Genomic DNA, 915,552 nt, shown 5'->3' with positions numbered 1-915,552 from the left:
TACGCAGATGGGGATTTTGTTTGTGCGCTCGAAAAATATTCTTGATCCAAACAGCTGAATCTTTGCGTTGTCATCGGCGTATATGGAAGCACTAGAGGCTCCCACTTTATTTAACTAATTCATAGGCACCGATGCCGCAACAGTCTCCTAATTTCAAGCGTTAGCTGCGTCGATATCGGTCAAGCGCCACCTAATGTTGGAAAGTGTAATCCAGCGCTTTTCTATGCACTGACGCTGTCCGTCGTTATCATGCATACCTGATTGCGAGGCGATACGTGCATGCTGACGTTGTTGAAGCTCCTTAAAGATGGTCGTTTTCATTCTGGACAAGCTCTAGGTGCCGCGCTAGGTATCAGCCGCAGTGCCGTATGGAAGCAGCTCCAGAAGTTAGAGGTCGAATTGAACCTGCCTATTCATAAAGTTCGTGGTCGTGGCTATCAATTGGCTGCGCCGCTTGAGCTTATAGATCAAGGGACATTGGCGGATTCTCACTATCCTATATCGCTATATGAGTCACTGGACTCCACCAACGCAGAGGCATTGCGTGGGGTTTCTGCGGGGAGGGCGGCGCCCTTTGCTGTCGTGGCTGAGCAACAAAGTGCAGGTCGTGGGCGACGCGGTCGCAAGTGGGTTAGTCCTTTTGCCCAAAATATTTACTACAGCTTGGTGCTTAGGATGGACGGAGGCATGCATCAGCTGGAAGGGTTGAGTTTAGTTGTAGGCCTGGCTGTAATGAGTGTTTTGCGCAGCTATGACTGTTTAAGTGTGGGGCTTAAGTGGCCAAACGATTTGTTGGTTGGTAATAAAAAGATCGCGGGTATTCTGTTGGAGTTGGTGGGTGATCCAGCAGATGTCTGTCATGTGGTCATCGGTATTGGTATCAACGTTAATATGAAGGCGACAAACGACGTTGACCAAGCGTGGACATCAATGCGATTGGAGACGGGTAAGGAGGTGAATCGTAATCTTGTTATTTTGACGCTGAGTGAGACCTTGCAGATGTACCTTGAGCGTCACGCTGAGCTAGGTTTTTCTGCAGTTCAGGCTGAGTGGGAGTCAAATCATCTGTGGGCTGGCCGTGAGGTTTCACTAATTGCCGGTGTGAACCAGGTAAATGGAACTGTCATCGGTATAGATCCGCAGGGCGCATTGCGCTTGAGGGTGGAAGGTCAGGAGAAAGTGTTCAGTGGCGGTGAGCTGAGCTTGAGGCTGCGCAATGATTCTTGAAATGGATTGTGGCAATAGTTTTATCAAGTGGCGGGTCCTGGATCGCGAGGCAGTATTAGGTTCGGGTATAGCTGACTCAGCAACTGAATTGATAGCCGTCGTGTCAGATAACCATGATTTAAAGATTACTCATTGCCGTATGGTTAGCGTGCGCAGTGATGAGGAGACTGCGTGTTTGGTTGCTGTGCTGAGAGCTGAATTTTCTGTTGCTGTGATGTGTGCAAGCCCTGTCCGAGCCGTGGCAGGTGTCACGAATGGTTATGAGGACTTCGAGCGTCTAGGGCTAGATCGCTGGTTGGCAGTAGTGGGCGCGTTTGAGCTGTCCAAAGGTGCGTGTTTGATTTTGGACCTAGGTACGGCAGTGACCGCAGATTTTGTTGCGGCAAATGGGCAGCATCTGGGTGGATTCATTTGCCCTGGTCTCCCGCTTATGCGAGATCAGCTACGTACGCATACGCGACGGATAAAATATGACGATCATTCTGCTGAGCAGGCTTTGCTGAGCAGCACTCCAGGTCGTACCACTGTTGAGGCGGTTGAGAGGGGCTGCTTACTGATGCTTCGCGGATTTGTCCAGACTCAACTCCAATTGGCCCATGAGTATTGGGGGGAGGAATTCGAGGTATTCCTTACTGGTGGGGATGCGGATTTGGTGATGTCTGCACTACCCCAGGCGCGCCTGGTAAAAGATCTTGTTTTTGTCGGCTTGGCTACAGCTTGTCCCTTGTCTTGAGGTTTCTATGCGTTGGCTGTTCCTACTACTGGTGGTGCTCAATATTTTCTACTATGTGTGGCGTCAGCAAGAGGCGCCTCCTAGGGTTAAGGAGGTCGCCTCCCTGGCGTTGTACAAAGGCAGCAAACAAGATATTCAATTGCTTAAGGAGGTCCGACCGATAGCGCCAGGAGGGGAGGTCGTTGCGCCGCTAAGCACGTGCTTCCACCTGACTCTTCCAATCGATGGAGCTTCGCTGAGTATCATTCGCCAGAGGCTCGCAGATACAGATGTTGCAAGCGAATTAACCGTTGATGGAGATGTGGGCGCGCCAAACTATCTGTTCAAGATCGGTGAGCAGAACGATGAAAAAAAGCCTGAAGTTCTTTTGCAGAATCTTGCTAATGAATTCAATGACTTCAAATACGAAAAAAAGGACTGCGGGGGGTTGCAGCTGCCTGATAGTTTGCATAGAATGGCGCCCGCTCCACAGTGAACACCTAAAAGGGTATTTGATGTGAAGTATGTAAGTCGCCTAAGTTGATGATTTAGTTAATAAAAGCGGTTGACATAAGGTTGAGATGCTGTAGAATTTCGACCAGCTCAGGAGGGGTTCCCGAGCGGCCAAAGGGATCAGACTGTAAATCTGACGTCTACGACTTCGAAGGTTCGAATCCTTCCCCCTCCACCATATTTATATCGGTCAGCATGTTTTGCGGGTGTAGTTTAGTGGTAGAACCTCAGCCTTCCAAGCTGATGATGCGGGTTCGATTCCCGCCACCCGCTCCATAACATGCTGGTTTAGAGAAGGTTTTGCTCTTGTAGCTCAGTTGGTAGAGCACACCCTTGGTAAGGGTGAGGTCAGCGGTTCAAATCCGCTCAAGAGCTCCATATAACAAGGCAGATATGAAAATATCTGCCTTTGTTTTAGCGGGCTGAATAGCTTGCCTGGAGTGTTTGCTGGTGGGCTGTTGCTTGGGTCTGCTGCTCTGGTTGGTGATTGCTTTTGTGGGTGGCACGCATTCTGCTGCTAGCAAGGTTTTCAGGTTGTCTTATGATCTGATTGCAAAAGTATTCGCATTGTTTGTTGAAAAGTCTCTCTCGGGTCGGCATAATCGGCGGCTCGATAATGTTTTAGGTCAGTAGCTCAATTGGCAGAGCGACGGTCTCCAAAACCGTAGGTTGGGGGTTCGATTCCCTCCTGACCTGCCAGATTCGTAAAATGCATCTGGCTTTCTTTTCACAGGATCCTCTTTGATGACTCCCAAGGCTGAAGTTCAAGGCTCTCGCTTCGATCTCCTCAAGTGGCTAGTAGTGGTTGCGCTTGTGGTGGTTGGCGTTGTTGGGAATCAGTATTATTCTGGTTCGCCGATCCTGTATCGCGTCATCGCACTTCTTGTGATTGCTGCTGTTGCTGCCTATGTGGGTTTGCAGACTGCAAAAGGCAAGTCGTTTGCTGTCCTGGTAAAGGAAGCTCGTGCTGAAATTCGTAAAGTCGTATGGCCAACTCGCCAAGAAACTACGCAGACTACGTTGATCGTGGTGGCTGTTGTTCTTGTTATGGCGTTGCTGTTGTGGGGTTTGGATTCCCTGCTCGGCTGGCTCGTTTCCTTGATTGTTGGCTAAGGGTGTCCCGTGGCTAAGCGTTGGTACGTAGTGCATGCTTATTCGGGTTACGAAAAGCATGTTATGCGCTCTTTGATTGAGCGTATTAAGCTGGCAGGCATGGAAGAAGGCTTCGGCGAAATTCTGGTTCCCACTGAAGAAGTGGTTGAAATGCGTAATGGCCAGAAACGCAAAAGTGAGCGCAAGTTCTTCCCTGGTTATGTGTTGGTCCAAATGGACATGAACGAAGGTACTTGGCACTTGGTCAAGGATACACCTCGTGTCATGGGCTTTATTGGCGGCACCGCTGACAAGCCAGCACCGATCACAGACAAAGAAGCAGAAGCGATTCTGCGACGTGTTGCTGATGGCAGTGATAAGCCTAAGCCGAAAACACTGTTCGAGCCGGGTGAGGTTGTTCGTGTGACCGACGGCCCGTTTGCTGATTTCAATGGCACGGTAGAAGAAGTTAACTACGAAAAGAGTCGCATCCAAGTGGCTGTGCTCATTTTCGGTCGTTCCACTCCGGTGGAGCTAGAGTTTAGCCAGGTCGAAAAGGTCTAGCTGAATACGCATCCCAACCCCATGGCTTAGGCTGTGGGGTTTTGTCGTCACTGGGATAAACACGCAAGTAACCGGGGAGCCTTTTAATTTAGGCGTCTGAACCCGTAATTGGAGTGCCTCATGGCCAAGAAAATTACCGCTTACATCAAGCTGCAAGTGAAGGCCGCTCAGGCTAACCCAAGCCCACCTGTTGGTCCGGCTCTGGGTCAGCACGGTGTGAACATCATGGAATTCTGCAAGGCTTTCAACGCCCGTACTCAGGGTATTGAGCCAGGCCTGCCGACTCCAGTGATCATCACTGTATACAGCGACCGTAGCTTCACATTCGAAACTAAGTCGACTCCTGCTTCGGTTCTGCTGAAGAAAGCGGCTGGTTTGACTAGCGGTTCTGCTCGTCCAAACACCGTTAAGGTTGGCACTGTTACCCGTGCTCAGCTGGAAGAAATCGCGAAAACCAAAAACGCGGATCTGACTGCAGCTGATCTGGATGCAGCCGTGCGTACCATCGCCGGCTCTGCTCGTAGCATGGGCCTTAACGTGGAGGGTGTGTAATGGCTAAGCTGACTAAGCGTCAAAAGGCAATCGCCGGTAAAATCGAAGCTGGCAAGTCCTACAACTTTGTAGACGCTGCCGCTCTTCTGGCTGAACTGTCGACTGTTAAGTTCAGCGAGTCTTTTGACATCGCTGTTAACTTGGGCGTAGACCCACGTAAATCTGACCAGGTTGTTCGTAGCGCAACTGTGCTGCCACACGGCACTGGCAAGACTGTACGTGTAGCTGTGTTCACACAGGGTCCAGCTGCTGAAGCTGCACTGGCGGCCGGCGCTGATCGCGTTGGTATGGACGATCTGGCTGCTGAAATGAAAGGCGGCGACCTGAACTATGACGTAGTAATTGCATCCCCGGACGCAATGCGTGTTGTAGGTCAGTTGGGTCAAATCCTGGGCCCACGTGGTCTGATGCCTAACCCTAAGGTTGGTACTGTAACTCCAGACGTTGCTACCGCGGTTAAAAACGCCAAAGCTGGTCAGGTTCGTTATCGCACCGACAAAAACGGTATCATCCACACTTCCGTTGGCAAGGTCGGCTTTGATGCTGTCCAGCTGAAGGAAAACGTTGAAGCCCTGATCGCTGATTTGAAGCGTATCAAGCCTGCTTCCTCGAAAGGTATTTACGTTAAGCGCGTTACCCTGAGCACCACTATGGGCCCAGGCTTGGTCATCGACCAAGGTTCTCTGGACGCGTAAGACACCGTTGGCGCAGTTAAATGTGCCAATTGAAAATTGGGGTCCCTGCCTGGCGGGGGCTATCCAAGACCGTAGGCGGTGAAAGCCTTAAACCTCAAGCCTACGCAGATGGTGCTCCCGGTTCCTTACCGAATCAGACACCAAAACGACATTCAGCCTCGGCTGAATGAAACGGTAACAAGCAGGAGTTAAACCCGTGGCAATTAAACTCGAAGACAAGAAGGCCATCGTCGCTGAAGTCAACGAGGCTGCCAAAGTTGCCCTGTCTGCTGTTGTGGCTGATGCCCGCGGTGTGACAGTAAGCGCTATGACCGGACTCCGTAAAGAGGCTCGTGAAGCAGGCGTTTACGTACGTGTTGTACGTAACACTCTGCTCAAGCGCGCAGTTGCTGACACTGACTACAGTGTTCTCAACGACGTGTTCACTGGCCCGACCTTGATTGCATTCTCCAACGAACATCCTGGCGCTGCTGCCCGTTTGTTCAAAGAGTTCGCTAAAGGTCAGGATAAGTTCGAGATTAAGGCAGCTGCGTTCGAGGGCAAGTTCCTCGCAGCTAACCAAATCGACGTACTGGCAACACTGCCGACCCGTAACGAAGCTATTTCGCAGCTGATGAGCGTGATTCAAGGCGCTACCAGCAAGCTGGCTCGTACTCTGGCTGCAGTTCGCGAGCAAAAAGAAGCTGCTGCAGCCTAAGGCTGAGCATTTTCTCTCGCGTATTTTTGTTTATTTCGATGGCCGCGTAGGCCGTCCCCCAATTCAGGAAATACAGCAATGTCTATCTCCCAAGACGATATCCTCAACGCCGTAGCTGAAATGTCGGTTCTGCAGGTTGTTGAGCTGATCAAAGCTTTCGAAGAAAAATTCGGCGTTTCGGCTGCCGCTGCTTCTGCTGGTCCAGCTGCTGCTGCCGCTGTTGTTGAAGAGCAAACTGAATTCAACGTCATGCTGCTGGAAGCTGGCGAGAAGAAAGTTAACGTGATCAAGGCTGTTCGTGAACTGACTGGTCTGGGCTTGAAAGAAGCCAAGGCAGTAGTTGACGGCGCTCCAGCTATGGTATTGGAAGCTGTTGCTAAAGACGCAGCTGACAAAGCCAAGGCTACCTTGGAAGAAGCAGGCGCTAAAGTCGAGCTGAAATAAGCATCGACCTTGCGTATCCAGCCCAGGCGTTAAGCTGAGGCTGATGGCTGGTGGCTCATGCCACCGGCCTTTTTCCGTTATTGGCTGCCGACTGGGTCGGCGTCTCTAACGTGCTGTAACCACCCTGTGCGGTGGAGCAAACCAAGGGGTTTGCACGATTTTCTGGCTGCTCCCGTCGGGAGAGGCCAAACAAGCAGGTGACCAAGCTGGGGAACGCTGATGGCTTACTCATATACTGAGAAAAAACGTATCCGCAAGGACTTTAGCAAGTTGCCGGACGTCATGGATGTGCCGTATCTCTTGGCAATCCAGCTGGATTCGTATCGTGAATTCTTGCAGGCGGGAGCGACTAAAGATCAGTTCCGCGACGTGGGCCTGCATGCGGCCTTCAAATCCGTTTTCCCGATCATCAGCTACTCCGGCAATGCTGCGCTGGAGTATGTCGGTTATCGCTTGGGCGAACCGGCGTTTGATGTCAAAGAATGCGTGTTGCGCGGTGTAACGTACGCCGTACCTTTGCGGGTAAAAGTTCGCTTGATTATTTTCGACAAAGAATCGTCGAATAAAGCAATCAAGGACATCAAAGAGCAAGAAGTCTACATGGGTGAAATCCCCCTGATGACTGAAAACGGTACCTTTGTAATCAACGGTACTGAGCGTGTAATTGTTTCCCAACTGCACCGTTCCCCGGGCGTGTTCTTTGACCACGACCGCGGCAAGACGCACAGCTCCGGTAAACTGCTTTATTCCGCTCGCATCATCCCGTACCGCGGTTCTTGGTTGGATTTCGAGTTCGACCCTAAAGACTGCGTGTTCGTGCGTATTGACCGTCGTCGCAAGCTGCCTGCATCGGTATTGCTGCGCGCGCTGGGCTACACCACTGAGCAAGTGCTGGACGCGTTTTACACCACCAACGTTTTCCACGTTCAAGGTGAAAGCATCAGCCTGGAGCTGGTTCCTCAGCGCCTGCGCGGTGAAATTGCGGCCATCGATATTACCGATGACAAAGGCAAGGTGATTGTTGAGCAGGGTCGTCGTATTACTGCTCGTCACATCAACCAGCTGGAAAAAGCCGGTATCAAAGAGCTCGTTATGCCTCTGGACTACGTCCTGGGTCGCACAACGGCCAAGGCTATCGTGCATCCGGCAACTGGCGAAATCATTGCTGAGTGCAACACCGAACTGACCACTGAGATTCTGGCTAAAATTGCCAAGAGCCAGGTTGTTCGTATTGAAACGTTGTACACCAACGATATCGACTGCGGTCCGTTCGTCTCCGACACTCTGAAGATCGACTCCACCAGCAACCAATTGGAAGCCCTGGTCGAGATCTATCGCATGATGCGTCCCGGCGAGCCGCCAACCAAAGACGCTGCCGAAACCTTGTTCAACAACCTGTTCTTCAGCCCTGAGCGTTATGACCTGTCTGCGGTCGGCCGGATGAAGTTCAACCGTCGTATCGGTCGTACCGAAATCGAAGGTTCGGGCGTGTTGTGCAAAGAAGATATCGTCGCGGTACTGAAGACTTTGGTCGACATCCGTAACGGTAAAGGCATCGTCGATGACATCGACCACCTGGGTAACCGTCGTGTTCGCTGTGTAGGCGAAATGGCAGAAAACCAGTTCCGCGTTGGCTTGGTACGTGTTGAGCGTGCGGTCAAAGAGCGTCTGTCGATGGCTGAAAGCGAAGGCCTGATGCCGCAAGACCTGATCAACGCGAAGCCAGTCGCTGCCGCGGTGAAAGAGTTCTTCGGTTCCAGCCAGCTTTCCCAGTTCATGGACCAGAACAACCCGCTGTCCGAGATCACCCACAAGCGCCGTGTTTCTGCACTGGGCCCGGGCGGTTTGACGCGTGAGCGTGCCGGCTTTGAGGTTCGTGACGTACACCCGACTCACTACGGTCGTGTTTGCCCTATTGAGACTCCGGAAGGTCCGAACATTGGTCTGATCAACTCCTTGGCTGCCTATGCGCGCACCAACCAGTACGGCTTCCTTGAGAGCCCGTACCGCGTGGTGAAAGACGCTCTGGTGACCGACGAGATCGTTTTCCTGTCCGCCATCGAAGAAGCTGATCACGTGATCGCTCAGGCTTCGGCCACGATGAACGACAAGAAAGTGCTGGTCGATGAATTGGTAGCTGTCCGCCACTTGAACGAATTCACCGTTAAGGCGCCGGAAGACGTCACCTTGATGGACGTATCGCCCAAGCAGGTAGTGTCGGTTGCAGCGTCGCTGATCCCGTTCCTGGAGCACGATGACGCCAACCGTGCGTTGATGGGTTCCAACATGCAGCGTCAAGCTGTACCGACCCTGCGCGCTGACAAGCCGCTGGTAGGTACCGGCATGGAGCGTAACGTAGCTCGTGACTCCGGCGTTTGCGTCGTGGCTCGTCGTGGCGGCGTAATCGACTCTGTTGATGCAAGCCGTATCGTGGTTCGTGTTGCTGATGACGAAGTTGAGACTGGCGAAGCCGGTGTCGACATCTACAACCTGACCAAATACACCCGATCCAACCAGAACACGTGCATCAACCAGCGTCCGCTGGTTCGCAAGGGTGATCGTGTTCAGCGTAGCGACATTATGGCTGACGGCCCGTCCACCGATATGGGTGAACTGGCATTGGGTCAGAACATGCGCATCGCGTTCATGGCCTGGAACGGTTACAACTTCGAAGACTCCATCTGCTTGTCGGAACGAGTTGTTCAAGAAGATCGCTTTACCACGATCCACATCCAGGAACTGACCTGTGTGGCGCGTGATACCAAGCTTGGGCCTGAAGAGATCACTGCGGACATCCCTAACGTGGGTGAAGCTGCACTGAACAAACTGGACGAAGCCGGTATTGTTTACGTAGGTGCTGAAGTTGGCGCTGGCGACATTCTGGTGGGTAAGGTCACTCCGAAAGGCGAGACCCAGCTGACACCTGAAGAGAAGCTGTTGCGTGCCATCTTCGGTGAAAAAGCCAGCGACGTTAAAGACACTTCCCTGCGTGTACCTACCGGTACCAAAGGTACGGTAATTGACGTTCAGGTTTTCACTCGTGACGGCGTTGAGCGTGATGCTCGTGCCCTGTCGATCGAGAAAACCCAGCTGGACGAGATCCGCAAGGATTTGAACGAAGAGTTCCGTATCGTTGAAGGCGCCACTTTCGAACGTCTGCGCTCTGCACTGGTTGGCCGTATCGCCGAAGGTGGAGCTGGTCTGAAGAAAGGTCAGGAAATCACCCATGAAATCCTGGACGGTCTTGAGCATGGTCAGTGGTTCAAACTGCGCATGGCTGAAGATGCTCTGAACGAGCAGCTTGAAAAGGCTCAGGCTTACATCATCGATCGCCGTCGTCTGCTGGACGACAAGTTCGAAGACAAGAAGCGCAAACTGCAGCAAGGCGATGACCTGGCTCCAGGCGTGCTGAAAATCGTCAAGGTTTACCTGGCAATCCGTCGTCGCATCCAGCCGGGTGACAAGATGGCTGGTCGTCACGGTAACAAAGGTGTGGTCTCCGTGATCATGCCGGTTGAAGACATGCCGTACGATGCCAATGGCACCCCGGTCGATGTTGTTCTCAACCCGTTGGGCGTACCTTCGCGTATGAACGTTGGTCAGATTCTCGAAACTCACCTGGGCCTCGCTGCCAAAGGTTTGGGCGAGAAGATCAACCTCATGATTGAAGAGCAACGCAAGGTCGCTGACCTGCGTAAGTTCTTGCATGAGATCTACAACGAAATTGGCGGTCGTCAAGAAAGCCTGGATGACTTCTCCGATCAGGAAATCCTGGATCTGGCGAAGAACCTTCGTGGCGGTGTGCCGATGGCCACCCCGGTGTTTGACGGTGCAAAAGAAAGCGAAATCAAGGCAATGCTACGTCTGGCAGACTTGCCAGACAGCGGCCAGATGGTGCTGACAGATGGTCGTACCGGCAACAAGTTCGAGCGTCCGGTTACCGTTGGCTACATGTACATGCTGAAGCTGAACCACTTGGTGGACGACAAGATGCACGCTCGTTCTACCGGTTCTTACAGCCTGGTTACCCAGCAGCCGCTGGGTGGTAAGGCACAGTTCGGTGGTCAGCGTTTCGGGGAGATGGAGGTCTGGGCGCTGGAAGCCTACGGCGCGGCATACACTCTGCAAGAAATGCTCACAGTGAAGTCGGACGATGTGAACGGTCGTACCAAGATGTACAAAAACATCGTGGACGGCGATCACCGTATGGAGCCGGGCATGCCCGAGTCCTTCAACGTGTTGATCAAAGAAATTCGTTCCCTCGGCATCGATATCGATCTGGAAACCGAATAACACGTGACGCGAATCGAGAGCGGGGCTGTGATGCCCGCTCTCTGCTCCGCCAGGAGGAAAGGCCTTGAAAGACCTACTGAATTTGCTGAAAAACCAGGGTCAAGTCGAAGAGTTCGACGCCATCCGTATTGGATTGGCATCGCCTGAGATGATCCGTTCGTGGTCGTTCGGTGAAGTTAAAAAGCCGGAAACCATCAATTACCGTACGTTCAAACCTGAGCGTGACGGCCTGTTCTGCGCCAAAATCTTTGGTCCGGTCAAGGATTACGAGTGCCTGTGCGGTAAGTACAAGCGCTTGAAGCACCGCGGTGTGATCTGTGAGAAGTGTGGCGTTGAAGTCGCACTGGCCAAGGTCCGTCGCGAGCGCATGGCTCACATCGAGCTGGCTTCGCCAGTGGCTCACATCTGGTTCCTGAAATCGCTGCCGTCCCGTATCGGCTTGCTGATGGACATGACCCTGCGTGATATCGAACGCGTTCTCTACTTCGAGAGCTATGTCGTTATCGATCCGGGCATGACCACTCTGGAAAAAGGTCAGCTGCTGAACGATGAGCAGTATTTTGAAGCGCTGGAAGAGTTCGGCGACGACTTCGATGCCCGCATGGGTGCTGAAGCTGTTCGTGAACTGCTGCACGCTATCGACCTAGAGCACGAGATTGGCCGTCTGCGCGAAGAAATTCCGCAAACCAACTCCGAAACCAAAATCAAGAAGCTGTCCAAGCGCCTGAAGTTGATGGAAGCCTTCCTGGGTTCCGGCAACCTTCCTGAGTGGATGGTGCTGACCGTTCTGCCGGTTCTGCCGCCAGATCTGCGTCCTTTGGTGCCGCTGGATGGTGGTCGTTTCGCGACTTCCGACCTCAACGATCTGTATCGTCGAGTGATCAACCGTAACAACCGCTTGAAGCGCCTGCTTGATCTGTCCGCTCCGGACATCATCGTGCGTAACGAAAAGCGTATGTTGCAAGAAGCGGTCGACGCCTTGCTCGACAACGGCCGTCGTGGTCGCGCTATTACTGGTTCGAACAAGCGTCCTCTGAAATCCTTGGCTGACATGATCAAGGGTAAGCAAGGTCGTTTCCGTCAGAACTTGCTCGGTAAGCGTGTTGACTACTCGGGTCGTTCGGTAATTACCGTAGGTCCGACCCTGCGTCTGCACCAGTGCGGTCTGCCTAAGAAGATGGCTCTGGAGCTGTTCAAGCCGTTCATCTTCGGTAAGCTGGAAATGCGTGGTCTGGCGACTACCATCAAAGCAGCCAAGAAGATGGTTGAGCGCGAGCTGCCAGAGGTTTGGGACGTTCTCGCTGAGGTTATTCGCGAACACCCGGTACTTCTCAACCGTGCACCGACCCTTCACCGTCTGGGTATCCAGGCGTTTGAACCGGTACTGATCGAAGGTAAGGCTATCCAGCTGCACCCGCTGGTCTGTGCTGCGTACAACGCCGACTTCGACGGCGACCAAATGGCCGTGCACGTACCGCTGACACTGGAAGCCCAGCTGGAAGCGCGTGCGTTGATGATGTCGACCAACAACATTCTGTCGCCAGCCAACGGTGAGCCAATCATCGTTCCGTCGCAGGACGTTGTATTGGGTCTGTACTACATGACGCGTGAAGCGATCAACGCTAAAGGCGAAGGTCGTGTGTTCGCTGACTTGCAAGAAGTTGACCGTGTATTCCGTGCTGGCGAAGCCGCATTGCATGCCAAGGTTAAAGTTCGCATCAGCGAAACCGTCAATGACCGCGATGGCGGCAGCGTGAGCAACACCCGTATCGTCGACACCACTGTCGGCCGTGCGCTGTTGTTCCAGGTTGTGCCAAAAGGTCTGTCGTACGACGTCGTCAACTTGCCGATGAAGAAAAAAGCGATCTCCAAACTGATCAACCAGTGCTACCGCGTGGTTGGTTTGAAAGAGACTGTGATCTTCGCCGACCAGTTGATGTACACAGGTTTTGCTTACTCGACCATTTCTGGCGTTTCCATCGGTGTTAACGACTTCGTTATCCCGGATGAAAAAGCGCGCATCATCGCGGCTGCAACCGATGAAGTGAAAGAAATCGAAAGTCAGTACGCCTCCGGCCTGGTAACCCAGGGCGAGAAGTACAACAAAGTAATCGACCTTTGGTCGAAAGCGAACGACGAAGTCTCCAAGGCAATGATGTCCAACCTCTCGAAAGAGAAGGTTATCGATCGTCACGGCGTTGAAGTTGAGCAAGAGTCGTTCAACTCGATGTACATGATGGCCGACTCCGGTGCTCGAGGTTCTGCTGCGCAGATCCGTCAGCTGGCCGGTATGCGTGGTCTGATGGCCAAGCCGGACGGCTCCATCATCGAAACGCCAATTACTGCGAACTTCCGTGAAGGTTTGAGCGTACTTCAGTACTTCATCTCCACTCACGGTGCTCGTAAGGGTCTTGCGGATACGGCCTTGAAAACGGCTAACTCCGGTTACCTGACGCGTCGTCTGGTAGACGTAGCTCAAGACTTGGTTGTGACTGAGGTTGACTGCGGTACCGAACACGGTCTGCTGATGACTCCGCACATCGAAGGCGGCGACGTTGTGGAGCCGTTGGGTGAGCGCGTTCTGGGTCGAGTTATCGCCCGTGACGTATTCAAGCCGGGCACCGAAGAAGTTATCGTTCCTGCGGGCACTCTGGTAGACGAGAAGTGGGTTGAGTTCATCGAGCTGAACAGCATCGATGAAGTGATCGTGCGCTCGCCAATCAGCTGTGAAACGCGCTTCGGTATCTGTGCCAAGTGCTACGGCCGTGACTTGGCTCGTGGTCACCAGGTGAACATCGGTGAAGCTGTCGGCGTAATCGCTGCTCAGTCGATCGGTGAGCCGGGTACACAGCTGACAATGCGTACGTTCCACATCGGTGGTGCGGCAAGCCGGACCTCTGCTGCTGACAGCGTCCAGGTCAAAAATGGCGGTACTGTCCGTCTGCATAACCTGAAGCATGTTGAGCGAGTAGACGGTTGCCTGGTTGCTGTTTCCCGTTCCGGTGAGCTGGCCATCGCTGATGACTTCGGTCGTGAGCGTGAGCGTTACAAGCTGCCGTACGGTGCCGTAATTTCGGTTAAAGAAGGTGACAAGGTTGACGCTGGCTCTATCGTAGCCAAGTGGGATCCGCACACTCACCCAATCGTTACCGAAATGAAAGGTACTGTGACCTACGTAGGCATGGAAGAAGGCATCACGATCAAGCGTCAGACTGACGAATTGACCGGTATGACCAACATCGAAGTGCTTGATGCCAAAGACCGTCCAGCTGCCGGCAAAGACATTCGTCCAGCCGTCAAGATGGTGGGTGTCGATGGTAAAGATCTGCTGTTGCCAGGTACTGACGTGCCGGCTCAGTACTTCTTGCCAGCCAACGCCTTGGTCGGTGTAGCGGATGGTGCGGAAATCGCGATCGGTGACGTTATCGCTCGTATTCCGCAAGAAACTTCGAAAACTCGAGACATCACCGGTGGTCTGCCACGCGTTGCTGACTTGTTCGAAGCGCGTCGTCCGAAAGAAGCCTCTATTTTGGCTGAAGTCAGCGGCACCATCGCGTTCGGTAAAGAAACCAAAGGCAAGCGCCGTCTGGTTATTACCCCGAACGACGGTACTGATCCGTACGAAGAGCTGATTCCGAAGTGGCGTCACCTGAACGTCTTCGAAGGCGAGCAAGTGAACCGCGGCGAAGTTATCTCCGACGGTCCTAGCGATCCACATGACATCCTGCGTCTGCTGGGTGTGAGTGCGTTGGCCAAGTACATCGTTAACGAGATCCAGGACGTTTACCGTCTGCAAGGTGTAAAAATCAACGATAAGCACATCGAGACCATTCTGCGTCAGATGCTGCGTAAAGTTGAGATTGCCGAGTCGGGTGATTCCACCTTCATCAAGGGCGACCAGATGGAGTTGACTCAGGTGTTGACCGAGAACGAGCGTTTGGGTGGCGAAGACAAATTCGTATCCAAGTTCACTCGCGTTCTGCTGGGTATCACCAAGGCATCGTTGTCGACTGAGTCGTTCATCTCTGCAGCCTCTTTCCAAGAGACCACACGAGTACTGACCGAAGCAGCGGTAACCGGCAAGCGCGATTATCTGCGTGGCCTGAAAGAAAACGTTGTCGTGGGTCGATTGATCCCGGCAGGTACCGGTTTGGCATACCACAGCGAGCGTAAGCGTCGTCGTGAAGCTGACAAACCGTTGCGCGTAAGCGCCAGTGAAGTGGAAGCTGCACTGACCGAAGCGCTGAACTCGAGCGGTAACTGAGTTCTGCGGTAAATGAAGGTAGGCCCCGGCTCTTCCGTTCATCGAATCGAGGTCATTAACCTCGGTTTGATGTGGCGTAAGGTCGGGGCCTTGCCTTGACTGGGGACAAGATCCTCTTTAGACTCTTGTACCCCTAAATTTGGCGGGAATTCGTTCCTGCCATTTTGCTTTTCTTGCAAGACAATAGCGTCGCAAGACAACAGTGGAGCTAGTAGATGGCAACTATCAACCAGCTGGTACGTCAGCCGCGTAAGCGTATCGTCGAGAAATCCGACGTGCCTGCGCTGCAAAACTGCCCGCAACGTCGTGGCGTATGCACCCGTGTGTATACAACTACGCCGAAAAAACCTAACTCGGCACTGCGTAAAGTATGCCGTGTGCGCCTGACCAACGGTTTCGAGGTTTCCTCGTACATCGGTGGTGAAGGTCACAACCTGCAAGAGCACAGCGTGGTACTGATTCGTGGCGGTCGTGTAAAAGACTTGCCAGGTGTTCGTTATCACACCGTTCGCGGCTCTTTGGATACTTCCGGCGTTAAAGGTCGTAACCAAGGTCGTTCGAAGTACGGTACCAAGAAGCCGAAGTAGTATTCGGTTGCTGGTAAATAATGCAGATTTCTTTTTTTCTGAGTCGATAAGAGTAAGGTCGGGCGTGCATCCACTGGGTGTAATGGTTCCGAGCTAACCTGAAGACCGTTTGAGGGCTTATCCATGCCAAGAAGACGCGTAGCAGCCAAGCGCGATGTGCTTGACGATCCAAAATACGGAAGCCAAATCCTGGCCAAGTTCATGAACCACGTGATGGAAAGCGGCAAAAAAGCCGTTGCCGAGCGTATCGTTTATGGCGCGCTGGAAAAGGTTAAAGAACGCAAGAACAGCGATCCCCTGGAAATCTTCGAGAAAGCTCTCGACGCCATCGCTCCGCTGGTCGAAGTGAAGTCGCGCCGTGTAGGCGGTGCTACTTACCAGGTTCCGGTCGAAGTTCGCCCGTCCCGTCGTAACGCCCTGGCAATGCGCTGGTTGGTAGACTTCGCCCGCAAGCGCGGCGAGAAGTCTATGGCTCTGCGCTTGGCTGGCGAACTGCTGGATGCTGCCGAAGGCAAGGGCGCAGCAGTTAAGAAGCGTGAAGACGTGCACCGTATGGCTGAAGCTAACAAGGCTTTCTCGCACTACCGCTTCTAATTTCAGCGCTACTCATTTTGCGAGGGCTTTATGGCTCGTACTACTCCGATTAATCGCTACCGTAACATCGGTATCGTTGCTCACGTGGATGCTGGTAAAACCACCACCACCGAGCGCGTCCTTTTTTACACTGGCAAAAGTCACAAAATGGGCGAGGTGCATGATGGCGCCGCGACCACAGACTGGATGGTTCAGGAGCAGGAGCGTGGTATTACCATTACTTCTGCCGCTATTACCGCCTTCTGGAAAGGTTCTGCCAAGCAGTACAAGGACGAGCACCGCTTCAACGTAATCGATACTCCGGGTCACGTGGACTTCACTATTGAAGTTGAGCGTTCCCTGCGTGTACTCGATGGTGCAGTTGTTGTTTTCTGCGGCACGTCGGGTGTTGAGCCTCAGTCGGAAACCGTATGGCGTCAAGCCAACAAATACGGTGTTCCGCGTCTTGTTTACGTAAACAAGATGGACCGCGCAGGTGCAAACTTCCTGCGTGTGATCGAGCAGATCAAAAAGCGTCTGGGTCACACTCCGGTGCCTATCCAGCTCGCTATCGGTTCTGAAGACAACTTCCAGGGTCAGATCGATCTGATCAACATGGAAGCTGTGTACTGGAACGATGCTGACAAAGGTATGGTTCCTGTTCGTAAGCCTATCCCTGCTGAACTGCAGGAACTGGCTGACGAATGGCGCGACAACATGGTCCAGGCTGCTGCCGAAGCCAATGAAGAGCTGATGAACAAGTACCTCGAAGGTGAAGAATTCACCATCGAAGAAATCAAGGCGGCTCTGCGTCAGCGTACTATCGCTGGTGAGATCGTCTTGGCTGTTTGCGGTTCTTCCTTCAAGAACAAGGGTGTTCCCCTGGTTCTCGACGCCGTTATCGACTTCTTGCCTGCGCCAACCGATATTCCTGCTATCAAGGGTACTGACCCGGATGACGAGACTATCGAGCTGGAGCGTCATGCAGACGACAACGAGCCGTTCTCGGCATTGGCGTTCAAGATCGCGACTGACCCATTCGTGGGTACTTTGACCTTTGTTCGAGTTTACTCGGGCGTGTTGAACTCCGGTGACGGCGTAATCAACTCGGTTAAAGGCAAGAAAGAGCGTGTGGGTCGTATGGTGCAAATGCACGCAAACGCCCGTGAAGAAATCAAGGAAGTACGCGCTGGTGACATCGCGGCCTTGATCGGCATGAAGGACGTCACCACGGGTGAGACTTTGTGCAACGCTGACAAGCCAATCATTCTGGTTCGTATGGACTTCCCGGAGCCGGTTATTTCGGTTGCCGTTGAGCCGAAGACCAAGGATGACCAGGAAAAAATGGGTGTCGCTCTGGGCAAGCTTGCTCAGGAAGATCCATCTTTCCGCGTAAAAACTGATGAAGAAACTGGTCAAACGATCATTTCTGGCATGGGCGAGCTGCACTTGGACATCCTGGTTGACCGGATGCGCCGTGAGTTCAACGTCGAAGCTAACATCGGTAAGCCTCAGGTTTCGTATCGTGAGCGCATCACGAAGAGCTGTGAGATCGAAGGCAAGTTCGTTCGCCAGTCCGGCGGTCGTGGCCAGTTTGGTCACTGCTGGATCCGTTTTGCTCCTGCTGACGAAGGTCAGGAAGGTCTGCAATTCGTGAACGAAGTGGTAGGTGGTGTGGTTCCTAAGGAATACATCCCGGCTATCCAGAAGGGTATCGAAGAGCAGATGAAGAACGGTGTTGTTGCCGGTTATCCGCTGATCGGCCTGAAGGCTACCGTGTTTGATGGTTCTTACCACGACGTCGACTCCAACGAGATGGCGTTTAAGGTGGCTGCTTCCATGGCTACCAAGCAATTGGCCTCCAAAGGTGGCGGTGAGTTGCTTGAGCCGATCATGGCGGTAGAGGTTGTTACACCTGAAGACTATATGGGTGACGTGATGGGCGACTTGAATCGTCGTCGCGGCATGATCCAGGGTATGGAAGATACGGTCTCCGGCAAAGTAATTCGTGCTGAAGTGCCGTTGGGTGAAATGTTCGGTTATGCGACCGACGTTCGTTCCATGTCTCAGGGTCGCGCAAGCTACTCTATGGAATTCAAAAAATACGATACAGCGCCGTCGCACATCGTCGAAGCTGTTACTAAAAAACAAGGCTGATTTAGTTCAGTCCTTTAGGCAAGGAGTTAATTGTCGTGGCTAAAGAAAAATTTGATCGTTCCCTACCGCACGTCAACGTTGGCACTATCGGTCACGTTGACCATGGTAAAACCACGCTGACTGCAGCTCTGACTCGTGTTTGCTCCGAAGTTTTCGGTTCTGCAATCGTTGACTTCGATAAAATCGACAGCGCGCCAGAAGAAAAAGCTCGTGGTATCACCATCAACACTGCGCACGTTGAATACAACTCGCTGATCCGTCACTACGCTCACGTTGACTGCCCAGGTCACGCTGACTATGTGAAGAACATGATCACCGGTGCTGCACAGATGGACGGCGCTATCCTGGTTTGTTCGGCCGCTGATGGTCCGATGCCACAAACCCGTGAGCACATCCTGCTGTCCCGTCAGGTTGGCGTTCCGTACATCGTGGTTTTCCTGAACAAGGCTGACCTGGTAGACGACGCTGAGCTGCTGGAACTGGTTGAGATGGAAGTTCGTGACCTGCTGTCGACTTACGACTTCCCGGGCGACGATACTCCGATCATCATCGGTTCTGCTCGTATGGCGCTGGAAGGCAAAGACGACAACGAAATGGGCACCACTGCCGTTCGTAAACTGGTAGAGGTTCTGGATTCTTACATTCCAGATCCAGTTCGCGTTATCGACAAGCCGTTCCTGATGCCAATCGAAGACGTATTCTCGATCTCTGGTCGCGGTACTGTTGTGACTGGTCGTATCGAGCGCGGTATCGTTCGCGTTCAAGATCCGCTGGAAATCGTTGGTCTGCGTGACACGACTGTTACCACTTGCACCGGCGTTGAAATGTTCCGCAAGCTGCTTGACGAAGGTCGTGCAGGCGAGAACTGCGGCGTTCTGTTGCGTGGCACCAAGCGTGACGACGTTGAGCGTGGCCAGGTTCTGGTTAAGCCAGGTTCGGTTAAGCCGCACACCAAGTTCGAAGCAGAAGTTTATGTTTTGAGCAAGGAAGAAGGCGGTCGTCACACTCCGTTCTTCAAAGGCTACCGTCCTCAGTTCTACTTCCGTACAACTGACGTAACTGGTAACTGCGAACTGCCGGAAGGCGTTGAGATGGTAATGCCAGGCGACAACATCAAAATGGTTGTCACCCTGATCAAAACTATCGCAATGGAAGACGGTCTGCGTTTCGCAATCCGTGAAGGCGGTCGTACTGTAGGCGCTGGCGTTGTAGCCAAAATCATCGAGTAATCGATGATCGCTTAAAAAGGCCCCCGCTCAGCGGGGGCTTTTTTTATTGAGTTGACACCCTGTTGGGCCGTCTATAGAATTGCGCCTCCTTTTAACGGGCGTATTGCGCTCGGTGGGAATAGCAATCGGAGTCTGAAATCCAATGCAAAATCAGCAAATCCGTATCAGGTTGAAGGCTTTTGACCATCGCCTGATCGACCAATCAACCCAGGAAATCGTGGAAACCGCGAAACGTACTGGTGCTCAGGTTCGTGGTCCAATTCCACTGCCTACTCGTAAAGAGCGGTTCACCGTTCTGGTCTCTCCGCACGTTAACAAAGACGCGCGTGACCAGTACGAGATCCGTACTCATAAGCGCGTACTGGACATCGTCCAGCCAACGGATAAAACCGTTGACGCTCTTATGAAGCTAGATCTGGCGGCCGGTGTGGAAGTACAGATCAGCCTCGGCTAAGACTTGGGTCTTAGTCGTGTAACGCTCTGAAATGGGCGGCCATAGCGGGTGAAAGCCCCGTACACTCATGAGGTTTACAACATGACTATTGGTGTAGTCGGTCGTAAATGCGGTATGACCCGTATTTTCACCGAAGAAGGTGTCTCCATTCCGGTCACGGTCATTGAGATCGAGCCGAATCGCGTCACCCAGTTCAAAACTGAAGAAACCGATGGCTATCGTGCAGTGCAAGTCACTGTCGGCGAGCGTCGCGCTTCGCGTGTAACTGCTGCTCAGGCGGGTCACTTCGCTAAAGCAAACGTTGCAGCCGGTCGTACCGTAATGGAATTCCGTCTTGAAGAAGGCGAGTACCAGGCAGGCGATCTGATCAACGCTGAAATCTTCACCGCAGGTCAGATGGTCGATGTGACCGGTCAGTCCAAAGGTAAAGGCTTCCAGGGTACGATCAAGCGTTGGAATTTCCGTGGCCAAGATAACACTCACGGTAACTCCGTTTCCCACCGCGTCCCGGGCTCTATTGGCCAGTGCCAGACTCCTGGTCGTGTATTCAAGGGCAAAAAAATGTCCGGTCATATGGGCGCTGAGCGCGTGACCGTGCAGTCCCTCGAAGTAGTGCGCGTCGACGCTGAACGCAATCTGTTGTTGGTCAAGGGTGCTGTTCCTGGCGCTACTGGCGGCAACCTGGTTGTACGTCCAGCGGCCAAGGCTCGCGGTTAAGGGGAAGCTGACATGCAATTAAATGTAAATGACGCTCAGGCGATCGAAGTTTCCGAACTGACGTTCGGCGGCGAGTTCAATGAGACGCTGGTTCACCAAGCAGTCGTGGCCTACATGGCCGGCGGCCGTCAAGGTAGCAAACAGCAAAAGACCCGTTCCGACGTTCGTGGTGGCGGTAAGCGCCCTTGGCGTCAGAAAGGTACTGGCCGTGCTCGTGCCGGTACTATCCGTAGCCCTATCTGGCGTGGCGGTGGTACCACTTTCGCAGCTCGCCCACAGGATCACTCTCAGAAGCTGAACAAGAAGATGTACCGCGCAGCAATGCGCTCCATCCTTGCTGAGCTGGTGCGTACTGATCGTCTGGTCGTGGTTCAGGACTTCGCTGTTGAAGCGCCGAAAACCAAAGATCTGCTGAACAAACTGAATGGCATGGGTCTGACTGATGTCCTGATCGTGTCTGAGGTTGTTGATCAGAACCTGTACCTGGCTGCTCGTAACCTGCCACACGTTGATGTTCGTGACGTGCAAGGTTCCGATCCAGTTAGTCTGATCGCATACGACAAGGTGTTGATCACCGTGTCGGCCGTGAAGAAATTCGAGGAGCTGCTGGGATGAACCAGGAACGCGTATTTAAAGTTCTGCTTGGCCCGCACGTTTCCGAGAAGGCTACGGTTCTGGCAGACAAGAAAGGCCAGTTCGTTTTCAAGGTTGCTACTGATGCAACCAAGCTGGAAATCAAGAAGGCCGTCGAAAGCCTGTTCAGCGTGAAAGTTGAGCGTGTTACTACCCTGAATGTTCTGGGTAAGAGCAAGCGCACCGCTCGCGGCGTGGGCAAGCGTAATGACTGGAAGAAGGCAGTAATCTCCCTTCAGCCAGGCCAAGATCTCGATTTCAGCAGCAGTGCTGAGTAAGGAAGGGGTGCATCATGGCAATCGTTAAATGCAAACCGACTTCCCCTGGCCGCCGTCATGTGGTCAAGGTGGTCAACCAGGAGCTGCATAAAGGCGCTCCTCACGCACCGCTGCTCGAGAAAAAATCGAAGTCTGGTGGTCGTAACAATAATGGCCGTATTACCACGCGTCACATTGGTGGTGGTCATAAGCAGCATTACCGTATGGTCGACTTCCGTCGCAACGACAAAGATGGCATCCCAGCCACTGTTGAGCGTATCGAATACGATCCAAACCGTACTGCTCACATTGCTCTTATGTTGTACGCAGACGGCGAACGCCGTTACATCATCGCCCCTAAAGGCGTGAGCGCTGGCGACCAGCTGATTTCGGGTGCTTTGGCTCCGATCAAGCCAGGTAACCAGCTGCAACTGCGCAGCATTCCAGTTGGTAGCACCGTACACGGCATCGAATTGAAGCCGGGCAAAGGCGCACAGATCGCACGTTCCGCTGGTGCTTCGGCTCAGCTGGTCGCTCGTGATGGTGTCTACGTGACCCTGCGTCTGCGTTCCGGTGAAATGCGTAAAGTATTGGCTGAATGCCGTGCAACGCTGGGCGAAGTCTCGAACTCCGAGCACAGCCTGCGTTCGCTGGGTAAAGCTGGTGCCAAACGCTGGCGTGGCGTTCGCCCAACCGTTCGTGGTGTTGCCATGAACCCGGTTGACCACCCACATGGTGGTGGTGAAGGTCGTACCTCTGGTGGTCGTCATCCGGTATCGCCATGGGGCTTCCCGACTAAGGGCGCGAAGACTCGTGGTAATAAGCGTACCGACAAAATGATCGTCCGTCGTCGCAAGTAAATAGAGGGATACGACAGTGCCACGTTCTCTGAAAAAAGGTCCTTTTATTGATCTTCACCTACTGAAGAAGATCGAAGTGGCGGCGGAAAAGAATGATCGCAAACCGGTGAAAACCTGGTCGCGTCGTTCGATGATCCTGCCGCAAATGGTCGGTCTGACCATCGCTGTGCATAACGGTCGTCTTCATGTCCCAGTTCTTGTGAACGAAGACATGGTTGGCCATAAACTAGGCGAGTTTGCCGGTACCCGCACTTATCGTGGGCACGTGGCAGACAAGAAAGCCAAGCGTTAAGGGGTAAGGAACGATGGAAGTAGCCGCTAAGTTGTCGGGCGCTCGAATCTCCGCCCAGAAAGCCCGCTTGGTCGCCGACCAGATCCGCGGGAAGAAGGTGGGCGAAGCGCTCAACCTGTTGGCTTTCAGCAACAAGAAAGCCGCCGAGATCATCAAGAAAGTGCTGGAGTCGGCCGTAGCCAACGCCGAGCATAACGAAGGCGCAGACGTTGACGACTTGAAAGTCGCCACCGTTTTCGTCAACGAAGGGCGTTCGCTGAAGCGCATCATGCCGCGTGCCAAAGGCCGCGCTGATCGCATCGTCAAGCGGTCTTGCCATATCACTGTCAAGGTTGCTGACAAGTAACGGAGTCGAAGAGATGGGTCAGAAAGTACATCCCATTGGCATTCGCCTGGGAATCGTCAAGGAGCACACCTCCGTCTGGTACGCAGACGGCCGGACTTATGCGGACTATTTGTTCGCTGATCTGAAGGTGCGTGAATACCTCCAAGACAAACTAAAAAGCGCGTCCGTAAGCCGTATCGATATCCATCGTCCGGCCCAAACTGCACGTATCACCATCCACACTGCTCGTCCAGGTATCGTTATCGGGAAGAAAGGTGAAGATGTTGAGAAACTGCGTCAGGACCTGACCAAGCAAATGGGTGTGCCTGTGCACATCAATATCGAAGAGATCCGCAAGCCGGAACTTGACGGTATGCTGGTTGCGCAGAGCGTAGCTCAGCAGCTGGAGCGTCGTGTAATGTTCCGTCGCGCGATGAAACGCGCTGTACAGAACGCTATGCGCATTGGTGCCAAAGGCATCAAAATCCAAGTGAGCGGTCGTCTCGGCGGTGCTGAAATCGCACGTACTGAATGGTATCGCGAAGGTCGTGTGCCATTGCACACCCTGCGTGCCGACATCGACTATGCCAACTACGAAGCTCACACCACTTATGGTGTGATCGGTGTAAAGGTTTGGATCTTCAAAGGCGAAGTAATTGGTGGTCGCCAAGAAGAGCTGAAGCCACAAGCACCAGCGCCTCGTAAAAAAGCTGCTAAGTAAGGGGTACGCCAAATGTTACAACCTAAGCGTACGAAGTTCCGCAAGCAGATGACAGGCCACAACCGTGGCTTGGCATTGCGCGGTAGCAAAGTCAGCTTCGGCGAGTTCGCGCTGAAGTCTGTTGCTCGTGGTCGTCTCACCGCTCGTCAGATCGAATCAGCGCGTCGTGCACTGACCCGTCACGTTAAGCGTGGCGGTAAGATCTGGATCCGTGTATTCCCGGACAAGCCAGTTACCAAAAAGCCACTCGAAGTTCGAATGGGTAAAGGTAAGGGTAACGTGGAATATTGGGTTGCCCAGATTCAGCCAGGCAAAGTCCTGTATGAAATCGAGGGTGTTACTGAAGAGCTGGCGCGTGAGGCTTTCGCCCTGGCTGCTGCAAAGCTGCCGCTCGCCACCTCCTTTGTTAAACGGACGGTGATGTGATGAAAGCGAATGAACTTCGTGAAAAATCCGCACAGCAGCTGAACGAGCAATTGCTCGGCTTGCTGCGCGACCAGTTCAATCTGCGCATGCAGAAAGCAACTGGCCAGTTGGGGCAGTCGCATCTGCTCTCGCAAGTTAAGCGTGACATCGCTCGCGTGAAGACTGTGCTCAACCAGCAGGCAGGTAAGTAATCATGGCTGAAGCCGAAAAAACTGTCCGTACGCTGACTGGCCGTGTTGTCAGCGACAAGATGGACAAGACCATCACCGTTCTGATCGAGCGTCGCGTTAAGCACCCGATCTACGGTAAATACGTTAAGCGTTCGACTAAGCTGCACGCGCACGACGAAACCAATCAGTGCCACATCGGCGACAAAGTCACTATTCGTGAAACTCGTCCGCTTGCCAAGACTAAGTCTTGGGCATTGGTTGATGTTCTCGAACGCGCTGTGGAAGTCTAAGGACTAGGGGTCGGAGAAATTATATGATTCAGACTCAATCCATGCTCGATGTGGCCGATAACAGCGGCGCACGCCGTGTTATGTGCATCAAGGTGCTGGGTGGCTCCCATCGTCGTTACGCTGGTATCGGTGACATCATCAAAGTTACCGTGAAGGAAGCAATTCCTCGCGGTAAAGTGAAAAAAGGCCAAGTGATGACTGCTGTTGTAGTCCGCACTCGTCACGGCGTACGTCGTGCAGATGGCTCCATTATCCGCTTTGATGGCAACGCTGCTGTTCTTCTGAACAACAAGCAAGAGCCGATCGGCACCCGTATCTTTGGGCCAGTGACCCGTGAGCTTCGTACTGAGAAGTTCATGAAGATCGTCTCGCTCGCCCCAGAAGTGCTGTAAGGAGATCCGACATGCAAAAGATTCGTCGTGACGACGAGATCATCGTGATCGCCGGCAAAGACAAAGGTAAGCGCGGTAAGGTGCTTAAGGTTCTCGCTAATAACCGTCTGGTTATTGGTGGTCTGAACCTGGTTAAGCGTCATACCAAGCCTAACCCGATGTCGGGCGTGCAGGGCGGTATCGTCGAGAAAGAAGCTCCACTGGACGCTTCTAACGTCGCCATCTTCAACGGCGAAACCAACAAGGCTGACCGCGTTGGTTTCAAAGTAGAAGAAGGCAAAAAAATTCGTGTCTTCAAGTCGACCCAAAAAGCGGTTGATGCTTGAACACTGCTAGGTAGATAAGACCATGGCACGACTAAAAGAGATTTACCGGAAGGAAATCGCTCCGAAACTTAAGGAAGAACTTAAGCTTTCGAACGTGATGGAAGTTCCGCGCGTTACCAAAATCACCCTGAACATGGGTTTGGGCGAAGCGATCGGTGATAAAAAAATCATCGAGCACGCTGTAGCTGATTTGGAAAAGATCACGGGTCAAAAAGTTGTTGTGACCTACGCTCGCAAGTCCATCGCAGGCTTTAAAGTTCGCGAAGGCTGGCCGATCGGCGTCAAAGTAACTCTGCGCCGTGAGCGTATGTACGAATTCCTGGATCGTCTGCTGTCGATCTCCCTGCCTCGGGTACGCGACTTCCGCGGCCTGAATGCCAAGTCCTTCGATGGTCGTGGTAACTACAGCATGGGCGTAAAAGAGCAGATCATTTTCCCGGAAATCGACTACGACAAAATCGATGCTCTCCGCGGTCTGGACATTACCCTGACCACCACTGCTCGAACGGATGATGAAGGTCGCGCCCTGTTGCGTGCTTTCAAATTCCCGTTCCGCAACTGATTGGAGTAGACCATGGCTAAGATGAGCATGAAAAACCGCGAGCTGAAGCGTCAGCTCACGGTTGCTAAGTTCGCCAAGAAGCGTGCTGAGCTGAAAGCTATCATCGTGGATCTGAACGCAAGTCCAGAAGCACGTTGGGAAGCTCAAGTTGCTCTGCAGAAGCAGCCACGTGATGCAAGCGCTGCGCGCATGCGTAACCGCTGCCGCTTGACTGGTCGTCCGCATGGTGTTTACCGCAAGTTCGGCCTGGGCCGTAACAAATTGCGTGAAGCAGCAATGCGTGGCGACGTACCAGGTCTGGTTAAAGCCAGCTGGTAAGGCGAAACGGCAAAGTCGTCATTGTCAGGGTCGCAAGATCCTGACAGTCGGTGACCTTGAACATGAATCAAGCCCCTATTGGGGCTTGATTCATTTCTGGTGTATGTCTAGAATGACCGGCTCGCCTGAGCCCGTGCTTTTTAGTTGCGTGTCACTCGGCGATAGTTGTAGCCGCAAGGCTAATTATTTTTGTAACAGGAGCGTCTAGCCCATGAGTATGCAGGACCCGTTAGCGGACATGCTAACTCGAATCCGTAATGCCCAGATGGCTGAAAAGTCCGTCGTAAGCATGCCATCTTCTACGTTGAAGGTAGCTGTAGCTAAAGTCCTGAAGGACGAAGGTTACATCGCGGATTATCAGATCAGCAGCGAAATCAAACCACTGCTGTCTATCGAGCTGAAGTACTTCGAAGGCCGTCCAGTCATCGAAGAAGTTAAGCGCGTTAGCCGTCCAGGCCTGCGTCAGTACAAGTCCTCCGATGATCTGCCAAAAGTTCGTGGCGGTCTCGGTGTGTCTATCGTCTCCACCAACAAAGGTGTGATGACGGATCGTGCTGCGCGCGCTGCCGGTGTCGGCGGCGAAGTTCTTTGCACTGTGTTCTAAGGGGGGATAAGCATGTCACGCGTCGCTAAGAACCCCGTTAAGCTGCCAGCTGGTGTCGAAGTAAAATTCGCCGGCCAACAGCTTTCGGTGAAGGGTGCCAAGGGCACTCTAGAACTGAACATCCATTCGTCCGTTGAGATCGTTGAAGAAGCCGGTGAGTTGCGTTTCGCTGCTCGCAATGGCGATCAACAAACTCGCGCAATGGCTGGTACCACTCGTGCGTTGGTAAACAACATGGTCCAAGGCGTAAGCCAAGGCTTCGAGCGCAAGCTCCAGCTGGTCGGTGTTGGTTACAAAGCGCAAGCAAAAGGCACAGTGCTGAACCTGGCTCTTGGCTTCTCGCACCCAGTGGATTACGAATTGCCGGAAGGCATCACCGCTGAGACACCAAGCCAAACCGACATCCTGATCAAGGGTATCGATAAGCAACTGGTAGGTCAGGTCGCCGCTGAGATCCGCGGTTTCCGTCCACCAGAACCTTATAAAGGTAAGGGTGTACGTTACGCGGACGAAGTCGTCCGTCGTAAAGAAGCCAAGAAGAAGTAGGGCATAGCAAATGACCGACAAAAAAGTTACTCGACTGCGTCGCGCTCGCAAAGCACGTCTGAAAATGCACGAACTCGAAGTCGTGCGTCTCTGCGTGTTCCGCTCGTCTCAGCATATATACGCCCAGGTCATCTCGGCCGACGGCAGCAAAGTCCTGGCAAGCGCCTCGACTTTGGACAAAGAACTGCGTGATGCTGCTACTGGCAACATCGACGCGGCCACAAAGGTTGGCCAGCTGGTCGCTACGCGTGCAAAAGCCGCTGGCGTCTCGCAGGTGGCTTTCGACCGCTCTGGCTTCAAGTACCACGGCCGCGTGAAAGCGCTGGCTGAGGCTGCTCGTGAAGCTGGGCTGGAGTTCTAAGTTATGTCAAATAACGACCAAAAGCGCGACGAAGGCTACATTGAGAAGCTGGTTCAAGTTAACCGCGTAGCCAAAACCGTTAAAGGCGGCCGTATCTTCACTTTCACCGCGTTGACCGTGGTAGGTGATGGTAAAGGGCGTGTTGGCTTCGGCCGTGGCAAGTCACGTGAAGTGCCTGCTGCGATCCAGAAGGCAATGGAAGCTGCTCGCCGCAACATGATCCAAGTTGACCTGAACGGTACAACTCTGCAGTACGCAATGAAGTCAGCTCATGGCGCTTCGAAGGTGTACATGCAGCCTGCTTCTGAAGGTACCGGTATCATCGCTGGCGGCGCTATGCGTGCTGTCCTCGAAGTTGCTGGCGTTCAGAACGTACTGGCCAAGTGCTACGGCTCGACTAACCCGGTAAACGTGGTTCACGCCACTTTCAAAGGTTTGAAAGCTATGCAATCTCCTGAATCCATTGCTGCCAAGCGCGGCAAAAGTGTCAAGGAGATCTTCTGATCATGGCTACCGTAAAAGTAACGCTGATCAAAAGCATGACCGGCCGCATCCCTAATCACAAATTGTGCATTAAGGGTCTGGGTCTGCGTCGCATCGGTCACACTGTAGAAGTACTTGATACTCCCGAGAATCGCGGGATGATCAACAAGGCTTACTACATGCTGCGTGTAGAGGGTTAATCGATGAAACTCAATGATCTGAGTCCAGCGCCGGGTTCCCGTCGCGAAAAGCATCGTCCGGGCCGTGGTATCGGTAGTGGTTTGGGTAAGACTGGTGGCCGTGGTCACAAAGGTCAGTCCTCCCGCTCCGGTGGCACAATTGCTCCAGGCTTTGAAGGCGGTCAACAGCCGCTGCATCGCCGTCTGCCTAAGTTCGGTTTCGTTTCCCTGAAAGCTATGGATCGCGCAGAAGTGCGTTTGTCCGAGCTGGCTAAAGTGGACGGCGACATCGTTACTCTGCAGACCCTGAAAGATGCCAACGTGATCAACGTCAACGTACTGCGTGTGAAAATCATGCTGTCCGGTGAAGTGACTCGCGCTGTCACAATCGGCAAGGGAATCGGCGCCACCAAAGGTGCGCGTTCGGCTATCGAAGCAGCTGGCGGCAAGTTCGAGGAATAAATGGCTAAGCAAGGTGCTCTCTCAGCGCTCAGCAAAGGCGGGTTATCCGAGCTCTGGGCTCGTCTGCGTTTTCTATTCCTGGCGATTATCGTCTACCGAATAGGCGCACACATCCCAGTTCCAGGTATCAACCCGGACCGGCTAGCGGACCTGTTTCGACAGAATGAGGGGACCATTCTTAGCTTGTTCAACATGTTTTCCGGCGGTGCGCTGGAGCGGATGAGTATTTTTGCGCTGGGGATCATGCCGTATATTTCGGCATCGATCATCATGCAGCTTATGTCCGCTGTCAGCCCACAGTTGGAGCAGTTGAAGAAGGAAGGTGAAGCTGGTCGTCGCAAGATAAGCCAGTACACCCGCTACCTCACTGTCGCTCTTGCTCTCGTTCAGGCTATTGGCATGTCCATAGGTCTGGCGGGGCAAGGCGTAGCGTTCACTGGTGACCTAGGCTTCCATTTCGTTGCAGTAACCACGTTTGTGGCGGGTGCAATGTTCATGATGTGGCTGGGTGAGCAGATTACAGAGCGTGGTGTTGGCAACGGTATCTCGATGTTGATTTTTTCGGGTATCGTCGCCGGTCTTCCGAGAGCAATTGGGCAGTCTTTCGAGTCTGCGCGTCAGGGCGATATCAATATCTTCGCCCTGGTTGCTATCGGTTTGCTGGCAGTAGCGATTATCGGTTTTGTGGTGTTCATTGAGCGTGGTCAGCGTCGTATTGCTGTTCACTACGCCAAGCGTCAGCAGGGCCGCAAGGTTTTTGCTGCACAGACAAGCCACTTGCCGCTAAAAGTGAATATGGCCGGCGTTATCCCGGCTATTTTCGCGAGCAGCATTTTGCTGTTCCCGGCTTCGCTGGGTGCCTGGTTTGGTCAGTCTGAAGGTATGGGCTGGTTGCAGGACATCTCGCAGTCGATCGCTCCTGGTCAGCCGTTGAATATTCTGCTGTTTAGTGCAGGGATTATTTTCTTCTGCTTCTTCTATACGGCGTTGATGTTCAATCCGAAAGACGTAGCGGAAAACCTGAAGAAGTCCGGTGCCTTTATTCCGGGTATCCGTCCAGGTGAGCAGTCGGCACGCTATATTGATGGCGTTTTGACTCGTTTGACTCTGTTCGGTGCTCTTTATATGACGGCCGTGTGCCTGTTGCCCCAGTTCCTGGTGGTTGCGGCAAACGTTCCGTTCTACCTTGGCGGGACCTCGTTGCTGATCGTTGTTGTGGTTGTTATGGACTTCATGTCCCAAGTACAATCGCACCTCGTTTCGCACCAGTACGAATCCCTGATGAAGAAAGCCAACCTGAAGGGCTACGGCAGCGGCATGCTCCGCTGAAGTACTACCCCGTAAGGTGAGAGGAGTTGGTGATGAAAGTTCGTGCATCGGTGAAAAAGCTGTGCCGTAACTGCAAGATTATTCGCCGCGAAGGTGTTGTTCGGGTAATTTGCAGCGCGGAACCACGTCACAAACAGCGCCAAGGCTGAGTGTGATCTGTTTGAAGCCCAGCAGCTAGTGCGCTGCTGGGTTGATTATTTGTTATTACAGCGATATTATCTCGCGCCCTATTTCTTGGCTTCCGGGGCGTAGGTAGCTGTCAATTGGAGTCCCACTGAATGGCCCGTATTGCAGGCGTTAACATTCCAGATAACAAGCACACTGTTATCTCGCTGACCTACATCTATGGTGTTGGTCGCACTACCTCACAGAAAATCTGTGCGGATGCTGGTGTAAACCCAGCCGCTAAGATCAAGGATCTGAGCGACGAGCAGATTGAGTTGCTGCGTGGCGAAGTGGCAAAGTTCACCACTGAAGGTGATCTGCGTCGTGAAGTCAACATGAAAATCAAACGCTTGATGGACTTGGGCTGCTACCGCGGTCTGCGCCATCGTCGTGGTCTTCCAGTGCGCGGTCAGCGTACCAAGACCAACGCGCGTACTCGCAAAGGTCCGCGTAAGCCGATCCGCAAGTAATCGCACCAGCGAATCGACAGGAATTTAGTCATGGCAAAACCTGCTGCTCGTCCTCGTAAAAAGATTAAAAAGACAGTGGTTGATGGCATCGCCCACATCCACGCGTCTTTCAACAACACCATCGTGACCATCACCGACCGTCAGGGTAATGCGCTTTCTTGGGCTACCTCCGGTGGTTCGGGTTTCCGCGGTTCTCGCAAGTCCACGCCGTTTGCTGCTCAAGTAGCTGCTGAACGTGCTGGTCAAGCTGCGCTGGAATATGGCCTGAAAAACCTTGACGTTAACGTTAAGGGCCCAGGTCCAGGTCGTGAGTCCGCTGTCCGTGCTTTGAACGGCTGTGGCTATAAGATCGCCAGCATCACCGACGTGACGCCAATCCCGCACAACGGGTGCCGTCCGCCGAAGAAGCGCCGCGTGTAATCCAGGAGACTGTAAAGAATGGCTCGTTACATTGGTCCAAAATGCAAACTGGCACGTCGTGAAGGCACCGATCTCTTCCTGAAGAGTGGTGTGCGCGCTATCGAATCGAAGTGCAATATTGAAGCTGCTCCAGGCATCCACGGCCAACGCCGCGGTCGCCAATCCGACTACGGCACCCAACTGCGTGAAAAGCAGAAGGTCCGTCGTATCTACGGCGTTCTCGAGCGTCAGTTCAGCGGCTACTACAAACAAGCTGCTGGCAAAAAAGGTGCAACCGGTGAAAACCTGCTGCAACTGCTCGAATGCCGTCTGGATAACGTCGTATACCGTATGGGTTTCGGTTCTACTCGTGCCGAATCTCGTCAGTTGGTATCGCACAAGTCGATCAGCGTAAACGGTCAGACCGTTAACGTACCGTCGTTCCAGGTTCGTGCTGGTGACGTGGTCGCTATCCGCGAGAAAGCAAAGAACCAGCTTCGCATTGTCCAAGCTCTCGATCTGTGTGCCCAACGTGGCCGCGTAGAATGGGTAGAAGTAGACACTGAGAAGAAGTCGGGCGTTTTCAAGAACGTTCCTGCTCGCAGTGATCTGTCCGCCGACATCAACGAAAGCCTGATTGTCGAGCTCTACTCCAAGTAAGGGCTAGAAAATAGGTGCATCCATGCAGATTTCGGTAAATGAGTTCCTGACACCTCGCCATATTGATGTGCAAGTTGTCAGTCCAACCCGCGCTAAAATCACTCTCGAGCCTCTCGAGCGTGGTTTTGGCCACACCCTGGGCAACGCGCTGCGCCGCATCCTGTTGTCCTCAATGCCAGGCTGTGCAGTAGTCGAGGCCGAGATTGATGGTGTGCTCCACGAGTACAGCGCCATCGAAGGTGTACAGGAAGACGTAATTGAAATCCTGTTGAACCTTAAAGGTCTGGCTATCAAGCTGCACGGCCGTGACGAAGTTACGCTGACCTTGTCGAAGAAGGGTTCGGGGGTGGTTACCGCTGCCGATATTCAGCTGGATCATGATGTCGAGATCGTTAATCCCGATCACGTAATCGCCAACCTGGCGTCTAACGGCGCCTTGAACATGAAGCTCACTGTAGCTCGTGGTCGTGGTTATGAACCAGCCGACTCGCGTCAGAGCGATGAAGACGAAAGCCGCAGCATTGGTCGCTTGCAGCTTGATTCTTCGTTCAGCCCGGTTCGCCGTATCGCATACGTGGTGGAAAACGCCCGTGTCGAGCAGCGCACCAACCTGGACAAACTGGTTATTGATCTGGAGACCAACGGTACCCTGGATCCTGAAGAGGCCATTCGTCGTGCTGCAACCATCCTGCAACAGCAGTTGGCTGCATTCGTCGACCTCAAAGGTGACAGCGAGCCAGTGGTTATCGAACAGGAAGACGAGATCGATCCGATCCTGCTTCGTCCGGTTGACGATCTGGAACTGACCGTGCGTTCGGCCAACTGCCTTAAGGCGGAGAACATTTACTACATCGGTGACCTGATTCAGCGCACCGAAGTAGAACTGTTGAAGACTCCGAACCTGGGCAAGAAATCCTTGACTGAAATCAAGGACGTTCTGGCCTCCCGTGGTCTGTCCCTCGGCATGCGCCTCGACAACTGGCCGCCTGCAAGTCTTAAGAAGGACGACAAGGCGACTGCCTGATCGTCGTAATCACCGAACGTTGTGTTTGGTAAGGAATGAACCATGCGTCATCGTAAAAGTGGTCGTCACCTGAGCCGCACTAGCTCGCACCGCAAGGCTATGTTTCAAAACATGGCAGTGTCGTTGTTCGAGCACGAGCTGATCAAAACGACTCTGCCGAAAGCCAAAGAACTGCGTCGTGTTGCTGAGCCGCTGATTACTCTGGCCAAGATTGATTCTGTTGCTAACCGCCGTCTGGCATTCGACCGTACTCGTTCGAAAGCCATGGTTGGTAAGCTGTTCAACGATCTGGGCAAGCGTTATGCAACTCGTGAGGGTGGCTACCTGCGCATCCTCAAGTGCGGTTTCCGCGCTGGCGACAACGCGCCTATGGCGTACGTCGAGTTGGTTGATCGTCCAGTTGGCGGTGAAGCTGTATCCGCTGAGTAAGACGTCAGTCTCTACAAAGAACCGGGCCTAGTGCCCGGTTTTTTGTGCGCCTTGAATTAAGTTTTTCTATTGTTGTGCATCATTTAATGCATTTGCCCATGTTAAATACATGGTCAATACTCCCCCTCAGCCGATTAGCCGGCAGCACCAAGACTGACTGAGGAAGTAAACGCATGAGCCAGACCAAAACGCTTACCACCGCCAGCGGCGCCCCAGTAGCTGATAACCAGAATTCTCGTTCTGCCGGTCCTCGCGGCCCCTTGTTGCTCGATGACTTCCATTTGATTGAGAAGCTCGCGCATTTCAACCGCGAAAATATTCCAGAGCGTCGTGTACACGCTAAAGGTTCAGGTGCGCACGGTACGTTCACCCTGACCCGTGATATGACCCAGTTCAGCAGCGCCAAACTGTTCGATACCCTTGGCAAGCAAACGCCGACATTCATGCGCTTCTCTACCGTGGGTGGTGAACGCGGTTCTGCCGACACCGAGCGCGACCCGCGCGGCTTTGCCATCAAGTTCTATACCGAAGAAGGTAACTGGGACATTGTGGGCAACAACACACCTGTGTTTTTCATCCGTGATCCACTGAAGTTTCCTGACTTCATTCACACGCAAAAGCGTCTGCCGCAGAGCAATCTGAAAAGCGCACAAATGATGTGGGACTTCTGGTCGCACTCACCTGAGTCTCTGCATCAGGTCACGATCTTGTTTTCTGACCGAGGCATTCCTGATGGCTATCGCCACATGCACGGTTTCGGCAGCCACACTTACAGCTTGATCAACGCTGCGGGTGAGCGTCATTGGGTTAAATGGCATTACAAAACCAAGCAAGGGATCAAAAACCTGCCACCGGCAGAAGCTGCACGTTTGGCAGGCACTGATCCTGACTACGCTCAGCGTGATCTGTTTGGTGCCATTGAGCGTGGCAACTTCCCGAAATGGCGCGTTTGCATGCAGGTAATGACCGAAGCGCAGGCCGCTGCACATTACGAAAACCCGTTTGATGTGACTAAAACCTGGTCGCAAAAAGAGTTTCCATTGATAGAAATTGGCGAGTTGGAGTTGAACCGCAACCCGCTCAACTATTTCGCAGAAGTCGAACAAGCCGCTTTTGGGCCTAGCAACATGATTCCGGGCGTAGGCCTGTCTCCTGATCGCATGCTGCAAGGTCGTGTGTTCGCTTACGCTGATGCGCATCGCTATCGTGTAGGTACTAACCACCAACACCTGCCGATTAATTCGCCTCGTGTACCCGTTCACACGTACCAGCGTGATGGCTCGATGGCATATGGCAACAATGGGGGGGCAGCGCCGAACTACGAGCCTAATAGCTACGCAGACGCTCCTAAGCAGGCGCCGCAGTACGCTGAGCCGCCTTTGGCGTTGAGCGGCGCAGCGGACCGATACGATCACCGTGAAGACAGCGACTACTACAGCCATGCCGGCGCTTTGTTTCGCTTGATGAATGAGGAGCAGAAAGCCTTGCTCATCAACAATATTGCAGGCGCCATGGCCGGCGTATCGGACGACGTGGTAGAGCGTCAGCTTCAGCATTTCTACAATGCCGATCAGGCGTATGGTGACGGTGTTGCAAATGCGCTGGGTGTACAGCGTAACTAACTCTAAGTGAGAAGCAGAACCGCCCTCAATTGGGCGGTTTTTGCGTTTTTTAACCTGTTTTTCTCGTCATAAGAGGGTATTTATTGCGATTGAGCCGTGACCTCTGGGTCGGCTTGGTTCAAACTACAGCCTTTCAAGCAGGGAGATGTGGGCCGATGCTAGGGCACCCGGAAGTAATCGATTACCTCAACACGTTGCTGACCGGCGAGCTGGCTGCACGTGACCAATATTTCGTCCATTCCCGCATGTATGAGGATTGGGGTTTCACAAAGTTGTACGAACGTATCAACCACGAGATGGAAGAAGAGGCACAACACGCAGATGCGTTGATGCGCCGGATTCTGATGCTTGAAGGTACGCCGCGTATGCGCCCGGATGACTTGGATGTGGGTACTTCTGTACCGGACATGTTCGCCGCAGATTTACGCCTTGAGTACAAAGTACGTGCTGCACTGTGCAAGGGTATTGAGTTGTGCGAGCTACACAAGGATTACGTCAGCCGCGACATGCTGCGTATTCAGTTGGCTGATACCGAAGAAGATCACACCTACTGGCTGGAAAAACAGCTGGGCCTGATCAAGTCAATCGGCCTTCAGAACTACCTGCAATCGCAGTTCTGATGGCTCAGTAAAAAGCCCCTGTCATCATTACGATGACAGGGGCTTTTTCATACGTTGCGGTTAAGCTTTATCGCGGATCAGTAACGGCTTCAGATAGAAGCCTGTGTGTGACTGCTTCATTTCAGCGACGTCTTCAGGCGTGCCGGTGGCAATGATCTGCCCACCTTTGGAGCCGCCTTCAGGACCGAGGTCCACCAGCCAGTCGGCTGTTTTAATCACGTCCAGGTTGTGCTCGATGACCACCACGGTGTTGCCGTGATCGCGCAGACGATGCAGCACATCCAGCAACTGTTGAATATCCGCAAAGTGCAGGCCCGTTGTTGGCTCGTCGAGGATATACAGGGTTTTACCGGTGTCACGCTTGGACAGCTCGCGGGAGAGCTTCACCCGCTGCGCTTCACCGCCTGACAGTGTCGTGGCAGATTGTCCGAGCTTGATGTATGACAAGCCTACGTCCATCAACGTTTGCAGCTTACGCGCCAAGGCAGGCACCGCATCGAAGAACACACGGGCTTCTTCGATGGTCATCTCCAGCACTTCGTGGATGCTCTTGCCCTTGTATTTGATCTCAAGGGTTTCGCGGTTATAGCGCTTGCTTTTGCACACGTCGCACGGCACGTAGATGTCAGGCAGAAAGTGCATCTCTACCTTGATCAAGCCATCACCTTGGCACGCCTCGCAGCGACCACCTTTCACGTTGAACGAGAAACGCCCTGGACCATAACCCCGGGAGCGGGATTCAGGCACGCCAGAAAACAGTTCGCGAATGGGGGTAAACAGCCCGGTGTACGTCGCCGGGTTGGAACGCGGCGTGCGGCCGATCGGGCTTTGGTCGATGTCTACGACTTTATCCAGGTGCTCCAGACCTTTAATGCTGTCGTGAGCGGCGGCTTCCAGCGTGGTAGCACCGTTCAAGGCCGTTGCGCTGAGCGGGTAGAGTGTGTTGTTGATCAGCGTCGACTTGCCTGACCCTGAAACACCGGTCACACACGTCAGCAAACCAATCGGGATCTCAAGGTCGACATTGCGCAAATTGTTGCCGCGCGCGCCTTTGAGCGACAGGGTCAGCTTCTTGTTGCGCGGTGTGCGTTTGGCAGGGACTGCGATCTTCACCCGGCCCGACAAGTATTTGCCCGTCAGCGAGTCAGGGTGGGCCATGACTTCGGCAGGCGTGCCTTGTGCAACGATATGGCCACCATGTACGCCCGCGCCCGGCCCGATGTCCACCACATAGTCCGCCAGCCGGATGGCATCTTCATCGTGCTCGACGACAATTACCGTATTGCCAATGTCGCGCAGGTGCTTGAGCGTGCCCAGCAAGCGATCGTTATCGCGCTGATGCAAACCGATAGACGGCTCGTCGAGGATATACAGCACGCCCACCAAGCCCGCACCAATCTGGCTGGCCAAGCGAATGCGCTGCGCTTCGCCGCCGGATAATGTGTCGGCGCTACGGTCCAGAGACAAGTAATCCAGGCCCACATTCACTAGGAACTGTAAGCGCTCGCGAATCTCTTTAAGAATCTTGTCCGCAATCTCGCCACGGCGGCCGGTCAGGCTCAGCGTGCTGAAATACTCTGTTGCATCGCCAATCGGCATATTGGTTACGGCAGGCAGGGTTTTCTCGCCTACCCACACGTGGCGCGCTTCGCGGCGCAAACGCGTGCCCCTGCAGTCAGGGCAAGCCTGCGTGCTGAGAAACTTGGCCAGCTCTTCGCGCACGGTCGCCGACTCGGTTTCACGATAGCGACGTTCAAGATTCGGCACGATGCCTTCGAACGGGTGCGCGCGTTTAACGATGTCGCCGCGATCATTCAAATAACGGAAGTCAACGTTCTGGGTACCGCTGCCATACAGAATGACTTTCTGTTTGTCGGCAGGCAGCTCGCTGAACGGCACTTCGAGGCTGAAATCGTAATGCTTGGCCAGCGCACCGAGCATCTGGAAGTAATAGACGTTACGCCTGTCCCATCCACGGATGGCGCCTTCGGCCAAGGTTAAATCGCCGTTGACCAGGCGCTTGATGTCGAAAAACTGCTTCACGCCCAAACCATCGCACGTCGGGCAAGCGCCCGCCGGGTTGTTGAAGGAAAACAGTTTGGGTTCCAGTTCGCTGATGGCATGCCCGCAAATAGGGCAGGCAAAGCGCGCCGAGAAAATCATTTCTTCGCCAGGCTCGTCGTCCATTGGCGCGACCAAGGCGATACCATCGGCCAGTTTCAGGGCTGTTTCAAACGACTCGGCCAAACGTTGTTGCAGGTCCGCACGTACTTTGAAGCGGTCAACCACCACATCGATGGTGTGTTTTTTCTGCTTGTCCAGCTTCGGCAGTTCATCCAGCTCGCAGAGTTTGCCGTTAACCCGCGCACGCACAAATCCTTGCGCTCGCAGCTCTTCAAACACTGACAAATGCTCGCCCTTGCGCTCACGAATCACCGGCGCCAGCAACATCAGCTTGCTGCCTTCGGGTTGTGCCAGCACCAAGTCGACCATCTGGCTGACGGTCTGTGCTTCCAGGGGAATATCGTGATCCGGGCAACGCGGAATACCTACACGGGCATACAGCAAACGCAGGTAGTCGTAAATTTCAGTGATGGTGCCGACAGTTGATCGCGGGTTGTGCGAGGTTGATTTCTGCTCGATGGAGATTGCTGGCGACAGACCTTCGATGGTGTCGACGTCAGGTTTTTCCATCATTGACAGAAACTGCCGCGCATAGGCTGACAGTGACTCGACATAACGCCGCTGGCCTTCGGCATACAACGTGTCAAACGCCAGGGATGATTTGCCGGAGCCAGACAGTCCGGTGATGACGATCAGTTTGTCCCGTGGCAGGGTCAGGTCGATGTTCTTCAGGTTGTGGGTTCGTGCCCCACGTATCAGGATCTTGTCCACTGCGGCCTCGCTTGGCGGGCATTACGTAAACGAATGAGTATACGGCGCTGTGCGAAAGCTGTGCAGGCCCTTAATGGCACGATGTCATTAAGCAGCCTTTATAACTTTTACGTGACAAAGCGTCGCGCATCGCTCGTGTGTGTGCTGTTACACGATGGGACTGGTAGAATCGCCGCCGGTTCACACGAGGTTTTTCCATGCACGATCCCCATAGCGAACGCATGAGTGGTAGCGAGACCCGCGCAGCAAGCGGTCTGGCCCTTGTGTTTGCCTTCCGTATGCTTGGTATGTTCATGGTGTTGCCCGTATTGGCGACCTATGGGATGGACCTCGCAGGTGCTACACCGGCCTTGATTGGCCTGGCCATTGGCGCCTATGGCCTGACTCAGGCGCTTTTTCAAATTCCGTTCGGGGTTATTTCTGACCGTATAGGTCGGCGCCCGGTGATCTACCTCGGGTTAATTGTCTTCGCCTTGGGCAGCGTACTGGCTGCGAACTCGGATTCAATTTGGGGCGTGATTGCAGGACGAGTCCTTCAAGGCGCCGGTGCCATTTCTGCTGCCGTCATGGCTCTGCTTTCTGATCTGACTCGCGAACAACACCGCACCAAAGCCATGGCCATGATCGGCATGACCATTGGGTTGTCGTTTGCCGTGGCAATGGTCGTAGGCCCGTTGTTAACCCGCGCATTCGGTTTGTCGGGTTTGTTTTTAGCCACCGGCGCGATGGCTCTGGTGGGGATTGTGATCGTCATGTTCATGGTGCCGCGCTCAACCGGTACGTTGCAGCACCGTGAATCCGGCGTGGCCAGGCAGGCTTTGATACCGACGTTGCGCCATCCAGACTTGCTGCGCCTGGACCTCGGCATTTTTGTGTTGCACGCCATGTTGATGTCCAGTTTCATAGCCTTGCCGCTGGCGCTGGTTGAAAAAGCCGGTTTGCCCAAGGAACAACACTGGTGGGTCTACCTGACTGCCTTGCTTATTTCTTTCTTCGCCATGATCCCGTTCATCATCTACGGCGAGAAAAAACGCAAAATGAAACGAGTTTTACTCGGCGCCGTCGCGACGTTGATGCTCACTGAGCTATTCTTCTGGCAGTTCGGCGACAGCTTGCGCGCTTTAGTGATCGGCACGGTGGTGTTTTTCACCGCGTTCAATCTGCTAGAGGCGTCATTGCCTTCGCTGATCAGCAAAGTGTCACCAGCGGGCGGCAAGGGCACGGCGATGGGGGTTTATTCCACCAGCCAATTCCTCGGTTCAGCACTGGGCGGCATACTCGGTGGCTGGTTATTTCAGCATGGCGGTCTGTCGGTTGTGTTCCTTGGATGCGCAGGTCTGGCTGCCCTCTGGCTCGCCTTTGCTGTTACCATGCGCGAACCTCCGTATGTGACAAGCGTGCGCTTGCCGTTATCGCCTGAGGCGCTTCGCGAAGCAGGCCTGAGCGAGCGTTTGAAGGCTGTTGCTGGAGTCACTGATGCAGTGGTGGTAGCCGAAGAGGCTGCCATTTATATCAAATTGGACACCGAACTATTGGATCGCGCGACACTCGAGCAGTTGGTTAACCCAGCGCCGACGTGCGAAGCCTAGGAGAACGTTATGGCCCGTGGGGTTAACAAAGTTATATTGGTCGGCACGTGCGGCCAGGATCCCGAAGTTCGCTACTTGCCTAACGGTAATGCCGTGACCAACCTGAGTCTGGCAACCAGCGAACAGTGGACTGACAAGCAAACTGGCCAGAAAGTCGAAAAGACTGAATGGCACCGTGTCTCGATGTTCGGCAAAGTGGCTGAAATCGCCGGCGAATACCTGCGTAAAGGTTCGCAAGTCTACATCGAAGGCAAGCTGCAAACCCGTGAGTGGGAAAAAGACGGTATCAAGCGTTACACCACTGAAATCGTGGTCGACATGCAGGGCACCATGCAGCTGCTGGGTGGCCGTTCTCAGGGCGACCAACAAAACCAGGGTGGTGGCAATAACTACCAACAGCAGCAGTCTGCCCCGCGTCAGCAGGCTCAACGCCCAGCGCCGCAACAGCAACAGCAGCAGCCACAGCGCGATTCGCGCCCAGCGCCGCAACAGCAGGCACCGCAACCTGCTCCGGATTTCGACAGCTTTGATGACGATATCCCGTTCTGAGCCCCACTAGGCACGTGCTTAGTCGCAGAACTCACGCACGCTGAACGCTTAAAAGGCCGGTCACTTTCTCAGTGACCGGCCTTTTTATTTGCGCGGTTTATGAGCGTCGCATCAACAGCAAGGCCAAGCCTATAGCCGTCGCGGCAATGCCTGCTGAGATCATGCCCAGCGATTGGAGCCCATAGTGCTGAATCCCGAGGCCTCCCACGATTGCGCCCAAACCGATACCCGCATTGGCTGCCGAAATGTTCAAGGATGCAGCTAAGGCTTGAGCCTTGGCGCCCGCGCGCATGACGCGAACCTGGCAGATCGGGAACAGGGCCGTGTAGGCGATGCCCCACACCACCAGCGCAACAATCAGCCCCGTGTGCTGTGACGCGAGAGGAGTGGCTGCCAGCATGCCGGCCGCCAGTAATGTCAGAAACAACACACTGGACCCCAGCGGGCTGCGATCAACAAGACGCCCGCCGATCTGGTTACCCAGCATGCCTACAGCACCAAAGCCCATGAGCCACCAACCCACGTGACGGGGCGCAATGCCAGCCAGGCTCTCAAGGGTGTCTGCCAGGTAGGTATAAGCGGTAAACATCGCTGTAAAGGTCAGTATTGAGAGTGCGACGTGGCCGATAAAGCGCGGGTCTTTGAGGATCAGTGTTTGTTTGTTTGCCGTGGTGCGTTTTGGCGCAGAAGGCAGTGTCGGCATGCAGGTGAGCATCAGTCCTGCGATCAACAGGCACAGCGCCGCCAAGATCCAAAAACTGCCACGCCATCCGACAGCATCTGCGGCCAGCGTGCCCAACGGAATGCCAAATACCAGCGCTGCCGAAATACCCATGTACACATTGGCGATGGCCTTGCCGGCATGCGCCGGGCCGGCCAGTTGCCCAGCAGTTTCGCTGGCGGTGCCCCAAAACACGGGCAACAGCAGCGCGGGAATAAAACGGGCTATCGCCATGACCCAGATATTGACCGACACGGCTGCCAATGCATTGGATGCCGCAAACACCAGCACGATGAAAGTGAACAGCTTGCGCCGATCAATGTGCGCTAGCCGCGCTGTCAAAATGGGACCAAACAGCATCACCGTGAAGGCAAATAACGTGACTAACTGTCCCGCCAGAGTCACGGAAATGGCCAGGTCACGAGCCAGCGCGGGCAGTAGGCCGATGATCAAAAATTCGGTTGTCACAATCACAAAGGCAGCAATCGCCATGATTGCAATCTGTACCCCGGTTCGAGGTTGAGATGGACTGTGGACCGCAGCAGGGGTCTGTGAAGAAGGCATGTTGCATCGCTCTATTGAAATCAGGGCGACAGCTTATTGGAGAAATTTATTCTTATTGCGGCTATAAAATACCCAATCGTGTGAATTTAATTACCCAATGGAGAGGTGTCATGTTTTCTTCTGAGCGGTTGAAAGGTCTGGATGTGTTTGTCTGCGTGGCTGAAACCGGCAGTTTCACGACGGCGGCCGAGCGTCTGAACGTGACTCGCTCAGCCATCAGTAAAGCCATTACCCGTCTGGAAGCGCGGTTGGACACCCGGCTGTTTAATCGAACTACCCGCAGGCTGGCCCTGACCGATGCGGGCGTCAGGTTCTATCGCACCTGCACCAACGTGCTGGGTGAACTGGAGGAGGCCGAGCTGTCACTTCATGCCCACAACACTGAACCCATGGGGCGAGTGCGCATCGACCTGCCGGCGGCCTACGGGCGCCTGCATGCGCTCGGGGTTATTTTGCGCTGCGTTGAAGCGCATGAACTGTTAGTGCCGCACATCTCGTTTTCTGATCGTTATGTGGACCCGGTTGAAGAGGATATCGACATCGTGGTGCGCATTGGTGGCTCAAACATATGGCCGCCCACCTTGGGGCGGCGCTATTTGGGGACCGAACGGCTGGTTTTTTGCGCCTCCCCCGCGTATGTGCTCAAGCATGGAGCACCCAAGACTGCGCATGATCTGGAGCACCACCGCTGCGTGATGTATGGCCGTGCAGATGGCCAGGTCAACCCTTGGTATTTTGCGGGGCCGCAAGGTGGCAGCGAGCGCCGGCTGTTGCTTGCCCACCTCACAGTGGGTGACGGAGAAGGGCAGGTAGCCGCCGTGTTGGCAGGTCATGGCATTGCTCAATTGCCGACCTGGCTGGTTAAGCAGCCACTGGCAGAGGGCAAACTGGTGGAGGTATTGGCGCACTTGGCTACCGAAGGGTCGCCGGTGAATCTGGTGTGGCTCAAGCGCCGAGAGGCCCAGCCTAAAGTGAGCGTTCTACTTGAGGCGCTGGGGGCTGCGCTGGCGCCTTGAGGTACAGGCAGATACCCCGACCTATGCGGCTTTTATCTGTATCCAGCGTGAGATGCTTTTGCGCCTTATGTGCGAACACTTCCTGGTGATTGACTACGCTGTACTCAGAAAAATAGATATGGCGGCTGAAATTCGAACTTCGCTGGCGCATTTCGATCAGTTGATAACAGACTTTCAGGAGGTTCCCCCGGTTTTGTCTTCTCTTAAAACAGTATGTTTGCTGGTCATCCTGCTGCTGACCGGCAATGGCTTTTTGCAGGCAGCGCCCACGCTGGCCTCCGTAATCAAGGCTGAAGAGTCTGATGGAAAGCCTCCGGTGCTGGTTGACGGCGGTTTGCTCGCAGCCTTGGGCGCGGGCATGGATGAGATGCAAGAAAAACTGGGCATGAGCGTGCACCTGCTCGATGCGTGGCGTTTGCGCACGGATCGAGCGGCGGACGAAGTCGGTGTTTTGGTTGAACAGGTCGCGTCGCATCCGTCCTGGAGTGGTGTAGGCGACTTCTTGGTGCTGTCCGCTGTCTGGCTGGCTGTGTTTGCCGCTGCGGTCATGGGAGGGCGGGTATTGGCTCGCCATGCATGTAATAGCCGTGGGCTCAGGCCACGGCCGCGTGTGCAAACATTGACGCGTAACACGCTTTCTTACCTGCTGCCCGCTTTGATCGCCTTGCCGCTGACCTTATATGCCAGTCGCATGCTGCAAGACTCCATTGGCCGCTCGTTGGCCCTCAGCCTCTCGTATGCCAGCAGTGCGGGCGTGTTCTGTACCGCGTTAGTGCTGTCCTTGAGTGCGATGTTTTATGTAGGGCACAAGCGACACGCGGTAGAGATTATTCGTCGATATTCTGTACGGCCCTTATTCTTGATCGGTTTTTTTGCCGCCTTCAGCGACGCCATGAATAGCCCGCAAATGGCTCGACAAATCGGCGGCAACATTGCGAGTTGCTTGTCGGTGCTGACGGGATTACTGGCGTGCGCAGTGTTTGCTTTTTTAGCCGTTAAATTGCGTCGCCCTGTGGCACACCTGATTCGCGACCGGGCGTTGGCGCAGCGTGTGGGCCAGCCCGCGCTACAAGAGTCATTGCGTATTTTTTCGGTGCTGTGGTACTGGCCGATCCTGCTGATGCTGTTGGTGTCGGCGCTTGACTTGTTGGGCGTGGGGGAGGGCAGTGAGCGCACGATGCGCAATGCATTGCTGACGTGCGGCTTGTTGATCGCCACCGTGTTCATGAGCACGATTTTGCATCACGGCTTCCACACCGAGGTAAAACGCAGTGGCGCGTATAAAGAGCGTTTGATGACCGTGCTGTATGCGCTATTGCGCATCGCTCTGGCGGTCACCTTTATCGAATTGCTGGCGCAAATCTGGGGCTTTTCTCTGCTGGCGTTTGCCTCGGACAGCAACACCGGCAGGGTGATCAGCGATTCACTGGGGCATATCCTGCTGATTTTATTAGTCACCTGGCTGACCTGGGTGGTGCTGGACACCGCCATCCAGCAAGCGCTGCAACCTACTACCAATCGTCGCGGCGCCCGTGAGCCGAGTACGCGGATCAAAACCATCCTGCCGCTGATGCGCAATGCAACCAAAGTGATACTGGTGGTGGTCTGCACCATTACCACGATGGCCAATTTAGGGGTCAACGTTGCGCCTTTCCTGGCGGGTGCCGGGGTGATTGGCCTGGCGATCGGTTTTGGTTCTCAGCAGTTGGTGCAAGACGTCATTACCGGGCTTTTCATCATCATCGAAGACACCATTTCAGTGGGCGATTGGGTCGTGGTAGACGCCAACCACGCGGGTACGGTCGAGGGTTTGACCATTCGCACCTTGCGTCTGCGCGACAGCCGCGGCTTTGTGCACTCGGTGCCCTTCGGTCAGATAAAGGCAGTCATCAATCACTCCAGGCAATTTGCCTACGCCTTCTTCTCGGTGCAGTTCACTTATGCCACGGACATCGACCAAGCCACCGACCTGATTCGCGACGCTGGCCGACAAATCAGCGATGACCCGTTGCTCAGTCTTAGCTTGCAAGGTTCATTGACCGTCTTTGGCGTCGATAGCATGAACCTGGATGGTGTCACCGTGACGGCCCAATTTCGGACCATGTCCGGTGCGCAAAGCACCATTACCCGTGCGTTCAATGACCGGCTCAAAAAGCTTGTGGATAAGTCTGATGACGTTAATTTTGCGCAAACCTATCCACAGGCCCTGCTGGCCCCCGTCAGTGCAGTGACGCAATCTGCGGCGCCAGACGGGGCGCCACATCGGTCTACGCTATTGCTGACCGATATGCCGCCATCGTCGCAATGATCCGCTGCGAGCCTGAGGAGCAGTTTGTCAGTGACGACAGGCTGATAAACCCGCAAAATGCGGGAGTCTTGATCATGGCCAACGGCTTGCACGGTTGGTTTTCTGGTATACATCACCGTTCTGAATAGACTGAGCCTGCACACTCTATGCGAATGCGCCTTATGTTATTGGGCGGCGGAAATGCTCTCGGGCAGGCGCTGATTCGTCTGGGTGCCGAGGAAGACATCCACTTCCTGGCCCCGCGTCCGCCGCAAGACGGCTGGGACGCTGCGAGTCTCACGCAACTGCTCGACGACACCCGACCGGACGCCGTTATCAACCTTGCGTACTACTTCGACTGGTTCCAGGCGCAGTCAGTCAGCGAAACCCGCTTGGCTGCCCAGGAACATGCCGTCGAACGGTTGGCCGAACTGTGCCAGCATCACAGCATCACCTTGCTCCAACCTTCCAGTTATCGCGTCTTCGACGGTTCGCGGGCCACGGCCTACAGCGAAAAAGACGAACCCGTGCCCTTGGGGTTGCGGGGTCAGGCGCTGTGGCGGATCGAGCAGAGTGTGCGGGCCATTTGTCCGCAGCACGTGCTGCTGCGTTTCGGCTGGCTGCTCGATGACAGCCCGGATGGTACCCTGGGGCGTTTTCTGGCTCAGGCTGAAAAAACCGGTGAGTTGCTGATGGCCGATGATCGCCGCGGCAATCCTACGCCGGTCGATGATGCGGCGCGGGTAATCATTTCGGTGCTCAAGCAGCTGGATTGTTCGGCACCCTTGTGGGGCACCTACCACTACGCCGGGCATGAGGCCACTACTCCGCTGGCGCTTGGTCAGGCGATTTTGGCCGAGGCGCGGAACCTGCATCCGCTGGCAATCGAAGCGCCTACACCACAAGCGCACGCCGCACGGCCGGATGCCGCAGAAGAACCACAGCACGCGGTGCTGGCATGTAAAAAAATCCTACACACCTTCGGGATCAAACCTCGCGCCTGGCGTGCCGGTCTCCCGATCCTACTGGACAGGTTTTATCGTCATGGCTGATGCCCCGATCCTCGTCACCGGCGGCGCCGGGTTTATAGGTTCCAATCTGGTTGACGCGTTGCTGGCCAAGGGCTACGCAGTGCGAATCCTGGATGACATGTCCACAGGCAAACGCAGCAACCTGCCCCTGGACAATCCCAACGTAGAACTGATTGAAGGTGATGTGGCAGATGCCGCGCTGGTCGCCGGCGTCATGGCCGGGTGCCGTGCCGTTGTGCATCTGGCCGCCGTGGCTTCAGTACAAGCCTCGGTAGACGACCCGGTACGCACTCACCAAAGCAACTTCGTCGGCACCTTGAACGTGTGCGAAGCCATGCGTGAATCAGGTGTAAAACGCGTGGTATTTGCCTCCAGTGCTGCGGTTTACGGCAACAACGGTGAAGGCGAGTCGATTGTCGAAGACACGCCTAAAGCACCGCTCACGCCCTATGCATCCGACAAGCTGGCCAGCGAATACTATTTGGATTTCTACCGTCGCCAGCACGGCCTGGAACCTGTGATCTTTCGCTTCTTCAACGTCTTTGGGCCACGCCAAGACCCGTCTTCGCCGTACTCGGGCGTGATCAGCATCTTCAGTGAACGCGCTGAAAAAGGCCTGCCCATCACCCTTTTTGGCGATGGCGAACAAACCCGCGATTTCGTCTACGTGGGCGACCTGGTCAACATTTTGGTGCAGGCCGTCGAGGCTGAACACGTTGAAGAGGGCGCGGTTAACGTGGGCCTGAACAAAGCCACCACCCTCAAGCAAATGCTCACCGCACTGAGCGACGTTGTCGGCCAGTTGCCGCCGATCAGCTACGGCCCGCCGCGTTCCGGCGACATCCGCCATTCGCGTGCCGACAACAGCCGTTTATTGCAGCGATTTACCTTGGGCGAAATCACGCCGATGAGTGAAGGGCTGGCGCGCTTGTTGGGGCGTTAACAAACACTGCATCTGAAAAAGGCGCCTTAAAAGGCGCCTTTTTTTGTGTGCGGCGGTAGCTTAGAACTTGTAACCCAGGCCCACCATGTAAACCCATGGATCTACATCAACGTTGACCTTGGCTCGCGTGCCCGGTGCAACGCCGTTGTTTTCAACGGTGGCGCGGGTATCGATGTCGATGTAACGCGCCTGGGCGTTGATCATGATGTTGTCGGTCAGCATGTAGTCAGCACCGATCTGCCACGCCATGCCCCACGAGTTTTTCGCTTTGAAGTTGTCGAAGCCTGCTGCATTGGCGCGGCTGCCGACGTGTTCGTCATAGATCCAGGTGTAGTTGATACCGGCACCCACGTACGGTTGGAACGCCGATTTGGAGTCCAGCGGGTAGTACACAACGCTCAAGGTTGGCGGCAAGTGCTTCAGGGAACCGAGTTTGCCGTTGGCGGCATCAAGGCCGGTGCCTTTGAGTTTCACGTCATGCTCAAACGGCGTCGCCGCCAACAATTCGATACCAATGTTGTTGGTGACCATGTACGCAAAGTTGAGACCCAATTGGGTGTCGCTGCTCATCGTTGCTTTGCCGCCCAGATCGTAACCCGACAATGGACCTTGATCCACTTTAACGCTGGAGCTGTCGGCTTTCGGGTTAACCGTGATTGCACCGGCACGGACGATGATGTCGCCTTCAGTGTGCGCGTGAGCAAGCGGGGCAACGACGGCGAGGGCGAGGGCCGCTACGCTGAGCAAAGACTTGTGCATGGGAGCTCCAATTGGATATTTAAAATTTATATAACCAATGGTAATGAGCGCCCTGCGCACCTCTGTTGACCCAGCTCAATGAAACGGTGAAGACCGACAAAATTGTGAAAATTTCGTGAACCAACACGCAAACGTTCACTCTGTAGCCAGCCACGCAGTGCTGACATACCCCCTGCTGCCAAGTCTTTAACGGGGGCTTGAGCGACGCCGCAGTCTTCGGGTTTACGATCCCTTGGCCATTGAACCTCGCCGTCGGCAACGGCGACGAGGGACTATTCCGGCAGTTCGTAGACGTAGATTTTCTGCGCATCCATCTGGTAACCGGCATCAGCCAGTTCGCTGGTGCTGGGCTTGACCTGCATCGCGCCTTCGATCCAGTACGGTTGGTACAGCTCATCGAGCTTGACCCCGACTTTGCTGGTGACATGCACGATCTGATTCGACGGCGGCGGCGGGACATGAATGCAGGCGCCGTAGTACGGCACCAGCAAAAAGTCCGTGGTGCGTCCTTCTTCACTCACCTCAAGCGGCACGATATAGCCCGGCAGGCGGATGTGCTGACCGTCCAGCGCAGGCACCACCGGGGCATTGGGCGTGCCCTGTTTGGCCGCGGGTGCTGCCTCCGGATCAAGGTTGCCCAGTTGCGACAGGTCGTGCATCGGCGCCATGTCCGCCACTTCGGGCGGTGCATCCGGCGGGATCATCTCAGACCAGGTCAATTCCTTCGGTTCAGCCGCCCACAGTGGAGCGGACACCAGCAGCAACAGTGCGAGCAGCGCGCGCGGCAATACAGAGCGATTCATAGGCACAGGCTCATAAGCGAATGGACAGACCATCGGCCAGCGATTGTCGGTAAGCGCGCCAGGCGGGCACGCAGCCCATCAACAGGGCGGCTGCCAGAATACCTGCGAGCAAGGTCCATTCATATTCACTCGGCCAGGCCAACGGCAAATACAGCCCGTAGTTCGACTGCACGTAGCCTTGGGCCACGGCGATGCTCACATACAACAACGCCACACCTGCAACCACGCCAGCCAATGCCAACGCCAGCGCTTCAAACACCAGCAAAGTGGCAATGTGCCAAGGGCGGGCACCCACTGAGCGCAAAATCGCCATCTCGCGGCGTCGCTCGTTGAGGCTGGTCAAAATGGCGGTGAGCATGCCAATCAACCCGGTCAGCACCACAAACAACGAGACCACAAACAGGGCCTTTTCAGCGGTACTCATCAAGCTCCAGAGTTCTTGCAGGGCCACGCCGGGCAAAATCGCCATCATCGGTTCTCCGCGAAATTCATTGATTTCACGTTGCAGGGCAAAGGTCGAAATCTTGCTGTTCAACCCCAGCATAAAGGCGGTAATGGCCTGCGGCGTGAGGTCCATGTTGCGGGCCTGATCGGCCGTAATGCGGCCTGCGCCGCGAGCAGGCACGCCGTTATGCCAGTCGATGTGAATGGCTTCCATGCCGCCGAGGCTGATGTGCAGCGTGCGGTCGACCGGGGTGCCGGTGCGCTTGAGAATGCCGACCACGGTGAACGGTTTATCGTCGTGCTTGACCAGGCTCACGGCGGCGACGCCATGCGCCAACACCAGTTTGTCGCCTAATTTATAGTGCAACGCCTGCGCGACCTCAGCCCCCAGTACCACTTCAAACGGATCGGTCGCAAAGGCGCGGCCAGTAGCCAGTTCAAGGTTTTGCCGATGGCCGTACTGATAATGCTCAAAGTACGCCTCGCTGGTGCCCATCACCCGGTAGCCGCGGTGGGAGTCACCCAACGACATGGGAATTGCCCACTTCACCTTCGGGTTATTGGCGAAGTGTTCAAAGCTGTCCCAGCGGATGTTGTTGGTGGCATTGCCGATGCGAAACACCGAATACAGCAGCAAATTGACCGACCCCGAACGTGCGCCGACGATCAGGTCCGTGCCGCTGATGGTGCTGGCAAAACTGCTGCGGGCCTCCGTTCGAACCCGCTCCACGGCCAGCAACAAACACACAGACAGGGCAATCGCGAATGCTGTCAGTAACGCGGTAAAACGGCGGTTAGCCAGGCTGGCCAGCGCAAGACGAAACAAATACATCTCAGACCTCTGCCGTCGTGGCGGCACGATTGAGTTCAGACAGCGACAGGTTGCGATCAAACAGCGGGGCCAGGCTCTGGTCGTGACTGACAAACAGCAAGCTGGCCCCGGCCTCGCGGCATTCGGCGAACAACAATTGGATAAACGCTTCGCGGGCATCGGCATCAAGGGCCGAGGTGGGCTCATCGGCGATCACCAGCTCGGGTTGGCCGATCAGGGCACGGGCGGCGGCGACCCGTTGTTGCTGGCCGATGGACAGCGAGTCGGCGCGCCGCTCCAGCAACGCGGGGTCTTTAAGGCCCAAATGGGCGAGCAAGGTTTGCGCCGCTTTATCAACGCTACCGTGGCGTTGGGTGGCACGGCTGGCGCGCAGTTTGGAAAAGTGACACGGCAACTCAACGTTTTCGCGCACTGACAAAAAGGGCAGCAAATTGAATTGCTGAAAAATATAACCGGTGTGATCGACGCGAAACCGGTCCCGTGCGCCCGCCCCGAGTTCGCTGAGTGCTTGGCCCAGTAAACGGATCGTCCCCCTATTGGCTTTTTGCACACCGCCGAGCAAGCCCAGTAACGTGGTTTTACCACTGCCGCTGGGGCCTTTGAGGAACAGGGTTTCGCCCGCTTGCAGGCGGAACTGAGGAATATCCAGCAGCACGGGGTGGCCCGGCCAATTAAAACTCAGGTCGCTCAGTTCGATGAGTGCATGGGTCATGGGGAGTCAGGGTCGCCTGCAATGTGATGGAAGGGCCTAGAGGCGCAAGGCAAGCTCGCGCCTGTACCCGTTTAGAACGTGAGCGTCGCTGCTTTGGCCGTCACTTGCACGGCCTGCTGACCGCTTGGGCCGATCAGTTGTACCTTGAATGTGTGGGTGGCGGGGAATGTCTTGAAAAACTGCGCCAGATCCAGGGTTTTCAGGGCTTCAGGATGGCTGCACGTGAACGCGTAGTGAGCTTCGATATCGCTGTGGTGATGCTCTGTTTTACTCACGCGCTCTTCAGGGGCCGGCTCGAATAACGGGCTGTTGAGTTCCTGTTCATCGACCGTGCAACCGGCTGTTTTCGGCACGCTGAACAGCACTAATGGATTGGCCAGTTGGGTGCGGGCGGCAGCGACCTTGGCTTTGTCAGCGTCAGTATTGGCAAGGTGCTCGAACCCCACCAGATTCATGGCCGGGCCGTCGAGGTCCAGTTCCAGTGTTTGACCATCAAGCGCCACGTTCAAGCTGGCAACGCCGTGTTCATGCGGCGCCAGGCTGCCGTGTTCGTGATCGTGGTCCTCAGCATGCGCCACAGCCAGCGGCAACAGGGCAAACGGCAAAGCAAGCAGCAAACGGCGCATAGCATGACTCCAGCTAGGAAGAGGGAATGGCTTGTTATGTGATCTTATAACAATGTTGCGAGAGTTTGCCCGTGTGCTTGGCGTTACGCAAGACGCGTGGGAGCATGCCTTCATGAAACTTCAGGAGCAGGGTGATGGTGCGTATTCGCGGAACAATTGGCGACTGGCCAGTGGATTTGACGGTAGAGCTGGATGAGGCGGAGTGGGCGCAGCTGGGCGGGCAGTTAAACGTTAACGCACCGGCCCCGGTTGCAGTTGCCAACAAACCTGCGAATCAAGACGATGCCGTGTGGGAAGCGACCAAGGATTTGTTGCGTCAGGCGGGTCAGATGACCGGCCCGCAACTGCTCGCCCAACTGCAAGCGCTGGCCGGCAGTACAGGTGCCGGGAAGCGCTTGCTGGTGCGATTGCGCCACAGCAGCGAGGTGAAAGTGGTCAGCGGCACTGACTCACCGGTTTACAGCTGGGTTGAATAAATCAGCAGGATGCACGCCCGACTTGGCGTAGGCGCTGGCTGCGATCTTTTTTAAGATCAAGCGATCGCAGCCTGCGTGTTGATGTGCGGATTTAGTACAGCGCTGCAAACAATTTGCGGCGGTAAGTGGTCACCAGTGGGTGATCGTTGCCCAGCAGGTCGAACACTTGCAGCAAAGTTGTGTGCGTAATGCCTTCGTTGTAGCTGCGATTGCGCACAAAGAGCTTTAGCAAACCTTCGAGCGCGCCTTCATATTGCTGGCGGGCCAATTGCTGAATGGCCAGTTGGTAGGCGGCTTCATCGTCCTGCGGGTTTTGCGCCACGCGGGTTTTCAAGTCCGCGACATCGGGCAGGTCTTTGGCTTGGCTCAAAAAGGTCAATTGCGCCTTGGCGCCCGCCAGTTCGGCTTTGTGTTCATCGCTTTTTACAGCATCGAGCACGGCTTGCGCTTCTGCCAGCTCGCCACGCTCAGCCAGGCAGCGACCATACAAAATCAGCGCCTTGGCGTGGGTGTTGTCTTCGGTCAGGACCTGTTTGAGTAGCGCCTCGGCTTCGGCAAAACGGCTTTCGGCAAACAGCGCCTGAGCCTGAACCATCGGGTCTTCGGCGGCCGGAGCAGGCATTTCGACATGTAGCTCAAGCATGGCGCGAATAGCGGACTCCGGCTGTGCTTCCTGAAACCCGTCGACGACTTTGCCTTCCTTGAACAGCACCACCGTCGGCAGGGTCTGGATACCGATGCGCCCCACGATGTCCTGTTCAATGTCGCAATTGACTTTGGCCAGCAGCAGCTCGCCTTGGTAGTCCTCGGCAATGTGTTCCAGGATCGGCAGCATCACTTTGCACGGTGCGCACCATTCGGCCCAGAAATCGACTAACACCGGCTGCTCGAAAGAGGCTTCGATCACGCGTTTATCGAAGTCTGCTGAGGTCACATCGAAGCTGAAAGTCGTCGTTGGCTGATTCATTACGGGTCTCGAAACAGGTAAATGAGGGCAACTATAAAGGCTGTGCGGGCACGCTGAAAGCCGTACTGCGGCGCTGCGCATGATATAGGCTCACTTGGCGAAACTCATGGGGTTCGGCCAAGTCGGGCAAGGTCAATGCCCTGAGCGTTGCCAGTTGCCGGTACAGCGGATGTTTAAAGTCGCGCACCCGCGAATCAGCCACCAATGCCTGCTGCCCTCGAGTCAAAAATTGATCCAGTAGCGGCAGGTTTTCCCGGTCGTAGAGCACATCGGCCACCAGAATCAGATCAAAGCGGTCCGCCTCGGCAAAAAAGTCGCTGGAATAACTCAGTTGCACATTATTCAGTTCAGCGTTGGCTCGACAGGCAGCCAGCGCCAATGGGTCCAGATCACACGCCAGCACTTGCAGCGCGCCGGCCTTGGCCGCGGCAATGGCCGCCACCCCCGAACCGGCGCCAAAATCCAGTACGCGCTTGCCTTTGACCCACTGCGGGTGTTCGGCCAGATACCGCGCCAATGCCAGGCCGCTGGCCCAGCAAAAGGCCCAGTAGGGCGGCTCGTAGAGAATGCGCCGGGTTTCGTCCGGGGTGAAGGCGCGGTCCATGTTGTGCGCGTCGATCAACCACAGTTTGAGGGAGGTGCCAGGCAGATCGGTGGCCACCAGCCGCGCATCACCCAGCAGCTCACTTAATGACTGTTGCAGGTCGAACGGTATGTTCATGGCGCTTTGACGAGTGCCAGGGTGCCCATTGCCTGGGTCGCGGGTTGGCCGATGATGCGCGACGGCAGGTGCAGAATCAGTTGCCCGGACTGACTGGCGCGCCCGCGCAGTTCCACCCGTGCCCCGGCCGGAAACGCTTGCGGGTTGAATCGCAGCTTGAACGGCAGTGGCTGGCTATTGCCGATGATCTTGCTGCTGGCCATCAGCCCTTGAGGGCGTCCGCGTTCATCCACGATCAGCATTGCCAACTCGACTTCTGCGCCAGCCGGTACGCCGGTCAGCACGCCACTCAATTCACGCTGATAGGCGGGCAGGGGGCCAAGATCGGCCGGGGCATCGGTTTTTGGCTGCGCCAGCACTTGGGGTTGTGCCGACTTTGGCGGCTCACTGCTACAGGCGACCAGCAAACTGGCGAGGCACAGCAAAACAAGCGTTCGTAGCGACATAGTGGGCTCCAGCGGCAGGTCAGTCGTTGTATCAGATTGTGTAAAACGTAGTAGGCGGACTGTATACCGTAAAGCCTATGGCTTGTCTTGCCAGTGGGATGCGCTAACATGGCGCTCCCCATTTTTTGTTGCCTGCCACCATGCACTGTCCCTTCTGCGGTGCCAACGACACTAAAGTCATCGACTCGCGTCTGGTCGCCGAGGGCGATCAGGTGCGCCGCCGGCGTGAATGCCTGGCCTGTGGTGAGCGTTTCACCACCTTTGAAACAGCTGAGTTGGTCTTACCCCGCCTTATCAAGCAAGACGGCAGTCGTCAGCCGTTCGACGAAGAAAAACTGCGCGCCGGCATGCAGCGTGCGCTGGAAAAGCGCCCGGTGAGTGTCGAGCGCCTTGAAGCGGCGCTGGCCCATATCAAAAGCAGGCTGCGCGCCACCGGCGAACGCGAAGTCAAATCGCTGGTCGTGGGTGAGCTGGTCATGGGCGAGCTGCAAAAGCTCGATGAAGTGGCCTACATCCGTTTTGCCTCTGTTTATCGACGCTTCCAGGACCTCAATGAGTTCCGCGAAGAGATCGACCGCCTTGCCCGTGAGCCTTCAAAGGAGTGATTGTGTCCACTGAGCAACTGGTTTTAGACGCCCATTACATGGCGCGTGCCATCGAGTTGGCCCGTAAGGGGCTGTACACCACCCACCCCAACCCTCGTGTGGGTTGCGTCATCGTGCGTGACGGCCAGATCGTCGGCGAAGGCTGGCATGTGCGTGCGGGTGAGCCGCACGCCGAGGTCCACGCCTTGCGGGCCGCCGGTGCACTGGCTCGCGGGGCGACGGCCTACGTCACCCTTGAGCCGTGCAGTCATCACGGGCGCACCCCGCCGTGCGCCGAAGGCTTGGTCAATGCCGGGGTCGCCCGCGTGGTGGCCGCCATGCAAGACCCCAACCCGGAAGTCGCAGGGCGTGGCCTCAAGCGTTTGGCCGATGCTGGCATTGAGGTGCGGTGCGGCGTGCTGGAATCTCAAGCGCGTGCCTTGAACCAGGGCTTTCTCAAGCGCATGGAGCATGGCCTGCCGTTTGTGCGGGTCAAGCTGGCAATGAGCCTGGACGGGCGCACCGCGATGGCCAGTGGTGAGAGCCAATGGATCACCGGGCCTGCCGCACGTTCTGCGGTGCAGCGCTTGCGCGCGCAAGCCAGCGTGGTGATAACCGGTGCCGACACGGTACTGGCCGATGGCGCCCGTTTAACGGTGCGTGCCGATGAATTGGGGCTGGACGCCGAGCAGACCGCGCAGGCCATGAGTCGTGCGCCGCTGCGCGTGTTGATCGACGGGCGCTTGCGCGTGCCGCTGGATGCACCGTTCTTCAAGGCAGGCCCCGCGCTGGTCGCCACCTGTGTGCCGCCTGCCGAACAATACCGCACAGGCCCCGAATGCCTGGTGATTCCGGGTGAGAACGGTCAGATCGATCTGCGCCAGTTACTGCGGGCGCTGGCCGCCCGCGATGTCAACGAAGTGCTGGTTGAAGCCGGTCCTCGTCTGGCGGGTGCATTTGCCGAACAGGGCCTGGTGGACGAGTATCAGATTTTCATCGCAGCCAAGTTTTTGGGCTCTACGGCCCGTCCCTTGCTGGAGCTGCCGTTGACCCGCATGAGCGAAGCGAGCGAGCTCAAGATCATCGAAATGCGCGCGGTGGGGGATGACTGGCGAGTCACTGCCATACCTGTGCCATCAGCGAGCGTATAATTCTCAGCCTCCGTTTTACGCAGGCTTGGTTCTCAAGGGGAACGCCATGTTTACCGGCATTATCGAATCCATCGGCAACATCCGTGCACTGACCCCAAAAGGTGGCGATGTACGGGTTTATGTAGACACCGGCAAGCTCGACCTGAGCGACGTCAAGCTGGGCGACAGCATCGCGATCAACGGCGTGTGCCTGACCGCGGTTGAGTTGCCGGGCAATGGTTTTATGGCCGATGTCAGTCGCGAAACGTTGGACTGCACCGCGTTCAATGATTTGAAAACGGGCAGCCGGGTCAACCTGGAAAAGGCCCTGACCCCGACCACACGTCTGGGTGGCCATTTGGTAAGCGGCCACGTGGACGGCGTGGGCGAGGTGATCTTCCGTGAGGAGAACGCCCGCGCCATTGAGTTCCGTATCCGCGCACCCAAAGCGCTGGCCAAGTACATCGCCCATAAAGGCTCGATCACGGTAGACGGCACCAGCCTGACCGTGAACTCGGTCAATGGCGCCGAATTCTCGCTGACCATCATCCCGCATACCCTGACTGAAACCATCATGGGCGACTACCGCCCTGGCCGCCGGGTAAACCTTGAAGTTGACCTGCTGGCGCGTTACCTGGAGCGTTTGTTGCTGGGCGACAAAGCCGCCGAGCCGACCCAGGGCAGCACCATCAGCGAAAGTTTTCTGGCCGCCAACGGCTACCTCAAATCCTGACTTAAGGGGGTGCCGCGTGGCGCTCAACAGCATCGAAGAACTGGTTGAAGACATCCGCCAAGGCAAGATGGTCATCCTCATGGATGACGAAGACCGCGAAAACGAAGGCGACCTGATCATGGCCGCCGAGTGCTGCAAGGCTGAGCACATCAACTTCATGGCGCGCTTCGCCCGTGGCTTGATCTGTATGCCGATGACCCGCGAGCGCTGCGAGCTGCTCAAATTGCCCTTGATGGCACCGCGCAACGGTTCGGGTTTTGGCACCAAGTTCACTGTTTCCATTGAAGCGGCGACGGGCGTCACCACGGGCATTTCTGCCGCTGACCGCGCCCGCACCGTGCAAGCGGCCTCTGCCAAAGATGCCAAGGCCGAAGACATCGTCAGCCCCGGCCACATCTTCCCGCTGATGGCCCAGGCGGGAGGCACTCTGGCTCGCGCCGGTCACACCGAAGCCGCCTGCGACCTGGCGCGCATGGCTGGTTTCGAACCCAGCGGCGTGATCTGCGAAGTGATGAACGACGACGGCACCATGTCCCGTCGCCCGCAGCTTGAAACATTTGCTGCCGAACATGGCATAAAAATCGGCACCATTGCTGACCTGATCCACTACCGCATGATCCACGAACGTACCGTTCAGCGGATTGCCGAGCAGCCATTGGACAGCGAACTGGGCCAATTCAATTTGGTGACCTATCGTGATTCAGTCGAAGGTGATGTGCACATGGCGCTGACCCTGGGCAAGATCTGCGCTGACGAACCGACGCTGGTACGGGTGCACAACATGGACCCGCTGCGCGATCTGCTGATGGTCAAGCAGCCCGGCCGCTGGAGCCTGCGCGCCGCCATGAGTGCCGTGGCACAGGCCGGTAGCGGGGTTGTATTGCTGCTGGGTCATCCGCTGGACGGTGACGTACTGCTGGCGCATATCCGCGAAACTGCCGACGCTGCGCCAGTGAAAAAACCGACCACTTACAGCATCGTGGGTGCCGGTTCGCAGATCCTGCGTGACCTTGGTGTGCGCAAAATGCGCCTCATGAGTTCACCAATGAAGTTCAACGCCATATCCGGTTTCGATCTGGAAGTTGTAGAATACGTGCCCTCCGAATAAAGACCGGGTGTTTCCCGTCTGAAATTCGTGGCCCAAACTCCTTAAAGAACGCACGCGAGTGCGTTCTGGCTCTTTAATACGAGACATACCGAATGACCCTGAAGACCATCGAAGGTACCTTCATTGCCCCCAAAGGTCGCTACGCACTTGTAGTTGGCCGTTTCAACAGCTTTGTTGTCGAAAGCCTGGTGAGTGGTGCCGTTGATGCCCTGGTTCGCCACGGTGTGAACGAAAGCGACATCACCATCATTCGTGCGCCGGGTGCGTTCGAAATCCCGTTGGTTGCGCAGAAGGTTGCCCAGCGCAACGAATTCGCCGCCATCATCGCCCTGGGCGCTGTGATTCGTGGCGGTACGCCGCACTTCGAATACGTTGCTGGCGAGTGCACCAAAGGCTTGGCCCAGGTGTCCATGCAGTTCGGCGTACCGGTTGCATTCGGCGTGCTGACCGTTGACTCCATCGAGCAAGCCATCGAGCGTTCCGGCACCAAAGCCGGTAACAAAGGCGCAGAAGCTGCCTTGTCCGCCCTCGAAATGGTCAGCCTGTTGGCGCAGTTGGAGGCCAAGTGATTTCCGACGAAAGCGATCGTTTCAACCCGCGCGATCCAAAACCTGCGGACGCTGGCAAGCCCTCTAAAAGTGCTAAACGTCGCGAAGCGCGTCAGCTCGCGACCCAGGCGCTGTACCAGTGGCACATGGCCAAGCATTCGTTGAACGAAATCGAAGCGCAGTTTCGCGTTGATAACGACTTCACTGACGTTGATGCGGCTTATTTCCGTGAAATCCTGCACGGCGTGCCTGCACACCGTGGCGAAATCGATGCTGCCCTGACCCCGTGTCTGGACATCACCATCGAAGAGCTGGACCCGGTTGAGCTGGCTGTACTGCGCCTGTCCACCTGGGAGCTGATCAAACGTGTCGACGTGCCTTACCGCGTTGTGATCAACGAAGGCATCGAGCTGGCCAAAGTGTACGGTTCCACCGACGGCCACAAGTTCGTCAACGGTGTACTCGACAAATTGGCGCCACGCTTGCGTGAAGCCGAAGTTAAAGCGTTCAAGCGCTAAACAGCGCTGCGTGCCATGGGCGAGTTTGAGCTGATCCGCACCGTCTTCGCTGCCGCGCCTTGTGCGCAAGGCGGCGAGGGCGTTGCGCTGGGTATTGGCGACGACTGCGCCCTGCTGGATGTTCCCTTCGGGGAACAACTGGCCATCTCTACCGACACGCTGGTGGCAGGCGTGCACTTCGCAGATCCTTGCGACCCTTTCTTGCTCGGTCAGCGTTCGCTGGCAGTGGCGGCCAGTGATTTGGCGGCCATGGGCGCAACCCCCCTCGCGTTTACCCTTGCCCTGACCTTGCCGACGGTTAACGCCGATTGGCTGCAAGCGTTCGCCCGGGGTTTGAATCAAATGGCTGTGGCGTGCAATCTGCGCCTGATCGGTGGCGACACCACGCGTGGGCCGCTGTGCCTGACGCTCACGGTGTTCGGCCGCGTGCCCAGCGGGTGTGCCCTGACCCGCAGCGGTGCGCAGCCGGGTGATGTGCTGTGTGTGGGCGGTGAGTTGGGCAATGCCGCCGGGGCCTTGCCCTTGGTGTTGGGCCAGCGCAGTGCCGAATCGTTTGTTGCGCAACCTTTGCTGGCGCATTACTGGTCGCCGCAGCCGCAACTGGCGTTGGGTCAGGCGCTGCGCGGCAAAGCCACCTGCGCGCTGGATATCTCCGACGGCTTGTTGGCCGATTGCGGGCACCTCGCGCTGGCGTCACAGGTGCGGCTGCTGATCGACAGTGATCGCGTGCCGGTCTCATTGGCCCTGGAAGAATTTCTGGGCAGCGCGGGCGCGCAGCAAGCGGCCTTGAGCGGCGGCGACGACTACGTACTGGCGTTTACCTTGCCTGAGCGCGATGTGCCGATCCTGCTGGCGGACGGCTGGCCGATCCACGTTATTGGGCGTGTGGTTGAAGGGCAGGGCGTCAGTCTGATCGACGAGCACGGCCAAGACATCACCCCGGCAATCTGCGGCTACCAGCACTTTCCAGGCTGACGCCCTCAGTGGTCGCAGTCTTCGGCAGCGACTACAGAGGGGGGTGTTGCTGCGAAAAGCCATCAAACTTTTTGATCGTTATCTCCGATAATTCAGCCTAAGCGTCTGTAGGAACGTCCTGTTACAATGCGCCTCTGCGAATCTCCAGTCCTCATTTGATCAGGAGCACACGGTGCCCGTCGCTTTTGTTGCAGCTTGCAAACTCCCTACTCCCTTTGCCGAATTCACCATGCATGGCTTCCTTGAGAAAGCCACGGGTCGTGAACACGTTGTGCTCAGTTTGGGCGACGTAGCGGATGGCGCGCCCGTGTTGGGTCGGGTGCATTCTGAATGCCTGACCGGCGATGCACTGTTCAGCCAGCGCTGTGACTGTGGTTCACAGCTCGAAGCGGCCTTGCAAGCCATCGCCCGCGAAGGCCGCGGCGTGTTGCTGTACTTGCGTCAGGAAGGCCGCGGCATTGGCCTGCTGAACAAGATCCGTGCCTATGAGTTGCAGGACGGCGGCGCTGACACCGTTGAGGCCAACGAACGTCTGGGCTTTGCGGCCGATCAGCGTGATTACGCAATCTGCCTGCCGATGCTTGAGCACATGAGCGTCAAGTCCCTGCGCTTGATGACCAACAACCCGCGCAAGGTCAAAGCCTTGACCGATATGGGCATCACCGTCGCTGAGCGTGTGCCGCTGCACACCGGCCACAACCCGCACAACAAGCTGTACCTGGCGACCAAGGCCAATAAACTCGGGCACATGATGGGCAATCAACACCAGAACGAGGCTGATCCGGCGTGACCCGGGGCCAGCGTCGTCGGCGTTTGAGTTTCAGTTGGTGGCAACAGTTGGTACTGACCCTGCTGCCGCTGGCATTGGCCAACTGGTTTTTCGGTAAGTCCGAACCCTTGCTGCCTGGGCTGACAATGCCTTTCTTTATTGCCGGGGTGGCGTCGATGTTTGTCACCCTGCGCACGTTCAGCCCCTACAAACATGGCCTGATCAACCTGCAAAAAGCCCTCGATACCGCGCAAGAGTCTGCTGCCTGGGCTCATCTGGCGCAGGTCCGGCGGCGTGCTTTGCTGGCCGCCGGGCTGCCTGCCTGGATCGCCGCGCTGGCGGTATTTGTCGGGCTTGAAGGTGTGCCGCTGTTGTTACTGGCGTTGTCGACGCTGGTGCTGTTTTACCTCTATCGCATTCCTCGTCAGGTCGGTTGATGCGCCTGTGGCTGGCGCTTGCGTTGCTGGCCGTGGGCGTACCCGGCATGGCCGCCACGCGGGTGGTCAGCCTGGCACCGTCGCTGTCTGAAATGGTGGTAGAGCTGGGCGCCAGCGACCTGCTGGTCGGGCGTCTGGACGCAGGCGAACCCGTGCCGGAACTGGCCCATGTCCCTTCAGTGGGCGGCTATGGCCAGTTGGACATGGAGCGCGTGGTCAGCCTGCAACCGGACTTGCTCTTGCTATGGCCGGGCAGTGTCGGCGTTGCGCAACGCGAACAACTGCGCCGGTTGAACATCCCGACCTACAGTGCTGAACCCAAAAGTCTGAGTGAATTGGCCGATCAGGTCCAAGCCCTGGCCGTTGCCTTGAATCGCCCCGAGCGCGGCCTTGAACTGGCCACGCAGTGGCGGGCGCGGCTGGCTGAGCTGCGTGCGCAGTATCACCGTGATACGCCGTTGCGGGTGTTTTACCAAGTGTGGGATCAACCGCTGTACACCGTAGGTGGCGGGCAAATCATCAGCGATGCGCTGGCGGTATGCGGCGCCAGCAATGTGTTTGCGGACCTTCATCTGCCTGCACCGCAGGTCAGCATCGAGTCTGTGTTGCAGCGCAACCCTGAGGTGATCATTGCAGGCACCCAGGCGCAGTTGACTGCTTGGAAAGCCTGGCCGCAGATCGACGCGGTAAAGCACGGGCGATTACTTTTATTGAGCGACAAAGGTCTTGAACGGCCGAGCGGGCAGATGATCGAAGCAACAGCCAAGCTCTGTCAGCAACTGTCGATAACCCCGTAGACGCTGGCGAAGGCTGCGAGCGGTTGATCTAAAAAAACACAGCCGTCGGGGTTATAAGGGGGGCGTCCAGGTCACGCCAAATTGCAGGCTGCGCCGCTCTTCGCGATAGCCGTAATACTGCCCTTCATAGCCGTATAGCGCGCGGGTGAAGGTTTTATCCAGCAGGTTGTCGACTTTCACCTCCAGGCGCACTTCTGAACTGGCTTGCCAGTTGCCCCGCAGCCCTAACAGTCCATAGCCGCCAATCGGCTGTTGATTGGCTTCGTCGTTATAGCTGCTGCTCACCGCTTGCCAACTGGCGCCGACGCCAAGGCGATCAAACTGACGATCCAGATCCAGGCTCAACGTGCGCCGCGCACGACGGCTCAGGGTTTTGCCCGTGTCACGGTCGCGCGGGTCGATGATTGCGACGCCCAGGCTACTTTGCCAGCCGAACCACTCTTGGTGCAGGGCGCTTTCAAAACCGGTTATGCGGGCTGAGCCGATGTTTTGCTGAATCCAGTCGGCATCCGCCACGATTGCGTCGCGAATGTCTGTGCGATACAGCGATGTCTCCAGTCGGCTTGTGTCGCTTAACTGACTGCGCCATTGCAGCTCGTAGCTTTTGGAGTGCTCGGGTTTGAGTGACGGGTTGCCAAACTGCGGGTAGTACAAATCGTTAAACGTTGGCGCACGAAAGCCCTCGCTGTAGGACAACAGCACATCGTTGTCCGCATTCAACGGCACCGTCAGGCTGCCACTCCAGGTGTTGTTGCTACCAAATTGTTGGTTTTTGTCGTGACGCAGCCCCAGCTCCGTCGAAAAGTACTCACCCTCAAAGCGATGCTGAACAAACGCTGCGCGGTTCCAGCGGCTGTCTTGCTCAAAGTCAGTGCTGCTGCGTACCCGGTCTTCATACGTATCAAGGCCAAGCATCAGGCTGTTTTGATCGTCCAGCGTCAGGGTGTTCTGCCAATTCAACGCGTCGCGATAGGTGTTGAAGCTGTAAAGGGCAGGGCTGAGCTTGTCCCGGGTCTTCTCGCGGTTCTCGCTATGGCCCAGCTCAAGGCGTGAGTTCCAGCGCTCTGAGAGCTGCGCATCGATAAAACTGCCCACGCTGCTGATGTCGAAATCGCTGTAGCCCTGTTGGCCGAACATGGCATCCAGTTCGGTTTTGCCGGTGCTCTTGATGGCACTGATCCCGACTTCCAGTGTGTCGCTCAGGCTGTGGTTCAGGTTCAGGCTGACGGATTTGTTGCGGTAAGCGTCGTGATCGTTATCGACCGGGTAGGACACGGTGGTGCGATTAATACCCGCCGTTTCCTCCAGCGCCCCGCTGAGGTTGAAGCGTGTTTGCGCATCCCCGCCAGAAACCCCCACGCTGTTTTGCGAGCTGCCATACCTGCCTGTCGCACTGTGCAGGCGCAGTTGCGGCGCTTGATGGGCGCCACGTCGGGTGAAAATCTGAATCACTCCGCCAATGGCATCGCTGCCATAAATCACCGAGCGCGAGCCGCGCAGCACTTCTACGCGCTCGATCTGGTCAATGTTCAGGTATTGCAGGTTGCTGTCGGCCGACGTGGCATTGGCCATGCGCTGGCCGTCGACCAGAACCAGGCTTTGCGCTGACTTGGTGCCGCGAATATAGATGCCCGGTAACGCCCCGCGCCCACCACTGCGTGCGACTTGTACGCCGGGCACGCGCCCCAGCAGGTCGCTCAGGCTGGTGGGTTGCAGGCGGTCGATGTCGGCGCGGGTAAACACTGTATTGGCGCTGCTGCTGTCCGAGCGCGCCTCTACCTGGCGATTGCCGGTGATCAGTGTTTGCGGGAGCTTGAGCGCGTCGTCACGTTCAATGGCGTCGGCCATCAGCGAGCTGGCAGGGATAAAGCTGAGGAATAAGGCTGTGCGCAGATGTTTCATGGAATCCGGATTCTGTAGTCGCCGCCGCAGGCTGCGATAAGGGCCCAAGGCCTTCAAGAAAAAGGTCCGTCGCCACGACGCACCCCCAACCCTTCGCAGCCTGCGGCAGCGACTACAGAGTGTTTTTCAAAGCCCCAGCAGTGCCATGCGCTGGCGCACCGAGGCTTCAATGCCTGGCGCATCCAGACCGCATTCGGCCAGCATCTGGCTCGGTTTGGCGTGCTCGACGTACACGTCCGGCAAGCCCAGGTGAAGCATGGGCTTAAGCAGGTTTTCGCGGGCCATGAACTCACTGACCGCTGAGCCTGCGCCGCCCATGATGGCGTTTTCTTCGACGGTCACCAACAGGTCGTGGCTGTTGGCAATTTCTCGCACCAGCGCTTCATCCATCGGTTTAACGAAACGCATGTCGACCACAGTGGCGTCGAGTGTTTCGGCCACTTGCAGGGCTTGGGCCAGTTGCACGCCGAACACCAGCATCGCCACTTTCGACCCTTTGCGACGGATCACGCCTTTGCCGATCTCGATCGGTTCCAGTGTTTTCTCGATAGGCGTATTGGGCCCCGTACCGCGTGGGTAACGCACCGCCGCCGGGCCGTTATACAGATGGCCGGTGGTGAGCATTTTGCGCAATTGGTTTTCGTCACTCGGGGTCATGATGACCATGCCCGGAATGCAGCGCAGGTAAGACAGGTCGAAGCTGCCGGCATGGGTTGGCCCGTCTTCACCCACCAGGCCCGCACGGTCGATGGCAAACAGCACGTCCAGGTTTTGCACGGCCACGTCGTGCACCAACTGGTCATAACCGCGTTGCAGGAACGTCGAATAAATGGCCACCACTGGCTTGGCGCCTTCACAGGCCATGCCCGCGGCAAAGGTTACGGCGTGTTGTTCAGCAATGGCCACGTCGAAATAACGCAACGGGAAGCGCTCGCTGAACGCGATCAGATCCGACCCCTCTTTCATCGCCGGGGTAATGCCCACCAGGCGCTGGTCGGCGGCGGCCATGTCGCACAACCACTCGCCAAACACGGCGGAATACTTAGGCCCGCTCGCGGCTTTGGGTGCGGCTTTTGGCGCGTCCAGCGGTTCAAGTTTGGTGATGGCGTGGTAACCGATCGGGTCGACTTCTGCCGGGGCGAAGCCCTTGCCCTTTTTGGTGACGATGTGCAGGAACTGCGGGCCTTTGAGGTCACGCATGTTGCGCAGCGTCGCGATCAGCGTGGGCAGGTCATGGCCGTCAATCGGGCCGATGTAGTTCCAGCCCAGTTCTTCAAACAACGTGCCGGGCACCAACATGCCTTTGGCATATTCTTCGGTACGGCGGGCGATTTCCCAGGCGCCAGGCAAGCGCGACAGCACTTTCTTGCTGCCTTCGCGCATGCTGGCGTAGGTGCGGCTCGACAGAATTTTGGCCAGGTAGTTGGACAGCCCGCCCACATTGCGCGAGATCGACATGTCGTTGTCGTTGAGGATCACCAGCATGTTGGCGTTGACCTCCGGCGCATGGTTCAACGCTTCAAACGCCATGCCAGCGGTCAAGGCGCCATCACCGATCACCGCAATGGCCTTGCGGTCGCTGTTTTGCAAACGGGCGGCAATTGCCATGCCCAGCGCAGCGCTGATCGAGGTGCTGGAGTGACCGACGCCAAAGGTGTCGTACTCGCTCTCTGAGCGACGCGGGAAGGCGGCAACGCCGTCCTTCTGGCGCAAGGTCGCCATTTGCTCGCGACGGCCGGTGAGGATTTTGTGCGGATACGCCTGATGACCCACGTCCCACACCACGCGGTCGTCCGGGGTGTCAAACACGTAGTGCAACGCGATGGTCAGCTCGATGACGCCTAAGCCTGCACCAAAATGCCCGCCCGTCTGGCCGACGGTGTAGAGCAGTTCCTGGCGCAACTCATCGGCCAAAGGTTCCAGCTCGGCTTCGGCTAACCGGCGCAGGCCCGCAGGCGTGCCGGCTCGGTCGAGCAGGGGCGTGGTCGGGCGCTTGCGGGGAAACTCATGAAACGTCGTTGGCATCAGGCGAATCGTTATAGGTATAAGAAGAGGCGGCAGTTTACCTTATGCAACGTAAGCTGCCCACGGAGTCTGGTATTCGTTAGTCAGACCTTGGCATTAGAGCGTGTCTGAAATATCGGGATAGCGCCGCTTTTAGTGGCGGCGCTCTACGATATAGCGCGCCAGTTCACGCAATGGCTCTGCCGCTGCATCAAAAGGTCGCAGGGCGTCAATGGCCTGATCGCGCAGCTCAAGTGCATAGGCTTTGGCGGCGTTCAGGCCCATCAAAGACGGATACGTAGGCTTGTCACGGGCCGCATCGGCGCCCGACTGTTTGCCCAGAGTGGCGGTATCGCCTTCCACATCAAGGATGTCGTCCTGCACTTGAAACGCCAAACCAATGGCCCGCGCGTACACCTTCAGTGCCTGCAAATCACTGGGCTGGGCACGGCCGCTGGCCAATGCGCCCAGTTGCACACTGGCTTCGATCAGGGCGCCGGTCTTGTGCCGGTGCATGTATTCCAGAGCGTTTTGATCAAGCTTGATACCGACTGAGCCGAGGTCGATGGCTTGACCGCCTACCATGCCTGCCGGGCCTGCGGCCAATGCCAAGTCAGACACCATCTGTAAACGCGTCTGGGCATCCAGTGTGCTCATGTGCGTGTCGAGCAGGGCGCTGAACGCCAGGCTTTGCAAACCGTCACCGGCCAGAATTGCGCAGGCTTCATCGAAGGCTTTGTGCGTAGTGGGCTGGCCACGGCGCAGGTCGTCGTCGTCCATCGCGGGCAAATCATCGTGTACCAGCGAGTAGGCATGAATAAGCTCTACCGCGCAGGCTGCGCCGTTGGCGTGCTCGGGTGGGCAGCCCAAGGCTTGGCAAGCGGCATACGCCAGCAGCGGGCGAACCCGCTTGCCTCCATTCATGACGCTATAGCGCATGGCCTCATATAGACGGGCCAATTGCGGCGACGGCGCGACAAACAAGCGTTCAAGGGCCGCATTGACGCGGGCCTGGCTGCTGGCCTGGTAGGCATCAATCATTCGGGCTGTTCCGCATCAAAGGGTTCTTGCGCCAGTTCGCCATCACGCTCAAGCAAGATCTGCACTTTTTGCTCGGCTTGAGTGAGTGCGCCCTGGCAATCACGGGTCAGGCGAATGCCTTGTTCGAAGGCTGTCAGCGAGTCTTCCAGCGACAGCTCGCCGTTTTCCAGGCGCTCGACCAGTGTTTGCAGCTCTGCGAGGGACTGCTCGAAATCCGGGGAAGTTTTTTTGCGGGCCATGGCGGCGCTCTCGGTAGGCGTTAAAACCGGCCGACACTAGCAGACGCTGAGTTTTGGGGCAAATCCGGCGGCGGGTGCGGGTGCTCAATGCGCTTGTGCATTCACTGGGCGGGGGATTGAGCCACCGTGTCTATTTGTCTTTGGGCGCCGTAGGAATGGGGCTGTAAATGCTAGCGATTATGCTCCTAAAAGATGGTTATGAAGATTTTTTAGCTCCGAGACGCTTCCTTTAGAATTACGGAAAATTCCGACATTTTTTACTTTTCCTTTCCAATACTGTCTCGCCACTTGAACGGAATCGGTAGTGGCCAATGGCAACTTTTTCTTATTTTTGGACAGCATTCGGAGCGCGTTCTTCTTTGATTGGCGGCAGGCCATGACCTAAGCCAACAAGCTGTATGCGCGGGTTATCAGTTTGGCCAAATCGCCGGTATTCAAAGACAGCTTTGCGGGCAGCGACGTGCGTTTCTCTCATGAGTTCGAGGCCCTGGAGCGTGAGCGGGGCAAGGCTCAATCGTTGTATGAAAACGTCCCGATCGACTGGCTGGCCGTAGATCCGCGGAAAATCCCGTTCACGCCGACAAAACCTATTTCATCCTCGAACTCAATGCCGACGATCTGGCGCAAATGCAGCGCTCAGGCGGCTTTGCCTTCCATGTGTCGGGTGAGTTCTCTGAGCTTGAACTGAAATTTTGGGCTATCAGGAACTGACCCTCATGAAAACAGATATTCAACCGCCTCAAGGCAGTAAAACCGTGTTGGTAGACCGCTACGGCAGAGCGCCGCAACAGGTTGCGCTGACCGATGCCGAACACGCTCCACGCATTGAAAACATCGGCGCGCTAAGGGTGTTCAACGCCCGGCTGGCACCTGACGAAACAATCAGTATCAGCCTTAACCCTTTAGTGGCTGCGGCCAGTGATGTGTTGTCGTTTGTGGTCGGGATTGAACGCAACGTCCAGCAGCACACGCGAGACACCCTGAGCGCTCACCTGACCAAAGCCATAAAAGCATTCGAAGCCACGGCACTGCGCAACGGGGTTGAAAGCACTCAGGTGATGAGTGCTCGGTATGTGCTTTGTACGGTGGTGGACGAAGCCATCGCCACTACGGCATGGGGCAATGAAAGTGACTGGCCGCAAAAGAGTTTGCTGGGCAGTTTTCACAACGAAACGTTTGGTGGCACCAAAGTCTTTCAATTCATTGAGCAGGTCTCCAGGGACCCTGTGCGCAACCTGTATTTGCTGGAGCTGCTGTACGTGTGTTTGTCGCTGGGCTTTGAGGGCAAATTCCGCATAGAAACCCGTGGCGCGCTGGAGCTGGACTCCATTCGCGACAGCCTGTATCGGCAAATCCGCCACCTGCGCGGTGATGCCATTCGCGAAGTGTCCCCTCATTGGCAGGGCTTGGGCCTGCGGCGTAACAGCGTGGTACGCATCGTGGCACGTTGGGTCCTCGTGGCTCTGACCCTGGGCTGGGCGGGCGTCATGTACGCAGGGTTTGCCTGGGTCTTGGACGAGCAACGTGAAGCGGTCATGCAACCTTATCAACAGCACGCTGCTCTGGTTGTAAGGGCCGCAGTTGTAAACAGGAATTGATGATGAAGAGTTTCTTGAAAGCGAGCATGGCGCTGCTGCGTCATACATGGCTCTGGACCCTGATACTGGTGTTAGGTTTCGCGCTGTTGGTGTGGTGGGTGGGGCCATTACTGGCGGTCGATGATTACAAGTTTTGGGCAGACCCCATCGCCAGGCTTTTAAGCATCAGCGCCTTGTTGCTGATCTGGGGGCTGGCGATGGTGTATGTCAGTTGGCGCACCGGTGTGCGTAAAAAAGTGCTGGCAGACAGCGACGCGGGCAAAGCACACGAGCGTCAGGAGCAAGAGATTGAAGCGTCGCGCAAAAACCTGCGCAAACGCTTTAAAGCCGCGTTGCACATCTTGAAAAACACCAGCATTTACAAAGGCCGGAGTGAGCGCTGGCGCGACGAGTTGCCCTGGTACGTGTTGCTGGGCCCCCAAGGCGCTGGCAAAACCAGCTTGCTGGACTTTTCGGGGCTGGAGTTTCCGCTTAACAAACTTGACCGCACCCTGACCCGCGATTTGCGTAGTACGTCTGATTGCGAGTGGTACTTTGCCGAGCACGGGGTGCTGATAGACACCGCGGGGCGGTTTTTGACACAGGGTAATGAGCGCGTAGATGCCAGTGGCTGGAACACCTTGCTCGGATTGTTGCGCAAACGCAGGCGTGAACGACCTTTGAATGGCGTGCTGGTGACTGTGCCGGTGGACCTGCTGAGCCAAGGCGATCAACCCGCGTTGTCGCAATTGTCAGATCAGATTCGGGCGCGCCTGCAAGACATCCATCGTGTCCTGCGCATTGAGCTGCCGGTGTACCTGGTGCTGAGCAAGACGGACAGCGTGCCAGGGTTTGATGCTTTTTTTGAACAACTGACCCGCGATGAGCGTGCTCAGGTATTTGGCGCCAGTTTTGATAACAACCAAGGCGCAACGGCGCTGCTGCGCGCAGAGCTTGAGGCGCTGCTGGTGCGTCTCAACAGCCAGATCATCACGCGCATGCACCAGGAGCGAGATCCGCAACGCCGCGGCCTTATTCTGGATTTCCCCCATCAGTTGAGCCAGATCGCCGCGCAACTGTGCGTCTTTAGCGACATGACGTTTACGGGTAATCGCTACCCGCGCGCCAGCCCGCTACGGGGCGTTTATTTGACCAGCGCGCCCCATGTCATGGCCAGCCCACCTACGCAAAATCCGGAAGCGCACAGCGTCGAGACAGCCCAAAAACCGCAATCGCCATTTCTGCACACAGGTCGCGCTTACTTTATTAACCATCTGTTGAGCCGCGTGATTTTCCCGCAAGCGCAACTGGCAGGGCTGGACAAGCGTGAGCAGCGCCGTATTCATTGGGGGCAGCGGTTTCAGTACCTGCTCGCGATGGCTGTGTTGGGTGGGTTAGGGGTGCTGTGGGCAAGCAGTTTTTCATCCAACCATGAGCGCCTGGAACAACTGCGTCATTTGGCTCAGCAAGGGGTTCAACAACGTGCGCAATTGAGTCCGCGCGATGATGCCCAGGCTGCGCTCCAGACCCTGGGCACGTATTACGCGGCAACTCAGGTGTTCCCGTCCATGACGCAGGTTGCGTTGTATGAGCGCAGCGGTCTGTATCAGGGCGCTGCCGTTAAGCGGGCGCTCACCCAGGCTTACCAAAACGAACTGCACACGCAGTTATTGCCGCGTGTCATGCAGCAACTCGAACAGCAGATCCGCGCCAACCTTAACAATCGCGAGCGTTTGCTCAATAGTTTGCGTGCCTACCTGATGTTAGACGCCGTTGAACAACGCGATAACGCCTGGCTCAAGGCTTGGGTTGCCCGCGACTGGTCGCTGCGTTACCCGGGGCTGACAGAGGTGCAAAACGGTCTTAATCAGCATTTCGAACGCTTATTGGGAACCGCCTTCAAGGCCCCGCTCGATGAAGGGCTGATAGCACAGGCGCGACAGGTGTTGCGCAGTGAGTCATTGGCCACGGTGGTGTATCGCACATTACGTGAGCAGGCCCACTCATTGGCGCCTTACAGCCTCAGCCAGCATCTCGGGCCACAGGGCCATTTGTTCAGCGGTGCGGATTACAGCATTCCGGGCTTCTATACCCAGCAAGGTTATCAACAGTTTTTTTCGATCCAGGGCGTGAGCCTGGTGCGTGACATTCTGCGTGATAACTGGGTGTTGGGCGAGGGCAGCAGCAACAGTGCGATGGACATGCGCAAACTCATGGTTGCACTGGAGCAACTGTATTTTCGTGACTACGCCGACCATTGGGCTGAAGCGGTTGGGCGCCTGGCGTTGCAGCCGATGAGCGACGCCCGTGAAGGTGCCGAGCAGATGGCAGGCCTGACGTCTGCCAACTCACCGCTCTTGCAGCTGTTGGTCGCCGTGCGTGAGAACACGCGCTTGATCAGCATTGCCGATGAGTTGCCTTCTGTAACGACTACCGTTGGCACGCAGGGCGGCACACTCACGGCTGTTGCCGGGGCGGTTGTCGCCAAAGGCACTGAAGTCTTGGCGAGCACTGTGCCGGACACCTCAAAGAAAGCCTTGCAGCGCCAGTTTGAGCCGTTACACCGTTTACTGGATGACAAGGATGCGCCGACGGCGAGCCTGACACCGTTATTGGTCGGCCTCACGGATGTGCAATTACAAATGGCAGGGCTGGCTCGCGCCAGTGCGCCGGATCAAGCCGCTTATGAGATGGCCAGGCTGCGCATAAGTGGGCAGCGTGATGCGCTGAGCCATTTACGCCAAGCCGCCCAACGCTTGCCGCGTCCCCTCAACGGCTGGTTCAACACCCTGACCGAGGACACATGGGGGCTGGTGCTTAACGATTCGTATCAATTTTTAAATAAACGCTACCAGCACGAGCTGTACCGGTTTTATGCCCGAGCGCTCAAGCAGCGCTACCCTTTTGATGCACACAGCAGCAGCGATGTGGCTTTGAACGACTTCCGTGAGTTTTTTAAAGCGCAGGGGCTTGCTGATCAATTCTTCGACACCTGGATGAAACCTTTTGTCAGTCGGGACGCGGGCAGTTATCGCTTGCGCAGCATGGACGGTAAAAGTTTGCCGATGTCACGGGTGTATGTTGAGCAAATGGCCACGGCTCAAGTTATTCGTCAGGGCTTTTTTGCGCAAAATCCATCCGAGCCGCAGGTGCAATTCACCCTCGAGCCTTACAGCCTGGACACCAGCGTAAGCCGTTCGCAGTTGCGCTTCGGTGATCAAATGATCGAATACCGACACGGTCCCACCGTACCGATGAATTTCCAGTGGCCGACTCTGGCCGACAATGGGCGTACCAGCCTGATCCTGGAAAAAAATGTCGGACGTCCCATCGGCATCGAAAAAAACACAGGGCCGTGGTCACTGTTTCGAGTATTGGACTTGATGCAAATCGACTACCTGAGTGGGCGCGACGTCATGTTGCTTAAGGCCGATGTGGGCGGGCTGCGGGCCAACTATGTGCTTATGAGTCAGCGCACACCGAACCCGTTTGACCTGCAAACGCTGCGCAGCTTTCGTTTACCTGCCCAGCTGTGAAACGCGTGAGCGCGCAATGGCAAACAATTGTGGTTTCGTGACCACCTCATGATTCGCCAGCGCTTGGCCTGAACGTAGACCTTCCCAAGCCCCAGCTTGTCGAGCGACATAATACCGTCGATACCGGCGTCACCAGGGCCGCCTTGACCAATCGCCAAGGAAGCAATCACCATGTTTTCAATTTCGCTGATGAAAATTCCCAAGGACTCACAACTTGCCTATCAAAACGGATGTCTGGACCGTCGGCCTTGCACCGAACAAGCTGCGCCAAAGTCGATTGGCCAGCGAGCAGCTGCTGGAAGAGATGATCATCAGCTCGCCAAGCATTCTCTCGGATGAGTGGATGCTTATAGGTAGGCAAGAAAGCACTGGTATGGGGGGGCGCATTGATTTATTGGCCATTGCTCCTGATGGAAATCTGGTACTAATTGAGCTCAAACGAGACCGCACGCCCCGTGAAGTCGTTGCTCAGACCCTCGATTACGCCGTGTGGGTCGAGAGTCTGCGTGAGAACGAAATCGCGGCGATTTACCAACGGTTCCGCCCCGGAAGCAGCTTGTATGCAGATTTTCTAGCGCGCTTTGGTCGTGTGCTAGACGACGATGATTTGAATAAAAGCCACCAACTGATCATCGTCGCCACGGAGTTGGATGTCAGCAGCGAGCGAATCGTTGAGTACCTCAGCAAGCGAGATATTCCGATCAACGTGCTCTGTTTTCAAATTTTCCAGGTGGGCGATCAACAGCTACTGAGTCGATCCTGGTTACTCGATCCTGTTCAGACTCAAGTGAACGCAGCGTCGACGAGCGAAGGGCATACCGAGCCTTGGAACGGCGAGTTCTACTGTTCCTTCGGCGATTCTGCCTCGCGCTCATGGGCCGATGCTGTGGAGTTCGGTTTTATTTCCGGCGGTGGAGGCGCGTGGTATAGCAAGACCCTGCAGCTCCTCTCTCCGGGAGATCGGATCTGGGTAAACATTCCGCAGCAAGGCTATGTCGGCGTAGGACGCGTTCTTGGCACGTCCACACCTGCGAACGAGTTCACAGTGATGCAAGACGGCGAGGAGCGGCCGGTGCTAGAGGTCGCAACGCGCGCCCACTATCATGCAGAATTTGCTGACGATCTGGAGCGCTGCGACTATTTTGTTCCGATCCAATGGCTGCAAAGCGTACCGGTGAGCCAGGCAGTACGAGAGATTGGGATGTTTGGGAATCAGAATACGGTTTGCCGCCCAACTACGCCGAAGTGGCGGTGGACGATTGATCGATTAAAGCAGCGATTTCCGCGTTTCGATGAAGTCGTAGCTACTGAGGTCGCGAGCGTTCCTGGCAGTTGATAAATTGGACAGCTGCCTGCTGCCCAATTACTTGTTCAGTAGCACTTACAGTCAGTATCTCTTTTCTAGTCTGGAGAAAGTCCCACCTGCGGTGGGACATGCAATTACTTAAAGGGAGTGATGTTTCCTAGCTAAAACCTGCGCGCGATGTAGCTGGGCGCAGGTTATTTGTTTATTCATTTAACAGGCTCGGTACTGATGGCCTGCGTGTGTTGAGTGTCGACCACCAAAAAACCCAGCCCAAAATACGTATGTCCAGGGTTCGGATGTGTTCGGCACTGAAGACTTCGTCCGGGTATTCCTTGCCGTTGTGGCTACGCAAACGCAAACCGTCTTTGGGCTGGCGGTAGACGTATTTGATACGCAGCATGCCGTCCTGTTCCAGGGCATAAATTTCGCCGTCCACGATGTGAGTCAAGCTGCGATCAATAGCAATCGTCGAGCCGCTCTGGATCTTGTGCGACATGCTATGGCCAATCATAGGCACGCAAATGGCGTTCTCGGCGCTGACGTCTGCGGCATGCATGATCGAGCAGTCGAGGCGAACCCGCTTACCGGGAATTTCAACGACACGGGTTTTTTTTGTCCCGCATGGGCTGAGCACTTCGTTGTAAAACGGAATGTGGATGTCGTTTTTATCAGTGATCAATTTAGTGTTTAGGTTGGGGGGAGAACCCACCTCGCAGGAGGGTGAAGACGTCGTAGGGTTGGAGATCGGTACCGTTGGATGTTTAACCCCTTCACCCGTGCGCAGCCATCGGCTGTTAACACATAGGAGCTCAGAGATTTCGTCCAGGCGGGCCATCGGGATACCCCGCTTGAACCAGTTGTTGACGTGCTGCGGCGTAACGCGCCGATTGGCAGCGAAGTCCGAAGCAGATAAATGGCACTCCCTTAAAAGGAGTCTTAGACGATCACCGGATGTATTCATGCTGGCGGATTTTACGGAGAAGAGATCACTGTTTAAATAAACTAAACGTTCAAAAAACGCTCAAAAAAAAAGACTTCTCCTGCTTTCGCAGGGTTATTTCCTACGCTTGCTGTGTGCCTTATTTGGTGGGTGTGAACAGGTTGTTTCCTTGCGTTTATGCAGGCATAAAAAAAACCCGGGAACCGGGGTTTTTATGTAGGAACTTGCCGAAGCCAGTTCACCCACATTTAGCCTTTGTAGGCGGCAACTGACTTGGTGATCTCGGTGCGGGCAGCTTCTGCGTCGCCCCAACCTTCGATTTTCACCCATTTGCCTTTTTCGAGATCTTTGTAGTTCTCGAAGAAGTGCTGGATCTGCTGAATCAGCAGGGGTGGCAGGTCGGTGTACTCTTTGACGTCTACGTACAGCTGGGACAGCTTGTCGTGAGGCACTGCTACTACCTTGGCATCGCCGCCGCCGTCGTCAGTCATGTGCAGAATGCCCACGGGACGCGCGCGAATAACCGAACCTGGCGCAACCGGGTAAGGGGTCACGACCAGCACGTCGAGGGGATCACCGTCGTCAGCCAGGGTGTTGGGGATGAAGCCGTAGTTGGCCGGGTAGAACATCGGGGTGGCCATGAAGCGGTCAACGAACAGGCAATCGCTGTCTTTGTCGATTTCATATTTGATCGGCGCGTGGTTAGCCGGAATCTCGATAGCGACGTAGATGTCATTCGGCAGGTCTTTGCCAGCCGGAATTTTGCTGTAGCTCATTGGGCGGTGCCCCCGTTAGTAGGCCAGTTTACTTGGCCGATTTGGCCAAAAAGTGGCGGCGATTATAGGCGTATTCCTGCAACGACGTCACGCTTGGGCGATCAGTGCGGTGCGCGGTATTGGGGGTGTTCGCTTTGTAGCTTTTGCAGGCGGGCCAGCGGATCTTGACGGTAAAACAGGCAAAGCTGCTGATAAACCTGCGCATAGGCATGGTTGAGCAGGTCAGGGGCCGTGAAAAAGTATTCACTGATGACTGCAAAAAACTCCGCCGGGTTCTCGGCTGCATACGGGTCGATGGGCGCGTGATCGGGGTCATGGTGGTCGAGGTAATGGTTGAGGTGGTCGTACGCCTCTTGCATGGCGTGGGACCAGTCGCTGACGTTCATGCCGGGATGCAATGGCGGCATGCCATTAGCTTCACCGTTGAGCATGTCGAGCTTGTGCGCCAACTCGTGGATCACCAGGTTGCTGGCGTCCCAGCCTCCACCCGCCAACACGCCAGGCCAAGCCAGCACGACCGGTCCGTGTTGCCACGCTTCACCACTGTGATGACCTTCCCATTCGTGCTCCACGCCACTGGCGTCGAGATGACGCTGTGGACTGACGAAGTCGTTGGGGTAGAGCACGATCTCGTGAAAGCCCTTATACCAGTCCAGATCGCCCAGGTTCAGCAGCGGTAATTGCGCCTGAGCCGCCAGCAGCAACCGGCTTTCATCGTTCAGTTCTACGCCGGGCATCGGCGTCAGGTGCTTGTCCTGCAAAAACAGCACGCTGTGTTCGCGTAGCCACCGGTCTTGTTCGTCATCCAGACCATCAAGGATGCTCAGTCGCTGGCGCACGTCATGCCACGTATCGGGCGCCACCGGGTGCTGGGCAAGAATCCTCTGGCGTCTCCATTCGCTCAGTGACCACATGTCGGTTTATCTCGTTCAGGCTTTAGAGGGGCTGCGACCGAACCGGCTGCGAACCACACCAATAATCATCGGTATCAGCGATAGCAGAATGATGCCCACCACCAGCAACGACAGGTTTTTCTTGATGAACGGCACGTTGCCGAAGAAGTATCCCAAGGTCACCAGGCCGCCGACCCACAGCACGGTGCCGAATACGCTGAACATAAAGAAGCGCGGGTAAAACATGCGCGCCACGCCTGCGACAAACGGCGCGAAGGTACGGAAAATCGGCAGAAAACGCGCCATGGTCACTGTTTTGCCGCCATGACGTTCGTAGAAGTCATGGGTTTTTTGCAGGTAATCGCGGCGGAAAATTTTCGAGTCAGGGTTGCTGAATAACCGCTCCCCGACCGTTCGTCCTATCACGTAGTTGGTGCTGTCACCCATGATTGCTGCCAGCATCAGCAAGCCGCCTAATAACACGGGGTCCATACCGCCACCGGCAGCTACAGCGCCTGCGATGAACAGCAGTGAGTCACCGGGCAAGAACGGCATGACCACTAGGCCGGTTTCGCAAAAGATCACCAGGAACAGGATGGCGTAGATCCATGGCCCGTAATTGTTTACCAGCATGTCGAGGTACACATCGAGGTGCAAGATAATGTCGACCGGGTTGAAATCCATGTAAAGCACCTGTGTGGATGACCCGGCTCAGCAGGTCTGTGCGGGGAAAAGGCAGTTAACTACAGCGTATGTAGTGTTTTCGTACATTTTGAACGGAGAGGATTATACGGATTGACGCAAATTCTGCTTCCAGAGTTTGTAGCGAAGCATGTATTGATGAATGCCGATCCGTCATCACCCCAGCCTGTGACGGTCGTCATGGTAATACATGCCGTACCTTTGCAGCGGTTACGTGTTTTTACTCGCCCTTGAGCAGGAAGTTTTCGCGGGGAGCGCCTGCGTCCAGCGTCTGCACCTGGGCTTCGTCTTTGAGATTGACCCCCGACAATTGTCGACGGCAGGCCTCGCGCATCAAATACGCCAGCCGATGGGCGGCCATGCCATAGCTCAATCCCTCAAGCCGCACGTTGGAAATACAGTTGCGAAAGGCATCGGTCAGCCCCACTTTCGGCGCATAGGTGAAATACAGTCCCAGGCTGTCGGGTGAACTCAGGCCGGGCCGCTCGCCAATCATCATCACCACCATTTTTGCCCCGAGCAGCTCACCAATTTCATCGGCGACCGCGACGCGGCCTTGCTCCACCAGCATCACTGGCGACAGCGACCAGCCCTCAGCGGCGATGTGCTCTTCCATGCGCGCCAAAAAGGGCACGGTATGACGATGAACCGCCAGCGCCGACAAACCATCGGCCACGACCACGGCCACATCGACCCCGCCGGGGTGGGCCTGCGCATATTCGCGCAAGTGCTGTGCCGAGTCTGCGTGTAACTGTCGGCCAAGATCAGGACGTTGCAGGTAGCTGTGGCGATCAGCGGCGGCGCTGTGCAGCAACAAGCTGTCACGGCCTCGCTCGTGAAGTTCTGCGCTCAAGGCGGCGTGATCGAAGGGCAGATGCACCGCATCGCGTGCCTGCGCATGGGCGAATTGAAAGTCCAACTGCGCATGGGTCGGCAAACTGGTACCGGTGCGGCCCAGCGCAATGCGCGCCGGGGTCAGCGTGCGCAGTTGCAGCCATGGGTTGTGGCTGTCGGTTGGGGTATGGGCCATGTTCAACGTCCTCCCAAGTGGGTCAGCGCCTGACGAAACAGCGGCGGTAGTTGATGACCAAATTCTATGCGGCCGTCGTTTTGGGTAAAAATGCCGACCTTGCTCAGCCACTGTTCAAACTCGGGGGCGGGTTTAAGGCCCAAGGTTTTGCGCGCATATAACGCATCGTGAAAGGACGTGGTCTGGTAATTGAGCATGATGTCGTCCGACCCCGGAATACCCATGATGAAATTGATCCCGGCCACGCCGAGTAACGTCAGCAAGGTGTCCATGTCGTCCTGATCGGCTTCGGCGTGGTTGGTGTAGCAGATGTCGCAGCCCATCGGCACCCCCAGTAACTTGCCGCAAAAATGGTCTTCAAGCCCGGCACGGATGATCTGTTTGCCGTTGTACAGATACTCGGGGCCGATAAAGCCGACTACGGTGTTGACCAAAAACGGCTTGAAATGCCGCGCCACCGCATAGGCGCGCGTCTCACAGGTTTGCTGATCGACACCAAAGTGCGCATTAGCCGACAACGCACTGCCTTGGCCTGTCTCGAAATACATCAAGTTGTTGCCCAGTGTGCCGCGATTGAGGCTTAAACCGGCGTCGTAACCTTCTTGCAATACATTCAGATTAATCCCGAAACTGGCGTTTGCCGCTTCAGTGCCCGCAATTGACTGAAACACCAGGTCCAACGGCACACCCCGATTGATCGCTTCAATTGAGGTTGTGACGTGGGTCAGCACGCACGATTGCGTAGGGATCTCATAGCGCTGAATGATCGCGTCGAGCATGTTCAGCAAATCGCAGATCGAGGCAATGCTGTCAGTGGCCGGGTTGATGCCAATCATGGCGTCGCCGTTGCCGTAGAGCAGGCCGTCGAGAATGCTCGCGGCAATCCCGGCCGGGTCATCGGTGGGATGGTTGGGTTGCAGGCGCGTTGACAGTCGCCCACGCAGGCCAACGGTGCCGCGAAACTGCGTGACCACACGGATTTTTTGCGCCACCAGAATCAGGTCTTGCACGCGCATGATTTTTGACACGGCGGCTGCCATTTCAGGCGTAAGCCCTGGCGCCAGTGCGCGCAAGCTGTGTTCATCGGCGGCATCACTGAGCAGCCAGTCACGAAAGCCCCCCACTGTCAGGTGGCTGACGGCGCCAAACGCCTGAGCGTCATGGCTGTCGATGATCAGGCGCGTGACTTCATCGGCCTCGTAAGGAATCAGCGCTTCTTGCAGGAAGTGCGAGAGCGGGATGTCAGCCAGCGCCATTTGCGCGGCCACACGTTCGCCATCGTTGTGCGCGGCTACACCGGCCAAAAAGTCCCCGGAGCGTGCGGGGCTGGCTTTGGCCATCAGCTCTTTGAGGCTGTCGAAACGGTAAGTCTGAGTGCCCACCGCGTGAGAAAACGTTGCCATACAGGGTGCTCCTTGACGCCAGACGCAGGGCGTCTGGCGGGATTCTCAGCGATCAGTGCAAGGTTTGTTCGGCCTGTTGAATCGCCGCAAATTCTTCTTCAGGCGTACCGGCTACCAAGTGATGCCGACTGTAGAAAGCAAAGTAAGCAATTAATACTCCATAGATCACCGCCGCACCAATCACCACCCGTGGGTCGACCAGGAAACCGGCCACGACCGCGACGCAGGCGAGCACCAAGGCGATGCCAGAGGTGAAAATACCGCCCGGTGTGCGATATGGACGCTCCATTTTGGGGCGACGAATGCGCAGGGTGATGTGCGCGGCCATCATCAGTACGTAGGAAATGGTCGCACCAAACACCGCCACCAGAATCAGCAAGTCACCTTGCCCGGTCAGCGACAGGCCAAAACCGATGATGCCGGGGATGATCAACGCCAGTACCGGCGCTTTACTCTTGTTGGTTTCGGACAGCTTGCGAGGCAAATAACCTGCACGAGACAGGGCGAAGATCTGACGCGAGTAGGCATAAATGATCGAGAAGAAGCTGGCGATCAAACCGGCCAAGCCGACCAGATTGACGAAGCCGCCCATCCAGGTAGAGCCGCCATACGCTTTGCTCAGCGCTTCCACCAACGGGTTACCCGAGGCCATTAAGTGATGTGCCCCCGCGCCGCCGGGGCCAATCACCAAGATCAGCAGGGCGAAGGTCACGAGCACCAGCATGGCGCCAATCAAACCGCGCGGCAGGTCCCGCTTGGGGTTTTTGGTTTCTTCGGCGGCCAGCGGCACGCCTTCTACGGCGAGGAAAAACCAGATGGCATAAGGGATGGCCGCCCACACGCCGACATAGCCGAACGGCAGGAACGGGCTGGCGCCCTTGGCGTTGCTCACCGGGATGTCCAGCAGGTTGGCGACGTTGAAGTGCGGCACCATGGCGACTAAAAACACGCCCAAGGCAATGGCGGCCACGGCGGTGATGATGAACATCAATTTAAGGGCTTCACCGACACCGAAAATGTGGATGCCGATAAAGATGATGTAGAACGCCAGGTAGATCATCCAGCCACCAATCCCGAATAACGACTCGCAGTACGCGCCGATAAACACAGCGATGGCGGCGGGGGCGATGGCGTATTCGATCAGGATCGCGGTACCGGTCAAAAAACCGCCCCAGGGGCCAAAGGCGCTGCGGGCAAAGCCATAGCCGCCGCCCGCTGTCGGGATCATCGAGGACAATTCGGCCAGCGAGAAGCACATGCACAGGTACATGGTGGCCATCAGCAAGGTTGCGAGAAACATTCCGCCCCAGCCGCCTTGAGCCAGCCCGAAGTTCCACCCGGCGTAGTCACCGGAAATCACATAAGCAACGCCCAGCCCTACGAGCAGGACCCAACCGGCGGCGCCTTTTTTCAGTTCACGTTGTTGAAAGTACTCGGAGCCGACTTTTTCAAAGTCGACCGAAGAGGGGGCCGCAGTAGCGGCATTCGGTTCGCTAGGCATGTGATTTCACCTGTTCTTTTATAGTTAGGAAATTTGACAGGGTGTAAAGCAAGAGCCGGGCCATAGGCCCTGAGGTAGAGCTGTGTAGACCTGTAGCTGACGCCGGCTGCGATCTTTTAAAGATCAAAGATCGCACCCAGCGGGGGATTTTTTAGAAGAAACCCAGCGGGTTGATGTCGTAGCTGACCAGCAGGTTTTTGGTCTGCTGATAGTGGTCGAGCATCATCTTGTGGGTTTCACGGCCGACACCGGACTTTTTGTAGCCGCCGAACGCCGCGTGTGCGGGGTACAGGTGATAGCAGTTGGTCCACACGCGACCGGCCTTGATTGCGCGGCCCATGCGGTAAGCGCGGTTGATGTCGCGGGTCCACAAACCGGCACCCAGACCGAATTCAGTGTCATTGGCGATGGCCAGCGCTTCGGCTTCGTCTTTGAACGTGGTGATGCTGACCACCGGGCCAAAGATTTCTTCCTGGAACACGCGCATTTTGTTGGTGCCCTTGAGCAGCGTCGGCTGGATGTAATAGCCGGTTGCCAGGTCGCCTTCGAGCTTGGCCACTTGGCCGCCCGTCAGCAACTGCGCACCTTCTGCCTTGGCAATTTCCAGGTAGGACAGGATCTTGTCGAACTGCTGTTCGGAGGCCTGAGCACCGACCATCGTGTCGGTGTCCAGCGGGTCGCCACGTTTGATCGACTCCACCTTCTTCATCACCACTTTCATGAAATCGTCGTAGATCGACTCCTGAATCAGCGCGCGCGAGGGGCAAGTGCAGACTTCGCCCTGGTTGAAGAACGCCAGCACCAGGCCCTCAGCGGCTTTCTCAATGAAGCTTGGTTCGGCTTGCATGATGTCGGCGAAGAAGATGTTGGGCGACTTGCCACCCAGCTCCACGGTGGAGGGAATGATGTTCTCAGCGGCACATTTCATGATGTGCGAGCCGACCGGGGTTGAGCCGGTGAAGGCGATTTTGGCAATGCGCTTGCTGGTCGCCAGGGCTTCGCCTGCTTCTTTGCCGAAGCCTTGCACCACGTTCAGCACGCCCGGTGGCAGCAAATCGCCGATTAACTCCATCAGCACCGTGATGCTCAACGGCGTTTGTTCGGCCGGTTTGAGCACGATGCAGTTACCGGCGGCCAGCGCTGGCGCGAGTTTCCAGGCGGCCATCAGCAGGGGGAAGTTCCACGGGATGATTTGCCCGACCACGCCCAGCGGTTCGTGGATGTGATACGCAACCGTGTTGCCGTCAATTTCGGCGGCGCTGCCTTCCTGAGCGCGGATGCAACCGGCGTAGTAACGGAAGTGATCGGCGGCCAATGGCACGTCGGCGTTCAGGGTTTCGCGCACTGCTTTGCCGTTGTCCCACGTTTCGGTCACGGCCAGCAGTTCAAGGTTTTGTTCGATGCGATCCGCGATTTTCAGCAGCACCAGCGAGCGCGCCTGCACTGAGGTTGCACCCCAGGCATCGGCGGCGGCGTGAGCTGCGTCGAGGGCTTTTTCGATGTCTTGCGCCGTCGAACGAGGAAATTGAGCGATGGGCTTGCCGTTGACCGGCGAGGTGTTGGTGAAGTATTGGCCGTTGACCGGCGCCACGAATTCGCCGCCGATGTAGTTACCGTATTGGCTCTTGAACGAGACGATCGAGCCTTCAGTACCGGGTTGTGCGTAACGCATGGTGAGTGTCTCCTGGCTTTATTGTGCTTATGGGAGGACGCGCGGTGGCGTTGCCCCAAGCAGGAGCAAAGGTCGGGCCAAATTGTCGTGAGCGCTCTAAAGCGGAGCTTTCAGGCGTTGGAGCGAGGTGCGTCAGCGAAACGATGTGTCACGGTCGACACAGTGGCGGTGACACTTTGTGCCAAAAGCGGTACAGCGTGTGACCAGTCAGTCAGATGACGATTGCAATGCCAGCAGTGCAAGAGGATGCTGATGGCTCGGTTTGGACTGGTTCTTAGGGGTTGCTCGCGGGTCATTTTCCCCGTGCACGCTAAGACCGCCGAGACAGAGCGGAGAACAATAAAAATGCGCAGTGCAGATATCAGTCGGCACGCCCGACAAGTCATCGACGTCACCCAGGGCCATCCTCAAGGATGCGACCCGTCTATCGTTCGCTCCTGGCAACGCTGCCTAGAGGATTACCACCTCGATCCCGCGCAAAACATCGCCCCTACGGTGCTTGAACATGGGCGCATTCTTGAAGGCCGCGAGCGTCTGCAACAGGTGTTGCACATTGCCGGTCATGAAATGAACAGCCTGCATCAACAGCTTTCGGGGGCCGGTCATGCGGTGCTTTTGACCGATGCGCGGGGCGTGATTCTTAACTGTGTGACCGCACCTGCCGAGCGCAAAGTGTTTGAACACGCAGGTTTGTGGCTGGGGGCGGACTGGAGCGAGGCCCGTGAAGGCACCAATGGCATCGGCACCTGCATGGTTGAGCGCCAGGCGCTGACCATCCATCAGGACGAACACTTTCGTGGCCGTCATACCGGCCTGACCTGCTCGGCAAGCCCGGTGTTCGACCCGCAGGGCGAACTGCTGGCAGTGCTGGATGTGTCTTCGGCGCGCCATGAAGTGTCGCGCCAGAGCCAGTTTCATACGATGGCGCTGGTCAACCTCTCTGCCAAAATCATCGAAAGCAGCTACTTCCTGCATCACTTTGAAGGCCTATGGCTGCTGCGTTTTCATCTGCAAGCTCAGTCACTCGGGCTGTTTAGCGAAGGCATGCTGGCGTTTGATGGCGACGGGGTGATCTGCGCGGTGAATCAAAGCGCGCTCAACCTGCTGGGCAAAGCCCGTGACGGGCTGGTGGGGCACAACATCGATGGCCTGTTCGACAGTTCGGGCGATGAGCTGTTTGCCCGTGCGACCCCGCAAGCCAGTGCCAGTTGGCCATTGTGCACCCGTGACGGCCGTTATTTATTTGCCGCATTGCGTGGTCCGGCGCGCACGGTGCCCAGCCCTGTTCGTGTTCAGCCTGAGCCGGTGCGCGCGCAAACAAGCAGTATTTGTTTGGGCGATGACGCGTTGCAAAACGACTTTCGGCGGGCCTTGCGGGTGTTTGAGCGCGACGTGCCGTTGCTCATCAATGGCGAAACCGGCTCGGGTAAAGAAGCCTTTGCCAAGGCCGTGCACCAGGCCAGCTTGCGCACTGGGCAGCCGTTCGTAGCGCTCAACTGCGCCGCGATCCCCGAAAGCCTGATTGAAAGCGAATTGTTTGGCTACCGCGGTGGCAGCTTTACGGGCGCGCGCAAAGAAGGGATGCAAGGCAAGTTGCAGCAGGCTGACGGCGGCACCTTGTTTCTGGACGAAATCGGCGACATGCCACTGGCCATGCAAACGCGGCTGTTAAGAGTGCTGGAGGACCGCTTGGTGGTGCCGATTGGCGGTGAGCCACAAGCGGTCAACGTGCGCATCATCAGTGCGACTCACCGCAACCTGTTGGAGCGGGTGGCCGAGGGCAGTTTTCGCGAAGATCTGTTTTACCGGTTGAACGGGCTGGAAATCGCCTTGCCTGCCTTGCGTGATCGCAGTGACAAGTCGCAGTTGCTGGATTTTCTGCTGGCCGAAGAAGCAGGGCAGGAGCCGCTGGTCATCCAGCACGAGGCGCGAGACGCCTTGCTGAACTTTGCCTGGCCGGGCAACGTGCGGCAAATGCGCAACGTGCTGCGCACTTTGGCGGCGTTGTGTGAGGGTGGCGAGATCAAGCTTCAGGATCTGCCTGCCAACATGCGGACAGCGCCTGTCGGGGTGGTTGCGCCTTCAGAGCAGCCGCTGGAAGAGGCCGAGAAAATGGCCTTGCTGATGGCGCTGCAATTGCATCGCTGGCACATGACCCACACCGCGCTGCAACTGGGGGTTAGCCGCAATACGCTGTATCGCAAGCTGCGCAAACATGGGATCGAGCGTTAAGGCTGGCCCTCACTCTGACCCTCTCCCTGCATCAGAGCGCCAGGGTGAGGGTCAGGGGCTAACGTCCCCCGAATCATCAGGTGCGAAAAAAAGCCTCCTACGCTACCCTTCGCCGATGATTTACGAGGTCGACTATGCACATTCATATTCTTGGTATTTGCGGCACTTTCATGGGGTCGCTGGCGGTATTGGCCAAAGAGCTGGGCCATCACGTCACAGGCTCCGATGCGAACGTCTATCCGCCAATGAGCACCCAGTTGCAAGCTCAAGGCATTGAGTTGACTCAAGGCTACGACCCTGCCCAGCTCGACCCCGCGCCTGACCTGGTGGTCATTGGCAACGCACTGTCGCGCGGCAATCCGGCGGTCGAGTACGTACTGAACAAGGGCCTGCCTTATGTGTCTGGCCCGCAGTGGCTGGCTGACCATGTACTCCAAGGTCGCTGGGTGCTGGCCGTGGCCGGGACCCATGGCAAAACCACGACCAGCAGCATGCTGGCCTGGGTGCTTGAGCATGCGGGCATGGCGCCGGGCTTCCTGATCGGTGGTGTACCGCAAAACTTTGCGGTCTCGGCCCGTTTGGGCGACACGCCTTTTTTTGTGGTCGAGGCCGATGAGTACGACAGCGCCTTCTTCGACAAACGCTCAAAGTTTGTGCATTACCGCCCGCGTACCGCGATTTTGAACAACCTTGAGTTCGATCACGCTGATATCTTCCCGGATCTCCCCTCGATTGAGCGTCAATTCCACCATTTGGTCCGCACGATCCCGAGTGAAGGACTGGTGATTCACCCCACCACCGAACCTGCGTTGCAGCGGGTCATCGAGATGGGGTGCTGGACGCCGGTGCAAACCACGGGCGAGGGCGGTCAATGGCAGGCGCGCTTGCTCAGTGCCGACGGTTCGCGCTTTGAGGTGCTGTTTGACGGCGCCGTTCAAGGCACCGTCGAGTGGGACATGACCGGGCAGCATAACGTCGCTAACGCCTTGGCAACCTTGGCCGCTGCGCGCCATGTGGGCGTGGTGCCGAGCATGGCCATTGACGGCTTGAGTGCGTTTAAAAGTGTGAAACGGCGGATGGAAAAAGTCGCCGAGGTCAATGGCATCACACTGTATGACGACTTTGCGCATCACCCAACGGCCATTGCCACCACGCTGGACGGCCTGCGCAAACGCATTGGCGATGCGCCGCTCATCGCCGTCATCGAGCCGCGCTCCAACTCCATGAAGCTGGGCGCCCACCGCGACGGTTTGCCGGGCAGTGTGGTGCAAGCCGATCACGTGGTCTGGTATGCCCCGGCCAATCTGGGGTGGGATCTGGCGGCTACCGTCGCCTCCAGCCCCGTGTCCACACAGGTGTGCGATTCGCTGGAGGCGATCATTACGGACGTCAAAACCCACGTTAAACCGGGCGCGCATGTGGTGATCATGAGCAACGGCGGTTTCGGCGGGTTGCACGGCAAATTAGCGGATGCATTGCGATGACCGGCCCGGAACGCATCACGCTGGCCGTGACGGGCGCCTCGGGCATGCAATATGCGTTGCGCCTGCTCGATTGCCTGGTGCGCGAAGACCGCGAAGTGCATTTTTTGATCTCCAAGGCCGCGCAATTGGTGATGGCGACCGAAACCGACGTCAACCTGCCGCCTAAACCACAAGCCATGCAGACCTTTCTGACCGAATACACCGGTGCGGCAGCCGGGCAGATTCGCGTCTACGGCAAAGAAGACTGGATGTCGCCCGTGGCTTCCGGCTCTGGCGCGCCTGCTGCGATGGTGGTGGTGCCGTGCTCCACGGGCACGCTGTCGGCCATTGCCACCGGGGCTTGCAACAACTTGGTCGAGCGTGCGGCGGACGTGACCCTCAAAGAGCGGCGCCAGTTGATTCTGGTGCCGCGAGAGGCGCCGTACTCCAGCATCCATCTGGAGAACATGCTCAAGCTGTCGAACATGGGCGCCGTGATTTTACCCGCCTCGCCGGGTTTCTATCACCAGCCGCAAACCATCGATGACTTGGTCGACTTTGTAGTGGCGCGGATTCTCAATCTGCTTAACATCCCGCAGGACATGCTTCCGCGTTGGGGCGAGCACCATGTGGGCGGCGATGAGTAAAGCGCTGCTGGCCTTGCTGGCGGTGATGCACATCGGGGGCTGCGCCAGCGTGCGTACGCTGGACGCGGCCAAGCCGGGCGCGCCGGTGGTGTACGCGGGCACGCGGCTGGATTGGTATGCAATGCAGGGTGGTTGTTGTGCGCTGGACCGGTTTGGCGCGCAAGCCCCGCGCTACCCGGGGCTGGATCTACCGGCCAGCGCGTTGCTCGATACGGTGTTGTTGCCGCTGTCGGTGCTAACCGTTCTGGGCGTCGGGTTTCAGGCCAGCGGCGGGCTGTAGCCAGTGGGGTTACTTGCCCAACTTTCTCAGCTCGTCCGACTCAACCACTCGCACACCGTTTTGCTCTTCCAGTGCCAATCGCCACAGAGCACGGGCAAGCTCGCAGGCTTCAATGCCGCGGTACTTGCCGGGCACCAGCTTGGACAGTGTGGCCGCAATTTTTTCCACTGGCCGCTCTTCCAGGCGCTCACCAATCAGCACCGAGGGGCGTGCAAGGGTCAGTTGCGGCCAGCCTTGAGCGCGTAAAGATTGCTCCATCTCGCCTTTGACCCGGTTATAGAACACGGAAGATTTGGGGTCAGCCCCGATGGCGCTGACGACGATCAAGTGCCGTGCCCCCATCTCCCGCGCACGCTTGCCAAATGCCACGACCATGTCGTGATCCACAGCGCGAAACGCTTGTTCCGAGCCTGCCTGTTTGATCGTGGTGCCCAAACAGCAGAAGGCCACCTCGACCGGGCCGCTGAGCTGAGGTAAAAACACCGCAGGCTCACCCACCGGGTTGTCCAGGTGCGGGTGTTCGGCCAATGGCTTGCGCGAGGGTGCGAGCACGCGTTCGATGGTGGGCTCGTTAAGCAAACGGTCGAGCAAAAGTTCACCGGTCAGGCCGGTGGCACCAGCAAGCAAGATGTGCTTAGGCGTCAGGTACATGCGAGTTCTCCCTTAATACAGTCAGCTTAGTCACTCTGGGGGTGCATGCTGTTCAATCGGTTTAGTGCAGCGCCTGCCGGGCCTGGTGCTCGCGCAAGCGTTGCCAGCGGCTCAATACACCTTTAGGCGCCCAGATTTGTGGCTCAGAAGGCTCGAAGTTATCGGTTTTTTCGCGTTCGGCGACGTACTGCCTGGCCAGCGCGAAAGCTTTTTGCAGGTCGTCAGTCTGGTTCAGGGCTTGGGCAAACAGGGCATTGCCGAAGTAAGTGAAGTCGGCTTCTTCCGAGCAGCCAAACGACACTTTGTTGGCCTCGGACGCGGTCATGATCAAGGTTCTTTCATCCTTGAGTGCCGGTATGAAACCGCCGGAGTAGCAGGCGGAAATCACAATGACTTTGTTGCGATGCTTGAGGGGGGCAAGAGCGGCTGCCAAATCTTCGGCAGGCAGGTCGGCCAGTTCAAGGCGAGGCTGGTCCAGCACCAGTTCGTGATCGTGGGTGCCGTGGCTGGTCAGGTAAATGAAGACCAAATCTTCCGGGCCGGTGCGCTCGGCCAGGGTTTTGGCGGCGCGGTGCAGGTTTTCGCGGGTGGCCATAGGGCGATCCATCAAGTGATCGCGATGGTTGACCAGTCTGATCTGGCCGCGGCTGCCGAAACGGCTGGCGAGCATGTCGCCGACGTAGTCGGCTTCACGCAAGAACACGCTTTGCTTGCCGTCGCCCCCCAGTACCAGGCTGTACAGCTCAATGGCCGGGGTGGACTGCGGCACCGCTTTGAGGGCCTTGTCCAGTAGCTTGCCCTGGTTGATTAAACCCAGCTCCAGCGGGTCGGGCAACAGGTTGCCTTTATCGTCGCGTACCCGCAGGCCGTTGATCCAGTAGCCCTTTTCGACCGAGCCGTCGCTCAGCGTCAAGGTGCCGTAGCCCTGATAGGTGTCGTTGGCAAAGTCTCCGACGTAGGTACTGCCGTCTGCAAGGCTGAGTTCGCCCGGGCCATTAAACCGCCATTCACTGAACTGGCCGCGATAATGACTGCCGTCGATGCCAATGAACTCGCCTTTGCCAGTGAGGGCGCCATCCTTGAACTCGCCGATCCACACATCGCCGTCTGCGTTTTCGTAGCGGCCTTTGCCATTGAGCTGGTTGTCTTTGAATTCGCCTTCGTACTGATCGCCTTCGGCACTGTTGAAAATGCCGCTGCCTTCAAGTTGACCGTTCACAAAGGTGCCTGTGAACTCATTGCCGCTGGCATCGCTGCGTTTGCCCTGGCCGTGGGGTTTGCCGCGCGCGAACTGGCCCTCATATTGGCTGCCGTCATCGAGTTCAAGGTGGCCGTTGCCCCAGAACTGGTCATCTTTGAACTCGCCGCGATAACTCATGCCGCCTTCTTTAAGCGTGCCTTCACCTTCGCGCCGGCCCTGCTTGAAGCCGCCCATGTAATCGCTGTCGTGGGTGATCAGGCTGCCCTGGCCGCTGTATAAACCTTGCTCAAACGCGCCACGGTACACATCGCCATTGCTGGCGTGCCATTCGCCCTGGCCCTGGAACACCCCATTGCTGAAATTACCTGCGTACCAACTGCCATTCGGGTAGTCGATGCGACCCGGGCCTTGCAGCAACCCATTGACCACTTCACCGCGATAGCGTCCGCCATCGGGCAGGCGCGCGTCCGGCGGCAATAGCGATTCACCGTCGCCACAGGCCGTCAGCAGCAGGGTCAAAGCGAGGGGGGCAAATGGGCGCATGGCAGGATCCGCAAAGTTAGGCCACCGAGTATGCCGCAGCTAAGGAAGCCGCTCTATAGGGTCACATGAAACATCCTGAGATATTCACCGGCCGATCATGGCGTTAGCCATGCCAGCGGGCGGGGAGCGTGCCTATAATGCGCCGCAAAAAAGATCGCTGGAGATGTGAAATGTTGTTACGCGGCCTGACCTGGCTGGTGCTGTTTCAATTGCTCGGCACCGCCCTCAATCATGTGTTCATCCCCGTTTTGCCCGGCCCCATTATCGGGTTGCTGCTGCTATTGGCGTTTCTGGTGGTGCGCGGCGAAGTCTCCGAGCCGTTAAGTCAGGCCGCCAGTGGTCTGCTGCGCTACTTGCCCTTGCTGTTAGTGCCGCCCGCCGTGGGGGTGATGGTTTACGCGCGCGATATCGCGGCAGATTTTTGGGCCATTGTCGGGGCATTGGTACTGTCGCTTTTAATCTCGATGGCCTTCGTCGGTGTGTTGATGCAGCGTTTGCTCAAACGTCATCAGCACCCTGAGGAACGGTCATGACCCTGGAATGGCAAGGTGCCTGGTACGCCGTGATTCATCACCCGCTGTTTGGTATCGGCATCACTCTGGGTGCTTATCAACTGGTGCTCGCAGCGTTTGAGAAAACCCGCTGGATCTTTCTACAGCCCGTGCTGGCCTCGATGTTGTTGGTGATTGGCGTGCTGCTCAGTTGCGGCCTGAGCTACGACGAGTACCGCAATAGCACTGACATTCTGAGCATTCTGCTGGGGCCTGCCACGGTAGCGTTAGCGGTGCCGTTGTACTTGAACCTGCGGCGAATCCGGCAACTGTTTTGGCCCATCTTTACTACGCTGGTGATTGGCGGGGTATTTGCGACCGGTCTCGTGGTGCTGTTGGGCGCCTGGTTCGGGACGGAGCACAGAGTGCTGATGACGTTGGCGCCCAAGTCGGTCACTTCACCGATTGCCATGCTGGTGGCAGAGCAAATTGGCGGCGTGGCGGCGTTGGCGGCAGTGTTTGTACTGATTACCGGGGTCATTGGTGCGATCGTCGGCCCCAGCCTGCTGAGTCTGTTGCGCGTTCACAGCACCGAGGCGCGCGGCATGGCATTGGGGATGACGGCGCATGCGGTGGGCACATCGGTGGCCTTGCAAGAAAGCGAAGAGTGCGGCGCCTTTGCGGCGTTGGCGATGAGTTTAATGGGCGTGGGTACGGCGGTATTTTTACCGCTGGCCGTCAGCCTCGTGGTGTAAGGACGTAGACATGACATTGCCGTTGTTTCCCCTCAGTACCGTGCTGTTTCCGGGGTGTGTGCTGGACCTGCAAATCTTTGAAGCGCGCTACCTCGATATGATCGCCCGCTGCATGAAGCAGGGCTCCGGCTTTGGTGTGGTGTGCATTCTTGAGGGCAGCGAAGTGGGCGACGCCCCGCAAGACATCGCCCTGATCGGGTGTGAGGCACTGATCCGAGACTTCAAGCAGCAGGACAACGGGCTGCTGGGCATTCGTGTCGAAGGCGGGCGGCGCTTTCAGGTCTTGAGCACGCAGGCGCAACCCAATCAGTCATTGCTGGCCGAGATTGAATGGATGGATGAAGTTGCCGAGCAACCGCTGGGTGAAGAAGATCAAGACCTGCTGGCGTTACTCAAAGCGTTGGCAGAGCATCCCATGGTGGCGGCTCTGGAGATGAACACCGAGGTGTCGGGGCAGCAGTCACTGGGCAATCAGCTGGCGTATTTGTTGCCTTTTGCCGAAGAGGACAAGCTCGAACTGCTGCAAGTCGATGACCCGCAGCAGCGCCTTGATGGTATTCAAGTGTTGCTCGACGAGATGCAGGCTGAAGCCCTTAATTGAACCGTCGCTGTTTTGGCGTGGCTGACGGGTCATGAGAGGCTGCGTCTGAACGCAGCCCCGTACCTCGGCAGCTCCTGCAAAATGAGCTGCGTTTTTGGCTATCAATAGGCGTAGCGCAGCAGCTCTTTGGACAGGTGCCCGAGCATAAAAAAGCCGTACAGCGCGGTGCCCGCGGGCAAAATCACCCACCAGACTTTTTGCGGAACCGGGCTGAGCGGCATAAAGCGTTGGCTCAGGGCGAGTGCAAACGCATTGACTGTAATCGCCAGTAATGCGCCGGCCATGATGTCTGTTGGCCAATGAGCGCCCAGGTAAACCCGTGACATGGCGACCGTGATCGCCAGCAGGCACCCCAGCAACACCCACGTCACGCGCATGCGTTGCGGTTGCTCGCGTCCGGCCAGAATCGCCAGCGCCACAAAAAATGCAAACGCCCCCGAACTGTGCCCGCTGGGCATGCTGTAACTGGTGAGCGGGTCGACCAATACGTCAGGGCGCATCCGTGCAAAGAAGTGTTTGGTCGTGGTGTTGGTCACTGCGGTAAACAGCGTGACTCCACCGAAAAAGAACAGGGCGCGCCATTGGCGGGTTAACAGCAAAATGACGCAGACCACGGCGGCAGCCAGGAACTGGGTGCGGAAGTTGCCAATTTGCGTCACCAGGACCGCGGCCATGTCCATCGCACTGCTGCGATGTTCTTGCACCAGTGCCGAGATGCCCCGGTCCAGAGCGCTGAGGTAGGGGTAGCCGACGAACACTGCCAGCAGCAGGCTCAGGCTCAGGGCACCGATCAGCACCGTCGCCCCGGATTGGCGCCGGATGCTGGCATTGATGCTCAGGCCCAACAGCGCGGCCAGGCCGACCGCAACCATCGCGGCTTGCGGCCAGAACCCTTCGGGCAAGGGCAGGCGGATGGCGGCCCCGGTCGCCCAACCGGGCAGCAAGTACGCCACTGCCCAACCCATGCCGGCCAGCAGGCTGACACCAATAAAGCGCGGGATGGGCATGTCGCACATGCCCGCCACCATCGGCAGCATCGGGCGCAGCGGGCCGATAAAGCGGCCAATCAGCAAGCTGACAATGCCGTACTTGTGAAAGTAGCTCTCGGCGCCGTTCATCCATTGAGGATGCGTGCGTAATAGCGGTAATCGCCGAATGTTTTGGTGGAAGCGTCTGCCCAGTGCGTAAGACACCACGTCACCGAGCAGGCCGCCGAGAAAGCCCAGTAACAAGGTTTCACCCAATGACAGGGCGCCGCTGCCGGCCATGACGGCAATCGCAAACAGCAAAACGGTGCCGGGCACGATGATCCCGGCAATTGCCAGACACTCCACGCACGCCACAATAAATACCGCGAGGCCCAGCCACTGCGGGTTGGCTGTTAGCCAGCCAGTTACGCTATCGAGCCATGGGCCCATGTTTCAACTTCCTTTTGATCGTTATTTAATCGGCGGTGCAGGTGTGTTGCAGCGTCACATAGTCCCGGCCTTCAACCTGCCCGCGGCGTAGCGGGTTACGTGTGCAGTGCGCGGCATAGTCGGCATCGACAAAGCGGTACATCAGGTGCTCGTCACGTCCGCGAGGGATGCCCAAACGCGTGGTTTGAAGGATGTGCGAGGGTTGTTGTGCGACGTCATCGACGCGTAAACGTTCAAGGTCGAAACATTTTGCATCCCATTCGCGCACTTTCAGCCCCAAGGCTTTACACAGCAGCGTTTGCCCGGCGCAGAGCCTGGCCGCGGGGCGCGGATTGCCGTGTGTGTCCGGATTGTTGCGTTGCATCTGCGCCAGGCTGTCAGGGCCTGAGAGCGCGTCAACCCACGGGTACGCCGACTTGATCAGTACCGCATTGCCGGGGCCGTGGGCGCTAAAGTTCAATGAATCACCGCCGCGAGCGTAGTACATGTAAATGTGCCCGCCATCCATAAACAGCGCTTTGCGTTTTTCGGTATAGCCCAATGACGCGTGGCTGCCCTTATCGACGCAGTAATAGGCTTCGGTTTCGATAATGCGCGCGCTCAGCCACAGCCCGTTGACTCGATGGCGGATGACTTTGCCCAGCAGTTCGCGGGCGACGCGCTGGGCGTCACGGTCAAAAAATGAATCCGGCAGTACGTTCGGCATCTTCGGATCGATTAATGGATGGCTGAAAAGGGGCAGATCATAGCAAGACCTGCTTAATTGGGGCTGAACGCAGTGTATTTACAGCCCATTTCGACCATCCGCCTGCCACCGCTGTGCGTGAGGCGGCGGGACCGCTATAATCGGCCGCTTTCCTCCCTGCCAAGACCATTGAGACCATGACTGAGTCCGTTCTTGACTACATGACCCGCCTGGGTCGCGCCGCTCGCCAAGCGTCCCGTGTGATTGGCCGTGCCAGCACCGGGCAAAAAAACCGTGCCCTGCTGGCGGCTGCGGCGGCATTGGATGCTGCCCGTCCCGAACTCACCGCTGCCAACGAGCAGGATCTGGCGGCGGGGCGTGCCAATGGTCTGGAGCCCGCGATGTTGGAGCGTCTGGCGCTGACCCCTGCGCGCATCGACGGCATGATCGTCGGTTTGCGGCAGGTGGCCAGCTTGCCGGACCCGATCGGCGCGATTCGCGACATGAGCTACCGGCCTTCGGGCATTCAGGTGGGCAAAATGCGCGTGCCGCTGGGCGTGGTTGGCATTATTTATGAGTCGCGCCCCAATGTGACCATCGATGCTGCGAGCCTGTGCTTGAAGTCGGGCAACGCGACTATTTTGCGCGGTGGCTCCGAGGCCATTCATTCCAACCGTGCGATTGCCGCCTGTATCCAGCGAGGCCTGGCTGAGGCCGGTCTGCCGGCGGCAGTGGTGCAAGTGGTTGAAGTCACGGACCGTGCCGCCGTCGGTGCATTGATCACCATGCCCGAGTATGTGGACGTGATCGTGCCGCGCGGTGGCAAAGGTTTGATCGAGCGCGTGAGCCGTGACGCCCGTGTTCCGGTCATCAAGCACCTGGACGGCATCTGCCATGTATACGTGAGTGCCCAGGCGGATCTGACAAAAGCGCAGCGTATTGCGTTCAATGCCAAAACCTACCGTTATGGCATTTGCGGGGCGATGGAAACCTTGCTGGTCGATCAGGCGGTGGCGGCGCAGTTCTTGCCGGCAATGGCCGAAGAGTTTCGTGCCAAAGGCGTCGAGCTGCGCGGTTGTGAGCGCACGCAGGCACTGATTGACGTGGTGGCTGCCACTGAAGACGACTGGCACACCGAGTACCTGGACGCGATTTTGTCGATCCGTGTTGTCGACGGTCTGGACCAGGCGATTGAACACATCAATCACTACGGCTCCCATCACACCGACTCGATCGTGACCGAACACCAGGGCGACGCACGGCGTTTTATGGCCGAAGTAGACTCCAGTTCGGTGATGCTCAACACCCCAACCTGCTTCGCCGATGGATTTGAATACGGATTGGGTGCGGAGATTGGCATTTCTACTGATAAGCTGCACGCCCGCGGCCCGGTGGGTCTCGAAGGTTTGACCTGCGAGAAGTACATTGTGGTCGGTGATGGGCAGCTGCGCGGTCAGGAGCCTGCTTGAGTTGGCCGACCTTGACGCGCCAATGATGGCACCGCTGAACGACGCGTTACCCCGGCGCATTGGCGTGTTGGGTGGAACCTTCGATCCGGTGCACATCGGGCATTTGCGCGGTGGGCTGGAAGTGGCGGAAATGATGGCGCTCGACGAGCTGCGTCTGACCCCCAACGCCAGGCCACCCCACCGCGACACCCCGCAAGTGTCTGCGCACGACCGTTTGGCGATGGTTGAGTGCGCCGTCGCCGGAGTGGCTACGCTGGTGGTTGACGCCCGGGAACTGCAACGGGACAAGCCGTCCTACACAATCGACACCCTGGAACTGATGCGGGCCGAGTTGGCCGCCGACGACCAGTTGTTTTTATTGCTGGGTTGGGACGCGTTTTGCGGCCTGCCCACGTGGCATCGCTGGGAAGAGTTGCTCCAGCATTGCCATATCCTGGTGCTACAGCGCCCGGATGCCGACAGCGAACCGCCGGATGCCTTGCGCAACCTGTTGGCGGCGCGCTCGGTAAGCGACCCGCTGGCCCTGAAAGGGTCGAGCGGACAGATTGCATTCGTCTGGCAGACACCGCTCGCGGTATCCGCCACCCAGATCCGTCAACTGCTGGCCAGCGGTAAGTCGGTACGTTATCTGGTGCCCGACGCGGTCCTGGCCTACATCGATGCGCACGGGCTTTACCGTGCGTCGAACTGAAAAAGGCGTGGTTCAAGGCACGATTTGACGTGTATTGAACCCCCCGAACATACGAGCAAAACGAGTTTTATATGACCAACAAAGATGTAAGCAAAGTAAAACGCAAAGGCACATTCAAGAGCGCTCCGCTGCCAGAAAAAACCTTTAGCGCCGAGCCGCTCAAAGGCGACGAGCTAGTCAAGGTTGCTGTTGCCGCGCTGGAAGACGTCAAAGCCCAGGACATTCAGGTAATTGATGTGCGCGACAAGCACAGCATCACCGATTACATGATCATTGCCACTGGTACCTCGAACCGTCAGATCGGCGCAATGCTCGACAAAATCCGTGAAGCGGTGAAAGCCCTGGGCGTCAAGCCATTGGGTGAAGAAGGCAAGGGCGACAGCGATTGGGTTCTGCTGGACATGGACGACGTGATCGTTCACATGATGACCGCCAGCGCCCGTCAGTTCTACGACCTGGAGCGTCTGTGGGCCGGTGCCGAGCAAAGCCGTGCAGGCAGCGCTGCTCACCACAGCCCTGAAAACACCCATGAGCATTTCCTCAAGCTCAACAAAGACCAGGAATAAGGGTTCGCTGTGCGCCTGCGTTTGATCGCTGTCGGTTCGCGTATGCCCAAGTGGGTGGAAGAAGGCTGGCATGAATATGCCAAGCGTCTGCCATCCGAGCTGGCGCTCGAACTGGTAGAAATACCGCTCAATACCCGTGGCAAGAATGCCGACGTGGCCCGTTTTATCCGTCAGGAAGGCGAGGCCATGCTGGCCAAAGTCGGCCCGGGCGAGCGGATTGTCACGCTGGAAGTGCACGGTAAGCCCTGGAGTACCGAGCAACTGGCGGTCGAACTCGACCGCTGGCGCCTGGACTCGCGCACGGTCAACTTCATGGTGGGCGGGCCTGAAGGGCTGGCACCCGAAGTGTGCGCGCGTGCCGATCAACGCTGGTCGTTGTCGCCGTTGACGTTGCCACACCCGTTGGTAAGGATTCTGATTGGTGAGCAGTTGTATCGCGCCTGGACGGTTCTGTCCGGGCACCCTTATCACAAATAGTCAGCGTCCTGAATGTCTCAGCCGATTCGCCTCAAAGACCACGAGAAAGACGCACGCCTTGTGCGCAGCCGCGTCGTGGTCGGCGCCTGTGTCGTGGTGGCGCTCATTTGTGCGCTGATCGTGCGCCTGTACTACTTGCAAGTGGTGCAGTACGAGTACCACTCGACATTGTCGGAAAACAACCGGGTGCACGTGCAGCCGATTCCCCCCACCCGTGGCCTGATTTTTGACCGCAATGGGGTGGTGATCGCCGACAACCGGCCAAGCTTCAGCCTGAGCATGACCCGCGAGCGCTCCGGTGACTGGCAACAAGTGCTCGACGTGATTGTTGAGGTGTTGCAACTCACCCCGCAAGACCGCGCACTGTTTGAAAAGCGCATGAAACAGGGGCGGCGGCCGTTTGAGCCGGTGCCCATCCTGTTTGAGCTGAACGAAGAGCAGATCGCCCGCATTGCCGTTAATCAGTTCCGCCTGCCAGGGGTGGAAGTGGTTGCGCAGTTGGTGCGCCACTACCCGCAAGGCGCGCACTTTGCGCACTCGGTGGGGTACATGGGGCGGATCAACGAAAAAGAGCTTAAAACCCTCGACCCGGTCAATTACAGCGGCACCCATCACATCGGTAAAACCGGCATCGAGCGCTTCTATGAAGCCGAGCTGCACGGGCAGGTGGGTTACGAAGAAGTTGAAACCAACGCCCGTGGCCGGGTGTTGCGCGTGCTTAAACGCACCGACCCGATCCCCGGCAAAGACATCGTGCTCAGCCTCGATATCAAGTTGCAGGAAGCCGCCGAGGAGGCGCTGGCCGGGCGCCGTGGCGCAGTTGTCGCTCTGAACCCGATGACGGGCGAGGTGCTGGCAATGGTCAGTCAACCCAGTTTTGACCCCAACCTGTTTGTGACCGGCATCAGCTTCAAGGCTTACGCCGAGTTACGCGACTCCATTGATCGCCCGCTGTTTAACCGGATTTTGCGCGGCCTGTACCCGCCGGGTTCGACCATCAAGCCTGCGGTGGCGATTGCCGGTCTCGACAGCGGCGTGATCACCGGTGCCTCGCGGGTCTACGACCCCGGTTATTACCAGTTGCCCAATTACGATCACAAATACCGTAACTGGAACCGCAGCGGTGATGGCTATGTGGATTTGGACACGGCGATCATGCGTTCCAATGACACCTACTTCTACGACTTGGCCCACAAGCTGGGCATTGACCGGCTGTCGACCTATATGAACCAGTTCGGCATTGGCCAGAAAGTCTCCCTCGACATGTTTGAAGAGTCGGCGGGGCTGATGCCGTCGCGCGAGTGGAAGCGCGCCACCCGACGTCAGGCCTGGTTTCCGGGTGAAACCCTGATTTTGGGGATCGGTCAGGGCTACATGCAGTCCACGCCTTTGCAACTGGCGCAAGCCACGGCGCTGATTGCCAGCAAGGGCAAGTGGATTCGTCCGCATCTGGCCAAGACCATTGAAGGCGTACCGCCCGTGGACCCGAATCCGATGCCTGATATCGTGCTGCGCGACCCGTCCAACTGGGCCAAGGTCAGCCACGGCATGCAGCAAGTGGTGCATGGCGCACGCGGTACGGCACGGGTCGCCGGGGTTGGCGCGCAATACCTGATTGCCGGCAAAAGTGGTACTGCGCAGGTGGTGGCCATCAAGCAAGGCGAAAAATATGACCGCTCCAAGGTTCAGGAACGCCACCGCGACCACGCCTTGTTCGTCGGTTTTGCGCCGGCCAATAACCCGCAAATTACGGTCTCGGTGATGATTGAAAACGGCGAGGCGGGCAGCCGCGTCGCCTCGCCAGTGGTGCGCAAGGTCATGGATGCCTGGTTACTGGATGCAGACGGCAAGCTCAAACCTGAGTACGCCAGCCCTTCAAAGGCGGAGGTTTCGGCCAGTGATGAGTAATTTTGATCGCATGCTCTCCAGTGAGGATGTGATGCGTCGGCGTGCCTCGCTGCTTCAGCGCTTGCACATTGATGGCCCGCTGCTGATTTTGCTGCTGACCCTGGCAGCAGGCAGTTTGTTTGTGTTGTATTCGGCCAGCGGTAAAAGCTGGGACCTGCTGAGCAAGCAGGCGACCTCGTTCGGTATCGGTCTGGTGTCGATGTTTATCATTGCCCAGCTTGAACCCCGCTTTATGGCGCGCTGGGTGCCCATCGGCTACCTGGTCGGTGTGTTGTTGCTGGTGGTGGTGGACGTGATGGGCCACAACGCGATGGGCGCCACGCGCTGGATCAACATACCGGGGGTGATTCGTTTCCAGCCTTCGGAGTTCATGAAGATTTTGATGCCGGCGACCATCGCCTGGTATCTCTCCAAGCGCACCTTGCCCCCGCAGCTCAAGCACGTCGCTATCAGTTTGATGCTGATCGGCGTGCCGTTTGCGCTGATTGTGCGCCAGCCCGACCTTGGCACCGCGTTGCTGGTGCTGGCGGGCGGAGCGTTTGTGCTGTTTATGGGCGGTTTGCGCTGGCGCTGGATCCTCAGCGTATTGGCGGCCACCATCCCGGTGGCGGTGGCCATGTGGTTTTTCGTGATGCACGACTACCAGAAGCAGCGGGTACTGACCTTTCTCGACCCTGAAAGCGACCCGTTGGGCACCGGCTGGAACATCATTCAGTCCAAGGCGGCTATCGGTTCTGGCGGGGTGTTTGGCAAAGGCTGGCTGTTGGGCACCCAGTCGCATCTGGACTTTCTGCCCGAAAGCCACACCGACTTCATCATCGCGGTGATGGGCGAAGAATTCGGCCTGGTAGGGATTTGCGCATTGCTGCTGATCTACCTGCTGTTGATTGGTCGCGGCCTGGTGATTACGGCCCAGGCCCAGACGCTGTTCGGCAAATTGCTGGCCGGCAGCCTGACCATGACGTTTTTTGTTTATGTTTTCGTCAACATCGGTATGGTCAGTGGCCTGTTGCCGGTGGTGGGCGTGCCATTGCCGTTTATTAGCTACGGCGGAACTTCGCTCGTCACGCTGCTGTCAGCGTTTGGGGTTTTGATGTCGATCCACACGCATCGCAAGTGGATCGCGCAAGTTTGATTAAGGTGAATTATTCAATGCAAGTAATGCGTGGCTGGGCCGCTCGATACGCGTCATGGGTAGGCCTGTTGGGTCTGTTCGGGGCGGCGCAAGGCGCGGTGGCCGGCGACTACGAAGGCTCACCCCAAGTGGCTGAGTTTGTCGGTGAAATGACCCGCGACTACGGGTTTGCCGGCGAACAGCTGATGGACGTGTTTCGCCAGGCTCAGCGCAAGCAGAGCATTCTCGACGCTATTTCGCGTCCTGCCGAGCGCGTCAAGCAGTGGAAAGAATACCGCCCCATCTTTATTTCTGATGCCCGTGTTGCCCGCGGTGTCGATTTTTGGCGCGAGCACGAAGCCGTACTGGCCCGTGCCGAGCAGGAATACGGTGTTCCGGCACAGGTGATTGTGTCGATCATCGGCGTTGAAACCTTCTACGGTCGCAACACCGGCAATTATCGGGTGATCGACGCGTTGTCGACCCTGGGCTTTGATTACCCGCCACGGGCCGAGTTCTTCCGCAAGGAGCTGCGTGAGTTCCTGTTGTTGGCCCGTGAAGAGCAGGTCGACCCGTTGACCCTTAAAGGCTCGTACGCGGGTGCGATGGGCTTGCCGCAATTTATGCCGAGCAGCTTTCGCGCTTACGCCGTGGACTTTGACGGCGACGGCCACATCAACATCTGGAGCAACCCGGACGACGCGATTGGCAGCGCTGCCAGCTACTTCAAGCGTCATGGCTGGGTGGCCGGTGAGCCGGTGGTGATTCGCGCCGACGTACAGGGCGAGCGGGTCGACGAAGGCTTGACCCAAGGCATCGAGCCGGTGAAAACCGTCGGGGAGTTGCGAGCGCTGGGGTGGTCGAGTCATGATGCGCTGCCTGACGACATGCCGGTCACCGCGTTCCGTCTCGAAGGCGAAAACGGCCCTGAATACTGGATGGGCCTGAAGAATTTTTACGCGATCACGCGCTACAACCGTAGCGTGATGTACGCCATGGCAGTGCACCAACTGTCCGACCTGCTGGTTCAAGCACGGGGCACTAAGTAATGCCGTTTCTAGCGATCCGCACACCTCTTAAAGTCGCTGCCTGCGCCGCCCTTGCGTTGCTGGTGGTGAGCTGCTCCAGCAGCCGCACCGCCGCGCCCCAAAAGTCGACCGCCGTTGTTCGCGCCACGCCGGGGCTGGACATCAACCGCGCGCACAAAGACGGCGCGCCGTGGTGGGACGTGGACGTCTCGCGCATCCCCGATGCCACCCCGACCCTGCACACCGGGCCCTACAAGGCCAACCCGTACACCGTGCTGGGTAAAACCTACTTCCCGATTCAAGAGTCCAAGACCTATGTCGCATCGGGTACTGCCTCTTGGTACGGCACCAAGTTTCATGGTCAAAACACCGCCAATGGCGAGGTGTATGACCTGTACGGCATGAGCGCCGCGCACAAAACCCTGCCACTGCCCAGCTACGTCAAAGTGACCAACCTGGACAACGGTAAAGCTGTTGTGCTGCGGGTCAATGACCGTGGCCCGTTCTACTCGGACCGCATCATTGACTTGTCTTATGCGGCGGCCAAAAAACTTGGCTATGCCGAAACCGGTACGGCGCGGGTCAAGGTTGAAGGCATTGACCCGCAAGCGTGGTGGGCGCAGCGTGGTCGCCCGGCGCCGTTGATGCTCAATGAGCCAAAAATGGCTCAGAATGCCCCCGGCCCTACGGTGTCGACCGGCAAGGTTGAACAATGGACGCCACCTGCGCAGCAGCACGCGAGTGATGTTGTACCGGTGCCAGGCATGGCCAGTGGCCACGGCACGTACTTGCAGGTCGGCGCATTTGCCAACCCGGACGCGGCAGAGTTGCTTCGCTCCAAGCTCAGTGGCATGGTCAGCGCTCCGGTGTTCATCAGTTCAATTGTGCGCAATCAACAAACCTTGCACCGTGTACGACTGGGGCCAATCGCCTCGGCCGGTGAAGTACAGCAAGCGCAAAACAGCGTGCGTCTGGCCAACTTGGGCCAGCCAAGCGTTGTGACATCGGATCAGTAACACTGATTAACGCGTTGGGCCTTGAACCTTCGAGGCTCAAACGCAGTTGTGGCGGCGAAGAATAAAAGCCCTGTGAGGGCCACGCTGCAACTGAATACGCGACAGCCCGTCAAACGGCTGTCACAACAGTTTTGCCCGCGAGGGTAAGTTTCCATTAACAATTTCGAGAGACGGATGAACATCACCACCTTTGCCAAACGCCTGTGCCTGCTTGTCCCGCTGATCATTACGCCTGCTGCCTTTGCAGCCGAAATGATGCCGTCGCCGCCGCAGCTTGCCGCCAAGTCCTACGTGCTCATGGATGCCAGCAGCGGTAACGTGCTGGTTGAGAACAATGGCGATCAACGCCTGCCGCCTGCCAGCCTGACCAAGCTGATGACCGCGTACATTGCGACCCTGGAAATCCGTCGTGGCCAGATCGGTGAAAACGATCCGGTCACCGTCAGCGAAAATGCCTGGCGTACCGGTGGTTCGCGGATGTTCATCAAAGTCGGTTCCCAGGTATCGGTCAGCGACTTGCTGCACGGGATCATCATTCAGTCGGGTAACGACGCCAGCGTTGCGCTGTCCGAACACATTGCCGGCAGTGAAGACGCGTTCGCCGACCTGATGAACAAAACCGCGGGCGAGTTGGGCATGACCAACAGCCACTTCATGAACCCGACCGGTCTGCCAAACCCGGATCACTACTCGTCGGCGCACGACATGTCGTTGCTGGCACGCGCGATCATCCACGAAGACCCGACTCACTATGCGATCTACTCGCAGAAGGAGTTCTTTTGGAACGGCATCAAGCAGCCTAACCGCAACCTGCTGCTGTGGCGCGACAAAACCGTTGATGGCCTGAAAACCGGTCATACCGATGAAGCAGGCTACTGCATGGTGTCGTCGGCTGTGCGTGATGGCATGCGTTTGATCGCGGTGGTGTTCGGCACCAACAGCGAGGCGGCCCGTGCTGCCGAGACGCAAAAGCTGCTGACCTACGGTTTCCGTTTCTTCGAAACCCAGACCTTCTACCAGAAGGGCACTGAGCTGGCGCAAGCACCGGTCTGGAAAGGCATCACCAACCAGGTTAAAGCCGGTCTGGCCGATGATCTGACCCTGACCCTGCCTAAAGGCCAGTTGAAAAAGCTCGCGGCCAGCATGACCATGAACCCGCAACTGATGGCGCCGATCGCCAAAGGTGACGTGATCGGCAAGGTTGAAGTCAAACTCGACGATAAAGTTGTTCACAGTGCCGACTTGATCGCACTTGAACCCGTTGAGGAAGGTGGAATTTTCCGACGCGTGTGGGATAGCATCCGTCTATTCTTCTACGGGTTGTTCAACTGATTGCACCCACCTGTGTGACCCCTTGCCTACCCGGCACGGGGTCATGTCTGTAGTTCCGGGCTTACGAGGCCAATACGCCATGAGCGATACCGAAGTAAAGGCGCCAAAGATCGAATTCCCTAACGTGGATTACCCGGTTAAGGTGATCAGCGACACGGGTGTGGGCAACAAAGACAAAATCATCGACATCGTGAAGAAACACGCGAAGGTCAACGATGAGCGTGTCGACGAACGTCAAAGCACCAATGGCAAGTACACAACGATCCAGTTGCACATCGTGGCAACGGATCAGGATCAGCTCTACAACATCAACAGCGAACTGCGGGCTACCGGCTTCGTGCACATGGTGTTGTGATGCCGCAGGTCTTGGGTATTCGCGAGCTGGGTCAGCTTGACTACGAGCGCACCTGGCTGGCGATGCAACGCTTCACCGAAGCACGCAAGCAACAACCGGACACCCAAGATGAAGTCTGGCTGGTGCAGCATCCGCCGGTGTTTACCCAAGGTCAGGCAGGCAAGGCCGAGCACCTGCTGTTGCCGGGTGATATCCCGGTGGTCAAATCGGACCGCGGCGGGCAGGTGACGTACCACGGGCCCGGTCAGATGGTCGCTTATCTGTTGCTGGACGTTCGCCGGTTAGGGTTTGGCGTACGTGAGCTGGTCAGCCGGATGGAGCGCTGCCTGATCGAGCTGCTCGCCAGCTATGGCGTGAACGCCCAGGCCAAAGAGGATGCGCCGGGTGTCTATGTCGACGGCGCCAAAATCGCCTCACTGGGCCTGCGGATTCGCAATGGCTGCTCTTTCCACGGTCTGGCCCTGAATGTGGACATGGATCTGGAACCGTTTCGACGGATTAACCCCTGTGGTTATGCGGGGCTGGCGATGACCCAGTTGCGTGACCATGCAGGCCCGATTGAATTTGCCGAGGTGAGTGCCCGATTGCGTGCGCAACTCGTCAAACACCTCGACTATGCTGAGCAGACGACCCTCACGGGCGGAATCGATTGATATGACTACTGCGCAAGACGCTGTTCAAACCCTGATCCCTACGCTGGACATCTCCGAACGTGCAGCCCGCGCCAGCGAGGCCCGTTCCAAGGTTGAGACCGGCGTTAAATTGCGCGGTGCCGAGAAGGTTGCGCGTATCCCGGTCAAGATCATTCCGACCACCGAGTTGCCGAAGAAGCCTGACTGGATTCGTGTGCGCATCCCGGTATCGCCTGAAGTCGACCGTATCAAAGCGTTGCTGCGCAAGCACAAGCTGCACAGCGTGTGCGAAGAGGCCTCCTGCCCGAACCTGGGCGAATGCTTCTCCGGCGGTACGGCGACGTTCATGATCATGGGCGACATCTGCACCCGTCGCTGCCCGTTCTGCGACGTGGGCCATGGACGACCGAAGCCACTGGACGTCAATGAGCCAGAAAGCCTGGCGGTCGCCATTGCTGACTTGCGTTTGAAGTACGTGGTGATCACCTCGGTCGACCGTGATGACCTGCGTGACGGTGGTGCGCAGCACTTTGCCGATTGCATCCGTGAAATCCGCAAATTGTCGCCGAACGTGCTGCTCGAAACGCTGGTGCCCGACTACCGTGGGCGCATGGACGTCGCGTTGGAAATCACCGCTGCCGAGCCGCCTGACGTGTTCAACCACAACCTCGAAACCGTGCCGCGCCTCTACAAGGCTGCGCGTCCGGGTTCCGACTACCAGTGGTCGTTGACCTTGCTGCAACGCTTCAAGCAAATGATGCCGCACATCCCGACCAAGTCCGGCTTGATGCTGGGCCTGGGTGAAACGGACGAAGAAGTCATTGAAGTGATGAAGCGCATGCGTGAGCACGACATCGACATGCTGACGTTGGGCCAATACCTGCAACCGTCGCGCAGCCACTTGCCGGTGCAGCGTTTTGTTCACCCGGACGTCTTCGCCTGGTTCGCCGAGGAAGGCTACAAAATGGGCTTCAAAAACGTCGCCTCGGGCCCCTTGGTGCGTTCTTCGTACCATGCCGATGAGCAGGCCAAGCTGGTTAAAACCATGTTGATTGGTGAGTGAACGCATGAATAGCCGGCTTATCGCGCAGGTGTCCTACAAGGCCCACAGCGCGGTGCCCGCGCTACCCGCTGGCGGGGTGATCGGCCTGATCGCCCCGGCAGGCCCCGCCGAACTTGACCTGACCCTTGCGACCCAATGGATACAAGCGCGCGGCTATCAACTGCGTGTGTTTCCTGGCGTCTGGGAAAAGGACGGTTATCTGGCAGGCGCTGATGCAACTCGCTTGCGCGATCTGCACGACGCGTTTGAGGATGACAGCATTGACGCCATTTTGTGCATGCGCGGCGGCTATGGCAGCCCTCGCTTGCTCGACGGCATCGATTTTGAGCGACTTAAACGTCATCCAAAACCGTTCATCGGTTATAGCGACATCACCGCGCTGCACTTGGCGATCACCCGTTATGCAGGCTTTGTGACCTTTCACGGGCCGATGCTTAACGCTGACTTGCTGGGTGACAAGCAGGCGCCCACCGAATCTTCTTTGCTGGACATGCTCAGCGGCCGTCAAGGGCCACAGTTGGCCCACCCGGCTGCCTTTCCCTTGACCACCGTGGCACCGGGCGTTGCCTGTGGTCGTTTACTGGGCGGCAATCTGGCGATGATCTGCGCCATGATGGGCACAGCGTTCGAACTGGATGCGGACGACATCATTCTGTTTATCGAAGACGTCAACGAGCCGCTGTACCGGATAGACCGCTTCTTGACGCAGTTGCGCCTGGCGGGCAAGTTTGCCGGGTTGCGCGGGGTCTTGGTGGGGGATGTGGCGGGTGTTGACCACGAGGCGTTGATCCGACTGGTGGGGCAGACGTTTGAGCCTTTGGGCATTCCCGTGCTGGCAGGTTGGCGGAGTGGGCATTGCGACCCGAACCTTACGTTGCCGATGGGCGCTTTGGTGAGTCTGGATGCTGATCGCCAGCAGTTGGTGCTAGAGCAGTGCGTGGTTTCGATCAACAACCATAAGGCTTGAAGCCCCTCACCCCAACCTCTCCAGGGAAACGGTTGGGGTGAGGACGATGCCTACGGGTTACGCAAGCTTTCGAGCAGCTTATGGGATGGATAGCCATCTGCTGGCCAGCCCAAGGCTTGCTGCGCGCTACGGATCGCCTTACGGGTATTCGCCCCGATAATCCCGTCCGCTTTGCCCGCATCGTAATGGCGGTTGCTGAGCAGGGTTTGCAGTTCGACACGCTCTGAGCGGCTTAGTGGTCGCTCATCCTTGGGCCAGTCCCCTTTGATCGTCCCTTGGCCTGCGAATCGCTCAGACAACAAACCCACGGCCAGTGCATAGGACGATGAGTTGTTGTATCGAAGGATGGCGCGGAAGTTATCCAGCACCAAAAATGCCGGGCCACGGTACCCGGCCGGTAACAACAAGGTGGCGCTCAATTGATCAGCTCCCGCCGCGTTGGCTGGCAAAATGACACCGATCTTTTGCCACTCGCCAACAGATTTGCGTACCGCGCCGTCAGCCAGTGCATAGTCGAAACCGCCTGGCAGGTTCACTTCAAAGCCCCACGGCTGACCTTGCTTCCAGCCGGAGCTTTGCAGGTAGTGCGCAGTTGAGGCCAGGGCGTCGGCCGAGCTGTTCCAGATATCGCGGCGACCATCGCCATCGAAATCGACCGCATGGGTTTCATAGGTGGTGGGGATGAACTGGGTTTGCCCCATCGCACCCGCCCATGAACCGAGCATTTTCTCGGGCGAAATGTCGCCCTCCTGAATGATTTTCAGCGCGGCGATCAGTTGGCTCTGGGCAAACTCCGGGCGGCGACCTTCATAGGCGAGGGTGGCCAGTGAACGAATCACCGACTTGTTGCCCTGAAACGTACCGAAGTTGCTTTCCATGCCCCACACCGACACCAAAGCCTGGCGGTCAACGCCATAGCGCTGTTCGATGCGGCTCAGCAATTGGGCATTCTGCTCCAGCAGGCGTTGACCGTTACGCACGCGCAAAGGGGAGAGGGCACCGTCAAGGTACTCCCACACCGGGCGGCTGAATTCAGGTTGGCTGCGGTCGGCCTTGATCACGCCCATGTCCGGGGTGATGTCTTTGAAGGCGTTATCAAACACCAGCGGGTTGATCCCGGCTTTAAGGGCTTGAACGCGGAAATTGGCTTGCCACTCGCTGAAGCTTTGAGCGGGCTGTATGTCGAGGTTATCTGCAGCAGGCGCCGAGATCACCGCAGGTGCGGCAGGCGTCACAGGCAGGGGTTGAGCATCGGCTGCGGTGGGTTTCTCTGCGCAGGCGACTAAAAGGATGACGCTAGAAGCAGCGATCAGTTGGCGCATCGGCCAACGGCGTGTATGACTTGAGGGCATGCGCAGGTCCAGGTAATGCGAATCAGAGGCAGACCTTAACATTCCCGTCGTCAGGCAGCTAGAAGGTAAAAAGCCTCCCGGTCTCTCGACTGGAAGGCTTCGCGGCGGTAGCTGCCTTTGCCTTTGGCGGGGCGTTCCTGGCGGCTGCGGAACAAGGGTTGGGCGACAATGGATTTGGCCTTGTTGGGGCGCTTGCTCATGGCATTGACTCTCGCTGGATTAAACACGGCCAAATCATCGGCCAGTTTTTCAGCGTTGTCCAGAGGGCATGCTGCACCCCAAGTTCCTACGGGGCGAGGTGTTTACTCCGCAGGCAGATTCAGACGTTGCCCACACATCAGCAGCGTTAATCGACTCAAGCTGCTCCAGGCAGAACCCGCCGCCTGGCCTTTTATTTGTGCATCAATACGTTGCGCGTCCATCAACAGGTGCGCCCAGCGTTGTGCGGAATAACGTTGCAAGGCTTTGCTCATCAGGGGTTTGCGTTTATCCCACACCGGTGGCCGGGCTTGGCTGAAGGCTTTGTCCAGTGGGGTGCCCTGGCTGTATTGCAATGCAATGTTGGCCAGCACCCGCAGTTCGCGCGCCAGTGCCCACAAAATCACAGGCGGCTCGACACCTTCGCCGCGCAAGCCTTCGAGCATGCGCAGCGCATGGGTGGCCTCGCCATTGAGTACCGCGTCGACCAGCCCGAACACATCAAAACGCGCGCTGTCCGCTACGGCCGCTTGCACGGTCTCGACGGTGATCTGGCCTTCTTCAGCCATCAGTTTGAGCTTTTCGATTTCTTGGGCGGCGGCCAGTAAGTTGCCTTCGACCCGAGCCGCGATCAGTTCGACAGCTTCATGCGTTGCTGAAAGACCGGCCTGAGACAAACGCTGACGAATCCATTGCGGCAATTGATTGGCATCGACCGGCCAGATTTGCACGAACTGAGTGTGCGCACCTTCAACCAGTGCCTTGCCCCACTTGGTTTTCTGCGCGCTGCCATCGAGTTTGGGCAAGCTGATCAACAGCACTGTGTCTTCGGCGGGGCGGGCGCAATACTCGATCAGTGCAGCAGCCCCTTTATCGCCCGGTTTGCCGGAAGGCAGGCGCAGTTCCAGCAGTCGCTTTTCAGCAAACAGTGACATGCTGGCGCCCGCTTGCAGCAGTGAACCCCAGTCAAAACTGGCGTCAGCGCTGAATACCTGGCGTTCGTCGTAACCTTGTTGGCGGGCGGTACTGCGAATGGCGTCTGCGGCTTCCTGGCACAGCAACGGGTCATCACCGCTGATGATATAGACCGGCGACAGGTTGCCTTGCAGGTGTTTGGCAAGTTGAGCGGGGGCGAGTTTCATAGGACTTGATAGATGACGGGGCGCCTGAGCGCCCCGTATGCCTTACTGATTGGGTACTTCGAGTGGCGACTGTTGCGGGGTCGCCTCTTGCGCTTTGCGCGCAGCTTCGAGAGCGTCGGCTTCAGCCTTTGCCTTCTCGTCAGCCACTTGTTGCAATTTGGCCAACTGCTCAGGCGTGAGCTGCTCCAGGCGTAGCACCATCTGTTGCACCAGCTCACGACGCATTTCGCCGCGAATCATGGTGGCTTCCTGGCCAGAGCCAGTGATGTTGCTGCTGTCCTGCAAGTAGACCTTGTGCACTTCAATCTTGTTGTCTAGCAACGGCAGATTGTGGTCGCCACGGATCTCGTAGTTCAGCACGTTGGTCAATTCGTACTCTACCGTGCCGCCATTGCCCGCATAGCTGGCAGCGCGCTGGGTTTCTTGCTCGTTGGTCAGGATCAGGTGATACGGCGCGCCGGCAGAGATTTTTACGCCGCTGTTTTCCAGTACCTGACGCAGTTGACGCACGGTATCGCCATAGGCATTACGCGCGGTCACATCGAGTTCAGTAATGGACAACTGATTGGTGCCGGTGCCACGCAGCTGGAATCCGCAGGCGCTCAGCAGTACCGCGAGGCCCATCACCAGCAAATTGCGTTTGATCATGTGTTGCTCCCCTTGAAACCAGATAGGCCGACTGAGCGGCCCGGAAGGTTTTATTGGGCGCCCGCACGTAGGGTGGGGCGCCTGTTCCAATTTAGCTGGCGACGATGTTGACCAGTTTGCCCGGCACAACGATGACCTTGCGGATCGTCAGGCCTTCGGTGAAGCGCAACACGTTTTCGTTGATACGGGCAGCCGCTTCAATGTCTTCGCGGCTGGCAGCGGCGGGCATGTCAATTTGCCCGCGCAGCTTGCCGTTGACCTGGATCACCAGTTGCAGCGTGTCTTGCACCAACGCGCTTTCGTCCAGTGTTGGCCACGGCGCGTCGATGATGGCGTCGATGTGACCCAGCTGATTCCACAGCTCATGGCTGATGTGCGGGGTGATCGGTGCCAACAGCAGCGCCACGGTTTCCAGGCCCTCTTGCAGCAGGGCGCGGTCTTGTTCGGTGGTTTGCGGCGCTTTTTCCAGCACGTTCATCACGGTCATCACTTGCGCGACGGCGGTGTTGAATTTGTGATGCTGGCCGACGTCCTGGCTCGCTTGTTTGATGGCGTGGTGAATGGCGCGGCGAATGACTTTTTGCTCGTCGTTCAGGGTGCCGATGTCCAGCGGGCCAGGCAGGCCCTGGCCAACGTGGGCATGGGCCAGACGCCATACACGCTTGAGGAAGCGGTGCGAACCTTCAACACCTGCGTCCGACCATTCGAGGCTGGCATCGGGTGGCGAAGCAAACATCATGAACAGGCGGCAGGTATCGGCGCCGTATTGTTCGATCATCGATTGCGGGTCAACGCCGTTGTTCAGCGACTTGGACATTTTTTGCGTGCCGCCGATTTCAACCGGCAGGCCGTCCGACTTCAGCGTAGCGCCGATGATCTTGGCCTTCGCGTCACGCACGACGTCTACGTCGTCCGGGTTGAAGTAGTCCTTGCCACCGTTGTCCAGCGTACGGAAATAGGTGTCGGCAATCACCATGCCTTGGGTCAGCAGGTTCTTGAACGGCTCGTTGGAGCCGACCAGACCCTCGTCGCGCATCAATTTGTGGAAGAAGCGCGCGTACAGCAGGTGCAAGATCGCGTGTTCGATGCCGCCGATGTACTGATCGACAGGCAGCCAGTGGTCAGCCGCAGCCTTTTCGACCAGGCCACCTTCATAGTGCGGTGAGGCGTAGCGGGCGTAGTACCACGACGACTCGACGAAGGTGTCCATCGTGTCGGTTTCACGCTTGGCCGGTGCGCCGCATTTCGGGCAGCTGCACTCATAGAACTCAGGCATGCGCGCCAATGGCGAACCGGCGCCATCGGGTACGACGTCTTCTGGCAACACAACAGGCAGTTGGTCTTCAGGGACTGGCACATCGCCGCAGGTGTCGCAATGCACGATAGGAATCGGGCAGCCCCAGTAGCGTTGACGGCTCACGCCCCAGTCGCGCAGACGGAATTGAGTGCGCGATTGACCCAGGCCTTTGGCTGTCAAGGCCGCTTCCATCGCAGCAAAGGCGGCGTCGAAGTCCAGGCCATCGAACTCGCCGGAATTGATCAGCGTGCCGTGTTCGTTGTACGCGTCCTGCCAAGGTGAAGGCGAGGCATCGCCCGCGCTGGTGCGTACGACCGATTTGATCGGCAGGTTGTATTGGGTGGCGAATTCGAAATCGCGTTCGTCGTGTGCCGGCACGGCCATCACTGCGCCATCGCCGTAGTGCATCAACACATAGTTGGCGACCCACACCGGGAGCTTTTCACCGGTCAGTGGATGCTCGACGAACAGCGAAGTCGGCAGGCCCTTTTTCTCTTGGGTGGCCATGTCGGCTTCAGCGACACTGCCGCCTTTGCATTCGGCGATGAAGGCTTGCAGCTCAGGATTGCCTTGCGCGGCCTGGGTGGCCAGCGGGTGTTCAGCGGCAACGGCCACATAGGTGGCGCCCATCAGGGTGTCAGGGCGGGTAGTAAAGACTTTGAGCGTGCCCGCTTCGCCGATGGAATCGACGTTATACGGGAACTGCACTTCCATGCCGCGGGATTTGCCAATCCAGTTGCGCTGCATGGTTTTGACCTGCTCGGGCCAGCCCGGCATGTCGTCCAGGCCCTCAAGCAGTTCATCGGCGTAAGCGGTGATCTTGAAGTAGTACATCGGGATTTCGCGTTTTTCGATCACCGCGCCCGAACGCCAGCCGCGGCCGTCGATCACTTGCTCGTTGGCCAGAACGGTCTGGTCGACCGGGTCCCAGTTCACGGTGCCGTTTTTGCGGTAGATCACCCCTTTTTCGAACAGGCGGGTAAACAGCCATTGTTCCCAGCGGTAGTAATCAGGCTTGCAGGTGGTGATTTCGCGCGACCAGTCGACGGCCAAACCCAGGCTGCACAGCTGGGTTTTCATGTAGGCGATGTTGTCGTAGGTCCATTTGGCCGGTGCGACCTTGTTTTTCATCGCGGCGTTTTCGGCTGGCATGCCGAACGCGTCCCAACCCATGGGTTGCAACACGTTTTTACCGAGCATGCGCTGGTAACGGGAGATCACGTCGCCAATGGTGTAGTTGCGCACGTGCCCCATGTGTAGCTTGCCGCTTGGGTACGGGAACATCGATAGGCAGTAGAACGTTTCCTTGCCTAGATCTTCGCTGACTTCGAAGGACTTTTGGGTGTCCCAGAATGATTGGGCGGCGGCTTCTATTTCACGGGGCTGATAATGTTCGTGCATGGCTACTTGTACTAATAAAGGGTGGCCTAATCCTCTTCAACCTATGGCCGGCTATTGTGTTGCCCGGTCATGTTGGAGTAGGGGTTACAGGAAGTTCCGTAGCATACATGACCCCACTCTATCGAGGGAAACCCTGATTGCCTCTGCCTTCCGTTGGTCGCTGCAATGCACCGGCTTTGCGAGCGCAGCTAAGCTTGATCTCGGGGGTGATCTATTTCCTTCGATGAGGTGAACGGATGGCAGAAACGCAACGCACAGCAATAACGTCGCAGGTGTATGAGCGGCTGATTAACCGTTTGGGCGTGGCCCTTGATTCAGCAAAAACGGCAGTGCAGTTACGTGATGAGCGCCCTGCCGAACTGGAATTGCGAGGCTTGAGTCGTGCCGAGCTGGAGTTGATCAACGCATATTTGAACCGGAGCGAGCGCGAGGCCGATGGCCGTTCGCAAGGCAGCAGTAATGTGCAGCATGCGCCCCCGACAGCCAAGGTCATCTGGCTCAAGGACAGGGTTAAGGGAGCAAAGGGGTAGCACGGCCATTCACGCTGTGCTCGTGAGTCATGGTTTGATGCAGTACGTGTCCCAGGGTTGATGAAGCAGGCTTTTTTATTCAGTCACTCACGTTGCCTGTTGTTGCATCGGTTCAACCCCCTTAGGCTTCGGGCATCTTTGGAGATGCTCGATGCCTATTCGATATTTCGTTAAACAACTTCTTTTACCGCCCGGCATTCTGCTGCTGATTTTGGTGCTTGCCTGGTGGTTGCGTCGTTCCCGTCCACGCTTGGCAGGCGCTCTATTTGCCGTGGGTGTGGCTGGCTTTTGGTTGATGAGCTTGCCGGTTGTGGTGGAGTGGAGTGCGCGTGCACTGGAGCGTGAACCGGCTTTGGCCCAAAGCGAATGGTCGACTTTGGCACAGCGCGCCGACGCGATCGTGGTATTGGGGTCGGGCCGTGAGCGGGGCGATCCGGCGTGGGGCAGTGACCAGCCAACGGGCACCGGATTAGAGCGCCAGCGTTATGCGGCGCGGTTGGCTAAAGCATCGGGTTTGCCGCTGCTGACCACCGGCGGCTTGCACTACGGTACGCCGCCCAGTGAGGCTCAGTTAATGGCTGACTCGCTGCGCGATGACTTTGGCGTGCAGGTGCGCTGGAAGGAAGAACAAAGCCGTACCACTTGGGAAAACGCCCAAATGACCGCCGATATTTTGTTGCCGCAAGGCATCAAGCGCGTGGTCGTAGTGACGCAGGCCTGGCACATGCCGCGTTCGGTCTGGAGCTTTGAGCAAGCCGGTTTCGACGTGGTGCCCGCGCCCGTCGGGTTTCTGGGGCGAGACAACGCCCGGCCTTTGGGCGGCTGGATGCCAGAATTCAAGTCGATCTGGCAGTCGGGGCAATTGCTGAACGAAGCCGCAGGGCAAGTGGCGTATCCGCTGTTTTACCGCTGATACGCACCCGCCATTACAGCGATGACTTTGCCAGGCGCTGCCCAGGTATGAGGCCGTGCTCAAGCCCCCAGTACCCGTAAATCCGCTCAACGCGCGGTAGTCGCTGACGAGGTGCGAGGTTGCGATCAGGGGCGCAGCAGCCGTCAATTCAAACTCTGCGATAGGCCTGGGGGTGCGGGCTGAATGCCTTGGCGACGGCTACGCCGCCCGCCGCAACCGCGCAGTGTGCTTTCAAGCCTGATCGATCTCAGAGGCTCGACAGGGCGCTTGCTACACCGTTTTGGCAATCCGGCTGGTGATCAACGCCCAGCCAATCAGCAGGCCACACAGAATGACCAACGGCCACGAGCGCCATTGCAGGTAAGGCGTGAGGTTGTGCATCGGCACCACTTCGCCGTACAAAATCCCGCGCTCGAATTGCGGGATCTGCGCGGTGATTTGGCCATACGGGTTAATCAACCCGGTGACGCCATTGTTAGTCGCGCGAATCATCCAGCGGCCCGCCTCCAGTGCGCGCATCTGCGCCATCTGCAAGTGTTGCAACGGGCCAATCGAGGTGCCGAACCAGGTGTCGTTGCTGATGGTCAGCAAAATGTCGCTCTTGGCCGCCAGGCTGGCCGCGAAATCCGGGTACACCACTTCGTAGCAAATAAACGGCGCGATCTGATAACCCTTGGCTTGCAGCAGCGCCTGCTCGGCCGGGCCGCGTGCGAAGTCGGACATCGGCAGGTCGAAGAAGGCAATCAGTCCGCGCAACACATCTTGCAACGGCACGTACTCGCCAAACGGCACCAGTTTTTGTTTCAGGTAGGTGCCGTCCGCTTCGCCTACGGCCGTGATGCCGTTGAAAAAACGCGGTTCATGGCGTACTTCCTGTCGAATCGGTACACCGGTAATCAAGGCCGAATGCCGCTCGGCGGCGAAGCGGCCCATCATGCTCAGGTAGCCTTCAGCGTTTTCCTTGAGCACGGGAATCGCTGTTTCGGGCCAGATAATCAGGTCTGCGCGTTTGGAACTGAAGGTCATGTCACGGTACAAGGCCAACTGCGCATTCAGCTGTTCAGGGTCCCACTTCATGCTTTGTTCGATATTGCCCTGAATCGCCGCCACGCTCAGCGGGTCGCCCGAAGGGCTGGTCCAGGCGTGGTGTTTGAGGGCGAGGCCGATGCACCACGGGCCGATCAGCAGTACGCAGCCTGCGCCGATAAACGCCGTGCGTTTGGCCTTGATCAAGCGCGGCAGGTTGCACAGCAGGGCCGCGGTCAGTGCCAGAGTGAAGGAAATCAGCCACATGCCACCCAGCGGAGCAAGCCCGGCCAATGGGCCGTCGAGCTGGCTGTAACCCGAATACAGCCACGGGAAACCGGTGAGGAACCAGCCGCGAAAGGCCTCTTGCGCAACCCACAGCGCAGCGAACGCCAGCGCGTCTGCCAGCGGGGCTTCATTGCGACGAATCCAGCGTGCCCACAACCAGGCGGGCAGGGCGAAAAACCACGCAATGGCCGCCGTGAACGCCAGCATTAACAACCCGGCCAGCAACACAGACGCGCCACCGAAGTTGTGGATGCTGTAGTAAATCCAGCTGGTGCCCGCGCCAAACAGGCCAAAGCCGAAACACCAGCCACGGCCCAGCGCCTGTTTGGGCGACAGGTCACGCAGGCCGAGGTAGAACATGGCCAGGGCAACCAGCGCCAGCGGCCAGATGTCGAAAGGTGCCAACGCCAAGGTTGTCAGTGCGCCGGCCACCACGGCCAGCAAGTTACCGGGCCAGCCGGGGGAGGTTATCCAGCGCATTTCAATCCTTGGTGTGGGAGGTTTAGCGGGCGATAGGCGTCAGGCGAATCAAGTGAATTCGGCGGCTGTCAGCATTCAGGATGCGGAAGCGGTAGGGGCCGATTTCAGTGATTTCATTGCGTTTTGGCAAGTGCCCGAACGCACTCATGACCAAGCCGCCGACGGTGTCGAACTCATCGTCGGAGAAGTCACTGTCGAAGAACTCGTTGAAGTTTTCGATAGGGGTCAGGGCTTTGATCAGGAAGTCGCCGCTGGGCAGCGGCTTGATGTAGCTGTCTTCTTCGACATCATGTTCGTCTTCGATATCGCCGACGATCTGTTCGAGAACGTCTTCAATCGTCACCAAACCCGCCACGCCGCCGTATTCGTCGATCACGATGGCCATGTGGTTGTGGTTGGCCCGGAACTCACGCAGCAACACGTTCAGGCGCTTGGACTCGGGGACAAACGTCGCCGGACGCAGCAAATCCTTGATGTTGTACTTGTCGCCGTTCTCTTGAAGGATCAGCGGCAGCAGGTCTTTGGCCAGCAGCACGCCAAGTACCTCGTCGTGGCTGTCGCCGATCACCGGATAGCGCGAGTGGGCTGCGTCAATGATCGCCGGGAGAAATTCGCGGGGTGTCTGGGTCGCCTTGATGCTGATCATCTGCGAACGCGGCACCATGATGTCGCGGACTTGCAGGTCAGCCACTTGAATGGCGCCTTCGACGATGGCCAGCGCTTCGCTGTCCAACAACTTGTTTTGATGGGCTTCGCGCAGCAGCTCAAGCAGCTCCTGGCGGTTTTTCGGCTCATGGGCAAAGGCCTGGGTCAGCTTACCCAACCATGACTTTTGCCCGTTGCTCGATCGGTCTTCGCTCATAGCGATTTACTCGTATCCCTTGGTAATTTCAGTGGTGTTGATCAGTTTTCGTCGTCTGCGTACGGGTCCGGATGGCCCAGTTCAGCAAGCAACGTTCGTTCCAGTGCTTCCATTTCTTCGGCTTCTTCGTCTTCTATATGGTCGTAACCCAGAAGATGCAAGCAGCCGTGAATCACCAGATGAGCCCAGTGGGCGTCAAGTGCCTTGCCTTGCTCGGCGGCTTCGCGTTCAACCACGGCGATACAAATCACCAGGTCGCCCAGTAGCGGGATATCGAGGAATTCATCGGGCACGTCGGCCGGAAAGGACAGCACGTTGGTCGCGTAGTCTTTCTGGCGCCACGTGTGATTCAGTTCGCGGGCTTCAGGCTCGTCGACCAGGCGGATGGTCATTTCCGAATCGGCGCTGCGCTGGCGCAACGCCAGTTCGCACCATTGGCGGAACTGGGCTTCAGAAGGCGCGCCTGCTTCGCTCGCCCGTTGCAGGTCAAGCTCAAGCATCGTGGCGGTAATCCTTGGCAGCTGGCAGGGCGGCCAGTTTGTCGGCAGCGTCCTGCTCATAGCGGCCATAGGCCTCTACGATGCGTTGCACCAGCGGATGGCGCACGACGTCTTTGGACTGGAAGTGCGTAAAGCTGATGCCCGGCACATCCTTGAGCACTTCGATGACATGGTTAAGCCCTGACTTGGTGCCTTTAGGCAGGTCGATCTGGGTGATGTCACCGGTGATCACGGCAGTGGAGCCGAAACCGATACGGGTCAGGAACATCTTCATTTGCTCGACGGTGGTGTTCTGGCTTTCGTCGAGAATGATGAAGCTGTTGTTGAGCGTGCGACCGCGCATGTAGGCCAGCGGTGCGACTTCGATCACCTGGCGCTCGATCAGCTTGGCCACGTATTCAAAACCGAGCATCTCGTACAGGGCGTCGTACAGCGGGCGCAGGTACGGGTCGATTTTCTGCGACAGATCGCCGGGCAGGAACCCCAGTTTTTCGCCGGCCTCAACCGCCGGGCGCACCAGCAGGATGCGACGGATCTGCTCGCGCTCAAGGGCATCTACTGCGCAGGCCACGGCCAGATAGGTTTTACCCGTACCCGCCGGGCCAATGCCGAAGTTGATGTCGTTGCCCAGGATTTCTTTGACGTAGCGCTGCTGATTGATGCCGCGCGGGCGAATCATGCCCTTTTTGGTGCGCAACGAAACACTGGCTTCGGCCACGGGGTCGTTGGCGAGGTCCTGTACTGCGGATTCCTGCAAGAACAGGTGCACCATGTCTGGCGAAAGCTCGGTGGCTTTGGCCTCGCGGTACAGACGGCGCAGCAGGTTTTCTGCGGAGGACGTGATTTTTGGGTCGCCGATCAGTTCGAACTGATTGCCGCGATTGCGGATTTCGATCGCCAAGCGTTGTTCGATCAAGCGCAAATGCTCGTCCAACAGCCCGCACAGATTGGCGAAACGGCGAGCCTCAAAAGGCTCGAGGAGAAAACGATGTGGTTCGATGGGTGCGTTCAAAGTCGTTTTTAGCCGCCCTGAGGCAAATAAGAGGGTTTGAAGGATAACGCTAGCAGGTCATGGGCGAAAGGACTTCGCTGCAAATCAACTGTAGCCGCTGCCCAAGGCTGCGGCTACGTGAGGCACGGGTCAGTTCAACAACGAACCTCGCAGCGAATGCGGCTGGGCGGCATCGATGTGCACATCGGCAAACTGACCAATCAACTGCGGGTTGTCGCAGCGGAAGTTGACGATGCGGTTGTTCTCGGTACGGCCTTGCAGTTCGCCGGGGTCTTTTTTCGAGTAGTCAGTGACCAAAATTCGCTGGGTTGAGCCCACCATTTGTCGGCTGATTTCGAAACCTTGCTGGTTCAGTCGATGCTGCAAGGCGTTGAGGCGTTCCTTCTTGCGCTCTTCTGGGGTGTCGTCTGTCAGGTCGGCGGCTGGAGTGCCGGGGCGCTGGCTGTACACAAACGAATACGAGAAGTCGAAGCCGACGTCTTCGATCAGCTTCATGGTTTGCTCGAAGTCTTTTTCGGTCTCGCCGGGGAAGCCCACGATAAAGTCCGAACTGATGCAAATGCCCGGTACGGCAGCACGCAGTTTGCGCAGTTTGGACTTGTACTCCAGCGCCGTGTGGTTGCGTTTCATGGCCGACAAAATGCGGTCAGAGCCCGATTGCACCGGCAAATGCAGGTGCTTCACCAGCTCCGGCACTTCGGCATGCGCCTGGATCAGGCTGTCCGAGAACTCCAGCGGGTGAGAGGTGGTGTACCGGATACGTTCGATCCCGTCGATGGCGGCCACCACGCGGATCAGCTCCGCCAGGTCAGCCAGGCGGCCGTCTTCGGTCAGGCCGCGATAGCCGTTGACGTTCTGCCCGAGCAGGGTGACTTCGCGCACACCGTTTTCAGCCAGGTGAATGACCTCGCCGAGTACGTCGTCGAACGGACGGCTGACTTCTTCGCCGCGGGTGTAAGGCACCACGCAGAAGGTGCAGTACTTACTGCACCCTTCCATGACCGAGACGTAGGCGCTCGGGCCGTCGATGCGTGGCTCGGGCAAGTGGTCGAATTTTTCGATTTCGGGGAATGACACATCGACCTGCGGCAGCTTGGTGATGCGCGCAGCGTCAATCATTTCAGGCAGGCGGTGCAGGGTCTGCGGGCCAAATACCACGTCAACGTAGGGCGCACGATCACGGATGGCGGCACCTTCCTGGCTGGCCACACATCCCCCGACGGCAATCACCATGTCCGGGTTGGCCAGTTTCAGCTCGCGCCAGCGGCCCAATTGCGAGTAAACGCGGTCTTGGGCGCGCTCACGAATCGAGCAGGTATTGAGCAGGATGACATCAGCGTCTTCAGCGCGCGCCGTGACTTCCAGGGCCTGATGTTCACCCAGCAGATCGACCATGCGTGAGCTGTCGTACTCATTCATCTGGCAACCGTGGGTTTCGATGTAAAGCTTCTTGGCCATGGGTGTTCATCAAGTGGTTCAAAGAACCGCGCATTATAGGGGGCATAGCCGTTGCTTCCTAGCGCTGTGCGTCTGATGGCTATGCTATAGTTCGCGCCCTCTTTTATACCTTCAGATGTTTACCCGCCCACCATGACCAAACGTGAAGCTCCAATCTACAAGGTGATTTTCCTTAACCAGGGACAGGTGTTCGAAATGTACGCCAAGCAGATCTATCAAAGTGATCTGTGGGGTTTCCTGGAAGTAGAAGAATTCGTCTTCGGTGAGCGCACGCAAATGGTCGTTGATCCGAGCGAAGAAAAGCTCAAGGCTCAATTTGAAGGCGTGGTGCGCAGCTTTGTGCCGATGCATTCGATTGTGCGCATCGACGAGGTGGAGCGCCTGGGGACGCCAAAAATCAGCGAAGCCCGTGGCGTGAGCAATGTGATGCCGTTTCCGTTTCCGATGCCGGAGAAGTAGGGCTCAACCCCAGAGTTCTACCCGCTGGCTGGCGCTTGTGGTCGGGCGGTCAGTCAAGGCAGCGGCGAAAACGGCGAGCGGGCGTCCGTCGATTGCAGTTCCATCAGGTATTTGCGGAATATCTGCCCCAGCACCTGGGTCGCGGTTTCGAGTTGGTCACGGGGCATTTGCTCGGCCACTTCGTCGGCGGTGTCCAGTGCATCTTCAGCGCCGTTCACGGCCGCCATCTTCAACACGATATACGCCTGAATGTTATTGGCCGGTACGCCTTCGCCCTTGAAGAACATGGTGCCCAGTTTGAACTGGGCCATGGCGTGGCCTTGCAGCGACGCTTGTTCGAAATAGCTAAGGGCTTGATTGAGGTCGCGCTTGGGGTTGTTAACGTCGTAGTAGAACTCGCCTAACTCGTATTCGGCTTCTGCATCCCCCTCTTTTGCTGCTTGCACGCACGCGGCAAGCGCCTCTTCCAGATTTTCTGGCTGAGTATTGAGGGTGCAGCGACCCATCGCCGGGATCAACAACGAGTTACCGCCTGCCTGAGCAAGCAGCGGTTGTAGGAGCAACAGGCAGCCCAGTGCAAGGGCGCGGCCGGTGCGGTTCATGGGAATCGACGTACCTCTGGAAAGACGGGCAAGCCCGACCAAGGGATGTATAGGCGCGCATTATGAAATAAGCAGAGGCAACCTTACAAAGTCTTTACTCGTTTTTCTGCGCTACTAGTGTGATATCGGTTGATTTAAGACGATTTTGGACGAGCGGGTTAAAAGAACGGCTCATTACGGGCATAAAAACGGCAAGGGTCCTCACCCTTGCCGTTTTTTGTGGATTACTTCAGGGCGGCAAATGCGCGCTCGGCAGCGTCCAGCGTCAGTTTCAATTCGTCATCGCCATGGGCAATCGAGGTGAAACCTGCTTCGAAAGCACTCGGGGCCAGGTAAACGCCGCCTTCGAGCATCAAGTGGAAGAAGCGCTTGAACAGGTCCGCATCACTGGCCATGACGTCGTCGAAGGTAACGATGTCATCGGCGTTGCTGAAGTACAGGCCGAACATGCCGCCTGCTTGGGTCGTGACGAACGGGATACCGGCCGCATCAGCGCGTTGCTGCAAGCCATCGAGCAAGCGCGTGGTGTAATCGCTCAGTTCGGCGTGGAAGCCGGGGCGGCTGATCAGGCGCAATGTGGTCAAGCCTGCCGCCATCGCCAGCGGGTTGCCCGACAACGTACCGGCTTGATACACCGGGCCCAGTGGCGCAATGCATTCCATGATCTCGCGCTTGCCGCCGAAGCAGCCTACCGGCATGCCGCCACCGATGATTTTGCCGAATGTGCTCAGGTCCGGGGTCACGCCGTAGTGCGCTTGAGCACCGCCGAGGGCGACGCGGAAACCGGTCATCACTTCGTCAAAAATCAGCACCACGCCGTGCTTGTCACACAGGTTGCGCAGGCCCTGCAAGAAACCGGGGGCCGGTGGCACGCAGTTCATGTTGCCCGCTACCGGCTCAACGATGATGCAGGCCACGGTGTCACCGACCTCGGCCAGCAGCTTCTCAACGGCGTCGATGTCGTTGAAGGTCGTGGTCAGGGTGTGTTTGGCAAAATCAGCCGGCACGCCGCCCGAGCTGGGTACACCCTGGGTCAGCAAGCCGGAACCGGCTTTCACCAGCAGGCTGTCGGAGTGGCCGTGATAGCAGCCTTCGAACTTGAGAATGTTGTCGCGACCGGTGAAACCACGCGCCAGACGAATCGCGCTCATGGTCGCCTCAGTGCCGGAGCTGACCATACGCACCATTTCCATCGATGGCACGATGGCGCACACCAGGTCTGCCATTTCGGTTTCCATGGCCGTTGGCGCCCCGTACGACAGGCCGTGCTCCAGCTGTGCGCGCACGGCATCCAGCACGTCCGGGTGGCTGTGGCCCAAAATCATCGGGCCCCACGAACCGACGTAATCGACATAACGCTTGTCGTCTTCGTCAGTCACGTAGGCGCCTTCGGCGTGCTTGAAGAACAACGGCGTGCCGCCCACGCTTTTGAAGGCACGAACCGGCGAATTCACGCCGCCGGGAATGTGTTTTTGAGCGTTGGCAAATAGGGTTTCGGAACGAGACATGAAGGGCTCTCTCTGAATCAGGAATCGGTATTTAAAGTGACATCAAAGCGTTGAACGCACGGGCGCGGCGGGTAACTTCTTGTGGGCTCTCGGCGCCAAACAGGCCGTGCACCACCGCCAGTAAATCAGCACCGTGGTCGACCAGCGGAGCCGCGTTGTCCAGAGTAATGCCGCCAATCACACAGATCGGCAGTTTGATCCGCGCGCGGGCTTGATCGAGTACATCCAGAGTCGCAGTCGGTGCGCCGGGTTTGGTACTGGAGTTGAAGAAGCGGCCAAAGGCGACATAACTCGCGCCTTCTTTGGCCGCTTGTTCGCCCAGCTCAATTTGACTGTGGCAGGTCGAACCTATGATCGCCTGGCGACCCAGCAGAGCGCGGGCAGGCGTTAACGGGCCATCGGTTTGCCCCAAGTGCACGCCTACCCCTAACCGGGCCGCCAGTTCGGCATCGTCATTGATGATCAAGTGTGCGTTGTAGCGTGCACACAAGTCGCGCAATGCCTCGGCTTCGCGCAGGCGTCGGGCCTCGTCACTGCTTTTGTCGCGGTATTGCAGCAGGGTCAGGCCGCCATCAAGGGCTGCCTCGATATACGGCACCCACTTGCCGGCCAGCAATTGGCTGTCAGTGATTGCGTAAAGACCACGCAGTTTCATAAGTCGAGCCTCATGGGTTACGAGCAGAAGTCTAGCGGCAAGCGGCGCGGTACAAATTGCCCTTGGCCCAGTTGCTCGGCATCACGCAAGGTGCGCCATGTGTAATTGAGTGCCGTTTCAACCGCGCTGACCATGTGTTCGCCAATGGCCAGGCGGCCGGCCAAGGTACTGGCCAGCGTGCAGCCTGAGCCGTGATAGCTGCCAGGCAGGCGGTAGCAGGTGAAGGTATGACGGCTGCCGTCGCGGCTGTACAGGCGGTTATGAACTTCGTGCTCATCGCCGTGACCGCCGGTGATGAGCAAATGCTTGCAATATGGCAGGAGTTTTTCTGCGCATTCATCGGCACTGCCTTCAGGCAACTCAGCCAGAATGCGGGCTTCGGGCAGGTTGGGCGTAGCGATGGTGGCCAAAGGCAGCAGGCGCTCGCGCATGGCATAACCCACTTCGTCCTTGCCCAGCCGTCCGCCACCGCCTGCGCGCAGTACCGGGTCGCAGACCATTGGCAAGTGCGGGTGGGCTTGAAGCAGTTCGACCACTGTGTCGACCATCGCAAGCGAGCCGAGCATACCCAGCTTGAAAGCCGAAACGGGCGAGTCGCTGAGCACGGCATCGGCTTGAGCCAGCACCCACTCACGGTCCAGCACACGAAAATCGCGGACATTAACGGTGTTCTGCACAGTCAGGGCGGTGACCACCGGAGCGGCGTGACAACCTTGAGCCAGCAGGGCTTCGATATCTGCCTGCAAGCCGGCGCCACCACTGGGGTCATGGCCGGAGAGACAGAGGACAACAGGGCGAGAGCTGTAGATATTCATGGTGCGCGAGCTTACCACCAATCAGTTTTTACGGGCGGTTAGGACGCTGTGGAATTTTCTTTCGGATAATTCTGGAAAAAACGCTGACTCACCTCGTACTTAAAGTGCACTGAAAGTCGCTGTAATGCTCGATCTAGACGCTTCGCTTTGAATATTTAGGTGATGTGTATTTGCCATTAACGCCTGTGCTAGAGTGACCGCCAAACGAATAACAGGTAATGCTGGTTTACGTCGTCTCAAAAGGAAAGGAGGCTTACAGACGCAATCAGGCAGGCCATTTTGGGGCTGTATGCGCTATTTTTTTATTGTTCTGATGGGCTGGCTGCCAATGCTGGCCTGCGCAGTCGCCTTTGATGAGACCACTCAGCGCTTGCCGTTGGGCCGCGAGATGCACGTCTATGAAGACGTCGCAGGCCAGTCGACGATGGCCGACGTCATCGCCCACCCCGAACGGCTCAAACCCCATGACAAGGCCACGCTCAATGCGGGGTACTCGCATTCGGTGTTTTGGCTCAAAGTCGACCTCAGCTACCTGCCATTAGACCCGAGCGCCAATACCTCCTGGTTACTGGAGCTGGCGTACCCGCCGCTGGACCGTATTGACCTCTACCAGCAAAACGCCAGCGGTGAGTTTGAACTGACCCAGCGCACCGGTGATGGCCTGCCGTTCGACAGTCGCCCGGTGAAAGAAAACAACTACCTGTTCGAGTTGAATTTCACCCCCGGACAAACCCAGACCGTGTATTTACGCCTGGCCAGCGAAGGCTCTATCCAGGCACCGCTGACACTGTGGTCAACCAAGGCGTATCTGGAAGATCAGCCCGTTCGTATTTACATCCTCGGTCTGATTTACGGCGTATTGCTGGGCATGCTGGTCTACAACTTGTTTATCTATGTGAGCGTGCGCGACACCAGTTACCTCTATTACATCTTCTATATTGCCTCGTTCGGCCTGTACCAGCTGTCAGTCAACGGTGCAGCCGTGCAGTATTTCTGGCCCAACAACCCGTGGTGGGGCAACGCCGCCACCCCATTTTTGATTGGCAGCGCCGCCTTCTTCGGCTGCCAGTTCGCCCGCACCTTTCTGCACACCGCCACCCACAGCCGCTGGCTCGACCGGGCGCTGATGGTGTTGATGGCGGTCGGTGTGCTGGTGATGGTGCTGGCGCTGACCACCAGTTACGCGACGTCGCTGCGTTTGGCCACGGGGCTGGCGCTGGCGTTTATCTTTACCATTTTCATTGCCGGCATCGTGGCCTGGTGCCGTGGCCTGCGGGTGGCGCGTTATTTTGTCATCGCCTGGACCGCCTTTTTGCTCGGCGGGCTGGTTAACACACTGATGGTGCTGGGCTATTTGCCGAATGTATTCCTGACCATGTACGCCAGCCAGATTGGTTCGGCCATTGAGGTGGGGCTGCTGTCGCTGGCGCTGGCGGACCGGATCAACGCCATGCGCGATCTGCAAGCCAGGACGCTGCAAGAGTCCGGGCAAAAACTGGCGGCAATGAACCAGCAACTGGCCCGCACCAACCAGCTCAAAGATGAGTTTCTGGCCACGGTGACCCATGAGTTGCGCACGCCCATGAACGGGGTGATTGGCTCGCTGGAGTTGATCAAGACCCTGGACATGACGCCTGAACTTGAGCAGTACACCCACACCGGCGAGGGGTCTGCCAAAGCCATGATGGGCATGGTCAATGGCATCCTGACCCTGACCGAGCTGCAGGCCGGGCGCTTGGAGGCCCGTGCCCGGCCTTTCAGTCTCAACGAGATGATGCACGGTTTGCGCGAGCAATTTGGACCAAGAGCTGAAAGCCAGCGCCTGGCGTTCTCGTATGAAGTGGCGCGTGGCTTGCCGGATCAATGGATCGGGAATGCCGAGAAAATTCGCCAGTGCCTGGAATGTTTGCTGGATAACGCCATTAAGTTCACCCGCGAAGGTGGGGTGATTCTGCGCGTCACCGGCAAAACGGCCAGCCCCGGCCGTTGGACGTTGGCGTTCAATGTGATCGACAGCGGCATTGGCTTTGTTCATCAGGAAGATGCCGAGTTGTATCAGCACTTCTTTCAGGTGGATGGCTCCATGACCCGTGAATATGGCGGCTTGGGCATCGGGCTGTCGATTTGCCGACGTCTGGTTGAACTGCTCGGCGGGCGCCTGACTCATCATTCGCAGCCGGGGCAGGGGTCACAGTTTCAGCTCACCCTTGAACTGGAATCGCCCCCTGAGTCGGCGATGGTCCCACAGCCTGTGGTGCGAACGCCTGAGCAATGCGTCGTTTTGTTGGTGGAAGACAACAACGCCAACTCGCCGTTACTGCGGGGTATGTTGCTCAAGTTGGGCTATCGCGTGTTGAGTGCCGAAAGTGGTCAGGTGGCCATTGAAACGCTACGTCGCGAGCGCGTGGATGCCGTGTTGTTGGCGTGCCCGTTCAGCCATGTGTCGGGCGACTCAATGGGCAGTCAATTGCTGACGTTGGCGGCGTGTGCACGGTTGCCTGTGGTGGCGTTGTTCGAGTCAGAACCTGCGGCCAGCACCGCGCGTTCTCAGGTCGACGCAATTACCGACTGCCTGATCAAACCGCTGCGTTTTGAAGACCTGCAACAGGTCCTGGCGCAACGCTTGTTGCGTGACGGTGAGGGCATAAGCGTCGAGCTTTAGGCGGTTATGCCACTTGTGAAGACCGCGATGCGTGCTTCACTGGCTTCATTGGCATGACCCACAGGAGCCCGCGCAATGAACCTGCATCAATACGCCGAAACCCACGCTGTGACCAATCAGCCGCCCTCACTGGACGGCGTTAACCTGTACCGCATCGACCTGCCCTTGCAGCAGTGGGGGCAGCGGTTTGGCGCGGGGTGGGCACAATCGCGGATTGATGCGTATGGCGCGCTGGCCGGTGGCCCGTTGATGGCGGCGGGCTTTTTGGCCAATGAAAACAAACCGGTATTCGTCAGCCACGACCGCTTTGGTCATCGGATTGATCAGGTCGACTTTCACCCTGCCTACCATGAGCTGATGCGCACCGCGATTGAACACGGCCTGCCGTCTTTACCCTGGACCCATCCGCAACCCGGCGCCCACGTGGCTCGCGCCTCAATGACCTACTTGCACACCCAGGCAGAAGCGGGGAGTGGCTGCCCCCTGACCATGACGTTTGCCAGTGTGCCGGCGCTGCGTGTGCAGCCTGACGTTGCACAGGTCTGGCTGCCCAAGGTGCTCGCCACCGTGTACGACCCGCGTAATGTCGACATCAGTCAAAAGGGCGGTGTGACGCTGGGCATGGCCATGACCGAAAAGCAGGGCGGCACCGACGTGCGGGCCAATACCACGCGGGCTTACCCGGTCGGCGCACCGGGGCCGGGGCAGGCCTATGAACTGCTGGGCCATAAATGGTTTTGCTCGGCCCCCATGTGCGACGGCTTTCTGACCCTGGCCCAGACCGACAAGGGGCTGAGTTGCTTTTTGCTGCCGCGCCACCGTCCGGATGGCAGTCGTAATGAGTTCTATATCCAGCGTCTGAAAAACAAACTGGGCAACAGCTCCAATGCCTCCAGCGAAGTGGAATTTCGAGGGGCGCTGGCCTGGATGCTGGGTGAAGAAGGGCGTGGGGTACCGACGATTATTGAAATGGTCGCCATGACGCGTTTTGACTGCATGGTGGGGTCTAGCGCGTTGATGCGTCAGGCGCTGACCCAAGCCACTCATCATTGCGCTCACCGTTTGGTCGGTGGCAGGGTGCTGGCCGAGCAACCGTTGATGCAAAACGTGCTCGCGGATCTGGCGCTTGAAAGCGAAGCCGCGCTGGCCTTGAGTTTGCGCATGGGACAAGCGCTGGACCACCTGGACGATCCGCAGCAGGCCAAGTTCTCGCGACTGGTAACCGCCGTGGGCAAATATTGGATCTGCAAACGGGCGCCCGCGATGATCAATGAAGCGGCCGAGTGCATGGGCGGCGCAGGGTATGTCGAAGACAGTATTTTGCCGCGCCTGTACCGCGAAGCGCCGGTCAACTCTACTTGGGAAGGCTCGGGCAACGTGCAATGCCTTGATGTGCTGCGAGCACTGTCCAAAGAGCCGGGCGTGCTGGAGGCGTTGTTTATCGAGCTGGGTGACGGGCATGGCCATACAGGCTTGGCTCAGCACATTGCACAGCTTAAAACGGCGTTTAAAGACACCGACGACATTCAGTACCGCGCCCGGCAACTGAGCGAAGACATCGCCCTTGGTCTACAGGCCAAACTGTTGCTGGAGGCAGGAAACAGCGACGTGAGCGACGCCTTTATTGCCAGCCGCTTACAAGGCAGTGGCCGGGTGTACGGCACGTTGCCACGCGGTCTGAACGTGGCCGCCCTCGTCGCGCGCTCAACCCCGCCAGTGACCTGAGTCAGTGGCAGGTTTGACGGCCGCTACGCGACCGAATGCAGTCTCGCATGACGCGTCATCAGCCAGGGGAATGGCGGGATTGGCTAGTGCCTTTGGCCAACGATGCAGGCAAGATAAGCGCCTGCCCGTTCAGAACAGAGGATGCTCATCGTGACCGAAGCTTTCATTGTCGTTTCAACCGCTGAAGAGGCCGTTGATCGCCTCGCCGCCCTGCACGAACGCGCAACCACGGCCTTGAGCCAGGCCCTCAAACGTTACCTCAAAGACCGCATCGAACCTTCGGCAGAGGAGCGTGCGCTGTTTCGCTACCCAGAGCTGCGCTTGACCAACACCATTGATGGTGAAATTCCGACCCTGACCCGCGCCTACGCCAAGGTTCAATTGCCCGGCACCTACAGCGTGACCGTGACCCATCCTGCGGCGTTTCGTAACTACCTGCTGGAGCAGTTGGTGCCGCTGATGCGTGACTTCACCGTTGAAGTCGAAGTGGGTCTCAGCCAGCAGAATATTCCTTACCCGTACGTGGTTGAGCAGGGCGACGAACTTGCTGGCTCCGGCGTGACGGCGGCGGCGCTGGCGCGGGTGTTCCCCAGCACCGACCTGTCGGCGGCCACCGACGGTATTGCCGACGGCCTCTACGACTGGGCCAACACCGACCCGCTGCCGCTGGCACTGTTTGACGCCGCGCGCGTGGACTTCTCACTGCGTCGTCTGGTGCATTACACCGGTAGCGACTGGCGTCATGTGCAACCGTGGATTCTGCTGACCAACTATCACCGGTATGTTGACCAGTTCATCCTCCACGGCCTGGAACAACTGCGTGATAACCCGCGTTTTATACGCATGGTGCTGCCCGGCAATGTGCTGATCGAAAAGAGTATGGACTACGGTGAAGCGCAGGCGATTGCGGCGGGCGTGGTGTGGCACCGCTATCAAATGCCGGCGTACCACTTGCAGGCTAACGATGGCCACGGCGTGACCTTGGTGAACATTGGCGTCGGTCCCTCCAATGCCAAAAACATCACCGACCACCTGGCGGTGCTGCGTCCGCACTGCTGGTTGATGATTGGTCACTGTGGCGGCCTGCGGCAGTCGCAAACCATTGGCGACTACGTATTGGCCCACGCCTATATGCGCCGTGACGGAATACTCGACCGGGTTGTACCCCCCAACATTCCGATCCCGGCCCTGGCCGAGGTGCAGCTGGCGCTTCAGGAAGCGGCAGCGCAAGTCACCGGTGAGCGTGGTGAGGAGCTGAAAAAACGCCTGCGCACCGGCACCGTCCTGACGTATGACGATCGCAACTGGGAATTGCGCTGGGCACAGGAGCGCCCGCTGATCAACCTGTCGCGCGCCGTGGCCGTGGACATGGAAAGCGGCACCATCGCCGCGCAGGGTTATCGCTTGCGGGTGCCGTACGGCACGTTGCTGTGTGTGTCTGATAAACCCCTGCACAGCGAAATCAAACTGCCAGGCTCGGCTAACGCGTTTTATGAGCGCGCGGTGAGTCAGCATTTGAAAATCGGTATCGCGGCCGTGGACTTGATGCGCAGCCAGCTCAACTCATTGCACTCGCGCAAACTGCGCAGCTTTGACGAACCGCCATTCCGTTGATGGGACGTGGCATTTAGCGATCAGGCAGTAGGGGCGCTTGCACTTAAATGGCAACAGCCCCTAGCATTGCCGCCCTTGATCGCTAGATGTCCGGTTTGCCATGTCCCGTCCTGTTCGTCCCGCCCCACGCCGTCCGGCGTCCAACCCCACCTCCACTCAAGCGGCCAGTCGGCGCGTGGCCAAAGCCCCACCGGCAGAGCCAAAGCTGTATCTGTTCAATAAACCGTTTGATGTGCTGACCCAGTTCAGCGATGAAGGCGGGCGGGCGACGCTCAAGGACTTCATTCCGATTCCTGGTATTTACCCGGCCGGGCGCTTGGATCGCGACAGTGAAGGGTTGTTGCTATTGACCAACGATGGCCAGTTGCAGGCGCGAATTGCAGACCCCAAGCACAAGTTGCCCAAAACTTATTGGGTGCAAGTGGAAGGTGAGCCGACTGAGGCGCAATTGCAGCAATTGCGCAAGGGCGTGGAACTCAACGATGGCAAGACCCTGCCGGCCGAGGCGCGCGCCCTTGACGAGCCGCATTTGTGGCCGCGTACCCCGCCGGTGCGTTTTCGCAAAAGCATACCCACGGCCTGGCTGGAACTGGTGATTCGCGAAGGGCGAAACCGTCAGGTCAGACGCATGACCGCTGCCGTGGGGTTGCCGACCTTGCGTCTGGTGCGAGTACGCATCGGTGACTGGAGCATTGAAGGGCTGGAACAGGGGCACTACAGGGAAGTGCCGGCGCGGTTATAGCGCGCCCGACTCTATCAGGCCGATGACCACGCTTTTGATAATGAAAGCGGCCACGCCCAGGCCCAGCACAAAAAACAGAATGAACGAGCCGAAACGTCCGGCCTTGGACTTCTTCGCCAGATCCCAGACGATAAAAGCCATGAAAATGATCAGGATGCTGACCAGGATCGTCATCATCCACTCTTCAAGTAAGGCAGGATCCATCGGTGTTCTCCAGCGTGATCGGGGATTAAAAACCGGGGGAGTATACGCCAGAGCGTGCGCGTGGTTGTTGATTTGGGTGGTGTACACCCACAGCGTACTCATGGCCGAAGGCAGCGAAGGGTTGCACCGCAACCCGTTTTCTTGAGTTCACCACAGCCCCTTCGCAGCCTGCTTATGTCCGCAGATGAGTCAGCGGCAACTCAGTGCTGTTGAGCACCTGATTAAGCACGAAGCTGGAACGCACGCTGGTCACCCCGTCAATACGGGTCAAATGGCCCAATAACAATTGTTGATAGTGGTCCATGTCCGGCACCACTACTTTCAATTGGTAATCGGCGTCCACCCCCGTCACCAGGCTGCACTCCAGCACTTGCGGCAGGCTGCGAATGGCCGCTTCGAAGTTCTCAAAGCGCTCAGGCGTGTGACGGTCCATGCCGATCAATACGTAGGCGGTGAGGGTTAATCCCAGTTTTTTACGGTCCAGCAGTGCCACTTGGCGCGAAATGTAGCCGTCGTCTTCAAGCTGTTTGACGCGCCTTGAGCAGGGCGAAGGCGACAAGCCAATGCGTTCGGCCAGCTCCTGATTGGAGATGCGTGCATCACGCTGCAATTCCGCCAAAATACTCAAGTCGTATCGGTCGAGTTTGCTCACGAAGTAACCCTTTGTAATAACTATTGCGTGAAAGTATCCACCTTAAGGCAAAAATTGCGCAAGTACTGTTTTATTGAGCAATCTTCGCAATCGCCTGCCGCACGCAAACGCCTATTCTTACTCCCAGAATCACTGCCCGGACATAGAGTCCACTGCGGCCCGCCGAATCAGGCCAGCCGCGACCGCCAACCCCACAGGGTTGCCCCGGTCCCCGGGCTACGCACTGTCCAGAAGACGGCGCGAGGTGAGCCAACACCACACGTGTTGAGCCAGGACGAAAAATTCTAAGGGCGGCCGACGGGTCGCCCTTTTTTATTGGCCGAAAATAAGCACCGTAACTGCTAACCTGCCGCCGAACCGGTTCTCGGATTTCCAGTCTTATATGTACGCCCCAACCCGCAGTGAGGAACATCATGAAATCGCGTCTTTGGCGTTTGGCTGCCGTTAGCGTGCTCAGTGTAAGTATCAGCGGTCAGTTATTGGCCGATGAACGAGGTGATGGTAACCCTCAGCAAGGTCGCCCCAATGGTGGTGAACATCGGCCGCAAGGGCAGGGCGCGAATAATCAACCGCGCCCGGACAATCAGGGTCATCAAGCCCGGCCTCCGTCATTTGAGGGCCAGGGTCGGCCGCAAGGCGGGCAATGGCAAGCCCGCCCTCAGGGCGAGGGCAACCTTCAAAATCGTCCGGCGCAACCGGCTAATCACCTGAGCATCCAGCCACGTCCCGATTCGGTGCAGCAAACTCAGCCGCCACGCCGTGGTTACTATCAGGATATTCCCCGACGTCCCGGCGACTATTCGCACTGGCAAGGCAATTCCAGGCCCGACTATGGCCGCAATCCCGGTTTTAATAATGGCCGCCCCTATGACAATCGCTGGCAAGGTCGCCCGAGCGGGCAGGGCAATGGCTGGGGGCCGGGTCCGCAATACCGGCCCGGTTATGTGGTTGACCGGTTTCCCGGTCAGCATTGGCAAGTGCCCTATCGCGGGCAGAACTACTTCTTTTCCGGTGGTTATTGGTATCGCCCGCAAGGTCCGCGTTACGTCGTGGTGCAGCCACCCTACGGGATTCGCGTAGGTTACTTGCCCGATTACGCGCGGGAAGTGTGGATCGGCAGTTCGTTGATGTTCCTGGCAGCGGGTGCGTACTACGCCTATCAGCCCGCTACGCAGGACTACATCGTGGTCCAGCCACCGGCGCCTGTTCCCGTGGCTGCGCCGCAACCGGTGAGCAACGGCTATGACGTCGTGGCCTACCCGGCGAATGGTCAGACGCCTGCGCAGATTAATCAGGACCGCTACGATTGCTATCGCTGGGCCATCGAGCAAAGCGGTTTTGACCCTGCTAAAGCCACCTACGCGCCGTCGCCTGCCGTGGTGCAAACCTACCGGCAAGCGCAGGGCAACTGCCTCAGCAGCCGGGGTTATCAGGTCACCTATTAATAAGCCTTGGGTTTGACCACTTCCTGGGGGTCGGCGTGCACCAGCACTTCGGCGCGCGGGTAGGCTTTTTCAATCGCCTCGGCGGCTCGGTCGCTGAGGGCGTGGGCGACTGACAGCGTCAGTTCGCCGGGCAACTCCAAGTGCAATTGCACATACCAGATGTTGCCCGAAATGCGTGTACGCAAATCATGGGCGCCCAGTACGCCGGGTACGCTACAGGCCAATTCCAGCATGTGCTGACTGACCTCGGTGGGTAACTCTTCGTCCATCAACACCGAAAAGCCCTCACGGGCGATCTGGATCGCGCTCCACAGGATGTAACCCGCAATTCCCAAGCCAAACCAGGCATCCAGTTGCGGCCAGCCGAAGCTGGCCAGTACCAGCGCAACCAAAATGCTGCCATTGAGCAACAAATCGGAGCGGTAGTGCAGCGAGTCCGCCCGCACCGCGTTGGAGCCGGTGGCTTTGATCACGCGGTGTTGCAGCATCAGCAGGGCGACGGTCATCACCAGCGAGAACACAATCACGCCAATGCCGATCCACGGCGCACCGACCGGCTCGGGGTTTTTCAGGCGTTCAATGGCCTGGAATGCAATCAATACGGCACTCACGGCGATAAACAGCGCCTGCGCCATGCCTGCCAACGACTCCGCCTTGCCGTGCCCGTAACGATGATCGTCATCGGCAGGGCGCAAGGCGTAATGCACGGCCAGTAAGTTCAGAAACGAAGTCACACCATCGAGCAGCGAGTCGGTCAACCCGGCCAACATACTGATCGACCCGCTGAGCCACCAGGCGATGGCCTTGGTCACAATCAAAAGGCTTGCCACTGCCACCGATGCGCGGGTGGCCAGGCGTAACAGACGTGCGTGTTCCGGGCTGCTGCTCATGACACTTCCTTGTCTCAGGCGGCGGGTACAAGGCCGTACAACGCCAATTGCTGCACGCTGCCCTTGTGTTGGATCAGGCGCGGGTCGTTCAGCGGGAAACTGCCACCCAGTTCGCTTTCAAGAATCGCTTGCAGCTTGCTGTTATCTACCCTGCCGTTAGCACCGAGGGCTTCTTGCAATTTTTGTGGGTCGATGTGTGCGGTTTTACCAGGCGGGAAATAAATAGCACCGGTGGCGAAGTCGACACCAAACGCAATCAGCCCCGGAATCACATAAAACAGCAGCCCCACGGCATCCAGTACGGCAATCATCGGATCGATTTTGCCGTCGATCTGACCCCGGCGATCCGGGAAGAAAATACTGCCGCAGGCAGTCAGTTGGGTGAACAGGGCAGCAACCACAATGCCGCCAATGACGCGCGAAGACCTACGCATACCAAAACCTCATAAACGCTTGAAGGGCCAAACCAAACATTAAGACCGCGCTTAATGCCGAACTGTTCGCCGTTATACTCGCCGCACAGTTCTGGAGCCACCATGATTTCTTTGCCGATTGATGAAGTTTTACCTGCGCTGCGATGCGCCTTGGCTGAACGGCACGAAGCCGTGCTCGAAGCGCCGCCTGGCGCCGGTAAAACCACCCGTGTGCCGCTGGCCTTGCTCAATGAGCCGTGGCTTGCCGGACAGACCATTGTGATGCTCGAACCGCGGCGCCTGGCCGCCCGCGCGGCGGCGGAGCGGTTGGCCAGTGAGCTGGGAGAAAAAGTCGGAGAAACCGTCGGCTATCGGATCAGACTCGATAGCAAAATCGGACCCAACACGCGTATCGAAGTCGTCACCGAAGGCATCCTCACTCGGCGCCTGCAGCAAGACCCGGCGCTCGAAGGCGTAGGGCTGCTGATCTTCGATGAGTTCCATGAGCGCAGTCTGGACGCGGATCTGGCACTGGCATTGAGCCTCAATGGGCGTGAGTTGTTTCGCGACGAGCAGCCGCTGAAAATTTTGCTGATGTCCGCCACCCTTGAAGGTGAGCGTTTGGCCAGCGTGCTCGACGATGCCCCGGTGTTGCGCAGCGAAGGGCGCATGTACCCGGTGGCCATGCGTTGGGGGCGGCCGTTTGTCCCCGGTGAGTTTGTTGAACCACGGGTGGTGAACACCGTGCTGGAGGCGATCAACGATGAGACGGGCAGCGTGTTGGTATTCCTGCCCGGTCAGGCAGAAATCCGACGCGTTAATCAACAGTTGGCTGACGCGCTGGGCTCGCGCACAGACATCCTGTTGTGCCCGCTGCACGGCGAGCTGGAGTTGAGCGCACAACGGGCCGCCATCGAACCTGCGCCCAAGGGCCTGCGCAAAGTGGTGCTGGCCACCAACATTGCCGAAACCAGCCTGACCATTGATGGCGTGCGCGTGGTGATTGATGCCGGTCTGGCACGGGTGCCACGCTTTGATCCGGGCAGCGCCATGACGCGCCTCGACACCCAGCGCATCTCCCGGGCCAGCGCCACCCAGCGTGCAGGCCGCGCCGGGCGGCTGGAACCTGGCGTGTGTTATCGGCTGTGGTCAGAAGACCAGCACGCGCAACTGGCCGCCTATGGCAGCGCTGAAATCCTGCAAGCAGATCTGGCAGGGCTGGCGCTGCAATTAGCGCGTTGGGGGGTGACCCCGAACGAGCTGATCTGGCTTGATCCTCCGCCAGCGGCAAGTTATGCACAGGCCCAGCAGTTGCTGGAGCGTTTGGGTGCACTGCGCAAGCAAGTGGACGGCGGCTGGAAACTCACCGCGCATGGCGAAGCGATGGCTCAGTTGCCCGCACACCCTCGTATCGCGCACCTGTTGTTGCGCGGGCATGACGTGGGCCTGACTGAGATGGCCTGTGATGTCGCCGCGCTGTTGGGGGAGCGCGATATTGTGCGCGGCGCCGGGGCCGACGTTCACAGCCGCCTGGCGTTGTTATCGGGCGATACCCGTGCCGCGCGGGGCGGGCAGGGCGGCGTACAGCGCGCCAAACAACTGGCTCGCCAATACCGCTCTAACCTGCGGGGTAAGCCGACTCAAGCCGTCGCCGACCCTGATCACCCGCGTTGGCTGGGCGCCTTGCTGGCGCTGGCGTATCCGGATCGTATCGCGCAGCAGCGCAAGCCAGGTGGCGCCGAGTATCGCCTGGCGAACGGGCGGGCAGCGTTGTTCAGCGACGTGGATGCGCTGATGAAACATCCCTGGCTGGTGATCGCCGACTTGGGCAGCCGCCAGGGCCAGCGTGAAGAGCGCATTTATCTGGCGGCAGAGTTCGATCCCGGGTTGCTCGACGGGGTGTTGAGCGAGCAGGTCAGCGTGGTGGATCAACTGGATTGGGACGAGCGCGAAGGGGTGTTGCGTGCCGAGCGCCAGCGCAAAGTCGGCGAACTGGTGTTGAGCCGTGAACCGCTGACAGGTCTCGATGAAGGGGCCCGCACTCAGGCGCTGATCAATCTGGTGCGGCGCAAAGGCCTGGAACTGTTGCCGTGGACGCCTGAACTGCGTCAGTGGCAAGCGCGGGTGGCGTTACTGCGTCAGCTGGATCTTGACGCGCACGGCCAGAGCGAATGGCCGGATGTCACTGATGCAGCGTTACTCAATGGGCTTGAGCAATGGCTGGCGCCTTACTTGGGGCGGGTCTCGCGGCTCAGCCATTTTGCCAGCCTCGACCTGTCGAGCATTGTGCATAACTTATTGCCCTGGCCTTTGCCGCAGCGTCTGGAAGAGCTGGCGCCCCATCACATCAAAGTGCCGTCGGGTTCTTCGGTGCGTGTGGATTACAGTGAGCACCCGCCGATTTTGGCCGTTCGCCTGCAAGAGCTGTTCGGTTTGGCCGACACCCCGCGCATTGCGGGCGGCCGCCAAGTGGTCAAATTGCACCTGCTGTCGCCCGCGCGGCGCCCGGTGCAAGTGACGCAGGATCTGGCCAACTTTTGGCGCAGCACCTACGGCGAAGTGAAAAAAGACCTCAAAGGCCGTTACCCCAAACACTACTGGCCAGACGACCCGCTGGTGGCCGAAGCCACCGCACGGATCAAACCCCGAAAGCCTGCCTCTTCGTAGTCGCTGCCAAAGGCTGCGAAGGGTTGCGCAGCCACCCGTTTCATTAAACGCCCACGCACCCATGGCCCGTTTCGCAGCCTGCGGCAGCGACTCCTGCAAGGCGAGTCAATCCAGCGGCAATAAAAACCGGCCCACCACGGGTAAATGATCGGAAATGGTCAGGGTGTCTTCCTGACGTACATAGCCCTCGATACGTTTGAGCTTTGGGCTGTAAAACAAGTAGTCGAGGGTACGGTCGGGTTCTTCGACACGCGGGTCGTTGGGGAAGTGGGTGAGCCACAATTCGCGGTCGATGCCTGTGGCTTCAGGGTTGCTGGGGATCATTGGGTACTTCTCCCACAGCTGATGCAGCTCGCTGTCAGGCGAATAACCTGCTCGCTGCTCGGCGGGCAGGCGCAGATACTGGCCAATCGGCAACAGATTGAAATCGCCGCCGATCAGCCACGGGGTGCCGTAACTTTCAAATGTATTCAGCGCCGCCGCGGTGGCCTGCATTTGTTGGCGCAGGTTGCTGTTGTCCTGTGTGGGGCTATCAAGCTGAGTGTTGATGGCCACGAATTGCCCACCGTCATTGAGCGGCAGGTAACTGACCAGCAACGCAGGCTTGGGTGCAAACTGACGGCTGATCAGGTTGGCCTCGGCCACGGGCAGTTGCAGGCGCTCGGCGTGCTCGATCTGGAAGCGGCTGAGGGTCACCAAGGTGCGGCCCACACTGCCGAAAATGTGACGGTCGGGCACAAAGTCGGCCTGCCAGGTGACCGCCTGCGCGCTGCACGGGTAGAGGTCGACCAGCCGCTCTTGCAACAGCTTGAGCTGATCCTGATAGCCACTGGCCTTGGCGTTTTTATCGACTTCCTGCAACAGCACCAGGTCCGGTTGCTCGTCGCGAATCACCCGCGTCACCTGATCCAGGCTGAACGCCATGTCCTCTGCGGTCGGGCGTGTATCAGGCCCGCTGCCATCAGCCAGGTTGTACCAGAACACATAACGCTTGCCCGCCAGGTATTGCACGTTCCAGGTCATGACCTTGAGCGCCTGCCCCGGCACCAGCACAGGGGCGGTGGTAGGGCAACTGACGGTCAGCACTTCTTTGGCTTCAGGGCGCCACGTCAGGCTATAAATCAGGCTCGCCAACAGCGCGGCGGTCAGCAGCAAACCCAATACGGTGTTACGCAAAAGACGTGGCATGGCGTCGGCTTATAAAGTTTCAAGATTTAAGCGAGCATACGCGACCGCTGCCTGGCATCCCAATGGGTGATACGTAGGAAGGCGTTTTATCGGCTGTCAGACTCGTCGCTAATCAGCATGAATAAACGGAATAGAACTACAGACAAGAACAACTGCAAGAAGCTGTTGATACTTTCCAGCGCTAACGAAAGCAGGGGGTTTTCAGCTTTTGGGTACACCGAAAAGCTTAATTCCTTGAGCAGCATGAGCGGCCCCAGCACCGCCAAGATGCACACGAAAATACGCCAGAAGTGGCTCTTGCTCAGTCCAAAACTTGACTTCAGCGCGGCCAATGGCGCCTCGCCGCGCAGCACTAATCGGTACTCAGCAAATGCGAACACGACGGTCAGGTAAATACCCGGCACAAAGAACATCGACAGCCCGAGCACAATCAGCAGCGTGCTGATGGCGGCCAGCAGCGCAAATCGCGGCCACAGGTACAGGGCGCGGGCCAGCAGGTCACGGTTGCGCGGGCTTTCGCCCCGGCTGCGGGCGTCGAGAAACAGAATCAGAGCCGCGGTGTAAATCGGGTACACCAGCAACCCGACGATCAAACTGTAGCCGGGCGACGCATCCGGGCCCGTGGCATTGTTGACCAGTTGTTGCAGCACAGCCTCAAGAATCACCAATGGCAGGCACAGCGCCACAATCTGGCCCAGGTTGCGCTGGAAGAAGTACAGGGAGTCGCGAATAACAGTCAGCGGGTTCATGGTTCGGTATCAACAGTCAAAAGCGGTGCGCCACTTTAACCGATCAAACCCTGCATCAAGCAAATGTCCGTGTTGAACTGGGTGTGTGCTCGCGCGTTGGGCGGTTAATCCGCGCAAAGTCTCAGCAGGCTGGCATACTGCGGCCTTGTTTTCAGTTGCGTGCCCGCTTGATTGGGCGCCTTGAGGTCTCCCGGTGAAAAGAATTGCGGTCTTCGCGGATGTGCAGAACCTCTACTACACGGTTCGCCAGGCTTATGGCTGCCATTTTAATTACGCTGCGCTGTGGGCGGATATCAGCCAGCGCGGTGAGATTGTCGAGGCGTACGCGTATGCCATCGACCGGGGCGACAGCAAGCAACAGCAGTTTCAGCAGATCCTGCGCAACCTCGGTTTCACCGTAAAACTCAAGCCGTACATCCAGCGCAGTGATGGCTCGGCCAAGGGCGACTGGGACGTGGGCATCACCATCGACATTATGGACGCTGCCGCCAATGTGGACGAAGTGGTGCTGGCCTCGGGCGATGGCGACTTTGACCTGTTGCTCGAACGCATCGCCAGCAAGCACGGGGTACAAACCGTGGCTTACGGCGTGCCCGGCCTCACGGCCAACTCGTTGATTCGCGCGGCGACCCGTTATGTGCCGATTGAAGGCAGTCTGCTACTCAAGTAACGCTCACTTTTTTACAGGATTGACCTCGTTTGGAACGTATCGCCGTCATCGACTTTGAAACCACAGGCATCTCCCCGAGCAGCACCTGCCGGGCCACCGAAATCGCGGTGGTGATTCTGGAGCAAGGGCGCATCGTTGAACGCTATCAAAGCCTGATGAACGCGGGCGTACGCATACCGGGCTTTATCGAGCAGTTGACGGGTATCAGCAACGCCATGTTGCGCACCGCGCCCTCGGCAGAGCAGGTGATGAACGAGGTTAACGAGTTTGTCGGTATCACCCCTTTGCTCGCGCACAATGCAGCGTTTGACCAAAAGTTCTGGGATTTCGAGATGGGCCGCATCAAGCGCACCCGTTTGCAGAACTTCGCCTGTTCGCTGTTACTGGCGCGCCGTTTGATGCCCCAGGCACCTAACCACAAGCTGGGGACGCTCACCACATTTGCCGACTTGCCCCACACCGGTAAGGCTCACCGGGCGATGGCCGATGCCGAGATGGCAGCTAACCTGACCACACACTTGGCTCAGCAACTGCGCCAGCAGCACGGGTTGCGCGAGCTGAACCACGACCTGTTGCGCAGCTTGCAAAAAGTGCCTGCGGCCAAAATCAACGAGCACCTCAAGCGCTATCGCGGGTTTTAAACACCCTGCCTGCCTGTAAGAGCCGTCAAAGTGTACGGCCACTTTTGGTGCGTTCTGTTACTTCTGCTGATAGCGACTCTTGTCTACACTTACCGGTCCCCTGCCTCTGCCTTTGAGCTGAACCATGCCTGCCGCACGTCGTTTCCCGCTGCAACTGATCGGTGCTTTTTTTGCCTTGTACGTGATTTGGGGGTCGACCTACCTGGTGATCCGCATCGGTATTGAGTCGTGGCCGCCGCTGATGATGGCCGGGGTGCGCTTCCTCGTGGCGGGCAGTTTGATGTATGCCTTTATGCGCTGGCGCGGTTCACCTGCACCGACGTGGGTGCAATGGCGTTCGGCAGCAATGATCGGTTTTCTGCTGTTGGCGTGTGGCAATGGCGGCGTGACCCTGGCCGAGCATTCGGGCGTTGCCTCGGGGGTCGCGGCACTGGCCGTGGCCACGGTGCCGCTATTTACCTTGTTGTTCGGTTACTTCTGGGGCGCGCGTAACACGCGTCTGGAATGGGCGGGCATCCTGCTCGGTTTGATCGGCATCGGCATGCTCAACCTTGGCTCCAATCTGCAAGCCAGCCCCGTGGGCGCCGCGATGATCCTGTTTGCGGCGGCGGCCTGGGCTTTTGGTTCGGTGTGGAGCCGCCACCTGCCGTTGCCAGCAGGGCCGATGGCCAGTGCGGCCGAAATGCTCACCGCCGGGGTCGTGCTGTTGGTCGGTAGCCTGTTGAGCGGTGAGCGCATGACGCACATGCCCACCGCCGCGGGTTGGGGCGCCTTACTCTATCTGGTGTTCTTTGGCTCGATCATCGCCTTCAGCGCCTACATGTACTTGCTCAAAAACGTACGTCCGGCAGCGGCCACCAGTTATGCCTACGTCAACCCCGCCGTGGCGGTGATGCTGGGCATCGCGTTTGCGGGTGAGACCATTGGCGTGGAGGAGTGCCTGGCGATGGCGGTCATTATCAGCGCCGTGGTGTTGATCGGTTTGCCGCAGTGGCGTAAGCAGAAACCCGTCTGAATTAGGGTAAACTGCGCGCCATTGCAACCTATGCACCCACGCGCTGACCTTTTTCGACGGTATCCCCATGACATTCGCCACCCTTGGCCTGATCGAACCCTTGCTGCGCGCCCTAGAGACGCTCGGTTACCAGACGCCCACCCCGGTTCAGGCCCAAGCGATCCCCGCAGTGCTGGCGGGCCGCGACCTGATGGCCGCCGCCCAGACCGGCACCGGCAAAACCGGTGGCTTTGCTCTGCCGCTCCTGCAATTGCTGACAATGGAAGGCCCGAAAGTGGCCAGCAACTCTGTGCGCGCCCTGGTGCTGGTGCCCACCCGTGAGCTGGCTGAACAGGTTCACGAAAGCATTCGCCAGTACGCCGAACACCTGCCTTTGAGCACCTACGCGGTGTACGGCGGTGTGAGCATCAACCCGCAGATGATGAAAATGCGCAAAGGCGTCGATGTACTGGTCGCCACGCCGGGGCGTCTGCTCGACCTGTATCGTCAAAAGGCGATCAAGTTCAACCAGCTGCAAACCCTGATTCTCGATGAAGCCGATCGCATGCTCGATCTGGGTTTCAGCGAAGAGCTGCGTGACATCTATCGCGCGCTGCCTAAAAAGCGTCAAACCTTGCTGTTCTCGGCCACCTTCTCGGATGCCATTCGCACGCTGGGCGAGCAAATGCTCGACAACCCGCTGAGCATTGAAGTCAGCCCGCGCAACGTCGCGGCCAGCAGCGTTAAACAGTGGGTCATCCCGGTCGACAAAAAGCGCAAACCCGAGCTGTTTCTGCACTTGCTGCGTACCCAGCACTGGAAGCAGGTGCTGGTGTTCGCTAAAACCCGTAATGGCGTCGACGAGCTGGTGGGCAAATTACAGGGCTTGGGCATCAACGCTGACGGCATTCATGGCGACAAGCCACAAGCCACGCGTCAACGTGCGTTGGACCGTTTCAAGGCCAGCGACGTGCAGATTCTGGTGGCCACTGACGTCGCAGCCCGTGGTCTGGACATCGAAGACTTACCGTTAGTGGTTAACTTTGACCTGCCGATCGTGGCTGAAGACTACATCCACCGTATTGGCCGTACCGGCCGTGCCGGGCAAAAGGGTGAAGCGATTTCGCTGGTGTGTGCCGATGAAGTGAACATGCTCTCGGCCATCGAGATGTTGACCCGCCAAACGTTGCCACGCCACGAAGAGCAAGACTTCGAGCCAGAGCACCGTGTGCCTGAAACCGACGCCTCTGGCCAAGTGATCAAAAAACCGAAAAAGCCGAAAAAGCCGAAAACGTCGGGCGGTGGCGGCAAACGCAACTTGGGTAAGTGGGTCGACAGCGGCGAAGCGGCCCCGGCCGAACCTTCGGTGAAACCTGTGCGTAAAGTGCCCGTGTTCAACACTGGCCCGCGTAAGCGCAAACCTTAAGGTTTGAGCGAGTGTCGTAGCAACTTACGAAGGCTGCGTGCGGCGACGCAGCCTTCGTAAAGCCAGAACGTGCGGTCTGCCACCAAGCCCCTGCGTTCAAGCGTTACGACCCGGGGTTAAGGTTTGACTTTCAACCAGCGTAAAACCCCCAACCCGGCGGCACGTCCACTGGCAAAGCAGCCCGTGAGCAAGTAGCCGCCGGTGGGGGCTTCCCAATCCAGCATCTCCCCCGCGCAGAACACGCCTGGCAATTGCTTGAGCATCAAGTGTTCGTCCAGCGCTTCAAACGCCACGCCACCGGCACTGCTGATGGCTTCGTCCAACGGGCGAGCCTTGACCAGTTTCAGCGGTAACGCCTTGATCGCCGCGGCCAATCGCGCCGGGTCATTGAACGCGTCAGCGGGTGCCAACTCGCGTAACAGCGCCGCTTTGACGCCATCCAGACCCAACTGGCTGTGCAAATGTTTGCTCATCGAGCGTGAGCCGCGCGGCTTGGCCAAGGCGGTTGCCACTTTATCCACAGGCTTACCCGGCAACAGGTCAATTAGCAGTGTGGCAACCCCGTGTTGGTTGATTGCTTCGCGGATGGGCGCGGACCACGCGTAAATCAAACTGCCTTCAATCCCGGTGGCCGTGAGCACGCACTCGCCCAAGCGCGGGCTGTGATGCTCCAGGGCAATGGCAATGTTCTTGAGCGGTGCGCCAGCAAATTTGCTGCGCAGCACCTCGCTCCAGCCCGTTACATCGAAACCGCAGTTGCTGGGTTGTAACGGCGCCAGCGCTACACCGCGCTCGGCCAGCCACGGCATCCACGCCCCATCCGAGCCCAGGCGGGCCCAGCTGCCGCCGCCCAAGGCCAGTAATACGGCATCAGGCCTGAGCTGTTTTTCACCTTCCGGGCTGGCGATACGCAATGCGCCATCTGCCTGCCAACCCAGCCAGCGATGGCGGGTGTGGATAACCGCACCGCACTCGCGCAAACGCTTGAGCCAGGCGCGTAGCAGGGGGGCTGCTTTCATGTCGGTGGGGAAGACTCGGCCCGAGCTGCCGATAAAGGTCTCGATGCCCAAATCATGGATCCATTGACGCAAGGCTTGGGCATCGAATGCCTGTAATAGTGGTGCCATCTGGGGCGAACGCTCAGCGTAGCGCGATAAAAACGCGGACCAGGCTTCGGAGTGAGTGATGTTCATGCCGCCCACTCCGGCGAGCAGAAACTTGCGGCCTACAGAGGGCATCGCGTCGTACACATCCACCCGCACGCCAGCCTGACTCAGCACTTCAGCGGCCATCAGCCCGGCCGGGCCACCGCCAATGATGGCGACATGAGAGGGAAGGGGCGTGTTGGCGTCAGTCATGGCAAGCTGCAAATCGGCGAAATAAGCGCTGCATTCTACCTGACCATGCTTCATATCTCCCCTAGCCGCTGGCGCAGGCGGCTATGCAGCGTCAGGTATGAGCTGTACGAAAAACATACAGTGCTCTACACGCCTTGTTTCATATGGCCTGCAAAGGCTTTCGCTCAGGTTATCCACAGGCAGTTCCACAGGCATTGTGGGTAACAATCACAGATTAATGACAACCGGATGACACCCAGACGTGTTGTGCGCTGTGATGCAAAATCCCGTGCCGTCGCGCCAACGCCTGGCGGTCTTTGCTGTAACCGCCGCCAATCACCCCGACCACCGGTATATCGCGGCCCAGACAATGGCGCATCACCGCCACATCCCGCGCGGCGACACCGGCGTCGGTCAGCTTCAAATAACCCAGCGCGTCATCTTGATGCACGTCGACCCCGGCGTCATACAGCACCAGGTCTGGTTGATACAGCGGCAACAGGTAATTGAGCGCTTCGTCGACCACTTGTAAGTACGCCGCATCACCCATGCCCATCGGCAACCCAATGTCCCAATCACTTTGCGCCTTGCGCGCCGGAAAATTCTTTTCACAGTGCAGGGAAACGGTAATCGCATCAGGCGTATGTTCAAGAATTCGGGCGGTGCCATCACCTTGATGCACATCGCAGTCAAAAATCAGTACCCGATTGACGCGCCCGCTTTCCAGCAGGTAACGGCTGATGACCGCTAAATCGTTAAAGATGCAAAAGCCCGCGGGGTGATCGTAATGCGCATGATGAGTACCGCCGGCCAAATGGCAGGCCAACCCATGCTCCAGTGCCTGCTCGGCGGCAAGCAGGGAGCCGCCCACGGCGCGAATCGTCCTGCGCGCCAAGGCTTCGCTCCACGGCAAGCCCAGCCGCCGCTGGTCTTCGTGGGCCAGTTCACCAGCCATGTAACGCGCGATATACGCCGGATCATGGGCCAGCGCGAGGATATCCACAGGGCACAACGAGGGGCGTAGCAGGTCTGCATCACAGGTCAGCCCGGTTGCAACCAGGTGATCACGCAACAAGCGGAATTTATCCATCGGGAAGCGATGCTCAGCCGGGAACGGCGGGCTGTAATCATCGTGATAAATCAGCGGTAAAGGCATAGGGATTTCATGTAGGAGCGAGCGCCGGATCTTAACAGCGCGGTACACTGCCCGACAGATGAAAAGCCGTGTAACAAATCGGAGGAGACAGATGGAGCAAATTCAGGAACTCGAAAGCGCTCGTCTGCGTCTGCGTCCCTGGCGTGACACCGATTTGGCGGAGTTCGCTGCCATGTGCGCCGATCCGCAGGTCATGCGCTTTTTCCCCAAGCCTCTGAACCGTCTTGAGAGCGCCTCGGTGATTGGTCGTTTTCGTGGTCATTTTGCCGAATACGGCTACGGGTTCTGGGCGTTGGAACGCAAAGATACGGGTGCGTTTATTGGCTTCACTGGCCTGGCGCAGATCGGTTTCAAAGCGCCTTTCGCCCCGGCTGTCGAGATCGGCTGGCGCCTGGCCCCCGAGCATTGGGGGCTGGGTTACGCCAGTGAGGCGGCGTGGGCGGCATTGCGTTGTGCGTTTGACCGGTTGGCGCTGGATCAAGTGGTTTCATTCACCACGGAGGCCAACGTGCCATCACAGAAAGTGATGCAAGCCATCGGCATGCAGCGCGATATGGCCGGTGATTTTGAACATCCGGGGTTGGAACCGGGTCATCCGTTAAGCAAGCATGTGCTATATCGGATCAGCCGCGCTCAATGGTTGGAAACACTGCACGGATAAGCAGGCAAATAACTTTCAAGTTGTAGGTTAAGTGGCAAGTGCCAAATTTTTGTTGGCCGTCGCAACGTAGAGTGCGCCGGCAATGCTCTGTGTGAGGAAAATCTGAATGAGCCAAGTGTTGGATGATCTGGTCAACCTGCTGACCCTGGAACCGATTGAAGAGAACCTCTTTCGCGGCCGCAGTCAGGATTTGGGCTTTCGCCAGCTGTTCGGCGGTCAGGTGCTGGGCCAATCGCTGTCCGCCATGAGCCAGACGGTTGAAGACGCGCGGCATGTGCACTCGATGCACGGTTACTTCTTGCGCCCCGGGGATGCGGGACTGGCGGTGGTGTATCAGGTTGACCGTGTGCGCGATGGCGGCAGTTTCAGCACGCGTCGAGTGACGGCGATCCAGAAGGGCCAGCCGATTTTCACCTGTAGCGCTTCGTTTCAGTACGACGAAGGCGGCTTTGAGCACCAAACCACCATGCCCGACGTGGTCGGCCCGGAGAACTTGCCTTCCGAGCTTGAGATCACGCGCCAGCGCGCGCATTTGATCCCCGAAGCCATGCGCGAAAAACTGCTGTGTGCCAAGCCCATCGAGTTTCGTCCGGTGGTCGGTGAAGACCCGTTCAACCCCAAGGTCAGCGACCCGGTCAAATACGTGTGGTTTCGCGCCGATGGCGCATTGGCCGACACGCCAGCGCTGCACAAATATCTGCTAGCCTACGCCTCGGACTTCGGTTTACTGACCACCTCGCTGCTGCCGCACGGCAAAGGCGTTTGGCAAAAAGACATGCAAGTGGCCAGCCTCGACCACGCGCTGTGGTTTCATGCGGACCTGCGTGCCGATGACTGGTTGCTCTACGCAATGGACAGCCCGTGGGCGGGCAACTCGCGCGGGTTCTCCCGTGGTAGCGTGTACAACCGGGCTGGCCAGCTGGTTGCGTCAGTGACACAAGAAGGTTTGATTCGCCATCGCAAGGACTGGGCATGACGCTTAAGCACATAAAACACTGGGTATTCGACATGGACGGCACGCTGACGGTGGCTGTGCATGACTTCAAGCTGATTCACCGTGAGCTGTGCATTCCGGACGACGAAGACATTCTTACCCACCTCGCGGGCTTACCGCCTGCTGAGTCGGCCGAGAAGCACGCCTGGCTGCTCGAACACGAGCGTGAACTGGCGCTTGCCTCCACGCCTGCGCCTGGCGCGGTGGAGCTGGTTCTTGATTTGCATGAGCGTGGTGTGCGCTTAGGGGTGTTGACCCGCAATGCCCAAGAGCTGGCGCGCATCACCCTTAAGGCGATTGGCCTGGAGCAATGCTTTGCGGCGCAAGACGTTTTGGGGCGCGACAACGCTGCGCACAAGCCCGACCCGGACGGCTTGCTGCAACTGGCCAACGCGTGGGGCGTAACGCCTGCACAGATGGTCATGGTGGGGGATTATCGCTTCGATCTTGAGTGTGGTCGTGCAGCGGGAGCCCGGACAGTGCTGGTCAACGTGCCGCAAAACCCGTGGCCCGAGCTGACCGACTGGCACGCCAGAGACTGCTTTGAGCTACGGCGCTTATTGGCCTGACAGACTGGGAGCTTTTGATCTTGAAAGCTCACAGCCTGCGGGACTGTCCTACTGCCCAAACAATGCTTTTTGCCCCTCGGGCGAGGTGAACATCTGATCGCCGTTGTGCCCAATCCCCGGCACTTCAACCAAACGCTGGTTCAGCCCCTGCGGATGGCGCTGCGTTAAAGACGCGAAATAATGCTTGCCGCGGACCAGCCTGAAAGCCCCTTGAGCCTCTGCCTCGCAGCTTTTATCGAGCGCAGGGTGATGGGGGGCTGCCCGCTCATCCAGTCGTTCCCTTGCCAGCGCAACACCGCGTCCGGCAAGCGATGCTGCGTGTTATCGCGCTCATTTAAAAACTGTGGGGCGATGATCAGGGTGGTGGACAGCACCCCGGCTTGCGCCGCCGCTTGCTGCGCACTGTGCAAATACGTCTGGGCGTTGCGTAAACGTCCGTGAAGCACAATCACTGCACGTTGCACCTCAGGCAGAGGGTGCTACTAGTCTTGACTTAAGCCAATGCTCAACTCGCCGGGGTTGAGCGCAAGGCGCTCAGGGCTAAGCGCTTTCACCCCGTGTTCAGCGGCCTGCGCCGTGGTGCAGGCGGCCAGTAACACGATCTATGACACCAAACCCCGTGCACCCATTTACAACCTTGCTGCCGAAAAGGTGTCGCATTGGTTGATGTTGCCCTGCGCAAAGCCGGTCTTGAACCATTTAACCCGTTGCGCCGAGGTGCCGTGGGTGAACGAGTCCGGCACCACACGGCCTTGCCCTTGTTGCTGCAAGCGATCATCGCCGATGGCGTTGGCCGCATTCAAGGCTGACTCGATATCCCCCGGTTCCAGCCAGTTCAAACGCTTTTGCGCCAAATTGGCCCACACCCCTGCCAGGCAGTCGGCTTGCAGCTCCTGACGTACCAGCAGGCCGCCGTCACCTTCCATGCGTTTACCTTGCTGACGGGCCATCTGCATCTTGGATGACACGCCCAGCAGGGTTTGCACGTGATGGCCCACTTCATGCGCGATCACATACGCCTGCGCGAACTCGCCGGCGGCTTGAAAGCGTTGAGCCATTTCCTGGAAGAAACTCATGTCCAGATAGACCTTTTGGTCGGCCGGGCAATAGAACGGACCGCTGGCCGATGATGCGAAGCCGCACGCGGAGTTGATCTGGCCGCGAAACAGCACCAGCGTCGGGTCTTTGTAGGTTCGACCGGCCTGTTGAAACACCTGGCGCCAGGTGTCTTCGGTGTCGCCCAGCACGGCGCGCACAAACTCGGCTTGTTGGTCGTTGGCGGGGGGCGCGTGCCCGGCTTGCTGAGTGACTTGCGGGGAGGATTGCTCGCCCAGCTGCCCGCTCAGTTGCCCGAGGATTTGCATCGGGTCCTGTCCGGTCAGCAGACCGAAGCCCACGATCACGACGACGGCGATCAAACTCAAGCCCTTGCCACCACCGATGCGCATCCCGCCGCCTCCGGTGCTTTGATCGCGCACGTCTTCCACGTTGTCGCTACGTCGGCCTTTTTTCCAAAGCATGGAGGTTTCCTCTGTAAATCTTGTTGGTAAGTGTTGTTGCTGAGTCGGAGCTGCGCCAGCCCGGTCGTCAGACGTTCTTCCAGTGACCGCAAAGTATGGCACTTAGTGCGCAGCCGTCGCAGAACTGAGTGGGCCTGCCTGCGCACGGGGCGCTAATTTCAATTGAAAATCATTCTCGACAAAAAGTAAGATGGCGCCCCCTTCCTTCATGCGCCAGGGAGTCAGTTTGTCGGATATGGACCTCAAGGGCTTGTTCATCAAGCATGCCAGCACCCTGCGCGGGTATTTGGCGCGCAAGGTACGAGACCCGCAACTGGCTGCCGATCTGGTTCAGGAAAGTTTCCTGCGCATGGCCGAGCATGGGCGCAAACACACCATCGACAACTCCCCCGGCTACCTCTACCGCACGGCGCGCAACCTGCTGGTGGATCACATTCGTCAGGAAACCCGACGCAAAACAGACTCAGTGACCCATGAGGCATTGGCTCAAATCGAGGATGAACTGGCAGGGCTGGAGGCCCAGGCGATGGCTGAACAACAGCGCATGGCGTTAAAACAGGCAGTGGCGGAGTTGCCTGAACGCACCCGGGAGATATTTAGGCTCAACCGGATTGAAGGCATGACCCACGCGGAAGTGGCGCGCCACCTTGAAATTTCTGACAGCTCAGTGCAAAAGCATCTGTCGAAAGCATTGGCTTATGTCATGCAGCGTTTGCAGTCGCCGAAGTCATAACTTTCCTACATGTCGACGAATGGTTTACTGAGAATCTTCAGGCAAGACGTCACTGCTTATACATAACGAGAAATTGAGATTCACACGTGAATAGCCAAGGCCCCGAACAGCAGACCATTACTGAGGCGGCCGCCGAGTGGGCGGTGCGCTTGCACGCGGGTGCGTTGAGTGAAGAGGCGCAGGTGCAACTGAACCGCTGGCTGGCGGGCGATGAGCGCCATGCGCCAGCCTTGCACTTCGCACAACAGACGTGGGCCGCATTGGGCGAGTTGGCGCTAGAGCCTGACGGGGAGCAGACCGTGGCCCATCGTTTGCGTCCTGAATCGCCCCGCACGGTGCCCGCGCCAGTGGCTCGGCGGCGTCGACCGTTGCGCAAGGTAGGGCGCGCTGTCGCGCTGTCAGTCGTCATCGCTGTAGCGTGGGTCAGTGGCCCGGGCTTGCTGGTGCACATGCAGGCTGACTATCAAACCGGCACCGGCGAGTTGCGCACGGTGCAACTGGATGACGGCAGCTCGGTTGAGCTGGATGCCTCCAGTGCAATCCGCATCGACTATGACACGCAGCAGCGGCGTATCAGCCTGTTGGCGGGGTCCGCCGTGTTTGATGTGGCGCCCATGGGCGAGGCCGAAAACCGGCCCTTTGTCGTGCAAAGCGCAGGAGGCCAAACCCAAGCCCTGGGCACACAGTTTGTAGTGGGGCGCGAGAGCGGCAATCAGGCATGGGTTGGTGTGTTGCAACACAGTGTGGCTGTCAGCCTGCAAACACCTCCCGCCAACGGCGCAGCGAAATACGTGCTCAAAGAGGGGCAAAGCGCCCGTTACAGCCAGGCCGACGGTATACAGCCGTTGCCGGAGTTCGACCTGAGTGCTGCCACTGGTTGGCGACGTGGCGTGTTGGTTTTTGACCGCCAGCCGTTGGCGCAAGTCATTGGGCAACTCAACCGCTATCGCCCCGGCCAGATCGTATTGGCCAATCCCTCCTTGGCCAATCGGCAGGTTAGCGGGGTCTTCCGCCTTGAAATGCTCGACAGCGCGCTGCATACACTCACCCGTGAACTGCACGTAAAACGCGTCGAAGTGGCGGGCCTCAGCCTGATTTATTGATCACCGTGCAGGCTGCGATTTTGTGGTTCTTAAAGGCCGCAGCCTGCCTGTTTCGCCCATTTGAAAATTAATCGCAAAAACCGTTACTGACTTTTCCCCCGTTGTTCGTCTTGCTATTGAGATTCATTCGCAAAGCAAATCGTGCACGCTTGGGGATAACAATAATGGTGTTCAATCAGCGCAAAGGTATCGGGGCCGTAAGCCGGTTAGCCTTTGCAGTTCATGTCGGTGTGTTCGCATTGTTAGCAGTGCAAGCGCCGCTACAGGCCGCTGAAACGGTCAGCAGTGCGGTCCAGCAAGCGTTTATTGCCTTCCATATCCCGGCGCAGCCGCTGGACAAAGCGGTACTGCAATTCGCCGAACAGGCGGGTTTGCAGGTGCTGTTCGACACCCAGATGTTGCAAGGCCTGCATGCTCAAGCGCTCAAAGGCGACTTCGGGGTTCAGGAAGGTCTGGCGCGACTGGTGGGCAGTAACCCGATTGAATACCGTTTTACCGGTGAGCGCCAAGTCACCCTGACCCGTGTGAGCGGCGACCTAAAAGGCGCGCTGGCACTGGGCACCACGTCAATTTCTGCCAGTGAGGCCGAAGGCAATAGCGCGGACTGGGTGTACCAGACCCCCGAAGCGGTGTCGGTGATTACCAGCGAGCAAATCAACAAGCGCGCGCCACGCCACACGTCTGACATGCTGGAAGAAACCCCGGGCGTGTACACCGCCGTGGATCAGCGTGACCCTGGGCTGTCAGTCAATATTCGCGGTTTGCAGGACTATGGCCGGGTCAACATGAACGTGGATGGCATGCGCCAGAACTTCAACGTTAACGGCCATCAGCATCGCAATGGCGTAATGCTGATCGATCCGGAAATGATCTCCAGCATCGAAATCGAAAAGGGCTCTCAGTCCGGGATGGGCGGTGCGGCGGTACTGGGCGGGATCGCCACCTTTAAAACCCTCGAAGCCAGTGAGTTCCTCAAAGACGGCAAGGAGTTTGGTGGTCGTATTCGTGCGGGCAGCGGCATTGGTGAAATGGGCAACGGCACCTACTTCAACGGCAGTGGAGTCTTTGCCTTCGGTAACGACATCGGTGACGCCCTGTTTGCCTACAGTGAGCGTCACTTCGGTAACTACCGCAGCGGTCGGCAGAACGCCGATAACCTGGGGCGTGAAATCAGGGTCAAGCAATCACGTCGTGAAGCCTGGAATGACTGGCTGAAAAGTGAAGTGGGGGATGCCGGCAGCGTGACGCGCTCGCAGATGGCCAAGTTCGGGCTCAACCTGGCGAACGATCAGCGCGTGCAATTCACTTACTTGAACACCGACAGCGACAGCAATGACTCGTGGACTTACGCCACCTCTGACCAGAAGGGTTACGACTATGTGCGCCACAGCAAAAACAATTTGGGCACCGTCAACTACGCCGTTGACTACAGCTTTAACCCGGACAACGAGCTGATTGATTTCAAGAGCAAGCTGTATTTCGTCAGCACGGAGCTTGTTCGTGCCAACGCCCGGCATAACGCCACGCCCGATAACGCCTTTGGTGCTTACAAGGATCGGTTTCGTACCGACACCTGGGGCCTGCAAGCCCAGAATACGTCACTGTTCAACTTCGACACCTTCGGGCAGTTGAACTGGACCTATGGCTTGGAAATGTATCAGGACACCTTCAAGCCCAAGACCGGCAAAGTCGCCGCTAAAAATGAAGTCACCCTGCCTTATATCGTGGGTGCTGACCCTGCGGGCAAGCGGGGCATGGCCAGCCTGTTCAGCAACCTTCAATACGACTATGACGGTTGGCTGACCGTCAGCGGTGGTCTGCGTTATGACCGTTACAGGCTTGAAGGCGAAACGGGCATGACCCAGTACCGCAAAAAAGTCATCCGCCACCAAAACGGCGTGGAAGTGATCGGCAGTGGTCCGGCCGTGCGGACTGAAAACGTCTATGACATAGATCGTACTCAAGGTCAGTTTTCCCCCACCTTTGGCCTGGCAATCAAGCCGGGCGTGGACTGGTTGCAGCTCTACACTCACTGGGGCAAGGGCTGGCGCCCGCCCGCCGTGACAGAAGTGTTCATGACCGGTCGCCCCCATGGCGGTAATGCGCCTGAGCGGGTATTCCCCAACCCGTTTCTTAAGCCTGAAGAGTCCCGCGACTGGGAAGTTGGTTTTAATATTTTTAAAGAGTCTTTGTTTTTCAATAATGACCGGTTAGGCATGAAAGTGTCGTACTTCGATAGCCGCGTCAAAAACTTTTCGTTTATGCAATACGGCATCATGCTGCCCGAAGAAACGGCATCGGGTAATTTTGGGGACCTGGCCTACGTTAATAGTTTGAGTGACACAAACTTTCGAGGGGTTGAGTATCAACTCAACTATGACATGGGGCGTATGTATACCAGTCTCAGTTATACGCACATGATCGGGAGTAACGATTTCTGTTCTAAAAACTACTTCATGGGCGGCGCCAAGAAATTCGGTAAAAAATTAAAGAGTGGTGTTGAACGTTTTCAATTGCCCAACGGCCGCTGGAGCATCCGGCCTGTGCATGAAACCGAGTGGCTGGATGATGATGAGCGCAACAATAAGGTCAGTTGCGGCGGTGTGATGGGGGCTGCTGCCTACATGCCGGCAGACCGTGGTTCATTGACCGTAGGTGCTCGGTTCCTTGAGCGACGTCTGGATACGGGAGTTCGTTTGCGTTACAGCCCCGGTAATGGCTCGGATATAAATACCCATAACTATGCCAACCTCGAGCAAGCGACGTGGCCCAAGTACAGCGTATATGACCTGTATGCCAGCTACTGGGCAACCGATGCCTTGAACCTTACGCTGGTGTTGGAAAACGCCACGGACGAGGCCTATTTCGTGGCCATGGGCGATGCCAATAACTTGAGTTTGGCGCGTGGCCGCACCCTGAGTGGCATGCTGGAATATAAGTTCTAATGTCGCAGACACGATTAAAAAGTTTTTGTTCATGTCGAGCAAAAGGCGCACTTGAGTGCGTGGTATTACTAACTCTCCAAGGAAAAGGTTTAGGTATGACTATTTCGATTACTTACAATTCTGATTTTGGTGCGCTCTCGGTTAATGAGGCATTGAGTGTATGGTCGACCGGGTTCAATACTGCCGGTCATGGCGCAGGTAATACCGGGGGATTTAATACCGGCGGGCGTGCAATGAGCGGTGAACAATATGCCACCCACGGTGCCAATAGCTCGGACTATGCATTTATTGCCGGCAGCGACACCGATAACGGCCTCAATTATGTATTCAACCCGAAAGTCTCCCCTGGCGACAACATGAACCACTACCTATGGGGCGAGTTGGATACCGTCACATTGGGCACAGGTCTGACCGGTGGAGATGGCAGTGATTTTGGTTTGGGCCAATATATCGCTTCCTTCAACGGCCTCGACCTCTCCGCCGCCAGCGACGCAGGCCGTGCAGGCAACGCCGTACAGGACGTGATCTACGGCTTGATGAAAGGCAACGTTGCGGGTCTGGAAGGTGCCCTCAACAACCTGCTGAGCGAGTTTGGCCTGTCTACCGAATCCACCTTCGACGATTTGGCAGCGGCTGGCCTGGCTCACGCCGATGCATCGCTGGCGGCCGACATCGGTCTGGTGGGTGTGCAAGACGTGGCCCAAGACTGGGCGTTGGCGGCGTAACACCCGCCTGGTTCTTGTCGTTGCTGCCCAACGCTGAAGGCGCCATACGCTGGAGCGACCTTCGCGCCTGACGCAGCCACTGCAAGAGCACCGTTATGCCGCGCACGCTCCCCCCGGTGTGCGCGGTTTTGTTGGTTCTTCGCTCACGGAATACCTTCATGACCCGGCCCAAAGCCCACGTCGCCAATGAGATGCTGGCTGCCTTGACGGCCTACAAGCGTGCATTTTTCAACATCGGGCTGTTTTCGGCCGTGATCAACTTACTGATGCTGGCACCGGCGCTGTACATGTTGCAGGTGTACGACCGGGTGCTGGCGTCGGGCAATCAAATGACCCTGTTGATGCTGACGCTGATGATCCTCGGCCTGTTTGGCCTGATGGGGGCGTTGGAATGGGTGCGTAGCCAGGTGGTGATCCGCCTCGGCACGCAAATGGACATGCGCCTGAATCAACGGGTGTACGACGCGGCCTTTGAAGCGCAGTTACGCACCGGTAGCCCGGCCGCCGGGCAGGCACTGAACGACCTGACGAGCTTGCGCCAGTTTGCCACCGGTAATGCGTTGTTCGCTTTTTTCGATGCGCCGTGGTTCCCGGCGTATCTGCTCGTGATTTTCATGTTCAGCCCCTGGCTCGGGTTACTGGCGCTGGGTGGCGCCGTGGTGCTGATGGCGCTGGCGTGGATCAATCAGCGGGTGTCGCGAGGTCCGTTGAAAGCCGCCAGTGAACTCTCTGTCGAGGCGACGCAGCAGGCCAGCGCGCACCTGCGCAACGCCGAGGCGATAGAGGCAATGGGCATGCTCGACACGTTGCGCGCGCGTTGGCTGGCGCAGCACACCGCATTTCTGGCGCAGCAGAACCTGGCCAGCGAAAAGACCGCGACCGTCACGGCCTGGTCTAAAGGTGTGCGACTGGCCCTGCAATCGCTGGTGCTCGGGCTGGGTGCATGGCTGGCGGTGCAAGGGCAAATCACGGCGGGGATGATGATTGCGGGTTCCATCCTCATGGGCCGGGTGCTTGGCCCTATCGACCAATTGATTGGTGTCTGGAAGCAATGGACCTGCGCCCGTCTGGCCTATCAACGCCTCGAAGCCCTGCTGCATGCCCATCCCCCGCGGGCCGCGCGCATGGCATTGCCTGCGCCACGCGGTGAATTGTCTGTCGAGCACTTGGGGGCCAGTGCGCCGGGTACGCGCCGCGCCACGCTGGCCAACCTGAGCTTTACCCTGCCGGCCGGGCACGTGCTGGGGATCATTGGGCCTTCGGGCTGCGGTAAATCCACGCTGGCGCGGTTACTGGTGGGTGTCTGGCAACCGCTGAGCGGCAAAGTCCGACTGGATGGCGCCGATCTAGCGCAATGGGACAAGCACCAACTCGGGCCGTATCTGGGCTATTTACCCCAGGACATCCAGCTGTTTGCCGGGACCATCGCACAAAACATCGCACGCTTCGCAGAGGTGGACGCCGACAAGGTGTTGGCCGCGGCGCAAATGGCCGGGGTGCATGCGCTGATTCTGCAACTGCCCGAAGGGTACGAAACCCGCCTCGGCGAGGGGGGTGCCGGGTTATCGGGGGGGCAGAAACAACGTATCGGTCTGGCACGTGCCCTGTATGGCTTGCCCGCGGTAATCGTGCTCGATGAGCCTAATTCCAACCTGGATGAAGCGGGGGAACAGGCGTTGTTGCAGGCCATTACCCACCTCAAAACCCTTAAGCGAACGTTGATTTTGATTACTCACAAACCCAATGTGCTGACCCTCACGGACCAACTGTTGATCCTGCGCGACGGGCAACTGCAAGCTTTTGGTCCAACAGCCAAGGTGCTCGGTGCACCCGCACCGGTCAAAGCTGCGGCGCCGAAACCGGCGATGAATGTGAGTTACCGCCTTGGCACGGTGGAGGCGGGCAAAGCATGAGCCGTTCAAACGTAAAGCCGGTGGACAGCAACGTGTTGCAACTGGACGACACCCGTTATTCGCGCCTGGGTTGGCTGCTGATGATTGGGGGATTTGTCGGGTTTTTAGGGTGGGCGGCCTTCGCCCCTTTGGACAAAGGCGTCGCCGTTTCAGGCAAAGTCATGGTCTCGGGCCACCGCAAAGTGGTGCAACACCCCACGGGCGGGATCGTTGAACGAATTGATGTGCGCGATGGCGACAAGGTCACGGTCGGGCAGGTACTGATCCGCCTTAAGGAGACGCCGCTGCTGGGGCAGGCGCAATCATTGCGCAGCCAGTTTTATGGCTCGCTGGCCAGTGAGGCACGACTCAATGCCGAGGGCGATGGTGCTGCGAATGTGACCTTTCAACCTCAGTTGCTGACGCTCAAGGACGACCCTGAAATTGCGTCAAACCTGACGTTGCAACGACAGTTGTTCAGCAGTCGGCGTCAGGCGTTACTGCTCGATCAGCAGGGTATAGGTGAAAGCATTGCGGGTGCAGAGGCGCAATTGCGTGGGGTGCGAGATTCACAGGCCAATAAAGTGCTGCAACGCAGCGCCCTCACCGAGCAATTGGAGGGTCTGCGCGAACTGGCCCGTGATGGCTACATCCCGCGCAACCGCCTGCTAGACAGTGAGCGCGTGTATGCGCAAGTGCTGGGTTCGATCAGCGAAGACTACGGCCGTATCGGGCAATTACAGCGTCAAGTTCAGGAAATGCGTCTCAAAATTCGTCAACTGGCCGAGGAGTACCAGAAAGAGGTGCGTACGCAATTGGCTGAGACCCGTGTACGTACCGAAGACCTGCGTAACCGGCTGGCCTCGGCAGAGTTTGAACTGGCCAACAGCCAACTGCGCGCCCCGGTATCCGGCATCGTTGTGGGGCTGGACGTGTTTACCGAAGGCGGCGTGATCAAACCTGGCCAGGCATTAATGGAAATCGTGCCCCAAGGCGAACCTTTGCTGGTCGAAGCACGGGTGCCGGTTGAGCTGGCAGACAAGGTTCACGCAGGGTTGCCGGTTGAGCTGATGTTCTCTGCTTTCAGCCAAAGCACCACACCGCGGGTGGCGGGCGACGTCACGCTGGTGTCGGCGGACCGTCAAGTGGATGAACGCACCGACGAGCCGTATTACACCTTGCGTGCCCAAGTCAGCGAAGCCGGTATGGCGCAACTGGCCGGGTTGCAGATTCGCCCCGGCATGCCGGTAGAGGCCTTTGTCCGTACAGGCGAGCGCTCGATGCTCAATTACTTGTTCAAACCGTTGCTCGACCGTACGCACATGGCGATGGTGGAGGAATGAGCACGTGTCGATTGAGTGCTGCCTTATTGATCGTCTGCGTGATCTCGACGGGATCGGCTCACGCATTGGGTTTACTGCAAGCGTACGACTTGGCTGTGCATAACGATCCGACCTTTCAAGCCGCGATCGAAGAACGGGCGGCAGGGGAGGAGAACCGCGCCCTCGGTCGTTCCGCGTTGTTACCTACGTTGACGTGGAACTACACCAACTCGCGTAACGACTCTGAAGTGACCCAGGCCAGCACCCGTACAGACCGCGATTACCGCAGCTACGCTTCGACTCTGACCTTGCAACAACCGCTACTGGACTACGAAGCCTATGCCCGCTTGCGACAAGGTGCGGCGCAGGCATTGTTTGCCGATGAGCGTTTTCGCAGTAAAAGCCAATACCTGTTGGTGCGGGTATTGAGTGCCTACAGCCAGGCGTTGTTGGCGCAGGAGCGCATTGAACTGAGTCGGGCGCAGAAGCGGGCCTTTGCCGAGCGCTTGCAACTCAATCAGCGCTTGCTCAAAGGTGGCGAAGGCACGCGCACCGATGTGCTGGAAACCCAGGCACGCCTGAGCATGGCCGTGGCACAAGAGATCGAGGCGCAAGACGACCAGGACGTTGCCTTGCGTGAGTTGGAGGCGATGCTCGGTGAGCCGTTGCAAGTGGATCAACTTGATCCGTTGGTGGCGCATTTCAATATTCAGCCGCTGGAGCCTCAGCGGTTTGAAAACTGGCGCGAACTGGCACTGGCCAATAACCCTGAACTGGCGTCGCAGCATCACGCACTGAGTTCGGCGGAGTACGAAGTGGAGCGTAAGCGTGCCGGGCATTTTCCTAAACTCAGCCTGTACGCCAGCAGCCGACAGACTAGCTCGGATTCTGAAAGCACCTACAACCAGAAGTACGACACCAACAGCGTGGGCATTCAACTGAGCGTGCCGTTATTTGCGGGTGGCTCGGTATCAGCATCGACGCGTCAGGCGGCGCGGCAATTGTCCCAGGCGCAGTACGAATTAGACGCGCAGACGGCGACAACATTGGTAGACCTGCGCAAGCAGTTCAATCTCAGCAGCAGTGCGGCGGCCAAAGTCCGGGCTTATGAAATGGCAGTGGAGTCAGCGAGTGCGCTCGTGCAAGCAACGTACAAAAGCGTACGCGGTGGTGAGCGGGTCAACCTGGATGTGCTGGATGCCGAGCAACAGTTGTTCAGTGCCAAACGCGACTTGGCCGAGGCGCGGTATGCCTACTTGCTGGCGCGTGTACAACTCAGGTACTACGCGGGGTTATTGAACGAAGGAGATTTGCAGCAAATGGCGGGCTATTTTCAACCATCTTGAGGGGGGTAGGGCGCTTGCGTGAAACATGTAGGAACTGACGAGTACGGTGAGGCTGTGATCGGCGGCAGAGCCGCCGTAAAACCTGACGGTCACGATGTGCCAGAGGTGGCGCAGCGGTCAGATATACGACCGCTACGCGCTCGATCGCAGCCTCGTGCCTCGGCAGCTGCTACAAGACGCCCCGCGCTTATCAGCCTCGCGAAGCGTTTACCGGCGAACCAACAACACACCCGATTCCATGTGGTGCGTCCACGGGAATTGGTCAAACACGGCACAACGCTCAATGCGGTGAGTGTCATGCAGTTGAGCGATGTTTTCGGCCAGGGTCAGCGGGTTGCATGAGATGTACAGGATATTGTCGAAGCGACGGGTCAGCTCGCAGGTGTCCGGGTCCATGCCTGCGCGCGGCGGGTCAACAAAGACGCTCCCGAAGTCGTAGCTTTTCAGGTCAATGCCTTGCAAGCGGCGGAACGGACGTACTTCATTCAGGGCTTCGGTCAACTCTTCGGCCGACAAGCGCACCAAGGTGACGTTATCCACAGCGTTGTCGCTAAGGTTGTTCAGTGCGGCATATACCGAGGTCTTGCTGATTTCGGTGGCTAGCACTTTGCGCACGCGGGTGGCCAACGGCAAGGTGAAGTTGCCGTTGCCGCAATACAACTCCAGCAGGTCATCCGCCCGTTCGCCCAAAGCGTCGTACGCCCAATTGAGCATCTTCTGGTTGACCGTGCCATTAGGCTGAGTGAAGGCGCCTTCCGGTTGTTGATAACTGAAGACACGGCCAGCGACTTCGAGCTTTTCTACGACGTGATCGCGACCAATGACGATACGCTTGCCCTTCGAGCGGCCAATGACACTGATGTCGAGGTCTTTGGCCAGTTGCTCGGCGGCCGTTTGCCAGTGCTCGTCCAGCGGGCGGTGATAGCACAAGGTGACCATCGCATCGCCCGCCAGCGTGGTTTGGAACTCGACCTGAAACAGCTTGTGGCTCAGGGCCGAACTGGCTTTCCAGGCGGCCTTGAGCTGTGGCATCAGTTGATTGATGCGCAGGCTGGCAATCGGGAAGTCTTCGATCAGGATTGGCGTACGTTTATCTTCAGGGGCAAACATCGCGTAGTGACGCTCGCCACCTTCGCGCCACAAGCGGAACTCGGCGCGCAGGCGGAAGTTTTTCAATGGCGAATCGAAAACTTGAGGTTCTGGGGCATCGAACGGCGCCAGCAACTCGCGCAGACGGTTGGCCTTGGCCTCCAGTTCTACGGCGTAAGTAGCAGAATCAAACGGCAAGGCACTCATGCGTTAAACCAACCCAACTTGACCACGAACAGAACCGACAGAATGATCAGCGGCGCGTTCAGCTCGCGTGCGCGGCCCGACAGCAACTTGATCACGGTCCAGGAAATAAAGCCGAAGGCGATGCCGTTGGCGATGGAGTATGTAAACGGCATTGCCAGAGCGGTGATGACCACCGGCGCGGCGACGGTCACGTCATCCCATTCGATTTCAGCCAGGCCACTCATCATCAATACGGCCACGAACATCAGGGCAGGCGCGGTGGCGAATGCCGGTACGCTGGCCGCCAGTGGCGAGAAGAACAGTGCGAGCAAGAACATGATGCCGACCACGATGGCAGTTAAGCCGGTACGGCCACCGGCGCTCACGCCCGCTGCCGACTCGATGTAGCTGGTGGTGGTCGAGGTGCCGAGCAGTGAACCGGCCATGGCCGCGGTGCTGTCAGCGATCAGGGCGCGGCCCATTTTCGGCATGTGGCCGTCTTTGCCCATCAGGCCCGCGCGCTTGGCAACCCCGATCAGGGTGCCGGAGTTGTCGAACAGGTCGACGAACAGGAAGGCGAAAATGACGCTGATCAGCCCGATGTCCAGCGCACCCTTGATGTCCAGTTGCAGGAAGGTGGGGGCCAGCGAAGGCGGCATCGACATCACGCCACCGAACTCGGTCACGCCCATGACGATGGAGGCCACGGTCACGCCCAGAATGCCGATCAGCACGGCGCCGCGTACCTTCATGGCTTCAAGTGCCACGATCAGGGCAAAGCCCAGCGAGGCGAGAATGACTTTGGGTTGGGTCAAGTCGCCCATGCCAACCAGCGTGGCCTTGTTGGCCACCACGATGCCGGCGTTACCCAGTGCGATCAACGCCAGGAACAAGCCGATACCGGCAGCAATCGCTGAGCGCAGGGGCAGCGGAATGCTGTTAATGATCCATTCGCGGATGCGGAAGATCGACAACAGAAAGAACAGCACAGCAGAAATGAAGACCGCACCCAGCGCCACTTGCCAGGTGTGGCCCATATGCAGCACCACGGTATAAGTGAAGAAGGCGTTCAGGCCCATGCCCGGTGCCAATGCAATCGGGTAGTTGGCGATGATGCCCATGATTGCTGAGCCGATGGCGGCCGCCAGACAGGTCGCGACAAACACCGCGCCTTTATCCATGCCGGTTTCGCCCAGAATGCTCGGGTTGACGAACAGGATGTAGGCCATTGCCAGAAACGTGGTGATACCCGCAAGAATCTCGGTACGCACGTTGGTGTTGTGTGCCTTGAGTTGAAACAGCCTTTCCAGCATGCCAGTCCCCGTGGCGCCCCAGGCGCCGTAATTAAATCGTGTTCAACAGCAAAGCACAGACCTTGAACGCCTGAAGATTTTCTGTCTGTCGGAAAAAGCCGCGCATCATACCAGCAGCTTCGACGTATGGCTGCTTTGGTTTTGGTGTGGGCCGATGTTTTGTAACGCGCAGGTGACAGGCATACTGTGTGCCAGTTTTTCGGGGGACTTATGACGCGCACATTTAAATCTGTTTTAGCTTGTTTCAGCCTGTTTATGAGTGTGGGTTTAAGCGCTGCGCCAGCGACCCGGCTGGACAGCATTGAAATCCTCCAGGTGACGTCTGTTACGGGCGCTGACGAGGAGGTAGGCAGCAAGACGCGTACTGTGCGCGAGCACCACGGTACAAAGGTGCGCGTCTATGTATTGGAACGCGGCTATGGCAACCCTCAGCCCAATGTCACGTTCAACGGCCAAAGGTTGAAAGGCGAAAGCGCCCCGCTATGCAACCAGGCCGAAGGTTTAGTGGTATGCAATGGTGCAGGAAGCACCGTTGGTTACCTTCACACCTTCACGTTCAGTAACACCGATGGCGGCAGGTTTGAGTTCAGTAACGTTTCGTTGGTGCCCCCGCATGACCGGCTCAGCGCCAGCCTCGATATACGGTAGTCGCTGCCGCAGGCTGCGAAGCAACGCTTTTTTCCAACACGGCGCGATCTCTTAAAGTCCCCTCTATCCGTCATTAACCCATGCGCAGCCAGCGCATACGGGGATTACGGATTTTTGTCTTCGACCATCCGGTCGCGATTAGCCAGCCCGGGGAACAGTTTTATCCACAGCCCGGTCACCACCAATGTGCCGATGCCGCCCAGCACCACGGCCGGCACGGTACCCAACCAGTGGGCGGTGGCCCCTGACTCAAACTCACCGAGCTGATTCGAGGCGCCGATAAACAGGCCATTGACTGCGCTCACGCGGCCACGCATTTCATCCGGGGTTTCGAGCTGCACAAACGAGGCGCGGATAACCATGCTGATCATGTCCGCTGCACCCAGCACTACCAGCACCGCTATTGAAAACCAGAATGAGGTCGACAACCCGAACGCGATGGTTGCGACCCCAAATACACCGACAGCCGTGAACATGATGCGCCCGACCTTGCGCTCCACGGGGAACCGCGCAAGCCACAACGACATTAACAGCGCGCCCACGGCAGGGGCTGAGCGCAACATGCCCAGGCCCCAAGGCCCAGTGAGCAGAATGTCTTTGGCAAATACCGGCAACAGCGCCGTTGCCCCGCCCAGTAGCACGGCAAACAAGTCCAGAGAGATGGCGCCGAGCACATCAGGGCGACTGCGGATGAAACGAATCCCCCCCAGTAATGAGTCCAGCGTGGCTTTGCCTTTATTAAGAGGGGCCTGACGGGCTGGCAGGTTGCTCATCAGCAATGCGGCAATCAGGTACAGCGCCACCGAAGGGCCATATACCCACACACTGCCAAAGGCGTACAGCAACCCGCCAAACGCCGGGGCAATAATGGTTGCCGATTGTTGTGCTGCCTGCGCGGCAGCGACCGCCCGTGGAAACAGGCTCACCGGTACGATGGAAGGCAAGAGTGCTTGTGTGCTCGGCATCTCGAATGAACGTGCACTGCCCAGCAAAAACGCCAGGATGAAGATCATTTCCCGCGTGACATGGCCCGTAGCGCTGCTGATGGCCAGCGTCAGCGCAATCATGCCTTGTAGGGTTTGGCATAACGCTGCCACCTTGCGCCGGTCATAGCGATCCGCCACATGCCCGGTGTGCAGCATAAACATGACGCGCGGGGCGAACTCGATCAGCCCGACCCAGCCAAGGTCCATCACATTGCCGGTGAGTTGATAGAGGTTCCAGCCAATGGCCACAGTCAGCATCTGAAACGCACTGGCAGTGAAAATACGCGCAAACCAAAAGGCGATGAACGGTCGGTGATGGCGAAGCAACAAGGGCGGGGAGGTCATCTAAAAGCCGTGAGTGCTGGCAAGGGAGATCGCGAGATTATCATTAATCTGTAACAAATAATGACGCGCAGAGGGTGTCTAAAAGCTGACAAACGGTACGGCGCCAATGAGTCTTTATTGATTACCTATCGTTCCTGCAAAGGTCTATTCCGGGGCCTGGGACAACCTGTCACGCGACAACAAACCACATTAGCCGCCTGCCCGGAATGGACTACTCTTTCAGCAATGCTTGATCCAGATCAAAACGTCTCGTGTTTTGTCTGGAATGGCCAGCCGGCCAGATCCCCTTTGCGCTGTGGTTAAAAGAGCGAACGCTGATTCGCTGTGGCCAGAGCCTGCGGGACAGTTGGATACAGGCCCGTGCCCGTGTCCTGAACGACCTGATACCTGATAGAGGAAGGCTTATGTTCGGTTTGGAGGCTTTAGATCTCGCCCGAATTCAGTTCGCGTTTACCGTTTCGTTTCACATCATTTTCCCCGCCATTACTATCGGTCTCGCCAGTTACCTCATGGTGCTCGAAGGGATGTGGCTGAAAACCCGTGACGACACGTACCGCGATCTGTATCACTTTTGGTCGAAAATTTTCGCTGTCAATTTTGGTATGGGCGTGGTTTCCGGTCTGGTCATGGCTTATCAGTTCGGTACCAACTGGTCACAATTTTCCGACTTTGCAGGGGCGGTGACCGGGCCGCTGTTGACCTACGAAGTGCTCACGGCCTTCTTCCTTGAAGCCGGTTTCCTGGGCGTCATGCTCTTTGGCTGGAACCGCGTGGGCCGAGGGATGCACTTCTTCTCGACTGCGATGGTGGCCTTGGGCACATTGGTCTCCACGTTCTGGATTTTGGCGTCCAACAGCTGGATGCAGACCCCGCAAGGTTTTGAAATCATCGATGGCCGTGTGATCCCGGTGGATTGGCTGGCGGTGATCTTCAACCCTTCGTTCCCGTACCGTTTGGCGCACATGGCGACCGCTGCCTTTGTCGCGACAGCGTTTTTTGTCGGTGCATCCGGTGCGTGGCACTTGCTGCGAGGCCGCAATACGCCCGCCATTCGTCGTATGTTTTCCATGGCGATGTGGATGGCCCTGGTGGTTGCGCCGGTTCAGGCGTTTATCGGTGATGCTCACGGTCTGAATACGCTTGAGTATCAACCGGTCAAAATCGCGGCTATTGAAGGCCACTGGGAAAACAAGCCCGGCGAGCCTACGCCGCTGATCCTGTTTGGCATCCCGAACATGAAAACCGAAACCACCGATTACAAGGTTGAAATTCCTTACCTCGGCAGCCTGATCCTGACCCACAGCCTGGACAAACAAATCCCGGCGATGAAGGACTACCCGGCCGCCGACCGTCCCAACTCGACCATCGTGTTCTTTACCTTCCGCATCATGGTTGCGCTGGGCATGATCATGATCTTCATCGGACTGTGGAGTGTGTGGCTGCGCAAGCGTGGCACGTTGTACGAGAACCGTTGGTTCTTGCGCCTGGTGTTGTGGATGGGGCCGTCGGGGCTGATCGCGATTCTGGCGGGCTGGTTCACCACTGAGGTAGGTCGCCAACCGTGGGTGGTGTACGGTTTGATGCGCACCGCAGATGCCTCGTCTAACCACAGCGTGGCGCAGATGAGCATCACCTTGATCCTGTTTGTAGTGGTCTACTTCTCACTGTTTGGTGTAGGGCTGGGTTACATGATGCGCTTGGTGCGCAAAGGCCCGATCACCCATGAAGGTGATGAGCACCCCTCCGGTGGTCCAGGCCAGCAACGCACGCCTGCCCGTCCTTTGTCTGCTGCCCACGAGGGTACAGAAGAAGGCCACAGCGACAGCCTGAATAAGGGGAATTGAGTCATGGGTATTGATCTGCCACTTATCTGGGCAATCATCATCATCTTCGGGATCATGATGTACGTGGTGATGGATGGTTTCGATCTCGGGATCGGCATCCTCTTTCCGTTCATCAAGGGCGAGCAAGATCGCGACGTGATGATGAATACCGTTGCCCCCGTTTGGGACGGTAACGAAACCTGGCTGGTATTGGGGGGCGCGGCGTTGTTTGGCGCCTTCCCACTGGCCTATTCGGTAGTGTTGTCAGCGTTGTATCTGCCATTGATGTTGATGCTGATTGGCTTGATCTTCCGCGGCGTGGCTTTTGAGTTCCGCTTCAAGGCCCGTGCCGAGAAGCGTCATATCTGGGACAAGGCGTTCATCGGCGGCTCGGTGGCGGCGACTTTTTTCCAAGGGGTGGCGCTGGGTGCCTTCATTGACGGCATCCCGGTGGTCAATCGCCAGTATGCCGGCGGTGGACTGGACTGGCTGTCGCCCTTCACTGTGTTTTGCGGGATTGCGCTGATCGTGGCGTACGCTTTGCTGGGCTGCACATGGCTGATCATGAAAACCGAGGGCCACCTGCAAGCGCGCATGCACAAACTGGGTCGCCCGCTGGCACTGGCTGTGCTGGTCTTGATGGGCGTTGTCAGCCTGTGGACACCGTTGGCGCATTCAGACATCGCCGCGCGCTGGTTTACCTTGCCGAACCTGTTCTGGTTCTTGCCGGTGCCGATTCTGGTGTTGGTGACGATGTATGGCCTGCTTAAAGCGATTGCCCGCAATGCCCATTACACGCCGTTTCTGTTGACCCTGGTGCTGATCTTTTTGGGTTACAGCGGTTTGGGCATCAGCTTGTGGCCGAACATCATCCCCCCCTCGATTTCAATCTGGGACGCGGCCGCGCCGCCGCAAAGCCAGGGTTTCATGCTGGTGGGGACCTTGTTCATCATTCCGTTCATTCTGGGTTACACCTTCTGGAGCTACTACGTGTTCCGCGGCAAGGTGACCCACGAAGACGGCTACCACTAGACGTGCCTGCTGCGGCCTGAGGGCCGCAGCCATTTCCTTCAGAGGAGTGCCTGAACATGGCCGGAAAAGATTATCTAAACGACGTGCAAGAGTGCGAGAAAAAGCCGCTGTGGCAACGCATTGGCTGGTTGCTGGTGATCTGGACCGCCAGCGTGGCGAGCCTGGCGGTGTTTGCCATGCTGGTCCGTTTGTTCATGTCGGCGGCGGGTATGAAAACCCACTGATCAGGCAGCAACCGACTTCCCATCCCGTTGCCTTGCAGCACGGATTTATAACCCGCTTCGGCGGGTTTTTTTTGCTTGGCTGCCGGCAACGCCGTAGTCGCTGTACGAGGCGAAGGCTGCGATGGGTCACAACCTTACTTCGCATGGGCAGCCACTAAAGGGGTCAGCGTTTATTTGCGCGCTTTTAGAATCACAAACTTGGGCGTGGCGGCCACTTGTTCTACGCCGCGAAACAGCTTGGCCAGCTTGCTGTGGTAGCCCAAATGGCGGTTGCCGACGATATACAGCGCGCCACCAACCACCAACGCATCGCGGGCTTGGTGGAACATGCGCCACGCCAGAAAGTCGCCCACTACTTGCTGCTGATGAAACGGCGGGTTGCACAGCACCACGTCCAGAGACTGGGGTTCCTGGCCTGCCAAACCGTCATCAGCCCGCACGATCACGTCACGATCGCCCAATGCCGCCTGCCAGTTTTCACGGGCAGATTGCACTGCCATAAACGACTCATCGACCAGTGTGTAATGAGCATCCGGGTTGTTCAGTGCGCTGGCGATGGCTAATACGCCATTGCCACAGCCCAAATCGGCCACTCGCGCTGCACCCAGGTTTTTTGGCAGATGCGGGAGGAAAGCGCGCGTGCCGATGTCCAGGTCTTCCCGGCAGAACACGTTGGCATGATTGAGCAGTTCAATGGCCGGTTCATCCAGGCGATAACGCGTCGGATAAGGCGATATGAAAAGGGGCTTGGCTTGCGCCTGCGCGCTCAGCAAGCGTGCTTTCTTCACGGCCAGAGAGGCCTGAACCGGGCCGATGTAGCGCTCCAGAAGATCCCCCGCAGCACGTGGCAAGTGTTTGACCATGGCACCAGCGATCACCGGGGTGCCGGGCCCCAATTGACCTTGTAAACGAATCAGTTGCTCTTCAAGCAGTGCGAGTGTCTTGGGGACTTTGATCAACACGCAGTCGAAAGGCCCCACCATAGGTTCGCTGGCGGGCGTGACCTTGACCGCATCAAACGCGAGGTGATTACGCGACAGATTTTTTTCCAGGGCTTGAATGGCGAGGCATGAGTCGCTGCTGCTGGTAACGTCCATCGTGCTAACCAGGCTGATAGCCAGTGCACCAAAACTGTCATTGAGCACCAGAACGCGGCTGCCAGAAGGCAGCCCCTGTTCGGCAAGGTGGTTAAGCAAATATTCATCCGCCGCATCAAAAGCCTGTAAAGGCTCATTCTGTTGTTCTGGCTGGCGGATCAACTGGAGTTGGGCGAAAGGGGTTTCGAGCACAGGCATTTGGACAAACTCTGAGGAATCGCAGCGGCGTGCGTGCCGTGGGGGGCAGGTAGCAACGCTGGAGTCCGTGGGTTTTACAGGTGTGCGCGATTTTACTTTTTTTCGCAGGAGATTACCTGATGCGTTTATCAGGTGAATGCTGGAGGGCGGCAATGCCGCCCGTTTATAACAGGCCGGACTTGGTCGCGATGACGACGGCGGAGGTTTTATTGTTCGCCCCCATTTTTCGGATGGCACTGCTGATATGGAAATTCACCGTACGGGTGGTCAGGCTAAGAATCATGCCAATGTCGAAAGCCGTTTTTCCTTCAGCGGTCCATTTCAGTACCTCTGACTCTCGCGCTGAAAGTCGGTGGGGTTGGGCCTGTTCCACGTGGCGTGGCAAGTACCGGGTTGTCATGGAGGTGTGTAATTGGTTGCACAACCACAACACACCGGCGGCCTTGTCTTCAAACTCATCTTCAGTGAGAGGGGGGCAAGACCTGGCCAGGCTCAAAATACTGACCACCCCCTTTGTGTCATGCACCGACTGCGACCACCCGTAATTCAAACCGTGCGCTTGATTGCCGGCCCAAATTTCGGGTGTGTCACGAAACAGCTCTTCATCCCAAATAATGGGTGAGATAGAGAGTTGGCAGTGAATAACAATAGGGTTTTTTTGTACGAAGTGGCTTTTTTCATACAACTCCATAAATCCATTTGGATAGTTTGTAATGATTTTGCTATGCGTTGAGATGCTTCCAAAGCGTGGAATTAATCTGAACAAAAAGAAGTTAAATCCATATGTTTCAATCTTTTTGAGTGTGTATTCTGCAAGCTGAGACTCGGTTTTATGGGTAATGCATTGATTTTCATAGAAGGTATTGTGAGTTTTCATGAGGAGATCCCTTGCCCCTAAAGATGTGATCCAATTTGCATGACGACCTCCATAGTAGTTTAGATTTGTAGGACGTTTCAAAATCATTAAATTTATTTTGAGTTTTGGTTGTTTACAGCAGATTGGTGTGATTGCTCTAATATCGATATTCGATAAGGGCGAATTGCATGGTGAGTGTCATGGCAACATATATAAGAGGCGTATATTTTGACGCCAGTGTTTAGTGTTTATAGGGCGGGGGTAATAGGTTTAAAACCATTTTAGGAGTGTGGGTATATAGGCTATGTCAATAGACTATTAAGCGATTGGAAGTTGCCATTGGTTCCGCCGCGCTGTGAACACAATGCCATCACAAATCGTCGGTGTTCCTCACCGCTGCTTTGCGCGACACTAGGCGCACTAGCCAATGGAGTGCCCCATGACTGCCAGTGCAGAAAAATTCACCCGTCAAACCCTCCTTGATGTCACCCCGTTGACCCCCAGTCTCTTCACCCTGCGCACCACGCGTGATCAGGGGTTCCGGTTTACGGCCGGTCAATTTGCCCGACTGGGTGTGACCAAGGCCGATGGCAGCACGGTCTGGCGCGCGTACTCAATGGTCTCTTCACCTCATGATGAGTTTCTGGAATTTTTCTCGATTGTTGTGCCCGGAGGAGAATTTACCAGTGAACTCAGCCGCTTGCAGGTGGGTGATAGCGTGCTGGTTGACCGTCAGGCCTTCGGTTATTTGACGCTTGACCGTTTTGTGGATGGTCGTGATCTGTGGTTGCTATCGACGGGCACGGGTGTCGCGCCGTTTCTGTCGATTCTGCAAGACTTTGAGGTGTGGGAAAAATTTGAGCGCATTATTCTGGTGTACAGCGCCAGGGAACAAAAAGAGTTGGCGTATCAGGATTTGATCCATCAGTTAACGACGCGTGAGTATCTCGCCCAGCATGCGCACAAGTTTACCTATGTGCCGATTGTTACTCGGGAGGTAATACCGGGTGAACTGCATGGCCGAATAACCACACTTATTGAGAGGGGTGAACTTGAGGCGAGGGTGGGCGCTCAGTTAACTGCAGAACATTCGCGGGTCATGTTGTGTGGTAATCCTCAGATGATTGACGATTCACGTAAGTTATTGAAAGAACGAAATATGCAACTAAGTTTGACGCGTCGACCCGGGCAAGTCGCAGTTGAGAACTACTGGTAGCTGTTTGTTTATAAACATAACGAATAAAAAACGGCGCCTTCAGGCGCCGTTTTTTCATTGATCATTCAGGTCGATTGTTCTGGACCTTAAGCAGATCACGAATCTCGCCCAGCAACTCTTCTTCTTTTGACGGAAGGGGTGGTGCGCTCGGTGCAACGGCTTCTTCACGTTTCAGACGGTTGATCGCCTTGACACCCATAAAGATTGCAAAGGCGACGATGATGAAATCAATCACGCTCTGGATGAATTTACCGTAAGCCAGCACCACGGCAGGCGCATCGCCTACGGCAGCTTTAAGGGTAATGGCCAGGTCACTGAAATCCACACCGCCGATCAGCAATCCCAGGGGGGGCATGATGACATCGCCGACGAAGGACGACACGATCTTGCCAAACGCCGCGCCGATGATGATGCCCACGGCCATATCGACCACGTTCCCTTTGACCGCGAAGGCCTTGAACTCACTTATCACGCCCATAGGTTATTCCTTGTTACAGATGAGATTGGTAAAGGCAGTGTAAATCAGCATTGGAGATATTGCCTGATCGGTTGACTGCCTCTATGCGCAGGTTATCGACCTGCTGAACCGTCATAAGTTTTCACCCGTTAGCCAAGGGGGCGCCAATTACTCGATTAAATTGCCCTGTACCAGCTTTTTTTCTTAATGGCTGACTTGAGACCTTTCTATTTAGGATTCGCGGCGCGGACCTCTAGCCTTTGCTCAGTGCATGTTGATGCGCACCCAATAATTAGAGGATCTACACATGGCCACCCCCCTTGGCTTCGGATTGCTTTCACAGCGTCGCCTGCTGTGTATTTTGAGCGCAAGCTTGCTGTCGGCGTCTGTTCAGGCCGCTACATTGACACGCGACAACGGCGCGGCTGTTGGTGATAACCAAAACTCTCAAACGGCTGGAGCCAACGGTCCAGTGCTGCTGCAAGACGTGCAATTGTTGCAAAAACTGCAACGTTTCGACCGCGAGCGTATCCCTGAGCGCGTTGTACATGCTCGCGGTACGGGCGCTCACGGCACGTTCACCGTGACCAATGGTTTGAGCGACCTGACCAAAGCCAAGGTATTTGCAGCGGGTGAAGTCACGCCGGTATTTGTGCGTTTCTCGGCCGTGGTGCATGGCAACCATTCGCCTGAAACCCTGCGTGACCCGCGTGGTTTTGCTACCAAGTTCTATACCGCAGAGGGTAACTGGGACCTGGTAGGTAACAACTTCCCCACGTTCTTTATTCGGGACGCGATCAAGTTCCCGGACATGGTTCACGCCTTCAAGCCCGATCCGCGCACCAATCTGGACGATGACTCACGCCGCTTCGACTTTTTCTCCCACGTTCCAGAAGCGACCCGCACGCTGACCGAGCTGTACTCCAACGCGGGTACGCCCGCCAGCTACCGTGAAATGGACGGCAACGGTGTGCACGCCTACAAATTGGTTAACGCCAAGGGCGACGTGCGCTACGTCAAGTTTCATTGGAAAAGCCTGCAAGGCTTGAAGAACCTTGATCCAAAACAAGTGACTGAGGTTCAGGGCAAAGACTACAGCCACATGAGCAACGATCTGGTCACTCACATCAAAAACGGCGACTTCCCCAAGTGGGACTTGTACGTGCAGGTGCTCAAGCCTGAAGACCTGAAGACCTTTGATTTCGACCCGTTGGACGCGACCAAAATCTGGCCGAATGTGCCTGAGCGTAAAGTCGGCCAGATGGTGCTTAACCGCAACCCGGCGAATGTATTCCAGGAGACCGAGCAGGTCGCCATGGCCCCGGCCAACCTGGTACCGGGTATCGAACCGTCAGAAGACCGTTTGCTGCAAGGGCGTGTCTTCTCGTACGCCGACACCCAGATGTACCGTCTGGGCGCTAACGCAATGCAACTGCCGATCAACGCGCCACGGGTTTCGGTGAACAATGGCAATCAGGACGGCGCGATGAACCTGGGTCACACCAGCAGTGGTGTGAACTATCAGCCTAGCCGTCTGGAGCCGCGCGCAGAACCACAGTCCGCGCGTTACAGCGAAATGACGCTGTCGGGTACGACCCAGCAAGCGAAGATCACGCGTGAGCAAAACTTCAAACAGGCCGGTGATTTGTACCGCTCATTCAACAAGAAAGAGCGTAACGATCTGATTGAAAGCTTCGGCGGGTCGCTGGCCACAACAGATGATGAAAGCAAGCACATCATCTTGTCGTTCCTCTACAAAGCTGATCCTGAGTACGGCACAGGCGTGACAAAAGTCGCCAAAGGTGACTTGGCACGGGTCAAGGCTCTGGCAGCCAAACTGGTTGATTAACCGCTAGACCTCACCCCAACCCTCTCCCGGAGGGAGAAGGAGCTGACGTGTAATGTTCTTGAATGCGCACGCGGTCAGTTCCTTCTCCCTTTGGGAGAGGGCCAGGGTGAGGGGCTTTTGATTCAAACGCGTCATTGCAGGTAATTCACTATGCGAGTTTTTATTTCCTTGGCTTTGCTGCTTGTCAGCGGTATCTGTGCCGCCGCAGAACCCGATGTGCGCGTTCAGCTTCAGGACTATTACTTTGATGCCGCACGCCGCGGTGATGTGGCGATGCTCGACACCTTCATCGAGTCCGGTTATTCGCTCGACACGCAAGACAGCAAAGGCTACAGCGCGTTGATTCTGGCCGCGTATCACGGCCAGTCCGAAGCCGTGGAGCACTTGCTCGCCGCGGGAGCCAATGCGTGTGTGCAAGACAAACGCGGTAACACAGCCCTGATGGGCGCGATTTTCAAAGGCGAACTCAAGATCGCTCGCAGGCTTTTGGCCACCGACTGCAATCCTGACCAGCGCAACGGCGCAGGCCAGACCGCCGCGATGTACGCGGGCCTGTTCAAACGGATTGATCTGCTCAACGACTTATCGGGTAAAGGGGCCGATCTGAACGCCGAAGACCCCTTGGGCAACAGTGCCGCTCGGCTGGCCAACGGTGAAATCCGCATGCCGGTGTCGCACTGATCCGGGCCGGGTGGGCTATCATCGCGGTTTTTCCGTGGAGTTCTGATGGCTAAGCCCAAGCGCATTTTCGGCTGCACCGAGTGTGGTGCAACCTTTCCCAAGTGGTCAGGGCAGTGCGCCGAGTGCGGTGTGTGGAACACCTTGGTCGAAACCATCGTCGAAAGTGGCGCAGCCGCTCCACCCAGCGGTCGTAGCGGCTGGACGGGTCAACAAGCCCAGCTCAAAACCCTGGCAGAAGTCAGTATTGAAGAGATTCCGCGTTTCTCTACGGCTTCCGGTGAGTTGGACCGGGTGCTTGGCGGCGGTCTGGTAGATGGCTCCGTGGTGTTGATCGGTGGCGACCCCGGCATCGGCAAGTCCACCATCCTGCTGCAAACCTTGTGTCACATGGCGACGCGCATGCCCGCGCTGTATGTGACCGGCGAGGAGTCACAGCAGCAAGTGGCCATGCGCGCACGTCGTCTGGGCTTGCCGCAGGATCAACTGAAGGTGATGACCGAGACCTGCATCGAAAACATCATTGCCACTGCCAAGCTCGAAAAACCCAAGGTGATGGTGATCGACTCGATCCAGACCATCTTCACTGAGCAGTTGCAGTCGGCGCCAGGCGGGGTCTCGCAGGTGCGCGAGAGCGCTGCGTTGTTGGTGCGCTATGCAAAATCCAGCGGCACGGCGATCTTCCTCGTTGGCCACGTGACCAAAGAGGGCGCGCTCGCGGGCCCGCGCGTGTTGGAACACATGGTCGACACCGTGTTGTATTTCGAGGGCGAGTCCGACGGGCGTCTGCGTTTACTGCGTGCAGTAAAAAACCGTTTCGGCGCGGTCAACGAACTGGGTGTATTCGGCATGACCGACAAGGGCTTGAAAGAAGTCTCCAACCCTTCGGCGATTTTCCTGACGCGAGCACAAGAAGAAGTCCCTGGTAGCGTGGTCATGGCGACGTGGGAGGGCACGCGGCCGATGCTGGTCGAAGTGCAAGCGCTGGTGGATGACAGCCATATGTCCAACCCGCGGCGCGTAACGCTGGGACTGGATCAAAACCGACTGGCGATGCTGCTCGCGGTGTTGCACCGTCATGGCGGCATTCCAACCCACGATCAGGATGTGTTTCTCAACGTGGTGGGCGGGGTCAAAGTACTGGAAACCGCATCTGACCTCGCGTTGATGGCGGCCGTGATGTCCAGCCTGCGTAATCGGCCGTTGCCTCACGACTTGCTGGTGTTCGGCGAAGTCGGGTTGTCAGGTGAAGTACGGCCGGTGCCCAGTGGTCAGGAGCGGCTAAAAGAGGCCGCCAAACATGGTTTTAAACGCGCCATCGTGCCCAAGGGCAATGCCCCGAAAGAGTCGCCACCGGGGCTGCAGATTATCGGCGTGACCCGTCTGGAGCAGGCGCTGGATGCTTTATTCGAGGAATAAGTTACTGCGTGCTGATCAGCGCCCGTAACTCTCGCTCCAGTAATTGTTCATCGCCCATATTCAATTCGACCAGCCGCCGCAGGTGGCTGATCGAGTCCAGGCCGATGTGTGTGCACTCAAAGCCCAAGTACTGGTCATCTACATGGGCTAAGCGCACGTCCATGATGATGTGCGTCTCATCGCTGAGATGGATATTGGCGGTAAATGTCTGCTCTGTGACGGGGTGCCAATTCAGCGGCTTTTCGACCAGCAACCCTTTAAGTGACACATCCAGCAGTTTGACCGACCAATGAAGTGGCCCCTGACTGATTTTTGTCTGGGCATCGAAGTGGATACGGGTAAAACGCCGACGTTCTGCGGGGTGCTGGTGCATGTTCAAACCCTCCGGGTATGCCTGAACTATAGACGTACAACGGCAAAAGTCAGCCGTGCAAAAAAACCTGAAAGAAGGCTCTAGACCAACGTCAGGGGCTGGTCTTTAGTGCTGGGGACGCTAAACTCCGGGGGCAGTCCTTCTTGTCCAACTGGCCGGAATATAAAAATGAATAATAAAAATAGCCTGCTACGCCACATTCCGTGGTTAGTGCTGGCGATTGTAGGAGCTTGCGCCTTGGGCGTAGTGGCCTTGCGCCGAGGCGAGGCGATCAACGCTTTGTGGATCGTAGTGGCAGCAGTTGCCATCTATCTGGTCGCTTATCGTTATTACAGTTTGTTCATCGCCACCAAGGTGATGCAGCTGGACCCATTGCGCGCCACGCCCGCGGTGGTCAACAACGATGGTCTGGACTATGTGCCGACCAACAAACACATTCTTTTCGGTCACCACTTTGCTGCCATTGCCGGTGCCGGACCTTTGGTCGGCCCGGTACTGGCTGCGCAGATGGGTTACCTGCCGGGCACACTTTGGCTGATTGCCGGTGTGGTGCTGGCCGGTGCGGTGCAGGACTTCATGGTCCTGTTCATGTCAACCCGCCGCAACGGTCGCTCACTGGGCGACATGGTGCGCGAGGAGATGGGCAAAATACCGGGCACCATCGCGCTGTTTGGCTGCTTCCTGATCATGATCATCATCCTCGCGGTGCTGGCGCTGATCGTGGTCAAAGCTCTGGCCGAGAGCCCGTGGGGCATGTTTACGGTGATGGCCACCATCCCGATTGCGATGTTCATGGGCATTTACATGCGCTACATCCGCCCGGGACGCATCGGTGAAATCTCCGTGATGGGCGTGCTGTTGTTGCTGGGTTCCATTTGGCTGGGGGGCCAGATTGCGGCAAGCCCTGAGTGGGCGCCGGTGTTCACCTTCACCGGTACGCAAATTACCTGGATGCTGATCGGTTACGGCTTTGTCGCGGCGGTATTGCCGGTGTGGCTGGTACTGGCACCGCGTGATTACCTGTCGACGTTCCTTAAAATCGGCACCATCGTCGCATTGGCCATCGGGATTCTGGTCACCATGCCCGAGCTGAAAATGCCGGCGGTCACTCAGTTCATCGACGGTAACGGTCCGGTCTGGAAGGGCGGCCTGTTCCCATTCTTGTTCATCACCATTGCGTGCGGCGCGGTATCGGGTTTCCACGCACTGATTGCCTCGGGTACTACCCCCAAACTGCTGGATAACGAAAGCAACGCCCGTTACATCGGTTACGGCGGCATGTTGATGGAGTCGTTCGTCGCCATCATGGCAATGGTTGCCGCTTCGGTGATTGAGCCTGGTGTGTACTTCGCCATGAACAGCCCCGCCGCAATTGTGGGCGGCGATGTGGTGAGCGTGGCGCAAACCGTAAGCAGCTGGGGCTTTGCAATTACCCCTGACGCCCTGACAGCGCTGGCCCATGACATCGGTGAAACCACCGTTCTGGCCCGTGCTGGCGGCGCGCCTACGCTGGCGGTCGGTATCGCGCAGATCCTGCACAACGTGTTGCCCGGCGAAAACACTATGGCGTTTTGGTACCACTTCGCCATTTTGTTTGAAGCCTTGTTCATTTTGACCGCGGTAGATGCCGGTACCCGTGCTGGCCGCTTCATGCTGCAAGACTTGCTTGGCAGCTTCGTACCCGCGCTCAAACGCACCGAGTCGTGGGGCGCCAACTTGCTGGCCACTGGCCTGTGTGTGGCGATGTGGGGCTACCTGCTGTACCAGGGCGTTATCGACCCTCTGGGCGGGATCAACACCTTGTGGCCGCTGTTCGGTATCTCTAACCAGATGCTGGCGGGTATCGCGCTGATGCTGGCCACCGTTGTGCTGATCAAAATGAAACGTCAGCGTTACATTTGGGTGACCATGCTGCCAGCCGTGTGGTTGCTGATTTGCACCACCACTGCGGGCTTCATCAAGTTGTTCGATGCCAACCCGGCTGTCGGTTTTCTGGCCCTGGCCAACAAATACAGCACGGCGCTGGACGCGGGCCAAGTGATTGCACCGGCCAAAAACATCGATCAGATGCAGCACGTAATTATCAACGCCTACACCAATGCCGGTTTGACCGTGCTGTTCCTGTTCGTGGTGTTCAGCATCCTCTTCTTTGCGATCAAAGTGGGCATCGCGGCTTGGGGTTCTAAAGAACGTACGGATAAAGAGTCGCCGTACCACTCCGTTCCTGACGCCTGATAGAGGGTTGCACGCATGTTCAATGACCTGAGTCGCCTCGGTAAATACCTCGGTCAGGCCGCGCGCCTGATGGTCGGCATGCCTGACTACGACAACTACGTCGAGCATATGCAAACCAAGCACCCGGACAAACCGGTGATGAGCTACGAGGCGTTCTTTCGTGAACGCCAAGAGGCCCGTTATGGCGGCAAGGGCGGCCCCAAGTGCTGCTGACCCGCTAACGCCTGTGTAGGTGCGAGCGCGCTTGCGAAGGCTTTATGTCTGTCAACGATGTTGTTGAGTGGCCTGATGCTTTCGCCAGTGCGTTCGCGCCTGCATTTTTTTGCGGCCTCAATTTTTCAGGAGACTGTTGATGTCCTCTCCCATCCCCGTCACCATCCTTAGCGGCTTTTTAGGGGCCGGCAAAACCACTTTGCTGCGTTACTTGCTCAAGGCCGAGCACGGGCTGAAAATCGCCGTGATCGAAAACGAATTCAGCGACGCCGGGATCGACACCCAACTGTTGGGTGAGGAGCCGGTGCAAGTGATGACCCTGGCCAACGGTTGCGTGTGCTGCACCATCCACACCGACCTGACCAAAGCGCTGTACTTGCTGCTTGAGCGGCTAGACAGTGGCGAAATTGCCTTCGACCGACTGGTGATCGAATGCACCGGGCTGGCCGATCCGGCACCTGTGGCGCAAACCTTTTTTATCGATGAAGAGCTGCGTGAGCGTTATCTGCTGGACGGCATCATTACCTTGGTCGATGCGGCTCACGCCGATGTCCACCTGACACAAACCATCGCCCAGGCACAGATCGGCTTTGCTGACCGGCTGCTGGTGAGCAAGCGCGACCTGGTGGACGATGCCACCTTCGATGCCTTGTGCGAGCGCCTGACCCGCATTAACCGCCGTGCGCCGGTCCGTGTGGTCGAGCATGGCAAAATCGACCTGGCCGAGCTGCTCGATGTGCGTGGCTTTAACCTCAATGCCGACCTGGGTGGCGGCCTGAACCTGCGTCCGGTGCAGCCAGCGGCCACGGTTGATCGCATCTCAAGTCTGGTACTGCGTACAGACAAACCGCTGGATATCGACAGTCTGAGCGCGTTCATGAATGAACTGCTCGAAGACCACGGCAAGCAATTGCTGCGTTACAAAGGCGTGTTAAACATTGCGGGTGAAGACCGGCGCTTAGTGTTTCAGGGCGTACTGAAATTGTATGGTTTTGACTGGGACACCGAATGGCGCGCTGACGAAGCGCGTGAAAGCGTGATGGTATTTATTGCCGATGATTTACCCGAGGCCAAGATCCGCGAGGGATTTGCCCAACTCACCTGACCTCTTCCTGTAGGCGCTGCCAAAGGCTGCGATCGTCTAAAAGATCAAACGCTTGCAGTCTTCGCCAGCGCCTGCGCAAGGATTCACAGCCACAAAAAAGCCCGGCTCAAGAGCCGGGCTTTTGTTCAACTATTTACACTCAGTTGCCGTAAACCGGCAGCTTCTTGCAAATGGCTTTTACTTTCTCGCGTACGGCATCAATCACGGCTTCGTTATTGATGTCGTCCAGGATGTCGCAGATCCAGGTCGCCAGCTCACGGCATTCTTCAACTTTGAAACCGCGCGTGGTAACGGCGGGTGTACCGAAACGCAGACCCGAGGTCACGAACGGCGAACGCGGGTCGTTAGGTACGGAGTTTTTGTTCACGGTGATGAAGGCTTTACCCAAAGCGGCGTCAGCATCTTTACCCGAGATGTCTTGCTTGATCAGCGACAGCAGGAACAAGTGGTTTTCAGTACCGCCCGATACCACGTCAAAACCGCGCTCGATGAACACCGAAGCCATCGCTTGGGCGTTTTTCACCACTTGCTGCTGGTAAACCTTGAACTCAGGTTGCAGCGCTTCTTTAAAGCAAACGGCCTTGCCTGCGATCACGTGTTCCAGTGGGCCGCCTTGCGAACCCGGGAAAACAGCCGAGTTCAGCTTTTTCTCGATGTCGGCGTTGGCTTTGGCCAGGATCAGGCCGCCACGTGGGCCACGCAGGGTTTTGTGCGTGGTGGTGGTGACTACGTCAGCAAACGGAACCGGGTTCGGGTAAACGCCCGCCGCCACCAGACCGGCTACGTGAGCCATGTCGACGAACAGGTACGCGCCAACTTTGTCTGCGATTTCGCGAAAGCGTGGGAAGTCGAGGATCTGCGAGTAGGCAGAGAAACCGGCCACGATCATTTTTGGCTTGTGTTCAACCGCCAGGCGTTCAACTTCGTCGTAGTCGATCAGGCCGTTGGCGTCGATGCCGTACTGCACAGCGTTGTACAGCTTGCCCGAGGACGAAACGCTGGCGCCGTGGGTCAAGTGACCGCCGTGGGCCAGGCTCATGCCCAGAATGGTGTCACCGGCCGACAGCAGGGCCAGGTAAACCGCGCTGTTGGCTTGCGAGCCTGCGTGCGGTTGAACGTTGGCGTAATCGGCGCCGAACAGTTCTTTTGCACGGTCGATTGCCAGTTGCTCAACCACGTCGACGTATTCGCAACCGCCGTAGTAACGCTTGCCCGGGTAACCTTCGGCGTATTTGTTGGTGAGCACCGAGCCTTGAGCTTCCATCACCGCTGGGCTGGTGTAGTTTTCCGAAGCGATCAGCTCAATGTGTTCTTCCTGGCGCTGAGCTTCTTGCTCCATGGCGGCAAAAAGGTCGGCGTCGAACTTGGCAAGTGTCAAATCACGGCTGAACATGGCGGTCCTCAAGGATCGGGGGCAGAAAAGAAGCGCATTCTAACTCAATGGGTTTTATCTGGCATATGAAAGGCAATCATGTGGCAGACAAGTGGCTTTCAGGTGATGTCTTTTTGATAGCCTTTAGGCGCTTATTCAAAGACCGGCAGGGATTCGGGGCTGAACCGTGCTTCAAATTGTCGCGCGGGCATCGGGCGGCCGAACAGGTAGCCCTGCACTTCATCGCAGCCGTGCTCGCGCAGAAAGTCCAGTTGCTCGTGGGTCTCGACGCCTTCGGCGATCACGGCCAGATTCAGGCTATGCGCCATCGCAATAATGGCACGGGCAATTTGCGCATCTTGCTCGCCTTCCGGCAGACCGTCGACAAAGGTGCGGTCAATTTTCAGCACGTCGATGGGGAATTGCTTGAGGTAGTTGAGCGATGAGTACCCCGTGCCAAAGTCATCCACGGCAATGCTCAGGCCCAGGTTCTTCAAGCTGGCGAGAATTTGCAGGGCTTCGCTGACTTCTCGCATCAGGATGCTTTCGGTCAGTTCCAGCTCAAGGCACGCGGGGGGCAAGCCGGTTTCTTTGAGGATAGTGGCGATACGCGTGCCCAATTGGCCATCAGAGAACTGACGCGCCGAGATGTTGACCGAGACCTTGGGGACCCGCACTTTGGCCTGATGCCAATGTTTGAGCTGGCGGCACGACTCGGCCAGCACCCAGTCGCCGACGTCCACCACCAAACCGAGTTCTTCGAGCACCGGGATAAAGTCCCCCGGCGGCACTAACCCGCGGCGCGGGTGGTTCCAGCGCAACAGGGCTTCGGCCCCTGTCAGGCGTTTGCCGTCGCCACTGAATTGCGGCTGGTAATAGAGGATGAATTCTTGTTGTTCCAGTGCGTGGCGCAGGTCGCTTTCGAGTTCGAGACGTTCCAGGGCGCTGGCGTTCATGTCCGCCTGATAGAACTGGAAGTTGTTTTTGCCGCGCTCCTTGGCGTGATACATCGCCGTGTCGGCGTTTTTCATCAACTGGCTGAGTTCATTGCCGTCTTGGGGGCTCAAGGCGATGCCGATACTGGCGGTCACGAAAAACTCGCGGCTTTCGAGCACAAACGGTTGCACCAGGCTGGCGAGGATCTGTTCAGCCACGCTGATTGCGCGGTTGAGCGCCATGTCACGGGTGGCTCGCGGTTGCAGCAGCAGGGTGAATTCGTCACCGCCCATGCGCGCCACTGTGTCGTCATTGTCCACACAGGCCAGCAGGCGGATGGCCATGTCTTTGAGCATGCGGTCGCCTGCGGCGTGGCCCAATGAGTCATTGATCGGTTTGAAGCGGTCGAGGTCGAGGAACATCAGCACCACCCACGACTTGTTGCGCTCGGCCTGTTGCAACGCGGTGTGCAGGCGGTCCTGGAACAGGGTGCGGTTGGGCAGGTGGGTCAGGGCGTCGTAATAGGCCAGGCGGTGAATCCGCTGCTCACTGGCCTTGCGCTCGCTGATGTCGCTGAAGAAGCACACGTAACTGGCGAGGTCGCCTTCATCGTCAAACACCGCCGTGATGCCGACCCATGCCGGGTAATGCTCGCCATTGAGGCGCTTGAGCCACACTTCACCTTCCCAGGTGTTGTGCTGGTGCAATTGCTTGAGCACGTATTGCAGGTGCGCTTGCTGCTGTTCATCGACGGTGAGCATGCTCGGCAATTGATCGAGCACCTGTGACACCGCGTAGCCACTGACCCGGCTGAACGCTTCGTTGGCCTGCACGATGTAGCCCGCAGGGTCAGTGATGAGGATGGCTGAGGTGGAATGCTCAAACACCGTAGCGGCCATGCGCAGGTCTTTTTCAGCACGCCGTTGCTGACTGATATCACGGCCCACACCGAGGATGCCTTCAAAGGCGTCGTTTTCATCCCACACCAACACCAGACGCAGCTCGATAGGGATTTTGCGCCCGTCGGCGCGCAGGCAATCGAACACAAACAGTTGGGTGTCCAGTTGGGTGCGCAGGGCCGACAGTTGCTCGGGGTTGTCGAGGGCGTTGCTGACCCGCTCCATCAGGCTGTAAACGCCTGCCAACTGCTGCGGGTTGGCAATGGTCGATTGCCAGCCGTTCTTGAACACCCATGCGGCATCAAAGCCCAATACGCTTTGTACAGAGGGGCTGACGTAGTTCAGTTTCAAGGTATTGTTGGTGGAGAAAATCACGTCGCTGATGCTTTCCGCCAGCATCCGATAGCGCTGCTCACTGTCGCGCAGGGACTCGCTGGCTTCGATCTGATCGGTGATGTCTTTGGCCACCCCGACAATGCGCGTGACTTGATCATAGGCATCGCGAGCCAGGGCTTGCTCGCGAATGTCAAAGCGGCGCCACACGCCATTGCTGTGACGGAAGCGCAGTTGGCATTGCAGTAAGTGCGCATAGCCGCCATGGCGCTGTTGCTGACGCGAGCGGTGGTACTGCTCGGCGTCTTCAGGATGAAGCAGCAGCTCCCAGAAGTAAGCGCCCATTTGTTGCAGTTCGGTGGCGTTGTACCCCAAGGTGTGGCCCAAATGGTGGTTGCTGAAAATCATCCGCTGGCTGATCACATCCTGCACATACAGGTGGTCAGGCACGGTGCGCACCACATCGGACCAGAAGCTTTCGCGCTCTTGCAGCGACAACTCAATCAGCTTGCGGCTGGTGATGTCACTGATGCTCAAAATGACCGCGTGATATTCGCAGCGGTTATCGGGCAGGCGCAGAACCAACCATAAGTGCTGATCCTGGCCATTGGCATCTACCAGCGTGATTTCCAGCTCAAGCTGCTGCTGATGGTTGAGGACGGCTTCGATCACTTGATAGCTGATGGCCGACGTGTTGGTCGGGCAGCCGCTGATCAGCTTCATCCACGCGCCAGCGCCTGAGTCCACGTCCAGCAAGTGCAACGCCACCTGATTGACTTCAGTGATGCGTAACTGCTCGCACAGCTGGCGACGCTGTTCGGGGTTGTGATTCATCCATTGCTTGAGCGCGTTGCTGTCATAAAGCTGTTCGCGCTCCAAAAACCCTGGCAGGCCGGACAGGTCCATCACACACAGCGCCACGCCGGTGCCTTCAAAAATGTCGTAATAGCGGCGACGGCCTTCATGCACCTGGCGTTGGCGACGGCGCATGTTGACCAGTGCGACCACTGGCAACAGGGCAAACAGCAGCCCCAGCAGGCATTTGCCGATCAGTCCGGGCAGCAAGTGGGCCACGACTTCATCGGCATCGAACAGGCCGCGCAATTGCCAGTCACTGTGGCTCAACGGGGTGAGCAGCACGGTGTTGGTCTCGTCTTGCGGGCTGAGGGGGGCCGCCGAAGCCATCGTAGCTGCGCTGTGGCCCAGCACGGTGCGGGTCTGCGTGTTTTCGATCCGCCATTGTAGGCGGTCGGCAAGGGTGTTTTGACGCGTCAGGTTGTGCAGCAGGTCCGGGCTCATGCGCAGCAGCCAGTAACCCTGCGGGTCGTGGCCCAGTTTATTCAGCAACAGGTACGCCGTGCCGGCATCGCTGCTATTGCTGAAGTAGTAACCGTCAGTGCGTTTGCGGGCGCGGTTGTGTTTGATCCAGTCACGCAGGTAGGCCGCGTCCGGGCTGATACCGCCGCTGTCGATCAACACTTCGCCATTTGGGTTGAGCAAGGCCACGCTTTGCAGCGAAGGCAGCGACTGGCGCATTTGATGGACCAGCGCTTGCAACTGTTGCCGGTTAGCGAGGGGGGCATGAGCGGGCAACAGATTGAGCGCCACTTCGGCGCGCAGGGCCATGCTCAGGCTGATGTGATCGGCCAGATCGGCACTGTAATTGATGCTGTATTGGCGTTTGTGCGCGAGGGTTTCGCGAAACTGTTCAATCAACAACCAGAACAGCATCGCCAACAACAGCAAGACCAGCGTCGCCAATGCGCCTTTTAACGTGCCGCGCACAGGTGTGCCAAGCCATTGGCCTGGAGCGCGCGCGGAGGCGGAGTTGGGCGGTGTGACATTGGGCAAGCTGTGATCCTGCGATTTGGCTGCTAAGGTGCGAGGCGCACTATAAGCGGGACGCCCAAAGGGCGGCTAGCATGCCTTGGACTGTGGCAAAGTGCCAGCCCTCTGCTCTGCGCTGGTTTGCCCTGCACTGCGCATTCAGGTAGCTTTGCCGGTTACGCGGGGGCATAAGAGCTCCTACACTCAGGCTTTTTACATGAGCAGGCATTGACCCAGATCAATCCCTGACCGTCTGCTATGGCCTGAGCCGTGCATTGCTCGCGCCTTATTCATCAGTCACTGACGCTAGGTTCACCATGGCTCAATACGTTTTCACCATGCATCGGCTGAGCAAAGTTGTTCCGCCGAAGCGGGAAATCCTGAAAAACATCTCCCTGTCGTTTTTCCCGGGCGCCAAGATCGGCGTGCTCGGTTTGAACGGTTCGGGTAAATCCACCCTGTTGAAAATCATGGCTGGCGTCGACCCCGAGTTCGACGGCGAAGCCCGTCCGATGCCGGACTTGAACATCGGCTACCTGCCGCAAGAGCCGCAACTGGACCCGACCAAAACCGTTCGCGAAGTGGTTGAAGAAGCCGTCAGCGTGATCAAGGACGCTCAGGCGCGCCTGGATCAGGTTTACGCCGAATACGCCGAGCCGGATGCCGACTTCGACAAACTGGCGGCCGAACAGGCCAAGCTCGAAGCCATCTTGCAAGCGGGCGACGGCCACAACCTTGAGCGCCAGCTTGAAGTTGCGGCCGATGCACTGCGTCTGCCGGCCTGGGATGCCAAAATCGAACACCTGTCGGGTGGTGAGAAACGCCGTGTGGCCCTGTGCCGCCTGCTGCTCTCAGCCCCGGACATGCTGCTGCTCGACGAACCTACCAACCACTTGGACGCCGACTCGGTGGCCTGGCTGGAACACTTCCTGCACGACTTCCCGGGTACCGTGGTTGCGATCACGCACGACCGTTACTTCCTGGACAACGTGGCGGGCTGGATTCTGGAACTCGACCGCGGCGCCGGTATCCCTTACGAGGGCAACTACTCGGGTTGGCTTGAAGCCAAGTCCGACCGTCTGGCGGCCGAATCCAAACAGCAGTCGGCCCATGAAAAGGCCATGAAAGACGAGCTGGAATGGGTGCGTAAAGGCGCCAAGGCGCGTCAGTCCAAATCCAAGGCCCGTCTGCAACGCTTCGAAGAACTGCAATCGCAGGAATTCCAGAAGCGCAGCGAGACCAACGAAATCTACATCCCGGCCGGTCCGCGCCTGGGTGACAAAGTGATCGAGTTCAAAAACGTCTCCAAAGGCTACGGTGATCGCGTGCTGATCGACAACTTGTCGTTCGCCATGCCTAAAGGCGCCATCGTGGGCGTGATCGGCGGTAACGGTGCCGGTAAATCGACCCTGTTCCGCATGCTGATGGGCAAAGAACAGCCGGATTCGGGCAGCATCGAAATCGGTGACACTGTGCAGTTGGCGTGTGTTGACCAGAGCCGTGACGACCTGGATGGCAGCAAAACGGTGTTCCAGGCCATTTCTGACGGTTCCGATGTGATCCGCATCGGCAACTACGAAATCCCGTCGCGTACCTACGTGGGGCGTTTCAACTTCAAGGGTGGCGATCAGCAGAAATTCGTCAAGGACCTGTCCGGTGGTGAGCGTGGTCGCTTGCACCTGGCCCTGACCTTGAAAGAGGGCGCCAACGTGCTGCTGCTCGACGAACCGTCCAACGACCTTGACGTCGAGACCCTGCGTTCGCTCGAAGAAGCGTTGCTGGACTTCCCTGGCGCCGCCATTGTGATCTCTCACGACCGGTGGTTCCTTGACCGCGTCGCGACGCACATTCTGGCGTACGAAGACGACTCGCAAGCGGTCTTCTTTGAAGGCAACTACACCGAGTACGAAGCTGACCGTAAAAAGCGCCTCGGCGAAGCGGCCACCCAGCCGCACCGTGTGCGTCACAAAAAACTGGCCCAATAAACGGCCGTTTGCTGCAAAACAACGGCGCCTTCGGGCGCCGTTTTTTTGCAGGCTGCACGGCACCTCTTTGCTAAGGGGGGCTTTTTATTGGGGCAAAAGTGGGTACAGGTTTCACTTTTTTGGTGCGCAAAGCGCCGTAAAATCAGCGTTATTTATATAAAAGCACCATTTAAATTCAAAACTGCGACATTTTGCGCTGTCGCGGTGCGACATGAATTGATAAAGTTCTGGCCAATCTCCGTTTAACGACAATAAATTTGCCGAGACTTATCCATGATCGAATCCGTCGACCACTTCCTTGCCCGCCTGAAAAAACGTGACCCGGACCAACCAGAATTCCACCAGGCTGTGGAAGAAGTCCTGCGCAGTCTGTGGCCCTTTCTCGAAGCTAATCCGCATTACCTGACCTCCGGAATTCTTGAACGCATTTGCGAACCTGAGCGTGCGATTGTGTTCCGTGTGTCGTGGGTCGATGACGAAGGCAAAGTGCGGGTTAACCGTGGTTTCCGTATTCAGATGAACAGCGCCATTGGCCCGTACAAAGGCGGCCTGCGCTTCCACCCTTCGGTGAACCTGGGTGTACTCAAGTTCCTGGCCTTTGAACAAACCTTCAAAAACTCCCTGACTTCACTGCCGATGGGCGGCGGCAAGGGCGGTTCGGACTTCAATCCCAAGGGCAAGAGCGATGCAGAAGTGATGCGCTTTTGTCAGGCCTTTATGAGCGAGCTGTACCGCCATATCGGTTCGGACGTGGATGTGCCTGCGGGGGATATCGGCGTTGGTGCACGTGAAATCGGTTTCCTGTTTGGCCAGTACAAACGCCTGAGCAACCAGTTCACCTCCGTACTGACCGGCAAAGGCATGAGCTACGGCGGCAGCTTGATTCGCCCGGAAGCTACAGGCTTTGGCTGCGTTTACTTTGCCCAGGAAATGCTCAAGCGCAGCGGCCAGCGCATCGACGGCAAACGTGTTGCGATCTCCGGTTCTGGCAACGTGGCGCAATACGCCGCGCGTAAGGTCATGGATCTGGGCGGCAAGGTCATTTCTCTGTCGGACTCAGAAGGCACGCTGTACTGCGAAGCCGGATTGGATGACGCGCAGTGGGAAGCCTTGATGGAACTGAAAAACGTCAAGCGTGGGCGTATCAGCGAAATGGCGACGCAGTTTGGCCTGGAGTTTTTGGCCGGTCAGCATCCTTGGCACCTGGCGTGTGACATTGCCCTGCCGTGCGCGACGCAGAACGAGCTGGACGCAGACGCGGCACGTACGTTGCTGAGCAATGGCTGCGTGTGCGTGGCCGAAGGCGCCAACATGCCGACCACGCTGGAAGCTGTCGATGTGTTTGTCGAGGCTGGCATTCTGTTCGCACCGGGCAAGGCTTCCAATGCCGGTGGTGTGGCGGTGAGCGGGCTGGAAATGTCGCAAAACGCCATGCGCTTGCTGTGGACGGCGGGTGAGGTGGACAGCAAGTTGCACAACATCATGCAGTCGATCCACCACGCGTGTGTTCACTACGGCGAAGAAAACGGACGTATCAACTACGTCAAAGGCGCCAACATCGCAGGCTTCGTTAAAGTGGCCGATGCCATGCTGGCGCAGGGCGTGGTTTAAGCCGGTTTTATGGCGACGATTTCAACCTGCAAATCCCCGGCAGGTCGAAGCCACAGCACTTCATCGCCCAGCTGTGCGCCCAACAGCGCACGGCCCAGCGGCGATCCCCAATTGATCAAGCCCTGAGCGGCATCGGCCTGGTCCTCACCGACCAACTGCACCCGTTGTTCATTGCCGTGTTCATCGGTAAATGTCACCCAACTGCCGATCTGCACCTTATCTGACGAGGTTGCCGGGGCGGCGACCTGCGCACTCAGCAAACGCTGATTGAAATAGCGCAAATCTCGCTCAAGGTCGGCCAAGCGCTGTTTGTCGGCGTCATCGCCCTTTGCGCTCTCTTGACTGTGTTGCGCCTGAAGCGCGCTGACTTTGGCGTGCAATAACCCATGACCCTCGGCGGTCACGTAATTGGGCTGGTTGCTGACGTGCCGCTCAATAGGGGTATTGGCGTGGTCGGCGGCGCTGTCTTCGTTTACAAATGCGCGGCTCATGGCAGGTGTCCCTTGTGGCTATAGGCTTGAGAGCCTGCGGGTAGATCAGGGTTCAAATTATTGCGAGCGATAGGCGCGGGCGGCGTCCACATCCTTTTCGTGCTGCCAGTCGCGTTCGCGCTGATCCCAATGCCGCTCCTGGTACTCCTCGCGGTCCTGACTTTCGCGCATGGCCTGACACTGGCGAAAGCCATCGTCCCAGCCTTGGGCGTAGGTCGAATCTTTCAGGTAGCGCGCAACGTCTTTCTTGTACTCGCCAGTGATAGCCCCTGCGGCTTGCCGGCCACTGCTACAGCCCTCAGCAAAACCGTCCGCAAAGGCGGGCGGATAACCCTTCGCCAACAGCTCATCGTGGGTGGTTTGACACCCGCTCAGCACTGCACTCAACAGCCCGATACACACAGCGCCGCGCCACATAATCCACCTCAATGCACCGATCAACGGCCGATGAGGTGGAGTGTAGGCCGGGATCTGTGATTGGGCTGTGAAGCGCGTGTCAACGTGATGTCAGCTGTCGGCGGGTGTTTGCAGCGCCTGCACGCCCGCGAACAACTGGCCAGTGCTGGCATCGAGGTGCAGCTCATGTAAGGCCCTGGACTGACGCTTCATTTTGGCCTTGGCGTTATAGAACGTGTGCAGGCCTTCGTGGGGTGGGGCGCCAGGCGTTAATCGTTCGTCTGACGTTGCAGGTTGAGCGCGGGTTCGGTCTGAGGGGGCTGGCGGCGCAAGCTCCCAGGACAGGTCTTGCAGGTTAAGATCGCTGCGCAGTTGATCGCAACCTGCCCAGCGACTTCACGGCTCAGCCGTTCAGGAAAGCGCCGAGTGTTCAGCCAGCTCTTGCTGGATAAACGCCGCGATCATGGCGCGGTACACCTGTTCGGTGACGTGCGGGTTGGCACCCAGCTCGTCGGCCAAGGCCCTGACCTTGGCGAACACGTGCTCAACCCGCTGCGGCGACTTGACGGCATGACTGTCTTTTTTAAAACGCGCAGCCTGCGACACATAGCGCCCGCGCTGTGCAATGAGGCCGACGATCTGGCGATCCAGTTGGTCAATGTGTTCGCGGACTTCGTCCAGGGTTTGGCAGTGGGCAGCCATGTCGTGTAACTCCATTCAGTAGTGATACCACTTCACTTCCAGCATCACTTCGTTGACCGGCGAGCTCAGGTGGCTGAACTCTCGTTGGGCGGTCAGGCGCAGGCCGAGGTTGCGGGATATTTCCCACTGCTGGTTCAGGCTTAGCGTGCGGCGGATTTCACCGTTGGTGAAGTAATCCCCCTTGGCTTCCAGGCTCAGATTGCCCAGCGGATTACGCCACAGCAACCCGGTGTTGTAGCCCGCAGCCGGAGCGACGAAGGCGGCGAAGTCGTTGTTGTGTTCCACGCGCACCGTGCCGAGGGCGAAACCCAGCAGGCCGTCGGCCAGTTGCCAGGTGCCGCCTGCGCCGCCATTGACGTGGCTGACGAGGTTTTCGTCGCCATGCTTGCCCAGCACGCGCTCAAGGCCGCCGCCCACTTGCCAGGACCACGGCTGGAGCAGGTCATTGCGCGGTGTCAGCGAGCGGATGTTGGCCAGATCAAGTTGCTGGATTTGCCAGTGGTTGCCTTCGTACTGGCGCAATTTGAGTTGCAGGATTTCAATCTGCGCCCCCAGCGGAAAGCCCGGCGCGTTGTCGTTCAGGTCGTGGTAAGCCATGCGCAGGCCGTACTCGGCAAAGGCCTTGTCGTCGCGGCTGCCCGCGCCCAATTGCCAGGTGCGCGACTCGTGGCCGTTCTCCGGCAGTTCGGGTTTTTCGACGTGCAGCGCCGGTGCCGGGTTTTGGTTGATTGCGCGCAGCAGTTCAAAGCTGCGTTGCGAGCGCTCGGTATCACGCTCCAGGCCGTTGGCGCGGTAGCGTTCAAGGCGATAAGCGGCGTCGATGATCAACGCTTGCCGGGCTTTGGGCAGGGCTTTGAATTCAGGGTTTTGCAGTTGCTGTTGATTGGCGCTGACCTGTAGCACCCATTGCTGCTCTTCGGGGTCGAGGACCTTGGCGCGGTCCAGCAACTCGCGCTCGCGTGACGGGCGGTATTCGATGCTTTCGACCAGACCGGCTTCTTTGACCGCTTTTACAGTGTCGGTGGGTATCGCGGTCAACGGGAATTGGGTGGTCAGCTTCAAGCCCGGACGGGCCACTTGCAGCAGTTCAAGCAGGCGATACGAGCAGTTTTCGTCGAAGAAGAAGTAGTCGAACTGGATCTGTTTCAGCTCCCACACATGCTCAACCATCCGTTGGGTTTCTTCGGGCGTCAGGTTGAGGCGGTATTCCCACAGGTCGCGGTTTTCGAGGCTGCGATACTCCGAGAGTTTTTCCTGGTAGGGCACCAGTGCGAACAGGCCGGGATAACCGCCAGCCAGGCCTTTCCACGCATACAGAATGCTGTTGTCGGAACCTTCGATGTAGGCGCCGAAGTTGATCGCGTAGCTGAGCAGCGCGGTCTTGTTGCTTTGCACGTCAGCCTGGTCGATGCGCAGTAAGGTGTGACCAAACATCGAGGACGGGCTGTTGAGGTACGCCGCCGGGAAAATCATCACCGTGCTGTGCGGGGCCACGTCTGTGAACCATTGCGTGAACTCGGCGCACGGCGCCTGGGGCAAGTCGTTCAGATTCAGTTGCGCCTTGAGCCAGCGGGTGCGGGCCGGGTACACGCATTGCGGGTGTTTGTCGCCCTGGCTTAAGGGCGAATACAGCGCCTCGACGGTGGCGCGCAATTCAGCGTCCGGGTGGTGAGCGCCGTCGGGGGCGATGAAGAATTTGTCGTCGCTGACATAACTGCGCCAGCCGCCGAGCTTGCGGGCTTCGTAATGCCCCAGGGAGAGCCAGAACGGGTCGTTGGCCAACTGCTGCACACGTTGATTGTCGATAGAGGGCGCGGCATATAACGGGGCGCAGGCACAGAGCGCCAAATAGGCAAGGCGTTTGAGCATGGTCGGCAACTGTTGTCAGACGAATAGAAATGAAGCAGAAGGATACCCGCTCCGAAAGGAGCGGGCAGGTCTCATTTACGCAGCGGTTGCGTACTTGGACAGGCGAGCGTCACTTTTCAGGACGGCCAGGGTGTTGGTGTGAACATCATCCGCGGTCACGTCAGCCTTGCTGAAGATTTGCTGGAAGTGTTCGTGGGTGACCGCTGCAAAATGCTCACGGTCTTCAGGGGCGACACCCAGTACCACCGCGTAGGTGGTCAGCGCTTCGCCATTGCCTTTAGCCATGTCTTCGGACAGCTCGTTCATCATGCCATTCATGGCAATCCACGATTTGCCGCCGTAGGTCAGCGAGTCTTTGGTGGTGCAACCGTTGGTACCGGAAGTCATACCAAAGGTGGCGTTGCCGGACGTGCCGTTGGTGGTGGAGGCCAGGAAGTGGGCCGGAGTGCCGCGTTGGCCTTCAAACAGCATGTTGCCCCAACCGCAGTTCGGGCCGCCTGGTGCTTGAGCCATAGCATTGAGGGAAACAACAGTGAAGAGAGTACCGAGAAGAATCCGTTTCATAGCTTTGTTCTCTATGTGTGTGCAACCAATGGACAAGGGTGTCTGGCCCCGAAGCGCCAGTACGGGCCAGTTATGCCTTCCGGCCGCGTAACATCTTGGAGTCTAGGCATGATCTGTGGGTTCCGTTATTTTTTGTAAAACAATCATTGATCGAGCACAGTTTTAACCCGCAAATGCAGGGCCGCGGGATTTCGCGCATCGTGCGCCTTGCCAGTGGCGTACGGCCAGCGCCAGAATGCGGGCATCTGCCCCGCCCGATGTAAGGAAGCCCGATGCCTGATCCTGTTGCTGCCAGCTTGCGTCTCGCGCCTGACGCGCTGACCCGTCCGTTTTCCGCTGAACAGTTCAGCTTCTCTACCACCAATGATCTGGAGCCTTTTCGCGGCATTCTCGGCCAGGAACGTGCGGTCGAAGCCTTGCAATTTGGCGTGGCCATGCCACGTCCGGGTTACAACGTATTTGTGATGGGCGAACCCGGTACCGGGCGTTTTTCGTTCGTCAAACGCTACCTCAAAGCTGAAGGCAAGCGCCTGAAGTCGCCGAGTGACTGGGTGTATGTCAATAACTTCGATGACCCGCGCGAGCCACGGGCGCTGGAGCTGCCCGCCAGCAGCGCCTCGGCGTTCATCGCTGACATCAATGGTTTGATCGACAACCTGCTGGCGACCTTTCCGGCGGTCTTTGAGCACCCGACCTATCAACAGCGTAAAAGCGCCATCGACCGGGGCTTTAATCAACGGTATGACCGCGCGCTGGATGTGATCGAGCGTTTGGCGCTGGAAAAAGGCGTGGCCTTGTACCGCGACAGCAGCAACGTCGCCTTTACGCCGATGAGCGACGGCAAGGCACTGGATGAAGCCGAGTTTTCGCAGTTGCCCGAAGAGGAGCGCGAGCGTTTTCACGAGGATATTTCGCAGCTCGAAGAGCGTCTCAACGAAGAACTGGCGAGCCTGCCGCAGTGGAAGCGCGAGTCCAATAACCAACTGCGTCATTTGAACGAAGAAACCATCACCCTGGCGCTGCAACCGTTGCTGGCGCCGCTGTCGCAAAAGTACGCCGAGAACGGCGCTGTGTGCGGCTACTTGCAGGCCGTGCAGGTGTACTTGCTCAAGACCGTGGTCGAGCAACTGGTCGACGACAGCAAGACCGATGCCCAGGCGCGCAAGTTGCTCGAAGAGCAGTACCTGCCCAGCCTGGTGGTCGGCCAGCCCATGAGCGGCGGTGCACCGGTGGTGTTTGAACCGCATCCCACCTACGACAACCTGTTTGGCCGTATTGAGTACAGCACCGATCAGGGGGCGCTCTACACCACCTATCGTCAGTTGCGTGCGGGCGCTTTGCACCGCGCCAACGGCGGCTTTTTGATTCTCGAAGCCGAGAAAATGCTCAGCGAGCCGTTTGTATGGGACGCGCTCAAACGCGCACTGCAATCGCGCAAATTGAAAATGGAGTCGCCACTGGGCGAGATGGGGCGCTTGGCCACCGTGACCCTCAGCCCGCAAGTGATCCCGTTGCAGGTCAAAGTCATCATCATTGGTGCCCGCCAGCTGTATTACACGTTGCAAGACCTGGACCCGGACTTCCAAGAGATGTTCCGTGTGCTGGTGGACTTCGACGAAGACATTCCCATGGTCGACGAGAGCCTTGAGCAGTTTGCCCAGTTGCTGACCACGCGCACTTCTGAGGAAGGCATGGCGCCGCTGACAGCCGATGCGGTAGCGCGACTGGCGACGTACAGCGCCCGTTTGGCCGAGCATCAAGGGCGCTTGTCGGCGCGTATCGGCGATCTGTTCCAGCTGGTCAGCGAGGCGGATTTCATTCGCCATCTGGCCAACGATGAAATGACCGATGCGGGCCATATCGAGCGCGCGCTGAAAGCCAAGGCCACGCGCACCGGTCGAGTGTCGGCACGGATTCTTGACGACATGTTGGCCGGGATCATTCTGATCGACACCGACGGTGCGGCGGTCGGCAAGTGCAACGGCCTGACGGTGCTCGAAGTGGGCGATTCAGCCTTCGGCGTGCCAGCCCGTATTTCAGCCACGGTGTATCCGGGTGGCAGCGGTATCGTCGACATTGAGCGCGAAGTTAACCTAGGCCAACCGATTCACTCCAAAGGCGTGATGATTTTGACCGGGTACCTGGGCAGCCGTTATGCGCAGGAGTTCCCGCTGGCGATCTCGGCCAGCATCGCGCTGGAGCAGTCTTACGGCTATGTGGATGGCGACAGTGCGTCACTGGGCGAGGCTTGCACGCTGATTTCAGCGCTGTCGAAAACGCCACTCAAGCAGTGTTTTGCAATCACCGGCTCCATCAACCAGTTCGGCGAAGTGCAGGCTGTGGGTGGCGTCAACGAGAAAATCGAAGGCTTCTTCCGCCTGTGCGAAGCTCGCGGGTTGACGGGTGAGCAAGGGGCAATCATTCCTCAGGCCAACGTAGCGACGTTGATGCTGGATGAGAAAGTGTTGCAGGCGGTGCGCGAGGGCAAGTTTCACGTCTACGCGGTGCGCCAGGCGGACGAAGCCTTGAGCTTGTTGGTGGGTGAGCCTGCGGGCGAGCCGGACGCTGAAGGTCTGTTCCCGGAAGGCAGCGTCAATGCGCGGGTGGTTGAGCGGTTACGGGTCATCGCTGAAATGATCAGCGATGAAGACCTCAAAGAGGCTGAAAAGGAGTTGATCGCCGAAACCCTGGCCGCTAAAAAATCGGTTTAAAACCTACCCCGTAGGAGCTGGCGCAGGCTGCGAGCTGTTGATCATTGCGCTAAAGCTCGTAGCCTGCGCCAGCTCCATCGGGATGATTGCCAATGCGTGAACCTTTCCGTTGGTCACGGCGCCTTGGCGAGCGCTGTTTTTCTTCTATTCTCAGCACAAGGACCTCCACTGTCGTCACTGGAACGATGCAGCCCGTTGTGTGCGGCTGAATACAGGATCTACCGAGGGTCGCCGCCATGACGCGCAACCTTTGCCTTACCCGCCAATGCCTGGGGTTGGAAACACGGATCGAATGCAGCGTGCGCCCGCTCGCAGGTGGTACAGGCATGTGGACGCTGTTGTTTGCCGCAGGGCTTGCCGGCGAGCAGCCGACCACGATCAAGTCCCAAGGCCCGTTCCCTGGCCCGTTCGCGGCTGAAACCATTCTTGAATCAATCGTTGAAAGCCTGACGCTGCACGGCTATCAGTTGGCGGATGATCCGCAGATCTGGTGCCTGCATGTGCAGGCCCAGTTGCGGCAGATCAACGGCACGCGCAGTCACGCGTCTCGTTGAGGGACAGCAATCAATGCGGCGGGCTGACCTCGGGCACTTTGTCCAGTTTGACCTCAAAGCCATATTCCACCGGTGTCAGGTCGGTGCGGGCATAGCTTTCAAGGTGCGTCGGCTGGCCATAAAAGTAATGCACGTCAAAGGTGGGCGGGCCATCCGCCTCGCGACTGTGGCTCACTGCTAGCACTTCTTTCAGATAATTACCGGTCTTGTCCTTGGCGTAAAAGCGCCAGGCGTCAGACGGGAACCGCGTTTGATCAACGATCAACGCATTGCCCTTAAGCTCCAGACCCTTGGGTAAATGGGCAACGTCCAGGGATTGTTGGTCGACGTTGGCGATGTACATCGGGATTGAGCCAATCGCGAAAGCGGGTGTTTCCGGGAACAAATTGAGGTCATAGGTGATGACGCCGGTGTGCGGGTCAACATCGAAGGCTTCGGCGGGCAATTCCAGGGGTTCACTGCGATTGCCATTATCGTCTTCGGCAAAGAAGGTCACCGGCGCGTCGGACGAGTCAGGCAGCACGCCCAGCAACTCGTCATTGAAGGTGGCCGGGTGGCTGAACTCCAGGGTCGCGGCGCTGGCGTCGTCAATCGACTGGCTGATGGTGACATTCTTTTTAAACTGCTCAGGGTCGAGGTTGGCGTTCTTCAGGTACGCAGGTGCCTGGTCGTCATAGACCACCACGGCCAGGGGCAAGGGCTGTATGTCTTTGTTCACCACGTTTTTGTCGAGCCTGTGTACGGGCAGATCGAGTTCTTTACGCGTGACCGTCGCGGTCGAGAAGTCGAGCACGCTGATGTCGACATGTTCGACCGTGCCGTTGAAGTAGACCTTGCTGTAGTGATTGGGGTGTTTTTTATCAAAGTCTGCTTGTTCGTTCTTCAACTGTTGCTCAAAGGCCTCGCTCCACGCGGTTTGTTTGAGCATTTCGGCCAGTTGTTGTTGATAAAACGCCAGTTGCTCGGCGTTTTCGTTGATCGAGCCTGCCCGTGAGAGAAATTGCCCGGACAGGTCGTGCGCCTGGATGATCAGCGGGTTTAGCTCGATGTCGCGCACAGGCTCGGCCAGCGCTGCGCTGTTACGAATATCGACCTCTGCAAAGTTTTTGCCCAGCGCCAACAGGGTCACGCTGATGCTGCCCTCGGTGCGGGTCTGGCCAACGTCATTGGCGCTCAGCTTGAAGTTGACCACTTTGCCCGGTGCAATGACTTCGACCTTGCCGTGCAGCATCAGTGGCTGGGGTTGCTGGATGTTCTCAGTTTCAATCCCGTCGATGTAGGGGTAGGTGACGGTCAGGTCGTCCGGGTTGCTCAGGTTGGCGCTGGAGGGGCTCAACTGGATGCCGGGGTCGGTCTCGGACCATTCGGCCTGGAAGGGCACCACCTGTTTGTTGCTCAGGGTGACGGACTGCCATTCCAGCACATGCGGGAACGGGAACTGCGAGGCGCTGTTGAGCGGGAACGGGAACACCGGCTCCAGATCGGTCAGGTAGTCAGAGCTGGCGTGTTTGCGCAGCACAAACAAGCCATTGATGTAGGTGTCAGTCAGTGCCTGGGTGGTGGGGTAGTGCTTGAGCAGTGCCAGATCGTCGGTGGTGTATTGGGTCTCAATCGGCTTGTCTTGCAACTTGATACGCGCACGTTCAAGCAACAACAAAGAGCCACCGAGGTCGGCAACGGCATCCTTGAGTGGCTGGTCTTTGATGGTGTCCAGGTTCTGTTCGAACTGCGCGGTCCTTTCTTCCAGGCTGGCGAGCGGGTGTTTCTCATCCGGTGAACAGCCTCCTGTGGCGAGCAGCGCCAATGAGAGTCCGAGACCAGCCAAGGGGAGTCGCAGATCCATTCTTCAGTTTTCCTGTCCGTAAACGATGCTGAGTAGGAGGACACTAGCAGAAAAAGTTTTTACAGACTGTGTCTGGGGCTTCATGCCAGCTGTTTTCTCACTGATATACTCGCGCCCATTTTTCTACATCCTGTGAGATTCAATGGAACGCTTTATCGAAAATGCAATGTACGCTTCGCGCTGGATTCTAGCGCCGATCTATTTTGGTTTGTCCTTGGGGCTGCTGGCGCTGGCCTTGAAATTCTTTCAGGAAGTGTTTCACGTAATCCCTAACGTGTTTGCGCTATCTGAGTCGGACTTGATCCTGGTCATACTGTCGCTGATCGACATGGCGCTGGTCGGCGGCTTGCTGGTGATGGTGATGATCTCGGGCTACGAGAACTTCGTTTCGCAACTGGACATCGACGAGCACAAAGAGAAGCTCAGCTGGCTGGGTACGATGGACTCCACGTCGCTGAAAATGAAAGTGGCCGCCTCGATTGTTGCGATCTCTTCGATCCACCTGCTGCGGGTATTTATGGATGCGCGCAACATCGAGCCTCAGTACCTGATGTGGTACGTGATCATTCATATGACGTTCGTGATCTCGGCGTTTGCGATGGGTTATCTGGACAAACTCACCAAGCATTGATGCCCCATGCAGCTCGCGGCGCATCACCCGGGCTGCGAAGGCTTTGGGGGCTGTGGTAGTCTGCTCGCCCTTTTTTGGTTCAGGGCGTTTGGGGTCAGCGGTTACGACTGGCTGGCCAGGAACGTCCCACAGCGGAGCAGTGTTATGTCCGAAGTAAATCTGTCGACCGACGAAACCCGCGTTAGCTATGGCATTGGCCGTCAGTTGGGCGACCAACTGCGTGACAACCCACCACCGGGCGTGAGCCTGGATGCAATCCTGGCGGGCCTGACTGATGCGTTCGCCGGTAAAGAAAGCCGCGTAGGTCAGGAAGAAATGTCGGCCAGCTTTAAAGTGATCCGCGAGATCATGCAAGCTGAAGCGGCTGCCAAGGCAGAAGCGGCTGCTGGCGAAGGCAAGGCTTTCCTGGCTGAAAACGCCCAGAAAGACGGCATCACCACCCTGGCATCGGGTCTGCAATTTGAAGTAGTGACGGCCGGTGAAGGCGCTAAGCCATCGCGCGAAGACACTGTTCGCGTTCACTATCACGGCACCCTGATCGACGGCACTGTGTTCGACAGTTCCTACGAGCGCGGTGAACCCGCTGAGTTTCCAGTGGGCGGTGTGATTGCCGGCTGGACTGAGGCACTGCAATTGATGAATGCCGGCAGCAAATGGCGCATCTACGTGCCGAGCGAATTGGCTTACGGCGCACAAGGCGTTGGCAGCATCGCTCCACACAGCGTGTTGGTATTCGACGTTGAGCTGCTGGACGTTCTGTAAGAACCCAGTGTTTTAACGGCAGTGGCGGGTTTGCTGGTAAGCCCGCCACTGCGCAAGACGCATCATATTTCTATTTTGGCGTGATGCTCATGGGTGTCAGTCGAGCCGACAGGGCGCAATGCCCGGGCGTAGCAAAATAGAAACAGATTGCGCACTAACTCCTTGAGCACCACCGGCTCGCTGGAGTTAAGCCCCGAGAAATCCAGATCTCCCTGATCGTGCAGTTCGTTCAGCGCTTCTTCTTCCAGTACCGCACAGACTTCCCCGGTTTCCCGATGCAGGATTCGCAGATAGGGGTGCGGACGGTCCAGCCAGGCATCGATTAAATAAGTCATGGGCGTCTCCTTGATGAATATCAATGAGAATAATTCTTATTCAATTAATAGCAAGTGCCTATTGGCGCAATTGTGTTTTTTTTGCGCAGAAATTGCTGTCGGTCAAAGTGACTGGCTTTTTGATATTGCGCATCAGTAGCGGCGGGATTGGAGCGGGGAGGGCGACACCTTCCTGCGCAGGGCGCAGGAAGGAATGCAGCAGAATCAGACTTTACGCACGAACTCGGACTTGAGCTTCATGGGGCCGATGCCGTCGATTTTGCAGTCGATATCGTGGTCGCCGTCGCACAGGCGGATGTTTTTGACCTTGGTGCCAACTTTGACCACCAGCGAGGTGCCTTTGATTTTCAGGTCTTTGATAACGGTGATTGTGTCGCCGTCGGTCAGAACGGTGCCCGACGCATCTTTGTAGACTTTTACATCGCTGGTGTCTTCAGCCTCGCCATTGGCGGACCACTCATGGGCGCATTCCGGGCAGATCAGCTGTGCGCCGTCTTCGTAGGTGTATTCGGAATTGCATTTTGGGCAGGGTGGCAAAGTGCTCACTTGCGCTCCTTAAAAGTCAGGATGGCTAAAAGGCACGCATTGTATAGGGTTTTGTTGGCGGGCGGGGAAGTGCGGGGTGGTGCGCGCTTATCGCTTGTGCCGAAGGTTGCGAGGAGAGCTTTGGTAGAACGGGGGGATATGCCCCCCGTTTGCAGCCTGCTACAGCGACGACCAGGTGTGAGGTTCAGTGCGTACGTGCGACCGCAAATTCGCTCAACTCCACCAGCGCGTCGCGGTATTCGCTCGGCGGCAGGGCTTCAAGGCAAACAATGGCCTTGGCCACATAGTCGCGTGCCAGTTGGGCGGTGTATTCCAGCGAGCCGGAAGCCTCGACAGCCGCGCGGATGCTTTCCAGGTCTTCAATGCCACCTTTCTGGATCGCCTGGCGAACCAGGGCAGCTTGCTCCGGCGTGCCTTCGCGCATGGTGTAGATCAGCGGCAGGGTCGGCTTGCCTTCGGCCAGGTCGTCACCCACGTTTTTACCCAGGGTCTCGGCATCGCCACGGTAGTCGAGCAAGTCGTCCACCAGTTGGAACGCCACGCCCAGGTGATCGCCAAACGTGCGCAGGGCTTCGCTTTGCTCGGGCGTTGCCCCGGCCAGCGCCGCAGCACTGTGGGTCGAGGCCTCAAAGAGCATGGCGGTTTTGCCACGGATGACTTCCATGTAGGTTTCTTCGGTGGTGCTGGCGTCGCGCACTTTGGACAGTTGCAGCACTTCGCCTTCAGCAATGATGCGCGTGGCTTGCGACAGGATTTTCATCACTGGCATCGAGCCCAGCTCCACCATCATTTCGAAGGAGCGCGAGTACAGGAAGTCGCCCACCAATACGCTCGGCGCGTTGCCCCATGTGGCATTGGCGGTCTTGCGGCCGCGGCGCATGCCGGACATGTCGACTACGTCGTCGTGCAACAGGGTGGCGGTGTGCAGGAACTCAATGGTGGCGGCCAGCAGGCGCAAGTCGTCGCCTTCACGGCCCAGAGCCTTGCCACACAGCAACACTAATAAAGGACGAAGGCGTTTGCCGCCGGCCGACGTAATGTAGTCGCCGATTTTTGAGACCAGCGGTACGCGTGAGGTCAGCTGCTTCTTGATGATGCCGTCGACGGCGCTAAAATCGTCCGCAACCGTGCGGTAGAAAGCTTGGGGTTGCATCAGCGACAGGTGCTCCAGAAGGGTTGCGCGGCATGCTAGGTCGGGGGGGATGGCCTGTCAAGGCGCGATGGGCGGCCTCTTGCAACGTGCTGTTGCCTTGCGTACAATCGCGCACCCTGAACTTCCTGGGCAGCACCTGCCTTACGCAATTGCACTTGGGCCGTTCCAGCCCCATGCAGCCATGCCAGCCAATACCTTTACTTATAAAGCGCTGGGTGAGCAGGATTATCGGAGAAATACCATGTCGTACGCAGTAATCGTTACTGGTGGCAAGCAGTACAAAGTAGCTCCAGGTGAATACCTGAAGATCGAAAAACTGGAAATCGCTACCGGCGAATCCGTAACTTTTGATCGCGTTCTGTTGGTTGCCAATGGCGACGACGTGAACATCGGCGCTCCAGTTGTTCCTGGCGCCACTGTTGTTGCTGAAGTGATCTCCCAAGGTCGTCACGATAAAATCCGCATCATCAAGTTCCGTCGTCGTAAGCACCACATGAAGCGTATGGGCCACCGCCAGTGGTACACCGAGATCAAAATCACCGGTATTCAGGCTTAATTTCAGCCTAATTCCTCACTAGGAGAATTGACTCATGGCACACAAAAAAGCTGGTGGTAGTACCCGTAACGGTCGCGACTCAGAAGCCAAACGCCTTGGCGTGAAGATGTATGGCGGCCAGGCTATCATTCCGGGCAACATCATCGTGCGTCAGCGCGGCACCCAATTCCACGCTGGCTACGGCGTTGGTATGGGCAAAGATCACACCCTGTTCGCGAAAGTGGAAGGCGTGATCAAGTTCCAAGTTAAAGGCGCCTTCGGTCGTCGCTATGTAAGCATCGTTCCGAAGACTGCAGTCGTCGCGGCGTAATAGCTTGGTAGCTGGAAGAGCCCTGTCTTGCGACGGGGCTTTTTCGTTTGTGGGATGAGTCTCTTGCAAAACTGTTTGTATGGGCTGCCAGCGCTGGATTTAACGGCCGTTGATTGAGGTCGCTGCGCTCATTTTTGCAAGAGTCTTATGTCTTATGTTTATCGGCTCGTCCTGATGACGAGAGGCGTTTTGTTATGAAGTTTGTTGATGAAGTATCGATCAAGGTAAAAGCGGGCGACGGTGGTAACGGTTGCATGAGTTTCCGTCGCGAGAAGTTCATCGAAAATGGCGGCCCTAACGGCGGTGATGGTGGTGATGGCGGCTCGATCTTCATGGTCGCCGACGAAAACCTCAACACGCTGGTTGACTACCGTTACACCCGTCACTTTGACGCTGAGCGCGGTTCGAACGGCGGCAGCGCTGATTGCACTGGCCGCAAGGGCGAGGACCTGATCCTGCGCGTGCCGGTCGGCACCACGGTGATCGATGCAGGTACGCAGGAAGTCATTGGCGACCTGACCAAGGCGGGTCAGAAGTTGATGGTGGTGCAGGGTGGCTGGCACGGTCTGGGTAACACCCGATTCAAGTCCAGTACCAACCGTGCGCCGCGCCAAACCACGCCGGGTAAACCGGGTGAGTTACGTGACCTGAAACTGGAACTCAAAGTGCTGGCTGACGTTGGTCTGCTGGGCTTGCCGAACGCCGGTAAAAGTACCTTTATTCGTTCGGTGTCCGCAGCCAAGCCAAAAGTGGCGGATTATCCGTTCACTACTCTGGTGCCTAACCTGGGCGTGGTCAGCGTTGATCGCTGGAAGAGCTTCGTCATTGCTGACATCCCTGGTTTGATCGAAGGGGCTTCGGATGGTGCGGGCCTGGGGATTCGCTTCCTCAAGCACTTGGCACGTACTCGCCTGTTGCTGCACCTCGTCGACATGGCGCCGGTTGAGGGCACTGACAGCGCTGCTGATACTGCTGAAGTCATCGTTAACGAGCTGACCAAGTTCAGCCCGTCGCTGGCTGAGCGTGATCGTTGGCTGGTGCTGAACAAGTGTGATTCGTTGCCGCAAGATGAGCACGATGCACGCGTTAAAGAAGTGGTGGATCGTCTTGAGTGGACAGGCCCTGTGTATGTGATTTCGGCCATTGCCAAAATCGGTACCGACAAGCTGTGCCACGACATCATGCGCTACCTCGAAGATCGTGCTGACCGTCTGGCCAATGACCCTGCTTATAAAGCAGAGCTGGCTGAGCTGGATCAGCGCATCGAAGACGAAGCACGTGCGCAGTTGCAAGCGCTTGATGACAAGCGTGCTCTGCGTCGCAGTGGCGTGAAGAGCGTCCATGACATCGGTGAAGATGACTGGGACGAAGAAGATGTTGATGACGAAGATGGTCCGGAAATCATTTACGTCCGCGACTGATTTGTTGCAGTAAACTACAGCGCCGCTCAATTGAGCGGCGTTTTAGCATCTACGAAACGGTAATCAAAAAATTTCCATGGGTGGCGCTCGGTCGCGCTGCTCTCAGGCATAGGTTGGATGATGATGCGGAGTAAGGTGACGGGTGCCCAGCGTTGGGTTGTGAAGATCGGCAGCGCATTGCTGACAGCTGATGGCAAAGGCCTGGATCGTGCGGCAATGGGTGTTTGGGTTGAGCAAATGGTCGCCCTGCACGAAGCGGGTGTTGAGTTGGTGCTGGTGTCTTCAGGCGCGGTTGCGGCTGGCATGAGTCGTCTGGGCTGGACCGTGCGCCCAAGTGCCATGCACGAGCTGCAGGCCGCTGCAGCGATCGGGCAAATGGGTTTGGTGCAGGCGTGGGAGTCGAGCTTTGCGGAACATTCCCGTCACACAGCGCAAATTCTGCTGACGCATGACGATTTGTCTGACCGAAAGCGCTATCTAAATGCCCGCAGCACTTTGCGTGCGTTAGTTGAGCTGGGTGTTATCCCGGTCATCAATGAAAACGACACCGTGGTGACCGATGAGATCCGCTTTGGTGATAACGACACCTTGGCGGCGCTGGTGGCCAACCTCGTCGAAGCTGATCTGCTGGTGATTCTGACGGACCGCGACGGCATGTTTGACGCCGATCCGCGAAACAACCCTGATGCCAAAATGATTTACGAAGCCCGTGCTGATGATCCAGCGCTGGATGCGGTAGCAGGGGGCACGGGTGGAGCGCTGGGGCGCGGTGGCATGCAAACCAAGTTGCGTGCTGCGCGACTGGCTGCGCGCTCCGGGGCGCATACGATTATCGTGGGTGGGCGTCTGGAGCGCGTGTTGGACCGTTTGAAGGCAGGTGAGCGCCTGGGCACATTGCTGTCACCTGAGCGCGGACTGCTCGCAGCGCGTAAGCAGTGGCTGGCGGGGCATCTCCAGACGCGCGGCACGCTAGTGCTGGATGAGGGTGCGGTTGCGGCCTTGTTGCAGGGTCATAAAAGTCTGCTGCCTGTGGGCGTGAAAGCAGTGCAAGGCGGTTTTCGCCGCGGTGAAATGGTGGTGTGCGTGGCGCCGGACGGGCGAGAAATTGCGCGCGGCCTCGCTAACTACAGTGCGGCGGAAGCGCAAAAAATTATCGGGCAGTCGTCAGATGCGATTGTCAGCGTGTTGGGTTATATGGCGGAACCAGAGCTGGTTCATCGCGATAATCTGATTTTGGTCTGAATGTGGGGTGTGTATGCGTTTGATCAAGGGGTTGTTGGGGGTGATGCTAGCAATGCCGTTGCTGGCATCGGCGGAGGAGATTGGCACGGTGTCGACCGTATTCAAGCTGGTGGGTCCAAATGATCGCATCGTGGTCGAAGCGTTCGATGATCCTAAGGTTGAAGGCGTTACCTGCTACTTGTCTCGCGCTAAAACGGGCGGTATGAAAGGTGGTTTGGGTTTGGCGGAAGATCGCGCAGAGGCGTCGATTGCATGCCGTCAGACCGGTCCGATCAGCTTTAAGGGTGAGTTGAAAGACGGCGATGAAGTGTTCAAGGAGCGCACCTCGTTGGTATTCAAGACCATGCAGGTGGTGCGTTTCCTCGACAAAAAGCGCAATACGCTGGTGTACCTGGTGTACAGCGATCGTCTGATCGAAGGCAGTCCGCAGAACGCGGTCACAGCAATCCCGATCCTGCCGTGGCCTCACGGCTAGCGGCGGTTAGTAAAAAAGCTGCGACAGGGCGCACTCTGATCGCAGCTTTTTTATGCCTGTCGATAATGTGAATCAGCGCCTGCTTTTTTACGGACAATAAAAAACCGACCCTGAGGTCGGTTTTTTAAAAAGCTTATCGCTTAAGCGGCAGTCGCAAGGTTCAACGCCTTGACGTGGCCATTCAGGCGGCTCTTATGGCGAGCAGCTTTGTTCTTGTGGATGATGCCTTTATCGGCCATACGGTCGATAACAGGAACAGCCAGAACATAAGCAGCTTGCGCTTTAGCGGCGTCTTTTGCGTCGATGGCTTTAACTACATTCTTGATGTAGGTACGAACCATGGAACGCAGGCTGGCGTTGTGGCTGCGACGCTTCTCAGCCTGTTTTGCACGTTTTTTGGCGGAAGGTGTGTTGGCCACCGTCGAGCTCCTCGAAAGACTTTTAGGAAATAACAAACAAAATAGGCCGCGAATCATGCCGATGACGTGAAGGCTTGTCAAGGGCGATTGATACGATCCGCTGAGTGGTGGATCGAGGGAGACGGGAGATTTATTTCCGGCGCTTGACCTGTAAACTCGCGAGCTTGGCTCTGTGCTGTTGCGGCGCGCAGTATCGCATAAGTGGACGCTTTGTTCGCCTGCTCTTTCTTTAATAGGCAAAAACTCTTTCAATGAATTTGCTCAAATCGTTGGCTGCCGTCAGCTCAATCACCATGATTTCAAGGGTTTTGGGCTTTGTTCGAGACACGATCATTGCACGCACCTTTGGCGCCGGAATGGCCACGGATGCGTTCTTTATCGCCTTTAAACTGCCTAATCTGCTGCGTCGGATCTTCGCCGAGGGCGCATTTTCGCAAGCTTTTGTACCGATTTTGGCGGAGTACAAAAGCCAGCAGGGCGAGGAGGCGACACGCACCTTCGTGGCTTATGTGGCCGGTTTGCTGACCCTGGTACTGGCAATTGTCACTGCGTTAGGCATGATTGCTGCGCCTTGGGTGATCTGGGCGACGGCTCCGGGCTTTGCCACCACCCCAGAGAAATTCCAGCTCACCAGTGACATGCTGCGTGTCACCTTCCCTTATATATTGCTGATTTCGCTGTCTTCGCTGGCGGGTGCGATCCTCAACACGTGGAACCGTTTTTCGGTCCCGGCCTTCGTGCCGACCCTGCTCAACGTCAGCATGATTATTTTCGCGCTGTTCCTGACGCCTTATTTTGATCCGCCCGTGATGGCCTTGGGCTGGGCAGTATTGGCCGGTGGTTTGGCACAGTTGCTGTTCCAGTTACCGCACCTGAAAAAAATCGGCATGTTGGTGTTGCCGCGCCTGAACCTGCGCGATACCGGTGTCTGGCGGGTCATGAAACAGATGTTGCCCGCCATTCTGGGGGTTTCGGTCAGCCAGATTTCATTGATCATCAACACTATTTTTGCTTCGTTTCTGGTCGCAGGCTCGGTGTCCTGGATGTACTACGCCGATCGCCTGATGGAATTGCCTTCCGGTGTTTTGGGCGTCGCGCTGGGTACGATCCTGTTACCAACCCTGTCCAAAACCTATGCCAATAAAGACCGTCAAGAGTATTCGCGAATTCTCGATTGGGGCCTGCGTCTGTGTTTTGTGCTGGTTTTGCCGTGTTCGCTGGCATTGGCGATTCTGGCTGAGCCGCTGACGGTTTCGCTGTTCCAGTACGGCGAGTTCAGTGCGCTGGATGCGGCAATGACCCAGCGCGCCCTGATGGCGTATTCGGTCGGTTTGCTGGGCATTATCTTGATTAAGGTGTTGGCCCCCGGCTTTTACGCTCAACAAAATATTCGTACGCCGGTGAAAATTGCGGTGTTTACCTTGATCGTCACCCAATTGCTGAACCTGGTGTTCATCGTGCCGTTGCAGCACGCAGGCCTGGCGCTGGCAATCAGTGTGGGGGCGTGTATCAATGCGGGCCTGTTGTTTTGGCAGTTACGCAAACAGCAGCTATTTGTGGTCCAGCCTGGCTGGACCCGATACCTGTGCAAGCTGTTACTGGCCGTGGCCGTGATGTCGGGCGTTTTGATTGGGCTTATGCACGTGATGCCGGCGTGGGACCACGGTCATATGCTGGAGCGCTTCCTGCGTTTGGGCGGGTTAGTGGTCGCGGGCGTGCTGGCTTATTTCGGTATGTTGTTGTTGCTTGGCTTGCGTTTGAAGGATTTCGCCCGCAAGTCGCTTATGTAGGGTAATGGTCGGTCAGGCGACTATTTTGTCGCATTGACTGAATTTGCCGTGCGCTGTTGCCTGTTGTAGCGGGCTGGGTGTGGTTATAATCGGCCACTTTATGAGCAAGAAGCGCGTTATGCAGCTGGTTCGAGGCCTTCACAATCTGCGGCCCCAACATCGGGGCTGTGTCGCCACTATTGGCAACTTTGACGGTGTACACCGTGGTCACCAGGCAATCCTGGGTCGGCTGCGTGAACGTGCACTGGAGTTGGGTGTGCCCAGCTGCGTGGTGATTTTTGAACCGCAGCCGCGCGAATTTTTTGCCCCCGAAACCGCTCCAGCCCGCTTGGCACGCTTGCGTGACAAGTTGCAGTTGCTGGCTGACGAAGGCGTTGATCGCGTACTGTGCCTGGCGTTCAACCAGCGTTTAAGCAAGCTCAGCGCCGCTGAGTTTGTGGACACGATTCTGGTGGACGGCTTGGGTGTGCAGCACCTGGAGGTCGGTGACGACTTCCGTTTTGGCTGCGACCGGGTGGGCGATTTTGACTTCCTGCAACAGGCAGGCGCCCTGCAGGGCTTTACTGTTGAAGCGGCGCAAACCGTTGAACTGGATGGCCTGCGAGTCAGCAGCACCAAGGTGCGTGACGCGTTGGCCAATGCCGACTTCACCCTTGCAGAGCGTCTGTTGGGGCGTCCTTTTCAGATTGCCGGACGCGTGTTGCATGGGCAAAAACTGGCGCGCCAATTGGGCACGCCAACGGCCAATATTCAGTTAAAGCGTCGTCGTGTGCCGCTCACCGGGGTGTATCTGGTCAGTGTTGAGATCGACGGAAAAACGTGGCCCGGTGTCGCCAATATTGGCGTACGGCCATCAGTTGCAGGGGATGGCAGTGCCCATCTCGAAGTACATCTATTGGATTTCGCTGGCGATTTGTATGGCCAGCGTCTGACCGTGGCATTCCACCACAAGCTGCGTGATGAGCAGCGTTTTGCCTCTCTGGAGGCGCTCAAGACGGCGATCAATGCGGACGTCGCCGCCGCCCGAGCCTATTGGCTGGGTCAACCGCTTAAAAAGAGCCTGAAATGACCGACTACAAAGCCACGCTAAACCTTCCGGACACAGCCTTCCCAATGAAGGCCGGCCTGCCACAGCGCGAACCGCAAATTTTGCAGCGCTGGGACAGCATTGGCCTGTACGGGAAGTTGCGCGAGATTGGCAAGGATCGTCCGAAGTTCGTACTTCACGACGGTCCTCCCTACGCCAACGGCACGATTCACATCGGTCATGCGCTGAACAAAATCCTCAAGGACATGATCATCCGTTCCAAAACCCTCTCGGGTTTTGATGCGCCGTACGTGCCGGGCTGGGATTGCCACGGTTTGCCGATTGAGCACAAAGTTGAAGTGACTCACGGTAAAAACCTGCCCGCGGATAAAACCCGCGAGCTGTGCCGTGCCTACGCCACTGAGCAGATCGAAGGACAAAAAACCGAGTTTATCCGTTTGGGTGTACTGGGCGACTTCGCTAACCCGTACAAAACCATGGACTTCAAGAACGAAGCCGGTGAAATCCGCGCCCTGGCCGAAATCGTCAAGGCGGGCTTCGTGTTCAAGGGCCTCAAGCCTGTGAACTGGTGTTTTGACTGTGGCTCGGCGCTGGCTGAAGCCGAAGTCGAATATCAGGACAAAAAATCCGCTGCCATCGACGTAGCCTTCCAGGTTGCCGACGAGGCCAAACTGGCTGAAGCCTTTGGTTTGGCAGCCCTGAGCAAGCCGACGTCGATTGTGATCTGGACCACCACCCCGTGGACCATCCCGGCCAACCAGGCGCTCAACGTTCACCCCGAATTCACCTACGCGCTGGTCGATGTGGGTGACAAGTTCCTGGTTCTGGCTGAAGAGTTGGTTGAGTCGAGCCTGGCGCGCTACAACCTGCAAGGTTCGGTGATCGCCACCACCACCGGTTCTGCGCTGGAGCTGATTAATTTCCGTCATCCGTTCTACGACCGTCTGTCGCCTGTTTACCTGGCCGAGTACGTTGAGCTGGGCGCGGGCACCGGCGTGGTTCACTCCGCACCGGCTTACGGTGTAGACGACTTCGTGACCTGCAAAGCGTATGGCATGGTCAATGACGACATCATCAACCCGGTTCAGAGCAACGGCGTTTATGTACCGTCGCTGGAGTTCTTCGGTGGCCAGTTCATCTGGAAGGCTAACCAGAACATCATCGACAAGCTGACTGAAGTCGGCTCGCTGATGTTTACCGAAACCATCAGCCACAGCTACATGCACTGCTGGCGTCACAAGACCCCGCTGATCTACCGCGCCACCGCGCAATGGTTCATCGGCATGGACAAAGAGCCGGTTGCCGGCGACACCCTGCGCACCCGTGCGTTGCAGGCCATTGAAGACACCCAGTTCGTTCCGGCCTGGGGCCAGGCGCGCCTGCATTCGATGATCGCCAACCGCCCCGACTGGTGCATCTCGCGTCAGCGCAACTGGGGCGTACCGATCCCGTTCTTCCTGAACAAGGAAAGCGGCGAGCTGCACCCGCGTACCGTCGAAATGATGGAAGAAGTGGCCAAGCGCGTTGAGCTGGAAGGCATTGAAGCCTGGTTCAAGATGGACGCTGCCGAGCTGCTGGGCGACGAAGCACCGCTGTACGACAAAATCTGCGACACGCTGGACGTGTGGTTCGATTCGGGCACCACGCACTGGCACGTCCTGCGCGGTTCGCACCCAATGGGCCATGAAACCGGTCCGCGTGCCGATCTCTACCTTGAAGGTTCCGACCAGCACCGTGGCTGGTTCCACTCCTCCTTGCTGACCGGTTGCGCCATCGACAACCACGCGCCGTACCGCGAACTGCTGACCCACGGCTTCACCGTGGACGAAGCCGGTCGCAAGATGTCCAAGTCGTTGGGCAACGTGATTGCACCGCAGAAAGTCAACGATACCCTGGGCGCTGACATCATGCGTCTGTGGGTGGCATCGACCGACTACTCGGGCGAGATCGCTGTGTCCGACCAGATCCTGCAACGTAGCGCGGATGCCTACCGCCGTATCCGTAACACCGCACGCTTCCTGCTGTCGAACCTGACTGGTTTCAACCCGGCCACTGACATCTTGCCGGCTGAAGAAATGCTGGCACTGGATCGTTGGGCGGTTGACCGCGCACTCTTGCTGCAACGCGAGCTGGAACTTCACTACGGTGAATACCGCTTCTGGAACGTGTACTCCAAAGTGCACAACTTCTGCGTGCAAGAGCTGGGCGGTTTCTACCTCGACATCATCAAGGACCGTCAATACACCACGGGCGCCAACAGCAAGGCCCGTCGTTCGTGCCAGACCGCACTGTTCCACATCTCTGAAGCGCTGGTGCGCTGGATCGCTCCGATCCTGGCCTTCACCGCCGACGAGTTGTGGCAATACCTGCCGGGCGAGCGCAACGAATCCGTAATGCTCAATACCTGGTACCAGGGCCTGAGCGAAATGCCAGAAGGCACTGAGTTGGGCCGTGCCTACTGGGAACGGATCATGGCAGTCAAAGTGGCGGTCAACAAAGAGATGGAAAACCTGCGCGCGGCCAAAGCCATTGGCGGCAACTTGCAGGCTGAAGTCACCTTGTTCGCCGAAGATGAATTGGCCGCCGACCTGACCAAACTGAGCAACGAACTGCGCTTCGTGCTGATCACCTCCACGGCCAGTGTCGCGCCGTTTGCATCGGCTCCGGCAGATGCAGTGATCACTGAAGTGGCGGGCCTCAAGCTCAAAGTGGTCAAGTCCGCTCACGCCAAGTGCGCGCGTTGCTGGCATTGCCGTGAAGACGTGGGTATTGATCCACAGCACCCGGAAATCTGCGGTCGTTGCGTAGACAACATCAGCGGCGCGGGCGAGGTACGTCACTATGCCTAACACCCGCACTGCCGGGCGCTTCGGGCGCCTGGGCTGGCTGTGGTTGACCCTGCTGGTTCTGGTCATTGACCAGGCCAGCAAGGTCTATTTCGACGGCGCATTACAGATGTACCAACAGATCGTCATCATCCCTGACTACTTCAGTTGGACTTTGGCCTACAACACTGGCGCCGCTTTCAGCTTTCTGGCTGACAGCGCAGGCTGGCAGCGTTGGCTGTTTGCCCTGATCGCCGTCGTGGTCAGTGCCGTGCTGGTGGTCTGGCTCAAGCGTCTGGGGCGTGATGACACGTGGCTAGCCATTGCGCTGGCCCTGATTCTGGGCGGCGCGTTGGGTAACTTGTATGACCGCATTGCTTACGGCCATGTGATCGATTTCATTCTGGTGCACTGGCAAAATCGCTGGTACTTCCCTGCATTCAACTTCGCTGACAGTGCGATTTGTGTAGGCGCCGTGATGCTGGCACTGGATATGTTCAAAAGTAAAAAGTCCGGAGAACCCGTTCATGACTGAGCCTCGTATTGGCCAGAACACGGAAGTCACCCTGCATTTCGCTTTACGCCTGGAGAATGGCGACACCGTCGACAGTACGTTCGACAAATCCCCTGCAACCTTCAAGGTCGGTGATGGCAACCTGTTGCCAGGTTTTGAGGCCGCTATTTTCGGCTTCAAGGCCGGTGACGTACGCACCCTGGAGATCCTTCCAGAGAACGCGTTCGGCCAGCCCAACCCGCAAAACGTGCAAATCATCCCGCGATCGCAGTTCAAGGACATGGAGCTGTCCGAAGGTTTGCTGGTGATTTTTAACGATGCGGCTAACACCGAGTTGCCCGGCGTGGTCAAAGCCTTTGACGACGAGCAGGTCACCATTGATTTCAACCACCCGCTGGCAGGTAAAACCCTGACTTTCGAAGTGGATATCAAAGACGTCAAAGCGCTGTAAATCCAGTGCCCGGCTGCGGCCGGGCCTGTTTGGCATTATTTTTCTGCGCGTCCCACGAGGCCTAGCATGCACATCAAACTCGCCAACCCCCGTGGTTTTTGCGCCGGGGTGGACCGAGCGATTGAGATCGTCAATCGCGCTCTGGAAGTTTTCGGTCCGCCTATCTACGTACGCCACGAAGTGGTGCACAACAAATTTGTGGTCGAAGACCTGCGCTCCCGTGGCGCGATCTTCGTCGAAGAGCTGGACCAAGTGCCAGACGACGTGATTGTGATTTTCAGTGCACACGGCGTTTCCCAGGCTGTACGCACCGAAGCCGCAGGGCGTGGCCTTAAAGTGTTCGACGCGACCTGCCCGTTGGTCACCAAGGTACATATCGAGGTGGCGCGCTACAGCCGCGACGGCCGCGAATGCATCCTGATCGGGCATGCCGGGCACCCTGAAGTTGAAGGCACGATGGGGCAGTACGACGCCAGCAATGGCGGTGCGATCTATCTGGTTGAAGACGAAAAAGACGTGGCCGAGCTGCAGGTGCATAACCCGGAAAAACTGGCGTTCGTGACCCAGACCACTTTGTCGATGGACGATACCAGTCGTGTGATCGATGCCTTGCGTACACGCTTCCCGGCCATCGGCGGCCCGCGTAAGGATGACATTTGCTACGCCACGCAAAACCGTCAGGACGCTGTAAAGCAGTTGGCAGATGAATGCGACGTGGTGTTGGTGGTGGGCAGCCCGAACAGCTCCAACTCCAACCGCCTGCGTGAACTGGCTGAGCGCATGGCCACGCCGGCCTATCTGATCGACGGCGCCGAAGACCTGAAAAAAAGCTGGTTCGATGGCGTCCAGCGCATTGGCATCACCGCAGGCGCCTCGGCGCCCGAAGTGTTGGTACGCGGGGTAATTCAACAATTGCACGCTTGGGGTGCGACCGGCGCCGATGAGTTGGCTGGGCGCGAAGAGAACATTACGTTCTCCATGCCCAAAGAGCTGCGGGTTCGCTCCATCACTTAAGCCTCTTCGCACAATGCTTGCGCCGCCATCTGGTTGCGCAGGCTGATTCTCCCGCTTTTCGCGAGCACTATCTGATAGTGGCTCAGCGCCTCTTTTGTGTGACACACATGCAGTGTCCCCGCTTGAAATGCCCCGGCATTCAGCACGGGCTCGCCGAGCGGGTTAAACCGCACGTAGTGTTTGACGGGTGAATTCCCGGCTATCAGAACGTGCAGGCCGGTGTGTCTTTCGGTGAGCACTGGATTGTTTACATCGGTATGCCCTTGACCGCTGACGTCCAGAACCACTCTCCAGCCCTTGCTCCAATTCTCGTCCAGTGCATGGATCACTACAGATTGATGGCGTATTAACGCTTCACTGCGGGCTTTGCGCAGGCTGCTGGTCAGCTCTTGCGCAAGGGTTTGGCGTCGTTGCTGCTCTATGAGTGTGTTGTAGGCCGGACTGGCAAATTGGGCCGTAATGGCCAATATCGACAACGTAAGCAGCAACTGAATCAGGCTCATGCCTTGTTGGTACACGTTTACCCTCCCTGAAACTCAATGCCCTGATCAGTCCTAGGTATAGCTGGGTGTCTGGCTGCCTCCGGTCTTTTTGCCGGTGCCAATCATTGCGCCATGTTTAGGGCTTTTAGCGTGGCTGCGGCTTACGTATTGCAGCGAAAAAGCCTTCATCAGCTTCAGTCGTGTCCCGTCTGTGTGCTGTGAACTCAAGGCTAGGCTTTTGGCATGACGACACAGGACGTGTCGCCTCGGTCAATCCTCAAGGATGAATGTGATGCGGCGTTGTAACAAACACCCACAAGCGGGCATGACCTTGATTGAAGTCTTGATTGCCACGCTGATTTTAAGTGTTGGTCTTTTAGGGGCGGCAGGCGCTCAAATCAAAGCGTTGAAATACGTCGACAGCGCGCTGATGAGCACTCAGGCCAGTTTTATCGCGTATGACATGTTGGACCGCATACGGGCCAATTCGGCGGGTGATTATCGTACCTCGGCGTTGACGGCCACCAATCACGGCATCAGTGCCACCAACGTCGCGGGACAGGATCTGAATGAGTTCAAGCGCAACATCCGTCAATTTGCGGGTGACAGTGCGCGGGGCGCTATTTCGGTCAGCGAGCAGCAAGTGACCATTCACCTGGAATGGGATGATTCGCGTGCAGAAGGGCTGGATGGCGCTTTTCAGTCATTCACCCTGCGCAGCCAGTTGCTGCTTCAGCATTCGGTGCCAAGCCATGAGCAAGTCTGACGCAGGCTTCGGCTTGATCGAGCTGACGGTCGCGATGGCGTTGGGCTTGCTGCTGGTGTTGGGCATGACTCAGATATTTTTGAGCGCCCGTGGGAGCTATTTAGCACAAGGTGCATCCGCCCAATTACAGGAAGACGCCCGGTATGTATTGAGCAAAATTGCTCAGGAAGTCCGTATGGCCGGCATGTTCGGTTGCCTGCCGAGCGAGCGGATTATCGATGCGCCTTTAGCGTTTAAAACGCCGATCTTCTGGAGCGGAACTGTGAGGGCAGGTGCGCTGCATATGATCAGCGCGGATGTGGGGCTTACTTCCGGCAAGCCTGACTGGACCGTCGTTACAGATTGTAAAAACCGCGCTCAGGCATTTTCGGGTGCGCAATTGGCCTTAGCCCCAGGGGAAATTGGCCTCCCTATACGTCAGGTTGTTTACCTGTTTGAACAAGGCCAATTGAAAACCGGGCTTACCAAGTCAGTACTTTTGGACAATGTAGCGGCGTTCGATGTGAGTTTTGGTATGTCCAGCTCCAGAGAGACGCAGCCCGTTGTGCACTACGAGTCCAGCCCTGCGGACCCTTCACGTATTCGCAGTGTGCGTATCGCGCTGACAATGAGAGACCCCAAGTTGCGTGTCAAAGACCAGGCTTACCATGTGGTGGTCGCCATACGTAATCGACTGGGATAGGGCAGGGGTATGGCGCTGGGCTCACGTACACAAAAAGGCATGGCCTTATTGGTCAGTCTGATTTTTTTGATGCTGCTTAGCCTGATGGGGCTTGGCGCACTCGAAAATGCCGGGCAGCAGGAAAAAATGGCAGGCAGTGTGCGGCTCGCTCATCAATCTTTTCAGGTCGCTGAAAGTGCATTGCGCACCGGGGAATCGTGGCTTCACATGCAGTGGGCCGAGATGGCCGAATGCGTTTCGATAGCGCACTGCGCTCCGCCTTCTGAGGTGAAAACACGCCTCTCGCCCGGTATTGATGCGCAATCGGGGGTGAATTGGGTGCGCGTGGCCGATGGTTTGTATGGCATCCAATTCCTGGGGCGTAGCAGCGAAGCGCTGGGTTCATCAGCGGGAGGCTCTACCCATCTGTACCGCGTTAGCGGGATTGGATTGCGAGGTCAGTCGCGCACAGTGCTAGAAACTATTTACGCCCGTTATCAAACCTCGGACGAAGGCGTTGGAATGCCTGCACTTCAGAGCTTTCGCCGGAGCATGTGGCGACAGATTCAATAGGAAATGCGCAATGTTTAGACCTGATGCAGGTTTCACCTTGATCGAATTGATGATCGCGGTGACGATCATCGGTATCCTTGGAGCTTTCGTTTACCCGCTCTACAACGATTATGTGAAGCGCGCGTATCGCGCTCAAATTGTCGTACTCCTGTCAGAGCAAGCCCAAAGTCTAGAGCGTTTTTATACGAAAAACGGGTTATATAGCGGCATGCAAGCACTCAGTGAGGGCAATGAGCACTACAACATTGCGTCGAATCTTGCTGATCACGGGTTTGTGTTGAGCGCTATACGTAAGCAAGGTTTTGCGATGGCAACCGACCCGTGTGGAGATTTCACGCTGACGCATACCGGTTTAACCTCGATAACCCAGGCCGCCCCGAACCTCACACCGCAGCAGTGTTGGGGGCGCTGACACTTTATTTTGATGATGGGCTGGATGGATAGATGGGTAGGCAGAAACGGGTGGTGATTGTTGGAGGCGGGGTGATAGGCCTGTTAACGGCGTTTAATCTGGCCGCCGACGTTGAACAGGTGACTTTGTTGGACCGCAACACCGTTGGGCAGGAGTCTTCATGGGCGGGCGGGGGCATTGTTTCGCCGCTTTACCCTTGGCGCTACACCCCAGCGGTCACGGCGTTGGCTCACTGGTCGCAAGATTTTTATCCTCGTTTGGCTGAGCGCTTGTTTGCCTCTACTGGCGTCGATCCTGAAGTTCATACAACGGGTTTGTACTGGCTGGACCTGGATGATGAAGCGCAGGCGTTGGCATGGGCTGAGCGTGAAGGCAGGCCGCTGAGTGCGGTGGATATTTCATCGGTTGAAAGTCGTGTGCCTGTGTTGGGTCGTGGTTTTTCTCGCGCCATCTATATGAAAGACGTGGCTAATGTGCGTAACCCGCGTCTTGTTAAGTCGCTTAAGGCAGCGCTGCTGGCGATGCCCAATGTGACCATTCATGAGCAGTGTGAGGTACAGGGTTTTATTCTTGATGGCACAACCATCAAAGGGGTCGACACGGCTCAAGGTCCGATTCTTGGCGATGAAGTGGTATTGGCCGCAGGTGCCTGGAGTGGCGAACTTCTCAAAATCTTGAATCTTGAGTTGCCCGTAGAACCTGTGAAAGGTCAGATGATTTTGTACAAATGCTCGTCTGATTTCTTGTCGTGCATGGTGTTGGCCAAAGGGCGCTATGCAATACCGCGTCGTGACGGACATATTTTGATTGGTAGCACCTTGGAGCACGAAGGCTTTGATAAAACGCCTACCGAGTCGGCACTTGAAAGCCTGAAAGCATCGGCCGTGGAGCTGATCCCTGCGTTGGCCGATGCCCAGCCTGTGGCGCATTGGGCCGGCTTGCGGCCAGGTTCGCCCGAAGGCATACCCTATATTGGCCGGCTACCAGGCTTTGAAGGCTTGTGGTTGAATTGCGGGCACTACCGAAACGGGCTGGTATTGGCACCGGCTTCTTGCCAGTTATTTGCCGACTTGTTATTGGGGCGAACCCCCATCATCGACCCTGCCCCGTACGCACCTCAGGGGCGAGTTTAATCGTGTGGGCGCTGTCGATGCACGAGGCAGCGCTCGTAAACCCGATGACTGCGATATGTCTGAATCACCGGGTTGAATGGCTTCACGACGACGTTGCCGCCGATCACAGCCTCGTGCGACTCGTCAGCGGCTACACCTTGGCGTTTTTTGTAGTCGCTGCCGAGGTACGAGGCTGCGATCGAGTGCGCAGCGCTCGTAAACCCGATGACTGCGATATGTCTGAATCGCCGGGTTGAATGGCTTCACGAGGACGTTGCCGCCGATCACAGCCTCGTGTTACTCGTCAGCACCTACAGGGTTTGGCTGCGCCAGGCGAAACCAATCAGCGCTTGCCCGGGCCTTGTTCCAGATGGCTTTGGGTGCAATACCACTCTTGCTGCTGACTCAAGGCGCGGTCACGTGGCAAGTGCACGCCGCAATGAGCGCAACGCACCATTGGCATAGCGCCAGGATCGACAGGCTTTTTAGTGGCTGCGAGGCTGGCCTTGTATTTACGCCAGAACCACACGCCCGCAGCAATCAGAGCCGCCCAGAACAGTAAACGAAACATGGTTATTCGCTATTCGAGAAAAGATGCGCCAGTTTAGCCAAGGACCGGGTAAGCGCCCAGCATCAAATGCAGCGCAAAAAAAAGAGTCCCGAAGGACTCTTTTTGGATGCATTGACGATCAGTCGAAAAGACCAAGGGTCATGTAGCTGAACCACGAACGGCTGTTAGTTTCCGTTTCTGGCTCTTCGATGATGTTGCCATCAGCATCTTTTGGTTTCAGTTCAGCAGGGATTGCATCTTTTGCATCCTGAAACTGTTTCTGCACGTCTTGGTTGGCGCGGGTTTCACCCGGTGGCAGTGGTGTGCTGGACTCGATCAGCCCAAGCGTCGCCTTGCTCAACCACGAACGGTTGTCCGACTCGGACACTTGCGGTACGAACTGACCGTCAACCAGGCTTGCGTGGTTCGGGTAGTTGTCCTTGAGCACTTCAAGGCTGGTGTCCGCCAGCTTGTCGAGGTGCAGACGCTGATAAGACTCAACCATTACCGCCAGGCCGTCAGCCACCGAAGGGGTTTCCTGGAAGTTCTCAACCACATAACGGCCACGGTTAGCCGAGGCTACATACGCCTGACGCGTCAGGTAGTAGTGAGCTACGTGGATTTCGTACGCTGCCAGCAGGTTACGCAGATAAATCATGCGCTGCTTGGCGTCTGGCGCGTAACGGCTGTTGGGAAAACGGCTGGTGAGCTGGGCGAACTCGTTATAAGAGTCGCGGGCAGCACCCGGGTCACGCTTGGTCATGTCCAGCGGCAGAAAGCGTGCCAGCAGGCCAACGTCCTGGTCAAACGAGGTCAAGCCTTTAAGGTAATAGGCGTAATCAACGTTCGGATGCTGGGGGTGCAGACGAATAAAACGCTCTGCGGCAGACTTTGCAGCTTCCGGTTCGGAGTTTTTATAGTAGGCATAGATCAGTTCAAGCTGAGCCTGGTCGGCGTAACGTCCGAACGGGTAGCGTGACTCAAGCGCCTTCAGTTTGGCGGTTGCACTGGTATAGCTGTGGTTGTCCAGATCGGCCTGTGCCTGCTGGTACAGCTCGACTTCGCTGAGGTTTTCGTCAACGACTTCCTTTGTCGACGAGCAAGCGGCGGTCAGTGCGAGGATGGCGATCAGCAGCAGGTGTCTCACTTGCATGGCGGCTTGCGTCCCTATGACGGCCGCTGTCTTGGGCGAGGCCGTCCTGTTATGATGAGCGCCCCGTGAAAAGCCTCGGGGCAAAAGACGCCGTATTTAACCACAAGCGCGCAGCCGAAACCAAAGGCTTGGCGCCGTCCTGATGAGCATGTCCGAGAAAATACTACTTCGCGCAGAGGTGCCGTCCGAATTGGGCGGCCAACGCCTCGATCAAGTCGCCGCACAATTATTCGCTGAGCACTCGCGCTCGCGCCTTTCCGCCTGGATCAAGGACGGCCGCCTCACTGTGGACGGAGGCGTCATACGTCCCCGTGACATCGTGCACGGTGGTGCCATCCTGGAGCTGACTGCCGAGCAGGAAGCCCAGGGTGAGTGGGTCGCCCAAGACATCCCCCTGGACATCGTTTACGAAGACGATGAAATCCTGGTCATCAACAAGCCTGCGGGCCTGGTGGTGCACCCGGCTGCCGGGCATGCCGATGGCACTTTGCTCAATGCGTTGCTCCATCACGTACCGGACATTGTCAATGTGCCGCGTGCGGGGATCGTGCACCGTCTGGACAAAGACACCACCGGTCTGATGGTGGTCGCCAAGACCATCCAGGCGCAGACGCAGCTGGTCACCCAGTTGCAAAGCCGCAGTGTCAGCCGGATCTATGAGTGCATTGTTATCGGTGTCGTCACCGCCGGGGGCAAGATCGACGCGCCCATCGGCCGTCACGGGCAGCAACGCCAGCGCATGGCGGTAATGGAAGGCGGTAAACAGGCGGTGAGTCATTACCGCGTGCTTGAGCGCTTCCGTTCCCACACGCATGTGCGGGTCAAGCTGGAAACCGGGCGTACGCACCAGATTCGTGTGCATATGTCTCACATTAACTTCCCGTTGGTCGGAGACCCTGCCTACGGCGGTCGCTTCCGCATCCCGCCGGCAGCCAGTGTGACCATGGTCGAGTCGCTGAAAAACTTTCCGCGCCAAGCCCTGCACGCACGCTTCCTTGAGTTGGATCATCCGACGACCGGTAAGCGCATGAGCTGGGAATCACCATTGCCAGACGACTTTGTCTGGTTGCTGACCCTGCTCAAGCAAGACCGCGAGGCGTTCATCGGATGAACACCTTCCTGATTCCTGACTGGCCAGCGCCGGCAGGCATCAGGGCCTGCGTGACCACCCGTGCGAACGGTGTCAGTGTGGCGCCGTTCGACAGCTTCAATCTGGGCGATCATGTTGGCGACGACCCCGTTGCCGTCGCACATAACCGCCAGCGCCTGACCCAAATTTTCGATGTGCAGCCCGCTTGGCTCAGCCAGGTTCACGGGGTTGTCGTCGCGCCTGCCGATCCGCAGCAGATTGTCGAGGCTGACGCCAGCTGGACGGCTATGCCAGGTATCGCCTGTACGGTGATGACCGCCGACTGTTTGCCTGCACTGTTCTGCGACCGTGCCGGCACCCGCGTGGCGGCCGCGCATGCGGGGTGGCGGGGGTTGGCCGCAGGTGTCCTTGAAGCCGCAGCTTTAAGCCTCAATGTTGAACCTTGTGACATATTGGTCTGGCTGGGGCCTGCCATCGGCCCGAGAGCCTTTGAAGTCGGTGCCGAGGTGCGTGACGTCTTTATAGAGGACATGCCTCACGCTGGCACAGCGTTTGTACCCAGCATCAACGCCGGGCGCTTTATGGCTGACATTTACGCGCTGGCGCGCCTGCGGTTGGCACGCTGCGGTATCACTGCGGTCTATGGTGGCGGCTTTTGTACGGTCACCGACCCACGCTTTTATTCCTACCGGCGCAGTCCTCGTACTGGCCGTTTCGCATCACTGGTCTGGATCGAATCATCCCCACGCTGATCTGCGTCATTCGTCTTACGCTTGAAACTCCCAGAATTGCCCGCATCTACTAAGGTATCTGGCAGGTTTCTTCATTCAGGAGTTTCCATCCCTCCGGCCTGCTCATAAGGAAGGTGACGAATGCGTATAGATAGATTAACCAGCAAGTTGCAATTGGCGTTGTCCGATGCTCAGTCATTGGCTGTTGGCCATGACCATCCGGCGATTGAGCCCGCGCACTTGATGCAGGCATTGCTGGAACAGCAGGGCGGCTCAATCAAGCCTTTGCTGATGCAAGTCGGTTTTGATGTAAACAGCCTGCGTAAAGAGCTGACCAAAGAGCTCGATCAACTGCCAAAAATTCAGAATCCTACCGGCGACGTAAACATGTCGCAGGATTTGGCACGATTGCTGAACCAGGCCGACCGTCTGGCGCAACAGAAAGGCGACCAGTACATCACCAGCGAAATCGTATTGCTGGCGGCGATGGACGATAACAGCAAGCTGGGCAAGCTGTTGCTGGGGCAGGGCGTGAGCAAAAAAGCCCTGGAAAACGCCATCAACAACCTGCGCGGCGGCGAAGCTGTCAATGACCCGAACGCTGAAGAGTCGCGCCAGGCGCTGGATAAATACACCATCGACCTGACCAAGCGTGCCGAAGAAGGCAAGCTCGACCCGGTGATTGGCCGTGACGATGAAATTCGTCGCACCATTCAAGTGTTGCAGCGTCGGACTAAAAACAACCCGGTGCTGATCGGTGAGCCTGGCGTGGGTAAAACCGCCATCGCCGAAGGTTTGGCTCAACGGATCATCAACGGTGAAGTGCCTGACGGCTTGAAAGGCAAACGCCTGTTGTCGCTGGACATTGGTGCGCTGATTGCGGGTGCCAAGTTCCGTGGCGAGTTCGAAGAGCGCCTGAAATCATTGCTCAACGAGCTGTCGAAACAGGAAGGGCAAATCATCCTGTTTATCGACGAGTTGCATGTCATGGTCGGTGCCGGTAAAGGCGAAGGCGCGATGGACGCGGGCAACATGCTCAAGCCTGCGTTGGCTCGGGGTGAATTGCACTGCGTGGGTGCTACCACCCTCAACGAGTACCGCCAATACATTGAAAAAGACGCAGCACTTGAGCGTCGTTTCCAAAAAGTACTGGTGGATGAGCCGAGCGAAGAAGACACCATCGCCATCCTGCGTGGCCTGAAAGAGCGTTATGAGGTTCACCACAAGGTTGCGATTACGGACGGTGCGATCATTGCGGCGGCCAAACTCAGCCATCGCTATATCACCGATCGCCAGTTGCCTGACAAGGCGATTGATCTGATCGACGAAGCGGCCAGCCGTATTCGTATGGAAATCGACTCCAAGCCCGAAGTGCTGGACCGCTTGGAGCGCCGCCTGATTCAACTGAAAGTTGAAGCCCAGGCGTTGAAGAAAGAAGAAGACGAGGCAGCGAAAAAACGTCTCGAAAAACTGCAGGAAGAAATCGAGCGCCTTGAGCGTGAGTATTCCGACCTGGAAGAAATCTGGACTTCGGAAAAAGCCGAAGTGCAGGGCTCTGCCCAGATCCAGCAAAAGATCGAGCAAGCGCGTCAGGAACTGGAAGTCGCACGCCGCAGCGGTAACCTGAACCGCATGGCCGAGTTGCAGTACGGGATCATTCCTGACCTGGAACGCAGCCTGCAAATGGTCGACGAGCACAGCAAAACTGAGAACCAGTTGTTGCGTAGCAAAGTGACTGAAGAGGAAATCGCTGAAGTCGTCTCGAAATGGACCGGTATTCCCGTGTCCAAAATGCTCGAAGGCGAGCGCGACAAGCTGATGAAGATGGAAAGCTTGCTGCACCAACGTGTGATTGGTCAGGACGAGGCGGTTGTAGCCGTGTCCAATGCGGTACGTCGTTCGCGTGCAGGGTTGAGTGACCCGAACCGTCCTAGCGGCTCGTTTATGTTCCTTGGCCCAACCGGTGTCGGTAAAACCGAGTTGTGCAAGGCGCTGGCCGAGTTCCTCTTTGATACTGAAGAGGCGATGGTGCGCATCGACATGTCCGAGTTCATGGAGAAACATTCCGTGGCTCGTCTGATTGGTGCACCACCAGGCTATGTGGGCTACGAAGAGGGTGGCTACCTGACCGAAGCTGTGCGCCGCAAGCCTTACTCGGTGATTCTGCTGGACGAAGTCGAGAAGGCGCATCCGGACGTGTTCAACGTGCTGCTGCAAGTGCTTGAGGACGGTCGACTGACAGACAGTCACGGTCGTACAGTCGATTTCCGCAACACGGTGATCGTGATGACCTCCAACCTGGGGTCTGCACAGATCCAGGAGCTGGTCGGTGATCGCGAAGCGCAACGGGCGGCGGTGATGGATGCGGTGAGTACGCACTTCCGGCCGGAGTTTGTGAACCGGATCGACGAAGTGGTGATCTTCGAGCCTCTTGCCCGTGATCAGATCGCCGGTATCGCGGAGATCCAGTTGGGTCGCCTGCGCAGTCGTCTGGTTGAGCGTGACCTGAGGCTGGAATTGAGCCAGGAGGCTTTGGACAAGTTGATTGCGGTAGGTTACGACCCGGTATATGGCGCACGGCCTCTGAAACGTGCGATCCAGCGCTGGATCGAAAACCCGCTGGCTCAACTGATTCTGTCCGGTCAGTTCCTGCCAGGCTCGACGGTCGTGGCTACGGTGAAAGACGACGAAATCGTCTTCGCCTAACGCTCTACAGCGGTGTTTTGAAGAAGGCCTCGCACTGCGAGGCCTTTTTTTAGTTTTTTTCGTTAGGGTGTTGATCCGTAAGGAAAACACTTGTAAGATGCGCCCCGCAGTAAGTCACCCGCAACGGCAGCTTGGCCCAAACCAAGATGCTCGCTAGAAGAGCTAACACATTGTCTTCTAACGAAAAATAAGGGTTGACAAGGGTTTGAAAGGTTGTAGAATGGCCCGCCTCAGAGACGTCAACGTAGCGATACGCTGAAGTCAACGAGAGTTGCAAAGAGTTACAATGTTGTAGATTGAAATATGTAGTTCCGCGATAGCTCAGTTGGTAGAGCAAATGACTGTTAATCATTGGGTCCCTGGTTCGAGTCCAGGTCGTGGAGCCATTTTCAAGCCGGGGTATAGCGCAGTCCGGTAGCGCGCCTGCTTTGGGAGCAGGATGTCAGGAGTTCGAATCCCCTTACCCCGACCATTTTTGGGTCGTTAGCTCAGTTGGTAGAGCAGTTGGCTTTTAACCAATTGGTCGTAGGTTCGAATCCCACACGACCCACCATTTTTGGCTCCAGTTCACTGGGGTTAGATCTTAAGGTCAGAGGCCAAAAGCACTGATCGTAGAAGGCGCCTCTTTGAAGGTGCCTTTTTTTTACCGGGGTATAGCGCAGTCCGGTAGCGCGCCTGCTTTGGGAGCAGGATGTCAGGAGTTCGAATCCCCTTACCCCGACCATTTTCTGCCCGGCAGTAATGGGTGTAGAAAATCAGGCTCTGACGCCAATCGCGTCAAAAGCCATTAAAAAAAGCGTCCTGCGGGACGCTTTTTTTATGCCTGTAGAAAAGTCATTTGAAGCCATGTAGCCGTTGACGGGTTCCGCGCGGCTACGTCTGGCAGCGCAGCGGTTGTAAATCAGCTGTCGCGACCGCTCAAAAGGTCGTGGACTCAGGATTTACAATCACCGCGCATTCGCATGTAGCCTGCGGCAACTGCTACGGGAGCCAGGTGTGCCTGCGACGGTTCAAGCTTTGGCCGCCTTATCATCCGCGTCCTGAAGATCCTGCAACGCAGCTGAATATTGATCGGCTTCCGCCTTCGGCACCATCTGCCATGACGGTTTGCGCACCGCATAGAAGATAAAAGGCGGCACGCCAGCAATCACCAGGCCAATTAGCAAGATCCCCGCATATTCGAAAAACGGCATATGGCTGAAGTTGTTGGGCGGAATAAACCCAAAGATCAGTGCCACGCACGTCGAGAACAGCCCCAAGTAACACCAGCCATGCAGTCCTTTGAGGACAAAGCCGCGTTTAACCGTAGGTTGAGTTTTACGTAGCTTCATGGCCGCCAAAAACATAAACACATAAATAATCAGATACATCAGTGCCGCCATGGCGCTGATCATCCAAAACGCGTCGGACACGTTGTCGATAAAGATGTAAATGGTCGACAGCAAGGTCACGATGACCGCTTGCAGATACAAAATATTTTTTTGTACCCCCTTCGCGTTCACTTTTTGCAGGCTGGGCGGCAGCATCCCCGCTTTACCGACAAATAACAGGCCTGTCGACGGTCCGCCTGTCCAGGCCAACACGCCACCCAAAGCACCAATAATCAACAATACAGCCATGATTTTGGTTGCCCACGGCATGCCAAAGCCCTCGAAGAACGCGGCATACGCTTGAATCACACCAGCGGTGAGGCTGGTTGAATCGGCGGGCACGACCAGTGAAATCGCCACGGTAGGCGGGATAAACACCAGCATGATCAACACAAACGCTAGCAAGATAGCCCGCGGCATTTCTTTTTGCGGATTACGCAGCTCGCGGGCGTGAATGGCGTTCATTTCGATACCGGCAAATGCCAGAAAGTTACCCACAATCAACACAAGCCCCGAGATGGAACCGGTGAACTCGCGCCACAGATCGCCGTGCAAATTATGCGCACCGGACTTCACGGTTTGGTGGGTGTCAAAAATGGTAGGGATCAAGGCATCCCAGGTCAGTGGGGTCGCCGATTTATGCCCCAATACCAACCACGCAACGCCTAATATCACCAGCAACGCGGCGGGGAGTGCAGTACCCAGTAGCATGAACCACGACGTCAGCTTGGACAGCGTGGTCATACCGTTTAGCGTGATAAACGTCGACATCCAATACAGCACGATGATCACCGTGGCGGTAAAAACGCCACTTTTGGCCAACTCAGGATTAATGAGATAGGCCATGGTGCTCGCGCCGAACCCCAGCACGATGGGATACCACACCACCACTTGAATCCACATGAACCACATGATGAAAAAGCCGGGCCTATCGCCATATGCCTGGCGTACCCAGCCATAAATTCCGCCGTTCCAGCCCGTGCCCAGTTCAGAGGCGACCAGCGATACGGGGATGAAGAACAACAGCGCCGGGATGATGTACAAAAAAACCGAACCCAGGCCATACACCGCCATGCTCGGCAGTGAACGGATACTGGCAACTGCGGCGACCATCATGAAGCAGATCGTCAGCCATGAGATGTAAGTTTTAGCCTTGCTGGTGGTCGCCATAACGTCACCCTCCATGTCGCGTGATTAATCCAGCAGGCTCAAATTGAGCGTGCGGCTGAGGTGCTCGGCGGCCAGTTGGCCGCGCACGCTGTTGCCCGCTACATCCAGTGGTGGCGCAAACGCCGCGATTGCACAGACACCCGGCACCACGGCCAGAATCCCGCCGCCCACCCCGCTTTTGCCAGGCAGGCCGACTTTGTAATACCAGTCGCCCGTGGTGTCATACAGGCCATTCAAGGTCATTTCGGCCAGTATGGGGGCAACGTTTTTGGCCTCGACCACGCGTTGTTGCGTCATCGGGTTAACCCCGCCATTGGCAAGCGTTACGCCCATCGTCACCAAATCGCGGCAGGTGATCGCCACTGAGCATTGACGCGTATATACGTCGCACACTTGCATCGGATCGGCATGCATGTAGCCGTAGCTCTGAAGCAGCCAGGCAATCCCCCGGTTGTGCTGATTGCTCGACGCTTCGGACGTATACACCTCTTCGTTTACCGCCAGTTCGTGTCCGGCAAACGCGTTGTAGGTCGCGTGAATTTTCTCCCAGCGCTCTTTTGCCGTCTGTGCCTTGAGCAGGCTCACTGTGGCCATTGCCCCGGCGTTGACGAATGGGTTGAGCGGTCGCCCCTTATGCAGCTCCAGCGCTACCACCGAGTTGAAAGGTTCGCCCGTGGGGTCACAGCCAATCTTGCTGCGCAAGGTCTGCGGCCCAATGTCATCCAGTACATGGGCCAGGGTAAATACCTTGGAAATCGACTCGATGGCAAAGGCGTAATCGGTGTCACCGACCTCGGCATGGGTGCCATCACAAAACATGATGCTGATGCCGAACAGGTTGGCCGGGACTGAAGCCAGGTACGGGATGTAGCTGGCATTTTTACCGTGGTGGTTGCTGGCAAAGCGTTGATGGGCTGTTTGCAGTGCGTGAGTCACTGAATCGTCAACCGTGGTGGGTTGTATTTTCATTGCGCTCGCTCCGTGCGGACGATGGGTCGCGAGGAACTATAGGACGGAATTCGGGGGCATGCCCGCAGGCAGGGCAAAGCCGAAATGCTTGTCTATGCTGTTAGCCCAACGCTGAGCCAGTGAGAGGAGGTCGGCCCAGCCACTGTCGATTACACAAGGAGAGTTCACATGGCGCTGCACCGAATCAAACGTCATCGCGACACCGACCCCGTTTTTGGCTCATCGGCACTGGCCCATGCCGCAGCAACCAAATTGTTCCCCGAGGCAGAGCAATCTGCGCGTGAGGTTTACCAATTGGTTCATGACGAGTTGTACCTGGACGGTAACGCTCGCCAGAACCTCGCGACTTTCTGCCAGACCTGGGAAGAAGACGAAGTTCACAAACTCATGGACCTGTCGATCGACAAGAACATGATCGACAAGGACGAGTACCCGCAGTCCGCCGAGCTTGAAAGTCGTTGTATCCACATGCTTGCCGACTTATGGCATTCGCCTGCTGCCGCGACCACCATCGGCACGTCCACGGTAGGTTCCAGCGAAGCGTGCATGCTCGGTGGCCTGGCCGCCCTGTGGCGTTGGCGTGCAGCCCGCAAAACCGCAGGCAAACCGACCACCACACCGAACATGGTCTGCGGACCGGTTCAAGTGTGCTGGCATAAATTTGCGCGTTATTGGGACGTTGAAATTCGCGAAGTGCCCATGTCAGAAGGGCAATGGTTCATGACCCCGCAAGACATGCTCGAACGAGTCGATGAAAACACCATCGTGGTGGTCCCGACCTTTGGCCAAACCTTTACGGGCCTGTATGAAACGGTGAAGCCGCTTTCTGATGCGCTGGATGATCTTGAAAAGCGCAACGGTCTGAACGTGGCAATTCACGTCGACGGGGCAAGTGGCGCAATGCTGGCCCCGTTCTGCGCGCCGGACATTGAGTGGGACTTCCGCCTGTCGCGGGTCAAGTCCATCAGCACCTCAGGGCATAAGTTCGGTTTGGCTCCGCTGGGTGCAGGCTGGGTGGTATGGCGCGATGCGCAGGACTTACCTGAGGGTCTGATTTTTCATGTGAATTATCTGGGCGGAGACATGCCGACATTCGCTCTGAACTTTTCGCGTCCGGCGGGGCAGATCATTGCGCAGTACTACAACTTTTTGCGTTTAGGCCGTGAAGGGTATGAGCGCATTCACTCGGCGTGCTACGAAACTGCGCAGTTTTTAGCGCGCGAACTGGTCAAAATCGGGCCGTTTGAAATGCTCTATAACGGTGATCCGCAGTTGGGGATTCCGGCGTTGACCTGGCGACTGAAGCAGGGCGCTAACGCCAATTTTTCGCTGTACGACTTGGCAGACCGTTTGCGCATACGCGGATGGCTCGTCCCGGCCTATAGCCTGCCGGCAAACGTTGAAAATGTAGTCGTGCAAAGGATTTTGGTGCGTCAGGGCTTGTCAATCGACATGGCCAAGCTGTTGCTGGCGGACTTTGAGCGGGACATTAAATTCTTTGAGGAGCATCAGCCTCACGGCTTTAAAGGCCGTGAAGCTGAAGCGGGCAATCACGCAGGGCGTTAATACCTCTGCACTGTAGTCGCTGGCAAAGGCTGCGAGTTTTTAACCTTCGCAGCCTCCGGCAGCGACTACAGATTTAGCATTAATGCAGTTTCAGGCGCGGTTCGGTGCCGCGCCCGATTCGGCTACCCAGCATCAGCATCAAGGTGCGGAAGGTGCCGTACAGCGCCATTTGGTGCATGCGATACAGCGAGATATAGAACATCCGTGCCAGCCAGCCTTCGAGCATGACAGTGCCCATCAAGCTGCCCATCAAGTTACCCACAGCCGAAAAGCTCGACAGCGAAATCAGCGAGCCGTAATCGCGGTAGTGGTAATCCGGCAGGCTGGATTTGCCTTCCAGTCGCAATTTCAACGATTTAGCCAGCAGCGATGCTTGTTGGTGCGCCGCTTGAGCGCGAGGCGGCACCATCCGGTCTGTGCCGGGTTGCGGGCATGCCGCGCAGTCACCAAAGGCGAAAATATTGTCATCGCGGGTGGTTTGCAGGGTCGGGCGCACCACCAATTGGTTGATGCGGTTGGTTTCCAGCCCGGCAATGTCTTTCAAAAAGCCCGGTGCACGAATGCCGGCGGCCCATACCTTCAGGCTTGCAGGAATGACCTGGCCGTCTTTGGTGATCAGGCTATCGGCCGTCACTTCGCTCACGGCTGAGTTGGTCAGCACCGTGACCCCGAGTTTTTCCAGCGTCTTGTGCACAGGCCCGCCGATGCGCTCCGGCAGCGCGGGCAATACCCGCGGCCCGGCTTCGATCACGGTGATGTGCATGTTTTCGGGTTTGATTCGGTCCAGCCCATAAGCCGCCAGCTCGTGTGCGGCATTGTGCAACTCGGCCGCCAATTCAACGCCGGTAGCGCCCGCACCCACGATGGCAACGCTGATGTTTTCAATGGCGTCGGTTTGGCCTGCGTGTGCGCGCAGGTAATGGTTAAGCAACTGTTGATGGAATTTTTCGGCTTGTTTGCGCGTATCCAAAAACAGGCAATGCTCAGCGGCGCCCAAGGTGCCGAAATCGTTGGTGGTACTGCCCACCGCAATCACCAGCGTGTCATAGCTCAGCTCGCGTGCGGGGACCAGTTCTTCGCCGTTTTCATCGAGGGTTGCCGACAATGAGATCTTTTTCGCCTCGCGATCCAAACCACTCATGCGCCCCAGCTGAAACTCGAAATGGTTCCATTTGGCTTGAGCGACGTAGTTGAGTTCATCTTCGGAGGAGTTCAGCGACCCCGCAGCGACTTCATGCAGCAAGGGTTTCCAGATGTGGGTCAGGTTGGCGTCGACCAGCGTAACGCGGGCTTTGCCGCGTTTACCCAGAGTTTTGCCCAGGCGGGTCGCCAACTCCAGGCCGCCGGCGCCGCCGCCGACAATCACAATACGATGGGTCATAGGTATCACTCTCAAGGCTTGAAAAACAATTCTGTGCTGGAGTCAGTTGGGCGAGCGCCATGCAGCTCATAGCGCCAAATAACTCAGGAGGCGGCTCAAAAAGCCCATGCTGATGACCACGATCAGTACCACCCCAAGGAGCAGCCACGGCCTGAAGGGCCGGCGCTCAACCTGATGCTGTGGCAGTTTCAGATACTCTTCGACACGTTGTTGGTCATCTGGGTTCAAGCGACTGGACATAGCATTTGCCTCGTCAGATAGACGTTGCGGGATGTGTAAAAGCTACAGCTTTGATTCAGCCGGGATGAAAAGAAGCATAGCCGCTGGGGCCTAAAGGCTCGACCCGCAGTTCGTCGTCTAGACGAATGATTCCACTTTCTATAACCCTGGCCGTAATCCCTCCGTGGCCGCGCACGGCTTGAAACGTGCCAGCGCCCAGCCGCTGTTCAAGTCGCGCGCACGGTTGGCACCAGCCCGTGGTCTCAAACATCGCCCCGCCAATGCTGAAGCGCCGCCCTTTGAGGCTGAACAAATTGATACCGCTGACCACAATGTTGCGTCGCAAATCTTGAGGTAACACGGGGTTGTCAGCAGGTCGGCCCAGCAGCGAATTAATCACCGCCAAGTGCTCCCATTGAATCAACGTGACTTGTCGCGCATTGCGTGCACCGGGGCGCGCATGATCGCCAGTCAATCCGGCTTCGCGGCGTGCTTCTACCGCGCCAAGCTCCAACAGGTCGGCGCGCGAGGCGGGGCGCACGCCGATCCAGCGCACGCGCCCCGTTTGCGGGACGTGGGCGATCAGTTCTTGTAATGGGCTCACAGACTGATTCCGACATCAAAAATAATGCTGCGCCCCAAATTACTGCGCAGGAAGTCTGGCGCATCCGGTTGCGCAAACAGCACCCTGGCGAACGTTGGCCCCACCAGCGACAGCGAGCGCCACCCCATGCGCAAATATTCGGTGGGCGGCGGGAAGTGGCTGTTGAGGTCCAGCACCTCACGTTTGAGGCTGGAAAACGCAATGATGTCCAACTGCCCCAAGTCGATATCGCGCTCGCGGTAATTGGTGGCCTTTTTGTGCAGTGTGGGGCCGAGCCGTTGCAGCAACTTGCTGGCGGGTATGCGTTTGGGCCGGGCTTCGCGGCGTACCAATTGGCTCAATGAGTAAGCGTTGCGACGACGTTGCAGCTCGTCGCGCCATTCATCGCTCAGGCGCCGGCCTTCATCAAGGACAAAGAACACCTCAAACCGCGCATCGCGAAACAAAACGTCCGGTGGCTCGTGATCGGGCTGGGTGAAGTCTTGTGTGTGATAGCCAATATTCAAGCCTTGTAGCAGGCGCTGGCAGACCCAACGCTCACGCTCCCATTTGCGGGCATTGGACAAAAAGGCATTGGCTTGCTCCGCCTGAATGGTTAACAGGCGTAAATAATCAGAGTCATCCATGCGCGCAGCTTAGCCTCCAAACGCGTGTGACTCCAAGTGCGCGGTGTAGACTGAGCCGTATTATCCACACAGGCTTTAAACAGGGAGGATTGAGCGGTGTGCTTGAGCAAGGTTAAGTGGGGGGCACGCGTATGATTGCCGCCGAGGTGTTATCTGCCCAAACGATGGTGATCGGTTGGCTGTTGTATGTGCCCGTTGTGCTGTGGGCAGTGGCGCGAGCGCCGTGGGTAGAACTATTTAGCGACACCCGGCGTCAGCATTTGCTGTTTGGTACTGTGTTTGCCCTGTTTTTGTTGTGGCTGGTGCGGCGCGACTTTGACACCGGAGTGTCCTATCACTTCATTGGGCTGACCGTCGTTACGTTGCTGCTGGATTGGCCGTTGGCGATAGTCGGCGCGCTGATGGCGCAAACAGGGTTGGTGTTGTTGGGGCGACAGGATCTGGCCGCAATGGGCCTCAATGGGGTGTTGCTGATTGTCTTGCCGATCGCGGTGACTGAAACCTGTGCTCGTCTGGTTGAGCGTGCGCAACCACGCAATCCGTTTGTGTATATCTTTTGTTCCGGTTTTTTTGCTGCGGCCTTGGCGGCGCTGCTGTGTTTGCTGGTGGGGTTGGGGGTGTTGTGGCTGGACGGGTTGTTTGTAATGCCCGAGTGGCTGGAAGACTTTATCGGTTATTTGTGGCTGATCATCTTCCCGGAAGCGTTCATCAACGGGATGTTGGTCACGGCGCTGGTGGTGTTTTGCCCTGAGTGGCTGGAAACATTCAATCGAACCCGCTACCTGGCGGCGCCTTGGAAGGACGATGGTCCCTCGTAAGTCCCGTAGTCGCTGCCGGAGGCTGCGAGCTTTTGACATTTATCTGGAAAAGCTCGCAGCCTTTGGTAACAACTACGGTGATGAAGGGGGTATGGATCAGTGAGTGCGCGGCTCCAGATCTTGCGAAAACATGTCATCTTCCGCATCCGGGCTGACCGGGATTTTGTGTTCTTCGCTGGCCCAGGCGCCCAGGTCGATCAGTTTGCAACGGTCAGAGCAGAAAGGCCTGAAGGCGTTGGCAGCGTTCCATTGCACGGCAGTGCCGCAGGTTGGGCAGTCTACGGTCATCGGTTTGGTCATGATTGGCCTCCACTCAGGGTTAAATAAGTTTGATGCAGGCGCTCGACTTGGGTGTGTAGCGCCTTCAGGTCTTTGTCGTTGACCAGCACATCATCGGCAAAACTCAAGCGTTCTTCGCGGCTGGCTTGGGCTTTGAGGATGGCCTGAATTTGCTCTTCGCTGGTGTTGTCACGTAATAGCGTGCGCTGGATTTGCAGCGCTTGCGGCGCATCGATCACCAGCACCCGCTGTGTTGTGGCGTGCTGCCCGGACTCGACCAACAGTGGCGATACCAAAATCGCATACGGTGACTGCGCCTTGGCCAGGTTGAGTGCGATCTCTTCACGAATCAGCGGGTGCAACAGCGACTCCAGCCAAAGGCGTTGCTGCGGGTCGGCAAAAATCAGGCTGCGCAAGGCACCACGGTTAAGTTGGCCATCAGCCTGCAGCACGTCAGCGCCGAAATGCTCAACTATTTTTGCCAAGGCCGCACGCCCCGGTTCAACCACCCAGCGCGCGGCGTGATCGGCGTCCACCACATGAACGCCGAGCGCAGCAAAGTGCTCAGCAGCGGCACTTTTACCACTGCCAATCCCGCCGGTCAGGCCAAGAATCCAGGGTTTCGAAGAGGCGGTATTCATGTCAGGTCGCAAGTTGCCAATAGAAAGCGCTCATTTGACCACCCCAGAGCAATGCAATCCACCCGGCAATCGCCAGATACGGCGCAAAAGGGATAGCCGTTGCCCTATGAGCACGGCGCAAGCCCATCAACCCCAGGCCAACAGCCGCGGCGACCAGTGACGAGAGCAAAAGGGTCAGCGGCAATACGGCTACGCCGCCCCACGCGCCAAACAAGGCCAGTAGTTTGAAGTCGCCATGCCCCATGCCGTCCTTGCCGGTGATCAGTTTGAACAGCCAGAAAACCACCCACAAGCTCATATAGCCGATGGCGGCGCCCCAGACCGCCAGCGATAGCGTGGTGAACATCTCGAACGTGTTGAGCAGCAAGCCCAGCCATAGCAGCGGCAGCACGATCACATCGGGCACGATGCGGTGTTTGGCATCTATGAGGCAAATGGCGATCAGCCCCCATGTCAATAACAGCACCCAGCCGGTTTGCGCGTTGATCCCCAGGTGCCAGGCGATGAAAGCGCAGATGAGTGCACAGGCCAGTTCGGTCAGGGGATAGCGCGGGCTGATGGTTTTTTTGCAGTGTGAGCATTTGCCGCCCAGCAGCCCATAACTGAGCAGCGGGATGTTTTCCCATGCCTTTAAGCGATGCTGGCACTGTGGGCAGTGAGACGCGGGTAAAAGCAGGTTATAGGTCGGATTCTTGGCTGGCGCGGGCTGCTCGAGCAGTTCGCGCGCCTGGGTTTGCCAATCGTGCTCAAGCATCTTGGGCAGGCGCCAGACCAGTACATTTATAAAGCTGCCGACCAGCAGACCGAGCACTAAAACGCACGCGACAAAGGCATCAGGATGACGGCTAAAGAAATCGATCATGCTCAAATCACTTGGCCCAAGGTAAAAATCGGTAAATACATGGCGATCACCAGACCGCCCACCACGACACCCAATACCACCATGATTGAGGGCTCCATTAACGTTGTCAGGGTGTCGACGAGGTGATCGACCTCGCTCTCATAATAGGTCGCTACATGATTGAGCATGCCGTCCAATGTGCCAGATTCTTCGCCTATGGCTGTCATTTGAATCGCCATGCCTGGAAAGACGCGAGTATTGCTCATGGCCACATGGATCTGTGTGCCTGTGGCGACCTGATATTTGAGCCGCAGTACGGCCTCTTTGATCACGCAATTACCGGTAGCCCCTGCCACTGAATCCAGTGCCTCAAGCAAAGGTACACCCGCCGCCAGGGTGGTGGACAACGTGCGGGAAAACCGGGCAATCGCCGAGATATGTTGCAGGTGCCCCAGCACGGGCAGCTTCAGCAGCCAGCCGTCCAGGCGCTGGCGCCAAGATGGCGAGTGCTTATAGCAATGACGAAGAGTGCCCAGTGCGCCCGCTGTCGCGATTAATAACCAGACGCCATGGTCTTGTAGCGCTTGCGACACGCCGATAACCCACAGGGTGAAGGCGGGCAACTGTGCATTGAACGATGCAAATATGCTCTGAAACTGCGGCACCACTTTGATCAACAGAATGGCGCTTACCAGTAGCGCTACCAGCAATATGGCGATGGGATAGGTCATGGCCTTTTTGATTTTTTGTGCCAGCGCCTCACGCTTTTCCCGGTCGCTGGCGATGCGTTGCAGCAACACATCCAGAGCGCCTGCCTGTTCCCCGGCTTCCACCAGATGGCAAAACATGGCATCGAAGTGGGCCGGTTTTTTACGCAGTGCGGCACTCAGGCTGGTGCCTGCGGCGATGTCGAGTGTGAGATCGGTCACCAGTTGACGGGTGGCCGGTTGTTCGAAACCTTTGGCGATGACCTCCAGCGCTTGCAGCAGCGGTATTCCAGCGTTGATCAGCGTTGCCAATTGGCGGCTGAAGAGCGTGATGTCTGACGAATTTACGGCGCGATTTATGAATGACTGAGCGTTGCCCAGGCGTCGAACTTTAGCTGCGTTGACACCTTGGCGCCGCAGTTGGGCGCGGATCATTGCGAGGCTGTTAGCCCTGATTTCGCCCTGGCGTCGCTCACCGTTTACGTCTGTGCCCTCCCAGCGATACAGGTGGGTATTGATTGCCAGCGTTGACATGCATTCGTCCTTGAAATGCAGCGCGATAAGCCGCGTTGTGTAGGTCCAAGCCTAGACAGGCTAAAAGCGACGTGCCGACAGGAGTATGCCTAAAGGTGTCGAACGCGGTTGTTCAGAAGCTTCTGACAACGATCCTTGATAGCCTGTGCGCACTTTTTGCCAGCTCAGCATGGGCATTGGCCCATATTCGCTGAGCCGCGTCTTATTTTTGGAGGCCACACATGAAACAACAACAGGGCATTACCTTGATTGAGCTGATGATCGTGGTCGCGATCATTGGTCTGATCGCTTCTTTCGCTTTACCGGCTTACAACGACCACACCATGAAGGCGCGGTTTGCCGAAGTGAACACCCTCAGCAACACCTATAAGACGGCCGTCGCCTTGTGCTACAGCGAAACCAACGATCTGGCGGCGTGCGACGCCGGCACCCACGGCATTCCTGGCCCGGCTGACGCGACCGACAATCTGGCCGCGGGTATGACCGTTATCGACGGCGTGATCACCATGACCGGCACCAAAGCGGCGGGTGGCTGGACCAGTGTGATGGTTCCGGCCTTGAGCAGCGCGGGTAATGCGCTGGTGTGGACGCAAAGCGGTACGTGCCTGGCCAGCGGTGCCTGCAAATAGCCACGAATTGCCCGGTGGTGCGAGCGGTGTTAGTTTTGCAGGCACCGCCGGTGTAGCTCAGTCGGTAGAGCAGCGCACTCGTAACGCGAAGGTCGCAGGTTCGATTCCTGTCTCCGGCACCATTTAAATAAACGCCCTGCCTGTGTTCAGGGCGTTTTTTATGGTGCCTCTGATGCTGGTGACGGGCTGTTCACCTTTGCTGCAAACCTGTGGCAATTTCGATAAAGGCCTTGGTCGCCGGGGAGGCGTGTCCTTCATTCAGTACCGCCAGGCCCACGCTGCGTTTGACCGGCGGGTCCAGCGGTTTTGTGACGTAGCTGCCAGCCTGTCGTAAAGGGCGCTCCGGCAGGGCCTGTTCGGCCAGTATGCTGACGCCGTAGCCCATCTCGACCATCGCCAGGGTGCTGATCAACTGCGCGCTGCGATGCAGTACGTTGGGCACTCGTTTTTGCGCAGAGAACAACCGTTCCAGCAATGGCCCGGACCCGGCCTCGGTCATGATGAACGGTTCGCGGCACAAGGCTTCAAGGCTCACGCTGGAGGCTGTGGCCAGGGCATGGTTGGCGGGCAAAATCGCTACCATCTGGTCCTCACACAGGGTGAAAGTGTCGAGCTTGTCTTCGGGTAGCACCACAAATCCGACATCTACTCGCCGCTCTTGAAGCCAGCTCACGACCTCCTGATCGGTGCCTTCATCGATGCGGATCTCAATATTGGGATAGCGCTGGCGATAGCGCTCCAGAATGCGCGGCAACAATCTCATCGACGACGATGGCCCAAAAGAGCCGATGCGCAGTGTGCCGCGCTTCATGCCACGGGCATCGGCTGCTTCCTGACGCATGGTTTCTGCAAGACCGAGAATCTCCCTTGCCCGCAGTAACAACTGTGCGCCGATGTCCGTCAGTTCGATGGCTGCTTGATGACGATGAATCAGCTCGACGCCCATTTCCTGCTCCAGCGCTTTGATCGCATGGGAGACGGCCGACTGGCTGATATGGAGTCGCGTGGCCGCCAGCGTGAAGCCGCGCAGTTCGGCAACTCGGGCAAACACTTCAAGTTGGGTGAGGGTCATCGTGGGTGTCTCATGAGCTTTTGCTAATTTCCGTATGAGCTAGCTTCTGCGCGAGTATAGGCGTGCAACCGGACATACCGGAATACAGCGGTGCAGGAAAGGTGACTGACCCTGACGCTTGAAGGGATTCGTAAAACATTATTCTGGATAACCGGACTATTTACGCATGAGCAACAGTGAATATGCTTCGCGCGCAGACGGCTGCTGTCGTCTCTGGCCTGACGTTAATACGCATTTTTTGTCGTTAAAGGGGCTACCGCCCGATGCGGTCCCTCGCACGGCGGCGCAACAGGTGTTGCACCCGTTGCTGGTCGGGTTTGATGCTATTGCCGGCTGCGAACTCAAAGAGTTTTATCGCTTCAAGATGCACTTGCAGAGACTGCCCGAGGCACCCGTTGCTTGCCCTGAACTGGTACAGGTGGTGGCTGCATTTCGCTGCTGGGTCGACTTTGACTACAGCGGCGCGCGTGCACTGTTTATAGCGCACTTGCATGAGTATCCCGGCGATGTGCTGACGGTGTTTTTTGTGCATATGCTGGATTTTTGCACCGGCAAGACCTGCGACCTGGTCGATGTGTTTGACATCTGCGACCCCTGTGTCGACGCGACGCACCCACTGTCTTCGTTCTATTTGGGGATCAAGTCGTTTGTGTTGTGCGAACGGTCAGAGTTCGAACAGGCGCGGGTGCTGGGGCTACAAGCCGTGGCGCAACGGCCCGATAACATTTACGCCATTCACGGTGTGGTGCATGCCCTGCACGAACAACAGCAATGGGCAGCGCTGTGCGAGTTCCTTGAGGGCTGCAAAGACAATTGGGCTTTCAATCCAGGCATGCGCATGCATATTTATTGGCATCTGGCGATTGCCTATTTGATGAGCAGTCAGTACGAACGTTCAACGGCCACGTTCCGAGAATTCTACGCGCTCAAGGATTTTCGCTATGCCAAACAAGACCTCGATGCGGTCGGTTTTTTATGGCGCCTGAAGTTGCAAAACCTGGAAGACCGTCAATTCGATGAGTTGTGGCAAGACTTGTCGATTTTGTGGTCTGGCAGCATTGGCACCTCCACATCGCACTTTCACAACATGCATGCCGCGTTTGCATTTGCCGCCGCTGATCGGCCGTTATTGATTGATAAGTTGATCGCGGAAAGTGACGGTTTCGGCATCGAACCTGCGACCCAGCAAGTGGGTGTCGACGTGCTCAATGCCATCGCGTTTTTTGCCCGGGGTGCCTACGCCGAGTGCTATCAAATCCTGGCCGCCTCGCAGTCAGTGTGGTTGCGTCTGGGCGGCAGCCGGGCACAGCGCGAACTGTTGATGAAAACCATGAACATGGCCCAAAAAATGATGCCCTCGCATCAACCCCGAGCACGGCTCGTCAACGCGCTATAGGCCAAACCCTGATGAACAATGCTGTCGCATGTGCGCCGTTACACACCGGGTATACGGTGTATGCCAAGCTGGTTGCCGTGTCGTGTTTGTGGGGCGGCACTTTCGTGGCCGGGCGTTATTTGTCCGCGGATGTGGCGCCACTGCTGTCGGCCAGCGTGCGTTTCGTGCTGGCGAGCCTGACGCTGTTATTGGTGTTGAGCCTCAAGGGCCAATTGGTGCGCCAGGTGACAGCATCGCAAGCCCTGCAACTGGTGCTGCTCGGCTTTTTTGGGGTGTTTGCCTACAACTTGTTTTTCTTTTATGGGTTGCACTACATCAGCTCATCCCGCGCGTCTTTGATCGTGGCGCTGAATCCGGCGCTGATTGCGCTGACGGCGTTTGCTTTCGGGCGTGAGCGCCTGAGCCGAATCAACGTGGCGGGCATCGCGCTGTGCATCATTGGCGCGATGACCGTCATCGTCAGCAAAAATACGGTGTCGTTGACCTCAGTGGTGGCGGGTGCCTGGCGCGGTGACCTGTTGATTTTGGGGTGCGTCATGAGCTGGGTGATTTACAGCGTTTTTGCCCGGGGCCTGGTCAGGGATATCGGTCCGCTGCACACCGTGACCTATTCCGTGCTCGCGGGCACCCTGATGTTGCTGGCAGCGGCACTGGCGCAGGGTGAGTTGAGCGCCCACGCGCTGGCCGCCGTCAACAGCACCCAGTGGCTGAGCCTGATATACCTCGGTGTGCTGGGGTCGGCGCTGGCTTATATCTGGTATTACGATGGCATCCAGAAAATCGGTGTAACCCAATCCGGGGTGTTTATTGCCCTCAATCCATTGTCGGCGGTGGTGCTGGGGATGCTGATTTTGGGGGAGCGCCTGAGCATGCCCATGTTGTTGGGCGGTCTGCTGGCCATCAGTGGCATCGTGCTGTGCAATCGTAAGGCCAAAATAACCTGATCAATGGTCAACATTGACGTCCGAAAATGGCGAGAACCGTTAAAAGCCCGGTGCTATTGTGCGGGCCATGAACACACACGACGCCTCACTCACTCCTTCTATTGCCGCGTGCGAAATCGCACGGCTGAGCCGTGATGCGCGCTTTGACGGGGTGTTTTTTACTGCCGTCCTGACCACGCGAATCTATTGCCGCCCGGTATGCCCGGCGCGCGCGCCCAAAGCGTCGAACGTTGTGTATTACCCCAGCGCGGCGGCGGCACAAGCACAGGGGTTTCGCCCTTGCTTGCGCTGTCGGCCCGAGCTGGCACCCGGTAATCAGCTGTGGTTGCAGGGTGAGCATTTAGTGACGCGGGCCTTGAAGGTGATCAACGAAGGTTTTTTGGCGGATAACTCGCTTGAGGCGTTGGCCCTGCGCCTGAATGTGGGGGCGCGTCAGTTACGACGCGTGTTTGTTAAGTATTTGGGGGCACCGCCGATGGCCGTGCACGCCACTCAACGCCTGTTGTTTGCCAAGCAACTGCTGACAGAAACGCATTTATCGATCACTGAAGTGGCGTTGGCGTCGGGTTTTGGCAGTGTCAGGCGCTTCAATTCAGCGTTTGCCGAAGCCAACCATGCCGAACCACGGGCCTTCAGGCGCAGTCCAAAAACACGCGCTGGCACTGCACTGGTCCTGCGCTTGGGTTACCGCCCGCCCTACGACTTCAATGCTGTACTCGGATTTTTACAACAGCGCGCCTTGCCCGGTATCGAACAGGTTGACGCGTTCAGTTATCAGCGGGTGTTTGGCCGTGCGCAATCGCCCGGCTGGCTGCGGGTTAGCGCGTGGCCCGCGGGGCAACACGCCCTGCAATTGGAGCTGTTGAACGTTGCCCCGGCACACATGCTCACTGTGGTGACACGCATTCGGCGTATGTTCGATCTGGACGCCGATCCGCAGGCCATCGCCCATACCCTGGGTGTCAGCCCCCAGTTGGCGCCCCTGATCGAGCGCTATCCGGGCTTGCGTTTACCGGGGGGCTGGGATGGTTTCGAAGTGGCTGTGCGTGCGGTGTTAGGCCAGCAAGTGAGTGTGGCAGCGGCGCGCACCCTGGCCAGCCGCATCGTGCAGCGCTATGGCACACCGATTGAAGTGCCGGGTACATCGGGGCTGGATCGCTTGTTCCCCGACGCTCAGCAATTGGCAGCCGCTAACCTGGACCAAATGGGCATCACCCAGGCACGTATCAATACCCTTCACGGCATTGCTCAGGCGTTGATTGAAGGGCGGGTTGATTTTGGCACGGAGCAAGCGCTCGACACCTTTGTTCAGCGTTGGGTACAACTGCCGGGGATCGGCGAATGGACCGCGCATTACATTGCCATGCGCGTCCTCAAACACCCGGATGCCTTCCCGGCCGCAGACTTGATCCTGCGGCGCGAGGCCAACCCTGATGGCCCGCCGCTGAGCACAAAAGCGATGCAAACGCTGGCCGAGAGCTGGCGCCCGTGGCGCGCCTACAGCGTCCTGTATTTATGGCGCGCAGCCACCGATGCCGCTGCGCTCAAGAGGATTTGACCATGTCTCAGATTTACTACGCGCAGATGCCATCGCCGATTGGTCCACTGTTTTTGGTGGCCGACGACGAAGGCTTGCGTGAGGTTCGATTTGAATGCGAGCGCAGAGCACATACCGCTCAAGACAGTTGGCTGCATGCGCCGCAAAAACTGGCTGAGGTCATACGCCAGCTAGAGGCGTACTTTGCGGGCGAGCGATACACCTTTGATGTACCGCTTAAACCCGGGGGCACCGAGTTTCAGCAAACGGTATGGCGGGCGCTGACCACCATCCCCTATGCCGTGACCACCAGTTATGGCCAACTGTCGCAGCAGATCCAGCGCCCGACCGCATCACGGGCTGTGGGGGCCGCCAATGGGCGCAACCCGATCCCGATCATCATCCCGTGCCACCGGGTAATCGGCAGCAATGGCACGTTGACCGGCTTTGCCGGTGGTCTGGCAGCCAAGCAATGGTTGCTGGCGCATGAAGCCAAGTGTCGAGGTTTTGTGCTGTCCTGACACCCGGCACCGGGTTAAGAGCGTGGCGCTTACAAACTCAGGCGCATCGACAAATCCACAGCCTTTACGTCTTTGGTCATGGCGCCAATCGAAATGTAGTCCACGCCCGTTTGTGCGATAGGCAGCAGCGTGCTTTCGTTGATACCGCCGCTGGCTTCCAGCTTGGCTTTACCCGCATTCAGACGCACGGCTTCACGCATGTCATCCATGCTCAGTTCGTCGAGCATGATGATGTCTGCACCTGCCGCCAGCGCTTCTTTGAGTTCTGCCAGGCTTTCGACTTCGATCTCTACCGGTTTGCCCGGCGCGATTTTATGCGCAGCGCTGATCGCCTGGGCGATGCCGCCGCAGGCTGCGATGTGGTTTTCCTTGATCAAAAACGCGTCGTACAAACCAATGCGGTGGTTATGACAGCCCCCACAGGTGACGGCGTACTTTTGCGCCAGGCGCAAGCCCGGCAGGGTTTTGCGGGTGTCCAGCAACTTGACTTGCGTCTGCGCGACCTGGTCCGCCAACTGTTGGGCATGGGTCGCAACCCCCGACAACATTTGCAGAAAGTTCAGCGCACTGCGCTCACCACTGAGCAGCGAGCGGGCAGGGCCCTCAAGGTGAAACAACACTTGATTGGGGCTGACGCGCTCGCCATCGGCCACCTGCCAATGCACGGCGACGCGCGGGTCCAGTTGGCGAAAAACCGCGTCCACCCATGCGGTGCCGCTGATCACAGCGTTGTCGCGCGTAATGATCGTGGCCTTGGCCAGGCGTTCTGCCGGGATCAACCGTGCAGTGATGTCGCCGCTGCCAATGTCTTCGGCAAGCGCACGGCGTACGTTGGCTTCAATCTCGGCGGTGAGATCGGCCAGATGTAAATTCGGCATAACCAGCTCCACAAACAAAGTGCGCCGATTATAGGGCCATGCCGGGAGCGAACCCAAGGCGCGCGGCTGCGCCGTAGGCAAATGCCTGTAACTGTGTTGTTTGGGCCGCATCCCGGCATTTATTTGACCGTTCAGTAAATGAATCGCGCTGTTTAGTAGCACAAGGCTCGCCTTTTGCAAGATAATCAGCGCCTTGTAATTGGCGTCATAGCTTTGACATGCCATTAAAGTCCTAATTCAGATACACCGGCGAGTGCGATATGCACTGGCCGGTTTCTGTTTGCGAGCGTCAAAAGTGGCCTGTGCCACCTGTGCGTCATTCGCAAGCGAACACCGTTCCAGGAGGCTTGGATGCAAAATGACGGGAAAGTGGGACCTGCCCACTGGGCCACGGCAGAGCTGGCGATGCGTTCGCCACTTGCGCGCCTGCCTGTCATTTTGTTGCAGGTTCACGATAAAGCCGCGCAGCAGCTCAAAAACGGGTTGCAAGTGCTGTTTGACAGTGCCGATGAAACGCTGTTCGAGATGGCGGATAAAGCCCGGAGTGACGTCGAACAAAGCTTGTTTTTTGAAGCCATGCGCGACGTCAGGCTCAAGCGTAAATACATCGAGCGCGGCTTTCTTGACCGGTTTTTTGACGCTTTCAGTCAGTTGGCGCTCGCCGACCCCAGCGAGCGCACGTTGCAGGGTGCAGCCCCCGCAGGCGGGTCTTTTTCGCTGATGACCCATGACCTTGAGCGCGCTCAAGTGATCAATGCGATGGTGGGCCACGTCATGACGCGCGACCAGTTGGCGCTGTGCCAATTGACCACACGTCTCGCAACGCTCAGTTGCACGCCGCTGGATGATCACAACAACCCGTTGGGGCCGGGCATGTTGTGCGAATATTTTTTGCTGGCTGAGCGTGATCAGGGCATGGACATCAAGGTCAAGCTGATCATGTTGCAACTGTTCGAAAAGTACCTGCTCAGCCACACCACGCAGTTGTACGCCGATGCCAACCAATTACTGATTGCCACCGGTGTATTGCCAACGCTGAGCGAGAACGATGGCTGCTGCGGGGATAAAGCAAGGGGCACAGAAACGGCGGCCGTGGCTGAGGAGGCGAGCAACCTGGTCGGGTTGCTGTTTGAGTACATCGCCAAAGATCGCAATGTGCCGCCTGCGCTGAAATCGCTGATTGCCCAGTTGCAGGAGCCGATGCTGAAGATCGCGCAACGCGATCAAAACTTTTTCAGCTGTGACACCCACCCCGCCCGACGCCTCTTGAACGTGATTGCGGCGGCGGCCATCGGCTGGGACGTCAGCACGGATGAGAGCAGCGATCCGTTGTTCCGACAGATTGAATGTGTGGTGCAACAATTGGCGACGTACGCGGGCGACAATCGCACGCTGCTCGAAGCCCTGCTGCATGAGTTTTTGGTCTTTACCCACGGTGAGCGTTGTCGCATCGAACTGCTCGAGCAACGCACTCGCGAGGCAGAGCAGGCGCGTCTGAAACATCCACTCAAGGCGAGTGAGCGGGCTGCGCATGCGCCACCCGCAGTGGATGAGCAGGACCACTTGGGTTTATTGCTGGTCAGCCAACTGCGCCTGGGCACCTGGATTGAGTTACAGGAAGACGAAGAGTTTCGCCTGCGATGCAAGCTGATCGCCATTCTGGAGCCGGGCGGCAAGCATATTTTCGTCAACCGCACGGGCATGAAAGTGCTGGAGCAAAGCCGCACCGACCTGATCGCTCAACTGCGCAATGGCAAAGTATTGCTACTGGATGACCGTTTACTGTTCGACCGGGCGCTGGAGTCGGTGATTGGTAGCTTGTACCAACGTAACGCGCAGTGACTGGCCTGCGGCTTTGGCGTCACAGATAGCTGCCAATTGAGCTGCACATCGCGGCATACTGCGCCTTTGGTTTTGCACGTTGAAGGAGTCTGTATGCAGCTGGACCCCACGAGCGGTTGGTGCCATGACGTGCGCCATTGCCCGTCGCCCAACTTCAATGAACGCCCGCGCGGCGAAATCTCCTTGTTGGTTATCCACAACATCAGCTTGCCGCCGGGGCAGTTTGCCACCGGTCAAGTCCAGACGTTTTTCCAAAATCAACTGGACCCCGATGAGCATCCTTTTTTTGAAACCATCAAGGAGCTGCGAGTCAGTGCGCATTTTCTGATTGAGCGCGACGGTCAGGTTACGCAGTTTGTCTCGTGTCTGGACCGTGCCTGGCATGCGGGTATTTCCAGTTTCGAGGGCCGCGAGACTTGTAACGATTTTTCGATAGGCATCGAACTTGAAGGCACCGATGATCAGCCGTTCTGCGACGCCCAGTATCAGGCGCTGATTGCTCTGACGCGGGAGCTGCAAACCCACTATGGCGACATTACCCTTCAACGAATATGTGGCCACAGTGACGTGGCACCGGGGCGCAAGACAGATCCAGGCCCCCATTTCGACTGGACGCGCTATCGCAGCGCGTTGCAGCACAGAGGAGACAATCAATGAGTTTTGTGGTGCTACTGCTGGCGATTCTGGTCGAAAAATTCTCGGCCTTGCGCCAGCGCCTTCAATGCGACGGCGGCTGGGTACGCGAGCTGAACAAGCTCGAAGCCTCGCCCAAACTGGCGAAAAACCCGTGGTGGGTGTTGATCATCCTGATTCTGCTGCCGGTCATGTTACTGGGGTTGTTGCTGGTGGTGCTCGACCCGGTGGCTTATGGCCTGCTGGCGTTACCGGTGCATCTGGTGGTGTTGATCTTCAGCTTGGGCCGGGGTGACTTGCTGGCAGATCTGGGGCCATTTCGTGATGCCTGGCGTCGGGGTGATCTGCAAGCAGCTGCCCATGTGGCCGAACGTGACATTAGCGTGCGGGCCGAGAATGGTGAGCAACTGCTGGAACACGTTCAGGCGCACTTGCTGTGGCAAGCCTACCAAAGCTTTTTTGCGGTGATTTTCTGGTACTTCCTGTTGGGGCCGGTGGCGGCGCTCAGTTATCGCTTGCTGGCGCTGGCGGTCGAGCACGGCAAGAACCCCGAACTGGTCGAGCACGCTCAACAAATGCGTCATGCGTTTGACTGGCTGCCGGTGCGATTGCTGGCGGCCAGTTTTGCATTGGTCGGCAACTTCGCCGCGGTCAGCCGCGTGATGTTGCACGAACTGCTGAGCTGGGAAATCAGTGCAGAACAGTTGATCAATAAAGTCGGGTGTGCGGCGGCTGAACTTGCGCCACCGCAGACCGGCCCGGAAGGCGTTTCCAGCCTTGATGCCTTGTGGGAACTGCTGCTGCGTGCTGCCGTGGTGTGGTACGCCGGTTTTGCCGTGTGGACGTTGCTACTTTAAGACACAGGCCCAGCGCTCGCTAAACCCGTCAACGTGGCGCTTCAGAGGCACCACATTCACCGGGTTTACGATCGCTGCGCAATTGGACGTCGTCTTCGGCAACTGCTATGAGAACCTCGATCATGGCCCTGTCGCCGCTGACGAGTAATGCGAGGCTGCGTCCGGGCGCGCAGCGGTCGTGATTGCGGTCTTTAGCGGCTTATCGTGCCCAGTTAAACAGCGCGCACGCATTGGCCGTGGTGGCGTCGGCCAATTGCTCGGGGCTGATGTTCAACACCTCGGCCAGTGCCTGGCAAATGTTGGGCAGATGCAGCGGGCTGTTGCGCTGGTGGGGGAACATGGCTGGCGCCATGTCGGGCGCGTCGGTTTCGAGCACGAGGGCGTCCAGCGGCAAATCAGCCAGCACTTTGCGCAAGCGTAACGCTTGCGGCCAGGTTGCGGCACCGCCCACGCCCAGCTTGAAACCCAGCTTGATGTATTCGCGCGCTTCCTCGCGGCTGCCCGCAAACGCATGAATGATCCCGCCGCGCTTGAGCTTGAAACGCTTGAGTGTGGCAATTACCTGCGCATGGCTGCGGCGCACGTGCAGCAGTGCCGGCAGATTAAAGTCTGCGGCCAACTGCAATTGACCTTCAAACAACCGCTGTTGAGCGTCGCGGTCCAGTTGCGGGAGAAAGTAATCGAGGCCGATTTCACCCACCGCACACAGCTGCGCATGCCCGTCCAGCCGGGTCAGCCATGCCCTCAGCTCAGTGAGGTGCTCAGGGCGATGCTCATACAGATACACCGGGTGCAAGCCAAACGCGGCATACAAATGAGGGTCGGTTTGCACCAGGTCCCACACCCGTTGCCAGTGACGCTGATCGACCCCCAGCACCACCATGCGCTCCACCCCCAATGCCCGACTGCGCGCCAGCAGCCGCGTACGGTCGGCGTCAAAGTCGGGGAAGTCGAGGTGGGTGTGGGTGTCGATCAGTTGCATGCTTAAACCTGATCAATACGCTGTTTGAAATTACGTGCAATGGCGTGGATGCCGGGTGCGTAACGTTGTTCTTCAATGGCGGCCAGAGCGAGATTGAGTGCCGTTTCGGCGATCAACTGATGCTGTTGGCCCATGGCATTCACCGGTAAGGGCAAGAAGTCCAGCAACTGCGTGTCGCCGAAGGTGGCGAGACGCGTAGGTGCTTTGTGCTCCGGGTGATCGAGCAAGGCATCAAACATCCCTTGCAGCAGCACGTAAGAGGTTGTGACCAGCGCTTCAGGAAAATGCCCCAGGCGTGCCAGCAAATCATCAATCATGCGTCGCCCGCATTCGCGGCTGAACGCGGTGCCATGCTCAATCAGTACGTCGCCTTCAAAACCTTCCAGCGCCTGCTTGAAACCCGCCGCCCGTGCCTGACTCACGCTCAGTTCCGGGCGCGCGCCGATCAGGGCGATTTGCCGTGGCATGGGCTTTAACACACTACGGGTCAGCTGCAGGCTGGCTTCACAGTCATCACTGATCACCGAGCAAAACCGTTCGGGCTGCATCGTGCGGTCAATCGCGATAATGGGCATGCCCAGGTCTTGCAGTTGACGGTAACTGTCGTCTTCTGCTGGCAGGCAACTGGCCACAAACAAGGCGTCGCATCGTCGGGCGCGGAACAGCTTGAGCAGTTGGCGTTCGCTGTCGGGAGCGTCGTCGGAGCTGGCGATCAGCAATTGATACCCACGGGCGCGGGCACCTTGTTCGAGTTGCTTGGCAATGCGCGCGTAACTGGGGTTTTCAAGGTCGGGCAGGATAAAACCCAGTGTGCGGGTATGCCGGCTGCGCAAACCTGCGGCCTGCGGGTTAGGGGTGAAACCATGCGCCTCGACCACCGCGCGTACGCGCTCCACCGTCGTGCTGCTGATGCGTTGCTGTTCAGCTTTGCCATTGATGACATAGCTGGCGGTGGTCACGGAAACACCTGCCAGTTGAGCGATATCGCTGAGCTTCACGCCGATAATTCCTTATTTTTTATAGTACATGTCGACATTCTGGCCAATCCTACCCGATAAAGGCAGCCGACCATCGTCTGCCTTATTGCTACTGTATTTTTTTGCAGCGTCGTCCACATGACGCTGATCAATGCGACAGGTTGGGCTTCAAGCGCGAGCGATTATGCAGTAACGTGCCGCACATTCATGATTAAACGTTTCAGCAAGCGTGTTTTGTAGCCGTAAGCCCCTGTATGGATGTGCTTGCCACACATCGGGTGACCTAGTGAGGGGCGGGCGGCCTAAGCTGATTAAATTCAAAACAATACCGGGTGCCACGGAGCGCCGGATAAGGAGAACGCATGCTTGAGCTCACCATAGAGCAGATATCCATGGGCCAATCGGCTGTGGATAAGTCTGCTGCGTTGCAATTACTCGCCGATAAGCTGGTCGCCGACGGGTTGGTGGCCGAGGGCTATCTGGACGGTTTGCGAGCGCGTGAGGCTCAAGGTTCGACTTTTCTGGGGCAGGGCATTGCCATCCCTCATGGCACCCCCGACACCCGCGACCTGGTGTTCACCACCGGTGTGCGTTTGTTGCAGTTTCCCGAAGGTGTGGACTGGGGCGATGGGCAAATGGTCTATCTGGCGATTGGCATTGCCGCCAAGTCCGATGAACACCTGCGTTTATTGCAACTGTTGACCCGTGCCTTGGGTGAAACCGATCTGGGCGAAGCCCTGCGTCGCGCCAGTTCCGCTGAAGCCTTGCTCAAACTGTTGCAAGGCGCACCGCAAGAGCTGGCGCTCGATGCGCAAATGATTGGCCTGGGTGTGTCGGCAGATGACTTTGAAGAGTTGGTGTGGCGCGGTGCCCGTTTATTGCGCCAGGCCGATTGCGTAAGCAATGGCTTTGCCGCCGTATTGCAACAAGTTGAAGCGCTGCCGCTGGGCGACGGCCTGTGGTGGTTGCACAGCGAGCAAACGGTCAAGCGTCCGGGGTTGGCGTTCGTCACGCCCGATAAACCGATCCGCTACCTGGGCAAACCGCTCAGTGGCCTATTCTGCCTGGCCAGTCTGGGTGAGGCGCATCAGGCACTGCTTGAACGCTTGTGCGCCTTGCTGATTGAGGGGCGCGGTCACGAACTGGGCAGTGCCACCAGTCGGCGTGCCGTGCTTGAAGTGTTGGGCGGCGAACTGCCCGCTGACTGGCCAAGTGCCCGCATCACCTTGGCCAACGCCCACGGGCTGCATGCGCGCCCGGCAAAAATCCTTGCGCAGTTGGCCAAGCGTTTTGACGGTGACATTCGCGTCAGCATCGTCGGCGGCCATGAGTCGCCAGTATCGGCCAAGAGCTTGAGCAAACTGCTGAGCCTGGGCGCTCGGCGTGGGCAAGTGCTCGAATTTGTGGCCGAACCGAGCGTGGCCGACGACGCGTTACCGGCGATTTTAGCGGCGATAGAAGAGGGTCTGGGCGAAGACGTTGAACCGTTGCCTGCGGTCAGCGAAGCGGCCCCGACCGTTGCCGACATTGCGCAAGTCATCAGCGCCCCGGCGGCTGGCAGCGTCATTCACGCCATCGCGGCAGCACCTGGCATCGCCGTGGGGCCAGCGCATATCCAGGTGTTACAAACCTTCGACTACCCGCTGCGCGGCGAGTCATCAGTGGTGGAGCGCGAGCGCTTGCACAACGCATTGGCTCAGGTGCGACAGGACATTGAAGGTCTGATTCAACGCAGCCCGTCCAAAGCCATCCGCGAGATTTTTATTACCCATCAGGAAATGCTCGACGATCCCGAGCTGAGCGATGAAGTCGACAACCGTTTGAAGCAAGGCGAAAGCGCAGAAGCGGCGTGGATGTCGGTGATCGAAGCGGCGGCGCGTCAACAGGAGTCGTTGCAGGATGCGTTGCTGGCCGAGCGTGCCGCCGATTTACGCGACATCGGCCGCCGTGTGCTGGCCCAACTGTGTGGCATCGAAACGCCAGCCGAACCCGAGCAGCCTTATGTGCTGGTGATGGATGAGGTGGGTCCCTCTGATGTGGCGCGCCTTGATCCAGCCCGGGTCGCGGGTATTTTGACCGCCCGCGGCGGGGCCACGGCCCACAGCGCCATTGTCGCCCGTGCCTTGGGCATCCCGGCGCTGGTCGGTGCGGGGGACGCGGTGCTGTTGCTCGCGCCAGGCACCCAGCTACTGATAGATGGCCAGCGTGGCCGCCTGCACGTTGCCCCGGACGCCGACGCGTTACAGCGCGCCACGCAAGAGCGTGACAGCCGCGAACAACGCTTGCAGGCCGCCAGTGCATTGCGTCACGCGCCTGCGGTGACCCGCGACGGTCATGCGGTCGAGGTGTTTGCCAACATCGGCGAGAGCAAGGGCGTGGCCAATGCCGTCGAGCAGGGCGCCGAAGGCATCGGTTTGCTGCGCACCGAACTGATTTTCATGGCCCATTCCCAAGCGCCGGATGAAGCCACGCAAGAGGCCGAATATCGCCGCGTGCTCGACGGTCTCGACGGTCGCCCTTTGGTGGTGCGCACTCTGGACGTGGGCGGTGACAAGCCGCTGCCGTACTGGCCGATTGATAAAGAAGAAAACCCGTTTTTGGGCGTGCGTGGTATTCGCCTCACGCTGCAACGCCCGCAGGTGATGGAAGGCCAGTTGCGTGCCTTGCTGCGTTCGGCAGACAACCGCCCGCTGCGCATCATGTTCCCGATGGTCGGCAGCGTCGCAGAATGGCGTGCAGCGCGGGACATGACCGAACGTCTGCGCCAGGAAATCCCCGTGGCCGACTTGCAGCTGGGGATCATGATCGAGGTGCCTTCGGCCGCGTTGCTGGCTCCGGTGCTGGCCAAAGAGGTGGATTTTTTCAGCGTCGGCACCAACGACCTGACGCAATACACCCTGGCCATCGACCGTGGTCACCCGACCCTGTCGGCGCAGGCCGATGGCTTGCACCCGGCGGTGTTGCAACTGATCGACATCACCGTGCGTGCGGCCCATGCCCACGGTAAATGGGTGGGGGTGTGTGGCGAGTTGGCGGCAGACCCGCTGGCCGTTCCCGTGCTGGTGGGGTTGGGCGTGGATGAATTGAGCGTCTCGGCCCGCAGCATCCCGGAAGTCAAAGCGCGGGTGCGAGAGTTGAGCATGGATCGCCTTAAAACCCTGGCCGCCGACGCGTTAAGTGTGGGCAGCCCGGATGAAGTTCGTGCATTGGTGGAAGCGCTCTAATGGCCAAAATTCTGACCCTTACGCTGAACCCGGCGCTGGATTTGACCGTGCGTGTGGCGCAGTTGCAGCCCGGCGAAGTCAACCGCAGCCAGGCCCTGTTGACCCACGCGGCGGGCAAGGGCATCAACGTCGCGCAAGTGCTGGCCGATCTTGGCCACACGCTGACCGTCAGCGGCTTTCTCGGCGAGGATAATCAACAGCCTTTCAACGCCCTGTTTGCCCGTCGAGGGTTTGTCGACGCCTTCATTCGGGTGCCGGGTGAAATCCGCAGCAACATCAAACTGGCCGAAGACGATGGTCGCGTCACTGACGTGAACGGCCCAGGCCCGCTGGTCAGTGAATTCGCCCAGCAAGCGCTGATCGACAAAATCGACCAGATCGCTGCCAGTCATGACGCGGTGGTGGTGGCGGGCAGTTTGCCGCGAGGTGTCAGTGCGCAGTGGTTGCATCACTTGCTGCTGCGGCTCAAGGCGATGGGCTTGAAAGTGATTCTGGACACCAGCGGCGAAGCCTTGAAACAAGGCTTGAGCGCAGGGCCGTGGCTGATCAAGCCCAACACCGAAGAACTCAGCGATGCCCTGGGCTGTGACATCAGCAGCCTTGAATCCCAAGTGGCCGCCGCTGCGCGTTTGCAAGCGCAAGGCGTTGAGCATGTGGTGATTTCCCAGGGGGCTGACGGTGTGAACTGGTTTAGCCACGGTCAGGCACTTCACGCCTTGCCGCCCAAGGTCAGCGTCGCCAGCACCGTGGGCGCCGGTGACTCACTGTTGGCGGGCATGCTGCATGGCCTGCTCAGCGGGCATACCCCGGAACAGACCGTGCGCACCGCCACGGCGATTGCGGCCATGGCGGTCACCCAGATTGGTTTTGGTATCAGCGATGCGGCGCACTTGGCGACGCTCGAAAGCGGCGTGCGCGTGCGCTCCCTGACAGAAGAATAAGAGGCAAGGACATGAAATTAGCCATTGTGACGGGCTGCCCCAACGGCATGGTGACCAGCGTGCTGTGTGCCCGGTTGCTTGACGCTGCTGCGCAACGTCAAGGTTGGAGCACCAGCGTTGAAGTGCATGACCCCAAGCACCCTGAGCGCCAATTATCGGCAGCGGTGATCGATGAAGCCGAGTGGGTACTGGTGGTGAGCAGTACGCCGCTGGACATGCAGCGCTTTATCGGTAAACGCGTCTTTCAAAGCACCCCGGCCCAGGCCCTGCAAGATGTAGAGGGGGTATTGCGCCGGGGCGTGGAAGAAGCCCAGGTGTACGCCGCTGCTGACGCGGTGGTCGAGGACGCGGCGCCTGCCCGCGCGCCCAAAATTGTCGCGGTCACGGCGTGTCCCACGGGCGTGGCGCATACCTTCATGGCCGCCGAAGCCTTGCAACAAACGGCCAAGCGCCTGGGCTATGACTTGCAAGTCGAAACCCAGGGTTCGGTGGGCGCACGTAACCCGCTGAGCGCCCAGGCCATCAGCGAGGCTGACGTGGTGTTGCTGGCGGCGGACATTGAAGTGCCGACCGAGCGTTTTGCCGGCAAGAAGATCTATCGCTGTGGCACTGGTATCGCGCTCAAGCAATCGGAAGCCACGCTGAAAAAAGCCCTCAGCGAGGGGCAGCAAGAATCGGCTGCCACGGGGGCTTCGGGCACGGTCAAATCTGAGAAGACAGGTGTGTATAAGCACCTGCTGACTGGCGTGTCGTTCATGTTGCCGATGGTGGTGGCGGGTGGGCTGCTGATCGCGTTGTCATTTGTGTTTGGTATCACGGCGTATAAAGAGCCCGGCACTTTGGCGGCAGCGTTAATGCAGATCGGCGGCGATGCGGCATTCAAACTGATGGTGCCGTTGCTCGCGGGATACATCGCCTACTCGATTGCTGACCGTCCGGGCCTTGCGCCGGGGATGATTGGCGGCCTGCTGGCCAGCACCTTGGGCGCGGGTTTTATTGGCGGGATCATTGCCGGTTTTATCGCCGGTTATTGCGCCAAAGCGATCAACCGTTATGCGCGCTTGCCGCAAAGTCTTGAGGCATTAAAACCGATTCTGATCATCCCGCTGTTCGCCAGCCTGTTTACGGGCTTGGTGATGATCTACGTGGTGGGTAAACCGGTGGCGGGCATGCTTGAAGGGCTGACCCACTTTCTGGACAGCATGGGCACCACCAACGCTATTTTGTTGGGCGTGCTGCTGGGCGCGATGATGTGCGTCGACTTGGGCGGGCCGATTAACAAAGCGGCGTATGCGTTTTCAGTGGGGCTGTTGGCGTCGCAAAGTTATGCACCGATGGCGGCGACAATGGCCGCGGGCATGGTGCCGCCGATTGGTTTGGGCATTGCCACATTGATCGCCCGGCGTAAATTTGCGCAAACCGAGCGGGAGGCGGGTAAAGCGGCGATGGTGCTGGGGTTGTGCTTTATCTCTGAAGGCGCGATCCCGTTTGCAGCCAAAGACCCGTTGCGGGTGATCCCGGCCAGTGTGGTGGGCGGTGCATTGACCGGTGCGTTGTCGATGTACTTCGGCTGCAAATTAATGGCGCCGCACGGCGGATTGTTTGTGATGTTGATCCCCAATGCAATTAACCATGCGTTGTTGTATTTACTGGCCATTGTGGCGGGCAGTGTGCTGACGGCGGTGGTGTATGCCGTGATTAAACGGCCTGAACCGGCGGATATCGCACTGGAGACGGCCAAGGCTTGAACCGCTTGCCCTCACCCCAACCCTCTCCCGGAGGGAGAGGGGGCTTGAGATGTATTGAGGCTTGAAATGTATGCATTCAGTGCTGACGCCCACCAACGCCGACTCTCTGTGGAAGGGGCCAGGATGAGCGAAGGCTAGCACCGAGATCTCAAGCCCACCCCAATCAAGCCCCATGAACCCTGGAGATTTCACTCCCGGCCCCAATCAAGCCCCATGAACACTGGAGATTTCAAGCCCACCCCCAATCAAGTCCCCTCTCCCTTTGGGAGAGGGTTAGGGTGAGGGTCTTGGAGCCTGCGCTGAACCTCCAGAAATATGACGTGCAAAACACCCTCCATCTCGTCAATCACTTGCAGATTGTCAAACCTCAGCACAGTGATCCCCAGACTCTGCAAATACCGGCTGCGGCGCAGGTCATAAGTCACTGCCTCAGGCAGCAGATGCTGACTGCCATCCAGCTCAATGGCCAGTTGCAGTTGCACACAATAAAAGTCGAGCACATAAGGCGGGCAAGGATGCTGACGGCGAAACTTCACGTCCAGCAGTTGCCTGGCCCGCAGTTGTTGCCAGAGGCGCAATTCGCAATCGGTTTGATCGCCGCGCAAGCGTCTGGCCAGTTGACGTTGCTTAGAGGTAGGGCGGGGCAGCGTCATGCTTCACGTCCGTGTGAAGGTGGATGTCTGACTCAGCCTAGAACGGCGACCAACCCGCGTTGGCCTCAATGATTAACCGATGTTGCCAGCACGTATCAGTACACATCCCGACGATAACGCCCTTGTTCAATCAGGTGCTCCAGCGCCTCGGCACCCAGTATGTCGATCAACGCCTGATCCACACCCGCTGCCATGCCTTGCAAGCTGCCGCAGATATAAATAGCTGCGCCCTGCGCCAGCCAGCGCCGCACTTCATCCGCCGATTCGCGCAGACGGTCTTGTACATACACTTTGTGCGCTTGATCACGCGAAAAGGCCAAGTCCAGCCGCGCCAGATCCCCGTTGGCCAGCCAGCCTTGCAACTCTTCGCGGCAATAGAAATCATGGGCAGCGTTGCGCTCGCCGAAGAACAGCCAGTTGTCCTGTATCCCTTCGCTAATCCGTGCCTTTAACAGACTGCGCAACCCGGCCAGTCCGGTGCCATTGCCCAGCAAAATCAGGGGGCACGATTGCTCGGGCAAGTGGAAGCCACTGTTGCGCCGCAGTCGCAAATGGATGCTTGAACCCACGGGTGCATGTTCGGTCAGCCAACCCGAGCCAATGCCCAGGCTGCCATCGGCATGCCGCTCTTGGCGCACGATCAATTGCAGCACTCCGTCTTCAGGAATCGACGCAATGGAGTATTCGCGCATGCTCAAGGGGATGAGCGCATCGACCAATGCCTGGGCGTGCAGGCCCACCAAATGCCCACGGTTCTCGGGCAGTTGGCGACTGGCGAGTGCTTGTGCCAGGGTTTCACGCAGCCCGTCGAGTTGCACCATGCTGTGCGGCTCAAGGCCCAGGCCGTCGAGAAAGTGCTCTACCGCCCAGGCGCATTGGCGTGGCAGGACTTCGACCAAATCACCCGCCTGCCACGTGTGGCTGTTGTCGGGTGTGCTAAGCCCCAGCAGGTACGCGCTGGAACCGAGGCTGCCGGGGTTGAGCCGATCTCGCTGTTCCAGCGTCCAGTTGCTGTAACGCGGGGCCTGCCATGGCGTGCTGGGCGCGCCACCGGTGAGCTGGCTCAGTTGCTGCTGCCATTGTTGCAGTGCCAAGGTATCGCCGTTGTCGACGTGCACCGGGCTGAACAAAGACTGTGCGCCGCGCTCGTTTAGCCACTGTTCTATACGGGTGGCAAAACCGCAGAAGTCGGGGTATTGGCGATCCCCCAAGGCCAGTACGCCATAAGTGAGGCCATTTAAGGCCAAGGGTTGGCCCACAACCTTGCGCTCAAATCCGCGGGCGCTGTCCGGCGCTTCCCCGTCGCCAAAAGTGCTGACCACAAACAGCGCGTTGCTGGCGTTTTGCACGTCATCTTCAGTCAACGCTGACAGCGGCTGCACCCGAACAGGCAAGCCGGATGCCTGCAATTGCCCGGCGGTTTGCCAGGCCAGTTGCTCGGCAAAGCCGCTCTGGCTGGCGAAGCCGATCAACCATGAAGGCGCATCGCTGCGCAGCTCTGTAAAACCTTGGCGCGCCTGTTTGACGTGACGCTTTTTGCGACGACGGTCCAGGTACAGTAACCAGCCGGTAATAAAGAACAGCGGCATGGTCAGGCTGGCGGCGGTGACCAGAATGCGCCCGGTCAGGCCCCAGTAACTGCCCACGTGCAGGGCGTAAATGCTGGTCAGCAACTGCGCCTTGTAGCTTTTGTCATCGTAGCGCTCATGTTTTTTGACCACGCCGGTCGCGGGGTCGAGCACGATCTGGTTGAAGGCCCGCTCATGGGGTGAGTCTGTGCGCAGGTAGAAAACCGTCGCGGGCTGGCCTGCCGCTGGCGGCATGCGCACGTTGTACAGGCTCAGCTCGGGGCCTGCGGCTTTTTGGATGCTGGCCCAGATCGCAGCGTAATCGGCGATGGGCGCGGGGCCCGCCGGGCCGGGTTGGCCGCGACCGCCTTTGCGTTGCTCACCGTGGGGGGCGTCTGAAAACAGCCGTTGCAGGCCTTTGTTGTACCACTCGTAGGACCATGACAGGCCGGTGAGTGCCGCCAGCAGGTAAAAGATCAGGCACCAGGTGCCCGCCACCGCGTGCAAATCCCAGTTGAAACTGCGGCCTTTTTTCGCCCAGTCCAGTGTGAGCCACGCGCGCCAGTTCAGCGCCTGACGCGGCCAGCGCAGGTACAAGCCCGAGAGGCAGAAGAAAATCAGCATCAAGGTGCACGCGCCTGTGATCTGGCGACCGGTTTGGCCGATGGCCAGAAAACGGTGCAATTGCAGCATCAGGCCGAAGAAATCCTGGCCTGTGGCATCGCCTTGATAGGCGCCGGTGTAGGGGTCGACATAGCGCAGTTGGCCGCGCCGCTCGCCCGGTGGAGGGGTGAAGAACACGCGGGCGGCACTGTCGCTGTCAACGCCCACCCACAGCATCGACACGTGCTTGCCTTCGCGGGCTTCGACTCTGCGTACCAGTTCGGCGGGCGGCAATACGCCGCTGTTGAGCTTTTGGACCTTGAGTACCGAGGGGTTGAGCAGGTTCAGCAGCTCGTCCTGAAACGACACGGTCGCACCGGTGATGCCCATCAGGGCCAGCACTAGCCCGGCGGTTATCCCGAAAAACCAGTGCAACTGAAACAGTGTTTTCTTGAACACAACGGCCGCCTTGCTTGTTCAATTGAATGCGTGTTTTACGCCACAGGCCTGACGTCATCAACGTCAAGCCCTGAGGCTTTCACACAAAAGCCCCGGCCATTGGATGGGCGGGGCTTTGTGTGTCTAACGTGTACTTAGAAGTGGAAGCTGGTGGTCAACAAGGCGGTACGGCCCGGCGCTTGGTTAGCGAAGTGAGTCGAGAAAGCTTTGTCGTAGTACGTCTTGTCGGTCAGGTTTTGCACGTTCAGTTGCAGGTCGACGTTTTTGGTCAGCTTGTAACTGGCCATTGCGTCGTAGCGGGTATAGGACGGTACGTATGTCGAGTTGGCAGTGCTACCGAAAACTTCATCCACGTAGAATGCTCCGCCACCAATGGTCAATTTTGGCGTGACAGCGTAAGTGGTCCACAGGCTGGCGCTGTTGCGTGGGGTGTTAGGCAACTTGTTGCCATCATTGGCCTTGTTCAACGGGCCTCCATCCTGCTGTTTGGCATCCAGGTAGCTGTAGCCTGCGAAAACTTGCCATTGTTCGGTGATCTTGCCACTTGCCGACAACTCAAGACCGTCAACACGGGTTTTACCGGCGTTTTCATATGATGTGGTATCGACTTGAACGCGGGTGTTCTCTTTCTCGGTGCGGAAAATCGCAGCGGTCAGAGACAGGCGGTCGTTGAGGATGTCCCACTTAGTGCCAATTTCGTAATTTGTAGTTTCCTCGGGTTCCAGATCGCTGCTGGCGAACGCGCCGCTGCGCTCGGGCGATCCAGTCAGTGAGTTGCTTTCCATCCCTTCACCTAACATCGAGCCTGGCGGTGTGGCCGATGTAGCGTAAGAAACGTAGATGCTGCCATTAGGCTGCACCTTCCACACTAAGCCCAACTGGCCGGAGAAGAAGTCGCTGGTATCTGCGCCTTTGTAGGTCACGGGCGCCTTGGTTTTGGAATCGACTCCGTGAGTTTTGTACTTCGTCTCAAAATGGTCGTATCGCAGGCCCATGTTGAGCAGCCACTCAGGCGACAGTTCAAGTGTGTTCATCGCATAAATGGCACGAGTGGTGCTTGAGGTGTTGGTGCCGTCGTAGTTACGCGAGATGGCACCGTTCCATGGGTCATTCGGTGTTGGGTTGCCTAGGGATGTGCAGTTGTAACCGCTAGGAGATCCGATCAAGGCTGGATTACAGGTAGTGGCGTTTGCGCCTTTGGTATTGGTATCAACGCTATAGGTCGATCTTTCACTCGTTTCGCGGCTCAGTTCCACGCCAGTGGAAAAACTGTTCTTGAAGCCTGCGATATACACATCACCGAACAGGTCAGTCTGATTGGTGGTGGTGGCCGTATTACCCACGCGGGTATTGGCCCGACGCCACACACTGCCATTGTTGACGTTGCCCTTGCTGTCATCCGGCTGAGTAAGAATGTAGTCCTGCATGCTGTTGCCGTGACGCAGTGTGTTCTTGACGGTCAGGCTGTCATTGAAATCATGTTCAAAGGCAATCGTAGATATATCGGTGCGTGTTTTGCGGAAATCACGATCAGTCAAACCGTAGAAGTTGGTGCTGTCACCCCCGTTGTTCGGTTTATCCGGGCTGGCTGCTGTATGGCTTTTACCTACGGAGTAACCATAAGGAATGCCCGAGTCCGGCAGGTCGTTACTTTCCATGTGGTAGTAGTCAACGTTGACGCGGGTGTCGGTGCCCAAGCCGAAGGCCAGCGACGGTGCGATACCCCAGCGGTCATAGTTGACGTTGTCACGACCGGCAACGTTGCTTTCGTGGCTCATCAAGTTCAAACGCCCGGCCACGGTGTCGCTGAATTGGTAGTTACCGTCCAGGGTATAGCGTTGAGTCTGATCTGAGCCCCAGGTGTAACCGGCATCGAACGAGTTACCCAGGTGGGCTTTTTTGCTCACCATATTGATGGTGCCGCCGGCTGCGCCGCGACCACCGAAGGCCGAGTTAGGGCCTTTAGCGACTTCAATGTTCTCAACGGCGAAAATTTCGCGACTCTGCGCGCCGGTGTCACGCACGCCATCGAGGTAGGTGTCGCCCTGGGCGTCAAAACCGCGAATGAACGGACGGTCGCCCTGCGGGTTGCCGCCTTCGCCTGCGCCGAAGGTCACGCCCGGTACAGTGCGTAAGGCATCTTGCAGCGACGTGGCGGCTGTATCTTTAATCAACTGTTGAGGGATCACGGTGATCGAACGCGGGGTGTCGATCAGCGGAGCGGTGTACTTAGGTGAATTGGCTTTTTCAACCTGATACGACTGTGCTTGCTGCTCACCCGTCACCGTGGTCGCGCCCAGGGAAATACTGTTGCTCTGTGTTTTGCTTTCGGTGCTTTCAGCCGCCTGTGCCATGTGTGCAGCAGAGGTTGCGGTGATTGCTACACCGATGGCCGACGCCAGTAAGCGCGGTGAGCTGACAGGTATTTTTATTGGTTGGCGCGACATGTGAAGATCCCTTCCCCCAGAATTTGAGCCGCGAAATATAGTGCAAACAATTCCTTGTATCAATTGAGAGCAATTACTATTAGCGCGAAATTTACATTCTTTACAGTTTTGCTTTACGGTTTTTTCACACTCGTTCGTCAGTAGGTCCGATCAGGGTTTTACACGATCAATAAGAATCAATACCATTGCCATCCCTTTGCTATCAGGTACTGCGCCATGCTGCTGCATATTCCCGGCTTGTTCTCCCGTGAAGAAGTACTGCGCATACGTGAGGCGCTGGCGCAGGCCGATTGGGCTGACGGCAAAATCACCGCCGGGTTTCAGTCGGCCAAAGTCAAACACAACCTGCAATTGCCCGAAGGCCATCCGCTGGCCAAAGAAATCGGCGCCGCCATGATTGACCGGCTGTGGCAGAACCCGCAGTTCATGTCCGCTGCGTTGCCGCACAAAGTGTTTCCGCCGTTGCTCAATTGCTACACGGCGGGCGGCAGTTTCGACTTTCATATCGACAATGCCGTGCGCCAGCCCAAGGGCAACCCGGAACGGGTGCGCACCGACCTGTCGGCGACGCTGTTCTTCAGTGACCCCGAAGATTACGACGGCGGCGAACTGGTGATTCAGGACACTTACGGCGTGCGTCAGGTGAAACTCCCGGCGGGCGATATGGTGCTGTACCCCGGCACGAGCCTGCACAAGGTCAACGCGGTCACGCGCGGGACGCGCTTTGCGTCGTTTTTCTGGACCCAGAGCCTGGTGCGCGAAGACAGTCAGCGCACCCTGCTGTATGAAATGGACGGCGCGATTCAGCAACTGACCCGTGACGTGCCCGACCACCCCTCACTGATCCAGCTCACCGGCACTTACCACAACCTGCTGCGCCGCTGGGTTGAGGTGTAAGTCATGCCTTTCCAATTGCGCCGCGAAGAAGTGCTCGATGGCGAGCAGCTGCGCGCCATGCTCACTGAAAACCCGGCTCGCGCGGCGCAGGCGATTCTGATCGCCGCCAAACAAGGCATCGTCGATGGTCAAGCCTTGTTGGGCCAGATCTTGCTCGACGGGCAAGGGATTGAGCGCGACGCGGTGCTGGCCAAACGCTGGTTTCAAATTGCCGCCAACGGAGGTCACCTGATGGCGCGCAACATGCTGGGTCGTTGCTGGGAACTGGGTTGGGGCGGGCCGGTTGATTGGGCGTTGGCCAGCCTTGAATACCGCCAGGCGGCCGAAGCCGGGCTGGATTGGGCGATGTACAACTACGCCAATTTGTTGGCCACCGGGCGCGGGGTGATCGAGAACCAGCCCGCCGCGCTGGCGCTCTACCGGCAGGCGGCAGAGCGGGGGCATGCCAAGTCGATGAACCTGGTGGGGCGGTATCTGGAGGACGGACAGTTTTGTGCCCAGGATCTGGATGCGGCGCGGCACTGGTACAAATGCTCGGCCCAAGGTGGGGATTTTCGCGGGCAGTTCAGTCATGCGTCGGTGCTGGCCGAGGCTGGCCAGATAGACGAAGCGCTGGTGTGGTTCGAGCGGGCGTTGGCGGGCGGTAATAGCAAGTTTCTTGCCGTGGCGCATCAGACCCTGGCCAGCGCCCCCGATCCCAGAATCCGTGCCTTGGCGCAGCCTTAGGCGTTTTGAGCGTTTTGAGCGTTTTGAGCGTTTTGAGCTTGAACGCCCCTGTGCCATTGAGCACAGGGCGCAGGTATAAAAAAACCCATGACGTGTCATGGGTTTTTTAAGCGTTGAGGCTTACAGGTAGTACGACTTCAGCGGCGGGAAGCCATTGAATTCAACAGCGCTGTAACTGGTGGTGTAAGCACCGGTCGACAACCAGTACAGCCGGTCACCAATGGCCAGGTTCAACGGCAGGCCGTATTTGTAGTTCTCGTACATGATGTCGGCGCTGTCGCACGTTGGCCCGGCGATCACGACTTCTTCCATTTCGCCTTTCTTCTCAGTCCAGATCGGAAACTTGATGGCTTCGTCCATGGTTTCGATCAGGCCCGAAAATTTACCGACATCGGTGTACACCCAACGCTCGACGGCGGTGCGCGATTTGCGTGCCACCAGCACCACTTCGCTGACCAGAATGCCCGCGTTGGCGATCAGCGAACGACCCGGCTCCAGAATGATTTCTGGCAGGTCGTCGCCGAAGTCTTCTTTGAGGAAGCGAATGATTTCTTCGGCGTAGGTTTCCAGGCTGTTGGTGCGGGTGATGTAGTTGGCCGGGAAGCCACCGCCCATGTTGATCAGCTTGAGCACGATGCCGTCTTCTTCTTTCAGGCGCTCGAAGATCACTTTGACCTTGGCAATGGCAGCGTCCCACACACTGATGTCGCGCTGTTGCGACCCCACGTGGAACGAAATGCCGTAAGGCACCAGGCCCAGGTCACGGGCCAGAATCAGCAAGTCCATGGCCATGTCGGTCTGGCAGCCAAACTTGCGTGACAAAGGCCAGTCAGCCGTGGTCGAGCCTTCGGTCAGGATGCGCACATACACCTTTGAACCGGGGGCGGCTTTGGCAATGTTGCGCAAGTCGGCTTCGGAGTCGGTGGAGAACAGGCGCACGCCTTTGTCGTAGAAGTAACGAATGTCTTTGGATTTTTTGATCGTGTTGCCGTAGCTGATGCGCTCGGGGCCGACGCCTTGGGCCATGACTTTATCCAGCTCGTAGATCGACGCGATGTCGAAGTTAGACCCCTTGTCGCGCAGCAAATCAATGATTTCGACGGCCGGGTTGGCCTTAACGGCGTAGTACACCTTGGCGAACTCAAAGCCAGCCCGCAGATCGTCATAGGCTTTGCTGATCATCGCGGTGTCGATCACCACGAACGGGGTTTCCTGGGTGTCAGCGAACGCCTTCATTTTTTGGAAGGTTTCGCGCGCGTAATAGTCTTCGACCTGAATCGACATGCTGTGGGACTCCTAGTGGCAAACGTCATCAATCAAGGGGTGCAACTGAACATCCTCCGTATCCCCACTTTGGTTCGCCTACTTCCCAAGGCATGTCCGCCGAAAGCAAAAAAGGTAAATGAACCTTGCTGTCTCGTCGTCAGTACTTGAGCCGGATGGATCGTTTCCAGCATGGATGTTCGGCGCGAACTGTAGGGGGTGATTGCGCATTGAGCAACAACAAATGTCGCGTTTATGTACGCGTTCGTCGCGGGTTCAATGACAGCTATTTAACTAACCGACATTGATGACGTAGGGATGTTCCATCAACAGGCATTTGTGGCGGGATATCAGCTGTAGGCGCGAGCGTGCTCGCCCCTACAGTGATCAGGCTATGGCGCTTAAGCCAGTGCGGTTTCGGCGGGTGACACGATGCTGGTTTTAGCCCCGCGTGAACGGCCCGAACTCAGGTACGCCGCAATGGATTCCTGGGTCACTTCACCCTGGAACACACAGTCGGTGTCCATCACCGGCAACCACGAGCGGTTGAATTCGTACATGCGCGACAGCAGGATGCGCAGGTGTTCTTCGGAGGCCGCCGTCGCGGTGAACTGGCGCAGGTATTGGCCGCAGGTGCCGGTCTGGCGATGCAGGTCGCGGCGACGTACATAACCCAGTGCTTTGTTGTCGGCACAGGTGACCACGACGTACCGACGGTCGAGTTCGTCCATCAGCTCCAGTGCTTCGCCCACGGGCGTCTCGGGGCTGACCGATGGCGCGTTGTCGGCCGCATCTTCGGCCTTGACCAGCAGCAGGCGTTTAAGCGTGCTGTCTTGCCCCACGAAGTTGCTGACAAATTCGTCGGCCGGGTGGGCCAGCAAAGTGTCCGGGTGGTCCATCTGCAACAGTTTGCCGCCCCGGAAGATGGCAATTTTGTCGCCCAGCTTGATCGCTTCGTCGATGTCGTGGCTGACCATGATCACGGTCTTGTTCAGCGCCCGTTGCATCTCGAAGAACTCGTTCTGGATCATCTCGCGGTTGATCGGGTCAACCGCACCGAACGGTTCGTCCATCAGCAGCAGCGGTGCATCCGCCGCCAAGGCTCGGATCACGCCGATACGCTGCTGTTGGCCGCCCGACAATTCACGCGGGTAGCGATGCAGGTATTGCTTGGGTTCGAGCTTGATCATGCTCATCAGCTCGCGTGCCCGTTCGTGGCACTTTTGCTTGTCCCAGCCCAGCAGGCGCGGGACCACGGTGATGTTCTCTTCGATGGTCATGTTGGGAAACAGACCGATCTGCTGGATCACGTAGCCGATGTTGCGGCGCAAGGTCACCGGGTCGAGGTCGGTGGTGTCTTCGCCGTTGATCAAAATCTTGCCCGAGGTGGGCTTGATCAGGCGGTTGATCATTTTCAGTGTGGTGCTCTTGCCGCAACCCGAAGGCCCGAGGAACACGCAGATTTCGCCTTCGTTGACGGTCAGGTTTACCGAGTCCACGGCTTTGACGTCTTTGCCGTTGCTTTGGAAGGTTTTGCTGAGGTTTTGAAGTTCGATCATTTGAGCAGTCCTTTTGGAGTCAGCGAGCGTTGCAGCCATTGCAAAAGCAGGTCGGCGATGATGGCCAGCACACTGACCAATACCGCGCCGACAATGAGCATCGACATGTCGCTACGGCTGATTGCAGCAAGAATAAGTACACCCAGGCCACCGGCACCGATGGTGGCAGCGATGGTCATGACACCAATGTTCATGACCACGGCGGTGCGTACACCGGCCAGAATCACGGGCACCGCGATCGGCAGTTCAACCATGCGCAGGCGCTGGCCGAAGGTCATGCCGATGCCACGGGCGGCTTCACGAATACCCGGTTCCACACCCGTCAGGGCGAGGAAGGTGTTGCGCATGATGGGCAACAGCGAATATAGGAACACGGCGGTGATGGCCGGCATCGGCCCAAGGCCCTGGCCAAACTTGGAGTAGAACGGCAGCAGCAGGCCAAACAGGGCAATGGAGGGGATGGTCAGCAGCACGGTGGCGCTGGCTTGCAGGGGGCCGGCCAGTGTCGGGAAGCGCGTCATCAGCACCCCCAGTGGCACACCGACAACAATGGCCAAGGTCACGGCGATGCCGACCAAGGTGATGTGCTGCCAGGTCAGATGCAGTACGAGCGACCAATCCATGTGGGAAAAGGCGTTTAGAAATTCCATGTCTTCTCCTCAGTTCAGTGGATGTTGGCGCAGAAACTCTGCGGCGACTTTGGACGGGCTTTCGTGATCGACGTCGACCTTGGCGTTGAGCTGGCGCATGGTTTCGTCGTCAAACAGATCCGCCAGCGGCTTGAGCAGCCCTTCCAGGTCCGGGTGCGCGTCGAGGTAGGCTTTGCTCACCACCGGCGCTGCGGTGTAGTCGGGGAAGTAATGCAGGTCGTCGTCCAGCAACTTGAGGTTGAAGGCGCTCAACCGGCCGTCGGTGGTGTAGACCAGACCGGCAAACACCTGGCCGTTTTTCAGCGCGGTGTAGACCAGGCCCGCGTCCATCTGACGGATGTTGCGGCGGGTCAGGTCCATGCCGTACAGCTTGACCATGCCCAGCAAACCGTCAGAGCGGTTGGCGAACTCGGTGTCCAGCGCCACCAGTGCCTCTTTGTTTTGCGGCTCACGCAGGGCCTTGTTCAGGTCGCTGACGGTGTTGATCTGCGGGAAGGCTTCGGCCACTTTTTGCGGCAGGGCCAAGGCGTAGGTGTTGCTGAACTTGGAGGGGTGCAGCCAGATCAGACCTTTTTTGGCGTCGAGTTCTTTAACGCGGTCGTAGGATTGCTGGCTGTCGAGTTTGTCGGTGATGTGGTTGTAGGCCACCAGCGACACACCGGTGTATTCCCACACCATGTCCAGCTGCCCGGATTCATGGGCCGAGCGCGCCAGGCTGCTGCCCAGACCGCCCGTCACTTGGGCGTTGTAGCCTTTGCTGTTGAGGTATTGCGAGGTGATTTCAGCGAGCAGGGTTTGCTCGGTAAACACTCGCGCCCCGATGCGAATCAACGGTTTTTCTGCGGCTTGGACCATTCCTGCGAACAGCAGGATGCAGCCTAAAAACAAGCTTATTTTTTTCATGGTTTTTCCTTTGCTCAGCCAGACCTTAAGCAGGTCGTAGGCCGCGTTCCAACCAAAGGCGGCTGATGAGGATCACCAGGCCGTCGAGCAGCAGTGCCAGCAGTGCAGTGCAGGCGGCGCCGAGGATCAGTTGCGGTTGGTTGTTCAAGGCAATGCCCGGGAAAATCAGGCTGCCCAGGCTGTTGGCACCGATCAGGAACGCCAAGGGCGCGGTGCCGACGTTGATCGCCAGCGCCACCCGGATGCCACCCATGATGATGGGCACGGCATTGGGCAATTCGACCCGCCATAGCACTTGGCGCGGGGTCATGCCGATGCCGACGGCGGCTTCTTTGAGTGAACCCTGTACGTTTTTCAGGCCTTCGTAGGTGTTGCGCACAATGGGCAGCAACGAGGCGAGAAACAGGGCGAAGATGGCAGGGCCGCTACCGATCCCTAAAAAGCCCAGCGCAATGGCCAAAACGGCCAGCGGTGGCACGGTGTTACCAATGTTGAAGACTTGCATGAAGCGTTCCGCACGTCCGGCCATTGAAGGTCGGCTGAGGAAAATGCCAGCGGGTATCCCTACGAGGAGGGCGGCGAGCATTGAAGCGAGTACGAGGTACAGATGGGCTTGCAGGTAGAACAACAAATCATCTTGATAGTGTTCGATAGTGCTGATGCCGATCCAATGGACCAACAGGGCCAGGAGGGCGACAACTGCCACGCATCCTATAAGCCCTTTTCCATAGCGATTAGCCACAGGCGGACTCCTTTTTATTTCAGTCGGCGGACACATTCTCGTGTGGCAAGGCCATTCCTGGCTGCCGACAATGGGTTCGCGAAGAGCAACAGGCGGGGGCAGAGTAAACGCCGGCGTCGCCTGTCATTAGCGCAGCCTCGTCAGGCTAACTTGCTGATATTTCAGCCCCTGACGCGATGTCGTATCAGGAGAGTGGACGCCTCCACCGTTTAAAAGGTTCACATTATTTACGGCATATTGCCACCCTTGTGATCACATCCAGGGTACCAACGGTGGCTGTTGATGCCTGATTTGAGCTATAATCCGCGCCCTTTTTTGAATCAATCGTCAGGCGATTTCCCATGACCAACCAGGCCGCCGAAGTCGCGAAACGCCGCACTTTCGCCATCATTTCCCACCCCGATGCGGGTAAGACCACCATCACCGAGAAACTCTTGCTGATGGGCAAGGCCATTGCTGTGGCCGGTACGGTGAAATCGCGAAAGTCCGACCGCCATGCCACCTCCGACTGGATGGAAATGGAGAAGCAACGGGGTATTTCGATTACCACGTCGGTCATGCAGTTCCCGTATCGCGACCACATGATCAACCTGCTCGATACCCCGGGCCACGAAGACTTCTCGGAAGACACCTACCGCACGTTGACCGCTGTTGACTCGGCGCTGATGGTGCTCGATGGCGGTAAAGGGGTTGAGCCGCGCACCATTGCCCTGATGGACGTGTGCCGCCTGCGTGACACGCCGATTGTCAGCTTCATCAACAAATTGGACCGCGACATTCGCGACCCGATCGAGCTGTTGGATGAGATCGAAGCCGTACTGAAAATCAAAGCTGCGCCGATCACCTGGCCGATTGGCTGCTACCGCGATTTCAAAGGCGTGTACCACCTGGCAGACGACTACATCATCGTTTACACCGCCGGTCACGGCCACGAGCGCACCGAAGTCAAAATCATCGAGAAACTCGACTCTGACGAAGCCCGCGCCCACTTGGGTGATGAGTACCAGCGCTTTGTCGATCAGCTGGAACTGGTTCAGGGCGCGTGCCATGAGTTCAACCAGCAAGAATTCCTCGATGGCCAACTGACACCGGTGTTCTTCGGTACGGCGTTGGGCAACTTCGGTGTCGATCACGTGCTCGACGCTGTGGTCAATTGGGCCCCAGAGCCGCTGCCGCGTGTGGCCAACGAGCGCACAGTGGAGCCGACCGAAGAGAAGTTCAGCGGCTTCGTGTTCAAGATCCAGGCAAACATGGACCCTAAACACCGTGACCGTATCGCCTTTATGCGTATTTGCTCAGGCAAGTACGAAAAGGGCATGAAAATGCGCCACGTACGGACCGGCAAAGACATCCGCATTGGCGATGCACTGACGTTCTTCTCCTCTGAGCGTGAACAGCTCGAAGAAGCCTACGCGGGCGACATCATCGGCCTGCATAACCACGGCACCATTCAGATCGGCGACACCTTCACCGAAGGCGAAGTGCTGGGCTTTACCGGCATCCCGCACTTTGCGCCGGAACTGTTCCGTCGTGTGCGTCTGCGCGACCCTCTCAAATCCAAGCAACTGCGTCAGGGCTTGCAGCAACTGGCCGAAGAGGGCGCCACGCAGGTGTTCTTCCCGGAGCGCAGCAACGACATCATCTTGGGTGCCGTCGGTGTACTGCAATTCGACGTGGTGGCCAGCCGTCTGAAAGGCGAATACAAAGTGGAATGCTCCTACGAGCCGATCACCGTGTACTCGGCGCGCTGGATTGAGTGCAGCGATAAGAAGAAGCTTGAAGAGTTCCAGATCAAAGCGGTCGAAAACCTCGCGATTGATGGCGGTGGTCACCTGACGTACCTGGCGCCGACCCGCGTCAACCTGGCGCTGATGGAAGAACGCTGGCCTGATGTGAAGTTCCGCGCAACGCGTGAGCACCACTAAGGCCTGCGAGCCTGTTTGAAAAAAGCGAAGCCTTTTGGCTTCGTTTTTTTATGGGCGCCAGGCATGGCGCGTTGCGCGAAGCGCCGAGCAATTGGCGGACTACACGAAATACTATTGGCCGATACCCAAGGCTCGTGTGCTGAGCAGCGTGCTTGGGCGGATAACTTCTAGCTTAGTCTGAGCAGGAAACCTCTCGATGAGAACAGGTTTTGTTGGTCATTCCAGTTGTCTTTGTCGACTTCCAAAACGGCTTCGCCCGCTGCCTTGGCAATTTGCTCTCCGGTCACGGTGGTGTTGAGGCTGGTTTGCAGGGCCTTTAGCGGTGCCTGATCGGCAATTAGCAGGCTTTGATTGGCTTTCTGTACCCCCCGATGCGCGGCCAGCGGTACTGTTTGATGGATCTGCGCGGCCAAGTCGCGTTGTTGTTGTTGTTGTTGTTGTTGTTGTTGTTGTTGTTGTTGTTGTTGTTGCAGCAAGGCCTGTGCGGCGACGGCATCGCCGGCGGGTGTTTGTGGGTCGATGGCATAGGTGCTGAGCAGCAAACCTTTGGCTGCACGCATCGAACCGTAGGCATCGGTGCGCAGCTCAAACCCCAGGCCACGAAAGCTGCCTCGGTAGTTACCCGCTTGATGAATCAGGTGGCCCAAGTTGAGTTGGGTATGCGCTTGGGTGGTGGCCATTTGCACACGGCCTTGCTGGTCACTGTCGTCGAACACCAATTGGTTATGGCCATTACCGTCAAAGCCCTGGGTTTTAAACCCGGACAACGCGGCCGCATTGCGATGCAAATTGTCGCCTGCACCGCCACCGTGCCAGGCAGGGCTATTACCACCGGCGAGATTGGCTTCGGCGCTGGGGCGTTGGCCGCCGGCGTGTTTATTGACGCCCAAATTGCTTTCACCCGGTTCACCACCCAGCGTGGGTGCCACGCTGCCTTCTCCGCGACCGTTGTACAGCGCCTTGGAAATGATCGGGCGATCCATGTTGCCGATGATGAGTTGCCTCAACGCCATGGGGTCAATACGAGGTCGACTGATATTTTTCGCGCGCATGCACACTCAACGTCGCTTGATCGACGCAGCGATGGTATCGGCCATTTTCTTTAATTCGTCTTTGCCAATGGTTGGCTTGCCGTCAGGCGCGTCCTTGGAGTTTTGCATGACGTAGAGCAGCAGGTTCGGGGTGTCTTCCTTGGCATCAGGGTCGCCTTTGACGTAGGCGATGTAGCCGTAGTCCTGTGTTTGCGGTAAGCATCCCGCCTGTTTTTTTTCGGCTTTGGAGAAATATTCATCTTCCCAAGAGCACTGGCCTTTGGAGGAGCGTGTGGGGCGGGTTATTTCGACAAAAGTGGATTGCCCTCGGTAGCCACCCATTTGGACTGAGGGGAATTTACGTAAGCCCAGGGCTTGGTATTTCACGCCGCCCCAATTGGCGCGCTCCCAAAACGCACGCAGTTCCTGTTCGACACTCGCGTTTTCTTCTTTTTTAAAGTTTTCATCGAATGAAGCACTTTGATCGCGGAAAAGGATTCTGACGTCAGGATGGTCTTTCAACCGCATGATGGTGCCCATGCTGCGCTTTTGTGGGCTGTCGTCCTTAACGAAACCGTAGGGCATGCAAAATCCTTTTTCCTGTGGCACTTCGTAGAGGGTGCGGGCGCGAAAGTTTTGCAGGAAGTGAGTTTGAGCGGATTTGACCTTGGCTTCTGCCTCAGCCGCTGGCAACTCGTCTTCTGAGGTACGAAAGAAATAGATCCGACCCGCTTGATAGATAAATATTGAACCATAGACCTTTTGCTTGCTAGTGAAAAAGTACAGAACAGAGCTTTCAACTGGCTCATACGAGAATATCTTTATAGAGTCGTCAGTTTTCATGCGCTGCTTTAAATCTTCCATCTTATCCGCTGCTTCATCTTTTACTCTTGAAAAACTGCTTTCCGGGAGTAGCGTCGAAGTTCTAATTGCCCCGTCCAAGTATGCTGAGTCCGCAAAGAACTGATTGCCCCTCCTGAGAAGGTTATGGCTGCCCTTGCTTGGGTCTGGATCATCTCGCACAACACCTATTTCGACTTCCCCAGGGAGACTAATCTGAAAATACCCCACACATTCAGTCTTCCAATCAGAAGGAATGGCTTGCGTCTTTGCTTGAAGGGCAAAAGAAATACTTGCCATGAAACAGGCCAGCGAAACTTTTTTGACAAGCTTCATCCGCGAGACTCCGGGTTATTTTTTGAAAGAGCCGCGATTTGCTTTTCAGTCTGCAGAGCATCCAGCGATTCGCTCGCTGCGGGCTCCACAGGTGTAGTCTGAGTCATCAAGGCATGGTGGAACTTCATGTTGTTATCCTCATGTTCTGTCCATCTAACTGGATAGGCAGTGATAAAGCCGCATATCTGATTTAGTCGCGCGAGGGCGTCAACCTCATACTGCGGTGCCTTCCAGAACTCTGCCTCAAAGGGCATCAAGTCTTTTTTTGCCTTATTCAAGTCGATTGGAGAAAGCACGCCAAGTTTCTGACCAGGTTTCGTGTTGATAACAGGCCATATAGAAGCGCGATACACTCCGTCATCGTCCTTGGAATGGATATTTCTAGGAACAAACTTAAACACTGCCTCATAATGTTCAGCATTACGCTTGGCCACAGCCTGTATTGCCCTCCAGCTATCTGGATGCCCAGGTTTATCAATGGCATGCTTCAACTCGTCAGCGGGTCTGACGCCACTGCTGATACCCAATAACTTGTTCCAGATTCCTTTGCGTAGCTCATGAGCAAACGTCCTTGTCGGCTGAGGCTTGCCGTTACCCAGAAAGTCCTTGCGCACCACCTCCAAATCCATCACCAATACCGCCAATTCCGAATCGCGACCACCCAGCAGGCTACGGTCATTGATATTGGCACTGCCAATCAGGGCATAGCGGTCATCAACAATCATCAATTTGCTGTGTACGTAAATTTGCTCGGTGACGTAGCGGTCGTCTAATTTCGTCCAGTTGCGCAAATTGAGTAACGTTACGTATTCGAAACACTCTTCGTCAGTACCCATTGGCACTTTTTCGAATTGCACCTGCTCCACAAATTGTTGAATCTGCGCAACCGTCTTTTCCATCACCGAGGCGCACACTGATTGGGTAATCAGGTCGGCCTCATACAACCGCCCCAGCTTCAAATAAGCCTTAATACCGTTGAACAAACTCTGCGTACCAAACGCAATGGTCTGTTGCGTGAAATGCACCTGCGTCACAATCGCCGCGTTATCTAATCCACCCCCTTCAGGATGAACAGGCAGCACGATATAGGCGTGAAACAGCGTCTTGGTCATGATCGCCTTACCGATCCGGTGGATCAGGCGCTTGCTCACAACGTTTTCGATCTTCGCCTTGCTGTTCCCCGCAAAGGCACGAGTTACCTTGGGGCCCATACCTGCGCTTTTCAGGATGGTCAGTGAAGGCTCGAACTGTTTGCCTGTCACCTCCTCACCAAAATCACTGACAAAAAACTGCTGCTCGATATAAACGTAATGCTTGGCCTTTTCGATCAGGTGGCACAGGGTTCGGTAGATATCGTGCTGTGCTTCTATCGGCGCATCATCTTTAGGCAACAGCGCATGTTCTTTTTGCAGCATTGTTAGTGACGCACTGCGCAGTACCTGAATGTCGCACGTACCCATGTTCGGGAAGGCTTCAGGCGCGGGTGGAAATGGCAGTCGCGGCGCGCCGGAACGCAAGCGTGTTTTCTGGGTGTTCCAGCGCAGCACAAAGTTGCGCAGCAGATCCGATACCGCAGGCCCCTCGATGCGCAGGTGCATGTCTTGCCAGGGCATGCGCGGTTGGCGAGAGGCGTCCACGCCCGCTGCGCTGGGTGTGAGCGCGCTTATTCTTGTGGGGGCGTCTTCTTTGTAGGGTGTTTGGTACTTATGAGGCGCAATCCTGGCGCTTTTATCGTCGGGGTTGACCAAGTTCTCCTCGCCCAGATGGCCCAACTGAGGTACGCAACCGTTGTAGCGATTCATACCCTGGCGCCCATCGGCATCGGCGCGCAGTTCAAAGCTGTCGTCATCGTAGCGCCCGTAGGCCAAGTCCAAGCCGCCGACAAACCCGATGCGCTGGTCAATCACCACCTGTTTCTGGTGATGGCTGTAGAACGAGGTGTTCTGGTCCGGGTGGGGCTTGGCCAAGGTCACGAATACCCGTTGCTGACCTACGATGCGATTGATGCCGAGCACCACGCTCCGGGTTTGAGTATCGTAGGTTTGTATCGGCGCAGCATCGTCCCAAGGCATGACAAAAATCTTCACCTCGCGCTGGGCCGCTGCGAGCAGGCAATCGTAGAGGCGCACGCCGGGGGCCATTTGCGCGTCCCAATTGACTTGCCAGCCGGCGATATAGATTGATTCTTTGGCAGCAGCAAACGCGTTGATCAACTCGGCAAAATACGCCTTGGCGTTGAAGTAGGGTTTGACGGCATTGCCTTTGGTTGGCTGGGCAAACATTCGCGTGAGCGTCCAAAGCGGTTCGGTCGCGACCGCTCGATAGGGGTTGCCCTCGCAATCAACAATTTGATGAACCGTGCGCCGCACTATGCAGTTCTCGGGAAGACTCATCTCACTTCTCCTTCAGATTGTTGATCAGCGTTTGAGGGTTGCCTGTACGGGCGTCCTTGCGTGCGAGTGTGGCGTGTCGCTCATCCGCGTTTTCGGTGCCGACTTGGAACTGGCTATCGCTGTAGCCCATGGCGTTCAAGGCATTGAACAGGTTTAGCTGGTGGTTCCAGTTGTCTTTGTCGATTTCCAAAACGACTTCCCGCGCTTGATCGTCGTAAACCAGCCAGAGTTGATTGGGTGTTTGGTCATAGCGAGTTTTAAGTGTTTGATTCTGTTCGTCGGTTAACTCAGCTTTGCCCTGAGCATTGCTTTCGCCTTGCAGAATGCTGTCTTTGGCGATGAGCGCGCCGCTGGCGTTATCAGCCTGAACGATTCGCCATGGCGCCTGAGGTGTAGCGGCGCCATCGGGCCCCGGCGTATCCATCAGTTGCAGGTTAAATTTGGCAGCGACATCGGGTAATGGATTACGTGGGAACTGCGGCAGCGGGAAAAATTTCTCATGCGGCCCGTTAAAGCTTTTTTTGCTGGCATGCACCTTGATCGTCCCCGGACAGGCGAAGGTGATATTGCCGCCCTCCATCGTCAGGCTGGCACCGCCGTCGACCGCCAGATGCAGCGTGGTGCCCGCAGCCATTTGCGCTTGGGCATTGATCGAGATGATCTTCAGTTCGTCTTGGGCGCTGAGGTTGATATCGCCTTGTTGCGCTTGCACATCCACCGCCCCGGCGCTGGCGATCATCGCCAGCCCAATCCCCTGCGTCTTTTGTGCTCCAGCGAGGTAGCCGATGGCTTGGCCGCTGTGCATGCGAAAACTGCCCCCGGTGGCCATGTGGGTGTCGTAGCCACTGCCGAGGGTGAGGGTTTCTCCGGCTGTCCATTGCAGGGATTGACCGGCGATTTTGGCGATGCTGTCGCGTGCGCTCAGGGTCAGCAGCACATCGCCGCAGTGAGGCACGGCGTGCTGGCTTTCGCGCTGCAAGGCTTCGCCCGCTGCCTTGGCAATTTGCTCTCCGGTCACGGTGGTGTTGAGGCTGGTTTGCAGGGCCTTTAGCGGTGCCTGATCGGCAATTAGCAGGCTTTGATTGGCTTTCTGTACCCCCCGATGCGCGGCCAGCGGTACTGTTTGATGGATCTGCGCGGCCAAGTCGAAACGTTCGGCCAAGTCGCGTTGTTGTTGCAGCAATGCCTGTGCGGCGACGGCATCGCCGGCGGGTGTTTGTGGGTCGATGGCATAGGTGCTGAGCAGCAAACCTTTGGCTGCACGCATCGAACCGTAGGCATCGGTGCGCAGCTCAAACCCCAGGCCACGAAAGCTGCCTCGGTAGTTACCCGCTTGATGAATCAGGTGGCCCAAGTTGAGTTGGGTATGCGCTTGGGTGGTGGTCATTTGCACACGGCCTTGCTGGTCACTGTCGTCGAACACCAATTGGTTATGGCCATTACCGTCAAAGCCCTGGGTTTTAAACCCGGACAACGCGGCCGAATTGCGATGCAAATTGTCGCCTGCACCGCCACCGTGCCAGGCAGGGCTATTACCACCGGCGAGATTGGCTTCGGCGCTGGGGTGTTGGTCGCCGGCGTGCTTATAGACGGCCAAATTGCTTTCACCCGGTTCACCACCCGGCGTGGGTGCCACGCCGCCTTCGCCGCGACCGTTGTACAGTGCCTTGGAAATGATCGGGCGATCCATGTTGCCGTTGACGAAATGCACCAGGACCTCCTGACCAATGCGCGGCAGAAACTGTGCGCCGAAGCCTTTGCCGGCGAATGCTTGACCGACGCGGATCCAGCAGGCACCGAGATCATCGTCGGCTTGCCAGTGAAAACGCACGCGCACGCGGCCCATGGCATCGCAATGCACAGGGCTGCCATTGCCTGGGCACGTTTGGCCGTCTGGGCCCACCACTGTCGCGGTTTGCGGGCCATGGGCGGTAGGCACGGGATTGAGCCGTTGGCCGGTGCCATTGGCCAGCGTCGGGCGCCACGGTTGGCTGTACAGCACGGCGTTGAACTGTTGGCCAAAACCACTGCGCTGGGCTTCGGCCAACACCATCGGACCGAGTCCGTCGAGTTGCAGCCGCGTTGCCAGATCGGCATCAAGCAGCGGCGCGCCGCTTTCCAGGTTGTTGATGCCGTAGCTTTGCACGCGTGTGAAGAGGAATGTGTCTTGCCCGCGCAACCGCTCGGTATTGGCCCAAGTCGCCTGCAATAGTTGGAAGCGTGTCCCGACGCGGGCGCTGCGCACGGTGCCGCGCCCCTGCCAGAACGATTTCTCGACGTTCAATGCGTCGATGTGCAAACGCACGTAATGCTCGGCTTCGCTGAGGTTGGCAAAGGCGTATTCGCCAACCGGGTCGTAGCTTTCCAAGCCCTCGCGCTCCGGGCCGACGGAGCGTGAGGCGCTGATGGCCTGGCGGGTTTTGTAATCGGAACTCAGCAGCGTCACACGCCGACTGCCCAACTGCTCAACGCGGCCCATGAACTGCACGGTGTCTTGTTCTTCCAACGCATCGGCCCGGTGGTAACGCAGGCCGGTATCGCTGGTTGAGATGATGTCTTCGGGCAGCGCGGTGCTGTCGCCAAAGATCACCATGCAATGGCCCGCAGGCGCTTGTTGATCCTCAATAAAGCAGTAGCCCAGGCCTTCTTCTGCGAGTAGGCGTTGCACAAAATCGAAATCGCTTTCGCGGTACTGCACGCAATAACTGCGTGGCCGCACGTTGTCGAGCAAGCGGTTGGCGTCACCGGTAAAGCGCCAACTGGCGTAAACCTCATAGCGGGTGAAGACCTCGCCGATGATCGCCTGCACGGTTTTGTCCTGGTACACGCGGGAGTGAAAACCTTGGGTCAGCGTCCATAGCCAGGGCACCAGTGTCAGGTGGTAGCGGGTCAAGGAACCCTCGCTGCCGAGTCGAGTCGCGTTGCTGACCAAGCCACTGCGTCGGCTATGACTGCCATCGGCCAATGTGGTCAGTACGGTGATTTTTTCGCCGAGCATGGGGTTGAGCGGGATGTTGTGATCGGCGCTGAGTGCCAGTACATCCCAGCGGTAGAGGTCGGATAACACCTCAGTTCCGACCCAGCGCTCTACGTGGAGGCGCTGGTCCAAGGGAAAGGGCGCTTCAAGGGAATGGAGGCGGGTTTGGCTGGAGAGGATTGAAGCAAGTGAACTCATCGCAGTGATATCCGTATTCAATAGTGCTGTTAGTCAGCAAGTTGAAAGCTCGCAGTTAAGCCAGCCGGACATAACCTGCCCAAGGTACATAAGCGCGGGCGATATTGTGCCTAGGTGCGGGGGAGGATTGGCGGGGGTAAAGCATTTAAATATGAGGATTACAATAACTAAGGAGAAGGCCTACACAGACTTGCGTGCTTATTGTGTAACAGGCTGTTGGCAAGGCCGAGATGGACGTAACATTTACTCCGCAAGCTGTTCATTCTCCAAGGTTTAGCTGCCTAATTTCTGTACGAAAGCCTTTGAAATCTGGATGCCTGTAAAATCCGTTGCCATCAATGGGTGGAGCATTCGATGGCAAAGCGATACGAACTTCCTGATGAGTCTTGGGAGCTGATTGCAGATATCTTTATCGAAATACGCTGTGTTGGCCGGCCGCGAACAGATGATCGTTTGATGCTTAATGGCGTTCTCTGGGTACTCTGTTCAGGCGCTGCCTGGCGCGATATGCCAGAGCGTTTTCGCTTAGATGCTCAAACGGCTCCATATCCGCTTGAACGAAAAAGGGCTGATCGATTTGGACACTTGGGTGATCGACTCCACCGCCGTACGTGCTACCCGGGCATCCTCCGGTGCAGGACAAAAAGGGGGCCGAATAACCGAAGGACCACGCGCTCGGGCGAAGCCGGGCTGGCTTGACGACCAAAATTCATATGCTGTGCGATGGCAATGGCGTACCGCTGCGCTTTTGACTGTCAGGTGGACATGCCAGCGATATTACTTATGCTCAACCGTGCCTGTTTGAAAAAAGCGAAGCCTTTGGGTTTTGCTGATCTATCAAGGGACATGTCACTGCAATCGGTAGGCGCAAGTTTGCGCCTACCGATTGCAGTCGCCTTGAGCCGATCAGCATGATCCGGGGGGCTTCGCTTTTTTTATGGACGCTCGCTTGGCGAAGGCGAGCAAGACGGACTAGCGTTACAGGACGTTTCTCACCCTAGGATGGAATTCCCCATGAAGCTTTATCAACGCGCTGTGTTGTTGCTCAAGGTGCTGGTGTTTATAACGATCAGCAGTTCGCTAGCCTGGGCGAGCAATCCACTGACCCATCCGGCTGCTGGCGTTTCAGCGAACGGTGTTGCAGGCCCTACATTGCACGCCATCTTTAAATCGGAGTCTGAACCTGGAGACCAGGGTCAGGGCGGCAGCTCCGGGGATGATGATCAGGTTGATGGTGATGACGACTCGGCCGACAGCGCCACGAATGACAGAGACGGCAAGACCGATCGTCAGGACGACGACAGTGTTGATCACGGCAAAGCCAGCGAAGGTCAGTACTGAGCCGAATCAAATTCACACGAGGCTCTCGACGGCCATGCCGTCGTGTAACCCAATAAGCCGAATACCGAAGGCTGCGCATTCGATCGCAGCCTTCGGCAGCGCCTTCGAAAAACGCTTAGCTCTGTAGGAATTGTTCGGCGTGATGGCACGCCACTTGGCGGTTATCCAGCAGCCGTAACTCCGGCTCATGGGTGCTGCAAAAGTCGGTCGCATACGGGCAGCGCTTGTGGAAGGCGCAACCCGAGGGTGGGTTCAAAGGGTTGGGCAGTTCACCCACAATTTTGATTTTCGGCTTCAGCGGGTCCGGGTGGATGGTCGGGGTCGCCGACAGCAGCGCCTGGGTGTAAGGGTGCAGGGGGCGGGTGTAGATTTCTTCTTTTGGCCCCATCTCCACTGGGCGACCGAGGTACATCACCAAAACCGTGTCCGCCACGTGCCGCACCACCGCCAGGTTGTGCGAGATGAACACGTAAGCGGTGTTGAACTCCTGCTGCAAGTCCATGAACAGGTTGAGCACTTGGGCCTGAATCGACACGTCGAGGGCGGAAGTCGGTTCGTCGGCCACCAGCACTTTGGGTTGCAGCATCATGGCGCGCGCCAGGGCGATACGCTGCCGTTGGCCACCCGAGAACATGTGCGGGTAGCGCTGGTAATGCTCAGGGCGCAACCCCACTTGCTTCATCATGGCCTGCACTTTTTCCCGGCGCTCGCTGGCGCTGAGTTGGGTATTGATCAGCAGCGGCTCAGCCAGTTGATCACCGACTTTCTGGCGCGGGTTCAACGAGGCGTAAGGGCTTTGAAACACCATCTGCACGTCTTTGCGCAGTTGCTTGCGCTCGGCCTTGTTGGCGCCTGCCACCTCTTGACCAGCGATTTTCAGCGAGCCGGAGGACGGTTCTTCAATCAGCGTCAGCGCGCGGGCGAGGGTGGACTTGCCGCACCCCGACTCGCCGACCACGGCCAGGGTTTTACCGGCTTCAAGTTCAAACGACACGCCATTGAGGGCACGCACCAGGGCGTGGCCTTTGAACATGCCACGGGACACTTCGTAATGGCGGGTTAGGTCACGGGCAGTAAGAACGACAGTCATTACGCCACCTCCTGATTCAAGGGGAAGAAGCAGCGCACCTGGCTGTGAGCTTTAGGCTCCAGCGCAGGGCGTTGTTGGCGGCATGTGTCTTGTACATACGGGCAGCGCGGCGACAGCAGGCAGCCTTGCGGGCGGTCGTAACGCCCCGGCACGATGCCGGGCAACGTCGCCAGGCGCGCAGCACCCATGCTGTGTTCCGGGATGGCTGCCAGCAAGGCTTCGCTGTACGGGTGTGCGGGCATATCAAACAGCCCCGGCACCTGACCGACTTCCACGGCTTGCCCGGCGTACATCACGCACACGCGCTGGGCGGTTTCGGCCACCACGGCCAAGTCGTGAGTGATCAGCACCAGGCCCATGTTCTGTTCGCGTTGCAGGTTAAGCAGCAAGTCCATGATCTGGGCTTGAATGGTCACATCGAGCGCGGTGGTCGGTTCGTCCGCGATCAGCAGTTTTGGCTCTCCGGCAATAGCCATTGCGATGGCCACGCGCTGGCTCATGCCACCGGACAGTTGGTGCGGGTAGGCGTCCATGCGGCTGGCGGCGCCGGGTATTTCGACTTTTTCCAATAGCTCGATGGCGCGCTTGCGTGCGGCTTTGCCGGACATTTTCAGGTGCAGGCGCAGCACTTCTTCAATTTGAAAGCCCACGGTGTAACTGGGGTTGAGCGCGGTCATCGGGTCCTGAAAGACCATCGCCATGTCTTTGCCGACGATTTTGCGGCGTTGACGGGCGCTGAGGCTCAGCATGTTTTGGCCGTCGAAGTTCAGCGCGTCGGCGGTGACGATGCCGGGGTGCTCGATCAGCCCCATCAGCGCCATCATGGTCACGGATTTGCCCGATCCCGACTCGCCAACGATGGCCAATACTTCGCCTTTATCCACCGACACACTCAAGCCGTCGACCACCGGCACCGCGTTGGCGTCGCCAAAACGGACGTTGAGATTCTTGATTTCTAACAGTGACATGTGAATCTCCTCAGGCGGCGTTCTTGAGTTTCGGGTCCAGCGCATCGCGCAGGCCGTCGCCCATCAGGTTGATTGCCAGCACGCTGAGCAAAATGGTCAAACCGGGCAGGCTGACGACCCACCACGCACGCTCGATGTAGTCGCGAGCCGAGGCCAGCATCGTGCCCCACTCCGGCGTCGGCGGTTGTACGCCAAGGCCCAGGAAGCCCAGGGCTGCGGCATCGAGGATCGCCGAGGAGAAGCTCAACGTGGCCTGAACGATCAGTGGCGCCATGCAGTTGGGCAGCACGGTGATGAACATCAGGCGTGGCAAGCTGGCACCGGCCAGACGCGCAGCGGTCACGTAGTCGCGGTTCAGTTCGCCCATCACCGCCGCCCGGGTCAGGCGCACATAAGAGGGCAGAGAGACCACGGCAATCGCGATCACGGTGTTGATCAGGCCAGGGCCGAGGATGGCGACAATTGCCACCGCCAGCAGCAAGGAGGGCAGGGCCAGCATGATGTCCATCAAGCGCATGATGCCGGGGCCGAGGAAGCGCGGGAAAAACCCGGCAAACAGGCCCAGGATCACGCCCGGAATCAGCGAGATCACCACCGATGACAAGCCGATCAGCAAGGACAGGCGCGAGCCTTCGATCAGTCGGGACAGCAGGTCACGGCCCAGCTCGTCAGTGCCGAGCAAAAACTGCATCTGCCCGCCTTCAAGCCACGCCGGTGGCGTCAGCAGGAAGTCCCGGTATTGCTCGCTGGGGTTGTGCGGGGCAACCCACGGCGCAAACAGCGCGCAGAACACGATGATGCTCATGAAAATCAGCCCGGCCACGGCGCCCTTGTTGCGTGAAAACGCGTGCCAGAATTCTTTGTAAGGCGAGGGATAAAGCAGGCTTTGATCCACCGCAGTCGCGGGTGTAGGTGTGGTAGTCATGGTCAGGATCTCAGCGCTGGTGGCGGATGCGTGGGTTGGCAAAGCCGTAGAGGATGTCCACCACGAAGTTGACCAGAATCACCAGGCAGGCGATTAACAGGATGCCGTTTTGCACCACGGGATAGTCGCGGGCGCCAATGGCTTCGATCAGCCATTTACCGATGCCGGGCCACGAGAAGATGGTTTCGGTCAGTACGGCGCCGGCCAGCAGGGTGCCGACTTGCAGGCCGACCACGGTAAGCACCGGGATCAGGGCATTGCGCAGGCCGTGCACAAACACCACGCGTGCGGGCGACAGGCCTTTGGCGCGGGCGGTGCGAATGTAATCTTCGCGCAGCACTTCGAGCATCGAAGAGCGGGTCATGCGCGCAATCACTGCCAGCGGGATGGTGCCGAGCACAATCGCAGGCAGGATCATGTGGTGCAGCGCGTCCCAGAAGGCTTCGGGTTCGTCGCTGAGCAGGGTGTCGATGAGCATGAAGCCGGTCTTGGGCTCGATGTCATACAGCAGGTCGATGCGTCCTGACACGGGGGTCCAGCCCAGGCTCACCGAGAAGAACATGATGAGAATCAACCCCCACCAGAAAATCGGCATGGAGTAACCCGCCAGGGAGATGCCCATCACCCCGTGGTCAAACAGTGAGCCTCGCTTCAAGGCGGCGATGACCCCGGCCAGCAGTCCGAGAATGCCTGCAAACAACAGGGCGGCCATCGACAGTTCCAGGGTGGCGGGGAACAGCGCAGAAAATTCGGTCCACACGCTTTCACGGGTTCTCAACGATTCGCCCAAATCGCCATGGGCGAGTTTGGTCACGTAGTCGAAATACTGTTCGTAGAGTGGCTTGTTCAGGCCCAAACGCTCCATGGCCTGTGCATGCATCTCTGGATCGACCCGACGTTCACCCATCATGACTTCGACCGGGTCGCCGGGGATCATGCGGATCAGGGCGAAGGTCAGCAAGGTGATGCCGAAGAACGTAGGGATCAATAGCCCTATTCGGCGGGCAATAAAACTAAACATCGTGTGGTGTACCTCATCAGCCGGTTAGGCAGGACCGCCAGGGTTCGGGTGAACGCTGGCGGGTGTTTTATTGTTCTACTTCACCTGGGTGGTGGCAAAGTTGTTATTGGTCAGCGGGCTAAGGATGTAGCCCTCGACGTTGCTGCGTCTGGCAGTAAAGAGCATGGGGTGTACGACGTTGATCCAGGGTTGGTCCTGGTTGAAGAGCACCTGTGCCTGTTCATAGAGTGCCGCTCTTTCGGCGGGTTCAGTGATGTTACGGGCTTTGGTGATCAGCGCCTCGAAGTCTTTGTTGCACCAGCGCGCGTAGTTTTCACCATTTTTGGCGGCATCGCAGCTGAGCAGCGGGGTTAGGAAGTTGTCCGGGTCGCCGTTGTCGCCGCCCCAGCCGGTGGACACCAGATCATGTTCGCCATTTTTGGCGCGCTTGAGCATCTCACCCCATTCCATGACCCGAATGTCCAGTTTGAGGCCGATCTTCGCCAGGTCTGATTGCAGCAACTGCGCGCCGAGCATCGGGTTGGGGTTAGTCGGCCCGCCGCCGTTACGGGTAAACAGGGTAAAAACCTGACCTTCGGGTACTCCGGCTTCTTTGAGCAGGGCACGGGCTTTGTCGAGGTCGCGGGGCGGGCTTTTGATCGAGGTGTTAAACCCCAGCATCGTCGGCGGGTACGGGTTGACGGCGGTGATCGCGTTGCCTTTACCGTGAACGGTATTGAGGTAGGTTTCTTTGTCGAAGGCCATGTCGATGGCTTTGCGCACGCGCACATCGTCCAGGTATTTGTGGCGGGTGTTCATGGCGATGTAGCTGGTCATCAGCGCCGCCATCTCGTCGACTTTCAGGTTCGGGTCTTTCTTGATGTTGTTGACTTCATCGGGCTTGGGGTACAGCGCAATCTGGCATTCGTTGGCCTTGAGTTTTTGCAGGCGCACGTTGCTGTCGGTGGTCACCGCGAAGATCAGCACATCACTCGCCGGCTTGCCCCGGAAGTATTCGGGGTTGGCCTTGAAGCGCACCTGCGCATCCTTGTTGTAGCGCACAAAAATAAACGGGCCGGTGCCGATCGGCTTGCTGTTCAGTTCGCTGGTTTTACCCGACCTGAGCAACTGGTCGGCGTATTCGGCGGAATAGATGGAGTTGAACGGCATGGCGATGTCCCGCAGAAACGGCGACTCGGCATGGTTGAGCGTGATTTTCACGGTCATGTCGTCAACTTTCTCCACACTCTTGAGCAGGTTTTTAAAGCCCATGCTTTCAAAGTAGGGATAGCCGACCAGCGATTTGTCGTGCCAGGGGTGGTTTGGGTCCAGCTGGCGCTGAAAACTCCAGATCACGTCATCGGCGTTCAGGGTGCGGGTCGGTTTGAAGTAGTCGGTGGTGTGAAACTTGACGCCGGGGCGCAGGTAAAAGATGTATTCAAGCCCGTCGGGGCTGATGTCCCAGCGCTCGGCAAGGGCAGGCTCAACGTCTGTAGTGCCGGGTTTGAAATCGGCCAGGCGATTGAGGATGGTTTCAGCCGAGGCATCGGCGGTCACGGCGGTGGTGTATTGAACGATGTCGAAGCCTTCAGGGCTGGCTTCGGTGCACACCACCAACGACTTGGCGCAAACACTGACAGCGGTGCTGAGCAATGCCACGGCAAGGGCAGTGCGTAGTGGAAGTCGTTTCATGGCTACCCTCTCCAATCGGTTGAATTTGCGTTGCGCCAATGCCTGTGTGCGAGCAACAGGCATTGGCGCGGCAGGGTTAAAGGATGTTGAACGGAATGGTGGTGACCACACGGAACTCGTTGATGTTGCCGTCAGACTGGAATTTGCTGGCGCGGTGCGTGGTGTAGGTGGCGCGAATCGCGGTGGCTTTCAGTGGACCGCTTTGAATTGCATAGGACGTGCCAATGCTGTACTCGGAGTGGTCTTCGCCGTCCATTTTCTTCACGTCGTAGGCGGTGCCTTTGTATTTGGTGCCGTCAATGTCAAAGCCACGCGCATGGTAGGCGTTGAATTTCAGGCCCGGCACGCCGTACTGCGCCATGTTGATGCTGTACGCCAACTGCACCGATTTTTCGTTCGGGCCGTTGAAGTCAGACAACAGGGAGTTGGCCAGGTAAATACCGTTGGTTTCGTGCAGGTAGTCGAAGTACTCGTCACCGATCACTTGCTGGTACGACAGGGTGACGGTGTGCGCCTGGTGAGTCAGGCCGAAGGCCAGGCTGAAGGTATCGTTGTTGATATCCCCCATGGCCTTGCTGCCGGTGTCGATGGTTTTGTAGTAGTTGAGGTTGGTGTTGAGCCCCAGTACCGCGTTGTCGCCCAGATCGTGCACCGCGCCAAAGTAGTACTGGTTCCAGAAGTCTTCAACGTGGGTGGCATAGAGCGAGGTTTTCAGGCTCTTGAACGGCTGGTAGTTGAGGCCGGCCACGCTGGCGCGGTCAGTGGTGACCTTGGCGCTGTCGCTGTATTCCGAGCGAAACTTCTTCAGGCCTTGCTCGGTGCGCGGCGATACGCGGTCGAAGGAGCCAGCGTCGAACGACAGGTTGTTGAACTCTTCACTGTGCAGCCCTACCCCCTGGAAGCTGGAAGGCAGTGCGCGGTTTCCGATCACATCGATGGTTGGGCTGCTGAAGTTCTGTCGGCCCACCACCAGTGTGGTGTTGGACACGCGTGCCTGAAGGTTCGCCAGGCCCAGCTTGCTCCACTGGCCAACGGCATCGCCATCACTGTGGGTCAGGGTGCGGTTGTTTTTACCGGCGATGTCACCGACATCACGGTCCAGCGCAATGGCGTTGTAGGCCGCCACTTGGGTTTTGAAACCCACGGTGCCCTGGGTGAAGCCCGAGCTGTAATCAATGATGGTGCCTTGCACCCAGTTGATCCGGCGCGGTGTGGTTTTTTCCACGCCGTGGTCGTTGTAGGTGAAACGGCCGTTGTTGCGCTTCAGTTCGTTGGCGTACCAGTTGCGCGTTGTACCGCCCAGGCTTTGGCCTTCAACGAAGCCGCTGGCTTCGCTTTGGCTGCTGGCACCGGTTTTGACTTCGGTGGGCACAAACGCCTGGCTCATCTCTTCTGCTTGTGCCATCGCCGCAAGGCTGCTGATGGATAAAGCGAGTAACGCGCTGCTTGTGACTCTCATGGTTGAGGCTCCTCTGCTTCTTTTTTATTGCCGCTCTTTATGTGTTGAGCTGGCTGTTGTGGAACGAGTTTGAGCACTGCAAACGTTTGCTTGCGACCACTTGGCCGCAATGTTCAACAGGCCGCCCCATGCGGCCTGATGACACGGACAAACGCGGGATAAGGGTTAGTCGTCGATACTCACGCCGGAGAAGGCGTTACGGCCAAACGGGCTCACGGTAAAACCCTGCACTTTGGCACTCAGCGGCTGGTTAACCGTGGAGTGGGCAATGGGTGTGATCGGCACTTGTTGCTTGAGCAGCTGCTGGGCTTGCTTGTAGAGCACCGTGCGCTGATCGCGGTCGGTCACGATCTTGGCGTTCTTGACCAGGGTGTCGTACTCCTTGTTGCACCACATGGAGTAGTTGTTGCCGCCAATCGCGTCGCAGTTGTAGAGCGTGCCGAGCCAGTTGTCCGGGTCACCGTTGTCACCGGTCCAGCCAATCAGGCTGATGTCATGTTCGCCATTTTTGGTGCGTTTGATGTACTCGCCCCATTCGTAGCTGACGATCTTGACCTTAAGCCCGATCTTGCCCCAGTCCGATTGCAGCATTTCGGCCATCAGCTTGGCATTGGGGTTGTATGGACGCTGTACGGGCATGGCCCACAGGGTAATTTCTGTGCCTTCCTTGACCCCGGCAGCCTTGAGCATCTCTTTGGCTTTTTCGGGGTTGTAGGGCGCGTCTTTGATGGTGTCGTCATACGACCACTGGGTGGGCGGCATGGCATTGACTGCTTTCTGCCCCGCGCCCTGATACACGGCGGTCAGGATGCTGTCTTTGTTGACGGCCATGTCCAGTGCTTGACGCACCTGAAGCTGGTCGAAGGGTTTATGCCGCACGTTGTAGGCGATGTAACCGAGGTTGAAACCGGGCTTTTCGATGACCTGAAGTTTGGGGTCTTGCTTGAGGCTGGCAACGTCGGCCGGACGTGGGTTGAGCGAGACCTGGCACTCGTTTTTACGCAGCTTTTGCATGCGTGCCGAGGCGTCGGTGTTGATCGAGAAAATCAGGTTGTCGAGTTTGACCTGGCTCGGGTCCCAATAGTCCTTGTTGGCCGCGTAGCGGATGTTCGAGTCTTTTTGATAACGCTGAAACACGTAAGGCCCGGTGCCCACCGGCTTTTGGTTGATGTCGCTGGGCTTGCCTTCCTTGAGCAACTGGTCGGCGTATTCGGCCGACAAAATCGAGGCAAAGCTCATGGCGATGTTCTGGATGAACGCGGCGTCGACCGAGTTGAGCGTGATGACAACCGTCATCGGGTCGGTTTTTTCAACGCGCGCGATGTTTTTGTCCAGGCTCATGCTGCTGAAGTAGGGGAACTCGGTGGGGTACGCCTTACGAAACGGGTGGTCACGATTGAGCATGCGGTTGTAGGTAAACAGCACGTCATCGGCGTTGAAATCGCGGGTCGGGGTAAACCATTTAGTGGTGTGAAACTTCACTCCGGGACGCAGATGGAAGGTGTAGGTCAGGCCGTCTTCGGAAATGTCCCAGCGGGTGGCCAGTGCCGGCCCTGCTGCGGTGCCGCCTTTTTCAAACTCGGCGAGGCGGTTGTAAATCGGTTCGGCCGCATCGTTATCGGTGGCGGTGGTGTATTGCGCGGTGTCAAAGCCTGCCGGGCTGCCTTCGGAGCAGAACACCAGGCTGTTGGCGGCATGGGCCAAGGGGCTGCCGGCAAGGACGCCAGCGCTGAGCAGAACCGATAAAACCAGAGGATTACGCATAGCGTTCCGAGTCCTTTTTCTTGTTTTTGTGTCCTGAGTGCTGCACGTACGGGCCAACACACTCAAGGCGTCGATACCATCCACTACGGTTTGACTCCCGGCGCTGTTCGCAGGTGGCTCAAAGACGTTAAGAGGTCAAAGAGCCGCCGTAAATGCGTCGGGCCTGACAGGTGCGTAGGAAATGTCTCGGCGTCCTATAGCTTTATCTGTAGTACAGAGTGGCTTAAGGATGAAGGGGATTTCCGCCGTCCTGGCAGATAAGTGAATGCGGCATACAGGCCGCATTCACCGGTCCTTTTTACTTGCTGATGCCAACGCCGTAGAAGGACGTCAGACCGAGTGGGCTGATTTTGAAGTCCTGTACGTTACTGCGCATCGGCTGATACACCGTCGAGTGTGCGATAGGTGTCATCGGAACCTGATCTTTGAGCAGGTGTTGCGCCTGTTTGTAGAGCTTGGTGCGTTCGGCCACGTCGGTGGTGGCTTTGGCCGCCTTGATCAGCGCGTCAAACTGGGGGTTACACCACTTGGAGAAGTTGTTGCCATTGATGGCGTCGCAACCGAACAGGGTGCCGAGCCAGTTGTCCGGGTCACCGTTGTCACCGCTCCAGCCGATCAACATCGCGCCGTTTTCCCCGCCTTTGGAACGCTTGATGTACTCGCCCCATTCGTAGGTGACGATCTTGGCCTTGATGCCGATCTTGTCCCAGTCCGATTGCAGCATTTCGGCCATCAGCTTGGCGTTGGGGTTGTACGGGCGTTGTACCGGCATGGCCCACAGGGTGATTTCTGTGCCGGGCTTGATGCCTGCTTCTTTGAGCAGCTCTTTGGCTTTTTCAGGGTTGTAGGGTGCATCTTTGATGGTGTCGTCGTAGGACCATTGCGTTGGCGGCATGCCGTTGACGGCCAGTTGGCCAGCGCCCTGGTACACCGAATCAATGATTTGCTGTTTGTTGACGGCCATGTCCAGTGCCTGGCGCACCTTGAGCTGGGCCATCGGGTTAGGCTCGTTGCTGCCCTTGACCTTGTCCATCACGTTGTAAGCGATGTAACCCACGTTGAAGCCCGGTTTATCAGGCATCTGCAGGGCTTTATCGGCTTTCAGGGCGGCGAGGTCAGCAGGGCGCGGGTAAATCGTGACCTGGCATTCGTTCTTTTTCAGCTTTTGGATGCGCACCGACGGATCGGTGGTGATGGCGAAAATCAGGTTGTCGATTTTGACGTCTTCGGGCTTCCAGTAATCTTTGTTACCGGTGTAACGGATGTTGGAGTCTTTCTGATAGCTCTTGAAGACAAACGGCCCGGTGCCAATCGGCTTTTGGTTGATGTCAGCCGGTCGGCCTTCCTTGAGCAATTTATCGGCGTATTCAGCCGACTCGATAGACGCGAAGTGCATGGCCATGTTCTGGATGAACGCAGCATCAACGGTGTTCAGGGTGAACTTGACGGTTTTGTCGTCAAGTTTTTCCACCTTGGCGATGTTTTTATCCATGCCCATGTCGGTGAAATAAGGGAATTCGGTGGGGTAAGCCTTACGGAACGGCATGTCTTTATCGAGCATGCGGTTGAAGGTAAACAGCACGTCATCTGCGTTGAAATCGCGTGTAGGCGTGAAGTACGGCGTGGTGTGGAATTTGACCCCGTCACGTAGGTGAAAGGTGTAGGTCAAGTTGTCTGGGGAGATATCCCAGCTCGTCGCCAAGCCAGGCTCAACCTGCGTGCTGCCACGTTCGAACTGGCTCAGGCGGTTGTAAATGGTTTCGGCCGACGCATCGAAGTCGGTACCGGTGGTGTATTGGCCCGGGTCAAAACCGGCTGGGCTGCCTTCAGAGCAAAACACCAGGTTGGTCGCTGCGTGAGCGAAAGGTGCACTTGCCAGCAGGCTGGCACCCACTAAAAACGGAATGACCGCGTGTTTGAACATGGTGGCCTCATGATTTTTGTCATTTTTGGTGTGAGGGCGACCTTGTGAGTCGACCCGGCGATACTTATGCACGGCCTATACCCAATGCAAGATGTGTTGGCCGTTGAACGCAATTTTCGTGGAACGATCGTACAGGAATGTCGCATTTATGTAATTTATGACGCATTTGATCGTTTGCGCGCCGATTTTTGAAGCATTTCGTTACAGCTTTTACCGCTATGGAGTCACCGGTTGCACTGTTTTAGGTCAGAGGTGTTACTTATCTAGACTCTCGCCTTGAAAAGATGTCAGCTGATAGAGATTCACCGTGTAAGTCATATCTTTATATTGCTTCAGACGCGTCTTAGGCCTTTTTCGCCTACGAAAAAGCCCCTGGAGCGCTGCCGCTTCAGGGGCTTGTTCAAGGGGGGGAAGGGCGTTATTGCATTTGCACTTCAATCACACCGTCAGCGCTCATGCTGACTTCGCTGGTGCCCGCCTCAACGTCTGGGGTGGGTGCCGCCGCCATGTCAGCAGAAGCGGCTTTCATCATCATCTCGCTGCGCATGTAGGGTTGCGGATAACCGTTGCTGTTGAGGTTCAGGTTGACGATTTTGTAACCCTTGCCGCCCAGCGCATCGGTGGCCAGTTGTGCGCGGGCCTTGAACGCATTCACGGCATCTTTGAGCAGGGTGTCTTCACTGGTTTTGCGCGCAGCGTTACCGACCGCGAACTGCATGTTGCCCATTTTCAGGGTTTGCATCAGGTCGCCGGTGAGCTTGGACAGGGCTGCGAAGTCTGCACTTTCCAGGCGCAGTTCGGCGCGTTCACGCCAGCCCGTGATCTTTTGGGTTTTGTTGTCGTAGATCGGGTAGCTGTTACGGCTGCCCTGGCGCAACGTCACGTCTTTAACCTGCTTGGCCTGGCCAATCGCCTTGTTCATGGCGGTGGTGATTTCTGCGGCCAGCTTGGCGGCGTCGGTGTTTTGCGCTTCGGTGTACAAGGTCACGATCATTAGGTCGCGTGGCACTTCCTGGCTGGCTTCGGCGCGCAACGAGATCTGGTTGTAATGCAGGTCATCGGCGGCCAGCGCGGGCAGACTGGCCAGTGCGCCAATGCTCAGGGTCAGAAGGGCGGCAGTGCGAGGGAACATAGACATGAAGGCTCCTTGGGTGAGGTACGCAGGTGTGGTCATGCAGGCCTGCGTCTGAGCAATAAGACTCTAATACATGGGTTTCAGTTCGCCCGATTACATTTTTGATACATATACCCAGGTGTCAAGGCGCCAGGGTTCGTGAAGGCATGGACGGGGTTGTCCGCTCACATCAGGCGCGTGAGTAGCCGTATTCTGTAAAAAAACACTGTGGCTCATTGCCGCACGTTTGCCTGTGGTGCCATCAGCTTGGTTATACTCCCGGCGATCCGCCTGGAGCGCTCATCAGGAGAGCTCATGCTCGCCCCCGTACAGTTAATGTCTGCGACACGTCAGAACCTCTGGCGCCTTACGCTTATCCGCACCTTGGTGCTCGCTGCTCAAGCGGGTTCGGTGGGGATCGCCTACCTGTTTGATTTGTTGCCGCTGCCCTGGTTTCAGCTCTGCGTGACCCTCGGCTGCTCGATGCTGTTGTGTGCTTTTACCGCGATCCGGTTGCGTACCACGTGGCCGGTGACCGAGTTGGAATACGCGTTGCAACTGGCCTGTGATCTGTTTATCCACAGTGCCTTGCTGTATTTTTCGGGCGGCTCCACCAACCCGTTTGTTTCGTATTACCTGGTGCCGCTGACCATTGCAGCGGTCACGCTGCCGTGGCGGTTTTCGGTGGTGCTGTCCGGGATCGCGCTGGCGCTGTACACCTTGCTGCTGGTGCAGTCCTATCCCCTGGACACCGTTGCGTTTTTCCGCGAAAAACTACAGATCTACGGCATGTGGCTGAGTTTTGCCTTGTCGGCTGCCGTGATCACGTTCTTCGCCGCCAAAATGGCCGAAGAGCTGCGTCGTCAAGAGGAGCTGCGAGCCTTGCGCCGTGAAGAAGGTCTGCGAGACAAGCAACTTTTGGCCGTGGCCACCCAAGCCGCTGGCGCTGCTCACGAGCTGGGTACACCGTTGTCGACCATGAGTGTGCTGATCAAAGAGATGCGCCGCGAACACCCTGATCCAGACTTGCAAGACGACCTGAGCGTGCTGCAAGACCAGGTCCAGCTGTGCAAGCAAACCTTGCAACAATTGGTGCGCGCAGCCGAAGCCAATCGTCGTCTGGCGGTTGAGGTGCAGGACGTCACTCAATGGCTGGATGAAGCACTCAATCGCTGGCATTTGATGCGGCCCGAAGCGACGTATCGCTTTCAGTGCCTGGGCCATGCGCCGATCCCGCGTCTGGCACCGCCGCCCGATTTAACCCAGGCGCTGCTTAACCTGCTCAATAACGCGGCGGATGCCTGCCCGGAAGGGCTTGAAGTGACCGTGGATTGGGACGCCGTGGATTTGACCATCAGTATTCGTGACCACGGTGCAGGTGTTCCGTTGGCCATCGCCGAACAAATTGGCAAACCCTTTTTTACCACCAAGGGCAAAGGTTTCGGCCTGGGCCTATTCTTGAGCAAAGCCAGCGTGACACGCGCCGGTGGCTCGGTAAAACTCTACAGTCATGAGGAAGGCGGCACGCTCACCGAGCTGCGCCTGCCCCGTGTCGCCCGAGGAAACGAAAATGAGTGAAGAAATTCTGGTCGAAGGCGAAGAGCTGCCGCATTTGCTGCTGGTTGACGACGACGCCACGTTCACCCGCGTGATGGCACGCGCCATGAGCCGACGCGGTTTTCGCGTGAGCACCGCAGGCTCTGCCGAAGAAGGGCTGACTCTGGCCCAGCAAGACATTCCTGACTATGCCGCGCTGGACCTGAAAATGGACGGCGATTCGGGCTTGGTTTTGCTGCCGAAATTGCTGGAACTTGACCCGGAAATGCGCGTGGTGATCCTCACCGGTTATTCGAGCATCGCCACCGCTGTTGAGGCCATCAAGCGCGGCGCCTGCAACTACCTGTGCAAACCTGCCGACGCTGATGACGTGCTCGCGGCACTGCTGAGCCAGCACGCCGATCTGGATGCGCTGGTGCCGGACAACCCCATGTCGGTTGACCGCTTGCAGTGGGAACACATCCAGCGCGTACTGGGTGAGCATGAAGGCAATATCTCCGCCACTGCCCGCGCATTGGGCATGCACCGCCGGACCTTGCAACGCAAATTGCAAAAGCGCCCCGTGCGCCGCTGAGTCAACCTGCACTCAGGTTGTACGCCTCTGTGAAACCGGTCGCGCTGACCGGTTTACAGGCGCGAGCCCATGCTAGAGTGCTGGCTTCGTCTCTCGGAGCTGGTCATGAGCCGTTTAACCCGTTGTGTTGCCTCGTTTGTGTTGGTGGCCAGTCTGCCTTTGGCGGCCGCACCCGTCAGCACTTCGCCTTTGCATGCGCAGTTTTTGCCTGCCGATGACCTGCAATTGCGCACCGAGAAACCCGAGCAGCAACAGCTGATGCTGGTCACCTCTTATTCCGTGGTGGTGGGCAGCCAGCGCCAGTCCAATCAACAGCCGATTCCGGTGACGTCGCCACTGTGGGTGCGCTTGAAAGGCAAGCCGATGAGTCAGGGCGCCACAGTGCGTGAAGTGTTGATCTCGTTCGATGGTGAAAGTAAAAGCCTGAAAAAACCCGCCTTCGACAGTAAGACCAAAACCCTGACGCTGTCGTACCCGGTCGCCCAGTATCGGGTGGTCATGGACTTGCTGCGTAACGACACGCTCTATTGCCAGTTTCTGACGTACGCCAATGGTCATATCTGGGCCGACTTGCACACCGCCAGCGTGCGCGCGCGCTGAGCCTTGGGTAAACTGCGTGCCCCGTGAAGTATCAGCAAGCTGGAGTCGGACATGCGTAAAGATAAGAAGCAGTTGATTGGTGATGAGATTGGCGATGAACAGATCAAGCTGTTCCTCGACTTCGAGCCTGTGGACGCCACTTCACCTTCGCTGCATAAGCTGGTCAAAGCGTACCGTGGTTTGCGTATTGATGATTTCGAGCGTTTCCTGACCTTTTTCAAAGAAGCGGGCTACGACCTGGATGGCAAAGACGAACACGGCCAAACCTTCGTCGACATCATCAAGGACCAGCGCAACGCGGCCGACTATATCCAACTGATCGAGACTGCTCGCAACGCGTAGCCGTTGCCTAAGGCGACATCCGATTGCACAGCCATCGTCAACTTCACCTGCGTGTTTTTTCAGCATGCGTGACTTGATTTGACGGCGGCGTTGCCGCCGGATGCCTCCGCGCTTATTCCCTCTAGTGTTTAAAGACCCATCCCACGTCGCTTGCACCGTTTGCGGCGGGGTGCTTTTGCGTGGGCGAACAATACTCAAATCGACAGTTAGCCTGTTAACCGCTCATCAGGACGATGAGCCCCTCTACTGAAAAGGACTTCTACCATGAAACGATTCCCGGATTTTTTGGCCCGCCTTTTTTTGGGTCTGCTGCTTGGCGGGCTGGGTTCGGCCGCGCTGGCCATTGACGAAATACTGGAGGTCGAGATTCATAATGCGACGTCCGCAGCGATCTCACCGGGCAAAGATTTCTCGTGGCTCGACAACACGCAGGCGACGGGACATGACTTTGTGATTGAGCCGGGGCACAGCCAGGAGTTGACCTATTACCTGCCGCAGTCGCGGGGCAATGAATCGTTTAGCTATCAACAAGGGGAGCGCGTGTGCGGGTTCAGCTTCAGTCACCTTGTGTCGGGAAGCGCCCACCTAAATCGTCGGGTTCATGCCAAGTCTATGGGTCAGGTTGCGAGCGTGTGTGAGGCCGATTTGATCGCAATCACAGACGACGATGACTTTGTCAGTAATGGCGGCAGCCGGGTGTTGTTCACCATGAAATAGGCGTTGCGCCTGTCATGCGCTTTTGCGGTGCAAAAAAAGCCCTCGCTCCAAAAAGGGGCGAGGGCTTTGTGGGCTGCTTACATCAAGCGGCCTTATGCGATGCTGTTGCTCGGTTCAACCAGCTCAAGCAGTTGCGAATTACGTGTGCTGATTTCGCGGTACAGCTCGGCGTTTGTCTCCAGGGTTTTTTCCCGTGCCGGGAAAATCTCCTTGAGCTTGGTGGCCCATTCGCCTGTAGCTCGTTGCGCGAAGCAGCGTTCAATGAGGTCAAGCATGATCGAAACCGTCACCGAGGCGCCGGGGGAGGCGCCCAGCAGCGCGGCCAGCGAGCCGTCTTTGGCCGCCACCAGCTCAGTACCAAATTGCAGCACACCGCCTTTTTTCGGGTCCTTTTTGATGATCTGAACCCGTTGGCCCGCAATCTCAAGACGCCAGTCTTCGGCTTTGGCCTGTGGATAAAAGCGACGCAGGGATTCGAGGCGCTGTTCCATCGATTGGCGCACTTCGCTAACCAGGTACTTGGTCAGGTCCATGTTGTCGCGAGCGACGGCGAGCATGGGGCCGATGTTGCCCAAACGGATCGACATCGGCAGGTCAAGGAAGGAGCCGTGCTTGAGGAACTTGGTGGTGAAACCGGCATACGGCCCGAACAGCAGCGACTTTTTGCCATCCACCACACGGGTGTCCAGGTGCGGCACTGACATCGGTGGCGAACCCACAGCGGCCTGGCTGTAAACCTTGGCCTGGTGAAGCTTGACCACCTGCGGATTGTCGCAACGCAGCCATTGGCCACTGACCGGGAAGCCGCCGTAACCTTTGCTTTCTTCGATGCCCGAGGCTTGCAGCAGCGGCAAGGCCGCGCCACCGGCGCCCAAGAACACAAACTTGGCATCAATGTGGCGCGTATTGCCGCTGTTGATGTCTTTGATGCTCACGGTCCAGCCGCTGCCATTGCGCTTGAGGCCGGTGACTTTCTTGCTGTATTTGATCTGGGTGTCGGGAGCGCTGGCCAGATGCTTGAGCAATTGCTTGGTCAGGGCGCCGAAATTGACATCGGTGCCGTGCATCACACGGGTCGCCGAGATGACTTCGTCCGCAGGGCGGCCCGGCATCATCAGCGGCATCCATTCGGCCATTTTGGCTTTGTCTTCGGTGTATTCCATGTCGGCAAACGCATGGTGCTTGCTCAGCACTTCAAAACGTTTTTTCAGGAAGGACACACCTTTTTCGCCTTGCACGTAGCTCAGGTGAGGCACTGGGCTAATGAAGGATTTGCACGAACCGAACGTCCCTTGTTGCGCCAAATAGGCCCAAAACTGTTTCGAGACTTCGAACTGTGCATTGATATGCACCGCTTTTTTGATGTCGATCGAACCGTCAGCCGCTTGCGGCGTGTAGTTCAATTCGCACAGTCCGGCATGGCCGGTGCCAGCGTTGTTCCACGGGTTGGAACTCTCCGCAGCGCCTGAGTCCATTTGCTCTACTACTTCCAGCGACATGCCGGGGTCGAGCTCTTTGAGCAGTACGGCGAGGGTGGCACTCATGATGCCCGCTCCAACCAGTACTACATCGACTGCTTCGTTATGCGCCATTAACGCGTCTCCAAAATCTACGGCACCAAATTGACGGCATAGCTGCCAGGTGTTCCGAGGCGTGGATCAGATAGAGCCTCAGGTCACGCGTGGCCAGGATCGCCATGTCCGATTCATCGCAATTGCTTGCTGCTTCAGCGGACGCCACCAACCGGGCCTTGAAGGTTCATATGAACGCATTTCAGGGTGCCGGAGGCAATTCGACTTAAGGTCAAGAGCGTCCGTTTGTGCAACCAAATCCGTAAGGCGGACAGGTTTCAGTCTTGTGCGGTAAAGCTGACTTCGAACCTGCTGGATGGGGCAGTAACAGACGCTAATGGTGCATGTTCAGACGCAAAACTTTTCATTTGCTCGCCACACTCTTGTGAAGTTGTGAAAACCCGTTTTTTTCACGCTCTTTTGAAGACGTGAACCTCAAAAAAGGGCTGCCGCATGCCTGGCACCAAACCCGTGAACGACCTGCAATACAGGTGCGGCAAAACGGGCGAACGCAGTGGCCGAGCAGCATGGCAGCTCTACAGATTGTTTAGAGGGGTGTGCACGATCAACAGCAAGCGCGCCGGCTCTACACAATCTGTGTGGGCGGCTCTCTGTGGGCGGTTTGGGGTGCCAATACACGCGTATTAGCGGTGTTGCGAGGCCCGATCAGGAGACGTCCTTATAATCGGGGGGAGATTGTAGCGAAGAAACGCGGGCAATTGATCCTGTTAAATGACTTTTATTGGTGTTTGAGTCAAACACCTAACAGCGGTCGCACCCTTGAGCGCGTTGCAGGCGGGGCCACGCGGGCGTTAGCGGGTAATACCTGGTGCAACCAATTGAGGCGAACTTCTTCAATTTCGACCCAGTTGTCGCCAGCCGGAGGCTTTATGCAGTGTTTAAAGGCCTGGCAGCGGCCTGATGCATCCAGACGTACAAAGCAGCGATGTGGTCGAGTAACGCTCAGCAACAACCCTAGCCAGCTCATGGCAAGTACCTCTTGAGTGAATGTGTAGAACAGTGCCACGCAGACGTGACGCACTGATGTATCGGCCATGACAGACCCGTGACAGCAAGCGGCTGGTTCACAGGTGCGCAGCACCGCTATACTGGCGGCCGGTTTTACCCAGTCCTGGAGAGATGAGCATGTTGCAACGCCTGTTGTTCGGTTTGATCACTGTGACCAGTTTGACCCTGGTCGGCTGCGCCCACAGCCCGCAACAACTTAGCCCGCAACCAAAACTGACCACGCAGCTCGCACCTGTCGGTCGCGGTCAGCCTGTGGTTGTGCGTGTGGTGGATGGGCGTCCATCCCCAACCTTGGGCACGCGCGGTGGCATGTACCCTGAGACCAGCGCCATCAGTGTCAGCAGTGCGGACCTGCTCCCAAAACTGCAAGCCCAGGCTGAAGCCGCTGTGCGTTTGTTGGGCTACACCCCGACGGCCAATGCGATGAATGCCCCGCAACTGACCGTGACCCTGGCTGAGCTGAAGTATCAGTCGCCAAAGGACTCGATGTACGTGACTGAAGCGACCATTGGCGCAACCTTCCGTTCTGACGTGAAGAATGGCGGCCGCACCTACAGTGGTCGTTATGGCGCGTCCCTGGACCAGCGCTTCGGTATGGCTCCGAATCAGGAAACCAATACCAAACTGGTGAGCGATGTACTGAGCGATGCCCTGACCCGCGTGTTTAAAGACCCGTCGGTAGGTCGTCTGCTGGGCGAGTAACCGTTCAACAGCAAAAAGCCCGAACTCGCCGAGTTCGGGCTTTTTTGTGCGCGCAGGGTTCAGGCAGCTTGCGCATACAACTCAAGTTGACTGACGCCGGTGAGCATATCCAGTTCGGGCAGGTCCGCATGGGTGTGCCCACTCAGCGCGCAATACACCAGCCAGTGACGATCCTGAACGTTGAACGCTAAACCTTCGATCAGCGCCTGCTGTTCATCGTTGGGCGTAATGCGATAAAGGTGGTCCTGGTTTTCGGCGTGCAGCATGACAAGCTCCGTGTCGGTCTAGAGGGGCCACAGAGTGACCTCTCTAGATGACGATACGGTGACAGCACACTTTAAGGGGGGGAGATTAAAGCACCAGACCAGCCTTGATGCGGTATTGGTTGCGTACCGGCATTGCATATTGCAGCACCAGGTATGGGCGGTGTTCTACGGGGCAGGCGTCCAGGCGGCGTTGCCATTCCTGTTGGGCCTTGGCCAACTCATCGGCGGGGAACACGTCGCTCGCCACAGGCACCTGCAATTGCGGGTCAGCCTCAGCCCATTGCGCGTAGGCCAGGTAATGCGCCGGGAACAGTCGGTATCCCGTCAGGATCTGACAATCCATTTCGGCGGCCAGCAGTTTGCTGTCTTCGAAAACATCAGTGATCGGCGCTGCGAAGTTTATGTGTACCCGGCCTTTGTAGCCGGTGATGCCGTTGGCGATGCTAGTGTCGTCTTCGCCCGGTGCCTTGCTGTACGTGCCGGTTGTGGCGCGGATGTACAGTTCACGCGCTTTGGCCTGATCACACGGGTCGTATTCATAGCTAATCGACACCGGGGTCATGTTCAGTGATTGAATGACCTCGCCGAAGGGTTCGCTTTTACGGCTCATGTGAAACATCTTGAGGATTGCCGAGTCTGTGCGGTCGTCACCGTCCTTTGCACGGCCTTCGGCTTGAGCAATCCAGATGGACACACCATCGTTGCGGATCGAATGGTTGATGTACGCCGACAGCAATTGGTAAGCCGCGAGTTTTTCGCGGCGACCGGTGATCGAGCGGTGCACGATGAAGCTCTTGTTCAGGCGCATCAGGTCGCTGACAAAGGGTTTTTGCAGCAAGTTATCGCCGATGGCGATGCGCGGCGTCGGCAGGCCCGCGTGGTACACCGCGTAGTTGACGAATGCCGGGTCCATCACGATGTCGCGGTGGTTGGCCAAAAACAGATAGGCGGTGCCCGACTTCAAGTTTTCAACGCCGCTATAGGTCACACCGTCGGTTGCGTGTTCAATCGTGCGATCGACGTAGACCGCGACCTTGTCTTGTAACGAGGCGACAGAGTTAATCCTTGCGAACTCTTTTTGCAGTCGATGCGCTATAAGAGGTTTTAACAGCCAGCCGAAAGCGCCAGCCAGACGCGGGAAGCGAAAGTGGGTAAGGATATCTAGAAACGCCTTGTCGCTGAGCAGCCGGGCCAGCACTGCTGGGACTTCGGCGTCGTCGTAAGGTCGGATGGTATCGAATTGGCCCATCATGCTCTCTTGTTGGAAACGGCTAAGGTAAGTAAACAAGGCAGGCCAAAAATAATAGCCCTGCAAATAGACCGGCGATTATACGCACAAGTTACTTTGGAGACCGCGATGCTTGAAACCGAACACTACAACTGCCCTTATTGCGGTGAGCCGGTAGAAGCGGTGCTTGATCTGTCCGGTGGTGATCAAACCTACTTTGAAGACTGCCCTGTGTGTTGTCGGCCAATCCTCTTCACGCTTCAGATTCACGATGGTGAGTGGATGCTCGATGTGCGCACTGAGAACGAGTAACGGCCATGCAGCGCATTTATGAGCCGCAAAGCTTGATGGAAGCCGAGCTGTTGTCGGGCATGCTCGCCAGTGAAGGCGTGTCTGCCAGCATTCAGGGAAGTGATCTGGTGGGCGGGATGGGCGAGTTGCCGGCGTTGGGGCTGCTGGGCTTGGCGGTGGCCGACGATCAAGCGCTTTACGCGCGCGAGCTGATCGATGCGTACAATGCGGCCTCACCCGTAGCGGACGACGAACCCGAGAGTTTTCCGGATGTGCTGGTCTGTTAAAAGACCGCTTTTTCACCGCTATCTATATAGAAGAGTTGTGCTGGCCCATGTGTGGACGTTTTGCTCTGTTTCGTTGGAATCCTGCATTTGCAGCTTTGCCCGGTTTTCCGACGGATCAGCAAGCGCAGTGGAATATTTCGCCCAATGACTCGGTATTGATCCTGCGGGCGGGGGTGCAGCCGGATCAGCGCACGTTGGCCCGCGCGCGTTGGGGCCTGACCCCGGCCTGGCTGACCGACCTGTCCCGCACGCCTGCGCATGCGCGCGCGGAGACCCTGGTCGAACAACCCATGTTTCGCGATGCCTTTCGTCAGCGTCGCTGTCTGCTGCCGGCCAACGGCTTTTATGAGTGGCGCGGTACCACGCGTAAGCGTCCGTATTGGCTGACACCGGGTGAAGGTGCATCGCTGTTTTTTGCGGCGATTTGGGAAGCCTATCCGGTGGAAGGTCACGAGTGGTTGAGCACCGCGGTCATCACTCAGGCGGCCGCCAGTCAGCGGCGGCCGTTGATTCTGGACGAAGACGGCCAGCGTGCGTGGCTGGACCCCGAAACCCCGCTGCATGTGTTGCAAGCCCTGCTGGCCAGCCCGCAATCGGCGCTGCGTGAGCGGCCGTTGGCCAACCTGGTCAATGATCCCAAGCTCAATGCACCGGAATGTCTGACGCCGGGTTGACGGGTGTGTCTGCTACGATACGCGCCATCTTTATGGAGAGTCGTGATGGGTAAGTTAGCGGTAGTGTGCGTGATCGGCGCAGGGCTGTTGCTCGGCGGGTGTCAGGCGGTCAATACGACCAAGGCGGGTGCGGTCGGGGTTGAGCGCAAGCAATACATGTTCAGCATGCTCTCCAGCCAGCAGGTCGATCAGATGTACGCGCAGTCGTACCAGCAAACGGTCAGCGAGGCGAACACCAAAGGCGCATTGGACAAAACCGGCGCCAACGCTAAACGCTTGCAAGCCATCGCTAACCGACTGATTGCCCAGGCACCGGCGTTTCGCCCGGATGCTGCGCAATGGGATTGGGAGGTCAACCTGATCAAGAGTGATGAACTCAACGCCAACTGCGGCCCTGGCGGCAAAATCATCTTTTATAGCGGGATCATTGATCAGCTCAAGCTGAGCGACGATGAAATCGCCGCGATCATGGGTCATGAGATTGCTCACGCCTTGCGCGAACACGGTCGCGAGTCCATGTCCAAAGCCTATGGTATTGAAATCGCCAAGCAGGGGGCGGGCGCGTTGTTGGGCTTGGGGCAAGACAGCATGCAATTAGCCGATACCGTGGTGAATTACAGCCTGACCTTGCCTAACAGCCGCAGCAACGAAAACGAGGCGGATCTGATCGGTCTTGAGTTGGCGGCTCGTGCGGGCTACAACCCGAACGCTGCGATCACCTTGTGGCAGAAAATGGCGCAGGAGTCGCAGAACGCGCCCCCTGAATTCATGAGCACTCACCCGGCGTCCAGCAGCCGGATTGCAGCATTGGAAGCGGCGATTCCCAAGGTGATGCCGCTTTATCAACAGGCGCCGAAAACCCAGTAACGGCTGGGGTGAGGGGTGTTTGAAACTGTGGATTACGCAACGTTTGTCGCCCGCTGAAGATTTGAAACACCCCCAATCAGTCCCCTCTCCTTTTGGGAGAGGGGTAGGGTGAGGGCTGATTTCACGTCGGGCGCTTAAACCCAGCCACTGATCACCATGGCCTTGTACACCGCCACGGCAGCCAAGACGACAAACGCACCCGCCGCCAGGCGACGGATCAGGGTCAGCGGCAGTTTGTCGGCCGCAAAATTACCCGCCAATACCACTGGCACGTTGGCAATCAGCATGCCCAGCGTGGTGCCGATAATCACCAGCCACAAATCGGGGTACTGCGCCGCAAGCATGACGGTTGCCACTTGGGTTTTGTCGCCGATTTCAGCAATGAAGAAAGTGATCAGGGTGGTCACGAAAGGGCCGTACTTGCGTGCAGTACTGGCTTCGTCGTCGTCCATCTTGTCCGGCACCAACGTCCACAAGGCGGTGGCGGTAAAGCTCGCCGCAAGAATCCAGTGCAGCATTGCATCGCTGAAGAAGGTGCTGAACCAGGCGCCAACAGCACCCGCCGCCGCATGGTTGGCCAGGGTCGCGACCACGATGCCAGCAATAATGGGCCAGGGCTTGCGAAAGCGCGCAGCGAGAATGAGTGCGAGCAGTTGCGTCTTGTCGCCGATTTCGGCCAAGGCAACGATTGCAGTTGGAACAAGTAAGGAGTCGAGCATCATCAGGTGGTTTCCAGGGGCGGGTCGACACGGCTATGACACGTACAGCCTTCCCGCCCCGGGTAAGGTGTTCGTGTCATAGGTCTTGTCAAACCCCGGTCCGTCTGTGCGGACACCTGGGTCGCATACGCCATGGTCTGTTGACCAAGTATGTTGACGTATGCCGGATGAGCGTGAAGCTCAGAGGAGACTACTCCCCTAGGACGGAGCGGATTCTGCCTATGCAAATCCGATCCGGCAAGCCTTGTTTTTCAAATCGTCTTATCGACGCTTTGCGCTGTAAATCCGAAATCCCTGGCCTTGGGCCTTGACCGCGCAGGCGCCAAAATGCTCTTCGATCAGGGGCTGGTAGCGCAGGAAGCTGTTGGCAACAATCCGAAGTTCGCCACCTGATTTCAGATGTTTGACCGCTTTTTTCAGCAAGTTTTCGGTGGCGTGGTAGTCCGTGTGGACGCCGACATGGAACGGTGGGTTGCTCAAAATTGAGTTCAAACCCATCGGCGCCGCATCGATACCGTCGCCGGTAATCACTTCGGCTTCCAGGCCATTGGCGGCCAATGTCAAACGGCTGCTGGCGGTGGCGAATGCATCCACGTCGAGCAGCGTGACAGTGTTGTGCGGATAGCGACGTTTGACGGCGGCGCCTAGCACACCCGCGCCGCAGCCGAAGTCCAGCACATGGCCGCTGGGCAGTTTGTCGAGGTTTTCGAGCAGCAAAGCACTGCCACGGTCCAGACGGCCGTGGCTGAACACGCCCGGCAAGCTGACGACGTTGAGCGGACCTTCGGCCAGCGGCAGCTCGTAATGTTGCGCCAGTTGGGCCAGTACAGGAGCGGCGGGTGCGGTGTCCACGGTGACTTGCCACAGTTGGCAATGCCGTGCGCTGTCGAGTTTGCGCGGCTTGCCGAACGCTGCCAGCTGTTTGGAGGCGCCTTCAATGCCCCCTTTCTTTTCACCCACCAAAAACACATCGGCATTGGGCAAACGGGCGGCCACGGCGTTAAGGACGTAGTCGCTCAGTTCTTTGGACTTGGGCAAAAACACCACGGCGGTGTCAAATGAGCGCTCGGCTAATTCAACCCCGAAGTGCACGCGCCCGGCAAAGCGGGCGTCCAGTGCGGTTTGATCGCCTGCGTGCCAGCACCAACCGTGAGCATTGGGCAGCTGGCCCAGCAAATCGTCCGGCGGCAGGCCGACTAACAGCACCTCACCTTGAAAGTATTCGGGCTGGCGAAGCAGTACTTCACTGCGCGGATCCATAATCTGCTCCTCAAAAAGGGGCGCAGTTTATCAACTGACGACCCGCAGCGCTGTACCGTTGAAGAACGCTTGGGCGTTTTCGCTTAATTGCCCCACGATTCGCTGTCGGGCTTCGCGGCTGCCCCAGGCGCTGTGCGGAGTAATGATCAGGCGCGGGATGTCAGCCGCCAGCAACGGGTTGCCGTCGCGTGGTGGTTCAACACTCAACACGTCGGTGGCAGCGCCGCCTAAATGGCCACTGCGCAAGGCATCGGCCAGGGCCTGTTCGTCGATCATGCCGCCGCGCGCCGTGTTGATGACGAAGGCGCCGGGCTTGAGCAATGCCAACTGCGGGGCGCCGATAAAGTGACGCGTGTGCTCATTGAGCGGGCAGTGAAAGGTCACGGCATCGACCTGAGGCAGCAATTCGTTCAGCGCCAGACGATCGGGGCGAGCAGGGCGGCCCGGGATCTGCCCGAGCAAAACCCGCATGCCAAAGGCTTCGGCCAGTTTTGCCACGGCGCTGCCCAGCTCCCCATGACCGAACAGGCCGAGGGTTTTACCTTCTAGTTCAACAATCGGGAAGTCCAGCAGGCAGAATTGTTTGGCGGTTTGCCACTCACCTGCGGACACGGCTTTTTGGTAGTCGATGACGCGCGTGGCCAGTGCCAGCAGCAACATCAAGGTGTGCTGTGCCACAGAGGGCGTGCCGTAACCCTGGCAGTTGGCGACAACCATGCCGTGCGCCCGGGCCGCCTCAAGGTCTACGTTGTTGGTGCCCGTGGCGGCGACCAAAATCAGCTTCAGGTCCGGACACTGGGCGAGGGTGTCGGCGTTCAGCAGGATTTTATTGCTGATGACGACGCTGGCACCTTGCAAGCGTTCGACCACGTTGGCTGGCGTCGTATCGGTGTACAACTGCAACGTATTGAAACACTGGCGCAGGGGGCTGAGGTCAAGATCACCCAGGTCCAGTGAGGGGTGATCGAGGAATACGGCGCGGTGAGTGTTCGTCATCAACTGTACCTTTTGTACTGTGAAATGAAGGCGTAATGTGGCGAGACTATCAGAAGAAACAATTTGTAATGGAGCCGTGCATGTATTGGACAGAATTCTTGACCGTCGCCCTGATTCACCTGTTGGCGGTGGCCAGCCCAGGGCCGGATTTTGCCGTAGTCGTGCGTGAAAGTGTGACCCACGGTCGTCGCGCGGGCATGTTTACGGCGTTCGGAGTGGGCACGGCGATTTTTGTCCATGTGGGGTACTCGCTGCTGGGTATCGGCATCATTGTGTCGCAGTCGATTGTGTTGTTTAACGCCTTGAAATGGCTGGCAGCCGCTTACCTGCTGTACATCGGTATCAAGGCACTGCGGGCCAAACCGGCCGACCCGGCGGCGCTGGCCACGGCCCTGCCGGTGGGTGAGCGCACCGCACGCGGCGCCTTTACCTCGGGCTTTGTGACCAATGGTTTGAACCCCAAGGCCACATTGTTCTTCCTGTCGTTGTTCACCGTGGTCATCAACCCGCACACGCCGTTGTCGATTCAGGCGGGGTACGGCGTGTATCTGGCAGTTGCCACAGGGCTGTGGTTTTGCATGGTGGCAATGCTGTTTAGCCATCAGCGCGTGCGCACCGGTTTTGCACGTATGGGGCATTGGTTTGACCGCACCATGGGCGCAGTGCTGGTCGCGCTGGGCGTGAAACTGGCCTTTACCGAAATGAACTGACGTGTTTTGAAACCCAATCACGGTTGTGAATGATTGGGTTTTTTTCGCGAGCGACTAGAGTTATCCCCAAGACGACGTTGATCGTTCACTCATTGGGGGGCATTCATGTTGCAGACTCGCGTTATTGCGCCTACGCCAGCGGCGTATGCAGCTCCTCTACTGATCAAGCAATTGTTGTGGTCGGGGCGCCGCTACGAAGCCTCGCGTGAAATCGTTTATCGCGACCAGCGCCGTTACTCCTACGGCACGCTCAACGAACGCATTGCCCGGTTGGCCAATGTACTGACCCGCGCCGGGGTCAAGGCGGGCGACACGGTGGCGGTCATGGATTGGGACAGCCATCGCTACCTTGAGTGCATGTTTGCTATCCCGATGCTTGGCGCGGTGGTCCACACCATTAACGTACGTTTATCGCCCGAACAAATCCTCTACACGATGAACCACGCGCAAGACCGCTTTGTGCTGGTCAACAGTGATTTCGTCGCGCTGTATCAGTCCATCGCCCCGCAATTATTGACCGTCGAGAAAACCCTGCTGTTGACCGACACCCCGCAGATGGTGGCTCAGTTGCCTGATTGCGTTGGCGAATACGAGCAACTGTTGGCAGCGGCCAGCCCTGACTATGCCTTCGAAGACTTCGACGAGAACTCGGTAGCCACGACCTTTTACACCACCGGCACGACTGGCAATCCCAAGGGGGTGTATTTCACTCATCGCCAGTTAGTGCTGCACACCCTGGGTGTTTCGACGATCCTGGGCAGCGTGCCTGCTGAGCGTCTGTTGGGTAGCAGCGATGTGTACATGCCGATCACCCCGATGTTCCATGTGCATGCGTGGGGCATGCCGTATCTGGCGACAATGTTGGGGCTTAAACAGGTGTATCCGGGGCGTTACGAACCTGAACAGTTGCTTGCATTGTGGCGTCGCGAGCAGGTGACGTTTTCTCATTGCGTGCCCACCATTTTGCAAATGTTGCTTAACGCCCAAGGCGCGCAGGGCACCGACTTCAAGGGGTGGAAAATTATTGTCGGCGGCAGTGCTTTGAGTCGCACCCTGTACCGCGCGGCCAAGGCTCGCGGCATCGAGTTGACCGGGGCTTATGGCATGTCCGAATCCGGGCCGCTGGTGTCTTGCGCGCACCTGGACGACGCGGCTTGGGCCGGTTCAACCGAAGAGCGCATTAGCCACCGAATACGTGCCGGGGTGCCCGGGCCATTGGTGCAAGTGGGCATCGTTGATGAGCAGGGGCGGTTTCTCCCGCACGATGGCGAAACTCAAGGTGAATTGGTGCTGCGCGCACCCTGGTTAACCGGCAGCTATTTGCATGAACCCGAGAAAGGCGCGCAATTGTGGGCGCAAGGCTGGCTGCACACCGGCGACGTGGCGACCCTCGACAGTCGGGGCGAAATCGACATCCGTGACCGGATCAAAGACGTCATAAAAAGCGGCGGCGAATGGGTGTCATCGCTTGAGCTGGAAGACCTGATCAGCCGTCACCCGGCCGTGCGTGAAGTGGCTGTGGTCGGGGTGCCGGATGCGCAGTGGGGCGAGCGACCGGTGGCGATGCTGGTCGTGGCCGCCAAAGCTGATTTCGACGCGGCGATGCTCAAAGTGCACCTCCAGCCCTTTGTTGACGAAGGTACGATCCGCCCGTGGGCGATTCCGGCCAGCCTGGCGCTGGTCGATGAAATCCCTAAAACCAGCGTCGGCAAGCTGGATAAAAAACGTATTCGGGGGCAATTGACCTCGTTTGCCTAGCCGCTGCGTGCTGCGTCACCGTTGATCTTGTCAAAATCTGGTTTTCCTTCATCCTTGCGGGCTTATTGCGACGTACCCACGGAGAAGTATCAATGCCCTCAGTCCACCGGTTCTGGCGCCGAGCCCAACTGCCACTGGCAGTCAGTTTCGCCGCGACGCTCGCCGGGCCTGCCTGGGGCGTGAGTTTCAATGTGGGCGATGTCGAGGTTCAGCTGGATTCCGAGTTGTCGATCGGCGCCAGTTGGTCCACTGCCAAGGCCGATCATTCGCTGATCGGCGCCAACAACGGTGGCACCGGTCATTCGCAGATCTCGGACGATGGCCGTCTTAATTTCCATCGCGGCGAAACCTTCTCCAAAGTGTTGATGGGTGTTCACGGCCTGGAGTTGAAGTACGGCGACAGCGGTCTTTATGTTCGCGGCAAGTATTGGTACGACTTCGAACTGCAAGATGACAGCCGCCCATTCAAAGACATCAGTGACAGGGGGCGCAAGGCATCAGCGCAGTCGGCTGGCGCGCAGTGGCTCGACGCGTTCGTGTACCACAACTATGTCATTGCCGATCAGCCAGGCGCCGTGCGTTTGGGTAAGCAAGTGGTCAACTGGGGTGAAGGCGCGTTTATCGGCGGCGGTATAAATGCTATCAACCCGACGCAGATGGCGGCCTATCGTCGGCCGGGGACTGAATACAAAGACGGTCTGGTGCCGGTCAATCTTTTTTACCTCTCGCAGAACCTCACGGACAGACTGTCGGTTGAGGGGTTCTATCAACTGGATTGGGAGCAGTCGGAGGTCGACAACTGCGGCACGTTTTTCTCTCAGTCGGACGTGATCGCTGATGGTTGCAGCGCTAATTACCGGGTAATGAGCAAGCGCTCGGCTTTGGATGTGGCTGATTTGGCGGCGCTGACGTCGGTGGGTGTCGATGTCAACGGCGAAGGCGTACTGGTGCGCCGCGACGCTGATCGCAATGCACGCAACAGTGGCCAGTTCGGTCTGGCCCTGCACTACCTGGTTGACCCGTTGGACACCGAGTTCGGCGCCTTCTTCATGAACTATCACAGCCGCGACCCGATCATCAGCGGGCGTGCAGCCCCTCAGTCGGTTTACAACGCCGCGACAGCTGCGGGTGGTTTAGCACCGATGGTCGTGGCGGGCAACGCCCGTTACTACGTTGAGTACCCTGAAGACATCCGCTTGTACGGCGTGAGTTTCGCCACCACCTTATCCACAGGCACGGCCTGGAAAGGTGAGTTGAGCTATCGCCCCAACGCGCCTGTGCAACTCAATACCGACGATTTGTTGTACGCCAACGTGACGCTGCTCCCAGGCTTGGCGGATGCATCGCCCCTGAGCGTGACAGCGGGAGGTGATACGGCGGGCTATCGGCGTAAAGAGATCACCCAGTTTCAGACATCGCTGACCCATATTCTGGACAATGCGATGGGTGCCAATCGGCTGATTCTGATTGGCGAAGTCGGTATCACCCACGTTGGCGGGCTCGAAAGCCGCTCAGACGCGCGCTACGGCCGCGATCCGGTGTTCGGGCAGGCGGGTGACGATGGTTTTACCACCGCCAACGCATGGGGCTATCGCGCACGGGCTGTGTGGGAATACAACAGCGTGTTGCCGGGCATTAATCTCAAGCCGAACGTGGCGTGGTCCCACGATGTGAGCGGCTACTCGCCCGGACCGTCTGCTACCTTCGAAGAGGGTCGTAAAGCGGTGAGTGTGGGCGTTGATGCGCAATACCAGAACACCTACACCAGCAGCCTCTCGTACACTAATTTCTTTGGCGGGCGCTACAACACGTTGAGCGACCGCGACTTCATGGCATTGAGTGTCGGGGTGAAGTTTTGAACCGTTTTAATCTGCTGTGGATATGTGAATCATGAATGCTGCGACTGCCCTGATCCGCGACACCTTCCCCGTCGGCCCGTTGCAGTGCAACTGCACGATCATCGGCGATCCGCTGACTAAAAAGGCAATTGTGATCGATCCGGGTGGCGATCATGAATTGATCTTGGCGCGGCTTGAGAAACACGGGTTGAAGGTGGTCAGCATCATTCACACGCACGCGCATCTGGATCATTTTCTGGCGTCTGGCCAGCTTAAGGAGAAGACCGGCGCGACGTTGCACCTGCACAAGGACGACCAGTTTTTGTGGGACAACCTAAAGATGCAGTGCGAGTTGTTTCGCGTTCCCTACACGCCGGTACCCGCGCCGGATCGCTGGCTTTCAGACGATGAAGAATTGGCTTGCGGCTGTGGTGTCGCACTGCACACACCGGGACATACGCCCGGCTCCATGAGCTTTTGGTTTGCCGATGCGAAATTGCTGATTGCGGGCGATACGTTATTTCGGCGTGGGGTAGGGCGAACCGATTTGTGGGGTGGCGATCAGGCAACTATCGTACGTTCCATCAAGCAACGTCTGTACACGTTGGACGAAGACGCCACAGTGATTACAGGCCATGGCCCCGACACTCGCCTGGGCGATGAAATGCGCGACAACCCGTTTGTACGCGCTTGAGAAATAGATGGAATTTTTACCGTTGGTCGTGTTCAAACGCCAACAGAGTTCCATTGCCAACGGCCTTTGCCTCCAGAAAGTATTGAGTAGGAGCTTCACCATGTTTATTTCGCGTCGTTTGATTGTGGCCGCAAGTGCTGTTGCGTTGCTGGCTGGCTGCGCCTCGCCTAACCCGTATGACAATCAAGGTCAGGCGTCTTCTGGTATGAGCAAAACTGCCAAATACGGTGGTCTGGGGGCATTGGCCGGTGCTGTCGCGGGTGCGGCCATCGACCACAACAACCGTGGCAAGGGGGCTTTGATCGGTGCTGCGGTGGCGGGCCTGGGGGCTGCCGGTTATGGCTACTACGCTGACAAGCAAGAAGCCGCATTGCGCGCAAGCATGGCCAATACCGGGGTTGAGGTGCAGCGCCAAGGTGACAACATCACCTTGGTAATGCCGGGCAATATCACCTTTGCGACCAGTTCTGCGAACATCTCGCCAAGCTTTTATCAGCCACTCAATAGCCTGGCCAACTCGCTCAAGCAGCTCAACAACCAGCAACAGATTCAGATTGTGGGTTACACCGACAGCACGGGTAACTACAACTTCAACATGCAGTTGTCTCAGCAGCGTGCGCAAAGCGTAGCGACCTACCTGACGTCTCAGGGTGTCAGCGGTCAGTACCTGTCAGTTACGGGTAAAGGTCCGGCGGACCCGATTGCCAGCAACGCCACACCGGATGGCCGCGCGCAAAACCGTCGGGTGCAGATCACCCTGGCGCCGATTCCAGGCATGAACTACCAGCAGCAGGGTCAAGTCCAGCAGTACCCATAAGGTTCGTGCTTTGTAGCCGCTGCCTGAGGCTGCGGCCACAAAAAGTGAACAACAAAAAGCCCCGCGATCTTTATGAGGTCGCGGGGCTTTTTGTTGAACGCTTTGCCGGATGAATTACTTCTTCAGGCCGTAATGCTCGTCGAGCATGCCGGGGGCGTTCGGGGTTTTTGGTGCGTAATCCAACGGCGGCTCTGAGCTGTGCGGCGGGGTAAGACGCTCGCGGTGCGGTTGAGGCGCTTCGGAGTGCAGTGCGGCCAGCAGGCGTTGGCGAGTCTGCTCGTCCAGGGCCAAGCGGTTGGCGCCCTCGGCGAGGTGGTCTTGCACTTCCTGATAGCTCTGCGTGAGTTTTTTCACCAGATTGGCGGTGCTGTTGAAGTGGGTAACCACTTCACTTTGATAACTGTCAAAACGTTCCTGGATGTCATCTAGCTGGCGCTGCGTGCGGTTAGGCGCGGCATTGGGCAGCAAACGAGCGACCAGAAAACCTATGGCGACACCTGCAACCAAGGCGAGAGTCGGCAACAACCAAATCAAGAGCGAGTGTTCCACGAGTCCTTCCTCTATAAACGGCTTTGCTTTACGTTAACGGCTCGGACCTGCGCTGTATACCGCGATGCACTCGCAAATATGTCAGACAGAATCTATCAGCTAGACGAGTCGACCCAATTTGAGGTCACGGAGTTCCTTCTTGCTTACCCGCGAAACCCCCGTTGTGATTGACGGCCCTGTTGGCCAATTGGAAGCTTTATACCTTGATTGTGAAGAGCCACGCGGCCTTGCGTTGCTGTGCCACCCTAATCCGGTACAGGGCGGGACGATGTTGAATAAAGTCGTTTCAACCCTTCAGCGCACGGCGCGCGATGCTGGCCTTGTGACCTTACGGTTTAATTACCGGGGTACAGGCGCCAGTGCCGGTAGTCATGACATGGGCACCGGCGAAGTGGATGACGCGCTCGCAGCCGCCCAGTGGCTACGCGCCAAACACCCAGACTTGCCGATGACGTTGCTGGGGTTTTCGTTCGGCGGCTTTGTGGTAGCCAGTCTGGGCGGGCGACTTGAAGCCCAGGGCGAAACACTCAAGCACGTATTTATGATTGCCCCGGCGGTGATGCGTTTGCGTGACGAAGAGGCCTTGCCTCATAACGGCTCGTTGACCGTGATCCAGCCCGAAACCGACGAAGTGATCGATCCGCAGCGGGTGTATGACTGGTCCCAACAGCTCTCGCGCCCCCATGAGCTGCTGAAAGTGGCAGAATGCGGGCACTTTTTTCACGGCAAGCTGACGGATCTTAAGGATTTGGTGCTGCCACGCCTTTCGAATTGATTGCAGTCTGATAAGCGATTACCTATGACCACTCGTACTCGAATCCTCACCGGTATCACCACCACTGGTACGCCGCACCTGGGCAACTATGCCGGTGCCATTCGCCCGGCCATCGTGGCCAGCCGTGACAGCAATGCCGACTCGTTTTACTTTCTGGCTGACTATCACGCCCTGATCAAATGCGACGACCCGCAGCGTATTCAACGCTCGCGTCAGGAAATCGCGGCAACCTGGCTGGCCTCCGGTCTGGATGTCGAGCGCGTGACGTTTTATCGCCAGTCCGATATCCCGGAAATCCCTGAGCTGGCCTGGCTGCTGACGTGTGTGGCGGCCAAAGGCTTGCTCAACCGTGCGCACGCCTACAAGGCATCGGTAGACAAAAATCTGGAAAATGGTGAAGACCCGGATGCCGGTATCACCATGGGCCTGTACAGCTACCCGGTATTGATGGCTGCCGACATCCTGATGTTCAACGCCAACAAGGTGCCGGTTGGTCGTGACCAGATCCAGCACGTTGAGATGGCCCGCGACATTGGTCAGCGCTTCAATCATCTGTTTGGCAATGGCAAAGAGTTTTTCGCCATGCCTGAAGCCCTGATCGAAGAAAGTGTCGCGACCTTGCCGGGTCTCGACGGTCGCAAAATGTCCAAAAGCTACGACAACACCATTCCGTTGTTTACCAGCGCGAAGGACATGAAGAGCGCGATTTCGCGCATCGTCACCGACTCCAAGGCGCCGGGTGAAGCCAAAGACCCTGATAACTCGCACCTGTTTACCTTGTATCAGGCGTTCTCCACCCCTGAGCAGTCCGCCGAGTTCCGCAGTGAGTTGTTGCAGGGGCTGGGTTGGGGAGAGGCCAAAGAGCGCCTGTTCAAGCTGCTGGACGCCGAATTGGGTGAATCGCGCGAGCGTTATCACGACCTGATGTCGCGCCCATCCGACATGGAAGACATTTTGCTAGCGGGCGCGCAGAAGGCTCGCAAAACTGCAACCCCGTTCCTGGCGCAACTGCGTGAGGCGGTTGGTCTGCGTTCGTTTGTCAGTGCCGCGCAAAACACCACGGCCGCCAAGAAAAAAGCCGTAAAAGGCCCGCGTTTTGTCAGCTTTCGTGATGAAGACGCCAGCTTCCGTTTCCGTTTGCTGACGGCGGACGGTGAGCAATTGTTGCTCTCGCGCAGCTTTGTCGATGGCAAAACTGCCGGTCAGATCACCAAGCAGCTGCAATCGGGTGAGCCGCTGGATGTGCGTCATGAAGACTTGGGCTTCAGCGTTTGGCTGGACGGCGAGTGTGTTGCGCACAGTCCTGCTTTTGCTGACAGTGCCACCCGTGACCTCGCTATCGACGCCTTGCGTTTGGCGCTGGTGCCTGTCCAAGACTAAGAAAGTGCGGCGTTTTGCCTCAGGTTTAATTGCCATTCCTCAGGGCCGTCGCTACAGTGACGGCCCGTTTTTGTTACCTTGCTAACGAATTATGACGCCTCTAGAACGATATCAAGCTGATCTGAAACGCCCGGACTTCTTCCATGACGCCGCGCAGGAAAACGCTGTACGCCACTTGCAGCGTCTGTACGACGATCTGGTTGCCTCTTCACAGAGCAAGCCGGGTCTGTTCGGCAAGCTGTTCGGTAAAAAAGAACAGACGCCGGTCAAGGGCCTGTATTTCTGGGGCGGAGTAGGCCGGGGCAAGACTTACCTGGTCGATACGTTCTTCGATGCCCTGCCGTTCAAAGAGAAAGTACGGACGCACTTCCACCGCTTCATGAAGCGTGTGCACGAAGAAATGCGCACGTTGAATGGCGAAAAGAACCCGCTGACGATCATCGCCAAACGCTTTTCAGATGAGGCGCGGGTAATTTGTTTCGACGAGTTCTTTGTGTCGGATATTACCGATGCCATGATTCTGGGCACGTTGATGGAAGAGCTGTTCAAAAACGGCGTCACCCTGGTGGCGACCTCAAACATCGTGCCTGATGGTCTGTACAAGGACGGTTTGCAGCGTGCGCGCTTCTTGCCAGCGATTGCGCTGATCAAGCAGAACACCGATATCGTCAACGTCGACAGTGGCGTGGACTACCGTTTGCGTCATTTGGAGCAGGCCGAACTGTTCCACTTCCCGCTGAACGAAGCTTCTGAGAAGTGCTTGCGCGAAAGCTTCAAGGCGCTGACGCACAACTCGACACGCGCGGTGGAAAATGATGACCTGGTTATCGAAAACCGCACCATTCGTGCCCTGCGCACCTGTGATGACGTGGCCTGGTTTGACTTCCGTGAGTTGTGCGATGGCCCGCGCAGCCAGAACGATTACATCGAGCTGGGTAAAATCTTCAACGCTGTAATTCTCAGCGGTGTTGAGCAGATGGACGTTAAGACGGACGACATCGCGCGTCGTTTCATCAACATGGTCGATGAGTTCTATGACCGTAACGTCAAGCTGATCATATCGGCCGAGGTTGAGTTGAAAGACCTCTACTTGGGCGGGCGTTTGAACTTCGAGTTCCAGCGTACGCTGAGCCGTTTGCTGGAAATGCAGTCCCATGAATACCTGACGCGGGCACATAAGCCTTAGTCGGACACCGCATCAAAAAAAGGCCTGCATTGCAGGCCTTTTTGGTTTTTCGCCAACGGATATTTTTATGCCGCTTGCTGAAACTGCTGCCGATATTGATTGGGCGACAGTTCGGTGTGCTGGCGAAACAGCCGCGCAAAGAAACTGGCGTCGTCGTAACCCACGTCGTAGCTGATAGTCTTGATGCTCTTGCGGGTCGCGGAGAGCAGCCCTTTGGCGGTCTCTATGCGCAGGCGTTGCAAGTAGTGCAAGGGTTTATCGCCGGTGGCCATTTGGAAGCGGCGCATAAAATTGCGAATACTCATGCCGTGTTCGCGGGCGACGTCTTCAAAGCGGAACTTGTCAGCGAAGTGCTCTTCGAGCCAGTGCTGGATTTGCAGAATGATGACGTCTTGATGCAGTTTTTGCCCGCCAAAACCAATACGGCCCGGCGCGTAGTTGCGCTGCACTTCGTACAGAATGTCGCGCGCTACCGCCTGGGCTATGTTGGCGCCGCAGAAACGTTCGATCAGGTAAATGTACAGATCGCACGCCGAGGTCGGGCCACCTGCGCAGTACAGGTTGTCGGCGTCGGTCAGGTGCTTGTCTTGATTGAGATGTACGTGTGGGAAGCGTTCGGCGAAGGTGCTGAAAAAACGCCAATAGGTGGTCGCCTCTTTGCCATCCAGCAGCCCGGCTTCGGCCAGCCAAAACACCCCGGTGGCCTCGGCACACAAGACGGCGCCGCGGGCGTGTTGCGCACGCAGCCAGGGAAGAATTTGCGGGTAGCGCTGGCAGAGTGTGTCGAAATCGTCCCAGAAGGCGGGCAGTACGATGATGTCGGAGTCTTCGAGGGCGCCGTCGACCGGCAGCATCACATTGCTGAAGCTTGAGACGGGAAGGCCGTCAGGGCTGACGAGGCGCGTTTCGAACGTTGCATTGAGGCCCTGGCCCAGTTGTTTACCGTGACGCAGGCTGGCGAGGTGGAAAAAATCCTTGGCTTGCATCAGGGTCGAGGCGAAGACCCGATCGATGGCCAATATGCTGACGCGCCGCAAGGGCGTGGAGAGATGACTAGACATGATTTGATTATTCTTATAGGTGAAATTGGTCAACTTACGGCTGGATCGTCTTATTTTCTGCTGGGCATGTCTAGTAGGAGTTGGCGCAGGCCGCGATCTTTTGATTTTCGATGGAAAAAGATCGCAGCCTACGCCAGCGGCGTGGAGTGTTATTACGGTGCAGGGTTAGGCTGGGCGTTGTGAATCGCTTCGATGCCGGCGAGCACATCCTCAGACAGCGTCACGTTGACGCTGGCAATGTTGCTTGTAAGTTGTTCCATCGTGGTGGCGCCAATGATGTTGCTGGTGACAAAGGGTTGTTGTGTCACGTAGGCCAGCGCCATTTGAGCCGGGTCCAGGCCGTGTTCGCGTGCCAATGCGACGTAACGCTCGCTGGCAGCCACCGCTTGCGGGTTGGAATAGCGCGAGAAGCGGCTGTAAAGGCTCAGGCGGCCTTTAGGCGGCCGTGCCCCGCCGCTGTACTTGCCTGAGAGCATGCCGAACGCCAGGGGCGAGTAGGCGAGGAGGCCGCATTGTTCGCGAAGGGCGATTTCTGCCAGGCCCACTTCAAACGTGCGGTTGAGCAGGTTGTAGGGGTTCTGGATTGAAACTGCGCGGGGCCAGCCTCGGCTTTCGGCCAGTTGCAGGAACTTCATCGTGGCCCACGGGGTTTCGTTGGACAGGCCGATGTGGCGGATCTTGCCGGCTTTGACTTGTTCGTCGAGCGCTTCGAGGGTGTCTTCGAGCGGCGTGAACGTCTCGTCAGCGTGGTGCGTGTAGCCCAACTGGCCGAAGAAGTTGGTGCTGCGTTCAGGCCAGTGCAGCTGGTAGAGGTCGATCCAGTCGGTTTGCAGGCGTTTGAGGCTGGCGTCCAGCGCTTGCACGATGTGGTTGCGGTTGTGCTTGAGCTGACCGTCGCGGATGTAGTCAATGCCATTGCCCGGGCCTGCAATCTTGCTGGCGAGTACCCAGTCAGCGCGATCGCCGCGGCTCTTGAACCAGTTACCGATATAGCGCTCGGTGCTGGCGTAGGTTTCAGCTTTGGGAGGGACCGGGTACATTTCAGCGGTGTCGATGAAATTGATGCCGGCGTTTTTGGCGTGTTCTATCTGAGCGAAGGCTTCATCCTGCGTGTTCTGCTCGCCCCAGGTCATGGTTCCAAGGCCAATTGCGCTCACGTTCAGGTCGGTTCGGCCTAGCTGGCGGTAGTCCATACGGTGCTCCTTCGGGGAAAGAATCATAAAAGCAGGTTGTAATTTTTTTCGCAATCTGGATAATTGCCGACCTCTTTCTGCAGTGGAAGTGATGCGCCGCCTGCCGAAGAATCTTGCCGTTGAACGGACGCGCTGACCCGAGCCCCCGATAGCGTCTGTACCCGGCTGCCTTTGACTTGTCAAAGTACGCACTATTCAGTAAGATCCGCCGTCTAATTTACAGGGCGGCCCCTGAGGCTATAAAGAATGAAAACTTTTACTGCTAAACCAGAAACAGTAAAGCACGACTGGTTTGTCGTCGACGCTGCTGGCCAGACCCTGGGTCGTCTGGCTACCGAGATCGCGAGCCGTCTGCGTGGTAAGCACAAGCCGGAATACACTCCGCACGTTGACACCGGTGACTACATCGTTGTTATCAATGCTGAGCAGATCCGTGTCACTGGTGCAAAAACCTCTGACAAAATGTACTACTCTCACTCCGGTTTCCCGGGCGGGATTAAGTCGATCAACTTCGAAAAGCTGATCGCCAAAGCTCCTGAGCGCGTGATCGAGACCGCGGTTAAAGGCATGCTGCCTAAAAACCCACTGGGTCGCGACATGTACCGTAAGCTGAAAGTCTATGCGGGCGCTGTTCACCCTCATACTGCTCAGCAGCCCCAAGAACTGAAGTTTTAACGGAATAGTTCATTATGTCGGCGACTCAAAACTACGGCACTGGCCGTCGTAAAACCGCAACCGCTCGCGTTTTCCTGCGTCCGGGTACCGGTAACATCTCGATCAACAACCGCACTCTGGAGAATTTCTTCGGTCGCGAAACTGCCCGCATGGTAGTTCGTCAGCCGCTGGAACTGACTGAGACTGTCGAGAAATTCGACATCTACGTCACCGTGATCGGTGGTGGTGTAAGTGGTCAAGCTGGCGCAATCCGCCACGGTATCACTCGCGCACTGATGCAGTACGACGAAACTCTGCGTGGCGCTCTGCGCAAAGCAGGCTTCGTAACTCGCGATGCTCGTGAAGTTGAACGTAAGAAAGTCGGTCTGCGTAAAGCGCGTAAGCGTCCGCAGTACTCGAAGCGTTAATTCGCAGCTTCGTTCAAAAGCGCCCAGTCTCCTTCGGAGCTGGGCGTTTTTTATGGGTGATGATTTATTGGTGTGACAACTTGCCACATCCAGCAAATGCCTATACTACAAGGCTTGTAGCCGCCCGAGAGCGGTAATTACCTTGTCAGAGTAGGGGCTTTTCATTACCATTCTGCAAAATTTTTATAAGTTCAGATTTTTACTTAGTAGATGCCTGATTTAACAGGCCACAAAGCTGATGGGAGAGGACTGAATGAGCAATGACGGCGTAAATGTCGGCCGGCGTCGCTTCCTCGTAGCAGCCACATCCGTGGTGGGTGCTGCAGGAGCGGTGGGGGCGGCAGTCCCGTTTGTGGGGTCGTGGTTCCCCAGTGCCAAGGCGAAAGCCGCTGGCGCACCGGTCAAGATCAATATTGCAAAGGTTGAGCCAGGTCAGCAGATGATTGCTGAGTGGCGTGGTCAACCGGTTTTCATTGTCCGGCGCACCGAGGAGATTCTGTCGAATCTCAAGAAGGTTGAGGGGCAGCTCGCTGACCCGAATTCCGCACAGTCTGATCAGCCCGAGAATGCCAAGAACGAATACCGCTCTATCAAACCAGAAATTCTGGTGTTGGTAGGCCTGTGTACTCACTTGGGTTGTTCGCCGACGTTCCGCCCCGAGGTTGCACCTGTTGATCTTGGCAAGGATTGGGTCGGTGGCTATTTCTGCCCATGTCATGGTTCGCACTATGATTTGGCTGGTCGCGTTTACAAGTCTCAACCCGCCCCGCTGAACCTGCCGGTGCCGCCTTATCAGTATCTCGATGACAGCACTATTCTCGTTGGCGTCGCTGAAGGGGAAGCGTAATGAGTAAGTTCATGGATTGGGTGGATGCCCGCTTCCCTGCCACAAAAATGTGGGAAGACCATCTCAGCAAGTATTACGCCCCGAAGAACTTCAACTTCTTCTACTTTTTCGGCTCCCTCGCGTTACTGGTTCTGGTCAACCAGATCGTAACCGGTGTGTGGCTGACGATGAGTTACACGCCGTCGGCGGAAGAGGCTTTTGCTTCTGTCGAATACATCATGCGTGACGTCGAATACGGCTCCATCTTGCGCTATCTGCACTCAACCGGTGCGTCGGCGTTCTTTGTTGTGGTGTATTTGCACATGTTCCGTGGCTTGCTTTACGGTTCGTACCAGAAGCCGCGTGAGCTGGTCTGGCTGTTCGGCATGATGATTTACCTGGCGCTGATGGCTGAGGCCTTCATGGGTTACTTGCTGCCTTGGGGGCAAATGTCCTACTGGGGTGCGCAGGTGATCATTTCGCTGTTTGGCGCGATTCCAGTGATCGGTAACGACCTGACTCAGTGGATCCGTGGTGATTACCTGATCTCCGGCATTACCCTGAACCGCTTCTTTGCCTTGCACGTTGTGGCCTTGCCAATCGTGATTCTGGGTCTGGTGGTGTTGCACATTCTCGCCTTGCACGAAGTCGGGTCCAACAACCCGGATGGCGTGGACATCAAGAAACACAAAGACGAAAACGGTATCCCGCTGGATGGCATTCCTTTCCATCCGTACTACACCGTTAAAGATATTGTCGGCGTAGTGGTGTTCCTGTTTGTTTTCTGCTCGATTGTGTTCTTCTTCCCGGAAATGGGTGGTTACTTCCTGGAAAAACCGAACTTTGAACAGGCTAACGCCTTCAAAACGCCGGAACACATTGCGCCTGTGTGGTACTTCACGCCGTTCTACGCGATCTTGCGTGCGATCCCTGACAAGCTGATGGGCGTTATTGCCATGGGCGCAGCGATTGCCGTGCTGTTCGTGTTGCCGTGGCTGGACCGCAGTCCTGTCAAATCCATGCGTTACAAAGGCTGGATGAGCAAAATTTGGCTGTGGGTGTTCTGCATCTGCTTCGTGATTCTGGGTGTGTTGGGTGTATTGGCACCGACCCCGGGCCGCACGTTGCTGTCGCAGGTGTGTACGTTCCTGTACTTCGCCTACTTCATTCTGATGCCGTTCTACACCAGGCTTGAGAAGACCAAACCGGTTCCGGAAAGGGTGACTGGCTGATGAAAAAGCTATTTGCTGTATTGATGCTTGCTGTGATGCCTGCACTGTCTTTCGCTGCGGAGCAGGGTGTTCAGCTCGACAAAGTCGATATCGATGTGTCTGACAAAGCTGCCATGCAGGACGGTGCGCGTACGTTCGCCAACTACTGCATGGGCTGTCACAGTGCCAAGTTCCAGCGTTACGAGCGTGTTGCAGACGACTTGGGCATCCCCCACGACGTCATGCTCGATAACTTGGTGCTGACGGGCGCCAAGATTGGCGATCACATGAACATCGGCATGACGCCTGAAGATGCCAAGGCCTGGTTCGGGGCTGCACCGCCTGACCTGACATTGGTAGCTCGCGTTCGTGGTACCGATTGGTTATACAGCTACCTGCGTTCTTTCTATGAAGACCCGTCGCGCCCTTGGGGTGTGAACAACAAGGTCTTCCCGAACGTGGGCATGCCTAACGTCCTTGCGCCGCTGCAAGGTCGTCAGGTCATTGGCTGCAAGCAAGTTCAGATCGTCGAAGACGGCAAGAAGCAGTATGATCCGCTCACCGGCACGCCTTTGACACATGAAGCGTGCGACCAGCTGACAGTGTTGCCAAAAACTGGCGCCCTGACTGAGGAGCAGTTCGATGAGAAGATCAAGAACCTTGTGACCTTCCTGGCCTATTCGGCCAACCCGGTGAAGCTTGAACATCAGCGCATCGGTACTTACGTACTGCTCTATCTGGCCTTCTTCTTTGTATTCGCCTATCTGCTGAAGCGTGAATACTGGAAAGACGTGCACTGATATCGTTACACGCATTGCTGTTAAACGTGCGCGCCCGAGGGTGTCTCTGAATAGGTAACAGTGCAGGATGGGTGGCAAGTGAGGTCTTACGACATTGCTTGCCACGGTTCTGCGGTTACTGGAGGCTCACCTCGGGCGCTTTCGTTTTTCTGCTTCTGACCATTTCAACAAGCGAGGAGGACCGCCATGGGCGTGACCAATCGGTTGGCCTGTTACTCCGACCCCGCCGACCACTATTCCCATCGAGTACGCATTGTGCTCGCCGAGAAAGGTGTCAGCGCCGAGATCATTAGTGTGGAGGCGGGTCGTCAACCGCCCAAATTGATCGAAGTGAACCCCTACGGCAGCCTGCCAACACTGGTCGATCGCGACCTGGCGTTGTGGGAGTCGACGGTGGTAATGGAATACCTGGATGAGCGTTATCCACACCCCCCTTTGCTGCCGGTTTATCCGGTGGCGCGTGCCAATAGCCGCCTGTTGATTCATCGCATTCAGCGTGACTGGTGCGCCTTGGTCGATTTGATTCTCGACACACGCACCAAAGAGCCTGCACGGGTGCAGGCGCGTAAAGAGTTGCGCGAGAGCCTCACAGGTGTATCGGCTTTATTTGCAGACAAGCCTTTTTTCCTCAGTGATGAGCAAAGTCTGGTTGATTGCTGTCTATTGCCGATACTCTGGCGTTTGCCAATTTTGGGTATTGAACTGCCGCGGCCTGCCAAGCCGCTGCTTGATTATATGGAGCGCCAGTTTGCGCGTGAGGCTTTCCAGGCAAGCTTGTCTGGTGTCGAACGCGACATGCGCTAAGGCTTTAGGAGTCCTTTATGAATTCAAGTCGACCTTATTTGGTGCGTGCGCTCTATGAGTGGATTGTGGACAACGATTGCACGCCGCACATGTTGGTTAATTCCAATTACCCGAAGGTACAAGTGCCTCAGGGTTTTGCCAGTGACGGGCAGATTGTACTGAACGTATCGCCCGTTGCTGTGCGCAACATGCACATGGACAACGAAGCTGTCAGCTTCGAAGGTCGCTTTGGCGGTGTGCCACATACGCTGTACGTGCCTATTGAGGCTATTTTGGGGGTTTACGCCCGTGAGAATGGTCAGGGTATGGTGTTTGACCTTGAAGAGTCTCTTGAGGTTGATGACGAGGTTGAGGTGGATGACGAGCTGTCGCCTCCAGGCTCCGAGCCGCCGCGTCCTAGCGGTCGTCCAAGCCTGAAAGTGGTGAAGTAATAAAAAGGCGACCTGAGAAGGTCGCCTTTTTTGTACGTGCGGTGCAGGCATGAGCGCGCTTGCGATGATAGTGGCGCGGTTTATTGCAAAAATCGGGCGCGCATCGCAATCAGTCGATGTATTCAAATAATTTGACGATTTTTTGTACGCCCGACACGCTCTGCACCAGGTTGGTGGCGCGGGTGGCTTCTTGCTTGGTGACGAGGCCGAGCATGTACACAATGCCGTTTTCCGTCACAACTTTGATGCGAGAGCCCGGAATGGCGCTGTCGGTCAGCATTTGCGATTTGATCTTAGTGGTCAGCCAGGCGTCATTGTTGCGGGCCAGGATTGAAGACGGCGCCATGACTTGCAGTTCATTGTTGACCTTCTTTACGCGCTGTACCGACGCGGCGGCTTGTTCGGCCATGGCTTTAAGGTCGGCACGCGGGGTTTGTCCGGCCAGCAGCACAATGCCGTTATAGCTGGTGACGACGATATGTGAGCCGTTGTCCAGATCAGGGCTGGCCTTGGCGACGTTGACGGCCACTTTGGTCTCGATCAGAGAGTCGTCAATCTTGCTGCCGAAGGTGCGGGTGCCGCGGTCATCTTCAATCGGCGTGTCGCGGGTAGCCGTCAGGACTGAGCTGCAACCGGCAGTCAAGCCCAGGCACAAGGTCAGAGCTACTAAGCCAAGGCGATTAAAAGTCATTCTTCACTCCCGAACAGTTGGCTGTCGATCAGATCGCACAGGCAGTGGATCGCCAGCAGGTGGACTTCTTGGATGCGTGCGGTAACAAGGGCGGGAACGCGAATTTCCACGTCCTCTGGCAGTAGCAGGGAGGCCATGCCGCCACCATCCCGTCCGGTCAGAGCGACCACGGTCATCTCGCGGTCGTGGGCCGCCTGAATGGCCTGAATAATATTGGCCGAGTTACCGCTGGTTGAAATTGCCAGCAGCACGTCACCGGGTTGACCCAGGGCGCGAATTTGCTTGGAGAAGATTTCGTTGAAGCTGTAATCGTTGGCAATCGAGGTCAGCGTCGAGCTGTCGGTTGTCAGGGCGATGGCCGGCAAGCTAGGGCGCTCGCGCTCGAAGCGATTGAGCAACTCGGAGGAGAAGTGCTGCGCATCGCCTGCCGAGCCGCCGTTGCCGCACGAAAGCATTTTGCCCTCGTTGAGCAGGGCATTGACCATCACTTGGCTGGCTAGCTCAATGTGGGGTGCAAGCACTTCCATCGCCTGCTGTTTGGTGTCGATGCTGGCCTGAAAAAGCTGGCGAATCCGGGATTGCATGTCCATCTATGTGACCTTAAGTAGGGCGGCTGGTCGGGCGTGATTCAGGTGTTCCTGAGTGACTTCCCGGCACAAAAAAATGTGCGGCCCGCAAAGCAAAGCAAAATCGTTAATAAAAGGGGGCTGGAGTCGGTTCGCCAGCGTTTAGCTGTCGAAGGCATTCCGTAGCCAGTTCAAATGGGGTGTGGAGCTGTCGATGGCGACGACATCGAATCTGCACGGGTGATTGGCCCAGCGGGTTTCACGCTGTAAAAAGTACTCGGCAGCCAACACCAGCTTTCGGCACTTGCTGGCATCAATGCTGGCCAGTGCACCACCCCATTGCGCGTGCGTGCGGTAACGAACTTCGACGAATACTACTGTATCGCCGTCGAGCATGACCAGATCCAGCTCGCCGCGCTTGCACAGCCAATTCTGAGCCAGCAAGCGCAACCCGTGTTGCTCAAGGTGCCGGAGCGCCAGGTGCTCGGCATCCTTGCCGGATTGTTGGCGTGAGCGGTCGGGCATCAGTTGCGCGTGTCCGGGAGGTTTTGAACCTGGCCGTTGACGAACTCGGCCCACGGCAATTGACGCTCGATGCGCTGGCTTTGGCTCATGCTCAAGCTGCCGGACAGGCCGTCAATGCGGCTGTCAGGTAGCGCCTTTAGCTGCCCCAGGCTTGGCGTCAGGCGATAGGCGTCTACACCCATCGCGTAGAGACGGCCCAGGCTGCCGTTCGCTTGTGGCCATTGCGCAGACACTTGTTGGCGCAATGGGTTTGACGGGGTGAGCAGCCACGGGGTTTCGCAGAAACGGATGCCGTTCATGTCGTTGTATTGGTTTTGGTCGCCGCTGGCACTGAATACGTGGGACGTTGCGTAAACCGGCAAATCACCAGCGTATTGGTAGTTAAGGGTCGGTTTGATCTGTTGGGCTTGCTGCGGGGTCGCGGCGAGGAAGATGAACTGCATGTCCTGGCGACGCGAAGGCTCGCTTGAGTTGCCGCCTTTGCGCAATTGCACCAGATCGGCCACTTGCTGGGCCAGTGTCACCGGTTTGTCGATGTGCTCGACCCCAACGAGGGTACCGCCATTGGCTTCCCACTCCTGACGGAAGGCGTTGAGCACGCGATTGCCCCATTCACCTTGCGGAACCATTGCGCCAGCGCGGGTCAGGCCGTCAGCGCGAGCGCGGCGGGCAACTTCACGGGCTTCGTCTTCGGCAGCCAGGCCAAACTGGAACAGCTGTGCCGGGCCTTGTGCACCCTCGCTGTAGTTCAGCGCCAGTGTGGTAATGGGCAGTTGCGCGCGCGCATTGAGCTGTTTGACCAGTGGCTTCTCCAATGGGCCTACCACCAGTTGCACGCCGTCCGCCTGCGCTTTGCGATAGAAGTCGTCAAGCGAAGTCAGGCGCGAGCTGTCATAGAACAAAATTTGCGGCGGGTTTTGACCGGCCTGCTGAGCCTGGTAGTGGGCGGCCATGAAGCCGTCACGCAAGGCTTTGCTGACTGACGCCAGTTGGCCGTCCTGAGGCAGCAACAGGGCAATTTTAGTCAAGGGTTGGTTGGCCAGTGCCTTGAGCTTGATCAGGGGTGTCGGGAGCTGAACGGCGGCCGGATGGGCGGGGTTCTGCGCGCGCCACTGGTCGATCGCGTTTTGCTGATCTGCGAGCGTGCCGGCGCTTTTGACCGCCAGTGCGAGGGACATCCAGCCGCCCAGTGCGTCATTGCTTTGAGCTTTCAGTTGATCGACTGGCAACGCGGCGACCAAAGACCAGAGGGCATCATTGTTGCTGGTGGCGGCGTCGCCGGTCAGCAGGGTGTTCATGGCTGCGCGTTCACGGGCTGCCGCGAGTGTCTGGCCATCGGCTTCAAGGGCGCGTGCGTGAATGGTATGGGTGCGCACTTGCAAGTCGGCTGGCATCTCGTTGATGCGAGCAATGCTGGGGTGGCTCAAGGCAACCAGCGCTTCTTTGGTCTGATTGCGGCTCATGGCCAGCTCGGCTGACAAAGTGCTGGCAAACGCTTGTTGAGCCGGTTTGAGCTGATCCATCGGGATGAGCGCCAGAATTTGCGTCGCGCGATCAACATTGTGCTGTTTGTAGGCCAAGTCGGCAGCAGACAGTCGTAGCAGGGCTGCCTCATCTGGTTTTTGGCTCTGGGCGGCCTGCTGGAGCAACTGCTCTAGGCTGGCGTCCGGGGTTCTAGGGAGTTCGCCAAGGCTGGACGAGGGCGAGCTGGCGCAAGCCGCCAAAAGGGCAGCGAGGCAGAGGGCAGTGAACAGCCGCAGGCAAGCGATCATGTAGTGTTCCTGATACTCGATCAAATAAGGGGGGGAAGTGTACCCAAGCGCTGGCCGGGGTGCGATGTTACTGGTGATAAAGCCTAAATTTAGATGACTTCAGGCGTCTGTGACGGACAATCTTTTCCTTAATATCTCTTTTGTGTCGCGCCTCAGGGTGCTGTGAGTGAGGTTCTACGCGCTACAATGGCGCCTTTCACTCTTTTGAGGTACGTGTTTTGACTGCTCCAGGTGCTCTGAATTCCGTTGTTGGCTCGCTTTATGTGGTGGCCACGCCCATCGGTAACCTGGACGACATCAGTGCGCGTGCGCTCAAGGTGTTGCGTGATGTTGCACTCATTGCGGCCGAAGACACCCGGCATTCGCTGCGACTGATGCAGCACTTTGGTATCTCTACGCCGCTGGGTGCGTGTCACGAACATAACGAACGTGATGAAGGTAATCGTTTCATTCAGCGTTTGCTCGCGGGTGAAGACGTTGCCTTGATCTCTGATGCAGGCACTCCGCTGATTTCCGATCCGGGCTATCACTTGGTGCGTCAGGCACGAGCGGCAGGCGTGCCAGTTGTGCCGGTGCCGGGTGCGTGCGCTTTGATTGCTGCGCTGTCGGCCGCGGGACTGCCTTCTGATCGTTTTATTTTCGAAGGGTTCCTCCCCGCCAAAGCAGTTGGTCGCCGTTCGCGGCTGGAGTTGCTCAAAGAGGAGCCGCGCACACTGATCTTTTATGAAGCGCCGCACCGCATTCTTGAGTGCCTGCAAGACATGGAACTGGTGTTTGGCGCGCAGCGCCCGGCCTTGCTGGCAAGGGAGCTGACCAAGACGTTCGAAACGCTCAAGGGGTTGCCACTGGCTGAGTTGCGGGCTTTTGTCGAGGGCGACAGTAATCAGCAGCGCGGTGAATGTGTGGTGTTGGTGTCCGGTTGGACCGCACCTGAAACCGACGAAGTCGTCAGCAGCGAAGCGATGCGCATTCTGGATTTGCTGCTCAAGGAAATGCCGCTTAAGCGTGCCGCTGCCTTGGCTGCCGAGATCACCGGTGAGCGCAAAAACGTGCTGTATCAGGTGGCGCTTGAAAAGCAAAAAACCGATCAGTAATCGTCGAGCTGCTGGCCATTGGCTGCTTTTGAGCCGTTTTAGTGTCTGATGTGAGCCTTTCAGATAAGGGTTTCAAGGCGTTGTGCGGCTTTTAAAGCTTGTCCTATACGCATTGTGCCGTTAATCTTCGCGCCGGAGAGTCGATTGGACAGTCGCTGCCCTCTATGAAAATTAGGGGGGGGAGGAAAGTCCGGGCTCCATAGGGCGAAGTGCCAGGTAATGCCTGGGAGGCGTGAGCCTACGGAAAGTGCCACAGAAAATAACCGCCTAAGCGCGCAAGCGCCGGTAAGGGTGAAAAGGTGCGGTAAGAGCGCACCGCACGACTGGCAACAGTTCGTGGCTAGGTAAACCCCACTTGGAGCAAGACCAAATAGGGTTCCAAGGCGTGGCCCGCGCTGGAACCGGGTAGGTTGCTAAAGATGTCCAGTGATGGCCATCGTAGACGAATGACTGTTCACGACAGAACCCGGCTTACAGATCGACTCTCCACCTTTTTATCTTCTGCTTGCGCTGTGAGCAGTTGGCACGATGAACACGCGCTTGACCCCCTCGCTTTAATAGCCAGAAAAAAACTCAATGTAATGCCAAAAAGTTCTTACTCTTAATAAATCACTTTAAGTTTGAGCTTCAGGGCTCTGAGTTTGCTGCGCATCCCTCGTCAAAAAATCTTATCTCCTCCTGCTGTACGTCTATTTACCTAGCTAAATCTCCGTTATGTAAGGGTTTTCCTTCGGGCCGCGCCTTGACGGTGTGGTGGGCGCATTCCTATAGTGTGCGCAAGTGGCGAAAAGTGGCATAAAGTGGGTTTTCTAGACGTAAAACGCTAACATTTGGAGAAACGCAGCCGTGTTTCGTGGAGCCAACGCTATCAGTCTCGATGCCAAGGGTCGTCTCGCAATGCCGAGCCGGTACCGTGACGAGCTGATTTCGCGCAGTTCCGGGCAGCTGATTGTGACCATTGATGCGGTAGATCCCTGCTTATGTGTGTACCCGCTCGATGAGTGGGAGCTGATTGAAACCAAGCTGCGGGCGTTGCCTTCATTGCGTGAAGAGAACCGCCGTTTGCAACGTCTGTTGATTGGGAATGCTGTCGACCTTGAACTCGATGGCAGTGGTCGTTTTCTGGTGCCGCCGCGTTTGCGTGAATATGCCAAGTTGGAGAAGCGCGCAATGTTGGTGGGCCAACTGAACAAGTTTCAACTGTGGGACGAGGATGCATGGGAAGCCGTTTCGGCCGCCGACCTTGCAGCCATTCAACAACCGGGCGCGATGCCTGACGAACTGCGTGATTTAATTCTGTGACTATAGATAGCGGCTTCAACCACATCACCGTACTGCTCGACGAAGCCGTAGAGGCTCTCGCCGTACGTCCTGATGGATGCTATCTGGATGGCACCTTCGGTCGCGGCGGACATAGCCGCCTGATACTCCAGAAGCTCGGCCCGCAAGGGCAACTGCTCGGGTTTGATAAAGATCCACAAGCGATTGCCACCGGGCAAGCGCTAGCGGCCGAAGACGGCCGCTTTGTCATTGTGCAACGCAGCTTTGCCGAAATGGGTTCAGAGGTTGCAGCGCGCGGCTTGGCCGGCAAGGTCAGCGGTGTGTTGCTCGATCTGGGCGTGTCCTCGCCGCAACTCGATGACCCTGAGCGCGGTTTCAGTTTCATGAACGATGGCCCGCTGGACATGCGCATGAATCCGGACAGCGGCATCAGCGCTGCCGAATTTGTGAACAGCGCTTCCCAGGAAGAAATCGCCCGCGTGTTCAAAGAGTACGGCGAAGAGCGTTTTTCTGGCCGTATGGCGCGTGCGGTTGTCGAGCGGCGTGACATTCAGCCGTTCGAACGTACGGCTGACCTGGCAGAAGTGTTGAAAGTCGCTAACCCAGCTTGGGAGAAGGGCAAGCACCCGGCAACCCGCACCTTCCAGGGCCTGCGCATTCACGTTAACAATGAATTGGGCGATCTTGAGGCGGGCCTTGAGGCTGCGCTGGAGTCGCTGGAAATCGGCGGCCGGCTGGTGGTAATCAGCTTTCACTCCCTTGAAGACCGTATCGTCAAATTGTTCATGCGCAAGCTGGTCAAAGGCGAGCCGGACAACTTGCCGCGTGGCTTGCCGGTTCAGCACGTTGCCTTTGTTCCAAAAATTAAAATTCACGGCAAGGCGCAGACAGCCTGCGAAGCAGAAATCAAAGCCAATCCGCGCTCGCGCAGCGCTGTCATGCGCGTTGCGGAGAAGCTTCGTTGAACAAGCTCTTCGCCAAACCACTTCCCGGCGGAAGCTTTTTCATGCTGCTGTTGTTTATTGGCGTGCTGGTATCGGCTGTGGGCGTTTCTTACAGTGCCCACTGGAACCGTCAACTGCTCAACACCCTGTACGGGGAGTTGAGTGTGCGTGACAAGGCGCAGGCCGAATGGGGCCGCTTGATCCTTGAGCAAAGCACCTGGACCGCCCACAGCCGCATCGAAACGCTGGCCAGTGAACAGCTGAAAATGCGCATCCCCGGCGCCGCAGAAGTGCGGATGGTGGCGCCATGATCAAACTCGAAGGCGCGCTTTACCCGTGGCGTTTTCGTGTAGTGCTGGCCTTGCTGGCACTGCTGGTAGGCGCTATTGCCTGCCAAATCATTTACCTGCAAGTGATCGACCATGACTTCCTCAAGGGGCAGGGCGATGCGCGTAGCGTGCGGCACATTCCGATTCCGGCGCACCGCGGCCTGATCACCGACCGTAATGGCGAGCCTTTGGCGGTCAGTACCCCGGTGACCACGTTGTGGGCCAATGCCAAGGAAATGCAGGTAGCCAAAGACCGCTGGCCAGCCTTGGCGCAGGCGCTTGGGCAAGACCCCAAAGTGCTGACGGCGCGTCTTGAACAGCAAGCCAACAAAGAATTTATCTATCTGGTGCGTGGCCTCACGCCTGAGCAAGGGCAGGTCGTGCTCGATCTAAAAGTGCCTGGCGTGTATGGCATTGAGGAATTCCGCCGCTTCTACCCGGCTGGTGAAGTGACCGCGCACATGGTTGGCTTTACCGATATTGACGACAAGGGTCGCGAAGGTGTCGAGCTGGCTTACGACGAGTGGCTGGCAGGGGTTGCGGGCAAGCGACAGGTCATCAAGGACCGACGCGGGCGTCTGATCAAAGACGTGCAAGTGACTAAAAACGCCAAGGCAGGGAAGACCTTGGCGTTGTCGATTGACCTGCGCCTGCAATACCTGGCCAACCGCGAACTGCGCAACGCGCTGGTTGAAAATGGCGCCAAGGCGGGCAGCCTGGTGATCATGGATGTGAAGACCGGCGAGATCCTGGCCATGGTCAACCAGCCCACCTATAACCCGAACAACCGTCGTAACCTGCAACCGGCAATGATGCGTAACCGCGCCATGATCGACGTGTTCGAGCCGGGTTCGACGGTCAAACCGATCTCGATGAGTGCCGCACTGGAAACCGGTCGCTGGAAGCCCACTGACAAGGTTGAGGTGTATCCGGGCACGTTGCAGTTGGGCAAATACACCATTCGCGACGTGTCGCGTACCGAAGGCCCGATCCTCGACCTGACCGGTATTTTGATCAACTCCAGTAACGTGGGCATGAGCAAGGTGGCCTTCGATATTGGCGGCGAAGCGATTTTCCGTCAGATGGCGAAAATGGGCTTGGGTCAGGACACGGGCCTGGGTTTTCCCGGCGAGCGTGTTGGCAACCTGCCTAACTACCGCGAGTGGCGCAAAGCTGAAACCGCGACCCTGTCTTACGGCTACGGCGTGTCGGTGACCGCGATCCAGTTGGTGCACGCGTTCTCGGCCTTGGCCAACAACGGCAAGCTGGCCCCGCTGACGCTGCTCAAGGCCGACAAACCGGCCCAGGCGGCGCAGGTAATGCCTGAGCAAGTGGCCAAAACCGTGCAAGGCATGCTTCAGGAAGTGATCGAAAACCCGCGGGGTGTGTGGCGAGCCAAAGTGCCGGCGTACCACGTTGGTGGCAAATCGGGTACGGCGCGTAAAACGTCCTCCGGTGGCGTCAAAGGTTACGCGGTGAACTCTTATCGTTCCCTGTTTGCTGGTTTCGGCCCGATGAGCGATCCGCGTTACGCGATCGTGGTGGTGATCGACGAGCCGAGCAAAGCGGGCTACTTCGGTGGCCTGGTTTCGGCACCGGTGTTCAGTAAAGTCATGTCCGGCACCCTGCGCCTGATGAACGTTACGCCCGATAACCTGCCCACAGCGGCGGAGCAACAAGCCGCAGCGGCCGCTGCGGCAGCCAAAGGAGGGCGCGGCTAATGTCCCTGAGCCTGAACAAAATTTTCCCCCACGCCGGTCACGACTTGCTGATCCGCGAGCTGACCCTCGATAGTCGCAATGTGCGCGCAGGCGATCTGTTTCTCGCCGTGCCAGGTGGCAAACTCGATGGGCGTGAGCACATCAGTGACGCGTTGGCCCGTGGTGCCGCCGCCGTTGCCTATGAAGTGGAAGGCGCCTCGGTGTTGCCTATCACCTCAGTGCCGCTGATTCCGGTCAAAGGGCTGGCGGCGCAATTGTCCGATATCGCCGGGCGGTTTTATGGCGAGCCGAGCCGTCAGCTCAATCTGGTGGGCGTCACCGGCACCAATGGTAAAACCAGTGTGACTCAGCTGGTGGCGCAAGCGCTTGACCTGCTGGGGCAACACTGCGGCATCGTCGGCACATTGGGCACCGGTTTTCATGGTGCGCTGCAAAGCGGTCGTCACACCACTCCTGACCCGATTGCGGTGCAAGCCATGTTGGCTGACTTGAAAAAAGCCGGCGCCAAAGCGGTTGCAATGGAGGTTTCCTCTCACGGTCTGGATCAGGGGCGGGTCAGCGCGTTGGCGTTTGATGTGGCAGTACTGACCAACTTGTCGCGCGATCATCTGGACTACCACGGCACGATGCAAGTCTACGCGGCGGCCAAGGCCAAACTGTTCGCCTGGCCAGGTTTGCGTTGCCGTGTACTGAATCTGGACGATGACTTTGGCCGTCAGTTGGCCGCTGAAAAGCACGATTCGCGCTTGATCAGTTACAGCCTTGAAGACAGCCGCGCGTCCCTGTATTGCCGCGACGCGATATTCGATGACAACGGCGTGCGTGCCACCGTGGTAACAGCTCAAGGCGAGCACTTACTGCGCAGCACCTTGCTGGGGCGTTTCAATCTGAGCAACGTGTTGGCTGCGATTGGCGCGCTGCTGGGGCTTGAGTACGCGCTGGATGAAATTCTCAAAGTGCTGCCAAAACTGGAAGGTCCGGTAGGTCGCATGCAGCGCTTGGGCGGCGGCTCTAAACCGTTGGTGGTGGTTGATTACGCCCACACCCCCGATGCGCTGGAAAAAGTATTGTTGGCGCTGCGTCCGCACGCCAAAGGCAAGTTGTTGTGCCTGTTCGGCTGCGGCGGCGACCGTGATCGCGGCAAGCGTGCGTTGATGGCCGAAGTGGTTGAACGTTTGGCCGATGGCGTCCTGGTAACGGACGACAACCCGCGCACTGAAGCGCCGTCTAACATTTTTGACGACATTCGGGCCGGTTTTACTGTGCCTGACCGCATCCAGTTCGTACCGGGCCGTGGCGCCGCCATCGCCCGGATGATTGCCAGCGCCAGCGCCGACGACGTGATCGTTCTGGCCGGCAAAGGTCACGAGGACTATCAGGAAATCAATGGCCAGCGCCATGATTTCTCTGATCTGGTCGAAGCCGAAAAAGCCCTGGTTATTTGGGAGGCTGCCCATGCTTAAGCCACTGTGGTTGAGTGAGGTCTGCGCCGAGCTGGATGGCCGTCTGGTTGAAGCTGACGCGCGTTTCAATGGTGCCAGCATCGACAGCCGTGCCATCACCAAGGGCCAATTGTTTATTGCCCTGACTGGCCCGCGCTTCGATGGGCATGACTACCTCAATGAAGTGGCGGCCAAAGGTGCCGTTGCCGCGCTGGTTGAGCGCGAAGTCCCCGAATCGACGCTGCCGCAACTGATCGTCAAGGACACTCGCGTTGCGTTGGGCCAATTGGGCGCGCTCAATCGCGCTGACTACGACAAACCGGTTGCCGCGATCACCGGCTCCAGCGGCAAAACCACGGTCAAGGAAATGCTTGCGTGCATCCTGCGTACCCGTGGTCCGGTACTGGCCACTAAAGGCAATTTGAACAACGACCTGGGTGTGCCGCTGACCCTGCTGGAGCTGGCGCCTGAACACACGGCCGCGGTGATCGAGCTGGGTGCTTCGCGTCTGGGCGAAATCGCCTACACCGTCGCCATGACCCGTCCTCACGTGGCGGTGTTGAACAATGCGGGCACGGCCCATGTCGGTGAGTTTGGTGGTCCCGACAAAATCGTCGAAGCCAAGGGCGAAATCATCGAAGGGCTGGACGCTGATGGCGTCGCCGTACTCAATCTGGATGACAAGGCTTTTGCTATCTGGCAGGCGCGCGCTGCCGGGCGCAAGGTGCTCAGCTTTGCCCTGACAAATTCTGATGCACATTTTTACGCCAGCCAATTGTCCCGCGATGCACGCGGCTGCCCCGCTTTTACGCTGCACAGCCCACTGGGTGCTGAGCGGGTTCAGCTCAATTTGCTGGGCACCCATAACGTCGCCAATGCCCTGGCCGCTGCTGCTGCTGCTCATGCGCTGGGTGTCTCGCTGTTTGGCATTACCTCAGGGCTTGAAGCCGTACAGCCGGTCAAAGGCCGCGCAGTCGCTCAACTGACCGCTGGGGGGCTACGAATTATTGATGACACTTACAATGCAAACCCCACCTCAATGTGCGCTGCCGTTGATATACTCGCCGGCTTTTCCGGTCGCACCGTCCTGGTGCTCGGAGACATTGGCGAGTTGGGTGAGTGGGCGGAGCAAGGACATCGTGAAGTAGGCGCCTATGCCGCCGACAAGGTTTCAGCGCTCTATGCGGTGGGGCCGATGATGGCGCATGCCGTCGCTGCATTTGGACACCCGGCTCGTCACTTCGCCAATCAGGCTGACCTGATCAAGGCGCTTCGCGCTGAACACGAAACAAACACCACTATTTTGATCAAGGGCTCGCGCAGCGCAGCGATGGAAAACATCGTTGCGGCGTTGTGCGGTTCCAGCGGGGAGAAACATTAATGCTGCTGCTGCTAGCGGAGTATCTGCAACAGTTCTACAAAGGCTTCGCGGTCTTCCAGTACCTGTCCTTGCGCGGGATTCTGGGCGTACTGACCGCGCTGTCGTTGTCGCTGTGCCTTGGGCCGTGGATGATCCGCACCCTGCAAAACCGTCAAATCGGCCAATCGGTGCGTAACGACGGCCCGCAATCGCACTTGTCCAAATCCGGTACGCCGACCATGGGCGGGGCACTGATTCTGTCCGCCATCACCATCAGCACCTTGCTTTGGGCCGACCTGAGCAACCGTTACGTGTGGGTGGTGATGCTGGTGACTCTATTGTTCGGAGCCATCGGCTGGGTCGATGACTACCGCAAAGTGATCGAGAAAAACTCCCGTGGCCTTCCGAGCCGCTGGAAGTATTTCTGGCAGTCGGTGTTTGGCCTGGGTGCAGCGATCTTCCTGTACATGACCGCACCGAGCGCCGTCGAAACCACGCTGATCCTGCCGATCCTTAAAGACGCCAGTATCCCGCTGGGAATTGGCTTCGTGGTGCTGACCTACTTTGTAATCGTGGGTTCGAGCAACGCGGTCAACCTGACTGACGGCCTCGACGGCCTGGCAATCATGCCGACGGTGATGGTGGGCGGCGCGCTGGGCATCTTCTGCTACCTGTCGGGTAACGTGAAATTTGCCGACTACCTGCTGATTCCTTACGTGCCGGGCGCAGGTGAACTGATTGTGTTCTGCGGCGCCCTGATCGGCGCAGGCCTCGGGTTTCTGTGGTTCAACACCTACCCGGCCCAAGTGTTCATGGGTGACGTCGGCGCTCTGGCACTCGGCGCTGCATTGGGCACCATCGCCGTGATCGTACGCCAGGAAATCGTGCTGTTCATCATGGGTGGTGTGTTCGTGATGGAAACCCTGTCGGTGGTGATCCAAGTAGCGTCTTTCAAGTTGACCGGCAAGCGGGTGTTCCGCATGGCGCCGATTCATCACCACTTTGAACTCAAAGGCTGGCCCGAGCCGCGCGTGATCGTCCGCTTCTGGATTATCACCGTGATCCTCGTGTTGATCGGTCTTGCCACGCTGAAGCTGAGGTAGAACCTGTGTCTCTGATCGCTTCTGACCACTTCCGCATCGTTGTCGGCCTCGGCAAGAGCGGCATGTCCCTGGTGCGCTTTCTGGCGCAGCAGGGCGTGTCGTTTGCCGTGGCTGACACGCGGGAAAATCCACCGGAGCTGGCCACGCTGCGCCGTGACTACCCGCAAGTGGAAGTGCGTTGTGGCGAGCTGGATGTCGAATTCCTGTGCCGCGCCGACGAGCTCTACGTAAGCCCCGGCCTGGCGCTGGCAACGCCTGCCTTGCAAGCGGCTGCCGCCCGTGGCGTGAAGCTGTCGGGTGATATCGATCTGTTCGCGCGTAACGCGAAAGCGCCCATCGTGGCAATCAGCGGTTCCAATGCCAAAAGCACCGTGACCACACTGGTCGGTGACATGGCGGCAGCGGCGGGCAAACGCGTTGCAGTCGGCGGTAACCTCGGCACGCCTGCGCTGGACCTGCTGGGCGATGACATCGAGTTGTATGTCATGGAACTGTCGAGCTTTCAGCTGGAAACCACCCACCATTTGGGCGCTGAAGTGGCCACCGTGCTCAACGTCAGCGAAGACCACATGGATCGCTACAGTGGTCTGCCGGCGTATCACTTGGCCAAGCACCGGATTTTTCGCGGCGCCAAACAAGTCGTCGTCAACCGTCAGGATGCGCTGACCCGTCCGCTGATGAGCGAAGGCCAGCCTTGCTGGACATTCGGCCTCAGTACGCCGGACTTCAAGGCGTTTGGTCTGCGCGAAGAGAACGGCGAAAAATACCTCGCCTTTGAATTCCAGAACCTGATGCCTGTGCGCGAGCTGAAAGTGCGCGGTGCGCACAACCAGGCCAATGCGCTCGCCGCGCTGGCACTCGGCCATGCTGCCGGTTTGCCGTTCGATGCGATGTTGCACAGCCTGCGCAACTTCACCGGCCTTGAGCACCGCTGCCAGTGGGTACGTGAACTCGATGGCGTGAGTTATTACAACGACTCCAAAGCCACCAACGTGGGCGCCGCACTGGCGGCCATCGACGGTTTGGGTATGGACATGGCCGGCAAACTGATCCTGATCGCTGGCGGTGACGGCAAGGGCGCTGACTTCAGCGGCCTGCGTGACTCCGTGGCGCAATACTGCCGCGCCGTGGTGTTAATCGGGCGCGATGCTGATCTTATTGCCGATGCATTGGGCGACGCCGTGCCGCAAGTGCGCGCGGGTTCGCTGGATGAGGCGATTGCCTTGAGCCGCTCACGGGCTGAGCCGGGCGATGCGGTACTGCTGTCGCCCGCATGCGCCAGCTTTGACATGTTCAAGAACTACGAAGAGCGCGGCCAGCTGTTCGCCCGCGCAGTGGAGGCCCAGGCATGATCTTCGGCATCCTCAAACCGTACCCTTCACCGCTGATCACGGGCCGTGGCATCGACCTCGACTTCCCGTTGCTCGCCGGTTGCCTGGCATTGCTCGGCCTCGGGCTGGTGATGATCACCTCGGCCTCCTCGGAGGTCGCAGCGTTGCAGTCGGGTAACACGCTGTACCACATGATCCGCCACCTGTTTTACATCGTGCTCGGTCTGGGCGCATGCATCGTGACCATGATGGTGCCGATTGCCACATGGCAGCGCTTGGGCTGGATGTTGCTGGTCGGCGCTTTCGGCTTACTGGTAGCCGTGCTGATCCCGGGGATTGGCCGTGAGGTAAACGGCTCCATGCGCTGGATCGGTTTCAGCTTCTTTAACGTACAGCCTTCGGAAATCGCCAAGGTCTTTGTGGTGATTTACCTCGCGGGTTATCTGGTACGTCAGCAAAAAGAAGTGCGTGAAAGCTGGATGGGCTTCTTCAAACCGTTCATCGTGCTGTTGCCAATGGCGGGTCTGTTGCTGATGGAGCCTGACTTCGGGGCCACTGTCGTCATGATGGGCGCGGCGGCGGCGATGCTGTTTCTGGGCGGGGTGGGCCTGTTCCGCTTCGCGTTGATGGTGGCGTTGGCCGTGGGCGCGGTGTTCGTTCTGGTACAAGCGCAGCCTTATCGAATGGCGCGTTTGATCACTTTCACCGACCCGTGGTCCGATCAGTTCGGTTCGGGCTATCAACTGACACAGGCGTTGATCGCCTTTGGTCGCGGCGAGTGGTTCGGCGTAGGTCTGGGCAATAGCGTGCAAAAGCAGTTCTACCTGCCCGAGGCTCACACCGACTTCGTATTCTCGGTACTGGCTGAAGAGCTGGGCGTGGTGGGTTCATTGCTGACCGTGGCCCTGTTTGTCTTCGTCTGCGTGCGCGGCATGTACATCGGCTTGTGGGCTGAGCGCGCCAAACAATATTTCGCGGCCTACATGGCGTACGGCCTGTCGTTCCTGTGGATCGGCCAGTTCCTGATCAACATCGGGGTGAACGTTGGCCTGTTGCCGACCAAGGGATTGACCTTGCCCTTCCTCAGTTATGGCGGCAGTTCGTTGGTGATTTGCTGCGTGTGCATGGGGTTGTTGCTGCGCATCGAGTGGGAGAGTCGAACTCACTTGGGCAGCGAAGAGACCGAGTTTAAAGAAAGCGACTTCGCAGAGGAGCCGAACCGTGGGCGCTAATGTGCTGATCATGGCGGGCGGCACCGGTGGACATGTGTTCCCGGCTTTGGCCTGCGCGCGCGAGTTTGAAGCCCGTGGCTACACCGTGCACTGGCTGGGTACGCCGCGCGGTATTGAAAACGAACTGGTGGAGCCTGCGGGCTTTACCTTGCACCGAATCAACGTGGCGGGCCTGCGTGGCAAAAGCAAACTGTCACTGCTCAAGGCCCCCTTTGTGTTGCTCAAGGCGTTGTTTGAGGCGCGCAAAATCATTCGCCAGCTCAAGCCTGTGTGTGTGTTGGGTTTTGGCGGCTACGTGACAGGCCCCGGTGGTCTGGCGGCCAAAACCTGCGGCGTGCCGGTGATTATCCACGAACAAAATGCCGTGGCCGGAACCGCGAACCGCTTGCTGTTGCCGATGACCGAGCGCGTGCTCGAAGCGTTCCCGGACACCTTCGACGCCTCGCATAAGCGTCACACCACCGGCAATCCTGTGCGCCCTGAGCTGTTCACTCTGGCCGAGCGTGCGCCGCTGCCAGGGCGCAAGGCGCGCTTGCTGGTGTTGGGCGGCAGCCTTGGGGCGGAGCCGTTAAACAAACTGCTGCCCGAAGCTCTGGCGCAAGTGCCGGTCGACGTGCGTCCTGAAGTGTTTCATCAGGCGGGCAAACAACACGATCAAATGACCGCCGAGCGCTACCACGCAGTCGGTGTAGAGGCTCAGGTACAGCCTTTTATTAAAGACATGGCCCATGCCTATGGCTGGGCCGACCTGGTGGTTTGTCGCGCAGGCGCGCTCACCGTCAGTGAACTGGCTGCGGCCGGTCTGCCTTCGCTGCTGGTGCCTTTGCCCCACGCGATCGATGACCATCAGAGCCGCAATGCCGACTTTTTGGCTCGGGAAGGCGCAGCTTTCCTGATGCCACAAGCGACGACTGGCGCAGCCGAACTGGCTGCTCGCCTGACAGAGGTTTTGATGCAACCGGAACGACTGAACAGCATGGCGACCAACGCTCGCCGCCTGGCCAAACCTGATGCGACCCGCAACGTTGTCGATATCTGCCTGGAGGTGGCCCATGGTTGAGAATCAAAAAGCCATGCCGCAACCGGAAATGCGCCGTATCCGCCGCATCCACTTCGTCGGTATCGGCGGTGTGGGCATGTGCGGTATCGCCGAGGTATTGCTCAACCTGGGTTATCAGGTGTCGGGCTCTGACCTGAATGCTTCGCCGGTGACGGAACGTCTTGAGTCGTTCGGCGCACAGATCTTCATCGGCCACCGTGCTGAAAACGCAGCCAATGCCGATGTGTTGGTGGTGTCGAGCGCGGTGAACACGTCGAACCCGGAAGTGGCGAGCGCGCTGGAGCGCCGCATTCCTGTAGTGCCACGCGCCGAGATGCTGGCTGAGTTGATGCGCTACCGTCATGGCATTGCCGTTGCCGGTACGCACGGCAAAACCACCACCACCAGCCTGTTGGCATCGGTGTTTGCAGCAGGCGGGCTGGACCCGACGTTTGTGATCGGTGGCCGGCTGAATGCAGCGGGCACCAATGCACAACTGGGCACCAGCCGTTACCTGATTGCCGAAGCGGACGAAAGTGATGCCAGCTTCCTGCATCTGCAACCGCTGGTGGCGGTCGTCACCAACATTGACGCCGACCACATGGCGACGTACGAAGGTGACTTCAACAAACTGAAGAAAACCTTCGTCGAGTTCCTGCACAACCTGCCGTTCTATGGCTTGGCGGTGCTGTGCCTGGACGACCCGGTGGTGCGTGAAATCCTGCCGTTGGTCAAGCGCCCGACCGTGACCTATGGCTTTAGCGAAAACGCTGACGTACGTGCGATCAATGTGCGCCAGCAAGGCATGCAAACCTTTTTCACCGTGTTGCGACCTGATCGTGCGCCGCTGGATGTGTCGGTAAACATGCCGGGCAACCACAACGTGCTCAATGCACTGGCCACCATCTGCATCGCATCGGACGAAGGCATCAGCGACGAAGCCATTGTTCAGGGTTTGTCGTGCTTTCAGGGCGTGGGGCGTCGCTTCCAGGTCTATGGCGAGCTGCCGGTTGAAGGCGGCAGCGTGATGCTGGTCGATGACTACGGTCATCACCCGACCGAAGTGGCTGCGGTGATCAAGGCCGTGCGCGGTGGTTGGCCGGAGCGCCGCCTGGTGATGGTTTACCAGCCGCACCGTTTCAGCCGCACCCGCGACCTGTACGACGATTTTGTGCAAGTGCTGGCCGACGCCAACGTGCTGCTGCTGATGGAAGTCTACCCGGCGGGCGAAGAACCTATCCCGGGCGCGGACAGCCGTCAGCTGTGCCACAGCATCCGTCAGCGTGGCCAGCTGGACCCGATCTACATTGAGCGCGGCGTGGAGCTGGCGCCGATCGTCAAGCCGCTGCTGCGTGCTGGCGACATTTTGCTGTGCCAAGGGGCGGGCGACATTGGCCGCCTGGCCCCCCAACTTATTAAAAGCCCGTTGTTTGCCGGCGCCGTTGTGGCAGCCAGCGAAGGAAAGTTGAAATGACTGCTGCCTACGCCACTCTGTTCTCGACCCTTACCCCAGCCGACTTCGGCCGTGTGGCGGTGCTGTTCGGCGGCAAAAGCGCTGAACGTGAAGTGTCGCTCAAGTCGGGCAATGCCGTATTGAGCGCGCTGCAAAGCGCTGGCGTTGATGCATTCGGTATCGACGTGGGCGACGACTTCATCAGCCGCATCACGAGCGAGAAGATCGACCGCGCGTTCATCATTCTTCACGGCCGCGGCGGCGAAGACGGCAGCATGCAGGGCCTGCTGGAATGCCTGGGCATCCCTTACACCGGCAGCGGCATCTTGGCCTCGGCACTGGCGATGGACAAATTGCGTACCAAACAGGTGTGGCACAGCCTGGGGATTCCGACCCCGCGCCATGCGGTCCTGAGCACTGAAGCCGATTGTATTTGCGCAGCGAAGGAACTGAGCTTCCCTTTGATCGTCAAACCGGCCCATGAAGGTTCAAGTATCGGTATGGCCAAAGTGAACAGCGTTGAGGAACTGATCAGCGCGTGGACCGAAGCCAGTAAGTACGACTCGCAAGTGTTGGTAGAGCAATGGATCTCGGGTCCCGAGTTCACCATCGCCACCCTGCGTGACCAGGTGTTGCCACCCATTGCCCTGGGCACCCCGCATACGTTCTACGACTACGACGCCAAATACGTGGCCAACGACACTCAGTACCGGGTGCCGTGCGGTCTGGACGAGGCCAAGGAAAAAGAATTGATGGACCTCACGGCCAAAGCCTGTGAGGCAATCGGTATCGCCGGTTGGGGACGTCTGGACGTGATGCAGGACACCGATGGCCAGTTCTGGCTGCTGGAAGTCAACACCGCGCCGGGCATGACGGATCACAGCCTGGTGCCGATGGCGGCCAAGGCGGCGGGTCTTGATTTTCAACAGTTGGTGCTGTCGATTCTGGCAGCCAGTGTAGAGGCGCGGGGTTAAGTCCATGCAAGGCGCACAGCATCGCCAGCCACCACTCGCCCCCGGCCGCAAGCCGGTGCCGCGGGGTGCAAGCCGAATGGTGGCTAAAGAGCCGATGTCGGTGCGCCTGCCGAAAGCCAACTTTGGCTTTCTCAAGGCATTGTTTTGGCCTGTGCTGTTGGTTGCGCTGGGATTTGGCACCTATGAAGGCGCGCAACGGCTCATGCCTTACGCGGATCGGCCGATTACCAACGTCAACGTGCAAGGTGATCTGACTTACATCAGTCAGCAAGCCGTGCAACAACGCATCGCCCCCTACATTGCCGCGAGCTTTTTTACGGTCGATCTGGAAGCGATGCGTACCGAGCTGGAACAGATGCCCTGGATTGCCCACGCCGAAGTGCGTCGGGTGTGGCCGGATCAGGTAGTGATTCGCCTCGAAGAGCAACTGCCGGTGGCGCGTTGGGGGGATGAAGCACTGCTCAACAACCAGGGGCAGGCGTTTACCCCGCGTGAACTGGCCAATTACGAACATTTGCCGCAGCTGTTCGGGCCGCAACGGGCTCAACAGCAAGTGATGCAGCAGTATCAGGTGTTGAGCCAAATGCTGCGTCCGATGGGTTTTTCCATCGCCCGGCTGGAGCTGCGTGAACGCGGTAGCTGGTTCCTGACAACGGGGGCTGGCAGTGCAGGGCCGGGTATCGAGCTGCTGTTGGGGCGCGATCATCTGGTAGAGAAAATGCGTCGCTTCATAGCCATCTATGAAAAAACGTTGAAAGAACAGATTACGAACATAGCGCGCATCGATTTGCGTTATGCCAACGGATTGGCCGTCGGCTGGCGGGAACCTGTGGCACCCACGATAGCCCAACCCGCTGTCGCGAAGAATTAAGAAGAGGCAGGACCCATGGCAAACGTGCAAAGCGGAAAAATGATCGTCGGTCTCGATATCGGCACCTCCAAGGTGGTGGCGCTGGTGGGCGAGGTCGGCGAAGACGGCATGATTGAAATCGTCGGTATTGGCACGCATCCGTCCCGGGGCCTGAAGAAAGGCGTGGTGGTGAACATCGAGTCCACCGTGCAATCGATCCAGCGCGCCATTGAAGAAGCGCAGCTGATGGCCGGTTGCCGGATCCACTCGGCGTTTGTCGGCGTGGCCGGTAATCACATTCGCAGCCTGAACTCCCACGGCATCGTGGCGATTCGCGACCGCGAAGTCAGCGCGGCTGACCTTGAGCGAGTACTGGATGCCGCCCAGGCGGTCGCCATCCCGGCTGACCAGCGTGTGTTGCACACGTTGGCGCAAGACTACGTGATCGATAACCAGGAAGGCGTGCGTGAGCCACTGGGCATGTCGGGCGTGCGTCTGGAAGCCAAGGTGCACGTGGTGACCTGCGCGGTGAATGCTGCGCAGAACATCGAGAAGTGCGTGCGTCGCTGTGGCCTGGAGGTGGACGACATCATCCTGGAGCAACTGGCGTCGGCGTACTCGGTGCTCACCGATGACGAAAAAGAGCTGGGTGTGTGCCTGGTGGACATCGGCGGCGGCACCACGGACATCGCGATCTTCACCGAAGGCGCCATTCGCCACACGGCGGTGATCCCGATTGCGGGCGATCAGGTGACCAACGACATCGCCATGGCGTTGCGCACACCGACCCAGTACGCCGAAGAAATCAAGATCCGTTACGCCTGCGCACTGGCCAAACTGGCGGGCGCCGGTGAAACCATCAAAGTGCCAAGCGTGGGCGATCGTCCGCCGCGCGAGCTGTCGCGTCAGGCATTGGCCGAAGTGGTCGAGCCGCGTTACGACGAGCTGTTCACCCTGATTCAGGCTGAGCTGCGCCGCAGTGGCTACGAAGATTTGATCCCGGCAGGCATCGTCCTGACGGGCGGCACGTCAAAAATGGAAGGCGCGGTCGAGCTGGCCGAAGAAATCTTCCATATGCCCGTGCGTCTGGGCGTGCCGCACAGCTTCAAGGGTTTGACCGATGTGGTACGTAACCCGATTTACTCCACGGCTGTGGGCTTGCTGCAATACGGGCTGCAAAAACAGTCCGATGGCATCTCTCTGTCGGGCCTAGGCAACCGCGACAGTTACAGCAGTGAAGAACAAAAAGCCCCGGTACTTGAACGTTTGAAGCGTTGGGTACAAGGCAATTTCTAAGCAGTAAATGATTCAAAAGCAGTAGAAGTAGGCGAAAAAAACTAGAGAAGGTAAGGAGAGGGACCATGTTCGAACTCGTAGACAACATCCCGCAAAGCCCGGTAATCAAGGTTATCGGTGTTGGTGGTGGCGGTGGCAATGCTGTTAACCACATGGTTAAGAGCAACATCGAAGGCGTGGAATTCATCTGCGCCAACACCGACGCACAAGCACTCAAGAGCATTGGTGCACGCACCATCCTGCAATTGGGCACAGGCGTGACCAAAGGCTTGGGCGCTGGCGCCAATCCTGAGGTCGGTCGTCAGGCCGCTCTGGAAGACCGCGAGCGCATTGCCGAAGTGTTGCAGGGCACCAATATGGTGTTCATCACCACGGGCATGGGTGGCGGTACCGGTACTGGTGCTGCACCGATCATTGCCGAAGTGGCCAAAGAAATGGGGATTCTCACCGTTGCGGTGGTGACACGTCCGTTCCCGTTCGAAGGTCGCAAGCGCATGCAGATCGCTGACGAAGGTATTCGTCTGCTGTCCGAAAGCGTCGATTCGTTGATCACGATTCCGAACGAAAAACTGCTGACCATCCTCGGTAAGGACGCCAGCCTGCTGTCGGCTTTCGCCAAGGCGGATGACGTACTGGCCGGCGCCGTTCGCGGCATCTCCGACATCATCAAGCGTCCGGGCATGATCAACGTCGACTTTGCCGACGTGCGCACCGTGATGAGCGAAATGGGCATGGCGATGATGGGCACTGGCTGCGCCAGCGGTCCGAACCGTGCACGCGAAGCGACCGAAGCGGCCATCCGCAACCCGTTGCTCGAAGACGTGAACCTGGAAGGTGCGCGCGGCATCCTGGTGAACATCACCGCAGGTCCAGACCTGTCGTTGGGTGAATACTCGGACGTGGGTAGCATCATCGAAGCGTTTGCTTCGGAGCACGCGATGGTCAAAGTCGGTACCGTTATCGACCCGGACATGCGCGACGAACTGCACGTAACCGTTGTAGCGACCGGTCTGGGCGCGAAAATCGAGAAGCCGGTCAAAGTGATCGACAACACGGTTCAATCGTCCTACTCGGCGTCTTCGGCTCAAGCAGCGGCGGCACGTCAGGATGTGCGTCAGGAGACTCGCCAGGAGCTGCCAACGGTTAACTACCGTGACCTGGATCGCCCGACCGTGATGCGTAACCAAGCCCAGCAAGGCGCCACCACGGCTGCCAAGCTCAATCCTCAAGACGATCTGGATTACCTGGACATCCCGGCTTTCCTGCGTCGACAGGCTGATTAATGAAATCAATCAGGGGGATTAAGGTGATTGGTATTCAGCAAAGGTTCGGTCTGCTATTATCGCCAGCCTTTGTTGATACCAGTTCGCAATTTGCGCTGAAGCGGCCAATGCCATGATTAAACAACGCACCCTGAAAAATATTATCCGTGCCACAGGTGTCGGCCTGCACTCCGGTGAGAAGGTCTACCTGACCCTCAAGCCTGCGCCTGTGGACACCGGCATCGTGTTTTGTCGTGCAGACCTTGACCCTGTGGTGCAGATCCCTGCTCGCGCGGAAAACGTCGGCGAGACAACCATGTCGACCACGTTGGTCAACGGCGATACCAAAGTAGACACGGTAGAGCACTTGCTCTCGGCCATGGCTGGCCTGGGGATCGATAACGCCTACGTCGAACTCTCCGCGTCTGAAGTCCCTATCATGGACGGTAGCGCTGGACCTTTCGTATTTTTGATTCAATCTGCCGGCCTGGAAGAACAGGACGCGCCGAAGAAATTCATCCGCATCCTGCGTGAAGTGACAGTGGAAGATGGCGACAAGCGCGCCACTTTTGTCCCTTTCGAAGGCTTCAAGGTGACTTTCGAGATCGATTTCGATCACCCGGTTTTCCGCAATCGCACCCAAAGTGCAAGCGTGGATTTCTCAAGCACTTCGTTTGTAAAAGAAGTCAGCCGCGCCCGTACCTTTGGCTTCATGAGTGATATCGAGTACCTGCGCAAGCACAACCTCGCACTCGGTGGCAGCGTGGAAAACGCGATCGTTGTCGACGCAGACGGCGTACTGAACGAAGACGGTCTTCGCTATGAAGACGAATTCGTGAAGCACAAGATCCTCGACGCAATTGGCGATCTCTACCTGTTGGGCAATAGCCTGATTGGTGAGTTCAAAGGCTTCAAGTCTGGCCACGCACTGAACAACCAGCTGCTTCGCAAGCTGATTGAGCAGAAAGATGCATGGGAAGTCGTGACCTTTGAAGATGCCAGCACTGCACCGATCTCGTACATGCGTCCGGTTGCGGCAGTTTAAGTAAAACTTCTTTCTCTAGTTTTTGAAGGCCACCCTCGGGTGGCCTTTTTTTTGTGCACCCAACCGTGCTGATGGCTGAATCAGGGCTGCACCGCTGTGGCTGGGTACAGTCCTGAATCTGGATCGCTACTTGCCGGCTTGGCTCACGGCTTAAAACACATCCAGCGGGTAATCGATGATCACGCGGTACTCATCCACATTGTTGTCCACCGCCTGATACGCATCGTTACCGCGGTTGGCTGACCAGCGCAGAGCGACGCCGAGGTTTTTCGCCGGGCCTTCTTGCAGCACGTATTTGACGGTCAGGTCGCGTTCCCAATGTTTGGCATGCTTGCCGTCGGCGTTGTACCAGTTGCTGTAGCCGACGCTGTTGGGGTCAACCTTGGTCAGGTCCAACTCACCACGCGAGTACGACACCGTCGACGTCAGGCCCGCCAGACCCAGCCCGGCAAAGTCATATTCGTATTGCAGTTTCCAGGAGCGCTCGTTCGGGCCGTTAAAGTCCGAGTACTGCTGGGAGTTGTCCAGGTACACGCTGTCGCCCTGATAGATGTAGTCAAACGGCGTGTTGCCGTTTACCCGCTGGTACACGGCAGTGACCGTGTGCCCGGCGACGGCCACGGCAAAGTGCAGGCTGAACGTGTTGTTGTCGATATCGCCGAGCAGCGCTTTGCCCGTGTCCTGAGTGTGGTAGAAGTGCAGGCCGGGGTTGAGGCTGACACTTTCGTTCAGGGCGTAGGTGTAATCCAGATCGTAGTAGTACTGATTCCAGATGTCCTTGAGCTCGGCGGCATAGAGGTTGCTGGTCAGCGCCGGTACGCCGCTCCACGAGGCCCCGGCCCAGTTGATGTGTTGGCTGCTCTGGCCTTTGAGGTTGCCGTACATGGTGGTCATGCGGCGCATGCCACTTTGGTTGTACGGTTTTTCGAAACTGACCTGCCCACCTTCGAACATCCAGCCTTCCAGGCTGTGATTGGTCAGCGTGACGCCGCGAAAAGCCTGCGGCAGCATACGCGTCTCGCCGCCGGCAATGACCGGGTTGGAGAGGAACATGTCACCGGCTTTAAGCTCGGTATCAAACGCGCGCATTTTCAGCGCTGCGCCCGCAGACGAAAACTCGGTCGGCGCCTTGCCGTTGCCATCGCTGACCGGCAGGATGCTGCTGCCGTCGGTGCCGCCACCGCCATCAAGTTTGAGGCCGAGCATGCCGTAGGCATCCACACCAAAGCCTACGACACCTTGGGTGAACCCCGACTCAAACGTACCAATAAACCCCTGGCCCCACTCTTTGCTGTCATCGCCTTTCGGGCTGCGAATGTCGTGATTCATGTAGTAATTGCGCAGGTGCAGCTTGAGGCTGGAGCCTTCGATAAAACCTTCCTTGGCGGTGTCATCGTCAGCGTGAGCGAATGTCGGGATCGTTGCGGCCAGCGCGAGGAATAGCGGGCTGAGCTTGAGTGTGTTCTTCACCGGTAAATGGCTCCTTTTTTGGGGTGGCAGTTTTTATTGTCTGTAGGCATTTGAATGCGTATTCAAAGACGCCAAACGCTGTGGCGGCTTTTTTTAAAACAAAAAAAAGCCGCTATAGTAGCGGCTTTTGAAACAATCAGTCACATATAAAGGCCGTGACTGACTGGGTCGGGAAGACTTCAGGTGGGCAATCAGCTGTCTTTGGTATCAACGCTAGCGCTGGTTTTGACCTGTGATGACTGAGGCTTGGCCTCGTTTTGGTGGTTGGCCGTCAGTTCCTGTTGGTGCTGCTCATAGGCGGCTGCGCGGGCTGCATTTTGCGCGACGAACGCGGGCGATTCTTCCGCCATGGCCAAGGGCGACAACAACAAAGACGACAAAGCGAAAACGCTGGCCATACCCATACTGCTGGACATTTCAAAGACCTTCTTGCTGAGCAAGTTCTGTGTGGTGCGATCAAAATATAGACAACCCGCCCCCTGAAAAAGCCCTGCGCTGGATAAGGACTTTTGCGTTTTGAGTAACAACGCGATTACCGCTCCTACGCGGTATGGGGCGGAAGGTGCAGGCCGAAGGTATTTATTCCGTCGCGACTGTAGGCAAACACATCTCCGCCATGCATGTGCGCGATTGCTTTGACGATGGCCAATCCCAGCCCGTGATTGCTCCCGCTGTTGTAGCGCGCGGCATCCACGCGATAAAAACGTTCAAACAGGCGGGGCAGGTGTTCATCGGCTATCGGAGTGCCGGGGTTGCTGATGCTGATGCTGATCCGCTCAGGGCCTTGAGTGATGTGTACGTCAATCTGCTGGCCGGGCCCGGTGTGTTGCACGGCATTGTTCAGCAAGTTGATGAGCGCCCGGCGCAAATGCGGTGTTTCAATGCTGGCCTGGGCATCGCCGCTGACCTGTACCTGCACGCGCGCATCTTCAAGGATGAAGTCCAGGTAATCCAGGGTCGTGGCCACTTCGTCCGCCAGCGAGGCACGGGTTAACGCACAGGCTTTGCTGCCTTGATCGGCACTGGCCAAAAACAGCATGTCGTTGATGATGCTGCGCAAGCGTTCCAGTTCTTCGAGGTTCGATTGCAGCACTTCAAAGTAATGCTCGGCCGAGCGCCCACGGGTCAGTGCGACTTGGGTCTGGCCAATCAGATTGGTCAGCGGCGAGCGCAGCTCGTGGGCCACATCGGCATTGAATGACTCCAGCCGCGTGTAAGCCTGTTCGACGCGATCCAGTGTGGCGTTGAATGCACTGACCAACTGATCCAGCTCAGGTGGCAGGGGTGACACCCGTAAACGCCCGGACAAGCGTGGAGAGGCCAGTTTTTGTGCTTCTTCACTGAGTGTGATCAAGGGCTTGAGACCCACACGCGCTACCCAATAGCCCAAAAGCGAGGCCAGCACGACCCCGATGATTGCCAGGCTGATCAGCGCAATCAACAAGTGGTGTTGGGTTTGGTGGAACGTCTCGGTGTCGATGGCAATCAAAAAGCGCAGCGCGGGGCGTTGGTCTTTGGCCGGCACGTCGCTGGTCAGCACTTTGAGCGGGGACGACATGCCGGGTAGCGTCAGGTCACGAATACCTTCCGGGCCTTGGGCGAAGGTGCGAACGCTTGCATCGGCATCCCCGAACTCATAGTCAGGGTGCGGGCTGATGACCCAAAACCGGATGCGCTTGTCTTCTTCAGTCAACAGTTTGAGTTTGGCGCTGATCTTGGCCCAATGGTCCGGGTTGCCGAAACGGTTGATCGACGACTCCAGCACGCTGTAGCGCGCCTCCAGTTCAGCTTCGGGGAGCCTGGCGATGCTTTTGTCGACTTGCTGGTACAGCGCGCCGCCAATCAACACGAACACCAGCAAGGCCACGAGCGTGAACAGCAGGCTCAGGCGCAGGGCGATGGCGTTCAAACGCAGCGCGGGCTTAGACACTGCGCCGCTCCAGCACGTAGCCCATGCCGCGAATGGTGTGCAGCAACTTGTGTTCGAACGGCCCGTCGAGCTTGGCGCGCAAGCGTTTGATCGCGACTTCGACGACGTTGGCGTCGCTGTCGAAATTGATGTCCCAGACCAGTTCGGCGATGGCGGTTTTGGACAGGATTTCACCTTGGCGCCGCGCCAGTACGCTGAGCAATGAAAACTCTTTGGCAGTCAGGTCCAGACGGCCCCCGGCGCGGGTGGCCTTGCGGCTGATGAGGTCAATCCACAGGTCATCGACCATGACCTGTACCGGTTCATGGCCGCCACTGCGTCGGGTCAACGCTTGCAAGCGCGCCACCAGTTCCAGAAACGAAAACGGCTTGCCCAGGTAATCGTCAGCCCCTTCGCGCAACCCGCGAATGCGGTCTTCGACCCGTTCACGGGCGGTCAGCATGATCACCGGGGTTTGCTTGCGGGCACGCAAGGCGCGCAGCACGCCAAAGCCATCGAGGCCGGGCAGCATGACGTCGAGCACAATGACCGCGTAATCGCTTTCGAGTGCCAAATGCAGGCCCTCAATACCGTCGCGCGCCACGTCCACGGTGTAGCCCTGTTCGGTCAAGCCGCGGCGCAGGTAATCAGCCGTTTTTTCTTCGTCTTCAATAATCAGAACGCGCATAACCCGCCTCAGTGATCAGTCGCCAGCCCGCTGGCGGGTTTGGACCGGTGGAACAGTCTTTCAAGCCACAAGTATATGACTGGCGTGGTAAACAGCGTCAGCGCCTGACTCACCAGCAGCCCGCCCACCACCGCAATGCCCAAAGGCTGACGCAGCTCGGCGCCGGTGCCGTAGCCGAGCATCAGCGGCAGCGCGCCGAGCAATGCGGCGAGCGTGGTCATGATGATCGGCCGAAAACGCGTCAGGCAGGCCTCATAGATGGCGTGCTCGGGCGCCAGCCCACGAGTGCGTTGAGCATGCAGGGCAAAGTCGATCATTAGAATGCCGTTTTTCTTCACGATGCCAATCAGCAGCACCAACCCGATCAACGCCATGATCGAAAAGTCTTGCCCGCAGATCCACAGCATCAGCAACGCGCCGACGCCCGCCGAGGGCAAGGTTGAGATGATGGTCAGCGGGTGCACGAAGCTTTCGTACAACACGCCGAGAATGATGTACACCGCCACCAGCGCCGCCAGAATCAACCACGGCTGACTGGCCAGCGAGCTTTGAAAGGCCTGGGCCGCCCCCTGAAAGTTGCCGCTGATCGTGCTGGGCATGCCGATGTCATTTTTTGCCTGATTGAGCATCAACACCGCATCGCCCAGCGCCACGCCGGGGGCGAGGTTGAACGACAGGTTAGCGGCTGGGAACATGCCGTCATGGCTGATGGACAGCGGGCCACTGATCGGTGCATCGACCTTGGCCACGGCAGACAGCGGCACCATGTCGCCGGTTTGCGGCGAACGCAGGTAGAAGTAGTTCAGGCTTTGGGCCTTGGCGCGTTGTTGCGCGTCGAGTTCAAGGATGACGTTGTACTGATTGATCTCGGTTTGGAACTCATTCACCTGTCGCTGGCCAAAGGCGTCGTAGAGCGCTTCATCGACATCGGTGGCGGTCAGCCCGAAGCGCGCGGCGGCGTTTCGGTCGATGCTGATGTGGGTGATGCTGGCGCCCAGTTGCAGGTCGTTGGACAGGTCGCGAAAGGCCGGGTTGGTGCGCAGTTTTTCCGTCAGGCGCTGGGTCCAGGCAGTGAGGGTCGCCCCGTCATTGCTCTTGAGCACGTATTGATACTGGCTGCGGCTGGGGCCGGCGCTCAGGTTGATGTCTTGTCCGGCGCGCAGGTACAGCACGATGCCGGGCACTTTGGCCAGTTGCGGGCGTATACGGTCGATGAACTCACTGGCCGACACATCGCGCTCACTGCGGTCTTTGAGGGCGATCCAGAAGCGCCCGTTGGCGATGGTCTGGTTGCTGCCGGTCACGCCCACGGAGTGCGAAAACGCCTTGACGGCCGGATCGTTGCTGACGATGTCGGCCAATGCCAAATGCTTTTTCACCATGTCCGGGTAGGACACGTCGGCGGCAGCCTCGCTGGTGCCCAACACAAAGCCGGTGTCTTGCACCGGGAAGAACCCTTTGGGGATCAGCACATAACCGGTCACGGCCATGGCCAGCGTTACGCCAAACACCCCCAGCATTAACCGTTGGTGCGCCAGGGCGCGCGTTAAGCCTTTTTCATACAGCGCGAGCAACCGTTCACCGAAGCCGGGTGTGGCATCGGCCGGGTGCACCGGGGCTTTCATGAACAGCGCGGCCAAGGTCGGTGCGAGGGTCAGGGACACCAGTACCGAAATCAAAATGGTCGAAGTCGCGGTCAGGGCGAACTCCTTGAACAGCCGCCCGACCACACCGCCCATGAACAACAGCGGGATAAACGCCGCCACCAGCGACAGGCTGATCGACACTACGGTGAAGCTGATTTCGCTGGAACCCTTGATTGCCGCCTCGCGCATGCTGTCGCCCGCTTCGAGGTGACGATGGATGTTTTCCACCACCACAATCGCATCGTCGACCACAAAGCCCACGGCCACCACGATTGCGACCAGCGTCAGATTATTGAGGCTGAAGCCCAGCACGTACATCAGCGCGAAACTGGCGATCAACGACACGCCCAATACTGACGAGACGATCAGCGTGGCTGACCATTGGCGCAGGAACAGCGCCATCACGGCAATCACCAGCAACACGGCAATCAGTAGCGTGATTTCGACTTCGTGCAGCGAGGCGCGGATGGTCTGCGTGCGGTCACTCAGCACCTTCACCTCTACCGAGGCCGGGAGCATGGCTTGCAAACCGGGCAGGGCAGCCTGAATGCGGTCCACGGTTTCAACAATGTTGGCGCCGGGCTGACGCGAAATCACCAGGTTCAAACCGGGCTGATGCCCGGACCAGGCTTGCACGTAGTCGTTTTCTGAGCCGTTGATCACCCGCGCCACGTCGCGCAATTGCACTGGCGCGCCGTCTTTGTACGCGACGATCAGTTGGGCATAGTCATCGGCGTTAAACAGTTGATCGTTGGTCGACAGCGTGGAAATGCTCGATGGCCCATACAGCGCACCCTTGGCCAGGTTGAGGCTGGTTTGCTGAATCGCCAGCCGGATGTCGGCCAGGGTCAGGCCAATGGCCGCCAGTTTGTCGGCAGACGCCTGAACGCGGATCGCCGGACGTTGCTGGCCGGTGATATTGATCAGCCCTACGCCGTCGATCTGGCTGATTTGCCGCGCCAGCAGGGTTTCAACGTAGTCACTCAATTCGGTGCCGGGCATCTGCATCGAACTGATGCTGAGAATCAGCACCGGGCTGTCCGCCGGGTTGACCTTCTTCCAGGTGGGCAGCGTCGGCATGTCTTTGGGTAATTTGCCGGAGGCGGTATTGATGGCCGCCTGAACTTCTTGGGCGGCCGTGTCGATACTTTTGTCGAGGGTAAATTGCAGGGTCAGGGTGGTCGAACCCAGCGCGCTGCTGGAGGTCATTTGCGTCACGCCGGGGATGGCGCTGAACTGCACCTCCAGCGGGGTCGCCACCGACGACGCCATGGTGTCGGGGCTGGCACCGGGTAACTGGGCCGAGACTTGAATGGTGGGGAACTCCGCCTCGGGCAGCGGCGCAATGGGCAGGCGTGGAAACGCAATCAAACCGACTAACACCAGCGCGAAAGTCAGTAGCACCGTGGCCACCGGGTGATCAACGCACCAGGCTGAGAGTGAGCGACTGGCGGTCATGGTTGCACCGACGCGTCAGGCGTCTGCGCAGGTTCATGCACTACCTCAATCCGCGAACCGGGCTTGAGCCGCGACTGACCGTCACTGACCAGCGTGTCCCCCCCGTTGACGCCGCTGATGATGTTCAGTTCGGTGTCTTGATACACCATGCGCACCGGTACACTTTCGACGCCATCGCCTTTAACGCGGTACACGAAGTAGTTATCCAGCCCGCGTTGCACCACGCTCGGCGGCACCACCAAAGCGTTCTGCTCAACCCCGGTTTGAACCTCGACATTCACCAGTTGGCCGGGCCACAGCGTGTGCTGGGGGTTATCAAACTGCGCCTTGACCTTGATCGTGCCGGTCGTCGCCGACACCTGGTTGTCGATCAGGCTTAAACGCCCTTCGCCCAAGGGGGCGCTGCTGTGCTCGCTGTCGCCGATAAAGGCTTTGACCAAGGCCGGTGTCTTGGCCTCAAGCAAGTCATGGAGGGTGGGCAGTTGCTGTTGTGGCAGCGAAAACTCCACGGCAATCGGGTCGATCTGCGTCACCGAAAACAGCCCCTGCGCGTCGCTGACCCGCAGGAAATTACCGGGATCTACCGCACGGATCCCCACGCGCCCGGTGACCGGAGAATGGATGTGCGTATACGACAACTGCACCTTGGCCGCCGCGATGGCGGCCTGATTGCCACGGGCTGTGGCTTTGAGCTGATTGACCAGCGCTTGCTGCTGATCGAGGGTTTGTTTGGAGATGCCGTTGTCGACGCTCAGCAGTTGATAGCGTTTAAGGTCGATCTGCGCCACCCGCAACAGCGCCTGATTTTGCCCCAGTTGTGCGTTGGCTTGATCGAGGCTGGCCTGAATCGAGCGATCATCCAGTGTGGCCAGCAAATCCCCGGCCTTGACGCTTTGGCCTTCCTTGACCAGCAACTGGGTGAGGATGCCGTCGATTTGCGGGCGGATCATCACACTGTGCAGTGACAGCACCGCGCCTATCCCGCTCACATAGCGTGGCACATCGCGTTGCACCACCTGGATCACGCGCACCGGAATGGTTGCCGCGTGGGTGGGTTTGGTTTTAGCCGGGCGAGTGAGCAGCCAGCTGCCGGTCACGATCAAGGCCATGATCAACAGGCTCAGCAGGATCTTGTTGTTTGAAATGCGCATGCCGGGTAAACGCCGTGTGCGTGAAATGAGAGTGTTTGCAATGTGCCAGCGGTTATAGCGCGTCAACCCGGTCAGTAGCGTGACGTCAAACTGACATCGCTGACAGTTAAGTGAAAAACCGGTTTATAACCCTAAAGAAAACAGGGTCTTGGCCGATGGTCTGGTTATAAGAGTGGGGCGCTGGCGCGTCCCTGAACCGGGGGGTAATTGATGAAAGTATTTGCACTGGGGCTGGCAGCTTGTGTGTTGTTTGGGCTTTCCAATGAGGCGGTGTCTGAAACCGCCGCCAAGGGTGGCACGATTGAATTTCGCGGCAAGGTGATGGAGGCCGCGTGTGAGCATGGCCGCTCGGGCGCCGTGGATTTTGGCGAACAGACGAAACTGATTGAAGTGGCCCCCCGCGTGGTGCTGGCAGTGAACATGGCGAACAATGCTTGCCGCACAGGCCAGTTACCGTTTGTCGCCTCCTATCAGAAGCTCAACACCCCGGCTTACAGTGAAGAGCAAGGTGTACGCAATGGTGTGCTGACTATTTCCTACCTCTGAGTGCAACGCGGGGCGAGGATGGCAGGTATACTGCGCGGCTTTATTCCTACCCCCCGCATTCTCCGGAGCTTTCATGACTTCCCCTAAACAACCGACGGCTCCCGAAACACTGGCGGCAGAACAGGTCGAGCTTGAAACCATTGCGAACGCTGCTGATAAACCGGCCGTTCCTGCGTTCAGCTTTCCGTTCAACCCGGCGGCGTTTGCCCAAGGCAAAAAAGACAACCAGCCGTGGTACCAAAAATCCGGCAAGGGCGGTCACGACAAAACCCCTGGCGCGCCGCCGCACGGCACGCGCAAAACCATGGGTAAGCGCTGATAATTGGCGTCGAAAAAACGTCATTTATCCCCCATTTTCATCGTGTGCCCGATTAACTTCGGCACACCTGCGCTAGATCAGTGTTTGGTTAATAGGTGCGCTTAGAGTCGACAGCCCTGCCGACTCTCACCTAATAATTCGAGCGCGCCTGTCATGAAAATCAATCTACCGATTACCGGCCGATCCGTTGATTTTGCACCCGACGCAAACATTCTCTCCACCACCGACCTCAACAGTTGCATCACTTACGCCAACCCCGACTTTATAAACGTCAGCGGGTACGCGCTGAGTGAGCTGTTGGGCAGCCCGCATAACCTGATGCGTCATCCTGATATGCCCGCCGCTGCCTTCAGTCACATGTGGCAGACGCTCAAGTCAGGTCGCTCGTGGATGGGCATGGTGAAAAACCGCTGTAAAAATGGCGATCACTATTGGGTCAGCGCTTACGTCACGCCGGTCAAACGCAATGGCGAAATCGTGGAGTACCAATCGGTGCGTACCCATCCGTCCCCCGAGCGGGTCGCCGCGGCTGAAGCCTGCTACGCGCGCATGCGTGCCGGGCGCGGATCGGTGTTGCAGCGCTGGGGACACCTCGGGCTGAGGAGCAAGCTGGCGCTGTTTGTCAGTGCGGTGTTTGGCGCAGTGACGGCCTTGGGCACGCTGCTGTTACCCCAGATCGACCTGCAAGCGGCGGTGATGGTGTGGCTGGTGGGCAGCCTGCTGAGTTCGGCGGCCATTAACTGGCTGCTCCAGCCTTTGAATGCTTTGGCCCGGCGTGCCAAAGACGTGGGTGATAACCCGCTGAGTCAGCAGATTTATACCGGGCGGCGCGATGACGTCGGCCAGATAGCGTTCGCGCTGAACATGCTGGAAGCGCAAGTCGGGGCGGTGGTGGGGCGTATCGGTGATGCCTCGCAACGTTTGGCCGGGCATGCCGGCGAGTTGGTTGAACACCTGCAAAGCAGCCATGACAGCACGCTGCATCAGCAACTGGAAACCGACCAGGTGGCGATCGCCATTAACGAAATGGCGGCCAGTGTGGCGCAAGTGGCCAACAATGCGCAGCAAGCCTCTCAAGCCGCCGACCGGGTCGAACATGAAACCCGCGAAGGCCATGACCTGGTGATGCAAAGCCGCACCTCTGCGCAGTATCTGGCCAGCGAGCTGGCGCGTGCCACCGAGGTGGTGCATCACCTTGAGAGCCACAGCAGTGATATTTCATCGGTGCTGGAGGTGATCCGCAGCATCGCTGAGCAAACCAACCTGCTGGCGCTCAATGCAGCAATCGAGGCGGCGCGTGCAGGTGATCAAGGGCGCGGTTTTGCGGTGGTGGCGGACGAGGTGCGGGGTTTGGCGCAACGTACCCAGCAGTCCACCCAGGAGATCCAGCAGATGATCAATAACTTGCAGGGGGGAGCGCGCGCGGCGGTAGAAGTCATGCAGCACAGCAGCGAATATGCGCAGACCAGCGTCAATCAGGCGCAGTTGGCCAGCAGTGCGTTGAGCAGTATCAGCCTGCAAGTGAAGAGAATCAACGAGATGAACCTGCAAATTGCCTCGGCGGTGGAAGAGCAAAGCGTGGTCAGCGAAGACATTAATCGCAACATTGCAGGCATTCGCAGCGCGTGCGAAGTCACAGTCGATGCCGGACAACACAGCCACCGCAACTCGGGTGAAGTGGCCGATCTGGCCGCTGGCTTGCGCTCGCTGGCGCAGGAGTTCTGGCAGACCCGGCGTTAAGCGCTTAAATGCTGAGCCTTTGAACCAGCGCCATGCCGTGTTTTCGGTACAGGCAGCAGGCCTTGAGGTTGTGCGCCATGACCTTGAGGTCGACGCAGGCTTCGCCCCGCTGCTTGAACACGCTGAACACATGCGCCAATAACGCGCTCGCAATGCCTAGACCTTGATAGTGCGGGTGCACGACCAAGTCTTTGAGGTAGGCGCTGGTCCAGCCTTGGGCGACGCCCACCACGCGGGCGTCCTGCATCGCTAAAAAACACAGTTGCGGATCGTATTCGGCATCGTGAATCAACGCCTCTCGCCACCGCTCCAAAGGTTCAACGCTGCCGTGGTCGGGCGCATAGCCTTCGACAAGCAAGGCGTGTGCGTCGGGCAGGCATGAATCACTGAGGTTCACCACGCGGATGCCTGCTGGCCAGTGCGCGGGAGGGAGTGGCCCGCGCAAGTCTTTGCGCAGCAGCAAGCACACGTCACGCGTCACGCTCAGTAACCCTGCGCGGCAACCGTGCGTGCGGCTTCAATCAGACATTTGGTCAGGTCAGGCGACGAGAACTTGGTCAGCACCGCATTGGCCCCGGACAGACGCGCTTTTTCGCTGTTCATCGCGCTGTTGAGCGAGGTGTGCAGCAGCACATAAAGGTGCTTGAAATCCGGGGTTTCGCGCAGCGTGCGGGTGAAGGCGTAACCGTCCATTTCAGACATTTCGATGTCCGACACCACCAGGTTGATTTGCTCTTTGGTGCCTTGCAGTTCCAGCAGACGGTCGATGGCTTCCTTGGCGCTGCGGGCGGTGTGGCATTGCAAGCCCAGATTGCGCAGGGTAATCACCGACTGTTGCAAAGCCACCTGACTGTCATCGACCACCAGAATGCGGGCATTGGCCAGCAGCTCGGCTTCTTCCATCGTCACCGCATCCGGCTCCTCGATGATTTTCGAGGGGGCGATGCCGTGAATCACTTTTTCGATATCGAGCACTTGTACCAGCACATCATCGACCCGGGTCACGCCGGTGATGAACGAGCGCGAGCCGCCTGCGCCGTAGGGTGGTGGGCGAATATCCGTGCTCAGGCAGTGAATGATCTTGCTTACTGCCTGCACGTGCAAACCCTGTTTAGAGCGACTGACATCGGTCACGATCAGGCAACCGCCGTTGGGGTCTTCCAGGGGTTGCTCGCCGATGGCACGGCTCAGGTCGATGACCGACAGCGACGCCCCGCGCAGCACGGCAATGCCTTTTACGTGAGGGTGCGACTCAGGCATTTTGGTCAGCGGCGGGCAGGGAATGATTTCGCTGACTTTCAACAAGTTAATCGCCATCAGCTTGCCGCTGCGCAAAGTGAATAGCAGAAGCGAAAGAGAGTCTGCGCGGGCGTTGTGGGATGACATAAAAACCTTCTGTGTAAAGAGATGCGCGCGGGCTAAAAGCCAACAGCAGCGGGCGATACAGGGTTATCGACCTGATTTAGTGGGTCTTTAGCCAGTAGGGCCAATCAGATCACAACGCGACCTTGAACACTCGCTCTCTGTTGTGGCCTGCATGTCAGGCCACAGTGTTACCCGGCTACGGAGAGATTGCGCAAAAAGTTTTTCAATCTCGACTGTTGGCCACACCCAATAAGCAGCCACAGTAAGAGTCTGGCTTTGCGCGGGCACAGAAAGCCGCTCATATGCAGGCCTTTGCCGGTCAAGTCGATTTCGCCGCCTTTGAACCCATAGGTGTTGAAGGCCGTGGGACCCGCCCCGGTGCGTGAGCCGACGATGACCGGTATTTTGGCCGCAATCGGTTGTAGAACCTCTTCCCGCTTCATCGAACAGCGACGGTGGTGTCCATACCCAGTTGTTCAGGCTGCAAATGATATCTGCGCCTTGCTGGGTCAGCAGTCGCGGGACCTCGGGAAACCATATGTCCCAGCAGATCATCAGGCCGATACGGCCAATAGGCGTTTCAAACACAGGAAAACCAAGATTGCCCGGCGTGAACCAGAGTTTTTCCCGATGCCATAAGTGAGCTTTGCGGTATTTGCCGATAAAACCGTCCGGCCCAAGTAGCACGGCGGTATCGAACAACTGCATGCCGTCCCGTTCCGCGAGCCCCGCCACCAGATAGACCTGATGGTGCGCCGCGAAATCGATCCATGCCTGAGTGCTGGGACCTTCAGGAATGGACTCGGCATGCAGATAAGCATCCTGACGGCTGGCAAATAAATAGCCGGTGTTGGCCAGCTCGGGCAGCACAATCAAATTTGCCCTGTTGGTGACAGCCTCTTGGGCTAGATGCAGGCTGTTTTCCAGATTTTTTGGCTGGTGATGAATACCGACTTGCGGATCGAACTGAACCACAGCAACGCGCACGGGACTGACAGCGACAGTGTTACTCATGGCTGAAACCTCTTCTTATTTTTATCGGGTAATGAGTAAGAAGATTTTTCAGGCTAAGCGTCTATCGGCTGATTCCTTTTGGTGGGTAGTTCGTTGGCTGATGTTTGGCAAGACCGATCTATTTACCTACAAAGCAAAGAGAAGTCGCGTAGCAACAGGCGAGTGGTGCGAGGCAGCGCCCGGGGGGAGGGGCACTACGATACCGTTGTCGTAAAACCAATCAGTGCGTCATGCTGCCTCGCGATGTTCGTCAGCGATAGGTCAGTGCTTGAGGCTTATTTCAACCCCAACCGTTTGGCCATACGGCCGAGGTTGGCCCGATCCAGCCCCAGTTCTCGTGCCGCGCTGGCCCAGTTGTGTGTGTGGCGTTCAAGGCAGGCGCTGATGAGCTGGCGTTGGTAGGCTTCGGTCGCCTGGCGCAAATCACCGGCGGCCGCAGGGGATGGGGGGGGTGGTGCCGTGGCCGTCTCAATAACCTCGCGGGAGGGCAAGTCCAGGTCTTGCGCGGTCAGGGTCAAAATACGCGGCCGTGTGCTGCAATTGCCCAAGGCTTTTAAGGCGCTGCGCCCGATCAGGTGTTCCAGTTCGCGCACGTTACCTGGCCAGTCGTACCGCACGAGTGCGGCTTGGGCGTCGGGACTCAGGCGTAGGCTGCCCAAGCCCATGCGCGAGCGGTTTTGTTCAAGGAAGAAGCCGCTGAGCAGCAACACGTCGCGCCCGCGTTCACGCAAGGCGGGCACTTTGAGCGGGTACACGCTCAGGCGATGATAAAAGTCGGCGCGGTAGCGGCCACTGCGCACTTCTTCGGCCAGGTCACGGTTGGTGGCGGCGATTAGGCGCACGTCGACGCGGTGTTCCTGATCCGAACCCAAGCGTTGCAATTGGCCGCTCTGTAGCACGCGCAGCAGTTTGGCTTGCACGGTGAGTGACAATTCGCCGACTTCATCAAGGAACAATGTGCCGCCATTGGCCAGTTCGAATTTGCCGCGCCGGTCATTCATCGCGCCGGTAAAGGCGCCGCGTACATGGCCGAACAGTTCGCTTTCGACCAGCGTGTCGGGCAACGCCGCGCAGTTGAGGCTGACCATGGGTTTGTCTGCGCGTGGTGAGGCGGCGTGAATCGCTTGCGCGACCAACTCTTTGCCGACGCCGGTTTCACCGGTGATCAACACGGTCAGGTCACTGCTGCCTACGAGCGCGATTTCATCGAGCAAGCGTTTATGGGCTTTGCTCTGGCCGATCAGTTCTTTGTTGGGCGTACCGTGCGCCTGACGATACAGCTCGGCTTTGAGTTGTTCGTCCTCAACCCGCAAGGCGAGTCGCTCAATGCGTTGGGCAACGTTGACGGTGGCCGCTGCGAGGCTGGCGAAGGCTTGCAGGGCGTCCAGCTCAATGGGCTCGAAACGTTTGGGGTCGAGCGCGTCCAGCGTCAGCAATCCCCAGGGCTTCTCATCTATAAACAGCGGGCAACCCATGCAGTCGTGGATTTCCAAGTGTTCGGCCAAGCCGTCAACCAGCCCGTCATACGGATCGGGCAAGTCGCAATTGCTGGGGAATCGTGTGGGGCCGGGGCTGCTGAGCAGCACGTCAAAGCGTGGGTGTTCACTGACTTTGAAGCGACGCCCCAAGGTGTCCAGGCTCAGTCCGTCCACGGCCAATGGCACCAGCCAATCGCCGTCCAGCCGCAGCAGTGCCGCTGCGTCGCAAGGGAGCAGGGCGCGCATGGCTTCGAGCAGGCGCCGGTAACGCTCACTTTCAGGCAGCTCGCGTGACAGGTCGGCTACCAGGGGTAGCAGGGTGGTTAGCAGTAATTTTGCAGTCATTTTGACCTCGTGTAGTCGAAGTGACTATAAATCAAGCTGAGTCAAAATGACTATTTAGTTTTCAAGTATCTGTTTTTAAAGGGTTTTAAAGTTGGCACGATTACTGATAGCTAAAAGGTAATTGAATTTTAGTTAATGCCTACGTGCTCAGGAGTCAACTTTATGCTTACTGCTCAGGATCGTGCCATCGTCAAATCCACTGTGCCGCTGCTGGAAAGCGGCGGTGAAGCGCTGATTACCCATTTTTACCGTTTGATGCTGTCTGAATACCCCGAGGTACGCCCGCTGTTCAATCAGGCGAACCAGGCCAGCGGTGATCAGCCACGTGCGTTGGCCAATGGCGTGCTGATGTATGCACGCCACATCGACCAACTCGACCAGTTGGGCGATCTGGTGGCCAAGATCATTAACAAGCACGTGGCCCTGCAAATCCTGCCGGAGCATTACCCGATTGTCGGCACCTGCTTGCTGCGTGCTATCGAAGAAGTGCTGGGCAGTGATATTGCAACGCCCGAGGTGTTGGCGGCCTGGGGGGCTGCGTACGGTCAATTGGCCGATATCTTGATAGGCGCCGAAGCGGCGATCTACGACCAGAAAGCTGCAGCGCCGGGCGGCTGGCGTGGCGGTCGTGAGTTCAAGCTCGCCGCCCGCATTCAGGAGAGCGCGGAAATCACATCGTTTTATTTCCGCCCGGTGGACAAGCAACCGATCCTTGAGTTTGAGGCCGGGCAGTACATCGGCATCAAATTGGACATCGACGGGGTCGAAGCGCGTCGCAACTATTCGCTGTCGGCGCTGGCGCAGGTCGGCCGCTACCGTATCAGCGTCAAACGCGAGGCGGGTGGGGTGGTGTCGAACTTCCTGCACGACCGCCTGCAAGTGGGTGACATTGTTGAGTTGTTCCCGCCCGCAGGTGAGTTCACCCTGACGGCCAGCGACAAACCGCTGGTGTTGATCAGTGGCGGTGTCGGTATCACCCCGACCTTGCCCATGCTGGAAGCGGCACTGGCGACCCAGCGTGCGATCCACTTTATTCACTGCGCGCGCAATGCCCAGGTGCATGCGTTTCGGGGTTGGGTGGATGAACTGGCCGAGCAGTTCCCGCAATTGCAACGTTTTTACTGCTACGCCGAACACGACGGGCAAGGCCCTGCGGTAGACCATGTGGGCATGCTCAGCGCTGAGGTACTGGAAAAGTGGCTGCCCGAGGATCGTGATGTAGACGCCTATTTCCTGGGGCCTAAAGGCTTCATGGGCGCGATCAAGCGTCAGCTCAAAGCCTTGGGTGTGCCGGAAAAACAGAGCCGTTACGAGTTCTTCGGCCCGGCGGCTGCGCTGGAGTAAGCCCTTTGGGTGAGTGCATCTGATTGGCGCGTAAGCCCGCAGCGGTCGCATTCGACGATGGCTGCGGGCTTTTTGTTAATCGCGCTTTAATCTGACTCGCAGTTAAATCCCCTCCTACAGTTGCCGTGCATCCACACTTAGGGTCTGGGTGTAAACTGCGCGCTTTATTCGGCTGTATGGCCATTCGAAAATCAGGCAAAGGGAAGCGGTATGACGGATGACATGATGCGACTGGGGCGCGAGAAGCGCTTTCTGGTCTTGCTGGGGCTGATCTGCCTGGCGCTCATTGGCGGGGCGCTGTATATGCAGATCGTGCTAGGTGAGGCGCCTTGCCCGCTGTGCATCCTGCAACGTTATGCACTGCTGCTGATCGCGCTCTTTGCTTTTGTTGGCGCCGCCATGCGCACCACACGCAGCATAACGGTGTTTGAAGGGTTGGTGGTGCTGAGTGCCATCGGTGGCATCGTTGCGGCGGGGCGCCATGTGTATATTTTGGCCAATCCGGCGGTGAGCTGCGGTCTGGATGCCTTGCAACCGATTGTGGATGGCCTGCCGCTGGCGGCGATCTTCCCGCTGGGCTTTCAGGTTGATGGCTTCTGCTCAACGCCGTACCCGCCGGTGCTCGGCCTGTCGTTGGCACAATGGGCGCTGGTGGCGTTTGTGCTGACCGCCGTACTGGTTCCGCTGGGGATTTACCGCAACCGGAACAAATCCGCCTGAATCACTAAATCAGGGTATAGCCGCCTCGTCCTTCTCCCGAAGTGCGGGGCTTTTTTTCGTCTATGAAAAATGTGAAGGGAATGTGATGCGGCGCAGTGAAGGGGGTTGCGAAACTGCGACATATTGTCACGGATAAATTGTCACAAGGCATGTTTTTATTTCACAATACACGGCTGAAACGTCTCATCTGTTTTAGGGGGAGTGAGGCGTTTTGACGCTGATGCCGGGGTTGAAATCGCAGGGGCCTGGCCCGATGAAAAACCCCTGGAACCCTTTTTCTTTGGGCGTTTTGAGGCACTGGGACGCGCGCGCAGGTGCGCTAAAAAGGGGCGATTTTTAAGGGGCGGCAAGGGGGTGCTACAGGTGCGTCGGGGGGCGGGTATAAACGCGGGGCGTAATAATAGTGTGGGATTGTTACCGGAGCCGAGAATAATTATTTCTGGATGAGACATGGTTTATAGAGAGCTACCTAACTACAATCGCCCGCACTGAACGTCCAGCCTGCTCATCCCTGAGCCCAAGCGGGAAGTTGAAGGTCGTCTGGGCAGTGAGTGACAGGCTACCCATGCGACTCCCAAGGTACTGGCAACCCTTCTAAGTTCCGCACCAAATGGAATTGGTCTGTGACAAGGCCTTTGACCACGTATCGAATAAGAAATCACTGCTAACCCAGGATTTGCCCACTCGCCTTACAGCGATGAAGCAGGCCCTTATTCAATCGGAAAAATGCCAACCCTTGGCAGGGTGAAGTGTTGGCGCATAAAACCAACTGCATTATGCAAGCTGTTTTAGAGGTCGTGAGATGACTAAAAAAAGGTACCCCAGACTCTTTGGCTTATTGCCACTTTTCGGCATGTTGTTGCTGGGAGGCTGCAATATGACGTTGCTCGATCCGGTGGGGCAGGTCGGCATCGATGAGAAGAATCTGATCATCACTGCAACATTGCTGATGCTCTTGGTCGTGGTTCCGGTCATCCTGATGACCATCATTTTCGCGTGGAAGTATCGCGCGTCGAACAAAAACGCCACTTACGCACCGAAATGGTCGCACTCCACCAAGATCGAAGTTGTGATCTGGACCGTGCCGATTTTGATCATCATCGCCCTGGGCGTGATCACCTATAAGTCGACCCACGCACTGGACCCTTACCGTCCGATTCAGTCTGACGTCAAGCCAGTCACCATCGAAGTGGTGGCAATGGATTGGAAGTGGCTGTTTATCTACCCGGACCAGGGTATTGCGACCGTCAACAAGATCGTGTTCCCGGCCAACACACCGGTTAATTTCCGTATCACCTCTGACACGGTCATGAACTCGTTCTTCATCCCGGGCCTGGGCGGCCAGATCTACGCCATGGCCGGTATGACGACCAAGCTGCATTTGATTGCCAACAAGAACGCCGAGCTGGATGGCATCTCTGCCAACTACAGCGGTGCGGGCTTCACCGGCATGAAATTCAAAGCAATCGCGACTTCCCAAGCAGATTTCGATGCGTGGGTAAGTGAAGTCAAAGCGTCACCTAAACAGCTTGATACAGCTGAATACGCAGCCTTGACCAAGCCGAGTCAGAACAATCCCGTTGAGCTCTACTCCTCGTACGCACCGAACCTGTTCCAGACCATCATCGACAAGTATGAAGGCATGAAACCAGGCAAGCCGGTAAACCACGAGAAGAAAGAAGTGGCCGGGACCGAAGGTTTGGACACCAGTTCGCATTCAGCTGCCGGGGCAGAGGAGTAAACGATGTTTGGTAAATTAAGTCTGGACGCCATACCGTTCCACGAGCCGATAGTGATGGTCACCGTCGCTATGATTCTGCTCGGTGGTCTGGCGTTGGTTGCAGCACTCACGTACTACAAAAAGTGGACCTACCTGTGGACCGAATGGCTAACGTCAGTCGACCACAAGAAGATTGGCGTGATGTACATCATCGTCGCCATGGTCATGTTGCTGCGCGGCTTTGCCGACGCCGTCATGATGCGTACCCAGTTGGCGATGGCTACCGAAGGTTCGCCGGGCTACCTGCCGCCTGAACACTATGACCAGATCTTCACCGCCCACGGTGTGATCATGATCATCTTCATGGCGATGCCATTCTTCACCGGCCTGATGAACCTTGCAGTGCCGCTGCAAATCGGCGCACGTGACGTTGCCTATCCGTTCCTGAACTCCTTGAGCTTCTGGCTCCTGGTGTCGGGCGTGGTACTGGTCAACCTGTCGCTGGGCGTCGGCGAGTTTGCCAAGACCGGTTGGGTTGCGTATCCGCCGCTGTCGGGTCTGGCTTACAGTCCGGGCGTGGGTGTGGATTACTACATCTGGGCGCTACAGTTATCGGGGTTAGGTACGACGTTAACCGGGGTTAACTTCCTGGCCACCGTGCTGAAAATGCGTACCCCAGGCATGAAAATCATGGACATGCCGATTTTCACCTGGACCTGCACCTGGGCAAACGTTCTGATCGTGGCCTCGTTCCCGATCCTGACCGCTACCTTGGCGCTGCTGACACTTGACCGTTACATGGATTTCCACATTTTCACCAATGAACTTGGTGGCAATCCAATGATGTACGTCAACCTGTTCTGGGCGTGGGGTCACCCTGAGGTGTACATCCTCATTCTGCCGGCGTTCGGGGTCTTCTCTGAAGTCATCTCGACCTTCACTGGCAAGCGTCTGTTCGGTCACCACTCGATGGTCTACGCCAGTGGCGCGATCTCGATCCTGGGCTTCATGGTTTGGCTGCACCACTTCTTCACCATGGGTTCGGGTGCCAGCGTCAACGCCTTCTTCGGTCTGGCGACGATGCTGATTTCGATCCCCACGGGTGTGAAGCTGTTTAACTGGCTATTCACCATCTACCGCGGTCGTCTGCAATTCACCAGCCAGGTGATGTGGACACTGGGCTTTATGGTGACCTTCGCCATCGGCGGCATGACTGGCGTATTGCTGGCCATTCCGGGTGCTGACTTCGTACTGCACAACAGCCTGTTTGTAATTGCTCACTTCCACAACGTGATCATCGGCGGCGCCGTATTCGGCTACATCGCTGGCTTCAGCTTCTTCTTCCCTAAAGCGTTCGGCTTCAAGCTGAACGAGAAGTGGGGCCTGGCTGCCTTCTGGTTCTGGATCGTTGGCTTCTTCGTTGCGTTCATGCCGCTCTATGCACTGGGCTTCATGGGCATGACCCGTCGTCTGAACGCCAGCACCAACCCTGAGTGGGTGCCTTACCTGTACGTGGCTGCATTCGGTGCTGCCTTGATTGCTGTCGGTATTGCCTGCCAGTTGATCCAGCTGTACGTCAGCGTACGTGACCGCAACAAGCCAGAGAACGCCTGTGAATTCGGCGATCCATGGAATGGTCACACCCTGGAATGGTCGACTTCGTCGCCACCTCCGTTCTACAACTTTGCTGTGCTGCCAAAAGCCGACGGTATCGACCCGTTCACTGAAGCCAAGGAAAACGGTACTGCGTACCAGGCTCCGGCCAAGTACGAACCGATCCACATGCCAAACAACACCGCTACCGGTGTGGTGATGGGCGCACTGCTGACCGTGTTCGGTTTTGCAATGATCTGGCACATCTGGTGGTTGGCGATCGTCAGCCTGGTTGGCACTGTCGCGTACTTCGCGATCCACGCTGCCCGTGATGACCAAGGCTACATGGTGCCGGTGGAAACCATCGAGCGCATCGAAGCCGAGCAGCACAAGCGTCTGGTAGCGGCTGGCAAGATCCCGGCTACCCGTGTTGAAACCAAGTTGGAACAGGCATAAACCATGTCGAACTTAGCGACCCATGCTGGACACGCCCATGGTCAAGACCATGGGCATGATGACCATCACCACGACTCGGGCGAGATAACCATATTTGGTTTCTGGCTCTACCTGATGACCGACTGCATCTTGTTTGCGTCGATCTTCGCGGTGTACGCGGTACTGGTTAACAACGTAGCGGGTGGCCCGTCGGGCCACGACATCTTCGAACTGCCGTACGTGCTGGGTGAAACCGCACTGCTGTTGGTCAGCTCGATCACCTACGGCTTCGCCATGCTGGCGTTGTTCAAGGGCAAGAAAAGCCAGGTGCTGTTCTGGCTGGCCATGACCTTCCTGTGCGGTGCCGGCTTCATCGGCATGGAAATCAACGAGTTCCACATGTTGATTTCTGAAGGCTACGGCCCTAGCCGTTCGGGCTTCCTGTCCGGGTTCTTCACCCTGGTTGGTACCCACGGTCTGCACGTGACCAGCGGTCTGATCTGGATGGCGATCATGATGTATCAGGTCCAGAAAAATGGCCTGACAGCGACCAACAAAACCCGTCTGAGCTGCCTGAGCTTGTTCTGGCACTTCCTGGACGTGGTGTGGATCTGCGTATTCACCGTTGTTTACCTGATGGGGACTCTGTAAATGGCTAACGCACATTCTGACGGCGCGAACCACGGCAGCGTGAAGTCCTACGTAATCGGCTTCATCCTGTCGGTCATCCTGACCGTCATTCCGTTCGGGCTGGTGATGTACCCATCGCTGCCTAAAATGACCACCCTGGCGATCGTGCTGTTGTTCGCTGTGGTTCAAGTGATTGTTCACCTGGTGTATTTCCTGCACCTGGACCGTTCGCCTGCACAACGCAATAACGTCACAGCGCTGGTGTTCGCAGCCCTGGTTATTGTGCTGCTGGTGGGCTTGTCCCTGTGGATCATGTTCAGCATCCACACTGAAATGATGGCGAAGTGAGGTAAGCCCGATGTCCTTTAAGCACTTTATCCAAATCACCAAACCGGGGATCATTTTCGGTAACGTGCTTTCTGTGGCAGGCGGGTTCTTCCTGGCCTCGAAGGGGCATTTTGATCTTGCCCTGTTCCTGGCTGCGGTGATCGGCACCTCCTTGGTGGTTGCGTCGGGTTGTGTGTTCAACAACTGCATCGACCGCGACATAGACATCAAGATGGACCGCACCAAGAACCGCGTGCTGGTGCAAGGCCTTATCTCCCTCAAGGTGGCGTTGGTTTACGCCACCTTGCTGGGGGTTGCAGGCTTAGTGCTGCTGTATCGCGTGGCCAACCCGCTGGCAGCATTGTTTGCCGCGATCGGCTTCGTGATCTACGTCGGTCTGTACAGCCTGTACTTCAAGCGCAAGTCGGTTCACGGCACGCTGATTGGCAGTCTGTCGGGTGCAATGCCGCCTGTGATCGGCTACGTGGCTGTGAGCAACAGCTTCGATCTGGCCGCACTGACTTTGCTGGTGATGTTCAGCCTGTGGCAGATGCCGCATTCCTACGCCATCGCGATCTTCCGCTTCAACGACTACCTGGCCGCATCGATTCCGGTGTTGCCTGTTAAGCGCGGGATCAAAGTGGCCAAGAAGCACATCCTGCTCTACATCCTCGCGTTCCTGATCGCGACCCTGATGCTCACCCTCGGCGGTTACGCCGGTATGAGCTACATGGCCGTGGCGGCTGCGATGGGCATGTACTGGCTGTACATGGCGTGGACCGGTTACAAAGCGGTCGACGACAAGGTTTGGGCACGCAAGCTGTTCGTGTTCTCGATCTTCACCATCACCGCGCTGAGCGTCATGATGTCTCTGGACTTCAAAGTGCCGACTGAGTTGTTACTGACTTACGCGCACTAAGAGCCTCAGGACAAAAGATCCCCGCCCTTCGAAAGAAGCGCGGGGATTTTTTTTAGTCGAGGTGGGCGACGGTCTTGCAGGCAGGCTTGCTGAGGGGCCTGCATGCCTTCACTGGCGTTGATCCGGTCGGTGTGCACTTTCAGCGCTTCGGGGGCCATGTCCTCGAAGTACCCATAGCCTATGCCGCCTTCACCCGCGCAATGCCGTGGCGCTTGAGGGTCCCCTTTTGTGCTGGCCATGCAGCGCTGTCCTGTGGGAAAGCGCTGCACGGTGCCGGCTCCAACAGGCAGCGGGGTTAGAGGCTAAAACGCGCCACCATCGCATTCAGGTCGATGGCCAGACGCGCCAAGTCATTGCTGGCAAGGCTGGTCTGGCTGGCGCCACTGGCCGATTGCACAGACAGGTCGTTGATGTTGATCAAGTTGCGATCCACTTCGCGGGCCACTTGTGCCTGTTCTTCAGCCGCGCTGGCGATCACCAGATTGCGCTCGTTGATTTCGATCACCGCGCCGTTGATGGTCTCCAGCGAGATACCTGCGCCACGGGCGATGTTGAGGGTCGACTCGGCGCGCTCGGTGCATTGGCGCATTGAGCTGACGGCGTGTTCGGTGCCGCCCTGAATGCTGCCGATCATGTGCTCGATTTCGCTGGTCGATTGCTGGGTGCGGTGGGCCAGGGCACGCACCTCATCGGCCACGACGGCAAAGCCGCGTCCCGCTTCGCCTGCGCGCGCAGCTTCAATGGCGGCGTTGAGGGCCAGCAGGTTGGTTTGATCGGCCAGGCCGCGAATCACGTCCAGGACTTTGCCAATGTCTTGCGACTCTTTGGCCAGATTGCCAATCAACTCGGCGGTGGTTTGCACGTCGCTGCCCATGCTCTCGATGGCGGTCACGGTTTCTTGCACCAGGTCGCGCCCGTCACCCGCCGAATCCGCCGCACTCTTGGAGGCTTGGGAAGTGCTCACGGCATTGCGGGCCACTTCTTCGACCGCGCTGGTCATTTCGGTCACGGCGGTGGCGGCCTGTTGAATCTCATTGTTTTGTTGTGTCAGCCCACGGGCGCTTTCGTCGGTCACGCTGTTCAACTCTTCTGCGGCGCAGGCCAGTTGGGTGGCGGAACCTGCGATGTGCTGCAAGGTGTCGCGCAGCGTGTTTTGCATGCTCTGCATCGCCAGCAGCAACCGCGCGGCTTCATCACGGCCTTCGACGTTGATCGGGCGCGTCAGATCGCCACTGGCAATGGTCTCGGCTGCTTGCAAGGCTTGGCTGATGGGGCGGGTGATGCTGTTGGTCAGCAGCCACGCGCACAGAATGGTCAGTGCCGTGGCAATGATTAGCAGGGCGACGGTGAAGTTGAAGGTGGTGGCGTAATTTTCAGTGCTTTGGCGATTGGCGAGAGCGCTTTGTTTGGCGTTGATGTCCAGCATGGATTCGATGGCGGCGCTGATATTGCGTGACACCACACTTAGCGGGCCGGCTTGCAGACGTTTCAATTCGTCTTGTTGATCGTTGCGCGCCAGCTGGATCAATTGCGCTTCCAGGGTGCGGTACTGCGCTTGCTCACGGCTTAATTGCTCATAACTGGCTTGTTCTTGCGCGCTGCTGATGAGCGCAATGTAATCGGCCATGGCCTTGTGCGTGCTTTCTTCCAGTGATTGCAGCTCGCTGAATACACGGGCCTTGGCGTCTGGGTCCGGCTCATCTCGCAGTTGATAGCTCAGTACGCGTTGGCGCTGGTTGAAGTAACTGAAATTATTGAGACCGACCAGGCTGGGCATGTCGCTGGTCGCAATGCTCTGTCCCACTTGATGGATTTTGTTCATTTGTACGAGGGCGTAAATGCCCAAAATCAACATCAGGGTGCCGATCAGGGAGAATCCCAGCAGCGCACGCGGGGCAATGTTCATGTTACGTAAGTTCATCAGCGATCCTAAAAATCAAAGGCAGCCTGCACACGGGATGCAGGTAAGACAGCGGCGCGAACAGGCTCGCACCAAAGAGTAATAGCGCAATGCTATCGTCCGATGGCTGGATAACTTGACCTTGGAGTCAAACTAATTTGTGAAAAAGTGTGCGCTGAGGTCGGCCTGCTTGCATTGCTTGACCCGCGCGTTGAGCAAGGCATCGTCTTGCTTGGATGCGTTGGGGCGAACAGGGCGCGGTCAAGACTGGCTGCGCACGTCTGAATACGCCCGTTGCAGCCTCACAATCGGTCTAAGGTGTAGGCATCGTTTTTCATCACACCCAGAGCAATAGCGCGTGATCACCCTCCACAGTAACGTTCAACCTTCTGCGCACAGCGTGATTGAGTTCTGGAAACAGGCAGGTCCAAACATTGGTTCGCCACTGATCCGCTGGCACGTTTTTATGCGCGGCAGATGATTGAGGTGGGAATGGACAAGCAGATCGAAGCCTCCTTGCAGGTGTTTTGCTACTTGCCTTTCGAGCACTCCGAAGATTGGGCCGATCAGCAGTTGTCGGTAAAACTGCACCAGGACTTCGAGCCAAAAGACGTCAAATGGGCTAAGGATCACGCGGACATCATTGAAAAATTTGGTCGTTTTCCGCATCGCAATGAGGTTTTGGGGCGCGAGACAACCGATGAAGAGCGCGCCTTTTTAGCGAGTGGGGGATTTGCCGGGTAAGGCGCTTGAGCCTGAATAATGCCGCCCTGATCGGTGGCTCATAATGTTCAAGGTTTTCTGTCAGGCGGTTCGCGAGACAGTGAGCGGGTAGTCATTACCTCTCATTAAAAAGGAACGCGTCATGTCTGATCATGAAAACCTCGGCTCCCCCTACCGTTCGCAACTGGCTGCGTGCAATGACCATTACCACGCGGTGCGCTCGATCAATAAATACGGCCCTATCGCCCATACCCACGCCTTGGCGCAGGTGTTTATGATGCAAAAAGTGGCGGATGACGAGTGGCAAGCGCTTGAAATGGCGCGTGTGTCGCTCGACCAAACCCGGCGCCTGGCCGCGGGTGAACTGCTTAACAAGCAAGCCCATGCCGTACTCAATGCACATTCTGCCCGGCACGCAGCGGGTGAAGATTGCGCTGACCCCGCAGGTTTTTTGCCTGCGTGACAGCACTCAGGCGCCAGACGCGTTCGCGCTTGGCGCTTCACCCCGTGGTTTGCTGGTGATTAGAAGGCCTGACAGATGAATAACACTCAAAAAGTAGACAGCCGCACCCGTGACTCCCTGGCCCCGACCGTGGCCGACATGCTCACGGTCTCGTTACAGGAGAGCAAGGCGCTGATTAACCGCACCTCATTGTTCGAGGCCTCAAATGTGCTGGGGGCTTTTTCCACGAGCGTGGTCGACTACGGCAAGAGCGCCCGTAAATGGCGTGCGCATACCTTGTCGCGTCTGCCGCTGGAGCACTGGAAGCACAAGGATGGCTTCTTTTATGTAGCGCCGCTCAAAGAGGCGTCGCTCAAATACATGAGCACCACCGCGCCTGACGCCGCGGACGAGAATGCCTGGAACCAACTCGAAAATCGCAAAGCGGTGCACAAGGCATTGGTAGAAATACTGCCTGCGCAGGTGCGTCAGCAGTATGCGGCCATGCTGGAGTGGACTCAGATCGAGCCTCAGTCAGAGACTCAGCCGGTGCTGGAAGACATGGCATTGGCTCGCAGTATTTATGCTTTGGACCAGCTGTTTTACCGGGAATACGCGGTGTGTGAAGCCCGGTTGCGGCGCGAAAAAGGGTTTGCGGACGGTGATTCGATCCCGTACGACTGGATAGGCTGGCTGGCCGACAAGGCGGCGCAAAAGGTCGATGCTCATCTGTACGTGTGGGGTGTGCAGCCGCTGCCTTGGCAGGTCGATGAGCGCGATGAAGCGGGCCAGCAACCCGCCGAGTCATCAGTCGAAGGGATGTACAAACCTGACGGTGAACTCACGCTGGAGTTGCTGTGCAACTTGGTAGGGAATCGGGCATTGCTTGAGTCGGCGCGTATCGCAGCGCTGGCCGATCAAGCCACCCAGGTCAGTACTGACTTGCTGCACGCGCTCAATCGCAATGGCAAGTGTGAAGTCCCTGAAGTGCGCAATTGCAACGACCTCAGAGACGAACTAACAGCATGGTTTGGCGATGCGGGTGTGTTGGCGGATGAACCCGGATTCGGCACGCCGCTCAAAGGCCATAACCTGGAGGTGGCGCTGTATCACGCCTTAGAGGTGCAAAAACACTATGTGAAAACGCGCGGAGCCCTCGACCCTTCTGCGCACCGCAACCCGGACAACACGTTTATTTTTGCGCTGGCCCTGGTGGCCTGCTTTTACGCGCAGATCAGTCTGGATAAGGAGTATTCGGGCAGTACGAACGCCACCTATGCGGTTTTCCCGGCGCAGAACAAAGCACAGCGTTTTGAACCCTTGCCAGCGCATGCCAGAGAAATGCTCATGAGTCTGTATGGCCAAATGTTCTATGCCAACACCGGCTGGGAGATTCGCGCAGAGGCGATCGAGGCATACGCCCAAAACTTCGCGCTCAAGCGTTCTTGCTTGCAAGAGCTGACATTCAACACCTTCAAGCGCATGGCCCCAGAGCGACTACTGGCGCTGCACCAAAAACTGGCTCGAATGGGGGAGAGCAAGAAAACCAGGCTGTTGCAGTCAATGCCTGAAGGCGCCGCGCCGCCCAGCGAAATGGCCTGCATCCTGGCTGCGATTGATGACCTGTTCTCCCCGCAAGCCTTGGCGGCTGCTCGATAGGTTAAAGCGGTAATACGCGGTCATGGATGACCCGCTTCATCACCAACGTTGACACCAGACGCTGCACGTTAGGCAGCGCACTCAGTTGCTCATCGTAGAGCTGCTGGTACGCGGGCAGGTCCTTGGCGATGACATGCAGCAAATAATCCGGGTCCCCGAACAATCGTTGTGCCTCCACGATCTGCGGGATCTCAGGCAGCGCTGCTTCAAAATCGGCAACCGCCTGGCGGGTGACTTCGCGCAAGGTCACGAACACCATCGCCGAAAAATTCAGCCCCAGCTCACTGGGTGCCAGCACCGCGCGATAGCCCAGAATCACCCCGGACTCCTCCAGTGCCCGCACCCGGCGATGGCACGGTGACAGGCTCAGGCCCACGCGTTCGGCCAGTTCGGTGAGAGAAAGCCGACCGTCACGGTGCAGCTCAGCAAGAATCTTTCGATCAATTCGATCCACTTGGAAGAACCTTCTAATTCAGCGGGGTTAGGCAGGTATAAACGAAAGATAATCCTAGCAGCATTTGCTTAATCTTCTACTGGCTGCTTTCACCTGTGCGGGTGTGAGCAATACGCCTGACTTTTTTAAAAAACGTGTGCTGCAAGAAGGTATCTATCCCGTGACCCTTAGTGTTCTGGCCGCTTTCTGGGCGGTGTCATTTTTGTTCATCATCACCCCCGGTGCCGATTGGGCGTATGCGATTTCGGCGGGCATGCGTGGGCGCTGGGTGACGCCGGCCGTGGCGGGCTTGCTTTCGGGGCACTTGCTGGCAACGGTGGTAGTGGCCGCGGGCGTCGGCGGGTTGATGGCCAGTAATCCGATGATTCTCAAGGGGCTGACCGTGGCCGGTTCGCTGTACTTGCTGTGGCTGGGGGTGGGAATGCTCAGAAACCCGGCGGTGCCTGAGTCGGGTCGGGTTCAGGTGTCTGACACATGGTCGCGCTGGGCCTGGAAAGGGTTGTGCGTCAGCGGATTGAACCCGAAGGTGTTCTTGTTGTTTTTGGCCTTGTTGCCGCAATTCACCGACCCGTTATCGGCATGGCCGATCCCGGCACAAATCGTTGCGTTGGGTGGGTTGCATGCCGTCAGTTGTGCAGTGGTGTACTTGCTGGTCGGGTTTGGAGCCCGCTCGGTGTTGCAGACCCGCCCTGGCGCGGCGCAAAAAGTCAGTCAGGTATCGGGGGCGGTGATGATCGTCATCGCCGTGGTGTTGTTGAGTGAGCAGGTGTTCGCATAGCGTGCTGAACGCCTGCGTTTGCCCCAGTTTGACCTTGATCCGATGTTTGATTGGCAGCGCCCTTGGGGCATGGGAGCGGGCATGACCGTGCTGGGCCGGGGTTGGCCCAACACGGCTGTGTCGTTAACCTGTCCAAAGCAGCTTGACGCTGAGGCGCCGGGTTTAAAAATCCGCCTTGAGCGACATCACGAGGTTGCGTGGTTCACCGTAGAAATTACCGAACCCTTCGGTGCCGACGGTGGCGTAATAGCGCTTGTCGAGCAGGTTGTTGCCGTTCAGTGCCACCGACCAGGTGTCGTCGATGCGATAGCCAATACGCCCGTTCCACACGGCATAACCCGCTTGGCTGATGTCGTTGCCGCTGATAGGGGATACGCGGTAGTTGCTGCTCTGAGCGTTAACCCCGGCGCCGACGGTCACGCGCTCCAGCGCGCCCGACAGTGCGTAATCGGCCCATACGCGTAGCAGGTGGCGCGGTACATAGGCGTTGTAGGCCAGGCCATCCTGTTCAGGGTTGGCGTCTTCCAGCACTTTGGTCTGGGTGTAGGTGTAGCCGGCCAACACTTGCAGACGGTCAATGACTTCTCCGCTGATTTCAGCCTCGAAACCTTGAGCACGGACCTTGCCGGAGTTGATCGAACAACTGCTGTCCGGGCACCGCGGATCGTCTTGGGCGGCGTCCTTTTGAACCGTGCGGAACAGGTTGAACGAGCTGTTCAAGCGCCCGTCGAGCCATTCGCCTTTGATCCCCAGTTCATAGCTTTGCCCGATCAGAGGTTTGAGGGTCGTGCCTGTCAAGGTGGCATAACCGCCTTGTGGGGTGAAAATGTCGGTGTAGCTGGCGTAAGTGGTGAGGTTGTCATTGAGGTCAAACAGCACGGCGGCAAACGGGGTGACCTGCCCGGTCTCTTTGGCCTTGGCACTGAGAGGCGTGCCTTCGCCGCGCCAGTACGAGACCTGATGGCTGTCAGATGAGTACCAACTGACGCGGCTGCCCAGCACCACAGTCAGCGGGTCGGCCAGTTTCAGTCGGGTGAGGGAGTAGGCGCCGTATTGCTGGATACGCATGTCCAGCGGGCCGCCTCGTGAGGCATTGGCCAAGTAATAGCTTTCGTCAGGGCGCGGCAAGTGGTGGTTCGGGTTGAGTACGTTCTGACGCTGAGGCAACGCGGCCACGGCGTAGAAGTCATCTTTGTGGGAGCGGCTGGCATTGGCCCCCACGATCAGTTCGTGCTGTTGTCCAAAGGCATCAAATTTACCGTCTACGTACGCATCGAACCCGTAATCGACCTGGTCGTAGTCATACGTGCTGCCCAGCATCAAGGTGTGAGTGGCGGTGGCGCCGACGGGCACCGAGCCACTGGGGAACGCGTACTCCATGTTTTGTGTGTTTTTGGAGTAAACCCCGGCGACTTTCAGTGCCCAGTCGTCATTGAGCTGGTGCTTGAGGTCACCGAACACGGTGGTGCGTTTGCTGCGCTGGTTGTTCCATGCGGTATTCAGGCAAGTGGAACGTTTGAGTTTCAGGTCGCTGCCATCGGCATAGCGCGGCAGCCCACCCCAGCAGGGTGTGGCGTCGACGTCTTCATAGGCCAGGCCCAACCCCAGCGTGGTATCGGGGCTAAGGTCGAAGTCCAGAGCGCCGTAGTAGATCTGGTCTTTGCGCGCAGCCACGTCATAAAAATACTGACGGGTCTGTTGCGTGACCACGGCGCGGCCCCGCACGGTGCCAGACTCGTTCAACGGGCCGCCAGTGTCGACCTGGCCCCGGTAGTTGTCCCACGTGCCCGCAGAAAGCGACAGTTGCGTATGGGGCGTGTAATCGCCACGTTTGCGCACAAAGTTGATCCCGCCTGCCGTGCCGCCCGCGCCTTTCATCATGCCAGCGGCGCCACGCAACACTTCCACCCGGTCATAGATGGCCATGTCGCTGTTGAAACTGTCGGCTTGCACGTAGCTGCTGCCGATGTCCAATGGCACACCGTCGTATTGGTACTGCCCGGTCATGCGGAACCCGCGCGAATAGAAATACTTGCCGCCCATGGGCGAGTCGTACACGGTGATGCCCGGTGTTTTTTCCATCACCTGCTCAATGGTGTTGAGGTTCTGGTCGTCCAGCATTTTGCGGGTGATGACCGTGACTGATTGCGGGGTCTCCTTGAGGCTGTGGGACCCCTTGCCGATGGTCACTGCCTGTGCGGTGTAAGAGCCGGAGCCTTCAGTGGTGGCGTCTCGGTGTTGCTCGACGATGTGGGTGAGGCCCAGTTGCAGCGCCTCGCCGTTTTGCGGGGCGGGTTCGACGCTGAAGTCACCTTGCTCTGTAATGCGCAATTGCAGGCCGCTGCCGCTAAGCGCGGTGTCCATCGCCTGTTCGGCAGACATGTGCCCCATTACCGCTGGCGCCTGTTTACCCTGCACGAGGGTGGGTTGCAGCGAGATGATCTTGCCGCTCTGGCTGGCGATGGCATTGAGCGTATTGGCCAGCGGGCCAGACTTGAGATTGAAGCTCAGGTCTTGCGCCTGAAGCGCGGCTGAGTTGGCCAGCGTTGCCAGGGCAACAGCGACAGTTAGGGCATGGGGCCACGGATTGAGCACGGCATTCTCCTGATCGTGTGCAAGTGTCAGGAGATAGGTGGGATGAGAAATGAAAACCGGACACAAATAAGATTAATTTTCAAAAAGAGACCGCCCGCTCATTTGGCGCTGATCACTGTCAGCCACGGGCTGTAATGGTCCACACGGATCGCAAGGGTGTGTGCCAGTGCCGTGAAGGCGCGTTGCGGATCATTGAGCGGGTACACGCCTTGTACGCGCAAGTTGCGCACCTCGGGCGCCACGCGCACATAACCCCGGGTATAGGGCCGCAGCGCATCGATCACGTATTCAAGCGAATCATCCAGCACATTGAGCCGGCCGCTCTGCCAGTCGGCACGCTGGCGTTGTTCGCCGGGTAGCCGACTGATGCGGTCGGTGTAGAGCAGCGCGCTCTGACCTTCTTGCACATTCAGCACGGTGCCGTTGAACAGTCGTGCTTCAATGCTGTGCTCAAGCACGACCACACGGCTGGCGCCAGGCTCTTGAGCCACCAGAAAGCGCGTCCCCAGGGCGCGGATTTCGCCTTGCGCGGTGCGCACACGCAACGGGCGATGCACATCAGGCGCAACCTGGATCACCAGTTGGCCGTGGCGCAGAATCACCAGCCTTTGCGTGGCATCGAATTGCAGGTCGACCGCGCTGTTGGCATTGAGACTCAGCTGGCTGCCATCCGCCAGGGTGTAATCCTGTCGCTGAGCACGGCCCGTCGACAGGTCCGCCAGCAGCGAATCCCCCACCGGGCTGCGGGCGCCCACCCATAACCCGCCACCGAGCAACCCCAGGCCCGCGATCACGCGCAAAGCATCGCGGCGCGAGCTGTGGGGTTGCAGCAGTAACTGACGCGCCTCGCCCGCCTGGCCGGGTACGCGTTTATCCAGTGCGCGTACGGTGTTGAACGCGCCGCCCAGGCGATCGTGCAGCAGCGTCCAGGCTTGCTGGTGGGTCGGGTCTTGGCTTAGCCACTGGTTAAAGCGTGCTTGCAGTGCAGCATTTGGCGTGCCTGCGCGCAGCTTGACCATCCAGTCAATCGCCTGCTCGCCGACAGGGTCCAGCGCTGGCTTGCTCATACGCCCAAATCGCTCAGGTAACACTGGCGCAGGGCTTGTTTCATGTAGCGACTGACGGTGCGATCCGACAAGCCCAGTTTTTGTGCAATCGCCACATAACTCAAGCCGTCGAGCTGGCTGTATAGGAAGGTGGCCTTGACGATCATGGGCAAGCCGTCTAGGGCGCGGTCGATGGCGATGAGTGCTTCTGTCAGTTGCCATTGTTCTTCGGGGGAGGGCGCCACGGCTTCGGGCAATAGGGCCAGCCGTTCCAGATACGCCAACTCCAGCTTGCGCCGCCGGTGGCGATCGAAGATGAGCCGCCGCGCAATGGTCGACAGGTACGCACGAGGTTGCTTGATGGTGTCAGGGTCGACCTGGGCCGCCAGCAACTGGCAAAACGTATCCGCCGCCGTGTCCTGCGCATCGGCATGGTTGCGCAAGCGTCGCTGAATATGTTGCAGCAGCCAGCGATGGTGATCGCTGAAAAAGAAACCCAGCTTGCTGGTTGGGAGAGATTGCACCGGTCGGCTTTCCAGAGGTGAGTGCGAATAGTTCTCAATATTAGCGGCGAGATGATGGCCACTGCAATCTCTGGTTACGTGCAGGTGCGAGTGGCGCGAGTGAGCTGTGAATGGTGGCGTGGCGAGGAGGCGGGCATAATCGTCGGCTGAAATTGTCTGCAACATCTGATCTGGAGTCGTTCATGAAACTATCGGCTTTCACCACTTTGGTCCTGACCGTCACGCTCGGCATTTTCAGTGCCGCGGCCGCGGCGGCGGGTGATGCCGACGCAGGTGGCAAGTTGTTCACCAAAACCTGCGGGGGGTGCCACAGCATCGGGCCGGGTGCGCGAGGGGGGTTCGGTCCGCAGCTCAATGGCGTGATCGGACGCACTGCCGGGATCACGCCGGGTTATCAATACTCGGACGCGATGAAGAACTCAGGCGTGGTCTGGAGCCGCGAAAAGCTGGCCGCCTACATTGAGGCGCCGAAAAAAGTCGTGAGCGGTACGCGCATGATTTTCTGGGGCATCAGCGACCCGCAGAAGATCGACGATCTGCTGGCCTATATCGCGACCTTTCAGGACACCGATCACTGAATGTCTTTGAGGTAGTCTTTGAGCTGCTCCAGCGGGGTGTTCAGTTCGGCCAGCGTTTGCGCGTGCTGGAACGCACAGGCCAGCTTGTACAGCTCGCGGCCCAAGGGCTTTTCGGCACCGCCCAACGCGTTTAATGCCTGCCTCAGGCACTCAGCGACTTTGTGCTGAATGCCTGCGATATCGCCGTTACGCACCAGTAAGGCGAAGAGTTCGCGTTGATAGTCAGCCATCACATAATCGTCACGCAGCACCGGGCTATGACCGTCCGTCTCGTGCACCAGCTTGAGAGAGAAAAGCGCAACTGCCTCCAGCGACGATTCCATGCGATAGGTTCCTGTGAGTGGGTGCCAAGCGAGCGAATTCACTTTTTGACAGGCGAAAAAAAAGACCTTGAATTTCAAGGTCTTTTTTTAAGATGGTGCCCCGAGGGAGACTCGAACTCCCACTTCTTGCGAAAACGGATTTTGAATCCGCCGCGTCTACCAATTCCGCCATCAGGGCTCAATGGCGGCGAAGTATAGAGATGAGTTTTAGGTCGGTCAACAACTTATTGGTCTATTTTTACTAAGTCCGTTAAACTCCCCGGCCCTGCTAGACGAAACCTATCATGCGCGTTGCTGACTTTACTTTCGAACTCCCTGATTCGCTCATCGCACGCCATCCTTTGGCGGAGCGCCGCAACAGTCGCCTGCTGACCCTGGATGGGGAGAGCGGGGCGCTGGCACATCGTCAATTTACTGATTTGCTTGAACATTTGCGTTCGGGTGATTTGATGGTGTTTAACAATACCCGGGTGATACCGGCCCGCCTGTTTGGCCAAAAAGCTTCGGGCGGCAAGCTGGAAATTCTGGTTGAGCGCGTGCTCGACAGTCATCGGGTGCTGGCGCATGTGCGCTCCAGCAAGTCGCCCAAGCCAGGTTCAAAGATCCTGATCGATGGCGGTGGCGAAGCGCAGATGCTGGCGCGCCACGATGCGTTATTTGAGCTGGGCTTTACTGAAGAAGTGTTGCCCTTGCTGGACCGTGTCGGGCATATGCCGCTGCCGCCGTACATCGACCGTCCGGACGAAGGCTCGGACCGTGAACGCTATCAAACGGTCTACGCTCAGCGCCTGGGTGCTGTGGCTGCGCCAACGGCCGGGCTGCACTTTGATGAGCCACTGATGCAGGCCATTGCCGCCAAAGGCGTTGAAACGGCGTTCGTGACCCTGCATGTGGGCGCGGGCACGTTCCAGCCGGTACGGGTTGAGCGCCTTGAGGATCACCACATGCACACCGAATGGCTGGAAGTGGGCCAGGACGTGGTGGATGCCGTGGCGGCGTGCCGTGCACGGGGCGGGCGAGTGATTGCCGTGGGCACCACCAGCGTGCGTTCGCTGGAGAGCGCAGCGCGTGATGGCGTGCTCAAGCCGTTCAGTGGTGACACCGATATCTTTATCTTCCCGGGCCGGCCGTTTCATGTGGTCGATGCGCTGGTGACCAATTTCCATTTGCCAGAATCCACGCTGCTGATGCTGGTTTCGGCGTTCGCCGGTTATCCCGAAACCATGGCGGCCTACCAGGCTGCGGTCGAGCATGGATACCGCTTCTTTAGTTACGGTGATGCAATGTTCATCACCCGCAATCCCGCGCCGACGGCTCCTGCCCCGGCCCCAGAGGATCAAGCATGAGCAACTGTCGTATGTCTTTCGAGTTACTTGCCACCGATGGCAAGGCTCGTCGCGGTCGTCTGACCTTCCCGCGTGGTGTGGTGGAAACCCCGGCGTTCATGCCGGTGGGTACCTACGGCACCGTCAAGGGCATGTTGCCGCGCGATATCGTCGATACCGGCGCGCAGATGATTTTGGGTAACACCTTTCACCTGTGGCTGCGTCCTGGCACTGAAGTGATCAAAAAGCACGGCGACCTGCACGACTTCATGAAGTGGCAAGGTCCGATCTTGACTGACTCGGGTGGTTTCCAGGTCTTCAGCCTGGGGGCCATGCGCAAGATTAAAGAAGAGGGCGTGACCTTTGCGTCGCCCGTAGACGGCGCCAAAGTCTTCATGGGCCCGGAAGAGTCGATGCAGGTTCAGCGCGATCTGGGCTCCGACGTGGTCATGATTTTTGACGAGTGCACCCCGTACCCGGCCGACGAAGACGTGGCTCGGGTGTCTATGGAGCTGTCATTGCGCTGGGCTCAGCGCTCTAAAAATGCTCACGGCGATAACACCGCGGCCCTGTTCGGGATCGTTCAGGGTGGCATGCACCAGAACCTGCGCGAGCGTTCGCTCGAAGGTCTGAACAAGATCGGCTTTGATGGCCTGGCCATCGGCGGCTTGTCGGTAGGCGAGCCCAAGCACGAAATGATCAAGGTGCTGGATTACCTGCCTGCCATGATGCCGGCTGACAAACCTCGTTACCTTATGGGGGTTGGCAAACCTGAAGATCTCGTGGAGGGTGTGCGCCGCGGTGTGGACATGTTCGATTGCGTGATGCCAACCCGTAATGCCCGCAATGGGCATCTGTTCATCGACACCGGCGTGATCAAGATCCGCAATGCGTTCCATCGCCATGATGATTCGCCGCTGGATCCGACCTGCGACTGTTACACCTGCCAGAACTTCTCCCGTGCTTATCTGCATCATCTGGACAAGTGCGGCGAAATGTTGGGTAGCATGCTCAATACCATCCACAATTTGCGGCACTATCAGGCGCTCATGGCTGGTTTGCGCGAGGCTATTCAACAGGGTACATTGGCCGCCTTTGTCGATGCCTTCTATGCCAAGCGCGGGTTGCCTGTACCGCCCCTGGACTGATTTTCGGACCCTAAGAAACACTTTTTGCAACTGGAGTGCTTAATGAGCTTTTTCATCTCTCCCGCTTTCGCGGACGCTGCTGCACCTGCTGCTGGCCCAGCCGGTACTGGTTTTGAGTGGATTTTCCTGGTCGGCTTCCTGGTCATCTTCTACCTGATGATCTGGCGTCCACAGGCCAAGCGCGCCAAAGAGCAGAAAGCCCTGTTGGGTAACCTGCAAAAAGGCGACGAAGTTGTAACCACTGGCGGTATCGCCGGCAAAATCACCAAAGTCACTGATGCTTTTGTTGTGATCGAAGTGTCTGACACTGTCGAGCTGAAAATTCAGAAGGGCGCTGTAGCCGCCACGCTGCCTAAGGGCACGCTGAAAGCGATCTAAAGTTTCAACTTTTAACAATCGACGGGGCGCGCAAGGCGCCCCGCGTTCTAAGCGGGCGGCGTGATTGATGCTGAACAAATACCCTCTGTGGAAATACGTACTGATCCTGGCGGTGCTGGCGATCGGTTTTATTTATTCCGCTCCCAATCTCTACCCGGATGATCCGGCTATTCAGGTGTCTGGCGCGAGCACGGCACTGCAAGTGACCGACGCTGATCTGGAGCGTGCGAGCAAAGCGCTCAAGGATGCCGGCATTGCTGTGAAAGGCGCCACGTTGGCAGCCAACGGCAAAGGCGGTTTGTTGCGTCTGGCGAGCAAAGACGACCAGTTGCCAGCAAAAGACGTGGTGCGCAAGGCCTTGGGTGACGACTACGTCGTAGCGCTCAACCTGGCTCAGACCACGCCACAATGGCTGCGTAACCTGGGTGCTCACCCAATGAAGCTGGGTCTGGACTTGTCGGGTGGTGTGCACTTCCTGCTGGAAGTCGACATGGACAAGGCCGTCGACGCGCGCATGAAAGTGTACGAAAGCGACGTCAAAAGCCTGTTGCGTAAAGACAAGCTGCGTTATCGCAGTCTGCCGCAGCTCAATGGTGCCATTCAGTTGGGTTTTGCTGATGAAGCAACCCGTGAGCAAGCGCGTAGCCTGATTCGCAAGAACTTCAATGACTTCGATATTGCCGCTGCGGATCTGAACGGTCAGCCGGTGCTGCGTCTGGCGATGACCCCGGCCAAGCTGGCGGAAATCCGTGAATATTCCATCAAGCAAAACCTGACAACCGTCCGTAACCGGGTTAACGAGTTGGGTGTTGCCGAGCCTCTGGTTCAGCGTCAGGGTGCCAACCGCATCGTGGTTGAGCTGCCGGGCGTGCAAGACACCGCCGAAGCCAAGCGTATCCTGGGCAAGACGGCCAACCTTGAGTTCCGTCTGGCCGCAGAGCCGGGCGCATCCAAAGCCACTTCCGAGACGTTCGAGTTCCGTGAAGGCAATCGTGCTTCCGCGCAAATCGAGCGTGGCTTGATCATCACGGGTGATCAGGTAACCGATGCACAAGCGGGTTTTGACGAGCACGGCCGACCACAGGTGAACATCAAGCTTGATGGTCATGGTGGCGAGTTGATGAGCCGTTCCACTCGCAGCAACGTCGGTCGCAGCATGGCGGTTATCTTCATCGAGCAGAAGCCGGTGACGACCTACACCAAGCAAGTGGTTGACGGTGTTGAGAAGGAAGTGCCGGTTCAGACCTTCAAGGAAGAGAAAAAGATCATCAGCCTGGCGACCATTCAGTCGCCGCTGGGCAGCCAGTTCCGGATTACCGGTCTCAATGGCCAGGGTGAAGCGTCCGAGTTGGCACTGCTGCTGCGTGCCGGTGGTCTGGCGGCACCGATGTACTTTGCGGAAGAGCGCACCATTGGTCCGAGCCTGGGTGCTGACAACATCACCAAAGGTGTTGATGCATCGCTGTGGGGCATGCTGTTTGTGTCCATCTTCATCATCGCCATCTACCGCTTCTTCGGTGTGATCGCCACGGTGGCGTTGGCAGGCAACATGGTCTTGCTGCTGGCGCTGATGTCGTTGTTGGGCGCTACCCTGACCCTGCCGGGTATCGCGGGTATCGTATTGACGATGGGTATGGCGGTTGACGCCAACGTGCTGATCTTCTCGCGTATTCGTGAGGAAATCGCCAATGGCATGACACCGCAGCGGGCGATCAATGAAGGCTTCAATCGTGCATTCACGGCGATTATCGACTCCAACCTGACAACCCTGTTGGTCGGCGGGATTCTGTTTGCCATGGGTACCGGGCCGGTCAAAGGCTTTGCGGTGACCATGTCTCTGGGGATCTTTACCTCGATGTTCACGGCCATCATGGTGACCCGCGCAATGGTCAACCTGGTTTACGGCGGTCGGGACTTCAAGAAGTTGTGGATTTAAGGGGCTGCCATGTTACGTACAATCAACTTCATGGGCGTTCGCAACGTTGCGTTCGGCGTCACTGTGCTGCTTACCGTGCTGGCCTTGTTCAGCATGTTTCACAAGGGCATGAACTACGGCCTGGACTTCACCGGCGGTACGCTCATCGAGCTGACCTACGAGAAGCCGGCTGATTTAACCAAGGTGCGAACCGAACTGGCCTCGGCCGGTTTCCACGATGCAGTGGTGCAGAGCTTTGGCGCTACGACCGACTTGCTGGTGCGTATGCCGGGCGACGATCCGTTGCTGGGCAACAAGGTGGCTGCTGCGCTGGGGCAGGCAGATACCGCCAACCCGGCCGTTATCAAGCGTGTCGAGTTCGTAGGCCCGCAAGTGGGTGAAGAGCTGCGCGATCAGGGCGGTCTCGGCATGCTGATGGCGCTGGGCGGCATCATGCTTTACCTGGCTTTTCGCTTTCAGTGGAAATTCGCCGTCGGCGCCATTGTTTCGTTGGTGCACGATGTGATCGTGACGATGGGTGTGCTGTCGTTCTTCCAGATCACCTTCGACCTGACGGTGTTGGCGGCGGTGCTGGCGATCATCGGTTACTCGCTTAACGACACCATCGTGGTGTTTGACCGAGTGCGAGAGAACTTCCGTGTGCTGCGCAAGGCCAGCCTGATCGAGAACATCAATATCTCGACCACGCAAACCCTGCTGCGCACCATGGCGACGTCGATCTCCACCTTGCTGGCAATTGCAGCGCTGCTGATCTTTGGTGGCGACAACCTGTGGGGCTTCTCGATTGCCTTGTTTGTGGGGGTATTGGCGGGTACTTACTCTTCGATCTATATCGCCAACGTGGTGCTGATCTGGCTGAACCTCAACAGTGAGGATCTGATTCCTCCTGCGGCGAGCGAAAAGGAAATCGACGACCGTCCATGACGGTGAGTTGATTCCTGGTGATCACCTAAAAGGCGCGAGTATTGAACTCGCGCCTTTTTTTATGCTCCAAGGCTGGGATTAGCGTGGGATTGTTCCTACGTAGGATGGTCTGGAGGTTCGCGTGAACAAATCTTTGCTGGTAGGTGCTGTTTTGGGTGCTGTCGGTGTCACTGCCGGTGGTGCTGTTGCCACTTACAGCTTGGTTAAAGCCCCGGAGTCTGCGCAGGTGCTGGCTGTTCAGCCGGTCAAGCAACAGATTAAAACGCCGCGTGAAGTGTGCAAGGACGTGACCGTTACACGTCGGGCGGCGGTCAAGGATGAGCACCAAATCGTCGGTAGCGTGATTGGTGCGGTGGCGGGTGGTCTTTTGGGTAACCAGGTCGGTGGCGGTAGCGGCAAGAAGATTGCGACCGTTGCGGGTGCAGTAGGCGGGGGTTATGCCGGTAACAAGGTGCAAGAAGGCATGCAGAACCGTGATACCTACACCACGACGCAAACGCGCTGTAATACCGTTAACGACATCAGTGACAAAGTGGTCGGTTACGACGTGCGTTATTCGCTGGATGGCAAGGAAGGCAAGGTGCGTATGGATCACGAGCCGGGCAGTTCAATCCCGGTGGGTAAAGATGGCAATTTGATTCTTGGGCAGAGCCCGCAATAAATTTGGCCTGTTGATTCCAGGAGCTGCCGCCTGTCAAAAGCGAGCAGCCTGCGGCACCTACGGATTTAGTAGGCAAAAAAAAGCACCCCGAGGGGTGCTTTTTTGTTTGCGCGCTTCGCTTAGCGTTTCAGCGAGGCAGGCAAGTGCGGCTGAATAGCCGTCAGTACAGCTTTGAAGCACTTGGTGTTGCCGGCAACGATGTGGCCTTTTTCAAGGAAATCGTGGCTGCCGGTGAAGTCGCTGACCAGGCCGCCTGCTTCTTGAATCAACAGTGCGCCTGCGGCCATGTCCCATTCGGACAAGCCCGACTCCCAGAATGCGTCGAAACGACCGGCGGCCACATAGGCCAGGTCCAGGCTGGCAGCGCCTGCACGACGGATACCAGCGGTTTGACCGACCAGGCTGCGGAACATGCCCAGATAGTTATCCAGGTTGTCCATTTGGTTGTCGCGGAACGGGAAGCCGGTACCCAGCAGGGCGCCTTCAAGGCTGGTGCGACCGCTGACGCGCAGGCGGCGACCATTGAGTTGGGCGCCACGGCCACGGCTGGCGGTGAATTCTTCTTGGCGAACCGGGTCAAGTACGACGGCGTGCTCAAGGCGGCCGCGGTATTTGCAGGCAATGCTGACTGCGAAGTGCGGAACGCCACGCAGGAAGTTGGTAGTGCCATCCAGTGGGTCGATGATCCACAGGTAGTCGGCGCCTTCGCCGCTGCCAGCGTGCAGGCCGGTTTCTTCACCGAGAATGCCGTGTGTCGGATAAGCCTTGCGCAAGGCGTCGATGATTTTCTGCTCGGCAGCACGATCGACTTCAGAGACGTAATCCTTGGCGTCTTTTTCGTCAACCTTGATGGTATCCAGGCGCTCGATGGAGCGGAAAATCAATTCACTGGCGCTGCGGGCGGCGCGCAGCGCGATATTCAGCATGGGCTGCATGGACGTTTCACCTAGGTCGTTAAAGAAAGCCGAACATTCTAGCAGAAAAGTTTGGCATATGAAGGTTTGCGTTAGCTTTCGTAGCTTAAGGTGATGGGCTTAGGTAAGATTTGCTCCCTTTTAACGGTCTGTGAGCGCTCCCATTGCTGTCAAATATTCGTGTCGTTCTGGTCAATACCAGCCATCCCGGCAACATCGGTGGTGCTGCGCGTGCCATGAAAAACATGGGCTTGTCGCGACTGGTTCTGGTTGAGCCGAGGCTGTTCCCGCATCACGAGGCCGATGCACGTGCGTCGGGCGCGGGCGATATTCTCGAAAATGCACAGGTAGTGGCCACGCTGGAGGACGCGCTGGTAGGGTGCAATCTGGTATTGGGTACCAGTGCGCGCGATCGCCGTATCCCGTGGCCGTTGCTCGATCCGCGTGAGTGCGGGCAAAAAGTTGTCGAAGAGGCCACGCAGGGCGCTGAGATTGCTTTGGTGTTTGGTCGTGAAGATTCGGGCCTGACCAATGATGAGTTGCAGCGCTGCCACTTCCACGTGCACATTCCATCGGACCCTGAGTTCAGCTCGCTGAACCTGGGTGCGGCAGTGCAGGTGCTGAGTTACGAGATTCGTATGTCCTGGCTGGCGGCTCAGGGGCAGCCGAGCAAGATGGAAAAAGATGAAGTGGCTTCCACCAAAAGTGGTGAGCTGGCGACCATGGACGAGCTGGAGCGCTTTTACGAGCATCTTGAGCAGACGTTGGTCGCGATCGAGTTTCTTGACCCTGAAAAACCGCGCCACCTGATGGCGCGCCTGCGTCGCCTGTATGGCCGCAGTTCGGTGAGTCGTGCCGAAATGAACATATTGCGTGGCATTCTTACTGAAACCCAAAAGGCAGCCCGTGGCGAGCTGCTCAAGCGCAAGGATTAAAAATGTTCGAGCGTCTGCGTGAAGATATCCAGAGTGTGTTTCATCGTGATCCGGCGGCGCGCAATGCTTTTGAGGTGCTGACGTGCTATCCGGGGATGCATGCCATCTGGATACATCGCCTGTCCGGGTTGTTATGGCGTGCGGATTGGAAATGGCTGGCGCGGCTGGTGTCGAACTTCGGGCGCTGGCTGACCGGGATTGAAATTCATCCGGGGGCGAAGGTGGGGCGCCGCTTTTTCATCGATCATGGCATGGGGATTGTGATCGGTGAGACGGCAGAGATCGGTGATGACGTGACGCTGTATCAGGGCGTAACCCTGGGCGGCACTACGTGGAACAAAGGCAAGCGCCATCCCACGCTTGAGGATGGTGTTGTGGTCGGGGCGGGAGCCAAGGTGCTAGGTCCGTTTACCGTGGGTGCGGGAGCCAAAGTCGGCTCTAATGCGGTTGTCACCAAGGCAGTGCCGGCGGGGGCGACGGTTGTGGGCATTCCGGGTCGTATCATCATCAAGCACGACGATGAGGTGCAGGCCAAGCGCAAGGCAATGGCCGAAAAGATCGGTTTTGATGCCTACGGTGTCAGTGAAGACATGCCGGACCCTGTTGCGCGCGCCATTGGCCAATTGCTGGATCACTTGCAGGCGGTCGACGGCAAGCTGGAGGGCATGTGTGGTGCGCTCAAAGATCTTGGCAGCCCGTATTGCGCCAAGGACTTGCCGCAGTTGCGTGAAGAGGATTTCGCCTGTGTACAGGGCAAGGATGACGTGAGGCCGGGGTAGGCTTGTCACTGCGGCGAATGCGCACAAGGGTCTGATGTGCTCATGTGCCATTACGCCGCAGACCCTGCTACAATGCGGCCGCTGTTTTGCGGGTAATCCCGACTAAAGTACTAGGTCTAATAGTTGACTTAAATAGTCGGGAATAGCATACTCGCCCCATTCCGAATTCCGTGGTACCTGTCCATGAGACTGACTACAAAAGGCCGTTACGCCGTCACTGCAATGCTCGATTTGGCGTTGCATGCACAGCACGGGCCGGTGTCCCTGGCCGACATTTCCGAGCGCCAGGGCATTTCCCTTTCCTACCTTGAGCAACTCTTTGCAAAGTTGCGCCGCAGCAGCCTGGTTTCCAGTGTGCGCGGCCCTGGTGGTGGCTATCAGCTATCGCGCGACATGCAAGGTATTCAGGTGGCCCAGGTTATCGATGCGGTAAACGAGTCCGTCGACGCCACACGTTGCCAGGGCCTTGGCGATTGCCATGCCGGTGACACGTGCCTGACCCATCACCTGTGGTGTGACTTGAGCCTGCAAATACACGAGTTTCTCAGCGGTATCAGCTTGGCTGATCTTGTCACTCGCCGTGAGGTACAAGAAGTAGCCCAGCGTCAGGATCTGCGCCGCTGTAATGGCAAGGCGCCGCACCTGGATAAGATCGAAGCGTCCGCCGTCGATTGATTGCATAAAAACGACGGTGCGCCAGCCAGCCTGATTTAGGAGATAGTCCATGAAATTGCCGATTTACCTTGATTACTCAGCCACCACCCCGGTTGATCCGCGTGTTGCTCAAAAAATGAGCGACTGCCTGTTGGTTGACGGGAACTTCGGTAACCCGGCTTCGCGCTCCCACGTATTTGGCTGGAAGGCCGAAGAAGCGGTTGAAAACGGGCGCCGTCAGGTTGCTGATCTGGTCAATGCCGATCCGCGTGAAATCGTCTGGACATCCGGCGCTACCGAGGCCAATAACCTGGCCATCAAGGGCGCTGCGCATTTCTATGCGACCAAAGGCAAGCACCTGATCACTGACAAAATCGAACACAAAGCCGTACTCGACACCATGCGTCAGCTGGAGCGAGAAGGCTTTGAAGTGACCTACATCGAGCCAGGTGAAGACGGTCTGGTCACACCTGCGATGGTTGAAGCCGCCATGCGCGACGACACCATTCTGGTTTCGATCATGCATGTGAACAACGAGATCGGCACCATTAACGATATCGCTGCCATTGGTGAGCTGACGCGCTCGCGCGGCGTGTTGTTCCATGTGGATGCAGCTCAGTCTACGGGCAAGGTTGAAATCGACCTGGCCAAGCTGAAAGTCGACCTGATGTCTTTCTCGGCGCATAAAACCTACGGTCCGAAGGGTATCGGCGCACTGTACGTGAGCCGCAAGCCTCGTGTGCGTATCGAAGCAACCATGCACGGCGGCGGTCACGAGCGCGGCATGCGTTCGGGTACCCTGGCCACCCACCAGATCGTGGGTATGGGTGAGGCGTTCCAGATTGCCAAAGAAGAAATGGCCGCTGAAAACGTGCGCATCAAGGCCTTGAGTGACCGTTTCTTCAAGCAGGTTGAACACCTTGAAGAGCTTTACGTTAACGGCAGCATGACTGCCCGCGTCCCGCACAACCTGAACCTGAGCTTCAACTACGTTGAAGGCGAGTCGCTGATCATGGCGCTCAAGGATCTGGCGGTGTCGTCCGGTTCGGCCTGCACATCTGCATCCCTTGAGCCGTCTTACGTATTGCGCGCCCTGGGCCGCAACGATGAGCTGGCCCACAGTTCGATTCGCTTCACGTTCGGTCGCTTCACCACCGAAGAAGAAATCGACTACGCCGCGCAGAAGGTTTGCGAGGCCGTTACCAAGCTGCGCGCCCTGTCGCCGCTGTGGGACATGTACAAAGATGGTGTCGACATCTCGAAAATCGAGTGGGCGGCGCACTGATATTTTAAGTCGCCGTAGATAGCCGCTGTAAACGCAGCGCATAGCCGCTTTTACAGCGTCTCAAGAGCGACTCTCTGATGAGTGAGGATAAGTACCATGGCTTACAGCGAAAAGGTCATTGACCACTACGAGAACCCGCGCAACGTCGGCAAGATGAACGCGGAAGATCCAGATGTAGGTACCGGCATGGTCGGCGCCCCTGCTTGCGGCGACGTCATGCGTCTGCAAATCAAGGTGAACGAGCAGGGCATCATCGAAGATGCCAAGTTCAAGACCTACGGTTGCGGTTCGGCAATCGCTTCCAGCTCCCTGGCAACTGAGTGGATGAAGGGCAAGACTCTGGATGAAGCAGAGACCATCAAAAACACCCAGTTGGCTGAAGAGCTGGCTTTGCCACCCGTAAAAATTCACTGCTCCGTGCTCGCTGAAGACGCCATTAAGGCGGCCGTTCGCGATTACAAGCAGAAGAAAGGTTTGATCTGATCCATTGCGCCCTTATAGGGCGCATGAGTGGTGAAGAAACCGGCAACAGGTAAGGAGTCACGATGGCTATCAGCATGACAGAAGCGGCTGCCAAGCATATCCGCCGCTCCCTTGATGGGCGCGGCAAAGGTGAGGGGATTCGTCTGGGTGTTCGCACCACGGGCTGTTCAGGTCTTGCCTATGTGCTGGAGTTTGTCGATGAAGTGGGCAAAGAAGATCAAGTGTTCGAAACCCACGGCGAAAAAGTGATCATTGATCCCAAAAGCCTCAGCTACCTGGACGGCACCGAGCTGGATTTCGTCAAGGAAGGCTTGAACGAAGGCTTCAAGTTCAATAACCCTAACGTGCGCGGTGAATGTGGCTGCGGCGAAAGCTTCAACATCTGAGGCTACTCGTGGGTACTCCTTGTCATTTTGCTTTGTTTGAACTGCAACCGGGCTTCAATCTGGATCTCGACCAGTTGGCTGTGCGCTATCGAGAGTTGGCACGTGGCGTTCACCCGGACCGCTTTGCTGACGCTTCCGAGCGTGAGCAGCGTCTGGCGCTCGAACAGTCCGCCGGCCTCAATGAGGCTTACCAGACGCTCAAAAACCCTTCTAAACGCGCGCGCTATTTACTTGCGCTCAAGGGTAATGAGACGCCGCTGGAAGTCACGGTGCATGACCCTGAGTTTCTGATGCAGCAGATGCAGTGGCGCGAAGAACTTGAAGACCTGCACGACAGCGCCGATATGGGCGGTATTGCAGCATTCAAGCGTCGGCTCAAGGTCGCTCAGCAAGAACTGAACAACAGCTTCGCTGCTTGTTGGGATGATGCAGCGCAACGCGAACAGGCAGAACGCTTGATGCGGCGCATGCAGTTCCTTGACAAGCTCAATTACGAAGTGCGCCAGTTAGAAGAGCGCCTCGACGATTAACTCCGTGCTTTCCTGATTGCACGCCTGATTACAGATAAGTCCTGATAACGATGGCCCTACTGCAGATCGCCGAACCCGGCCAAAGTCCTCAACCGCACCAGCGTCGTCTGGCTGTGGGGATTGACTTGGGCACTACCAATTCGTTGGTCGCTGCATTGCGCAGCGGTCTCTCCGAGCCTCTGGCTGATGCGCGCGGCAGTGTCATTTTGCCATCCGCTGTGCGTTATCACGCTGACCGTGTTGAAGTCGGTGAGTCGGCGCGCCTGGCAGCCTCCAGTGATCCGTTCAACACCGTATTGTCGGTCAAGCGCTTGATGGGTCGTGGTTTGTCCGACGTCAAGCAGCTAGGCGAGCAATTGCCTTATCGTTTTGTCGGCGGCGAGTCGCACATGCCGTTCATCGATACGGTACAAGGCCCGAAAAGCCCGGTAGAAGTGTCGGCCGAGATTTTGAAGGTGTTGCGCGAGCGCGCCGAAAAAACCTTGGGTGGCGAATTGGTCGGTGCGGTGATCACTGTTCCGGCCTACTTCGATGATGCTCAGCGTCAGGCGACCAAGGATGCGGCCAAATTGGCCGGTCTGAACGTGTTGCGTTTGCTCAATGAGCCGACTGCTGCTGCGGTTGCCTACGGTCTGGATCAATCCGCTGAAGGCGTTGTTGCCATCTATGATTTGGGCGGCGGGACGTTCGATATTTCGGTACTGCGTTTGACTGGCGGTGTGTTCGAAGTACTGGCCACTGGCGGCGACAGCGCGCTGGGCGGAGACGACTTCGATCATGCGATTGCCAGTTGGATGATCGAGCAGGCGGGTTTGTCTGCTGATCTCGATCCGGGCATCCAGCGTCAATTGCTGCAAGCGGCCTGTGCTGCCAAAGAAGCCCTGACCAACGCCTCCTCTGTCACCGTCACCTTTGGCGAGTGGTCCGCCGACTTGACCCGTGAAGCGTTCGAGGTGTTGATCGAACCCATGATCGCCCGCAGCCTCAAGGCTTGCCGTCGTGCTGTGCGCGACGCCAATATCGAGATTGAGGATGTGCAAGCCGTGGTTATGGTCGGTGGTTCGACGCGTGTGCCCCGCGTGCGTGAAGCCGTGGCTGACATGTTTGGTCGCCAACCGCTGACGGATATCGACCCGGATCAAGTGGTTGCCATTGGTGCAGCGATCCAGGCCGATACCCTGGCCGGTAATAAGCGTGAGGGTGGCGAGTTGCTGCTGCTGGACGTGATTCCGCTGTCGCTCGGTCTTGAGACCATGGGCGGGCTGATGGAAAAAGTCATTGCGCGCAATACCACGATCCCGGTTGCGCGGGCGCAGGATTTCACCACGTACAAAGATGGCCAGACGGCCATGATGATTCATGTGCTGCAAGGTGAGCGCGAACTGATCAGCGACTGTCGCTCTCTGGCGCGCTTTGAATTGCGCGGGATTCCGCCGATGGTGGCAGGCGCCGCTAAAATTCGTGTGACCTTCCAGGTGGATGCCGATGGTTTGCTCAGTGTGTCGGCGCGAGAGCTGGGTTCTGGCGTCGAAGCCAGCATTCAGGTCAAGCCGTCTTACGGGCTGACCGATGGCGAGATCGCCAAAATGCTCAAGGATTCGTTCCAGTACGCCGGTGACGACAAAGTGGCCCGCGTGTTGCGCGAGCAGCAAGTCGATGCGCAACGCCTGATCGAGGCTGTGCAAGCGGCGCTTGAGGTGGACGGTGATCGTTTGCTGGACGCCGAAGAGCGGATGGTCATCGAGCTGCAAATGCAAGAATTGTCCGAATTGTTGAAAGGCACCGATGGTTACGCCATCGAGCAGCAGACCAAGCGTCTGTCTCAAGTGACCGATGCCTTTGCCGCCCGCCGTATGGACTTGTCCGTCAAGGCCGCTCTGGCGGGGCGCAACCTGAATGAAATCGAGGAATAACTGATGCCGCAGATCATTTTTCTGCCACACGCCGAGCATTGCCCGGACGGTATGGTTGTCGAGGCTGAGACCGGTAAGTCGATTCTCGAAGTGGCACACGACAATCACATCGAGATTGAAAGCGCGTGCGGCGGCGTCTGCGCCTGTACCACGTGCCACTGCATCATTCGCGAAGGTTTCGATTCGTTGGAAGAGGCTGACGAGCTGGAAGAAGACTACCTTGACCGTGCGTGGGGCCTTGAAGCGCAATCACGCCTCAGCTGTCAGGCCAAGGTCGGCACTGAAGACCTGACGGTCGAAATTCCGAAGTACTCGCTCAACCATGCGGCCGAAGCGCCACATTGATAAGGAATTGTCATGAGCCTTAAATGGGTTGATGTACAGGAAATCGCGATTCAGCTGGCTGAAGCTCACCCGGATGTAGATCCGCTCTCGGTGAATTTCGTCACGCTGCGCAATCTGGTGATGGCACTACCAGAGTTCGATGACATCCCTGATCGCGGGGGAGAGAAGGTTCTCGAAGCCATTCAGGGATTGTGGATCGAAGAAGCCGACTAAGCTTGTAATCGACGTAATTATGCAATGCCCCAGAACCCGCGTATAATTCGCGGGTTTAATTTTTCGCTTAAATCACTGTTTCTGGAGTTACACCATGGCTGTTCAACGCACTTTCTCCATCATCAAGCCTGACGCTGTTGCAAAAAACGTTATCGGCGAGATCACCACTCGTTTTGAAAAAGCCGGCCTGAAGGTTGTAGCTTCCAAATTGAAGCAACTGTCCAAAGCCGAAGCTGAAGGCTTCTACGCTGAGCACAGCGCTCGTGGCTTCTTCGGCGACCTGGTTGCTTTCATGATCTCCGGCCCTGTTGTTGTTCAGGTTCTGGAAGGCGAAAACGCTATCGCTCTGAACCGCGAACTGATGGGCGCTACCAACCCTAAAGAAGCAGCTGCCGGCACTATCCGTGCTGATTTCGCTGAATCCATCGACGCTAACGCTGTTCACGGTTCCGACTCTGAAGCAGCTGCTGCTCGTGAAATCTCGTACTTTTTCGCAGCAACTGAAGTAACCACTCGCTAAGTATTGGCGTGTGAGTGAGGGTGAAGACATGATTGCAACGACTGGCAAAACCAACCTGTTGGGTTTGACCCAACCGGAAATGGAGAAATTCTTCGACTCAATCGGGGAGAAGCGTTTCCGTGCCGGTCAGGTCATGAAGTGGATTCACCACTTTGGCGTCGATGATTTCGACGCCATGACTAACGTCAGCAAGGCCTTGCGCGACAAGCTCAAGGCGATTGCTGAGGTTCGTGGACCTGAAGTCGTCAGCGAGGACATTTCCACCGACGGTACCCGTAAATGGGTCGTGCGTGTGGCGTCCGGCAGCTGCGTCGAGACCGTTTATATTCCCCAGGGCAAACGTGGCACGTTGTGCGTTTCGTCCCAGGCTGGCTGTGCTCTGGATTGCAGTTTCTGCTCCACCGGCAAGCAAGGTTTCAATAGCAACCTCACCGCCGCCGAAGTCATCGGTCAGGTGTGGATTGCCAACAAATCCTTTGGCAGCGTCCCGGCAACCGTCGACCGTGCCATCACCAACGTGGTGATGATGGGCATGGGTGAGCCGCTGCTGAACTTCGACAACGTAATCGCCGCCATGCATCTGATGATGGATGACCTGGGCTACGGCATCTCCAAGCGCCGGGTAACCTTGTCGACCTCGGGTGTGGTGCCAATGATCGATGAGCTGGCCAAGCACATCGATGTGTCGCTGGCGTTGTCGCTGCACGCACCCAATGACGAGCTGCGCAGTCAGTTGGTGCCGATCAACAAGAAGTACCCGCTCAAAATGCTGCTTGAGTCCTGCCGTCGCTACATGGCGACCCTGGGTGAGAAGCGCGTTTTGACTGTTGAATACACCATGCTCAAAGACGTGAACGACCATGTCGACCACGCGCGTGAAATGATCGAACTGCTCAAAGACACACCGTGCAAGATCAACCTGATCCCGTTCAACCCGTTTCCGCATTCCGGTTATGAGCGTCCGAGCAACAATGCTATTCGCCGTTTCCAGGAACTGCTGCAACAGGCCGGTTACAACGTGACCGTGCGTACGACACGTGGCGAAGACATCGATGCGGCCTGTGGGCAGTTGGTCGGGCAGGTCAATGACCGTACCCGTCGCAACGAGCGCCACTTGGCATCGATTGAAGCCGTTTCGGTGCAAAACGCTGCTGCCCAGCCCTGAGAGAGGCACTCTATGACCCTGCGTGCAGCGCTTTGTGTGGTGTTAGTCAGCGTGTTGGCTGGCTGCGTTTCATCGGGTGGATCAAACCCGATGAGCACCGACAAAGGCCGTGATGCAGCGCGTCAGGCGTATGTTCAGTTGGGGCTTGGTTATTTGCAGCAGGGCATGGCCGAACAGGCCAAAGTTCCCTTGCGCAAGGCCCTTGAGCTGGATCAGGACGCCCCGGACACCCACGCAGCGCTGGCGTTAGTGTTTCAGCGCGAAATGGAGTTTGAGCTGGCAGAGCAAAGCTTTCAAAAAGCCTTGGCTGCCCGCCCGCACGATGCCCGCACGCTCAACAACTACGCCAGCTTGCTGTTTGAACAGCAACGCTATCAAGACGCCTACACGCTGTTTCAGAAAGCCGCCGCTGACCATCTTTATCCTGAACGCTCCCGGGTTTACGAAAATTTGGGTATAACGGCGCTCAAGCTGGGGCAGCCTGAAACAGCACGCGGTTACCTTGTAAAAGCATTGCGCCTGAACCCCAAACAACCGCGAGCCCTGCTGGAAATGGCCGAGTTGTCCTACCAGGATCGTCAATATCTGCCCGCGCGCGAGTTTTACGATCGTTTTAGCCTGCTTAGTGGGCAAAATGCACGTAGTCTATTGCTCGGTGCGCGACTGGCGGCTGTGTTCGATGATCGCGCCACACCTGCCAGTCATGGCCAGCAACTAAAACGACTTTATCCCGGCACGCCGGAATATCAGCAATACCTGTCGGAGCAATGATGAAAGCGGCGCAACCCGAAGTTCTAGCAGCGACTCGAGTCAATCCCGGTGAGACCTTGCGTCAGGGCCGTGAAAACAATGGATGGACATTGGCTGAAGTCGCCTTGAAGCTCAATCTCACGGCCAGTGCCTTGAGTCATCTTGAGACGGGCGCGTTCGACAAATTGCCAGGCCATACCTTTGCCCGTGGCTATATCCGCGCTTATGCCAAGCTGCTGGGTATGGATCAGACGGCCCTGGTGCATGAGTTTGATCTGTTTACCGGCACTGACTCGTCCGGCAGCAACGTCCACAGTTTGGGCCGTATCGAAGAACCGGTGCGCGTGTCCCACACCATTTTGCGCATTGTCAGCCTGTTGCTGTTGTTGGCAGTGATTGGCGGCGGCTTTATCTGGTGGCAGGACCAAACGTCCATGCGCGCCAAGGACCTGATCGGCCTCACGCCCGAACACGTTGAAGTGGAAGGGGCTGACGGCACGACCCAGATCCATCCGCTGGACGAGCCTGAAGATCAGGCCGTGGCTGAAGCCAAAACTGAAAGCGAAGCGGCTGCTCCTGTTGCGCCTACTGGTGATCAGGCGGCTACGACCGCCTTGGCATTACCTGACACCCCACAAGCGGCTGTTGCCGAAACGGCCGTGCCAGTGGTTCAGCCCGCTCCAGTCCCTGCGCCCGCGCTGCCGGTCGCTGTGGCGCCCGTTGTTGCAACGCCCGCCCCGACAGCTGCGGCACCGGCAGCCGTCGCAGGTGCGGGCAACGTTGGCGTGCAATACACCGCTGATTGCTGGACTCAAGTCACCGATGCCACAGGTAAAGTGCTGTTCGGCGGCTTGAAGCGCAAAGGCGAAAATCTTGAAGTGAGCGGCAAGCCTCCCTTGAGCTTGCGCCTGGGCTTTGCCCGCGGTGCACAAGTGACCTACAACGGTCAGTCAGTGGACCTGGCTCCTTTCACCAGTGGCGAAACTGCTCGCCTGAAGTTAGGTCAATAAGTCATGCACGGCGAATCTCCAATCAAACGTCGCGAATCGCGAAAAATCTGGGTCGGCTCAGTGCCAGTGGGTGGCGATGCCCCTATTGCCGTACAAAGCATGACCAACAGCGACACCAACGATGTAGCCGCCACCGTTGCGCAAATCAATCGCCTGGAAGCTGCCGGTGTCGATATCGTGCGGGTTTCCGTGCCTGATATGGACGCTGCCGAAGCGTTTGGCCGCATCAAGCAATTGGTAAAAGTACCGTTGGTTGCCGATATCCACTTCGATTACCGCATCGCCTTGCGCGTGGCGGAATTGGGTGTGGACTGCCTGCGTATCAACCCCGGTAACATCGGTCGCGAAGACCGTGTGCGTGCAGTGGTTGATGCGGCGCGTGACCGTGGTATTCCGATCCGTATCGGTGTTAACGCAGGTTCCCTCGAAAAAGACCTGCAAAAAAAGTACGGCGAACCGACCCCGGCCGCTTTGGTTGAGTCGGCCCTGCGCCACGTTGAACACCTTGAACGTCTGAATTTCAAGGACTTCAAAGTCAGTGTGAAGGCGTCCGATGTGTTCATGGCCGTTGAAGCCTACCGTCTATTGGCCAAAGAAATTGTCCAGCCGCTGCATTTGGGTATCACTGAAGCGGGTGGATTACGCTCAGGCACAGTGAAATCTGCCGTGGGCCTAGGTATGCTGCTCGCCGAAGGCATTGGCGACACCATTCGCATCTCGTTGGCTGCCGACCCGGTGGAAGAAGTGAAAGTCGGCTACGACATTCTCAAATCCCTGCGGTTGCGTTCGCGTGGTATCAATTTCATTGCGTGCCCTAGCTGTTCGCGCCAGAACTTCGACGTGGTAAAAACCATGAACGAACTGGAAGGGCGCCTTGAAGACTTGCTGGTTCCCTTGGATGTTGCTGTGATTGGCTGTGTAGTTAACGGCCCCGGCGAAGCCAAAGAGGCCCATGTGGGCTTGACCGGTGGTACGCCAAACCTGATTTACATCGACGGTAAGCCGTCGCAGAAATTGACGAATGAAAATCTGGTGGATCAACTCGAAAAATTGATCCGCCAGAAAGCGGCCGAAAAGGTCGAAGCTGACGCTGCTGTGATCGCGCGCGGCTAATCAAACGAATTAAGGATTTACTGTGAGCAAGTCACTGCAAGCCATTCGTGGCATGAACGACATCCTGCCTGAGCAGACGCCTCTGTGGCGCTTCTTTGAAGCTAAGGTTGCGCGTTTGCTGGATAACTACGGTTACAAGCAAATCCGTATGCCGATCGTCGAGTTCACCGAGCTGTTCAAGCGCTCGATCGGTGAAGTCACCGATATCGTCGAAAAAGAAATGTACACCTTCGAAGACCGTAACGGCGATTCGCTCACGCTGCGCCCCGAGGGTACCGCGGCCTGTGTGCGTGCAGTGCTTGAGCACGGCATCACCGGTGGCGGGCAGGTTCAGAAGCTGTGGTATGTCGGCCCGATGTTTCGCCACGAGCGCCCGCAAAAAGGCCGTTATCGCCAGTTTCACCAAGTGGGTGTCGAAGTGTTCAATCTCGATGGGCCGGACATTGATGCCGAGCTGATCGTACTGACCTGGCGCCTGTGGGGTGAGCTGGGGATTCGTGATGCGGTCAAGCTGGAACTCAACAGCCTGGGCACCAGCGAAGCCCGTGCGCGCTATCGCAACGCATTGGTCGAATACCTGACTTCGCGCCTGAGCGAGCTGGACGAAGACAGCCAGCGTCGCCTCAAGTCCAACCCGCTGCGTGTACTCGACACCAAAAATGCCGACACCCAAGCGGTACTGGTTGATGCACCGAAGCTGGTGGATTACCTCGACGAAGAATCCCGTGTGCATTTTGAGGGCCTCAAGGCACGTCTCGATGCTGCCGGCATTCCTTACGTCATCAATCCCAAGCTGGTACGCGGGCTCGATTACTACAGCAAAACCGTATTTGAGTGGGTTACTGACAAACTCGGCGCCCAAGGCACCGTGTGTGCCGGTGGCCGTTATGACGGTCTGGTGGAGCAAATGGGTGGCAAGCCTACCTCCGGCGTGGGTTTCGCCATGGGGATCGAGCGTTTGATCCTGATGCTCGAAACCCTTGAGCAGATCCCGCAAGAAATCTCGCGACAGGTGGATGTTTACCTGTGCGCCTTTGGTGAAGCCGCTGAACTGGCCGCGCTTGCCCTGAGCGAACGTGTCCGTGATCAGTTGCCCAACCTGCGTCTGCAAGTCAATGCGGGCGCTGGCAGCTTCAAAAGCCAATTCAAGAAAGCCGACAAGAGCGGTGCCTTGTACGCATTGATCCTGGGTGACGACGAATTGGCCCAGCAAGTGGTAGGTGTCAAACCCCTGCGTGGCCAGGGCGAACAACAAACTATTGCCTGGGATGCTCTTTCCGAGCACTTGGCCACCTGCGTTGTGCAGGGTTGAAGCTGTAAAAACAGCCGATTTATCGAATAAGGAGTGTTGGGGTGTCGAGTAACGATGATGATCAGCTGGGCGAGTTGAAAGACTGGTGGCAGCGCAACGGCAAACCCCTGGTCACGGGCGGCTTGTTGGCGCTGGTGGTGGTGTTCGGCTGGCAGGCTTGGCACAAATATCAGAGCAATCAGTCGCAGGGTGCGTCGATTCTCTACCAACAACTGCTTGAAACAACACTGACGCCAACGGGTCAGCCCGATACAGCGCGCGTGGCTGAACTGTCCAACAAGCTCAAGAGTGAGTACGGCGGCAGTGCCTACGCGCAGTTTGGCGGCTTGTTCGTTGCCAAGGTCGCGGTTGAGAGCGGCAAGCTGGATGACGCAGCCAATGAGCTGAACGCCATTGTTGAAAAACCAGCCAACGCCACATTGGGTGAAGTGGCGCGTCAGCGTCTGGCTCGGGTTCTGGCCGCACAAAACAAGGTCGATGAGGCCTTGAAGCTGCTTGAAGGTGATTCGGACAAAGCATTCCTGGCCAGTCGTGAAGAACTCAAGGGCGACTTGCTGGTTCAGCAAGGTCGCACTGAAGACGCACGTGTAGCCTACGAAAAAGCCAAAGCTGCGCTGTCGGACGAAGCAGCGGTCGGCGGCTTACAAATCAAGCTCGACGACCTGGCCAAAGGGGATGCGTAACGTGAACCGTTGGAAACATGCAGCATTGCTGGCTCTGGTCATATTGGCCGCGGGTTGCAGCAGCAACAGCAAAAAAGAACTGCCACCGGCTGCACTGACTGACTTCAAAGAAGAAGTTGTCTTGCAAAAGCAGTGGAGCCGTTCGATCGGTGATGGCCAGGGCAAAACCTACAACATGCTGGTGCCAGCGGTTGACGGTAATACCCTGTACGCGGCCGATGTAACGGGCGTGGTGATGTCGCTGGATCGCATGACCGGTGACGTCAAGTGGAAGAAAGACCTCGAACTGCCGGTGTCCGGTGCCGTGGGCGCTGGCTATGGCCTGGTTCTGCTGGGCACCTTGCAAGGTGAAGTGGTTGCGCTCGACGCCAGCAATGGCGAAGAAAAATGGCGTTCCCGTGTTACCAGCGAAGTACTGGCGCCGCCAGCAACCAACGGTGACGTGGTGGTGGTTCAAACTCAGGATGATCGTCTGATCGGTCTTGATGCATCGACCGGTGAGCAGCGCTGGACCTATGACAGCACGCCTGGCGTGCTGACACTGCGCGGTACGGGTGCACCGTTGGTGACCAATCACTTGGCAGTGGCAGGTCTTTCGACCGGTAAAGTCGTTGCGCTGGATACGCAAAACGGTGTGCCTGTATGGGAGCAACGTGTTGCGATCCCGCAAGGCCGTTCTGAGCTTGAGCGCATCGTAGACATCGACGGCGGTCTGCTGCTGTCCGGTGGCACGCTGTATGTCACCAGTTATCAGGGCCGTATGGCAGCACTGGAGCTGGAAAGCGGCCGTGTGCTGTGGCAGCGCGATGCTTCGAGCTACGCAGGTGTCGCTCAAGGTTTTGGCAGCGTCTATGTCAGCTTGGCATCCGGCACTGTCGAAGGCGTTGACGAGCGTTCGACCACCGCCCTGTGGAGCAACGATGCTCTGGCTCGCCGTCAATTGTCGGCGCCAGAAGTGTTTTCCAGCTATGTAGCGGTTGGCGACATGGAAGGTTATCTGCACCTGTTGAGCCAGGTTGATGGCCGTTTCGTAGGCCGTACCCGCATTGACAGTGATGGCCTTCGGGCGCGTCCGCTGGTGGTCGGTGACATGATTTACGTGTTTGGTAACAGCGGCAAACTGGAAGCCCTGACCATTCGCTAAGGCGTCTATGCTTGAGACTCTAGGGTTTCAAGCAGCCTTGCTCTGGCAAGGCTTGCGGCACATTTGTGCTGTTCCGAACTCTGGCCGCTGCCTTGCAGCGGCTTTTGTATTTTCTGAAATAACGAAGTGGAGAGCCGCATGGTTCCCGTAATCGCCCTGGTGGGCCGACCTAACGTCGGCAAGTCCACCTTGTTCAACCGCCTGACCAGGACTCGCGACGCTATCGTCGGCGACTTGTCCGGTCTGACCCGTGATCGCCAATACGGTGAGGCCAAGTGGCAAGGGCGTTCCTACATTCTGGTCGACACCGGCGGTATTTCCGGTGACGAGCACGGTATGGACGAAAAGATGGCCGAGCAGTCGCTGCTGGCTATCGAAGAAGCGGATGTTGTGCTGTTCCTGGTTGATGCAAAAGCGGGCTTCACTGCCGCTGACCAGATGATCGGTGAACACCTGCGCAAACGTAACAAGCGCTCGTACGTGGTTGCCAACAAGGTCGATAACATCGACCCGGACATGGCCCGCGCCGAGTTCGCCCCCTTGGGCATGGGCGACGCGATTCCAATCGCCGGTGCCCATGGCCGTGGTATCACGCAGATGCTGGAAATTGCCCTGAGCAACTTCCCGCGTGACGAAGAAGAGCCAGAAGACGGCGAAGAAGAAGTCGTACTCGAAGGTGAGGAAGCCAAGCGCATTCCTGGCCCTAGCGAAAAAGACGGCATCAAGATCGCCATCATCGGTCGCCCGAACGTAGGCAAATCGACGCTGGTGAACCGCATGCTCGGTGAAGACCGCGTCATTGTGTACGACCAGCCTGGCACAACCCGCGACAGTATCTACATCCCGTTTGAGCGTAACGACGAGAAGTACACGCTGATCGACACCGCCGGTGTGCGCAAGCGCGGCAAGATCCACGAAGAAGTTGAAAAATTCTCCGTGGTCAAAACCCTGCAAGCGATCAAAGACGCCAACGTGGTGATCTTTGTGATGGATGCCCGTGAAGGCGTGGTAGACCACGACCTTAACCTGTTGGGCTTTGCGCTGGAGGCCGGTCGTGCTCTGGTCATCGCAATCAACAAGTGGGACGGCATGACCCCAAGCGAGCGCGAGTTCGTCAAAGTCGAATTGACGCGTCGTCTGTTCTTTGTCGACTTTGCTGACATTCACTTCATCTCGGCCTTGCACGGCACCGGCGTGGGTAACTTGTACCAATCGGTGCAAAACTCCTTCAAGTCGGCAGTTACCCGCTGGCCAACCAACCGTCTGACCCAGATCCTGGAAGACGCAGTGGGCGAGCACGCACCGCCGATGGTCAACAGCCGTCGCATCAAACTGCGTTATGCCCACTTGGGTGGTGCCAACCCGCCGATTATCGTGATTCACGGTAACCAGGTTGAGAAGGTGCCGAAGTCTTACGTCCGTTACCTCGAAAACACCTACCGTCGTGTCTTGAAGCTGGTGGGTACGCCCATCCGCATCGAGTTCAAAGGTGGCGAGAACCCGTACGAAGCCAACAAGAACTCCTTGACCGACCGTCAGGTCAACAAGAAGCGCCGTATGATGTCGCACCACAAGAAAGCCGACAAAAAACGCAGAGACAAGCGCTGATCGCGCACGCGTAGAGCGTAATGAGAAAGGGTCCGAAAGGACCCTTTTTCGTGTCAGGCGTTTGGGCTATCCTCGGTGGGTCCTGTGCCGCAGTCAGTGCCGGGAACTCAACAGGGAACGGCCATGATGACCAGCAAGTTGCCGAACGTCGGCACCACTATCTTTACGCGCATGTCGCAGCTCGCGACAGAAACGGGTGCGCTCAACTTGTCTCAGGGCTTCCCCGATTTCGATGGTCCACAAGCGCTGCGTGATGCAGTGGGCAAGCACATCGCCAGCGGTCACAACCAATATTCCCCGATGACCGGCTTACCTGCCTTGCGCGAGCAAGTGGCAGCCAAGATTGCACGCAGCTATGGCGTACAGGTCAATGCCGACACCGAAGTGACCATCACGCCGGGCGCAACCCAAGCCATTTTTTGTGCCATTCAGGCGGTGATTCATGCCGGTGAAGAAGTCATTGTGTTTGACCCGTGCTATGACAGTTATGAGCCTTCAGTCGTATTGGCCGGGGGCCGTTGCGTGCATGTGCCGTTGGCGCTGGACGACTTCGCGATTGACTGGCAAAAGCTTGAGGATGCCTTGAGCCCGCGTACGCGCATGATCATCCTCAACAGCCCGCATAACCCCAGTGGTGCGCTGATTACCCGCGCTGAACTGGACCAATTGGCCACACTTATCGAAAACCGTGACATTTACCTCGTTAGTGATGAGGTGTATGAGCATTTGGTGTTCGACGGGGTGCCCCACGTCAGTGTTCTGTCACATCCTGAGTTGTACCATCGTGCTTTCGTTGTCAGCTCTTTTGGCAAAACCTACCACGTGACCGGCTGGAAAACCGGCTACGTGGTGGCGCCGCCCGCGTTGACTGGCGAACTGCGCAAAGTGCATCAGTACGTGAGCTTTTGCGGGGTGACGCCGCTGCAATATGCGTTGGCTGATTTCATGGCGGCCTGCCCGCAACACGTTGAAGAGTTACCGGCCTTTTACCAGGCCAAGCGTGACTTGTTTTGTGACCTGTTAACCCCATCACGTTTCACCTTTAAACCGGTGGCAGGCACGTATTTCCAGTTGGTTGATTACTCTCAAATTCGTCCGGACCTCAATGATGTCGACATGGCCATTTGGCTGACCCGCGAACATGGCGTGGCGACCATCCCGGTTTCGGTGTTCTACCAGACCCCGCCCGAAGGGCAGCGGCTGGTTCGCCTATGTTTTGCAAAACGCGAGGAGACGCTGCGTGAAGCAGCAGAAAAACTATGCGTGATCTAAGTGGTTTACCCGATTTAACCGTAGCGCTGGTGCAAACCACGCTGGCCTGGCACGACCGACAGGCCAACTTTGATCATTTCGATGACTTGCTGGTTCAGGCCCAGGGCGCTGACCTGGTGGTGTTACCCGAAATGTTCACCACAGGCTTCAGCATGGACTCCAAAACCCTGGCTGAGCCCGAAGAGGGCCCGTCTACCGACTGGTTGCGTCAGCAGGCTAAAAAACTCAATGCAGTCATCACGGGCAGCGTGATCATCGAGGCGGCCGACGGCAGCCACCGCAATCGCCTGTTGTGGGCTCGCCCTGATGGCGAGGTGTTGCACTACGACAAACGGCATTTATTCCGCATGGCGGGTGAACATGAACATTTCACACCGGGTGAGCGCCAGGTTCAGTTCGAAGTGAAGGGCTGGCGTATTCGTCCGCTGATTTGCTACGACCTGCGCTTCCCGGTGTGGAGTTGCGACCCCCACGACACCGACCTGCTGTTGTATACGGCCAACTGGCCGGGGGCGCGTCGCTTGCACTGGAACCGTCTGTTGCCAGCGCGGGCAATTGAAAACCTGTGTTATGTGGCAGCCGTCAACCGGGTCGGTGCCGATGGCAAGGGCCTTGTTTACACCGGTGACAGCCATATCTTTGATTTTCAGGGTGAATCGTTGCTCAGTGCGGGCGAAGCGGATGGCGTATTTCAGATGAGCCTGAGTGCGAGCGAGCTGGCAGCCTACCGCGAGCGTTTTCCGGCTGACCTGGATGCCGACGATTTTGAGTTGCGCTAGGATGGGTTTCTGTTTTGCACTCACCCAGTGATCTATAAGAGCAAGCTCGTGTTGTTGCCACTCTCGAACAACATCAATACGAGCTTGCAATGTTGCGATTGACGCTCTGCGATTAACACCTCTACCTGATCGGCGATTATCCCTGGCGCAGCAGCGCCAAGGTGCGTGCGAGGAGGCTAGGCCGCGACAGCCGCCGCCAAAGTCTTAACGTACTTTTAATGCTGTTTTCTGAAGCGCCCTCTCCCAAACGTTCTCCATAGCCGGGCTATCCCCCTTTGAATGATGGCGTGCTTTTGAAGTGTGCCCGCGGTGCAGGCGAACTTAAACGTTCGGCAAATGCGCGAGACAAGGACGAGTTTTAAGATGGCTAACTATGTACCGCCTTTTTGAAGGTGATGTTCTTGATGGTGTGAAGACGGCAGGCATGCGTGTTCTGTCTTCTTTTTCTAATCAAGGATTAAACGGTAATGAATCATACAAGCGATCGTGAAAAGCGCCATGCGCAACCCAATGTACGCGTCGAACTCCCCGCGCTGAGCCCGGCGTTTGTGAGTGCCGATGATGCTGCCCGCTATGCGCATCGCTTGATCGGCGATTTTCGAAATGTCGAATACGGTGGCGCCATCTTGAAAGATGCTCAAGGGCGTTATTATGCAACGCGCCCCGTCAGAGACCAGTCGGGTTCTTTCAACCCGACCCGGGTTATTTCTACCGACGCTCAAGGTCTCTTCATTACGCCTGCCGGTTACACCTGTTATGCCCTATATCATTCTCATCCGAGCAACTACGAAGAGTTGCAACGCGCGTTTAAACACTGGAGCACTGAAGAGATTCAGACAGCGATCAGTTTTTTCTCAAGTAACGATATTGTGCTCAATATGCTCAATGCCTATTTTGCAGTGGCGCATTATTTATCGTGCCCCAATGGTGCTTTGCTCAAGTATGTGTCCAGTGGTTCGGCTGTGGAGCGTGCCCTGTCCGAACGCATTGCATACGATGTACACGCAAAAAAACTCAGTTTTTCCAGGATTGCCGAGTATGTCCAGGAGGTGGCCCGCGCCGGGACGCTGAGTATTATCCAGAGTAATGAGGTGTGGGGCGGCAAGCTCGGTCAGGTGAGCGCCGATTTTAAAGTGTTCACCCCACATCCCTTGCTCGATATTGCTCCGGTAATGGTTAGCCAACCCGCGTTCAGCTCCATCAGTAGCACGCTTGAACAGGCTCTCAAAGAAGCTCGGGCGCGGGTTTATCAAACCGCTGAAAGTCAGTATGGCGTGATTTTAAAATTCAAAAACCATCCCTTTTACATCAGCACTGAGCCGGTCAGCGAGGAGATGGACTTTTCGCTGGCGCGCATTTTTGGTCGCAACACCGCAGGCAGGGCTTTAGTTCCGGCCAATTTCGAAATTGTCGGGCTGTATGCCTGCGACGGTTTTTACCGTGATCCCAGTGAGGTCCCTGCGCAAGAACCCACTGTGTTCAAGAACTTCCTGCACCCTGACGCACTGGCCAAGGGTATTGAGGTGGCTAAACGGCTGAAGCTGCCAGCGGCCTCACAGGCGGTGCCGTTGTTTATCGTGTGCCGCGACGGCGCGCTCCTTAAATACGTGTCGACATTTGCCGCGGCCGAGGAAAAATTTCTGAGGGCACTGCCGCAAAGCGAAGGCGGCGCTTTAGCGGTCCTCAGAGACCTGCTAGGAGGGGTCTACACGCCAAGTAATTACATCCGCGACTTGGCCGCTGCGGGTCAGTTGAGCGTTTTGCACACCAGTGATCTGTGGCGTTATGCAGGTCGCGTAGCTGCGAACTGGCAGCCCTATAAAGATTTTTATCGGCGCGAGTTGGGGCCATCCTTCGTGTCTGCTGACGACGCTGCCCGTTACGCTCATAACGTTATCGCCAAGCGAACGGACTACACCTATGGCGGCATTATCTACCAGCGGCTGGATAATCGTTTTGTCGCCACAGAACCCATGGCGGTAAAAAATGAAACATTTGACGCCACGCTGGTGTTTCCTCCTGAGCTGATGAGGCATGTACCGCATGGTTTTTCGGTGGTGGCTGTTTACCACACCCATTGTGTGCATCCGTTGCAATTGTGGCGTTCTGCAGACGAAGAACAGCTATTTCGCAACATGCTTGAACCCCATGAGTTGTATGACGCGATCAAGAATAGTGATTGGGCCAGTGCGCGTTATTTTTCGACGCAAAACGGCACGCTGCTCAGGTACACGCCCAGTGGATCGGCCAAGGAAGTTATTCTACTGAGCCAGATTTCACCGCCGAGGCTAAATCCCGAAAAGGTCCGTCGAAATACACTGGGGGCAGCGATGCGCGCCAACTCGATCAAGCCAGGGCAATACGTTGCCCAAGTGGCAGAGGCTGGGGACTTGTACGTCGTCGTGGGCAGTGCGTTATGGGGCAAGCCCGGTAAGATCACACCAACCTGGAAGCCGGGGGGCAGGACCTCCGCCGTGACACAAGCGTTGTCGCCACCGGCTCTGAGCCCGATATTCGCGCAGTCTGAAGACGCCGTGCGTTATGCCCATGAGCACATGGGCGCTCGTACTACTGCGCAATACGGGGTGATTCTGCGCAGTACCCACAGCGAGGAGTACGTAACGACGTTGCCTTTGGAGGGTGGCGATTTCAGTATGGAGCGCCTGTATCCACGCGATGACTCTACCCAGCCCTACACCCTGCCGATGGCTTTTCAACTGCATGGGGTCTATGTCGGCGCGCCTGAAAAAGTAGCGCCGATCAAGGGGCACCTTACCAACAGACGGGTTTACGACGCGTTCATCTCACCCGTGGATCTGTTCAAAGCATTACAACTGGCTATCAGCCTCAAGCACGAAGATGCCCTCGTGGGTGAGGGGAGTGTGATTTATATCTCGGGTGGCGATGGTGCGCTGTTGCGTTTTTTCAGCACATTGGATGCTGTGCAGCTCTCGACCGGGCTGTTTAAAGACAGCGGGCAGGCGCTATTGAATGATCTGACAGCGCTTAGATTGACTCCTTTGGAATACGTGCGCCAAGTGGCAATGGCGGGTGAGTTACACGTGCTGCAGACCAATGCGGTGTGGCACGAGCCAGGTTCTGTGTCGGGAGGGTGGCAGCCTTACGGCCTCGAAAGCGCGCCCCGACCTGCGAGTACCCTCAAGTTTTTCCCCGCAAGCCCGGTATTTTGCCACCCCGATGATGCCGCGCGCTTTGTGCATCGCCGGATAAAACTGCCACACACAGTCAATATCATGGGCGGTGTCTTATATGAGGCAACTTACGGGAGCTACGTGGCGCTTGAGCCTGTGGTCAATGGTGAATCCGTCAATGTGGCTGAGATGATTAGCAAAACCCACGGCCAACCGACAGCTTCAGCCAGAGCCGTGCTTCCTCGCGGTTACTCGCTGGTTAGCCTGCATTACTCGCGTGATGTGCGAGGGCTCAGCGCTGAGTCTGAGGTTGAAGCCCAACTGATCCGCAACCTCCCGTGGCCGGAAGACCTTTGTTATGCCTTCCATACCGAAGAAGTCATAGGCATCGTGTACGACTACGTTTATGTCTCGGCAGACGATGGAGGGCTCTTGCGCTATGGACGCGGTAATGAGGCAGCGACGTTTGCGCTGTGTAATGGCGTCAGTGGATACGGGTGGACCACGCAGGCTTATTTTGTCGAGAACGCCCAGCCTCTCCCGATCCCGACCCCCGCCAGTGAAATTCTGACCAAACTGCTGAATTCTGGCAGTTTGCGCGTGCTCGTCAGCAGTGCCAGTTGGCCGCTTCAGGGGGGCATTCAGAGCCGCCATACGATCTCAACAGAGCCTTCGGATCTTGACTATGAAGGCACGACGGCGGCTCAACCCATTGCGAACGTGAAGGTCGGGCCTTTACGCGACGAGTTGTAAGTGTCAAAAACTATAGCCGCTGTCAGTAGGCTGCCATAGGCACTGTGGGACTTTCGTTGAGATTCAAAATATATGCTCAGGGGTGAGCATTATCAGGGGCCCCAAAAAAACACCCTGCGAAAGCGTAGCCCTCGCAGGGTGTGGCGCTGATCCTTTCATTGGCCCCCGTACATCAGGGGGCTTTTTGATTGCTTACGCCGCTTTTGCCTGCGCATCGCTCAGTGCGCGGTTCAGGGCGCTGAACAAGGCCTTGAAGCTGGCGGTGGTGATGTTTTCATCAATACCCACACCATGCACGGCGCGTTCGCCATTTACGCGCAGCTCAATGTACGCCGCCGCTTTGGCGTGGGTGCCTGCGCCGATTGCATGCTCGTTGTAGTCCATGATTTCAGCCTTGACCGGCAAGCCCGCCACCAATGCTTCCAGCGCGCCGTTGCCTTGACCGCTCCAGCGCAGGTTAGTCTCGCCCGCACCTTTGGCTGATACTTCAACGTCGACCGCGCTATGACCGTTTTCTTCTTGCAGGCGATGGCTTACCAGCGCGTAAGGCGTGTTGGCTTGCAGGTACTCGCTGTGCAACAGGCCGTGGATTTGTTTGGCGGTCATCTCAAGGCCCAGACGGTCGGTTTCGCGTTGCACCACCTGGCTGAACTCGATCTGCATGCGGCGCGGCAGGTTGATGCCGTATTCCTGCTCCAACAGGTAAGCAATCCCGCCTTTACCGGATTGGCTGTTAACGCGAATGACGGCTTCGTAGCTACGGCCAATGTCTGCCGGGTCGATAGGCAAGTACGGTACTTCCCACAGAGTATCGGGTTTCTGTTGTGCGAAGCCTTTACGGATAGCGTCCTGATGCGAGCCGGAGAACGCGGTGTGCACCAAATCGCCCACATACGGATGGCGTGGGTGAACCGGAATCTGGTTGCACTCTTCAACGACTTTGCGTACGCCGTCGATATCCGAGAAGTCCAGCTGCGGGTCCAGGCCCTGGGTGTACATGTTCAGTGCCACGGTGACCAGATCGACGTTGCCGGTGCGTTCGCCATTACCGAACAGGCAGCCTTCCACGCGGTCAGCACCCGCCAACAGGCCCAGCTCGGTTGCCGCAACCCCTGTGCCGCGGTCGTTATGGGTGTGCAGGCTGATCAGCACGCTGTCACGGCGATTGATATGGCGACCGAACCATTCGATCTGGTCGGCATAAATGTTTGGGGTGGCGCACTCAACGGTGGCGGGCAGGTTGAGGATCATCTTGTGCTCAGGCGTCGGGTTCCACACCTCGATTACGGCATCACACACTTCCTTGGCGAACTCCAGCTCCGTGGCGCTGAAGGTCTCAGGCGAATATTCGAACGTCCACTGGGTTTCAGGTTGCTGCGCGGCGTATTTGACGAACAGCTTTGCCGCGCTGACGGCGATTTCTTTGATGCCGTCCTTGTCCTGATTGAACACGATGCGGCGAAAGGCCGGGCATGTCGCGTTGTACAAGTGAACGATGGCTTTTTTGGCGCCTCGCAATGACTCGAACGTGCGTGCGATCAAGTCTTCACGGCCCTGGGTCAGCACCTGAATGGTGGTGTCGTCAGGGATGTGACCGTCTTCGATCAGCGTGCGCACGAAATCAAAGTCGGTTTGCGAAGCGGCCGGGAACGACGCCTCAATTTCTTTTACGCCAACACTGACCAGCGTTTTCCAGAAACGCAGCTTCTTCGCGGCATCCATCGGTTCGATCAGCGACTGATTGCCGTCGCGCAGATCAGAGCTGCACCAGATTGGCGCGCGGGTGATGGTTTTCGACGGCCACGTGCGGTCAGGCAAATCAATGACCGGAAACGGGCGGTACTTGGAAGAAGGGTTTTTGAGCATGGTCATCAGGCAATCCTTATTGTACGAGCCGAAAAAAGGCGGCTAACCGTAGATACAAAGCAGAGGGGCGAGGCACCGCAATCAGCCTTGCAGTCGTGCACTGACGAGGCAAAGGCTGCGATGTTGACGTAGCAAAATGAGGGTGTGAGGTGTGTTCATGGCCTCAACCCTAACCATTGGCCGTAAAGATGGCAAGCGGCCAAAAAAGATTGAGATAAATGCTCGAATATCGTCGTTCTACGAGTTTTTATCGCGTAATCCATGTCTTTTATTGACAAGGATTGCGCTCCGTAAAGGTAGTTAGGCGTTTTGTGCTGCTCAAGAGCTGCCGAATGGTTACGGCTGGAAAGCCCCAATAAAGATGGCCGGGTCTACGCGTGCATCATTCAGGCTGACGTTCCAGTGCATGTGCGGCCCTGTGGCGCGACCGGTTGAACCCACTTTACCTACCACCTCACCACGGGCCAGTTGCTGGCCAACCTGGGTGTCGATCTTGGACATGTGACAAAACATGCTGATGAAGCCTTGGCCGTGGTCGACAAACACGGTGTTTCCGTTGAAGAAGTAATTGCCGATCAAAATCACTTTTCCGGCTGCTGGCGTTTTGATCGGCGTGCCGGCTGGCACTGCAAAGTCGAGGCCCGCGTGCGGGTTGCGTTCTTCGCCGTTGAAGAATCGGCGCACACCAAACTTGCTCGACAACGGTCCGTTGACCGGTTTGTCCAACAGCAGGTTGCTCGGGGTGTTGGGGCTGAACGTGAGATACGCCTTGATCTGAATCGCCAGTTCATTGTCGATGCGCTTGATATCCGCCGGGTTCGGATTGACCTGGCGCTTGTTCTTCAGCGTGATGCGTTGCTCGGGGTATTTTTTGTAGCCCACTGTGAAGCTCAGGTCGCGCCCGGCCGAACTGATGAGCTGACTGCCGGGTTTTACCGTCAGCGGGATGCCGACAATGGCACGCCATGTGTCTTGTTCTTTGACCACCAATACGGGCTTGCCTTGATAGGTGGCTTTGGGGGCTTGCGCACCTTTGCCCAGCTCGATCACGGCAACGCCCCCCGGCACAGGTTTGTTCAGTAATCGGGTGATGTAACTGTCAGCTGCGTTCGCATTGACGGTCAGGCATAACAACAAAAGAGCAGAGGCAAAACGCAGCATTGATCAATCCAGTAATGAAAGGGTGACAGGCGTGAGGTGGTTATCTTCAACGCGCACGTGTAACTCGCCTTCACCCAGTTTGGCCTTCAAGCGTTGGCCGTTATGGGTTTGCCCGGCACTGCGAATGGCATTGCCGCGCTCGTCGAGCAAGATACTGTAACCGCGCCCCAGCGTGGCCAGCGGGCTGACCACATGCAGGGTTTGCATCTGGCTTTGCAATTGCAAACGACGGGCCTTGAGCCGTTCGCGCATGGCGCGTGGCAAGCGCTCGGCCAGGCTGTCCAGACGCTGGCGTAAGAGCGCCAATTGGCGCCCCGGATGCTGACCGGCCAGACGGGTTTGGAGGCGGATCAAGCGCTCGCGACGGGTATTGAGACTGCGCTCGAACGCGCGGCGCAGGCGCATGTCCAGGTCATCCAGCCGTTGTGCTTGCTGGCGCAAACGTTCGCCGGGGTGGCGCAAACGACGCGCCAGGCCGTCCAGGCGCAAGCGCTCACGCATTAAACGGTCGCGCATGCGCATCACCAGGCGGCGATGCAGGTTGTCGATGCGGTGCTGCAAGTCACGGGTGTCCGGAGCCAGCAACTCGGCGGCGGCGGAGGGGGTGGGGGCGCGTACATCGGCCACAAAATCGCTGATCGAAACGTCGGTTTCGTGCCCGACGGCACTCACGACAGGGGTCACGCAGGCGTCAATGGCGCGGGCCACGGCTTCTTCGTTAAAACACCACAGGTCTTCCAGCGAGCCGCCGCCCCGGGCCAGGATCAGCGCGTCAAAGCCGCGCGCATCGGCGAGTTTCAGTGCGCGCACGATTTGCGCGGTGGCTTCACGGCCTTGCACGGCAGTCGGGATCAGCGTCAGCTCGATGTGCGGGGCACGGCGGCGAAACACGCTGATGATGTCGCGAATCACCGCGCCCGTGGGTGAGCTGACAATACCAATGCGCTGCGGATGAGCGGGCAGGGCCACCTTGCGCTCGGCACTGAACAGCCCTTCAGCGCTGAGCTTTTCTTTGAGTGCATCGAAGGCCAGACGCAGCGCCCCCTCGCCTGCGGGTTCGACCGTATCGAGGATCAGTTGATAGTCGCCACGACCTTCAAATAACGACACCTTGCCACGTACTTTTACCGCCAGGCCGTCTTTCAGCGCTTGGCGCACCCGTGCGGCGTTGTTGCGAAACAGCGCGCAACGTACTTGAGCACCGCTGTCCTTGAGGGTGAAGTAGACGTGGCCAGACGCCGGGCGAGCGAGGTTGGAAATTTCACCTTCAACCCAGATATTGCTGAACACGTCTTCGAGCAACACCCGCGCACGGCCATTGAGCTGGCTGACAGTCAGGACTTCGCGGTCCAGGTTGAGTCTTGCAAAAGGGTCTTTAATCATGAGGGCCATCATAAGGGCGGATGCTGATCACTGCACCTGTCGGGTTAAGGCGCGTGCACTAAAGAGTAGGCCCTTGGGGGATCAGGCTTTAAGCTGCGCGCTCTGAAAAAGCTCGCATGCAACCGCGACTACACCTTTAGGTTTGTTCTTATATGTGCCGTATCCCATGAATTCGCAAAGCATCATCGTGCCTAAAATTTCCACCTTGGCGGTGCATGAGCCCCGCGCCCGTGCCATCGTGCGCTGGCTGGTGCGCAAAAACATCATTGAAGCAGAACTCACGACCTGCGGCCGCACCGGCAATGGCATGGCTTATGCCATTGCGCCGGGGGCTGCGAGCGTGGTGTTGCACCCCGAAGCCTTGCCCTTTGGTGAGGCGATCAACGGGTTGGAGATCATTACCAAGCGCTGCATTTACACCCCGGCCAAGGGCTTTCTGGAAGAGGCCGGTTGTGCCGAGTGCCGCAAAGAAGTTGGCGAAGCACTGTTCGAAAGCCTTGAAGACTGGATGCCGGGGCGAACAGATAACTTCACCTGCCCGCTCTGCGCCCATGAAGATGACATCAACGGTTTTTTGTTTTTGCAGGCGTGCGCGTTTTCCAACCTGGGTTTCATCTTCAATAACTGGGCCGAGGCGGGGTTCAAGCAAAGCTTCCTCGATGAGTTTGCCGACTGGCTTGATCAGCCGGTGGCGTGGGTGAAAGTCGAACTGTGACCCCCGGATTGCGTAGCCGCTGCCGAGCCTGCGCGGCTGCGTGCGGGGGCGACGCCGTCGTAAAACCGGAATCCCGTTTTTACCTGACGTAACGCAGTAGCCTGACCTTGCGACCGCTTCACCGCCGGACGCGGCCTTCAGCAGCCGCTACGGATCGATTTCTGCCTTCGAAGTCAATAAATCATGGCCCTTAGCGCAAAACTCTCTAAAGGTTTCCGTTGAGCCGCACAGGTGTTTTAAGTACAATGGCGCGCTTCCATTTTCCCGCTCGGGAGCCCCAGCGATGCTGCGTATCAGCCAAGAAGCACTCACCTTCGATGACATCCTTCTCGTCCCCGGTTATTCCGAGGTTCTTCCGAACGAAGTCAGTCTAAAGACTCGTTTGACCCGTGGCATTGAACTGAATATTCCGCTGGTTTCCGCTGCAATGGACACCGTAACTGAAGCCCGTTTGGCAATCGCCATGGCTCAGGAAGGCGGTATTGGTATCATCCACAAGAACATGACCATCGAGCAGCAAGCTCACGAAGTGCGCAAGGTCAAGCGTTTCGAAGCCGGTGTGGTTAAAGAACCCATCACCATCGAGGCCGATGCCACCGTACGTGAACTGCTCGAACTGACTCGCCAGCACAATATCTCCGGTGTTCCGGTGCTTCAAAACGGCGACCTGGTCGGCATCGTGACGTCCCGCGACGTGCGCTTTGAAAACCGCCTTGAAGCCTCCGTTCGTGACGTCATGACGCCTAAAGAGCGTTTGGTGACGGTCATGGAAGGCGCGGACAAAGAAGAAGCCCGCGAACTGTTGCACAAACATCGCATCGAGCGAGTTTTGATCGTTGACGACAAATTTGCCCTCAAAGGCATGATGACCGTTAACGACATCGAAAAAGCCAAGGCTTACCCATTGGCTAGCAAGGACGATCAGGGTCGTCTGCGTGTAGGCGCAGCGGTCGGCACGGGTAAAGACACTGCGGATCGCGTTGCGGCCCTCGTGGCGGCTGGCGTTGATGTGGTGGTGGTCGACACCGCTCACGGTCACTCCAAAGGCGTGATTGACCGCGTACGTTGGGTTAAACAAAATTTCCCGCACGTGCAGGTGATTGGCGGCAACATCGCCACCGGCGCCGCGGCTCTGGCCTTGGCCGAAGCAGGCGCAGACGCAGTTAAAGTCGGTATCGGCCCAGGCTCGATCTGCACCACGCGTATCGTGGCTGGCGTTGGCGTTCCGCAAATCAGCGCGATTGCCAATGTGGCCGCTGCCCTCGAAGGCACCGGCGTACCCTTGATCGCTGACGGCGGCATTCGTTTCTCGGGTGATCTGTCCAAGGCCATCGTCGCTGGCGCTTCCTGCGTGATGATGGGTTCGATGTTTGCCGGTACTGAAGAAGCACCGGGCGAAATCGAGCTGTATCAGGGCCGTTCGTACAAGGCTTATCGCGGCATGGGTTCGCTGGGTGCGATGTCGCAATCCCAGGGTTCTTCCGACCGTTACTTCCAGGATTCGTCCGCAGGTGCCGAGAAGCTGGTACCGGAAGGTATCGAAGGCCGTGTGGCGTACAAAGGCTCGCTGTCGGCAATCATTCACCAACTGATGGGCGGTCTGCGTTCTTCGATGGGTTACACCGGCTGTGCCGACATCGAACAAATGCGCACCAAACCCGAGTTCGTGCGGATTACCGGCGCTGGCATGGCTGAATCCCACGTCCACGACGTACAAATCACCAAAGAAGCACCTAACTATCGCGTAGGTTGATAGTGATCGCGCCCCGGCCAGTTCGGGGTGCGATACGAATTAAGTCACCGGGGCTGTTTGATTCAGCCCCGTGTCGTTTCTGAAATTAATCGAGATTTTGTCATGGCCCTCGACATTCACGCTCACCGCATCCTGATCCTGGACTTCGGTTCCCAGTACACCCAACTGATCGCCCGTCGCGTGCGTGAGATCGGTGTTTACTGCGAGCTGCACCCGTTCGACATGGACGACGCCGCGATCCGCGAATTCGCCCCTAAAGGCATCATCCTGGCCGGTGGCCCGGAATCGGTTCACGAAGCCGACAGCCCACGCGCGCCACAAGCCGTTTTTGACCTTGGCGTACCGGTTTTCGGTATCTGCTACGGCATGCAAACCATGGCTGAACAGCTGGGTGGCAAGGTCGAAGGCTCTGAGCTGCGTGAGTTTGGTTATGCCCGCGTCGACGTGGTCGGCAAAAGCCGCCTGCTTGACGGCATCGAAGACCACATCGACGCGGATGGCCTGTTTGGCCTCGACGTATGGATGAGCCACGGTGACAAGGTCACCAAAATGCCATCCGACTTCCACATTCTGGCCAGCACCCCGAGCTGCCCGATTGCCGGCATGTACAACGACGAGCGCGGCTACTACGGCGTGCAGTTCCACCCGGAAGTGACCCACACCAAGCAAGGCGGTCGCATCCTGTCGCGCTTCATTCTCGATATCTGCGGCTGTGAAGCGCTGTGGACACCGTCGAAAATCGCTGAAGACGCCATTGCCAACATCCGCGCCCAGGTCGGCACCGACAATGTATTGCTGGGTCTGTCCGGCGGCGTTGACTCCTCGGTGGTAGCAGCCTTGCTGCACAAAGCCATTGGCGATCAGTTGACCTGCGTATTCGTCGACAACGGCCTGTTGCGCTTGCACGAAGGTGAGCAGGTGATGGCCATGTTCGCCGAGAACATGGGGGTCAAAGTGATCCGTGCCAATGCGGCCGATCAGTTCCTGAACAACCTGGCGGGCGAAAGCGACCCGGAGAAGAAGCGCAAGATCATCGGTCGTACCTTCATCGACGTGTTCGATGCCGAATCCTGCAAGCTGGAAAACATCAAGTACCTGGCGCAAGGCACCATCTACCCGGACGTGATCGAGTCGGCTGGCGCTAAAAGCGGCAAGGCACACGTGATCAAGTCGCACCACAACGTGGGCGGCCTGCCGGATGAAATGAACCTCAAGCTGGTTGAACCGCTGCGCGAGCTGTTCAAGGACGAAGTCCGTCGTCTGGGTCTGGAACTGGGCCTGCCGTACGACATGGTCTACCGTCATCCGTTCCCGGGGCCGGGTCTGGGCGTGCGCATCCTGGGTGAAGTGAAAAAGGAATACGCCGACATCCTGCGTCGCGCTGACCACATCTTCATCGAAGAACTGCGCAAGGCCGACTGGTATCACAAAGTCAGCCAGGCGTTCGTGGTGTTCCAGCCGGTGAAATCGGTGGGCGTTGTTGGCGATGGTCGTCGTTACGCATGGGTTGTGGCCCTGCGTGCCGTAGAAACCATCGACTTCATGACTGCACGTTGGGCACACCTGCCTTACGAACTGCTTGAAACCGTGAGCGGGCGTATCATCAACGAAATCGAAGGCATCTCCCGCGTTACGTATGACGTGTCGAGCAAGCCACCGGCAACGATTGAGTGGGAGTAGGTTTTATCGTAACTGATTGATTTTTATGTAAAAAATTATGATTGTTACGATATTCTCTATGTTGTCAATGGCGTTGGCCATGGTGCTCAGTGCAAGCATCACTAGAAAAGGACATCGATACCACGCTCAGTTGGACAATGCTGGCATGGTATCGAGTGTGCTTATCCGCGCAGAGGAAGTAATGGGTGGCGGGGGGGCTGATTTCAGCATCAAATGTGGTGCGGCTCATTGCTCACACGATGTTTACCGACTGTGCGAAACGAAATAATCGCTTGATGCTGTGCGATTATTCTTTTGCTGGAATTGATAACGTAGCCCTCAAACCTCCCTCTGCCCGGTTTACCAGTTCGATACGTCCGTTCAAACGCATGGCGATTGTGTTGACGATGGTTAGCCCCAAACCGGCTCCTTGCGCCGTTCCACGGCTATAGAAACGTTCAAACAATCGCTCTCTACATGACTCATCAATTCCCGGCCCCTGGTCGTCGACAGTCAAATGACAGAAGCCATCAGCCTGGTTCAATTGCACAGCGATTACCCCGTGTTCGGGAGAGAAATTGGCTGCGTTGGTGATCAGGTTGCTCAGCGCGATGTCGATGGAGGCGGGGTTGGCGGATACATAAAATGGCTGCTCGCTGACATCGAATATCAGTTCTAGATTTTTGCTCAATAACCACGGTGTCAGCTGCACGAGACTATTACGCACGGTTTCGCTGAGGTCGATGCGCTGTAGCGGTGGCGGATTGGCTTGGGGTTCCAGTCGCGCCATGGTCAGTAACTGGTTGACCAGTCGGCTGGTGCGATCAACGCCTGATATAAGGAATTCCAGTGATTCGCGACGTTCCTGTTCTGTGCCTGCCTCCAGCAGGTTTTGCGCGTGTACCCGCAGCACGGCGAGTGGCGTACGCATTTCGTGGGCAGCGTCGGCAATGAAGCGTCGTTCGCGGCCAAGCACGTCTTGAATCTGCGCGAGCATGCGGTTGAGCGCCGCCTGCATGGGCTCTAGCTCGCTGGGAAGCGGTGCCAGTTGCAATGGCTCAAGTGAACCGCTGTGACGGGCACGCAGGGTCTCGGCCATGTCTGCCAAGGGCTTCAAGCCCCAGCCTATAGCGAGCCAAACCATCGCAGCGAGCAGCAAACTGCCCACGATGTTCGGCCAGAGCGTATGACGCACGATGCGGTCGACCAGATCCGCGCGCACATCATCGCGCTCGCCAACCCAGATGCGCATGCCGTTTTGTGGGTCTTCAAGGAGGAAGGCGCGCCAATGACGACGGTTCACATCCACCACATCACTGAAACCCGTTTGCGTCGGCGGTGAACTGAAGGAGGGTGCGCTGGCGGTGTGCACCAACACCTCCCCGCCAGGGCTCCATACCTGAAAAGCAATTTTCCGTTCGTATGGATGACCATCGCCGCGCGGCACCGCTTCGCCCAGTGCAGTATTGAAGGCCCGGTACAGTTCGGCGTGCTGCTTGCTCGCCAGCGGCATGCGCATCACGCCTTGTAATAAGCGCGCGCTCTGCGCCAATTGAGCATCGTAAACCTCGGCGATTTCATGATTGCTATCGTGCAGATTGAAGAGGCTGAGCACCGCCAGACCGGCCAGCAGCAGGCCAATGATCAGCGTCAATGTACGGCGGCGGATCGAAGTCATCAACGCTCCTCCACCAGATAGCCCACACCTCGAATGGTGCGGATCAGCTCAGTGGAGAACTTTTTACGTAGGTGATGGATGTGGACTTCAAGCGTGTTACTTTCCGCTTCTTCACTCCAGCCATAGAGCAGTCGAATCAGTTGATCTCGAGTCATCACCCTGCCCGGAGGTGAGAGCAGTTCATGCAGCAACTGATACTCCTTGGGCGTCAGTGCTACGGGAAGGCCCTTGTAGCTGACCTGCTGTGTACCGGGGTTGAGGATGATGCCGGCATGTTCGATCAGCGCTTGCGCGCGCCCGGCACTGCGCCGCAATAACGCTCGCAATCGCGCCTTGAGTTCGGCCAGGTCGAACGGTTTGATCAGGTAGTCGTCGGCACCGGCATCCAGCCCCGCGATGCGATCTTCGGTTGCATCGCGGGCGGTGAGAATCAATACCGGTAGGTTCGAGCCGCTGTCGCGCAGGCGCCGCAGTACTTCGAGACCGTCCATGCGTGGCAAGCCAAGATCCAGCACAGCGACATCGAACGTTTCGCTTAGCAGAGCATGCAGCGCGCTGCTGCCGTCCTTGAGCCAATCGACGGTGTATCCCTCGCGCCCAAGCGCTTGATGGATGCCTCCACCTAGCGCCACATCATCCTCAATCAGTAATAAACGCACGCGGACTCCTGTCAGTCGAGTTTCTTGTTGACATCCACCAGCAGAGTGGCGATCTCTTTGCGGCGTCCCGCATCTGCCGTTTCACGGCCGTGACGCGGCGCCGCCTGCAGGGCTTTTTGCAGCGCTGCTTTTGCTTCAGCGTAGTGTTTCTGACGGTAGAGGTGATCGCCCCAGAAGTACAGGCTGTCGATGCCGTCGGGGTTGAGTTGCAGCGCCTGCTTGATCAGTTGCTCAGCTTTGTCGCTGTCGCCGAAACCGATGGGCCAGCCGGGCACCCGATCATACAGCGCCGCCAAGCTAGTGTAGGCGGAGCCTTGCAGGGCCTTGGGGTCGAGCGTCAGGGACTTCTCCAGGTCGGCCTTGGCTTCCTTGGCTTTCCCCAGCGCTCCGAGTCCGCCTTCGGCACCGGCCCAGCTGCTGGTGACAATGCCTTTCCAGATCCAGGCTTCGGCTACCGCCGGGCGCTGCGCGGCGAACGCCTGGGTTTCACTGGACAACTGCTCGAACGCGGCAGCGCGCTGTTTTTCCGCCACTTCATATTGGATGTGCGCCCAGCTTTGCTGAATGCTGCTCAGGCGCTGCTGGTCGGCGGCCTCCAGAGCCCAAACGCTTTGGCTGAGAGTTGCTATCAGCAGGCACGCGAAGATCTTTTTCATGGCTTGAGGGTCTCGTTCTCGGGTTTTTCGCTGAAGCGACGAATCAGGGGCAACTGCTTGCGCAGACCTCGATCGACCAGTTGCGGCAGTAAATTGTTGAGGCGCACGAAGAAGCGTTCGGGCCATCCCAGATACAGGTCGCGGCGGTCACCCGCAATCGCGTGGATCACCGCCGAGGCCACGATTTGCGGATCATCGACGTTGGCCTTGAGCGCATCGTTCAGGGCTTGCGCAGTCGCGCTGTTCATCGACGTGCGGGTTGCCCGCGGCGCGACATAGAGCACGCTGACCCGGGTGTCGGCCAGCTCTCGGCGCAACGCTTCGGAAAACCCGCGCAGGGCAAACTTGGTCGCGCAATAGCTGGCGTAACCGGCATAGCCGATCGAGCCATAGGTCGAGCCGACGTTGACTACCATGGCGCTGTCGGCCTGCTTGAGTAGCGGCAGCAACAGCTTGGTCAGGCAGATCGGCGCGCTGATGTTCACCGCGAGCATCGCATTGATGTCACTGTCGTCGAGCTGTTCGAGCATGGCGAAGTGGTTCAACCCGGCGGCGTTGATCAACAGATTGACTCCGCCAATCGCTTCTGTGGCGGCGAGTACTTTGCGCCGGTCGCTGAGGAGCGTAAGGTCAGCCGCTACCCAGCACAGGGCGTCTGGGTAGCGTTTGAGCAGCGGGGCCAAGGCTTCCTGATGCCGCGCCACGGCCAATACCCGAGCGCCGGCGGCGCACAAGGCTTCGGCGATAGCCATGCCGATACCGCCACTGGCACCGGTCAAGACCACGCGCGCGTTACGCAGCTGCATGTTCAATCTCCGCGTCACGAGGCAGGCTGCGAAACATGTCGGTGTACAGTCGGTAAACGACTTTTGAAGCATGAATCACTGCCGCTTGATCCTCAGGATCTTCCAGCTGGTTCATCAGGCGGCGATAGGTTTGCATGTGTTCGATGTCGAGCGAACCATGAGAACTCAGGTAACTGAAGGCGGTTTCCGGCAACGCCAGGCGCTCCCGAATACTCCCTGCCGCGTGTGTGGCCAGAGCGATGCTGGTGCCTTCGAGGACATTGACCATGCCGAATAGACCCACCGGGTTGCCTCGGGCGATCAGGTCATAAAGGAAGCTCACCATCAGCTCTATCGGCAGCGAAGGCTCGCCATCATGCACGGCTTTGCGATCACCTCCGCAGGCCGCAATGTCATTGAGCACCCACTGTTCGTGGCCGTATTCGTCTTCAATGTACTCGCACACCGCTTTGCGCAACCATTCCAGACGCGTCGGCAAACGTGCGCCGCATGCCATCATCAATGGCACGGTGTGGCGCACGTGATAGTAAGCCTGAGCGAGAAAAGCCCGATAGCTATCGAGGCTGACCTTGCCGTGCAACGCATCGAAGATGATCGGCAGATTGAACAGCTCGTGGCGCTCATGCTGTGTTGCTTCTTGCAGGGTGTCGAAAAAACTCATGATGCGGCTTCCTCTCGGACAACGGATTCGGTCAATTGGGCGTGGTACTGCGCGACAATGGCATCGCGGCGTGGGCGGCCATTGGCGGTTAGAAAGCCATTGGCGGCGGTGAAGGGTTGCGGCAGGCGCGTCCACTGATGCACCTGGGCGTAATCGGGCAACACCTCGTTGGCTTCGGCCACGGCAGCGGCTAGTTCGGCATCGGTGCAGTCCGGGCGATGCGGCCAGAGCAGGGCGTGATTGCGCGGCAAGGACTCGCCGTAAACAAACGCCTGGGCGATGTGGCGGCGCTGGGTCAGCTCGGACTCGACCCATTCCGGGTTGACGTTGCGCCCGTAACTGGTGACGAACTGATGCTTCTTGCGGCCCTTGAGATAAAGAAAACCTTCCGGGTCGAACTCGCCCAGGTCGCCGCTCGGCCACCACTCATCGGCGTACGGTGCGTCTCCTAGATAGCCGAGCAACGTCGAGCCCTTGATCAGCACTTCACCGTCTTCGGCCAACCGCACTTCGACATGGGGCAGCGGTCGACCGACACTGCCGGGTCGAAGTGCGCCGGGGCGGTTGAGGCACACCACTGACGCGCATTCGGACAAACCGTAACCTTCAAAAACTGGTAAGCCGACCCGTTGCGCACGGTCCAGCAAATCTTTGGAAACTCGTGCACCACCGACCGCAGCAAAGCGCAGAGTTTGCGGGGCGAAGGCTTTCTGTTCGGCGGCGCTGACTAGCATCAGTAACAGCTGTGGCACCAGAATAAGGCTATGCGGCGCACGCCCGGCGAGATAACCGAGCAGGTGCGGGACATCGACGCCACTGGCGCCCTGAATGCCGAGGGTTTTCTGGCTCGGCAAACTGAGCATCGCACCGGCATACAGCGCGGCATAACAGCCTAGGTTCTCCAGCAGTATCGCCAACGGTAGTAGCGCCAAGTGATGCTGCGGCCGGGTGGTTTCGCTCGCCTGATCCAGCTCTCGTGCGACCCGCAGCAAGCTGTCGGCACTCAGGCAAACACCTTTCGGCGTGCCGGTGGTGCCGGACGTGAAGGTCAGTTTGGCGGTGCCAATCGGCATGTGTGTTTTGCTGGTAAAGGCGCGGCACCAGAACTCGCCGCGTTGCTCATAGCCCGCAGCGCGCAGTTCGGGGTCCAGCTCCGGTTCGGCAATCACGCGTTCGGCCTGACTCTGCTCCAGGCAATGGGCGCGTTGTGCCGCGCTGAAAAACGGCGGCAGCGTCACACAGGTCAACCCTTCGAACAACACCGCCAGATCCCAGAGCATTGCGTCGACGCCGTTGTCCAGCGCCAGGGCGACGACTTGCACCTGCTCATCGCGTAGGCGCTCCTGGCGATACAGCACTTCTGCATACAGGGTGGCGTAATCGAGTTTCAGCGTATCGCCCCAAACCGCGGTCGTGTTGTCATTGCGCCGGGCATACTCGCGCAAGTTTTCCTGAAAGCGTTGCAGTTCAAGCGACATGGCAGGCTCCTTCAATCGGGGTCGGCAAGCCCAGGCGGCTGAACAGGCCGATATTGCGTAGGTGGACGAACCCGGCGCGGATGTCGCCGACGTGCACCCAGGGTTTGCTCTCGTAATAACTGCCCCAATGTTGGCGCTCGTCACCCAGTCGATCCGGATCAGCGGCGCACAATGTCACGGGTTTCAGGCCGAGACGACGGAAGCTGTTGACCAGTCCGATATTGCCGGTGAACGTCACCCATTCCAGGCCACCCATGGCCAGCAGATAGGTGATGGCGATGATGCTCAGGCGCGCGCTGCCGGTGTCGCTAGCCGCCAGATTGCCAACCTCGACAATGGCATTTCGGCCTACCGAGTGATCAGCGGCCGCGCTAATCAATGGCTCGATCGGCTCGTCCAGATACCGCTCCAGAAATAGCCTTTCAAGGTGCGCGCGACGCACACCGGCCACTGCGCACAACTGGCCCTCACCGTTGTGCATGCCGAACAGCTCGGGCATGAAGTGGCGGATGTCGGCGCCGTGGGCCTTGTGGAAACGCTGCTGGATAAAGTCTTCGAACGTCGCTCGCAAAGCGTCGTTCGGCAAAGCACCAGCCAAGGTTAACGGTGACGTTTCAGCTTGGCCAAAATGCAAGGGCAGGGGGATGTTCCAGTCGAGATCGAGCATGGGCCGAACGCCTTCCTCAATGAGATTGAGCGAAGTATCCAAGCCATTTCTTAACGAAGTCTGAAGGTGAAAGAGGAATAACCTTTGGGTCGATCTTCAGACTCTCTTAAGGCAGGACGAGCAGGGTTACGCAGCCGGTTCAAGGAAACCGGATCAACGGTCCCTCACAACAATCAACAGGCGCTTCTTATGACCAGCGACACCTCCGTAACCCGATATGGAAAACTTTCAATAGCCCTGCACTGGCTGATGCTCTCCCTGTTCGTCGGGGTATATGCCTGTGTTGAAATCAAGGGTTATCTGCCCAAAGGCAGCGAAGCGCGGGGTTTGCTCATGGGCTTGCACGGCTTGTTTGGTACAACCATCTTCGCTCTGGTGTGGGTTCGCCTGGTCGGGCGCCTGAACCCACGACCACCGATTACCCCAAAACCACCGGCTTGGCAGATTGCTATCGCGCATCTGACACACCTTGCGCTGTACGGGCTGATGATCGCAACGCCCATCCTCGCCTGGCTGATGCTCGCCGCTGGCGATAAGCCGTTCCCGTACTTTGGCTTTCACGTGCCGGCACCGGTAGCCATTGCCCCGGACTTCGCCAAACAGCTCAAGTACTGGCATGAGCTAGTTGGCACTACAGGATATTGGTTGATTGGTTTGCACGCTGTGGCGGGGATGTTTCATCACTATTGGGTGAAGGACAATACGCTGGAAAGGATGTTGTTTGAACGAAATTCATGAAGGACAGCCGTTGGCCGATTTCTGTCAGTCTTCACAGCCAGTACCGGCCAGAAGCTGACGGATTTGTAGGAGTCGGAGCAGGCTATTCTTGACGCTGAGGGCATTTGCGAACTAGGGGCGATTGATGAAAGACCGTAGTCACGCTGAGGCAATGGCAGAGCTTTTCCAGGTCGATCCGTCTTTCGCGGCGGATCTGCTGGCCGAGGTTGTTCGTGATGGGAATGCGGATGAGTTGGCCATTCTAGAGAGGCAGCTATCGGCAGCCTTTGCCAAGAGAGAGGCTAATCCGACTTCTTGAACGCTTTACTGTGCATGGCATTTTTCATGGTTGTTCAAATATCCAGCGTCTTAGGGCTATGTTTTATAAGAATCTTTTTGGTCAATTGATAATAGAGTGGGAGTAAGTCTGGCCGGGTAACCGGTTCAAACTAAAAAAGGCGGTCAACACCCAGTGTTGACCGCCTTTTTTGTTTTCGTCTGACGTGTCGGATTGGCGCTGATTCAGCGCCGTGCCACGTCAGAAAAATAGAACTTGTCCAGTGTGTGCCGCGACTCGGTGTACTCAAACTGCCGCCCGTCCTGCAAGAACGTCTGGTTGCTGACCACAATGACATGGCTTTGATCGCCCAGATCCAGGTGTTGCTGGTCATCTTTGCTGCGCGGTACGGCTTCAATGGTGCGCTGGGCGTAGCTGATGTACAGGTTCAGCGTTTGCTCGATATAGGCGTAAATCGAATGTTGTGCAATGTCCTCGTTCAGCCCTGGAATCAACGCGTTCACAAAGTGGTTGATGTCCAGAATCACGCGCTTGCCATCAATGCGCCTTACCCGTTTGATGCGAGTGATCGAGCTGCCTGGCGGGGCGTCGATATGCTCGCACAGCGTACCTTCGAGCGGGAACTGCACGCACTCGACCACGTGGGTACTCACGTCATTGCCCAGTCGCGGCCAGGTTTCCTGAAAGCTGACGATGCCACCCAACTGAAACTCAATCGGGCTGGATGACAGTACAAACGTCCCTTTGCCATGCACCTTTTGCGCAAAGCCGCGCTCTTGCAGCTGCTCGATGGCCTTGCGCACTGTGCCGCGGCTGGCGTCATAGGCGGCCATCAACTCGGCCTCGGACGGCAAGCGCGCACCGCGCTGCAAGCGTTCGGTGGTGATGCTGGCAAGCAGATCCGTATAGATCTGGTTGTATTTAGTCATGAAAAAGTTTCTTTGCCGTGGTGGCTCAAGGGCCGAACCTTAAGGGCAGGGTGCAGGCAGTGCAAGTCCCATAGAGCCTTACGCCTTTTCAGGCGATGCCTGAGGATTGGTCTTACTGTCAATTTTTTTGCTCCCCAACGACATGTCCATAAAAATAGCCAACTCGTCTGTACTAGTTGTTGATTTAACTGGTACAGACGAGTAGTTTGCGTTTTAGCGCGCTGTACGGGTGACGCTCCATAACAAGAATTCCAAACAGGACATCCTGCATGAGTCACGATTACTCATCGATCGCCAGCCAGTTGTTGCACAGCCTCGGGGGGGCCGAAAACCTTGAGCAGGCAGCCCATTGCGTGACACGTCTGCGCCTGGCGTTAAAAGATCCTGCTCTGGTCGACAGCACCACGCTCAATCAGATCGACTTGGTCAAAGGTTCCTTCTTTACCGGGGGGCTGTATCAGGTGGTGATTGGTCCCGGCGAGGTTGAAAAGGTTTACGCCGCTTTGCGCGAGCAAACCGGGCTGGCGGCCTCCACCATCGCGGATGTCAAACAGAAGGGCGCCGACAAGGCCAACGCCATGCAGCGGCTGGTGCGGGTGTTCTCTGATGTGTTCATGCCCATTCTGCCAGCGCTGATCATCGCGGGCCTGCTGATGGGGGTGAACAACCTGCTTGGCGCCAAAGGCATTTTCATCGCCGACAAAACGTTGCTCGACGCCTACCCCTCACTCGACGGCGTGTGGAGCCTGATCAATCTGATGGCCAACACCTCGTTTGTATTCCTGCCGGCGCTGGTCGGCTGGTCGGCGGCCAAGCGCTTTGGCGGCAGTGAAATCCTCGGCATTGTGCTGGGCTTGATGTTGGTTCACCCCGACCTGCTCAATGCCTGGAACTACGGCAAAGCCGTTGCCGGGCTGGACGGCCAAAGCCTGCCTTACTTCGACATCCTGGGCCTGTTTCAGATCGAAAAAGTCGGGTACCAAGGGCAAATCCTGCCGATCCTGCTAGCTGCCTACGTGATGAGCGTGATTGAAAAATGGCTGCGTGCCCGGGTGCCCAATGCCATTCAACTGCTGGTGGTGCCGATCACCACGATCGTGGTGACGGGCGTGCTGGCGCTGGCCATCATCGGGCCTGTGACCCGGCATCTGGGCATTCTGATTACCGAAGGCGTGGTCATGCTGTTTGATCTGGCACCGGTGCTCGGCGGCTTAATCTTTGGCCTGCTTTACGCACCGCTGGTGATCACCGGTATGCATCACATGTTCCTCGCCGTCGACTTGCAACTTATTGCCACACAGGGCGGTACGTTCATCTGGCCGATGATCGTGATGTCCAATCTGGCGCAGGGCAGCGCTGCGCTCGGCGTGTTCTATATGAGTCGCAATGTGCGTGAGCGCAGCATGGCGTCCACCTCGGCGGTGTCTGCGTACTTTGGCATCACAGAACCGGCCATGTTCGGTATCAACCTGCGCTACAAATTCCCGTTTTACGCCGCGTTGGCTGGGTCGGCGCTGGGCAGCATTTTCCTGTCGCTGAACAAAGTCCAGGCCTCGGCCATTGGTGTCGGCGGCTTGCCCGGTTTCATCTCGATCATTCCCCAGTACATCCCGATGTTCGTCATCGGGATGCTGGTGGCCATCGCGGTGCCGTTTGTCCTGACCTGTGCCTTGAGCCTGAAAATCATCCGGCCAGGCTTTCGCGTGGCCTGATTCACTGCCCCGCGCGTTTAAAAAAATTATTGAAGGAACCCCCATGCAAGACTGGCAGCGTTCGGTGATCTATCAGGTTTACCCAAAAAGTTTTCACAGCCACGCGGGCAATGCCACCGGGGACTTGCTGGGTGTGGTCGACAAGCTTGATTACCTGCAATGGCTGGGCGTTGACTACCTGTGGCTGACGCCTTTTCTGCGTTCACCGCAACGCGACAATGGCTATGACATCAGTGATTACTACGCCATTGACCCGAGCTACGGCAGCATGGCCGATTGCGAGTTGTTGATCGGCGAAGCCCGCGCCCGAGGCATCAAGTTGATGCTCGACATTGTGGTCAACCACACCTCGATCGAACACGAATGGTTCGTGCAGGCGCGTAGCAGCCTCGACAACCCGTACCGCGACTTTTACATCTGGCGCGACCAGCCCAATAACTGGCAATCCAAGTTCGGCGGCTCGGCGTGGGAGTACGAGGCCCAAACCGGCCAATACTATTTGCATCTGTTTGATCACACCCAGGCCGACCTCAATTGGGACAACCCGAAAGTGCGGGCCGAAGTCTACAAACTGATGGGCTTTTGGCGTGACAAAGGTGTAGGCGGTTTCCGTCTTGACGTGATCAATCTGATTTCCAAACCCGCTCACTTTCCGCAAGACGACAGTGATGGCCGCCGGTTCTATACCGACGGGCCGAACGTGCATGCCTACCTGCAAGAGATGCACCGCGAAGTGTTTGCCGGCCACGATCTGGTCAGCGTCGGTGAAATGTCCTCCACCTCCCTTGAGCATTGCATTCGCTACTCCAACCCCGAATGCAATGAACTGTCGATGACCTTCAACTTTCATCACCTGAAAGTGGACTACCCGAACATGCAGAAGTGGGTACGCGCCGACTTCGATTTCCTTGAGCTCAAACGGATCTTTTCTGACTGGCAAGTGGGGATGCAAGCGGGGGGCGGCTGGAATGCCCTGTTCTGGTGTAACCACGACCAACCGCGTGCCGTGTCGCGGTTTGGCGATGACGGCGAGTATCGCGTGGTCTCGGCCAAGATGCTCGCCAGCGCGCTGCACTGCCTGCAAGGCACGCCGTATGTGTATCAGGGTGAAGAAATCGGCATGACCAATCCGGGCTTCGAACGCATCGAGCAATACCGCGATGTCGAGACCTTGAATATCTATCGTCTCAAGCGTCAAGCGGGGGAGGCTGAAGCCGATTGCATGGCCGCGATCATGCAAAAGTCGCGGGACAACAGCCGCACGCCCATGCAGTGGAGTCATCAGCCGAACGCAGGTTTCAGCACGGCGCAACCCTGGATCGGCATCCCTGATAACGCGTCATTGATCAACGTTGAAGACCAAGTGAATGACCCGGCTTCGGTGCTGCATCACTACCGTCAGTTGATTGCCTTGCGCCGTACCGAACCGCTGTTGCAGCACGGCCAATATCGCGCGCTGCTGATCGATCACCCGCAGGTTTGGGCATACCTGCGCCAAGGCGACAACGAGCGTTTGCTGGTCCTTAACAATTTTTACGGCACCGCCTGTGAGCTTGAGCTGCCCGAGCACGTCATCAGCCACGGCATGACCCAGCGGGTAGTGATCAGCAACTACGCCGACTGTTCGCCGCGAACGCGCAACATCCGGCTGAGACCCTATGAATCGTTCGTCTTGCACCTCAAACACTGAAACACCCCGCTGAAGGAGAGGGTGTTTAACGGCTCTGCCCCATAAAAATAAGAAAGGTCGTCTTTATGAACACAGCACTCAACCGCCGCATTTTCACCACCTGTTTATGCCTGCTGGCACCGCTGCCAGCCCAGGCCCTGGAGTTCTCGGGTTACTTGCGCAGTGGCGTTGGCAATTCGCTCAACGGGGGCAAGCAATCGTGCTTCAAACTGCCGGGCGCCGAGACCAAATACCGGCTGGGCAATGAATGTGAACAATACGCTGAACTGGAGTTGCGCCAGGACCTCTACACCCTCGATGACGGTTCGGTGCTCAGCGTCGATGGCATGGCCTCTTTCTACAACCAGTACAACCGCCAACTGACCTTTCAGGGCGACAACGGCTCGGTGCGCATGCCGCAGCTATACGCACAATGGTCCAACCTGCCGAGCCTCAATGGCGGTTCGCTGTGGGCCGGACGGCGTTATTACAAGCGTAACGACATCCACATTTCTGATTTCTACTACTGGAACCAGAGCGCCACGGGCGGCGGTATAGAAGACGTGCTGATCGGCGGCCTCAAATACAGCTACGCCCTGTCACGCAAAGACAGCCTGTATCAGGAAGACTACGTGACGCGCCACGATTTCAACGTTGCAGGGTTCAACATCAACCCTGACGGGGCGCTGGAATTTGGTTTGACCTACCTCGACAAGCCTCAGCGCACTGACGCCCACAGTGGTTGGGCGATCACCGCGCAGCACGTGCAAAGCGCCTTTTTAGGCGCCCAGAACAAATTTGCCGTGCAGTACGGCGAAGGTTCCGGCACAGGCTTGGGTTACACCGGCAACACCAAACTGGACAACAGCAGCAAGCGTTACCGCATCGTCGAGTTCTTTGACTGGCAAGTGACCCCGCGTTTCGGTGGGCAGGTCGAAGCGGTCTATCAAAAGGATTTTCGCCCGCACGGAGGCCATCAGGAGTGGATGTCCCTGGGGGTGCGGCCTGCTTATGCCGTCAGTGAGCAATTCAAATTGGTCACTGAGCTGGGGCACGATCAAGTCAGGGCAAAGGAGGGCACGCGCACATTAAGCAAGTTCACCTTCGCGCCCACATGGTCGCCTAAAGGCCCCGGCTTTTGGGAACGCCCGGAAATCCGTTTGTATTACACCTACGCCAGGTGGAACAAAGCCGCGCAACGTGCCGCTAATCAGTTGGATGCAGGTTCAGCGTTGTCGGACAGCGGCGCTTTTGGCAAGGCGCGGCACGGGTCAAACATGGGTGTGCAAGTCGAGTACTGGTGGAAATAAGCGACGCTGTCGGGGCTTGCGCTCCATCGGCATATAGCGAATCAACTGTAGGTGAGTTCATGGCCATATCCCCACAACTGGAACTGCTGGCGCCATTGGCTGGCGTGCTGCTGGCGCTTGATGATGTCCCGGACCCGGTGTTTTCCAGCCGCCTGATGGGTGACGGCGTTTGCATTGATCCCACCTCGCAGGTGTTGTGCGCACCACTGGCCGGGGTGGTCAGTAATCGGCAACACACCGGTCATGCGCTCAGCATCACCCATGACACGGGTGTGCAAGTGCTGCTGCATATCGGCCTCGACACCGTAAACCTCGGCGGCGCAGGCTTTAGTGCCCTGGTGGTCGAGGGACAGCGGGTCGAGGCCGGGCAACCCTTGATTGAGTTTGACGCTGATTACCTGGCCCTCAATGCCCGCAGTCTATTGACGTTAATGCTGGTGATCAGTGGCGATGGTTTTGTCGCGCTGGATGCAGACCAGGGCGTGGTTGAGAGCGGCCAACCGCTGTTGCGGGTACGACCGCGCGAGCTGGACGTGCAGCCTGAGGTTCAAGGCGGTGAAGCATTGCACTCAGCGGCTCAGTTACTGGCTAACCCTAATGGTCTGCACGCGCGTCCAGCAGGCGTTTTGGCTCAGGCTGCAAAAACCTTTGATTCGGTCATTTATCTGCACCTACAGCACGAGACAGCCAACGCCAAGTCACTGGTGGCAATCATGGCGTTACAGACGAAATATGGTGACAGTGTGCACCTGAGTGCCGCGGGCCATGACGCTGAGGCGGCAATCACGGCGTTGTCACACCTGTTGGCCAGCGGTTGTGGTGAATCTGTAACGAGCGCAATGCACGCGCCACAGCCCGAACCTCTCGTCCAGCAGCCCGTATCGGGTGTGCTGCGCGGTGTGTGCGCCTCTTCGGGTGCAGCGTTTGGGCACGTGGTACAAGTGGCGGCGTGTACGTTGGAGGTGGTCGAAAACGCCACCGATGCGCCGCATGAACGGGCCTGTTTACAAGACGCTTTAGCGCAGGCAGACACCCAGTTACAGACGCTGCGCGACAACGCCTCGAATACCGCACAGGGCGAGATTTTCAAAGCGCATCAGGCGTTGCTGCAAGACCCGAGTCTGCTAGAGCATGCCGACGAACTGATCTATGCGGGCAAGAGCGCAGGCCATGCCTGGCGCCGCGCCACTGAGACCACGTCAACCTTGTTCAAAAGTTTGGGCAGCCACCTGCTGGCTGAGCGCGCGCTGGACCTTGACGATGTCGGGCAGCGGGTGCTCAAACTGATCCTCGGTGTGCAAGACCAAATGCAGGTCTTGCCCGAACATGCCATTTTGATTGCAGAGCAATTGACCCCTTCACAGACGGCGGCATTGGACACCCGCAAAGTGGTGGGCTTTGCCACGGTGGGCGGCGGAGCCACCAGCCACGTTGCCATTTTGGCCCGCGCCCTGGGTTTGCCCGCTCTGTGCGGGGTTGCCCCGCAGGTGCTGGCATTGGCCAATGGCATGCCGGTTTTGCTCAATGCAGACGCAGGCGAGTTGCACTTGCAACCTGATGACGCCCTGGTCGAGCGGCTGGAGGTTCAGCGCGTTCAGCTTCAACAACGTCGTCAGCTCGATGTGCAGCACGCATCGCAGGCCGCCTGCACCCGCGACGGGCACACGATAGAAATCACGGCCAATATCGCCTCGCAGGCAGAAGCTGAACAGGCCATGACCCTGGGTGCTCAAGGGATCGGGCTGTTACGTTCGGAGTTCCTGTATCTGGAGCGCAACAGCGCACCCACGCACGAGGAGCAAGTGGCCACCTACAGGGCTATCGCTGATGCGGTGGGGCCTGAGCATAATTTGGTCGTACGCACGCTGGACGTGGGTGGTGATAAACCGCTGACCTACGTGCCGATGGCGCTTGAGAGCAATCCGTTTCTGGGCATGCGCGGCATTCGCCTGTGCCTGGAGCGACCTGAACTGTTGCGTGACCAATTGCGCGCAATATTGGCCAGTGTTGATCTGGCGCGCCTGCACATCATGTTGCCGATGGTCACTCATTTGTCCGAGCTGCACGAAGCCCGCCGTGTGCTGCAAGACGAAGCGCAGCGAGCGGGCCTGGTCCAACTGCCCAAGCTGGGCATCATGATCGAAGTGCCTGCGGCGGCGTTGATGGCCGACGTGTTTGCGCCGCACGTGGACTTCTTTTCGATTGGCACCAATGACCTGACCCAATACACCTTGGCGATGGACCGCGATCACCCGCGTCTGGCCAACCAGGCCGACAGCCTGCACCCGGCAGTGCTGCGTCTGATCGCCCATACCGTCAAGGCTGCGCATGCACATGGCAAATGGGTGGGTGTGTGTGGGGCTTTAGCGTCCGAGGCGCAGGCGGTGCCTGTGTTGCTGGGGCTGGGTGTGGATGAGCTGTCGGTGAGCGTGCCGCTGATCCCGACCATCAAGGCGCAAGTGCGCGAGCTGGATTTCAATGCCTGTACCACCTTGGCGGATCAGGTGCTGGGGTTCGATAGCGCGCAACAAGTACGCGCTGTTTTACAGCCTCAATCCGTGGTGTTGGAGAACTGAACATGTTTGCAAAATTGCATCAGGCGTTTTGGAAAGCACTGACGCCGGACTTGCTCCCGGACACGAACGTTGCCTCCTCGTTACTCAACAACGCCACGTTGGCAGGCTTGGGGGGCGCGGTGAACATCAAATCCGAACAAAAAGTGGCATTGACCCGCGTGCGCGTGGTGTTGCGCGACGGGTCGAAGCTGGACACGCAAGCGCTGCACAGAGCGGGCGTGCCGGGGGTCATGGTGCTGGCAGACAACGTGGTGCACCTGCTCGTGGGGCTTACACCTTAGGTGCTGCCGCGGGCTGCAATCTTCGGATGTGCTAAAAAAGCTCGCAGCCAGCCAGGGTGTTTTCGGCGTGTGGACTGCGGCCCTTCGCCACCCCGGCCTTACTGTTTCTCAACCGCAGGTGTATCGTATTCGCCTTTTGCGGGCCTAAAGCCCGCTTACGATACGAGAGGTAGTTGAGCCCATGTCCTTTACCCGTCGACAAATACTCGGTGGTTTAGCCGGCCTGGTAGTGGTGGGTGTTGGCGCAGGAGGCGCTTCGCGTTACTGGTTGGGCAAAATGGCCGATGCCGAAGCGGGCCACGATTACGAACTGATTGCCGCGCCCCTCGACGTGGAACTGGTGCCCGGTCATCAGACCGAGGCGTGGGCCTTTGGCCCTTCGGCACCTGGCACCGAATTGCGGGTGCGTCAGGGCCAATGGCTGCGGGTACGCTTTATCAACCACCTGCCAGTATCGACCACCATTCACTGGCACGGTATCCGCTTGCCGCTGGAGATGGACGGCGTGCCTTACGTCTCGCAGTTGCCGGTATTGCCGGGCGAATATTTTGACTACAAGTTCCGCGTGCCAGATGCGGGCAGCTTTTGGTATCACCCGCACGTCAACAGTAGCGAAGAGCTGGGCCGTGGGCTGGTCGGGCCGCTGATTGTTGAAGAGCGCGAACCTACCGGCTTTACGTATGAACGCACCTTGAGCATCAAGAACTGGCATGTGGATGAAGAGGGCGGTTTTATGCCGTTCAGCATCACCCGTGAGGCGGCTCGCGGCGGTACGCCCGGGCGCTTGTCGACGATCAATGGTAGCCATGTGCCGACGATTGAGCTGCCCGCAGGGCAGATCACCCGCGTGCGCCTGCTTAATCTCGACAACACCTTGACCTACCGCATCAACATCCCCGGCGTGCAAGCCAAAATCTACGCGCTGGACGGTAATCCCATCGAGCCAAGGCCGTTGGGCAAGGAATACTGGCTAGGCCCTGGCATGCGCATTTGTCTGGCCATCAAAGCCCCGGCGGTGGGTGAGGAGCTGTCGTTGCGTGATGGTCCGGTACGCCTGGGCACTTTGCGCTCGGTTGCCAGCAACGACGCCCCCGCCCAATGGCCCCCTGCGTTGCCCGCCAACCCGATTGCCGAGCCGGACGTGGCCAATGCCGAGAAGATCAACTTCAACTTCGAGTGGGTCGGTTCGGTGTCCGAGGATCTGGGGCCTGATCAGCCGCCGAGCTTGTGGCAGATCAATGGCATCGCGTGGGACATCAAAGACAAAACCTGTGCTGACCGGCCCATCGCCAAGCTCAAGCTGGGCCGCAGTTACATCTTCGAATTGAAGAACATGACCCAGTACCAGCACCCGATTCACTTGCATGGCATGAGCTTCAAGGTGCTGGCGTCTAACCGCAAAAAAATCATCCCGTACTTCACCGACACCTACCTGCTGGGTAAAAACGAACGTGCCCGCGTAGCGCTGGTGGCGGATAATCCCGGCGTGTGGATGTTCCACTGCCATGTGATTGACCACATGGAAACCGGCCTGATGGCCGCTATTGAGGTTTCCTGATGCGACAAGGGCGTCAACCCCAGATCATCGACCGCAGCCGCGATCAAGACTATATGCGTGAAGCGCTGGCGCTGGCGGCACAGGGCGCCGCACTGGGTGAAGTGCCGGTGGGTGCAGTGCTGGTGCAAAACGGCGAAATCATCGGGCGCGGTTTCAACTGCCCGATCAGCGGTCACGACCCCAGCGCCCATGCCGAAATGGTCGCCATTCGTGCGGCGGCGGCGGCGGCCAGCAACTATCGACTGCCCGGCAGCACGCTGTACGTGACGCTGGAGCCGTGCAGCATGTGTGCCGGTTTGATCGTGCATTCGCGGGTCGCGCGGGTGGTGTACGGTGCATTGGAACCCAAGGCTGGAATTGTGCAAAGTCAGGGGCAGTTTTTTACCCAGGGCTTTCTCAACCACCGCGTGCTGTTTGAAGGCGGCGTGCTGGCCGAGGAGTGCGGCACAATGCTCAGCGAGTTCTTCAAGGCCCGCCGGGCGAAATCCTGATCTATCGGCGCTGCCCAAGGCTGCGATAAGGGCCGCTGCGCAGCCCATTGCAGCCTTGGGCAGCGGCTACAGCGGTTTATTTTTTGGCCACAATCACTGCGCGCATGGGCGCAGGCAAGCCTTCGATGGTTTTGCTGTGATCGTTGGGGGCAAGGTAGTCACTCAGCGACTGGAACTTCATCCACTCTGTCGCCCGTTGCTCCTCAACGGTTGTAATGCTTACGTCCACGCAGCGCACATCGCTGAAACCGGCGCGCCGCAACCAGCGCTCCAGCGCAGCAATCGATGGCAAAAACCATACGTTACGCATTTGCGCGTAGCGGTCCTCGGGCACCAGCACCTGATTCACGTCGCCTTCAATCACCAGTGTTTCCAACACCAGTTCGCCACCTTTGACCAGGCAATCCTTGAGCGCCAGCAAATGCTCGATCGGGGAGCGGCGGTGGTAGAACACACCCATGGAGAACACGGTGTCGAAGCCTTCCAGATTCGGTGGCAAGTCTTCAAACGGGAACGGCAGGTGCCAGGCGGCTTCTTGCTGCAAAAAGCGTTGCACGGCCTGAAACTGGCAGAAGAACAACCAGTTGGGGTCCACGCCGATCACGCTATGGGCGCCTGCACCGAGCATGCGCCACATGTAGTAACCATTGCCGCAGCCGACATCCAGGATGCGCTTGCCTTTGAGGTCGATGTGCGGCGCAACCCGTGACCACTTCCAGTCCGAGTGCCATTCGGTGTCGACATGCACCCCGAACAGGTCAAACGGGCCTTTGCGCCACGGCGACAAGCCCATCAGCGCCTGGCGCATACGCGCACGGGTGTCGTCGTCGCAGTCAGTGTCGAGCGTGAGGCCATTGAGCAGGTCAATTTCAGTGGGTGTAACGTCAGGCAGCGCATCCAGAGCGCTTTGCCAGCGCTCAAGGTCACCGTGACCTTTCTCCATTTTGGTGTCGAGCTGAGCTTGCAGGGTGTCGGCCCATTCAGCCAAAGGCGTGCCGGCCAGACGCCGGGCGAGAGGGGAAAGATCAATCATGGCAAGGCAATCAACGAGGCAAAGTTAAGACACTGGAACCACGGCACGACTTTCGAGAACCCGGCCGCCAGCAGGCGTTCGCGATGTTCTTCGAGGCTGTCGGGCTTCATGACGTTTTCGATGGCGCTACGCTTTTGTGCGATTTCCAGATCGCTATAGCCGTTGGCGCGCTTGAATGCGATGTGCAAGTCGGTGAGCAGCGCGTGCTCGTCTGCGTCATTGAAGCGCAGCTTCTCCGAGAGGATCAACGCGCCGCCCGGCAACAGCGCCTGGCGGATACGGCCAAGCAAGGCCAGGCGATCTTGGGGGGCAATGAATTGCAGGGTGAAGTTGAGCGCAACCACTGAGGCCGGCTCAAAGCGCAGCGCGAGAATATCGCCTTCGATCACGTCGACCGGCAACAACTCCTGAAACATCGAGTTTTGCCCATTCAAGTATTCGCGGCAGCGCTCGACCATCGCCGCCGAGTTGTCTACGGCAATCACCTTGCACCCTTCACTGCGCACATGCCGGCGCAGCGCCTGAGTGACTGCACCCAGCGAACAGCCCAGATCGTAGAGCACGCTATCAGGCTGGGCGAACTGTGCAGCGAGCACACCGAGGTTTTCGACAATGGTCGGATAACCCGGCACCGAACGTTTGATCATGTCCGGGAACACCCGCACCACGTCTTCGTTAAAGGCGAAGTCCGGCACCTGGGCCAAGGGCTGGGCGAATATACGGTCGGGTTCTTTGCTCACGAGGGTTCCGGCGATGGAAATTTAAAAGGGGCGGCATTTTAGCCAAGTTGGCGCCGGGATGCGCGGTCTGTCTGATAAACCGTTTGGTGGGGTGGACAGATGCTGACTCAGCGTTTGCTCTGACTAAACGCTGAGGCGGCAATGCCCCATTGCCCGAGCCAGTAACTGAGGATGATTAGATACGGTGCAGCGCTGAACTTGAACACAAAGCGGTCGATGCCGATCAGGCTGTCCGAGACCACAAACGCCAGTGCCCCGGCTGCCGCCAGCCAGGCCGAACGCGCGGGGACGGCTGTGCCCAGTCGGGCAAAGGCGCGCCACAGCATGGCGCTGATGGCCAGCGCGTACACGCTGACGGGAATCAACAATTGGCCCAGACCCTGCGCCGCCATGACGCTGAATAAACTCACGCCCGCCATCAAGGCTAACGTCAGCGGTAACCAGGCGACACGCCGGCAATCGCTCAGGTATGCCTTCAGATATGCCAAATGGGCCAGCAGAAAGGCACCCAGACCGAACACAAACAGGTCCACCGGCCAGGCCAGCAGAATGTCCCCCAGCAGTGAAAACAACAGGCCAAGACTGATCCAGCGCCTGTACAGGCTGGGCGGTGCATCTTGCAGCCAGCCGAGCAAGGCCAGCACCGGCAGCGGTTTGCTCAGTAAACACAGCAGCGTGGACTGCATGTTCACACCGTACAGATAGGCGGCGGCGCCCATAACCGCGAGGATCAGCCAAGGCATGTCATTTCACCGTGATAGCGCAGTCAAACACCTGTGCAGGCTCGGCTTCAGGTTCCCACGGTTGCTGATAGGTCAGGCGCAAGCGCCCGGAGCCTGCGGCAAATGCCTGAAAGCGCCAGGTGGATTGCCCGCCGCTACCGAGTAGCTGGCCACTGTCGACGCTTTTGTAGACTTCAGGGCTGAGGCTGCGTAACACGCCGCCGGCGGAGTCCTGAATCGCCCAGCGATAGCCGGTGGTGGGGTTGCTGGGCAAGGTCAGGGTCAAGTTTTGCCCGGTGTGCAATTGCATCGGGCAGTCACTTTGTTCTTCAACGATCACGTTGTGTGCCGGTTGCTGGGCGCAAGCCGTCAGCAGCGTGAGGCCGAACAAGGGAATGAGGCGCGCGAGGGACATTGAAGGCTCCGGTCAGACAATAACAAGCGCGCAGCATAACCCATGCAAGGTGTTGCACCACGCCGCGCGGTTAAAGTCGTGCGCGGCCCTCACTAACTGAACGATGCGTGGGGTGGGGTGATGATGAAGTCACCGCATATTTCGAAAGGCTCGTTGTTGTGGTCACGGCCATCAAAGGTAAACAAACGCGCGCTGTAGCAACTTTCGACCACACTCAATTGCAGGCTGCCGATCTCTGCCTGAATCAAGTAGTAGACATGCTTGCCGTTCAGTTCGACGCACTCTGTGTATGTCATGTCGTGCACAGGCCCAAAATTGCCGCGTGCAAACGGGTAAATACCGGTCTGGATATTGATGTCCAGGGTGAATGCTAGGGAGCGATAGCCTATAGACCCAAAGTCACCCATGTCAGCCGTAATGACGATTTTCTTGTGGCTACTGGCAAAGGTCATTTCATGGGCGTCGAACAAGGCCCTGTCCAGAACATCGGCTTTGAGCTCACCGCTGGTTCTTGGATTGAATGAAGGGCTGCCCAAAAACTTCTGACAGATAACCGCTGGATTTCCATATGCAGGGTGATGCAGTGCCATGATCGTTTCTCGACGCAGTTTTAACAGGCTTGGGGCTATTAGCGTCGGGAATAGGGCAGGTGTCTACTGACAACATTGACAGTGTGGGGTGAACGGCTTGAACCGCGGGACAAGATACGAGGTGTAGCGCATCGTGTCCCGCGACGTGCGGCGTTAGTTCAGGCGGTTAAAACAACACGTTTGCCACGTCGCTAAAGCGCTTGGCAAAGTGGGCGGTAATGCCTTCTTTCAAGTAGTCCGGCAACTCTTCGAAGTGACCACGGTTGGCGTCAGGCAGGATCAACTCGTGAATTTTTTGCCGGCGTGCCGCAATGACTTTTTCACGCACACCCCCAATCGGCAGCACATGCCCGGTCAAGGTCAACTCGCCGGTCATGGCGATGCCTTTTTTGGGCGCTTGATTGCGAGCCAGGGACAGCAGGGCGCTGGCCATTGTCACGCCAGCACTGGGGCCGTCTTTGGGCGTGGCCCCTTCTGGCACATGCAAATGCACAAAGGCCTCATCGAAGAACTTGGGATCGCCGCCGAATTGCTTAAGGTTGGCGCTGATGTAGCTGTAAGCAATTTCAGCTGACTCCTTCATCACATCGCCCAATTGCCCGGTCAGCTTGAACCCGCGGTTGAGCGTGTGAATACGCGTGGCTTCAATCGGTAACGTGGCCCCGCCCATGCTGGTCCAGGCCAGCCCGGTGATGACACCCGTGCCGCTGATCACTTGCTCGTTACGGAACACCGGCATGCCCAGTGAGGCTTCGAGGTCTTTTGGACCTATCTTGATCACCGCTTTGGGATCATCCAGCAACTTGACCACGGCTTTGCGCACCAGTTTGCCCAGCTGTTTTTCCAGCTGACGCACGCCGGCTTCGCGGGCGTAACCATCGATCACGGCGCGCAGTGCACTGTCACTGATACTCAGGCTGCCTTTAGACACACCCGCCTTTTCAAGCTGTTTTGGCCACAAATGACGCTTGGCAATCGCGACCTTTTCTTCGGTGATGTAACCCGACAGGCGTATGACTTCCATGCGGTCGAGCAACGGGCCGGGGATTGAGTCCAGCGTATTGGCCGTGCACACAAACAGCACCTTGGACAGGTCCAGCCGCAGGTCCAGGTAGTGATCGAGGAAATCGACGTTTTGCTCCGGGTCCAGGGTCTCAAGCAAGGCCGAGGCGGGGTCGCCCTGAAAACTTTGGCCCATCTTGTCGATCTCATCGAGCATGATCACCGGGTTCATCACCTCAACGTCCTTGAGCGCCTGCACCAGCTTGCCCGGTTGGGCACCGATGTAGGTGCGACGGTGGCCCTTGATCTCGGCTTCGTCGCGCATACCGCCCACGCTGAAACGGTAGAACGGGCGCCCCAGCGACTCGGCAATCGACTTGCCGACGCTGGTCTTGCCCACACCCGGCGGGCCGACCAGCAGCACAATCGAACCACTGACCGAGCCTTTGTAAGCGCCAACGGCGAGAAATTCGAGGATGCGGTTTTTGATGTCATCCAGCCCCGCATGGTGCGCGTCGAGCACTTTACGCGCGTGCTTGAGGTCGAGTTTGTCTTTACCGAACACGCCCCACGGCACCGACGAAGCCCAGTCCAGATAGTTGCGAGTGACCGCGTATTCCGGCGATCCGGTTTCCAGAATCGACAGCTTGTTCAGTTCTTCGTCGATGCGCTTTTGCGCTTGCACCGGCAGGTTTTTGCCTTCAAGGCGTTGCTTGAATTGCTCGATGTCTGCGCTGCGATCGTCCTTGGTCAGCCCCAACTCTTGCTGAATGACCTTGAGTTGCTCCTTAAGGAAGAACTCGCGCTGATGTTCGCCAATTTTGAGATTGACCTCGGCCGAGATCTCTTTTTGCAGCCGTGCCACTTCGACTTCTTTGCGCAGCATCGGCAGCACTTTTTCCATGCGCTTGAGCATGGGCACGCAGTCGAGCACTTCTTGCAGCTCGTTACCGGTGGCCGAGGTCAGCGCTGCGGCAAAATCGGTCAGCGGCGAAGGATCATTAGGGCTGAAGCGATTGAGGTAGTTTTTCAGCTCTTCGCTGTACAGCGGGTTGAGCGGCAGCAGTTCTTTGATCGCATTGATCAGCGCCATGCCATACGCCTTCACCTCATCGGTGGGCTCTTTGGGCTGCTGCGGGTATTCAACCTCCACCAGATACGGCGGGCGGTGATGTTTGAGCCACATGCTGATGCGCACGCGGGTCAGGCCTTGGGCCACGAACTGCAATTTGCCGTTTTCGCGGCTGGCGTGATGCACTTTTACCAGCGTGCCGTATTCAGGAAGGCTGTCGGTGTCGAAATGGCGAGGATCATCGGGCGGGGTGTCGACAAAAAACAGTGCCAGCGAGTGGTGAGGTGATTTGCTGACCAGTTCGAGGGTTTCGGCCCACGGCTCTTCATTGACGATGACCGGCAGCACTTGCGCCGGGAAGAACGGCCGATTATGGATCGGGATGATGTACACCTTGTCCGGCAGATTCTGTTCTGGCAACGCCAATTCAGTCCCTGCCGAGTGAGGTTGATGTTCGCTGTGCGGGTGTTCTATGTCGGTGTATTCAGTGCTGTTATCCGGGAAATCTTGCTGGTCGCTCATGGGGCACCTGCGCAATGGGGTATGAGGGTTAGATGGGGCGCGGTGTCAGTGGTTTCAATGGTGAAACGTTTTTCATCCTCTAGCCGCTGCCGAAGACTGCGCGGGGTAGCGTAGTCGAGCGCAGGGTTTGCGGTTCAAGAGGCCTGTGTTCAAGCCTGTGGCGAGTGTCAGGGCAGGCCCTTGTCTCATTGATAAAATCTTCCCCGAAGTGCCCGCTCGCTAGGCCTTTGTCGCCAACAACTTGACGGTGGACGGCCCTGATTTATTAGGCGATCTTCTCTCTTGCAGCAGTTACGATTGATAACAATAAAAAGGGAATGGAAAGCCTTGCGACAGGCTTTTCTGGCGATGCAGAGGGAGCGGCGTATGCCTCAGGACATAACCTCAGAGCGGGTAGTGGCATTGACTCAGTGGATCGAGGAGGCAGCATGAAGCTGCGTAACAGTTTTCAGGCGCGTATCAGCCTGTTCCTGGCGTTGCTCTTGCTCGTGGTGATTGGTGCGGTGTACTTCGCCGTCAAAGCAGTGACCATTACGGTGGCCAGCGATCAGGCCGAAGAGCAATTGCGCACCGGCACGCGGGTGTTTGAGCGGTTCATGGATTTGCGTTGGCGGCGCATCCAGTACGGGCTCAACTGGCTGACCAATGACTCTGACTTTCGCCTCGCGAGCATCAATGGCACCCCCGCGGACATCGAGAACGCCTTGCTGGAGTTTGAGGCGAGTATTCGCGGCAGTGATCTGTTTGTACTCGACCTCAATGGCAACATCATCACCAGCACCCTCAAAGGCTTACCGTCCGGGCAGGCCTTCCCCTACGCCAAGGCTTTGAAGATGGCGCGTCGTAACGCTCAAACCATGCTTGTCGGCGTACTCGATGGCCGCCCTTACATGATGGTGCAGAGTGCCGTGATGGCCCCTTTACCGGTGGTGCGCGTGGTGTCTGCGATGCCGATGGACGACGTATTTGCCCATGAGTTGCGTTCGCTGAGCAACCTTGAAGTGTCGTTTATGACCCTTAATAACGGCGAAAACGGGGTGCTGAGCAGCACTCAGCCTGACGTAATGAACGCCAGCATTGTCGCGTTCATGCACACGCATGCGCCGGGCCTGACCGTTCATTTCAGCGAATTTCACCACCAGCGTTTTTTGGGTCAATTATTGCAATTGGCCAACTCCGGCGACCCGGCTAACGGGCAAGTGATGGCGTTGCTGCAGAGCCCGCTGGATCAAACCATGCAGGCCTTTAATTCGCTTGATCGCAAGTTTTTGTGGGTCTCGGTCGGTGCATTGCTGGCGTCCTTGCTCGGAGCCTTGTGGCTGGCGCGGGCGGTCTCGCGCCCGGTCAGTCTGCTGGCAGAAGCCGCGCAACGGATTGGTCGGGGCGACTACGAAACGCCCGTCGAACTCAAGCGTAAGGACGAACTGGGTTTTCTGGCCAAGGCCATCAACGCCATGCAGGCCGGTATTGCGCAGCGTGAGCAGCAATTGGCGCATAACGCCTTGCATGACGCGCTCACCGGCTTGCCCAATCGCGCTCTGGCCATGGAACGATTGGGCAGTGCGATCAGCGCCCGGCGCAACGTCGTCCTGATTTATCTGGGCATTGAAAACTACCGCGTGATCAACGAAAGCTTTGGCCCGGACGGCATGGAGCTGATCATGCGCGAGGCCAGCCGCGCGATGCTCGACACCCTGCACGAGCGCGATACGGCGGCGCGCATCACCGGCAATGAATTTTTGTTGCTGCTGGAGAGCACTCAGGTCGATGCCGGGGTCGCGATGGCCGACACGTTGTATGCGCTGTTGAATCGACCCTTGAGCATCGATGGCCATGACGTGTTGCTCGAGGTTTGCATGGGCATTGCGGTGTACCCGATCAACGGCCAAAGCGTCGAAGAACTGATCAGCAGGGCCGCGATCGCGCGCCGCGATGCAGCGGCCTTACCGGGGTACTTGCAGGTCTATCAGCAGGATCGGGACTTGGCGCATCAGCGGCAAATCCAGCTGATTCGCGACTTGCGCAGCGCCGCCAGCGAGGGCGAGTTGTTTTTGCTGTATCAGCCCAAGCTGGAGATTGGCAGTGGCCAGGTGCGCCAGGCCGAAGCCTTGTTGCGCTGGCGTCACCCGGAGCTGGGCGTGGTGTCGCCAGCCGAGTTCATTCCCTTGGCCGAGCGCACGGGCAGCATGGTATTGCTGACGCAGTGGGTGCTGGAGGAGGGCGTTCGTCAACTGGCCGAGTGGAACCGCAAGGGGCTGGCGCTGCAACTGTCGCTGAACATTTCGGCCGCGGATGTGCACGGTGAAGACCTGTTGCATAAGGTCGAAACCCTGCTCAAGCGTTATGAGGTGTCGGCCGAGCAACTTATTTTCGAAATCACCGAAAGTGCGGTCATGCGCGACCCTGAGCACTCGCTTGGCGTGCTGGAAAAACTGCGCGATGGCGGTATCAGTCTGGCGGTCGATGACTTCGGCACCGGTTATTCATCGCTGGCTCACCTCAAACGCTTACCGGTGCAAGAGCTGAAAATCGATCAGTCGTTTATTCGCAACCTGGATGAAACCAGTGAAGACGCGGTGATCGTGCGCTCGACCATCGAGATGAGCCACAACCTGGGGCTAAAAGTGGTGGCCGAAGGGGTGGAGTATCAACATACCCTTGACCTGCTGGAGCGCTGGCAATGCGACACGGCGCAAGGCTACCTGATCAGTCGTCCGCTGGATGCGCAGGCGTTTGAGGTGTGGTTGTCGCGCCTGAAAGAAACGGCGTAATGATGCGTTTTGAAGGCCAGTTGTAATGGGTGCCGCAAAGTAGAATGGCGTGTAGCGTTGCCGTTGTGAATATCGCAGGTCAGGCTCGTATAAAACGTCAGCCCTAAAAAAAGCGGCTATCTTTCGATAGCCGCTTCGCTTGCCACTCGCTGTGTTACTTAATCGGCGAGTTTGAACGCGATGACATAGTCACCTTTTTTGGTGCCCAGGCCGCCGTGACCACCCGCCATGACCAGCACGTATTGTGTGCCGTCTTTGCCGGTGTAGGTCATTGGAGTGGTTTGGCCGCCAGCAGGCAGGCGACCTTCCCACAGCAACTTGCCGTTGCTTACATCGTAAGCACGCAGGTACTGGTCAAGGGTGCCGCTCAGGAAGGCTACGCCACCGGCGGTGGTGAATGTGCCGCCCAAGCTTGGAACGCCCATCGACAGCGGGATTGGAACCGGCGAACTGTCACGCACGGTGCCGTTCTTGTGTTTCCAGATCACGTTGTTGTTGGTCAGGTCGACCGCCGCAACGTAGCCCCACGCCGGAGCCTGGCAAGGCAGGCCCAGTGGCGACAACAGAGGCTCCAGGATCACGCCGTAAGGCGAACCTTTGTTCGGTTGTACGCCCGAGGTTTCGCCTTTACGTGGACCCATTGCAGCCACATCCGCCTGGGGTACCAGTTTGGAGGTGAAAGCCATGTAGCTTGGGTTCAGGAATGCGATCTGACGCACGGGGTCTACCGAGATGCCGCCCCAGTCAAACACGCCAAAGTTACCGGGATAAACGATCGAACCTTGCAAGGAAGGCGGGGTGTACATGCCGTCATAACGCAGGGATTTGAAGTTGATACGGCACAGCATCTGGTCAAACGGAGTCACGCCCCACATGTCACGTTCGGTCAGGACCGGCGGGATCATGTTCAGCTCTGAGCGAGGCTGCGTTGGTGCGGTGTGGTCGCCTTCAACGGCGCCGCCCGGTGCTGGCACTTCGTGGATCGGTACGATGTCTTTACCGTTGCTACGGTCAAGCACGTAGATGCTGCCTTGCTTGGTGGACGCCAGCAGAGCCGGTTTAACACCGTCAGTCGTTTTAATGTCCATCAAGGTAGGTTGGCCACCTACGTCCATGTCCCACAGGTCATGGTGAGTAAGCGGACGGTACCAGCGGACTTTACCGGTGTTGATGTCCAGCGCAGTGATGCCAGCAGCGTAGCGCTCGGAATCTTCGGTACGGTTGCCGCCGAACTGGTCAGGCGTCTGGTTGCCCATCGGCAGATAGAGCATGCCGAGGTTTTCGTCGACGGCGAACATCGACCACATGTTAGGCGAGTTGCGGGTGTAGGTTTCGCCTTCGGCAATCGGCGCGGTGGCGTCCGGGTTGCCGCTGTCCCAATTCCACACCAGCTTACCGGTACGTACGTCGTACGCCCGGATCACGCCCGATGGCTCATCGGTAGAAATGTTGTCAGTAACGTGGCCGCCAATCACAACCAGGTCTTTGGTCACGGCAGGGGGCGAGGTGGAGTAGTAGCCGCCTGGCGCGAAGCCACCCATGTTGTGGCGCAAGTCAACTGCGCCATTGTCACCGAAGTCTTCGCAGACTTTACCGGTGTCGGCGTTCAGCGCGATCAGGCGCGTGTCAGCCGTCGGCAGGAACAGGCGACGTGGGCACGAGTTGCTCGACGTGGCCGCAGCAGGCTCGGCAGCGCTTTGCTCAGTGCTGGCTTTGGCGTAGGCGTTTTCGTCGTGATACGTCACGCCGCGGCAGGTCATGTGCGCCCAGCCTTTGAAGTTAGCCGCGTTCTGCGTGCTGAGCTTCGGGTCGTAGCGCCAGATTTCCTTGCCGGTGTCTGGGTCAACAGCAATCACCTGACTGTGTGGGGTACACACGTACAGCATGCCGTTCACTTTCAGCGGGGTGTTCTCGGCGGTTGTTTCGCCCGGATCGCCTTCGCCCGGAATGTCCCCGGTACGGAATGTCCAGGCTGGAACCAGCTTGTGGGCATTTTCTGGCGTAATTTCTTTCAGTGGCGAGTAACGGTCACCGTAGGCGGTGCGCCCGTAGGACTGCCAGTCACCCTCCGGCATGGCCGGTGCGGTGTTGGTCATGCCGGGAACAGCATCACGGTCCAGTTGACCCTTGATTTCACCAGGGCTGGTGAACTGGCTGGCCAGTGCAGCCAGGCCTGCCAGTACGACGGCCACGCTCAGTGCACCCGTCGCCACCGGGGCCGATTGGCCGCGCAACAGTGGGCGACGCAACCATGGCAGCAGCAATACGATACCGATCGCAAACCACAGGGCCAGGCGCGGTACCAGTTGCCACCAGTCCAGGCCCACTTCGATCAGTGCCCAAACGGTGCTGGCGAACAGCACCACGGCGTACAAGCCCAGCGCGGCGCGGCGCCCGGCCATCAGCAGTGCGCCTGACAGGCCAAAACCGATACCGGCCAGCAGGTAGTACATCGACCCGCCCAGCGTGACCAGCTTGATACCCCCGACCAGCATGGCCAGGCCCATTAGCAGCAGCAAGATACCGAGCAACGTCGGTAACAGGCGGCTACGACTTGAAGCACCTTCAGTGCTCATAGTGTGGTTCTCCGTTACGTTGATAGTGTTCCCGCATGGGCCGTGGAACACGGCGCGATGCGAGGCGATTCAGTAAAGTTAGTCCTTGTGAGTCAGCTTCAAGCTTCATGCTCGTCGCGGTCGTTCGTGCAGGGATCAGAACGAACTTTGAATCTTCAAGCCGCCGATCAGCGCGTCATCCAGTTGGTTGACGCCGCCCGGATGGCGGATGTATTGCAGGTTCGGTCGCACGGTCAGCCAGTTAGTGACGTGCACGCCGTAATACAATTCGGCGCTGTATTCGGTGTCTTGCGGCGGCAGATAGCTGGCGTCGTCAAAGTCGTACACCGTGCGGGCCTGATTGGTCGCCTGAGCGTTTTTACGATAGGCCGGGTTGACGTGAACCCTGGCCACGGCAAAGCCGATGTCGTCTTTGGCCCGCGCATCGAACACGCCTTTGTAGACGATGCCTGCCTGCACATAGTTATCGATCGGGTTGGTTTTCTTGTCGTGAACGGTGGCGTTGGCGAACACACTCAAGCCCCTCGACTGATCGCTGGCGCGGCGGGTCAGTTGCTGTTGCACACCCAGCCACATGCCGTGCTTGCTCGAACTGCTGCGATAGGCTTCGCCGCTCAAGGCTGCGGCCTGGCCATTGGCATCTTTGTAAACATCGGTTGCCTTGGCACTGCTGTAGTAGTACCCCGCACGATACTCCCCAGGCAGCCCATTAATTTTTGGCGTCCATACCAGTTCAACCGGCAGCACGGCACCTTGGGTGCCACTGCCGCTGAGTTTGAAACCATTGCCACGGTCCAGGTTGGACGGGTTTTGCTCGTAGGCACCGACCTGTGCATACAGCTCAGGGGTGAGGTGGTATTTAACGCGCAACGCCCATTGGCTGACCGGCCAGTTGTACCAAATGCTGCCAGCCCAGTTACCGACCTGCGAACCGCAAAACGCCAGGTTCTGGAAGTCGCACGGGAAGCTGTTGAAGTCTTCGCCCTGACCAAAGCGGCCGACTTTGATGTCGAGCTTCTGATCAAAGAATTTCTGTTGGTACCACATCTGCGTCAGGCGGGTGGTCTGGCCACGGCCCCAGACTTCTTGCGCCGAGGTGAAGCCCCCCACGCGCGGGTCGTTGATGCGATCGTTGCTGATGTTGTTACCGCTGCGATGGGTGATCGTCAGCTTAAACTCGGCATCTTCCCAGCCCAGAATCTTTTGCAAATCCAAGTGCGTGCCCAGGCCGAACTGATCGCTGTAGCGCGCCGTACGGTCGTGGTCATAGCCGCCATGCAGGTTGGAACCCACTTCGCCGACATAGTCGAGGGAGAAGGCGTAGCCTTTTTGCTCCAGCTCGCTACGGGTGCCGTTCCAGTCCCCAAACATCCATTTGGACTCGCTGTCGAACGCCGGGTTTGCCTGCACGCAGGTGGCCAGGCCGAAAGCAGTAAGGCCGCCCATCAGGCTCAGGGCTTTTTGCCCGGCCATAGGAAGCAGCGCACTGTGTTTGCGCAAAATCAGAAATGTGGACATAGGTCGAGGTCGTGAGTCTTTATAGGTATGGCTGTGGCAGTGGTAGCGCTGTCTTGTAAAGATCAGCGCGCACCCTTGAAGATTTGGAGGCGCCGTGAATCGGTTCAGCCTCTAAGAATGGGATGATAAAGCGCTGTAACCTTTTGAAACAGCACTTTAAATGACATGGATCATTTCGGATTTGGTAACAGTGTGCTGCGACCGATCGTCTCAGGCTGTTTCGGCCAGCATTTGCTGGAGTTCGTCTGAAATAATGGCCAGTGCGTCATGCTGTAAAAAATCTTCGGCGATCTCCTTTGCACGGAGGCGATAAGAGGGTTGAGTGATGATTTTTTGCACGGCGTGCGCAATTGCCTGCTCAGAGGGGTAGCTGGTGTTGAGGTTAATGCCGCACCTCGCCCATACCACTCGCGTAGACGTTTCGGCTTTGTCTTCGCCGGTGCCCGCGATCAGCACTGGTACGCCATAGCCCAATGCGCTGTTGATCGAGCCATAGCCGCCGTTGGTGATAAATACACTGGCGTGTGGCAGCACCTGTTCATACGCCACAAAATCGGTGACGCGCAGGTTGTCGGCCGTGGGGATCAGGGACGGGTCGGTGCCCCGGCCGCCGGTAAGCGCCAGCACCTTGACAGGTAAGCCTGCCAGCGCGCGCAACGTGGGCAGCAGCAGTTGATTGAGGTCGGCATTGGCCACCGTTCCCTGCGTCACGATCACCAGCGGACGTCCATCCTCCTCGATGAATGGATCTTTGACGGCGTTTCTGGAGGTTGGAGGATTACGCAGCGGGCCGACAAATCTCAAGTGTTGTGGCAGGTCATCGCGCGCATATTCAAACGCTTGGGTCGACAACTGGCAGAAGCGCTCCACGTCGTTGACCAGCGTATCGCTGAGTGCCGCACGCAATGTGGGGTGCCCGTGCTGGATCAGTGTTTGATTGAAGTAGTCATGAACCTCGTCGATAAGTCGTTGATGATCGCTGATAACCAGCGACTCTCGCGTGCAGTCCGTTGGCAGCACGGCGGGCGGTATGCGCGGGCCGAAGAAGATCGAGTCCCGTGAGCTGAGGCCTAGCGGCGTTTCACCGATGCACATCACTGGGGGGCGTGAGGCGACAGGGCCCAGCAGTAACGGCAGGGCGCCATAAAACACGCTTTCAATGATCAGCGCGTCGGGTTTGAAGTCTTGAATCAGTTGACGCAATTGCAGATCTTGCAGTGGCATGGCATCGGCAAAAAAATTCCTCAGGGCCAGAGCTGTTTGCTCGGGGCCTGGAGGTAGCAAGGCGCGTTGTGGAAAAAGACGGTCTACGTGACGGTAATCGAAGTCGATGTTTTCGTTGAATTCGAAAAACTCGGCGCCAATGTGTTCACCCTGCTGGCGAAACAGTTTGCCGGTCAGTACCCCCAGCTCATGGCCTTGGCCTATCAAGTGTTCAGCGATTTTAAGCAGCGGCAATACATGCCCTGGGCTGGCGGTGCAAGCAATCAGAAGACGTGCCATGTCGAAGTCCTTTCGATGTGTTTATCAATGTGTAAAACCGTGATATCTGGCCGCTGACCGGGTACGCAGTTGGCGCACACGGGCAGCGGTCACAGGTCAGGCGCCGGGCTGTAAAGCGGTGTTGTGGCAGATGGGATCGGCGTGGATGTGTACCCGCTGCAAGTGTCGTGCAGAACGTGCGGTAAACGCCTCGCGGCCGTGCAGCAGCGAGAAGTTGTCGGCAATCACCACGTCGTTTTGTTGCCAGGCATGGCCGTAGTAAAAGCGCGGGTCATGCAGCCGGGCCTGCAGGTCCTGTTCAAACGCCAGCACCTGGTCCGGCTCGATACCGTGGTACTGCAACGCATGGCGATTGAGAAAACGCTCGCCCTCCTGTGCCGGTTCGTTGTAACGCAGCACCGGCTTGCCAGTGCGCGGGTGCTCAACCAGCAACGAGGAGCACACTTGGCCGCCGTAATGCACCACCTGACGAATACGGTAAGTGACACTGACGTCACGCCAGCGCTCAATCACTTCCCGCGGGGTATGGGCCAACAGCGCCTCAGTGTCGAGAAAGGTCGTACGCCCACCTTCATCCTCTGCGGGGGCATGCAGGCAATTGAACAGTTGAAATTCAGGAATGGTCGGCTTGTACATGCCGTCCCAGTGCAAGGGCACGCCGCTGTGATCAAAGATATGGTCGGTGGCGTCCGGGTGCTCCTTAACGTCAAGTACCGCGCCAAAGGGCCACATCTTGATCGCTCCCCATTGCTCGGCAAAGCGGGTAAAACTCGGTGAATCGACGAAGGTCGGCGCAAATCCGCGCAGTATCAGCAAGTGATGCTCGCGTGCCAGGGCGATGAGCTGGCTGACATCCAGTTGCTCGACTGTTTGCCCGTTGTGGGCAGGCGTAATCATCAGGCCAAAAGGCGAATGTGCACTGACGTTAAAAGCAGGTGTGTTTTGCATCACTGTTTACCGTATGAGACAGCGAAAATTCAGAAGCATCCGTGCTTCTCATGCGCATTCGGCTGACTTACGCGAGTCGAGCGAGTAGTGGCTGTGGTTGCCATCGACCCACACCGGCTCGGCATTCAGCTCCATGGCTTCGGTTTTTCTCATCAGCACAAAGGTGCCGTCCACATCCACGGCTGTGCCATGCCAGGGCGTCAACCAGTCATCCTTGGTGGGCAGCATATGAATGCCCATTTTTAAACTCGACGTAGGTTGCGGGTGGATCGACAGGCGAATGGCATCCGGGAAACATTGCGCCAGCAGGTTGCCCCAGGCCCAACTGCTTTGAATCACGCCATAGGCGCGTTGGCGGGCGTCACGTTGCAGCGCTGTTTTTGAGCCCTGGTAATCCGGCGTCAAACCGTCCTCAAACATGAACCGGGTGATGGCGCGGTACAGGCGGGTGCCGTCCTCGTCGTTGAGCAGGTGCTCGCGAATGTCTTGCAGCGGGTCGGCGTAGCCTTCCAGCAATGTGCTGCGCAGCACATCGTAGTCATCGGTCAAGGCCGCGAACTCTTCGATATCACCCAGGTTCAGAACGTCCAGGTGTGACAGCTGTTCATCCTTGATCAGCGCTTTGATCTTGTTCTGGTAGGTGTTGATCGTGGCGTCACTGACGTTGATCAAGTCAGAAAACACATGGCCATCCGAGCAAATGGTCAGGCGTGCGCCGGGTGCGTAGTGGCTCTTAATGTTTTCGCACAATGAATTGAGAAACGTCAGGGCAAGTTTTTCAGCCATATCCGGGACAGCACCCAACACTTTATTGGGGTTCGGTGACTTGGCCGGGAAGGCTGGCAAGATGAAGTGAATGGGCAGGTTGGCGCTGATAAAGGTCTGGATGCGCGGCAATTGGGTGAGGGTAACGATGTCGTTTTCGAGGGAAATATCTTGATCGCTGCCTGAGAAGCGACGGCGGTAATGCAGCATTTCTTTAAGGATGTGCGAGGCGGTGGTGCTACAGCTTCCGTGCATAACGACTCCAAGTTCTCTGTGGGATAAATCTAGTTACAAGGTGAGAACGGAGAAAGAGCGTAGCGATAAAGCGAAATGTTGCTTTTATTTAGTCTCGTATTAGTGGCAAAAAGCCTGTTCTAGAGCCTTCGATAGCGCCGCGCAGAGGGCTGCGCGACGCTCAGTGCAGGTGCGCAGGCTTAGAACGTGGTACGTAAACCGACCTCAATGCCACGCCCTGGCGCAGGCGCTATGTCGCGCAGAATTGAGCTGGCGTAACGCACGGTCTGGTTGGTCAGGTTCTGGCCTTTGACGAAGGCCAGCCATTGGCTGCTGCCCACTTCAAAGTGATAGCCGGCGCTGGCGCCTAAGGTGGTGTAACCCTCAGTGCCCGACTCATTGCGCGGTACGCGCCCTTGATGACTGGCGTGTTCGATGTCCACCCGTGCCTGCCAGCGATCCAGTTCCCACAGCAGGCCACTGCTCAAGCGCAGTGGTGCAATACGAGGCAACGCTTCGCCCGTGTCGAGGTTGGTGGCTCGGGTGTAGTCACCTGACAGTTCCAGCGCGAATTTGCCGTAGGCACTTTCACCAAGTTTCCAGTGATCTTTCGCTTCAAAGCCCGTGAAGCGTGCGCGTACTCCGGAGTAGGTGTACTCCGGGATACCATCGGCGTCGGGTTCACCTTCGTCATTCAACGTACGACCCGAGCCGAGTAAGCCGATGTAATTGGAAAAGTGGCTGTAGAACACGCCGACACTGCCCGTGTGGGTGCCGTTATCAAAACGCAGGGCCAGGTCGCTGGAGACGGCTTTTTCTTTTGACAGGTTTGCGTTGCCAACTTCATAAGTGCCGGTCGCAACGTGCGCGCCGTTGGCGTACAGCTCATAAAACGTAGGGGCGCGCTCGGTGTAGCCCAGGGTGGCAGCCAACGACCAAATCGGAGTCAGGGTGAAGACTGCACCCGACGACACGCTGCCTGTGGTGAAGCTTTTAGAGCGATCAGCCGCTGAAAAGCGCTCGTTACCCTTGGCATCCGGGTCGACCACGGTGTGCTCCAGACGAGCGCCCAGGCTGAGCGTCAAGCGTTCGGTGGCTTGCAGTTCTTCGAGGATGAACAGGGCGCCACTGTTGGTGTCGGTGTGCGGTACGAACGCTTCTTCGCCCAAGGCAGAAAACTCGTTGCGGTTGACCTGAGCACCCACCACGCCATTCAGCGGTCCCAAGGGCACGTGCCGCGCTTCAACACCGGCTTCATAGCCTTTGTTCTTGAAGGTGGTGCCGACCTCGCCGCCTTCGATTTCGCGGTGTTCATAGTCGGTGTAACCGGCGTTGAATTTCAGCGAGCTGAAGGGGCCTTGCAGGTTGCGCAATTGGGAGGCAAACGCGTAATGATCCTGCTTCATGCGAATACGCACGTCTTGTTCGGCGGGTGAGCCGTAATTGGCGTCGTAGTTGCTGTAGGACAGACCGGCATAACCATCGTCCCACGTGTAAGAACCTCCCACCGCGCCGCCGTCCTGGCGGCCATTGCTGTTGCCCAAACGGCCTTTTTTATCGTTGCCGTCTTCACTTGCCGGTGCATGACGACTGCGCGCATCACCGGGGATTTTCAGGTCGTTAAATTCGCGGGCGTTGGCATCCAGGTGCAGGGCGAAAGTGCCATCGCCCGCTTCCAGCTTGCCTGCGCTGCTGCGCGTGGTGTCTGCACCGCCGTAACGCAACTCTCCCGCACCCTGAATACCCTCGATGGCCTCAGTCGGGATGCGATTGTCAAAGGTGTTGACCACGCCACCGATGGCATTGCCGCCGTACAGCAAGGCGGCGGGGCCGCGCACAATTTCCACCCGTTCGACATTCACCGGGTCCAGCGGCACGGCGTGATCGTAAGACAGGGATGAGGCATCCAGCGCCCCGACGCCATTGCGCAGAATGCGAATGCGGTCACCGTCCAGGCCACGAATAATCGGGCGGCTGGCTCCGGGCCCGAAGTAGGACGAGGACACACCCGGTTGCTTGTTCAGGGTTTCACCGAGGCTGCCTTGTTGTTGCAAGGTCAGGTCGTCACCCTCCAGAACGGTGGTCGGTGAGGCCAACTGGCTGCTGCCAAGCGGGTTGCCGGTAATCACCTGGGGTTGCAATTCAAGGGCATATACCGGGGAGGCAACGAGCAGGGCGGTAGCCAGTGGGGTCAGGCGTAGACGGCGAAGATGGCGTGGGAAGGCGGGGGACGACATTGCAAGTTCCTTGGAAGGGTTAGACGTGAAAGGCGCGCGCGATACGCTCTGATTGGAAAGTATTGGTTACAATATAACATCACTGTTAATGTAACCAAGGGGAACTTTCCTCTCACCTGTCCAGTCACGGCTAAGCTGTGGCGTGGCAAATGCACTTCCCCCTGAGCGAGTGCTCGGCTAAGGTGCGCGACTTTCTCTCTATTGCTTTCTTAAGGCTCGGCATGACTGAACCCACTAACAACCCCTTGCACGGCGTGACGCTGGAACAAATCCTTACGGCGCTGGTGGCGCATTACACGTGGGAAGGGCTGGCTGAGCGCATTGATATTCGCTGTTTCAAAAGCGACCCGAGCATTAAGTCGAGCCTGACCTTCTTGAGGAAAACGCCCTGGGCGCGGGAAAAAGTTGAAAAGCTCTATGTGAAATACGCCCGCACCAAGCGCGATATTTGATTCGCCGATGAACAATCCCCCGACGAGAGTAAGCGCCACCGCCACACGCACGCTGTGCACCCTGCTGGCGATGGTGGGGTGGAGCGGGTTGGCGTTGCAGCTTGATCTGGTGTTGCTGGCCCGCTGGACATCAGGCGCTAGCGTGTTGGGGGGATTGGTGAACTACTTCAGTTTTTTCACCATTCTGACTAACACCCTGGCGGCGGTGGTTTTGACCTGCGAGGCAACGGGTCGTGAGTCAGGCGTCAGAAGGTTCTTCTTGCAGCCACGGATTAGCAGCGGTGTTTGCGTGAGCATCATTGTGGTGGGCGTTGCGTACAGTGTGCTGCTGCGTAACCTCTGGCAGCCCCAGGGTTTGCAGTGGCTGGCCAATGAAGTGCTGCATGACGTAATGCCCGTACTCTTCGCCCTGTATTGGTGGTTTTGCGTACCCAAAGGCGCGTTACGCATCCGGCACATCGGGTTATGGGCGCTGTACCCCATTTTGTATTTCGCCTACATCCTGTTGCGCGGGCATCTGCTGGGTGCATACCCGTATCCGTTTGTGGACGTCGAGAAGCTGGGGTATGCGCTGACATTTATCAATGCCAGCGCAATTTTGGCGGGGTTCATAGCCGTGGCCGTCATTGTGGTGGGGCTGGACCGATGGAAGCGGCCTGCAACACCCGATTAACGTACAGGCCCGATGGGTCAGGCGCGCAGCCTATCGCCGCTTCGTGCCTGGGCAGCGTGCGGGTGCGAAGTAGCCGTCAAACCCATCAATCCGATGCGTCAGAGTACAGGCACGTACGCGGTCGATTAATCTTCGGCGCTGTCGTTCAACCGCCAGTAGCCGACCGCTTTTACAAACTCGTCATTCAAACCATGGGTGTCGAGCAGCACACGACGCACCTTGCGCGCCAGCGCACTTTCGGTCGCCACCCATGCATACAACTCGCCCTCAGGCATCTTCAATTGTGCAACGGTCTTGAGCAGGTCCTCATTCGGCTGGTCGCGATGCACCCAGATCACGTCAACCGTTGCGGCGCTGTCAAACGGTTGCTCTTCCCCCGCATTTTCGATGTCTACCACGACCAGTGCCCGGCGATTGGCGGGGAGCTCTTGCAGGCGTCGGGCGATGGCGGGGATGGCTGTTTCGTCGCCGATCAGCAGGTAGCTGTCGAAGATATCGGGAACCACCATTGAGCCGCGCGGACCACCGATGTGCAGGTACTGCCCCGGCGTGGCCTGGGCTGCCCAGGTAGAGGCAGGTCCGTCGCCATGCAGTACAAAGTCGATGTCCAGTTCGAGGGTGTGCAGGTCGTAGCGACGCGGGGTGTAGTCGCGCATCGCAGGCATGCTTTTGCTCTTCAACCCGGCACTGAGTTCCAGGCCTTCGAGTGCCGCCTGTTCTTCGGCGTTCTGCGGGAAGAACAACTTGACGTGGTCATCGCTGCCCAGGCTGATGAAGCCGGCCAATTCAGGTCCGCTTACGGTAATACGGCGCATGCGGGGTGTCAGGTCGGTCACCCGGAGCACCTCAAGTTTGCGGCGTTTTATTTCATGCATGACCCGGTGAATGGTCTGGGGGGCGATGGCATTCATTCAGCGTTCTCCTGCGATGACAGTGCAGTAACAGGGCCATCGACAATGGCTTTGGCGGTGTTATTGAGCAGGTCGCGAACGCGCAGGATTTCTTCCGGGTTCCAGCGGCCATGGTGCATTTGTAACGCGTGACGCAAGTTGTGCACGGCTTCGTGGATTTCAGCCGGCCGGTCGTGGCCGCGCAGCGAGCGCTTGCTGACATCAATGCGCATGCGCACGCCTTCCAGCGCAATGGTTTGCTCGGCCAGTGACTGACGACCGGCGTCGGTGACGGTATAGCGTTTTTTACCGCCTTCGGTATCGCCCGTGATCATTTCGCTTTCTTCAAGGAAGGTCAGGGTCGGGTAGATCACGCCGGGGCTGGGGCTATAGGCGCCGTCGAACAGCGTTTCGATTTGGCGGATCAAGTCGTAACCGTGACAAGGCTGGTCGGCGATAAGCGCCAGCAGCAGTAATTTCAAGTCGCCAGGGGCGAATACCCGTGGGCCACGGCCTGCGCGTTCGCGACCGGGGCGTTTTTCGAAACCGTCGGGGTCAACACCGTGCTCGCGGTGATGAGGATGATGGTGTTCTCTCATTTATCTTCGCGCTCTGTAAAAGTCAGATACAACTTAAGATATATCTTAAGTCTGTTCAAGCAGAGGCGATGAACGGTAATTATTCTCATGTACTGATCGGCGCTAGAGACTTTAGCGACCGGCCCAGAAATACCAGGCTGCATCTTCAGCTGCACCCCAGTAGTGATCGGGTAAATGATCACTTTGCAATCGAACCTAGACTCGCCAACGGCGGCGTCAACCTCGGCAGTTTCACAAGCCGCTGAAGAGCCGCGCCGCAGTGCCGGGTTTATGGATGATTACAACTGGGCGGCAGGCGGATGGCACAAGGTGTGAGTGTCAGGTTGAAGGTACGGCGTCAGGATCGGGGCCATGCCCTTGAGGACTTGCACCGGCAGGGCGGAGGTGAATTTGAAGGCTTCGGCCGAGCGTCCAGGCACAAACGCAGTCAGGGTGCCAAAGTGGTGTTCGCCGATGTAAAACACGAAGGTTGCCGTGCGATTGATCGACTTGGAGCTGAGGATGCGTCCGCCCGCTCCCATGGCTTCGATGCGGTTATCACCGGTCCCGGTTTTGCCGCCCATGGCCAGTATGCTGCCGTCGGTTTGTTTGAAACTGCCCGAAACCCTGCGCGCAGTTCCGGCGTCCACTACGTTTGAAAGGGCTTCACGAAGGGCCGTGGCCACTTCGCTCGGCATCACCCGCTCGCCTTTGTCTGGGTCGTTGATCAGACGGGTTTCATAAGGCGTATCGGCGGCGAAATGCAGGGTATCAATGCGTAACACCGGTAAACGCACGCCATCGTTAAGGATGATGCCCATCAACTCCGACAGCGCTGCCGGACGATCCCCCGAGCTGCCCAAGGCCGTGGCCAGTGATGGCACCAGGTGGTCAAACGGGTAGCCGACCTTTTGCCAGCGCTGATGAATATCGAGGAATGCTTCGATTTCCAACATGGTACGAATCCGGCTATCACGGGCACTTTTGTGCCGGCTTTTAAACAACCAGCTGTAAACCTCCTGACGTTCGAATTGGCTTGCCGCTACGGCTTGCTGGAAGGTGGACTGCGGGTTGTTCAGTAAATACCCCATCAGCCACAGATCCAGCGGATGGACTTTGGCGATGTAACCTTGGTCGGGCAGGTCATAGGCGCCAGGGCCGTAGCTTTGGTAAAGCTTGATGAGGCGATCGTCGGGGATCTTGTCGCTGCGCAGGTGTGAGCGCACGAAGCTGTTAAAGGTGGCCTGGTCAGCATGTGGGAACAGGTAGCGGTGCACCGCGGACATGCGAATGGGGGTGGGGTGCATGCTGTCCAAAAAGGTGTCGAGGCGCGCCTGGGTGTCTTTACCTTTGTATTTTTTCCAGAACTTGAGCATGTAGGTGGTGCCTTCGCGATCGGCGAAACGGCTCAAGTATTCTTGACGACGCGGATTGAGGTCGTCTTTGAGCAGTTCGGCGCTGTTGCTTGGCGCCTGATACGTGGTGTAACGCACCACATCGCGCATCAGCCTAACGAAGGGCAGGTTGATAGACTCGCGGATGGCCTCGCGCAGGGTCGGGTTGCGGCCATTGTCCTGATTGCGGAAGTTGTGAAAGTGATGCATGCCGCCACCGGTGAAGAAGCTTTCGCCGGGGCTTGCGGAGTATTGGCGGTTGAGCGCGGCATCGAGCATGTTCGCGAGGCTGGCGCCGGGGTCCCGGATCAGGTAATCCAGCGCCCAGCGACTCAAGCGGTCCTGGTCATTGACCTGGACTTTCTTCAAGTTGGCGCTGGACTGACCGCCGTAGCGATCATGCAGCTCGGCCATGATTTGCAGGTAAGTGGTCATGACCCGCAGTTTGGCGGTCGAGCCCAGCTCCAGTTTGCTGCCTTCGTTAATGTCAAAAGGCTGATCGGTGCTGTCGGTTTGGACTCTGGCGCGAGCGCCATCGGGTGTGAGTTCAAACAAGGTGAAGCTGTAACGCACTTGCGCAGTGCTGGAGGGCGTCAGTAAACGTTCTCCGAGCAATCCCAGCTTGCCGGCAAAAGCGGGATCGGCCAGTTGACGCAGATAGTGACTGACTTCGCGCTGCAAGTCGGCTTGCAATGTGCTGGTCGCCGACAGATCAAGGCGATCAAGGTCGTACAGCGGGCGCTTGAGCAGCGCCGAGAGACGGCCACGCGCCACGCTGATGCCTTTGTTGGTTTCGATGGGCTGTATCGTCGGTGCTGTATTCCAGTTGCGGTAGGTCACTTTGCTTGCCAGCGCCGCAGCCGTTAATGCGGGATCAATGACGTTGTTCTGCGCCAGCAGGCGTATGTGGCTGTCGGTCAATTGCGCCAATTCTTCGCGGCCTTTGGCCAAATAATGCGAAGGGCGGCGCTGGGCGATCATCAGCGACAGCACTTCTCGTAATGCCAGGCCGCGGGATGCAAGGCTTTGCGGGTCACTCGCAGTGCTGGCCAATTGTTGATTGACGTGATTGAAATCGGCGCCGTACCACACCCGTAATCCTTCAGCCATGCCGTGGACTTCACCATGCCCCGGCACCGCAGAGAGCGGCACGCTGTTGAGATAGTCTCGTACCACGGCCTGGCGGGCTTGCAGGGTATCAGGCCCATCCTGATAGGCCCGCATGCTGGCGGAGATCATCTGCCGCACTTTTTCACTGCCGGACACTGTCAGGCCATCTGGCGAGTGACGGTATTTTTCGAGTTGCGTGGCCAAGGTGCTGCCCCCCGCTGATTGGCCAGGCATGTGCAGCACTTTTGCAACTTGCGACCACGCGGCCATGGCAAAACGCGGCCAATCCACGGCGGGGTTGGCCAACGGCTCATTGGGGTCGAGCAGGTCGCGGTTTTCGATAAACAACAAGCTGTGCACCACCACTGGCGGAATACTGGCGAAGTTCGAATAGAGCTGTTGCGGGTAGTTGTACTGATAGAGCGGTGCGCCGGAGCAGTCAGTAATGGAAAGTCCAGCTTGAATTTTTTCTGAGTACGGTACGAAAAAACCTTTTTTGCTGTAGCTCAACAGCTCTGGCGAGAAGCGAGTTTGTTCGGCAATCACGTAATCACGTTTTAACAAGCGCGGCAAAAAGTCGCCCAAAGCGCTGTAGCCCAGTCGCTTGTCAAAAGGTCCCGCACCGGGGTACAGCATCGAGTCGCTTGGACCTGCCTGCATCGAGTAACTCAGGGACGCGGCAAAGCGACTGAACTCACGCGCCTGAAAGGCAGAGGTGCGCACTTCTTTGACGACCATCAGGCTGACTGCGGCCAGGCCTGCCAGTGATAAAACGCTTACTAAAATCCAGCCATAGCGCCGCCCGCCGGGCCTTTGCGGTGGGGGCAGCACGTGCTCCACTGACGTTTGTGGCCCTGCGCTTTGATTGGAATTGGAATGCCACAGTGCGCCCATAATCGACAGTTCCACATACGCATTTTGGCTGCGCTTGTGTGAAGCGTAGACGTTGAGTGAGGCCGGCGAAAACTTTGTGGTGGCGCTGCATAAATGCTTTTCCGACGGGTGATGCAGGCCCCGGCTGACGGGGCATGCGCCTGAAAGTGTAGGAATAGAGCCTTTAAAGTAGGTAAATACGTCCTAGGTAGGGGAATGACTGTGCACCAACGCTGTGCAATACTCGCCGCCGATCTCAGTAGGGCATTTCCCTTTTGACCTGTCGACCCACAAGGTCAGGGCCGATCAAGAGGGGAGCCAGGTGACACGCCCGGCTTGATAGAACGCCCGATTGATGCCACATCCAATAACAATATGAGGTTGTACTTTTATGCCAGTCGGCAACCACCAGCCCCAAGGCGAAACCGCACAAGGCGGTCCGCTCAAGCGCGAACTGGGCGAACGTCATATTCGCTTGATGGCGCTCGGCGCCTGTATCGGCGTAGGCCTGTTCCTGGGTTCGGCCAAAGCAATTGAAATGGCAGGCCCTGCCATCATGCTGTCCTACATCATCGGTGGCTTGGCCATCCTGGTGATCATGCGCGCCCTTGGCGAAATGGCCGTGCACAATCCGGTAGCTGGCTCTTTCAGCCGCTACGCACAAGATTACCTTGGCCCCTTGGCGGGCTTTTTGACGGGCTGGAACTACTGGTTCTTATGGCTGGTGACCTGTGTCGCGGAAATCACCGCCGTGGCGGTGTACATGGGGATCTGGTTTCCCGATGTACCGCGCTGGATCTGGGCGCTTGCTGCGCTGATCAGCATGGGGTCTATCAACCTGATCGCGGTCAAGGCTTTCGGTGAGTTTGAGTTCTGGTTTGCACTGATCAAAATCGTAACCATCATCGCGATGGTGCTCGGTGGCATTGGCATCATCGCGTTTGGTTTTGGTAACGATGGCGTTGCACTGGGTATTTCCAACCTTTGGGCCCACGGCGGTTTTCTGCCAAACGGCATCCAGGGTGTGTTGATGTCCCTGCAAATGGTGATGTTTGCCTACCTGGGCGTTGAAATGATCGGTCTGACGGCCGGTGAAGCCAAGAACCCGCAAAAGACCATTCCCAGTGCGATTGGCTCGGTGTTCTGGCGCATTCTGCTGTTCTACGTCGGCGCACTGTTTGTGATCCTGTCGATCTACCCTTGGAATGAGATCGGTACCCAAGGCAGTCCGTTTGTCATGACCTTTGAACGTCTGGGCATTAAAACCGCGGCGGGCATCATTAACTTTGTGGTGATCACGGCCGCGCTGTCGTCATGCAACGGTGGCATTTTCAGCACCGGTCGTATGCTCTACAGCCTGGCGCAGAACGGTCAGGCGCCCGCCAACTTCGGTACCACCTCGAAAAATGGCGTGCCGCGTCAGGCATTGTTGCTGTCGATTGCAATGTTGCTGCTGGGCGTGGTCCTCAACTACCTGGCGCCCGAGAAAGTGTTTGTATGGGTGACGGCGATTGCCACCTTCGGTGCGATCTGGACCTGGTTGATGATCTTGCTGGCGCAACTGCGCTTTCGTAAAAATCTGAGCAAGGAAGAAGCGGCTGCCTTGAAGTACAAGATGTGGCTGTACCCGTACAGCTCGTATGCTGCGCTGGCGTTCTTGTTCTTTGTGGTAGGGCTGATGGCTTACTTCGTTGAGACACGAGTGGCTTTGTTTGTTGGCCCGGCGTTCTTGATCTTGCTGACGGTTCTGTTTTACGTGTTCAAGTTGCAGCCTAAGCACACGACCCCTGCAGTCGTAAGCTCGGCCTCATAAGCGCGTAATACAGTTCAGGCAACGGTAGGAGCGAGCACGCTCGCTCCTACCCATGAATACTCAGCGGCTCGACACAGTCGGTGCCTGCTTGCCCAACCGTTTGTACCAGTCCAGCCATGTGGCCAGTATGGCCATGATCCCGACGCCCAGCAGGGCGCTGAAAAGCTTCATCGCAAACGTATCCCCTCCCAGTGCATTGAGCATGTCGGCCAACGGCGCCAGAATCACCCCCAGACAAAACACTTCCAGTGAGTAACGGCCCATGCGGCAAGTATGGCGAGCCAGCCCGCGATTCAGCCAATCAGTGTGCGGGACGACTTTGGCGACCACGTAGGCCAATGCCAAAAAGTGCAGCAAGCGAACCGGTGAAAGGTTGGTTTTACTGATCGGATACAGGTGCTCACCGAGCCAGAGAGGCATTAGCGCATCGTGTACCTGTGGCCACTTCCACGACAACGCCAACAGGCCCGTCAGCAGCAGATAAAGCACTGCCAGCAAAAATACCGGTTGGCGTAACAGTGGGCGGTTCTCTGAAACTTTGCGAGGTTGGCTGTGGAGTGCGGCCGCTCCGCCCAGGATAAACAGGAACTGCCAGGCAATCGGGTTAAAAAACCAGACGCCGCCTTCTTGTGCTGCCAGGTTCCAGAAAGGCGCAATCAAGTACAACACCAGTGACACGCCCACCACGTACTCGGATTTGCGCAGCAACATGGGCAGTACCAGCGGCAAACCCAGCAATAACACGATGTACAACGGTAATGGGTCCATCAGATTGGGTTTGAAGCGCAGCAGCAATTCGTCGGTCAGGGCCTGCTGTGGGTTACTCAGGAAATACTGCAAGCCCATTTCCTGCACCAAGTCGCGGGTTTCAACGTGGCTGTTGGCGTAGAACACAATGCCCATCAGTACTGCCAACAAGAAAATATGCACCACATACAGCACCCAGGCGCGGCGCAGGATTTTCACACTGGCGATCAGCAAACCCTCGCGTCGAGCGATTTTTCCGTAGGCCAGCACGGCGGCATAGCCGGCCAAAAACACAAAGATTTCTGCCGCATCGCTCAAACCGAAATTGCGCACGGTCACTTCCGCCAGCGGGTTATGCGGAATGTGGTCCCAAAAGATAAAAATCAGCGCCAGCCCGCGAAAGAAATCGATACGCTGGTCACGTCCGTTAATGATCAAGACGAGTACTCGGTTAAAGAGTGAATAAAGACCTTGGGGTCTGTACGAAATGTATCTGCACTCGGTTATGCGGCGTTGAAAACAGGCTCGCAATGCTCATTTACAACCCGTAAAGTCGTGCGCTATCCTGGCTTTCCTCGCCTGTTTTCGCTTTGCCAAACCGTCTCTCGAAAGCATGTCGTACCTACCCCGGAACGTCGTGCAGGTTGCGCGCCACACACACACAGGCGGCGCGCAGGGTGAAGGTATTCAAGAGTAAATGCAAAGGTTGAATATGACGGAATGTATCCTGTGCGGCGAGCCTTGACCGCCGGGGTCGTGTCACTCCTTCTGCGCCAGGTTTTTCGGCAGATAGCCGCGTCTTGATTCCTTGTTGATCACGATCTCGTAGGCGGCCTCGATTTGCTCGTCGCAGGTTAAGGCGCTGGTACGGAATTTCATCGATGTCGGTTGCCAAGGCAATTCAAGGCGTTGGGCCCAATCAACCTGATATATCCGTTGGACTTCTAGCAGGTCAGGCTTGAGCCGGCTGGCAGGTGTACCGGGATTTTGGTTTGCAAGTCCTTCGTTATAGGCCTGTAACTGCAACTCGTATTGACTCTCTGCAATGTCATCCAGCGCCTGCAAACGTACTCGACCTTTCATCAAATTCAGCAGTGGTGATTTAAAGGTCACTGTTAACTATGTAATACCGTGCGCAATGATGTTTGTTGTAGGGCCTTGTGCTGTCAGCCTTCTCGTTCGGGCGGCGTGAAGGCGGACAGCGAAAGTTAGAGGTTATGGCCTTATTCAGAACGCGTGCATCAATATAAACGTGCACGCTTTTGCCTGATGCGCATTAATCATCGGCACCAGCCGCCTGAAGTGCTCGCTTTGACAGTGAGCATCCAATGCCGCTTGATCGGGCCATTGCTCGATAAAAATGAAATGCCCCGGGTTTTGCTGATCCACGTACAAGTCGTAGGCGATGCAGTCCGGTTCCAATCGGGTTTTTTCCACCAGTTCGGCGTACCACGGGCGTACGGTGTTCAGGTGTTCGGGTTTGATGAAGTCTTCGGCAATCACTTTCAGCATGTTTTACGTCCTTGTGGTGGGCGAGGTGCGTTTCAAGCCGCCGTAATGACATTGGCGTCAAAGCTGTCGGCTCGTGCCATTTGCCACATGCGCGAATAAAACTCCCCGTTCACTTCGCCGGTCAGCAATTCGCCGGGCTTGAGAAACACGTGGAGTTGCGAAAACAGTTTGACCTCGGTCGCCGACACGCGACGTACCAAATGTTTGGCCTGCAGTTGTGCTGGGTGTTCAAGGCCCGCGGCGGCGAGCATTTCGGCCAGGCCCTTGAGGGTGTTGCGATGGAAATGAAATACGCGCTGTGCTTTGTCCGGGACCACCAGGGCGCGCTGACGCAATGGGTCTTGTGTGGCTACGCCGGTTGGGCATTTGTTGGTGTGACACGACTGCGACTGAATACAGCCGATGGCAAACATAAAGCCGCGTGCCGAGTTGGCCCAGTCGGCGCCAATCGCCAACACGCTGGCAATATCAAAGGCGCTGACGATCTTGCCACTGGCGCCCAGTTTGATCTTGCTGCGCAGGTTGAGCCCCACCAGGGTGTTATGCACGAATAACAACCCTTCACGCATTGGCGCGCCCATGTGATCGGTGAACTCAACCGGTGCGGCCCCGGTGCCACCTTCTTTGCCGTCGATGACGATGAAGTCCGGCAAGATGCCGGTTTCCAGCATGGCTTTAGCAATGCCCATGAACTCCCACGGATGGCCCAGGCAGAACTTGAAGCCCACGGGCTTGCCGCCGGACAGTTCACGCAATTGGGCGATCCACTGCATCAACTCAAGCGGTGTTGAAAACGCGCTGTGTCGTGAAGGGGAAATGCAGTCTTCACCCATCATGATGCCGCGTGTTTCAGCGATTTCTTGAGTGACTTTATCTTTTGGCAAAATCCCGCCATGACCGGGTTTTGCCCCTTGGCTCATCTTGATTTCGATCATGCGCACTTGCGGGTTTTGCGCCTGAACGGCAAAGCGTTCCGGGTCGAAACGGCCATCGGTCGTGCGGCAGCCGAAATAGCCGCTGCCCAACTCCCACGTCAGGTCCCCGCCGTTTTCGCGGTGATATGGGCTGATGCTGCCCTCACCCGTGTCGTGCGCAAAGTTACCCAGTTGGGCCCCTTTATTAAGTGCGCGAATCGCGTTGGCGCTCAGGGAGCCGAAACTCATGGCTGAGATGTTGAACACCGATGCACTGTAAGGCTGCGTGCACTGAGGCCCGCCGACCATCACTCTAAAACCCGCCGGGTCGCTCAAAGGGGCCGGACGCATGGAGTGCCCGATAAACTCAAAGCCTGATTGGTACACATCGATCAGGGTGCCAAATGGTTTGTCAGCACTCTCATTCTTGGCCCGTGAATACACCAGTGAGCGTTGTGCACGGGAGAAGGGCAGGGCATCGCTGTCCGATTCCAGCAGGTATTGGCGTATCTCTGGGCGAATGGTCTCAACCATGTATCGGATGTTGCCCAGGATGGGGTAGTTACGGCGCACGGCGTGGGGGGTTTGCATCAGGTCGAAAATACCGATCAGGCTCAACACCAGGGTCACAGCAGTAAAGGGCCATAACCACTCGTGGTGCATAAACGGCAGGCTGACGAGAGTGAAAATCACGCAAAAGGCAAAAAACGCATAACGGCTCAACAGTGACAGGCTCATACGGTTTCCTGTTTCAGGCTTGTTTTTTCAGTCAGGCCATTGCGCCTGAAGGGCTTGTGAACTGCACAAGCGGGAACTCACGGTGTGGTCAGGACCCTCTCTTTAGCTTGGAGGTTTCCCGGGTGCGGTGTTTGCCCTGTATCAAGCAAACGTCATTACAGAAAGCAGACCAGTCATTGAACGGTATTTCGCTTGGCGCGGCATCCCGACGATAGTCGCGGGCATATAACGTGAGCGCCGAGTTGAAGCAAGTTGTCATTTGCAGGGGGGCTGTAGTTACTGTCTAACGTTTCGAGCTTGCCTTAACGGCGGAGACATTTCATGACACCTGGCATTCACCCTGACGACCGGACAGTGCTTTTTCACGACAACGCGGCTGACGCGTACTTTCTGATCGGCTCTACGATGGACACGGATCGCACGCATGTCCATACCGATGGCAACACGTACCCTTTTGTGGTGCTGGATATTTCCAGCGCCTCGCATCCGGTGTACACCGGGCAGCAGCGCAAGACGCAATCGGAGTGGAGGATTGCAGGCTTTAACAAGTGTTTCGCGGGGTGTGGTTCGAAGGCCGTGGCTCAAGATTGATACGCACAGGCCTAACTGGCCGCCCTCGAACGGGGCGGCCAAACATCATCAAACGGTAGTGGTTTGCGTCTTGCCCTGCAAAATCTGCTGCTTGCGCAGCGCTTCAGGCAGGTCGTTGATGCAGTAGTTGATGTAATAAACGTTGAAGATGAAGGTGTAAAAACCGTTCATGCGCAGATCAATTTTGTGTTCGTTGAGTGCGTATTCTTGCAAGGCAGCCCGCGCTCGAAACGCCCACACGATGTACAAAACAGCCCCAGCAAGGCTCAAAAGGCTACCAATGAGAATCAGGGCGTTATCCCCTGTATTGCCCAGTGCACCCCCCCAGCCAATACACACCGCCAGCCAGATAAGGTAAGTAGTGTTCGCGGTTTGACGTTGAGTCACCTGATCAATGATCGTGTGGTTTTGCCATAGCCAGAGCAGGGGGTACAGGCCCGCAGTTGCAACAGCCAGCAATACCAGGTTCCAGGTTTTAGTATTAACGCGTTCTTTTAGCTCAGTGATGCTCGACATTTAAAACTCCTTTTATCCTTTGTCTCGGCGTAATTATTCACGCGCTCAATCCTTGCCTCCGGGCAGGACGGTGCGCACCTTAACAGAACCTTACAGGCAATGTTTTATTAACCATTTCAGCGGTTTGATAAACCTCTAAAAAAGGCGGATCTGTATCTTTTCAGCGAAGTCTGGCCGTGTGATCCTGCCCGCCTTCGCACTCTGAGTGGTTAATTCTTGTGACGCGTTCCGATCAATCTTTGCCTGTACCGACAAACATCATTCGTATCGCCGCCGCTGTGCTGATTGGTCCCGACGGCCGAACCCTGTTGGTGCGCAAGCGCGGTACTCAAGCCTTTATGCAGCCGGGTGGCAAAATTGATGCCCATGAGCAACCCATTGAAGCGCTGGCCCGGGAGCTGGAAGAAGAGCTTGCGCTCAAGATTGACCCGGTCCGCGCCACCTACCTTGGGCACTTTTGTGCACCGGCGGTGAATGAGCCAGGGTTTGAAGTGCAGGCCGAGTTGTTTTTGCTGCATATCGACGCTGACGTGGCCCCTGCTGCGGAGATCGAAGAAGTGCAATGGATTGATCCCCGTGGCGATGGCGGCTTGACCCTGGCGCCCTTGACCGGTGATGTGATTTTGCCGTTCTACCGCCAGATTATTCCGACCTCCGCCTGATTTAATGCCGATAAGGACCCTTGATGATTACTGCCCACGATGTGCTGATTTTCACTGCGGCGTGTTTGCTGATGGTGCTGACACCGGGGCCAAACATGATCTACCTGATTTCGCGTTCGATCTGTCAGGGGCGCGCAGCAGGGGTGACGTCTTTGGTGGGGGTGGTGGCGGGTTTCTTTGTTCACATGCTCGCCGCTGCGGTCGGGCTGACAGCTGTGTTTTTGGCTGTGCCGATGGCCTATGAGGCCTTGAAATGGGCAGGTGCGCTCTATCTGTTGTGGATGGCCTGGCAGGCGGTTAGACCCGGCGCACGTTCGCCGTTTGAGGCCCGTGAGCTGGTGCCGGATTCGTCTTCGAAACTGGTCGCCATGGGCTTTTTGACCAGTGTGCTAAACCCCAAGGTGGCGCTGTTTTACCTCTCGATTCTGCCGCAGTTCATCAGCCCGGCTCACGGCTCGATGTTTATCCAAAGTATCCTGTTGGGCCTTATTCAAATCAGCGTCAGTTTTACCGTCAACTTGCTGATTGCCTTGTTCGCCTCGGGGATCGCCGTCTGGTTTGTACGCAACCCGTTATGGTTGGCCGTGCAGCGTTATGTGATGGGGTTCGTCTTGGCGGCGCTGGCGGTGAGGCTGATGCTCGAACAACGTAAAACGCTATGACGTGGACCCTCAATGGCTATAGAACTGCTTGATCCTTCACACGCCGCTGGCTATTGCCGCTTGATGCTAGAGGCCTATGAACGACACCCTGAGGCGTTTGTCTCCACGATTACCCGGCGAGATCTCGTGCCGCTGAGCTGGTGGCAATCGCAGCTGGATGACGAATTCAGTGAGCTGTACGGCGCATTTATTGAGGGCGAGTTGGTGGGGATCGTCGGCCTGGCCTTTGAGCCGTGGGCAGAGGCGCAGCACAAGGCCACCTTGTTTGGCTTATATGTGTGCGAACGCTTCAGAGGTCAAGGGTTGGGCGAGCAATTGGTGCAGGCGGTCGTGTCTCTGGCTGAGCAAGAACCCGATATCAAAGTGATTGAACTCACCGTCAGCGCCAATAGCACGGCGGCGCTGGCGTTGTACAAGCGTTGCGGGTTTGAACAGTCGGGGCTGGAGGATTGTGCGATTAGGGTGGGGGAAGACTATTACGACCGCGTGCATATGCGCCGCCGGCTGACGGTTGCCGAGCACAAAACCCTGTAGGCGTTGGCGCAGCTGCGATCTGTTGGTTTTCAAGATCAAAAGAGCGCAGCCAATGGCGTTTGCGAGGTTTAGCGCACGGCGCTGACGCCATCCAGCGTCGAGAACGAGGTGTCTTTGGCGGTGAGCAAGAAGTCGCGCATGTACGGCGCATCCAGCATGTCTGCGCGAATCGCTGCATACAGCGTGGCGAACAACCCTTTTTCTCCCAAGCGCTTGGCTTTCACGTAACCCCGTGAACTGTATTCATGCAGCGCCCAGTGCGGCATCCCGCACACACCTCGGCCGCTGGCCACCAGTTGCATCATCATGACCGTCAACTCTGAGGTACGTACTTGTGCGGGCTCTACGTCAGCCGGTTCCAGAAAGCGGGTAAAGATGTCGAGCCGGTCACGCTCCACCGGGTAGGTGATGAGAATTTCGGTACTCAAGTCTTCAGGCACGATAAATGGCTTGCTGGCCAGCGGGTGCTGATTGGCAACGGCCAGCATGGCTTCGTAGGTGAACAGCGGCACGTACGTTAGACCTGCAATCTCTTGTGGGTCAGAGGTGACCACCAAATCCAGATCGCCGCGCGCCAGCGCAGGGAGCGGGGCGAACGCGAAGCCTGATGCCAGGTCCAGTTCAACCTCGGGCCACGCATCACGGAACTGGTCGATGGTGGGCATCAACCACTGGAAGCAGCTGTGGCATTCAATCGCCATGTGCAAGCGGCCCGCGGTACCCCCGACCAGGCGCGCTATATCTCGCTCTGCACCCCGCAGTAGCGGCAACATGGCGTCAGCCAGTTGCAGCAGGCGCAGACCCGCACTGGTGAAGCGCACAGGTTTGGTTTTGCGCACGAACAACGGCATGCCCATGCGTTCTTCCAGCTCTTTGAACTGATGAGACAGGGCCGACTGGGTCAAGTGCAGGCGCTCTGCCGCCTCGACCAGGCTGTCGGATTCGCGCAAGGCGTGCAGGGTTTTGAGGTGACGAATTTCCAGCACGGGTGCTCCATGAGTAATTTTGATGATGAACGCGAAAACGTTGAGTTTGTCTCATGTTGATGCGTCTGTCGATAATTGGGCCATTACTGACATGGAGGAATGCCGTTATGGCCCTGGCTCACAATCTTGGTTTCCCACGCATCGGCGCGGATCGCGAACTGAAAAAAGCCCTTGAAGCCTACTGGAAAGGCGATATCGATCAAGCCGCACTTAACGCCGTGGGCCGTGAATTGCGCGCCAAACACTGGCAACTGCAAAAAGATGCAGGCATTGACCTGGTGCCGGTCGGCGACTTCGCCTGGTACGACCAGGTGTTGACCCATTCGCTGATGTTTAGCGCGATTCCAGAACGCTTTTCCAGCACCCTCGATGACGAAGGCCGCCCGACCCTGGACACCTTGTTTGCCATGGCCCGTGGCGCGAGCCAGAGCTGCTGCGGCGGCGAGCACAGCCAAGGCCAGTATGCTCAGGAACTGACCAAGTGGTTTGACACCAACTACCACTACCTCGTGCCGGAATTGAGCCTTGATCAGCGTTTTGAACTGAGCTGGAACGAACTGTTTGAAGAAACTGCTGAGGCGCTTGCACTGGGGCATCAGGCCAAGCCGGTCATCATCGGCCCGCTGACCTACCTGTGGCTGGGCAAGGCCAAAGGCGATGAGTTCAACAAACTCGACCTGCTGGAAAACCTGCTGCCGGTCTACGGTGAAATCCTGACCCGCTTGGCCGAACAAGGGGTTGAGTGGGTACAGATTGACGAGCCGATTCTGTCACTCGACTTACCGCAAGAATGGAAAAACGCCTTCGAGCGCGCCTACCACATCCTTCAGTACTCGCCGCTAAAGAAGTTGGTTGCTACGTATTTCAGCGGCCTGGAAGACAACCTCGGCCTGGCGGTCAGCTTGCCGGTTGAAGGGCTGCATGTAGACCTGGTGCGTGCGCCAGACCAGTTGAACGCGATTCTGGATCGCTTGCCGACCTATAAAGTGTTGTCGCTGGGCCTGGTGAACGGCCGTAACGTATGGCGTTGCGACCTGGAAAACGCGCTGGCGCAACTGCAACAAGCCGAAGAGCGTTTTGGTGACAACCTGTGGGTCGCGGGTTCGTGCTCATTGCTGCACAGCCCGGTGGACCTGGACCGCGAAACCAAACTCGATGCCGAGCTGAAAAGCTGGCTGGCGTTCGCTAAACAAAAATGCGGCGAAATAGCTGTTTTGCGTGATGCGCTGAATAAACCGCACGACGCCAGCGTGCAAAAAGCCCTGGCCGAAAGTCGGGCCGTGCAAGAAAGCCGCGCCAAGTCGCCGCGTATTCACAAGCCCGCCGTCCAAGCGCGCCTTGGCGCGATCAGCGAGGCGGATAGCCAGCGTCATTCGCCGTTTGCTGCACGCATTGAAGTACAGCGGGCGCGTTTGAACCTGCCAGCCTTTCCGACCACCACCATCGGTTCATTCCCGCAAACCGCTTCTATTCGTCTGGCGCGCCAGTCCTACAAGCAAGGCAAATTGTCGGTCAGTGAATACACCGAAGCCATGCACAGTGAAATTCGTAATGCAGTAGAGACACAAGAACGTCTGGGGCTGGATGTCTTGGTACACGGCGAGGCCGAGCGCAACGACATGGTGGAGTACTTTGCCGAACAACTGGATGGCTATGTATTCACCCAATATGGCTGGGTGCAAAGCTACGGTTCGCGGTGCGTGAAACCGGCGATCATCTTCGGCGACCTGAGTCGTCCGAAAGCCATGACCGTGGAATGGATCAAATACGCCCAGGGCCTGACCGAGAAAGTCATGAAGGGCATGCTGACCGGGCCGGTGACTATGCTGATGTGGTCCTTCCCCCGCGAAGATGTGTCGCGCAAGGAGCAGGCGCAACAGCTGGCTTTGGCCATTCGTGACGAAGTGGTCGACCTGGAAAAAGCCGGGATAAAAATTGTGCAAATCGACGAAGCAGCATTCCGTGAGGGCTTGCCGCTGCGCCGTGCGCAGTGGCAGGAGTACCTGGATTGGGCGGTCGAAGCGTTCCGTCTGTGTGCCTCGGGCGTTGGGGATCAAACCCAGATTCACACCCACATGTGCTACAGCGAGTTCAACGATGTGATCAAGTCGATTGCCGAGATGGACGCTGACGTCATCACGATTGAGACCTCCCGTTCGGACATGGAATTGCTGGACGCCTTTGAAGCGTTCGACTACCCGAACGACATTGGCCCAGGGGTGTATGACATCCATTCGCCACGGGTTCCGGACACGGCCGAAATGGTCAAGTTGCTGAGCAAGGCTGCGCAGCGTATCCCGGCGCAGCGGCTGTGGGTGAACCCGGACTGCGGCCTCAAAACCCGCGCCTGGGCCGAGACGGAAGCCGCGTTGATCAACATGGTGGCCGCAGCACGTCAGTTGCGCGCCGAGGTGGCTTAAGGCCGCACGTTATGCAGGCGCTGATGCAGGCAGTCATCTTTTGATCTTCAAATCAACAGATCGCAGCCTGCATCAGCGCCTACAGGGTTTGGTTAGCGCACGATTTTTTCGACATGGATATCGAGTTTTTTCAGGCGATACCAAAAGCTTCGTTCTGAAATGCCGATGAGCTGCGCCGCCGCCGCTTGCACGCCGTTGGCCTGTTGCAAAGCCGCGAGAATGTAGGCCTTTTCAACCTCGGCCAACGCCGCTTCCAGGTCCGGTGGCACGCTGGGGCCAGACTCCAGCACGCTACATTGTTGATTGGGTTGTGCGGTAAACAAATACGGCGGCAGGTCGCTGTCTTCAATGGTGCTGCTGGTGGCCACAATGGTGGCGCGCTCGACGCAATTTTGCAGCTCGCGGATGTTGCCCGGCCAGTTGTATTCGGCCATGGCCTGCAAGGCATCTGGACTGAACCCGGTGATACGTTTACCTGCCGTTGCCCCCAGGTTATGCGCAAAGTGCCGCGCCAGCGGTGCGATGTCTTCTATGCGCTCGCGCAAGGCGGGCAGTTGGATCGGAAACACATTCAAACGGTAGTACAAGTCTTCGCGAAACTCCTTGTTGGCGACCGCTTCGAGCAGGTTTTTGTGGGTGGCTGCAATCACCCGTACATCCACCTTGCGCTCACGCGGGTCACCCACGGGTTCGATCACACGCTCTTGCAGGGCACGCAAAATCTTCGCCTGCAACGCCAGTGGCATATCGCCGACTTCATCAAGGAACAACGTGCCCTTGTCGGCCTGCATGAAGCGTCCTACACGGTCGGTGACCGCGCCGGTGAATGCGCCTTTGCGATGGCCAAACATCTCGCTTTCCAGCAGCCCTTCAGGAATGGCCGCACAGTTAACCGCGACAAACGGTTTGTCGGCGCGGCTGCCATGTTTGTGAATGGCGCGTGCCACCATCTCTTTGCCCGTGCCGCTTTCGCCGGTGAGCAAAATGGTCGCGCTACTGTCGCGTACTGAGTCAATGGCCTGCAACACACGGCGAAAGCTGGGGCTGTCGCCCATCAGGCTGTCGAAGGGCTGGTGTTGGTCCAGTTCGGCCCGCATGCGTGCGTTGTCACGCAGGATGTCGCGAAATTGCAGGGCTTTGTGGACAGTAATGTCCAGCTCGTCGATGTCGAAGGGCTTGGCGATGTAGTCATAGGCGCCGTTGCGCATGGACTGCACGGCATTTTTTACCGTGCTGTAGGCGGTCATCACGATCACCGGCAGGTGCGAATAACGCTGTTTGACTTCGGCCAGCAGTTGCGGCCCGTCCATGCCCGGCATGCGCCAATCGCTGATGACCAGGTCGATGTCTTCTTGCTCAAGAATGGCCAGTGCTTGTACCCCGTTGCTCGCTGTGAACACGTGCACGTCATTCTGGCTGAGCGCTGAGCTGAGCAGGTCACACAACTTCGGTTCGTCGTCCACCACCAGCACGTTATGACTCATGCCTCATCCCCTCCATGTGACGGAATGTACAGATTGAAGGTGGCACCTGCGCCCCTGTCGCTGAGGCACTCGATGCGTGCGTCGTGGCTGTCCATGATCGAGAAAACCTTGGCCAGCCCCAAGCCTGTGCCTGAGGCTTTGGTGGTCACAAAAGGGGTGAAGATGCGTTCTATCATGTCAAGCGCGATCCCTTCGCCGCTGTCGGCAATGCTGATGACGGTGTAACCGTCTTTCTGGTCAATGCTTACGCTGAGCTGCCCGCCTTCAGGCATGGCGTCGATGGCGTTGATGATCAAGTTCAGGAGCGCCTGTTTCAACTGCCGTGCATCGGCATACAAGGTGGCACCGGGTGCTTGGTCATAGATGTGCGCATCAATGTGGTGGCTTTCAAGTTCTGGTTTGCAAAAGCCCAGAATGTCTTCAACCAGAGGGCGCGCGGCTTGAGTTGAGCGCACGGGTGTACTGGGTTTGGCGAATTCGAGAAAGTCGGTGATCAGGTCATTGATGCGCGTGACTTCACTGACCACGTATTCGAGATGGCGTTTGTCGGTTTCCCCCAGTTCGGCGCGGCGGTGCAGCAATTGGGTGGCGGTTTTGATAATGCCCAGCGGGTTGCGGATTTCGTGGGCCAGGCCCATGGCCACCTCGCCCAGGGCATGCAGGCGATCCCGTCGACGCAGTTGCGCCTCAAGGTGATGCAGCTCGCCCAAACGCAATGTCATGTGGTTGAAGGTACTGCTCAATTCGGCCAGTTCGTCATGCCCGGAAACGTCCATCCGTTGGTCGTAATCCCCGGCGGTGACCGCGCGCACACCTTCAGAAAGTGCTCGCAAAGGCCGCGTCAGGTGCTCGGACACCTGCCAGCCAACGGTTAACGAGAGCATCGAACCCAGCAGAAAAATCAGCATAAACAGGTTGGGTTGGTTCACCAGTCCAACCAAATTGGTGTTGCACAACAAACCGCTGTAAATCACGCCTTGCAGCTCGCCCGTGTCATTAATGATCGGCCAGTACAAGCCGCAATAACGGTTCGTGAACTGCTCACTGGGCAACTTGGTATCGCGCAGTTTTTGCTCGATGGCATTGGGTACTGTGGGCTGTCTATCTTCAAAACGCTGGCTGGAGAATATTTCAGCGAAGCCTTTTGGGGTATGCAGATAAAGACGCAGGTCCAGAGAGTGCACCTCTGCCACGCTGATCAGAAAGCTGCTGTCGATGTTGGTCGCCACCAGTAGTTGATAGTCCACGCCGTCCTGGCGTGCCGGAAAAGTCGACACTACTGTGCCGGTCGTGACTTCGCCTACGTTAACCGTTTGCAATACCGCGTTGGGTGACAAGCTGATCTGCTTGACGATGTTATCGCTTGCGGTGCTAAACACCACTTTATGGTCGCTGTCACGTATCAGCGCGACAACGTCGATGCCCATGGCGTCAGCGATGTCGGCGGTGAGTCGATCATGGCGAATGGCTTTACTGCTGGAAGGCGGGTGGGTGTATTGCAAAAAAAGCTTTGCCGCTCTGGCGTTGTCTAGCAGGGTTTCGCTGATTTCGTCTTTGACGATTTTGGTCGACTCTTGAAGCCATACGCGCACGTTGCTGTCGAAAATGTGCGACAAGGTGGTCGCGGCCAGTTCCGAGGCGATCATGGTCGGAATAACACTGACTAGCCAAAAGGCCAGTACCAGTTTGCGCTGGACCGTCCAGCGCGAAACTTTGAACGGAGGTGGCGTGTGCGCGGAGTGGGGAGAGGTCGACATTAATACTCGCTTATCGAAGCGGTCATGGCGGTCGGAGCGGGTAACCCCCGCTCATGTTGTCGTGTTATTCAAGGGCCTGAGAATACTCGCCAAATTCAGCGCCGGTAAGCGTCCTGATCGAAATTGGTTGTCAGGCTAAGCGACCCCGGTTTATAGGACACGGGGTAAGCCTGTGAGCGGTTCAGGAACCATTCTTCACGTCAGGTTCCCTGTAAGAGCGGGTCTTGGACCTGCGTTTCGAGACTGTTTTTTTTCACGAAGGCATTACTTAACTCGATCACGCGCGGGTATTGCAGGTCGACGGTGATCATGTGGTAACAGTTATCGAGCAGCACTTTGGTCACCGGCCCGCCCAAGTGGCGTTCAACGTAATCGGCGTTCCAGCGGCTGGTCAAGTCGTCTTCACTGGCATGGATCACCAGTGTCGGCGTCATTACGCTAGGCATTTTGCGTTTGACCACTGCAATTAACCGGCGAAGTTCGCGCACGCTCAGACCTGGCATGCTTAAAAGCCCGGCGCTATTGCTGTCCCCTGCTTTCATCTGCCGCTCTACGATGGCCCGCAAACGTGGATTCTTGATCCCATAGGGTGGCCTTTCGTTGAAGCTACACAGGTGTACGCCAAAAGGAAGCATCATCATCAGCGGGATAAGTAAGGAGGTCTTTGGGATATTCCAGCCGTCATAACGCAAGGTCGTGGAGTACAGCAGCAGGCCCGCGATTTGCCCTGGATGTTCGGCCGCCATGTACATCGACATCACGGCGCCCATCGACAGGCCGCCGACAAACACCTGTGAGTGCTTTTGCCGAATCCCGGCAAAGGTGTTGCGCGCACTTTCATACCAGTCTTGCCAGCCGGTGGTCTGCAAATATGCGTTATCGGCGCAATGCCCGGCCAAGGTAGGCACGTACACCGTGCAGCCAGCCTTGGCCAGGCCCACGGCCACCCGACGCAACTCCGTCGGGGTGCCGGTAAGGCCGTGGATCAACAACACCGCGACCTCACCTGTGCCGAGAACGAAACCGGCGTCGCCTTCGCCCAGATCGATCTTTGACGTGTTCACCGTTTCATGGCCCGGTGCAGCAGGCGGTCGAGCAGGGCGATGCCCAAGTCGATTTCTGTGTAGCTGATTTCCAGCGACGGTGCCAGGGTGATTACGTTTTTGTAGTAACCGCCCACGTCCAGAATCAAACCCAGCCGCTTGCCGTCGATTTCGATGTCGCCTTTCATGCCTTCTTCGACCATGAAGTCCAGCGTCGCCTTGTCTGGTGTGAAGCCATCCGGGCCGCAGATTTCGCAGCGCAGGGCCAAGCCCAGGCCGTCCACGTCGCCGATGATTGGGTAACGCTTTTGCAGGTCTTGCAGGCCGGCCAGGAAATATTTGCCTTTGGCCATGACCATCGCGCCGTAATCGACTTCGCTGGTCATTTTGAACATTTCAAGGCCCACAGCGGTGCCCAGCGGGTTCGAGGCGAAGGTGGAGTGGGTTGATCCTGGCGGGAACACCGTCGGGTTGATCAACTCCTCGCGTGCCCAGATGCCACCCAGCGGGTTGAGGCCGTTGGTCAATGCCTTGCCGAATACGATCACGTCGGGTTTGACGTCAAAGTGTTCAATCGACCACAGCTTGCCGGTGCGCCAGAAACCCATCTGGATTTCGTCCACCACCATCAAAATGCCGTGCTGATCGAGCACCTGCTTGAGTTCGCTGTAGAAATTCATCGGCGGAATGACATAGCCGCCAGTGCCCTGGATCGGCTCGACGTAAAACGCGGCGTATTCACTTTGGCCGACTTTTGGGTCCCATACGCCGTTGTACTCGGTCTCGAATAAGCGGGCGAATTGCTGCACGCAATGGCTGCCGTATTCTTCCTTGGTCATGCCTTTTGGCCCACGGAAGTGGTACGGGAACGGAATGAAGTTGGCGCGTTCGCCGAAATGCCCGTAACGGCGGCGGTAGCGGTAGCTCGACGTAATAGACGACGCGCCGAGGGTGCGGCCGTGATACCCGCCTTCGAAGGCAAACATCAGGCTTTTGCCGTTGCTGGCGTTGCGTACTACTTTGAGCGAGTCTTCGATGGACTGCGAGCCACCCACGTTGAAGTGCACACGCCCGTCGAGGCCGAACTTGTTCTTGGCGTCGACAGCGATGCACTCTGACAGCTCGATCTTGCCTTTGTGCAGGTATTGGCTGGCGATCTGCGGCAGCGTGTCGATCTGCTGTTTCAGCGCGTTGTTCAGGCGCGGGTTGGAGTAACCGAAGTTAACCGCCGAATACCACATTTGCAGATCGAGGTAGGCTTGGTCTTCGGTGTCCCATACGTAGGAACCTTCGCAGCGGCTGAAAATACGCGGCGGTTCAATGTAGTGAACGGTATCGCCGTACGAGCAGTATTTGGCTTCTTTATCCAGAAGGATCTGGTCTTCAGGGGTGGCGATTCGGATGTCAGACATGGTTGAAGAGTTCCTGCTGTTCACGAGAAAAGTGGAGGGTGTTGGCAGCATTGCTGGGCAGTTTGGCGAGTAACGCTGGAAGATCTGCGAATGTGTCGAAACGGGCGTAAGGAATGCCGTTGTCCTCGCAGTGTTTGGCCAGACTGTCTTTGGCGAACACAAAGTCGGCAGTCGCGGCCACGCACATGTCGGAGCGGCCATCACCAATCACCAGCACGCGTTTGCCGCTGGGTGTGGACTTGCATTTGCAGTTGCCCGAGGCGGCACGGCAAGCATCGCTGGAGTGAGGGAAGTCGATACGCCAGCGGTTTTGGTCCATTTGGCGCAGGCGATTGGCGAGTATCGGCAGCAAGGTGACGTAGTTACGCGCCAGGATCCGCGCGATGGCTTGTTCGATGCCGTCGCTGACCACTTCAATGGACGCCCCGAGGCTGATCACGTGATCGACGAAATCCGGAAAGTCCGGGTCGATGTCAACGCTGTCGAAATAGGCCAGCAATTGGGCTGGAGAGGCTTGGACCAACGACAGTTGGCGTCTTAGGCATTCACGTGAGCCGATCTCGCCTTTCATCCATTGGTCTTCGATCGCTTCCCAACTCGCGTCGGCGAAGCGTTGAAGAATGTTATCGATGACGTCGGTGCCCGTAATGGTTCCGTCGAAATCGCACACGATATGCCATTGCATCATCAGCATTGTCCTGTTGGAAAGGGGCGCACGTTGCGCTGCAACAGGGCAATTGCACTGATTGTGCCAAGTTGAAAAAACCCCGGCAGGCCGGGGCTTTGACCAGCCAAGAGCAAAAAATAAGACGCCAGAGCTACATTTTTTGTAGCTCGCTACAAACAACATCGGTGCTTGCACTGAACAGGCAATAAAAGGCGTGATGCGCGCATGAATCACAGGGATACCTTGAGATGAAGGCGCCACTATCGGTTGTTTTGCTGTTCGTCTTATTGAGCGCCACTGCAGGTGCGCGTGCCGCTGACGACTTGACGGGTGAAATCGGCGTGGGGGTCGGGTATCAGCCCTCCGACCCAAGCGCCAGTCGCTACGAGACTGTTCCGTTACCGTATTTAGATCTGGATTGGGGAAATGTCAGTCTGGACAGTGACGATGGCCTGACCTGGAGTGTCTTCAAGGCACAGGGGTGGAGTGCGGGGCCGTTCATTAACGACGTGTCGGGGCGCAACGCCAATGGCTCATTACGTGGCTTGCGGGATGTTTCAGGCATGGCTCAACTCGGCGGTTTTGTGCAATACAGCCCTGCCGAGTTCTGGCGGGTGTACGCGCAAGTGGGGCAAGCCGTGGGGGGCGCCAGCGGGCAGGGCGGGGTGTTGGGCAAGTTCGGCGGCGAGCTGGGTTATCCGCTGGGGCTTGGGGTCATTGGCAGCAGCCAGTTGGCCGCCCACTTCGCGGACGGGCGCCAGACTTCGACGTTTTTTGGTGTAAGTGCCAGTGAAGCGCAAGCGTCAGGGATTTCGGGGTACAAGGCCAGTGGCGGGTTTCAACAGATCAGCCTGACGCAGAACTTATCGTTTCCTTTGGCTCAACATTGGTCTTGGGTGGCCAGTGCCACCTGGACCCACTTGATCGGCTCGGCGGCAGACAGCAGCATGGTCAAGGCGTTGGGCGATGTGAATCAGGGCGCGGTGCAGACGGCGCTGAGCTACACATTTTAAGCGGCCTTACGTGGAAGGTTAGTGCAAGCGCACCCACACACTGACCAGCACGGTGGCGGCCATTAACCAGGCCACAGCGGCCAGCGCCAGCGAGGCTTCAAGGCGCATGCGGTCTACCAGCAGGTAGAGCGCGGCAAGATACACAAAGTAAGGAATGATCGACCACATACCGAAAACGATGGTGGTTTTAAGATCGTCGAGGGAGCGCCCCTTGCCAACAATGTAGTGTGCAATCAGCGCAAAGGTCGGAAACAGCGGCACCAGGCCTGCGATGTAGTAGTTTTTGGTTTTTGCCAGCATGGCCAAAATGATGACCACCCCAGCCCCGAGCGCCGCTTTTAAAATCAGATCCATTAGTGAGCCAAACCGTATTTTTTAACTTTATCGAACAGCGTGGTCTTGGCCATGCCCAGCTCCTGGCTGGCTTGAGTCAGGTTGCCACCGCTGCGCTGCAAGGCGTCGTTGAGCAGGTTGCGCTCGAACGCTTCCACCGCTTCGGAGAAGCCCAGGCCTTGTGCCACGTTATTGCCGGATTTTTTGAACGCGGGCAGGCCAAGGGCAAACCGCTCGGCCACGTTGCGCAGCTCTCGCACGTTGCCCGGCCAGTCGTGGCTCATCAGGGTCGACAAGGTCTGGTTGTCCAGCTCGGGTGCCGTGCGGTCGAAGCGAAGGGAGGACTGCTGCAAGAAATGCTCAAACAATTGCAAGATGTCTTCGCGCCGCTCGCGCAAGGGCGGCAGTTCGAGCGTGACCACGTTCAAGCGGTAGTAAAGGTCGCTACGAAATTGATTGGCTTTGCTCAGGTGATCAAGGTCGGATTTGGTGGCCGCAATGACTCGGCAATCCACGTCGATGCTGTGGTTGGAACCCAGACGTTCCAGCGTGCGTTCTTGCAGTACCCGCAGCAGCTTGATTTGTAAATTGAGCGGCATGCTTTCGACTTCATCAAGAAACAGCGTCCCGCCGTCGGCGTGCTCAATCTTGCCGATGCGCCGTTTGCCTGCGCCGGTAAACGCGTTGGCTTCGTGACCGAAAATTTCACTTTCAAACAGGTTTTCGGGCAAGCCCCCGCAGTTAAGCGCGACAAACTGCTGAGGCTGGCGCCGACTGAAGTCATGCAGGCAACGTGCGACTAACTCTTTGCCCGTGCCGGTTTCGCCTTCAATCAATACGTTGGCAGAGGTATCGGCAACGTTGGCGATCAATTCGCGCAAGTGCTGCATGGCTGGAGAGCGGCCGATGATGCGCCCTTCAAGCGAATCGCGCTCAGCCAATTGTCGGCGCAATGACCAGACTTCGCGTGCCAGGCTGCGCTGTTCAAGTGCCCGGCGCGCGGCGTCTACCAGGCGTTCCGGTGAAAAGGGTTTCTCCATGAAGTCATAGGCACCGTCACGCATGGCCCCGACAGCCATTGAAATGTCGCCGTGGCCGGTAATCAGTACCACTGGCAGGCTGGCGTCGCGAGCCTTGAGGCGTTTAAGCAGTTCCAGGCCATCAATGCCCGGCAGGCGGATGTCGCTGATGACGATACCGGGGAAGTTGTCGCCCACCAGGGCGAGCGCCTGCTCGGCACTGCTGACACCCTCGCTGCGGATGTCTTCGAGCGCCAGGGCCTGTTGGCAACCGAGCAGCACATGGGGGTCGTCTTCAACGATGAGGACGCTCAACTCGTGGTTCATATCTGATCGACCTTAGCGGGTTGCACCAACGGTATTAAGAGGACAAACGAAGCACCCCCGCTGGCCGGGAATTCGACGCTGAGGTTGCCGCCGGCGGCTGCGGCAAGGCTGGCAGACAATGTCAGACCCAGGCCAAGCCCTTGTTCACCGGGTTTGGTGGTGAAGAACGGTTCAAACAGATGCTTGCGGGTTTCGGGGTCAATGCCGGGACCGTTGTCGCGCACTTGCAGGCGGTATTTTCCTTCCTGTAAATGCCCCTCAAGCCACACCTGCGGCGCAGAGGTCTGGCCCTGCATGGCGTCCAGTGCGTTACCGATCAGGTTGACCAGTATTTGTTCAAGGCGGGTCTGGTCAATTTTCAGCTCGGCGTCGCTGAAGTCTCGATGCAGGCGCGCACCGGAGGCTTCCAGCCGGTTGGCCAGCAGTTGCAGGGCCGCGTCGACCGCATGATTGAGGTTGGCCTGGCCGTGATCATCGCCGCGGCGGGCAAAGGAGCGCAGGTTGGCGGTGATGCGCCCCATGCGGTCCACCAGCTTGTTGATGGTGCCAAGATTGTCCGCCGCCACTTTCAAATCGCCCCGTTCAAGAAAGCGCACGGTATTGCCTGAAAGCGTGCGCAAGGCTGCCAATGGCTGATTCAGTTCGTGAGCGATGCTGGTGGACATTTGCCCGATGGCGGCCAGTTTGCCAGCTTGCACCAGTTCGTCTTGAGCGCGACGCAATGTGTCTTCTGTTTGCCTACGTTCACGAATCTGCCCTTTAAGGCGTTCATTGCTGGCGCGCAGGTGAGTGGTGCGTTCGGTGATTTTGCGTTCTAACTGGTTATTGGCCTCTTGCAGGGCCTCTCGCGCAGCCAGTCGGGTGGCGATGACTTTGCGCCGCTCGTTCCAGGCAATCAGCAAAAAAGCCAGCAACGCAAACGCAACGGCTACCAGCATGCCTTGGTTGGCGGCTTCGCGGCGCAGGTCCTGTAAGGGTGAGAGGAGGGTGATGTCCCACGGCGTGTCGTTTAGCTTACGGGTTTGCGCCAGATAACTCACTTGATCGTGATCGGTAATGACTTCGCTGTTGGTGGCAAAGGTGACTTTCTCGACCCCTTCGGCCAAGTGCTCGCGGTCCAGCGGTTGCAGCTCATTGAGTGGCCACCAGTAATACTGAAGGCTGCGCGCCAGCTTCTCTTTGATGTCGGGGGTCAAAGGGCGCACAGACTTCAGGCGTCGCGAGGGATCGCTGGACAGGATAATGATGCCGTTCTCATCGCTGACATAGGCTTCCAGGCGGGCACGTTGCCAGCGTTCTTCCAGCGCTTCGAGACGCACTTTGATGACCGCGACGCCGATGATTTTGCCTTGCTCTTCCAGGCCGTGTGCCAAGTAGTAGCCGGGTTCGCCGCTGGTACTGCCAATGCCGTAAAACCGGCCGGGCTGCCCGCGTACCGCGTCTTGAAAATAGGCGCGAAAAGACAGGTCTTCACCCAGGTAACTGTCGGCATCACGCCAATTGCTGGTGGCCAGCACGCGCCCTGTGGTGTCGAGCACATAAATGGCGCGGCTGCGACTACGCCGATTCAGCCCTTCGAGGTATTGATTGACCGTGGTGCGATGTTGCAGATTCGGGTCGCCCAACAGCTTTGAGACGCTGGACTCCAGTTCCAGCAGGCTGGGCAGGTAGGTGTATTTGCCCAGTTCACTCTCAACCGTGCGTGCGTGCAGCTCCAACTGGCGTTCACCGCTTTCGCTGAGGTTGCGAATGCCGAAGTGTTCGCTGACGCGATAGCCCGCGTATCCCAGGCCGATTGTCAGCAGGATGATCAAGGGCGGCAACAGCAAATGGCGAAGCAGACGAGGTTTCACGGCAAGTGAGGGCGGGGCACCGCGATAAAGTGTGGGGTCGCATTTCATCACAGATGCCTTGGGTCAACCACTGCGCAATGGCCGTTGATCAATGGTTTCCTGTAGGCGCGAGCAGGTCCGCGCCTACAGGTGATGGCTGTTGCTTAGTGCTGCAAGATTTTGCTGAGGAAGTCCTGGGCGCGCTGTGAACGGGCGCTTACGTCGCCGAAAAACTCTTCTTTTTCGCAGTCTTCGACGATTTTGCCCTGGTCCATGAAGATCACGCGGTTAGCCACTTTGCGTGCAAAACCCATTTCGTGGGTGACGCACATCATGGTCATGCCTTCGTGAGCCAATTGCACCATTACGTCGAGCACTTCGTTAACCATCTCAGGGTCGAGGGCCGAAGTGGGTTCATCGAACAGCATGACGATCGGGTCCATCGCCAACGCACGGGCAATGGCCACGCGCTGTTGCTGACCGCCCGAAAGCTGGCCCGGATGCTTGTGGGCGTGCGCCGATAGCCCTACGCGCTCCAGCAGTTCCAGGCCCTTTTTGGTGGCTTCGGCTTTGCTGCGGCCCAGCACCTTGACCTGCGCAATGGTCAGGTTTTCGGTGATGGTCATGTGCGGGAACAGCTCAAAGTGCTGAAACACCATGCCCACGCGCGAGCGCAGTTTTGGCAGGTTGGTCTTGGGGTCGGCAATCGAGGTGCCGTCGACCACGATGTCGCCTTTCTGGAACGGTTCGAGGGCGTTGACGCACTTGATCAGGGTTGATTTGCCGGAGCCGGACGGCCCACAGACCACCACCACTTCACCCTTTTTGACTTCAGTACTGCAATCGGTCAGTACCTGAAAGTCCCCGTACCACTTGTTGATGTTCTTGATCGAAATCATACGGCAAACCTTTTTTGCAGACGCTTGACCAGCAGCGAGGCGGAAAAGCTGATGATGAAATACACCAGACCGGCGAAGATCAGGAACTCATTGGAGCGGCCGATGATATCGCCACTTGAGCGTGAAGCATTGAGGAAATCCACAAGCCCTACGGTGTAAACCAGCGAGGTGTCCTGGAACAGAATGATGCTTTGTTGCAGCAGCAACGGGGTCATTTTGCGAAAGGCCTGGGGCAGGATGATCAGGCGCATGGCCTGGCCGTAACTCATGCCCAGCGCTTTGGCTGCACCCATCTGGCCTTTGGGGATGGCTTGAACGCCTGCGCGCACGATCTCGCAGAAGTAGGCCGCTTCGAACATGACAAAAGCCACCATGCACGACTCAAAGGCGCCGATGGGGGTGTCTTCGCCGGTGATCCAGCGCAACACGAACGGCACTGCCAGGTAGAACCAGGTGATGACCAGCAGGAGTGGAATCGAGCGGAAGTAGTTCACGTAAGCGCCGGCCAGGTTGGCCATCCACTTGCTCGATGACAAACGCATCAGCGCCAGTACGGTGCCCAGGGCCACGCCGCCAATCACACCCAATACCATGAGCTTCAAGGTCATGATCATGCCGTTCCACAGGCCCGGCAGGGCAGGGACAATCCCGCTGAAATCGAAGAAGTCCATTATTTGCCCCCCAGAGACATCAGGCCGGGTACAGCGACTTTCTTCTCGATCAGGCGCATCAGCAGCATCAGGCTCATGTTCAAGGTGAAGTAGATCAGCGTGGCCAGGGTGAAGGCTTCAAACAGGTTGGCGGAAAACTCGGCCGTCTGTTTGGTTTGTGCCAGCAGCTCCATCAAGCCGATCAATGACGCCACCGACGAGTTCTTGAAGACGTTGAGGAACTCAGAGGTGAGGGGCGGAATGATGATGCGGTAGGCTTGAGGCAGCAGCACGTTCCAGTAGATTTGCGCCATGCTGAAACCCATTGCACGGGCAGCGGATTCCTGACCGCGCGGCAAAGCTTCAATACCGGTGCGTACCTGTTCGCAGACACGGGCGGCAGTAAACAGCCCCAGACACACAACAACGCTCAGGTAGGCAGAGGTGGTCGGGTTGAGGTCCTGTTTGTACCACTCCTGCAAGTTTGGTGGCAGCAGATCGGGTACCAGGAAGTACCAGATAAACAGCTGCACCAGCAGCGGTACGTTACGGAAAATTTCCACGTAAACCGTGGCGATGCCTGCGATAAAACGGTTCGGCAGTGTGCGCATAACGCCCAGCAGCGAACCCAATACCAGCGCAACAATCCAGGCAACGACAGCGATCGCGATGGTCCAGCCCAAGCCCGAAATAAACCAGTCGAGATATGTCTCGCTGCCTACGCCGGTGGACTTGAAGAACACGGTCCAGTCCCAGTTGTAATTCATGCAGGGTCTCCCCTCAGTTGGTTCTATAAACACGCACTTGCTTCAGGGAATCCGTTCACACCTGACACGATCGTCAGGCACACACTCCCCGCTCGACAACCAGCGGGTCGAGTGCTTTCTCATGCAGTCAGTAGCGAGTACAGCAGGTGATCCAAACATCCCGAGTGCGATCGTTCACACTCGGGAGTCAATACAGGCCGCTATCAGATTTTGATTTCTGGCGCTGGTTTGTCGTTTGGATTGGCGATCAGCTCTTTGACCTTGTCGCTCATCGGGAACATGAGGTTCAGGCCTTTAGGCGGGATTGGCGATTCGAACCACTTGGCGTAGGACTTGTTGACGTCGCCGGACTTGTAGTACGCAACGATGGCGTCATCCACTGCTTTTTTGAAATCCGGGTCGCCTTTGCGCACCATGCACGCGTAGATTTCATACGACTGTGGCGTGCCTGTTACGGCCCAGTCAGTTGGCTTCTTGGCTTTGGCCATTTCACCGGCCAGCAGGGCGTCGTCCATCATGAACGCAACAGCGCGGCCCGACTCCAGCATGTTGAAGGCTTCGCCGTGGTCTTTGGCCGAGATCACGTTCATGCCCATTTGCTTGTCGGCGTTCATGGACTTGAGGATGCGCTCGGACGTTGTACCCGCGGTGGTCACGACGTTCTTGCCTTTGAGATCAGCGAAATCTTTGTAGGTCGAGTCTTTTTTGGACAGCAGACGGGTACCGATTTCGAAGATGCCGACCGAGAAGTCGACTTGCTGAGCGCGCTCTGCGTTGTTGGTGGTGGAGCCACATTCAACGTCAACAGTGCCGTTTTGTACCAGCGGGATACGGGTCTGGGAGGTGACCAGGTTGTACTTGACCTTCAGCTCAGGCATGTCGAGTTGCTTTTTCAGCCCTTCAACGATTGCCAGTTGCACATCGTGGGAGTAGCCAACCGGCTTGCCGGAAGCGTCCGCGATGTAAGAGAACGGGATGGAGGAGTCACGATGCCCGAGGGTGATGGTGCCGGATTCTTTGATTTTCTTCAGTGTGCCGGTCAATTCGGCAGCAAAAACTGGAGTGCTAATCAGAGCGGCAGCAATAGCTGCGGCCAAAAGTTGCGGAACGATGCGCATCGGTGTTTCCTCGACATTGTTTTTTTTATTGAGCCAGTTCACTGGACCCTTTATGTACTTCGAGCCACTCAACAGGCTAACGCTGTTTAAGCAGTCGGCCCTGAGTGTAGAGCATGAGTCGTGCCAGACTTGGAATTTAAATTTAAGCCTTTGTTTTATATAGATTTATTTGCTTGTTGAGTGCAGGGTTAAAGTCCCTGGTGCCCGGAAAGCCGAATAGGTATGGGTAAGGCTGTTCGGAAATCCGAATGAAGGGAGAGGCACAGGTCTGTCCTGTAGGGGCGAATTCGCCCCTACAGGTTTTGCGAGGTTTGGGCGTTAAGCCGCTTCAACTTTACGGTGTTTGAGGTTGAGGCTGGTCATGTATTGCGCCAGGTGTTCCTGCTCTTCAGCGGTGGTGAACAGGCCCAGCTTGGTGCGACGCCACAGGATGTCGTGTGCATCCAGTGCCCATTCCTGACTGCACAGGTAATCCACTTCACGGCTATAGAGGCCGCTGCCGATGTGCTCACCCATGTCTTCAAGGCTTTGAGCGCCGTCCAGCAGGCGCCATGCGCGGTTGCCGTAAGTGATTGCCCAGCGTTTGGCAATGGCAGCATCGAGCCAGCTGTGAGCGTTGATCAGGGCGGCACTCAAGGCAGCCGGGGTGGTCATGTCTTCGCCGCCAGGCAGTGGGGCGCTGGCAGTCCAGCTTGGCTTGATGTGCGTGAAAAAGGGCGTCAGTTGCGCCATCGCCGATTCAGCCAGTTTGCGATACGTGGTCAGCTTGCCACCGAATACCGACAACAGAGGCGCTTCACCCGGTATGCCGGACAGGGCCAGGGTGTAGTCGCGTGTCACAGCCGACGGGTTATCGGATTCGTCGTTGCACAGGGGGCGCACGCCGGAGTAAGTGCGCAAGATATCGGCACGGCTTACTTGCTTTTTGAAGTGGGCGTTGACCACGTTCAGCAAGTACTCGGTTTCTTCTTCGGTAATGCTGACCTTGGCCGGATCGCCGGTGTATTCGCGGTCAGTGGTACCGATGATGGTGAACTGGTCCATGTACGGAATGGTGAACACAATCCGCTGGTCTTCGTTTTGCAGGATGAACGCATTCGGCGCGTCATACAGCTTGGGCACGATCAAGTGGCTGCCTTGAATCAGGCGGATGCCATACGGCGATTCGAGCTTGAGGTCGTCCTTGATGAACTTGGCAACCCAGGGGCCAGCCGCGTTGACCAGCGCTTTACTGCGAATCGAGAACACGCTGCCGTCAGCGCGTTCCAGGTTCAATTCCCACAAGCCTTTGCTGCGACGAGCCCCTACACAGCGGGTTTGGGTATGCACATGAGCGCCATTTTCGCGCGCGGCCATCGCATTGAGCACGACGAGGCGGGCGTCATCGACCCAGCAATCCGAATATTCGAAGCCTTTAGTAATTTCAGCTTTAAGCGGGCTGTCTGCACCGAACTTGAGGCTGTTGGAGCCTGCCAGCTTTTCACGCTTACCCAAATGGTCGTAAAGGAACAGACCTGCGCGGATCATCCAGCCAGGACGCAGATGGGGGCGGTGTGGCAACACGAAACGCATCGGTTTAACGATGTGTGGGGCTTTGGCCAAGAGCACTTCACGCTCAGCCAGGGCTTCTCGCACCAGGCGGAACTCGTAATGTTCGAGGTAGCGCAGACCGCCGTGAATCAGCTTGCTGCTAGCTGACGATGTGTGGCTGGCGAGGTCATCTTTTTCACACAGAAAAACCGACAAGCCGCGCCCGGCTGCGTCTGCGGCGATGCCGACACCGTTGATCCCGCCGCCAATCACGGCAACATCGTAGACTTCAGCGAGAGGGGTGGCAGGCAAGGTGTTGTGCGACATGGATGAGCCTCGCGTTGTTTACGCATATTTGAATTCGAACATTAATGTTCATTTTCGAAAATGGTAGCGGATAAACAGGCGGGCAGCCAGCACCCTTCGATTGAAAAAACTCATCGAAGAGGGCTGAAAGGAAGAATTTCGAACATTTTGCCGATATGCATTAGGTAGAAGCTGCTGATGCACGAAGGCTGCTTCTTGATCTCTGGCCACTATTTATTACGAAATAACCGCCAAAAATCGCAGCCTGCCCTAACGCCTACAGATTAGCGTGGCATGTGGTTACACCACTTCGAGGCGGATTTTGTTCTGGGCCAACAATTGAGCCAGCTCCGGCACGGGTGGTTGATCGGTCACCAGGCAATCAATCAGTGTGATTGGACCCAGGCGTACCATCGCGTTACGTCCGAACTTGCTGGAGTCTGCGGCCAGTATGGTTTGTCGGGCATTGGCAATGATGGCTTGGGAAACGCGTACTTCCTGGTAGTCGAAGTCCAGCAGGCTGCCGTCTGAATCGATACCGCTGATACCCACCAAGGCGTAGTCGAATTTGAATTGGTTTATGAAATCGACACTGGCCTGACCAACGATGCCGCCGTCGCGACGCACGTTACCGCCTGCAATCAGGACTTCAAAGTCATCCTTGGCGCTCAGAATTGAGGCGACATGCAGGTTGTTGGTGATGATTTTCAGGTGGCTATGGTTGAGCAACGCTCTGGCTATCGACTCGGTGGTGGTGCCGATGTTGATAAAGATCGAGGCGTGGTCAGGAATCTGGGCAGCGATGGCTTCGCCGATACGGCGTTTTTCATCGCGCATTTGATCCGCGCGCATGGCGTAGGCGGTGTTTTCAACACTGGAGTCATAGGCTGCTCCACCGTGGTAGCGACGCAACAAATCGGCTTCGGCCAATTGGTTGATATCGCGACGAATGGTCTGCGGCGTGACGACGAACAACTGCGCCATTTCCTCGATGCTGACATAGCCGCGCTCGCGAACGAGTTCGAGGATCTGCTGTTGGCGTGGAGGCAGATTCATGGAGTTTCCTTTGGGCGGCGAAGCAAATTCGCCCATGATGCCGCAGGAAAGCGCCGCCTGCTACTCACAGGCGCCATGAAATCAGTTGATAGAAGCCAACGCCTCAGGCGTCAGCTTCTGGCATTGCCTGGCTTGCTTAGTTGTTTTCTTCGTGAGGTTCCCAATCGCGGGTTCGGCTCACGGCTTTTTTCCAGCCCGCGTAGAGCTTCTCTTTGTTGGCTTCTTCGAGCGTTGGTTCGAACTCGCGTTCGATGACGGCTTTACCACGCAACTCGTCCAGGCTGCTCCAGAAACCGCATGCCAGACCCGCCAGGTAGGCAGCGCCCAACGCTGTGGTTTCGCGCATTTGCGGCCGTTCAACCATGGTGCCCAGAATGTCAGCCTGAAACTGCATCAAGAAGTTGTTGGCGACTGCGCCACCGTCGACGCGCAGGGCTTTAAGGCGTTCGCCCGAGTCCTGTTGCATGGCGTCGAGTACGTCGCGAGTCTGGTAGGCAATCGACTCAAGAGCTGCGCGAATGATGTGATCTACACGCACGCCACGAGTCAGACCGAACAAAGCACCCCGTGCATACGGGTCCCAATACGGTGCGCCAAGGCCGGTAAACGCCGGGACCAGATACACGCCATTGCTGTCTTTGACTTTATTGGCGAAGTATTCGGTGTCGTGCGCATCGTTGATGATTTTTAGTTCGTCACGCAGCCATTGCACGGTGGAGCCACCGTTGAAAACTGCACCTTCCAATGCGTAGGCAACTTCGCCACGGGGACCGCAGGCGATGGTGGTCAACATGCCGTGTGTGGATTTGACCGCGTTGGTGCCGGTGTTCATCAGCAGGAAACAGCCGGTGCCATAGGTGTTTTTCGCCTGGCCCGGCTCTACGCACATCTGGCCGAATAAAGCGGCCTGCTGATCGCCTGCGATGCCGCCAATGGCGATGCCGCTTTTGGTGCGACCGTAGATTTCGGAGGAGGATTTTACCTCTGGGAGCATTTCACGCGGGATATCGAGCACTTCCAGCATCTTCGCATCCCATTCCAGCGTATGGATGTTGAAGAGCATGGTGCGCGAGGCGTTGGTGTAGTCGGTGACGTGGGTCTTGCCGCCGGTAAATTTCCAGATCAACCAGCTGTCGATGGTGCCGAACAGCAGTTCGCCATTGCGGGCGCGCTCGCGGCTGCCTTCAACGTGGTCGAGGATCCATTTCAGCTTGGTGCCCGAGAAGTACGGGTCGGTGACCAGACCGGTGGTCTCGCTGATGTATTGCTCGTGGCCGTCGCGTTTGAGCTGTTCGCAGATCTCGGTACTGCGTCGGCATTGCCAAACGATCGCATTGTAGATGGGACGGCCGCTGTTTTTGTCCCACACAACGGTGGTCTCGCGTTGGTTAGTGATGCCAATGGCGGCCACTTGGTCATGATGCAGACCGGCTTGTGCCAAGGCTTCAACCATTACGGCACTTTGGGTGGCGAAAATTTCCATCGGGTCGTGCTCAACCCAGCCGGCTTGCGGGTAGTGCTGTTGGAACTCACGTTGTGCGGTGCAAACCACGTTGGCGTCACGATCAAATATGATCGCTCGCGAGCTAGTGGTGCCTTGGTCCAGCGCAATGATGTAGTTCTTATTCTGAATGTCGGTCATGGGATTGCCTTGCAGAATGAAGTAATGGGTTCAGGGCGCGAGAGCGTTAACGGGCAGTGATCTGCTGCGCCCCGTTTCATAAATCGATGTCAGGACGCTGTTTTTACCTCAGCGCTGGCTTGGGCATCCGTTGCCACAGCTTCGACGGCAGGCAGGTGGCGGGCAATCATCCCGCGATAAATCGCTGCGCCGAGGCAGGCACCGACGATCGGTGCAAAGATAGGAACCAGGAAATAAGGGATATCCCGCGCGCCGGTGAAAGAAACTTCCCCCCAGCCCGCAAAAAAAGTCATCAGCTTAGGCCCGAAATCACGTGCAGGGTTCATCGCAAAGCCGGTCAGCGGGCCCATCGAGCTGCCAATCACCGCAATCAGCAAGCCAATCAGCAACGGCGCCAATGGGCCGCGTGGCAGACCATTCTTGTCATCAGTGAGGGCCATGATTACGCCCATCAGGATAGCGGTGATCACCATCTCAACCATAAACGCCTGCAAAGTTGAGAGCGCCGGGTGCGGGTAGGTTGAGAACACCGACGCCAACTCCAGGCTTTCCTTGCTGCCGCGTACCATCTGGTGAGTTTGTTCGTAATCGAAGAACAGGTTGCTGTAGAGGGTGTACACCAATGCCGCCGCGCAGAAGGCACCCGCCACTTGGGCGAGGATGTAAAACGGCAGTTTTCGTTTTTCAAAATCGGTGAACAGGCACAGCGCGATGCTGACTGCGGGGTTTAAGTGTGCGCCTGAAACTCCCGCGGTCAGGTAAATCGCCATGCTGACGCCAATGCCCCAGATGATGCTGATTTCCCAGAGGCCAAAGCTGGCGCCCGCCACCTTGAGGGCTGCGACACAACCTGTACCAAAGAAGATGAGAAGTGCGGTGCCGAGAAACTCGGCCATACACTGGCCTGAAAGCGTAGGGTGCTGCGATGCAGTCGTCATTTGAAACCTCTTTTTTGTTTTTTTTGACATCGTCAGTCAGGTTGGTCGTGAAGCTGCACAAAAACCGGGAAGCTTTGCGCCCGGTTTTCGTGTGCGGATAAAAATGTTCAGGTATCGAGCGTTTATATTCAGAATCGAAAAAATATAGACAAGAAACACCGCTGTCAAAGGTCGAAAGTGAACGAGCCGTCGTATTCTGACTTTTGGGAGATGTTTTGGGGCTTGTTTTTCTGTAAGCAAAGGCTACAAATTGGTAGGGTCAGGTGTAACGATTCATCAGGGATTTAATTCGGAACGCCCGTTCCAATGCCTTTTTACGGGCCGATGGCCTAAAATCCGCACGCGACTGTCTTTATTCACTCCACGATTGGAACGCACATGACCCCCGCACTGGACCTGCTGAAAAAAGTTTGCGCGCCACACCGGGTACACAGCTATCAGCACGACCCCAAAGCGCCTTCTTATGGTCTTGAGGCCGCAGAGAAACTGGGGCTGGAGCCTGTTCGGGTGTTTAAGACGCTGTTGGCGAGCAGTGAAAAAGGTGAGTTGTTGGTTGCTGTTGTACCGGTCGTCGGAAGTCTTGATCTCAAAGCGTTGGCTCAGGCGGCAGGGGTTAAAAAAACCGAGATGGCTGACCCTGCGGCGGCGCAAAGAGCGACAGGGTATTTGCTGGGTGGGATCAGTCCGCTGGGACAAAAGAAGCGTCTGCGTACCTTTATAGATAGTAGTGCACAGGCTTTCACCACCCTTTATGTGAGTGCGGGGCGACGCGGGCTTGAGGTCGAGCTGGCGCCTGGCGTGTTGGCAGCGCAGACACAGGCGACCTTTGCCGACATTGGGCGAGGTTGATCAGCCGCTACAGGCGTCGGTATTTACGCGATGTAGCGGCGCGGTTGCGGGTTAAGCCGCTCGGGAGCACAGCGCCTGCACGTTATGCATTCGTGTGGGCGGGTTGTCGTTTTCAGTGGGACGTGCTGAAACGTCTTACGCCAGCCTCGCAGTGCGGGATTTGCGCTGCGGTGCTGCCACTGGTTTGAAACATCACTAAATGCTCTGCCGCGACCCGGATGCCCACTTCTGTACCAGGCAAATGGTCCACGTGGCTTGGGAAAATGGATTCCAGCTGGCTGCCTGTCGGTAATTGCAGACGATACAGCGTTGAAGCCCCCAAGAAGGTTTTACCGATAATGCGCGCTTTCAAGTTGCTGTCCGGTGCGTAGACGATGTCGTCCGGGCGCAGTAATACATCGACAGCACACCCTGTTGGCCAGGTATAAGCCCGATTGCCTTGCAACACGCCCAGCTCGGTCTGAACCGATTCCGGGCTGAGTAACTGGCCACGAATGAAGTAACCCTGGCCAATAAAACTTGCGACATAGGGTGTGAGCGGTTCGTGATACAGGTTGTAGGGTGTATCCCATTGTTCGAGACGACCTTCCTTGAACACGCCGACGTGGTCGCTGACAGCGAAGGCTTCTTCTTGATCGTGTGTCACCAAAATCGCACTGGTGCCACGGGCTTTCAGAATGTCCCGTACCTCGTGGCTCAGCTTGCGCCGCAACTCACCGTCCAGGTTCGAGAACGGCTCATCAAGCAATAGCAGTTGCGGTTCTGGCGCCAGCGCACGGGCGAGTGCTACACGCTGCTGTTGCCCACCCGATAGCTCGTGGGGGAAACGCTTGCCCAGGTTCTTCAGGTTGACCAGTTCGAGCAACTCTTCAGTAATGCGCTCTTTGTCTGGAAGTTTGCGAATACCGAACGCAATGTTGTCCGCCACGCTGAGATGGGGAAACAGCGCGTAGTCCTGAAACACCATGCCGATCCGGCGTTTTTCGGGCGCCAAGGTGAATCCGGCGCTGGAGATGATTTCACCGCCTAGCTGGATTTCTCCTTGATGAACGGGTTCAAAGCCTGCAATCGCGCGCAAGGTTGTGGTTTTGCCACACCCTGAAGAGCCCAGCAGACACCCGATGTCGCCTGCATTGAGGTGCAAGTTGAGGTTCTGTACCACGCTCTGGCCTTGATACCCGCAGGCCAGATCGCGCAGGTTAAGCAGTAGAGGCTGACTCATGCGTGGTGGTACGCCGGTTGAACGAGGAATTCGAGCAGCGCTTTTTGTGCGTGCAGGCGGTTTTCGGCTTGATCCCAGGCGACTGAGCGCGGATCGTCCAGCAAGTCGACACTGATCTCTTCGCCGCGGTGAGCGGGCAGGCAGTGCATGAACAGCACGTCCTCGGCAGCCAGGTCGAGCAGCGCTTTATTGACTTGGTAAGGGGCGAACTGCTTCAAGCGTTTGGCCGTTTCTTCCTCTTGGCCCATGGACGTCCACACATCCGTACTCACCAGGTGCGCCCCTTTAACAGCCTCGCGTGGATCGCGCACGATGGTCACGCGTTCGCCTGCCAAGGCAACAAACTGCGGGTTGGGTTCATAGTCTTGCGGGCAAGCGATGCGCAGTTGGAAGTCGAACTGAATGGCCGCTTCTATATAGCTGTTGCACATGTTGTTACCGTCGCCGATCCAGGCCACGGTCTTGCCTTTGATCGAGCCGCGATGCTCCATGAACGTTTGCATGTCAGCCAGTAGTTGGCAGGGGTGCAAGTCGTCTGACAGACCATTGATCACGGGAACGCGGGAATTGGCCGCGAACTCAGTCAAGGTGCTGTGAGCGAAGGTACGAATCATCACGGCATCAAGCATGCGCGACATGACAATGGCGCAGTCACCGATAGGTTCGCCACGGCCCAGTTGGGTGTCGCGCGGCGACAGGAAGATGGCCTGACCGCCGAGCTGGATCATGCCGGCCTCGAAGGACAAGCGGGTGCGGGTCGACGATTTCTCGAAAATCATGCCCAGCACGCGGTTTTTCAGAGGTTCGAAGAGTACGCCGCGATGGCGCAGGTCCTTGAGCTCAATGCCTCGACGAATCACGCTGATTAGCTCTTCGGGCGTGCAATCCATGAGGGAGAGAAAGTGCCTTGCGCTCATCATTAGCTACCTTTTTTACAACGACTGCAGATGCTCAAAGCCGGGATTTTCACAAAAACGGGCGAGACCTGCGGCGTAAGCCGCACGGGGCGACGAAATAGGGGAAGGCGCGATCTTATAAGGAAATGTCGCGTCTTGCCAATCAGGGTGTTTTTTTAGAGGGTTCAGGTTCCGTTCGCCCGCCGTTAGCGTGTGTCTGGATCACCTGAAGGGTGGCTTCCAGCCCTCAGATGCCCATTTGTACACTGCCCTGACATTGCTTGGCAATTCATGGGCGGCAGAAGCAGACTATCGTCTGTGGGGCCGACCGAGCGTCTTGCTTGTGTTTCCGTTACAATGCGCCACCGTGCCGACAACTGAGTCGGAAAGTTCAGCCGAGGTGCTCCATGGATATCATCGAAACTATTAAAGAACAGATTGCCAACAATACCGTTCTGCTCTACATGAAAGGCTCGCCGAATGCCCCGCAGTGCGGCTTTTCGGCTAAAGCTGCTCAGGCTGTGATGGGCTGCGGTGAAAAGTTCGCTTACGTGGACATCCTGCAAAACCCGGAAATTCGCGCCAACCTGCCAAAGTACGCCAACTGGCCAACCTTTCCTCAATTGTGGGTAGGCGGTGAATTGGTGGGCGGCAGCGACATCATGGCTGAGATGCATGCCACGGGTGAGCTGCAAACGCTGATCAAAGAGGCCACCGCGAAGGCAGCCGCCGCCAAGACCGAAGCGTGATGACGGTGGTGCGCTAACTATTTGCGCACAATAAAAAACCCCGCCCTGCGATGAACAGGGCGGGGTTTTTTAATGAGTGCGAAGTTGCTTATTCACCCATTTGAGATTGCAGATAGTTCTCAATGCCGACTTTGTCGATCAGGCCTAATTGAGTCTCCAGCCAGTCAATGTGTTCTTCCTCAGATTCAAGAATATCTTCGAGAAGTTCACGGCTGCCGAAGTCGCCGACAACTTCGCAATGGGCAATGGCGGCTTTTAGATCAGCATGGCCGGTGCGCTCAATACGCAGGTCGCACTCAAGCATTTCTTTGGTGTGCTCGCCGATGTGCAGCTTGCCCAGGTCCTGCACGTTGGGCAGACCTTCTAGAAACAGAATGCGTTTGATCAGCTTGTCAGCGTGTTTCATCTCATCGATGGACTCGTTGTACTCGTGCTTGCCCAACTTTTCCAGGCCCCAGTCCTGATACATGCGTGCATGCAGGAAGTATTGATTGATTGCGACCAGCTCGTTGCCGAGGATTTTATTGAGGTGCTGGATGACTGAAATGTCGCCTTTCATCGCGAGGGCCTGCCTTAGTTAACTGTATATGCGCCAGAGTTTGAGCCGCGCACTTACAGCTGTCAAACCTAAGTATTTGAATAATAAATGAAAATTAATCGGAATAAGAATGTTTGTGTTCCGCGTCTTGACGCTAAGCACTTGAATTCAGAGCATAAAAAAACCGGACATTCGTCCGGTTCTTTGAAAATAGCTTATTCAGGCAGCTGAAAAATCTGCGGGATAACTCATAACGCCCTGGCTGGCTTGTAGGGACGTCAAGGTTTCACGAACCACTTGTTTGGCCAGGCATGCACATTTGCCGCATTGGCTGGCAACACCCGTCGCTTCGCGAACTTCACGGTAGCTGCAGCAACCGTCGTAGATCGCATCGCGGATTTTTCCATCGGTGACGCCAGTGCAAAGGCAAACGTACATAAATAAGAACCATCACTGGTTGGGATTCAATGCGATGGATCTTAATGTTAACGAGAATGATTGTCAAAGCAACTTAGGTCTCGATTGGACCTCGATTTAGCGTGGCTGACGAACGGTGCTGCGATGATCTGCACTTGCCATGAAAAAGGGGTAAGGCCGGTTCCGACGAGCGGTGTATGATGCGCGATCTTTTCACGCGAGCGCTGGCGGTAATAACGCCTTTCAACGAAGGTTAGCCAGTTCCCGTTCTTCACGCTGCACATCAGGAGATATCCATGAGCGTACTCGTAGGCAAACAAGCCCCTGACTTCACCGTAGCCGCTGTTCTGGGCAATGGCGAAATCGTTGACAGCTTCACGCTGTCCACCGCGATCAAAGGCAAATACGGCCTGGTGTTCTTCTACCCGTTGGACTTCACCTTTGTGTGCCCATCGGAGCTGATTGCCCTGGATCACCGCATTCCTGAGTTCAAAGCACGCAATGTTGAAGTGGTTGCAGTCTCTATCGACTCCCATTTCACACACAATGCGTGGCGCAATACCCCAGTTAACAACGGCGGTATCGGTCAGGTGCAATACACCATGGCTGCGGACATGAAGCACGAAATCTGCAAAGCCTACGACGTTGAGTCCGAAGGTGGTGTTGCTTTCCGTGGTGCTTTCCTCATCGATGACAAGGGCGTTGTTCGCTCGCAGATCGTTAACGACCTGCCACTGGGCCGTAATATGGACGAGTTGCTGCGTCTGGTTGATGCATTGCAGTTCCACGAAGAGCACGGCGAAGTGTGCCCTGCCAACTGGAAAAAAGGCGACAAAGGCATGACCGCTTCGACTGCGGGTGTTGCTGCTTACCTGACCGAGAACGCTGACAAGCTATAAGCCTCCGTTTCAGGCATAAAAAAACCGGACTCAGTGTCCGGTTTTTTTATGCTGACAAGAAAGTTCAGGCGACTGAATCAGTCGTTGAAGTCTTTCCAACCGCCCATTTGTTTCCAGCTGTTGACGATGCCACAGAACAGCTCAGCTGTTTTTTCGGTGTCGTAACGTGCCGAGTGTGCTTCGCGCCCGTCGAAGTCGATATCAGCGGCCTGACACGCCTTGGCCAAAACGGTTTGACCATAGGCCAAGCCAGCCAGTGTTGCAGTGTCAAAGCTTGAGAAGGGATGAAACGGATTACGTTTCATGTCCAGGCGCGCGGCAGCAGCGTTCAGGAAGCCCAAATCGAAACTGCTGTTATGGCCTACCAGAATGGCGCGCTTGCAGCCGTTGGCTTTCAAGGCTTTGCGTACGCCACGGAAGATGTCATTCAGCGCGGTTTCTTCGCTAACGGCCATTCGCAGTGGGTGATCAAGCTTGATGCCGGTGAACTCCAGCGCAGCGGCTTCGATGTTGGCACCTTCGAACGGCTCAACACGGTGGAAATAGGTGTGCTCGGGGAACACGAAGCCTTTTTCGTCCATGCCGATGGTTACAGCGGCAATTTCCAGCAATGCATCGGTCGCGCAATTGAAGCCACCGGTTTCAACATCAATCACAACCGGCAGGTAACCGCGAAAGCGTTCGGCCATTGGGTGGCGAGGGCCGCTATGACCGCCTTCGTGCTCGTCATCAAAATGTTCGTCACTCACAGCTGTTCCTCCAGCAGGCGCCAGCGCAGTTTTTCACCGGCGCGCAGCGGGATTACGGTCAGCTCGCCGAAGGGCAGGCTGCTTGGGGCGGTCCACTCCTGGCGAACCAGGGTGATGTGTTCGGCGCTCGGCGGCAAACCGTAGAAGCGCGGGCCGTTCAAGCTGGCAAATGCCTCCAGTTTGGGCAGCGCATTGCGCTGTTCAAAGGCTTCGGCATACAGCTCAATGGCCGCGTATGCGGTATAGCAGCCAGCACAGCCGCACGCCGCTTCTTTTGCGTGTTGGGCATGCGGGGCCGAATCGGTACCCAGGAAAAACTTTTCGCTGCCACTGGTTGCCGCATCCAACAGCGCTTCCTGATGGGTGTTGCGCTTGAGAATAGGCAAGCAATAGAAGTGCGGGCGAATGCCCCCCACCAACATATGGTTGCGGTTGTAGAGCAGGTGGTGAGCGGTGATGGTTGCGCCGACGTTGGCCGAGGCCTCGTTGACGAACTGCACGGCATCAGCAGTGGTTATGTGCTCAAACACAACTTTCAGCGTAGGAAAGCGATCCACAACGCGGCGCATGTGCTCGTCGATGAAGATTTTTTCGCGATCGAATACATCCACATCGCTGCGTGTCACTTCGCCGTGGATCAGCAATGGCATGCCGACTTCGGCCATGGCTTCAAGCACCGGGAAAATGGCATCGATGCTGGTGACGCCAGAGTCGGAGTTGGTTGTGGCGCCAGCAGGATAAAGCTTGGCAGCGTGAACGAAACCGCAAGCCTTGGCCGAACGAATATCTTCAGGCTGTGTGCGATCGGTGAGGTAAAGGACCATCAACGGTTCGAAGCGGCTACCGTCAGGGCGCGCAGCTAAAATACGCTGGCGATAGGCATCTGCTTCGGTTGCATTACGCACCGGAGGTACCAGGTTGGGCATGATGATGGCGCGGCCAAAAGTGCGCGCAACATCCGCGACAGTGTGAGGCAACATGGCGCCATCGCGAAGATGTATGTGCCAGTCGTCGGGACGCAGCAGGGTCAGGCGGTCGGACATTGGGGATTCCAGGCGGGTCAAACTGAGGCGAATGCTACCGGAAAACACTCTCTCAGGCACTCGCTATCAAGTTTTGTGGCGCTTAACCGATATCTCTTGAGAATGCCGTAAATCTGTTTGCTGTTTTTTTGCCGTACAAGCCTGTGGAGCCTCCCGTGCGCCAGCGTTATCTAGCCCTACTCAGTATGTTTGCCAGCCTGCCTGCCATGGCCCTGACTTTCCAGACGCGTCTGGAGAATATCGAGTGGAAGGTAGAAGGTGACAAGTTCGAGTGTCGTCTGATTCAGCCCATCACTGATTTCGGCTCCGGCGCCTTTGTACGTCGTGCGGGTGAGCAAGCGGTTTTCCGTTTGAATGCCTACAACTCGATGATGGGTGAAGGGTCTGCGACGCTGCTGGCTGCGGCTGCACCCTGGCAGCCAGGGCGCGGTGATATTAATTTGGGGGCGGTGCGCATAAGCCGCGGCCACGTGCTGTTTAACAGCTCTCAGGCCCAGGCAGGCAGTCTGGTCAGAGGGTTGCTGGAAGGTCGCAGTCCGTTGGTCAGGCATTACTCCTCGTCAGGTGGGCTCTCGGAGGTTCGCTTGTTACCGGTCAAGTTCCGTCAGGCTTATGGTGATTACGAGGCATGCACTGCCAAGCTGCTGCCGAAAAACTTTGAACAGGTACGCCAATCTCAGATTGGCTTCCCGGGGGGAGGTATTGAGCTGGACGCTCAGGCGCGGATCAATCTGCAAGTCATGGTGCAATACATGAAGGCAGATCCCTCGGTGAATCATGTCACGCTGGATGGCCATTCCGACAATAGCGGGAACCGTTTGACCAATCGTGATTTGTCCAGGCGCAGGGCGCTGGCCGTGATGGAGTATTTCAAGGAGAACGGCCTGCAAGAGTCGCAGATCACCTTGCGTTTCCACGGCGAGCAGTATCCTTTGGTGCGCAATTCCAGTGCGGCAAATCGTGCGAAAAATCGTCGAGTCAGTGTGCGACTCGATCGTACCCCTCCACCTGAAAAAACGGCTCCGGCGGCAAGCGTTATCAATCCTGCAAACGTCTCTTGAATGCGCCAGGTTCGTCGCGCAAATGAAAGTAACTGTCGCTTTGTCGTCTTAAGCTGTCGCGCCTCTGTAAATTCATACACTTGAGCGGTAGACTGTTCGGCTTTTCGAACAACCCGTGGAGTGATGGCATGGCGGACGTAAACAAGGTCGTTCTGGCTTATTCGGGCGGCCTGGACACTTCGGTGATCCTGAAGTGGCTGCAGGATACTTATAACTGTGAAGTCGTAACCTTTACCGCTGACCTGGGGCAGGGTGAAGAGGTCGAGCCTGCACGTGCCAAGGCGCAAGCCATGGGCGTCAAGGAAATCTACATTGATGACCTGCGCGAAGAGTTCGTTCGAGACTTCGTGTTCCCTATGTTCCGCGCCAATACTGTTTACGAAGGCGAATACCTGCTGGGCACATCTATTGCTCGCCCGCTGATTGCCAAGCGCTTGATTGAAATCGCCAACGAAACGGGCGCTGATGCCATTTCTCACGGCGCTACAGGCAAAGGTAACGACCAGGTTCGTTTTGAGCTTGGCGCCTACGCCTTGAAGCCTGGGGTCAAAGTGATCGCTCCTTGGCGTGAGTGGGATTTGCTCTCGCGTGAAAAGCTGATGGATTACGCTGAAAAGCACTCCATCCCTATCGAGCGTCACGGTAAGAAAAAATCCCCGTACTCGATGGATGCCAACCTGCTACACATCTCTTACGAGGGCGGTGTACTGGAAGATACGTGGACCGAGCACGAAGAGGATATGTGGCGTTGGACCAAGTCGCCCGAAGACGCGCCTAACACGCCAACATATCTGGAGCTGACTTACCGCAATGGCGACATCGTTGCACTGGATGGCGTTGAAATGACGCCGGCCACAGTGCTGGCGACACTGAACCGTATCGGTGGTGAGAATGGTATTGGACGTCTCGATATCGTTGAAAACCGCTATGTAGGTATGAAGTCCCGTGGTTGCTATGAAACGCCAGGCGGCACCATCATGCTGCGTGCGCACCGTGCTATCGAGTCGATTACGCTTGATCGTGAAGTGGCGCATTTGAAAGATGAGCTGATGCCTAAATACGCCAGTTTGATCTACACCGGTTACTGGTGGAGCCCTGAGCGGGTGATGTTGCAACAAATGATTGATGCGTCCCAAGCGCACGTTAATGGTGTTGTGCGTCTTAAATTGTATAAAGGCAATGTGATTGTTACGGGGCGCAAGTCTGACGAATCATTGTTTGATGCCAACATTGCAACGTTTGAAGAAGATGGCGGTGCTTACAATCAGGCAGATGCAGCAGGCTTTATCAAGCTGAATGCACTGCGCATGCGGATTGCGGCGAACAAAGGCCGTAAATTGTTCTGATACGCACGGTGTTAAAGAAGCCCTGGCCTTGGCCAGGGCTTTTTTATGGGGGGCATTCAGTGACGAGTGTCAAAGGGGCAACCGAATGGCGTCGTCTTGGGTGTTGTAGGTGATAACTCTCGTGTTCTCCATTAACTGATTCTTCTTATGTGTATGCATTGTTAATGAAGTGTCTTGCATCAATGCATTAATGTGATGATTGATTAATAGAATAAGCGTGGTATTTTTCTTAAGTATATTTTTGGTCGGGTGCAAGGCCTTATTCAGGCGATGTAGGACTTCCTCGAGCCTGTTTATATCCAGGATACGAAGGTTCGGATGCGTAAGGTTTGCAATGTGCAAGCCGTCTGTTCCGGCCTTCTTTAAGGCAATAAATTGTGGGGCACTGGCTTCTTTGGTGGCAGGGCTAATACCAGGTGCTGTTTTTATTTTGTGTCGTTTGCAGTGCGTTGAATCATAATCTCGATGCCCTTGAGGCAAGAAAATAAGGCTCTGCGGGCGGCAAAGAGTCAGCTTTACATTTGCCCAGTCGAGGGCTTTTTTGTGGGCGGGCACGTCAGAACGTGTGAAGTGAGTGCTGCCGCCATTTTGCGGGTGTGCGCGGTCAATATTGGTGGTTATGAAGTTTGTTTCATTGGTGAAGTCGGAGGGCGAGTAAAGGGATTTGTTATTGAAGTTTAAGGTGATGAAAAAAAGAACAATTAGAATAAGTGGAAAAATGATCAAAAACCATACATAGATCTCCTGGTTCTCATTGTTGATGTAAGGCAAGGAAATAGAGGCAGACGCCTGCGTAAGCATTGAAAAAATAGCGATAACGGTCAGCGGGTTTTTGGCTTTGTATTTTTGAGTAATCATGGTGCGGCCTGTATGAAAAAAAAGGGTGGTTTTTACGTAAATGTTCTGTACGCAAGAGGCCGTTCCTGAGAGATGTCAGCATCAGGGAGGGCGTTTGCAAGGGGTGAAAAAGTGTGACTTCTTATAAAGCTAGACCTGGCTTTTTGAAACTGCAAGGGCAGGCTTGGTCTGTATTTATATGCGCGATATGTGAATGTTTGTTTTTGACGGTTTCTTGTAGTACTTATCGTGAAAATGGTTCGGAAGTTTTCTTTTTATGTAATGCATCAATAGGTGCTAAGGGCAGATGGTTTTTGAGTGAGATCAAATGCTGGGCGGGTTCGGGTAATGAACTTGTTAGTATTGATTAAGTAACGCTTAATCTCTTTCCGAATGATCTGTAGTACTTTTCCTTAAGTGATAATTTGAAATATTTTCTTATGAAAGGAGAGTAGATTTTGCCGGGTGGCAATAATTATCGGGTAGCGATGTTGTAAAGGCATGCTAGTGTGGTTGGTAGTCATATTTTTCATACGTATCCGGGATGTTGCTGAATGATTGACGTGCTGCTAAATAGGTGTGTCAATATTTCTCTGTTTGTGTGGGTAGGCGGTGCGAATGTTTTGTAAGGATTTTTTTTACGCGTTTATATTGGACCATTACCCATACATAGTGTGAAGGTGAGTGATGCTTCAGAGCGGGCGCAAAGGAAGGTGATTGAAAAAGGCAGTATGTAAAAGTATGGCGTTGCGTCGGAGCATCGCTTGCGTAAGTGCGATGGGGTTGCACAAAAAAACACTCGTTTGATTAATTCAATATACGTGGAGGCTTCGAAATTCGATTTTTCTTACGTGGGGTGATTCGCGCGTTTGATGGACGGGAAGCTTTTCTTTAGAGCGGTTTTTTGTAGGATAAATCGTTATTTTATGTAGGTGATGTCTTTGGCTGTTAGTGCTCGGGGGGGAGCGCTATGCCCAGGGTGTTACGACTAGGCTATTGTGCTGACTCTAAAAATTCGAACAGCGAAAATTGGAATTGCCCATGAATAAAGTGCTGATCGTGGATGACCATCCCGTGATCCGTCTTGCTGTACGTATGCTCATGGAACGACATGGCTATGAAGTCGTTGCTGAGACGGATAACGGTGTAGATGCATTACAACTTGCGCGTGAACATGCGCCAGATATTGTCATTCTGGATATAGGAATACCCAAACTAGACGGGCTCGAGGTTATTGCCCGTCTTTCAACACCCGCATTACCCGTAAAAGTACTGGTATTGACTTCACAGGCTCCCGGGCATTTTTCCATGCGCTGCATGCAGGCGGGAGCTGCGGGGTATGTATGCAAGCAGCAAGATTTGACCGAGTTGCTGAGTGCAATCAAAGCGGTACTGTCCGGTTACAGTTACTTTCCTAATCAGGCACTGCACTCAGTGCGTACGAGCCTTGGGAATGCCAGTGAAGCGGATATGGTCAATCGTTTGTCGGGTAGGGAAATGATGGTCTTGCAGCAGTTGGCACGGGGGAAAAGTAACAAGGACATTGCTGATGGCATGTTCTTGAGCAATAAAACGGTTAGTACTTACAAAACCCGGCTGTTATTAAAGCTCAATGCGCGCTCGCTTGTTGACCTGATCGAGCTTGCACAGCGTAATGGCTTGGTGTGAGGGGAATGTGAACGTAGCTTGCCTGTACTGATGTCCCCGTGCGTTGCGGCCTTAAGAATAAAAGCCTCCGAGACAGGAGGCTTTTGAGGACGTTAAAGGTCGTAGTCATAGTCAGACAGTTGTTTCTTGAGGCGCTTTTCCTCCAGAAGATTGTCTATGGTCCTGCGCTTGGCGAGATTGATCTTCGCCACAGGCTCAGGAGAAGGGGTAGGCACGCTATCGTCCAGCTCTTCCAAATCGTCGTCATCCAGTCTTTCTTTGCCAGTGCTCATTCTTTTCACTCCAGGCCAAGACAGCTATTGGCGCCCCTTATAGCGACAAACGCTTCGGGGGTAAAAAAGATTTTCTCAATCGATCAACCCTAAAAGCTTCGATGTTTCAATCATCGGATGTTTTTTGCTTGAATTCGCATAGGTCTTCTATACGGCAACTGCCGCAACGTGGCTTGCGTGCCTGGCACACATACCTGCCGTGCAGGATCAGCCAGTGGTGAGCATCCAGCAAATAAGGCTTGGGTACGAATTTCATCAATTGCTTTTCTACCTCCACCACATTTTTTCCAGGAGCGATTCCTGTCCGGTTGCTGACCCTGAAAATATGCGTGTCCACCGCCATTGTGAGCTGCCTGAAGGCGGTGTTCAGCACGACATTAGCCGTCTTGCGACCTACACCAGGGAGTGCTTCGAGTTCCTCGCGGGTTTGAGGCACCTGGCTGGCGTGACGTTCGATCAATAAGCGGCAGGCCTCAATCACGTTCTTGGCCTTGCTGTTGTACAGGCCAATGGTCTTGATGTAGTGCGACAAACCTTCTATTCCCAGAGCGTAGATGGCTTCTGGGGTATTCGCGACCGGGAACAGCTTGGCCATCGCCTTGTTTACGCTAACGTCCGTTGCTTGGGCTGACAAAATCACGGCGATCAATAGTTCGAAAGCCGATGTGTAGGCCAGTTCTGTCTTGGGCTCGGGGTTGTCTTCGTGAAATCGACGAAATATTTCAAGGCGCTTAGCGGCGTTCATGAGTAAAAAGGTTCCCGATGTGCAGTGTTAAGGGCCTTGAGAGTAAGTAGGTGCAAAGCCTGATATTTCAAGCTTTGACTACGTCTAGCGCGGCCAGAGTCGATTCTGCATGAGTGACTGCTTCGTTCAGTGAAGTGAGCTGCTCACTCGGCAATGCCTGGTTAATGGCTTTTTTCAGTTCTGCGCGACGCAAAGCAAGCTGGATTTTTGCACGCTTAACATCGGCGCCGGGCGCTGAGGGAGCAGTACTCGATAGCTCTGGACGCTGCTCGAGCTGAGCCAATGCCTGTTCTGCACGTTCAAATTGCGCTTGAAGCTGGATCAACTGGGATTGCTGTGGTGCAGTTGGCGGGTGACCAAATGCTTTAAGCGATTTGTGAAGTTGGGCGCGGGCCATCGCAAGGGTGACTTTGGCCTTTTTAAGGGCTGCATCGTTAAGTGATGCTGATGGGGTTGTCGGGTTGTGCGCAACTTCAGTAGATGTACGAGTGTGCTGAGTGCGAGCGATTCGTTGTGATTGCTTGAGTTGCTCCTCAAGACTCAGGCGCGTCATGCGCTGCTCATAGCGTTGTCGAGCGTGATCGCGCTTGCGCGTACGTGCGTGATACTGGGCTGTTCCATGAGCAAATCCGCTTACCACCGGGATCACATCGTCAGGTAGCGCACGCATTTCAATGCAGTCGACAGGGCAGGGGGCTACGCACAAGTCGCATCCCGTGCATTCATCCACTATCACGGTGTGCATGAGCTTGGCGGCACCTAGAATGGCGTCTACCGGGCAAGCTTGAATACACTTTGTACAGCCGATGCATTCGGCCTCGCGAATAAAGGCGATTTGTGCCGGTGCCGTGCCGCGCTCGGTGTCCAGTGCAATGACGGGTATTTTCAATAATGTGGCAAGCGTACCAATGGTTTCATCTGCACCAGGCGGGCATTTATTAATCGCTTCGCCTTGAGCAATACCCTGCGCGTAGGGTTTACAGCCGGGATGGCCGCATTTTCCGCATTGGGTTTGCGGCAATAAAGCATCAATCTGTTGAATCAGGCTCATGGTGTTTTATGTCCAGCGACAGCAGGCCGCCCCCAAGCGCTATTCATCCGGCGCGGTGGTTGAAATGGGCTGGCGATAACGCGTGAATGTCAGATCAGTCATGCTCAATACGGTTAAGTGAGCGTGGCTGATTATCCGACAAGGCAGGAAGGGCGGCTACTGATGAACGTCCGCTAACGGCCTATAAGCCGTTAGCGGGTGTGTGTGGCAAGTATTATTTGATGCGCTGGCCTGGCTTTGCGCCGCTATCGGGGCTCAGCAGGTAAATTTCTTCACCGCCAGGACCGGCGGCCATCACCATGCCTTCAGAGATGCCAAAGCGCATTTTGCGCGGCTTCAAGTTGGCAATCATCATGGTCAAACGGCCTTCAAGCTCTGCCGGGTTTGGGTAGGCGCTTTTGATGCCGGAGAACACATTGCGCTGTTCATCGCCGATGTCCAATGTCAGGCGCAAGAGTTTGTCAGCGCCCTCCACGGCTTCAGCTTTGAGAATCAGCGCGACGCGCAGGTCTACGGCGGCAAATGCATCAAACTCAATCTCGTCCGCCAGCGGCTCTTTTACCAGCTCACCGTTGCCTTTCGGCTTGGCAGCCCCCGTATCGGTCTGGCTAGCAATCAGGTCTTCTTTAGAGGCGTCAGTCATGGCTTGAACTTTTACCGGGTCAATGCGGGTCATTAGCGGCTTGAATGCATTCAACTGATGATTGTTGAGTAGCGTGTGGTGGTCAGCCCATGTCAGAGGCTCGACATTAAGAAATGCCTCGGCATCTGCTGCGAGCACGGGCAACACGGGCTTGAGGAAAATGATCAGTTGGCGGAACAGGTTGATGCCCAAGGCACAGACCGCCTGCACTTCGTCCTGTTTCCCTTCTTGTTTGGCCATTGCCCAAGGCGCTTTCTCGGCAATCCAGGCGTTGGCACGGTCGGCTAGCGCCATGATCTCACGCATGGCGCGCGCGAAGTCACGGGCTTCGTACGCTTGCGCAATGCTTGGTTCGGCAGCAAGAAACGCTTCAGTCAGCTCAGGTGCTGCGTTCCCCTCAACCATGACGCCCGCATTGCCTTTGTGGATGAATCCTGCACAACGGCTGGCAATGTTGACCACTTTGCCGATCAGGTCCGAGTTAACCTTCTGCACGAAATCTTCAAGGTTAAGGTCCAGGTCATCGACGCCGCGACCCAGTTTGGACGCGTAGTAGTAGCGCAGGTATTCAGGCGCCAAATGATCCAGGTACGTGCGGGCCTTGATAAAGGTACCGCGGGATTTGGACATCTTTTGACCGTTAACGGTCAGGTAGCCGTGCACGTTGATGGCAGTCGGCTTGCGATAGCCTGCGCCTTCGAGCATGGCGGGCCAGAACAACGCGTGGAAGTTCACGATGTCCTTGCCGATGAAGTGGTACAGCTCGGTGGTGGAGTCTTTGGCCCAGTACGCGTCAAAATCCAGGTCTGGACGACGCGAGCAGAGGTTTTTGAAACTGGCCATGTAGCCGATCGGTGCATCCAGCCACACATAGAAGTACTTGCCCGGTTCGTCCGGGATTTCGAAGCCGAAGTACGGTGCATCGCGGGAAATGTCCCACTGTTGAAGCCCAGCATCCAGCCATTCGGCGATTTTGTTCGCTACTGCATCTTGCAGTGCGCCGCTGCGCGTCCAGCTCTTGAGCATGGCGTCGAAGTCGGGCAGCTTGAAGAAGAAATGCTGCGAATCCTTCAATACCGGGGTGGCGCCAGAAATGGCCGACTTGGGGTTCTTCAGATCGGTGGGGGCGTAAGTGGCGCCACATTTTTCGCAGTTATCGCCGTATTGATCTTCAGTGCCGCATTTCGGGCAGGTGCCCTTGATGAAGCGGTCGGCCAGGAACATTTTCTTTTCCGGGTCGAAATACTGGGTGATCGAGCGAGTTGCAATGTGGCCAGCTTCGCGCAACTTGATATAGATCGCACTCGACAGCTCGCGGTTTTCTTCGGCGTGGGTCGAATGGAAATTATCAAAGTCGACATGAAAGTCAGCAAAGTCGGCGCAGTGTTCAGCCTGGACATTGGCGATCAGTTGCTCTGGCGTGATGCCTTCTTTTTCGGCGCGCAACATGATTGCCGAGCCGTGAGCGTCGTCTGCGCAGACGTAAGTGCATTGATTGCCGCGTTGCTTCTGGAAGCGCACCCACATATCAGTCTGGATGTACTCAAGCATATGGCCAAGGTGGATTGAACCATTGGCATAGGGCAGGGCGCTGGTGACGAGGATCTTGCGTGGCTCGGACATGGGGCTCGGCTACTTGATGAGACGGTGGTCGGCCACTATAAAGCGCCGGGCAATTTATTTCACCCCGTGGGCGCGTATCAGTTGGCATAGGGTGTTTTTAAAAGCCTGCGTCCACCGCTTTAGAAGGGTTAGGATAGCGGCCTGTTTTGTTCAGACCTATTTAGGGAGTTGCCCATGAGCGCCGTCAATCGCGCAGCGGTGGAGGCTGTACTTCGCCAATACACTGACCCTTATTTGAATCAGGACCCGGTCAGTGCCGGATGTGTACGGCACATTGCTGTTCAAGGTGATCGCGTCAATGTCCAGCTTGAGCTGGGTTATGCCGCAGGTTTGTTCAAGAAAGGCTGGGCGCAAATGCTGCAACTGGCCATCGAGAATATGGACGGTGTCGCAACGGCCAGCGTTGAGATCAGCTGTGTGATTGCTGCGCACAAGGCACAAGCGCAAATCCCGGGTTTGGCCAATGTGAAGAACATAGTGGCAGTGGCCTCGGGCAAGGGCGGAGTCGGCAAATCGACCACCGCGGCCAACCTTGCGCTTGCGCTTTCGCGTGAAGGTGCGCGGGTCGGAATCCTGGATGCTGACATCTATGGTCCGAGTCAGGGCGTGATGTTCGGTATTGCCGAGGGCACTCGCCCCAAAATCCGTGACCAGAAGTGGTTTGTGCCCATTGAAGCCCATGGCGTTGAAGTGATGTCGATGGCTTTCTTGACCGACGACAACACGCCGATGGTGTGGCGCGGCCCGATGGTGTCCGGGGCACTGTTGCAGTTGGTGACACAGACCGCCTGGAATGATTTGGACTATCTGGTCATCGACATGCCGCCCGGCACCGGGGATATCCAGTTGACGTTAGCGCAAAAAGTCCCGGTCACCGGGTCTGTTATCGTCACTACGCCGCAGGATCTGGCGTTGCTGGATGCTCGCAAGGGCGTCGAAATGTTCCGCAAGGTCAACATCCCTGTGCTGGGTGTTGTCGAGAATATGGCGATCCATATCTGCTCCAATTGCGGTCACGCAGAGCATCTGTTTGGCGAGGGGGGGGGTGAAAAGCTGGCGACTCAATATGGTGTTGAGGTTTTGGCGTCATTGCCTTTGTCGATGAGCATCCGCGAGCAAGCGGACAGTGGTAAGCCGACGGCGATCGCAGAACCTGACAGCCAGATTGCGATGATCTATCAGGAGCTGGCCCGCCACGTGGGCGCGCGCATTGTCCTGCATGAAGCGACGTCACAGGCCATGCCGACGATTACCTCCAGCGACGATTGATGCTGAGGTAAGGGGTTATTCTTTCTCGCGATGTTGTCCGTCTGGATTCAAAAGGCGGACTTGAAGGCATTGCGAGACAGGCTCAAGCTTTGAGGTTCGTTTTTGCGGGCATAAAAAAACCCCGCTTTTGAGGGCGGGGTTTTTTACTGGATCAGTACAAGTTAGATAACTTGTACTTCCTCAGCTTGCATGCCTTTCTGACCGCGAGTAGCGATGAAAGAAACCTGTTGGCCTTCTTTCAGGCTCTTGAAGCCGTCGGATTGGATTGCTTTGAAGTGAACAAACAGGTCGTCACCGGATTGTGGAGTGATGAAGCCGAAGCCTTTTTCATCGTTGAACCACTTAACGGTACCAGTTTGGCGATTAGACATGGTGTAACTCCTTGAACAAAGATAACTGCGACGCAGGAAAAGCCCTGGCCGAGACTGAGTGCAAAGAGCAGGAAAAATTCTTGGAGATGGTTGGATCGAAATTCAACATCGTGTAGAGATTCTCAGTGACACAAGCAGCACAGTGGCGCCACCTTAACCCTTTTTCAGGAACGTGCAAAGGGTCTTTGCAAAGGTTTCTCTAAAAACGTGACTGACGGTTGGCCTGAAGGCCCGTATTCACGGCGCTTGGGGCTATTTTTAATAAATCTGTTCCAGTTTTTTGAACCTGGCCCCGCGCCCCGGTAAGATGCCGGACAGAATTTTTCCACCTCGCTATTCAGGACACCCCGCCATGAGCATCAAATCAGACAAGTGGATTCGCCGCATGGCGCAAGAGCACGGCATGATCGAACCTTTCGTTGAGCGCCAGGTTCGTGGTGAAGGCGCAAACCGTCTGATCTCCTACGGTGTGTCGAGCTACGGTTATGACGTACGTTGCGCGAACGAATTCAAGGTGTTCACCAACATCAACTCCGCCACCGTCGACCCTAAAAACTTCGATGAAGGCAGCTTTGTCGATGTCACCAGCGATGTCTGCATCATCCCGCCGAACTCTTTCGCACTGGCGCGCACCGTCGAATACTTCCGTATCCCGCGCAACGTGTTGACCATCTGTCTGGGTAAAAGCACCTACGCTCGTTGCGGCATCATCGTGAACGTGACACCGCTTGAGCCTGAGTGGGAAGGCCACGTCACGCTGGAGTTCTCCAATACCACGACATTACCGGCGAAAATCTACGCCAATGAAGGTGTCGCGCAGATGCTGTTCTTCGAATCCGATGAAGAGTGCGAAGTGTCTTATAAAGACCGTGGCGGTAAATATCAGGGCCAACGTGGCGTCACCTTGCCTCGTACCTGACGAACAGAGGGAATTCCTGAGCGCAAATGCACTCTACTGAGTGTATTTCCGGTGATGCACCCAGCGAGCCGGATCCACGCTCAGGAGTGCCCTTATGAAGATTGATCCGAGTATCCGCGCCCAGTTGGCAAACCTTGAACCTAATCAGGTCGGGATGCTGGCCTGGTCGTTACTTGCACACCCTCAGATCCAGGCAGGCGGTATTCCCGGCCAGCCAGACCCCGATACCCCGCAACCCACAGAACCTGGCGTGCCGACCCTGCCGGATGAGCCGCCGCCTGCGCCTGTGGCCTGAATGATGAGTACGCCATCCTTACCTGTGCAGGCCAACACCCCACGCTGCATCGCGGGTGTTGTGTGCTGCTATGGCTCAAGCGTAGCGCCACAGTCTGGACGAACCTCAAGCCGATAAGAGATACCCGCTGCGATATGCCTGTTCGCCTGCCACATGGGCAATGACCATCCCGGCGGTGGCCATGCGGCGTGTTACACGGGCATACAACACGCCGGAACAGGTGCAATGAATGGGCGTGATGCGATCACTGATCGGGTCAATGACCTCGGCAACCAACGCACCGGCTTTCAGGTAATCGCCCGGTTTTGCGCTGAACACCAGCAAGCCTCCGACGGTCGTTGTGACGGGTTCAACACCGGCCAGAGGGGTCGCAGGGTACATGAGGGCCGGAAGTGGCGCGGGTTGGCCCTCAATGGCGCCATAATCGATCAGGTAGTCAATCAATGCCTGACAGTCTTGCTCGGCTAGTGAGTGGTTCACATCGCCTTGGCCGCGCAGCTCGACGGTGACCGAAAAACTGCCCTGCGGGATCGCCGCAGCGTGCCCAAAGCGCTGGCTCAACGCCCACCACAGCAAGGTAAAGCACTCGTCGAAGGACAAGCCCCCGGAGTCGGTTGCCAGCAGGCTGGCCTGCGCGCCGATGCGCCGGGCCAGTGGCTCGACCTGTGGCCAGGCTTCGGGAGTTGAGTACAGGTGCGAAACGGCTTCGAAATCGCAATGTAAATCCAGCACCATGTCTGCATCGCAGGCCAGTGTTTGCAGGGTCAAACGCTGTGATTGCAGCTGTGTGGCGGGCACTTGTGCCGCAAGCGCATCACGCAAATGACGGCGGATGAGGTGCAGGTTGTGCGTGGCATCGTCGGTCAAATGACCTTCGATGGCATCGCCAATTGGCCCGCTCAAATCGAGGAAGTTGCGGTTGAAGTTTTGCCCGCTGGCCATCTCAAAACGACCTAAAGGCACGTCCATTAAAATTTGCTCGAGGCCCGCCGGGTTGGCCACCGGGACGATTACGATCTCGCTGCGCAGTCGGCCAGCTGTTTGCAGTTCGGCCAGGCGCTGCTTGAGGTGCCAGGCCACCAACATGCCGGGCAGTTCGTCGGCATGCAGGGACGCCTGGATATAGACCTTGCCCTGTGGCTGCGCTGGCCCGTAATGAAAGCTATGGATGAATCGTTCAGTACCCGGCACCGGGGCCAGCAAAGCGTGGATCTGATGTCGTTGTGCTCGCATAAAAAAATCCTGGAGAACGGGTAATGAACGTCAATTCGCAGAGCAGGGCATCTTAGCCTTGGGCCTGCGGCTCATGGGTCTGGTTGCCGGTTTTACTTCCCGGGTGTCAAAGTCAATCGTGTTTTGCCATACACCTTGTCGAAGTTTTGTGGCTGCATCGGGAGGCTGAGGTACTGACCCTTGAGCCACGGATCGATGCCGTCAGCATAATGCTGGCTGGCCGGGTTACTCGATTGCCCCGTGCTGTTTTGCACCATCATCGGTTCGATTTGGCCAAAGTCGATGATCATGCGCATTGCCGGAATCACGGTGGCCTCGAAGTCGCCAGCGCCCATGTTGTAGGCCGCAATGTTCAGTGTGGTGTGATCGCCGCCCGCTGCAATCGGGCCGCGCACGGTTTGCCCTTCGGTGTTGCGCCATACGTAAGGGTGCAGCTTGCCCCATTGCCAGGCTTTGTGATCGCTGCCCATCGACTGTTCTGCGGCGTTCACTGCGGCCACCAGGCTGCGCGCCAACACCGTGGGTTTGTCTTCTTTTTGCGCCGTTTTTGAATCATCCCAGAACGGGCTGTCTTCGCGGCTCAACAGGTGGTCAGCCTGAGCCGAGTACGACAGGTTGCCATTGCTGATGAAGGCCTTCCAGCTCGCGCTGTTTTGCGGGCCAAGTGCGCTGAGGAACGTTTGCTCAGCACTTTGCTGCAAAAACAGTTCATACAACGCCGCATCGGCGGAGGTGGCGCTGAGTTTGCCGTCAAACGCCAATAAGCGCGCCAAGGCTTCGCGGGCTTTGACCTGCTCGCCTGCGGGTAGCCCGGCAATCGCTTGCTTCAACGGCTGCGCCATGCCGGGCGCTGTAAGCATGGCCTTAAGCTTGGGGGCGAACAGGGTGGTCTGGTCGTACTGCATGGCAATCAGGCTGCGCGCGTCCTGCCTGCCGCTGGCCGCCAGTTGCGCAATGCGTTCGCTGCGCTCGGGCGATAACCACGAGTTGGACAGCTGCATGCCATAGCCGTACGCAGCCGTGCGCTGGTTCGCCATGCCGAGCCAGCCTTGCGCCGGGTCCTGGTCGTAGGGGTGCAGCATGGCGTCGGCATAACCGTCCCAGTCATAGCGACTGTCCCAGCCCGGCGACGGGAACAACCCCAGACCTTCGCGGCGATTAGGATAAAGCCCCGTCAATTGCCAGCCGATGTGTTGGGCGTCTGCATAGAGAAGATTGAGCGCTACGGCGCGGATTTCGCGACTGGCATCGGAGGCGGCTTCACTGTTTTGCGCACGCGACAGATCGAAAAACCCATCAAGGGTCTTGTCACCCTTGAAGTCCGGTACTTGCAGGGCAAGCCCCAGACTGCTGTTCAGCGGGTTATTGAGCAAAGGGCCGTGGCGGGTTTCATACAGTGCTTCGCGAATGGGGCGCTGGCCTTTGATGAAAAAGGTTTCGTTGCGCACACTCGCGGGTACCCATTTGCCATTGGCGAGGTAATACACACTGTTGCCCTGACGCTTGAGTTTCTCCAGGAAAACGTCCTGGTTGTCGCCCATCGCCATGCTCATGCCCCAAGCGACTTTGCCATTGAAACCGGCAAACAGCGTCGGTAGGCCCGCAATCGAGGCGCCAGCAGCCTGATATTTTGGCGCGCGAATTTGCACGTAGCTCCAGGCGGACGGTATGCCAATAGGTTGGTGGATATCAGTGGCCAGCAGGCTTTTGCCTGTGCGGCTGCGCTGTGGGCCAAACGCCCAGTCACTCGACGCGGTGACGCCCGGCATACTCAAGCGCGTGACCTGCTCAAGGGCTTGAGTGACGCTGTCCAGCCCTTGTAACTGGCTGCCCAGGTTCAGGCCTTTGAGTTTGTCGGCCTCGGCGCTGGGCAAGGCTTCGCCTGGGTACGTCGGCACCAGCCATGGGAGCTTGTCGGTGCCGACTTTCTGCGCCAGCACCAATGCGTTCAGCTCTTCTTGCAAGTTGGTCGACATGCCGAAGCTCAGCAGGCTGAAAATCAAGGCTGAATCCTCAGGCTTCCAGTACTCGGCTTTATAGCCGGCCTGTGCCAGATCAGCGGGCAGCTTGTCGCGGTAGCGGAACACGTAAGCGTTCACGCCGCGAGCATAGACTTCGAAGAACTTTTTCAGGCGCGGCGATGCACTTTTATAGAGTTCGCTGGCGTTTTTTTTCAGGTTGATGCTGCGCATCAGGCGATCGGTTTGCAGGGCGTCGGCACCGTTGAGTTCCGCTAGGCGGCCCTGAGCAAGCAAGCGCAAGCGCACCATTTGGCTGAAGCGATCACTCGCGTGCACGTAACCCAAGGTGAACAGCGCGTCATGAAAACTGCTGCTTTCAATCAGTGGCATGCCCTGACTGTTACGACGCACCGAGACGTTCTGGGCCAACCCTTTGAGCGGTTGCACGCCGGAAGCAGGTACCAGGCTTTGAGAGGCGTGGTTGTTTATCTGGCAACCGGTCAGGCTTAAAAAACCGACCACTGCCGCGGCAACGCCGAACCGGGGTAAAAAATGAGTGAGGGCTGGCGAGGCCATGGCAAAGCTCCTGCGGGGGATGTCATCGAAAGGCGCTACGTTAGTGAGGCCGATGATGGCGCGCAAGGGTTAGCCAGATAAAAGCTGTGGTCGGTATGACAGGTGGCGATTAATGCCCCGCCACGCTGTCAAAAACAGCGCAGATACCTACGCGTAGCGATGGGATCTGTTTACTTCGATGGATTGATTTTTTCCACCAGCGCATAAGCCCGCTCGGTTGCGGGACGTGCCTTGACGCGGGCGAACCAGGCTTTGAGCGCCGGGAAGTCATCCAGGTTTTGACCTTGCCAGGTGTGAGGCACAATCCAGGGATATATCGCCATGTCGGCGATGCTGTACGTGGCGCCTGCGACAAACTCTCGACCTTCCAGCTGCTTGTTCAATACACCGTAGAGGCGTGCGGTTTCGTCGGTATAGCGCTTGATGGCATAAGGAATCTTTTCTGGCGCAAAACGATTGAAGTGATGGTTTTGCCCGGCCATCGGCCCCAGGCCGCCCATTTGCCAAAACAGCCATTGCAGCGCCATTTGCCGGCCGCGTAGGTCCTTGGGTAGGAATTGGCCCGTTTTTTCGGCGAGGTACAACAAGATAGCGCCGGATTCAAACAGCGACAGCGGGGCGCCGCCGTCTGCCGGTGTTTGGTCGACGATGGCCGGGATGCGGTTGTTAGGTGCGATCTTCAGAAAGGACGGTTCGAACTGTTCGTTTTTGCCGATGTTCACCGGGTGAACGTTATAGGGCAGCCCCGCTTCTTCAAGGAATAGCGAAATCTTGTGGCCGTTGGGGGTGGTCCAGTAATAAAGATCGATCATGAAGGGCTCCAGAAGGGAAGTTCACGCAGCAACTGATGCCAGCCAAAGGTAACAGTTCACCGCGGCCTGTCAGTTTTACTCCCAATCTTGTGCAGGAAGAAAGTACCTGACCCTGTTCTGGATGCATTTTTCATGTGGTGAAAACACACACGCCGCACATGCTTGAAGGCAAGTGCGGCGTGGGCGAGGCGCTTTAAAGTATCAGGCGCCGTGGCACTTCTTGAATTTCTTGCTGCTGCCGCACGGGCAAGGGTCGTTGCGGCCAACGTCTTTCAACGCATTGCGCACAGGCTCCTGGTGGGCGTGACCGCAGTTCGGGCCATGCACATGACCGTTATCGTGGTCATGGGCGTGATCATGCTGGTCATGATCGTGGTTGCAGTCCGGGCCGTGAACGTGGGGTTGCTGGGTCATTGCTCAATCACTCTGGAATAAAATCGCCGGGGATTATCTCGCCTTTGCGCATCAGGTGCACGTCGTTACCGTAGAACAATCCGGTTTCCAGTATGCCTTCCAGCCGGTAAGGGATCGGTTGGTCGGGGGATTCGAGCAGTTTGACCAGCGGTTTGACGTGTTGCCACATATTGGTGCGCACCGGTACGACATAGTCGACGTGGCTTTTTGGCTCAACGCTGAACCACTGGCTGTGTTCGCCTTCGGTCAGCAAGATGGGGCCCAGATACACTTTGTAGCTCAGCCCGCGTACGGTCAGCGTCGAGTCATTAGGGTTATCCACCCTGAAATGCAGTTTGAAGCGTTGCTCCAGCAGCTTTGCTTGAACCAGCTCCACTTTGGCAAGGCGAACTTGCGGGTCCTTGTCGGCTGATTCAAACCATGATGCACAACCTGATAGCGCCACAATTAACATGACGGCGAATGAGCTTCTAATAAGTGCCCGAGATTCCATTCCTTGCTCCTTATTACGCGCGTCAGTTCAGCTTATTGGGCGAAATAGCTGGCGCAGCATTTTTTGAATTTAAGCCCGCTGGCGCAGGGGCACGCGTCATTGCGGCCTACTTTGAGCGGTACCGTGGGGTCGATGAAATACCAGCGACCAGCACTTTGCACAAACGAGGAGCGCTCCCGGTGGCGGTGTTCACCGTCGGCGTCGTGCCAACGTGCAGTAAAAGTCACAAAGGCATGTTCAGGTTGACCGCCAAAGACCTCACTCTGTTCAATTTCCAGGCCCAACCAAGTGCTTTGGGCACTCCATGCTGCAATCGACTGGCGATCCAGGCCGGGTTGCTGCACGGGTAAAGTCGTGCCAATCAGATAATCGATCAGCCCCAGCACATAAGCGCTGTAGCGCGAGCGCATGAGTGTTTCGGCGCTTGGGGCGGCAACGCCGTCGTGATAGTGCCCGCAGCATGCGTCCAGTAAATTGCCGGTGCCACAGGGGCAAATAGATGTACTCATCGGGTTACCACCAATACTTGCCGAAGTTTTCCGGATTGGCCCAGAACCTTGCATTAAGCCAGTCGGGCACTTGTTTGTACTCGTGTAAGTCATAAGTGAACAGAGTCAGCATCTGCTCGGCACGCTGAAAATTCTCATTGTTTTGTAGGCCTAAAGCGAAAAAGTCTGTCTCTTTCCATTTACAAGCGTTGAGGTCCGCTAGCACGGCAATTCGGCTGGCATTCAGATTGCGAATCCCTGCGAGCAATTCAAAGCCCTCTCTTTTTGGCAGGTGTTCAAGGCAATCCACTACCAGCGCGAAATCAAAGCGTTGGGCGGCCAAGTCGGCGGGCAGCGCGCCGGGGTTGGCGTGGGCAACAACGGCCTCGGGGTGCTCGGCCTTATAAGCGTCCAGGGCCGGGAAGCTGCTGGCGCCGACGATCAGCAAACGCTGTGATGCATAACGATCGAGCATGGCCGCCAAAGCGTGCTGAGGCGTGCGCGTGGAAATGCCAAGGGTCATCGTAAGTCCTCAATCAGAGTGTTCAAGACTAGCGTGCCCAGAACGTGTGGCCTAGTAGATGGACGCGTATGGCGGGCAAGACAGTGTACTCATCTTGGCAGTGGCACTGTTGGAAGCGCTATAGCGGTGTACCACCTGGACAGGGTTGCAGCGTGTGTCAATACGGAACGGGTCATTAGGCCGCCTAAAAATAAAAGGGATTTTTATGTCGACACCTTCAATCTCCGCCCCCGTTTTACTGGAGCCTGTTTCACCGGTTCAAAAAGCGGTCAGTGCGCAATTCGCCAGCCGTGCACGTATTGATACGGTTATTCGACAAATGCTGACGGCTGCGCTGCATGAGCGATTCCCAACGCTTACGCTCGATTTGTCCAGTACGCGGTTAGCGACGCCTAGGGTAGGTGGTGGGTGGGAGTTGCCGCTGTTCATTGATCGCGTGCTGGCCTGGCTGGTCGATGGCGCATCGCTGGATATCAGTCATGTCAGCCCGCACAACTATTATTTTTTGTCTGACCCTGAAGGTAATCGACTTAAGCTCGCGCAGGGCTATGAAATCGACATGAAGGTGGTAGAAACACTCGTTAAAGAACTGTCCTGGAGTGTGCCGATAGGGCTTAAAAGCGCGTTGAGCCAATACTGGAGTGAGCAGACCGAAAACGGTATCAGCCGATGGCGGTGGCTGAGCAATGTACTTAAAGACACGTTGGCGATCAAAGCCGTGCAACAAACCGATTTCAGCGATGCTGAGTTAGAAACCTTGCGCCAGGTGCTTGATTTTCCGGATGGCAGCGACAGAGTCCGCCTTTACGGTGACCACGCTACTCGAGCTTATTACGTACGAACCACGCTCACTTTTGCGGGTACGAGCGGTTCGATCATTAACCCGCATCTGTTGCTGGTTCGTTACGCCGGCGGCCAAAACGTGCAGCCGCTGGTGATGATGTGTCTGCCAGACGGCACTATCGAAACATTCAGTTCAGTGCAGGCGGTCGCTCAATCCAGAGCCGCGCTTGCTGAGTCACTGTATGTCGTTGAGGCGATTGTCACTAAACACTACGAAATTGACGGTGATGCCTTTGATGCTGAAGCGGCGTTAATACTCAGCAGGCATATGAGCCGACTTTCAGCACTGAAATTGCCCACTCAAACCGGTTTACAAGCGCTGGAGTCTGTCTGTTTCGCAATGACCGATACCTCAAGCGCGTTCCTTAACGCGCCTACTGGCAGCGCTGATACCGTGAGCAGGCTGCAATCGTTACTGCCCGACTGGCTAGCGAAAGCCTCTGCTGCGGATCAGGCGCTCTATCGTTCCTGGAGCCTGGCGTTGGCCAACGCCAAAAAAAGCGCGCAAGGGCAGAGCTACCTCACCGGTATTGCAGACATACATCGCTTTACCATTGAGTCATTGAAACGACAGCTTGAGCGTGATCAGCAGCGTTTTGGGCATCAGCAAGCGAGCGAGCTTTCAAACGCATCCTTCGAGCCGGACGATATTGAACTGACCTTCCTGCTCGTGGCAGGCACGTTGGCACCTGGCTCCACCCATGTGTCAGGTATTGCGCAGCAGGTGAAAATGACCCTGACGGAACTGGCCCTTAATAACCTCAGTGGCAAACCAAGGGGTGAAATCATCAGCGTGATGCACCGCCAGGGTTTGGCGCTCCCCGTTTGGCTCACGGCGCATTACATCACGCAACGCAATGGCTTGATCGAGACTGTCGACATTGGCAGGTATTACCCTGAAACACTCAAGCGCGAGCTACTGGGTGATGGTCAAGCGCGAATGGACCGCGAAAAGCTGTTTACTGAGCAACTCAGGTGGCAGTTACCCCTGCAAGCGCTGGAGTTGAGCCTAAAGAATGAAAGTGGGATCACTCCTGAAGGGGCGCGTTATGTGGCAGCAGTCATGCAAACAAACGCCGATGCGCGCAGGGTCGATGGTCAGGAGGTAGTGATTCGCCATCTGGCACTTCTCAGTCATAGCGAAGCAAAACCAGACATTGTCAGTAATATGTTCATTATTGAATCGATGCATCTAGACGTTGGGCCGTGTGTGTTGTATCGACCTCTTTACGACCAATCACTGCTGGAGTTTGCGTCGCGTGATGATTTGATGCGCGCTATCGCACAGTCAGGTGCGTTACAAACCAGTGTGCTGACCTGGTTAACCGACGCGGCCAGAACGATGTACGACAATGAGGGATTCAAAGAGCCACATTACGTGCGTTTTACGTTAGAAGATGACTTTCCTGTGAGCGCATTTGTTAAGCCTCAACCGGCCAGCCTCGCGGTCAATGGGGTCAATGACGAGCTGATGCAGCATTTACAAAACGGCACGTTACTGCTCTATCTCTATCAATTTAACGCGCTGTCGCTAACGCATCAGGCAGATCGCGACACGGTCTCTAATCGTGAAAGTCGTTGGCGTATTTTTTTAGAGGGCGCCAACCTGTTTTTAAACATCTTTCTGCTTCCTTATCTTCGCGGCCCGGTCATGCTCACTGCCTGGTTTGTGTTGTTGCTGGATGCATTGCGCAGGGATATACCGGCGCTTCATAGCGATGATCCGGTTACCCGAGAGTTGGCACTGGTTGATGTATTGCAAAACCTGGCGATGGTGCTGTTTCAATGGGGACCTGCCTTCACCGCTTCACCCACAAAACCGGGTGAAGGTGTCATTAAGCAACTACGACGGGCAGGCGTACCGCGTCGCGCCCCCCAAGAGTGGCCTCCTCGGCCATCAGCAAAAATCACCGAAGGGCCTGTAGTCCTGGCAGGCGAGTGGGAAAAAAGGCTGAGCAAGCACGTGGACTTTAGTTTTTCCAACGCCACTAACCGGCTAACGCCGAATCAGCGTCGAGCGCTACAGGCGCTCGCGGTTCCGGCCCCCGAGCCACTGCCGTCGCCCGAACAGTCAGGGGGGCAGGCGGGCCTCTACAACGTCCAACAGTCTTGGTATGCCTTGATAGATGAGGGTTTTTACCCCGTGCGAATTGAGGCGGATCAGGTCGTTATCGTAGGTGGGCCCCACTTGCAGCGGGACCGCGCTGGCCGGTGGTCCCTGGACTTGAGGTTACGGTTGCGCGGTGGCGGACCTACCCGGCAAGTTGCCGCATTGCGCGCACGTAAAGCCAAGCGTATCGCTGAGTTAGATGCCGAATACACGCTGTTTTTACAGGAACACAAAGTTAAACAGAAAAAAATAATGCTAGAAAACACGGTATTAAAAGCATTTGAAAATGACCCGCGCAGAACCGAGGATGAAGTCTTGGATCGCCGTGCACAATTTCTGATGGACATCGAATCAGAAACTAACTTGATAGAGCGTGTGGTGATAAGCAACCAGGAACGCAATGAACTGGGTGTGGGATTTACACCTGAGCATGTGATAGCGCTCATTGAAAGCGTGATCAACAATGCCAGCGTCAGCTTGTCTCAGATTGAAAAAATAAGAGTGATTTTTAACGCGCGATGGGCAGAGATAACGGTGGCTCAGAGCGGTATGTCAGGCGACGTGTCGGCCTTGAATTTGGCGAGCATGGTGCACTTTAGGGCGCATATGAAAGCGCTGGTTGACCTTAACGATCAAAGCATCCGCATGATCGACACGCTGGACAGAAATATTGTCGAACTCTCAACCGTCGGGCCTAAAGGTGTTGAAGCTGCTGAACGTCTACGCACAGAATATTCAGATGAAACATTGACCTCACTCCAGTTGAAAAGTTTACAGATCGTGTGTTTGAAAACGATCAGTTTAAAAACGTTCGCTACCGAACGGATCGTTCAGCTAAATGAGCATCTTGAACCGCTACGCGAACAGATCCAGACACACGATCAACTCAATAAAATTGAGCTGGACGCTCGCGAGCGTCTTGACGTGTTGGGCAGCTTGCTTGAGCAATATGGCAAAGCCCTGGATGCATTACTGAATATTCAAAAAGTGAGTGCTGAAGAGCTGGAGGGAGACACCTATCAACGGCTCATTGATTTGGTTGCAGGTTTCTACAAAGACGTTGAGCAGCAACTGGCAGCGGAGTTAAAACCCCTTGAGTCAATGCCCGTAAAAATCAAAAAAAACAAGCCTAAACTGTCTGAACGCCCCCTTAAACGCATCATTAAAACGCGCAATAAGGGGCAACTGATCGGTGACTTAAAACTGTCAACAGACGGGGCCGGTATCGAGACTATCGAAGTGCGTTCAGATCGGGACAATGAATTGTTTTCTACCTATATCAGGGATGGCGACACCTGGAATGCAGTCCCCGTCGAGCGGCCCGCAGAGCCTTTGCCATTCAAACGTAGCCTGTCAGATATCAAGGGTGAAGCCCGCAAGTTGTATGGCATGGCGCAGGTCCACTTAACGCGCGCAGAGGGCCTGCTTAATAGTGCGAGGTACCCGCAAGAAGCTGAAGAAACCTTAGTGCATGTGGCGGATCGCTTGAATAAATCGGCCGCCGAACTCGAACGAGTGATTGGGACCGATACCGAAAGCTGGCGCCAAAGAGACGATCAGGAGTTGGTCGGTAGCATGCGCGAGAGGGCCCTGGATATGCGTGCCAAAGCATTCGATTTGCGCATACGGCTCAGTCTTAAACTGCCGCCCACCCACGGCAATCTTCAATACCTGCTTGAGCTGCACCGTGTCACCGTTTCGCTGTTCAGAGCCCGCAAACGGCTTAAACGAGACTTTATTGATGAGTACGCTATAAAAGACACGGACGGTAACTTCTTGTGGTGCGCGCACTTTCATTACAAAGATGCAAATAAAGCAAAAAATGAGTATGAGGTTGCGCACCTGAAAGTCTGGAGCCAGCGCACCGATGACTACTGGGCACTCAAAGAAAACGCGCGAAATCAGTATGAAGTGGTTGAGGTGTATCGAAGTGAAATCGGCAGGGATCTTGCGCAACGCTGGTTCTTGCCTTTGGCGCCCTGACCGACAGCCTTGGCCGAGGGATGAGTTGCTCGTACCAGAGGTTGCGCATTAAGGAATTTTTATCGACGCCTCTGGCGCAGCTATCCTGCGAGCCGTTAAGGTGCGTCCAAAGAAAAACATAAATGAAGGGGGGACGCTATGAAGGTGCTTTGGGGGCTGGGGAAAGTCTTGACCCTATTGTTCTGGGTTGTTGTTGTCATCAACGTGTTCAGCCCACTGATCAACCCGTTCGATTTACTGATTAATCTGGCAGGCAGCTTGCTGCTGTTGACGCACGTACTTGAACTGTTGCTGTTTAACGGCAGTTTGAAACAGCGGCCGCACCCTTGGCGTGATCGTCTGAACATCCTGTTGGTGGGCATCTTCCACTTGCAAACCCTTCGCTCCACTTCAGAACAAGGCGCTCATCATGCGTAAGTTATGTTTACTGGTCGCCCTGTGCAGCCCCTTTGTGCATGCCGAATCGGTCAAGGTTGACCCCAACACCTTGATGCGCCTGCCCGCCAATGCCAGTGTGTTGCAGCTGGAAGCGCTAGAGGTCGCGGATTACGGCACCTTGTTGATCCCGGCGGGTGTTACACAGGTCAACATTGATCAATTGCGTTTGGGTCATGAAGCGCGCATTACCATCGTGCCCGCCGAACGGGCCATTGAGTTGCGGGCAGCGTATGCAGAGTTTGGCGAAGGCAGCCAAATCAACGCCCGCGGCGCGGCGGGTACCTATGAGAAACCGGCTCGGCCCGCGCGTGATTTGAGCCTGCGCTTTGATGCGTTACAAGCCGCAGAACTGTCCATTGATGCCCGTGGCGGTACCGGCGCTCCTGGCTTTGCCGGCTTGGACGGTGGTAACGGCGAGGCGCCGGGTTGCACGTGGGGTTCGGCAGGTTCGGGCTTCAATGGACAAAACGGCGGCAACGGCCAGCAGGGCGCCCCCGGTGCACAGGTGCGTGTAGAGCTGCCGCGTGACTTTCCTGATGACTTGATCAAAGTGCGCGTCGACGGCGGCGCTGGCGGCAAACCGGGTGTGGCCGGGCGCGCAGGATCAGGCGGCAAATCCAAGGGTTGCTTGGTGTATCGCACTGACGGCGGTAAGTCGGGCCGTCCAGGGTTGGCCGGTGAACCGGGTGAAGCAGGTTCAGCTGGCGCAGTAACCATCCAGCGCCTGTAAAAGCGCGCGCCGTAGTGGCTGGCAAGGTACGAAGGCTGCGAGCTGTTGCATGATCGTTAGGCGGTCCTCATGCAACGGCCGCAGGCGTTAAAACACCGGGCGCGCTGCTGCGATGGCCACCAGCACCAGCCCCACAATCAAATTGCACCCCACCAATCGGCGAATTTTCCCCATCACCGCTGCGCCCGTTGCCCACTGCTCAGATTCCACAGCCTTGCGCAGTTCAGGCAATTGCAGCGATTGAATCCGGATAAATAACGCCACCATCACGATGTACAGTCCCATCATGATCTGCACATAACGCGGCGCGGTTTCGAAACCGTTAAAGCGGATTTGCAACAGGCCCACACCGCTTATCGGCAAAATCACGACGGCCACCCAGACCCACCCAAAAAAACGCTGAAAGACCTCGACCCACAGTTTTAGCCTCACCGGGCCGTCAAGGGCCGCCACGCTGGCGGGGCGCAGGATCATCCAGGCAAAAAACATCCCGCCCACCCAGATCAGGGCGGCCAAAACATGCAGGCTGTAGGCAAGGGCAAAGGCGGTCATGAGGTACTCCGTGCGGCGCGGGATGAATTAGCGGGGTATGATAGCGGCCATTCGAACCACTGAAAATTTATCCAGCGTTTCTCGCGCCCGAAGAACCATGATTAGTACCGAACTCAAATCCCAGATCCAGGGCGCATACTCGCGTTTTCTCGAAGCCAAGAGCCTCAAACCACGCTACGGCCAGCGGTTGATGATCGCTGAAGTGGCCAAGGTGCTCGGCGACATTGACACCGATGAAGAAGGCCACCGCAGTGGCGAACCGGCCGTGGTCGCTGTAGAAGCGGGCACTGGCACCGGTAAAACCGTGGCTTACAGCCTGGCGGCGATTCCTACGGCCAAGGCTGCCGGCAAGCGTCTGGTCATCGCCACGGCGACCGTGGCCCTGCAAGAGCAGATCGTCTACAAAGACCTGCCTGACCTGATGCGCAACAGCGGGTTGAATTTCAGTTTCGCGCTGGCCAAAGGCCGTGGGCGCTACATGTGCTTGTCCAAGCTCGACATGCTGCTACAAGAAGGCCACGCCCAAACGGCGACCGCGCAGCTGTTCGAAGAGGAAGGCTTCAAGATTGAAGTCGACGAAGCCAGCCAAAAACTGTTCACCAGCATGATCGAAAAACTGGCGGGCAATAAATGGGACGGTGACCGCGACAGTTGGCCTCAGGCCCTCGAAGACCAGGACTGGGCGCGTCTGACCACCGACCATAGCCAATGCACCAACCGGCATTGCCCCAATTTTGGCCAATGCGCCTTTTACAAGGCCCGCGAAGGCATGAGCAAAGTGGACGTGATCGTGACCAATCACGACATGGTGCTGGCAGACCTGGCCCTGGGCGGCGGCGCGGTGTTGCCCGACCCGCGTGACACGCTGTACGTGTTCGACGAAGGTCACCACCTGCCGGACAAAGCCATCGGTCACTTTGCGCATTACACGCGTTTGCGCTCGACCGCCGACTGGCTGGAGCAGACTGCCAAGAACCTTACCAAGCTGCTGGCGCAACACCCGTTGCCGGGCGACTTGGGCCGCTTGCTGGAGCAAGTGCCTGAGCTGGCCAAAGAGATCAAGGCACAACAGCAGTTCATGTTCACCACCTGCGAGCAAATCGCTGACTTCAAGGTCGGTGAAGAGCCTGAAGGTCGTGAGCGCCCGCGCCATCGTTTTGTCGGGGGATTGATACCCGAGCACATGCGCGAAATGGGCATCGAACTGAAAAAAGGTTTCTCGCGCCTCACCGACCTGTTCACCCGTTTGACCGAAATCCTCAAAGACGGCATGGACGGTGAGGTCAGTATCGGCATCACCAGCAATCAGGCTGAAGAGTGGTACCCATTGTTTGGCAGCTTGCTATCCCGCGCCCAAGGTAATTGGGAGCTGTGGACGGCCTTCACCACCGAAGACCCTGAAGACAACCCGCCGATGGCGCGCTGGCTGACCCTGGCTGAAAGCGGCTCGTTGTTTGACATTGAGGTCAACGCCAGCCCGATTCTGGCCGCTGAAATGCTGCGTCGTAATCTGTGGAACGTGGCGTATGGCGCGCTGGTGACCTCGGCCACGTTAACCGCTCTGGGCACATTTGATCGCTTTCGTATGCGTGCCGGCCTGCCCAAAAAGGCCGTGACGGCGGTAGTGCCAAGCCCGTTTCATCATGCCGATGCAGGGGTGTTGCGAGTGCCCGACCTCAAGGCTGACCCGCGTGATGCCACGGCCCACACGGCTGCGATCATTCGCGAACTGCCAGGGTTGGTCGAAGGTTCGAAAGGCACGCTGGTGCTGTTTTCATCGCGCAAGCAAATGCAGGACGTGTTCGACGGGCTGGAGCGCGACTGGCGCAAGCAGGTGTTCATTCAGGGCAATCTGTCCAAGCAGGAAACACTCAACAAGCACAAGGCGCGGGTCGACGGCGGCGACTCCAGTGTGCTGTTTGGCCTGGCCAGTTTTGCCGAAGGCGTGGACTTGCCCGGCGCCTACTGTGAGCACGTGGTCATTGCCAAAATCCCGTTCTCAGTGCCTGACGATCCCGTTGAAGCGGCACTGGCGGAATGGATTGAAGCGCGCGGTGGCAACCCGTTCATGGAAATATCCGTGCCCGATGCCTCGCTCAAACTGGTGCAGGCTTGCGGGCGCCTGCTGCGCACCGAGCAGGATCGCGGGACGATCACGTTGCTGGATCGACGACTGGTCACCCAACGTTATGGCAAGGCGATTTTGAATGCCTTGCCGCCTTTCCGGCGCGAAATTTCTTAAGTGCAAGTCGGCCATATGGCCGATTTTGCTGTCTATGCTTTGTCTTTCACCACCTTACAGGCCGCTTATCGGTCGTCAGGGAGAACCACTGTCTTATGATTCGCCGTTCGCTTTCTGCTGTTTTAGCGCTGCTGGTCACGACCCCGCTTCTGGCGGCGCCTGCGGGTCAACAAACCTTGTTCAACTTCGTTCGCCCTGCCGATGTGGTCCAGGTGGCGACCGTGGATGCGAGCTTGCCGCAATACAATGCGGAGCAAACGGCGGAGGGTGAGGTGCTGCGCCGTGTAACCTTCAACCCGGCCACGACCCCGAGCCTGATCCTGAAACCGCAGACCGGTGTGTGGGACTGGTCGCAGTCCGGGATGATGACCTTGCGCATTCAAAATGCCATGAACTGGGCGCTGACCCTCGACATCACGGTTCACAGCAGCAACGGTAAAACCCTGACCAGCCGGGTCGCCTTGCCAGCCGGACCTGCGCAGACATTGTTATTACCCTTGCAAGCCAACACCCCGCATAGCCAGGGCATGCGCGCCGGGCCGCCGATGCCAATGACCCTGGATGGGCAACGTATTTTGCTGGCCGCCAGCCAGGGCGAACTTGATCGCAGCCAGGTGGTGTCGGTGACCCTGTCGATCCCGCATCCCAATGCAGCGCAAAGCATCTTGCTGGAACGTTTTGGCGTGCAAGACGGCGAGGGCGTAATCAAAGCCGTGTACGGCTCGATCGTGGACGGCTATGGGCAGTCAACCCGCGCCAGATGGCCGGAGCGCGTGACCAATGACGAGCAGCTAAAGGCCGCAGCCGCCAAAGAGCAGCAACAGCTCAAAGGATGGTTGGCCAAACGTGGCGATCAGGACCAATACGGCGGCTGGACCACGGGCACCCCTTTTGAAGCCACGGGTTTTTTCCGGACTGAAAAGCGCGACGGGCGGTGGAATCTGGTCACCCCCGAGGGCCACCCTTTTTACTCCCTGGGCTTGAATGCCGTCACGGCCAACGACAGTCAGACGTACGTCGCCGGGCGGGAATGGATGTTCAGCGCTTTGCCTGAAAAAGACCAGCCGTTGCATGCCTACTACGGCACGTCAAACCACAACAATGGCAACGGCGCGACTCAGGGCCGCGATTTCAACGCCGGGCGCTGGTACAACTTTTATGGCGCTAACCTGCAACGCATTTATGGTCAGCCGTGCAGTGTCACTAAACCCGCCGATGGCGCACAGCCGGCCACACCTTGTGCGCCGCAGGCCTTCGATGCCAAACGCTGGCAAACCCACACGCTGGATCGCCTGCAAGCATGGGGTTTCAACACCATCGGCAACTGGAGCGACCCGCAGTTGGGCCAGAATGATCGCGTGCCTTACACCCTGCCACTGTCGATCGTCGGTGATTACGCCAGCATCAGCACCGGCTCTGATTGGTGGGGCGGCATGCCTGACCCGTTTGACCCGCGCTTTGCAATGGCTACCGAACGCGCTGTGGCCATTGCGGCGCGTGACCATCGTGACGATCCGTGGTTGATCGGCTACTTTGCAGACAACGAATTGGCATGGGCTGGTCCCGGCGATGATGCCAAAAGCCGTTATGCACTGGCCTTCGGCACGTTGCGCATGACCACTGACGTGCCGGCCAAGCGTGCGTTCCTCAAGCAACTGCGCGACAAATACCGTAACCAGCAGGGCTTGTCCAAGGCGTGGGGCGTTGAAATTGCTGCGTGGGAACTGCTCGAAGACCCGGGCTTCGAAGCACCGTTGCCCAATCCGCAACACCCGGAAATCGAAGCCGACTATCAAAACTTCCAAAAAGTATTTGCCGACACGTACTTCAAGACCCTCTCCGATTCTTTGAAATGGCACGCGCCCAATCACCTGTTATTGGGCGGCCGATTTGCAGTCAGCACCCCGCAGGCGGTGGCGTCTTGCGCGCAGTATTGCGACGTACTGAGTTTCAACTTCTACACCTTGCAACCTCAGGACGGCTACGACTTCGCCAAACTGCATGCACTGGACAAACCGGTCATGATCACCGAGTTCAATTTCGGTTCGCGTGACCGTGGCCCGTTCTGGGGCGGTGTGACAGAAGTGGCCAATGAAGAAGCCCGCGGCCCGGCCTACGCCAAGTTCCTTAAGCAAGCCGTGGCAGAACCCTCGATTGTGGGCGTGCATTGGTTCCAATATCTGGATCAGCCCGTGACCGGGCGCCTGTTGGATGGTGAAAACGGGCATTTCGGTTTGGTCGGCATCACCGATTTACCGTTTACCGGGTTTGTCGACAGCGTGCGTAAGACCAATTTGCAAGTGCTTGAGCAACTCGGCCAAGAGGCTGCCAAGGCCCAAGCTGACGCACAAAAAGTGCTCAAAGCGCCACGCCATGCGCCACAGGACGGCAATGAAGGCGGCTCAGGTGCGGGCCACGCGGGCGGGCATTCAGGTAAAGGTCACTGATCCTATGAACCCCGATCAGCGGCGGTGTCTTTCGTCGCTGATCGGACCTTTTCACGTTTACCTCCCACGCTTAAAACGAGCTTTGTTTACTCGCACACAGCACTTTTTTCTCACCATCCAAACCCCAGGTTTTGACTGATTGCTGGTCAAAGCGCTTGCGAGGCATGCTCGCTCTTACACGTTCTGCTGAAATCCCGAGTATTTTTCACAAAAAATCCACTCTCATCTCGTTACCTTTGGCGGGTGATTTCGCATGCTCAAAAATTGTGCGTTCAGAACCGTTTAGTCTGTTTCAAAATCTGACAGGGACTGGAACAATGCACGCCTTGTAGAGCCATGCTTGAACCAGGAGGTGCGGGTGCAGATTCAGGGTTTTCACGACCTTAAGTTCGAAGCAGTGCGCGAAGCATTTGCCGATCTTTTCAATGATCCGCAAGAGCGCGGTGCAGCGCTGTGCATCCAGATTGGCGGTGACACGGTGGTTGATCTGTGGGCCGGCACAGCGGACAAAGACGGTGAGCAAACGTGGCATACCGACACGATTGCCAACCTGTTTTCCTGCACCAAAACCTTTACGGCCGTGACCGCTTTGCAATTGGTGGAAGAGGGCAAGTTGGCGCTGGACGTCCCCGTGGCAAAGTATTGGCCTGAGTTTGCGGCAGCGGGCAAAGCCTCTATTACTTTGCGCCAATTGCTGAGTCACCGTGCCGGGCTGCCTGCATTGCGCGAACTGTTGGCGCCAGAAGCGTTGTATGAATGGCCAACCATGGTGGATGCGCTGGCTGCTGAAGCGCCTTGGTGGACGCCGGGCGAAGGCCATGGCTATGCCGCCATCACCTATGGCTGGTTGGTCGGTGAGTTGATTCGTCGCGCAGACGGGCGCAGCCCTGGCCAGTCGATCGTGGCGCGTACTGCCCAGCCTTTGGGCCTGGATTTTCATATCGGGCTGGCAGATGACGAATTTTACCGGGTGGCGCATATCGCTCGCAGCAAGGGCTCGCAGGGCGATGCGTCTGCGCAGCGCTTATTGATGGCGATGATGAAAGAGCCTGCGTCCATGAGCACCCGGGCATTTACCAACCCGCCGTCTATTATGACCAGCACCAATAAGCCGCAATGGCGCCGGATGGAACAGCCCGCTGCCAATGGTCATGGTAATGCCCGCAGTCTGGCCGGTTTTTACAGCGGTTTGCTGGATGGCAGGCTATTAGGCCCCGAGATGTTCGCTGAGCTGACGCGTGAACACAGCGTGGGTGAAGACAAAACATTACGCACCCAGACGCGGTTTGGCCTGGGTTGCATGCTGGATCAGCCCCAGGTTGGGAATGCAACCTATGGTTTAAGTGCTAAGGCATTTGGCCATCCGGGGGCGGGCGGTTCGATTGGTTTTGCGGACCCGCAACGGGAGGTGGCCTTTGGCTTCGTCACCAACACGTTGGGGCCTTATGTACTGATGGACCCGCGAGCACAAAAGCTGGTGCAGGTATTAGCGACGTGTTTGTAAGACTCTTTTGTAGGCCGTAGGTCGGATCACTGTGGCTTTAATGCGCTTAATACGCTTTTTTATACGTATATCGCGTCCGATTATTTCTAATTCATTGTGTGGATATTCAATGTCATCTAATAAGACCCTCGCCTTGGCCCTGTGCCTGGCAATCACCGGTTGCGCACAAACTCCACAAAATGACGCCGAAGGTGGCCACAAATGGTGGCAGCTGGGCGCGTCTGACCAAGCTGACGCCCCCGCTTCGGTCGATAAAAAGGATGCCGTAGCGACCAAACCCGCGGATAAAAAAGCCTCTGCGCCCGTGGCTGCCAAGGCCGCACCTGCGCCAGCTTTAGCAGACGCTAAAAAAGACAGCGGCTTCGATTGGTGGCCTTTCGGCTCTGACAGCGCGAAGAAAGACGCCCCGACTGAAAAGCCAAAAACCGTGGCGGCCGCGCCCGCAGCGGCTACCAGCACTGAAAAGAACTGGTGGTGGCCGTTCGGCAGCACTGCTAAAGACAGCAAAACGACCGCTGGCAACGTCGTCCCGATGCCGGACCCAAAAATCACGCAAGCCTGGCTGGACGAATACGAACCCCGTTTGCGTGCGGCCATCAAAGACACCAACCTGCAACTTGAGCGTCGCGAAAGCCTGCTGGTGATCGTGGCTTCTGCGGACAGCTCGTTCAAAGCCACGCGTCCTGACTTGTTGATGCCTTCTATGCTGGGCCCTTTCACACGCGTTGCTAAAGTGGTTGAAGGCGATCCTAAAACCGCCGTGCTGGTACTCGGCCATGCCGACTCCACGGGCGCTATGGCGGGTAACACCAAGCTGAGCCTGGACCGTGCGCGTTCGGTGGCGGCTATTTTCCGCATGAGCGGCTTGCAAGCCAACCGGTTGACCCTGCGTGGCATGGGTTCGGTGATGCCGCGAGCGGCCAACGACAGCAACGAAGGTCGTGCATTGAACCGTCGTGTTGAAATTCTGATGACGCCGCAAAACACCATGTTGGCGCTGGTCAGCAAATACAGCCAGCCAACGTTGTCGCCAGCCGATCTGGTTGCCGTGCAGCCTGCCGTTGCGCCCACCAAGGCCGTAGCGGCTAAAAAGGGCGCGGCCGCGTCCAAGAAAGCCGTCGTTGCCAAAAAATCCGCGCCAGCCAAGAAACCCGTGAAAGCTGCGCCGGCCAAGAAAGCCGTCGTCGCGAAAAGCGCAGCGGCTAAAAAGGACGTTGCCAACGCTCAAGCCAAGAATTAATCGGTTTGATTAACGGGAGGGTGTCATGACTCAAGCGCTGGCTGATATGCGACGCGATTACACCCGTGATGGACTCGCCGAGGCTCAGGCCCCGGCGGAGCCTTTCGCGCTGTTTCACCAATGGTTTGCGGATGCGGTCAAAACCGAGCAACCGCCTGTCGAAGCCAATGCCATGACCTTGGCAACGGTTGATGATGAAGGGCGTCCGCATTGCCGGGTCCTGCTGCTAAAAGGGCTGGATGCACAGGGCTTTACCTTCTTTACCAACTACACAAGTGCCAAAGGTCAGCAACTGGCAGCACGGCCTTACGCAGCCATGACATTTTTCTGGCCAACGCTGGAGCGTCAGGTGCGTATCGAGGGCCAGGTGGTCAAGGTTACGCCAGAGGAATCCGACGCTTACTATCAGGTGCGCCCACTGGGCAGCCGGATCGGCGCGTGGGCGTCACCGCAAAGTCAGGTCATTGCAGACCGTGAGGCGTTAGCCCAATTGCTTCGCGTTACTCAAGAGCGTTTCAGCGACACGCAGCCCCATTGTCCTGAGCACTGGGGCGGATTCAGGTTGTTACCCGAGCGTATCGAGTTCTGGCAGGGGCGACCTAGCCGCTTGCATGATCGTCTCAACTATCGGCGTGACGGGGCTGACTGGACGCGGGAGCGGCTGGCGCCTTGATGCTGTAGTCAGCCGCCGCAGCTTGCAGCCATTGAGGCAAGTCGCGGCGTTTGATCTTCTGCTGGCGCGCTGCTGTCAGGCGTTGCAGCATAAAGTCCTTCTTGGCGGGATCGTCTCCCGCTAAAGACAGCGCCAAATCCCTGTCCATCCAGCGCTTGATACGGACATACAGCCACCCGTGGAAATACAACCCGGCGGCAGTGGTGATGAAAATGATGAAGTAGTCCATGACGGTCCTGTGATGGGCGAGGCGAATTCGTCGATTTCCCGCTACGCTTGCTTAACGTTTTGAATAAGTAATGGCTTGAATTTGCCTGTACAAGCGCTGAATAAAGGCCATTTTATCCGGGCTGAGCCGTGACAGGCCTCAAGCAGCGGAGTTTAATGAACCCCTGATCTTTTGGAGTTGATCTAAATGCGTAAGTCCGTACTGTTAATTGCTGCTTTTTCTACCATGACAGTCTTGTTGGGCGGCTGCACCTCCAACTTGACTGGCGACTCTTACTCGCGTGATGAAGCCCGCCGTGTACAAACGGTTCGTATGGGCACCATCGTGGCTTTACGCCCTGTGCAAATTGAAGGCACCAAGACCCCAATCGGTGCTGCAACTGGCGCCATCGTAGGTGGGGTGGGCGGCAGTGCGATTGGTGGCGGGCGCGGTAGCATCGTCACAGCGGTTATCGGCGCTGTCGCCGGTGGCTTGCTGGGTTCTGCGGCTGAATCGGGCCTGACTAAAACCCAGGGCGTTGAGATTACCGTGCGTGAAGACGACGGCAGCACCCGTGCTTATGTTCAACAAGTTGAACCTAACCAAGTGTTCCGCACCGGTGAGCGCGTGCGCATCATGACCGTTGACGGCACCAGCCGCGTCACTCAATAAGTCATCGGGCAAAAACAAAACCCCGGCCAGTGTGAACTGGCCGGGGTTTTTATTGCCTGTCGCCTGCGTAAAAACCTGTAGCCACTGACGAGCAACGCGAGGCTGCATCCGGCGACAGGGTCGTCGTAAGCCCCGTCAACAGGGTATGTCAGACATACCGCAGTGACAGGGGTTACGGCTCGACCGAACACCTACAGAGTGCAGGTGCGAATCGTACGGCTACGAGGAGAGTTGTTGCTTGCGACTCGCCATAGCGGTGACGGCATAACCGATCAACGCCGCCAGGATCGAACCGGTAAGGATACCCATGCGGTCCATGCCCACGTAGTCGCTGCTGCCCGCGACAAACGCCAGTGAGCCGACAAACAGGCTCATGGTGAAGCCGATACCGCATAGGATCGCCACGCCAAAGACTTGCCCCCAATTAGCGCCGGACGGCAATGCGGCCAACCCGGTTTTGACTGCGAGCCAGGTCAGGCCGAACACGCCGACGGTTTTACCAATCAGCAAGCCTGCGGCGATCCCCATTGGTACGTGGCTGATGAAGTTATGCAGGGTGATGCCGGACAGAGAGACGCCCGCATTGGCAAACGCAAACAGCGGCAAAATCCCGTAAGCCACCCAAGGGTGTAGCGCATGCTCGATGGTCATCAGGGGTGATGGCTCCGAGTTTTTGGTGCGCAGCGGGATGCAGAACGCCAAGGTGACACCGGCCAAGGTTGCGTGCACGCCACTTTTGAGCACGCACACCCACAGGATCAAACCGACGATCATGTACGGCGCCACTTTTATCACGCCCATCCGGTTCATCAGGATCAACGCGACGAGGCATGCGGCTGCCAGAGCCAGGGAGATCCCCGACAGTTCGCTAGAGTAGAACAGTGCAATCACGACGATCGCACCCAAGTCGTCGATGATTGCCAGGGTCATCAGGAACAGCTTGAGCGACACGGGAACACGCTTGCCCAGCAGTGCCAGCACACCCAGTGCAAAGGCAATGTCGGTGGCCATCGGGATAGCCCAGCCGCCGAGTGCGTCCGGGTAGTCCTTGTTGATGAACCAATAGATCAGCGCTGGCACCACCATGCCGCCAATCGCCGCCGCACCGGGCAGCACGACTTGGGACGGCTTGGACAGCTGGCCTTCCAGCAACTCGCGTTTGACCTCAAGGCCGATCAACAGGAAGAACAAGGCCATCAGGCCATCGTTGATCCAGAGCAGAGAAGGTTTGGCAATTTGCAAGGCACCGATTTGCACAGCCACGGGCGTGTCCAAAAAGGCCATGTAGAAGTGCGAAAGCGGTGAGTTGTTGATGATCAAAGCCAGAGCGGCTGCGGCAATCAACAGCAAACCGCTGGCAGCTTCCAACTGAAAGAAACGAGTGAAAGTGCTACGCAGAGGCAAGGTCGCTCTCCATCAGTGAGTAAAGGGGTGCAACACCCTAACCTGTGGGGTTAGTTGTTAAAACAAAAACTATATTCTTTTTTGTTATAAGCAGGTGCGTGATCTCACACTGCCAAAAACGCTGGCCGTTGTATGTCAAATTGAGTCGGGAATATGCCGTTAACGACCGTAGGAAAGGGGTGTAACAACGCTGGAAAAAAACCTGTAGGAGCGCGTTTGCCTCGCTCCTACAGGGCCCATTCGCTTTTAGGCGTCGAGGCCGAGCATGTCACGGGCCACGGCTTCGGCAATACGAATGCCATCCACCCCGGCTGACAGGATGCCGCCCGCATAGCCGGCGCCTTCACCGGCCGGGAACAGCCCTTTGACGTTGAGGCTTTGCATCGACGCGTCACGGGTCATGCGCAGGGGCGATGAGGTGCGGGTTTCGATACCGGTCAGGATCGCGTCATGCATCGAGAAACCTTTGATTTGCTTCTCAAACGCAGGCAAGGCTTCGCGGATGGCTTCAATGGCGTAATCGGGCAAGGCCAGCGCCAGGTCGCCCAGCGCTACGCCAGGCTTGTACGACGGTTCTACACTGCCCAACGCCGTCGAAGGTTTACCAGCAATAAAGTCACCGACCAACTGCGCCGGCGCTTCGTAGTTGCTGCCTCCCAAAATGTAGGCGTGCGCTTCGAGGCGCTCTTGCAGTTCGATACCGGCCAATGGGCCGCCCGGGTAGTCTTCGGGGGTGATGCCGACCACGATGCCCGAGTTGGCATTGCGCTCGTTACGCGAGTATTGGCTCATGCCGTTGGTGACCACACGGCCAGGCTCGCTGGTGGCGGCAACCACAGTACCGCCAGGGCACATGCAGAAGCTGTACACCGAGCGACCGTTTTTAGCGTGGTGCACCAGCTTGTAGTCAGCGGCACCCAGTTTCGGGTGACCGGCGTATTTGCCCAACCGCGCGCTGTCGATCAGCGATTGCGGGTGTTCAATCCGGAAGCCTACCGAGAACGGCTTGGCCTCCATGTACACGCCGCGGTCGTGCAGCATACGGAAGGTGTCACGGGCACTGTGGCCCAACGCCAGGATCACATGGCGGGAGTTCAGTTGCTCGCCATCGGTCAGTACCACGCCGGTCAGCTGACCATTGTCGATCAGTACATCTGCCACGCGTTGCTGGAAGCGCACTTCGCCACCCAGCGCTTCGATTTGCTGACGCATGTTTTCTACGACACCGGTCAGACGGAACGTACCGATATGCGGCTTGCTGACGTAGAGGATTTCGTCGGGTGCGCCTGCTTTCACGAACTCGTGCAGCACTTTTCGACCGTGGTGCTTGGGATCTTTGATCTGGCTGTACAGTTTGCCGTCAGAGAATGTCCCGGCACCGCCTTCACCAAACTGCACGTTGGACTCCGGGTTGAGCACGTTTTTGCGCCACAGCCCCCACGTGTCTTTGGTGCGCTGGCGCACTTCAGTGCCGCGCTCAAGGATGATGGGTTTGAAACCCATCTGTGCCAGCAACAGGCCAGCAAAAATGCCGCAAGGCCCGAAGCCGACCACAATCGGGCGTTCGCTCAAATCGTGTGGGGCGTGACCGACGACTTTGTAGCTGACATCCGGTGCCGGATTGACGTTGCGGTCGTCCGCGAACTTGAGCAGCAACGGCGCTTCATCACGCACCGACAGGTCGATGGTGTAGATAAAGCACAGTTCGGAAGATTTTTTACGCGCATCGTAGCTGCGCTTGAACAAGGTGAAGTCGAGCAGGTCAGCATCGGCGATGCCCAGGCGTTGCACGATGGCAGGGCGCAGGTCTTCTTCGGGATGGTCGATCGGCAACTTGAGTTCGGTAATTCGTAACATGACGGTGTCCAGTATCGGGGCCAGGTATACCCCAGCAGCCATAGACCGGCGATTATAGGCTGCTTCGGGGTAAAACCGTCAGGCTAAAACGGCAATGTTCAGTAACAACCGTCGATTAATCGTTCCGTGCGCCGCCGAAATAACCGCAGCCGCGTTGAACCTGACCATTGACGCGCAGTTCTGCCCCCAGGTGCTGCACGCTGCCATCAACGCTGTCGGTGCAGCGTTGCGGGGCGACCCACAGTTCGATGCGTTGGTTGTTGGCTTCAGTGGACAAGTAGAAGCGGCCGTCACCCACTTGTTCTTCAACATAGGGCAGTACCAGCGGTGGCTGGCCTTCACGGGTCATTTGCAGGCCTTTGCCGCTGGCGCGCACTTCCCACGCCGGGCCGTTACCGTTGGCATGCACGGTCAGTTGTTTGAAGTTCGGGTCTTTGCAGGCGCTGCTGCTGCGCTCCAGACGATAGAGCTGCTTAACATCGACTTCGCCATCGGAACCGGCTGATTTGCTGGCAGTAAAGCTGCCACGAATGTCTGCGAATAACGCGCCAGGTTTGACAGGCATATCCATCGCATCTTGTACGAGGGTGGTGTCAGCGCTGTCGCGAACCACATAGCGCTGTTGCCCGATACAGGGTTGAAACACCAGCTCGCCGTTGGCCGAGAGCAGTTCACCTTGCAGGCGGGACAAACCGGCATTGCTGTCCACCGGTTTGCTGTTGAACAGTTGGCAGCCCGCAAACACGGGGAGCAGGGCGACTAAAACGAAGGAACGGGCAACACGCATCATTGGGACTCCTGACAAGTGTCGCCACGTTACTTAGGCGCGACGCGCATCACAAGTGTTTAGCCCACCTGATAGGTCTGACCTGTGTGCAGACCTTCGACACTTTTGGCGTACGCCAAAGCCACGTCCGCAGCCGGCACCGGCTTGAAACCGCGGAAGTACGGTGCGTAATGGCCCATGGCTTCTTCGAGCACCGTCGGGCTAACCGAGTTCACCCGTAGCCCACGGGGCAGTTCAATGGCGGCAGCTTTTACAAAACCATCCAGTGCGGCATTCACCAGCGCGGCCGAACTGCCCGTGCGAATCGGTTCGCGATTGATCACACCGCTGGTGAAGGTGAACGAGGCGCCATCATTGGCGAATTCGCGTCCGATCAACAGCAAATTGACTTGGCCCATGAGCTTGTTCTGCAAGCCCAATGCAAAGTCTTTTTCGCTCATCTCGCCCAAGGGAGCAAACGTGACGCTACCGGCGGCGCAGATCAGCGCGTCAAATCGACCGGTTTGTTCAAACAGTTTGCGAATCGAGGCGCTGTCGCTGATGTCCACCTGCACGTCACCACTTTTAAGGCCAATGCGCACAATCTCATGGCGGCCCGAGAGTTCGCGATCAATGGCCGAACCGATGGTGCCGTGTGCGCCGATCAACAGAATTTTCATGATGTGTTCCTGGAGTGGGTGGGTGTGGACTCAGTCTAGTACTGGTTTTTTGGAGCGATAAGCGCACTAATAGGCAACCTTTGGTTTTCATATGGAAACAATTGATGAGCGAAATGGATGACCTTGCGGCGTTTGCCGTGTTGATCGACGCGGGCAGTTTTACCTTGGCTGCCCAGCAACTGGGTTGCAGCAAGGGTCAGTTGTCCAAACGCATCAGCCAATTGGAAGCGCAGTTTTCGGTGGTACTGCTGCACCGCACCACCCGTCGTTTGAGCCTCACGGCGGCGGGTGCAGCGCTATTGCCCCAAGCGCAGGCATTGGTGGTGCAAGTGGAGCGAGCGCGTCAGGCTTTAGCCCGTCTGAAGGAAGATATGGCGGGGCCTGTGCGTATGACGGTGCCGGTTTCTTTAGGTGAAACCTTCTTCGATTCGTTGCTGCTGGAGTTCTCGCGTGATTACCCCGATGTCCAGGTCGAACTGGAACTCAACAACAGCTATCGCGATCTGGCGCGTGACGGGTTTGATCTGGCGATCCGCTCACAGGTGCACAGTCACGAGCGCCTGGTGGCCAAACAGGTGGTCAACTGGCACGAAATGACCTGCGCCAGCCCTGCATACCTGGCGCAAAACGGTGAACCCGTAACGCCACAGCAACTGGTCGGGCACAGCTGTTTGCTTAACAGTCACTACAGTGGCCGTGAAGAGTGGCAGTACCACCAGCAGCATGAACTGCATCGGGTGCGTGTCTCTGGGCCGTTTGCCAGTAATCACTACAGCTTGCTGAAAAAAGCGGCAGTGATTGGCGCCGGTATCGCACGTTTGCCGTCGTACATGCTTCACAACGAATTGGCAGACGGCCGCTTGTGCGTATTGCTGCGTGACTACCAGACCCGCAGTCACCCGATGTACCTCGTGCATCCGTATCAGGGCGGTTTGCCCAAGCGTACCCAGGTGTTGGCAGATTACCTGGCCGGATGGTTTCAGCGCAGCGGTGAGAGCATGGCGCAGCTCTAACCAAAACGCCGGGCAATCAGGTGATCAATCGAGAAGGCTCCCGGCCCTTTGGCCATCAGGTACAGAAAAATTGCGATCCACGTGCCGTGAGTGGGATACGCATCGGGGTAGACGAATAGCTGAATGGTCAGGGTCATGCCGAGCAGGGCTAACGCTGAAAAGCGCGTAGCCAGGCCCAGCAAGATCAGCACAGGGAAAAAATGTTCGCAAAACGCCGCCGCGTGGGCCGCGAACTCAGGAGAAAGCACAGGCAGCTTGTATTCGTGACTGAACAGGTAAACCGCAGAGCCTGACAAACGTGGCATACCCAGTTCGAACGTGCCGGACACCAGGTCCACGGCAAACCCTTCGACCTTGGTTTGCCCGGACTTCCAGAATACGGCCGCAATTGAGACCCGGGCGATCAAGGCGATCAGTGTGTGGGGAATGCATTGCATCCACCCAATCACACGGGCGAGTGCGCGCCGAAACACGCAGGAATGTTCAGCACACGTGTTCATGGCGATACCTCGGGGCTGGGCTGCAGTTCAGTGATGGCGCCTTGGCTGATCAATAGCGCCAGGCTTTGGCTTAAATCGAAAAGCGGGTCGGCTTGCAGTGCATAGGCGGCAGCTTCGCCGAGCGGGCAGCCGCTTTTCATAAACCGTACAAAGGCCACGCACCCTGAGCGCACGGCGAAGACTTCAACACTCAAGCCGTTACGCAGCACCAATGTGCTTTGCGGTTGGAGCGGGTCAAGTCCTTTGATTTGGCCTTGACCATGATGCGCGGCCCATAACGCAGCGACGGCATAAGGCGAATGCAGGGTGGCAACGCTGGGGTGCAGCGTCATGCGTAACTGGTCCAATGTGTCGGGCGTGCTCAATGCAAGGGCCAGGGTTTGCGGGGCCACGGGGCTGGCATCGGCGGCGTGAAAGGCCTGCACACACAGCCGTTCAAGACGGGCCACATCCGCCAGGTAAGGCACTTTGCTGGCGGGCGCGAAACCCTGGATGAAATCCGCAAACTGGCGGCCGTAGGTGCTCATGACCGGGTTTTGGGGGGGGTGTTTCTGAATGAATAACTGCGCCATGGCGTTAAAGAACGCTTCGCCGACCAGCTGTGCAACCACCGGAAAGCTGGTCTCTAACGCGTTGATCAAGCCACTTTGTACATTGTTGCGGTAGACCGAAAAACGGCTGAGGATATCGCCGCCGCTGGGGCTGATGATCCCTTGTGGGCAGGCGTGTTGTGGGGCAAGCACCGCGGCGCTGAATGCCTGTTGCAAGGTCATGGGAACACCTGTGGGGTTGAGTGTAAAAAGTGCTCGGCGAGTTGAGCTTCGGTGATCAGTGCGCTCAGCTCAGGCAGGTGATTGTCGCGTTCGATCAGCGTCGCCACAGGCCCGGTGCGTGCCAGCACCTGCTGATAGAGGGCCCACACCGCGTCATCGATAGCTGCCCCGTGGTTGTCTATCAACAATCGTTGACCCGCGCTGTCGGTGTCTTCGGCAAAACCCGCCAGATGTAGCTCACCCACCGTATGTAACGGCAAGGCATCGATATAGGCCAAAGGGTCGCGTGCATGGTTGGTGCACGACACGTAAACGTTGTTGACATCCAGCAGCAAACCGCAGCCGGTGCGTTGTATGACGTGCTCTATAAAGGCTGCCTCGGTATAGCTGGCCTGATCGAACTCGATATACGTGGCCGGGTTTTCCAGCAACATCGTGCGTTGCAGTGTGTTTTGGACCTGGTCGATATGGGCGCACACCCGTGTCAGCGTGGCGTCGTCATAGCGTAATGGCAGCAGGTCATTGAGGAAAAAAGGGCCGTGGGTGGACCAGGCCAGATGTTCGGAAAACTGCTCGGGCTGGTAGCGCTCAAGCAAGGTTTTCAAACGTTTCAAATGTTCGGAATCGAGCGCTGCGTCGGCGCCTATAGACAGGCCGACACCGTGAATGGACAGCGGGTAGTGTTCACGAATCAACGTTAAGTAATGATGAAACGGACCCCCGGCCACCATGTAGTTTTCGGCATGTACTTCGAAGAACCCGACATCAGGACGGGTTTGGAGTACATCCTTGAAATGCTCGGCCTTGAGCCCCAACCCCACGCGCGGTGGAAGTTGGGGCGCACCAGGCGCGATGAGCGAAGCATCAGGGCTGTGCATCATCATGACTCTGGCGCCGTGTTTCAGGACTTGGCTGTGAAAGCGGCCAGTTGGCCAAAACCGGTGGGCGAGGTGCTGCTGGTGGTTTTTTCGCAGCTGCCTTTAGGGACGAGTTTCCAGGCGTTGGCTTGATGGTCAGTTTTGGCAGTGCCAGCGCAGGTGGTGCCAGCGCCCGCCGCGCAATCGTTTTGGCCTTTCATGGCCACACCGAAGCATTTTTCCATGTCGCCCGCAGCCACAGCGGTCGTTGGCAGAGCAGCGATGCTCAATGCAGAACCCAACGCCAAAGCCAGAGCAGCGGCGGACACAGTGCGGGTGGTTTTGTTAGTCATGGTGTTTCTCCAGGGTTGAGGTTTTATGCCTGCCAGCAGCGAATGTCTGCCGGCTTACCCCACTAGAGAAACGAGGTCTGGATTTGTTACAGAGAACTCAAAAAAAATTGAAATGAGTGTTTTTTATTCACCGGGTGAATGCGGCCTCTCTTAGGCGCGGTTGAAGGATTTTACGACCGCTGCGTCTCTGAACGCCGCAGTCTCACTGCTCGTCCGCGGCTCCAGGTGTTAGGTGCGTGCGGCATGACTTCATGGCTGCGGGTCATAAAAAACGGCCCCGTAGGGCCGTTTAGGGTGTGGCTGGCAGGGTTAGCCGCCCAGGTAAGCGTCGCGCACTTTTGGGTCGTTGAGCAGTTGCTCTCCGGTGCCCTGCATGACGACTCGGCCGTTTTCCAAGACATACGCGCGGTCGGCAATTTTCAGTGCCTGGTTGGCGTTTTGCTCCACCAGAAACACCGTCACGCCTTCTTTGCGCAGTTGCTCGATGATGTCGAAAATCTGCTGAATGATGATCGGTGCCAAGCCTAATGATGGCTCGTCAAGCAGCAACAGCTTGGGTTTGCTCATCAGTGCGCGCCCAATCGCGAGCATTTGCTGCTCGCCCCCGGACATGGTTCCGCCGCGTTGGGTAAAGCGCTCTTTCAGACGCGGGAAAAGATGCAGCACCTTGTCCATTTGCTCCTGATAGTCGTGCTTGTCGGTGAAAAAACCGCCCATGGCGAGATTTTCTTCCACCGTCAGTCGGGCAAACACCCGACGGCCTTCAGGCACCACGGCGATGCTCTTGCGCATGATGTGCGCAGAACTCAAGCCCACCAGCTCTTCGCCCAAATAGCGAATGCTGCCGCTGTGGGCTTGCGGTGAGCCGCACAAGGTCATCATCAACGTCGATTTGCCAGCACCGTTGGCACCGATCAGCGTCACGATTTCCCCCTGACGCACTTCGACATTGACACTGTGCAGCGCCTGAATCTTGCCGTAGAAGGTCGAAACGTTTTCGAATTGCAGCATTTACGCTTCCCCCAAATAGGCTTTGATCACGTCAGGGTTGTCGCGGATCTGTTCCGGTGTGCCATCAGCCAAAGGCGTGCCTTGGTTGATAACCACGATGTGGTCAGAAATGCTCATCACCAGCTTCATGTCGTGTTCAATCAGCAATACCGTGGCGTTGTGCTCTTCGCGCAGCACGCTGATCAACGCTTTCAGGTCCTCGGTTTCCTTGGGGTTAAGCCCCGCAGCGGGTTCGTCGAGCATGAGAATGCGCGGGCGCGTCATCATGCAGCGAGCGATTTCAAGGCGCCGTTGCTGGCCATAAGCCAATGTGCCCGCCGGGCGGTTGGCGAACTCGGTCAGGTTGACCTTGTCCAGCCAGTACGCGGCGTACTCCATTGCATCACGTTCGCTTTTACGAAACGCCGGGGTCTTGAACAGCCCTGCCAGAAAGTTGGTATTGAGGTGGCGATGCTGTGCGATCAGCAGGTTCTCGACGGCGGTCATGTCTTTAAACAGGCGTACGTTCTGGAAGGTACGCACGACGCCCTTGCGGGCGATTTCATGACCCGGCAAGCCTTCAATCGACTGACCATCGAGCAGGATGCTGCCAGCCGAAGGCTTGTAGAAGCCGGTCAGGCAGTTGAATACGGTTGTTTTGCCGGCCCCGTTAGGGCCGATCATTGATACAACCTGTTTTTCTTTGACGGTCAGGCCCACGCCGTTGACCGCCAACAAGCCGCCAAAGCGCATGCTCAGGCCGCTGACTTTCAGGATCTCGCGGCTCATTGGCGCAGCTCCAGGTGAGGACGTTGCATGGGCAGCAGGCCTTGCGGACGCCAGATCATCATCAACACCATCAGGGCACCGAACAGCAACATCCGGTACTCACTGAAGTCACGCATCATTTCGGGCAGCAGGATCATCACCACAGCAGCCAGAATCACGCCCAGCTGTGACCCCATACCGCCAAGCACCACGATGGCCAGAATGATCGCCGACTCAAGGAAGGTGAACGATTCCGGGGTCACCAAGCCTTGGCGAGCGGCGAAGAAGCTGCCCGCAAAGCCCGCAAAGGTCGCGCCCAGGGTGAAAGCTGAAAGCTTGATAATCGTCGGATTCAAACCCAGTGCACGGCAGGCAATTTCGTCTTCGCGCAGCGCTTCCCACGCACGACCAATGGGCATGCGCAGCAGGCGGTTGATCACGAACAGCACCACCAGCACCAGGACCAATGCGATCAGGTACAGGAAAATCACCTTGTTGATCGAGTTGTAGGGCAGGCCGAAGTATTCGTGGAAGGTTTGCATGCCTTCAGCGGCGGTTCTGTCGAAGCTCAACCCGAACAGCGTCGGTTTAGGGATGTTGCTGATGCCGTTTGGTCCGCCGGTGATCTCGGTCAGGTTACGCAGGAACAGGCGAATGATCTCGCCGAAACCCAGCGTCACGATGGCCAGATAGTCACCGCGCAAACGCAGCACCGGGAACCCCAGCAGGAAGCCAAACGTAGCTGCCATCAACCCGGCGAGGGGCAGGCACACCCAAAAGCTGAAACCGAAGAAGTGCGACAGCAACGCGTAGGTGTAAGCGCCCACGGCATAGAAGCCCACGTAGCCCAGATCCAGCAGACCAGCCAGACCCACCACGATGTTCAGGCCCAGGCCCAGCATCACGTAGATCAGGATGAGTGTGGCAATGTCCACCGCACCGCGTGAGCCATAGAACGGCCATACCAATGCCACCAGCACCAGCCCGAGAATGATCCAGCGCTGAGTGCTGGGCAGGGTCAAGAAGTTACTGGCTTTGGCTGGCACTTTTGGCAGGCCGGGCGTGGCTTTCCAGGCCGCGCTCAATTGTTGGTTGAATAGCACGCGCACAAACATCAGCAACGAGCAGATTGCGATCACGCTCAGGGTAAAGGCGCTGGTGTTGTGAACTTCAATGTTGATCCCGACGATGGTCAGTTTCAGGCCAAGCACCGGGTAGGCGACTGCCCAGACCAGCAGGGCGCTGAAGAGCGCCGACTTAAGATTCCTAGTCATACTTTTTCGATCTCCGGACGCCCCAGAATGCCGGTCGGACGGAACAGCAGCACCAATACCAACAGGCCAAACGCCACAACATCTTTGTACTGGTCGCCGAAGATGTCGGCACCAAAGGCTTCAGCTACACCCAATACCAGCCCTCCGAGCATCGCGCCCGGAATGCTGCCGATACCGCCCAGTACGGCGGCGGTAAAGGCTTTAAGCCCCACCAAAAACCCCGCATTGGGGTTGATCACGCCGTATTGCACGCTGATCAGCACGGCGGCGACGGCGGCCAGCGCGGCACCAATGACGAAGGTCAGGGCGATCACGTTGTTGGTGTTGATGCCCAGCAAATTGGCCATCTTCATGTCTTCGGCGCAGGCGCGGCAGGCGCGACCCAGGCGTGAACGGGAGATGAACAGTGTTAGGCCCAGCATGGCGAGGAAGGTGACCACGAAGACCACAATCTGCATGTAGGAAATAACCACTTCGCTGGCGCCACCCGGACCGAAGGTGAAGCCGCCAGGAATCAAGTTTGGAATCGATTTGTCTTTTGAGTCCTGAGACAAAAGCACCATGTTTTGCAGGAAGATCGACATACCGATGGCAGAAATCAAAGGGATAAGGCGATTACTGCCGCGCAAAGGACGGTAGGCCACCCGTTCAATGCTGTAGCCGTAGGCACTGGTGACCACGATGCTGGCCAGAAAGGCCGCGGTCATCAGCAACGGCACGCTGTCCAGACCCATCATGGTCAGGCCGGCGATGGCGATAAACGCAATATAGGAACCAATCATGTACACCTCGCCGTGGGCGAAGTTGATCATTCCAATAATGCCGTAAACCATCGTATAGCCGATGGCGATGAGGGCATATGTGCTGCCAACGTTGAGGCCGTTAACCAGCATTTGGAAAAAGTGATAGATGTCAGGCATTACCAAGCTCCTAAAAACCTGAGACGCATTTCACTGGCGGAGTCATTTTGCGGACTTGCCTGCGTGGATTTGCATCCACTTTGAGCACAAGTCTTCTCCCAGCGAACCGCTGGTGACGGTTTTAAAGATTTTCAGGTGGGCAGACTTTCGGATCACGAAAGCGCGGCCCCAATTCAGTCCAACGAACGTCTGTAAAACAAAGCCCACCGCTTGTGCAGTGGGCTTTGTGATCAGATCAAAACGCTGCCCTTACTGAGGGCTTACTTCGGTTTTAGGTTTGCCGAAGTGCCATTCGTACACCACGAACTTGAAGTTCTTCACGTCGCCTTTTTCGTCGAAGCTCAGATCACCTGTCGGGGTTTTGAAGGTGCCTTTGTGGATGGCCTCGGCCACTTTCACCGGGTCTTCGCTTTTGGCTTGCTCGATACCGCCCGCAATCACTTCAACGGCGGCGTAAGCAGGGAAGACGAACGGGCCGCTTGGGTCTTCTTTCTTGGCGGCGAAGGCTTCAACCAAAGGCTGGTTGGCAGGGTCTTTGTCGAAAGCTTGTGGCAAGGTCACCAGCAGGCCTTCGGAGGCACCCTGAGCGATTTGCGAGATGGACTCGTTGCCCACACCTTCTGGGCCCATGAACTTGGCGCTCAGGCCTTTTTCTTTGGCTTGGCGCAGGATCAGGCCCAGTTCTGGGTGGTAGCCGCCGTAGTACACGAAGTCGACGTTGGCTTGCTTGAGTTTGCCAATCAGCGATGAGTAGTCTTTTTCGCCCGGGTTGATGCCCTCAAACACCGCGACTTTCACGCCTTTGTCTTCCAGGGTCTTTTTGACCGCGGAGGCGATGCCTTCTCCGTATTGCTGCTTATCGTGAACCACGGCCACGATTTTAGGTTTTACGTGATCGGCGATGTAGTTACCGGCGGCAGGGCCTTGAGCGCTGTCCAGACCAATGGTGCGGAACACCATTTTGTAACCGCGATTGGTGATTTCCGGGCCGGTCGCTGCCGGGGTAATCATGATGATGCCTTCGTCTTCGTAGATGTCCGAAGCAGGCTGAGTGGAGCTGGAGCACAGGTGACCGACCACGAACTTGACGCCGTCGTTCACGACTTTGTTGGCTACGGCAACGGCTTGTTTGGGTTCGCAAGCGTCATCGTACTCAACGGCCACCAGTTTTTTGCCGTCTACGCCGCCTTTGGCGTTGATTTGTTCGATGGCCATTTTGGCGCCGGAGAACTGCATGTCACCGTACTGGGTCAGAGGGCCTGTTTTGGCACCCGCGATACCGATCTTGATGGTGTCTGCTGCAAACGAATGGCTGGCAACCCCGGCCAAAACCATAGCGGCAAACAGTTTAGTCATGTGCTTAATAGCCATCTTTATTGGTGCTCCACTCTTCTGTTGTAATTTTTATAGTCCTGGAAGCCAAGGCAGCCGGACCGGGTCTTCATCTGAGCGAAATTCCCGGTCAATCCCCCCTGCAACTGTACCGGTACAGTGTAGGGCCACGATTCAGCGCTTGAATAGCGGGCGGCTGAGGGAAAAACCAGAAAATGTCGCTTAAACGAAAGAAAAAGACAGAATGGCGGCTAAACAGGCTGATGATTCTTAACAGAATGTTGCTGCCTTGACGCCTGTTGCACAGCCTTCGACTCTTTCTTCGTTCTCCCACCTGAATCCGGGTTTTGCTACCGGGTGTGCAGCGCTATCATTGCGCCGATTTTTTACCTGGTGAAACCCATGATCGAAGAACCTAGCACCCTCTATGCCAAGCTGCTCGGCGAGACCTCAACTATCGAATGGAAAGCGTTGGAGAAGTTTTTCGCCAAAGGCGAACTGCTGTACGTTGACGCACAGTTGGACTTGATCGAAGCAGCGCAGGCAGTGAGCCAGGATGATGCAAGCAAAGTGGGGGGCTGGATGGCATCCGGGACACTCAATAAATTGTCTGACACGCAGGCATTAGACTTCGCCGAGCGTGATCCGCAGCTGTGGGCCGTGGTGGTTTCGCCGTGGATACTGATCCAGGAAAGGGCATGAAAAAAATTCTGCGCACCAAAATTGAGCGTTTTTTGGGGCGCGAAAAGAAGGGGGAAGTGTGTAGCCCAGTAACTGGCGGCTAAATAGTGGCCAGTTGCCGTAGAGAAACGCCACAGTCGTGACTGTGGCGTTTTTTTGTACCTGCGGCGAGGATCAGTAGGCCGTTTTGCCCGTGTGATTGTTCAGCGAGATGATCTTGGTTTTTCCGATACGGTGACGGTAAATTTCACGCAGGTACTTGATGGCTTTTTTCACGCAGTCTCGGGAAAGGCGGATGTCATTGATCGACACAAATTTGTCTTTGTCGTTAATCAGCTCACGGTATTTCTTCTCGTACATCGGCTTGATCGCGTACCAGTTGGTATCGAGGATTTTGGCCGGGTTCTCGAACTCGTTGAGCAAGTCATCAATCTGGCTTTCATCGAACGCGTCACCGGTGATGAATTCCAGCATCGAATCATCCAGCGTGTCGTCAAAACGGTAAGGATTTCGCGCAAAACAGCGTTTGATAAAGGCAACGATCAGCGTGAGAAAGTCGTCCGACAAGCAGGGGCTTTTGGCGATCAATGTTGTCAGCGACAAGTTGGCCGAGGCACCGATGACCAACGCATAACGTTTGAGCGTGGTATTGGGGAACAGGCTATTGAGGTGGGTCTTGAGCCGGTTCAAGTCCATGTACGACAGCTTGTAGTCCTTGGGCAAGGACACGATGGAAACCACCGAAGAGCAGTTCTTGAAGAAATGCAGGTCGTGCAGCGCAGCGGCGTCGTAGCCCGATTGCTTGTATTGCTCCAGGGCTGCGCGGTAACGCTGAGACTCGATCGGCAGCAAGCTGATGCCTTCGATAGCCTGGGTGTCCTTGTTGAAGTGCGGCAAATCGATGGAGCGAAAGAACAAGTCGTCAATGTCCAGACGCAGTGGCTCTTTTTCGAAGACTTTGAATTTGTCGGTTCCCGGTACAGGTTGTTCGGGCACCACGGATTCTGCGTAGGCAATGGCTACGGGGCCCGCCAGGCTCATAAACAAATCGTTGGCATCGAGGCGGATGGTTTCGCCGATGTCGATCCCGGCACGGCGGAAGTAATTCTGATCGTAGTCAGTGGTCACCGCCTGCGCCGTCAGAATGTTGAAGATCTGCTGCGAGATGTATTGGTTGGCGTGCTTTTCCATCGCGTTGACGTCGATGTTCTGGATGTTGCCGTCATCGCTTTGTTCGGCGTAACGCATGATGTCGTTGGAGATCAACATCATGGCGTTCCAGGGGCGAATACGGCCCATGACGCTGGCTTCGCTGCTGTCTTCATTGTCGAAGTTGTATGAGAAGTCCCATTCTTCTGACAGGTATTTACACAACAGTCGGCCCGCGTTGATGTGCAAGGCTTCGGACATTTCGCTGCGGTGATCGGAAATGTTCGGCAGTACGCAGATGCCGCTGGTGAAAATAGGCTCGAACACAAAAGCGTGTCCGCTCTTGCTGTCATGTTCATCGGCCGGTTTGGTGTCGAAGGTTTTGTTCATGTACGAGAACTGCTGCGCCAGACCAAACTCCGAGGCCATGCCCGAGCCTGTCCCGCCGCCTGCGCTGAAAATCGAAAAGTACAGGCGCGACTGGTTGGCTTTGATGCCGCAGGAGTCGATCAGGTATGAGTGGATCAGTTTCCAGTCCGGGCTGGAGAAGCGCTGCGCATCCTTGTTGAGAATGATCTTGGCCAGGTACTGACCCAGAATCGGCGCGTTACCGGCACCGCCTGCGTGGACTTCCGACAAGTCCATGATCTTCATCTTGCTGTAGTCGCGGATAAAGTTACTTTTCTCACTTTTGCGCGAGAAGCGAATACGCCCCGCGATGTCTTTGTCCAGATCACCCAGCAGCACCAGCGGTTCGACCAAAAACACCGGTTTAGTGGCTTTGTTTTGCACCAGTCGCAAGTTATTACGAATCCATTGGCCAGGGTTGTAGCGTTTGTCTTCGTGTTGCGGGTCGATGGTATTGAATTCGTTGAGGTAGAACTTGCGGGCGTTGTACACCAGTTCGGCGACGTCCAGCGCAATGTTGGACCCGCAGCGCCCCAGGCCAATCAGGCACACCGAGGGGAATTGCTGCTCGACACGGCTCGCGCTGTCGTCTTCAACCAGCTCGGGTTGCGGGAACACCAAGTCCCGTAAGCCATCAAGGTTTTCGAGGATACGGTCGGTATTGGTTTCGGTGAAATACAGGTATTGCTGGGTCGCCAATGGTTGCTGGCTGGAATAGCTTTTCGATGAACGTAGGGGCTCGTTTATTGTTTTTAGAGACACTTCAGAGACCAAGGGTGTCGCATTATTGTTCGACGTCATTGTGTGCCATCTGTCTGGGCTGGACGACTGTTGAGGGATGTTCAACAGGCCAAAACGAGGTTGGGAATCGCGCACCAACGGGGCGATAAGGGTATTCGCACGTTCTAATCCATATTTTGTATAGGGGGTTAAACGGTACGGATAGAAAAGAATCGGCCTGAGGCGGTGGTTCTTTAATGGCTCTTTTCGAGCAGCGAAGAGGATGCTGGCATTTTACTGGCTTGAGAGTTGAAAGGTTGTGTAGTCAAGGGTCTCAGGCGGTCGTTTATTGAGCTGTTCGAGCAGCGCATTCAACTCCTCGAACGGCACGGGGCGGCTGAGCAGGAAGCCTTGGATAAAGTCGCAGCTGTACTGGTTGAGGAAAGCGAACTGTTGGTGCGTTTCAACGCCTTCGGTGACCACTTGCAGGTGCAGCGTGTGGGCCATCAAGATGATGGCCTGGACGATTTCCATGTCCTGGCTGGACTTGGGGATGTCCTGGATAAACGAGCGGTCGATTTTCAACGTGTTGAGCGGCAGTCGTTTCAAGTAAGCGAGCGATGAGTAGCCAGTGCCGAAGTCGTCAATGGACAGTGAAACGCCCAGCGCCCGAATCTGTCGCAGCAGTTGCGAGGTATTACTGATGTTGCCCATCAGCGCGTTTTCGGTGACTTCGAGTTCCAGTCGGTTAGCGCTGATGCCCGAGCTGCGCAGGGCGCTCTCAATCTCATCAGCCAGTTCAACGCGTACCAGGTTGAGTGCCGAGCAGTTCACCGCGACGCTGATGTCTTTCCAGCCAAGATCGGTCAAGGCCGCGAGGTCATGGCAGGCTTTGCGCAGTACCCAGTTGTCGAGTTCGGCGATCAGGCCATTGGCTTCGGCAATGCTGATAAAGCGCTCTGGCCCCAGCAGGCCATGCTCCGGATGGTGCCAGCGGACCAAGGCTTCGAGTTTGGCTACCTGGCCACTTTTAAGGTCGAATATGGGCTGGTAATGCAAGAACAGCCCGTGATCTTCACGCAAGGCATGGCGCAACTCTTCTTCGATTTGCAGCTCAAGGGAGGCGCGGGCTTTGAGGCTTGAGCTAAAGAAATTCAGGCTGTTGCGGCCATTGTCTTTGGATTGGTACAGCGCCAGATCGGCATGTTTGAGCAGTTCATCAATGGTGGTGCCATCGTCAGGGAACACACTGATGCCGATGCTGGTGGTCATCACCATGTTTCGTCCGGCAAGCTCGATGGGGTCTTTCATTTTGAGCATGATGCGCTGCGCCATTTGGCGGGCTTCTTCACGATTGTTCAGGCTGATCAATATGCAGAACTCATCGCCCCCAAAGCGCGCAACCACATCCTCGTGACTGCGGGTGGCGCTCTTGATTTGCGAGGCAATCACTTTGAGCAGTTCGTCCCCCGCATCGTGGCCAAGGCTGTCGTTGATGCGTTTGAAGTGGTCGATATCGAGGAACATCACCGCCAGCATGGTGTTATTGCTGGCGCGTTCAATCAGCTTTTCGGCAAACAGCTGGTTAAAACCGCGACGGTTGATCAAGTTGGTCAGCGGGTCGTAATGCGCCACTTGTTGTAAGGAGGCGCGGGCCTGATCCAGTTGGCTGAGCAGGGCGTTGACCCGCCTGAGATCGTGCTCTTTGAGTTGCAATTTTTTGTCCACCAGCGCAGCACTTATGCTGCTGCCAATGAGCAGCAAGGCAATCAGCGCCACCATCAGGGCCAATTGCCAGTGGTTATTTTCTATGTGCGGCTGCACGTTGCTGCCCAGGGGGGCATAGGTGTGCAGCGCCCACATGCCGATGAAGTGAACACTGGTAATGGCCAGGCCAGCGGCCAGGCTGATGGCGTACTTGTAGAGCTGATGCGCCAAGCCGCTGGTGGTGCGCAATGACTTGGCCAGTAACAGGGCGGCATAACTGGCGACTATGGCGATCACGAATGACAGGGTGAACAGGGCGGGGTTGTAGTGCTGCTGACTGCTGGAATGCATGGCTGACATGCCGACGTAGTGCATGGTGCAGATGCCCAGCCCGAACACCAGCGCGGTGAGTATCAGCCTGGGGCGCGTGAGGGGCGTTTGGGTGAGGATTTGCATCGCAATAATGGCTGCGAGTAAGACGATAAACAGCGAGCCAATGGTGATGCCCAAGTCGAAGTGAACATTCAATGGGGATTCAAAGGCGAGCATGCAGATAAAGTGCATGGCCCAGATGCCGCCCGCCAGAGAGCATGCGCCTATCCAGCGCCACACCGTTTTGGCCGTGGTTTTTTCCGCGTTGCAGGCGCGTTCAAACATGTGCAGGGTGGCGAGGCTGGCGGCACAAGCGACTAAAAATGCCAGAAACACCAAATACGGGTTATGACTGCTGTTGAGCGCCATTTGCCCGTTTGCGGTGTGCTCCCCAATAAACTGCAGCCCCAGCCATTCCATAGCATCCCTCAACACTGAGTGCAGGTTTGCCAGTCGTCAGACGCTAGCTTGCTCTGAAGTGTAGAAGCTGAAATGGGGGAAAAAGCGATGATGGCAAGATGATGCCTATGATTTTGCGATTAAACACGGCTTTGACCGTGTTTAACGCTATAACCCCTGCCTTGAACAAGGGGGGGACCCTGTAGGGGCTAGCTTGCCTGCGAAAAAAACAACGCATCTCATCAGACGGGGCGCATTGTTTTGTTTCGCGGGCAACTTGCTCCTACAAAGTGTGTGGCGTCAGCCTGCAACCAATACGCGAATCGCTTCAAGGCGCAGGGCAGCTTTTTCAAGCATGGCCAGACCTTGTTCACGTTGTTTGCGCAAGGCAACCAGTTCGCTGTCACGCACGCTTGGGTTCACAGCTTGCAAAGCAGTAAGGCGGGCCAGTTCTTCTTCGGTGTCAGCGGCCAAGCGACGTTGCGCGTCGGCGACACGTTCAGCATGACGCGGCGCAATTTTGGCTTCACCGGCGTTGATTTTGGGTGTCAGTTGGTCGCGCTGGGCCTGCACGAACTTGTTGGCGCTGGCACGTGGCACGCTTTCGAGCTGTTCATTGAGCGTCACGAAAGAAACCCGTGATGACAGGTCATTGCCGTTAGCGTCGAGCAAGCAGCGCAGAGCAGCAGGCGGCAGGTAGCGGCCCAGTTGCAGCGCGCGCGGAGCGACCACTTCGCTGACGTAAATCAGTTCAAGCAAGACAGTGCCGGGTTTGAGTGCCTTGTTCTTGATCAGCGCCACCGAGGTGTTGCCCATCGAGCCGGAAAGCACCAAGTCCATGCCGCCTTGCACCATCGGGTGTTCCCAGGTGATGAACTGCATGTCTTCGCGTGACAGGGCCAGGTTGCGGTCGTAGGTAATGGTCACACCTTCGTCGTCACCCAAGGGGAAGCTGGCGTCCAGCATCTTCTCGCTGGGCTTGAGGATCAGGGCGTTTTCCGAATGGTCTTCGCTGTCGATGCCAAAGGCGTTGAACAGGGTTTCCATGTAGATCGGCAGGGCAAATTGATCGTCTTGCTCAAGAATCGCTTCAACCAGCGCTTCACCTTCACCAGCGCCGCCAGAGTTCAGCTCCAGCAAGCGGTCACGACCCGTGTGCAGCTCTTGTTCAAGCCGCTCGCGCTCGGCGCGGGCTTCATTGATCAGGGCTTGCCACTCCTCGTCATCGCCGGCTTCCAGCAACGGCAGCAGGCGGGGGCCGAACTGGTGTTGCAGGGCGTTACCGGTCGGGCAGGTGTTGAGAAAGGCGTTCAGGGCTTCGTGATACCACTGAAACAGGCGTTGCTGAGGGCTTGGCTCAAGGTACGGCACGTGCAGCTCAATGGTGTGTTTCTGGCCGATACGGTCCAGACGACCAATGCGCTGCTCCAGCAAGTCGGGGTGTGACGGCAGATCGAACAGTACCAAGTGGTGTGCAAACTGGAAGTTGCGGCCTTCACTGCCGATTTCCGAGCAGATCAGCACTTGTGCGCCGAACTCTTCGTCTGCGAAGTAGGCGGCGGCACGGTCGCGCTCAAGGATGTTCATGCCTTCGTGGAAGACCGTGGCAGGGATGCCGGAGCGCACGCGCAGGGCGTCTTCCAGATCCATTGCGGTTTCAGCATGCGCGCAGATGACCAAGACTTTGGTGCGCTTGAGCATCTTGAGGGTGTCAATCAGCCACTCGACACGCGGGTCGAAGTTCCACCAGCGCTGTTCTTCGTTGGCATCCGGCAGGGCCTGGAAGCTGACCTCCGGGTACAGCTCGGCGTGTTCGCCCAGCGGCAACTCAAGGTATTCGTCCGGGCATGGCAGCGGGTAAGCGTGCAGCTTGCGCTCCGGGAAGCCTTGGACAGCTGCGCGGGTGTTACGGAACAGCACGCGGCCGGTGCCGTGGCGGTCGAGCAGTTCACGCACCAGGCGGGCACTGGCTTCAGCGTCCCCTGCATTGACGTCTGCGAGCAGGGCATCGCCCTCAGCGCCGAGGAAGCCATGAATGGTTTTTTGCGCTTCAGGCGACAGGCTGCCTTTGTCCAGCAACTCCTGTACGGCCTGGGCCACCGGGCGATAGTTTTCGCTCTCGGCGCGGAAAGCGGCGAGGTCGTGGAAGCGGTTCGGGTCCAGCAAGCGCAGACGGGCGAAGTGGCTGTCTTGACCCAATTGCTCCGGGGTCGCGGTCAGCAACAGCACGCCAGGGATGGTTTCGGCCAGTTGCTCAACCAATGCGTACTGGGGGCTGACATTGTTTTCGTGCCACACCAGGTGGTGGGCTTCGTCGACAACCAGCAAGTCCCAGCCCGCTGCAAAGAGCGCGTCCTGAGCTTTTTCGTCATCAACCAGCCATTCCAGTGCAACCAGTGCCAGCTGGGTGTCTTCAAAGGGATTGCTGGCATCGCTTTCGATGAAGCGTTCTTCGTCGAACAGGGCTACTTCAAGGTTGAAGCGACGGCGCATTTCCACCAGCCATTGGTGCTGGAGGTTCTCTGGCACCACGATCAGCACACGGCTGGCACGGCCGCTGAGCAGTTGACGATGGATCACCAGGCCGGCTTCGATGGTTTTACCCAAGCCTACTTCGTCGGCCAGCAGTACGCGCGGCGCGATGCGGTCTGCGACTTCGCGAGCAATATGCAGTTGGTGTGCGATAGGTTGTGCACGCACGCCACCCAAGCCCCACAGTGGCGATTGCAACTGACGGCTAGTGTGTTCGAGGGTGTGGTAGCGCAGCGAGAACCAGGACAACGGGTCAATTTGCCCGGCAAACAGCCGGTCGCTGGCCAGGCGGAACTGGATAAAGTTCGACAGCTGGGTTTCGGGCAGGGTCACGGTTTCGTTCTGCTCGTTCAGGCCGTGATAGACCATCAGGCCGTCGGCATCATCGACCTCGCGTACAGTCATCTTCCAGCCTTCGAAGTGGATGATGGTGTCGCCTGGCGAGAAACGTACGCGCGTCAGCGGTGCGTTGCGCAGCGAATATTGACGGGTTTCGCCAGTGGCCGGATAGAGCACGGTCAATAAGCGACCGTCCTGTGCCAGAACGGTGCCTAAACCTAACTCAGCTTCGCTGTCACTAATCCAGCGTTGCCCCGGTTGATACTGCTGCGCCATGCTGCCTGACTCCCGCTTTGAAAAAGCCGAGTATATTAACGGATCAAGGGCCTCAGTCCAAAGGACTCTGACAAAAAGCTACGCGTAGGGATTTAGTCAGTCATGGGTTTACGACCGGCGGCTCAAGTCGAACCGTCTTGGGCCGACAGCTTGAATACAGGAGAACAATAATATGCTGCCGCCGATCCTACCTCTCAGCCTTGTGCCCGTGACCTCTCAGCAAGACCCGGTTCGCCCGCGTCCCGATATTCCGCCCGTTGTGCCAGCCCAGCCAAGTTCAGGCGACAGTACGATCAACCTGAAGAATCAGGACAGCGATCAAGCCACGTTGCTGCTGCGCGAAGAGCAACAGCGCCAGCAGGACAAGCGTCGTCGTGAAGCGGCTCAAGGGCAGGAGGTGGTGGTTGTGCCGGGCGATGAGTTAAATGAAGACAACACCGTGCCGGTATCGCCGTTGATTGATGGCGCGCCACGCCAGGGGTTGTGGGTTGATATTGAGGTTTGAGTGTTTTTTCTGGTCAGGGCTGTAGGTGCGTCGCATTATTAGCGCATTGCCGATTCCCACTGACAGTGACCCCATTTCGTTATGAGCCAAGACAACAAGCTGGTCGACCTGGGCGCCGAACGCGCCAAACGCGTGCATGACCTCAATGAAAAACGTCTAAATGAAGTGCGCCAGGCGTTTGAGCAAGCGATGCCGCTGAAAAGCCCCAAGAAAAAAGCTAAGAAAAAGCCTAAAAAGCGCTGAACATCGGCGTTTCCCTGATCTGTATCAACTATTCCCTCTAACACCCTGCTGGCCGGAGTCACTATTGATCCCGGTCAAGTTCCTTGCCTGCGTGTGGGGTTAATCTGGCTTCACACAAACAAACACGCGCAGGAGGCCGTCATGTTTCTCGATAATGTGGTTATCGCTGGAGTACTTACCGTCGGTCTCATGGTTTTATTTTTCGCGGGTTTAGGGATTTTTATCTGGAAAGACTCCCAGAAGCGCAATAAGTAGCGCCGGGTCTTTTCGAGTCACGAGCACGCAAGGCATTTTGGGCGACTTCGGTCGCCTATTTTTTTGCGTGTGTGTTTTGCAAGGCTTGCGGTTGTTTTTGGTACAGGTTGCGAGCTGTTCAAGCGACGGCCTTGGTGCCATCCCCTGAAACCCGAGGCATAAAAAAAGGTACGGCCCGTGAGGGGCGTACCTTTTTTAGTGCGTGCTGCTTAGGCGAGGGCTTTGGAGGCCAGCCAGAACAGGGTTGCAGACAGTGCGATAGTGGCCGGTAAGGTCAGTACCCATGCCATCAGGATGGTCTTGATGGTGCCGCCTTGCAGGCCGCTTTTGTTGGCAACCATCGTACCCGCTACACCGGAAGACAAAATATGCGTTGTCGATACCGGCAAGGAGTAGATGTTGGCCAGCCCGATCGCAAACGTGGTGGTGATCTGCGCCGACATGCCTTGAGCATAGGTCATGCCCTGCTTGCCGATCTTCTCACCGATGGTTTTAACCACACGTCTCCAGCCCACCATGGTGCCCAGGCCCAGGGCCAGGGCGACCGCCAGAATCACCCAGAACGGGGCGTATTCAGTCGTGGCCGTCAGGTCTTTGCGCAGTTTTTCGAGGTCGGCTTTTTCGCGTTTATCGAGCACTGGCAGCTTGCTGACTTTCTTTGCCGTGTCGTCCAGGCAAAGCAGGTAGCGACGGATCTCGATACGCTTTTCAGCCGGAATCGAGTGGTAGTCCGCTACGCCTTTAAGCGAGCTGAGCAGGGCTGCGATGGTCGGCTCGGTTTGCTGAGGGTTGCAACTGAACTGTTCCGGCAAGTCGCCTTTTGCGCTCTTGCCCAGTGCCAGAAACTCGCTCAGGGTGGCGTTATTGCGCTGATAGAACTGGCTCAGGTGCAAGGTGGCGTCGCGTGTACGCTCGATCTGGTAAGTCGTGCTGTTGAGGTCCAGTACAAAGACGCTCGGCACGATACCGATCAATACCAGCATGATCAGGCCAATGCCTTTCTGGCCATCGTTGGAGCCGTGTACAAAGCTCACGGTCATGGCCGAAATGACCAGTACCAGACGGTTCCAGAACGGCGGGTGCTTTTTGTCGTCCATCTTGCGGCGCTGTTCCGGGGTTTTGTGCATCTTGGAACCCGGACGCCACCATTTAAGGCCGATCAAGACCAGCGCGGCAACCACAAAGCCTGCCAGGGGCGAGAATACCAGCGAGGCGCCGATGTCGATCGCCTTCTGCCAGTTCACACCCTCGCTCACCGGAATCCCGGTGATCAAGGCATTGGCCAAACCCACGCCCAGGATCGAGCCGATCAAGGTGTGCGAGCTTGAAGCCGGGATCCCGAAGTACCAGGTGCCCAGGTTCCAGGTGATGGCAGCGGCGAGCAGTGAGAACACCATGGCCAGGCCATGTCCGGTATTCACATTCACCAGAAGCTCTACGGGTAACAGGTGGACGATGGCATACGCCACGCCCACACCGCCCAGCAAAACGCCGAGAAAATTGAACACACCGGAAAAGAACACCGCCAGGTGAGGCGGCATGGCTTTGGTGTAGATGACAGTCGCTACCGCATTCGCGGTGTCATGAAAGCCGTTGATGAACTCAAACGCGAGAACAAAGGCTAGGGCGAAGAAGAGGCTGATAAGAACCCAGGCATCCAATCCGCTTAATAGATCGATCATGAAGGTTTTCTGACACGGTCATAAAGGGGGCCGGATTATGCCAGAAAACCCCGGTAATCGATGCACTAGCTGCTCGTTGGTAACATCTGTAAATGAAAAAACCTGTCAGACCGGATCGCTTCAACGGGTGGGATGTTGGTTACAAGCCGCTGATATCAAAGGCTATAAGCCATTGAACAGGTGATGAGTCAGCCTTTATGTATGTCTGAATCATGCGTATGAAATTTCTTGTCCAAGAGGTTTCAGCAGCGACATTCCGTCCTCGATGCCGAAAATCCGCCCCCTGCGTTCAAAGAAAGGACGCCGCATAGCGAGCCTCATGGACTGTGCGTGGAACCTGATGGCGCAGAGGTTATGGTTCCTCGGGTTTCAGCTCTTTTTCGATTTTTTGGATTTCTTGGGTAAATGCCTGATCAATCAGGCTGGCGCGTTTGCGCCAAGGCTTACGCTCAGGCTCAGGCTGAGCCGCGTAAGTCGTCACTTCACCGCCGTAAACGTCCTTGTAACGTTGTTCCTGTCGCTCAAGTTCTGCGCGCAGTTCGTCTTTCGTCACCGTGTTACCTAATGGAGTAGAGAGTGAGTCGGGTGAATCCTAGTTGCTCCGTGCAGGGACGGAGTAACAGCCCTGCGTATTTAAAACAGGCACGCCGTTCGTAGTTTCAATCATGAAACTGTACGCCGTTGTTTTGAGGTCGCCCCTAGGCGAGCGGCCGGCTTATCAATAGCTGATTTAAACCACGGTACTGAATAGGCCACTGGTCTTCTTAACAAAGATGACTTCAAGGTGGCGTGAGAGGTGTGCTGCACCGTGCAGGAGCACAACAGCCGCTACTATCGCTGATGGACTTTGCAGGCGTCAACTTTCCTGTGTAGGGCCATGACCGCCCTGGCTGATGGGCGGTACAGAGTGGTTTGGCTAACCCGTGAACAGGGCTGGCGCCTTACAACTTAAGTTAGCGCTTCACGTGATGTTGAGTGCGCGTGATATAGAACGGGCGTGCTAAAGCAACTCACTCAGGTCTATGTGCCGCAGAACTTAAACCTGTCTGAAAGTACTCAGCAAGTTTTCATGCCCGCAAGGGTGCGTGTAATAAAGCGTGGTTATACGGTGCTTATGTTGCCTGTGTGAGGCGCGCACATTAGCAATGGCTGCTGACATGATGTCCGGCAGCCATGTATGAAACACAGCGCGAGTCAGACAGTCGCGAGGATGAAAATGCGTTTGAACGGGAACAGCGTCTGGCCATTGGCTTCTTGTGGGTAGTGTTGATGCACCACACGCAGGTATTGCTCAATGAAACGTTCTTTCTCATGCTCGCCCAGTGCCAGTAATACAGGTCGCAGTGCGGAGACTTTGACCCAGTCGAAAATGGGCGATGTTCCTTCGACGACTTGTAAGTGTTCGGTTTCCCAAATATCCAGCGCCTTTGTCAGGGGGGCCAGCAATTGGTAATAGCTTTTAAGTGAGAGCACCGTACGTTCGGCCATGAATTGGCGCAGACGTGCAGAGCCAAGGGGTCGCCCCTGCGGGCCTCCTGTTTCCAGGGTTTCCAGCATTAATTCGTACCACAATGCATCGCGCCAGTTAGGCATGTGCGCGGCGAGGCACCCGCCCGTGTTCAACTGGCTCAATAACTGCGGGAGCAACGATTGATGATCATTGATGAAGTGCAACACAGCGGCGGCAAATAAAAGATCCGCCGGGCTTTGCGCCCGCCACTCGCGCACATCACACTTTTGCCATAACGCTTTGATGGGCAAATAAGTTGCCTCTTCCAGCATTTCGGCTGAGCTGTCGATGCCGGTCAGGTCAGCCAATGGCCAACGTTTGGCGAGGAGTTGCGTCGCAATGCCGGTGCCGCAGCCCAGATCATAGATACGTTGCGGGTGTTGCAGGTCGACATGGTCCAGCAGCTCAAGCACCGGCCGCTCACGCAGCCGGGCAAATTGCTGGTAGGACTTGGCGTCCCATTGGGTGCTGGCAGTCCGTGCCGGGGGTGTCTGAACATTGGAAAGCATGAGGTGGTCCTCCAGTGCATTTCAGAGTTGTCTTCCGATGACATTGAGTGTTCGTAAAGCAACAGCGCAGCCACGTCGGGTGTCTTCCTGACGCAGCAGTGACAGCAGTTGGCGGAGGCTGGGGGCTTCGGTTTGGGCGGTGGTTTGCGCGCTCGCCATGCGCACCGCATTGCCCAGCGACCAGGTGGCCGCCGTGATTTGTTCAAACAGCAACGCCAGTTTTTCCACCATGGCCGGGTCCAGCAGGTCTACGGTATCGCTGACCAAGGACAGGGCGTCGACCAGATTGTCCAGGCGGCCGCTTTGAATCAAGGGCTCAAGTTTGCTCAGCAGGTCGCCCAGATCGAGAGGGGACTGATCAGTGATAGGGTTTTGGCAAACCTGACCCTCAGTGGGTGTTTGATTGACGGGTTCCATACGCACGCTCCTCCCGGTATCGGGTCACAGCATTCCACGGGCGACAGCCCAATACAGTCCGCGGTTAAATCCGTTTCTAAGTAAACCGCCGAGCTTGGTCGGCGGTGTTGGCAGCACGTCGACTTGATAGTCGTACCACAGTGGCATGCCGGCATTCAGGCCCATTTGAGCGACGGCCTGCACCCGGCCGTTATAGACACTGACGTTAGTGCCCAAGCGAACCTTGCCCGCAATATTGTTGGCGATGACCGGCCCCTGATTGTGACAAGCACCTCCGGCTTTGCTGATGGGCAGGTCAACCGTGTCACCGATCACGTAGACGTTTTCCAGGCCATACACTTCAAGGGTTTCATGATGGGTAGGCAGCCAGCCTTCATGGTTCTGCGCCTGCGACACACCACTGTTGAGCACTGCGTCCACGGCGCGAATGGGCGGTGTGGCCATCAAGATGTCGAATGGTTGTTCTTCGCCCTCAGCGCTGTACGCAATGCGCGCGTCGGGATCTACCTTGCTCAGGGTGAAGCTGCGTTGGAACTGTATGTTTTTTTGCTCGAAAACCCCCGGTAGCACATCGCCCACACGGCGTTGCATAAACAGGCAGTTACGCATCAATTGCGCCGTAGTGGGGTAGGTGTAGATGATTTCGATCTGATCGCGCACCCCGCGCTTGCGCAAAAAATCGTCCAGCATCAAGGTCGTTTCTACAGGTGCGATCCCGCATTGATGGGGTACGTTGGGTGTCTGGGGGAACGATACGGTGATAAAAATACGGCCTTTTTTGATCGTGCTTAAGCGTTCTGCCAATTGTCTTGCCGGTGTGTATTGATAGAAGTGGTCGCCAGCTTCTTTCAGACCCTCGATACGTTCTGGCGCAGGCACGCACCCTGTGGCTATCACTAAATAGTCATAGCCATAGCGCTTGCCGCTGCGGGTATGCAGGGCTTGAGCGTTGAAATCGAAGCGTGTGACCTCTTCAACGTTGAAGTCGATTTCGGGTCGCAGCAGCGATTTTTCAGAGCGTTTTAGCTCCTCCTCGAAGAACTGGTTGAATGCCACGTACATGAAGGCGGGCTTGTAGTAGTGGTCGGGCGAGTTTGAAAGCAACGTCAGTTGCACATCGCCTCGATTGATCTCTGGATAGAGTTTGGTGACCAGTTGGTTGGCGAGCAATGTGCCCCCCACACCGTCACCGACGATGATGATTTTTTTTACCATTGCGTGACCTCCGTGGTCGGGTCGTCACGCGGCTTCCTGAAAAGAGCCGTGCATTGACCTATTGTTTTAAACACGCACACAAAATCCGGGTATTGAAATAACTGTATGTGGTCGGTGCTTTTTCGCCAGCCGTGTGAGCAGGATGCAAAAGGGGAGGGGAATGTTGGCTCGATAAGGGAGCGGCACTTATCAGGCGTGTTAAGTGCTTATCAAAGAACAATTTTTCTACACAAGGGGCGATCAAATCGACGTGGTGAAGGGCTGCATACAACCGGTTTGATGGATTAAATGACGTGTTTAATCCGGATGGACGGAGGGTGATTTGACTGAAGTAGCGGTGATTTACAGCGGTGAACAAATAAAAAAACCCGCCATCAGGCGGGTTTTTTGGTGACGCTAAGTGACAATCAGGCCTTCGGTGGTTCTGAAGAGATCGGGCGGTTTTGCCCGGTCTGTTCGTACCATCCGCCACCCAGTGCTTTGTACAGGTTGACCTCACTGGTCAACTGCGACAGGCGGTCACTGATCAACGACTGTTGGGCGCTGAACAGCGAGCGCTGGGCATCGAGGAAGGTGAGGTTGCTGTCCACGCCAATGCGATAACGACGTTCCGCTAACCGGTAATAATCCTGGTTGGCGTTGACGAAATCAGTCTGCGCTTGCAACTGCTGGCTGTAAGTCTGGCGAGCGGCCAAACCATCAGAGACTTCCTGAAAGGCCGTCTGGATCGCCTTCTCGTATTGCGAGACGGTGATGTCCTTCTGGATTTTCGAGTAGTCCAGGCTGGCGCGCAAAGCACCTGCGTTGAAGATGGGCAGTGTGATTTGCGGCGAGAACAGCCACGTACCCGAGCCACCCTTGAACAGCCCGGACAAGTCCGGGCTCAAGGTCCCGGCATTGGCGGTGAGGCTGATGCTGGGGAAGAATGCAGCACGGGCCGCGCCGATGTTGGCGTTGGCGGCCAACAGCTTGTGCTCGGCCTCCAGAATGTCCGGGCGACGTTGCAGCAGGTCCGATGGCAAACCGGCCGGTACTTCGTTCAGCAGGTCGGCGGCCAGCGGCTTGCTCGCGGGCAAGTTCTCTGGAAGCGTCGTGCCGAGCAGCAGCGCCAGGCTGTTCTGATCTTGAGCGACCTGGCGGGTGTAACGCGCCAGTTGCACCTTGGCGTTTTCGACCGAGGTACGGGACTGGCTCACATCCAGTGCCGATGCCACGCCCACTTCATTGCTGCGCAAGGTGAGCTTGTAGCTCTCATTGAACGCTTTGAGCGTGTCTTCAGTCAGCTTGAGCAGCTCTTTGTCGGCCTGCCAGGTCAAGTAGGCATTGGCGACGCTGGCAACCAGACTGATCTGTGTCGTGCGGCGGGCTTCTTCGGTTGCAAAGTAGTTCTGCAACGCCTGATCGTTCAGGCTGCGAATCCGCCCGAACAGGTCCAGTTCATACGCGCTGACCCCAAGGGTTGCCGAGTACTGGCTGGTGATGCCCGACTCGCCTGTTTGCGACATGCGCCCAGGCGTGCGTTGACGGCTACCGCTGGCATTCGCGTTTACTGCCGGGAACAGGTCCGCACGCTGAATACGGTACTGCGCGGCATATGCATCAATGTTCAAGGCCGCGACCCGAAGGTCACGGTTGTTGACCAGTGCCGTCTGAATCAACTGTTGCAGGGCCGGGTCATGAAAAAACTGACGCCAGCCTTGCTCGGCAGCCGTTTGATTCGGCGCTTCGTTTGGCTTGTAGGCCGGGCCTTGCGGGTACTGCGCTGCTACCGGCGCTTCAGGGAGCTGGTAGTCAGGGATCAGCGAGCAGCCGCCCAGCGTAAACGCTGCGACCGCTACTGCGAGAAGCGACTTGCTCATTGGCCAGCCTCTTGATTTGGAGTTTTAGTCAGATCTACTTTCTTCTGTTCTTCTTTGTCCTTGCTGCCAAAGGACGACACGGCAACGAAGAACAGCGGCACCCAGAACACGGCCAGAACCGTGGCGGTGATCATACCGCCGATTACACCGGTACCAATGGCGTGCTGGCTGCCTGAACCGGCACCCGAGGAGATGGCCAGCGGAATCACACCCAATACGAACGCCAGCGACGTCATGATGATCGGACGCAGACGCATACGGCACGCCTCGATGGCGGCTTCGGTCAGGGTTCGTCCTTGTTCATGCAGCTCTTTGGCGAACTCGACGATCAGAATGGCGTTTTTCGATGCCAGACCGATGGTCGTGAGCAAGCCCACCTGGAAGTACACGTCGTTGGACAGTCCGCGCAGGCTGGTGGCCAGCAAGGCGCCGATAATCCCCAGCGGTACAACCAACATCACTGCAATCGGGATTGACCAGCTTTCATACAGCGCTGCGAGACACAGGAACACCATCAGCAAGGAAATTGCGTACAAAGCAGGTGCTTGCGAACCCGACAGACGCTCCTCGTATGACAGGCCAGTCCAGGAAATACCTACACCTGCCGGCAGTTTCTTGGCCAGGGCTTCAACTTCAGCCATGGCTTCACCACTGCTGTAGCCAGGTGCCGGGGCGCCGAGGATTTCCATAGCTTCTACGCCGTTGTAGCGCGACAGCTTCGGTGCACCGTAGGTCCACTTGCCTTTGGCGAACGCCGAGAACGGCACCATGGTTCCTTCGTCGTTACGCACGTACCACTTCTTCAGGTCTTCGGGGTTCATCCGCGAGTCAGCTTCGCCTTGCAGGTAAACCTTTTTCACACGACCACGGTCGATGAAGTCGTTGACGTAGCTGGCACCCAGACCGATAGACAGGGTGTTATTGATGTCTGTCAGGCTAACGCCCAGGGCGCGAGCCGCTTCGTCATCAATTTCCAGTTGGTATTGCGGTTCATCGTTCAGGCCGTTAGGTCGCACGCCTGCCAGGATCTTGCTTTGCGATGCCATGCCCAGGAACTGGTTGCGGGCTTGCATCAGCTTTTCGTGGCCAATACCGGCGCGGTCTTGCAGGTACACGTCAAAACCGGTGGCGTTACCCAGCTCCATCACTGCTGGCGGGGCAAAGGCAAACACCATTGCATCGCGGAAGGTGGAGAAGTGCGCCTGAGCACGGGCTGCCAGTGCAAACACGCTGTTGTCGGCATCACGCTCGCCCCAAGGCTTGAGCATGATGAACGCCAGACCGGAGCTTTGGCCGCGACCGGCAAAGTTAAAGCCGTTCACGGTAAACACCGAAGACACTGCCGCCGATTCATCGGCGAGCAAGTATTCGCGCATGCGGTCAATTACTACCTGTGTGCGTTCTGCTGTCGTACCGGCTGGAGTTTGGACCTGGGCGAAGAGTACGCCCTGGTCTTCTTCTGGCAGGAACGAGGTAGGAATGCGTGTAAACAGGAAGACCATGCCGACGACGATCAGCACGTATGCCAGCAGATACGGAGCCTTGTGGCGCAGGATGTTGCCGACACCTTTCTCGTAGCGCTTCACGCCACTGTCGAAAGTGCGGTTGAACCAGCCGAAGAAACCGCGTTTGTTTTCGCCGTGATCCCCTTTTTTGACGGGCTTGAGCATGGTGGCGCACAAGGCCGGGGTGAAGATCAGGGCAACCAGTACCGAAAGCGCCATCGCCGAAACAATAGTGATCGAGAACTGTTTGTAGATCACACCGGTTGAGCCGCTAAAGAACGCCATTGGCAGCAATACGGCCGACAGTACCAAGGCAATACCCACCAGGGCTCCCTGGATTTGCTCCATGGATTTCTTGGTGGCTTCTTTGGGTGACAATCCTTCTTCGCTCATGACCCGTTCGACGTTTTCCACCACAACGATGGCGTCGTCCACCAGCAAACCGATGGCCAGTACCATGCCGAACATGGTCAGGGTGTTAATGCTGAAACCGGCTGCTGCGAGAATGCCGAATGTACCCAGCAATACCACTGGCACCGTCATGGTGGTGATGATGGTGGCGCGGAAGTTTTGCAGGAACAGGAACATCACCAGGAACACCAGAGCGACGGCTTCAACCAGGGTTTCAACAACGCCCTTGATCGAGGCCGATACCACTGGCGTGGTGTCGTATGGGTAAACCACTTTCATGCCGGGCGGGAAGAACGGAGCCAGATCATTGATGGTTTGGTGCAGCGCCTTGGCCGTGTCCAGTGCGTTGGCATTGGTGGCCAGTTTGATCGCCAGACCCGAAGACGGTTTGCCGTTGTACTGCGCGCTGATGCTGTAGTTCTCACCGCCCAAAGCGACTTCGGCGACGTCGTGCAGACGTACCTGAGAGCCGTCAGTGTTGACTTTAAGCAGTATCTTTTTGAACTCTTCAGCAGTTTGCAGGCGCGTTTTGCCGATGATGGTTGCGTTCAGCTCTTGACCTTTTACAGCTGGCAGGCCGCCCAGTTGCCCGGAGGACACCTGTACGTTCTGTGAGCTGATAGCGGACTTAACGTCCACCGGGGTCAGGTTGTACTTGTTCAGCTTGGCTGGATCGAGCCAGATACGCATGGCGTACTGGGCGCCGAACACCTGGAAGTCGCCCACACCTTCGGTACGGGAGATCGGGTCCTGCATGTTTGAGACGATGTAGTTCGACAAGTCGTCTTTGTTCATGCTGCCGTCTTCAGACACCACACCGATAACCATCAGGAAGTTTTTCACTGCCTTGGTCACGCGGATACCTTGCTGCTGAACCTCTTGAGGCAGCAGTGGGGTCGCCAGGTTGAGCTTGTTCTGCACCTGCACCTGAGCGGTGTCGGGGTCGGTGCCTTGCTCGAACGTGGCGGTGATGGTCATGCTGCCGTCGGAGTTACTTTCAGACGATACATAACGCAGGTGGTCAATACCGTTGAGCTGCTGCTCGATCACCTGGACCACGGTGTCCTGCACGGTTTGCGCCGAAGCGCCCGGGTAGGTCACGGAGATCGAGATAGCCGGCGGTGCGATGCTCGGGTATTGGTTGATCGGAAGTTTGAGGATCGATAAAGCCCCGACCAGCATGATCACCAGGGCGATTACCCAAGCGAAAATCGGACGGTCGATAAAAAATTTCGACATGGTTTACTCCCCTTTACTGCCTGCAGCTTGTTCTGTTGCCGGGGCAGCTGCCGGGGTTGCGCCTTGTGGTTTTTCCATGATCTTGACTTCAACACCTGGCTTGACGAATTGCAGGCCGTCGGTGATCAGGCGATCGCCAGGGTTCAAACCTTTCTCGACCAGCCAGTCGCTGCCCACGGTACGGGATGCTTGCAGTACGCGCAGTTCGACCTTGTTGTCCGGCCCTACAACCATTGCTGTCGGCTGGCCTTTGAGGTTATGCGTCACGCCCACTTGAGGTGCCAAAATCGCGTGGCTGTCGATACCCGCTTCCAGTTGCGCGTGCACAAACATGCCTGGCAACAAAATCTCGTCGGGGTTGGGGAACAGTGCACGCAGCGTCACGGAACCGGTGGTTTCGTCGACCGACACTTCGCTGAATTCCAGGCGACCTTCTTGTGCGTACTCGCTGCCGTCCGGCAGGGTCAATTTGACCTTGGCCGCATTATCGCCGGCTTTTTTCAAGCGGCCATCAGCGAGGTCTTTGCGCAGTTCCAGCATCTCGACAGAGGACTGGGTCACGTCAACATAGATAGGGTCCAGTTGGGTGATGACGGCCAGCGCGTTGGCTTGACCGCTGGTCACCAGCGCACCTTCGGTGTACAGCGAGCGACCGATACGGCCAGTCAGCGGCGCCAGCACTTTGGTATAGCGCAGGTTGACTTGAGCGGTATTGAGAGTGGCCTCAGCTTCCAGGCGAGCGGCTTCAGCGTTGTCGTATTCCTGACGGCTCACGGCTTGCTCTGCGACCAATTGCTTGTAGCGATCAGCCAGCGACTTGGCGGATTGTAAGGTCGCGCGGGCACTCAATACGGCACTTTCATAGATAGCCGGATCGATTTGATACAGCTGTTGGCCAACTTTGACGTCAGAGCCTTCTTTGAACAGGCGCTTGAGAATAATCCCGTTGACCTGAGGTCGAACCTCGGCAGAACGATAAGACGTAGTTCGGCCGGGAAGATCAGTGGTCAGGGTGAACGGCTGAGCTTTGAGCGTCACGACGCCGACCTGAGGGATTTGGGGGGCGGGTGCCGCTTCTTCCTTTTTGCATCCGCTGAGCAGCGATGCCAGGGCGACGGCGGCAACCAGAGCGGTAACAGCTGGCTTGAATTGCATGAAGATCCTCGGGTCAGGCACGCGAAAGCGCACAAGAATAGTGGAAAGGTAAAGAAAGCTGTTCCGGGTGGATAAGTAGCTTGCTAAGGAATATACTTACATTCGTGTCTGTTTGTAAATAGCGGGGTTGTGTCGTTAAAGGCATGCCGCAACCCTTTTTAATGCGTGAGATGTAGGCCGGGATAAGGCACAACAAACGCCACCCGATATAGGTTTTGAAGGCTTTACGCCGTGCTCAGAACCGCCCTGATTGAGGTTTTTATTGCCATGGTGCGTCGTACCAAAGAAGAAGCTCAGGAAACCCGCAGTGCCATCCTTGAGGCGGCCGAACGGGCCTTTTATGAACGGGGTGTAGCGCGCACGACGTTGGCGGATATTGCCACATTGGCGGGTGTGACTCGAGGTGCCATCTACTGGCATTTCAGCAACAAAGCTGACTTGGTGCAGGCGATGCTCGATAGCCTGCATGAACCCTTGGACGCATTGGCAAAAGCCAGTGAAAGTCAGGACGAAATTGATCCGCTTGGCTGCATGCGCCAGCTGTTGATCCATTTGTTTCATCAAGTTGCGAACGATCCCAAAACCCGACGTATCAACGAGATTTTGTTTCATAAGTGCGAATTCACTGACGAAATGTGCGATTTGCGCCGTCAGCGCCAAGTCGCGATGGCCGACTGCAACAGTCGAATCGAGCTGACCCTGAGTAATGCAGTTCATCGCCAACAACTCCCTAAAACACTCGACGTACGCCGAGCCGCCATTTGTTTACATGCCTATATCGACGGTATTCTCGGGCAATGGCTACTGGTTCCTGACAGTTTCGAGCTTCATGGAGAGGCAGAGGCATGGGTCGACATTGGCCTGGACATGCTACGACTCAATCCTGCGCTGCGAACATCAGACAAAACCGAATCTGAGTCTAGTTCTCTACAGCCATAAGGTGAGAGAAGATTTTGCTCTAATGACTTTTTAAAACCCGGCGGTCTTTATATACGTCTAGGTCGCGAGTTTAAAGTTAGCGAGCTAAGTATTTTGTAGGTCAATTGTTACGACCATGTTAATGGAAAGGTCACTCGAACGGCCTGCACGTCAAAGAGTTGCGCAAGCGCGACACCTCGCGCATTTATTTGTGCGCCATCTTCACTCATGGCTAGAGTTCCCGCGCCGCCTTCCCCTACACTCGGGCAACGCGTTGGCTTAAGGCCAATGCAGCCAGAATCGGGGAGCGGGCACCTGCCTTACTGTGTGTTCGTTCTCGACTAAAGCAAGCAGGCCACGTACGGCATGTGTGCGTGGTGAATTCGAGGAATAACAAGTGAATAAGATTTACTCGAGTGCGCAATCCGCCTTGCAGGGGCTCGTCGAAGACGGCATGACCCTCGCTGTGGGCGGTTTTGGATTGTGTGGGATTCCAGAAGCACTGATCGGCGCCTTGCGTGACACCGGCAAGCGTGACTTGACCGTCATCAGCAACAACGCGGGTGTCGACGGGTTTGGATTGGGCCAACTGCTGGCCACCCGTCAAATACGCAAAATGATTTCTTCCTACGTGGGTGAGAACAAAGAGTTCGAGCGTCAATACCTGGCAGGCGAGCTGGAGCTGGAATTCACCCCACAAGGCACCCTGGCTGAAAAGCTGCGTGCGGGGGGCGCGGGTATTCCGGCGTTCTTTACCAAAACCGGTTACGGCACCCTGGTTGCCGAAGGCAAGGAAACCCGAGAGTTCGACGGGGAATGGTATGTCATGGAGCGTTCACTGCGTGCGGACGTCGCGTTGGTCAAAGCCTGGAAGGCGGATAAGTCCGGTAACCTGCTGTTCAATAAAACCGCACGTAACTTCAATCCGCTGGCTGCAATGGCGGCCAAAGTGTGTGTTGTTGAAGTTGAAGAGATCGTTGAAATTGGTGAGATTGAACCTGATCAGGTTCATCTGCCCGGGATTTATGTGCAGCGGCTGATACTCAATGCCACCCCGCAAAAACGCATCGAACAACGCACTGTGCGGAGCGCCTGATCATGGCTTGGACTCGTGAAGAAATGGCGCACCGCGCCGCCCAAGAATTGCAGGATGGTTTCTACGTCAACCTGGGTATCGGTTTGCCGACGCTGGTGGCCAACTACATTCCCGTGGGCATGGACGTGTGGCTGCAAAGTGAGAATGGCTTACTGGGTATTGGCCCATTTCCCACCGAAGATGAAGTCGATGCCGACCTGATTAATGCCGGCAAGCAAACCATCACCACCTTGCCTGGCAGCAGCTTCTTTAATAGTGCCGATTCGTTTGCCATGATTCGCGGCGGGCACATCAACTTGTCGATCCTGGGGGCGATGCAGGTTTCCGAGCACGGTGACCTGGCCAACTGGATGATTCCCGGCAAGATGGTAAAAGGCATGGGCGGTGCGATGGATCTGGTGGCAGGGGTCAAACGCGTCGTCGTGTTGATGGAGCACACTGCCAAAGGTGGCGTTCACAAACTGCTCAAGCAGTGTGATTTACCGCTGACCGGCGTAGGCGTGGTGGATCGAATCATCACGGATCTGGGCGTGCTTGATGTGACGGAGCAAGGTCTCACGCTCGTTGAGTTGGCTTCAGGTGTTACCCGTGAGCAGCTTCAAGAAGCTACGGGCTGTGAGATCAACGGCTAAAACGCTGATCAAAGCTTGTAGGCGCTGACGAGAAACACGAGCCTGCGACTACGTAGCGGGCCCTGAAACGTAAAAAAGCCCCGGCTCAGGTGAGGCGGGGCTTTTTGGTGCAGCGTGGATCAGCGTTCCAGATCTTTGAGCTTGCCTTTCACGCCATCCCATTCTGCCGCGTCCGGCAGAGCGTCTTTACGTTCAGTGATGTTTGGCCAGATTTCAGCCAGTTCCACATTCAACTGAATAAACTCTTGCATGTCAGCGGGCACTTCATCTTCGGAGAAGATGGCTTGCGCCGGGCATTCAGGCTCACAAAGCGCGCAGTCAATGCACTCGTCCGGGTGAATCACCAGGAAGTTCGGGCCTTCGTAAAAGCAGTCCACCGGACAGACTTCTACGCAGTCGGTGTACTTGCACTTGATGCAGTTGTCGGTGACGACGAAGGTCATTTCTAATTTTCTCCTCAGGCGGCGGCAGCGAAGCCCTTCCAGGTCGGGTTCGCCAGGTTCGGGAGTGATACCCACTGATCAGGCTAAAAGGCCAGTAGCATCCCGAACCGCGCGCGATTCTAGCGCATGGTTAGATGCGTGTCTTTAATGTGTAGAGCAAATCAAGGGCTTTGCGTGGCGTCAGCTCGTCAAGATCAAGCTTGGCCAAGTCGTCCAGCACCGGATGCGCAAGGCTAGCAAACATATCGCTCTGCTGGGGCGCTGATTTTCTTCCGGGCACCGGAGCAGGCGCTTCGTGCGGCAGGCTGGTGGTTTCAAGACGGCTCAAATGCTCCCGTGCGCGGGTGATGACATTGGCCGGAACCCCCGCCAATTGCGCCACTGCAAGTCCATAGCTCTGACTGGCCGGACCGGGCAAGACGTGATGCAAGAAGACGATACGCTCATTGTGCTCGGTGGCACTCAAATGCACGTTGGCCACCAAGGGTTCGTTTTCAGGCAGTACGGTCAGTTCGAAATAGTGGGTGGCAAACAACGTGTAGGCGCGAAGCTGGGCGAGTCGTTCTGCCGCAGCCCATGCCAGCGACAAACCGTCAAATGTGCTGGTGCCGCGGCCCACTTCGTCCATCAGTACCAGGCTGCGTTCGGTTGCGTTATGCAAGATATTGGCGGTTTCGCTCATTTCCACCATAAAGGTCGAGCGTCCACCGGCCAGGTCATCGCTGGAACCGATACGGGTAAAGATTCGGTCGACCAGTGACAGTTCGCAGCTGGCGGCCGGAACAAAGCTGCCGATGTGTGCCAGCAACACGATCAACGCGGTTTGTCGCATATAAGTCGATTTACCGCCCATGTTCGGGCCGGTAATCACCAGCATGCGGGTGTTGTCATCCAGCGCCAGATCGTTGGCCACAAACGGTGTGGTCAGCACTTGCTCAACCACCGGGTGACGGCCCTGGCTTATGCGCATGCACGGTTCTTCAACAAAACGCGGGCAATTCAAATCGAGATTCAGTGCACGCTCGGCCAGGTTGCTCAAAACGTCCAGTTCGGCTAAAGCCGCCGCGGTGTCTTGTAGCGGTGGTAACTCGCCGATCAAGGTTTCGAGCAACGCTTCGTAAAGCATCTTTTCGCGTGCCAGTGCGCGGCTCTTGGCCGACAAGGCTTTATCTTCAAACGCCTTGAGTTCCGGGGTGATAAACCGTTCGGCGCCTTTGAGGGTTTGACGGCGAATGTAATCGGCGGGTGCCTGTTCGGCCTGTTTGCTCGGCAGTTCGATGAAGTAACCGTGCACTCGGTTGTAACCGACCTTAAGGTTGGCCAGTCCAGTGCGGGCTTTTTCGCGTGCTTCCAGGTCGATCAGAAACTGACCGGCGTTTTCGCTCAGGGCTTGCAGCTCATCGAGTTCGGCGTCATAGCCAGTCTTCAGTACGCCGCCGTCGCGAATGACCGCAGGCGGATTATCAATAATGGCTCTGTCCAGCAACGCGGCCAGCTCGGGGTAGGTGCTGGTGGTCACGGCCAGTTGCTGCAAGTGCGGGGCATGCAGGTCCAGCATGGCGTCTTGCAGTTCAGGCAGTGCCGCCAGGGCATCGCGCAGTCGGGCCAGGTCGCGCGGCCGCGCATTACGCAGGCCGATACGCGCCAGAATACGCTCAAGATCACCGATTTCCTTGAGCTGCGGTTGCAAGCGCTCAAAACGGTAGCCATCGAGCAAACAGGTGATTGACGACTGGCGTGCCAACAGAACGGGCAGGTCGCGTAGTGGACGGTTCAACCAACGGGTCAGCAAGCGGCTGCCCATTGAGGTTTGGCAGCGATCAACCACCGATTGCAGCGTGTTATCACGCCCCCCCGCCAGGTTGGTATCCAGCTCAAGGTTGCGTCGACTGGCGCCGTCCAGCACTACGGTGTCATCGAGTCGTTCATGGCGCAGGCTGCGTAAATGGGGCAGGGCGGTGCGCTGGGTTTCTTTGGCGTAGCTAAGCAAGCAGCCTGCGGCGCCAATGGCCAGGGTCAGGTTCTCGCAGCCAAAGCCCTTAAGGTCCTGGGTCGAGAACTGTTGGCACAGGCTTTTTAATGCAGAGTCGCGCTCAAAGTCCCACGGGGCTCGACGACGTACACCACGGCGCTTCTCGGCTGGCAGGCCCTGTGGCCAATCATCCGGGATCATCAGCTCAACCGGGTTGATGCGCTCCAGCTCAGCCAGCAGGTTTTCCCAGCCCTTGATCTCGACGACCGAAAAGTTACCACTGGTGATATCCAGCACGGCCAGGCCAAACAGGCGCTCATCACCCAACACGGCGGCGATCAGGTTATCGCGGCGCTCATCCAGTAACGCTTCGTCACTGACCGTACCCGGCGTGATGATGCGCACCACCTGACGGTCGACCGGGCCTTTACTCGTGGCCGGATCGCCGACTTGCTCGCAAATCACCACCGACTCGCCGAGCTTGACCAGCTTGGCCAAATAGCCTTCGGCTGCGTGGTAAGGAATCCCGCACATCGGAATCGCCTGTCCTGCCGATTGCCCACGCGCCGTGAGAGTGATGTCCAGCAACTTGGCGGCCTTCTTCGCATCCTCATAGAAGATTTCGTAGAAGTCGCCCATGCGATAGAACATCAACTGATCAGGGTGTTGGTTCTTCAGGCGCCAGTACTGCTGCATCATCGGGGTGTGTGAGGACAGATCGGAAGTATTTTTACTCATCAGGGCTTAGGCGGATTCATTTAAAAAGAGGGGTGAAAAGCGGGTGCCACGCACGGCTTTTGTGCAATGGGCGCAAGGTTAACACGCCTGTGCCTTGCACCTACAGCCAAGCACCGATCGCTGTGGTGGGTTGTTATAAATAGAAGAAATAGCATTTGCCATCTGCCTGGGCGCTTAGCAATATTGCGCGCATGGCTAAACGTAACGTCTCAATCGTCCTTAAAGAATTGCTCGCCCGGCATCAAATCAGCGCGATGGCGCTGCACCGTCTGACCGGGGTGGCGCAATCCACGTTGTCCAGAATTTTGAGTGGCCAAATTGCCGAGCCGTCTGACCGGCACCTTTCTAAAATAGCTGCTTATTTCAATATCAGTACAGACCGTCTGCGGGGGCGTGAAGACCCGGTCGCTCTCCTCGAACCGTCGCATCCCGAGCTGCGTGATATCTGTTTATGGGATGACGAAACCCCTGTGGCCGAGGATGAGGTGTCGATTCCGTTTTTGCGTCAGGTTGAGCTGGCGGCGGGTTCTGGGCGTTTTGCTATCGAAGAAAGCGAGCGTGCCAGGCTGCGTTTTGGTAAGCGCAGCCTGCGTCACAATGGCGTGCAATTCGATCAAGCCAAGTGTGTAACGGTGCGCGGGGACAGCATGCTCCCGGTGTTGCGCGATGGCGCGACCGTGGGGGTCAATGCAGGTAAACGCTCAATGGCTGAAGTGATAGATGGCGACCTGTATGCGATTAATCACAACGGCGAACTTCGGGTGAAACAGCTGTATCGCCTGGCTGGCGGTCTGCGTTTACGCAGTTTCAATCGCGACGAATACCCGGATGAAGATTACCTCTACGCTGACCTTGAAGATGATCGACTGGTGATCCTCGGGCATGTTTTCTGGTGGGGTATGTACGCTCGTTGAGTCTACGTTTTGAGCTAAGGCCTACATAGAAGTAGGCCTTTTTTTCGGCCTTTTAAAGCCCTGTCCGACGAAGTTTCTTCCTTTGGATGATGATTTTGCGCAGCGCCCTACAAATTATGCATTGGTGCATTGACTGTATATCCATACATGCATAGTCTTTGTGGCAGGGTTGTCGTCGTTGACCTTTCGCAGTGATTGGGGTGAGAGGAGCGTCAATTTTTCAGCCTATCTGTCAGTTAATGACGCGTTTGGATAAGGAATCAGGAGTGATGACACGATGAATGATCCGCAGTTTTTGTTGGATATGCCGGTTTTGCTGGTCATCCTTCTGGCCTTGGTAGGCGGTATCTTTGGTGAGATGTGGCGAGCCGACAAAGACGGCGCCAGCGGCTGGCCTCTCGTGCGACGTTTGGCCCTGCGCTCGGGAGCCTGCATGGTGTGCGGTGTGTCCACGTTTATGCTGCTTTACTCGGCGAGTATGTCGGTGTGGGCAGCCGGTGCTTTGGGCTGTTTTACCGCATTGGCCGGAGCGGATGCGGCCATCAGCCTTTATCAGCGTTGGGCGGCAAAGCGTTTGGGGGTCGATGGGCAGCAGTAAGTCGCGTTTCAGACCTAGTCGTTTACGCAGGCTGACCGCCTCTCCCGTGGCGACCCAGATGTGGGTCGTGTAGCTTAGACCGCTGTTTTTTGCGCTTCGGGAGACCATCGTGGACGAATTAACTCAACTGGCGACTGAACTGGGCCAGCACTTGCAGGCTCTTAATGCGCAGGTCACAACGGCTGAATCTTGCACAGGCGGCGGTATCGCTGAGGCCATTACCCGTATTGCTGGCAGTTCGTCCTGGTTTGAAGCCGGGTTTGTCACGTATTCCAACCAGCAGAAAACCAAGCAGTTGAGCGTGCCCGCGACTCTATTCGGGCAAGTGGGTGCGGTCAGCGGTGAGGTAGTCCAGGCGATGGTGCGCGGTGCGCAGGCACAAAGCGGCGCGCATTTTGCGGTGGCGGTCAGCGGCATCGCAGGGCCGGGCGGCGGGTCGGCGACCAAACCGGTGGGTACCGTTTGGCTGGCGTGGGGCGCCGGCAACGAGGTGTGGACGCAGTGCAGGCACTTCCCCGGAGATCGCGATAATGTGCGCCGACAAACGGTGATAGCCGCGCTAGAGGGTCTAATACGCCGAACGGTACGAGAAATAAAAAATCAGGGGTAGGCGATCCTGAAACCCTGTGGAATAATACTGGCTACTTATACAGTTATCGGCCGTCAGGCCTTATTGATTACGAGAGGACTTTAATGGACGACAACAAGAAGAAAGCCTTGGCTGCGGCCTTGGGTCAGATCGAACGTCAATTCGGCAAAGGCGCCGTGATGTTGATGGGTGATCAAGACCGCCAGGCGATCCCGGCTATCTCCACCGGCTCGTTGGGTCTGGACATCGCGCTGGGTATTGGCGGTCTGCCAAAGGGTCGTATTGTTGAAATCTACGGTCCGGAGTCTTCGGGTAAAACCACGCTGACCCTGTCCGTTATCGCTCAAGCCCAAAAAGCTGGCGCTACCTGTGCGTTCGTCGATGCGGAACATGCCCTTGATCCTGAGTACGCCGCCAAATTGGGTGTCAACGTTGATGACCTGCTGGTTTCCCAGCCAGATACCGGCGAACAGGCGCTGGAAATCACTGACATGCTGGTGCGCTCCAATGCGGTTGACGTCATCATCATCGACTCCGTGGCCGCGTTGACGCCTAAAGCTGAAATTGAAGGCGAAATGGGTGACACCCACGTTGGCCTGCAAGCCCGCTTGATGTCTCAGGCACTGCGTAAAATCACCGGCAACATCAAAAATGCCAACTGCCTGGTGATCTTCATTAACCAGATCCGTATGAAAATCGGCGTGATGTTCGGCAGCCCGGAAACCACCACCGGTGGTAACGCTCTGAAGTTCTACGCCTCTGTACGTCTGGACATTCGTCGCACCGGCGCCGTTAAAGAAGGCGACGTGGTCATTGGTAGCGAAACCCGCGTCAAAGTGGTCAAGAACAAAGTCGCTCCGCCATTCCGTCAGGCTGAGTTCCAGATTCTGTACGGCAAGGGCATCTACCTGAACGGCGAGATGATCGAGCTGGGCGTGTTGCACGGTTTCGTCGAAAAAGCCGGTGCTTGGTACAGCTACCAAGGCAGCAAAATCGGCCAGGGCAAGGCTAACTCCGCCAAGTTTCTTGATGAGAACCCGGACATTAAAGCCACGCTTGAGAAGCAACTGCGTGACAAGCTGCTCGGCCCAAAAACCGAGAGCGAACTGGCTGCAATGAAAGTCATGCCAAAACTGAGCAAGGCGGCCAAGCAAGCGGCAGCTGAACAGGAAGCGGCGGAAATGGAGCTCGAAAACTCGGGTTCAGACGACGCTAGCAACTGATTGAACCATGACTGTTGTTCTGGATGACCTCGTCGCCATACGGCGATCTGCAATGGACCTGCTCGCGCGACGCGAGCACGGTCGTGTCGAGCTGACGCGCAAGTTGCGTCAGCGAGGCGCTTGCCCTGACATGATCGACATAGCCCTCGACCGTTTAACGGAAGATGGCTTGCTGTCAGAATCGCGTTACCTCGAAAGCTATATCTCCTACCGTGCCCGCTCGGGTTATGGCCCTTTGCGTATCCGCGAAGAATTGAACCAGCGAGGCTTAGCGCGTAGTGACGTGGAGGAGGCGCTGCGTGAATGTGAATTCAACTGGCAAGCACAGTTGCAAGACACTTGGCAGCGTAAGTTTTCAGGGCGTATGCCTGAAGATGCCAAAGAGCGTGCACGTCAAGGGCGCTTCTTGAGTTACAGAGGGTATCCGCTTGAAATGATTGGCCGCTTGCTCAGTGGCCGAGAGTTCGATGACTAAAAACCTTAAACGCGCTACCGCAGAGACCTCGCAGTCATCGGATATACAATCGCTTCGCAATCGAGAGTCGCCAGCCCCGGCAGTCCCTTTGTAGCCGCTGACGAGCAACGCGAGGCTGCGTCCGAGCGCGTAGCGGTCGTAAAACCGTTAAACGCGCTACCGCAGAGCCCCCGCAGTCAACGGATATACAATCGCTTCGCAATCGAGAGTCGCCAGCCCCGGCAGTCCCTTTGTAGCCGCTGACGAGCAACGCGAGGCTGCGTCCGGGCGCGTAGCGGCCGTAAAACCATTCAATCTGATACATCAAACCTGCCACAGTCTTGCGATTCCCTGCCGCTTAGTACCCCAGCGACAGAGCATGAGCGCAACACCTGCCACGCCGGCATGCAGAACATTGCAGGCCTATCGAGACAAAGGCTCAAGTGACTTCTTCTGGATCATTCCCCCAGCATCAGCCCAGTTCTGCGGCAGATTGATAAAGTCCACCAGCTCGCGCAGACGCCCCTGATTACGGCCGCTGAAAGCAAAACTCAAACGCGTAAGGTGTTCAAACGCAGGTTCGTCATCCAACTGTTGATGAAAGCTATCGTTTAAGCAGATATCGGCAAATTCGTGCTGTATTTGTTTCAGCGCCAGCGCACTGACGGGGCGTTTCATGCGTATCGCAAAAATCTTGTTCAGCCAGCGTGTGGAGTGGAAGTTGTTGTAAAACTGATCGATCTGCGCCACGGCTTCTTCGGCGCTGTGGACGAGGCGCATTAACTTCAAGTCGTTAGGCAGGATGTAATGATTGGCTTGCAGCTGCGCTTGAATGAAGTCCAGTGCGCTTTGCCAGAATGTCCCGCCCGGTATGTCGAGCAACACCACAGGCACCAATGGCGTTTTGCCGGTTTGTATCAGCGTCAGCACCTCCAGCACTTCATCCAGCGTGCCGAATCCGCCAGGGCACATCACCAGTCCGGCCGCTTCCTTGATGAAAAACAGTTTGCGCGTAAAGAAGAAGTGGAACGCCAGCAGGTGTGAGCTGCCCAGGATGGTCGGGTTGGCGCGCTGTTCAAACGGCAAGGTGATATTGAAGCCCAGGCTGTGTTCAAGACCGGCCCCCTCATGGGCCGCGGCCATGATGCCTGCACCGCCGCCGGTGATCACCATCATGTCGGCTCTGGCCAATTCCGCGCCTACTTCACGGGCCAAGGCATACAGCGGGTCTTCCATTGGGGTACGTGCCGAGCCAAATACGGTGATTTTGCGGTGGGATTTGAATTGCTCCAGCACGCGAAAGGTTTGCTCCAGTTCACGTATGGCTTGCAGCGTAATTTTGGCGTTCCAGCGATCAAAGTCGTCGTGCGCCATACGCAATACCGTGAGCATCATTTCGCGGTAAAGCGGTCGGTTTTTACTGTCGGGAGCAATCAACTCAAGTTGGGCATCGACGTGCTGCGCAAGGTCGAGGCTCAAGCGTTCGAAATCGAGAGGCAGGTTCGCATGGGTTTGATCAGGCATGTAGATCTCCTTCAGCACAACATCCTTTGGGGCGCAGTAAAACATGGCAGCGCACAGACACAGCGTGTCAGAAGTAATGGCCTGATGATGGTCTTGTGCCGTCGAACCTGGCAACCGCTAATTGCCTGAAATCCATGAAAATAGGCGGGAGGAGGGGGAGAGAGCATCAGATAGAAAGCTGCGAACGCCGCAACGAATTACGGCGTGCATGCACCCCGAAAGGGTTTATTTTTTTGGCCGACAGTTATCAGCGACAATTTCTTGGCTGAGAATCGTGATGTTGTTTTGGTCATCTTTGATGTCCAGTCGCACAATTGCGCCGTTGGCGAGCAATGTACGAAACTCTTTATTGCTACACACACCTCGGCCGAGGACCGACGCAGCGGCCTCTTTATTTTTGAGTATGTCTAAAGCCAATGCCTGTGGAGCGACCAAGTGATTAGTCAGTACCCGGCCTTCAGCGCTAAAACCGTTATCGGTAAGGCCTGAACTCATTAGTCTGGGTGTGCCCTGGCTGCTTTTTTCGGCCGTCTTTTTCAGGTTTTTTTCAAGGTTGAATTCGGCAAGAGAGGCCGCTTGTGCGCCCAAAGGCAGTGCCAGCATTAAAGCGACGGTCGGAATGATAGTGCGCAACATGAAACTCTCCTGATTCAGTGACGCAGGCTTTGACCCGCCACAGTTGTATGCGTTCAGTGGCGCGGGAGTATAGGTCAGCCTGCGGTTACAGGAAATGCCTGAAGTCACGGGTTGGCACGCCACAAGGCGGCCTCTGATAGACTGCGCGCCTTTCCCAGCCAATCTGCCCCAGCGCTAACCCGAGGCGTGCCGGCGATCTGCATCTCAAAGTAAACACCATGACCCTGATGACCTTTTCCCCGAATGCTGTCGCCCGTTTACGAGACGAGCGAGAAGAGGAAAGCACAAAACCCTATTTGTCCCGTGGCTCGCGCGCGCCGCGCTGCCCTACCTGCCGCGTGATTGCCAGCCATTGTTTGTGTCGCTGGCGCCCGCAGGTCAGTACGCGCGCCGGGGTGTGCCTGATCATGACCAAAAAAGAAGTGTTCAAGCCGAGCAATACGGGCTGGTTGATTGCTGACGTGGTGAGCGACAATTTTGCCTTTATCTGGTCGCGCACTGAAACCGATCCGGCATTGCTTGAGCTGCTGGCCGACCCGCAGTGGCAGCCTTATCTGGTATTTCCGGGCGAGTATGTCGAGCCTCGGCGCGTCACCCATACGGTTCAGGCCGAGAGCGGAAAACGGCCACTGTTTATTCTGCTTGACGCCACGTGGACCGAGGCCCGCAAGATTTTCCGCAAAAGCCCGCATTTTGATCGTTTTCCGATCCTGAGTCTGTTGCCTGAAAAACTCTCACGCTATCGCCTGCGCCGCTCCACCCGCAGTGAGCATTTATGCACTGCCGAGGTCGCCAGTCTGTGCCTGGACCTTGCAGGTGATACCCAGGCGTCCACCGCGCTGGATGCCTACTTCGATGTGTTCAGTCAGCACTATCTGGATGCCCGAAATCAGTTGCCGATGAACGAAAGTAGCGCAGCGCACCATGAGCTGGGTGTTTTTTGTAAAAGACCTTCGCCAGAATCGCTCTCAATAGACTAAAGAAGTAGCGCTACAATTTTGCGCGTTCACAACGTGTGTCAAAGCGTCGCATCCTGACCGGTGCGTTTGACGTCGCACAAAGTTGAACGTTGAGGTCAGGTTTATCCTTGACCACCCACAGTTCGCTGGGCATCCTTGGCGCCGATTCGGGCGCTGTTGCTGTTCAAACGCTTATTTTTCACGACGTTTAGCCTAAGCACGCCCTTTGACGCACAGTCTTTCAACTGCTGCTCAAGTTGCCTTAGCGAGTGCTGGAATTCATCAGGGCTCGCCTGAAACGGGATCATTTTAAAAATGGCCACATACGAAATCCTGATTGCCGACGACCACCCATTGTTCCGCAGTGCATTGCTTCAGGCGGTGACGCTGGGGCTGGGACCTGATGTTCGTCTGGTAGAGGTCGCCAGTATTGCCGAGCTTGAAACGCAACTGGTAATCAAGGCGGATTGGGATCTGGTACTGCTCGACTTGAACATGCCGGGCGCTTACGGGTTTTCTGGGCTAGTGTTGCTGCGTGGGCAATACCCGCAAATTCCGGTGGTCATGGTGTCTGCCCAGGAAGAAGCCTCGGTCATGGTCCGCTCTCGCGAGTTCGGCGCCAGCGGGTTTATTCCCAAGTCCAGCTCTATGCACGAAATTCAAAAAGCTGTACGTGCCGTACTGGATGGCGATGTGTCGTGGCCGCCTCAGGCATTCGAAGAGGTGCAGGTGTCTGCCGAAGCCAAAGCCGCCAGCGAAGGCTTGGCCAGCTTGACGCCGCAGCAGTTCCGGGTGCTGACGATGGTCTGTGAAGGGTTGCTGAACAAGCAGATTGCGTATGAGTTGAGCGTGTCGGAAGCCACGATCAAGGCGCACGTTACCGCGATATTTCGCAAGCTGGGTGTACGCACCCGCACGCAGGCGGCGTTGCTCCTGCAACAACTCGAGTCAATTTCTAACCATTAAATTGCCAGGCTTCACGCTTTTTTGACGAAGCGTGAATTAGCGTTCTTTTCTCATTTTTTGCTCAGTTGCCTATCTATGTCGCCTTTTAAAGGGAAAACCGGGTTTAAACGGATTTTGAATGCAGGCGGATACTCGCTGGATGGGTTGCGCGCAGCCTTTACGGGCGAAGCTGCTTTTCGCCAGTTGGTGCTGCTTAATGTGGTGCTGATTCCCCTGACGTTTTTCTTGAATGTCAGCCGGGTCGAGCGCGCGTTATTAATCGCTGTATGCCTGCTGGCATTGATCGTTGAGTTGCTCAACTCGGCCATTGAAGCAGCGATTGACCGGATCTCCCTCGATCTGCACCCCTTGTCCAAGAACGCCAAAGACATGGGCAGCGCCGCTCAGTTTGTGGTGCTGACCCTGATTGCCGTGGTGTGGGCTGTCATCCTGCTTTAAGCGATGCTGGGCAGTACGATCTCGTCGCTGCGCTGAACCCCGGCGGTGAAGGCGCGGCACAGGTCCAAAAACTCGCGCATGGCAGAGGTTTGGTACTTTTTCTTGTGCCAGATGAAGTAAAACTGCCGCGCAAGATCCAGCTCCGGCGTTTCAACCGCCACCAGGCTGCCGCGTCTGAAGGCATCGCGCAGTGCCAGGCGAGAGATGCACCCAATGCCCAGACCTGACTCCACCGCGCGCTTGATCGCTTCGGTGTGTTCCAGTTCCAGGCGAATGTTGAGCGCACTCTGATGATGGCGCATGGCCTGGTCGAAGGTCAGTCGTGTACCTGAACCCTGCTCACGTAAAATCCACGCTTCACGGGTCAGCTCTTGCAGTGTGGCGCTACCCTTGGTGGCCAGCGGATGCTGCGGTGCGCAAAACACCACTAATTCATCCTCGACCCAGCTCTGAACTTCGATGTCAGGATGGCTACAGTCGCCCTCAATTAGACCCAGATCAATTTCATAATGGGTCACTTGTTGCACGATGTGCGCAGTGTTTTGAACAACCAGTTTCACTTGGCTTTCGGGGTGAGCTTGCATAAAGCTGCCGATGAGCAAAGTGGCCAGGTAATTACCGATGGTCAGGGTTGCCCCTACCGTCAACGAGCCAAACCCGGACTTACCGTTAAGCAGGTCTTCGATTTCTTTGGCTTGGTCGAGCAGGGCGACAGCTTGTGGCAACAGTTGGCGGCCAAGCGCGTTGAGGCTTAAACGCTTGCCGGCGCGATCAAACAGTTGGCAACTGGTTTGGCGTTCCAGTTCGGTAATTGAGGTGCTGGCGGCCGATTGTGAAAGGGCCAACAAGCCGGCAGCGCGTGACACGCTCTCTTGTTGGGCGACGGTGACGAACACTTGGAGTTGTCTGAGAGTAAATCGCATATCGATATAACCGATAACCCTTATCTTAATAATTCAGTTAACAGATATTGTCGTCGCCATTAGAATGCTATGCAATCGCGCCCATAGTCAGCGCAGGCGAAATTAGGAGCCCCGTACATGAGCAACATGAACCACGAACGTGTCCTCAGTGTTCACCACTGGAACGACACCCTGTTCAGCTTCAAGTGCACCCGCGACCCGGGCCTGCGCTTTGAGAACGGTCAGTTCGTGATGATCGGCCTGCAACAACCCAACGGCCGTCCGCTTATGCGTGCCTACTCGATCGCCAGCCCGAACTGGGAAGAGCATCTGGAGTTCTTCAGCATCAAGGTGCCAGACGGCCCGCTGACGTCCCAGTTGCAGCACTTGAAGGAAGGCGACGAGATCATCATCAGCAAAAAACCTACGGGTACGCTGGTGCTGGACGACTTGAAGCCGGGCAAGCATTTGTACTTGCTCAGCACCGGTACAGGCTTGGCGCCGTTTATGAGCGTCATCCAGGACCCGGAAACCTACGAGCGTTTCGAAAAAGTGATCCTGTGCCACGGTGTGCGTTACGTCAACGAAGTCGCTTACCGCGAGTTCATCACCGAGCATTTGCCGCAGAACGAGTTCTTTGGTGAAGCGCTGCGTGAAAAGTTGATCTACTACCCCACCGTAACCCGCGAGCCGTTTGAAAATCAGGGGCGCCTGACTGACCTGATGCGCAGTGGCAAACTGTTCAGCGACATCGGTTTGCCGCCGATCAATGCGCAAGATGACCGTGCCATGCTGTGCGGTAGCCCAAGCATGCTGGACGAAACCAGCGAAGTTCTGAACAGCTTTGGCCTGACCGTTTCGCCGCGTATGCGCGAGCCGGGTGATTACCTGATCGAGCGCGCTTTCGTAGAAAAGTAAGCGTCTTTCAACAAAAAGCCCGCGGTGTCTGACGACAGCGCGGGCTTTTTGCTGACCGGGTTTTATGCTGCTGTGATCACTTCCAGCACTCGGATCATGCCCGGCTCGGGGTAGTGCCAGCGCACATCCAGGTCCCAAAACTGAGCACCGTACTCTCGTTCTGCTGTAGGCGTCTGGTAGGCCGGACGTGGGTCTTGCGCCAAACACTGTTCAATCAGGGCCACGAGCGGCTCTTGAAGGCGCAGGGCGTGGGCATGCGCCTGTTGCAAGGCGCTCTCGGCCCAAACCACCGGGATCAGCACAGGGGCTGCGCTGGCCATGTCGTTACTGGCGCCAGGGATTATGTCGGCGTAAGGCACATAGGGCTTGATGTCCAGAATCGGCGTACCGTCGAGCAGGTCGATGCCAGAGATGTGCAGCCGGCCAGCTTCAACGCGATCCAGCTTGACGACGGACTGGCCGATGCCATTTGGACGATGAGTGGCACGGGTCGCAAAGACGCCCATCGACGTGTTGCCCCCAAGGCGCGGCGGTCGCACTTTTAATCGTGGTTTGTCCTCCAGGGCTTGATGGAACACAAACAGTAACCAGACATGGCTGACCTGCTCAAGCCCTTGCACCGCATCGCCCTGATTGAACGGCGCGACCAGCTCCAGCACGCCGCGGGCGGCGGGGGCCAATTGCGGCTGACGCGGAATGGCGAACTTCTCCTTGAAACAGGAGCGCACAAAACCGATGGGGGAAACGCTGTAGCTCATGAAGGGACCCTGTAGTCGCGGCCGCAGGCTGCGATGGGCTGCGGTTGCGGCCCTTGAAATAGGTGTTGCATCAGATCTTCAGATCTTTTCGCGGCCTGCGCCAGTGACGACTACGGCAGCACTCAGGCGGGCCGTACGCGCAGGGTCAGGCCTTTGAGGAAGTTGCGCAGCAACTGGTCGCCGCAGGTGCGGTAGTTGGTGTGACCAAACTTGCGGAACAGGGCGCTCAGCTCAGGCTTGGACACCGGGAACTCGGCGGCTTTAAGAATGGCGTGCATGTCGTCTTCTTTCAGCTCGAAGGCCACGCGCAGTTTTTTCAGGATGATGTTGTTGGTCACTGGCGTTTCAATGGGCTGCGCAGGACGGCTTTCGTCTTTGCCGCGCTTGAAGATCACCAGGCCATCCAGGAAATGCGCCATCACCACGTCCGGGCAGAAGACATAACCTTCTTCATCTTCTTTTTTCAGGTAGTTCAAGAGATCTTCCTTGGACACTTCAAAGCCGCCAAGTTTGATGATGTCGACCATCTTGTTGTCGCTGATGTCGAGCATGTAGCGCACGCTGCGCAGTACGTCGTTATGAATCATGGTGGGTAATCCTGATATTCAGCAGAGAGCACCGCAGGCGTGCTGCGGTGTCGATATGTTCGGGGTAAAGCCGTGTTTAGAACTTTTCTTTGGTTGTCATGTAGCGCCATTGGCCTACAGGCAGCTTGCCCATCGACACGCCGCCGATACGAATACGACGGGTGGAAATAACCGTCAGGCCCACGGCCTGGCAAAACAGTGCGATAACGCCCGGCTGCGGGTTCTTCATCGCAAAGCGCAGGCGGTTTTCACTCTGCCAGCTGGCTTTGACGGCAGGCAATTCACGGCCTTTGTACGTCATGCCGTGATTGAGGCGATTGAGGCCGTGAGGCGCCATCTCGCCAGACACTTCAACCACGTATTCCTGTTCAATCTTGTTGGCGTCAGCGGTCAGCTTGCGCACGATCTTCCAGTCCTGGGTGAACACCAGTAAGCCGCTGGCACCTGCTTGCAGTTCATTGCCAACGCTCAGGCGCAGGAAGTGACCTTTCAGCGGGCGTTTGCCGTAACGGTGCTCTTCACTCAGGGTGTCCGGGCCGATCAACGCCATGGCGCTGTCAGTGTCCAGCCCGGCGGGGGCATTCAACAAAATGGTCACCGGCTCGGGGGCGGTGGCCTTGGCTTCAGGGTCCAGCTCGACTTTTTGGTTGTCGACCTTAAATTGTGGTTCGTCGATGACTTCGCCATCTACCGTGACCCAGCCACCTTCAATGAACAGTTCGGCCTCACGGCGCGAGCAGCCGACGAGTTCGATGAGGCGTTTGGAGAGACGTATCGGTTCAGACATGACAAGGGCCGTAATGTAATTGGGCGGCTATTGTACCCGCCTCGCGTCGGTTAAGCCCGGCTACATTTGCCTTGGGCCGGTGTTGTGCGCTTATAACGCAGGTGCAGTAGCGGATAAGGCTCGCCCATGCCGTCTTTTTCACTGCGGCCGATGACTTCAAATCCTTGTTTGAAGTAAAAACCGATGGCTTGCAGGTTCTGCTCATTGACGTCGAGTTGCACGGCGTGAAGGTGGTTGATGGCATGCCTGAGCAGGCTGTTACCGACGCCAAGCCCTCGGTACTCAGGGTCAATGAACAGCATTTCAACTTTGTCAGCATGGATCCCGGCAAACCCCGCGATGCGACGGGTGAGTGGGTCTTTACAGCAAATCAGCGTCACCGCCTTAAGGTAGGAGTGCTCCACCAGTTCGCGCAGTTCTTGGATGTAACGGTTAGGTAAAAAGTCATGAGTTGCCCGCACGGAGTCGTCCCAAACCTGGCACAGCTCTTTTAAATCGTTGTGTTGTGGTGTTTCTACCACCCATACCCGGCCCATTACGCCTTTCTCCTGACGCCCGTGATTAAAACCATGAGTTAACCATAGCCGTAAAAAAAGCCCTGGCGCGAGTGCGGCAGGGCTTTTTCAGAGTGTGCGGCGATTTAGATCACTTCAGCCCACAGGTCATACTCGTCGGCGTCGGTCACGCGACACATGATCTTGTCACCCGGCTTGATGTCTTTGTCGGTGGCGATAAACACGTTGCCGTCGATTTCCGGTGCATCAAAGAAGCAACGCCCTACAGCGCCTTGCTCGTCCACTTCATCGATCAGGACTTCGATGTCCTTACCGATCTTCATTTGCAGACGTGCCGCGCTGATGGCTTGCTGGTGCGCCATAAAGCGATCCCAACGGTCCTGCTTGATGTCATCGGGCACGATGTCCAGATCCAGATCGTTGGCCGGTGCGCCTTCTACGGGCGAATACTGGAAGCAACCCACGCGATCCAGTTGCGCTTCGCTCAGCCAGTCCAGCAGGTACTGGAAGTCTTCTTCGGTTTCGCCGGGGAAGCCGACGATGAAGGTCGAGCGGATGATCAGGTCCGGGCAGATGACGCGCCAGTTCTTGATCCGCGCCAAGGTCTTGTCTTCAAACGCCGGGCGTTTCATCGACTTGAGTACTTTAGGGCTGGCGTGCTGGAACGGGATGTCCAGGTACGGCAGGATTTTGCCGGCGGCCATCAACGGGATCAACTCATCAACGTGCGGGTACGGGTAAACGTAGTGCAGGCGCACCCATACACCCAGCGAGCTCAAGGCTTCGCACAGTTCGGTCATGCGGGTTTTGACGGGAGCGCCGTTCCAGAAACCGGTACGGTATTTCACGTCAACGCCATAGGCACTGGTGTCTTGGGAGATCACCAGCAGCTCTTTAACCCCGGACTTGACCAGACGCTGCGCTTCGTCAAGCACGTCGCCGACCGGGCGGCTGACCAGCTTGCCGCGCATCGAAGGGATGATGCAAAAGCTGCAACTGTGGTTACAGCCTTCGGAGATTTTAAGGTACGCGTAATGGCGCGGGGTCAGCTTGATGCCTTGAGGCGGCACGAGGTCGATCAGCGGGTTGTGATCCTGACGCGGTGGCACCACTTGGTGAACGGCGTTGACCACTTGCTCATACTGCTGCGGGCCGGTGACAGCGAGCACGCTTGGGTGAACGTTGCGGATATTGCCTTCTTCGACGCCCATGCAGCCAGTCACGATGACTTTGCCGTTTTCCTTGATGGCTTCGCCGATGACTTCCAGCGATTCAGCTTTGGCGCTGTCGATGAAGCCGCAGGTGTTAACCACCACGACGTCAGCGTCCTGATAGGTGGAGACGACATCGTAGCCTTCCATACGCAGCTGCGTGAGGATGCGCTCGGAGTCGACCAACGCTTTTGGGCACCCCAGTGATATAAACCCTACACGTGGATTGTTGCTCATATACTAATAACCTGCAGGGTTTACCCTGGTCGAATTTCGTGGCGCGCGATTCTAAGCGCTGATTAAAAAATGCGCAAAAGCAATTGTTGCTATTGGTTTTCGTTCTCATTTTGGGGGTGAAGGTATTGAAGGTATTGAAGGTAGGTATAGGCAAGGTATTTAGTTATCTTCGTTTCTCAGACCCTCGTCAGGCTGCTGGCAGTAGTGCGGATCGCCAACTTGCCTACGCTGCAACTTGGGCGGCGAAGCAGGGTATGGAGTTGGATGCCACCCTCACGCTAAAAGATGAGGGTTTATCTGCTTACCACCAACGTCACGTTACCCAGGGTGCATTGGGCGTATTCCTTCGAGCGATTGAGGACGGGCGTATTGCCAGCGGCTCAGTTCTGGTGGTTGAGGGTTTGGATCGTCTGAGTCGAGCGGAACCTATACAGGCTCAGGCCCAGTTGGCCCAGATCATCAATGCAGGTATCACTGTCGTCACCGCCAGCGATGGCCGCGAGTACAACCGGGCGAGTTTGAAAGCCCAGCCTATGGACTTGGTCTATTCGCTCCTGGTTATGATTCGGGCGCATGAAGAATCCGACACAAAGAGCAAGCGCGTTAAAGCCGCGATCCGCCGTCAGTGTGAAGGGTGGGTAGCGGGTTCATTCCGAGGCTTGATCCGCAATGGCAAAGACCCTCAATGGTTGCATTGGGGTGAACAGGGCTGGGAGTTGGTTCCTGAGCGCGTCAGTGCTGTGCGTCGAGCTTTAGAGTTGTATCAGCAGGGGCTTGGTGCTGGGCGCGCTGCGAAGCTGATGCACGATGAGGGGTTCGAGCTTTCCAGCTGGGGAATTTCTGGGCAGCAGGTTTATCGACTGATTAAGTTGCCCGCGTTACGCGGAGCCAAGCGGCTGGCTGTGGATGGCGAGGCCTACATGCTGGAGGAATATTATCCCCGGATTCTTTCCGATACAGAGTGGGCAGAGCTGCAACACCTGGCAAGCCAGCGCCATCGACGTCGTGGAGCTGGTGAGATCCCCGGAATAATTACCGGCGTTGGACTCGCCTATTGTGGGTACTGCGGAACCGCCTTAGTGGCTCAAAACATCATGCAGCGTCGGCGAGCCGATGGAAGTCTTGCTGACGGTCATAGGCGTCTGCAGTGTACTTCGTACAGCAAGAACGGGGGTTGCTCAGCCAGTGGAAGTTGCAGTGTCGTGCCGATCGAGCGTGCGCTGCTGAATTTCTGCTCTGACCAACTCAATCTGCAGCGCTTGTTGCAAGTGGGGGACGATGGGCAAGGCATTCGTCAGCAGTTGGTAATTGCACGAGCAGCCGTAGAAAAAAACACTAGGCAGCTCGGCAAGATCACTGAAGCGCTTTTGGATGATGAGAGTGGTTCTGCCCCGATCGCATTTGTTCGTAAGGCTCGCGAGTTGGAAGCGCAACAGGTTGTTGCTGAACAGAAGGTACTGCAACTGGAGTATGCGCTGGCTACAGTCTCCGGGACTTCTCAACCTGCTCAGGCAGAGCGTTGGGAGGAGCTGGCAGAGTTGGTTGGTACTGGTGACTATGGTGCTAGGGAGAAGGTGCGTCAGTTGGTCATGGATACGTTCGAGCGTATTGTCATTTACATGAGAGGGCTTGAACCAGATGGTCGAAAAGGTCAATTAATTGATGTTCAGCTGCTCTCTCGGACAGGGCAGCACCGGCTGATTCAGATTGATCGTCGCAGTGGTGAGTGGGTGTCAAGCGAAGACTGGGATTAAGCCGTGCCTCGTGATACTGTATGCTTATACAGTAATGGCAGGGTGCCTTATGTTTCCACATGTTCTTCCAGCTTCCACCCATCAGCAGTCAACATCTTGCGAACAACTCGCTCGTCGCATTCTGAAACAGGTCAACAGTTCAGCAGCACAATTGTGGAGGCGGACGTTGATCGTAAGGCAGTCCAGCGAAAAAATGGATGATTGGGATGCACTGCTTGAGCAGTTTGAGCTAGAGGAAAGCGTGCGCGTGACTCGTATGGATGAGGGTGTCGTGTACCTGAGTTGGACAAATCAGCATCGAGGCTAAATGTCTATGGTTAATTATTGAGCGAAATTATTAACCGCAGGCATTGACTGAATCTTAGCCTGCGGCTAACGTGTCTCCAACAGTTCAGGTCGGTGAAATACGCTGACTTGATCACAAAGGAGATTCCTCGCATGCACACCCTCATCCTTTCCCCCAATACACGCACGCAATTGGCTGAGCAGATAAACCAAAACGGAACGTTTATTCACTCGCTGCACGCCCGAAACGGGATGATCTGCGCCATGGCCTACGTGGTGATCGAGCAGTCCATCAGTGCTGTGTCTGTGCGTGTCGAATTGGGTGATAGCGTCAACAGCCTCACGTTGACTCAGCGTGTAGATAACGCTGAGAGGGTTGCGCTTTTCCTTGAAGAGCTGGCCAACGGCGCATCTCCGTGCAGCGTGCGGGAAGTTGACGAGCACTTGGTGGTGAGTGACGTTGAATCAGTGCTGCGTGACGCGGTTCGCTTGCGCCAAGGTAGTTATTACCTGCCAGCTGAAGGGATCGAGCAACTTGGCCTGTTGTTGCATCCCAGCCGCAGCGATCCTGCGCGTACAGTCTTTCGCTTTGAGCTGGATAGCGTCGGGCTGACCTTGCCGTTGTTATTGCCTAGCAATCAGGCACTGGCCTACGAGCTGCTTTCAGGCTGCGTGCAAGAGCTGATTGCCAACTACCGCTGTGCGGCTTGAGGGGGCGGCTATGACGATGACGATCATCATTTCGGAACCCGACACCAAACGATTGTTCGACCGAAGCATTGCTGGCTACAGAAGCGCAAATACAGACCTGGATGTCGCCATCGATGCTGAAAACTGGGGAGCAATACATCAGGCCCAGAGCAATCGAGAACTGCACGCCAATACCATTGCGTTGATCATCAACATGTACACAGACAAGCCAACAGAGTACGGAGCGCAGTCATGATAGGTATCCCCAAGACAGGCACACTGGAAAATGGCTGCATTAGTGCCAATGTCACCAGTGGCTACCAGTTCAGTACCGCCGACGGTCGATCAGCTCGGCTGGCGATAATCGACGACCAGGGCAATGTGATTGAGTCCGGCGACGCTGTGGCAAGGGAGGCATGGAATGTATGCATTGCTGTGATCAAGAACTTCAAGATCGGGCAGGGCCATATTGTGGTGCACAGCGCGCCGCCAGGACTTGTCAAACGAAAAATGATGAGCTGACGTTGTGCTGCTTGCGTTCAACTCACCGGCAGTTCAAGCGCACGTATGCAACACGTCGCGCTTTTGGACTGCGGATTACATGCCGGTTATCTTGGCGTCAATTGCCCGGCCCGTGATCTCCCAAGTCCCGTCCAGAGTCACAGTCTGATACTCGGGGTTCAGAGGCACTAAATATCCTACACCAGCGTCTTGAACATATTGTTTGAAGGTGTGCTCGCCGCTGATGGTATGTTCAGCGATGTAAAATTTCCCGCTGATAAGATCAAAGCCTTCTGGGCGGATCAGGATTGGGGTGCCCTCCGGAAAGCTTGGAGGTGTATCCGATGTCATCGATCTGCCTTTTACTCTTAGCCAGTAGCCATGCGGACCCGCATTCTCGGTAGAACTTAGCCACTCTTCGGCAATGCCGGTTGGATAGCTGTTTACAGACTCAAGCCTTTCACCTGCAGCGACCCAACTCAAAACTGGATATTCCCTACTCTGACGGTGCGGCTGCACCATTGGCCCAACGTTGCTCATCTCTGCAATTTCCGCAGCAAGTCGTGGGCTAAAACTTTCAATTGGTTCGTTAAGCAGTTTCGCCAAAATTGCGGCAAAACGAGCATTCAACGGGTTTATACCCTTCAAATAGTGATTCACCGAAACTGGTGTGATTCCAGCAGCGTCAGCAATTTTCCTTTGGTTGAGCTTAAGCGCGTTCTTTTTCGAGAGATAAAGATCGTGAGCTGCTTTGCATTCAGCCAGAAGTGCCGGGGGGAGAGGTTTTTTCTTGGTCATCATAAAAGTATAAGCCGCTAGCTAATGCCGATGATTAGCTAGCGGCATTGATAAAAAATATGTCTGCGGTTAATATTCGCCATTCATCAGGTAGAGGTGTGTGGCATGGAAAACGTTTCCTTGAATGACTTGGTATCTAAGCTAGGTCAGGCACGAGTTGCGCGAGCACTTGGCGTTAAGCCTGCGTCTATTGCAAAAGCTATTCGCATTCGTCGAAACATCATGGTGATGGTCAATGACGACGGCTCATGTGTCGCTAAAGAGATTCGGCCTTTTCCATCAAAAGTGCTGGAAAACCAAGACGCTGCTGAGGCTATAAGCAGTAGCGTTGTATGAATATGTCCAACTCAGGACAGCAGTCCATCTCCCGTGATCAGGTGCTGGTAGCTCATGCCGCTGAAATGATTGCGCGCACAGGTTTTAGCCAGGATGACTTTGCTCAGGCACTAAGCAGCCATTTACATCGCCTGATTCCTGAAAAGGCTACCAGCAAGGATGTACCTGATTTCAAGCTGTTGGCGAAGGGCAACGATTCTGAGACCTTTCTAAGATCATCAGGGGCTTGGCTGCGGCGTGTTGGGCGTTGGCTCAGTGGTGAAGTTGACCTGCCAAGTTGGCTTGAGGAGGCTTGGGTTGATGCTCTCGAAGGAGACTTTCAGGAGCGCTGTCTGAATGAGCTGGCCAGCCGTCACGGGCTGACTGGAGCGCGTGCGCTGATCGGTGATGCCAACCCTGTTGGGGTCTTCGGCGCGTTGGTTGCCCGCTTGGGCAATACAGTCTCCCTCGGTAGTGAAATCTTGGCTGATGGTCGAATTGATATCGAAGACCTGGACAAACTGCCTGAGTTTGTCGATCGCTTGCGTTCGGTCGAAGCCCGCTGCAGCGAACTGCGTTCGCGTGCTGAGAGCGTACTTCACCAGGTGAATACGTCTCTGTGAACCCCCTTGATAAGGACATCAAATCTCGCACGGCAAGCGGCCGCACCGACAGCCCCAAGAAGGGCAGGCCTCCTGCTGTCCATCGTGACAAGAAAGATCCCCATGCCGCACTCCGTGCGCCAATCCGTGCGCCGCGGTACTCAGCTCCACGCCGACTGACTGGCCAGCAGCTGAAAAATCCCCTCCTGCGCATGGCATTCTCGCGCCTAAGCCGCATTGGTGATCTGCGTGGGCAGTACCTGCGCGACCTGGACACGATCCACGGTGGTCGCCGTACCCGCTCCGAGAAATTCGACGCACTGGCCAAGGCAGCCGAGCAACTGTTGCTCCGCTTGGACTTGGCCACCGGCGTGCTGGGATGGCTGGATATCGAACGAGGGCAGTACTTCCTTAACACCCAATGCGGTGTCGCTGAAGACTGCGATATGTCCCCTGCTTCCCTTAACCGGCTCATGCACAGCTTGGACTTGGCCGGATACGTCTACCGGCGCATCGAGAAAGTACGGTTGGATGAGAAGGACGAGGCTGGACTTAACCTGGTGCGAACCCGGGTGCTGGTGCGCTTCACAGAAAAATTCTTTGCCGATCTTGGTGTTCGCTACCTTTGGTACCGGGCCAAGAAGGCCGCCATCAAACGCAGAGAGAGAGAACTTCACCAGGTCAGCGGGCTTCGTGCAGCTCGTCAGGAAAAGGCATCCCTGGAGGAGTTCCGCAGGCAGCAATCCCGTAGCAATTGGGAAAAGAGTGAGGCGCGCAAGGCGGCTCATGTGCATGGTGGATCAGTAGTGATGACCCCGTCTCGAGGGTCAGGTAGGGGCGTAAAACCTGCGCTTGAGCCTGACAAGAGTTCAGGTGGACTGGGCGAATCCATGGCGCGGCTACTGCGCAACGTCCAAGTCAAGAAAGACATCCCTCAGAACTAATCGCAAATCTTGCGAGGCCGGGCTACGCCTGGCAGTCGAAAAACACACTCCCTATCATACGATCACTGTTGGCACGCATCGCTATGCAGGCTCAGGCGGACGATCACGCCCATTTTTCAGCGTCATTTCTATACGCCGCCAGCGGCCGGCCGGGTAATCCCAAAGGTCTTTGAATTAAATGGAATTTTAAACCCCACTCAGCATCCCCAAAGGGAAAAAAAAAGAGCTTTCCGAGGTGTCCACAGGGTCAGTGTGTTGGGTACAAGATGATGCCTCGAGCACTTCGCGCCAAGGCGCGGCCCGAGTACAAGTCGCGGGCTGCGCGCCCGCACAGCGGCAGGGCAGTGCCCTGCACCCGTGCTGGAAATCCATGGGGCACAAAAGCGGTAATTGGGCGCGTCGAGGTGAGTTGCAAATTCGCAGGTAGCGGTCGCGGGCTTTATCTTGCGGTGCAGCACATTTCTTTGGGGCGAGCTTGGCGTATAGCCGACCGCTTCGCGAGTGTCGCCGCTGTAAGATCGGAGGTATCAAGTTAGATGGTGTCGGCGGCTTATATGCCTGCTGCGCAGGCATTCTGAAACACAGACCGATGGTTATCATTTGAGATGTCCGTGGTGGACACTCGAGAGGCAGGCTTTGGCAAATGTTAGGAGGTTGCGACAGTAGGCGAGTTGTTAGTCGAATTGTTGCGAGCCTACTTGCTCGAATAGTTCCTGTTGTTGTGCTGTCGATAAGTTTCTGATGCGCTCGACTAAAAGTGTATCTAGGTGCTGTGCTGGTGGCCGTAACGAATGTATGAACGTTAGTTCGGATAGCCAAGTGTGCCCGCACTTTGCGTCCAAGCACTGACAATACAATTTCACGTAACCTCGTGTTACTTCCGCCCGTGAGCTGATACGTCCTTTGTGGCCACAACCGGTACAGTAAATTCGCATGTCTCCCTCCCCAGGGTTGAATAATCACTATTATGCCTTTTCGTGTAGTGGTTTTCACTGCTAACTGTGTATTTAGTCAGTTGTTATTTCTGTTCTTTCTGGTTTTTTCCAATCAATTTTCCTGTCTGGTCTCAAGACATCGTTGACCTGGTTAAACAACTGGCAGATGGGCCGTATCTCGTTGCTGGTGTAGACCCCGTCAATCTTTTCGATATCGCCAAACCCCCCGCTGTTTTCCGGGATGATGCCCGCCAGGGCCGGGTTCATGCGCCATGCGGCGATGATGTCGTTGCGGGTGATGTTTTTGACCTTTTCCAGTTCGTCTTTGGCCTGAAAGTCGCCCACCGGGATGATTTGGATGGCGTTTTCTTTGCCGTTGGGGATGTTGACGAACATCGAGCGGAAGTTGCCCACGCCTTTGCTTGCGCTGATTTGTTCGCGCAGGTTGTTTTCGTCTTTTTCGGTCAGATCGGGGTCGTTGGTGTAGAAGATGTAACCCGCGTGGGCGCCGTTGCTGTAGTAGCGGCGGCGGAATAAGGTCGCGGCTTCGTTGAGCAACAGTGCTTGCAGGGCGCCGAGATAGTCCGGGATGCCGTAGATGGTCTGTTCGACGTCATAGTCCATGACATGGATGATTTCATCTCGCTCGAAGTCCATGAATTTACCGTCGGGTAGTAGCATTCGATAACAACCGTCCACTTTGACCCGCATGTTGATTGCGGGCAGGTGTTTCAGCTCCAGCACTTGGCCGAAGGTGTTGGTGTCGCAATAGAAGAAGGCATCCCCAAACACCATGTAGTCCAGCGCCGCGCAGCCCATGGTGTGGGCACTGCACCCCGCCGAGGGGATGAACTCACGCAATAGCAGGTTGCGTTTGAACTTCGGAATGGCGCCGTGGTGTGCGTTGGCGCGCAACAGCTTGGCCAGCCCGGTGCGCGACACCGGGGGCTTGTAGATGTCGCCGTCGTCGCTGGGAAATACCCCCACGTACTCCCCGATGTTGCCGCTCAATACCTGTTCCGGTTCCCCGAACGTGAACGCGCGCATGGGCTGCTGTTGGCGTGGCTGCTGAGTGACCTGGTGCTGTTTGCGTCGTGCTTTGGACATGGGTTCCGCTCGTGATGTAGCGGCTCCGGCGCCGCTTGTTTGTGTTCAAGGGTTCGTTGGCCAGGGCGTGCATGATCGCCCACGCGATGTCGGCGTGGCCGGTGGCGTCGGTACGCGATGCGCTGTAGGTGACTTGGCCGCTGCCGGTGGTGCCGCGCTTGATGGTCAGGAATGCCTGGGCGATATCAGTCCACCCCGCATCCCATTCGATGCGGCTGCCCTGAATGGTGTCTTGAGCCTTGAGTACCAGAGTGTTTTTGGTCTCCAGGCTGTAGTGAATCGATGTGGCCCGAGGGTAGAAGTCGCGCACTAGGTCAAACACGCCGTAGCCAATGCCCGTGGTATCGATGCCGATGTGCTGGACGTTGAAACGTTCGGTGAGTTTTTTAACTTGCTCGGCCTGGTATTTGAACGACTGACCCCGCCAACTGTATTTTTCGAGGATGCGAAATTTCGCCCCGGCCTCCAGCGGTGGAGCAATAACCACACAGGTGGCGTCGTCGCGGGTGCGGCTGGGGTCGTACCCAAGCCAGACCGGGCTGTTGCCATAGGGGCGGTCGTCGTCCGGCTTGTAGTCTTCCCACAACGTCAGGTCGGAGTAGCAGCGCTCCAGATCCTTGAGACCAAACGCGCTCTGTGTGCTGTCGATGAACTTGCAATAGAACAACTGCTGAAACTTGTCTTCGTCGTACTCCAGTTGCAGCAGCTCAAGGTCGAACAGATCGCAACCGCCGTCGATTGCGTCCTGAATCGTGATGGTCTTGCGCCATTGGCCATCCGGGCACAGCGCGCCCTGTGTGTACGCTGATTCAGTGGGCCAAGTGCCACCGGCCTTTTTTCCGCGCTTGCTGTTGCGAAACTCTTCACCGGACCAAAACGGGTACGCCTGATGCGACACCGCGCTGGGCGTTGAAAAGTAGGTTTTACGCCACTTCTTGTGGGTGCCCATGGCGCTGGCCACGGTGCTGAGTTTTTCGAAGTCGCGGATCCAGAAGTATTCGTCGACATAGACGTGACCGTGATAGCCCTGGGCCGTGCTGCTGTTGGTGCTGAGAAAACGCAGCTCGGCACCATTGCTCAGTGTGATGGGGTTGCCGGTCAGTTCGATGCCAAACCACTGTTGGGCGAACTGGATGATGTAGCTGCGAAAAATCTCCGACTGCGATCGGCTGGCGGATAGAAACACCTGGTTGTCGCCGCTCAGTACGGCGTCCATGAACGCTTCACCGGCGAAGTAATAGGTCAGACCGACCTGACGGCTTTTAAGGATGTTGCGGATCCTGCGCGTCAGCGGATTCTGTTTTGCGGCGAACAGTTCTTTTTGGTAGCCGTACATCTTTGAGATGAACTTATCCAGGAAGTCCACTTCGGTCAGGCCGCTGATGTCGTTCTTGGCCTTCTTTTCGCGTTTCTTCCCGCCGCTGTCCCCACGGTTGGCACGTTCCCTGCGCGGCGCTTGGGGGCTTTCGTCCGGGGCGTCCTGAGCACCCCCGGTCGGGGCTGTCGGTTTCACGGCCTGCTTTAGCAGTCGCTCGCGAATGCTGGTCAGTCGATCCAGTTCGTTCAGATCGTCTTTGCTCAGGCTGCTGGCTTTGTCCAGCAACAGGGTGATTCTGCGTCCGACAGCGGTCAGCGGTTCTTCATCGGACAGCATGTCCTCCCAACCGCCCTGGCGGATCCAGTAATAGACGATCCGAATATTGGGCAGGTTGAGTTGCGCCTGAATTTCCTTGGCCTTGCAGCGGCGTAGAAACAGGCGTTTAGCGGCTTCTTTAACTTCGGTTGAGTAGAGCATGGGCCGCAGTCTATGCGGCGAAAACGGTGAAAACGTGCTGATAATTTCCGAGATTCTCCTAAAAGCTAAAAATAGGAGAAGGGCGGATTTGAATCGTTTGTTTCGGGCTGGATCGCTCCCTATCTTGGCGGCTCAAATCACCGATTGAGCGCAGTTAACCACCATGCCCCGTTCCCTTGTCTCGTACTGGAAACGTGTCGCCACCAGCGGCCCGACCACTGATGGTCGTGACATCCTTCCCCAGGAACTGCGTGATATCGCCGAGACCTACAAGCCGTCTCTTTACACCGCTGTCATCTGGTCTGAACACGATCGCTCGCAGGGATCCTACGGCACCGTGTTTGCCGTCCGCCTACTTGAAGAAGGTGAGGATCTAGAGCCTGGCCAAGTCGCGCTGGAGGCCCAACTCAAGCCGAATGACCGACTGCTTGAACTCAATGATCAAGGCCAGAAGCTGTTTAGCAGTATCGAGATCTATCCGAATTTCCGGGGTAAGGGCAAATCCTATATGACCGGATTGGCTGTCACGGATGAGCCGGCCAGCATTGGCACCCAAGAACTCTACTTTTCGAGAAAGACCAGCGAGCGCACCTATTACGCCGCTTCGGTCGAGCTTGTCCACGCGCATCACGACAGCGCGAATTCAGATGAAAAAGGGCTGATTAAAGCGCTAACCACGTTCTTCAAAAATTTCGCAACCGAAACCCCGCCCGCTGAAACCACTCCACCTCAAACAGAGAACAAATCCCAAATGGATGAAGCCAACGGCACAGCCTTGAAGGCTCTGCGCGATCAGCTGCTGATAATTGTGGCTGGTATAGACGTCGTTATCGACAGCGCTGCAGCCGACACCCCAGACCCCGAACCTGAGCTTATTGAAGATGTGCAGGCAGCAGTTGACGACATCGTCACCACTGCCGAAGAAGAGCGCGAATTCAAACGCAAAGGCAGTTCGTCCAACAAGGCGGTACTGACTGCACTGCTGAAACTGCAAAAGCAGTTCTCCACCTTGCAGAACACCGCCGTCGGTCGCCAGTTGCCGCGTAACCCAGGCCCTGTAAATACTCCCAAAAAGCGGGTGTTTTAACATGGCACAACTGAGCGCCAAGGGCGCCAAGCACTACGCTGAATTGCAGGATGCAATTGCCGACACCTACGGCGTTCAGCGTGCCAGCAAGATGTTCAGCGTTGATCCTTCGGTCGCTCAGGAATTGAACGACGCGATCACGGCGAAAGCGGACTTTCTGGAACGCATCAACATCATCCCGGTCAGCGAGATCAAGGGCGAGAAGGTGTTTATTGGTGTCAATGGCCCGGTCACCGGCCGAACCAACACCAAAACCGCTGACCGCCAGGCCAAGGATGCGTCGGCGCTGGAAAACACCACCTATGAGCTGGTGGATACCCAGTCTGACGTGGGCCTGCCATACGCCAAGATCGACGCGTGGGCGAAGTTTCCCGACTTCCAGGATCGCTATTCCGCTGCGGTGCAAAAGCGCATTGCACAAGACCGAATTGTGATCGGTTTTCACGGTAAAACGGCGGCACCCCAGACCGATCTGGACGCCAACCCCAAGTTGCAGGACGTCAACAAAGGTTGGTTGCAGCAACTGCGTGAAGATGCCCCGCAACAAGTGCTCAAAGAGGGCAAAACCGCTGGCAAGATCACGTTGGGTGCCGGTGGCGATTACGCCAACCTTGACGCCCTGGTGCATGACACCAAGCAAATGGTTGACGAAATCTTGCGTGAAGACGGCGACCTGGTAGCGATCATCGGTTCTGACCTGTTGGCGGCTGACAAGGCCAAGCTGTACACCAAACAGGGCGATACCCCGACCGAAAAAGAGCGCATCGAAAACGCTCAGGTCATTGCCACCTATGGCGGTCTGCCCGCGTTCAGCGTGCCGAACTTCCCGGTCAACGCCGTGTTGGTCACCAGTTGGGACAACCTGTCGATTTACTTCCAGGACACCAGCTGGCGTAAGCAGACGGTCGACAACCCGAAACGCTCCCGTGTTGAGGACTACAACAGCCGCAACGAAGGTTATGTGATCGAGCAAATGGAAAAGATCGCACTGACTGAAAACGTTGAGTTGGTGGTCGCGTGAGTCTGGCCCTGGCGCACAAGCGCCGCACCCTGGCACAGGGAAGCGCAGCGGCAGTTATGGCAGCGGGCGCTCCTTTGGCGTACTCGCCCGCTGATGCCTTGAGCAGCCCGGCCAACGCCCGTAAGCACCTGATGTTGCAGGAAGCCGCTTTGGATCAAGACCTTGAGCGCCTGAGCGCGATCAAGGGACTGGCTGGGCGTCAGACGCTCAAGCGCGACGAGCTGCTGCCCAAGTACCAGGACTATGTGCAGCGCTACTGCGAGTCGGGCCTGAACTTTCCCAACCGTGTCCTGGTGCAGGTGATGGTGTGGCTGTTTGACACCGAGCAGTTCGAAGACGGTCTGGAACTGGCGGACTTCGCGATCGAACAGGGCCAGGTGATGCCGGAGCGTTTCAAGCGCCGCGACATCCAGACCTTTGTCGCGGATGCCGTCATCGACTGGGCCTTTGCCGAGTACAACGCTGAGCGCAGCCCTGAACCCTACTTGAGCAACATGCTGCCGCTGGTCGATGGCGAGTGGGAACTGACGGAGCAGATCCCGAGCAAGTACCACAAGTTGATCGGCATGCGCGCCATAGAAGCAGGGGAGTTGAGCACCGCACTCAAGCACCTTGAGCGCTCGACCGAGTTGTACCCCAAGGCCGGTAATGAAACCCGCATCTCCAAGTGCCGTAAGGCGCTGGCGAAGCAACAGGCCGCACCGGCCACCGAATAACCGACTACCCCCCCCAGCGGGAAACTGTGGATGAGAGTGAGCCATTTATGGCCTGCCTCCCTGAAACAGTTCTCCCGCCCTATTTGAGCGCCCGGCAATGAGCTTTTCAGGCAAACCCACCACGTTGGTTGAACAGCAAATCGTCAATGACGGCTTTTGGCCCGACTTGTCGGTGAGCGAGTTCCAGAAAGGCTATCGCCTGCCGGGTGAGTACCTGGGCGATATGCTGGTCGCGGATCTGACCACTGCCATGGTCGAGGTCAACACCGACTTGGCGCGCTGCAAGTCCAAGTGGCAATCCGTAGGCGTTGTCTGTGTGGAATCTGCTGACCCTATGGTGCTGCCAGAGCGTGCTTTTCACGTAGTGACGTACAAGCGCGCCGTGTATGCACGCGCCAAAGCCAGCCTGTTGACCCAGTTCGCCACCGTGACCCGTCGCGAGAGCGCGGAAAACACCGGCAAGGAAGCCCCTGAGCGCGCCGAAACCTTTCTGTCTTTCAGTCAGCAGGCTGTGCGCTCGCTGCAAGGCCGTGGGCGCATCACGGCGGTGTTGCTATGAGCCAGCCAGTGACAATCGCGTACCTGGAAATTTCGCCACGTCAGACAGGCAAGACGACCCGCCTGGCCAAGATGGCGTGCGCACTGGTCGAGGCTGGCAAGTCAGTGGTCTTTGTAGTCCATAACCGACGTTTCGCAAGCGAACTGAGCCAGCGTTACTCGGGCCTGACCGTTATCTCTGATGGGCAGCGACTGCCGCCCGAGATCGATCCGAATCTGGCCGTATGGTTCTACGACGAGTTCGACTTTTTGAAGTCAACAGCCATCCGAGAGGGCGCCTACTACGCCACCACTGCAGCACGCCTTCGTGTCCTCGGCCGTGATGGCCCTGACAACGACATGCTTATGCAACTGGTTAAAGCCAACGGCAACCACCATGAACGGCACCTGTGGGCTTTGGACATGTCCGACTTCATCAGCGAAAGCCGCCACCTCATGACTGCCGAATGCTTCCGCAGAAGCGTGCTCGGGGAGTTTCTGTCGTGAAGAAGCTGAAAGCGCTGACCTCGTATTTGCTGAGCCGCAATCTGGTCATGCCCGAGCAGCTCGACAGCTGGGCAAACCAGATCAGTCTGGAAATGATCTGGAAGCCCGATCTGAAAGGCATGCACTTCGCGAACATGCGTTATAGCGCGGTCGTGGTGTTTGAGCGCTTTGCTGATGATCCCGGACGGCTGATGGCTTTGGTGGGGAGTTGGCTGGAGAGCCACGACCGCGACCGCGACGGGCTGCCGATGCTGAGTTTTGCCATCGACATGCTGGACAACGACCTGGCTGACGTCGAAATCACCGTGGAGTTCGTCGAGCCGCAGTACCTGGCCGAAGACCCGGACGGCGAAATCGAGGCTTTCGGGCAGACCTGGTCATTCATCCCGTTTGACCTGTGGGTCGCGGAAGAAGGCGAGGTGGGCAGCAATGGCCGCTAGCCCGCTCGACCTCGATATCCGGGGCTTGCTCAACGTTGACGCGCAACTGGCCCTGATGGAGCTGCGGCCACAACTGCGCCGCCGCTTGCTGAACAACGTCACCAAACGCGTGCGCTCGATGAGCCGCAAGCGCGTGCGCGAGCAGAAGAACCTCGACGGCTCGCCGTTCGCTGAGCGCAAGGGTTCGGCCAAGGGCAAAAAGAAGATGGAAGCGGGGTTGGCCAAGCTGCTGCAAGTCACCCGCGTCAGCCCGGACGAGGCCGAATTGGGCTGGAAAAACGCCCTCACGCGTTGGGTTGCCTCGCAGCAGCACAACGGCGTCAGCGAACGCCGCACGGCCGCGCAGATGCGCCGCTGGAACAAAGTCCCACCCGGTGTCGCCTGCACGGACAAGCAAGCCAAGCGCTTGCGTCAGTTGGGTTTTCGGGTGCGCGTCAAAGGCAAAAAGAACCTGACCAAACCGTCTGTGGCGTGGATTCAAGAGCACGTGAACTACGCCAAGGCCGGTCTGTTGATCCGCATTTTGAACGATGAAAGAACCGAGTCCTCGGGCGCACAAAGCTGGGACATCACCCTGCCCAAACGCCAGTTCCTCGGCGTGCAAAGCAGTAATGAAACCCGCGAACTGGTTAACCAGGTCTTTGAACAAATCCTAAATTCACCCCGCTAAAGAGGCACCCCATGGGACTCGGCAAAGTCAGCGTTAACAATCTCAATCTGGGCCAAGGCGAAGTGACCGCGATCGAGCGTTATTTCCTCTTCATTGGCCCCAGTACCAAAAACATCGGCAAGGTGTTGGCCCTCAACACCGACAGCGATCTGGATAACGAGCTGGGCATTCCTGCCAGTGATTTGAAAACCCAGATCACGGCTGCGCGACTCAATGGTGGCGACCGCTGGGCCTGCGTGGCCGTGCCGATCGGCGCAGACGGCGCGTGGTCGGACGCGCTGGAAATGACCCAGCAGAAAGGCTTTTCAGTCGAAGCGGTGGTGATTACCAAACCGGTCACCACCGGCGCCGAGCTGTCGCAAATGAACGATGCGGCGGTGGCGTTGAATAACGTCTACGGCCGCCGTTCGTTCGTGATGGCCGCCACGTCGGGCATTACCGCGTTGCAACCGTGGTCGCAGTTCCTGACCGAACAGAAAGCCATCACGGCCGGTCTGGCCGCGCCGCGTGTGTTGGTGGTGCCGCAGTTGCACGGCAACGATTTGGGCGTGTTGGCCGGTCGCTTGGCGAATGCCGCCGTGAGCATTGCCGATACGCCGATGCGCGTGGCCAGCGGTGCGGTGTTGGGCCTTGGCCCGGTGCCGGAAGACTCCGAAGGCGTGCCGCTGCCGTCCGCGATCCGTGCCGAGCTGGATAAAGCGCGGTTCTCGGTCTCGCAGACCTACCCGGACTACGAGGGCGTGTACTGGGGCGACGGCAACCTGCTGGACACCCCTGCCAGCGACTTTCAGGTGATCGAGCATTTGCGTCTGGCCGACAAGGCTGCGCGTCAGGTGCGCCCGCTGTTGATCCGTCGCGTGGGTGATCGCCGCCTGAACAGCACGCCCAACAGCATGGCGGTGAACATCAACGCGCTGATGGCGCCCCTGCGTGCGATGGCCAAGTCCGTCACGTTTGCGGGCCAGGTGTTCCCCGGTGAAATCCAGACCCCCAAGGACGGCGACATCGTGCTGGTCTGGAAGAGCAAAACCGCCGTAGAGGCGTACATCAAGCTCAAACCCCACAACTGCCCGAAAGACATCACGGCCAACATCGCCCTGGATCTTTCCAACGACGCCACGGAGTAACCCCCTATGCCACGCATTAGCGGCAAGAATTTTGACGTGAACCTGGGCGATCTGCTGGTTCACGTGGAGAGCTGCACCCTCGACATCACCGACAACAGCGCCGTGGCGCAAACCCGTGGCGTGCCCGATGGCTACGTGGATGGCGACGTGTCGGCCAGCGGTGAATTGGAGCTGGACAGCTACAACTTCGGCCTGCTGGTGGATGCCGCGCGCACGGCGGGCAGTTTTCGCGAATTGAAGCCGTTCGACAACGTGTTTTTCGCCAAGAGCGGCGATGAAGAAATGCGCATCGAAGCTTTCGGCTGCAAGTTAAAGGTGTCCAGCTTGCTGAGCATCGACCCCAAAGGTGGCGAGAAATCCAAACACAAGGTGCCGTTCGACGTCACTAGCCGGGATTTTATCCGCATGAATGGTGTGCCGTACCTGGCTGTGTCCGAGATTGAGGGGCTGAGCTGATGTCGTGCCCGTTCGATCGCGCCCAGGCGCTGGAGCAACGTCAGCGCGATCAGGCGATTGCCGCCCAGTTGGCCCGCGTGCGCCCGATCGGGCCAAGCCGTAGCGAGTGCCTGGACTGTGAGGGCGAAATCCCCGCAGCACGCCAGGCGCTGGGCGGGATCCTGCGGTGTGTGCCATGCCAGTCCATCTACGAAAAAGGAAGCCGCAGATGAATATCAACCCGGCGTTGAGCAGCAATCCTCTGCCATCCACCCCACCTTCGGCACCGCCACCAGCTCCCGCACAGGTTACTGACCCTATGCGTCTGGGGGTGCTGGAGCAAAAAATGGCGGTCACTGAGCATCGGCTTAATGAAATGACAAGTCGGCATGAAACCGTGCCTACCCGTGTGACCAAGCTGGAGGGCCAGTTTGAACACATGGCCGGTCAATTGGTGAGCCTTAACGCTGGCCAAAAAAAACTGACCGTAGCGGTTACGGACATCGGCGCCAAGGTAACAAAACTACTGACCATCCTGACGATTGTCGGCGCGGTGTTGCAGATGGTTGTCCCGGCTCTGCTTCGGCTGGTTTTCCCATGAACCTGCGCCACAAGATCGCCACCGGCGCCATTGCGCTGGCCAGCGCCTCGTTGGTCGCTTTTCTGGGGAAATGGGAAGGCGAAGGCCAGCACGTCGTGTATGCCGACACCCTGGCCCGTGGCCTGCCCTCGGTGTGCAAGGGCATCACTCGCTACACCAGTCCTTTTCCCGTGGTGGTGGGTGACTACTGGTCTCCAGCCCGCTGCGCCGAAGTGGAACAGTTGGTGATTGAGAAAGGCCAGCTTGCCTTGGCGGACTGCCTGACCAATCAACGTATCGGCCAGAACCCTTTCGATGCCCTGAGCAGTCATGGCCACAACTTCGGCATGCCCAGCACCTGCGCCAGTCGCGCAGTAGGCCTGATAAACGCCGGACGGATTGCCGAGGGCTGCAACGCCTTGGCGTGGGCGGCGGATGGCAAAACCCCGGTGTGGGCGTACGTCACCGATGCACAGGGCCGAAAAATCTTCGTGCCCGGCCTGCATGCGCGCCGGTTGGCCGAAGCCAAACTGTGCGGGGCCGGACTATGACCGCGTTGCCCACGAACTTGCTTTCGTTGCTGCTGTTCTTGGCCGCCTGGTTTCTGTTCAACCACCTCATCGATGAGCGTAACCGCGCCTTGTTTGAGGTCAGCGGACTGCGCGAAGCGGCCCGTATCAGTGGAGAAATGCTGGCTGATCGTGACGAAAACGACCGCACTCGAACTAAGGCTCTGAACCATGCACTTTCTGAAATCAATGATCTGCGCCGTGCTGTTGATAGTGGTGGTAAGCGGCTGTTCGTTAAAGCCACCTGTAGCACCCCAAAGCCCGACCAGACCGGCTCCGGCAGCGTGGCTGATGCAGGCGCCGCCGAACTCGCAACAGACGCTCGACCGGATTATTTCACCCTCCGCGATCAACTCGCCCTCAGTCGAGAAATGATCCTGGGGCTGCAAGACCACGTGCGCCGGATCTGCCTGCGCTAACCCGAATCACCCACTTTTAAACCTGAACGGAAAACACCCCATGACTGAACGTCGCGAAATCGAACTGGAAATTGGCAACAGCGAATTCACCTTTGAGCTGACCCCTCAAGACGTGACCAAGTACTTCAACGCCGTTAACCAGAACAACAAAGTGGCCCCGGCCAACAACTTGCTGGTGACCACGGTGAAGCAGGAACAGCGCGCCTCCCTGAAACCGTTGCTGGCCAACCCGGTGATGGTGATGCAACTGGCCGGCACGTTGCTGGAAGAGTACGGCCCGGACGTTGAAATCATCGTAAAAAAGCCCTCGACCACGCCGAAGGACTGAGTGAGAACGGCCTGGGGCAGTTAGTGGCCCTGGCCAATCGCTGGCTACCGGGCGCCGAACCCACCGCCGAGGTGATGGGCACGGCCAAGTGGTTGGAAGACGAGTATTGGAAACGCATGGAATATGCCGTGGCTAACGGCATTGCCCATGCCCTGAACGGATAGCCACACATGGCAGATCGCAGCGCCCGCCTGGCCTTTATCTTGAGCCTGACCGACAAGATCACCGCGCCCCTGGGCAAGGTGAAAACCAGCTTTTCGAACTTGGCCGAGCAAGGGCAAAACAACATCAAGACCATGGGCCTTGGCCTGGGTGGCTTGGTGGGGGCGGGTGTTGCGATCAGCCAGTCACTGGAACCGGCGTTGGAGATGAACCGCGCCCTGGGCGAAGTCCGCTCATTGGGCGTGGCCGAAGACGCGCTGAATGCACTCAACCGCAAGTCGCTGGAGTTCTCAGTGGCCTACGGTGAAAACGCCCGTGACTTTGTGGCCTCGGCGTCCAGCATCAATGGTGCCATTCAAGGTCTGAGCGGCAGCCAGTTGGCCACCTTCACCAACACCAGCAACCTGTTGGCCAAGGCCACCAAAACGGACGCCGACACCATGGGCGCCTACGTCGGCACCATGTACAACCTGTTCAAAGATCAAGCCGATGCCATGGGCAAAAGCCAGTGGGTCGAGAAGATGGGCGGGCAGACCGCGTTGGCGGTGCAACTGTTCCGCACCGACGGCGCCCAGCTCAAGGATGCGTTCAAGGAAGTCGGCGCGATCGCCACCACGGCCGGTGTCGATCTGGCCGAACAGTTCGCGGTGATTGGCACGCTGAGCAGCACCATGGAAGGCGGCGACGCCGGGGGCATGTACAAGGCGCTGTTTGAAAACATCGGCGCAGGGTCGGAAAAACTGAGCATGAAGTTCACCGACCAGAACGGCAAGTTGCTGCCGATGCTCGACATCCTGGACAAGCTGCAAGGCAAGTTTGGCGACCTGACCACCGCCGCCGCTGGCACGGCCTTGACCGATGCCTTTGGCGGCGAAGGAGCGCGGGTGATTGGCGCTCTGGCCAAGGACACCGGGCGTTTGCGCAATGGCATGGAGCAGTTGGGCAACGTGCGCGGGCTGGAGAGCGCCGACAAGATGGCGCGGGCGATGGTTGACCCGTGGCAACAGTTCGGCGCCGCTGTGCAGGCGCTGCGCATTGCCTTCGGCCAAGCTTTGATCCCGATCCTTGCACCGCTGATGGCCAAGCTGACCGGCGTGGCGCAAACCCTCACGCGCTGGTCACAATTGTTCCCCAACATCACCCGCGTGGTGAGTATCACAGCGTTGACCGTGCTCGGCATCACGGCGGTGATGTCCGCGCTGACGTTGGTGGTGGGTGTCAGCAAGATGGTGTGGCTGGGCCTGGTAACGGTCTGGAAGATCCTCACCTGGACAGGCTTTCGCAGCATTGCCATGTTCCTGGTGCACGTGGCCATGGCCACTACTTTCGTGTTGAGCATGATGGCCATGGTCGCGTGGATGGGCATCGTTCGCGGCGCCATGCTGCTGTGGCAAGGCGCGATATGGCTGGTCAACGCGGCCCTGCTGGCTAACCCCATCGTGTGGATCGTGGTCGGCGTGGTGGCGTTGATCGCTGCCGTGGCTGCTGCCGTTTATTACTGGGATGAGTGGACGACCGCGCTACTCAACAGCGAGGCGTTCAAGTGGGTCAGTGACCAGCTCCAGGGCTTGAGTGACTGGTTCAGCTCCATGGGCGGCTGGATGGGCATGGCTAAGGCCGCGTGGGACGGGATTATCAACATCTTCAAAGGCGCGATTAATGGCCTGATCGAGATGCTGAACAAAATCCCCGGCGTGCAGATCGATGCCGCGTTTGGCGACCTGCCAGCACCGCCGCAGATGCCGGACATCGGCGTGGCGCAGGTGCAGGCCCAACCGGCGCCGCCGCTGGTCATGGCCCCCGTGCCGAAAGCCCCCACGGCCATGCTGCCGGAGATGGAAAGCCCGTTGCGGCTCGTGCCTCAAGCGCCGCCGTTGGTGATGGCACCGGCACCTGTGCCCGTGCAACCCAACATCCCCGGCCCTCGGGCGCTGGCCACCCCGGCCATGCCGCAGGTCGATGCACTGCAACCGCCGCTGCAAGTCCCTGCACTGGTGACGGCGGCACCGCCGCAAGCCAAGTCCGAGCAAAGTCAGGAACGCCTCAACAGCTCGCTGAGCAGCCTGTCCCCGTCACGGCCCAACGCCGTGCCTAAGGGCGGCCTGTTGAGCAGCATTCAGAACAACAGCCAAACCCAAAGCAAGGCCACCCACGTGGAAAACCTGAACATCACCAACACCAAACCCATGAGTCCGTTGGAGCTTGAAAACATGATGAGCATGGCGGTGGGAGGATGAATGACTACATCGACCTGCTGATTGTGGACAACGATTTGTCGCTGGATCCGTCGCGTCAACCGTTGCTCATCGATGACCGCGCCAGTATTGCCCAGGACATCGCGCACATGATCCGCGAAAGCGGCTTGCTGGTGACGTTGGTGGCCGAGCGCAGCCGTCTGCGTCAGCGTGATTGCATCCAGCAACTGGAGCTGCTGGTGGAGGCCGATGTGCGCCTGGTGCCGGGCACGGCGTTGATTCAGTCCTACGACAGCGGCAAGTACCTGGTGACGGCTAAAACTTTGAAGTTTGGCGCGATCGAGGTGTTCCTGTGAGCGACGTGGATTTTAAACAGGCGCTGATAGACGCCGGGATCCCGACCACCGAGGCCGGGTTGCGCAAGGCGTGGGAAAGCGAGGTGGCGACCCAAGGCAGCAAGCTGAGCAACACCAGCGCCTATTCGCCGTTCTGGCGGCTGATTACCGCGCTGGTGACCAAGCCAGTCATGTGGCTCATCAGCTTTATCAGCGACACCGTGCTGCCGAATTTCTTTGTCAAAACGGCCGGTGACACCTGGTTGGACATGCTGGCCTGGGCGGTCAACGTCGAGCGCAAAGGCGCGACCAAGGCCAAGGGCGTGATCCTGTTCACCCGCATTGCAGCCGGTGGCACGCTGGAATTGCCTGCGGGCATCGTGGTGCAGTCGTCCGCGATCAACGGCCATATTTATCAACTGGTCACCACCACACCCGCGACCTTTGCCGATGGCCTGCTGCAACTGGAAGTGCCGGTGGAGGCGCAGGAGGTGGGCAGCGGCTACAACCTGGCGCCCGGTTACTACGCCATTTTGCCGGTGCCACTGGCGGGCATTGCGCAGGTGGTGAACGCCGATGGTTGGTTAATCGCCCCCGGCGCCGACCCTGAACCCGACGAGCAACTGCGCTTGCGCGTGCGCAACCAGTTCTCGGCGGTCAACCAGTGGCACACCGACGCGGTGTACCGGGCGATGATCTCAGCGTTCCCCGGCGTGCGCCCGGACGGGGTGTATTTTCTGCACGGCGCGCCCCGTGGCCCCGGTAGTGCCAACGCCTATGTGCTGTTCGATGCGGACGTGCCAGCGGCCACGTACCTGGAGCAGATCAATGCGCACATCCGTGACCAGGGTAACCATGGCCACGGCGATGACCTGGTGGTGATGGTGATGCCCGAAACCCAACACGCCATCCGCCTGACCCTGTGGCCACGCGCCCTGATCGGCAATGACAAGCGCGACAGCCTGCGCGATGAGGTGGCGTTGTTCGTGCGCGCAGCGTTCCGTGAAAGCACGGTCACCGACTACCAGCCGACCCTGACCTATCCGCAGTCGCGCTTTTCTTTCAGCCGACTGGGCGAAGAGCTGCACCAACAGTTCCCCGGCATCGAGTCGCTGCACTTTGACAATGCCGACATCGTTTCAGAACTGAGCATCCCCCGGATCAACAGCCTGGTAGTGACGCTCGCATGATCAAACTCAAGTTGCCGTTCTGGCTCGATGGTAAGGAGCTGAACAGGCTCAAGACCGCCAGTCAGTCCTGGTGGAACAAGGTCGAAGGCTGGTTGCAGTGGCCGCTGCTGCAAATGGACGCTGAAACCTGCCACCTGACCGTGCTCGATCTGCTGGCCTGGCAGCGCGACATCAGCCGCTTCAAGGACGAACCCGAAAGCCTGTACCGGTTGCGGGTCAAGTTCGCCTTTATCAACGCCGTGGACGCGGGCAGCACCGCAGGGCTGAAACGGATTTTGCAGCGCCTGGGCGTGGGCTACGTCGAGATCGACGAGCGCCTTCCCGATCGGGACTGGGACGTGGTGCTGCTGCGCCTCTCCGATTCGCAGCTGTCGCAAAACCCGGAACTGATGCGGGTGTTGATCCAGCAGTACGGGCGCACGTGCCGCCGCTATGACTTTGTGACCATCACCCCTGTATCGCTGCGCATCGTCGCGGTGGACTTTAACGACGACCAGCAAACGCTGGTTGCCAGCCTGTAGGAGCCTCCCGTGGGTGCCAGTATTACCCTTGCAGGTGAAAGCCTGATCGCGCAGAAAGTCGGCGCACAACAACCCCTGATCGTCAGCCGCTTTGTGCTGGCCAACGTGCCGGGCCTTGACCCGAACGGCCCGGTAAACCGTGGCGCGGCCAAGCCGCCCGTGAGCCAAATCGTGGCCACTTACGACGTGACCCAAAAAGGCTTTGTGAACCCCAATCAAGTGGTTTACAGCCTGATGATGGGCAGCGACATCGGGGACTTCGACTGGAACTGGATCGGCCTCGAAACCGCCGACAACGTGTTGTTGGCCGTGGCGTACGTGCCGGTGCAGCAAAAGCGCCGCAACATCCCGCCGCTGCAAATCGGCAACAACGTCACCCGCAACTTTCTGGTGGTGTTCGACGGCGCCCAGGCGCTGACCGGCATCACCATCGACGCCAAGACCTGGCAGCACGACTTCACTGTGCGCCTGCACAGCATCGACGAGCGCGAGCGCCTGAGTAACCGCGATATGTTCGGGCGTTCGTGCTTCTTTGACGGCGGTTTGCAGTTGGAGAAAGTCGGGGCGGTGTACCAGCTCAAGCCTGGTATTGCTTACATCGAAGGCGTGCGGGTGCTGTCAGCGGCAGCCACGCCAGTCGCCCCGGCCAACCTGCCGACCAAAGCCTGGCTGGATGTGTGCCTGGAACGCCAGTTGAGCGATGCCGTGGTCAGCTGGAAAGTGAGCTTTGGCGCCTCGTTGCCTGACTACATTGACAGCGTTGGGGTGCGTCACTACGTGGTGCCGCTGGCCGACATTCCCAATTCCAACACCATCACCGACATGCGCAAGCCCGAGCCGATCACAGACGCGCTGGTCAAGCATTTTGCCGGTCGCAGTTGGGTCGAATCCGAACTGCTGAAAAAGGCCAACAAGGGCACGACGCTGAAGGATTACGGCATCACCGACGCCATTCAGAACGTCAACCCGCTGCCCGGTACCAGCCTGGATCTGCACGGCGGGCAGTTCGCTTTTGTGTCGGCTGAAAGCGAAACCCACCTGTGCCAGAACTGCTACTGGAACGGGAAAGCCTGGCTGAGGCATGACGTGGCCAAGCCTGCTGTGGTGTTGGTGGGCGGTGGTGGTCGATTGCGGGTGCAGCGTGCGAGCGCAGGTGAGAACCCGATCGTGTGGACATCTTCGGCCTCGATCCGCGACAGTGGCGACACGTACAGCATCGTAGAGATCGATCGCTTGCTGACGGCGCTCAATCTGGTGGTGGACTCCAAAGCCGAAAAAGCCACGACGCTGGGAGGGTATGGCATCACCGATGCCATCCCGAACCTTAACCCGCTGCCTAACAACAGCCTGGACATTCACGCGGGCAGCTTTGGTTTTGTGAGTTCGATTCTCGAATCCAGCCTATGCCAGAACTGCTATTACGCGGACGGCCGCTGGATGCGTCACGACACCAACAAACCTGCCGCCTGCATTGCCGTCACCAATGGCCGGGCGATCATCCGCAAGGCAGCGGCCGGGGCCAATCCCATTGTCTGGACGTATGACGCCACGTTAATGGACAGCCTCAATACCTACAGCGCCAACCAGGTGGACGACTTGTTGGTGCCCATCAATAACGCGATCGACAAGACCAATGTGAACGTGGGTCAGATCAATAAAGACCTGGTTGTCATCAACAAAACGCTGGATAAAAAGGCCGACAAGGGCACCACGCTTAAGGACTACGGCATCACCGACGCCATTCCAAACCGTAACCCCTTGTCGGGTGACAGCCTGGACATTCACGCGGGTCAGTACGGTTTTTTAAGCTCTATCAGCGAGACCAGCCTGTCTCAAAACTGCTACTGGGACGGCGCCAAATGGATGCGCCACAACACCGGGCTGCCTGCGGTGGTGATGGCGGGGGCGGCCGGTCAACTGATCGTGCGACGTGCAGAGGCCGGGGCCAACCCGATTGTGTTCAAAGGGCAAGCCACAATCATCGACAGCTCAAAGCTGGCCACTACCGCCGACGTGGGCGTGGCGCGCATTGCTTCTGACGCCCAGATCGATGCGGGAAACGATGACAGCACCATCGTCACCCCGAAGAAACTGCGCCGGGGTTGCTCCTGGTCGATCGGGCGCAATGGCTACTTTGCCGCCCCCACCTGGTTGGGCGGGTGGGTATTGCAATGGGCGACCACCAGCGAGTGTATTTCCAGCAGCGATTACCGGTACTTCCCGACCCCGTTCCCGAATGAGTGCTTCGGCATGCTGTTCAGTCTCATGTCCAGCACGCAGGGCGGTTTTGGCAACAACTTCGGCATGGTGCACCAGGTTGTGGACAGTTCGCGTTTCCTCTGGAGCGCGGGCGGTACCTTTTCACATGAGGGCCAAGCCTTCTTTCTGGCATTAGGGAAATAACCATGGCCCGTTTTTGCTTTCTGCTGGCCACTGACGGCCGCATTTTGACTCGCTATTCATCGGCACTGCACGGCAATGCCATACCGGACGACGCCATCGATGTGGCGAAAACGATCTATGACGGTTCGCTGAACTACCGCAAGGAGCAAGCGCCGTACTACGTCAACAACGTGCTGGAGTTCCGCCCTTATCGACTGGATGCCCAGCAGCAAAGCCTGCGCACGCGCCGCGACATTGACCAGCGCTGCGAGGACGCTATCACTTCGGGATTCAGCTCAAACGCCACCGGTACCCGTTTTGATTACGACAGTCAGCGGGACGACCAATTGAACCTGAACGCCGCCATTTTGCTGGGCATCGACATGCACTATCCCTGCCGTGATGCGCAGGGGGAGAAGGGCTTTCACCTGCACACGGCGCAGCAGTTGCGCCAGGTGGGGGAGGACTTCAACCAATTCAAAATGAAGCTGCTGGTGTACGGCAATGAGCTGAAACAGCAGCTCGACCAAGCGTTGGCCAGCGGCGAGCTGGAGACGGTCGAGGCCATCCGTTGGGGAGAGGCGCTTTCATGACCTGGGCACCTGTGACCCTGCGCTGGCCCGAGCAGTCCACCGGCTGGATGCAGCAACTGAGCGCGGCCAAGGACTTGGCCAGCGGCGAGCTGGCCAGCACCGCGTTGCGCCTGAGCGGCCTGGACGGCATGACCAGTACCAATCCGGGGCCGGTGGGCGCCGCCGCGCAAGGCGTGATTGCGGCCGGGCGTGCGGCCCTCACGGAACAGATGGGCGAAGCCCCGGCCTGTCTGGTGGTGACGCCGTTTCAAAGTGGTGTGGGTCAGGGCCGTGGCTACCAGCGGTATCTGTCGGCGCCGAACCTGGTGCAGCAGTTGGCCAACAAGTTGGTGGACGTCAGCGATGCCAGCCGTCCCCAAGGGCAGCAGTACGCGCTGTGCCTGATGTTCCTGGCCACACGCTTTGACCAGTTGGCCGACAGCCTGTCGCGCTTCAATGCGTTGCTGCCGATGCCGGATCTGGTGCGCGCCGAGCGCCGCGCCCGGCACCTGTCAAAGCTGGAAACCGAAAAGTGGGAAATCCCCAACGCCGGGCCGTTGCCGCGCTGGCAGTCCTTGCCGCTGGAGCGCTGCACCTTGCTCAAGGCCGCCAAACAGTCGATGGCGGGCCAACTGGCGGTGCTGGAGAGCTATGCCGCCGACAGCTCACCGATGAGCGATCTGGCCGCGCTGGCCAGCCGCAAGACCGCCCAGCAAAAAGGCCGCGACCAACAACTGGCCGACCTTAAAGCCTTGCTTGCCGGTGGCCAGCAGGACGGTAGCCTGCGCGCGCGGATGATCGGCCCCGGCACCACCAGCGACCTGCGCCGACACTTGCTCAGCACCGAAGCGCCGGGCCATGAATGGGTGCTGTGCGCCGGGGCGCTGTTGGTGGGGTCGGAAAAGGGCTTGAGCTTCGTCCGCGAGCTGGTGGGCCTATGACGCTGCTACTCGATGGCGAACAGGTGCGCGGCAAGGGCCTGAAAGTGACCGCCAATATGCGGATCGAAAGCGGTGATATGTCGGGCCAGACCAGCAACACCGAAACCGCCCACAAGGGTTTCAAGCCCAAGACCCTGACTGCGTCCCTGATGATCCCCTACGTTGACCAGGTGCAACTGCGTGACCTGATGCGCATGGCCGAGGCCACCGAAGGCGGTGGCCAACTCAAAACCTATCGCGTGGTCAACGATACGGCGAGCACGTTCGGCATCCGTCAGGTGGAGTTTTCCGAGGGCGTCAGCGCCCGCGAAGACGACACCCTCAGCGCTTGGCGGATCCAGTTCACCCTGACCGAAAAAGTCTCCAACCCGCAAAAGGTCGAAGGGCGCCGCACAGCCAATGGCGTGACGGCCCAATCCGGCCCCGGCGCTGCCGTGGGTGGCAAGGGCGGCACCGGCGAGGACGCCGCCGAGGGCGAGCAGGCACTGACCGGTTTTGAAGCCACCTTGAAAAAGGTCGACGGCTGGCTGGGTGGGGGTAATTAACCGATGAAACTGCACAAAATCCTCAGCATCAACGGCGAACGGGTGGAACTGGTCAAAGACGACGTGCGACTGGATCTCAAAAGCCCCGGCCGGGCCACCTTCACCATTCAAGCCCAAGCCCCCGTCAGGGGGCTGGTCACACTCGACATCGGCTACAACGAGCGCACGCTACAGCGGCACTTTATCGGCTACGTCGAGCGCTGCACCGCGGCTAATCGCGTGGAGCAGGTGCTGTACTGCCGCGAGATGGCCGCCATCCTGGCCAGACCGCTGCCGTTGAACCTGCGTCACGTCGATCTGCGCGACGTACTGACCGAAATCAGCCAGCACACCGGCCTGCGCTTTCGTGTGCCGGAACAAGCCTATGCCAGCGTGAAAGCGCCGTTTTTCTACAGCCTTGCGGCGGGCTATCAGGCGCTGGACAGCATGGCCCGCGTTTTCAACATCCCCGACTTTATCTGGCAGCAACAGGGCGACGGCGAAGTGTTCGTGGGCAGTTGGGCTGACAGCTTCTTTGGTGTGCGAGCGCCGCTGCAACTGCCTGCGGAGCTGTTCGACGGCTACCAGGGCAATCAAAGCGCCATGATCGCGGCCCTTCCCGGGTTGCGACCAGGTGCAACAATCAACCAAGGCGAGCGCATCACCAGTGTGGCCCTCGTCGACAACCAGATGGCCATCCGATGGACGATGCAATCCGCCGCAGCGTAGAACGACAATTCCCTGAACTCACTGGCGGCTACCACCTGCCACGCTTCGCCCGCGTGGTCGCCGTGGCTGATGCCCCGAGCGGCGCCGGGATCTGCGACGACTTCCGCCCGCGCTACGCGGTCGACATCGAGGTCATGGGGCCAGACGGCGAGCCAGACACCCAACTGCCAATCTTGGCCGGAGTCCCGCTGCCATTGCCTACAGGCGGCGAGGAAATGGGCATCTACGCCTTCCCCGAGGAAGGCACCCAAGTCGTGGTGTGCTTCGCCTACGGCCTGCCGCACAAGCCTTACATCCAAACCATCCTCCCGCACGGCCTGAGCATGCCCAAAGTCCCGAAAGGGGATCAGGTCTGGCAGCACAGCGAAGCGTGCCAGCAACGGGTCGACGCCGACGGCAACTGGCTGCGCCAAACCGATGGCAAGATCCAGGACAAAGCGATCGAGCGCGAAGTGGAAGCCCTAGATAACACCGAGACGTTCCAGAACCACATTAGGACGGTGGACGATCATTCAACCGAGTCAGTGGGCGGGATCAAGAAAATAGAAGCCCTGGGCGCGCTCAAGCTGCTATCGGGCGGATCTGCGAGCCTGGCGGCAGTGGATGATCTGCACCAAGCGACCGGCCGGGACTTCAACATGGTCGTGGGGCAGAAGCACAACGCCACGGTGGGTGGCGACATGCAGGAGCGGATCGAAGGGCTGCGTAAGAGCGTGGCAGGCGTTAGCCAACGGTGGGTGGCTCCCCAAAACTGGATCGGATCGGAAAGCGTGAACCTGTTCCAGGTGGTGTGTGATTTGCTGGATTTGGTGCAGGAGATGAATGTGCAACTGGCTAGCCATACCCATGGGCCGACACCAGTGCCGGCGAATGCAGCGGTGTTCACATCAAACGCCGGTAAGGCCACCTTGTTAGTGGGCCAGTTAAAACCTATTACGTTATAAGTCCTGAAACGTTTTAGTCTGCACACAACGGGGGACTTAGATTCGTTGGGGATGCTGGCAAAATCACATCAATCATGGAATGATGTACTTAAATCGTTGCTACTAAAATTAATTTTGTACACCCTGAGTGGGGTGATAAAGCAGTAACGAAAGATAGATGTTTTATGCCGCGCTGTTCAGTAGTGCGGTATTTTTTTGAATAAGGGTTGTTTGTGCGCAAGTAATCCCTTGAATTTTAATAAGCCCTGTCGGCCAGGGTGGTGGATTTTGAGATTTAGATATGGAACAACATGGATATTAAGAAGAGCAACTTCAGGGCTGATATCAATGGGTTGCGTGCTTGGGCAGTAGTCTCGGTAATTTTGTACCATTTTGGTATTTTTGGCTTTTCAGGAGGTTTTGTAGGGGTAGACATATTTTTCGTGATATCTGGTTATTTAATGACTGGAATAATCGTGAGAGGCTTAACTGATTCACTGATTTCAGGCAAGCGATTTTCAGTGCTTGAGTTTTATGTCTCTAGGGCTAAACGCATTCTTCCTGCTTTGATAGTCCTGTGTCTATTTGTTCTTGCGCTGGGGTGGCTGGTTTTACTGCCTCAGGAATATCATACCCTTGGCGCATATGTTATTAGTGCCTTAGGTTTTTTCTCGAATATAAAATTTAGTCGTGAGTCGGGGTATTTCGATGTATCGTCCCACGAGAATTTATTACTACATACTTGGTCGCTTTCGGTTGAGTGGCAGTTCTATTTAGTTCTCCCGCTGGTTATGTTGGGTGCTTGGAAGTTTCGCCCTAAAATCTCATCATTGAAGACCTTGATTGTTATCGGCCTTTTGTTGTCGCTGTATTGGTCGGTCAAGATGACTCCGCATAAACCTTTGATCGCATTCTATCTCATCAAAACTAGAGCCTGGGAGCTTCTTGCTGGTGGGGTGGTTTATTTGTGGGCCAACAATATTGCAATGTCCTCAATCATTAGAAGGATGATTGAAGGATTTGGCTTTATTTTGATAATGGCATCTGTCGTTATTTTTGATCAGACCAGCCAGTGGCCGGGCTGGCGAGCACTGATTCCTGTAATGGGAACGGTACTGGTTTTAATCGCTGCAAGACAAGGTTCTTGGTGGACGGGTACTAAGCTGGCCCAGTGGTTAGGTGATTGCTCATACTCTCTATATCTGTGGCACTGGCCGATTGCAGTCATGCTGGTCTTTCTGAATTTCAAAGGCCACATGTTGGGAGTTGCATTTGGACTGGTTTTAACTTTGCTTTTGGGGTGGCTGTCCTATCGCTACGTTGAAACGCCAACGCGTATAAATCTATCGAAACGGCCTATATTCATTTCGTTTGTTTTATTGTTGTTAGGGGTTTTGATAGTCGGCGCGCTTGGTGCTTTGGTTCGCTGGCAGGATGGTTTTCCTGGCCGCGTATCATCGGAGACAAATGCTATTTTCGCCGAAGCACTTAATAAGAATCCGCGTTTGGAAGAATGTGCATCCCAAGCTTCCGGAACTAGCTCTAAGGATAAACCCGTACCTAATTGCACGTATGGGACCGACGGTGTTATCAAGGCTGTAATGATTGGAGATAGCCACTCATCCTCTCTGGTGACCTCATTTAAGGCCGCGATTGGGAGCGGTGATGTGCTTCAATGGACTGCAAATGCTTGTCCTCTTGCTATCGGGATACATAGCAGCATTGTAAAGCATAAGTGTGAAAATTTTCTGACTTGGGTTTTGAAAGAAGCTAAGACGTTGCCAAGCAATGTGCCTGTCGTTTTGGTCAATAGATTTTCGGTTTACTTATATGGGCCTAATGAGGTTGACCCGCCTTTAATGAATTTAATTTCTTTATTTGGATTCGAAGGGGTGAATTTTAAAAGTAACGAATACCCGACTAAAATGAGAGAGGGTGTTCTGAAAATGGTTTGTGAACTTTCTAAGGATAGAGAGGTTTATATCGTGCGTCCTGTGCCGGAGCAAGGGTTCAACGTCCCTATGAGTATGGGGCGCTCAATGATGTTTCATGTGCCAACACGGATCTCAGTCTCGCGAGAACAGTACAACAAACGAAATGCATTTGCTCTAGAAACCCTTGATTTGGCTGCGAAAGAGTGCGGAGCTAAAATTCTCGACCCAGTACCATTCTTGTGCGAAGAGAAAACATGTTGGGGAGATGTAGGCGGACTGCCGATTTATTTTGATGACGATCATCTAAATGAGCGAGGCAGCCAAATGCTGGTTCCTATGTTTAAAAAGGTAGCTGGGCATGCGGCTGGTGGTGCAGTCCAGTAATGAACTGATGCTGTGCCTTAGGTGTAAGTTTCCATACACATTCTGACAGTCCCAAGCCCTCAATTGAGGGCTTTTTAACATCTGTCGTAAAGTTGTAAGGAGCAGTCAGTGACGCAAGCCTTTGATTGCGAGTTTGTTTATAAAAATAATTTAGGAAATAAAAATCTGGAGAAAAAAGCACTTATCCCCCTCCCGCCGACGGGCCTTGTATCCTTTTTTTGTGCAAATCCGGGTGTAGTGCAAACGAACCTGCAGCCTAGGCGGGCCATGGGGGGCTGCAGCCGATCGGGAATTGCACAGAATGCAAAGTTTTGAAGAGAAGTGCAGCGCGGTTGCACTGAGGTGCTCAGAGCGAACGCGGAGGGCGTAGCGGCGAAGTCCCCGGATTCATTGGACGAAAAATTATAAAACTCCGTTTTCGGTAGGTTTTCTATTTTGGAGGCGGTATGTTTCTGCAGCGTCATCAAACTTGTCCGCACCCGCCGATATTGGCGCAGCCCATTGGTTACAAGGGCTGCGACTGGCTTCGGTGCTACCGTAGACTGCACAGCATTGCACGATGCAATTTATAAGACCCCATCATTAGAGCTGGCCTGTAGCGGAGGAGCTACAACAATAGGTGCGCGCGCAGCGGGCTGCGATTGAGGAAAGATCGAGGTCCGACGGCCGTGGGGGTCGTCGACTGTAATTCCCCAGCGTCTTTGGCCATTCTCAGCGCAGTGATATTGCATAGCGCTGATTCGTCGCGAGTATCGCTGAACAATCGCGTCATAGTTGGAGTGCGTATGGACGTTGTTGAAGGGGCCTGCGCAGACAGTGCGACCTGCAATCGGGTACAAGATGGTCGAGCAAATAAGATCTGCAATTTGCAGGCATGCGTGATTGTCGCTGATGCCGAATACGGCGGCCTCTTCAATTGACGGGTAAGCATCACCACCTTTCCCAAGCTTGTGTTTTTGGGTGAAGATTGAGTGGGCCACGTAACGATTGCGTGCGGGGTCGCGGAAGTCGGCAATGATCATCCCCCGAGATTCTTGATCAATCAGGAAATGCTGGAATCGCTTTGCTATGTTCTGAGCAGTGATGGTGTAGATAGATCGGTCTTCGAGCGCTACGCCGTATTGTTTGACCCACACCCGTGCCACCAGCTTGATGTTGTGGGTTTTGCAGATCCTAAGCACACCATCGATGAACTTGAAATGGTGTTCTGCGAATGGATGGCCTGCAGGATGGCGTCTGATATCACTTCTGAGATCAGACCCCTTAATTTCTTTGAGAAGCACGTTGAGCGCGTGCTTCTCGTTCTTGAAAAGTTTGGGGTAGAACTGGCGTTTGAGGCTGATGAATTCATCAGTAATGCGGCTGATACGTTGGGCGTCCACAAACAGGCCCGCGACGACCAGCATCGGCTGCTTGTCGTCGATGTCGCTGCGGATTTGTTGGGAATCGCCAGATTCGTCGATGTAGCAAATGTGCATACCGAACCCCAGAAATAGAACAGCCACCTCAAGGGTGGCTGTGGTCTGCTTTCGCAGTATGTTGCATCGGATTTAACCGACACTTAGGTCAACCGTTCGACGGCTGTGCGCGCATATTGAGACTGTCGATTGTGCTTGTCAATACTTGCAGAACCTTGCGGACCATTTCCTCAACACAGATACGACGGAAAATTTCAAAGTGTAGATTGATAATCTTAAGGGCAACCCAGGGAAACAAAACCAACCTTGGGGTTGGCAGGCTTGGTAACGGTGGACATGGCGAACCTCGGTATGTAGTGACGTTACATGCCCGTAAAGGCTGCACGACGAACGGGCGCTTGATGCGCCTCTAATGAAAAAAAGTGCGTGATTTTAGCTATGGTCAACGCACTTGACCAGCGTTATGCGGGGATTTACGACGAGTGCTGCGCTATGCTGCGCGCCGTCGCGAAAGTAGGGTTTCTAAACTATGAATTTTCGTAGATAACAGTCAGACAATCAGCGCATGCTGCCGAGCAAGCGTAGCGCTCGCCATTAAGAACAGCGGTCTAGAGTTGTAGGAGTGGTTGATGGGGCAGGCAAGTAGTCAGGCGGCAGAAGGCGGGCATTCAAAAGCCAAGCCGATTGGGATGCTGGTTGCGGCGGTCGGGGTGGTTTACGGCGACATTGGTACCAGCCCGTTGTACACCCTCAAAGAGGTGTTTTCCGGCGGTTATGGGGTGCAGGTCAACCACGACGGTGTGTTCGGCATTTTGGCGCTGATTCTGTGGTCGCTGATTTGGGTCGTGTCGATCAAATACGTACTGTTCATCCTGCGCGCCGATAACCAGGGCGAAGGCGGCATTATGGCCTTGACCGCGCTGGCTCGCCGAGCCGCTTCGCCTTATCCCAAATTGCGTTCGGTGCTGGTGATTCTGGGGTTGATCGGCGCATCGTTGTTTTACGGTGACAGTATGATCACCCCGGCGATCTCGGTTCTATCCGCGGTTGAAGGGCTTGAGCTGGCGTTTGATGGCCTGGACCACTGGGTAGTGCCCCTCGCGTTGGTGGTGCTGGTGCTGCTGTTTCTGATTCAGCGCCACGGTACTGCCAGCATTGGCAAGCTGTTTGGCCCGGTGATGGTGGTGTGGTTTCTGGTATTGGGCGGGCTGGGCATTCACGGGATAGCCCAGCACCCTGAAGTCCTTAACGCGCTGAACCCTGTTTGGGGCGTGCGCTTTTTTGTGTCGCACCCTGGCATGGGCGTGGCCATTTTGGGCGCCGTGGTCCTGGCCTTGACCGGGGCCGAGGCGTTGTACGCCGACATGGGGCACTTTGGTCGCAAGCCGATTGCACGGGCGTGGTTCATTTTGGTGTTGCCTGCGCTGGCGCTTAACTACTTTGGACAAGGCGCATTGCTGCTCGAAAACCCGGACGCTGCGCGTAACCCGTTCTATCTGCTGGCCCCCAGCTGGGCGCTGATCCCGTTGGTGGTGCTGTCCACGCTGGCCACGGTGATTGCATCGCAAGCGGTAATTTCCGGGGCGTTTTCCTTGACCCGCCAGGCGATCCAGTTGGGTTACATCCCGCGCATGCACATCCAGCACACCTCCAGCGCCGAACAGGGCCAAATCTACATCGGCGCCGTGAATTGGTCGTTGATGGTGGGGGTGATTTTGCTGGTGTTGGGCTTTGAGTCCTCGGGCGCGCTGGCATCGGCTTACGGCGTGGCGGTGACCGGCACCATGTTGATCACCAGTATTTTGGTGTCGGCCGTGATGTTGTTGCTGTGGAAGTGGCCACCGATTTTAACGGTGCCCATTTTGGCCGGTTTTCTGCTGGTGGATGGCCTGTTTTTTGCGGCCAACGTGCCGAAAATCTTCCAGGGCGGGGCGTTTCCGGTGTTGGCGGGTATTGTGCTGTTTGTACTGATGACCACCTGGCGTCGCGGTAAACAGTTGTTGGTTGATCGCCTCGACGAAAGCGCCTTGCCGCTGCCGCTGTTTATTAGCAGCATTCGCGTGCAACCGCCGCACCGTGTGCAGGGTACCGCTGTGTTTTTGACTGCCCGCCCAGACGCTGTACCCCACGCGCTGTTACATAACCTGCTGCATAACCAGGTCCTGCATGAGCAAGTGGTGTTGCTGACGGTGGTCAACGAAGACTCGCCACGGGTGCCAGCTGAGCGACGCTTTGAGGTGGATGCTTACGGTGATGGCTTCTATCGGGTGATTCTGCATTTTGGTTTTATGGATGAGCCGGATGTACCGCAAGCGTTGAAGCTGTGCCATCTGGACGAGCTGGATTTCAGTCCGATGCGCACGACCTACTTCCTCAGTCGCGAGACAGTGATCCCTTCAAAACTGGTGGGCATGGCGCGTTGGCGCGAAGGGCTGTTTGCTTTCATGCTCAAAAACGCCAACGGCAACCTGCGCTTCTTCAAGCTGCCGGTAAACCGGGTGATCGAGCTGGGAACCCAGGTCGAGATGTAGCCTGATAAAAAAGCCCGGCCTTGTGAGAGGTCGGGCTTTTTGTTGTGCAGCCGTTGTAAAACGCACCCGTCATGGACGTCTGCGCACCGCTTGCATCGGGTTATTCGGCTACGGCCTGGTGTTTCTTGATCAGGTCGACCAGCCGTTGCGCCAGTGCCGGGTAGTTCTCGTCGAAGTGATGGCCGCCCGGTAGCTTCAAGCCTTCGCCCACTGCTGTTTTGGCCGTACAGCCGCTTTCGTCAACTTCCTCTTCGCCATAAATACACACGACTTTGGCTGCCGGCAGTTTTGACATTTCTTCGCCCGTGTCGGCTTCTGCACCCGCTTTACCCAGCCAGCCATCCACATGGATTTCAAAACTGCCACTGCGGGCAAATGCGAGCAACATAATGGCATCTACCCGCTTTTGCTCGGCTTCGGGTAGACGGTTGTAGGTGGCAGGCAGCACATCAGCACCAAACGAGTAGCCGACCAGCACAAAACGCTGGGTGCCCCATTTCTGGCGGTAGTGCTGCATCAGTTCTGTCAGGTCGGTAGCACTTTGCTCCGGGGTTTTGTGCTGCCAGTAGTAGCGCAGCATGTCGATACCCACCACCGGGTAGCCGATCTTGGCCATTTCACCGGCCACGTCACGGTCCAGGTCACGCCAGCCGCCATCACCCGACAAAAACAGCGTAACGGTATTGTTTTGCTGACCGGCCGGGACTTCGACCACCGGCATGCTCAGTCCACCGTTTTCATTGCCCACCAGGATTTTGCGCAGTTCATTGCTCAGCACTTGCGGCAAATGGATGTCGTAGTCGCTGATGCTGGTCTGTGCATTGCCCTGATCGCGTACGAACGCAGCGCTTGGATCGTCAGGGTTGTCGTTCCAGGCCACCAGCCAGTTGCCGTGGGCAGCCGACTTTGGCACGGGCAGGGCGCATCCCGGCTCTTCCAGCTTGAAGCCCACTGACACCGCTTGCGCTTTGTCGTTGGTTTGCCCGGCCAGCCAGCGCCAGGCCAACGTTGCACCGGGACCTATGCCACTGACCAGCGTGGCCGGGCCTTTGAGTTGTGCGAGTGCGTTCTGCAGCGCTTGCTGCTGCAAGGTGCAGTCCTCTTTGGGCAGGATGACCTGCGCCAACTGAGCGGCGCCGCCGCGGCTCAACGCCAGTAATTGCTTATCGTTGAGCGCTTCTTCGGCAGGTACGGCGATGACCACTTGGGCGCGGGCTTTCTGGCCCGGGATAACTTTGGTCAGCGTCGAGCCGTCGGCTTGGCTGATGTGTTCAATTGTGGGCTCAGGAGCGGGGCGGTTCCATGCCCAATAGCCGCCTGCCACCAGCGCGACCAACACCACCAGAGTGACCAGCAAAAACCGCCAGGAACGATGTTTCATTAACGTTTCACCAATCCAGTCAAGCCGCCTGCAATCAGGGCGGCGGTATCAGCCAGTGCGACCAGCGGATCAAGTCCGGCAGGCACGGCCATATAACGAGGTTCCCAGTCAGGCTGGAATTTGTCTTTAAAACGGCGCAACCCCTGGAAGTTGTACAGGTGCTCGCCGCGCTGGAACAACATCGATCCCAAACGCTGGGTCAGCGGTGCGCCCCGGCGCGGTTGCAAGCCAGACAACGGCACCATCCCCAGGCTGAAACGGGCATATCCGTGCTTCTTATAATGTTGAATCAGGCCGACCATCATGAATTCCATGGTCAACTTCGGCGCATCGGGGTGAGCGCGCATCAGGTCAAGGCTCGACAATTCGTGGCTGTGAGTCTCCAGCAAGTTGGCGAAAGCCACCGGTCTACCTTCGAAACGAATAATCGCCACACGAAAATGCTTGATGTAGTCCTCGCTGAATCGTCCCAGCGAGAAGCCTTTTTCGCGCACGTTCTTGCCCGTGAGCCAGGCATCGGAAATCACCTTCAATTCATCCATCGGTGCTTCACCCGGTTCGTGAATCTCCAGTGACAGACCGTCACGAGTACCGCGGTTCCAGGTGTAACGCAGGTCCTTCATCTCTTTGCCTTTGGCGTCGAGATCAAAGCGATGCAAATCGACGCGGGCTTCTTCGCCCAGCTTGATCGCGGTCAGGCCGATATCCATATAAAACGGCAGGTTTTCAGCGCGAACCTGATAAAAAACCGGGCGCGCGTGATAGGTGTCGCACAGGTCGCGAAACTGCCAGATCAACTCGGCACGTTGTTGGTTCGGCCCAATCGGGTCGTACAAGGCCACCAGGCTGCGGCCACGGCGGGCGTACATCAAAAATGCGTTGTCGTGCGGGTGGAACAGCAAGGCTTTATCGCCGGTCAGGGACAGGCCGCCGTCGGGTTGGTTGGACGCCAGGAGGATTTTCTCGGCGCGTGCCAGTTCCTCGGCATCCGGCAGGTGGATGACGGGCCGGGCGGTGCGCAGCAGCCAGGTCAGCGAAATGATCACCAACACCACGGCGGCGCCCAGCAATGAGCGCAACCCGCGTGGCGCGTCGGCATCCAGGGTGAATTGCCACCACAGCTGATGGCTGTAAGGCACGTCCTGATAGGCAAACAGCAGCAACCAGATCGAGGCGCCCAGCACACAGAGGCTGGCGACCAGGTACAGGGGAGAGAAGGGCAGTTCAGTCAAACGGCTGGGGCGATAGAACGAGCGGCGAAACAGCGCCAGTAGGCTGGCGGTCAGTGCCAGAATGCACGCTTCTTCCCAGTCAAAGCCCTTGAGCAGCGACAGCACGGCACCCACCAGCAGCAAAATGGTGGTCAGCATCCACGCCGCCGACAAGCGTCGACGCAAGCCTTGAGCCAGCAACAGGCACAGCACGCCAATCAGGCTGGCGCCAAAGTGTGAGGCATCAATCAGGCGGTGCGGGATAAGAAAGCCGATGTGTTCAAGGCGGGTGTCGATTTCAGGGGTCGCCCCCGAGAACAGCAACACCACGCCCGACATGAACACCAGCACCGCAAGGATCGGAGCCGCAAGGCCGGAAGCGACGCGCAGACTTTGGCGGGTTTGAATCAGGCGCTGGGCTTCGTTGATCAGCAGCATCAGGCACGCGACCAGCAGCGGCAGAATCACGTAAATCATGCGGTACAGCAGCAAAGCGGCGGCCAACGGCGCAGCCCCAAGCTTGTCGGCAAAGGCAGCGAGCAATATGGCCTCAAATACACCCACGCCGCCGGGTACATGACTCAACACGCCTGCGGCCAGCGCCAGCAGATAAACCAGCATGAAAGCGCCAAACGGGGGCGCTTCGGGCAGTAACAAATACAGCACGGTGGCGGCTGCGGCCACGTCCAGGGCAGTGATCACCAGTTGCAGGAGCGTCAGGCGTGGGCTCGGCAGGCGCAGGGTGCGTCGGCCAGCCTTGACCAGCAAGTTGTCCGGTATCGGTTGTTCGGGCAGCCGGCGACGATAAATGCCCAGTGCCAACAAGCCGAACAGTGCCAGCACCGCGAAAGAAATCGCACCCAATAAATAGGCGGGAATGTGCAGGGCGGCTGCAGCTGCGGGCAAATTACTTAATGTTGCGAGCGCTGCCAGGGGCGGTAACGCGCAGCCTAAAGAGAGGCTGGCGAACAGCGTCATGTGTGCCACTTCCGAGGCGCCGACACCGTGGCGTGCATATAAGCGGTAGCGCACCGAGCCACCGGACAGCAGCGACAGGCCGATGGCGTTACCAATGGCAAAGGCGGTGAAGCCGCCAAGTGCCAAGGTTTTGGGAGGCAGTTTGACCCCCGCGTAGCGACTCGCAGACCATTCATACCCGAGCAGGATCAGAAACCCGACAGCCGTGGCAGCCACAGCGCCGAAGAGGGCGGGCTTGGGCACCTCAAGAATGGAGTCGTGCAGTGCGTACAGGTCAAGTTCGCTGAGTAGATGGCGACATGCAATCAGGGCTATCGCAAACAGCAGCAAGGTGAGCACCAGCCCGATGGGTTGACGGTACTTGCTCAGCAAATCCAGCCAGCGCAAGCGGGTCGCGGCAATCGGGTGGGCTGCTGTAACGGTGTCTTTGGGGAGTGGCGAGTTATCGGGCATCAATCACCTCGTGGATCGTGCGCGATAGGATGGAGGCATAGACTCAAGTTACCAATCCTTTTGGCTAAAATATTTTGAAATACTTTCAGTTGTTTGCCTGAGGTTCAGGTTGACGAGGTGAAAAGAAGGTAGTTGCTGCGCCAGGGGATAGCTGCACGCACTCTCAGAAATATGCCGTTTATTGTCAATAAACGCATGCGAGGTACTTTTCGAGCGCACACAAAAAAGGCCACTCTTTCGAGTAGCCTTTTTCGATGTTTGGTTGCGGGAGCCGGATTTGAACCGACGACCTTCGGGTTATGAGCCCGACGAGCTACCAGACTGCTCCATCCCGCGTCTGTGTGGGCGCATTCTACAGCTGAAAGAAGATGTGTCAACGCTTAATTGACCGTGCGGTCGAAATAAACAACTTTCAGGTGGCGGGTCAGCAAAAACACACACGCACAAAAAAGGCCGCTCTTTCGAGCAGCCTTCTTCGATGTTTGGTTGCGGGAGCCGGATTTGAACCGACGACCTTCGGGTTATGAGCCCGACGAGCTACCAGACTGCTCCATCCCGCGTCTGTGGGGCGGATTCTACAGCGATACGCCGAAGTGTCAAACTTTAATACGTAAAAACAATGAATTAGGTCGCATGCGCAGATTTCAACCTCAAAGCAGGGCGCGGACTTGGTCGTCACTGCCGCAGGCTTCAATGGGGTTGCCAGTGCAAATGATGGTCAGCAAGTTTCATTGCATAAAACGCACGCGCACAAAAAAGGCCACTCTTTCGAGTAGCCTTTTTCGATGTTTGGTTGCGGGAGCCGGATTTGAACCGACGACCTTCGGGTTATGAGCCCGACGAGCTACCAGACTGCTCCATCCCGCGTCTGTGGGGTGGATTCTACAGCGATAGGCTTTGCTGTCAAACGTTAATTTACGGAAAAACCTTTTGGTTCAATTGGTTAGCTGATAAATGCAGCTATAAAAAGCGTCACAGAGCCCGCGGCGCAAGGGTTTAGGCTCTATCAGGGGAGTGATTTCGATTAGAAAAATAAATTAAGCGTAAAATTCCCACGCTGGTCGGGGAGTATTAAGACTACTGGTGCTATATACAGTTCAGGGTGACATACTGGCGATCCGCTTTACTTCACCTCGGAAAGAACGCCGGCCTACATGACGCAGCGAAAAATCATCCACGTCGACTGTGACTGTTTCTATGCCGCCATCGAGATGCGTGATGATCCGAGCCTGGCAAACAAGCCTATGGCGGTCGGCGGCTCGGCCGATCGACGCGGCGTGATCTCTACCTGTAACTATGAAGCGCGGGCTTACGGCGTGCGCTCGGCGATGTCATCCCGGCATGCCCTTAAGCTGTGCCCGGATCTGGTGATTGTCCACGGCCGCATGGACGCTTATAAAGAGGCGTCCAGGGAAATACACGGCATCTTGCGTGATTACACCGAGCTCATTGAGCCGCTGTCGCTGGACGAAGCTTATCTGGATGTCTCGGATAGCCCGCATTTTGCAGGCAGTGCAACGCGTATCGCGCAAGATATTCGGCGCCGGGTCTCTAATCAGTTGCATATCACCGTCTCAGCGGGCGTGGCGCCAAACAAATTCCTGGCCAAAATTGCCAGTGACTGGCGCAAGCCCAATGGTTTGTTCGTCATCACCCCTGACCAAGTGGACGATTTTGTATCGGCACTGCCTGTAAACAAGTTGCACGGGGTGGGCAAAGTCACGGCTGACAAGCTGGCGCGACTGGGGATTGAAACCTGCCTTGATTTGCGCGACTGGAAAAAAATGGCGTTGGTGCGTGAATTCGGCAGTTTCGGTGAGCGACTTTGGGGGTTGGCGCGGGGGATTGATGAGCGCTTGGTGCACAGCGACAGTCGTCGTCAGTCGGTCAGTGTCGAAAACACCTACGATGTGGACTTGCCGGATCTTGCCGCATGCCTGGAAAAAATCCCTGAACTGCTCGATACCCTCAATGGGCGCATCAGTCGGCTCGATGCCAGTTATCGCCCGGGCAAACCGTTCGTCAAAGTGAAGTTTCATGACTTCACCCAAACGACTCTTGAGCAGTCGGGTGCAGGGCGGGACGTGGAAAGCTATCAAAGCCTGATGAGTCAGGCGTTCGCACGAGGAGCCAAGCCCGTTCGATTGCTCGGGCTGGGGGTGCGTTTACAGGATTTGAGCACCGGATTTGAGCAATTGGAACTGTTCGGCGCGCGCCCGTAGCCGCAGCCTTGGGCGGCCGCTACGGATGGCTTGTATGTCAGCTAACCCCCGGATCTGCCACCAGGCGCCCGGCGTTTTTGGTCAAGGACTGAAGGAATTCGCGCTGTAATTCAGGATCATTACGCGTGAGTTCGATCAGGCTCTGCTCCAGCTCGCTGGCTTCTTCTTCCAGCCCCAGTTCAGACAAGCGTTTAACCCGATGCACCCATTGGCTGACGTCATCACCCTCCAGGTCGTCGTAAATCAGGTTGTGCGCTTCCAGCAGTTTGCCTCGCAGGTTGCTGCTTACCGACAGGGTTGAATCCGAATGAGTTTCGTCCTGCGCGTCTTCTACGGTGATCGTCAGCTTGCCGATGTGATTGAGATCTTGTTCGGCAAACGGGCTGTCCAGCAAATTGAGGCGCAGCACGCCATTACGGTCAGTGGTCAGCTCATGGTGTTGGGTGCCTGCGGTCACCACCACGGGACGCTCGGCCCACGGCAGGCTGGAATATTCCAGGCGCGATTCGCGCTGAACGTCTTCAATGCCTGCCAGGTTCTGCTGCGCACGGCCGTTGGATTGCACATTCATGGCCGGGTTCAGGCCGTCGACGCCATAGCTGAGCCAGTCTCTGGTGACACTGTCTGGCAGTTGCCCAAACATGAAGATGTTCAGCACATTGGCGCCCACACCTGCCACAACCGCTACAGCTCCCAGTGGTACCTCGTAGATTTCTCGCCAGGGTTGGTAGGGGGTGTAGCGGTCATAGCGCCGGGTAACATCGAACTCAGTGACCTCAAAGGTCTTTTGTTCATTGATGCGCACACGGCGTTGCGGCAGCTCAAGCACAGACGGTGAGCCCACATCGATTTGTAAGCTGTGGGAGAGCAATTTGCGCTCAATGCGCTCCTCGTGCTCGCTGCGTTGCGACATGTGATTGGCGCAGCCGCTCAACAGCAGGGCGCCGCACATGGCGGCGCCCCCGAGGGTTAAGGTACTTCGATTGAACATGGCGTCTCTATCTGGGTTCAGCGACGGATACGTGCCTGAAGGAATGCGAGGACGTCAGCGACAGGCAGGGCTTGCGGCTCTGCTTCTGTGCGGCTCTTGTACTCAAGGTTGCCTTCGGCCAGGCCACGGTCGCTGACCACGATGCGGTGCGGGATGCCGATCAGTTCCATGTCCGCGAACTTGATGCCCGGGCTGGTTTTCTTGTCGCGATCATCCAGCAGCACTTCAAAGCCTGCGGCGGTCAGTTGGGCATACAAGGCATCTGTGGCTTCACGTACCGCTTCGGTTTCGTAGCGCAGTGGCACCAAGGCAACCTGGAAAGGTGCCAGAGCATCGCTCCAGATAATGCCGCGCTCGTCGTTGTTCTGTTCGATGGCGGCTGCCACCACACGCGAAACACCGATGCCGTAGCAGCCCATGCTCAGCGTGACCGGCTTGCCGTTCTCACCCAGCACCTGGCACTTCATGGCTTCGCTGTACTTGGTACCCAGCTGGAAGATGTGACCGACTTCGATGCCGCGCTTGATTTCCAGCGTGCCTTTGCCGTCCGGGCTAGGGTCGCCAGCCACCACGTTGCGCAGGTCGGCAACGGTAGGGACGGGCAGGTCACGCTCCCAGTTCACGCCGAAATAATGCTTGTCGTCGATGTTGGCGCCAACGGCAAAGTCGCTCATCAGCTCGACCGAGCGGTCAATGATGCACGGCAATGGCAAGTTCAGCGGGCCCAAAGAACCTGCACCGGCACCAATGGCCTCGCGCAGTTCAGCGTCACCGGCCATGACCAGCGGGCTGGCCACGAGCGGGTGGTTGGAGGCTTTGATTTCGTTCAGCTCGTGGTCGCCACGGATGACCAGGGCGATCAGCTTGCCTTCTTCGGCAGCGTGAACGATCAGGGTCTTGACGGTTTTCTCGATCGGCAGGTCGTAGCCCTCGACCAATTGCACGATGGTTTTGGTGTCTGGAGTGTCCACCAGGCGCAGCTCCAGTGCAGGAGCAGGGCGCGAAGTCTCGGTGGGTACGGCTTCGGCTTTTTCAATGTTGGCCGCGTAGCTCGAACCGTTGCTGAAAACAATGTCGTCTTCGCCTGACTCGGCCAATACGTGGAACTCGTGGGAGCCGGCGCCACCGATAGAACCGTTGTCGGCTTCAACCGGGCGGAAATTGAGGCCCAGGCGCGTAAACACGTTGCAGTACGCCTGATGCATGCGGTCATAAGTGACCTGCAACGACGCTTCGTCAGCGTGGAAGGAGTAAGCGTCCTTCATGATGAATTCGCGGCCGCGCATCAAGCCGAAGCGTGGGCGGATCTCATCACGGAATTTGGTCTGGATCTGATACAGGTTGATAGGCAGCTGTTTGTAGCTGTTCAACTCGTTGCGGCACAGGTCAGTAATGACTTCTTCGTGGGTCGGCCCCACGCAGAATTCGCGACCGTGGCGATCTTTAAGGCGCAACAGCTCAGGGCCGTACTCTTCCCAGCGACCGGACTCCTGCCACAGTTCAGCCGGTTGAATGCTCGGCATCAGCACTTCCAGAGCACCGGCAGCGTTCATCTCTTCGCGAACAATGGCTTCGGCCTTGCGCATGATGCGCAGGCCCATCGGCAGCCAGGTGTACAGGCCCGAAGCCAGTTTGCGAATCATGCCGGCGCGCAGCATCAGCTGATGGCTGATAACGACCGCGTCCGATGGCGTTTCTTTCTGTGTGGCGAGCAAATATTGACTGGTGCGCATGGTTAGCCGGTGCCGTTGCTGATGACTAGAAATGACTGGGCATTGTACGGGCGAGAGTTGCTTGCGTACAGGCCAGGCGGGGGAGGTAGGCTCCCCCTCGTGTTTACGGGGTTTTTTCGAGGTCGACGGGGGGATTCAAGCGAGCGCGACGGCTCTCTTGATACCAGTGCAGGCTAATCAGCAGCAGCGTTGGTATGCCCATGACGGCCGTAATGATGAAGAAGGTGTGGTAGCCGAACTTTTCGACCATCACACCCGAATAGCCGCCCATCAAGCGCGGGAGCAATAACATGATCGAGCTGAGCAGGGCGTATTGCGTGGCCGAGAACTTCAGGTTGGTCAGGCTCGACAGGTAGGCCACGAACGCTGAAGTGGCGAGGCCCGAGCTGAAATTGTCGAGTGAAATCGTGACAATCAGCATCTGCAGATTCGGCCCCATATCCGCCAGCAGCATAAACAGCAGGTTGGTGCCTGCCGACGCCGCGCCGCCAATCAGCAGAATCGGCAAAATGCCAAAGCGCACAATCAGCAAGCCGCCCATGCCGGCACCCACCAGGGTCATGATCAGGCCAAAAATCTTGCTGACGCCGGCGATTTGATCTTTGGTGAAACCTTGGTCGATATAGAACACGTTGGCCATCACGCCCATTACCGTGTCCGACATGCGGTAGGTGGCAATCAGCCCGAGCAGCAACAGGGCTTGCCAGCGATAGCGCACGATAAAGTCGTTGACTGGCGTCAGTACAGGCGCCAGCCCGCGTCGTCCAATTGACGACAAGCACAGCACGGTCAGCAGGGTGTACAGAATCGCTCGCAAGAATGCGCGGTCTTCGAGCAGCAGGTCTGTGGGGCTCAGGTCCCCAAACATGACGCCCGCAAAGTCGGTGTTGTAGAGCTGCGTAAACATCGCGGGCACCGACACCAGCAGCACAATCAACACAAAAACCGACGCCAGTTGATGGCCGAAACTGTAACGCCCTGCCGACAATTGGGTGCGCAAAGGCACCGGGGGTTCGCGCATAAAGAATGTGGTCAGCAGGGCCGGGACCATCAGCACCCCAAACAGCACGTAGGTGCCTGTCCAGGCCGAGTGTTTGTAATTAAAGCCGGTTGAGCCGAAGCCTTCGGCAAAAAACAGAGCGCCCGCGGTGGCCAGCAACGCGGCCACGCGATAGCCGGACATATAACTGGCGGCGAGAGCGGCCTGGCGGCTGTCTTCTGCAATTTCCAGGCGATAGGCGTCCACGGCGATGTCTTGGGTTGCCGAGGCAAATGACACAATCACCGCGATGGCAATCAGCCATGAAAGGTGTTTTTGCGGATCGCAGAAGCCCATGCCGATCAGGCCCAGGATCACCAGCGATTGCGACAACACAAGCCATGAACGCCGCCGCCCCAGTTTGCCGAGCAAAGGCAGGCGCCACTGGTCGAGCAGCGGTGACCACACCCATTTAAAGGCGTAAGCCAAACCAATCAGACTGGCGTAGCCGATGGTTTCGCGGGCCACACCGGCTTCGCGCAACCACACGGAAAGGGTTGAGAACACCAGCATGTACGGCAAGCCGGCGGCAAAACCGAGCAACAACAGCACAAGAGTCGAGGGGCTGGCATAGGCAGCGAGCGCGGCGCGCCAGGTTTTACGGGGCATGGGCTGGAGTCTGCCTCAGGTTACGGAAACAAAGGGCGCACTCTAACCGCAGTGCTCTATCGGGCGCCAGCCATGACGCTGTATATCCACACGATTATTCATAATGCTTAAACCCTCAGTGCGCAGGCGCGCACGTTGCTCGTCCCCCGACGGGCTGCCTGCTGGCAAGCTGATACGTCCTCCAGCCGCCAGCACGCGGTGCCAAGGCAGTCGCGAGGCTGCGGGCAGTTGGCTGAGAGTGCGTCCCACCCAGCGAGCGGCCCGGCCCAGGCCTGCCAGCGCGGCGAGTTGGCCGTAAGTCACAACGTAACCGGCCGGGACCTGCATTAATGTGGAGTACAGCGCCTCACGACGAATCTCGGCGGCTGTTTGAGTGGCGCAAGAGTCTGAATTCATCGCCAGTGCCTTAATGTTTTTTGCTTATAAATGTAAATGAAGACATTTCTGTCAATTGGAATACTGAAGGAACTACAACCTTTTCAGTCGGTCTTTCTATGCCTGGGGCGTATCCATCTGGATAATGCCGGCATTCTTTCGCAAATCTGAGTTTCGCATCTGCTTATGTTGTCCAGAACCTTGTTATGCCTCGCTGTCCTGAATGTGTCCACGCCTTTGCTCGCTGATACGGTCTGGTTGAAAAACGGTGACCGCCTGAGCGGCAAAATCAAAGTGTTTGATGGTGGCAAATTGCTCATTCAAACGGAATATGCGGGTGCCATTCCGATTGACTGGAAACAAGTCAAAACCCTGGAGAGCGATCAGGAGCTTCTGGTCAAGCAAGATGCTTACGCAGGCGAAAAGGCCAAGTCACTCAAAGCCGCTGAAGACGGCAAGGTTATTCTGGCCAACGGGGAAGCGCCTAAAACGGTAGAGCTGGCCAGCATTCAGCAAATACTCAAGCCCAAGCCGGTGATTGAAGACCTGGTCTGGAAGGGCAATGTAGATGTGGCGCTGGACTACAAGCGTGCAGACAAAGACACCGACGATTACGACATCGATTTCAAAACCACGGCGCGTCACGGGTCTTGGCGTCACCATGCTGAAGGCGAATACAACCGCGAGTTCCAGAACGACGTTGTGACCACAGACAACTGGAGCGCCGAATACGCGCTCGACCACTTTATTGATGAAAAGTGGTATTGGCAGGGCCGTTTGACCTACAAGCGCGACAAAGTAGAAGACGTCTCCCGCCAGCGCACTGTGGGTACAGGTCCCGGTTACCAGTTTTGGGATGATGAGTTGGGTTCGTTTTCCTTGGGTTCTTTGCTCAACCGTACCGATTACGAATACTCGGATGGCAAAAAAGACAATTTCTACTCCCTGGCCATGAAGTGGGATTACAACCGTTACTTGTTGGGTAAAACGGTTTCGCTCTTCACCAATGGCGAGGTGGGTAAACCGCTGGGCAGTGCTGCGGATTACAGCTTGGATGCCGAGATCGGCCTGCGCTACAAAGTCACCGAATGGGCATCGCTCAACCTCAAGGCCGAGAAAGACCTGATTGGTGGCGGCAGCGGCAGTGACAACACCCTCAACAAAACCCGCTACACCGCAGGCTTTGGTGTGACCTGGTAAGGGCCTCGACAGCGAGCACTCTGTAGCCGCTGACGAGCAACGCGAGGCTGCGTGCGGCGGCGAAGCCGTCGCAAACCCCTCCAACCTTGAACGTCAGCCCTGCCGCAGCACGCGTCTCATTTACAGGTGCGGTGTCCCCCAGCGGGTTAAATCCGTAACCCGCCATCCAGCTCAAGAATCCGCCCGGTGTAGTAGTCGTTTTCAAAGATATAGGCCGCCGAATGGGCAATTTCTTCAACGTTGCCCATGCGCTTAAGTGGAATAAATGCCGTCATTTTTTCCAGCGCTTCGGGCTTCATGCCCAAGGTCATTTCTGTCTCAATAAACCCCGGAGCAATACCCGCCACGCGGATGCCATAGCGCGCCAGTTCTTTGGCCCAGGTCACGGTGGCGGCGGCAACCCCTGCTTTGGCGGCAGAGTAGTTGGTTTGACCCACATTTCCGGCCCGCGAAATGGATGAGATGTTGATGATCGCGCCCTGATTGCTCAGCTCTACCATCTTGGCCGCCACCTCACGGGTGCACAGAAAAACACCGGTCAGGTTTACGTCGATCACCGCTTGCCATTGCGCCAGGCTCATTTTGCTCATGACGCCATCTTTGACCTTGAGCAACAGGCCGTCACGCAGGATACCGGCATTGTTGATGAGGCCGTTGATCGCACCAAAATCATCAGCAATTTGTGACACGGTTTGTGTGACTTGTTCTTCATCCGCCACGTTGCACAGGTATGCGCGGGCCTCGACGCCGTGGGCCTGACAGGCCGCCACTGCCAATTCGAGCTTCTCGGGGTTGAGGTCAATCAACGCCAGTTTTGTCCCTTTGCCCGCCAGATACTCTGCCATGGCCCGACCTAAGCCTTGGCAACCGCCAGTGATAATGATTACTTTGTCTTTTAGTTGCATGACAGCCCTCGGCAGCAGTTGAACGGTGTGATTCCTTACGCAGCCGTTGATCAACGCCTTGGGAGCGGTCGTCTATCAAACATAGCCCTGAGCGCGGGTGTGCTACATGCCCTGAACTCGTCCGTTTTTGACGGATTTTTTATAAGGAGTCATAAGTTGAGCGTTGAAGCCGTCAAGCATGCCCGAGAATTACTGCTCAAGGAATACCGTGGAGCGCTGGCCACCCAGTCCAAGGCGATGCCGGGCTTCCCGTTTGGCTCGGTGGTGCCCTATTGCCTGGACGAGCAAGGGCGGCCCTTGATCCTTATCAGCCGGATTGCCCAGCACACCCATAACCTGCGCAAAGACCCCAAGTGCTCCTTGATGGTCGGCGAGCGGGGCGCTGAAGATGTGCAGGCGGTGGGTCGCCTGACCTGCCTGGCTGAAGCCGAGCAGTTGACTGACCCTGAGGCGATTGAAGCGGCTGCCGAGCGTTACTACCGCTATTTCCCTGAGTCGCAGAGCTACCACACGGCCCATGATTTTGACTTTTGGGTGCTCAAGCCCGTTCGTCATCGTTACATCGGCGGTTTTGGCGCGATTCACTGGCTCGATCAGGTTACGTTGGCAAACCCGTTCGCCGGTCAAGCTGAAGTGCGCATGGTCGAGCACATGAACGATGACCACGCCAATGCGATCCAGCACTATGTTGAACTGGCCGGCTTACCGCAAACCGTGCCCGCCGCGCTGGTCGGTATTGACAGTGAAGGCATGCATTTGCGCATCGGCGACGGTCTTTATTGGCTAGGCTTTCCAGAGGTCTGTAACAACCCGACACAAGCCCGCGAGGCTCTGGTCTTTCTGGCGCGTGCGAGCCAATGGCCGAAAAAACAGCCAGCCTGACCTTGAATTCAGCGCCAAGCGCCGTCATCTAAGAGGGGTTGGAAGATATTCTTCCGGAGAGGAATCATTTGATGCGCGCTTTTCTATTGCTCTTTCTGTTGTTTCCAGTGCTAGAGCTGTACGTCTTTTTCAAGGTCAGCACCGCTATCGGGTTCTTCCCCGCGTTGCTGCTGATCATTGCTGGTTCCATGCTGGGCGTTCTCGTCGTGCGTGTGGCAGGTTTGGCGACTGCGCTCAGTGCGCGTGAAAGTTTGAACCGCGGTGAGTTGCCCGCTGAACAAATGCTTCACGGTCTGATGATGGCATTGGGTGGCGGTTTGCTGGTGCTTCCAGGTTTTATCAGCGATGTTGCCGGTTTGCTGTTGTTGCTGCCGCCCGTGCGCAGCCTGTTGGTGAATCGTCTGCGTAAACGTGCGCAAGAACAGGCCATTCGTCAGCGTGCTTTCGCCGATGAATTTGATGTGCCGACCCGGCCTGGTTCGCACACGCCTCTAGGCCGTGAGCCTAATGTGATCGAAGGCGAATTCGAGCACCGCGACAAGTAAAGCGGCTTAGCGTTTTCAACACGGCACCTAGAGTGCCGTGTTTGTTTTTTAACGGTGTGTAAACGCAAAAAAAACACGCGTGGGCCCTTGTAATCAATAAGGGCGCCCTCATGTAACGGACACCGCAGGGTTTTGCTGGCAACAGCAAACACTCTTCCGCGAAACACTCCCGGCAATTCCGGACTTGTAAACCCAGCCGGTATGAAACCGGCCGATGAACACCACAATTAGGAGAGATCGACAATGAAGCTTCGTCCTCTGCATGACCGCGTCGTAATCCGTCGCAGCGAAGAAGAAAAGAAAACCGCTGGCGGTATCGTTCTGCCGGGTTCGGCTGCTGAGAAAGCCAACAGCGGTGAAGTCATCGCTGTGGGCACTGGTCGCGTTCTGGACAACGGTGAAGTGCGCGCGCTGGCCGTAAAAGTGGGTGACAAGGTTGTGTTTGGCCCGTACTCCGGCAGCAACACCGTGAAAGTAGACGGCGAAGACCTGTTGGTAATGGCTGAGAACGAGATTCTCGCTGTTATCGAAGGCTGATTTCCCGCTCATTTTCCCGTTACTACACAGTATTTAAGGAAGAACGAACATGGCTGCTAAAGAAGTTAAATTCGGCGACTCCGCCCGTAAAAAAATGTTGGCCGGTGTAAACGTCCTGGCTGACGCAGTAAAAGCGACCCTGGGCCCTAAAGGCCGCAACGTGATCATCGAGAAGAGCTTCGGCGCTCCGACCATCACCAAGGACGGCGTGTCCGTTGCCAAAGAAATCGAGCTGAAAGATCGCTTCGAAAACATGGGCGCGCAGCTGGTTAAAGACGTTGCTTCCCGTGCCAACGATGACGCCGGTGACGGTACTACCACTGCAACCGTACTGGCTCAGTCGATCGTCAACGAAGGCCTGAAAGCCGTCGCTGCCGGCATGAACCCGATGGACCTCAAGCGCGGTATCGACAAAGCGACCATCGCTATTGTTAAAGAACTGCGTCAGCTGGCCAAGCCATGCGCTGACAGCAAGGCTATCGCTCAGGTAGGCACTATCTCTGCTAACTCCGACAGCTCCATCGGCGACATCATTGCCGAAGCCATGGAAAAAGTCGGTAAAGAAGGCGTGATCACCGTTGAAGAAGGCTCGGGCCTGGAAAACGAACTGTCTGTGGTTGAAGGCATGCAGTTCGACCGTGGCTACCTGTCCCCTTACTTCGTAAACAAGCCAGACACCATGGTGGCTGAGCTGGACGGCCCGCTGATCCTGTTGGTTGATAAAAAAATCTCCAACATCCGCGAAATGCTGCCAGTGCTGGAAGCCGTTGCAAAAGCCGGCCGCCCACTGTTGATCGTGGCTGAAGACGTTGAAGGCGAAGCCCTGGCGACTCTGGTTGTGAACAACATGCGCGGTATCGTTAAAGTCGCTGCTGTTAAAGCACCTGGCTTCGGCGATCGTCGTAAAGCAATGTTGCAGGACATCGCTGTTCTGACAGGCGGTACCGTCATCTCCGAAGAGATCGGCCTGAGCCTGGAAAGCACCACCCTGGAGCACCTGGGTAACGCCAAGCGCGTGATCCTGTCCAAAGAAAACACCACCATCATTGATGGCGCTGGCGTTGACGCGGATATCCAGGCCCGTGTAACTCAGATCCGTGCACAAGTGGCTGATACCACTTCTGACTACGACCGTGAAAAACTGCAAGAGCGTCTGGCCAAGCTGTCGGGCGGCGTTGCAGTGATCAAGGTTGGCGCGGGTTCTGAAGTAGAAATGAAAGAGAAGAAAGCCCGCGTTGAAGACGCCCTGCACGCAACCCGTGCAGCCGTTGAAGAAGGCGTGGTACCTGGCGGTGGCGTGGCACTGGTGCGTGCGTTGCAGGCTATCTCCGAACTGAAAGGCGACAACGCTGATCAGAACGTAGGTATTGCTCTGCTGCGTCGTGCTGTTGAAGCACCTCTGCGCCAGATCGTTGCCAACTCCGGTGACGAGCCAAGCGTAGTCGTCGACAAAGTGAAGCAGGGTTCGGGTAACTACGGTTACAACGCTGCCACTGGCGAATACGGCGACATGATTGAAATGGGTATTCTTGACCCGGCTAAAGTGACGCGTTCGGCTCTGCAAGCGGCTTCCTCGATTGCCAGCCTGATGATCACCACTGAGGCGATGATCGCTGAGATCCAGGAAGACAAAGCAGCTGGCGGCGGTATGCCAGACATGGGCGGCATGGGTGGTATGGGCGGCATGATGTAAGCCAGCCTTACCCCGCTACGCAAAAGCCCCGCCTGAGTAATCAGGCGGGGCTTTTTAGTGCCCGGCTATTAGTGGGTCGTTGTTCGGCCACATGTGCTTGCGACGCCATCGCGCGGTGATAGCACATGAGCGCCGCAACGGGAGATCACGCACTTGCGTGCTTAGCGTTGAGACACCTGTTGTTAAGCCGCTTGCGCCGGTTTCCAGCTCAACATCTGCGCGGCAAGCTGGCGTAGAACTGCTGGTCATCGAGTTCGTTGTTACGAGAAGCGGCGAAGAATTGAGAGGGGCCGTTACTGCCCGTTCGTGCTGGTAAGCATTGCGGCCCTGGCCGCGCCAGCAGACCTGCGAAAGCGATCACGCGCGTGCGCAAGTCTGATGGCGCGGCTGTCGGTCGCTTGTGAACCGCAGGTGAAAAAAATGTCAGGCTCTGATGAGCGTCAACTAAATACGCAGAACGCCTTGTGGCACTGGCCCTGCGCCGATCTTCACTCTAAGCTGCGCGGGCCAAGACGGCCGTAACTGCGTACGGAGAAAGTGCCCATGCGAATTCTGTTGGTTGAAGACAACCGCGATATCCTCGCCAATCTGGCCGATTATCTAGGGCTTAAAGGCTATACCGTGGATTGCGCACAGGATGGTTTGTCGGGCCTGCACCTGGCGGCCACCGAGCATTACGACTTGATCGTGCTCGACATCATGCTGCCCGGCATTGACGGCTATACCTTGTGCAAGCGCTTGCGTGAAGACGCGCGCCGCGACACACCCGTGATCATGCTCACCGCCCGTGATCAGTTGGACGATCGCCTGCAAGGCTTCAAGTCCGGTGCCGATGATTACCTGCTCAAACCCTTTGCGCTGTCTGAATTGGCGGCGCGCATTGAAGCCGTATTGCGTCGTGCCCAGGGCGGCGGGCGGCGCGAGCTGCAAGTAGCAGACCTCAAATATGACCTGGACACCCTTGAAGTCACGCGCGATGGGCGCCTGCTCAAGCTCAACCCGGTAGGGCTAAAACTGCTGGCTGTGCTGATGCAAAAAAGCCCGCACGTGCTGCGCCGCGAAGTATTGGAAGAAGCCTTGTGGGGCGACGATTGCCCGGACAGCGACAGCCTGCGCAGCCACGTACACCAACTGCGCCAGGTGATCGACAAACCGTTCGATAAACCGCTGCTGCAAACCGTGCATGGCGTGGGCTATCGCCTCGCCGAGGCACGCGATGGAGTTTAAGCAAAGCCTTGCCCAGCGGATCATAATCGCGTTTGCGCTGATGAGTGCGCTGGTTGCGGGCACCTTCGCGATGGGGATTGTCGCCACCGTGCACCTGGTGGAAGAAAAACTGATCTCGGCCGGTTTGGGCGGAGACTTGCAGCGCTTGCTGTTGATGGACAACGTTGCCGACTGGAATCACCGCCCCGAGCCAGACCAGTTGTTCTACTTCAGTGGTGGGCGCGGCGACTTTGCCTTACCCAAGGATCTGCGCCATTTGCAGCCGGGCTTTCACGAGGTGTTTCGCGACCAGTTGTCGTATCACGCCATGGTTGAGGTGGTTGACGGGCGGCGCTATGTCTTGCTGCAAGACCAAAGCGATTTTGAAGAGCGTGAGCGCGTGCTGTTTGCCGTGGTGCTGGTGGGCTTTGTGCTGGCGCTGGCGCTGGCGGTCTTCCTGGGCTGGGTGCTGGCCAGACGGGTGATGGCGCCGGTGGTAAGGCTGGCGCGCCAAGTGCGCCATCGCGATCAATTGCTCGGGCTGGCGCCGCCCTTGGCGCCCGATTACGCTGCCGATGAAGTGGGTGAGCTGGCCGTTGCCTTTGACGCCACGCTGGGGCGCCTGCGCGACACGCTGACCCGCGAACGGCTGTTTACCAGTGACGTGAGCCACGAGTTGCGCACGCCGTTGATGGTCCTGGCCAGTTCCTGCGAGCTGTTGCTCGAAAACCCGGCCCTGGATCAACGCAGTCGTTCGCAAGTGGAGCGTATTTCCCGCGCTTGCGAAGAGATGCGCGAGTTGGTGCAGACCTTTCTCATGCTGGCTCGTGCGCAACACGAAGACGCCAGTATGTCGCCCAAGGTCAACCTCACCACTGTGGCTGAAGGCTTGATCAGTCTGTGGCGTGGCCCGATTGAAGCCAAAGGCCTGGAGCTGATCTACCAGCCGGGTCAGCCGCTGGACACGCTCTATAACGCGACATTCCTGCACGCGGTGATGGGTAACTTGTTACGTAATGCGTTGCACTACACCGATACCGGCTTCATTCGCCTGACCCTCGAACCGACCGGTTTTGTGGTGGAGGACAGCGGTGTTGGTATCCCTGAAGAGAAACGCCAGGCCATGTTCCAGCCTTTTGTACGCGGCAGTGAAAAGCGCGGAGAGGGGCTGGGGCTGGGCTTGTCATTGGTTCAGCGCATCTGTGACAGCCAGGGCTGGCGTGTGTCATTGACCACGATGGAACCCAACGGTTGCCGTTTTCACGTCGAACTCGAACCCAAGGATTGATGCCCGCTTAACGACGGCCTGCACCTTGCTCGCCGTCGTCTCCTCTTAGCTTTTAGTCGTTAAATGGCCCCGCGCCAGCACTCCATGCCTGTAAAACCCTGCGATCTTTTCGGTGTTTAGCGGCACAAAATTTTCACTCGATGATGACCTGATGCTCACACCCGCCTGATTAAGGTAGGGCTACATGCTTCAGGAGAGCCGTCATGAGCCCCGTGATCACACTTAAGTTTTCTGAAAAGTACGACCAGCAACACGCAACTGACTATCTGTTAAAGCACCAGAACGGTTGGGCGCGACGCTTGTCCCATACCCGTGACGAGCAGTTGGCGCGCCGTGCCCTGGCGTTAGCGGGCGAACCTGGGGTGGTGCTGGATTTGCCGTGCGGCGCAGGTCGTTTTTGGCCGTTACTGGCCGCAAAACATAACCGTGAAATCATCGGGGCTGATAATTCAGCGTCTATGCTGGAAGTGGCTTGCGTCGCTCAGCCGTCCGAAGTGGTGAAACGGGTACGCCGTTTGCAGACATCTGCGTTTGATATAGACCTGCCAGATAACGCGGTCGACAGTATTTTTTGTATGCGCCTGCTCCACCATATCGGTGACGCAAGTCATCGGATGGCTCTATTGCGGGAGTTTCACCGTGTCAGCCGCGACAGCGTGATTGTTTCTTTGTGGGTCGACGGCAACTTCAAGGCGTGGAAGCGTAAGCGTCTGGAGCGTCAACGGGGCACTTCGCCTGTGCAGGAGGGTTACCAAAATCGGTTTGTGTTACCTGCTGTTACGGTTGAGGCGGAGTTTAGGAAGGCTGGTTTCACTGTTCAGGAGCATTTGGACTTTATTCCGCTGTATGCGATGTGGCGGGTTTACGTACTACGCAAGAGGTAACTCATGGCCGTTGATTGTGTACAGCAACCCCCGATGTCGACAGAAGACTGTTTTGAACATTACTGGCGCCAGGAGGGCGAGTGGGTCGAAGAACCCAACCAGCGTCGTGGCGGGGAGAGTGGGGTACAACGAATCCACGAAGCGGGTCGGTTGTTGTATGCCAAGCGGCAAGTGGGCCATATCTACCGCAGCTGGCGCTACCCGCTAGGGCGCCCGACTGTGTTGCGTGAGCGCGATGCGCTGCTGGCCCTGAGCGCCTTGTCCGTCAATGTGCCGGAACTGGTGTTTTGTGGGGCCAGGCAGGCACCGGACGGGCAATGGCGTGCGTTGTTGGTGACGGCGGCGCTGGACGGCTTTATCGAAATCGACAATTGGTACGCCGCCGGTGGGCGTGAGCGCTATGGCGAAGCCGTGCATGAGCGCGTGCTTGAGGCTGTGGCGCAAAACCTGGCGCGCATGCACCTGGGGCGTTGGCAGCACGGTTGCCTTTATATCAAACATGTCTTTGTACGGGTCACGGGCAGCGCGCAGAGTGCAACGGTAGACGTCGCCCTGCTTGACTTGGAGAAATGCAGGCAACGCCTGACACCCTACAAGGCGGCCTCACACGATCTGAAACAGCTGCGTCGCCATTCGTCGTGGAGCGACACCGACTGGCGCAAGTTGATCTACTTTTATGAGACGGTGTTTGGCAGCGCCATCAAAGGTTTACGATGATGAAGAGAGAAATAGCACGAGGTTTGTTCCTGCTGGGTGCGCTGGCGATTGCTTCGGTGGCAATGGCCGCCTGGGAGCAACCCCGTTTGCAAGTGTTGAGTTCAACCACCAGTGGCAGTCAATGCCCGCTGCCGCGCATCGCTAAAGTCGAAACCATAGCCAGGCCGGATCATGATTTATTGCTGTTCATGTTTGGTATGTCCCAAGGCCTGCGCCCCTGACAGGCTGTCTGTCGCCGTTGCCGAAGGCCCTGTGCGCAAGCGAAGACGTCGTTAACTCAGGGTGCTGGTTTTGCCTGATTTAACGACGTCATCGGATGTCGTGATCGCTGCGCAGACAACTGCCCTACATCACATGCAAATGGTTGTCCCAAAGCCCTGCGGGCAAATCCAGCGGTTTGGCGGTCAACGGTGTTTGTCGGCAGTCATAGAACCGGCAGCGCCCCTGGCCTGATGTCACCACGAAACCCTCTTTTACGGCGGCTACGCCTGCGCAATCGGGCAACGGCGCATCCAGTCGTACTGCGCCACTGTCCAGATCCCACACAAAAAACCGATTACCGCGAGGGGCCGTCAATGCCACCAGCCGCAAGTCGCTGTGCACCGCCACGCTGGCGGTGTAATGGCCCATTGCACGCAGTTGCTGTTCGGCCACCGGGAACGGCTTAAAGGGCTGGCCGGGGCGCTTGATTGCCAACAACTCGGACAGCGCGTGGGCGTCGCCCATAAATTGTTGGCACGCCACTATAGTGCCATCGTTGGCAATGCCTAAGTGACGCACGCTGTTCATCGGCTGGCTGAGGGTTTCTTTACTCAGCAGGGTGCCGTCACGCTGCATCAGCACCAGGCTGGGTTGCATGGCGTTGAGGTTCATCTCGACCCGGCTTTCAGCTTCGGTACGGATACCGCCGTTGGCCACCACCAGCGTTTCGCCGTCTGGCATCCACGACACTTGATGCGGGCCTACGCCGTGAGTCGGGATTTCGCCAGTGTGTATCAGACGCTCGCCTTCAAAGCGGTAAACCCCCAGCACGCCACGGCCCGGGTCGGTGGTGTCGTTTTCTGTGGTGTACAGCCACTCGCCATCTTTATGAATCACCGCGTGACCATAAAAGTGGCGATTGGGCAGGGATGTCAGGGTTTGCAGCAACTGCCCATCCTTGAGGTTGATCAGGTAGCTCTCGGTGCCGGGGCGCCGGGCAACGAACAACGCAATGGGCAGTGTGGGGTGGTTGATGATGTCGTGGCAGCGCTGGCCCACTGGGGTGTTGAATACCTGAGTGCCGTCGAGCGTGTAACCCACGGCAAAGTGATTGCCGTCCACGTCATCCCGGGCGCTCAACAACAGCGGGCTGTGGCCTTTGTTTTTGAACAGCGACCAGCCGCCCAGCGTAACGGCGCTCAGCAGTAAACCGCCGAGTTTCAGAGCTTGCCTGCGCATCATCGAACCTTCCTTCATTAATCGCCGTCGTTGGCGTTAAAGCCCAGTTGAATGCCCAGCGCCTTGGCCAGTTCACCTTCGTGCAAGCGGTGAACCACGTTCAGGCTGTCGTAAATCGCATTCAGCCTGGCGCGGCCGGCGTCATCGGCCAGCAATTCATTCAGCGACTGCTGGTTATCATTGAACAATTTGAGCGAGGCGGCATACGCGGCGTCAATTTTGTCGGCCAACGGTTTCTGGTCGGCGGGCAACAGACCACGCAAACCTTTGTTGTCAACGCCAGCCCATACGGTCTGAGCGGCGGCCAAGCTGGCGGCCAGGCTCTTGAGCGACGACTCGCTGCGCCATGCATCGGCCTGGAAAGGCTGCGCAATGCCCTTGCTCTGGCGGCCCATCGGGGTGCCGAGTTTCTTTTTCAGGGTGTCCAGTGCGGTGACCTGAACCCGCAGCAGGTCAGCAATGGCTTCGTGGGAATCGGCATAGCGCTGGTTAGGGAACTTGCTCATCTGCGCCAGCATGCCGTCGGTGCTGTTCCAGCTCCCCAGAATTTCTTCGGCCAGTTGTTTCTGACGCTCGCCAATGGCCGTGAGCAGTGGGCAATAACGGGCTTTTTGCGTGTCATCGGCAAGGTCAATCTTGCTGTCGAACAAGATGTACTCGTAAGCCGACAGACCCTGCACCACAACACTGGACTTGGCCAGGGCAGCAGCATCGATCTGCGGCTGAGCGATGACCAGTTGTTCAACCTGACGCCCGACCAGGTTCTTTTTGTCCGGCCAGAACTGCACTTGCCACGAACGATTGCCCTCAGCCAGCGGACCGATCAGCAGCGGTTGCAGCTCGGCCCAGGCTTTCTGCGCATGCAGGAAGTCGGCACGGGCGGTTTCCAGGGTTTCTTTGCCTTCGCAATACGCCAGGGCGCTGACAGCCAATTGGCGATCGGCATCGGCCCAGCGGCTGTAAGTTGGCAGGATCACTTGCTTGGCAATCGCGGCCGAGGTCACGGCTTGCGGGTCTTGCGGTGCACACGCGCCCAAGGCAAGGGCGGCAAGGCTGGTGAACAACAACTTGGGTCGAAACATGTCGGGGTCCCCGATCTTATAAGCGTTTAAAGAGAATTCAGGAACGCCAGCAACGCAGCGCGCTGCTCGGCATTGAACTGTAAAACCTGCTGCCTGGCCGGTTCGGCCTCGCCACCATGCCACAGCACGGCTTCGAGCAGGTTGCGTGCACGTCCATCGTGCAAAAACTGGGTATGGCCGCTCACGTTCTGGGTCAAACCAATCCCCCATAAGGGCGCAGTGCGCCATTGTCGACCACTGGCGGTGAACTCGGTGCGGCCATCGGCCAGCCCTTCGCCCATATCGTGCAATAACAGGTCGCTGTAGGGATGAATGACCTGATTGGCCAGCTCCGGTTCAGCCGCCGTGGCTGAGGTGGTGAAGGTCGGGGTGTGACACGCAACGCAGCCAGCTTTGTAGAACAGGTTTTTACCGGCCAGCACTTCTGGTGCGCCGACATCCCGACGCGCGGGCACCGCGAGGTTGCGGGTATAGAACTCGACCAGACGCAGAATGTTGTCGCTGACCTCAGGCTCACCTTGCGGGCCATTGCCGTTGGGCGCTTCAAGGCAGGCAGTTTGAGCCTGGGTGCAATCATCAAACGGTCTCAGGGACGTGGTAAGCCCCATATCACCAGAAAAGGCGTGAACATTTTGTTGATTGAGATTGGGTTGGCCAGCTTTCCAGCCAAATCGGCCCAAGACAGTTTTTTGTTGTGCGTCGTCCCACACCCAATTAGGGCGCCCGGTAACGCCATCAGCGCTCTTGTCCTTGGCGTTGGCCAAAATGTCTTGGTCCGGGATTGCTTCAAGCAGCCCCAGGCCAATCATAGGCGGCGCAATACGGGCGGAAAAACGCGCGTCAGGGTGCATCGGGCCGTAGCCTAATTGAGTGATGTGCAGCACAGGTTTGCGCAGTTCGACTTCGGTGCCGTCCTTGAAACGCACGGGCACAGGCGTGTAATCGACCCGCACCTTGCCCTCAGGTGGCACGCCGGGCACTGACATGTCCTGTAATTGGCCGCCGTAGACCGGTTCGGGGACGATGCCGATTTGTTCGATCAGCGTGGCAAATGCCGGGTCATTGGGAATCGACAGGCGTACTAGCATCGAGACGGCGTTCTTGGCGTTGGGGGCGGGTGGATGACCCCGGCCGTCCTTGATGTGGCAGTTTTGGCAGGCGTTGGTATTGAACAGGGGCCCCAGCCCGTCGCGCGCCGTGGTGGTAGACGGGGCGATCACCCACGGGCTGCGGAAAAAACTGTTGCCGACACTGAAATCCAGACGCCGTGTGGGCGCCAGGTTGGCAGAGGGCATCGAAAACGCATTTTGATCGGTTTTACGCACCGTCGTGGCCCCACCGGAGCGGGCTTCGCCAGGCTCGGGTTTGGTAAAACGCGGGGCGTCATCACAACCGCCAAGGCCAAGGGCCAGGAGCAGCAGAGACAGGCGAAGAGGCAACGAAGGCATCAAGCGTCCAGTTCAGCGAGCAAAATCGAGGGCGCAAAGTTTATCAGGGAAGGTGAATTGAAATAAGAGGAATTAGCGTTTGGTTTGATCTGCGGCAGTCAACGACCGTAAACCCTTCATCGGATGGCATGATCTGCCGGGTTGAATAATCGCGTGCCGGGGTGGCGCATCGCGACCCATCGCAGCCTCGCGTTACTCGTCAGCGACTACGGGCCATGCATCGGTGAGGCATCTGTAAACCCACAAAAAAGGCGGCCCGCAGGCCGCCTCATGTTCAGTCACTCAAACGCTATCGATCAAAAATCGTGATCGGCGTTGTCCGGGTTCAGGTCGCTGATGCCCAGCTTGCCAGCGGCTTGTTCAATGGCACCGGTCTGCTTGACCAGCGCGCCGATGGCGTCACGAACCACTTGGTTGCCGGACTCGTTGCCCGCGGCGATCAATTGGTCGTAGTGCTCGCCCTTGGCTGCACGATCCACCATGACCTGGATCTTGGCTTCGGTATCGGCCAGGTCAGACTTCAAGGTGGCGTCAGCAGCCGGGTCAACTACGGCTACCAGCGAAGACAGGCTAGGGCCGGTCATCTTGGTGCCATCGGCGCGTACGTATTCACCCAGGTACACGTTACGAATACCTTTGGCGTCGTAGAAGTGCGAGTTGTGGGTGTTGTCGCTGAAGCAGTCTTGTTCGTCTTCAGGGGAGTTGGCTTCCAGCGACACTTTCATGCGCTCGCCTGCCAGTTCGCCCAACGACAGGCTGCCCATGCCGAACAGCATTTTGCGCAGACCGTTTTGGACAGGCTCTGCTTCCAGCGATGCGCGGTAGTTGTCGGCCACCTCAGGTGCCCAGTTCGCCACCATTTCGTTCAGGTCATTGACCAGCAATTGGGTCACGGCTTTCAGGTAGGCACGACGACGGTCGTTGTGGCCGCCCGTAGCGCCTTCACCTTCAAGGTAGTCCGACGCAGGGCGGTTGCCTGCACCCGGACCGGTGCCGTTGAGGTCCTGGCCCCACAGCAGGAATTCGATAGCGTGATAGCCAGTGGCTACGTTAGCTTCCGAGCCGCCCAGCTCGTTGAGGCTGGCAAGGACTTCAGGGGTGATTTGGGTGACGTCGACTTTGTCTTCGCCGACCTGGATTTGGGTGTTGGCAATGATGTTGGCGGTGGCACCCGGGTTGCCCAGAGCGTGCGCGTAGCTGGTGTCAACGTAGTCGATCAGGCCCTCATCCAGTGGCCAGGCGTTAACTTGACCTTCCCAATCGTCAATGATGGTGTTGCCAAAGCGGAACACTTCGCTTTGCAGGTAAGGCACGCGGGACTCAACCCAGGCCGCTTTGGCCGCTTTCAACGTGTCATCGTTAGGGTTGGCCAAAAAGGCGTCGATTGCGGTTTGCAGTTTTTTAGCGGTGGATTCGGCGTCGCTGTAGACGGCGTGCACCATGTCGGCGTAATGCGCGACAACAGCCTTGGCGGCAGCTTCGTCGATTTTCACTGCGCTGATGTCAGCTGCGGGAGTCGCTTGAGTCGTCGCTGCGGCAGGCGCTGGGGTCGCTGCATTTTTTTCTTGGTCTTTGTCGCCACAACCGGCGAGTGAAATAGCAATGGCCAGCAGACTGGCGGAGGCCAGGGGCATACGAATCATGGCGAAAATCCTGCTTCGAGAGGTGGGACACGCGTGCGACTGCACGCAATACTGGCGACATGATGCGAAAGATATGCATTTTCTGTAAAGGGTTAGCGTTGTAAATATTTCCTATTCACGTCACCTCTACGCCGGATGCTTCACCGCACTCGAAACATGCATTTACATAATGACGGCATTGTTGCGCTGCGCCTGCTTCAGAAAAATGCTCAATTCCCGTGCAATCAGGGGCTTGCTGTACAAGTAACCCTGGCCTTCATGGCAGCCTTCATTGATCACGTACATCTCTTGCGACAGGGTTTCGACGCCCTCGGCAATCACTTGCATGCCCAAACTTTTACCGAGCTGGATGATGGCCCGCACGATGGTGGCATCGTCGTCATCGTCAATCAGGTCCTGCACAAAGCTTTTATCGATCTTGATTTTGTCCAGCGGCAGGCTCTTGAGGTAGCTGAGTGACGAATAGCCTGTGCCAAAGTCATCAATGGCGATCAATGCCCCCGAGCGGCGCAGGCTCAGCAGGTGCTGGGCGGCGGTGCTGATGTCTTCCATCAGGCCGGTTTCAGTGACTTCCAGTTCCAGACTGCGCGCGGGTAAACGGTAAATTTGCAGCAGATTGTTGACCATGCGCGGCAGGTCGGCGTGGTGCAGCTGCACGGTCGACAGGTTGACCGCCATGCGCAGCTCAGTGAAGCCCTGATCGTGCCACTCGCGCAATTGATGACAGGCTTGATCCAGTACCCACTCGCCAATGGCGATGATGCTGCCGTTTTGTTCGGCCAGGGGGATGAACAAGTCAGGTGGCACCATGCCGTGTTCGGGGTGCTGCCAGCGTAACAGCGCCTCGACGCCGACTACGCGGTGATCGCTGTAGCGAATCTGCGGTTGATAGACCAGGTACAGCTGATTGCACAGCAAGGCGTCACGCAGGTCTTTTTCCAACTCTCGCCTGCGGCGTATCTCGCTGTCGACGCTGGCGATGTAGAACTGGTAACGGCTGCGCGAGCGGCTCTTGGCCAAGGTCATGGTCTGCTCGGCCTTTTGCAGCAATTTTTCGCTGGTGTCGCCATCTTCGGGGAACAGCGTGATACCGATGGTGGCCCGCAGTCGAATCGTCTGTTCTGCCAGCGAAAACGGGGTTTCGAGGTCGTCGAGAATACTCTGCGCCAACTCGGCCACCTGATAAGGCTGGTCGATATCGGCCTGCACCAGGGCAAATTGGTCACCGCCCAGGCGGGCGAGGGCGCCCAGTCGGCCGCTGTGAGAGCGCAGACGGTCAGCAACGGCCATCAGCAGTTGGTCGCCGGTCTGGTAGCCATATTGCTCGTTGATACTTTTGAAATCGTCCAGGCCCACGCACAACACGCCCACCCTGCGTTGCAAGCGCCCGGCATCGAATAAAATCTTGGCCAGTTGCGTTTGCAGTTGCTGGCGATTGGGCAGGCCGGTCAGAAAGTCGTACTGGGCCATGCGCAGCAGGGTGTTTTCGGCTTCGTGGCGCAGGTGCGTATTGCGTTCTATTGAGGTCAGTAACTGGTTGGCGGTGTTGATCCAGATCCCCAGTTCGTTTTTTTCGTGGCCCTTGAGCAACGGCAACAGGTGTTCGCTGGGACGGTCGGGGTTGATCGTGCTCAGGTGCTCAATCATGCGCGACAACGGTTTGGTCAGCAGCCAGTGATAGATCAGGTACAGCACCAGCCCCATCAGCAGGGCGCGCAGTACACCGGAGATGAAAATAATCCCGGAATTGACCAGAAACCCGTCGCCATAGGTCGCGGTGTCCAGGGTGATGGTCAAATCGCCGTAGTACTCGCTGTAAGGGCCGCGACCGACCAGAGGGGTGACGAAGGTGAGTTCCTTGCCCAGAAACACATCTGTCAGCCAGCGGCTGGAGGCTTCTCGCAGCGGTCGGGACTTTTGCGCCAGGGTGGTTTCTTTGGGGTGCCCGATAGAGGCCTGGCGTACGGCTTCGTCCTGAAACAGCCCCTCGATCACTTGCATGGCCATTTCGCGGTCCAGGCTATAAACGGCCTGGGTCGAAGGGTCGCGAAACATGTCGAGAATGCGTTCGGCGTCATTGTTGATCGACTGCCGGGTTTTGTAGGCGTCGAACACAATTTGCGCGCAGCTGAGCACCACCCCGACGACCAGCGCTGACAGCAGCACGATCCGGAGCAACTTGACTGACAAGCTGTTTTTAAGTTCCAGCTTCAAAGAGCGCTTCCTTGTTTCCGGCCGATGATATCAAGTAGCCATGACTGTGGGTAATCCCTCGCAGACACTCTTCGCTTTCAAAACGTTGATGCGGCCATGCTGTGCACACTGTGTCGGTCTTGTGCCTGCTGAACTTGAGCCGGTGCCGAAGAATATTTCAGTGGTTTGATTCTAGCTGGCGTTAGTGCACCGGCCAGTGGGGCACGGACTTTTCAGCAGGCAAAAAAAACCCGGCAATGCCGGGTTTTTTATCTGGCGCATCGCTTAAGCGGTGAAGGTTTTGCCTTCGAACTGCTCGGCCACGAACTTCCAGTTAACGAGGTTCCAGAACGCTTCTACATACTTCGGACGTACGTTGCGGTAGTCGATGTAGTAAGCGTGTTCCCACACGTCGCAGGTCAGCAGCGGGGTGTCGCCGCTGGTCAGCGGGTTACCGGCGCCGATGGTGCTGGCCAGTGCCAGGGAACCGTCAGCCTTTTTCACCAGCCAGCCCCAGCCGGAACCGAAGGTGCCGATGGAGGTTTTGCTGAATTCTTCTTTGAACGTGTCGAACGAGCCGAACGAGGCGTTGATCGCTTCAGCCAGTGCGCCAGTCGGTTGGCCGCCGCCGTTTGGCGTCATGCAGTTCCAGTAGAACGTGTGGTTCCACACTTGGGCTGCGTTGTTGAAGATACCGCCCGAAGAGGTTTTAACGATCTCTTCCAGGGTTTTGCCTTCAAACTCGGTACCTGGCACCAGGTTGTTCAGGTTCACGACGTAGGTGTTGTGGTGCTTGTCGTGGTGAAACTCCAGGGTTTCTTTGGAGATGTGCGGCTGCAGGGCATCGTGTGCGTACGGCAGCGGCGGCAATTCGAAAGCCATGTTGATTCTCCTAATCAGGTCAGTTGCGATGAGCGCAAGGCCGATCACGGGCGGCCAAACACGCGCCGATGAGTTTTTACTCTTCGCGGCGCAGGGTCAGGATCATAGCACCGGGGTGACGCCTTAACCACGCAACAACTGTGTGGAATAGAGGTTCCAGCGCGATTGATGGAAAAACTCGATGGGTTCGGGCGCGTCGTTTTTGTCCTCGATCACCCGGCAACAATCAACTGTACGGCCACGGTGTACATCATCACGGCCACCAGCAAATCGAGCAGGCGCCAGGTGCCGGGACGGGCCAGCCACGGTGCCAGCCATGCCGCGCCGAGGGCCAGGGTGAAGAACCACAACAGTGAAGCGCTGGCTGCACCGATGACATAAGCGCCGGGTACACTTTGCTGCGCCCCCAGCGAGCCGATCAGCAAAACGGTGTCGAGGTACACATGGGGGTTGAGCAGGGTGACGGCCAATGCACTGAGCATCACCGCCTTGAGCGAGCGGGCGGTTTGCCCCGCCGATTGTTCAAGGCTGGAATTAGAAAAGGCGCGGCGCAGCGCCTGGGTGCCGTACCACAACAAAAACACAGCGCCACCCCAGCGCGCCACGCTGAGCAGGATGGGGTTTTGCGCCAAAATCGTCGCCAGCCCGAACACCCCGGCAGCCACGAGCAAGGCGTCGCACACCACACAAAATGCCGCCACTGGCAGGTGGTGCTCTCGGCGCAGGCTTTGCGCCAGCACGAAAGCATTTTGGGTGCCAATGGCCATAATCAGGCCGAACGCGACCAACAGGCCGTTGAGGTAGCTTTGCCACATAAGAATTACTCGTCTAACTACAGCGCGGGGAGCGGTGTGCTGCTGGCTATTCTCCGGTCGTTAGAGGTATAAGAAAAACCAATATTGCTGATCGCTCATTAGGAAAACTGATGTTCGACTATAAATTACTCTCCGCGCTGGCGGCGGTGGTGGAACAAGCGGGTTTCGAACGTGCGGCGCAGGTGTTGGGGCTGTCACAATCGGCCATTTCCCAACGCATCAAATTGCTCGAAGCGCGCATCGGTCAGCCTGTGTTGATACGTGCGACACCGCCCAGCCCCACCGAGATCGGGCGCCGTTTGCTCAACCATGTGCAGCAAGTGCGTTTACTAGAACGCGATCTGCAAAGCGCTGTGCCTGCGCTGGACGACGAAGGTTTGCCGGAGCGTCTGCGCATTGCCTTGAACGCCGACAGCCTGGCCACGTGGTGGGCGCAGGCGGTGGGAGATTTTTGCGCCGAACAGCACCTGTTGTTGGACTTGGTGGTCGAGGACCAGACCGTAGGCCTCAAACGCATGCGTGCCGGTGAAGTGGCGGCGTGTTTGTGTGCCAGTGAACGCCCGGTGGCGGGTGCGCGCAGTGTGTTGCTGGGTGCCATGCGGTATCGGGCGTTGGCCAGCCCTGCGTTTATTGCGCGGCATTTCCCGCAGGGGGTGAGCGCAGCGTTACTGCCAAAAACCCCCGCGCTGGTCTTTGGCCCGGACGATTTCTTACAACACCGTTATCTGGCTTCGTTGGGGGTGGACGGTGGTTTCGAGCATCATCTGTGCCCGTCTTCCGAAGGCTTTATTCGCTTGACCGAGGCTGGGCTGGGCTGGGGGTTAGTCCCCGAGCTGCAAGTGCGCGAACAACTTGAAAGCGCAACACTGGTGGAGCTTTTGCCAGATAAACCGATTGACGTGCCACTGTACTGGCATCATTGGCGCAACGGCGGACAACTGCTGGGGCAACTGACCGAACATTTATCGCGTTCGGCGCCGCGCTGGTTAGTGCCTTTGGCCTGATATCCAGCGTTTAAACAGCAGGCAGCACGCATTAGAGCATTTGGAGCGATTGATGAAGATTCTGGTCACCGGCGCAAGCGGCTTCATTGGCGGACGCTTTGCGCGTTTTGCCCTGGAGCAGGGCTTTGACGTACGGGTCAGTGGGCGGCGTGCCGACGGTGTTGAACACCTGGTGCGGCGTGGCGCTGAGTTTATTCCGGGTGATTTGACCGATGGCTTGCTGGTGCGCGACCTGTGCGTCGACATCGACGCCGTGGTGCACTGTGCGGGCGCCGTCAGTGCGTGGGGCCGTGCGCAGGACTTGCAGCGCGACAACGTGCTGGTTACCGAAAACGTGGTCGAAGCCTGCTTGAAACAGCGCGTACGGCGCCTGGTGCACTTGTCTTCGGCCTCGCTGTATTTCGACGGCCGCTCACACGTGGGCCTGAGCGAAGAACAGGTGCCAAGACGTTTGAGCCACACCTATGCCGCCACCAAAAACCTGGCCGAGCAAAAAGTCTTCGGCGCCCAAGAGTTCGGCCTTGAAGTGATCGCCTTGCGCCCGCGCATGGTGACGGGGGCGGGGGACATGAGCCTGTTTCCGCGTTTGCTTCAAATGCAGCGCAAAGGCCGTTTGGCGATCATCGGCAACGGGCTTAACAAAGTCGACTTCACCAGTGTGCAAAATCTTAACGAAGCCCTGCTCAGCAGCGTGCTGGCCACAGGTTCGGCATTGGGCAAGGCGTACAACATCAGTAATGGCACGCCGATCCCGTTCTGGGACGTGGTCAATTACGTGATGCGCCAAATGAACGTAGCGCCGGTTACGCGTTACCGTGGCTACGGCTCGGCGTACAGCGTGAGTGCGCTCAGTGAAGTTGCCTGTAAACTGTGGCCCGGTCAGCCCGAGCCGAAACGCTCGCGCTTGCGCACGCAGGAAATGAGCAAAGACTTCACGCTCGATATCAGTCGCGCCCGGCATTGCCTGGACTACGACCCAAAAGTCAGCGTGTGGGCGGCGCTTGATGAGTTCTGTGGCTGGTGGAAAGCCCAGGAATCGCCCTACCGTTAAACACCCGTACTGCCGATGAACCCGATGAAGGTTCAAGGACGATCAAGGCGCGAGTCAGCGGTTTATACTCGCGCCATTCAGCTTTCACTCAGGTTTTGAATAAGGTTTGCCATGCGTAACGATGCCCGCGACGACTTCGATGATGTCCCGACCCTGCGAGCCACGGTCGATGACCACGATGAACTGGCCACCCCAACCGGTGCCCGAGAACGCACCACGGTGTATTCGCGCAACACCCCTGTGATCAAGGTCAAGGCGCCCACCACTGGCCCGCTGTGGGCACTGCTCGGCGCGGTCTTGCTGGCGTTTGCCGGGTTGGCGTGGTGGAGTTTTCAGCAGTTGTCGATGATGGAGCAGCAACTGGTGGCCACCCAGGAAAGCTTTGCACGCATCAGCGAAGAAGCGGCGGGGCGCTTGCAAGCCATCTCCGGCAAAGTGGTGGCCAGTGAATCCACCCTCAACAGCGGCAGCGAAGCGCTGAAGTTGCAGATCAAGCAGCTTGAAGAAAAACTCCTTGAGCAGAGCAAGCAACAGCAAGGCGCTGTGGTGGGCCAGCAAGGTGAGCTGGACAAACGCTTTGAGCAAATCAATGCGGCGATTGTGGCGCAAGTGACCGCTCAGCAAGCGGACAGCACGCAACGGGCCACCGAGGTGAAGGCCTTAGGCACCGAGCTGACCACGCTCAAAGCCACTGTGGCGGAGCAGGGCAAGCTGGACGCTCAGCTCAAAGGTTTAAGTGCCGATGTGGCTGCGTTGAAAAAACAGGGCAACCCGGCTGCGGCCATTCAGCGCCTGGAGCAGGACTTGATCGTGCTCAAGAGCGAACTGGAAACCCGTCCGGCAGCGGCCCCGGCGCAAGGTGCCAACACCGCCGAGTTTGACCTGTTCCGTGGGCAAGTCACACGCAACATCAACACCTTGCAAAGCCAGATCCAAAACCTGCAAAAACAGATCAGCGCCAAGTAAGCACGCGTAGCCGCAGCTTTCGTAGAATCGATACTCGCGCAGTGTCAGGCTGGTCGAGTTGTCAGGTTCTACGCTTGCTGCGCAACCGGACGTCGCCTGCGGCAAGCTCTACGTCATGGGTTGCGAGCGCTTACCGGGCCTTGTCTTCACGCCCGCGCAGCACTTGATTGGGCATGGCAAGTGCCGCACATAAACCCAGCACTGAAATGGCTGCGCTGACGCTCAGTAAATGGCGGAAGGTCACCTGCAACTCGGTCCGCAAGTTGTCCAGCGCGGGGCCTTGAACCGCGTTGAGTCCGTCCAGCAGCACGTTGCCCGAACTGCCTTCGCCCAGCAGCGGCTGGCCCATGATCGGGGTGATCAACGAATCGTGCAGTAACGCCAACAGCAGTGCCGACATCAACGCCACGCCCATCGCGCCGCCCAGCGAACGAAACAGGTTGGTGGTACTGGTCGCCACGCCGATATCACGTTGCGCCACGCTGTTTTGTGCCCCCACCAGAGAGGTCGGAAACTGCATGCCCGAGGCGATCCCGCTGAGCAGCATGAACACACCGCTCAGCAGTTCGGCACTCGGCGGGCTGAGGGCCATGCCGAGAATCGCCAAGGGCATTAACACTGCGCCGCCCAAAATCATCGGTTTGTAATGCCCGGTCACGGACGTCCTGCGCCCGGCAAAGTACGCGCCGATGGGCAAGCCGATGGCCAGCGGCAGCAAGTGCAAGGCCGCGCTGTCGGCACCGGCGCCGGTGATGCTCTGGTATCGCAGCGGCATCAGTACGATCAACGAGATGGCCTGAAAACTGGTGAAGAACACCGTGCACCAGCACAGCACCGCACTGCGATTGGCAAACAGGTGCATGGGCAGCAGCGGTTCTGGCGCCCGTCGTTCATGCCACACAAACAGCAGCAGTGCGATCAGCGAGGCGCTCAGTAACATCAGCACCTGCTCACTGCGCCAGCTCTGGCCTTGGCCAATCAGCGTGATGCCCAGCAGCAAGGAACTCAGGCCGATAATCATCAGCACCGTACCCAGGTAATCAATGATCGGTTTGCGCTGTGGCACCGGCAGCCCGACCAGGGTGCGGTGGGCGATCCACCACGACACCAGCCCCAAGGGCAAGTTGATCAAAAACACCCAGCGCCACGACAGGTATTCGGTCATGTAACCGCCCAATACTGGCCCGGCGACGCTGGCCAGCGCGTACATGCTGCTGAAATACCCCTGGTAGCGACCGCGTTCGCGCGGGGGCACGATGTCCCCGATGATGGCCTGGCTGACCGAGATCATCCCGCCCGCACCAATGCCTTGAATGATCCGCGCCAGTACCAACTGCTCCATGTTTTGCGCCAACCCGCAAAACAGCGAGGCCACGGTAAACAGGCCCATGCCAAACAACATCAGGCGCCGCCGGCCATACAGGTCGCCAAGTTTGCCGTAGATCGGCACGGCCACCGTCATGGCCACCATGTAGCCTGAAATCACCCAGGCCAGTTGGCTGACATCTTTGAACTGGGCGGAGATAGCGGGCATCGAGACCGCCACGATGGTCTGGTCCAGCGCACCGAGGAAAATGGCCAGCATCAGGGCGACCAGGATGCTGCGAATGGCGGGTTTGGCTTGGGCGGGTTGGTTCAGACTGCTCATCAATACACCTGTGGGCGCAAAGGCACAGGCGCGGCCGCCTGTGGCGTAATGGCGCCCAGTGTACTGGATAGCTGGCTAACGGATGTGCGCAAAATCGGTGCAGGCGTTATTCCATCAACGGGTGCACCGACCTTGTTATCGCAGTGCGCTGAATGCGGCATTCAACGAGTTGCAGTGCTCGCCCTGGCAACTGGCGGTAAAGCGTGGGGACAAGCGTGTTTGCTCAGCGCGGTAGCAGGCGCTGGCGAACAGTACGGCGGCAGCCAATACAACAAACGCGGTCATGCATCTGGCTTTTGTTTTCGTGGTCATGGCAGTCATCTCCTGATACCTAGACGTCACACTTTTAAAGCTAGTACAGACCATCGGACTTGCCACGCCCGTTGTACGACTGCCTTTGTAAGCCTTCATCCCTCAAATGGACTACCTGTTACAAACCTGTGTCCCACGCAGGCTCTGCTGTGAAACGCTCTGCCAGAAAGTCGAGCATGCTGCGCAGCGCGGCCGGCATGTGTTTGCGCGAGGCGTACACGGCATAAATGTTCATCACTCTGGGTTCGGCGTCGGGCAGCAAGCGCACCAGGTCGCCTCGATGCACATGCACGCCAGCCTGATAGCTGGGCAGCAATGAAATGCCTGCGCCCGCGAGGGTTGCGCTGAGCAACGTACTGGCCTCGTTGGCGCTGATATTGCCTTGTACGGGCACCGACACGTCTTCGCCCTGGCAGGTGAAATGCCACAGGCTTTTGCCGAAATAGGAATGGGTCAGGCAGTTGTGCAGGCTCAGGTCATCTACCTGCCGTGGCGTTGCGTGCTCACGCAAGTACGCGGGTGCCGCGCACAGCACCGAACGGCACACGGTCAATTTGCGGGCAATCAAACTGGGGTCCAGCTCATTACTGGTGCGGATTGCCAGGTCGATGCGCTCGTCCACCAGATTCACGGTGCGGTCGAGCATTTGCAGATCAATGGTGACGCCGGGGTTGAGGCGTACATAGTCGGTCACTGCCGCGGCCAGTTGTGACTGCCCGAACGAAGTGCTGACGCTGATGCGCAACAGGCCGCGAGGCGCATCCCCGGCGGTGCTGACAGCGGCCTGCAGGTCTTCGGACAGTTCCAGTAATTGGCGGCAGCGGGGCAGGGTTTCATTGCCTGCGGCCGTCAGGCTCAGTTTGCGCGTGGTGCGGTGCAGCAACCGCGCGCCCACCCATTCTTCCAGTTCAGCCAAATAGCGCGACACCACCGGGCGCGACAGGTCCAGGTGATCGGCCGCCGCTGACTGGCTGCCGAGGTCGACGACGGTGACGAACACCCGCATTGCAATGAGACGGTCCATGATTTGCCCGATTTGTGAAACAAACTATGTCGCAGCATCGCATTTTTTATGCCTGACCGTGCGGCTAAGCTTTGTTCATCGCCGACCTTGGCCTCTTGACTACGGACACACTCATGACAGCACTGACAACCCTGCGTCGTTTCTTCCTCAGCGCCGTTGCGCTGGGTTTTGCGGCCCATGCCGCAGCGGCGCCAGCGCCCTTGACCCTGGACGTTTACAACCCTGGCGCGGCGGCCATTTTTCCGGTGTCTTCAGTGCTGGTCAGCGGTGACAAAGACGCCATTTTGATCGATGCCCAATTCGGCAAGGCTCAAGCCCAGCATGTCGTGGATAAAATCCGCGCCAGTGGCAAACACCTGACCACCATCTACATCAGCCACGGCGACCCGGACTACTACTTCGGTCTTGAAACCCTGACCCAGGCATTCCCGGACGCAAAAGTACTGGCCTCAGCCCCCACGGTGGAACACATCAACCACACCAAAGACGCCAAGTTAGCGTTTTGGGGCCCGCAAATGGGGGTTGATGTACCGGCCAAGCTGATCGTGCCTCAAGTGCTCAAAGGCAATAGCCTGCAACTGGAAGGTCGCGAACTGGACGTCATCGGCCTCAATGGCAAGCAGCCGGACCGCAGTTTTGTATGGATTCCATCGCTCAAGGCCGTGGTCGGTGGTGTGGTGGTGGCCGACAACATCCATGTGTGGATGGCCGACACCCAAACCCCTCAATCCCACAAACAGTGGCTGGCCACTCTCAAACGTATCGACAGCTTGCAGCCCCTGACGGTGGTGCCTGGTCATTACATGGGTGATAACGACCGCTCAGTAAACGCCGTGCATTTCACGCGTGATTACATCAAGGCGTTTGATGAAGAAACCCTGAAAGCCAAAAACGCGGGCGAGCTGATTGCGGCAATGAAAAAACGCTACCCGGACCTGGCCGAAGAGTCTTCGCTGGAACTGAGTGCCAAAGTGGCCAAAGGCGAAATGAAGTGGTGATTCAAGCGCTCAGTGAAATCTGATCTGTCCATTCAACAGGAGAACGTCATGAGCAACATTGCAATCATAGGCGCCACCGGGCGTGCGGGTAGCCAACTGCTGGAAGAGGCGCTGCGTCGTGGTCATAGCGTGGTCGCCATTGCGCGCCACGCCTCCAAAATAGGCGAACGTGCGGGGGTAGTGACCAAAGAGGTAGACGTTAACGATGCTCAGGCTTTGCAAACGGCTGTTGCCGGCAGCGATGTAGTATTAAGCGCGGCGCATTTTTCGACGTTGCCGGCTGCGGCCATCATCGAACCGGTGAAAAAAGCGGGTGTTAAACGTTTGCTGTTTGTGGGCGGGGCCGGTTCTCTGTTGCTACCGGATGGCAGCCAAGTCATCCAGAGCCCCGATTTTCCTGAAGCGTACAAACCGGAGGCCACGGCAGGCGGCATTTATCTGGACACCTTGCGTGCCGAGAAGGACCTGGACTGGACGTTCCTCTCGCCGTCAGCCGAGTTTGTAGAGGGGGAGCGCACGGGCACTTTCCGTTTGGGGCAAGACCACCTGTTGGTCAGCGCTGAAGGCAAAAGCTGGATCACCTTTGCCGACTTCGCCATTGCGATGCTCGACGAAGTTGAGCAGCCCAAGCACACGCGTCAGCGTTTCACGGTCGGTTATTGAGCCCCGACGGTCATCCACGTTTTGTAGTCGCTGACGAGTCACGCGAGGCTGCGATCAAGCGCGAAGCGGTCGTAAACCCAGGCACTGAGGTGTACCCGTCGCACACGGTTGAATGGTTTTGCAACTGCTGCGCAGCCTCGCACGCTCGACAGCGGCTACACGCTTATCCACGTTTTGTAGTCGCTGACGAGTCACACGAGGCTGCGATCGAGCGCGAAGCGGTCAATGGTTTACGCGTCAGCTGCTACGGGTCTCTGCGGCTTTTTCCACCAGCCAGTGCATCAGTTCATGCAAGGGCGCGGACGGTTCGCTGCGGGGCGGGCACACCAGGTAATACGCCGCGCCGGTTTTTACCTTCAAATCAAACGGTATGGCCAATCGGCCTGCCTTTACATCGTCCCCCACCAACGACCAGTCGCCAATCGCGACACCATTGCCTTGCGCCGCCACGGTCATGGCCAGGTCCAGCGTGTCGAAATACTGCCCTTTACGCGTTGTAGGAACATCCGCGCCCGCCGCACTCAACCACAGCGCCCAATCGCGTTGGTCACGGCTGGGGTGCAGTAAGGTGTGTTGCTCCAGGTCACGCAGGCTGTTGAGCGATGCGCTGCCCTCTAACAACTGGGGGGCGCAAACCGGGGTGAGCTGTTCGTCGAACAAGTGTTGGCCTTGGCGCTTTGGCCCCGGTAAAGGGCTGTAGACCACCGCAGCATCAAACGCCTCATGCCGAAAATCTACCCCATGTTGCACGCTGCTGGTGAGTTCGACGGGTACGTCGGGGCGCAGGGCTTGCCAGTCCTGCAACTTGGGCATCAGCCAGCGCAACAGGCAGCTCGGGGCTTTGAGTTGCAGCGGTGTGCGACGAATGCTGGCGTGTTCGATGGCTTCGTCGATCAGGTTAAAGGCTTGCTCAATACGCGGCAGTAATGCCTGGCCCTGTTCGGTGAGGCTCAAACCTCGCGCCTGACGGTGGAACAGCGCAAACCCTAATTGATCTTCAAGCCCGGCGATTTGTCGGCTGACGGCGCCCTGGGTGATGTGCAAGTGCTCACCCGCCCGGGTGAAGTTGCAGTGGTGAGCCGTGATCAAAAATGTGTGCAAGGCGGGAAGAGGCGGTAAGCGTTTCATAGGGGCTGAGCCATGCGTGCAGGACATGGCCAGTATGAGCAGGTTTACGTTGTGCGCGCTACCTGCGCTCGCTTCAATGGTTGCCATCGGGACCCCATCGTCCAGACTGCGATGTCCAGTCCCAGGCACAACAAGAGAGGGCGTAATTGATGGCAACCTGCGGCGAAGTGTTGGTCAAGTTATTGGAAGCCTACGGCGTTGAGCACGCTTTCGGTATTCCCGGCGTGCACACCATTGAGCTGTACCGGGGGTTGGCAGGTTCCAGCATCCGGCACATCACCCCGCGTCATGAGCAGGGCGCAGGCTTTATGGCCGACGGCTATGCGCGCAGCAGCGGCAAACCGGGCGTGTGTTTCATCATCACCGGGCCGGGCATGACCAATATCGCCACGGCGATGGGCCAAGCCTACGCAGACTCGATCCCCCTGTTGGTGATCTCCAGCGTGCAGTCGCGCAGCCAGTTGGGCGGGGGGCGCGGCAAACTGCATGAGTTGCCCAATCAAGGTGCGCTGGTGGCGGGCGTGGCCGCGTTTTCCCACACCTTGATGTCGGCGGCCGAGTTGCCCGGCGTGCTGGCGCGAGCATTTGCGCTGTTTCAGGCCGCACGGCCAAGGCCGGTGCATATCGAAATCCCGCTGGATGTGCTGGTTGAAAATGCAGACGCGCTGCCCCACAGCCCGCCGATGACCCTCGCGCGCCCCGGCCCTTCAGTCGCGGCTATTGAGCAGATGAGCGAGCGCCTGATGCACGCCAGACGTCCGCTGATTCTGGCCGGAGGCGGCGCCATTGACGCGGCCCCGGCGCTCACGTTACTGGCTGAGCGCTTAGGCGCCCCCGTTGCTTTGACCATCAACGCCAAAGGCATGCTGCCCGCCGCACACCCGTTATTGATCGGCTCGGTGCAATCGCTGGCGGCCACCCGGGCATTGGTGGCTGAGGCCGATGTGGTATTGGCCATCGGCACGGAGCTGGCGGAAACCGACTACGACGTATTTTTTGGCGGAGGATTTGAGATCCCCGGCGCTTTGCTGCGCATCGACATTGATAGCGACCAGACGGTGCGCAATTATCTGCCGACGCTGGCGCTGGTGGCCGATGCGCGGTTGGCCGCGGAGGCGTTACTGGCTGCGCTCAGTCAACGTTCGCTGGCCCCACGCGAAACCGCTTGGGGGGCTGCTCGCGCGCAACGCTTGCGCCTTGAAGTGGATGCTCAATGGGACGCGCCGACCCGCGCGCAAACGCACTTCATACACAGCGTATTCGACGTCTTGCCACACGCGGTCTGCGTGGGCGATTCCACCCAACCCGTCTATACCGGCAATTTCACCTTCAACCCTGCGCAGCCACGGCGCTGGTTCAACTCGGCCACCGGCTACGGCACGCTGGGTTATGCGTTGCCTGCCGCTGTTGGCGCATGGTTGGGGCGGCGTGCCGCAGGCAAGGCGGGTGGCCCGGTGGTGTGTCTGATCGGTGATGGCGGTTTGCAATTCACCTTGCCGGAGCTGGCCAGCGCGGTGGAAGCGCGCACGCCCATCATCGTGCTGCTGTGGAATAACCAGGGGTATGGCGAAATCAAAAAATACATGCTCAACCGCGGTATCGAGCCAGTCGGTGTCGACATCTACACTCCCGACCTGGTGGGTGTCGCCAGAGCGTTGGGCTGCGCGGCTGAATCTGTGGCGGATGAAGCGCAATTACGCACGGCGCTGGCCACGGCGGCAGGCCGACAGGGGCCTAGCGTGATCGAGATTGATGAACACCAGTGGCAGCAATCGTTGGGCTTATAAACGCATGCGCAGGCGCGCCAGATCCCTGACCGGTGGCGCGCCGAATTGGCGGCGGTACTCGCGGCTGAATTGCGACGGGCTTTCATACCCCACGCGATAGCCTGCCGCTGACGCGTCCAGCCCTTCGCAGAGCATCAAGCGGCGTGCTTCATTGAGGCGCAGTTGTTTCTGGTATTGCAGCGGGCTCATGGCCGTCATTGCCTTGAAGCGGTGATGCAGCGTCGACACGCTGAGATTGGCTTCACGGGCCAGGCTATCAATACGCAGCGGTTGCTCAAAATGACCGTTGAGCCATGACACGGCCCGGCTCACACGGTGGGTTTGGCTGTTTTCGGTAGCAATTTCATACAGCCGGTAGCCCAGTGGGCTGCGCAGCAAGCGGTAAAGGATTTCGCGGCGAATCAACGGCGCGAGCATGGCGATGTCTCGCGGGGTGTCCAGAAGCCGGGTGAGGCGCAAAAGGGCGTCAAGCATGACTTGATCGATTGGCTCGACGTACAGGCCGCGTCCAGCCGTGCGCGACGGCATCCCTATGGGCCCGGCATCGCTGATCAGCGTTTTGATTTCCATCGGGTCGATGTCCAGGCGCAGGGCCAGGACCGGACGTTCGGGTGATATCTCCACCACCCGGCCACTGATGGGCATCGACACGCTGACCACCAGATAATTAAGCGGATCGTAGGCGAAATACTCATCGCCCAGCCGCACTTCTTTGCGGCCCTGGGCGAGGATGCACAAGGCCGGTTGCGGCAAGCTGGGCGAAAAGTCGCTGGAGTAGCTGTAGCGCGACATGAACAGCGCGCCGACGGCGCTTTCGACGGTGCCGTCCTCGCGCGTATGGCGGTAGATCAGGTCAGCCAACTCCACGCGCTTTTCTTCGAGGGCTGCGTCGAGTGTGGCCTGGGGCGGTTCCAGCAGTGACATCGGCACGTCCTGATTCAGCGGTGATGGGACCCTAGCTTAAGTTTGTGCAAGGCAGGGGGGTAGCCAATTTCTGCCGCACACTTGCCTGATCCTGTCAGGCCACACCGCAAGTGATGTGCAGACGGCGTTTCAGGGCCGGGAGATTGCTTGAAAGGGCGGCTGAGAGTGGGGTGAGTGCATGGACGATGATTTTTTCGCGAGTGTACTGTTTGGCACGATTGTGCAATCGAGGGGCAGGAATCGACTAACGGTCAGGTGACGGTGGCCCCCAAGCTTTGAACCTCCCCTCACGCCACTTTCTTTTGTGGAGGCCACCATGCCCCAGTCCCCTGTTGTCAGTCACACGACCTTGGTACGCGCCCGCATTGGCTGTGCGGCGCAAGTCCAGACATGCCTGAACCAACTGATTGAACCTACGCTGCAAACGCCAGGTTGCCTGCATTTTTCCTTGCAACATTCCCACAGCGACCCGTTGCTGTGGCACGTCGCAGGGTATTGGCTAGATGAACCCTCGATGCAGGCGTACTTCCACTCACCGGTGATGCAGGTTTACAGCGACCTGGTGCATGAACAGGTTGTCGATCACCTGGATTTTCAGACCTTCAGCGATGTGGCCTGCGCAGGTTTGCGCCAGCGCACCGGTTAAGCGGGTAGAATGCCGCTTTTTCACAGGCCGGAATTTGAAACATGGCACGTAAGGAATTTGCACAGTTTGAAGCCGTCTCGGCAGTGGTACCGGTGGAACCTGGGGTTTACCACGCAGCGATAGCCGTTAAAGCCTTGTACGAAGGTGGTGCACCGCGCTTTCACACGATCTTGCCGGGCCAGACCTTCAGCACCGCGACGGCAGCCGATGCCGCCGCCGAGCAGCAACTTCACGCCCTTCAAGGCGTGAGCGAAGACGCTGAACTGGTCTGGTAGTTATTGAGGGCGGTGCATTTTGAACAGCGCTTCAGGGCCAAGCTGGAAGTAATCTGCCGGGCCGCCGCCGCGCAAGATCGGTTCGGCGGCGGCCGTGTCGTAAATCCCGTCTTTGAGCAGATGTTTGGCGATGTGCACCGCCACCACTTCACCCAGAATCAGCCAACTGGGCACTAATGCCTTGTCCGCACGTTGCAGCTGAATAATCTGCGTCACCTTGCATTCGAATGACACCGGCGTTTCAGCCACCCGCGGCACACTCACCACCCGCGACGCGACAGTCGTCAGCCCTGCCAGCTCAAACTCATTTACATCCGGCCCGACTCTGGCGCAGCTCTGGTTCATGGCCTCTGCCAGTGGGCGCGTGGCCAGGTTCCAGACGAACTCGCCGGTTTGCTCAATGTTGTTGAGGCTGTCTTTGCGCCCCACGCTGCAAAAACCAATGATCGGCGGGATGTAGTTGAACGCGTTGAAAAAACTGTAAGGCGCAAGGTTCAGTCGGCCTTGGGCATCCTGTGACGAAATCCAGCCTATCGGGCGCGGCCCGACAATGGCGTTGAACGGGTCGTGGGGCAGACCGTGGCCCAGGGATGGTTCGTAGAAATGGATATCGTCAGGCATCAGAAGTGTCCGTAAACAGCTGAATTAGAAGGCCCTATAGTGCAAGGCAATGGGGCGAAAGACAAAGTGTGTCTCAACAGGGTGTGAGTGATTGGCCTTGATTTGAATCAGCTCGCAGCCCTCGGCAGCGACGACAGGTTTTGCGTCCCCCAAAATGACTAAGCCCGGCCGAGGCCGGGCTGATGTGCCGCGTTCAGGTGTTAGCTGAAGCGGGCACCTTGCGTGCGGTCATAGCCATCTTCAGCAAAGGTCGCCGAGTGAGTGCGGTCATAACCGTCGGCAGCAAACGTGGCTGAGTGGGTGCGGCCGTAGCCGTCCTCTGCAAAGCTCGACGAGTGGGTGCGGTCATAACCGTCAGCGGCAAAGGCGTTGAGGGCCAGGGCAGAGAGGGCAGTGGCGAGGATCAGTGAGGTTTTCATGGTGGTGCTCCGTGTAAGGGGGTGTTGAGTGGGTATGGATCTAAGATTACGCTGATCAATTCGATTAAAAAGCGCAAAAAATAGCACTAAAGAATCGTTTTTTTCGATGTTTTAAGGCAAGGCTTCGCCGATCCACGTTGCGATCATTCCGGCGTTAAGCCTTCGATCAAAATGCGTATCGCTTCAGGGGCTTTATTGAGGCTGAGCGTGAGCTTTTAGAATTAACGGGTAATTAATTCCGAAAAATCTTACTCATGAGTGGCGGGGGGAGTTGCAGGGGGGCAGGTTGCTCAGGACTCAAAGCAACCGGTAAAGCGACCGCTAAACCCCTTGACGGGGTGCCTCACAGGCACCGCCGTCATTGGGTCCAGGACCGCTTCGCATTGAAGCCGCGGCTACGCAGCCTTGGCAGACGACGTTTAGTCGGTCTCGATGCGCGAGTGTTTACGGGTGTCTTTCATGGTGGCGTACACCAGCAGCGAGCAGGCGATACACGCCGTGACGTACCAGTAGTAACCGGTTTCCATGCCAGCGCTTTTGAACCACAGTGCGATGTATTCGGCAGTGCCGCCAAAGATCGACACGGTCAGGGCATACGGCAGGCCCACACCCAGTGCGCGAATTTCAGTCGGGAACAGCTCTGCTTTAACCACAGCGTTGATCGAGGTATAGCCGCTGACGATGATCAGTGCCGCCATGATCAGGAAAAACGCGCCCCACCACGTAGTGATGGTGTGCAGCGTGGTGAGGATTGGCACGGTGAACAAGGTGCCCAGCACGCCGAACGCGATCAGGATCGGACGACGGCCCACTTTGTCTGAGAGCGCGCCTACCAGCGGTTGAATGCACATGAACAGGAACAGCGTGGCAGCCGAAATCGTGGTCGAGTCCGAAATGCTCATGCCCACCGTGTTCACCAGGTATTTCTGCATGTACGTGGTGTAGGTGTAGAACGCCAGCGTACCGCCCATGGTCAGGCCGACCACCGTCATCAGCTCTTTGGGATGGCGCAGCAAGGTGCGCATGGCACTTTCTTTAGGCTTGACCTTGGTCTTTTTGAAGGACTCGGTTTCTTCCATGCCGCGACGCAGGTAGAGCGCGACCACTGCACACAGCGCACCGATCACAAACGGCACACGCCAGCCCCAGCTGTAGAGTTGCTCTTCGGTCAGGGTTTGTTGCAGCACGATCAACACGCCCAGCGCGATGAGCTGACCCGAAATCAGGGTCACGTACTGGAAGCTGGAGAAGAACCCGCGGCGCTCCTTGGTGGCCATTTCGCTCAGGTAGGTTGCCGAGGTGCCGTATTCGCCACCCACCGACAAGCCTTGCAGCAAGCGGGCAAAGACCAGCAGCACTGGCGCCCAGACGCCGATGCTTTCGTAACCCGGCGACAGCGCGATGATCAGTGAGCCGAAGCACATCAGCAGCACCGAAGCCATCAGCGCGGCCTTGCGGCCTTTGCGGTCAGCGTACAGGCCCATCAGCCAGCCGCCGATGGGGCGCATCAAAAAGCCCACGGCAAAAATCGCGGCGGTGTTGAGCAGTTGTGCAGTGGTGTCGCCTTTAGGGAAAAAGGCTTTGGCGAAGTACAGCGAGAAAGCCGCGTACACATACCAGTCGTACCACTCGACCATGTTGCCGACGGAACCACTGAAAATGGATTTGATGCGACTGGAGGTGGTCTTTTCTGGTGGGGTCGTAGAGGCCGACCCGGCAGGCAGGGAACTGGCGTTATCCATTAAATGGATCCTTCTATTTTTGGTTTTGTTATAGCGCGTCAAAACGCGTGCTTACGGGGCAATAGCAGGAGTTGTGCCAAGATGTGAACCCCCGGTTTATAAGGGGTTCAATTGATAAGTGAGCGGAAATCCGCTGATTCACACTTTGCGGTGAGCGGATTTCCGCCGATGCGGCTGAGCCAGCGCCTGCGAACCGATATCAAGCGTCATTCAAAAACGCTTCACGCACTAAGCCATGACGCTGCATTTTTTCGTTGAGCGTGCGGCGCGGCAGTTGCAGCTCGGCCATTACTGCCTTGATATCGCCTTTGTGCCGGGTCAAGGCTGAGCGCAGGCATTGGGCCTCAAAGGCTTCTTGTTGGGCCACCAGCGATTGCCCCACCTCAGGTTCATCCCATTGCGGTTCACCCAGGCCCAACACCTGACGCTCGGCCACGTTGGCCAGTTCGCGCACGTTGCCTGGCCAGTCGTGGCTGAGCAGTGTGGTCAATTGCACGCCGCTCATCGGTTGCACGCTACGGCCCAAGCGTTCAGCGGCGCTGCGCGAGAAATATTCGTACAACAGCGGGATGTCTTCGCGGCGCTCGCGCAAGGGTTGCAGGCGCAATTCGGCCACCGTCAGGCGGTAGGCCAGGTCTTCGCGAAACCGCCCGGCGCGGGCTTCTTCCAGCAAGTCCGGTTTGGTGGCGGCAATCACCCGCAAGTCCACATGAATGCTTTGGTTGGAGCCTAGCCGCTCCAGTTTTTGCTCCTGCAATACCCGCAGCAGTTTGGCTTGTTGAGCCAGTGGCATGCTTTCGATCTCGTCGAGAAACAAGGTGCCGCCATCGGCGTATTCGAGCTTGCCAATACGCTTGCCTTGCGCCCCGGTAAAGGCGCCGCTTTCGTGACCGAACAATTCTGCTTCAAACAATTGCTCAGGGATGGCGGCACAGTTGAGCGCCACAAACGGTTTGTCGGCACGCGGGCCAAAGTCATGCAGGCAACGGGCAACCAGCTCCTTGCCGCTGCCGGTCTCACCGCGAATCAATACATTGACCGGCAACGGTGCCAGGTCCATGACTTGGCGGCGCAAGGTGTGCAAGCTGCGGGACACGCCCAAAAGGCGCCCCTCGATCTGTTCGCGCAGGTCGACCTGTTCATGCAAACGCCGGTTTTCCAGCACCAACTGACGCTTTTCCAGGGCGCGGCGCAGGCTGCTGAGCAGCGCATCCGGGCTGAAGGGCTTTTCCAGAAAGTCGTAGGCGCCGTCGCGCATGGCTTCGACGGCCATCGGCACGTCGCCGTGGCCGGTGAGCAAAATCACCGGCAAATCGGGGTCCAGTTGTTGCAAACGTGTGAGCAAGGCAAGCCCGCCCATGCCCGGCATGCGCACGTCGCTGACAATCACCCCGGCAAAGTGTGCGGGCAACTGGCTCAGGCAGTCTTCGGCGCAACTGTACAACTGCACCTCAAAGCCGCTCAGGCTCAGCCACTGTTCCACGGCAGACCGAATGCTGGCTTCATCATCGACCACGATTACCGAGTTGAGCATGGGTCAAAGTTCCTGTGCGATGGGCAGCGTCAGCGTGAACAGCGCGCCATCGGCATGGTTGCAAGCGGTCAGGCGGCCGCCGAGTTCGTGAACAATGGCGTAAGACACCGCCAGCCCCAAGCCCAATCCATCCCCCACCGGTTTGGTGGTGAAGAAGGGGTCGAAAATTTTACCCAAATGTTCGTCGCTGATACCGCCTCCGCTGTCGCTGAGGGTCAAGTGCCACAGCTGTTGATCGGCTTCGATGCGAATCTCCAGGTGCTTGCGCGGGGTGTCGCGCATGGCATCCAGCGCGTTACGCAGCAGGTTGATCAGCACTTGCTCCAGACGGATGGCATCACCGCGCACCCAGGCCGGGCGTATGAGCTGGATGTCCAACTCAACCCCTTCTTCCTTCATGCGTGGTTCTACCAGTTGTAAGGCCTGATCGACCACACTGGCCAGGTCCAGCCGTTCGCGCAGGCCGCTGGGGCTTTGCCGGGCGTAGGTCTTGAGGTGGCCTGTGAGCGCCGCCATGCGTGTCAACATGTGCTCAAGGGGTGTCAGCGCTTTATAGGCGTCCTCAATACGACCGTGGTCGAGCAGCAGGCGCAGGGTCGCCAATTGCATGCGCTGGGCGGTCAGAGGCTGGTTGATTTCATGGGCCAGCGCTGCTGACATCTGCCCCAACGCCGCGAGCTTGGCCGATTGCACCAGCCCGTCCTGCGCGGTACGCAAATCTTTGGTGCGCGCTTCAACCAGTTGCTCAAGCTCTTCGCGATTGCGCTGGCGCAACCTTCCAATGCGCCAGCGTTGCAGCAAAAAAAGCCCCAGGAAAACCAGCGTCAGCCACAGGCCGATGGCGGCCAGCGCCGCATTTCGTCCATCCTCGGCAGCAGTGGGCGGCTTGCGTAACAAGTGCAAGGTCCAGCCTTCGGCTTTGAGCGCCAGTGAACCCCACAAGTAATCGGCCGGGCCGCCGGGGCCGTCAACCCGGCTCAGGTAGCTGTTGTCGCCAAAGCTTTGCAGCGTGCGTGTGGCCATCAGGCTGAGCGGCTGTTTGTCGTATTGACGGGTGGTGGCAATCTCGCTGCGGTCAGTGTCGTTCAACGCGCGCAGATGGCGATAACGCCAGCCGGGCTGGTTGGCAATAAACACAATGCCTCGTGCATCACTGACCAGCAGCGTGTCGTTGCCCTGGCTCCATTCGCGCTCCAGCTCCGGGAATTCAAGCTTGACCACAATAGCGCCCAAAAACGCGCCGTTGGCATCGTGCAATGCACTGGATAAAAAGTAGCCCGGAATTCCGCTGGTCACACCCACGGCAAAAAAGCGCCCGGTGCCCTGGCTGCGGGTTTGGCTGAAATAAGGCCGAAATCCGTAGTTATGGCCGACGTAACTGTTGGAGGTGTTCCAGTTACTGGCGGCAACTGCCAGGCCGGTGCTGTCGAGCAACTCCAGGGTCGAAGACTGCGCGGCGCCGTTGATACGTTCAAGTTTGCGGTTGAGCTGTGTCTGTATGTCGGCGGTGATCGGCCCCGCCAACGCCGAAATCAACTCGGGGTCTTGTGCCAAAACAGCCGGTAAGGCGCGGTAGCGTTCAATCAGGGTATGCAGCGAGTTGGCATACAGGTTCAACTGCTCGGGGCCGCGTCGGGCGCTTTCTTCTAATGCATGCTGCTTGGCCTGCTGCATGGCCCAACTGCCAACCACCGCCGCTCCCATCAGGATTAACACGGTGTACAGCGCCAAACGCAGAGAACGGGACGTCACGGGCATAGTGGCCATACGCTCGATTAGGGGGCGCAAACGATAGCATGCAGGCATGCCGGGCCAATAATGGCGTTTGCGCAAAGCCGCATAAAGCATGACGCAGGTCTATGTCATGAGCGGGTGAAGCGATTGTGCAGGGCGCACTCGGACGTGACGTCAGGGGCGCTGATGCGGCGAACCGTGAATGGCCACCAGGCTCAACAACTGACCGTCAGTCAGCGCAAATTGGCCGTCGATCTCGCGCCCGTGTTGCCAGTGCTCAGAGAGATCAGTCAGCAGGCGCAAGCGCACCTGCCCGTTCGGCGTCCAACTGAGGACTTCGGCGTGCTCAAAATAAAAGCGTGTGTTCACCAGCGGATACAGGGCTTTGAACAAACTTTCCTTGATAGAAAACGTCAGCGTGACCCCCAGCGCCATGTGCTCAGCAGGGCTGGCGGCCATGCGCTCCAGCTCGGCTGGGGTCAGGATCTCTTTGGCCAGACGCTGCGCGCGTTCTGCACTGAGCAGATTTTCAAGGTCGATGCCAATGCCTTGCCAGTCACGCTTGAGCGCCACCAACGCCGCGGCGCGGCCGTTGCTGTGGGTGATGGCACCGCTGATGTGCGCGGGCCACACGGGCGCCCGGTCCTCGCCGATGGCGGGTTCGCCAAGGGTGCCGTCCAATTGCAGCAAGGCGGCGCGAGCGCACAGGCGCCCGGCCAGAAATTCGGCTTGGCGTTTGGCCACCGAGCGTTGAATACTGGCGGGCATTTCGATGGCACAGCGCGCAAAGTCATCCACGCCAAGCTGTGCCGGAACGAAGTTAGTGCTGCGCCAGACGCTGCCGGGCAGTGGCTGGGGCATGGGCCAGTCGGCACGCAATGGCGTGCAGCAGGCGGGCAAGGTGGGGAGTCGGGTCATGCCGCGCATTTTGCCGGGTCTGGGCCGAGCTGGGTAGGGGGCCGGTACTCTTAGGCTATTGTTCAGAGTGTGTTCAGGGCCAAACCCGTAGAGTGCGGGTGTGTTTTATGCCTTTGCAGGCGCGATCAAGCGTGGGAGAGCGCGATGAAATTGCTGGTGGTTGAAGATGAGGCGCTGTTGCGTCATCACTTGCAAACCCGCCTCACGGAAAAGGGGCATGTGGTCGAGGCGGTGGCCAATGCTGAAGAAGCGTTGTACCAGAGCGAACAGTTCAACCACGACTTGGCGATGATCGACCTGGGCTTGCCCGGTTTGGGCGGGCTGGAGCTGATCCGCGAGTTGCGTAAACGCGCCAAGACCTTTCCGATCCTGATCCTCACGGCGCGCGGTAACTGGCAGGACAAAGTGGAAGGGCTAGCGGCAGGCGCCGACGATTACGTGGTCAAGCCCTTTCAATTTGAAGAGCTGGAAGCGCGATTGAATGCCTTGTTGCGCCGCTCCAGCGGTTTTACCCAATCGACCATTATTGCGGGCGAACTGGAGCTGGACATCAATCGCAAGCAAGCGAGGCTTGAGGGTGAGCCGCTGGCGCTGACGGCCTATGAATACCGGATTCTGGAATACCTGATGCGTCATCACCAACAGGTGGTGGCCAAGGACCGACTGATGGAGCAGCTGTACCCGGATGACGAGGAACGTGATCCGAATGTGATCGAGGTGCTGGTCGGGCGCCTGCGACGCAAGTTGGAGGGGGCAAACGGCTTTAAGCCAATCGATACCGTGCGCGGCTTGGGGTATCTGTTTACTGAGCGCTGCCGATGATTCGATCGCTGCGCGTCAGATTGATGCTCGCGGCCACGTTGCTGGCCGTGTTGTTCATGCTTGCGCTGTTACCGGCCATGCAGGGGGCTTTCAGTCTGGCGCTCAAAGACGCCATCGAGCAGCGTTTGGCTTCAGATGTCACCACCCTGATTTCTGCTGCGCGGGTCGAAAAAAATCACCTGAAAATGCCGGCCCTGCTGCCGGACGAACAATTCAACCTGCCGGACAGTCGCCTGCTCGGCTACATCTATGACCGCGAGGGGCACCTGGTGTGGCGCTCGCGGGCCACGCAAGAAGAAACCATCAACTACAAACCGCGCTATGACGGGCGCGGCAACGAGTTTGCGAGCATTCGCGAGGACAACGGCGAAGAGTTCTTCGTCTATGACGTGGAGGTCAAGCTGCTGGGCGGCAAAAGCGCGGCCTTCAGCTTCGTCGCGTTGCAGCCCATGCGCGAATACAACATGACCCTCGCCGGGCTGCGTGAAAATCTTTACCTGGGATTTGGCGCGGCATTGTTTGTGTTGCTGGCGCTGTTATGGATTGGTTTGACGTGGGGGTTACGAGCCTTGCGACGTTTGAGTCAGGAACTGGACCAGATTGAAACCGGCGAGCGCGACAGCCTCAGCGAGCAACACCCGCGTGAATTGCTGCGTTTGACCGGCTCCTTGAACCGCCTGCTGCAAAGCGAGCGCGAACAGCGCGCGCGGTACAGGGATTCGCTGGATGATCTGGCCCACAGCCTGAAAACGCCGCTGGCGGTGTTGCAAGGGGTCAGTGAAAGCATGGCGCAGCGTCCGCAAGACCGTGAGCAGGCGAGGGTGTTGCAAACCCAGATCGAACGCATGAACCAGCAGATCAGCTACCAATTGCAGCGGGCCAGCTTGCGTAAAAGCGGTTTGGTGCGCCATCAGGTTGAGCTGATCCCGGTGGTTGAAAGCCTGTGCAACACCCTTGAGAAGGTCTATCGCGACAAACGGGTCAACGTCAGCTACGACATTCCGGCCTTGAGCCATGTGCCGATTGAGCAAAACGCGCTGCTGGAATTGCTCGGCAACTTGCTGGAAAACGCCTGGCGGCTGTGTTTGAGCCAAGTGCGTATCAGCCTGCATCGCACTCAAGCAGGTATCGACGTCTGCGTGGAAGATGACGGTCCCGGTGTACCGCCCGATCAGCGCGCGCGTATTCTGCAACGCGGCGAACGCCTTGATCGTCAGCACCCGGGACAGGGCATCGGCCTGGCAGTGGTCAAAGACATCATTGAAAGCTACGACGCTCAACTGACCCTCGATGATTCACCCTTGGGCGGGGCGGCGTTCCGCATCTATTTCCCGGCGCTATGAAGCACCTGTCGTCGCTGTCGAGGTACGAGGCCCGCAGTCGCGACACAGGTATTTATCGTTTCAGACATCCCAATAACGGCGGTTTACGCACGCTGCGCCCTCAATCGCGCCCTAGTACCTGAGCTGCGACCTGCCAGCCTGGCAGGCGGAAACCCGCCATCTGCTCTGTTCATTTACGCCAAATGGGCGGAAACCCGCCAAAGTTGTCCTACAAGATTTATCTGCAATTTCCTGCAAGGCTGGGTGCTGCCGGGCGTTCGCGAGGTTTAGTCAACATTGGCCCGCGCCTTGCAATAAGTGCGAGAGGTCTGCCGTTAGAGCAGCTCGACACAACAAATCCCTCCAAGTACAGGAGGGTTCGCGCTTTGGGCGTTGCCGGTCTCAGATGGAATGATGGCCGAGTGATGCACTTGAGGAACTTTGCAATGACGACTCGTCAGCCACTGTACAAATCCCTGTATGTGCAAGTGATCGTAGCGATCACCATCGGCATTTTGCTGGGCCACTACTACCCGGAAACCGGTGTAGCACTCAAACCGTTGGGTGATGGCTTTATCAAATTGATCAAAATGGTCATTGCCCCGATCATTTTCTGTACGGTGGTGAGCGGTATTGCCGGTATGCAGAGCATGAAATCGGTCGGTAAAACCGGCGGTTATGCACTGCTCTACTTTGAAGTGGTCTCCACCATTGCGCTGTTGATCGGTCTGGTCGTTGTCAACGTGGTGCAGCCGGGCGCCGGCATGCACATCGACGTGTCTACCCTGGACGCCTCCAAAGTCGCGGCTTACGTGACCGCGGGTGCAGACCAGAGCATCGTTGGCTTCATCCTCAACGTGATCCCGTCGACCATCGTCGGTGCCTTCGCCAATGGCGACATCCTGCAAGTGCTGATGTTCTCGGTGCTGTTCGGTTTTGCCCTGCACCGCCTGGGCGCCTATGGCAAGCCGGTGCTGGACTTCATCGACCGCTTCGCCCACGTGATGTTCAACATCATCAACATGATCATGAAGCTGGCCCCGCTGGGAGCGCTGGGTGCGATGGCCTTCACCATCGGTGCTTACGGCGTCGGTTCGCTGGTGCAGCTGGGTCAACTGATGATCTGCTTCTACATCACCTGCGTGCTGTTCGTGCTGGTGGTGCTGGGCGGTATTGCCCGCGCTCACGGTTTCAGCGTAATCAAGCTGATCCGCTACATCCGTGAAGAACTGCTGATCGTGCTGGGCACCTCCTCGTCCGAGTCCGCACTGCCCCGCATGCTGGTGAAGATGGAGCGTCTGGGCGCCAAAAAGTCTGTTGTAGGCCTGGTGATCCCGACCGGTTACTCGTTCAACCTTGACGGCACCTCGATCTACCTGACCATGGCGGCGGTGTTTATCGCGCAAGCCACCGACACGCACATGGACATCACGCACCAGATCACCCTGTTGCTGGTGCTGTTGCTGTCGTCCAAAGGTGCGGCGGGCGTGACGGGTAGCGGCTTTATCGTACTGGCGGCAACGCTGTCGGCGGTTGGCCACTTGCCGGTGGCTGGCCTGGCGCTGATTCTGGGTATCGACCGTTTCATGTCCGAAGCCCGTGCCCTGACCAACCTGGTGGGTAACGCGGTCGCGACGCTGGTCGTTGCCAAGTGGGTCAAGGAGCTGGACGAAGACACGCTGCACGCTGAGCTGGCTTCTGGCGGTCGTCCGCTGGAAGAAACCCGCCCTGAAGACGATTTGGGTGTGGCTGAAGGCCCAACCCCTTCACTGATGAAGTAACGCGCAGCGCATTAAAAAACCCATCTTCGGATGGGTTTTTTATTGCGCGTTATTCGACGCGGGTCAGGCCGCTGAATATCAGGGTTTCGCGGCATTTACGGCACAGGTAGCGCCGCCCTTTTTTTACCAGCCCGTGGCGTTGCGCGGTGAACGCAAAGTCGCTGTCGGGGCAGGGGCAGCGGTAAATGTAGCGGGTGACGCTGCGGCGCTTGATGTCGTAGGTGTGGCAGCGGTTGGGCGGCAGTTCGTACACGCCGCGCATGATCAGTTGCCACTCTTCGCCATGGGCCGCGATGCGTTCGCCAAACAGTTGATGGGCGATCAGGTGCGCGACCTCGTGGGCCACGGTCTGCTTGAGAAAGTCTTCACTGTTTTCGCGGTACAGCTGGGGGTTAAAGCGCAGCAGGTTTTCATGCAGATGGGCGACGCCAGCCTTTTGGCCGCGCAATTTGAAACTGACCACGGGGCGTTTGAAGGGGCGCTTGAAAAACACTTCGGCCTGTTTGAAACAGTCTTCGACGCGGGTATTGAGCAACTCGGGCATGCGGTTCGGTTCTCCAGAAGCCGCGATTATGCCGCAAGTGCAAAGGCTTCCGAACCGGTTACTGCTCAATGGTCACGCACCCGGTAGGCGCTGGCGAAGGCTGCGAGCGGTTAAAAGACTCAACGCTCGCAACCTTTGGCGGCACCTGCGGGTGGGGCGGGAGCGTTAATTGGTGTAGACGGGGCCGCCCCCCAAGCCCCATACGATCACGGTGAAGGCCATGATCGCGACGAGCACCACCAGGCCGACTGCAAGCACCGAGCTTGAAAACAAAAAGCCTTCATCCGGGTCGATGCTCATGAAGGTTGGCAGGCCGACGTACAGCAAGTACACGGTGTAGCAGATCGCGGCGGTGCCCACGGCCATGCCCAGCCACATGTGCGGATACAGCGCGGCCAGCCCGCCGATAAACAGCGGCGTGGCGGTGTAGGTGGCGAATGCCACGCAGCGCGCCATGCTCGGTTGCGCGTCATAGGTCCGGGCCATCCAGTGAATGAAGGCCCCCATCACGCCCACGCCCACCAGCATGGACAGGTAAGACATCACGGTCATCCACAGCGCACTTTCAGTGGTCAGCATCACCGGGGCACGGCTGCCGATAACCCAGCCGACCTGAGTGGTACCAATAAAGGCGGAAATGGCCGGGATCGCGGCCAGGATCAACGTATGGGTGAAGTACATGTGGCTGATGCTTTCTTCGGCATCGCCACGGATCTGGCGCCACTCTTTATCGGGGTGGGTGAAAAGGCCCACAACGTGATGGATCATGGCTGTCGCTCCTGTAGTAAGACGCATCGCCCCCAGTGGGACGCGTGCCGGTCGCGCAGCCTGAATAGGTGATCAAGTGAGAGGGCTTGCGGCCTTATGTCGCAGTATAGGAAACCTGCCGCCCAATAGAGCCGGTGCTTTAGAGCATATTGTGCTGTCAGGCCGGGGGTTAATCGCTTTGGCGTCTTAAGCCTTGCACAGGGGGTTCGTGCGTCGCGAATTTAGGGGTAAAATCGCCAGCTTTTGTCTTAACTCGCGGAATTGAAGCGCTATGGGCACTCTGTCGGTCTCTCAAATAAAACTCCAGAAACGCCTGCGCCGATTGACCGGTGAGGCCGTTGCCGATTTCAACATGATTGAGCATGGCGACAAGGTGATGGTCTGCCTGTCGGGCGGGAAAGACAGCTACACGCTGCTCGATGTGCTGCTGCATTTGCAGAAAGTGGCGCCCATCCGCTTTGAAATCGTCGCCGTGAACATGGACCAAAAACAGCCGGGCTTCCCTGAAGACGTGCTGCCGGCCTATCTCAAAGCGTTGGGCGTTGAGTACCACATCGTCGAAAAAGACACCTATTCGGTGGTCAAGGAACTGATCCCGGAAGGCAAGACCACCTGTTCGCTGTGCTCACGCCTGCGCCGTGGCACGCTGTACACCTTCGCTGACGAAATCGGGGCGACCAAGATGGCCTTGGGGCATCACCGCGATGACATCGTTGAGACCTTCTTCCTCAATATGTTCTTCAACGGTCACCTCAAGGCGATGCCGCCCAAGCTGCTGTCCGATGACGGGCGCAACGTGGTGATCCGCCCGCTGGCGTACTGCAAAGAAAAAGACATTCAGGCCTACGCCGATGTGCAGCAATTCCCGATCATCCCGTGCAACCTGTGCGGTTCTCAGGAAAACCTGCAACGCCAGGTGGTCAAGGACATGCTTCAAGAGTGGGACCGCAAAACGCCGGGGCGTACCGACAGCATCTTTCGCAGTTTGCAGAATGTGAACCCGTCGCAATTGGCCGATCGCAACCTGTTCGACTTTGCCAGCCTGAAAATCGATGACACGGCAGCGTCGCGTTTCGTCAATGTGCTGAACCTCTGAGCCGTTCACAGGTTCTGATCCCACACGTAACACCCCAACTGCCAAGAGGAGAGGGCATGCGCGACTACAAATGGCTGCACGAGTATTGTTTGAACCGTTTTGGTTCTGCCGCCGCGCTCGAAGCCCAATTGCCTGTGCCGTTAACCGCAGCCCAATTGCGGGCGATTCCAGACGACCGTTACCTCTCGACCCTGGCCTTGCGCGTATTTCGCGCCGGGCTCAAACACAGTGTGGTTGATGCCAAATGGCCGGTGTTTGAAACCGTTTTTTTTGGCTTCGACCCGGAAAAAGTAGTGCTGATGGGCGCAGAACACCTGGAGCGTCTGATGCAGGATGCCCGGATCATTCGGCATTTGGGCAAGCTTAAAAGCGTGCCGCGCAATGCGCAGATGGTGCTCGACATCGCTCACGAGCACGGCAGCTTTGGTGCATTCGTCGCTGACTGGCCGGTGACCGACATCGTGGGCTTGTGGAAGTACCTGGCCAAGCACGGGCACCAATTGGGCGGGCTTTCGGCCCCGCGTTTTTTGCGCATGGTGGGCAAAGACACCTTCGTGCCGAGCTATGACGTGGTGGCGGCGTTGAATGCGCAAAAGCTGGTGGATAAAGCGCCGACCAGCCTGCGGGATTTGGCGATTGTGCAACATGCGTTCAACCAATGGCATGCCGAGAGCGGGCGGCCGATGTGCCAGCTGTCACAAATGCTGGCCTTCACCGTCAATCACTGATTAACCCCCTGTAGTCGCTGCCGCAGGCTGCGATCAATCTTCAGCGATCTCGCAGCCTGTGGCAGCGACTACAGGGCGTCGATAGCCCATCGTCGCAGCCTCGTCTTACTCGCCCGCCAGCCGCCGGTCCAACTGATGGCGCCAGCGCACAAACAGCATCGCGCTGACAAACACCGCCACACTGCCGGCAATTTCCAGCACACCGAACAGCTGACGATTGGGGTCGAAGGCCGCCAGTGCGCCTTTGATCAGGTACAAATTGATCACATAACAGGTGAAGGAGTGCCCGCGCGGGTTGCCGAGCAGCATGCCGGGCACCAGAAACATCAGCGGTACCAACTCGATCAGCAAAATCACCCAGGGGCGGGCGCCATGCAAGTTGGCGAACATCAGGTAGTACACGCACAGCAAGCCGATAAAGCCAAAGAAGCACACCAGGCTTAACGCCCGCATGAGGCGCACGCGCGGTTTTAGCCACTCGATGGATGGCAGCACTTTGGGCTGTTTAGCCACGGGTGTTCTCCAGTTTCAGCGCGATGCTGGCGAGGCGTTGGCCCAGTGCACGACACAACGCGATTTCGTGTTCGTCCAGCCCGCGTTTACCGTCGGCGCCCGCATGGTGGCTTGGCCCGTAAGGCGTGCCGCCTGCGGTGGTCTGTAGCAAGGCCGATTCGCTGTAAGGCAGGCCGGTGACGAGCATGCCGTGGTGCATCAGTGGCAACAGCATCGACAGCAAGGTGGTTTCCTGACCGCCGTGCAAGCTGGCGGTGGAGGTGAACACGCCAGCCGGTTTGCCCACCAGGGCACCGGTCAGCCACAGGTTGCTGGTGCCATCCAAAAAGTATTTGAGAGGCGCGGCCATGTTGCCGAAGCGGGTCGGGCTGCCCAGCGCCAGGCCCGAGCAGTTTTTCAAGTCATCAAGGCTGGCGTACAGCGCGCCTTCAACTGGAATCGCAGGGGCCACGGCTTCGCATTCAGTGGAAATCGCTGGCACGGTGCGCAAGCGTGCCTCCATGCCGCCTTGCTCAATGCCGCGGGCGATTTGGCGTGCCATGTCGCGGGTCGAGCCATTGCGGCTGTAATACAGCACCAGAATGTAAGGCGCGCTCACGGCAGAATCTCCAGGACTTTTTCGGGCGGGCGACCGATCACGGCGTGGTTGTCGACGACCAGAATCGGGCGCTCGATGAGTTTGGGGTGAGCGGCCATCGCGTCGATCAACTGTGCCTCGCTCAGGCCGCTGTCAGCCAGGTTGAGGGTTTTGTATTCCTCTTCACCGGTGCGCAGCAATTGGCGGGCGCTGATCTTCAGTTTGGCCAGCAGATCGCTCAGTTGGGCTGCGTTGAGTGGCGTTTCGAGGTAACGCACCACGTTGGGCGTCAGGCCCTGAGCCTGGAGGAGTTCGAGCGCACCGCGCGATTTCGAGCAGCGCGGGTTGTGATAAAGCGTCAGATCGGTCATGTGCGGGTCGCATCTTGCGTAAGGTGGGGGCTATTCTACCCGCCTGACGGCCGCGCCTGAAACGTGTGCGGTAAATGGCCGCCGTCCCGTGGTTTTTTGTGGGTATTCATTGAGAAGGATCAACGCATGTTTAAGCGACTCATGGCGCTCGCCGCCGTCACTGCGACGTTAATGCTGGCGGGGTGCGGCAATGATTACGGGGTTGACCAACACGGTCAAAAAGTTGCGTCCGAGCGTTTGGACAAGCAGTGGAAGGTCATTAATTACTGGGCTGAGTGGTGTGGGCCGTGCCGGGTAGAAATTCCAGAGCTCAATGCGCTGGAAAAACAGCTGCAAGGGCAGTCGGTGGGCGTGTTCGGGGTGAACTTCGATGGCTTGCAGGGCAAGGAGCTGAGCGATGCGGCGACTGCGCTGGGCATCACCTTTACCGTGCTGGCGCAAGACCCGGCCGAGGTGTTTGATCTGCCACGCAGTGAAGCGCTGCCGGTGACGTTCATTCTCGATGAGAAAGGCAAAGTGCGGGCGCAGTTGCTGGGCGAACAGACCGCGGCGGGCGTGTTGGCCAAGCTCAAGGAATTGAAGGGGTCGTAACCACATCGGTGTACAGGAGCGAACACGCTCGCTCCTGTACCAGGGGATCAGCTTTCTTCGGGCCACAGGCGCAGGGGCTTGCCTTCGGCCGGCCAGAAACGCACTTGCTCGATGGGCGAGATGTCCCAGCGTTCAACGGTTTGCAGGGCCTTGAAGAAGCGTTGCTCCTGCTCCATCAGCGCCGGAGCGCATGCCTTGCGGGTGCTGCCTACGCCACCGAAGGTCAGTTTATGGCCGTCCAGGGTGTAAGGCGCGAACCAGTGGTTGCAACCACCGCTGCCATACGCGCGGCCTGCATCGTCCAACGTCACGGTCAAGTGGCTGCGGTCAATCAGCGGGCGTTCGCCAATCCACTCAAGTACGTAGGTGTGGTTTTGCTGCAATTTAACCGGATCACCTGCGCAGCCCATCAGGCTTGCGCCTAGCAGGGCCAGTAAGGTCAGGCGTTTCATGCGCGTTCCTTTTGGCATTGGGGGCACAGGTGTTTGCTGCCTTCGGTGCTCCAGCCCAGCTCGGCAATGCGCGCGCTGGCGGCAGGCTTTTGCGCTTTGGTGCCCAGTTTGGCGTCGACCGCAAATTCAAACTTCAGCTCTTTGGCACACGCATCACAGTTGACCTGCCATTCGTGAATCGCCAGTTCGCCGAAGACCGGGCCGTGGGCCACGGCTACCCATTGACCGCGCGGGTTGATCAGGTGACGGACTTTTTCGACCGTCAAACGCATGGCCAAGTCCTTGCTGCCTTTGAGCGTCACAATCAGCACGTCATCGTTTTGAATCGAGCCGCCGTTGCCGGTCACTTGGTAGCGACCCGGCATCAAGGCGCGGCATTCGATCAGGGTGTGCTGCGGGCTAAGCAGGTTGTAGCGGAAATCGTGTTCGACCATGGGTCCTCCAAATAGGCCGCTATGCTAGCACGCAGACCTCAAAGCTCCAGGCGTGAGCGCTCAACCTTCGATCAGGTTGTGTGGCGAGCCGCCTTTCCAGGCCTGGATATTGTCCAGCGTGGTGCCCGCAATTGCGCTGAGCGCCTCGCGGGTCAGGAACGCCTGATGCGCAGTGATGATGACGTTGGGAAAGGTCAGCAACCGTGCCAGTACGTCGTCTTGCAGCGGCAAGTCTGAGCGGTCCTCGAAAAATAGCTGGGCCTCTTCTTCGTACACATCCAGGCCCAAATACCCGAGCTGGCCGCTTTTGAGCGCGTCGATCAGGGACGGGGTGTGCACCAGTGCGCCACGCCCGGTGTTGATCAGCATTGCGCCGTGTTGCAGGGTGGCGAGGCTGTCGTGGTTGATCATGTGTTTGTTTTCGGTGGTCAGCGGGCAATGCAGGCTGATGATGTGCGAACCGGCAATCAATTCGGCCAGGCTCACGTATTCAGCGCCAAGTGCCAGCAAGGCGGGGTTGGGGTACGGGTCGAAGCACAGCAGCTTGCAGCCAAAACCGGCCATGATTTTGCCGAACGTGGCACCGATTTGCCCGGTGCCGACCACGCCGACGGTTTTGCCCACCAGATCAAACCCGGTGAGGCCGTGCAAGGTGAAATCGCCTTCGCGGGTGCGGTTGTAGGCCCGGTGCAGACGGCGGTTAAGCGCCAGAATCAGCGCCACGGCATGTTCGGCCACCGCATGCGGGGAGTACGCAGGCACACGCACCACGCTTAACCCCAGACGCTTGGCGGCCAGCAGATCGACATGGTTATACCCCGCCGAACGCAGGGCGATCAGGCGCGTGCCCCCGGCTGCCAATTGTTCAAGCACCGGGGCGCTCAGGTCGTCATTGATAAAGGGGCACACCACCTCGTAGTCATGGGCCAGTGCGGCGGTGTCCAGGCTCAGGCGCGCCGGTTGAAAGTGCAGCTCAAAGCCTGCGTGCTGCGTGGCGGCGGTAAAGCTGTCGCGGTCGTAGGTTTGGCTGCTGAACAGAAGGATGCGCATGAGGGTCTTCCTTGGTTGAGGGTGGGGCTAGGCGGTGCTTCGCGCTTCATTGGCCAGGCGCGTGATGGCCTGATCCAGTTCGTCCAGCGCGGCGTAAGCGTTAGGGTTGTCTTGCTTGAGTAAGGTCTCACTGCGCTGGCAGGCGGCACGCAATTGCGGCACACCGCAGTAACGCGTCGCGCCGTGCAAACGGTGGACCCGCTCAATCAGTGCGTTGTTGTCTCGCGCTTCACGGGCCTGGCGGATGGCCAGGCGGTCAGCTTCCAGGGAGGCCAGCAGCATGGCGAGCATGTCGGCGGCCAGATCAGCCTTGCCGGCCGCCAGACGCAGGCCTTCGTCGTGGTCGAGGACCGGCAGTTTGGCGTTATTGCGCCCAGGCTCGGGGCTGCTTTCGCTGACTTGGTTGAGCAGCGCAAGCCCGGTCCACTTCAGCACTACCTGGCCCAGTTGGCGCTCACTGATGGGTTTGGTCAGGTAGTCGTCCATGCCGCTTTGCAGCAGCGCACGTTTTTCGTTGGCCATGGCGTGGGCCGTCAGGGCGACAATCGGCAGTGGGGTGGATTGCCCCTCGCTCTCCCATTGACGGATCACTTCGGTGGTCTCGCGACCGTCCATGCCAGGCATTTGTACGTCCATCAGCACCAGATCGAAAGCCTCGTTCTTGATCGCATCGACCGCGGCATAGCCACTGTCCAGCGCGGTGACCTTGGCACCCATGTCTTCCAGCAAGGTCTGTACCAGCAGCAGGTTGGCCGGGTTGTCGTCGACGCACAAAATGCGCGGCGCACGGCTGGCCAATAGCCCGATAGGTTCGTTGCGGGTTTGCCGAGGCTCGATCAAGTCCGCTAGCGTACGGCGAAGTTTGCGTGTGCACGCCGGTTTTGACTGCAATTGGTCATGGGCGTTGGGCACCGATGCGCCGAACAACTGCTGTTCAGTGGTAGGGCACAACACCAGCACTTTGCAGCCCAGGTGCTCGAGATCCCAGATGTGCTGGTTCAGGCGCTCTGGCGGAATGTCTTTGGCGGTGACGCCCAGCACCACCAGTTCGAATGCCTGCTCTGTCTGGTGTGCGCTGGTCACACTGTTGCAGAGGTTTTCCAGGGTGTTGAATGGTGTGACGTCCAGCCCGCAGTCTTCGAGCTGGTGCTGCAAGGCCTGGCACGCCAGATCGTGTTTTTCCAGCAGGGCCACGCGACGACCCAGCAGCGGGGCGCCCGGCAGGTCTTCGACATCATCCCGGGCTTTGGGCAGGCTGACGCTGATCCAGAACACAGACCCTTCGCCGGGGGTGCTCTCGACGCCAATTTCGCCCCCCATCTGCTCCACCAGGCGCTTGGAAATCACCAGTCCCAGACCCGTGCCGCCGGGTTGGCGGGACAACGAGTTGTCGGCCTGGCTGAAAGCCTGGAACAGCGCGCGCACATCCTGGCTGGTCAAGCCGATGCCGGTGTCCTGAACGCTGATGCGCAGTTGCACGCTGCCGTCATTTTCATCCACGTCTTCGAGCATGGCGCGCACGGCAATCGTGCCTTCGCGGGTGAACTTGATGGCGTTGTTGACCAGATTGGTCAGGATTTGCTTGAGTCGCAGCGGGTCGCCAATCAACGACAGCGGCGTGTCGCGGTACACCAGGCTCACCAGCTCCAGGCCTTTTTCGTGGGCGGAGGGGGCGAGGATGGTGAGGGTGTCTTGCAACAGGTCGCGCAGGTTGAACGGCGTGCTGTCGAGCACCAGTTTGCCGGCTTCGATTTTTGAGAAGTCGAGAATTTCGTTAATGATGCCCAGCAGGTTGTCGGCCGACTTTTCAATGGTGTGCAGATAGTCGAACTGGCGCGGGGTCAACTCGCTTTTTTGCAGCAAGTGGGTAAAGCCCAGAATGCCGTTGAGCGGGGTGCGAATTTCATGGCTCATGTTGGCCAGGAATTCGGATTTGATGCGGCTGGCTTCAAGGGCCTCTTTGCGAGCCAGGTCCAGCTCAAGGTTCTGGATTTCGATGGTTTCAAGGTTTTGGCGCACGTCTTCGGTGGCTTGATCAACGCTGTGTTGCAGTTCTTCCTGAGCGTTTTGCAGGGTTTCGGCCATGCGGTTGATGCCCGACGCCAGCTCATCCAGTTCGTGACTGCCCAAGGGTGGCAAGCGAGTTTGCAGTTGACCGTCTTTGAGTTGCGCGACCGCCTGTTTGATCTGCCCCAACGGTGCATTGATGGTGCGGCTCATGCGCAGCGCCAGCAGGGCGCTAAACACCAGGCCGCTGACAATCAGCAGCAAGCTGGCAAACAAACTGCGGTAGCCGCGCAGCAACATGTTGCTGTGGGACAGTTCAAGTTCGACCCAGCCCAGCAGACGATGCGCTTCGTTGGGAATGACGTCACCGGCTAGGTTGCGGTGGCGGCCAAACACCGGCAGTAGATAGCGGGTGGCGTCGTTTTCGGTGCGTTGCAGCAAGTGCGTGCTGTTACCCAGCGGGGCCTGATTGAGCATGACCGGCCCGGCATGGGCGAGCGTTTCGTGATTGGCGTCGAGGAACGACACAGCACGCACATCTTGCTGCTCAAGCGACTCGGTGGCGATGCGCGCTAACAGGGCGGTGTCATGGCGGCCCAGGGCTGGCGCCACCAGCGGCGCGAGTTGCTCGGCAATCATTTCACCGCGTTGCAGCAGTTGAGCCTGTAATTCCGATTGTTGCAGCCAGGTGAAATAGCCGCCGAGCAGCATCGCCATCAAGCTGACGGGCACTAACGTGAGCAACAATACGCGGCCTTTGATACCCAGATTTTTAAGCACGCAACTCTCCAGCTCCACGTCTTTCTAATTTTTTGCCCCGCGCATCCGGCGCGGGTTTGCTGGCAGTGTAGCGATTTGACTGTCACCCCACGCGCAGAAATTTCAAGTTCTGGCCCTGCCTTTGATCGACATCAGCCCCGCTTACCCCTGTGGCGGTTGCTCGCGCAGGCTCAATCTTGAATAATCGCCGATTGAGAATGACTTGCAGACGCTAATGAATCCCGTCGTAATTAGCCCCTCCCGCCTTTTGGCCATTGAAGATGATCCCGTGCTGGGGGCCTATCTGCACCAGCAGTTGCAGCGCAGCGGCTTTGAGGTGGTGTGGTGCCAAAACGGCCAGCAGGGTTTGGCCCTCGCGCAACACGAACACTTTGACGTGGTGCTGATGGACATTCTGTTACCCGGCATGAATGGCCTGCATGTGCTCACGCAATTGCGCCAGACCCACGCATTGCCGGTGATTCTGATGTCGGCGTTGGGCGCGGAGGCTGACCGTATCAATGGTTTTCAATTGGGCGCCGATGACTACTTGCCCAAGCCGTTCAGCATGGCCGAGCTTGAGGTGCGTATTGCCGCCATTTTGCGGCGGGTGGCGCTTGATCGCTCGCCCCGAACCAGCGTTTTGCCCGTGTCGCCTGCGATTGAGGACGAGCTGTTTCTGGATGACAGCGCCAGCGACGTGCGCTACGGCGTGCAGTGGGCGGGGTTGACGCGCAGTGAGTACCGCTTGCTCGACACCCTTAACCGTCATGGCGACGAAGTGCTGAGCAAAGCCTTTCTTTATCAGCATGTGCTGCAACGTGGCTACGCGCCGCATGATCGCAGCCTGGACATGCACATCAGCCAAATCCGTCGCAAGCTCAAAACCCTCGGCTACCACGCGCGTGAAGTGCGCACGGTGTGGGGCAAGGGCTACGTGTTGAGTGCCAATGATGCGCTATAAGGTGCCGGGCAAACACTCGGTGTTCTGGAAGCTGGCGTGCCTGCTGGTTGCGTTCTGCCTGCTGATGATCTGGCTCAGTTGGTCTTGGGGACGCTACATGGACAAGCGCACCGGGTTTCTGTCCCAGGAGGCGCGCAGCACGCTGGTGCGGTATGCGAGCGAGGCCGAAAGGGCCTGGGAAAGCGGCCAGCAAGCCGGTGTCGACCAATGGTTGCAAGCGCTGGGGCAGGTAGAGAGCGGCTGGATCGGGGTCATCGGCCAGGATTTGCAGTCGCTGAGCAGCTACCCGCTCAGAGATGCCGAAAGTCAGCGTTTGACCTTTTTGCGCGGTCTGGATTGGCCTGTCAGCCATTTGAAGGCCACGCGGCCGTGGATCAAGGTGCCGTTCCCGCGCGACTCATCGTTGGGGTATCTGGTCATCGAGTTGCCGCAACGTTTTATGCCGGGGCGCTCGCAGTTCATCTGGCGCATCATCACCAACGGCGTCATCCCCGGTTTATTCACGTTGCTGCTGTGCGTCGGCCTCTATCGGTTATTGATCGTGCCGCTCAATCATCTGCGCGAACAGGCCAATGCCTGGCGCGCCGATCAATTGGGCACGCGGCTGTCGAGCCAGACCACCAGTCGTCAGGATGAGTTGGGCGATTTGGGGCGTGCGTTCGACCAAATGTCCGAGCGTTTGCAAAGTACCGTCAGCCAACAGCAACAGTTGCTGCGCGATTTGTCCCATGAATTGCGTACGCCTTTGAGCCGCTTGCGGGTGGCGTGTGACAGCGAGCAGGGCGAAGCCGCGTTGCGCGAACGCTTGAGCCGCGAAGTGGACGGCATGCAGCGGCTGGTCGAAGACACCCTGCAACTGGCGTGGCTGGATGCCGAGCGCGGGCCGTTGCCGCTGGAAGACATTCAAGTGCAGGCACTGTGGGAAATGATCAGTGAAAACGCGCGCTTTGAAAGTGGCTGGACCGAGGACCGTCTGCCCTGTTTCGTGGAGGCCGATTGCTGGGTGCAGGGGCATCTCAATAGCTTGGCGCAAGCCCTGGAAAACATCCTGCGCAATGCGATTCGTCACTCACCGCCTGAGGGCGTGGTCAGTTTGAGTGGGCAGCGTGAGGGCGATAGGTGGCACCTATGGCTCGACGATCAGGGCGGCGGCGTGGCGCCACAAGAGCTGGAGCGAATCTTTGCACCGTTTATCCGCCTCGATGGTTCACGGCCCGGTGATGGCGGGTTTGGGCTGGGCTTGAGCATTGCGCGCAACGCCTTAAGGCTACAGGGCGGCAGTTTGTGGGCTGAGAATCACGGGCCGGGGTTGCGCGTGCATTGGCGTCTGCGAGTCTGTGAGCCTTCAGACCAAAAGCTCGCTTATAGCCTTTCGCCATAAGCTGCGCACTTTGCGTGATATGGGCAATTGGCGTTTGTCGGTATGATGTGCGGCCCCGCAGTCCGGATTGCGAATACGCCATGACCTTGCAGTACCCCACTATCGCCGACTGCGTCGGCAACACGCCGCTGGTGCGCTTGCAGCGCCTGGCCGGCAACACCACCAATACCTTGTTGCTCAAGCTCGAAGGGAATAACCCGGCGGGTTCGGTCAAGGACCGGCCTGCGCTGTCGATGATTGACCGTGCTCAAGCGCGCGGCCAGATCCAGCCCGGCGATACCCTGATCGAAGCCACCTCGGGTAATACCGGTATCGCATTGGCCATGGCCGCCGCGATCAAGGGTTACAAGATGATCCTGATCATGCCCGACAACTCCAGCGCCGAGCGCAAGGCCGCCATGACGGCCTACGGTGCCGAGCTGATCCTGGTCTCCCAGGAAGAGGGCATGGAAGGTGCCCGCGACCTGGCCGATAAGTTACAGGCCCAAGGCCGTGGCAAGGTGCTCGATCAGTTTGCCAACGGCGATAACCCCGAGGCGCACTACACCAGTACCGGCCCGGAAATCTGGCGCCAGACCGAAGGCACCATCACCCATTTCGTCAGTTCGATGGGCACCACCGGCACCATCATGGGCGTGTCGCGCTTCTTGAAAGAGCAAAACCCGAACGTACAAATCGTGGGTTTGCAGCCGATGGAAGGCGCCGCCATCCCTGGTATCCGTCGCTGGCCGACCGAATACCTGCCCAAAATCTATCAGGCCGATCGTGTAGACCGCATCGTCGACATGGCTCAGCGTGAAGCCGAGGACGTGATGCGCCGACTGGCCCGCGAAGAAGGCATCTTCTGTGGTGTGTCCTCGGGCGGGGCGGTGGCAGCGATGTTGCGCTTGTCTGAGGAAGTCGAGAATGCGGTCATCGTCGCCATCATTTGTGACCGTGGCGACCGTTACTTGTCGACCGGCATTTACGATGCGCCTAACTGATGGCTAAGCAAGAGAGAGGCCTGCGTTTCCAGCCAACGGGCGGCACCAAAGCCGCGCAAGTGCCGACCGGCAAGAAACAACGTCTGCGCATTGAGCGTCTGGCCAACGACGGCCGTGGCATTGCCTTTATCGAGGGGCGTACCTGGTTTGTGTCGGGCGCCCTGGCCGGTGAAGAGGTTGAAGCGCGGGTGTTGGGTGCTCACGGCAAAGTGGTTGAGGCGCGCACCGAGCGCGTGTTCAGCGCCAGTGAGGTGCGCCGCACAGCGCCGTGTGCCCATGCCGGACGATGTGGCGGATGTAGCGTGCAACATATGCCCCACGAAGAGCAGCTCGCACTGAAACAGCGCATGCTCACCGAGCAATTGTCGCGTGTGGCCGGGGTAGAACCCGACGAGTGGGCGGCGCCCTTGACCGGTCCCGAGTTTGGCTATCGCCGTCGCGCCCGCATTGCGGTGCGTTGGGACGTGCGGGCCAAGCATCTGGAGGTCGGTTTTCGGGCTGCCGGCAGTCAAGACATCGTGGCAATTGATCACTGTTTAGTGCTGGTACAGGCTTTGCAACCTATCATGACCGGGCTGCCCGCCATGTTGCGTCAGTTGAGCAATCCCAAGGCGCTGGGCCATGTCGAGTTGTTCAGTGGCTCGGCGATTGCCGTGTTGTTGCGGCACATGGCGCCCCTCAACGAGGCAGACATGCAGGTGTTGCAGGCGTTTTGCGCAGCCCATGACGCCCAGTTGTGGCTGCATGGCGACGGCGATCCACAGCCGGTCGATGCGCAGCAACGCTTGGGCTACCGTTTAGAGCAATGGAATTTGGAGTTGGCGTATCGGCCCGGTGATTTTGTTCAGGTCAACGCAGGCGTCAACGAAGCCATGGTGGCGCAGGCGCTGACATGGCTCGCGCCACAGGCCGATGAGCGGGTGCTTGACTTGTTTTGCGGGCTGGGTAATTTCGCCTTACCTCTGGCCAAGCAGGTTCGCGAAGTGGTGGCCGTCGAGGGGGTTACGACGATGGTCGAACGCGCCGGGCAAAACGCGGTCACTAACAACCTGCATAATGCAGCGTTTTTTCAGGCTGATCTGTCGCAGCCGCTGGCGAACGCACAATGGGCCAAACAAGGGTTTGGTGCTGTGTTGCTCGACCCGCCCCGCGACGGCGCTTATGAAGCCGTACGCACGTTGTCTGGCCTGGGGGCCAAACGTTTGGTGTATGTGTCGTGCAACCCGGCCACGCTGGCGCGCGACACGGTTGAGCTGATGAAACAGGGTTATCGGTTAAAACGTGCCGGAATCCTCGATATGTTTCCGCAAACCGCGCATGTCGAGGCGATGGCGTTATTTGAAGCAGACTAGGACGGTCTGTCTATTTCGACGGGCCCGCAGTTCCACGCGACTTGGCCCAGTGGCGTGGAGTTGGGATTCGGGTCGGTGATTTCGGCGCATTGAATGTGCGCCGTAGGGAAGGTAAGCAAGATGGTACAGGTCAGAGCACACCAGCCGATCAACACTGACGGCAGTCTCAACCTTGAGGCATGGCTTGACCATGCCGTGAGCGTTGACGTCGCGCTGGACCGAGAAGCCTTGAAAGAAGCCTGTGAGTTTGCACGCGAGGCCGAACAACAAGCCAATGCGGCGAAAAACCTGTGGACCGAGGGCACGTCGAGCTTTCGGACCGGGTTGGAAATCGCTGAAATCCTGGCGGACCTCAAGCTGGACCAGGATTCGTTGGTCGCCGCGATTTTGTATCGCGGCGTACGTGAAGGGCAGATTCAACTGCCCGCCGTCAGTCAGCGTTTTGGTCCGGTGGTGGCCAAGCTGATTGATGGCGTGCTGCGCATGGCGGCCATCAGCACCAGCCTCAGCCCGCGCCAGTCTATGGTGCTGGGCACGCAGGGGCAGGTTGAAAACCTGCGCAAAATGCTGGTGGCGATGGTCGATGATGTGCGTGTGGCGCTCATCAAACTGGCTGAACGTACCTGCGCCATACGGGCGGTCAAGAATGCCCCGGACGAGAAGCGCAATCGCGTCGCCCGTGAGGTGTTCGATATTTATGCGCCACTGGCGCATCGCTTGGGTATTGGCCATATCAAGTGGGAGCTGGAGGACTTGTCCTTTCGCTACCTTGAGCCTGAGCAATACAAACAGATCGCCACCTTGCTGCATGAGCGTCGCCTTGATCGCGAGCGCTTTATCAGTGATGTAATGAACCAATTGCGCACCGAACTGGTGGCCACCGGGGTGGACGCTGACATCAGCGGTCGGGCCAAACATATCTATTCCATCTGGCGCAAAATGCAGCGCAAAGGCCTGGCCTTCAGCCAGATCTATGACGTGCGCGCCGTGCGGGTGCTGGTGCCCGAAATGCGCGATTGCTACACCGCGCTGGGGATCGTCCACACGTTGTGGCGCCATATCCCCAAAGAATTCGACGACTACATCGCCAACCCGAAAGAGAACGGCTACCGCTCGCTGCACACCGCCGTCATCGGCCCTGAGGGCAAAGTGCTTGAGGTGCAGATTCGCACCCACGCCATGCACGAAGAAGCCGAGCTGGGCGTGTGTGCGCACTGGCGTTACAAGGGCACCGACGTTAAAGCCGGCTCCAACCAGTACGAAGAAAAAATCTCGTGGTTGCGCCAAGTGCTGGAGTGGCACGAGGAACTGGGCGACATCGGTGGTCTGGCCGATCAGTTGCGGGTCGATATCGAACCGGACCGGGTCTACATCTTCACGCCCGACGGGCATGCCATCGACTTGCCCAAAGGCTCGACGCCACTGGACTTCGCGTATCGGGTACACACCGAAATCGGCCATAACTGCCGGGGCGCGAAGATCAACGGGCGCATTGTGCCGCTCAACTACAGCCTGCAAACCGGTGAACAGGTCGAGATCATTACCAGCAAACACGGCACGCCGAGCCGCGACTGGCTGAACCCCAACCTGGGCTACATCACCACCTCGCGGGCGCGGGCCAAGATTGTTCACTGGTTCAAGTTGCAGGCGCGTGATCAAAACGTCGCGGCGGGTAAAACCCTGCTTGAACGTGAACTGGGGCGCCTGGGCCTGCCGGCCGTCGATTACGAGAAGCTGGCCGACAAAGCCAACATGAGAACCGCCGAGGACATGTATGCGGCGTTGGGCGCGGGTGACTTGCGTTTGGCGCAGTTGATCAACCTCGCGCAGCAAATGGTCGAGCCGGAACGCGGCAACGAGCAAATGGAGCTGATCCCGCGCAAGGCCACGGGTTACAAACCGGGCAAGCGCGGCGACATCCAGATCGAAGGCGTGGGCAACTTGCTGACGCAAATGGCTGGCTGCTGCCAGCCGCTGCCGGGCGATGCGATTGTTGGTTACATCACCCAGGGCCGTGGCGTGAGCATTCACCGGCAGGACTGCCCTTCAGTGTTGCAACTGGGCAGCCGCGAGCCAGAGCGAATCATTCAGGTCAATTGGGGCCCGATTCCGGTGTCGACCTACCCGGTGGATATCGAGATTCGTGCGTACGACCGTTCTGGTTTGCTGCGTGATGTGTCGCAGGTGCTGCTCAACGAGCGCATTAACGTACTGGCCGTCAACACCCGCTCGAACAAAGAGGACAACACGGCGTTGATGTCCCTGACCATCGAGATTCCGGGGCTGGATGCGCTGGGGCGTTTGCTGGGGCGTATTTCGCAACTGCCCAACATCATCGAAACCCGCCGCATCGGGCGCAGCGAGCCACGCTGATGCGCAGCCGCTGGCGCAGGCTTTGAATACTGCCTGCGCCAGCGCTACGGGGTTTGAGTGCACATTAGAAGAGATCCGCGATGTACAACCTCGACGACTTGCTCCATCTCATGGCCCGGTTGCGTGACCCGCAGTACGGTTGTCCGTGGGACATCAAGCAAACCTACAAGACGATCGTGCCCTACACCCTTGAAGAGGCCTACGAGGTCGCCGATGCCATCGAGCAAGGTGACTTTGAACACCTGCAAGGCGAGTTGGGCGATTTGTTGTTTCAGGTGGTGTATTACAGCCAGTTGGCGCGCGAAGAAGGGCGTTTTGAGTTTGCCGGGGTGATCGACAGCATCACCCGCAAGCTGATCCGCCGTCATCCCCATGTGTTCCCGACCGGTGATTTGTATGCCCCGCTGGACGTCCCGCGCCTGAGCGAAGAACAGGTCAAGCTGCGCTGGGAGCAGATCAAGGCCCAAGAGCGGGCAGAGAACGCCGAACGTCCAGAGCAGCTGTCATTGCTCGATGACGTGCCAGTAGCGTTACCGGCCTTGTCGCGCGCCGCCAAATTGCAGAAGCGCGCCGCGCAGGTCGGTTTTGATTGGCCTGCGGCCTTGCCGGTACTGGACAAGGTGCGCGAAGAACTCGACGAAGTGCTTGAAGCGATGGCGGACAACGATAGTGCTGCGGTTCACGATGAAATCGGCGACCTGCTGTTCTCGGTGGTCAATCTGGCCCGGCACCTTAAAGTTGACCCTGAAACCGCCCTGCGCGGCGCTAACGCCAAATTTGACAGACGTTTCCGGTTTATCGAACAGGCATTGCGCGATACCCTGCGTCCCATTGAAAATTGCACCCTTGAAGACCTGGACGCCCTGTGGGGCGAAGCCAAGCGCCAGGAAAAGAATTTACCCAGCTGCGGCTGAGTTTGCCTAAGTGAGTAAGTAGATGAGCATTTCCCTACGCGACCAGTTGCTCAAAGCCGGACTGGTCAACGAGAAGCAGGCCAAGCAGGCCGGCAAAGAAAAGCAAAAACAGCAGCGTCTGGCCCACAAAGGCCAGATCGAGCTTGACGACACTCAGCAGCGCCTGGCAGCAGAAGCCAAGGCCGAGAAGATCAAGCGCGATCAGGAACTCAATCGTCAGCAGCAAGAAAAGGTCGAGCAAAAGGCCCGTGCTGCCCAGATCAAGCAATTGATCGAAGTGTCGCGCTTGCCCAAGTTGACCACTGAGGACTACTACAACTTTGTGGACGACAAGAAGGTTAAGCGCCTGTCGGTCAACACGTTGATGCGCAACAAGCTGGCCAATGGTTCGCTGGCGATTGTGCAGCATCAGGGGGGCTACGAAGTGATCCCGCGCGAGGCCGCGCTGAAGATTCAGGAACGTGACCCGCGCCGTATCGTGCAATTGAACATCCTCGTCGAACCGAAAACACCGGAAGAAGACGATCCGTACGCGGCCTACCAGATCCCTGACGACCTGATGTGGTAAACGGGTCACTCGGACGCTGCGGGGGCTGAAGAACGAGGCTGCATGGCTTTACGACCTATCCGCGCGGACGCAGCCTCGTGTTACTCGTCAGCGGCTACAGGTATCCGTTACGGGCCCGTAAACAACAAACCCCGCTTCGGCGGGGTTTGTGTTTTCAAGACAGTAGTTTCAGTACTTCAGGCCTGACGTTTCTGCGCTTCTAGCTGTTCCAGCTCGGCTTTGTAGTTGTGAGCGTCGCTTTCGCGGTGAAACATACCGACCAATATGTCTTCCTGGTGAACATCCCACAGGTGTACGCCGTGGGCGACAAGTTGGTGAAACATACGTGAATCGTCGCGCTCAGTTACTTTGATAGTCATCTGCTTGCTCCAAATTCTGATGAGGTATGCGGCAAGTCGTCGCAGGCCTTCTTTATAGAATCTGTTAGCTTCCTAAGTAAATAGGTATTGCACAGGGTGTCATCTGCCGGGAATTCGTGAAATTCACGCAGGCCACGGTTGGCGCGGTGTTTAGCGATTTGGCCAATAGTTTTATGACAAAAGCTTCATCTTGCGCGGGGGTATCCGGGCAAAAAAAAACCTCGCCGAAGCGAGGTTTTTTGCAGCCCGAAGACGGTCTTGACTCAGTTGCCTTTGACCGACTGGCCGTTCACCGTGCCGTCGAGCAGCATGATGTTGTATTCCTTGCCGTCTTTTTCGACCTGACGCAGTTTGACCAGCAGGCCGTCCCATTTTTTGGCGAACCACATTTCGGTGATGCGCTTGTTTTGGGACGGATCACGCACACGCTCGACCTTGATCGCGTCTACTTTGCCTGCTTTGGTGTCGACCACTTCAGGACCAATGACGCGAAAGTCATAGGTGTCCACGTCGTTGCCATCAACCACTTGATAGCTCATGGACTTTTTACCCGCCAGAACATCGCGCTGGAGAGCCAACTGGTAGGTGGACTTGTCGAGCATGCCGGTCAGCAGCTTTACGTTTACCGCTTCGCTGTTGTCGGTGCCGGTCACCGTCATGTCCGACCAGTCAAACTTGAGGTCGATGTTTTTGCTTTTACCCAGCCCGCCACGCTTGAAGTGGTAGGTCAGGGGAACCGGTTTGTCTTTGTCCAGCTTGAGGGTGCTTTCTTCGTTCAGGCTGGCCACCAGCATCGACGCCTGGAAGTTCAGGGTCCAGACGTTGTCGGCGCCTTTGGTCAGGCTGCGCTCTGCCGAACCGCTCATGGGTAACTGTTTCCAGTCGGCGGTGTAGCTGGCTTTGAAAGGCTGAAGATCGGCCGCTTGCACTGCTGGGATGGCCAGCAAGCTAAGGGCAAGGAGCAGGGCACGACGCATAAAATCTCCTAGATTTGTATCTGGTGGCCGCTGGCCGGGAGTAATTGACCGTCCAATAATGCGCCTTGTTCGTTGAGAGACAAACGACCCTCGGCAAACCAGCGCACTGCAAGCGGGTAAATCAGGTGCTCTTGGGTGTGAACCCGTTGCGCCAGACTGCTTGGCGTGTCCTCGGACTCTACCGGTATCACTGCCTGTACGACCAGTGGGCCGCCATCGAGTTCCTCGGTAACAAAGTGCACGCTGCAACCGTGCTCACGATCACCCGCTTCCAATGCGCGCTGATGCGTGTGCAGGCCTTTGTATTTGGGCAATAAGGAGGGATGGATATTGAGTAGCCGCCCTGAGTAGTGACGCACGAAATCAGCGCTGAGGATGCGCATGAAGCCGGCCAGGACCACCAGTTGCGGATTGAATTGGTCGATGATTTTGATCAGTGCAGCATCGAAGGCCTCGCGGCCCTCGAATGCTGTGTGATCCAGTACGCGGGTGTCGATACCCGCGTCTGTGGCGCGTTGCAGGCCGTAGGCATCGGCGCGGTTGGAAATCACCGCGCGAATCGTGGCCGGGCTGCCCTTGACGTCATCGCTGTCGATCAAGGCCTGCAAGTTGCTGCCGGTGCCGGAAAGCAGCACCACTACATCACAGGTATCAGGCATTAGTGCGCCTTGAGGTTTTGCAGCTCAACGTGTGCAGCGCCTTCAGCGGCTGTTGCAATGCTGCCGATGACCCAAGGCTGCTCGCCGGCTTCACGCAGTACGTTCAGCGCGGTTTCAACGTCGGCCTGAGCCACGCAGATCACCATGCCGACGCCGCAGTTGAGCACGCGGTGCATTTCGTTTTCGTCCACGTTGCCTTGTGCTTGCAGCCAGTCGAAGACGGCCGGACGCTGCCAGCTGGCCACGTCAACCAGGGCTTGAGCGCCTTTTGGCAGCACGCGCGGGATGTTGTCCAGCAGGCCGCCACCGGTGATGTGGGCCATGGCTTTGACCACGCCGGTTTCTTTGATCAGCTTGAGCAACGGCTTCACGTAGATACGGGTCGGGGCCATCAGCAGGTCGGTCAGCGGCTTGCCGTCCAGCTGGGTATTTTCGATGTCGACGCCCGACACTTCGATGATCTTGCGGATCAGCGAGTAGCCGTTGGAGTGCGGGCCAGAAGATGGCAGGGCGAGCAGCGCATCGCCAGCAGCCACTTTGGAGCCGTCGATGATTTCGGATTTTTCGACCACACCGACACAGAAACCGGCCAGGTCGTAGTCTTCGCCTTCGTACATGCCTGGCATTTCAGCGGTTTCGCCGCCTACCAGCGAGCAACCGGACAGTTCGCAGCCCGCGCCGATACCGGTAACCACTTGGGTCGCGGTTTCTACGTTGAGCTTGCCGGTGGCGTAGTAGTCGAGAAAGAACAATGGCTCGGCGCCGCATACGATCAAGTCGTTCACGCACATGGCAACCAGGTCGATGCCGATGCTGTCGTGCTTGTTCAGGTTCAGTGCCAGACGCAGCTTGGTGCCTACACCGTCGGTGCCGGAAACCAGAACAGGCTGCTTGTAGCCAGCAGGAATTTCGCAGAGGGCGCCAAAACCGCCGAGGCCGCCCATCACTTCCGGGCGTGCAGTGCGCTTGGCCACGCTCTTGATGCGTTCGACCAATGCTTCACCGGCGTCGATGTCTACACCGGCGTCTTTGTAGCTCAGGGATGGTTGCTTGCTCATTAATCCAGGCCTTTAGGGGGGATTCGGGGAGGTCGACCGATCTCAGAGGGCCCACTGGCAAGTGCTCATCGTTGGGGATAGAGCATTTGCCGGGTGCCCGGCTGTCGCCGGTCTGCGAAGGCGCGCGATTTTATCAGGCTTGAAGGGCAGCGGCCATCCTCGGGCCGACGGGCAGGGTTATATAGCGCGAAAAAAACCTTTTTTAGTCGTACTGGCCGCTGCGCGCAGCCCTGTATAAGGTATACGGGTTCACTTTTGATTTTTTACGGCTGGATGAAAACCGCTGTGGCCGGGTGAATGATTGGGCGCGAGCCCTGTCTGAAGCCTGCTTGCGTATTTTTCTCGGGTCTTTCAAGACTACTTTTTTGTCGTCAGGAATCTTTCATGCGTTTTCATCATTTTTTAGCGGCGGGCTGCTTGTCATTTTTCAGTCTGGCGAGCCATGCCGAAATTCTGACCAATCTGTATCAGGTGCGTGAGCCGGTGAGCAGTCAATCACCTGAAGAGCGCACTCAGGCGACACAAAAAGCGTTAGAAACCTTGGTGTTACGCCTGACCGGCGATGCCAAGGCCGTGCAAAGCCCGGCACTTGAGGCGGTGCGCAAAGACCCGCAGCAGATCATCAGCCAATACGGCTACGACGCAGGGCCACCTGAAAGCCTGCAAGTGGATTTCGACCCGGTGAGCACGGAGCGTGCGTTGCGTCAGGCCGGTTTGTCGCTGTGGGGCAGCAACCGTCCGGCGTTGCTGAGCTGGTGGCTTAACGATTCGGTCGACGGCTCAAGCCTGGTGGGCGACGGGCAATCGGCCGCCGAACCCTTGCGCCGCGCCGCACAGCACCGAGGTTTGCCGTTGCGCTTGCCGCTGGCGGACTTGAACGAACAGTTGGTGGGTACGGTCGAAAATCTGGAAGGCACTAATCCTGCACCTTTGCGCGAAGCGTCTGAGCGTTATGGTGCCGATGCCTTGCTGGCGGTGCATGCGCGTGAAGAGGGCGGTCAATGGCAAGCCAAATGGCGTCTGTGGCTGGGCGATCAGCAGGAGCAAGGCAGTGCGCAGGCAGCTGATCAGGCAGCGTTGGCCGATGCGGTGATGTTGGCGGTGAGCGAGCGTCTGGCGCCGCGCTACGTGGTCAAGCCGGGTGTCTCGAGCGACCAGTTGCTGGAAGTGCAGGGCATGACCCTTGAGCGCTATGCCTCGCTGGGCCGTTTGCTCGAACCGTTTGGCGGACAGCTCAAGCGTGTCGAGGGTGACCGGGTTGTGTATCAGGTAAACGGCAGCGCCGAGCAGTTGCGCTCGCAACTGGGGTTGGCGCATTTGCAGGAAGTGTCAGCGCAAGAAGTGCCCGCGGTGACGGACGCCGGACAGCCGCCTGCGGATAACCCGGTCGTGCAGCTACGTTTTCGCTGGTAGGTTTTTTCTTCTCTATAAAGGATGGGTGCTTGATGACGGATTCGCGGCGATGGGTATGGTGGGGCGTGGCGCTGGTGTTTGCCCTGTTTGTGTATTTTCTGCATCCGATACTCACGCCGTTTCTGGTCGCGATTGTGCTGGCTTACATGTTCGATCCGGTGGTTGATCGTCTTGAAAAGGTCGGTTTTTCCAGAACCTGGGGCGTGGTCACGGTGTTCGCGCTGTTCACCATCATCGTGACAGCGCTGGTACTGGTGCTGGTGCCGCTGCTGGCCAAGCAGTTGATGAAGCTCTATCAACTGGCGCCGCAAGTGCTCGACTGGTTGCAGCACACGGCGATGCCGTGGGCGCAGAGCAAGTTTGGCCTGAGCGACGGGTTCTGGAAATTCGACAAGATCAAGGCTGCGATTACCGGGCACATGGGGCAGGCCTCAGACATCGTGGGCATTGTGCTGTCACAGGCAACGGCATCGAGTCTGGCGCTGATCGGTTTTCTGGCCAATCTGGTGCTGATCCCGGTTGTCGCGTTTTACCTGCTGCGTGACTGGGACGTGCTGCTGGGCAAGATTCGCAGCTTGCTGCCGCGTGATCGCGAAACGCAAATTGTGTCGCTGGCCAAGGAATGTCATGACGTGCTGGGGGCGTTTGTGCGTGGCCAGTTGCTGGTGATGCTGGCGCTGGGCGTCATCTACTCGGCGGGCTTGATGATGCTGGGCCTGGAGCTGGGGCTGTTGATCGGCTTGATGGCGGGCATCGCCGCCATCGTGCCGTATATGGGGTTTATCGTCGGCATTGGTGCGGCGTTGATCGCGGGGTTGTTCCAGTTTGGTGGCGACCTGTACCCGATGCTCGGGATCGTGGCGGTGTTCATGGTCGGTCAGGCGCTCGAAGGCACGGTGCTCACGCCATTGCTGGTGGGCGACAAAATTGGCATGCACCCGGTGGCGGTGATCTTTGCGATTTTGGCGGGCGGTGAATTATTCGGTTTCACCGGTGTGTTGCTGGCCTTGCCCGTGGCCGCCGTGATTATGGTGCTGGTGCGCCATGTGCAAGATATCTACAAAGATTCGCAGGCTTATAAGGGCACCGAAGACCCTGAGTTGTAAGTGTTTGTTGCGTTAATAAAGGCAGGTCAGTCAACGCGCTGACCTGCCTTTTTGTTTAGCGTGGCGTGCGCGAGAGCGAAAAAAAACTTGATCTAATCCAAGGTCTTAACGCAAACCTTTGATTTTGCTCGTGGTCTGTTACATTGTGCGCCCGGCTACACGGGTATAAACTTTGCAAACTTTACACAGAGGCCACTAACGGTTCGTTTGAACTGTTCAGTCAGCATGAAACCGATTCAGCTGCCCCTAGGTGTGCGTCTGCGTGATGACGCTACCTTCATAAACTACTATCCAGGCGCCAATGCCGCTGCACTCGGCTATGTCGAGCGTCTATGCGAAGCCGACGCCGGCTGGACAGAAAGTCTGATCTATCTTTGGGGTAAACACGGGGTAGGGCGTACGCACTTGCTCCAGGCAGCCTGCTTGCGTTTTGAACAGATGGGTGAGCCTGCTGTTTATCTGCCGCTGGGCGAGCTGATGGACCGTGGCATCGAAATCCTCGACAACCTTGAGCAATACGAGCTGGTGTGCCTGGACGACCTTCAAGCCGTGGCCGGTCGTGCTGATTGGGAAGAGGCCTTGTTCCACCTGTTCAACCGTCTGCGTGACAGCGGTCGGCGTTTACTGATTGCCGCTTCGGCCTCGCCGCGCGAATTGCCAATCAAGCTGGCTGACCTCAAGTCGCGCCTCACGCTGGCGTTGATTTTCCAGATGCGCCCTTTGTCTGACGAAGACAAACTGCGTGCCTTGCAGCTGCGCGCTTCACGCCGTGGCCTGCACCTGACCGACGAAGTCGGGCACTTCATCCTGACCCGCGGCACCCGCAGCATGAGTGCATTGTTTGACCTGCTTGAGCAGCTCGATCAAGCCTCGTTGCAAGCACAGCGCAAGCTGACCATCCCGTTCTTGAAAGAAACATTGGGCTGGTAAAGTCGGCACTTCCTCTCTGTTTGGCAAGTTTCAGGCGCCAGAAAACCTGCGGGCCAGAAGGGCTGCGCGCGCAGAATCTATCGTCAGGGGTGTAAAACCTTAGATGTCATGAGAAAACTGGCGAGTCACATTTAGATCGATTGAATTTGCAAATGAGGATCATAGTTGGCATAGTCGCGACTACTTTTCCTACAAGCCACGGTCGTGCCCATGCTAAATCGCTTCGCACCCCTCGTGCCTCTCGCACTCGTTACCCTGTTGTTTGGTTGCGCTGCGCACTCGCCCGTGTCTCAGCAAGTGGTCGATCATCAGGTTCAATCGTCATCTTCGTCCCAGGCTTCCGCTATTTATCAGGAAGAGTTGGCGACCGAAAAAGAACTGGCTCAATTCTCCGAGAACAGCAAGCCTTACGAACTGCCAGCCCTGGCTGACAGCATCCTTGAGCGTGGCATGTCCTTGATCGGTACCCGCTACCGTTTTGGCGGCACCTCTGAAGCAGGCTTCGATTGCAGCGGCTTTATCGGTTATCTGTTTCGCGAAGAGGCGGGCATGCAATTGCCGCGTTCCACGCGAGAAATGATCAACGTAAAAGCACCGCTTGTCGCGCGCAACAAACTCAAGCCGGGTGACTTGCTGTTCTTCAGCACCAACGGTCGTGGCCGCGTCAGCCATGCCGGTATTTACCTGGGCGATGACCAGTTCATCCACTCCAGCAGCCGCCGCAGCGGGGGCGTACGGATCGACAACCTGGGTGACACCTACTGGAGCAAAACCTTTATTGAGGCCAAACGTGCCTTGGCGATGGCGCCTACAAGCGTAGTAGCCCGCAAGTAAAGTTAAAGCTTCACTTGAAGTTTGGCCTCTAAGGGCTAGAATTCAGTCGCATTGTTAAATTCTTGAAGCCGCGAAGGTGCTCCCTCTCGCGGCTTCAGGTTTCGCGGCCGAGTTGCCGTATCCAGAATCAGGAACGTTCTGTTTATGTCGATCATCGCCCGCGTTGCCGTTTTAACTCTAGCTGCCTTGCTCAGTGCTTGCGCCAGCAACCCGCCGCCAGCCCCCGTGGCCAAAAAGCCGGTGGTATTTACCAACTCCTCTGAAGACTTTTCGCCGGTCGCGGCAGATGTGCTGTTTCGCGCCTTGGGTTTGGTCGGTACGCCTTATCGCTGGGGCGGTAATACCCCGGATTCGGGTTTTGATTGCAGCGGTTTGATCAAGTACGTCTATAACGACGCGGCGGGTATTTCGTTGCCGCGCTCAACCCGCGAAATGATCGTGATGAGCGCGCCGAATGTGGGCAAAGACAAACTGCAAACCGGTGACTTGCTGTTCTTCGCCACCAGCGGCGGTACGCAAGTCAGCCATGCAGGGATTTATGTGGGGGAAGGGCGCTTTGTGCATGCGCCTGCCACGGGCGGCACCGTCAAGCTCGACAGCCTGTCCAAAGCCTATTGGCAAAAAGCCTACCTGAATGCCAAGCGCGTCTTGCCGACCGAGCAGCACCTGGCGCGTAATCCTTAGGCAATCTGAGCGCCTCTTAAAAGCTCGCAACCTGCGCCAGTTCCTACGGGACGTCTGTAGGAGCTGCCGAAAGCTGCGAGCCTGAGGTTACTTGGCTGACACCCGCCAAATCTTGTTGCCGACGTCATCGGCCACCAGCAAATCCCCCTGTTTATCAATCACTACCCCCACCGGGCGGCCCATGGCTTTTTCGTCGGCGTTGAGAAAGCCGGTGAGCACGTCCATCGGCATGCCTGTGGGTTTACCGTCAGCAAAGGGCACGAAGATCACTTTGTAGCCACTGTGCGGTTTGCGGTTCCAGGAGCCGTGCTGGCCAATAAAAGCCCCTTCAGTGAAGTTCGGCAACTTGCTGCCATCGGCAAAACTCAAACCCAGTGAAGCGGTGTGTGGGCCGACGGCATAGTCAGGCGCGATGGCTTTGGCCACAAGTTCGGGGTTTTGCGGATCAACCCGCACATCAACATGCTGGCCGTAATAGCTGTAGGGCCAGCCATAGAAGCCGCCGTCTTTGACGGAGGTGATGTAATCCGGCACCAGATCGCTGCCGATCTCGTCACGTTCGTTAACCGCCGTCCAGAGTTTGCCGGTCGCAGGTTCCCAGTCCATGCCGTTGGGGTTGCGCAGCCCGGAGGCGAAAATGCGGTGGCTGCCGGTCGCCGGGTCAACTTCCCAAATGGCGGCGCGGCCTTCTTCCTTGTCCAGGCCGTTTTCACCCACATTGCTGTTGGAGCCGACGGTCACGTAGAGCTTTTTGCCGTCGGGGCTGGCGATGACGTTTTTAGTCCAGTGATGGTTCAGCGGCCCACCCGGCAAGTCGACCACTTTGGTCGGTTGGGCGCTGATGGAGTCTTGGCCGGCTTGATAGGGAAAGCGCAGCAGCTTGTCGGAGTCGGCCACGTACAGATCGTTGCCCACCAACGTCATGCCGAACGGCGAGTTGAGGTTTTGCAAAAACACGGTGCGGGTCTCGGCGATGCCGTCATGGTTGGCGTCGCGCAGTAACGTGATGCGGTTTGCGCTGGGCACGCCGGCACCGGCTTTGCCCATGACCTTCTCCATCACCCAGCCGCGAATGCCTTTGCTGTCATCCGGTTTGGGCGGGGCGTTGGTTTCGGCCACCAGCACGTCGCCATTGGGCAGTACGTAGAGCCAGCGCGGGTGGTCGAGGTCTTCGGCAAATGCGCTGACGTTCAAGCCTTCAGCTGCAATCGGCTTGGCGCCTTGGCTCCAGCCCACGGCGGGGGCGATGTTTACGGTGGGGATCAAGGTTTTATTGGGTTCAGGCAGCTTGGGCGAGGGGCCGGTGCCATCCGCCACTTGCAGTGACGAACTCTCACCACAGGCGGCTAAACCGGCCGCAAGGACGATGACGACGGCGTGTTGGCGCTTGAGCATGTGAATCTCCATGAGTTCAGGGGGCGTAAGTGATAGATAAGCCTAGTCGCTTAAAGGTTCAGGGCAATGCGAGGCGTGCCGATATGCGCACCACCTTTAATTGACGCTCCACCCCCAACCCTCTAACCTTTGGCGCTTGTTTCAGGTGCCCTGCAATCCAAGGTTCGCAGGGTGAAACAGGGAAGCCGGTGAGGGCGCGTGCATTTCGCACAGCCGCCACGATCCCGGCGCTGCCCCCGCAACGGTAAATGAGTCAACGCCGCGCTGAGTGCCACTGTGTTTGTTCACGGGAAGGCGCGCGGTCAGGGCTGCCCCGCGTCAGGGCCGCCTGCTTGTGAGCCCGGAGACCGGCCTGAGCCATCCAGCACCTTCGCGGCGGGCGAGTGTGTGTCGTTATTGACCTATTCCCCCCGCCTCCCGTTTGCTTAATTCAGCCCCGACGGAGAGCTGCCATGAATGAATCCCCCGAACGCGACGAACGTCATCAGGCGCGCATGCTGCGCAAAAAAGCCGTCATGGATGAGCGCATTGCCAGCGCTCCCAACGAGTGTGGCTTGTTGCTGGTATTGACCGGCAATGGCAAAGGCAAAAGCAGCTCGGCTTTTGGCATGTTGGCCCGTGCCATGGGGCACGGCATGCAATGTGGCGTAGTGCAGTTCATCAAGGGCCGCAACAGCACTGGCGAAGAGATTTTTTTCCGCCGCTTCCCCGAGCAAGTGCGTTACCACGTGATGGGCGAAGGCTTTACCTGGGAAACCCAGGACCGCCAGCGTGACATCGCCGCTGCTGAAGCGGCGTGGGAAGTATCGCGCGAGATGTTGCGCGACCCCTCCATCGGGCTGGTGGTACTGGATGAGCTGAACATTGCGCTCAAGCACGGCTATCTCGACCTGGAACAGGTGCTCAGTGACCTGCAAGCCCGTCCGCCCATGCAGCATGTGCTGGTCACCGGCCGTGGCGCCAAACCCGAACTGATTGATCTGGCCGACACCGTGACGGAAATGAACGTGGTCAAGCACGCGTTTCAGGCCGGAATAAAAGCCCAGAAAGGCATTGAATTATGAGTGCTCAAGCATGAGAGAGTCGCGTCATTGCCCGGCGGTGTTGATCGCCGCACCGGCTTCCGGTCAGGGCAAGACCACCGTTACCGCCGCTTTGGCCCGATTGCATCGCAATCAAGGGCGCAAGGTGCGGGTATTTAAATGTGGCCCGGATTTTCTCGACCCCATGATTCTGGAGCGCGCCAGCGGTGCGCCGGTGTATCAGGTTGATTTATGGATGGTGGGCGCGGACGAAAGCCGACGCCTGTTGTGGGAAGCCGCAGGCGAGGCCGACCTGATTCTGATTGAAGGGGTCATGGGCCTGTTCGATGGCACCCCGTCCAGCGCTGATCTGGCGCGCCACTTTGGTGTGCCCGTACTCGGGGTCATTGATGGCACCGCAATGGCGCAGACCTTTGGTGCGTTGGCGTTGGGGCTGGCGATGTATCAGCCTGATTTGCCATTTGCCGGGGTTCTGGCCAACCGCGTCGGCACGGTACGCCACGCGCAATTGCTCGAAGGCAGCTTGACCCAAGGCTTGCGCTGGTACGGCGCACTGTCGCGTGAAACCGGTATCGAATTACCCAGTCGTCACTTGGGGCTGGTGCAGGCCAGCGAGTTGAACGATCTGGACGCACGTCTCGATGCTGCCGCCGATGCGCTCGCCAGCACCTGCGAGGTAGCGCTGCCACCGGCGGTTGAGTTTGCCGCGCCGCAGCCGGTCGCGATCGAACCGCTGTTGGCCGGTGTGCGCATTGCCGTGGCCCGCGATGAAGCGTTCGCCTTCACCTACGGCGCGAGCCTGGCCTTGTTGCGAGACATGGGGGCTGAATTGCTGTTTTTCTCGCCGATTCGCGACACGCACCTGCCGCAGGCGCACAGCCTGTATTTACCGGGCGGCTATCCCGAGTTGCATCACCTTGAGTTGTCGCGTAATCGCCCGATGCTGGAGGCCATTCGTGCTCACCACGCCGCCGGTAAACCGCTGCTGGCTGAGTGCGGCGGCATGCTGTATTTACTCGATGCGTTGACCGATGTTGAAGGCCAGCGGGCTGAGCTGGTGGGGTTGTTGAAAGGCGAAGCCACCATGCAAAAACGCCTGGCGGCATTGGCGTTGCAAGCGGTGGACATGCCCGAAGGCCTGCTGCGCGGTCACACCTACCATCACTCGCTGACCCGCACCGAGCTGCTCCCTATCGCCCGTGGCTTTAGCCCCAATGGCGGGCGCGGCGCCGAAGCGGTGTATCGCGAAGGCCGGATGACGGCGTCTTATGTGCACTTTTACTTTCCCTCCAACCCCCAGGCCGTGGCTGCGCTGTTCGCACCGTGTGCCGTGAAGGTGCCATGAGCGACAACGCATTTAGTCCCCAAGAACGCGCAGCGGTGTACCGCGCCATCGCCGAACGCCGCGATATGCGTCATTTCAGCGGCGGTACGGTAGCGCCCGAGCTGTTGGCGCGCCTGCTCGAAGCGGCGCATCAAGCCCCCAGCGTGGGTTTGATGCAGCCGTGGCGGTTTATCCGCATTACAGATCGTGCGTTACGCGGCAAGATTCAACGTTTGGTCGAAGCAGAGCGCGTGCGCACCGCCGAGGCGCTGGGCGAGCGTTCGGATGAATTCATGACGCTCAAGGTCGAAGGCATCAACGACTGCGCCGAAGTGTTGGTGGCCGCGTTGATGGATGACCGCGAAAAGCACATTTTTGGCCGTCGCACCTTGCCGGAAATGGACATGGCGTCGTTGTCCTGTGCCATTCAAAACCTGTGGCTGGCCGCGCGGGTTGAAGGGTTGGGCATGGGGTGGGTGTCGTTGTTCGAGCCGCAGGCACTGGCAGATTTACTCGGCCTGCCACCCGGGGCGAAGCCGCTGGCAGTGTTATGCCTGGGGCCGGTTGCGGCGTTTTACCCGGCGCCGATGCTGGTGCTGGAAGGGTGGGCGCAAGCGCGACCACTGAACGAATTGGTGTACGAGAACTATTGGGGAGTGAGTCCATGAGTGTGGCGTTACTGTGCGTCGCCGGTGTGGCGTTGGATGCGCTACTGGGTGAGCCAAAACGCTGGCATCCGCTGGTTGCGTTTGGCCGTATGGCTGAGCGTATCGAGCAACGTTTTAACTCCGGCGGGCGGGGTTGGCGCAGTCATGGGGTGACGGCCTGGGTGCTGGCGGTCGTCCCGCTGACGATCCTGGCCACGGCGCTGTCGTGGCTGCCCTATATCGGCTGGTTGGTGGAGATCGCGGCGCTGTATTGCGCGCTGGGCATGCGCAGCTTGGGCGAGCATATGCAGCCGGTGGCCGAGGCGTTGCGCAGTGATGACCTGGAGACCGCACGCACCCGCGTCGGGTATCTGGTCAGTCGCCAAACCAGTGAACTGGACGCCACCGACGTCGCGCGCGCCGCCACCGAGTCGGTGCTCGAAAACGGCAGTGACGCTGTGTTTGCCGCCCTCTTCTGGTTTGCCGTGGCAGGCGCGCCGGGCGTGGTGCTCTACCGGTTGAGCAACACGCTGGACGCCATGTGGGGCTATCGCAACGAACGGTTTGAGCGTTTTGGCTGGGCCGCTGCGCGCATCGACGATGTACTCAATTACATCCCGGCACGTCTGGTGGCGTTAACGTACGCCCTGTTGGGCAAAACGCGGCTGGCCTTGCAGTGCTGGCGCAAACAGGCGCCGCAGTGGGACAGTCCCAATGCTGGCCCGGTTATGGCGGCGGGTGCCGGTGCGCTGGGTGTGGAGCTGGGAGGCCCGGCGATTTATCACGGTGAGCTGCACCAACGCCCGCAGTTGGGTGAAGGCCCGCCCGCCGATGCCGACGCCATCGAGCGCGGCTGGCAGTTGGTACAGCGCGGTGTGTGGCTGTGGTTGTTGATCTTGTGCGTGTGGAGTGAATTCTATGCTTGAGCACGGTGGGCGTTTACGTCAGGCAGCGCTGCAATACGGTATTGGTGAAACCGACTGGCTGGACTTGTCCAGCGGTCTGGCGCCCTGGCCTTTTGCGGTGCCTGCGATTGCTGAACGGGCCTGGGCGCGTCTGCCTGAAACCGACGACGGGCTTGAGCACGCCGCGTGCGCCTATTACGGCGCGCCGAACGCGCTGCCCGTGCCGGGTTCGCAATGTGCCATCCAGTTGCTGCCGCGCCTGCGGCGTACGGGCAAAGTCGGGGTGTTGTCCCCGTGCTATGCCGAGCATGCCGAAGCCTGGCGGCGCAACGGGCACGTCGTGCGTGAAGTCATGGAGCAAGAAGTCGACTTCTACCTCGACACGCTGGACGTGCTGGTGGTGGTCAACCCCAACAATCCCACCGGCCTGAGCCTGTCGCCCGAGCGCTTGCTGGAGTGGCATGCGCGGTTGGTGACGCGTGGCGGCTGGCTGGTGGTGGACGAGGCGTTCATGGACAACACCCCCGATTTGAGTCTGGCAGCGCAGAGCCATCGCGCCGGTCTGATCGTGTTGCGTTCATTCGGCAAGTTCTTCGGCCTGGCGGGCGTGCGTCTGGGCTTTGTGCTGGCTGAACTCAAATTACTCAAATTGCTCGCCGAGCAAGTCGGGCCATGGGCTGTCAGTGGCCCGACGCGGGTGCTGGGGCAAGCGTGCCTGCTCGATTACGAGGCGCATGCGCGTCAGCGCGAACGCAGCGAGCAGGCCAGTGAACGTTTGGTTGCGCTGTTAAGCCAATACGGCCTGCCGCCTTTGGGCGGTTGTGCGCTGTTCCAGTGGCTGATCACGCCGCATGCCGAACGCTTGTACGACTTCATGGCGCGGCGCGGCATTCTGTTGCGTTTGTTCCCCCACAACAGCAGCGTGCGTTTGGGCCTGCCTGGCGAAGAGGCAGACTGGCTCAAACTTGAACACGCCTTGCAGGCTTATGCCCAGGAAACCCCATGAGCACATTGATGGTGCAAGGCACGACGTCTGACGCCGGTAAAAGTACGTTGGTGACGGCGTTGTGTCGCTGGGTGACCCGTCAGGGCGTCGGCGTGGTGCCCTTCAAGCCGCAGAACATGGCGCTCAACAGTGCCGTGACCCCCGAGGGGGGCGAGATCGGCCGCGCACAAGCGGTTCAGGCGCAGGCCGCGGGGCTAGCGCCACACACCGACATGAACCCGGTGCTGCTCAAACCTAACAGCGACACCGGTTCGCAAGTGATTATTCACGGCCGCGCCGTGACCAGCATGAACGCGGTGGCTTACCACGATTACAAAGCCATCGCGATGCAAGCGGTGCTGGCCTCGCATCAACGCCTGAGCGCGGCCTACCCGGTGGTCATGGTCGAAGGTGCCGGCTCGCCCGCCGAGATCAATTTGCGCGCCGGTGACATTGCCAACATGGGGTTTGCCGAAGCCGTAGATTGCCCGGTGATCCTGATTGCCGACATCAATCGCGGCGGGGTCTTCGCGCATTTGGTCGGCACCCTTGAGCTGCTGTCCGAGAGCGAGCAGGCGCGGGTCAAAGGGTTCGTCATCAACCGTTTTCGCGGTGATATCGCGCTGCTTCAACCGGGTCTGGACTGGCTGGAGCAGCGCACCGGCAAACCGGTGATCGGCGTGCTGCCATACGTGATGGACTTGCACCTTGAAGCCGAAGACGGCATTGATCAGCGTCAGATCGAGAAACACGCGCACGTGCTCAAGGTGGTGGTGCCCGTGCTGCCGCGCATCAGCAATCACACGGACTTTGACCCGCTGCGCCTGCACCCGCAGGTGGACTTGCAGTTTGTGGGGCCGGGGCAGCCGATACCGCCTGCGGACTTGATCATCCTTCCGGGTTCCAAAAGCGTGTGCAGTGATTTGGCCTACTTGCGCGCCAATGGCTGGGACACGGCCATCAGCCGTCACCTGCGCTATGGCGGCAAAGTGCTGGGGATTTGTGGGGGGTTGCAGATGCTCGGCGAGCACGTCCACGACCCGCTGGGCCTTGAAGGGCCGTCGGGTTCGAGTGCCGGTTTGGGTTTGTTGGCGTTCAGCACCCGGCTTGAAGCTGAAAAACAACTGCGCAACGTGCGCGGGCGTCTGACTCTGGAAAACGCTGAGGTCAGCGGTTATGAAATCCATGCGGGCGTTACGACCGGGCCTGCGCTTGAGCTGCCCGCGGTGCAGTTGGAGGACGGGCGCTGCGATGGCGCGCTCAGTGCCGACGGGCAGATTTTGGGCACCTACCTGCACGGTATGTTCGAGTCACCGCCAGCCTGTAGCGCGCTGTTGCGCTGGGCCGGATTACACACCGTGCAAACCGTGGATTACCACGCCCTGCGTGAGCGCGACATTGAACGGCTGGCCGACCTGGTAGAAAACCATCTCGACACCACCTGCCTGCGCGAACTCTGCGGGTTTGCATAACCGCGTGATGACAGGCGCAGATTGCTGCGCCTTTTAGAGGTGGACGAACATGTTGCAACTGATTTTGGGCGGTGCCCGCTCGGGTAAAAGCCGCTTGGCCGAGAAGCTTGCGGCCGACTCGGGCTGTGCGGTGACCTACATTGCTACCAGCCAACCGCTGGACGGCGAGATGAACGAGCGCGTGCGCCACCACCGTGAACGCCGTCCGCCCCATTGGGCATTGATTGAAGAACCTATCGAACTGGCCCGTGTGCTGCGTGAAAACGCGCGCGTCGATACCTGCTTGCTGGTCGACTGCCTGACGCTGTGGCTGACCAATCTGCTGATGCTCGAAAACCCGCAGCGCCTGACTGATGAGCGCGATGCATTGCTGCAATGCCTGGGCGAGCTACCGGGTGAAATCCTGTTTGTCAGCAACGAGACCGGCATGGGCGTTGTCCCGCTGGGCGAGCTGACCCGTCGCTTTGTCGATGAAGCCGGCTGGCTGCATCAAGCGTTGGCCGAGCGTTGCCAGCGCGTTGTGCTGACCGTTGCAGGCTTGCCCCTTACCTTGAAAGGAACTGCTTTATGAACACGCCGTGGTGGCTGCTGCCCTGCAAATCAGTTGACCTTGATGTGCAACAGGCGGCAGCCGAGCGTCAACAGCAACTGACCAAACCTGCCGGTTCGCTGGGTCAACTGGAAGCGGTGGCGATTCAATTGGCCGGGCTGCAAGGCCAGCTCAAGCCGCGTGTCGATCACCTGTGGATTGCCATTTTTGCGGGCGATCACGGCGTGGTGGCCGAAGGTGTTTCGGCGTATCCGCAAGCTGTGACCGGGCAAATGCTGCATAACTTTGTCAACGGCGGCGCGGCGATCAGTGTGCTGGCACGGCAATTGGGCGCGCAACTGGATGTGGTGGACCTGGGCACGGTTTCGCCGATGCTTAATCTGGCAGGCGTGCGCCATGTGCAATTGGGCGCGGGCACGGCGAACTTTGCGAACGGTCCGGCGATGACTGACGCGCAAGGGTTGAAGGCGTTGCAGGCGGGGCGCGACAGCGTTTTGCGGGCACGGGAGCAGGGCTGCCAATTGTTTATCGGTGGCGAAATGGGCATCGGCAACACGGCGTCCGCCAGTGCCGTGGCCAGCGCGCTGCTGCAATGCCCGGCCTCTTTATTAACCGGGCCGGGCACCGGGCTGGATGCAGCCGGTGTGAGCCATAAAGCGCGGGTCATCGAGCGGGCGCTGGCGTTTCATGCCGGGCTGCTCGACGACCCGTTGCAAGCCTTGTTTCGTCTGGGCGGCTTCGAAATTGCCGCCTTGGCGGGCGCCTACGTGGCGTGCGCGCAAGCGGGTGTCGTTGCGCTGGTGGATGGTTTTATCTGCACCGTTGCCGCGATGGTGGCTGTGCGTTTGAACCCTGAGTGCCGCCAGTGGTTGATATTCAGCCATCGCGGCGCCGAGCAAGGGCATCGTCATGTGCTTGAAAGCCTTGAAGCTGAGCCTTTGCTCGACTTGGGCTTGCGCTTGGGCGAGGGCAGCGGCGCTGCGTTGGCGGTGCCGTTGCTGCGCCTGGCCTGCGACCTGCACGCGCAGATGGCGACGTTTGCTGAGGCGGCCGTGGCGGATCGTCCGGCATGACCGTGCGCCTGGACCTGCTGCGTCATGGCGAAACCGAGCTGGGCGGGGGCTTGCGCGGCAGCCTGGATGATGCGCTGACCGAACTGGGCTGGTCGCAAATGCGTGAGGCAGTGATCGGTCAGGGGCCGTGGGATCGTATTGTCAGCTCACCTTTGCAACGCTGCCGTTTGTTTGCTGAAGAATTGGCGGCCTCACTCAACCTGCCGTTGAGTCTGGAAAAGGACCTGCAAGAGCTGCATTTCGGTGCGTGGGAAGGGCAGAGCGCTGCGGCGCTGATGCAAACCGATGAGCAGGCGCTGGGCCTGTTTTGGGCCGACCCCTACCGCTTTACCCCGCCTGATGGTGAACCGGTGGTTGAGTTCGCCGAGCGGGTGTTGGCGGCAGTGCTGCGTTTGCAGCGCAGCTGTGCGGGTGAGCGGGTGTTGGTGGTCTGCCACGGTGGCGTGATCAAGCGTCTACTTGCACAGGCCCGAGGCTTGCCACGCGAGCAGTTACTAAACGTTGCAGTCGCGCATGGGGCTTTGTTTGGCCTGCAAGTGATGGCGGATGGTCAGTTGCATGAGGTGATGGACTGATGCTGCCCTTCTGGATTGCTGTGCAGTTTCTGAGCAGTTTACCGGTGCGGTTGCCGGGCATGCCGCAGCCTCAGGAACTTGGGCGTTCGTTGCTGTTTTATCCATTAGTGGGTGTGCTGTTCGGTGCCGTGCTGTGGGGGGTGGACGCTGTGCTGGCAGGTGCTCCGACCATGCTCCATGCCGCCTTGCTGCTGACGGTGTGGGTGCTGCTCAGTGGCGGGTTGCACCTGGACGGTCTGGCCGACAGTGCCGACGCCTGGCTGGGCGGGTTTGGTGACCGCGAGCGCACCCTGACCATCATGAAAGACCCGCGCAGCGGGCCGATAGCCGTGGTGGTGTTGGTGCTGGTACTGCTGCTGAAATTTTGCGCGCTGCTGGCGTTGATTGAGCAGCAACAGTTTGCGGCATTGTTGATGGTGCCGCTGATAGGGCGCAGTGCGTTACTCGGCGTATTCTTGACCACGCCTTATGTGCGCGCCGGTGGATTGGGGCAGGCGTTGGCCGACCACTTGCCGCGCCAAGCGGGTTGGTGGGTGCTGGGGTTCAGCGCGCTGGCCTGTGTGTTGCTGGCGGGCGTGAGCGGTGTGTGGGCGCTGGGGTTGGCAGTGCTCGGGTTTGCGTGGTTGCGCCAGGTGATGATGCGCCGGTTGGGCGGCACCACCGGCGATACGGCGGGCGCCATGCTGGAATTGCTGGAAGTGCTAATGCTGGTAGGTCTGGCACTCGCATAGGCACAGGTGCGTTGATCTTCCAACGTGATTCTCTTTTATTGCGGGTATATGCATACAGAATGTTACCGACCCAGTGTTTATGCACCAACCTGCGGCGCGCCGCCCGTGGCGCCAGCAAACATTACGACGGCGCCCTTGAAGGCTTCGGAATTAACGTTGCGCAGTATTCACTGCTGAGCAATCTCAAGCGTCTTGAGCAACCGAGTATTTCCAGCCTGGCAGAGGCTATGGGGCTGGACCGCAGCACCTTGGGCCGTAATTTGCGTGTGCTTGAGGGCGTTGGGCTGGTGAAGCTGTCCGGGGGCGCAGACCAACGTAATCGTCTGGTGTGCCTGACCGAGACAGGAAATGAGCGTCTGGCTGCTGCCCTGCCTGCGTGGGAAGCCGCACAGCAGCGTTTGATGGATCGCTTGGGTGAAGAGCGACGTGCGCAGTTGTTGGCGCTATTGGATGAATTGGCCGACCCTGGTTGAAGGTCAGTCGCTTGGGCTTAAATCGAAAGATATACCTGCTCCCGGAGAACAATAATGACAACGGTGTGGCGTAACAGTGGTTGGGTGTTGCTGGGCAGTGCTTTGATTTTGGCACTGTCTTTAGGTGTCAGGCACGGTTTCGGGCTATTTCTGCCGCCCATGAGTGCGCAGTTCGGTTGGGGGCGTGAAGTGTTTGCATTCGCCATCGCCCTGCAAAACTTGATATGGGGCTTGGCTCAGCCGTTTACCGGAGCCTTGGCAGACCGCTTTGGGGCCGCCAAAGTGGTGATTGTCGGCGGGGTGCTGTACGCCGTCGGTTTATTGCTGATGGGGTTATCGGATTCGCCGCTGTCGTTGTCGCTGAGCGCCGGTCTATTGATCGGCATTGGCCTGTCTGGCACCTCCTTTTCAGTCATTTTGGGCGTGGTTGGTCGCGCCTTGCCCCCGCAAAATCGCAGCATGGGCATGGGGATCGCCAGTGCGGCAGGTTCGTTCGGTCAGTTCGCCATGCTGCCCGGTACGCTGGGGCTGATTGGCTGGCTGGGCTGGTCGGCGGCGCTCTTGGTGCTGGGCCTGTTGGTGGCGCTGATTGTGCCGCTGGTGAGCATGCTCAAGGATCGCCCTATGCCCAAATTGGGCGGCGAGCAAACGCTTAAAGAAGCCTTGCACGAAGCGTGCAGCCACTCGGGTTTTTGGTTGCTGGCGTTTGGTTTTTTTGTGTGTGGTTTTCAGGTGGTGTTTATCGGTATTCATCTGCCAGCCTATCTGGTGGACCAGCATTTACCGGCCACCGTGGGCACTACGGTGCTGGCGCTGATCGGCCTGTTCAACATTTTTGGCACTTACACGGCTGGCTGGCTAGGCGGGCGTATGTCCAAGCCGCGCTTGTTGACCGGGTTGTATCTGGCCCGCTCAGTGGTGATCGTGCTGTTCTTGTGGGCGCCGGTTACCCAGTTCAGTGCTTATCTGTTTGGCATGGTCATGGGCTTTCTATGGCTGTCGACAGTACCGCTGACCAACGGCACGGTGGCGACGATGTTTGGCGTGCGTAACTTGTCGATGCTGGGCGGGATCGTGTTCCTGTTTCACCAGCTCGGGGCCTTCCTCGGTGGCTGGCTGGGAGGCGTGGTCTATGATCAAACCGGCAGTTATGACCTTATCTGGCAGGTTTCGATTGGCCTGAGCCTGTTGGCGGCAGCGCTTAACGTGCCGGTACGCGAACGACCGGTGGCGCGCTTGCAAGCGCAGGAGGGAATGGCATGAGTTCAACCTGGCTATGGCTGAGCGGCGTAACTATTGGGTTCGCGTTGCTTGCAGGGGTGTGGTGGGGTTGGCATCAGGGTGGGCTGGCACTCATGCAACTGGGCATGGGGGTTTGCTAGGTGGCAACCTGTGCGCGTAAATTCAGAACCGATTCTTTCATTCAAGGATAGCGATGATGCTCAAACGCTGGATTGCGATGCCCGTGCTGCTGTTAGCGTGCGTAGGTTCTGTCTGGGCGGCCGATTGCCCGCCGCTGCTTGATGGCTCATTGCCCAAGTTGCGCGCCAAAGAATCAATCGACTTGTGTCAGCGATTCGTGGGCAAGCCCTTGTTGATCGTAAACACCGCAAGTTTTTGCGGTTTTGCCCCTCAATTCAAAGGGCTTGAGGCACTGAGTCAGCGGTTCAAGGATCAAGGTTTGGAAGTGATCGGTGTGCCGTCGGATGACTTCAAGCAAGAAGCCAAAGATGGCGAAGAGACCGCCAAGGTGTGCTACGTCAATTACGGCGTGACGTTCACCATGACTGAGCCACAAAAAGTACGGGGTGCTGATGCGGCGCATTTGTTCAAAGTGCTGGCTGAGCAAAGCAGCGCACCGAAGTGGAATTTCTACAAGTACGTGGTGGACCGTCAGGGCAATGTGATTGCCAACTTTTCCAGCCTGACCAAACCGGACAGCCCGGAACTGATCGAGGCGATTGAACAAGCCATTGCTTCAAAACCTTGAGTCGGCGCCATTAAAAATCCCCGCTCTCGTGACCGAGGCGGGGATTTTTTATTTCAGCAGGCGAGGGGTTGAGGCTCGTTGCGAATTAGAACTTGTAAGTTGCGCCTACTGCAAAGCCGTTAGCGCTGTTTTCATATTTGGCGCTGTAGCTGTTGATGCCTTTGGTGTCATTGACTTTGACTGACTCTTCTTTGAGGTAAGAGTAAGCCGCGTCGATGGTCAGGTCGTCGGTGACGGCATAACCAGCACCCAAGCTGAAGATTGTCCGGTCGCCGGTAGGAATACGTGGCGAGCGGTTAGTGTTGTTGGTAGGCGACTGATCCCAGGTTAGGCCGGTACGCAATACCCACTGCTTGTTCAACTGATACGACGTACCGATAGCGTAAGCCCAGGTGTCGTGCCAGTTTTGTTCTTCTTTGATGGTGCTGAATGCAGCCGCACCGCCAAACCCGGCGTTGGCTACGGTCACGCCTTCGTTCTTGACGGTAATGTCTTTCAGGCGGCTCCAGCGAGTCCAGGTAGAACCGGCATACACTTTCCAGGCATCAGACAGGTCTTGTGTGACAGACAGATCCCAGGACTCTGGGGTGTCGATCGACAGGGAAGCGTCATAACGATTGCTTTTCAGAATTTGAGCCGGAGTGCCTGGACCTGCTTCGATGTCAGTGTGGCCCTTGAGCTTATAGCTGACTTTGGAGTGGTAGGTCAGGCCAACGCGGGTGGTGTCTGTCGCTTGCACCAAAACACCGGCATTGAAACCAAAGGCAGTGTCGTCACCTTTGATCTTGACGTGGGTTTCGGGCAGTCCGCGAGCCAGTGGCAGATCGGACTCTAATTTGCCGGAAATTCGGTTGAATGTCGGGCCGAAACCTATCGAAACTTTGTCGTTGAACGCGTAGCTGATGGTCGGTTGGAACGTCACAACAGCGACATCACTGGTGCTGCCGAATGCACGGCCCGGGAAGTCACTTTTGTACTCGGTTGCCAAACCAAACGGGGCATACAAGCCAAAACCGACGGCCCACTGATCGTTAAGACGGTTGGTGTAAAAGCCCATAGGTACGCCGGTGAACGGCACCATGTCACCTTTGTTGCGGCCTTTGAGGTTACTGCGCTCATCTTTGATGTCAGTGGAGGCATCAATTACAGCGATACCGCCGGTCACTTGCTGACCTTGCAGACGGGACATACCGGCAGGGTTACCAAACACGGTGCTTGCATCATCAGCGGAAGACGAACGACCTGCGAAACCGGTCCCCATACCGCTGACGCTTTGTTCGTTGAGGGCGAAGCCACTTGCGAAAATCTGGCTGGAAGCCAAAGTGACGGCGAGGCTAAGTGTGGTCTTGAGCATTACTTTTTTCATTATTAGAACTCCTTTTGATCACCGGATGGAAAGCTACCAACATTTTTGTTTAAGCGCTATAGGCCAAATCGAAGGAGATAGCGTGTTTTTGTAGGACAATCCTACCGGTTTTAGGTCTTTTTCTGATTGGATGTAGCGGTTGAAAATCTCAAGCCACGTGGTTGAGAGGTGTTACGCAGATGCGCCAGGCATCGATGAAGTCACGTAAACGTCCTTGTGGTTCAAAGGCTTGGCGCCAAATTCTGGCCATACCCAACACATCCTCACGTTCCGGGATGATGGCTTTTTGCTCTTCAATCAACAGCCAGGCAATGGCGGTGGCGTAGCGTAAATTCACGGTCAGTTCTAAATGCGGGCTGCATAAAAAAGCGTGTTGGCTGGCGAGGCCGCGAACCTGACTCGCCAAATCCGGATCGTGGGCCAGGTAGTCATCCCATAACGCGGCATGGCGAAGTTCGCGAATACAGTAAAGGCCGTGGCCGCGTCGGTCGTGCAGGGCTGACCCCAAATGTGACTGGCTGGCAGCAATACCCAGCAACAAAGCTTCTGCATTTGGGTTGTTAAGACCCAAGTAGAGAAGTGTTGGCCGAATCACATACTGGTTCAATTCCTTGGCAGCGATACCCATAGCGTCCTCGACACCTGAAAATGGTCGGCGACACCCAAGGGCTTGGCAGCAATGAGTCGGGAGGGTTCGCCGTAAACGGCACAGGCCGCTTGAGTTGAAGTGTAGTGTCATATCTTTGCTGTAAAGGACTGTTTTTAAAACATTTGCAGCTTCGATGTGTCGGCTATATACCCGCAAGTAATTAAATCATGCTGGATATTTCGTAAATAGCAGGCAACAAAAAGCCCTGCTATTGAGGCAGGGCTTGTTGTATAGACGCTTACTGCGTGATCAGGCGATGAGTGCCTGACGAGTACGTTCGATCACAGCTTGCAGGGGTTCTGCGCTGGAGTATTGATCGGGGTACAGGCGTTCGCTGTGACGTGCGATACCGTGTTCGTTGACCAGCGTGAAGCTGAAGCAGCCTTTGCGAGCGGCCATAATCAGGCAGTTCATTGGAGCGAAGGCGTTGGTTAGGGTGCGAATGGCATCCTGAGTATGGATTTGAGTAGACATAGTTATTAGGTGTTCCTACAAATGACACGGATATGATCCGCGCAACGTTAAAACGTTCCAGTGACGTCGGGCCATCTTTGGCGGGACGAAGAACCTGACTGGAACAAAGCCGCCAGTTGGAGCGCATTTAAGTTGTAGCGCTTGGGCTGGCAGGTAGGTACTTAGGAGGGCAGGCAATCACAACAAGAGCTAAGGTTCCGTGCTCGGGGTGAAGATCCTGATCAATTTGCAGGTTGGTTCGGTCAGAGTAAAAGAACTTCGCGATACCCTTTGTGTTTGTTCAAAGGCTGTATCGTCGCAAGATTTACCTGGAAACCATCGAGGGGGTCGATCCCATGTGCCTTGGCTCGTCTTCTCTTTAGGGAAGGTGGCCATGAGGGGATTTGTTCAACCCGAATTGACTTTCAGCTTGGTACTAACGCTGCGGATACTAACGGCTTGAAAATTTAAACGCAAGTGTGCTAGTAAAAATACTTTTTGTAGTCACTCCAAATCAGCGTCCGATCACAGCCTCGCACGGCTCCTCAGTCAGCGTTATGTATCAGAGTGGGGTGCCGCTAGTCGGTTTCTGACAATATTCCAGTGTTGTGGATGGCCTTTTAGGTCCTTACATCCTGATGAGAAGGCTGTGCCCGCTGGCGATGCAGTCCTACAGAATTCAGTGGTTATAAGGCCATATCCTGCTTCTCAATGTGAACTTGTGCACATTTGCAGTGCGCTGCGTCAGTTAGCCACACAACCGCGAGCAAGCCTTCGCTTAGCCTGTTATGCAAATTTAAGTCAATGAAAAACATCGTTTTTTTTAATTGGTGAAAAAATCGTCAGTTTGACCTTAGGCCCCGTAGGGTGGGGGTTTGCGGGAGTTAAAAGAGGGTTGTCCACTGACTTATCCACAGGATCTGTGGATTGTCCCAAGCGCTTGCTCTAGATCGCGGGTGTAGACTTTTTTCGACTTTACCCAAACGAAAAAAGGAGTAGAGTGGCGCGCCTTCTGTTCTGCCCCACAGTGTTCTATGAAGTTTCGTTCAAACTCTGCCTCTGTTACTCCGGCTGGCTCTCCAGCTGAAGCGCCAAAACGGTTTTCTCTGCGCGTGGCTATCTGGCTATTGGATAACCCGCGGCTGGGTGCGAACCCCAGCGTCAAGCATGTGGCCGGTCATCTACTCAAACAACCTGCACGTCAAGGCGTGGTGCTGGCGCAAAGCCGTCTCGGCCAATTGATGTGCCGCGATTGCGGCAGTGCCCGCGATCAGCGCATTGGGCAGGCGCTACTCCGGCATGCCGCGCGGGCAGGTGACCAGAGCGCTCAGCAAGAACTCAACAAGATCGAAGACTGAGCTGTCTTCGACTCGCCAGCTTGGTTAACCTTGCTCTTTTACCTCGTGTGGAGGGGTCATGGCCCTGGACTTGAACAGCCTTTTGCTGGGCTTGGCAGTGGCAGGCGTGCCGTTGTTGGCGTTTATCTGGCAGTTGCAACGTCGAGCCAGCGCGTTAAACGCTGAACGCACGCTGCTGGATGAGCGGCTGAGCATGGCGCAACTGGCCCAAGAGGGCCTCAACGCGCAACTGGATGCCAGTCGAGACGAGATCAGTGATCTCGGTCAGGCCAATGCCGCCAAACAGGCCGAGCTGGCCGCACTGCGCCGTGAAGTTGAGCTGTTGCAGCTTGAACGTGACAACGCACGGGATGCCGCCCATGCCTGGAACCTTGAGCGGGCGCAAAAGGAAGTCGAACTGCGCAGGCTTGATGCCCAAGTGGCTGCGCAGGCGGCCGAGTTGCGTGAGCAGCAAGAAAGCCATCAACAGCGTCTCAGTGATCTGCAAGGCTCGCGTGATGAGTTGCGCGCGCAGTTCGCGGAGCTGGCCAGCAAGATTTTCGATGAGCGCGAGCAGCGCTTTGCCGAGACCAGTAACGAGCGCCTGGGGCAACTGCTTGACCCCCTCAAAGAGCGCATTCAGTCGTTTGAAAAGCGCGTTGAGGAGAGTTATCAGCAAGAAGCGCGCGAACGCTTCTCGCTGGGCAAGGAGCTGGAGCGCCTTCAGCAACTGAACCTGCGATTGAGCGATGAAGCCACCAACCTTACCCGGGCACTCAAAGGCCAGAAAACCCAGGGCAACTGGGGTGAACTGATTCTGGAACGCGTGCTGGAGCACGCGGGGCTGGAGAAGGGCCGCGAATACCAGACGCAAGTCAGCCTCAAGGGCCCGGATGGCGAACGCTTTCAGCCGGACGTGCTGATCATGCTGCCGGGTAACAAGCAGGTGGTGGTCGATTCCAAGGTCAGCCTCACGGCGTACCAGCAGTTTGTAGGCGCCGATGATGAGGTGATTGGGCAGTCAGCGCTCAAGCAGCATGTGCTCTCGCTGCGTAACCACGTCAAAGGGCTGGCCGGTAAAGACTACAAGCGCCTCGAAGGGCTGCACAGCCTGGACTTTGTGTTGTTGTTCGTCCCGATAGAAGCGGCGTTTTCCGCCGCTTTGCAGGCTGAGCCGAACCTGTTTCAAGAGGCGTTTGATCGCAATATCGTGATCGTCAGCCCTACCACGTTGCTGGCGACACTGCGGGTGATCGACAGCCTGTGGAAGCAGGAGCGACAAAGCCAGAATGCGCGGGAGATTGCAGAGCGGGCGGGTTGGTTGTACGACAAGTTCGTGCTGTTTATTCAGGATCTGGATGAGGTCGGCAACCGCTTGCAGCAACTGGACAAGGCCTACGCCGCCGCGCGTAACAAGTTGACCGATGGGCGTGGCAACCTGGTGAGTCGCAGCGAACAGCTCAAATTGTTAGGTGCGCGGGCCAGTAAAAGTTTGCCGGCCGACCTGCTGGAGCGCGCCATGACCGATGTCGATGGTGTGGCGCACCCGGCAGAATAATGAGAGATAACGCCGTAGCCGACGTCCGGTTGGGCAGTGAGTGGTTGTTTCTGGGGCGCCGTGTTGAACGCCCGCCCGCCGCCGCGTGCGGCTCGTCAGCGGCTACGGGCCTTACTGAACGCCGTCTTAAAGCGGTACGTGCCGACTCACCAGTGCCCGCAGCACGGCAGGTTTGACCGGTTTTGCCAGGTACTCAAGGCCCGCGGCATGCACTTGCGCAATCATTTCCGGGCGACCGTCAGCACTGATTACCACGCCCGGCACTGGCTCGCCCAGTTCGGCGCGTAACCAGCGCATCAGTTCGGTGCCGACTTCTCCGTCATCCAGGTGGTAGTCAACCAGCACTAACTGCGGCCGTACGCCCTCATTGAGCAGGGCGGCGCATTCTTCGCGATTGCGTGCCGTCCACACGCGACAGCCCCAGCGCGTCAGCAAACTTTGCATGCCGATAAGGATGCTGTCTTCGTTGTCGATGCACAGCACTTGTGCGCCTGTGACCGGCTGGCCGTTTTGTTCGGCCACCACCGGCTGCGGCGCGGTCTGGCTCTGCGCCAAGGGTACGCTGACACTGAATACGCTGCCTTTGCCGGGCCATGAGCGCACTTGCAGACGATGGCCCAGCACGCGGCACAAGCCATCGGCAATCGCCAGCCCCAGCCCCAGACCTTTTTCAGCGCGCGTCTGATGGCTGTCCAGCCGTTTGAACTCTTCGAAAATGACCTGCAATTTGTCGTGCGGGATGCCCGGCCCGCGATCCCACACTTCAAGGCACAGTTCACTGCCACGGCGGCGTACGCCCAGCAGCACCGGCCCCTTGGCGTAGCGCAAGGCATTGGTCAGGAAGTTTTGCAAAATGCGCCGCAGTAATTTGATGTCACTGCTGACCCGCAAACGACTGCCACGCATGCGGAAGCTCAGCCCTTGTTCCTGCGCATGCGCTTTGAACTCATTGCCCAGGGTGTCAAACAGGTCGTTCAGAGCAAACGGCTTGATATCGGGCGTGAACTTGCCGTTTTCCAGGCGTGAAATGTCCAGCAAATCGCTGATCAGGTCTTCGGCCGAACGCAGGGAACTGTCGAGATGCTGGACCAGTTTTTGCGCTTCCGGGCTTAAGCCTTCTTCTTGATGGGAGAGGGCGGCTGAAAACAGCCGTGCCGCATTCATCGGCTGCATCAGGTCGTGGCTGACGGCGGCCAGAAAACGGGTTTTCGACTGGTTGGCTGTTTCGGCAATTCCTTTGGCTTCAGTTAACGCCTGGTTCAGCTCCGATAGCTCACGGGTACGTTCGTCGACCCGTTGCTCAAGCCCTTCGTTGGCTTCGGTCAACGCCTGTTCGGCTTCGCGGAAGGCGGTAATGTCGGTGAAACTCATGACGAATCCGCCGCCCGGCATCGGGTTGCCAATCAGTTCAATCACACGGCCATTGGGGAACAGGCGTTCAGAGGTGTGCGCGCGGCCCTGACGCATCCAGTGCAGGCGGCGGGCCACATGCACTTCCGCCTCGCCGGGGCCGCACAGCCCGCGCTCGGCATTGTGACGGATGATGTCGGCAATCGGCCGACCCACGCTGATCAGGCCCTCTGGATAGTTGAACAGCTCCAGATAGCGGCGGTTCCAGGCGACCAGGCGCAGGGATTGGTCGACCACGCTGATGCCCTGGGTGATGTTCTCAATGGCGCCTTGCAGCAGGGCGCGGTTGAACTGCAACACTTCTGAGGCTTCGTCCGCGATACGTACCACGTCTTCGAGCTGCATTTCGCGACCTTCAATGGCCGCTTTGACCACTGCGCGCGTGGATGACGCACCCAGCACGCCCGCCAGTAATCGCTCGGTGTGTGCGATCCATTCGCCATCAGCGTGTTGGTTGGGGTTAAAGCCTTTGCCTTGGCGGTAAGCGAAGCGAATAAAGCTCTGGCGAGCGCGCTCTTCACCGACAAAGCGTGCGGCGAGGGTTAGCAAATCATTGATTTGCACCGAAAGCATCGAGCGCCCGCTCGGATGGCTGCTGATTTCCTGACCGATGAAACGTCCCGCCTGCCAATGCTCGGACACCCGTGTGCGCGACAGCACCGACACCCAGGCAAACACGGTGAAGTTGCCCGCCAGCGACAGCACCACGCCTTGGGTCAGTGGTGTGATTGGCAGGCTCAGCGGGTTGCCGTGCAGCCAGGCCAGGCCCGGGAAGTGGCTTAAGTGCCAGCCAAGGCTGTGTGCAATCAATGGCAGTACCAGCGTGTAAAACCAGATAAAGGTCCCGGTGGCCAAGCCCGCGAACACGCCACGGCGGTTGGCCTGCTTCCAGTACAGGGCGCCGATCATCGCGGGCGCGAGTTGGGTAACAGCCGCGAAGGAAATTTGCCCGATGGTCGCAAGGCTGGCGGTTGAGCCGAGCAGGCGATAGCTGACATACGCCAGCAGCAAAATCACCACAATCGAGACGCGGCGCACCGACAGCATCCAATGGCGGAAAACCTCAAACGGGCGCTCGGCGTTTTTGTGGCGCAACAACCACGGCAGCAGCATGTCGTTGGACACCATGGTCGACAGCGCCACGCTGGCCACAATCACCATGCCGGTGGCGGCCGATGCGCCGCCGATAAACGCCAGCACGGCCAGCGCCGGGTGCGCTTGCGCCAGCGGCAAGCTGATCACAAACGAGTCGGGCAGCACGGAGCTGGGTAGCAGCATTTGGCCAGCCAGCGCGATGGGCACCACAAAGAGGGCTGCCAGGATCAAGTACGCCGGAAACACCCATTTGGCCAAGCGCAAGTCTTGCGGCTCAATGTTTTCGACCACCGTCACATGGAACTGGCGCGGTAAACAGATGATCGCCATCATGGCCACGCCGGTTTGCACCACCATCGACGGCCAGTTGACGGTCTCTTTCCAGTATTCCTCAAGGCGCGGGGCGAGCATGGCCTGATTGAACAGGTCGTCAAAACCGTCGTACAGGCCGAAGGTAACAAACGCCCCCACCGCCAGAAACGCGAACAGTTTGACCAGTGACTCAAAGGCAATGGCCAGTACCATGCCCCGGTGGTGCTCGGTCGAGTCGAGGTTTCGGGTGCCAAAGACGATGGTAAACAGCGCCAGTACCAGCGACACAATCAGCGCGGTGTCTTGCGCGCGCGTACCGGTCGCGTCAGCCCCGGCACCGATCAGCAGGTTTACGCCGAGCACGATGCCTTTGAGTTGCAGGGCGATGTAGGGCAGCACGCCCACCAGGCAAATCAGTGCGACCACAATGGCCAGCGACTGGGATTTGCCGTAGCGCGCGGCAATAAAGTCAGCAATGGAGGTGATGTTCTCCTGCTTGCTGATCATCACCATTTTTTGCAACACCCACGGCGCACACACCAGCAGCAGCACCGGTCCCAGGTAGATGGGCAAAAATGACCAGAGTTGTTCGGCGGCCTGACCGACGGCGCCAAAGAACGTCCAGCTGGTGCAGTACACCGCCAGCGACAGGCTATAGACCCACGCGCGAACCCGCGGCGGCAGCGGTTTGCTGCGCCGGTCACCATAAAAGGCAATGGCGAACATGATGGCCATATAGGCCAGGGCAACGGCGGCGATCAGCCCGCTGGACAACGACATGGTGACTCCTGGAGGTAAAGGCCGCAGCTATCCGTCTGCGGCGGGCTAGTCTCGCATGATGTTTGGGCGGCGTCAGTGTCGACGATGGTCGCAGCGCGGCCAAGCGCCGCAGGGCTTGAAAGCCTTTTGGATTGTACTTATCTGTTAAGTCGATAACAGTTAGAGATATTACCCGTTATATAGATATTCGATTCAGTTCTACTCTTGCATCACCTCATACGAGGAACAGGAGGAACCCATGACATGCCCTAACACCCCCAAAGCCACTTTTCGGCCCTTGAGCGCATTGCAGCACCCGCGCGAAGTCATTCGTCAGTTCACCCCGAACTGGTTTGCCGCGACGATGGGCACCGGTGTGTTGGCGTTGGCACTGGCTTCATTGCCCGTGCAGATCCCGGGTATGTACGCCGTCGCCGAAGGGCTGTGGCTGTTCAATATAGGCTTGTTCATTTTATTCAGCGTGCTCTACGGCGCCCGTTGGGTGCTGTATTTCGATGAAGCACGGCGCATTTTCGGTCACTCCACCGTGTCGATGTTTTTCGGCACGATCCCTATGGGACTGGCGACCATCATTAATGGCTTTCTGCTATTTGGTGTCGCCCGGTGGGGCAGTGGCATGGTGCAGGTTGCTGAGGTGTTGTGGTGGCTCGATGTGGCCATGTCGCTGGCATTCGGGGTGATGATCCCCTACATGATGTTCACCCGTCAGGAGCACAGCATCGACCAAATGACTGCGGTCTGGCTGTTACCCGTGGTGGCGGCTGAAGTGGCGGCCGCCAGTGGCGGGCAGCTGGCGCCGCACTTGAGCGATACGGTGGCGCAGTTTCATGTGCTGATTACCAGCTATGTGCTGTGGGCGTTCTCGGTGCCGGTGGCTTTCAGCATCCTGACCATTTTGATGCTGCGCATGGCGCTGCATAAGTTGCCCCACGAAAGCATGGCGGCATCGAGCTGGCTGGCCTTGGGCCCGATTGGTACCGGGGCGCTGGGTTTACTGTTGCTGGGGGCGGATGCTCCCGCCATTTTCGCGGCCAATGGTTTTACCGGCACAGGCGAGGTGGCCGAAGGCCTGGGCTTGATCGCGGGCATTGCACTGTGGGGCTTCGGCTTGTGGTGGATCGTCATGGCCGTGCTGATCACCCATCGTTACTACCGCGCAGGCATTCCATTCAACCTGGGCTGGTGGGGGTTCACGTTTCCGCTGGGCGTGTACTCGCTGGCGACCCTGCGTCTGGGTAAGGTGCTGCACCTCACCTTCTTTGATGTCGCGGGCTGTGTGCTGGTGGCATTGCTGGTGCTGATGTGGCTGATCGTGGGTAAACGCACTGTGATCGGGGCGTATCGTGGCGAGTTGTTTGTGTCGCCCTGCATTGCAGGCTTGAAGAAGTAAGACGTTGCCTCAGGTTCTGTATGAAAGCGCCGAGTCTGGCGTGTTGCGTACAGAACCTGAGTAACGTTGTGCCTTGAGTGTTAAAACAGCACTCCAATGAGAAAGCCTCTGGCGCAACGTGAGTACATGGAAGATGAGTCACCCCTCGCAGTTCAGTTTGCTAAGGAAGCGACGCTTCCTGCCCTTCTTCGTGACCCAATCGCTGGGCGCTCTCAATGACAACCTGTTCAAACAATCGCTGATTCTGGCCATCCTTTATAAGCTCGCGATCGAGGGTGACCGCGGGATCTGGGTCAACCTGTGCGCGTTGTTGTTCATCGTGCCGTTCTTTTTGTTCTCGGCCCTGGCGGGGCAATTTGGCGAAAAGTACGCCAAAGATCGTCTGATCCGCCTGATCAAACTCGGCGAAATCGCGATCATGTTGGTCGGTGCCATTGGCTTTGCGTTCGATCACTTGGCCCTGATGCTGATTGCGCTGTTCGCGATGGGCACTCATTCGGCGCTGTTTGGCCCGGTCAAGTATTCAATCCTGCCTCAAACCCTGCACGACGATGAGCTGGTGGGTGGCAATGGTTTGGTCGAGATGGGCACGTTCTTGTCCATTTTGGCGGGCACCATTGGTGCCGGGATCATGTTGTCTTCCAGCCATTACGCAGTGGTGGTGTCGGTGGTGATTGTGTCGGTGGCCGTCCTGGGCTATCTGGCCAGTCGCGCCATTCCGGGGGCGCCTGCTGATACGCCCGATTTGCGCCTGAACTGGAACATTTTCAGCGAGTCCTGGGCCACCTTGAAAATGGGCCTGAATCAGACGCCAGCGGTGTCGCGCTCTGTGGTGGGCAATTCGTGGTTCTGGTTTGTCGGGGCCATTTACCTGACGCAAATTCCGGCTTACGCCAAAGAGTGGCTGTACGGTGATGAAACCGTGGTTACGCTGATTCTTACGGTGTTCTCGGTGGGGATCGCTTTAGGCTCGATGCTGTGCGAGAAGCTGTCGGGTCGTAAAGTCGAGATCGGTCTGGTGCCCTTTGGCTCGTTCGGCCTGACCGTGTTCGGCCTGTTGCTGTGGTGGCACTCCGGGCACATGCCGCACAACATTCAGGCCAGCGACTGGCTGGACGTATTGGGTTTCAGTCAGGCGTGGTGGGTGCTGTTCGACATTCTGGGGCTGGGCGTGTTTGGCGGGTTCTACATCGTCCCGCTCTATGCGCTGATTCAGTCGCGCACGGCTGAAAACGAGCGGGCGCGGGTGATCGCGGCCAACAATATTTTGAATGCGCTGTTTATGGTGGTCTCGGCCATCGTTACGATTTTGCTGCTGAGCGTGGCCAAGCTGACCATCCCGGAGTTGTTTTTGGTGGTGTCGCTGTTGAACATCGCGGTTAACACGTACATCTTCAAAATCGTGCCCGAGTTCAGCATGCGCTTCATGATCTGGCTCCTGAGCCACTCCATGTACCGCGTGCAGCACAAAAACCTGGACGCAATCCCGGATGAGGGGGCGGCGTTGCTGGTATGCAATCACGTATCGTTTGTGGATGCGTTGTTGATAGGCGGTGCGGTGCGTCGACCCATTCGCTTTGTGATGTATTACAAAATCTACAATTTGCCGGTGCTCAACTTTATCTTCCGCACGGCCGGGACGATTCCGATTGCTGGGCGCGGTGAGGATGAAGCCATTTATGAGCGCGCTTTCAAAAAAATTGCGGAGTATTTGAAGGACGGCGAATTGGTGTGCATCTTCCCGGAAGGCAAGCTCACCACGGATGGCCAGATCAATGAATTCAAGGCAGGGGTCACGCGAATACTGGAGCAAACACCGGTGCCGGTGATTCCAATGGCCTTGCAGGGGTTGTGGGGCAGTTTCTTCAGTCGCGATCCGAACAAAGGCTTTTTACGCAGGTTGTGGTCGCGGGTGACGTTGGTGGCAGGTGAGCCGGTCGCACCGTCTGAGGCCACGCAAAAATGGTTGCGTGAGCGGGTGATGCAGTTGCGAGGTCAGAACCTGTAGTGACTGACGCAGGCTGCGAAGGGGATGTGAATACCCCTTCGCAGCCTGCGGCAGCGACTACAAGGATGAGTGAGCGCTTATGCGCTCACTTTCAAACCGATCAACCCGGCAATGATCAGCGCAACGCTGGCCAGGCGGAACAGCGCCATCGATTCGCCAAACAAAATGATGCCGGCGATCACCGTGCCCACCGCACCTACACCGGTCCAGATGGCGTAAGCGGTGCCCAACGGCAGCTCTTTCATGGCCAAACCCAACAGGCCCAAGCTGACCGCCATCGCGGCAATCGTCAGTGCAGTGGGGAGAGGGCGGCTGAAGCCGTCGGTGTATTTCAGGCCTACGGCCCAGCCAACTTCAAATAGACCGGCGAAAAACAGAATAATCCAGGCCATGGTTGCCTCCATCAATTGATGGGGTCGTCCCCAGAAAGTCACTCGATGAGTCGCGAGGTCGTCCTCGCAGTGCGCAGTATATTGCCCATGATTGTTCTGACAGGCAACTCTGATTTTCATGTGCGCCTTCTATTAAAGAAGGCTGCTGGCGGGCGACATTGCATCGCAGGCCAGCCGTGCCTTCTTTATAGACGCGGGGGCTAAGGGTTATTCGATACCTTGAGGCACTTCTTCGCCACCCAGCGCTTCGAACAACTGTGGCAAGAATTCGCCGAAGGTCAGCATCATCAGGGTGAAGCTGGCATCTTGTTGGCCCAGATCGTCATCACCGCCGTTCTGCTCGGCCTCGTCTTGCAGCAGGTCTTCGAACTTCAGGCGCTTGACCACCAGTTTGTCGTCCAGCACGAACGACAGTTTGTCCTGCCAAGCCAGTGACAGTTGAGTGACGACTTTGCCAGTACTCAGGTGCAGCTGGATTTCGTCGCTGGTCAGGTCCTGACGCTTGCAACGGATGATGCCGCCGTCTTCATGGGTGTCACGCAGCTCGCATTCGTCGAGTACGAAGAAGTTATCAGCCGCTTTTTGGGTTTTGACCCATTCCGTCATGGTGGCACTTGGCGCGACTTTGACGGCCAGCGGGCGAACAGGCAGCGAACCGACGACTTCGCGCAGTGTGGACAGCAAGTCTTCGGCGCGCTTTGGGCTGGAGGCGTTAACCAGAATCAAACCCTGTTTAGGCGCAATGGCGGCGAAGGTCGCCGAGCGACGAATAAAGGCGCGCGGCAAGAAGGCCTGAATGATTTCATCCTTGAGCTGGTCGCGCTCTTTCTTATAGACCTTGCGCATTTGCTCGGCTTCGATCTCTTCGACCTTTTCCTTTAAGGCATCGCGCACAACGCTGCCGGGCAGGATGCGTTCTTCTTTACGGGCGGCGATCAGCAGGAAGTCCTGGCTGACATGCACCAGGGGCGCGTCTTCGCCTTTGCCGAAAGGGGCGACGAAACCGTAGGTGGCTAATTCCTGACTTGAACAGGCGCGGGCCAGTTTGGTGGCCAGTGCAGTTTCCAGCACCTGCGCATCAAAAGGCAGATCTTGGGTCAGGCGATAGATAAGCAGGTTTTTGAACCACATGGGGTGAATCACTCCTTTATACAAAGACGGCATTATTCGCTTCATGAGCTGATAGGCCAACCCTGCGCTAAGCCTTTGTCACGCATAAGAAAATTATTTTAAAAAGTGCTTGCCAGACTCAAGGTCGCTCCGTAGAATGCGCGCCACACCGAGAGTGAAAGGGTGATTAGCTCAGCTGGGAGAGCATCTGCCTTACAAGCAGAGGGTCGGCGGTTCGATCCCGTCATCACCCACCATTCGCTCACAGTGTTACGCGCAGCGGTAGTTCAGTCGGTTAGAATACCGGCCTGTCACGCCGGGGGTCGCGGGTTCGAGTCCCGTCCGCTGCGCCATATTTTTACCACAAGCCCCTTGAACGCTTGTGGTCAGGGGAAGCCCGCTGAATGCGGGCTTTTTCTTGAAAGGCTTCGAGTCAGCAGTTCGCTGTTGATTCAAAGATGCAGGTCGCAGGAAATGGGAGTTTTTAAGAGGTTTTGAAAAAATCTTAATAAAAACAACCACTTACACGAAATGTGTGAGAGAATGCGCCCCGCAACGAGAGTGAAGTGAAAGGGTGATTAGCTCAGCTGGGAGAGCATCTGCCTTACAAGCAGAGGGTCGGCGGTTCGATCCCGTCATCACCCACCATTCGCTTTCAGTGTTACGCGCAGCGGTAGTTCAGTCGGTTAGAATACCGGCCTGTCACGCCGGGGGTCGCGGGTTCGAGTCCCGTCCGCTGCGCCATATTCTGAACACAAGCCCCTTGAACGCTTGTGATCAACAAAAAGCCTGCCTTGTGCAGGCTTTTTTGTGCGCGTCTATTTTGTGGTGCGTAACCGCTCCCGCAGGCAGTGTGCGAGGGCGAAGCGCTCGTAAAAACGGGATTGGGCAGGTTGCTGCCACACACGTTCACGCAGGCTGCTTCATCGCAAGCAGCCTGCGCCGGTTATTGCCTAAACGTCATGTAGCGTTTGCGCGTGGTCTTAGAAATCCCAACGGGTAGTGACCATCACGTTGCGTGGGTCGCCGTAATACGACGAGTTGTAGAAGCCAATGTTGGTGTAGTACGACTTGTCGAATGCGTTGTTCAGATTAACGGTGGCCGACAGGTTTTCCGTGACCTGATAGCGCGCCATCAGATCCACCAGCCAATACGCCTCTTGGGAGAATTTCTCCTGGGTGGCGCCTTTGTTGTAGTTGGTCAGCACCTGCCAGCCCGTGCCCTGCCAGCGAACTCCGCCGCCCAGCGTCAATTTGTCGAGGCTGCCGGTCAGTTTGTAACGGGTATACAGGTTGATCTGGTCTTCAGGCTCCCAGGTAGAGACTTTTTTACCGCCCTGATCGCGACTGATTTTGTGGGTGTAGCCTGCTTGTAGCTGCCAGCCAGGCATTAATTCGCCGGAAATTTCTGCTTCGTAGCCTTTAGTCGTGGCTTTGATGCCTTTGTAGGCGTAATCAATGTCGGGATTAGTGGGGTGAGCGTTGTAGGCGGTGTCTGCCTCAGGCCGGTTATCCTGATGCACTTCAAAGTACGCCAGGCTTGTATTCAGACGACCGTCAAAGAACTCACCTTTAAGCCCCAGCTCATAGTTGGTGCCTTCATCCGGCTCAAGCATTTTGTTGTCGCTGTTGCGGTAGTACGACTGCGGCAAGAAGATTTCGGTGTAGCTGGCGTAGGCCGAAATATTGTCGTTGAGGTCGTAGATCAGGCCCGCATAGGGCAGCACTTTGCCGGTGTCTTTGGCCTGGCTGGTGCCGGTCAGCGTGTAGTTGGCGACGCGGGTCCCGAGCATCAGGGTCAAATCATCGGTCAGGCTAAAGCGGCCGGTGATGTAAGTGCCCGTTTGGCGCGTGGTTTCATCGTTTTTGGAGGTGACGTTACCCCAGTCGGGTTCCAGTGCGTCGCCCTTCCAGTTGTAGTAGTCATAGGCGTTGTTGATCATGACCGCTTTGGTGTAGTCCTTGCCGGTCCAGTGCGATCGGGACACCGAACCACCGATCACCAGTTGGTGCTCGCGGCCCAGCAGGCTGAAAGGGCCGGTGGCATACACGTCGCCGCTGTCACTCACGTATTCGCCGGTGTACTTGCGGGCCAGGATCTTGGCTTTGCCGGTGATGGCATCCGGGTCAAGCAGTGCCCCCAGTGGCGCGTTGTAGCCATTGATCTGGTGGTTGTACTGGCCTTTGGCGACCCAGCCATTGTCGAAACTGTGCTCCAGGGTGGCGAATACGGTGCGGGTGTATTGCTCCCAACTGCTCCACTGGGTGCCGTTGTTGAAGTCGCGCGGGTTGCTGATGCGATCCCCGGCGGAGTTGAACAGCGAGGCGCTGCCTGACCAGCTTGAGCCTTTGGGGTTGTTGTCCTGATAGTCGGCGCCGAGGGTGAGCAGGGTGTCAGGCGTCAAATCGACCTCAAGAATCCCGTAATAGACCTCGCTGTCGCGTTTGTAATGGTCCATGAACGAGCGCTTGTCTTGATAGGCCGCCACGGCCCGGCCGCGTACGTTGCCGCTTTCGGTCAGCGGGCCGCTGACATCGACTTCAGAGCGGTAGTTGTCCCACGACCCGGCCCCCAGATCGATATGGCCCTTGAATTCGTGGGTCGGTTTTTTGCGCACCATATTGATCGTGCCGCCAGGCCCGCCAGCGCCGGTGAGCAATCCGGTGGCGCCTTTGAGAATTTCGACGCGGTCGTAAATCGCGGTGTCGGTCAGGGTATGGCCCGCGGAGTATTGCGGGTCTTGCAGGATGGGGATGCCGTCGTACTGGAAGTTCTTGATCGCAAACCCGCGCGAATAATAGCTGGTGCGGTCGCTGTCATAGGTGGCGACGGTAATGCCGGGGGTGTGGCGCATCACGTCATCAATGGAGGTGAGGCCAAAGTCATCCATTGCCTGGCGGGTGACCACTGAAATCGATTGCGGCGTTTCGCGCGGGGTGAGCACCATGCGGGTCGCGGTGGCGATGCTGCCGGGGGTGTAAGACCCCGTGCCCTCGGTGATGGTGCCGAGCTGGTTGGCACTGACTTCGGTCGCGCCCAGCTCCATTGCACCGCTCACGGTGGGCGTCGCTTCCAGCAGATAGCCGTTCTGGCCTTTGATTACGCTGAAACCGCTGCCGCGCAGCAGGGTGTCAAAGCCCGATGCTTCGCTGTAGCTGCCGTGCAGGCCTTGGGTGGTGATGCCGTCCAGATTGTGCGACTGGAACAGGATGGCGACACCGGCAAGTTGTGCGAAGCGATTCAGTGCACTGCCCAGTGGGCCGGCCGGGATGTCATAGGCTTGTACCGCGCTGCTGTTTTGCGCCAGCGCCGCTGTGCTGACCAGTGCGCCAGCCGCAGAAGCAACAATCAAATGGATAGCGAGCGTCAGGGGGGCGTAAGCCTTCGAGCGCAAGCGCCCTCGGGAGATTGGGGTGGTCAGCATGGTAGGCGCAGTCCTTTAGGGTCTATGTACCTACCTTGACGAGCGAGGCTCAAAAAGCGGAAGCAATGCGAATCATTATTTTTCAGGCGCGCTGTTTTTGTTGATGGAAATCAGCCAGGGCGTGACGTGCTTGACCGTGACAGGCAAGGTTTCAACGATCAAGTTCAGTGCGCGCTCCGGGTCGTCCAGCGGTAAGACCGCCGTCACACGCATGTCGGCCAATGCCTGGCGATCGAAATGCATGAAGCCTGGACGATGGCGAGAAATTTCATCGAGAACCTGCGCCAAGGGCAGGTTCTCGACCACCAGTTGGTGGTGTTTCCAGGCTTGGTCAATGCTCGACGGGTCAATGGCGCCGAGCAATTCGATGGCGTCGTGCTTGATCAAGGCTTGGGAGCCTGCATTGACTTCGAGTGTTTGCTGCTGGTTTTCGCTTTGCGCCGCGACACGCGATTCGAGCATGCTCAGCACGGTTGTGTCGCCCGTGCGCTTGACCACAAACCGGGTGCCCAGCGCACGCATGTTGCCTTGCGCGGTATGCACGATAAACGGCCGTGCGGGGTCGTGCGCTACTTCGATCAGCACCTCGCCTTGCAGCACCTCGATACGGCGTTGTCGGGCGTCGAAATGCAGATCTACGGCGCTGGCACCGCTGAGCGTCAGGGTGGACTGGTCGGGCAGGCGCACGGTTTTCCACTCCACCGCAGCGGTGCTGATGTCGGCCAGCCACACCTGCGGGTACTGACTGCGCAGTAACAGGGTGGCGGGTACGATCAGGCAGCCCGCCAGCAACAGGGCGCGCAATGTTGCCCTGCGCGGTAAGGTTTTTCGGGGTGCCGCGAAGGCCGCATTCAGTGCCGCCTTGGCTGGCGATGCTTGGGGGCGCAACAATTGCATGCGTGAAATGACCTCTTGCATGCGCGCTGCCGCCGAAGCGTGGTGGGGACTGAGGTGTTTCCAGCGTTCGAATTCCAGCCGCAGCTCATCCGAAAACCCCCCTTCATGCAGGCGAATCATCCATTCAGCCGCTTGTTCATCAATCTGTTGGCGAGAGGCAGGCATAGGGGCTCAGGTATTCATGCTGTGGCTGCAATGCAGCAGCGCTTGAATCAGGTATTTACGCACCGTGCGGTCCGACAACCCTAGCTGGCGGCCGATATCGGCCTGGTTCAAGCCGTCCAGGTAATACAGGACGAAGGCTTGGCGAGTTTTTTCGGGCAGGCCTTCGAGAATAAACGCGATCTGCTCCAGGGCTTCCAGGGTGGCAATAATGTCTTCGGGGGATTGGTGGCCTTCCAGCGCCTCGGCGGTGAGGGCTAGCTGCGACAGGTAAGCGTTTTCAATTTTCTTGCGGCGCGCCTGGTCGATGATCAGGCGTCGGGCGGTGGTGCTCAAAAAAGCCCGGGGTTCGCGCAAGCTTGCCACTGACTCGCGGGCATTGAGAATTCGGGCGAAGGTGTCCTGCGCGACGTCGGCGGCATTTTGTGCGCAGCCCAGCTTTCGGCGCAGCCAACCCAGCAGCCAGCCGTGATGCTCACAGTAGAGGTGGGAAATCGCGGCTTGGAACGGAGGCTCACCCGAAGACATAGAACTAAGCTCAAACGCTATTGAGAATAATTGCTAATTCTGTGCTCAAGTCTTGAATAAACGCAAGGCGGGGATTTTTGATAGGCGCTGGGGCAAGCGGCGAGCATTTGATGGGGTCGTCAAAAGATCGCAGCCTGCGCGAGTCGAGCGTCAGTGTTTGGCGATCAAGTTGCCCGCGTGCAGCCCGCATTCTTTTTGCGTGGCTTCTTCCCACCACCAGCGGCCTTCGCGCTCGTGCTGGTTTGGCAGCACCGGGCGGGTGCAAGGTTCGCAGCCGATGCTGATAAATCCGCGCTCGTGCAAGCTGTTGTAGGGCAGCTCCAGCATGCGGATATACCCCCAGACTTCTTCGCTGCTCATTTGCGCCAGCGGGTTGAATTTGTACAGCGGGCGCTCGGGGGTGGAGAAGGCGCCGTCGATTTCCAGCGCGGCAACCTGGCTGCGTGTGCCGGGGCTTTGATCGCGACGCTGGCCGGTGGCCCACGCTTTGACCTCTGACAATTTGCGACGCAAAGGCGCGATTTTGCGCACGCCACAGCATTCGCCGTGCCCGTCTTTGTAGAAGCTGAACAAGCCTTTTTCTTTGACGAACGGTTCGAGCGCGCGTTGGTCGGGTGAGATCAGCTCAATGTGAATGTTGTAGTGATCGCGCACTTGCTCAATAAAACGGTAGGTCTCAGGGTGCAGGCGACCGGTGTCGAGGCTGAACACTTTGACGTTTTTATTGAGCTTCCAGGCCATGTCAACCAACACCACATCTTCGGCGCCACTGAACGAAATCCAGAGTTCGTCACCAAAGTGCTCAAAGGCGAGCTTGAGAATGTCCTGCGGGGATTTGCTGGCGTATGTCGCGGCGAGTTCAGCGACGTCAAACGGATGGCTCATCAGGCGGCTTCCTACAGTAAATGGCGCTGGGCGCTCTCTAGTGGCGCGATGTTAGCAAAAACCGCGCGCTACAGGGTTTGTAGCGTGTCGAGCAGCACCTTCACTTTGGTGACAGATTCTTCATATTCGGCGCGCCAGTCCGAGTCCGCGACAATGCCGCCTCCGCCCCAGCAACTCACGCGCCCGTCCTTGATCAGCAGGCTGCGAATGGCGATGGAACTGTCCATTTCGCCGCGCACGTCGAGGTACAGCAATGAGCCGCAGTAGATGCTGCGCCGTGTTGGTTCAAGTTCGTCGATGATTTGCATGGCGCGAATTTTCGGTGCGCCGGTGATCGAGCCGCCGGGGAAACTGTCCCCGATCAGGTCCAGGGCATCTTTGCCCGGCGCCAGTTCGCCTGTGACGCTGCTCACCAAGTGGTGCACGTTGGGGTAGCTTTCAAGGCTGAACAGCTCAGGCACACGGACCGAGCCGGTGCGGCACGTGCGCCCCAAATCGTTGCGCAGCAGGTCGACAATCATCAGGTTTTCAGCGCGATCTTTAGGGCTTGCCAGCAGTTCGGCGGCGTTGGCGGCATCTTCGCCGCGGTCTTTGCCCCGTGGACGGGTGCCTTTGATCGGGCGGGTTTCGACCTGATTGCGGCTCACGCGCACAAAGCGTTCGGGCGACAGGCTCACAATGGCGCCTTGCTCAGGCAGTTGCATGAAGCCTGAAAAAGGCGTCGGGCACGCTGCGCGCAGAGCGCAATAGGCGGTCCAGGCATCGCCCTCGCACTCGGCGCTGAAACGCTGGGTGAAATTGACCTGGTAGCAGTCACCGGCCTGGATGTAGTCATGAACCTGGGTCAATGCCTGCTGATACTGCTGAGCGCTGAGGTCGGGTTGCATCGGTTGCTTGAGGCTGAAAGGCGCAACTGGCGCAGCGCGTGGTCGAGTGAACAGGTTGATCAGGCGTTCGCGCTCGCTCATCTCAAGGCTGGGATGGAACACCAACTGGCTGCTGGCGTGCTGGTGGTCGCTGATCAATGCCCAGGCATACAGGCCAAGGCGCGCATCCGGTAACTGCAAGTCGTCGTGTGCCAGTGCGGGTAACGGTTCAAGCTTTCGCCCGAAATCGTAGCTAAGATAGCCCATCAAACCGCCTGCGAAGGGCAGTTCATGCGGTGCGGGGATTTGCGCACGGCCCAGTCGGGCCAGATGTTCACGCAAGCGCTGCAAAAAATCGCGCCCCGACTCTTGCGGCTGCACCCACAACTCTTCGAGCGGCCATGCGCTCATCAGGTCGTAGCGGCCGCGTTCAGCGCCGGGGCGTCCACTGTCCAGCAACACAGCACCGGGTGCATGGCGAATCGCCGCGAAATAGTCGGCCGGGTTGGCAAGGTAAGGGAGCGGGTGAACAGAGCAGATCAACATGCGAAGCAAATCAACCAGTGGGGCGGGGGTGGGGATTGTAATCCTGTGGGCGGCCGCAAAGCGAGTTGCGCAGCGGCTGCCGCAGGTGCTGCGGCATCACGGTTGACGTTTGCCCGGCAATCGGGCGTCGCCTGCGGCAACGCCTGTGCGGGTTTTATTCGTTGGGGTGGATATGGCCGAACAGTTCTTGCGCAAAACGCACGCGCTCTTCGGGGGTTTCCTTGATGCCTTTGGCGGCCAGCGCTTCAACGTGCGCTTCGACCGCATGGGTGCGCAGGGTCAAACCGCAGTCGTTGGCGATCTGGATGTTCAGCCCCGGACGGGCGTTCAGTTCCAGAATCAGCGGGCCTTTGTCCTGATCGAGCACCATGTCGACACCGATATACCCCAGGCCGCACAGCTCGTAACAACCCGCCGCCAGCTTCATGAAACCATCCCAGTACGGCAATTGAACGCCGTCTACCGCATTGGTGGTGTCGGGGTGTTTGCTGATGATGTTGTTCAGCCAGGTGCCGCGCAGGGTCAGGCCGGTGGCGAGGTCTACGCCAACACCAATGGCGCCCTGGTGCAGGTTGGCCTTGCCGCCGGACTGGCGGGTTGGCAAGCGCAGCATCGCCATCACCGGGTAGCCCATCAGCACAATGATGCGGATGTCCGGCACGCCTTCGTAGCTGATGCTTTTGAAGATTTGATCCGGTGTCACGCGGTACTCGATCAGCGCGCGGTCGCGGTGACCGCCCAGCGAGTACAGGCCGGTGAGGATGCTGGAAATCTGATGTTCGATTTCTTCGTGGCTGATGATCTTGCCCGAGACCGTGCGAAAGCGATCCTCGAAACGGTCGGCAATCACCAAAATGCCGTCACCGCCCGCGCCTTGTGCGGGCTTGATCACGAAGTCACTGCGGCCACCGATGATGTCGTCGAGCTTGTCGATTTCTTTCTCGGTGGAGATCACGCCGTACATTTCCGGGACGTGAATCCCGGCTTTGATGGCGCGCTCTTTGGTGATGATCTTGTCATCCACAATCGGGTACAGGCTGCGTTTGTTGTACTTGAGTACGTAGTCCGCATTGCGCCGATTGATGCCCATGATGCCTCTGGCTTCCAGGGCCTTCCAGGTCTTCCAGAAGCCAAACATCAGGAGTCAGCCTTCAAGAATGCTTTGAAACGCACCAGCTCGGTCAGGCGGTAACCGCGATAACGGCCCATTGCCAGCATGAAGCCCACCAGAATCAGCAGCACAGCCGGGAAGGTGAACACGAAGTACACCAGTTCCGGGATGCTCATCACCAGATACGCCAGGGTGGCAGCGAAGAGGGTGCCGATGGCGACTTTCATCGCATGGCCGCCGCCACGTTCTTCCCAGGTGATGGACAGGCGCTCGATGGTCATGGTCAGGATCACCATCGGGAACAGGGCCACGGACAGCCCGCGCTCCAGCCCCAGTTTGTGGCTGAACAGGCTGATGGCCGCGATCAGTATTACCACGAAGGTCAATACCACGGAGAGTCGCGGCAGCATTTGCAACTTCAGGTGCTCAAGGTAGGAACGCAACATCAGCCCGAGCGCGGTTATCACCGTAAACAGGATGATGCCGAACTCCAATTGAGTCTCGCGGAACGCCAGGGCAATCAGTACCGGGGTGAACGTGCCCAGGGTTTGCAGGCCGATCAGGTTGCGCAGCACCAGAATCACCAGCACGCCAATCGGGATCATCACCATGATCATGAAGGTTTGCTGGGTTTGCAGCGGCAAGCCGTACAGCGAGTATTCGAGGAAGTTGGCGTCGGTGTTTTCGTCGGTCAGCTTGGCCAGGCGGATGGCGTTCATTTCGCTGTTGTTCAGGCTGAACGTGACATTGGCTTTTTTGCCGCCGTCGACCGTGATCATGGGCTCGTCGCCGGTCCACCACAGCAGGCGGTCAGACGGCAGGCCCTGTTCGCCGGTTTCCGGATTGAAGTACAGCCAGTCGTTGCCATTGAAGCTGCGCAGCCACAGTTCGGGGCTTTGCGGCTGGTCCGCAACCAAGCGAATGGTGTGGACTTTTTCCAGTGGTACGTGGGCAATCGACAGCAGCAGTTCGATGATTTGTGCCTTGTGCGCGGTCGATGGATCGCCGGCCAGCAGCAGCTTCACGTTGTCATCGCTGGGGTTGCTCACCCGCTTGATGGTCTCGCTGATAAAGGTTTCAACGTCGGCCGAGTGTTGGCGAATCGGTGCCAGCAGCGCTTCGGCGGCGATTTTTTCCGGGCCTTCCACGGCGATGCTGTCGCGAAATACCGGGCCTTTGACTTTGGTTTTGTCGCCGGTGTAGCGCTTGGTCAATACCAGGCGGTAATACAGGGTTTGCTTGCCGCTCACCCGCCGGGCCGACCAGGTGACCTTGCGGTTGCCATCGACCCGATTGACGCTCACCCCGTAGTTATTGGAGATAAAGCTTTCATTCAGGCTGACGTAGTCGCGGTTCAGCGGCGGCACGAACATCTGGATCTTGACCGGGTCTTTGGAGCTGGCGACAAATTCGACTTTGGCGTCGATGTTCCACAGGTCGTCCGTCGCGTCTTCGGTCACAGGAATGCCGATGACGAAAATCTGATAGGCCGTAATCGAAATGCCCAGCACCACGAGGATGGTGATCAAGATTTTCAGGTGAAGGGTAAGAGCGCGCATTTCAATTACTCTGCGGTTTGAGCGTTGGCGGCGCAGGCAGGTTTGCCAGCAGCGTATTTAAGGCTTGGGTCGACCAGCGCATCAAAGCGTTTAAGCGCTTCGGAGCCGATCAACAGCGGGTATTGGAACGCACTTCGGTCGGTCAAGTTCACTTCGATGGTGCGTAAAGCTTTGCCCATGCAGATTTGCAGTGAAATAACCGGGCGCGAGGTGTAGTTCTTGTCCGATTCGGGATCGTAATCACCTGAGCGGCGCTTGATCTTACTGACCCGTGCCAGCGGACGTTCGATCGGGTGCGAGTGTGCATCATCAATGGCCAGATAAAAGCGCACCCAGCTCTCACCGTCGCGCTTGAAGCGTTTTATATCACGCGCGCTGAGCGAGGCGGTTTTGGCACCGGTGTCGAGTTTGGCAGCCACTTGCAGGTTAATGCCCGACAGTTCGGCGTATTCGTTCAGGCCGTACACGGTTTTTTCGGCGCCAAGGCTCAGGCCCGGCAAGGTCAGCAGGCAAAGGCATATAAAGAAGGGGGAAAATTTCATAAATCCGGGGGCAGTCTCTTGCAATCTTCAGTTCAAGGCGACTGGCAATACAGCGCAAGTGTCCTCGTGCGGCTGCCCTATAAAGAGGGCAAGGCTGATGCGGGCGGCATTCTAGCATGATGGTTTTATGACGCCAGCGCTGGCGCTGCGTTTAGCGAGGCGTGAAGCACTCGATTAAACCCACGTCGTATTAGACGATTGTCGACAATCCATATTTATTCTTTGACGTTGAAGTCTTAAATGGCTAGTTTTGGCGCTATTGATTTAAAAGGTGTCGACAATATGCTGGATTCGCTGGAAAGTGCCGCAGTGGCTCAAGACGACTCGGAGACCTTGTCCGAGAACGTCTTCAGGCGTATTCAGGCCGCTATCGTCAAAGGCGAGATTGCCCCCGGCAGCAAGATTTCCGAGCCGGAACTGGCCCGCACTTACGGCATCAGCCGCGGGCCGCTGCGTGAAGCCCTGCACCGTCTTGAAGGTCAGCGCCTGTTGGTGCGGGTGCCGCATGTAGGTGCTCGCGTCGTATCCTTGAGCCATGCCGAGCTGATTGAACTCTACGAGATTCGCGAGTCCCTCGAAGGCATGGCCTGTCGTTTGGCCGCCGAGCGCATGAGTGATGAAGACATTGGCGAGTTGCGCCGGGTACTGGAAACCCATGAGCGCGACGCAGCCTTCCAGGCGGGCGTTGGGTACTACCAGCAAGAAGGCGATTTCGATTTTCATTACAAGATTATTCAAGGCAGCGGCAATCGGACCCTGACGCAGATGCTGTGCGGTGAGCTGTATCAATTGGTGCGTATGTACCGCATCCAGTTTTCCTCCACGCCCAATCGTCCCCGTCAGGCGTTCGCCGAGCACCACCGGATTCTAGATGCCATTGCCGACCGCGACGGCGAACTGGCCGAGTTATTGATGCGCCGCCACATTGGCGTATCCAAACGCAATATTGCGCGTCACTACCAAGACAGCGCCCAGCAGACAGCCACTCCACGAGGTGAGTCATGAGCAATAAAAACAGTCCAGGCCAACGTTTCCGTGATGCGGTCGCCAGTGAGCATCCGCTGCAAGTCGTCGGCGCCATTAACGCTAACCATGCATTACTGGCCAAACGTGCCGGGTTCAAGGCTATCTACCTCTCGGGTGGCGGTGTGGCAGCGGGTTCGCTGGGCGTGCCGGACCTGGGCATTACCGGTCTGGATGACGTGTTGACCGATGTGCGGCGTATCACCGACGTCTGTGACCTGCCACTGCTGGTGGACGTGGATACCGGCTTCGGCTCCTCGTTTTTCAACGTGTCGCGCACCGTCAAGTCGATGATCAAGTTTGGCGCAGCGGCGATTCACATTGAGGACCAAGTGGGCGCCAAGCGTTGCGGCCATCGCCCGAACAAAGAAATCGTCTCGCAGCAAGAGATGGTCGACCGCATCAAGGCCGCCGTCGATGCCCGTACCGATGACAGTTTTGTGATCATGGCGCGCACCGACGCACTGGCGGTAGAAGGGCTGGAATCGGCCCTTGAACGTGCAGCGGCCTGTGTTGAGGCGGGCGCGGACATGGTGTTCCCCGAAGCCATCACCGAACTTGAGATGTACAAACTGTTCGCCGATCGCGTCAAAGCGCCGATTCTGGCCAACATCACCGAGTTTGGCGCCACGCCGCTGTACACCGTTGATCAACTGCGTGAAGTCGACGTGTCGCTGGTGCTGTACCCGCTGTCGGCGTTCCGTGCGATGAACAAGGCTGCCGAAAACGTATACGGCGCAATTCGCCGCGACGGCACTCAACAGAACGTGATCGACACCCTGCAAACCCGCATGGAGCTGTACGACGCCATCGACTACCACGCGTTTGAACAAAAGCTCGATGCGCTGTTTGCCAGCAAAAAGTAACAGCGCATTAAACCGTTCTTGCCCAATCCCTAACAAATTCAAAAATTGGAGAAGCGCAATGGCCGAAGCAAAAGTATTGAGTGGTGCGGGACTCCGTGGCCAGGTGGCCGGTCAAACGGCGTTGTCGACCGTAGGCCAGGAGGGTGCCGGTCTCACCTATCGCGGTTATGACGTACGTGAATTGGCCGCCCAAGCCCGTTTTGAAGAAGTGGCTTACCTGTTGTTATACGGCGAACTGCCGACCCAGGCTGAGCTGGACGCCTACACCCTTAAGCTAAAAAACCTGCGCGACCTGCCGCAAGCCTTGAAAGAGGTGCTGGAACGCATCCCTGCCGACGCCCACCCGATGGACGTGATGCGCACCGGCTGCTCGTTTTTGGGCAATCTTGAGCCGGAAAAAGACTTCACTCAGCAGCGGGACAAGACTGACCGTCTGCTGGCCGCTTTCCCGGCGATCATGTGCTACTGGTATCGCTTCAGCCATGACGGCGTGCGCATTCATTGTGTGAGTGATGAAACGTCAATTGGCGGCCACTTTTTGCACCTGCTGCACGACAAAAAACCGAGTGAGTTGCACGTCAAAGTGATGAACGTGTCGCTGATTCTGTACGCCGAGCACGAATTCAACGCCTCGACGTTCACCGCAAGGGTTTGCGCCTCGACATTGTCCGACCTGTATTCGTGCATCACCGCCGCCATCGGTTCGCTGCGCGGTCCATTGCACGGCGGCGCCAATGAAGCGGCCATGGAAATGATCGAGCGCTTCAGCTCTGCGCAGGAGGCCGTCAAGGGCACGCTCGGCATGCTCGAACGCAAAGACAAGATCATGGGCTTTGGCCACGCGATCTACAAAGACAGCGACCCGCGCAATGAGGTGATCAAGGGTTGGTCGAAAAAGCTCGCGGACGAAGTGGGCGACACGGTGTTGTTCGCGGTCTCCGAGGCCATCGACCAAACCATGTGGGAGCAAAAGAAGCTGTTCCCCAACGCCGATTTCTACCATGCCTCGGCGTACCACTTCATGGGCATCCCGACCCAGCTGTTTACCCCCATCTTCGTCTGCTCACGCCTGACCGGCTGGGCGGCGCATGTGTTCGAACAGCGTGCCAACAACCGCATCATTCGTCCAAGCGCCGAGTACATCGGCGTCGAACAGCGCAAGTTCGTGCCAATCGAGCGTCGCTGAACAGCAGGGCAGGTGCAACCGCCCCGGCGGTGCGCCAGCCCTCAGACCTACCCGTGATCGAGTCCCGCGCCAATGAATACTGAATTTCGCAAAACACTGCCGGGCACCCGGCTGGATTATTTCGACACTCGCGCAGCGGTCGATGCGATCAAGCCCGGCGCTTATGACACGCTGCCTTACACCTCGCGTGTACTGGCCGAAAACCTGGTCCGTCGCTGCGATCCGGCAACCCTCAATGCCTCGCTGAGCCAGTTGATCGAACGCAAGCGCGACCTGGATTTCCCGTGGTTCCCGGCCCGTGTGGTCTGCCATGACATCCTGGGCCAGACCGCTCTGGTCGACCTTGCCGGCCTGCGTGACGCCATCGCCCTGCAAGGCGGCGACCCGGCGCAAGTCAACCCGGTGGTGCCGACGCAACTGATCGTTGACCACTCGTTGGCGGTGGAGTGTGGCGGTTATGACCCCGAAGCGTTCGAGAAGAACCGCGCCATCGAAGACCGGCGTAACGAAGACCGTTTCCATTTCATCGAGTGGACCAAAAAAGCCTTCAAAAACGTCGATGTGATCCCGCCGGGCAACGGCATCATGCACCAGATCAACCTGGAGAAAATGTCCCCGGTGATTCAGGTGCGTGACGGCGTGGCCTTCCCGGACACCTGCGTCGGCACCGACAGCCACACCCCCCACGTCGACTCGCTGGGCGTCATCGCCATTGGCGTGGGTGGACTGGAAGCCGAAAGCGTGATGCTGGGCCGTGCGTCATGGATGCGCCTGCCTGAAATCGTCGGCGTGGAACTGACCGGCAAGCTGCAACCGGGCATTACGGCCACTGACATGGTGCTGGCCCTGACCGAGTTCCTGCGCAAACAAAAAGTGGTCGGTGCCTGGCTGGAATTCTTCGGTGAGGGCGCCTCTGCGCTGACCCTGGGCGACCGCGCGACCATTTCCAACATGGCCCCGGAATACGGTGCTACGGCGGCCATGTTCTACATCGACCAGCAAACCATTGACTACCTCAAGCTGACCGGTCGCGATGACCAGCAAGTGCAGTTGGTTGAGCATTACGCCAAGGTCACAGGCTTGTGGGGCGAGAACCTTAAAGACGCGCAATACGAGCGCGGCCTGAGTTTTGACTTGTCGTCTGTGGTGCGCAACATGGCCGGCCCGAGCAACCCGCACGCGCGCGTGGCCACCACCGAGCTGGCGGCCAAGGGCATTGCCGGTCAATGGGACGACGTGCCGGGGCAAATGCCTGATGGCGCGGTGATTATTGCGGCCATCACCAGTTGCACCAACACCAGCAACCCGCGCAACGTGATCGCGGCGGGCTTGATGGCGCGCAACGCGAATAAACTCGGCCTGACCCGTAAACCGTGGGTCAAAACCTCGCTGGCGCCGGGGTCCAAGACCGTGGCGTTGTACCTCGATGAAGCGGGGCTGACCAGCGAACTGGAGCAATTGGGTTTTGGCGTGGTGGCCTTCGCGTGCACCACCTGTAACGGCATGTCGGGAGCACTGGACCCGGCCATCCAACAGGAGATCATCGACCGCGACCTGTACGCCACCGCCGTATTGTCGGGTAACCGCAACTTCGACGGACGTATTCATCCTTATGCCAAACAAGCGTTTTTAGCCTCGCCACCGTTGGTGGTGGCCTACGCGATTGCGGGCACGATCCGATTCGACATCGAAAAAGACGTGCTGGGCCTGGACGCCCAGGGTAATCAGATTCGCCTGAAAGACATCTGGCCGAGCGACGAAGAAATTGATGCCGTGGTCAAGGCCGCAGTGAAGCCTGAGCAGTTCCGCCAAGTCTATATTCCGATGTTCGCCATTCACGAAGACACCGGCCCTAAAGTGGCGCCGCTGTATGACTGGCGCCCGCAAAGTACTTACATCCGTCGCCCGCCGTACTGGGAAGGTGCGTTGGCCGGGGCGCGGCCGCTCAAAGGCATGCGCCCGCTGGCGGTGCTGCCGGACAACATCACCACTGACCACTTGTCGCCTTCCAACGCGATCATGCTCGACAGCGCCGCCGGTGAATACCTGGCGAAAATGGGCTTGCCGGAAGTCGACTTCAACTCGTATGCCACCCACCGTGGCGACCACTTGACCGCCCAGCGCGCCACGTTTGCCAACCCGAAACTGTTCAACGAAATGGTGATCGAGGACGGTAAGGTCAAACAGGGTTCGCTGACCCGGCTGGAGCCTGAAGGTCGTGTGATGCGCATGTGGGAAGCCATCGAAACCTACATGGAGCGCAAGCAACCGCTGATCATCATTGCGGGCGCCGATTACGGTCAGGGATCGTCCCGTGACTGGGCGGCCAAAGGCGTGCGTCTGGCGGGTGTCGAAGCCATTGCGGCGGAAGGCTTTGAGCGCATTCACCGCACCAACCTGGTGGGCATGGGGGTGTTGCCGCTGGAGTTTCTGCCGGGCACCAATCGTAAAACCTTACAAATCGACGGCAGTGAAACCTACGACGTGATCGGCGAGCGCACCCCGCGTGCCACGCTGACGCTGGTGATCACGCGCAAAAACGGCGAGCGCGTGGAGGTGCCGGTGACCTGCCGTCTGGACACCGCCGAAGAAGTTTCGATCTATGAAGCGGGTGGCGTGTTGCAACGTTTTGCCCAGGACTTCCTGGAATCGGCGTCGGTTTAATCACATACCTCTGTAGGCGCCAGCGCCTACAGAGGTTACTTCACAGGACTCTGTTCTATGGCCTACGCAGCGCAAATAAAAATCCCTGCCACTTATATGCGTGGCGGCACCAGCAAGGGTGTGTTTTTCAACCTGCTTGACCTGCCAGCGGTGGCGCAGGTGCCGGGGGCTGCGCGTGACGCCTTGCTGTTAAGGGTCATTGGCAGCCCCGACCCTTACGAAAAACAAATCGACGGCATGGGCGCCGCGACGTCCAGCACCAGCAAAACAGTGATCGTGAGCAAAAGCCTGCGTGCCGACCACGATGTTGATTATCTGTTTGGCCAGGTCTCCATCGACAAACCGTTTGTGGACTGGAGCGGCAACTGCGGCAACCTGTCGGCGGCGGTGGGTTCGTTTGCCATCAGCAGTGGTTTGGTCGACCCGGCACGCCTGCCACAGAACGGCACTGCCGTGGTGCGCATCTGGCAAGCCAATATCGGTAAAACCATCATCGCCCATGTACCGATGACCGACGGCGCGGTGCAGGAAACTGGCGACTTTGAGCTTGACGGTGTGACTTTTCCTGCGGCCGAAGTGCAGTTGGAGTTCCTCAACCCGGCAGCGGATGAAGAGGGCGGGGGTGGTTCGATGTTCCCGACCGGCAACCTGGTCGACGCGCTTGAAGTGCCGGGTGTGGGCACGTTGAACGTGACCATGATCAATGCGGGCATTCCGACGATTTTCGTCAATGCGCGTGATGTGGGTTACACCGGCGCGGAGCTGCAAAACGACATCAACAGCGACCCGAAAGCGTTGGCGCTGTTCGAAACCATTCGGGCGTACGGTGCGTTGCGCATGGGTTTGATTGCTCATTTGGACGACGCTGCCAAGCGTCAGCACACCCCTAAAGTGGCGTTTGTTGCAGGCCCGACAGAGTACGTGTCGTCTAGCGGCAAGGTGGTCAAGGCGCAAGACGTGGATTTGCTGGTGCGGGCCTTGTCGATGGGCAAACTGCATCACGCGATGATGGGCACGGCAGCGGTTGCGATTGGCACGGCGGCCGCGATACCGGGCACGTTGGTCAATCTGGCGGCCGGAGGCGAGTTGCGCAGCGCAGTGCGCTTTGGCCATCCGTCCGGGACTTTGCGCGTGGGTGCTGAAGCGCAGCAGGTTGACGGTGAGTGGACTGTCACTAAAGCCATCATGAGCCGCAGTGCGCGGGTGTTGATGGAAGGCTGGGTGCGGGTGCCAGGCGATTGCTTTTAATCGAGTGGACCCTTGGCCCTCACCCCAACCCTCTCCCAAAGGGAGAGGGGGCTTGACCGAGTTGCTTGTGGATTCAGTGCAAGAGCCAAGGTCGCCGCTGATCTATAGCATCCCCCTATCAGTCCCCTCTCCCTCCGTGAGAGGGTTAGGGTGGGTTGATTTTGATACATCAAGCGGGCACTCCAGACCCGCAAAAGCACGATAAGCCTGAGGATGGACCACGACACTTACCCACTCTTTGGAGACACCCATGAGCGCTAACGTCGACCTCAACAACCGCTCCGACTACGATCAGGTTTTGCAGGACATTGCCGATTACGTCCTCAATTACCGCATCACCTCGCCACACGCCCTCGACACCGCCCGTAACTGCCTGATGGACACGTTGGGCTGCGGCTTGCTGGCGCTGCGATTCCCAGAATGCACCAAACACCTGGGGCCCATCGTGGAGGGCACCCTTGTGCCGTTTGGTGCCCGAGTGCCCGGCACCTCCTTTCGCCTCGACCCGGTCAAGGCCGCCTGGGACATTGGTTGTATCGTGCGCTGGCTGGATTACAACGACACCTGGCTGGCGGCTGAATGGGGGCATCCTTCGGACAATCTGGGCGGTATTTTGGCCGTGGCCGACCACCTGTCGCAAAAGCGCGTGGCCAATGGCGAGGCGCCGCTGACGGTGCGCGCCGTACTTGATGCAATGATCATGGCCCATGAGATTCAGGGCGTTATTGCATTGGAAAACTCCTTCAATCGTGTCGGTCTGGATCATGTGCTGCTGGTGAAAGTGGCCTCGACGGCGGTCTGCGCCAAACTGATGGGGGCCAACCGTGAACAGTTGTTGTCGGCGCTGTCCCATGCCTTTGTCGATGGCCAGGCGCTGCGCACGTATCGCCATGCACCGAACGCAGGGTCGCGCAAGTCCTGGGCGGCGGGCGATGCGTCCAGCCGGGGGGTGCGCCTGGCGGACATTGCGCTGCGCGGTGAAATGGGTATTCCGAGTGTGCTGACGGCGCCGCAATGGGGTTTTTATGAGGTGCTGTTCAGTCATACCAACAAGGATCTGGCACTCAAGCCCGAAGGGCAGCGCGCGTTCAAGCTGTCGCAGCCTTATGGCACGTACGTGATGGAAAACGTGCTGTTCAAGATCAGCTTCCCGGCAGAGTTTCATGCGCAAACGGCCTGTGAAGCGGCAGTGACTTTGCATCCGCAGGTCAGAGATCGTCTGCACGAAATCGAGAAAATTGTCATCACCACCCACGAATCGGCGATTCGGATCATTTCCAAGCAAGGTCCATTAGCCAACGCCGCCGATCGCGATCACTGCCTTCAATACATGACCGCCGTGCCGTTGGCGTTTGGCAATCTGGTGGCCGAGCAGTACGAGGATGACTTCCATGCCGCGCATCCGATCATTGATGAGCTGCGCGAAAAAATGGTGATTGTTGAAGACCCACGCTACACCCGTGAATACCTGGAGGCGGATAAACGCTCCATTGCCAATGCCATTCAGGTGTTTTTCAACGATGGCACGAGCACTCAGCAAGTGGTGGTGGAATACCCGATTGGCCATCGTCGCCGCCGTGCCGAAGGCATTGCGCTGCTGGAAGACAAGTTCAAGGCCAATCTGGCCACGCGCTTTGCAGGGCAGCGTTGTGAGGAGATTTTTGCCCTTTGCAAGGATCAGGCTGCACTTGAAGCGACCCCGGTAAACCGGTTCGTGGATTTACTGGTGATCTAAAGCACACCCCGAAGGTTGCGATCTTTGACGATGAAAAGATCGCAGCCCTTAATCGCCGCTGCGCTGTTATTTGAAGCGTCGCTCCACGCCTTTTTCGACCAAAATTTTGGCCGAGATTTCTTCCACAGAAAAATGCGTGGAGTTGATGTGCGGGATATTTTCGCGCTTGAACAGGTTTTCGACTTCGCGCACTTCAAATTCGCATTGGGCAAAGCTTGAATAGCGGCTGTTGGGCTTGCGCTCGTTACGGATGGCGGTGAGGCGATCCGGGTCGATGGTCAGGCCGAACAGCTTATGCTTGTGTTCGCGCAAGGCCGCCGGCAGCTTCAGGCTTTCCATGTCGTCCTCGGTCAGCGGGTAGTTGGCCGCGCGGATGCCGAATTGCATGGCCATGTACAGGCAGGTCGGGGTTTTGCCACAGCGTGAGACGCCCACCAGAATCAGGTCGGCCTTGTCGTATTTGTGCGTGCGGGCGCCGTCGTCATTGTCGAGGGCAAAGTTCACCGCCTCAATACGCTCCATGTAATTGGAGTTATGGCCGATAGAGTGGGACTTGCCTACCGAGTAGGACGAGTGTTCGGCGAGTTCCTGTTCCAGCGGGGCCAGGAAGCTGGAGAAGATGTCGATCATGAAACCATTGGACGTTGCGAGGATTTCGCGAATGTCCTGATTGACGATGGTGTCGAAGATAATCGGGCGAACTCCGTCTTTTTCGGCGGCGTTATCGATTTGTTGTACCATTGCCCGCGCTTTATCCACGCTGTCTATATAGGGTCGCGTGAACTTGCTGAAGGTCACATTTTCGAATTGGGCCAACAAACTCTGGCCGAGGGTTTCGGCGGTGATGCCGGTGCCATCGGAGATAAAGAAAGCAGATCGTTTCATTTGCGCCTTGGGCCTTAAGCTGGTGACGATTCTTGGATATGATAGGCGCGATTTTGTCGCCCTGAATGGCAGGCAGTGTCACTTATTTTCCAGGTCCAGGCCACATTCGCTGAGATGCCGCCCTTTGTAGAGCGTCCAGCGCCCTGAGCTTTTCCCAACACAGTTAGTGGAGAGATCACCTTGGTAGAGTACGTAGTTTCCCTCGATAAGCTCGGCGTCCATGATGTAGAGCATGTGGGGGGCAAGAACGCATCCCTCGGCGAGATGATCAGTAATCTTGCAGGCGCTGGTGTTTCGGTTCCCGGTGGTTTCGCCACCACCTCTCAGGCCTATCGCGATTTTCTTGAACTCAGCGGTTTGAACGATCAGATCCATGCCGCGCTCGACGCGCTGGATGTGGACGACGTTAACGCACTGGCCAAAACCGGCGCCCAGATCCGCCAATGGATCATGGAAGCCGAGTTCCCTGAGACGCTCAACGCGCAAATTCGCACCGCATTTGCCACCTTGTCCCAAGGTAATCCGGACATGGCGGTTGCCGTACGTTCCTCGGCCACCGCTGAAGACTTGCCGGACGCTTCCTTTGCCGGTCAGCAAGAAACCTTCCTTAATATCCGTGGCGTAGAAAACGTCATTCGTGCGGCCAAGGAAGTGTTTGCGTCGTTGTTCAACGACCGTGCGATTTCTTACCGCGTGCATCAGGGCTTTGACCACAAACTGGTCGCCCTGTCGGCAGGCGTGCAGCGCATGGTGCGTTCCGAAACCGGCACTGCGGGCGTGATGTTCACCCTGGACACTGAGTCGGGTTTCCGTGATGTGGTCTTTATCACCGGCGCTTATGGCCTGGGCGAAACCGTGGTCCAGGGCGCGGTCAACCCGGACGAGTTCTACGTCCACAAGCAAACGCTGGAAGCGGGTCGTCCTGCGATTTTGCGCCGTAACCTGGGCAGCAAAGCGATCAAGATGATTTACGGCGACGAAGCCTCGGCTGGCAAGTCGGTCAAGGTGATCGACGTTGAGAAGGCCGATCGCGCGCGCTTCTGCCTGACCGACGCTGAAGTCAGCGAGCTGGCCAAGCAAGCGATGATCATCGAACAACACTACAAGTGCCCGATGGACATCGAATGGGCCAAAGACGGGGATGACGGCAAGCTGTACATCGTACAGGCCCGGCCTGAAACCGTAAAAAGCCGCTCCCAGGCCAATGTGATGGAGCGTTACCTGCTCAAAGAAACCGGCACAGTGCTGGTGGAAGGTCGGGCCATTGGTCAGCGGATTGGCGCGGGCAAGGTTCGGATCATTAAGGACGTGTCCGAAATGGACAAGGTTCAACCCGGCGACGTACTGGTTTCCGACATGACCGACCCAGACTGGGAACCGGTGATGAAGCGCGCCAGCGCCATCGTGACCAACCGTGGCGGCCGTACTTGCCACGCAGCAATCATCGCCCGTGAGCTGGGCATTCCGGCCGTTGTAGGGTGTGGCAATGCGACCCAGTTGCTCAAAGACGGCCAGGGCGTGACCGTTTCGTGTGCCGAAGGCGACACCGGTTTGATTTTTGAAGGCGAACTGGGTTTCGACATCAAGAAGAACTCCGTTGATGCCATGCCGGACCTGCCGTTCAAAATCATGATGAACGTCGGTAATCCGGACCGCGCGTTTGACTTTGCGCAGTTGCCGAACGCCGGTGTGGGCCTGGCCCGCCTTGAGTTCATCATCAACCGCATGATCGGCGTGCACCCTAAAGCGCTGCTCAACTACGACGGTCTGCCGCAAGACATCAAGGACAGCGTCGACAAGCGCATTGCCGGTTACGACGATCCAGTTGGCTTCTACGTTGAGAAGCTGGTCGAAGGCATCAGCACCCTGGCCGCAGCCTTTACCCCGAAAAAAGTCATTGTGCGCCTGTCGGACTTCAAGTCCAACGAGTACGCCAACCTGATCGGCGGCAAGCTGTACGAACCCGAAGAAGAAAACCCGATGCTGGGTTTCCGTGGCGCGTCGCGTTACATCAGCGAAAACTTCCGCGATTGCTTCGAGCTTGAATGCCGTGCGCTCAAGCGTGTGCGCAATGACATGGGCCTGACCAACGTCGAGATCATGGTGCCGTTCGTACGGACCCTGGGCGAGGCGAGCCAAGTCATCGACTTGTTGGCTGAAAACGGTCTGGTGCGCGGCGAAAACGGTCTGCGCGTGATCATGATGTGTGAGCTGCCTTCAAACGCGATTCTGGCCGACGAATTCCTTGAGTACTTCGACGGTTTCTCCATTGGTTCCAACGACCTGACTCAGCTGACGCTAGGGCTGGACCGTGACTCCGGGGTTATCGCGCACCTGTTCGACGAGCGTAACCCTGCGGTTAAAAAGCTGCTGTCCAACGCGATTCAGGCGTGCAACAAAGCCGGTAAATACATTGGTATTTGCGGGCAGGGCCCCTCAGACCATCCGGATCTGGCGCTGTGGCTGATGGAGCAAGGCATTGAAAGTGTGTCGCTGAACCCGGACACCGTGCTGGAAACCTGGTTCTTCCTGGCTGAAGGTCAAGCCCAGGCTTGAGTCGTTGAGAGAGGAGCAGGGCGGCCGCAAGGCTGTGCTGCTCTTTATAGGCAGTGGTAGGGCGAGCGCCTGTTCGGGATCGCCCTTTTTTGTGCAAGAGCATTATGCAAAGCAGCAGTCATCTTTTTCCCGTTGCCCTGATCAGTGCCGAACGTCGGGGTGATCTGAGCGAGGATGTTTATCGCTTAAAACCCGCTAATAGCCCGGACATCTCCGTGGAATTGGCGGTCACGCGACTGGGCATGGCGGATGCCAGCCAGGCGCGCGGTGTACCCGTGATTTTGTTGCATGGCAGTTTTTCTAACCGGCGCTTCTGGTACTCACCCAAAGGTGTCGGCCTAGGCGCTTATTTGGCCCGTGCCGGGTTTGATGTGTGGCTGCCCGAGATGCGCGGTCATGGACTGTCGGTGCGTAACCAACAGTGGCGCACCAATCGGGTGGCGGATTACGCCCGCTACGACTTACCGGCGATTGCGGCGTTTGTACGCGAGCAAAGCGGCCAAGTCCCGCATTGGCTTGGCCATTCCCAGGGCGGTATCACGTTGGCGGCCGCATTGGGGGGGCAGTACCTGGGTGAACCTGCGGTGGCGTCCGCAGCGTTTTTTGGCTGTCAGATCAATCGCCGCTATTGGCCGCTGAAAATTCCGCCAGTGGAATGGGGCGCTTATCTGCTCTTGAAGCGCTGCACGCAGTTGTCGGGTGTTCAGCTCAAGCGCGGCCCCGAGGACGAACCAGTAGGCATCGCCCTCGAAACCTTGCGCTGGAACGGTTTTTTGGGGCGTTTCAAGGATTCTGAGCGCGATTGGTGGGCGGGATTATCTGAGGTCCAGCTACCTGTTCTGGCCGTCGCGGCGGCAGGCGATCAGCAGACCCCTGAGTGGGCGTGTCGAAAGCTGTATGAGCAATTGGGTTCTGAGCAGCGCCAATTTATTGCTTTGGGCCGTGAGCATGGGTTCAGTTCAGATTTTGGCCACACTGAAATGCTGGTCAGCGCGCCTGCTCAAGCTGAGGTCTGGCCGTTGGTGCGCGATTGGCTTGAGGAGCAATGCCTGAAGCAGGCAGTGAGTGAGCCGGGTTCAGGGTTTCGGCAAGCCGCGCTTGCGGCTACTATGTGACGCGATTTGCGGCCTTGGTCATATTCTGTGATCTTGGTGGTGTCGCAGTGTCAGGGTATGGCTGGTCGTGACATTTAAAGCTTGCCCGTGTGCCAACGTCTATAAACAGTAGAGTCCTTTAACTCTGACTGCCACGCCCTCTCCACAGGAGTTTCCATGAACCACTACATCACTCCCGATTTGTGCGATGCCTACCCTGAGCTGATTCAGGTGCTGGAACCGATGTTCAGCAACTTTGGCGGGCGCGATTCATTTGGTGGCGAAATCGTCACCATCAAATGTTTTGAAGACAACTCGTTGGTTAAAGAGCAGGCAGAGCTGGATGGCAAGGGCAAAGTGCTGGTGGTGGACGGAGGGGGTTCGCTGCGCCGGGCCTTGCTGGGGGACATGATCGCCGAGAAGGCGGCTAAGAATGGCTGGGAAGGGTTGGTCATTTACGGCTGTATTCGGGATGTGGATGTCATCGCTCAAACCGATCTGGGTGTGCAGGCGCTGGCCAGTCACCCGATGAAAACCGACAAGCGCGGCGTGGGCGATCTCAATGTGGCAGTCACCTTTGCAGGCGTCACATTCCGTCCGGGCGAATTTATCTATGCCGACAATAATGGTGTGATCATTTCGCCTTCTGCTTTGAAAATGCCGGAATAATCGCCCAACTGCTAAGGATCACGGATGTTTGAGGAAGACAACGCTCAGTGGGGGCTGGTGCATGCACTGGTGCTCGATGGAGAAGGCGGTGCCCGTGCGATTGCCCGTACCGAACTCAATGACCTTGAGTTAAAGAGCCATGAAAGCCTTTGGTTGCACTGGGATCGCAGTCATCCTCAAACACAAAGCTGGTTACGCAACGCCAGTGGTTTGAGCGAGTTCAGTTGTGACTTGTTGTTGGAGGAAAATACCCGTCCGCGGCTGTTGGGGCTGCCCAATAACGAGTTATTGCTGTTCTTGCGCGGGGTCAACCTCAATCCTGGTGCAGAACCGGAAGACATGGTCTCGCTACGCATTTTTGGCAGTGCGCAACGGGTTATCTCGCTGCGTATGCGTCCGTTGCGGGCCACGGATGAATTGTTGGGCGAGTTTGAGCAGGGGGAAGGTCCAAAAAATCCAGCCGAATTGATCCTTTATTTGGCTCAACACCTGACGTTAAAGGTCCAGGATTTGATCGGTGAGCTGTCCGAAATCGTCGATGACGAAGAAGATAAGATAGATGCCGACGAACGGTATACGCCCGAGCATGGTTCTATTTTGCAGATTCGTCGCCGGGCTGCCGGGCTGCGTCGTTTTCTGGCCCCGCAACGCGATATTTTTGGGCAACTGACGCGTACTAAATTGCCGTGGTTCACGGCCGACGATGCAGATTACTGGAACGAATTGAACAACAGCCTGACCCGCTATCTGGAAGAGCTCGAGCTGACCCGCGAGCGTGTGGGGCTGGTGTTGGAGGCTGAGGATCGGCGTTTGAATGTGCGCATGAGCCGCATCATGTACCGCTTCGGCGTGCTGACCGGGATCTTTCTGCCCATCACGTTTATTACCGGTTTATTGGGGATTAACGTGGGCGGTGTTCCGTTCTCCAATGACCCCTACGGCTTTGCGGTCACCTGCGGTGTGATGCTCGTGATTGGTGTAGGGCAATGGTGGTTTTATCGTCGTTTGCAGTGGCTTTGAGTGTAGGACATGTGACCTCTTTCATTTTGCCCGCGTCTTTCACTGACATACCGAGAGGTGCTTATGCACGATCCGTTTGAACAGTCCTTACGTGAAATGCTCAAGGCCGAGCCGTCTGCCCGTGACGACGATGCCTGCCTGGGCCGAGTGCTGAAAACCGCGAACCGTCAGGTGGGCGCGGGCGACCTTTTCAGCCTGCTGGGGCGTTGGGTTCAAGCACTGATGATTGCTTTGAATAGCGGTTCGGCTCATATTGCGCCCGTTTCGCGACGCAAACCTGTTGCTCGCCCTGCTGATAAGGCTGATTGAACATGGAACTTGATCTCTGGACCCAGAGCCTAGTCACCGCAATGACCGCTCTTTGGACCAAAATTGCCAACTTCATCCCCAATTTGTTCGGGGCGTTGGTGGTGGTGCTGCTGGGCTTCGTGGTTGCAAAACTGCTTGATACCCTGCTGTCGAAGTTGCTGGCCAAGTTGGGCCTTGATCGGTTGATGGGGGGGACGGGGCTGACCAAAATACTGGGCCGTGCAGGCATTCAAGTGCCGATTTCGACCCTGATCGGCAAAATTGTCTATTGGTTCATTCTGCTGATTTTCCTGGTTTCGGCCGCTCAGTCCCTGGGCCTGGAGCGCGTTTCAGCTACGCTGGACATCTTTACGCTGTACCTGCCCAAAGTATTTGGTGCCCTGCTGGTATTGCTGGTAGGCGTTCTGCTTGCGCAGTTGCTCAATGGCCTGGTGCGTGGCGCTGCCGAGAGCGTGGGGTTTGATTATGCGGGCGGTCTGGGTCGAGTGGCCCAGGGTCTGGTCATAATCATCAGCATCTCCGTGGCAATCAGCCAGCTGGAAGTGAAAACTGACCTGCTGAACCATGTGATCGTCATCGTTTTGATTACCGTTGGTCTGGCTGTTGCCTTGGCAATGGGTTTGGGAAGTCGCGAAATTGCCGGGCAGATTCTGGCTGGGATCTACGTGCGTGAGCTGTATCAGGTTGGGCAAGATGTACGTGTGGGTGAGGTAGAGGGTCAGATCGAAGAGATCGGCACGGTTAAGACCACGTTGCTGACCGAGGAGGGTGAGCTAGTCTCCATCTCCAATCGGATCTTGCTGGAGCAGCACGTGACTAGCCGCTGATGCGGCAAACCCTGCTAATGTATGCCGCCGCAAAAAAGCCCGTGTTCCGGGCTGTGGCGGACATTGACCTGACTGTCGGCACGACTCGTTTTGAATAAAGCCCAATCGCTGTCCATGCGCTACGACCCCCGCGAACTCTCTGATGAGGAGTTGGTGGCGCGCTCGCATGATGAGTTGTTTCACGTTACGCGCGCCTATGAAGAGTTAATGCGGCGTTACCAACGCACTTTGTTCAACGTTTGTTCAAGGTATTTAGGGAACGATCGTGATGCTGACGATGTCTGTCAGGAGGTAATGCTTAAGGTCTTGTATGGCTTGAAGAATTTCGAGGGCAAATCGAAATTCAAGACATGGCTATATAGCATCACTTACAACGAATGCATTACGCAGTATCGGAAGGAACGGCGAAAGCGTCGCTTGATGGACGCATTAAGTATTGACCCCCTCGAGGAAGCGTCTGAAGAGAAGGCGCCGAAACCTGAGGAAAAGGGCGGACTTGATCGCTGGCTGGTGCATGTGAATCCGATTGACCGGGAGATTCTTGTGCTGCGTTTTGTCGCAGAACTGGAATTTCAGGAAATCGCAGACATAATGCATATGGGTTTGAGTGCGACGAAAATGCGCTACAAGCGTGCTCTTGATAAATTGCGTGAGAAATTTGCAGGCATTGCTGAAACTTAGTTCAGCGCAAATAGCTCTACGTGTAGGTAAGTTCTGATAGACTTGCCGCCGAGTTGTCCCCCGGTATGTGGGACTGCTTTACAATCACCAGATGGGGATTTAACGGATGAAACTGAAAAACACCTTGGGCATTGCCATTGGTTCCTTTGTAGCCGCAACTTCGTTCGGTGCCCTGGCACAAGGCCAAGGCGCGGTCGAGGGTGAACTGTTCTACAAAAAACAGTACAACGACAGCGTCAAGCACGTAGAAGACGGTTACAACCCAGGCGCATCGATCGGTTACTTCCTGACCGACGACGTTTCGTTGAACCTGACCTACGACAAGACTAACCACACCCGTTCGAATGACGGCACTGGCAACCAGAAAATCAAAGGCGACAACTTTGGTCTGAACGCTCAGTACCACTTCGGCACCGTTGGTGACGCTCTGCGTCCATACGTTTCCGGTGGTGTTGCTCACAAGAGCATGACCAACGTGAAAGACGATGGCCACAGCGGTCGTGACCAGTCGACTTTCCTGACTGCAGGCGCTGGTGTTAAGTGGTACATCACTGACAACCTGTTTGCCCGTGCAGGCGTTGAAGCTGACTACAAACTGGACAACGGCAAGTGGGACTACGCGCCTACCGTTGGTCTGGGTATGAACTTCGGCGGCAGCGGCGGCAAAGTAGCTCCTGCTCCAGTTCCAGCTCCAGCACCAATCGCTGAGCCAGAACCAGAAGCTCCAATCGCTGAAGTTGTTCGCGTTGAACTTGACGTGAAATTCGACTTCGACAAGTCGGTTGTTAAGTCGCAGTACATGCCTGACATCAACAACGTTGCTGATTTCATGAAGCAGTACCCTGCGACCACTACCACTGTTGCTGGTTACACTGACAGCGTAGGTCCAGACGCTTACAACCAAAAACTGTCCCAGCGTCGTGCTGACGCTGTTCGTTCAGCTCTGGTTAACCAAGGTGTTGAGTCTAACCGTGTAGCCGCTGTTGGCCACGGCGAAGCTAACCCAGTTGCTTCCAACGCAACTGAAGAAGGCCGTGCTCTGAACCGTCGCGTAGAAGCAACCGTTCAAGCTGAAGCTAAGTAATTTTTAGCTAGCCTGTACAGAAAAGCCCGGCTTAGGCCGGGCTTTTCTTTGCCTGCGATTTGGTGAATGGTGCATTTTTGACCCGTATACCTCATTGCCCGCGACTGCCTCTCGCTTGCCAAGGCGATGCCCGGCTATAATCGCCGGCTCTTTCAGTTGCCTTTCGAGACCATCGAGCCCATGTATAACCTGGCCCGCCAGTTGCTCTTCAAACTCTCCCCTGAAACCTCGCATGACCTGTCTCTGGACTTGATCGGTGCGGGTGGCCGTCTGGGGCTCAACGGTTTGCTGTGCAAGGCGCCCGCCAAGCTGCCTGTGACGGTGATGGGCCTCGACTTCCCGAACCCGGTCGGTCTGGCCGCAGGTTTGGATAAAAATGGGGCGGCCATCGACGGGTTCGCGCAGTTGGGTTTTGGTTTTGTCGAAATCGGCACGGTCACACCGCGGCCACAGCCGGGCAATCCCAAACCGCGTATTTTCCGTTTGCCTGAAGCGCAAGCGATCATCAATCGCATGGGCTTTAACAACCTGGGGGTCGATCACTTGTTGGCGCGGGTTGAGGCGGCCAAGTACAGCGGCATCCTTGGGATCAACATCGGTAAAAACTTCGACACTCCAGTTGAGCGGGCCGTCGACGATTACTTGATCTGTCTCGATAAGGTCTATGCCCACGCCAGCTATGTGACCGTTAACGTCAGTTCGCCGAATACTCCGGGGCTTCGTAGCCTTCAATTCGGCGATTCGCTCAAGCAGCTTCTTGAGGCCCTACAGCTGCGTCAGAACGAGCTGACTGAGCGTCACGGCAAGCGTGTCCCGTTGGCGATCAAGATCGCCCCTGACATGACCGACGAAGAAACCGTACTCGTCGCCCAGGCGCTGCTGGAGACCGGGATGGATGCGGTCATTGCAACCAACACCACTCTTAGCCGCGCAGGTGTTGAAGGCATGGAACATGGTGATGAGGCAGGCGGCTTGTCGGGTGCGCCGGTGCGTGAAAAAAGTACGCACACCGTTAAGGTGCTGGCAGGCGAGTTGGCCGGGCGCATGCCCATCATCGCGGCGGGCGGTATCACCGAAGGCAAGCATGCGGCTGAGAAAATCGCCGCAGGTGCCAGTCTGGTGCAGATCTACTCGGGATTCATTTACAAAGGCCCTGCCTTGATTCGTGAGTCCGTCGACGCCATCTCTGCCATTGCGCGCCAATAAGCGCGCAATAAAAAGGGCTCCTCGAAGGAGCCCTTGGGCCGCAGCCCGCCGCCTGGATGAGACGGCAAGGTTAAATCATTGCCTATTCATGGTGGTGTCGGAATGTGCCCAGAGTTAGCCGACCGCGTGAAGTTCGTTGAGTCTGTGGATGCCCGCAGTGCCTGTCATACCGTCCCAGTTGTCGCCGCGTCCTTCGCGCCAGCCGTTAATCCAGGACTGGCGTACCGACGGTAGAGTAAAAGGGCAAAGCTCACGGGATTTCCCGCTAACGCCGTATTGGTATCCGCGTAAAAAAGCTCTTTCCAACGGATCACGCTTAAGTCTTCTCATAGGGTGTTGCCCTCACTTGTTGACTGTTTATATCGCGTCGACCTGACTCAGGTCGGGGCAGAATGCTTCTGCCGTTGGTTGCTCGCTGCCGGCGTGGCGAGCATTTTTGTTATCACCTGCGCGGTGACAACCTGAGTCCAGTTCTAACCAATGTGCTTGGGTGTGTGAATGATCGTTTTGTCATAAGGACGTAACGATAGTGGTGTTAAGGCCATAAGAAACACCGGTTTTGAGTCCCCGGATGCGACCAAAGCCTGATATGACCAGTGTTTGCAAAGATGATGAGTTTCATTCTCGGCTGTGAATGACCGTCCTTTTTGCTCGGGTACTATTCGACGAAGGGTCTGAATATGTCCCTTTGTTTCAAGATAAATGATCTGCCTCTGCGTCTAAACTCTGTGTGCCTGCGGGCATGAGTGGCGCCTTGGCGGGACGGCACAGTTTCGTGCCACGCGAGCGCTCTTCAAGAAAAGCGCTTGATTGAAAACGGAGTAGGCAATGCGTTGCCTCTTCACACATAGCTAAAAGCTCAGGAATCCCATGTCGGATCGTTACGAACTCTTCCTTACCTGCCCCAAAGGCCTCGAAGGTCTGCTTCTTGAGGAGGCCACTGGCCTTGGCCTTGAGGAAGCTCGCGAGCACACTTCGGCCATTCGTGGCACGGCAAATATGGAAACTGCCTACCGTCTGTGCCTCTGGTCGCGTCTGGCCAACCGCGTGTTGCTGGTACTCAAGCGCTTCCCGATGAAGGACGCTGAAGACCTGTACCACGGGGTACTGGATGTGGACTGGCAAGACCATATGGTGCCGGATGGCACGCTGGCCGTGGAATTCAGTGGCCACGGTTCAGGTATCGACAACACTCACTTCGGCGCGCTGAAGGTCAAGGATGCCATCGTTGACAAGCTGCGCACGCCGTCGGGTGAGCGTCCTTCGATTGATAAAATCAGCCCTGATTTGCGCATCCACCTGCGTCTGGATCGCGGTGAAGCCATCCTGTCGCTGGACCTGTCGGGCAGCAGCTTGCACCAGCGCGGCTACCGTTTGCAGCAGGGTGCTGCGCCACTGAAAGAAAACCTCGCGGCAGCGATCCTGATTCGCGCAGGTTGGCCGCGTATGGCTGCCGAAGGCGCGGCCTTGGCTGACCCGATGTGCGGTGTGGGTACGTTCCTGGTTGAGGGCGCGATGATCGCGGCCGACATGGCGCCAAACCTCAATCGCATCCACTGGGGCTTTGACGCCTGGCTTGGTCACGTGCCGGCTATCTGGAAAAAGCTGCATGAAGAAGCCACTGAGCGCGCTGAAGCCGGTATGGCCAAGCCGCCGCTGTGGATTCGCGGTTATGAAGCTGACCCGCGCCTGATCCAACCGGCGCGCAACAACATCGAGCGTGCAGGCCTGAGCCACTGGATCAAAATCTATCAGGGTGAAGTGGCAACGTTTGAGCCGCGCCCGGACCAAAATCAAAAGGGTCTGGTCATTTGCAACCCGCCGTACGGCGAGCGTCTGGGTGATGAGGCGAGCTTGCTCTACCTCTACCAGAACCTCGGTGAGCGGTTGCGTCAGGCTTGTTTGAACTGGGAAGCAGCGGTGTTCACGGGTGCCCCGGATCTGGGCAAGCGGATGGGTATTCGCAGTCACAAACAGTATTCGTTCTGGAACGGCGCCTTGCCGTGCAAGTTGCTGCTGATCAAAGTGGTGCCAGACCAATTCGTGACGGGTGAGCGTCGCACGCCTGAGCAGCGTCAAGCCGAGCGTGAGCAGGCTGAGTCGGATCTGCCGGGCAACCTCGAAGCGCCTGGCAAGTACGAGAAGTTCAACAAGAACGGCAACCCGATCAAACCGGCACCGGTGGTGATTGAGCAGCCACGCTTGAGCGAAGGCGGGCAGATGTTTGCCAACCGCCTGCAAAAGAACCTCAAGGCCCTGGGCAAGTGGGTCAAGCGTGAAGGCATTGATTGCTACCGTGTTTACGATGCCGACATGCCTGAATATTCGATGGCCATCGACCTGTACCACGACTGGGTTCACGTCCAGGAGTACGCGGCGCCAAAATCCATCGACCCTGAAAAAGCCTCGGCCCGTATGTTTGACGCGTTGGCGGCGATTCCTCAGGCGTTGAACGTCGACAAAAGCCGCGTCATCGTCAAGCGCCGTGAGCGCCAGAGCGGCACCAAGCAGTACGAGCGACAAAGTGCGCAGGGCAAGTTCACCGAGGTCAATGAAGGCGGTGTCAAACTGCTGGTCAACCTTACCGACTACCTGGACACGGGGCTGTTCCTCGATCATCGCCCAATGCGCATGCGGATTCAGAAAGAGGCGGCTGGCAAGCGCTTCCTTAACCTGTATTGCTACACCGCCACTGCCAGTGTTCACGCCGCCAAAGGCGGAGCGCGCAGCACCACCAGCGTTGACTTGTCCAAGACCTATCTGGACTGGGCCCGCCGTAACCTGTCACTCAACGGTTTTTCGGACAAAAACCGTCTGGAGCAGGGTGATGTGATGGTGTGGCTGGATGCCTGTCGCGAAGAGTACGACCTGATCTTCATCGATCCGCCGACCTTCTCCAACTCCAAGCGCATGGAAGGCATCTTTGATGTTCAGCGCGATCACGTACAGTTGCTGGACTTGGCCATGGCGCGTTTGGCACCGGGTGGCGTGTTGTACTTCTCGAACAACTTCCGCAAGTTCATCCTCGATGAGCATCTGGAAGCGCGTTACGCGGTTGAAGAAATCACGGCCAGCACCATCGATCCGGACTTTGCCCGCAACAGCAAAATCCACCGTGCGTGGAAAATAACGGCCCGCTAAACTGCCGTATCGTCGCTGCCACCGGTGGCGACGTTTTTCCAGTGCACACAAAAACGCCCCGGTTCTCACGAGCCGGGGCGTTTTTTGTTGCCGGTGAATGACTTACTGAGCGATTGAAATCGCGTTGTTAGGCAATTGCGGCTGGCGATACAGGTCGAGCAGTATCTGGTCGAGTACCGCAGAAGCGCCCCAAGGGCGCGGATCATTAAGAATCGCGACCACAGCCCACGTGTTGCCATTGCTGTCGCGGCTAAAGCCCGAGATGGCGCGCACTGTATTGAGGGTGCCGGTTTTGATGTGGGCCTGACCGTTCATGGCGGTGGTCTTCAGACGCTTGCGCATGGTGCCGTCTTTGCCGGCGATAGGCATGGAGCTGATGAACTCGGCAGCGTAGGGGCTTTTCCAGGCGGCCTGGAGCATCTGCGCCATTTCACGCGCGCTCACACGTTCTGCACGGGACAGGCCGGAGCCGTTTTCCATGACCAGGTGCGGAGCCGTAATGCCTTTTTTGGCCAGCCATTGACGCACGACGCGTTGCGCAGCCTTGGCATCATCGCCGTCGGCGTCGGTGCGGAACTGCGCGCCCAGGCTCAGGAACAATTGTTGAGCCATGGTGTTGTTGCTGTATTTGTTGATGTCGCGAATGATCTCGGCCAGATCAGGCGAGAAGGCGCGGGCCAGCACTTTGGCGCCCTTGGGCACTGAGCCCTGGCGATCCTGACCCAAAATGCTGCCACCCAGCTCTTTCCAGATCGCGCGCACAGCACCCGCGGTGTAGGTCGCATGATCGAGCAGGGACAGGTAGGTCTGCGAGTTGCAGCCATCGCCCAGTTGCCCGTTGACGGTCACCACCACCGACCCGTCGGCTTGCGGCACCGGGTTGTAGCGCACATCGCCTGCGCATTGCTTGGAATTGACCGCTTTGACCTGGTTGTCGACGCGGATGCTGGCAATTGGCGGCTCGACTGAAATCAACACCTTGCCCGCATCGTTACGGGCAACAAACCGCAGGGCCTTGAGATTGACCATCAAGGCATCGGGCTTAACCAGAAACGGCTTGTTTTTATCATTGCCGTCGTCGTCAAACACCGGCAAGTGAGGTTGTTCGAAGAAGCCGCGATCCAGAATCAGGTCGCCGGTCACTTGCTGCACGCCATTGGCCCGCAGGTCGCGCATCAATAGCCAGAGTTTTTCCATGTTCAGCTTGGGATCGCCGCCACCCTTGAGGTACAGGTTGCCTTGCAGGATGCCATTGTTCAGGGTGCCGTCGGTGTAGAACTCGGTTTTCCACTGATGGGTCGGGCCGAGCATTTCAAGGGCGGCGTAGGTGGTGACCAGTTTCATGGTGGAGGCCGGGTTCATCGACACGTCGGCATTGAAGACGGTGGGTACGCCGGGGCCGCTCAGGGGCAGCATCACCAGCGACAGTGCGTCGTTTTGCAGCTTGTTGGTTTTGAGCGCTTGTTGAACCTTGGGTGAAAGCGTGGTGTTGACCGGGGCGGCGTGAGCCCCAAAGGCGAGTGGCAGAAAAAAGCCGGCAAGTAACAGAGGACGTAAAGATTTGATCATAAGAAGTAAAACCCTGCACGCGAGGGGAAAAAATACGAGGGCATGATGATAAGTTCCCTCAATGGTCATAAAAGTGACGGCATTATGCCCCAAGGTGGCTGGACTTGTGCATTACCGTGTTACACCCATCTGTTGATTAAATGCACAAAACGATGAGCCGTCCACACGGAACCGGGCACGTGCAGCCTGAAACTGGTAAAGTGCCGCCGTTATTACTTAAGAGGATTGTTCAATGGCTACTAATCGTTCCCAGCGTCTGCGCAAAAAACTGTGCGTTGATGAATTTCAGGAGCTGGGTTTTGAGCTGAACCTGGATTTCAAAGAAGACCTGTCGGAAGAAGCTATCGACGCATTCCTCAGCGCCTTCTTGGCTGAAGCCATGGAAGCTAACGGTCTGGGCTATGTTGGCGGCGACGACTACGGTCTGGTTTGCCTGCAAAAGCGCGGCTCGGTCAGCGAAGAGCAGCGTGCTGCGGTTGAAGCCTGGTTGAAAGCTCGCACTGAGCTGACCAGCGTTGAAGTCAGCCCGTTACTCGACGTTTGGTACCCGGAAAAGCCAATCAATCCGGTAGCCTGATGTGACGCAGGGAGGCGGCCCATGGGGTTGCCTCTCTGCTGCTTTACTGCAAGATCCTCTAGCCCGTTCGGGCGTCGCTTAAATCCTCGTTATTGTTGGTCAGCTTTTATGGCGCGATCCTGCGTGCCTGGCGCCTGAGAGCCTCTGCAAAGGGGCAATGCAACTGCGGTTGCAGTCGCAGGCCAAAAAGCGTGCAAAAAAAAGGACAAGGGGTGAGCTTGTCCTTTTTGCGGGCGGTTAGAAATCAGTCGTAAATCACTTTCTTCTTCCAGTCGGCATCCGCGTCATCGGTTTTCAAGCCTTCAGTCAGTTCGTTGACTTCATCTTTCGCCGGTTCAAGGTTGGTCAGCACCAGCGAGTTGGCGCGCACCAGTTGCTCTTCCATTTCTTTGAGTGCTGCGCTGTACATCGCAGGCTCTGGTTGTTTGCGCAGGTATTGAGCGCCGCGCTCATAGGCAAGACGCGCTTGGCCCGGCTGATTTTGCTGAAAAGCGAGCTGGCCCAGATTATTGAAAAACTCGATGTGCAGCACCACGAGCAAGTGCCGAATTTCTTTGATCCAGCGCTTGGCTTCGTTGGTGGGCAGGAAGCCGTCCTGAACGGCGCGGGTGATTTGCCCGTGCAGGGTTTCCAGCAAAAAGCGCACATCTTTGGCTTTGGCTTCGGTCAGGATAGGGCCGGGCGGGTTGTTGACCGGGATCGATTCACCCTGGCCGATCAATGCATTGAGTTCGGCGATCCGGGTCTTTAAAGGCGCGCTGTTTTTTTGCAGGTGCAACAGGCGTTGTGTGGCGTTAAGTTCCAGGCGTGCCAGCAGGTGTTTGAGTGCGGGCGACATCAGTTGGCCAGGGAACGTCTCGCTGACTTCGCTGCAACGACGCACACGGTCAGTAAGCTCAACCTTTAAGCGGGCCTTTTCCAATTTGTTGTTTTCCACCACATGGTTCATGTAACCGATGGCGATCAATAGGACGATCCCGGCTACTACAAGCAGGGTGATCATGGATGGCGTCAACGTAAAAACCTCTTTGGATGGTCGGTGGGCTTTATTTTCTAAATGTGCAAACGGTCTTGAGGTTGGCTGCCCTCGTCTATTAAAGAGGTTGGACTGCTAGCGGAAGTACAGAGTGCCACTATTGCACGGTGCCAACTATAACTCCTTGTAGGATGTCGGAATATAGGCGTCAGGACATCGGCGCCGTACGGTGCATGAAATGAGGTGAAGATGGGCGAAGTCATTGATTTCAATATATTTTCATATTGGGGTTGACGACTTCCCAAACCATCCCTAGAATGCGCGCCAATTGCAGCGTAAAGCACACAGCGAAACGCAGTAACCAGTGAAGTTGTAGCGTGTCCCCTTCGTCTAGTGGCCTAGGACACCGCCCTTTCACGGCGGTAACAGGGGTTCGAGTCCCCTAGGGGACGCCATTGCGGGAATAGCTCAGTTGGTAGAGCACGACCTTGCCAAGGTCGGGGTCGCGAGTTCGAGTCTCGTTTCCCGCTCCATTTTTAAGCAGCTTCGCTCTCGGGCGGGGTTGAGTGAAAGCCAGATCCTTAGCTTCGGTTATGTGATTGGCACTGAAATGTACGTGTGCATTTCGGGCAACGTCCCCTTCGTCTAGTGGCCTAGGACACCGCCCTTTCACGGCGGTAACAGGGGTTCGAGTCCCCTAGGGGACGCCATTATTGCGGGAATAGCTCAGTTGGTAGAGCACGACCTTGCCAAGGTCGGGGTCGCGAGTTCGAGTCTCGTTTCCCGCTCCAAATTTTGTTTTCTGACGCTCAATAGTGTTGAGAAAGCATAAAAAGATCAGCCAAGGCTGATTTTTTTTGTGTCACAAGCAGCTTTGCTTTCGAGTGAAGTTGGTGAAAAGCCAGAGCGATAACTTCGGTTACTGTGCCTGGCACTGAAATGTACGTGTACATTTCGGGCAACGTCCCCTTCGTCTAGTGGCCTAGGACACCGCCCTTTCACGGCGGTAACAGGGGTTCGAGTCCCCTAGGGGACGCCATTATTGCGGGAATAGCTCAGTTGGTAGAGCACGACCTTGCCAAGGTCGGGGTCGCGAGTTCGAGTCTCGTTTCCCGCTCCAAATTTTGTTTTTTGGGGCTACGCAGTTTCAAAAAACACCAGAAAAGCAGCCTTATGGCTGCTTTTTTTGTGCCTGCGATTTTGCAAGGTCACGCCCGGTCAATCCGCTCTAAGCAAATAACCAATCGATCTGCAAGAAACTCACCGCTCGCGCCACAGAAGGTTCTTCTACTTCTTAATTGAGCTTCAGGATGGCGCACTACTTTGATCTTGCCCAGCAACAAGACATTCACACCTTGGCCCGCAGCTTTACCGGTCGTACGCAATGGCCCTCCTGGCTATTGTTGATCGCTGTTCCCGGTGCGTGGTTTGGCCTGCTGTTCATCAGCCCGTTGATAGGGGCTTTTTGGACACTCCTTTTGTTGATACCGGTGGTCGTGTTGTGGATGTCGGTGCAGCACGAACTGTTGCACGGGCATCCCACGCGGGCGCTGTGGTTCAACAAACTGCTGGGGTATGCACCTTTTGCCGTGTGGTACCCGTACACCTTGTACCGAGACAGCCACTTGCTGCACCACCGAGACCATGATCTGACCCTGCCCGGCATCGACCCGGAAAGCCGTTACCTGCTCAACCGCCAATGGCCTCAGTCGCCCAAATTGCTGCGTGGGTTGCTCTGGCTGAACAAGACTGTGGCGGGGCGGGTATTGATCGGGCCGCCACTGGCCTTATGCGGGCTGGCCACGGAAGAGTTTGCGCGGTTGCGCCAAGGTCAGCGACAGGCGTGGTGCATGTGGCTGACGCACGGTTTTTGCACAGGGTTGATGTGTGCCTTTATTGCTCACTACAGCGTGCTTTCGATCTGGCAATACGTGTTCCTGGTAACGGTTCCTGCACTGTCTGTGGGCGCGTTGCGTTCTTACTATGAGCATCGGCCTGCCGAACGGCCCGAACAGCGAACGGTGCTCAATGAGGCCGGTTGGCCCTGGGCGTGGCTGTTTTTGCACTTGAATTTGCATTTGGTGCATCACGACATGCCGGGCTTACCGTGGTTTTACTTGCCCACGGTGTACCGGGCTCGGCGCGCGCAATGGATTGAGCGCAGTGGTGGCTTCTTGGTTGAAGGCTATGGCACGTTCCTGCGCAACAATAGCGTGCGCGCCATCGACAGCCCTCAGCATCCCTTCCATTAATTGCACCAGGAGTGTCCTATGTCGGGTCGTTACGCCGCCCTCGCGATGTATGTAGCACCGAAGCCGGTGCAGGCCGCCAATGAGCAATGGCTGACACGCATCATGCACTTGTTGGGATACATACGCGCTGATGCGCAGGGGCTTGAGCTGAGCGCGTTGTTTCGTGCGCCTGAGCTGCTGCTGACACAAACCTGCGGCTACCCGTTGATGACTCAACTACGCGATCAGGTGCAATTGATTGGTCGTCCGCGCTACGAATGGCCGCACAGTACGGGTGGCAGCCATTGCAGTGTGATTGTCTGCCGCGAACAGGATCCGCGTCGCACATTGGCTCAATTTCGTGGCTGCCGAGCGGTGATCAATGACGAGCATTCCAATAGCGGCATGAACCTGTTTCGTCATCAACTGGCGCCCCTCCAGCAGGGTGGGCGCTTTTTTTCGTCGGTGACAATCAGCGGGGCGCATCAACACAGCCTGCGTTGGGTCCAGGCTCAGCGCGCAGATCTGGCCGCTATTGACAGCGTGACCTTTGCCTACCTTGCGCACTACGCGCCTCAAGACGTGGCGGGCATTCGAATCGTTGCCCGCACGGCCCCCAGCCCGACCTTGCCGTTTATCACGTCTATCGGCACGAGCGCGCAGGAGGTACAGCGCATTCGCACTGCCATGAACGCGGCACTTGAACAGTTACCGCAGGTGGGCGACTGCCTGCGGCTGCGTGAGGTGCTACCTGCCAGCCTGGCAGACTATGAATGCGTCCTCGATTACCAGCGCGAGGCGACGCTTCAAGGCTTTGAGGTGCTGCAATAGCACGCCACTGCGCGCGTTTATATATCAAAAGTTAATGTTTAAATCATTTTTTAATATTTAAAAGAAATAAAGGCGTTTGCTAGGATCGCCGCACCGGATCACCGGACACGTTGCTTTCATCTTATTTTTGGAGCCTGTATGTCCGGGGCCGACCTTTCTCATCGTGATGACGTGAGTCATCTTTTCAGCGCTCACTATGTTTGGCTGCACACTCGTTTGCGGCGCAATCTGCATTCAGACAGCTACGCTGAAGACATTGCAGCCGACACCTTTGTCCAGTTGCTCAACGTGCCAACCCCAGGGGGTATTCGTGAGCCGCGGGCGTTATTGACGACCATCGCACAGCGGCTGGTGTATCAACTATGGCGCCGTCGTTCGGTAGAGCGGGCCTATTTGATGACCTTACCCCTGCACGATACGCAGGACGTGCCTAGCCCTGAGTCTATGGCGCAGTTACATCAAACCTTGCGCACGGTGCAGCGTCAGCTCGAAGGGTTGCCCGACAAGGTCAAATCAACCTTTGTGCTCTCGCGGGTGAACGGCATGACCTACCCCGAAATAGCCGCGCAGTTGGGGATTTCCCAGCGTTCGGTCAGCGATTACATGAACCTTGCGCTGCGCCGGTGCTCCAAAACAGGCATTGCACCGTTTCAAGACCACTCCTCCAAAACAAGAGAATCTGTATGAACAATCTGAAAAAGTGGCTCGGTGGCTCGCTTCTGGCGTTAGGACTCATCACACAGCCTGTCTTGGCGCAAAGCCAGAAGCCCCCTGTTTATTTCGGTGATATCACTTGGGAAAGCGGCAGTTTGATCACCGAAGTGCTGCGCTTTATCACCGAGAAAGGCTACGGCGTCGCCACAGACACTTTGCCCGGCAGCACGGTCAGTCTTGAAGCGGCCCTGGCTAAAAACGACATTCAGGTGATTGGCGAAGAGTGGGCGGGTCGCAGCCCGGTGTGGCTCAAGGCGCAAGCGGAGGGCAAAGTGTTTGGCGTGGGCGATATTGTCAAAAACGCCAGTGAAGGCTGGTGGGTGCCGGAGTATGTAATCAAGGGCGATGCCGAAAAAGGCATCAAGGCGCTGGCGCCGGACTTGAAGTCGGTCAACGACCTGGCGCGCTACAAAGAGGTGTTCCGTGATCAGGAAGACCCGACCCGTGGCCGTTTCCTTAACAGCCCCACCGGCTGGACGTCTGAGATTGTGAACAGCCAAAAGCTCAAAGCGTATGGCCTGGACAAGGATTTCGTGAATTTCCGCACCGGCTCGGGCGCGGCGCTGGATGCCGAAGTCAGTTCCTCGATTCGCCGTGGCAAACCGGTGTTGTTCTACTACTGGTCACCGACCCCGCTGATTGGCCGCTACAAACTGATCAAGCTCGAAGAGCCGGCCTTTGATGCTGAGGCCTGGAAGACCCTGGCTGACGTCAACAACCCTAACCCCAAAGGCACGCGCTCATTACCGGCGAAACTGGCGATTGGCGTTTCAGCGCCTTTCAAAGCCGAGTACCCGCAATTGGTCGCGTTCTATGAAAAGGTCGACTTTCCGATTGATTTGCTCAACACAACGTTGGCCCACATGAGCGAAAAACGCACGGAGCCACGCAAGGCCGCTGAAACTTTTTTACGCGAGCAACCGCAGATTTGGCATGCCTGGGTAACCCCTGACGCGGCACAAAAAGTCAATGCAGCGCTGAACTCCAAATAACTCACTGACACGAGCACTGCATGTTTCCAGACAACATGACGTTTTCCATCGCAGGCTGGGTCAATGACGGCGTGGACGCGCTGGTCAGCCATTACGGCGATGTGTTCAGGCACATCTCCGACACGCTGCTGTGGGCCATCATCAACCTTGAAAACCTGCTGCGCATCACCCCCTGGTGGCTGATGCTGGCCATCGTGGGGGCGATTGCCTGGCACGCCACCCGTAAAGTCCTCAGCACAGTGGTGATTGTTGGCCTGCTGTTTCTGGTCGGTGCCGTCGGGCTGTGGGACAAGCTGATGCAAACCCTGGCGCTGATGATGGTGGCCACGGTCATTTCGGTGGTGTTGGGGGTTCCGCTGGGTATTCTCGCGGCGCGCAACAATCGCTTGCGAGCGGTGATGATGCCCTTGTTGGACATCATGCAAACCATGCCCAGCTTTGTGTATTTGATCCCGGTGTTGATGCTGTTCGGCCTGGGCAAGGTTCCGGCCATTTTTGCCACGGTGATCTATGCCGTACCGCCATTGATTCGCCTCACCGACCTGGGGTTGCGTCAGGTCGACCGTGAAGTGATGGAGGCGATCAACGCGTTTGGCGCCACCCCTTGGCAGCAACTGTTCGGCGTGCAACTGCCGTTGGCGATGCCGAGCATCATGGCGGGCATCAACCAGACCACCATGATGGCACTGTCGATGGTGGTCATTGCATCGATGATTGGTGCGCGGGGTTTGGGCGAGGACGTGTTGGTCGGCATTCAGACGCTCAACGTGGGCAAGGGCCTGGAGGCCGGGCTGGCGATTGTGATTTTGGCAGTAGTCATTGACCGTATCACCCAGGCCTATGGCCGACCTCGGCATGGGCCTCAGGAATGACAGACGTGACGATCAATAAAATCGAAGTGCGCAACGTGTTCAAGGTGTTCGGTAATCGCGAAAAAGACGTGCTGGCGCTGATCCGCGAAGGCAAGAGTAAGGAAGAAGTGTTGGCCAAAACGGGTTGCGTGATCGGGATCAACGACTTGTCGCTGTCGATCCGTGCCGGTGAAGTGTTCGTCATCATGGGCTTGTCCGGTTCCGGCAAGTCGACGCTGGTGCGTCACCTCAATCGTTTAATCGACCCCACCAGCGGCCAGATCCTGGTCGACGGTCAGAACATCCTTGATTACGACATGCCTGCGTTGCGTCAATTCAGGCGGCACAACGTCAGTATGGTGTTCCAGAATTTCGGCCTGTTGCCGCATCGCAACGTGCTGGAGAACGTCGCGTATGGGTTAAAGGTCAGGGGGGAGCGTCAGGCGCAATGCGATGAGCGCGCACGGCACTGGATCTCAGTGGTGGGCCTGCAAGGCTATGAGCACGCCTTTGTTCATCAGTTGTCGGGGGGAATGCGACAGCGCGTTGGTCTGGCACGTGCATTGGCCACCGACACCGACATCATCCTGATGGATGAAGCCTTCAGCGCCCTCGATCCGTTGATTCGCGCTGAGATGCAAGATCAACTGCTTGAGCTGCAACGCACATTGCAAAAAACCATTGTGTTTATCACCCATGACCTGGATGAAGCGCTGCGCATTGGCAATCGCATTGCCATTCTCAAAGATGGGCAATTGGTTCAGGTGGGCACGCCGCACGAAATTTTGCAGGCCCCTGCCGATGACTATGTTGACCGTTTTGTGCAGCGCCACCGGTCCAGCATTTAGCAATATCTGCTTACCACCACCCCCCGTGTTTCATCACGTTGAATCGCTTACTCGGTTGGCGTTGACGGTTACCCCGTCAGCCGGACTGTCTTTTAGCGATTCAATGCGATGGATTGACCATGAAAAAACTCTCTTCAACACCCGATTTAATTGCCCGATACAGTCCGTTGGGCAGCTTTGTTCATCAGGACTTTGCGCCTCGCCCTACCTTTCGCGGTGCAGCCATGCAGTGCTTCAACAGCCTGTTGCTCGACAAGTATCCGAACCTGAATGTGGGTGACAGTACGCCGCTGTGGATTGCTGAGCCGTTACCCATCACGAGCCAGGGGCAGCCCCCACGCTACCGGTTCATGGCGGTGGTTGAGGTACTGATTCAGTGTTATATCGATACTGAGCCGGTGCACTTGGTCCAAGGCTTTCATTGCCTGACCACGGACTCAACTGCCCAGCCCCCCACAGCCTTACCGGTTGATATGAGTGAGGTGCAAAAGCGGCTCAATGACTGCGCCGAATTATTAATGGATGCCTATCAACAGGCCTTGGCGCAGTTCTGGAGCGAAGCCACTGGGCGCGGTATCAGCCCGGTTCAATGGATACAGCAGGTACTGCAAGGAAGCCTGAACGCCGTCACTGCGCAACCTGGATCATTGCCGACTTTGACCGGGGATCAGGCGGCCGCATTGGCTGTCGTGGCCAACTTTCCCTATGCTGCGGTCCGTTCGAAAATGGCCGAAGAAACCCCGCTGCATGCTTATCTGATCAATATCCAATGCGTTGAAGCCACGCAGACCCAGCGCTTTCAGTTACCGGGGATGGGCCTGATTACACGTCTGATGCCCGACAAACTGTTAGTTCTCGGCTACTCGCTGGCGCATGGGGTCGAGGTGTTTGATTCTGTGCAAGCGTTCGGCACCGCCTTGACCCAGCGCTTGCAAGGGACACTCGATGGGCCGTTATTTACGTGGTCGTTACATGAGCCAGAAGGCAACTTTTTTACCGGGTTGGCGTTGACGCTGCTTGATCAACAGTTACGTCAACTGACCCGTGCTGGGCAGCGCGCTCAAACAGAGCGCTGGAGTGTGGGGCGGTTAATGCAAACGCTTGAGTCTGACAGTGCCATGTTCGATTTTTTCAGCCGCCCTGATCGTGCTGAGCTTGAGTGGGTGATGGCCAAGCTGCCTGCGTGGCTCAGTCAGGCTGGGGCGCAGGATCTGATGGAATACAGCGCCTTAATGGCCGAGCAAGCGTCGCATAGACAGACTTTTCTGGACGGTATCGTGTCGCTTCCCGCCTACGCCGCCCAGGTTCTCAATACACGTTTCCAGCTCGATCACCCGGGTTTCAGTGTGGATGCCGCTAAGGTCGAAATCCATGATGTGTCGATCCAGAGTCTACAGTTGGGATGGCTGACAGAAGAAGTCATCCCATTACCAGAATTTGCGTTGATGTACGTCGGTGGAAAACCCGCTGGGCTTATGAATCTGAGTCTTCAAGATCAGCAGCGATTGCCGCACTGGTTGACCTCGGCTTACCTCAAAAAACTACTGGACGAACTTGATATTGGCAGCCAATACATTGCATTGATCAAGCGCCTGCTGGTGGATGATCGGGTTGAGTCCGCGCGCCGCCTGGCCTTGTACAAGCAGCAGCTGAGGGTGCAGTTGCCCCTGCAAGCGCTGGAAAAAAAGATCAAGGCGCAAGCCGGCTTTACGGCGGCAGGGTGGCAAATGCTCAAACATGTGCTCAACCCTGACTCAGTCGCGAGAGCGGTGTATGACCGCCTATGTGTCAGGCCGTTAGGCTTTTACGCTTATGAAGGGGCAGCACCTGATTATGTCGCCAACATGTTTGTGTTCGGCGCAAGAGATATTGGATCCGGGCCTTTTGTCCTCTACCGGCCACTGGCAGGTGAGGCCCTGCTGGAGTTTGCAACGTGGGGGGCCTTACTGGCGGCCATCAATCAGTCCGGTGAACTGCAAGAGACAGTGCTGGCGTGGCTGGATGACGACGCGCGCGGTTTTTATGCCGATGGCGGCTTTGAGCGACCGCATCTGGAAGGCGTTTTATTAGAAGGATTTTTGGCGCTTTTACCGCGCAGTGCGGCCAGGCTCAGTACGGAGCGCGTCGTGGGTGATGTTTTCACAGCGATGTTTAATAGCAATGCCAATGCATTAATAACCCTGTCTGACAGGCAAACGATGTCGCGTTCAGAGCGGCGCTGGATGTTGTTCAAGCGCTATGCATGGACTGTCTTTAATGGTTTGACGTTTTTTGTCAGCGGCCCGCTGCAAAAAGCGGCGTGGCTGTTTCAAACCTTGGTTAGCCTTGAGAGCGGCTTACAGGCCCGTATCGAGGGTGATAAAGAGGCTGCCACGCAGACCGTGATTGATCTGCTATTCACTGTTAGTTTGGCGTTATTGCATGCAGGAATGAAATTTAAAGCAGGGCCCCATGAGCCACCAGACCTTAAAGCGCCCATTGATGAACCGACGTTCACGCTAATCGGGGATGAAAGACCGACGCCTGTTGAGCTGCCTGTGATGTCATCCCTGGCACAACAAAAGGTCCCCTCCATCAGTGGCCATTCAGTGATGCGTTTTTCAACCCTGGACTTTTCCTGGTTCAGTGCTTCACCCCAGCTCTCACAGAGCCTGCGCATCAGTCTGGAGACGTTCGCCGCAGACGTAGACCTCACCTCGGGTACGTCAATAGCGGTAGGCCCGTTAAAAGGCGTTATTAAATATCAAGGTAAGTCATATGTACGACTCGACGGCAAGGCTTACCGCATCACCCGCCAGGGTGATGGGTTAGTCGTGCAGGATGACAAGCAGCCTGAGCGGCTGGGGCCAAGGCTTAAAACAGATGGCTTGGGCCAATGGGATCTCGATTTGCGCTTGGGATTACGCGGGGGCGGGCCGAAGAAGCGTATTCAGGCATTGCGTGCGCAAAAAAACGAAAAGCTGACCGAACTTGCCCAGGATGAAGAGCGCCTCTTGGCCGAGCTTGAAAGGTGTGATGGCGTACTGAAAATCAGTGAACAATTGCTGACCGCTAATCCTGAGCGGCTGACACAGCTGCTAGACCGCTATGAGCGCGATGTGGGCCTCTGGCGAACAACGACGCTTGAGCTAATCAAGGTCATGGGCAAGGCCAATAAGTTGATGCCGACGCAGCATTATGAAAAAAAGATGCAGGAGGTGTGGCCACGCGTCGTGCTCAGGCTGTTCAAGTTGCAGAATTATTTAGACGATGCGCTGCGAGGGTTGCCGGTCTCAAGCGTGCACCCGGCTTATCTCGATGGGCTAAAGGCCGTACTGAGCGGTATTAAAGACGCCAACAACGCGCCGTACAAACAATGGGTTGAGCATTTAAAGCAGGCAGAAAAGTTGGAGGAACGGCTTTTTAATAATTCTGTGTTTGAGTCTGAAGCCATTACACAAGCCATGCTCAGACCTTTGCCCAAAGGAAGTTCCTTGGCCGAACTCATGCAGCGGCCTGATCGGCAATATTTTGATTGGCATTGGGCGGTTGGATATCTGGAAACCCTGTGTGAGCTTCTGATTCGACGTGATGCAACGGATCTTCTGCCTGAAGAGCAATTTGCGTTTGACCTGTTTGGCCAAGGCACATTGAGTGATACGGCGTGGTCACAGCTGTACATCCCACGCGAGGGGGGATTTCTTGGTCTCCAACCTATCGACGTGTTCGACAGTGCAATCGAGCAATATGCGTCGGCTGATGCCATTTGCGTAAGCCTTGAGCAGCTTGGCTCCGAGCACTTTCGTAACGAGTATTTGCCTTCCATTCGCCGAGTGCTGGAGCATCTCAGGGGGCTTGCCGAAACTCAGCTGGAAATGGCCATTCGTGAGCCAGAAAGCGCCTCATCTCAATTGGATGAGCCAAGGCCCGGGCCAAGCAGTCAGATGCGGGTACCCGTTGCGAAAGCCGTGCCATTAAGCCCGGCACACAAGATCATCAAAACCACTAAGAAGCAGACATTGGTGGGCATAAAGCGTGAGTCTCCCACCCAGCCCGGCGATGAAATCGTGGACGTGACCGAGGGTGTGGATCGTATGCAGATTCGCTCCTTTCGCCAGCTCGAAAATGGCCATTGGGAAGAGTTCGGCAGTACCCGTCCCTCAACGGCACAGGTTTCGCATACCAAGAATCTGGTGAGGCTGGAGGCCGATGCACGGAGCTTACTGGGGCGTTTGCCCAAGGTGATTCAAGACAACCGGGCAAGTGCCGCGACATCAAAAATCCCGATTGAAATTGAAGAAATACTGACGTTCAAAGCCCAGTCAATGGAGGAGGTGGGCCGGCAGATCGAACAGATCGTCATGGCCACGCCTGCGCACCCCCCGACGTTAACTGAGGCACGCAGAAGCGTTGTGCTGGCGTTGAGCCAAGAACTTGCGATAGAAGCGAAAGTGCTGCGTTCAGAGGGCAAAAATTTACGGACTCAGATCATTAAACGGCTGCCACCGACAGGGCCAAATGTTGACTATTTAAAGACCCAAAATGAGATCACCATTGCGCGCGAAGGCCCTAGGCGGCATTTATCCAAGGGGCAACGCAAAGATTACCTTCAGGAATATACGATCAGTGACAAGGACGGCAAGGTGCTGTGGTTTGCGCATTTTCACTATCCCGCGCTCGACACCCCCGAGGCTGCTTTTGATGTGGCGCACTTGAAAACCGCCAATCAGAGAACGTTGAGTGAAAGGGCGCTTTATGCCAGAGCCAAGACTGCCCACGATTATATCGAGGTGTACCGCGCCAAATTAGACAAGGATTTGGCGCAGCGTCTTTTTCTGTCAACGCCATAGTGCCGCAAGTGGTGGAGGCAGGCGGTGCTGTCAGTCCAGTTCATAACGCACTGACAGCACCCCTTTTTTCTCGGTAACCGATAGCACCTTCACGGCCTGCAACTCGCACAGCGAACGCACATGGGTGCCGCCGCACGGGTACCTTGGCAGCTCACCAAAACTGACCGCGCGCTGTGGGGCGTCGAGGTGCAAATGCCGGGGCAGGTCGGCGCTGATCCAGTGCGTGAGTTGCTGCTCAATGGCGCTTGCATCCAGTGTTTGGGGCTGCTCGCCGGGTATAAAGCTGACCCGGCATTCACCCGGCCAGTGGTGAGCTTTGGTGGGTATCCAGCCAGCCTGTTCGCCCACCACGCCGATCAAGTGCCCGGCCGAATGCAGTCGGGTATTCAACTGGCGACGCTGGGCATCGACGCGAACCTGTACCGGGCCAAGGGCAACGGGTTGCTTGAGGTAATGCACGATGCTGTCGTGTTCTTGTAGCGCTTTGAGTACTTCACTGTCGCCGATCCAGCCAATGTCTGACGGTTGCCCGCCACCTTGCGGGTGAAACGGCGTGGCCTGCAGGGTCACGGCAAAGCCTTCCTCGTGGGGGGTGCATTGCATCACCACGGCATCGGCAGTCAGTGTGTCGTCGGAAAAATAAAGGCGTTGAGTCATCACGGTGTCCTGATCGAATTCTTTTTCTAGTATAGAAAAGCGCACTCGGTGTGATAATCCCTGCAAATTTCAATGGACCTGTGCGTCATGAGCATAAATCCACCGTTGTCGTTGTTGGCTGAAATGGTCGTGTTTGTGCGGGTGGTTGAGGCCGGGAGCTTCTCTGAAGTGGCACGCCAGCTGGGTACCTCACCGTCGGCTGTCAGTCGCAGTATTTCGCGCCTTGAAAAAGCGCTGGCGCTGCGTTTGCTACAGCGCACCACGCGTAAATTACGTTTAAGCGAGGGCGGTGAGGCCGTATTCAAGCGCTGCTGCGAGGTGGTGGGGGCGGCCCAATCGGTGATGGAGCTCAGTGGCCAGTTTACGCAGGAGCCTGAAGGCTTGATCCGGGTCAGCGTGCCCAAGGCCATCGGGCGCTACGTGATTCACCCGCACATGGCGGATTTTTTGCGCCGTTATCCAAAAGTCGATGTGCAGATGATGTTGGAAGATCGCTACGTCGACCTGATTGATGACAACGTTGACCTGAGTATCCGCATCACAGACCAACCCGCGCCGGGGTTGGTGGGGCGCCAGCTGTTTGCGCTGGAGCACGTGCTGTGTGCCACGCCCGCTTACCTGGCTGAACACGGCCTACCGGCCCGGCCCGAAGACTTGCGTGCGCACAGTTGCATTTACCTGGGGGAAACCCCGGCGGATGCGCGCTGGAAGTTCAAGCAGGGCAGCAAGTCCGTGACCGTCGGGGTGCACGGGCGGTATGCGGCGAATCACACCGGGGTACGGCTGGAGGCGATCTTGCAGCACATCGGGATTGGCAGCGTGCCGTATTTCACGGCGCGCCACGCATTGGCCCAAGGGCTGGTCGTGCAAGTGCTGCCTGAATGGAGTTTTATTGCGTCCTACCATGGTGGCGTGTGGCTATTGCATGCGCCATCGCGTTATCTGCCGCCCAAGCTGCGGGTGTTTATTGATTTTTTAGTAGAGCGAATGGCGCAGGAGCCGACACTTGGCATGCCGCATAAGCAGGTGTAGCCGCAGGTGCAGCATGGGGCGCTGTGTGCCAAAAAAAAGGCCCGCCCGGTTAAACCGGGCGGGCCTTTGAATGTTCAGACAAGCATTCAGTGCTGGGTGCTGTCTTCAGTCACGGGCATGACCATGAACTGCTTTTCCTGATTCCAGTCGAACGGTTCGCCGTTCAGTTCAGCTTCATGACGGCGCTCTTCCAGTGCCTGGTACATGTCCAGTTCTTCATCCGAGAGGAAGTTGAAGCACGCACCGCCGAAGTACCACAGCAGGTCACGGGGAACCAGATGGGCGATCTGCGGGTAGCGTTCGATCACTTGGCACATGATGTCCTGGCCCAAGTACTGGCTGTTGATCGGGTCAACCGGCAGCGAACTGCGCATGTCGTCAAAGCGTTCCAGGAATAACGCGTGGCTTTCCTCAGGGATCTGCTCAGCGTCACCGACAGCAACCAGGATGCTGCGCAGAATATCGAGCAACACGAGGTTGTGGTTCAGATCGTTGGTGGCCATTGCGGTGTCCTCTAAAGCAAAACGGGCGCGGGAGTATAAAGCCCCGCGCGCCCGCTGTCGTGCTATCGAATCTTTCCTTCGCTGAGAGTTAGCTCATCTTTGGAAAAATCATCCACGTCAATCACCTTGCGACGTGCGGCTTCGGCCTCGCGCAAGGTCTGCGCCTCGTCGGGTTGCAGCACGCCTGCTTTCACGCCTGCCTCAATCGCCGGTTCGCCGGCGGCGGGGTTGACCTGACCGCTTTTAAGGCCCTCATGCAATTTTTTGAACAGTGGATGGGCGGCGCTGAGCAGTTCGCTGGCGTGTTGCAGGGCGCCGACAGGATCGTCAGCCGATTGTGGGCGATAGCAACCTGCCAACACCGCTTCAAGGGTCGGGTCGCCCTTGGCGCGGCCCAATACAGCGGCGACTTCAGCGTCCAGCGCATCGGACGGCCCGGTGTGGCGACGCCCAAACGGGAACACGATGGCGCGCAACAAGAAGCCCAGTGTGCGACTCGGGAAGTTTTGCAGCAGCTCATCCAGCGCGCGCTCGGCATGGCCCAGGCTTTCTTGCATGGCCCAGTTGAACAGCGGGTTGAGGTACTCGGGCGAGTCCATGTCGTGGTAGCGCTTGAGTGCGGCCGAAGCCAGATACAGGTTGCTGAGCACATCGCCCAGACGTGCGGACAAGCGCTCACGGCGTTTTAACTCACCGCCCAGCAGCATCATGCTCAAATCGGCCAGCATCGCAAAGGCTGCGGCCTGGCGATTAAGCGCCCGGAAGTAACCTTGGCTCAATGCATTGCCGGGAGCTTTTTCAAAGCGCCCAAAGCCCAGGTTCAACACGAAGGTGCTAGCGGCATTGCTCACCGCAAATCCGATGTGCTTGAGCAGCAGTCCATCAAATTCGTGCAACGCTTGCGCGTGATCTTCGCGCCCGGCCAGCGCCATTTCCTTCAGTACAAACGGATGGCAGCGGATTGCGCCCTGGCCGAAGATCATCAGGTTGCGCGACAGAATATTCGCGCCTTCGACGGTGATGAAGATCGGCGCCCCTTGCCAGCTGCGGCCCAAATAGTTATTGGGCCCCATGATGATGCCCTTGCCACCGTGAACGTCCATCGCATGGCTGATGCATTCGCGGCCGCGCTCGGTGAGGTGGTACTTAAGAATGGCCGACAGGACCGAGGGTTTTTCGCCCAGATCGACAGCGTTGGCGGTCAGCATGCGGGCGCTGTCCATCAGCCAGGCATTACCGCCAATACGGGCCAGGGCTTCTTGAATGCCTTCGAAGGCGGCCAGCGGTACGTTGAATTGCTCACGCACTTGCGCATATTGCCCGGTCACCAGGCTGGTGAACTTGGCGGCGCCTGTGCCGACCGCCGGGAGTGAAATCGACCGCCCGACTGACAGGCAGTTCATCAGCATCATCCAGCCCTTGCCAAGCATTTCCTGGCCGCCGATCAGGTAGTCCAGCGGGATGAACACGTCTTTGCCGCTGTTCGGGCCATTCATGAAGGCCGCGCCCAGTGGCAAGTGACGGCGGCCTATGTCGACGCCCGGTGTGTCGGTGGGGATCAACGCCAGGCTGATGCCCAGGTCTTGTTCCTCGCCCAGCAGGTGGTCCGGGTCGTGAGCCTTGAACGCCAGCCCCAGCAGCGTGGCGACCGGGCCGAGCGTGATGTAGCGTTTTTCCCAATTCAGACGCAGGCCGATCACTTCTTCGCCTTGCCACTGACCTTTGCATATGATCCCGGTGTCGGGCATGGCGCCCGCGTCAGAACCCGCGAGCGGGCCGGTGAGCGCAAAACAAGGGATGTCATCCCCCCGGGCCAGACGTGGCAGGTAATGGTTGCGTTGCTCGTCGGTGCCGTAATGCAGCAACAGCTCAGCCGGGCCGAGTGAGTTGGGCACCATCACCGTGGAGGCCAGATCGCCGCTGCGGGTGGCAAGCTTCATCGCCACTTGCGAGTGTGCATAGGCCGAGAAACCTTTGCCGCCGAATTCTTTGGGGATGATCAGCGCAAAAAAACCGTGCTCTTTGATGTGCGCCCACGCTTGGGGGGGTAAGTCCATGCGCTGGCCGATGTCCCAATCACTGACCATTGCACACAGTGCTTCGGTCGGGCCGTCGATGAAGGCTTGTTCTTCTTCTGTGAGTCGGGCCTTGGGGTAGGCCAGCAACTGGTTCCAGTCGGGGCGGCCACTGAACAATTCGCCGTCCCACCACACGGTGCCCGCGTCGATGGCGTCGCGTTCGGTTTGCGACATGGGCGGCAGTGTTTTTTGAAACCAGTTAAAAAGCGGCGCGGTGAATACTTTGCGCCGCATATCAGGCAGTAACAACAGGGCGGCGGGGACCGCCAGCAGGATCCAGAAAATACCCAACAGCCAGCCTGGAGCATGACTGAACAGGCCCATGGCGAGTAGATAGACCGCGACCACGCCCATGGCGGGCAGCGGGGCAACGCGACGATGCGCCAGCCAGGCGACGCCAACGATTAAAACCACAATCCACAACAACAGCATATTCAATCCTCCGTGAAGCCAGGGGCGGGCACCTTTGTGAGCTTAGTCGCAAGTCGTGATCAAGGCGTTATGGATAGTGACCTCGCGCGGGAGGCGGAGTTCGTCTGGCAAGGTTAGACTGCCCCGGCGTCTATCAATCAGGAGTTGAGTCATGCTCAAAGTGTGGGGTCGCAAGAATTCGTCAAATGTCAGAAAAGTGCTGTGGTGTGCCGAGGAGTTGGCGTTGCCTTACAACCGGGAAGAGGCCGGAGGTGCTTTTGGTGTGGTCGATACCCCCGAATATAGGGCGTTGAACCCGAATGGCCGGGTGCCAATGATCGAGGACGATGGTTTCGTGTTGTGGGAATCCAACACCATCGTGCGCTATTTGGCGGCCAGATATGGGTCAGACACCTCTTGGTATCAACGTGATGTTTGCGTGCGGGCGCAGGCCGACAAGTGGATGGACTGGACGACATCTTCATTCGCCGGGCCGTTTCGTGATCTGTTTTGGGGCATTTTACGGACCCCCGCCGAACAGCAGGATTGGGGGGTGATTAACGCCGCGAGTAAACACTGCGCCGAATTGTTATCGCTGGTTGACCAGGCGTTGTCACAAAAGCCTTACCTGTCCGGTGATGAAATCGGCATGGGGGATATACCGCTGGGATCGTTTATTTACGCCTGGTTTGAAATGCCCATCGAACGCCCGCGCATGCAGCATCTTGAGGCGTGGTACGAGCGTCTGAAGCTGCGTCCGGCCTATCGCAACGCGGTCATGACTGCGTTGACTTAATACCCACTATTAATACGGGCGACTGTACTTGTGCGTCGAGGCCAAGCACCATGCACCTTGCGTGTCGGACTTGTATGACTGACGGCTCGCCCTTATCTACACCTCCCATTCCCTCATCTTGGTGCGTAATCAGATATGAGTTCCGCTCTGTCCATACGGCAGCTAACCAAAACCTACGGCAACGGTTTCCAGGCCCTGAGTGGTATCGATCTGGATGTATCCGAAGGTGACTTTTTCGCGTTGCTCGGCCCGAACGGGGCTGGCAAATCCACCACCATTGGCATTCTCTCGACGCTGGTCAACAAGACGGGCGGCACGGTGAATGTGTTTGGTCATGATCTTGACCGTGAACCTGCTGCACTCAAGCGCTGTATTGGCGTGGTGCCGCAGGAGTTCAACTTTAACCAGTTTGAAAAAACCTTCGACATTGTCGTGACTCAGGCGGGGTATTACGGCATTCCGGCGAAAATCGCCAAGGAACGTGCCGAAAAGTACCTCACCCAGCTGGGGTTGTGGGACAAGCGCGACACACCTTCACGTTCGTTGTCCGGCGGTATGAAGCGCCGTCTGATGATTGCCCGCGCCCTGGTGCATGAGCCGCGGCTGTTGATTCTCGATGAGCCGACCGCAGGCGTGGACATTGAGCTGCGTCGCTCGATGTGGAGCTTTCTCACCGAGCTGAATGAGCAGGGCACCACCATCATCCTCACCACCCACTACCTGGAAGAGGCTGAGCAGTTGTGCCGCAACATCGGGATCATTGATCACGGCACCATCGTTGAAAACACCAGCATGCGCCAGTTGCTTGGCCAGTTACATGTCGAAACCTTCCTGCTTGATTTGAAAACCCCGTTGCAGGCTGCACCGCAGTTGATCGGCTACCCAAGTGCGTTGCTCGACAGCGCCACGCTGGAAGTCCAGGTGGACAAGGCGGTCGGCATCACGGGTCTGTTCACGCAATTGGCGGCACAGCACATTGAAGTGGTGAGCCTGCGCAATAAAACCAATCGCCTTGAGGAGTTGTTCGTGTCGCTGGTCGAAAAAAATCTGGCAAAGGTGGCGATATGAGCTCGGAGCTGCGCCCCAATCTGATTGCGTTAAACACCATTGTTTACCGTGAAGTGCGACGTTTCATGCGTATCTGGCCGCAAACCCTGCTGCCACCAGCGATCACCATGGTTTTGTACTTCGTGATCTTCGGTAACCTGATTGGCCGACAAATCGGTGATATGGGTGGTTTCACCTATATGGAGTACATCGTGCCGGGCCTGATCATGATGTCGGTGATCACCAACGCCTACGGCAACGTGGTATCGAGCTTCTTTGGCGCCAAGTTCCAGCGCTCGATTGAAGAACTGATGGTGTCGCCGGTATCGCCGCACATCATCCTCATCGGTTTTACCGTGGGCGGGATTTTGCGCGGGCTGATGGTGGGTGTGATCGTGACCTTGCTGTCGCTGTTCTTTACCGACCTGCAAGTGCACCACTTGGGACTGACGGTGGCCGTGGTGGTGCTGACGGCGACTATCTTTTCGCTGTTGGGGTTCGTCAACGCGGTATTTGCGCGTAACTTCGATGATATTTCGATCATCCCAACCTTCGTGTTGACGCCCTTGACCTACCTGGGCGGGGTGTTCTACTCCATCAGCTTGTTGCCGCCGTTCTGGCAGACGGTCTCGATGGCCAACCCGGTGCTGCACATGGTCAACGCCTTCCGTTACGGCATTCTGGGTGTCTCGGACATCAAGATCAGTGTGGCACTGACCTTCATGGTCATTGCGACCGTGGTGCTTTACCTGCTGTGCGCGCGGTTGCTGGTCAGCGGTCGCGGCATGCGTCAGTAGCAAACATGACGGTAGGTGTTTTTTGCGCGAAACGACGCCCCTTCAGGGGCGTTTTTTTTGTCGGCGTTTCCATTGGCGGTTCACCCACCAACGCCAATACAGCTGGGTCAGGCAATAAGCCAGCGCACCCAACACCACGCCACACACCACCGAACCCAGTAGAAAAGGCTGCCACACCGTAGACAGTTGCCCGCTGATCCACTCCCACGTCAGGTTCTCGGGCAGGGTGCGTGCCGGCACATTCATCAACCACGCCCCCAGTTTGTAGGTGCAATAAAAAACCGGCGGCATGGTAATCGGATTGGTCAGCCATACCAGGCCAACCGAAATGGGCATGTTGCTGCGCACGGTAATGGCGAGGAAGGCGGCCAGTAGCATCTGGAAAGGCATGGGGATAAATGCCGCAAAAATGCCCACTGCCATTGCGCGGGAAACCGAGTGCCGATTCAGGTGCCACAGATTGGGGTCATGTAGCAGGGTGCCCATAAAGCGTAAGGATTTGTGTTCCCTGATGCTGGCTGGGTCTGGCATGTAACGTTTAAACAAACGCCGTGGCATGGGCCTCTCCCGGGAATGAATGGGGCAGTATGCCCAAATTCACTCTTCTGCCTATTCAGACTTTGTGACAATTATTTAAGCGCGTATTACCCGCATCGACTAATCCGAGGTAAAGGATCTCGGTGGGCTGGCTATGTATACAGGGATGTTAGGGCTGGCGTCGGGCTTGATGGCTTTGCGTTATTTACCGGTGTTGCCGCCGGCGGGGTGTCTGTTTCTTCTGTCGGCAGTGGGACTGGCGCTGTTGTTTTTTCGTACCTATCCATTTGGATTGTTTTTGTTCGGGCTCGTATGGGCGTGCGTACAGGGGCAATCGGCGCTGAACGATCGTTTGTCGCCATCGCTCGATGGTCGCACCCTATGGGTTGAGGGGCGTGTGATTGGCCTGCCGCAACGCACAGGTACAGCGCAGCGGTTTGAATTACGGGACGCGACCTCGCGTCATGCCGAGCTGCCGCGCACCCTGCGTTTAAGCTGGCATGGCGGCCCGCCGCTCAACAGTGGTGAGCGTTGGCGTCTGGCGGTCAAGCTCAAAAAGCCCCATGGGTCACTCAATCCACAGGGGTTTGATTACGAGGCCTGGTTGCTGGCGCAGCGTATCGGGGGGACCGGTTCGGTCAAGGAGGGCCAGCGTTTAGCGCCCGCGGCCTATGCATGGCGAGACGGTTTGCGCCAACGCTTGTTGCAGGTTGATGCTCACGGCCGAGCACCGTGGCTGGCAGCCCTGGTGATGGGGGACGGGTCCGGGCTAAGCCGTGATGACTGGGCGCTGCTGTAAGCCACGGGGACCGTGCATTTACTGGTGATTTCGGGTCAGCACATCGGGCTGTTTGGCGGGTTGCTCTATGGGCTTGTCGCGCTGCTGGCACGTTATGGCCTATGGCCGCGTACCTGGCCGTGGCTGCCGTGGGCCTGCGGCCTGGCCTTTGCGGGTGCGCTCGGTTATGGCCTGCTCGCAGGGTTTGAAGTGCCGGTGCAGCGGGCCTGCGTCATGCTCGGGCTGGTCCTGCTATGGCGTTTGCGGTTTCGTCATGTGGGCATGTGGTTGCCGTTTTTGCTGGCTCTCAACGCGGTGTTGATAGCACAGCCTCTGGCGAGCCTGATGCCGGGGTTTTGGTTGTCATTCATGGCAGTGGCCGTGCTGATATTCACGTTCAGCGGGCGCTTGGGTGCGTGGCGGTGGTGGGCGGCCTGGACCCGGCCCCAAGGTTTGATCGCGCTGGGGCTGTTTCCTGTGATCTGGGCACTGGGTTTGCCGGTCAGCGTGACCGGGCCAGTGGCGAACCTGGTGGCGGTGCCGTGGATCAGCTTGCTGGTGCTGCCCTCGGCGTTATTGGGCACGTTGCTGTTACCTGTGCCTTGGCTCGGGGAGGCACTTTTGTGGCTGTCGGGCGGTTTATTGGATGCCCTGATACGCGGGTTAGCGTTGTTGGCCGGTACTTTTTTGCCGTGGATGCCCGCACAAGTCACAACCGGTGTGTGGTGCTTGAGTGCTATCGGGGTGCTGATTTTATTGCTACCCGCAGGGCTTTTACCCAGGCCGTTGGGCTGGCCGCTGGTGCTGCTCGCGGTATTCGCGCCACAAGAGCAGATTCCCCATGGTCAGGTCGAGGTCTGGCAACTGGACGTCGGGCAGGGGTTGGCGATGGTGCTGCGTACACGCCATCACACCTTGCTCTATGACGCAGGGCCCAAGGTCAGGGAGGTGGATCAGGGTGAGCGCGTGGTGGTGCCGGTGCTGCGCGCGTTGGGTGTCGGTAAATTGGACGTGATGCTCATCAGTCACGCCGATTCTGACCATGCCGGTGGCGCGTTGGCCGTGCAGCGCGCCATGACCATCAAAAAAGTGATCAGTGGTGACGTGCCCGGGTTGGCACTACAGTTACAGGCGCAGCCGTGTGTCAGTGGCGAGCGGTGGGAGTGGGACGGTGTGAGTTTTTCACTCTGGCAATGGGCGGATGCGCAGACGGGTAATCAAAAATCCTGTGTGCTGCTTGTACAGGCCAGCGATGAGCGTCTGTTGCTGACGGGTGATATTGACGCGTTGGCCGAACGCGCCTTTTTGAAAAGCCCTCTGGCGATGCCGGTGCACTGGTTGCAATCGCCGCATCATGGCAGTCGTTCATCGTCATCCAAGGTGTTTCTGAATGCGTTAAAACCTGAACATGTGCTCATATCGCGAGGTCACGGCAACAGCTTTGGTCATCCGCACCCGCAGGTACTGGCACGTTACAACGCCTTGGGCATGAACGTGCTGGACAGCGCAGAACAAGGGGCGCTGCGGTTCAGGTTGGGGACAAGGGGGATGGCCCGCAGCCTGCGTCAACCCAGCAGGTTTTGGCGCCAGGGCGGATAACCAGGGTTTTGCCTGCGCCTGAGCGGGCGCCCAATCCTATGGTAGAGTGGCGCACTTTTTCGAGGGGATTGTCACTGTGTGGGAACTGGTCAAATCCGGCGGCTGGATGATGCTGCCGATCATTCTGAGCTCTGTTGCCGCGCTGGGCATTATTGTCGAGCGTCTTTGGACTTTACGCGCCAGCCGCGTAACTCCGCCCCACCTGCTGGGGCAGGTGTGGGTCTGGATCAAGGACAAGCAACTGGACAAAGAAAAACTCAAGCAATTGCGCGCCGATTCGCCGCTCGGTGAAATCCTTGCAGCGGGGCTTGCCAACTCAAAACATGGTCGCGAGATCATGAAAGAGTGCATTGAAGAGGCTGCGGCCCGCGTCATTCATGAGCTTGAACGCTACCTCAATGCGCTGGGTACGATTGCCGCGATGGCCCCATTGCTCGGTTTGCTGGGCACGGTGCTGGGCATGATCGACATTTTCAGTTCGTTCATGGGGGCAGGCATGAGCACCAACGCAGCGATCCTCGCGGGCGGTATTTCCAAGGCGTTGATCACCACGGCCGCGGGCTTGATGGTGGGTATCCCGGCGGTGTTCTTCCATCGTTTCCTGCAACGGCGCGTTGATGAGTTGGTGGTGGGCATGGAGCAAGAAGCCATCAAGCTGGTTGAAGTCGTTCAAGGCGACCGCGAAGTCGACATGGCCGGGAGCAAAGCGTGAAATTTCGCCGCAAGCCACGAGAAACAGTGGATATCAACCTCGCGTCATTGATTGATGTGGTGTTTATCCTGTTGCTGTTTTTTGTCGTGACCACCACTTTCACCCGCGAAACTCAACTGCGTGTTGATCTGCCGCAAGCGGTGAGCGGTGCCCCGAGTGACGATCAAAACGCTAAGCAGTTAGATGTCGCCATCAGCGCAGACGGTGTGTTTTCGGTGAACAACCAGATACTGCCGAAAAATGACCTGGCCACTCTGATGGAGGCCTTGCAGAAAGAGTCTGAGGGTGACACCACGCTGGCGCTGTCGATCAGTGCTGACGGCAAGGCCCGGCATCAAGATGTCGTCACCGCGATGGATGCGGCGGGTAAATTGGGTTTCAGCCATTTACGCATGACCACCGTCGAGGCACAGGCAGCTCCCTGATGGCTATGTCCGATCGTTTGTTACGCGCCTGGTATGCCGGGCACCCGCTGCTGTCGCTGCTGCGGCCGCTTGAGTGTCTCTACCGTCGCGTGGTGGCGGGTAAGCGCGCGCGTTTTGTGGCAGGGCAGGGCGATATTTACCGAGCGCCGGTGCCGATTGTAGTGGTGGGCAATATCACGGTGGGCGGCACCGGCAAGACGCCGCTGATCCTGTGGCTGATTGAACACTGTCAGCGCCACGGCCTGCGGGTTGGGGTGGTCAGTCGCGGCTATGGGGCCAGGCCTGCGCATTTCCCCTGGCGTGTGACGGCTGAACAACGTGCCGCGCAGGCCGGTGATGAACCTTTGCTGATCGTGCAGCGCAGCGGTGTTCCCTTGATGATCGATCCTGATCGTAGCCGTGCGGTCAAAGCCTTGCTGGCCAGTGAGTCGCTGGACCTGATCCTGTCGGATGATGGTTTGCAGCATTACCGCCTGGCGCGTGATCTTGAGCTGGTATTGATCGACAACGCCCGCGGTTTGGGTAACGGCCGTTGTTTGCCCGCAGGCCCCCTGCGCGAGCCGGCCGAGCGGCTGAACAGTGTCGATGCGGTGCTGTACAACGGTGCAATGACGGACCCGGCATCGGGATTTGCCTTTGCTTTGCAGCCCACCGCGCTGATCAACCTGCGCAGTGGCGAACGTCAGTCACTGGACTATTTTGCGCCGCAGCAAGCGTTGCATGCGGTCGCCGGTATCGGTAACCCGCAGCGTTTCTTCACTACCCTCGAAACGTTACACTGGCGGCCAATTGCCCACGCGTTTGCGGACCATGCGCCGTATAGCGCCGAGGTGCTGAATTTTACGCCGCCTTTGCCGTTGGTCATGACGGAAAAGGATGCGGTGAAATGCCGCGACTTTGCCGCGTCTAACTGGTGGTATCTGGCGGTAGACGCTGTACCTTCGCAAGCCTTTGTGCGCTGGTTTGATCAGCAGCTACTGCGTCTTTTACCTGATCGTCTTTTGCCCTAACTCCTCTTATTCAGGGAAACCCTTATGGACACCAAACTGCTCGATATCCTTGCTTGCCCTGTTTGCAAAGGCCCGCTCAAGCTCAGTGCCGACAAGAGCGAACTGATCAGCAAGGGCGCTGGCCTGGCGTACCCGATTCGTGATGGCATCCCGGTCATGCTCGAAACAGAAGCCCGTACGCTGACTGACGAAGAGCGTCTGGATAAATGATCCCGGTGTTTACGGTCGTTATCCCCTCGCGGTTTGCTTCCACACGCTTGCCCGGCAAGCCCCTGCAAATGATTGCGGGCAAGCCGATGGTTCAGCACGTGTGGGAACAAGCGTGCAAAAGCAGTGCGCAACGGGTGGTGGTGGCTACGGACGATGCGCGGATTGTTGAGGCCTGTCAGGCGTTTGGGGCCGAGGTGTTGTTGACCCGCGTCGATCACGAATCAGGCACCGACCGCCTGGCCGAAGTGGCGACGCTTCTGGGGTTGGCTGACGATGCCATTGTGGTCAATGTCCAGGGCGATGAGCCTTTGATTCCCCCTCGGGTCATTGATCAGGTGGCGGTTAACCTGGCTGCCCACAGCGAAGCGAGCATGGCGACGCTGGCCGAGCCCATCGAAGACGTAGCCGCGTTGTTCAATCCCAATGTGGTCAAAGTGGTCAGTGACCTCAATGGGCTGGCGCTGACATTCAGTCGAGCCTGCCTGCCGTGGGCGCGTGATGATTTTGCGCAGGCCAGCGACCGCCTGCCAGAGGGCGTGCCTTATCGTCGGCATATCGGCATCTACGCCTACCGTGCGGGTTTCCTGCATGACTTTGTGAGTTGGGGCCCTTGCTGGCTTGAAAATACCGAGCGTCTTGAGCAGTTGCGCGCGCTGTGGCATGGCGTGCGTATTCATGTCGCCGACGTGCTCGAAGCACCGCCTGGCGGTGTAGACACCCCTGAAGACCTTGAGCGCGTTCGGCGTTTGTTGGAGGTTTGATGCGCGTCCTGTTTGTGTGCCTGGGCAATATTTGCCGCTCGCCGACGGCTGAGGGTGTCCTGCGCCATAAATTGCAGTTAGCCGGCCTTGCATCGCAGGTTGATGTCGCTTCGGCAGGTACTGGCAACTGGCACGTAGGGCAGCCTCCTGACAAACGCACTCAGCGGGCGGCAAAGCTGCGCGGTTATGACTTGTCCGCGCAGCGCGCGCAGCACGTCAGCGCCGCTGACTTCAGCCGCTATGAGCTGATCTTTGCGATGGATAACAGCAACCTGCGTGATCTCAAGGCATTGCAACCGGTCAGTGGCAAGGCTGAGCTCGATTTGTTCTTGCGACGTTATGAGGGTGTGAAACACGAAGTTCCCGACCCTTATTACGATGGCGAACAGGGCTTTGAAGAAGTGCTGGACCTGATTGAACGCGCGTGCGACTTGCTAGTGATCGAATTGAAAGGACGTTTATGAGTTTGCAGTTGCAGGTTGAAGCGTCACTCAAGCCGTTCAACAGCTTTGGTGTCGATGTGCGTGCCCGATTGTTTGCCCAGGCGCATAACGACGATGACGTGCGTGAAGCGTTGCGCTACTCGGCTGAGCACCAGTTACCTTTACTGGTGATTGGTGGTGGCAGCAACCTGCTGTTGACCGGCGATGTGCAGGCGTTGGTAGTGCGCATGGCCAGTCGTGGCCTTCGTGTGCTGGTAGATGACGGCGAGCGCGTGGTGGTTGAGGCCGAGGCGGGTGAGGTGTGGCATGACTTTGTGTTGTGGACGCTTGCGCAGGGCTTTGCCGGGCTTGAAAACCTGAGCCTGATCCCGGGCACCGTCGGCGCTGCGCCGATGCAGAACATTGGGGCCTACGGGGTTGAGATCAAGGATGTGTTTGCCGGGCTGACCGCGCTCGACCGTCAAAGTGGGGAGTTGCGTGATTTCACCCTGGCTGAGTGCAATTTTGGTTACCGCGACAGCCTGTTCAAGCAACATCCGGGTCGATGGTTGATTCTGCGGGTCAGGTTTGCTCTGAGTCGTGCTGCCAGTCTGCACTTGGAGTACGGCCCGGTACGCCAGCGCCTGATCGAACAAGGCGTTGATCTGCCGAGCGCCAGTGATGTCAGTCGTGCCATCAGCAGCATCCGCAGTGAAAAACTGCCCGACCCTGCGGTCTTGGGCAATGCGGGCAGCTTCTTCAAGAATCCGGTGGTTTCATCGGTATTGGCGGCTGAACTCAAGCTGGCGCACCCCAACCTGATCGGCTATCCGCAAGCGGACGGTCAGGTGAAACTGGCGGCGGGTTGGCTGATCGAGGCGGCTGGCTGGAAAGGCTTTCGTGACGCGGATGCGGGCGTACACCGTTTGCAGTCGCTGGTGCTGGTCAACTACGGCGCGGCGACCGGTCTGCAATTGTTGGCGCTGGCGCAGCGTATCCAGGCCGATATTGCGCAGCGCTTTGCCGTGCAGTTGGAGATGGAACCCAACGTGTATTAATCGGGCACTCGCGTTGCTCCATCATCCGTGGCCGTAAGGAAAACCAATGATGCATAAGCCTGCTTGGGCCTTGGCGTTGACCTGGGTGGCGCTGGCCGGTTGCACCACCGCGCCGCCCAGGGATCAAGGCAATCTGTGCAATATCTATCGTCAGTACCCGCGCTGGTATGAAGACTCGTTAAGCATGCAGAGCCAGTTCGGCACGCCGCCACAGGTGGCGATGGCAATCATGAAGCAGGAAAGCAGCTTTGTGGCGGACGCACTGCCGCCGCGCGCCTATTTGTTGTGGGTCATTCCGTGGGGGCGGGTCAGTCAGTCTTATGGCTATGCCCAGGCTCAGCCACCAGCGTGGAGTGACTTCAAAAAAAGCACGGGCAAGGGAGGTTCGCGTGACAACTTTGCGGATGCCATTCGCTTTATTGGTTGGTATGCGGCGGGTACTCAGCAGCAGCTAGGCATCTCTAAGTGGGACGCCTATAACCAATATTTGGCCTATCACGAGGGGCGGGGCGGCTACAGTCGTGGTACGTATCGTGCCAAGCCTTGGCTGGTGCAGGTCGCACGCAAGGTTGAGCAGCAATCAAAGACGTACGGCGCACAGCTTAATCAGTGCCGGGGTGAGCTGGAGAGCAATCGTCGTTCGTTCTGGTTCTTCTGATCGGCACGCCTCCAACGCATAAAAAAAGCCCCGCCAGTGCAAACTGGCGGGGCTTTTTAGTGGCCTTTGGAATTAGGCGAGGGGTTTAGGCTCGTGCTCTTCTTCCAGGGCTTTAGGGTTTTGCTCGACCACTTCCTCAACAGAACGCAAGTTCTCGTCGATGGCAGGTGTCGTGTGCTCTGCGACGGCTTCGGTGGCTTGCGCTTGAGCGGCGGCAGCGGCAGCGGCGGCCTCTTCACGCTTGCGACGACGCACTTCACGCGGATCGTTCGGGGCACGACCATTGCTGGTCGGGCCGCTGGCGACAGGTGCTGCGACGATGGCCACTTCAACCACTTCAGCTTTTACCAGCACTTCAACAGGCTCTGGTTGTGCGATCACAACCGGTTCTGCTGGCGTGGCGTGGGCCGGTGCGGCTTGAGCGGCGGCAGGCTCTGCAACGGGCTCGCGTACAGTGCGGGCTTCCTTGACAGGCTCAGGGCGCTTTTCGAAGGCAGGCTTCTCAACAACCGGGGTTTCTACCACTGGCGCTTCAACTACAGGCTCAGGTGCAGCAACAATCGGTGTTTCGATGGCTGGAGCAGGTTCTGCGGCTGCCTTGGGTTCAGGCTGGGCTTCTTGAACCGGAGCCACTTCAACTTCAGGCGCTTTAACGGCTTCGATTGGCGTGATGGCTTCAACCACAGGGGCTTGAACCACTGGCGTTTCGATCACTGGCGTCTCAACGACCGGTGCTGGCGCTTGCGGTGCTTCAACGACAGTCACAGCCTTGGTTTGAGCTTCAACGGCAACCACGGTTTCGGCCGGGGCTGCTTGCTCGGTGGCTGCGCTGGCTCGTTCAGCTTGCTGATGAGCCTGAGCTTCGGCCGGAGCGCTGATGACGGTACTGGCAACGGCTTCTGTGACGGCCAGTCCGGCAGCCAGCTGCTCGGTGTTGGCAGGCACGTTTTGCGCGTTGGTCTCTTCGCTGCCTTCTTCGGAACCGTCATCGCTGCCTTCGATCACGTTGCCATTGGCATCGCGTTGACGCTCGCGACGGTTGCTGCGACGACGCTGACCGCGGGAGCGGCGACGTGGACGATCGCCTTCGGCGTTGTCCTGAGTCTCGTCCTGCAATTGCTCTTCGTTGTTCAGAGCGGTTTCGTCTTCAGCGGCGACGGCTGCTTGCTCGGCGCGTGGTGCGCGCTCTTCGCGAGGTGCGCGTGGTTGGCGTTCTTCACGAGGTGCACGGGCCGGACGCTCTTGCTCGGTGGTTGCAGCGGGTGCGGCATCCAGCGGTTCGCGCAGTTCGCGTACGCGTTCTTCACGCTCACCGCGAGGTTTGCGATCATCGCGAGGTGCGCGTGGAGCACGCTCTTCGCGCGGTGGGCGCGGGGCACGTTCTTCGCGGGCAACGACTACCGGGGTTTCTTCGCGCGGTTCACGCACTTCGCGGGCTTCACGCGGGGCGCGCTCTTCACGAGGTGCACGTTCTTCGCGCGGCTTGCGTTCTTCGTCACGACGACCGTTGCGGTTACGGCTTTGCTGGCGACCGTTGCGACGTTCTTCATTACGTTGCGGGCGCTCGGTGGTGGCCGGTTTCTCGGTCACGGTTGGCGCGGCAGCCGCAGGCTCATCCTTGGAGGCGAACAGGCTGACCAGTGATTTCACCAGACCTTTGAACAGGCTGGGTTCGGCAATGGTAGCGGCGGGTGCCGGGGCGGCAGTCGCGGTGGCTGCGGCTTCGGTCGGAACCGGTGCCGAGGTGCGCGCCGGAGCTGTTTTGACCGCGGCTTCCTGGCGAACCAGGGTGCGGGTGGCAGCGGCCGGTTGCACTTCTTCCACTTCAGCAGCAGCGGCAGCGATTTCATAGCTGGACTGATTGGTGTGGGCTTCCGGGCTGTCATCGCGCAAGCGCTGAACTTCGAAGTGCGGCGTTTCGAGGTGGTCGTTCGGCAGGATGATGATGCGCGCGCGAGTGCGCAGTTCGATCTTGGTGATCGAGTTGCGTTTTTCGTTGAGCAAGAAGGCGGCGACCGGGATTGGCACCTGGGCGCGCACTTCGGCAGTGCGGTCTTTCAGGGCTTCTTCTTCGATCAGGCGCAGGATGGCCAGCGACAGCGATTCAACGTCACGGATGATGCCGGTGCCGTTGCAGCGTGGGCAGACGATACCGCTGCTTTCACCCAGCGATGGGCGCAGGCGCTGACGGGACATTTCCAGCAGGCCAAAGCGCGAGATACGGCCCACTTGAACGCGGGCGCGGTCTGCTTCCAGGCATTCGCGGACTTTTTCTTCCACGGCGCGCTGGTTTTTGGCAGGGGTCATGTCGATGAAGTCGATGACGATCAGGCCGCCGATGTCGCGCAGGCGCAACTGACGGGCGATTTCTTCAGCCGCTTCAAGGTTGGTTTGCAGGGCGGTTTCTTCGATATCGCTGCCTTTAGTGGCGCGCGCCGAGTTGATGTCGATGGACACCAGGGCTTCGGTCGGGTCGATAACGATAGAGCCACCGGAAGGCAGTTCAACAACGCGCTGGAAAGCGGTCTCGATCTGGCTTTCGATCTGGAAGCGGTTGAACAGCGGAACGCTGTCTTCGTAGAGTTTGATTTTGCTGGCGTACTGCGGCATCACTTGGCGGATGAAGGTCAGGGCTTCGTCCTGGGCTTCAACGCTGTCGATCAGCACTTCGCCGATGTCCTGGCGCAGGTAATCGCGAATGGCGCGGATGATCACGTTGCTTTCCTGATAGATCAGGAACGGCGCCGCGCGGTCCAGCGACGCTTCTTTAATAGCAGTCCACAGTTGCAGCAGGTAGTCGAGGTCCCACTGCATTTCTTCGCTGCTGCGGCCCAGGCCTGCAGTGCGCACGATCAGGCCCATGTCGGCAGGTGCGATCAAGCCATTGAGCGCTTCACGCAGTTCGTTGCGCTCTTCACCTTCGATGCGGCGCGAGATGCCACCGGCACGCGGGTTGTTAGGCATCAGCACCAGATAACGGCCAGCGAGGCTGATGAAGGTGGTCAGGGCTGCGCCCTTGTTGCCACGTTCTTCTTTCTCGACTTGCACGATGACTTCCTGGCCTTCGCTCAGGACGTCTTTGATGTTGACGCGGCCTTCTGGGGCTTTTTTGAAGTATTCGCGGGAGATTTCTTTGAGGGGCAGAAAACCGTGGCGCTCAGAGCCGAAATCGACAAAGGCAGCCTCAAGGCTTGGTTCGATGCGAGTAATACGGCCTTTGTAGATGTTGGCTTTCTTCTGCTCGCGTGCACCTGACTCAATGTCCAGGTCGTAGAGGCGTTGGCCATCTACCAGTGCAACACGCAACTCTTCGGGTTGAGTCGCGTTAATCAGCATTCTTTTCATGTTGTACCGTCGGTTTCCGGGCTGCCGGAAACGGCGTTCGGCACACACGACTTCTCACGGTCGGTGTCAGGTGCGTCAGGAGTAGTTGGCCACTCCATTGTCCAGCGAGGTTCGGCCCTGGGGGCCGAGTCGCGACTAACGCTTCCTGCTTGCTGTGGTGCTAAAGCACCGCTTAAGCAAAAGTCTGGTCAGGAGGAGGAATCAACCGGCGGCTGTGGACGAGATGAAGCGTCTTGATAAAGCCTATTGCTACACAGTCCGGCGGTTGTGCATCTCCACCCCACACGTATCCCTGATAATTCGGGTGCTGCCGCGCGCAGAATCCGCAGCGGGTTGGCATTTACCGTGAACTCCAAAAGGGGAGGTCACGCATCATGGCTAATAAAGGCGAAGTTTCCGAAACATTCGCTCGAAATTCCCGAGGCTGACTGCACTTTGTGAACTGGCCGTGAATATCGGCGTAAAAGGCGAGTTTTCACTCTGCTTTCCAGGCTCGCTTCAGGCCTCATGTCACCTGCGCTTGTTACAACTCCAGGCGTTCCGTATGCAGCAAAAGTCCCGTAGGACGGCCTCGCGTCCTCGTGAAGAGCGTAGGGCAGGGCCGGTGACTCACCGTTAATCCGCTGTCCAGGCCGCTTTTGGCGGCGTTCGCGACTATAGCAGCAATGATTAAGTGCTTCAATTCCATAAAAAATTGTTATCATCCGCGGCATGACGACGACTACCCCCCCGACCCCCAGCGTCCAGCTGCTTGAGGTCTCGCCGGAATATGCCGGCCAACGCATTGACAACTTTCTTCTTGCCCGGCTCAAGGGCGTACCCAAGACCTTGATTTACCGTATTTTGCGTAAAGGCGAAGTGCGCGTGAACAAGGGGCGGATCAAGCCTGAGTACAAGCTGCAAGCGGGCGATATTGTGCGCGTGCCGCCTGTGCGCGTGCCTGAGCGCGACGAACCGGTGCCCCTGGCTCAGGGTTTGTTGCTGCGCCTGGAAGCGGCAATTGTCTATGAAGACAAAGCCCTGATTGTGCTCAACAAGCCTGCGGGTATTGCGGTTCACGGTGGCAGTGGCCTGAATTACGGTGTGATCGAAGCCTTTCGTCAGTTGCGTCCCGATACCAAAGAGCTGGAGTTGGTGCATCGCCTTGACCGCGATACGTCCGGTCTTTTGATGATCGCCAAAAAGCGCAGCATGTTGCGCCACTTGCATGAAGCGTTGCGCGGTGACGGAATCGACAAGCGCTACATGGCGTTGGTGCGTGGCAATTGGGCCAGCTCGATCAAGCAGGTGCGTGCGCCATTGATGAAGAGCAATCTGCGCTCGGGTGAGCGCATGGTCGAGGTGAACGAAGAGGGTAAAGAATCGGTCACGGTGTTCAAGGTGCTGCGTCGTTTTGGCGATTTCGCCACCATGATTGAAGCCCGGCCGATTACCGGGCGGACCCATCAGATCCGCGTGCACACCCTGCATGCGGGCCACTGCATTGCGGGCGACACCAAATACGGCGAAGAAGGCTTTTCTAAAGAAATTCGCGAATTGGGCGGCAAGCGTCTGTTTTTGCATGCCTACATGCTGACCGTGCCCATGCCTGATGGCGGTGAAATGAAGTTTCAGGCGCCCGTCGATGAGATGTGGGCTAAAACCGTGGAGCGATTGAGTGCCGTCTGAGTACAAATTACTGATCTTTGATTGGGATGGCACGTTGGCGGACTCCATTGGTCGCATTGTCACTTCGATGCAGGGGGCTGCGCAGCGCGCAGGTCGCCCTGAGCGTGATGATGAGGCGGTCAAAGGCATTATTGGTCTGGGGCTGCCAGAAGCGATTTTGACGCTTTACCCTGATTTGACCGAGGCGCAAGTTATTGCCTTCCGTCAGCACTACGCGGATATCTATATCGCGTCGGATGCCGAGCCTTCACCGCTATTTGCCGGTGTGGCCGAGTCGCTTGAATCCTTCCGTGATCAGGGTTACCGCTTGGCCGTTGCGACGGGCAAGGCGCGTCGCGGTCTGGATCGGGTGCTCAAGGCGCAGGGTTGGGAAGGCTTCTTTGATATCACCCGTGCAGCCGACGAAACCGCCAGCAAGCCGGATCCGCTCATGCTCAATCAGATTCTGGCTCACTGCGATGTGCCGGCGCAGCAGGCGTTGATGGTGGGTGATGCGTCGTTTGATTTGCTCATGGCGCGTAATGCAGGCATCGACTCGGTGGCGGTGAGTTACGGGGCCCAGTCAATTGAGCGTCTGCGCACGTTTGGACCTACGCTGGAAATCAATCATTTTTCTGAGTTGCGTGCCTGGCTGCATGGGCGCGCTCACTAACAACGTCTTAGCTGGGGTAGTGCATGGTTGATCAATGGAAAGCGCCCGCTGAATCTGAGCCTGCTGCGGGTGATGACAAAAGCTGGAAGTTGCTGGAAAGAACCTTGTTGGCAGGTATTCAGGAGCAGCGCCGTGCGCGTCGCTGGGGTATTTTTTTCAAGTTGCTGACCTTTCTGTTGCTGGTGGCGGTGCTGCTCACCTTCACGCCGTTGATGGATATGGAGCGCAACGCTACGGCGGGTTCGGGTTACAGCGCGCTGATCGAAGTGCGCGGGGTGATTGCCGATAAAGAGCAGGCCAGTGCCGATAACCTGGTGACCAGCTTGCAAGCGGCGTTTGATGATCCCAAAGTCAAAGGCGTGGTGCTGCGTATCAACAGTCCGGGCGGCAGTCCTGTGCAGTCGGGTTATGTCTACGACGAGATCCGTCGTTTGCGCGGCTTGCACCCTGAGACCAAGGTGTACGCGGTGATTTCGGACCTCGGTGCCTCGGGTGCCTACTACATCGCCAGTGCGGCTGACGAGATTTATGCCGACAAAGCCAGTCTGGTGGGTTCGATTGGCGTGACAGCGGCAGGTTTCGGTTTTGTCGGGGCTATGGAAAAGCTGGGTGTTGAGCGTCGCGCCTACACTTCGGGCGAGCACAAGGCGTTCCTTGATCCCTTTGAGCCTCAAAAGCCGGACGAGACCAAGTTCTGGCAAGGCGTGCTAAATGTGACGCATGAGCAGTTCATTGCCAGCGTTAAGCAGGGTCGTGGCGATCGCTTGAAGGATAAAGAGCATCCTGAGTTGTTCTCGGGGTTGGTGTGGACGGGACAGCAAGCGCTGCCGCTGGGTCTGATTGACGGCTTGGGCAATGCCAGTTCGGTTGCCCGTGATGTGATTGGTGAAAAAGAGTTGGTTGATTTCACCGTGCAAGAGTCGGCATTCGATCGCTTCTCGAAAAAACTCGGTGCCAGCGTTGCAGAGCACATTGCCTTGTGGATGGGTTTTCAGGGACCCACCTTGCGCTAACTTGCGACTGCACCAAAAAAACGGCCTGTGAAGGCCGTTGTTGTTTGGGTGGGATCGGGTTTGCTGTGTTAAGGGATGCTGATGCCTTCATGGGTCAGCATGTCCACCAGTCGGATTAATGGCAGGCCAATCAAGCTGGTCGCGTCGTGCCCTTCGGTGCGCTGAAACAGGCTCACGCCCAAGCCTTCGGCTTTAAAGCTGCCTGCGCAATCGTAGGGCTGCTCAGCGTGCAGGTAGCGTTCAATCTGTTCAGCGCTGAGCGTGCGCATGTGCACCGTGAAGGGCACGCAGTCAGTCTGGTGCTGCCCGGTGCGGCTGTTGAGCAGGGTCAGGCCGGTGAGGAAGCTGACGCTGGCGCCACTGGCGTCCAGGAGTTGTTGGCGTGCCTTGTCGAAGGTGTGAGGTTTGCCGATGATTCGGCCATTAAGCACGGCCACCTGGTCTGAGCCGATGATCAAGTGGTCGGGATGGCTGCCCGCCAGTGCACGGGCCTTCTCCAGCGACAGGCGCTTGACCAGGTCGGATGCGCTTTCATCGGTGTGGTGGCTTTCGTCGATGTCAGGTGAGCTGCAACTGAAGGGTAGGCGCAGACGAGCCAGTAATTCCCGGCGATAAACCGAGCTTGAGGCGAGTAATAAAGGCAGCATTCGCGGCTCCTGTAGATGAATGTCGATTCTAACGGGCGCACGGGATGTCGCACAGGCACAATTTCCTTTGACAGGTGAGGGGGTCGTCCCTAGAATGCTGCGCCTATGTTGAATGACCCGATTCCACCTCACGTTGACCCGCGCAAATTAGCTGATCGTGGCACTACCCTTCAAGGTGAAGTGCTGCTGGCTGATTTGGAGAGACTCTGCGACCCGCTTTCCGACAATGTCGGTACAGTCCAGGCTAAATTTGTTTTTGAGCGCGACGAGCGAAGATCTGTGGTAATACACAGCTCCATCGACGTCGAGGTCAAGATGGTTTGCCAGCGTTGTCTTGAGCTGGTCACCCTGCCGATCCATAGCGAATGCAGTTACGCTGTGGTGAAAGAGGGTGCGAATACCCAGTCGTTACCGAAAGGTTATGACGTGCTGGAACTGGGCGAAGATCCATTGGATCTGCATGCACTGATCGAGGAGGAGCTTTTGCTCGCCTTGCCCATTGTGCCTGCTCATCATCCGGAAGAATGCCAGCAGCCGGCGGGTCTCGATGAGCCCGATCCAGGCGAGGACGAGGTAACGCGGTCCAACCCGTTCAGTGTATTGGCGCAGTTAAAGCGTGACCCAAACGTTTAGGAGTTAATCAATTATGGCTGTTCAGCAGAACAAAAAATCCCGCTCTGCCCGTGACATGCGTCGTTCGCACGATGCTCTTTCGGCTAGCACGCTGTCTGTAGAAAAAACCACCGGTGAAATTCACCTGCGTCACCACGTATCGCCAGAAGGCGTATACCGTGGTCGTAAAGTGATCGACAAGGGCGCTGACGAGTAATCACTTGTCCGTTCAGGTCATCGCGATCGACGCAATGGGCGGGGACTTCGGTCCCCGCAGCATTGTTCAGGCTTGCATCGCTTGTCTGTCTGCTACACCCTCGCTGCATCTGACCCTCGTTGGTCAACCCTCCGTACTTGAAGACTTGATCGCCAGCCATTCGGTTGTGGATCGCTCGCGCCTGACCATTACTCCAGCCTCAGAAGTTATCGCCATGAGCGAGCGGCCTTCCCATGCGTTGCGTGGCAAGCCGGACTCCTCCATGCGGGTGGCGCTTGAGCTGCTGCGTGATGGCAAAGTGCAGGCTTGTGTCAGTTCGGGAAATACGGGGGCTTTGATGGCGCTGTCGCGGTTCGTCCTCAAAACACTGCCCGGCATAGATCGCCCTGCGATGGTGGCGGCGGTTCCGACGCAGACGGGCTATTGTCAGTTGCTGGATCTGGGGGCGAATGTCGATTGCACGGCTGAGCAGTTGTTTCAGTTCGCGGTGATGGGGTCGGTGGCGGCGCAGGCCCTCGGCACGCTTCGCCCGCGCGTAGCCCTGTTGAATATCGGTACCGAAGACATCAAGGGTAACCAGCAGGTCAAGCAGGCCGCCGCCTTGTTGCAAGCGGCGAGTGGTTTGCATTACATCGGCTTTGTCGAAGGTGATGGGTTGTACCGCGGCGAGGCCGATGTGGTGGTGTGTGACGGTTTTGTAGGTAATATCCTGCTCAAATCCAGTGAGGGCCTGGCGACCATGATCTCAGGCCGGATTGAGGCACTGTTCAAGCGCACGCTCTTTGGGCGATGTGTCGGTGCGTTGGCGATGCCGTTACTGCGTCGCTTGCAGGCTGATTTGGCCCCCGCACGGCACAATGGCGCGAGTTTTCTGGGGTTGCAGGGAATTGTCATTAAGAGTCACGGTTCGGCAGGTGCTCAGGGCTTTCAAAGTGCGATACAACGGGCGCTGATTGAAATCCATGAAGACCTGCCAAAGCGTTTGCATGGGCGCCTTGAAGGGTTGTTACCGTAGGCGTATTGCCGGTCGAGCGTGTAAATGTGACCGCACGGTCTAAATCGCCATCCAACTGTCAGTTTCTTGCGTCCGCCACGGCAGGACGTCAATTCACCGACGACAAGATCATTAGGGGCTTGTTACATGTCTACATCCCTCGCATTCGTCTTTCCAGGGCAGGGTTCGCAGTCCCTCGGCATGTTGGCCGAGCTGGGCGCGGAACACCCGCTGGTCCTGGAAACATTTAAAGAAGCTTCTGATGCTCTGGGTTACGACCTGTGGGCGTTGACCCAGGCCGGCCCTGCCGAGAAGCTGAATCAAACAGATATCACCCAGCCCGCCATTTTGACCGCCTCGATTGCCCTGTGGCGTCTGTGGTTGGCCGAAGGCGGCAAGCAGCCTGATTTTGTTGCTGGCCATAGCTTGGGCGAGTACAGCGCGCTGGTCGCTGCCGGTTGCCTGAGCCTGGCTGATGCCGTGAAGCTCGTTGAGCGTCGCGGTCGCCTGATGCAAGAAGCTGTTCCTGCCGGTCAAGGCGCCATGGCAGCGATCCTGGGGCTGGACGATGCTGATGTGCTGGCTGCCTGTACTGACGCGGCGCAAGGCGAAGTGGTCAGTGCGGTTAATTTCAACTCGCCGGGCCAGGTGGTTATTGCCGGAGCCAAGGCGGCTGTTGAGCGCGCCATGGAGCTGTGCAAGGCCAAGGGCGCCAAGCGTGCGCTGCCGCTGCCGGTGAGTGTGCCCTCGCACTGTGAATTGATGCGACCCGCAGCTGAGCGTTTTGCCGAGTCGATCCAGGCCATTGACTGGAAAATGCCGCAAATCCCGCTGGTGCAGAATGTCAGCGCAGCCGTGGCGAACGATTTGGATACCCTCAAGCGCGACTTGCTTGAGCAGCTGTACAAGCCTGTGCGCTGGGTTGAATCAGTTCAATGTCTGGCGGCCAATGGCCCGGTCGAGCTGGTTGAATGTGGCCCGGGCAAAGTTCTGGTGGGCATCAGCAAGCGTTGCGCTGAGGGCATCACCACTCACAACTTGAATACCCCAGACGCCTTCGCTGCCGCTCGTGCGGCACTGGCCTGAATTAGGAGAAGCCTGCATGAGCTTGCAAGGTAAAGTTGCACTGGTAACGGGCGCTAGCCGTGGCATTGGCCAGGCGATCGCATTGGAGTTGGGTCGTCAGGGCGCCATTGTCATTGGCACTGCCACCACTGCTTCGGGTGCTGAGCGCATTGCTGCCACGCTGAAAGAAAACGGCGTTCAGGGCACGGGCATGGAACTCAATGTCACGGATGCAGATTCCGTTGTCGCCGTATTGAACAGCATTCAGGAGCAGTTCGGCGCGCCGGCGATCCTGGTCAATAATGCTGGCATCACCCGCGATAACCTGATGATGCGCATGAAAGACGACGAATGGCATGATGTCATCGATACCAACTTAAACAGTCTGTTTCGCCTCTCCAAGGGTGTTTTGCGTGGCATGACCAAGGCGCGTTGGGGACGAATTATCAACATTGGCTCTGTTGTGGGTGCCATGGGCAACGCAGGCCAAGTAAACTATGCCGCCGCCAAGGCCGGCCTCGAAGGTTTCAGCCGTGCTCTGGCGCGTGAAGTGGGTTCGCGCTCAATCACTGTCAACTCGGTGGCTCCTGGGTTTATCGATACCGACATGACCCGCGAGTTGCCGCAAGCACAGCGTGAAGCCTTGCAGACGCAGATTCCGCTGGGTCGTTTGGGTCAGGCTCAAGAGATCGCGAACGTGGTCGCTTTCCTGGCTTCGGACGGTGCAGCTTACGTGACTGGGGCTACAATTCCGGTCAACGGCGGGATGTACATGAGTTAAATGTGACGGATTGCTGCAAAAAAATGTCATACGAGCTGTCTAAAATCCGTTATAAAGCTGCAATCTTTTTATAGGCAGCCGGTTGTAGCGGGGTAGGTGCAAAGCTTTCAGTTGAAAAACTGAAAAGTCTTTCGATACACTTGCCCACTGGCCAGCTGCCTGAATTTGTCCATTAGGAGTGAAAACAAGGTATGAGCACCATCGAAGAACGCGTCAAGAAAATCGTTGCCGAGCAACTGGGCGTTAAAGAAGAAGAAGTGACCAACGCTGCTTCCTTCGTTGAAGACCTGGGTGCCGACTCCCTTGACACTGTTGAGCTTGTGATGGCTCTGGAAGAGGAATTCGAGACCGAAATTCCTGATGAAGAAGCTGAAAAGATCACTACTGTACAAGCTGCTATCGATTACGTTACTGCCCACCAGGCGTAATAGTTTGTAATCGTTACATGCTGTCATGGAAAAACCGCACTGCCACTATGGCGTGCGGTTTTTTCTTTAGGCTTGATGCAAAGTGTCGTCAATAGAATAAAGGAGAGTGCTGTGTCGCGTAGACGCGTCGTAGTCACCGGTATGGGGATGTTGTCGCCACTGGGTGCGGATGTTCCGAGCACCTGGCAAGGCATTCTGGCAGGCCGAAGTGGCATTGGTCTGATCGAACACACGGATCTTTCTGCCTATTCCACCCGTTTTGGCGGCTCGGTACAGGGCTTTAACGTTGAGGATTACCTCTCCGTCAAAGAAGCCCGAAAACTTGACCTGTTTATTCAATACGGTTTGGCAGCTGGTTTTCAGGCAATACGAAATGCTGGCCTGGAAGTCACGGATGCCAATCGTGAGCGTATTGGTGTGGCAATGGGGTCGGGTATTGGGGGATTGACCAATATCGAAGAAACCAGCCGTACCTTGCACGAACAAGGCCCGCGACGGATTTCTCCGTTTTTTGTGCCTGGCTCGATCATCAATATGATTTCCGGTTTTCTGTCTATCCACTTGGGTACACAGGGACCTAACTACGCCATTTCGACAGCGTGTACCACGGGTACGCATTGCATCGGTATGGCGGCGCGCAACATTGCCTACGGCGAAGCCGATGTGATGATTGCCGGCGGTGCTGAAATGGCCGCATGCGGTTTGGGCATGGGCGGCTTTGGTGCCTCGCGTGCGCTATCGACCCGCAACGATGACCCGACGCGTGCCAGCCGTCCCTGGGACAAAGGCCGTGATGGCTTCGTGCTGTCTGATGGCGCCGGTGCACTGGTGCTTGAAGAGCTTGAACACGCCAAGGCGCGTGGCGCGACGATCTATGCCGAGCTGATTGGCTTCGGGATGAGCGGCGACGCGTATCACATGACCTCGCCCCCGGCGGATGGCGCAGGCGCTGCACGCTGCATCACCAATGCCTTGCGTGATGCCAGGGTGAACATCGATCAAGTGCAGTACATCAATGCCCACGGTACGTCGACGCCTGCCGGTGACCTGGCGGAAGTCTCGGCGATCAAGTCGGTGTTCGGTGATCACGCCTACAACTTGGCGGTCAGTTCGACCAAATCGATGACCGGGCACTTGTTGGGTGCTGCTGGCGCGGTTGAGGCAATTTTCAGCGTGCTGGCGATTAACAGTCAGATTGCCCCGCCGACCATCAACCTGGACGAGCCTGATGAAGGCTGCGATCTGGACTTCGTGCCGCACACGCCGCGTGAAATGCCGATCGATGTCGTACTGTCCAATTCGTTCGGGTTTGGCGGCACCAACGGCTCACTGGTTTTCCGCCGGTTCGCCGAGTGATGCACAGCTGGGTCGACGGTCTGCCAGCGCACGGTTTATCGTCGCTCAAGGACCGTGGGCTGGCCTACGGCGACGGTCTGTTTGAGACCGTCGCCGTCAAGGCCGGGCGGCCGGTGTTGCTGGAGCTGCACATGCAGCGCCTGGTGCGGGGCTGCTCACGACTGGCGATTACTGCGGATCAGTCACTGATTCGCAGTGAAGTGCTGGCGTATGCACAGGCAATGGGCGAGGGCGTTCTCAAGCTCATCCTGACCCGCGGCGACAGCCTGCGCGGTTATGCCGCGTGCCCCGAGGCTCAGCCTCGCAGAATTCTGCAAGCCAGCCCTGCGCCGGCTTATCCCCTAGCGCACGCCCTTGAAGGTGTTCAGTTATTTGACTGCACCACGCGATTGGCTGAGCAACCGCTGCTGGCGGGACTTAAGCATCTCAATCGGTTGGAGCAAGTCATTGCCCGTTCGGAATGGCAAGACCCGACTTACGCCGAAGGCTTGATGCGTGACACCTCGGGACGCGTGATCGAGGGCGTGTTCAGTAACCTGTTTTTAGTGCGTGACGGGGTGTTGATCACCGCCGACCTGCAACGCTGTGGGGTGGCGGGTGTGATGCGTGCTGCATTACTGAGCGAGGCCGAGCGCCTGGCGATCCCGTGTCATGTCACTGATATCAGCGTTGAGCAGCTTCAACAGGCGGATGAACTCTTTGTCTGCAACAGCGTGTACGGCATTTGGCCTGTACGGGGTGTTGCTGGCCTGAGCTGGCCGGTGGGGCCACTCACCCGTAAACTGCAAAGCATTGCCCGCACCCTATTGGATGTTTGATTCGTGAAACGTAAATTCTTGTTGCTGCTGGAGACCGGTCTGGTGTTGGCGGGCCTGGTGTTGGGCGCCAGCGCCTGGAAACTCAATTCGGCGCTCGAGCAGCCGCTAAGACTCACGCAAGAACAACTGCTTGATGTACCGGCGGGCGCGACCCCAACCGGTATGTTCAATCGCCTTGAGGCAGACGACACGCTGCAAGACGCCTTTTGGTTGCGCGTGTATTGGCGCTTCAATCTGGCGGAGCAACCGCTGCACAGCGGCGAATACCGCATGACGCCCGGCATGACAGCCCAGGACCTGATCGGCCTTTGGCAGCGTGGAGAGGTGGTGCAATACAGCCTGACGCTGGTCGAAGGCTGGAATTTTCGACAAGTGCGCAGCGCGTTGGCCAAGCACGAGAAAATCGAGCAGACCCTCGACGGCCTGAGTGACAGTGAGGTGATGGCCAAGCTCGGTCATCCGGGTGAGTTCCCGGAAGGGCGGTTCTTCCCCGACACCTATCGCTTTGTGCGTGGCATGAGCGATGCGCAGTTGCTTGAAAAGGCCTATGACCGTTTGCATAAGGTGTTGGCTGAAGAATGGGCGCAGCGCGCCCCGGACCTGCCCTACGCAGACCCTTATCAAGCGCTGATCATGGCCTCGCTGGTAGAAAAAGAAACCGGTGTGCCGCATGAGCGTGGGCAGATTGCCGGGGTGTTTGTGCGCCGTATGAAGATCGGCATGCCATTACAGACCGATCCCACCGTGATTTACGGTTTGGGCGAGCGGTACAACGGCAAGCTCACCCGCGCCCACTTGCGCGAACCGACGCCTTACAACACCTACACGATTCCCGGTTTGCCACCGACACCGATTGCCATGGTAGGCCGTGAAGCCATTCATGCCGCTTTGCATCCGGTCAGCGGCAGCAGTTTGTATTTTGTGGCCAAGGGTGATGGCAGCCACACGTTCTCTGATGATCTGGACGCGCATAACAGCGCCGTCCGTGAATTCCAGATCAAACGCCGTGCCGATTACCGTTCAAGCCCTGCGCCGGATGCCGTCGCCCCTGTTTCCCCGGCGCCCGGCGAAGCCCAACCGCAAAGCGCGCAATGACACTGATAAAGGACTGCTGCCTGTGACTGGCTTGTTTATTACGTTGGAAGGCCCCGAAGGCGCGGGCAAAACCACCAACCGTGAATACCTGGCCGCGCGCTTGCGTGCTGAAGGTATTGATGTGGTGCTGACCCGTGAACCTGGCGGCACGCCGCTGGCTGAGCGCATTCGTGAACTGTTGTTGGCGCCGAGCGACGATGCCATGTGCGCAGACACCGAATTGTTGTTGGTGTTTGCCGCCCGCGCGCAACACTTGGCCGAGGTGATCCGTCCGGCGCTGGAGCGTGGCGCCGTGGTGCTGTGTGATCGCTTTACCGACGCCACCTACGCGTACCAAGGCGGTGGCCGCGGCTTATCGAAAGAGCGCATCGCGACCCTTGAGTCATTTGTACAGGGTCACCTGCGTCCCGACTTGACGCTGGTATTCGATTTGCCTATCGAGGTTGGCATGGCGCGCGCCAGTGCGCGGGGCCGCCTGGATCGCTTCGAGCAAGAAGGCCGGACCTTTTTTGATGCCGTGCGCAGTACCTATCTGCAGCGCGCTGAAGCCGCCCCGCAGCGTTACCGTTTGGTTGATGCGGCGCAAAGCCTTGAGCACGTTCAGGCGCAGCTGGACGCGTTGATGCCGCAAGTGCTGGGTTTGTACCGTGGCTGAAACCTATCCGTGGCAAGACGGCCTCTGGGAGCAAATGGCAGGGCGCGCACACCATGCGCACGCCTATCTGCTGCACGGGCCTGCCGGGATCGGCAAGCGCGCCCTGGCCGAGCGCCTGATGGCCCGCCTGCTGTGCAGACAACCTGCCGGGCTTGAGGCCTGCGGTACCTGCAAGTCCTGCCTGCTGTTGGCGGCGGGCAGTCATCCGGACAACTACATTCTGGAACCCGAAGAAGCGGACAAGGCGATCAAGGTCGACCAAGTGCGTGATCTGGTGAGTTTCGTGGTGCAAACCGCTCAGTTGGGCGGGCGCAAGGTGGTGTTGGTCGAGCCGGTGGAGGCGATGAATATCAACGCCGCCAACGCATTGCTCAAAAGCCTGGAAGAGCCGTCGGGCGATACGGTGTTGCTGTTGGTCAGTCACCAGTCCAGCCGTTTGTTGCCGACCATCCGCAGTCGTTGTGTGCAGCAGGCGTGCCCGCTGCCGAACGAAACGCTGAGCCTGGCGTGGCTGGCTAAAACCTTGCCCGATTGCAGTGCTGATGAGCGGGTGGAGTTATTGACCCTGGCGGCCGGTTCGCCGTTGGCTGCCGTCAAGTTGCACGCACAGGGTGTGCGAGAGCAGCGGGCTGGCGTGGTGGAAGGGGTTAAAAAGCTGCTCAAGCAGCAGATCTCGGCCACTCAATTGGCAGAAAGCTGGAACGCGATTCCCCTTTTATTGCTGTTTGATTGGTTCTGTGACTGGTCGAGCCTGATCTTGCGCTATCAACTGACTCAGGACGAAGTCGGCCTGGGCCTTGAAGACATGCGCAAAGTCGTGCAGTACCTGGCGCAAAAAACGCCGCAGGAAAAAGTCCTGAACATTCAGGACTGGATTCTGGCCCAGCGGCAAAAGGTGTTGAGCAAGGCCAACCTCAACCGAGTGCTGTTGCTTGAAGCGTTATTGGTGCAATGGGCAAGCCTGCCCGGCCAGCGCTGAGTTGATTCACATTTTTTAGCAGGTGATTTTCCATGCTCGTTGACTCCCACTGCCATCTTGATCGCCTTGATCTGAGTGCCCACGACGGTTCGCTGGACGCCGCCCTGCAAGCAGCGCGTGAACGCGGGGTGGGGCATTTTCTGTGCATTGGCGTCAGCGCTGACAACGCGGCCGATGTCAAAGCCCTGACCGAGCGTTATAGCGATGTGGACTGTTCGGTGGGCGTGCACCCGCTGGACGTGCAACCGGGCGCCGCTCCGGCATTGGACTGGCTGCTGAGCGAGCTGAATCACCCGCAGGTGGTGGCGATTGGCGAAACCGGCCTGGATTATCACTACGAACCTGAAGCGGCCGAGTTGCAGCAATTGTCGTTTCGCGTTCACTTGCAAGCCGCGCAGCAAACCGGCAAACCGGTCGTGGTGCATACCCGTGGCGCACGTGCAGACACCTTGGCGCTGCTGCGCGAAGCCGCATTGCCTCAGGCCGGTGTGTTGCATTGTTTTACCGAAGACTGGGACATGGCCAAGGCGGCGCTGGACCTGGGTTTTTACATTTCGCTTTCTGGCATCGTGACGTTCCGCAACGCCGACGCCCTGCGCGACGTGGCGCGCCAAGTGCCGGCCGATCGTTTGCTGGTGGAGACTGACTCGCCGTACCTGGCGCCGATTCCTTACCGGGGCAAGCCCAACCTGCCGCAGTACGTACGTGAAGTGGCAGAGTTTCTGGCCATGTTGCGCGGTGAGTCCTACGAGCGTTTTGCCGAGCAGACCACCGAAAACTTCCAGCGCCTGTTCCCGCTGGCGCGGGTCCAACACTGACCCGTCGGCAAAAAACACAAAAAAAACCCGGGCTCTGGGGGAATCCGGGTTAAGACCATTAGGAGTAAAACAAAGGCGCACACTCCGTTGTGACCCTTATCGGCGAAGCATTTGGGGGGTATGTCACGCCGACACCCTAAGTATTGGTCAGCTTTGTAGGGCGTCCAGTCGGCATTGATCATTTTTTAAACAGATTTGGAATACCCGTGATTCGTTTGAGTACGCATTGTGCTGGGCATTATTCATCCGCAGACATCGATAGGCAGGATGATCCGTGCAATTTAGCGTGACTTAGGCATAATACCGGGCTTCGATTTTGACCCCTACAGACCTTTTCTTATGCACAAAGAACCCCGTAAGGTCCGTGAGTTTCGTCGCCGCGAGCAAGAAATTCTCGATACCGCGCTCAAACTGTTCCTCGAACAGGGTGAAGACAGCGTCACCGTCGAGATGATTGCGGATGCCGTCGGCATCGGTAAAGGCACGATCTACAAGCATTTCAAGTCCAAGGCCGAGATCTATCTGCGCCTGATGCTCGACTATGAGCGTGATTTGAACGAGCTGCTGCATTCCGCCGATGTGGATAAAGACAAAGAAGCGCTGTCGCGCGCCTACTTTGAATTTCGCATGCGTGACCCTCAGCGTTATCGGTTGTTTGATCGCCTTGAAGAGAAGGTGGTCAAAGGTAATCAGGTGCCTGAGTTGATCGAAGAGCTGCATAAAATCCGTGCGTCGAATTTTGAGCGCCTCACGCTCCTGATCAAAGGTCGGATCAGCGAAGGCAAGCTCGAAGACGTACCGCCTTATTTCCACTACTGCGCTGCCTGGGCGCTGGTTCACGGCGCGGTGGCGCTGTACCACTCGCCGTTCTGGAGCAATGTCCTGGAAGATCAGGAAGGTTTTTTCCAGTTCCTGATGGACATCGGTGTGCGCATGGGTAACAAGCGCAAGCGCGATACAGACACCCCGGCTGTCGAGTAACGCCGTCGGTTCACCGCGCATGGCGCTTTGCCGTGCCGCCTATACTCAGGTGTAGGTCTTGCCAAAACCTGATACATGAGTCAGGTTTTGGGGCGTCCTACTTCCCTCGTGCCGGAGTCATCCATGATTGTTGACCGCCAAGGCAGACAATTTCGCAACTTGCGCATTAGTCTGACCTCCGCTTGCAACTATGCCTGCACCTACTGCGTGCCGAACGGCAAGCGATTAGTGGCGGCGCAGGATGAGTTGTCAGCTGAAGTAATGGCGCGTGGCGTGGCGTATCTGATTGAAGCGGCCGGAATTGAGCGTTTACGTATTACCGGCGGCGAGCCGTTGGTCAGTCCCAAGCTGGAAACCTTCATGCGCGAAGTCGGGCAGTTGGGCCTGAGTGATATCAGCCTGACCACCAATGGCCAATTGCTCACGCGCAAATTACCGTTGCTGCTGGACGCGGGCATACGCCGCCTCAATGTGTCCCTCGACACCCTCAACCCCGACGCTTTTCGCAGCATTGCCCGCGGCGGCGATTTGGCGACCGTGCTCAATGGCCTGCAACACGCCAGCGAGGCGGGGATGAAGATCAAGGTCAATATGGTGCCCTTGCGGGGTCAGAACCTGGATCAGGTCCTGCCGCTGTTGGAGTACTGCCTTGAGCGAGGGTTCGAACTGCGCTTTATCGAACTGATGCGCATGGGCCATCTGGCCAGCGATGGCAATGCGTTTTTGCATCAGTTTGTGAGCTTGCAGCAATTGCTTGAGCTGATTGGCGAGCGGCACGACTACCTGCAAGCCGATGCGCCGATTGATGCCACGGCCGTGCGCTATCAGATCCCGGGCCGGGGGTATTTCGGTGTGATTGCCAACGAGAGTGTCCCGTTTTGTCGGACGTGTTCGCGGTTGCGCCTTTCATCGACCGGCTGGTTGCACGGGTGTTTATCGTCGAGTAATCGTCATTACGTCGGGGATTTGCTCAACAAGCCCCGGCACGAAGCGTTGCCGGCGTTGCAAGGTTTGTTGATGAAAGCCTTGGGTGACAAGCAGGACGTCGCCTTTTCGGGGGGGGCCACGGTGATGAAAATCATTGGTGGTTGATGTGTGTGTCCTGCGATGTTCGGCTTCGGCTCAAACTGGCGCGCAAACTGCATTACGCGGCTATTCGCCGGTTTTTTGTCACCGGCCATCGGGAGATCGTGATGCGTAGTCTGTTTGTGTTGCTGGCTTTTTTGGCGCTGGGTGGTTGCATGAAGGTCAGCGACCTGGGCGAAGGCGCGCGCTATCAAATGAGTGACGCCGGTTTGCTCGACCACAGCAACACGCGTCGCAGCAATTCGCTGCGCATCCAGCCCGACTCCTTCATTTACATTGCTCAAGGCCCGTTTAAGCCCATCGGCGACCCTTACGTGCGGCCCAACGTTGTGGCAGAAGAAGCCTACAGTGGTTTTATCGAATACTTCCCGATGGTGCGTCGCGCCAAGGCACCGCTGGGATTGGACGACGCGATGACTGAAGCCCGGGGTTTTGGCGCGCACTATTTGCTCTACACCCGATTTGCCCGTGCCGATGACCGCATTGGCAACAGTGACGAGTGGCTGGACCAGGAAGAAATCAGCCGTTTGGGTATCGACAGTGGTGTGATTCAGGTGATGTTGATCGAGACCAGCACCCAATACTTGATCGACACGGCCACCATTCGCAGCCGTGGCGGTTTGCTGACGTTTCATGACAACAAGCCTGCCGACCTGATTGGCCCGCCGCTGGCTAAGTACGCGCGCAGCTTGATAGGCTTGAGCGATCAATAAATTCAGGAGGGCAGTATGAGCGAGCCGGTGGACGTCAGTGGCCTGTTGGCGCAAATCCCCAAGCCCGGCAAAGGTTTGCCGCCGGTTCACTTGTGGGACACCGCATTTTGCGGCGACATCGACATGCGCATCGCCCGTGATGGTACTTGGTATTACATGGGAACGCCGATTGGGCGCAAGCCGATGGTCAAGCTGTTCTCAACCATCATTCTCCGTGAGGGTGACGATTACTTTCTGATAACACCGGTGGAAAAGGTCGGGATCAAAGTCGATGACGCGCCCTTTGTGGCGGTTACCCTTGAGGTCGAAGGGGTGGGTGAGCAGCAGGTGTTGCGCTTCACCACGAACGTGGATGAGCAGTTTGAATTGGATCGTGAACACCCGTTGCGGGTGGTGATTGATCCTGTCACTCAAGAGCCTTCGCCTTACGTGCGGGTACGACGCAACCTTGAGGCGTTGATCCATCGCAATGTGTTTTACCCGTTGGTCGAGATGGCGCAGACGCTGGTCATTGATGGCCAGCCTTGGCTGGGCGTGTGGAGCAACGGGGAGTTCTTCCCCATTGCTCCGGCCCCGGCGGGCTAAACGCTTAGGCTTTCAGCGTTTTCATATCAATCACGAAGCGGTATTTCACATCACCTTTCTGCACGCGTTCAAACGCTTGGTTGATGTTTTTGATGTCGAGCATTTCGATGTCACAGGTGATGCCATTCGCGGCGCTGAAATCCAGCATTTCTTGAGTTTCAGCGATACCGCCGATGAGCGAGCCGGCCAGCACGCGACGCTTGAACACCAGGTTGAACGCATCCACAGCCGGTTCAACCGGTTCGATCAAGCCAACCAGAATGTGCACGCCGTCAAAACGCAGGGTTTCGAGGTAGGGGTTCAGGTCGTGTTGCACCGGAATGGTGTCGAGCAAGAAATCGAAGCTGCCAGCGGCGGCTTTCATTTGCTCGGCGTCGGTGGACACGATCACGTGATCGGCACCTTGACGGCGCGCTTCTTCAGCTTTGGCGGCGGAGCGTGTGAACAAGGTCACTTCTGCGCCCATGGCCTTGGCAAACTTGATCCCCATGTGGCCCAAGCCACCCATGCCCAGCACGCCCACTTTGTCGCCCGGCTCAACACCGTAGTGTTGCAGCGGCGAGTAAGTGGTGATGCCGGCGCACAGCAGCGGAGCTGCACTGGCCGGATCGAGGTTTTCCGGAATGCGCACTACGAAGGCTTCGCGCACCACGATGCTGTCCGAGTAGCCGCCCATTGTAGTGGTGCCGTCAATACGGTCCGGTGAGCCGTAGGTCTGGGTGAAGCCTTCCAGGCAGTACTGCTCCAAATCTTCTTTACAGGCCGAACATTCGCGGCACGAATCGACCATGCAGCCTACGCCGACCATATCGCCCACTTTGTATTGAGTGACGTCGCTACCGACGGCGGTGACTTTGCCCACGATTTCGTGGCCTGGCATGACCGGGTAAACCGCAAAGCCCCAATCGTTGTGCACTTGGTGGATATCGGAGTGGCACACGCCGCAGTACAACACCTCAATGGCGACGTCGTCCGGGCGCGGGGCGCGGCGGTTGAACTGCATCGGGGCCAAGGGGGCCGAGGTGGTTTGAGCGGCATAGCCGATGGCGTTGTAAGTGACGTTGGACATGGAAAGCCTCGCGAAACGTTGACGGTGAACAAGGAGGTCATTTTGCGCTCGCCAGTCTTGCAGGACTATGACAATTCCTCCGCCTGTTATGCCTATTCCTCCGGCGTGTCGGGCTGGAGGTGGTTTTGGTGGCCAATTCTGCGAAGATGCGCCTGTCTATTCCTCCTGTGAAGTTGTCTTCATGTTTTTGACTCGCCATCGCGATGAGAACGCCACGCTGGTCTCGTTGATCGAGCCGCTGGCCTCGCAAACCGGTTTTGTATCGACTTTATTGCCTGAAGTGCGCGTGGTGTCGGCGTGTCGGGCTGTGGCGCGCATGCCGCAGATTTATGAGCCTAGCCTGATGGTCATCGCGCAAGGCAGTAAGTTGGCCTATCTCGGTCAGCGCACCCTGGAATATGGCGCAGGCCATTACCTTGTGCAGGCGCTGTCGGTGCCGTTTGAGTGTGAAACCTTTGCCTCTGAAACGGTGCCACTGCTGGGGGTGGCGATCAGTATTGATCGGGCTGTGCTGGGGGAGCTGGTGCTGGCGATGGGGCTGGACCCGGACCGTAGCGCCGTGGCGCAAACGCCGGAATCCATGACCTCGGCGGTGTTGGATGACGAAATGCGCCAGGCGGTTGAGCGTTTGCTACGTTGCCTGCATGACCCGCTGGAGTGCCGGATCATGGGTAAAGCGCGCTTGCGTGAAGTTCTTTTCGCGGCACTGCGTGGGCCGCAGGCCGGGGTGTTGCGGGCGCTGGTTGAGCAGCAGGGCCAGTTCGCCCGGGTTGCCGCCTCGCTCAGTCATTTGCATGAGCACTTTGCCGAGCCGTTGAATGTCGACACGCTGGCACGGTGCGCCAACATGAGCACGTCCACCTTCCATGAGCATTTCAAACGCAGCACTTTGCTGTCGCCGGTGCAATATCTCAAGCGTTTGCGTTTGTTGCGGGCGCAGCAGTTGTTGTTGAGTGAAAGGCTGGGTGTGGCGCAGGTGGCCGAACGCGTGGGCTATCAGAGCGCCTCGCAATTCAGTCGTGAGTACAAGCGCTACTTTGAACGCAGTCCCGGGCATGAGGGGGCAGGGTGCTGAGGGCCTTACAACCGTTGTGTAGTCGCTGACCAGGCACGAGGCTGCGATAAGAACTGCAGGGCCTTCGATCAATAAAGCGGGGCCGCTTTGCAGCCCCTGCCTTGTCAGCGACTAAACGAGTCGGGCTTACATGTTCGGGTACGTCGGGCCGCCAGCGCCTTCCGGGGTGACCCAGGTGATGTTTTGTGACGGGTCTTTGATGTCGCACGTTTTGCAGTGCACGCAGTTTTGCGCATTGATCTGGAAGCGCTTTTCACCGCTTTCCTGCGTGATCACTTCATACACACCTGCCGGGCAGTAGCGTTGCGCCGGCTCGTCGTAGAGCGGCAGGTTCACGCTGATCGGAATGCTTGCGTCGCGCAGCTTGAGGTGACAAGGCTGCTCTTCTTCGTGGTTGGTGCTGGAGAGAAACACCGAGCTGAGTTTGTCGAAGCTCAACTTGCCATCGGGTTTCGGGTAGTCGATCTTCTTGCAGTCTTTGGCCAGTTTCAGGCAGGCGTAATCTGGCTTCGTGTCGTGCAGGGTGAACGGCAGTTTGCCGCCGAAGATGTTTTGATCCATCCAGTTGAAGCCTGCGCCCATGATCGGGCCAAACTTGTGCATCGCCGGGCCGAAATTTCGGCTTGCAAACAGCTCGTCGAACAACCAGCTGGCTTTGAAGGCTTCAACGTAGGTGTTGAGTGCATCGCCGCCTTCGGAGTCTGCGAGCAGCGAGTCTGCCACCGCCTCGGCGGCAAGCATGCCGGACTTCATCGCCGTGTGACTGCCTTTGATCTTGGCCACGTTCATGGTGCCCAAGTCGCAACCGATCAGGGCGCCACCGTTGAACACCATTTTTGGCAGCGAGTTCAGGCCGCCTTTGGCCAGGGCGCGCGCGCCGTAACTGATGCGTTTGCCGCCTTCAAGGTATTGCTTGAGCACCGGGTGGTGTTTGAGGCGCTGGAACTCATCGAACGGCGACAGGAAGGTATTGCTATAGGACAAGTCAACGATCAGGCCCACCACCACTTGGTTGTTTTCCAGGTGATACAGGAAAGAACCGCCAGTGTTTTCGCTGCTAATGATGTCCAGTGGCCAACCAGCAGTGTGAACCACCAGGCCGGGTTGGTGTTTGGCCGGGTCGATTTCCCAGATTTCCTTCAGGCCGATGCCGTAGTGCTGGCTGTCGGCCTCGCTGTCGAGGTTGAAGCGCTCGATCAGCTGTTTGCCCAGGTGACCGCGGCAGCCTTCGGCGAACAGGGTGTATTTGCCGCGCAACTCCATGCCAGGGGTGTACAGGCCTTCTTTAGGATTGCCTTCGCGGTCAACGCCCAGATCACCGGTGATGATCCCGCGAACCACGTTGTTTTCGTCAAACAGAACTTCTTGAGCCGCGAAACCCGGGTAGATTTCCACGCCCAAGTTCTCGGCCTGCTGCGCCAGCCAACGGCACAGGTTACCGAGCGAGATGATGTAATTGCCTTCGTTGTGCATGGTTTTAGGCACAAACAGATCCGGCACCTTGGTCGCGGTGGCTTCGCTGCGCAGTACATAGATGTCGTCGCGGGTGACTGGGGTATTGAGCGGAGCGCCCAGTGCTTTCCAGTCCGGGAACAATTCGTTCAGGGCGCGTGGTTCAAATACGGCACCGGACAGAATGTGAGCACCGACTTCGGAGCCTTTTTCAACCACGCAGACGCTGATTTCTTTACCGGCTTCGGCGGCCTTCTGCTTTAAACGGCAGGCGGCGGACAAACCGGCAGGGCCGGCGCCGACGATGACCACGTCGAATTCCATGTATTCGCGTTCCACAGGCTATCTCCTACTCAAGGCTCAACGGTATTTTTCTAATTGGAGGTTTGGCGTTCCATCCATTATTTCCTCGCCTGCTGGCTGAAGATGCAATGGATGAGGCGCCGCTCTCTCTATGGCCGGGCATTATATCTACACCACTGTCAGGGTCCAATACAAACGTTTGTTTGAATCTGCTGGAACCCAGACAAATCAAAGTCGAGAGGCTCAAAAGTGACCGATTTGCTGTATTGACCGCAAAAGGCGTTCCGGTCAAGATACGGGCGGTTTTGCGCTCGCCGTAGGCTGATTGTCGGTTTCAAGAGCACCTCTAAAGACAGGGCACAGGCATGAGCCTGTAGGAGCCCGCTATTTTTTGAGCGAAGTTTACACGTCCTTTTGGTGGATGACTCGTGAGTCACACCTGACAGACGGTCGCACGGGAAGTATTTGGCATTCGTCATTCTTTATATAAGAAGGGCACAGCAACGATCTTTGGAGGTGCCCTTGTGCTGATGAGCTTCAACCGCCAGGTTCGCCTAGGCGACTTTCTTTTCACCGGAGAGTAACGAGGAATCCATGAAGGTTCTTGTAGCTGTCAAACGAGTGGTCGATTACAACGTTAAAGTACGCGTCAAAGCGGACAACTCCGGCGTTGACCTCGCCAACGTCAAGATGTCGATGAATCCTTTCTGCGAAATCGCAGTGGAAGAAGCCGTACGCCTGAAAGAGAAAGGCGTGGCGACTGAAATCATCGTCGTCTCCATCGGCCCGACCACGGCTCAGGAACAGCTGCGGACCGCGCTGGCACTGGGTGCAGATCGCGCCATCCTCGTCGAATCCGCCGAAGACCTGACTTCGCTGGCCGTGGCCAAGCTGCTCAAGGCAGTCATGGACAAGGAGCAGCCGCAGTTGGTGATCCTGGGCAAACAGGCCATCGACAGCGACAACAACCAGACGGGCCAGATGCTGGCTGCGCTGACCGGGTATGGTCAGGGCACATTCGCGTCCAAGGTTGAAGTGGCGGGTGACAAGGTTGCCGTGACCCGTGAAGTTGACGGCGGCGCGCAAACAGTTTCGCTGAGCTTGCCGGCCATCATCACCACCGACCTGCGTTTGAACGAGCCGCGTTATGCGTCCCTGCCAAACATCATGAAGGCCAAGAAGAAGCCGCTTGAAGTGCTGACGCCTGAAGCGTTGGGCGTTTCGACCGCTTCGACCAACAAAACCTTGAAAGTTGAAGCGCCGGCTGCTCGCAGCGCGGGTATCAAGGTCAAGTCGGTGGCTGAACTGGTCGAGAAACTGAAAAACGAAGCGAAGGTGATCTGATCATGACTATCCTCGTAATCGCCGAACACGACGGCAAAGTACTGGCTCCGGCCACGCTGAACACCGTTGCCGCCGCTGCCAAAATCGGCGGTGACATTCATGTTCTGGTTGCAGGCCAGGGCATTGGCGCAATCGCTGAAGCCGCTGCCAAAATTGCTGGCGTGGCCAAAGTGCTGGTTGCTGATAACGCGGCTTACGCGCACCAGTTGCCAGAAAACGTTGCCCCGCTGGTCGCTGAGCTAGGCGCTGGCTACAGCCACATCCTGGCGGCCGCTACCTCTAACGGTAAAAACATCTTGCCGCGTGTGGCTGCGCAGCTGGACGTTGATCAGATCTCCGAGATCGTATCGGTCGAAAGCGCGGATACATTCAAGCGTCCGATCTATGCCGGTAACGCCATCGCCACCGTGCAGTCCACTGCACCGATCAAAGTGATCACCGTGCGTGCTACCGGTTTCGATCCGGTTGCTGCTGACGGTGGTTCGGCTTCGGTTGAAGCAGTTGGCGCTGTTCATGATGCAGGCACCTCCTCGTTTGTAGGTGAAGAGCTGGCCAAGTCGGACCGCCCTGAGCTGACCGCTGCCAAAATCGTCGTGTCGGGCGGTCGTGGCATGCAGAACGGTGACAACTTCAAACACCTGTACGCACTGGCTGACAAGTTGGGTGCTGCTGTTGGCGCTTCCCGTGCCGCAGTCGACGCAGGTTTTGTACCCAACGACATGCAGGTCGGTCAGACCGGTAAAATCGTTGCGCCACAGCTGTACATCGCGGTGGGTATTTCTGGCGCGATCCAGCACTTGGCCGGTATGAAAGACTCCAAAGTGATCGTTGCGATCAACAAGGATGAAGAAGCACCGATCTTCCAGGTGGCTGATTACGGCCTGGTCGCGGACTTGTTCGAAGCTGTGCCGGAGTTGGAGAAGCTGGTTTAATCCAGCCGCTTCACTTATAAAGAGCCCGACCATTCGGGCCGTGGAGAAAGGCGAAACACCGAGTGTTTCAGCTGATTTTTCATGGTCGTATGGTCGGGCTTTTTTGTGTGTCTGAATTGGATTTTCGGGGTGTGAGGTATGGGTGTGCTGCAAGTAAGCAGGTGGTTGCTGGGTTTGGTGTTTTTGCCAGTGTTGTCGCAGGCGGCCGGCAAGTGCGAGCGCCTGATCGTGACCGGCAGCCCGGATGCTCCTCCCTATCTGTGGCGCGACCCTGCTGATCCTGCACATTTGATTGGCGCCAGTGCTGACCTGCTGCAACACGTGGCGCAAGACCTCGGTATCAACATTGAAGTGGTGTATGGCGGCAAGCGTGCAGAAGCACAAAACGAAGTGCGCACCGGGCGCATGGACATGCTGCTGGATGCGCCGCTGACGTTGGCCGGCCTGACGGCGCAAGATTACATTCACCCGCCGCTGGTGCGTAACGACTACTTGGTGTGGACGCTCAAGGGGTCAGCCCTCGCTTATGACACGCCTGCCGATCTGCATGGGCATAAAGGCGCACTCTCCGATAAAGCTCGCCTCACAGAGGCGTTTGATGCCTTTGCGCAGCGTCAGCTCACACTGGAGCGTCGCTCGAGCTTGGCGCAAGCGTTCCAGGCGTTGTTGCTGGGTGACGTCGAATACGTGCTGGCGGGGCGTTATGCGGGCCTGGCTACGTCTCAAACGTTGGGCATCACCGATGACGTGTGGGCACACGATCAGCCAGTCGATCAGCCGGGACTGTTTGTGGCGATTTCCCATGACTCCGCTTGCAATGAACCGTGGTTGCGCGGACAGCTCGGGCAAAAGATGACAGAATTGCCCGCCTCTGGCCTGACCGAGGCCGCAGTGCAACGCAACCTGGAACGGTGGAAAGCTCAGCTGAAACAGCCGGTCAGCGCCCCAAAACAGTAGGAATACCCAGTGACAATTCGACCTCTTTTCGCTGCCCTGGCCGTTCTGGCTTTGGCGGGCTGTGCAGCTGATCCTGCGCCGAATGAACAAATTCGTTTGACTGAGCAAGCCTTGGAGCAAGCCAAAGCCGTGGGTGCCAGTGCTGATGATGTCACCGAGCTCAAACAAGCCGAAGACAAGCTGGCCGAGGCATTGGCCGAAATGGCTGAAGCGTCTTACAAAGATGCGCGCATGCAGGCTGAACAAGCCGAGCTGGATGCGCGATTGGCCGAAGCGCGCGTGCTGACCCAAAAGAGCCAGGAGCAATTGAACGTGTTGAACACCCGAATTACACGCTTGCGCAAGCAACTGGCGGAGGACCAATGAGCCTTAAGTCCGTCATGATCAGCGCGAGCGTGTTGCTCGCCAGCGTCAGCCTGGCCGGTTGCGCCGGGCACCACAACAGTGACCAGGCCTTGCAACAGGCCGCCAGCGATTTTCAGGTGGTCAAAGAAGACACCAATGTGTTGCGCATTGCTCCCAAGGATGTCATCCGTGCTGGTGAATCGTTAGCCCGCGCTGAGCGCTTGTCCAGTTACTGGGGCAGTGGCGAAGATGTGGCCCATTACGCGTATTTGAGTCAGCGCTATAGCGAGATCGCGCGCGAACACACGCAGCAAGTGCTCAACGAAGAGCGTGCGGCCAAGCTCGAACTGGAGCGTCAGCGCCTGCAATTGGCCCTGCGCGAAGCCAAGTTGTTAAGCGTTCAGCAGCAAGGGCAATGGCTGGAAGAGCAAATCCTGAGCCTGACGACCAACGAGACAGATCGGGGGTTGGTCATGACCCTGGGGGATGTGTTGTTCGATACGGGTGAGGCTGACTTGAAAAACTCCGCCAACCGCACGGTCCTCAAGCTGGTGCAATTTCTACAGCTGAACCCCAAGCGCGTGGTGCGTATTGAGGGCTATACCGATAGCACGGGCGGCAAGGATGACAACCTCAAACTGGCGCGTGATCGGGCACAAGCCGTGGCTGATGTGTTGATTGACCTGGGCATCGACGAAAAACGCATTCAGGTTGAAGGCTATGGCGATGAATACCCGGTGGATGTGAATGCCACTGAGCGTGGTCGGGCGCAGAATCGTCGCGTTGAGATTGTGTTCTCTGACGAAAAAGGTCAGTTGGGCGCTGCCCGCTAACACCCTGAGGTCTGCGTAACCTGCTGGCGAAAGCGACGTTCGATTGCGAAGCGAGCACCGTGTTGAATTGCTGTGCGAGCGCTGCGCGCCCGGACGCAGCCTCGCATTACTCGTCAGCGACTACAGGTTTAGGTCTGCGTAAATCTGTTGCCACTCTGTACCCATACAGTTTCACCCCGTTGAGCACTGTACGGCTTAGATGGATGACAACTGTGCCCGTACACTTCTAAACTGTTCCGGTATTGTTCTACACAACAAAAAAAACGCCTGAACATTGAGTGCTGCGCCATGACCAACCTTTTGCTTTATCAACGTATCGCTCAGCAGTTGGCTGAGGATATTCGGCGTGGTGTTTATCAGCCCGGCGAGCGTGTGCCTTCGGTACGTAAGATGAGTTCGCAGCTCAATGTCAGCCATGCCACGGTCTTGCAAGCCTACGCCAACCTTGAAGATCAAGGGCTGATTCGCGCCCGGCCACAGTCGGGGTATTACGTCCACCAAACCCCGGCACTGACCGCGCCAACCCCCGATATCGCCCGCGTTGAGCGCCCAGGTTTGGTTACACGCAGCAGTATCATTCAACAGGTGTTGGTCGAATCGCGCCGCGAAGGGGTGTTTCCTCTGGGGGCTGCGGTGCCCAGTGTCGACTATTTGCCCGTACGCGCCCTGCACCAGCAGTTGGCCAAAGTTACGCGCTTCCATAGCCCTCGCGCGTTCAGTTACATGTTCAGCCCAGGCTTTGAGCCGTTGCGTCGGCAAGTGGCAATTCGCATGCGCGATGCCGGGGTGGTGGTCGATCCTTCAGAAGTGATCATTACTCATGGCTGCGTCGATGCACTGCAAATGTCGCTGCGCACCCTCACGCGCCCCGGTGACCTGATTGCAGCCGAGTCGCCTACCTATTACGGGTTGTTGCAACTGGCGGATTTACTGGGCTTGAAGGTGATCGAGATTCCCAGTGATCCTGCCACCGGTATGAGCCTGGAAGCCCTGCAATTGGCGGCCAATCAATGGTCGATCAAAGCGTTGGTGTTGACCACGCGCCTGAGTAATCCGCTGGGCGGCACCATGCCCGAGGAGCGGCAGAAGCAGTTACTGCGCCTGGCTTCCGATTTCGATATCCAGATCGTTGAAGACGATATTTATGGCGAGTTGATGTTCGAAGTCGGCCGTACCAAGGCGCTCAAGGCCTATGACCGGCTGGATCGAGTGATTTACTGTTCAAGTTTTTCCAAGACGCTTTCGCCCGGTGTACGGATTGGCTGGATGATCGCGGGTAAGTTTCAGCAAGAGATCCAGCGCTTGCAGACGTTTACTACCCATTCAGCGTGCAGCGTGACGCAGATGGGTGTTGCGGCCTACCTTGAAAATGGCGGGTATGACCGCCATTTGAGGCATATCCGGCAGGAGTACCGGAAAAACCTCAGCGCATTTCAGTTGGCGGTCCAACAGTATTTCCCCGAGGGCACGCAGATGTCGCGTCCCAGTGGCGGGTTTATACTGTGGGTCAGTTTGCCAGGCCGGGTTAACACCCAAGAGCTGCATGTGCGGGCGTTGCAGCAAGGGATCAGCATCGCGCCGGGGTTGATTTTCAGTAATACCGAGCAATTTAATCATTGCATACGGCTCAATTGCGGTACGCCCTGGAACCGGGAAGCGGAGCGCGCCCTGATGACCTTGGGGATGCTTGCCAGCCAACTCTGTCAGGAGGCGACAAGCCTCTATTGAGCCCGCATGCGGCAATCGGACATGGCGATGTGCCTACATGTGACTTGTCACACGAGGTCTAAAGCGCCAGCATATGCACTTGAACCGTTAACGCTGTGGGAGTTATGAAAGCGACATTTAGCGTGGTGATACTGTTGATCGGCGTGTTAACTGCCTTTGCGGCTGTCGATGTGGCAGCGGTGCAGTCACAGGCCCAGACAACCAACACCAAGACCGTCGAGTCGCCTGAAAAGCCAGCTGCCAGTGCTCAAAAGGCACTCGCAAAAAAGCGTGCACCTGTTGCGAGCAAATCAAAGTCGGCGCGTGAGATCGCAAAAAAACGCTTGCCCAGCGCCAAGCTTGACCTGAGCCTGCCTCCTGAAATGGTCAAGCAACTTCAGCCGATTGGCACTATGCCGATGCCCAAGCACAAACCCTTGTTGCCCAATCTGTTCGGTGAAAAACCCGCAGAAGACAGCCCGTTTCAATTAAACGGTCGTCTGTTGAGCAATGAGATGGAGCTGCAACTGCGCAACGAAGCCCGTGACCGACAAATTGAAGGCGCGGCCCTGGATTTCGAGTTCAAGCAATAAGTGCCTCATGCGCCAAAGCAGGCTTCTAAACTGACTGTTCAGTCACGTGCGTCTATGCGCACTTTCTGCTGAACGGACAATTTCAAACGCCTGTTCCAGCGAGTACTATCCCTTGTCATCACCACACTTTGCCCCGAATGAGGAGCTAACGTCATGAATTGCCGTGAAGGCTGTGGCGCTTGCTGTATAGCCCCCTCCATCAGTACCCCGATCCCTGGCATGCCCAATGGCAAACCTGCCGGGGAACGCTGTCTGCACCTTTCTGTCGAAAATCTGTGTGGGTTGTTTGGGCGCCCTGAACGTCCCGCCGTGTGTGGTTCGTTCAAAGCAGACATCGAGGTGTGCGGCAGTAACCGGGAAGAAGCCATCAACCTGATCGGGTGGTGGGAACAGATGACCGCAGCATAGTGTGTTCATGTCCAGTGAACAAACCTTCAACAATAAGGAATAAGACAATGGGTTCGTTGCATCGAGTAGCAATTGCATGTGGTCTGAGCGTGTTGATGGTGAGCGCTGCTCACGCTGAAGACTGGAAAGTGGCGAAGAATGAAGACGGCATCAAAGTGTCGTTGAGCGAGGTGGCTGGCTCGCAATACAAGGCTTACCAGGGTGTGACCACGATCAAGGCGCCGATTGCCAAAGTGCGTGGCTTGCAGGAAGACGTAGCGGGTGCGTGCAAATGGATTCACGAGTGCAAATCCCAAAAGCTGCTTAAAACCGAAGGGGACAAGAGCTGGACTTACACCCAGTTCAATACGCCTTGGCCGGTAACACCGCGTGATTCGATTTTGCTGGTGACTACCTCGCTCGGCAGTGATGGCGCTGTAATGCGTAAGCTTGAAGAAGTCCCGACGTACCTCCCTGAAGAAAAAGGCTTTGTGCGGGTAGCTCAGGTAGAAGGCTTCTGGAAGTTGGTGCCCAAAGGTGCTGATGAAACTGAAGTGACCTATCAGGTTCACACTGAGCCGGGCGGCAGCGTGCCATCCTGGCTGGCCAACAAGTTTGTAGTCGATGCACCGTTCAATACGCTGAAGGCGCTCAAAGAGCGCGCAGAGAAGCAATAAGCCCTCTGTCAAGGCTGGTCTGGCCCCGGGTAGCGCATCTGCTCGGGGTCAGGCGGTTATTTTCCAGGCGCTCGTAAGTTAATCTGAAATAAATCATTAATTTCATATTCCGGCACTTGGCAGATATTGCGCGCCAAGGCTAATCTGCACCCAGACCGGCGAAGTGTTCGACTGGCTCTGATCTTGTTCGCTACATGCTTGCATCCCCGTAACGGCCTGACTGTTGCACCACGGGGAACGTTGAATGTCTATCCATTGCGAGGAGGACGTTTCATGAGCACAGCCCATCAAGAAGACCTCAGCAGCTATGTGCTGCGCCGCATGAAAGAAGGCGGTTTTGATTTTTCACGTATCCATCCTATTGAGTTCTACGCCATCTTCCCGGACGAAGAGCGGGCGCGCCGAGCAGCAGGAAAGTTTTGTGGTGAGTCCCTGAATGCGCAAATCAATGCGCGCGATGATGGCGCCTGGAATCTGGAGCTGAGCAAAGTGATGTATGCCACCTACGGTGGCATTGGTGATTTTGAACAAGACTTCGAAGCGGTGGTTGTACCGCTGGGTGGGATCATAGAAGGCTGGGGCGTTAAGCAGGAGGTGCGTGGCCTGTTGAATTAATCGTCAATCCAACGACTCACGGTCGGCCCTTGGGCTGGCCGTTTTACGTTATGAGCGCCGAAAAAAAGCCACCGCAAGTGGGTGGCTAAAGGGAAGTTCGACAATGGCGGCAAGTATCTGTCGGTTCGTGACGTTCGTGAAATTGCCGATGCCTATGTCGTTGATAGTTAAAACCTTGGGCGCATTATTCATGGCAGCGTCACTTTGCGCATGGCCATGTGCTGTAAGTAACTGAGCAACTGATCCAGCTCGTTTTCGGACAGCACGCGGGTAGAAAATCCGGGCATGCGCGCTTGTGGCCAATGACGCAGGCTTTGTGGGTCACGCACGTAGCGCTTGAGAAAGTCAGCGCCAAAATACTCGGTAGGGTTGTACGGGATGTTCAGGTCGGGGCCAAACTGTGAATCCCCTGCACCGTTCAGGCGATGGCAGGCCAGGCAGTTCTTTTGAAATAAGTTAAAGCCTTGAGTGATCGGTGAGTCAACCGGGAGTGCCGGGTCAGGGCGCATCACCGGGAACCGTTCGGCGACGGGTCGCAGACGTGTAATGCGGGCAACCTGAAAGGGCCATTGTTCAGGGCTGATGTGGCTGGCTTGAGGGTGGGTCCACACCAGGTAAAAAGGCCCGGCGCTGGGCTTGCCTTTGCCCAGTGCGGGCCACGGCTGTTCAGGGTCTTCAATGGCCAGCCAGGCCTTGGCGCCGTTTTGACTCAGCAGCGGGCCGGCGCTGAGTTCAGCCGCAAAGCCATCCAGCGCCACCGCTTGCAGATGGTCTTCAGGTTGGATGCCTTCCAGCAAGGTGGCCACAGGTACTGCGCGATAGATCATGGCGCGCTTGTAAGACACATCGTCATCTATGCGCACTTCTTGCGCGGCCGGATGCTTCAGCAGCTCGGCGGTTTGCCAAGTGCGGCGGGTATCACCCAGCTCCAGGGTGAGTTGGGCGGCGTAAGCAGGCAGGCTGAGCAGGGCGGTAATAAAAAGCGTCAGGCGTTTCAATTGATGGCTGTAATGTCGTCGTCAGTGGCTTCGTCGCCGGGCAGTACATTCTCGGTCAGCGAAACATGGTCAAAAAGCGCGTCGCGCAGTTCTTCATAGTTGCCACCATTTACGACACCAAAATAACCACGCTTGATCAGCGTATCTTCGGCGTCGAGGGCGTGTTGATTGGTGTCACTGTAAATCACGATAGTGTTGTTGGGATCCAGCACAACTTGTCTCAGTTGGTAGGCAAGCCCTTCTGCACTGATGCCCGTGCCGTCTTCGAGTGTCAGGTCGACCTGCAATGAGTTATGCAAGTTGCCTGCGGCGAAATCACTGTTGTTACGCAGATCAAGAATCAGCGCGCCATCTTCGATTTCATCCACTGCCCGGTTCACATCAATGATGCCTGCTTGAGCGGCCCCCCCGCCACAGAGAAGTAGAGCAACTGCCAGCCAATGACGCATAAGGTTCCCTCCCTCCAAACGTGCTTGAAGATTGGCACACAAGTGCCAATCCCGAAAGCAGTGGTCATAAATAAGACGAGGGCCTAATGACAGGGATGCTAGCCGATCACCTTGGTCAGGTTGGGCACAATCAGCAGCAGGGCGGTGGCAAAAAGGATGAGTCCTGCTTGACGAAGTTTGGTGTGTTTGAACATGGCTATCTGCCTTTATTGTTATTAACAAGCAACGATCCTTAGCCGCATGTGTGCTTGTGGGTCAGCAACGCAGCGGTTCACAGGTTTACCTTAGAGCCCGCGTATCGAAGGGCTTAGAACGCTTTCACATCATCTGAGTGCGCAATGTTTCTAAAACGCTATTACGCAGTGAAGGCGCTGCCTGACAGGCCGTTGCTAGACGCAACGGGCATTCAAAGGGTTGGAGTGCTTAGCGACCTACCGTTCGTCAGCGCGTGGGCTGTGCAGCGTTTTCATTCAGTTCTGTGTACACAAAGCGTAAGGCTTACATGAAACCCGGTGTTCAGTGCTTGCCTTGAATTACGCTTTCAAGGCAGGCTCTAGCCCATTGCTGTGATCATTTCGTCTTCATCGTGCCAGGTACTTTTATGTCGCTACACATTTGCATTCTGGAAACCGACGTTCTGCGCCCTGAGTTTGTTGATCAATACCAGGGCTATGGGCAGATGTTCAAACAACTGTTCACCCAGCAGCCTATCGCCGCGCAATTCAGCGTCTTTAACGTGATGAACGGTCAATACCCGTCTGATGACCAGACCTACGATGCTTATCTGGTAACGGGGAGCAAGGCGGACTCGTTTGGCACAGACCCGTGGATTGAAACCCTCAAAAGCTACCTGCTCACACGGTATGAGCGTGGCGACAAGTTGATTGGTGTGTGTTTTGGTCACCAGTTGCTGGCGCTGTTACTGGGCGGCAAAAGTGAGCGCGCGACCCAGGGCTGGGGGGTTGGCACTCACCAATACAAATTGGCCGCCAAGGCGCCGTGGATGAGTCCGGCAGTCGAAGACCTGACGCTGCTGATCAGTCATCAGGATCAGGTCACGGCCCTGCCTGAAAACGCCACGGTTATTGCTTCAAGTGACTTTTGTCCGTTTGCGGCCTATCACATCAATGATCAAGTGCTGTGCTTTCAAGGTCATCCGGAGTTCATTCACGATTACTCGCGTGCATTGTTAGACCTGCGCCAGGAACATTTGGGGGCGCAAATCTACGGCACAGGCATTGCCAGTCTTGAAAAGGCCCATCACGGTCAAACGGTGGCAGAGTGGATGATGCGTTTCGTTGCGCACAAGCCTGAAACGCAAGTCGTTTAAGCGTCAAGGATTTGCGGGCAGGCGCAGACTGCCCGCATGCTTACAGCCAGCCAGAGCGCTTGAAACTGGCCCACAACCCTGTGACCCCAATGCCAATAAAGCCCAGAACGCCGAAGTAGCCGTAATGCCAACTCAGCTCTGGCATGTTTTGGAAGTTCATCCCGTAAATCCCTGCAACAGCCGTAGGAAAGGCCAGAATGGCCGCCCAGGCGGCGAACTTGCGCTGCACAGTACTTTGGCGCGACGACTCCAGCAGCACCACCACTTCAATGGTCTGACTCGCGATGTCGCGCAGTGTCGAGAGGTCTTCCATCTGGCGGGTGACGTGAATCTGCACATCTCGAAAGTAGGGGCGCATGTTCTTGTCGATAAAGGGAAAGGTCAAGCGTTGCAGTTCTTCGCTGATCTCAACCATCGGGGCTACATAGCGGCGCAAGCGCAGTACATCGCGGCGCAAGCTGTGCAAGTGCACGATGTCGGCTTCTTTGAGCGAGTTGCCCATGATGCTTTTTTCCAGCGCATCGATTTCGGCGTGGATGGCTTCGCTCACCGGTTGATAGCTTTCGGTGACGAAGTCGAGCAAGGCATACAAGACAAAGTCTTCGCCATGATCGAGTAGCAAGGGCCTGGCTTCGCAACGCTGGCGCACGGCTTTGTAAGAGGCTGAGTGCCCGTTGCGGCTGGTAATGATGTAGCCATTGCCGGCAAAAATATGGGTTTCGACAAACTCCAGCTTGCCCTCGTGACGAATCGGCGAATAGATCACGATAAACAGCGCGTCGCCAAAGGTCTCCAGTTTGGGCCGGCTGTGTTGCTCAAGGGCATCTTCAATGGCCAGTTCATGCAAATTGAACTGGCGTTGCAGGTTGCTGATCTCTTGCGCGTCGGGCTGCTCCAGACCAATCCAGACGAAGTGTCCGGGCTTTTTCGCCCAGTCGCTGCCTTCGTCCAGCGTGATGTCAGTGATTTTTTTGCCAGCGGAATAGACCGCCGCAGCAACAACTCTCCCCATAGTTCTAATCGCTTCTTCTTCAAAGGGTTAGGGCACGAAGGTGCAGCTTAGCGTGCAATGTCATCCTTTGAGTCAACAAACCTTCAGACGTTCGGGTTGGAGGCAGCGCCCTTGCTGTCGGTCAAGGTTGGCGTGGCGTGCTTTTGCCCGGCCAGCACTTCACGGTCCATTGCCTCAATGCAGGCGCGCATTTGCTCGCGGCACTGCTCCATCAACGCAGGCATGTCGTCCAGTGTTAAGCCCACTGTCGGGATGGCAGGTAAGGAGCGAATAAGGATGTCGGCACTGTGCCAGCGATTGAGCTTCAGGTGCTGGCTATAAGTGCTGGCGCAGACCGGCACGATAGGCACGCCCGCAGTAATGGCCATTTGGAATGCGCCTTTTTTAAACGCCAGTAATTCTTTACCTAAATTGCGTGTGCCCTCTGGGAATACCCAGATCGACGTGTCCTTTTGTTGCAAGGTACGGGTCGTGGTCAGCATTGACTTGCGGGCTTTATCAGCATTGCCGCGATCTATCAGCACGTTGCCGGCCAGCCAGAACAATTGACCGAATAGCGGGACCCACTTCAGGCTTTTTTTGCCGATGCACACCGTGCGACGCGGCACGACGTTGCCGAACACGAATAGATCGTAATTGGACTGATGGTTGGCAATGATTACGCAGCTTTGCGGTTTATCCATCAATGGGCCGACTTCAGTCTTCAGTTTATAGCCCAGGATCCATCTGGACGGCAGCGCATAGAGGCGCGCGCAAAGACGACTGTTGTCAGGGTTGAAAGGTCGGCACAGGCCCAGCAGCACTCCCAGTACTCCGGCGGTCATAAAATGCAGACTCATCAACAGCATACGAAACGAAAGTAGCATTTACAGGCTCGTCAACACAAAAGGTGGCGCAGTGTACGGACGTGCACTGTATTCGGCAATTACTCCGATACACACAGGAGATGACTGATGTTTAAGCGCATGTTTCAGCGGGGCGATAAGGGGCGCGACAGAGCGGCTTTGCTGGAATCAACAGGCCAGGCAGGGGAGGTGAGCGACAGAGCTTGCGACCCGACTGCACAGGCAGTCGGCTCGCAAGAGGTTCAACCCATATGGTCTTGATCAAGGGTGATGGCAGCTTCCAGAGTATCCAGCAATGCCTTGCGCACTTTGAGCTTGGTGTTCTTGTGCGCTTTCATATTGATCTTCTTCAATTGGCGTGCAGCCTCAAGCGCTGCGCCGTGCAGCTCTTGCGGCTGAACCACTTTGTCGAGGAAGCCTGCGTCCACTGCGCTTTGCGGGTTAAACATCTCGCCGTTGATCACCGAACGATGGAAGGCCGACTTGCGCAGGCGATCGCGGGCCAGCTCAATACCGGCGTGGTGCATGGTCATGCCGATCTGCACTTCGTTGAGGCCGATGCTGAAGGGGCCATCGACACCGATCCTGTAATCGACCGACAACAGCAAAAAGGCACCCTTGGCGACCGCATGCCCGGAGCAAGCCACAATCACCGGGAAAGGATGTGCCAACAGGCGACGTGCCAGCGTCGAGCCTTGAGTCACCAGATCAACCGCCTGCTGAGGGCCTGCCGTCATCACCTTCAAGTCATAACCGCCGGAGAGAATGCCCGGTTGCCCGGTAATAATCACCACGGCGCGATCTTGTTCCGCTTGATCCAGCGCGGCATTAAAGGCGGTGATTACATCCGGTGAAATCGCATTCACCTTGCCATTGCACAAAGTCAGCGTGGCGATACCGTCTTCCAGGTGGTAGGCAATCAAGTCACTCATGGCGTCATTCCTTGTATTGAAGTGGAGCAGACGTTACCCAGCCCCACGGCACAGGTAAAGCGCTGTGACTGACTGGTGAGTCAGCTGATCGCGGCGCATCTTCTATATAGACGCTGGCGCAGCGGCGTATGGCGCCAACCAAGGCGTGGTGCAGGGGCCGACAATTGGCCGGTTTGCCCCCCTGCAAGAGGCCAGTCATCAGCAAATCGCGTAAGCACATGAAAATTCTGAAAAAAAGATTTGTCATATCGAAAGGTTTCGACTACATTAGCGCGCCTCGACAGACAGAACATGTTTGAAGAGATACGGTGAAGTGTCCGAGTGGCTTAAGGAGCACGCCTGGAAAGTGTGTATACAAGAAATTGTATCGAGAGTTCGAATCTCTCCTTCACCGCCACATTAAGTAAACACAAACCCCTGATTTTCCTAGAGAAAGTCGGGGGGTTGTGGTTTCTGGCATCTGGAAAAAGGGGGATGTGAATACGGTAGGCAATTTGAACCATGCCTCCCGCTGGGAAAGACGCCGGTAGCCACGCACTGTTGAATCCGGAATGAAGATATCAATGGCTGAGTAGGTGCACGGCCACATACTTTCCATGACATGAACCCTCCTTATTGGTAGACAGCTGGCTATGGAGCGGACTTTGCGCTTGATAACTATGAACGGATGCCCGACTTCATGTGCCGCTGCAAAGGCAAGGTGATGGTCAGCATTAATTATCACCCAGATATGCGGCGGGGATGTGAGGGGTGTCATTTTTAGAGGGTGGATATTCGTTATAGCGCTGCGAATCAGCCGCAGGGGAAGGCAGAGGTTAGCGGTGAGGTGGTGATTATGAATTGGACGCCGGAAGCGCTGGGAATGTTGTTTTGATGTGAGGGTGTCGCGGGTATGAGTTCGTACCCGCTACGAAGATCATCAGAGGCCTTATTTTAGCTCATGTTACAAGTGAGTTGAAATATGTGTTTGTCATCGTTGAAATGCTTACCTGTCAATGCCTCGATGCTAGATAGTTGGGAGCTGTTAAGGTTGAAGCCCTCATCACCTCGCTGTAGAGATGACCCGTTTATGATTTTGGCTAGTTGGGCTTCGCAGCCATCTGGTAGAACACCTTAAAAATCTTGAAATTCGCTCTCTTTATGGAATGCTTCGACGATAAATTTCAGGGTTCTACCTTTCTGTGTTTATCAGCATCTTTAGTTTGTTCACCTGTTTCGTGATTAAACGCCCCAAGATGTTTTCCCCACTTGTTGTATTTCTCAACAGCGCCATGCTGGCTATCCCACTCAACAATAGTGCCATCTCTTGTCTTCCATCTTTTCCGTAGTCCCCCTCCGCCCTGTGTCGATGTTTTACGCGGGGTAATATTCCACTTCGCCTGCGCGATAAGGTTTCCGGTTCAGTAGGCGCTGCTGCATAGGGCGGTGTGGTGCTGTTTACTTGCGAGGCAAGTGTGTTCGGTTCATGGGGCTTCATGGTTTACAGCCACGGGTTGGTTTGAGTTGCCAGCTGAGTGTGTCAGCGGGCCGATGTACGCCGGAACTGGGGCGGCTCTTGTCGATTTCCTACACCAGTAAATATCGAATGATTACTTGGATTTAAAGTATTCCCTGCAATGTTTAGTGTTTTATCCAGAATGCTTTTCAGTTCATCAAGAAGCTTCCTGTGCCAAAAAGACGACTATTACTAATGAGTAACGGCGCACCGTGCTAACACGTGCGCTAATTAAGTCATTAAGAGGATTAGAGATGATAGACAATGTCAAGAAAAAAATCGCTGTTATGTCGCTGATGTTCGTGTCTGTGGCAGCCATCAGCAACGCTCGGGCGAACGATGTGACGACGATCAGTTTCGAAGTTGTTAACGATACGTCAAGTGCACTAATTATGAATTCATCGAGCTGGGACAGGTCGTTAGCGGCGCCAGGTTATTTTGATGTAGGCCCCTTGAGTGAGCATTCTTTTGCCGCGAATTATTCGACCAATTTCACTTACCCAAGCAAGAAGCCGCGTTATCTGCGAGAGACTCTTTCATATACCAACGGTGAGCAGGAGTGTACTTATAGCGTGGTGCTGAAGGTTGTTCAGTCCTTTGGAGTATTCAGCCCGACTCTCAGTGCAACGCGCGAGGTTTATGCAGCATCCACCGGTACTAAAGAGGCTCATTGTTATGCTGAAGTTGTTGAGTATGACGACTCATCGCCTTTCGATTTTAGTGTCGAATACCGCATTAGTTAACCCTTACGTTGCGGCGTTTTTTCAACGTTGCTACCTATCAATCAGGAGTGCCTCTATATATTTATCTACGCCCCTGGCAAATAGTCAGTTTTAGATTGGGCGGCGTGAAGTGTGAAAAGCGGATGCAAAAGTGTTCGATACCATTCGTCGCCCTTGTGAGGTTTTTCTAAACCTTTGCCACCACACGCCTTCAGATTCTGTGCAGGGCAAAACCTGCCTTTTTTTGGAGGATGTTATGACTACCCCGTGTGCCCCTAAACGTTTTGTCGCTGGCTGCGCAGTGGTTTATGCCGTTTTCATGGCCGGTTCTGCTGCGGCTGCAAGCCCGGCCGAGTTTGTTGACGAGGCGTCTGCGGCTGGGATTGCAGAGATTGAAAACAGCCGTATGGCGATTCAGAAAACCACCTCTGTGGACATCAATAGCTACGCCGTAGAAGTCATTAGGGATCATACCGATGCCAATCGCGATTTGAAGGAAATCGCCCATAAACAAGGGTGGGCCTTGGCGACTGAAGAGGACATGTTGAGCAAGGTGAAGAACATGATGCTTCAAGTGCAAGAGGGCGCGTCCTTTGATGTGGCCTATGCGGCTAATCAAGTCACCACTCATGAGGATGCAATCGCCCTGTTTAAGCAAGAGGCGCAACAGTCTAAATCTGCGGAGTTGAAAGCGTTTGCCCAAAAGTATTTGCCGAAACTGGAAATGCACCTGGAAATGGCCAAAAAGCTCGCGGCGGCTCACCAAAAAGGTGACGCCGCAACGCTCCAGAAATGAATCTCAGTGCTGCGCGGGTGTGTGATAAAAGCCAGCGTCCAGTGCTTTACCAGCCTGCCTAAGGCTCGGCCGGGCCTGATGGGGTCAGGGGCGTGGATGTGGGCTTGGATCATCGCCCACTGGGCCATTTCCGTCGGTATTCATACCGCCCTGGCGGCCAGGGTCATTGCCCTGAATCCTGGGGTCAACTGAAGGATGGGTAGGCGTATCGGCATCGTTATGGATTTTGGAATCCTGATTGATGCTGGGTTCAACCCCTTGAGTTGCAGGCGGGTTGACGGGATTTTCGGGGATGGTCGGTCCCGTTGAAGACGGTGCGGCATACGAACTGGCGGATAAAATGCCTAGCGCGGCGGCGAAAGAGAGGTGTTTGAGCAGCGTCATCATGAGGTCAGCTCCAAGGTGGGCGAGGACTACATGATGTTGGTGTGTGCGTGTTATCGATTGGTGCCACTCAAGTGACGAACGGTTGGCTGACAACCGTTGCGTCACTCAATGCGCGCGCCACTCACACCGCGATGTCGTTGAATCCGCAGTATTCTTCCCAGCTCATGTCCAGTGCTTCAGCCGCCTCTTGATGAACCTCCCGGCGCATGGCTGCGAGTTCTTCAGGTGAGCGTGCAATCAGCTCCAGCGCCAGTTCCCACGTGTCCAGTCCGCGGCTTTGTGCTTCATCTTCAAATGCCCAGAGGATTTGCTGTTGCCGGTCTTCGTGGCTCAGTTCCTTCATTTCTTCGATTAAGTGCGGGTGCGCCTTGATGAATGTGTCCAGGGCGAGTTCGTTGCGCGATTCTTTAGGGATCATTCGTTATCTCGGAGCTATAAGAGGGTCTGCGCGGGCAGGTTATTTTCAGGGGGAATGCATCCTAGCGACTAAGCCAAGTGATGAGAAGTGCTGTAACACTCTCTAGTCGACGGGTTGCAGCTTGCTTTCGCGTTGCAAGGCGTAACCCCAGACAGCCAGGGTTAATGTGGCGATGACGGCCCCGACGAGCACGATGCCATCCCACCCATAGATCGGATAGGTTTGCGCACCCACCAGTGAACCCAGCGCGCCACCGATGAAATAACAGGTGATGTAACCGGCATTGAGGCGATTACGCGCAGCAGGACGGACTTGAAACACCGCATTCTGATTGCTGACGTGAACCAGTTGCACGGCAAAATCCAATGCCAGCACGCCGATCAACAAGGCGGTCAACGAGGTGCCGGCAAACGCCATCGGTAGCCAGCAAGCAAGCAGGACCAGCAAGCCGACGGTGGTGGCCTGCTGCCCTTTGCCTCGGTCAGCCATGCGTCCGGCCCAGCTGGCCGCCAGTGCGCCGACGGCACCGGCCAGGCCGAACAAGCCGATCACGGCGTCTGAGTAGCTATAAGGTGGCACCGCCAGCAGAAAAGCCAGCGGGGTCCAGAACAAGGCAAACAGCGAGAACGTCAATAAACCCAATGCGGCTCTCAGGCGCAGCACTGGCTCTTCGACGAACAGGCGAAACACCGACCCCAGCAATTTCGGGTAGCTCAAGCCCGCACTGTGGTGATGGCTGGGCAGGGCGACAAACAAAGCGATGGCGCTGATAAACATCAGTGCTGCCGCCAGCAAGTAGATAGTTCGCCAATCACCCGCCGAGGACAACGCCCCCGCAACCGTTCGCGCGAGCAAAATCCCCAGCAGCAGGCCACTCATCAAGGTGCCTACTACGCGCCCGCGACTTTGCGGATCTGTCAGGCTGGCCCCCATGGTTACCAGTATTTGAGCTGACACTGAAAACAGTCCCGTCATCGCCGTGCCCAGTAACAGCCAGGTCAACGAAGGAGAAAATGCGCTTAAAAGAAGCCCCAGCGCACTGAGTACCGTCATGATCACAATGAGCCGGCGTTGCTCGAACAAGTCCCCCAGTGGTACTAGCAACAAAAGGCCTGCGCCGTAGCTCAGCTGCGCGGTAATGACCACGGAGCCAACGCCGCTCATGCTCAAGCCCATGTGTTGGGCGATGGTGTGAAGCAACGGTTGCGCGTAGTAGTTGCTGGCAACCGCCAGGCCGGTGGCGGTCGCCATCAGCAGAATCAGGGCGGTACTTAAGGGCTTGGCGGCAGCAGTTGAGGCTGACATTGACTGTCTCGAAGGCGTTGGGAGTGGCGTGAAGTATCGGGACTGTCGGGCGTCAATGTCACTGAGTATGTCGAAAAAAATAACGGCTCAAACAACAAAGCCCCTCGCCAGGGAGGCGAAGGGCTGTGCAGGTGCAGCGCTGTCGGACTACAAAGCTGATTAGTTGCGGCGCCCCAGTAACAGGCCAACCACCAGGCCAAAGCCTGCCGAAATCGCCACGGTCTGCCATGGATGACCACCGATGTAATTTTCTGTGGCGTCCACGACGGGCTTGGTGCGCTCGCGCACATTGCTCACCGAATCCAGCGCCTGTTTAAGTTTCAGGCCAACTTGCGCACGCAGGGTCTCACCCTCTTCGCCGACCAGTGACGCACTGTCTTTAAGCAGCTTTTCCGATTCGGCAATCAGGTCTTGCAGCTCACTGAAAGCCTGGTCTTTGATTTGGTCTTCAGCGGCGTGTACGGCGTTTTTTCGAGCCATTGCGGTACTCCTTGCAGGTGAAAGGGTGATGAGTAATGGAGTCAGTCCCGTACTGAAAAGTTGCATCTGTTTTCGCACGGGGTGCGGTACTAGGGTGACAGCGTAGTTAAAAACCAGGCTGAGACACTTCTTTTGACGGTGTAAGATGTAGCCCAATTTACGCCGCAGGAAAATCTCATGAGCTTCAACCTCGCCAATAAGTCTCTCGCTGAGCGTGCTGCGCTTGAAGATGAAAAGTCCCGTCTGTTTGATCTTTGGCAGAGCAATCTGGGCAAGGCCAAAGGGGATGCGGCGCGTTTGTTTGGTGAGCGCTCCAAGCGCAAGGGCAAGTGGGCTGAATGGGTGCGCTCGGAACTGGACGCGATGTCACCGCCGGAGTACGCCAACATGGTGCGCAGTGAAGTGAACCGTCTGATGGCGGCTGCCAAGTAAGTCGCAGCGAGTAGCCCCGCAGGCGCAATCCGGCTCGCGATCCAGCGCAGCCCGTCTATTCAATCGTGCAGACGCTGAAGTATTGCGCTGTAGCGCCCACGGTGATCTGCACGTCATCGTCCACCTGTTTGCCCAGCAGCGCTGTGCCTAGCGGTGAACGCGGGGTGATAACCGTCACGGTTTGCCCTTCAACACAGAGTGTGAGGCCGGCGGCATCAGGCGCCAGAAATAGATGCTGCGTATTGCCGTTTTCGGCTTCCAGGTTGACCAGTGCGCCGACCTGAATCCCGCGCGCCGCATTGAACGGCTCTAGCGCCATTGTCCGACAGCTTTTCAGCGACTGGCGGATCTGCTCAACCCTGCGCGCTTGCCCCGTCGCCAGATACGAGGCTTCCAGGCCCAGCGTGTCGTATTTGTTTTCCGCGACATTCTCTTCGTGCGTGGCGGCTTCATAAGCCGTTTGAGCGGCGCGCTGGAGTACGTCGAGGTCCACCTCAAGCTTTTCCAGTAGCAGGCGGTGCACAAGAGTCTTGTTCATAAGGGAGGTGTTTTATGTCTGAGGTTAATTGCAAAAGCGCAGCACATTAGCCCGGCTTTTATCGGTTGGGGCATTTTGGTCTTGCTGTAACCAAAACTGGCACGTTGGGTTGGACAGGTTGCGATAGTTGCTGCGCGCTTGGTCGAGACGTTGCTGTTGCTCGCTTTGATAAAGACTCTGCTGGTACTGCTCAAACATCACATTGCTGGCTTCAGGCGTTGGAACGGGCGGTTGCGGTTGGATGATTTGGCGCAGGTCGTTGACCACTGGCGCCAGAGGGGCAGGCCCGAGCGTGCGATAAAGTAGCCAGCCGGTCAGCGCAATCGCCATGCAGCCTAGCCAAAGGCCAGCGGCGATACAGCCGATCAACGACAGCGGGCTTAACCTGACAGACAATCGACGGCGAGCAATCGGACGAGCGGGCATGACAGCCTCCTGACAGGCGCGAATGGATGAGAGCGGCGATTGTCGCACGACTCCCGAGCAGATTAATCCGCGTCAGCGCTTCTGTATCGACTGTTTTATGCGGACAATCCGCCTTTTGAGCGTTGGAGCCCGGAATGAAAGCCTCCTGGGATATTTTTTGCAGTGTGGTCGATAACTACGGCGACATTGGTGTGACCTGGCGGCTGGCCCGGCAATTGGTTGCTGAACATGACGTGGCCGTGCGGTTGTGGGTCGACGACTTGCAGGCGTTTGTCGCGCTTTGTCCCGAGGCAGACGCCACGGCAACCCAACAATGGCGCCAAGGGGTTGAGGTGCATCTGTGGCCGCAGGAGTGGGAGGCGGCGCAGGTGGCTGATGTCGTCATCGAAGCCTTTGCCTGCAAACTGCCAGAGGCTTATCTGCTGGCCATGAAAGCCCGGGCTGTGCCTGCGCTGTGGATCAACCTTGAGTATTTAAGCGCCGAAGACTGGGTGACCGGTTGTCACGGATTACCCTCGCTGCGGCCTGACGGGCTCAAGCGCATGTTCTTCTTTCCCGGCTTTGAGAAAGGCACGGGGGGCCTGTTGCGAGAAGCGGATCTGATTGCCCGACGCCAGGCGTTTGAGCGTGATCCGCAGGCACGACGTGCTTTTTTGCAGGCGCTGGGGGTGTATGCGTTAGACGGTGCGCGCCTGATTTCGCTCTTTGCTTACGAAAACACCGGGCTGGCCAGCTGGCTGGAGGCGATGGCTGCGGGCGCTCGACCCACGCATTTATTGGTGCCGCAAGGTCGCATCATGGGGGACTTATTGCGCTGGCTGGGTGTTGATCAATTGCCACTTGGAACGGTTGAGCAGCGGGGTCAACTGAGCGTTCAAGCTCTGCCGTTCGTCCGGCAAGAGGATTACGATCGCCTGTTATGGAGTTGTGACTTCAATGCCGTGCGTGGCGAGGATTCATTTGTGCGGGCGCAATGGGCGGGCCGTCCGCTGCTGTGGCACATCTATAAGCAAGAAGAGGACGCGCACTGGATCAAGCTCAAGGCGTTTTTGGCGTTGTACGTCAAAGACTTGTCCGTGCCTGCCGCGCAGGCGTTCACCGAGCTGTGTCTGGCCTGGAATGCTGGCGCTGACATGGCGCACAGCTGGAATGCCGTGCTTGAACACTGGCCTGAAATCACCGCGCACAGCGAGCGCTGGTGCTTGCAACAGGCAATGCAGGCTGATCTTGCGCAAGCGCTGGTACTGTTTTATAGAAATTGGATATGATACGCGGCCTAGATTTTTGTAAATCTCAATCCAAATTCGGATACTCGCAATGAAAACTGGTAAAGAGCTTAAACCCGGCACCGTCATCAAGCTCGAAAACGACCCTTGGTTGGTTCAGAAAGCTGAATTCACCAAGTCGGGCCGTAACAGCGCGATCATGAAGACCAAGCTGAAGAACCTGCTGACCGGCTACAAAACTGAAATCGTTTACAGCGCTGATGACAAGCTGGAAGACGTGATCCTGGATCGCAAAGAAGCGACCCTGTCGTTCATCTCCGGCGACACCTACACGTTCATGGACACCACTGACTACACCATGTACGAGCTGAACGCTGAAGACATCGAAGCCGTTCTGCCTTTCGTTGAAGAAGGCATGACCGATGTTTGCGAAGCCATCTTCTTTGAAGACCGCCTGGTTTCCGTAGAGCTGCCGACCACCATCGTGCGTCAGGTTGACTACACCGAAGGTTCCGCGCGCGGCGACACTTCGGGCAAGGTGATGAAGCCTGCCAAACTGAAAAACGGTACCGAGCTGAGCGTTGCAGATTTCGTTGAAATCGGCGACTGGATCGAGATCGACACCCGTGACGGTGGCTCCTACAAGGGCCGCGCCAAGGTTTAAACCTTGCGTTAACCGCACCACAAAAGAACCCGGCCTTATGGTCGGGTTTTTTTTGCTCGATGAAATCGTGCGCAAGGCCCGGTTTTGAGCTTTGCCACAGGCGAGTGACTGGGTAGCATGGCGGCTCACCAAGAGGGCCAGTCATGCTGATCGATTTTGCAATGTATGCCGCGCTGGGGATTGCCTTGGGCGCGCTGGGCGGGTTGTTCGGCATTGGTGGCGGCTTGATCGCCATTCCGGTACTGGGCTTGTGGTTCGGGCTGGATCAACAGATGGCGCAGGGCACGGCCTTGGTGATGTCGGTGCCCAATGTGTTCGTGGCGCTGTACCGCTATAACCAGCGCAACCGTATCGATTGGCGCCAGGCATTGCCCTTGGTGGTGATGAGCTTTTGTTTTGCCTGGCTGGGCGCCATGCTCGCGGTCGGCCTGGACCCAAGCCTGATCCGCTGGGGGTTTGTCGGATTCTTGCTGACCATCACCCTCTATAACCTGATCAAACTTTATGGTGCTTCGGCGCAAGCCGCTGCAAACACTCGCTTCGGTTGGCCGTGGTATGGCGTGCTGGGCGCGCTGGCGGGGACGACAGGCGGACTGTTCGGTGTGGGCGGCGCTGTGGTGGCGGCCCCCGTACTGACCAGCGTCTTCGGCACTTCGCAAGTGATGGCTCAGGGGATGTCCCTGGCGCTGGCGGCGCCCAGTACCAGCGTCACGCTGCTCACCTATGCCGTGCACCATGAAGTGAACTGGCACATGGGGGTGCCGATGGCCATTGGTGGCCTGTTGAGTATCAGTTGGGGGGTCAAGGTGGCCCATGCGCTACCGGAGCGCGTATTGCGTGGCATGTACTGCGGCTTTTTGCTGATCTGTGCCGGGCTGCTGGCGATCAAGGCTTGAAGCCGTCGATGATGTACTGAGCAAAACACTCGATGATGGGGGAGGGCGTGGTGGTGGCCTTGCGCAGCAGCACGATACTGGCCGTAGGCAAGAGCGGCAGGTTTTCGGCTTCGCCCACGATACGCAGGTCGGGTGTCAACAGGCTTTCGAGCTGTGCAGTCACTGCAAGTCCTGTGCTCACGACTGCATTGATGGCTGCCAGGCTGGCGCTGGTGTAGGCAACGCGGTACTCGCGCTGTAATGCATCCAGTGCATTGCAGGCCCAGATCCGGCAAAAGCACTCGGTATTGAACATCGCCAGGGGCAAGGGCGTTTGCTCGTGCGGCGAGAAACCTTGAGCCACCATCCACACGAAGCGTTCCTGGCGCAAGATCTGGCCCCTTTCAGAGCCGGGTTTGCGGGTGACGATGGTCAGGTCCAGATCGTTACGCTGCAACAACTGCGCTGAAGGTTCGCAATGCACTTCGACATTGATCAGCGGATAGTCCTGGGCAAAGCGCGAAAGAATGCCGGGCAAAAAACGCATCACATAATCATCCGGCGAGCCGATTTTGATCATGCCCACCATCTGCGGCTGGCGCAGGGTATTGAACACCTCACTGTGTAATTTAAGAATGCGCCGCGCATAGCCCAGCAACACCTGCCCTTCGGCAGTGAGCACCACGTTGCGCCCCTCGCGCTGAAAGAGCGGGCATTGCAGCACGTCTTCCTCCAGCCGTTTCATTTGCATGCTCACCGCCGATTGAGTGCGGTTGACGGCTTCGGCTGCGCGGGTAAATCCACCGTGATCGGCGATGGCTGCGAACGTGCGCAGCAGGTCGGTGTCGATGCTCGGAAAGTCAGCCATTGATCAATCTCGTAAATGAATTGCATAAGAAGCATTCGTTGGATTGATCTTATGCCAGCGCGCAGACTTGAGTCATCCCCAAGGAGGATTTGAGCGATGAAAGGTCAGATACGTGCAGGCTGGTTTACGCGGGTGGTTCGCTGGCATCAACTGTCGCGCGAACGCGCACATTTAAGGCGGGTCAGTGATGCCACGCTGAAGGATTTGGGGTTGAGTCGGGCGGATATTGAAACCGAAAGTCACCGGCATTTTTGGGAAGACCCGTTCAACAAATGAGCCGCAACCCGTGTTGGCGATGGGGCAGGTTGCGATCCTTTTTAACAGCAAGAGATCGCAACTGCGTGCTCACTCAGCGCTTAACCTGCTTGAGCGTTTCGGCAATCAAAAACGCCAGTTCCAGCGACTGATCGGCATTCATGCGTGGGTCGCAGTGGGTGTGGTAGCGGTCCGACAAGCCATCTTCGGTAATCGGACGCGCGCCACCAATGCATTCAGTGACATTTTGTCCGGTCATTTCGATGTGAATGCCGCCTGCATAGCTGCCCTCGGCCTCATGCACCTGGAAGAACTGCTTCACCTCGCCGAGGATCTGCGCGAAGTCGCGGGTCTTGTAACCGCTGCTGGCCTTGATCGTGTTGGCGTGCATCGGGTCACAGCTCCAGAGCACCTGCTTGCCTTCGCCTTCGACCGCGCGGATCAGGCTTGGCAGGTGATCGCCCACCTTATTGGCGCCCATGCGCACGATCAAGTTGAGGCGGCCTGGGTCGTTGTCCGGGTTGAGGATATCGATCAGGCGGATCAGGTCTTGGGTGTTCATGCTCGGGCCAACCTTGACCCCAATCGGATTATTGACCCCGCGCAGGAACTCGACATGTGCGCCGTCGAGCTGGCGCGTGCGATCGCCGATCCACAGCATGTGGGCCGAGCAATCGTAATAATCGTTGGTCAGGCTGTCGCGACGCACGAACGCTTCTTCGTAGTTCAACAGCAGCGCTTCGTGAGCCGTGAAGAAGCTGGTCTCGCGCAACTGCGGCGAGCTGTCCATGCCGCAGGCACGCATAAAGGCCAAGGTTTCGTCGATGCGGCTGGCCAACTGGCTGTATTTATCCGCCAGTGCCGAGTTGGCGATGAAGTCCAGGTTCCATTTGTGAACCTGATGCAGGTCGGCAAAGCCGCCCTGGGCAAAGGCGCGCAGCAGGTTCAGGGTCGCCGTTGACTGGTTATAGGCTTGCACCAGACGATCGGGGTCCGGCACGCGGCTTTTTTCATCGAAGCCGATGCCGTTAACTATGTCGCCCCGGTACGCTGGCAGGGTTACGCCATTGATCGTTTCATCGTTGGCCGAACGCGGCTTGGCGAATTGCCCGGCCATGCGCCCGACCTTGACCACCGGGCAACCTGCGGCGAAGGTCATGACGATTGCCATTTGCAGCAACACTTTGAACGTGTCGCGAATTTTGGCGGCGGAAAACTCGGCAAAGCTTTCAGCGCAATCGCCGCCCTGCAACAGAAACGCCCGACCTTGTGTGACCTCGGCAAACTGACGGCGTAATTCGCGAGCCTCGCCCGCAAAGACCAGTGGCGGGTAACTCGCCAGGCTCTGCTCGACACGCAGTACGTGCGCGGCATCAGGGTAGTGCGGTTGTTGCTGGATTGGCAGGGCGCGCCAGCTGTCGGGGGTCCAGGGTTGGCTCATCGCAGACTCTAGTGTCAAGGGGAGATGGCGCATGTTATCAGCAATTAGTGCGTGACCTGTTGCGTGGCAATGGCCGACAATCGCGCCTTTCTGCTCGGCGCCGAGTGGTGTTTTTTTAGAGCGATGCCCGGGTTGTGCCGGGTCGCGGCAAGGAGAGGAAATGTCTGAGGAGCGCGTTGAGCGTCTGCTCGCTGAGGTTCATGATGACTTCGGCCTGATTCGAGTACTTGAAGTTGAAGACTACCGCTTCCTCGAATTTGGCGATGCGATCGAGCAAAGTTGCGTGTTCACCGCTGATCCCAGCTGGCTGGAATACGACTACACCCGCGCCATGCTGATTGGCGCGCTGTGCCATGAAACCCCCGAAAGCGCCTTGTTTCTAGGTTTGGGCGCCGGAACCCTGACCCAGGCCTGCCTGAAGTTTTTGCCCCTTGAGGATGTCGAAGCCATTGAGTTGCGCCCGGATGTTCCGCGTCTGGCCATCGAGTACCTTGGGCTGGACGATGACCCGCGCTTGTACATTCGCATCGGCGATGCGCAAGAGTTGCTGGAAAGTGCGGAGTCGGCGGACCTGATTTTTGTCGACCTGTACAACGACTTGGGGCCTGCGCCTGCTCATCTGGGTTGGAACTTTCTTGAAAGCTGCCAGAACAAGCTCAACCCCAACGGTTGGCTGATCATCAACCAGTGGGCCACGGATGATGGCAAGCCGCTGGGTGCAGCGCTGCTGCGCGGGTTATTCCATCGTCACTATTGGGAGCTGCCGGTGAAGGAGGGGAACGTCATTTTGATGGTGCCTGCCGATCTGGAACAAACGCTGGAGCTGCCGGCTTTGACGCTGCGTGCCGAGGGTCTGGCCTCGCGTTTGGGCTACTCGCTGGAGTCCTTGATCAAGGCCATTCGCCCCGCCACGTGAAGGGCGAAGGTGAAACGTTTTAGCCCGCGAGCGAGGGTTTGATCATTTTGCAGTGTGCAAAATATCGTCAAGGCCCGGTCTACAGAGGCGTTCAGCGCTTTTATCCTTAAAAAAACGCTTCTTTTTTTTGATAAATCCGGTATAGTGCGCGCCGGCCTTTAGCCGGGCCACGTTTAGGTGTCGCATTTCCCGAAGCACGCTTCGGCTGCTCGTCCGTTTCGCGGACAACCCTGAACGCTCCATTCATTTAAACGTTTTCGCAAATCCCCGCCGACAAAGCAGCCAGGGCGACTCTTGAGTCTTACACGGCATGCGCAGCTTTGGAGCATGGGTCTTTGCGGATGCACTTAGAGGCAGACCCATGACCCAGGAAACCGGCGGCTTCGCCGCTTTTAATCTTAATCCGAACATTCTTGCAGCCGTTGCAGCAACTGGCTACGAAGAACCTTCGGCTATTCAGCAGCAATCGATCCCGATCATCATGGCCGGTCACGACATGATTGGTCAGGCGCAAACCGGTACGGGTAAAACCGCCGCGTTCGCCCTGCCGATCCTGCACCGCATCGATCCTGCTAAGCGCGAGCCGCAAGCCCTGATCCTGGCGCCAACCCGTGAGTTGGCGCTGCAAGTAGCAACCGCTTTCGAAACCTACGCCAAGCAAATGCCGGGTGTAACTGTTGTGGCCGTTTACGGCGGCGCGCCTATGGGCCCACAACTGAAAGCAATCCGTAATGGCGCACAAATCGTTGTCGCCACCCCGGGCCGTCTGTGCGACCACTTGCGTCGTGACGAAAAAGTACTGGCGACCGTGAACCACCTGGTTCTCGACGAAGCTGACGAAATGCTCAAGCTGGGCTTCATGGATGACCTTGAAGTGATCTTCAAGGCCTTGCCAGCGACTCGCCAGACCGTATTGTTCTCGGCGACCTTGCCGCAGTCGATCCGTGCCATTGCTGAGCGCCACCTGCGCGACCCGCAACACGTGAAGATTCAGACCAAGACTCAGACCGTTACCGCGATCGAACAGGCTCACCTGTTGGTTCACGCTGACCAGAAGACCTCGGCTGTATTGAGCCTGCTGGAAGTTGAAGATTTCGACGCCCTGATCATGTTCGTGCGCACCAAGCAAGCGACCCTGGACCTGGCCAGTGCCCTGGAAGCCAAAGGCTATAAAGCTGCTGCGCTGAACGGTGACATTGCTCAGAACCAGCGTGAGCGCGTTATCGAATCCCTCAAAGATGGCCGTCTGGACATCGTTGTGGCGACCGACGTAGCGGCACGTGGTCTTGACGTTCCACGTATCACCCACGTGTTCAACGTTGACATGCCTTACGATCCAGAGTCCTACGTTCACCGTATCGGCCGTACTGGCCGTGCCGGTCGCGAAGGTCGCGCCCTGTTGCTGGTTACGCCGCGTGAGCGTCGCATGCTGCAAGTGATCGAGCGTGTAACCGGTCAAAAGGTTGCTGAAGTCCGCCTGCCGGATGCCCAAGCTGTTCTCGATGCTCGCATCAAGAAACTGACCAACAGCCTGACGCCGCTGGTGGCTGACGCTGAATCGACTCACGGTGATCTGCTGGATCGCCTGATTGCCGATATCGGTTGCAGCCCACGTGCATTGGCCGCAGCGCTGTTGCGCAAAGCCACCAATGGTCAGGCGCTGACCTTGGCTGCGATCGAGCGTGATCGCCCACTGGTGCCTAACAGTGCACCGCGTGAGCGTTCCGAGCGTTCGGGTGACCGTCCGGACCGTGGTGATCGTGAGCGTCGCGCTCCGGTGGCATTGGCCGAAGGCCGTGCTCGTTGCCGTACCGCGCTGGGCGCGCGTGATGGCATCGCTGCCAAGAACCTGCTGGGCGCTATCCTCAACGAGGGTGGTCTGGCACGTGAAGCCATCGGTCGCATTCAAGTGCGTGATAGCTTCAGCCTGGTAGAACTGCCGGAAGATGGCCTGGAAAAACTGCTGGCCAAGCTCAAAGATACTCGCGTTGCAGGCAAGCAGCTCAAGCTGCGTCGCTATCGCGAAGATTAATCACTGTTGCAGTGATTGATCGCTAAAAAAATCCCCGACTGGTTCGGGGATTTTTTTTGCCTGCCTTTTTTGGGGACTGCCCGTAGAGGCAGCCAAGGCACGCAAGCTGAGCCGGTTCTTTGCTCAATCGGATCGCGTTGTAGCGATTGCAGGTTCACCCGAACCGATAGATGTCCATCCCCAGAGCGCCCATCGTCCAGCCCTCGTGTTCAATACGAGGAGCACCCCCGGCACCGCGAGCGAAATAAAGCGGCAGCAAGTGCTCGTCACTCGGGTGGCTGCGTACGGCACTTGGCGCCTGGCGGCGATAGTCGTGCAGCGCTGCCTCGTCATCATGGGTGAGCTTTTCAATCATCCAGTCACGAAAATCTTTGGCCCAAGTCTCGATGTTCTCTGGCCCCGCACGCCAGTCAAGCTCACGCAAGTTGTGGGTAATGCTGCCAGAACCGATCAGCAAAATGCCTTCTTCACGCAAACTCGCCAAAGCGCGACCGATTTGTGTCTGATAAGCCGGGCCTTTGTGGCTGGGCAGTGAAACTTGTACAACCGGAATATCCGCTGCCGGGTACATCAATGACAGCGGCACCCAGGTGCCGTGATCGAAAGGGCGTTTGGCGTCGAGTTGTGCGGGTAGGCCGCCGTCTTGCAGCATTTGAGCAATGCGCGCCGCCAGGGCAGGCTCGCCCGGCGTGGGGTATTGCACGGCAAACAACGCAGGAGGGAAACCGCCAAAATCGTGCCACGTTTCAGGCGCTGCGGCGCTGCTAACGCGCAGTTCGGGGCTTTCCCAATGGGCAGACATCACTACAATTGCTTTAGGTCGTGGCAATTCACTGGCCAGGCGAGTCAGGGCGGGGCCACTGGCGCCTGGCTCGAGTGCCAGCATCGGCGAGCCATGGGAGATAAAAAGACTGGGGAGCATGGCGTTATGTCTCAAGGTTAAGATGCGTCATCTTCATCCTGATCATTGATCTAAATCCAATATAAGTTTTAGTACTTATCTATCGAATTTAAAGGTGAATCATGCAGCCTGAGTTTTGGCACGACCGGTGGAAGAACAATCAGATTGGCTTTCACCTGGACCACGTCAACCCGTATTTGGCGCGATATTGGCCAGCCTTGGGGTTAGAGGCCGGTGCGCGTGTGCTGGTGCCATTGTGTGGGAAAAGTCTGGATATCACCTGGCTGGCCGCTAACGGTTACCACGTGTTGGGTGTCGAGTTGTCTGAGGCTGCTGTAGAGCGCTATTTCAGCGAGCATAACCTCAAACCCGACATTACCCGGCGTGGCGCGTTGAGCGTCTATGAGGCAGGGCCTGTGACGCTCATGTGTGGTGATGTGTTTGCGATCAGCGCAGACGATGTGGCGACGTGTCAGGGGTTATATGACCGTGCGGCAATCATCGCCTTACCGCCTGAGATGCGAGCAAATTACGTGACCCACTTGACGAACGTTTTGCCGCGCGATTGCAAGGGCCTGTTGATTACCCTCGACTACGATCAATCCGAAATGCAGGGGCCGCCATTCTCAGTGCCGGATACAGAGATTCAGCGCCTGCTGACCCCAGAGTGGTCACTGGAGGTGCTGGAGCAATCCGACATTCTGGACAAGAGCTGGAACTTTCTGAATAAGGGCGCCACTCGTTTGGTAGAGCGCGCGTATCGCTTGCAAAAAAACGTCTAAGCCCGCTGCGGCGAACATGAAAAAGGGCGACCGAAGTCGCCCTTTTATTGTGCCTGTGCCGTCAGGTTAGCCGCGACGACGCAATGCATCGATACGTTCTTCCAGTGGCGGGTGGCTCATGAACATGCGCGCCAGGCCCTGCTTGATACCGCCATTGATACCAAAGGCGGCCAAGGTGTCAGGCATATGCACCGGCAGGCCCTGTTCGGAGCGCAGACGTTGCAGGGCGCTGATCATGGCGGCGGTACCCGCCAGATGAGCACCGGCTTCATCTGCCCGGAACTCACGTTTGCGCGAGAACCACATCACGATGGCGCTGGCCAGGAAGCCCAGTACCAACTCGGCAAAAATGGTCGCAACGTAATAGGCAATGCCTCGGCCTTCATCGTTCTTGAAAATCACTTTGTCGACAAAGTTGCCGATAATGCGTGCAAAGAACATGACGAAGGTGTTCACCACGCCCTGAACCAGTGCCAGGGTGACCATGTCACCGTTGGCCACATGGCCGATTTCGTGAGCCAGCACGGCTTTCACTTCATCGGGCGAGAAACGCTCCAAAAGCCCTTGGCTAACAGCCACCAGGGCATCGTTCTTGTTCCAGCCGGTTGCAAAAGCATTGGCCTCATAAGCCGGGAAGATCCCGACCTCGGGCATTTTGATCCCGGCCTCCCGAGACAATTGCTCAACGGTTTGCATCAGCCATTGTTCATGACGAGTACGAGGTTGAGTAATCACCTGGGTGCTTGTGCTCATTTTCGCCATCCATTTGGAGATGAACAGCGAGAACAGAGACCCTGCGAAACCAAAGACTGCACAGAAAACCAACAGCTGACTGAGGTTCAGATCAACCCCGTTGGCCGCCATGAACCCGTTAAAGCCGAACAGGCTCAGGGTGATGCTGGCAATCAGCACGACCGCCAGGTTAGTGGCCAAAAACAGCAAAATGCGCATCATGGTTGTAAGAATCTCCTCGTCTTTAGGTATTGCCGCATGCGGGGTATATAAGGTGCTGTTACAGGCTATTCAACCAAGTGACTATTTCAAACTGTGTCCTACAGCGTGATTCTAGTTGCAAGAGAGCCATTTCCTAATACGGATTGACTTTTTTTAGGCTCAAAAATTCCCACAAAACCCAGTGGATACGAGGCTTAAGGATTTTTTAAGGCGTATTCAGGCGCGAAAAGGCCCGGAGGGCACAGTAAGTGAAGAATGTTTCATTAGACACATGCTGTGCGACATTTGATGCGTCGCACAGCATGTAGAGAAATTACTGACGGTAGGTTTTCAGGAAGTTACCGATTCTGCCGATCGCCTGATCCAGTTCGTCCACGCGTGGCAGTGTTACCACACGAAAGTGATCTGGCCACGGCCAGTTGAACGCCGTGCCTTGCACCACCAGCAGTTTTTCCGACAGCAGCAAGTCGAGCACGAATTTCTCGTCGTTAAGAATCGGGCAGACTTTTGGATCAATGCGCGGGAAGGCATACAGCGCGCCCATCGGTTTTACGCAACTGACGCCCGGAATGTCATTGAGCAACTCCCAGGTGCGGTTACGTTGCTCCAGCAAGCGGCCGTTGGGTAGCACCAGGTCATTGATGCTCTGGTAGCCACCGAGCGCGGTCTGGATGGCATGCTGGCTAGGCACGTTGGCGCACAGGCGCATGTTGGCCAGCATGTCGATGCCTTCAATGTAGCTTTGGGCATTGTGCTTGGGACCGGAGATGGCGATCCAGCCGGAACGGAAACCTGCCACCCGGTACGACTTGGAGAGGCCGTTAAAGGTCAGGCAGAGCACGTCCGGTGCCAGCGACGCAGTGCAGATGTGCACGGCATCGTCATACAGAATTTTGTCGTAGATCTCATCCGAGAACACCACCAGGTTGTGCTGGCGAGCGATTTGCAGCATGCCTTGCAGCAGTTCTTTGGAATACACCGCACCCGTTGGGTTGTTCGGGTTGATGATGACCATCGCTTTGGTGTTTGGGGTGATTTTGGCTTTGATATCGGCCAGGTCAGGGAACCAGTTGGCTTGCTCGTCACACAGGTAGTGCACCGGATGGCCACCTGCCAGCGTTACGGCTGCGGTCCATAGCGGGTAATCGGGTGCGGGCACCAGCACTTCATCGCCATTGTTGAGCAACGCTTGCAGCGACATCACGATGAGTTCGGAGACGCCATTACCCAGGTAGATGTCTTCAATGCCCACGCCTTCTACCTGCTTTTGCTGGTAGTACTGCATCACGGCTTTGCGAGCGCTGAACAGGCCCTTGGAGTCGCTGTAGCCCTGAGCGGTAGGCAAATTGCGGATCACGTCCTGAAGGATTTCGTCCGGCGCTTCAAAACCAAATGGCGCCGGGTTGCCGATATTCAGCTTGAGGATGCGGTGGCCTTCCTCTTCCAGACGTTTGGCGTGCTTGAGCACTGGGCCGCGAATGTCATAACAGACGTTGGCGAGCTTGTTTGATTTGCTGACCTGCATGGCGATGTGATCCCGAAAATGAACGATCCAGCCAGGACGTGACGCCTGCACTGGGAAATTCTGTGTCTTCACACAGCGGCAACCCGCTTTGCTTCAAGAATCCGTTTGAATGCACATAACGCGGGTGCCAGACTGGCGCTTAACGAGGCGCAATCATACGTGCCACCCGACCCCTGGAAAAGCCACTGGTCGGGGTTTTTCAGTGACAGGGGCTTAAGCATGCAAAAGTTGGAAAAAACACTGGACGAGTGGAAGGCCATGCTCGACCCACAGCAATACAACGTGTGCCGCCTCAAGGGCACCGAGCGGCCATTCTCCGGCAAGTACAACGCCACCAAAACGGACGGTGTTTATCATTGCATTTGTTGTAATGAGCCGTTGTTCGACTCTGCGGCCAAGTTTGACTCAGGCTGTGGTTGGCCAAGTTTTTATCAACCCATTGGCGAGAGTGCGATGGTCGAGATTCGTGATGTGAGCCACGGCATGGTCCGCACTGAAGTGACGTGTGCCAAATGTGATGCGCATTTGGGCCACGTATTTCCTGACGGCCCGCCACCTACCGGTTTGCGTTATTGCATCAACTCGGTGTGCCTGGACTTCGTGGCGCGCGACTGAACTTCACGTTATCGAGGGTGGCGTCATGACTGACAACCTGTTGAACATTGCTTGCACCACACTGAGCGGTGAGCAAAAGACCTTGGCCGACTTCGGGGGCAAAGCCGTGTTGGTGGTTAATACCGCGAGCAACTGCGGGTTTACCTCACAGTACAAAGGGCTGGAAGCGCTGTGGCAGCAGTACAAGGATCAAGGTTTGGTCATTCTGGGGTTTCCCTGCAACCAGTTCAGGCAACAGGAACCCGGGGATGAAGCGGCAATCTTGCAATTTTGCGAGGTGAACTTTGGCGTGAGCTTCCCGTTGTTCAAGAAAGTCGAAGTGAATGGCCCTCAGGCGCACCCTCTCTTTACTGCCCTCAAACAGCGCGCCCCTGGACTGTTGGGGTCCACAGGCATCAAGTGGAACTTCACCAAGTTTTTGATCAGTGAGCACGGTCGCAGTATCAAACGCTATGCCCCTGCGACGAAACCCGATGCCTTGAAAGCTGACATCGAAGCACTGCTGCGTGTGCAGGCGCGGCCCTAAAGGCGATGGCTGAGGTGTTTATGTACGAGCGTTAGCCACGCTTCTCATTCGTTCGCAGCTACGCCCTCTGCCTAAGGCTTGAGCGGCACCCACGTATCGAGCAGCGCTTGCAACTCTTCACGCCGGAACGGCTTGGACAGGTAGTCATTCATGCCTGCCGTGCGGCAACGTTCACGCTCCTCAGGCATGGAATTGGCTGTCAGAGCAACTATCGGCAGGTCTGGCCACAGTCCGCTTTGGCGTATTTGCCGACTGGCCTCATAGCCATCCATAACGGGCATGTTGCAGTCCATCAGCACCAGATCAAAACGGTTCTGCGCTAACTGCCTCAAGGCTTCCCCGCCGTGGGCAGCAACCACTACTTCGCAGCCCAGTTTGCTCAGCATGCCTTTGGCGACCAGCTGGTTAACCGGGTTGTCTTCCACCAATAGAATGTGTGCCCGGTGCGGGGTGGGCAGGTGGTGGGTCGGTGCACGCAAGGTCTCGTCATCGTCTTTTTGCAATAAGTGCTGCAAGGTTTGATAGAGCGCTTTACGCGAAAGGGGCCGGGCTTTCTGCTGGAGCGGCGCCAGCGCATTGACCTGATCGCTCGGCATGAAATTGCCATAGGCGGTGACCAGTAAGATCGGTGTGCTGATCGCCGGGCGTAAGCCAAACAGGCATTCGGGGCAGTCCGTGATCAACAAGTCAGGATTGACCTTGGCCAAGGAGTCGTCGATCGAAAAGCGCTGAAATTTCAGGCCCCAGATCGGCAATAGGCTGCTCAGTAACTCTGCCAGGCCACTGCTCGCGGTTGTGACCGCAATCACATTACCCAAAAGGGGTTTGGGCGTAATCGCCTCTGTGTGGCAGGGCAGGGGCAGTTCAGCGCAGAACTGACTGCCAAAACCCACTTCGGAGCTGATGGTCAAGCGCCCTTGCATGACTTCACACAGGCTGTTGGTCAATGCCAGGCCCAAGCCTGTGCCGCCGTACTGGCGAGTGATACCGGCGCCCGCTTGGGTAAAAGGTTGAAAGATTCTGGCCTGTGCCTCTTGAGCAATCCCAATCCCTGTGTCGCAGACCTCGATACGCACGCGATCATGCTGTGCGCTCAGGCGCACATCCACCCGCCCGAACCGGGTGAACTTCAGGGCGTTGGATAACAAGTTGCTGACGATCTGACGCACCCGCGTCGGATCGCCCAATACCAGCGCCGGGAACTGCGGGTCGATCAGGCACGTTAGCTCGACGCTGGGCGCAGCGTTCTGCGACAGCAGGTTGGCGGTGTCCTCAACCAGCGTCCCAAGATCGAACGCAATGTGCTCCAGTTCCAATTGCCCGGCGTCGAATTTGGACAGGTCGAGAATATCGTTGAGCAGCTCGACCAGCACTTTGCCCGAATCATGGGCAATCGACAGTTGCTGGTGTTGTTCAGCATTGAGCGGGCTGTCCAGGGTCAGGGCGAGCATGCCCAACAACCCATTGAGAGGGGTGCGTATTTCGTGACTCATATTGGCCAAAAAGGCGGAGCGTGCCTGGGCCATTTCCAGCGCCGTGCTACGGGCGGCTTCCAGTTCTTCATTGGACTGGCTGAGGCGGTCATTGATCGCTTTTAATTGCTGGGTGCGGGCAGACACAATGTGTTCCAGCTGCGCCAGGTATTCGTTCAGACGGTTTTCAGCGCTGCGCCGCTGTTCGATTTCACGCACCAGTGCATCAAACTGCTGATTGGCAACGTTGACCAACACCCCGATTTCATCGTCTTCGTGGCCGGGCGGGCAATGGATACGTGAAGGTTGAGGGTCGCCGGGTTTGCTGTTGCTCAGCTCACGGATCACCCGCACCAATGGCTGGGTCAGCATCACATAAAACAGGCCGAGTAAAATGCCTGACAGGATGAGGCTGCGGGCGAAGCCGCTGAGCAAGGTCACTTCGGCCCGGTGTAAAAAACGGCTGCCAAAAGGGTAGGTGTCTACCTCAAGGTGCAGCACGCCAACGCTTTGTTCCGGCATGTGATTGAAGTAGAGCCGGTCATCAAACGAACGATTGGCCCCGAACAGGAAGTCACTGAGTGCCCGGTAGCGCCCGGATTCGGGCTGATCCTGCACCGATGCCAGCACCGACTTATCGTTGTCGTTCAATTGCGCGCCGATGATTGCGGGCGAGCGCAACAGCCCCAGCACTAACTCTTGAGCCAGCTCAGAGTCCAGATTGTAGGCAATCCGTGAAGCCGGGTTATGGCTGATCTCAAGCAAGGAATAGATTTCACGATTGATGGCAGCGTTTTCGCTGGCATAATCGATGCCGATTTGCAGCAGGCTGAGCAGCGTTCCCAGTACAAAGCCGACCAGCACTGTCAGCCGTGCCTGCTTGAACGACAGGCGATGGGTGAGTTTTATGTCCATAAGGTGCTGCACCTGTTTCCATGTCCTGTCGGCTGGCAAGAGATTAACAGGTTAGCTGGCAGACTTTGCCCAGTTAACCGCTGGTAATTACGTATCCGCTAATCCGGGGATGGGCATCCGTGTCCACTCCATCAATGCGCTTTGTGTGTATCAGTCTGAGGAGATGTTGTGGATTCTAAACTGAATGCCTTTCTTGAGCGTGCTGACGCGGTGCTTGCGCGTATTGAACCGTTGCTGCCGGCGATCCGCCAACCGGTGGATTGGGATCGCTCACTCGCCGCACGCTGGCAGCGCGAAGGGCGTACGGGTTATTTGATGCCGCTGGATGTCAGCCTTCAGATGCGTCTTACCGACTTGATTGGCGTCGATCAGCAGCGCGATCAATTGGGCCGCAATACTAAACAATTTCTGGACGGTTTACCGGCCAACCATGCATTGCTTTGGGGGTCGCGCGGCACGGGTAAGTCCTCCTTGATTCGGGCGTTGCTGGCCGAATACGCCTCGCAGGGGTTGCGCCTGATTGAAATCGAGCGCGATCACCTCGCCGACCTGCCTCGCGTGGTTGAAGCCCTGCAAGGTCTGGAGCAACGTTTTGTACTGTTTTGTGATGACTTGTCTTTCGAGGCCGGCGAGGGCGATTACCGCGTGCTGAAAAGCGTGCTGGATGGCTCCCTTGAGCAAGCCCCGGAAAACGTTCTGTTGTATGCCACGTCTAACCGCCGGCATTTAGTGCCAGAAAAAGAAAGCGACAACGAAAACTGGAAGCACGTCGATGGTGAACTGCATCCCAGCGAAGCCGTGGAAGACAAGATTGCGTTGTCTGATCGATTTGGCCTGTGGCTGTCGTTTTACCCGTTTACGCAGGAACACTTTCTGAGCGTGGTTGAACACTGGATCGGCGTGTTGGCGGGCAAGGCCGGTTTGCAGTGGGAGCGCAATGAGGCGCTGGATATTTTGGCCGTGCGCTGGGCAACCGGGCGTGGCAATCGTAATGGACGCTGCGCTTACCAGTTCGCACGCTACTGGGTTGGATTGAAATTGTTGGAGCAACCGAATGATTGATTTGAACGCAACAGGTGATGGTTTGGACGGTTATGCCTTGTTGAAGGCGCAACTGGAGTCCTTGTTGGCTGATGAGCGTGACTTTATTGCCAATGCCGCACAGTTTTCGGCATTTTTGTATCACCAGCTCGACGATTTAAATTGGGCCGGGTTTTACCTCAATCGCAATGATGAGTTGGTACTGGGCCCTTTTCAGGGCCAGATCGCCTGTGTGCGCATCCCGTTTGGTCGGGGGGTGTGCGGAGCTGCGGCCGCAACCCGAGAGACCCAGCGGGTTGAGGATGTACACGCGTTTGCAGGGCATATTGCCTGCGACAGCGCGTCCAACAGTGAATTGGTGGTGCCTTTGATCAAGGACGGTCGTTTGATCGGTGTGCTGGATCTGGACAGTCCGAGCATCGGGCGTTTTTCAGCGCAGGATCAGCAAGGCATCGAAGCACTTGCGGCTATCTTTTTGCGTTTGAGCGATTGCTGAGCCTATGGGCCCAGCCCGGCCTTGCGTAGCAGCACGTCGACTTCCACGCTGTCGACCTGCTCAGGCGCCAGAAAGCGCTGGGCATACTGCATATAGATCTGCTCGTGCATAAACAGCGCGAACAATTGCGGGTCAATATGAGCATCGTGGCACATGGCTGCCATGATGCTCAGCGCTTCACTCAGGGTTTTACCGCGTTTGTACGGTCGATCGGACGCGGTTAACGCCTCAAAGATATCGGCAATCGCCATCATGCGTGCCGCCAGGCTCATCTCTTCGCGTTTCAGCCGTTTCGGATAACCGGTGCCGTCCATTTTTTCATGATGCCCGCCCGCTATTTCAGCAATGTTGCCCAAGTAGCTGGGGAAGGGCAGGTGCTTGAGCATGAGGATGGTTTGCACGATGTGGTTATTGATGATGTAACGCTCTTCGCGGGTCAGGGTGCCCCGAGTAATGCTCAGGTTGTACAGCTCGCCGCGATTGAACTTGTACGCAGGCACGTCCAGTTGAAAGCCCCATATATTGTCCGGCTCCATGCATTCGGCCTCGTTGCGTACGAACAGGTGTTCCGGCTTGTCGGCCAGCAGTGATTCGGTCACCGGTAACGCTTGCTCCGTTCGGGTTGCCTGGCGTTTGTTTTCTTCCCATGACACGCCCAGCCGATCATCCAGCGTGCGGGTCCAGGTGCGCAGGGCAATCGTCTTCAAGCGTTCCAGGTCGACCTCGGCCATGGCCTCGCTGCCCAGATTGCTGCGTGCAACAAAGGCAAAGTCATCGTCCAGTGCGCCCAGGCTGGCGTCACGGGCTTGAGCCAGTTGCTTCTCGTCTGCACCCAAAGCCTTGCCCTGCCAATAGCTGACCCAGGCATCGCGCTTGAGGACCTCGAAACGGGTGCGTATTTCGTGGATCCGGTCGTACAGGGTTTCAAGTTTGGTGGCTTTGTCGACCACGTATTCTGGCGTGGTGACCTTGCCGCAATCATGCAGCCAGGACGCGATGTGCAGCGCTTCCCACTCTTCATCGGTGGGTTGATAGTGCGCAAATGCGGTGTGTTGGCTGGCGGCAGCCGCCTGGGCCAGCATCAAGGTCAGGGCGGGCACGCGCTGGCAATGACTGCCGGTGTAAGGGCTTTTGGCGTCAATCGCCCCGGCCAGCAATTGGATGAAGGCGTCCAGCAGCTGCTTTTGTCGCGCTTGCAGGCGCTGGCTTTCAATAGAAACCGCCGCCGCGCCCGAGACGGCCTTGATGAAGGCAATACGGTCGGCGCGCAGGTGCTCCTGGTCTTCACGCGAGCCGCTGTTGTTGAGTAATAACACCAGGATGCCCACGGTCTCGCCATGACGGTTGTGCAGACGAATCCCGATCAGGTGCACGCTTTGGCTGTCGAACGCCTGCATCACGGGTTGCAAGTCACCGGCCTGTGCATGGCTGAGGGTGCACACCACGCTGTCGTTGCCTTCATGCAGCGTACGCAACCAGGGCGGATATTCGCGCTCCTGAGCATTCAGCGCGGGGTGAGTCAATGTGCTCAAGTCGCGAGGTTGATCGTTAATGATCAACCCTTTGAGGGCGAAATGAGGCCCCTCACTTTCGGTCAGATAAATCAGTCCAGCCTGCGCCTGGGCAATCTTCATGGTTTCGCGCACCACCGATTGCAGCAGCGGTTCGAAGCGGGTGTGCGCCGACAGGCTGGCGGTGATCTCAAAAAAACTGGCCAAGGTCTCTTTCATGCGGCGCATGGAGGCGGCCAACTGGTCGATTTCAAGCACCGGTGAGTGCTCAATCGCGGGGTAATTGAAGTCAAAACGGCGTATCGCTTCGGCTTCTTGCACCAGGGCACGCAGGGGTTTGACCAACAGCCGCGAGATTAACCAGCCTAAGGGCAGGCACAGCAGCAGGATCGCCAGTGTGACAATTGCGCCTTCCCAACGCAGTTGATAAGCATCGCCCAACAGTTCGTCTTCAGGAACCATCAGGGTCAGATACAAGCCGTTCAGTCCACCATCGGTCAGCCTGGCCTGTGAGACGATCCACTGGCGTTGGTCTGCCTGGAGGCGATGCTCGTGGTCGATGCCTTGGCGGGTTAAGGCCGCGAATGCGGGGCTAAGTTGCTCAACGCGGGACAGGTGAGTGGACTCAGGGTCGGCCAGTGACGGCTGGTAATCAGGGAAAGCAACGGCCTGGCCTGTGTCATCAAATAACGCGATTTCTGTACCGGGCGTAACCTTGTGCCGGGCCAGCGTGGTGGAAAGTTGAGAAAGCGTGAGGTCTGCTCCGATCACTGCTTTGGCCGAACTGCGACGGGATAATGTAGTGCCCACCTCGCGTGTCGAGAAAAACAGATAGGGGCTGGTGGTGAGTTGGTCGGTGATGCCCCGCGCCGGAATAAACCAGCTGCGGGCACGTGGGTCGTAGGTTTCATCGGCTTTATTGCGTTGTTCAAGCAGCGACAGGGACTCATCAAAAAACAGAATTTTCGACTCAACTGCGCTCAGTAGCCCCGACCGTTGAATGCTCCAGACCTGATACATGGCTTGTTGCGGTGCTTTCAGGCGGTTCTTGGTTGCTTGATTACGTAAAGGGCGAACCAGAAAGAAGTTCCCTTGGTTGTCCCCCAGATAAAGGGCGGCGAGTGCCGGGTTGTCATTGAGTGTTTGTACAAACGGTTTCAACAATGCCATCCGGCTTTCGAATTGATCGGTAGTGCCATCGGTACCGAGTGAAAGCAGGTTCAGCGCTTGGCGTATTGGCTGGTAGGTGTGCAGCAAGTCTTGCTGCACATCCTGTTCTATCTGGCTGAACACCTGTTGGCTGCTGTTGAGAATGATCCGGGTGGTTTGCACATAGTTAAAAACGCCCAAGGCCACACCCAGCAATACCAGCAACAGCGTGAACATCACGCTGATATGGACATGCAGCGGAAATTGGCGCTTTTTAGCTGACCCAGTTTTGGGCATACAAGGTGTCCCCGCAGATAGGAGTGCGCTGGTCCCTGTAAGCATAGTTAGGCCAGGCTCACGAGCGCCTTTTTTTGTGCAGGGTGACGCCTGGGTTATTCGGCAAGCTTGGCCAGTTCATTGAGCAGCGTTTGCTCCAGTGACGCCATGGCATGCCTGACCTCATCACAGGCGTGTTGCAAGGTGTCGGGGCTGGCCGTTTCCAGCGCTTCACACCGCTCAATCAATTTCACGGCCCCGACAATACGTGCGGCGCCTTTAATTCTGTGGGCCAATTCAGTAAAGCCGTCCAGCCCTTCGTCTGCGCGCAGTATGCGCAGCGCCTCAAGGTCAGCGCGGTTGCTGTGTAACAGCTCTTGGAGCAATCGCTTGATCCTGATGGGGTCTGCACCTGACAGCGCATAAAGGCTTTCAACATTGAATGCGACTTCGGCGTAGACAGGCTTGAGTTCGTTCAGACGCTTGCAGAGCAATGTGAGGCTGATGGGCTTGAACATGCAGTCGTCCATGCCTGCCTGTTGGCAGTTGAGACGCTCCTCTGGTTGGGCGTTGGCGGTGAACCCCAGGATCGTGCACGGCACTCGCTGGTCAATGTGTTCGATATGTCGAATCGCGCGGGTCAAGTCATAGCCATTCATGACGGGCATATTGCAATCAGCAATGACCACGTCGAACCCCCCTTGCTTCCAGAGTTCAAGCCCGGCGGCCCCGTTTTGTGCCGTGGTGTACACATGGCCTAAAAAGCCCAATTGCTGACACATCAACAAGCGATTGGCCGGGTGATCGTCCACAACCAGGACATTGAGCGTCCGTGTGCTGTGGGTGATCTCCGGCTCTTTTGCGGTCTGACTCAGGCTGGGCGCCAGAGACGGTACTTTCAGGGTGACCTGAACCCGTGTGCCCACCGTAGGTTGGCTGCTCAGCGTCAGCGTGCCGCCCATCATTTCGCACAGGCTTTTACAAATCACCAGCCCGAGTCCTGCGCCCCCCAGGGCAAACTGGCCGCTGTTTTCTACCTGGGAAAAAGGTTCAAACAGGCGCGCCTGATCGCTGCTGCTGATACCAATGCCTGTGTCTTGCACGCTGAGCTGCACCTGAACCTGATCCGGGGCGTCTGTGGGGAGCAGGTTCAATGTCAGTGTTACATGACCGCGATCTGTGAATTTGATGGCATTGCTGATCAGATTGGTGAGGATTTGTTTAAAACGCAGAGGGTCGACCTGTACATCCGGGGCGTTATGCTCCGGAGTGAAAATCAGTGACAGGGTCAGATTTTTTTGCCGTGCCAAACCGTCGAACACCCGAATAACGGAGCTGGCCAATTCGCGTAAGTTGACGCGCTCAGCTGACAGGTTCAGCCGGCCCGACTCGATTCTGGCGATATCAAGAATATCGCCAATCAGCTCCAGCAAGTCTTTGGCAGAGTTGTACGCCACCTCAATTGAAGGTCGATCGAGCTGGCCTTTATCCGCTCGTTTCAACGTGAGTTCCAGCAAGCCTATAACCGCATTCATGGGGGTACGGATTTCATGGCTCATCGTCGCCAGGAACGTACTTTTGGCGCGGTTGGCCTCATCAGCCAGCTCTTTGGCGGAGCGCAGTTTGTCCATCAATTGACGGCGGTCACTGATGTCGATCCAGCCACCGATGATGCCTTGCACCTCACCCAGCGAATCCCTGTAAGGAAGAATCCAGTGGTAAATGGTCATGATCTGATCGCCGATGTGCAATTGGCGATCCATGATCAGTGGCGTGCCTTCGCGTATAACGCGCAGATAGTCAGCCTGAAAGTCCCGGGCTTCGTGTTCATTACTGATGGCACTGCGAGTTTGTATGACCGTTTTGCCGATGACTTCTTCGCGCTTGGCGCAAAAGGCTTCCAGATAACTGTCATTACAGGTTTGCAGAATGCCCTGGCGGTCTCGCACATAAATGGGGTGGGGTGTTTCATTGACCATGGCGCGCATAAATTCGAACTGATCGCTGAGGGCGCGCTCAGCCTGTTTTCGCTGCTGTATCTGGCGGCGCATGTAAGCGTTCCAGACCAATGACAGCAGCAGTAAAAGGGTGGTCCCGATGATGATCTGGTAAATCAAGCGATGATAATTACGCCAGTAGCTATCAGAGGCGGGCACATAACCGCGCCAGCGACTGTTGATAATGCCCAGCTCATCCGGGGCAATGCTGAGCAGTGCTTTGTCGAGAATCGAGCTTAGCTCGCTGGCATCGCGGGCCGTGGCCAGGGAAAAGGTGGCGGGCTGGGTGCCAATCGTCGCGCTGATTTGCAGGCGGTCCTGAAACAGTTGTGACGCCAGCAAGTAATTGGCAATGACCAGAGTATTGACGGCCCCTTGTACTTTGCCCTCCGACAACAATTGCGTCGCTTGATAGATATCGTCGGTTTCGACGAGCGTGATGTCTGGGAACGTTTTGCGAAGATAGCCGGTTAGCGGGTTACCCTGGGTCAACGCCAGGCGTTTGCCTGCCAGTTGTTCCAGGTTGGCAGGGTGCTGGATGCCTTTTGCAGTCAGCAGGACAAATGAGTTTTCGAGATAGGGACGACTGAAGTTGAGTTTGTTCTCGCGCGATACCGATGGGCTGATCACAGAAATAATGTCGGTCTCATGTCGCTGAATCATGTCGATCATGTGGCTCAGGCTGCGGGTACGCTGGATCTCGAACCGCAACCCGGTGCGCAGGCGAATCATTTCCAGCAGGTCTGCGGTAATGCCGCGAAAATTACCCTCGGCATCAAAAAAGCTCAGCGGCGCCAGCGTTTCGTTAACCACGACCTTGACCACGGCATGTTTAGCCAGCCAGCGCTGTTCACGTTCGGTCAGTTGGAGCTTTTGGTCAGTCAGCAATATGTCGCTGCCAGCGCTCCAGCGTTTGGCGATGTTTTGGCGCTCGTTGTTGGGGATGGCCTCAAGCGTGGAATTGAGGATATCCAGCAGGACGCGGTTATCACGACGAACAGCAAAGCTGAAGCCATAGGCTTCATGTTTGCTGAAATTCGCCATTTTAATGTTCTTCAAATAGCCCTTGTTGATCATGTAATGCGTGGAGAGCGTATCGCCCAGAAACACATCGGCCTGATCAAACGCCACCGCGTTTATCGCATTTTGGTACGAAGGGTATGACTGGATAATGGCCTTGGGATAAAGCCTTTTGACCTCATCGAGTGGCAGGTAGTGGTAAACCATGCTCAAACGCAAGCCTTCCAGGCCCTGGGTCAAGGAGCGGGTTTCTCCTTCGCGCGTAACAAGAACAGGCTGGTCAACGGCGTAGGGAATTGAAAGCAACAGGTTCTGATTGGCGGCTTCATAACCATTCGAGGTGCCGAGCAAATCAATGTTGCCTTGCTCCAGGGCCTGGATAACCTCGTCTCGTGTTGTAAAACGTTGAACGTTGATCGATACGTTGAGTGCCTGGGCCAGAAGGCCGATGTAGTCCGCGGTGAAACCTTCGTAATCCTGCCCGCTGGTAGTCATATCAAAAGGGGGATAGTCCGGAGAAGAAATGCCCACCCGCAATACGCGTTTTTCCTGTAGCCATTTGCGCTGTTTCTTATCGAGCGGGGCTTCCAGGTAAGAGATGCCCGAGCGGCTCAGCAATGGGTAGTTGTCACTGCCGGTGGCGTGAGCCAGCATGGACCAGCATAAAAGTAAGCCGGTGATCAGTGATAAAGGATGTAGTAACCGCGTGGGCATCGTGTTTCTCACACTAAAGAATTGCGTTTAGCCAGTTCGATAAGATCAACCAATGAGTTTGCTTTTAGTTTTTGCATGAGCCTTTTTTTGTAAGTGCTCACTGTTTTATTACTCAAAAACATTCCTTTGGCGATTTCTTTGTTTGTTTTACCTTGTGCGAAAAGCTGTAGAACCATGAGTTCGCGGTCATTCACTAATTTGAATAACTCGATTTCTGAACAGTCGCCATCCTCATGTCGCTCAGGAGTCAAGGCTTGGCTGGGGAAATAATTGTAGCCAGAGAATACGGCTTTTATTGCACTGACAAGTTCACTCAGTTCTTCTTGTTTGCACACATACCCCGCCGCACCGGATTGCATGCAGCGCATGGCAAACAGAGTAGGGGACTGGGCGGTCAGGACCAATGTTTTAAGGGTTGAATTCATGGCGTTGAAACGTGCGAGCACTTCCAGTCCGTCGAGTTTAGGGATGCTGATGTCGAGAATGATCAAATCGGGCACGCATTCACGCACCATTTGCATTGCGTCGACACCATTGTCGGTTTCGCCGACTATTTCATAACCTTCATGTTCTAACAACATACGAATTGCCAGTCGGATAACCGGATGGTCGTCAACTATAAAGACGGTGGTCATAATTAATTCCTGTTAAGCGCGGTATAGAAAGCGCGCACCATAGCTCAGTTATATGAGCGGGCACACGAACCCGCGGGCCTACAAACGTAGTATGGGAAAAATCCTACGTAAATTAAGGCGCAAGAGCACGATTTGTTAACGTTGTGAGTGGAAAGGTAATGAGGGGTGGAGTGTTTTTTTAGTGTTTTGTTTGTGCTGTTGAATGGGGTGTTTAGTTCGGGTTGGGAAAAGTACTACAAGCGCTTTTGCTGTTTGCTACTTGTGCTTGTTTAACGATGTTTAATTAAGAGTGTGTGTAGGCGTTTCTGAGAAGTAGTTGTAGGGCTAGCCTGTAGGATTCAGGCCAGCCCTGTTAGGGCCAAGACTCAAATTCAAGTCGGACTTGAGCGCCCGGTCATTTCCCTTGCCATCTCGGTGGCATAGCTGTCCGTCATGCCTGCAATGAAGTCGATGACGCGCATAAATGAACGGTGTAATGGCCAGTAGGGGTCAGGCGCGCTATTGCCCAGCAAATCGAGAATGCGTCGGCTTTTGAACGAAGGCGTGCGCCCGCCATGTTGCTCAAGTACAGCGCCGCAAAAGGCATTCAGGAGAATTTCCAGCGTGGTGTACGCGCCGATTTCGTGAAGGGTTTTGCGCTTGTCCTGGAAGATTTTTTTGCGGGCCATGTCTTTGGCATCCAGCACGCAACGTTTTGCCGGGCCGTGCATATGCTCGACCAGATCCCCGGGCAGCGTGCCGTTGAGCAGTGCCTGTTGTTGCTCGACAAAGGCGAGCGCAGCGGCATTGGTCAGATGTTCGATGGCTTTGCCACGCAGAATGGCCAACTTGCGTCGCTCGGAGTCTTGAGGGCCGAGCAAGCGATAGGTTTCTGGCAAGTCATCACCCACCAGCCCCAGCAGTAGGGATTCGACTTCGCGGTATCCCAGCAAGTCCATTTCCAGGCCGTCCTCAAGGTCAATGAGTGCATAGCAGATGTCGTCCGCAGCTTCCATCAGATACACCAGAGGATGGCGTGCCCAGCGTTCTTCTTCGAGTTGCGGCAAGCCCAGTTTGTGGGCGATCCCTTCGAGCAGATGCAGTTCACTCTGATAGCAACCGAACTTGTGCTTTTTGTAACCTTGCGAATCGGCATGACGCGCCGTCCAGGGGTATTTGAGGAAGGTACCCAAGGTGGCATGGGTCAGGCGGGTGCCGCCATCAAACTGATGATATTCCAGCTGTGTGAGCACCCTGAAACCTTGGGCATTGCCTTCAAAGCTCAGAAAGTCGGTGCGCTCGACATCACTCATATCATCGAGCCAGCCACGGTCTGCGGCCTGTTGAAACCAGTTACGGATGGCGTCTTCACCCGAGTGCCCGAAGGGCGGGTTGCCAATGTCATGGGCCAGGCAGGCCGACTGTACAACCATGCCCAAATCACCGGGGTCACACCAGTCGGGCAGGGCGCTGCGAAGCGTCTCACCTACACGCATGCCCAATGAACGGCCCACACAGCTGACTTCAAGGGAATGGGTCAGGCGGGTGTGGATATGGTCATTGCTATTGACGGGGTGAACTTGGGTTTTTCGGCCCAGACGGCGAAAAGCACCTGAAAAGATGATTCGGTCATGGTCTTTGTGAAAAGGGCTGCGTCCCAGTTCTTCAGGGCTGTGATGAGGTTTTCCGAGGCGTTCGCGGTTAAGTAGAGTTTGCCAATCCAAGGCGCAGTGCTCCGTCAGTGACTGTGCACGCAGCTTCTCGCGTCACGCGCGAGCGTGCAAGCCGGATCAGGTGGGGACTTGAGCCTGCGTTCACTGTCGAGTCACGAGGCCACGATCGAGCGCGAAGCGGCCGTAGACCCGGTGGCTAAGGTGTCTTTGACGCACCGGGTTCAATGGTTCTACGACGGCTACGCGCTCGAACGGAGCCTCGTGTCATTCGTCAACGGCTACACAGTCAGGTGCAACGGGTGATGCAATCATCGCCTCAAGGCTTGCGGGCGGAGCTCTGGATGACCAGTTTGATCAGTGGCAGCAGACCGGTCGTCAGCCCGATCAGGCGCGACATGCGACCGCTGCCTTTGGAACGTGCGCCTTTACCGGTCAAAAAGCCCAACAGGGTGACAGCGCCTACCCCCCACAACGGCGCGTGTTTGATCCCCAGACTTTCTTGCCAGTTGCTGGTCATCCCGCGCATTTTTTGCAAAGGCTGGAGCAACTGCTGGGTTTCATGGCGAATTTCCTGGCGATGCATTTCCATGCGCAAGCGAATCAATACTTTACGCATCTCGCGGCGTGACGCTTTTTGCGGCATTTCAGGCAGGCTGCTCATGGCAATAAACGCTCGCGGTCTTTGGCCAGCTCTTCGAGCGTGGCATTGAAAGGAGAGGATTCATCGAACACCGCTGCTTTAAGACGAAGGCCGCAGAAAATCGCCGCTAACGTATAAAACACACACAGGCCGATGATGCCGGTCAGGCGATAACTGTCCCAGACCAGAATCAGCACCAGCGCCGACAGCCCGATCAGCAATAACAGGCCAAACACCAAGGCCAGCCCGGCAAACAGTAACAGGCTGACAGTCCGTGCCTTCTGTTCTTGCAACTCGATGCCCAATAACTCGACATGGCTGTGCAGCAGGCCCAGAAACGCGGCACCCAGGCGCCGCGGTGAGGAACGAGGGGAGCCGGATTCTTCTGTCATATCAGCGCCGGGTAGCCAACAGGCCAATCAAAAAGCCGACGCCGGCGGCAATGCCAACCGACTGCCACGGGTTTGCCTGAACGTAGTCTTCAGTCGCCACGACGGCTGCCTGCCCACGCTGTTGCAGGGTCTCTTTGGTTTCATCCAGCGACTCGCGGGCCTTGAGCAGGCTCTCCTTGATTTGGGCACGCAGCTCATCGGCTTGATCACCCGCCAGGGACGCGGTGTGTTCCAGCAGTCTTTCGGTGTCTGCCACCAGTGCCTGGAAGTCAGCCATCAATATCTCTTGAGCATTCTTTGCTGTAGTGCGGGCCATGTGAATCTCCGTAAGCGGCTTGATGATGGTTCGAGTGTAGGCATTGATTGAAGGTTCACTGCATTTCTCTCACTTGCTGACGCAGGCGTTAGAGGCGTTGACCTTCAATCAGAGAAAAACCTTACCTTAAATTATTCATTTTCGCGGGTGAACCCCTGATTCTCGCGTGCATCAGGGTTTTCAATGCAGCCTTCCAGCAAGTGATAACGGTTATGCCGCACTTCATCCACTCGATGGCGCACGGTTTTTTCAGAAAGGCCAAGCAGAATCAAGGCGTGAGACGCCAGCATCAGGCTGGATTCCAGCAGTTCCGGTACCACTTCGGTCGCCCCGGCGGCCTTCAGTTCAGCCAATTGGCTGTCGTCACGGGTTCTGACCAGTACCGGCACATCAAGTGTGATCAGGCGAGCCTCTTTGAGCACGCACATGGCCACCTCAGTGTTGTCTACGGCGATGACCAGCAGGCGCGCCCGGTCAAGGCCGACAGCGCGCAACAGATCACCACGGCGGGCGTCGCCGTAATGCACGCAGCTGTCGACTTTGGCGGCTTCTTGAATGCGATCCGGGTCGTAGTCCAAAGCCACAAAATCATGATGCTCACTGCGCAAGAAACGGCCAATGGATTGACCCACCCGCCCATAACCGCACATCACCACGTGGCCGTGCAGTTCAGCGTTCTGCGCGGCGATTTCTTCAAGCTCGGCTTCTTCGTTGGACTTGCGGTGCAAGCTGGCGGCGATCTGCGGTGCAGCGCGCAGTAAAAGGGGCGTCAACAACATCGAGCAGAAGGTCGCGGCCAACAGGTAGCTGGCAATCTCGGGCGGGATCAACGAGTTGATTTGCATTTGTGCCATCAGTGCAAAACAGAACTCGCCTCCCTGCGCCAGGGCCAGACCACTGCGCCAGGCCGTTTCACCATCGCTGCCGCGCAACTTGACCAGCACAGCGACCACGCCCCCTTTGATCAAGAGCAAGGCCAAGGTCAGGCCCAGAATCAAAAAGCCGTCATGCACAAACAGTTGAAGGTCGATGAGCATGCCGATGCTGACGAAGAACAGCCCCAGCAAGATGTCGCGGAACGGGCGGATATCCGCTTCGATCTGATGGCGGTAATGGCTTTCACCCAGCAGCATGCCCGCCAAGAATGCGCCCAGTGCGGGCGACAAACCCAATAAATGGGTGAGCCATGCCGTGAGCAGCACGATGACCAGTGCCAGCAACACAAACAGTTCGGCGGAGCGCGAGGCGGCTACTTCGTGGAACAGGCGCGGTAACAGAAAGCGGCTGGCAAATAGCAAGCCGACAAACAGGATCACCGTTTTGCCCAAGGTGATGGGGAGTGCCCAGTACCAGGCTTGCTCGCTGCTGCCTGCAAACACAGGAACCAATGTCAGTAAAAGCACCGCCACCACGTCTTGGAACAGCAGTACGCCAATCGCGTTTTGGCCATGACGACTGAAAATTTCACCGAGGCTGGTCAGCTCTTTACTGACGATGGCCGTGGACGACAGCGCCAGCCCGGCGCCGAGTAAAAAGGCGGCATTGAGGCTCATGCCAAATGCGTACAGCAGGCTCCCCAACACCAGCGAGGTGCACAGTACTTGCAGGCTGCCCAGGCCAAAGACCACCCTGCGCAGCGCCAGCATTTTGGGCAGCGAAAACTCCAGCCCTAATGAAAACAGCAAAAACACCACCCCCAATTCAGCCAGGTCAGGCAGGTCCGGGCTGTCGTTGATCCAGTTCAGAGCGGTAGGCCCGACAAACAGCCCGACACACAAATAGCCCAGGACTGGAGGCAGCTTTAACCGCCTGAAAAAGGCGATCACCACCAGTGAGGAGGCGAGGATGATTAACAAATTGGCAAACACGCAGGTCTTCCTTGTCTGTTTGAATAAAAAAAGTCGCGAGCTTCCAGTAATTCAAAGGGGCTTGCGCTGACACACATCATGATTAAACGCCAACATTTCAAAATCACGGTCCTTCGCTATGCTCACAGCCAAGCTACTTAATTGGATGTTGGGCAAGCGTAGTCGTCAGGAGCGTTATGGAACGTCTGTATTCCCTGCAAGGCTTGAGAGGCGCTGCCGTTTTGGGAGTGGTGTTATTCCACATGGCGTCAGTTGAGGCGAAGTATTCGGGTGGTGATCTTTTATTGCCAGCGTTGGTCGAATTCTTCCAGCTGGGGGTTGATCTTTTTTTTGTGATCAGTGGCTTTGTCATGGTGATTGTGACCCGTGGCCGCTTTCAGAGCGCGGTGCAAACCCAGCGTTTTGCTTTTAATCGGCTGTCGCGCATTTACCCTAATTATTGGCTGTATTTTTTTATCACCCTGGGCGTCACTTTGGCGCTGCCGGGCGTGGTCAATACCTCGCATGGCAGCTCCAATCTCTTGATGTCGTTTTTATTGCTGCCCAATGATCGAGTGCTCCTGGTGATGGTGGCCTGGTCGCTGGTATTTGAGTTGTGGTTCTATCTGGTGTTTACGGGGTTGTTGTTATTCAAAGAAAAACACCTGCCGATATTGCTGGCGTTGTGGGCGTGCGGGCTGATTGCGTTCAACCTGTTGGCCAACTGGCAAGACTTCAATCCGGCTTTGAAAATCATGCTCCACCCTTACGCGCTGGAATTCATCATGGGCAGCGCTCTGGCACTGTTTTTTTACAGTAAGCACAGCGTCAAGGTGCCAACGCCCTGGGTCTGGGCAACCTTGATGGCTGCTTTGACCGTTGGGTTTGGGTTGATTTACGTATTCAAGCTGTTCTTCACCGAAGGCTTGCTGCGCATGTTGTCGGTGGGGGTTATTTTTGGCGCGCTGATTGGTTCGCTGGTCCTGCTGGAGCGGCGCAAGTTGATTCGTGTGCCGCAGTTTCTGATCTTCACAGGTGATATGTCTTACACGATTTACCTGTCGCACTTACTGGTGTTGGGCGTGATCGGGCATGTGTGGCAGCGTATCGGCGCATGGCCTGACAGCATTTGGGACAATCTGTTTTTTCTGCTGCTGATGATGAGTGCCGTGATCTGTTACGGGGCGTTGGCGTACCGTTTTTTCGAAAAGCCGGTGCTGGATTGGGCCACGGCGTATTGCAATCGCACCTTTGCGCTCAAACGTGCGGCTGGCCAACCCGACTCGGCCAAATGACAGGCGTACCTGGGCTGCGGGTCGACGTCCTAGGGCAACGCTCCTAGAATGGCGGCTATTTTTCAGGTCGTGAATTATGTACCCCGAATGTGAACTGCTGGGCACCCTTGGCTGCCACCTGTGCGAAGTCGCTGAAGCTGTGTTAATGCCGTTTGTCGAACGGGGCTTGTTGGTTGAGCTGGTCGATATCGCAGAGTGCGAGGGGCAAGTTCAAACCTATGCCCTGCGCATCCCGGTGTTGCGCCGGGTCGATACAGGCGCAGAGTTGGACTGGCCTTTTGAGGCTGAACAGGTGGTGAGCTTCCTCATATAGGCCGCGGGCTGCTCCTCAGACGGTTTCGTGAACAGGCTCGGTGGGCGATAATCCCCGGCTGCTTTTTACTGCCCGAGTTTTTTATGTCGACCCAGCGCTTTAACGCCGCCGAGCATCAAGCCAGCACCCTCTACCTGCCGCCCGGTAAGTGGCTGACAGTGCTTGATTGCTTGTGTGAACACTTTCAGGCGATCAGCCGTGAGCAGTGGCTTGATCGCCTGGCGCGCGGTCGTGTGCTGGATGCTGACGGCGCGCCGATCAGTGCGCAGCTGGCCTACAAGGAAGGCCTGCGTATTCACTATTTTCGTGAAGTGCCCAACGAAACGCCGATTCCGGTCCAAGAGACCATTCTCTATGCCGATGAACATTTGGTGGTGGCTGACAAACCACACTTTCTGCCAGTGACCCCGGCCGGTGAATACGTCGAGCAAACCCTGTTGCGCCGACTGATTCGTACGCTCGACAATCCGAATTTGGTGCCGTTGCACCGCATTGATCGACACACGGCGGGGTTGGTGTTGTTTTCCGCCAACCCGGCCACACGCTCCGCTTACCAGTTGCTGTTTCCGACACGCAAGATCGAAAAACGCTATGAAGCCATCGCGCCTGCCTTGCCTGAACTGGAGCTGCCGCGTGTACATAAAAGCCGTTTGGTAGACGGTGAACCGTTCTTTCGCATGCAGGAAGGGCCGGGCGACAGCAACACTGAAACCCTGGTCGATGTGAGTGAGAAAAACGGTGACCTGTGGCGTTATGCGCTGTACCCCGTCACCGGCAAAAAACATCAGCTGCGCGTGCACATGGCGGCGTTGGGGGCGGGGATCTGCAACGACCCGTTCTATCCGCAGGTGATCAAGGATGCCGTGGATGACTACGCCAAGCCCTTGAAGCTGCTGGCCAAGGCGTTGCGTTTTATCGATCCGGTTAGCGGTGAAGAACGTTACTTTGAAAGCCGCATCCGTCTGGCGTGGTAAGCGTCTGGCCCGCCAAAACAACAAAACCCGCACGGGGCGGGTTTTGTTTTAACGCATAAGCCTTACAGCTCTTTAACGGTGCGAATCTGGTCTTTGTTGATACGGGTTTCTTTGCCGTCCAATTGCTTGAACTGGTAGAAGCCCGAATCTTCATCGTACTTAGGCGTGTCAATTGCCTGGATTTCACGACCGTCGTTAAGAGTGATCACGGTTGGCGACGCACAGCCAGCAAGGGCGGCCAGGCCAGCAGTGAGCATGAGGGCGGCGAGAGTCCGATGAGTCATTGTGTTTCTCCAACAAATGAATGTACGTAATGGGTAGCTGTCCCTGAGACGTATACATCGTCTGCAAGTTCCCTGGCTAGTGGCGCAAGGATAGCTATTGGCTTAGTTCGAGTAAATCCGGGGTGTTGACGTTGAGCAGCCGGGGATCATTCTGCGCGCACACGCAAGCCTGTGCATTGAGCTCAAGCATGATGTTGCGCGGGCTGCGCTGACCGTTTTGCCACGCGGTGTCGAATGCGCCTTTGAGTGCGACGGGGATCACGCACAGCAGCGGTTCCCAGTGTTCGCCGTGGCGCACCATCACCGGTTGCTCGGGACGCAGGCGCGCCGTATCGAACAGGGCACGGATCAGATCGGTGTCGATGCGGGGCACATCGCACGGCAGCACTAGCAGGTGTGAGTGCCGAGCCACGGCCAGTCCTGCGCGGATACCGGCCAGCGGCCCGTCAAAATCATCGTTGCCATCATTGACCACCTGGTCCGCATAGGCGGCGTAGTGCGCGTGATTGCGGTTGCAAGAAATGATCAAGTCATCCGTCAATGGCCGCGCCACCCGCTGGGCATGGCTGATCAAGGGCTGGCCCTGCCAGCGCAATAACCCTTTGTCCTGCCCGCCCATACGCTGGCCCCGCCCGCCCGCCAGCAGCAAGATTGAACAGTGGAACTGGCTCATGAATTGACTCCGCGCAGTCAGGCAAAAGAAGGGCTGTGATATAACACCGGGCTGTTCTTCCTACAACTGGACCTCGTCTATGAAAGCCAAGGTTGATGCGCCTTTCGTCCCTTTAAACATCGCTGTGCTGACAGTGAGCGATACCCGCACACTTGAAACCGACACCTCGGGCCAAGTATTTGTCGACCGCCTGAGCGAGGCGGGCCATCAGTTGGCGGCACGGGTGTTGCTCAAGGATGACCTCTACAAAATCCGCGCCCAAGTCGCTCACTGGATTGCTGAGGATCAAGTGCAAGTGGTGTTGATCACCGGCGGCACCGGTTTTACTGGCCGCGACAGCACGCCTGAAGCCGTGGGTTGCCTGCTGGACAAACACGTTGATGGCTTTGGCGAATTGTTCCGTCATATCTCGCTCGTCGATATCGGCACCTCAACGGTTCAATCGCGCGCGCTGGCCGGGTTGGCCAATGGCACGCTGGTGTGCTGCCTGCCGGGTTCGACCAATGCCGTGCGCACGGGTTGGGACGGGATTTTGGCTGAGCAACTGGACTCGCGCCATCGCCCGTGTAACTTCGTGGCCCATTTGAAACAGGCAGCGGCCTGCCCACCCCGTGGGTAAGCCGGGCCGTACGGGCGAGCTGATGCCCGTTGAAGTGGCGCTGGCAAGGTTGCTGGCGCTGGCCGAAGCGGCGCCGATTCGCGACACCGAGGTGCTGGCATTGCCCTTGTGCGAGGGGCGTGTGCTGGCCCATGACCTGGTGTCGAGCCTTGACCTGCCGCCGTGGCCCAACAGTGCAATGGACGGGTATGCGCTGAACCTGACCGACTGGAGCGGTGAGCCTTTGAGCGTCAGCCAGCGCATCTTTGCCGGCCAGGCGCCTGAGGCTTTGGCCTGCGGCACGTGCGCGCGGATCTTTACCGGGGCACCCGTGCCTGCGGGCGCCAATTGCGTCGAGATGCAAGAGAACGCTCAGGTGCAGGCCGACGGACGGGTGCTGTTCACACAGGCACTGCGCGAAGGGCAAAACATTCGGCCACAAGGCCAGGAGACCACGGTCGGTGAAGTGGTTTTACCGGCGGGCACGCGTTTGGGACCGATTGAGCAAGGCTTGGCTGCGTCATTGGGCTGCGCCACGCTTGAGGTGATTCGCCGGGTCAAGGTGGCCGTATTGTCCACCGGGGATGAGTTGATCGAGCCGGGTCAGCCATTGGGGCCGGGGCAGATTTACAACAGCAACCGCGTGCTGCTGTGCAGTTGGTTGACCCGTCTGGGGTGCGAAGTGCTGGATGCAGGCATCTTGCCGGACGACTTGCCTGCGACCCGTCAGCGCCTGGCAGAACTGGGCGCGGTGGACCTGATTTTGTCTACCGGTGGGGTTTCGGTGGGCGAAGCCGACTTCCTGGGTATCGCCCTGCGCGAAGCGGGTGAGCTGGCGCTGTGGAAACTGGCAATCAAACCTGGCAAACCGCTGATCTGCGGGCATTTTCGCGGCGTACCGGTGATTGGGTTACCGGGTAATCCAGCGTCGACGTTGGTCACCTTTGCGCTGCTGGCGCGCCCTTATTTATTGCGCCGTCAGGGTGTGCAGGCGGTGGAGCCCCTCAAGTTTCAAGTGCCTGCCGGTTTTGTCTGGTCCAAACCCGGCAACCGCCGCGAATACCTGCGCGGGCGTCTGGAGCAAGGGCGAGCGGTGATCTACAAAAACCAGAGTTCGGGTGTACTGCGCAGTGCAGCATGGGCCGAAGGGCTGGTAGAGGTGCTGGAAGAAAGCACGCTGGTGGAAGGCGATGGGGTCGCCTTTATCCCGCTGAGCGAAGTGCTGGGCTGACCCGCGCACAAACGCACTTAGGCGCTGGCGAAGGCTGCGGTCTTTTGAATATTTAAGACTCGCAGCCGAGTGCTCACGCAAATGGCCCGTCCCAATAGCGTGGGTTCATGCTGAGTTTTTTCTTCCAGTGATGGGGCAGGCGATGTTCCTGTTGCCCCAGTTTGTAAGCGCCCAGTTTGACGGCGTTGCGCACCAGTGAAGCCGGCCAGCTCAGCAGCCTTTGCGGCCCCAAAAACGTCAGTTCGGATTTCACATAGCGTAATCCCTCACCCCCGGCACCGCCGAACGCTTGCCGTATCCACGGCTCACGTGCCTGAAACACCCCAATATCGAAGTAGCGCCGAAACTCTTCCTTGAGGGTGTAATTGTGCGAGTGGCGACAGCACGCCTGCCCCTCATACACCACGCTCCAGCCCGCCAGCAGCATTTTGGCGGTGACGTACATGTCTTCCGACAGGATTACGTGCTGCGCAAAGCCGCCGACAGCCAGCAGTGCCTCGCGTCGATAGGCCGCAAACGAATTGGACATGAACGCCGTTTTGAGTCCCAGTTGCGGCGCGTCGGCGAGGGTTTTGACGTGGGACGTGGGCGGGTAGTTGAACTGCCGCGCGTGTTGCGCCAAGGGCACGGCGTCCAGATGCGGCAGTTGCCGCCCGCAGACGGCCCCCACCTGAGGATCAGAAAACGGGCGCACAATTGCGGCCAGTGCATCCGGGTCTTCAAGGTAGGCGTCCTGGGTCATGAAGACGCACACATCGTAGCCGGGGTTGCGCTCAACCATCAGTTGCCGCGTGCCGCCGTGGTTGAAGTCTTTGCTGTCGATGCGCAACACGTTTTTGCAGCGCGACCCGGCCAGCTCGAACGTGCCATCACGCGAACTGGAATCGACGATAAAAGTGTCAAATTCAGCGCTCTGGCGCCCCAGCGAATCCAGCAGGCGCTCCAGTTCATGGCGCCCGTTATAGGTCGGGATGATGCAGGCCACCTTGAGGGGCGATGTCATTGAACCTCCGGTTTATCAGGGCGCCACGGGCGCAACCACATCGCCATCGCCAGCATCAGCAGCGCGCCGAAGGCCGTGCTCAGGCCCAATTGCAGCCAGATATTGTGCAGCGGGTGCAGCAGTAAGGCGGACAACAGCATCATGCCCAGCCCGAGTAACCAATGGCTGCGCCACGGTACGAGCGAAAACAATTGTTGGCGACGCATCAGCAGCAGGCCCGTAAGGATCACCCCGCCAACAGCGGCAAGTGCGATGCCGATCAACCCCAAAAAGTACGGCAGCACGGCCAGCAATAGGGCATTGAGCAAGCTGCCGATCAGCTCGCAGTTGAGCGGCATGCGCGTGTCCCCGGCGGCATAGGCATAACGCGCGAGCAGGGCATTCCAGGCGCCAAACATTAACGGGACCGAGAACCACGCCAGCAACGTGGGCAAGGGGCTGTCCGCCGCCTGGTTGGGCAGCAGCAAATGCACCAATGCGCCGGCTGCGCCAATCAGCCCGGCCACGGCGGGCACGGTCAGCAAGGTGGCGCTGGCCAGTCCTTTGCGCAGCAGCCCCAAGCGCTGTTCGCCCGCGCTGCCACTCATCAAACCGAGCAACACTTGGTTGAGACTCATCAGGGCAATCAGCGGCAGGTTGATCAGCTTGCGCGCCAGGTTGATCCAGGTCACAGAACCTTCGCCCAACAGTGACGCGACCATACGCTCCAGCAACGCCAGGCCCTGGCTTGCCAGATTGCTACTTAATAAAGGACCGATGCGTTGCAACAGTTCGCGGCTGGCGCCGGGCGCGGACTGGATGTGCCAAGGCTTCCAGCCGTCGCGGTACAGCGGCAACAACAGCACCGAGGGCATGAGCAGGCTGCCGAGCACGCAGGCGCAGGCCAGACCCTGGGCGGTGGCATCATGCTTGAGCAGCGCCAGGTAAAGCACCGGCGGCAGGTTGAACAGCAGCGACCCCAACCCGGCCAGCACAAACCTTGAACGGGCCTGTAAAGGAACACAGAACAGCCCGTGCAGCACGAACCCCGGCGCGCACCAGGCCAGAATCCGCAAGCTGTCACTCGCCAGCGCATAACCCTGGCTGTCGAGGCCGGGGCCGATCAGGCGTACCCACAGCAGTGAACCCAAACCCAAGAGGCCACTGAGCAGCAACCCGCACAGCAGCAAACGCGGGGCCAGCGCGCTGAGCCAGGCACGTTGCTCAGTGCGCGAGCGTTGTTGATACAGCGGCAGGGCGGCGGCACTCAGCAAGCCTGCGGCCAACGCCATGCGCAGCGCTTCGGGTAAAAACATGGCCACCAGAAACCCGTCGCTGCGCCCACCTGCGCCCCAGGCAGCGACCAGCAGCCACTCGCGTGCGAACCCCGCGGCAAGGCCTGTCAACGTTGCCAGGGTGAGCCACAAGGTGGGGCCGAACATGGCCCGGGCCTAGTGGAACAAGGTGAACAGGCCTTTGCCGCCCACCTTGTAGTTGAGGTTGCGGCAGCGTTCGCCTTTGATGGTGGCGTCCGGTCCGCCGACGATGGCATAAGGTGGCACCGGTTTGGACACCACGCAATTGCCGCCCACCACCGCGCCTTCACCGATGTCGGCGCCGAACGAGAGCAGGGCGCGGCTGGCGATCCACGCGTAATCGCGAATATAAATCGGCCCACCCACGGCCCAGAACTCGGGCGCCTGCACGTCATGCCCACCGGCAATGATCAGCACGTGGGAGGCGATGGTGACGTGATTGCCTATTATCAGGCCGCCGCGTGCGTCCAGTTGGCAGTGCCAGCCCACGGTACTGTCCTCGCCAATGCGCAAGCCATCGACGCCAAGGATTTCGGTGTTGCGCCACACGGTCGAGCCTTTGCCAATTTTTGCCCCGCCTGCCCGCAGCCACAACAGGCGCAAGGTGTGGCTGGGGATCTTGCAGATCAGGATGTTGTAGGCCAACTCCCACCAGCGCAGCATGCGGTCGCGCAACGTCGCCCAGTTCTTTCCGTAGAGCGGGATCAGCGCCCCTTTGCCTTCTCGGCCCAGCAAGGCGTAAAAGCGCCGTGCCAGAGGGTGTTCGATGCGCGGCTCAATGTTCAAGTAGCTGATGAAACATAACGTGTCGCCCTTGAGCGGTTGTTCAAAACACACGTCGTTGGCCAGCATCCAGTCGTAGGCCTCGCTCAGCTCTTGAACGCTGACGCCCATTTTTTCGGCGTACTCGGGCAGGGCCAGGCGCAGGTTTCGCGAGTGAAAAAGACGGTGCTTCATGGGCGAACTCCTGAAAGGGGCGTCGAGGCGTTGTGTTTGAGGCGCTTGGCTTCGTGCAGGCTCAGGCCGAGCATCAACCAGAACAACGCGATCAATACTTGAGTGAAACTGAAGTAGTGGTCGAACAGGCCGCTGACCAACGCGGCCAAAATGCCCACTGTGGTGCCGAACCAGATCGCATTGTCTGCGCTCAGGACGAGGGTGCTTTGTTGAGGGCGCACGGCGCGCCACCAACTCACTACCACGCCAATGAACAGCAGCATGCCGGGCAGCCCGGTTTTGTACATGAAGTTGAGAAACAGGTTGGAGATACCCAGCAGCCCGGTGCCCGCAACGCCCGCTTCAACCTTGAAACCAATGCCCAGAGGAAAGGTAGCGATGGCTCTGGGGAAGGCGCGGTATTCGTCCAGGCGCACGCTGGTACTGCCGCTGTCGGAGGTTGAAAAAATATCCGCCAGGCGGTCTTGTAACGGTGGGTACACCAACAGCAGCACGAACATTGCAGCGACACCGGCAAACAGCATGCGCCCGGTGTAAGGCACCCGCTTGGCCGCGCACCAGACCAGCACCACCAGCATGCTGATCAAGGCGCCGCGTGAGCCGGTCATGGCCAGTGCAAGAATGCCCAAGACCGCGACGCTGATGCCCAGCGCTTTGGGCCAGCCACGGCGGGTCACGCCGAAACACAGGGCCAGCGGCACCAGCAGCGCCATGGCGCCGCCAGTGACGTTGGGGTGCATCCACGGCGAACTCATGCGCGTGGTGAAGGACTGCAAGCGATCATCGAGCATGCTCACCCCGCCATACCCCAAGTGCCCGAGGATCGACGTAATACCGCTGGCTGAGCGGTCGCGCACGTACACCGGGATCGACAGCAGCAGCAAGAACAGCGTGCCCAGCAGCAGCGCGATGACCATCTGCTCGCGGGCCTTGGGCGTGTCGAGCAGGCGCGGCACCAAAAACAGAACGGACAGGTTCAGCAACCAGCGCACCCAGTTCACCGGGCCGTTACCTTCGGCGGTCACCATCAACTGACCGACGATAAACGGCAATGCACTGAACAGCATCAGCGCCAATACCCAGCGTTCGGTGCGCATCAGCTTGGGCGCAGGTCCCAGATGGTTGAGCATTTTTTGCACCAGCACGCTGCCCCACACCAGCAGGATCAGCAGCTCGGAGACGGTGGTGCGAAAGCCGATATTGATCGTGGTGTACGGCAAAAACGTCGCCAGCACGCCAAACAGCAATAGCCCCCACAAAGGGTGGCGCAGCACCGTCACCACGCCCGCCACACCGACCATCAACACGATGACGCTGAGCGGCGGCAATACCCAGACCATCAGCCCGAACAGCAGGCTGAACAACACTGCAAGCGGGAGTGCCAAGGGCATTAGCGAAGCTCCTCCAGCAGCTCATTGAAGCGCTGGCGATAGGCATCGTCAGCGTAGCGGGTGGCCCAGGCTTTCATCTGTTCAGGGGCTTGGGGACCTTGGGTCGCCAGTGTCAGCATCAATTCGGTCAGGGCGTAGCTGTCGGTGGGCGAAAAACGCGGGCTGTCAGGCGGGGTGATTTCATCCAGCGCCGAACCACTGGCCACGGCCACCGAAGTGCCCACGCTCAAGGCTTCGATCACCGGCAAGCCAAAGCCTTCGGCGAAAGAGGGTTGCCACAGGCGTTCGGCCTGCTGGTAAACGGCGTGCAATTGCGCGTCTGTCAGGTCGCTTAAAAAGTGCAGGCCGGGCAATTGTTGTAACGGCTGGGGCAGGTGTTCGCGCGCGCCCACCAGCACTAATTCCGGTACGTGTTCGCTGCGTTGGCGTGCGGCGTGCCAAGCGCTGACCAGCCACGGGATATTTTTGCGCGGCTCGCGGGTGCCCACCGCCAGCCAGTAACGCGGTGGCAGGTTGAGGTCGGTGATGTCGGCCGGCTCACCGACAAAGCCGCTCACCAGGTTGGGCAGCACCCGTACTTTGCCTTTGGCTTCGGGGAACAGTTTGACCACTTCGTCGGCGGTGTATTGCGAAGGGGTCCAGATCCGGTCGGCGACCTTGATCGAGTGGCCGATCGAGAGTTTGTCGCTGGTGCGGTACACCTTAGCCTTGAGGCGTGAGCCGTGGTGGTTGGTGTGCGTCAGTTGGAACAGGTCGTGCAGTTGCAGCACGTAGCGCATGCCGGGTGGCTTGGCCCCCATCGGCAAGCCCATGTTGAAATTGCAGATATGGATGTCGATCCCGGCTTCGCGCAGGGCACCCGGCAGGAAGCCGCCTTCGAAACGCAAACGGCTGGGCAGCCGATGCACCCCTTGCAAGGGTGAACCCCAGCGCGGGCAATGCACGCGACGGCGCAGCGGGTGATCTTCGGGCGCTACGCCAAACAACTGCAACTGCACCTCGGGGTGCGCGCGCAATGCGGCTTCCAGTGCCAGCGCCTGACGACCAATGCCGCTGTTGCCGTAGCCCGCTGCGGGGCGGTAATCCAGACCTATGCGCATACGCTGACTTCTTCTTTTAAGGAGGGAAGGCGGGTGTAAACCTGTTCCAGCTGGGCCGCGGCCACTGACCAGTCGTGCTCGGCCCTGACGTAAGCACGCCCGGCCTCGCCGATGCGCTGCAAGAGCGCAGGATCGCTGAGCGCCACGTTCAACAATTGCGCCAGTTCCTGAGGGTTTTCGCTGCCCAGGTAGTGGTCGCCGTTGATGACCTTCAAACCTGACGTACCCTGCCCGGTGGTGACCACCGGCAAACCGGCAGCCATCGCTTCGAGCACTTTAAGCTTGGAGCCGCCGCCCTGACGCAGCGGGGCAAAAAACACTGCGGCCTGGCGTTGCAGGTCGCGCAAATCGGGCACAAAGCCCTGCCATTCGATGCGTGGGTCCGGCCAGCGCTGGCGCCAATCGTGGGGCAAGCCAAAGCCGCAAATAGCGAACCGCACGTTCGGGTTGAGCGCCCACAGCGCCGGCAAAATGCTGTCCAGCGCCCATTCCACGGCATCCACGTTGGGGTGGTATTCGTAATTGCCGACAAACAGCAGGCGCTGGCTGTGCACGTCCGGCTGAACCGCTGCGTAATGGGCGCTGTCGACGCCGTTGACCACCACCGACACCGGCGTGTGTGTCAGTTGACGCAGGGTGTGAGCGTCCTGTTCAGTGACGGCGATTAATTCCTTTGCCAGCCCGAACACGCGTTTTTCCCAGCGCCGGTAACGCCATTGGTCATAGGAGGTAAACGGCTTGAACCAACCGGGCAGCCGGTCGTAGCTGGCCGCGCCCAAGGCGGATTCGACGTTGTGTTCGGTGAGGATAAAATCGCGCCCGGTCGCACTCAGCGCACGTTCGAACGGTTGAAAACTGTAGCTGTGCTCGATCTGGATCACGTCCCACGGTGCTTGCAGCAGCTCACTCCACTGCTGCTCAAGCGGCGCGCTGACGCCGTTGATCGCGGCCAGCATGGGGTAGGGCGCGAGGGCCACGGCCAGTAATGTTTTCAGGCTGCGTAAGGGGCGTCTGGGCATGACGATCAACCGCTCGACAAACGGCTCAAGTGCGGCACGGGTGTCAGCGTCGAGTACCGTTTTGGATTGCACCAGCAAGGTGATGCGATGCCCGCGTGCCGCCAGACTGCGCAGCAGATGGTACTGGCGGGTTTTGCCGCCGCTGGTGGTGGGCCACGGTAAGTAGGGCAGCGTCCAAAGTATGTTCATGGTGTCCATACCAACAGTTGCAGGCTGGTTTTAAGCGGCACCGTGATTGCCGATGCATCGCTCAACGGGGTTTCACTGCCATCGTGCGGGTTGTACAGCGTGGCCTGGGTGATGCCGGGCAAGTGCACCTGTTCACCGCTGGCGCTCCAGAACATCCACAGGCGTTTGCCGTCGCTGCGGGTCCAGCCAATGCTGTACAGATCGCTCGGCGCGCCCTCGACGGTGGGTGCATCCGCCGGGTCTATACGTGGGCCTGTGACGTCGAAAAAGTGTTGCAGCGCCACATACACAGGCTTGGGGTTGCCTTGCAGATCGAGCAATCCGTAGAACTGATCACGCGGGCTGGCGCGTCGGTCCAGATCGCTGAGGTTAAACAGGAAGATGCGCTGGAAATCCATCGCGCTCATCAAGGCCAGACGGCGCAGGGTGTAGTCGGCTTGCCCGTCCACGCCAATCAGCAGCTGCATTTCTTTGGGGCCGTTGTAACTCGACCAGCCCCATTCGGTGGCCCAGACCTGCGCGATGCCTTTGGCGTGCAAGGCATTGTTGAGGAAGTTGGAGCGGGTCAAGAAGTCCTTGTCCGCCGGGTTGTCACCTTCGGGGTACTGAGAATAAGGGTGATAGGCGGTGATCAGGTGTTGCTCGGCCAAGCCTTTTTCCAGCAGTTTTTGCAGCATCAGACCTTCTTGCTTGGGCATCTGGCTGTAGTACGCCATGCCAGCCGTGGCGACCTGTTGCCCTGGCAGTTGCGCACGCAGAGCGTCGGCGGTAGTGGTCAGCAGGCGGTAGTACGCGTCGGGATCGGCCTGTGGCATCCACATGATGTTGGGCTCGTTCCACACCTGCCACACATTCACCTGTGGGTAGCGCTGGGCCAGCATCTGCATGCGCTGGGCAAACACGTTGACGTCTTTGGGCGGGTACTGATCGTTGACCTGGGCGCCCTCTGGCAGGCTGCTGGCGAAGGGTGCCGAGCCGACCAGGTACGCCAGGGTTTTGAGTTGGTGGGCGCTGATGGCCTGCATCACACCATCGAGCGGGGCCAGTTGCAGCTGGTTTTCTTCAGGCTCGATCATGGCCCAGTGAATGGTCAGGCGTACCCAGTCGAGCCCCAGCTCGTCGAGGCGCTGCATCTGTTTTTCATACACCGGCTGGGGAAAGTATTGAAACTGCGCATTCACCCCCAGGAAGTCTTTCCACTCAATGGGGCGTGGCCCGCGCAAGGTGGTGCCTTCGGCTTCGGCGGGCGGGCTCCACGGCAACAGACTGACACCCACTGCCACGAGCAGCAGCAGGAGCAGCCAAATAACAGGTTTACGCCACATGAGTGCGTCCCCAGCAGGCGGATTTGAACATCTGATGAAAACGTTTGGCGGTTTCGCTCCACACGCGTTCGTCGCCGATTTTTTGCGCGTGTTCGGCCCAGCGCAGCGCCATCTGCGGATCGGCACACAGGTGGCCCAATTCAGCCGCCAGTGCCGCCACGTTGCCTTGGGGGTAGATCACGCCATTGCCGTGGTCGACCTCTTCGGCAAAGGAGCGAGCATCCGAGGTGATGACTCCGCGCCCACAGGCGGCTGCCCAGGACAACGCACCGCTGGTGCCGCGCAGTTGGCCCAGCAGCTTGAGTTTGCTCGACTCGCGGTACGGCAGCACCATGACGTGATGGGCCTGGATGACCTTGGCGATTTCACTGGCCGGTAAATCCAGGTGCCATTCGATGCTCTTCTCCAGTCCCAGTTGTTCGATGCGTTGGCGCAACAAGTGCAGATAACTGCCTCCCGACTCGAAGGCCATTTCCGGCTCGCTGCCCCCGGCCAGCGTCAGCGTCAGGTGCTGTTTGAGTTCGGGTTTTTGCGTGAAGGTCATGGCCAGCGCTTCAAGCAAGTCTTCAATGCCCTTGCCGCGATAAATGAAGCCGAAGTACAGCAGTTTTAGCGGATCAAGGGCTGGCATGGGCGCGGGCGGGATCAACAGGTTGCCGTGGGGGATGACCACCATTTGTTCAGCGTGCAGGCCCATGCGCTGTTTGAGGCAATCGACGCCTGATTGGGTCAGCGTCACCAGACGCGTCAGGTTGCGGGCCAGTTGCCGCTCTTCATACAGGCACAACGGATCAGCCAGTACCGTGGCCATTTGTGGCAGTGGAGAGGGCAGGCGGCTGGCCAGCGACAACGGCCACGGCAGCTTGGCCCGGCGCCACACCAGACGCTCAGGGTCATGCACGGTGGCGGTCAGGGGTAATTTTGCAAAACGCTGGCGTAATGCGCGCAGGGCATGAAACTCGGCCAAACGCCCACCACCCAACTCGGCGTGCACCAGATCGATGCCGCGCCAATCGGTGCTCGCCACCCGTTGCACTGCGCGCTCGGGGTCGTTGCCAATGCCGGCCAGCGGCGTGCTGACTTCAATGCCCTGACTCAGCAGGGCGGCCTTGAGGTGCCCTGCATAGTCGGCAATTCCGTTTTGTTCAGGCGCCAATGGCGCAAGCAGGGCAATGTGCATCAGGCTTTACCCCGAATGCGGGCCAGGACGTTCAACACCTTTTCGGGGATGTCGAAGCGACGGCGGTTGATGATGATCCCGTCCACACGCTTGAACGCGGTATTGAGCGTATTGAGCGCGGTTTGCAGGATAGGCACGGTGGTTTTTTCGGCTTCCACGATCAGGCAAATCAGGTCGGCCTGACGCAGAATCACGAACGCTTCCTGATTGGAGAAGAAACCTGAGGCATCCAGCAGCAGGATTTCGCCCGGTGCCGCAGGGCCAACGCCGTTGACGCGCACTTGATGGCCGCGTTCCACCAGCAGTTCGCGCAGGTGCTCAATCACAAAGCTCACGCCTTCGCCTTTACGCGCCGAGGTCAACCCGATGCTCAGGCCGCGCTCGGCCACTTGCTCCAGCGGCAGTACGCCATACAAGCGGTACATGCTGGCGATAAAGGCGCTGCGCCGTTGCGGCTGCTTGTCGCTGAGGTCTTGCAGGCTGGTCCAGACCTTGACCCCGAAACGCTCTTCGATGTGGTCGCCGTCGTGGATGCGCTGATCCAGCAGGTAGAAGAAGTACAGCGCCAGCAAGCCGACCGCGAGGCTGATCGGGATCGCCAAAAACAGCATCAGCAGGCTTTTGGGGAACACACGGTTAGGGTTGAGCGTGGCTTGTTCAATCACCGCGATGTTGCTGATGCGGCTCTTGTCCAGTTCACGGTCAATCCGGGCTTTTTCGGTGCTGTCGCTGTACAGCGCGAAGCTTTTTTCAGCCGCCGCCAATTCGCGCTGCAAACGCGACAGCTCAGGCTCCAGGGCCAGCGCTTCTCGTCGGTCTTGCTCAAGCTTTTCAAGTTGCACCTTTTGCTGGGCCGCTTGGGTTTTCAGGCGGCTGAGGCTGGCTTGCTGGTCGGCAAAGCTGTTTTGCAGACGCGTGAATACCGGGTTGGGGGCCAGGTTTTCGCTGCGTTGCACCACCGCTTTTTCACTGTTGAGCAGGGCTTGCAGGTTGGCGATGGCAGCGTCCAGCGCTTTGACCGGCGGTGCGGTTTCTTTGAAGGTGCGGGTCATCTCCTGACGTTCGATCAGCTTGGCATTGATGCGTTGGGCCAAGTCTTGACGGTCGGGGTTTATGCTGATCTGGCGCCCGATGCTGATCTCTTTTTTCATGCTGTTGAGCTGCGCTTGAATGGTGTCCAGACCGCTTTGGGTCGAGGCCACGGCGCGGGTGGTGTTGAGGTGCTCACCCTTGAGGTTGTTGAGGTTGCGAGCGATGTCGTTCAGGCGCTCAGTGATGCTCACCGCCCCCAGTTGGTTGAGGATGGTTTCGATCTGGCGCTGAAGGTCGAGGATGCGCGCTTGCGTGGATGCCGCTTCTGCTTCATAGAAACCGTACAAGCTCTTGCGGCCCATGGTCGAGGTGCGCTCTTGCTCGTATTGGTCGATCCAGGTTTTGACCACCTGTTGTGCGACCTCGGGATCATTCCAGGTAAAACTCACCTCCATCACCGAAGAGCCGGGGGCGTGGGTCACGCTGAAGTTCTTACTCAGTTGCTCGGCCAGACGCTCGACCGGGGTTTGTTTCTCGACCAGCCCAAGCATTTGTAAAAAGCCGCGGCCGATATCAACCAGGCCCTGCACGGTGGCCTTCAGCGCATTTTTGACCGTGGCCACCACGCCGGTAGGTTGCGGCTGGCGTGACAGGTCATCGAGGTACTTCTCGGCCACCATCCGCACAATCGGGCGCCCGGTGAGGATGCGTTCTTCATCGATGATCGGGTCGCGCATGGCGCTGGGGATGACCACCGCCTGGCGGTCGGCAATTTCAATCGGCAAGGTGCTGGTATCGCGGCCGGGTTTAACCAGTAACAGCGCGGTGGACTCAAAGCGGTTGGGCAGCAGGAATGCACCCAGCACGATGATGATGAACGTCACCAGCACAGTGATTTTGACTTCGCGCTTGAAGATGAAGAACAGGCGCAATAAATCGCGGAAAGAACGGATATTGATCATGTCGGCAGTCCTTTGGCGATTAGTTATTGTCGTTTTTACGCAGTTCGTAGGACGCCCCGATGCCAATTGATTTGGTAAACGGAATCAATTGGTTGAGGTAGAGATCGACCCACTCGATGCCATTGCCCACTGACGACTTGGGCACAAACACAACGTCGCCGCGTTGCAGCAGAACCGGTGCTTGCATGCCATTGCCACGGGCAATGGAGTTTTTGTAATCAAAAAAGTAGGTGTTGTAGCGCCCGTCATCCTCTTGGCGCAGCAGGGCAACGTTGTTGCTGTCGCCCACCGGCTGCACGCCGCCAGCGCCCACAATGGCCTGCTCCAGCGTGGTGGCTATGTTGACTTGCAAGGTGGCCGGGTTGTGTACCGCCCCGCCTACGTACACCGTGTTACTGGGCGTTTGCGAGAAGTTGATGGTCAGCGACGGGTCTTGATAAACGTGGGTCAGCTTTTTTTCCAGCACCGTGGTGAGCTGGTCCGGGGTCATGCCCGCCGCTTTGACACTGCCAATGTAGGGGTAAGAAAACGTGCCGTCGGTGCGCACGTTAAACAGTGTCAGTTCATAGATCGAGTTGGCGGTAAACGCTGAGATAGAAGGCGCTTCACCGGTATTACGGACAATGCGCAACGTGTCGCCTGCGCGGATACGTTCCAGTGGCAGCGGCTTGCCCGCCAGGGCCAGGCCGGCGCGATGGCCTTCGCGTAATACCTCGTCGTCAGGCAGCGCCACTTTGGACGGCAGGCTGCACGCACTTAGCAACACAACACTCAACATCAGCAGGACTTTTTTCATTGTTTGCGCTTCCTGGCATGCATGGTCACAGCGCCCTTGCGGGTCATTGGCAATCGAACAGCCTGATTCAGCTTTTGCTGGCGTCGACGGGCACACGCCCGTAAATGTCAGTGAAACGCACGATGTCGTCTTCGCCCAGGTACTCACCGCTTTGCACCTCGATCATCACCAGATCAACCACCCCGGGGTTGACCAGGCGGTGGGTTTTACCCGGTTTGATAAAGGTGGATTCGTTGGTGTCGAGCAGAAATTCGTCGTCGCCATGGGTGACCCTGGCCATGCCGCTGACCACAATCCAGTGCTCACTGCGGTGGTGGTGCATTTGCAGGGACAAGGTGCCCTGCGGCTTGACCACAATGCGTTTGATTTTGAAGCGCCGGCCTTCTTCGAGCACCGTGTAAGTGCCCCACGGGCGAGTCACGGTGCGATGCAGGCGGTAGGCGTCGTGGCCCTGACGCTTGAGCGTCTGGGCGATGTACTTCACGTCCTGGCTGCGTTTTGAGTCAGCGATCAACAGGGCGTCCGGGGTGTCGATGATGATCAGGTCGTTGAGGCCGACGCCGCCCACCAGGCGTTTGGGCGAATCGATGTAGCAGTTGTGCACATCGTGCAGCACGTTTTCGCCGTTGCACTGATTGCCATTGGCGTCGGCGGGGCTGAGTTCGCGCACCGCTTCCCACGAGCCGATGTCGCTCCAGCCCAGGCTGCATGGCACCACGGCGACTTTTTGCGAGCGCTCCATCAACGCGTAATCGATGGAAATATCCGGGGCGAGGGCAAAGGTGGTGCTGTCCAGTTCGAGGTGGACTTCCTGTTTGCCCTGGAATACCTGGCTGTGTTCCAGGCAGTGGCTGACCGCCGCCAGTACGTCGGGCGCGTGTTGCTTGAACTCACGCAACACGCTGTCGACGCGCATGCAAAACATGCCGCCGTTCCACAAGTGATGGCCGCCGTCCAGGTACTGTTGCGCGGTGGCTGCATCGGGCTTTTCAACGAAGCGGGCCACTTGATACGCGTCGCCGTTCAGCGCTTGGCCTTTCTCGATGTAGCCGAACCCGGTTTCGGCCTTGGTCGGTAAAATGCCGAACGTCACCAGCCAGCCTTCGTCGGCCAATTGCCGCGCGCTGTCGACCGCTTTGCCGAAGGCTTCGATGTCTTTGATCAGGTGGTCGGCAGGCAACACCAGCAGCTGTGCGTCTGCGCCATAGCGTTGGGCCACATGCAAGGCCGCCGCCGCAATGGCAGGCGCAGTGTTGCGGCCAAAGGGTTCGAGGATGAAGTCCAACTCGACCGCGCCTTTGTTCATCTGGCGATAGTCATCCAGGGTGCGAAAAAACACCTCGCGGTTGGTGACGGTCAGTAACTGCCCCACACCGCGCAAACCGGTGGCGCGGCGAAAGGTCTTTTGCAGCAGGCTTTCACCGTCAGGCAAGCGCATAAACGGTTTGGGCATGGCTTCACGTGACACCGGCCACAGTCGCGTGCCGGCACCGCCGGCGATAATGCAGGGAATGAGTGTGCTCATTCAGAACGCCTCTTTAGTCATGATTACCGCCGGGAGTGTGCGGAACAGGATGTACAGGTCAAACCACACCGACCAGTTTTCGATGTATTCGAGATCGAACTCGACACGTTTTTCGATCTTTTCCAGGGTGTCGGTTTCGCCCCGATAGCCATTGATTTGTGCCCAGCCGGTGATGCCGGGTTTTACCCGATGGCGTGAGGTGTATTCCTGCACGGCCTCTTCAAATAAAATGCCTGCCGCTTTGGTGGCCGTGGCATGCGGGCGCGGGCCGACCATCGACATGCTGCCGGCGAACACGTTGAACAGTTGCGGCAATTCATCAAGGCTGGTTTTGCGGATAAAACGCCCGACCCGTGTGACACGCGGATCGCCGCGCGTGGTTTGTTTGTCGGCGGTGAAGTCTGACTGGTTTTGGTACATCGAACGAAACTTGAACACCTCAATCAGGCGATTGTTATAGCCGTAGCGTTTCTGACGAAACAGGACGGGGCCGGGGGAGTCGATTTTTATCGCCAGCGCCACCAGCAGCATGATCGGTGACAGCAGGATCAGCGCGAAGGTCGACAGCACCATGTCCTCAATGCGTTTGAATACCGGCGACCAGCCCCGCAGCGGCACCTCGGAGGCGTTAAACATCGGTAGGTTGGCGACTTCGCTGATGCGGTTGTGCGCATGGCGAAAGGCAATCATGTCGGGCACCAGCAGCACGTTGACCGGGAATTTGCGCAGGTTGCGAATGATGTAGTCCAGCCGGTTTTCAGCCGACCAGGGCAGCGCGACCAGAATTTGCGTGACCTTTTCTTCGCGGATCATTTTTTCCAGATCCTGGGTGTTACCGAGCAAGGGCAGGTGGGCGACGGTGTCTGGCAGGCGGGCCACGCGGTCATCGACAAAGCCGATGACACCGGAACGAATGTCCTGATGCTGGGCCAGGTATTCGGCCAGGCGCACCCCGTTTTCGGTGGCGCCCAAAATCACCGCTTGCTGCAAAAAAATGCCACGGCTCATCAAGCGCTTGAACAGCGTCAGCAAAATCATGCGTTCAACGCCAAATAACACCAGGCTGCCCAAGTACCACACCACTAACTCACCGTTGGAGATGAAGTTGAACAAGTCCAGTGCGCGGTGCATGAACAGCAGCAGGCAAAACGCCGCAGACCAGGCGAACAGTGTGAGTTGCAGGCGCCAGCGGTTACTGAAAATGTTTTCGGCATAGACGCCCAGGGCTTGAAAGAACAGCACGCTGACCACACCGAAAAAAATCAGCACGGCGAAATAACTTTTGGTGGCTTCAGGGTGTTGGTCGCGCAAATAAAACAGCAGCAACAGGCCTGGCAAAATCGCAGTAACCCCATGTACCAGCCGAATGGCTAGCAAGAAGTACTCGACCATGCTCGGGCGGGTAAGGGACAAACTGTCAACGGGCTGCAAGCGCATAAGTATCCCTTCTTAATCGCCCCCGTGGCGGGGGACGGACCGCAAAGCAATGTCACTCATCCATGCTGCAAAAACGCTAATTTAGAGGCAGTCGGCGCAACGGCTAATTGTGTTTTTTATGGGGCTTTATTTGGCACTTTGTGTGTGGTCTGGAGTGTAGACACGTTTGCTTTTTTGGGGGGAAAGATTGCTCAACCCCTTGTATTCAGGCTTATACCTATCGCCTGAAGGGCTTTTTTCGCGTCTAGACAGTAGTAAAGAACATGAAACAGTTTGTCGCGAATCGAAAAACGCGATCCTTTTTTTAAAACCGTGTTTCGGCCCGGCGGGCAGGGCAACGTGACGAATAAAAAAAACGCAGGCCGTTTTCATTTGGTTGTTGTCCAAAAGGCCAGACTCACATTTGAGGGACGATGAATGAGCGCAGGAAAGGCTTTTTTAATCTTGCATGGCAAGCAGGCACTCAACGAAGACGTGCGTGCCGCCGTTGAGCAGCAACGCGCCCAAGGCTGGGAGCTGGCGGTGCGGGTGACGTGGGAGGCCGGTGATGCCCAGCGTTTGGTGCGCGAGGCTCTGGAGGCGGGGTATACCCACCTGATCGCAGGCGGGGGCGATGGCACGTTGCGTGATATCGCTGAAGCAATGGTGCAGGCCCGGACTGAGGCCAGCCTGGTGTTGCTGCCCCTGGGGACGGCCAATGACTTCGCGCGGGCAGCGGGCGTTTCGTTGGAACCTGCGAAAGCGCTGGCCTTGCTCGACACACCGGCGCGCCCTATTGATTTGGGTGATGCCGGGGGCGAGCTGTTTTTGAACATGGCCACCGGTGGCTTTGGCAGCCAGGTCACGGCCAACACATCCGAGGACTTGAAAAAAGTCTTGGGTGGCGCGGCGTATCTGTTTACCGGGCTGTCGCGTTTCAGCGAGTTGCATGCTGCGTATGCCGAGCTGCAAGGTCCCGACTTCTACTGGAAGGGCGAACTGCTGGCGTTGGGCATTGGTAACGGACGCCAGGCAGGCGGAGGGCACGAACTGTGCCCTGACGCTGTAGCCGATGATGGCCTGCTGGACATCAGCATTTTGCCGGCCCCGCAGGAAGTCGTTGGCACGCTCAAAGGGCTGATGGAGGGGGGGTGGGGGATCGACAACCTGTTCGTGCGTGCGCGCATGCCCTGGGTTGAGATCACGTCGGCCGAGGGGCTGTCGATCAATCTGGACGGTGAGCCGATGACGGGGCACGCCCGACGCTTTGCCGTGCGCAAGGGCGCGTTAAAGGTGCATTTGCCGCAAGGCTCGCCGCTGCTCAGTCATCCAGGCTGATGATTTGTTCGCGCACGGCAAACAGCACCAACCCTGCCACGTCGTGGATGTGCAGGCGCTTCATGACGTGCGCGCGGTGGGTCTCCACGGTTTTGATGCTCAGGCCCAAGCCACAGGCAATTTCGCGGGTGGATTTACCCCGCACGATGAGCCGCAGGATTTCCAGTTGGCGTTCGGTCAGGTTGTGGTTTTTGGCCTGAAGGGCGGCATGCCCCGCCCCCCGGTTGAGCGCTTGATTGATCACGGTATGTGCAATGGCCGGGCTCAAGTAACGCTCGTTATGGCGCAGCGCACCCAGTGCTTGCTCCAGCTCCACGGCACTGGTGTCTTTGAGCAAGTAGCCGTGGGCACCACTTTCAAGGGTTTGCATGATCAATTGCGGGTCGGTGTGCATGGACAGTATCAGCACTTTGCTCAGGGGCAGGGTCGCCTTGAGTCGGCGCAGCGCTTCGAGGCCACCGGTATGACGCATCGACAGGTCGAGCAGAATGATGTCCGGGTGCAGCCGTTCTGCCACTTCCAGCAATTGCCCGCCGTCATCCAGCTCACCAATGACCGCGTAGCCCGGCAAGTCGTTGATCAGTGCTTTGACCCCGGCCCGAATCAACAGATGGTCATCCACCAACAGCAGGTTACAGGTCATCGATTTTTGCTCAGGCTGGCGCGTTCGCGCTTGCGACGTGGCCACGGCAGCAGCACGTCGATTTGAGTGCCCGCCCCGGGCTCACTGATGACACGGATGCTGCCGCCCAGTTGTTCAACCCGCTCAAGCATCCCGGCCATGCCGCGTTGGCCTGCCTGGCTGGGGTTTCTGGCTGGCATGAAGCCTGCGCCATCATCGTGTACCGTCAGCTTCATGCCATCGGCCTGGCGACGCAGTTGCACCACCAGATTGGTTGCCTTGGCATGGCGCAGCACGTTGGTGACGGACTCTTGGGTGACGCGAAACAGGGCGAATGCCATGTCTTCGTGCAGGTCGGTCAGGCGCTGGTGGCATTCAAAGGTCCAGTGCAGCGACGTGTTTTCCAGCGTTTTGATCAAGTGCGCACGCAAGCTGACTTCAATTCCCAAGCTTGCGATTTGCCGAGGGTTAAACGCGGCAGACACGTCGCGCACTTTGGTCAGGGTTTCTTCGAGCACATTGCACAGGCCCAGGCAATGGCCTTGCAAGTCTTCGGGCACGCGCCGTTGCAGCCAGCGGATTTGCAAGGTGGCGGCGGTCAGGAGCTGCCCGATGTCATCATGCAGTTCGCGGCTGAGGTGTTGACGTTCACTTTCCTGAACCTGAATCAGCCGCGCCGCCAGCTCTTTGGGTTGCAGTTTGATGGCGCTGCGTGAGTCGCGGTGCAACCACCAGACGCTGCCCAGGGCCGCCAGATCGAGCAGCATCAACGCGCTTGGCAATGTCGCGGAGGTCAGGTAGACGATGATGCTCGATGTGGCCGAGCACAGACAGAGCAGCGCTGTCAGCCGGCGAGCAGTTTTACCCGTGGGCAACCAGGGCTTGAATGACTTGAGGCTGGCGTGCATAGCGTGTGGAGCCAATGGTGTTCGCTGAAGGACCTGGCAGGGGAGTGCCAGGTTTAGAGTTACACGGTCGTAAATGGATACTTGAGGCGACACCTGAACCTGTTACTTCGCAGGTATCCGGCTCAATGGGCGGCGCGCATGGTATCACTTCATTTAAAGCAGGTCGCCTTTGCTGCCCGTTAAGTTCCCCGGTGTTTGTTCGCCTTAGTTAGCGACCTGCCGGTTGTTCTTACAGCGTTAATGCGTGGAAGAACATGTGTTTAGTTGCTAGGTATTACGCAATGCGCAAGTGTAGAGCGGCGTTGATGTCACTCTAAACGTCGCCTGCGGTCGAGGGTGGGCCGGGACAGCCAAGGTTTGGCGTGTCGCTGCACCGGTTGCGCATCAGCGGCATGTATTTACTCGTTTGCCACCGGCGGACAGGAGGGGTCAGCGATCTGCGCCGCAAACGTGGCAATCAGCATCACTTGCTCGGTATCGTCCAGCACCAATTGGCCTGTTTTGAGGTCAATCAGTTCGACTTGCCAGGCCAACAGACTGAAGCAGTCCCTGAGGGTCGCCACCGTCTTGTCGCGCAGCGTGCCCAGGCTATTGGCTTGTTTGAGGAGCGTCCGCAGGGCGCGGCAAAATCCGGCTACCGGGGTGATGGCCAGTGCCTTGGCGCGCCTTTCAAGTTTTGACAGCGTCCCCAGCATGCAATTGATCGCATCTTCATCGTCGTGGATCAGTTTTAAGTGACTCAGGCATTCTTCTGCCGTGGTCAACAACACTTGAGCTTCAATTAAAAAGTCTGCTAGCGCTAACGGCCGTGTTTTGCCATTGAACATGCATCGTCTCACTCTGCTAGAACGCCATTTAAGTGAATGTCCGTACTCATTCTGCCAACGCCACGAACAGGCGTGGTACAGAGGGGCAGCGTCAGGGTGACTTTAAGTTGAACTGATCACTTTGAGGGGTTGAAAAAAGACGCATTAAACGTTCAAAAATTCGCAATGCCTTAGTGCAAGTTGCCGCTCAGACAGCGCTGTTTCAAGAATGAAAAGTTCCCGCCGTGATTCATATAATGCGAAGGGGGTCACAATAATGGCAATTGGATAGCACGAATATCAGGTCAGGCCTGATTGCCCCTAGGGGAATCCCTTAGGGCATAACGACATGGGGAGGGGGTAAGCGGCGTTTGATCGAGAAGGCATGCGGATAATTACATGCCGTGATATTAAAGTGCCATCAATTTCGGTGGGTAGATTTCTTTTCGGGGTTAAGCTCCCTGTGATTCTGCCGATAACGCTAGACATTCAGCACCCACGCCCAGGAGTTATTCATGGCCGGCATCCTCGACTCGGTAGACCAGCGCACACAGTTGGTTGGCGAAAACCGACTGGAAATTCTCATGTTCCGCCTGGCGGGTCGCCAGTTGTTCGCGATCAACGTGTTCAAGGTGCAAGAAGTCCTGCAACTGCCAAAACTGACCCTGATGCCGCAGCGTCATCCGTTTGTCTGTGGTGTTGTCAATTTGCGCGGTCAAACCTTGCCCGTCATCGACTTGTCGCAAGCCATCGGCATGCGCCCGCTGGTGCCGGGGCCTGACAGCACCATCATCGTGACCGAATACAACCGTTCGGTGCAGGCGTTTCTGGTCGGCGGTGTAGACCGGATCGTCAACATGAACTGGGAAGCCATTTTGCCCCCGCCTACCAGTGCCGGGCGCCAGCATTACCTGACCGCTATCAGCAAGGTCGACGAGCAGTTGGTCGAGATCATTGACGTCGAAAAAGTGCTGGCCGAAATCGTGCCTTACAGCGCCAAAGTCTCCCGTGAAACGTTGGAAGACCCGATTCTTGAGCATGCGCGAGGCCGCGAAGTGCTGTTGGTCGATGACTCCAAAGTAGCGCTGTCGCAGTTGCGCGAAACGCTCTCGCAGTTGGGCGTCAAAATGCACGTCGCCAGCGATGGCCTCAAAGCGTTGAACATGCTCAAAGGCTGGGCGGATTCAGGGGAGGTCATGACTGACAAGCTGCTAATGATTTTCACCGATGCCGAAATGCCTGAGATGGACGGCTACCGCCTGACCACTGAGATCCGCAACGACCCGCGTTTGCGCGGCCTGTATGTGGTGTTGCACACCTCGCTGTCAGGCAGCTTCAACGAGTCGATGGTGAAAAAGGTCGGCTGCGATAACTTCCTGTCCAAATTCCAGCCGGACAAGTTAGTGGACGTGGTGCGTCAACGCTTGGTGCTGGATCAAGTGCCGGCCTGATTCTTTGCACGAGGGGTCGGCTCGTATACTGTGGCGTTTTACTCCGCAGGGGCTGATCCATGTTGCATCTACGTTCGATTTATCGTTTCCCGCTCAAGTCCGGCCAGGGTGAAAGCCTGACGCAAGTGGGGTTGGACGCGTTGGGTGTGGTGGGTGATCGACGCTGGATGCTGGTGGACGAAGCCACCGGGCGTTTTTTGACCCAGCGCGCCGATCCAAAAATGAGCCAGCTCTCTGCGCTCTGGAACGCGAGCGGCGGGCTGACGCTCAGCACTGCGGGGACTGCGGCGCTGGATGTCGAGGTGCCGGATGCCAACACGGATCTGCGCGGCGTGACCATTTGGCGCGACACCCTGCGTGTGCCGGATGCTGGCGAAGCCGCGGCCCGCTGGCTGAGCGCTTTTATCGAGCGCCCGGTGCGCCTGGTGCATGTGCCGCTTGAGCGTGCGCGCACCACTGAAGCCGGTTATGGGCGCGACGATGACAAGGTAGCCTTTGCGGACGGCTATCCATTGCTGCTGATCGGTCAGGCTTCGCTGGACGATATTTCGACCCGGCTCGGCCGACCTCTGGACATGCTGCGTTTTCGTCCCAATCTGGTGGTCGAAGGCAGCGAAGCCTTTGCCGAAGATGGCTGGAAGCGCATTCGTATTGGCGATGTCGAATTTCGTCTGGTCAAGTCGTGTTCGCGTTGCATCCTCACCACCATCGATCCGCAAACCGGCGAGCGTGACGAGCAGCGCGAACCGTTGATGACCTTGATGAGCTACCGCAAACAGGAAGGCGGCACGATGTTCGGCCAGAACCTGGTGAACGACAGCAATGGGGTGCTGGAAGTGGGCATGCCGGTCACGGTGCTTGAATAACGCGGTGCCCACAGGCACCGCGATCACCGGGTGTGCGATCGCTGCGCAATCGGGCCTCGCTTCTGTGGGCTGTTTCGATCACTGATCATCAAAATAGCGCTCGTGCCAGTCCACCAGTGGCTGTGGCACGTTGAGCTTCTGGCCGTAGATCACCGAGTAAGACAGCACGTTTTGCACGTATTGGCGGGTTTCATCGAATGGAATGCTTTCAATCCACACGTCAAAGCCCAGGTGGTTTGCGCCGCGCAGCCATTGGCGAACGCGCCCCGGCCCTGCGTTGTATGCCGCTGAAGCCAATACGCGGTTACCGTTGAACTGGCCGTGTACCTGGCTCAGGTAAGCCGCGCCCAACTGGATATTTTTGTCCGGGTTTAGCACTTGTTGCGGTGAGGCCAGCGGGATGCTGAATTTTTTGGCGGTCTCTTTGGCGGTGGCGGGCATTAATTGCATCAGGCCACTGGCGCCCACGCCTGAGCGGGCATCATCCATGAAGGCGCTTTCCTGGCGAGTGATGGCGAACACCCAACTGGAGTGCAAGCCACGCACCTTGGCTTCGCGCACCAGCGTGTCGCGGTGGGCCATCGGGAAGCGGATGTCCAGATCGTCCCAATACTTGGCCTGGCTGATGGTGCGAATCGCCGGAAAATACCACTTCAGGTCATAGGCCAACTTGGCTTGGGCCACCATTTCGTCACGGTTGAAGTGGCGGCTGACGTGATACCACTCACGTCGGCCATCCACGATTTGGCCGCGGTCATGGAACTCCAGCGCGCGCTGTACGCCCGGGGTATTGCGCACTTTGTTGATCAGTTGCGGGCTGAGTACCAGCGGTTTGTTATTGAGCTGGTAGGGGGTCTGTGCCCGATCTGCAGCCAGAAAACCGTAGAAATCACGCTCGCGGGCCACGCTCTTGAACAGCACCTGCGCTTGCGGGTTTTTTGGTTCGGCCAGTTCCAGGCTGCGGGCCTGCCAGTAGCGCCAGCGATTGCTGGTGGCCAGGTCTTCGGGGAGTTTGCGGGTCAACTGGTAGGCATCTTCCCAGCGTGCCAACCGCAACAGCAGACGCAGGCGCCATTCGGTGACGGTGTTGTCACGCAGCTCGGGGTCGTATTGGGTCATGATGTCCAGGCCACGGCTGTCGTAGCGGCGGGCGAACGTCAGGCCAATTTCGCGCGCGATGGCGACTTTTTCGTCCCGCGAGAAATGCATGTTGGTGGCGTAGGTGTCGAGCAGTGCCGCGGCCTTTTCCGGGTCTTGGCGTGCCAGGCGGCGCAGTCCCAGACCGACAGCGTCAGACATGGCTTCACTGGCTGGCGTAAAGCGCGAAGGCTGGCTCAGGAGGTCGGGCTTTTGCGCCACTTCAATCATCAGTCGGGCTTGCGGGCCCAGGGTGTTGAGGCCATTGGCCAACGTGTTGGCCAGCCCGTAATTGCGCGCCTCGGCCGCCAGTTTTACGCGCTGCCAGCGTTTTTGCTCGGTCAATTGGCCTTCGGCCGCCCATTGGCTGAACAACGCGTCGCATGCCGCCGGTTGGGCTTTGCCCACCAGCCACAGTTTTTCGGCGCTGGCATAGCCTTCTGCTTTTTGGTTATGGGCGAGCTGGTACTGGCCGTTGAGGCAGTCGAGTTCGGTGAAGTTGAGCTTGGAGTCGTAATACTTGGCAAACGTCGCCCAGTCACCGCGCTCGGCCAGCCAGCGCAGCCAACGCAGTTTCATCCAGTTGGCTTGAGGCAGATCGCCGTGTTGGGCCAGGAACTGTTCGATTTCGACATTGCTGGCGCCTTTAAGGCGGGCCGTCAGCTCGTCATAGGCCAGATAAGGCGTCAGCGGGTAGCTGCGCAGGGCGTCGGCATTGCGAAAGTAGGGGCCGGAGTCGCCTTTGGCCAAGGCGCGCTTGGCCTCGTCGTACAGTTGGCGTTGTTGGGTCAAGTCTGCGGCCTGTGCGGCTTGCACGGCGCAGCTGGTGAGAAGCAGGCAGGATAAAAAGTTGAAGAGACGACTGCGCATGTGGCTTCCGTACAGATAAAAAACGTGGCAAGTGCAGGGGGCGCCCGGCACTGATAGCGTCGTAGCTTAGCCTTTTGCCAGTCGCGCGTGAAAGCCTTGCCGGTCAATCGGCGAAACTTGCTACTAAATGGAGGCAAGCGGGGCCTGAACAATAAATAGCCGGCCGCCTTAGGGCGCAAATCAGGTAGAATGCGCGCCCAGTTTTTGGAGAAACTCATGACCCTGCTCAAATTCAGCGATGTGTCCCTTGCTTTCGGCTCTACGCCGTTGTTGGACAAGGTGTCCTGGCAGATCGCCCGTGGAGAGCGGGTGTGCATCATCGGCCGCAACGGCACCGGCAAGTCCAGCATGATGAAGCTGGTAAAAGGTGATCAAAAGCCCGACGACGGCTCTGTTTGGCGCGCACCCGGCCTCAAGATTGGCGAATTGCCGCAAGAGTTGCCGGTAGCCGACGGGCGGACTGTGTTCGACGTGGTCGCCGAAGGTCTGGACGGTGTGGGTGAGCTGCTTGCTCAGTACCATCACCTGAGCCAGAACATCGTGACCGATGCCGACCTGGACAAGCTGATGCACGTCCAGCAAGACCTCGAAGCCCGTGACGGCTGGCGCTTGCAGCAATTGGTAGACAGCACCCTGAGCCGTCTGCAATTGCCTGCTGACAAGACCCTCGCTGAGTTGTCCGGCGGCTGGCGTCGTCGTGTTCTGTTGGCGCAAGCACTGGTGTCCGAACCGGATCTGCTGCTGCTCGACGAACCGACCAACCACTTGGACATCGGCGCAATCGCCTGGCTGGAAGAGGCCCTCAAGGACTTCCAGGGCGCAGTTCTGTTTATTACCCACGACCGTTCATTCCTGCAAAATCTGGCCACCCGGATTCTGGAGCTGGACCGTGGCGGCCTGATCGACTGGAACGGCGACTACGCCAGCTTCCTGGTCCACAAAGAAGCCACTCTGGCGGCTGAAGAAACGGCCAACGCGCTGTTCGACAAGCGTCTGGCGCAAGAAGAAGTATGGATTCGCCAAGGCATCAAGGCGCGCCGTACCCGTAACGAAGGCCGTGTTCGCGCCCTCAAGGCGCTGCGTGTTGAACGCAGCGAGCGTCGTGAACGCACCGGTAAGGCCAACATTCTGCTGGATACGGCTGACAAGTCCGGCAAGCAAGTGATGGTCCTCGAAAACGTCAGCTTCGCGCACCCGGACGGTCCGTTCCTGATCAAGGACTTCTCGATGGTGTTGCAGCGCGGCGACCGCATCGGTCTGCTGGGCGCCAACGGTACGGGCAAAACCACACTGCTGAAGCTGATGCTCAGCGGTTTGCAGCCTACCAGCGGCAAGATTGAGGAAGGCACGCGCATTGACGTGGCCTACTTCGACCAGTTGCGTCACCAGTTGGACCTGGAAAAAACCGTCATCGACAACGTGGCTGAAGGCCGCGATTTTATCGACATTGACGGTCAAAGCCGCCACGTCCTCAGCTACCTGGGTGACTTCCTGTTCAGCCCGCAGCGTGCCCGCACGCCGGTCAAGGCGCTGTCGGGTGGCGAGCGTGCACGTCTGTTGCTGGCCAAACTGTTCAGCAAACCGGCGAACTTGCTGGTACTCGATGAGCCAACCAACGACCTTGACGTCGAAACGCTTGAGCTGCTGGAAGAGGTGCTGTTGACCTTCCAGGGCACTGTGTTGATGGTCAGTCACGACCGGGCATTCCTCGACAACGTGGTGACCAGCACCTTGGTCTTTGAAGGTGAAGGCAAGGTTCGCGAATACGTGGGCGGTTATCAGGACTGGCTGCGTCAAGGCGGCTCGCCGCGTCTGTTGGGCGTGACCGAGAGCAAGTCGGGCAAAGCGGATTTGAACTCGGCGGTGGTCACTCCGGCTGCGGCGCCAGCAGCAGCGGCGGCACCTGCACCGGCGAAAAAGAAGCTGAGCTACAAGTTGCAGCGCGAGCTGGAAGCGTTGCCAGGCCAAATCGATGCTAAAGAGCAGGCCATTGCTGGCGTGGAGGCAGAAATGGCTGACGCGGCGTTCTATCAGCGTCCAGCGGCTGAAACGGCGCAAGTGATTGCCAAGCTTGAAGCCTTGCAGGCTGAACTTGAGCAGTTGGTTGAGCGTTGGGCTGAGCTGGATGCCTGATTGAGCGATTGCTGAACTGAAAAAGCCCGGCCTTTCTCTTCGAGGGGCCGGGCTTTTTTGTGGTTGGGCGCTGCCTTAATTCGTTTGTTTCAGGGTCACGGCCAAGACATCGCAGGGCGCATCATGCAACACGTCGTTAGCGGTAGAACCCAGTAGCAGCGCCAAACCGTGGCGGCCGTGGCTACCGACCACGATCAAATCGCAGCCGTGTTCTTTGGCAAAGCCGTGGATTTCATGGCGCGGCTGGCCATATTTTAGCTTGCAGTTGTCTTTGGACAGTTGCGGGTACATGTCGATCAGGCGTTCCAGACGCTGATTGGCTTGCTCAAACTGCTGTTGCTGCAACTGGGACAGGTCCATTGGCACATCGCCGCCGAAGGCCATGGCCATGGGTTCAACGATATGAATCAGTGACAGCTTGGCGCCATTGGCCGCCGCACTGGCGCTGGCCCGATAGATCACCGGGTCGCATTCGTCAGTCAGGTCGACAGCAACCAGAATATGCGAGTAGGGCTTGGGTGGTGTGGGCATGTGGGGCGCTCCTGTAAAGGGTCATTGAGAGTGAGTATGGCTCTTTTGCACAGCCTGGGTTCACGTCAGGGTTAACGCGTTAATTGAAGCTAATGAGAGTACACATATGACGGTATGGATAGTGGTGTCAATTCTGGCACTGGTTTTGAGCCCGCTGGCGTGGCTGCGACCCTCGCGCCGCCAGAGTGGGCGCATGGCCTTGCGCATGGAGGCCCGACGCATGGGGCTTGCCATGCAACTGACCCCTCAGGAATGGCCGCACTGGCTTGAACCTGAACCGCCGGGTTCATGCGCACAATTTCATCGTCCGCGTCGCAGCACTAAGCCTGATGTGTGGTGCTATTGGCAATCTGCGCCGCGAATGTGGGTCAATCAATGGCGTGAAGAATGCGTCGATGAGCGCCTGCTGGCGCAATTTCGAAAGCTGCCTGCGAACGTCTACAAGGTCGAGGCCAGCACCCAAATGATCGCGTTGTATTGGGGTGAGAAGGGTGAGCCTGAAGTGTTGGTCGCCATAGACGAAACACTTAAAGCATTGGCGTAGCCGTTGCCGCGGGCGCCGTTCGATTACTCGGCGCCCGTAAACCGAATGACGGTGGGGCAGCCTCAAACATGGGCTTGAAGGGGGTTGCGACGGCCTCGCCGCCGGACACCGGCGTGCATGATGCGTTAAAGGCTACAGTTGCAGACGATCCGGCATTTAGACGCAAGGTCGTTTTGTCATCGTTGTTTTGGACAATTGACAATCGATCGCTTTTCCGTGAAGGTGTCGACACCCAAATCAAACGGGCGTATGAATCGAGCGTTTGCCGTGCAGGCAGCGTTTGCATAACCCCGAATATCGCGTCGGCGGGTGTGCCAGGTGGATTGGCGTGAGCATTGACGGTGTCGTCATTGCCAGCCAGACGCTAGCGTGCGACGTGTACTGTTCAGCTTCCATATCCTGGAGATCAGTTGATGATTTACGAAGGTAAAGCCATCACGGTTACGGCTCTTGAAAGTGGCATCGTCGAACTGAAGTTCGACCTCAAGGGTGAGTCCGTCAACAAGTTCAACCGTCTAACCCTGAACGAATTGCGTCAGGCGGTAGATGCGATCAAGGCAGATGCTTCGGTCAAGGGCGTTATTGTTTCCAGCGGCAAAGACGTGTTCATCGTCGGCGCGGACATCACCGAATTCGTCGAAAACTTCAAGCTGCCGGATGCCGAGCTGATCGCGGGCAACCTGCAAGCCAACAAAATCTTCAGTGACTTCGAAGACCTCAACGTTCCAACTGTAGCGGCTATTAACGGCATTGCACTGGGCGGTGGTCTGGAAATGTGCCTGGCAGCGGACTTCCGCGTCATGGCCGACAGCGCCAAAATCGGCCTGCCAGAAGTCAAGCTGGGCATCTACCCAGGCTTTGGCGGCACCGTTCGTCTGCCGCGCCTGATTGGCGTTGATAACGCCGTTGAGTGGATTGCCTCGGGCAAAGAAAACCGTGCTGAAGATGCGCTGAAAGTCAGTGCCGTTGATGCGGTGGTTGCACCGGCCCAACTGGCGGCAGCTGCGCTGGACCTTATCAAGCGTGCTATCAGTGGCGAGCTGGACTACAAGGCCAAGCGTCAGCCGAAACTTGAAAAGCTCAAGCTGAACGCAATCGAACAAATGATGGCATTTGAAACCGCCAAAGGTTTCGTGGCAGGTCAAGCCGGCCCGAACTACCCGGCCCCGGTCGAAGCCATCAAAACCATCCAGAAAGCGGCGAACTTCGGTCGCGACAAGGCGCTGGAAGTGGAAGCTACCGGTTTTGCCAAGTTGGCCAAGACCTCCGCTTCGCAATGCCTGATCGGGCTGTTCCTGAACGATCAGGAACTGAAGAAAAAAGCCAAGATCTACGACAAGATCGCCAAAGACGTGAAGCAGGCTGCCGTGCTCGGCGCAGGCATCATGGGTGGCGGTATTGCCTATCAGTCGGCCTCCAAAGGTACGCCGATCCTGATGAAAGACATCAACGAGCACGGTATCGAGCAGGGCCTGGCGGAAGCCGCCAAGCTGCTGGTTGGCCGCGTTGATAAAGGTCGTATGACCCCGGCGAAAATGGCTGAAGTGCTCAACGGCATTCGTCCTACGCTGTCGTACGGTGATTTCGGTCACGTAGACCTGGTGGTCGAAGCCGTTGTCGAGAACCCGAAGGTCAAGCAAGCGGTATTGGCTGAAGTGGAAAACCACGTCAAGGACGATGCCATCCTGGCGTCCAACACCTCGACCATTTCCATCAGCCTGTTGGCCAAAGCCCTCAAGCGCCCGGAAAACTTCGTCGGTATGCACTTCTTCAACCCGGTGCACATGATGCCGCTGGTGGAAGTGATTCGTGGCGAGAAGTCCAGCGATCTGGCGGTTGCAACCACGGTTGCTTATGCCAAGAAAATGGGCAAGAACCCGATTGTGGTTAACGATTGCCCAGGTTTTCTGGTCAACCGCGTACTGTTCCCGTACTTCGGCGGTTTCGCCAAGCTGGTGAGTGCAGGCGTTGATTTTGTGCGCATCGACAAAGTCATGGAAAAATTCGGCTGGCCAATGGGCCCGGCGTACCTGATGGACGTGGTCGGCATCGACACCGGTCACCACGGTCGTGATGTGATGGCTGAAGGCTTCCCGGACCGTATGAAAGATGATCGTCGCTCAGCGATCGACGCGCTGTACGAAGCCAAGCGTCTGGGCCAGAAAAACGGTAAGGGTTTCTACGCTTACGAGGCTGACAAGCGCGGCAAGCAGAAAAAAGTGGTGGATTCGAGCGTACTTGAAGTGCTCAAACCGATCGTTTACGAACAGCGCGAAGTGACTGACGAAGACATCATCAACTGGATGATGATCCCGCTGTGCCTCGAAACCGTACGCTGCCTGGAAGACGGCATTGTAGAGACCGCAGCCGAGGCCGACATGGGCCTGGTCTACGGCATCGGTTTCCCTCCGTTCCGTGGCGGCGCCCTGCGCTACATCGATTCGGTCGGTGTAGCAGCGTTTGTGGCCCTGGCTGATCAGTACGCTGAACTGGGCGCGCTGTACCACCCGACGGCGAAGCTGCGTGAAATGGCTAAAAACGGCCAGAGCTTCTTCGGTTAAGCGCCCCATTAGAGTGAGAGTGAAATTATGAGCTTGAATCCTAGAGACGTGGTGATTGTAGACTTCGGTCGCACCCCGATGGGCCGCTCCAAAGGTGGCATGCACCGCAACACCCGTGCTGAAGACATGTCTGCGCACCTGATCAGCAAAGTGCTGGAGCGCAACAGCAAGGTTGATCCGGGCGAAGTGGAAGACGTGATCTGGGGCTGCGTTAACCAGACCCTGGAGCAAGGCTGGAACATCGCGCGTATGGCGTCGTTGATGACCCAGATCCCGCACACCTCGGCCGCGCAAACCGTGAGCCGCCTGTGCGGCTCCTCGATGAGCGCCTTGCACACGGCAGCACAAGCGATCATGACCGGTAACGGTGACGTTTTCGTGGTCGGCGGCGTCGAGCATATGGGTCACGTGAGCATGATGCATGGCGTTGACCCAAACCCGCACATGTCGCTGTACGCTGCCAAAGCCTCGGGCATGATGGGTTTGACCGCAGAAATGCTGGGCAAAATGCATGGCATCACCCGCGAGCAGCAAGACGCTTTCGGTGTTCGTTCGCATCAACTCGCTCACAAGGCGACGATTGAAGGCAAGTTCAAAGACGAAATCATCCCGATGCAGGGCTACGATGAGAACGGCTTCCTGAAAACCTTCGATTACGATGAGACCATTCGTCCGGAAACGACGATGGAAAGTCTGGCGGCGTTGAAACCTGCGTTCAACCCTAAAGGCGGCACCGTGACGGCGGGTACGTCGTCGCAGATCACGGATGGTGCTTCGTGCATGATCGTGATGTCGGCTCAGCGTGCAAAAGACCTGGGTCTTGAGCCGTTGGCCGTCATTCGCTCGATGGCTGTTGCAGGTGTGGACCCGGCAATCATGGGCTATGGTCCTGTACCGGCCACACAAAAAGCATTGAAGCGCGCAGGTCTGAGCATGACCGATATCGACTTCATTGAGCTCAACGAAGCCTTCGCGGCACAGGCCCTGCCAGTGCTGAAAGATTTGAAAGTGCTCGACAAGATGAATGAGAAGGTTAACCTGCACGGCGGTGCCATCGCTTTGGGCCATCCATTTGGATGCTCGGGAGCGCGTATCTCCGGTACGTTGCTCAATGTGATGAAGCAAAATGGCGGCACCTTCGGGTTGTCCACCATGTGCATTGGCCTTGGCCAGGGCATTGCAACTGTCTTCGAACGCGTCTAAGCGTTACGTTGATAGAAGCCGGGGCCAAGTGCCCCGGTTTTTGTTTTTTAGGTGTTTTTATTTTTTTTATTTGCAAGGTGCCGCAACATGCCGCTACAACCTGGGCTCTATCAGCATTACAAAGGGCCGCAGTATCGGGTATTCAATGTGGCTCGCCATTCTGAAACCGAAGAGGACGTGGTGTTCTACCAGGCCCTGTATGGTGAATACGGTTTTTGGGTACGCCCGCTGAGCATGTTTTTGCAGACGGTCACGGTGGACGGCATACAAGTGCCGCGCTTTGCCTTGATCCAGGCTGAAACGAGCCTTTTTTCCCGGCCATAAGGCGACGTCGCGCAGCACCCTGCGCTTGACCTCATCTTGTTGCCACTATATATAGCGGTGCCGCGTCAGGCGCGAACCGCCTTTCACTTCTAGAATTCAGGAACTTTCTGATCCATGGGCAAATCGCTGGTCATTGTGGAATCCCCGGCTAAGGCCAAGACCATCAACAAGTACTTGGGTAACGAGTACGTGGTGAAGTCGAGTATCGGCCATATCCGAGACCTGCCCACCAGCGGTTCGGCTAGCGCCAGCAAAGAACCTGCTGCCAAGCGCGGTAAGGCTGCGGCGGGCGAAGCGCCGGCCCTGTCGCCGAAAGAGAAAGCTCAAAAGCAGCTGATCTCGCGCATGGGCGTCGATCCCGAGCATGGCTGGAAAGCCAAGTACGAGATCCTTCCAGGCAAGGAAAAGGTCATCGAAGAGCTGCGCCGGCTCGCCAAGGATGCTGACACCATCTATCTCGCAACCGACTTGGATCGCGAGGGGGAAGCCATTGCATGGCACCTGCGCGAAGCCATCGGTGGGGACGACAGCCGCTACAAGCGCGTGGTGTTCAACGAAATCACCAAAAAAGCGATTCAGGAAGCCTTCTCCAAGCCGGGCGAACTGGACATCAATCGTGTAAATGCCCAGCAGGCACGTCGTTTCCTCGACCGCGTGGTGGGTTACATGGTGTCGCCGCTGTTGTGGGCAAAAATTGCCCGTGGCTTGTCGGCGGGTCGTGTGCAGTCGGTGGCCGTGAAGCTGGTCGTGGAGCGTGAGCGCGAGATTCGTGCGTTCAACCCCGAAGAGTACTGGGAAGTTCACGCAGACCTCGGCACCGCCAAGGGCGCAAAAGTACGCTTTGACGTCGCGCGTGAAAAAGGCGAAGCGTTCAAACCGCTGAACGAAACCCAGGCCATGGCCGCGCTGGAGAAGCTCAAGGCTTCCAGCTACACCATCGTCAAGCGCGAAGACAAGCCGACCAGCAGCAAGCCGTCGGCACCGTTCATTACCTCCACCCTGCAACAGGCCGCGAGCAACCGCTTGGGCTTCGGGGTGAAGAAAACCATGATGATGGCTCAGCGTCTGTATGAAGCGGGCTACATCACGTACATGCGTACCGACTCCACCAACTTGTCGGCTGATGCGGTCGAGATGGCACGCACCTACATTGAAGGTGAATTTGGCGCGTCGTACCTGCCACCTGCACCGAACGTGTACAGCAGCAAGGAGGGCGCACAAGAGGCTCACGAAGCCATTCGTCCTTCTGACGTAAACATGCACCCGAGCAAGCTGTCGGGCATGGAGCGCGACGCTGAGCGCCTTTACGAGCTGATCTGGCGCCAATTCGTGGCCTGCCAGATGCTGCCCGCCAAGTACCTGTCGACCACGGTCAGCGTTGCAGCCGGTGATTTCGAGCTGCGTGCCAAAGGCCGCATCCTCAAGTTCGACGGTTATACCCGCGTGATGCCGCAAATCACCAAGCCGGGTGACGACGACGTATTGCCTGACATGGCGCAGGGCGATGTGCTCAAGTTGATCAATATTGATCCGACTCAACACTTCACCAAGCCACCGGCGCGTTACTCCGAAGCCAGCTTGGTCAAAGAGATGGAAAAACGCGGTATCGGTCGTCCTTCGACCTACGCCGCGATTATCTCGACCATTCAGGACCGTGGTTATGTGGCCTTGCACAACCGCCGTTTTTACTCCGAAAAAATGGGCGATATCGTTACCGAGCGCTTGTCCGAAAGTTTTTCTGATCTGATGGACTACGGCTTCACCGCCGGTATGGAAGAAAACCTCGACGACGTGGCACACGGTGAGCGTGACTGGAAAAACGTACTGGACGAGTTCTACGGCAGCTTCAAGAAAAAACTTGAAATCGCCGCAGACCCGGACAGTGGCATGCGTGCCAATCAGCCGGTCATGACGGACATTGCGTGTAAGGAATGCGGACGTCCGATGCAGATTCGTACCGCATCGACGGGCGTTTTCCTGGGGTGTTCGGGCTACAGCCTGCCGCCTAAAGAGCGTTGCAAGGCGACGGTCAACCTGGTGCCGGGTGATGAAATCGCCGCTGATGACGAGGGTGAGTCCGAGTCGTTGGTGTTGCTGGGCAAGCACCGCTGCCCGATTTGCAGCACCGCGATGGACGCTTACTTGCTGGATGAGAAGCACAAGCTGCATATCTGCGGTAACAACCCGGATTGCGCGGGTTATGAAATCGAAGAGGGCAGCTATCGCATCAAAGGCTACGAAGGTCCGAGCCTGGAATGTGATAAATGCGGCAGTGAGATGCAGCTCAAGACGGGTCGTTTCGGCAAGTTCTTCGGTTGCACCAATGCGGAGTGCAAAAACACCCGCAAATTGCTCAAAAGCGGTGAAGCGGCGCCGCCCAAGATGGACCCGGTGAAAATGCCGGAACTCAAGTGCGAGAAGGTGAATGACACTTACATCTTGCGTGACGGTGCTTCTGGTCTGTTCCTTGCGGCCAGCCAGTTCCCTAAAAATCGTGAGACCCGTGCCCCGTTGGTGATCGAAATTGTGCCGCACAAGGATGAAATCGATCCCAAGTATCACTTCCTGTGTGATGCGCCGAAGAAAGACCCGGACGGTCGCCCGGCAGTGATCCGTTACAGTCGCAAAACCAAAGAGCAGTACGTGCAGACTGAAGTGGATGGCAAGCCGACAGGGTGGCGTGCGTTCTACGATGGCAACAGCTGGAAGGTTGAAGACAAGCGTAAAGAAAAAGACGCTTGATCTGAGCTGAACGCAGAGTAAAAAACCGCGCAAGGTCTGTAGGGCTTGCGCGGTTTTTTTATGCACAGCTTCAGTGGTTGGCGTAGACGCTGAGGAGTAATACGAGGCTGCGTCCGGGCGCGTGGCGCTCGTAAAACCATTAAACCCAGTGCGTCAGTCACGCCGCTGTCATTACGTCACGGCCACGCTGGGCCGATCTGGGCCTAGTACCTACCCCAGATGCACGGGGCGGCCATTGCGCCGCTGAACCCTTGCGTCTGCCCACCTCTCTCCCTGAGACTGCTCGATCTGCCTTAACCCTTCGTTGTGGAATGCCCCAATGGCTTACGAACTCTATACCCGTACCAATCAAAAAATATATTTCACGGGCTTGGCGCTGGAAGCCATGCACAAGGCGGCTGATGGTCGGGCCATGAATGCACAAGCTTTGGTGCAGGCTGAGCGAGAGTCGGCAGTGTTTCATTTGTATGGCGCACTGCTTGGCTTATGCCACGAGATTGCCGGTTTCTATCGTTTGCCCCAGGGCAGCGCACCTAGAGTGGAGCTTTTGCTGACGCAGGAAGTGCTGGATGCCAAAGCAATCCCCGAGCTGGCTGAAATGGTTGAATTGGCGCGCGCTCCCAACACTTGGCTTGCGCAGCTGGTAGCGGCCCATGCCGCGCTGTATCAGCCGTTGCAGGCACCTAAAAAGGTCAAGGCAGATGTGTTTCAGCCGTTGATCGAGGTGGTCAGTCTGGAGGAAGACGCACCACAAACGTTGAGTCGCGAAACGCTTGAGGAGTGGCGTCAAAACCTGAAAAAAATGGCAATCCGCTTTCGCGATGGTCTAAATGAGTGCTAAAAGTCGCACCTGGAACTGCACAGTCATTCATCACTCCGTCATGAAAGCGCCATAGATCCTGGCAAATTCTGTTGGGATGACTGATATAATCCCGCGCTTTCGTGGAGAACAAACTTTTATGCCAACGTCCTTTCTAGAAATTGTCGAGTTGCCTGACGGCCGCATCGAGTTGCGTCGGGCTGAGGACGAAGGGTCTTTGGTGACGCTGAACTTCTCTGAAGATGCCAAGGCTTTTCTTCAGGGGCAGCACGTAGAGGTGGCCAAAGCCATGCTCAGCGTGGGTGTGCAAATGGCGGGTCGGCTGGCCGAAGGCGAGCTGGAAAAAGACGAAGGGCCGCGCATTCTTCATTGAGTGGCCACTGATGCAAGCCTGCCACAGATGAGTGAATGCGTTCTGCGGCGGCCCTGTGGCAGCAGCGTCTGGTTAGCCCAGTCGAATATTTAGACTTTGCCCGTGGCCGATCAATGCTGCGCCGATCAATTGTTGACGGGCGGGCGAGTTGAGCGGGTTTATCCAGCTCACTACGGTGTGACTACGGCCCAGGCGCAGTGCTTCGCACGTCAGTTGCAACGCACTTTTATTGCCATTGGGTTGCAGCAGCAGGATGCGTTCGCGATTAAGTCCCGCATCGCGCAACCAGCTTTGAGTCAGGCTGGCGGGTGGCGCAATCAGCGTCAACCAGCGCGCATCTTGTTGCTCGCTGAGTTCGCGAAGCATGGGAGCTAAAAGGTTCAGGCAGTTCTCGGCAGCACCGCGTAACGACAGCTCACTGAAAACCTCTGGTTCTGCGCGCCAAGGTGAATCAAGTACTGCTTTGATCGCTTGTGGCATGGGCTGGGCCATGAATGCCTCGAACAAAGGCAGTTGTGCTGGTAGCGATGGGTGCGGGAACTGCATGGCGCCTCCTTCTTTAGCGGCGTATGACGCCGACGCTCAGGCCTTCGATAACGAGTTCCTGCTCTTTGAGATTGACTTCAATGGGCGCGAAATCCGGGTTTTCAGCGATTAGCCAGACTGTGCTGCCTTCGCGCTTGAAGCGCTTGACGGTCACTTCGTCGTCAATACGTGCCACCACGATCTGCCCGTTGCGTGCTTCACGGCAGGTATGAACCGCAAGCAAGTCGCCATCAAAGATGCCGACGTCCTTCATGCTCATGCCCTGGACGCGCAACAGGTAATCGGCGCGCGGATGGAAGAAGGTCGGGTTGATATTGCACGACTCTTCGACATGTTCCTGCGCCAGAATGGGAGCGCCAGCGGCGACACGGCCAATAATGGGCAGCGTGGATTCGTCAGCATTGGCTTCAAAGCCAGGTATGCGAATACCGCGCGAGGCACCCGGTGTCATTTCGATGGCACCTTTGCGGGCCAATGCTTTCAGGTGTTCTTCGGCGGCATTGGGGGACTTGAAACCCAGCTCTTGTGCAATTTCGGCACGGGTAGGCGGGTAACCGTTGTCATCCAGGCAGCGTTTGATAAAGGCCAGGATCTCAGCTTGGCGTGGCGTCAGTTTTAGCATGTTGATCGCTCTGTCTTTTTATACAGTGACTGGGATTATATACAGTGAAGGCGCATTGGCAATGATCCATTTCAGGCCGTCCGCTGGACGGTCATGCCTGAGCCTGATGGGCGCTACTTTATCAGCACAGGCCACGCGGGCCGAGGCTGTGGTTAAATGCGGAACTGGCCAGTCGCAAAACGAATGCCCTATCTTGACTTTTAACAAACTGAAACGTATGTTTCAAACAACTGTTTAAGTGTTTGTCAGCCGGAGTAGACATGGCCCAGTCGGAAACCGTTGAACGTATCCTTGATGCTGCTGAGCAGCTGTTCGCGGAAAAAGGTTTTGCCGAGACTTCACTGCGGCTGATCACCAGCAAGGCCGGGGTCAATCTGGCTGCGGTCAACTACCACTTCGGTTCCAAAAAAGCGCTGATTCAGGCGGTTTTTTCGCGTTTCCTGGGTCCGTTTTGCGCCAACCTCGACCGCGAGCTGGAGCGACGTCAGGCCAAGCCGGACAATCGCCCCACCCTGGAAGAACTCCTGGAAATGCTCGTGGAGCAGGCGTTGGTGATCCAGCCACGCAGTGGTAATGATCTTTCCATCTTCATGCGTTTGCTGGGTCTGGCCTTCAGCCAGAGCCAAGGCCATTTGCGGCGCTACCTTGAAGACATGTACGGCAAAGTGTTCCGCCGCTATATGTTGCTGGTTAACGAAGCCGCGCCGCAGATTCCTCCTATCGAGTTGTTTTGGCGCGTGCATTTCATGCTCGGTGCCGCGGCATTCAGCATGTCCGGGATCAAGGCGTTGCGCGCCATTGCCGAGACAGACTTCGGTGTTAACACCTCGATCGAGCAAGTCATGCGTTTGATGGTGCCTTTCCTGGCCGCCGGCATGCGCGCTGAAAGCGGGGTTGTTGACCCTGTGTTGGCCAGCGCACAAATGCGTGCGCGTAACAAAACCTCGCAGATTGCCGCCAAGGTTTGACCGGCTGCGGGTGGGCGTGGCAGTCGAGTTCCGCTAAGCTTGGCGCCATGCTCACTCCTGACTTATTCCCCTTTGTACGTGCATTGCGGTTGCCTGAACGGGCGACACGCAAGGTTGCGCCCGTGCATGCCCGGTGGGCAATAAGCGCACTCTTTCTCTAAAGGATTTTCCATGAGTTCTGCCTTGCAAGGCTCCTTGATGGTGGACGTCGCCGGTACTTGGCTGACGGCTGAAGACCGGCAATTGCTGCGCCAGCCTGAAGTGGGCGGTTTGATCATCTTTGCACGCAACATTGAGCATCCGCGCCAGGTTCGCGAACTGAGCGCTTCGATTCGTGCGATTCGCCCCGACCTGCTGCTGGCCGTTGATCAGGAAGGCGGTCGGGTGCAGCGTCTGCGCCAAGGGTTTGTACGCTTGCCGGCGATGCGCGCGATTGCAGATAACCCGAACGCCGAGTATTTGGCCGAACAATGTGGCTGGATCATGGCCACCGAAGTATTGGCCGTGGGCCTGGACTTGAGTTTTGCCCCGGTACTGGATCTGGATTACCAGCGCAGCGCCGTGGTTGGCAGCCGTGCATTCGAGGGCGATCCTGAACGCGCCGCAACCTTGGCCGCAGCCTTTATTCGCGGCATGAGTGACGCTGGCATGGCCGCCACCGGTAAGCATTTTCCGGGGCATGGCTGGGCAGAGGCTGATTCGCATGTAGCCATTCCAACAGATGAGCGAACGCTGGAGCAGATTCGTGCCCATGATCTGGTGCCTTTCGCACGGCTGAGCCAGCAATTGGCGGCGGTGATGCCCGCCCATGTGATTTACCCGCAAGTCGACAGCCAGCCCGCAGGTTTCTCCCGTCGCTGGTTGCAAGACATCTTGCGAGGTGAGCTGGGGTTCGATGGCGTGATCTTCAGCGATGACCTCTCGATGGCAGGCGCCCATGTGGTGGGCGACGCGGCCAGTCGTATCGAGGCGGCTTTGTCGGCGGGTTGCGACATGGGGCTGGTGTGCAACGACCGTGCGGCCGCCGAGTTGGCGCTCAGCGCTGCCCAGCGCATGAAGGTGACACCGTCGCCCCGTATCGCGCGCATGCGCAGCCAGGCGTTTGCCAGTACTGACTACCGGCAGGACCCGCGTTGGCTGGTGGCGGTGGGTGCGCTCAAAGATGCTCAATTGATTGATTAAAGGATCGGCTCAATGACGGTTTACGCAATTATCGGCGGCACGGGCCTGACCCAGCTTGAGGGGTTGACCATCAAGCGCTCGTTGGCATTGGACACGCCTTATGGCCCGACTTCGGCTGATATCCAGATAGGTGAATTCGCGGGTCGCGACGTCTTGTTTCTGGCGCGTCATGGCCATCCGCATCGCCTGCCACCCCATCAGGTGAACTATCGCGCGAACCTGTGGGCATTGAAGCAGGCGGGTGCCGAAGCGATTTTGGCGGTGAATGCGGTGGGCGGTATCCACATGGCGATGGGCACGGGGCATTTTTGTGTGCCGCATCAACTGATCGACTACACCAGCGGTCGCGAACATACCTATTTCGCAGACGATCTGGAGCACGTGACTCATATCGACTTCAGTTATCCCTACACCGAATCGTTGCGTGAGCAATTGATTGACGCGCTGGCTGGCGAGGGTTGCTCCTACAGCAGCCACGGCGTTTATGCGGCCACCCAAGGCCCACGTCTTGAAACGGTGGCTGAAATCGCTCGTCTTGAACGCGATGGTTGCGACATTGTCGGCATGACCGGTATGCCGGAAGCGGCATTGGCCCGTGAGCTGGAACTGGATTACGCCTGTTTGGCTTTGGTGGTTAACCCGGCGGCGGGCAAGTCGACGGCGATCATCACCATGGCCGAAATCGAGCAGGCGCTGCACGACGGCATGGGTAAGGTCAAAGGCACTTTGGCGCGGGTGTTGGCGGGGTAAGGATTTTGGAGTTGCTGCCGCAGGGTGCGGCAGCGATTACAGGGGGCGATTGACAGGCTTCAACGCTTTTCGACTTTGGGTGGCAATGGCGCAAACAGGGCGTCGATGTCGTCGTCTTGCAGTTTCCAGTCCCCCGCAATACGGCCATCCAGCACGCCAGCCGCTAAATCTGATTTTTCCTGCTGCAAGTGCTGGATTTTCTCTTCGACGGTGCCGCGGGCAATCATCTTGTACACAAACACCGGTTTTTCCTGCCCTATCCGATAAGCTCGGTCGGTGGCTTGGTTTTCTGCTGCCGGGTTCCACCAGGGGTCGTAGTGAATCACAGTGTCGGCTTCGGTCAGGTTCAGGCCTACACCACCCGCCTTAAGACTGATCAGAAATATCTGCAATTTGCCGCTCTGAAAGTCTTTGACCGGTGTACGTCTATCCCGTGTTTGACCGGTGAGCAGGGCGTAATCAATGTTGCGCTTTTTCAGCTCGGCCTCGATCAGGCCCAGCATGGAGGTGAACTGGGAAAACAGCAGAATGCGTCGCCCCTCCGCAAACAGTTCTTCGAGCATCACCATCAAGCTGTCGAGTTTGCCCGAGGTGCTGCCTTTTTTTGGCGGGTTGTCGCTGACCAGGCGCAGGTCGCAGCACACCTGGCGCAGTTTGAGCAGGGCTTCCAGGATGATGATCTGGCTGCGGCCTACACCTTTGCGCGTAATTTCATCGCGCACTTTTTTGTCCATCGCCAAGCGCATGGTTTCGTACACGTCCCGTTGCGCTTCGTTGAGATCAACCCAGTGGATGATCTCGGTTTTTGGTGGTAATTCGGTGGCCACTTGCTCTTTGGTTCGACGCAGCAGGAACGGTTTGATCCGCGCGTTCAGGTGCTGCAAACGTTCATCGCTGCCGTGACGTTCAATCGGCACACGGTAGTCGCGGTTGAAGGCTTTGACGTCGCCCAGCCAGCCGGGTAACAAAAAGTGAAACAGTGCCCACAGCTCGCCCAAGTGGTTCTCCAGCGGTGTACCGCTCAAGCACAGGCGTTGGCGCGCCACCAGCTCGCGCGCAGCTTGCGAGGCTTTGCTGTTGGGGTTCTTGATGTACTGCGCTTCATCGAGGATCAGGATGTGCAACGGCACTTTAGCCAGCAGCTCAATGTCTTTGGGCAGCAGGGCATAGGTGGTCAGGATCACGTCGTAATCGTTGAGGTGCTCGACGTGTTTTTTGCGACTGGCGCCGTACAGCGCCAGTACCTTGAGTTGTGGCGTGAAGTGCGCCGCTTCGTCCACCCAGTTTGGAATCAGGCTGGTGGGCATCACCACCATTGCCGGGCGATCCAGCCGCCCCGCGTTCTTTTCGCACAGAATGTGCGCCAGAGTTTGCAGGGTTTTGCCTAAACCCATGTCGTCCGCCAGAATGCCGCCGACTTCAAGTTGGCGCAGCGACTGCATCCAGCTCAATCCTTCGAGTTGATACGGTCTGAGCGTGGCATTTAGCCCTTGTGGCGCCTCGACACTGAAGTCTTTGATGTCGCGCAGGCGCTGGGCAAAGCCACGAATCTGCTCGCCGCCTTCCCAGCGCAAGGGCAGTGCATCCAGGGCATTGAGCCGTGGTGCGTCGGCGCTTTTAATTCGCAAGGTGGTGGCGCCCGGCTCGCCCAGATAAAACTCACCCAGAGTGGCCAGCACCGGTTTCAAGCGGCCATAGGGCAACGCCACTTGAAGCGGCATTTGCGTGCTGTTAGGGATGGCCGGGATATTCACCAGAATCAGCTCGTCATCGCGGCGCTTGGCGAGCTTTTCAGGGCTGAGTATTTCAGTGTGCGAGCGCATCAGGTTAAGCAGAATCGGCAGCAGGCTCAGGCGCTGGCCATTGACGATAATCCCCAGCTCCAGGTCGAACCAGTCCCGCTCCGGCGCTTCATCGACGTTGGCGTACCAGTCTTCGACCGGACTCAGGTCAAAGCCGAAGTGTTCATCGATCTGCACTTCCCAGCCGTGCTCGCGCAAGGTGTCCAGCTGGTTGAGCGTGAAGTTCAGCCAGGCACTGTCATTGACCAGCTCAAACAGCTCGCCCGCGCTTTCGGGCAAGGCTTTGCTCTGGCGCGTGGCGATTTTGAAGCCCAGGACCCGCAACTGTTCGCGGTAGAGGTTTTCGGTTTCGGGGTGGCGTTTGATGCGCAGAATGTGGTCTTCGTGGCGAATCAAGACGTCCGCGTTTTTCTGCCCCGACACGTAAGTCTTGCGGTAATTGAACGACAACGCGGCGCGGTGCTGGATGTAGCGCTGCATTTTGCCGTTGCGCGGCTCAAAGGCGCTGAACTCGGCGCTGGCCAGCCATAACCGCGGGATCGGCTGTACATTGTCGATCTGTTGCTCGGGCAGGTTGGCAGGGCGGCGCGAGTCGAGTACGGCCTGAAGTTTTTCCAGGAGTTCGGCATCCTGGGCGGCGGCGGGGTAGTTCAAGGTGTCTTCAATCTTCAGTAATACGGCAGCAGTGTGCTTGCAGTTGGTGCGCACGGGGCAGGTGCATTCAGCGCTCACCAGCAGCAGCGAGCCTTTGGCTGACTCGCGTAAGCGAATGGTCTGGCGGTAGGGGTGTTCGCTCGAACCCTGACAGCTGGAGGTGATCAGGCTGTCACCGATTTGAGCGATTCGGACGCGGTTTTCCCTCGCGTAGCGGCGGCCACGCTCAAGGCTTTGTTCTTTAAACCGGCTGACCCATGTTGGCGCCAGCGGTTTGGTCAGTCGTGGTGTCTGGCTTAAGGGCATGGGTGTTTCATTGTGCGCATCCCATCAGGAAGACTTCGGTGTCAGGCGTTCAAACAACGCCTCGATGGTATTGAAGCGTTCATCGGGGCGCTCCATTGGCACCATGAATTTGAACAGCGTCGCGCCTTCGAACTTGTAACGGTTCGGTTGGCCTTGAATCAGCTTGATCAATACCAGCGGGTCGACCGGGGTGTCAGACGCGAACTCAATACGTCCGCCTTGTGGGCCGGCATCGACTTTTTTGATCCCCAGTTGCTCGGCCTGCAATTTGAGCTGGGTAATGCGCACCAGATTTTTGGTCGGCTCGGGGAGCAGGCCAAAGCGGTCGATCATTTCGACTTGCAAGTCCTTGAGACCGTCTTCGTCGGTCGCAGAAGCGATGCGCTTGTAGAGGATCAGCCGCGCATGCACATCGGGCAAATAGGACTCGGGAATCAACGCTGGCACGCGCAGGTTGATTTCCGGGCCGCCACCCAACGGTTGGTCGAGGTTCGGCTGCTCGCCTTTGCGGATCGACTTGACGGCGCGTTCGAGCATTTCCATGTACAGGGTAAAGCCCACGGCCTGGATCTGTCCGCTTTGGCCGTCGCCCAGCAGTTCGCCTGCGCCACGGATTTCGAGGTCGTTGGTGGCCAGTACAAAACCTGCCCCCAGGTCCTGGGTGTTGGCGATGGCTTCCAGACGCTTTTGGGCGTCGCCGGTGATTTGCTGGCGCGGTGGCGTCAGCAGGTACGCATAAGCCTGGTGGTGACTGCGCCCGACGCGACCGCGCAGTTGATGCAGTTGCGCCAGGCCGAATTTGTCTGCGCGCTCAATGATGATGGTGTTGGCGCTCGGCACGTCGATGCCGGTTTCGATGATGGTCGAGGCAATCAGCACGTTGAAACGCTTGTGGTAAAAGTCGCTCATCACCTGTTCGAGTTCACGCTCGCGCATCTGGCCGTGGCCGATACCGATGCGGGCCTCAGGGACCAGTTCAGCAAGCTCGGCCGCGCATTTTTCGATGGTTTTGACGTCGTTGTGCAGGTAATACACCTGGCCGCCCCGCAACAACTCACGCAACAACGCCTCTTTGACGGTGCTGTTGTTGTGCTCCATGACGAAGGTGCGTACCGACAAACGGCGCGCGGGCGGCGTGGCGATGATCGACAAATCGCGCATGCCCGACACCGCCATGTTCAGTGTGCGTGGGATAGGCGTCGCGGTGAGGGTCAGAATATCGACCTCGCTGCGCAGGGCCTTGAGCTGTTCTTTTTGCCGAACCCCAAAGCGGTGTTCTTCGTCGATGATCACTAAACCGAGGTTTTTGATTTTGACGTCGTCTTGCAGCAGTTTGTGCGTGCCGATCACGATGTCGATTTTGCCTTCGGCCAAATCAGCCACTGCGGCATTGATTTCTTTCGCAGACTTGAAGCGGCTCATCACCTCGACCCGTACTGGCCAGTCGGCAAAGCGGTCGCGAAAGCTGTTGTAGTGCTGCTGGGCCAGAAGCGTGGTCGGGACCAAAATCGCGACCTGACGGCCACCGTGTACAGCAATAAAAGCGGCGCGCATGGCCACTTCGGTTTTACCGAAGCCCACATCGCCACACACCAGACGGTCCATCGGCTTGGGCGCGAGCATGTCGGCGCGCACCGCTTCGATGGCGGTCTGCTGGTCGGGTGTCTCTTCAAACGGGAACCCGGCGCTGAAGGTTGCGTAATCGGCTTTCGGGTCATCAAAGGCATGGCCCTCGCGGGCGGCGCGGCGAGCATAGATGTCGAGCAGCTCGGCGGCCACATCGCGCACTTGTTCGGCGGCTTTGCGTTTGGCTTTTTGCCAAGTTTCGGACCCTAGCCTGTGCAGCGGCGCCAGTTCGTCATCGCTGCCGGTGTAGCGGGCGATCAGGTGCAGATTCGCCACCGGTACGTAAAGCTTGGCGCCTTCGGCGTATTGCAATGTCAGGAATTCGGCTTCCTGGTTGTCGATTTCGAGCGTGGCCAGCCCTTGGTAGCGACCCACACCGTGGTCGATGTGCACCACGGGTGCGCCTTCGCGCAGCTCGGTAAGGTTTTTAATCACCGCGTCGTTGTTGGCATCAGCGCGTTTTTCGCGACGACGACGTTGCATCACGCGTTGGCCAAACAGCGGGCTTTCAGCGATCAGCGCCAGTGCCGGATCGTCCAGCAACAAGCCTTCGTCCAGCGGCGCAATGGTGATGGCCAACCGATGTTTGCTGGCGACGAAGTCGGGCCAGCTGTCGACGGTTTTGGGGCGCAACTTAAGGCGTTCAAGCAATTCGAGCAGCACTTCGCGGCGCCCGGCAGACTCGGCGGTAAAGAGCACGCGGCCTTCAAACTGCTCCAGAAAACCCGAGAGTGCGGCCAGCGGTTGGTTGGCCTTGGCTTCAATCGCAAGGTTAGGCAGCGATTGAGCCGGGAAACGCTCGCGGCTGCTGCCGGTGTCCAGATCGTCCTGGCTGGCGACTACGCGCGGCCAGTTCTTCAGGCGGGCGAAGCAGTCTTCGACCGGCAAAAACAGTTCGGCGGGTGGCAATAAAGGACGAGAAGGATCGACACGGCGCTCTTCGTAGCGGTTGCGCACATCCGACCAGAAATTCTCGGCCGCCTGTTCGATGCCGGGCAGCGAGAACACTTGGGTGTCGCCGGGCAAGTAGTCGAACAGGGTCGAGGTTTCATCAAAGAACAACGGCAGGTAGTACTCGATACCGGCAGGCGTAATACCGCTGCTTAAATCTTGAAAAATCGGACAACGACGGAAGTCGACATCAAAGCGTTCGCGAAAGCGTGCCTTGAAGCGCGTGACCGCATCTTTTTGCAGCGGGAATTCGCGCGCAGGCAACAGGCGTATTGAGTCGACTTTGTCGATCGAACGCTGGTTTTCAGGATCGAAAGTGCGCAGGGTTTCGATTTCGTCGTCGAACAGATCGATCCGGTAAGGCAGCTTGCTGCCCATGGGGAAGAGGTCGATCAAGGCGCCGCGTACCGCAAACTCGCCGTGCTCGTACACCGTGTCGACGCAGCGGTAGCCGCTGGCCTCCAGTCGGGTGCGCATCTGCTCCACGTCCAGCTTTTGCCCGACATCGAGTACCAGGCTGCTGCCGAGCAAAAACTTGGTCGGCGCCAGGCGGTGTAGGGCCGTGGTTATCGGCACTACCAAAACGCCATGATCCAGTTCAGGCAGCCGGTACAGGCTGGCAATACGCTGGGAAATGATGTCCTGGTGCGGCGAAAACAGGTCGTAAGGCAGGGTTTCCCAGTCAGGGAAATGCAGCACGGGCAGTTCGGGGGCGAAAAACCTCAGCTCCTGCTCAAGGCGCTCGGCGCTTTGGCTGTCGGCGGTCAGCAGCAGGGTGAAGCGCTTCGCGGCGCTGGCAGCCTCGGCAATGGCGAGGCTCAGGGCGGCACCGGGCAGGTTGCCCCAGTGCTGTTTACCTGCCGTAGCAGGCAGTTTGGGTAGTCGCAGGACGGGCACGGAAGGTTGAGCTCCAAGCGTTGCGGCAAAGAGGTCGATTGTAGCGGGCCAAAGGGCTGGCTGTCAGTTGCCGTCTGTTGCTGGGGCTTAATTCCAGCATTTGAAGGGCAAAACTCAGTGCCAGAACCTTCATTAAGTCGCTCAAAGGTGGGCGAATCCTCTGTGCTGAGATTTTTTTCGCCTATGAATATGGGGAGCTTAATCGTTTCAGTCGGGGCTGTGTGACAGGCGCACATTGCCCATGATCTGGCGCAGCGGCATAATGTAGCCCCTTTTTTCAGCCCCTACATGTGGAAGGTTCCCGTGACTCAGAAGCCCGACCAGTGTCTTGGTGAATGGATCGACCGTGAAGCACTCGCAGAAGCGATGATTCCGCTGATTGGTCAGCTCTACCGCAATAACAACGTGGTGAGTTCGATCTATGGCCGCAGCCTGATCAACCGTTCAGTCATTGCGATTCTCAAAGCTCACCGCTTTGCGCGTCATCGCCAGAGCGATGACATTGAATTGTCCGTGCACGAAACTTTCCCACTGCTCAAAGCGATGAGCGAACTCAAGCTTGGGGCTGCTTCGGTAGACCTGGGCAAATTGGCCGTCAAGTTCAAAGCCCACGGCAATGGCCGTACGGCCGAGCAGTTTGTGCGCGAAGAGCTGGCCGAGGTGGTGGGTCAGCAAAACGCTGGCGCCCGTAAAGGTACAGACGTTGTGCTGTACGGCTTCGGTCGTATTGGCCGCCTGCTGGCGCGCATCCTGATCGAAAAAACCGGTGGCGGCGACGGTCTGCGTCTGCGTGCCATCGTGGTGCGTAAAGGCGCCGACAACGACCTGGTCAAACGCGCAAGCTTGCTGCGTCGTGACTCGGTGCACGGTCCGTTCGACGGCACCATTGTGGTTGATGAAGAAAACAACACCATCACCGCCAACGGCAACCTGATTCAGGTGATCTACGCGAAGAACCCGACTGAGGTGGATTACACCCAGTACGGCATTCAAAACGCATTGCTGGTGGACAACACCGGGGTGTGGCGTGACGCTGAAGGCCTGGGCCAGCACTTGCAGTGCCCTGGGATTGACCGCGTGGTATTGACCGCGCCGGGTAAAGGCAAGCTGAAGAACATCGTTCATGGCATCAACCACGGCGAAATCACCGCGGATGACAAGATCGTTTCGGCGGCATCCTGCACCACCAACGCCATCGTGCCGGTGCTCAAGGCAGTCAACGACAAGTTCGGCATCGTCAACGGTCACGTAGAAACGGTTCACTCGTACACCAACGACCAGAACCTGATCGACAACTTCCACAAGGGCGATCGCCGTGGCCGTTCGGCTGCGCTGAACATGGTCATCACCGAGACCGGTGCTGCTACCGCTGCCGCCAAGGCACTGCCTGAGCTGGCGGGCAAGCTGACCGGTAACGCGATCCGTGTACCTACGCCGAACGTGTCAATGGCCATCCTCAACCTGAACCTTGAGAAGCCAGCGACTCGTGAAGAAATGAACGAGTACCTGCGCCACATGGCGCTGCACTCCGATCTGCACAAGCAAATCGACTTCGTGAGCTCGCAGGAAGTGGTGTCCACTGACTTCGTAGGTTCGCGTCACGCCGGTGTGGTCGATGCTGAAGCCACCATCTGCAATGACAACCGCGTTGTGCTGTACGTGTGGTACGACAACGAGTTCGGTTATAGCTGCCAGGTTGTGCGCGTCATGGAAGACATGGCCGGGGTCAACCCGCCTGCGTTCCCGCGCTAAGCAACGCTTGCCACTGAAAACGCCCCGACTGGTTCGGGGCGTTTTTGTGTGTGCGTCGAACGTCAGGCGTTGCTCGCCACCGCCGACCGCGCGGTGCGCAACTGGTGGCTGTTGCCGCGAAACAATACTACCGTCGCAATCAGGCCCAATACCGCTGCACCGGTCAGCCACAGGCCAGGCGCTGCCTTGTTGTCCAGTGCGT

The 915,552-nt window shown here is 57.5% G+C and carries 855 protein-coding genes, 24 tRNA genes, 1 other RNA gene, 11 pseudogenes and 2 riboswitches (1 of these 893 only partly in view); of the genes and pseudogenes, 521 read left to right on the top strand and 370 right to left on the bottom strand.

Translation table 11 applies throughout. The features are described 5' to 3' along the window. Positions 1-279 precede the first annotated feature (279 nt). From birA to bfr (GYN01_RS07155), 49 genes are all read left to right on the top strand, one after another. On the top strand, positions 280-1,227 hold the full coding sequence (gene birA, locus GYN01_RS07395) for a bifunctional biotin--[acetyl-CoA-carboxylase] ligase/biotin operon repressor BirA (RefSeq protein WP_048401546.1): 948 nt from the start codon (positions 280-282) through the stop codon (positions 1,225-1,227). Continuing rightward, positions 1,217-1,960 carry a pantothenate kinase gene (locus GYN01_RS07390; RefSeq protein ID WP_048362301.1) on the top strand — a complete coding sequence of 248 codons (744 nt, stop codon included), beginning with the start codon at positions 1,217-1,219 and terminating at the stop codon, positions 1,958-1,960. The genes birA and GYN01_RS07390 overlap by 11 nt, the downstream gene beginning before the upstream one ends. 7 nt (positions 1,961-1,967) lie before the next feature. Next, positions 1,968-2,435 (top strand): hypothetical protein, encoded by a 468-nt coding sequence (locus GYN01_RS07385; RefSeq protein WP_048401544.1) that lies wholly within the window; start codon positions 1,968-1,970, stop codon positions 2,433-2,435. Positions 2,436-2,545: 110 nt separating this feature from the next. Beyond that, positions 2,546-2,630, top strand: a tRNA-Tyr gene (locus tag GYN01_RS07380). 24 nt (positions 2,631-2,654) lie between these two features. Next, a tRNA-Gly gene (locus GYN01_RS07375) sits at positions 2,655-2,728 on the top strand. 26 nt (positions 2,729-2,754) lie between these two features. Next, positions 2,755-2,830, top strand: a tRNA-Thr gene (locus GYN01_RS07370). Positions 2,831-3,075: 245 nt separating this feature from the next. Further along, positions 3,076-3,151: transfer RNA gene (locus tag GYN01_RS07365), tRNA-Trp, on the top strand. Between the two features lie 45 nt (positions 3,152-3,196). After that, complete coding sequence (secE, locus tag GYN01_RS07360) at positions 3,197-3,565, top strand: preprotein translocase subunit SecE (protein ID WP_048362303.1); 369 nt, start codon at positions 3,197-3,199, stop codon at positions 3,563-3,565. Between the two features lie 9 nt (positions 3,566-3,574). Next, positions 3,575-4,108, top strand: a complete 534-nt coding sequence (gene nusG / locus GYN01_RS07355; RefSeq protein ID WP_048362304.1) for a transcription termination/antitermination protein NusG — start codon at positions 3,575-3,577, stop codon at positions 4,106-4,108. Positions 4,109-4,228: 120 nt separating this feature from the next. Continuing rightward, the gene (gene rplK / locus GYN01_RS07350; protein WP_048362305.1) at positions 4,229-4,660 is read left to right on the top strand and encodes a 50S ribosomal protein L11; all 432 of its coding nucleotides are present in this window, start codon (positions 4,229-4,231) and stop codon (positions 4,658-4,660) included. Next, the gene (gene rplA, locus GYN01_RS07345; protein WP_048362306.1) at positions 4,660-5,355 is read left to right on the top strand and encodes a 50S ribosomal protein L1; all 696 of its coding nucleotides are present in this window, start codon (positions 4,660-4,662) and stop codon (positions 5,353-5,355) included. The genes rplK and rplA overlap by 1 nt, the downstream gene beginning before the upstream one ends. Before the next feature lie 196 nt (positions 5,356-5,551). Then, positions 5,552-6,052, top strand: a complete 501-nt coding sequence (gene rplJ / locus GYN01_RS07340) for a 50S ribosomal protein L10 (protein ID WP_048362307.1) — start codon at positions 5,552-5,554, stop codon at positions 6,050-6,052. Between the two features lie 78 nt (positions 6,053-6,130). Further along, on the top strand, positions 6,131-6,496 hold the full coding sequence (rplL, locus tag GYN01_RS07335; protein WP_019409897.1) for a 50S ribosomal protein L7/L12: 366 nt from the start codon (positions 6,131-6,133) through the stop codon (positions 6,494-6,496). 219 nt (positions 6,497-6,715) lie between these two features. Continuing rightward, positions 6,716-10,789 carry a DNA-directed RNA polymerase subunit beta gene (rpoB, locus tag GYN01_RS07330; RefSeq protein ID WP_048362308.1) on the top strand — a complete coding sequence of 1,358 codons (4,074 nt, stop codon included), beginning with the start codon at positions 6,716-6,718 and terminating at the stop codon, positions 10,787-10,789. Positions 10,790-10,853: 64 nt separating this feature from the next. Beyond that, positions 10,854-15,053: a DNA-directed RNA polymerase subunit beta' gene (gene rpoC, locus GYN01_RS07325; RefSeq protein ID WP_048362309.1), complete on the top strand. Its 4,200-nt coding sequence runs from the start codon at positions 10,854-10,856 to the stop codon at positions 15,051-15,053. A gap of 215 nt (positions 15,054-15,268) precedes the next feature. Beyond that, the gene (rpsL, locus tag GYN01_RS07320) at positions 15,269-15,640 is read left to right on the top strand and encodes a 30S ribosomal protein S12 (protein ID WP_002555494.1); all 372 of its coding nucleotides are present in this window, start codon (positions 15,269-15,271) and stop codon (positions 15,638-15,640) included. 123 nt (positions 15,641-15,763) lie between these two features. Next, on the top strand, positions 15,764-16,234 hold the full coding sequence (rpsG, locus tag GYN01_RS07315) for a 30S ribosomal protein S7 (RefSeq protein ID WP_019824369.1): 471 nt from the start codon (positions 15,764-15,766) through the stop codon (positions 16,232-16,234). A gap of 30 nt (positions 16,235-16,264) precedes the next feature. Beyond that, on the top strand, positions 16,265-18,370 hold the full coding sequence (gene fusA, locus GYN01_RS07310) for an elongation factor G (RefSeq protein WP_048362310.1): 2,106 nt from the start codon (positions 16,265-16,267) through the stop codon (positions 18,368-18,370). A gap of 35 nt (positions 18,371-18,405) precedes the next feature. After that, positions 18,406-19,599: an elongation factor Tu gene (gene tuf, locus GYN01_RS07305; RefSeq protein ID WP_048362311.1), complete on the top strand. Its 1,194-nt coding sequence runs from the start codon at positions 18,406-18,408 to the stop codon at positions 19,597-19,599. Between the two features lie 142 nt (positions 19,600-19,741). Further along, a complete protein-coding gene (gene rpsJ / locus GYN01_RS07300) occupies positions 19,742-20,053 on the top strand; it encodes a 30S ribosomal protein S10 (RefSeq protein WP_003186070.1) in 312 nt (103 codons plus the stop codon). An 81-nt stretch (positions 20,054-20,134) separates the two neighbouring features. After that, entirely contained in the window at positions 20,135-20,770 is a 636-nt protein-coding gene (rplC, locus tag GYN01_RS07295) for a 50S ribosomal protein L3 (RefSeq protein ID WP_003444377.1), read from the top strand. Between the two features lie 12 nt (positions 20,771-20,782). Next, positions 20,783-21,385 (top strand): 50S ribosomal protein L4, encoded by a 603-nt coding sequence (gene rplD, locus GYN01_RS07290; RefSeq protein WP_047277894.1) that lies wholly within the window; start codon positions 20,783-20,785, stop codon positions 21,383-21,385. Continuing rightward, the gene (rplW, locus tag GYN01_RS07285) at positions 21,382-21,681 is read left to right on the top strand and encodes a 50S ribosomal protein L23 (RefSeq protein ID WP_003444375.1); all 300 of its coding nucleotides are present in this window, start codon (positions 21,382-21,384) and stop codon (positions 21,679-21,681) included. The genes rplD and rplW overlap by 4 nt, the downstream gene beginning before the upstream one ends. Positions 21,682-21,695: 14 nt before the next feature. Then, on the top strand, positions 21,696-22,520 hold the full coding sequence (gene rplB / locus GYN01_RS07280) for a 50S ribosomal protein L2 (RefSeq protein ID WP_048401541.1): 825 nt from the start codon (positions 21,696-21,698) through the stop codon (positions 22,518-22,520). 16 nt (positions 22,521-22,536) lie between these two features. Next, positions 22,537-22,812: a 30S ribosomal protein S19 gene (rpsS, locus tag GYN01_RS07275; protein WP_003232420.1), complete on the top strand. Its 276-nt coding sequence runs from the start codon at positions 22,537-22,539 to the stop codon at positions 22,810-22,812. A gap of 13 nt (positions 22,813-22,825) precedes the next feature. Beyond that, positions 22,826-23,158, top strand: coding sequence for a 50S ribosomal protein L22 (gene rplV, locus GYN01_RS07270; protein WP_003444373.1), 333 nt, complete (start codon positions 22,826-22,828; stop codon positions 23,156-23,158). Positions 23,159-23,171: 13 nt separating this feature from the next. Further along, the gene (gene rpsC / locus GYN01_RS07265; protein ID WP_003176422.1) at positions 23,172-23,858 is read left to right on the top strand and encodes a 30S ribosomal protein S3; all 687 of its coding nucleotides are present in this window, start codon (positions 23,172-23,174) and stop codon (positions 23,856-23,858) included. A 12-nt stretch (positions 23,859-23,870) separates the two neighbouring features. Further along, positions 23,871-24,284, top strand: a complete 414-nt coding sequence (rplP, locus tag GYN01_RS07260) for a 50S ribosomal protein L16 (RefSeq protein ID WP_002555482.1) — start codon at positions 23,871-23,873, stop codon at positions 24,282-24,284. After that, a complete protein-coding gene (gene rpmC, locus GYN01_RS07255) occupies positions 24,284-24,475 on the top strand; it encodes a 50S ribosomal protein L29 (RefSeq protein ID WP_002555481.1) in 192 nt (63 codons plus the stop codon). The genes rplP and rpmC overlap by 1 nt, the downstream gene beginning before the upstream one ends. A 2-nt stretch (positions 24,476-24,477) precedes the next feature. Continuing rightward, on the top strand, positions 24,478-24,744 hold the full coding sequence (gene rpsQ, locus GYN01_RS07250) for a 30S ribosomal protein S17 (protein WP_003176419.1): 267 nt from the start codon (positions 24,478-24,480) through the stop codon (positions 24,742-24,744). A 23-nt stretch (positions 24,745-24,767) separates the two neighbouring features. Then, a complete protein-coding gene (rplN, locus tag GYN01_RS07245) occupies positions 24,768-25,136 on the top strand; it encodes a 50S ribosomal protein L14 (protein ID WP_002555479.1) in 369 nt (122 codons plus the stop codon). A gap of 11 nt (positions 25,137-25,147) precedes the next feature. Next, positions 25,148-25,462: a 50S ribosomal protein L24 gene (gene rplX, locus GYN01_RS07240; protein ID WP_003444369.1), complete on the top strand. Its 315-nt coding sequence runs from the start codon at positions 25,148-25,150 to the stop codon at positions 25,460-25,462. Between the two features lie 22 nt (positions 25,463-25,484). Continuing rightward, a complete protein-coding gene (gene rplE / locus GYN01_RS07235) occupies positions 25,485-26,024 on the top strand; it encodes a 50S ribosomal protein L5 (protein WP_048362313.1) in 540 nt (179 codons plus the stop codon). Positions 26,025-26,036: 12 nt separating this feature from the next. Next, positions 26,037-26,342 carry a 30S ribosomal protein S14 gene (gene rpsN / locus GYN01_RS07230; RefSeq protein ID WP_019409906.1) on the top strand — a complete coding sequence of 102 codons (306 nt, stop codon included), beginning with the start codon at positions 26,037-26,039 and terminating at the stop codon, positions 26,340-26,342. Positions 26,343-26,553: 211 nt separating this feature from the next. After that, positions 26,554-26,946 (top strand): 30S ribosomal protein S8, encoded by a 393-nt coding sequence (gene rpsH / locus GYN01_RS07225; protein WP_019409907.1) that lies wholly within the window; start codon positions 26,554-26,556, stop codon positions 26,944-26,946. Positions 26,947-26,958: 12 nt separating this feature from the next. Further along, the gene (gene rplF / locus GYN01_RS07220; protein WP_016779180.1) at positions 26,959-27,492 is read left to right on the top strand and encodes a 50S ribosomal protein L6; all 534 of its coding nucleotides are present in this window, start codon (positions 26,959-26,961) and stop codon (positions 27,490-27,492) included. Positions 27,493-27,502: 10 nt separating this feature from the next. Then, positions 27,503-27,853 carry a 50S ribosomal protein L18 gene (rplR, locus tag GYN01_RS07215; RefSeq protein WP_003444364.1) on the top strand — a complete coding sequence of 117 codons (351 nt, stop codon included), beginning with the start codon at positions 27,503-27,505 and terminating at the stop codon, positions 27,851-27,853. A gap of 3 nt (positions 27,854-27,856) precedes the next feature. Beyond that, positions 27,857-28,357 carry a 30S ribosomal protein S5 gene (gene rpsE, locus GYN01_RS07210; protein ID WP_003186035.1) on the top strand — a complete coding sequence of 167 codons (501 nt, stop codon included), beginning with the start codon at positions 27,857-27,859 and terminating at the stop codon, positions 28,355-28,357. A 2-nt stretch (positions 28,358-28,359) separates the two neighbouring features. Next, the gene (gene rpmD / locus GYN01_RS07205; RefSeq protein WP_003444363.1) at positions 28,360-28,536 is read left to right on the top strand and encodes a 50S ribosomal protein L30; all 177 of its coding nucleotides are present in this window, start codon (positions 28,360-28,362) and stop codon (positions 28,534-28,536) included. Between the two features lie 3 nt (positions 28,537-28,539). Beyond that, a complete protein-coding gene (gene rplO / locus GYN01_RS07200) occupies positions 28,540-28,977 on the top strand; it encodes a 50S ribosomal protein L15 (RefSeq protein ID WP_048362314.1) in 438 nt (145 codons plus the stop codon). Next, complete coding sequence (secY, locus tag GYN01_RS07195) at positions 28,978-30,306, top strand: preprotein translocase subunit SecY (RefSeq protein WP_003444361.1); 1,329 nt, start codon at positions 28,978-28,980, stop codon at positions 30,304-30,306. Between the two features lie 32 nt (positions 30,307-30,338). Further along, positions 30,339-30,455, top strand: coding sequence for a 50S ribosomal protein L36 (gene rpmJ / locus GYN01_RS07190; RefSeq protein ID WP_002555468.1), 117 nt, complete (start codon positions 30,339-30,341; stop codon positions 30,453-30,455). 129 nt (positions 30,456-30,584) lie between these two features. Then, a complete protein-coding gene (rpsM, locus tag GYN01_RS07185; RefSeq protein ID WP_016779184.1) occupies positions 30,585-30,941 on the top strand; it encodes a 30S ribosomal protein S13 in 357 nt (118 codons plus the stop codon). Positions 30,942-30,971: 30 nt separating this feature from the next. After that, positions 30,972-31,361 (top strand): 30S ribosomal protein S11, encoded by a 390-nt coding sequence (gene rpsK / locus GYN01_RS07180; protein ID WP_007924177.1) that lies wholly within the window; start codon positions 30,972-30,974, stop codon positions 31,359-31,361. Positions 31,362-31,379: 18 nt separating this feature from the next. After that, positions 31,380-32,000, top strand: a complete 621-nt coding sequence (rpsD, locus tag GYN01_RS07175; protein ID WP_048362315.1) for a 30S ribosomal protein S4 — start codon at positions 31,380-31,382, stop codon at positions 31,998-32,000. Positions 32,001-32,022: 22 nt separating this feature from the next. After that, a complete protein-coding gene (locus tag GYN01_RS07170; protein ID WP_003176403.1) occupies positions 32,023-33,024 on the top strand; it encodes a DNA-directed RNA polymerase subunit alpha in 1,002 nt (333 codons plus the stop codon). Positions 33,025-33,066: 42 nt separating this feature from the next. Then, entirely contained in the window at positions 33,067-33,453 is a 387-nt protein-coding gene (gene rplQ / locus GYN01_RS07165; RefSeq protein WP_016779185.1) for a 50S ribosomal protein L17, read from the top strand. A gap of 173 nt (positions 33,454-33,626) precedes the next feature. After that, complete coding sequence (locus tag GYN01_RS07160; RefSeq protein WP_203306775.1) at positions 33,627-35,075, top strand: catalase; 1,449 nt, start codon at positions 33,627-33,629, stop codon at positions 35,073-35,075. Positions 35,076-35,230: 155 nt separating this feature from the next. Continuing rightward, positions 35,231-35,695, top strand: a complete 465-nt coding sequence (gene bfr, locus GYN01_RS07155) for a bacterioferritin (protein WP_048362317.1) — start codon at positions 35,231-35,233, stop codon at positions 35,693-35,695. Positions 35,696-35,755: 60 nt separating this feature from the next. Here bfr (GYN01_RS07155) and uvrA read toward each other — a convergent pair whose 3' ends face one another. Beyond that, positions 35,756-38,590: an excinuclease ABC subunit UvrA gene (gene uvrA / locus GYN01_RS07150; protein ID WP_059763673.1), complete on the bottom strand. Its 2,835-nt coding sequence runs from the start codon at positions 38,588-38,590 to the stop codon at positions 35,756-35,758. Between the two features lie 197 nt (positions 38,591-38,787). On the opposite strand from uvrA, the gene GYN01_RS07145 reads away from it, so the two are divergent. Then, positions 38,788-40,179, top strand: a complete 1,392-nt coding sequence (locus GYN01_RS07145; RefSeq protein WP_048401537.1) for an MFS transporter — start codon at positions 38,788-38,790, stop codon at positions 40,177-40,179. Between the two features lie 9 nt (positions 40,180-40,188). Next, positions 40,189-40,728, top strand: a complete 540-nt coding sequence (locus GYN01_RS07140; RefSeq protein ID WP_203306774.1) for a single-stranded DNA-binding protein — start codon at positions 40,189-40,191, stop codon at positions 40,726-40,728. Between the two features lie 97 nt (positions 40,729-40,825). Here GYN01_RS07140 and GYN01_RS07135 read toward each other — a convergent pair whose 3' ends face one another. Beyond that, entirely contained in the window at positions 40,826-42,013 is a 1,188-nt protein-coding gene (locus GYN01_RS07135; RefSeq protein WP_048362321.1) for an MFS transporter, read from the bottom strand. A gap of 110 nt (positions 42,014-42,123) precedes the next feature. Between GYN01_RS07135 and GYN01_RS07130 the strand changes: the two genes are divergently transcribed. The 4 genes from GYN01_RS07130 to GYN01_RS07115 all read left to right on the top strand — a co-directional run bounded on the left by GYN01_RS07130 (position 42,124) and on the right by GYN01_RS07115 (position 47,290). Further along, entirely contained in the window at positions 42,124-43,029 is a 906-nt protein-coding gene (locus GYN01_RS07130; RefSeq protein WP_203306773.1) for a LysR family transcriptional regulator, read from the top strand. A 193-nt stretch (positions 43,030-43,222) separates the two neighbouring features. Beyond that, entirely contained in the window at positions 43,223-45,337 is a 2,115-nt protein-coding gene (locus GYN01_RS07125; protein WP_203306772.1) for a mechanosensitive ion channel family protein, read from the top strand. 146 nt (positions 45,338-45,483) lie between these two features. Then, positions 45,484-46,368 carry a sugar nucleotide-binding protein gene (locus GYN01_RS07120; protein WP_082149383.1) on the top strand — a complete coding sequence of 295 codons (885 nt, stop codon included), beginning with the start codon at positions 45,484-45,486 and terminating at the stop codon, positions 46,366-46,368. Then, positions 46,361-47,290 (top strand): NAD-dependent epimerase/dehydratase family protein, encoded by a 930-nt coding sequence (locus GYN01_RS07115; RefSeq protein WP_048362324.1) that lies wholly within the window; start codon positions 46,361-46,363, stop codon positions 47,288-47,290. The genes GYN01_RS07120 and GYN01_RS07115 overlap by 8 nt, the downstream gene beginning before the upstream one ends. A 60-nt stretch (positions 47,291-47,350) precedes the next feature. Here the strand turns inward: GYN01_RS07115 and GYN01_RS07110 are convergent, their stop codons facing one another. From GYN01_RS07110 to GYN01_RS07090, 5 genes are all read right to left on the bottom strand, one after another. Continuing rightward, complete coding sequence (locus GYN01_RS07110; protein WP_048401532.1) at positions 47,351-48,049, bottom strand: OmpW/AlkL family protein; 699 nt, start codon at positions 48,047-48,049, stop codon at positions 47,351-47,353. Positions 48,050-48,321: 272 nt separating this feature from the next. Then, on the bottom strand, positions 48,322-48,852 hold the full coding sequence (locus tag GYN01_RS07105) for a DUF3299 domain-containing protein (RefSeq protein ID WP_048362326.1): 531 nt from the start codon (positions 48,850-48,852) through the stop codon (positions 48,322-48,324). 10 nt (positions 48,853-48,862) lie between these two features. Continuing rightward, positions 48,863-50,128 (bottom strand): ABC transporter permease, encoded by a 1,266-nt coding sequence (locus GYN01_RS07100; protein WP_048401530.1) that lies wholly within the window; start codon positions 50,126-50,128, stop codon positions 48,863-48,865. Position 50,129: 1 nt separating this feature from the next. Beyond that, positions 50,130-50,840, bottom strand: a complete 711-nt coding sequence (locus tag GYN01_RS07095) for an ABC transporter ATP-binding protein (protein WP_048362328.1) — start codon at positions 50,838-50,840, stop codon at positions 50,130-50,132. A gap of 71 nt (positions 50,841-50,911) precedes the next feature. Next, positions 50,912-51,466 carry a DUF2796 domain-containing protein gene (locus tag GYN01_RS07090; RefSeq protein WP_203306771.1) on the bottom strand — a complete coding sequence of 185 codons (555 nt, stop codon included), beginning with the start codon at positions 51,464-51,466 and terminating at the stop codon, positions 50,912-50,914. Positions 51,467-51,600: 134 nt separating this feature from the next. Here GYN01_RS07090 and GYN01_RS07085 point away from each other — a divergent pair, with 134 nt between their 5' ends. Further along, positions 51,601-51,942, top strand: a complete 342-nt coding sequence (locus GYN01_RS07085) for a hypothetical protein (protein WP_048362330.1) — start codon at positions 51,601-51,603, stop codon at positions 51,940-51,942. A gap of 91 nt (positions 51,943-52,033) precedes the next feature. Here the strand turns inward: GYN01_RS07085 and GYN01_RS07080 are convergent, their stop codons facing one another. The 3 genes from GYN01_RS07080 to GYN01_RS07070 are packed head-to-tail and all read right to left on the bottom strand — an operon-like array spanning position 52,034 to position 54,076. Continuing rightward, positions 52,034-52,909 carry a thioredoxin family protein gene (locus tag GYN01_RS07080; RefSeq protein ID WP_203306770.1) on the bottom strand — a complete coding sequence of 292 codons (876 nt, stop codon included), beginning with the start codon at positions 52,907-52,909 and terminating at the stop codon, positions 52,034-52,036. 31 nt (positions 52,910-52,940) lie between these two features. Next, positions 52,941-53,630 (bottom strand): class I SAM-dependent methyltransferase, encoded by a 690-nt coding sequence (locus GYN01_RS07075; RefSeq protein ID WP_048401524.1) that lies wholly within the window; start codon positions 53,628-53,630, stop codon positions 52,941-52,943. Continuing rightward, positions 53,627-54,076, bottom strand: a complete 450-nt coding sequence (locus GYN01_RS07070; protein ID WP_048362333.1) for a YbaY family lipoprotein — start codon at positions 54,074-54,076, stop codon at positions 53,627-53,629. Before GYN01_RS07070 ends, GYN01_RS07075 begins: the two co-directional genes overlap by 4 nt. Positions 54,077-54,216: 140 nt before the next feature. On the opposite strand from GYN01_RS07070, the gene nrdR reads away from it, so the two are divergent. The 10 genes from nrdR to GYN01_RS07020 all read left to right on the top strand — a co-directional run bounded on the left by nrdR (position 54,217) and on the right by GYN01_RS07020 (position 61,675). Then, positions 54,217-54,681 carry a transcriptional regulator NrdR gene (nrdR, locus tag GYN01_RS07065; protein WP_165599938.1) on the top strand — a complete coding sequence of 155 codons (465 nt, stop codon included), beginning with the start codon at positions 54,217-54,219 and terminating at the stop codon, positions 54,679-54,681. 38 nt (positions 54,682-54,719) lie between these two features. After that, positions 54,720-55,811 (top strand): bifunctional diaminohydroxyphosphoribosylaminopyrimidine deaminase/5-amino-6-(5-phosphoribosylamino)uracil reductase RibD, encoded by a 1,092-nt coding sequence (gene ribD / locus GYN01_RS07060; protein WP_048401577.1) that lies wholly within the window; start codon positions 54,720-54,722, stop codon positions 55,809-55,811. A 46-nt stretch (positions 55,812-55,857) separates the two neighbouring features. Beyond that, complete coding sequence (locus GYN01_RS07055) at positions 55,858-56,523, top strand: riboflavin synthase (RefSeq protein ID WP_059763749.1); 666 nt, start codon at positions 55,858-55,860, stop codon at positions 56,521-56,523. 16 nt (positions 56,524-56,539) lie between these two features. Then, a complete protein-coding gene (ribBA, locus tag GYN01_RS07050; RefSeq protein WP_048362335.1) occupies positions 56,540-57,631 on the top strand; it encodes a bifunctional 3,4-dihydroxy-2-butanone-4-phosphate synthase/GTP cyclohydrolase II in 1,092 nt (363 codons plus the stop codon). A 92-nt stretch (positions 57,632-57,723) separates the two neighbouring features. Continuing rightward, a complete protein-coding gene (gene ribH / locus GYN01_RS07045; RefSeq protein ID WP_048362336.1) occupies positions 57,724-58,200 on the top strand; it encodes a 6,7-dimethyl-8-ribityllumazine synthase in 477 nt (158 codons plus the stop codon). Continuing rightward, on the top strand, positions 58,197-58,697 hold the full coding sequence (nusB, locus tag GYN01_RS07040) for a transcription antitermination factor NusB (protein WP_019409429.1): 501 nt from the start codon (positions 58,197-58,199) through the stop codon (positions 58,695-58,697). Before ribH ends, nusB begins: the two co-directional genes overlap by 4 nt. Before the next feature lie 15 nt (positions 58,698-58,712). Beyond that, positions 58,713-59,672: a thiamine-phosphate kinase gene (gene thiL, locus GYN01_RS07035; protein WP_203306769.1), complete on the top strand. Its 960-nt coding sequence runs from the start codon at positions 58,713-58,715 to the stop codon at positions 59,670-59,672. 172 nt (positions 59,673-59,844) lie between these two features. Then, on the top strand, positions 59,845-60,462 hold the full coding sequence (gene ribA / locus GYN01_RS07030; protein WP_048362339.1) for a GTP cyclohydrolase II: 618 nt from the start codon (positions 59,845-59,847) through the stop codon (positions 60,460-60,462). Continuing rightward, positions 60,459-60,878, top strand: a complete 420-nt coding sequence (locus GYN01_RS07025; RefSeq protein ID WP_048401520.1) for a hypothetical protein — start codon at positions 60,459-60,461, stop codon at positions 60,876-60,878. The genes ribA and GYN01_RS07025 overlap by 4 nt, the downstream gene beginning before the upstream one ends. Beyond that, on the top strand, positions 60,878-61,675 hold the full coding sequence (locus tag GYN01_RS07020) for a cobalamin-binding protein (RefSeq protein ID WP_048401518.1): 798 nt from the start codon (positions 60,878-60,880) through the stop codon (positions 61,673-61,675). The genes GYN01_RS07025 and GYN01_RS07020 overlap by 1 nt, the downstream gene beginning before the upstream one ends. Positions 61,676-61,726: 51 nt before the next feature. On the opposite strand, the gene GYN01_RS07015 is transcribed toward GYN01_RS07020, so the two are convergent. From GYN01_RS07015 to GYN01_RS07000, 4 genes are all read right to left on the bottom strand, one after another. Next, positions 61,727-63,577: a TonB-dependent receptor domain-containing protein gene (locus tag GYN01_RS07015; protein WP_203306768.1), complete on the bottom strand. Its 1,851-nt coding sequence runs from the start codon at positions 63,575-63,577 to the stop codon at positions 61,727-61,729. Between the two features lie 126 nt (positions 63,578-63,703). After that, complete coding sequence (dxs, locus tag GYN01_RS07010; RefSeq protein ID WP_048362343.1) at positions 63,704-65,602, bottom strand: 1-deoxy-D-xylulose-5-phosphate synthase; 1,899 nt, start codon at positions 65,600-65,602, stop codon at positions 63,704-63,706. Between the two features lie 132 nt (positions 65,603-65,734). Beyond that, on the bottom strand, positions 65,735-66,622 hold the full coding sequence (ispA, locus tag GYN01_RS07005) for a (2E,6E)-farnesyl diphosphate synthase (RefSeq protein WP_048362344.1): 888 nt from the start codon (positions 66,620-66,622) through the stop codon (positions 65,735-65,737). Continuing rightward, a complete protein-coding gene (locus GYN01_RS07000; protein WP_048362345.1) occupies positions 66,619-66,861 on the bottom strand; it encodes an exodeoxyribonuclease VII small subunit in 243 nt (80 codons plus the stop codon). The genes ispA and GYN01_RS07000 overlap by 4 nt, the downstream gene beginning before the upstream one ends. 567 nt (positions 66,862-67,428) lie before the next feature. Between GYN01_RS07000 and tssK the strand changes: the two are divergent. The 3 genes and pseudogenes from tssK to tssM all read left to right on the top strand — a co-directional run. After that, positions 67,429-67,572: pseudogene (gene tssK, locus GYN01_RS06995) on the top strand (type VI secretion system baseplate subunit TssK); the annotation flags it as partial. Positions 67,573-67,577: 5 nt separating this feature from the next. Next, positions 67,578-68,459 carry a type IVB secretion system protein IcmH/DotU gene (icmH, locus tag GYN01_RS06990; protein WP_048401509.1) on the top strand — a complete coding sequence of 294 codons (882 nt, stop codon included), beginning with the start codon at positions 67,578-67,580 and terminating at the stop codon, positions 68,457-68,459. Positions 68,460-68,461: 2 nt separating this feature from the next. Beyond that, positions 68,462-71,974, top strand: a complete 3,513-nt coding sequence (gene tssM, locus GYN01_RS06985; RefSeq protein ID WP_203306767.1) for a type VI secretion system membrane subunit TssM — start codon at positions 68,462-68,464, stop codon at positions 71,972-71,974. 53 nt (positions 71,975-72,027) lie between these two features. Here tssM and GYN01_RS22560 read toward each other — a convergent pair. Continuing rightward, a pseudogene (locus GYN01_RS22560) lies at positions 72,028-72,117 on the bottom strand (restriction endonuclease); the annotation flags it as partial. A 71-nt stretch (positions 72,118-72,188) separates the two neighbouring features. Between GYN01_RS22560 and GYN01_RS06975 the strand changes: the two are divergent. Next, the gene (locus tag GYN01_RS06975; RefSeq protein WP_048362349.1) at positions 72,189-73,310 is read left to right on the top strand and encodes an endonuclease NucS domain-containing protein; all 1,122 of its coding nucleotides are present in this window, start codon (positions 72,189-72,191) and stop codon (positions 73,308-73,310) included. 172 nt (positions 73,311-73,482) lie between these two features. Here the strand turns inward: GYN01_RS06975 and GYN01_RS06970 are convergent, their stop codons facing one another. The 8 genes from GYN01_RS06970 to exaC all read right to left on the bottom strand — a co-directional run bounded on the left by GYN01_RS06970 (position 73,483) and on the right by exaC (position 82,197). Further along, positions 73,483-74,241 carry a LexA family transcriptional regulator gene (locus tag GYN01_RS06970; RefSeq protein WP_082149382.1) on the bottom strand — a complete coding sequence of 253 codons (759 nt, stop codon included), beginning with the start codon at positions 74,239-74,241 and terminating at the stop codon, positions 73,483-73,485. Positions 74,242-74,468: 227 nt separating this feature from the next. Continuing rightward, positions 74,469-74,996 carry an inorganic diphosphatase gene (gene ppa, locus GYN01_RS06965; protein WP_048362351.1) on the bottom strand — a complete coding sequence of 176 codons (528 nt, stop codon included), beginning with the start codon at positions 74,994-74,996 and terminating at the stop codon, positions 74,469-74,471. Between the two features lie 101 nt (positions 74,997-75,097). After that, positions 75,098-75,910, bottom strand: coding sequence for a M90 family metallopeptidase (locus GYN01_RS06960; protein WP_048401504.1), 813 nt, complete (start codon positions 75,908-75,910; stop codon positions 75,098-75,100). A 15-nt stretch (positions 75,911-75,925) separates the two neighbouring features. Beyond that, complete coding sequence (locus GYN01_RS06955; protein ID WP_048362353.1) at positions 75,926-76,573, bottom strand: DedA family protein; 648 nt, start codon at positions 76,571-76,573, stop codon at positions 75,926-75,928. Between the two features lie 238 nt (positions 76,574-76,811). Next, positions 76,812-77,621: an ethanolamine ammonia-lyase subunit EutC gene (gene eutC, locus GYN01_RS06950; protein WP_048401502.1), complete on the bottom strand. Its 810-nt coding sequence runs from the start codon at positions 77,619-77,621 to the stop codon at positions 76,812-76,814. Positions 77,622-77,623: 2 nt separating this feature from the next. Continuing rightward, on the bottom strand, positions 77,624-79,024 hold the full coding sequence (locus GYN01_RS06945; protein WP_203306766.1) for an ethanolamine ammonia-lyase subunit EutB: 1,401 nt from the start codon (positions 79,022-79,024) through the stop codon (positions 77,624-77,626). Between the two features lie 52 nt (positions 79,025-79,076). Next, the gene (gene eat, locus GYN01_RS06940; RefSeq protein WP_048362356.1) at positions 79,077-80,525 is read right to left on the bottom strand and encodes an ethanolamine permease; all 1,449 of its coding nucleotides are present in this window, start codon (positions 80,523-80,525) and stop codon (positions 79,077-79,079) included. 151 nt (positions 80,526-80,676) lie between these two features. Then, the gene (exaC, locus tag GYN01_RS06935; protein WP_048362357.1) at positions 80,677-82,197 is read right to left on the bottom strand and encodes an acetaldehyde dehydrogenase ExaC; all 1,521 of its coding nucleotides are present in this window, start codon (positions 82,195-82,197) and stop codon (positions 80,677-80,679) included. A gap of 345 nt (positions 82,198-82,542) precedes the next feature. On the opposite strand from exaC, the gene GYN01_RS06930 reads away from it, so the two are divergent. From GYN01_RS06930 to GYN01_RS06915, 4 genes are all read left to right on the top strand, one after another. Further along, the gene (locus GYN01_RS06930) at positions 82,543-84,429 is read left to right on the top strand and encodes a sigma-54-dependent Fis family transcriptional regulator (RefSeq protein ID WP_203306765.1); all 1,887 of its coding nucleotides are present in this window, start codon (positions 82,543-82,545) and stop codon (positions 84,427-84,429) included. Between the two features lie 134 nt (positions 84,430-84,563). Next, positions 84,564-85,913 carry a UDP-N-acetylmuramate:L-alanyl-gamma-D-glutamyl-meso-diaminopimelate ligase gene (mpl, locus tag GYN01_RS06925; protein ID WP_048362359.1) on the top strand — a complete coding sequence of 450 codons (1,350 nt, stop codon included), beginning with the start codon at positions 84,564-84,566 and terminating at the stop codon, positions 85,911-85,913. Beyond that, positions 85,910-86,539, top strand: coding sequence for a flavin prenyltransferase UbiX (ubiX, locus tag GYN01_RS06920; protein WP_048362360.1), 630 nt, complete (start codon positions 85,910-85,912; stop codon positions 86,537-86,539). Before mpl ends, ubiX begins: the two co-directional genes overlap by 4 nt. Further along, positions 86,532-86,819, top strand: a complete 288-nt coding sequence (locus GYN01_RS06915) for a YceK/YidQ family lipoprotein (protein WP_048362361.1) — start codon at positions 86,532-86,534, stop codon at positions 86,817-86,819. Before ubiX ends, GYN01_RS06915 begins: the two co-directional genes overlap by 8 nt. A gap of 9 nt (positions 86,820-86,828) precedes the next feature. Here the strand turns inward: GYN01_RS06915 and GYN01_RS06910 are convergent, their stop codons facing one another. After that, positions 86,829-87,470: a Rossmann-fold NAD(P)-binding domain-containing protein gene (locus GYN01_RS06910; RefSeq protein ID WP_048362362.1), complete on the bottom strand. Its 642-nt coding sequence runs from the start codon at positions 87,468-87,470 to the stop codon at positions 86,829-86,831. Between the two features lie 61 nt (positions 87,471-87,531). Further along, positions 87,532-89,214 carry a C13 family peptidase gene (locus GYN01_RS06905; protein WP_048362363.1) on the bottom strand — a complete coding sequence of 561 codons (1,683 nt, stop codon included), beginning with the start codon at positions 89,212-89,214 and terminating at the stop codon, positions 87,532-87,534. A gap of 170 nt (positions 89,215-89,384) precedes the next feature. Here GYN01_RS06905 and GYN01_RS06900 point away from each other — a divergent pair, with 170 nt between their 5' ends. The 3 genes from GYN01_RS06900 to GYN01_RS06890 are packed head-to-tail and all read left to right on the top strand — an operon-like array spanning position 89,385 to position 91,061. After that, entirely contained in the window at positions 89,385-89,747 is a 363-nt protein-coding gene (locus GYN01_RS06900) for a CidA/LrgA family protein (protein WP_048362364.1), read from the top strand. Next, positions 89,744-90,460, top strand: a complete 717-nt coding sequence (locus GYN01_RS06895; RefSeq protein WP_048362365.1) for an LrgB family protein — start codon at positions 89,744-89,746, stop codon at positions 90,458-90,460. Before GYN01_RS06900 ends, GYN01_RS06895 begins: the two co-directional genes overlap by 4 nt. Positions 90,461-90,470: 10 nt before the next feature. After that, complete coding sequence (locus tag GYN01_RS06890; RefSeq protein ID WP_048401489.1) at positions 90,471-91,061, top strand: LON peptidase substrate-binding domain-containing protein; 591 nt, start codon at positions 90,471-90,473, stop codon at positions 91,059-91,061. A gap of 101 nt (positions 91,062-91,162) precedes the next feature. Here GYN01_RS06890 and GYN01_RS06885 read toward each other — a convergent pair whose 3' ends face one another. Both GYN01_RS06885 and GYN01_RS06880 read right to left on the bottom strand, forming a co-directional pair. Then, entirely contained in the window at positions 91,163-92,479 is a 1,317-nt protein-coding gene (locus tag GYN01_RS06885; RefSeq protein WP_203306764.1) for a bifunctional DedA family/phosphatase PAP2 family protein, read from the bottom strand. A 25-nt stretch (positions 92,480-92,504) separates the two neighbouring features. Continuing rightward, complete coding sequence (locus GYN01_RS06880) at positions 92,505-93,185, bottom strand: DNA-3-methyladenine glycosylase (protein WP_048362368.1); 681 nt, start codon at positions 93,183-93,185, stop codon at positions 92,505-92,507. Positions 93,186-93,361: 176 nt separating this feature from the next. On the opposite strand from GYN01_RS06880, the gene GYN01_RS06875 reads away from it, so the two are divergent. The 13 genes from GYN01_RS06875 (at position 93,362) to GYN01_RS06815 (ending at position 105,782) form a co-directional block, all read left to right on the top strand. Then, positions 93,362-94,633 (top strand): glutamate-5-semialdehyde dehydrogenase, encoded by a 1,272-nt coding sequence (locus GYN01_RS06875; protein WP_203306763.1) that lies wholly within the window; start codon positions 93,362-93,364, stop codon positions 94,631-94,633. A gap of 25 nt (positions 94,634-94,658) precedes the next feature. Then, positions 94,659-95,324, top strand: a complete 666-nt coding sequence (nadD, locus tag GYN01_RS06870) for a nicotinate-nucleotide adenylyltransferase (protein ID WP_162207794.1) — start codon at positions 94,659-94,661, stop codon at positions 95,322-95,324. A gap of 71 nt (positions 95,325-95,395) precedes the next feature. Continuing rightward, a complete protein-coding gene (rsfS, locus tag GYN01_RS06865) occupies positions 95,396-95,890 on the top strand; it encodes a ribosome silencing factor (RefSeq protein WP_048362371.1) in 495 nt (164 codons plus the stop codon). A 9-nt stretch (positions 95,891-95,899) separates the two neighbouring features. Next, entirely contained in the window at positions 95,900-96,367 is a 468-nt protein-coding gene (gene rlmH / locus GYN01_RS06860) for a 23S rRNA (pseudouridine(1915)-N(3))-methyltransferase RlmH (RefSeq protein WP_003444191.1), read from the top strand. Positions 96,368-96,379: 12 nt separating this feature from the next. Beyond that, entirely contained in the window at positions 96,380-98,275 is a 1,896-nt protein-coding gene (mrdA, locus tag GYN01_RS06855; RefSeq protein WP_048401485.1) for a penicillin-binding protein 2, read from the top strand. A 31-nt stretch (positions 98,276-98,306) separates the two neighbouring features. Beyond that, positions 98,307-99,410, top strand: a complete 1,104-nt coding sequence (gene rodA, locus GYN01_RS06850) for a rod shape-determining protein RodA (RefSeq protein WP_048363005.1) — start codon at positions 98,307-98,309, stop codon at positions 99,408-99,410. Between the two features lie 17 nt (positions 99,411-99,427). Further along, on the top strand, positions 99,428-100,438 hold the full coding sequence (gene mltB / locus GYN01_RS06845; protein ID WP_048362373.1) for a lytic murein transglycosylase B: 1,011 nt from the start codon (positions 99,428-99,430) through the stop codon (positions 100,436-100,438). Next, on the top strand, positions 100,438-101,433 hold the full coding sequence (locus tag GYN01_RS06840; RefSeq protein WP_048362374.1) for a septal ring lytic transglycosylase RlpA family protein: 996 nt from the start codon (positions 100,438-100,440) through the stop codon (positions 101,431-101,433). The genes mltB and GYN01_RS06840 overlap by 1 nt, the downstream gene beginning before the upstream one ends. A gap of 174 nt (positions 101,434-101,607) precedes the next feature. After that, the gene (locus GYN01_RS06835; protein ID WP_048401482.1) at positions 101,608-102,765 is read left to right on the top strand and encodes a D-alanyl-D-alanine carboxypeptidase family protein; all 1,158 of its coding nucleotides are present in this window, start codon (positions 101,608-101,610) and stop codon (positions 102,763-102,765) included. 79 nt (positions 102,766-102,844) lie between these two features. Next, positions 102,845-103,120, top strand: coding sequence for a DUF493 domain-containing protein (locus GYN01_RS06830; protein ID WP_048362376.1), 276 nt, complete (start codon positions 102,845-102,847; stop codon positions 103,118-103,120). Beyond that, positions 103,120-103,773 carry a lipoyl(octanoyl) transferase LipB gene (gene lipB, locus GYN01_RS06825; protein ID WP_203306762.1) on the top strand — a complete coding sequence of 218 codons (654 nt, stop codon included), beginning with the start codon at positions 103,120-103,122 and terminating at the stop codon, positions 103,771-103,773. The genes GYN01_RS06830 and lipB overlap by 1 nt, the downstream gene beginning before the upstream one ends. A 1-nt stretch (position 103,774) precedes the next feature. Then, positions 103,775-104,815, top strand: a complete 1,041-nt coding sequence (gene lipA / locus GYN01_RS06820) for a lipoyl synthase (protein ID WP_048401478.1) — start codon at positions 103,775-103,777, stop codon at positions 104,813-104,815. 4 nt (positions 104,816-104,819) lie between these two features. Next, positions 104,820-105,782: a S66 peptidase family protein gene (locus GYN01_RS06815; protein WP_203306761.1), complete on the top strand. Its 963-nt coding sequence runs from the start codon at positions 104,820-104,822 to the stop codon at positions 105,780-105,782. A gap of 50 nt (positions 105,783-105,832) precedes the next feature. Here GYN01_RS06815 and GYN01_RS06810 read toward each other — a convergent pair whose 3' ends face one another. The 5 genes from GYN01_RS06810 to leuS form a co-directional block, all read right to left on the bottom strand. Further along, positions 105,833-107,134, bottom strand: a complete 1,302-nt coding sequence (locus tag GYN01_RS06810; protein WP_048362380.1) for a lytic murein transglycosylase — start codon at positions 107,132-107,134, stop codon at positions 105,833-105,835. A gap of 50 nt (positions 107,135-107,184) precedes the next feature. Next, a complete protein-coding gene (arfA, locus tag GYN01_RS06805; RefSeq protein ID WP_048362381.1) occupies positions 107,185-107,334 on the bottom strand; it encodes an alternative ribosome rescue factor ArfA in 150 nt (49 codons plus the stop codon). A gap of 102 nt (positions 107,335-107,436) precedes the next feature. Further along, on the bottom strand, positions 107,437-108,474 hold the full coding sequence (gene holA / locus GYN01_RS06800) for a DNA polymerase III subunit delta (RefSeq protein WP_203306760.1): 1,038 nt from the start codon (positions 108,472-108,474) through the stop codon (positions 107,437-107,439). A gap of 42 nt (positions 108,475-108,516) precedes the next feature. Then, complete coding sequence (locus GYN01_RS06795) at positions 108,517-109,122, bottom strand: LPS-assembly lipoprotein LptE (protein WP_048362383.1); 606 nt, start codon at positions 109,120-109,122, stop codon at positions 108,517-108,519. Positions 109,123-109,213: 91 nt separating this feature from the next. After that, the gene (leuS, locus tag GYN01_RS06790; protein WP_048362384.1) at positions 109,214-111,820 is read right to left on the bottom strand and encodes a leucine--tRNA ligase; all 2,607 of its coding nucleotides are present in this window, start codon (positions 111,818-111,820) and stop codon (positions 109,214-109,216) included. 236 nt (positions 111,821-112,056) lie between these two features. On the opposite strand from leuS, the gene GYN01_RS06785 reads away from it, so the two are divergent. Both GYN01_RS06785 and GYN01_RS06780 read left to right on the top strand, forming a co-directional pair. After that, complete coding sequence (locus GYN01_RS06785; protein WP_048362385.1) at positions 112,057-112,350, top strand: hypothetical protein; 294 nt, start codon at positions 112,057-112,059, stop codon at positions 112,348-112,350. A gap of 151 nt (positions 112,351-112,501) precedes the next feature. Next, positions 112,502-113,263, top strand: a complete 762-nt coding sequence (locus GYN01_RS06780) for a YdcF family protein (protein ID WP_048362386.1) — start codon at positions 112,502-112,504, stop codon at positions 113,261-113,263. A 270-nt stretch (positions 113,264-113,533) separates the two neighbouring features. On the opposite strand, the gene lnt is transcribed toward GYN01_RS06780, so the two are convergent. From lnt to miaB, 5 genes are all read right to left on the bottom strand, one after another. Further along, a complete protein-coding gene (gene lnt, locus GYN01_RS06775; protein WP_048362387.1) occupies positions 113,534-115,057 on the bottom strand; it encodes an apolipoprotein N-acyltransferase in 1,524 nt (507 codons plus the stop codon). Between the two features lie 22 nt (positions 115,058-115,079). After that, entirely contained in the window at positions 115,080-115,919 is an 840-nt protein-coding gene (locus GYN01_RS06770; protein ID WP_048362388.1) for an HlyC/CorC family transporter, read from the bottom strand. A gap of 41 nt (positions 115,920-115,960) precedes the next feature. Continuing rightward, the gene (gene ybeY / locus GYN01_RS06765) at positions 115,961-116,419 is read right to left on the bottom strand and encodes an rRNA maturation RNase YbeY (RefSeq protein WP_203306759.1); all 459 of its coding nucleotides are present in this window, start codon (positions 116,417-116,419) and stop codon (positions 115,961-115,963) included. After that, the gene (locus GYN01_RS06760; protein WP_048362390.1) at positions 116,412-117,431 is read right to left on the bottom strand and encodes a PhoH family protein; all 1,020 of its coding nucleotides are present in this window, start codon (positions 117,429-117,431) and stop codon (positions 116,412-116,414) included. Before GYN01_RS06760 ends, ybeY begins: the two co-directional genes overlap by 8 nt. Before the next feature lie 129 nt (positions 117,432-117,560). Continuing rightward, a complete protein-coding gene (gene miaB, locus GYN01_RS06755; RefSeq protein WP_048362391.1) occupies positions 117,561-118,889 on the bottom strand; it encodes a tRNA (N6-isopentenyl adenosine(37)-C2)-methylthiotransferase MiaB in 1,329 nt (442 codons plus the stop codon). Positions 118,890-119,021: 132 nt separating this feature from the next. Between miaB and GYN01_RS06750 the strand changes: the two genes are divergently transcribed. After that, on the top strand, positions 119,022-119,348 hold the full coding sequence (locus GYN01_RS06750) for a DUF1820 family protein (protein ID WP_019411970.1): 327 nt from the start codon (positions 119,022-119,024) through the stop codon (positions 119,346-119,348). 53 nt (positions 119,349-119,401) lie between these two features. On the opposite strand, the gene GYN01_RS06745 is transcribed toward GYN01_RS06750, so the two are convergent. From GYN01_RS06745 to GYN01_RS06730, 4 genes are all read right to left on the bottom strand, one after another. After that, positions 119,402-119,950: a tetratricopeptide repeat protein gene (locus GYN01_RS06745; RefSeq protein WP_048362392.1), complete on the bottom strand. Its 549-nt coding sequence runs from the start codon at positions 119,948-119,950 to the stop codon at positions 119,402-119,404. Positions 119,951-120,174: 224 nt separating this feature from the next. Beyond that, the gene (gene hemL, locus GYN01_RS06740; RefSeq protein WP_048401468.1) at positions 120,175-121,458 is read right to left on the bottom strand and encodes a glutamate-1-semialdehyde 2,1-aminomutase; all 1,284 of its coding nucleotides are present in this window, start codon (positions 121,456-121,458) and stop codon (positions 120,175-120,177) included. A 31-nt stretch (positions 121,459-121,489) separates the two neighbouring features. Next, on the bottom strand, positions 121,490-122,113 hold the full coding sequence (gene thiE / locus GYN01_RS06735; protein WP_048362394.1) for a thiamine phosphate synthase: 624 nt from the start codon (positions 122,111-122,113) through the stop codon (positions 121,490-121,492). A 17-nt stretch (positions 122,114-122,130) separates the two neighbouring features. Then, positions 122,131-122,928, bottom strand: a complete 798-nt coding sequence (locus GYN01_RS06730) for a hydroxymethylpyrimidine/phosphomethylpyrimidine kinase (RefSeq protein WP_048401464.1) — start codon at positions 122,926-122,928, stop codon at positions 122,131-122,133. 289 nt (positions 122,929-123,217) lie between these two features. On the opposite strand from GYN01_RS06730, the gene GYN01_RS06725 reads away from it, so the two are divergent. The 4 genes from GYN01_RS06725 to GYN01_RS06710 all read left to right on the top strand — a co-directional run bounded on the left by GYN01_RS06725 (position 123,218) and on the right by GYN01_RS06710 (position 129,671). Continuing rightward, complete coding sequence (locus tag GYN01_RS06725) at positions 123,218-125,590, top strand: hybrid sensor histidine kinase/response regulator (protein WP_203306758.1); 2,373 nt, start codon at positions 123,218-123,220, stop codon at positions 125,588-125,590. Positions 125,591-125,665: 75 nt separating this feature from the next. Then, positions 125,666-127,315 (top strand): acyl-CoA dehydrogenase family protein, encoded by a 1,650-nt coding sequence (locus tag GYN01_RS06720; RefSeq protein WP_048401460.1) that lies wholly within the window; start codon positions 125,666-125,668, stop codon positions 127,313-127,315. A 141-nt stretch (positions 127,316-127,456) separates the two neighbouring features. Next, a complete protein-coding gene (gene amn / locus GYN01_RS06715) occupies positions 127,457-128,929 on the top strand; it encodes an AMP nucleosidase (protein WP_173426997.1) in 1,473 nt (490 codons plus the stop codon). A 175-nt stretch (positions 128,930-129,104) separates the two neighbouring features. Then, positions 129,105-129,671 carry a pseudouridine synthase gene (locus GYN01_RS06710; RefSeq protein WP_203306799.1) on the top strand — a complete coding sequence of 189 codons (567 nt, stop codon included), beginning with the start codon at positions 129,105-129,107 and terminating at the stop codon, positions 129,669-129,671. Here the strand turns inward: GYN01_RS06710 and GYN01_RS06705 are convergent. Both GYN01_RS06705 and GYN01_RS06700 read right to left on the bottom strand, forming a co-directional pair. Next, a complete protein-coding gene (locus GYN01_RS06705) occupies positions 129,666-129,875 on the bottom strand; it encodes a DUF2788 domain-containing protein (protein ID WP_003444116.1) in 210 nt (69 codons plus the stop codon). The genes GYN01_RS06710 and GYN01_RS06705 overlap by 6 nt on opposite strands. A gap of 172 nt (positions 129,876-130,047) precedes the next feature. Beyond that, complete coding sequence (locus tag GYN01_RS06700) at positions 130,048-130,527, bottom strand: Lrp/AsnC family transcriptional regulator (RefSeq protein WP_048362399.1); 480 nt, start codon at positions 130,525-130,527, stop codon at positions 130,048-130,050. 413 nt (positions 130,528-130,940) lie between these two features. On the opposite strand from GYN01_RS06700, the gene GYN01_RS06695 reads away from it, so the two are divergent. Further along, positions 130,941-131,972: a DUF6515 family protein gene (locus tag GYN01_RS06695; protein WP_203306757.1), complete on the top strand. Its 1,032-nt coding sequence runs from the start codon at positions 130,941-130,943 to the stop codon at positions 131,970-131,972. Here GYN01_RS06695 and GYN01_RS06690 read toward each other — a convergent pair. Then, positions 131,969-132,862, bottom strand: a complete 894-nt coding sequence (locus GYN01_RS06690; RefSeq protein ID WP_048362401.1) for a cation diffusion facilitator family transporter — start codon at positions 132,860-132,862, stop codon at positions 131,969-131,971. The two genes, GYN01_RS06695 and GYN01_RS06690, sit on opposite strands and share 4 nt — an antisense overlap. 14 nt (positions 132,863-132,876) lie before the next feature. After that, positions 132,877-133,296 carry a hypothetical protein gene (locus GYN01_RS06685; RefSeq protein WP_048362402.1) on the bottom strand — a complete coding sequence of 140 codons (420 nt, stop codon included), beginning with the start codon at positions 133,294-133,296 and terminating at the stop codon, positions 132,877-132,879. A gap of 102 nt (positions 133,297-133,398) precedes the next feature. Between GYN01_RS06685 and hrpB the strand changes: the two genes are divergently transcribed. Continuing rightward, positions 133,399-135,942 (top strand): ATP-dependent helicase HrpB, encoded by a 2,544-nt coding sequence (gene hrpB / locus GYN01_RS06680; protein ID WP_203306756.1) that lies wholly within the window; start codon positions 133,399-133,401, stop codon positions 135,940-135,942. 105 nt (positions 135,943-136,047) lie between these two features. On the opposite strand, the gene GYN01_RS06675 is transcribed toward hrpB, so the two are convergent. Both GYN01_RS06675 and GYN01_RS06670 read right to left on the bottom strand, forming a co-directional pair. After that, positions 136,048-137,130, bottom strand: coding sequence for an endonuclease/exonuclease/phosphatase family protein (locus tag GYN01_RS06675; protein ID WP_048401417.1), 1,083 nt, complete (start codon positions 137,128-137,130; stop codon positions 136,048-136,050). 86 nt (positions 137,131-137,216) lie between these two features. Then, positions 137,217-137,879, bottom strand: a complete 663-nt coding sequence (locus GYN01_RS06670; RefSeq protein ID WP_048401416.1) for a YciC family protein — start codon at positions 137,877-137,879, stop codon at positions 137,217-137,219. A gap of 193 nt (positions 137,880-138,072) precedes the next feature. Here GYN01_RS06670 and GYN01_RS06665 point away from each other — a divergent pair, with 193 nt between their 5' ends. The 4 genes from GYN01_RS06665 (at position 138,073) to GYN01_RS06650 (ending at position 141,610) form a co-directional block, all read left to right on the top strand. Beyond that, positions 138,073-138,549 (top strand): NYN domain-containing protein, encoded by a 477-nt coding sequence (locus tag GYN01_RS06665; RefSeq protein ID WP_048362406.1) that lies wholly within the window; start codon positions 138,073-138,075, stop codon positions 138,547-138,549. A 29-nt stretch (positions 138,550-138,578) separates the two neighbouring features. After that, complete coding sequence (locus GYN01_RS06660; protein ID WP_048362407.1) at positions 138,579-139,190, top strand: 3'-5' exonuclease; 612 nt, start codon at positions 138,579-138,581, stop codon at positions 139,188-139,190. Between the two features lie 124 nt (positions 139,191-139,314). Next, on the top strand, positions 139,315-140,205 hold the full coding sequence (gene yedA / locus GYN01_RS06655; protein ID WP_048362408.1) for a drug/metabolite exporter YedA: 891 nt from the start codon (positions 139,315-139,317) through the stop codon (positions 140,203-140,205). 67 nt (positions 140,206-140,272) lie between these two features. Beyond that, on the top strand, positions 140,273-141,610 hold the full coding sequence (locus GYN01_RS06650) for an RNA helicase RhlE1 (protein WP_203306755.1): 1,338 nt from the start codon (positions 140,273-140,275) through the stop codon (positions 141,608-141,610). A gap of 116 nt (positions 141,611-141,726) precedes the next feature. Here the strand turns inward: GYN01_RS06650 and GYN01_RS06645 are convergent, their stop codons facing one another. Both GYN01_RS06645 and GYN01_RS06640 read right to left on the bottom strand, forming a co-directional pair. Further along, entirely contained in the window at positions 141,727-142,968 is a 1,242-nt protein-coding gene (locus GYN01_RS06645; protein ID WP_203306754.1) for a TIGR03862 family flavoprotein, read from the bottom strand. Between the two features lie 214 nt (positions 142,969-143,182). Further along, a complete protein-coding gene (locus GYN01_RS06640) occupies positions 143,183-144,103 on the bottom strand; it encodes a histone deacetylase family protein (RefSeq protein ID WP_048401415.1) in 921 nt (306 codons plus the stop codon). Positions 144,104-144,194: 91 nt separating this feature from the next. On the opposite strand from GYN01_RS06640, the gene GYN01_RS06635 reads away from it, so the two are divergent. The 3 genes from GYN01_RS06635 to GYN01_RS06625 all read left to right on the top strand — a co-directional run bounded on the left by GYN01_RS06635 (position 144,195) and on the right by GYN01_RS06625 (position 146,327). Beyond that, positions 144,195-144,764 (top strand): GNAT family N-acetyltransferase, encoded by a 570-nt coding sequence (locus GYN01_RS06635; protein WP_048362411.1) that lies wholly within the window; start codon positions 144,195-144,197, stop codon positions 144,762-144,764. 106 nt (positions 144,765-144,870) lie between these two features. Next, on the top strand, positions 144,871-145,740 hold the full coding sequence (gene tesB / locus GYN01_RS06630; RefSeq protein WP_048362412.1) for an acyl-CoA thioesterase II: 870 nt from the start codon (positions 144,871-144,873) through the stop codon (positions 145,738-145,740). After that, positions 145,737-146,327, top strand: coding sequence for an HAD family hydrolase (locus tag GYN01_RS06625; protein ID WP_048401414.1), 591 nt, complete (start codon positions 145,737-145,739; stop codon positions 146,325-146,327). The genes tesB and GYN01_RS06625 overlap by 4 nt, the downstream gene beginning before the upstream one ends. A gap of 48 nt (positions 146,328-146,375) precedes the next feature. Here GYN01_RS06625 and GYN01_RS06620 read toward each other — a convergent pair. After that, a pseudogene (locus GYN01_RS06620) lies at positions 146,376-146,929 on the bottom strand (hypothetical protein). A gap of 27 nt (positions 146,930-146,956) precedes the next feature. Then, positions 146,957-147,847: a KPN_02809 family neutral zinc metallopeptidase gene (gene ypfJ / locus GYN01_RS06615; RefSeq protein ID WP_048401413.1), complete on the bottom strand. Its 891-nt coding sequence runs from the start codon at positions 147,845-147,847 to the stop codon at positions 146,957-146,959. A 226-nt stretch (positions 147,848-148,073) separates the two neighbouring features. Here ypfJ and GYN01_RS06610 point away from each other — a divergent pair, with 226 nt between their 5' ends. The 7 genes from GYN01_RS06610 to GYN01_RS06580 all read left to right on the top strand — a co-directional run bounded on the left by GYN01_RS06610 (position 148,074) and on the right by GYN01_RS06580 (position 157,913). After that, a complete protein-coding gene (locus GYN01_RS06610) occupies positions 148,074-148,580 on the top strand; it encodes an RNA polymerase sigma factor (protein ID WP_048363008.1) in 507 nt (168 codons plus the stop codon). Between the two features lie 86 nt (positions 148,581-148,666). Continuing rightward, positions 148,667-149,683 (top strand): FecR domain-containing protein, encoded by a 1,017-nt coding sequence (locus GYN01_RS06605; protein ID WP_203306753.1) that lies wholly within the window; start codon positions 148,667-148,669, stop codon positions 149,681-149,683. A gap of 164 nt (positions 149,684-149,847) precedes the next feature. Further along, entirely contained in the window at positions 149,848-152,628 is a 2,781-nt protein-coding gene (locus GYN01_RS06600) for a TonB-dependent receptor (RefSeq protein WP_203306752.1), read from the top strand. Between the two features lie 95 nt (positions 152,629-152,723). Beyond that, positions 152,724-153,353, top strand: a complete 630-nt coding sequence (locus GYN01_RS06595) for a heme acquisition protein HasA (RefSeq protein ID WP_048362418.1) — start codon at positions 152,724-152,726, stop codon at positions 153,351-153,353. Between the two features lie 158 nt (positions 153,354-153,511). After that, on the top strand, positions 153,512-155,266 hold the full coding sequence (locus tag GYN01_RS06590; protein ID WP_203306751.1) for a type I secretion system permease/ATPase: 1,755 nt from the start codon (positions 153,512-153,514) through the stop codon (positions 155,264-155,266). Next, positions 155,263-156,588 (top strand): HlyD family type I secretion periplasmic adaptor subunit, encoded by a 1,326-nt coding sequence (locus GYN01_RS06585; RefSeq protein WP_203306750.1) that lies wholly within the window; start codon positions 155,263-155,265, stop codon positions 156,586-156,588. Before GYN01_RS06590 ends, GYN01_RS06585 begins: the two co-directional genes overlap by 4 nt. After that, a complete protein-coding gene (locus tag GYN01_RS06580; protein ID WP_048362421.1) occupies positions 156,585-157,913 on the top strand; it encodes a TolC family outer membrane protein in 1,329 nt (442 codons plus the stop codon). Before GYN01_RS06585 ends, GYN01_RS06580 begins: the two co-directional genes overlap by 4 nt. Before the next feature lie 207 nt (positions 157,914-158,120). On the opposite strand, the gene trmA is transcribed toward GYN01_RS06580, so the two are convergent. Together trmA and GYN01_RS06570 are read right to left on the bottom strand one after the other, a co-directional pair. Then, a complete protein-coding gene (gene trmA, locus GYN01_RS06575; RefSeq protein WP_048401407.1) occupies positions 158,121-159,209 on the bottom strand; it encodes a tRNA (uridine(54)-C5)-methyltransferase TrmA in 1,089 nt (362 codons plus the stop codon). Continuing rightward, the gene (locus GYN01_RS06570; protein WP_048362423.1) at positions 159,206-160,501 is read right to left on the bottom strand and encodes an NCS2 family permease; all 1,296 of its coding nucleotides are present in this window, start codon (positions 160,499-160,501) and stop codon (positions 159,206-159,208) included. Before GYN01_RS06570 ends, trmA begins: the two co-directional genes overlap by 4 nt. Before the next feature lie 210 nt (positions 160,502-160,711). On the opposite strand from GYN01_RS06570, the gene GYN01_RS06565 reads away from it, so the two are divergent. Then, positions 160,712-161,149 carry a DUF4879 domain-containing protein gene (locus tag GYN01_RS06565; protein WP_048401405.1) on the top strand — a complete coding sequence of 146 codons (438 nt, stop codon included), beginning with the start codon at positions 160,712-160,714 and terminating at the stop codon, positions 161,147-161,149. Between the two features lie 104 nt (positions 161,150-161,253). Here the strand turns inward: GYN01_RS06565 and GYN01_RS06560 are convergent, their stop codons facing one another. After that, positions 161,254-162,480 (bottom strand): MFS transporter, encoded by a 1,227-nt coding sequence (locus GYN01_RS06560; RefSeq protein ID WP_048401403.1) that lies wholly within the window; start codon positions 162,478-162,480, stop codon positions 161,254-161,256. A 404-nt stretch (positions 162,481-162,884) separates the two neighbouring features. Between GYN01_RS06560 and GYN01_RS06555 the strand changes: the two genes are divergently transcribed. The 3 genes from GYN01_RS06555 to GYN01_RS06545 are packed head-to-tail and all read left to right on the top strand — an operon-like array spanning position 162,885 to position 165,559. Continuing rightward, on the top strand, positions 162,885-164,324 hold the full coding sequence (locus GYN01_RS06555; protein WP_203306749.1) for a cytochrome ubiquinol oxidase subunit I: 1,440 nt from the start codon (positions 162,885-162,887) through the stop codon (positions 164,322-164,324). 3 nt (positions 164,325-164,327) lie between these two features. Further along, the gene (gene cydB / locus GYN01_RS06550; RefSeq protein WP_048362427.1) at positions 164,328-165,335 is read left to right on the top strand and encodes a cytochrome d ubiquinol oxidase subunit II; all 1,008 of its coding nucleotides are present in this window, start codon (positions 164,328-164,330) and stop codon (positions 165,333-165,335) included. A 56-nt stretch (positions 165,336-165,391) separates the two neighbouring features. Beyond that, positions 165,392-165,559 (top strand): DUF2474 domain-containing protein, encoded by a 168-nt coding sequence (locus tag GYN01_RS06545; RefSeq protein WP_048362428.1) that lies wholly within the window; start codon positions 165,392-165,394, stop codon positions 165,557-165,559. A gap of 170 nt (positions 165,560-165,729) precedes the next feature. Here GYN01_RS06545 and GYN01_RS06540 read toward each other — a convergent pair whose 3' ends face one another. Both GYN01_RS06540 and GYN01_RS06535 read right to left on the bottom strand, forming a co-directional pair. Then, positions 165,730-166,854 carry a methyltransferase gene (locus GYN01_RS06540; RefSeq protein WP_203306748.1) on the bottom strand — a complete coding sequence of 375 codons (1,125 nt, stop codon included), beginning with the start codon at positions 166,852-166,854 and terminating at the stop codon, positions 165,730-165,732. A gap of 163 nt (positions 166,855-167,017) precedes the next feature. Continuing rightward, positions 167,018-167,731 carry an autoinducer binding domain-containing protein gene (locus GYN01_RS06535; RefSeq protein WP_203306747.1) on the bottom strand — a complete coding sequence of 238 codons (714 nt, stop codon included), beginning with the start codon at positions 167,729-167,731 and terminating at the stop codon, positions 167,018-167,020. A 418-nt stretch (positions 167,732-168,149) separates the two neighbouring features. On the opposite strand from GYN01_RS06535, the gene GYN01_RS06530 reads away from it, so the two are divergent. Further along, positions 168,150-168,926 carry a ferredoxin--NADP reductase gene (locus tag GYN01_RS06530; protein ID WP_048362430.1) on the top strand — a complete coding sequence of 259 codons (777 nt, stop codon included), beginning with the start codon at positions 168,150-168,152 and terminating at the stop codon, positions 168,924-168,926. 61 nt (positions 168,927-168,987) lie between these two features. On the opposite strand, the gene mscL is transcribed toward GYN01_RS06530, so the two are convergent. Then, on the bottom strand, positions 168,988-169,404 hold the full coding sequence (mscL, locus tag GYN01_RS06525) for a large-conductance mechanosensitive channel protein MscL (protein WP_048362431.1): 417 nt from the start codon (positions 169,402-169,404) through the stop codon (positions 168,988-168,990). A 286-nt stretch (positions 169,405-169,690) separates the two neighbouring features. Between mscL and katB the strand changes: the two genes are divergently transcribed. The 3 genes from katB (at position 169,691) to radA (ending at position 173,329) form a co-directional block, all read left to right on the top strand. After that, positions 169,691-171,232, top strand: a complete 1,542-nt coding sequence (katB, locus tag GYN01_RS06520; protein WP_048401399.1) for a catalase KatB — start codon at positions 169,691-169,693, stop codon at positions 171,230-171,232. Positions 171,233-171,382: 150 nt separating this feature from the next. Beyond that, positions 171,383-171,913, top strand: coding sequence for an ankyrin repeat domain-containing protein (locus tag GYN01_RS06515; RefSeq protein WP_048362433.1), 531 nt, complete (start codon positions 171,383-171,385; stop codon positions 171,911-171,913). Positions 171,914-171,958: 45 nt separating this feature from the next. Next, on the top strand, positions 171,959-173,329 hold the full coding sequence (gene radA / locus GYN01_RS06510) for a DNA repair protein RadA (RefSeq protein ID WP_048362434.1): 1,371 nt from the start codon (positions 171,959-171,961) through the stop codon (positions 173,327-173,329). 1 nt (position 173,330) lies between these two features. Here radA and GYN01_RS06505 read toward each other — a convergent pair whose 3' ends face one another. Further along, positions 173,331-173,702, bottom strand: coding sequence for a PilZ domain-containing protein (locus GYN01_RS06505; RefSeq protein WP_048362435.1), 372 nt, complete (start codon positions 173,700-173,702; stop codon positions 173,331-173,333). 168 nt (positions 173,703-173,870) lie between these two features. On the opposite strand from GYN01_RS06505, the gene GYN01_RS06500 reads away from it, so the two are divergent. The 3 genes from GYN01_RS06500 to yjiA all read left to right on the top strand — a co-directional run bounded on the left by GYN01_RS06500 (position 173,871) and on the right by yjiA (position 177,255). After that, on the top strand, positions 173,871-175,937 hold the full coding sequence (locus GYN01_RS06500; RefSeq protein ID WP_048362436.1) for a carbon starvation CstA family protein: 2,067 nt from the start codon (positions 173,871-173,873) through the stop codon (positions 175,935-175,937). A 15-nt stretch (positions 175,938-175,952) separates the two neighbouring features. Further along, positions 175,953-176,150, top strand: coding sequence for a YbdD/YjiX family protein (locus GYN01_RS06495; protein WP_007937254.1), 198 nt, complete (start codon positions 175,953-175,955; stop codon positions 176,148-176,150). Positions 176,151-176,289: 139 nt separating this feature from the next. Then, entirely contained in the window at positions 176,290-177,255 is a 966-nt protein-coding gene (gene yjiA / locus GYN01_RS06490) for a GTPase (protein ID WP_048362437.1), read from the top strand. Between the two features lie 139 nt (positions 177,256-177,394). Here yjiA and glyA read toward each other — a convergent pair whose 3' ends face one another. Together glyA and GYN01_RS06480 are read right to left on the bottom strand one after the other, a co-directional pair. Then, positions 177,395-178,648, bottom strand: a complete 1,254-nt coding sequence (gene glyA / locus GYN01_RS06485; protein ID WP_048362438.1) for a serine hydroxymethyltransferase — start codon at positions 178,646-178,648, stop codon at positions 177,395-177,397. Positions 178,649-178,779: 131 nt separating this feature from the next. Next, positions 178,780-182,646 carry a bifunctional diguanylate cyclase/phosphodiesterase gene (locus GYN01_RS06480; RefSeq protein WP_203306746.1) on the bottom strand — a complete coding sequence of 1,289 codons (3,867 nt, stop codon included), beginning with the start codon at positions 182,644-182,646 and terminating at the stop codon, positions 178,780-178,782. A gap of 293 nt (positions 182,647-182,939) precedes the next feature. On the opposite strand from GYN01_RS06480, the gene ettA reads away from it, so the two are divergent. Together ettA and gdhA are read left to right on the top strand one after the other, a co-directional pair. Continuing rightward, positions 182,940-184,607, top strand: a complete 1,668-nt coding sequence (ettA, locus tag GYN01_RS06475) for an energy-dependent translational throttle protein EttA (RefSeq protein WP_048362440.1) — start codon at positions 182,940-182,942, stop codon at positions 184,605-184,607. Positions 184,608-184,880: 273 nt separating this feature from the next. Then, the gene (gene gdhA, locus GYN01_RS06470) at positions 184,881-186,218 is read left to right on the top strand and encodes an NADP-specific glutamate dehydrogenase (RefSeq protein WP_048362441.1); all 1,338 of its coding nucleotides are present in this window, start codon (positions 184,881-184,883) and stop codon (positions 186,216-186,218) included. On the opposite strand, the gene GYN01_RS06465 is transcribed toward gdhA, so the two are convergent. The 5 genes from GYN01_RS06465 to GYN01_RS06445 all read right to left on the bottom strand — a co-directional run bounded on the left by GYN01_RS06465 (position 186,215) and on the right by GYN01_RS06445 (position 190,240). Continuing rightward, positions 186,215-186,709, bottom strand: a complete 495-nt coding sequence (locus tag GYN01_RS06465) for a GreA/GreB family elongation factor (RefSeq protein ID WP_203306745.1) — start codon at positions 186,707-186,709, stop codon at positions 186,215-186,217. The two genes, gdhA and GYN01_RS06465, sit on opposite strands and share 4 nt — an antisense overlap. Positions 186,710-186,766: 57 nt before the next feature. After that, entirely contained in the window at positions 186,767-187,126 is a 360-nt protein-coding gene (locus tag GYN01_RS06460) for a hypothetical protein (RefSeq protein ID WP_048401393.1), read from the bottom strand. Positions 187,127-187,516: 390 nt separating this feature from the next. Next, positions 187,517-187,807, bottom strand: a complete 291-nt coding sequence (locus GYN01_RS06455) for a chorismate mutase (RefSeq protein ID WP_173426996.1) — start codon at positions 187,805-187,807, stop codon at positions 187,517-187,519. A 15-nt stretch (positions 187,808-187,822) separates the two neighbouring features. Further along, positions 187,823-189,676: an Lnb N-terminal periplasmic domain-containing protein gene (locus GYN01_RS06450; RefSeq protein ID WP_203306744.1), complete on the bottom strand. Its 1,854-nt coding sequence runs from the start codon at positions 189,674-189,676 to the stop codon at positions 187,823-187,825. 75 nt (positions 189,677-189,751) lie between these two features. Next, complete coding sequence (locus tag GYN01_RS06445) at positions 189,752-190,240, bottom strand: DUF3015 domain-containing protein (protein WP_048362446.1); 489 nt, start codon at positions 190,238-190,240, stop codon at positions 189,752-189,754. A gap of 272 nt (positions 190,241-190,512) precedes the next feature. Between GYN01_RS06445 and GYN01_RS06440 the strand changes: the two genes are divergently transcribed. Both GYN01_RS06440 and GYN01_RS06435 read left to right on the top strand, forming a co-directional pair. Beyond that, positions 190,513-192,951 carry a Lon protease family protein gene (locus GYN01_RS06440; RefSeq protein ID WP_048362447.1) on the top strand — a complete coding sequence of 813 codons (2,439 nt, stop codon included), beginning with the start codon at positions 190,513-190,515 and terminating at the stop codon, positions 192,949-192,951. 236 nt (positions 192,952-193,187) lie between these two features. Continuing rightward, positions 193,188-193,505 carry a PA4575 family protein gene (locus tag GYN01_RS06435; RefSeq protein ID WP_048362448.1) on the top strand — a complete coding sequence of 106 codons (318 nt, stop codon included), beginning with the start codon at positions 193,188-193,190 and terminating at the stop codon, positions 193,503-193,505. Positions 193,506-193,515: 10 nt separating this feature from the next. Here GYN01_RS06435 and GYN01_RS06430 read toward each other — a convergent pair whose 3' ends face one another. Next, positions 193,516-195,348 (bottom strand): hypothetical protein, encoded by a 1,833-nt coding sequence (locus GYN01_RS06430; protein ID WP_203306743.1) that lies wholly within the window; start codon positions 195,346-195,348, stop codon positions 193,516-193,518. A 142-nt stretch (positions 195,349-195,490) separates the two neighbouring features. Here GYN01_RS06430 and GYN01_RS06425 point away from each other — a divergent pair, with 142 nt between their 5' ends. Both GYN01_RS06425 and GYN01_RS06420 read left to right on the top strand, forming a co-directional pair. Further along, on the top strand, positions 195,491-195,979 hold the full coding sequence (locus GYN01_RS06425; protein WP_048362450.1) for a TIGR00645 family protein: 489 nt from the start codon (positions 195,491-195,493) through the stop codon (positions 195,977-195,979). A gap of 144 nt (positions 195,980-196,123) precedes the next feature. Next, a complete protein-coding gene (locus GYN01_RS06420) occupies positions 196,124-196,741 on the top strand; it encodes a BamJ family beta-barrel-assembly machinery protein (protein WP_048362451.1) in 618 nt (205 codons plus the stop codon). Between the two features lie 62 nt (positions 196,742-196,803). On the opposite strand, the gene GYN01_RS06415 is transcribed toward GYN01_RS06420, so the two are convergent. The 3 genes from GYN01_RS06415 to GYN01_RS06405 all read right to left on the bottom strand — a co-directional run bounded on the left by GYN01_RS06415 (position 196,804) and on the right by GYN01_RS06405 (position 198,775). After that, positions 196,804-197,076, bottom strand: coding sequence for a PA4570 family protein (locus GYN01_RS06415; RefSeq protein WP_048362452.1), 273 nt, complete (start codon positions 197,074-197,076; stop codon positions 196,804-196,806). Positions 197,077-197,280: 204 nt separating this feature from the next. Then, positions 197,281-197,622, bottom strand: coding sequence for a zinc ribbon domain-containing protein YjdM (locus tag GYN01_RS06410; protein ID WP_048362453.1), 342 nt, complete (start codon positions 197,620-197,622; stop codon positions 197,281-197,283). 184 nt (positions 197,623-197,806) lie between these two features. After that, entirely contained in the window at positions 197,807-198,775 is a 969-nt protein-coding gene (locus GYN01_RS06405; protein ID WP_048362454.1) for a polyprenyl synthetase family protein, read from the bottom strand. Between the two features lie 241 nt (positions 198,776-199,016). On the opposite strand from GYN01_RS06405, the gene rplU reads away from it, so the two are divergent. From rplU to GYN01_RS06380, 5 genes are all read left to right on the top strand, one after another. After that, positions 199,017-199,331, top strand: coding sequence for a 50S ribosomal protein L21 (gene rplU, locus GYN01_RS06400; protein ID WP_003443915.1), 315 nt, complete (start codon positions 199,017-199,019; stop codon positions 199,329-199,331). Between the two features lie 34 nt (positions 199,332-199,365). Next, positions 199,366-199,641 (top strand): 50S ribosomal protein L27, encoded by a 276-nt coding sequence (gene rpmA / locus GYN01_RS06395; RefSeq protein WP_003443913.1) that lies wholly within the window; start codon positions 199,366-199,368, stop codon positions 199,639-199,641. A gap of 194 nt (positions 199,642-199,835) precedes the next feature. Further along, positions 199,836-201,062, top strand: coding sequence for an Obg family GTPase CgtA (cgtA, locus tag GYN01_RS06390; RefSeq protein WP_048362455.1), 1,227 nt, complete (start codon positions 199,836-199,838; stop codon positions 201,060-201,062). A 123-nt stretch (positions 201,063-201,185) separates the two neighbouring features. Then, a complete protein-coding gene (proB, locus tag GYN01_RS06385; RefSeq protein ID WP_048401556.1) occupies positions 201,186-202,304 on the top strand; it encodes a glutamate 5-kinase in 1,119 nt (372 codons plus the stop codon). A 13-nt stretch (positions 202,305-202,317) separates the two neighbouring features. Further along, the gene (locus GYN01_RS06380; protein ID WP_048362456.1) at positions 202,318-202,779 is read left to right on the top strand and encodes a CreA family protein; all 462 of its coding nucleotides are present in this window, start codon (positions 202,318-202,320) and stop codon (positions 202,777-202,779) included. Between the two features lie 140 nt (positions 202,780-202,919). On the opposite strand, the gene rpsT is transcribed toward GYN01_RS06380, so the two are convergent. Then, on the bottom strand, positions 202,920-203,198 hold the full coding sequence (gene rpsT, locus GYN01_RS06375) for a 30S ribosomal protein S20 (protein WP_003443902.1): 279 nt from the start codon (positions 203,196-203,198) through the stop codon (positions 202,920-202,922). Between the two features lie 251 nt (positions 203,199-203,449). Here rpsT and murJ point away from each other — a divergent pair, with 251 nt between their 5' ends. From murJ to ispH, 6 genes are all read left to right on the top strand, one after another. Continuing rightward, positions 203,450-204,988 (top strand): murein biosynthesis integral membrane protein MurJ, encoded by a 1,539-nt coding sequence (gene murJ / locus GYN01_RS06370; RefSeq protein WP_048362457.1) that lies wholly within the window; start codon positions 203,450-203,452, stop codon positions 204,986-204,988. 118 nt (positions 204,989-205,106) lie between these two features. After that, complete coding sequence (gene ribF, locus GYN01_RS06365) at positions 205,107-206,057, top strand: bifunctional riboflavin kinase/FAD synthetase (protein WP_048362458.1); 951 nt, start codon at positions 205,107-205,109, stop codon at positions 206,055-206,057. Beyond that, positions 206,054-208,885 (top strand): isoleucine--tRNA ligase, encoded by a 2,832-nt coding sequence (ileS, locus tag GYN01_RS06360; protein WP_048401379.1) that lies wholly within the window; start codon positions 206,054-206,056, stop codon positions 208,883-208,885. Before ribF ends, ileS begins: the two co-directional genes overlap by 4 nt. After that, positions 208,878-209,396: a signal peptidase II gene (lspA, locus tag GYN01_RS06355; RefSeq protein WP_048401377.1), complete on the top strand. Its 519-nt coding sequence runs from the start codon at positions 208,878-208,880 to the stop codon at positions 209,394-209,396. The genes ileS and lspA overlap by 8 nt, the downstream gene beginning before the upstream one ends. Continuing rightward, entirely contained in the window at positions 209,389-209,826 is a 438-nt protein-coding gene (locus GYN01_RS06350; RefSeq protein WP_048362461.1) for an FKBP-type peptidyl-prolyl cis-trans isomerase, read from the top strand. Before lspA ends, GYN01_RS06350 begins: the two co-directional genes overlap by 8 nt. 66 nt (positions 209,827-209,892) lie before the next feature. Beyond that, on the top strand, positions 209,893-210,840 hold the full coding sequence (ispH, locus tag GYN01_RS06345; RefSeq protein ID WP_048362462.1) for a 4-hydroxy-3-methylbut-2-enyl diphosphate reductase: 948 nt from the start codon (positions 209,893-209,895) through the stop codon (positions 210,838-210,840). Here the strand turns inward: ispH and GYN01_RS06340 are convergent. After that, positions 210,837-211,358, bottom strand: a complete 522-nt coding sequence (locus GYN01_RS06340) for a GspH/FimT family pseudopilin (RefSeq protein WP_338053140.1) — start codon at positions 211,356-211,358, stop codon at positions 210,837-210,839. The genes ispH and GYN01_RS06340 overlap by 4 nt on opposite strands. 247 nt (positions 211,359-211,605) lie before the next feature. On the opposite strand from GYN01_RS06340, the gene pilV reads away from it, so the two are divergent. From pilV to thiO, 5 genes are read left to right on the top strand one after another with little or no spacing between them, the layout of a single operon-like run. Then, the gene (gene pilV, locus GYN01_RS06335; protein ID WP_048362464.1) at positions 211,606-212,088 is read left to right on the top strand and encodes a type IV pilus modification protein PilV; all 483 of its coding nucleotides are present in this window, start codon (positions 211,606-211,608) and stop codon (positions 212,086-212,088) included. Then, positions 212,075-212,770, top strand: coding sequence for a PilW family protein (locus GYN01_RS06330; RefSeq protein ID WP_048362465.1), 696 nt, complete (start codon positions 212,075-212,077; stop codon positions 212,768-212,770). Before pilV ends, GYN01_RS06330 begins: the two co-directional genes overlap by 14 nt. Before the next feature lie 9 nt (positions 212,771-212,779). Continuing rightward, entirely contained in the window at positions 212,780-213,322 is a 543-nt protein-coding gene (locus GYN01_RS06325) for a pilus assembly PilX family protein (RefSeq protein WP_238936081.1), read from the top strand. 10 nt (positions 213,323-213,332) lie between these two features. Then, complete coding sequence (locus tag GYN01_RS06320) at positions 213,333-213,734, top strand: type IV pilin protein (protein WP_048401372.1); 402 nt, start codon at positions 213,333-213,335, stop codon at positions 213,732-213,734. A 32-nt stretch (positions 213,735-213,766) separates the two neighbouring features. Beyond that, positions 213,767-214,867 (top strand): glycine oxidase ThiO, encoded by a 1,101-nt coding sequence (thiO, locus tag GYN01_RS06315; RefSeq protein ID WP_203306742.1) that lies wholly within the window; start codon positions 213,767-213,769, stop codon positions 214,865-214,867. A 322-nt stretch (positions 214,868-215,189) separates the two neighbouring features. On the opposite strand, the gene GYN01_RS06310 is transcribed toward thiO, so the two are convergent. Together GYN01_RS06310 and GYN01_RS06305 are read right to left on the bottom strand one after the other, a co-directional pair. Beyond that, positions 215,190-215,417, bottom strand: a complete 228-nt coding sequence (locus GYN01_RS06310) for a PP0621 family protein (protein ID WP_048401367.1) — start codon at positions 215,415-215,417, stop codon at positions 215,190-215,192. Positions 215,418-215,535: 118 nt separating this feature from the next. Beyond that, positions 215,536-216,549: an outer membrane protein assembly factor BamD gene (locus GYN01_RS06305; protein WP_048401365.1), complete on the bottom strand. Its 1,014-nt coding sequence runs from the start codon at positions 216,547-216,549 to the stop codon at positions 215,536-215,538. 148 nt (positions 216,550-216,697) lie between these two features. Here GYN01_RS06305 and rluD point away from each other — a divergent pair, with 148 nt between their 5' ends. The 7 genes from rluD (at position 216,698) to GYN01_RS06270 (ending at position 221,800) form a co-directional block, all read left to right on the top strand. Then, the gene (rluD, locus tag GYN01_RS06300) at positions 216,698-217,660 is read left to right on the top strand and encodes a 23S rRNA pseudouridine(1911/1915/1917) synthase RluD (protein WP_048363011.1); all 963 of its coding nucleotides are present in this window, start codon (positions 216,698-216,700) and stop codon (positions 217,658-217,660) included. Then, positions 217,657-218,391, top strand: a complete 735-nt coding sequence (gene pgeF / locus GYN01_RS06295; protein ID WP_048401363.1) for a peptidoglycan editing factor PgeF — start codon at positions 217,657-217,659, stop codon at positions 218,389-218,391. The genes rluD and pgeF overlap by 4 nt, the downstream gene beginning before the upstream one ends. 120 nt (positions 218,392-218,511) lie before the next feature. Then, entirely contained in the window at positions 218,512-221,076 is a 2,565-nt protein-coding gene (gene clpB / locus GYN01_RS06290) for an ATP-dependent chaperone ClpB (RefSeq protein WP_048362472.1), read from the top strand. A 310-nt stretch (positions 221,077-221,386) separates the two neighbouring features. Then, positions 221,387-221,462, top strand: a tRNA-Asn gene (locus GYN01_RS06285). Between the two features lie 9 nt (positions 221,463-221,471). Further along, positions 221,472-221,548: transfer RNA gene (locus GYN01_RS06280), tRNA-Pro, on the top strand. A gap of 5 nt (positions 221,549-221,553) precedes the next feature. Beyond that, a tRNA-Lys gene (locus GYN01_RS06275) sits at positions 221,554-221,629 on the top strand. Between the two features lie 94 nt (positions 221,630-221,723). Then, positions 221,724-221,800: transfer RNA gene (locus GYN01_RS06270), tRNA-Pro, on the top strand. A gap of 286 nt (positions 221,801-222,086) precedes the next feature. Here the strand turns inward: GYN01_RS06270 and GYN01_RS06265 are convergent. Together GYN01_RS06265 and glsA are read right to left on the bottom strand one after the other, a co-directional pair. Next, positions 222,087-223,616: an amino acid permease gene (locus GYN01_RS06265; protein ID WP_048362473.1), complete on the bottom strand. Its 1,530-nt coding sequence runs from the start codon at positions 223,614-223,616 to the stop codon at positions 222,087-222,089. Between the two features lie 24 nt (positions 223,617-223,640). Continuing rightward, positions 223,641-224,585 (bottom strand): glutaminase A, encoded by a 945-nt coding sequence (glsA, locus tag GYN01_RS06260; protein WP_048401360.1) that lies wholly within the window; start codon positions 224,583-224,585, stop codon positions 223,641-223,643. A gap of 168 nt (positions 224,586-224,753) precedes the next feature. Here glsA and gad point away from each other — a divergent pair, with 168 nt between their 5' ends. Then, a complete protein-coding gene (gad, locus tag GYN01_RS06255; RefSeq protein WP_203306741.1) occupies positions 224,754-226,151 on the top strand; it encodes a glutamate decarboxylase in 1,398 nt (465 codons plus the stop codon). A gap of 79 nt (positions 226,152-226,230) precedes the next feature. On the opposite strand, the gene GYN01_RS06250 is transcribed toward gad, so the two are convergent. The 4 genes from GYN01_RS06250 to GYN01_RS06235 form a co-directional block, all read right to left on the bottom strand. Next, complete coding sequence (locus GYN01_RS06250) at positions 226,231-227,532, bottom strand: NAD(P)/FAD-dependent oxidoreductase (protein WP_203306740.1); 1,302 nt, start codon at positions 227,530-227,532, stop codon at positions 226,231-226,233. 66 nt (positions 227,533-227,598) lie between these two features. Further along, positions 227,599-227,772, bottom strand: coding sequence for a DUF3094 family protein (locus tag GYN01_RS06245; protein WP_048362477.1), 174 nt, complete (start codon positions 227,770-227,772; stop codon positions 227,599-227,601). Positions 227,773-227,827: 55 nt separating this feature from the next. Further along, positions 227,828-228,355, bottom strand: a complete 528-nt coding sequence (locus GYN01_RS06240) for an MOSC domain-containing protein (RefSeq protein WP_048362478.1) — start codon at positions 228,353-228,355, stop codon at positions 227,828-227,830. Beyond that, positions 228,352-228,981, bottom strand: coding sequence for a DUF1780 domain-containing protein (locus GYN01_RS06235; protein ID WP_048362479.1), 630 nt, complete (start codon positions 228,979-228,981; stop codon positions 228,352-228,354). Before GYN01_RS06235 ends, GYN01_RS06240 begins: the two co-directional genes overlap by 4 nt. A gap of 131 nt (positions 228,982-229,112) precedes the next feature. Between GYN01_RS06235 and GYN01_RS06230 the strand changes: the two genes are divergently transcribed. Beyond that, positions 229,113-229,799, top strand: coding sequence for an energy-coupling factor ABC transporter permease (locus GYN01_RS06230; protein ID WP_048362480.1), 687 nt, complete (start codon positions 229,113-229,115; stop codon positions 229,797-229,799). 96 nt (positions 229,800-229,895) lie between these two features. On the opposite strand, the gene yacG is transcribed toward GYN01_RS06230, so the two are convergent. The 4 genes from yacG to GYN01_RS06210 are packed head-to-tail and all read right to left on the bottom strand — an operon-like array spanning position 229,896 to position 232,801. Continuing rightward, positions 229,896-230,099, bottom strand: a complete 204-nt coding sequence (gene yacG, locus GYN01_RS06225) for a DNA gyrase inhibitor YacG (protein ID WP_048362481.1) — start codon at positions 230,097-230,099, stop codon at positions 229,896-229,898. Further along, a complete protein-coding gene (coaE, locus tag GYN01_RS06220) occupies positions 230,096-230,719 on the bottom strand; it encodes a dephospho-CoA kinase (protein WP_048362482.1) in 624 nt (207 codons plus the stop codon). Before coaE ends, yacG begins: the two co-directional genes overlap by 4 nt. 1 nt (position 230,720) lies before the next feature. Then, positions 230,721-231,581, bottom strand: coding sequence for a prepilin peptidase (locus GYN01_RS06215; RefSeq protein WP_275296407.1), 861 nt, complete (start codon positions 231,579-231,581; stop codon positions 230,721-230,723). A 2-nt stretch (positions 231,582-231,583) separates the two neighbouring features. Further along, positions 231,584-232,801 (bottom strand): type II secretion system F family protein, encoded by a 1,218-nt coding sequence (locus tag GYN01_RS06210; protein ID WP_203306738.1) that lies wholly within the window; start codon positions 232,799-232,801, stop codon positions 231,584-231,586. A 221-nt stretch (positions 232,802-233,022) separates the two neighbouring features. Between GYN01_RS06210 and GYN01_RS06205 the strand changes: the two genes are divergently transcribed. Both GYN01_RS06205 and GYN01_RS06200 read left to right on the top strand, forming a co-directional pair. Next, positions 233,023-233,430 carry a pilin gene (locus GYN01_RS06205; RefSeq protein ID WP_048362485.1) on the top strand — a complete coding sequence of 136 codons (408 nt, stop codon included), beginning with the start codon at positions 233,023-233,025 and terminating at the stop codon, positions 233,428-233,430. Between the two features lie 46 nt (positions 233,431-233,476). Next, positions 233,477-233,552 (top strand) — tRNA-Thr (locus tag GYN01_RS06200). A 68-nt stretch (positions 233,553-233,620) separates the two neighbouring features. Here GYN01_RS06200 and GYN01_RS06195 read toward each other — a convergent pair. Then, complete coding sequence (locus GYN01_RS06195; protein ID WP_048401354.1) at positions 233,621-234,502, bottom strand: LysR family transcriptional regulator; 882 nt, start codon at positions 234,500-234,502, stop codon at positions 233,621-233,623. Between the two features lie 166 nt (positions 234,503-234,668). Between GYN01_RS06195 and GYN01_RS06190 the strand changes: the two genes are divergently transcribed. The 4 genes from GYN01_RS06190 to GYN01_RS06175 all read left to right on the top strand — a co-directional run bounded on the left by GYN01_RS06190 (position 234,669) and on the right by GYN01_RS06175 (position 238,900). Next, positions 234,669-235,898, top strand: coding sequence for a tetratricopeptide repeat protein (locus tag GYN01_RS06190; RefSeq protein WP_048401352.1), 1,230 nt, complete (start codon positions 234,669-234,671; stop codon positions 235,896-235,898). 11 nt (positions 235,899-235,909) lie between these two features. Continuing rightward, entirely contained in the window at positions 235,910-236,842 is a 933-nt protein-coding gene (locus GYN01_RS06185) for a DMT family transporter (protein WP_203306737.1), read from the top strand. Between the two features lie 67 nt (positions 236,843-236,909). Further along, entirely contained in the window at positions 236,910-238,400 is a 1,491-nt protein-coding gene (locus GYN01_RS06180; protein ID WP_203306736.1) for a DNA-3-methyladenine glycosylase 2, read from the top strand. A gap of 2 nt (positions 238,401-238,402) precedes the next feature. Next, complete coding sequence (locus tag GYN01_RS06175; protein ID WP_048401345.1) at positions 238,403-238,900, top strand: methylated-DNA--[protein]-cysteine S-methyltransferase; 498 nt, start codon at positions 238,403-238,405, stop codon at positions 238,898-238,900. Between the two features lie 29 nt (positions 238,901-238,929). On the opposite strand, the gene nadC is transcribed toward GYN01_RS06175, so the two are convergent. Further along, the gene (nadC, locus tag GYN01_RS06170) at positions 238,930-239,778 is read right to left on the bottom strand and encodes a carboxylating nicotinate-nucleotide diphosphorylase (RefSeq protein ID WP_048363012.1); all 849 of its coding nucleotides are present in this window, start codon (positions 239,776-239,778) and stop codon (positions 238,930-238,932) included. A 351-nt stretch (positions 239,779-240,129) separates the two neighbouring features. Between nadC and GYN01_RS06165 the strand changes: the two are divergent. From GYN01_RS06165 to ampE, 4 genes and pseudogenes are all read left to right on the top strand, one after another. Continuing rightward, positions 240,130-241,269: pseudogene (locus GYN01_RS06165) on the top strand (DUF1631 family protein); the annotation flags it as partial. A 3-nt stretch (positions 241,270-241,272) separates the two neighbouring features. Further along, positions 241,273-241,620: a DUF1631 family protein gene (locus GYN01_RS22650; protein WP_420850384.1), complete on the top strand. Its 348-nt coding sequence runs from the start codon at positions 241,273-241,275 to the stop codon at positions 241,618-241,620. 93 nt (positions 241,621-241,713) lie between these two features. Continuing rightward, positions 241,714-242,277: a 1,6-anhydro-N-acetylmuramyl-L-alanine amidase AmpD gene (gene ampD / locus GYN01_RS06160; RefSeq protein WP_048362492.1), complete on the top strand. Its 564-nt coding sequence runs from the start codon at positions 241,714-241,716 to the stop codon at positions 242,275-242,277. Continuing rightward, on the top strand, positions 242,274-243,110 hold the full coding sequence (gene ampE, locus GYN01_RS06155) for a regulatory signaling modulator protein AmpE (protein WP_048362493.1): 837 nt from the start codon (positions 242,274-242,276) through the stop codon (positions 243,108-243,110). Before ampD ends, ampE begins: the two co-directional genes overlap by 4 nt. 199 nt (positions 243,111-243,309) lie before the next feature. Here the strand turns inward: ampE and GYN01_RS06150 are convergent, their stop codons facing one another. Next, positions 243,310-244,092 carry a TatD family hydrolase gene (locus tag GYN01_RS06150; protein ID WP_203306734.1) on the bottom strand — a complete coding sequence of 261 codons (783 nt, stop codon included), beginning with the start codon at positions 244,090-244,092 and terminating at the stop codon, positions 243,310-243,312. 2 nt (positions 244,093-244,094) lie between these two features. Next, a complete protein-coding gene (cra, locus tag GYN01_RS06145; protein WP_048401339.1) occupies positions 244,095-245,090 on the bottom strand; it encodes a catabolite repressor/activator in 996 nt (331 codons plus the stop codon). A 341-nt stretch (positions 245,091-245,431) separates the two neighbouring features. Here cra and ptsP (GYN01_RS06140) point away from each other — a divergent pair, with 341 nt between their 5' ends. The 3 genes from ptsP (GYN01_RS06140) to GYN01_RS06130 are packed head-to-tail and all read left to right on the top strand — an operon-like array spanning position 245,432 to position 250,982. Then, complete coding sequence (ptsP, locus tag GYN01_RS06140; protein WP_203306733.1) at positions 245,432-248,293, top strand: phosphoenolpyruvate--protein phosphotransferase; 2,862 nt, start codon at positions 245,432-245,434, stop codon at positions 248,291-248,293. Next, the gene (pfkB, locus tag GYN01_RS06135; RefSeq protein WP_203306732.1) at positions 248,293-249,234 is read left to right on the top strand and encodes a 1-phosphofructokinase; all 942 of its coding nucleotides are present in this window, start codon (positions 248,293-248,295) and stop codon (positions 249,232-249,234) included. The genes ptsP (GYN01_RS06140) and pfkB overlap by 1 nt, the downstream gene beginning before the upstream one ends. A gap of 11 nt (positions 249,235-249,245) precedes the next feature. Then, the gene (locus GYN01_RS06130; RefSeq protein ID WP_048401333.1) at positions 249,246-250,982 is read left to right on the top strand and encodes a PTS fructose-like transporter subunit IIB; all 1,737 of its coding nucleotides are present in this window, start codon (positions 249,246-249,248) and stop codon (positions 250,980-250,982) included. A gap of 245 nt (positions 250,983-251,227) precedes the next feature. Here the strand turns inward: GYN01_RS06130 and GYN01_RS06125 are convergent, their stop codons facing one another. The 3 genes from GYN01_RS06125 to GYN01_RS06115 form a co-directional block, all read right to left on the bottom strand. Beyond that, on the bottom strand, positions 251,228-251,635 hold the full coding sequence (locus GYN01_RS06125; RefSeq protein WP_203306731.1) for an endonuclease domain-containing protein: 408 nt from the start codon (positions 251,633-251,635) through the stop codon (positions 251,228-251,230). A 95-nt stretch (positions 251,636-251,730) separates the two neighbouring features. Next, positions 251,731-254,265 (bottom strand): PepSY domain-containing protein, encoded by a 2,535-nt coding sequence (locus tag GYN01_RS06120; RefSeq protein ID WP_203306730.1) that lies wholly within the window; start codon positions 254,263-254,265, stop codon positions 251,731-251,733. Positions 254,266-254,399: 134 nt separating this feature from the next. Further along, positions 254,400-256,712, bottom strand: coding sequence for a TonB-dependent receptor (locus GYN01_RS06115; protein ID WP_203306729.1), 2,313 nt, complete (start codon positions 256,710-256,712; stop codon positions 254,400-254,402). A 216-nt stretch (positions 256,713-256,928) separates the two neighbouring features. Between GYN01_RS06115 and GYN01_RS06110 the strand changes: the two genes are divergently transcribed. Further along, complete coding sequence (locus tag GYN01_RS06110; RefSeq protein WP_048362502.1) at positions 256,929-257,609, top strand: Fe2+-dependent dioxygenase; 681 nt, start codon at positions 256,929-256,931, stop codon at positions 257,607-257,609. A gap of 3 nt (positions 257,610-257,612) precedes the next feature. Continuing rightward, entirely contained in the window at positions 257,613-258,335 is a 723-nt protein-coding gene (locus tag GYN01_RS06105) for a tetratricopeptide repeat protein (RefSeq protein ID WP_048362503.1), read from the top strand. 120 nt (positions 258,336-258,455) lie between these two features. Here the strand turns inward: GYN01_RS06105 and GYN01_RS06100 are convergent, their stop codons facing one another. The 5 genes from GYN01_RS06100 to GYN01_RS06080 all read right to left on the bottom strand — a co-directional run bounded on the left by GYN01_RS06100 (position 258,456) and on the right by GYN01_RS06080 (position 263,488). Further along, on the bottom strand, positions 258,456-259,619 hold the full coding sequence (locus GYN01_RS06100) for a type III PLP-dependent enzyme (RefSeq protein WP_048362504.1): 1,164 nt from the start codon (positions 259,617-259,619) through the stop codon (positions 258,456-258,458). A gap of 380 nt (positions 259,620-259,999) precedes the next feature. After that, complete coding sequence (locus GYN01_RS06095; protein WP_048362505.1) at positions 260,000-261,157, bottom strand: osmoprotectant ABC transporter ATP-binding protein OsmV; 1,158 nt, start codon at positions 261,155-261,157, stop codon at positions 260,000-260,002. Beyond that, positions 261,154-261,807 carry an ABC transporter permease gene (locus GYN01_RS06090; protein WP_048362506.1) on the bottom strand — a complete coding sequence of 218 codons (654 nt, stop codon included), beginning with the start codon at positions 261,805-261,807 and terminating at the stop codon, positions 261,154-261,156. The genes GYN01_RS06095 and GYN01_RS06090 overlap by 4 nt, the downstream gene beginning before the upstream one ends. Positions 261,808-261,816: 9 nt before the next feature. Next, positions 261,817-262,710 carry a glycine betaine ABC transporter substrate-binding protein gene (locus GYN01_RS06085; RefSeq protein WP_048401324.1) on the bottom strand — a complete coding sequence of 298 codons (894 nt, stop codon included), beginning with the start codon at positions 262,708-262,710 and terminating at the stop codon, positions 261,817-261,819. 25 nt (positions 262,711-262,735) lie between these two features. Then, positions 262,736-263,488 (bottom strand): ABC transporter permease, encoded by a 753-nt coding sequence (locus GYN01_RS06080; protein WP_173426994.1) that lies wholly within the window; start codon positions 263,486-263,488, stop codon positions 262,736-262,738. Positions 263,489-263,793: 305 nt separating this feature from the next. Between GYN01_RS06080 and GYN01_RS06075 the strand changes: the two genes are divergently transcribed. Further along, positions 263,794-265,377, top strand: coding sequence for a peptide chain release factor 3 (locus GYN01_RS06075; protein ID WP_048362509.1), 1,584 nt, complete (start codon positions 263,794-263,796; stop codon positions 265,375-265,377). Positions 265,378-265,544: 167 nt separating this feature from the next. Here GYN01_RS06075 and GYN01_RS06070 read toward each other — a convergent pair whose 3' ends face one another. From GYN01_RS06070 to GYN01_RS06055, 4 genes are read right to left on the bottom strand one after another with little or no spacing between them, the layout of a single operon-like run. Further along, positions 265,545-266,429, bottom strand: coding sequence for a type VI secretion system Vgr family protein (locus GYN01_RS06070; protein WP_203306728.1), 885 nt, complete (start codon positions 266,427-266,429; stop codon positions 265,545-265,547). A 6-nt stretch (positions 266,430-266,435) separates the two neighbouring features. Further along, on the bottom strand, positions 266,436-267,584 hold the full coding sequence (locus tag GYN01_RS06065) for a T6SS immunity protein Tli4 family protein (protein ID WP_203306727.1): 1,149 nt from the start codon (positions 267,582-267,584) through the stop codon (positions 266,436-266,438). Then, complete coding sequence (locus GYN01_RS22470) at positions 267,581-269,977, bottom strand: phospholipase D-like domain-containing protein (protein WP_203306726.1); 2,397 nt, start codon at positions 269,975-269,977, stop codon at positions 267,581-267,583. Before GYN01_RS22470 ends, GYN01_RS06065 begins: the two co-directional genes overlap by 4 nt. Position 269,978: 1 nt before the next feature. Further along, the gene (locus tag GYN01_RS06055) at positions 269,979-273,152 is read right to left on the bottom strand and encodes a type VI secretion system Vgr family protein (protein WP_203306725.1); all 3,174 of its coding nucleotides are present in this window, start codon (positions 273,150-273,152) and stop codon (positions 269,979-269,981) included. A 354-nt stretch (positions 273,153-273,506) separates the two neighbouring features. On the opposite strand from GYN01_RS06055, the pseudogene GYN01_RS06050 reads away from it, so the two are divergent. Further along, positions 273,507-273,901: pseudogene (locus GYN01_RS06050) on the top strand (transposase); the annotation flags it as partial. Between the two features lie 265 nt (positions 273,902-274,166). Beyond that, entirely contained in the window at positions 274,167-274,493 is a 327-nt protein-coding gene (locus GYN01_RS06045) for a hypothetical protein (RefSeq protein ID WP_048401322.1), read from the top strand. Positions 274,494-274,608: 115 nt separating this feature from the next. Here GYN01_RS06045 and GYN01_RS06040 read toward each other — a convergent pair whose 3' ends face one another. The 9 genes from GYN01_RS06040 to GYN01_RS06000 all read right to left on the bottom strand — a co-directional run bounded on the left by GYN01_RS06040 (position 274,609) and on the right by GYN01_RS06000 (position 286,453). Further along, positions 274,609-275,583 (bottom strand): peptide ABC transporter ATP-binding protein, encoded by a 975-nt coding sequence (locus GYN01_RS06040; RefSeq protein ID WP_048362511.1) that lies wholly within the window; start codon positions 275,581-275,583, stop codon positions 274,609-274,611. Beyond that, entirely contained in the window at positions 275,583-276,551 is a 969-nt protein-coding gene (locus tag GYN01_RS06035) for an ABC transporter ATP-binding protein (RefSeq protein ID WP_203306724.1), read from the bottom strand. The genes GYN01_RS06040 and GYN01_RS06035 overlap by 1 nt, the downstream gene beginning before the upstream one ends. Before the next feature lie 10 nt (positions 276,552-276,561). After that, the gene (locus GYN01_RS06030) at positions 276,562-277,476 is read right to left on the bottom strand and encodes an ABC transporter permease subunit (protein WP_048362513.1); all 915 of its coding nucleotides are present in this window, start codon (positions 277,474-277,476) and stop codon (positions 276,562-276,564) included. Positions 277,477-277,486: 10 nt separating this feature from the next. Beyond that, on the bottom strand, positions 277,487-278,497 hold the full coding sequence (locus tag GYN01_RS06025; protein WP_048362514.1) for an ABC transporter permease subunit: 1,011 nt from the start codon (positions 278,495-278,497) through the stop codon (positions 277,487-277,489). Between the two features lie 75 nt (positions 278,498-278,572). Beyond that, positions 278,573-280,168 carry an ABC transporter substrate-binding protein gene (locus tag GYN01_RS06020; RefSeq protein WP_203306723.1) on the bottom strand — a complete coding sequence of 532 codons (1,596 nt, stop codon included), beginning with the start codon at positions 280,166-280,168 and terminating at the stop codon, positions 278,573-278,575. A 76-nt stretch (positions 280,169-280,244) separates the two neighbouring features. Continuing rightward, on the bottom strand, positions 280,245-281,627 hold the full coding sequence (locus tag GYN01_RS06015; protein ID WP_048362516.1) for an OprD family porin: 1,383 nt from the start codon (positions 281,625-281,627) through the stop codon (positions 280,245-280,247). Between the two features lie 165 nt (positions 281,628-281,792). Beyond that, on the bottom strand, positions 281,793-283,391 hold the full coding sequence (locus tag GYN01_RS06010) for an ABC transporter substrate-binding protein (protein ID WP_048401319.1): 1,599 nt from the start codon (positions 283,389-283,391) through the stop codon (positions 281,793-281,795). A 298-nt stretch (positions 283,392-283,689) separates the two neighbouring features. After that, on the bottom strand, positions 283,690-285,315 hold the full coding sequence (locus tag GYN01_RS06005) for an ABC transporter substrate-binding protein (RefSeq protein ID WP_048362518.1): 1,626 nt from the start codon (positions 285,313-285,315) through the stop codon (positions 283,690-283,692). A gap of 418 nt (positions 285,316-285,733) precedes the next feature. Then, the gene (locus GYN01_RS06000; protein WP_048362519.1) at positions 285,734-286,453 is read right to left on the bottom strand and encodes an SIMPL domain-containing protein; all 720 of its coding nucleotides are present in this window, start codon (positions 286,451-286,453) and stop codon (positions 285,734-285,736) included. 291 nt (positions 286,454-286,744) lie between these two features. Between GYN01_RS06000 and GYN01_RS05995 the strand changes: the two genes are divergently transcribed. The 5 genes from GYN01_RS05995 to GYN01_RS05975 all read left to right on the top strand — a co-directional run bounded on the left by GYN01_RS05995 (position 286,745) and on the right by GYN01_RS05975 (position 290,219). Then, positions 286,745-288,007: an ATP-binding protein gene (locus tag GYN01_RS05995; RefSeq protein ID WP_048362520.1), complete on the top strand. Its 1,263-nt coding sequence runs from the start codon at positions 286,745-286,747 to the stop codon at positions 288,005-288,007. Beyond that, entirely contained in the window at positions 288,000-288,560 is a 561-nt protein-coding gene (locus GYN01_RS05990; RefSeq protein WP_048362521.1) for a response regulator transcription factor, read from the top strand. The genes GYN01_RS05995 and GYN01_RS05990 overlap by 8 nt, the downstream gene beginning before the upstream one ends. 105 nt (positions 288,561-288,665) lie before the next feature. Then, on the top strand, positions 288,666-289,160 hold the full coding sequence (locus tag GYN01_RS05985) for a hypothetical protein (protein WP_048362522.1): 495 nt from the start codon (positions 288,666-288,668) through the stop codon (positions 289,158-289,160). Between the two features lie 51 nt (positions 289,161-289,211). After that, entirely contained in the window at positions 289,212-289,502 is a 291-nt protein-coding gene (locus tag GYN01_RS05980; protein WP_048362523.1) for a PA4642 family protein, read from the top strand. Positions 289,503-289,766: 264 nt separating this feature from the next. Then, on the top strand, positions 289,767-290,219 hold the full coding sequence (locus GYN01_RS05975; protein WP_048362524.1) for a hypothetical protein: 453 nt from the start codon (positions 289,767-289,769) through the stop codon (positions 290,217-290,219). Positions 290,220-290,311: 92 nt separating this feature from the next. Here the strand turns inward: GYN01_RS05975 and mqo are convergent, their stop codons facing one another. Next, the gene (mqo, locus tag GYN01_RS05970; RefSeq protein ID WP_203306722.1) at positions 290,312-291,811 is read right to left on the bottom strand and encodes a malate dehydrogenase (quinone); all 1,500 of its coding nucleotides are present in this window, start codon (positions 291,809-291,811) and stop codon (positions 290,312-290,314) included. 733 nt (positions 291,812-292,544) lie between these two features. Then, a complete protein-coding gene (locus tag GYN01_RS05965) occupies positions 292,545-292,778 on the bottom strand; it encodes a hypothetical protein (RefSeq protein WP_203306797.1) in 234 nt (77 codons plus the stop codon). Between the two features lie 158 nt (positions 292,779-292,936). Here GYN01_RS05965 and GYN01_RS05960 point away from each other — a divergent pair, with 158 nt between their 5' ends. Further along, a complete protein-coding gene (locus GYN01_RS05960) occupies positions 292,937-293,521 on the top strand; it encodes a YajG family lipoprotein (protein ID WP_048401313.1) in 585 nt (194 codons plus the stop codon). A gap of 59 nt (positions 293,522-293,580) precedes the next feature. On the opposite strand, the gene GYN01_RS05955 is transcribed toward GYN01_RS05960, so the two are convergent. Both GYN01_RS05955 and GYN01_RS05950 read right to left on the bottom strand, forming a co-directional pair. Beyond that, positions 293,581-293,787, bottom strand: coding sequence for a hypothetical protein (locus GYN01_RS05955; protein ID WP_048362527.1), 207 nt, complete (start codon positions 293,785-293,787; stop codon positions 293,581-293,583). Positions 293,788-293,872: 85 nt separating this feature from the next. Beyond that, the gene (locus GYN01_RS05950; protein ID WP_193387766.1) at positions 293,873-295,036 is read right to left on the bottom strand and encodes a 1-acyl-sn-glycerol-3-phosphate acyltransferase; all 1,164 of its coding nucleotides are present in this window, start codon (positions 295,034-295,036) and stop codon (positions 293,873-293,875) included. Positions 295,037-295,144: 108 nt separating this feature from the next. Here GYN01_RS05950 and GYN01_RS05945 point away from each other — a divergent pair, with 108 nt between their 5' ends. Genes GYN01_RS05945 through GYN01_RS05930 form a run of 4 tightly spaced genes read left to right on the top strand, consistent with a single transcriptional unit; the run spans position 295,145 to position 297,134 of the window. Further along, a complete protein-coding gene (locus tag GYN01_RS05945) occupies positions 295,145-295,327 on the top strand; it encodes a CPXCG motif-containing cysteine-rich protein (protein WP_048362529.1) in 183 nt (60 codons plus the stop codon). A 5-nt stretch (positions 295,328-295,332) separates the two neighbouring features. Beyond that, positions 295,333-295,593, top strand: coding sequence for a putative signal transducing protein (locus GYN01_RS05940; protein ID WP_048362530.1), 261 nt, complete (start codon positions 295,333-295,335; stop codon positions 295,591-295,593). A gap of 47 nt (positions 295,594-295,640) precedes the next feature. Then, positions 295,641-296,267 carry an SOS response-associated peptidase gene (locus GYN01_RS05935; RefSeq protein ID WP_048401309.1) on the top strand — a complete coding sequence of 209 codons (627 nt, stop codon included), beginning with the start codon at positions 295,641-295,643 and terminating at the stop codon, positions 296,265-296,267. A 45-nt stretch (positions 296,268-296,312) separates the two neighbouring features. Beyond that, complete coding sequence (locus GYN01_RS05930) at positions 296,313-297,134, top strand: M48 family metallopeptidase (RefSeq protein ID WP_048362532.1); 822 nt, start codon at positions 296,313-296,315, stop codon at positions 297,132-297,134. Between the two features lie 134 nt (positions 297,135-297,268). Here GYN01_RS05930 and GYN01_RS05925 read toward each other — a convergent pair whose 3' ends face one another. The 3 genes from GYN01_RS05925 to GYN01_RS05915 all read right to left on the bottom strand — a co-directional run bounded on the left by GYN01_RS05925 (position 297,269) and on the right by GYN01_RS05915 (position 300,109). Continuing rightward, on the bottom strand, positions 297,269-297,853 hold the full coding sequence (locus tag GYN01_RS05925; RefSeq protein WP_048363013.1) for a TMEM165/GDT1 family protein: 585 nt from the start codon (positions 297,851-297,853) through the stop codon (positions 297,269-297,271). A 90-nt stretch (positions 297,854-297,943) separates the two neighbouring features. Then, positions 297,944-298,065: riboswitch (yybP-ykoY riboswitch) on the bottom strand. Between the two features lie 49 nt (positions 298,066-298,114). Beyond that, entirely contained in the window at positions 298,115-299,113 is a 999-nt protein-coding gene (locus tag GYN01_RS05920; RefSeq protein WP_203306721.1) for a class I SAM-dependent methyltransferase, read from the bottom strand. A gap of 30 nt (positions 299,114-299,143) precedes the next feature. Continuing rightward, positions 299,144-300,109 carry a 2-hydroxyacid dehydrogenase gene (locus tag GYN01_RS05915; protein ID WP_048362534.1) on the bottom strand — a complete coding sequence of 322 codons (966 nt, stop codon included), beginning with the start codon at positions 300,107-300,109 and terminating at the stop codon, positions 299,144-299,146. 80 nt (positions 300,110-300,189) lie between these two features. On the opposite strand from GYN01_RS05915, the gene GYN01_RS05910 reads away from it, so the two are divergent. The 5 genes from GYN01_RS05910 to GYN01_RS05890 all read left to right on the top strand — a co-directional run bounded on the left by GYN01_RS05910 (position 300,190) and on the right by GYN01_RS05890 (position 305,926). Further along, a complete protein-coding gene (locus GYN01_RS05910) occupies positions 300,190-300,819 on the top strand; it encodes a LysE family translocator (protein WP_048362535.1) in 630 nt (209 codons plus the stop codon). A gap of 105 nt (positions 300,820-300,924) precedes the next feature. Beyond that, positions 300,925-302,577, top strand: a complete 1,653-nt coding sequence (locus tag GYN01_RS05905; RefSeq protein ID WP_203306720.1) for a fatty acid--CoA ligase — start codon at positions 300,925-300,927, stop codon at positions 302,575-302,577. 92 nt (positions 302,578-302,669) lie between these two features. Beyond that, positions 302,670-304,436, top strand: a complete 1,767-nt coding sequence (locus GYN01_RS05900; protein WP_203306719.1) for a DUF1302 domain-containing protein — start codon at positions 302,670-302,672, stop codon at positions 304,434-304,436. A gap of 31 nt (positions 304,437-304,467) precedes the next feature. Continuing rightward, positions 304,468-305,109 (top strand): MBL fold metallo-hydrolase, encoded by a 642-nt coding sequence (locus GYN01_RS05895; RefSeq protein ID WP_048401300.1) that lies wholly within the window; start codon positions 304,468-304,470, stop codon positions 305,107-305,109. Positions 305,110-305,209: 100 nt separating this feature from the next. Further along, positions 305,210-305,926, top strand: a complete 717-nt coding sequence (locus tag GYN01_RS05890) for a YiaD family glycine zipper/OmpA-like lipoprotein (RefSeq protein ID WP_048363014.1) — start codon at positions 305,210-305,212, stop codon at positions 305,924-305,926. A 114-nt stretch (positions 305,927-306,040) separates the two neighbouring features. On the opposite strand, the gene GYN01_RS05885 is transcribed toward GYN01_RS05890, so the two are convergent. Beyond that, positions 306,041-306,475 carry a Z-ring associated ZapG family protein gene (locus GYN01_RS05885; protein WP_048362539.1) on the bottom strand — a complete coding sequence of 145 codons (435 nt, stop codon included), beginning with the start codon at positions 306,473-306,475 and terminating at the stop codon, positions 306,041-306,043. A 139-nt stretch (positions 306,476-306,614) separates the two neighbouring features. On the opposite strand from GYN01_RS05885, the gene GYN01_RS05880 reads away from it, so the two are divergent. The 3 genes from GYN01_RS05880 to zapE all read left to right on the top strand — a co-directional run bounded on the left by GYN01_RS05880 (position 306,615) and on the right by zapE (position 309,816). Beyond that, positions 306,615-307,250, top strand: coding sequence for an alpha/beta hydrolase (locus GYN01_RS05880; RefSeq protein ID WP_048401298.1), 636 nt, complete (start codon positions 306,615-306,617; stop codon positions 307,248-307,250). Positions 307,251-307,274: 24 nt separating this feature from the next. Then, positions 307,275-308,630 (top strand): tryptophan--tRNA ligase, encoded by a 1,356-nt coding sequence (locus tag GYN01_RS05875; protein ID WP_203306718.1) that lies wholly within the window; start codon positions 307,275-307,277, stop codon positions 308,628-308,630. Positions 308,631-308,721: 91 nt separating this feature from the next. Next, a complete protein-coding gene (gene zapE, locus GYN01_RS05870) occupies positions 308,722-309,816 on the top strand; it encodes a cell division protein ZapE (protein ID WP_048362542.1) in 1,095 nt (364 codons plus the stop codon). A 65-nt stretch (positions 309,817-309,881) separates the two neighbouring features. Here zapE and GYN01_RS05865 read toward each other — a convergent pair whose 3' ends face one another. Continuing rightward, entirely contained in the window at positions 309,882-310,802 is a 921-nt protein-coding gene (locus GYN01_RS05865) for a GlxA family transcriptional regulator (RefSeq protein WP_173427001.1), read from the bottom strand. 227 nt (positions 310,803-311,029) lie between these two features. After that, positions 311,030-312,070, bottom strand: coding sequence for an NADP(H)-dependent aldo-keto reductase (locus GYN01_RS05860; RefSeq protein ID WP_203306717.1), 1,041 nt, complete (start codon positions 312,068-312,070; stop codon positions 311,030-311,032). 246 nt (positions 312,071-312,316) lie between these two features. On the opposite strand from GYN01_RS05860, the gene rplM reads away from it, so the two are divergent. The 7 genes from rplM to GYN01_RS05825 all read left to right on the top strand — a co-directional run bounded on the left by rplM (position 312,317) and on the right by GYN01_RS05825 (position 317,224). Then, the gene (gene rplM / locus GYN01_RS05855; RefSeq protein ID WP_048362545.1) at positions 312,317-312,745 is read left to right on the top strand and encodes a 50S ribosomal protein L13; all 429 of its coding nucleotides are present in this window, start codon (positions 312,317-312,319) and stop codon (positions 312,743-312,745) included. A gap of 14 nt (positions 312,746-312,759) precedes the next feature. Further along, positions 312,760-313,152, top strand: a complete 393-nt coding sequence (rpsI, locus tag GYN01_RS05850) for a 30S ribosomal protein S9 (RefSeq protein WP_003216038.1) — start codon at positions 312,760-312,762, stop codon at positions 313,150-313,152. Positions 313,153-313,405: 253 nt separating this feature from the next. After that, on the top strand, positions 313,406-313,999 hold the full coding sequence (gene petA / locus GYN01_RS05845; protein WP_048362546.1) for a ubiquinol-cytochrome c reductase iron-sulfur subunit: 594 nt from the start codon (positions 313,406-313,408) through the stop codon (positions 313,997-313,999). Beyond that, positions 313,999-315,210 carry a cytochrome b gene (locus tag GYN01_RS05840; RefSeq protein ID WP_048362547.1) on the top strand — a complete coding sequence of 404 codons (1,212 nt, stop codon included), beginning with the start codon at positions 313,999-314,001 and terminating at the stop codon, positions 315,208-315,210. The genes petA and GYN01_RS05840 overlap by 1 nt, the downstream gene beginning before the upstream one ends. Next, positions 315,210-315,989, top strand: coding sequence for a cytochrome c1 (locus tag GYN01_RS05835; RefSeq protein WP_048362548.1), 780 nt, complete (start codon positions 315,210-315,212; stop codon positions 315,987-315,989). The genes GYN01_RS05840 and GYN01_RS05835 overlap by 1 nt, the downstream gene beginning before the upstream one ends. A gap of 186 nt (positions 315,990-316,175) precedes the next feature. Further along, on the top strand, positions 316,176-316,793 hold the full coding sequence (locus GYN01_RS05830) for a glutathione S-transferase N-terminal domain-containing protein (protein WP_048362549.1): 618 nt from the start codon (positions 316,176-316,178) through the stop codon (positions 316,791-316,793). Positions 316,794-316,810: 17 nt separating this feature from the next. Then, positions 316,811-317,224, top strand: coding sequence for a ClpXP protease specificity-enhancing factor (locus tag GYN01_RS05825; protein WP_203306716.1), 414 nt, complete (start codon positions 316,811-316,813; stop codon positions 317,222-317,224). Between the two features lie 109 nt (positions 317,225-317,333). On the opposite strand, the gene GYN01_RS05820 is transcribed toward GYN01_RS05825, so the two are convergent. The 4 genes from GYN01_RS05820 to GYN01_RS05805 all read right to left on the bottom strand — a co-directional run bounded on the left by GYN01_RS05820 (position 317,334) and on the right by GYN01_RS05805 (position 320,778). Beyond that, complete coding sequence (locus tag GYN01_RS05820) at positions 317,334-317,915, bottom strand: BON domain-containing protein (RefSeq protein ID WP_048362551.1); 582 nt, start codon at positions 317,913-317,915, stop codon at positions 317,334-317,336. Next, entirely contained in the window at positions 317,912-318,505 is a 594-nt protein-coding gene (locus tag GYN01_RS05815) for a phosphoheptose isomerase (protein ID WP_048362552.1), read from the bottom strand. Before GYN01_RS05815 ends, GYN01_RS05820 begins: the two co-directional genes overlap by 4 nt. 138 nt (positions 318,506-318,643) lie before the next feature. Next, entirely contained in the window at positions 318,644-319,006 is a 363-nt protein-coding gene (locus GYN01_RS05810; protein WP_048362553.1) for a YraN family protein, read from the bottom strand. Beyond that, positions 319,006-320,778: a penicillin-binding protein activator gene (locus GYN01_RS05805; protein ID WP_203306715.1), complete on the bottom strand. Its 1,773-nt coding sequence runs from the start codon at positions 320,776-320,778 to the stop codon at positions 319,006-319,008. Before GYN01_RS05805 ends, GYN01_RS05810 begins: the two co-directional genes overlap by 1 nt. Before the next feature lie 236 nt (positions 320,779-321,014). Here GYN01_RS05805 and rsmI point away from each other — a divergent pair, with 236 nt between their 5' ends. The 18 genes from rsmI to lpxC all read left to right on the top strand — a co-directional run bounded on the left by rsmI (position 321,015) and on the right by lpxC (position 340,534). Next, positions 321,015-321,872 (top strand): 16S rRNA (cytidine(1402)-2'-O)-methyltransferase, encoded by an 858-nt coding sequence (gene rsmI / locus GYN01_RS05800; protein ID WP_048363015.1) that lies wholly within the window; start codon positions 321,015-321,017, stop codon positions 321,870-321,872. A gap of 136 nt (positions 321,873-322,008) precedes the next feature. Next, an RNA gene (rnpB, locus tag GYN01_RS05795) (RNase P RNA component class A) lies at positions 322,009-322,362 on the top strand. 356 nt (positions 322,363-322,718) lie between these two features. Next, positions 322,719-323,174, top strand: a complete 456-nt coding sequence (gene mraZ, locus GYN01_RS05790; RefSeq protein WP_047273774.1) for a division/cell wall cluster transcriptional repressor MraZ — start codon at positions 322,719-322,721, stop codon at positions 323,172-323,174. Beyond that, complete coding sequence (gene rsmH / locus GYN01_RS05785) at positions 323,171-324,118, top strand: 16S rRNA (cytosine(1402)-N(4))-methyltransferase RsmH (RefSeq protein WP_048362555.1); 948 nt, start codon at positions 323,171-323,173, stop codon at positions 324,116-324,118. Before mraZ ends, rsmH begins: the two co-directional genes overlap by 4 nt. Beyond that, entirely contained in the window at positions 324,115-324,408 is a 294-nt protein-coding gene (gene ftsL, locus GYN01_RS05780; RefSeq protein ID WP_019823808.1) for a cell division protein FtsL, read from the top strand. Before rsmH ends, ftsL begins: the two co-directional genes overlap by 4 nt. Then, positions 324,405-326,147 carry a peptidoglycan D,D-transpeptidase FtsI family protein gene (locus GYN01_RS05775; RefSeq protein WP_238936080.1) on the top strand — a complete coding sequence of 581 codons (1,743 nt, stop codon included), beginning with the start codon at positions 324,405-324,407 and terminating at the stop codon, positions 326,145-326,147. Before ftsL ends, GYN01_RS05775 begins: the two co-directional genes overlap by 4 nt. Next, positions 326,147-327,610, top strand: coding sequence for a UDP-N-acetylmuramoyl-L-alanyl-D-glutamate--2,6-diaminopimelate ligase (locus GYN01_RS05770; protein ID WP_203306714.1), 1,464 nt, complete (start codon positions 326,147-326,149; stop codon positions 327,608-327,610). Before GYN01_RS05775 ends, GYN01_RS05770 begins: the two co-directional genes overlap by 1 nt. Further along, positions 327,603-328,970 carry a UDP-N-acetylmuramoyl-tripeptide--D-alanyl-D-alanine ligase gene (locus GYN01_RS05765; RefSeq protein ID WP_048362558.1) on the top strand — a complete coding sequence of 456 codons (1,368 nt, stop codon included), beginning with the start codon at positions 327,603-327,605 and terminating at the stop codon, positions 328,968-328,970. The genes GYN01_RS05770 and GYN01_RS05765 overlap by 8 nt, the downstream gene beginning before the upstream one ends. Further along, positions 328,970-330,052 (top strand): phospho-N-acetylmuramoyl-pentapeptide-transferase, encoded by a 1,083-nt coding sequence (gene mraY, locus GYN01_RS05760; RefSeq protein WP_047273782.1) that lies wholly within the window; start codon positions 328,970-328,972, stop codon positions 330,050-330,052. Before GYN01_RS05765 ends, mraY begins: the two co-directional genes overlap by 1 nt. A gap of 5 nt (positions 330,053-330,057) precedes the next feature. Continuing rightward, complete coding sequence (gene murD / locus GYN01_RS05755; RefSeq protein ID WP_048401286.1) at positions 330,058-331,404, top strand: UDP-N-acetylmuramoyl-L-alanine--D-glutamate ligase; 1,347 nt, start codon at positions 330,058-330,060, stop codon at positions 331,402-331,404. Continuing rightward, on the top strand, positions 331,401-332,615 hold the full coding sequence (gene ftsW / locus GYN01_RS05750; protein WP_048362560.1) for a putative lipid II flippase FtsW: 1,215 nt from the start codon (positions 331,401-331,403) through the stop codon (positions 332,613-332,615). Before murD ends, ftsW begins: the two co-directional genes overlap by 4 nt. Continuing rightward, positions 332,605-333,675: an undecaprenyldiphospho-muramoylpentapeptide beta-N-acetylglucosaminyltransferase gene (gene murG, locus GYN01_RS05745; RefSeq protein ID WP_048362561.1), complete on the top strand. Its 1,071-nt coding sequence runs from the start codon at positions 332,605-332,607 to the stop codon at positions 333,673-333,675. Before ftsW ends, murG begins: the two co-directional genes overlap by 11 nt. Then, positions 333,668-335,128 carry a UDP-N-acetylmuramate--L-alanine ligase gene (murC, locus tag GYN01_RS05740; protein ID WP_048362562.1) on the top strand — a complete coding sequence of 487 codons (1,461 nt, stop codon included), beginning with the start codon at positions 333,668-333,670 and terminating at the stop codon, positions 335,126-335,128. The genes murG and murC overlap by 8 nt, the downstream gene beginning before the upstream one ends. Next, complete coding sequence (locus GYN01_RS05735) at positions 335,125-336,081, top strand: D-alanine--D-alanine ligase (protein WP_048362563.1); 957 nt, start codon at positions 335,125-335,127, stop codon at positions 336,079-336,081. The genes murC and GYN01_RS05735 overlap by 4 nt, the downstream gene beginning before the upstream one ends. Before the next feature lie 4 nt (positions 336,082-336,085). Then, positions 336,086-336,952 carry a cell division protein FtsQ/DivIB gene (locus GYN01_RS05730; protein ID WP_048362564.1) on the top strand — a complete coding sequence of 289 codons (867 nt, stop codon included), beginning with the start codon at positions 336,086-336,088 and terminating at the stop codon, positions 336,950-336,952. A 15-nt stretch (positions 336,953-336,967) separates the two neighbouring features. Then, positions 336,968-338,227, top strand: a complete 1,260-nt coding sequence (ftsA, locus tag GYN01_RS05725) for a cell division protein FtsA (RefSeq protein WP_048362565.1) — start codon at positions 336,968-336,970, stop codon at positions 338,225-338,227. A gap of 65 nt (positions 338,228-338,292) precedes the next feature. Further along, complete coding sequence (gene ftsZ / locus GYN01_RS05720; protein WP_048362566.1) at positions 338,293-339,510, top strand: cell division protein FtsZ; 1,218 nt, start codon at positions 338,293-338,295, stop codon at positions 339,508-339,510. A 112-nt stretch (positions 339,511-339,622) separates the two neighbouring features. Next, a complete protein-coding gene (lpxC, locus tag GYN01_RS05715; protein ID WP_047273792.1) occupies positions 339,623-340,534 on the top strand; it encodes a UDP-3-O-acyl-N-acetylglucosamine deacetylase in 912 nt (303 codons plus the stop codon). A gap of 150 nt (positions 340,535-340,684) precedes the next feature. On the opposite strand, the gene GYN01_RS05710 is transcribed toward lpxC, so the two are convergent. The 6 genes from GYN01_RS05710 to GYN01_RS05685 form a co-directional block, all read right to left on the bottom strand. Further along, positions 340,685-342,004, bottom strand: a complete 1,320-nt coding sequence (locus GYN01_RS05710; protein WP_203306713.1) for an OprD family outer membrane porin — start codon at positions 342,002-342,004, stop codon at positions 340,685-340,687. A 191-nt stretch (positions 342,005-342,195) separates the two neighbouring features. Continuing rightward, positions 342,196-342,420, bottom strand: a complete 225-nt coding sequence (locus GYN01_RS05705; RefSeq protein ID WP_048363016.1) for a hypothetical protein — start codon at positions 342,418-342,420, stop codon at positions 342,196-342,198. Positions 342,421-342,545: 125 nt separating this feature from the next. After that, positions 342,546-343,934, bottom strand: a complete 1,389-nt coding sequence (locus GYN01_RS05700) for a heavy metal sensor histidine kinase (protein WP_420850362.1) — start codon at positions 343,932-343,934, stop codon at positions 342,546-342,548. Further along, complete coding sequence (locus GYN01_RS05695; RefSeq protein WP_048362568.1) at positions 343,927-344,601, bottom strand: heavy metal response regulator transcription factor; 675 nt, start codon at positions 344,599-344,601, stop codon at positions 343,927-343,929. The genes GYN01_RS05700 and GYN01_RS05695 overlap by 8 nt, the downstream gene beginning before the upstream one ends. Positions 344,602-344,609: 8 nt before the next feature. Continuing rightward, complete coding sequence (locus tag GYN01_RS05690) at positions 344,610-347,705, bottom strand: multidrug efflux RND transporter permease subunit (RefSeq protein ID WP_203306712.1); 3,096 nt, start codon at positions 347,703-347,705, stop codon at positions 344,610-344,612. After that, positions 347,702-348,856, bottom strand: a complete 1,155-nt coding sequence (locus GYN01_RS05685) for an efflux RND transporter periplasmic adaptor subunit (RefSeq protein WP_203306711.1) — start codon at positions 348,854-348,856, stop codon at positions 347,702-347,704. Before GYN01_RS05685 ends, GYN01_RS05690 begins: the two co-directional genes overlap by 4 nt. 210 nt (positions 348,857-349,066) lie before the next feature. Between GYN01_RS05685 and GYN01_RS05680 the strand changes: the two genes are divergently transcribed. From GYN01_RS05680 to GYN01_RS05670, 4 genes and pseudogenes are all read left to right on the top strand, one after another. After that, positions 349,067-349,402, top strand: coding sequence for a hypothetical protein (locus tag GYN01_RS05680; protein WP_048362571.1), 336 nt, complete (start codon positions 349,067-349,069; stop codon positions 349,400-349,402). A 73-nt stretch (positions 349,403-349,475) separates the two neighbouring features. After that, the gene (locus GYN01_RS05675; RefSeq protein ID WP_048362572.1) at positions 349,476-349,721 is read left to right on the top strand and encodes a hypothetical protein; all 246 of its coding nucleotides are present in this window, start codon (positions 349,476-349,478) and stop codon (positions 349,719-349,721) included. Between the two features lie 153 nt (positions 349,722-349,874). Next, a pseudogene (locus tag GYN01_RS22645) lies at positions 349,875-350,156 on the top strand (PAS domain-containing protein); the annotation flags it as partial. Between the two features lie 261 nt (positions 350,157-350,417). Continuing rightward, positions 350,418-351,461 (top strand): methyl-accepting chemotaxis protein, encoded by a 1,044-nt coding sequence (locus GYN01_RS05670; protein ID WP_420850382.1) that lies wholly within the window; start codon positions 350,418-350,420, stop codon positions 351,459-351,461. Positions 351,462-351,465: 4 nt separating this feature from the next. Here the strand turns inward: GYN01_RS05670 and GYN01_RS05665 are convergent, their stop codons facing one another. The 4 genes from GYN01_RS05665 to norR form a co-directional block, all read right to left on the bottom strand. Then, positions 351,466-351,942, bottom strand: a complete 477-nt coding sequence (locus GYN01_RS05665) for a GNAT family N-acetyltransferase (RefSeq protein ID WP_048401278.1) — start codon at positions 351,940-351,942, stop codon at positions 351,466-351,468. A 2-nt stretch (positions 351,943-351,944) separates the two neighbouring features. Then, positions 351,945-352,847, bottom strand: a complete 903-nt coding sequence (locus GYN01_RS05660) for a chemotaxis protein CheV (RefSeq protein ID WP_048362575.1) — start codon at positions 352,845-352,847, stop codon at positions 351,945-351,947. An 87-nt stretch (positions 352,848-352,934) separates the two neighbouring features. Beyond that, positions 352,935-353,840 carry a nitrilase-related carbon-nitrogen hydrolase gene (locus tag GYN01_RS22245; protein ID WP_238936079.1) on the bottom strand — a complete coding sequence of 302 codons (906 nt, stop codon included), beginning with the start codon at positions 353,838-353,840 and terminating at the stop codon, positions 352,935-352,937. A 275-nt stretch (positions 353,841-354,115) separates the two neighbouring features. Beyond that, positions 354,116-355,663, bottom strand: coding sequence for a nitric oxide reductase transcriptional regulator NorR (gene norR, locus GYN01_RS05650; RefSeq protein ID WP_048401270.1), 1,548 nt, complete (start codon positions 355,661-355,663; stop codon positions 354,116-354,118). Between the two features lie 162 nt (positions 355,664-355,825). Between norR and hmpA the strand changes: the two genes are divergently transcribed. The 7 genes from hmpA to cyoE all read left to right on the top strand — a co-directional run bounded on the left by hmpA (position 355,826) and on the right by cyoE (position 363,351). Then, positions 355,826-357,007: an NO-inducible flavohemoprotein gene (gene hmpA, locus GYN01_RS05645; RefSeq protein ID WP_048362577.1), complete on the top strand. Its 1,182-nt coding sequence runs from the start codon at positions 355,826-355,828 to the stop codon at positions 357,005-357,007. Positions 357,008-357,217: 210 nt separating this feature from the next. Further along, entirely contained in the window at positions 357,218-357,727 is a 510-nt protein-coding gene (locus GYN01_RS05640; protein ID WP_059765055.1) for a disulfide bond formation protein B, read from the top strand. An 802-nt stretch (positions 357,728-358,529) separates the two neighbouring features. After that, positions 358,530-359,468 (top strand): ubiquinol oxidase subunit II, encoded by a 939-nt coding sequence (gene cyoA, locus GYN01_RS05635; protein WP_048362579.1) that lies wholly within the window; start codon positions 358,530-358,532, stop codon positions 359,466-359,468. Positions 359,469-359,471: 3 nt separating this feature from the next. Then, on the top strand, positions 359,472-361,496 hold the full coding sequence (cyoB, locus tag GYN01_RS05630) for a cytochrome o ubiquinol oxidase subunit I (protein WP_048401266.1): 2,025 nt from the start codon (positions 359,472-359,474) through the stop codon (positions 361,494-361,496). A gap of 3 nt (positions 361,497-361,499) precedes the next feature. Beyond that, the gene (locus GYN01_RS05625) at positions 361,500-362,126 is read left to right on the top strand and encodes a cytochrome o ubiquinol oxidase subunit III (protein WP_048362581.1); all 627 of its coding nucleotides are present in this window, start codon (positions 361,500-361,502) and stop codon (positions 362,124-362,126) included. After that, positions 362,127-362,453, top strand: a complete 327-nt coding sequence (gene cyoD / locus GYN01_RS05620) for a cytochrome o ubiquinol oxidase subunit IV (protein ID WP_048362582.1) — start codon at positions 362,127-362,129, stop codon at positions 362,451-362,453. A gap of 10 nt (positions 362,454-362,463) precedes the next feature. Beyond that, entirely contained in the window at positions 362,464-363,351 is an 888-nt protein-coding gene (gene cyoE / locus GYN01_RS05615; protein ID WP_047273811.1) for a heme o synthase, read from the top strand. 5 nt (positions 363,352-363,356) lie between these two features. Here cyoE and GYN01_RS05610 read toward each other — a convergent pair whose 3' ends face one another. The 3 genes and pseudogenes from GYN01_RS05610 to GYN01_RS22640 all read right to left on the bottom strand — a co-directional run. Continuing rightward, entirely contained in the window at positions 363,357-363,590 is a 234-nt protein-coding gene (locus tag GYN01_RS05610; protein WP_203306709.1) for a hypothetical protein, read from the bottom strand. A gap of 56 nt (positions 363,591-363,646) precedes the next feature. Further along, positions 363,647-364,777 carry a methyl-accepting chemotaxis protein gene (locus GYN01_RS05605; RefSeq protein ID WP_420850381.1) on the bottom strand — a complete coding sequence of 377 codons (1,131 nt, stop codon included), beginning with the start codon at positions 364,775-364,777 and terminating at the stop codon, positions 363,647-363,649. Further along, positions 364,778-365,206 (bottom strand): annotated as a pseudogene (locus GYN01_RS22640) (MCP four helix bundle domain-containing protein); the annotation flags it as partial. 477 nt (positions 365,207-365,683) lie between these two features. Between GYN01_RS22640 and GYN01_RS05600 the strand changes: the two are divergent. From GYN01_RS05600 to GYN01_RS05590, 3 genes and pseudogenes are all read left to right on the top strand, one after another. After that, positions 365,684-365,995 (top strand): annotated as a pseudogene (locus GYN01_RS05600) (DUF924 family protein); the annotation flags it as partial. 121 nt (positions 365,996-366,116) lie between these two features. Further along, complete coding sequence (locus tag GYN01_RS05595) at positions 366,117-366,437, top strand: hypothetical protein (RefSeq protein ID WP_048401261.1); 321 nt, start codon at positions 366,117-366,119, stop codon at positions 366,435-366,437. A 75-nt stretch (positions 366,438-366,512) separates the two neighbouring features. Beyond that, positions 366,513-368,075 carry a hypothetical protein gene (locus GYN01_RS05590; RefSeq protein WP_203306708.1) on the top strand — a complete coding sequence of 521 codons (1,563 nt, stop codon included), beginning with the start codon at positions 366,513-366,515 and terminating at the stop codon, positions 368,073-368,075. Position 368,076: 1 nt separating this feature from the next. On the opposite strand, the gene GYN01_RS05585 is transcribed toward GYN01_RS05590, so the two are convergent. Next, positions 368,077-368,529, bottom strand: coding sequence for an Lrp/AsnC family transcriptional regulator (locus GYN01_RS05585; RefSeq protein ID WP_048362587.1), 453 nt, complete (start codon positions 368,527-368,529; stop codon positions 368,077-368,079). Positions 368,530-368,689: 160 nt separating this feature from the next. On the opposite strand from GYN01_RS05585, the gene GYN01_RS05580 reads away from it, so the two are divergent. Beyond that, positions 368,690-369,307 (top strand): LysE family translocator, encoded by a 618-nt coding sequence (locus tag GYN01_RS05580; RefSeq protein WP_048362588.1) that lies wholly within the window; start codon positions 368,690-368,692, stop codon positions 369,305-369,307. Positions 369,308-369,469: 162 nt separating this feature from the next. On the opposite strand, the gene GYN01_RS05575 is transcribed toward GYN01_RS05580, so the two are convergent. The 3 genes from GYN01_RS05575 to GYN01_RS05565 all read right to left on the bottom strand — a co-directional run bounded on the left by GYN01_RS05575 (position 369,470) and on the right by GYN01_RS05565 (position 373,472). Beyond that, positions 369,470-371,902: a TonB-dependent siderophore receptor gene (locus GYN01_RS05575; protein ID WP_203306707.1), complete on the bottom strand. Its 2,433-nt coding sequence runs from the start codon at positions 371,900-371,902 to the stop codon at positions 369,470-369,472. 98 nt (positions 371,903-372,000) lie between these two features. Continuing rightward, positions 372,001-372,969, bottom strand: coding sequence for a FecR domain-containing protein (locus tag GYN01_RS05570; protein WP_203306706.1), 969 nt, complete (start codon positions 372,967-372,969; stop codon positions 372,001-372,003). Continuing rightward, on the bottom strand, positions 372,966-373,472 hold the full coding sequence (locus tag GYN01_RS05565) for a sigma-70 family RNA polymerase sigma factor (protein WP_203306705.1): 507 nt from the start codon (positions 373,470-373,472) through the stop codon (positions 372,966-372,968). The genes GYN01_RS05570 and GYN01_RS05565 overlap by 4 nt, the downstream gene beginning before the upstream one ends. A 182-nt stretch (positions 373,473-373,654) precedes the next feature. On the opposite strand from GYN01_RS05565, the gene GYN01_RS05560 reads away from it, so the two are divergent. Continuing rightward, positions 373,655-374,050, top strand: a complete 396-nt coding sequence (locus tag GYN01_RS05560) for a c-type cytochrome (protein WP_048362592.1) — start codon at positions 373,655-373,657, stop codon at positions 374,048-374,050. Here the strand turns inward: GYN01_RS05560 and GYN01_RS05555 are convergent. Continuing rightward, a complete protein-coding gene (locus GYN01_RS05555; protein ID WP_048362593.1) occupies positions 374,044-374,373 on the bottom strand; it encodes a hypothetical protein in 330 nt (109 codons plus the stop codon). The two genes, GYN01_RS05560 and GYN01_RS05555, sit on opposite strands and share 7 nt — an antisense overlap. Before the next feature lie 93 nt (positions 374,374-374,466). Further along, positions 374,467-374,551, bottom strand: a tRNA-Leu gene (locus GYN01_RS05550). A 106-nt stretch (positions 374,552-374,657) separates the two neighbouring features. On the opposite strand from GYN01_RS05550, the gene queA reads away from it, so the two are divergent. The 6 genes from queA to GYN01_RS05520 all read left to right on the top strand — a co-directional run bounded on the left by queA (position 374,658) and on the right by GYN01_RS05520 (position 380,745). Then, positions 374,658-375,719: a tRNA preQ1(34) S-adenosylmethionine ribosyltransferase-isomerase QueA gene (queA, locus tag GYN01_RS05545; RefSeq protein WP_203306704.1), complete on the top strand. Its 1,062-nt coding sequence runs from the start codon at positions 374,658-374,660 to the stop codon at positions 375,717-375,719. Between the two features lie 11 nt (positions 375,720-375,730). After that, on the top strand, positions 375,731-376,846 hold the full coding sequence (gene tgt, locus GYN01_RS05540; protein WP_203306792.1) for a tRNA guanosine(34) transglycosylase Tgt: 1,116 nt from the start codon (positions 375,731-375,733) through the stop codon (positions 376,844-376,846). Between the two features lie 42 nt (positions 376,847-376,888). Next, positions 376,889-377,224, top strand: a complete 336-nt coding sequence (yajC, locus tag GYN01_RS05535) for a preprotein translocase subunit YajC (protein WP_047273832.1) — start codon at positions 376,889-376,891, stop codon at positions 377,222-377,224. A 67-nt stretch (positions 377,225-377,291) separates the two neighbouring features. Continuing rightward, complete coding sequence (gene secD / locus GYN01_RS05530; RefSeq protein ID WP_048362596.1) at positions 377,292-379,160, top strand: protein translocase subunit SecD; 1,869 nt, start codon at positions 377,292-377,294, stop codon at positions 379,158-379,160. 9 nt (positions 379,161-379,169) lie between these two features. Continuing rightward, on the top strand, positions 379,170-380,084 hold the full coding sequence (gene secF / locus GYN01_RS05525) for a protein translocase subunit SecF (RefSeq protein WP_048362597.1): 915 nt from the start codon (positions 379,170-379,172) through the stop codon (positions 380,082-380,084). Positions 380,085-380,205: 121 nt separating this feature from the next. Then, positions 380,206-380,745 carry a glycine zipper 2TM domain-containing protein gene (locus GYN01_RS05520; protein ID WP_048362598.1) on the top strand — a complete coding sequence of 180 codons (540 nt, stop codon included), beginning with the start codon at positions 380,206-380,208 and terminating at the stop codon, positions 380,743-380,745. A gap of 119 nt (positions 380,746-380,864) precedes the next feature. Here GYN01_RS05520 and suhB read toward each other — a convergent pair whose 3' ends face one another. Beyond that, positions 380,865-381,680 (bottom strand): type III secretion system regulator SuhB, encoded by an 816-nt coding sequence (gene suhB, locus GYN01_RS05515; protein WP_047273836.1) that lies wholly within the window; start codon positions 381,678-381,680, stop codon positions 380,865-380,867. Between the two features lie 143 nt (positions 381,681-381,823). Here suhB and trmJ point away from each other — a divergent pair, with 143 nt between their 5' ends. The 22 genes from trmJ to GYN01_RS05405 all read left to right on the top strand — a co-directional run bounded on the left by trmJ (position 381,824) and on the right by GYN01_RS05405 (position 404,443). Continuing rightward, complete coding sequence (gene trmJ, locus GYN01_RS05510; RefSeq protein ID WP_048362599.1) at positions 381,824-382,594, top strand: tRNA (cytosine(32)/uridine(32)-2'-O)-methyltransferase TrmJ; 771 nt, start codon at positions 381,824-381,826, stop codon at positions 382,592-382,594. 2 nt (positions 382,595-382,596) lie between these two features. Continuing rightward, positions 382,597-383,373, top strand: a complete 777-nt coding sequence (gene cysE / locus GYN01_RS05505; RefSeq protein WP_048362600.1) for a serine O-acetyltransferase — start codon at positions 382,597-382,599, stop codon at positions 383,371-383,373. 183 nt (positions 383,374-383,556) lie between these two features. Further along, positions 383,557-384,048 carry a Fe-S cluster assembly transcriptional regulator IscR gene (iscR, locus tag GYN01_RS05500; RefSeq protein ID WP_048362601.1) on the top strand — a complete coding sequence of 164 codons (492 nt, stop codon included), beginning with the start codon at positions 383,557-383,559 and terminating at the stop codon, positions 384,046-384,048. A gap of 49 nt (positions 384,049-384,097) precedes the next feature. Next, a complete protein-coding gene (locus tag GYN01_RS05495; RefSeq protein WP_048362602.1) occupies positions 384,098-385,312 on the top strand; it encodes an IscS subfamily cysteine desulfurase in 1,215 nt (404 codons plus the stop codon). A gap of 96 nt (positions 385,313-385,408) precedes the next feature. Continuing rightward, the gene (iscU, locus tag GYN01_RS05490; protein WP_007929523.1) at positions 385,409-385,795 is read left to right on the top strand and encodes a Fe-S cluster assembly scaffold IscU; all 387 of its coding nucleotides are present in this window, start codon (positions 385,409-385,411) and stop codon (positions 385,793-385,795) included. Between the two features lie 62 nt (positions 385,796-385,857). Continuing rightward, complete coding sequence (gene iscA, locus GYN01_RS05485) at positions 385,858-386,181, top strand: iron-sulfur cluster assembly protein IscA (RefSeq protein ID WP_203306703.1); 324 nt, start codon at positions 385,858-385,860, stop codon at positions 386,179-386,181. 8 nt (positions 386,182-386,189) lie between these two features. After that, positions 386,190-386,711 (top strand): co-chaperone HscB, encoded by a 522-nt coding sequence (hscB, locus tag GYN01_RS05480; protein ID WP_048362604.1) that lies wholly within the window; start codon positions 386,190-386,192, stop codon positions 386,709-386,711. 50 nt (positions 386,712-386,761) lie between these two features. Continuing rightward, positions 386,762-388,624 carry a Fe-S protein assembly chaperone HscA gene (gene hscA / locus GYN01_RS05475; protein ID WP_048362605.1) on the top strand — a complete coding sequence of 621 codons (1,863 nt, stop codon included), beginning with the start codon at positions 386,762-386,764 and terminating at the stop codon, positions 388,622-388,624. 3 nt (positions 388,625-388,627) lie between these two features. Then, a complete protein-coding gene (gene fdx / locus GYN01_RS05470) occupies positions 388,628-388,969 on the top strand; it encodes an ISC system 2Fe-2S type ferredoxin (RefSeq protein WP_048362606.1) in 342 nt (113 codons plus the stop codon). Between the two features lie 12 nt (positions 388,970-388,981). After that, entirely contained in the window at positions 388,982-389,182 is a 201-nt protein-coding gene (gene iscX, locus GYN01_RS05465; protein WP_016779607.1) for a Fe-S cluster assembly protein IscX, read from the top strand. 94 nt (positions 389,183-389,276) lie between these two features. Further along, positions 389,277-389,702, top strand: a complete 426-nt coding sequence (gene ndk, locus GYN01_RS05460; protein WP_003443361.1) for a nucleoside-diphosphate kinase — start codon at positions 389,277-389,279, stop codon at positions 389,700-389,702. Between the two features lie 28 nt (positions 389,703-389,730). Beyond that, on the top strand, positions 389,731-390,867 hold the full coding sequence (gene rlmN, locus GYN01_RS05455; protein WP_048362607.1) for a dual-specificity RNA methyltransferase RlmN: 1,137 nt from the start codon (positions 389,731-389,733) through the stop codon (positions 390,865-390,867). A 12-nt stretch (positions 390,868-390,879) separates the two neighbouring features. Next, positions 390,880-391,638: a type IV pilus biogenesis/stability protein PilW gene (gene pilW, locus GYN01_RS05450; protein WP_048362608.1), complete on the top strand. Its 759-nt coding sequence runs from the start codon at positions 390,880-390,882 to the stop codon at positions 391,636-391,638. After that, positions 391,638-392,627: a RodZ domain-containing protein gene (locus tag GYN01_RS05445; RefSeq protein ID WP_203306702.1), complete on the top strand. Its 990-nt coding sequence runs from the start codon at positions 391,638-391,640 to the stop codon at positions 392,625-392,627. The genes pilW and GYN01_RS05445 overlap by 1 nt, the downstream gene beginning before the upstream one ends. A 3-nt stretch (positions 392,628-392,630) precedes the next feature. Then, positions 392,631-393,740, top strand: coding sequence for a flavodoxin-dependent (E)-4-hydroxy-3-methylbut-2-enyl-diphosphate synthase (gene ispG / locus GYN01_RS05440; RefSeq protein WP_048362610.1), 1,110 nt, complete (start codon positions 392,631-392,633; stop codon positions 393,738-393,740). Between the two features lie 22 nt (positions 393,741-393,762). Continuing rightward, positions 393,763-395,052: a histidine--tRNA ligase gene (hisS, locus tag GYN01_RS05435; protein ID WP_203306701.1), complete on the top strand. Its 1,290-nt coding sequence runs from the start codon at positions 393,763-393,765 to the stop codon at positions 395,050-395,052. A 41-nt stretch (positions 395,053-395,093) separates the two neighbouring features. After that, the gene (locus GYN01_RS05430; protein WP_203306700.1) at positions 395,094-395,735 is read left to right on the top strand and encodes a tetratricopeptide repeat protein; all 642 of its coding nucleotides are present in this window, start codon (positions 395,094-395,096) and stop codon (positions 395,733-395,735) included. Continuing rightward, complete coding sequence (gene bamB / locus GYN01_RS05425; RefSeq protein WP_048362613.1) at positions 395,728-396,879, top strand: outer membrane protein assembly factor BamB; 1,152 nt, start codon at positions 395,728-395,730, stop codon at positions 396,877-396,879. Before GYN01_RS05430 ends, bamB begins: the two co-directional genes overlap by 8 nt. Before the next feature lie 138 nt (positions 396,880-397,017). Continuing rightward, on the top strand, positions 397,018-398,487 hold the full coding sequence (gene der, locus GYN01_RS05420) for a ribosome biogenesis GTPase Der (protein WP_048362614.1): 1,470 nt from the start codon (positions 397,018-397,020) through the stop codon (positions 398,485-398,487). 123 nt (positions 398,488-398,610) lie between these two features. Further along, positions 398,611-399,759 (top strand): pyridoxal phosphate-dependent aminotransferase, encoded by a 1,149-nt coding sequence (locus GYN01_RS05415; RefSeq protein WP_203306699.1) that lies wholly within the window; start codon positions 398,611-398,613, stop codon positions 399,757-399,759. Then, complete coding sequence (locus GYN01_RS05410) at positions 399,747-400,538, top strand: amidohydrolase (protein ID WP_203306698.1); 792 nt, start codon at positions 399,747-399,749, stop codon at positions 400,536-400,538. The genes GYN01_RS05415 and GYN01_RS05410 overlap by 13 nt, the downstream gene beginning before the upstream one ends. A 467-nt stretch (positions 400,539-401,005) precedes the next feature. Further along, complete coding sequence (locus GYN01_RS05405) at positions 401,006-404,443, top strand: DUF4329 domain-containing protein (RefSeq protein ID WP_203306697.1); 3,438 nt, start codon at positions 401,006-401,008, stop codon at positions 404,441-404,443. 192 nt (positions 404,444-404,635) lie between these two features. Here the strand turns inward: GYN01_RS05405 and leuA are convergent, their stop codons facing one another. From leuA to xseA, 3 genes are all read right to left on the bottom strand, one after another. Further along, on the bottom strand, positions 404,636-406,315 hold the full coding sequence (gene leuA / locus GYN01_RS05400; protein WP_048401189.1) for a 2-isopropylmalate synthase: 1,680 nt from the start codon (positions 406,313-406,315) through the stop codon (positions 404,636-404,638). Between the two features lie 330 nt (positions 406,316-406,645). Then, positions 406,646-407,470, bottom strand: a complete 825-nt coding sequence (locus tag GYN01_RS05395; protein ID WP_048401187.1) for a M23 family metallopeptidase — start codon at positions 407,468-407,470, stop codon at positions 406,646-406,648. 3 nt (positions 407,471-407,473) lie between these two features. Continuing rightward, on the bottom strand, positions 407,474-408,853 hold the full coding sequence (xseA, locus tag GYN01_RS05390; protein WP_048401243.1) for an exodeoxyribonuclease VII large subunit: 1,380 nt from the start codon (positions 408,851-408,853) through the stop codon (positions 407,474-407,476). 166 nt (positions 408,854-409,019) lie between these two features. Between xseA and GYN01_RS05385 the strand changes: the two genes are divergently transcribed. The 3 genes from GYN01_RS05385 (at position 409,020) to guaA (ending at position 413,001) form a co-directional block, all read left to right on the top strand. Further along, positions 409,020-409,568: a sugar ABC transporter ATPase gene (locus GYN01_RS05385; protein ID WP_203306696.1), complete on the top strand. Its 549-nt coding sequence runs from the start codon at positions 409,020-409,022 to the stop codon at positions 409,566-409,568. Between the two features lie 283 nt (positions 409,569-409,851). Then, positions 409,852-411,321, top strand: coding sequence for an IMP dehydrogenase (gene guaB, locus GYN01_RS05380; RefSeq protein WP_048362619.1), 1,470 nt, complete (start codon positions 409,852-409,854; stop codon positions 411,319-411,321). A gap of 102 nt (positions 411,322-411,423) precedes the next feature. Next, entirely contained in the window at positions 411,424-413,001 is a 1,578-nt protein-coding gene (gene guaA, locus GYN01_RS05375; protein WP_048362620.1) for a glutamine-hydrolyzing GMP synthase, read from the top strand. 286 nt (positions 413,002-413,287) lie between these two features. Here the strand turns inward: guaA and GYN01_RS05370 are convergent, their stop codons facing one another. The 7 genes from GYN01_RS05370 to GYN01_RS05340 are packed head-to-tail and all read right to left on the bottom strand — an operon-like array spanning position 413,288 to position 419,585. After that, a complete protein-coding gene (locus GYN01_RS05370) occupies positions 413,288-414,658 on the bottom strand; it encodes an ATP-binding protein (RefSeq protein WP_048401184.1) in 1,371 nt (456 codons plus the stop codon). Beyond that, entirely contained in the window at positions 414,658-415,317 is a 660-nt protein-coding gene (locus GYN01_RS05365; RefSeq protein ID WP_048362622.1) for a response regulator, read from the bottom strand. Before GYN01_RS05365 ends, GYN01_RS05370 begins: the two co-directional genes overlap by 1 nt. 11 nt (positions 415,318-415,328) lie before the next feature. Beyond that, positions 415,329-415,973, bottom strand: coding sequence for a tetratricopeptide repeat protein (locus GYN01_RS05360; protein WP_048401183.1), 645 nt, complete (start codon positions 415,971-415,973; stop codon positions 415,329-415,331). Further along, entirely contained in the window at positions 415,970-416,779 is an 810-nt protein-coding gene (locus GYN01_RS05355; RefSeq protein ID WP_048362624.1) for an SDR family oxidoreductase, read from the bottom strand. The genes GYN01_RS05360 and GYN01_RS05355 overlap by 4 nt, the downstream gene beginning before the upstream one ends. Then, on the bottom strand, positions 416,766-417,440 hold the full coding sequence (locus GYN01_RS05350; protein WP_048362625.1) for an iron-containing redox enzyme family protein: 675 nt from the start codon (positions 417,438-417,440) through the stop codon (positions 416,766-416,768). Before GYN01_RS05350 ends, GYN01_RS05355 begins: the two co-directional genes overlap by 14 nt. Next, the gene (locus tag GYN01_RS05345; protein ID WP_203306695.1) at positions 417,437-418,918 is read right to left on the bottom strand and encodes an AMP-binding protein; all 1,482 of its coding nucleotides are present in this window, start codon (positions 418,916-418,918) and stop codon (positions 417,437-417,439) included. The genes GYN01_RS05350 and GYN01_RS05345 overlap by 4 nt, the downstream gene beginning before the upstream one ends. Continuing rightward, the gene (locus tag GYN01_RS05340) at positions 418,908-419,585 is read right to left on the bottom strand and encodes a thermostable hemolysin (protein WP_048362627.1); all 678 of its coding nucleotides are present in this window, start codon (positions 419,583-419,585) and stop codon (positions 418,908-418,910) included. The genes GYN01_RS05345 and GYN01_RS05340 overlap by 11 nt, the downstream gene beginning before the upstream one ends. Before the next feature lie 189 nt (positions 419,586-419,774). On the opposite strand from GYN01_RS05340, the gene GYN01_RS05335 reads away from it, so the two are divergent. After that, positions 419,775-420,323 (top strand): cytochrome b, encoded by a 549-nt coding sequence (locus GYN01_RS05335; protein WP_048362628.1) that lies wholly within the window; start codon positions 419,775-419,777, stop codon positions 420,321-420,323. Positions 420,324-420,447: 124 nt separating this feature from the next. Continuing rightward, positions 420,448-420,621: a hypothetical protein gene (locus tag GYN01_RS05330; RefSeq protein ID WP_167337961.1), complete on the top strand. Its 174-nt coding sequence runs from the start codon at positions 420,448-420,450 to the stop codon at positions 420,619-420,621. 203 nt (positions 420,622-420,824) lie between these two features. Here the strand turns inward: GYN01_RS05330 and treR are convergent, their stop codons facing one another. Continuing rightward, a complete protein-coding gene (treR, locus tag GYN01_RS05325) occupies positions 420,825-421,529 on the bottom strand; it encodes a trehalose operon repressor (RefSeq protein ID WP_203306694.1) in 705 nt (234 codons plus the stop codon). A gap of 269 nt (positions 421,530-421,798) precedes the next feature. Here treR and treP point away from each other — a divergent pair, with 269 nt between their 5' ends. The 7 genes from treP (at position 421,799) to tadA (ending at position 431,126) form a co-directional block, all read left to right on the top strand. Then, positions 421,799-423,241 carry a PTS system trehalose-specific EIIBC component gene (gene treP / locus GYN01_RS05320; protein WP_203306693.1) on the top strand — a complete coding sequence of 481 codons (1,443 nt, stop codon included), beginning with the start codon at positions 421,799-421,801 and terminating at the stop codon, positions 423,239-423,241. A 43-nt stretch (positions 423,242-423,284) separates the two neighbouring features. Beyond that, the gene (gene treC, locus GYN01_RS05315) at positions 423,285-424,931 is read left to right on the top strand and encodes an alpha,alpha-phosphotrehalase (protein WP_048362631.1); all 1,647 of its coding nucleotides are present in this window, start codon (positions 423,285-423,287) and stop codon (positions 424,929-424,931) included. A gap of 65 nt (positions 424,932-424,996) precedes the next feature. Further along, entirely contained in the window at positions 424,997-426,220 is a 1,224-nt protein-coding gene (locus GYN01_RS05310; RefSeq protein WP_203306692.1) for a maltoporin, read from the top strand. A gap of 59 nt (positions 426,221-426,279) precedes the next feature. Then, positions 426,280-428,796 carry a phosphoenolpyruvate--protein phosphotransferase gene (gene ptsP, locus GYN01_RS05305; protein WP_203306691.1) on the top strand — a complete coding sequence of 839 codons (2,517 nt, stop codon included), beginning with the start codon at positions 426,280-426,282 and terminating at the stop codon, positions 428,794-428,796. Positions 428,797-428,798: 2 nt separating this feature from the next. Further along, positions 428,799-429,077: a PTS sugar transporter subunit IIB gene (locus GYN01_RS05300; protein WP_048362634.1), complete on the top strand. Its 279-nt coding sequence runs from the start codon at positions 428,799-428,801 to the stop codon at positions 429,075-429,077. A gap of 181 nt (positions 429,078-429,258) precedes the next feature. Beyond that, positions 429,259-430,635, top strand: a complete 1,377-nt coding sequence (locus tag GYN01_RS05295; RefSeq protein ID WP_203306690.1) for a multicopper oxidase family protein — start codon at positions 429,259-429,261, stop codon at positions 430,633-430,635. After that, positions 430,635-431,126: a tRNA adenosine(34) deaminase TadA gene (gene tadA / locus GYN01_RS05290; protein ID WP_048362636.1), complete on the top strand. Its 492-nt coding sequence runs from the start codon at positions 430,635-430,637 to the stop codon at positions 431,124-431,126. The genes GYN01_RS05295 and tadA overlap by 1 nt, the downstream gene beginning before the upstream one ends. A gap of 76 nt (positions 431,127-431,202) precedes the next feature. Here the strand turns inward: tadA and cmoB are convergent, their stop codons facing one another. From cmoB to lon, 6 genes are all read right to left on the bottom strand, one after another. After that, complete coding sequence (gene cmoB, locus GYN01_RS05285; RefSeq protein ID WP_203306689.1) at positions 431,203-432,159, bottom strand: tRNA 5-methoxyuridine(34)/uridine 5-oxyacetic acid(34) synthase CmoB; 957 nt, start codon at positions 432,157-432,159, stop codon at positions 431,203-431,205. Then, positions 432,156-432,899: a carboxy-S-adenosyl-L-methionine synthase CmoA gene (cmoA, locus tag GYN01_RS05280; RefSeq protein ID WP_048362638.1), complete on the bottom strand. Its 744-nt coding sequence runs from the start codon at positions 432,897-432,899 to the stop codon at positions 432,156-432,158. The genes cmoB and cmoA overlap by 4 nt, the downstream gene beginning before the upstream one ends. 107 nt (positions 432,900-433,006) lie before the next feature. Continuing rightward, positions 433,007-433,642, bottom strand: a complete 636-nt coding sequence (locus tag GYN01_RS05275; RefSeq protein ID WP_048401161.1) for a lysoplasmalogenase — start codon at positions 433,640-433,642, stop codon at positions 433,007-433,009. A 1-nt stretch (position 433,643) separates the two neighbouring features. Beyond that, entirely contained in the window at positions 433,644-434,036 is a 393-nt protein-coding gene (locus GYN01_RS05270; RefSeq protein WP_048362640.1) for a protease inhibitor I42 family protein, read from the bottom strand. A 92-nt stretch (positions 434,037-434,128) separates the two neighbouring features. Then, positions 434,129-434,626 carry a hypothetical protein gene (locus tag GYN01_RS05265; protein ID WP_203306688.1) on the bottom strand — a complete coding sequence of 166 codons (498 nt, stop codon included), beginning with the start codon at positions 434,624-434,626 and terminating at the stop codon, positions 434,129-434,131. Positions 434,627-434,792: 166 nt separating this feature from the next. Continuing rightward, positions 434,793-437,222 carry an endopeptidase La gene (gene lon, locus GYN01_RS05260; RefSeq protein WP_048362642.1) on the bottom strand — a complete coding sequence of 810 codons (2,430 nt, stop codon included), beginning with the start codon at positions 437,220-437,222 and terminating at the stop codon, positions 434,793-434,795. Positions 437,223-437,650: 428 nt separating this feature from the next. On the opposite strand from lon, the gene GYN01_RS05255 reads away from it, so the two are divergent. Beyond that, positions 437,651-439,993: a GGDEF domain-containing protein gene (locus GYN01_RS05255; protein ID WP_048401156.1), complete on the top strand. Its 2,343-nt coding sequence runs from the start codon at positions 437,651-437,653 to the stop codon at positions 439,991-439,993. A gap of 158 nt (positions 439,994-440,151) precedes the next feature. On the opposite strand, the gene GYN01_RS05250 is transcribed toward GYN01_RS05255, so the two are convergent. The 6 genes from GYN01_RS05250 to GYN01_RS05225 all read right to left on the bottom strand — a co-directional run bounded on the left by GYN01_RS05250 (position 440,152) and on the right by GYN01_RS05225 (position 449,774). Then, positions 440,152-442,569: a glucose/quinate/shikimate family membrane-bound PQQ-dependent dehydrogenase gene (locus GYN01_RS05250; protein WP_048401154.1), complete on the bottom strand. Its 2,418-nt coding sequence runs from the start codon at positions 442,567-442,569 to the stop codon at positions 440,152-440,154. Between the two features lie 135 nt (positions 442,570-442,704). Beyond that, positions 442,705-444,087 carry a carbohydrate porin gene (locus tag GYN01_RS05245; protein WP_203306687.1) on the bottom strand — a complete coding sequence of 461 codons (1,383 nt, stop codon included), beginning with the start codon at positions 444,085-444,087 and terminating at the stop codon, positions 442,705-442,707. A gap of 210 nt (positions 444,088-444,297) precedes the next feature. Further along, positions 444,298-445,590: a nucleotide disphospho-sugar-binding domain-containing protein gene (locus GYN01_RS05240; protein WP_048362645.1), complete on the bottom strand. Its 1,293-nt coding sequence runs from the start codon at positions 445,588-445,590 to the stop codon at positions 444,298-444,300. Positions 445,591-445,686: 96 nt separating this feature from the next. Next, on the bottom strand, positions 445,687-446,538 hold the full coding sequence (locus GYN01_RS05235; protein ID WP_048362646.1) for a TauD/TfdA dioxygenase family protein: 852 nt from the start codon (positions 446,536-446,538) through the stop codon (positions 445,687-445,689). 48 nt (positions 446,539-446,586) lie between these two features. Next, positions 446,587-447,558 (bottom strand): L-tyrosine/L-tryptophan isonitrile synthase family protein, encoded by a 972-nt coding sequence (locus GYN01_RS05230; RefSeq protein WP_203306686.1) that lies wholly within the window; start codon positions 447,556-447,558, stop codon positions 446,587-446,589. Positions 447,559-447,737: 179 nt separating this feature from the next. Then, positions 447,738-449,774 (bottom strand): TonB-dependent receptor, encoded by a 2,037-nt coding sequence (locus GYN01_RS05225; RefSeq protein WP_203306685.1) that lies wholly within the window; start codon positions 449,772-449,774, stop codon positions 447,738-447,740. 221 nt (positions 449,775-449,995) lie between these two features. On the opposite strand from GYN01_RS05225, the gene GYN01_RS05220 reads away from it, so the two are divergent. Together GYN01_RS05220 and GYN01_RS05215 are read left to right on the top strand one after the other, a co-directional pair. Further along, the gene (locus GYN01_RS05220; protein WP_048362649.1) at positions 449,996-450,226 is read left to right on the top strand and encodes a VF530 family protein; all 231 of its coding nucleotides are present in this window, start codon (positions 449,996-449,998) and stop codon (positions 450,224-450,226) included. A gap of 7 nt (positions 450,227-450,233) precedes the next feature. Further along, a complete protein-coding gene (locus GYN01_RS05215; protein ID WP_048401148.1) occupies positions 450,234-450,899 on the top strand; it encodes a Pr6Pr family membrane protein in 666 nt (221 codons plus the stop codon). 125 nt (positions 450,900-451,024) lie between these two features. Here GYN01_RS05215 and GYN01_RS05210 read toward each other — a convergent pair whose 3' ends face one another. The 3 genes from GYN01_RS05210 to GYN01_RS05200 all read right to left on the bottom strand — a co-directional run bounded on the left by GYN01_RS05210 (position 451,025) and on the right by GYN01_RS05200 (position 455,765). Further along, complete coding sequence (locus GYN01_RS05210; protein ID WP_048362651.1) at positions 451,025-451,810, bottom strand: siderophore-interacting protein; 786 nt, start codon at positions 451,808-451,810, stop codon at positions 451,025-451,027. Continuing rightward, positions 451,807-452,388, bottom strand: coding sequence for a PadR family transcriptional regulator (locus tag GYN01_RS05205; protein ID WP_048362652.1), 582 nt, complete (start codon positions 452,386-452,388; stop codon positions 451,807-451,809). Before GYN01_RS05205 ends, GYN01_RS05210 begins: the two co-directional genes overlap by 4 nt. Before the next feature lie 278 nt (positions 452,389-452,666). Then, positions 452,667-455,765 (bottom strand): transglycosylase domain-containing protein, encoded by a 3,099-nt coding sequence (locus GYN01_RS05200; RefSeq protein ID WP_203306684.1) that lies wholly within the window; start codon positions 455,763-455,765, stop codon positions 452,667-452,669. Positions 455,766-456,135: 370 nt separating this feature from the next. Here GYN01_RS05200 and GYN01_RS05195 point away from each other — a divergent pair, with 370 nt between their 5' ends. Further along, positions 456,136-457,557 (top strand): amino acid permease, encoded by a 1,422-nt coding sequence (locus GYN01_RS05195; RefSeq protein ID WP_048362654.1) that lies wholly within the window; start codon positions 456,136-456,138, stop codon positions 457,555-457,557. Between the two features lie 60 nt (positions 457,558-457,617). On the opposite strand, the gene GYN01_RS05190 is transcribed toward GYN01_RS05195, so the two are convergent. From GYN01_RS05190 to GYN01_RS05175, 4 genes are all read right to left on the bottom strand, one after another. Continuing rightward, positions 457,618-458,739 carry an OpgC domain-containing protein gene (locus tag GYN01_RS05190; RefSeq protein WP_203306791.1) on the bottom strand — a complete coding sequence of 374 codons (1,122 nt, stop codon included), beginning with the start codon at positions 458,737-458,739 and terminating at the stop codon, positions 457,618-457,620. Between the two features lie 324 nt (positions 458,740-459,063). Next, a complete protein-coding gene (locus GYN01_RS05185; RefSeq protein ID WP_203306683.1) occupies positions 459,064-459,387 on the bottom strand; it encodes an NEL-type E3 ubiquitin ligase domain-containing protein in 324 nt (107 codons plus the stop codon). 144 nt (positions 459,388-459,531) lie between these two features. Then, on the bottom strand, positions 459,532-459,816 hold the full coding sequence (locus GYN01_RS05180) for a putative quinol monooxygenase (protein ID WP_048401126.1): 285 nt from the start codon (positions 459,814-459,816) through the stop codon (positions 459,532-459,534). A 32-nt stretch (positions 459,817-459,848) separates the two neighbouring features. Further along, the gene (locus tag GYN01_RS05175) at positions 459,849-461,468 is read right to left on the bottom strand and encodes an FMN-binding glutamate synthase family protein (RefSeq protein WP_203306682.1); all 1,620 of its coding nucleotides are present in this window, start codon (positions 461,466-461,468) and stop codon (positions 459,849-459,851) included. Positions 461,469-461,789: 321 nt separating this feature from the next. Between GYN01_RS05175 and GYN01_RS05170 the strand changes: the two genes are divergently transcribed. Beyond that, the gene (locus GYN01_RS05170) at positions 461,790-462,059 is read left to right on the top strand and encodes a type B 50S ribosomal protein L31 (protein ID WP_203306681.1); all 270 of its coding nucleotides are present in this window, start codon (positions 461,790-461,792) and stop codon (positions 462,057-462,059) included. A gap of 48 nt (positions 462,060-462,107) precedes the next feature. Here the strand turns inward: GYN01_RS05170 and GYN01_RS05165 are convergent, their stop codons facing one another. Beyond that, positions 462,108-462,575, bottom strand: a complete 468-nt coding sequence (locus GYN01_RS05165; RefSeq protein ID WP_048362659.1) for a DUF4234 domain-containing protein — start codon at positions 462,573-462,575, stop codon at positions 462,108-462,110. A 218-nt stretch (positions 462,576-462,793) separates the two neighbouring features. On the opposite strand from GYN01_RS05165, the gene GYN01_RS05160 reads away from it, so the two are divergent. From GYN01_RS05160 to GYN01_RS05150, 3 genes are read left to right on the top strand one after another with little or no spacing between them, the layout of a single operon-like run. After that, positions 462,794-463,237 (top strand): NUDIX hydrolase, encoded by a 444-nt coding sequence (locus GYN01_RS05160; protein WP_048362660.1) that lies wholly within the window; start codon positions 462,794-462,796, stop codon positions 463,235-463,237. 23 nt (positions 463,238-463,260) lie between these two features. Beyond that, on the top strand, positions 463,261-463,899 hold the full coding sequence (locus tag GYN01_RS05155) for a LysE family translocator (RefSeq protein ID WP_203306680.1): 639 nt from the start codon (positions 463,261-463,263) through the stop codon (positions 463,897-463,899). A gap of 12 nt (positions 463,900-463,911) precedes the next feature. Next, positions 463,912-464,433 (top strand): GNAT family N-acetyltransferase, encoded by a 522-nt coding sequence (locus GYN01_RS05150; protein WP_048362662.1) that lies wholly within the window; start codon positions 463,912-463,914, stop codon positions 464,431-464,433. 68 nt (positions 464,434-464,501) lie between these two features. On the opposite strand, the gene metR is transcribed toward GYN01_RS05150, so the two are convergent. Then, positions 464,502-465,419 (bottom strand): transcriptional regulator MetR, encoded by a 918-nt coding sequence (gene metR / locus GYN01_RS05145; RefSeq protein ID WP_048362663.1) that lies wholly within the window; start codon positions 465,417-465,419, stop codon positions 464,502-464,504. Between the two features lie 107 nt (positions 465,420-465,526). Here metR and metE point away from each other — a divergent pair, with 107 nt between their 5' ends. Further along, entirely contained in the window at positions 465,527-467,839 is a 2,313-nt protein-coding gene (gene metE, locus GYN01_RS05140) for a 5-methyltetrahydropteroyltriglutamate--homocysteine S-methyltransferase (RefSeq protein ID WP_203306679.1), read from the top strand. A 92-nt stretch (positions 467,840-467,931) separates the two neighbouring features. Here metE and GYN01_RS05135 read toward each other — a convergent pair whose 3' ends face one another. From GYN01_RS05135 to GYN01_RS05115, 5 genes are all read right to left on the bottom strand, one after another. Further along, complete coding sequence (locus tag GYN01_RS05135; protein WP_048362665.1) at positions 467,932-469,323, bottom strand: sigma-54-dependent transcriptional regulator; 1,392 nt, start codon at positions 469,321-469,323, stop codon at positions 467,932-467,934. Continuing rightward, a complete protein-coding gene (locus GYN01_RS05130) occupies positions 469,320-471,080 on the bottom strand; it encodes a sensor histidine kinase (RefSeq protein ID WP_203306678.1) in 1,761 nt (586 codons plus the stop codon). Before GYN01_RS05130 ends, GYN01_RS05135 begins: the two co-directional genes overlap by 4 nt. 200 nt (positions 471,081-471,280) lie before the next feature. Next, positions 471,281-472,144, bottom strand: a complete 864-nt coding sequence (locus GYN01_RS05125; RefSeq protein ID WP_048362667.1) for an alpha/beta hydrolase — start codon at positions 472,142-472,144, stop codon at positions 471,281-471,283. Then, complete coding sequence (locus tag GYN01_RS05120; RefSeq protein WP_203306677.1) at positions 472,141-473,535, bottom strand: aspartate aminotransferase family protein; 1,395 nt, start codon at positions 473,533-473,535, stop codon at positions 472,141-472,143. Before GYN01_RS05120 ends, GYN01_RS05125 begins: the two co-directional genes overlap by 4 nt. Next, the gene (locus tag GYN01_RS05115) at positions 473,528-474,223 is read right to left on the bottom strand and encodes an MtnX-like HAD-IB family phosphatase (RefSeq protein WP_048362669.1); all 696 of its coding nucleotides are present in this window, start codon (positions 474,221-474,223) and stop codon (positions 473,528-473,530) included. Before GYN01_RS05115 ends, GYN01_RS05120 begins: the two co-directional genes overlap by 8 nt. A gap of 227 nt (positions 474,224-474,450) precedes the next feature. On the opposite strand from GYN01_RS05115, the gene GYN01_RS05110 reads away from it, so the two are divergent. Continuing rightward, positions 474,451-475,215 (top strand): MipA/OmpV family protein, encoded by a 765-nt coding sequence (locus GYN01_RS05110; RefSeq protein WP_203306676.1) that lies wholly within the window; start codon positions 474,451-474,453, stop codon positions 475,213-475,215. An 18-nt stretch (positions 475,216-475,233) separates the two neighbouring features. Here the strand turns inward: GYN01_RS05110 and GYN01_RS05105 are convergent, their stop codons facing one another. The 11 genes from GYN01_RS05105 to GYN01_RS05055 form a co-directional block, all read right to left on the bottom strand. After that, positions 475,234-475,560, bottom strand: a complete 327-nt coding sequence (locus GYN01_RS05105; RefSeq protein WP_173426992.1) for a GlpM family protein — start codon at positions 475,558-475,560, stop codon at positions 475,234-475,236. Between the two features lie 8 nt (positions 475,561-475,568). Then, positions 475,569-476,894, bottom strand: a complete 1,326-nt coding sequence (gene aauR, locus GYN01_RS05100; protein WP_048362672.1) for a two-component response regulator AauR — start codon at positions 476,892-476,894, stop codon at positions 475,569-475,571. Next, positions 476,891-478,795, bottom strand: coding sequence for a two-component sensor histidine kinase AauS (gene aauS, locus GYN01_RS05095; protein ID WP_048362673.1), 1,905 nt, complete (start codon positions 478,793-478,795; stop codon positions 476,891-476,893). The genes aauR and aauS overlap by 4 nt, the downstream gene beginning before the upstream one ends. 95 nt (positions 478,796-478,890) lie before the next feature. After that, positions 478,891-479,625 (bottom strand): amino acid ABC transporter ATP-binding protein, encoded by a 735-nt coding sequence (locus GYN01_RS05090; protein ID WP_048362674.1) that lies wholly within the window; start codon positions 479,623-479,625, stop codon positions 478,891-478,893. Next, complete coding sequence (locus GYN01_RS05085) at positions 479,622-480,296, bottom strand: amino acid ABC transporter permease (RefSeq protein WP_048362675.1); 675 nt, start codon at positions 480,294-480,296, stop codon at positions 479,622-479,624. The genes GYN01_RS05090 and GYN01_RS05085 overlap by 4 nt, the downstream gene beginning before the upstream one ends. Next, positions 480,296-481,042, bottom strand: coding sequence for an amino acid ABC transporter permease (locus GYN01_RS05080; protein ID WP_048362676.1), 747 nt, complete (start codon positions 481,040-481,042; stop codon positions 480,296-480,298). Before GYN01_RS05080 ends, GYN01_RS05085 begins: the two co-directional genes overlap by 1 nt. Positions 481,043-481,245: 203 nt before the next feature. Continuing rightward, the gene (locus tag GYN01_RS05075) at positions 481,246-482,160 is read right to left on the bottom strand and encodes a glutamate/aspartate ABC transporter substrate-binding protein (protein WP_203306675.1); all 915 of its coding nucleotides are present in this window, start codon (positions 482,158-482,160) and stop codon (positions 481,246-481,248) included. Positions 482,161-482,478: 318 nt separating this feature from the next. Further along, the gene (glpD, locus tag GYN01_RS05070) at positions 482,479-484,017 is read right to left on the bottom strand and encodes a glycerol-3-phosphate dehydrogenase (RefSeq protein WP_203306674.1); all 1,539 of its coding nucleotides are present in this window, start codon (positions 484,015-484,017) and stop codon (positions 482,479-482,481) included. A 279-nt stretch (positions 484,018-484,296) separates the two neighbouring features. Continuing rightward, complete coding sequence (locus GYN01_RS05065) at positions 484,297-485,052, bottom strand: DeoR family transcriptional regulator (RefSeq protein WP_048362679.1); 756 nt, start codon at positions 485,050-485,052, stop codon at positions 484,297-484,299. A gap of 136 nt (positions 485,053-485,188) precedes the next feature. Continuing rightward, positions 485,189-486,694: a glycerol kinase GlpK gene (glpK, locus tag GYN01_RS05060; RefSeq protein WP_203306673.1), complete on the bottom strand. Its 1,506-nt coding sequence runs from the start codon at positions 486,692-486,694 to the stop codon at positions 485,189-485,191. Between the two features lie 89 nt (positions 486,695-486,783). Continuing rightward, on the bottom strand, positions 486,784-487,632 hold the full coding sequence (locus GYN01_RS05055; RefSeq protein WP_048362681.1) for an MIP/aquaporin family protein: 849 nt from the start codon (positions 487,630-487,632) through the stop codon (positions 486,784-486,786). A gap of 378 nt (positions 487,633-488,010) precedes the next feature. On the opposite strand from GYN01_RS05055, the gene ybaK reads away from it, so the two are divergent. Next, the gene (ybaK, locus tag GYN01_RS05050) at positions 488,011-488,481 is read left to right on the top strand and encodes a Cys-tRNA(Pro) deacylase (RefSeq protein ID WP_203306672.1); all 471 of its coding nucleotides are present in this window, start codon (positions 488,011-488,013) and stop codon (positions 488,479-488,481) included. Positions 488,482-488,593: 112 nt separating this feature from the next. On the opposite strand, the gene GYN01_RS05045 is transcribed toward ybaK, so the two are convergent. Then, positions 488,594-489,703 (bottom strand): ABC transporter ATP-binding protein, encoded by a 1,110-nt coding sequence (locus GYN01_RS05045; protein ID WP_048362683.1) that lies wholly within the window; start codon positions 489,701-489,703, stop codon positions 488,594-488,596. Then, on the bottom strand, positions 489,700-490,620 hold the full coding sequence (gene argF / locus GYN01_RS05040) for an ornithine carbamoyltransferase (RefSeq protein WP_048362684.1): 921 nt from the start codon (positions 490,618-490,620) through the stop codon (positions 489,700-489,702). The genes GYN01_RS05045 and argF overlap by 4 nt, the downstream gene beginning before the upstream one ends. Positions 490,621-491,006: 386 nt before the next feature. Here argF and grxD point away from each other — a divergent pair, with 386 nt between their 5' ends. Beyond that, on the top strand, positions 491,007-491,348 hold the full coding sequence (gene grxD, locus GYN01_RS05035) for a Grx4 family monothiol glutaredoxin (RefSeq protein WP_048362685.1): 342 nt from the start codon (positions 491,007-491,009) through the stop codon (positions 491,346-491,348). 88 nt (positions 491,349-491,436) lie between these two features. Here grxD and bfr (GYN01_RS05030) read toward each other — a convergent pair whose 3' ends face one another. Then, a complete protein-coding gene (bfr, locus tag GYN01_RS05030; RefSeq protein WP_019411006.1) occupies positions 491,437-491,907 on the bottom strand; it encodes a bacterioferritin in 471 nt (156 codons plus the stop codon). A 198-nt stretch (positions 491,908-492,105) separates the two neighbouring features. Next, positions 492,106-492,324, bottom strand: a complete 219-nt coding sequence (locus GYN01_RS05025; RefSeq protein ID WP_048362687.1) for a bacterioferritin-associated ferredoxin — start codon at positions 492,322-492,324, stop codon at positions 492,106-492,108. Between the two features lie 275 nt (positions 492,325-492,599). Between GYN01_RS05025 and GYN01_RS05020 the strand changes: the two genes are divergently transcribed. Then, on the top strand, positions 492,600-493,202 hold the full coding sequence (locus GYN01_RS05020) for a peroxiredoxin (RefSeq protein WP_048362688.1): 603 nt from the start codon (positions 492,600-492,602) through the stop codon (positions 493,200-493,202). A 77-nt stretch (positions 493,203-493,279) separates the two neighbouring features. Here the strand turns inward: GYN01_RS05020 and rnt are convergent, their stop codons facing one another. Together rnt and pyrC are read right to left on the bottom strand one after the other, a co-directional pair. Continuing rightward, entirely contained in the window at positions 493,280-493,951 is a 672-nt protein-coding gene (gene rnt, locus GYN01_RS05015) for a ribonuclease T (protein WP_048401102.1), read from the bottom strand. After that, entirely contained in the window at positions 493,948-494,994 is a 1,047-nt protein-coding gene (pyrC, locus tag GYN01_RS05010) for a dihydroorotase (protein WP_048362690.1), read from the bottom strand. The genes rnt and pyrC overlap by 4 nt, the downstream gene beginning before the upstream one ends. Positions 494,995-495,149: 155 nt before the next feature. Between pyrC and GYN01_RS05005 the strand changes: the two genes are divergently transcribed. Together GYN01_RS05005 and GYN01_RS05000 are read left to right on the top strand one after the other, a co-directional pair. Beyond that, a complete protein-coding gene (locus tag GYN01_RS05005) occupies positions 495,150-496,055 on the top strand; it encodes a flagellar protein MotY (protein WP_048362691.1) in 906 nt (301 codons plus the stop codon). Between the two features lie 128 nt (positions 496,056-496,183). Then, on the top strand, positions 496,184-497,401 hold the full coding sequence (locus GYN01_RS05000; RefSeq protein ID WP_048362692.1) for an argininosuccinate synthase: 1,218 nt from the start codon (positions 496,184-496,186) through the stop codon (positions 497,399-497,401). Between the two features lie 69 nt (positions 497,402-497,470). Here the strand turns inward: GYN01_RS05000 and GYN01_RS04995 are convergent, their stop codons facing one another. After that, positions 497,471-498,259, bottom strand: a complete 789-nt coding sequence (locus tag GYN01_RS04995) for a hypothetical protein (protein WP_053075969.1) — start codon at positions 498,257-498,259, stop codon at positions 497,471-497,473. Between the two features lie 1,020 nt (positions 498,260-499,279). Between GYN01_RS04995 and GYN01_RS04990 the strand changes: the two genes are divergently transcribed. Next, a complete protein-coding gene (locus GYN01_RS04990) occupies positions 499,280-499,906 on the top strand; it encodes a response regulator transcription factor (RefSeq protein WP_047274014.1) in 627 nt (208 codons plus the stop codon). 92 nt (positions 499,907-499,998) lie between these two features. On the opposite strand, the gene GYN01_RS04985 is transcribed toward GYN01_RS04990, so the two are convergent. The 4 genes from GYN01_RS04985 to metG form a co-directional block, all read right to left on the bottom strand. Next, entirely contained in the window at positions 499,999-500,178 is a 180-nt protein-coding gene (locus tag GYN01_RS04985) for a PA3496 family putative envelope integrity protein (RefSeq protein WP_048362693.1), read from the bottom strand. Positions 500,179-500,284: 106 nt separating this feature from the next. Beyond that, the gene (nth, locus tag GYN01_RS04980) at positions 500,285-500,923 is read right to left on the bottom strand and encodes an endonuclease III (RefSeq protein ID WP_048362694.1); all 639 of its coding nucleotides are present in this window, start codon (positions 500,921-500,923) and stop codon (positions 500,285-500,287) included. A 67-nt stretch (positions 500,924-500,990) separates the two neighbouring features. Further along, positions 500,991-501,974 carry an RnfABCDGE type electron transport complex subunit B gene (locus tag GYN01_RS04975; RefSeq protein WP_203306671.1) on the bottom strand — a complete coding sequence of 328 codons (984 nt, stop codon included), beginning with the start codon at positions 501,972-501,974 and terminating at the stop codon, positions 500,991-500,993. A 214-nt stretch (positions 501,975-502,188) separates the two neighbouring features. Beyond that, positions 502,189-504,240 (bottom strand): methionine--tRNA ligase, encoded by a 2,052-nt coding sequence (gene metG / locus GYN01_RS04970; RefSeq protein ID WP_048362696.1) that lies wholly within the window; start codon positions 504,238-504,240, stop codon positions 502,189-502,191. 174 nt (positions 504,241-504,414) lie between these two features. Between metG and apbC the strand changes: the two genes are divergently transcribed. Beyond that, on the top strand, positions 504,415-505,509 hold the full coding sequence (apbC, locus tag GYN01_RS04965) for an iron-sulfur cluster carrier protein ApbC (protein WP_048362697.1): 1,095 nt from the start codon (positions 504,415-504,417) through the stop codon (positions 505,507-505,509). A gap of 161 nt (positions 505,510-505,670) precedes the next feature. Here the strand turns inward: apbC and GYN01_RS04960 are convergent, their stop codons facing one another. Further along, positions 505,671-505,880: a cold-shock protein gene (locus GYN01_RS04960; RefSeq protein ID WP_002554837.1), complete on the bottom strand. Its 210-nt coding sequence runs from the start codon at positions 505,878-505,880 to the stop codon at positions 505,671-505,673. A gap of 352 nt (positions 505,881-506,232) precedes the next feature. On the opposite strand from GYN01_RS04960, the gene dcd reads away from it, so the two are divergent. Continuing rightward, positions 506,233-506,799 (top strand): dCTP deaminase, encoded by a 567-nt coding sequence (dcd, locus tag GYN01_RS04955; protein WP_048362698.1) that lies wholly within the window; start codon positions 506,233-506,235, stop codon positions 506,797-506,799. A 94-nt stretch (positions 506,800-506,893) separates the two neighbouring features. Further along, positions 506,894-507,094, top strand: a complete 201-nt coding sequence (locus tag GYN01_RS04950) for a hypothetical protein (RefSeq protein WP_048362699.1) — start codon at positions 506,894-506,896, stop codon at positions 507,092-507,094. A gap of 105 nt (positions 507,095-507,199) precedes the next feature. On the opposite strand, the gene GYN01_RS04945 is transcribed toward GYN01_RS04950, so the two are convergent. The 7 genes from GYN01_RS04945 to GYN01_RS04915 all read right to left on the bottom strand — a co-directional run bounded on the left by GYN01_RS04945 (position 507,200) and on the right by GYN01_RS04915 (position 513,594). After that, positions 507,200-508,327, bottom strand: coding sequence for a succinylglutamate desuccinylase/aspartoacylase family protein (locus tag GYN01_RS04945; RefSeq protein WP_203306670.1), 1,128 nt, complete (start codon positions 508,325-508,327; stop codon positions 507,200-507,202). 92 nt (positions 508,328-508,419) lie between these two features. Next, a complete protein-coding gene (locus tag GYN01_RS04940) occupies positions 508,420-510,864 on the bottom strand; it encodes a penicillin acylase family protein (protein ID WP_203306669.1) in 2,445 nt (814 codons plus the stop codon). Between the two features lie 170 nt (positions 510,865-511,034). Next, entirely contained in the window at positions 511,035-511,676 is a 642-nt protein-coding gene (locus GYN01_RS04935; protein WP_048362702.1) for a glutathione binding-like protein, read from the bottom strand. Between the two features lie 201 nt (positions 511,677-511,877). Further along, the gene (locus GYN01_RS04930; RefSeq protein ID WP_048362703.1) at positions 511,878-512,090 is read right to left on the bottom strand and encodes an SEC-C metal-binding domain-containing protein; all 213 of its coding nucleotides are present in this window, start codon (positions 512,088-512,090) and stop codon (positions 511,878-511,880) included. A 7-nt stretch (positions 512,091-512,097) separates the two neighbouring features. After that, the gene (locus GYN01_RS04925; protein WP_238936076.1) at positions 512,098-512,583 is read right to left on the bottom strand and encodes an LEA/WHy family protein; all 486 of its coding nucleotides are present in this window, start codon (positions 512,581-512,583) and stop codon (positions 512,098-512,100) included. A 32-nt stretch (positions 512,584-512,615) separates the two neighbouring features. After that, positions 512,616-513,092, bottom strand: coding sequence for a YchJ family protein (locus tag GYN01_RS04920; protein WP_048362705.1), 477 nt, complete (start codon positions 513,090-513,092; stop codon positions 512,616-512,618). A gap of 4 nt (positions 513,093-513,096) precedes the next feature. Further along, positions 513,097-513,594 carry a DUF6231 family protein gene (locus tag GYN01_RS04915; RefSeq protein WP_048362706.1) on the bottom strand — a complete coding sequence of 166 codons (498 nt, stop codon included), beginning with the start codon at positions 513,592-513,594 and terminating at the stop codon, positions 513,097-513,099. 154 nt (positions 513,595-513,748) lie between these two features. Between GYN01_RS04915 and GYN01_RS04910 the strand changes: the two genes are divergently transcribed. From GYN01_RS04910 to GYN01_RS04900, 3 genes are all read left to right on the top strand, one after another. Beyond that, on the top strand, positions 513,749-518,530 hold the full coding sequence (locus tag GYN01_RS04910; protein ID WP_203306668.1) for a dermonecrotic toxin domain-containing protein: 4,782 nt from the start codon (positions 513,749-513,751) through the stop codon (positions 518,528-518,530). 138 nt (positions 518,531-518,668) lie between these two features. After that, positions 518,669-518,947 (top strand): DUF1145 domain-containing protein, encoded by a 279-nt coding sequence (locus GYN01_RS04905; protein WP_048362708.1) that lies wholly within the window; start codon positions 518,669-518,671, stop codon positions 518,945-518,947. Continuing rightward, positions 518,940-519,698, top strand: a complete 759-nt coding sequence (locus GYN01_RS04900; protein ID WP_048401087.1) for a hypothetical protein — start codon at positions 518,940-518,942, stop codon at positions 519,696-519,698. Before GYN01_RS04905 ends, GYN01_RS04900 begins: the two co-directional genes overlap by 8 nt. An 87-nt stretch (positions 519,699-519,785) precedes the next feature. On the opposite strand, the gene GYN01_RS04895 is transcribed toward GYN01_RS04900, so the two are convergent. Next, the gene (locus tag GYN01_RS04895; RefSeq protein ID WP_048401086.1) at positions 519,786-520,250 is read right to left on the bottom strand and encodes a CopD family protein; all 465 of its coding nucleotides are present in this window, start codon (positions 520,248-520,250) and stop codon (positions 519,786-519,788) included. A gap of 97 nt (positions 520,251-520,347) precedes the next feature. On the opposite strand from GYN01_RS04895, the gene dinG reads away from it, so the two are divergent. The 5 genes from dinG to pdxH all read left to right on the top strand — a co-directional run bounded on the left by dinG (position 520,348) and on the right by pdxH (position 528,356). Continuing rightward, entirely contained in the window at positions 520,348-522,492 is a 2,145-nt protein-coding gene (gene dinG / locus GYN01_RS04890) for an ATP-dependent DNA helicase DinG (protein WP_048401081.1), read from the top strand. A gap of 95 nt (positions 522,493-522,587) precedes the next feature. Continuing rightward, a complete protein-coding gene (locus GYN01_RS04885; protein ID WP_203306667.1) occupies positions 522,588-524,939 on the top strand; it encodes a beta-galactosidase in 2,352 nt (783 codons plus the stop codon). A gap of 358 nt (positions 524,940-525,297) precedes the next feature. Continuing rightward, positions 525,298-526,443, top strand: coding sequence for a serine hydrolase domain-containing protein (locus tag GYN01_RS04880; RefSeq protein WP_048362713.1), 1,146 nt, complete (start codon positions 525,298-525,300; stop codon positions 526,441-526,443). Between the two features lie 109 nt (positions 526,444-526,552). After that, entirely contained in the window at positions 526,553-527,683 is a 1,131-nt protein-coding gene (locus tag GYN01_RS04875; protein WP_203306666.1) for an OmpA family protein, read from the top strand. Between the two features lie 25 nt (positions 527,684-527,708). Then, positions 527,709-528,356 carry a pyridoxamine 5'-phosphate oxidase gene (gene pdxH / locus GYN01_RS04870; RefSeq protein WP_048362715.1) on the top strand — a complete coding sequence of 216 codons (648 nt, stop codon included), beginning with the start codon at positions 527,709-527,711 and terminating at the stop codon, positions 528,354-528,356. On the opposite strand, the gene GYN01_RS04865 is transcribed toward pdxH, so the two are convergent. Beyond that, on the bottom strand, positions 528,304-528,585 hold the full coding sequence (locus GYN01_RS04865) for a hypothetical protein (RefSeq protein WP_048401075.1): 282 nt from the start codon (positions 528,583-528,585) through the stop codon (positions 528,304-528,306). The genes pdxH and GYN01_RS04865 overlap by 53 nt on opposite strands. 186 nt (positions 528,586-528,771) lie before the next feature. Here GYN01_RS04865 and GYN01_RS04860 point away from each other — a divergent pair, with 186 nt between their 5' ends. Further along, entirely contained in the window at positions 528,772-529,236 is a 465-nt protein-coding gene (locus GYN01_RS04860) for an outer membrane lipoprotein (RefSeq protein WP_048362716.1), read from the top strand. A gap of 219 nt (positions 529,237-529,455) precedes the next feature. On the opposite strand, the gene nhaA is transcribed toward GYN01_RS04860, so the two are convergent. The 4 genes from nhaA to GYN01_RS04840 all read right to left on the bottom strand — a co-directional run bounded on the left by nhaA (position 529,456) and on the right by GYN01_RS04840 (position 533,943). Next, on the bottom strand, positions 529,456-530,640 hold the full coding sequence (nhaA, locus tag GYN01_RS04855) for a Na+/H+ antiporter NhaA (protein WP_048362717.1): 1,185 nt from the start codon (positions 530,638-530,640) through the stop codon (positions 529,456-529,458). Between the two features lie 246 nt (positions 530,641-530,886). Further along, positions 530,887-532,497, bottom strand: coding sequence for an NAD(P)/FAD-dependent oxidoreductase (locus tag GYN01_RS04850; protein WP_048362718.1), 1,611 nt, complete (start codon positions 532,495-532,497; stop codon positions 530,887-530,889). A gap of 115 nt (positions 532,498-532,612) precedes the next feature. Continuing rightward, the gene (locus tag GYN01_RS04845; protein ID WP_203306665.1) at positions 532,613-533,284 is read right to left on the bottom strand and encodes a COG3650 family protein; all 672 of its coding nucleotides are present in this window, start codon (positions 533,282-533,284) and stop codon (positions 532,613-532,615) included. A gap of 59 nt (positions 533,285-533,343) precedes the next feature. Then, complete coding sequence (locus GYN01_RS04840; RefSeq protein WP_048362719.1) at positions 533,344-533,943, bottom strand: short chain dehydrogenase; 600 nt, start codon at positions 533,941-533,943, stop codon at positions 533,344-533,346. A 104-nt stretch (positions 533,944-534,047) separates the two neighbouring features. Here GYN01_RS04840 and GYN01_RS04835 point away from each other — a divergent pair, with 104 nt between their 5' ends. After that, on the top strand, positions 534,048-534,956 hold the full coding sequence (locus tag GYN01_RS04835) for a LysR family transcriptional regulator (protein WP_048362720.1): 909 nt from the start codon (positions 534,048-534,050) through the stop codon (positions 534,954-534,956). Here the strand turns inward: GYN01_RS04835 and GYN01_RS04830 are convergent. The 9 genes from GYN01_RS04830 to GYN01_RS04790 form a co-directional block, all read right to left on the bottom strand. Beyond that, positions 534,953-535,456 (bottom strand): DoxX family protein, encoded by a 504-nt coding sequence (locus tag GYN01_RS04830; protein WP_203306664.1) that lies wholly within the window; start codon positions 535,454-535,456, stop codon positions 534,953-534,955. The two genes, GYN01_RS04835 and GYN01_RS04830, sit on opposite strands and share 4 nt — an antisense overlap. Then, entirely contained in the window at positions 535,453-536,229 is a 777-nt protein-coding gene (locus tag GYN01_RS04825) for an HvfC/BufC N-terminal domain-containing protein (protein ID WP_203306663.1), read from the bottom strand. Before GYN01_RS04825 ends, GYN01_RS04830 begins: the two co-directional genes overlap by 4 nt. Further along, positions 536,226-537,107, bottom strand: coding sequence for an MNIO family bufferin maturase (gene bufB, locus GYN01_RS04820; RefSeq protein WP_048363025.1), 882 nt, complete (start codon positions 537,105-537,107; stop codon positions 536,226-536,228). Before bufB ends, GYN01_RS04825 begins: the two co-directional genes overlap by 4 nt. Positions 537,108-537,130: 23 nt before the next feature. After that, positions 537,131-537,439 (bottom strand): BufA1 family periplasmic bufferin-type metallophore, encoded by a 309-nt coding sequence (locus GYN01_RS04815; RefSeq protein ID WP_048362723.1) that lies wholly within the window; start codon positions 537,437-537,439, stop codon positions 537,131-537,133. A gap of 309 nt (positions 537,440-537,748) precedes the next feature. After that, positions 537,749-538,450: an ABC transporter ATP-binding protein gene (locus GYN01_RS04810; protein ID WP_048362724.1), complete on the bottom strand. Its 702-nt coding sequence runs from the start codon at positions 538,448-538,450 to the stop codon at positions 537,749-537,751. Continuing rightward, complete coding sequence (livG, locus tag GYN01_RS04805) at positions 538,451-539,218, bottom strand: high-affinity branched-chain amino acid ABC transporter ATP-binding protein LivG (protein ID WP_048362725.1); 768 nt, start codon at positions 539,216-539,218, stop codon at positions 538,451-538,453. It abuts the gene before it with no gap. Next, complete coding sequence (locus tag GYN01_RS04800; protein WP_048362726.1) at positions 539,215-540,471, bottom strand: high-affinity branched-chain amino acid ABC transporter permease LivM; 1,257 nt, start codon at positions 540,469-540,471, stop codon at positions 539,215-539,217. The genes livG and GYN01_RS04800 overlap by 4 nt, the downstream gene beginning before the upstream one ends. Beyond that, on the bottom strand, positions 540,468-541,391 hold the full coding sequence (livH, locus tag GYN01_RS04795; RefSeq protein ID WP_048362727.1) for a high-affinity branched-chain amino acid ABC transporter permease LivH: 924 nt from the start codon (positions 541,389-541,391) through the stop codon (positions 540,468-540,470). Before livH ends, GYN01_RS04800 begins: the two co-directional genes overlap by 4 nt. Before the next feature lie 249 nt (positions 541,392-541,640). Further along, on the bottom strand, positions 541,641-542,762 hold the full coding sequence (locus tag GYN01_RS04790) for a branched-chain amino acid ABC transporter substrate-binding protein (protein ID WP_048362728.1): 1,122 nt from the start codon (positions 542,760-542,762) through the stop codon (positions 541,641-541,643). A 363-nt stretch (positions 542,763-543,125) separates the two neighbouring features. On the opposite strand from GYN01_RS04790, the gene GYN01_RS04785 reads away from it, so the two are divergent. Next, entirely contained in the window at positions 543,126-543,425 is a 300-nt protein-coding gene (locus tag GYN01_RS04785; RefSeq protein ID WP_048363026.1) for a DUF2288 domain-containing protein, read from the top strand. A 153-nt stretch (positions 543,426-543,578) separates the two neighbouring features. Here GYN01_RS04785 and GYN01_RS04780 read toward each other — a convergent pair whose 3' ends face one another. From GYN01_RS04780 to rapA, 3 genes are all read right to left on the bottom strand, one after another. After that, positions 543,579-545,762: a hypothetical protein gene (locus GYN01_RS04780; RefSeq protein WP_048401067.1), complete on the bottom strand. Its 2,184-nt coding sequence runs from the start codon at positions 545,760-545,762 to the stop codon at positions 543,579-543,581. Positions 545,763-545,975: 213 nt separating this feature from the next. Continuing rightward, positions 545,976-548,180, bottom strand: a complete 2,205-nt coding sequence (locus tag GYN01_RS04775) for a putative bifunctional diguanylate cyclase/phosphodiesterase (RefSeq protein WP_048401064.1) — start codon at positions 548,178-548,180, stop codon at positions 545,976-545,978. Between the two features lie 279 nt (positions 548,181-548,459). After that, positions 548,460-551,306 (bottom strand): RNA polymerase-associated protein RapA, encoded by a 2,847-nt coding sequence (gene rapA / locus GYN01_RS04770; RefSeq protein ID WP_048362731.1) that lies wholly within the window; start codon positions 551,304-551,306, stop codon positions 548,460-548,462. 172 nt (positions 551,307-551,478) lie between these two features. On the opposite strand from rapA, the gene GYN01_RS04765 reads away from it, so the two are divergent. From GYN01_RS04765 to ccoM, 3 genes are all read left to right on the top strand, one after another. Continuing rightward, complete coding sequence (locus GYN01_RS04765; protein ID WP_048362732.1) at positions 551,479-551,811, top strand: hypothetical protein; 333 nt, start codon at positions 551,479-551,481, stop codon at positions 551,809-551,811. 81 nt (positions 551,812-551,892) lie between these two features. Continuing rightward, positions 551,893-552,054 carry a hypothetical protein gene (locus tag GYN01_RS04760; RefSeq protein WP_087148758.1) on the top strand — a complete coding sequence of 54 codons (162 nt, stop codon included), beginning with the start codon at positions 551,893-551,895 and terminating at the stop codon, positions 552,052-552,054. Between the two features lie 141 nt (positions 552,055-552,195). Continuing rightward, on the top strand, positions 552,196-552,309 hold the full coding sequence (ccoM, locus tag GYN01_RS22555; RefSeq protein WP_019411060.1) for a cytochrome c oxidase subunit CcoM: 114 nt from the start codon (positions 552,196-552,198) through the stop codon (positions 552,307-552,309). Between the two features lie 209 nt (positions 552,310-552,518). On the opposite strand, the gene GYN01_RS04755 is transcribed toward ccoM, so the two are convergent. The 8 genes from GYN01_RS04755 to GYN01_RS04720 all read right to left on the bottom strand — a co-directional run bounded on the left by GYN01_RS04755 (position 552,519) and on the right by GYN01_RS04720 (position 563,811). Then, positions 552,519-553,991 carry an inorganic phosphate transporter gene (locus GYN01_RS04755; RefSeq protein ID WP_048362733.1) on the bottom strand — a complete coding sequence of 491 codons (1,473 nt, stop codon included), beginning with the start codon at positions 553,989-553,991 and terminating at the stop codon, positions 552,519-552,521. Between the two features lie 352 nt (positions 553,992-554,343). Continuing rightward, the gene (locus GYN01_RS04750) at positions 554,344-554,544 is read right to left on the bottom strand and encodes a hypothetical protein (RefSeq protein ID WP_048362734.1); all 201 of its coding nucleotides are present in this window, start codon (positions 554,542-554,544) and stop codon (positions 554,344-554,346) included. A gap of 641 nt (positions 554,545-555,185) precedes the next feature. Beyond that, positions 555,186-556,010, bottom strand: a complete 825-nt coding sequence (locus GYN01_RS04745) for a methyltransferase domain-containing protein (RefSeq protein ID WP_048362735.1) — start codon at positions 556,008-556,010, stop codon at positions 555,186-555,188. Positions 556,011-556,031: 21 nt separating this feature from the next. Then, positions 556,032-556,427, bottom strand: coding sequence for a hypothetical protein (locus GYN01_RS04740; RefSeq protein WP_053221337.1), 396 nt, complete (start codon positions 556,425-556,427; stop codon positions 556,032-556,034). Positions 556,428-556,451: 24 nt separating this feature from the next. Next, positions 556,452-557,642, bottom strand: a complete 1,191-nt coding sequence (locus tag GYN01_RS04735) for an NAD(P)/FAD-dependent oxidoreductase (protein ID WP_203306662.1) — start codon at positions 557,640-557,642, stop codon at positions 556,452-556,454. A gap of 407 nt (positions 557,643-558,049) precedes the next feature. Next, positions 558,050-559,501, bottom strand: coding sequence for an AdeC/AdeK/OprM family multidrug efflux complex outer membrane factor (locus GYN01_RS04730; protein ID WP_203306661.1), 1,452 nt, complete (start codon positions 559,499-559,501; stop codon positions 558,050-558,052). After that, positions 559,498-562,656, bottom strand: coding sequence for an efflux RND transporter permease subunit (locus GYN01_RS04725; RefSeq protein WP_048362738.1), 3,159 nt, complete (start codon positions 562,654-562,656; stop codon positions 559,498-559,500). The genes GYN01_RS04730 and GYN01_RS04725 overlap by 4 nt, the downstream gene beginning before the upstream one ends. 3 nt (positions 562,657-562,659) lie before the next feature. Continuing rightward, a complete protein-coding gene (locus GYN01_RS04720) occupies positions 562,660-563,811 on the bottom strand; it encodes an efflux RND transporter periplasmic adaptor subunit (RefSeq protein ID WP_048362739.1) in 1,152 nt (383 codons plus the stop codon). Between the two features lie 267 nt (positions 563,812-564,078). Here GYN01_RS04720 and GYN01_RS04715 point away from each other — a divergent pair, with 267 nt between their 5' ends. The 3 genes from GYN01_RS04715 (at position 564,079) to GYN01_RS04705 (ending at position 566,457) form a co-directional block, all read left to right on the top strand. After that, a complete protein-coding gene (locus GYN01_RS04715) occupies positions 564,079-564,750 on the top strand; it encodes a TetR family transcriptional regulator (RefSeq protein ID WP_203306790.1) in 672 nt (223 codons plus the stop codon). A 376-nt stretch (positions 564,751-565,126) separates the two neighbouring features. Next, positions 565,127-565,825, top strand: coding sequence for a CoA transferase subunit A (locus GYN01_RS04710; protein WP_203302372.1), 699 nt, complete (start codon positions 565,127-565,129; stop codon positions 565,823-565,825). 2 nt (positions 565,826-565,827) lie between these two features. Continuing rightward, entirely contained in the window at positions 565,828-566,457 is a 630-nt protein-coding gene (locus tag GYN01_RS04705) for a CoA transferase subunit B (RefSeq protein WP_203306660.1), read from the top strand. 119 nt (positions 566,458-566,576) lie between these two features. Here the strand turns inward: GYN01_RS04705 and fdxA are convergent, their stop codons facing one another. Beyond that, positions 566,577-566,900 (bottom strand): ferredoxin FdxA, encoded by a 324-nt coding sequence (gene fdxA / locus GYN01_RS04700; RefSeq protein WP_048362742.1) that lies wholly within the window; start codon positions 566,898-566,900, stop codon positions 566,577-566,579. Between the two features lie 130 nt (positions 566,901-567,030). Further along, a complete protein-coding gene (gene mutS / locus GYN01_RS04695) occupies positions 567,031-569,610 on the bottom strand; it encodes a DNA mismatch repair protein MutS (RefSeq protein ID WP_048401056.1) in 2,580 nt (859 codons plus the stop codon). Between the two features lie 191 nt (positions 569,611-569,801). Between mutS and GYN01_RS04690 the strand changes: the two genes are divergently transcribed. The 5 genes from GYN01_RS04690 (at position 569,802) to recX (ending at position 573,409) form a co-directional block, all read left to right on the top strand. Beyond that, positions 569,802-570,524: a S24 family peptidase gene (locus GYN01_RS04690; protein ID WP_048362744.1), complete on the top strand. Its 723-nt coding sequence runs from the start codon at positions 569,802-569,804 to the stop codon at positions 570,522-570,524. Between the two features lie 277 nt (positions 570,525-570,801). After that, on the top strand, positions 570,802-571,122 hold the full coding sequence (locus tag GYN01_RS04685) for a phage holin family protein (RefSeq protein WP_048362745.1): 321 nt from the start codon (positions 570,802-570,804) through the stop codon (positions 571,120-571,122). Positions 571,123-571,231: 109 nt separating this feature from the next. Continuing rightward, on the top strand, positions 571,232-571,732 hold the full coding sequence (locus GYN01_RS04680; RefSeq protein ID WP_203306659.1) for a CinA family protein: 501 nt from the start codon (positions 571,232-571,234) through the stop codon (positions 571,730-571,732). 83 nt (positions 571,733-571,815) lie between these two features. Next, a complete protein-coding gene (gene recA / locus GYN01_RS04675; RefSeq protein WP_048362747.1) occupies positions 571,816-572,934 on the top strand; it encodes a recombinase RecA in 1,119 nt (372 codons plus the stop codon). A gap of 7 nt (positions 572,935-572,941) precedes the next feature. Beyond that, the gene (gene recX / locus GYN01_RS04670; RefSeq protein WP_048362748.1) at positions 572,942-573,409 is read left to right on the top strand and encodes a recombination regulator RecX; all 468 of its coding nucleotides are present in this window, start codon (positions 572,942-572,944) and stop codon (positions 573,407-573,409) included. A 402-nt stretch (positions 573,410-573,811) separates the two neighbouring features. Here recX and GYN01_RS04665 read toward each other — a convergent pair whose 3' ends face one another. Together GYN01_RS04665 and GYN01_RS04660 are read right to left on the bottom strand one after the other, a co-directional pair. Continuing rightward, positions 573,812-574,912 (bottom strand): LOG family protein, encoded by a 1,101-nt coding sequence (locus tag GYN01_RS04665; RefSeq protein WP_203306658.1) that lies wholly within the window; start codon positions 574,910-574,912, stop codon positions 573,812-573,814. Between the two features lie 225 nt (positions 574,913-575,137). Continuing rightward, the gene (locus tag GYN01_RS04660) at positions 575,138-575,548 is read right to left on the bottom strand and encodes a PA3611 family quorum-sensing-regulated virulence factor (protein ID WP_048362750.1); all 411 of its coding nucleotides are present in this window, start codon (positions 575,546-575,548) and stop codon (positions 575,138-575,140) included. Positions 575,549-575,775: 227 nt separating this feature from the next. Between GYN01_RS04660 and GYN01_RS04655 the strand changes: the two genes are divergently transcribed. Continuing rightward, a complete protein-coding gene (locus GYN01_RS04655; RefSeq protein WP_048363029.1) occupies positions 575,776-576,528 on the top strand; it encodes a tRNA-uridine aminocarboxypropyltransferase in 753 nt (250 codons plus the stop codon). 101 nt (positions 576,529-576,629) lie between these two features. Here GYN01_RS04655 and GYN01_RS04650 read toward each other — a convergent pair whose 3' ends face one another. Then, entirely contained in the window at positions 576,630-576,830 is a 201-nt protein-coding gene (locus GYN01_RS04650; protein WP_203306657.1) for a hypothetical protein, read from the bottom strand. Here GYN01_RS04650 and erdR point away from each other — a divergent pair. Next, positions 576,823-577,473 carry a response regulator transcription factor ErdR gene (gene erdR / locus GYN01_RS04645; RefSeq protein WP_048362752.1) on the top strand — a complete coding sequence of 217 codons (651 nt, stop codon included), beginning with the start codon at positions 576,823-576,825 and terminating at the stop codon, positions 577,471-577,473. The two genes, GYN01_RS04650 and erdR, sit on opposite strands and share 8 nt — an antisense overlap. 75 nt (positions 577,474-577,548) lie before the next feature. Continuing rightward, the gene (locus GYN01_RS04640) at positions 577,549-577,911 is read left to right on the top strand and encodes a diacylglycerol kinase (protein ID WP_048362753.1); all 363 of its coding nucleotides are present in this window, start codon (positions 577,549-577,551) and stop codon (positions 577,909-577,911) included. Here the strand turns inward: GYN01_RS04640 and GYN01_RS04635 are convergent. Next, positions 577,908-578,834 carry a LysR family transcriptional regulator gene (locus GYN01_RS04635; protein ID WP_048401049.1) on the bottom strand — a complete coding sequence of 309 codons (927 nt, stop codon included), beginning with the start codon at positions 578,832-578,834 and terminating at the stop codon, positions 577,908-577,910. The genes GYN01_RS04640 and GYN01_RS04635 overlap by 4 nt on opposite strands. Positions 578,835-578,951: 117 nt before the next feature. Here GYN01_RS04635 and fpr point away from each other — a divergent pair, with 117 nt between their 5' ends. Continuing rightward, entirely contained in the window at positions 578,952-579,731 is a 780-nt protein-coding gene (fpr, locus tag GYN01_RS04630) for a ferredoxin-NADP reductase (protein WP_048362755.1), read from the top strand. 62 nt (positions 579,732-579,793) lie between these two features. Here fpr and tsaA read toward each other — a convergent pair whose 3' ends face one another. From tsaA to rimO, 5 genes are all read right to left on the bottom strand, one after another. Continuing rightward, on the bottom strand, positions 579,794-580,489 hold the full coding sequence (tsaA, locus tag GYN01_RS04625; protein WP_048362756.1) for a tRNA (N6-threonylcarbamoyladenosine(37)-N6)-methyltransferase TrmO: 696 nt from the start codon (positions 580,487-580,489) through the stop codon (positions 579,794-579,796). A gap of 122 nt (positions 580,490-580,611) precedes the next feature. Then, entirely contained in the window at positions 580,612-581,076 is a 465-nt protein-coding gene (locus tag GYN01_RS04620) for a YehS family protein (protein ID WP_048362757.1), read from the bottom strand. A 76-nt stretch (positions 581,077-581,152) separates the two neighbouring features. Beyond that, positions 581,153-581,863, bottom strand: coding sequence for an rRNA pseudouridine synthase (locus tag GYN01_RS04615; RefSeq protein WP_048362758.1), 711 nt, complete (start codon positions 581,861-581,863; stop codon positions 581,153-581,155). A gap of 50 nt (positions 581,864-581,913) precedes the next feature. Continuing rightward, complete coding sequence (locus tag GYN01_RS04610; RefSeq protein WP_048362759.1) at positions 581,914-582,399, bottom strand: acetyltransferase; 486 nt, start codon at positions 582,397-582,399, stop codon at positions 581,914-581,916. 104 nt (positions 582,400-582,503) lie between these two features. Then, positions 582,504-583,826 (bottom strand): 30S ribosomal protein S12 methylthiotransferase RimO, encoded by a 1,323-nt coding sequence (rimO, locus tag GYN01_RS04605; protein ID WP_048362760.1) that lies wholly within the window; start codon positions 583,824-583,826, stop codon positions 582,504-582,506. Positions 583,827-583,918: 92 nt separating this feature from the next. Between rimO and GYN01_RS04600 the strand changes: the two genes are divergently transcribed. From GYN01_RS04600 to GYN01_RS04580, 5 genes are all read left to right on the top strand, one after another. Continuing rightward, a complete protein-coding gene (locus tag GYN01_RS04600) occupies positions 583,919-585,580 on the top strand; it encodes a recombinase family protein (RefSeq protein ID WP_420850379.1) in 1,662 nt (553 codons plus the stop codon). Between the two features lie 34 nt (positions 585,581-585,614). Further along, the gene (locus GYN01_RS22635) at positions 585,615-585,887 is read left to right on the top strand and encodes a DUF1654 domain-containing protein (protein ID WP_420850378.1); all 273 of its coding nucleotides are present in this window, start codon (positions 585,615-585,617) and stop codon (positions 585,885-585,887) included. 131 nt (positions 585,888-586,018) lie between these two features. After that, positions 586,019-586,576, top strand: a complete 558-nt coding sequence (locus GYN01_RS04590; RefSeq protein ID WP_203306656.1) for a hypothetical protein — start codon at positions 586,019-586,021, stop codon at positions 586,574-586,576. A 10-nt stretch (positions 586,577-586,586) separates the two neighbouring features. Then, positions 586,587-586,811 carry a hypothetical protein gene (locus GYN01_RS04585; protein ID WP_048362763.1) on the top strand — a complete coding sequence of 75 codons (225 nt, stop codon included), beginning with the start codon at positions 586,587-586,589 and terminating at the stop codon, positions 586,809-586,811. Continuing rightward, positions 586,808-587,077: a hypothetical protein gene (locus tag GYN01_RS04580; protein WP_048362764.1), complete on the top strand. Its 270-nt coding sequence runs from the start codon at positions 586,808-586,810 to the stop codon at positions 587,075-587,077. The genes GYN01_RS04585 and GYN01_RS04580 overlap by 4 nt, the downstream gene beginning before the upstream one ends. A gap of 75 nt (positions 587,078-587,152) precedes the next feature. Here GYN01_RS04580 and GYN01_RS04575 read toward each other — a convergent pair whose 3' ends face one another. Continuing rightward, positions 587,153-587,857 (bottom strand): XRE family transcriptional regulator, encoded by a 705-nt coding sequence (locus GYN01_RS04575; protein WP_048362765.1) that lies wholly within the window; start codon positions 587,855-587,857, stop codon positions 587,153-587,155. Positions 587,858-587,959: 102 nt separating this feature from the next. Here GYN01_RS04575 and GYN01_RS04570 point away from each other — a divergent pair, with 102 nt between their 5' ends. The 3 genes from GYN01_RS04570 to GYN01_RS04560 all read left to right on the top strand — a co-directional run bounded on the left by GYN01_RS04570 (position 587,960) and on the right by GYN01_RS04560 (position 589,715). After that, positions 587,960-588,190, top strand: a complete 231-nt coding sequence (locus tag GYN01_RS04570; RefSeq protein WP_048362766.1) for a Cro/CI family transcriptional regulator — start codon at positions 587,960-587,962, stop codon at positions 588,188-588,190. 65 nt (positions 588,191-588,255) lie between these two features. Next, positions 588,256-588,792, top strand: a complete 537-nt coding sequence (locus GYN01_RS04565; protein ID WP_338053133.1) for a hypothetical protein — start codon at positions 588,256-588,258, stop codon at positions 588,790-588,792. Next, on the top strand, positions 588,789-589,715 hold the full coding sequence (locus GYN01_RS04560) for a hypothetical protein (protein ID WP_239658763.1): 927 nt from the start codon (positions 588,789-588,791) through the stop codon (positions 589,713-589,715). Before GYN01_RS04565 ends, GYN01_RS04560 begins: the two co-directional genes overlap by 4 nt. Positions 589,716-590,389: 674 nt before the next feature. Here the strand turns inward: GYN01_RS04560 and GYN01_RS04555 are convergent. From GYN01_RS04555 to GYN01_RS04545, 3 genes are all read right to left on the bottom strand, one after another. Then, positions 590,390-590,650 carry an ogr/Delta-like zinc finger family protein gene (locus tag GYN01_RS04555; protein ID WP_082152851.1) on the bottom strand — a complete coding sequence of 87 codons (261 nt, stop codon included), beginning with the start codon at positions 590,648-590,650 and terminating at the stop codon, positions 590,390-590,392. 72 nt (positions 590,651-590,722) lie between these two features. Continuing rightward, complete coding sequence (locus tag GYN01_RS04550; RefSeq protein WP_203306654.1) at positions 590,723-591,592, bottom strand: phage portal protein; 870 nt, start codon at positions 591,590-591,592, stop codon at positions 590,723-590,725. Next, entirely contained in the window at positions 591,504-593,552 is a 2,049-nt protein-coding gene (locus GYN01_RS04545) for a terminase large subunit domain-containing protein (RefSeq protein WP_203306653.1), read from the bottom strand. The genes GYN01_RS04550 and GYN01_RS04545 overlap by 89 nt, the downstream gene beginning before the upstream one ends. Before the next feature lie 163 nt (positions 593,553-593,715). On the opposite strand from GYN01_RS04545, the gene GYN01_RS04540 reads away from it, so the two are divergent. From GYN01_RS04540 to GYN01_RS04410, 27 genes are all read left to right on the top strand, one after another. Continuing rightward, positions 593,716-594,639: a GPO family capsid scaffolding protein gene (locus tag GYN01_RS04540; protein WP_203306652.1), complete on the top strand. Its 924-nt coding sequence runs from the start codon at positions 593,716-593,718 to the stop codon at positions 594,637-594,639. 1 nt (position 594,640) lies between these two features. After that, positions 594,641-595,660: a phage major capsid protein, P2 family gene (locus tag GYN01_RS04535; protein WP_203306651.1), complete on the top strand. Its 1,020-nt coding sequence runs from the start codon at positions 594,641-594,643 to the stop codon at positions 595,658-595,660. Continuing rightward, a complete protein-coding gene (gene gpM / locus GYN01_RS04530; RefSeq protein WP_203306650.1) occupies positions 595,657-596,376 on the top strand; it encodes a phage terminase small subunit in 720 nt (239 codons plus the stop codon). The genes GYN01_RS04535 and gpM overlap by 4 nt, the downstream gene beginning before the upstream one ends. A 97-nt stretch (positions 596,377-596,473) precedes the next feature. Continuing rightward, positions 596,474-596,935: a head completion/stabilization protein gene (locus tag GYN01_RS04525; protein ID WP_203306649.1), complete on the top strand. Its 462-nt coding sequence runs from the start codon at positions 596,474-596,476 to the stop codon at positions 596,933-596,935. An 8-nt stretch (positions 596,936-596,943) separates the two neighbouring features. Beyond that, entirely contained in the window at positions 596,944-597,420 is a 477-nt protein-coding gene (locus GYN01_RS04520) for a hypothetical protein (RefSeq protein WP_203306648.1), read from the top strand. Next, positions 597,417-597,860, top strand: a complete 444-nt coding sequence (locus GYN01_RS04515) for a phage tail protein (RefSeq protein WP_203306647.1) — start codon at positions 597,417-597,419, stop codon at positions 597,858-597,860. The genes GYN01_RS04520 and GYN01_RS04515 overlap by 4 nt, the downstream gene beginning before the upstream one ends. Further along, positions 597,850-598,530, top strand: coding sequence for a virion morphogenesis protein (locus GYN01_RS04510; RefSeq protein WP_203306646.1), 681 nt, complete (start codon positions 597,850-597,852; stop codon positions 598,528-598,530). The genes GYN01_RS04515 and GYN01_RS04510 overlap by 11 nt, the downstream gene beginning before the upstream one ends. 11 nt (positions 598,531-598,541) lie before the next feature. Continuing rightward, positions 598,542-599,657, top strand: coding sequence for a DUF2586 domain-containing protein (locus GYN01_RS04505; protein ID WP_203306645.1), 1,116 nt, complete (start codon positions 598,542-598,544; stop codon positions 599,655-599,657). Positions 599,658-599,663: 6 nt separating this feature from the next. Further along, the gene (locus GYN01_RS04500) at positions 599,664-600,113 is read left to right on the top strand and encodes a phage protein (protein WP_203306644.1); all 450 of its coding nucleotides are present in this window, start codon (positions 599,664-599,666) and stop codon (positions 600,111-600,113) included. Next, positions 600,113-600,325 (top strand): TraR/DksA family transcriptional regulator, encoded by a 213-nt coding sequence (locus GYN01_RS04495; protein WP_203306643.1) that lies wholly within the window; start codon positions 600,113-600,115, stop codon positions 600,323-600,325. The genes GYN01_RS04500 and GYN01_RS04495 overlap by 1 nt, the downstream gene beginning before the upstream one ends. After that, positions 600,322-600,693 (top strand): hypothetical protein, encoded by a 372-nt coding sequence (locus GYN01_RS04490; protein WP_238936075.1) that lies wholly within the window; start codon positions 600,322-600,324, stop codon positions 600,691-600,693. The genes GYN01_RS04495 and GYN01_RS04490 overlap by 4 nt, the downstream gene beginning before the upstream one ends. Next, positions 600,690-601,223 (top strand): lysozyme, encoded by a 534-nt coding sequence (locus tag GYN01_RS04485; protein WP_203306642.1) that lies wholly within the window; start codon positions 600,690-600,692, stop codon positions 601,221-601,223. The genes GYN01_RS04490 and GYN01_RS04485 overlap by 4 nt, the downstream gene beginning before the upstream one ends. Next, positions 601,220-601,660 carry a lysis system i-spanin subunit Rz gene (locus tag GYN01_RS04480; RefSeq protein WP_203306641.1) on the top strand — a complete coding sequence of 147 codons (441 nt, stop codon included), beginning with the start codon at positions 601,220-601,222 and terminating at the stop codon, positions 601,658-601,660. Before GYN01_RS04485 ends, GYN01_RS04480 begins: the two co-directional genes overlap by 4 nt. Before the next feature lie 40 nt (positions 601,661-601,700). Next, positions 601,701-601,988: a putative phage tail assembly chaperone gene (locus tag GYN01_RS04475; RefSeq protein ID WP_048362782.1), complete on the top strand. Its 288-nt coding sequence runs from the start codon at positions 601,701-601,703 to the stop codon at positions 601,986-601,988. A gap of 23 nt (positions 601,989-602,011) precedes the next feature. Then, on the top strand, positions 602,012-602,152 hold the full coding sequence (locus GYN01_RS04470) for a DUF6890 family protein (protein WP_048363032.1): 141 nt from the start codon (positions 602,012-602,014) through the stop codon (positions 602,150-602,152). Between the two features lie 6 nt (positions 602,153-602,158). Beyond that, positions 602,159-604,387 carry a phage tail tape measure protein gene (locus GYN01_RS04465; protein ID WP_203306640.1) on the top strand — a complete coding sequence of 743 codons (2,229 nt, stop codon included), beginning with the start codon at positions 602,159-602,161 and terminating at the stop codon, positions 604,385-604,387. Next, positions 604,384-604,701 carry a DUF2590 family protein gene (locus GYN01_RS04460; protein WP_203302398.1) on the top strand — a complete coding sequence of 106 codons (318 nt, stop codon included), beginning with the start codon at positions 604,384-604,386 and terminating at the stop codon, positions 604,699-604,701. Before GYN01_RS04465 ends, GYN01_RS04460 begins: the two co-directional genes overlap by 4 nt. Next, complete coding sequence (locus GYN01_RS04455) at positions 604,698-605,870, top strand: baseplate J/gp47 family protein (RefSeq protein WP_203306639.1); 1,173 nt, start codon at positions 604,698-604,700, stop codon at positions 605,868-605,870. Before GYN01_RS04460 ends, GYN01_RS04455 begins: the two co-directional genes overlap by 4 nt. Next, a complete protein-coding gene (locus GYN01_RS04450) occupies positions 605,867-606,391 on the top strand; it encodes a phage tail protein (protein ID WP_048362786.1) in 525 nt (174 codons plus the stop codon). Before GYN01_RS04455 ends, GYN01_RS04450 begins: the two co-directional genes overlap by 4 nt. 9 nt (positions 606,392-606,400) lie before the next feature. Beyond that, positions 606,401-608,794 carry a phage tail-collar fiber domain-containing protein gene (locus tag GYN01_RS22550; protein WP_203306638.1) on the top strand — a complete coding sequence of 798 codons (2,394 nt, stop codon included), beginning with the start codon at positions 606,401-606,403 and terminating at the stop codon, positions 608,792-608,794. Positions 608,795-608,796: 2 nt separating this feature from the next. After that, positions 608,797-609,366 (top strand): DUF4376 domain-containing protein, encoded by a 570-nt coding sequence (locus GYN01_RS04440; protein WP_053075973.1) that lies wholly within the window; start codon positions 608,797-608,799, stop codon positions 609,364-609,366. Then, entirely contained in the window at positions 609,363-610,286 is a 924-nt protein-coding gene (locus GYN01_RS04435; protein WP_203306637.1) for a hypothetical protein, read from the top strand. The genes GYN01_RS04440 and GYN01_RS04435 overlap by 4 nt, the downstream gene beginning before the upstream one ends. Next, positions 610,283-610,831 carry a baseplate complex protein gene (locus GYN01_RS04430; protein WP_203302403.1) on the top strand — a complete coding sequence of 183 codons (549 nt, stop codon included), beginning with the start codon at positions 610,283-610,285 and terminating at the stop codon, positions 610,829-610,831. Before GYN01_RS04435 ends, GYN01_RS04430 begins: the two co-directional genes overlap by 4 nt. Before the next feature lie 3 nt (positions 610,832-610,834). Then, positions 610,835-611,539, top strand: a complete 705-nt coding sequence (locus GYN01_RS04425) for a hypothetical protein (protein ID WP_203306636.1) — start codon at positions 610,835-610,837, stop codon at positions 611,537-611,539. Continuing rightward, on the top strand, positions 611,512-612,483 hold the full coding sequence (locus GYN01_RS04420) for a hypothetical protein (RefSeq protein ID WP_203306635.1): 972 nt from the start codon (positions 611,512-611,514) through the stop codon (positions 612,481-612,483). Before GYN01_RS04425 ends, GYN01_RS04420 begins: the two co-directional genes overlap by 28 nt. 290 nt (positions 612,484-612,773) lie before the next feature. Continuing rightward, positions 612,774-614,780 (top strand): acyltransferase family protein, encoded by a 2,007-nt coding sequence (locus tag GYN01_RS04415; RefSeq protein ID WP_203306634.1) that lies wholly within the window; start codon positions 612,774-612,776, stop codon positions 614,778-614,780. A 108-nt stretch (positions 614,781-614,888) separates the two neighbouring features. Then, positions 614,889-615,095: a hypothetical protein gene (locus tag GYN01_RS04410; RefSeq protein WP_203306633.1), complete on the top strand. Its 207-nt coding sequence runs from the start codon at positions 614,889-614,891 to the stop codon at positions 615,093-615,095. Positions 615,096-615,346: 251 nt separating this feature from the next. Here GYN01_RS04410 and GYN01_RS04405 read toward each other — a convergent pair whose 3' ends face one another. After that, on the bottom strand, positions 615,347-616,258 hold the full coding sequence (locus tag GYN01_RS04405) for a DUF3800 domain-containing protein (RefSeq protein WP_203306632.1): 912 nt from the start codon (positions 616,256-616,258) through the stop codon (positions 615,347-615,349). 569 nt (positions 616,259-616,827) lie between these two features. Between GYN01_RS04405 and GYN01_RS04400 the strand changes: the two genes are divergently transcribed. Continuing rightward, entirely contained in the window at positions 616,828-618,729 is a 1,902-nt protein-coding gene (locus GYN01_RS04400; RefSeq protein ID WP_048401047.1) for a potassium transporter Kup, read from the top strand. Positions 618,730-618,829: 100 nt separating this feature from the next. Here GYN01_RS04400 and GYN01_RS04395 read toward each other — a convergent pair whose 3' ends face one another. The 5 genes from GYN01_RS04395 to GYN01_RS04375 all read right to left on the bottom strand — a co-directional run bounded on the left by GYN01_RS04395 (position 618,830) and on the right by GYN01_RS04375 (position 623,619). Continuing rightward, on the bottom strand, positions 618,830-620,110 hold the full coding sequence (locus tag GYN01_RS04395; RefSeq protein WP_048401043.1) for a virulence factor family protein: 1,281 nt from the start codon (positions 620,108-620,110) through the stop codon (positions 618,830-618,832). Beyond that, positions 620,110-622,752 (bottom strand): bifunctional lysylphosphatidylglycerol flippase/synthetase MprF, encoded by a 2,643-nt coding sequence (gene mprF, locus GYN01_RS04390; protein ID WP_203306631.1) that lies wholly within the window; start codon positions 622,750-622,752, stop codon positions 620,110-620,112. Before mprF ends, GYN01_RS04395 begins: the two co-directional genes overlap by 1 nt. A gap of 259 nt (positions 622,753-623,011) precedes the next feature. After that, positions 623,012-623,088 (bottom strand) — tRNA-Met (locus GYN01_RS04385). Positions 623,089-623,235: 147 nt separating this feature from the next. After that, positions 623,236-623,312, bottom strand: a tRNA-Met gene (locus GYN01_RS04380). 230 nt (positions 623,313-623,542) lie between these two features. Beyond that, positions 623,543-623,619 (bottom strand) — tRNA-Met (locus tag GYN01_RS04375). 287 nt (positions 623,620-623,906) lie between these two features. Here GYN01_RS04375 and dinB point away from each other — a divergent pair. Next, positions 623,907-624,974, top strand: a complete 1,068-nt coding sequence (gene dinB, locus GYN01_RS04370; protein WP_048362797.1) for a DNA polymerase IV — start codon at positions 623,907-623,909, stop codon at positions 624,972-624,974. Between the two features lie 37 nt (positions 624,975-625,011). Here the strand turns inward: dinB and GYN01_RS04365 are convergent, their stop codons facing one another. The 4 genes from GYN01_RS04365 to GYN01_RS04350 form a co-directional block, all read right to left on the bottom strand. After that, positions 625,012-625,965 (bottom strand): hypothetical protein, encoded by a 954-nt coding sequence (locus GYN01_RS04365; protein ID WP_203306630.1) that lies wholly within the window; start codon positions 625,963-625,965, stop codon positions 625,012-625,014. 17 nt (positions 625,966-625,982) lie between these two features. After that, positions 625,983-627,698: a proline--tRNA ligase gene (locus GYN01_RS04360; protein WP_048401034.1), complete on the bottom strand. Its 1,716-nt coding sequence runs from the start codon at positions 627,696-627,698 to the stop codon at positions 625,983-625,985. Between the two features lie 103 nt (positions 627,699-627,801). Continuing rightward, positions 627,802-629,346 (bottom strand): AmpG family muropeptide MFS transporter, encoded by a 1,545-nt coding sequence (locus tag GYN01_RS04355; RefSeq protein ID WP_048362800.1) that lies wholly within the window; start codon positions 629,344-629,346, stop codon positions 627,802-627,804. Positions 629,347-629,388: 42 nt separating this feature from the next. Further along, on the bottom strand, positions 629,389-629,742 hold the full coding sequence (locus GYN01_RS04350) for an MGMT family protein (RefSeq protein ID WP_203306629.1): 354 nt from the start codon (positions 629,740-629,742) through the stop codon (positions 629,389-629,391). 165 nt (positions 629,743-629,907) lie between these two features. Between GYN01_RS04350 and GYN01_RS04345 the strand changes: the two genes are divergently transcribed. Then, positions 629,908-630,921 carry a DUF481 domain-containing protein gene (locus tag GYN01_RS04345; protein WP_048362802.1) on the top strand — a complete coding sequence of 338 codons (1,014 nt, stop codon included), beginning with the start codon at positions 629,908-629,910 and terminating at the stop codon, positions 630,919-630,921. Between the two features lie 146 nt (positions 630,922-631,067). Here GYN01_RS04345 and GYN01_RS04340 read toward each other — a convergent pair whose 3' ends face one another. After that, on the bottom strand, positions 631,068-631,826 hold the full coding sequence (locus tag GYN01_RS04340; protein WP_048362803.1) for an SDR family oxidoreductase: 759 nt from the start codon (positions 631,824-631,826) through the stop codon (positions 631,068-631,070). A gap of 156 nt (positions 631,827-631,982) precedes the next feature. Between GYN01_RS04340 and GYN01_RS04335 the strand changes: the two genes are divergently transcribed. The 9 genes from GYN01_RS04335 (at position 631,983) to GYN01_RS04295 (ending at position 639,799) form a co-directional block, all read left to right on the top strand. After that, the gene (locus GYN01_RS04335) at positions 631,983-632,708 is read left to right on the top strand and encodes a HugZ family pyridoxamine 5'-phosphate oxidase (protein ID WP_203306628.1); all 726 of its coding nucleotides are present in this window, start codon (positions 631,983-631,985) and stop codon (positions 632,706-632,708) included. A 71-nt stretch (positions 632,709-632,779) separates the two neighbouring features. After that, entirely contained in the window at positions 632,780-633,253 is a 474-nt protein-coding gene (locus tag GYN01_RS04330; RefSeq protein WP_059761561.1) for an FxsA family protein, read from the top strand. Positions 633,254-633,496: 243 nt separating this feature from the next. After that, entirely contained in the window at positions 633,497-633,790 is a 294-nt protein-coding gene (locus GYN01_RS04325) for a co-chaperone GroES (RefSeq protein WP_016779794.1), read from the top strand. A 49-nt stretch (positions 633,791-633,839) separates the two neighbouring features. Further along, entirely contained in the window at positions 633,840-635,483 is a 1,644-nt protein-coding gene (groL, locus tag GYN01_RS04320; protein WP_048362806.1) for a chaperonin GroEL, read from the top strand. 543 nt (positions 635,484-636,026) lie between these two features. Further along, positions 636,027-636,710 carry a two-component system response regulator ColR gene (colR, locus tag GYN01_RS04315; RefSeq protein ID WP_048362807.1) on the top strand — a complete coding sequence of 228 codons (684 nt, stop codon included), beginning with the start codon at positions 636,027-636,029 and terminating at the stop codon, positions 636,708-636,710. Then, complete coding sequence (locus GYN01_RS04310) at positions 636,700-637,977, top strand: sensor histidine kinase (RefSeq protein WP_203306627.1); 1,278 nt, start codon at positions 636,700-636,702, stop codon at positions 637,975-637,977. Before colR ends, GYN01_RS04310 begins: the two co-directional genes overlap by 11 nt. Before the next feature lie 203 nt (positions 637,978-638,180). Continuing rightward, on the top strand, positions 638,181-638,861 hold the full coding sequence (locus tag GYN01_RS04305; protein ID WP_048362809.1) for a class I SAM-dependent methyltransferase: 681 nt from the start codon (positions 638,181-638,183) through the stop codon (positions 638,859-638,861). A 3-nt stretch (positions 638,862-638,864) separates the two neighbouring features. Further along, positions 638,865-639,578 (top strand): lipopolysaccharide kinase InaA family protein, encoded by a 714-nt coding sequence (locus tag GYN01_RS04300; protein WP_048362810.1) that lies wholly within the window; start codon positions 638,865-638,867, stop codon positions 639,576-639,578. Then, positions 639,578-639,799 carry a hypothetical protein gene (locus GYN01_RS04295; RefSeq protein ID WP_048362811.1) on the top strand — a complete coding sequence of 74 codons (222 nt, stop codon included), beginning with the start codon at positions 639,578-639,580 and terminating at the stop codon, positions 639,797-639,799. The genes GYN01_RS04300 and GYN01_RS04295 overlap by 1 nt, the downstream gene beginning before the upstream one ends. 124 nt (positions 639,800-639,923) lie before the next feature. On the opposite strand, the gene GYN01_RS04290 is transcribed toward GYN01_RS04295, so the two are convergent. From GYN01_RS04290 to GYN01_RS04260, 7 genes are all read right to left on the bottom strand, one after another. After that, on the bottom strand, positions 639,924-641,021 hold the full coding sequence (locus GYN01_RS04290; RefSeq protein ID WP_048401020.1) for a DUF1513 domain-containing protein: 1,098 nt from the start codon (positions 641,019-641,021) through the stop codon (positions 639,924-639,926). A 14-nt stretch (positions 641,022-641,035) separates the two neighbouring features. After that, the gene (locus GYN01_RS04285) at positions 641,036-642,100 is read right to left on the bottom strand and encodes an imelysin family protein (protein WP_048362813.1); all 1,065 of its coding nucleotides are present in this window, start codon (positions 642,098-642,100) and stop codon (positions 641,036-641,038) included. Between the two features lie 26 nt (positions 642,101-642,126). Continuing rightward, complete coding sequence (locus tag GYN01_RS04280) at positions 642,127-643,548, bottom strand: di-heme oxidoreductase family protein (RefSeq protein WP_048401018.1); 1,422 nt, start codon at positions 643,546-643,548, stop codon at positions 642,127-642,129. 296 nt (positions 643,549-643,844) lie between these two features. Continuing rightward, positions 643,845-645,191, bottom strand: coding sequence for an imelysin family protein (locus tag GYN01_RS04275; protein ID WP_048401016.1), 1,347 nt, complete (start codon positions 645,189-645,191; stop codon positions 643,845-643,847). Positions 645,192-645,353: 162 nt separating this feature from the next. After that, a complete protein-coding gene (locus GYN01_RS04270; protein ID WP_048362816.1) occupies positions 645,354-647,405 on the bottom strand; it encodes a putative bifunctional diguanylate cyclase/phosphodiesterase in 2,052 nt (683 codons plus the stop codon). A 264-nt stretch (positions 647,406-647,669) separates the two neighbouring features. After that, entirely contained in the window at positions 647,670-648,266 is a 597-nt protein-coding gene (locus tag GYN01_RS04265; protein ID WP_048362817.1) for a superoxide dismutase, read from the bottom strand. Positions 648,267-648,478: 212 nt separating this feature from the next. Continuing rightward, complete coding sequence (locus GYN01_RS04260; RefSeq protein WP_048362818.1) at positions 648,479-649,081, bottom strand: LysE/ArgO family amino acid transporter; 603 nt, start codon at positions 649,079-649,081, stop codon at positions 648,479-648,481. Between the two features lie 110 nt (positions 649,082-649,191). Here GYN01_RS04260 and GYN01_RS04255 point away from each other — a divergent pair, with 110 nt between their 5' ends. From GYN01_RS04255 to GYN01_RS04245, 3 genes are all read left to right on the top strand, one after another. After that, positions 649,192-650,085 carry a LysR family transcriptional regulator ArgP gene (locus tag GYN01_RS04255; RefSeq protein ID WP_048401009.1) on the top strand — a complete coding sequence of 298 codons (894 nt, stop codon included), beginning with the start codon at positions 649,192-649,194 and terminating at the stop codon, positions 650,083-650,085. Between the two features lie 52 nt (positions 650,086-650,137). Continuing rightward, the gene (locus GYN01_RS04250) at positions 650,138-651,136 is read left to right on the top strand and encodes an NAD-dependent epimerase/dehydratase family protein (RefSeq protein WP_048401007.1); all 999 of its coding nucleotides are present in this window, start codon (positions 650,138-650,140) and stop codon (positions 651,134-651,136) included. Positions 651,137-651,247: 111 nt separating this feature from the next. Beyond that, entirely contained in the window at positions 651,248-652,102 is an 855-nt protein-coding gene (locus GYN01_RS04245) for a coiled-coil domain-containing protein (RefSeq protein ID WP_048401005.1), read from the top strand. Positions 652,103-652,232: 130 nt separating this feature from the next. On the opposite strand, the gene GYN01_RS04240 is transcribed toward GYN01_RS04245, so the two are convergent. From GYN01_RS04240 to GYN01_RS04230, 3 genes are all read right to left on the bottom strand, one after another. Continuing rightward, a complete protein-coding gene (locus GYN01_RS04240) occupies positions 652,233-653,750 on the bottom strand; it encodes an MDR family MFS transporter (protein WP_203306626.1) in 1,518 nt (505 codons plus the stop codon). A 135-nt stretch (positions 653,751-653,885) separates the two neighbouring features. After that, positions 653,886-654,062 (bottom strand): hypothetical protein, encoded by a 177-nt coding sequence (locus GYN01_RS04235; RefSeq protein ID WP_157395877.1) that lies wholly within the window; start codon positions 654,060-654,062, stop codon positions 653,886-653,888. Between the two features lie 118 nt (positions 654,063-654,180). Continuing rightward, positions 654,181-655,086, bottom strand: a complete 906-nt coding sequence (locus GYN01_RS04230; RefSeq protein WP_082149365.1) for a LysR family transcriptional regulator — start codon at positions 655,084-655,086, stop codon at positions 654,181-654,183. Positions 655,087-655,199: 113 nt separating this feature from the next. Between GYN01_RS04230 and GYN01_RS04225 the strand changes: the two genes are divergently transcribed. Next, complete coding sequence (locus GYN01_RS04225; RefSeq protein WP_048362824.1) at positions 655,200-656,084, top strand: MBL fold metallo-hydrolase; 885 nt, start codon at positions 655,200-655,202, stop codon at positions 656,082-656,084. A 48-nt stretch (positions 656,085-656,132) separates the two neighbouring features. Beyond that, positions 656,133-656,747 (top strand): NAD(P)-dependent oxidoreductase, encoded by a 615-nt coding sequence (locus GYN01_RS04220; protein WP_203306625.1) that lies wholly within the window; start codon positions 656,133-656,135, stop codon positions 656,745-656,747. A 237-nt stretch (positions 656,748-656,984) separates the two neighbouring features. Here the strand turns inward: GYN01_RS04220 and GYN01_RS04215 are convergent, their stop codons facing one another. Continuing rightward, positions 656,985-657,875, bottom strand: coding sequence for a LysR substrate-binding domain-containing protein (locus GYN01_RS04215; RefSeq protein ID WP_048363035.1), 891 nt, complete (start codon positions 657,873-657,875; stop codon positions 656,985-656,987). A gap of 149 nt (positions 657,876-658,024) precedes the next feature. Between GYN01_RS04215 and GYN01_RS04210 the strand changes: the two genes are divergently transcribed. After that, entirely contained in the window at positions 658,025-659,662 is a 1,638-nt protein-coding gene (locus GYN01_RS04210; protein WP_203306624.1) for a 5-guanidino-2-oxopentanoate decarboxylase, read from the top strand. Here the strand turns inward: GYN01_RS04210 and GYN01_RS04205 are convergent. Then, a complete protein-coding gene (locus GYN01_RS04205; protein ID WP_048362827.1) occupies positions 659,657-660,586 on the bottom strand; it encodes an AraC family transcriptional regulator in 930 nt (309 codons plus the stop codon). The genes GYN01_RS04210 and GYN01_RS04205 overlap by 6 nt on opposite strands. Before the next feature lie 316 nt (positions 660,587-660,902). On the opposite strand from GYN01_RS04205, the gene GYN01_RS04200 reads away from it, so the two are divergent. Together GYN01_RS04200 and GYN01_RS04195 are read left to right on the top strand one after the other, a co-directional pair. Then, a complete protein-coding gene (locus GYN01_RS04200; protein ID WP_048400992.1) occupies positions 660,903-661,232 on the top strand; it encodes a putative quinol monooxygenase in 330 nt (109 codons plus the stop codon). 41 nt (positions 661,233-661,273) lie between these two features. Beyond that, a complete protein-coding gene (locus GYN01_RS04195) occupies positions 661,274-661,507 on the top strand; it encodes a hypothetical protein (RefSeq protein WP_048362829.1) in 234 nt (77 codons plus the stop codon). Here the strand turns inward: GYN01_RS04195 and GYN01_RS04190 are convergent, their stop codons facing one another. From GYN01_RS04190 to GYN01_RS04165, 6 genes are all read right to left on the bottom strand, one after another. Next, positions 661,508-662,128 (bottom strand): flavin reductase family protein, encoded by a 621-nt coding sequence (locus GYN01_RS04190; RefSeq protein ID WP_048362830.1) that lies wholly within the window; start codon positions 662,126-662,128, stop codon positions 661,508-661,510. It abuts the gene before it with no gap. 200 nt (positions 662,129-662,328) lie between these two features. Continuing rightward, the gene (locus GYN01_RS04185; RefSeq protein ID WP_048362831.1) at positions 662,329-662,547 is read right to left on the bottom strand and encodes a hypothetical protein; all 219 of its coding nucleotides are present in this window, start codon (positions 662,545-662,547) and stop codon (positions 662,329-662,331) included. Between the two features lie 419 nt (positions 662,548-662,966). Next, positions 662,967-664,289 (bottom strand): MFS transporter, encoded by a 1,323-nt coding sequence (locus GYN01_RS04180; RefSeq protein ID WP_048362832.1) that lies wholly within the window; start codon positions 664,287-664,289, stop codon positions 662,967-662,969. A 199-nt stretch (positions 664,290-664,488) separates the two neighbouring features. Next, positions 664,489-665,823 carry a sigma-54-dependent transcriptional regulator gene (locus GYN01_RS04175; protein WP_048362833.1) on the bottom strand — a complete coding sequence of 445 codons (1,335 nt, stop codon included), beginning with the start codon at positions 665,821-665,823 and terminating at the stop codon, positions 664,489-664,491. Positions 665,824-665,826: 3 nt separating this feature from the next. Further along, positions 665,827-667,581 carry an ATP-binding protein gene (locus GYN01_RS04170; protein ID WP_048363036.1) on the bottom strand — a complete coding sequence of 585 codons (1,755 nt, stop codon included), beginning with the start codon at positions 667,579-667,581 and terminating at the stop codon, positions 665,827-665,829. 150 nt (positions 667,582-667,731) lie between these two features. Next, positions 667,732-668,475, bottom strand: a complete 744-nt coding sequence (locus tag GYN01_RS04165) for a 4'-phosphopantetheinyl transferase family protein (protein WP_203306623.1) — start codon at positions 668,473-668,475, stop codon at positions 667,732-667,734. Between the two features lie 144 nt (positions 668,476-668,619). Here GYN01_RS04165 and GYN01_RS04160 point away from each other — a divergent pair, with 144 nt between their 5' ends. The 3 genes from GYN01_RS04160 to GYN01_RS04150 all read left to right on the top strand — a co-directional run bounded on the left by GYN01_RS04160 (position 668,620) and on the right by GYN01_RS04150 (position 672,400). Continuing rightward, positions 668,620-669,297, top strand: coding sequence for a response regulator (locus GYN01_RS04160; protein ID WP_048362835.1), 678 nt, complete (start codon positions 668,620-668,622; stop codon positions 669,295-669,297). Further along, positions 669,294-670,640, top strand: coding sequence for an ATP-binding protein (locus tag GYN01_RS04155; protein WP_048362836.1), 1,347 nt, complete (start codon positions 669,294-669,296; stop codon positions 670,638-670,640). Before GYN01_RS04160 ends, GYN01_RS04155 begins: the two co-directional genes overlap by 4 nt. Before the next feature lie 425 nt (positions 670,641-671,065). Next, positions 671,066-672,400: a dicarboxylate/amino acid:cation symporter gene (locus tag GYN01_RS04150; protein WP_048362837.1), complete on the top strand. Its 1,335-nt coding sequence runs from the start codon at positions 671,066-671,068 to the stop codon at positions 672,398-672,400. Between the two features lie 49 nt (positions 672,401-672,449). Here the strand turns inward: GYN01_RS04150 and GYN01_RS04145 are convergent, their stop codons facing one another. After that, positions 672,450-672,944 (bottom strand): SprT family zinc-dependent metalloprotease, encoded by a 495-nt coding sequence (locus GYN01_RS04145; RefSeq protein WP_048400987.1) that lies wholly within the window; start codon positions 672,942-672,944, stop codon positions 672,450-672,452. Positions 672,945-673,109: 165 nt separating this feature from the next. After that, entirely contained in the window at positions 673,110-673,712 is a 603-nt protein-coding gene (locus GYN01_RS04140; RefSeq protein WP_203306622.1) for a Yip1 family protein, read from the bottom strand. A 271-nt stretch (positions 673,713-673,983) separates the two neighbouring features. On the opposite strand from GYN01_RS04140, the gene ttcA reads away from it, so the two are divergent. Together ttcA and GYN01_RS04130 are read left to right on the top strand one after the other, a co-directional pair. After that, positions 673,984-674,808, top strand: coding sequence for a tRNA 2-thiocytidine(32) synthetase TtcA (gene ttcA, locus GYN01_RS04135; RefSeq protein ID WP_048362840.1), 825 nt, complete (start codon positions 673,984-673,986; stop codon positions 674,806-674,808). A gap of 56 nt (positions 674,809-674,864) precedes the next feature. Then, the gene (locus GYN01_RS04130; RefSeq protein ID WP_048362841.1) at positions 674,865-675,536 is read left to right on the top strand and encodes a DNA-3-methyladenine glycosylase I; all 672 of its coding nucleotides are present in this window, start codon (positions 674,865-674,867) and stop codon (positions 675,534-675,536) included. A 105-nt stretch (positions 675,537-675,641) separates the two neighbouring features. Here GYN01_RS04130 and GYN01_RS04125 read toward each other — a convergent pair whose 3' ends face one another. From GYN01_RS04125 to arsC, 3 genes are read right to left on the bottom strand one after another with little or no spacing between them, the layout of a single operon-like run. Next, the gene (locus GYN01_RS04125) at positions 675,642-676,049 is read right to left on the bottom strand and encodes a DUF2069 domain-containing protein (RefSeq protein WP_048362842.1); all 408 of its coding nucleotides are present in this window, start codon (positions 676,047-676,049) and stop codon (positions 675,642-675,644) included. Beyond that, on the bottom strand, positions 676,042-676,647 hold the full coding sequence (wrbA, locus tag GYN01_RS04120; protein WP_048400985.1) for an NAD(P)H:quinone oxidoreductase: 606 nt from the start codon (positions 676,645-676,647) through the stop codon (positions 676,042-676,044). The genes GYN01_RS04125 and wrbA overlap by 8 nt, the downstream gene beginning before the upstream one ends. Further along, entirely contained in the window at positions 676,644-676,997 is a 354-nt protein-coding gene (gene arsC / locus GYN01_RS04115) for an arsenate reductase (glutaredoxin) (protein ID WP_048400983.1), read from the bottom strand. Before arsC ends, wrbA begins: the two co-directional genes overlap by 4 nt. A 126-nt stretch (positions 676,998-677,123) precedes the next feature. Between arsC and GYN01_RS04110 the strand changes: the two genes are divergently transcribed. Beyond that, positions 677,124-677,588 (top strand): TlpA disulfide reductase family protein, encoded by a 465-nt coding sequence (locus GYN01_RS04110; RefSeq protein ID WP_048362845.1) that lies wholly within the window; start codon positions 677,124-677,126, stop codon positions 677,586-677,588. Positions 677,589-677,635: 47 nt separating this feature from the next. Here the strand turns inward: GYN01_RS04110 and GYN01_RS04105 are convergent, their stop codons facing one another. The 4 genes from GYN01_RS04105 to GYN01_RS04090 are packed head-to-tail and all read right to left on the bottom strand — an operon-like array spanning position 677,636 to position 682,311. Then, positions 677,636-678,040, bottom strand: coding sequence for an META domain-containing protein (locus tag GYN01_RS04105; protein WP_048362846.1), 405 nt, complete (start codon positions 678,038-678,040; stop codon positions 677,636-677,638). Continuing rightward, positions 678,037-678,474, bottom strand: a complete 438-nt coding sequence (locus GYN01_RS04100) for a hypothetical protein (protein WP_048362847.1) — start codon at positions 678,472-678,474, stop codon at positions 678,037-678,039. The genes GYN01_RS04105 and GYN01_RS04100 overlap by 4 nt, the downstream gene beginning before the upstream one ends. Before the next feature lie 60 nt (positions 678,475-678,534). After that, positions 678,535-679,524 carry a 2-hydroxyacid dehydrogenase gene (locus tag GYN01_RS04095; protein ID WP_203306621.1) on the bottom strand — a complete coding sequence of 330 codons (990 nt, stop codon included), beginning with the start codon at positions 679,522-679,524 and terminating at the stop codon, positions 678,535-678,537. A 27-nt stretch (positions 679,525-679,551) separates the two neighbouring features. Further along, positions 679,552-682,311, bottom strand: coding sequence for a response regulator (locus tag GYN01_RS04090; RefSeq protein WP_203306620.1), 2,760 nt, complete (start codon positions 682,309-682,311; stop codon positions 679,552-679,554). Positions 682,312-682,525: 214 nt separating this feature from the next. Here GYN01_RS04090 and GYN01_RS04085 point away from each other — a divergent pair, with 214 nt between their 5' ends. From GYN01_RS04085 to GYN01_RS04055, 7 genes are all read left to right on the top strand, one after another. Beyond that, positions 682,526-683,254, top strand: a complete 729-nt coding sequence (locus tag GYN01_RS04085; RefSeq protein ID WP_048362850.1) for a response regulator transcription factor — start codon at positions 682,526-682,528, stop codon at positions 683,252-683,254. Beyond that, positions 683,244-684,635 (top strand): sensor histidine kinase, encoded by a 1,392-nt coding sequence (locus GYN01_RS04080; RefSeq protein ID WP_203306788.1) that lies wholly within the window; start codon positions 683,244-683,246, stop codon positions 684,633-684,635. Before GYN01_RS04085 ends, GYN01_RS04080 begins: the two co-directional genes overlap by 11 nt. A gap of 80 nt (positions 684,636-684,715) precedes the next feature. Further along, entirely contained in the window at positions 684,716-685,618 is a 903-nt protein-coding gene (gene cysM / locus GYN01_RS04075; protein WP_203306619.1) for a cysteine synthase CysM, read from the top strand. Further along, positions 685,618-686,970 carry a 23S rRNA (uracil(1939)-C(5))-methyltransferase RlmD gene (rlmD, locus tag GYN01_RS04070; RefSeq protein WP_203306618.1) on the top strand — a complete coding sequence of 451 codons (1,353 nt, stop codon included), beginning with the start codon at positions 685,618-685,620 and terminating at the stop codon, positions 686,968-686,970. Before cysM ends, rlmD begins: the two co-directional genes overlap by 1 nt. A 120-nt stretch (positions 686,971-687,090) precedes the next feature. After that, positions 687,091-689,343 (top strand): GTP diphosphokinase, encoded by a 2,253-nt coding sequence (gene relA, locus GYN01_RS04065; RefSeq protein ID WP_048362854.1) that lies wholly within the window; start codon positions 687,091-687,093, stop codon positions 689,341-689,343. 80 nt (positions 689,344-689,423) lie between these two features. Then, positions 689,424-690,257, top strand: coding sequence for a nucleoside triphosphate pyrophosphohydrolase (gene mazG, locus GYN01_RS04060; protein ID WP_203306617.1), 834 nt, complete (start codon positions 689,424-689,426; stop codon positions 690,255-690,257). Between the two features lie 22 nt (positions 690,258-690,279). Further along, entirely contained in the window at positions 690,280-690,825 is a 546-nt protein-coding gene (locus tag GYN01_RS04055) for a DUF2058 domain-containing protein (protein WP_048362856.1), read from the top strand. Between the two features lie 176 nt (positions 690,826-691,001). Here GYN01_RS04055 and GYN01_RS04050 read toward each other — a convergent pair whose 3' ends face one another. The 4 genes from GYN01_RS04050 to purM form a co-directional block, all read right to left on the bottom strand. After that, the gene (locus tag GYN01_RS04050; protein WP_048362857.1) at positions 691,002-691,184 is read right to left on the bottom strand and encodes a hypothetical protein; all 183 of its coding nucleotides are present in this window, start codon (positions 691,182-691,184) and stop codon (positions 691,002-691,004) included. 263 nt (positions 691,185-691,447) lie between these two features. After that, positions 691,448-692,161, bottom strand: a complete 714-nt coding sequence (locus GYN01_RS04045) for a DUF3108 domain-containing protein (protein WP_048362858.1) — start codon at positions 692,159-692,161, stop codon at positions 691,448-691,450. 8 nt (positions 692,162-692,169) lie between these two features. Beyond that, positions 692,170-692,820 (bottom strand): phosphoribosylglycinamide formyltransferase, encoded by a 651-nt coding sequence (gene purN / locus GYN01_RS04040; protein ID WP_048400966.1) that lies wholly within the window; start codon positions 692,818-692,820, stop codon positions 692,170-692,172. Continuing rightward, positions 692,820-693,878 (bottom strand): phosphoribosylformylglycinamidine cyclo-ligase, encoded by a 1,059-nt coding sequence (gene purM, locus GYN01_RS04035; protein WP_048362860.1) that lies wholly within the window; start codon positions 693,876-693,878, stop codon positions 692,820-692,822. Before purM ends, purN begins: the two co-directional genes overlap by 1 nt. A 384-nt stretch (positions 693,879-694,262) precedes the next feature. On the opposite strand from purM, the gene GYN01_RS04030 reads away from it, so the two are divergent. From GYN01_RS04030 to GYN01_RS04010, 5 genes are all read left to right on the top strand, one after another. After that, positions 694,263-695,291, top strand: coding sequence for a DUF2066 domain-containing protein (locus GYN01_RS04030; protein ID WP_048400965.1), 1,029 nt, complete (start codon positions 694,263-694,265; stop codon positions 695,289-695,291). A gap of 32 nt (positions 695,292-695,323) precedes the next feature. Beyond that, positions 695,324-696,397 (top strand): AI-2E family transporter, encoded by a 1,074-nt coding sequence (locus GYN01_RS04025; protein ID WP_203306616.1) that lies wholly within the window; start codon positions 695,324-695,326, stop codon positions 696,395-696,397. A gap of 225 nt (positions 696,398-696,622) precedes the next feature. Then, entirely contained in the window at positions 696,623-697,327 is a 705-nt protein-coding gene (gene hda / locus GYN01_RS04020; RefSeq protein WP_047276383.1) for a DnaA regulatory inactivator Hda, read from the top strand. A 210-nt stretch (positions 697,328-697,537) separates the two neighbouring features. Further along, positions 697,538-698,161 (top strand): C40 family peptidase, encoded by a 624-nt coding sequence (locus GYN01_RS04015; protein WP_048362863.1) that lies wholly within the window; start codon positions 697,538-697,540, stop codon positions 698,159-698,161. A 144-nt stretch (positions 698,162-698,305) separates the two neighbouring features. Next, a complete protein-coding gene (locus tag GYN01_RS04010; RefSeq protein WP_048400961.1) occupies positions 698,306-698,845 on the top strand; it encodes a C40 family peptidase in 540 nt (179 codons plus the stop codon). Between the two features lie 87 nt (positions 698,846-698,932). On the opposite strand, the gene GYN01_RS04005 is transcribed toward GYN01_RS04010, so the two are convergent. Then, positions 698,933-700,240, bottom strand: a complete 1,308-nt coding sequence (locus GYN01_RS04005; protein WP_048362865.1) for a PQQ-dependent sugar dehydrogenase — start codon at positions 700,238-700,240, stop codon at positions 698,933-698,935. Positions 700,241-700,366: 126 nt separating this feature from the next. Beyond that, positions 700,367-700,610: riboswitch (cobalamin riboswitch) on the top strand. 82 nt (positions 700,611-700,692) lie between these two features. Here GYN01_RS04005 and cobO point away from each other — a divergent pair. The 13 genes from cobO to GYN01_RS03940 all read left to right on the top strand — a co-directional run bounded on the left by cobO (position 700,693) and on the right by GYN01_RS03940 (position 712,008). Continuing rightward, on the top strand, positions 700,693-701,304 hold the full coding sequence (gene cobO / locus GYN01_RS04000; protein ID WP_048362866.1) for a cob(I)yrinic acid a,c-diamide adenosyltransferase: 612 nt from the start codon (positions 700,693-700,695) through the stop codon (positions 701,302-701,304). A 10-nt stretch (positions 701,305-701,314) separates the two neighbouring features. Continuing rightward, complete coding sequence (locus tag GYN01_RS03995) at positions 701,315-702,628, top strand: cobyrinic acid a,c-diamide synthase CobB (RefSeq protein ID WP_203306615.1); 1,314 nt, start codon at positions 701,315-701,317, stop codon at positions 702,626-702,628. After that, positions 702,625-703,275, top strand: coding sequence for a 5,6-dimethylbenzimidazole synthase (bluB, locus tag GYN01_RS03990; RefSeq protein WP_048400958.1), 651 nt, complete (start codon positions 702,625-702,627; stop codon positions 703,273-703,275). Before GYN01_RS03995 ends, bluB begins: the two co-directional genes overlap by 4 nt. Then, positions 703,272-704,180: an adenosylcobinamide-phosphate synthase CbiB gene (cbiB, locus tag GYN01_RS03985; RefSeq protein ID WP_203306614.1), complete on the top strand. Its 909-nt coding sequence runs from the start codon at positions 703,272-703,274 to the stop codon at positions 704,178-704,180. Before bluB ends, cbiB begins: the two co-directional genes overlap by 4 nt. Continuing rightward, on the top strand, positions 704,173-705,165 hold the full coding sequence (gene cobD, locus GYN01_RS03980; RefSeq protein ID WP_048362870.1) for a threonine-phosphate decarboxylase CobD: 993 nt from the start codon (positions 704,173-704,175) through the stop codon (positions 705,163-705,165). The genes cbiB and cobD overlap by 8 nt, the downstream gene beginning before the upstream one ends. Then, the gene (locus GYN01_RS03975) at positions 705,162-706,616 is read left to right on the top strand and encodes a cobyric acid synthase (protein ID WP_203306613.1); all 1,455 of its coding nucleotides are present in this window, start codon (positions 705,162-705,164) and stop codon (positions 706,614-706,616) included. Before cobD ends, GYN01_RS03975 begins: the two co-directional genes overlap by 4 nt. A 49-nt stretch (positions 706,617-706,665) precedes the next feature. Beyond that, on the top strand, positions 706,666-707,187 hold the full coding sequence (gene cobU / locus GYN01_RS03970) for a bifunctional adenosylcobinamide kinase/adenosylcobinamide-phosphate guanylyltransferase (RefSeq protein ID WP_203306612.1): 522 nt from the start codon (positions 706,666-706,668) through the stop codon (positions 707,185-707,187). Further along, positions 707,184-708,239 (top strand): nicotinate-nucleotide--dimethylbenzimidazole phosphoribosyltransferase, encoded by a 1,056-nt coding sequence (gene cobT / locus GYN01_RS03965; protein ID WP_203306611.1) that lies wholly within the window; start codon positions 707,184-707,186, stop codon positions 708,237-708,239. Before cobU ends, cobT begins: the two co-directional genes overlap by 4 nt. Beyond that, positions 708,236-708,814: an alpha-ribazole phosphatase family protein gene (cobC, locus tag GYN01_RS03960; protein WP_048400949.1), complete on the top strand. Its 579-nt coding sequence runs from the start codon at positions 708,236-708,238 to the stop codon at positions 708,812-708,814. Before cobT ends, cobC begins: the two co-directional genes overlap by 4 nt. Then, entirely contained in the window at positions 708,814-709,545 is a 732-nt protein-coding gene (locus GYN01_RS03955; protein ID WP_203306610.1) for an adenosylcobinamide-GDP ribazoletransferase, read from the top strand. The genes cobC and GYN01_RS03955 overlap by 1 nt, the downstream gene beginning before the upstream one ends. A 59-nt stretch (positions 709,546-709,604) precedes the next feature. Then, positions 709,605-710,018 carry a MarR family winged helix-turn-helix transcriptional regulator gene (locus GYN01_RS03950; protein WP_048362876.1) on the top strand — a complete coding sequence of 138 codons (414 nt, stop codon included), beginning with the start codon at positions 709,605-709,607 and terminating at the stop codon, positions 710,016-710,018. 54 nt (positions 710,019-710,072) lie between these two features. Next, positions 710,073-711,281 carry an MFS transporter gene (locus GYN01_RS03945; RefSeq protein WP_048362877.1) on the top strand — a complete coding sequence of 403 codons (1,209 nt, stop codon included), beginning with the start codon at positions 710,073-710,075 and terminating at the stop codon, positions 711,279-711,281. Between the two features lie 175 nt (positions 711,282-711,456). After that, a complete protein-coding gene (locus GYN01_RS03940; protein WP_203306609.1) occupies positions 711,457-712,008 on the top strand; it encodes a glutathione peroxidase in 552 nt (183 codons plus the stop codon). A gap of 85 nt (positions 712,009-712,093) precedes the next feature. Here GYN01_RS03940 and GYN01_RS03935 read toward each other — a convergent pair whose 3' ends face one another. From GYN01_RS03935 to GYN01_RS03925, 3 genes are all read right to left on the bottom strand, one after another. After that, positions 712,094-713,374 carry an OmpP1/FadL family transporter gene (locus GYN01_RS03935; RefSeq protein WP_048362879.1) on the bottom strand — a complete coding sequence of 427 codons (1,281 nt, stop codon included), beginning with the start codon at positions 713,372-713,374 and terminating at the stop codon, positions 712,094-712,096. A 148-nt stretch (positions 713,375-713,522) separates the two neighbouring features. Further along, positions 713,523-714,002, bottom strand: coding sequence for a hypothetical protein (locus GYN01_RS03930; protein WP_203306608.1), 480 nt, complete (start codon positions 714,000-714,002; stop codon positions 713,523-713,525). 270 nt (positions 714,003-714,272) lie between these two features. Next, a complete protein-coding gene (locus tag GYN01_RS03925; RefSeq protein WP_019407963.1) occupies positions 714,273-714,497 on the bottom strand; it encodes a hypothetical protein in 225 nt (74 codons plus the stop codon). Between the two features lie 1,013 nt (positions 714,498-715,510). Between GYN01_RS03925 and GYN01_RS03920 the strand changes: the two genes are divergently transcribed. Continuing rightward, on the top strand, positions 715,511-715,834 hold the full coding sequence (locus GYN01_RS03920; RefSeq protein WP_048362881.1) for an SEL1-like repeat protein: 324 nt from the start codon (positions 715,511-715,513) through the stop codon (positions 715,832-715,834). Between the two features lie 172 nt (positions 715,835-716,006). Then, entirely contained in the window at positions 716,007-717,371 is a 1,365-nt protein-coding gene (locus tag GYN01_RS03915) for a DNA recombination protein RmuC (RefSeq protein WP_165599911.1), read from the top strand. A gap of 126 nt (positions 717,372-717,497) precedes the next feature. Here the strand turns inward: GYN01_RS03915 and GYN01_RS03910 are convergent, their stop codons facing one another. Beyond that, on the bottom strand, positions 717,498-720,968 hold the full coding sequence (locus tag GYN01_RS03910; RefSeq protein ID WP_048362883.1) for a hybrid sensor histidine kinase/response regulator: 3,471 nt from the start codon (positions 720,966-720,968) through the stop codon (positions 717,498-717,500). Positions 720,969-721,206: 238 nt separating this feature from the next. On the opposite strand from GYN01_RS03910, the gene GYN01_RS03905 reads away from it, so the two are divergent. After that, positions 721,207-722,358, top strand: a complete 1,152-nt coding sequence (locus tag GYN01_RS03905) for a TDT family transporter (protein WP_048362884.1) — start codon at positions 721,207-721,209, stop codon at positions 722,356-722,358. Positions 722,359-722,491: 133 nt separating this feature from the next. Further along, complete coding sequence (locus tag GYN01_RS03900) at positions 722,492-724,366, top strand: MFS transporter (RefSeq protein ID WP_048400938.1); 1,875 nt, start codon at positions 722,492-722,494, stop codon at positions 724,364-724,366. Between the two features lie 77 nt (positions 724,367-724,443). On the opposite strand, the gene sugE is transcribed toward GYN01_RS03900, so the two are convergent. Together sugE and rdgC are read right to left on the bottom strand one after the other, a co-directional pair. Then, positions 724,444-724,758, bottom strand: coding sequence for a quaternary ammonium compound efflux SMR transporter SugE (gene sugE / locus GYN01_RS03895; RefSeq protein WP_048362886.1), 315 nt, complete (start codon positions 724,756-724,758; stop codon positions 724,444-724,446). A gap of 207 nt (positions 724,759-724,965) precedes the next feature. After that, complete coding sequence (gene rdgC / locus GYN01_RS03890) at positions 724,966-725,889, bottom strand: recombination-associated protein RdgC (RefSeq protein WP_048362887.1); 924 nt, start codon at positions 725,887-725,889, stop codon at positions 724,966-724,968. Between the two features lie 160 nt (positions 725,890-726,049). On the opposite strand from rdgC, the gene GYN01_RS03885 reads away from it, so the two are divergent. The 4 genes from GYN01_RS03885 to GYN01_RS03870 all read left to right on the top strand — a co-directional run bounded on the left by GYN01_RS03885 (position 726,050) and on the right by GYN01_RS03870 (position 726,612). Then, positions 726,050-726,125, top strand: a tRNA-Val gene (locus tag GYN01_RS03885). A gap of 19 nt (positions 726,126-726,144) precedes the next feature. Further along, positions 726,145-726,221: transfer RNA gene (locus GYN01_RS03880), tRNA-Asp, on the top strand. 219 nt (positions 726,222-726,440) lie between these two features. After that, positions 726,441-726,516: transfer RNA gene (locus tag GYN01_RS03875), tRNA-Val, on the top strand. 19 nt (positions 726,517-726,535) lie between these two features. Beyond that, positions 726,536-726,612, top strand: a tRNA-Asp gene (locus tag GYN01_RS03870). Positions 726,613-726,851: 239 nt separating this feature from the next. Here GYN01_RS03870 and GYN01_RS03865 read toward each other — a convergent pair. The 8 genes from GYN01_RS03865 to rloA all read right to left on the bottom strand — a co-directional run bounded on the left by GYN01_RS03865 (position 726,852) and on the right by rloA (position 736,389). Then, complete coding sequence (locus GYN01_RS03865; RefSeq protein WP_203306607.1) at positions 726,852-729,293, bottom strand: TonB-dependent siderophore receptor; 2,442 nt, start codon at positions 729,291-729,293, stop codon at positions 726,852-726,854. Between the two features lie 75 nt (positions 729,294-729,368). Beyond that, on the bottom strand, positions 729,369-730,355 hold the full coding sequence (locus GYN01_RS03860; protein WP_048362889.1) for a FecR family protein: 987 nt from the start codon (positions 730,353-730,355) through the stop codon (positions 729,369-729,371). A 6-nt stretch (positions 730,356-730,361) separates the two neighbouring features. Beyond that, a complete protein-coding gene (locus GYN01_RS03855; protein WP_048362890.1) occupies positions 730,362-730,880 on the bottom strand; it encodes a sigma-70 family RNA polymerase sigma factor in 519 nt (172 codons plus the stop codon). Between the two features lie 150 nt (positions 730,881-731,030). Beyond that, positions 731,031-731,765, bottom strand: coding sequence for a phosphoadenylyl-sulfate reductase (locus GYN01_RS03850; RefSeq protein WP_048362891.1), 735 nt, complete (start codon positions 731,763-731,765; stop codon positions 731,031-731,033). Positions 731,766-731,833: 68 nt separating this feature from the next. Continuing rightward, positions 731,834-733,177, bottom strand: coding sequence for an aminodeoxychorismate synthase component I (pabB, locus tag GYN01_RS03845; RefSeq protein ID WP_048400932.1), 1,344 nt, complete (start codon positions 733,175-733,177; stop codon positions 731,834-731,836). Positions 733,178-733,331: 154 nt separating this feature from the next. Next, positions 733,332-734,315 carry an alpha-L-glutamate ligase-like protein gene (locus GYN01_RS03840; protein ID WP_059761581.1) on the bottom strand — a complete coding sequence of 328 codons (984 nt, stop codon included), beginning with the start codon at positions 734,313-734,315 and terminating at the stop codon, positions 733,332-733,334. Then, positions 734,315-735,847 (bottom strand): osmotic stress tolerance membrane protein RloB, encoded by a 1,533-nt coding sequence (rloB, locus tag GYN01_RS03835; RefSeq protein ID WP_048362894.1) that lies wholly within the window; start codon positions 735,845-735,847, stop codon positions 734,315-734,317. The genes GYN01_RS03840 and rloB overlap by 1 nt, the downstream gene beginning before the upstream one ends. A gap of 5 nt (positions 735,848-735,852) precedes the next feature. Beyond that, a complete protein-coding gene (gene rloA, locus GYN01_RS03830) occupies positions 735,853-736,389 on the bottom strand; it encodes a retropepsin-like aspartic peptidase RloA (RefSeq protein WP_048362895.1) in 537 nt (178 codons plus the stop codon). A 282-nt stretch (positions 736,390-736,671) separates the two neighbouring features. On the opposite strand from rloA, the gene GYN01_RS03825 reads away from it, so the two are divergent. The 6 genes from GYN01_RS03825 to prpD all read left to right on the top strand — a co-directional run bounded on the left by GYN01_RS03825 (position 736,672) and on the right by prpD (position 745,111). After that, positions 736,672-737,394: a GntR family transcriptional regulator gene (locus GYN01_RS03825; RefSeq protein WP_048400930.1), complete on the top strand. Its 723-nt coding sequence runs from the start codon at positions 736,672-736,674 to the stop codon at positions 737,392-737,394. Beyond that, positions 737,391-738,278, top strand: coding sequence for a methylisocitrate lyase (prpB, locus tag GYN01_RS03820; protein WP_048362897.1), 888 nt, complete (start codon positions 737,391-737,393; stop codon positions 738,276-738,278). The genes GYN01_RS03825 and prpB overlap by 4 nt, the downstream gene beginning before the upstream one ends. Positions 738,279-738,336: 58 nt before the next feature. Further along, positions 738,337-739,464, top strand: coding sequence for a bifunctional 2-methylcitrate synthase/citrate synthase (prpC, locus tag GYN01_RS03815; RefSeq protein ID WP_203306606.1), 1,128 nt, complete (start codon positions 738,337-738,339; stop codon positions 739,462-739,464). 72 nt (positions 739,465-739,536) lie between these two features. Then, entirely contained in the window at positions 739,537-742,128 is a 2,592-nt protein-coding gene (gene acnD, locus GYN01_RS03810; protein WP_203306605.1) for a Fe/S-dependent 2-methylisocitrate dehydratase AcnD, read from the top strand. 57 nt (positions 742,129-742,185) lie between these two features. Beyond that, on the top strand, positions 742,186-743,376 hold the full coding sequence (gene prpF / locus GYN01_RS03805; protein ID WP_048400924.1) for a 2-methylaconitate cis-trans isomerase PrpF: 1,191 nt from the start codon (positions 742,186-742,188) through the stop codon (positions 743,374-743,376). 250 nt (positions 743,377-743,626) lie between these two features. Continuing rightward, positions 743,627-745,111, top strand: coding sequence for a 2-methylcitrate dehydratase (gene prpD / locus GYN01_RS03800; RefSeq protein ID WP_203306604.1), 1,485 nt, complete (start codon positions 743,627-743,629; stop codon positions 745,109-745,111). Between the two features lie 66 nt (positions 745,112-745,177). On the opposite strand, the gene ppsR is transcribed toward prpD, so the two are convergent. Continuing rightward, positions 745,178-745,996: a posphoenolpyruvate synthetase regulatory kinase/phosphorylase PpsR gene (gene ppsR, locus GYN01_RS03795; RefSeq protein ID WP_048362902.1), complete on the bottom strand. Its 819-nt coding sequence runs from the start codon at positions 745,994-745,996 to the stop codon at positions 745,178-745,180. Positions 745,997-746,176: 180 nt separating this feature from the next. Here ppsR and ppsA point away from each other — a divergent pair, with 180 nt between their 5' ends. The 9 genes from ppsA (at position 746,177) to GYN01_RS03750 (ending at position 755,442) form a co-directional block, all read left to right on the top strand. Beyond that, entirely contained in the window at positions 746,177-748,552 is a 2,376-nt protein-coding gene (ppsA, locus tag GYN01_RS03790) for a phosphoenolpyruvate synthase (protein WP_048362903.1), read from the top strand. A 104-nt stretch (positions 748,553-748,656) separates the two neighbouring features. After that, entirely contained in the window at positions 748,657-749,667 is a 1,011-nt protein-coding gene (locus tag GYN01_RS03785) for an alpha/beta fold hydrolase (protein ID WP_048400921.1), read from the top strand. Between the two features lie 156 nt (positions 749,668-749,823). Further along, entirely contained in the window at positions 749,824-750,315 is a 492-nt protein-coding gene (gene rraA / locus GYN01_RS03780; RefSeq protein WP_048362904.1) for a ribonuclease E activity regulator RraA, read from the top strand. A 24-nt stretch (positions 750,316-750,339) separates the two neighbouring features. Next, positions 750,340-751,335: a zinc transporter ZntB gene (locus GYN01_RS03775; protein ID WP_048362905.1), complete on the top strand. Its 996-nt coding sequence runs from the start codon at positions 750,340-750,342 to the stop codon at positions 751,333-751,335. Positions 751,336-751,398: 63 nt separating this feature from the next. Then, a complete protein-coding gene (locus GYN01_RS03770) occupies positions 751,399-751,644 on the top strand; it encodes a hypothetical protein (protein ID WP_048362906.1) in 246 nt (81 codons plus the stop codon). A gap of 2 nt (positions 751,645-751,646) precedes the next feature. After that, complete coding sequence (locus GYN01_RS03765) at positions 751,647-752,471, top strand: mechanosensitive ion channel family protein (protein ID WP_048362907.1); 825 nt, start codon at positions 751,647-751,649, stop codon at positions 752,469-752,471. Positions 752,472-752,561: 90 nt separating this feature from the next. Beyond that, on the top strand, positions 752,562-753,152 hold the full coding sequence (gene sigX / locus GYN01_RS03760) for an RNA polymerase sigma factor SigX (protein ID WP_029611289.1): 591 nt from the start codon (positions 752,562-752,564) through the stop codon (positions 753,150-753,152). Between the two features lie 106 nt (positions 753,153-753,258). Further along, positions 753,259-754,236 carry an OmpA family protein gene (locus GYN01_RS03755; RefSeq protein ID WP_048362908.1) on the top strand — a complete coding sequence of 326 codons (978 nt, stop codon included), beginning with the start codon at positions 753,259-753,261 and terminating at the stop codon, positions 754,234-754,236. Between the two features lie 180 nt (positions 754,237-754,416). After that, positions 754,417-755,442, top strand: coding sequence for a quinone-dependent dihydroorotate dehydrogenase (locus GYN01_RS03750; protein WP_048363038.1), 1,026 nt, complete (start codon positions 754,417-754,419; stop codon positions 755,440-755,442). Positions 755,443-755,556: 114 nt separating this feature from the next. Here GYN01_RS03750 and rmf read toward each other — a convergent pair whose 3' ends face one another. After that, a complete protein-coding gene (rmf, locus tag GYN01_RS03745; RefSeq protein WP_082149364.1) occupies positions 755,557-755,772 on the bottom strand; it encodes a ribosome modulation factor in 216 nt (71 codons plus the stop codon). 540 nt (positions 755,773-756,312) lie between these two features. Here rmf and rlmKL point away from each other — a divergent pair. Beyond that, entirely contained in the window at positions 756,313-758,583 is a 2,271-nt protein-coding gene (gene rlmKL, locus GYN01_RS03740; RefSeq protein ID WP_048400917.1) for a bifunctional 23S rRNA (guanine(2069)-N(7))-methyltransferase RlmK/23S rRNA (guanine(2445)-N(2))-methyltransferase RlmL, read from the top strand. A 102-nt stretch (positions 758,584-758,685) separates the two neighbouring features. On the opposite strand, the gene dacB is transcribed toward rlmKL, so the two are convergent. Further along, positions 758,686-760,152 carry a D-alanyl-D-alanine carboxypeptidase/D-alanyl-D-alanine endopeptidase gene (gene dacB, locus GYN01_RS03735; RefSeq protein WP_048400915.1) on the bottom strand — a complete coding sequence of 489 codons (1,467 nt, stop codon included), beginning with the start codon at positions 760,150-760,152 and terminating at the stop codon, positions 758,686-758,688. A 232-nt stretch (positions 760,153-760,384) separates the two neighbouring features. On the opposite strand from dacB, the gene GYN01_RS03730 reads away from it, so the two are divergent. Continuing rightward, complete coding sequence (locus GYN01_RS03730) at positions 760,385-760,729, top strand: YggL family protein (RefSeq protein WP_048400913.1); 345 nt, start codon at positions 760,385-760,387, stop codon at positions 760,727-760,729. A gap of 244 nt (positions 760,730-760,973) precedes the next feature. Here the strand turns inward: GYN01_RS03730 and GYN01_RS03725 are convergent, their stop codons facing one another. After that, positions 760,974-761,732 carry a hypothetical protein gene (locus GYN01_RS03725; protein ID WP_173426991.1) on the bottom strand — a complete coding sequence of 253 codons (759 nt, stop codon included), beginning with the start codon at positions 761,730-761,732 and terminating at the stop codon, positions 760,974-760,976. A gap of 352 nt (positions 761,733-762,084) precedes the next feature. Here GYN01_RS03725 and GYN01_RS03720 point away from each other — a divergent pair. The 13 genes from GYN01_RS03720 (at position 762,085) to GYN01_RS03660 (ending at position 773,001) form a co-directional block, all read left to right on the top strand. Next, positions 762,085-762,160, top strand: a tRNA-Glu gene (locus GYN01_RS03720). 2 nt (positions 762,161-762,162) lie between these two features. Continuing rightward, positions 762,163-762,238 (top strand) — tRNA-Gly (locus GYN01_RS03715). A 101-nt stretch (positions 762,239-762,339) separates the two neighbouring features. Next, positions 762,340-762,415, top strand: a tRNA-Glu gene (locus GYN01_RS03710). A gap of 5 nt (positions 762,416-762,420) precedes the next feature. Next, positions 762,421-762,496: transfer RNA gene (locus GYN01_RS03705), tRNA-Gly, on the top strand. Between the two features lie 172 nt (positions 762,497-762,668). Further along, positions 762,669-762,744, top strand: a tRNA-Glu gene (locus GYN01_RS03700). 5 nt (positions 762,745-762,749) lie between these two features. Further along, a tRNA-Gly gene (locus GYN01_RS03695) sits at positions 762,750-762,825 on the top strand. A gap of 190 nt (positions 762,826-763,015) precedes the next feature. Next, complete coding sequence (locus GYN01_RS03690) at positions 763,016-763,957, top strand: fatty acid desaturase (protein ID WP_048400911.1); 942 nt, start codon at positions 763,016-763,018, stop codon at positions 763,955-763,957. A gap of 18 nt (positions 763,958-763,975) precedes the next feature. Beyond that, positions 763,976-764,767: a phosphate/phosphite/phosphonate ABC transporter substrate-binding protein gene (locus GYN01_RS03685; RefSeq protein WP_048362914.1), complete on the top strand. Its 792-nt coding sequence runs from the start codon at positions 763,976-763,978 to the stop codon at positions 764,765-764,767. A 138-nt stretch (positions 764,768-764,905) separates the two neighbouring features. Continuing rightward, a complete protein-coding gene (locus GYN01_RS03680; RefSeq protein ID WP_048400909.1) occupies positions 764,906-765,454 on the top strand; it encodes a sigma-70 family RNA polymerase sigma factor in 549 nt (182 codons plus the stop codon). After that, positions 765,451-766,473 carry an ABC transporter substrate-binding protein gene (locus GYN01_RS03675; protein ID WP_048400906.1) on the top strand — a complete coding sequence of 341 codons (1,023 nt, stop codon included), beginning with the start codon at positions 765,451-765,453 and terminating at the stop codon, positions 766,471-766,473. Before GYN01_RS03680 ends, GYN01_RS03675 begins: the two co-directional genes overlap by 4 nt. A 20-nt stretch (positions 766,474-766,493) precedes the next feature. Continuing rightward, on the top strand, positions 766,494-767,345 hold the full coding sequence (locus GYN01_RS03670; RefSeq protein ID WP_048400903.1) for an ABC transporter permease: 852 nt from the start codon (positions 766,494-766,496) through the stop codon (positions 767,343-767,345). Next, on the top strand, positions 767,342-768,172 hold the full coding sequence (locus GYN01_RS03665; RefSeq protein ID WP_048401227.1) for a quaternary amine ABC transporter ATP-binding protein: 831 nt from the start codon (positions 767,342-767,344) through the stop codon (positions 768,170-768,172). Before GYN01_RS03670 ends, GYN01_RS03665 begins: the two co-directional genes overlap by 4 nt. Positions 768,173-769,179: 1,007 nt before the next feature. Next, positions 769,180-773,001, top strand: a complete 3,822-nt coding sequence (locus tag GYN01_RS03660; protein WP_125828539.1) for a dermonecrotic toxin domain-containing protein — start codon at positions 769,180-769,182, stop codon at positions 772,999-773,001. A gap of 30 nt (positions 773,002-773,031) precedes the next feature. Here the strand turns inward: GYN01_RS03660 and GYN01_RS03655 are convergent, their stop codons facing one another. Beyond that, on the bottom strand, positions 773,032-773,658 hold the full coding sequence (locus GYN01_RS03655) for a serine-tRNA(Ala) deacylase AlaX (protein ID WP_048400899.1): 627 nt from the start codon (positions 773,656-773,658) through the stop codon (positions 773,032-773,034). Positions 773,659-773,745: 87 nt separating this feature from the next. On the opposite strand from GYN01_RS03655, the gene GYN01_RS03650 reads away from it, so the two are divergent. After that, positions 773,746-774,690 carry a LysR family transcriptional regulator gene (locus GYN01_RS03650; protein ID WP_048400897.1) on the top strand — a complete coding sequence of 315 codons (945 nt, stop codon included), beginning with the start codon at positions 773,746-773,748 and terminating at the stop codon, positions 774,688-774,690. An 86-nt stretch (positions 774,691-774,776) separates the two neighbouring features. On the opposite strand, the gene GYN01_RS03645 is transcribed toward GYN01_RS03650, so the two are convergent. Beyond that, on the bottom strand, positions 774,777-775,193 hold the full coding sequence (locus GYN01_RS03645) for a PA2817 family protein (protein WP_048362921.1): 417 nt from the start codon (positions 775,191-775,193) through the stop codon (positions 774,777-774,779). A 62-nt stretch (positions 775,194-775,255) separates the two neighbouring features. Beyond that, positions 775,256-777,703 (bottom strand): acyl-CoA dehydrogenase, encoded by a 2,448-nt coding sequence (locus tag GYN01_RS03640; protein ID WP_203306603.1) that lies wholly within the window; start codon positions 777,701-777,703, stop codon positions 775,256-775,258. Between the two features lie 151 nt (positions 777,704-777,854). Here GYN01_RS03640 and GYN01_RS03635 point away from each other — a divergent pair, with 151 nt between their 5' ends. From GYN01_RS03635 to GYN01_RS03625, 3 genes are all read left to right on the top strand, one after another. Beyond that, positions 777,855-778,478, top strand: coding sequence for a glutathione S-transferase family protein (locus GYN01_RS03635; RefSeq protein WP_048400892.1), 624 nt, complete (start codon positions 777,855-777,857; stop codon positions 778,476-778,478). 135 nt (positions 778,479-778,613) lie between these two features. After that, entirely contained in the window at positions 778,614-779,546 is a 933-nt protein-coding gene (locus tag GYN01_RS03630) for an ABC transporter ATP-binding protein (RefSeq protein ID WP_048362924.1), read from the top strand. Beyond that, entirely contained in the window at positions 779,543-780,322 is a 780-nt protein-coding gene (locus tag GYN01_RS03625) for an ABC transporter permease (protein WP_048362925.1), read from the top strand. The genes GYN01_RS03630 and GYN01_RS03625 overlap by 4 nt, the downstream gene beginning before the upstream one ends. Positions 780,323-780,364: 42 nt before the next feature. Here the strand turns inward: GYN01_RS03625 and GYN01_RS03620 are convergent, their stop codons facing one another. Then, positions 780,365-780,880: a DUF2062 domain-containing protein gene (locus tag GYN01_RS03620; protein WP_048400890.1), complete on the bottom strand. Its 516-nt coding sequence runs from the start codon at positions 780,878-780,880 to the stop codon at positions 780,365-780,367. Between the two features lie 133 nt (positions 780,881-781,013). On the opposite strand from GYN01_RS03620, the pseudogene GYN01_RS03615 reads away from it, so the two are divergent. The 9 genes and pseudogenes from GYN01_RS03615 (at position 781,014) to GYN01_RS03575 (ending at position 788,492) form a co-directional block, all read left to right on the top strand. Continuing rightward, positions 781,014-783,236, top strand: a pseudogene (locus GYN01_RS03615) (DNA internalization-related competence protein ComEC/Rec2). A 76-nt stretch (positions 783,237-783,312) separates the two neighbouring features. Next, positions 783,313-783,948: a MotA/TolQ/ExbB proton channel family protein gene (locus tag GYN01_RS03610; protein ID WP_048363040.1), complete on the top strand. Its 636-nt coding sequence runs from the start codon at positions 783,313-783,315 to the stop codon at positions 783,946-783,948. Beyond that, positions 783,945-784,373 carry an ExbD/TolR family protein gene (locus GYN01_RS03605; RefSeq protein ID WP_048362928.1) on the top strand — a complete coding sequence of 143 codons (429 nt, stop codon included), beginning with the start codon at positions 783,945-783,947 and terminating at the stop codon, positions 784,371-784,373. The genes GYN01_RS03610 and GYN01_RS03605 overlap by 4 nt, the downstream gene beginning before the upstream one ends. After that, entirely contained in the window at positions 784,373-785,383 is a 1,011-nt protein-coding gene (gene lpxK, locus GYN01_RS03600) for a tetraacyldisaccharide 4'-kinase (RefSeq protein ID WP_203306602.1), read from the top strand. Before GYN01_RS03605 ends, lpxK begins: the two co-directional genes overlap by 1 nt. 24 nt (positions 785,384-785,407) lie before the next feature. Further along, positions 785,408-785,593, top strand: coding sequence for a Trm112 family protein (locus tag GYN01_RS03595; protein ID WP_048362930.1), 186 nt, complete (start codon positions 785,408-785,410; stop codon positions 785,591-785,593). Next, positions 785,590-786,354 (top strand): 3-deoxy-manno-octulosonate cytidylyltransferase, encoded by a 765-nt coding sequence (gene kdsB / locus GYN01_RS03590; RefSeq protein WP_048362931.1) that lies wholly within the window; start codon positions 785,590-785,592, stop codon positions 786,352-786,354. Before GYN01_RS03595 ends, kdsB begins: the two co-directional genes overlap by 4 nt. Then, positions 786,354-786,818: a low molecular weight protein-tyrosine-phosphatase gene (locus GYN01_RS03585; protein WP_048362932.1), complete on the top strand. Its 465-nt coding sequence runs from the start codon at positions 786,354-786,356 to the stop codon at positions 786,816-786,818. Before kdsB ends, GYN01_RS03585 begins: the two co-directional genes overlap by 1 nt. Further along, positions 786,815-787,834: a UDP-N-acetylmuramate dehydrogenase gene (gene murB / locus GYN01_RS03580; RefSeq protein WP_048362933.1), complete on the top strand. Its 1,020-nt coding sequence runs from the start codon at positions 786,815-786,817 to the stop codon at positions 787,832-787,834. The genes GYN01_RS03585 and murB overlap by 4 nt, the downstream gene beginning before the upstream one ends. Before the next feature lie 46 nt (positions 787,835-787,880). Next, positions 787,881-788,492, top strand: a complete 612-nt coding sequence (locus tag GYN01_RS03575) for a transglycosylase SLT domain-containing protein (protein WP_048400878.1) — start codon at positions 787,881-787,883, stop codon at positions 788,490-788,492. A 72-nt stretch (positions 788,493-788,564) separates the two neighbouring features. Here the strand turns inward: GYN01_RS03575 and rne are convergent, their stop codons facing one another. Next, positions 788,565-791,828 carry a ribonuclease E gene (rne, locus tag GYN01_RS03570; protein WP_048362935.1) on the bottom strand — a complete coding sequence of 1,088 codons (3,264 nt, stop codon included), beginning with the start codon at positions 791,826-791,828 and terminating at the stop codon, positions 788,565-788,567. 720 nt (positions 791,829-792,548) lie between these two features. On the opposite strand from rne, the gene rluC reads away from it, so the two are divergent. The 3 genes from rluC to sppA are packed head-to-tail and all read left to right on the top strand — an operon-like array spanning position 792,549 to position 795,170. Then, positions 792,549-793,505: a 23S rRNA pseudouridine(955/2504/2580) synthase RluC gene (gene rluC, locus GYN01_RS03565; RefSeq protein ID WP_203306600.1), complete on the top strand. Its 957-nt coding sequence runs from the start codon at positions 792,549-792,551 to the stop codon at positions 793,503-793,505. After that, entirely contained in the window at positions 793,495-794,157 is a 663-nt protein-coding gene (locus GYN01_RS03560; protein ID WP_048362937.1) for an HAD-IA family hydrolase, read from the top strand. Before rluC ends, GYN01_RS03560 begins: the two co-directional genes overlap by 11 nt. A 23-nt stretch (positions 794,158-794,180) precedes the next feature. Further along, on the top strand, positions 794,181-795,170 hold the full coding sequence (gene sppA, locus GYN01_RS03555) for a signal peptide peptidase SppA (protein ID WP_048400874.1): 990 nt from the start codon (positions 794,181-794,183) through the stop codon (positions 795,168-795,170). A 68-nt stretch (positions 795,171-795,238) separates the two neighbouring features. On the opposite strand, the gene GYN01_RS03550 is transcribed toward sppA, so the two are convergent. Then, positions 795,239-795,817, bottom strand: a complete 579-nt coding sequence (locus GYN01_RS03550; protein ID WP_048400872.1) for a Maf family protein — start codon at positions 795,815-795,817, stop codon at positions 795,239-795,241. A 105-nt stretch (positions 795,818-795,922) separates the two neighbouring features. Between GYN01_RS03550 and GYN01_RS03545 the strand changes: the two genes are divergently transcribed. The 16 genes from GYN01_RS03545 to GYN01_RS03470 all read left to right on the top strand — a co-directional run bounded on the left by GYN01_RS03545 (position 795,923) and on the right by GYN01_RS03470 (position 809,000). After that, a complete protein-coding gene (locus tag GYN01_RS03545; protein ID WP_048362940.1) occupies positions 795,923-796,450 on the top strand; it encodes a YceD family protein in 528 nt (175 codons plus the stop codon). A 13-nt stretch (positions 796,451-796,463) separates the two neighbouring features. Continuing rightward, entirely contained in the window at positions 796,464-796,646 is a 183-nt protein-coding gene (rpmF, locus tag GYN01_RS03540) for a 50S ribosomal protein L32 (protein WP_003442519.1), read from the top strand. Between the two features lie 4 nt (positions 796,647-796,650). Next, positions 796,651-797,661, top strand: coding sequence for a phosphate acyltransferase PlsX (gene plsX / locus GYN01_RS03535; protein WP_082149363.1), 1,011 nt, complete (start codon positions 796,651-796,653; stop codon positions 797,659-797,661). 126 nt (positions 797,662-797,787) lie between these two features. Next, a complete protein-coding gene (gene fabD, locus GYN01_RS03530) occupies positions 797,788-798,726 on the top strand; it encodes an ACP S-malonyltransferase (RefSeq protein ID WP_048400870.1) in 939 nt (312 codons plus the stop codon). 16 nt (positions 798,727-798,742) lie between these two features. Beyond that, positions 798,743-799,486, top strand: a complete 744-nt coding sequence (gene fabG, locus GYN01_RS03525) for a 3-oxoacyl-ACP reductase FabG (protein WP_203306599.1) — start codon at positions 798,743-798,745, stop codon at positions 799,484-799,486. 191 nt (positions 799,487-799,677) lie between these two features. Then, positions 799,678-799,914: an acyl carrier protein gene (gene acpP / locus GYN01_RS03520; RefSeq protein WP_048362943.1), complete on the top strand. Its 237-nt coding sequence runs from the start codon at positions 799,678-799,680 to the stop codon at positions 799,912-799,914. 111 nt (positions 799,915-800,025) lie between these two features. Continuing rightward, on the top strand, positions 800,026-801,270 hold the full coding sequence (gene fabF / locus GYN01_RS03515) for a beta-ketoacyl-ACP synthase II (RefSeq protein ID WP_048362944.1): 1,245 nt from the start codon (positions 800,026-800,028) through the stop codon (positions 801,268-801,270). Then, positions 801,270-802,088: an aminodeoxychorismate lyase gene (gene pabC, locus GYN01_RS03510; protein WP_203306598.1), complete on the top strand. Its 819-nt coding sequence runs from the start codon at positions 801,270-801,272 to the stop codon at positions 802,086-802,088. The genes fabF and pabC overlap by 1 nt, the downstream gene beginning before the upstream one ends. A 3-nt stretch (positions 802,089-802,091) precedes the next feature. Further along, a complete protein-coding gene (gene mltG / locus GYN01_RS03505) occupies positions 802,092-803,183 on the top strand; it encodes an endolytic transglycosylase MltG (protein ID WP_203306597.1) in 1,092 nt (363 codons plus the stop codon). Positions 803,184-803,205: 22 nt separating this feature from the next. After that, positions 803,206-803,838 (top strand): dTMP kinase, encoded by a 633-nt coding sequence (gene tmk / locus GYN01_RS03500; protein ID WP_048401223.1) that lies wholly within the window; start codon positions 803,206-803,208, stop codon positions 803,836-803,838. Beyond that, a complete protein-coding gene (locus GYN01_RS03495; RefSeq protein ID WP_203306596.1) occupies positions 803,831-804,817 on the top strand; it encodes a DNA polymerase III subunit delta' in 987 nt (328 codons plus the stop codon). Before tmk ends, GYN01_RS03495 begins: the two co-directional genes overlap by 8 nt. A 32-nt stretch (positions 804,818-804,849) precedes the next feature. Further along, positions 804,850-805,635: a TatD family hydrolase gene (locus GYN01_RS03490; RefSeq protein ID WP_203306595.1), complete on the top strand. Its 786-nt coding sequence runs from the start codon at positions 804,850-804,852 to the stop codon at positions 805,633-805,635. A gap of 339 nt (positions 805,636-805,974) precedes the next feature. Then, a complete protein-coding gene (locus GYN01_RS03485; protein ID WP_048362949.1) occupies positions 805,975-806,616 on the top strand; it encodes a TetR/AcrR family transcriptional regulator in 642 nt (213 codons plus the stop codon). 123 nt (positions 806,617-806,739) lie between these two features. Continuing rightward, positions 806,740-807,708 (top strand): GTP 3',8-cyclase MoaA, encoded by a 969-nt coding sequence (locus GYN01_RS03480; RefSeq protein ID WP_048400860.1) that lies wholly within the window; start codon positions 806,740-806,742, stop codon positions 807,706-807,708. Positions 807,709-807,809: 101 nt separating this feature from the next. Next, positions 807,810-808,415, top strand: a complete 606-nt coding sequence (locus GYN01_RS03475; RefSeq protein ID WP_048401220.1) for a DUF4823 domain-containing protein — start codon at positions 807,810-807,812, stop codon at positions 808,413-808,415. Between the two features lie 15 nt (positions 808,416-808,430). Then, positions 808,431-809,000, top strand: coding sequence for a DUF1285 domain-containing protein (locus GYN01_RS03470; RefSeq protein ID WP_048362951.1), 570 nt, complete (start codon positions 808,431-808,433; stop codon positions 808,998-809,000). 4 nt (positions 809,001-809,004) lie between these two features. Here the strand turns inward: GYN01_RS03470 and GYN01_RS03465 are convergent, their stop codons facing one another. Beyond that, complete coding sequence (locus GYN01_RS03465; protein ID WP_203306594.1) at positions 809,005-810,069, bottom strand: NAD(P)-dependent alcohol dehydrogenase; 1,065 nt, start codon at positions 810,067-810,069, stop codon at positions 809,005-809,007. Positions 810,070-810,250: 181 nt separating this feature from the next. On the opposite strand from GYN01_RS03465, the gene GYN01_RS03460 reads away from it, so the two are divergent. Next, positions 810,251-811,144, top strand: coding sequence for an AraC family transcriptional regulator (locus GYN01_RS03460; protein WP_048400856.1), 894 nt, complete (start codon positions 810,251-810,253; stop codon positions 811,142-811,144). 126 nt (positions 811,145-811,270) lie between these two features. Here GYN01_RS03460 and GYN01_RS03455 read toward each other — a convergent pair whose 3' ends face one another. Then, positions 811,271-812,935, bottom strand: coding sequence for an electron transfer flavoprotein-ubiquinone oxidoreductase (locus tag GYN01_RS03455; protein ID WP_048362954.1), 1,665 nt, complete (start codon positions 812,933-812,935; stop codon positions 811,271-811,273). Positions 812,936-813,493: 558 nt separating this feature from the next. On the opposite strand from GYN01_RS03455, the gene GYN01_RS03450 reads away from it, so the two are divergent. From GYN01_RS03450 to GYN01_RS03405, 10 genes are all read left to right on the top strand, one after another. Continuing rightward, complete coding sequence (locus tag GYN01_RS03450) at positions 813,494-814,243, top strand: electron transfer flavoprotein subunit beta/FixA family protein (protein WP_203306593.1); 750 nt, start codon at positions 813,494-813,496, stop codon at positions 814,241-814,243. A 2-nt stretch (positions 814,244-814,245) separates the two neighbouring features. Beyond that, entirely contained in the window at positions 814,246-815,175 is a 930-nt protein-coding gene (locus tag GYN01_RS03445; RefSeq protein ID WP_048362956.1) for an electron transfer flavoprotein subunit alpha/FixB family protein, read from the top strand. A gap of 138 nt (positions 815,176-815,313) precedes the next feature. Then, complete coding sequence (locus tag GYN01_RS03440) at positions 815,314-816,132, top strand: substrate-binding periplasmic protein (RefSeq protein ID WP_203306592.1); 819 nt, start codon at positions 815,314-815,316, stop codon at positions 816,130-816,132. 9 nt (positions 816,133-816,141) lie between these two features. Continuing rightward, on the top strand, positions 816,142-816,498 hold the full coding sequence (locus GYN01_RS03435; protein ID WP_048362958.1) for a DUF4398 domain-containing protein: 357 nt from the start codon (positions 816,142-816,144) through the stop codon (positions 816,496-816,498). After that, positions 816,495-817,310 (top strand): OmpA family protein, encoded by an 816-nt coding sequence (locus GYN01_RS03430; RefSeq protein WP_048362959.1) that lies wholly within the window; start codon positions 816,495-816,497, stop codon positions 817,308-817,310. The genes GYN01_RS03435 and GYN01_RS03430 overlap by 4 nt, the downstream gene beginning before the upstream one ends. A 288-nt stretch (positions 817,311-817,598) precedes the next feature. After that, positions 817,599-819,038 carry an aminotransferase-like domain-containing protein gene (locus GYN01_RS03425; RefSeq protein ID WP_048362960.1) on the top strand — a complete coding sequence of 480 codons (1,440 nt, stop codon included), beginning with the start codon at positions 817,599-817,601 and terminating at the stop codon, positions 819,036-819,038. 104 nt (positions 819,039-819,142) lie between these two features. After that, the gene (locus GYN01_RS03420) at positions 819,143-819,610 is read left to right on the top strand and encodes a translation initiation factor 2 (protein WP_173426989.1); all 468 of its coding nucleotides are present in this window, start codon (positions 819,143-819,145) and stop codon (positions 819,608-819,610) included. A gap of 153 nt (positions 819,611-819,763) precedes the next feature. After that, the gene (locus tag GYN01_RS03415) at positions 819,764-820,018 is read left to right on the top strand and encodes a YkgJ family cysteine cluster protein (protein WP_048362961.1); all 255 of its coding nucleotides are present in this window, start codon (positions 819,764-819,766) and stop codon (positions 820,016-820,018) included. Between the two features lie 47 nt (positions 820,019-820,065). After that, complete coding sequence (locus GYN01_RS03410; RefSeq protein ID WP_048400852.1) at positions 820,066-820,674, top strand: START domain-containing protein; 609 nt, start codon at positions 820,066-820,068, stop codon at positions 820,672-820,674. A 273-nt stretch (positions 820,675-820,947) separates the two neighbouring features. After that, complete coding sequence (locus GYN01_RS03405; protein ID WP_048362963.1) at positions 820,948-821,289, top strand: ribonuclease E inhibitor RraB; 342 nt, start codon at positions 820,948-820,950, stop codon at positions 821,287-821,289. A 188-nt stretch (positions 821,290-821,477) separates the two neighbouring features. Here GYN01_RS03405 and GYN01_RS03400 read toward each other — a convergent pair whose 3' ends face one another. Beyond that, positions 821,478-822,287: a c-type cytochrome gene (locus GYN01_RS03400; protein ID WP_203306591.1), complete on the bottom strand. Its 810-nt coding sequence runs from the start codon at positions 822,285-822,287 to the stop codon at positions 821,478-821,480. Continuing rightward, the gene (locus tag GYN01_RS03395; RefSeq protein ID WP_048362965.1) at positions 822,284-822,736 is read right to left on the bottom strand and encodes a rhodanese-like domain-containing protein; all 453 of its coding nucleotides are present in this window, start codon (positions 822,734-822,736) and stop codon (positions 822,284-822,286) included. The genes GYN01_RS03400 and GYN01_RS03395 overlap by 4 nt, the downstream gene beginning before the upstream one ends. A gap of 601 nt (positions 822,737-823,337) precedes the next feature. Here GYN01_RS03395 and GYN01_RS03390 point away from each other — a divergent pair. After that, a complete protein-coding gene (locus GYN01_RS03390; protein ID WP_048400847.1) occupies positions 823,338-824,066 on the top strand; it encodes an amidotransferase in 729 nt (242 codons plus the stop codon). Between the two features lie 40 nt (positions 824,067-824,106). On the opposite strand, the gene GYN01_RS03385 is transcribed toward GYN01_RS03390, so the two are convergent. From GYN01_RS03385 to GYN01_RS03375, 3 genes are all read right to left on the bottom strand, one after another. After that, positions 824,107-825,078, bottom strand: coding sequence for a magnesium and cobalt transport protein CorA (locus GYN01_RS03385; protein ID WP_048362967.1), 972 nt, complete (start codon positions 825,076-825,078; stop codon positions 824,107-824,109). A gap of 83 nt (positions 825,079-825,161) precedes the next feature. After that, complete coding sequence (locus tag GYN01_RS03380; protein ID WP_048362968.1) at positions 825,162-825,944, bottom strand: lysophospholipid acyltransferase family protein; 783 nt, start codon at positions 825,942-825,944, stop codon at positions 825,162-825,164. A 221-nt stretch (positions 825,945-826,165) separates the two neighbouring features. After that, positions 826,166-826,855 carry a crotonase/enoyl-CoA hydratase family protein gene (locus GYN01_RS03375; RefSeq protein WP_048400844.1) on the bottom strand — a complete coding sequence of 230 codons (690 nt, stop codon included), beginning with the start codon at positions 826,853-826,855 and terminating at the stop codon, positions 826,166-826,168. A 307-nt stretch (positions 826,856-827,162) separates the two neighbouring features. Here GYN01_RS03375 and GYN01_RS03370 point away from each other — a divergent pair. Beyond that, positions 827,163-827,252 (top strand) — tRNA-Ser (locus tag GYN01_RS03370). 183 nt (positions 827,253-827,435) lie between these two features. Beyond that, positions 827,436-827,729 (top strand): annotated as a pseudogene (locus GYN01_RS22240) (DNA adenine methylase); the annotation flags it as partial. 59 nt (positions 827,730-827,788) lie between these two features. Here GYN01_RS22240 and GYN01_RS22630 read toward each other — a convergent pair. Continuing rightward, positions 827,789-827,950, bottom strand: a pseudogene (locus tag GYN01_RS22630) (DUF7683 domain-containing protein); the annotation flags it as partial. Between the two features lie 68 nt (positions 827,951-828,018). Then, on the bottom strand, positions 828,019-828,222 hold the full coding sequence (locus GYN01_RS03365; RefSeq protein WP_204369774.1) for a colicin E3/pyocin S6 family cytotoxin: 204 nt from the start codon (positions 828,220-828,222) through the stop codon (positions 828,019-828,021). A gap of 382 nt (positions 828,223-828,604) precedes the next feature. On the opposite strand from GYN01_RS03365, the gene GYN01_RS03360 reads away from it, so the two are divergent. Further along, positions 828,605-829,093: a hypothetical protein gene (locus GYN01_RS03360; RefSeq protein WP_203306590.1), complete on the top strand. Its 489-nt coding sequence runs from the start codon at positions 828,605-828,607 to the stop codon at positions 829,091-829,093. A 235-nt stretch (positions 829,094-829,328) separates the two neighbouring features. Beyond that, a complete protein-coding gene (locus tag GYN01_RS03355) occupies positions 829,329-829,868 on the top strand; it encodes a DUF4142 domain-containing protein (RefSeq protein WP_048362970.1) in 540 nt (179 codons plus the stop codon). Positions 829,869-829,952: 84 nt separating this feature from the next. Here the strand turns inward: GYN01_RS03355 and GYN01_RS03350 are convergent, their stop codons facing one another. The 4 genes from GYN01_RS03350 to GYN01_RS03335 form a co-directional block, all read right to left on the bottom strand. Continuing rightward, complete coding sequence (locus tag GYN01_RS03350) at positions 829,953-830,255, bottom strand: hypothetical protein (RefSeq protein ID WP_082149301.1); 303 nt, start codon at positions 830,253-830,255, stop codon at positions 829,953-829,955. Positions 830,256-830,376: 121 nt separating this feature from the next. After that, positions 830,377-830,673: a DUF6388 family protein gene (locus GYN01_RS03345; protein WP_048362972.1), complete on the bottom strand. Its 297-nt coding sequence runs from the start codon at positions 830,671-830,673 to the stop codon at positions 830,377-830,379. 102 nt (positions 830,674-830,775) lie between these two features. Next, complete coding sequence (locus GYN01_RS03340) at positions 830,776-831,978, bottom strand: MFS transporter (protein WP_048398670.1); 1,203 nt, start codon at positions 831,976-831,978, stop codon at positions 830,776-830,778. Positions 831,979-832,137: 159 nt separating this feature from the next. Further along, positions 832,138-832,458, bottom strand: a complete 321-nt coding sequence (locus GYN01_RS03335; RefSeq protein ID WP_048362974.1) for an ElaB/YgaM/YqjD family protein — start codon at positions 832,456-832,458, stop codon at positions 832,138-832,140. Positions 832,459-832,635: 177 nt separating this feature from the next. On the opposite strand from GYN01_RS03335, the gene GYN01_RS03330 reads away from it, so the two are divergent. Next, positions 832,636-832,890 carry a hypothetical protein gene (locus GYN01_RS03330; RefSeq protein WP_048362975.1) on the top strand — a complete coding sequence of 85 codons (255 nt, stop codon included), beginning with the start codon at positions 832,636-832,638 and terminating at the stop codon, positions 832,888-832,890. A 55-nt stretch (positions 832,891-832,945) separates the two neighbouring features. Here the strand turns inward: GYN01_RS03330 and GYN01_RS03325 are convergent, their stop codons facing one another. Then, the gene (locus GYN01_RS03325; protein WP_203306589.1) at positions 832,946-833,428 is read right to left on the bottom strand and encodes a GreA/GreB family elongation factor; all 483 of its coding nucleotides are present in this window, start codon (positions 833,426-833,428) and stop codon (positions 832,946-832,948) included. Positions 833,429-833,452: 24 nt separating this feature from the next. Then, positions 833,453-833,854: a hypothetical protein gene (locus GYN01_RS03320; RefSeq protein ID WP_203306588.1), complete on the bottom strand. Its 402-nt coding sequence runs from the start codon at positions 833,852-833,854 to the stop codon at positions 833,453-833,455. A gap of 134 nt (positions 833,855-833,988) precedes the next feature. On the opposite strand from GYN01_RS03320, the gene earP reads away from it, so the two are divergent. From earP to GYN01_RS03305, 3 genes are all read left to right on the top strand, one after another. Continuing rightward, positions 833,989-835,122 carry an elongation factor P maturation arginine rhamnosyltransferase EarP gene (gene earP, locus GYN01_RS03315; protein WP_203306587.1) on the top strand — a complete coding sequence of 378 codons (1,134 nt, stop codon included), beginning with the start codon at positions 833,989-833,991 and terminating at the stop codon, positions 835,120-835,122. 49 nt (positions 835,123-835,171) lie between these two features. Further along, complete coding sequence (locus GYN01_RS03310; RefSeq protein WP_016780001.1) at positions 835,172-835,744, top strand: elongation factor P; 573 nt, start codon at positions 835,172-835,174, stop codon at positions 835,742-835,744. A gap of 143 nt (positions 835,745-835,887) precedes the next feature. Beyond that, a complete protein-coding gene (locus tag GYN01_RS03305) occupies positions 835,888-836,640 on the top strand; it encodes a sulfite exporter TauE/SafE family protein (protein ID WP_203306586.1) in 753 nt (250 codons plus the stop codon). Here the strand turns inward: GYN01_RS03305 and GYN01_RS03300 are convergent. Further along, positions 836,630-837,487: a LysR family transcriptional regulator gene (locus tag GYN01_RS03300; RefSeq protein WP_048362980.1), complete on the bottom strand. Its 858-nt coding sequence runs from the start codon at positions 837,485-837,487 to the stop codon at positions 836,630-836,632. The two genes, GYN01_RS03305 and GYN01_RS03300, sit on opposite strands and share 11 nt — an antisense overlap. 96 nt (positions 837,488-837,583) lie before the next feature. Here GYN01_RS03300 and GYN01_RS03295 point away from each other — a divergent pair, with 96 nt between their 5' ends. Further along, positions 837,584-837,763 (top strand): DUF1127 domain-containing protein, encoded by a 180-nt coding sequence (locus GYN01_RS03295; protein ID WP_048362981.1) that lies wholly within the window; start codon positions 837,584-837,586, stop codon positions 837,761-837,763. A 73-nt stretch (positions 837,764-837,836) separates the two neighbouring features. Here GYN01_RS03295 and GYN01_RS03290 read toward each other — a convergent pair whose 3' ends face one another. After that, entirely contained in the window at positions 837,837-839,183 is a 1,347-nt protein-coding gene (locus tag GYN01_RS03290) for a class II 3-deoxy-7-phosphoheptulonate synthase (protein WP_048398680.1), read from the bottom strand. Between the two features lie 160 nt (positions 839,184-839,343). On the opposite strand from GYN01_RS03290, the gene GYN01_RS03285 reads away from it, so the two are divergent. Both GYN01_RS03285 and GYN01_RS03280 read left to right on the top strand, forming a co-directional pair. Then, positions 839,344-840,099 (top strand): spermidine synthase, encoded by a 756-nt coding sequence (locus GYN01_RS03285; protein WP_203306585.1) that lies wholly within the window; start codon positions 839,344-839,346, stop codon positions 840,097-840,099. 361 nt (positions 840,100-840,460) lie between these two features. Continuing rightward, entirely contained in the window at positions 840,461-842,131 is a 1,671-nt protein-coding gene (locus GYN01_RS03280; RefSeq protein ID WP_048362984.1) for a DEAD/DEAH box helicase, read from the top strand. 154 nt (positions 842,132-842,285) lie between these two features. On the opposite strand, the gene GYN01_RS03275 is transcribed toward GYN01_RS03280, so the two are convergent. After that, complete coding sequence (locus tag GYN01_RS03275; RefSeq protein WP_048398683.1) at positions 842,286-843,053, bottom strand: DODA-type extradiol aromatic ring-opening family dioxygenase; 768 nt, start codon at positions 843,051-843,053, stop codon at positions 842,286-842,288. Between the two features lie 101 nt (positions 843,054-843,154). Between GYN01_RS03275 and GYN01_RS03270 the strand changes: the two genes are divergently transcribed. Next, positions 843,155-843,814, top strand: coding sequence for a thiopurine S-methyltransferase (locus GYN01_RS03270; RefSeq protein WP_048398685.1), 660 nt, complete (start codon positions 843,155-843,157; stop codon positions 843,812-843,814). 66 nt (positions 843,815-843,880) lie between these two features. On the opposite strand, the gene htpX is transcribed toward GYN01_RS03270, so the two are convergent. After that, complete coding sequence (gene htpX / locus GYN01_RS03265; RefSeq protein WP_048362987.1) at positions 843,881-844,768, bottom strand: protease HtpX; 888 nt, start codon at positions 844,766-844,768, stop codon at positions 843,881-843,883. 313 nt (positions 844,769-845,081) lie between these two features. Next, on the bottom strand, positions 845,082-846,293 hold the full coding sequence (locus GYN01_RS03260; RefSeq protein WP_048362988.1) for a pyridoxal phosphate-dependent aminotransferase: 1,212 nt from the start codon (positions 846,291-846,293) through the stop codon (positions 845,082-845,084). A 219-nt stretch (positions 846,294-846,512) separates the two neighbouring features. Here GYN01_RS03260 and msrB point away from each other — a divergent pair, with 219 nt between their 5' ends. After that, a complete protein-coding gene (gene msrB / locus GYN01_RS03255; protein WP_048398693.1) occupies positions 846,513-846,908 on the top strand; it encodes a peptide-methionine (R)-S-oxide reductase MsrB in 396 nt (131 codons plus the stop codon). Positions 846,909-846,933: 25 nt separating this feature from the next. Next, positions 846,934-847,434, top strand: coding sequence for a glutathione peroxidase (locus GYN01_RS03250; RefSeq protein WP_048398695.1), 501 nt, complete (start codon positions 846,934-846,936; stop codon positions 847,432-847,434). 71 nt (positions 847,435-847,505) lie between these two features. Here GYN01_RS03250 and GYN01_RS03245 read toward each other — a convergent pair whose 3' ends face one another. Continuing rightward, complete coding sequence (locus tag GYN01_RS03245) at positions 847,506-849,821, bottom strand: response regulator (protein WP_048398698.1); 2,316 nt, start codon at positions 849,819-849,821, stop codon at positions 847,506-847,508. Positions 849,822-849,989: 168 nt separating this feature from the next. Here GYN01_RS03245 and GYN01_RS03240 point away from each other — a divergent pair, with 168 nt between their 5' ends. Together GYN01_RS03240 and GYN01_RS03235 are read left to right on the top strand one after the other, a co-directional pair. After that, positions 849,990-850,883, top strand: coding sequence for a DUF815 domain-containing protein (locus GYN01_RS03240; RefSeq protein WP_203306584.1), 894 nt, complete (start codon positions 849,990-849,992; stop codon positions 850,881-850,883). Then, a complete protein-coding gene (locus GYN01_RS03235; protein WP_048362993.1) occupies positions 850,876-851,358 on the top strand; it encodes a GAF domain-containing protein in 483 nt (160 codons plus the stop codon). The genes GYN01_RS03240 and GYN01_RS03235 overlap by 8 nt, the downstream gene beginning before the upstream one ends. Positions 851,359-851,360: 2 nt before the next feature. Here the strand turns inward: GYN01_RS03235 and GYN01_RS03230 are convergent, their stop codons facing one another. The 8 genes from GYN01_RS03230 to GYN01_RS03195 all read right to left on the bottom strand — a co-directional run bounded on the left by GYN01_RS03230 (position 851,361) and on the right by GYN01_RS03195 (position 863,528). Continuing rightward, a complete protein-coding gene (locus tag GYN01_RS03230) occupies positions 851,361-854,315 on the bottom strand; it encodes an HD domain-containing phosphohydrolase (protein WP_048398704.1) in 2,955 nt (984 codons plus the stop codon). Between the two features lie 95 nt (positions 854,316-854,410). Continuing rightward, positions 854,411-858,025: a transporter substrate-binding domain-containing protein gene (locus tag GYN01_RS03225; protein ID WP_203306583.1), complete on the bottom strand. Its 3,615-nt coding sequence runs from the start codon at positions 858,023-858,025 to the stop codon at positions 854,411-854,413. An 8-nt stretch (positions 858,026-858,033) separates the two neighbouring features. After that, on the bottom strand, positions 858,034-858,660 hold the full coding sequence (locus tag GYN01_RS03220; protein ID WP_048365122.1) for a response regulator transcription factor: 627 nt from the start codon (positions 858,658-858,660) through the stop codon (positions 858,034-858,036). A 371-nt stretch (positions 858,661-859,031) separates the two neighbouring features. Beyond that, positions 859,032-860,363, bottom strand: coding sequence for a deoxyguanosinetriphosphate triphosphohydrolase (locus tag GYN01_RS03215; RefSeq protein ID WP_048365123.1), 1,332 nt, complete (start codon positions 860,361-860,363; stop codon positions 859,032-859,034). Positions 860,364-860,628: 265 nt separating this feature from the next. Beyond that, positions 860,629-860,973: a hypothetical protein gene (locus GYN01_RS03210; protein WP_048365124.1), complete on the bottom strand. Its 345-nt coding sequence runs from the start codon at positions 860,971-860,973 to the stop codon at positions 860,629-860,631. Beyond that, on the bottom strand, positions 860,970-861,344 hold the full coding sequence (locus GYN01_RS03205) for a phage holin family protein (protein ID WP_048365125.1): 375 nt from the start codon (positions 861,342-861,344) through the stop codon (positions 860,970-860,972). The genes GYN01_RS03210 and GYN01_RS03205 overlap by 4 nt, the downstream gene beginning before the upstream one ends. A 1-nt stretch (position 861,345) precedes the next feature. After that, a complete protein-coding gene (locus GYN01_RS03200; protein ID WP_048365126.1) occupies positions 861,346-861,660 on the bottom strand; it encodes an ElaB/YgaM/YqjD family protein in 315 nt (104 codons plus the stop codon). A 131-nt stretch (positions 861,661-861,791) separates the two neighbouring features. After that, a complete protein-coding gene (locus GYN01_RS03195) occupies positions 861,792-863,528 on the bottom strand; it encodes a cation:proton antiporter (protein ID WP_048365127.1) in 1,737 nt (578 codons plus the stop codon). Between the two features lie 176 nt (positions 863,529-863,704). Here GYN01_RS03195 and GYN01_RS03190 point away from each other — a divergent pair, with 176 nt between their 5' ends. The 3 genes from GYN01_RS03190 (at position 863,705) to GYN01_RS03180 (ending at position 866,089) form a co-directional block, all read left to right on the top strand. Next, positions 863,705-864,802, top strand: a complete 1,098-nt coding sequence (locus GYN01_RS03190; protein WP_203306582.1) for an acyltransferase family protein — start codon at positions 863,705-863,707, stop codon at positions 864,800-864,802. 76 nt (positions 864,803-864,878) lie between these two features. Then, the gene (locus tag GYN01_RS03185) at positions 864,879-865,115 is read left to right on the top strand and encodes a glutaredoxin family protein (protein WP_048398725.1); all 237 of its coding nucleotides are present in this window, start codon (positions 864,879-864,881) and stop codon (positions 865,113-865,115) included. An 83-nt stretch (positions 865,116-865,198) separates the two neighbouring features. Then, positions 865,199-866,089: a pseudouridine synthase gene (locus tag GYN01_RS03180; protein ID WP_048398727.1), complete on the top strand. Its 891-nt coding sequence runs from the start codon at positions 865,199-865,201 to the stop codon at positions 866,087-866,089. Between the two features lie 62 nt (positions 866,090-866,151). Here GYN01_RS03180 and GYN01_RS03175 read toward each other — a convergent pair whose 3' ends face one another. Both GYN01_RS03175 and mobA read right to left on the bottom strand, forming a co-directional pair. Continuing rightward, positions 866,152-866,373 carry a YgdI/YgdR family lipoprotein gene (locus GYN01_RS03175; protein ID WP_048365131.1) on the bottom strand — a complete coding sequence of 74 codons (222 nt, stop codon included), beginning with the start codon at positions 866,371-866,373 and terminating at the stop codon, positions 866,152-866,154. Positions 866,374-866,467: 94 nt separating this feature from the next. Continuing rightward, positions 866,468-867,046, bottom strand: a complete 579-nt coding sequence (mobA, locus tag GYN01_RS03170; RefSeq protein ID WP_048365132.1) for a molybdenum cofactor guanylyltransferase MobA — start codon at positions 867,044-867,046, stop codon at positions 866,468-866,470. A 79-nt stretch (positions 867,047-867,125) separates the two neighbouring features. Here mobA and moaB point away from each other — a divergent pair, with 79 nt between their 5' ends. Both moaB and GYN01_RS03160 read left to right on the top strand, forming a co-directional pair. Then, the gene (gene moaB, locus GYN01_RS03165) at positions 867,126-867,665 is read left to right on the top strand and encodes a molybdenum cofactor biosynthesis protein B (RefSeq protein WP_203306581.1); all 540 of its coding nucleotides are present in this window, start codon (positions 867,126-867,128) and stop codon (positions 867,663-867,665) included. 22 nt (positions 867,666-867,687) lie between these two features. Next, a complete protein-coding gene (locus GYN01_RS03160; protein WP_203306580.1) occupies positions 867,688-868,875 on the top strand; it encodes a molybdopterin molybdotransferase MoeA in 1,188 nt (395 codons plus the stop codon). Between the two features lie 73 nt (positions 868,876-868,948). Here the strand turns inward: GYN01_RS03160 and GYN01_RS03155 are convergent, their stop codons facing one another. The 12 genes from GYN01_RS03155 to GYN01_RS03100 all read right to left on the bottom strand — a co-directional run bounded on the left by GYN01_RS03155 (position 868,949) and on the right by GYN01_RS03100 (position 884,086). Next, positions 868,949-869,878 (bottom strand): glycosyltransferase family 2 protein, encoded by a 930-nt coding sequence (locus GYN01_RS03155; protein ID WP_203306579.1) that lies wholly within the window; start codon positions 869,876-869,878, stop codon positions 868,949-868,951. Beyond that, positions 869,875-871,299: a lipid II flippase MurJ gene (locus GYN01_RS03150; RefSeq protein ID WP_203306578.1), complete on the bottom strand. Its 1,425-nt coding sequence runs from the start codon at positions 871,297-871,299 to the stop codon at positions 869,875-869,877. Before GYN01_RS03150 ends, GYN01_RS03155 begins: the two co-directional genes overlap by 4 nt. A gap of 9 nt (positions 871,300-871,308) precedes the next feature. Beyond that, positions 871,309-872,130 carry an acyltransferase gene (locus GYN01_RS03145; protein WP_048365136.1) on the bottom strand — a complete coding sequence of 274 codons (822 nt, stop codon included), beginning with the start codon at positions 872,128-872,130 and terminating at the stop codon, positions 871,309-871,311. After that, positions 872,127-873,521: an O-antigen ligase family protein gene (locus GYN01_RS03140; protein ID WP_048365137.1), complete on the bottom strand. Its 1,395-nt coding sequence runs from the start codon at positions 873,519-873,521 to the stop codon at positions 872,127-872,129. The genes GYN01_RS03145 and GYN01_RS03140 overlap by 4 nt, the downstream gene beginning before the upstream one ends. Then, a complete protein-coding gene (locus tag GYN01_RS03135; RefSeq protein ID WP_203306577.1) occupies positions 873,521-874,621 on the bottom strand; it encodes a glycosyltransferase family 4 protein in 1,101 nt (366 codons plus the stop codon). Before GYN01_RS03135 ends, GYN01_RS03140 begins: the two co-directional genes overlap by 1 nt. After that, positions 874,612-875,829 (bottom strand): glycosyltransferase family 4 protein, encoded by a 1,218-nt coding sequence (locus GYN01_RS03130; RefSeq protein WP_048365139.1) that lies wholly within the window; start codon positions 875,827-875,829, stop codon positions 874,612-874,614. The genes GYN01_RS03135 and GYN01_RS03130 overlap by 10 nt, the downstream gene beginning before the upstream one ends. Continuing rightward, the gene (locus tag GYN01_RS03125) at positions 875,826-877,154 is read right to left on the bottom strand and encodes a beta-galactosidase (protein WP_203306576.1); all 1,329 of its coding nucleotides are present in this window, start codon (positions 877,152-877,154) and stop codon (positions 875,826-875,828) included. Before GYN01_RS03125 ends, GYN01_RS03130 begins: the two co-directional genes overlap by 4 nt. Next, on the bottom strand, positions 877,144-878,334 hold the full coding sequence (locus GYN01_RS03120) for a glycosyltransferase (RefSeq protein WP_203306575.1): 1,191 nt from the start codon (positions 878,332-878,334) through the stop codon (positions 877,144-877,146). The genes GYN01_RS03125 and GYN01_RS03120 overlap by 11 nt, the downstream gene beginning before the upstream one ends. After that, positions 878,334-880,328 carry an exopolysaccharide transport family protein gene (locus GYN01_RS03115; RefSeq protein ID WP_048365142.1) on the bottom strand — a complete coding sequence of 665 codons (1,995 nt, stop codon included), beginning with the start codon at positions 880,326-880,328 and terminating at the stop codon, positions 878,334-878,336. Before GYN01_RS03115 ends, GYN01_RS03120 begins: the two co-directional genes overlap by 1 nt. A gap of 19 nt (positions 880,329-880,347) precedes the next feature. Further along, positions 880,348-881,124 carry a polysaccharide biosynthesis/export family protein gene (locus GYN01_RS03110; RefSeq protein WP_048365143.1) on the bottom strand — a complete coding sequence of 259 codons (777 nt, stop codon included), beginning with the start codon at positions 881,122-881,124 and terminating at the stop codon, positions 880,348-880,350. 67 nt (positions 881,125-881,191) lie between these two features. Next, positions 881,192-882,649, bottom strand: coding sequence for a mannose-1-phosphate guanylyltransferase/mannose-6-phosphate isomerase (locus GYN01_RS03105; RefSeq protein WP_048365144.1), 1,458 nt, complete (start codon positions 882,647-882,649; stop codon positions 881,192-881,194). Further along, a complete protein-coding gene (locus GYN01_RS03100) occupies positions 882,650-884,086 on the bottom strand; it encodes an undecaprenyl-phosphate glucose phosphotransferase (RefSeq protein ID WP_203306574.1) in 1,437 nt (478 codons plus the stop codon). 417 nt (positions 884,087-884,503) lie between these two features. Here GYN01_RS03100 and yegS point away from each other — a divergent pair, with 417 nt between their 5' ends. Then, on the top strand, positions 884,504-885,403 hold the full coding sequence (gene yegS / locus GYN01_RS03095) for a lipid kinase YegS (protein ID WP_203306573.1): 900 nt from the start codon (positions 884,504-884,506) through the stop codon (positions 885,401-885,403). Here yegS and GYN01_RS03090 read toward each other — a convergent pair. The 3 genes from GYN01_RS03090 to GYN01_RS03080 form a co-directional block, all read right to left on the bottom strand. Then, positions 885,387-886,046, bottom strand: a complete 660-nt coding sequence (locus GYN01_RS03090; RefSeq protein ID WP_203306572.1) for a response regulator — start codon at positions 886,044-886,046, stop codon at positions 885,387-885,389. The genes yegS and GYN01_RS03090 overlap by 17 nt on opposite strands. Beyond that, positions 886,043-886,933, bottom strand: a complete 891-nt coding sequence (locus tag GYN01_RS03085; RefSeq protein ID WP_203306786.1) for a sensor histidine kinase — start codon at positions 886,931-886,933, stop codon at positions 886,043-886,045. Before GYN01_RS03085 ends, GYN01_RS03090 begins: the two co-directional genes overlap by 4 nt. Before the next feature lie 398 nt (positions 886,934-887,331). Next, positions 887,332-887,760, bottom strand: coding sequence for a hypothetical protein (locus GYN01_RS03080; protein WP_048365149.1), 429 nt, complete (start codon positions 887,758-887,760; stop codon positions 887,332-887,334). 494 nt (positions 887,761-888,254) lie between these two features. On the opposite strand from GYN01_RS03080, the gene GYN01_RS03075 reads away from it, so the two are divergent. Both GYN01_RS03075 and GYN01_RS03070 read left to right on the top strand, forming a co-directional pair. Next, a complete protein-coding gene (locus GYN01_RS03075) occupies positions 888,255-889,190 on the top strand; it encodes a chemotaxis protein CheV (RefSeq protein ID WP_048365150.1) in 936 nt (311 codons plus the stop codon). Between the two features lie 59 nt (positions 889,191-889,249). Next, positions 889,250-890,056 (top strand): MOSC domain-containing protein, encoded by an 807-nt coding sequence (locus GYN01_RS03070; protein ID WP_203306571.1) that lies wholly within the window; start codon positions 889,250-889,252, stop codon positions 890,054-890,056. A gap of 78 nt (positions 890,057-890,134) precedes the next feature. Here GYN01_RS03070 and GYN01_RS03065 read toward each other — a convergent pair whose 3' ends face one another. Next, on the bottom strand, positions 890,135-892,063 hold the full coding sequence (locus GYN01_RS03065; RefSeq protein ID WP_048398755.1) for a transglycosylase SLT domain-containing protein: 1,929 nt from the start codon (positions 892,061-892,063) through the stop codon (positions 890,135-890,137). A gap of 216 nt (positions 892,064-892,279) precedes the next feature. On the opposite strand from GYN01_RS03065, the gene GYN01_RS03060 reads away from it, so the two are divergent. Further along, on the top strand, positions 892,280-894,196 hold the full coding sequence (locus GYN01_RS03060; RefSeq protein ID WP_048398757.1) for an ATP-binding cassette domain-containing protein: 1,917 nt from the start codon (positions 892,280-892,282) through the stop codon (positions 894,194-894,196). A gap of 75 nt (positions 894,197-894,271) precedes the next feature. Here GYN01_RS03060 and GYN01_RS03055 read toward each other — a convergent pair whose 3' ends face one another. Further along, the gene (locus tag GYN01_RS03055; protein ID WP_048365154.1) at positions 894,272-894,727 is read right to left on the bottom strand and encodes a universal stress protein; all 456 of its coding nucleotides are present in this window, start codon (positions 894,725-894,727) and stop codon (positions 894,272-894,274) included. A gap of 106 nt (positions 894,728-894,833) precedes the next feature. Between GYN01_RS03055 and GYN01_RS03050 the strand changes: the two genes are divergently transcribed. From GYN01_RS03050 to GYN01_RS03020, 7 genes are all read left to right on the top strand, one after another. Then, on the top strand, positions 894,834-895,271 hold the full coding sequence (locus tag GYN01_RS03050) for a hypothetical protein (RefSeq protein ID WP_048365155.1): 438 nt from the start codon (positions 894,834-894,836) through the stop codon (positions 895,269-895,271). A 413-nt stretch (positions 895,272-895,684) separates the two neighbouring features. Beyond that, positions 895,685-897,832, top strand: coding sequence for a fatty acid oxidation complex subunit alpha FadB (gene fadB, locus GYN01_RS03045; RefSeq protein WP_048365156.1), 2,148 nt, complete (start codon positions 895,685-895,687; stop codon positions 897,830-897,832). A gap of 27 nt (positions 897,833-897,859) precedes the next feature. Next, a complete protein-coding gene (gene fadA, locus GYN01_RS03040) occupies positions 897,860-899,035 on the top strand; it encodes an acetyl-CoA C-acyltransferase FadA (RefSeq protein ID WP_203306570.1) in 1,176 nt (391 codons plus the stop codon). Between the two features lie 87 nt (positions 899,036-899,122). After that, positions 899,123-899,359, top strand: a complete 237-nt coding sequence (locus GYN01_RS03035) for a DUF1653 domain-containing protein (RefSeq protein ID WP_048398759.1) — start codon at positions 899,123-899,125, stop codon at positions 899,357-899,359. Positions 899,360-899,473: 114 nt separating this feature from the next. Further along, a complete protein-coding gene (topA, locus tag GYN01_RS03030; RefSeq protein WP_203306569.1) occupies positions 899,474-902,101 on the top strand; it encodes a type I DNA topoisomerase in 2,628 nt (875 codons plus the stop codon). A gap of 319 nt (positions 902,102-902,420) precedes the next feature. Continuing rightward, positions 902,421-902,942: a DUF6586 family protein gene (locus tag GYN01_RS03025; protein WP_048365160.1), complete on the top strand. Its 522-nt coding sequence runs from the start codon at positions 902,421-902,423 to the stop codon at positions 902,940-902,942. Between the two features lie 118 nt (positions 902,943-903,060). Next, a complete protein-coding gene (locus tag GYN01_RS03020) occupies positions 903,061-903,294 on the top strand; it encodes a hypothetical protein (RefSeq protein ID WP_019408701.1) in 234 nt (77 codons plus the stop codon). Between the two features lie 72 nt (positions 903,295-903,366). Here GYN01_RS03020 and sulA read toward each other — a convergent pair whose 3' ends face one another. After that, complete coding sequence (gene sulA, locus GYN01_RS03015) at positions 903,367-903,840, bottom strand: SOS-induced cell division inhibitor SulA (protein WP_048365161.1); 474 nt, start codon at positions 903,838-903,840, stop codon at positions 903,367-903,369. 13 nt (positions 903,841-903,853) lie between these two features. After that, complete coding sequence (gene lexA, locus GYN01_RS03010) at positions 903,854-904,462, bottom strand: transcriptional repressor LexA (protein WP_048365162.1); 609 nt, start codon at positions 904,460-904,462, stop codon at positions 903,854-903,856. Positions 904,463-904,722: 260 nt separating this feature from the next. Between lexA and GYN01_RS03005 the strand changes: the two genes are divergently transcribed. The 3 genes from GYN01_RS03005 to GYN01_RS02995 all read left to right on the top strand — a co-directional run bounded on the left by GYN01_RS03005 (position 904,723) and on the right by GYN01_RS02995 (position 907,362). Next, positions 904,723-905,430 carry a TetR/AcrR family transcriptional regulator gene (locus GYN01_RS03005; RefSeq protein ID WP_048365164.1) on the top strand — a complete coding sequence of 236 codons (708 nt, stop codon included), beginning with the start codon at positions 904,723-904,725 and terminating at the stop codon, positions 905,428-905,430. 183 nt (positions 905,431-905,613) lie between these two features. Beyond that, positions 905,614-906,612 carry a beta-N-acetylhexosaminidase gene (gene nagZ, locus GYN01_RS03000; protein ID WP_193387784.1) on the top strand — a complete coding sequence of 333 codons (999 nt, stop codon included), beginning with the start codon at positions 905,614-905,616 and terminating at the stop codon, positions 906,610-906,612. A 12-nt stretch (positions 906,613-906,624) separates the two neighbouring features. After that, a complete protein-coding gene (locus GYN01_RS02995; RefSeq protein WP_048365166.1) occupies positions 906,625-907,362 on the top strand; it encodes an S-methyl-5'-thioinosine phosphorylase in 738 nt (245 codons plus the stop codon). 59 nt (positions 907,363-907,421) lie between these two features. Here the strand turns inward: GYN01_RS02995 and GYN01_RS02990 are convergent, their stop codons facing one another. Further along, complete coding sequence (locus GYN01_RS02990; RefSeq protein WP_203306568.1) at positions 907,422-910,124, bottom strand: DEAD/DEAH box helicase; 2,703 nt, start codon at positions 910,122-910,124, stop codon at positions 907,422-907,424. 24 nt (positions 910,125-910,148) lie between these two features. After that, complete coding sequence (mfd, locus tag GYN01_RS02985) at positions 910,149-913,598, bottom strand: transcription-repair coupling factor (protein ID WP_048365168.1); 3,450 nt, start codon at positions 913,596-913,598, stop codon at positions 910,149-910,151. A gap of 288 nt (positions 913,599-913,886) precedes the next feature. On the opposite strand from mfd, the gene GYN01_RS02980 reads away from it, so the two are divergent. Beyond that, positions 913,887-915,350 carry a glyceraldehyde-3-phosphate dehydrogenase gene (locus tag GYN01_RS02980; protein WP_048365169.1) on the top strand — a complete coding sequence of 488 codons (1,464 nt, stop codon included), beginning with the start codon at positions 913,887-913,889 and terminating at the stop codon, positions 915,348-915,350. A gap of 62 nt (positions 915,351-915,412) precedes the next feature. On the opposite strand, the gene tcuC is transcribed toward GYN01_RS02980, so the two are convergent. Beyond that, positions 915,413-915,552 carry the 3' end of an MFS transporter gene (gene tcuC, locus GYN01_RS02975; protein ID WP_048365170.1) on the bottom strand. The gene runs 1,159 nt beyond the window's last position, so only the last 140 of its 1,299 coding nucleotides appear in the window; its start codon lies off the right edge, out of view; its stop codon occupies positions 915,413-915,415.

The organism is Pseudomonas weihenstephanensis (genome assembly GCF_016812185.1).
GTDB classification, from domain to species: Bacteria; Pseudomonadota; Gammaproteobacteria; order Pseudomonadales; family Pseudomonadaceae; genus Aquipseudomonas; species Aquipseudomonas weihenstephanensis.
Note: the sequence above shows the minus strand (reverse complement) of the source record. Positions and strands in the feature narration are given on the sequence as shown.

Bases quoted from the DNA above. Each gene is read 5' to 3' on its own strand.
- birA (WP_048401546.1), top strand. From the start codon at position 280: ATGCTGACGTTGTTGAAGCTCCTTAAAGATGGTCGTTTTCATTCTGGA.
- GYN01_RS07390 (WP_048362301.1), top strand. From the start codon at position 1,217: ATGATTCTTGAAATGGATTGTGGCAATAGTTTTATCAAGTGGCGGGTC.
- GYN01_RS07385 (WP_048401544.1), top strand. From the start codon at position 1,968: ATGCGTTGGCTGTTCCTACTACTGGTGGTGCTCAATATTTTCTACTAT.
- secE (WP_048362303.1), top strand. From the start codon at position 3,197: ATGACTCCCAAGGCTGAAGTTCAAGGCTCTCGCTTCGATCTCCTCAAG.
- rplK (WP_048362305.1), top strand. From the start codon at position 4,229: ATGGCCAAGAAAATTACCGCTTACATCAAGCTGCAAGTGAAGGCCGCT.
- rplA (WP_048362306.1), top strand. From the start codon at position 4,660: ATGGCTAAGCTGACTAAGCGTCAAAAGGCAATCGCCGGTAAAATCGAA.
- rplL (WP_019409897.1), top strand. From the start codon at position 6,131: ATGTCTATCTCCCAAGACGATATCCTCAACGCCGTAGCTGAAATGTCG.
- rpoB (WP_048362308.1), top strand. From the start codon at position 6,716: ATGGCTTACTCATATACTGAGAAAAAACGTATCCGCAAGGACTTTAGC.
- rpsL (WP_002555494.1), top strand. From the start codon at position 15,269: ATGGCAACTATCAACCAGCTGGTACGTCAGCCGCGTAAGCGTATCGTC.
- rpsG (WP_019824369.1), top strand. From the start codon at position 15,764: ATGCCAAGAAGACGCGTAGCAGCCAAGCGCGATGTGCTTGACGATCCA.
- fusA (WP_048362310.1), top strand. From the start codon at position 16,265: ATGGCTCGTACTACTCCGATTAATCGCTACCGTAACATCGGTATCGTT.
- rpsJ (WP_003186070.1), top strand. From the start codon at position 19,742: ATGCAAAATCAGCAAATCCGTATCAGGTTGAAGGCTTTTGACCATCGC.
- rplC (WP_003444377.1), top strand. From the start codon at position 20,135: ATGACTATTGGTGTAGTCGGTCGTAAATGCGGTATGACCCGTATTTTC.
- rplD (WP_047277894.1), top strand. From the start codon at position 20,783: ATGCAATTAAATGTAAATGACGCTCAGGCGATCGAAGTTTCCGAACTG.
- rplW (WP_003444375.1), top strand. From the start codon at position 21,382: ATGAACCAGGAACGCGTATTTAAAGTTCTGCTTGGCCCGCACGTTTCC.
- rplB (WP_048401541.1), top strand. From the start codon at position 21,696: ATGGCAATCGTTAAATGCAAACCGACTTCCCCTGGCCGCCGTCATGTG.
- rplV (WP_003444373.1), top strand. From the start codon at position 22,826: ATGGAAGTAGCCGCTAAGTTGTCGGGCGCTCGAATCTCCGCCCAGAAA.
- rpsC (WP_003176422.1), top strand. From the start codon at position 23,172: ATGGGTCAGAAAGTACATCCCATTGGCATTCGCCTGGGAATCGTCAAG.
- rplP (WP_002555482.1), top strand. From the start codon at position 23,871: ATGTTACAACCTAAGCGTACGAAGTTCCGCAAGCAGATGACAGGCCAC.
- rpmC (WP_002555481.1), top strand. From the start codon at position 24,284: ATGAAAGCGAATGAACTTCGTGAAAAATCCGCACAGCAGCTGAACGAG.
- rpsQ (WP_003176419.1), top strand. From the start codon at position 24,478: ATGGCTGAAGCCGAAAAAACTGTCCGTACGCTGACTGGCCGTGTTGTC.
- rplN (WP_002555479.1), top strand. From the start codon at position 24,768: ATGATTCAGACTCAATCCATGCTCGATGTGGCCGATAACAGCGGCGCA.
- rplX (WP_003444369.1), top strand. From the start codon at position 25,148: ATGCAAAAGATTCGTCGTGACGACGAGATCATCGTGATCGCCGGCAAA.
- rplE (WP_048362313.1), top strand. From the start codon at position 25,485: ATGGCACGACTAAAAGAGATTTACCGGAAGGAAATCGCTCCGAAACTT.
- rpsN (WP_019409906.1), top strand. From the start codon at position 26,037: ATGGCTAAGATGAGCATGAAAAACCGCGAGCTGAAGCGTCAGCTCACG.
- rpsH (WP_019409907.1), top strand. From the start codon at position 26,554: ATGAGTATGCAGGACCCGTTAGCGGACATGCTAACTCGAATCCGTAAT.
- rplF (WP_016779180.1), top strand. From the start codon at position 26,959: ATGTCACGCGTCGCTAAGAACCCCGTTAAGCTGCCAGCTGGTGTCGAA.
- rplR (WP_003444364.1), top strand. From the start codon at position 27,503: ATGACCGACAAAAAAGTTACTCGACTGCGTCGCGCTCGCAAAGCACGT.
- rpsE (WP_003186035.1), top strand. From the start codon at position 27,857: ATGTCAAATAACGACCAAAAGCGCGACGAAGGCTACATTGAGAAGCTG.
- rpmD (WP_003444363.1), top strand. From the start codon at position 28,360: ATGGCTACCGTAAAAGTAACGCTGATCAAAAGCATGACCGGCCGCATC.
- rplO (WP_048362314.1), top strand. From the start codon at position 28,540: ATGAAACTCAATGATCTGAGTCCAGCGCCGGGTTCCCGTCGCGAAAAG.
- secY (WP_003444361.1), top strand. From the start codon at position 28,978: ATGGCTAAGCAAGGTGCTCTCTCAGCGCTCAGCAAAGGCGGGTTATCC.
- rpmJ (WP_002555468.1), top strand. From the start codon at position 30,339: ATGAAAGTTCGTGCATCGGTGAAAAAGCTGTGCCGTAACTGCAAGATT.
- rpsM (WP_016779184.1), top strand. From the start codon at position 30,585: ATGGCCCGTATTGCAGGCGTTAACATTCCAGATAACAAGCACACTGTT.
- rpsK (WP_007924177.1), top strand. From the start codon at position 30,972: ATGGCAAAACCTGCTGCTCGTCCTCGTAAAAAGATTAAAAAGACAGTG.
- rpsD (WP_048362315.1), top strand. From the start codon at position 31,380: ATGGCTCGTTACATTGGTCCAAAATGCAAACTGGCACGTCGTGAAGGC.
- GYN01_RS07170 (WP_003176403.1), top strand. From the start codon at position 32,023: ATGCAGATTTCGGTAAATGAGTTCCTGACACCTCGCCATATTGATGTG.
- rplQ (WP_016779185.1), top strand. From the start codon at position 33,067: ATGCGTCATCGTAAAAGTGGTCGTCACCTGAGCCGCACTAGCTCGCAC.
- GYN01_RS07160 (WP_203306775.1), top strand. From the start codon at position 33,627: ATGAGCCAGACCAAAACGCTTACCACCGCCAGCGGCGCCCCAGTAGCT.
- bfr (WP_048362317.1), top strand. From the start codon at position 35,231: ATGCTAGGGCACCCGGAAGTAATCGATTACCTCAACACGTTGCTGACC.
- GYN01_RS07145 (WP_048401537.1), top strand. From the start codon at position 38,788: ATGCACGATCCCCATAGCGAACGCATGAGTGGTAGCGAGACCCGCGCA.
- GYN01_RS07140 (WP_203306774.1), top strand. From the start codon at position 40,189: ATGGCCCGTGGGGTTAACAAAGTTATATTGGTCGGCACGTGCGGCCAG.
- GYN01_RS07135 (WP_048362321.1), bottom strand. From the start codon at position 42,013: ATGCCTTCTTCACAGACCCCTGCTGCGGTCCACAGTCCATCTCAACCT.
- GYN01_RS07130 (WP_203306773.1), top strand. From the start codon at position 42,124: ATGTTTTCTTCTGAGCGGTTGAAAGGTCTGGATGTGTTTGTCTGCGTG.
- GYN01_RS07120 (WP_082149383.1), top strand. From the start codon at position 45,484: ATGCGAATGCGCCTTATGTTATTGGGCGGCGGAAATGCTCTCGGGCAG.
- GYN01_RS07115 (WP_048362324.1), top strand. From the start codon at position 46,361: ATGGCTGATGCCCCGATCCTCGTCACCGGCGGCGCCGGGTTTATAGGT.
- GYN01_RS07110 (WP_048401532.1), bottom strand. From the start codon at position 48,049: ATGCACAAGTCTTTGCTCAGCGTAGCGGCCCTCGCCCTCGCCGTCGTT.
- GYN01_RS07105 (WP_048362326.1), bottom strand. From the start codon at position 48,852: ATGAATCGCTCTGTATTGCCGCGCGCGCTGCTCGCACTGTTGCTGCTG.
- GYN01_RS07100 (WP_048401530.1), bottom strand. From the start codon at position 50,128: ATGTATTTGTTTCGTCTTGCGCTGGCCAGCCTGGCTAACCGCCGTTTT.
- GYN01_RS07095 (WP_048362328.1), bottom strand. From the start codon at position 50,840: ATGACCCATGCACTCATCGAACTGAGCGACCTGAGTTTTAATTGGCCG.
- GYN01_RS07090 (WP_203306771.1), bottom strand. From the start codon at position 51,466: ATGCGCCGTTTGCTGCTTGCTTTGCCGTTTGCCCTGTTGCCGCTGGCT.
- GYN01_RS07085 (WP_048362330.1), top strand. From the start codon at position 51,601: ATGGTGCGTATTCGCGGAACAATTGGCGACTGGCCAGTGGATTTGACG.
- GYN01_RS07080 (WP_203306770.1), bottom strand. From the start codon at position 52,909: ATGAATCAGCCAACGACGACTTTCAGCTTCGATGTGACCTCAGCAGAC.
- GYN01_RS07075 (WP_048401524.1), bottom strand. From the start codon at position 53,630: ATGAACATACCGTTCGACCTGCAACAGTCATTAAGTGAGCTGCTGGGT.
- GYN01_RS07070 (WP_048362333.1), bottom strand. From the start codon at position 54,076: ATGTCGCTACGAACGCTTGTTTTGCTGTGCCTCGCCAGTTTGCTGGTC.
- nrdR (WP_165599938.1), top strand. From the start codon at position 54,217: ATGCACTGTCCCTTCTGCGGTGCCAACGACACTAAAGTCATCGACTCG.
- ribD (WP_048401577.1), top strand. From the start codon at position 54,720: ATGGCGCGTGCCATCGAGTTGGCCCGTAAGGGGCTGTACACCACCCAC.
- GYN01_RS07055 (WP_059763749.1), top strand. From the start codon at position 55,858: ATGTTTACCGGCATTATCGAATCCATCGGCAACATCCGTGCACTGACC.
- ribH (WP_048362336.1), top strand. From the start codon at position 57,724: ATGACCCTGAAGACCATCGAAGGTACCTTCATTGCCCCCAAAGGTCGC.
- thiL (WP_203306769.1), top strand. From the start codon at position 58,713: ATGGGCGAGTTTGAGCTGATCCGCACCGTCTTCGCTGCCGCGCCTTGT.
- GYN01_RS07020 (WP_048401518.1), top strand. From the start codon at position 60,878: ATGCGCCTGTGGCTGGCGCTTGCGTTGCTGGCCGTGGGCGTACCCGGC.
- GYN01_RS07015 (WP_203306768.1), bottom strand. From the start codon at position 63,577: ATGAAACATCTGCGCACAGCCTTATTCCTCAGCTTTATCCCTGCCAGC.
- dxs (WP_048362343.1), bottom strand. From the start codon at position 65,602: ATGCCAACGACGTTTCATGAGTTTCCCCGCAAGCGCCCGACCACGCCC.
- ispA (WP_048362344.1), bottom strand. From the start codon at position 66,622: ATGATTGATGCCTACCAGGCCAGCAGCCAGGCCCGCGTCAATGCGGCC.
- GYN01_RS07000 (WP_048362345.1), bottom strand. From the start codon at position 66,861: ATGGCCCGCAAAAAAACTTCCCCGGATTTCGAGCAGTCCCTCGCAGAG.
- icmH (WP_048401509.1), top strand. From the start codon at position 67,578: ATGAAAACAGATATTCAACCGCCTCAAGGCAGTAAAACCGTGTTGGTA.
- tssM (WP_203306767.1), top strand. From the start codon at position 68,462: ATGAAGAGTTTCTTGAAAGCGAGCATGGCGCTGCTGCGTCATACATGG.
- GYN01_RS06970 (WP_082149382.1), bottom strand. From the start codon at position 74,241: ATGAATACATCCGGTGATCGTCTAAGACTCCTTTTAAGGGAGTGCCAT.
- ppa (WP_048362351.1), bottom strand. From the start codon at position 74,996: ATGAGCTACAGCAAAATTCCGGCTGGCAAAGACCTGCCGAATGACATC.
- GYN01_RS06960 (WP_048401504.1), bottom strand. From the start codon at position 75,910: ATGTGGTCACTGAGCGAATGGAGACGCCAGAGGATTCTTGCCCAGCAC.
- GYN01_RS06955 (WP_048362353.1), bottom strand. From the start codon at position 76,573: ATGGATTTCAACCCGGTCGACATTATCTTGCACCTCGATGTGTACCTC.
- eutC (WP_048401502.1), bottom strand. From the start codon at position 77,621: ATGGCCCATACCCCAACCGACAGCCACAACCCATGGCTGCAACTGCGC.
- GYN01_RS06945 (WP_203306766.1), bottom strand. From the start codon at position 79,024: ATGGCAACGTTTTCTCACGCGGTGGGCACTCAGACTTACCGTTTCGAC.
- eat (WP_048362356.1), bottom strand. From the start codon at position 80,525: ATGCCTAGCGAACCGAATGCCGCTACTGCGGCCCCCTCTTCGGTCGAC.
- exaC (WP_048362357.1), bottom strand. From the start codon at position 82,197: ATGCGTTACGCACAACCCGGTACTGAAGGCTCGATCGTCTCGTTCAAG.
- GYN01_RS06930 (WP_203306765.1), top strand. From the start codon at position 82,543: ATGCGCAGTGCAGATATCAGTCGGCACGCCCGACAAGTCATCGACGTC.
- mpl (WP_048362359.1), top strand. From the start codon at position 84,564: ATGCACATTCATATTCTTGGTATTTGCGGCACTTTCATGGGGTCGCTG.
- ubiX (WP_048362360.1), top strand. From the start codon at position 85,910: ATGACCGGCCCGGAACGCATCACGCTGGCCGTGACGGGCGCCTCGGGC.
- GYN01_RS06915 (WP_048362361.1), top strand. From the start codon at position 86,532: ATGAGTAAAGCGCTGCTGGCCTTGCTGGCGGTGATGCACATCGGGGGC.
- GYN01_RS06910 (WP_048362362.1), bottom strand. From the start codon at position 87,470: ATGTACCTGACGCCTAAGCACATCTTGCTTGCTGGTGCCACCGGCCTG.
- GYN01_RS06905 (WP_048362363.1), bottom strand. From the start codon at position 89,214: ATGCGCCCATTTGCCCCCCTCGCTTTGACCCTGCTGCTGACGGCCTGT.
- GYN01_RS06900 (WP_048362364.1), top strand. From the start codon at position 89,385: ATGTTGTTACGCGGCCTGACCTGGCTGGTGCTGTTTCAATTGCTCGGC.
- GYN01_RS06895 (WP_048362365.1), top strand. From the start codon at position 89,744: ATGACCCTGGAATGGCAAGGTGCCTGGTACGCCGTGATTCATCACCCG.
- GYN01_RS06890 (WP_048401489.1), top strand. From the start codon at position 90,471: ATGACATTGCCGTTGTTTCCCCTCAGTACCGTGCTGTTTCCGGGGTGT.
- GYN01_RS06885 (WP_203306764.1), bottom strand. From the start codon at position 92,479: ATGGGCCCATGGCTCGATAGCGTAACTGGCTGGCTAACAGCCAACCCG.
- GYN01_RS06880 (WP_048362368.1), bottom strand. From the start codon at position 93,185: ATGCCGAACGTACTGCCGGATTCATTTTTTGACCGTGACGCCCAGCGC.
- GYN01_RS06875 (WP_203306763.1), top strand. From the start codon at position 93,362: ATGACTGAGTCCGTTCTTGACTACATGACCCGCCTGGGTCGCGCCGCT.
- nadD (WP_162207794.1), top strand. From the start codon at position 94,659: ATGGCACCGCTGAACGACGCGTTACCCCGGCGCATTGGCGTGTTGGGT.
- rsfS (WP_048362371.1), top strand. From the start codon at position 95,396: ATGACCAACAAAGATGTAAGCAAAGTAAAACGCAAAGGCACATTCAAG.
- mrdA (WP_048401485.1), top strand. From the start codon at position 96,380: ATGTCTCAGCCGATTCGCCTCAAAGACCACGAGAAAGACGCACGCCTT.
- rodA (WP_048363005.1), top strand. From the start codon at position 98,307: ATGCGTCGGCGTGCCTCGCTGCTTCAGCGCTTGCACATTGATGGCCCG.
- mltB (WP_048362373.1), top strand. From the start codon at position 99,428: ATGCAAGTAATGCGTGGCTGGGCCGCTCGATACGCGTCATGGGTAGGC.
- GYN01_RS06840 (WP_048362374.1), top strand. From the start codon at position 100,438: ATGCCGTTTCTAGCGATCCGCACACCTCTTAAAGTCGCTGCCTGCGCC.
- GYN01_RS06835 (WP_048401482.1), top strand. From the start codon at position 101,608: ATGAACATCACCACCTTTGCCAAACGCCTGTGCCTGCTTGTCCCGCTG.
- GYN01_RS06830 (WP_048362376.1), top strand. From the start codon at position 102,845: ATGAGCGATACCGAAGTAAAGGCGCCAAAGATCGAATTCCCTAACGTG.
- lipB (WP_203306762.1), top strand. From the start codon at position 103,120: ATGCCGCAGGTCTTGGGTATTCGCGAGCTGGGTCAGCTTGACTACGAG.
- lipA (WP_048401478.1), top strand. From the start codon at position 103,775: ATGACTACTGCGCAAGACGCTGTTCAAACCCTGATCCCTACGCTGGAC.
- GYN01_RS06815 (WP_203306761.1), top strand. From the start codon at position 104,820: ATGAATAGCCGGCTTATCGCGCAGGTGTCCTACAAGGCCCACAGCGCG.
- GYN01_RS06810 (WP_048362380.1), bottom strand. From the start codon at position 107,134: ATGCCCTCAAGTCATACACGCCGTTGGCCGATGCGCCAACTGATCGCT.
- arfA (WP_048362381.1), bottom strand. From the start codon at position 107,334: ATGAGCAAGCGCCCCAACAAGGCCAAATCCATTGTCGCCCAACCCTTG.
- holA (WP_203306760.1), bottom strand. From the start codon at position 108,474: ATGAAACTCGCCCCCGCTCAACTTGCCAAACACCTGCAAGGCAACCTG.
- GYN01_RS06795 (WP_048362383.1), bottom strand. From the start codon at position 109,122: ATGATCAAACGCAATTTGCTGGTGATGGGCCTCGCGGTACTGCTGAGC.
- leuS (WP_048362384.1), bottom strand. From the start codon at position 111,820: ATGCACGAACATTATCAGCCCCGTGAAATAGAAGCCGCCGCCCAATCA.
- GYN01_RS06785 (WP_048362385.1), top strand. From the start codon at position 112,057: ATGGCAGAAACGCAACGCACAGCAATAACGTCGCAGGTGTATGAGCGG.
- GYN01_RS06780 (WP_048362386.1), top strand. From the start codon at position 112,502: ATGCCTATTCGATATTTCGTTAAACAACTTCTTTTACCGCCCGGCATT.
- lnt (WP_048362387.1), bottom strand. From the start codon at position 115,057: ATGCGCTGGATAACCTCCCCCGGCTGGCCCGGTAACTTGCTGGCCGTG.
- GYN01_RS06770 (WP_048362388.1), bottom strand. From the start codon at position 115,919: ATGAGCGAAGACCGATCGAGCAACGGGCAAAAGTCATGGTTGGGTAAG.
- ybeY (WP_203306759.1), bottom strand. From the start codon at position 116,419: ATGCTTGAGCTTGACCTGCAACGGGCGAGCGAAGCAGGCGCGCCTTCT.
- miaB (WP_048362391.1), bottom strand. From the start codon at position 118,889: ATGGCCAAGAAGCTTTACATCGAAACCCACGGTTGCCAGATGAATGAG.
- GYN01_RS06750 (WP_019411970.1), top strand. From the start codon at position 119,022: ATGACCAAACGTGAAGCTCCAATCTACAAGGTGATTTTCCTTAACCAG.
- GYN01_RS06745 (WP_048362392.1), bottom strand. From the start codon at position 119,950: ATGAACCGCACCGGCCGCGCCCTTGCACTGGGCTGCCTGTTGCTCCTA.
- hemL (WP_048401468.1), bottom strand. From the start codon at position 121,458: ATGTCTCGTTCCGAAACCCTATTTGCCAACGCTCAAAAACACATTCCC.
- thiE (WP_048362394.1), bottom strand. From the start codon at position 122,113: ATGAAACTGCGTGGTCTTTACGCAATCACTGACAGCCAATTGCTGGCC.
- GYN01_RS06730 (WP_048401464.1), bottom strand. From the start codon at position 122,928: ATGAATATCTACAGCTCTCGCCCTGTTGTCCTCTGTCTCTCCGGCCAT.
- GYN01_RS06725 (WP_203306758.1), top strand. From the start codon at position 123,218: ATGCGCTATTTTTTTATTGTTCTGATGGGCTGGCTGCCAATGCTGGCC.
- GYN01_RS06720 (WP_048401460.1), top strand. From the start codon at position 125,666: ATGAACCTGCATCAATACGCCGAAACCCACGCTGTGACCAATCAGCCG.
- amn (WP_173426997.1), top strand. From the start codon at position 127,457: ATGCTCATCGTGACCGAAGCTTTCATTGTCGTTTCAACCGCTGAAGAG.
- GYN01_RS06705 (WP_003444116.1), bottom strand. From the start codon at position 129,875: ATGGATCCTGCCTTACTTGAAGAGTGGATGATGACGATCCTGGTCAGC.
- GYN01_RS06695 (WP_203306757.1), top strand. From the start codon at position 130,941: ATGAAATCGCGTCTTTGGCGTTTGGCTGCCGTTAGCGTGCTCAGTGTA.
- GYN01_RS06690 (WP_048362401.1), bottom strand. From the start codon at position 132,862: ATGAGCAGCAGCCCGGAACACGCACGTCTGTTACGCCTGGCCACCCGC.
- GYN01_RS06685 (WP_048362402.1), bottom strand. From the start codon at position 133,296: ATGCGTAGGTCTTCGCGCGTCATTGGCGGCATTGTGGTTGCTGCCCTG.
- hrpB (WP_203306756.1), top strand. From the start codon at position 133,399: ATGATTTCTTTGCCGATTGATGAAGTTTTACCTGCGCTGCGATGCGCC.
- GYN01_RS06675 (WP_048401417.1), bottom strand. From the start codon at position 137,130: ATGCCACGTCTTTTGCGTAACACCGTATTGGGTTTGCTGCTGACCGCC.
- GYN01_RS06670 (WP_048401416.1), bottom strand. From the start codon at position 137,879: ATGAACCCGCTGACTGTTATTCGCGACTCCCTGTACTTCTTCCAGCGC.
- yedA (WP_048362408.1), top strand. From the start codon at position 139,315: ATGCCTGCCGCACGTCGTTTCCCGCTGCAACTGATCGGTGCTTTTTTT.
- GYN01_RS06650 (WP_203306755.1), top strand. From the start codon at position 140,273: ATGACATTCGCCACCCTTGGCCTGATCGAACCCTTGCTGCGCGCCCTA.
- GYN01_RS06645 (WP_203306754.1), bottom strand. From the start codon at position 142,968: ATGACTGACGCCAACACGCCCCTTCCCTCTCATGTCGCCATCATTGGC.
- GYN01_RS06640 (WP_048401415.1), bottom strand. From the start codon at position 144,103: ATGCCTTTACCGCTGATTTATCACGATGATTACAGCCCGCCGTTCCCG.
- GYN01_RS06635 (WP_048362411.1), top strand. From the start codon at position 144,195: ATGGAGCAAATTCAGGAACTCGAAAGCGCTCGTCTGCGTCTGCGTCCC.
- tesB (WP_048362412.1), top strand. From the start codon at position 144,871: ATGAGCCAAGTGTTGGATGATCTGGTCAACCTGCTGACCCTGGAACCG.
- GYN01_RS06625 (WP_048401414.1), top strand. From the start codon at position 145,737: ATGACGCTTAAGCACATAAAACACTGGGTATTCGACATGGACGGCACG.
- ypfJ (WP_048401413.1), bottom strand. From the start codon at position 147,847: ATGCTTTGGAAAAAAGGCCGACGTAGCGACAACGTGGAAGACGTGCGC.
- GYN01_RS06600 (WP_203306752.1), top strand. From the start codon at position 149,848: ATGGTGTTCAATCAGCGCAAAGGTATCGGGGCCGTAAGCCGGTTAGCC.
- GYN01_RS06595 (WP_048362418.1), top strand. From the start codon at position 152,724: ATGACTATTTCGATTACTTACAATTCTGATTTTGGTGCGCTCTCGGTT.
- GYN01_RS06590 (WP_203306751.1), top strand. From the start codon at position 153,512: ATGACCCGGCCCAAAGCCCACGTCGCCAATGAGATGCTGGCTGCCTTG.
- GYN01_RS06585 (WP_203306750.1), top strand. From the start codon at position 155,263: ATGAGCCGTTCAAACGTAAAGCCGGTGGACAGCAACGTGTTGCAACTG.
- GYN01_RS06580 (WP_048362421.1), top strand. From the start codon at position 156,585: ATGAGCACGTGTCGATTGAGTGCTGCCTTATTGATCGTCTGCGTGATC.
- trmA (WP_048401407.1), bottom strand. From the start codon at position 159,209: ATGAGTGCCTTGCCGTTTGATTCTGCTACTTACGCCGTAGAACTGGAG.
- GYN01_RS06570 (WP_048362423.1), bottom strand. From the start codon at position 160,501: ATGCTGGAAAGGCTGTTTCAACTCAAGGCACACAACACCAACGTGCGT.
- GYN01_RS06565 (WP_048401405.1), top strand. From the start codon at position 160,712: ATGACGCGCACATTTAAATCTGTTTTAGCTTGTTTCAGCCTGTTTATG.
- GYN01_RS06560 (WP_048401403.1), bottom strand. From the start codon at position 162,480: ATGACCTCCCCGCCCTTGTTGCTTCGCCATCACCGACCGTTCATCGCC.
- GYN01_RS06555 (WP_203306749.1), top strand. From the start codon at position 162,885: ATGTTCGGTTTGGAGGCTTTAGATCTCGCCCGAATTCAGTTCGCGTTT.
- cydB (WP_048362427.1), top strand. From the start codon at position 164,328: ATGGGTATTGATCTGCCACTTATCTGGGCAATCATCATCATCTTCGGG.
- GYN01_RS06545 (WP_048362428.1), top strand. From the start codon at position 165,392: ATGGCCGGAAAAGATTATCTAAACGACGTGCAAGAGTGCGAGAAAAAG.
- GYN01_RS06540 (WP_203306748.1), bottom strand. From the start codon at position 166,854: ATGCCTGTGCTCGAAACCCCTTTCGCCCAACTCCAGTTGATCCGCCAG.
- GYN01_RS06535 (WP_203306747.1), bottom strand. From the start codon at position 167,731: ATGAAAACTCACAATACCTTCTATGAAAATCAATGCATTACCCATAAA.
- GYN01_RS06530 (WP_048362430.1), top strand. From the start codon at position 168,150: ATGACTGCCAGTGCAGAAAAATTCACCCGTCAAACCCTCCTTGATGTC.
- mscL (WP_048362431.1), bottom strand. From the start codon at position 169,404: ATGGGCGTGATAAGTGAGTTCAAGGCCTTCGCGGTCAAAGGGAACGTG.
- katB (WP_048401399.1), top strand. From the start codon at position 169,691: ATGGCCACCCCCCTTGGCTTCGGATTGCTTTCACAGCGTCGCCTGCTG.
- GYN01_RS06515 (WP_048362433.1), top strand. From the start codon at position 171,383: ATGCGAGTTTTTATTTCCTTGGCTTTGCTGCTTGTCAGCGGTATCTGT.
- radA (WP_048362434.1), top strand. From the start codon at position 171,959: ATGGCTAAGCCCAAGCGCATTTTCGGCTGCACCGAGTGTGGTGCAACC.
- GYN01_RS06505 (WP_048362435.1), bottom strand. From the start codon at position 173,702: ATGCACCAGCACCCCGCAGAACGTCGGCGTTTTACCCGTATCCACTTC.
- GYN01_RS06500 (WP_048362436.1), top strand. From the start codon at position 173,871: ATGAATAATAAAAATAGCCTGCTACGCCACATTCCGTGGTTAGTGCTG.
- GYN01_RS06495 (WP_007937254.1), top strand. From the start codon at position 175,953: ATGTTCAATGACCTGAGTCGCCTCGGTAAATACCTCGGTCAGGCCGCG.
- yjiA (WP_048362437.1), top strand. From the start codon at position 176,290: ATGTCCTCTCCCATCCCCGTCACCATCCTTAGCGGCTTTTTAGGGGCC.
- glyA (WP_048362438.1), bottom strand. From the start codon at position 178,648: ATGTTCAGCCGTGATTTGACACTTGCCAAGTTCGACGCCGACCTTTTT.
- ettA (WP_048362440.1), top strand. From the start codon at position 182,940: ATGGCTCAATACGTTTTCACCATGCATCGGCTGAGCAAAGTTGTTCCG.
- gdhA (WP_048362441.1), top strand. From the start codon at position 184,881: ATGATCGAATCCGTCGACCACTTCCTTGCCCGCCTGAAAAAACGTGAC.
- GYN01_RS06465 (WP_203306745.1), bottom strand. From the start codon at position 186,709: ATGAGCCGCGCATTTGTAAACGAAGACAGCGCCGCCGACCACGCCAAT.
- GYN01_RS06460 (WP_048401393.1), bottom strand. From the start codon at position 187,126: ATGTGGCGCGGCGCTGTGTGTATCGGGCTGTTGAGTGCAGTGCTGAGC.
- GYN01_RS06455 (WP_173426996.1), bottom strand. From the start codon at position 187,807: ATGGCTGCCCACTGCCAAACCCTGGACGAAGTCCGCGAACACATTGAC.
- GYN01_RS06450 (WP_203306744.1), bottom strand. From the start codon at position 189,676: ATGCTCAAACGCCTTGCCTATTTGGCGCTCTGTGCCTGCGCCCCGTTA.
- GYN01_RS06445 (WP_048362446.1), bottom strand. From the start codon at position 190,240: ATGAAACGGATTCTTCTCGGTACTCTCTTCACTGTTGTTTCCCTCAAT.
- GYN01_RS06440 (WP_048362447.1), top strand. From the start codon at position 190,513: ATGCCTGATCCTGTTGCTGCCAGCTTGCGTCTCGCGCCTGACGCGCTG.
- GYN01_RS06435 (WP_048362448.1), top strand. From the start codon at position 193,188: ATGACGCGCAACCTTTGCCTTACCCGCCAATGCCTGGGGTTGGAAACA.
- GYN01_RS06430 (WP_203306743.1), bottom strand. From the start codon at position 195,348: ATGGATCTGCGACTCCCCTTGGCTGGTCTCGGACTCTCATTGGCGCTG.
- GYN01_RS06425 (WP_048362450.1), top strand. From the start codon at position 195,491: ATGGAACGCTTTATCGAAAATGCAATGTACGCTTCGCGCTGGATTCTA.
- GYN01_RS06420 (WP_048362451.1), top strand. From the start codon at position 196,124: ATGTCCGAAGTAAATCTGTCGACCGACGAAACCCGCGTTAGCTATGGC.
- GYN01_RS06415 (WP_048362452.1), bottom strand. From the start codon at position 197,076: ATGACTTATTTAATCGATGCCTGGCTGGACCGTCCGCACCCCTATCTG.
- GYN01_RS06405 (WP_048362454.1), bottom strand. From the start codon at position 198,775: ATGCAACCCCAAGCTTTCTACCGCACGGTTGCGGACGATTTTAGCGCC.
- rplU (WP_003443915.1), top strand. From the start codon at position 199,017: ATGTCGTACGCAGTAATCGTTACTGGTGGCAAGCAGTACAAAGTAGCT.
- rpmA (WP_003443913.1), top strand. From the start codon at position 199,366: ATGGCACACAAAAAAGCTGGTGGTAGTACCCGTAACGGTCGCGACTCA.
- cgtA (WP_048362455.1), top strand. From the start codon at position 199,836: ATGAAGTTTGTTGATGAAGTATCGATCAAGGTAAAAGCGGGCGACGGT.
- proB (WP_048401556.1), top strand. From the start codon at position 201,186: ATGCGGAGTAAGGTGACGGGTGCCCAGCGTTGGGTTGTGAAGATCGGC.
- GYN01_RS06380 (WP_048362456.1), top strand. From the start codon at position 202,318: ATGCGTTTGATCAAGGGGTTGTTGGGGGTGATGCTAGCAATGCCGTTG.
- murJ (WP_048362457.1), top strand. From the start codon at position 203,450: ATGAATTTGCTCAAATCGTTGGCTGCCGTCAGCTCAATCACCATGATT.
- ribF (WP_048362458.1), top strand. From the start codon at position 205,107: ATGCAGCTGGTTCGAGGCCTTCACAATCTGCGGCCCCAACATCGGGGC.
- ileS (WP_048401379.1), top strand. From the start codon at position 206,054: ATGACCGACTACAAAGCCACGCTAAACCTTCCGGACACAGCCTTCCCA.
- lspA (WP_048401377.1), top strand. From the start codon at position 208,878: ATGCCTAACACCCGCACTGCCGGGCGCTTCGGGCGCCTGGGCTGGCTG.
- GYN01_RS06350 (WP_048362461.1), top strand. From the start codon at position 209,389: ATGACTGAGCCTCGTATTGGCCAGAACACGGAAGTCACCCTGCATTTC.
- ispH (WP_048362462.1), top strand. From the start codon at position 209,893: ATGCACATCAAACTCGCCAACCCCCGTGGTTTTTGCGCCGGGGTGGAC.
- pilV (WP_048362464.1), top strand. From the start codon at position 211,606: ATGAATGTGATGCGGCGTTGTAACAAACACCCACAAGCGGGCATGACC.
- GYN01_RS06330 (WP_048362465.1), top strand. From the start codon at position 212,075: ATGAGCAAGTCTGACGCAGGCTTCGGCTTGATCGAGCTGACGGTCGCG.
- GYN01_RS06325 (WP_238936081.1), top strand. From the start codon at position 212,780: ATGGCGCTGGGCTCACGTACACAAAAAGGCATGGCCTTATTGGTCAGT.
- GYN01_RS06320 (WP_048401372.1), top strand. From the start codon at position 213,333: ATGTTTAGACCTGATGCAGGTTTCACCTTGATCGAATTGATGATCGCG.
- thiO (WP_203306742.1), top strand. From the start codon at position 213,767: ATGGGTAGGCAGAAACGGGTGGTGATTGTTGGAGGCGGGGTGATAGGC.
- GYN01_RS06310 (WP_048401367.1), bottom strand. From the start codon at position 215,417: ATGTTTCGTTTACTGTTCTGGGCGGCTCTGATTGCTGCGGGCGTGTGG.
- GYN01_RS06305 (WP_048401365.1), bottom strand. From the start codon at position 216,549: ATGCAAGTGAGACACCTGCTGCTGATCGCCATCCTCGCACTGACCGCC.
- rluD (WP_048363011.1), top strand. From the start codon at position 216,698: ATGTCCGAGAAAATACTACTTCGCGCAGAGGTGCCGTCCGAATTGGGC.
- pgeF (WP_048401363.1), top strand. From the start codon at position 217,657: ATGAACACCTTCCTGATTCCTGACTGGCCAGCGCCGGCAGGCATCAGG.
- clpB (WP_048362472.1), top strand. From the start codon at position 218,512: ATGCGTATAGATAGATTAACCAGCAAGTTGCAATTGGCGTTGTCCGAT.
- GYN01_RS06265 (WP_048362473.1), bottom strand. From the start codon at position 223,616: ATGGCGACCACCAGCAAGGCTAAAACTTACATCTCATGGCTGACGATC.
- glsA (WP_048401360.1), bottom strand. From the start codon at position 224,585: ATGAAAATACAACCCACCACGGTTGACGATTCAGTGACTCACGCACTG.
- gad (WP_203306741.1), top strand. From the start codon at position 224,754: ATGGCGCTGCACCGAATCAAACGTCATCGCGACACCGACCCCGTTTTT.
- GYN01_RS06250 (WP_203306740.1), bottom strand. From the start codon at position 227,532: ATGACCCATCGTATTGTGATTGTCGGCGGCGGCGCCGGCGGCCTGGAG.
- GYN01_RS06245 (WP_048362477.1), bottom strand. From the start codon at position 227,772: ATGTCCAGTCGCTTGAACCCAGATGACCAACAACGTGTCGAAGAGTAT.
- GYN01_RS06235 (WP_048362479.1), bottom strand. From the start codon at position 228,981: ATGGATGACTCTGATTATTTACGCCTGTTAACCATTCAGGCGGAGCAA.
- GYN01_RS06230 (WP_048362480.1), top strand. From the start codon at position 229,113: ATGATTGCCGCCGAGGTGTTATCTGCCCAAACGATGGTGATCGGTTGG.
- yacG (WP_048362481.1), bottom strand. From the start codon at position 230,099: ATGACCAAACCGATGACCGTAGACTGCCCAACCTGCGGCACTGCCGTG.
- coaE (WP_048362482.1), bottom strand. From the start codon at position 230,719: ATGAATACCGCCTCTTCGAAACCCTGGATTCTTGGCCTGACCGGCGGG.
- GYN01_RS06215 (WP_275296407.1), bottom strand. From the start codon at position 231,581: ATGATCGATTTCTTTAGCCGTCATCCTGATGCCTTTGTCGCGTGCGTT.
- GYN01_RS06210 (WP_203306738.1), bottom strand. From the start codon at position 232,801: ATGTCAACGCTGGCAATCAATACCCACCTGTATCGCTGGGAGGGCACA.
- GYN01_RS06205 (WP_048362485.1), top strand. From the start codon at position 233,023: ATGAAACAACAACAGGGCATTACCTTGATTGAGCTGATGATCGTGGTC.
- GYN01_RS06195 (WP_048401354.1), bottom strand. From the start codon at position 234,502: ATGACCCTCACCCAACTTGAAGTGTTTGCCCGAGTTGCCGAACTGCGC.
- GYN01_RS06190 (WP_048401352.1), top strand. From the start codon at position 234,669: ATGAGCAACAGTGAATATGCTTCGCGCGCAGACGGCTGCTGTCGTCTC.
- GYN01_RS06185 (WP_203306737.1), top strand. From the start codon at position 235,910: ATGAACAATGCTGTCGCATGTGCGCCGTTACACACCGGGTATACGGTG.
- GYN01_RS06180 (WP_203306736.1), top strand. From the start codon at position 236,910: ATGAACACACACGACGCCTCACTCACTCCTTCTATTGCCGCGTGCGAA.
- GYN01_RS06175 (WP_048401345.1), top strand. From the start codon at position 238,403: ATGTCTCAGATTTACTACGCGCAGATGCCATCGCCGATTGGTCCACTG.
- nadC (WP_048363012.1), bottom strand. From the start codon at position 239,778: ATGCCGAATTTACATCTGGCCGATCTCACCGCCGAGATTGAAGCCAAC.
- ampD (WP_048362492.1), top strand. From the start codon at position 241,714: ATGCAGCTGGACCCCACGAGCGGTTGGTGCCATGACGTGCGCCATTGC.
- ampE (WP_048362493.1), top strand. From the start codon at position 242,274: ATGAGTTTTGTGGTGCTACTGCTGGCGATTCTGGTCGAAAAATTCTCG.
- GYN01_RS06150 (WP_203306734.1), bottom strand. From the start codon at position 244,092: ATGCAACTGATCGACACCCACACCCACCTCGACTTCCCCGACTTTGAC.
- ptsP (WP_203306733.1), top strand. From the start codon at position 245,432: ATGCTTGAGCTCACCATAGAGCAGATATCCATGGGCCAATCGGCTGTG.
- pfkB (WP_203306732.1), top strand. From the start codon at position 248,293: ATGGCCAAAATTCTGACCCTTACGCTGAACCCGGCGCTGGATTTGACC.
- GYN01_RS06130 (WP_048401333.1), top strand. From the start codon at position 249,246: ATGAAATTAGCCATTGTGACGGGCTGCCCCAACGGCATGGTGACCAGC.
- GYN01_RS06125 (WP_203306731.1), bottom strand. From the start codon at position 251,635: ATGACGCTGCCCCGCCCTACCTCTAAGCAACGTCAACTGGCCAGACGC.
- GYN01_RS06115 (WP_203306729.1), bottom strand. From the start codon at position 256,712: ATGTCGCGCCAACCAATAAAAATACCTGTCAGCTCACCGCGCTTACTG.
- GYN01_RS06110 (WP_048362502.1), top strand. From the start codon at position 256,929: ATGCTGCTGCATATTCCCGGCTTGTTCTCCCGTGAAGAAGTACTGCGC.
- GYN01_RS06105 (WP_048362503.1), top strand. From the start codon at position 257,613: ATGCCTTTCCAATTGCGCCGCGAAGAAGTGCTCGATGGCGAGCAGCTG.
- GYN01_RS06100 (WP_048362504.1), bottom strand. From the start codon at position 259,619: ATGTCGATTCAGGTCGAAGACTATTACGCGCGCGAAACCTTCCAAAAA.
- GYN01_RS06095 (WP_048362505.1), bottom strand. From the start codon at position 261,157: ATGATCGAACTTCAAAACCTCAGCAAAACCTTCCAAAGCAACGGCAAA.
- GYN01_RS06090 (WP_048362506.1), bottom strand. From the start codon at position 261,807: ATGGAATTTCTAAACGCCTTTTCCCACATGGATTGGTCGCTCGTACTG.
- GYN01_RS06085 (WP_048401324.1), bottom strand. From the start codon at position 262,710: ATGAAAAAAATAAGCTTGTTTTTAGGCTGCATCCTGCTGTTCGCAGGA.
- GYN01_RS06080 (WP_173426994.1), bottom strand. From the start codon at position 263,488: ATGTGTCCGCCGACTGAAATAAAAAGGAGTCCGCCTGTGGCTAATCGC.
- GYN01_RS06075 (WP_048362509.1), top strand. From the start codon at position 263,794: ATGACCAACCAGGCCGCCGAAGTCGCGAAACGCCGCACTTTCGCCATC.
- GYN01_RS06070 (WP_203306728.1), bottom strand. From the start codon at position 266,429: ATGCGCGCGAAAAATATCAGTCGACCTCGTATTGACCCCATGGCGTTG.
- GYN01_RS06065 (WP_203306727.1), bottom strand. From the start codon at position 267,584: ATGAAGCTTGTCAAAAAAGTTTCGCTGGCCTGTTTCATGGCAAGTATT.
- GYN01_RS22470 (WP_203306726.1), bottom strand. From the start codon at position 269,977: ATGAGTCTTCCCGAGAACTGCATAGTGCGGCGCACGGTTCATCAAATT.
- GYN01_RS06055 (WP_203306725.1), bottom strand. From the start codon at position 273,152: ATGAGTTCACTTGCTTCAATCCTCTCCAGCCAAACCCGCCTCCATTCC.
- GYN01_RS06045 (WP_048401322.1), top strand. From the start codon at position 274,167: ATGAAGCTTTATCAACGCGCTGTGTTGTTGCTCAAGGTGCTGGTGTTT.
- GYN01_RS06040 (WP_048362511.1), bottom strand. From the start codon at position 275,583: ATGACTGTCGTTCTTACTGCCCGTGACCTAACCCGCCATTACGAAGTG.
- GYN01_RS06035 (WP_203306724.1), bottom strand. From the start codon at position 276,551: ATGTCACTGTTAGAAATCAAGAATCTCAACGTCCGTTTTGGCGACGCC.
- GYN01_RS06030 (WP_048362513.1), bottom strand. From the start codon at position 277,476: ATGACTACCACACCTACACCCGCGACTGCGGTGGATCAAAGCCTGCTT.
- GYN01_RS06025 (WP_048362514.1), bottom strand. From the start codon at position 278,497: ATGTTTAGTTTTATTGCCCGCCGAATAGGGCTATTGATCCCTACGTTC.
- GYN01_RS06020 (WP_203306723.1), bottom strand. From the start codon at position 280,168: ATGAAACGACTTCCACTACGCACTGCCCTTGCCGTGGCATTGCTCAGC.
- GYN01_RS06015 (WP_048362516.1), bottom strand. From the start codon at position 281,627: ATGAGAGTCACAAGCAGCGCGTTACTCGCTTTATCCATCAGCAGCCTT.
- GYN01_RS06010 (WP_048401319.1), bottom strand. From the start codon at position 283,391: ATGCGTAATCCTCTGGTTTTATCGGTTCTGCTCAGCGCTGGCGTCCTT.
- GYN01_RS06005 (WP_048362518.1), bottom strand. From the start codon at position 285,315: ATGTTCAAACACGCGGTCATTCCGTTTTTAGTGGGTGCCAGCCTGCTG.
- GYN01_RS06000 (WP_048362519.1), bottom strand. From the start codon at position 286,453: ATGTCTATGTTCCCTCGCACTGCCGCCCTTCTGACCCTGAGCATTGGC.
- GYN01_RS05995 (WP_048362520.1), top strand. From the start codon at position 286,745: ATGCTCGCCCCCGTACAGTTAATGTCTGCGACACGTCAGAACCTCTGG.
- GYN01_RS05990 (WP_048362521.1), top strand. From the start codon at position 288,000: ATGAGTGAAGAAATTCTGGTCGAAGGCGAAGAGCTGCCGCATTTGCTG.
- GYN01_RS05985 (WP_048362522.1), top strand. From the start codon at position 288,666: ATGAGCCGTTTAACCCGTTGTGTTGCCTCGTTTGTGTTGGTGGCCAGT.
- GYN01_RS05980 (WP_048362523.1), top strand. From the start codon at position 289,212: ATGCGTAAAGATAAGAAGCAGTTGATTGGTGATGAGATTGGCGATGAA.
- GYN01_RS05975 (WP_048362524.1), top strand. From the start codon at position 289,767: ATGAAACGATTCCCGGATTTTTTGGCCCGCCTTTTTTTGGGTCTGCTG.
- mqo (WP_203306722.1), bottom strand. From the start codon at position 291,811: ATGGCGCATAACGAAGCAGTCGATGTAGTACTGGTTGGAGCGGGCATC.
- GYN01_RS05965 (WP_203306797.1), bottom strand. From the start codon at position 292,778: ATGAGCTGGCTAGGGTTGTTGCTGAGCGTTACTCGACCACATCGCTGC.
- GYN01_RS05960 (WP_048401313.1), top strand. From the start codon at position 292,937: ATGTTGCAACGCCTGTTGTTCGGTTTGATCACTGTGACCAGTTTGACC.
- GYN01_RS05955 (WP_048362527.1), bottom strand. From the start codon at position 293,787: ATGCTGCACGCCGAAAACCAGGACCACCTTTATCGCATTACGCCCAAC.
- GYN01_RS05950 (WP_193387766.1), bottom strand. From the start codon at position 295,036: ATGGGCCAATTCGATACCATCCGACCTTACGACGACGCCGAAGTCCCA.
- GYN01_RS05945 (WP_048362529.1), top strand. From the start codon at position 295,145: ATGCTTGAAACCGAACACTACAACTGCCCTTATTGCGGTGAGCCGGTA.
- GYN01_RS05940 (WP_048362530.1), top strand. From the start codon at position 295,333: ATGCAGCGCATTTATGAGCCGCAAAGCTTGATGGAAGCCGAGCTGTTG.
- GYN01_RS05935 (WP_048401309.1), top strand. From the start codon at position 295,641: ATGTGTGGACGTTTTGCTCTGTTTCGTTGGAATCCTGCATTTGCAGCT.
- GYN01_RS05930 (WP_048362532.1), top strand. From the start codon at position 296,313: ATGGGTAAGTTAGCGGTAGTGTGCGTGATCGGCGCAGGGCTGTTGCTC.
- GYN01_RS05925 (WP_048363013.1), bottom strand. From the start codon at position 297,853: ATGCTCGACTCCTTACTTGTTCCAACTGCAATCGTTGCCTTGGCCGAA.
- GYN01_RS05920 (WP_203306721.1), bottom strand. From the start codon at position 299,113: ATGGATCCGCGCAGTGAAGTACTGCTTCGCCAGCCCGAATACTTTCAA.
- GYN01_RS05915 (WP_048362534.1), bottom strand. From the start codon at position 300,109: ATGACGAACACTCACCGCGCCGTATTCCTCGATCACCCCTCACTGGAC.
- GYN01_RS05910 (WP_048362535.1), top strand. From the start codon at position 300,190: ATGTATTGGACAGAATTCTTGACCGTCGCCCTGATTCACCTGTTGGCG.
- GYN01_RS05905 (WP_203306720.1), top strand. From the start codon at position 300,925: ATGTTGCAGACTCGCGTTATTGCGCCTACGCCAGCGGCGTATGCAGCT.
- GYN01_RS05900 (WP_203306719.1), top strand. From the start codon at position 302,670: ATGCCCTCAGTCCACCGGTTCTGGCGCCGAGCCCAACTGCCACTGGCA.
- GYN01_RS05895 (WP_048401300.1), top strand. From the start codon at position 304,468: ATGAATGCTGCGACTGCCCTGATCCGCGACACCTTCCCCGTCGGCCCG.
- GYN01_RS05890 (WP_048363014.1), top strand. From the start codon at position 305,210: ATGTTTATTTCGCGTCGTTTGATTGTGGCCGCAAGTGCTGTTGCGTTG.
- GYN01_RS05875 (WP_203306718.1), top strand. From the start codon at position 307,275: ATGACCACTCGTACTCGAATCCTCACCGGTATCACCACCACTGGTACG.
- zapE (WP_048362542.1), top strand. From the start codon at position 308,722: ATGACGCCTCTAGAACGATATCAAGCTGATCTGAAACGCCCGGACTTC.
- GYN01_RS05865 (WP_173427001.1), bottom strand. From the start codon at position 310,802: ATGCAAGCCAAGGATTTTTTCCACCTCGCCAGCCTGCGTCACGGTAAA.
- GYN01_RS05860 (WP_203306717.1), bottom strand. From the start codon at position 312,070: ATGGACTACCGCCAGCTAGGCCGAACCGACCTGAACGTGAGCGCAATT.
- rplM (WP_048362545.1), top strand. From the start codon at position 312,317: ATGAAAACTTTTACTGCTAAACCAGAAACAGTAAAGCACGACTGGTTT.
- rpsI (WP_003216038.1), top strand. From the start codon at position 312,760: ATGTCGGCGACTCAAAACTACGGCACTGGCCGTCGTAAAACCGCAACC.
- petA (WP_048362546.1), top strand. From the start codon at position 313,406: ATGAGCAATGACGGCGTAAATGTCGGCCGGCGTCGCTTCCTCGTAGCA.
- GYN01_RS05840 (WP_048362547.1), top strand. From the start codon at position 313,999: ATGAGTAAGTTCATGGATTGGGTGGATGCCCGCTTCCCTGCCACAAAA.
- GYN01_RS05835 (WP_048362548.1), top strand. From the start codon at position 315,210: ATGAAAAAGCTATTTGCTGTATTGATGCTTGCTGTGATGCCTGCACTG.
- GYN01_RS05830 (WP_048362549.1), top strand. From the start codon at position 316,176: ATGGGCGTGACCAATCGGTTGGCCTGTTACTCCGACCCCGCCGACCAC.
- GYN01_RS05825 (WP_203306716.1), top strand. From the start codon at position 316,811: ATGAATTCAAGTCGACCTTATTTGGTGCGTGCGCTCTATGAGTGGATT.
- GYN01_RS05820 (WP_048362551.1), bottom strand. From the start codon at position 317,915: ATGACTTTTAATCGCCTTGGCTTAGTAGCTCTGACCTTGTGCCTGGGC.
- GYN01_RS05815 (WP_048362552.1), bottom strand. From the start codon at position 318,505: ATGGACATGCAATCCCGGATTCGCCAGCTTTTTCAGGCCAGCATCGAC.
- GYN01_RS05810 (WP_048362553.1), bottom strand. From the start codon at position 319,006: ATGCCCGACCGCTCACGCCAACAATCCGGCAAGGATGCCGAGCACCTG.
- GYN01_RS05805 (WP_203306715.1), bottom strand. From the start codon at position 320,778: ATGATCGCTTGCCTGCGGCTGTTCACTGCCCTCTGCCTCGCTGCCCTT.
- GYN01_RS05775 (WP_238936080.1), top strand. From the start codon at position 324,405: ATGATCAAACTCGAAGGCGCGCTTTACCCGTGGCGTTTTCGTGTAGTG.
- GYN01_RS05770 (WP_203306714.1), top strand. From the start codon at position 326,147: ATGTCCCTGAGCCTGAACAAAATTTTCCCCCACGCCGGTCACGACTTG.
- GYN01_RS05765 (WP_048362558.1), top strand. From the start codon at position 327,603: ATGCTTAAGCCACTGTGGTTGAGTGAGGTCTGCGCCGAGCTGGATGGC.
- mraY (WP_047273782.1), top strand. From the start codon at position 328,970: ATGCTGCTGCTGCTAGCGGAGTATCTGCAACAGTTCTACAAAGGCTTC.
- ftsW (WP_048362560.1), top strand. From the start codon at position 331,401: ATGATCTTCGGCATCCTCAAACCGTACCCTTCACCGCTGATCACGGGC.
- murC (WP_048362562.1), top strand. From the start codon at position 333,668: ATGGTTGAGAATCAAAAAGCCATGCCGCAACCGGAAATGCGCCGTATC.
- GYN01_RS05735 (WP_048362563.1), top strand. From the start codon at position 335,125: ATGACTGCTGCCTACGCCACTCTGTTCTCGACCCTTACCCCAGCCGAC.
- GYN01_RS05730 (WP_048362564.1), top strand. From the start codon at position 336,086: ATGCAAGGCGCACAGCATCGCCAGCCACCACTCGCCCCCGGCCGCAAG.
- ftsA (WP_048362565.1), top strand. From the start codon at position 336,968: ATGGCAAACGTGCAAAGCGGAAAAATGATCGTCGGTCTCGATATCGGC.
- ftsZ (WP_048362566.1), top strand. From the start codon at position 338,293: ATGTTCGAACTCGTAGACAACATCCCGCAAAGCCCGGTAATCAAGGTT.
- lpxC (WP_047273792.1), top strand. From the start codon at position 339,623: ATGATTAAACAACGCACCCTGAAAAATATTATCCGTGCCACAGGTGTC.
- GYN01_RS05705 (WP_048363016.1), bottom strand. From the start codon at position 342,420: ATGTCCAGCAGTATGGGTATGGCCAGCGTTTTCGCTTTGTCGTCTTTG.
- GYN01_RS05695 (WP_048362568.1), bottom strand. From the start codon at position 344,601: ATGCGCGTTCTGATTATTGAAGACGAAGAAAAAACGGCTGATTACCTG.
- GYN01_RS05690 (WP_203306712.1), bottom strand. From the start codon at position 347,705: ATGACCGCCAGTCGCTCACTCTCAGCCTGGTGCGTTGATCACCCGGTG.
- GYN01_RS05685 (WP_203306711.1), bottom strand. From the start codon at position 348,856: ATGCGCATTTCAAACAACAAGATCCTGCTGAGCCTGTTGATCATGGCC.
- GYN01_RS05680 (WP_048362571.1), top strand. From the start codon at position 349,067: ATGAAAGTATTTGCACTGGGGCTGGCAGCTTGTGTGTTGTTTGGGCTT.
- GYN01_RS05675 (WP_048362572.1), top strand. From the start codon at position 349,476: ATGACTTCCCCTAAACAACCGACGGCTCCCGAAACACTGGCGGCAGAA.
- GYN01_RS05670 (WP_420850382.1), top strand. From the start codon at position 350,418: ATGGTGTGGCTGGTGGGCAGCCTGCTGAGTTCGGCGGCCATTAACTGG.
- GYN01_RS05660 (WP_048362575.1), bottom strand. From the start codon at position 352,847: ATGTCATCCCACAACGCCCGCGCAGACTCTCTTTCGCTTCTGCTATTC.
- GYN01_RS22245 (WP_238936079.1), bottom strand. From the start codon at position 353,840: ATGAGTAACACTGTCGCTGTCAGTCCCGTGCGCGTTGCTGTGGTTCAG.
- norR (WP_048401270.1), bottom strand. From the start codon at position 355,663: ATGACTGCAAAATTACTGCTAACCACCCTGCTACCCCTGGTAGCCGAC.
- hmpA (WP_048362577.1), top strand. From the start codon at position 355,826: ATGCTTACTGCTCAGGATCGTGCCATCGTCAAATCCACTGTGCCGCTG.
- GYN01_RS05640 (WP_059765055.1), top strand. From the start codon at position 357,218: ATGACGGATGACATGATGCGACTGGGGCGCGAGAAGCGCTTTCTGGTC.
- cyoA (WP_048362579.1), top strand. From the start codon at position 358,530: ATGACTAAAAAAAGGTACCCCAGACTCTTTGGCTTATTGCCACTTTTC.
- cyoB (WP_048401266.1), top strand. From the start codon at position 359,472: ATGTTTGGTAAATTAAGTCTGGACGCCATACCGTTCCACGAGCCGATA.
- GYN01_RS05625 (WP_048362581.1), top strand. From the start codon at position 361,500: ATGTCGAACTTAGCGACCCATGCTGGACACGCCCATGGTCAAGACCAT.
- cyoD (WP_048362582.1), top strand. From the start codon at position 362,127: ATGGCTAACGCACATTCTGACGGCGCGAACCACGGCAGCGTGAAGTCC.
- cyoE (WP_047273811.1), top strand. From the start codon at position 362,464: ATGTCCTTTAAGCACTTTATCCAAATCACCAAACCGGGGATCATTTTC.
- GYN01_RS05610 (WP_203306709.1), bottom strand. From the start codon at position 363,590: ATGGCCAGCACAAAAGGGGACCCTCAAGCGCCACGGCATTGCGCGGGT.
- GYN01_RS05605 (WP_420850381.1), bottom strand. From the start codon at position 364,777: ATGCTGGACATCAACGCCAAACAAAGCGCTCTCGCCAATCGCCAAAGC.
- GYN01_RS05595 (WP_048401261.1), top strand. From the start codon at position 366,117: ATGTCTGATCATGAAAACCTCGGCTCCCCCTACCGTTCGCAACTGGCT.
- GYN01_RS05590 (WP_203306708.1), top strand. From the start codon at position 366,513: ATGAATAACACTCAAAAAGTAGACAGCCGCACCCGTGACTCCCTGGCC.
- GYN01_RS05570 (WP_203306706.1), bottom strand. From the start codon at position 372,969: ATGAGCAAGCCAGCGCTGGACCCTGTCGGCGAGCAGGCGATTGACTGG.
- GYN01_RS05560 (WP_048362592.1), top strand. From the start codon at position 373,655: ATGAAACTATCGGCTTTCACCACTTTGGTCCTGACCGTCACGCTCGGC.
- GYN01_RS05555 (WP_048362593.1), bottom strand. From the start codon at position 374,373: ATGGAATCGTCGCTGGAGGCAGTTGCGCTTTTCTCTCTCAAGCTGGTG.
- queA (WP_203306704.1), top strand. From the start codon at position 374,658: ATGCGCGTTGCTGACTTTACTTTCGAACTCCCTGATTCGCTCATCGCA.
- tgt (WP_203306792.1), top strand. From the start codon at position 375,731: ATGTCTTTCGAGTTACTTGCCACCGATGGCAAGGCTCGTCGCGGTCGT.
- yajC (WP_047273832.1), top strand. From the start codon at position 376,889: ATGAGCTTTTTCATCTCTCCCGCTTTCGCGGACGCTGCTGCACCTGCT.
- secD (WP_048362596.1), top strand. From the start codon at position 377,292: ATGCTGAACAAATACCCTCTGTGGAAATACGTACTGATCCTGGCGGTG.
- secF (WP_048362597.1), top strand. From the start codon at position 379,170: ATGTTACGTACAATCAACTTCATGGGCGTTCGCAACGTTGCGTTCGGC.
- suhB (WP_047273836.1), bottom strand. From the start codon at position 381,680: ATGCAGCCCATGCTGAATATCGCGCTGCGCGCCGCCCGCAGCGCCAGT.
- cysE (WP_048362600.1), top strand. From the start codon at position 382,597: ATGTTCGAGCGTCTGCGTGAAGATATCCAGAGTGTGTTTCATCGTGAT.
- iscR (WP_048362601.1), top strand. From the start codon at position 383,557: ATGAGACTGACTACAAAAGGCCGTTACGCCGTCACTGCAATGCTCGAT.
- GYN01_RS05495 (WP_048362602.1), top strand. From the start codon at position 384,098: ATGAAATTGCCGATTTACCTTGATTACTCAGCCACCACCCCGGTTGAT.
- iscU (WP_007929523.1), top strand. From the start codon at position 385,409: ATGGCTTACAGCGAAAAGGTCATTGACCACTACGAGAACCCGCGCAAC.
- iscA (WP_203306703.1), top strand. From the start codon at position 385,858: ATGGCTATCAGCATGACAGAAGCGGCTGCCAAGCATATCCGCCGCTCC.
- hscA (WP_048362605.1), top strand. From the start codon at position 386,762: ATGGCCCTACTGCAGATCGCCGAACCCGGCCAAAGTCCTCAACCGCAC.
- fdx (WP_048362606.1), top strand. From the start codon at position 388,628: ATGCCGCAGATCATTTTTCTGCCACACGCCGAGCATTGCCCGGACGGT.
- iscX (WP_016779607.1), top strand. From the start codon at position 388,982: ATGAGCCTTAAATGGGTTGATGTACAGGAAATCGCGATTCAGCTGGCT.
- ndk (WP_003443361.1), top strand. From the start codon at position 389,277: ATGGCTGTTCAACGCACTTTCTCCATCATCAAGCCTGACGCTGTTGCA.
- rlmN (WP_048362607.1), top strand. From the start codon at position 389,731: ATGATTGCAACGACTGGCAAAACCAACCTGTTGGGTTTGACCCAACCG.
- pilW (WP_048362608.1), top strand. From the start codon at position 390,880: ATGACCCTGCGTGCAGCGCTTTGTGTGGTGTTAGTCAGCGTGTTGGCT.
- GYN01_RS05445 (WP_203306702.1), top strand. From the start codon at position 391,638: ATGAAAGCGGCGCAACCCGAAGTTCTAGCAGCGACTCGAGTCAATCCC.
- ispG (WP_048362610.1), top strand. From the start codon at position 392,631: ATGCACGGCGAATCTCCAATCAAACGTCGCGAATCGCGAAAAATCTGG.
- bamB (WP_048362613.1), top strand. From the start codon at position 395,728: ATGCGTAACGTGAACCGTTGGAAACATGCAGCATTGCTGGCTCTGGTC.
- der (WP_048362614.1), top strand. From the start codon at position 397,018: ATGGTTCCCGTAATCGCCCTGGTGGGCCGACCTAACGTCGGCAAGTCC.
- GYN01_RS05415 (WP_203306699.1), top strand. From the start codon at position 398,611: ATGATGACCAGCAAGTTGCCGAACGTCGGCACCACTATCTTTACGCGC.
- GYN01_RS05410 (WP_203306698.1), top strand. From the start codon at position 399,747: ATGCGTGATCTAAGTGGTTTACCCGATTTAACCGTAGCGCTGGTGCAA.
- GYN01_RS05405 (WP_203306697.1), top strand. From the start codon at position 401,006: ATGAATCATACAAGCGATCGTGAAAAGCGCCATGCGCAACCCAATGTA.
- leuA (WP_048401189.1), bottom strand. From the start codon at position 406,315: ATGACCATGCTCAAAAACCCTTCTTCCAAGTACCGCCCGTTTCCGGTC.
- GYN01_RS05395 (WP_048401187.1), bottom strand. From the start codon at position 407,470: ATGCTGCGTTTTGCCTCTGCTCTTTTGTTGTTATGCCTGACCGTCAAT.
- xseA (WP_048401243.1), bottom strand. From the start codon at position 408,853: ATGATTAAAGACCCTTTTGCAAGACTCAACCTGGACCGCGAAGTCCTG.
- GYN01_RS05385 (WP_203306696.1), top strand. From the start codon at position 409,020: ATGAATTCGCAAAGCATCATCGTGCCTAAAATTTCCACCTTGGCGGTG.
- guaB (WP_048362619.1), top strand. From the start codon at position 409,852: ATGCTGCGTATCAGCCAAGAAGCACTCACCTTCGATGACATCCTTCTC.
- guaA (WP_048362620.1), top strand. From the start codon at position 411,424: ATGGCCCTCGACATTCACGCTCACCGCATCCTGATCCTGGACTTCGGT.
- GYN01_RS05370 (WP_048401184.1), bottom strand. From the start codon at position 414,658: ATGACTTCGATCCGCCGCCGTACATTGACGCTGATCATTGGCCTGCTG.
- GYN01_RS05360 (WP_048401183.1), bottom strand. From the start codon at position 415,973: ATGAAAAAGATCTTCGCGTGCCTGCTGATAGCAACTCTCAGCCAAAGC.
- GYN01_RS05355 (WP_048362624.1), bottom strand. From the start codon at position 416,779: ATGCAGCTGCGTAACGCGCGCGTGGTCTTGACCGGTGCCAGTGGCGGT.
- GYN01_RS05350 (WP_048362625.1), bottom strand. From the start codon at position 417,440: ATGAGTTTTTTCGACACCCTGCAAGAAGCAACACAGCATGAGCGCCAC.
- GYN01_RS05345 (WP_203306695.1), bottom strand. From the start codon at position 418,918: ATGTCGCTTGAACTGCAACGCTTTCAGGAAAACTTGCGCGAGTATGCC.
- GYN01_RS05340 (WP_048362627.1), bottom strand. From the start codon at position 419,585: ATGCTCGATCTCGACTGGAACATCCCCCTGCCCTTGCATTTTGGCCAA.
- GYN01_RS05335 (WP_048362628.1), top strand. From the start codon at position 419,775: ATGACCAGCGACACCTCCGTAACCCGATATGGAAAACTTTCAATAGCC.
- GYN01_RS05330 (WP_167337961.1), top strand. From the start codon at position 420,448: ATGAAAGACCGTAGTCACGCTGAGGCAATGGCAGAGCTTTTCCAGGTC.
- treR (WP_203306694.1), bottom strand. From the start codon at position 421,529: ATGACTAAATACAACCAGATCTATACGGATCTGCTTGCCAGCATCACC.
- treP (WP_203306693.1), top strand. From the start codon at position 421,799: ATGAGTCACGATTACTCATCGATCGCCAGCCAGTTGTTGCACAGCCTC.
- treC (WP_048362631.1), top strand. From the start codon at position 423,285: ATGCAAGACTGGCAGCGTTCGGTGATCTATCAGGTTTACCCAAAAAGT.
- GYN01_RS05310 (WP_203306692.1), top strand. From the start codon at position 424,997: ATGAACACAGCACTCAACCGCCGCATTTTCACCACCTGTTTATGCCTG.
- ptsP (WP_203306691.1), top strand. From the start codon at position 426,280: ATGGCCATATCCCCACAACTGGAACTGCTGGCGCCATTGGCTGGCGTG.
- GYN01_RS05300 (WP_048362634.1), top strand. From the start codon at position 428,799: ATGTTTGCAAAATTGCATCAGGCGTTTTGGAAAGCACTGACGCCGGAC.
- GYN01_RS05295 (WP_203306690.1), top strand. From the start codon at position 429,259: ATGTCCTTTACCCGTCGACAAATACTCGGTGGTTTAGCCGGCCTGGTA.
- tadA (WP_048362636.1), top strand. From the start codon at position 430,635: ATGCGACAAGGGCGTCAACCCCAGATCATCGACCGCAGCCGCGATCAA.
- cmoB (WP_203306689.1), bottom strand. From the start codon at position 432,159: ATGATTGATCTTTCCCCTCTCGCCCGGCGTCTGGCCGGCACGCCTTTG.
- GYN01_RS05275 (WP_048401161.1), bottom strand. From the start codon at position 433,642: ATGCCTTGGCTGATCCTCGCGGTTATGGGCGCCGCCGCCTATCTGTAC.
- GYN01_RS05270 (WP_048362640.1), bottom strand. From the start codon at position 434,036: ATGTCCCTCGCGCGCCTCATTCCCTTGTTCGGCCTCACGCTGCTGACG.
- GYN01_RS05265 (WP_203306688.1), bottom strand. From the start codon at position 434,626: ATGGCACTGCATCACCCTGCATATGGAAATCCAGCGGTTATCTGTCAG.
- lon (WP_048362642.1), bottom strand. From the start codon at position 437,222: ATGAGCGACCAGCAAGATTTCCCGGATAACAGCACTGAATACACCGAC.
- GYN01_RS05255 (WP_048401156.1), top strand. From the start codon at position 437,651: ATGAAGCTGCGTAACAGTTTTCAGGCGCGTATCAGCCTGTTCCTGGCG.
- GYN01_RS05250 (WP_048401154.1), bottom strand. From the start codon at position 442,569: ATGAGCACTGAAGGTGCTTCAAGTCGTAGCCGCCTGTTACCGACGTTG.
- GYN01_RS05245 (WP_203306687.1), bottom strand. From the start codon at position 444,087: ATGTCCACATTTCTGATTTTGCGCAAACACAGTGCGCTGCTTCCTATG.
- GYN01_RS05240 (WP_048362645.1), bottom strand. From the start codon at position 445,590: ATGGCACGTCTTCTGATTGCTTGCACCGCCAGCCCAGGGCATGTATTG.
- GYN01_RS05235 (WP_048362646.1), bottom strand. From the start codon at position 446,538: ATGCAAAACACACCTGCTTTTAACGTCAGTGCACATTCGCCTTTTGGC.
- GYN01_RS05230 (WP_203306686.1), bottom strand. From the start codon at position 447,558: ATGCACGGAAGCTGTAGCACCACCGCCTCGCACATCCTTAAAGAAATG.
- GYN01_RS05225 (WP_203306685.1), bottom strand. From the start codon at position 449,774: ATGTCGTCCCCCGCCTTCCCACGCCATCTTCGCCGTCTACGCCTGACC.
- GYN01_RS05220 (WP_048362649.1), top strand. From the start codon at position 449,996: ATGACTGAACCCACTAACAACCCCTTGCACGGCGTGACGCTGGAACAA.
- GYN01_RS05215 (WP_048401148.1), top strand. From the start codon at position 450,234: ATGAACAATCCCCCGACGAGAGTAAGCGCCACCGCCACACGCACGCTG.
- GYN01_RS05210 (WP_048362651.1), bottom strand. From the start codon at position 451,810: ATGAATGCCATCGCCCCCCAGACCATTCACCGGGTCATGCATGAAATA.
- GYN01_RS05205 (WP_048362652.1), bottom strand. From the start codon at position 452,388: ATGAGAGAACACCATCATCCTCATCACCGCGAGCACGGTGTTGACCCC.
- GYN01_RS05200 (WP_203306684.1), bottom strand. From the start codon at position 455,765: ATGGGCGCACTGTGGCATTCCAATTCCAATCAAAGCGCAGGGCCACAA.
- GYN01_RS05195 (WP_048362654.1), top strand. From the start codon at position 456,136: ATGCCAGTCGGCAACCACCAGCCCCAAGGCGAAACCGCACAAGGCGGT.
- GYN01_RS05185 (WP_203306683.1), bottom strand. From the start codon at position 459,387: ATGAAAGGTCGAGTACGTTTGCAGGCGCTGGATGACATTGCAGAGAGT.
- GYN01_RS05180 (WP_048401126.1), bottom strand. From the start codon at position 459,816: ATGCTGAAAGTGATTGCCGAAGACTTCATCAAACCCGAACACCTGAAC.
- GYN01_RS05175 (WP_203306682.1), bottom strand. From the start codon at position 461,468: ATGAGCCTGTCACTGTTGAGCCGTTATGCGTTTTTTGCCTTTTGCGTG.
- GYN01_RS05170 (WP_203306681.1), top strand. From the start codon at position 461,790: ATGACACCTGGCATTCACCCTGACGACCGGACAGTGCTTTTTCACGAC.
- GYN01_RS05165 (WP_048362659.1), bottom strand. From the start codon at position 462,575: ATGTCGAGCATCACTGAGCTAAAAGAACGCGTTAATACTAAAACCTGG.
- GYN01_RS05155 (WP_203306680.1), top strand. From the start codon at position 463,261: ATGATTACTGCCCACGATGTGCTGATTTTCACTGCGGCGTGTTTGCTG.
- GYN01_RS05150 (WP_048362662.1), top strand. From the start codon at position 463,912: ATGGCTATAGAACTGCTTGATCCTTCACACGCCGCTGGCTATTGCCGC.
- metE (WP_203306679.1), top strand. From the start codon at position 465,527: ATGGCCCTGGCTCACAATCTTGGTTTCCCACGCATCGGCGCGGATCGC.
- GYN01_RS05135 (WP_048362665.1), bottom strand. From the start codon at position 469,323: ATGAGTCATAACGTGCTGGTGGTGGACGACGAACCGAAGTTGTGTGAC.
- GYN01_RS05130 (WP_203306678.1), bottom strand. From the start codon at position 471,080: ATGTCGACCTCTCCCCACTCCGCGCACACGCCACCTCCGTTCAAAGTT.
- GYN01_RS05120 (WP_203306677.1), bottom strand. From the start codon at position 473,535: ATGTCTGACATCCGAATCGCCACCCCTGAAGACCAGATCCTTCTGGAT.
- GYN01_RS05115 (WP_048362669.1), bottom strand. From the start codon at position 474,223: ATGATGCAATGGCATATCGTGTGCGATTTCGACGGAACCATTACGGGC.
- GYN01_RS05110 (WP_203306676.1), top strand. From the start codon at position 474,451: ATGAAGGCGCCACTATCGGTTGTTTTGCTGTTCGTCTTATTGAGCGCC.
- aauR (WP_048362672.1), bottom strand. From the start codon at position 476,894: ATGAACCACGAGTTGAGCGTCCTCATCGTTGAAGACGACCCCCATGTG.
- aauS (WP_048362673.1), bottom strand. From the start codon at position 478,795: ATGAAATGCGACCCCACACTTTATCGCGGTGCCCCGCCCTCACTTGCC.
- GYN01_RS05090 (WP_048362674.1), bottom strand. From the start codon at position 479,625: ATGATTTCGATCAAGAACATCAACAAGTGGTACGGGGACTTTCAGGTA.
- GYN01_RS05085 (WP_048362675.1), bottom strand. From the start codon at position 480,296: ATGGACTTCTTCGATTTCAGCGGGATTGTCCCTGCCCTGCCGGGCCTG.
- GYN01_RS05080 (WP_048362676.1), bottom strand. From the start codon at position 481,042: ATGAATTACAACTGGGACTGGACCGTGTTCTTCAAGTCCACCGGCGTA.
- GYN01_RS05075 (WP_203306675.1), bottom strand. From the start codon at position 482,160: ATGCGCATCGTTCCGCAACTTTTGGCCGCAGCTATTGCTGCCGCTCTG.
- glpD (WP_203306674.1), bottom strand. From the start codon at position 484,017: ATGTCGCACAACACCTTGCCTGCCACCCCTCTCGCTGAAGTCTACGAT.
- GYN01_RS05065 (WP_048362679.1), bottom strand. From the start codon at position 485,052: ATGAATCTGCCTCCACGCCAACAGCAGATCCTCGAACTCGTTCGCGAG.
- glpK (WP_203306673.1), bottom strand. From the start codon at position 486,694: ATGACCGACATTCAGAATAAGAACTACATCATTGCGCTGGACCAAGGC.
- GYN01_RS05055 (WP_048362681.1), bottom strand. From the start codon at position 487,632: ATGACGACTGCATCGCAGCACCCTACGCTTTCAGGCCAGTGTATGGCC.
- ybaK (WP_203306672.1), top strand. From the start codon at position 488,011: ATGACCCCCGCACTGGACCTGCTGAAAAAAGTTTGCGCGCCACACCGG.
- GYN01_RS05045 (WP_048362683.1), bottom strand. From the start codon at position 489,703: ATGAGTCAGCCTCTACTGCTTAACCTGCGCGATCTGGCCTGCGGGTAT.
- argF (WP_048362684.1), bottom strand. From the start codon at position 490,620: ATGAGCGCAAGGCACTTTCTCTCCCTCATGGATTGCACGCCCGAAGAG.
- grxD (WP_048362685.1), top strand. From the start codon at position 491,007: ATGGATATCATCGAAACTATTAAAGAACAGATTGCCAACAATACCGTT.
- bfr (WP_019411006.1), bottom strand. From the start codon at position 491,907: ATGAAAGGCGACATTTCAGTCATCCAGCACCTCAATAAAATCCTCGGC.
- GYN01_RS05025 (WP_048362687.1), bottom strand. From the start codon at position 492,324: ATGTACGTTTGCCTTTGCACTGGCGTCACCGATGGAAAAATCCGCGAT.
- GYN01_RS05020 (WP_048362688.1), top strand. From the start codon at position 492,600: ATGAGCGTACTCGTAGGCAAACAAGCCCCTGACTTCACCGTAGCCGCT.
- pyrC (WP_048362690.1), bottom strand. From the start codon at position 494,994: ATGTCCGACCGCCTGACCCTGCTGCGTCCCGACGACTGGCACATACAT.
- GYN01_RS05000 (WP_048362692.1), top strand. From the start codon at position 496,184: ATGGCGGACGTAAACAAGGTCGTTCTGGCTTATTCGGGCGGCCTGGAC.
- GYN01_RS04995 (WP_053075969.1), bottom strand. From the start codon at position 498,259: ATGATTACTCAAAAATACAAAGCCAAAAACCCGCTGACCGTTATCGCT.
- GYN01_RS04990 (WP_047274014.1), top strand. From the start codon at position 499,280: ATGAATAAAGTGCTGATCGTGGATGACCATCCCGTGATCCGTCTTGCT.
- GYN01_RS04985 (WP_048362693.1), bottom strand. From the start codon at position 500,178: ATGAGCACTGGCAAAGAAAGACTGGATGACGACGATTTGGAAGAGCTG.
- nth (WP_048362694.1), bottom strand. From the start codon at position 500,923: ATGAACGCCGCTAAGCGCCTTGAAATATTTCGTCGATTTCACGAAGAC.
- GYN01_RS04975 (WP_203306671.1), bottom strand. From the start codon at position 501,974: ATGAGCCTGATTCAACAGATTGATGCTTTATTGCCGCAAACCCAATGC.
- metG (WP_048362696.1), bottom strand. From the start codon at position 504,240: ATGTCCGAGCCACGCAAGATCCTCGTCACCAGCGCCCTGCCCTATGCC.
- apbC (WP_048362697.1), top strand. From the start codon at position 504,415: ATGAGCGCCGTCAATCGCGCAGCGGTGGAGGCTGTACTTCGCCAATAC.
- GYN01_RS04960 (WP_002554837.1), bottom strand. From the start codon at position 505,880: ATGTCTAATCGCCAAACTGGTACCGTTAAGTGGTTCAACGATGAAAAA.
- dcd (WP_048362698.1), top strand. From the start codon at position 506,233: ATGAGCATCAAATCAGACAAGTGGATTCGCCGCATGGCGCAAGAGCAC.
- GYN01_RS04950 (WP_048362699.1), top strand. From the start codon at position 506,894: ATGAAGATTGATCCGAGTATCCGCGCCCAGTTGGCAAACCTTGAACCT.
- GYN01_RS04945 (WP_203306670.1), bottom strand. From the start codon at position 508,327: ATGCGAGCACAACGACATCAGATCCACGCTTTGCTGGCCCCGGTGCCG.
- GYN01_RS04940 (WP_203306669.1), bottom strand. From the start codon at position 510,864: ATGGCCTCGCCAGCCCTCACTCATTTTTTACCCCGGTTCGGCGTTGCC.
- GYN01_RS04935 (WP_048362702.1), bottom strand. From the start codon at position 511,676: ATGATCGATCTTTATTACTGGACCACCCCCAACGGCCACAAGATTTCG.
- GYN01_RS04930 (WP_048362703.1), bottom strand. From the start codon at position 512,090: ATGACCCAGCAACCCCACGTTCACGGCCCGGACTGCAACCACGATCAT.
- GYN01_RS04925 (WP_238936076.1), bottom strand. From the start codon at position 512,583: ATGGAATCTCGGGCACTTATTAGAAGCTCATTCGCCGTCATGTTAATT.
- GYN01_RS04920 (WP_048362705.1), bottom strand. From the start codon at position 513,092: ATGAGTACATCTATTTGCCCCTGTGGCACCGGCAATTTACTGGACGCA.
- GYN01_RS04915 (WP_048362706.1), bottom strand. From the start codon at position 513,594: ATGACCCTTGGCATTTCCACGCGCACGCCTCAGCACGCTTTGGCGGCC.
- GYN01_RS04905 (WP_048362708.1), top strand. From the start codon at position 518,669: ATGAAGGTGCTTTGGGGGCTGGGGAAAGTCTTGACCCTATTGTTCTGG.
- GYN01_RS04900 (WP_048401087.1), top strand. From the start codon at position 518,940: ATGCGTAAGTTATGTTTACTGGTCGCCCTGTGCAGCCCCTTTGTGCAT.
- GYN01_RS04895 (WP_048401086.1), bottom strand. From the start codon at position 520,250: ATGACCGCCTTTGCCCTTGCCTACAGCCTGCATGTTTTGGCCGCCCTG.
- dinG (WP_048401081.1), top strand. From the start codon at position 520,348: ATGATTAGTACCGAACTCAAATCCCAGATCCAGGGCGCATACTCGCGT.
- GYN01_RS04885 (WP_203306667.1), top strand. From the start codon at position 522,588: ATGATTCGCCGTTCGCTTTCTGCTGTTTTAGCGCTGCTGGTCACGACC.
- GYN01_RS04875 (WP_203306666.1), top strand. From the start codon at position 526,553: ATGTCATCTAATAAGACCCTCGCCTTGGCCCTGTGCCTGGCAATCACC.
- pdxH (WP_048362715.1), top strand. From the start codon at position 527,709: ATGACTCAAGCGCTGGCTGATATGCGACGCGATTACACCCGTGATGGA.
- GYN01_RS04865 (WP_048401075.1), bottom strand. From the start codon at position 528,585: ATGGACTACTTCATCATTTTCATCACCACTGCCGCCGGGTTGTATTTC.
- GYN01_RS04860 (WP_048362716.1), top strand. From the start codon at position 528,772: ATGCGTAAGTCCGTACTGTTAATTGCTGCTTTTTCTACCATGACAGTC.
- GYN01_RS04850 (WP_048362718.1), bottom strand. From the start codon at position 532,497: ATGTTACGAATTACCGAACTCAAGTTGCCGATCGACCATCCCGAAGAA.
- GYN01_RS04845 (WP_203306665.1), bottom strand. From the start codon at position 533,284: ATGCGTGTTGCCCGTTCCTTCGTTTTAGTCGCCCTGCTCCCCGTGTTT.
- GYN01_RS04840 (WP_048362719.1), bottom strand. From the start codon at position 533,943: ATGAAAATTCTGTTGATCGGCGCACACGGCACCATCGGTTCGGCCATT.
- GYN01_RS04835 (WP_048362720.1), top strand. From the start codon at position 534,048: ATGAGCGAAATGGATGACCTTGCGGCGTTTGCCGTGTTGATCGACGCG.
- GYN01_RS04830 (WP_203306664.1), bottom strand. From the start codon at position 535,456: ATGAACACGTGTGCTGAACATTCCTGCGTGTTTCGGCGCGCACTCGCC.
- GYN01_RS04825 (WP_203306663.1), bottom strand. From the start codon at position 536,229: ATGACCTTGCAACAGGCATTCAGCGCCGCGGTGCTTGCCCCACAACAC.
- bufB (WP_048363025.1), bottom strand. From the start codon at position 537,107: ATGCACAGCCCTGATGCTTCGCTCATCGCGCCTGGTGCGCCCCAACTT.
- GYN01_RS04815 (WP_048362723.1), bottom strand. From the start codon at position 537,439: ATGACTAACAAAACCACCCGCACTGTGTCCGCCGCTGCTCTGGCTTTG.
- GYN01_RS04810 (WP_048362724.1), bottom strand. From the start codon at position 538,450: ATGCTGCAATTCGAAAACGTTTCGACCTTCTACGGCAAGATTCAGGCG.
- livG (WP_048362725.1), bottom strand. From the start codon at position 539,218: ATGAGCCGCGAGATCCTGAAAGTCAGCGGCCTGAGCATGCGCTTTGGC.
- GYN01_RS04800 (WP_048362726.1), bottom strand. From the start codon at position 540,471: ATGACTAGGAATCTTAAGTCGGCGCTCTTCAGCGCCCTGCTGGTCTGG.
- livH (WP_048362727.1), bottom strand. From the start codon at position 541,391: ATGCCTGACATCTATCACTTTTTCCAAATGCTGGTTAACGGCCTCAAC.
- GYN01_RS04790 (WP_048362728.1), bottom strand. From the start codon at position 542,762: ATGGCTATTAAGCACATGACTAAACTGTTTGCCGCTATGGTTTTGGCC.
- GYN01_RS04785 (WP_048363026.1), top strand. From the start codon at position 543,126: ATGATCGAAGAACCTAGCACCCTCTATGCCAAGCTGCTCGGCGAGACC.
- GYN01_RS04780 (WP_048401067.1), bottom strand. From the start codon at position 545,762: ATGACGTCGAACAATAATGCGACACCCTTGGTCTCTGAAGTGTCTCTA.
- GYN01_RS04775 (WP_048401064.1), bottom strand. From the start codon at position 548,180: ATGGAATGGCTGGGGCTGCAGTTTATTGGGGAGCACACCGCAAACGGG.
- rapA (WP_048362731.1), bottom strand. From the start codon at position 551,306: ATGGCGCAGCAGTATCAACCGGGGCAACGCTGGATTAGTGACAGCGAA.
- GYN01_RS04765 (WP_048362732.1), top strand. From the start codon at position 551,479: ATGCTGCCGCCGATCCTACCTCTCAGCCTTGTGCCCGTGACCTCTCAG.
- GYN01_RS04760 (WP_087148758.1), top strand. From the start codon at position 551,893: ATGAGCCAAGACAACAAGCTGGTCGACCTGGGCGCCGAACGCGCCAAA.
- ccoM (WP_019411060.1), top strand. From the start codon at position 552,196: ATGTTTCTCGATAATGTGGTTATCGCTGGAGTACTTACCGTCGGTCTC.
- GYN01_RS04755 (WP_048362733.1), bottom strand. From the start codon at position 553,991: ATGATCGATCTATTAAGCGGATTGGATGCCTGGGTTCTTATCAGCCTC.
- GYN01_RS04745 (WP_048362735.1), bottom strand. From the start codon at position 556,010: ATGCTTTCCAATGTTCAGACACCCCCGGCACGGACTGCCAGCACCCAA.
- GYN01_RS04740 (WP_053221337.1), bottom strand. From the start codon at position 556,427: ATGGAACCCGTCAATCAAACACCCACTGAGGGTCAGGTTTGCCAAAAC.
- GYN01_RS04735 (WP_203306662.1), bottom strand. From the start codon at position 557,642: ATGGTAAAAAAAATCATCATCGTCGGTGACGGTGTGGGGGGCACATTG.
- GYN01_RS04730 (WP_203306661.1), bottom strand. From the start codon at position 559,501: ATGAGCAAGTCGCTTCTCGCAGTAGCGGTCGCAGCGTTTACGCTGGGC.
- GYN01_RS04725 (WP_048362738.1), bottom strand. From the start codon at position 562,656: ATGTCGAAATTTTTTATCGACCGTCCGATTTTCGCTTGGGTAATCGCC.
- GYN01_RS04720 (WP_048362739.1), bottom strand. From the start codon at position 563,811: ATGCAATTCAAGCCAGCTGTTACCGCTCTGGTTGCCGCCGTCGCCCTG.
- GYN01_RS04715 (WP_203306790.1), top strand. From the start codon at position 564,079: ATGGTGCGTCGTACCAAAGAAGAAGCTCAGGAAACCCGCAGTGCCATC.
- GYN01_RS04705 (WP_203306660.1), top strand. From the start codon at position 565,828: ATGGCTTGGACTCGTGAAGAAATGGCGCACCGCGCCGCCCAAGAATTG.
- fdxA (WP_048362742.1), bottom strand. From the start codon at position 566,900: ATGACCTTCGTCGTCACCGACAACTGCATCAAGTGCAAGTACACCGAC.
- mutS (WP_048401056.1), bottom strand. From the start codon at position 569,610: ATGAGTAAAAATACTTCCGATCTGTCCTCACACACCCCGATGATGCAG.
- GYN01_RS04690 (WP_048362744.1), top strand. From the start codon at position 569,802: ATGGCTAAACGTAACGTCTCAATCGTCCTTAAAGAATTGCTCGCCCGG.
- GYN01_RS04685 (WP_048362745.1), top strand. From the start codon at position 570,802: ATGAATGATCCGCAGTTTTTGTTGGATATGCCGGTTTTGCTGGTCATC.
- recA (WP_048362747.1), top strand. From the start codon at position 571,816: ATGGACGACAACAAGAAGAAAGCCTTGGCTGCGGCCTTGGGTCAGATC.
- recX (WP_048362748.1), top strand. From the start codon at position 572,942: ATGACTGTTGTTCTGGATGACCTCGTCGCCATACGGCGATCTGCAATG.
- GYN01_RS04665 (WP_203306658.1), bottom strand. From the start codon at position 574,912: ATGCCTGATCAAACCCATGCGAACCTGCCTCTCGATTTCGAACGCTTG.
- GYN01_RS04660 (WP_048362750.1), bottom strand. From the start codon at position 575,548: ATGTTGCGCACTATCATTCCGACCGTCGCTTTAATGCTGGCACTGCCT.
- GYN01_RS04655 (WP_048363029.1), top strand. From the start codon at position 575,776: ATGACCTTTTCCCCGAATGCTGTCGCCCGTTTACGAGACGAGCGAGAA.
- erdR (WP_048362752.1), top strand. From the start codon at position 576,823: ATGGCCACATACGAAATCCTGATTGCCGACGACCACCCATTGTTCCGC.
- GYN01_RS04640 (WP_048362753.1), top strand. From the start codon at position 577,549: ATGTCGCCTTTTAAAGGGAAAACCGGGTTTAAACGGATTTTGAATGCA.
- GYN01_RS04635 (WP_048401049.1), bottom strand. From the start codon at position 578,834: ATGCGATTTACTCTCAGACAACTCCAAGTGTTCGTCACCGTCGCCCAA.
- fpr (WP_048362755.1), top strand. From the start codon at position 578,952: ATGAGCAACATGAACCACGAACGTGTCCTCAGTGTTCACCACTGGAAC.
- tsaA (WP_048362756.1), bottom strand. From the start codon at position 580,489: ATGAGCTACAGCGTTTCCCCCATCGGTTTTGTGCGCTCCTGTTTCAAG.
- GYN01_RS04620 (WP_048362757.1), bottom strand. From the start codon at position 581,076: ATGATTCATAACGACGTACTGCGCAGCGTGCGCTACATGCTCGACATC.
- GYN01_RS04615 (WP_048362758.1), bottom strand. From the start codon at position 581,863: ATGTCTGAACCGATACGTCTCTCCAAACGCCTCATCGAACTCGTCGGC.
- GYN01_RS04610 (WP_048362759.1), bottom strand. From the start codon at position 582,399: ATGGGCCGGGTATGGGTGGTAGAAACACCACAACACAACGATTTAAAA.
- rimO (WP_048362760.1), bottom strand. From the start codon at position 583,826: ATGAGCAACAATCCACGTGTAGGGTTTATATCACTGGGGTGCCCAAAA.
- GYN01_RS22635 (WP_420850378.1), top strand. From the start codon at position 585,615: ATGGCAGGGTGCCTTATGTTTCCACATGTTCTTCCAGCTTCCACCCAT.
- GYN01_RS04590 (WP_203306656.1), top strand. From the start codon at position 586,019: ATGCACACCCTCATCCTTTCCCCCAATACACGCACGCAATTGGCTGAG.
- GYN01_RS04585 (WP_048362763.1), top strand. From the start codon at position 586,587: ATGACGATGACGATCATCATTTCGGAACCCGACACCAAACGATTGTTC.
- GYN01_RS04580 (WP_048362764.1), top strand. From the start codon at position 586,808: ATGATAGGTATCCCCAAGACAGGCACACTGGAAAATGGCTGCATTAGT.
- GYN01_RS04575 (WP_048362765.1), bottom strand. From the start codon at position 587,857: ATGATGACCAAGAAAAAACCTCTCCCCCCGGCACTTCTGGCTGAATGC.
- GYN01_RS04570 (WP_048362766.1), top strand. From the start codon at position 587,960: ATGGAAAACGTTTCCTTGAATGACTTGGTATCTAAGCTAGGTCAGGCA.
- GYN01_RS04565 (WP_338053133.1), top strand. From the start codon at position 588,256: ATGATTGCGCGCACAGGTTTTAGCCAGGATGACTTTGCTCAGGCACTA.
- GYN01_RS04555 (WP_082152851.1), bottom strand. From the start codon at position 590,650: ATGCGAATTTACTGTACCGGTTGTGGCCACAAAGGACGTATCAGCTCA.
- GYN01_RS04545 (WP_203306653.1), bottom strand. From the start codon at position 593,552: ATGCTCTACTCAACCGAAGTTAAAGAAGCCGCTAAACGCCTGTTTCTA.
- GYN01_RS04540 (WP_203306652.1), top strand. From the start codon at position 593,716: ATGCCCCGTTCCCTTGTCTCGTACTGGAAACGTGTCGCCACCAGCGGC.
- GYN01_RS04535 (WP_203306651.1), top strand. From the start codon at position 594,641: ATGGCACAACTGAGCGCCAAGGGCGCCAAGCACTACGCTGAATTGCAG.
- GYN01_RS04525 (WP_203306649.1), top strand. From the start codon at position 596,474: ATGAGCTTTTCAGGCAAACCCACCACGTTGGTTGAACAGCAAATCGTC.
- GYN01_RS04510 (WP_203306646.1), top strand. From the start codon at position 597,850: ATGGCCGCTAGCCCGCTCGACCTCGATATCCGGGGCTTGCTCAACGTT.
- GYN01_RS04505 (WP_203306645.1), top strand. From the start codon at position 598,542: ATGGGACTCGGCAAAGTCAGCGTTAACAATCTCAATCTGGGCCAAGGC.
- GYN01_RS04500 (WP_203306644.1), top strand. From the start codon at position 599,664: ATGCCACGCATTAGCGGCAAGAATTTTGACGTGAACCTGGGCGATCTG.
- GYN01_RS04495 (WP_203306643.1), top strand. From the start codon at position 600,113: ATGTCGTGCCCGTTCGATCGCGCCCAGGCGCTGGAGCAACGTCAGCGC.
- GYN01_RS04490 (WP_238936075.1), top strand. From the start codon at position 600,322: ATGAATATCAACCCGGCGTTGAGCAGCAATCCTCTGCCATCCACCCCA.
- GYN01_RS04485 (WP_203306642.1), top strand. From the start codon at position 600,690: ATGAACCTGCGCCACAAGATCGCCACCGGCGCCATTGCGCTGGCCAGC.
- GYN01_RS04480 (WP_203306641.1), top strand. From the start codon at position 601,220: ATGACCGCGTTGCCCACGAACTTGCTTTCGTTGCTGCTGTTCTTGGCC.
- GYN01_RS04475 (WP_048362782.1), top strand. From the start codon at position 601,701: ATGACTGAACGTCGCGAAATCGAACTGGAAATTGGCAACAGCGAATTC.
- GYN01_RS04465 (WP_203306640.1), top strand. From the start codon at position 602,159: ATGGCAGATCGCAGCGCCCGCCTGGCCTTTATCTTGAGCCTGACCGAC.
- GYN01_RS04460 (WP_203302398.1), top strand. From the start codon at position 604,384: ATGAATGACTACATCGACCTGCTGATTGTGGACAACGATTTGTCGCTG.
- GYN01_RS04450 (WP_048362786.1), top strand. From the start codon at position 605,867: ATGATCAAACTCAAGTTGCCGTTCTGGCTCGATGGTAAGGAGCTGAAC.
- GYN01_RS04440 (WP_053075973.1), top strand. From the start codon at position 608,797: ATGGCCCGTTTTTGCTTTCTGCTGGCCACTGACGGCCGCATTTTGACT.
- GYN01_RS04435 (WP_203306637.1), top strand. From the start codon at position 609,363: ATGACCTGGGCACCTGTGACCCTGCGCTGGCCCGAGCAGTCCACCGGC.
- GYN01_RS04430 (WP_203302403.1), top strand. From the start codon at position 610,283: ATGACGCTGCTACTCGATGGCGAACAGGTGCGCGGCAAGGGCCTGAAA.
- GYN01_RS04425 (WP_203306636.1), top strand. From the start codon at position 610,835: ATGAAACTGCACAAAATCCTCAGCATCAACGGCGAACGGGTGGAACTG.
- GYN01_RS04420 (WP_203306635.1), top strand. From the start codon at position 611,512: ATGGACGATGCAATCCGCCGCAGCGTAGAACGACAATTCCCTGAACTC.
- GYN01_RS04415 (WP_203306634.1), top strand. From the start codon at position 612,774: ATGGATATTAAGAAGAGCAACTTCAGGGCTGATATCAATGGGTTGCGT.
- GYN01_RS04405 (WP_203306632.1), bottom strand. From the start codon at position 616,258: ATGCACATTTGCTACATCGACGAATCTGGCGATTCCCAACAAATCCGC.
- GYN01_RS04400 (WP_048401047.1), top strand. From the start codon at position 616,828: ATGGGGCAGGCAAGTAGTCAGGCGGCAGAAGGCGGGCATTCAAAAGCC.
- GYN01_RS04395 (WP_048401043.1), bottom strand. From the start codon at position 620,110: ATGAAACATCGTTCCTGGCGGTTTTTGCTGGTCACTCTGGTGGTGTTG.
- mprF (WP_203306631.1), bottom strand. From the start codon at position 622,752: ATGCCCGATAACTCGCCACTCCCCAAAGACACCGTTACAGCAGCCCAC.
- dinB (WP_048362797.1), top strand. From the start codon at position 623,907: ATGACGCAGCGAAAAATCATCCACGTCGACTGTGACTGTTTCTATGCC.
- GYN01_RS04365 (WP_203306630.1), bottom strand. From the start codon at position 625,965: ATGTTCAATCGAAGTACCTTAACCCTCGGGGGCGCCGCCATGTGCGGC.
- GYN01_RS04360 (WP_048401034.1), bottom strand. From the start codon at position 627,698: ATGCGCACCAGTCAATATTTGCTCGCCACACAGAAAGAAACGCCATCG.
- GYN01_RS04355 (WP_048362800.1), bottom strand. From the start codon at position 629,346: ATGCCCCGTAAAACCTGGCGCGCCGCGCTCGCTGCCTATGCCAGCCCC.
- GYN01_RS04350 (WP_203306629.1), bottom strand. From the start codon at position 629,742: ATGAATTCAGACTCTTGCGCCACTCAAACAGCCGCCGAGATTCGTCGT.
- GYN01_RS04345 (WP_048362802.1), top strand. From the start codon at position 629,908: ATGTTGTCCAGAACCTTGTTATGCCTCGCTGTCCTGAATGTGTCCACG.
- GYN01_RS04340 (WP_048362803.1), bottom strand. From the start codon at position 631,826: ATGCAACTAAAAGACAAAGTAATCATTATCACTGGCGGTTGCCAAGGC.
- GYN01_RS04330 (WP_059761561.1), top strand. From the start codon at position 632,780: ATGCGCGCTTTTCTATTGCTCTTTCTGTTGTTTCCAGTGCTAGAGCTG.
- GYN01_RS04325 (WP_016779794.1), top strand. From the start codon at position 633,497: ATGAAGCTTCGTCCTCTGCATGACCGCGTCGTAATCCGTCGCAGCGAA.
- groL (WP_048362806.1), top strand. From the start codon at position 633,840: ATGGCTGCTAAAGAAGTTAAATTCGGCGACTCCGCCCGTAAAAAAATG.
- colR (WP_048362807.1), top strand. From the start codon at position 636,027: ATGCGAATTCTGTTGGTTGAAGACAACCGCGATATCCTCGCCAATCTG.
- GYN01_RS04310 (WP_203306627.1), top strand. From the start codon at position 636,700: ATGGAGTTTAAGCAAAGCCTTGCCCAGCGGATCATAATCGCGTTTGCG.
- GYN01_RS04305 (WP_048362809.1), top strand. From the start codon at position 638,181: ATGAGCCCCGTGATCACACTTAAGTTTTCTGAAAAGTACGACCAGCAA.
- GYN01_RS04300 (WP_048362810.1), top strand. From the start codon at position 638,865: ATGGCCGTTGATTGTGTACAGCAACCCCCGATGTCGACAGAAGACTGT.
- GYN01_RS04295 (WP_048362811.1), top strand. From the start codon at position 639,578: ATGAAGAGAGAAATAGCACGAGGTTTGTTCCTGCTGGGTGCGCTGGCG.
- GYN01_RS04290 (WP_048401020.1), bottom strand. From the start codon at position 641,021: ATGATGCGCAGGCAAGCTCTGAAACTCGGCGGTTTACTGCTGAGCGCC.
- GYN01_RS04285 (WP_048362813.1), bottom strand. From the start codon at position 642,100: ATGTTTCGACCCAAGTTGTTGTTCACCAGCCTTGCCGCCCTTGCCTTG.
- GYN01_RS04280 (WP_048401018.1), bottom strand. From the start codon at position 643,548: ATGCCTTCGTTGCCTCTTCGCCTGTCTCTGCTGCTCCTGGCCCTTGGC.
- GYN01_RS04275 (WP_048401016.1), bottom strand. From the start codon at position 645,191: ATGATTCGTATGCCCCTGGCCTCCGCCAGTCTGCTGGCCATTGCTATT.
- GYN01_RS04265 (WP_048362817.1), bottom strand. From the start codon at position 648,266: ATGGCTTTCGAATTGCCGCCGCTGCCGTACGCACACGATGCCCTGCAG.
- GYN01_RS04260 (WP_048362818.1), bottom strand. From the start codon at position 649,081: ATGTGGCAAAGCTACCTCAACGGCCTGTTGGTCGCGTTCGGCCTGATT.
- GYN01_RS04255 (WP_048401009.1), top strand. From the start codon at position 649,192: ATGTTCGACTATAAATTACTCTCCGCGCTGGCGGCGGTGGTGGAACAA.
- GYN01_RS04250 (WP_048401007.1), top strand. From the start codon at position 650,138: ATGAAGATTCTGGTCACCGGCGCAAGCGGCTTCATTGGCGGACGCTTT.
- GYN01_RS04245 (WP_048401005.1), top strand. From the start codon at position 651,248: ATGCGTAACGATGCCCGCGACGACTTCGATGATGTCCCGACCCTGCGA.
- GYN01_RS04240 (WP_203306626.1), bottom strand. From the start codon at position 653,750: ATGAGCAGTCTGAACCAACCCGCCCAAGCCAAACCCGCCATTCGCAGC.
- GYN01_RS04235 (WP_157395877.1), bottom strand. From the start codon at position 654,062: ATGACCACGAAAACAAAAGCCAGATGCATGACCGCGTTTGTTGTATTG.
- GYN01_RS04230 (WP_082149365.1), bottom strand. From the start codon at position 655,086: ATGGACCGTCTCATTGCAATGCGGGTGTTCGTCACCGTCGTCGACCTC.
- GYN01_RS04225 (WP_048362824.1), top strand. From the start codon at position 655,200: ATGACAGCACTGACAACCCTGCGTCGTTTCTTCCTCAGCGCCGTTGCG.
- GYN01_RS04220 (WP_203306625.1), top strand. From the start codon at position 656,133: ATGAGCAACATTGCAATCATAGGCGCCACCGGGCGTGCGGGTAGCCAA.
- GYN01_RS04215 (WP_048363035.1), bottom strand. From the start codon at position 657,875: ATGAAACGCTTACCGCCTCTTCCCGCCTTGCACACATTTTTGATCACG.
- GYN01_RS04210 (WP_203306624.1), top strand. From the start codon at position 658,025: ATGGCAACCTGCGGCGAAGTGTTGGTCAAGTTATTGGAAGCCTACGGC.
- GYN01_RS04205 (WP_048362827.1), bottom strand. From the start codon at position 660,586: ATGTCACTGCTGGAACCGCCCCAGGCCACACTCGACGCAGCCCTCGAA.
- GYN01_RS04200 (WP_048400992.1), top strand. From the start codon at position 660,903: ATGCCCCAGTCCCCTGTTGTCAGTCACACGACCTTGGTACGCGCCCGC.
- GYN01_RS04195 (WP_048362829.1), top strand. From the start codon at position 661,274: ATGGCACGTAAGGAATTTGCACAGTTTGAAGCCGTCTCGGCAGTGGTA.
- GYN01_RS04190 (WP_048362830.1), bottom strand. From the start codon at position 662,128: ATGCCTGACGATATCCATTTCTACGAACCATCCCTGGGCCACGGTCTG.
- GYN01_RS04185 (WP_048362831.1), bottom strand. From the start codon at position 662,547: ATGAAAACCTCACTGATCCTCGCCACTGCCCTCTCTGCCCTGGCCCTC.
- GYN01_RS04180 (WP_048362832.1), bottom strand. From the start codon at position 664,289: ATGGATAACGCCAGTTCCCTGCCTGCCGGGTCGGCCTCTACGACCCCA.
- GYN01_RS04175 (WP_048362833.1), bottom strand. From the start codon at position 665,823: ATGCTCAACTCGGTAATCGTGGTCGATGATGAAGCCAGCATTCGGTCT.
- GYN01_RS04170 (WP_048363036.1), bottom strand. From the start codon at position 667,581: ATGCCCGTGACGTCCCGTTCTCTGCGTTTGGCGCTGTACACCGTGTTA.
- GYN01_RS04165 (WP_203306623.1), bottom strand. From the start codon at position 668,475: ATGACCCGACTCCCCACCTTGCCCGCCTGCTGCACGCCATTGCGTGCC.
- GYN01_RS04160 (WP_048362835.1), top strand. From the start codon at position 668,620: ATGAAATTGCTGGTGGTTGAAGATGAGGCGCTGTTGCGTCATCACTTG.
- GYN01_RS04155 (WP_048362836.1), top strand. From the start codon at position 669,294: ATGATTCGATCGCTGCGCGTCAGATTGATGCTCGCGGCCACGTTGCTG.
- GYN01_RS04150 (WP_048362837.1), top strand. From the start codon at position 671,066: ATGACGACTCGTCAGCCACTGTACAAATCCCTGTATGTGCAAGTGATC.
- GYN01_RS04145 (WP_048400987.1), bottom strand. From the start codon at position 672,944: ATGCCCGAGTTGCTCAATACCCGCGTCGAAGACTGTTTCAAACAGGCC.
- GYN01_RS04140 (WP_203306622.1), bottom strand. From the start codon at position 673,712: ATGATCCATCACGTTGTGGGCCTTTTCACCCACCCCGATAAAGAGTGG.
- ttcA (WP_048362840.1), top strand. From the start codon at position 673,984: ATGGGCACTCTGTCGGTCTCTCAAATAAAACTCCAGAAACGCCTGCGC.
- GYN01_RS04130 (WP_048362841.1), top strand. From the start codon at position 674,865: ATGCGCGACTACAAATGGCTGCACGAGTATTGTTTGAACCGTTTTGGT.
- arsC (WP_048400983.1), bottom strand. From the start codon at position 676,997: ATGACCGATCTGACGCTTTATCACAACCCGCGCTGCTCGAAATCGCGC.
- GYN01_RS04110 (WP_048362845.1), top strand. From the start codon at position 677,124: ATGTTTAAGCGACTCATGGCGCTCGCCGCCGTCACTGCGACGTTAATG.
- GYN01_RS04105 (WP_048362846.1), bottom strand. From the start codon at position 678,040: ATGAAACGCCTGACCTTACTGGCCCTGCTAGGCGCAAGCCTGATGGGC.
- GYN01_RS04100 (WP_048362847.1), bottom strand. From the start codon at position 678,474: ATGGTCGAACACGATTTCCGCTACAACCTGCTTAGCCCGCAGCACACC.
- GYN01_RS04095 (WP_203306621.1), bottom strand. From the start codon at position 679,524: ATGCGCATCCTTCTGTTCAGCAGCCAAACCTACGACCGCGACAGCTTT.
- GYN01_RS04085 (WP_048362850.1), top strand. From the start codon at position 682,526: ATGAATCCCGTCGTAATTAGCCCCTCCCGCCTTTTGGCCATTGAAGAT.
- GYN01_RS04080 (WP_203306788.1), top strand. From the start codon at position 683,244: ATGCGCTATAAGGTGCCGGGCAAACACTCGGTGTTCTGGAAGCTGGCG.
- cysM (WP_203306619.1), top strand. From the start codon at position 684,716: ATGACCTTGCAGTACCCCACTATCGCCGACTGCGTCGGCAACACGCCG.
- rlmD (WP_203306618.1), top strand. From the start codon at position 685,618: ATGGCTAAGCAAGAGAGAGGCCTGCGTTTCCAGCCAACGGGCGGCACC.
- relA (WP_048362854.1), top strand. From the start codon at position 687,091: ATGGTACAGGTCAGAGCACACCAGCCGATCAACACTGACGGCAGTCTC.
- mazG (WP_203306617.1), top strand. From the start codon at position 689,424: ATGTACAACCTCGACGACTTGCTCCATCTCATGGCCCGGTTGCGTGAC.
- GYN01_RS04055 (WP_048362856.1), top strand. From the start codon at position 690,280: ATGAGCATTTCCCTACGCGACCAGTTGCTCAAAGCCGGACTGGTCAAC.
- GYN01_RS04050 (WP_048362857.1), bottom strand. From the start codon at position 691,184: ATGACTATCAAAGTAACTGAGCGCGACGATTCACGTATGTTTCACCAA.
- GYN01_RS04045 (WP_048362858.1), bottom strand. From the start codon at position 692,161: ATGCGTCGTGCCCTGCTCCTTGCCCTTAGCTTGCTGGCCATCCCAGCA.
- purN (WP_048400966.1), bottom strand. From the start codon at position 692,820: ATGCCTGATACCTGTGATGTAGTGGTGCTGCTTTCCGGCACCGGCAGC.
- purM (WP_048362860.1), bottom strand. From the start codon at position 693,878: ATGAGCAAGCAACCATCCCTGAGCTACAAAGACGCCGGTGTAGACATC.
- GYN01_RS04030 (WP_048400965.1), top strand. From the start codon at position 694,263: ATGCGTTTTCATCATTTTTTAGCGGCGGGCTGCTTGTCATTTTTCAGT.
- GYN01_RS04025 (WP_203306616.1), top strand. From the start codon at position 695,324: ATGACGGATTCGCGGCGATGGGTATGGTGGGGCGTGGCGCTGGTGTTT.
- hda (WP_047276383.1), top strand. From the start codon at position 696,623: ATGAAACCGATTCAGCTGCCCCTAGGTGTGCGTCTGCGTGATGACGCT.
- GYN01_RS04015 (WP_048362863.1), top strand. From the start codon at position 697,538: ATGCTAAATCGCTTCGCACCCCTCGTGCCTCTCGCACTCGTTACCCTG.
- GYN01_RS04010 (WP_048400961.1), top strand. From the start codon at position 698,306: ATGTCGATCATCGCCCGCGTTGCCGTTTTAACTCTAGCTGCCTTGCTC.
- GYN01_RS04005 (WP_048362865.1), bottom strand. From the start codon at position 700,240: ATGCTCAAGCGCCAACACGCCGTCGTCATCGTCCTTGCGGCCGGTTTA.
- cobO (WP_048362866.1), top strand. From the start codon at position 700,693: ATGAATGAATCCCCCGAACGCGACGAACGTCATCAGGCGCGCATGCTG.
- GYN01_RS03995 (WP_203306615.1), top strand. From the start codon at position 701,315: ATGAGAGAGTCGCGTCATTGCCCGGCGGTGTTGATCGCCGCACCGGCT.
- bluB (WP_048400958.1), top strand. From the start codon at position 702,625: ATGAGCGACAACGCATTTAGTCCCCAAGAACGCGCAGCGGTGTACCGC.
- cbiB (WP_203306614.1), top strand. From the start codon at position 703,272: ATGAGTGTGGCGTTACTGTGCGTCGCCGGTGTGGCGTTGGATGCGCTA.
- cobD (WP_048362870.1), top strand. From the start codon at position 704,173: ATGCTTGAGCACGGTGGGCGTTTACGTCAGGCAGCGCTGCAATACGGT.
- GYN01_RS03975 (WP_203306613.1), top strand. From the start codon at position 705,162: ATGAGCACATTGATGGTGCAAGGCACGACGTCTGACGCCGGTAAAAGT.
- cobU (WP_203306612.1), top strand. From the start codon at position 706,666: ATGTTGCAACTGATTTTGGGCGGTGCCCGCTCGGGTAAAAGCCGCTTG.
- cobT (WP_203306611.1), top strand. From the start codon at position 707,184: ATGAACACGCCGTGGTGGCTGCTGCCCTGCAAATCAGTTGACCTTGAT.
- cobC (WP_048400949.1), top strand. From the start codon at position 708,236: ATGACCGTGCGCCTGGACCTGCTGCGTCATGGCGAAACCGAGCTGGGC.
- GYN01_RS03955 (WP_203306610.1), top strand. From the start codon at position 708,814: ATGCTGCCCTTCTGGATTGCTGTGCAGTTTCTGAGCAGTTTACCGGTG.
- GYN01_RS03950 (WP_048362876.1), top strand. From the start codon at position 709,605: ATGTTACCGACCCAGTGTTTATGCACCAACCTGCGGCGCGCCGCCCGT.
- GYN01_RS03945 (WP_048362877.1), top strand. From the start codon at position 710,073: ATGACAACGGTGTGGCGTAACAGTGGTTGGGTGTTGCTGGGCAGTGCT.
- GYN01_RS03940 (WP_203306609.1), top strand. From the start codon at position 711,457: ATGCTCAAACGCTGGATTGCGATGCCCGTGCTGCTGTTAGCGTGCGTA.
- GYN01_RS03935 (WP_048362879.1), bottom strand. From the start codon at position 713,374: ATGAAAAAAGTAATGCTCAAGACCACACTTAGCCTCGCCGTCACTTTG.
- GYN01_RS03930 (WP_203306608.1), bottom strand. From the start codon at position 714,002: ATGGGTATCGCTGCCAAGGAATTGAACCAGTATGTGATTCGGCCAACA.
- GYN01_RS03925 (WP_019407963.1), bottom strand. From the start codon at position 714,497: ATGTCTACTCAAATCCATACTCAGGATGCCATTCGCACCCTAACCAAC.
- GYN01_RS03920 (WP_048362881.1), top strand. From the start codon at position 715,511: ATGAAGTTTCGTTCAAACTCTGCCTCTGTTACTCCGGCTGGCTCTCCA.
- GYN01_RS03910 (WP_048362883.1), bottom strand. From the start codon at position 720,968: ATGTCGTTGTCCAGCGGGCTGATCGCCGCCGTTGCCCTGGCCTATATG.
- GYN01_RS03905 (WP_048362884.1), top strand. From the start codon at position 721,207: ATGACATGCCCTAACACCCCCAAAGCCACTTTTCGGCCCTTGAGCGCA.
- GYN01_RS03900 (WP_048400938.1), top strand. From the start codon at position 722,492: ATGAGTCACCCCTCGCAGTTCAGTTTGCTAAGGAAGCGACGCTTCCTG.
- sugE (WP_048362886.1), bottom strand. From the start codon at position 724,758: ATGGCCTGGATTATTCTGTTTTTCGCCGGTCTATTTGAAGTTGGCTGG.
- rdgC (WP_048362887.1), bottom strand. From the start codon at position 725,889: ATGTGGTTCAAAAACCTGCTTATCTATCGCCTGACCCAAGATCTGCCT.
- GYN01_RS03865 (WP_203306607.1), bottom strand. From the start codon at position 729,293: ATGCTGACCACCCCAATCTCCCGAGGGCGCTTGCGCTCGAAGGCTTAC.
- GYN01_RS03860 (WP_048362889.1), bottom strand. From the start codon at position 730,355: ATGCCTGCCTCTCGCCAACAGATTGATGAACAAGCGGCTGAATGGATG.
- GYN01_RS03855 (WP_048362890.1), bottom strand. From the start codon at position 730,880: ATGTCTTCGGGTGAGCCTCCGTTCCAAGCCGCGATTTCCCACCTCTAC.
- GYN01_RS03850 (WP_048362891.1), bottom strand. From the start codon at position 731,765: ATGAGCCATCCGTTTGACGTCGCTGAACTCGCCGCGACATACGCCAGC.
- pabB (WP_048400932.1), bottom strand. From the start codon at position 733,177: ATGTTGATCTGCTCTGTTCACCCGCTCCCTTACCTTGCCAACCCGGCC.
- GYN01_RS03840 (WP_059761581.1), bottom strand. From the start codon at position 734,315: ATGTTTGGCTTCTGGAAGACCTGGAAGGCCCTGGAAGCCAGAGGCATC.
- rloB (WP_048362894.1), bottom strand. From the start codon at position 735,847: ATGCGCGCTCTTACCCTTCACCTGAAAATCTTGATCACCATCCTCGTG.
- rloA (WP_048362895.1), bottom strand. From the start codon at position 736,389: ATGAAATTTTCCCCCTTCTTTATATGCCTTTGCCTGCTGACCTTGCCG.
- GYN01_RS03825 (WP_048400930.1), top strand. From the start codon at position 736,672: ATGCTGGATTCGCTGGAAAGTGCCGCAGTGGCTCAAGACGACTCGGAG.
- prpB (WP_048362897.1), top strand. From the start codon at position 737,391: ATGAGCAATAAAAACAGTCCAGGCCAACGTTTCCGTGATGCGGTCGCC.
- prpC (WP_203306606.1), top strand. From the start codon at position 738,337: ATGGCCGAAGCAAAAGTATTGAGTGGTGCGGGACTCCGTGGCCAGGTG.
- acnD (WP_203306605.1), top strand. From the start codon at position 739,537: ATGAATACTGAATTTCGCAAAACACTGCCGGGCACCCGGCTGGATTAT.
- prpF (WP_048400924.1), top strand. From the start codon at position 742,186: ATGGCCTACGCAGCGCAAATAAAAATCCCTGCCACTTATATGCGTGGC.
- prpD (WP_203306604.1), top strand. From the start codon at position 743,627: ATGAGCGCTAACGTCGACCTCAACAACCGCTCCGACTACGATCAGGTT.
- ppsR (WP_048362902.1), bottom strand. From the start codon at position 745,996: ATGAAACGATCTGCTTTCTTTATCTCCGATGGCACCGGCATCACCGCC.
- GYN01_RS03785 (WP_048400921.1), top strand. From the start codon at position 748,657: ATGCAAAGCAGCAGTCATCTTTTTCCCGTTGCCCTGATCAGTGCCGAA.
- rraA (WP_048362904.1), top strand. From the start codon at position 749,824: ATGAACCACTACATCACTCCCGATTTGTGCGATGCCTACCCTGAGCTG.
- GYN01_RS03775 (WP_048362905.1), top strand. From the start codon at position 750,340: ATGTTTGAGGAAGACAACGCTCAGTGGGGGCTGGTGCATGCACTGGTG.
- GYN01_RS03770 (WP_048362906.1), top strand. From the start codon at position 751,399: ATGCACGATCCGTTTGAACAGTCCTTACGTGAAATGCTCAAGGCCGAG.
- GYN01_RS03765 (WP_048362907.1), top strand. From the start codon at position 751,647: ATGGAACTTGATCTCTGGACCCAGAGCCTAGTCACCGCAATGACCGCT.
- GYN01_RS03755 (WP_048362908.1), top strand. From the start codon at position 753,259: ATGAAACTGAAAAACACCTTGGGCATTGCCATTGGTTCCTTTGTAGCC.
- GYN01_RS03750 (WP_048363038.1), top strand. From the start codon at position 754,417: ATGTATAACCTGGCCCGCCAGTTGCTCTTCAAACTCTCCCCTGAAACC.
- rmf (WP_082149364.1), bottom strand. From the start codon at position 755,772: ATGAGAAGACTTAAGCGTGATCCGTTGGAAAGAGCTTTTTTACGCGGA.
- rlmKL (WP_048400917.1), top strand. From the start codon at position 756,313: ATGTCGGATCGTTACGAACTCTTCCTTACCTGCCCCAAAGGCCTCGAA.
- dacB (WP_048400915.1), bottom strand. From the start codon at position 760,152: ATGATCAAATCTTTACGTCCTCTGTTACTTGCCGGCTTTTTTCTGCCA.
- GYN01_RS03730 (WP_048400913.1), top strand. From the start codon at position 760,385: ATGGCTACTAATCGTTCCCAGCGTCTGCGCAAAAAACTGTGCGTTGAT.
- GYN01_RS03725 (WP_173426991.1), bottom strand. From the start codon at position 761,732: ATGATCACCCTGCTTGTAGTAGCCGGGATCGTCCTATTGATCGCCATC.
- GYN01_RS03690 (WP_048400911.1), top strand. From the start codon at position 763,016: ATGGCGCACTACTTTGATCTTGCCCAGCAACAAGACATTCACACCTTG.
- GYN01_RS03685 (WP_048362914.1), top strand. From the start codon at position 763,976: ATGTCGGGTCGTTACGCCGCCCTCGCGATGTATGTAGCACCGAAGCCG.
- GYN01_RS03680 (WP_048400909.1), top strand. From the start codon at position 764,906: ATGTCCGGGGCCGACCTTTCTCATCGTGATGACGTGAGTCATCTTTTC.
- GYN01_RS03675 (WP_048400906.1), top strand. From the start codon at position 765,451: ATGAACAATCTGAAAAAGTGGCTCGGTGGCTCGCTTCTGGCGTTAGGA.
- GYN01_RS03670 (WP_048400903.1), top strand. From the start codon at position 766,494: ATGTTTCCAGACAACATGACGTTTTCCATCGCAGGCTGGGTCAATGAC.
- GYN01_RS03665 (WP_048401227.1), top strand. From the start codon at position 767,342: ATGACAGACGTGACGATCAATAAAATCGAAGTGCGCAACGTGTTCAAG.
- GYN01_RS03655 (WP_048400899.1), bottom strand. From the start codon at position 773,658: ATGACTCAACGCCTTTATTTTTCCGACGACACACTGACTGCCGATGCC.
- GYN01_RS03650 (WP_048400897.1), top strand. From the start codon at position 773,746: ATGAGCATAAATCCACCGTTGTCGTTGTTGGCTGAAATGGTCGTGTTT.
- GYN01_RS03645 (WP_048362921.1), bottom strand. From the start codon at position 775,193: ATGGCCACCAACGATCTGAACCACAACCTCGTGTTGCTCGATATTCTG.
- GYN01_RS03640 (WP_203306603.1), bottom strand. From the start codon at position 777,703: ATGCTGTTGTTGTGGATTGTGGTTTTAATCGTTGGCGTCGCCTGGCTG.
- GYN01_RS03635 (WP_048400892.1), top strand. From the start codon at position 777,855: ATGCTCAAAGTGTGGGGTCGCAAGAATTCGTCAAATGTCAGAAAAGTG.
- GYN01_RS03630 (WP_048362924.1), top strand. From the start codon at position 778,614: ATGAGTTCCGCTCTGTCCATACGGCAGCTAACCAAAACCTACGGCAAC.
- GYN01_RS03625 (WP_048362925.1), top strand. From the start codon at position 779,543: ATGAGCTCGGAGCTGCGCCCCAATCTGATTGCGTTAAACACCATTGTT.
- GYN01_RS03620 (WP_048400890.1), bottom strand. From the start codon at position 780,880: ATGCCACGGCGTTTGTTTAAACGTTACATGCCAGACCCAGCCAGCATC.
- lpxK (WP_203306602.1), top strand. From the start codon at position 784,373: ATGGCTATGTCCGATCGTTTGTTACGCGCCTGGTATGCCGGGCACCCG.
- GYN01_RS03595 (WP_048362930.1), top strand. From the start codon at position 785,408: ATGGACACCAAACTGCTCGATATCCTTGCTTGCCCTGTTTGCAAAGGC.
- kdsB (WP_048362931.1), top strand. From the start codon at position 785,590: ATGATCCCGGTGTTTACGGTCGTTATCCCCTCGCGGTTTGCTTCCACA.
- GYN01_RS03585 (WP_048362932.1), top strand. From the start codon at position 786,354: ATGCGCGTCCTGTTTGTGTGCCTGGGCAATATTTGCCGCTCGCCGACG.
- murB (WP_048362933.1), top strand. From the start codon at position 786,815: ATGAGTTTGCAGTTGCAGGTTGAAGCGTCACTCAAGCCGTTCAACAGC.
- GYN01_RS03575 (WP_048400878.1), top strand. From the start codon at position 787,881: ATGATGCATAAGCCTGCTTGGGCCTTGGCGTTGACCTGGGTGGCGCTG.
- rne (WP_048362935.1), bottom strand. From the start codon at position 791,828: ATGCTGATTAACGCGACTCAACCCGAAGAGTTGCGTGTTGCACTGGTA.
- rluC (WP_203306600.1), top strand. From the start codon at position 792,549: ATGACGACGACTACCCCCCCGACCCCCAGCGTCCAGCTGCTTGAGGTC.
- sppA (WP_048400874.1), top strand. From the start codon at position 794,181: ATGGTTGATCAATGGAAAGCGCCCGCTGAATCTGAGCCTGCTGCGGGT.
- GYN01_RS03550 (WP_048400872.1), bottom strand. From the start codon at position 795,817: ATGCTGCCTTTATTACTCGCCTCAAGCTCGGTTTATCGCCGGGAATTA.
- GYN01_RS03545 (WP_048362940.1), top strand. From the start codon at position 795,923: ATGTTGAATGACCCGATTCCACCTCACGTTGACCCGCGCAAATTAGCT.
- rpmF (WP_003442519.1), top strand. From the start codon at position 796,464: ATGGCTGTTCAGCAGAACAAAAAATCCCGCTCTGCCCGTGACATGCGT.
- fabD (WP_048400870.1), top strand. From the start codon at position 797,788: ATGTCTACATCCCTCGCATTCGTCTTTCCAGGGCAGGGTTCGCAGTCC.
- fabG (WP_203306599.1), top strand. From the start codon at position 798,743: ATGAGCTTGCAAGGTAAAGTTGCACTGGTAACGGGCGCTAGCCGTGGC.
- acpP (WP_048362943.1), top strand. From the start codon at position 799,678: ATGAGCACCATCGAAGAACGCGTCAAGAAAATCGTTGCCGAGCAACTG.
- pabC (WP_203306598.1), top strand. From the start codon at position 801,270: ATGCACAGCTGGGTCGACGGTCTGCCAGCGCACGGTTTATCGTCGCTC.
- GYN01_RS03490 (WP_203306595.1), top strand. From the start codon at position 804,850: ATGCTCGTTGACTCCCACTGCCATCTTGATCGCCTTGATCTGAGTGCC.
- GYN01_RS03485 (WP_048362949.1), top strand. From the start codon at position 805,975: ATGCACAAAGAACCCCGTAAGGTCCGTGAGTTTCGTCGCCGCGAGCAA.
- GYN01_RS03480 (WP_048400860.1), top strand. From the start codon at position 806,740: ATGATTGTTGACCGCCAAGGCAGACAATTTCGCAACTTGCGCATTAGT.
- GYN01_RS03475 (WP_048401220.1), top strand. From the start codon at position 807,810: ATGCGTAGTCTGTTTGTGTTGCTGGCTTTTTTGGCGCTGGGTGGTTGC.
- GYN01_RS03470 (WP_048362951.1), top strand. From the start codon at position 808,431: ATGAGCGAGCCGGTGGACGTCAGTGGCCTGTTGGCGCAAATCCCCAAG.
- GYN01_RS03465 (WP_203306594.1), bottom strand. From the start codon at position 810,069: ATGTCCAACGTCACTTACAACGCCATCGGCTATGCCGCTCAAACCACC.
- GYN01_RS03460 (WP_048400856.1), top strand. From the start codon at position 810,251: ATGTTTTTGACTCGCCATCGCGATGAGAACGCCACGCTGGTCTCGTTG.
- GYN01_RS03450 (WP_203306593.1), top strand. From the start codon at position 813,494: ATGAAGGTTCTTGTAGCTGTCAAACGAGTGGTCGATTACAACGTTAAA.
- GYN01_RS03445 (WP_048362956.1), top strand. From the start codon at position 814,246: ATGACTATCCTCGTAATCGCCGAACACGACGGCAAAGTACTGGCTCCG.
- GYN01_RS03440 (WP_203306592.1), top strand. From the start codon at position 815,314: ATGGGTGTGCTGCAAGTAAGCAGGTGGTTGCTGGGTTTGGTGTTTTTG.
- GYN01_RS03430 (WP_048362959.1), top strand. From the start codon at position 816,495: ATGAGCCTTAAGTCCGTCATGATCAGCGCGAGCGTGTTGCTCGCCAGC.
- GYN01_RS03425 (WP_048362960.1), top strand. From the start codon at position 817,599: ATGACCAACCTTTTGCTTTATCAACGTATCGCTCAGCAGTTGGCTGAG.
- GYN01_RS03420 (WP_173426989.1), top strand. From the start codon at position 819,143: ATGAAAGCGACATTTAGCGTGGTGATACTGTTGATCGGCGTGTTAACT.
- GYN01_RS03415 (WP_048362961.1), top strand. From the start codon at position 819,764: ATGAATTGCCGTGAAGGCTGTGGCGCTTGCTGTATAGCCCCCTCCATC.
- GYN01_RS03410 (WP_048400852.1), top strand. From the start codon at position 820,066: ATGGGTTCGTTGCATCGAGTAGCAATTGCATGTGGTCTGAGCGTGTTG.
- GYN01_RS03405 (WP_048362963.1), top strand. From the start codon at position 820,948: ATGAGCACAGCCCATCAAGAAGACCTCAGCAGCTATGTGCTGCGCCGC.
- GYN01_RS03395 (WP_048362965.1), bottom strand. From the start codon at position 822,736: ATGCGTCATTGGCTGGCAGTTGCTCTACTTCTCTGTGGCGGGGGGGCC.
- GYN01_RS03390 (WP_048400847.1), top strand. From the start codon at position 823,338: ATGTCGCTACACATTTGCATTCTGGAAACCGACGTTCTGCGCCCTGAG.
- GYN01_RS03385 (WP_048362967.1), bottom strand. From the start codon at position 825,078: ATGGGGAGAGTTGTTGCTGCGGCGGTCTATTCCGCTGGCAAAAAAATC.
- GYN01_RS03380 (WP_048362968.1), bottom strand. From the start codon at position 825,944: ATGCTACTTTCGTTTCGTATGCTGTTGATGAGTCTGCATTTTATGACC.
- GYN01_RS03375 (WP_048400844.1), bottom strand. From the start codon at position 826,855: ATGAGTGACTTGATTGCCTACCACCTGGAAGACGGTATCGCCACGCTG.
- GYN01_RS03360 (WP_203306590.1), top strand. From the start codon at position 828,605: ATGATAGACAATGTCAAGAAAAAAATCGCTGTTATGTCGCTGATGTTC.
- GYN01_RS03355 (WP_048362970.1), top strand. From the start codon at position 829,329: ATGACTACCCCGTGTGCCCCTAAACGTTTTGTCGCTGGCTGCGCAGTG.
- GYN01_RS03350 (WP_082149301.1), bottom strand. From the start codon at position 830,255: ATGATGACGCTGCTCAAACACCTCTCTTTCGCCGCCGCGCTAGGCATT.
- GYN01_RS03345 (WP_048362972.1), bottom strand. From the start codon at position 830,673: ATGATCCCTAAAGAATCGCGCAACGAACTCGCCCTGGACACATTCATC.
- GYN01_RS03340 (WP_048398670.1), bottom strand. From the start codon at position 831,978: ATGTCAGCCTCAACTGCTGCCGCCAAGCCCTTAAGTACCGCCCTGATT.
- GYN01_RS03335 (WP_048362974.1), bottom strand. From the start codon at position 832,458: ATGGCTCGAAAAAACGCCGTACACGCCGCTGAAGACCAAATCAAAGAC.
- GYN01_RS03330 (WP_048362975.1), top strand. From the start codon at position 832,636: ATGAGCTTCAACCTCGCCAATAAGTCTCTCGCTGAGCGTGCTGCGCTT.
- GYN01_RS03325 (WP_203306589.1), bottom strand. From the start codon at position 833,428: ATGAACAAGACTCTTGTGCACCGCCTGCTACTGGAAAAGCTTGAGGTG.
- GYN01_RS03320 (WP_203306588.1), bottom strand. From the start codon at position 833,854: ATGCCCGCTCGTCCGATTGCTCGCCGTCGATTGTCTGTCAGGTTAAGC.
- earP (WP_203306587.1), top strand. From the start codon at position 833,989: ATGAAAGCCTCCTGGGATATTTTTTGCAGTGTGGTCGATAACTACGGC.
- GYN01_RS03310 (WP_016780001.1), top strand. From the start codon at position 835,172: ATGAAAACTGGTAAAGAGCTTAAACCCGGCACCGTCATCAAGCTCGAA.
- GYN01_RS03305 (WP_203306586.1), top strand. From the start codon at position 835,888: ATGCTGATCGATTTTGCAATGTATGCCGCGCTGGGGATTGCCTTGGGC.
- GYN01_RS03300 (WP_048362980.1), bottom strand. From the start codon at position 837,487: ATGGCTGACTTTCCGAGCATCGACACCGACCTGCTGCGCACGTTCGCA.
- GYN01_RS03295 (WP_048362981.1), top strand. From the start codon at position 837,584: ATGAAAGGTCAGATACGTGCAGGCTGGTTTACGCGGGTGGTTCGCTGG.
- GYN01_RS03290 (WP_048398680.1), bottom strand. From the start codon at position 839,183: ATGAGCCAACCCTGGACCCCCGACAGCTGGCGCGCCCTGCCAATCCAG.
- GYN01_RS03285 (WP_203306585.1), top strand. From the start codon at position 839,344: ATGTCTGAGGAGCGCGTTGAGCGTCTGCTCGCTGAGGTTCATGATGAC.
- GYN01_RS03280 (WP_048362984.1), top strand. From the start codon at position 840,461: ATGACCCAGGAAACCGGCGGCTTCGCCGCTTTTAATCTTAATCCGAAC.
- GYN01_RS03275 (WP_048398683.1), bottom strand. From the start codon at position 843,053: ATGCTCCCCAGTCTTTTTATCTCCCATGGCTCGCCGATGCTGGCACTC.
- GYN01_RS03270 (WP_048398685.1), top strand. From the start codon at position 843,155: ATGCAGCCTGAGTTTTGGCACGACCGGTGGAAGAACAATCAGATTGGC.
- htpX (WP_048362987.1), bottom strand. From the start codon at position 844,768: ATGATGCGCATTTTGCTGTTTTTGGCCACTAACCTGGCGGTCGTGCTG.
- GYN01_RS03260 (WP_048362988.1), bottom strand. From the start codon at position 846,293: ATGCAGGTCAGCAAATCAAACAAGCTCGCCAACGTCTGTTATGACATT.
- msrB (WP_048398693.1), top strand. From the start codon at position 846,513: ATGCAAAAGTTGGAAAAAACACTGGACGAGTGGAAGGCCATGCTCGAC.
- GYN01_RS03250 (WP_048398695.1), top strand. From the start codon at position 846,934: ATGACTGACAACCTGTTGAACATTGCTTGCACCACACTGAGCGGTGAG.
- GYN01_RS03245 (WP_048398698.1), bottom strand. From the start codon at position 849,821: ATGGACATAAAACTCACCCATCGCCTGTCGTTCAAGCAGGCACGGCTG.
- GYN01_RS03235 (WP_048362993.1), top strand. From the start codon at position 850,876: ATGATTGATTTGAACGCAACAGGTGATGGTTTGGACGGTTATGCCTTG.
- GYN01_RS03230 (WP_048398704.1), bottom strand. From the start codon at position 854,315: ATGCCCAAAACTGGGTCAGCTAAAAAGCGCCAATTTCCGCTGCATGTC.
- GYN01_RS03225 (WP_203306583.1), bottom strand. From the start codon at position 858,025: ATGCCCACGCGGTTACTACATCCTTTATCACTGATCACCGGCTTACTT.
- GYN01_RS03220 (WP_048365122.1), bottom strand. From the start codon at position 858,660: ATGACCACCGTCTTTATAGTTGACGACCATCCGGTTATCCGACTGGCA.
- GYN01_RS03210 (WP_048365124.1), bottom strand. From the start codon at position 860,973: ATGAGCAGCCTGCCTGAAATGCCGCAAAAAGCGTCACGCCGCGAGATG.
- GYN01_RS03205 (WP_048365125.1), bottom strand. From the start codon at position 861,344: ATGACAGAAGAATCCGGCTCCCCTCGTTCCTCACCGCGGCGCCTGGGT.
- GYN01_RS03200 (WP_048365126.1), bottom strand. From the start codon at position 861,660: ATGGCCCGCACTACAGCAAAGAATGCTCAAGAGATATTGATGGCTGAC.
- GYN01_RS03190 (WP_203306582.1), top strand. From the start codon at position 863,705: ATGGAACGTCTGTATTCCCTGCAAGGCTTGAGAGGCGCTGCCGTTTTG.
- GYN01_RS03185 (WP_048398725.1), top strand. From the start codon at position 864,879: ATGTACCCCGAATGTGAACTGCTGGGCACCCTTGGCTGCCACCTGTGC.
- GYN01_RS03180 (WP_048398727.1), top strand. From the start codon at position 865,199: ATGTCGACCCAGCGCTTTAACGCCGCCGAGCATCAAGCCAGCACCCTC.
- GYN01_RS03175 (WP_048365131.1), bottom strand. From the start codon at position 866,373: ATGACTCATCGGACTCTCGCCGCCCTCATGCTCACTGCTGGCCTGGCC.
- mobA (WP_048365132.1), bottom strand. From the start codon at position 867,046: ATGAGCCAGTTCCACTGTTCAATCTTGCTGCTGGCGGGCGGGCGGGGC.
- moaB (WP_203306581.1), top strand. From the start codon at position 867,126: ATGAAAGCCAAGGTTGATGCGCCTTTCGTCCCTTTAAACATCGCTGTG.
- GYN01_RS03160 (WP_203306580.1), top strand. From the start codon at position 867,688: ATGCCCGTTGAAGTGGCGCTGGCAAGGTTGCTGGCGCTGGCCGAAGCG.
- GYN01_RS03155 (WP_203306579.1), bottom strand. From the start codon at position 869,878: ATGACATCGCCCCTCAAGGTGGCCTGCATCATCCCGACCTATAACGGG.
- GYN01_RS03150 (WP_203306578.1), bottom strand. From the start codon at position 871,299: ATGTTCGGCCCCACCTTGTGGCTCACCCTGGCAACGTTGACAGGCCTT.
- GYN01_RS03145 (WP_048365136.1), bottom strand. From the start codon at position 872,130: ATGAAGCACCGTCTTTTTCACTCGCGAAACCTGCGCCTGGCCCTGCCC.
- GYN01_RS03140 (WP_048365137.1), bottom strand. From the start codon at position 873,521: ATGCCCTTGGCACTCCCGCTTGCAGTGTTGTTCAGCCTGCTGTTCGGG.
- GYN01_RS03135 (WP_203306577.1), bottom strand. From the start codon at position 874,621: ATGCGCATAGGTCTGGATTACCGCCCCGCAGCGGGCTACGGCAACAGC.
- GYN01_RS03130 (WP_048365139.1), bottom strand. From the start codon at position 875,829: ATGAACATACTTTGGACGCTGCCCTACTTACCGTGGCCCACCACCAGC.
- GYN01_RS03125 (WP_203306576.1), bottom strand. From the start codon at position 877,154: ATGTGGCGTAAACCTGTTATTTGGCTGCTCCTGCTGCTGCTCGTGGCA.
- GYN01_RS03120 (WP_203306575.1), bottom strand. From the start codon at position 878,334: ATGCACATTGCCCTGCTTGCGCCATTGGCGCCTGAACAAAACGGAATT.
- GYN01_RS03115 (WP_048365142.1), bottom strand. From the start codon at position 880,328: ATGATCAATATCCGTTCTTTCCGCGATTTATTGCGCCTGTTCTTCATC.
- GYN01_RS03110 (WP_048365143.1), bottom strand. From the start codon at position 881,124: ATGAAAAAAGTCCTGCTGATGTTGAGTGTTGTGTTGCTAAGTGCGTGC.
- GYN01_RS03105 (WP_048365144.1), bottom strand. From the start codon at position 882,649: ATGAGCACACTCATTCCCTGCATTATCGCCGGCGGTGCCGGCACGCGA.
- GYN01_RS03100 (WP_203306574.1), bottom strand. From the start codon at position 884,086: ATGCGCTTGCAGCCCGTTGACAGTTTGTCCCTTACCCGCCCGAGCATG.
- yegS (WP_203306573.1), top strand. From the start codon at position 884,504: ATGAGCGCAGGAAAGGCTTTTTTAATCTTGCATGGCAAGCAGGCACTC.
- GYN01_RS03090 (WP_203306572.1), bottom strand. From the start codon at position 886,046: ATGACCTGTAACCTGCTGTTGGTGGATGACCATCTGTTGATTCGGGCC.
- GYN01_RS03085 (WP_203306786.1), bottom strand. From the start codon at position 886,933: ATGCACGCCAGCCTCAAGTCATTCAAGCCCTGGTTGCCCACGGGTAAA.
- GYN01_RS03080 (WP_048365149.1), bottom strand. From the start codon at position 887,760: ATGTTCAATGGCAAAACACGGCCGTTAGCGCTAGCAGACTTTTTAATT.
- GYN01_RS03075 (WP_048365150.1), top strand. From the start codon at position 888,255: ATGGCCGGCATCCTCGACTCGGTAGACCAGCGCACACAGTTGGTTGGC.
- GYN01_RS03070 (WP_203306571.1), top strand. From the start codon at position 889,250: ATGTTGCATCTACGTTCGATTTATCGTTTCCCGCTCAAGTCCGGCCAG.
- GYN01_RS03065 (WP_048398755.1), bottom strand. From the start codon at position 892,063: ATGCGCAGTCGTCTCTTCAACTTTTTATCCTGCCTGCTTCTCACCAGC.
- GYN01_RS03060 (WP_048398757.1), top strand. From the start codon at position 892,280: ATGACCCTGCTCAAATTCAGCGATGTGTCCCTTGCTTTCGGCTCTACG.
- GYN01_RS03055 (WP_048365154.1), bottom strand. From the start codon at position 894,727: ATGCCCACACCACCCAAGCCCTACTCGCATATTCTGGTTGCTGTCGAC.
- GYN01_RS03050 (WP_048365155.1), top strand. From the start codon at position 894,834: ATGACGGTATGGATAGTGGTGTCAATTCTGGCACTGGTTTTGAGCCCG.
- fadB (WP_048365156.1), top strand. From the start codon at position 895,685: ATGATTTACGAAGGTAAAGCCATCACGGTTACGGCTCTTGAAAGTGGC.
- fadA (WP_203306570.1), top strand. From the start codon at position 897,860: ATGAGCTTGAATCCTAGAGACGTGGTGATTGTAGACTTCGGTCGCACC.
- GYN01_RS03035 (WP_048398759.1), top strand. From the start codon at position 899,123: ATGCCGCTACAACCTGGGCTCTATCAGCATTACAAAGGGCCGCAGTAT.
- topA (WP_203306569.1), top strand. From the start codon at position 899,474: ATGGGCAAATCGCTGGTCATTGTGGAATCCCCGGCTAAGGCCAAGACC.
- GYN01_RS03025 (WP_048365160.1), top strand. From the start codon at position 902,421: ATGGCTTACGAACTCTATACCCGTACCAATCAAAAAATATATTTCACG.
- GYN01_RS03020 (WP_019408701.1), top strand. From the start codon at position 903,061: ATGCCAACGTCCTTTCTAGAAATTGTCGAGTTGCCTGACGGCCGCATC.
- sulA (WP_048365161.1), bottom strand. From the start codon at position 903,840: ATGCAGTTCCCGCACCCATCGCTACCAGCACAACTGCCTTTGTTCGAG.
- lexA (WP_048365162.1), bottom strand. From the start codon at position 904,462: ATGCTAAAACTGACGCCACGCCAAGCTGAGATCCTGGCCTTTATCAAA.
- GYN01_RS03005 (WP_048365164.1), top strand. From the start codon at position 904,723: ATGGCCCAGTCGGAAACCGTTGAACGTATCCTTGATGCTGCTGAGCAG.
- GYN01_RS02995 (WP_048365166.1), top strand. From the start codon at position 906,625: ATGACGGTTTACGCAATTATCGGCGGCACGGGCCTGACCCAGCTTGAG.
- GYN01_RS02990 (WP_203306568.1), bottom strand. From the start codon at position 910,124: ATGCCCTTAAGCCAGACACCACGACTGACCAAACCGCTGGCGCCAACA.
- GYN01_RS02980 (WP_048365169.1), top strand. From the start codon at position 913,887: ATGTGGAAGGTTCCCGTGACTCAGAAGCCCGACCAGTGTCTTGGTGAA.